Here is a 922746-nt window from a genome sequence, read left to right as displayed (position 1 = left end):
CTTCTCACCGAGATGCTTCCAGGCCATCGCCGAGCACTCGATGTGCCAGCCTGGCCGGCCCTCGACGGCAATGCCTGCCGGCGACGGCCAGGACGGCTCGCCGGGCTTCGACGGTTTCCACAGCACGAAGTCGGTGTTGTCGCGCTTGTAGGGCGCAACATCGACGCGGGCGCCCGCGATCATCTCGTCGAGCGAGCGCTTCGACAGCGCGCCGTAGCGCGGCAGCGTGGAGTTAGCCGCGTTCATCGCCTGCGGCGAAAACAGCACGTGATCCTCGGCGACATAGGCAAAGCCGCCGGCGACCAGCTTCTCGATGATCGCGCGCATCTCCGGGATATGCTCGGTCGCGCGCGGCTGCACGGTCGGCGGCAAGCAGCCCAGCGCAGAGACATCGTCCTGGTACTGCTGATAGGTCTGCTCGGTGACCTTGCGGATCGCCTCGTTCAGCGGCACGCCGGGATAATCCCGCGCGGCGCGGACGTTGATCTTGTCGTCGACGTCGGTGATGTTGCGGACATAGGTGACGTGATCGGCGCCATAGCGATGGCGCAGCGCGCGGAACAGCACGTCGAAGACAATAGCGGCCCGGCCGTTGCCGATATGGGCGAAGTCGTAGACCGTCGGTCCGCAGGCATACATGCGGACGTTATTGGCATCGAGCGGCACGAAGGGCCGCTTCTCCCGGGTCAACGTGTCGTAAAGGCGCAATTCCATGGATCACCGTCCCTTGCGGCCGGGCGTCCAGTGATTCTCAGGTGATTGAGAAAAGACGGCCTCAGCCAGCGAATCGCTAGCTCATAATCTCGCGGCAAATGCTGCAGATGGCGAGGTGGCCGTTCATGGTTCCATCGTGTCTCACGGCCCCCTTATCGCGTCAAGGGGCTGTTTTCGGGCGTTATGCAGCCCGCACCGCGCCGAAATCACGCCAACGCCCTCATGGTTAATCATTATTAAGGAATTGGGCGTACGGGAGGGCCTGCGGATTCCCCGCCATTTTCACTGGTGCACCATGCGGCCCATTTCAGCATTGATTGCCTCTACGTTCGTCCTTGTCTCCTCGGCCGCCTTGGCCGACAGCCGCGTTTTCATCGTCGCCAACCAGGCCGACGGATACGGCATCGATCAGTGCTTGGCCCACGGCGATCGCTGCGGTGCATCCGCCGCCCGCGCCTACTGCCGGTCACGCGATTTTGCGCAGGCCACCAGTTACCGCCGTGTCGATCCCGACGAGATCACCGGCGCGGTTCCGCACGCCGCGGGCGAGACCTGCACCGGCAATAGCTGCGGCGAATACGTCGCCATCACCTGCCAGCGCTGAGCCAAGCCGCTGGACAAACGGGGTTATTGCCACACCGGCGCCCCGGAAACGACGTGACGCTGCCCCGAGAAACGGCTATTGCAGCGGCTTGCCTGCGCGCTTTGGCGTTGATCGCCGCGCGGCGTCGTTTTAATGGCCGGATATGCCCCATAGCTCCCGTTCTCGCTTCTCCCGCTGGTTCTTGGCTTGCGCCGTGTTGGCCGGCATCGCCCTGCCCGCCACGCATGCCCTGGCGCAGGTGCCTCCGGGCCCGCCCGGCCCGGCTCCCCAAGGCGCGCAGGCCAATCCGATGTGCGCGCGGCTGGAGGGCCAGCTGGCCGCGATCGATCGCGGCGGCGGCGATCCGGCCAAGGACGAGCAGATCCGCCGCTATCAGGATGCGGCAACCCGGCAGCAGGGCGAACTCGATCGCGTGACGGCGCAGGCCCGGCGCATGGGCTGCGACAGTTCTGGATTCCTCTCGCTCTTCAACAACAACTCGGCGCAGTGCGGACCGGTCAACAACCAGATCCAGCAGATGCGCGCCAATCTCGACCAGATGACCGCAAATCTCGAGCGGCTGCGCACCGGCGGGCTCGGCGGCGCCGATCGCGAGAACCAGCGCCGCTCGGTATTGACCGCGCTGGCGCAGAACAATTGCGGTCCGCAATACGCGGCGGCCGCGCGCGGCCCCGGCAATTTCATCGAGAACCTGTTCGGCGGCGGCGGTGGCGGCAATCCCAATCCGCTGCCCCCGCCTGACGCACAATATGGCGGACAGTCCGGTACCTTCCGCACCGTCTGCGTCCGCACCTGCGACGGCGCCTACTTCCCGATCTCGTTCGCGACCTCGCAGGCGCGCTTTGCCGCCGACGAGCAAATCTGCAAGGCGCAGTGCCCGGCCGCGGAGGCCAGCCTGTTCGCCTACCGCAATCCCGGCGAAGACATCAACCAGGCGGTCTCGATCAGCGGCCAGTCCTACTCGTCGCTGCCGAACGCGTTCAAGTACCGCACCGAGTTCAATCCGTCCTGCTCCTGCAAGGCAGCCGGCCAGAGCTGGGCGGAGGCGCTGAAGGCGGTCGACGACCAGGCGTCCGCCGCTCAGCAGGGCGACATCATCGTCACCGAGGAGAGCGCGCGGAAGATGCAGCAGCGCGCGCAGACCAAGGCTGCTGCCGGCAAGAAGGGCGCGCCCGCTGCAGCGGCGGCTCAACCGCAGCAGCCCGCCGCCGCTGACGCCACCGCGCCGGCGGCGCCCGCGAGCGACGGCCAGATCCGCACGGTCGGCCCGACCTTCATCCCGAAGAAGCAGTAAGGTTCACCCCTCGAACGCTTCCGCCGACGCGCGCGAGCCGCGCATCACGAGCTTCTCGTCCGGCTCCGGCAGCGCCTTGCCGAAATCGCGGAAGCGGTTGGTGATGGGATAGCGGCGGTCGCGGCCGAAATTCTTCCGCGTCACCTTCACCCCCGGCGCCGCCTGCCGCCGCTTGTATTCGGCGATGTTGAGCAGGCGATCGACGCGCGTCACCACATCGCGGTCGAAGCCGGCCTCGATGATGGTCGCAAGCGGCTCCTCGCGCTCCACCAGCCGCTCGAGAATCGCATCCAGCACCTCGTAGGGCGGCAGCGAATCCTGATCGGTCTGGTTCTCGCGCAACTCCGCGGTCGGCGGCCGGATGATGATGTTGACCGGGATCACCTCGCTCGAGGGCCCGAGCGCGCCGTCCGGCTTCCAGGCATTGCGCAGGCTCGACAGGCGGAACACCTCGGTCTTGTAGATGTCCTTGATCGGGTTGAAGCCGCCGTTCATGTCGCCATACAGCGTGGCGTAGCCGACCGACATTTCCGACTTGTTGCCTGTCGTCACCACCATGGCGCCGGTCTTGTTGGAGATCGCCATCAACAGCGTGCCGCGGGCGCGCGCCTGCAAATTCTCCTCGGTGATGTCGCGCTCCATGCCGGCGAACACCGGCGCGAGTATCTTCTCGAACCCGTTCACGGCGTCGGCGATCGGCAGGATCTCGTAGCGGATGCCGAGCGCGGCGGCGAGCTTGGCGGCATCGTCGAGCGACACCTGCGCGGTGTAGCGGAACGGCAGCATGACGCCGCGCACCTTGTCGGCACCGAGCGCATCGACCGCGATCGCCGCGCACAGCGCCGAGTCGATGCCGCCGGAGACGCCGAGCAGCACGCCGGGAAAACCGTTCTTGCGGACATAGTCGCGCAGGCCGAGCACGCAGGCCGCGTAATCGGCCTTGTCGCCTTCGAGCTGCGCCGTGATCGGCCCGTTGCAGCGCCAGCCATCCGCGGTCTTGCGCCAGGTCAGCGTCGTGATGTTCTCCTCGAACGCCGGAAGCTGTGCTGCGACGGAGAGATCGGCATTGAGCGCAAACGAGGCGCCGTCGAAGATCAGCTCGTCCTGGCCGCCCATCTCGTTGAGATAAATCAGCGGCAGCCCGCTCTCGGTGACGCGCGCCACCACGATCGACAGCCGGAGATCGGTCTTGTCGCGGGCATAGGGCGAGCCGTTCGGCACGATCAGAATTTCCGCGCCGGTCTCGGCCAGGCACTCGACGACGTTTTCGTAGTCCTCGGATTCCTCGAGCCAGATGTCCTCGCAAATCGGCACGCCGATGCGCACGCCGCGCACCGTCACCGGGCCCGATGCCGGGCCGCGTGCGAACAGCCGCTTCTCGTCGAACACGCCGTAATTCGGCAGATTGGCCTTGAAGCGGAGCGCTGCGATGCGTCCGCCGTCGAGCAGCGCGCAGGCATTGTAGAGCTTGCCGTCCTCGACCCAGGGCGTGCCGATCAGCATCGCCGGGCCGCCATCTTTGGTCTCGCGCGCCAGTTCCTCGATCGCGGCGCGGCAGGCCGACTGGAACGCCGGCTTGAGCACCAGATCCTCCGGCGGATAGCCGGCGATGAACAGCTCCGACAGCACCACGAGGTCGGCGCCGTCGGCTTTCGCTTTGTCGCGCGCGGCGCGTGCCTTCACGGCGTTGCCGGTGACGTCACCGACCGTCGGATTGAGTTGCGCCAGGGTGATCTTGATCTGTTGTTCGCTCATATCTTTATGTTGTCCCGCACAACGGCAAACTGCAATGGTCGTCGGATCATGGTGCGATTGCAGAAATCGCACTGGGATCGCCGGCGCCGGTCAGGGGGCAAGCTCTGCCCTCACCTCGCCGAGCAGCGCCATGCCTCCCAACCGGCCCAATTCGTCCGAACATTTCGCGCTCTTGCCATAGCAGCCGAATGCGACCGTGACCCGCTCGGAAAGCGGTCCGATGCTGGGCAAGCCGGTGTCGCCGAAGGTGGTCATGCAGGGCACGACGCGGCGTTCCTCGAATTTGAGGTCGCGAATGCGGTCAAGGATCTGGGTTTGCAGCCGATCGGCCACGTCAACCGATCCGCCCGATCGGAACCAGTCCTTGATCTCAGCCTCGCTGTCGAGCGGACGATCGACCGGATCGCCGCCGAGCTTCAGCCAGGTCTGGCCATCCGGATAAGGGATCGGCGGCAGGATGTAGGGATTGTCGCCCTTGGGCCCGAGACAGCGCATCGACGGCATACCGGCCAGGCGTTGCACCTCCGCCGCACCGAGCCGAAACAGCGCCGCGGTACGCGCATAGACCGTAAAGCCCAATGAGCGACCGAGCAGCGATTGGGTGTGCCCGCCGGCGGCAACGAGCACGCGCTCAGCCGCGACGCTGCCCGATCGCGTCCGGATCGTCACACCGGAGCCGTTCTCTGAAATCCCGAGCGCAGGCTCGTCGACGATCCGGGCGCCTGCGCGCTCCGCCGCGATCGTCTGCGCCCGGACCAGGCGGCGCGGTGAGATGTATCCGGCATTGCGCGGCTCGAAATAGCCCAGCATTCCCGCGGTCGATTTCAGGAACGGAAACCGCTCCGTAAGCCCTGCATCCTGATAGGCTTCACAAGAAATCCCCTCGTCGGCGCAGACTTTACCGACCGAGGCGACATCGGTGGTCTCGCGATCGCCGATGTGAAGCGCACCGGCTTCGCGGTAGAAGTCGACACCACTTTCCGCTGCGATCTCGCCATAGCGCGCAATCGCAGCGCGGTTCATCTGCCGCCAGAATGGCTGCGGATCGTAGACCCGCGTGATGCGGCCCTCATCATAGTGGCTGCCGAACACGCCGTTGTGCTGCGAAAAATCGGCCGGCTCATCGGGCCCGATCAGCGCAACATCATGGCCCATCTTGCTCAGGTGTCGCGCGGCCGCCGACCCGATCAGTCCACGTCCGATCACCGCAAGCTTGATCGGCTTGTTGGCGCTCACGACGAGAATGCGCCCAGGCGTTCGGCCAGGGCGAACAGCCAGAACAGCCCGGCCATCACGAGCGCGACGCCGACGGCGGCGGAGCCCATGTCCTTGACCCGCCCGATCTGCGGATCGCGATCCATCGTCAGGCGGTCGGCGAGCTTCTCGATCGCGGTGTTGAGCAGCTCGATGACGAGCACCAGCACCACGGTTGCGACCAGCTCGACCCGCCGCATCACGGTGGCGCCGACCAGCCAGGCCAGCGGCACCGACAGCACCAGCGCGACGACTTCCTCGCGAATCGCCTGCTCCGAGCGAATGGCGAATGCCAGCCCGTTGCGCGAGTTGATGGTGGCTCGCCAGAACCTCAGCAAGTCACTGCCCTCAAGTCACGGCCCCCAAATCACAACCCAGCGGCGGCCGGCATCGGCTTGACCTTGCCGGCGCGCTCCTGCTTCAGGAGCTCGGCGATCAGGAAGGCCATGTCGATCGACTGTTCGGCGTTGAGGCGGGGATCGCAGACCGTGTGGTAGCGATCGTTGAGATCCTCATCGGTGATGGCGCGCGCACCGCCGATGCACTCGGTGACGTCCTGCCCGGTCATCTCCAGATGCACGCCGCCGGCATGGGTGCCTTCGGCGGCGTGGATCTGGAAGAACGCCTTCACCTCGGACAGCACGCGGTCGAACGGCCGCGTCTTGTAGCCCGAGGTCGAGGTGATGGTGTTGCCGTGCATCGGATCGCACGACCACACCACGTTGCGGCCTTCCCGCTGCACGGCGCGGATCAGGCCCGGCAGATGGTCGCCGACCTTGTCGGCGCCGAAGCGGTTGATCAGCGTCAGGCGTCCCGGCTCGTTGTCGGGGTTCAGCACGTCGATCAGCTTCAGCAACTCGTCGGGCTTCAGCGACGGACCGCACTTCAGGCCGATCGGGTTCTTGATGCCGCGGAAATATTCGACATGGCCGTGATCGAGCTGCCGGGTGCGGTCGCCGATCCAGATCATGTGGCCCGAGGTCGCGTACCAGTCGCCGGTGGTGGAATCGACCCGCGTCATCGCCTGCTCGTAGCCGAGCAAGAGCGCCTCGTGGCTGGTGTAGAAATCGGTGGCGCGGAGCTCCGGATGGCTCTCGAGATCGAGGCCGCAGGCGCGCATGAAGTTCAGCGCGTCCGAGATGCGGTCGGCCAGCTCCTTGTAGCGGCGGGACTGCGGCGAATCCTTCAGGAAGCCGAGCATCCATTGATGCACGCTGCCGAGATTGGCAAAGCCGCCGGTGGCGAACGCGCGCAGCAGGTTCAGCGTTGCCGCGGATTGCCGGTAGGCCATCAGCTGGCGCTGCGGATCGGGAATCCGCGCTTCCAGCGTGAAGGCGATGTCGTTGACGATGTCGCCGCGATAGCTCGGCAGCTCGACATCGCCCTGCTTCTCGGTCGGCGACGAGCGCGGTTTTGCAAATTGGCCTGCGATGCGGCCGACCTTCACCACCGGCAGCGCGCCGGCATAGGTCATGACCACCGCCATCTGCAGCAGCACGCGGAAGAAGTCGCGGATGTTGTTGGCGCCGTGCTCGGCAAAGCTCTCGGCGCAATCGCCGCCCTGCAGCAGAAACGCCTCGCCGGCGGAGACCCGCCCCAGCGCCTTCTTCAGATTGCGCGCCTCGCCCGCGAACACCAGCGGCGGAAAGGTCGCAAGCTGGGCCTCGACATCGGCCAATGCCTTGGCATCGGGATAATCGGGCACCTGCAGCACCTTCTTGGCGCGCCAGCTATCGGGTGTCCACCGCTCGGACATGAGGTCAACTCCTGAGCAAAAACCGCGACTTAATCGACGGGAAAGGTGGGCTTATACACAGCCGCCCGCTCCCCCGCTAGAAGGATTCCTGCAATCCCGTCAAACTCTTGCAGGAAAATACGAATTCGCATTTGCTGGACCATACCATGAATGCCAGGGAAATTGCCGCAGCCTCCGCCGCGCTGGACGACGTTTTTAGCGACGACATCGTCGTGCCGGCCGCGGACGGCTATCCGCTCGCCGCGACGCTGTTCCTGCCGCGCGGCAGGAAGCGCCACGCCGTCCTGATCAACTCGGCGACCGCCGTGCCGCGGAAGGTCTATCGCGGCTTTGCCGGCTACCTCGCCCGCCGCGGCGCCGCGGTCTTGACCTACGATTACCGCGGCACCGGCGACTCGAGGCCGATGGCGGCAACCGGCCTCAACAAGCCGAAGTCGCTGGCCGGCTTCAAGGCCACGATGGCGGACTGGGCCGCGCTCGACACCACCGCGGCGGTGAGCTGGATGCGCGACCGCTACCGCGACCTGCCCTTCGCCTATGTCGGCCACTCCTTCGGCGGCCAGGCGCTTGGGCTCCTTGCCAATAACGCCGAGATCCCGCGCGCGCTGCTGGTCGCCTCGCAGGCGGCCGCCTGGAAGCTGATGGCCTCGCCGGAGCGCTACCGCGTCGTCGCCTTCATGAACGGCATCGGCCTGCCGCTGGCGCGCACGCTCGGCTATGTGCCCGCCTGGGCCGGCCTCGGCATGGACCTGCCGCGGGGCGTGTTCGAGCAATGGCGAGGCTGGGTGATGCGCGAGCGCTATCTGCTCGACGATGCCACGCTCGCTGCGCGGGAGAATTTTCCGAAGTTCAAGGGCAAGCTCCGCGCGCTTGTCATCACCGACGACACCTGGGCGACGCGGCCGGCGGTCGAGTTGCTGTGCTCCGCCTTCACCTCGATCACGCCGGAGATCATCTCGATCCGTCCTGCGGATGCCAGCGCAGCCAAGATCGGTCATTTCGGCTTCTTCCGCAGTGACCACCGCGACGCACTCTGGCGCGGCGCCGCGGAGTGGCTCGAAGCGGAGGGATAGCACCGATTTTTCTCCGCCGTCGTCCCTGCGAAAGTGTTTGGTCCCTGCTGATTGGTTGGATGGAATCGGTGTAGAACGAGGCGTGGCCTTTGTCAGGGAGCACCTCGTGTCATGGAACTGAACCTGCACGCGAACGCCACCACGACACCCAAGACGCGCGCCTACATCCAGCGCAGCAAGAAGTCGGTTGCCCAGTTGGCGGCTGAACTGGGGGTCAGCGAGACCACGATCTACCGCTGGCGCGGCCGCACCACGGTTGGAGACCGTTCGCACCGGCCGAACAACCTCACGACCAGCCTGTCGGCCGTCGAAGAGCGAGCGGTTTGCGAGTTGCGGACGTCGCTGCAGTTGCCGCTGGACGACATCGTCGAGGTGATGCAGCGATGCATCAATGCCAAGCTGTCCCGCAGCGCCATTCACCGCTGCCTGCAGCGCAATGGCATCAGCCGGCTTGCCAAGCCTGACAAGCCCAAGCCCGGTATCTTCGAGACCGCCAGCATCGGCTTTATCCATATCGACGTGAAGTATCTGCCGGCTCTGCAACGCCGCACCAGCTATGCTTTCGTCGCCATCGACCGCGCCACCCGCTACGTCTTTGTCGAGATCCATTCCAGGCGGGACGGAGCCACCGCGACCGGCTTCCTCAAACGCTTCCTGGCCGACTTCCCGCACGAGGTTCACACCATCCTGACCGACAACGGCGCCGAGTTCACCGACCGCTTTGCTGTCGACAAGAAGAACAAGCCGGTCGGGAAACCGTCCGGCGACCACCCCTTTGATCAGGTCTGCAAGCAGCGCGGCATCCAGCATCGCCTGACCAAGCCCTACCACCCGCAGACCAACGGTCTCGTTGAACGCTTCAACCGCCGTATCGCCGAAGCCATTGGCCGCGAACAAAAGCGCGGCAGTGCAAGGCGCACCTTCATCGACCATGCCGATCGGGACGCCTTCATCGCCAAGTTCGTCCACGACTACAACCGAACTCGCCTCAAATGCCTCGGCTACCTGGCCCCAATGCAGGCCCTCGCCAATCACACGGGACCAAACACGAAAGCAGGGACCCATAACCACCGCATTCGATTGTGAACGCGACGCGGCCCGAGCGTCGTGCGCCAACCAGCATTTGGGGTAATGGGTCCTGGCCTTCGCCAGGACGACGATGAGGATGGTTCTCGCGCGATACGACACACCGCTATTGCGGACCTCATCTCGGTGTCATCGCCCGGCTCGACCGGGCGATCCAGTATTCCAGAGGCAGTCATTGTTGAACTGAGAGGCCGCGGCGTACTGGATCGCCCGCGTGCGCGGGCGATGACAGCTGAGGATGAGGACGCAGCTTTGCATTCTCGCGACACTATCTGTCCGAAGTTTTGCATCCTGTTTCGCCACTCCTTGATCGGAGGGCGCAGGGAAAGCCGGGTGCCGATCGCACCCATGGATCCGGTGCAACAAAAAGCACCGGAGGTCGGACCACAGGTGTAACCGGAAACATCCCGGCTTTCCCTGCGCGATGGGTTACGGCTTATACGTGCTCTCCCCGGTGAGACTGGGCTTGCTTGTCACCGCCTTCGCAAAACGCTTTCGCATCTCGCGACGAGACACCTGCCGCTAGGGCGTCAGGACCACACGATTTCGCCGTCCGCCCCGCATGCATGTCGTCTCTCGCATGCCCGGCGTCCACCGCATCTCACCGCAACACTCCTGACGATGCGCAGCGCCCCTCGATCGGGTGAGACGCGCCAATTGAACATCTGAGTTGGGGGGCGCGTCAAGAGGGAATTCCGAAAAAACGAAACGAGCCATCGCAGGGGATTGTTGGACTTTACAGTCTCACACCACCTTCCGCGCTGCCGCCGTCGCCGCATCGCCCGTGTTCGGCGTGCCCGTCGGCTCGATCAGCAGCAGATGCACCTCTTCCCGTGCGACGGGGCGATGCTCGACGCCCTTCGGCACGATGTACATCTGGCCGGGGTGCAGCGTGATGGTGCGATCGCGCAGCTCGATGTCGAGCACGCCCTTTAGCACGAGGAAGAAGTCGTCGGTGTCGTCGTGCTTGTGCCAGACGAACTCGCCCTGCACCTTCACCACCATGACGTCGCAGGCGTTGAATTGCGCGACGGTGCGCGGCGACCAGTGATCGGAGAACGTCGATAGTTTCTGCGAAAGGTCGATCGCGTCGCTCATGATGCCTCCGGGTCCGGGCCAGCTTGCCGGGCTCGTTAGCTCAGCCGCGCGATACTCTCAATGCACGCCCCTCAACTTCTCCGGATACGTCGTCGGCCCGTTGTGCCCGTTCATTCCGCAGGGCGTTTCGCCGTTGGCGGCCTTGCGCGCCAGCAGCTCGCGTTCGGCCTTGTACCAGAGCTGATCCATCTGGCCCGGCGGCTCGCCGGCATCCTTCCACAATTCGTAGGCGCGGGTCCGAATCTCCTGCTCGGTTGGGCCTGTCATGGGCGGCTCCCTCAATTTGAGACATCAAACTGTTTGGAGTGGAACTGCCAGCATAGCGCAAGGTTCCAGCGCGCGCGAGATCGCCGCGCTGCTCCTCGCACCATCTGTGCACAAGCGCCGTTGCGCAGGCCATTTGCCGGATTTAGGCGCGCGAAGAGCGGCCCCAGGGGAAAAGACCCCGATGCATATGCATGTCAACAAGGGTGCCCAATTCCGCGGCATCAAGCGCGGCCGCCGGCTGCGCGCCGGTCTTGCGGAGGCAACCTACCCCTTCTGAGGTATGAAACCTTTGCGCGCATCTGCAGACTTAAGATTATCAGGATTTTGCCCGTGACCTTCCTGGGGCTAGAGACAACGCCGCTCGCATGTATTTTAAGCGGGCGGCGTTGGACTTTCAGGCAGGGCTCGTTCTCCGTTCCCGTCGCCAGGGCCGCACCAAGGCGCGGCGGCTGCTCAGCGCAAGTTTTCAGTGAAGAAACCGAGCGCAAGGCCGATCGTCTCGGCATGGACCGCCTCGCGGTCGGTGCCCTCGGGATCACGGCATACAGTCCCGATCACCAGACGCCCTACCATCGTACAGGTGTCGAAGAAGACGAAATGGCCCGCGCGCGGAAACTCCTTCAGCGCCGCATGCGGAATAGCCTTGCCGAGCGCTTCGGCTCCGGAGGCCGGCGGGGCCGCTTCATCGGCGCTCCCCGTGACCATCGCGACCGGGATCGATATCCCGCCAAGGCTCTCCGGCGTCAAGGCCGGTCCCGGTCCCGGCGCCATGGCAAAGACAGCGCGAACGCGCTCATCGCGATAGGAATTGCCGGCAAGGCTGTAGCGCTGCCGGAAGTCGGGATCGGAACCGAGGCGCAGCTGGCTCTTCCGGCGCAGGTCGGAGACGCCCGCTTGCGCCGTGCACAACGCGTCGGCAGCGGGTGAGCGGCAGAACGCCTCCGTCCGCGACGGATCGGTGATGCCGCCTGCGATCGCAAGCACCGTGTAGCCGCCGAGCGAGTGGCCGGCAGCGCCGATCCGCCCCAGGTCGATCCGGTCGCCGAAAATCTCGTCGGCGCGCATGGCGTCGATGATCGCGCTGAGGTCGACGGCGCGCAGCCACATCAGCGCAAAACCCTCGACCGTGTAGTCCTCCAATCGATTATTCCCGGGGTGGTTGACCGCGACGGCGATAAATCCGTGGGCTGCAAGCCCCGCGCCGAGCCAGGCGAGATCGAACGCCGTGCCGCCAAAACCGTGGGACAGCAGCACCAGCGGACGCCGCGGTCCCGCCGCGGGCGCCGCATCGGGCGCGGCGCGGCCCGCACGGGCGAAGGGGAGGAGGCGTGGTCCGATCGATTGCGGCTGCTCGCGCGCCTCGGCCACGGCCGGATACCAGATCACGGCGCGGAGCACATGCGTCGCGGCGCCGCGCCAGTCGTAAGGCTCGGCCGGAATGAAATCGCGCGTCGTGACGCCGACCTTTAATGCCGCATCATCGGCGTGAGCGAATTCCGGCGCCGTGAGCAGGATCAACCACAGCGCCAGAATCCGCATCCAGACGCTCCCCGATCACCGCTGGTTCGACATTATCACATGCCTAGCGCGACGCCGTTCCGTTGAGCAGGACCGAGTGGCGGCGGCCATAGACGAAGTAGAGCGCGAGGCCGATCACAAGCCACACGATGAGCCGCAGCCAGGTCTCCCAGGGCAGGAACACCATCAGCAGCACCGAGAAGGCAATGCCGAGCACCGGGACGACAGGCACGCCCGGCGTGCGGAACGGGCGGGCAATCTCCGCATCGCTCTTGCGCAGATAGATCACCGCGCCGCAGACCAGCACGAAGGCGAACAGCGTGCCGATAGAGACCATCTCGCCGAGGATATCGATCGGGGTCAGCGCCGCGACAACAGCCACCACGATCCCGATCAAGAGCTGGCTCTTGTAGGGCGTCCCGAGCGAGGGATGCACGTCGGAGAACAGTCTTGGCAGCAGGCCGTCCTTGGCGATCTGGAAGAAGATGCGGCTCTGGCCATACAGCAGCACCAGGATCACCGTGGTGAGGCCGGAGAGCGCGCCGATCTTGATCAGCACCGAGAACCAGGTCTGCCCGATGACATCGACGCCCTTGGCGATCGGATCGGCGACGCCGAGCTCGGTGTAGGGCACGAGGCCGGTGAGCACGCCGGCGACCGCGACATACAGGATCGTGCAGATCAGCAGCGAGCCGAGGATGCCGATCGGCATGTCGGTCTGCGGGTGCTTGGCCTCCTGCGCTGCGGTCGACACCGCGTCGAAACCGATGAAGGCGAAGAACACCACGGAGGCGCCGCGCATCACGCCGGTCCAGCCGAATTGACCGAACGTGCCGGTGTTGTCGGGGATGAAGGGATGCCAGTTCGCCGGCGTGACGTAGCCGACGCCGAACAGGATGAAGGCGAGCACGACGACGAGCTTGATACCGACCATGATGTTGTTGAGCCGGGCCGATTCCTTGGTTCCGCCGATCAGCATGGCGGTGAGCGCCAGCACGATGAACGCCGCCGGCAGATTGACGATGCCTTCGACGGTCGAGCCGTCCGGCAGCTTGGCCTCGGTCCAGGGCGCCGCGGCATATTGCGGTGGGATGTTGATGCCGAAATTGTGCAGCAGCGAGACGATGTAACCGGACCAGCCGACCGCGACGGTGGAGGCGCCCATCGCGTATTCGAGGATGAGGTCCCAACCGATGACCCAGGCGAACAGCTCGCCCAGGGTCGCGTAAGTATAGGTGTAGGTGCTGCCGGAGACCGGCAGCAGCGCCGCGAGCTCGGCGTAGCACAGGCCGACAAAGGCACAGGCGATGCCGCCGACGACGAAGGAGAGCATGATGGCGGGGCCGGCATAGTGCGCCGCCGCGGTGCCGGTGAGCACGAAGATGCCCGCACCGATGATGCAGCCGATCCCGAGCGCCGTGATGCTCAACGCCCCGAGTGTCTTGCCGAGCGTGTGCTCCCCTGCTTCGGCGATGATGGTGGCGACCGATTTGCGCGTCATCAAACCCAGATCTGTCATGGCGACATCTCCATCTGGTAAGGCCAATGCAGCCCTTCAATCAGAGCTAGAACCTTGGGCCGCAGTATCCGAACGATTGTCCTGACGTTCAGGCAACGCAAGCAGTTTTTGGCGCGCGAGCCGCCAAACAACGATCTCAGGGAGCTCTGTCTATATACGCGCGACTATGACGACTGGTTCCCGGTGCGGGAACGCGACGGCGTCGCTGCGCGCATCCGCGGACCGACTGAGTGTGTCCGGATGTTTCACCGCGACGCGACGCATCATCGGCACGCCGCGTGCGCCCTACTCCGCGGCCTGGCGCACGTGGCGCGCGGTTGGGGTGCGCATCGTCACCAGCTCTTCGGAGGCGGTCGGATGCAGCGCGACGGTGGCGTCGAAATCCGCCTTGGTCGCCTTCATCTTCACCGCGATCGCGACCACCTGGGTGACCTCGGCGGCGCAGTCGCCGACGATATGGCAGCCAAGCACGCGGTCGCTTGTGCCGTCTACCACGAGCTTCATCAGCACGCGGGTGTCGCGGCCGGACATCGTCGCCTTGATCGGGCGGAAATCGGTCTTGTAGATGTCGACGTGGCTGTACTGCGCCCGCGCCTCTTCTTCGGTGAGGCCGACGGTGCCGACCTCCGGCTGCGAGAACACCGCGGTCGGGATCGTCGCGTGGTCGACCTGCACCGGACGCTTGCCGAACACGGTGTCGGCGAAGGCGTGGCCCTCGCGGATCGCGACCGGCGTCAGATTGGTGCGGTGGGTGACGTCGCCGATAGCGTAGATGTTGTCGACCGAGGTCTTCGACCAGCCGTCGACCTGGATGCCGCCATTGGCGGGATTGATGGCGACGCCGGCAGCCTCCAGCCCGAGCCCCCTGACATTGGGATGGCGGCCGATCGCGAACATCACCTGGTCGGAGGCGATGCTCGAGCCGCTCGACAGATGCGTGGTGAAATCGCGGCCGTGCCTGTCGATCTTCGCCACCGTGCAGCCGGTGATGACGGTGATGCCGCGCTTCTCCATCTCGGTGCGGACATGCTTGCGGACGTCCTCGTCGAAGCCGCGCAGGATGTTGTCGCCGCGGTAGACTACGGTCACGTCGGAGCCGTAGCCGGCGAAGATGCCGGCGAATTCCAGCGCGATGTAGCCGCCGCCCTGGATCACGATCCGCTTCGGCAGCTCCTTCAGGTGAAACGCCTCGTTGGAGGAGATCACATGCTCGATGCCGGGAACCGCCGGCCCGTGATTGGGCGCGCCGCCGGTGGCGATCAGGATGTATTTCGCCGTCACCTTCTCGCCGGTGGCGAGCCTGATGGTGTGGGCATCCTCCAGCACCGCGCGGGTCTTGACGATCCTGGCGCCGGACTTCTCGACATTGGTGGTGTAGGCGCCCTCGAGCCGGGCGATCTCCTTGTCCTTGTTGGCGACGAGCGTCGCCCAATCGAACGAGACCTGACCGATGCTCCAGCCGAAGCCGGCCGCGTCCTCGATCTCCTGGTGGACGTGGCTGCCGATCACGAACAGCTTCTTCGGTACGCAGCCGCGGATCACGCAGGTCCCGCCCATCCGGTACTCTTCGGCGACCATGACCTTCGCGCCATAGTTGGCAGCAATGCGGGCGGCACGAACGCCGCCCGACCCACCACCGATGACAAACAGGTCGACGTCAAATTCGGCCATGGCAACAACCTCTGTTTCTTCTCCCTCGCCCCGCAAGCGGGGCGAGGTCACACGGAGCGCATCAGAGCGCTCGAAGACGCTCTTAGATATCCTTGCCGCGCTTCTTCATCTCGGCCTTGAACTGGCCGTTGACGATCACGCCGAACTGCTGCGCCCACTGCTGCATATATTGCAGCGATCCGTTGATTGCCGTGGGCTCCGCGGTCAAAAGCTTCTGACCGAGCGGGGTCTTGTAGAACGTCACGAGGTCCTTCAGCTCCTGCTCGGTGAACTCGGCGGCGTAGATCTGCGCCATGCCGTCGCCGATCTCCTTCTCGCCGCCCGCGAACTGCTTGGCGACGATCACCGCGACCTCGTCGAGATCCTTCTGGTAGTTCAGGTACTGCTGCAGCAGGCCGGTCTTGGTCTTCTCGATGATGCCCGGAACGGCGCCGGAATACATCACCGCCACGTTCTTCATCGTCAGGATTTCCTTGGCAGCCGCAATCGCCGCGGGGGTCGATTGCTTGACCTTGGGCATGGGGGGCAGCTGCTGCTGCGCCATGGCCGGTGCAGCCGCGAGCGCCAGTCCAGCCGCCAGGGCCACTGCCGACAAAAGTCCCGAAAAACGCTTCATTCCAAGTCTCCTTGCTTGCGGCGTTAGCGCCGTTCAACAACCCGAATTCCCTGTGCGCCGGCCAGAACGGCGACGCTGCCGAGCCCGATGAACAGACCATGTTCAACCACGCCCGGGATCACGCTGAGCAAACCGGCGAGACGCGGCGGGTCGCCGATCCGGCCGAGATGGGCATCGACGATCCAGTGGCCGCCATCGGTGACAAAAACGTGACCGTCCTTGCCCTTACGGATGATCATTTGGCCGGACACGCCGGCCTCGGCGAACGCACGCGCCATCGCGGCCTGGGTCGCGGCGAGCCCGAACGGGATCACCTCGACCGGCAGCGGAAAGCGGCCGAGCACCTCGACCCATTTGCTGTCGTCGGCGATCACGATCATGCGATCACTGGCGGCCGCCACGATCTTCTCGCGCAGCAGCGCGCCGCCGCCGCCCTTGATCAGATTGAGCGCGGGGTCGATCTCGTCGGCGCCGTCGATGGTGAGGTCGAGATGATCGACCTCGTCCAGCGTGGTCAGCGGGACGCCGCAGCGGATCGCGTCCGCCCGGGTCGCCTCCGAGGTCGGCACGCCGATCACCTTCATGCCGGCGCGGACCTTCTCGCCGAGCAGCTCGACGAAATGCTTGGCGGTCGACCCGGTGCCGAGCCCGAGCTTCATGCCGTCGCGCACCTCTTCGAGCGCGCGCGCCGCCGCCTGGCGTTTCAGTGCGTCCATGTCCACGGCCGATAGCCCCTCGGTTGTCCGTTACGGGCGCGCCATCGGGCGGCCCGGCGGGCGCATATCTAGCCTCGATTCACGGGCAGGAATAGCGCCATCCGGGCCTGTCCAGCGCCTATTCGGAAACCTGCTCCGCGAGCGGTTATCACGCCTGAAAGGCGTCGATTGCGGTCAAAATCGCCGCAAAACGGCCCTCAACCTCGGCCCGCATCCCCGGATGGGTGAAGACATAGAGCCGCTGCTCGCGGATCGCGGCCACGACCCGCGCCGCAACCGCGGCCGGATCGAGCCCGGCATCGAGCTGCCGTGCGATCTCCGCGACCATCGCGGACGCCGCGCTGCCGGGCGCGAGCGCGCGGGTCGGCCCATACCGTTCTGGGCGGTTGCGCCCGCTCTCGCCAATCCGTGTGCGCACATAGCTCGGACACAGCACGCTAACCCCAATGCCGTCAGGCGCGAGTTGCCAGGCAAGCCCCTCCGACATGCTCACCACTGCGAACTTGCTCGCCGAATAGGGACTGAAGCCGAGACCGGCATTCATTCCGCCCATCGACGCGGTGTTGACGATATGACCGCCCTCGCCGTGCCCGCGGATCTGCGGCAGGAAGCTCTTGATGCCGTGCACTACGCCCATCAGGTTGACCTCGATCACCCAGCGCCAATTCTCGATCGAGATCTGATCGATGCCGCCACCGGCCGCGACGCCGGCATTGTTGCAGACAACGTGGACGTTGCCGAAGGCGCGGAACGATGCCTCTGCCGCGCGGTCGACGCTTGAGGGATCGGCGACGTCGCAGACCACGCCATGGACGTCCGCGCCGCCGGCCCGCAGCGCATCGACGGCCTTGTCGAGCGCGCCACCTTCGATGTCGGCGAGCATCACCTTCATGCCCTCGCGCGCGAACGCGGTTGCCATGGCCAGCCCGATTCCGCTGGCTCCTCCGGTGACAAAAGCGGCTTTTCCGGCGAATTCCCGCATCCCGGCCTCCCCAATTTCACGACGCGCCGACATCTACTCTTGCATCGCGGCGCGCGGCCCGATAGCCAAAAGCGTGATGTCCGCCTCCTCTCCCCCCATCATCGTGTTCGATCTGGACGGCACGCTGGTCGACACCGCGCCTGACCTGATCAGCGCGCTGAATTATGTGCTCGACCGCGAAGGTCTGCGGCCGGTGCCGCTGTCGGCCGCCCGCAACATGATCGGCGCCGGCGCGCGCAAGCTGCTCGAGCGCGGGCTCGAGGTGGACGGACGCGTGGTCAGCCTCGCGGACCTCGATCGCCTGACCAAGGATTTCATCGACTATTACGCCGAGCACATCGCCGACGGCTCGCGCCCGTTCGACGGGCTCGAAGCCGCGCTCGACCGGCTGGAGGCCAAGGGCCATCGCTTCGCGGTCTGCACCAATAAGCTGGAATGGCTGTCGAAGCTGCTGCTCGACCGGCTCGGTTTGACGCCGCGCTTTGCCGCGATCTGCGGCCAGGACACATTCGGCGTCGCCAAGCCCGATCCGGCGTTCCTGCGCGAGACGGTCGCCCGCGCCGGCGGAAAGCTGCCCGGCGCCATCATGGTCGGCGATGCCGGTCCCGATGTCGGGGTCGCCCGGCGCGCCAGCGTCCCGGTGATCGGCGTCGATTTCGGCTACACCGATGTCCCGATGACCGAGCTGAAACCGGACCGGCTGATCAGCCATATGCGCGATCTGCCGGACGCCGTGGCCAGCCTCGGCGCCGCATAAGATTTCCGCAACACATTGATATTACTTGGCAATATTTTTCCATGCGGATTTTCCATTAACCATCCTTTAACGAACAGACCTCCCCCTGTTGCACCTCTGTTCCGACGCTCCTATGGTCGGCCCGGGGATTGTGGCTGATTGCCGCAGTAAGAGTGTGGATCATGCGTCGTATCATCGTGATTGCGGCCGCCGGGCTGAGCCTGGCCGGCTGCTCTTCGTTCTCATTGGATTCGTTCAAGTCGGCACCGCCGCCGATGCAGGTGCAGCTGGATTCGGCCCCGCAAGGCGCCGACGCCGTGACCTCGATCGGGCCGGGTTGCAAGACGCCCTGCTCGGTGTCGATCCCGGCGCCGGAGGCCAATTTCACCGTCACCTTCAACATGCCGAAGTTCCAGCCGGCGACGGTGCCGGTGACGGTGACCCGCACACCGGGCGACATCACGAGCCCAGCCACCACCACGCTCGATCCGAGCCCGGTGTTCGCCGAGTTGCAACCCGCCGGTCCGCCGCCGCGCGGGCACAAGGCGATGCGGCCGAAGAAGAAGCCGAAGCCGGCTGCCGCTGCGGCTCCTGCCGCTTCGGACGCGGCGTTCCCTGCTCCGAGCGCGGCACCGCCGCCGGCAGCCGCGCCCACACGCTGACGCGCAACGCTGCGCGCTTCTGATCTAGATTGCACTGCACAAGAGCCCGGTCCAAAGCCGGGTTTTTGTATTTCGTGGAGACACATCGGCGATTGCGATCATGCATCGCGCGATCTGTCTCACCTATCGCGCGCGATCAGCTTTGCATGTTGCGGATCATCCTTACGGACGCATTGTGACGGCGCGCCAACGTGCATAGATTGTGGGCCTGGAGCCGGGCTCGGCTCCGCACGCAGGGACACATTTCAAGACTTGAGTTGAGGTCTTGAGTTAAGGTCTCGCCTTGAAGGCTTGGCTTAAAGGCTCGGGTTGAATGAACGGATCCACGCAGGCGCATTCCGACACGCTGTTTCGTCCGATGACCGATCCGTTCGGCCGGACGATCCGTTACCTGCGCGTCTCCGTCACCGACCGCTGCGACCTGCGCTGCTTCTATTGCATGTCGGAAGACATGACCTTCCTGCCGAAGGCCGACCTGCTGACGCTGGAAGAGCTCGACCGCCTGTGCTCGGCCTTCGTTGCCAAGGGCGTGCGCAAGATCCGCCTCACCGGCGGCGAGCCGCTGGTCCGCCGCAATGTGATGGGCCTGGTGCGTTCGCTGTCGCGCCACCTTTCGACCGGCGCGCTCGACGAATTGACGCTGACCACCAACGGTTCGCAGCTCGCACGCTTCGCACAGGAGCTGGTCGATTGCGGCGTGCGGCGCGTCAACGTCTCGCTCGACACGCTCGACCCCGTAAAGTTCCGGGCCATCACCCGCTGGGGCGACATCGACAAGGTGCTGTCGGGTATCGAGGCGGCACGATCGGCCGGGCTTGCGGTCAAGATCAACGCGGTCGCGCTGAAGAACATGAACGAGGACGAGATTCCCGCGCTGATGGAATGGGCGCATGGCAAGGGAATGGGCCTGACCTTGATCGAGGTGATGCCGATGGGCGACATCGGCGAGGGCCGCATCGATCAGTACGTTCCGCTGTCGCTGCTGCGCGCGCGGCTTGAGAAGCATTACACGCTGACCGACCTTGCCGACGACACCGGCGGCCCTGCCCGCTATGTCCGGGTCGCCGAGACCGGCGGCAAGCTCGGCTTCATCACGCCGATGACCCACAATTTCTGTGAATCCTGCAACCGGGTGCGGATCACCTGCACCGGCACGCTGCACACCTGCCTCGGCCACGAGGACGCCTCCGACCTGCGCCGGCCGCTGCGCGCCTCCGACGACAACGATCTGCTGTCGGCGGCCATCGACCGGGCGATCGGGCTGAAGCCGAAGGGGCACGATTTCATCATCGACCGCCGCCACAATCGCCCGAGCGTCAGCCGCCACATGAGCGTCACCGGCGGCTAGTTCAGAGCCCGCTGCCGACGCCTGCGCCGTCCCCCGATTACCAAGGCGGGACAACGATTTGTCGCGCCGTCAATTTGCCCATTTTCCGATTGACGGCGCTACACGGCGCTGATTTGGTGCCCCGGCTTTCACGCTCGCCCGGCCGGATAGGCCGCTGCCCCCTGTCGGCACCTGCCGACGATCCGGTAGCCAAGAGCACCTAACAACGGCGGAAGCGGATTTCGGGGGAGGATGAACGTTTGCAACTGCTCCTGAAGGTGAGCCGTGGCTCCGTGCGCGTGCGTGCGGCGGCCAGATGATGCTTGAAAAGATATTCGGCGCGCAGATCGCGCGGCCGTGGAGATTGTGATGCGCCCATTGTTGGCACTCAGTCAGGCCATCGACCGACTGAACGAGAAGATCGGATACGTCTGCAACCTCCTCGTCCTGCTCGCCTGCCTGGTCAGCGCCGGCAATGCCATGATCCGCTACGCGTTCAGCTACTCCTCGAACGGCTGGCTCGAGGCGCAGTGGTACATGTTTGCGATCCTCGTGATGTTCGGCGCCTCCTACACCTTCAAGCGCAACGAGCATGTGCGCGTCGAGATCCTCTATCTGATGCTGTCCGAACGCGGTCAGCTCTGGCTCGACTTGATCGGCACCCTGTTCTTCCTGATCCCCTCCTGTCTGCTGCTCGCCTATTTGTCCTGGCCGTTCTTCCACCAGGCCTACGCGGTCGGCGAGATGAGCGGCAATGCCGGCGGCCTGCTGCGCTGGCCGATCAAATTCGTTATCCCGTCCGGCTTCGTGATGCTCGCGTTGCAAGGCGTCTCCGAGGTGATCAAGCGGATCGCCGCGCTGCAGGGCTATGTGACGATCGACGCGAAGTACGAGAGGCCGACGCAATGACCATTACGCTGGAGATGATGCCGCCACTGATGTTCGGCGGCCTGATCATTGCAATGCTGATCGGCTATCCGGTGGCGTTCACGCTCGCCGCGGTCGGCCTGTCGTTCGGGTTTCTCTCGATCTATCTCGGCTTCTTCGACCTCAACTTCCTGCAGGCGATCCCGGGCCGCATCTTCGGCAGCGTGCTGTCCAACGAGCTTTTGCTCGCGATTCCGTTCTTCACCTTCATGGGCGCGATATTGGAGAGATGCGGGCTCGCCGAGGACATGCTGGATTCGATGGGCCAACTGTTCGGCCCGATCCGCGGCGGCCTCGGCTACTCCGTGATCATCGTCGGCTTCATCCTCGGCGCCATCACCGGCACGGTGGCGGCGCAGGTGATCGCCATGGCGCTGATCTCGATGCCGGTGATGATCCGCTACGGCTACAATATCCGCTACATCACCGGCGTGCTCGCCGCCTCCGGCACCATCACGCAGCTGGTACCGCCGTCGCTGGTCCTGATCGTGCTCGCCGACCAGCTCGGCAAGTCGGTCGGCGACATGTATCTCGGCGCCTGGGGCCCGTCGGTGTTCCAGATCCTGCTGTTCGCCGGCTACACCTTCCTGCTCGGCATCTTCAAGCCGAGCCATGTGCCCGCGGTGCCGATCGATGCCCGCACGCTGACCGGCTGGGCGCTGTGGAAGAAGTGCCTGCTCGGCATCATCCCCTCCGCGGTGCTGATCTTCGTCGTGCTCGGCACCATGATGATGGGCCTTGCGACCCCGACGGAAGCCGGCGCCATGGGCGCGGTCGGCGCCATCGTGCTCGCCGCGATCCACCACAAGGATTTCAGCGCGACCGGCCGCAAGATGCTCATCGTCGGCGTGATCGCCGGCGGCATCGGCACCATCATCGCGATGCTCTACAGCGAGAACCTGATCTTCAGGCTCGCCTTCGCGATCACCTATCTCGCGGTGGTCTGGATCTGCCTCGAAGCCGTCAAGATTCCGGACCTGCGCGACCTGATCAAGCAGGGCTACGAGACCACCATGCGCATCACCTGCATGGTCACCTTCATCCTGATCGGCTCGACCTGCTTCTCGGTGGTGTTCCTCGGCGTATCCGGCGGCGTCTGGCTCGAGCACCTTCTGACCTCGCTGCCCGGCGGCGTCTGGGGCTTCCTGATCTTCATCAACCTCTTCATCTTCTTCCTGGCGTTCTTCCTCGACTTCTTCGAGATCGCCTTCATCATCCTGCCGATGATCGCGCCGATCGCGCAGAAGGTGCTGGCGCCCGTGGTCGGCCCCGACGCCGCGCTGATCTGGTTCGGCGTCATGCTCTGCGTCAACATGCAGACCTCGTTCCTGCATCCGCCGTTCGGCTTCGCGCTGTTCTATCTGCGCGGCGTGGCGCCGAAGGAAGTGAAGAGCTCCGACATCTATTGGGGCGCAATGCCCTGGATCGGGTTGCAGGCGATCATGGTGGCGCTGGTGATCGCATTCCCGGTCGTCGTCACCGGACTGCTCGACAAGCCGCTCGATGTCGATCTCAACAAGGTCAAGATCGAGGTGCCGCAGATCGAGCTGCCGCCGCTCGATTTCGGGCAACCGAAGCAGTAGCCGGCCCCAGCTTCTTCAGCGTGCCCCCGGCGGAAGCGGGGCACGCTGGAACCGTTGACGGCGGCGTCGAGTCCTGTGAAGACGCGGGGATACGGATCGCCCTCCAACTCACAGACCGCCGCCATGCCCCAATCGCATCCCGCCCGCTCGTTCGTTCGCCCGCTCATCGCTTCCCTCAGCCTGGCATCCCTCAGCCTGGCGTTTGCCGCTGCCACAGCGCATGCGGCGCCGGCAGCCGACATTCGCGCACTGGCGCAACAGGAGCAGCAGCCGCTGCTCGACACCCTGCGCGACCTCGTGCAGATCGAATCCGGCAGCAAGGACATCGAAGGCCTCAACCAGATCGCCGCGCGCATCGCCGGCCAGCTCAAAGAACTCGGCGGCGCAGTGGACATCCTGCAGACCACCGACATCTACCGGCTGGACGATACGCCGGAGAAGATCGGCCCTGCCGTGCAGGCCGTCTTCAAGGGCACGGGCAGCGCGAAAATCATGCTGATCGCGCATATGGACACGGTGTATCTCAAGGGCATGCTGAAGGATCAGCCCTTCCGCGTCGATGGCGACAAGGCTTACGGCCTCGGCATCGCCGACGACAAGCAGGGCATCGCCACCATCATCCACAGCGTGGCGCTGCTGCAGAAGCTGAACTTTAGGGATTACGGCACGCTCACGGTGCTCATCAATGGCGACGAGGAGATCTCTTCGCCCGGCTGGCGCAGCACCATCACCCGCGTCGCCGCGGAGCAGGATGCCGTGTTCTCGTTCGAAGGCAGCGACGCCAGCGGCACGCTCCGCCTCGCCACCAGCGGCATCGGCTCGGCCTATCTCACGGTGCATGGCAAGTCGTCGCATGCGGGCGCCAGGCCTGAAGGCGGCGTGAATGCACTCTATGAGCTGTCACACCAGGTGCTGCAGATGAAAGACCTGTCGAAGCCCGAGCAGGGCCTCAAGCTGAACTGGACGGTTTCGAAGTCCGGCACCAACCGCAACGTAATCCCCGCCGAAGCCACCGCCCAGGCCGATGCGCGTGCGCTGAAGGTGTCCGACTTCGACGAACTCGAGACGGCGCTGCAGGACAAGATCAAGAACCACCTGCTGCCCGATTCCAAGGTGGACGTGAAGTTCGAGGTACGCCGCCCGCCGCTCGAAGCCAACGACGCCTCGCGCCGCGTGGCCGGCCACGGCAAGACGATCTATCAGGAACTCGGCATGCCGCTGAACGTGGCCGAGCGGGCCACGGGCGGCGGCACCGACGCTGCGTTTGCCGCCCTCAAGACCAAGGGAGCCGTGGTTGAAGGCATGGGCCTCTCGGGCTTCGGCGCACACTCCAACGATGCCGAGTACGTGCAGATCAACAGCATCGTGCCGCGCCTGTATTTGACCACGCGCATGATCATGGACCTGTCCGACGGCAAGGTGAAGTAAGCCGGCCGGCCCGCGGCACGACCGGTGCCGCAGGCCGAGCCTCTCACACGGTCGCCGGCTCTGTCCTGGCGAGGCGGAAGCTCAGCGTAAACTGGGCACCGCCGGACGGCAGGTTTTCTACCTTGATCGTCGCGTCGTGGTCGTCGACGACGCCGCGGACGATCGAGAGCCCGAGCCCCGCTCCGTCCGTGCGCTGGCGCTGACGATCGCCGCGCCAGAAGCGCTGGAACACCAGGCCCTGCTCGGCCGGCGCGATCCCCGGCCCGCAGTCGCGCACCTGCACCGAACCGTCCTCGTGCACCTCGACATCGACCGAGGTCGCGTCTGCCGTGTACTTGATGGCGTTCTCCGCCAGATTGAAGATCGCGCGCTGCAGCATCTCGGCATTGCCCTTGACCCGCACCGGACCGTCGGTGCCGCGCAGCGCGATGTCTTTCTGCTGCGCCAGCGCATAGGGCGCGATCGAGCCGACCACCTCGGCGCACACGGCGCGCAGATCCGCGGTTTCGCCGGGGTCCAGCACCAGCGTATCGAGCTCGGCAATCTCGAGCAGCTGGCTGACGATACGGCTCATGCTCTCGATGTCGGCATGCAGCTCCTTGGTTCCCCTGGCTACATCCAGCGTCTCGATCCGGGTCCTCAGGATCGCAAGCGGAGTGCGCAGTTGGTGCGCGGCATCGGCGGTGAACTGGCGCTGCACGTGAAACCCGTCCTCCAGACGATCGAAGGCCTGGTTGACGGCGGTCACCAGCGGCAGGATTTCGCTCGGAATCCCCTCCGTCGGCAGACGGATGTCGGTCCTGGCCGGTCCGATGCTCCTGGCCTCCTCCGAAGCCCGCAGCAGCGGAATCACGGCGCGGCGGAAGATCAGGATGTCGGTCGCCAGCAGGATCAGGAGGATCGGGATGGTGATCCAGCCGACCCGCCGGAAGAAGTTGGAAACGATGTCGTCGATGATGACGTCGCGATGCGACAGGTCCTCGGCGACCTGGATGCGCAGCGTCTGGCCGCCGACGAGCTTGGTGGCGCTGGCGCCGGAAATCCGGTCGGCCAGGGCCGGCAGTCGCGGCGCTCCGCGATGCGACGAAAACAGCAGATGGTCGTCCGCATCGTAGATGTCGTAGCGATAGCGCCCATAGGCGTCGGAATAGAGCCCCCTCAGGCTGTCCGGCAGGTTGAGCTGTACTTTGCCGGCGGAATCGACCACCAGGTTCTGGCCGAGATCGGCGGCCTGATCGCGCATCGCTTCGCGATGCAGCTGGTTGATCTCCGAGTTCAGCAACCACAGCAGCAGCAGCGGCAGGAAGATCGCGGCGACCGCGACCGCCACGATGTGCAGGAACACGATCCGCGAGGTCAGCGACGTGAAGCGGAACACCCCTATTTCTCCTCCGCCATCAGATAGCCGACGCCGCGAATGGTGTGGATGATGACCTTGGCGCGGTGCTCGGTGAGCAGCTTGCGCAGCCGCGACACGTAGACCTCGACGGCATTCGAGGCGACCTCGCCCGACAGCCCGAAGATGTGGTCCTCGACATTCTTCTTCGGCACCACCCGCCCCTGCCGCCGCAGCAGGATTTCGAGCACCGACGTTTCGCGCGCGGAGAAGACGTGCGGAGCACCGTCGACGAACACCTGCTTGCTCTCGGTGTCGTAGACAAGATTGGCGAGCTTCAGCGACGAGCCGAGCAGCTGGCCGGGCCGGCGCAGGATGGCTTCGAGCCGCGCCACCAGCTCTTCCAGCGCGAACGGCTTCGCCAGATAATCGTCCGCGCCGCTGCGCAGGCCGTTGACCCGATCCTGCAGGCCGTTGCGCGCGGTCAACACCAGGACCGGCAGCGGGTCGGTCTTGCGGCGCAGCTCCGACAGCACCGACAGGCCATCACCGTCCGGCAGACCGAGATCGAGGATCATGGCAGCATAGGTGACGCTGCGCAGCGCATCACGCGCCTCGGCAACGCTGTTGACGATATCGGACTCATATCCCGCCGCCACCAGCCCGCTCGCGAGCAGTCGCGATAGCTCGAGATTGTCCTCGACGATCAGAAGGCGCATCGCAGCAGTCCTGTTTTCATTCGATCGGTCTTCCGATTGCACACCTTGTTGCGATGCGCCAGCCAAGCGACAATTCCGCAACAGATCGCACGTTGAGCAATCCCGATGTGCAAACGATACGCATTTAAGCACAACGCCGGGATTGCCGCTAACCGCGCTATGTTTTGGCTATGTGCCGCGGCTCCTATTCCCACGCAAAATAGATAAACCGGCCCCCGCCGCAATCAAATTCGCGCGCCGGGCGCTCTCTTGAAAAGGCGAATGTAAGGCTGGCGTCAGCTAGCCCTGATAATCGTTCATCTGCTCTCACCGGGAGATCGGACGACGGCCCGCCATGCGGCAAGACCTCGTCTCTCGCGCGAGACTTTCATGCAGTATTGGCGGCGGGCGATGTCATTTCGAATGAAGTATATGGGCTTTGCGGCGATGCCGGTGCTGGCGGCGCTTCTCGCCGGCGCGTGGCTCACGACGCGCGCCGATGGTGTCGTGAACGCCAAGGCCGCGCAGGAGACCGCGCCGCAGGACGTCAACGTCGAGCAGCAATACGTCGCGCTGAGCGACAAGCAGGCGGCCTCCCTGAAGACCATGGCCGCGGAGCAGCGTTCGTTCCGGACCCTGAAGAACGCGGTCGGCTCGATCGACTTCAATCAGAACATGCTGGTGCAGGCGTTTACCTCAAATCCCGGCAGGATCGTCGACACGCCCCTCAATGTCGGTGACGAGGTTGCGAAGGGCGACAGGCTGTTCACGATCGACAGCCCCGATCTGCTGCAAGCCGAGTCGTCGCTGCTCGCCGCGGCCGGCGTGCTCGAACTGCAGACCAGGACGCTGGCGCGGGTCAGGCAGCTGCTGAAGACCGGCGGCGGCGCGCAAAAGGACGTCGACCAGGCGACGTCGGATCAGCAGACCGCCGAGGGCAACTACAAGGCCGGGCGCGACGCGGTGCGCATCTTCGGCAAGACCGACGCCGAGATCGACCGTATCGTCGCCGACCGCAAGGTCGATTCCATTCTCGTGGTGCCGAGCCCGATCTCCGGCCGGATCATTGCGCGCAATGCCGCGCCGGGACTCTTTGTGCAGCCCGGCAATGCACCGGCGCCCTATTCGCTGGCCGACATCTCGACGATGTGGATGGTCGCCAATGTGATCGAGACCGATGCCCCCGCCTACCGGATCGGTCAACCGGTCGAGGTGCGGGTGCCGGCCTATCCGAATGAGGTGTTTCGCGGCCGCGTGACGACGCTCGGCCTCAACATCGATCCGAACTCGCACCGCCAGCTGGTGCGTTCGGTGATCGATGATCCCCAGCACAAGCTGCGCGCCGGCATGCTGGCGAGCTTCACCATCGAAACCGAACCGCCAAAGCTGTCGGTGTGCGTTCCGCTGGACGCCATCGTGCGCGAGGGCGACGGCACGATGACGGTGTGGGTAACGACCGACGGCCGCAAGTTCGACCGCCGCACGGTGACGATCGGCATGGAGCAGGACGGCTGGCGGCAAATCCTCAACGGCCTCGCAGCCGGCGAGAAGGTCGCCTCCACGGGCGCGATCTTCCTCAGCAACAAGTTCGCCAACGCGGCCACCGGCTAGCGCGCCAGCCGCAACGCTGACCGCGCCCTCGTCCGCTCAAGAGTAAGTGCAGCACCTTGATCAAGAGCCTCCTTCAATTCGGTCTGACCCGAAGCGCCGTCATCGTGCTCGGCCTCGCGGTGTTCTGCGCCGCCGGATTCGCCGCGTTCGCCAAGCTGAACATCGAGGCCTATCCGAACCCGGCGCCCGTCATCCTCGAGATCACGGCCCAGGCCGCCGGCCTCTCCGCCGAGGAGATGGAGAAGTACTACACGATCCCGATGGAGGTCGGGCTGTACTCGACGCCGGGCGTGGTCAACATCCGCTCGACCTCGTTCTACGGGCTGTCGTTCGTGCGGGTCACCTTCAAATACGGCGTCGACTATTACTTCGCGCTGTCGCAGGCCACCAACAACCTCACGCAGAACGTTCAGCTTCCCGGCAACCAGATCCCGCAGATCCAGCAGTCGAGCCTGGTCGGCGAGATCTATCGCTACCAGCTCGTCGGTCCGCCGAATTTCGGCCTGACCAATCTCAGGACGTTGCAGGATTACGTCGTCGCCCGCCGGCTGATGACGCTTCCAGGCGTGGTGCAGATCAATGCCTGGGGCGGCACCACCAAGCAGTTCAACGTCGACGCCGATCTCGCCAAGCTCGAAGCCTATAACATCACCGTGCCGCAGCTGATCAGCGCGCTCGGCAACGCGAACATCAATGTCGGTGGCCGCGAAATCGCGATCGGCCTGCAATCCGTCAACATCCGCGGCATCGGCCTGATCAACTCAGGCGGCGATGACGATATCACCAAGGGCTACAGGGTCCGGGACATCGAGAACGTCGTCCTGACCCAATCCAACGGGCTGCCGATCCAGATCAAGGACGTCGCCAAGGTCTCGGTCGGCTATGTGCCGCGGCTCGGCATCGCCGGCAAGGACAGGAACGACGACGTCGCCGCGGCCATCGTCGTGATGGGACGCACGCAGCACACCAACGACATCGTGCCGAAGGTCGAGGAGGAAGTCGCCAAGATCAACAGCGACGGCACCCTGCCTGCCGGCGTCAAGGTGGTCCCCTATTACGACCGCACCTCGCTGGTCAGCGTCACGACCCACACCGTGCTGCACAATTTGATGTTCGGCTGCCTGCTGGTGTTCGTGATCCAGTGGGTCTTCCTCGGCGACCTGCGCAGCGCGCTGATCGTCAGCGCCAACATCCCGTTCGCGCTGTTCTTCGCGATCATCATCCTGGTGCTGCAGGGCGAGGACGCCAATCTGCTGTCGCTCGGCGCCGTCGACTTCGGGATCATCGTCGATTCCGCCGTCATCATGATGGAGAACATCTTCCGCAACTTCCAGTCCAGCCCGGAGAACCGGCTGCGGGTGCTGCAAAACCTCGCCGAGGGATACTGGGGTGGCGATCCCACGACGCGAAACGACCAGCCCGCGCCGGGCTGGTCCGAGCGGCTGCGCATGATCTTCGTCAGCGCATTGCAGGTCGACAAGGCGGTGTTCTTCACCGCGGCCATCACGGTCACCGCATTCGTGCCGCTGTTCACCATGCAGGGCGTCGAAGGCCAGATCTTCGGCCCGATGGCGCGAACCTACGGCTACGCGCTCGCCGGCGCGCTGCTGGCGACATTCACGGTAACGCCGGTGCTGGCATCGCTGCTGCTGCCGAAGCATATCGAGGAAACCGAAACCATCATCGTGCGCTCGCTGCGCAGGGCCTACACACCCGTGCTGCGCTGGTCGCTGACGCATCTGAGGGTCGCGGTCGCAGCCGGCATCATTTTCCTCGGACTGAGCGGCCTTGCTGCGAGCCGGCTCGGCAGCGAATTCCTGCCCGCGCTCGAGGAGGGCAATTTCTGGATCCGCGCCTCGATGCCGCCGACCATGTCGCTCGACGCCGGCACTGAACCGACCCGCAAGATGCGCGAGATCCTGTTGCGTCACCCTGAGATCATCACGGTGGTGTCACAGCATGGCCGCCCCGACAATGGCAGCGACGCCTCTCCATTCTCCAATGTCGAGCTGTTCGCGCCGATCAAGCCGTTCGACCAGTGGCCGCCTGGCCTGACCAAGGAGAAGCTCACCGAGGAACTGCAGCGGGAGTTCGACGAGGAACTGCCCGGCGTCACCTTCAACTTCTCGCAATACATCCAGGACAACGTCGAGGAGGCGCTGTCAGGCGTCAAGGGCGCGAACTCGGTCAAGATCATCGGTCCCAACCTCGCCGTGCTCGAACAGCTCGCGACCAAGGTCGCGCAGGAGATGGCCAAGATCCGCGGCGTCGCCGATCTCGGCATCTTCCACCTGGTCGGGCAGCCCAACCTCAACATCAAGGTGAACCGCGAGAAGACCGCGCGCTACGGTCTCAATACCGGCGACGTGACGACCGTCGTCCAGGCCGCGCTCGGCGGCACCAGCGCGACGACGGTGCTGGAGGGCGACCGGCAGTTCGGCGTGGTCGTGCGGCTCGATCCGAAGTTCCGCCAGAGCATCGACGAAGTGCGCGAGATCAAGGTGGCCTACCAGACGCCATCCGGCACCAACGCTTACATCCCCTTGAGCGAGCTTGCCGACATCTCGCTCGATACCGGCGCGTCGTTCATCTACCGCGAGCGCAGCCAGCGCTACATCCCGATCAAGTTCAGCGTGCGCGGCCGCGATCTCGGCAGCACGGTGGCGGACGCACAGACGCGCGTCGCCGAGGCCGTGCAGCTTCCGACCGGTTACCGGATGATCTGGTCCGGCGAATTCGACAATCTCGAAGCCGCCAAGGCGCGCCTGATGATCGTGGTGCCTGTGACGCTGCTGCTGATCTTCGTGCTGCTCTACAGCCTGTTCAACTCGCTGCGTGACAGCCTGCTGGCGCTCGCCGGCATACCCTTCGCGGTCGGCGGCGGCCTGATCGCGCTGTACCTCGCCGGGCTCGATTTCTCGATCTCGGCCGCGATCGGCTTCATCTCGCTGTTCGGCGTCGCGGTCATGGACGGCATCCTCAACATCACCTATTTCCGCGAATTGCGGGCCGCGGGCATGAGCATCGCGGAGGCGGTATTCAACGGCGCCGAGCAGCGCATGCGGCCGATGCTGATGACCGCGCTGTCCGCGGGCGTCGGCCTGTTCCCCGCCGCGCTGTCGCACGGCATCGGCAGCCAGGTGCAGCGGCCGCTCGCGACCGTGGTGGTCGGTGGCATGTTCATCGGCCCGCTGCTGCTGCTGATCGTAGCGCCTGCGCTGCGCAAGATCTTCCTGTCGCGCGAGCCTGTCGCCTCTCCCGACCAGGCGGCTGCCACGGCGCCGCCCGAAGCGGCGCATGAAGGGGGCGCCTGATGTCCGAGATCGTCGCAAGGGTTGTTGCCGCGCTCGCGCGGTGCGGAAGGCGCGCCCTGCGTCCGACGCTTGGCGCCGGCACCGCCGGGCTGTTGCTGGCAAGCTGCGCCGTCGGCCCGAATTTCGTGCCGCCGGCCGCCCCGGACGTCGATCGCTACACGCCGGAGAAGCTGGCCTCCCCGAGCTCGAGTGCCGGGGGCCCCAGCGTGCCCAAGCAGCACTTCGTCAGCGGAGAGGACGTATCGCTGCGGTGGTGGATGGCATTTCGCTCAAAGCCGCTCGACGAGTTGATCAAGATGTCGGTCGAGCACAATCCGTCCCTGCAAGCGGCCGAGGCGTCGATCAGGATCGCGCAATACAACGCGCTGGCGCAGCGCGGGCTGTTCTTCCCGCAGCTCGGCGCAAATTACACGCCCGCCCAGCAGCAGATTTCCGGCGCATCGGGTTCGGGCCCGGGCGGCCAGTCGCCTTCGGTATTTTCGCTTCATACCGCGCAACTGAACGTCAGCTTCGTGCCGGATATCTGGGGCCAGAATGTTCGCGCGGTCGAAAGTCTCGGCGCGATTTCCGAGCAGCAACTGTTCCAGCTGGAAGCGGCCTACCTCACGCTGACAGCCAACGTCGTCACCGCGGCGATCCAGGAAGCATCGCTGCACGGCCAGATTGCCGCGATCCAGCGCGTCGTGAAGATCGAACGCGGCATTCTGGAGATCGTGAAGAACCAGTTCAACGCGGGCGGCGCCGCCCAGGTCGACGTGCTGGCGCAGGAGGCCGCGCTGGCCCAGTCCGAGCAACTGCTGCCGCCGCTCGAAAAGCAGCTCGCGGTTCAGCGCGACCTGCTGACGTCGATGGCCGGGCAATTCTCGGCGGACGAAATCCTGCAGAAGTTCACGCTCGACCGCCTGGCGCTTCCCGCACACCTGCCGGTGAGCCTGCCGAGCAAGATGATTGCCCAGCGACCGGATGTCAGGGCCGCGGAGGCGCTGCTGCACTCGGCGAATGCCCAGGTCGGCGTGTCGATCGCGGCGCGGCTGCCCAACATCACGATCACCGGCAATGCCGGCGCCGCCGGCTTCAGCCTCGCCGAGCTGTTCACGCCGGGGACCAGCTTCTACGTCATCGCGGCGAGCGCGACCCAGCCGCTGTTCGACGGCCTGACGCTCTACCACAAGCAGAAGGCCGCGGAGGCCGCGATGGACCAGGCGGATGCGCTCTATCGCCAGGCCGTCGTCACCGCGATGCAGAACGTCGCAGACGCCTTGCGCAGCCTGCAGGCCGACGCGCGCGCCTTGCAGGCTGCCGTCAGGGCCGAGCTCGCCGCCAAGGCCAGCCTCGACATCATTCAGAAGCAGCTTGCTCTCGGGCAAGTCAATCAGGTGGTCGTGCTCAATGCCCAGCAGGTCTATCTGACGGCGGCAGTGGTCCGCGTGCAGGCCCAGGCGACGCGCCTCTCGGACAGCGCCGCGCTTTTCATGGCGCTTGGTGGCGGCTGGCCGACAAACTGCGCATCCGACGACTGGCGCAAATGTGCCCTGGAGGATTTGCCCGCCGCCACCCCGCAGCGCGTCAGCGAAAACGGGCCGCCTGTCCGCTGACAAGCGCCGCACAAGGCTACTGACTGGAGGAACCGACGAATGAAAAACATGCTCACCCTGGCGGCAATTCTCCTTGCGATCTCTGCGGGATCCGCAGCCGCGCAAAGCGCGGTCGGCGGTCCGAAGAAGCCAAGCAATCTCGGCGGTCCCACCGAGCAGAAGAACCCGGTGGTTCGCACGACGCCGGCTGCCGTATCAACGCCTCCAGCATCGCCGCCAAAGCGATTGCCAAGGAAATAGCGGCACGCTCCGGCAATTGAGTTGGCTTCCGGGATTCACGCTGATCGGCTCGATGAGACCCATATGAAAAACACAACGCGTCTGCTTCTCATCGCTGCGGCCGGTGCCATGATGGCGTCGGTTGCCTGCGCGGCGCCTGTTCAGGTCACGCGGCTGTCGCCGCGAGGCCCCGCAAGCGTCGTTCGGATACGGCTCGCTTGTGACCAGAACTGCCATTGCTGGCAGACGCGCTATCAGCGGCGAAGCTATCGCCGGACAATCGACGATCAGGAGCGTCAGGATCCGAATTACTGCCCAAATGGAGGGCACTATAACGGCCATTACCGCACCGGACCGACCACCGGATTGAGCTTCGAAAGCCGCGTTCCCGTGCGATCATTGCCGTTTCCATTTTGATCGACGGGGCTCGCACGATGATTGCTGGGCCGCCGCGATCAGCGAAGGCGCCTACCAGATGACGACCGCGCAAACCAGCGCCAACGGCACCGCGGCGCCGCCGATCACGACCCACCTGCGCATATCAGCGGGATCTCTGGAATACCTGAATATCTGGACGGCGACGAAGAGGCAGACCGCGGCGCCCAGGATGATGCGAAACAAATCCGATGGCGTCTCGTAGGCCGACCAGATGGTTTCGTTTTGCGGGCTTGCGACGCGAGCAGTGATGACCACCACAAGGGTCAGAAACAGCGACCGCAGGATAAGACCGAGGAAACGCATATGGCGTCCTGATTCACGCTCCTGAGCAACGTTAGCACGAATCTGGCCGAAAAGCATTCATTTGGCAGCCCTCTTCCGGCTCCAGACAAAATCCCGGAGCTTTGCCCCGGGATTCTGCTTGCGCTGAAGGTTAGCGGTGTCAGGCCTGAGAGTGGCGCGCCATGAAATTGTCGTAGCCGACTTCGGCGACCTGGAACCACTGATAGCCGTTGTTGGAGAACGTCGTCAGCGAGTCATAGACCTTCTTGAAATTGGCATTGGTCGCCGAAACCTCGGCATGCAGCTCCTTGGCGGCCTTGAAGGACGCTTCCATCACCGCAGACGGGAATGGGCGCAGCTTGGTGCCGGCCGCAAGCAGCTTCTTCAGTGCGAGCGGGTTGGCCTGGTCGTAGCGCGCCATCATCCAGTTGTTGGCGAGATGGCCGGCCTGCTCGAGCACGAACTGATAGTGCTTCGGCAGCGCGTTCCACTTGTCGAGGTTGATCATCGCGACCAGCATCGGGCCGCCTTCCCACCAGCCGGGGAAATAGTAGTTCGGCGCGACCTTGTAGAAGCCGAGCTTCTCGTCGTCATAGGGACCGACCCACTCGGCCGCATCGATGGTGCCTTTTTCCAGCGCCGGATAGATGTCGCCGCCGGCGAGCTGCTGCGGCACCGCGCCGAGCTTCTGCATCACCCGTCCGGCAAAGCCGCCGATGCGGAATTTGAGGCCTTTGAGATCGTCGACGCTGCTGATCTCCTTGCGGAACCAACCACCCATCTGGCAGCCGGTGTTGCCGGCAAGCAGCGAGGTGACGTTGTAGCTCTTGTAGAACTCGTTGAGCAGCTCCTTGCCGCCGCCCAGCATGAACCAGGCCTGGTTGAGCCGCATGTTGGGCCCGAACGGCACCGAGGAGCCGAAGGTGAAAGTCGGGTCCTTGCCGAAATAGTAATACGGCGCGGTGTGCCCCATCTCGACCGTGCCGTTCTGCACGGCGTCGAGCACCTGCAGGCCCGGCACGATCTCGCCGGCGGCAAAGGTCTGGATCTGGAACTTGTTGTCGGTGGCTTCACCCACCGCCTTGGCCATCAGCTCGGCGCCGCCGTGCAGCGTGTCGAGCGACTTCGGCCAGCTCGTCGTCAAGCGCCATTTGAGCTCCGGCATCGACTGCGCGATCGCGGGAGCTGCGACCGTTGCCGCGCCTGCGACACCTAAACCCGTGACCTTGATGAAATCTCTGCGCTTCATTTGCTTCCCACCCTGTGTGATTGTGTTGTCCGAGCGTCGACTGCTTGCGATCGTCGCGCTGCGTTTCTTTGCCGTCATGACCGGTGACCGATCAGGCGCCGCCTTCGTGCCGAGGCTTCGGACGCGAGCATGGAACATCCCCTCGGCGAATGCCAGACGCAAAAAACCCGGCCTCCTTGCGGGGGCCGGGCTACTTAGGTCGAAGCTCTTGGCGCGTTCTCTTCTCGCGAACGCTCGGAGCGCGATCAGCCGCGGGTGCGCGAGCGGATCATGAAGCTGTCGAAGGTGTATTCGGCGACCTGCCACCACAGATACTGGTCGGAACGGTACGTCTGCATGGCGTCGATCGACTTCTTGAAGTCGGCATTCTTGGCCGAGATTTCACCCCACAGCTCGTTGGTCGCCTTGAGGCAGGCCTCGAGCACTTCGTTGGTGAACGGACGCAGCTGCGTGCCGCCGGCAACCAGCCGCTTCAGCGCCGAGGGGTTCTGCATGTCGTAGCGCGCAGCCATCCAGGTGTTGGCGTTGGCGGTCGCGTTGGTCAGGATCGCCTGGTAGTTCTTCGGCAGCGCATTCCACTTTTCGAGGTTGCAGTAGGCATGCACGGTCGGGCCGCCTTCCCAGAAGCCCGGATAGTAGTAGTACTTGGCGACCTTCTGGAAGCCGAGCTTCTCGTCGTCATAGGGACCGACCCACTCGGCGGCGTCGATGGTGCCCTTCTCCAGCGCCGGATAGATGTCGCCGCCGGCGAGCTGCTGCGGCACCACGCCGACCTTCTGCAGCACCTGGCCGGCGATGCCGCCGATCCGGAATTTGAGGCCCGAGAGATCGGCGACCGTCTTGATCTCCTTGCGGAACCAGCCGCCCATCTGGGTGCCAGTGTTGCCGCAGGGGAAGCCGATCACGCCGAACTTCTTGAAGAACTCGTTGCCGAGCGCCTCGCCGCCGCCTTGGTACCACCAGGAGTTCTGCATGCGGGCGTTGAGGCCGAACGGCACCGACGCGTAGATCGCAAAGGTCGGGTCCTTGCCGACATAGTAGTAGGACACGGTGTGGCACATCTCGACCGTGCCGTTGGAGGTCGCGTCCAGCGCCTGCAGGCCGGGGACGATCTCACCCGCCGCGAACACCTGGATCTGGAACTTGTTGTCGGTCATTTCGGCGACATACTTCGCCACCTGGTCGGCACCGCCATAGATGGTGTCCAGCGACTTCGGGAAGCTCGAGGTCAGGCGCCATTTGATTTCAGGCGAGGACTGCGCAATCGCCGGCGCAGCAACCGCCGTCGCGGCAGCACCGGCCGCAGAAACTTTCAAAAAATCACGACGCTTCATCGTAAGGCTTCTCCTTGAGGGGGCGTTTCCCGGTGTCCGCAAGCAATTCTCCGGCAGGAGGCTTGAGGCCAGCCGGGACGCTCTGGGTCGGCCCTTTACCACGGAAGGCGGCCTCACGGAAACGCGACAATGGCATGACCGCACCAATTAAACGAAAGTCTGATGGCGCGGGAAATTTGCCGGAAAATGCGGGCTCAGGCTGCGGCAACGACGGCTTGCAGCGGCTCGCGGACCTTGCCACCGTCACGCGGTAAATCGCCGCGTGCGGGCCGCCCGGCCGGCGCTCAACCACCGGGCTCCCGTGGCAATCAGCGGCGCGTCGCCTCTCGCGCCTTCTTGGCTTTATCGGCCAAATGCCGCCCACGCCGGATCCAGCTTTGCGCGGTTGTCTTGCTGACGCCAAACGTCTTGGCGATCGCCATGGCGGCCTCCCCGATCGAGTCGGATTTCTTCGCAACGTTGAATGCCATGCGGGAGGCCTCTTCGCGCTTCTCCCGCGTCAGGTGCTTACGGCGTTGTTTGTTTGCTTCGCGTGATGCTGCCATGTCGCTGGTCGCCTCACGGCCCCTCCCCGCATTACGGCTACCCGTGCCCGCCTTCAATTGACGGAACGGTGGTACGATTCGGCCAGTGCTGGACAAACATACAGGCCGGACGCGATTCAGCAATCGTCCAAGGGCGACAGGCCTGTGAAGAAAGGCCGCCCGGATCCCGGCCTTTGAGGCCCACCGGCTGACCGGGACAACAGCGCGGGCTCAGGCGGCGGCGATGACGCCTTGCAGCTGCTCACGGACCTTGCTGCCGATCGCGCGGTAGATCGCCGCGTGCGGGCCGTCCGGTTCGCTCTCGACCACCGGGTTGCCGGAATCGGAGGCGGCGCGGATGGCAATATGCAGCGGGATCTCGCCGAGGAACGGCACCCCGAGCTTCTCGGCCTCGTGGCGGGCGCCGCCATGGCCGAAGATGTCCGAGCGCGTGCCGCAATGCGGGCACTGGAAATAGCTCATGTTCTCGACAATGCCGAGCACCGGTACATTGACCTTCTTGAACATCGCCAGTCCCCGCCGCGCGTCGATCAGGGAGAGGTCCTGCGGCGTCGAGATGATGACAGCGCCCTTGAGCGGGACGTTCTGCGCCAACGTGAGCTGGGCGTCGCCGGTGCCGGGCGGCATGTCGACGACCAGCACATCGAGCGTGCCCCAAACGACGTCGCGCAGCATCTGGGTGATCGCCGACATCACCATCGGCCCGCGCCAGATCATCGCGGTGTCCTCCTCGACCAGGAAGCCGATCGACATGATCGACAGGCCGAAGCGCTGCAGCGGGATCATCTTCTTGTCGTCGTTAAGCTGCGGCTTCTCGCGGATGCCGGTCAACCGCGGCACCGATGGGCCGTAGATGTCGGCGTCGAGCAGCCCGACGCGCAGACCGATGTCGCGCAGGCCGAGCGCAAGGTTGAGCGCCGTGGTCGACTTGCCGACCCCGCCCTTGCCGGAGGCAACCGCAATGACAGCGGAGATGCCGGGGATCTCGGCCTGCCGCGCCATCGGCGATTGCGCGCCAGGCGGGTGCGGATGACGGTGCGCGGACGCAGGCTGGACACCGCCGGCCGGCCGCGGCGCAGGCGCCGCACCGCCCGCCTTGCGCTCCGCGGTCAGCGCGATCATCGCGACGCTGACGCCGGGAATGGCGCGCACGGCGTTCTCGGCCTGCGCACGCACGCTCTCCCAAGCGCGGGCTTCCGCGGCATCGACATTGATCGAGAAGAACACCTTGCCGTCGGTGACCGTGATCGCCGACAGCACATTGGCGTTGGTCAAGGCTGTGCCGCGCGGCGACATCACCTTGGCAAGGCAATCGAGAACCTGTTGCTGCGTCACGCTCACCGCGCATCTCCTGGAAAGTTCAAGAGACTTCCCATAGAGCGTTGCAGCGCAAAAGGCTACCTCGCTCCGACGTCGTCCCGCCGCTCGGCCGGCGCTGCGGCGCCGCCCTCCTTGGCGGCCTCGTAATTCAGCTCGATCATGACCCCGTTGGGGTCGTTGACGAAGATCTGCCAGAGGTCGCCGCCGGGAACCTGGCGCGAGTCGAACTCCATGCCCTTGGACTGCAGCCGCTTCCGCATCCCGTCAAAGCCCTGACTGGCAAAGGCGACGTGATGGACGACGCCCGAGTCAGGCTTTTGTGCCTCGTCGGTCGCGGAAATATCGACCAGATGCACGACCGCCTTGCCCTCGCTGTACATCCACGCACCGGGGAACGCAAAGTTCGGTCGCGCGCCCTTTTCCAGGCCCAGAACGTCCTCATAGAAGCGCACCGTGGCGGTGAGATTCCGGGTCCGAATATTGAAATGATCGAGCACACCGACGCTCATGCCCATGCGAGACACTCCCTTTTTTGTGAGGTTCTTTGGTGGGCCGATCCTAGCACAAAACCGGGGTCTGCCATCCAACGAAGCCGTTGCCCTCCGCTGCGCAGGGGGTATGGTGCGGCTCCTTCCATGGACGGAATGCCCTGCCCGCCGCGACGTTTTCCGGCGGTCTCAAGGGCGATCACCACGGCAAATCACAAGGTAACAGACATGGCTAAAGTCGCTTTCCTCGGTCTCGGCGTAATGGGTTTCCCGATGGCGGGACACCTCGTGAAAAAGGGCGGCCATGAGGTCACCGTTTACAACCGGACCGCGGCGAAGGCGAAGGACTGGGCCGACAAGTTCGGCGGCAAGACCGCGCCGACCCCGAAGGCGGCCGCCGAAGGCCAGGATTTCGTGATGTGCTGCGTCGGCAACGACAACGACCTGCGCGCGGTCACGATCGGCCCCGACGGCGCCTTCGCCGGCATGAAGAAGGGCGCGACCTTCGTCGACCACACCACCGCCTCCGCCAAGGTCGCCCGCGAGCTCGATGCCGCCGCCACCAAGGCCGGCTTCAAGTTCGTCGACGCGCCGGTGTCCGGCGGCCAGGCGGGCGCCGAGAACGGCGTGCTGACGGTGATGTGCGGCGGCAGCGAAGACGCCTACGCGGGCGCCGAGCCGATCATCACCGGCGCCTACGCGCGGATGTGCAAGTTGCTCGGACCGGCGGGCGCCGGCCAGCTGACCAAGATGGTCAACCAGATCTGCATCGCAGGCCTCGTGCAGGGCCTGTCCGAGGGCATCCACTTCGCCAAGAAGAGTGGCCTCGACGTCGCCGCCGTGATCGAAACCATCTCCAAGGGCGCAGCGCAGTCCTGGCAGATGGAAAACCGCTACAAGACCATGAACGAGGGCAAGTACGATTTCGGCTTCGCGGTCGAGTGGATGCGCAAGGACCTCTCGATTGCACTGGCGGAAGCCCGCCGCAACGGCGCCACCCTGCCGGCGACCGCGCTGGTTGACCAGTTCTATGCCGAGGTCGAGAAGATGGGCGGCAAGCGCTGGGATACGTCGAGCCTGCTGGCGCGGCTGCAGCGCTAGCTCCCCTACAATCTGGTCATGCCCGGGCTTGTCCCGGGCATCCACGTCTTTGGATCCACGCGAAGCAAGGCGTGGATGGCCGGGAGAAGCCCGGCCATGACGACGGGAAATTGTCAGGCTCGGAGTGCGAGCGGACATCATCTGCGATTGCCCCGCGCACCGGCGGGGTCGTCCTGCCCCAGCGGCGTCGCCTCTCGACTTTGGTCGGCGCGGACGCGATTGCGCCCTGACATTGCACAACGGCGCGGCGCCCGGGCAAAAGTTAATTTAACCTCCGGTTAACGCCTTTCTTTAGCTCTTTAAGGTAACGCTTAATGAATTAGCGTCACAGATAGACAATGCAAAAGGCGCGCGCGGTTCGCGCGCAGGATTTGTGTTGTTGATGAGTAATCCCGCAGAAAAGCCTGAAGTTGTACAACTTCCGGCAGGACCTCAGGTGACGGTGCCGGTCAACAGCCGGCGCGTCGCAGCACAGCGGGTGCGCGAGGCGCGGGATCGGTTAACGTCAACCAGTGGAACCCGCCCGGCGTTCGACGCCGAACTGCTCCGGCAATATGCCCAGACCCGGATCTCGGCGTCCTACGTCGTGATGCTGCTCGTGGTGGCAACCGGCGTCCTGTTTGGCCTCTGGATGAAGCCGATCGTGGCCGGCGCCTGGACGGTCGGCATCCTCGCTGTCCATCTCGCCATCATCCGCAGCTGCGCCCGCTTCCTCGCCGAGCCGACCTCCGTCGCCGTGACCCGCAAATGGCGGACCCGTTTCGTGCTGCTCGACCTGCTGTATGGCCTGTGCTGGACCGCGATCCTGATCCACCCCGCCGGGCGCGATCTCTCCTCCAACACGCTGATGATGTTCCTGATGCTGCTGGTGATCGCGGTCTCCAGCATGCTGGCGGCGAGCCTGCCGATCGCAGCGCTCGCGGCGACCGTTCCGGTGACGGTCGGGATCGCGCTCGACCTCGTGCTCAACGGCGCGTTCGACAATTACGTGCTGGCGCTGCTCGCGCTTGCCGCCGAGGGCTATTTCGCGCTGCTGGCGCACCGCCTGCATTCGACCACGCTGGCGACGCTGGAAGCCCGCGCCGAAAAGGACGCGCTGATCGGCGAACTGGAACAGGCCAAGGCGATCTCCGACGAGGCGCGGCACCGCGCCGAATCCGCCAACGTCGCCAAGTCGCGCTTCCTGGCCCAGATGAGCCACGAACTGCGCACGCCGCTCAATGCGATCCTCGGCTTCTCCGAGGTGATGAAGAGCGAGATCTTTGGTGCGCATGCGGTGCCGGTCTACAAGGAATATTCCGCCGACATCCATAATTCCGGCGTGCACCTGCTCAATCTCATCAACGAAATCCTCGATCTGTCGCGCATCGAGGCCGGCCGTTACGAGCTGAACGAAGAGGCCGTAGCGCTGGTGCATGTCGTCGCCGACTGCCACCATCTGCTGAAGCTGCGCGCCTCCAGCCGCGGCATCACCATCCACGAGGTGTTCGAGCACGGCATGCCCCGGATCTGGGGCGACGAGCGCGCCATCCGCCAGGTCGTGCTCAACCTGCTCTCCAACTCGATCAAGTTCACCCCGCAGGGCGGCGAGATCTGGCTGAAGGTCGGCTGGACCGCGTCGGGCGGGCAATATCTGAGCGTCAAGGACACCGGAAGCGGCATCGCCGAGGACGAGATCCCGGTCGTGCTGGCCTCGTTCGGCCAGGGCTCCAACTCAATCAAGTCGGCGGAACAAGGTGCGGGCCTTGGACTGCCGATCGCGAAGAGCCTGATCGACATGCATGGCGGCACCTTCACGCTGAAATCGAAGCTGCGCATCGGCACCGAGGTGATCGTGACCTTGCCGCCGGAACGGGTGATGAGCGCGCTGGCGCCGATGACGGAAGAAGCGCCGCCGGTGCAGCCGGAGCCGGCCGAGCCCTCAATGGGCGCCGACCGGAAACGTGTGCGCCGCAAGTCCATCATGAGTGCCGGCACCGGATTGTAGAGCATGTCGCGGACAATCGTGACGCGGTTTTCGCTGCCAATGAATCCGAGGCGTTCGCGCCAACACCATGCTCGCGACAAAAAGCCGAGGCGTGATGGCGCATCCCGATTCGACCGACTTGCACCGGCGGCTGAAACGGTTCAACAGTTGAAGAATGAGCTCAGAAACGCCGTGTATCGCAGTCTGCATGATCGACCCCAGGACGAAGCTCTGCTTCGGCTGTGGTCGCACGCTTCCGGAGATCGCACGCTGGCACAAGATGGACCGCGCGGAGCGGCTGTCGGTCATGGCGAATTTGCCGGCGCGGATGGCCGAGGCCGGGCTCGAGCACATGGAGCCGCGTCCGAAGCGCGCGTGACCACCGGAGCGACCGGAGCCGTACCGTGACCCGCATCCTCCTTGTCATCCTGCTCTTGATGGCAACCGCGGGCGCCGTTGTCACCTACGGCGATCCCGACCAGATCGCGCGCGCCAGACAGAATCTGACCCAGATCTTCGGCCGCAGCATCGCCGCGCCGGCCGCCGCGCCTGCCCCCGCGGTGCAGATTGCGCGCAGCCAGGGCGGCGAGTTCGCGTTCCGCGCCAAGATCAACGGCATCAGCGCACCGATGGTGATCGACACCGGCGCGACCTCGGTCGTGCTGACCTGGGAAACCGCCAAGGCGATCGGGCTGCCGACCGACATGCTCGAATACAATGTCGACCTGGAGACCGCCGGCGGTCACACCAAGGCGGCGCGGCTGACGCTCGATCGTCTCGCGGTCGGCAAGCTGGTCGAGAAATCGGTGCCGGCGCTCGTGGTGCAACGCGGGCAGATGAAGACCAACCTGCTCGGCATGAGCTTCCTCGACCGGCTCGAAAGTTGGGGGGTCCGCTCCGACACACTGAGCCTCACCGGATACCCCGACGTCACCGGCAGCATCAACACCTCGGCCCGTCACCGGCGCCCGCGCACGGTTGTCGACTAGGCTGCGCCAGCGATCAACGCAACGAAGGCCGGAGCGGCTTGATACCGTCTCCTCTGCATGCACGTGGCAGTCTCGGCGCGCCCCCATAAAGCCTGATTGCCACTTGATGTCCGGTGTCTGCGCGATGCGGATCAACTTCCGCAGTGACCAACGGTATGAATGATCTGCAGTCGCAGCGTCGAAAACGAACATTGTACGACTCACAAAAAGTGGCTCTACTATTCCTTACTTTCTGTTTCAGCGCGTCGGCACGCTACGTGTTTGAGAACAGCGCGGTCAGAGGCCCAGAATTTCCGATCTCGCATGCCGGACGGCAAGATATTTCCGAGATCAATTGAAAAATAGCATCAAGCTACTGTCTGGGCAGGTGGGGCAACCATGAACGTTCGATCCGGTTTTCTGGACTCCATTGGCAATACGCCATTGATCAGGCTGCGCGCGGCGTCGGAGATCACGGGCTGCAACATCTACGGCAAGGCCGAATTTCTTAATCCCGGCGGTTCGATCAAGGATCGTGCTGCCCTCGCCATCATCAATGACGCCGAGCAGCGCGGCCGGCTCAAGCCGGGCGGTGTCATCGTGGAAGGCACGGCCGGCAACGTCGGCATCGGCATTGCGCTCGTGGCCAATGCGCGCGGTTATCGATCCGTGATCGTGATGCCCGATACGCAAAGCCAGGAAAAGAAGGACATGCTGCGGCTCTGCGGCGCCGATCTGCGCCTGATGCCCGCCGTGCCATCTTCCCACCCGGACCACTATGCGCGTTATTCCGGTCGCCTCGCCGAGGAACTGGGCGCGTTCTGGGCAAATCAGTTCGACAACGTCGCCAACCGCGACGGCCACTACCGCACGACTGGTCCCGAGATCTGGCAACAGACGGATGGACAGATCGATGGCTTCACGTGTGCCGTCGGCAGTGGCGGGACGTTGGGTGGAATTGCGCGCGCCCTCAAGGAGCGAAATCCCGACGTGAAGATCGCGCTCAGCGATCCCATGGGTGCCGCCCTCTACAACTGGTTCACAAAGGGCGAGCTGACGACGGAAGGTGAATCGATCACAGAAGGCATCGGCCAGGTCCGTGTGACGAAGAACCTCGAAGGCGCGCCGATCGACATGGCCTACCAGATCGCTGATGAGGAGGCACTACCCGTCCTGTTCGACCTGGTCGCGCATGAGGGGTTGGTACTGGGTGGTTCGAGCGCGATCAACGTCGTGGGAGCGATGCGGCTTGCACGCGACCTTGGTCCAGGCAAGACCATCGTCACCATCCTTGCGGATGGTGGCCAGCGCTACCAGTCCAAAATCTTCAATCCAGATTTCCTGCGCAAGAAGAATCTCCCGCTCCCGGCCTGGATGACGTGACGCGGGAGCGAACCTGGCACAAGCGCTCCGGAAGTACCACCAGCCTGCCGCTAGCGGTCGTCGTCGTGGATCGATGACGGATGCCGGCACAACGGCGTGACCTGTATCTCCATGAACGGAAACAGCGGCAGGCTGGACAGCATGTCGTGCAGTTCCTGGGCGCCGGATACGTCGAAGATGCTGACATTGGCATAGCGTCCGGCCACCCGCCACAGATGGCGCCAGGCCCCCGTACGCTGCAACTCCATGGCACGGGCACGCTCGGCCTGCTTCAGCGCATCGACCTTCTCGGCCGGGAGATCGTGCGGAATCCGCACGTCCATTTCGACGTGAAACAGCATGATGATGAACTCTCTCTGCAAGCGATGAAGCGGTAGCGCGAAAACGGACTGGAGCCGCCGCGCGACCGCGGCGGCTCCATCGCTCTGTCTACCAGATCGTCAGCGTTGTCGTCAGCCTTGCACCAGACCGCGGCTGACGAGGTTGATGTCATCGGGGTTGACGAGGTCCTTCGCCGTCCAGCCGGAGACGTCGTAGTCGCTCATGCAGTCGCGCACGAAATCCTGCATGGCGCCGAGGTCGCCGGTCGCGCTCGCGGCCATCAGCGTCTCGACACGCAGGTTCTCGTAATTGCCCGCGTAGTTGCGCTCGTAGAGTTCGTGCCGGCCGCCGAATTCGGATCCGACCGCGTCCCAGAGCAGCTTGAGCAGCTTGATCCGATCGATCGCGGCGTAACCGTTGGAGCCGCGCACGAAGCGGTCGAGATAAGGCCTGATCGCCTCGCTCTCGAGGTCGGCCGAGCTTGACGGAAGATAGATCAGGCCGCTTGCGACATGGCGCTCGATCAGCTCCTTGATCCGCGGATAGGCCATCGGGGCGAAGACGCGATAGGCCAGCCCGTAGTTCAGGTTGGGCAGATTGTAGCCCTCGGTCCCCTGCCAGGCGATCGGCGATTTCACCATCGCATCCGAAATGCCGTGGAACAGATTGCGCCAGGCGATCACCTCGCCCACCGCCGTCTGCACGCCGCGGAAATCCTTCGATCCGGTCGCCTCCACCGCCATCGAGAACAGGCCGGCAATGAAGTCGAGCTTGACGGCAAGCCGCGTCACCCCGTGCAGCGTAAACCGCGGGATGAAGCCCGACGCCGGGAAGAACTGGTTGATCTTGTCGACGTCGCCATAGATGAAGACGTTCTCCCAGGGCACCAGCACCTTGTCGAAAACGAGGATCGAGTCGTTCTCGTCGAAGCGGCTCGACAGCGGGTAGTCGAACGGCGAGCCGGTCGCGGCCGCCGTGAATTCATAGGACGAGCGGGCGATCAGCTTGACGCCCTTGGCGTCCATCGGCGCCGTGAAGATCAGCGCGAACGACTTGTCCTTGATCGGGATGCCGTAGTGGGCGATGAAATTGTAGTGCGTCAGCGCCGAGCCGGTCGCAACCACCTTCGCGCCCGAGACGATCAGGCCGGCGTCGGTCTCCTTCTCGACATGCATGAAGACGTCGCGCACGTCCTCGATGGCGCGATCGCGATCGATCGGCGGGTTGACGATGGCGTGATTCCAGAAATCGAGCCGCTCCTGGGTCCGGGCATACCATTTCTTCGCGTTGCCGGCGTATTCGCCATAGAAGCCCGAATTCGCGCCCAAGGTCCCGAGGAACGCTGCCTTGTAGTCCGGCGAGCGGCCCATCCAGCCATACGCAACCTTCTGCAATTCGGCGATCGCGTCGCGGCCCTTGATCAGGTCGTCGGACGTTCGCGAGCCCAGGAAGAACGGATGGGTCAACTGTCCCGAACCAGTGTCGGTCAGAACGCCGATCTGATCCTTCTTCTCGTGGAAGCGGTCGTACCAGCGTGCCACCATCCGCGCCGAATTGCGGAAGGCGGGATGCTGGGTGACGTTCTTGACGCGCTCGCCGTAGATGTAGATCTCCCGGCCGTCCTGGATGCTGTCCAGGAATTCTGCGCCGGTATAGACGCTGGTGGTTGACGCAGGCGCATCGGCCCGCAGGGCAGCTGCAGTAGTCATGGGTTTCTCCTCCGCTTGTGTCGTTGGACCGGAGGGCGTTGCCACCCCGGCCCGGACCATCCCGTCACGCTCTTGGTTGGCGTGACGTCGGCGGAAAAGCTACGCGCTCACCCGGAGTGGGCGAAAGGTATCACACCATACCGCGCGAACCGACGCGGCTCGGGCTATGACTCAGGTGGCACGGACCGAACGGCAATGATCGTCCGGCCGACGCAACGCCGCAGCTGACGCAGCAATCGCGCAGCACGGCAAGGGAGCGAAACCGGAGCGAGCCATGAGCAAAGGTTTGGGCAAGGGTCTGGGCAAGCGTTTTGACAACGCTGCTGACGCTTTCCATCGCAATGGGGAATTGGCCCTCGACGCCTGCGTCGTGACGATCGGCGCGTTCGACGGCGTTCATCGCGGCCACCAGGAACTGCTCCGGCAGACCATTGCGGCAGCGCAGCGCCGCGGCGTTCCTGCGGTGGTCTACACCTTCGATCCGCCGCCGAAGGTGTATTTCGGCCAGGCCGAGGCGCTGATCTCGCTGCGCGAAAAGCTCGAGCGCATCGCAACATTCGCACCGGACCACATCGTCGTCGCCGATTTCAACCAGATCTACGTCCGGCGCACCGCGGCCGATTTCCTCGCCGAGTTGCAGCTTTTGCAACCGCGTGAAGTGATCGTCGGCGAGGACTTCCGCTTCGGGTCCTGCAAGGGCGGCACCGCGCAGCTGCTGCGGCAACACTTCGACACGCGCATCCTGCCGCCGGTGCGCTGCGGCAACGGTGAGATCGTCTCCAGCAGCCGGATCCGCTCGCTTCGGCGATCCGGCCTTGCCGCCGCCGCGGCAGCGCTGGAAAACTGGCGGGACATCGTGACCGCGTCGCCTGCCAATCGATCCAGCCTGGCCGAACTCGAGGTCATCAACCCATGACCGCCATCGATCCGCGCGAGCTGCGCAATGCCTGTGGCCAATTCGGCACCGGCGTCACCATCATCACCACGCATTGCGAGGGACGCGACCATGGCATGACGGCCAACGCCTTCATGTCGGTCTCGCTCGATCCGCCACTGGTCGCGATCTCGATCGCGAAAAGCGCGAAGATGCTTTGCAACATCCAGAGCACCGGCCGGTTCGCGGTCAGCGTGCTCGCCGAGGGCATGGAGGATCTTGCCTGGCATTTCGCAGGCAAGCCCAGGCTCGACCTCTGCGACGTCTTCGAACGCCGGAACGAGCTACCCGTCATCGCCAACGCGGCGGCGTATTTCGTGACCGATCTTGCGGATGAGATCGTCGCGGGCGACCACACGATCTTCCTCGGCCGTGTCCGCGAGATGTCGCTGGAGCCCGGCAAAAAGCCGCTGCTGTTCTGCCGCGGCCGCTTCGGCGGCCTGGCCGACCCGCACCCCGCGCCCGCGACGCTGGAGAATGCTGCTTACGAATTTGTCTGGTGAGACCGCCAGAAGATATTCCCGAAAACGGGGATGCAAGTTCGATCCAAACTGCAAGAAAAGGAGGAAACGACCATGCTGAACGTCAACAAGGACACCATCACCGACCACGTGATCGCCGCGCTCTCGAACGACATTCCTGATCGCAACCGTCAGATCATGACGAGCCTGATTCGCCACATGCACGCGTTCTGCAAGGAGGTCGACCTGACCTTCGCCGAGTGGTTCGCCGCGTGCGAATTCCTGCGGCGCGCCGGCGACATCTCGGACGAGAAGCGCAACGAGTTCATCCTGATCGCTGATATTCTCGGCGTCGAGGTGCTGGTCGACATGCTCGACCACCGGGTCACCGATGGCGAGAGCGAGTCCACCGTGCTCGGGCCGTTCTACCGGGAGAACCCGCCGGTGCTGCCGAAGGGCGCCTCCATCATCAAGAAGACGTTCGACAACGCGCAGACCGTGAAGGTCAGCGGGCGCATCAGCGACACCGCGGGACGGCCGATCGAGGGCGTCACGATCGACGTCTGGGAAGATGCGCCGAACGGGCTCTACGACCTGCAGGACCCTGAGCAGCCGGCCTATAATCTGCGCGGGCGGTTCACGACCGACGCCAACGGCGAATACGCCTTCGTGGCGCTCCGCCCCGAGCCCTACCCGATCCCCTATGACGGCGCCGGCGGCGAGCTCTTGAAATACATGGGCCACCATCCCTGGCGCCCGGGCCACATCCACTTCATGCTGTCGAAGGACGGCTATCAATCGCTGATCTCGCAGATCTACGATTCCGAGACCAAGTATCTCGACAATGACTCGGTGTTCGCCGTGAAGCAGAGCCTGATCGGCAAGTTCGCCAAGGCACCGGCCGGCGCCGACACCGATCTCGTTCTCGATTTCGACTTCAAGCTCAAGAAGGCGGCGGTCGAGCGCCTCGTCGCGGCCGAGTAATCCGCACCACGCCCTGCCGGGCTCGAAAAGCCTGGCAGGGTTCACTTTGAACTGACCTGCGAGGACCTATGAGTCGTGCCGTGATCGAAATCGCCGAGCCCGTGGAGCAAGTGCGGAACTTAGCAAGGGACACTGCGATCCGCAGTATCCGCGCCACCATCGTGGAAGCGCCGACCCGCCGGCGGCACAAGCTTTCGAACACGGAGGTCACGCATCAGGGCTACGTTCTGGTGCGCGTCCTGCTCGACAATGGCGTGACGGGTATCGGCGAAGCCTCGACGCTCGGCGGGCCGCGCTGGGCTGAGGAGAGCGTGGAATCGATCAAGGCTGCGGTCACGAATTACCTGGCGCCGGCGCTGCTCGGGCAGCCTGCCCTCGCCTTCGAGGCCAATGCGCTCCGCATGAGCAAGGCCGCGACCCGCAATTTCGCGGCTAAGGGCGCCATCGAGTCCGCCCTGCTCGACGCCGCCGGCAGGACGCTCGGCCTCCCGGCCAGCGCGCTGCTCGGGGGTGCGGTTCGCCAGCGCATGGAAGTGATCTGGGCGCTGGCCTCGGGCGACAGCGGCCAGGAGCTGGAGGAAGCAAAGGACAAGCTGCGGCGCCGCGAACACCGCCAGTTCAAGATCAAGTTCGGCTTCAACCGCCCACCGGCCGATCTGAAGCGGTTGCAGACGCTGCGCGCCGGCCTCGGCGACGAGGTGCGCCTGATCGTCGATGTCAACCAGGGCTGGACCGAGGCCGAATGCATCCGCTTCATGCCCGCGCTGGAGGAACTGAACGTCGCTCTGGTCGAGCAGCCGGTGTCGGCGCTGCAGTTGGAAGCCATGGCGCGCGTCGCGGCCCGCACGTCCATCCCGTTGCTTGTCGACGAAGCGGCCTTCACCAAGGAGGAGATCGCCCGCGTCGCGACGATGGGTTGCGGCAGCGTCTATTCGCTGAAGCTCGTGAAGAGCGGCGGCCTGTTTGAATTGAAGCGTGCCGCCGCGGTCGCCGGCGCGCACGGCCTCGAGCTCTACGGCGGCTGCCTGCTGGAGAGCAGCATCGGCGCGGCCGCGCATCTTGCCGCATTCGCCACCCTGCCCAGGCTCGAATGGGGAAGCGAGCATTTCGGTCCGCGGATCCTCGTGGAAGACCTCGTCGTCAACCCGATCAGATTCGACGAGTTCGAGATCTGTGTGCCCGATGGCCCGGGCCTCGGCGTCGAGGTCGACGAGGACAAGATCCGCGCCTTCGCCCGGAAGGACTAGCCAGATGGCGTCGTCCCCGCGGACAATTGACAATCCAGGGATGCCCGCACAGTCTTCCCGCCGGAACCACCGTCTCGATCATGCGCCGATGACCACGCGATATCAAACCCGGCAGGCGTTTCCCGCAGCTTCCGCGGAAGCGCGCAGACAAACGTTCGGCTGACCGTGACCGATCGCGACGACGTCATGGATCTGAGGCGACTGGTCTACTTCGTCGCCGTCGCCGAGGAATTGCATTTCGGCCGCGCCGCATCACGGCTCGCGATCGCCCAGCCGCCGCTCAGCCGGCAGATTGCACAGCTGGAAAGCGATCTCGGCGTCGTGCTCATCGACCGGAGCCGAAGCCAGATCCGTTTGACCCAGGCCGGCAGCGTTCTGCTGGAACGTGCACGCGATGTGCTGGAGCGGCTCGACCGCACGCACCGCGAGATCAAGCGGATCGGCGAGGGTTTTTCAGGGCACCTGCGCGTCGCCTTCGTCGGATCCGCGACCTATGGCGTGCTACCCAACGTGATCAAGGCGTTTCGCTCGGCCTATCCTGACGTCGAACTCGCGCTGTCGGCGATGAACAACGCCGAGCAGAAGCGCGCGGTGATCCAGCGCGAGATCGATATCGCCGTCGCCCGCCCCTCGCTCGACGACGAGGAATTGAAGTCGGAGCCGCTGCTGCAGGAGCCGCTGATCCTCGCGCTGTCCGACACCTCGCCCTTGCTCGAGCAGCAGGTCACGCGGCTGGCTGCGCTGAAGGCCGAGACCTTCGTGCTCTACCCGCGCAAGCCGCGCCCGAGCTTCGCCGACCACATCCTCAATATCTGCCTCGAAGAGGGCTTCATTCCGAAATCGCAGGTACTGGCCCAGGATTATCAGACCGCGATCAGCCTGGTGTCGGTTGGCGTCGGCATCGCGCTGGTGCCGCAATCCGTCTCGCAGGCGGAACGCCCCGGCGTCGCCTATCGCGCCTATGAGGGACATAATCCCGGCACCGCGCTGTCGCTGAACTACCGGCGCGACAACCGGATGCCGCACCTCTTCAACTTCCTGAAAATCGCGCAAGACGTCGTGCGGCGTCAGCGCAAGCAATAACCTCAGGCCGCGACCGCCGCAGGCGCGCGGTCGTCGACGCGTGCGATCGCCTCGCGCAACACGTTGGTCCCGGCGCCCGGCCGAACGCCGTTCTCCGCGAGATGCCTGCGGAAGGCGCGGGCGCCGGGCACGCCGTGAAAGGCGCCGACGAAGTGGCGCGTGATCGAATGCAGCCGGGTGCCTTCAGCCAGTTGCCGCTCGATATAGGGCAGCATCGCCGCGAAGACGTCCTTCATCGTGGCGTGCGGCGGCGTTTCACCGAACAGCTCGGAATCGACGGTCAGCAGCCGCCACGGCTCCTGATAGGCCGCCCGTCCCAGCATCACGCCATCGACATGCGCCAGATGCTGCTTCGCTTCGGCGATACTCGTGATCCCGCCGTTGATGATGATGGGCACGTCCGGCAGCGCTGCCTTGAGGCGATAGACGCGATCGTAGTCGAGCGGCGGAATGTCGCGGTTCTCCTTCGGCGACAATCCGTTGAGCCAGGCCTTGCGCGCATGCACGACGAGCGCGTCCGCGCCCGCGGCAATCACGCCGCGCGCCAGCGTATCGAGCGCGACTTCCGGATCCTGGTCGTCGATGCCGATCCGGCACTTCACCGTGACGGGAACCTTCACCGCGCGCTTCATCGCCGCAACGCCCTCGGCGACCAGCGCGGGCTCCGCCATCAGGCAGGCGCCGAAACGGCCGTCCTTCACCCGATCGGATGGACAGCCGACATTGAGATTGATCTCGTCATAGCCGAAATCCTCGCCGATCTGCGCGGCGGTCGCGAGATCGCGCGGATCGGAACCGCCGAGCTGTAGCGCCACCGGATGCTCGCTGGCATCGAAGCCGAGCAGCCGCGCACGGTCGCCGTGGATGATGGCGCCGGTCGTCAGCATCTCCGTGTAGAGCCGCGCCCGCCGCGACATCAGGCGATGGAAGACCCGGCAATGCCGGTCAGTCCAATCCATCATCGGGGCCACGGAAAAGCGATAGTGTTGCGATTTCAATTATTTACCCTATGCTTTCAATGGGATGAAACACGAACGTGTGCACTCCAAACTAGCCGAATTTGCACACGTTTGTACCCGTTTTGACCTGTCAGTGCACACGTAGCGCACACGATTTGGGGAGTGCACACGACCGTGGCCAGTTTCACTCAGTTGCCGTCCGGGAGTTGGCGTGTCCAGGTCCGCCGCAAGAACCGCTATGTGGCGGAGACCTTCCGTCGCCGCAAGGATGGCGAGGAATGGGCGCTCGACATTGAGCGCAATATCGATCGCTGCGGGTCACCCAGGCCCCGAGCCGCTGTAAAGGCCAAAACCTTCGGCGACATCATCGATCTTCATATCGAAGACATGCTCGAAGTCGGTCGTCCTCCCCGCCGATCCAAGGCGGCTGTCCTGGAGGCTCTGAAGGAGGATCTCGGAGCCGTAAAGCTTCCCCGTCTCGACCGTGAAAGGTTGATCGAATACGGCAGGAAACGCGCGAAGGAAGGTGCCGGCCCAGCTACCCTTGCAATCGATATGTCGTTCATCAGAACCATCGCAACGCATGCAGCAGCTGTTCACGGCATCGAAATTTCTGCCGAAGAGGTGCGCTTGGCACGTTTCGCGTTGAAGCATTTGGGTCTCGTCGGAAAGTCCGATGAGCGAGATCGGCGTCCCACTCAAGATGAGCTCGACGAGCTCATCGAATATTTCGAGAGCAATCCGCGACAGGTCATCCCGATGGGCCGCATCGTCCGATACGCCGTTGCAACCACAATGCGGCAAGAGGAGATTTGCCGGCCTGACTGGCCGGACGTCGACATGGCAAAGCGGATTCTCACGATCATGGACCGCAAGGATCCGAGAAAGAAGGATGGTAACAATCAGAAAGTCCCGCTTCTCAATCTGACCGGCTATGACGCCTGGGAAATCATGCTCCAGCAGCGCATCATCACCAAAGGACAGGGGCGCGTATTCCCGTATAATCACAAGTCAGTAAGCGCGGCATTCACGCGCGCCTGCGACGAGTTGAAGATCGAGGATCTGCATTTTCATGACCTGCGACACGAGGGTACTAGCCGCCTCTTCGAAGCAGGTCTCACGATCGAGAAGGTCGCGCTCGTGACTGGTCACAAAGATTGGCGGACATTGCGGCGTTACACCAAGCTGAAGCCGGAAGAACTCCACAAGCTACAAACGGCGCCGCAACCATCGTTGGAGGAGTTCATCCAGACGCTCACAACAACCGAGCCTGCTACGGCAACGGTCCGACGACAGATCTAGAAATCTAAGGACGCGAGCTGCGATCTTATGGTGCGCTCGAAGGGCGATCTCCTTTGATGTGATTTCAACGGGTTACTCGTAGTACATCAACGGCGCCACGTTGATGTAACCCTTGTAGGGAAGGTTGAACTCGAACTGGAGACCGGCGACGACGTCCCGCCTGGCGGGCCCCAGGAAATTGTTCTCCGTGTTGGCGTCCATGCCGACTTCGAACGAGATGTTGTTCAGCGGCCCCCTGCTGAACGCCTTCGTGTCGAAGATCTGGTTCCAGCCGAAGGTAGATCGGAACAGGCCATAAATTTCGGTGGCGCCAGCGCAGGTTGCTGGAGCTCCGGTGATGGTCACACCGACATTCGAGCACGGCGATGCCGGGTCGTTGTGGTCCGACTTGTACATCGAGATCGTGAAGAAGTTCTGGCCGTAGGCCCAGATGTCGAAGTGCGTGAACGAATAGACCTGCTTGGCGGTCTTTCCATTGATGCTGCCGTCAGGACGGACGGAGAATACGCCCGGATCGGTGCCGGAGAAAATGTAGGAGTAGGTCACGCGATCATCGATGACCAAGAAAAAAGGCAGGTCGGCGGGCGCCTTGACCGGCAGATCAGCGGCGCTCGCGAGATTGGCCGCCGGTACCAACCCCAATGACAGTACGGCGGCCGACAAGGTTCGGCGAATGTTGAACATCGTGAAAGACCCCCAGAGTGAAGCGCAAGGAGACACGGCCGGCGTCCGCGGCCTGCACGCTCTTCAGGATCTTGCGCCCAGTTATTTGCGCAATGCTTCGTGATTGTAGCCACCCTAAGGGAACGCCCTTGCAAGCACTATTTGGTGAGGAACGGGCCGGCGATAACGCCGGCTAAAACGCGCAAGGGAGATGCCCAATGAGGAAGAACGTTTACGCTGTCGCGACAGGTCTGTTGCTTGCATTGACCGTGCAGAGCGCGACGGCCACAGAGCGTCACCGCAAGCCCCAGGCTGCACCGACACATTAATCACAGGCACGTCCCACCGACGCCTATGCAGCATGGCAGCCTTCCAGGGTGATCAGTCCCGCTCCGTCCTACTACACCGGTAGGTATTCGGCGCCGGCCGGACATTAGACCAATACCGGGCTTCGTTCGCCCTGAGGCCTCGCGGGGTTGAATCGGGGAGGCGCCAAACATCTCCTCCGATGCTCGCTGGTAGTGGCATGCGCATGCATTGTCCGCCAGGCCGACCGTTGCATCGCGGCGCCCACATCGTTCATCCGGCGGAGCCTGGCACCTCCGGAAGCGCTTCGAGATGGCATGCCACCCACTGACCGTCTCCGGCCGACCGAAGCTGCGGCTCCTCTGCCTTGCAGCGGTCGAAGACGAACGGGCACCTGGTGTTGAAGCGACAACCCTTCGGCGGATTGATCGGACTCGGCACGTCGCCCTTCAGGATGATCGGGTTTCGCGCGGCGCCAGGCTCCGGCACCGGCACCGCCGAGAGCAAGGCCTTGGTGTAGGGATGCCCCGGTGCGGTAAAGATCTTCCGCCTTGGCGCCATCTCGACGATCCTGCCGAGATACATCACAGCGACACGGTGCGTCATGTGCTCGACGATCGCCAGATCGTGGCTGATGAAGAGCAACGCGAGACCGAATTGCTGTTGAAGGTCCTGCAGCAGATTGACGATCTGGGCCTTGACGGAGACGTCGAGCGCCGACACCGCCTCGTCGCAGACGATCAGGTCGGGCTCCGCCGCAAGCGCGCGGGCGATCCCGATACGCTGGCGCTGACCGCCCGAGAATTCGTGGGGCCGCCGGTTCAGCGCGTCGCGCGGCAGGCGCACGGTGTCCATCAGCGCCGCAACGCGCATCTCGAGGTCGGCGGAAGACTTGGCGAGACCGAAATTGCGGATCGGCTCGGCCAGGATATCGCGCACGCGCATCCGCGGATTGAGGCTGGAGAACGGATCCTGGAACACCACCTGAACACGGCGGCGCATGGCGCGCAGCCCGCCGGGTGAAAGATCGTCGATGCGCTGGCCATCGAGCACCACCTGGCCCGAGGTGATGTCGAACAGTCGCAGGATCGCCCGGCCGACCGTCGATTTTCCGCAGCCGGATTCGCCGACGAGCGACAGGGTCTCGCCACGGTCGACCTCGAAGGACACGCCATCGACGGCATAGACCGAGCCGGACCGGCGGCCGAACAGGCCGCTGCGAACCGGGAAATGCTTCTTGAGGTCGTTGACCTGGAGCAGCGGGGCGCTCATGCCGCAGCAGCTTCCTTGGCAGCGTAATGGCACGCGGCGATATGGCCGGGGCCCTTTACTTCGAGACCCGGCGCGACCTGCCGGCAAAGATCGGTCGCGAGCGCACACCGCCCGGCAAAGGCGCAGCCCTCGATGGCCTTCTTGAGGCTGGGGACCTGCCCGGGAATCTCGGTGAGCCGTCGCGCCGCGCCGGTCAGGGAAGAGCCGAGCTTGGGTACCGCGCCGAGCAGGCCCTGCGTATACGGATGGCGGGGGGAGCGGAACAGCCTGGCCACCGGCGCTTCCTCGACCTTGCGGCCGGCATACATCACCATGACGCGTTCGGCGATCTCGGCAACCACGCCGAGATCATGAGTGATCAGGACGATCGCCGCCCCGACCCGGCGCTTGAGGTCCAGCATCAACTGCAGGATCTGCGCCTGGATCGTGACGTCCAGCGCTGTGGTCGGCTCATCGGCGATCAGGAGCTTTGGATTACAGGCCAGTGCCATCGCGATCATCACGCGCTGGCGCATGCCCCCGGACAGTTGATGCGGATATTCGCGCACACGCCGCGCCGGCTCCGGGATGCCGACCAGATTCAACATCTCGACGGCGCGCGCCTCTGCAGCCTGCTTGTCCAGGCCCTGATGCATCCGCAATGTCTCGCCGATCTGGCGACCGACGGTCAGCACCGGATTGAGGCTCGACATCGGTTCCTGGAAGATCATCGAGATGTCGTTGCCGCGGACGGCGCGCATCTCGCGCTCGGAGAGTTGCAGCAAGTCCCTGCCCTGGAAACGAACCGCGCCCGCGATCCTGCCCGGCGGCTCGGGGATCAGCCGCATCAGCGACATCGAGGTGACCGACTTGCCGCAGCCGGATTCGCCGACGATCGCCAGTGTCTCACCTTCGTCGACCTGGAAGGACACGCCGTCGACCGCCCGGTTGATCCCGTCGGGCGTCCGGAAATGGGTCTGCAGATTCTCGACTTCGAGCAATGCCATCGGATCAAACCTCGACTTCCTACAGGCTTTTCGCCATGCGCGGATCGAGCGCGTCACGCAGGCCGTCGCCGAGCAGGTTGACGGCAAGCACGGTGACGGACAGGAACGCGGCAGGAAAGAATACGATGAAAGGCTTGACCTGCCACAGCGCCCTGCCCTCGGCCATGATATTGCCCCAGGACGGAATGGTCGGCGGCGTACCTGCGCCGATGAAGGAGAGGATCGACTCGACGATCATGGCGCTGGCGCAGATATAGGTGGCCTGGACCAACATCGGCGCCAGCGTGTTGGGCAGGATGTGACGCATGATGATCATCGGCGTTCGCGTGCCGGAGGCCGTGGCAGCGTCCACGTAAGGCTGCTCGCGCAACGACAGCACGACGCCGCGCACGAGCCGCGTCACGCGCGGGATCTCGGCGACCGTGATCGCCAGGATGACGTTGCCGACGCTGCCACGTGTCAACGCCATCAACGCAACCGCGAGCAGGATCGGCGGTATCGACATCAACCCGTCGATGAACCGCATCAAGATCCCATCTGCCCAACGCACGAAGCCCGAGACGAGGCCGACCGCAAGACCGGCAAGCGAGGCCAGCACCGCCACCGAAAGTCCGACGGTGAGCGAGACCCGCGCCCCGTAGAGCACGCGTGAATAGATATCGCGGCCCAGCATGTCGGTGCCGAACCAGAAGTCGGCCGATGGCGCGCGTGTACGCTTGGCTGGTGCGAGCGCGGTCGGGTCGACGGTCCCGAGATAAGGCGCGAAGATCGCAACCAGGACCAGGCAGAGCAGCAATGCGCCGCCGATCGCAACCGTCGGATGACTGCGAAGGAAGCCGAGAACGCCGCGCCGGATTTTCACCGGCCGCAGCAGATCAGGCAGTTGCGGCGCGATGACGAGGCCCGGAGGCAGGGTTACAGTGCGGGTGGTGGATACGGTCAATAGCGGATCCTCGGGTCGACCAGGGTGTAGATGACGTCGACCATTAGGTTGATCAGCACGTAAAGGAAGCTGAACACCAACACGATGCCCTGGATGACCGGGTAGTCGCGGCGCAGGATCGCGTCGATCGTCAGTCGGCCAAGGCCCGGGATCGCGAACACGCTTTCGGTCACCACGGCGCCGCCGATCAGCAGGGCGACGCCAATACCAATCACCGTCACGATCGGAACCGCGGCGTTCTTCAGTGCATGAACGAACAGGATGTCGCGCATCCCAAGGCCCTTGGCGCGAGCCGTGCGGATATAATCCTGCTGCAACACTTCGAGCATGGAAGCGCGCGTGATGCGCGCGATCAGCGCGATGTAGATATCGCCGAGCGCAACCGCCGGCAGGATCAGGTTCTGCAGCCACGGCCAGACGCCTTCGGCGATCGGCGTATAGCCCTGCACCGGGAGCCATTCGAGCTTGAGCGCGAACACGTAGGCCAGGACGTATCCGATCACGAAGACAGGAAGCGAAAAGGCGAACACGGCGAATGCCATGATGCTGCGGTCGATCCAGCTTCCCGCCTTCCACGCCGCCACGACGCCGAGTGGCACGGCGATCAGAACTGTCAGGGAGAGGGCAATCGCCATCAGAGAGAGTGTCGGCTCGATACGCTGCGCGATCAGCGTCGAGACCGGCAGGCTGGTGAAGATCGAGGTGCCAAGATCGCCGTGCAGGATGTGCCAGAGCCATGACCCGAACTGCACCAGAAACGGCCGGTCGAGGCCGAGGCTCTGGCGTATCCGTTCAACGTCGGCGGGGCTGGCCTGATCGCCGGCGATCACGACTGCGGGATCGCCCGGTGCAATGTAGAGCAGACTGAAGACGAACAGCGCGACGATTGCCATCACCGGCAACGTCGCGACAATGCGCCGCAGGATATACGAGACCATGTCAGTTCACCGTGCCGTCGTCATGCGGTCTTCGACACGCCCCAGAAGAACGGCAGCGGCCCCTTCGCGATGCCGGAGATGGTCTTGCGCCATGCCGTGTAACCCAGGAAGAAGCCGGTCGGCGCATAGACCACGTTCTCGAGTGCCGCCTTGTTGAGGTGATTGATCGCCGCCTTCTCTTCATCGAGATTCTTGGCCTCGAACCACGCCACGACATCCTTCTCCACGGCATCGCTCGAAGGCCAGCCGAACCACGCCTTGTCGCCATTGGCGCGAATGGCGTTGTAGGGCGCGGGGTTGATGCAGTCGGCACCGGCGTGCCAGGTGTGGAACATCTGCCAGCCACCCTGCCCCGGAGGCGTCTTCTGGGCTCGGCGCGATCCGACCGTGCCCCAGTCGGTCGCGACGAAATCGACATTCATGCCGAGCTTCTTCAGCAAATCCGCGGTGACGTCGCCCTGCGCCTTGGTGATCGGCTGGTCCTGTGCCACGAGGCAGGTGACCGGCTGGCCCGAATAGCCGCTCTCCGCCAGCAGCTTCTTGGCCGCGTCGAAATCGCGCTTGCCTTTGAGGATCTCGCCGCCCGCCTCCGAATAAAGCGGCGTGCCCGGCGTGAAGAAGCCGGGGAGCGGCTTCCAGAGCGAGGTGTCATCTCCAACCAGCGCCCGCATGTAGTCTTCCTGGCTCATCGCCATCAGTACCGCACGCCGCGCCCTGACGTCGTTGAACGGCGGGTAAAGGTGGTTCATCCTGAAGGAACCGACGTTGCCGAGCGGATCGGCGATGTCGACGTTGATGTTGCGGTTGCTCTTGAGTACCGGCACGAGATCGGTGATCGGGCTTTCCCACCAATCGACCTCGCCGTTCTGCAATGCGGCCGCTGCCGTTGCGGGATCCGGGATCACCACCCATTCCAGGCGGTCGATCAGAATCTGCTTGCCGCCGGCGAGCCAGGACGATTTCTCCTGCCGCGGCACATAGTCGGTGAATTTCTCGAACACCGCCTTGGCGCCGGGGACCCACTCGGCCTTCGCGAACTTCATCGGCCCCGAACCGACATAGTCGGTGATCTGCTTGAACGGGTCGGTCTGCGCAATGCGCTCAGGCATGATGAAGGCAATCGGCGTATTGTTCTTGCCGAGCGCGTAGAGCAGCTTCGGATAGGGCTGCTTCAGCACCAATTTGAAAGTCTTGTCGTCGACGGCAGTCAACTCCTGCTGGAGCGCCTTGATCATCAGTCCCATCGGATCGCGGGCCGACCACCGCGTGAGGCTTGCGATCACGTCCTTGCTGCGCACAGGCTCGCCGTCGTGGAACTTGAGCCCCGACCGCAGACGAAAGGTCCAGGTCAAGCCATCATCGGTGACTTCTTCGGACTCGACCATCTGACGCTGCGGCTGCAATGTCGCGTCGACGCCATAGAGGGTGTCCCACACCAGCGCGGCGGCGTTGCGCACCACATACTGGGTCCCCCAGATCGGATCGAAATTCGCAAGATTGGCCTGCGGCACGAAGCGCAAGGTGCGCGCCGCTGCGCCTTGGGAAAGGGCCGGCATCGAAAGGCCGCCTGTCGCCGCGAGGCTGCCTGCCCCGGCCAATCCTTTCAACAAAGTCCTGCGATCCATGAAACTCTCCCAAACGTCGGTTGTTGTGGCGACTCCGCCCGTTTCATCGGTGGAGGTTTGGCACAAGGCGAGGTGACAAAGGCGGTCGAACCGGTGATGCTGATCAATTTGCGTGCAAATGGTATGCCAGCATGGTCCGGCGGCACCGGGGGAGCGGCAACTTTCGGGCGCGCGCATTTTCAATGCGATCACGCGGATTTGCGATCCCCTATCAGGTGCTTACCGACGATCTCGACATCGCTGTGTTGTCGATCATGACGTTGTCCGGACGGGCTGACGCTCACCCCGGACAGGTCGCCGCAAGTGGCTTACAGAAGCCTTGCACCGAAATTCAGCTCTGGATCCATGTCCGGCATCAGCCGTCCGGTTGGCTTCGCTGCCTCGCCGCCGCCACGCGCAAGGAAACGGCCGGAGCCCGCTTCGACCGAACGCTTGCCGTCGGACACGATCACACGCCCGCGCGAAAGCACGGTGACCGGCCAGCCGCGCAGCTTGCGGCCGGTGAAGGGCGTGTAGCCGGCGAGATCATGCATCATGGCGTCGCTCAGCGTGACCTCACGCTGCGGATCCCAGATCCCGATATCCGCATCGGCCCCGACTGCAATCGAGCCCTTCCGCGGATGCAGATTGTAGATCTTGGCCGGTGCAGTCGCAGTCAAATCGACGAATTTTTCAAGCCTCAGACGGCCTTGGGAGACCATCGCGTCGAACAGCAATGGCAAACGCACTTCCAGCCCCGGCAAGCCATTCGCGATCTGCTTGAAGTTGGGATTGGGGCCAGCGCGCAGCTTGCCGGTTTCGTCGAACCGATACGGTGCGTGGTCGGACGAAACCGTCTGCAAATCTCCGAGCGCGAGCGCCCGCCACAACGCCTCTTGATCGGTCGCGCGACGTGGTGGAGGGCTGCACATCCACTTCGCGCCTTCCACGCCTGGTTTGTCGAGATCGGCGGCGGTGAGAAAGAGATATTGCGGGCAGGTTTCCGCGAATACTTTCAGCCCCTGGCCGCGCGCATCGCGGATCACCCTAGCGCCTTCCGCCGTCGACACGTGAAAGATCATGATCGGCTGGTCGATCAGGGCCGCCATGCCGATCAGGCGATTGAACGCCTCCGCTTCAGAGACGCGCGCATGGCTGATGGCGTGGTATTTCGGATCAGTGTAGCCGCGCGCGAGCAGCCGTTTCACCATCCAGGAGATAATCCCGTGATTCTCGGCATGAGCGCACAACATCGCGCCGCCCTCACGCGCCGCCAGCAGGATATCCAGCAGCGGTTCATCCTCGATCTTCAACCGGTCGTAGGTCATGAAGATCTTGATCGAACCATGCCCCTGCTTGACCAGACGAGGCAAATCCGTTTCCAGCGTCTCCCTGGTCGGATCAGCAATGATCATGTGAAAGGCATAATCGATGACGGCGCCCTTTCTGGCGAGCGCGTGATACTCCTCGAGCACCTGAGGCAGCTTCATGCCAACGTGCTGGGCCGCGAACGGGATCACGGTGGTGGTGCCGCCGAAGGCCGCCGAGACGGTCGCGCTCTCGAACGTGTCGGCGTTGACGATGCCCGCGGCCGAAAGCTGCTCGATGTGGGCGTGGCTGTCGACACCGCCCGGCAGAACCAGCTTGCCGCGCGCGTCGATCTCGCGCCGCCCGCCCGCCAGCCGGTGACCGATCGCAGCAATCGTTTCACCGGAAATCGCGACATCGGCCTCGAACACATCGCTCGCAGTCGCGACGCGTCCGCCGCGAATGACGAGATCATACGTGAATTCAGTCATCACAAACTCCCGGGTCCTGGCTCTTACGCCCTTCGAAGAACGCACAGATCGCGCGGGCCGCGCATCGCTGATGGCACGTCGATTGCCTCTGCTGTAATCTCGCCATAGCGCTGCCTCACGTTGCCGCGCGAAGCATCATCCCGCAGGAAACCACGATGTCCCGGCCACGCATCCTCGTGATCAATCCCAATTCCAACCAACTCGTCACCCAGGGCCTCGAGGACGCCTTGAAGCCGCTTGGCTTTGAGGGCGGCCCCGAAATCATCTGCACGACGCTGGCCGAAGGTCCTTACGGAATCGAGAGCCAGGCCGATGCCGACAGTGTCACGATGCCGCTGCGCCGGCTGGTGGAGAGCGACAACAGCTCGGCGGCCTTCGTCATTGCCTGCTACAGCGATCCTGGTCTGCATGTCTGCCGTGAAGCAACCGACCGGCCCATCTTCGGCATCGCCGAGTGCGGCGTGCTGACGGCGCTGGCGCGCGCCGATTCGTTCGGCGTCATCGCGATCACGCAGCGCTCGATCCGCCGTCATATGCGCTATCTCCGGCAGATGGGCCTGATGGATCGCCTGTCCGGGGAACGACCGCTCAACATGAGCGTGGCGGAGACCGCATCGGGTGAAGGAACGCTGGCGAGGATGATCGAGGTCGGTCGCGCTATGAAGGACGAAGATGGCGCCGGAGCCATCGTGATGGGCTGCGCCGGCATGGCGCGTCACCGCCGAGCGCTGGAACAGGCCCTCGGGATTCCCGTGATCGATCCGACACAGGCCGCCGTGACGATGGCGTTGGGCACGGTGCAGTTCGCCCATCACTGATTCCAATCGTTCTTGACACCTGCGAGCCACGGCGTCCGGGTTTCGGACATCAGTTTTCCGGAGGCGGTTGTGCGCCGGTACGGCTGGTGATCAGGCCGTAATGCTCGATGCGACGATGCTGCGCGAAGTTGAAGATCGTGTCCTTGCCGAAGGCGGTGGCGTCCAGATCGCAGGGGTGAACCAGCAATTCGTCCTCTTCGGTGCCGGCTTCGGCCACAATCTCGCCGTCGGGATTAACGATCAGGGTGCCACCGATCAAGGGATGACCATCCTCGACGCCGGCCTTGGCGACGCACACGACCCATGTCGAGTTCTGGTAGGCACCGGCCTGCACCGAGAGCCGGTTGTGGAACAACCGCTTCGCCGGCCCCTCCTCGCTCTTCTCGGCGTTCACCGAGGGCGTGTTGTAGCCAATCATCACCATCTCGACGCCTTGCAGGCCCATCACGCGATAGGTCTCCGGCCAGCGCCGGTCGTTGCAGATCGCCATGCCAAGGATGCCGCCAAGCGCACGCCAGACATTAAAGCCAAGATCCCCCGGTTCGAAGTAGCGTTTCTCAAGATGCTGGAATGCGCGTTCGGTATCGAATTCCGAATGACCGGGCAGATGAACCTTGCGGTACTTGCCGACGATGCGGGCGGATTTGTCGGTCAGGATGCTGGTGTTGAAATGGTGGCCGTCCGGTGTCAATTCGGCGTAGCCGAAGTTCATCGCAATCTGGTGTTTTGCCGCGCGCTCGAACAGCAGCCTGGTCGCCGCATTGGGCATGTCGCGCTCAAACCAGCGGTCGACCTCGGATTGGTCCGTCATGTACCAGCGCGGAAAGAACGTGGTGAGCGCCAGCTCCGGATAGACGATCAGATCGGCGCCCCGAGCCTTGGCTTGATCCATCAGCGCGATCATGCGCCCGACGACCGCCTCGCGGCTGTCTGCCTTCTGGATCGGTCCCATCTGGGCAGCGGCAACATTGATGACACGCATGAGCTTTTCCCGATTACCTTACCTAGTGTTGCGTTTGAGCATCGCCGATCCGTCATCCATCGAAGGCCGCCTGCGCTTCCGGCAGATGCCAGATCCTGCCGATCGCCGCGGTCCCGGCCGAAATGATTGTCACCTCGTCGCCGGCGACATAGCGGCCGACATCGATCAGCACGCGTCCATCAACGACGATCTGGTCGATAGTGGCGCGGTTCGCCAACGCGATCAGGCCGCGACGCGGATCGAACAGCGGCTGCAGATGCGGATGCGTCAGGTCGACCACGGTGAGGTCGGCGGTTGCCCCCGGCGCGATCGCTCCGAGGTCCGGCCGCCTGATCAGCGCAGCGGCGGTTGCGGTCACCACTTCGATCAGATCGGGCGCATTCGCCACGTCGGCACTGACGGAGCTACTCATCGGGATCGGCGCTCGGCCTCCTGGTTCCGAAGATTCGTTGCCACCGCATCGAGCCCGGCCGGCTCGACAACACCGGCACGCTCGGTGATGACGGCGTACTGCTCGGGCCGCCGATGGGCGGCAAAGTCGAACATCTTGTCCTTGCCCTGCCGGCAGAGGTCGAGATCAAGGTCGGCAACGACGACCTCATCTCCCAACGTCGCCGCTTCGGCGACGATGCGGCCGTTCGGATCGACGATGCAGGAGCCGCCGATCAGTCCGGAGCCGTCCTCGTCGCCCGCCTTGGCGACGGCGATCGCCCAGGTCGCGTTCATGTAGGCGTTGGCCTGCGTCACCAGCGTTGAATGGAAGGTGCGCAGCGCGGCATCTTCCGTGACGCCGCCATTGGGGTCATAGGCTGCCGAATTGTAGCCGACGCAGACCAGTTCAACCCCCTGCAAGCCAAGGACGCGCCAGGATTCGGGCCCGCGGCGATCGTTGCAGATCATCATACCCATGATCGCGTGACACCAATCCGGTCCTGCGCGAAAGGCAGGAAATCCCAGGTCGCCATACGAGAAATAGCGCTTTTCAAGCTGCTGGAAGCGTGCGTCGGCGCGCGGCTCGACCGAACCCGGCAGATGCACCTTGCGATAGCGGCCGAGAATCGCTCCGTCGCGATCGACCAGTATCGAGCAGTTGTAGCGTTGGCGGTCGGCAGTCTGTTCGGCGTAGCCGATATAAAATCCGACGCGGAGCGCGCGGGCGCGATCGAACAGGCGCTGCACGGCCGGATTGGGCATGCTGCACTCGAATACTGATCCAGCATATCGCCTTCGAGGTACCATCGCGGGAAAAACGTGGTGAAGGCCAGTTCAGGAAACACGACCAGGCCCGCGCCGCGCGCGGCAGCCGTCTCCAGAAGCTCCAGCATCCGGCCAAGCGTGCGCTCTCTAGGATCCGCTTTTTGCGTCGGCCCCATCTGGGCGGCAGCGGCGCGAAGTATGCGGACCAATATTGCCTCCAAACTGTGCGGATTGCCAATGCACGAGGCGATGCTCCGCTCCATCAGCATTCCGCCGCGCCGCCCATTACGTGAAAACGGCCTGCTAATTGCAATCACCCGTGCTATGATATTTCGGGCGAGACAATAACCGGCAGTTATATGAACCTTCGCCAGTTGGAGATTTTGCGAGCGGTCATCCGGCACCGGACCACGGTCGCGGCGGCGGACGAACTGGCGCTGTCTCAACCGGCGATCAGCAATGCACTCAAGGCAATGGAAGCGCAGGCCGGCTTTGCCCTGTTCGAACGTGTCAACAACCGGCTATTCCCGACATCAGAGGCGATGGCGCTTTACAAGGAAAGCGAAGCGATCTTTGCGCTTCACGCCAAGCTTGAAAACCGCGTGCGCGATTTGCGGGAAAGTCGTTCGGGGCTGTTGTCGATCGTGGCGACGCCCCCCTTGGCCTATAGCATCATTCCTCCCGCGCTTTCGGACTTCCTGCAACAGCGGCGGCAGACGCGGGTCTTCTTTGACGTGCGTCGCTATGAAGGAATCATCGAAGGCGTGACGAGCCGGGTCGCCGAACTGGGCTTCGTGCTCGGCCTGTCGCATCATCCCGGCATCGCGCATGAGGTGGTCCACACCGGCGAAATGGTCTGTGTCCTGCCGCCGAAGCATCCACTGGCTGAACATCCCGTCATATCCGCCTCCGATCTTGTCGGCCTGCCCTTCATCGGGCTGGAGCGCGGAACGCGACTGGGCGAAGCGGTACGCGAGAGCTTTGCCCGGGCCGGTGCGCCGTTTCAGCCGACGGTGGAGGTGCGATACTGCAACACTGCCTGTGTGCTCGCGGCCGCCGGCGTCGGCGCTGCCGTCGTCGATCCATTCTCGCCGCGCCAAGCCGGCAGCCACGACCTCGTTGTCAGGCCCTTCACGCCCAGAACACCGGCCGTAGCCCACATGCTTTGGTCGGAGGCAGAACCCCTGTCGCGCCTGGCCAAGGCGTTCCTAGACGAAGTGCGAAAGGCAAGCCGTGTTCTCGGTCCGACCAGCCCGTACGCAAGTTCGGCATGATGCCGGAGGCTCTAGTGCTTTGTTTGACGCGTTTTCTTCACGCGGACCGGTCGCCACTTCGCTAGAAAACGCCCTGGAAATCCGGCTATTGACTGCTTTTCGCACCTATTTGATGCCGGGTACACGATAACGAGGTTGGACGAATTGCGAGATAGAAAATGGGATGAGCGGTTCATGCTTCTGGCGCATCATTTGGCGCGTTGGAGCATTGAAAAGGGACGCCGCGTGGGCGCCGTCGTGGTCGGACCCGACAACGAAATACGCTCGACTGGGTATAACGGCTTGCCTCGCGGGGTCAACGATGCGGTGGACGAGCGACACTCCCGCATCACGGGCTCAAAATACATCTGGAGCTGCCATGCCGAGCAGAATGCTATTTTCAATGCGGCACGCATTGGGATAGCGCTCAAGGGCTGCACGATCTACGTGCCCTGGTTTCCCTGCGTGGAATGCACGAAGGCGATTATTCAATCGGGCATATCGGAGGTCGTTGGTTATGAACCTGACCAACCCAATTCGAATTGGGCTCAGGATTTTGCGATCGCCGCCACGATGCTGAAGGAAGCAAACGTCGTGGTGCGGTTCATACCAAGGCTCGCAGAGCTTCCGGATGTATCCGAAGAAGACGATTGATCGCGCAGCCTTCCGATCAGGTCGCCAGGCTCGACTATCGCGTACCGTAGGCACGGTCACCGGCATCGCCGAGGCCCGGCAGGATGAAGGCGTTCTCGTCCAACCCTTCGTCGATCGCCGCGAGCCAGATCGGAACATCCGGGTGGATGCCGCGCATGCGCTCGACCCCTTCGGGAGCGGCGATCAGACTGACCAGCCGGACTTCATTGGCACCGCGCTCCTTGAGCCGATCCACCGCCGCGACAGACAGATTGGCTGTCGCCAGCACCGGGGAAATCACGATCACTAATCTCTCGTGCAGATCGCTCGGCGCTTTGAAGAAATACTCTACGGCCACGAATGTTTCGGGTTCGCGATAAAGGCCGATATGGGCGACGCGCGCAGTCGGCACGAGGTCGAGCATGCCCTCCGCAAAAGTCACGCCGGCACGCAGCACCGGCGCAAACACGAGCTTTTTGCCCGAGATCTCCGGCGATTTCATTTTCGCGAGCGGCGTCTCGATATCGACATCGGCCAGCGGCAGATCGCGGGTCACCTCGTAACATAGCAGCATCCCGATCTCCTTGAGGAGTTCGCGAAACGACTTAGTCGAGGTGTCCTTCTTGCGCAACAGTGTCAGCTTGTGCTGCACCAGCGGATGGCTAACGATCGTGACGCCTTCCATGCCGAGTCTCCGCCCTAAAATACCGTGCCGTCGCTGATAACCTTGATTGGAGGCGATGCGTCGGCGCGGCGTTGACGCGCCAGCCGTCGGCCCGCGGCCCAGGTTCCACCTTCGAGGATTTTCGCCAGCGGCAGAGCGGCTGCATCGAGCCCGAGGCGTCGGCGCACATTGTCCGCGACGCAGTCGAGCAATGCTACCGTCAGCCCCCGCCACTCCACGACAAGCGGTGAAGCGACGTCATGCTCCCGGAGCGCTGCACCATCGTCGCGGAATGTCAGCACGCCATTGTCGACGAAGAGACCGCCGTTGCGATACTCGGCAAGCCCGGTCAGCCCGTCGATGTCGGTCACAGCAATTCCGGCATTCTGCAGCGGCTCGATCAGCGAGTAGGCCAGCCATTGCGAGAGCTTGTGCAACGGCATCAGGTGGCTGGTCGCATCCCCGGTCGCCAGCATCGGATGCTTCCAGCAATCACCGAGTGCGATGCCGCCGAGCGTCAGCCGCGACGGCCAGATCGGCCCGAGCTCCCTGAGCAGTTTCGACAATATCGTGGCGGCCGGGAGCCTGCGATCGTCGGCCAGCGATGCCAGCCGGTCGAACAGCCCGCCGGGCCGCGGCGTATCGAAGCGTCCGAATACGGCCGGATTGGAGGCCACCAGCCGGCCGAGGCTGCGCAACAAATTCACCCGGCCGTCGATGCCGACCAGCGGATTGGCACCCGACACCTGCATGCCGTTCGCGAGGTCTGTCACGGATAAATTCGCCAGCACGTCGGCATCGGCTCGAAGCGGCTGTCGCGGATCCGACGAGAACGCGCCAGCGGCGAACATCGCAAGGCTGGCCAGTCCCAATCCCTCCGAACGGCCAATGGCCGATCCGGTCACCGGGTCGCAGTACCGCCATGACGGCCCGGCACCGGCGTCCAGAAACACGCTGACCATCGCCAGATCGAATTCGGCGCGAGCCCGTGCCGCGCGATCTGGCCATGCAACCTGGTTGGCCAGGCCCGCCCAGCGATCGACGCCATTGGTGGAGAAATGCCGCCAGCGCGAATGAAACGGCACCGCCAGCGAGGGATACGCCGCTCGCGTGGTCTGCACCACCAGTTCGGCCGTCGAATCCATGCGGTCGAGGTGGACGCGGAAGTTCGGCAGCTGATCCTCAAGGCCGATGGCAAGCAGCCGGTGCGCGCGCTCCCGCACCGCCGCGGCATTGAGTAATGACAAGGCCGCCGCTGTCTCGGAGATCACGGAGGACATGGCCGCGCTCAATATTTATCGAGCGACCGGCCGACGAAGTCGCGCTGGGTGGGCTCCTCCGGCGAGTAGTACCCGGCAGCCTTCTTCGCAACGATTTCGACCTGGGCGTCCGCCGGCACCAGATCGTCGGGGATCGGTACGCGTTCGACGATGTCGATGCCCTGACTCACCAGCGCGTCATACTTCATGTCGCTCATGGAGACGAAGCGGTCGATGCGTTTCAGTCCGAGCCAGTGCACGACATCCGGCATCAGCTGCTGGAATCGCGCATCCTGTACGCCTGCGACGCATTCGGTGCGCTCAAAATACTGCGCGGCGGCATCGCCACCTTCCTGCCGCTTGCGCGCATTGTAAACCAGGAATTTGGTGACCTCGCCGAGGGCGCGGCCTTCCTTGCGGTTGTAGATGATGATGCCGAGCCCGCCGGTCTGCCCGGCGCGCACGCACTCCTCGATGCCGTGCAGCAGGTATGGGCGGCATGTGCAGATGTCCGAGCCGAACACGTCGGAGCCGTTGCACTCGTCATGCACCCGGCAGGTGATGCTGGTGCGATGGTCCGGCAGTTTGGCGACATCGCCGAACAGATAGGCCGTCGTACCGCCGATCGGCGGTAGAAACACATGGAGGTCGGGCCGTGTCACCAGTTCCGGAAACATGCCGGCCGTCTGCTCGAACAGCTGTCGGCGCAGATTGCTTTCCGTCGTGGCGAAGCGCGCCGCAATTCCCGGGAGATACCAGACCGGGTCGATCGCGATCTTGACGACGGAGACGCTTCCCCCCTCGTGAACGACAGCGCCGTCGCGCTTGAGCCGTCCGGCCGATATCGCGGCCTGCAATTCGGGCAAATCGAGGCGGGCGCGGGTGATCGCGATGCTCGGACGGATATCGACGCCCTCGGCAATCTCTTTCGAGAACGCCTGTGCAGCCAGGTGTCCCCACGGATCGAGCGAGACGATCCGGTTTGGATCGGTCCATTGCGGGAATGGCCCAATCGTGGCGGCAGGTTGCGTGTTGGTCAGGTCCGGCCGCCGGATCGGATCGAGCGCGCCCGACGAGACCGCCAGCGCGCGATAGATCGAATAGGAGCCGCTATGGGTGCCGATAACATTGCGCTGCTGGGGGCGCGAAACCGTCCCGATCACTGGGCCGCGTTCACGTGCCGTCGCCGCTCCCCAATGAATCGGGAATTCAATCTTCGCACCCGGCGCCGGATGCGACGTAATCCGAATATGATCAGTTCGATTAGCACGAGTCATCACGCACCACGAGATGTCGACGGCCGGCCGGGCGGACAAGCCCGGTTGCCGGCAATCGAAGGATTCTTCAGTATGGCCGAATTGCGGCTGAACACAACGGCCGTTTCGAACGGTCGTGGGGCATTAACCGTAGGGTTTACAACGCGATCATGACCCGTGGAGCCGTGACCGCCCCCTGTTTGCGCGCCGGTGAACGAAGTGGCGGTCGCGGCATGGGGCACGCTCCTTGCAACATCGCACGTGCTACTCCGGAAGAGGCGATCTCATGACCAAGCAAAGCGTGAACCTCGTCAACCATCCCCTGGTCCAGCACAAGCTCTCGCTGATGCGCGACAAAGATCGCTCCACCAAGGGGTTTCGCGAGCTGCTGAACGAAGACACCTTCAAAGCTAACAATTGAAAGATTTGATCCACCTGTCCCTGACGAGGCGGCTTGCGCGCGCTCGTGTCAAGCGCAGGAGGAGAATATTTGCAATATGCCGGGGTCGCCTAATCTTTACGCGAACTCTCCCCGCCGAGATCCTGACCTTTGCGGGTCCGGTGAACTTGGGGAGTACGGGGAGCGGCGTCAGGCGTATCCTTCACGCCACCTGCTCGGCACGCTCGCCTGAAATCCGCGTCGCCATCGAGAAACGCCTCCAGCATGAACGGAATCAGCTCACCCACTTCCTCCTTGATACCGTAGGTTTCGGCGTAGAAGTCAGCGTACTTTCGCAGCCTCTGTGCGAGACCTGGCGTAAGCACAACATTCATCTTCACCGGCGTCCGATCAGGCAGCTTCGCAAGCTTCATCCCTCACCTGCCCTTCGCCGCTGTCTGAACGTCGTGGTACGGCTTCAGCACCAGATCCTTCGAAACAATCACCCGCAACGGCCAGCCCGGCCGCACCGTGATCGTCGGCTGCACGTCGAGCTCGCGCTCGACCAGGCGCTGGCCGGCTCGATTGGTCGTTTGCTGGGTGCTTTCCCGCAGCGCTTTCACGAGGTCGCTCTCGTCGTTTCCAATCGATAGCTGTGTCCCCACTCCGATCAGGGTCGCCAGGGCCACGCCCTTGAGCAATTGCCAGGTATGGAAGTCCACCTGGTCCTCGAGCCCGGCGTAGCCCGCAACGTCAGTGGCCGCAAGGTTCTCGATCACGATCGAATTGCCGTTCGGCAGTACGAGCCGTGTCCAGATGACTAGCGCTCGCTTCTGACCAAACGCAACGACACTGTCGTACTTCCCCACGATTCTCGTCCCTTGCGGGATCAGAAGATGCTCACCCGTTACCGTATCGTAGACGTTCTCGGTAACCTGGCCGATAGTCGCCCCAGGCAAGTCCGAATTCAGTCCAGTGACGAGGCTTGCTGGGATGATCGATCCCGCCATGACGGCATAGGTGGATGGCGCCGGTTTGAGCGCATGGGGATTGGTGGTCTCCGTGTCGGCTTTCGCTCCGACGAAGGCCACCTTTCGCGCCTGCGACGAGGGAATGATCTCGCTGGAGCGGTCGACCATCGCCTGCGTGGCCTTTGCAAGTTCCGCAGCAGACGGTCCCGTATCGGACGTTGAGGGCCGGAACGCGGATGGAGAAGCCGCCGGCGCTTCGGCCGTAGCCGCCTGCTTGCGCTTATCCTGCTTCTCCGACAGGCGGACGAACAAGCCCGACTCTTTCGCCTGTTGAGCGACCCGTGTTTGGCGGATCCGCTCGGCCCTTTCGGCGTCCTCCTCCGGGTTGGTCCGGAAGCCCGTGTCCGACGCGACGCCAGCCTTCTTCTCGTTCTCCGCAAAAGCCCGGCCAATGTCCCCAGGCGACGGCGGTCCAAGCCGCGGTGTCGATGGCGGCAACTCCTCATAGGACTTTGGCAGCTTGCTCAAGCCCTCGGCGGTCTGCTTGCGGTCGGTATTATAGAGCTCCGTCCGCTCCGACGGCTTGAAGGAGTGCGGTCGGAGCGCAATCAGTATCGCCCCGCCAACGAACAGCGCCGCAACGGCGCAGCCGATCATGAGGGCGCGCCTGTTGAGGCGCCGAACGGGCCGCGGACGCGCTCGCAGTTCCAGCGGCTCCGGATCCTGATCCAATCCTGTCGTCATGAGGCGCTCCCGGTGCTGAAGACCTGCGACACCGGTCGCGCGTCGATGCGAATGATCCGGACAATGCGCTGTGGATCCTCGCCAAGGCGAAGCTCGGCGGCACCGAACATCCGATCGACGATATAGTAGGAGCCGCGGACCCGGTAGTTGACGAGGTTCGGTCGGCCGTCGGCTCCGGCGACGAACAAGGGCGGTGCCTCCCCCTGCGACAGGCCGGACGGCATCTGGATATAGACCTTACGGCCGTCGTCGAAGGCGCGCACCGGACGCCACGGGGGATCGTCTCCTTCAATCCGATAGCGGAAGTTCAGGCTGTCGAGCCGGACGCCGCGGTCGGCGACCCGCTCCTCGCTTTCCTGGGCGACGGCGTTCTGCTTGTGGAGCGCAACGAGCGTATCGGTCGGATACGTCCACGAGATGGACGCCATGTATGTCTGCTTGGTCGAGACCAGCTCAAGGTGATAGGCGCGCCGATCGGTCAGGACCACGAGGTTGGTCTGGATATCCGGCAACGTCGGCTTGATTAGGATATGCACACGCCGGGAGTTGCCCTGCCCGCTCAGGGTATCACCGACCACCCAGCGAACCGTATCACCTGTGGAGACGTCGATCAGTTCCTCGCCTTGTTGAAGCGCGATGGTCGAGACCTTCTCTGGGCTGGCATAGAGCCGGTAGAGCGCACCTTCTGTCCAGGGGTAGACCTGGATGGCGTTAATATATCCGGCGCGCGTCGGCTCCATCCGTGCCGCCTTGTTGGCCTTGGCGATCGCTTGCTCGGGCGGCAGCTTTTCTTCCTTGGCGGCCTTAGTCGGAAAGGGCTTCAACTGGCCGGGCAACGGGAGGACCTTGGGGGTTTCGACGACTTGTACTGGCGCCGGCGGATCGGTCTCTGGAAGCGCCTTCTCGAAGGTCATCTCATCGTAGGGCGCTTCGAGATTGAGCTTGGTGGCGCAGCCGCCAAGCCCAAGCGACAAAGCAAGGACGCCGGCCGACGCGAGCTTGGTGAGGGCTTTAGAATTCATTTGGCGTCTCCAATGAGGTCGCGCGACCAGTTGAGGGAATGGACGTAGAGGCCGAGGGGGTTCTTCCGCAGGGTTTCGGCATCCGCGGGCGGCTTGAGAACCGTGGTGACGAGACCGGTGAAGCGCTCTGTCTTTGCGATCGAGCCGTTCTCGTAGGTGTTCTCTTTCCAGCGGATCTCGAAGCTGTCGCCCGACGCACGCACCACGGACGTGACTTCGGCGGTCACCGTCTTGGAGCCGATCTTTGTGAATGGATCAGCTTCCCGTGCGTAGTCGTTCAAGGCCAGCGCACCACGGTCCGTGACGAAGTCGTAGGCAAGCAGCCAGTTCGCCCGGACGATGACCGGGTCGATCGACAGCGAGCGGACGTTCTCAATGAACCGCGCGAGGAAATGCGCGATCTGCGCGTCCGACGGCTGGTAGGCCTCGAGCGCCGGCCCGACTGCTCGGACTTCACCGAGCCGATCGACCTCGACCACGTAGGGGGTAACGCTCGACCGGGCGATCTGGGTAAAGATCGTCAATCCGAGGACGCCGGACAGGCCGATGGCCGCCAGCGCTGCCAGCCGCCAGTTGCTGGCCTGCGCACGGGCAGAGCCTAGCCGCTCGTCCCAGACTTGGGCTGCCTTCTGATATGGCGTGACCGGCTCCGGCGTCTCGCCATAGCGGACGGACGCACGCTGAAAGGGGTGACCAGCCATATCTTACTCCTCCCCCAGCTTCGGACCCGAAGAATGCCCGCCTTTGTCACCTTCCTTGAGGGTGTGAGCAGCGACCTGAGCCGCTTCCCTCGCGTGTCCCCGTCCCGACGAGGCCGGCGCACGACCCGCGCCTGAGGCCGCCGCTCCGTTCGTTGCGCCGCCGGTGCTCGCGCTCGAGAGCTGATCCACCGTTGCGGCCCGGGCTGACGTGCCCGCCACCGAGGACGCACCGGTGAGCGATGCTGCGGAGCGAACCGCAGTCATTGAACCACCCGCCGCAAGACGTAGCCCACCCGCGGCCGCCGCTCCGCCTCCGATCACGACAGCCGCCGCACCCGCCACCGTTCCCGCGGCTGCGCCGGCGCCCAGCTGGGGTGCACCCGAGACCAGGCCCGCCGCGATTCCCGGGCCAAAGATGCCAAGGCCAAACAGCGAAAGGGCCGCAAGCAGCAAGCTCATGGCCGAGACGATATCGACTGGCCGGGTCAGCGTGCTTGCGAGCTGACCGAAGATGGTCGAGCCGATGCCGATGATGATCGCAAGTACCATCACCTTCACCCCTGAAGCGACGACGTTGCCAAGGGTCTTTTCCGCCAGGAACGCGGTTTTGCCCCACAGCGCGAACGGCACGAGAATGAAGCTTGCGAGCGTCGTCAGCTTGAATTCAATCAGCGTGACGAAGAGCTGCACAGAGAGGACGAAGAAGGCGAGCACGATCAGGATCCAGCAGAACAGCAGGATCAGGATCGTCGGCAGGTTGGTCAGGACATCAAAGCCGGAGAATTGGCCGGTCTCCTCCAGAAGAGGATGAGCGGCCGTAAACCCGGCGGCGGCGACAAAGCCTGGCCGCGCCAGGTCGGCCGCACTTAAGGTCCCACCGGACGCCTTCAGACCGATGCTGGAGAAGGACGCGAAGACGATATCGGCGAGGCTCTTGAAGTTGCCGATAATGAACGCAAAAGCGCCGACATAAAGCACCTTCTTGGCAAGCGTGACCATGATGTGATCGTCCGCCCGCATGCTCCAGGCAAGCCCGGCGAGCGTCAGGTCGATGCCGATCAACGTTGAACTCAGGAATGAGACGTCGCCAGACAGAAGACCAAATCCGGAGTCGATGTAGCGCGAGAACGTCTCGGTAAAGCGGTCAATGACGGAGAGATCAGCCATGGCGCCCTCACCTACTTGCCGCCGCTGTAGGCGTGGCCGTCGCCAATGAAGCGGGTAAATCGCTCCTTTGCCGCGGCCGACGACGCCTGTTGTTCGGCGGCACGCAACGTGTCTGCGCGCGCCTGGGTTGCCATGAGCGCCTGGGCTTGCAGCGACTGTTTTATCTGCAGGGCGAGAAGCTCGTTACCCGACTGCTGCGCCTGCAGCGAGCCCACCGCAGCAGACGACCTAGCCATCAGCATCTGAAGCGTCTGGCCATCCTGGTCGAGCGTACTGACGATAGCTGATTGCAGCGTGAGCGATTGCTTCAGCCCGTCGTAGCTGTTGTCCCAGCGTGTCGTCGCATCCTGCACCATCTTGTCGGACGAGATGGCCGCCGCGTACTGTCGGGGATAGAGCCGCTGGAAGTCTTGCTGCGTCGTCTGCACATCGAACGAGATGTTCTTTGCCTGACCGATCAGGCCGTTCATCTGATTGATAGTCGAGGAGAGCTGACCGACGACGCTGGTCGGGAGGCTTGTAAGATGCTTGGCCTGATTGAGTAACGACTGCGTCTGGTTTTGGAGGCTTCTGACCTGGTTGTTGATCTGCTCAAGCGCGCGCGCGGCGGTCAGGAGATTCTGGCTGTAGTTCGTGGGATCGAATACGATATCGAACGCGCCGAGCCGTCGCGATCCATTCACGGCGATAACAAACGATAGTATTGTCGTTACGATAATTCTGGAAGTTGTACCCGTGAACACGCGGCCGATGCTTTCGAGCATGGAAGACTCCAGGGATCGAGGTTGAGGTCAGAGCTTGTGGGCTTGTTCGAAGGTGCTGATCAGGTTGGCGGCCCAGTGCAGACCGCGTTCGGCGAGGTAGCGCTCGGCGAAATGATGAGGCCCGGTGCGGGCCAGGACCGCGTCAATGACGCGCTGATCGTCCGGTGAGGACGCCCCAACGAGTGCGAGCGCGACCGGTCCAAGGCCTAGCTCGAACAGGCGGTTTCCGGCGCGAGACTGCAGATAATAGTCGCGCTTGGGAAACGCTTCGGCGATCAGCCGAACTTGCGTGTCGTTCAGGCCGAACCGGCGATAGGTCTCGGTTTGCGTCGGCTCCAGCGCACGGGGGTTCGGGAGGAATATCCGGCTTGGGCAGGATTCGATGATCGCAGGCGCAATCTCGCTGTCGGCGATATCGGCAAGCGACTGCGTGGCAAAGATCACAGCCACGTTCTTCTTGCGCAGCGTCTTCAGCCATTCGCGAATCCGGCCCGCGAACAGCGGATCGTCCAGAAACACCCAGGCCTCATCCAGCACCAGCAGCGTCGGCCGGCCGTCGAACCGCTCTTCGAGGGTGTGAAAGAGGTAGGTCAGAACCGGCGCCACTAGGCCAGGCAATGCCATCAATTCTTCCATCTCGAAGGTCAGCACGTCCGCCCCGGAAAGACGGTCGGCGTCTGCGTCCAGGAACCGACCATAGGGTCCTTCGAGCGTATAGGGCTGCAGCGCCTGCCGAAGCGCATCACGAGAAAGCAGCGCCACGAGCCCGGTCATCGTCCGCTGCGAGACGGGCGCAGAACCGAGGCTCCTCAGCGCCGACCAGAGCGTCTCTTTGACTTCGGGCGTCACGGTCACGCGCTCATGGGCGAGCACGCCACAAAGCCAGTCGAGTGCCCAGAGTCTCGCCCCGTCCTCCGCGGCATCCTTGAGCGGCTGAAAGGCGATACCGCCCTTGGCGCCCAGCTCATACCAGGCCCCCGACAACGCGAGCGTAGTGACCCGTGCCGAGCGGCCCTTGTCAAACGTGATCAACTGGGCGTTCGGATAGCGGCGAAATTGAAGGGCGAGCATCGAAAGCAGGACCGACTTGCCCGCGCCGGTCGGACCGACGATGATCGTGTGCCCGACATCTCCGGCATGGAGCGACAATCGGAACGGGGTCGCCCCTTTGGTCTTGGCGATCAGAAGCGGCGGCCCATCAAGGTGCTCGCACCGCTCCGGTCCGGCCCATACCGCCGACAACGGGCACATATGGGCGAGGTTCAGCGTGTGAACGATCGGCTGGCGGATGTTGGCATAGGCTTGGCCCGGCAGACCGCCGAGCCAGGCTTCCACCGCATTGACGCTCTCGCGAATGGCCGTGAAACCCCGGCTATTGATCACCCGCTCGACCGCGCGGATCTTCTCGTCCGCTTGATGCGAGTCCTCGTCGCTCACGGTAACGGTCGTTGTGATGTAGCCGAAGGCGACCAGATCGTCGCCGAGCTCGGAAAGCGCCGCGTCGGCGTCGAGCGCCTTGTTGCTGGCGTCGGTGTCGAGCAGCGCCGCCTGCTCGTTGAACATGACCTCTTTGAGGATCGCTGCAAGCGACTTTCGCTTGGCAAACCATTGCCGCCGGTAGCGCGTCAGCGTCGCATTTGCCTGCGTGCGGTCCAGCGGAATGAACCGGGTCGCCCAGCGGTAGGCGACGCCAAGCCGATTCAGTTCGTCGAGCAGGCCCGGAAAGGTGACGTGCGGAAACCCCAGGACGGTCAGCGCACGCAGATGGCTCCGCCCGATCGCCGGGGACAATCCGCCGGTCAGCGGCTCATCGCTCAGGAAACAATCGAGATAGGCCGGAATCTTGGGAACACTGACCGGATGGCGCTTGGTCGAGACGCAGCTATGCAGATAGGTGAGCGTCTCCTCATCGTTGAGGGGCCAGATTTCGGGCAAGACCGACGAGAGCAGATCGATCGCCCGGTCGGTTTCCTGGATAAACCGCTGGAGGTGGTCCCGGTAGCCCTGCTCGCTTCTCTCAAGCCTCCGCTGGCCGCGGAAATTGGCGTCGTCAATGCCGCCCTGTGCCGAATTCTCGTGTCGATCGGCATCGGCGATCGATTGGCCCGGACGAATGCGCCGATCTTTTTTGGTCGCGCGATTCTTCCCCTCGGGACGCTCGAGGAACAGGCCCTCGAGGCGCGAGATCCGCTCGGCCGGCGGCAAATACATCAAGGTCAGATGCAGCACACTTTCAAAGTGCTGCCCGCCCGGTCGTGCGGGATCCTCCCATGATGCCCCGGCGGCGCCCGCAAAAGCGGCGCGGCGTTCCTCATCAACCAGCCAGGACACCGCGTCCGGAAATTCCGACCGCGGATATTCGGACGCCGGGATGCGCGTGGCATCAAAGAAGAGAGCCCAGCCTGAACCGAAACGCTTCAAGACATTGTTGACGCGTGAGGTGACGCTCATCAGTTCGGCCTCGGTCGCACTGTCGAGGTCCGGTCCGCGGTAGCATATCGTTCGTTGAAAGCTGCCATCTTTATTTAGGATGACGCCCGGAGCGACCAGGCAGGCCCATGGCAACCAATCCGCCAGCCGATAGGCATCGCCGCGGAATTCTCTCAAGTTCAGCATGCGAGCCGGCCTTTGTGCTTGGTGTGACGGATGGCGACTTCGACGAAGGCGCCGGGTCACGCTTGGCGAGCCAAACGGCCGCGCTGTGTCCGATGACCCAGAGCACCAGGCCTGCGAGCCAAAGGCGCAAGCCGAGCGCCAGCACGGCCGACAGGGTCCCGATCAGAATGGCGGCGGCACGCGGAGCGCCGCCGATGAGGATGGGCTCGGTCAACGAGCGGTGGAGCACGAGTTCAAAACCAGCGGGGCGCATCAGATCAGTGCTCCGCCACCGAACGAGAAGAACGAAAGGAAGAAGGAACTCGCGGCGAAGGCGATTGAGAGGCCGAAGACGACCTGGACCATCTTGCGGAATCCGCCGGAGGTGTCGCCAAAGGCCAGCGATATGCCGGTCACCGTGATGATGATGACGGCGACGATCTTGGCGACGGGCCCCTGCACGGATTCCAGGACGCGTTCGAGCGGTGCTTCCCATGGCATGCCCGAACCAGCGGCGTGTGCCGCCGTGACGCTGAGGAGCACGCAGGCCGAGGCCACGCCGAGCTCGACCAGAGGCAATGCGCTGACCGAATAGAAGCCGCGAAGGCGCGAACGCACGTTTAGACGCAGTCGAATGGACATATTGCAGTCTCCTTCAGGTCAAGGACGGTGGGTTGTGTTTGGAAGTCCGGGAGGGGTCTCGAGCAGGTAGTCGCCCGACGGATCGAGGCCTTTGAGCTCGGCGACCGCCTCGATGCGCCGTGCGGGTCCCCGCCCCTTGATGAAGACGACCAGGTCGATCGCTTCGGCAATGAGCCGGCGTGGCACGGTTGCGACCGCTTCCTGAATGAGCTGTTCGATCCGGTAGAGCGCAGCTCGTGCCGAGTTGGCATGGACCGTGGCAATTCCGCCGGGGTGGCCCGTATTCCAGGCCTTCAGCATGTCGAGGGCTTCGGCGCCTCTGACCTCTCCGACGATGATGCGGTCGGGCCGCAAGCGCAGCGTAGAGCGGACAAGATCCGCAAGGCTCGCCGCGCCCGGCTTGGTCCGGAGCGTCACGGCATCCTTCGCATCGCAGCGCAGCTCACGGGTGTCCTCGATGACGACCACCCGCTCTCCGAGGCCAGCGATCTCCGCAAGGAGCGCATTGGCAAGCGTCGTCTTGCCCGAACCGGTGCCGCCGGCGATCAGGATGCTGCGCGCCTCGGTGACCGCTGATGTCAGCACTTTCGCCATTAGCGGCGAGGCAATCTGCGCCTTGACGTAATCGGATAGGCGGAACGTGGTCGTTGCGGGCTTGCGGATGGCAAAGCAAGGCGCGAGCGAGACCGGCGGCAGGACACCTTCAAAGCGTTCACCAGTCTCAGGTAGCTCCGCCGAGATGATTGGAGACGAACTGCTCGCTTCCGCCCGCACATGGCTTGCAACAAGCCGGATGATCCGCTCCGACTCCAGCGGCGTCAGAACGACGCCGGTATCGGCGCGACCCGTCCCGTGCCGATCAAGCCAAAGCCGCCCATCGGGATTGACCATGACCTCGACGACATCAGGCTCTTCCAGAGCCAGGGCGATTGCCGGTCCCATCGCGGTCCGCAGCATGCCCCGGCGTCGTTCGCGGGTTTCTGGCGAGAGGAGATCAGACATTGCCGACCTCCTCTCGCCCTGCCGGAGAATGCTCCGGCGGCTCACCCGTCGCGCCCTGCGCGCGGGATCCAGTATCGCTGGGTTGGGCAGCCCCCAGAGGAGCGCTCTCCTCGAGGTTCCGCATGAAGAGATCTGGTTTCGACGCGCTGACGCGATCCATGACGTCCGCGACAAGCCGGCCACCAGAGGCGACGCGTTTGCCGACTTGGGCAACAAACATTTCGAACCGCTCGCGGCCCAGCGCACGCGCTGCATCCTGATCTTGCGAAGGCAGCGGCGGGGTGATGGTCAAGTAATAACGGATGAAAAGTGCGATGGTCTCCGCCAGGACGCTCACGTCACGGTCGGCTCGTTCCAGTTGCCGGCTCATCCGGTCCAGCCTTCGGATCAGCGCCGCATCGCCGCTTGCGTCCCGCTCAGGATTGAGAAAGCGATCAAGCGCAGCGTCCACGATCGCTGACTTATTGGTTCCCGGCCGCTTGGCCGCGAGTTCGAGCCGTTGCGCCACGCTATCGCTGACGTAGGCCGACAGTTTCGGTTTCATCGGAAATGCTCTTCAGAATGAGGGGAGAAGATCGTCATCGTCGCGGGTGACGGCGTGGGCTCGGCGTACGGCGCTGGACGCGCCTGCGGATTGCTGCATCTGGTTGTGGTCGGCGGTGACGTCAGACTCGTCGTCAAGCAATCGCTCCTCGATGGCGCGAGCGTCGTTTACGGCCGGTGCCGCCTCATCGAACAACGGCAATTGCTGCTTGAGACCGCCCTCCTCGCCGCTCGCCTGCATGAGCTCGCGATACGGCAGGGTCGCGAGGCGAAGGTCGGTTGAGCGCACCTGCCCCCTCCAATTGTCAGGGCGTGCCGCCGGCCGGTCGGCGTACGCGTCGCCCGTCAAGGACGGCGGCTCGCGCAGACGGCTGACGAAGTTTGCGTCTTCGTAGTGACGCAGCTTCATCGCCCGGACCGGTGCAAGGCCAGAAACCAGCACGATGGCCTGATCGGGCGGCAGCTGCATCACTTCGCCCGGCGTCAACAAAGGACGTGCGGTCTCCTGACGGCTGACCATGACATGACCGAGCCAGGGCGCCAGGCGATGGCCCGCATAATTGCGCTGCGCACGTAGTTCGGTCGCTGTCCCCAGCGCGTCCGAAATCCGCTTGGCGGTGCGTTCGTCATTGGCGGCGAAGGCAATGCGGACGTGGCAATTGTCGAGAATCGCATTGTTCTCGCCATACGCCTTTGCGATCTGGTTGAGCGACTGCGCGATCAAATACGCGCGGATGCCGTAACCGGCCATGAAGGCGAGCGCACTTTCGAAGAAATCGAGCCGGCCAAGCGCGGGAAACTCATCCAGCATCATCAGGAGCTGCCGGTGCTCGCTGCCAGTTGCATTGACGTTCAAGGTCTCGGTCAGCCGGCGGCCGATCTGGTTGAGGATCAGCCTGATCAGCGGCTTGGTGCGGCTGATGTCCGACGGCGGAACGACGAGATAGAGCGTCACCGGCTTGTCGGCGCTCACGAGGTCGGCGATTCGCCAGTCGCAACTCTCGGTGTTCCGGCTGACGATCGGATCGCGATAGAGGCCAAGAAAGCTCACTGCGGTCGACAGAACGCCGGAGCGTTCGTTTTCGGACTTGTTGAGCAGCTCTCGTGCGGTTGCGGCGACCACGGGGTGCACCTTCGGCTCGGTCTCGGTGCCAAGATGATTGGTTGCCAGCATGATCCTGAGCGTCTTCTCAAAGGACTGAGCAGGATCGGCCAGGATCTCGGTGACGCGTGTGAGCGTCTTCTGCTCTTCCGCGTAAAGAACGTGGAGAATGACACCGACCAAGAGCGAGTGACTGGTCTTTTCCCAGTGGGTTCTACGTTCGAGCGCCCCTTCGGGGTCGACCAGGATGTCGGCGATGTTCTGGACATCGCGAACTTCGGCCGCCCCTTTGCGCACCTCGAGCAGCGGATTGTAGCGGGCGCTTCTTGAGTCCGTGGGGTTGAACAGCAGGCAGTGCGAAAACGTCGAACGCCAACCGGAGGTCAGTTCCCAGTTTTCGCCCTTGATGTCATGCACCACCGCCGACGACGTCCACGACAGCAATGTCGGCAACACCAGTCCCACGCCCTTCCCCGACCGGGTTGGCGCAAAGCACATGACGTGCTCCGGTCCATCATGGCGCAGATAGTTGTTCTCGAGATGGCCCAGAAACACGCCCTTGGCTGCGAAGAGGCCGGCCTCCTTGATCTCTTTGGGCGTCGCCCAGCGGGCTGAGCCGTAAGTCGTAACGAGTTGGTTTTGCCGCGCCCGCCACACCGAGTTGAGGATTGCAAACAGTGCGCCGGCGATGCCGCCAGCCGCGGCAATCGCCCCGCCCGCTTCAAAGATTTCGGGGGCGTACGCCTCGTAGGCAAACCACCATTCGAACAATCGCCAGGGCAGATAGACCGGATAGCCGGCAACCAGGAACCAGGGCGCGCCAAGCCGCTCCTGAAAACCGAGAGCAGCCGCAGTCCATTGCGTTGCTCCCCACGTCGACGCGATCACGATGCCGAAGACGGCAGTGATCTGACCAATGTAGATTTTTGCTGGAAACATGTTCCGCCCCACTCACTCGCGTTAGCGAGCGCGGCGAGATGAAAAGCGGGAGTCCGGTGAGCATTCAACCGGAATAAAAATCGTGGTCGGCAGCGAGATCCGTATCGATCAAGCTCGTCAGTGAGAGATCGACGGTGCGCCAGCGTCGGCGTGGGTGAGGAAGCGCCTCAATAGAAGGTGAAGAGCATGATCAAACTGGATCAACCGTCTGGCTCAGCTGATTGCTCAGCTCACCGACGTTGTAAGCAAAGAAGCGGGCGAATCGAACGACCTCGTTTGGGCGTTCGTTCTTGAATCTTCGGCATCAGCTGAAAATCCGAAAACGGGGCCGGTTATACTCATTCCGTGAAGCGAGTATAATTTCGTGCGAGAGAGCGGTCCCTCAGCTGTCACTGTGGTGACCCCACATCGTCCCCATCCCGGGCTCATGGCTATGCGATCGTCGCGAGGACGTTTACGCGTGAGCGGATTTGCGAGGTCGTTAAGGGGTCCAACTAGCTAGAGGCGGGGAAACAGCCACCTATTCTCCGCATAAATCGCGGCGAATTCGCTTGCGGATGCGGAGAATGGTCTCCATATTCTCCGCAAGGAGTGCGGAGAATGCCAGGATATATCCACCAACTGCCTGATTGGCCTCACTTTTCCTGGGATGTCGATGCCTTGGCGAAGCTGCTCGCGGCTGTCCGGCTTCGGCAAGGCCAGCTCATAGGGCGGATGCAGACCCTGGGTTTTGCACAGCAGGAAGAAGCTGTCCTGACTACCCTGACCGAAGAAGTCCTCAAGTCCAGCGAAATCGAGGGAGAGAAACTCGACAAGGATGCGGTGCGCTCTTCGCTGGCGCGTCGCCTTGGCATGGACGCGGGCGCCTTGCCGTCGGCAGACCGCAACGTCGAAGGTGTTGTCGAGATGATGCTCGACGCCACTCAGAAATTCAAAGCCGAGCTCACCACGGAGAGGCTCTTCGGCTGGCAAGCCTCACTCTTCCCAACGGGCCGCAGCAACCTGAAGAAGATCACGGTGGGAGCCTGGCGAGATGTGTCGGCGGGACCGATGCAGGTTGTCTCGGGCGATTATGGTCGTGAGCACGTCCATTACGAGGCGCCGACCGCCGAAAAGCTCGATGCTGAAATGACCGCGTTCCTGGAGTGGTACAACACCGAGGAGAAGATTGATCCCGTCATCAAGGCCGCGATCGCGCATCTGTGGTTCGTGACGATCCATCCCTTCGAGGATGGCAATGGACGAATCGCGCGCGCCATCGCCGACATGTCCCTTGCCCGCTCTGAAGGAATTCCGCAGCGCTTCTACAGCATGTCGGCCCAGATACGCAGCGAGCGGAAGACCTACTATGACATGCTGGAGAGCACCCAGAAGGGCGACCTCAACGTCACGCCGTGGCTCGAATGGTTCCTGGGCTGCCTCGACCGCGCGTTCACTGGAGCTGAGACCATTCTCGCAGCTGTGCTTGAAAAAGCCGACTTCTGGAAACGGCATGCGACAGCCCGGATCAATGAGCGGCAGCGCGACATGTTGAACCGCCTGCTGGACGGGTTCGAGGGCAAGCTGACATCGAGCAAATGGGCAAAGATAGAAAAGTGCTCGCCCGACACTGCCTTGCGCGACATTCAGGACCTCGTTGATCAGGGCATTCTCGCCAAGGACGAGGGCGGAGGCCGAAGTACAAGCTATTCGCTTGCCGCTTGAATGCTGTTGACTGCGGCGAGCGCATCCCTTGGACCGTCCAGCGTTCCCGGCGATGTCCACCGGGCAACCAGCGGTCCTCAACGCGGAGTCCTCCACCGCGAGTTCTACTATTCTCGCGGACATAGTATAATCATCAAGAGTCACAACGTTGCGCGCGATTGCGAGAGCTTTGCGCGAACCGCCTCGCCGAAGAAGCGAGCTGGCTCCCGCCGGCAGCCCAGCGCCCGGAGCTAGCGCCCGATCCCGCGCTTGATGCCGATCGACCAGGATATGCCCTCACCGCCCACACTGCCGGTGACCAACTGCCCACGTGCCCTCTCCAGCACCGGCCGCCAGGGCACCAGTGCGAAGTCATGGGACCGCTCGATCAGCGCATAGCGGCCGGTGTTCAGCGTCAGCATGCGCCGGTAGACACCAGTGAGACTGTCGCCGCTCTTGACGTCGAGATGCTCAAGTCCCGTTCGCGTCGCAATATCGGCGGCTGCCCGTCCGAGTTCACGCGCCTCAAGCGTCCGCAACAGGTCCCGCGCATAGCGCACCTGACCATCCTGCTCGCGCGCAAGCCCCTGCTCGATCAGCCATTGCCGTCTCGCCCGCATGGCAGCCTCGACCTCAGCACCCATTCCGCTCGGCGCCATCGCCTCGCGCCTCTTGGCGACAAGCTGACGGTCGAGCCAGGTTGCGCCCACCGCCTGCGGGAGATCCTCCAGCCTCTGCCATGACAGCACGGCAACCCGCACGGGATGGTGGGCGCGTTGGCGGCTCTCATACTGAAGCGCCCGATCAAGGTGATCTTCACCCACCGCCCAGCTCCCGTCACTGAGCCGGCTGACCATGCCCTCCTGCCGCATCGCTTCCAGACGCCGCACATGGGAAGCGACATACTCGCTTGAGGCCTGCGGGTCGAACTGGCGATGAAGGTGATCGCTGTAACGGCCGTCATTCGCGGCGACGACCTTCGCGATGGTTCGATCGATCTGGCGCGGTTCCGCAGCGCGAGAGCTGAGCTCGATAATCGTGTTCCGGGCCGGTGGCTCATCCTGTCCGGCGAGACTGCCGATCTCGGCATAGTGCGTCCGCCCGTCGATGCCATCCAAGACGACATAGCGGCGCTCCTTCAGCTCGTCCGCAAACCCTTCACCGACGACACGCCCGACCAGCCGTTGGCTGCTCTGTCCTGGATCGAAGATCGTGTAGCCGCCAGGGGCCCGCGACAGTCCGGCCGCGGCAAGCTCGCGATGCATGGTCTTGATGATATCGCCCCGCTCGCCCATGCGCCTGAGCTTTGCCTCGAGCGCGGCATCGATCCGCCATTGGCCGGGATCGGTCTCTTCCGCAAGTCCCATCCGCTCGAGCGCTCGTAGTCGCCCCATCCGGGCGGCCTGCCAGGCTGGATCTCTCGCCGGCACTGCGCTGAGTTCAAGGGCGCCATCCGGCGCATCGCGCACGATGGCCCGGTCAAGTCGCGTGAACCGCTCGGCCGTCACCTCCTGCTGGAGCTTGCGTGCGACCTCGATCTCCGTCTCGGGGCCGAGCTCCCGCGTGATCAGATCGGCGGCCCGCGCCCGCAGGCCGTGAGAGATATAATCGCGGGCGATCACGAGGTCCTGCCCTTCGTCGTCCCTTCCGCGGAGGACGATATGACTATGGGGATGACCCGTGTTGAAATGATCAGCTGCGACCCAGTCGAGCTTGGTGCCGAGGTCACTCTCCATCTGTCGCATCAGGTCGCGGACAAAGGGCTTTAGGTCGGAGAGTTCCGCGCCATCCTCGGGCCCCACAATGAACCGGAACTGGTGGCGATCTTCCTCGCTCCGTTCCGTGAAGGCCTTGCCGTCGGCGCGATCGCCGGCGGCATCGTAGAGCTCGCCCGGCTCACCGTCTCGCGTGACGCCGTCGCGCTGCACATAGCGCAAATGGGCGCGAACGGCGCCGGCATTGCCGGCCTTAATGCGCACGATGCGCGCCTTGATCACGACCCGGCGCTGGCCCTTGGCTCTCGCCGACCCGGCCAACACAGTGCCTTGCGCGTGCCCCCGACCGATCCGGCCACCGGAGAAGTTCGACGCACGGCGCGAACTGACGCCGGCCTTGTCTGCCGCCTGCCGCACGCGGCGCAGGTAGCTGGTTGCTTTCCTGGCTCTGCTATTGCCGATCCGGCCGAGCTTGACTTCGAATTCGTCGTCATCGACGCCATGCATGACGCGACCTCCCCGCTGCGAAGACCGCGGATATGTGAAGCTGATGAGCGGCCGCCAAGTCGCAGACGCAATCAACGAACGACAGCATTCCCTTGAGCCGCAATTGGCGACATCGCAGCTAGCGGTGTCGCCAACTCCTGGATGTGCAGACAAGGACTTGAGCACGGTGAAGCGCCAGTTCTTTTATCTTGCGCTCTCCTCCTCCCTCGTAGCGCCATTGATTTCGCTGGAAGAAGCTGCCTGGCCAGTCCGCAAGCGATGCTGCGAAGTGAGCAAGGCGCGAGCCTGCCGAACGATCGCGCGCAAGGTCTGGACGCGCGCGATCGCCGAAGACCAGCCGGTCAGATATCCGGATTCCAGGTCCAGAGCGGTCGCGCCACTCCCAGAATATCGCACCTCAAGACCGGCCCGAAGTAGCGTGAGTCGAACGAGAGCGGATGCGGCTGCAACAGGAAAAACTCTCCCTCGACCAGCCGCAGGCAGCCCTCCCATGACGGCAGCGCCCGGCCCGCATGATCCGTCTCCTGGACTTCCGCCACAGCTTTGCCGTCGATCAGGATCATATCTGCCAGTCCCTTCGATCGGCATATTTCGTCGCCACCGACGCCCACAACCGTCTTGAGGAGCGGTACCGGCGCGGGCAGGATCTCATGGGCGACGATCAGGAGCTCGATCGCGGGCGGCGGCCTGAAGACGGCGAGTTCGCCGCGCGTTGGGTATCTCTGTTCCAGATAATAGAAGCCAAGCGGCGCACTGCCGGTGGCATTGAAGATCAGAATTGGCGTGCCTGGTGCGGCCGACAGCAACAAGAGGATGATGCCGCCGCACATCGCTGCAACGATCGTGGTCCTAAGCCACAGGCGATGATGTCTAGTCCGCATCGGAGGTCGACCTCCGCTTGCTCGCCTGCGACCATTCGACGAGGTCCTCGATGTGATAGCGGACATAACGGCCATGCTTGCGATAGGTTGGGCCTCGTCCGTGTACCCGCATCTTTTCCAGGGTGTTCTTGGTGAGCCTGAGCCAGGCTGCGGCCTCCACTGTGTTCAGAAACGGCTTGTCGGGCTGTCTGTCTTCGATTTTAGTCATCTGCGAGCTGTCCCTTGCTGCGCGCCCGCTCGAGGGGCGGGACGCAAGGGGAAGCGTCGTCAGATTGAGTGCGTGAATCGAAGTGGCGAAAATCGTGCGGCCTGATTTGCCATCCCTGGCCGGCAAGGCTGATCAAGCAAGCGGAAGGCAAAGGCGCTAAAGCATGATCCGGAGAACCGCTTCGCACCTTTCCGAACAGATCATGCTCAAACAAAGCGCTAAAGGCTCGATGACGATTCAAACCAATTTGATCGCGCTTAGCCGAGCAGGTCGCGGTAGCCGCCCTTCATCAGCTCATTGCCTTTGGCGACCAGCCGCCGGGTGCGGTCCTTCAGGAACTGGCTTGGGCCGAGCCATTCGTCGGCGACCATCTTCGGCCCGAAGATCGTGATCGCGATCTGCCGGTATGTCTTGCCTTTGAGGTTCTCGTCGAGCGCGATCAGCGCATGACGCAGCCGCTCGTCCGAGCCTAACGATGCTCTCTGCGGCACGGCGGATTCCGGCTCCATGAAGCGCAGCAGCCGCTTCAAGAGCTCGGTCTGGGCTGAAAGATCGGAAAGGCCCTCGAGCTCGAAGGCCGGCGCAAACGATCTCGTCAGCACCGCAAGCCCGCGGATGTCGAGGGCGACATGAATACCCCTGCCCTTCAACAAGACCAACGATGCGCCATCGGCATCGATCACCGCATCGCGCGCAACCTTGAAGTCGGCAAGCGAGCGCGGCGGCGCGCCGTTCCCCTCAGCAAGCGGCCGCGCCCGCAGCCGGACGGTCCGCCGCAGGGCGTCCGGATGCCAGAACACCGGCGTCCCGCGGGCGCATTTCATCGGATCGGCAAAGGCATGGAGTCCCCATTTTTCTGCGCGCGGAAACCGCCGCGGCAGCCGCAACAGCCGTGTGCCGTCGCAAAGCGTCGTCACCACGAGACGTTGTGGAACCGAGCTCCGCCAGTCCGCGGCATAGTCGGCGTTCCGCCGCAAGAATTCCCATGCCCAGTCGGACGCGTCGTAGCCGTCCGTGTCGCAGGAGACCGCCTCGCAACTTGGCGGCAGGCGCTGTCTGTGCTGGGGCAGGTTCAACGGCGCCTCGACTCGCTTTTTAGTTGAGCAGGTGATCGTTCTGCCCAATTGGGGCAAGAGAGCGGCCCCCGCGGAGAGCACCCGCGGGGGCCGGAGCGCATCAATCCGCCGGGTTCCAGATCAGTGCGAAAACGTTCTCGTCGTCCTGACCGGCGGCACGGCCGAGGTTGGCGTAGAGCTTGCGCGGGCCAAACTCGGGAGCCGCCAGCGACAGGCTCACATAATCCTTGCGGCTGTTTTCCCCGCGGCGGATCCAGCCTGCGCCGATCTCGACGCCCTGGGTGACGACCCGAAAGTCCGGGTGAGTGTCCGCGGTCTTGTCGCGGTTCGGCACGATGTCGATGTCGGCCCGGATGGACACGGTCTTGAGCTGGCCCTTGTAGCCGCCGTTCTCGTTCCTGGTGACGTATCCGATCGCAGTCATGGTCTGTCTCCTTTGATGACGCAGAGGCCGATCCCCTGCGATGGCGAGACCGTCATGGGAAGCGAAACGCCACCGAACCCGTCAGGGGCGAAGCGATAGCGGCGCACCCGAGGAGGCGAGTTTTTTGAAGCGCAGCGGCCGCGAGGAGCCGGGACCGCAGGGACCGGCGGGGAAAAAAGGAGATGGCGAGGGTTTTGGCTGGCGGAGCGCTTCCCATAGGTCGTCAAGCCCACAAGCAGGAGATCGAACCTTTGAGGCTCACACAGTACAGTCCGTGACTGCGCCGGTTGGCCCCAGGGCGGCGCGTCTCGACAAGAGTGGAGATTGTCCAATAGCGCATCGCCGGAATCGGGCCGAACCGCGACAAGAGCGCGGGTACTCACCCGGGTTTCCACGTTGTCATCAGATGCATCGCGACTGGCGCTCGGCGAGCCGGTGCCGAGAAACAGCCGCAAGGACTATGTGAGCCTGTCGCTCGCGGCTCCCGAGTTCGGACCGCGCAAGCCCTACGCCAATCGCGGCCCGCGCCGCTGGCACGTTGACAAATCAAAACGCTTCATCACCGTCTGCGGATCGCAAACATTGCATGCCCTGACATCAGCGAGAGGCCTTGCACTGCTCATCATCGGCGAGGTCGCGACACTTCAACCAGTGCGTTAACCCAACGTGGTATCAATTTTGCTAGTTTCATATTAGCTTGATGGCGCGCGCACCGGCTCACGGCGTCCGCGCATTCGTCAAGCCAATCAAACCACGAGGACGACATGGCCAAGAAAGCGAAGAAGGCGAAAAAGACGGCGAAGGCGACCAAGAAGGTCGCGAAGAAGACCAAGAAGATGAAGAAGTAGCGCGCGGTTTTCGCACGCCCAAGCCGCCGCGGAATCGCGAACCATCGTGATGGTTATACCGGACGCATCGCAAGATGTTCGTCCGAGGACGCGGCGACGATCAGACCGGCCCCATGTGCACACGGCTCGAGCAGCCACTGAATTGATGCACATGGGTCCGGTTTTTCAGAGCCTTTGGCTCCGGCCGTCATTCTCACCGGACCGGATGATGTGCCCCTGATGGCTTCGCGCGTTATCGCCGCTCGCCGATTCCTGCAGCGGAACAGCCCTCAGGGCGGCCTCCCGCGCCGATGCATTGCCGGTAGCGCCAGGGCTCGACAAATCGTCCAGCCCACATGCCGACCTGTTTGCCTCGCGCCTCGATTTCGGCGGGCGCGTAGTCGCCCCTGCTGTAGCGTGGCCAGTCGATCGCGAGCCCGCCGCGCACCAGCCAGTCCGCAAGGTCGATCCTTCCGACGGTGCAGACGGCAACCGTTCGGCGGTAGCGGTCGCGGTCGACCTCGACACACGCGACCACTTGCCTGCCGATGAACTCGGCGAGCGCGTTCGACGCCACTTGCCCGCAGCGATAGCGCTCGCCGCGCCGGTCGTGGCAGAGCTGGTCGTGCTCGGGGGCGTCGATCCCGCAAAGGCGCACGCGCGCACCATGGATTTCGATGGTATCGCCGTCAATGACGCTCGCTTGCCCGGTCACGTCGCCTGCGCGCGCCTGGTTCGCCGGCGTTGTGGCGATCACCAGCAATGCGAGCGCGCAGCTCACAAACGGCCGCCATCCCAACACCTGATTCAACCGAACGAAGACCAACTCTGGCGACATCATCCAGCTAGCCAAATCCTCACGAAGACCCGGTTTCCACTTGTCAGAACCACGCGCTATGGCGTGCCAACGCTCAGGGAGGAAGCGACCCGCGCCAGCACCACGACGGTCGCGGTCAGCGTCGTCCCTCCGATCAGAACCTGTACAACGCACCGCTTCACCATGGCACTGCCGTCAACAAAGACGCTGAATGCATTTTGCATGGGCTCGGCTCCGTCCAGTTCCTTCCGTGGATCGAGCCGGACTCATAGTCTGAGTCGCGGGGCTCGCGCCTCAGGCTTATTTTCCGGGGTGTTAGGGTTTGATTCACGACTCGGGCTCTCCCGAAGGCGGCTGCGGCGGGGGCCGCCGCAGCCGAATCGGCGGGGTCAGGCACATCGACCCACTCCTTTTGCTGGCTCCTGGTCGCCGACGTATGAGGAGGCGCGGGTCTTCGCTCTCGATCCCGCCCTGGCGAAACGCCTCCTTGATCTTTGGTTGCAGGCCCGCGATTGCGAGCCGCCGCTTGACCCGAAGCTCGGTCACGCCGAACGTCGCGGCGATCTCCTCCACCTTGCGGCCCTGCTTGAGCAGCCTGGCGAAGGCCTCATACTCCTGAAGTTCGTCCATGGGCTCGCCCGCGACGTTCTCGATCAGGGAGGCTTCCATCGCGCCGGTGTCGTCGCCACCAGCCGTCACGGCGCGCGGCAGCAGTACCTCGTCCGGCGCAACGCCCTTCTCTTCGGCGGCCTTGCTCGCGGCAAAGTAGCGCCGCCGCCCTGCAATGATCTCGAAGCCGACTCCATTGGGCCGCACCAAGAGCGGCTGCAGCACGCCGCGCGCGCGGATCGACGGCAGGATGTCGGAAACGTCGGGCAATTTGCGCCCATGGCGGACATTGACGGTAGCGACCATGAGGTTGCTCAGCGGAATGTGTTGCAGGTCTATTGTCTTATCTCCTTCGGTTGACGTTGTGGTGCAGGCTCAACAGTTGGGAGCAGCCTCGCCGACGAGCCCGATTTCGGGAGGCCATGGGTTGCGCTGGGGCCAGCTCTTGCGGCGGTGACGGGAGGCGCTAAGCCTCCTGCCTGTCCCTCGCCTGGTCTTCGGCGACCGGTGCGACCGGTGCACGGAAGCCCAGCAGGAAGTCGGCGGCCTTCGAGGCCCTGCTCGCGGCGCGAAAGATCGCGCGATTGTCCGCGCGCAGCACATCGATCCAGCTGCCGATGTAGTCGGCATGCCGAACGGTCGGCACGATCGAGAGCGATGCGCAGATGAATGCCGCCGTCATCTCGGCGACCAGTTCCTCTGCGGCATAGAGCTTTGACCCGAAGGCCCCACTCTGATCGCGGTTCAGCCGGCGATGATGGCCGGTCCAGTGCCCGAGTTCATGAAACAGCGTGCGGTAATAGTTGATCTGGTCAAAGAAAGCCGGTTGTGGCGGCAGGCAAACCACGTCTTCGCGCGGGGCATAGAACGCCTGATCGCCGCCGTGACGGATGTCGGCAAGCGTCGCGCGCGCGAGCGCTTCCGCTTCCGGCACGATCTGACGCTCCGGCAATTCCGGCGCAGATTCCAGGCAACGATCGGGAAGTCCCTCGCATTGCGCGACGTTGAACACGATGTAGCGGCGCAGGAACGGGATCGCCTCGGCTTCGTGCCCGTCGCCTTGCGCCGCCACCGGATCGCCGGGTTCGCTTCGGCGATCCCTGGGGACGAACTTGTCGGCATAGCAGACCCCGACTCCCCGCTCGCCCTTGCGCACGGTCCCGCCCAGAGCCGTCGCCTGCCGGAAGGTGAGCCACCGCTGCGAGGCGAAGCCTCCATCGAACAGCCGTTTCCACAGGATCAGGATATTGATCCCGGAATAGCTGCTGCCGGTCGCCGCATTGCGCGGCAATCCGAGCAAGGCATTCTTCGTGGTGGCGCCCCAAGGCTGCGCCCAAGGGAATATGCCCGCCTCCAGATCCGCGATGATCCGCGCGGTGACGTCTTCATAGAGGCTCGGCTTCGCCTTGGTCGCGCGATCGCGCGCGGCACGCTTCGACATGATGATCTCCGTTCGCTCTTCTTCCGCGCCCTGCCCCGGAAAGGCGGGGTGGGCGGCGAAGAGCGACCGGCCAGCCCCGAACGCAGAGGCAAGCCGCACCGGAACGGCCGAAGCGCAGCGGAGGACCGCGGGGATCGGCATTTTCGTCAGCGGCGACTTTCACGACCCCGCGGTTGCGGCTTGCCGGTTCGGGGCTATACGGGAGTGCCGCCCACACCGCCGACGCTGGACCGCCCAATAACTTGCCGGCCGCTCGCGGCTGGCTCCATAGCCGCTTCGTCCTCGACGACCGTTGAGTTCGCGCCCCGAACCTATGATCAACGTCAGCCGCAGGCTGATCTGGTCCTCAGAATAACGGCGCATGGGCAAGAGCGTACGCGGAGACCATTCGCGGCCCTGCGGCCCGTTAGAGGAAAGTCGCAGAAGCGTCGGCGGCATAGCGCCGCCGTTGGCGTGGATGTTGGGAACGACTACCCGGCGAAGAGCTCGCCAACGGCTTCCGCCAGGGATCGAAGCCGAAGGCTGCAGACCGCGTCAGCGGGCTCGGTTCACAAGAGCTCGTCGGGCGGCAAACCGGTCGAACGCGCAGGATTTTGACTGCCTTACGCTACGTCCAACATCCACGAGACCCGCCGGCATACCTCGATATCTCGAAGACCTCGGCTCCCTTCTGATGCGGTCTGACAAGCGCTGGTCGGAATGATGCCCCGTACAGCCAGTCGTGGCCATGCCGGTCAATTATCGGAGTCGATCCGCGCCAAGCAATTAATGACTAAGCTGAGACACAGGAGATTCAACGCCTACACGAGAATTCCGTGACGAAACGCCTCGGCCACGCAATGCGCGATAGTCAGACAATTCAACTTGGCCCTGGCGTTATCAAGATGAAACGAGACCGTTCGGGGAGCGATACTCATCAGCAAAGCGGTGTCAGTCACGGTCTTCCCCTGGGCTGCCCAGGCGAGACACAATCGCTCGCGTTGAGTTAGCTGACGGTCAGATGGCAACCGCTTGATTTTGTCGATGCCGGTGCAGCGTGCATGGAAGTAGATGGCGGCGACACGAACGAGCAATGCCACCTCTTCGATAACCGCTCGCTGCGACTCGTCGCTTGACGCCATCGTGAAGGCCGCAATTCGACCAAAGCCGCACTTGATTGGCACCGTCACTCCGGTCGATATGCCAAACGCCATGGCGTCATTGCGGAAACAGCTTTGTCGACAATCCTTCCGACTACCGGCGGGCGTGACCGCCCATCCAAAGATATCGTTGTCGAGCTGCGCTCGCCTGACGACGGGATCCACCTTCTGATAGTCGGCCTCGACGTAACGCCGAACCCAGGCAACAGGATAAGACGTAAGTATCTTCGTCTCGTCACAGTCACATCGAAGATAAGCAAACCAATTGAACCCCAGGCCGCGCGCAAGCAGGCGCCCCGCTGCTTCAATTCCCTTTTCGTCATCCGCGACCTGGATCGCATCGACATATTCAAAGAAAGCCTTCTCTCTGGAAGTGATCATGACACAGAGCGACTTGTTTGATTTGCGAGTATCCTGCAACGATATGATGCCCGTCGACTGCAGCTTCTTGATGTCACCTATAGGGCGTCCGCACGCATGCTGCGACAATTCCGGCCAACCTCCCGCCAGCTAGTCGACGTTGTAGTCGGCTCGCCGAAAGTGCCTGGCCCGGCGCCCGAACTGAAAGCAGAACCCTGGCCATAGGGTTGTGATCTTGCCGCTAGCGGTCTGATACCAGCTTCTGCAGCCCGACTTCCAGACCGTCCCGGTCAGGTCCCGCTGGAGCTCGCGGTTATATCGATCGTGAACTTCCGGCTTGACCTCCACGCGGGCCGCTTTCCGCCGGCGTGCCTCCGCGATGGTCTCGCAGATCTGGTTCACATTGGTCTCGATCATATAGATCATGGAGTTGTGCCCGAGCCCGGTATTCGGCCCCGTGATTGTGAACAGGTTGGGGAATCCCTTGATGCTCGTGCCGAGGTAGGCTTCGCCGCCATTCGCCCAATGTGTCTTCAGTGCGACGCCGTCGTGGTTGGTGATATCCGCATTCTGCAGGAGCGCAGTTGCCTGGAACCCCGTGCCGTAGATGATTACATCTGCGGCGCGCGCGACGCCGTCGGCCGTGATGATCGCGTTGGCACCAACGCCCGCGATAGCGCTACTGATGACCGAGACATTCGGCCGGCTGAGCGCCGGATACCAATCGTTCGAAATGAGGATGCGCTTGCATCCCATCGCGTAGCGCGGCGTGACCCGCTCCCGCAGGGCCGGATCCGCGACCTGGGCTTCGATATGTCGCCGTGCGAGAGCTTCCGCTCCTTTCATCAGCTGCGGCTTGAAGATGCCGATCCCTTGGTACTCGTTGTGCCAAAAGATCAACTCGCGATACAATTTTCGGACGAACGGCACCGCGCCGAAGATGAACTTTTCCGCACGGGTGAACAGACGGTCGGGGCGCGGCACGACCCAGGGCGGCGTTCGCTGATAGACGTCCAGCTGTTTCACACGCGACGCGATTTCCGGCACGAACTGGATCGCGCTCGCTCCCGTGCCGACAACCGCGACCCGCTTGCCGTCCAGCGTGACGGTGTGATTCCAGGCCGCTGAGTGAAACGAGGGGCCGGAGAAATCGGCCGCGCCGTTCAATGCGGGGATCGCCGGCTCGCTGAGCCCGCCGGTGGCCAGCACCAGGAAGCGGCAGCGAAACCTGCTCGCGCCGCAGTCGATATGCCATTTTCCCTCGGACGCCTCGAACCGTGCGCCGCGAAAGGTCGTGTTGAATCGCACATAATCAAGCACGCCGTATTTGCGCGCGGTTTGCTGCATGTAGGCCTTGATCTCGGGCTGCCGCGGATATTTGCGTGACCAGTCCGGCTTGCCTTCGAAGGAGAATGAGTACAGGTGCGAGGGGATGTCGCAGGCGGCGCCCGGATAGTGATTGTCCCGCCAGGTCCCGCCGATCTCGCTCCCCCGCTCCAGCACCAGAAAGCTGGTGATGCCTGCCCGGATCAGCGCGATCGCCATGCCGAGCCCGGAGAAGCCGGTCCCGACAATAATGATCTCCTGGTCGATCTCTGGTTCTGCTGACTGCACCTTCATCTCCACGCGCTCACACGCAACTATGACAACTGTTGTTATGCAAATCTGACCTGAATCCTCCCGTCGCGGAGGCCGACTCAGGGCGTGCGCGCCGCGTAGAAATCGTTCAGCACGGTGCGGAACACCCGCTCTGGATAGCGGTCGGGGTTGATGACCCACGCCATGCCGAGGCCGTCGATCAACGCCAGACATCCGATCGCATCGTCGCGGTCGTTGCCTTTCGGGGTCAGAAGCCCGGCGGCCCTCATGCTGGCAAACCCCTTCGTCACCTCGGCGATTTGCTCGCTGTGATGCTTACGGTACTCCGCCATCAGCTTTTCTCGTCCCACCGCATAGCCCATGAACGCGGTCCACACCCGCCAATTGTCCTTGCTGTCCTTCGACGTCGGGAGAATCGTCAGCCAGCACGACACCACGTTCTTCATGGTCAGATCCGACTTTTTCTCCGGAAACTCGACCTGCTGCATCGCCTTGATCACGCGGTCCAGCGCGAACAGCAGCAGTTCGTCCTTGTCGCGAAAGTAGTGGGTGACGATGCCAGTGGTGCCGCCGAGCTCCTGGGCGATGGAACGGATGCTCGTGCGGTCGACACCGTCCCTGATGATCACGCGCCAGGCACACTCCACAACGTCCGCCCGCCGGGCGCGCTGATTCTCCGACAACTGTCTCATCTGGTCCCATCCCGCCGAGCTAGTCCGACCGCCGGCCGCGAATCCGGAAGGCCGTCGATACGATCACATAACTGAACGTATACTGGATCAAGCTCGACGTTGCAGCAATGATCGCCAGCGACCGGGCCACCGTGAGGGAGGTATCGAGGCCTGCCTGTTCGCAGTAACTTTCGATTTGGTCTTGTGCCACCACCGTAGCCACCACCCAGAGGATCAGCGTGCCAGTCAGCCAGCAAAACCCCGGCCAGAACCACTTCGCGCTCCGCGGCAGCGGCGGGGCGAACCGACCCGCCCGGCGCTGTTTGATCATCCAACCATAGGCGAACAACGAATACGCCCAAGACACGATCAGGCCGCCATAGATCTCGTCGAACACGTTTTCCTCGGTCGACGATACCAGTGCCGTGACGATCTCCGCGAATGATTTGCCGGAAAGGTCCGGCGTCGGGACGTAGAGCAGGATGGTTGAGGCATCCCAGTACTCGATCAGGGCAATGACGCACACAATGGGTACGACGAAGATGGCGTCGACCAGCGCCGACATCGCAGCCGGATAGTTCTTTTGGTTGATCTGCCGCAGACACCAACGGCCAACGCCACGCTTGCGGGCTGCCTTCACTGGTTCGCTCACAATAGTACTCATCTCAGGCCGCCTCCTCTCGCACGGTTCGCAACAATGCCCCCTCCAGCGCCGGCGTGGTGGTGAATGGCGCGAGCCGTCGGAAGAACCGATCGGGATCGACGCCCGCTTCCGGAGCGAAGGCGCCGCGGCGGTCCACTTCCCCGGCCATGAGCATCTCGGTCATGATCGCGGTTGGAATGCAGGTAGCGCTCGCCATGCCGCCCGGAATTTCACCGCGCATTGACACCCCGACCCGCAGGCGCTGGTCTTGCCGGATGCCCTCGGCATAGGCCGACAGCATGGGGAGATATTTTTTTCGGGTGACGATCTCAACGCCGGCGCCCCAGGTGAAGCGGGCCGCCTCCTTCAGCGCAGCGCCGAACCCCAGCGTGTCGCTCTGGGCGAACACTTTTCCCAAATAGGCAACCGCGTCGTCGAAGGGGATGCCCTTCTCCTCGATCTGCCGGGTCATCGACCGGAGCACCGAGATAATTCCCCGTGGCATATCCATCGCGTTCACGCTGTGGCGAAGCGTCGGAAAGCGGCGCGGCAGCGAGATCGGCTCGGGGTGCCCGATAGTGTGCACCGGCACTCGGCCAATGCCCGGGTAGTCGATACGCAGGCGCTGCAGCGGGCGCACATCGACCAGCGCCCCCTCGCGATGCACCCGGATGCGGCCGATCAGCATCGCCAGGAAATGATGAAGCACGGCGCTGTTCTCCGCCACATCGTCGTCGGCGGAGCGCTTGCCGGTGCCCCAGACCGTATGCAGCGTATCGACGCGGTCGAATTCGGCCGCCGCCTTCACGGCCAACAGGTTCGAGATCCCGGGACTTGCGCCGGCGCCGATGATCGCGGTGATCCCCGCCGCCCTCGCCTCGTCATCCAGGGCCAACAGGTCGATGGTCGGCTGCCAGTCGTCGCAGATATCGAGATAGTGCGTGCCGGCGGCGATCGCGGCCTTGAGCACGGTGGTACCGAACCGGTAGTACGGGCCGACGGTCGAGATCACGACGTCGGCGCCCTGAAGCGCCGCGTGCAGATCGTTGGCGTCGTTGACGTCGAGTCCGGTCGCCTTGATCCGCGAATCGCCTAGCTCATAGCTGAGCTGCCGCGCAGCCTGGAAAGCGCGGTCGGCGATCGTGATCGATCCGAATGTCCTCGTGCCCAGCAGGGTCTTCACTGCGACTCGGCCCATCGCGCCAGCTCCTCCGAGAACCAGCAGTTTGTTGTCTTGGCTCATATTCGGGCCTTTCAAGGTAAGAGGCTGCTAGAAATGGTGCTTGACGATGGCGGACACGCCGGAGACCCAGGGCGTTTCCACCACAGGCGTGCCCCGGACATTGTCGGTGAGATAGACGATACCGCCGAGCAGCTCGACCGACAGGGTCTTGTCGATCCAGTATTCCAGGTCGACAATCGCATCGACGCTCTTGATGCCGGCCGACGGGCGCTTCGCCACGCCACCAGCGAGCTCGATGAGCTCCGATGCGCGCCCGGTGATCGTGCCTCCGAAACCGTCGGACACTGTCGTCATCGGATCGAAGAGCGCATCGACCGCCTTTTGGTTAGCCCAGGTGACCGAGCCGCCGACGGTCAGCGTGAGATCCGGACGCAGTTCGAACAAATGAAATGCGCCCATCGACAGTTTCTCGCTCTGCGATCCGCCGAGAACGCGGGAATAGCGCGCCGCGACCTGGCTGTTGCCGAACGTGTAGGTCGCAAATACCCGTAGATCCGGCGCGACAATCGCGTCCGCGCCGTAGATCGAGTTCTCGACTTTCTTGTCGAAAGCGCTTTCATAGGTCAGAGCGAGACCGACCTTCAGCGCCTCGGTGCTCACCATATAGACGCCAACCTGCGGCTTGGCGTCCGCGCCGATGTCCAGCCCCATATTGTCGGTAATGCTGAAGAAGAAGCGGTCGTTGAAGGTAATGTTGAAGTCCGGCGCGGCAAACGTCTTGCGCCCCTTCGCACCCTCATACTCACTCTGATTGCTGAGCCGTGCACCGATGTGACCCTCGACCTTGAGGCCCGACGGCTCGTCCGGCAGCGTCACGGCGGCTGCCGGCTCCGCATTGGCTACAGCGTCGCCGGCCGCCGCGAAAGTCACGGTCGCTGGCGCCAATGAACCTGGCGGCGTCGCGCTCGCTGCGGGGGATCGCGGCTTCGCGTGTGGCCGCCCTTCGGCATCTTGCTTCAGCGCTTTGCTGTCCTTGCTACGCGCGCCTGACGCCGCACCCGCGTCCGCATCCGATCGATCCGCATTCGTCGCCGCTTCGATGTCGATAACGGCCTGCGGTGTCGTCGAGGCCGCAGGCCTCGCCATGCCTGCCTTGACGTCAGCGGAGCCGCATACGACAGCAGCCATGGAACAGAGAACGACTGTTCTCAAGGAATCACCACCCCACATTTTGAGCATCCTCCCCAATCGATGCCGTTTTGGCATTCGTTCCACATAACAAGCGTTATGTCGGGCCGGATTTATCACGCTCGCGTTTGCTACACAACAACTGTTGTGATTTATTTGTGACCGAGATGCGGCGCGTCCAGTCGAACGCTGGCGCGCCGGTTCATCTCTTATCGAAAACAGGAGAAACTGATATGCGACAGCCATCCATCGTGTTCGCGGCCGCGGCCCTCTTTGCACTCAACGCTTCCGCATCGGCCGGACAGGCCCCCGAATCCGGCTACTTTCTGACGCAAGACAAGGCCGGTATCGTCAAGCTCGAACCGTGCGGCAGCAACATCTGCGGGATTCTGGTGTGGGGCCAGGACTTGAAGGACGGCGAACTGGACCGGGGGAATCCGAACCCTGCCAAACGCACTCGCCCGATCTGCGGCATGGCCGTACTACAATTCGCACGGTCCGGCGACGATGCCTCCGCCTACGATCCGGCGACCGGCAAGACCGAGCGCGGCTTCAAGGTGACTGGTGATGCGTCCAGGCTGCTGCTTGGCGGCAGCGACGGCGAGACTTGGACGAAGACGTCGCAGCCCAGCCAGCGGTGCCGCTAAGCTCGCATGCGATGAGGGGCTCCGGCCCGCTCCTGCGGCCAAGCCTAACAAACAACAGAACGTCCATGCGCCGGAAGCGCATGGACGTTCTGATTTTCTAGTCCGCCTGTAACAGGCGCAGGATATCGGCAACGATGGCCTTGCCGTGCGATGGCGTGATCTCGTGCGCCATCGTCGCGAGCGACACGAAGCGACTGCCGACAATCCGCGTAGCCACATCCCGGCCATGGGCGATCGGGAGCAGCGGATCGAGCTCGCCGTGAATGACCAGGCATCGCGCCTCGATCTGGTCCAACAGCCGCCAGCGGCGCCGGTCCGCCAGGATCGCCGCGTATTGGCGCGCGACGCCTGCGCCGCCTGGCCATCCATAGGTCGTCGAACGCGTGACCCGCAGTGCCAGCTCAACCGCATCGTCCACGGGCAGCGGCCCCGCGATCAGGCGACGGAACGCGATGGCCGAAGCGATCCCGGCCTGGAGATTGTCCGGCTCCCGGCTGCTCAGCGCCCGCCGGACATCGTCGCGCGGCGGAGGGAGCCCCGGCGCGCCCGACGACGACATGATCAGGGTCAGCGACCGCACCCGATGCGAATGGGTCAGCGCGATCTGCTGCGCAATCATTCCGCCCATGGATGCGCCGACCAGATGGGCGGCGGGGATGTTCAGCGTGTCCAGCAGCGCCACCGCGTCGGACGCCATGTCCGCGACCGTGTAGGGCGACCTGGCCCATTGTGGCAGCCGCAGCGTGCTGCATAGCCACAGGCGCAGCAGCGGCGGCGTCCCTAGATGATCGAAACGCGGCGAACGGCCGACATCGCGGTTGTCGAACCGGATCACCCGGCAGCCCGCGTCGGTAAGCCCGTTCACCATTGCAGCGGGCCAGTCAAGCAGGGTCTGGCCCAGGCCATGAATCAGGAGGACGGGAATGTCGGTTGACTTGCCATCGCTCTGCCAAACGAGCCTCGGGCGGTCGGACGTTGGCTCAATATCTCTCATGCGAACACCTCGAGGTTGCTTTGCTTTGCTTTGCCTTGGGTTGTGTTGGACAGGTGCGACGGCGCGGTGCTCATCACCATTATGCCGCCGGTTCGAAACCTCGAGTCGCGAGCGGGTGGACGGTCGCCTCGCACGACCGAGTGCTAGGCGAGTCCGCTGATCGGGGTGAACGTCAGCGGAAGGGCTCGCGCATCCTGCGGACTGAACGGCGCGGTCAAGTGGTGTTGTGCGCGCGTCCGCAGCGCCGGATTGATCCGCCGCAATGGATCGTGATCCATCCCGGCGCCTTCGATCTCCCGCAGGGCGGCGATTGCCTCCCCGCGCCGCCCCAGACAATCGTGCGCGATGGCCGACAAATAGGCCGCCTCGGCCCGCTCGCCATGGGACTGCAACGTTTCCGGCGGCATCAGCAGCGCCTCGAGCGCGGCCGCGAAACGCCCCTTCCGCAGCAATAGCCTCGCGTAAAGGCGTCGCAATCCCGAGTCCTGCGGATCGACGTCGATCGCGAGCTCGAGCGCGCGCTGCGCCCGGTTGCTTTCGTCGGCGGGCTGCTCGTCGAGCGCGCGCCGCGCCGCCAGCGCTGCAACGAGTGCGTCCCGTCCGCCGACATGGCCAGGGGACGACGTGATCGGCGCACGCGTGCGGATCTCTCCCCCGCGAAAGGCGTCCTCGAGGTCGAAGCCAATGTAAGGTCCGTCGCCGGTGGGCACGCTAGCGGCGCTGACCCAGATCCGCTGCGCAACCGGATCGGCGATCGCCGACATCACCGTCAGCGCGCTCGCAACTGTCTGTCCAAGCGACCGGTGCCCCCCGCAGCACGGATCGAAGCGATCTGCGAGAACATCCGCCACCCTGGCGGGTGTCCACTGGCCGGGGACGGCGGCGTCCTGCAGGCGGCGGAAACGGGCAAGCGAGTTGCGCGCCTCGTTTCCGGCCAGCGTCAGATCGCGCCAGGAGCAATCTGGCGCGGCCATGAAATGATTGGCGCAGCCAAGCAGCCCCTCGGTCGCCGAACGCGCGAACACGCCTTCGCCGTCGCACTCGAACACCGCGGCGTCGTCGCGACCTCCGTCGGAGACCACAAAGGCGAATGCCCCCCACCGCGGGGAGGACCGCAGCAGATCGCCCGCCGCCCTCACGCTGTCCGCTGTCCGCAGCAGCGCATGCTCGAGGGCGGTGAAGCCGATGCCGGACGGCGCAGCATGGCGCGAGAACAGAATGTGGCCGCCAACGGCAATGCCGGCGGCGTTAATGCCAAAGCTCGCTTTCAACAGCCCGGCGGTGCCGACCCGCACATGAGGCAACGCACCTGGCATCCGGACCACAGACACCGTCGGCACAGCGTCCCATAGTCCCGCCCCATCATAATCCTGGTTCTTGCCATGCAGCAGCCGACCACCTTCGCTCTGGCTGCCGTGGACAACGAGCGAGGTGCACTCACCGGACGGCTCGGCAGCCTCCAGCGCCGCCAATACCTGAAGTATCTCTGAGCGGCAGGTCGCGCGCATGACGACGTCGAGCGGCAGATCGGCACCGCGGGCGACTCCCTCCAGTTCCGCTTTCAAGTTGCTGTCGAGACCCGCCGCCAGTTGCTTGTAGAGGCCATCGAGAACCCGTCGGACGAGGCCGTCCTGGCCGGCGGGGAGTGCCGACAGGATGTCGGCGAACGCGCGATCGCCTCCGAACGCGGGCGCGCAACCGCGGGCAATCTCGGTCTTGAGCAACGTGCCGTGCTGCAAGCCGACCTCGAACGGATCGCCTTCCAGCGTGAGCACGTTCAGACGTCCGACCCGCGATAGCGTGCCGGCACCGCATCGCGCGACAATCGGAAGTGTCGCCACCCTAGCCTCCACGCGCCAGTGACAGCTCGCCGTGGGCGAGGAGATCGGCGCCAGATGCAAAGCCACAGAACGGAGCGAACAGGTCGAAGAACCAAGCGGGATCGATCACCTCCTCCGGCGTGAGAACCCCGGCTGGCGGCCGCTCTGCCCGCGCAAACAGATGCAGAGCCAGTCCGAGCGGAACGCCGGTCACCCCGCTCATGCCTCCGGCAGGCAGGCCTCGCAACCAGGCGGCGGAAACGACGGGCCGGCCGGCCGTCTCGCCGCGTACCCATCCGAATAGCGACGGCACATGGGCACCCCCAGAACGTTTCGCCCCCGAATCCCGGTCCGACTTCTCTATCTCGCGCGCCGCTTCTTTCAGCGACAGGATCTTCTGGTCGACGAGGGTCTGCAACACGCAAAGGCTGGCGAAGGAGCGCTCGTTGGCGCTCGTCATGACATTCCCGCAATCCTGCAGTCCGCCGAAGACGCGCGGCAGCGTCACGGCTTCGGGATGGCCGACGCTCCAGACCACGAGTCGACCATGGCCGGGAAAATCGATTTCTCGGCGCTGCAGCGGCTTCACCAATACTTGCGCGCCGCCGCTGTGGACGCGGATATTGCCGGACAATTGCTGCATCCAGTGAACCAGGGCGGCGCTCGGCTCGTCCGAGGGCGGCTTGGCGTTGCGGGTTGCCTCCTCCGCGCCATCGATCGACCAGCCGGTCAGGATCTCTTGCGGCCGCTGCACCATTCGCGCTGCGGCCACCGCTAACAGGTTCGTCAGCCCCGGACTGGCTCCCATGCCCAAGATCGCAGTGACGCCGCGCGCCTTGGCGCGGGCGTCGAGCGCCAGCATTTCCAGCGTCGGCTCCCAATCATCACAAATGTCGAGATAATGCGCTCCGGCCGCGATCACCGCCTCCAGCACCGGGACACCCAGCTCAAAAAACGGCCCCGAGGCGTTCATCACCACGTCGGCGCCATCAAGCAGCGTGGCGAGCGCCCGCGGATCGCGCACATCGACGTGAAACGCCCGTGCCTTCGGCCGATGTCGCGCCGCGACCTCCTCAGCGCCAGCCAGGTGACGATCGGCCACCACGACTTCGCGCACGAAATCGAGATCCACGGCTACCCTCACTGCCGTGCGCCCCATACCGCCCGCCCCGCCCAACACAACGACTCGCATAACAACCAATCTCCTTCGAAACCATAGAAGAGATTTACACAACAGTTGTTATGTTTGTCTATCCCTCTGTGCTTGCCGAAACTGAGGCCACGTCAACAAGCATTCCAGCGCCCGAGCCGCAGCCACGAGGAGCATCTGCGGCCGCAGAGCTCCGACATGTTTCCGAATCCGTCCCCATCAGTTCATCTCCGCGGGTGCGCGTCTTCTTTGCCTCCGCACTCGCAAGTGAAGCGATACGAGAGGGGTCATCGGGACAAGGCCGCGCCCGCGGCCTCCAAGCGGGCGTGCGCACCCTTTTCTCATAGAAAAGCAAGCAAGCCTTCGAGCAGTCCCACAATGGGCACGACGCGAGCGCCCCCTCTCCTTCGGAGAGGCGGCGCAGCTGGGGCGCCAACCAACCCGGTGAACCGCAGCGATCACCGAGCCAGCTCAGAACTTCATCGAAACGCCTGTGTAAACGGTTTGCTCAGAACAGCTGCGATTGCTCGTGCCGTTGGCGAAAAAGCACACGCCGTTCGCCGGGTTATTGCCATCGAGCCCAAACTTGTTCTTCCAATAGCGATACGCCACAAAGGTGTCGATGAAGTGGGAGTAGGTTTGTCCCCACAAGGCCTTACTGACGTCGAACGTCAGCCGGACGGGTTCCGCATTGATTTCCATCGCGGTATTCATCGCAGGCGGCAATGTATACTGCCCGTAGGCACCATTGCCTTTTGGTCCGACAATCGCAACGCGACCGTTTACCGAAAAGTACTGCATGCTTTCCGGCAAGAACCCTAGTTCCATGCCGTAATCGATTTCGAGAGCCCAAGTCGGACGATAGCGAAGATTGCCGTCGATGGTCCCCGTAAAACCCGCAGCCATCGTTCCGGTGTAAGGCGGGTAGCCGACGATGCCAAAACCGGCCTCGGTATTCCCCGCATTGTTCGGATAGGCAAAGATCGAGTGATTCCATTCCTGGTAGTACAGCGGAGCAACGTGCAGATATCCCTGGTAGGGCAAATCGAACGCGAATTGGACCCCGGCGACGACGGCCTTCTTGTTTGCGCCCTCATAGCTTCGCGACACCCTGAAGTCAGCGCCGACCAGAGCAGAAACATTGCGCAAGGGACCAGCTTTGAACGTCCCGGCGCCGAACAGCTCGTTGAAGCCGAACGTACTGCGCAATGTTGCGTTGAACTCGAGATTTCCGGCACATGGTCCGCTTGTACCGAACGAATGCACGCTGAACGCCGAGGTACACGGTGCGCTCGGATCCCGATGATCGGAATTCAGCAGTTCGGCACGGAAGACATTTGCGCCATAAGCCCACACATCTTCATGACTGAAGGCATAAACCTGCTTCTGGGTTTTCGCGGTTTGACCGGGTGAAGTGGAGCTGGGCAGCACAGCAGCCGTCAACCGGTTGTCAGAGTTCTTGAAGAACGGCTGCCCCGACAGCGACGGCGCGGCGCTCCCTGGGACCTCCTCACCGACCTTCATCGTCAGGCCATAGAAGAAGCCGCCGCCGGTACAGGATCCATTCTTAGCCCCAGGCGCGACGATACACGAAGGGTCGACCGCATCACTATATCCGGCATCATTCTTGCTGTAGCGCCACGACGTCCACACATCGACGAGATGAGAATATTTCGGCCCCCAGAACAGCTTTCCCATGTCGAGCGTGAACCGGACCGGCTCCGCCGAGAGAGAGACGACGCGGTCGGTTCGAGGATCCCGCACGATGGCACCGTAGCCGCCGCTACCCTGCGGTCCACGGACTGATGCGTATCCGCTAACCGAGAAATAACGCCATGCTTCGGGCAAGAATCCCAGCTCCATATAATAGTCGAGATCGATTCCCCAAGTGGGATTGAAATGTCCAACGCCGTCTGGAAAACCGATGAACGGCGGGTGCGTCCCCAGTATCCCACCGATACTTGGCGGCACCGTCGACGCCGAATACTCCCACTTCTGATGATAGACGGGAGCCATATTCAGATAACCCCGATAAGGCAGATCAAAGCTGAACTGCAAACCCGCGGACACCGCGCGACTGCTTGACGACGTAAGAAGATTTGAGGTGCTGATGTCTGCACCAACGAGAAATGAAATGTTCGTCAGCGGTCCGACGGCGAATGCTTTAGTATCGAACAGCTCGTTCCATCCGAACGTGCTGCGAACTGACGCAATGCCAAGCCCGGCACCCGCGCAGTCTCCGAGAGCCGCGCTGACAGATCCGACGCACGGCGCCGTCGGAGCCGAATGGTCCAGCTTGGAATACAGCAGATTGACCATGTTGGTACCGTAGGCCCACACATCGAAATGCGTGAATGCGAGCGTACTGAGGCTGCTCTTCGAAGAATATCCCTGAACACCCACCGTTCCCCACGAATAGGTAATTCGATTGTCGTTGAGAAGAAAAAACGGGACCGCAGATTCGTGTGGCGACGGCTTGGCCGCCTTGCGGAAAACGCCTAGCTTCGTGGCGCGACCATTGTCGTCGTCTGACCTTCCTGCCGAATGCGCTTCACTGGATACGGCCAACACCACAACTGCCGCCAACAAAAGCCTTCCTTGAGCCATTCTCCCCCTCCTCTTGTTGAGACGCTTCCCGCACCGCCAGCGGTAGACCTGCTTGTCAAACAGCTCATTCGCTCACCCGCATGCGCAGGCGCAATGGCGATGCGTTCTCGCACAACTGTTGTTATCTCCAGACGTCCATCGAAAGCTCAGGCCAGCGGTTCCGCTAGCCCGCTCGTGCGCTCTCCAGATTTCGGTCGGTTAGAGCCAATGCGCCTAGGGCGAGAAGAGTCGCGGCCAGCGCGAGTATCGCAAGATTGCTGTAATGACCTGCCCCCACCATCCAGCCGGCAAGTGTCGGTGCAGCCGCCCCGATCAGAGTCGACCAGCCCGTGGCTGCCGCAGCAAGGCCGCCCGACCGATCCTGAGAAATTGCCACCGCAACGATGAAGGGCGTCGTAAACACGAAACCAAAGGCTTGGGCATACATTGCCCACACGAAGATCGTGGAGTTCGGGGATACGGCCACCGCTGCGGTTGATCCGCCGAACACAAGCACCCCGAGTATCGCCCAGTCCCGCTCGCGTCCCGGCCGCGCGATCACGGCGGCGATGACCCCACCAAGGATCGACAACAGCGTAGAGCCGGCAAGAATTTCCCCCATACCCTGAGTACTGACGCCAAGATTGGCACCGATGCGCTCGCTGAAGGCCCAGATTCCCACCGTCCCCACCTGGAGGCATATGGAGGCGAAGACGACAGGTGAAAAGATTGAATCGATGAGTAGCAGCGATCGATCCTGGCCGGTCGACGCCCGTCGCCGCGGCAGCATCGCGATCAGCAGGATCGAAACTCCGATGACGACGGCAACGGTGCCAAACAAGGCGCGCCGCCCACCGGCTTCGGCCGCCGACGACAGTGGCAAGGTCAACGCAGCCACCATCACGGTCACCCCGACCGTCACCACAGCGGCCATCCTGTCCACACGATTGGCCGCAGTAATAGCCGCCGCACTGCACGCCGTCAGGACTCCCAGGGAAAGACCCACAATCGCTGCGGCTGCAAAGAGCATGGTGGGCTGACTGAAATGGCCGAGGCAAAGCATACCAACCAGCATCAGGACGCTCGAAACTATTCCGGCGAAGCGTGGCGCCAACAGATGGATCCGCGCCGAAAGAAGAATGCTGACTGCCGCCGCAGCGAGGATCTCGATGCTGACGAGCATACCAGCCTGTGACGTATCAAGCTGGAGCTCGCCAATGAAAGCACCGTTCATCAGCGGGATCAGGTTGAGGTTAAGGCCGTTGGCCAGCCCGAGCCCGATCAGCCCCATAAACAGTCGGACGCGGTGAACGTTACCGGGATAGCGCCCCTGCGCTTCTTCACCGTAAGGGGGGGACGCTGCTTCGTTTCCACTCATTTGGCGATATCCACCTGCGGGAACACAAAGGGTGCGGGATCCGCAAACCGTCGCAGGACATTCGTCGAAATACGGGCCACATCATTCTCGTAGTTCGATTCGCTGAGAGCTCCGGCCCAGGCGATCGAGCCGGTCGAAAACACCGCGCCACCGGCTCGGGTCTCGAAGAAAACGAGATCTGCCCTCACCTTTGGATCGGCGGCGTATGGCGCCGAGGCATTCATTTCCTCCTTTACGCGCAACATGTCTGACGCATGATCGCGCGATGACGCCAGAACGAGCGCATGTGGGGGTGAGCCGAGCTCAAGGTCGAATCGATCGATCTCTTCGCCGGCCGCTCCGCCGCCTCGAGCACCGAAGTCGCCGATCAACTCGCTATCGACCCCATCGAATATGAATCCGGCCCGCGGATCGTGCGCACCTTCAGCAACGTAGTAAGGACTAGATCCGCTGAAACCTTGCGCAGCGAAGCCGACCCCGACCAATCGGTTTGGCGGCCTTCGTTGCCGCCTCCACAATCCGCCAAGCTCGCCGTCAAAAGCATGATGGTACTCGGCCGGTTCTTCGATCCACGCACGTGTGCCGTCCTCCGCGCGTCGAACCTCGATTGCGGCCGGCCAGGCTCCGCTGAAGGAGATCCGCCAGTAGAACCCGTTTCCTCCCATATACATCAACCGCCCCCCTCGCTCCAAAAACGCGTCGAGGGCATCCAGCATCTCTCCCGAGTAGTATTCCGGGTGGGTGCCAGTAACAACAACCTGGGCTCCTGCGAGCGCGTCCACGCCGCGTGCCTGCAGTTCGTGATCGGTCAGCACGTCATAGTGGGGTGACTCGCGTTCAAGCCAATGCAAGATCGCCGTATCAGCATTGAAGGACCACATACGAGTGTCTGGACGAACGTTGACAAGAGGCCGCAGCCAGGACGAGTAGCGCACGCCGCGACCATCCGAATGGCTCTCATAGAGTGACCCGCCGAACTCCGGATGTCGCAGCAACAGTTCGTACTCGGGCGACGGCTCCGGTGATTGGCCGTAGAGCAGCTCCAGGAGCCGTAGATGAACCGTCTCGTTGGCATAGGCCAAATATGTCGCCGTGGATGCCAGGAATACGACGGAAGACACGGTGTCAGCCGCAGGTGACACAAAGAACGTCACATACGCGATCTCGGCTCCACGCTGCATTCGCAGCGCGTAGGCGCCACTACGCAGGTCAGGGGGAACAGCCCACTTCAACGTCTGATCCCATTCAAGATCGTAGGCTGCATCCGCATGAAAATGGACAGCTCCGTATTCATCCGGTGCGTGACGCCAGTCATGGGCCCTTCCTGACCAGCGGAATCCGACGCAGGCCCGGCTGGGAAGGTTGTGGAGGCGACCGCTGAGGCCAAAGGCCCCTCGATCGACGATGACGCGCGACTCCTGGGCGATCGAAAAATCCCAGAACCCAACTACTTCGGCTCCATGGACGAACCTGGGATCTTGGGCGAGGATCGCAGCCACAAGGTCGTCGGGCCGGATCTGTCCGGCCAGAAGCCGAGGCGACTCCAAGCGACCATCGAGCCTATCAGCGACGCGAGCGTCGCCACGCCCCAACCGCCCGCCGAAAACGATGGGGGTTGTGGCACCCTCCCCCAGTCCGGTAACCGAGATCGATTTTCCGTCGCCTGCAAACAGGGAGCCATTCCCGATCGGCCGCGCGAAGAGCTCCATTCGGCTCTCTTTGGCATCGATGCACAGACCGACGAAACACCACGTGTCGAGCGGCATCGGTGCATGGAGCGCCAACTCAACGATCCTGCCTTCGGCAACAATGCTTCCGTTGAGACGCCCATCTTCATCGATAAAGAGACTTGCGCCGTCTTCGGCATCCAAAACTCCCATGACGCCTTGCCGACGTCCTCCACGCGTTAGTTGGACGGCGCAGCCGAAACCATATCGACCGCGCTTGTTGGAGCCAGCCGACTCGCCAACAATGCCGTAGGAGCCCGCTGCGATCTTCTGAGGGCGCACCAGCAGACGATGGTGAGGCCCGGCAGGCACAGGCTCGAGTACGAGCCCTGGTCCGCTGTGCCGGTCCCCATGAACGATCCGAACCACGTCAATCTCGACCTCGTCCTCCGCTTCGGAGTGAAGCATGAAGGTGACTTCGCCGCCCGCCCTCACACTGAGTGGATTGCAATATCCTGCCAACCGCATCGTCATGCGACCCGCGCGCCGCTAGAGGCAATTCCCATCTCTTTCTCCCACTCGTAAAGCGTCCGATCGAGGCGCTCGACGAGATCCTCAACCTGTTCCTCCGTGATGATGAAGGGTGGCGATATCCACATTGGCAGGCCACGACTCACTGATGGATGCCGGCGTGGGCCATGCAGCGTGGAGTAGAACACCAGGCCGTTCGAGAGCGCTCGCTGGTAGAAGCGCCTTTCCGCCTCAGCCTCCGGCGGAAAGTAGCAGCGGCTTTTCCGGTCCTGAACAAGCTCCAGAACCATGAACAAGCCCCAGCCGCGTACATCCGCCACCGAAGGATGCGCCAACAATCGCTCCGCATGACCGAAAAGCTGCTCGCCCCTCGCGCGCGCCTGCTCGACCAGCCGCTCCGACTTCAGTATTTCGATCAATGTGACGCCCGCGGCGCATGCCAGCGGATGCCCTCCGTTGGTGAAGCCGTGCACAAAATGGGTTCCTTCCTTGAAGGGCTTGTTGACCTCGTCGCTGACCGTGACTGCGCCCAGAGGCACATAGCTGGACGAAATTCCCTTGGCGAACGTCATCAGGTCCGGCGTCACGCCGAAATGCTCCATGCCGAACCACCGCCCGGTACGGCCGAAGCCCGTAACCACTTCGTCGGCAATCAGCAGCACATCGTTCTCGCTGCAGATTCGACGGATCTCCTGCCAATAGCGGACCGGCGGCACCACCCCGTAATCCGATCCACAACCATGAGGGGTGGCGATGAAGGCGGCGATCGTTCCGGCTCCTTCGAGATGGATCAGTCTTTCCACCTCGCGCGCAGACTCGACCGCCCACTCCTCGCGACTGAGATGCGCTGGCCGCCGGACATCGCTGTACTGATGAACTTTCGGCCACCGGGTGATCAAAGGGTCGTAGTGCCGCAACGTGGTCGAGTTACCCGACAGTCCCATCGTTGCGAGCGTCATCCCATGATACGATTCATAGTGGCTGATGACCTTGTGCTTGCCCGGGCGATCGCACGCCACGTGATACTGGCGGGCAATCTTCAGAGCCGTCTCGACGGCCTCGGATCCGCCGGATACCAGATAGCTTGTCTGAAGCCCAGCCGGAGTGACTGTCGCCAGAGCCTCGCACAAATCCGCTCGCCGTCGATTTGCCAGCATTGGATGCGCGTATGCGTAGTCATCCAGCTGGGCAGCAACGGCCGCCTTCATTCGCGGATGGCCATAGCCAAGGTTCACCGCAAAGGGCCCACCGGTGGCATCGATGAACCGGTTTCCGTTCGTGTCGTGAATATGGATTCCGTCCGCTCTGGCGATTTCCACATTGAATGGACGGTAGGCAAACGCCCGCTCCCACGAACCTTCCGGCTCAATCAGCGAAAAGCTCTTCTCTGCCATCTGCGGCCTCCCGATATCGCCTTTTTTGGGAGATTACACAACAGTTGTTATGTTTGTCGAGTCAAAACAACTGTTGTGTTTTCCGCTGCGCCCACAATTCGCGTAGAGTTTGAACGAAGAAGGACTGGAAATGCGCAGGCCAACGAAGAAGTTGATCGAACCGTTACCTGTTGCGTTGGCAAGGCGGAAAGAGCGCCAGATCGATGTTGCTAGCGGCACCTTGCAGGTGATCGCGCATCGAGCGTTCGTCCATGCGCGCAATTGCGCATGGGCTGGGATGCTCAACCGGGGCACTGACGCATTATTTCCGCGACAAGGAGAGTCTCATTCAGTTCACGTTCGATACGATCTCGGAAGTGGTTTCGAAGGCGATGGCACAGGTGGTTTCGCCTGGGGTGGCCTCGACGGATACATCGATGCCGTCGGCCGTCTGCTGTCATTCGACGAAACGCATGCAGTGTCCTGGCGGGCATGGTTTGCCATCACGGCGGTCCCAGACCCAGGCAGGCTTCTGCAGCACACATGCCCGCAGGCTGGCGCGCATGCGGCGAACGCTCGCCGGACGATTAAGAGAGCTACAGCGGGTGGCGATGCCAATCCCAATCTAGATCCGGAGGACGAGGCCGCCGCACTTGCAAGCTTCATCGATGGGCTCGGACTCCATGCCCTGATTTCGCCGGAAGCCTTTACGCCTGCCGAGCGAGGATCACTGCTTGAAGGATTCTGTTCCCGTTGGCGCGTCGGCGCACAGAAACGTTCAGCGCGGCATGCTTAACACTACCAAGCTCAGTACACGATAGGCCACCTCTCAGCAGACTGCGGCGGTCGACTGCGGGTGAGTTGACGGTGGCAGCGATCCAACTCCGCTAACCGACGAGACCTGCAAGCCTGGGTCGCGTCGTCGACAGCACCTCCGCGTCCCGTTTGGCAAGGCAATGCTTCCCAGGGCGCCGCCCAGCTCATCAATGCAAACCGGCGCACTGTTGAACGAGGCGCCACCCGCCGACTTCGCTTACGTCGACGCCCCCGATGACAATTCGGCTGCTCCGCTCGCTGGCATGCAGCAAGCCCCCTGCTGGTCTGCAGATCGCCTGGGCCCTCCCGCTTCGAGATCGCTGCGAACGCTTCGTCGGTTTCGGTCCGGAGGAAGATCATTAGCTGGATTGGCAGAGAAGAAACCGTTCGGCTTTAACGTAAATCCAGCGTACTCAACCGGCATAACCGGAAAATCTTCAGGTTTGCAGACGTGGGTATGGCCGAAGGTATGCCACACGACGATGTCTGCGTTATCGATATTGCGATTCTGCCGAATGTATCGCGGAAGGCCATCTCCCCCGGCATGAACATTCGGATAGTCTCCGCTCGCGTATTTCTCCGCAGGGTCATAGGCGGTCACCCAGACATGCCTGGTCGCGAAACCGGCCCGCTTGTGGACTGAACTGCCCTCCTGAGCAAGCATCAGCGGACCGGGCGTGACGATCAGCTTGTACCCGGTTGCCTTCCCGACGGAGTTGATAGCGGTGGGATTGACGATTTTCCAATAGGTGCCACGCTCGCCGTCCGCATTGGAAGGAGCGTCCAGCTCGCGCGTGAGAAGGCGCGATTTGACATCGAACACATTGCCATGAGGATTCTCCATGCCCCAGGGCCGCGGTACGAACTCATACTTCGACACCGTATTTCCGCCCCCATCAAGGTCCATGTGCATGCGGACATTGAAGAAATGTTGATGCGTCGGACCACCTAGACTGTCATCGATCATCCCTCCCCAACGATACGTTTCGCCCGGCATAATTGCTGCCGTCTGGATGATTCCCGTCAGCTTCGCCTCGAATTGGATCGTCCCGTCCTGGTAAAGATACCAGTAGAAGCCATAATCATAATTCCCGACGGTCGCGAAAAAGCTGATCACCAACCGACGGGATCTCCTGACCTCAAATAGGCCATTACGGAACTCGTAGTGCTTCCATAAAATGCCATAGTCCTCTTCATGCATGCAGATCGCGTTCTTCATGATCTGCGGCTCGCCGAAGCACGATGCGGTCGACACGTCAAAGTAATGGATGTTGCCGAGACAGTCGCAGCCCAGCTCGAGCGCGTTTGCGAGCATCCCCAAACCATATTCGCCGGCATCGAATGCGGATTTCCAGTAGTGGTTGGTCGAGGGGTCCGCATAAGGCACGACCATTTCGGTCACGCTCGCACGATGGATGATCGGACGTTTCCGGCCCTGGTCCCGATACGCGAGTTGATGCAGCACCAGTCCTTCGCGCGGCGTAAAACCAATCCGAAAACTCCAGTTTTGCCACTCGACGGACCACCCGTCGACGTTGAAGCTTGGACCGTCGGGTTGCTCGATATGAAGAGGTTTGACGCCCGGTCGCGGCGAAGTATTCAAGTGGCCAGCATAGTTTCTCTTCTTGCTCGGAATCGGGACGACCGGATCATCATCGACCAGATGGACCACGCGCCCAAGAATGAGGTCGACGACCGCAACAACCCCCTCGATCGGGCGTGCGTAGGCATTGTCCTGAGCATGATCCCTGAAATAGCTCACCGCACGGACGATCCGGCGGCCGCGTTCAAACTCGTTGTCGAAGAATCCAGACGAAAATGGATCAATCTGAGTCAAGGACATCTGTTCGTCGGTCAGACCGCGGCGGCGCATTGCGGCACGCCAGCCGGCGTCTGCCTTCACAATCGCCTCACAGCGCACAACGTCTTCAAGCATGATCGGCGGCTGACCGTAGGGCGCCTCCGTATTGGGCAGACGGCGCGTTTCCCTGATGGATCGCGCACCCACGTCAACAATGTGCTCGTGCGCCGCGCCAGTGGAAATGTCCAGCGTGAGGACGAACGCCAAGCGAGGGAGAGGTGCACCGTCCGCAAAGCGGAGGAGTTCCTCTTTACCTGGCTCCTCAAGACGCACCACCGGGAACCGGCAGCTATCCAATTCGCTCGCGCTTGCTTTGACGACGTCGCAAGCGGCTTTGATTTCCTCAGGATCTAGGGGATCGAGCGGATGCTTGAACGGCCGCTGTCCTTCACTCGGGTGTCTCGATTTGTCCATTCTGACTTCCCCATGTCGCCCGCAGCGAGTGTCCCGTCTCGGACCCGGCGCCCCTCCGTAGGAGAGCCATCGTCCCGGAATCGAAGCATTGTTTACACAACAGTTGTTATGTTTGTCCAGCCTACTGACCCGCTCGCGAACTGCCACGCATCTAGCATCCACCGTCAGGAAGGCAGCCGCGGCACATCGACGATCATCCTGACCCACCATCCAATGCGGCTTCCCGTGAAGCTCCACGCCGCTCGCCGCCGCAGGAACGGCAGATCCTCCGCAACCAGGACGGCACCTGCTAGCCGGCACGCCGCCCGGGAACAAGTTGAACGCCGTACCACGACAGCAGACGCGGTTCACGAAGCCTCGCGCGGCGCGCCCTGTCAGGACAGCAACTGCCGCACCCTGCCCATCGCCGCCGGGCCGTCGCACGACAGCGCCCATTCGAGAAGCGCCTGCCGAACCGTCATGGTTGGAACGCCATGCAAGGCAAGCCGGTTGAAGACGAGCGGGCGATCGGCTTCCCGCCTCGGCACCGAGAGATCCGCAAGCACGCGAACGTCATATCCCTGAGCACCCGCTTCAAGGGCTGCAATCAGCACATCCTCCTCAAGCCATGCGCCTCCAAGGAACACTATGCCGGCCTCCCCCGTTGCGAACGACAGCGCGTGCGAACCATCCCGCCACAGGCGCCAAGGATCGACATCTACGACAGAAAAGAACGAGTCACTCTCTGCCAGTCCCGTGGCATCGTTTGCCCCAACGACGCAGGCACGAATGCCGAAGATGTCGTGAGCCGCGGATAGCAATGACATGCTGCTCAGCCACCCCTCCGAATTCTGCGCAGCTTCGTATGCTACACAGCGCGCAGGATGAATCAGCAAGACGCGGCTATGACGCGGGTCGGCCAGCATAAGTCTGTTTCAGGTCTGAATGTTCAGCGATGCCTCAAGCACCGGCCCTGCAACACGTGCTTGGCGATACATCGCTGCCAGCACCTCATCTGAATCGTGCAAATAGCCTGCGAGCGCCATGGTCGTGCCAACCGGTCGCGGTGACGCGATGCGCTCAAGCGGCCAGCCTGCACGCCGCAGGACTCGCTCCATTCGCAAATCGGTTACAGTCACGATCGACTTTGCATCAAGGGCGCGAATACCTTCAATCATCGCGGCGAACAGCATGAACGTGGCACGGTTCAAGCCATGTCGAGCCGACATCTCGCCCAGATTTGTATCGACGCAAAAGCGAGAACTCTCAATAATCGTCTCACTACGTGGCATGGGTTGGCCATCCAACAACGCTACAAATGTCTCTCCGAGCATCGTTGGTGCCGTAGTCGGCAGCAGTCGGACGCATCCGACGACATCGTCGTTGTCCGATAGCACCAGGAGATAGAAGGGATTCAGCGCATCAAAGACGTCAAGTTCGAGCCCCTCGGAGACGACCACATTCCAGTTCAGGCGATCCTGAAAGACCCTACCGCGCAGTTGATACATGGCCCTGAGCAGACCAAGGTGGCGACCAAACTGGTTGCTTCTAAGCGCAACGGCTTTCATCGTGACCTCTCGCAAAATGACACAGAGATCATAGAACCAGAGTGCAACCGCTGGTTCGCCTGTCAAATTCTACAGGAGACAAGCTGGAGCCAGCTAGGAGATCCAAATAGATCAAGCAGGAAGCAGTAATCGCTGGTCCACAACGCAGGTACCTGCTTTGTCTATGCGGGTAGTCATCACTCAGAAATCGAAACCCCTGGGCAGAAAAACGGGGCCAAACGCCAGCCCCACAGGTTCGAAGTCCATTGCGCACTTAGGCTAAGAAAATCTCCTCCAAAGGTCTCGCTTGCCCGCCATCGCTCGTCGGGCTCAAGACTGCTCCGGGCGCTGACCACAGTCTTTGCGACAGTCACGCTTCTGCGAGCGATTTCAACGAGGTCCAAAGGACTGACCCGCACCCTGCGCGCGCAATAGCCAATCTAGATTCTGGTCGACAAGAAAGTCGCCGATCTCACCGCGCCTATGACGTCCGGCCATATTCGGGCCTTTGCTCGAGGCGGGCCACCGGCCGATTCGCCGCAATTGACCGGCCCTCCCGGTCGAGGAAGCGCGCCGCAGCCGTCTAAGGCCAAATCGCGTTCAGCAAATCCACCCAGCCGAGTTCCCCCTCCGCAAACTGAGCGACGTGATCCAGAAACGCGATGGACCAGTCACCGTTCGATGGGCAACCTCAGCTGGATCCGCACGAACGCTGCGCGGGCAGAGCCTTGCGGTCGGATTGAGCGGCTACGAAACTGGCGATGCGAAATGCCCGGAAGGCTCCCGGACCACATCTATTTTGAGACCGGCGATGACCCGGACAATCCTGCTCGATGCCCGTCGCCTGCCCGATTAGTCTAAACCGCGTCCTTGGCGACTCTAAGAGGCGACGCCTTGACCGACTTGCTGGCTGGCCTGGCCGCAAATTCCATCGGTTCTTTTGTGAACGGATTTACGCCGCTGCGAGCTTCAGTCGCGGGCCTTTGTACGACTGACATTTTCACAAATCCGGGTATGACGAACTCACCAGACCCGTTCAGTTCCTTGTACCCGACGGTCGCCATGTGCTCGATGACCGACCTTACGTCGACCTTCGCAAGTTGCGTGCCTTCTGCTATTGCGTCGATCAGTTGTTTCTTGGTCATCTTCGCCATGTCGGGATACCTTTTTGGTTTGGTGCGCTCGAGTTGCGATGCAACTCCGCCTCTAGCGCGGTCAAGCCGCGCATAGCGCCTTCTAACCAGCGGTCATGAAGTTACGGGCTTAGAACCCACTAGAGTCCAAAACGCAAGCTACTGCTCGGCGCCGGTTCCGTAGTTGCATTGCAAAGTATCGGCGTCTCCGTGGTACTCGCATACATCAGCTTTGAGAGCGGGCTGATTGGCCAGTCATGAGCCTTGGAGCCAGTCTCGTCGCCCGCATCGGGCCGAGGGCATGATGAAGTTCAACGGCCACCGAGTGCAGCTAGCCACGGCGGCGCAGCACTTAGCACCCGGCCGCTCCCCGATTGCGCGGATGCGTTATTGTGGAATTCCCCTTCCAGGACAAATATGGCCTCCGCGATGGCAGCGACGAGGGCCTTCGGCCTTTCAGGTTTTCGCTTGTTGGGGACGAGAACTTTCGGCGCAGCTGGTCGTCCGCAGCTGCGACTCCCGGCGAATACACCACGCTCAGGTTGTCCACGTGAACGTAATGCAGGCGCCGCAACGGTCCAAGCGCCGCCAAGATCGCTGGCATCAGACTGGCTAGTCTTCACAAAGGATCGGCAGGTCAGGCGGTCTCCTCGGCTTGTTTCGCCTCGGCGTCATACAGCCGGATCTGCAACACCGGAAAGCGGCGCTTCAGATCCCTGGCGCCGGCCTCGGCGCCCTCTCTCGTCAGGAACTCCGTCTTCACCTGGCCATCGACCATTAGTGCGTAGCCAATGTCCGGCAGCTCATTCGACCGATTCATCCGCAAGTCCCCAGTCAAGATGCAGTCGCTCCGAGTTACGGTGAGTCTGCACGCCAGGGCAAGAGTGCGGGTTCTGAGCGAGACGACAATGGCAGGTAACGTTGCCGGATTGTTGTGCCTCGCCGTGGGGCGCGGCGCCACAAACGGCTACCGCGCCCGCCAGACATTCCGAGGGCTACCATTCACCCGGTGTTATGCGTGCCAAGCCGCAGACATCGTGCTTTGCAGGCTTGCGTCGTTCGGCACAGTGTGGACGCTTGAACTGGTCGGATCGAAGCCCGGGTTATTAGCAGCGTAGGTGGCCATCGCCTGGACGAGCTGCGACAGTTGGCTGTCGATCTTCAGGCCGCCGGCGGTGATCTCCTGCAGCTGCGAGCCGGCGCCGGAGAACCAGCCATTGACGGTGACACTTGTGTTGGTGCCAAGGAGATCCACGGACAGATTGTCGCCGGACCTCTCGAACCAGAGCTGGTCGTCGTTGATCCCGCCAGCGAAATCGAGCTCGTTCTTGGAGGCTGTCGCGGTTGGAAGGTTGATCGCAACCTGTCCGGTGCCAGATGATACTTGGTAGAAATTGCTCCTTGCCCCTCCGTTTGCCACCTCCGGACCAGCACCAAACTGGAACACGTTTGTGCCGTAGGCATTTCCGGTCAAGGTCGCATTGGACGTCGAGCCAACCCAAGTGAAGGTTGTGGCGGCATCCCTGACCTGATCCCTAGTCCAGCTGACGCCGTCGGAGAAGTTGATACCAAGACCATTGTTGTACGGCGACAACTCGCTCTTCAGCGTGATGGTTTTACCGGTCGAGATAACTGCCAGCGTGACGTCGTAATTGCTGGTGTTGCGCGAGAGCGTCACCCCGGTGGAGGCGATATCCTGCATCACCAACGTGCCACCGTTATCGTCGACCACATCATTGCCGCCGGCCGAGGCATAGATGTAGGTGTCAGTACCATCCTTACCGTTGAGATATTTGTCGCCAAGCCCGGCCACCAGCGTATCGTTGCGGCCATCAAAGCCATAGATTGATCCGCCATTGGCGGCGCTCGCCTGGTCCAGCAGCTTCTGCTCGATCTGGTCCCTAGTCCAGTTGCCGTCGGAGAAATTGACGCCGAGACCGCTGTTGTAAGGTGAAAACTCGTTCTTGATCGTCACGGTCTTGCCGGTCGAGGTCACCGTCAGCACCAGATCCCAGCTGTCGAGATTGCGCGACAGCGTCACCCCGGTCGAGGCAATGTCCGACGTCACCAGCGTGCCGCCGTTGTTATCGTCGACCACGTCGTTGCCGCCGGCCGAGGTGTAAATATAGGTGTCCGCACCGTCCTTGCCGTTGAGGTACTTGTCACCGAGCCCGGCTATCAGCGTATCATTGCGACCGTCAAAGCCATAGATTGATCCGCCATTGGCGGCGCTCGCCTGGTCCAGCAACTTCTGCTCGATCTGATCCCTGGTCCAGTTGCCGTCGGAGAAATTGACGCCGAGACCGCTGTTGTAAGGTGAAAACTCGTTCTTGATCGTCACGGTCTTGCCGGTCGAGGTCACCGTCAGCACCACATCCCAGCTGTCGAGATTGCGCGACAGCGTCACCCCGGTCGAGGCAATGTCCGACATCACAAGCGTGCCGCCGTTGTTATCGTCGACCACGTCGTTGCCGCCGGCCGAGGTGTAGATATAGGTATCCGCACCATCCTTGCCATTGAGATATTTGTCGCCAAGTCCGGCTACCAGCGTATCGTTGCGGCCATCAAAGCCATAGATTGATCCGCCATTGGCGGCGCTCGCCTGGTCCAGCAACTTCTGCTCGATCTGATCCTTGGTCCAGTTGGCGTCGGAGAAATTGACGCCGAGACCGCTGTTGTAAGGCGAAAACTCGTTCTTGATCGTCACGGTCTTGCCGGTCGAGGTCACCGTCAGCACCACATCCCAGCTGTCGAGATTGCGCGACAGCGTCACCCCGGTCGAGGCAATGTCCGGCATCACCAGCGTGCCCCCGTTGTTATCGTCGACCACGTCGTTGCCGCCGGCCGAGGTGTAGATATAGGTGTCCGCCCCGCTCAAGCCATTCAGGTACTTGTCACCGAGGCCAGCCACCAGCGTGTCGTTGCGGGCATCAAAGCCGTAGACCGAACCGCCATTGGCCGCGCTCCCCAGATCCAGCAGCTTTTGCTTGAGTTGATCCGTGGTCCAGCTGACGCCGTCGGAGAAGCTGACCGACAGTCCGGTGTTATACTGGGACACCTCGCCCTTCAGCGTCACCGTCTTGCCGGTCGAATTCACGGTCAGCACAACGTCATCGCTGCCGGCGCTGCGAGACGGCGTCACCCCGGTTGATGCGATGTTCTGCATCAGCAGCGCCGATTGACTGTTGGCGTCATTGATCACATCGTTTCCACCATCGGTCGAATAGACGTATCGGTGCTGCTTGCCGTCGCCGTTGACCAGCTGATTGCCGGTACCCAGCACGACAATATATCCCGGCGTCGACTCGACAGCGGTCGTGTTGATCATCGTACGGTCCCAGATCGTCCCGTCGGCGAACTTGATATAGTTGATGCCGTAGACCGAGCTTCCGCCATTGTAGAACTGGTAGAGCACCGTGACGCTGTCGCCGGTGGCCGGCACCTTGACGATCATCTGATCGCCGGATCGGCTCAACTGAACTTCCGACGGCAGGATATCGTTCAATTCCAGCGTATCGTTGCGTTGGTAGCCGCTACCGCTGTTATCGAGAGTGTCGTGACCATCGCCTTTCGCAAACAAGATGCGATCCGCACCTGTCCCTGTCAGCACGACCTTGTCATCGCCCAGACCCGGAATGATGGTCGTCCCGTCGCCTGGCGGATTGATGGTGTCGTTACCGCTCGTGCCACGGACCGGCGAATTGGCCGCAATCGTCGCGCGATCCCAGATCGTCCCGTCCGAAAACCTGATATAGTTGATGCCGTAGACCGAGCTGCCGCCATTGAAGAACTGGTAGAGTACCGTGACGCTGTCGCCGGTCGCCGGTACCTTGACGATCATCTGATCGCCGGATCGGCTCAACTGAACTTCCGACGGCAGGATATCGCTCAATTCCAGCGTATCGTTGCGCTGGTAGCCGCTACCGCTGTTGTCAAGGGTGTCGTGACCATCGCCTCTCGCAAACAAGATGCGATCCGCACCTGTCCCTGTCAGCACGACCCTGTCATCACCCAGCCCAGCAACGATGGTCGTCCCGTCTCCGGGCGGACTGATGGTGTCGTTGCCGCTCGTTCCGCGGACCGCCGCATTCGCTGCAATCGTTGCGCGATCCCAGACCGTTCCATCAGCAAACTTGAGATGACTGATCCCCTTGGAATTGCCATCACCCGAGAACTGATACTTGATCGTGAAGCTGTCGCCCGTCGACAGTACAGTGACGACCATTTGATCGCCGGAGCGGGTGAGCTGGACTTCGGAGGAAAGAATGTCGGTTAGTTCGAGCGTGTCGCCCCTTAGATAGCCTGATCCCGGATTATCAAGCATATCGTGGCCATCGCCCTTGGCGAACTTGATCGTATCACTGCCCGCTCCAGAGACGCTGATCGTGTCATCTCCCTTGCCGGCATCGACCGTCACGCCGTCAGCAGGCAGCGACAGTGAATCATTGCCGCTGGTTCCGCGCATCCAGGCATTGACTGTGATGGTCGCCCGATCCCATACCGTGCCGTCAGCAAAGGCAATTCGCTCGACGCCCGTATAGGACGTGCCTAATCTAAACTGCCCGGCAACGGTTACAATCTCCCCCGTCGTCACGACCTGGACAAGCAGGTTTTCACCAGAGCGGGTCAAGGTGACACCACTCGGCGCGATGTCGATCAGCCGAAGTGTATCGATCTCGGTGGCCTGATCCGCTCCATCATCGATCATGTCGTTTCCATCACCGGCACGGTACAGATAGGTGTCACTGCCTGCGAAGCCGCGGATCACATCCTGACCGAGACCACCGTTCAGCAAGTCGTCTCCATTCGTACCATCAATTTGATCATTGCCGTCCGTGCCGCGTTGCTCGGCTCGAGCAGCAAAATCTGCTCTCCCCCAGCTGGTCCCGTCAGAAAAAACGATCTGCTCGACGCCGGATTGAGCCCAGGCGAACTGATTCCGCAGCGTGAGCGTCTCACCGGTCGCAAGGATACGAAGGACGAGGTCGTTACCGCTCCGCAGCGTTTCGATGTCATTCGGATTGAGCCCAATAAGCTCGACACGGTCTGTGCCGTCGACATTGTCTTCGATGACAACATCATTGCCTGAGCCAGCACCAAAGCGATAAACGTCGCTTCCTGCGTACCCTTCCAGCGTGTCGCCCCCGCCGCTGCTCTCGAAGGTTTCCGATGCATTGGATCCAGTCAATCGCTCGGCAGCGGATGTGCCGAAGATCAATCCATCCTCAAGATGGCTAACGATTGCGCTTCGATCCCAAACCGTTCCGTCGGCAAACTCGATCCGCTCGATCCCCGATCCCGCCGCTTCAGCGAGTTGCCCCTCCAAGGTAATCGTGCCCGTTGTACCGATGCGGAGAACCAGATCCTTGGTACTGAGCGAGCTGCGGCCAACGCGGACATCTTCCGGAGCGATTCCGGCGGAAAGAACCAGGCGATCAATGTCATTCTCCGCGCCGGCTTCTACGATACGGTCGTCGCCGTCGCCTGCCGCATAGAAATACTGATCGCTTCCGGACTTTCCGACCAGACGATCGTTCCCGCCCAATCCCTGCAAGACGTCGGCGCCTACTCCGCCTGTCAAGACATCATTACCGGACGTGCCGGTGAAGATATCAGGTCCATCCGTCACTGCGATATTGACCGTCGACGTAATCGAAAGACCATCCGCGTCCGTGGAACGAATGGTCAACGATAGCTGGGGGGTTGCCTCGAAGTCGATCGCGGCTCCCGATTTGACGCGAATCTGATTGCCGACGATTTCGAACAGGTCGGCCGCACCGCCCACAATCGCATAGGTGTGAGTGTCACCAACATTCGGATCGCTGGTCGACAGCGTTCCCACGACGGTACCGCCGGCAGCGTTCTCCTGAACTTGGCCACCTGCAAGCGCAATACCGGTTGGAGCGAGATTGTCGAACCAACGGAAACTGAAGTCGGCGGCCGAGAGCGCCGTGAGGTTGACGCCGGTCAAGGTCAACGTACCATGAGCCCCGGCCGCGATCACCACGTCAGCCCCGACTTGGCTCGCCGCCACTATCACCGCATCGAAATCTGCGAAGACGCCGCGGTCAAACTGAATCGTCGCCCCGGCTCCCGGCACGAAGTCCGTGATACGATCGTTGCCGAAATCCGGGCCGAACAGGAACGTATCGGCATCGCCACCGCCGGACAGGACGTCGTCGCCTGATCCTCCGTCAAGGACGTCGCGGCCCAAGCCGCCATTGAGAACGTCGGCACCAGCTCCGCCGGACAGACGGTCATCACCCATTCCGCCGGACAACGTATCCGCACCGTCGCCGCCTTCGATCACGTCATCGCCGGAACGCCCATCCAGAATGTCGGAACCAGCGCCGCCGACCAGCAGATTGGCTCCAGCATCGCCGGATATCTGATCGTCGAAGGCCGTCCCGACCACATTCTCCACGCTCTCGATCTGGGCGATCGTTCGCAGAGTGCCAACGGTCAGAGTCGTGGCGTCGGTCGTTTGCGCTTCCTTCTGGAAGTTCACGAGATCGATCAACACAGCGGCGCCGAAGGCGCTGAAGTCCGCGGTGTCTATTCCTGCGCCACCATCCAGATCATCCTTGTCCCCAGGGGCGCTTTCGCTGACGATCAAAACATCATTGCCCAAACCGCCATACTGGAGATCGCTGCCTGCCTTGCCATCAATGATGTCGTTGCCGGCCTCACCGTAGAGATTTTGGGACAGCGCCGAGCCGATGATTACATCGTCTCCCGGCGTTCCAGCAAAGAATACGAACATCGAGCCTGCGATCGTCGCACGATCCCATTCGGTGCCGTCGGCGAAGCGAATAATTTCCATCCCCTGTCCAGGAGCATGGAAGTCGTCAACGAACTGAGAGACGATCCGAATCGTCTCGCCGGTGTCCTTGATCGTGATCAGGAGATCATTCCCGGCACGGCGAAATTCGACCCCAGCGGGATCGATGTCCTTCAGGATAAGAGTATCGGGAAGCGTGTTTCCACCCGAGGCGCTGTCAGCTATCGTGTCGCTACCGTCGCCCTTGCTATAGATGTAGGTGTCGCTACCGTCTTCCAAACCATGATTTGAAGTCGAGATGAGATCGTCGCCCTTGCCGCCCTCGAACGTGTCGTTCCAGGTGCTGCCGTTGATCACGTCCGGCCCGTCAGTGCCGCGATACCATGCCTCCTGCTGTATGCGCACACGATCCCATTGGGTGCCGTCGGCGAAGCGAATAATTTCCATCCCCTGGCCAGGAGCATGGAAGTCGTCAACGAACTGAGAGACGATCCGGATCGTCTCGCCGGTGTCCTTGATCGTGATCAGGAGATCATTCCCGGCACGGCGAAATTCGACCCCGGCGGGATCGATGTCCTTCAGGATAAGAGTATCGGGAAGCGTGTTTCCACCCGAGGCGCTGTCAGCTATCGTGTCGTTGCCATCGCCCCTGCTATAGATGTAGGTGTCGCTGCCGTCTTCCAAACCATGATTTGAAGTGGAGATGAGATCGTCACCCTTGCCGCCCTCGAAGGTGTCGTTCCAGGTGCTGCCATTGATCACGTCCCGCCCGTCAGTGCCGTGGTACCAGGCTTCCTGCTGAATGCGAACACGATCCCATTCGGTACCGTCAGCGAAGCGAATAAACTCGAGCCCCTGACCAGGAGCATGAAAGTCGTCAGCGAACTGGCCGGCGATCCGAATCGTCTCGCCTGTTTCCTTGATTGAAACCAGGAGATCATTGCCCACGCGGCTCAACACGGCTTCGGCGGGATTGATGTCCTTCAGGACGAGGGTATCGGAAAGCGTGGTACCACCTGACGCTACTGCCCCATCATCGATCGTGTCGTTGCCGTCGCCCTTGCTATAGATGTAGGTGTCGCTGCCGTTCTCGAAACCATGGTTTGAGTTGGTGAGGACATCGTCGCCTTTGCCGCCCTCGAAGGTGTCGTCTCCCGTTCCTCCATCGAGGTAGTCTTTTCCGGCATCTCCATACAGGTAATCATTGCCGTCCCCGCCAATGAGTTGATCGAGACCGCCGCCACCGTGCAACTCGTCATTGCCGTCCCCACCAATTAGAACGTCGTTGCCGTCAACTCCACTGAGAAGACTGCGGTCGCCCCAGAGAATATCGTCTCCCCGGCCCCCATCCAGAATGTCGTCCCCGAGGCCACCGATCAGGAGGTCATTACCACCAAGTCCGGATAGTGTGTTGTTGCCGGCCCCGTTTAAGCTCCCGTCACCTCCGATGTCGAAATCTCCGTTGATAATATCGTTGCAATAGTCGTGACCATCACGGTCGACAAACCCGCGATAGGAGTCGTTCGATCCAAAATGATACTGTCCGTAGGCGTCCCCGTAGTGCCCGAACTCGTCGTAGAAATAGCTGTAGATCAGCGTTTGCGTCCCATCGACGTTGCGATAGAACGAAAACGACTTGATATCCCGCCCGAGATAGTCATTGCCCAGACGCTCGAAGATCGCCTTCCGATCCCAAGTCACGCCTCCCGAAAATTCGATCGACTCGATGCCCCAGGATGTCATGTTCCAGTCGTTATGGAGATTGCGGACACTGTTGAGCATATTGTCGATCTGGATTGTCTCCCCTGTCGACAGAATCGTGATTAGCAGGGTGTCTCCCTGGCTGGAGAGGCGGACATTGTCCGGCGAAACGTCACTCAGTCGCAGAACGTCTCCAGCAGACAAACTGTCGACGATACGGTCGTTGCCATCGCCCTTCTGCCAGAGATAAAGATCGGCGCCGTCGCTGCCGTCCAGCACGTCATCGCCCTTCCCTCCCAGAATGACGTCATCCAGCCGCGATCCGACCAGCGAATTGCCGGTATCATCTCCGCGGAACCAGGCTTGCTGCTGGATCTGATCGCGGTTGAGCGTTACGCCGTCGGCAAATGTGATACTGTCGATCCCTGGCGCATGACTACGCCAGTCATCAGCGGATGACGAATGGCTGAAGAAGTTGAGGTCGTTGATGACCTCGCCCGTCGAGAGGATCTTGATGAGAAGCTGGTTCCCGACGCGCGACAACTCGACGTCAGAACGACTGATATCCGTCAGAATGAGCCGGTCGCCGGTCGAATCGGTCCAATCATCGACCGTGTCGTATCCATCGCCCCGACCGTAGAAAATGGTGTCATTGCCGTCACCCGGCCGGATCAGGTCGTCTCCCTTGCCTCCATGAATGACATCATTGCCTGCGGAACCTGTGATCGCGTTGCCGTATCCATCGCCGCGGTACCAGCTTGCATTCTTGATCTGCGTGCGATCCCATTCCGTCCCGTCGGCAAAGCGCAGAATGTCGATGCCTTGCTCGGCAAAGAAGCTCTCGACGGATACAGTTCGTTCCGTACCCGTTACGCGGATCAACAGGTCGTCGCCGATCCGGTCGAACGTAAGGTCCGCTGAATTCAGATCGGTGAGTACGAGCCTGTCGATGTCCGTTGCCGGCCCGTTGTCCTTGATCCAGAGATCGCTGTCCTGCTTGCTATAAATGTAGATGTCGCTGCCTGCACCACCATTGACGGCGTCGCCGCCACCGCCACCGATGAACACATCTTGGCCAGAGGTGCCGTTGATACTTTCCGCTTGCACCGTTCCAAAGAAGGCGGTGCCATCTACAATGTGAGTTGCAATGCTCCGAACGGTATCGTCAGCAATAGCCGACAAGTGAGGCATAGCAGTCGTGACGTACAATTCCTTGTTGCCTTCAAACGCAAGGACGATCATTCCGTCTAAGCCGCTTAACGCCTTGACAAGATAGGAAATCCGCTCTCCTGCCGTAAGGAACGACGTGTTGACAATACAATCAATGACCGCCCCTACATTCCCAGGGGTGTCTGGTAACGTATCCCCAGCCTGATGACCGCCAAGGTCGAGAAGGCCATAAAAGAAGTAAGGATTACGAGCCAGCGTCGACAGATCGCCGGTACCCCGCAAAAGAGCGGTTACTCCCAGCTGTGAAAGAAAGAGCGTTTCATAAACCTTAGCTAGGCTTTGGAAGCCAGCCTCAAGTATCTGGCCGACGTTCTCGGATCGCGGGGCGGTTGTTGCCTCTTCGCCATACTCCAGCCAACGATAGGTTTGGCCATAGAATTTTTCCAAGAATGCCAAATGGCGAGCGTCGATGTATGGCCCCCGACTGCCTGGATCAATTCCATCGACCTCGGCCCAACGTAGCAACATAGTTGCGAACTTCTCATGAAGCTCGGCCGGGCTTAGGTTGCCCGCATTGTCCGCCAAGGACGTCCAATCTGCCTTGAAGTTCGCATCATTGGTCGCCTTGAAAGCGATGTTCGCGATTAGTCCTGAACCTGGCAGCTGCGGCAATCCAAGGACCCCATCCGCCGGTGTAAAGTTCGGAGTTGGATCTGGAATCGTCTGCTGCGCGTCTGTCTGGAAGTAGATCGTTTGGGCTGCGCCGGTGGTTCCATCGTTTCGGGTAAACGACACCTGATACCCGAGGCCATGCCCTTCGTTCGTCCCGTTCAGCTTGACGCGATCAAGCGAGATCGCCGTTATCCCTGCTTCGAGAAGCGTCTGCAGTTCGCCGGCATCCGTGACGCCGTTCTGATTGATGTCTCGCCATACTCTCAGCTTCCCAAAGTCCAGATCCAGCGAGTCGATTTTCCCGTCGACATTCGAGTCCAACTTTTCCAAGATCGCAAGTCCGTCCTGTTCGGGAGACCCAAACAGTTCGAGCCCGTTGTCGATGATACCATTTCCGTTTGTATCGATGGCTAACAAGCCATCCGCCGGCGAGAGCCAACCGGTTCGCTCGGCGAAGCCGTCACCGCCGAAATCGAAATGAATGGTTGACCCGTCCAGCGCAGAAAGATGAATTCCGTCACCATTCAAATCGACGATAATCGGGTCGTGCAGCGTGCGCAAAAATGGATTCGCTATATACTTGGCGAAATTCGATCCCAAGTCCTTGCCAAACATTCCACCGAGAATTGCGCCGGCCACCCCGCCAATCAGGCCACCAATCGCCATTCCGAGTGGCCCGAACCGCACGCCTAGTAGGGCTCCCTCAATCGCGGTGTCGGCAATTGCGATCGTCAGCGCATCGCCGGCAAGCCCTCCAAGTGCAGCTAAGAAAGCATCACCGATGACGGCGCCCTCAATTCCTAGAGCGACCCTTCCCGCAAATTCCGACGCCAATTGAACAGCGCTATCGGAATCGCCTCTGTTGTTCGCGGCCACGATTGCGTTCACGGTGAAAATTAGATCCACCATGATCGCCGCAACACCGAGCGTACCTAACGCCCCCTTCAAAGCATTGATATCGCCAGCAAAGCCATTAAGAGAAGATTGAGCAATCAGCCGAGCCATACCGACTGCGTCTAACGGAGTAAGATCGACGCCGCCGAACTTGAGCGGCCCGCCATCGGAGAGGCGATCGAGAATGCTCTTCACCGAGTCATAATCCAACTGCGGCAAAAATCGCTGCCCGTTGAAGCTTGGATTGGCCGGATCAAAGAGGGAGATCTGCTGATATGCATTTACCAGAGATTCGAACTGAGAGAACGCCAAGCCCGTTGAAGGCGCCGAAACATTGAGAGCTTCGGCTCCCTTCATAATTGCGTTGCGCATGAAATCCGACGCGACGGCCGCCGCGTCCGGCCCTGTCAGGCCTAAATTGTCTTGGACGAATCGAATCTTATCCAGATTTGAAAAGTTGCCGAACTTCTTGTCGTCGCTGATGATGGAGACGTCAGACAGGGATATTCCCGAGGTCTTGATGTCATAAAGTATCGACGCTTCCCCGGGATTCGAAGTCCCGGCTGGAAGGGTCGTCGGTTGTGCGACAGTTCCGTTCCGGCTCATCCAGTCGGAAAGAGTCTGTCCTTCGAGGCCAGATCCCGGAGGTCCAACTTCATCGACGACCTTATCTGTGATCCTTATCTGGGCGCCCATCTGTTGAGCATAACTAGCCCATAGATCAAGGATCGCCGTAGGATTCCCTGCGTTCGATCCGGCTACGATGGCGTTATCGATAGCATCCGCATCTAGATAAATTACCTGTCCCATTTGCCCCCCAGATCCGGCCCCTGCGCCAAAAGTCGTCAGTGTTCTTGGTTGCGTAGCTTTTCTCTTGCGTGCGTCCGCCATTCCGCAAACGGCATGGAACTCTTCTCGGCCATCCAGCTGGTCCTAAGTCGCACTCTGCTCTCTCGATTCTCCGGCTTCAGCATCTCGAAGGGACGAACCCGATTTGCTTCGTCGATTACCGCGCCTCCAATGGTGGAAGACTCGAGATCTTCAGGAATTGGGAATACTGCAGCGGCGAGCCGTCGAAATTCCGCCATTACCGACGCTCCATCGACGAATCCGAATTCGTTATAGTCCGCGCAAACTTGCGTCCAGAACTCCGACGCACTTTGTTCAAGAAAGATGAGGAAGCTGTCGATCTGTTTCGCGGTCCACTCGACGTCCCCATTTGCATATATCGATTGGTGGTGCGCATGCGCGTCTTTGAGATAAGCTAGGTAGTTCTCTGTACGAACGGCTCGCTGCTCAGGTCGCCACAAACGAAACCCGAAATCGTGCTCGTTGAAAAAGCGAAAATCAACTGCACCTGCGCGATAGTGTGGAGCACTAAGCCTCGGTACCGAGCTGCGCAAATGCGTAACGATGTGATCGTTCATGGAATTTGTGATGAACCCACGCTCGTTCTCCGATTCAAGATAGACCACCCACTCTGTGGGATAGTTCGATCGATAGGATGCGACCAGCGAAGACAGTTCGTCGTGGGACCACTCCTTAAGGCCGCGACGGCCTCCCGGAACCGTAGATCTGATCTTGAACGAGGGTGACGTGTCTGAGCTATTCATGGAGATGCCCCCTCTTTCGATGTTTGATTGATGAGAGCCCATCGCGCTTTTGGAGCGACATGCGCGATAAACAGGAGAACCGGAAATTTGGACCCACCCGGAACGAGGGTTTCGCTTGTTTCACTATGACGTGCCGACCACTCGCGTTAATGCGCATCATCTCTCTCTCAAGCTTTCCTGCTTATAACGCATCACCGGCGACATCAGGTACTCGATGATCCGGCGCGTGCCGGTCTTGATCTCGACCGTCACCGCCATGCCTGGCGCAAGGTTGACGAGCCTGTCGTCGATCTGCATCTTGGTCCCATCGAGCGAAATCCGCGCGGCGTAGACGAGCTCCTGCCCATCGGGCTCGCTGGAGTCCGAGAGTGCGCCAGCCTTCTTCTGCGAGGCGTTCTTGTCACTCGGCTTATCTCTCACGATGGCGTCTTGCGACACGCTGGTCACCTTGCCCTGCAGCAGGCCATATCGGGTGAAGTTGAACGTATCGATCTTCACTTCGGCGGACTGGCCCGCACGAACGAACCCGATGTCCCGGTTCGGGATCATCGCTTCGGCTTCGATCCGGCTGTCGGCCGGCACGATGATCATCAGCTGCTGGGCCGCAGTGACCACGCCACCGATCGTATGCAGCGCAAGCTGCTGGACCGTGCCGTCGATCGGGGCACGCAGCACCTGCTCGCTCATCTTGCGTTCAGCCTTGACGAGGTCCTGCCCCAGTTCTTCGACCTTCTTTTGCGCGTCGGAAAGATCACTCAGTACTTGCCGCTCGAATCCCGATTTTGTCTGGCCAAGCTGTTGTTCCAGCGCGCGGCGTGCCGCCTCGATCTCCACCAGCTTTCGATTCTGGACCACACGCTCATTCTGCTGGTCGACCAAGCGCGTCTGCGCATCGAGATAAGCGATTTGGTTGCCGTACTGAATTTGCATTGCCTGCCGGCGTATATTCGCGGTCTGCTCGACCATCGGCAGCGAGGCGTCGATCTTGGCGATGGCCGCTGCGATGGAATCCGCCTCGGCTCGCTTCTGCTCGATCTGCTGCGTGATCGATGCCATTTTGGCGAGCTGTTCAGCCGCCTGCGCCTGCATCGCGGCGCGTGTCCGCGCAAGATCGCGCTCCGAGGCACCGTCTGGCGCGGATATCTCTCGTGCACCGTCCAACCGCTCGAAATTGTCCCGCAGAGCACCAAGCCGCGCGACGTCGAGCTGCGCCAGGATCAGGTCCTGGGAGACCCGCCGCTTCTCGGCCTGCGTGACGGTGCGATCGAGCTCGATCAGCACTTGCCCGGCCGCGACCTGGTCGCCGTCGCGGACGTGAATGGCCGAGACAGTACCCGCCTCGAGCGGTTGAATCGTCTTCGACCGACCGGTCGGCACGATCTTGCCCTGAGCTGTCGCGATGATGTCGACGTGGCCGAACGTTGCCCAGGCGACGGCGATGGCGAAGAACAGGATGATCGTGCAGCCGATGGCGCGTCCGACGGGCGAGGCCGGCGTCTCGATGATCTCCAATGCGGCCGGCAGGAACTGGCGCGCCGTGTCGGCCCGCGGCCGGCGGAACGGAACCACGTCCGCCGTCATTTGGCTCTTGGGCGGTGCATCAGCCAACGACATGGAGCCCCGCCTGGATCTGGTGCAGCGTTGCGTAACGGCCCGCCTGCTTGATCAGCTCGTCGTGGGTGCCATCCTCCACCAGCCGCCCGCCCTCGATGGTGATGATCCGGTCGGCTTGGCGAACCGCCGACAGCCGGTGCGCAATGATGAAGACGGTACGTCCCGCGGCAATCCGGCGCATGTTGCGCTGGATGATGCTTTCGCTCTCATAGTCGAGCGCGCTGGTCGCCTCGTCGAGAATCAGGATCCTTGGGTTGGTGACAAGCGCCCGCGCAATCGCGATCCGCTGACGCTGCCCGCCCGACAGGCTGGCGCCACGCTCGCCCACCACAGTGTTGTAGCCATCGGGCAGCCCGAGGATGAATTCATGGGCGCCGGCCAGCTCGGCCGCGGCAATGATCCGCTCCATCGGCATGCCGGGATCGGCCAAGGCGATGTTGTCCCGGATCGAGCGATTGAAGAGCACATTCTCCTGCAGGACGGAGCCGACCTGCCGCCGCAGCCAGGCGACGTCGGCGACCGTCAGATCGATGCCGTCGATCAGGACCCGGCCAGCTTCCGGCACATAAAGCCGCTGCAGCAGCTTGGTGAGGGTCGACTTTCCCGAACCGGACGGACCGACGATGCCGATCACTTGGCCGGCTGAGACCTTGAGCGAGACGTCGTGCAGAGCAAGCGACGCATCGATGCGATAGCGGAAATCGATGTGCTCGAACGTGACATTGCCCTGGATCGGCGGAAGCGCGGCGCGCGCAGCATCGAATGTCGGCTCGGGCGTCGTATTGAGAATGTCGCCGAGCCGCGCGATCGAGACCCGCGCCTGATGGAAATCCTGCCACAGCTGCGCCAACCGCAGCACAGGCTGCGCGACCCGCCCGGCAAGCATGTTGAAGGCAACCAGCTCGCCGACGGTGAGCTGGCCCTCGATGACCAGATGGGCCCCGAAATAGAGCGTCAGTGCCGTGACGATCTTGCTGATGAACTGAACGCACTGGCTGGTCCAGTTGCCGAGCGCCAGGACGTCGAAGCTGGAGCCGACATAGCCGGCGAGCTGCTCTTCCCAGCGCCGCTGCATCTGCGGCTCGATCGCCATCGCCTTCAGGGTCTGGATCCCGCTGACGCTCTCGACCAGGAACGCCTGGTTCTCCGCGCCGCGGTCGAATTTCCGCTCGAGCCGCTGCCGGAAGATCGGGGTCACGCCGGCAGATAGCGCGATGTAGAACGGAAACGAGCCGACGACGATCCAGGCCAGCAACGGCGAGTAGTAGAACATCACCGCGAGGAACACGAAGGTGAAGGCAAGATCTATCACCAGGGTGAGCGCCGAGCTGGTGAGGAAGTTGCGGATGTTTTCCAGCTCCCGCACGCGGGCCACCGAGTCGCCTGCCCTCCGGGCCTCGAAATAGCCGATCGGCAATGCGATCAGGTGCCGGAACAGGCGCGCGCCGAGCTCAACATCGATCCGGTTGGTGGTGTGGGAGAACACATAGGTTCGCAGCGCGCCGAGAACCGTCTCGAAGATGGAAACCGTAATGAGGCCGACGACCAGGACGTCGAGCGTCGTGAATCCGCGATGCGTCAGCACCTTGTCGGTGACGACCTGGAAGAACAGCGGCGTGACGAGCGCAAACAGCTGCAGAAAGAACGATGCGACAAGGACCTCGGTCAACAGCCGCCGGTATTTATGCATCGCCTGAAGGAACCAGGTGATGTCGAAGCGGCGCGCGAGATCGGCGAGCGAGGCGCGCCGCGTCATCAGGACGACGGAGCCGTTCCAGCTTGCCTCGAAGTCGGCGCGCTTGAGGGCCTGCGGCCGCCGCTCAAGCGGATCCTGGATGAGAACATCGTCCTCGGTAACTTTGCCGATAATGACAAAGCTCTCGTCTCGTCGCTGAATGATCGCCGGCAACGGCAACCGCGTCAGACCTGTCCAGGTCTCCTTGACTGCGCGGGCCCGGAGCTTCAACTGCTTCGCACAACGCAGCATCTCGGCAACACCAATTGCGCGGCCGGCGAACTGATGTGCGATCTGTGCGGGATCGACCGAGACCTGATGGAACCGGAGAAGAAGCGCGAGACATTGCAGGCCCGAATCCGGACTTATCGCTTCCATATTCCTCATGCCACCCAAAGTCGTGCGTTTGGACTCCTACACTTTCTTTTCTCGTCAGTAAAACGGAAACAGATAGAGACTTTCGATTGAGTGAGAACTCGCAGCGCGGAGAACGCAGAGAAATCAAACGAGAATAACCTTGAGCCAACTCTCTTTGCATCTTGGAGTATTCGTTGCCAACGCACGGAGACCGTCATCGCGACACTCGCACTAGAGCCACATGCAGCATTACGTACGATGTGTTGCGTGGAAGATCTTCTGCTTGATGATCTTTTCAAACCACAACGGCCATCATCTGCTCTTCGGACGACAGCCCCTTTCCCAACAACGACAAGGGAACAGTGCGGCGTATGGTCGCATCACAATGGCGACCTCGCGCACTCACCGAAGACTCTCGGTTGCTAACCACCACTGCCACGGCTCTTGGTCCAGATCGCAGCCGCGCCGATCAGAGCCGACAGCACACCGCTCCACCAGATCGAGCGCGGTCGCGCCGCGCTAATCGAGCTGAGGTACAGGAATGCTCCGAGCACGACACCATAGTGCTTGCGAAACTCACCGCTTCTCCGCGCGATTTCAACAAGGTCCGAGGACCTGGCCTGCTGACCTGCCATTGCGGCTACCTCACCTGCATCGAGCCATGATGATACGCGTGAGTTGGGTGTCTCGTCGAGTCTTATTTCGCCTTTTCCGAATTTTGTGATTGGCGTGAACCCAATCGGCGCGAGCTGGGGTAATCCGATCCCCGGCCTTCGGTACCCTTGGTCTGGGACTGCTCGCCGATATGAGAAGGCAAGACCGAGAGCGAGCCGATCGCGCTCGTTAAAGCCTTGGTTGGATGGCGCCAGCGGACTGCGCTGGTTGGTATTGAGGCCAGCCCTTTGTCAGAATGGCTCTACGGCGCATTGGTCGAGAGTGGCTTTTAGATCGTTTGCATAGAAACGCGGCACGCTCAGCGTTTTCTATCCTCTCGGCCCAACAAGACGGACCGCAGCGATGCGCGTGGCATTGCCGAGATGATACGGGTCGGTCACTACGGGGCGGTACACGTCAAGAGCAAGGCTTCGCAGATTTTACGGACGGTCTTGATTGCCCGAAGGAAGTTCGTCGATCACATGCTGGCGACAGAAGACACCATTCGCGGCTTGTTAAAGGTGCATGGCCTCAAGCTGGGGCTTGTGCATCGCTCCCGCTTCGCCGCCAAGGTCGAAGCCGCGCTCGCTGATGCAGCAGAGCTGCGATTGGCAGTCGAAGCGTTACTCGACGTCCGTAACACTATGCGAGTGAAGAAGGCTCTATTGGACCGCCAGCTTTCACAAATGGCGCGCGTAAAGATGAGGTCTGCAGGTGTTTGATGATAGTCTCGGGCGCAGGGCCAATCGTAAGCCTGTACTTCAAGGCGACGATTGACGATCCTGCACGGTTCAAGGACTCGAGGGCTGTAGCGGCGCACTTGGGACTGACGCCTCGTGTGTATCAATCTGGCGAGATCGACCGGTCTGGCAATATCAGCAGGTGCGGTGACAGACTGATGCGCCACGCTCTCTACGAAGCTGCGAACTCGCATCTTCGGATCGCGAAGAAGTGGTCCGTTCTGCGTGCGTGGGGCATAAAGCTCACCAAACGCGTAGGGGCGAAGAAAGCATGCGTAGCAGTGGCCAGGAAGCTGGCTATCATAATGCACCGTATGTGACTGGCTGGTACAGACTTCCGCTTCGGCCAGCCGTCAGCTTCGAGCGCGACTTAGGAATCGTTCCGGCGTAGGCATCTGCTCTGCCCAGGACGTGGGGAAGGTCAGTCCGTTTCGATCCCTGTGCGTTTCAGCACCTGCTGTGAGCTTGGACGACCTCGCCTCGCTGGACCCCATCATGGAGCGAACCCTTTTTGGTCGGCTCCGAACAGAAGCGCGGACCAGGCAGAAGTGGTAGGCGGCAACGATCGTGACCCAAGGGGCGGAGACGCATTGCGGCTCCGGTCGCGGGCGTATGCCCACGAGTAGAGCGTGACCGACGAACGGCGGGCCGCCAAGGCAATGTACGTCTCTTTCTGGCCCAAAGGAGACATTGGATGGCCGCGATGGGCCACAACCGGACATCAACAGGACAATGGCAAAGTCATGGTCGCTTGTCGGCGGTCATAGCCTGATGAACTTTTTCGCTTTGGGTTGATCCCGGCGCTTCAAACCCGATTCGCCGTCCCGGCCATAAAGCCAATAAACGACCCGGTGGAAAAAGAAGCACAAAGCATTACTAGACTGCCCGTCATGGAGAGAACAAGTTTGTCTTGAACAAGATGAAGTACCATCCACCCCAGCAGCATGCAAATTAGCCCGCAGCCTGTCGGCAACATCGCACGCCGCCGAACTGCGAGCCGTCGGGCCGGGCCAAGCAGCTCAGAGTTCCGTGACAGACTCCAGGATCGGCGAAAAGACACCTCGAAACTCAGGGCAACCACGATCAAACAGGCAGTGAGGAAGTAACCAGACATTACCCTTGGTACCGACCATTTGAAGGGCACAGGCGAGACAATAGCGTGGATTGATTGCCTCAACCCTAAGGAGATAGCGAGCAAAGGCTGTATCGGAGCATTATTCCAAACTCGTCAGCGAAGTCCGCTCTGGGGTCGAGCGCGGAAGTAAGGAGTGGAAGCCAATTCGGTCGGCCTGTCACGCGAAACCGGACCACTGCCCCACGCGCGAACGTGAGCCTTCAGGTCAAAAGCTACCATCAGGACGCGGAAAGCCTTGCCCTTTCGGAGGTGCCTGTTCGATACAGGTCCTTGCCCGCGTGACGATTTCCTCTGGCGATAGCTCTTTGAGAAGTCGGTCACGTTCGCGACCAAAAATAGAAACCAGCTCCATGAGACGCTCGTTTTCGCCTTCAGGTACACGTGTGTCCAGCCTTCTGAAAGTCACCGATGCGTTCTGATGGTTGATCGTGGCATCATTCGCTTTCTTTCGTAACGCGTCGTCGGCTGGAACCTTGCCGGCTTCCATAAGCTTGTCCGCGAGAAAAATCGTCGTCGCACAGGTGAGATGGACGTCCTCCTGGGGAGAACAAGCCACTACGGATAAGCTCGCAGCGGCAAGTAGAGCTAAGACTGGGCTCTTGCAGAGAGGGTTCACGGTGAATCTCGGTTCTGACCGGGACAAAAGTGCCGACAACACACCCCACTTGTTGGTTGCATAACAGCACTCCGTCAACCGGCAACACCGTGAATGCTCAATTTTCCATGAACAGAGAAAGTCTGCTTCGGGTCAAAGTGAGACCTTGGCCTTTGACGGCTAAGTGGTCGCTTCTACCCCAAGAGGAGATGGAGAAGGCTTGACCTTTCAGTTCGGATTACAGAAGGGATCGAAGCCGCCAAGCCGTGACGCGAAGCGGCACGGTCCACGAGAGCCCGGCCGCATCCGGCGCGCAAGACTGCGCTCCATCGCAAGGCCAAGTTCCAGCGAGGCCCTCCCTCCACCGGGTGCTCGCAAGCTCGGGACCTATCCACAGGCGCCGCAATGCCGGATCCGATCCGATCGGGTAAGCTTGCCGGCCACACATCACCAAGAGCTCTATCCGATCAGCCCCCGATATGACTATTCAACCATCTCTCGCCGAGACCGCCGGCATGCTGGAGCAGTCGCCCGACTACCGGGTGCTGCGCAGACTGGTTCCACGTGCCGAATTCACGCCGCCCACAGGACAGCCGGAAAAGATCGCGATCCTGCTCGACGTCGAGACCACAGGCCTCGATCAGGCCAAAGACGAGATCATCGAGCTCGGGATGGTCAAGTTCAGCTATCTGGCAGACGGCAGGATCGGCCGGGTGATCGATACCTTCAGCTGTTTCAACCAGCCATCGATCGCAATTCCCGCCGAGATCACCGCCCTGACCGGCATCACCGACGCGATGGTCGCGGGCCACAGCCTCGATGAAGAGCGCATCAACGCGTTCGCGTCCGATGCGGTCGTCGTCATCGCCCACAATGCCGGTTTCGATCGCAAGTTCATGGAGCGTTACGTGCCTCTGTTCGTGCTCAAGGCCTGGGCCTGCTCAGTCAGCGAGGTCGAATGGCGCCGACACGGCTTCGAGGGATCGCGCCTGTCCTATCTGTTGATGAAGGCCGGCCTGTTTCATGAGGCGCACCGGGCGGTCGACGATTGCCAGGCACTGCTCGAGATCCTGGCGATGACCCTGCCCGAGCTCAATCGCACGGTGCTGTCGGTGTTGCTCGAGCGCGCCCGCCGCAGGACGATCAGGGTGTGGGCCGAGCAGTCGCCCTTCGAGCTCAAGGACGAGCTCAAGCGGCGCGGCTATCGCTGGAGCGATGGCACCGATGGCCGGTCACGGTCCTGGTACATCGACGTCGATGATGGCAATCAGGCCACCGAAATCGAGTATCTGCAGGAAATCATCTATCAACGGGACGCCAGTATCCGGACCCAGATCCTGACTGCGTTCAACCGCTTTTCGGCGAGAATCTGAACGCCCCAGCGCGTCAGCCGGGAAACTGCGGTTGGATCAGCGATGCGATCATCCGTCACCCGCCCTTGTGAAACTTGGTGGCCGGGCGATCGCTAGCTCACCCGGCCGGCTTCTACCGCGCGTCTCTAAGACTTTAGTCACATCAGCGTTGATCTCGCCCTCTGGTTGCGCTTAATGTCGCCATTGCTGGGGAGAAATAGAGAATGAGACTTTTGAGTATCGCTGCCGCCTGCGCAGTGCTGGCTGGCTGCGCGGCATCCAAGCAAGAGGTCGTGACAAGACTTGGTGACCAATACATAGGGAAGAACATAGACACCTTGGTCGTACAGTTCGGACCACCGACCAGTATGTTTAAGATGAACAGCGGACAATCGTCTTACGTCTGGCAGCTCTCCGCTGTAACTGACATTGAAACCGACCGAGGATGGGGCACAGCGAGCACGCGCTATTGCAAGGTTAGCGTCATCACCTCGCCTACTGGGGTTGTCCAACAACTCAATACCGAAGACTCGAACGCCGGATATGGACTTGGTGGAGTTGTGGGCATGTATGGCAGCATCTGCGGCCAACGTTTGGGAATGAGACCGCAGGGATAAGCCTGCTCGTCCCGGCTTTTCCAAGGAACTATTTGGGCATTATCGGCATTACCGACCTGCGGCGGCGTGCACGGTTGCATTGATATCGCAGGTCTTCGACGGTGCCTGGGCCACGATCATCTTCTCCGAAGGTCAGAGAGCGTGCAGAAGTGCCGCGCGGGCGAAAGCCTGCAGGTACCACCGCCGTCCGAGCGCATCAGCAATCGCCCCCGACGCTTCGTGCTGCGCAATACGTGCGGATGTCGTCCGATCCTCAAAAATACTCGATCGAAATTCAGGTAGCCGCCATCGCTGTCTACGCAGCACGCCGAGGTATGGAAATCGTCCGTACCTATTCTGATCCAGGGCGCAGCGGTCTTACCATTGCCCGCCGTAAAGGTTTGCAGCAACTCATTGATGACGTCGACAGCGGACGGTCGGATTTTGATTGTGTCCTCGTCTTCGACATTAGCCGTTGGGGGCGTTTTCAAGACACTGACGAAAGCGCCTTCTATGAGTTCATCTGCAGACGGGCGGGAATATCGGTTCACTATTGCTCTGAAGAATTTGAGAACGATGGCAGCCTGTCATCAGTGATACTCAAGAACTTGAAGCGCGCGGGAGCTGCTGGCTTCAGCCGGGACCTGTCGCGAAATACATTTATGGGCCAGTCGAATATCGTCGACCGAGGATATTGGCGAGGCGGAGCGGCACCCTACGGGCTGCGTCGGATGCTCGTCGACGCAAACGGCAAGCGCAAGGGAGTGCTGGAGCGCGGCCAGCAGAAGAACTTGAAATCCGAACGGGTCGTTCTCGTCCGAGGGCCTAGCTCGGAAGTCAAGATCGTCCGCCGTATCTTCTCGTCGTTCGTGATACACAGGAAAAATAGGACGCAAATTGCGGAGGAGCTAAATGCTGAAGGCTTATTGAGCCCCGGCGGAAAACGATGGACCGCCCTCACTGTCAGCAACCTCCTCGCGAATGAGATCTATTTGGGTCATATCGTTTTCAATCGCAGCTCAATGAAGCTTGCCGGGCGACGTGTCGACAACCCGCCTGAAATGTGGATCCGCCACGACAACGCTTTCGAAGGCATCGTCGATCCGCGTCTTTTCGCTCGGACACGAAAGCGGCTCGCCGAAGTCGCAAACAACAAGAAGGAAACCGATCAGCAGTTGCTCGATAGTTTGGCGGCTCTCCTGCGACGAAAGGGCCGATTGTCAGTGCACATCATCCAGGCGGCAAAGGGCGTGCGTCACCCCGCTGTATACACAAACAGATTTGGGTCGCTCATGAGAGCCTATGAACTAGTTGGCTACAGGCCCGGCAATCGGTACCGCTTTATGGAGATCGCCGTCGAAATTGATCGCACGATCTGCTCGGTGGTCGATGATATCATCATCAATCTCAGGGGGCTTGGCGTGAACGCCTCCTTTTTGCACGAACTGTACCTTGTTACGATTTCCGGAGGATTGACCGTATCGGTAGCGGTGGCACGCGCCGTTTCGGACGGTGATACCAGATCTCGCCGATGGGAGGTACGGAAGCTCAAGTACCAAAAGGCTGAACTTACGCTCTTGATTCGGATGGACAGTGGCAATAGCCGCATTCGCGACTATTTCCTTCTCCCAACCGCTGCGCTTCCGTTGACGAAGGACAGAAAGAAGCTACGCGTGTCGGACCGTCTCTTCAGTCGAATGCGACTCGACAGCCTTGAGGCCGTTATGGCCGCTCTTTATGGCAGGCTGCGTGCGTCGCGAGAAGAATGCAGCAGAATTAGCGCTCTCCCTCTGGCGAAGCAAATTGAAAACGCGACCTCCCCAACCTCCTTCCGCAAGCTCGGTCAGATTACCGGCACAAACAACAAATCGCTCCGCAAGAAAGTCGGGTGGCGCACTCCACTGATCGAGCGCAAAATGGAGGCTCCAAGATTAACCTTGGCAGAATTTTCTCAACTTCATGTGCAACCTCTACTCAACCACGGCCAAGCCGTCATCCTGAATCTGTTCCGGGTCGGAAACCGCTACGTTGGCAACTTTGCGCCTATGCCGGGAGCTTTTCCCGGCTACCCGGTCCCGGTCCTCCGCAGCGCCGGTGACGGTCCTGATGCGGTGGGATATGCCGCCTCCGCTGCGCACGGGTGGGTCACCGGTGGCCAACCTTCGCAACCTGTTATCGCCGCACTGGCCCGGCTAGCCGTCAGTACATTGGCAATCTTTCTATTTCAGTGTGGGTTTGCGCTTCAAACAAGCCTCGCGGCAAAGGAGCCGCACCCAAGCAAATCCGAGACAGCTCCTCGCCGCGTTCAACCGTTCCGCTCCTGCTGCGTGAAGTTCCTTAAAGGCTGACGATTCCGTGTCCTCGTTGCCCGCCACCAGGCCAGTCGCTCGCAAGAGGCGCGCTCGGCAAGGCTGGACCCCAGCCATTTGGCTGGCCTGCAGCCGGCGCGCCGAGCGAAAGATGTGGCGGAAGCTCGAAGCGATGCCGGCGGCGATGCGGGTTGCGGTCGTCAGCGCGGCGCTTGTCGCGCTCCTTCCGCTGGCCAACGTCTCCTATCAGATCATCCGCAAGCCGACCGAGCTGTTCTTTTTCGTCGGCACGGCGCTTGACAAGGAGCCGGCAGACACGTGGCGGCAGTACGGAGCACACTTCCGTTCCTCCTCCACCGACATCATCGCACCCGAGCTCCTGGCTGCGCTGGCCCAGACCGAGAGCTCCGGCAATCCTGTGGCGCGCACCTATTGGCGCTGGCGACTGACCTGGAATCCGCTCGCGATATACAAGCCCGCCTCGAGCGCCGTCGGCCTGTATCAGATGACAGACCCGGCGTTCGCGGAGGCCAACAGCTATTGCATTCGCCACCACGCGGTCGTCACCACGGACTGCAGGTTCAATGGCCTCTATGTTCGCACGCTACCAAGCCACGCTACTGAGCTCGCAGCGATATACCTGGACCGCAACGTCGCCAGAGTTCTCGCTGCCGCACCGAAGGACACCGCCAGTCCCCGTCAGAAGCAGGATCTCGCCGCGCTCATCCATCTCTGCGGCACCGGCCCCGGACGAGCCTTCGTGCGCCGCGGGTTCCGGCCTGCCGCGGGCGAACAATGCGGCGACCACCTCGTCGCGGCATACATTGCGAAGATCAACGAGATGAAACGTCAATTTCAGAAGCTTGCAGCAAACGACAAAAGCTGAGCCAGAGCTGGCATGCCGCAGGAGCACTTCGCCGCAAAGCTCCGCACCCGCAATTGCAAGCCTCACACTGATCACGGCCGCTTGAACTGGCTCAAGCCAATGGAAGCATCTCAGCGGCAGTCGGGAAATGCCGAAGCCCACCGGGAGCGTTCCATGCAAGCAACTCGGCCATCTTCGACGATCGTCCGCTTGAGGACCCCCTCGGGGCTGACACTCCACAGTGGTCCGGGAACGCGGTCAAAATTCCACAGGGCCTGGAAACCAATCGGAGCCAGAACGCGTCACGAAGCTCCTGGGCTGCATGGCTTCATTGAGCGACGGAGAGCAGTTTCTCCCGATGCACTACAAAAAGACCGGAGCAATTCGCAGGCAGCGAGCCCCTCAACGATCGCTTGGTGCTGGTCCTCGGATGCCCGAGATCCATGCCAAGCCCATGCCGCGCCAGAACGGACGGGTCAAGGCCGCTAAGCGCCCGTAGGGCTTGGCCTTGAAGCGGCCGGCCTGGTGTGGCTGCATAAGAGAATTATTATCAGTCCCGGAATGGCTGAACGGTCGAACGCTGGAGCAACGCGGAGGCCAGAGAAAACGCACCCGCTCGCGTGTCAGTGATAGCGGGGCCGCAGGCAGACGCGCGAACGAGTGCACCCCCGAGACCGGTTAATAACGGCACCCGGCGCGCGCATTAGTGATAGCGATGCCGCAGGCAAATGCGTGACCGAGTGCCTCCGGCGAGGGGTTCATCGTGCACTGGCGTGAGGGATTGTGATCCGAAGGGCGCAGAATCTCCAGCGAAGCGGGCTCCGGGCAATTGCATGTTTCCGCTTTTCGGAGCGCGTTTCGGGTGTCACCATGCTCGTGAAAGGACGGGAGGGCCGCCATGCGCTGGTGTGTCTCGGTCGGGGCGGTGCTTGTTGCGGGGGCGATGGTCGGAGCTGACGTTGCTGGCATTGCCGCGCCGACCCCGAACTCTCGATTCGCCGACACCAACCACGGTGTGCAGCCCGTCAATGTCGAGCTCGTTATCGCCGTCGACGTCTCCTATTCGATGGATATGGACGAACTTGCCATTCAGCGCGAGGGCTATGCACAGGCCATCGTGTCGAAAGACTTCCTTCAGGCGCTGAGGGCCGTTCCGGGCAGCAAGGTGGCCGTGACCTATTTCGAGTGGTCGATGTCGGGCGACGAGAAGATCATCATTCCCTGGCGCGTGATCGACGGCCCGGAATCGGCGGATGCCGTGGCCGCCGAGATCATGAAAGCGCCGGTTCGTCGCGGTTCGAGTACCTCGATTTCGGGCGCGATTGATTTTGCGGTGCAGCTGTTCGAAGAGAACCCCTATCGCGGGTTGCGGCGCGTCATCGATATTTCCGGCGATGGGCCGAACAACGACGGAGCCCCCGTAACCGGCGCCCGCGACGCTGCCCTGGAAAAAGGCATCATTATCAACGGCCTCCCGATCATGGTGAAGGAGCCATCCCTCTCGACGACCGATATCGAGAATCTCGATCTCTATTACGAGGACTGCGTGATCGGAGGGCCAGGCGCCTTCGTCATGACGATCAAGGATCGCGAAAAATTCCAGGAAGCGATCCGGACCAAGCTTGTTCGCGAAGTTGCGGGCCTCACGCACGAGAGCGGGATCGTGCCAGCCGCGGAGAAAGAGCCCCGGGTGCCCTGTCTGATCGGCGAAAAAAAATCGCAGGAGCGCGGCCGGCGGTGAGTGTCGAGGCAATCATTCAGAGGCGCCGGACGAACAAACTTTAGACAGCAGCATATTATGGTCGCCGCCCCACGCGCCGGGGCATTGGAGGTGCTAACGTCCGTTCGTGGCCCACACCGACGAATTCCCGCGCTCGTCCAAATGGCGGCTGTTAAGGGTCGACCGCGAAGGGTCGACGTACGGTCAAAACGACGCGACTGGCGAAAAGGTTTTGGAAACTGTGCCCAGCAGGCCGTCATCAGCGTATATTGGGGCACGAGGAGGTGCGATATGGCGACACCAGCTACCCAACTCGTTCTTGATACGCCGGCGGTGGAGTTCCGGCTTCCGGCCACCGACGGCAAGACTTACGCACTGGACGACGTTGCGGGCAAAAAAGGCACGGTCGTCGTCTTCATCTGCAACCATTGTCCCTATGTTAAGGCGGTGATCGACCGCATGGTTTCGGACGCCCGCGTGCTGATGTCGGAGAGCGTAGGCTTTGCGGCGATTTGCTCGAACGATGCGGCGAGCTATCCCGAAGACTCATTTGAGAATATGAAGCGTTTCGCGAAGGCCCATGATTTTCCGTTTCCATATCTCCACGACGAGACCCAGACAGTCGCTCGGGCGTATGGAGCGGTCTGTACGCCTGACTTCTTCGGTTACAATGCCGACCGCAAGCTCAAGTATCGCGGCCGGCTCGACGAAGGGCGCACAACTCCGCCTCGCGCGGGGGCGCCCCGGGAGCTTGTCGAGGCCATGCGCGCGATTGCGACCACCGGTATGGCGCCGGCTGACCAAAAATCGTCCATTGGCTGCTCGATCAAATGGAAGGACGAATGAAGCCGATCCCTGTCAGTATGTTTCGCATTTGAGACCGCCGTGTGCGGCAGCATTTGCTGCACAGGTGCGATTTGACTGGCGGCATCACGAGGGCCCTGCGGCCGCTGCCGGGGTCGCATTCGCCGCCCCCTTCTCCTTCAATTCTGCTTCCGGGGCAGCACGGACATCAACCGGTGAGATAACCGGCTTAGCCGGTCGAAAATGCCCCAACTGGGACATTGGCGCGGGGCGTCTATCCCGCGTTTTGTGTCTAGGACCACGGCGGCTCTTCGCTAATCCCGGCGGCCTCGTGGTGGATCGTGACCCCCGCCGAACGCAAGCCGCTCAGCAATACAGTCCTTACAGAGACAGGATCGAACCCAATATCCTTGGCGTTTGGTGGGTGAGCCTCGCTGCCCTTCAATCGGAGCGCCAGGTGCAATTGCTCGCAAAGGTGCTGAACGGTAAGATTGACCTGATCATCAGTCATGATCTGCTTTTCCTGCTACCACTAGCTAACCAACTAAGTAGCACACGAAAATCGGGCGGTACGCGATTGGACCGCCCCCGAGGATCAACCCCGCGCGATTGCCCATGCACTTCCGCGCACGCTAGGGGACGAAAACCGGGAGCGGGAGCCCCGTCTCAACCACTGGTGATGCCCAGCGGACGGTGCCGCACGCACGGGGACCTTCGCCCCGCGCTCCGCAGGGGAATAAGGTCTTCCGGGCTCGACACGGCCGACGGGGCGGCGCGGCATGTCAGCGCCGGGCCCCGTCTGGAACCCGCCCGGAAACTGTCCGCTATCGAGCTAAACCGGAAGTGGCTCGCCCACGGTCAAAACGGCGTATTGACTCCAACCGGACGTTGCGCACCCAGGACAGGAACTGTGGTATCCTCCGTCAACGCGGTGGGACGGTTCAATGAAAGCGGCTGCCCCTCGAATGGCACTTGCTGCGCGCCCCGCACAGCAGGTTAAAGCCCGCCTTCGCAAGGCGAAAGGCGGCATGTCTGGCGACAACGCAGCGAGCGCCCAGGCGACGCTTGCGGCCGCCGCGCGCGACCCGGCCCTGATCCGCCTGCTGACCGACCCCTTCGCGTTGACGCCGGGGTTCACCGGGCCGTCTCAGCCGTCGGGCCTCATCCCCGAATAGGACCCGAGCATGAACGTGTTGCTCGTGCCGTTCCCCATGGCGCCGGTCAACACCAAGAACGTGCACCGCACGAATTTCCTGTTGGGGCATCCCTACGGGACGGATTTCGTTTACGACGAGATGATGGTCGCGCCGGGACTGGGGGATATCGCTCGCGCGACGACGGAGACGTTCGCCACGATGGTTTCCTTGCTCGGGACCGGCGGTCTCACCCCCGGCGCAGGCCCGACCCGGGGCGAGCGCGAGAAGGGCTTCTACGACATCCTCTTCCTGGGCGAACTGCCGGATGGCCGACGGGTCGAAGCGGTCGTCACGGGCGATCGCGATCCGGGCTACGGCTCGACCAGCAAGATGATCGCCGAGAGCGCTCTCTGCCTCGGGCGCAACGTGCAGGGCGAGGGCGGCATTTGGACGCCGGGAGCGCTGATGGGTCCGGCCTTGCGCGAGCGTCTGCAGGAGCGCGCCGGCCTCATCTTCCACGCGCGTTAAGAACGCCCGGAATTGCAGCACCTTGCAGGATTACGTGGATCGTAGCCCACGAAAGCGCGGACTGGCGTTCGCCGGCTTGCTCGCTGGCGACGTGATCGTGTTTTGCCCGATGTCGAACAGCCCGCCCGGCAGTGCTAACATGGAGGGCTAATCGCTCGGCATTTTAATAACGATCTGCACCGCGACCGGAGGATTCTATCAACCTCAGTCGCAAGCCGTTAGCCTTCAAGGCCAACTAGACGTTGTAAGTCAATGTTCACCTGAAACATGGGGGTTGAGAATGAAGACGATCTTGGTCCCGATCCAAAACATTGCGACCATGGCATCCACACTCGAGGCCGCCGCACGCCTCGCGCAACGTACCGGCGCCTACATCGAAGGCTTTCCGCTCCGGTTCGGTATCCCTCCATATTTAGTCGCAGAATTAGCCACCGGCATCCCTTTGGATTCTTACAATGCGAAGAGCCAGGAAGAGTTGGCCGAAATGCACCGCTTGTTCGAAGCGTTCATGCTAAAGCACGATATTCCTCCAGCCACTGCGCGCGCGAGCCGACCATGCTTCGGCCGGCTGGAAACCGCGCCTGAGGGTGAAGACTTTGTTGGAAGTTATGGGCGAGCTTTCGACGTCATTGTAATGCCACGGTCCGACGTTGATGCTGCCGGCCCTCACCGGCGCGCCATTGAATCCGCACTGTTTGAGAGCGGTAGACCCGTTCTACTGGCGCCACCAGATGCGCCGAGAAGCATCGCGACAAACGTTGTGATCCACTGGAACGGTAGTACCGAGCAGGCTCGGGTCAACGCTTTTGCCATGCCGCTGCTTCGTCTGGCAGAACGGGTAACGGTGCTGACCGTGATTGCCGGACAAGCGGTACCAGGCCCATCTGCCGATCACATTGTCCGACAATTGCTGTACAATGACATTGCGACCAACCTGGTGAGCATTGAACTGGAAGACCGCGAAACCGGTGAGGCGGTTCTTGATGCCGCCAGAGCACAAGGCTGCGATCTGCTGATAAAAGGAGCTTTTACCCGCAACAGGCTGCGGCAAATGATATTCGGTGGCGCGACCAGTTATATCATGGAACACGCGGATTTACCCGTCCTGATGGCGCATTAGAACTGCGCATACAATTTGCTCCGTCTGTTTTTGCGAGAAGCTATATGGTGATGCCTGCACTGGCCCGCGGAAGCTTCGGTTTACTGTCGGTTTGAGCACGTGGTGCAGGCTCTATGGTCCGGCTATGAAGCAACAAAGTGTGGCGGTAATCCTCCCTTGTCGCAATGAAGAGGCGGCCGTCGGCGCCACGGTAACAGCATTTCGTGCGGCTTTGCCCCACGCTGCCATTTATGTCTTCGATAACAATTCGACTGATAATACCGTGAATGTGGCTCGTGCTGCTGGCGCGATAGTTCGAACCGAACTGACGCCAGGAAAGGGCAACGTCGTCCGCCGGAGTTTTGCGGACATTGATGCCGATGTCTATGTGATGGCCGACGGCGATGCGACCTATGACGCAGCGGCTGCACCGACGATGATACAGGAGTTGATCGAACGCCAGCTGGACATGGTGGTAGGTGTGCGAAGTGCGGTCGCTGACGCCGCCTTTAGGCCAGGTCATCGCCTCGGCAATGCGATCCTCACTAGAATGTTGTCGCATATCTTCGGTCGCTCATTCAGCGATGTCCTCTCGGGCTATCGCGTATTCTCGCGCCGGTTCGTAAAAAGCTTCCCCGCCCTCTCGGAAGGTTTTGAGGTAGAGACGGAGATCAGCATCCATGCTTTGGGGTTGCACATGCCAGTGGCCGAGATCGAGACTGCTTACAAAGTACGGCCGGAAGGTTCGAAGTCCAAGCTCTCCCCGTTTCGCGACGGCTGTCGCATCCTGTTGACCATCCTGACGCTATTTCGAATTGAAAGACCGATGCTTTTTTTCGGCATAGTTGGCACGTTGCTTGGGTTCGTTTCGATCGTGATCGCGGCACCTCTTGCCATCACGTATGCTGAGATCGGCTTAGTGCCGCGTTTGCCAACCGCGGTTCTTTCGACAGGACTCATGATACTCGCCTTCCTTAGCTTCTTCAGTGGAATGATTCTTGACACTGTCGTGCGTGGCCGTCGCGAGTTACGGCGGCTTGCTTATTTGGCCCTGCGGCCTCCGGAATAGGAGTTGCGTTCATTCGTCTTGAGCTTGCTCCGTAAGGACGGATTTCTTCTGACCGCTCACAGTTTCAGGAGGCTGCCAATATTGCGGCGCTGGAGCGATGCGCTCGCATTTTCTGCGCACAGGAGCTCGCGAATAATGCGCTTAGCCCCTCCGCAGGCATGCGATAATTTCGACCAGTTCGACAGTAAAAAGGGCCAGCATGAGGCCGACCATCGGCACTGCGGGAATTAGGTATCGCCAGACGTCGAGGGTGTGGGCGCCGGCGGCGGTCCCGACCGAGGCCGCCCACATCACGATGACGATGCCTCCGCGCGCTGAGAACTCGGGGCGCCAACGCCAAACGGCGGTCACCGTCCAATATATTACGGCGATGACGAACGCGATCGACAAGGCCCTGAACAGATAGGCGGAGATGACTGGGAAATCAGACAGCAGGCCGATCCGAACTGGTCCACCTTGCAGATCGATCGGCTGAGCCGCCCGGCCGTGCCGCGTCATGATGTCGGACACGTACGGCACATCGTCGGTCGACACCGGGATGGCAGGTTCGAGTCCGTAAGCCGGCCATGCGACCGTGGCCCCATAGGCCATCTGACGGGCGACCTTGCCCGCGTAGGCCAGCGGCCGGTCGCGCACGGCGGCCAGGAAGATGCGCCGATAGGCTCTCGCCGCGCCGTCGGCATTTCCGGTATCGCGGGCGACGTCTCGATCCAGTGTAGTGTCGAAGAGGCACGCGTCGCCGAAGAACCCGAGTGCCGGCCACCGACCCGGCTCCGCCGCGAAGTCGGCGACAAGCCGCGCCATCGTGGCCTCGGCGCGGTCTCCGGCCGCCGACGCGATCTCGCGTCGCGCTGCATCGCTTGCGAGCACGATGTTCAGGTGATTACAGAACAATGTCTTGGGAACGAACACGATGGAGGCTTGATCGGAGTTGGAAGCCCCGAACCGGGAACCGGTGGCGAGGAGCGCCAGCGCTGCCGCGACGGACACGGCAATCACGGCAAGGCGCACAGGCGTGTCTGGGCGGGCGAGGCTAGCGCCCACCAGGACGGCGACGATCGGGACCAGGGCTCCTTGCGACCTCAAGCAGGCCGAGAGCGCCGCACATAGGATAGCGGCAGCGACCGCGTAACACCGCGCCGTTTTGTTGACGCAGGTGGCAACGAGCAATCCGGCCATTGCGAGATTGAGGAAGACCGTAAAGAAAAGCTCCGAGGTGATGACATTCCTGAACAGCAGCAGGCCCGGATACGTTGCCACGAGGATGATCGGCACAAGCCCACCGGCGTTGCGCGTCGTCGCCTGCGCGGTTGCTGCAAGCGCCAGGATCAGGATAGTCCACGCCGCCTGCTGCAGGCGCACCACCGTCCCGAGGTCGCCTCCGAACGCGAACGTCACGCCCAGCAACGCCGGGTAGCCCGGATCGCGCCCACCCGCCACCGTCGGCTGTCCGGCCTCGAGCGTACGAAATGCAGATTCCACGAAGGATGGCGTGTCGCCCCAGATGACCGGGACCGCGGGCCTGGACGACGCGACGATCGCCACCACCAGCGCGGCCCACGCCAGCATGGTCCACGGCCACGGGGACGCCGCTCCGCCCGTCGTACGCGCTGGAGCTTCGCGCTGCGACCGCACCACCGCCTCCCACTGAAACGAAGCTCGAATGCTACCCCAGCTAGTTGCCAGACCAAAACGCTCTGCAAGAACATCGGCGGACACGACGTGCTCTCGGGCTCCTTCGCCCTTCCCGTCAGTGCGCGCGTCTGCGAGACATGATGGCCGATGCCCGATTGGTCCGGGCTGGGCCCGCTAGTTGAGATCGGCTATCCGTCAACTTGGAGGTCGCCGATCCCCTGTCGACGGTTGCCGCGCAGACCTTCGCGTTCCTGCCAATGTCGGCTTTGTCACCGAAGCTTGCCGGAACTCGAAGCTGGATCTTTGGACGCCCCGCCCTTCTGTACGATCAAGCCCGCTGGAATACGCTGTTAGCGAAAGCGAGGTGGATTACCGACCTCCACCGGGATAAGCCGAGCTCACTACTTCGGTTAGCGTCCCCAGTGCGAAAGGAAGCGAGATCAACTCCACCAGACTACGCAAAACTGCGCGATCGCGGCCGGCCGCCCTACTCCCACTCAATCGCGCAAAGGCAATCCATTTATTACTTCGTAGACGGGCTGGTTGATGCGTTTCACACCGTTGACGATGCAGGCGCCCGATGTTCGAAGAGCAAATGCGGCCGTTGGTGGCGTAACCTTCATAGGATCGCGGGATTGAGTTCTGTCAACGCGCTTCAAGATAGCAACCACCCCGATCGCACAGATATCCGATTTGCGCGCCCTATTGGCATTCGCCGGGCTCCTACCTTCGAAAATGCTGTTCCTGCTCATGCGCCATAAGCGTGCTCGCGTTGGCCGTGGTGAGATTTTTCTTGATCTCCCGGTGCACACGTCATGCACACGCCGCCTCCTAAGCAATTGAAAAGCCCGAACTCTCAATCCAATCCATCATGAGGAAGTCTAAGCTAGGTCCAGCAAACGAACTCCAGGACCAATCCACATTCAGGATTCCCATAGCTGAATGATGCTGAATCAATGCGTTCCGAACCTTTTGATTCAGAGCGTACTGATGGGTGTGAAGCGCTATGAGCTAAGCGAGGCACAATGGGCTCGGATTGCACCTATGCTGCCAGGCAAGGTAGGTGATCCCGGCCGCAGCGGTGTTGACAACCGCTTGTTCGTGAACGGGGTTTTGTGGGTTCTACGGTCCGGTGCCAACTGGCAGCACCTGACGGAGCGCTATGGCAAGTGGAAGAGCGTACACGCGCGGTTCGACGCTCGATTGGTTGTTCGCCGAATACCGTGCTGATCGCCGCTACGCGAAGCTCGATCCAAAGTCGAAGCGAAACCATGAGGTCGGATTTAAGCTTGTCGGCGGCTGCGTCCTGAAGGATGGTAAGCACCTTGGCGAGAAGCGGATTGTTCCATCGACACAGCGCTGACCGACGACTGGTACGAGAAACTGCTCATACTCAAGACCGAGGACAAGGTCGGTAACGTCATCGAGCGCGAGCGGCGCACCACCGTGAACCACATCATATTGCGCCTCCGAGAGAGACGAGAACATCCGGTGTGCCTCTGGCGTCAAGCACGATCGACGCCTCGCACGGAAGTTGATCGGACGTTCTCGACAGGCCGGTGTCCGCCCCTTCTCGGCTCCGGACGAGGTCCCTGAAGTCAGGTGGGTCGTATCGTCGCCGATATCTTGATGCTAGGCTCGACAACGGCAGGGTGCACCTGCTCCCTGCTTCACACTGAACGGGAGGACGACATGCCTGAGAGCGTCTACAAGGTCATAGAGCTGATCGGTACCAGCAACGACTCCTGGGAAAAGGCCGCCACCAATGCGGTCGAGCAAGCTGCAAAATCTCTGCGAGATCTCCGCGTTGCCGAGGTCGTCAAACTCGATATGCAACTGGATGAAAAGGGAAAAGTAGAAGCCTATCGCGCCAAGCTCAACGTATCGTTCAAGTTCGAGGGCACCTGAGCCTCACCACCTCGCCCCGCTTGCGGGGCGAGGTTTGGCTCATTGGAGAAAGATGTCAGGCGCGGTCGCCGGATTTTGATACCTTTGTTCAGACCAGATGGCTTGGAGACGCGCTCGACCACGGCAGGGAGACAGAATGCCCAGCCGCCTTGCGCGCTAGGCTTTTCCCTGGAGAGCGGCGGCGTAAGTGCTCCACTCGTTCGTCTCCTTCGTGCGACGCAAACCCCGAACCGCGCAGACAATGGCGCGCCGCCCAGGAGAGCATATTGCGATCCATGGATCCTGATTGCCTCGTTGTCTTAGATTTCCACGGTGTTAGTCTTTCGAAAAGCGCCCAAGGGAGGGAGCCATGGCAGATCGATCGACACAACCACCGACTTGGAACCCCCTCGTCATCGCAGGCCAATTGCACGCGATAGCGAAGCAGAGCCAATCGCTCATGCAGCGCTTTGCCGCGGGCCAGACCGACGCCACCAGGATCGGCATGGGAGACACCTCGACGCTCGGATTCGACTTCATCGACCTCATGACGAACATGATGTCCGACCCTACCCCGGCCGCGAAGGCCCAGATCGACCTCTTCAACGAGAGCGTTGCGCTTTGGCAGAAGACCGCGGAGCGCATATGGACAACACGTCCTTCCGAACCCGAAAAGCCGTCGGACAAGCGATTCAAACACCCGGATTGGACCGAGAACGCGGTCTTCAACTACGTCAAGGAGAGCTATCTCGTTGCCGCCAAGTCGATCCTTTCGACCGTCAGGGACATCAAGGGCATGGATGAAGGCACGGCTCGCAAGGTCGATTTCTACACGCGTCAGTTCGTCGACGCCATTTCTCCCTCGAACTTCGTCGCAACCAACCCTGAGGTCCTCAAGGCCACGCTGGATACCGGGGGACAGAACCTGCTCCGCGGGCTGGAGAACCTGCTTTCCGATCTCGATCGCGGCGACGGCCGCCTGTCGATCACGATGACCGATATGAAGGCTTTCCGGCTGGGCGAAAACATCGCGACGACGCCGGGAAAGATCGTCTTCCAGAACAACCTGATGCAGCTGATCCAGTACACTCCCTCGACGGCCGACGTTCGGAAGCGGCCGCTTCTCATCATTCCGCCGTGGATCAACAAGTTCTACGTTCTCGACCTCCAGCCGAAGAACTCCCTGATCAAGTGGGCGGTCGACCAGGGCCATACCGTATTCGTGATCTCATGGGTCAATCCGGACGAGAAGCTCGCCGGAAAGGGCTTCGAAGACTACATGCTCGAGGGTCCCGTGGCGGCTTTGGATGCGGTCCAGAGAGCCACTGGCGAGCGGCAGGTCAACGCGGTCGGCTACTGCCTTGGCGGCACCCTGCTCGCCTCGACGGCTGCCTACCTTGCGGCGAATGATGACGACCGCATCGCAAGCGCGACCTATTTCGTGACGCTGGTGGATTTCTCCGAGGTCGGCGACATGGCCGTCTTTATCGACAAGGAGCAACTCGCCTCCCTGGAATGGCGCATGCGCGAGCGCGGATATCTCGAAGCCCATGACATGGCAACGTCGTTCAACATGTTGCGTGCGAACGACCTGATCTGGTCCTTCGTCGTCAACAACTATCTGCTCGGCAAGGAGCACCTTCCGTTCGACCTCCTGTTCTGGAATTCGGACTCGACGCGGATGCCGGCGGCCATGCACTCGTTCTACTTAAGGAAGATGTATCTCGAAAATCTTCTGGCCAAGCCTGGTGGCATTGTGCTCGCTGGCACGCCGATCGACCTGTCCGGGATCAAGATCCCGACCTTCATCCTGTCGACGCGCGAGGACCATATCGCACCCTGGAAATCAACCTACGCGGCCACGCGGCTGTACTCGGGTCCAGTCAAATTCGTATTGTCGGCATCAGGCCACATGGCGGGTGTCATCAGCGCGCCGGGAAGCAAGTATGGCCACTGGACCAATGACGAGTTGCCGGCCGATCCCGACCAATGGTTCTCCGACGCAACCAGCCATCAGGGCTCCTGGTGGCCTGTCTGGGACGCCTGGATGACCCGCCTGGATGATGTGCGGGTTCCGGCGCGCCGGCCCGGCGGGGGCAACCTGCCCGTAATCGAGGACGCCCCGGGCGGTTATGTGCGCGTCAGAGCCGTCGCGTAACGACAGAAGCCGGTCCACCCGTCACGGCGGAGTTAAATACAAGAGGGGCTCAAGCAGCGCCGGAATCCATTGGCGAAACGCGCCAGTATTCGCCTCAACGACTGCGTCGACTATCCGATTATCATTGCTGACACCAGTAGCGCGATACGACCCTACCTCGACGCCGCTTTCACCAGGGCCGCGCTGGATCTCCGGCCGATCATCGAGACAAATTCGATCGAGACCATGAGGCACGCCGCAATCCTGGACAACGGCATCACCTTCCTCACTCCGTTCGAGATCGAGTTTGAACGCCGGGCGGGCCGGCTCGCTTACGTTCCGGTCCGCGAACTCACCAATGATGCCCAGGCGCTGATGCTGATCGGTCACGAGCGTGGCACCAGCGCCATTGCGAGTGTTCTCGCCGAGATGCTCAAGGCAATGATGCAGGATACAACCTTGTAGACCGACCACAGCGGTTTCGAGCGAAGCGGACACCAGTCGCGTGAAGAAAACGCGTCAATGCAACAAGCTAAGCGTGCGCTATCGGACGTGATTGGCGGATCATGTCCGCGGCCCGTTGTTGACGTCGGGCTGACGATCTGCGTCGCTTCCGCTTCAAGCGGACCGTCTTCTGGAGGGGGCGGCCGCGCCTCATCGCCAATCAAGCATTGAATAAGTCCCAGCGCTCCGGGGAAGCAGCGCTGGGACTGATGGCGAAGGCAGGCTTTGGGGGCAGGATTACGCCGTCGCCAATTGCGTAATGTTCCCGGCATGGATTGGTTCCTATCATCAGTGGCCTGTTTCGATTTTGCGAGTGGTCTTTTGGCCAGTGCCTAACGTCATAGCCGGCGCCCACTGACCGAGTCGTTGTAGGCGGGTGCAGGCTGCCCGATAGTTCTAGGGGCTTCCCACCCTCGCGGATCGGCGCGATCATTGGGAATGGGATCCAAGTCTCGAGAGTACATCATGTTCGGGTCGACGGTCAGGCATCTGGCCGAGCGTGCTGCCGATGCTCGATGGGATGCCGACATAATGGCCTGCCAGGCGTGGAACGCCCGCATGCTCGCCTTCCAGGGGCCGGCCCAGCCGTCCCCAGCGCTCGGTGACGCCCTTAACGCTGGCTATCGGTACCTCGAGGTGAAGTGTCTCGGCTGCGAGACCCATCAGACTGTCGCGAGCGCTACATGCGGTGCAAGGGCTGCTCCCGCCAGCAGGGCCACCCGTATAAGCGCAGTCATCTCGTGGCACTCCGGACCACAAAGATCTCCGTCATGAACCCGCCGTCGACCTGGTGGCCTGGGGAGCGGTAGAGCAGATGAAGAACTGACCTGGTCGCTAAACCGAACAAACCCGCCGAAGTCCGGCAGGTTTGAATGCGACTGCGCAACATTCTCGATCCTATGTCTGGCCAATGGCATGAACAGTGCAAGAGACTTACTGCCGGGAATTTAAGTGTCGCGGTTCAGGAATAAACTGTCGCCTGGTGTGTAATTCTGAGACCAGCGGCTCGACCAATTAGGGAGGTATCGTTGAACAACACCCCGTCTCTACACGCCAGATTCATTATTCGAAGAGGAAGCACCGACTGGATGGTTTACGATCGAGAACGCAGGGGACCGGCGCAGTTGGAAAAAGGTGGCCGTTTCGCCGAGAAACTGACGGTGGAACAGGCCGAGCACATCAAGCAGGCGCTCGCGGATTCCCTCGTTATGCAGGTGAGAGCGCGTTCGGTCTCTCAGCTACCGACGTCTACGGGCAAGCCTCGGCCGTGAGAGCGGCAATCGACCATCACATCGGTGCTCGCAAGCCGCGAGATGAAAGCCACTCCGTCATCTGGGAGGCGTTGTCCGCCTGCCGCGCCTTGCGCAGGAGACGTTCGCGCTCGATGCCCGGCGGAGTGCCTCTTGCCTCTTTGCGCCGGCGCTGCGCTTCTTCGTTCAAGCGTTGGAAAAGCGACGCGGAATGTTTGACAGGATGCCTTTGCTGCATGACGCACTTCCTTGCTTCGTGGAAGGCGGGAGCATGATGCTCTCAGTCACCGGTAAATTGCCAAGCGGCCGAGCGGTGATATCCAATATGTAGCTACTCAACCTCTATCAAAACAGGCCACGGCGCCGAATATTCGTGGCGGTGTCAGTTTGTGGACCGGGGCCAAAAAGCGGAGTGTGGCAGGATCACTGGCTTGTAGCCGGCCACCGTCGGCGCATAGTCCCCCGATGACCGAGCAGCTACCAGCTTTCATGGCTTGCAAAAATCCCGGCACTGGCTGGAGAATCGATATTCTATGGCCCGATGGCGAAACGGAAGTTATCAAGGGCTTTGTTACGGAGCACGACGCGACCAAGTGGATATCTGAGCACTCGACGACGTGGCAAGAAAATCCGGACCAACCGCGCTAGGTGTCTGGTCCCGGAGTGTGGGGGAATCAGCCTGAGGACCTGCTTTCCAAAGGGGCGATCAGACGACTTGAAACGAATCCCGTGCATCAGTCGATCCAAACGACCTGGCTGCCGGAGCTCCGGCCCCGCCTCCTCGGCGTTTGCGGAGCGTATTCCCCCGTTCCTGTTCGAGGGTGAGATGCCCCCGATAGAGACCTGGCCTAAACGGACCACCGACGAGGACGCGCGCGGCCAGAAAGGCGACATTCTCGAAGGCATCGGCGGGTCGCCTGGGCGGGTCACCGGAATCGCCCGCATCGTCATGGACGGGTCCAACCCGGACGTTCTCAATCCCGGCGACATCCTGGTCGCTCCGATCACTGACCCATCCTGGACGCCACTCTTCCTTGCCGCCGCCGGCGTCATCGTGGATGTCGGCGCGGTGATGAGCCATTCCGTGATCGTATCCCGCGACCTCGGGATTCCCTGCGCCGTCTCGGTGACCGACGCGACGAAAATCATCCCGGACGGCGCGCTGATCGAACTCGACGGCGACACCGGCGCCGTAACGATCCTTGATGTGGCGCCGCAGCTCGCGGCGGCCTAACTAGGCCGGGGCGGATGCGCGTATTGTCGGCCGAGAGCGGGCCTTTCGCCCGCCGTGCGTCTGAGAAGCGGCGCCTGTCCGCACGTCTCACCTTGCGCGCCGCGCCGAGCATTCGACCTGCACCGCGCGGCCGGCCATCGAGTGTACGATATCGCAGAAAATCGCAGATCTACGTACAAGATCGTCGCCCGTGATGGCGGGCGAATACACCAACCCACACTGCAAGGGCTTTTTTTCTTGGTTGGACTTGCGGAGCGGGCGAATGCGCGTGAAGGCGCGGCGCTTTTCACCTTCGGGACGTGAGCGCTCGCCCGCACTCGCCTATCCCCCAGAAATCGTGCACGTCCACGGGCTGATGCGGCCCTATCCCACTTCAAAAAACCTGCTCAGATTGGCCGTCATGAGATTTTTCTAGATCTCCCGGTGCACACGTCGTGCACACGAGGCCACCTAACCAATTGAAAAAATTGAGCTCTCGTTCCAATCCATCATGGGCAAGTTTGAGCTAGCTCAAGCAATCGAAATCCAACGAGCCTGTTTCTTGCCGAAGGGAATGCCGGGGTTCGACGGCGCGGCTGTCCGTGACGATCCACTTTGTGTAATCTCGCTGCACTCGACCTCTTTGGGAGGATTGCCATGAGAGCCTTCCTGCTCGCCTGCGTGGCCGCTGTCGTCTTGGCGGGATTCGGCGCCGCGGTCCTTGACCGCGTGCAAGAGCCGGTCGCAGAGGCCTTTGCAACGACGGCCGTGCGGCTTTAGCGATCTCGCCCCCGGGGGAGGCGGCGTTGCTCCTACTCTGCCGCCGTGGCGGCCGGCTTCGAGCGCGCATCCTTGGCTGCGGCGCGCGTCTCCTCCTCCTCCAGCCACAGGCTGTGGTGCTCTTTCGCCCAATTGACATCCACGATGCCACTGCCCATCGCCTCGAAGGCGCCCTGCATACCGATGGTGCCGATGTAGATGTGGGCCAGCATCACCGCGACGAACAACACCGCCACAATCGCGTGGACCACCGCAGCCATTTGCATTCCTTCGATGCCGGACAGATAGAACGGGAACATCAGCTCATATCCGGTGATCGCAACGGCAGCGCCGCCGATCACGACGATCCAGTAGACCGCCTTCTGCCCGGCGTTAAAGCGATAGGCCGGCGGATGATCGTGACCCACGATGCCGCCACCACGCTTGATCCACTCGACATCGACCTTGTTCGGGATATTGCCGCCGAGCCACATCAGGAAGATCAGCACCACCCCGATGGTGAACGGGAAACTCAGATAGTTATGCGCGTACTTCGCCCATTGCGACCATTCGGAGAATGCTTCGTGGCCGATCAGCGGCAACAACAGCGGACGGCCGAAGGTGATGTTCAGTCCGGAGATTGCCAGAATGATGAAGCAGGTCGCAGTCATCCAGTGCACGAAGCGCTCAAAGGCGCCGAAGCGCACGATCGTGCGCCCCGATCTCCCGGCCTGGAGGCGGACCATGCCTCGGATGAGATAGAAGGCGACGAGCGCCACGAGCATGCCGAGGATGGCAACTCCGCCGATCCAGCGCAGGGTGACGTTGCGAAATTCGCGCCACTCGCGCCCCGCCGGCTGCTCCAGCACGCCTGACCGCTGATCGGGAATGCTGACACGTCCCTGGATCCGGTTGAGTTCCTGCAGAAGCTGTTGCTCCTTCACCGCGCTAGCGGTCGGGTTGATTTGTTGGGCGGTGGACGGCACCGACGCCGTGATCATCAACGCGAGCGACCATGCGCCCAGTGCGAGACGGATGTGTTTTGCAAGAGACGCCATGAGCTCCTCCCGGTATTTGCGCGAGCCCGCCTCAGGATTCGATCGTCTCGCGATAGGCGGTTTTCCAGCCCCAGGCGCCCGAGCCGTAGCCGCGCTTCATCACACGTTCCTTGTAGATCTGGGAGATGATCTCGCCATCGCCGGCGAGTAACGATTTTGTGGAGCACATCTCGGCGCAGAGCGGCAATTTCCCCTCGGCGAGGCGATTCGCCCCATACTTCTCGTACTCCTCCTTGCTGCCGTCGGCCTCGGGGCCGCCGGCGCAGAACGTGCACTTGTCCATCTTGCCGCGGGAGCCGAAATTGCCGATCTTCGGGTATTGCGGCGCGCCGAACGGACACGCGTAGAAGCAATAGCCGCAGCCGATGCACAGATCCTTGGAATGAAGTACGACGCCATCAGCGGTGGTGTAGAAGCAGTTTACCGGGCAGACGGCCGCGCAGGGCGCATCGGTGCAGTGCATGCAAGCCATGGAGATCGATCGCTCTCCGGGCTTGCCGTCGTTGATTGTGACGACGCGGCGCCGGTTGATGCCCCAGGGCACCTCATGCTCATTCTTGCAGGCGGTGACGCACGCATTGCACTCGATACAGCGGTCGGCGTCGCAGAGGAATTTCATCCGAGCCATGTGCGTTGCTCCTCTAGGCTGCGACGATCTGGCATAGGGTGACCTTGGTCTCCTGCATATTGGTCGCAGGATCATAGCCGTAGGTCGTGATCGTATTGGCGCTTTCGCCAAGCACGATCGGATCGGTCCCCTTCGGGTAATTGCCGCGAAGGTCCTTGCCCGCGAGCCAACCACCGAAGTGGAAGGGCATCCAGGCAACGCCCTTCCCGACCCGTTCGGTCACCAACGCCTTCATTCTGGCACGCGAGTTGTTTTCAGCACCGCTCACCCAGACCCAGCCGCCATCCTTGATGCCGCGATCGGCGGCATCGGCGGGGCTGATCTCGATGAACATGTCCTGTTGGAGTTCGGCGAGCCACGGATTGGTTCGCGTCTCTTCGCCGCCGCCCTCGTATTCGACCAGGCGGCCCGAGGAGAGGATGAGCGGGAATTGCTTGGCAATCCCCTTCTCCACCGCGGCCTTCTGCACGGAGAACCCGATGTTGGGCATGCGGAACTGCTTGGCATCGGGAAGCGTCGGATATTTGGCGACCAGATCGACGCGCGGCGTGTAGATCGGCTCGCGGTGAACCGGAATGGGATCCGGCAAGCCGAACGCGTTCATGCGCGCCTTGCCGTTGCCATAAGGCACGCAGCCGTGCATCAGCGCGACGCGCTGAATGCCGCCCGAAAGGTCGAGCGACCACGACACCGCGTCCGGAGTGGCCGGACTGATCCTGTTGATCGTGGCCATCTCCGCCTCCGTCAGATCCTTGTCCCAGCCGAGCTTCTTCAGGCTCGCCAGCGTGAATTCCGGATAGCCGTCCTTGATTTCCGAATCCTTCGAATAGGACCCGTCGGCGAGCAGGCTGACCTTCCGTGTCGTGCCGTCGGCCAGCTTCTCCTCGCGTTCGATGCCAAAGCGCGGCCGGAACGTTCCGCCGCCATCCATCACGCCGAGATTTGTGTTGTAGAGAAGCGGCGTGCCCGGATGCCTGACCTCCGGCGAGCCCCAGCACGGCCAGGGCAGGCCGTAATAGTCGCCGCCGACTTCCGGATCGTCCTTCGGAGCCCGCATCGTCAGCATGTCGAACTTCGCCTGGTTCTTCATATGGGCCTTGAGACGCTCGGGCGATTGCCCGCAATAGCCGGTCGACCAGCTGCCGCGATTCATTTCGCGCAGGATGTCCTCGGCCTCGGGCAGATTGTTCTCGACCTTGATGTTCTTGAACATCTTGTCGGAAAAGCCGAACTTCTTTGCCAGCAGATAGGTGATCTCGAGGTCGTCCTTGGATTCGAAGATCGGCTTCACGATCTGCTCGCCCCACTGCAGCGAGCGGTTCGAGGCGACACGGGACCCCTTGCACTCGAATTGGGTGGCGACCGGGAGAATGTAGAGACCGTCCTTGCGCCCGGCCTCCACCGCGAGCGAGGTCCAGGTGGTCGGATGCGGGTCGGCGATGACAAGCAGGTCGAGCGCCTTCAGACCCTTCAAGGATTCCGGAATGCGGGTGATGCTGTTAGATGCGTGTCCCTGCACGAACACCGCCCGCACATTGTCTTTCTGGGCGACCTGGTCTTTCGGCAGCGTCACCGCCTCGAACCAGCGGGTTAGCGGGATGCCGGGCGCTTCCATGATCTGCTTGGAGTCGAAGCGCGACTTCAGGAAGTCATAGTCGACCTCCCAAACGCGCGACCAGTGCTTCCACGCGCCCTCGGCGAGCCCGTAGTAGAACGGCAGCGTAACGATATCGAGTCCGACGTCGGTTGCTCCCTGAACGTTGTCATGGCCACGGAAGATGTTGGCGCCCATGCCCGGTCCGCCAATATTTCCGGTCATCAGGAGCAGGATGCAACTCGCCCGCACGTTCGCGGTGCCGACCGTCTTCTGAGTCTGCCCCATGGCCCAGATCAGCGTCGACGGCTTTTCCGTTGCGAACATCTTCGCGACACGCTTGAGCTGTTCACCGGGAATGCCGGTAACGCGCTCGACCTCCTCCGGATTCCATTTTTCGACCTCCTTGCGAAGATCGTCGAAACCATAGACGCGCTGCCGGATGAATTCCCTGTCCTCCCAGCCGTTCTGCAGGATGTGCCACATCATACCGTAGAGCACCGGAATGTCGGTGCCTGGCCGCATGCGGACATACTCAGTCGCGTGCGCCGCGGTTCGCGTCAGACGCGGGTCGATGACGATAAAGTTGGCCTTTTGCAGCTCCTTGCCCTCGAGCAGGTGCTGCAACGACACCGGATGCGCCTCGGCCGGATTGCCGCCCATGATCATCTGGGTCTTGGCATTGCGGATGTCGTTGAAGCTGTTGGTCATCGCGCCGTAGCCCCAGGTGTTGGCCACGCCGGTGACGGTCGTCGAATGGCAGATGCGTGCCTGATGGTCGGTGTTGTTGGTGCCCCAGAACGCGCCAAGCTTGCGGAATAGGTAGGAACCCTCGTTGGTCATCTTGGCCGATCCGAGCCAATAGACGGAATCGGGACCCGACTTCTCGCGCACGTCCAGGAGCTTGTCACCGATCTCGTTGATCGCGGCCTCCCAGGAGACCCGGGTCCACTGCCCGCCCACCAGCTTCATCGGATAGCGCAGCCGCCGCTCGCTGTGCACGAGTTCGCGCACGGAGGCGCCCTTAGCACAATGCGATCCGCGATTGATCGGGGAATCCCAGGTCGGCTCCTGGCCGATCCATACGCCGTTCAGCACTTCCGCAGTCACGGTGCATCCAACCGAGCAATGCGTACAGATGCTCTTGCGTGCCGTCGCACCCGCGGTCAGCGGCCCCGCGGCGGCAGCCTCCGCCTCGCGAACGCCACCGAGGGGCAGCGTGCTGAGCGCAGCGAGCGCACCGCCGGCCAGACCGGACCGACGCAGGAATGTGCGGCGGTCGAGGCCGCCGGTTTGCCCGGACAGGAGGGCCGCGACGGATCCATGTCGGACGGAATCGGAACGCTGTGTTCTCCTGATCAGCATGGCCGCCTCCCTCAACGTGGATAGCGATTGACGCGATAGTACGCCTTCACGTGGTCGGTTTCCTTGTAGCGGGCCTTGCGCTTCTCAGCTTCGGTCTCGCTGTCGGCTTGCGCCGGCGCGATCAAGGGGGTTGCCAGCGCGGCGCCTGCGCCAACCGTGCCGATTCCGACCTTGCGAAGGAAGTCGCGGCGGCCTGCCGTCATTTTCTTCTCATCGCTCATTGCACCTCTCCTGGACCGGGCAGCCGGTCAATTGGCGAACTTGAAGGCCTCTGTTTCAATCTCCAAAAACACGCATCCCAGCGTCCCGACCGCTCGATAGAACTTGGCGCGTTCGGCCTTCGCCATGTCAGCGAACAAACGTCCGATCCAGCGCGAAACATGCTTCTCGAAGAAAGCGCGCTGTGCTGCGAGCGACGCCGGGAAACGACCAGCCACAAGGCCCGCCATGATCTCGCATAGCGTCGCCGCATGGTCCTCGGGTTCTGGATTGCTCTCTACCCGCTCGATGCCAAGCGCGGCCAGATCGTCACGAAGCCGCGACAGCGGGCGCTCATTGAGGAAGCCGGTCAGATAGTAGGACGCGTAGGGCAGCAGTTCGCCGCGCCCAACGCCAACGAACAGGTCAAAATATTCGCGCTCGACCTCGGTTGCGACCGCGATCGAAGCGGCCTCCGCAAGAGCGGAGTGGGCGCGACCAAGCGGCGTCACATCGCCGTTCAGTCGCGCGATCTGCTCAAGGAAGTCTTGCGACGGCGCCGACGACAGCAGGGTCGCAAGCAGTGCGTATTCCTGCGCGCGTCCGGCTTCGATCGGATCGAGCATGTCCGATATCGCAAGCTCGCTATAGAGATCGGGACGAAGAATTTTTCGCGAGATGCCCGTCGCGATTTCGACAGCGATCACGCGTTGCGCAGGCACCCGGTTCCAGTTCGACACCGAGGGCTGGGCAATACCGATTTTCCGGGCTAGCTGGGCTACACCGCCCGCAGCATCGATGGCACTTTCAAGGCCCGCATCGCGCACGCCGCCCTCCCATCCTCGGGGCCAAGCGCTTGATTGCGTTTGCTTAACAAAGACTATTCGGGAGCTCGGAAGCGGTCAATCGATGCGCATAGCCTACGGCTATAGCATTTGGTCGCAGCCTATCGGGGTAGCGCGCCACCATGTGCGCGCCGCCGAACGGCAGTTTCGTCGCCCGGGCCTAGCAGTTGCGGTGCAGCAGAGATTCGGGGCAATTCCCCGGTTGCGGACTCATCGGACAGTGGGAGATCCGGGCGCGCCTTTAGCGGATTTGATGCTTGCGCCAAATCGTCGACCGCAGCGACGGCCGGTCGCGTGGCGTCTTCGACAGCCCCTTCGATCGGGTTGGTCGCGTTCTCGGCGGCCTGCACGAGGTCCCCGACAACGCGGCGGACGAGTGCGTCAACCTGCTCGGCCGAATAGTCCAGCGGACCGAAGCCAGGCATGGCGGCCGGGTCGTTGAAGTCCCAGGCGTTTTCCGCCAGCCCCATGAAATCGCGAATGGCAGGATCGGCGCTCCAGGCGCGGCGAAGCGCGGCACGGCTCAATTCCTGAGGAATGCCCTTGCGAAGGAAGGCCGAGACGTCGGTCGCGGCATCAATCGATTCAATGGACGGCAGGCTCGACAAGTCCAACTCGGTCGGACAGGGCTCCGCCACGTCAGGGCCCGCCGCCGGCGCATTCGCCTCGGCGGGTTGTTCGGGCCTTGGTTCGGCGTGGCCGTCCCTCGCGGCCTGCTTGCGTCGCGACCAGCGCGCCAGAAAGTCGTCTTCGCTCATTCGTGCTCACCTTCATGGCGCCGTTGCGCCAGCGCTTCCGGATCGGCGCGGCTCCGCTCGCGCTTGAAGAACTCCTTCTCGACGTGGTGCTCGGCGATGAAATCTTCAATCGCCTGGCGCAGCACCTCAGGCATCGGCACCGCTTCGACGAGATTGGCACCGGCCCCCGTGAACGCTTCCCCTTCGGCGGGATCGGCCGTGACCGCGGAAAGGAGGTAGGACGAGGCTCTCTCGGCAGGGCTCAACACGATCCAGATGCTTGGCGCGCCGGAGGTGAGATTGTCGCGGTAGCGATCGGTTTCCGAGCGGTAGAGTTCGACTGTCGCACTGCCGGCGTAAAACAGCGTCACTCCATCCTGCTCGCGGATCACCGTCCACGGCGTCATCTCCGGCTCGTCCGGCAGCACCCCGACGCCGCGCCAGACGACGTCGATCCACGGAGAATCCGCTCTGCGGCGCTCGACCACGACGCCGACGGAGATACGGACCAGCGGCTCGACGACGGGGCTCACGTCACGGCCTCCAGATGCTTGATTGGCAACCCCGTTAGCAAGTTCTGGGGTTTCATCCGGACGACCTGATCGGACATCATTGCGAGGATCAGATAGGCCGGCATGCGCCCCGCGGCGTCAACGATCAGGCCGGGATCCGCAAAGCTCAGCCGAAACAGCGCCAGCACGCGCCCCGCGGTGCGGTCGTCGAGGGATTCACCCTGCCAAAGCCGGTCACCGATGCGGGTCGCCTCCGAATCCAGGCCCACATACCAGGTGAGTTCCGCGTTGCGCAGTTCGGCCAGCGGGTCGATCGTCACAGCGATCCCGAGCAGATGCAAGATCCAGCGCCGCATCGCGCCGGCCAGCGCGACCTGCCCCCGCCCTCCGCCGGTCAGATCAAGCGCCATATCGAACTGGTCACTACGTTGCCAATAGCCGTCGGCGTTCTCCTCGCTGAGAACGTCGAGTTGGGTATCGTTCGTCGCGCCCAGCATGGACATCAGCGACAGCACCGGCGTCGGGCTACGCCCGCCAAGGATTTCATCGTCGCCCACGATCAGCAAATGCTCGTGCGGCAGGACCCGCTGCGGCCGGAAGAACAACTCGGCCGCGCGGAGTTGAAACGGATCCTCGCAGCGATCAAGCGCATTGCGCAGGATCACATGCACCAACTGGTTCATGAACAGCGGCGGCAGATTGACCGAGCCTGAACGAACCGTCGCGAGATAGGCCGCCTCCAGCGTCGGATGGCGCAGCAGGAGGTCACGAAATGCCAGCACGAACTGCCAGTTCTCCTGCGCGTCGGCATCGCCGATCGCGGCCACCTCCGCGTCTCCGACCGGGAGGCGCGGATCGGCCAGCAATTGCCGGTGCAAGCGACGCTCGACCGGGCACGCGTTATCCGGCGGCATCAGCTCGGGGCGTGCAAAATACGCCTTCAGGTATTCATCGGTGACAACGAGCGCGCCGCTCGCGTTGCGGTCGAGCAGATGGTGGCCGCAGGCGATCCAGAAATCCTTCATCTCTCTGGCTCCTTGATCATCTCGGCAAGATTAAGATCGCCGCCTCGTTCGACGTCATCCTCCACTTCCATGAACGAGAACGCCTTGCCGTGCCTCTGCCCCTCGCGCAGCCGCAAGCTTCGGAAGGACTCGCGAACCTCGCCATCGCGCACCGAGCGGTGGACTGCAATCAGCGTGCTGACCGGATGGGCACAGAGCGATTGCGCAAAGGCAACCTCCTCTTCTGCCGCCCCGCGCGCGGTTGCAAGATCCGGCGCACCGAGCCGTTCGACCAGCCGCTTCGCAAGGAGCTCCACCAGCGCGCGGCGATCGTCGGCGGTCGCCGGAACGATCTGCGTCAGCGTCGACCAACCCCAGGATTGCACTCCGAGAAAACCGCCGCGGAACGCGGAACGGTCCTTACCGTCCAGTTGCGCCAAATCTCGATCAAGGAAGCGGAACGCGCCCGGCACCGCCCATTCGCCGGGCTCCGCCGGCACGTCGAATACGAACGTGTCGGACGGATCGAGCGCAATGGTGCGCAAGAGCTTCACAGGCGCGGCCCTCCGAGCTTCGGATCGAGCCACGAGGACGATAGGAGGGATTTCCTCAAATCGCGCCGCTCGGTTCGATCTGCTCCGACCCGGCGCACCAGAAGATCGCCGTTGTCAGCGATCGCGCGAGAGGTCTGCGGTTCGTCCGTCAGCCGGTTCAGGAATTCACGGGCGACTGCGTCAAAACCGTCGATTTGCCAGGTTTCGGTCGCGAGCATCAGGTGCCGCGCAAAGCTTTCAGTTATCCGAACCGCGCCGGCCTCGCCAAAGCCCTCTTGATCGAGCGCCGAAGCGAGTGGGTGGACGGCCGCGTCCGCCTCGGTCATCGCAACCGTCCGGATCATGGCACCGAACACCAACCAACGCGGCGGCTCATCCTCTTTCGCAGACGATGGCCAGCCAAGCCGGCCACCACCGACGAGCCCGCCATCGACACGGACCGCATCCGGCCAGTCGATGGCGACCTGCTTGTTCGGCGGTGCGTAGGCGCGCAAGGCATCGGTCAATGCCACCATGGCGGCATAGAAGGCGCGGCGGGCGGTGCACAAGGGCTCGCCGGGTTCGAGTACGACGGCGAACTCAGCAAGATCGAAGCGCCCCACATAGGTCAGTGTACCTGCCCCGCTTTCCTCCGCGATGCCGATGGCATGGGCGAAGGCATCGCGCCTCTCGCGCAGCCTCACCAGCGTGAACGGCGGAGGCAGGTCAACGGGCTCCAAGATCGATGAGCACGTGCGGACGGTCGACGACAGACGGACCTCCAGCTTCCATTTCTTCCCGTGTGATAATAGCTTATCCGAGCAAAGGGGACGGCGCGAGTCCGCCCCTCGTTCTCCGACCGCTTTGGGAGGTGAATAGCCGCGTATGCCGGATTCGCCGAAGACGATCCTGATCTGCTCGTGCGAAGACACGATGCGTCTCGACACCACAACGATCAAGCGAGGATGTCGCAACAGCGAGATCGCCGAATTCCGACAGCTGTGTCGAGCCGAGCTGGATCGGTTTCGCGATGCAGCGAAGGTCGCGGCGCCAATGATCGTTTGCTGCACCCAGGAGGCGCCGCTGTTTGCCGATGCGATGGAGGGCCGCTCGGAAAGAACGGAGTTCGTCAACATCCGGGAGACCGCAGGATGGTCCCTGGCAGGGGGACAGGCGGGGCCGAAAATGGCAGGGCTGCTCGCAGCAGCGTCCGAGCCCGCGCCGCCCTACCCGTTTGTCACCTTGTCGAGCAAGGGCGTGATCCTGATCTATGGCCGCGACGACGTCGCGCTTGAAGCGGGCCAACTGCTGGCAGATCACCTCGACGTAACGGTCATGATCACGAGGCCAGCGCAGATTGCGCCACCGGCGACAACGTCGTTCCCGATCGTCAGGGGAACGATTCGCAACGCCAAGGGACATTTGGGCGCCTTCGAGCTTGTGATCGACGACTATGCCGCGCCTCGCCCCTCCTCGCGCGACATGCTGCTGTTCGAGGGGCCGCGCAACGGCCTGACGTCGCGCTGCGACCTCGTCCTGGATCTTTCCGGCGGGACGCCGCTTTTTCCCGCGCACGACCTGCGCGAAGGCTATCTCCGCGCCGACCCGGGCGATCCGCCCGCGATGCTGCGCGCGGTACTCAAGGCGCGCGATCTCGTCGGCAGCTTCGACAAGCCGCAATACGTCAACTTCACCGCAGAGCTCTGCGTGCATTCGCGGTCGAAGCTGACCGGTTGTCATCGCTGCCTCGATCTTTGCCCGTCCGGGGCGATCACGCCGGATGGCGATCACGTCAGGATCAATGCGGAGGTCTGCGCCGGATGCGGCCAATGCGCCGCCGCCTGTCCGACCGGCGCGGCAACCTATGCCCTGCCGCCGGCCGATGCGCTGTTGCACAAATTGCGCGCGATGCTTTTGTCCTATCACGCAGCCGGCGGCGCCAATGCCGTCGTCCTGTTTCACGATGGCCAGCACGGCACTGCGCTGATCGATGCGCTTGCCCGTCATGGCGACGGGCTTCCGGCCAGCGTGCTGCCGCTCGCGGTGAACGAGGTGACGCAGGTTGGACTCGAGGCCGTCGTCGCTTCCTTCACCTATGCTGCGGCCGGGATACGCTTTCTGCTTCGCACAAAGCCGCGGCATGACGTCGCTGGCCTCTTCAAGACGATCGCGATGGCCGATGCGATTGTCTCCGGACTTGGGTTGAAAGGACGTAGGGTCGAAGCAATCGAAACCGACGATCCCGACGCACTCGGCAAGGCGCTCTGGTCAATCGAGCCGGCGCCGACCGTCGAGCATCCCGCGAGCTTCCGGTCCGTCGGCAAACAGCGCGAGTTGCTTCGCCTCGCGCTTCACGAGTTGCACCGCCTGGCGCCTTCCCCGGTCGACATCATCGCGCTGCCTGAAGGCGCACCACTCGGCGCGATCAGCGTCAATGTGGAGGGATGCACCTTATGTCTGTCGTGCGTATCGGTCTGCCCGACCGGTGCGCTGCGCGACGATCCCGAACGTCCTGTGCTCAAATTCGTCGAAGATGCCTGCGTGCAATGCGGATTGTGCCAGAGCACCTGCCCGGAAAAGGTGATCACGCTCAGACCGCAGATCGACTTCCGTGCCGCCAGGGCTCCCGCGACGATCATCAAGGAGGAAGAGCCGGCGCTTTGCATCCGCTGCAACAAGCCGTTCGGCGTGAAGAGCACGATTGAGAAGATCGCAGCGAAACTTGAGGGCCGGCACTGGATGTATCCCGCCGGCGACAAGCGGCTCGATACGGTACGAATGTGCGCGGATTGCCGCGTGATCACCATGAGCGAGCAGCAGTTCGACCCGTTTGCCGGCGTGCCACAACGCGCGGCGCCTCGCACGACCGACGATTATCTGCGCGAACGGGAAACCAAGAACTAGAACCAATTGGGACCAGCACACTTGGGAAGGCGCACCATGTCTCATCTCATCAAAGCTCATTTTGCGTTCATTGCCGTTGGAGTTGCCCTTGGCGCAGCGATGATCCCGGCGCCCGTCGAAGCCGCGCGCCTGTCGAACGCCGACAAGGTCGCCCTGAAACAGGCGATCGTTGCCTGCAAGGCGGAGGCGAAGGGCAGGAAGGTCAAATGGCTCGCGCGCCGGAAATACGTGAACAATTGCGTCTCCGAGGCCCTGAAGCAACATCCAAACGTCGACATTGTTCGCTTGATCAAGGAGCATCCAAACCTAACGAACCTCCCGGTAGAGAAATGGCCCGGCTTCTGACCGCATAAATCTGCGCAACGGCCCGCTATCGTCGCCCCAACGTCGCACGCCCCAGGAAATCCGTGAGCGCCTTGCGGTCCTCGACCGACCCGATCCGCTGCTCCGGCATTTTTGTACCCGGCGTATAGGTATTCGGACCGAGCTCGAAGAGCCTTGCCACCGTTTCGGGAGCCCAGACGATATCCATTTTCGTCAGCGCGTCGGAGAAGCGATATCCCGGCAACGACGCAATCCTGCGACCATACAAGCCATCGAGCGTGGGGCCGGCGCGCTGCGGCTCCTCCGCGGACAGCGTGTGACACGCAACACACGCCCTAAACACCTCGGCGCCACGATCTCCGGCATAGGCTGCCAGGGGATCGCTTTGCGCAGCCTGTGGCGACGAGCCGACGGGATCGCCCGTCTGCGCGTTCCAGCGGCGGATCCTGCCGTCCGCGCCGCCCGTCAGCAACGCTGCAGTGTCGGGCAGGAATGCCACCGCCCAAACCGGCGCTCCCTGAGTGGCGAGCGATTGCACAATGCTCCGCGCCTTCCGGTCGATGACGGAAACTCCTCCGCCAATTTCCGTTGCCGCGATCAACGTGCCGTCCGTGGACATCGCCAACGCGACGATCGGGGTCGACCCGGCTAGAATCTCGCCGGTCTCATGCCCGCTCGACGTCAGAAACCGTACTTTTCCGTCGCCTCCGCCCGTTATGATCTCGCCTTCGGGTGCGACTGCCACGGCGTTGAGAGGCGACGGAAGCAGGGCGACATCCGGCGTTGCCGCCACCATCGGCCAGATCCTCAACTCGCGGTCGTAACCGACGCTGACCAGCGATTGTCCGTCCGCAGTAAAGGCAACTCCGTTCACGTTCTGCGTATGCCCTTTCAGTATCTGCGACGCGCCGCCGATGAGTGACCAGACGCCAACCGTATGGTCCCACGATGCCGTAGCGAGCTTGGTTCCGTCCGGCGAGACGGCGAGCGAAACGATTGGCGCGTGATGACCCTCGAAGACCTGATCCGGCTGCTCCCGGCCGGGTGTCCAGATCGCGATCAGCGCGTCGGTTCCGGCTGTCACCATTCGTCCATCCTTCAGGAACGCGACCGCATTCACAGCATCGGAGTGAAAGCGAAGGACTTGCTCCGCGGATTCGGTCTTGAGTGACCATCGAATTGCTGATGTATCGAAGCCGCCTGACAGAGCCCTGTTGCCATCGCTCGAGATCGCGATCGCCCGAACGGGCCCGCCATGACCCGCGAGTTGACCTTGCGCCGGCGTTGAATCAAATGCCCATAGGGCGGCAACGACGCACAGATTTGAGAGCCAATTCATCGGCGGCTCACGGGTCGGCTCCGGCACGTTGCCGTTGCCTTGCAGGATAGCATGCACGCGCTTGACCCGGGTCAACGACGAGGGCCGTGGTTGGGTTTCCATGCTGCGCCGCGGGATTGGAATGGCCTACCCTACTCAATGCCGCAATGGCGTCTGATCGGCTTGAACCGAGGGTCGTCGGCTCCTATGCTGAACCCGACGCGTCGAGGATACGGCATGCAAATACGATCCAAAACGTATCTGCATTTCATTTCGCTGTGGCGATCACTTCGCAATTCGATTTCGCCACACGATGGCGACGGGCCCCGTGAGACGTCACCATCGCTCATTTTCGTCGCGGTCGTGCTGACGTTTCTCTTGGCCGTCTTGGAGGTTGATCTTCATCGAGGTGAGTTGGAATCACTTTACCTGCTCCGAAACTACGACTCGCCTCCGGCCGCCTTCCTAGGCCCGTAGCGTTCGTCGCCCGACCAGGTTTCCATCTGAAGCGCGCCCTCAGCGTTGATCCTGGCTGCGGGTCGCTTCGCCCGACAGGTGGTCGTCTAGCGCGTCGTCTCTCTCGGAAAGACCAGGGACCGGTCGTCAAAGTCCTCGGCCGGCAACTTGGCTGCGCTGCGGGCGCCTTGCAGTTCTTGCAATGTTGAACTGCTTGCCAAATCGGCCCGCCCGACCGCCGGGACCGAGTGTGATCGCGGGATGCCGAGCACCGCGCTAAGAAGCGCAAAAGCGGTGAGGACCGCTACCATCAGACCCTTCATGCGAAATCTCTGTTCGGTTGGAGCTGTCCCCGAAGAAGTTTTGCAGAGATCTGATTAGTGCTGACCGCAGCGTCACGATGTGAACCGCCTCACATGCCCTGGAAATTTTCCCCGAAGCGCCTTTCGGGTTCCGCCCGATTAAAGTCGACGGCAAATGGCCTCGGACGCAAGGACGCGGTCGACAAGAACGATGCTCAAATAGCCGGCGCCTTACACGCAATCTCGGCCGCGCGCAAAAATACTGGACTCAGATTGGCCGCCTAAACCCGCATTTTGGCAGCAGTCGGGATGAAGTTCCGGAGTCCACCGGCACGCCGGTCTCATTGGTCATGCCCGCAGGAAACTGCATTGACCGAGCTGCCATTTCTCGGCGATCGTATCAGCTCCAATTCGAGCTCAGGCGCCCGATGATGCTGCCGAGACCCGGGACTTCATCCCCGCCAAAACGGCTCAGTATGTTCATGGCTGCGGCAATCTGACACACTGCTACAAGGCCAACCGTTGTCAATCGAGCAGGGACGAATCTTTCAGCGCGCCTCGTCTGACCGCCGCTGCAAGAGGTCGCAAAGCCGCCGCAGCAGTAGATGGAGGGTCTCCATGTCCGACGCCCATACCCGCGACCCCTCGTGGAAAACCGACCTAATCTGGCACTATTTCCACAGCGTCACGACCGCGGCAAAGGCGCCCGCCGCCTATCGCAAGTTCTACAGCAACCAAGACCCCGGCGACGAATTGGACAACCGCCATCGCGTTTATGAAATGTTGGTGGACGAGCCGCTTAACACCCGTCCCGTTCTGCTGGCGACCGCGGACGAGTCGATGGAAAACTACAAGAAGAGCAAGCTGCCGTGGAACCAGAACAATGCCGGCTTCCTGAAGGCAGTGAGCAATGAATATTGGTGCGGTTCGATCCTCAAGATCGTATTCGTCCGCTACATGGGCTGGAAAATGGTCGAACCGACGGCTCGCGACCAGGTGAGCGCGGGTCGCGATCCCGGCAAAGCGGTGGATTGGACAATCAAGAACCTCGAAAACAAGGTGCCGGTACGAGCCTCACTCGGCGGTGCCCACTATGTCGGCATCGTCGGCCACCGCACTGCAGGAGCCGACGACAAAGTCACAGAGTTTCTGTGCCTCGACCCTTGGGCCTATGGCATCGACGGCGGCAACATGGACATGAAATATGCCGGTACAAAGACCGCGTTTCTCGGAATTAGCAAACGCGACGGTGCGATTTGGACTTATAGCAACAAAGCCGTCGCCTTCGTTGAACGGCCATCCTAGGGCAGCGGGTTGCCATCATTCTCACGCGCCCCCGCTCAGACCTGCTCGTGAATGCGGAACGGGCTAAGAAAATCATAGAGATCTACCGCCCCCAACGGTCTTGCCAAATCTTCTCTCCAATCCAGCAAGGTACGCGCGGCTCATTCTCTATAACTGGAACGACCAACCGCTCGGGCGTGCGACCCGCCACCTCAAAGACTAACTTGCTTCGAATTGCCTCTTTCATCTCGTCGCGCAACTTGATGGAGACAACAAACGAACCCGGCCCTCCAATCACGCAGTCCTCATAGTACCAATCGAGATTATTGATATCCATGGCGTTAGTCGACGGCTCCTTGATCATGATCGGGAGGCCATTGATGGCAATGCCTTTCTCAATTGCGGCATCACGTGCAATGGTCACAGGAATACCATTGTTATTGGGACCGTCACCAGAAATGTCGATCACGCGTCGCGACCCCAAAAACCGATTCTCGTCGAACAGCGGAACGGCGAAATTAATCGCACCAGAGATTGATGTACGTGAACCTCGGTGCAATGGGGCTTTCATGATTTCATCCGCCACCGCGCCAGCGGATTCCGGCCCATCAATCACACGCCAAGGAATAATAACTTTCTGGTCGCTCGACGCCGACCACTCGAAGTATGTGACAGCTAACTTGCTAGTCGGTCCTTGCTTGAGGGCCTGAAGAAATTCCTTTGAGGAGATCGCCTCGGCATACCCTTCGCGCTGAACGGCCAATTCGTCCAAATCCATCGAGTAAGAAACGTCAACAGCGATAACAAGCTCAAGATCCACCGATACGGAAGCTTCCCTGCCGTCGCTTCGTTGAGAGCCGAGGTTTCTCGGTCCGGCCGCGCCCGCCGAGATGGCTCCGACGACGAGCATAGCTCCGATTGACATGGTCCAGCGCATCTCGACCTCCAGTACGGACCAAAGTTGACACCGATGGCGGAGCCATTCAAATCCGCCGTAAGGGAAACCCGACCTTCAACTAATGCCTGTCCGGTGCGTCGCTCTCAAGACCGAATAACTCAGAAGAGACTTACTAACCCCTGCCCCAGATCCAAACCTTGACGAGCACCGGCGTGTCGGTCGGCAAAATCATCGCTACATTATTTGGGGAAAGCCTGCCGGCTCAGGACTCTTTGAAGAAATCAGCTACCGCGAGCCGAGAAATTGACAACCAATTGTCGAGATATGGAGCAAGTTATCAGGAACATGCCTCAGGACATCCAGCATGCGGTAATCATTGTTGCGCGCTCAGCGTACGACAGACGTCCGCGGGTGCGTCAAAACGGTTGAGACATACCAACGAACCGTCTCCTCGTTACCCGATAAGCAGCGCCATTCACTCAAACTCAGCGGCCGTCTATGCCGGACGCGAGCGCATGGACAGATAGGATGAGACCGACGTTGATCCACTTTGGTCTAGATGCTGATACGCACTTAAGTTGGGCATCGCTACCAAGGGGATGGAACTTCGCTGGCGAACCGGATCTGACGCCAGCACAGCCAGCCACTGGGCTAATAGCCGGAGCAGAAACTATAACTATTTCAATATCTTCCTTTTCACCCCCGCATCGGGCAGGCAGAATCGTGACCCTACACTCTTCCGTGTGCGGTTGAACGTCTTCGCCACCCTGAACGACAATACTACGAATGGATTGAACCTAAGATTGGTACTTGTACTGGAGAAGGCCTTCCCACGCTCGCAGAACTTGACGCGACCGAGTTTGTCCGGGGCCAACTTCGATAGAACTAGTTCGGGCGATTTTGGACGGTGGCCATGAGCTTGTACACCCACTTCAGAGTTCCTGTTCTTCTCGCCGCTTTAGCTCTTCTTGCTTCGCAGCCTGCGTGGGCAACGAAGCGCGTGGCTTTGGTAGTCGGAAATTCGAGCTATCAAAATGCGCCCTTACTTCCGAATCCTGCCAATGATGCCACCGCTATCGCCGCGACCCTGAAGAACGCCGGGTTCGATTTGGTGGAGTCTCGTCTCAACCTGACCTCGAGCGACATGCGGCGGGCACTGAGGGATTTCGCCGATCAAGCTCGCGATGCCGACATCGCCGTCGTCTACTATGCAGGTCACGGAATCGAGATCGACGGGACGAACTATCTGATTCCGACGGATGCCAGACTTGAGCGCGACACTGATATCTATGACGAGGCCTTCTCGCTCGATCGCATCCTACTAGCAATTGAGCCCGCGAAGCAGCTGCGCGTCGTGATCGTCGACGCTTGTCGCAACAATCCATTCGCCGACACGATGAAACGGACCCTCGCTTCGCGCGCGATCAGCCGCGGGCTCGCCCGGGTGGAACCCGCAGTATCCAATACGCTGATCGCATTTGCGGCCAAAGCCGGACTGACCGCACTCGACGGCAACAGCAAGAACAGTCCTTACGCGACAGCGTTGGTCAAGTATATCGCAAAGCCGGGACTCGACTTGCGTCGGGCTTTCGGCTTCGTTCGCGATGATGTCTTGCAGGCTACCGGTAATCGACAGGAGCCATACGTTTATGGTTCGCTGGGCGGCGAAGACGTTGCGCTCGTACCAAAGGCAGAGGAGCCCGTGCCACCGCCGCCGGCTAACGCCTCCTCGGAGATTCGTCGTGACTACGAATTGGCCCTGCAACTCGGCAACAAGGCCGCTATGAACGCGTTCCTCGCCCAGCATCCCGACGGATATTACGCAGATCTGGCCAAGCTTCAGCTCAATCAAATCGACGCCGAAGACGCGCGCGTTATCGCGACCAAGAAAGCGCAGGAAGCGGAGCAGCAGAAAGCTCGGCTTGCGTCCGAAGGTGCCCAGCGAGCCGAACAGGAAAAAGCGGCCGCAGATTTCAAGGCCGCGGAGGATGCCCGTATCGCGGCGGAAAGGTCAAAGCAGAATGCGCAGGAACAAGCGATCGAGGCCGAACGGAAGCGGACTGCATCGCAATCCTCAACGGTCGCCATGCTTTCCCCGAATGGCCCCGTAATCGACGGCGCCAAGGCGGACAATCTTGCAATCGCCGCCCCATCCCAGAATAGCGAGGGAGCGAAGGTTGCCGCCTTGAACGCGGCACCGCCGCAGGAGGATCTTGCCAAATCACTTCAGAGCGAATTGAGCCGGGTCGGCTGTTTCACAGGCTCCATCGACGGTGAGTGGAACGCAGCCTCGCGTCGCTCCCTGAGCCTGTTCAACAGGCACGCCGGGACCAAATTTGATGTCAAGCTTGCAAGCCTCGATGCGCTCGATGCAATCAAGCTGAAACCGGCCCGGGTTTGCCCGTTGATCTGCGAGCGCGGCTATAAAGCGGACGGCGATCAGTGCCGCAAGATCACTTGTGCCGAGGGCTCGTTTCTGAACGACGATAACGAATGCGAGAAGCGCCGCGGGAAAAAGCCGCTGGCGAAGCGCAACATGGATGAGCGCCCGCCGCGCGCGGATCGTCCGGTACGCGACAGCTCCGAGCCGCCAGCCGATTTCCCCAAGCGAAAGCAAGCGACCGCTAGGCCCGCTGGTGGCAGCGGCCAGATCGTGTGTGACGCTTATCTATGCCGCCCGGTCCGTCACGGCTGTCATCTCGATTACCGTGGCGGCGGAGGTCCCGGCGGCGGTACCGGCAATGTTGAAGTCTGCAACTAGGACAGCATGCACGGCGGCGCGCTCGAACTCGTGTACGGGCCGCCGTCTCCTCCGCAATTGACAATGCTGGCGGCAACAGAGCCAAAGCCGCAGGACCTTGGACGAACCACTCCTCAACCGCCCGAGTAAGCCGTAACAACGCGAACGCTTGCCTACTTGATAGAGTATGATTTGATGTCGAACGACCAATTGTTCGGCACCAGCTTTCCGCTGCCGCTGTCCGTTACACGCAGCTGACGTGTCCAATCCGACAGATAGCTCAACGTATCGGCCGGCCCCTGAATCTTGCGTTGAATGTCTGGCAAATCAAGCAATTGCACACGTCGCTCGCTCAGGATCGCAACGATCACAGCGGACCCGGCCGGCGGCGCGACGACATACTCAAATCCACGTTGCCGTGCTGCAGGAGTCGGAACAATAAATTGGACGCCAGGCTTCACACGATTCATGTCCCGTTCGATCGACTGCGCCAATAGCTCGGCAGTTGGAAATATCTGGGACATCCGCCCTTCCGCATCAACATCCACGAGTATCAGATAGCCAGGCTTTTTGGCGGTTACGCCGAATGACACCTTGCCGCCAATGTTAACAGTTGGACCCGGCAGGATTTCAAGCGACACGCTGGCAGCGTTTGCCGAGCCGCGGGGCGCCTGTACATGCCAGAGCAATGGAGTATCTCTCGCGGCAGATCGAAATGCCGATGGTAACGGCGCGGCGCTCGCGATCCCGCTTCCCGCCAGCGAGAACACCAGCGCGAGCCATGATTGCTTCTGGAAAACCAGCTTCGCTGACGACATGACCTGCAGTCACAGTATTGTCAGGGAACGCTGAACAAGCCGATAGACGCGATCCGCGCGTCCGCCGGCAGATAGCGCTCCAGACTCTTGACCATCTGCCCCGAAGCGCGGCGCCGGTTGAGCTGCATCAAGACCCTCTCCAGATCAACCATCCGCTGTTGCGAAGTCACCGCAACGATCTGCTCGGCACCGAACGGCTCGCCCACCCGAAGAGGCAGCCGCAGATTTGCTGATCGAGCAAGCGCGGCATCGGGACCCACCGGATACAGCATTTGGATAGTTCCATCTCCGGACACGTTGAACAGCAGCACCGCCCGCGAACCGACGTCGGACAATTCGACCTCGACGGTCTGGCCGCTGCGCTGCTGTCGATCATCCGGCCAAATACGCATCGCCTGCGGCGACTGCGTCGCCATGCGCTTGAGCTCCCGAATTGCCGCAGTTCTGTTGACCACCGTCGTCAAGCCGTCAACGTCAACACCATAAGCGACGACATCGCCCCACGCGATTACGTCATGCGACACGGGGTCCCAGATCAGGTCGGGATTATCAGTTGGTTGAACGGCCTGCACACTGGCGTCCTGCGGTTTGACGTACGTGAAATAGCTGATCTTGCCGTCAAGCGCCGCCAAACGGATCGGTGATACGAGACGGAAGGGCGGCAGCGCGGCACCGGGCGCGGCCGGGCCGGTCGCGGCAACGCCGGCCGCAGCGGTTTGCGAAGCGGCCGCAACGGCTGGCGGCGCTGGGGTTTGTTTCTCGACAGGCGGGACGGCAGGAACCTGACCGGGAGCAGTTCTCGCGGCCGCTCCTTGGATCAGCACTACGCCGCGCGTCAATTCGAAGGCGACCTCGGTCTCCGGCATCTGCGCCAGCGACGATACCGTCACGATGTTCTGACGTTGGTCGGACAACTGATAGACCACCTGCCGAACATTGCTGAAAAGCTCTTTCAGCGTCACTTTTCCATCATGATTGATGTCCGCGTTGCCCTCCACGGCTCGCGCAACGGCATAACTCAAAGCGCCGCGCAAGCCATCGATCCCGGGAATCCGCACTTCCGGCGCCTTGGTGTAACGATCGACCGCGGCGATGAACGCAGTGTGGTCGAGATCGAGTTCGGACTTCGGGTCGTCGCTGCTCGACACTGGCTTCAATTCATCAACCAGCAGTGTGTAGCGCGGCACCTGTCGAAAACTCATCTCCGCCGCGCGCGGATCGATATCGCGCACCATTCCGCCGCCGTGGCAGGTATCCGCAACGAAGATCACTTTTGCGCCGCGCAATTCGAATTGCCGGATGAAGTGGTTGAATTCGCTTCCCAGAATCCGCTCGGCCGATCCGGCCGGCGTGGTAGCAAAATCGGGCAGCAGGAACACGTTCTCCATTCCGTCCGGTTCGGAGCCCTTGATGCGCTCCGGCTCCTGCGTCCCGTGACCTGCGATCGAGAGGAAGATGAGATCGTTGTTCCTTGTCCGCTCCACCAGTGAGCTGATCTCACGCAGCACGCTTGCCCTACCAGCCTGCGCATTGGTCAGCTCGACCACATCGCTGACGCCCATAGTGCGCAAGCTGGACACGATGTCATTGGCATCTGCGACCGCGCCCTTCAATTTGCGGACATGCTGGTAGTCGTCGATGCCGATGACGAGCGCCCGGAGAGCCGCGCCGTCGGGATTGCTTATCGACAGTTCACCGGCCGCATGCGCGCGCTGGGGTGGCAGGCCGATCAACGCAGCAAGCAGGATGGCTGCACACAGCCAACCGGCCATTTGATCAAAGCCGTTGAGCCTTCGCATTGTGATCCACCTCGATATCAAGCAGGTCCGCCCTGGAACCGCACCGGCATGGTAGAGCGTCAGGATGCCGTCCTGATCTCTAAAACCAGCGCACAGGCGGTGACTCCATGTTCATCTGTAGCCTCAGGGAGACCACAGGTTCAGCGCCGCTTGTTCGCCGTCTTCCGGCCCATCGGCGCCTCGGTCTCCTGATAGGCGTTCGCGGAAACAGTGGTCTGATCATCTGCGAACGCGCGAAAGCGGACCGGAACGTAACCGCGTGCAAGCAGGCTTGCGAGCGGATAGACGTTGCGGCAGACCCTGCCGTTGCAGCCGCCCGTCGAGGATTCCATGACCTCCGCCTTGCGATCCGGCGTGAACCGCAGGAACAACATCACGTGGGAACCCGGCTTGTTCAGGGCGTCACCGGGCTTGAGGTCCCAGGGGTTGGTCACGGGTGTGGCGATCGCGGGGATGGCGGCGGTCGTGTAGTGGACGGAAAGTCCCCATGTGGCGCTGACGAACGCTGAGCAGTCGACGCCGGCCACGTCCGGCCGCGGCTCGTTGCGGGTGCAGACATTGCCCGCAAGCGTCCCGCCTTCGATTCGCTGCCGGAAATTCGCGAGCGAACCATGGCAACCCCAGCAATAGGGCACGCCCCGCACTTCCTGGTTTACCTTGCCCTGCAGATACCACGGCCGGCGAATCCGGCTGAAACCGGAGCATTGGCTGTCGGGATCGCTGCCGTAGTTCGCCGGTGTCAGCTTCCACTGAATGCCCTCAAAGGCGAAGGCCGTCTCGATCGCCTGCTGGCGATTGGACGGCCGTACGGCGGCGGTCGCGTTGAACTTGAAATCCGGCTGCGCCGCCGGCGCGGCCGCCGTGCGCGACGGCCTGACGTCAATGACGGACACTTTCCCCAGTGGCCGGAAGCCGACACCAACCACCTCAACACCTTCCGACTTGGTGCGCAGAAAATAGACATCGCCGTCGCCCGAGATAGTGACGAACCGGCGGGTCAACGGCGTGTTCTCCAGCGGTAGCTCGTAGATGCCCTCAAGGCGTCCGTTCGCGGCATAGCGTGCCACGAATGTGGTGGCATTCTTGCCCGATGGAGGAATGTCCTCGGCCAGCACATAGAAGCGGTCACTGTTGTCGATCTCAAGAAACTCCACGGTGCCGAGCTGGTTGCGGACGCGCAGGCCGAGCTGACCTATGGTCTCGTTGGAGACCATGGTCTGGATTTCCACCCGAACGCTGTTATTCCCTTTGTCGGGAATGATATCGGCGATCACCGATCCCTTGCTGCGCGAGGCGATATACTGCCGGTCGGGCTGCCGCGTCGTCCTCACGATAGCCGCACGCGTATTCTGATCGAGCAAGTCGGTCGGACTGCTCAACGCCTGCGAGCCCATCTGTGCGAAGGCCGAAATGGCGACCTGGTTGTCCGTTCCGCGGGATGAGACTTCCTCCAGCTGAATCACGTCTCCGCCGAGCCCGCGGGTGGACTGTCCTGGTGCTGCCTTCAGCATCCTCACGCCTCCGTCCCAAACCATGATGTCGTCATTACGAACGACCAGGTCGGTAGGCTGGACATCGCTTGGCATCTTCAGGATGTCAGGAGCCGCGTTTGGCTGTTTAGGGTCGAACTGCAGAATGCGGCCGTTGATCTGATCAAGCACAAACAGGCTTCCCTGTCCGTCCGCGGTGAGCGCTTGCGGGCCTGCGAGTTCGACGTCCTGGCCGGCCGGGACGATCCCGACCATGGATGCAGCCGAACCGCCGGCAAAGCTTCGCACGACGGCATCGTCGGCCCTTGCCCCGCTAGTAACGATGATCGCGCCGACGATAGAGAGCCAGATCCTGCTAGATCGACGAAGCATATCCGCCTCAATGTAACCGAACCGAATGCAGCGTCAGTCCGACTAATCCAAGACTACGCGAGTGCAGCATCAATTAGTGACGAGCAACCCCAATCCCGTTCAACTCTCTCACTGGACGGTGATAGTTCTAATTCCTTCAGCTTGCAGTGCAAAATGATGGCCAGAAATAGATTTGAGCAAGTCAGCGAAATCCAGCCCGACGCGATCACTCTAGTCTTGAGGCGCGACGACGGGGGCGCCTCCGGGTCAATTGTATTGCCAGCCGCCGCAAGCGGGGGACGCTTGAGCGGCGACCAGGTCAGCTCCCAACTACCTGCCCAGGATGCCTTTCGCGGCGCGATCCGTCTCGCCAATGACATGAAGCTCGCGATCGTGGTTTGCGACCCGGATGGCGTCTGGAAGCCGGAATGGGGAGATCTTTACCAAGCGATCGATTGATCCCACGCTGCGGCGCCACATGGAGGCCGGCATGGCAAATGAAGCGTTAAGCGGGCCGTCATTGAGATCGCAAGCCCTGATGATCGCCCTGTTGGCCGCAACCGGTTGGCCCGCGCAGGCGAACGACTCCGCGGCGGAATTGTCCATTGGCGGGCTGCAATTCGTTCGCACGAAGGATGTGGCCATGGCGAGCGAGGAGCTTCGTATCGGGTTGGACAGGGTCAGCGTTCGCTACCAATTCGTCAACCAGACGAGCAAGCCGATTGCACTCACTGTCGCCTTTCCGCTGCCCGACATCGATTTGTCCGAAGCCGAGAACATCGCTTTTCCATCGAGCAATCCGGTCAACTTCGTCGAGTTCGAGACCAAGATCGACGGCAACGCGGTGCCGCTGACCATCGACCAGCGCGCGATGGTCGGCAGCAAGGATGTGACCGCCCTCCTCCGTCAATTTAAGCTGCCTTTGCTGCCGCTCGGCGATCGGGATATCCGGATCGCCGACCTGCCCGTGGCAACCCGAACCAAGCTGATCGATGGCGGCCTTCTTATGCCTGCCGGCATGAACGACAACGGTCGCCAGCAATACATGCCTGGCTGGATAACCAAGACTTCGGCCGTTCGCGAGCAAGTGTTTCCTGCGGCGCGTACCGTCATTGTCGAACATCAATACCGCCCGAGCGTCGGCTCCAGCCCTGACACGGTCCTGCGCTCGGGTCTGCGTCGCAGCGCAGCGCTGGGTCCGGAAGTCGAGCGGTACAGGAAGGAGTATTGCGTCACGGATGCGTTCCTTGCCGAATTGGACAAACGCGCGGGCAACAGCCAGGACAATGCGGCAAAGCTGCAGGAGCGGCGCATTTCCTACGTCCTCAAGACGGGTGCGAACTGGGCGGGTCCAATCCGGTCCTTCACGTTGACGATCGATCCGGGCGGCGACGACCGTCTGGTCAGTTTTTGTCCGGGGCGGCTTATGCCGTCATCTGCCAACAACTCGCGTCAATTCACGGCAAGCGACTTTAAGCCGGATGCCGACCTGAAGATCCTGATCATCGGCAAGTTCTGAAGAGCCACTCAATTCGTTAGCATTACATAGCGCGCGGCCGCAGTGATGGTCACGTTGCCACGCTGAGCTTCGCTCATCGCCTGCAGGAAGAATGTGTCGGCAGCCATCGGTCGCGGCTGGCGCAACGAATCCAGAACCCGCGGGGCCGCGACGACCAGCAGCAGTTGCGGGCCGGTCGTCCGCTCCATCGGCAGGGCAAAGGAAAGCGAGTCGATGCCCGGCTTCAGGAGATAGGACAGGCTCCGCACCTCGCCGCGATCCGAGACCATGAGCAGTTCCACCACCCGGTTGGCAAAATTCTCCACAGTCCCATTGAGGGTCTCGCCGGCCTTCAGCTCCGTCGCGGACAGGTTGATGCGCGGGGCACGCGCTTGGTCGCTTCCGACCTGGCTCAGGAATTTGACGGCCGGACATTGGGCCTGATTCACCTGCCTGACGCCGACCGAGGCCTCAAATCCCTGTTCCTTTCGAAACGCCTTGTCGAAGGTATCGAACGGAGCGGTCGAAGCGCCGAAGCCTTCGATGACGGCTGCGCTAGAACTCACGGCAACAGGCAGGATGAAGAAGCAGTCGCCGCCGGCATACTGGGCGACATATTTGCGGATGCGCTCGGCTCGACCCGGCCCATCGGGCGACGAAGACGGCGTCACCGTCGGCTGAGACGGCAGCTTCACCGGCTCCTGACGTGCTGGCTGTGGCAGAGCAGGTTCAATCCTCGGCGGCGCGGGCGTCGCGGCGAGTTTCGGAGGTGGCGGCAAGGCCGCTACGCCCGATGTCGACCAGACAAATTTATAGAAGCTGTACCCACCGCCCCCCAGCAGAAGCAGCAGCGCCGCGACGCTGGCGCCGAGCCAGACGCCGCGAGAGTTCCGCGGGGTCGATGGCGCCCGCTCCTGCTGCGGAGACGTCCCGGCCTCCGGCTTCCCCAATGGATCGAAGCCGTAGAGTGGCGCGGCGGACGGCTGAACCGAACCCGCCGGCGCCCAGTTGGCGACCTCCGCCATGGTAGGGCGCAAGGCCGGGTCTGGCTGCAGCATCCTCTCGAGCAGGGGCCTGATACGCAGATCCACTGCGCCGAGATCGGGCGCACGCCGACGTTTCTCGACCAGTTGAAACTGGCTTCCACCCATATCGAGCTTCTGTCCGGTCAAGGCATGGAACAGCACGAGACCAAAGCTGTAGACATCGGACTTCGCGGTGACATCATTACCGTACAAGCCGACCTGTTCCGGCGAAGCGTAATTATCCTTGCCGGCGAAGCCGGAGCCAATAATGGTCTTGTCACCCATCTGGGTGGACCGAGCGATACCAAAGTCAATGATCTTCGCTCGCCTGACATCGTCGAGCGGCACGATGATGTTGTCGGGTGAGACGTCGCGATGGACAATGCCGTGTTCGTGAGCGGCCTGCAGGCCCGATGCGACACGCTGCATCAACTTGATCAGCGCTTCGAAGGTCAGCGGCCCATCGTCGAGCATGTTCGACAGCGACCGCCCATTCACGAATTCCATCGCGAGATACGGGCGCTGCAGCACGGGTTCGACCGTGAACAGGAAGTAGCGAACGATCGCTTCATGCGGAAGGTTGTGAAGTGCTGCCGCCTCCCGGCGGAACAGCGCAAGTGCCGCCTCGTTGTCGACCATGTCGGGCAACAACATCTTGACGGCAACTGGCGATCCGGTCTGGATCTCGCGGCATCGGTAGACTTCCCCCATGCCGCCTGCCCCGATCATCGCTTCGATCTCGTAAATGCCGTTGAGCCGGGTGCCGGCCGGCACACCGCGGTAGGACGATCGAAACGGATCGTTCGCGGTCATCATCGCGGCTCCCGATCGAACGGCGTCCTCGTGGGCTCTGAGGATCGTGGCGCGAGCAGCCGCACGATCACGATCGTCACGTTGTCGAGCCCGCCGCGATCGAGCGCAAGCGCAAGCATGTCGTCGCAGGCTGTCTGCGCAAGGCGAGTGGCCGCGTGCTGCTGAATCTCGTCATCCTGCACGTGTCGGGTCAAGCCGTCGCTGCAAATCACGAAGACGTCTTCCGGTTCGGCCGGACCGGTCACCACCTCGAACTCAGGGTCGGCGACAACGCCGACAGCCCGGGTGATGGCATTGTTCGGCCAATCCTGGACCTCTTCGCGCGATAGAGCACCGCCGGCGATCAGTTCCTCCAACTCGCTATGATCATGCGACACCTGTGTAATGCCGCGATGGTTGATCAGGTACACCCGGCTGTCTCCCGCCCAAATGCAGGCATAATGGCCGTCGCGTACCAGCAAGACCGCCGTTGTGGTCCCGACAGTGGCACCCTGCCTTGCCTGGCTGAGTGCCAAAATCTGCTGGTTGGCGCTAAACAGACGCGCCTCGCACTGCGCCAACAGGTCCGCCGCGGAGGCAGGCGCGGCGATCGCATCAAGCGACTGTACCACGATGAGGCTGGCAAGATCGCCCGCCTCATGACCGCCCATGCCGTCAGCGACGGCCCATAGGCCGATGTCGGTTCTTACCAGGCAAGAATCCTCGTTCCGCGCCCGCACCCGTCCGGCATGAGTGACGCTACCGACATCGAACAGGGATGGGACGTGCACCATCGCTCGTCATCCCGTCCCGGATACCGCGCGGCCAACGTTGCCGGTCAGCAGCGTGGAATAGTGAAACGGATCCGGCAATCCGCGGCAACACAGTGCGATCGGCGAGAACCCTTCGCCGCCGGCGGTCCACCAAAAACTGGCCGCGGCATAGATTTGAGGGTTCGCGCCGCAGAGCATGCCGAACGACTCGCCAAACCCATCGACCGTCGAAACCATTCCCAGCATCGCGTCATTCATCGTCACGATTGGCGATCCATCGGTCCCCAGCGTCCGCAGACGTGGGAAGGCGAGACGATCCAGCGCATCTGAGATCTGTTCAAACGTTGCGGCCCGGTCCAGGGTCGATAGCAGGAACGTCTCCACCTGCCCGAACCACTCGTCCTGCGGATCGATGTGCGGCGGCTGCAGTGCGTCGGCGCCATCCGATACCGCATGCAGCGTCAACGGGTAGTATCGCCCCACCCCGTCAAGCGACGGCATGATCGCTCCCGCGACGGTGGTCCCGCAGATTGCGGCGCCAAGCCAGAAGCGCCAAACCGGCGCGGTCAGGAATGCTCCCTGCCAGGCGGCACCGAGCTGATGGCGGCTCGCGGAAATAGCAGCCTGCACCCACGGCTCCCAGACCTCCAGGAAGCTGCGCGGCGTCGCGATCGCGATGAAATCACGCTTGGCGCCGATCTTGCCGAATAAGCCGCATCGCATGGTCATATCCCGGTCGGGCAACGAAACTCGCGGAGCACTGACAGGTTTAGCGGATTGCGCAACGATCCGGTCGAAATCTGATAGTTGAGCTCACGTCCGGCAACAATGAACGTGGCACTGGCGGTTTCCGCCTTGGCGACCAGCGAGCCAGCCTCCAGCATGCGGAACAATGACCAGGGGCCGATGCGCTCAAGCACCGATGGCGAGCCGGTCTCGTTGCTGACCGAAATTGCCGTCCGCGGCGATGGGCCCGGCCAGAGCACGGTCGTCGGTGAATTGCTCTGCGGCGGCGACGGAGCAGCGGGTTGCGGCGCGCCAAACATAGAGGGAGCTGCGGCTGGTCCTGGCGTAATGGGGCTGGTGATCGTCGTGCCGCCGATCTCAGTTTTGACCGTGATGCCCGGTCCGGCCGCGGGCGGCGGCCGGATCGCAAAGGACACCGCCGGCACACCGCCGCCAGTCTGGAAAAAGGCATCGCGGATATAGGCGGCATTCTGAAACTGCTTCAATGTGTCGGGCGAGAACGATCGGCCGACAGGACTCTCCTTTCGCCAAACCCAGTCCGAACGCGACGTATCTGCATAGGGCGCCAGAAATTGAGTGAAGAACTTGTCCATGATGCCGTTCGGGCTGAACAGCTTGGCGAAATCCGCGAGCGGCACTTCCTGACCGCTGCTCCGTACAAACGGATAGCGGTTGGTCACCGTCTGCTGGCAGACCGGCGTGACTTGATCGCGCAACGACTGCAGGATCTGACCGGCCGTGGAGGCGGCGATACTGCCTTCGAACTCCGCGGCCGCTGCCCGCAGCATATCGGAAAATGGTGGCGGCATGCGCGAGGCGTTGTTGCGCAGCGCTGCAACCTGGGTCTGAAGCCCCGCAGTTGCCTGCGCCGTCAGTTGCGGATTCTCGACCATCAACGTCAGATTCTGCGCGATGTCGTTGAGATTTGCGATCGTCGAGTCGATTGGCCGGCGGGTGCTCTCCCCTTCGAGCACCGCATGGTAGGGCTTGAACTGCGACTCGATCGCCGCACCCGGCGTGCCATCCTGGGCATTGTTGAACAGCGCAGGCGTGGTCACCGCAGGCGGCACCGCCGGCGTACCGGCACTTGCCGGCTTCGGGCGTTCCTTGGTCAGCATCGTCTCATCACGCACCGATTCCAGGATTTGCCGCATCGGCGAGGTCGGCGCCGAAAGCGCCCTCAGCACCTCGTATTTCGGCTTGTCCGCGAGCAATTTCTTCAGACGCAGACTGCCAAGCGCAGCACGCCACGCCGTTACAAAATCATTGGAGTAGATGCTGAGCAGATCGCCCGCCAGGTTATCATACTGCTGGTCAATGGCCGACTGCTGGCCAGCGTCACCCAACACCCATCGCTCCCGCTTCATGCGCTCCGACAAACCGGGCAGTCGAGCGATGAACTTCTGCTGGAATCCGTTGTAAGTGAAGAACTCGGCCACCCGCACATTGTCCAAGGGCTGCCCGGTCGTGGTTTCGAACACAACTGCTACGTCCGGACCGCCTCGGCGGCCGACGACCCAGTCGCCCGCGGTCGATCCGCGAGCCTCCGACTTCAAGAACTCGTAGGCACGTTGCGACACGCTGAGGCGCGCCAGCGAATTCTGGGCCTGCTTGATCAGCCGGCCGTCAAGCCCAACCAGCGGCGGCTGCTCGGTTTCGAGGTCGAACATTGCAACAAGATTTTCATCGAGCAGACGCCGTCCTTCCGCATTGGTCGCGCCGGGATAAAGGTTGTCCGCCCAGTCGCGCTGCATCCACGAGCGGACCAACTCCCGGTCCGGGGATTGCAGGCCGCCAAGCATCAAGTAGACCTTCAGCGCCTCATAGACGAAGGCAGGCTCATTGATGCGCGCATTAAGCTGCTCTTCCAAACGGTACAGCAAGCGAGGCCTGAACATGCGCTCGAGCGCAGTGTGATAGGCTGCCTTCGCGGGCGACAGCAGGCGCGCGTGCTGACTGAGACCGTAGCGCGCCGAGAGCGCAACCGGCTCATTCCGTGATGCGTAGCCGGCGGGCGCGTTCCGCAGTCGATAGAGCAGCGGCAGCACCTTGTCGAGATCGTGATCGGCGATCAGCGTTTGCTTGATGAGCGGCGCCCCGGCGGCCCCATACTCCCTGTCCGCCTGCAAGCTCTGCTCGATCAGGTCTGAGTTGCGCTTGTAGCTTGTCAGCCAAGCACCGATCAATCCGATCGCCACCAAACCTATCACCGACAGCGCCGCGGTCTTGAGGATCAGGGCACGGCGCACCGCAGCTTGGTCGGTCGAAACCCAGTCGGCCTCGCCGATGATGACCTTCGAAATCAAATCGGCAAGGAAATAGCTCTTGCCGGTTCCGGAGTATGATCCGGCACCGACTTCCTCCGCGCCGAACGTACGCGCCAGCGATCCAATCAATTGATCGATCGGCGTACCCTGCTGAGTGCCGGAGGTGAAATAGAACCCACGCAGGTTGGCGTTCACGTGATACCGCGTCGGCTCAAAAATCTGATTGAGGAAATCGTGGATTTGCGGCTTGAGCCGCGCCATCTGCGCCGGGAAGCCGAACAACTGCACCCGGTGCTGCGGCGTCGGCTCGTCCTGGAGACGGTCGAGCGTTTCCTCGCTCAGGCGCTCCAGCAGGCGATCGAATTCGCCCGGGACCTGCCCCACCAGATTCTGGGTCTTGTCGGCGGTCTGGAAGGTGGCGCCCCAGACCTGGCGCCGGCCGGCCTCGCCGAGATAGGCGAAATATTCGGTGAAACCGGCAACGAGATCGGCCTTGGTGAACAGAGCGTAGACCGGGAAGCTCACCTTCAGCCGTTGATGCAGTTCGAGCAGGCGCATCCTGATGGCATCTGCATGAAGCGCGAGTTCCTGCTTCGGCAGCGTCAGAACGTCTTCCAGACTGATTGCGACGAGAACACCGTTGATCGGTTGGCGCGACCGATTCTTTTTCAGGATGTCCAGAAAAGACAGCCAGCTTTCCTTGTCGGCCTTGCTGTTTGAATCCTGGGTCGTGTAGCGACCGGCAGTATCGATCAGCACCGCTTCCTCGGTGAACCACCAGTCACAGTAGCGAGTGCCGCCGACCCCGGCGATCGCCGCCGGCGTTGCCCCTCGCGCGAGCGGAAACTTGAGCCCCGAATTCACCAACGCCGTGGTTTTTCCCGCACCGGGCGGACCGATGATGACGTACCAGGGCAGATCGTAGAGATAACCGGACTTGTTGCCGCTCGCGGTCTTGAGCGTTGCGAGCGCGTCCTTCATGCGCTCCTTGAGCACCGGCTCGTCGCTGACGGTCTGATCCGCACCGCTGACGCCGTCAGCTATTTCCTTCGCGTTCTTGCGTCGCCTGAAGAAATGAAGACCGGTGACACCTGCCGCTGCGGCGCCGAGCAGCAGGATCGCGATCTGGCGAATGATGTGATTTTCCAATGGATGCCAGTCGCCGAAAGCAATGAAGGGACCGGCAAGGTAGATCACCGCCCCAAGCGAGCTGAGCCCGACTCCATAGAGAACGATGCGTAGAATGTCCTTGGCGAGCATATTTACCGGTACCTGTCGCTTACGCGTGAACTTGTGGCGTCCGCCTATTCGCTACGTTCGATGAAGATTTCGACCCGACGGTTCTTGGCCCGCCCCTCGGGTGTCGAATTGCTGGCAATCGGTGAATCCGATCCCTTGCCGTCGACGTCGATGCGCGAACCATCCGCGAGGCCGGGTTTCAGCGCGGCGGCAACCGCCTTGGCGCGCTCGACCGACAATTCGAAATTCGAGGGAAAACGCACGGTGCGGATCGGCGAGCTGTCGGTGTGGCCAACCACTCGAATGCGGCCGGGCTCCTTGTCGAGCGTCGTCGCAACGCGGGCGGCGATCGGCTTGAACCCATCCAGGATGGTTGCCTGGCCCGAGGCAAACAATGCGAGATCGCAGACCCTGATCACGATGAAGCTCGCCGTCTGATCCGCCGTCATGGCGCAGGCCGTCTTCTCCTGCGCAAGCGCGTTGCGAATGCGCTGCAGCTGGGTAATACGATCTGGGGGTGGCGGCGGAGGTGGAGGTGGCGGCGGCGCAACGACGCGGCGCTTGAGCTCGATTGGATCTCCGGGATGCAATGCCAGCGCTGCTTCCGCGGCATTCTCTGCGCGGCCAGCCAGCAATGTCCGCAGCACAAAATAGGATCCCGTCAGCAGCGCGGCGACCACGGCCGCCACCAGCCAAACGGGAATATGCAAGTGCTTCCGCCGACCGGCCAAGGCCTGTCCGCGCCAGTGCGGCGACAAATCGTTGGTCGGCTTGGGCCGAACCCGGCGCAGCGTTTCATAGAGGTTACGCTGGATCACCTGGAGGTTCGCAAGCCCGCCCGGCGACGTCCGGTGAATGCCCTGGAACCCGAGCGCAAGGCAGGCGTGCTGCAGTTCGAGCACTGGATAGTTGACCAGCGGATCAGTCTTCAAATGGTCGAGAATCTCGAAAAAGCGTACGCCGCCCACACGTTCGCCGAAAAACCGGCTGAGCATCGAGTACTGCGCCCAGACGTGTCGATCGTCGGTCGGAATGTGCTGCACAATATCATCGGCGGTAGCGCACAGGATGTACTTCGCGGTATTGGCCTGGTGCTCGGAAATGCCGGCCGAGCGGATATCCTTCTCGAAGAACTTGATGGCGTCGGCGACCTGCTCCATCAGGCTCGCGAATGACGCCCTCATCAGCGCTACTCGCAGCCGGCCAAGCAACTGCAGTAAGGGGCCGCCGGCGCGCATCACCGGATTGGCGTTTGGCGCGACCAGATCGTCGACGCGCAATGGCGGTCCCGGCGGCAAGATCGGTTGCTGCGCCGGAGCCTGCGGCGGTGTCGAAATCCATTCCTCCGACGGCTGGCTGGTCGGCGGGGCGGCGTAGCTTGCGCCCTGCGGTACGGGAGAAAATGACGGCGACGATGGAGCACCAGGCCCAGCCACGGGCGATGGCGAGTACGCTGGACGGCTTGCAGGTCCCTCGCCCGCTGGAGATTGAGGAGCCGGAGCCGGCGGCATCTTCCCGCCGGGGTTCGGACGGATGATGGTCCGCTCACCCCGACCGAAAGGATTAACCGGCTTGTCCCTGTCGGTCATGGCCGCTCTTCCAGGATGGCCCAAAGGTACAACTCAAGCTCCGGCCAGTCGCCGGAGAAGTGCATCCCGATCGAGGCCGCAGTACTGAACTCGGGCCACAGCGGCGACTTGCGATCGAGGTAGAAATAAACGTGGTCTGTAATGGCCCGGATGTGCGGTGGCGGCGTCGGCAAATGCACCAAGGTCAAACCCGGCAGGTTTGCGTGCACGATCTCAGTCATCTTCGTGTTGGGTCCGACCTTGAACAGGTGCGGGAATTCATTCTGGATCTCGACGAGAGGCCGCCGCGCGGCAACCTCCAGCACCAAGGTAGCAGTTCGGAACAACGCGCGATCGCGGATCGGCGATACAAATGCGTTCTGGGCTCGTTCGATGATCTCCAGACGGATCGCCCGCCTGCCCAGCCGGGCGCTCAGGAAGTCCTGGATGTCGCGCACCAGGGGCGTGAAGACGTATTCGAGATTGTCGTGATCGTATGCCGGGTAGTCCCGTGCGCGTCGTTCGGTGGTCGCGAAAGTCGCAAGCTCACCGGCAAACCTCAGCAGTTCTTCGTACAGCCGCTCGGGATGCACGCTACCGGACCGCTTGAAATGAGCGAGCACGGGAATAGTCCGGTTCAGCACCTGCAGCACCAGGTAGTCGACACTCTGCAAGCCGCCGCCGGACGATGGATCGACCGCGTAGCGTGCAAGCTCATCGAGTTTGGTCTCAACCCAGCCAATAATTCGATTGAGCCAACCATCGACGACCGCATGTGCGGCGCAAACCAGCATCGGCGGCACAAACTTGTCGTCGAACAGGATGTTCTTGTCGCGTACTTCGAGGATGCGGGCGATGCCGAGGCCCATGTATCCCGGCTTGCTAGTCTTGCGTAGCTCGAACGACAGCCGCGGAAAGACGATATCGATCTCTTCTTCGATGCGCAGCGCCGAGGTTGAATCGATAAACGTTTCGGAAGTCCGAACGTAACGACTCGCGCTGTCAGTGCGATCCTCATCCACCTCCCGCGTATTGGGCGCCGCGACCGGCATCATCAGCCAGACGATCTGGCCTGCGGCCGAATCTGGCACTTCGATGGCTTCCGGGATCGGACTGTCAGCAGGGATATCGAACGGCGTTCCATCGGGCATGACGCCGGTCGCACTGCGCACGGCGAATTTGCTCTGTTGAGTAAGATCGTTATCGATCTCGAGCTGGGCAAAGCCCCATGGGTACGGTGTTGTGTAACGAACGCGCTTTTCCAGCAGATGCTCGAGATAGCGATCGTTCTGCTGCAGATGATGCGGCCGCAGAAACAGACCTTCCGACCAGAATACTTTGCTGTACCAGGACATTCCTGCATCCACTTGGCAATGATCGGCGACAGCATCGTCACCAACAGTTCACTTTGACCCCGACTTGTCTGCGCGGTCGTAATATTCAGAGAAATGCAGCATGAAGGTATCGATCGGCGCGCTTTCGTCGCGACCGAGATGCGCCTTCCAGCGCGTCAAGAATTCATCCCATAACTTACTCTTATTCGAGCCGAAAAAGGATCTTGCGCCGCGCTGAAGCTCGAGCTCACGCGCCATCAGCGTCGGATCGATACTGGCGATCAGCCCCCTGACGGCATGCTGCATTGCCGCATAGGTCTTCAATTGATGGGATTTGAGATCCTTGAAGCCCTGCGCGAAGGCATGCGGCGCATCGAGATAACTGCGCGTCGGCGGCCCGAACAGGATACGCATCGCGTCTTCCGCGGTCGGCGAGAATTTAAGCGGATTGTTCTCGATGGCCTGGATGGTGGTTTGACTGGTGCTGCGCGTCAGCTGCTTGGCCTGGGTCCGTGCCTGCAGCAGAGCCATTAGGTTTTCCACGGTCATGCGCAGTATGACGCCCAGCTGCTCCGCGAGCTCGGCCTCGGTCTTGTCGGCAAAGAAATTCTCCGGCAGTCCGGCAGCACGTGCCACCAAGCGGGCAAATTCGGGATTGCCGATCGGCGCGGCCTTAGCCGGTGCCGGCTCGGCCACCCGCGGCCGCGGCGCTCCCGCATGCCCTGCCGGTGGCGGCGCCGGCGGTGGCGGGACAGCCGCTTCATCGTCGGCCCAGACCGATGGTCGGCGCGGCGTCGGCATCGCGTGCAGCACGTCGACCGGCGGGTTTGGCGTGGCGACTGGACCGGCTGCCCAGCTCATGTCGTCGTGCAGAGGCGTCTCCCGTTGAGGCATCTGCGGCCGGACGGGGTCGACGCCCGCCGGCGGAACGCTCGCCGCCCAATCAAGGAATTCCGCATTGACGGGCCGCGCTGCTTCGCGCGGCCTTCTCAACTGCTGGGGGTCGATTGGCGGCGGCACGTCGCGATCGGGAACCCACAGTTCCTGGTAATCGGCGTGCTGCTGCGCGAGAGGAGCTTGCTGCTGCGCGCCATGGCTCGGGGTGCCCTCGGCACGCTCGTCCAGGTCCAGCGAAACGCCAATGACATAATGGCCGATGACGAGCCGATCGCCATTGCGCAGCCGATGCGCTCCCTGCATGCGCTGGTCGGCACCGTTGAGAAAGGTGCCGTTGGTCGAGACGTCGTGCAACCAGTAGCCACCGTCGCGATAGTGGACCTCGCAATGCTTCCCCGAAATCATCCGAGACGGATCGGGCAATGTCCAATCGAGATGACGATCGCGGCCTATATCGACCGAGCGCCGGCCGGTGACCGCAAATGACACAGGTCCGCCATCGGGGAGGTTGGGCTCGTTCTCGATGTTGAAGCGAAGCACCATCACATCGTCTCGTCAGCGCAGAGGGCGCGGTTCGCCGCGTGCCAATTGAATACCATCCTCAAGGCAGGCCGTCATTATCCGGTCCCTGGACTCACGGGTAAGCCGGCAAAGTCCGATCAAAAGAGCCGCGCGAACCGCCCGCGCCGTCTGATCTGGCTTGGCTTCGACCGGGGCAAATTCCGCAGGGACGACGCTCCCGCCAGACCAGCCCGCCGCCAGCGCCAGCCAAGTCGCCGGCTGCTCGGGATCGTTGGCATTGCCGACCGCCAACGCCTTGTTACGCGATTGCTCGTCTGGCTGCCGGACCCAGGTCTCGGCAAAGTTGAGTGACCTGCCTTCGTTGCCGTCGAAATTATCGAACATCTGCCGCAACGAGCGACATCCCCAGGCGACGGCCACGCGCCTAGGGAGCAGGTACGCGCAAAAGGATACAGCCTGGTGCCAGTTGCCTGCATCAGCGGCCTCCTGCAGGAAATCCAACGACAACTTGTCCGGGGCGGCATTGCCGACGTCGTAGCGCGCCAGCGGATAGGCTTCAAACAGATCGCGGACTGTGCTGAACCGAACTTGACCCATGGCGTCAGCCGACAATGGTTGGTGTGCCGTGGGCAACCAACGGGCCGCCGGCCGCGAGCGCCATGGCGGCCTGCGCGGTCATGGTGATGGTCGGTGCGTTGATGACGATTCCGGCGGGGGACAGGATGATCTGGCTGGGACCAACTTGGAGGGTGATGTTGACATTGGCCGTGAGGGTGATGCTCAGCCCCGCATTGACGGACTGATCCATCGCCAGCTTGATGTGCTGACCGCCCAATTCGATATCAAGCTTGTCATTGCCGTTCTTGAGCGTGGTCTTGCGGGTATCGCCGCCGAACGCTGCTTCACCGATGGTCCTGGTCTCGGTGTCGCGGACCGTCACGTCGTAGTCCTTTTCGGCGTGCAGGGTGATCTTCTCGGACCCCTTCTTGTCCTCAAAGTTCCATTCGTTGTAACCGCCCCCTCCCTTGGTCGAGTCGGACTTCAATCCCGCGATCGTCTTCTTGGACGGCAAATCGTAGGGCAGCTTGTAATCATCGTTATACACCGTGCCGATCACCAAGGGCCGGTCGGGGTCTCCTTCCAGGAATTCCACGACGACTTCCTGCCCGACGCGCGGGATGATCTGACCGCCCCAGCGCTTGCCGGACCAGACTTGGGCCACGCGCAACCGGCACGATCGCTTCTTCTTTCGATCCCAGAAGAAGCGAACATAGATTTCGCCCAACGACTCGACGTCGATCTCCTCGCTCGAATTGTCGTCCTTGGTGACGACCTTGGCCGTCTGGATACCATTGATCCTCGGCCTCGGCGTCATCATGGGAGATCGAAACGGCCGATCGCTTGGCAGAAATTCATAGCTGCCGAAGTAGACGTGCTGTCCGCCGTCGCCGGGCCCCCCAGTGCGGTAGGACTCGATGGAAAACGAGTGAGCTGCTCGTACGACGAGATATTCAACGTTCTGCGAGTCTTTCGAGTGCTTCTCGAGCTTGGTTAGTCCGCCGGGGAACAGGTTGACTGCGTCGCCGTTGCCGCGACGGCGCCGATCCATCGCCTGCTCGGCCTGGAGCTGGATCTTGGCGTATCGCTCGCCGTCGGATTTCTCCTTGAACTTGCCGGGATAGTCGTAGAACTCCATCTCGGATCGCGTGTAGTGCTCGGAGCCCTTGGCGTCGCTGATCATCTGCGCGTTGGGTTTCTGGTAGTTGTAGTCGTTGAGCTCGAACTTGCCGGTGCGAAACCGACGCTCGGAAACCCATTCATAAATATGCTGCTCCTCGCGGCGGTCGGATCCGGTCAGCGGGACATAGGGGATCTTTGCGAGACCGTTGATCGGGCTGTGCGAGGACTTGGAGTCAGCCAGCACCAGCGTATGCTTACCACCCTCATGCTTGAAGAAGTAGTAGATGCCGTGCTGCTCCATCAGCCGGCATACGAAATCCAGATCGCTCTCGCGATACTGAACGCAGTACTCGAGCTTTGGACAGGAGCCCTCTTCGGTAAGCTTGGACTCATAATCCGTGAAGCCGCGCTCGTTGAAGACCTCCTTGATGATGTCGGGCGCCTTCTTGTCCTGAAAAATCCTGCAATCGGTGGTGCGCGACAGCAGCCATAACCAGGGTCTCAGCACGATCCGGTAGCTGAAATAGTCGTTCTTGACCCCGAGCCACTGCGCTTCCGTGAGAACGCCGCTGAACTCGCGCTCCTTCCCGTGCAATTTGATGGTGAGCGTGCACTGCTGGCCGATCGCGCGATCGAAGTCGAGATCGGCGTCCTCGCTGAGGCCCTCGATACGATATTCGAACAGTTCACTCAGACCTTCAGAGGCCTCGAACCTGACAAAAACCAGAACGTCCTTGCCAAGGGGGGTCTTGAGCTCGCAAAGGCGGGTATCCTGGGTAAGCTGGCCCATGTGGGCGTTAAACTCCTTCGCTGGCCGAACGGTTCGCGCAACCGGCGCATCAGGTCGTCAAGCACGAAACAACTGAAATCCGTGCCAGCCATCGGTAGGATGACCGACAAATCCGCCCGGTGTCCTCTCTTGGCGCGCCAAAGCATGCGCCCGATGGAACTATCCTGGCACTCATGTAGTCGGCTCCAAGAGCTTGTTGGTTCACGCGAAACGGTCGTGGCCGCCGGGAATGAACCAAGGCCATCGTTAAGCTGACCTAACAGACAATCGGATCATGATCCCCGCCTGATCCGTCACTTGTGACGGACTTGGCAATAGGGGCCAGGGCCCCGCCGACGGACCATCTTTGCATGCTCGATGTCACATCCCTGACCCAACCCATAGCCCCGGACGATCCCTGCGGGCCAGACCTGGATGCGGCCGGGGATGTCCAGTACCTGAGCTTCTTCGCAGCTGCGGAATCGCTGCTTCCGATGTCGTATTTCGAGGTCGTCAACGCCAACGGAGAGCGCGGACGCTTCGACCCAAAGGCCATCGACATTGCCGGCCAGTTCGCTGCTGCGCAGCCGCTGTTGGCACGCACTCGCGATCTGCGCCTGACCATGCTGCTCGCCAAGTTCTCCATCCTGAACCGCGATCTTGACGGCTTTCTCAGCTGCCTGAAGGCGACCACCCTGCTGCTTCGTGAACAATGGGAAGCGGTTCACCCGAGGGGCGAGAACGGCGACTATGCTTTTCGCGCCGTCACCGTCGAGGCGATCGACGTGTTTCCGACGGTGATCAACCCGCTCCAATTCCTTCCCCTGATCGAAAATCGCAGGCACGGCAGCCTCAACTACCGTGCCTATCAGATTGCCAAGGGCGAAATCCCCGCCGCTGACGCCGACGTCGACATGCCCGATCTCGGAACCATCGAGCGCATTGTCGGCGAGACCGATCTCGACACCCTCAAAGCGGTGAGCGCCCGCTGTTCCGCGGTCGCGGCCGAGATTGCCGACATCAAATCGGTTTGGCGCGAAAAGTTGAACTCGGGGCAACCCATCAGCCTCGACAGGCTTGCGGGTGTCGCGAACGGCATGGCCAACTGGCTCGCGGCTCTCGTCACCGCACGCGATCCAGCCGCACTTGCCCCATCCCGGGACGAAACTGCTCAAAACGACCAGCAGCTTCCCATTGAAACGGCCGGCGCCGTGACCTCACCGGGACAGGCATCCGCTGCGCTGGCGGCGGCTGCCGACTATTTCGCGCGAAAGGAACCGTCGAGCCCGGCGCTCTTGCTGGTGCGGCAGGCGCAGGGCATGGTCGGCAAATCGTTTATCGAGGTGATGCGGATGCTGATGCCCGCCCACGTCGAAAGTGCCGCCATCGATATTGGTCGCGACAAAGTTTTCGACCTGCCGATCGAGCGCATGGCGGAATTCGCCACATCGCTCCCATCCACGGCCGAAAGTAGCGCTCAAGATGCTGTTATTTCAGCAGAAAACAGAGCGCAGGCGTTGGATTTACTGACCAAAGTTGCGGCTTTCTTCCGCGCCGCGGAGCCATCCAGCCCGATCCCGTTCCTAGTCGATCGCGCGCGTGAACTCGCACAACGAGATTTCCTCAGCCTGCTGAGTGACGTCCTGCCTGAGGGCGCTCTGAAGGCGATCGACAAATCGAATTGAACCCGCCTTCGATTCGACGGGACTAAGAGAGAAGGAAGCTCCGCTGACGAAGGACCGAGGCACTTCCCCAGCCTGCGTCGCGCGAGTCGGCTTCCGCACAGATTTTGTGAAGAGGGCAACCCAATGGCAACCGACAGCGGTCAAAAATTCATTCGCCGAAACCGCGCACCGCGCGTGCACATCACTTACGAAGATCCGTACGACGCCGAGCGGCTGATCGAACTGCCGTTTGTCATGGGCGTCCTGTCCGATCTTTCGGGCAACAACCCCGGCGTCGAGAAGGCGAAGGTCGAGGAGCGCAAGTTCCTCGAGTTCGACATGGACAATTTCGACAACCGCATGGCGGCGATCCAGCCCGGCGTGACGACACGTGTCGCCAATCGTCTCAACGATGGGTCTGACGAAAAGATATCCGTCAACCTGCGCTTCAATAGAATGTCGGACTTCACGCCGGTGGCGGTCGCCCGTCAAGTGCCGGCGACAGCCAAGCTGCTCGAAGCGCGCGAACAGCTCGCCAACCTGCTGCGCTACATGGATGGCAAGGTCGGCGCCGAGGACCAGCTGAAGAAACTCCTTGCTGATCCTCAACTGATGGCCGCGCTGCGCGAGCGCGCGACCAGCCAGTCGTCCGAATCCGACACCAACAGCTAAGGGAAGGAATGGGGACCATGGCAAAAGAAGCTACCCATAAAGAGACCACCGCCCAGGTCGGAACCGTCGAGGCTGACGAGTTCGCTGCCCTCCTGAAGCAAAGCTTCAAACCGCGCACCGAACGCGCGGCGACCGAAGTCGAGAACGCGGTGTCGACGCTGGTTCAAGAGGCGCTCAAGGACACCAGCGTCATCAAGTCGGACGTGCTCGACACCATCGAGGAGATGATCGCGCGGATCGATCAGAAGCTGACCGCGCAGATGAACGAGATCCTGCACGCACCCGAATTCCAGGCTATCGAGAGCGCCTGGCGCGGCCTGCACTACCTCGTCTTCAATTCCGAGACCGACGCGAACCTCAAGATACGAGTGATGAACGTCTCCAAGACCGAGCTGTACCGGAACCTGCGGCTTTATCCCGATGCCCGCTGGGATCAGAGCCCGCTGTTTAAGCAGATCTACGAGTCCGAATTTGGCCAGCTGGGCGGCGAGCCATTCGGTTGCCTGATCGGCGACTATTACTTCAGCCACCTGCCCACCGACGTACAGTTGCTCCGTGATCTCAGCAAGATCGCGGGCGCCGCCCATGCGCCCTTCTTCAGCGGGGCCGAGCCTACGCTGATGGGAATGGACTCGTGGACCGAACTGTCCAACCCTCGTGACATCGGCAAGGTGTTCGACACGCCGGAATATGCCGCATGGAAGGGACTGCGCGACCAGGACGACTCGCGCTATCTCGGCCTTTGCATGCCGCGTGCGCTGGGCCGCCTCCCCTACGGCGCCAAATCGGAGCCCGTGGAAGAATTCGCCTTCGAAGAGGAGACGGACGGACACACCGGTGACAAATACGGCTGGATTAACGCCGCCTATGCGATGGCAGTCAACATCAACCGCGCCTTCAAGGAGTTCGGCTGGTGCACGCGCATCCGCGGTGTGCAGTCGGGCGGCGAGGTCATCAACCTGCCGACGCACACATTCCCGACCGACGACGGTGGCGTCGACCTGAAATGCCCAACCGAGATCGCCATCAGCGATCGCCGCGAGCACGAGCTTGCAAAGGCTGGCCTTATCCCGCTGATCCATCGCAAGAACACCGACAAGGCCGCCTTCATCGGTGCCCAGTCGCTCTACAAGCCGAAGAAATACTTCGGCGAGAAGGGTGTGGACGCAACCGCATCCGACAACCTGTCGTCACGTCTGCCTTACATGTTCGCAGTGTCCCGCTTTGCGCACTACCTGAAATGCATGGTTCGCGACAAGATCGGGTCCATGAAGGAAAAGGATGAGCTGACGGTCTGGCTGCAGACCTGGATCAACGAGTACGTTGATGCCAATCCGGCCTTATCGTCAGAGGCGCAGAAAGCGCGCAAGCCGCTGGCCGCTGCGAAAGTCGAGGTCATAGCAAACGAGGAGAACCCGGGATACTACAACGCGCGCTTCTTTCTCCGTCCACACTTTCAATTGGAAGCGATGGACGTCGGCCTCAGCCTTGTTTCGCGCCTGCCAGGCCCGAGCTCCTGACGCCGCGTTATCGCAACCGTCACTCATCCAGGTTTTTTTGAAAGGGCTATAGTATGGCTGTCGATATCTTTTTGAAACTCGATCCGATCAAGGGCGAATCGCTTGACGACAAGCACAAGGACGAGATCGACATTTTGAGCTGGTCCTTTGGCGAGAGCCAAAGCGGCACCTTCCACAGCGGGTCAGGCGGTGGCGCCGGCAAGGTCAACGTTCAGGATCTCCACTTCACGCACTTCGTCGACAAGGCGACGCCTGAACTCTTCAAGGTCTGCGCCAACGGCAAGCACATCGACACCGCGATCCTGACTGTCCGCAAGGCCGGTGAAAATCCGCTGGAGTATCTCAAGATCGAGATGAAGCACGTCCTGGTCTCCAGCGTATCGACCGGCGGATCGCATGGCGAAGATCGTCTCACCGAAAATGTGAGCTTGAACTTCGCGAAGGTGAAGATGACCTACAAGACCCAGACGGAAAAGGGCGGCGCCGGCGCATCGCCGACCTTCGGCTGGGACGTTCCGGCCAACAAGGAATGGGCCTGATCGTAGCCTCCTGTCTGGCGCCGGCTGCCGAGAATGGCAATCGGCGTTGGCGGTACGGAGATCGTCAATGACTGTTACGCCAAAGAAGGACCGGCTCTCTCCACCATTGATGCTGGCCTTTCGTGCGGCTTATGACGCGCGTGATGCGCGCAAGCCACTCGAACTGCGCGATCAGTTCGGTGAGCGGGTCATAGCGGGACGGCGCAGCACTGGTCGTTTCCCGATCTCGGAGACGCTGCTAAGGCGGGAGGTTTCGCATGACGTCGAAACGCTCCTCAATACCATTGCCCTCGAATCGACGCTCGACCTGACCGGCCGCGGCTGCGTCCGCACCTCGATTTTGAACTATGGTTTCCCCGACATCGCAAACCGTTCGGTCGACGAGGTCACGGACGAAGAGCTCAGCGACGCCCTGCGCATGTCGCTTACGACGTATGAGCCGCGACTCGATCGCAAGTCCATCCGGGTGCGGCGCGACACCTCCGTAAGCCCCGAACAGCTCAAGCTGCGCTTTGTCGTGCAGTCCGACCTGAAGTGCGAGCCGCTCAACGTGCCCGTGGAATTCGTCGCGGACGTCGACCTCGACAGCGGCGACATCCAGATCAATCGACTATAGCATGAACCGCGAGTTCCTCGATTTTTACAACCGTGAACTGTCTCTGCTGTACGAGCATGCGGAAGACTTTGCCAAGGAATATCCTGGTATCGCCGAGCGCCTCGGGGGGCTGATCCGCGATCGCTCAGATCCGATGATTTCGGGCTTGCTCGAAGGCGCCGCATTCCTTGCTGCTCGCGTTCAGCTTAAGCTCAAGCACGAATTCCCGGAGTTCACGGCAAACTTGCTCGAACAGCTGGTTCCGAACTATCTCGCGCCAACTCCGTCTGCCATGCTGGTCAAGGCACAGCCAACCTATGCCGATCCGGCATTGCGCGACGGCAGGAAAATCGCCCGGGGCGCCTACTTCGATGCGAGCTATCGCGAAAGGGAACGGAGCCTCGCCTGCCGATTCCGGCTGTGCCGCGATATAGTGCTTTGGCCCTTCGACGTCACCGGCGCCGAATATTTTGCCACTGCGGGCGCATTGCAGGCCCTCGGGATTCCGGTCGGCGGAGAGGTCATTGCGGGGCTCAGGCTTTCCCTGACCCACCGGACCGCCGCGCGGCTCGACGAAGAGCCGGCAGACGCGGAGGCTCGCAACAAGCCGGAAACCTGGTTCGCGGGTTGCCGCACCAGCGAATTGCCCATCTATCTGACCGGCGCCGAATCCGACGCTATCGCGCTCTACGAACAGCTGACTTCGAACTGCATCAATGTCTACTTTCGCTATCTCGACGATTTCGGCGATCCGGTCGTCATCCGGGCCCCGAACGACTGTGTGCAACAAGTCGGCTTCGGCGAGAACGAATCCCTGTTTCCTAACGATAACCGGGTCTTTCGCGGCTCGGAGTTGTTGCGGGAGTATTTCGTGTTTCCGCGCAAGTTCCTTGGCATCAATCTGACGGGACTTCGCGCTGTGATGCCGCGGCTGCGCGGCAAGTCAATCGATATCGTCTTCGCGTTCGATGAGCACAACTCACGGCTTGCGGCCTCCGTCCGAGCAGAGACTTTCAGTCTCTACACTGCCCCGGCAATCAACCTGTTCGAGAAGACCACTGATCGCATCCCGGTCAAATCGAATACGCACGAATACCACGTGGTGCCCGACCGAAGCCGCTATCTCGAATACGAGCCGCACCAGGTGCTGGAGGTTTACGCGCACTTTCCCGCAGAAAAGGACAAGCGGCACGTGCGTCCGCTGTACTCCGCCGCAGTCGACCGCACGACCGCATCGGTCGAGGGACTTTATTTTACAGTTCGTCGGCTACCACGGCGCCGCACCGTCGAGGAAAAGACATATGGCACGGCCTCCGACTACACCGGGACGGACATGTTCCTTTCGCTGCTCGAGCCCCTCGACCTGAGCGGCGACGGATCCGCCGCCGAACTGAGTGTCCGGGCGTTGTGCTCCAACCGGCATCTCACGGAACATCTGCCGGTCGGCCAAGGCGGAGCCGACTTTCGCCTGCTGGATGACACCTCGCTCGAGCTGATGTGCATAGCAGGGCCCACCAGGCCACGCGAGCCGGTGGTGGCGCAGTTGCGCAGTCGCAGCGAAATCGCCAATAGCGGTGTTGTCAGTTGGCGCCTGATCAACATGCTGAGTTTGAACTATCTCGGCCTCGTAGAACGCAGCGGCGGCAAGAACGCCGGAGCACTGCGGGAGATGCTGTCATTGTTCGCCGACCAGTTCGACGACGCTACGGAACGAAAGATTCGCGGCGTGCGCAGCGTCGAGAGCAGGCCCGTGGTGCGGCGGGTGCGTGAGCGTACCGGCAGTGGCGCAGCGCGCGGCCTAGAGATCACCGTCACACTCGACGAGAAGGCGTTCGAAGGCAGTGGCGTGTTCCTGCTCGGGGCTGTGCTGGAACGCTTCTTCGCCGACTATTCGGGCTTCAACACCTTCACCCAAACGGTCATATCGACTTCGGAACGCGGCGAGATCATGCGCTGGCCGGCCCGCATGGGCACAAGGAGGCCGCTGTAATGCTGATCGACCAGATGAAGGCCGAGCCCTGGCGGTTCGATTTCTTCCAGACGCTCCGCCGGCTAGAGCGATCCAACCCGGATCGGCCGCGGATCGGCGACAGTGCCGCGCGGCGCGACGAATTTGTTGACCTCGGTCAATCTCCCTATCTGGAATTTCCCGCGTCCAATCTGAGCTCAGTCGACGACCGCGATGGCAGGCTCAGAATCCTGGTCAAATTCCTCGGTCTGCTCGGACCGCAAGGCGCACTGCCTCTGGCCACCACCGACGAGAGCGTCGGCTGGCAGTTGATGCGAGATGACGCCTTTCCGCGCTTTCTCGACCTTCTCAATGGACGCTTTCTGCAATTGTTCTTTCGTGCCTGGGCGGACGCACGGCCGATCGCGCAGCATGACAGGCCATTGGATGACCGCTTCATCGCCTATGTCGGCTCCTTTGCCGGCCTTGGCTCTGATATCTTTGCTAATCGAGACACGGTACCAGACATGGCGAAGCTCAGCTTCGCTGGACTGGTCTCACCTAGGGCGAAATCCGCGTCACGACTGGCCCGGCTGTTGCAGGGGCTGTTCGACGTCAGGGTCGTGATCGACGAATTTGTCGGCACCTGGCTCCCGTTCGAGGCGAGCCATTGCAGCCACCTCGGCGCGGCGCACGCCAGGCTCGGCCACGACGCGCTTCTGGGCTCGCGGGTGTTCAGTGTCGAAGACAAGATCAGGGTTCGCGTTTTCGTGAAGGATTTCGCTCAATACGAGCAGTTCCTGCCCACTGAAGTGCCTAACCTGTCCGAGCCCCTGGCTGACGCCGTGTACTTCTATATCGGCGACGAACTCGAGTGGGAGGTGGAACTCGCCATTCCGGCGGGAGCAGTGGCCCCGATGAAGCTTGGACAGAGCGGACGCCTTGGGTGGACCAGCTGGGTTTCGCCGAACTGGACCTCGACCGAGGAATATCGCCGCGATGCTCGCTTTCACCTTGCCGAGCGACTGAGAGCCCGGCGAAGCGCCGCGACAGATGCCCCGCCGATTTGAACCAATGCACCGGTCCAATTGTCCTAACATCATGGAATTCGCGCCAGTTTCCACGATGAGCGGCACATCGCCTGGGGGAATTGAACAGGAGGCCCCATCGTGACCGACATCAGCCTCGAGGCCGTGACTGGAAAGCTAAATCGCGCTGGCTACGATGCCTTCATACAGGCCCTGCGCCACGCCAAAAGCGCCAGCAACCGCAACATCGAGCTTGCACACTGGTTGTTTCACATCCTGCAACAGGAGCGGACCGACCTCAGCCTATCGGTGGATCACTACAAGCTCGACCGCGCGCGGCTGCTGTCGGACCTCGCAGGCATCATAAACGGCTTCCGCAAGAACGAAACCGACATGCCGGGGGTCGCCAATTCGGTCATCGATATTCTCGACCGTGGCTGGCACTACGCCACGCTGTTCTTCGGCGAGACTCAGATCCGCACCGGCCATCTCCTGGTCGCCGGACTGAAATCGAATGAGATCCGTCGTGCGCTCAACAACATCTCGCCGGAATTCGCCAAGATAAACGTAGACGCATTGGCCGCGGAGCACCGCGCTGTATGGGCAGGCTCTGAGGAAGAGACCATGCGTCCGATGGACGGCTCCGGCTTGGCCGGTGCCGGCACTGACGGCGCGGACCGGGCAAGTCCCAAGGGAACAACACCGCTCGACCGGTTCTCCCAAGATCTCACCACCAAGGCCAAGTCGGGCCAGATGGACCCGATCCTCGGTCGAGACGACGAAATCCGCCAATTGATCGACGTGTTGATGCGCCGGCGGCAAAACAATCCAATTCTCACCGGCGAAGCTGGCGTCGGCAAGACCGCCGTAGTCGAGGGATTTGCGCAGCGCATTGCCGCTGGCGAAGTGCCGCCGCCACTGCGCAACGTCAGGCTCTGCGCGCTCGACATCGGCCTGATGCAGGCCGGCGCCTCGATGAAGGGCGAGTTCGAGCAGCGCCTGCGCTCGGTGATCGACGAGGTACAGAATTCCCCTACTCCCATCATTCTGTTCATCGACGAAGCTCACACGCTGATCGGGGCTGGTGGCGCGGCCGGCACCGGTGACGCGGCCAATCTGCTTAAACCTCCACTCGCCCGCGGCACGCTGCGTACGATCGCTGCCACCACCTGGGCGGAGTATCGCCAGTACATCGAGAAGGACCCCGCACTCACACGACGCTTCCAGCCGATCCAGGTCGATGAGCCGGATGTCGAGACCTGCTGCATCATGCTGCGCGGCCTCCTCGGCCCGATGGAGAAGCACCATGGCGTTCGCATTTCGGACGCCGCGATCGTGACCGCGGTCAACCTGTCGCATCGCTACATTCCATCTCGACAGCTGCCGGACAAGGCGGTCAGCCTGCTGGACACAGCCTCGGCGCGGGTAGCCATCAGTCAAAGCGCGACGCCGGCATTGATCGAGGACGCTCGCGTGGCTATAGCGGCTCGCGAGGCCGAACGATCAGCGCTGGTCAGCGACGGCGATCTCGGCGACGAGAACAGTGAGCGCATCACCGCGATCGACGGCGACATAGCGGCGCTGAAGGACAAGCTGACCGGCCTTGAGGCCGACTGGGCCAGGGAACAGGAGCTCGTCAAGGACATTCGCAGCATTCGCGAGATCCTCTCCGAGAACGGAGACGAAGATCGAGCAGCGAGACGCGTGGAGTTGCGCGGCAAGTTTGAGACACTGGAGAGCATCAATCCGGAAAAGCGGATGATCTATGCCCATGTGGACCAGCAGTCGGTGGCCTCTGTCGTGTCTGACTGGACTGGTATCCCGACCGGCAGAATGATGCGGGACGAAATCGAGACCGTCCTGAAGCTGCCCGAAATTCTCACTCGCCGCGTGGTCGGCCAGTCCCATGGACTGACCATGATTGCCAAGAGAATCGAGACCAGCCGCGCCAAGTTGGACAACCCGTCCAAGCCGATTGGCGTTTTCATGCTGGCCGGACCGTCTGGGGTGGGTAAGACAGAAACTGCCCTTGCGCTTGCCGAAACCCTTTATGGCGGCGAGCAGAACATGATCACGATCAACATGTCTGAGTTCCAGGAGGCGCACACGGTCTCGACCTTGAAAGGCGCGCCTCCGGGCTATGTCGGTTATGGTGAAGGCGGTCGGCTCACCGAAGCGGTCCGCCGCAAGCCCTACAGCGTGATCCTGCTCGACGAGGTGGAGAAGGCCCATCCCGACGTCCATGAGATCTTTTTCCAGGTGTTCGACAAGGGGGTCATGGAGGACGGCAACGGCCGGCGAATCGACTTCAAGAACACACTGATCATTCTGACCACGAACGTCGGCACTGATTTGATCATGGGATTGGCGCGCGATCCCAAGTATCGCAACGAGCCGGAAGAGCTCGCCAGGCTGCTACGGCCAGAGTTACTGAAGGTATTCCCTGCCGCGTTGCTTGGACGCATAGTTTCGATCCCGTACTTTCCGCTTTCAGACGAGATGCTTGCTGGAATCGTCAGATTGCAGCTCGACCGGATCGGACAGCGCCTCCGCGACAATCACAAGGCCGCCTTCGGCTATGACGATGCGGTCGTCGAGCACATCGTATCCCGTTGCAACGATCCAGACTCCGGCGGGCGGATGATCGATAACATCATCACCAACACGTTGTTGCCCGAACTGTCGCGTGAATTCCTCAGGAAGTCTCTCGCCAAGGAAGAAGTCAAGCAGACGCGCGTCTCGATCGTGAACGACAAGTTTGCCTACTCGTGGAACTGACTGCGATGAACATCCAGACCGAGCACCGCCAGCCGGCCAACGGTGCCACACCATACGATGAGGTGTATTATCCCGGGCATGTCTACGGGCTCGCTCACCCGAACCATCTGGCAACGATTGCGACGGTCTACGGCATGCGGCCGGCTCCAGTCGAGCACTGCCGGGTCCTGGAGCTCGGCTGCGGCGTTGGCGGCAATCTGTTGCCGATGGCATTCCAATATCCGGACAGCGAATTCATCGGGATTGACCTGAGCGGTGTGACGATCGAGCGTGGGCGGCGAAACATCGCCGCATTGGGCCTGAGCAACATCGAGCTTCTGCATTGCGACATCATGGATGTCGACGCTGCCTTCGGACAGTTCCACTACATCATCGCCCATGGCGTGTATTCATGGGTACCGCCGATCGTGCGTGAGAAGATGATGGCTATCTTCAAGCAGAATTTGGCACCACAGGGGCTCTGCTACGTCAGCTATAACGCGCACCCGTTCTCGCATCTTCGCGACATGGTCCGTGACATGATGCGCTACCACACCCGGAGCATCACCGGGATGAAAGAGAAAGTTGGACAAGCTCGCGCCATTGTGAAGTTTCTCAGCGAAGGATCGAAGTCCAGCTCAGTGCACGGTGCGGTCATGCGCGATCAATGCAACCGCGTCCTCAATGCTCCGGACGAGTTGCTTTTTCACGACGATCTCGATCAGGGCGCGACAGCCTTCCTTTTGCACGAAGTCGTCGAAGATGCCGGCCGACACGGCCTACAATATCTGAGCGATGCCGATTTCTCGCGACGCAATCTTGCCGGCTACACCGAAGAGGTCCGCGCCACGCTGCAGCGCTTTCCCGAAAGCGAGTTCATGGCGCGCGATCAGTATCAGGACTTCATTGACGGCAACGGCTTTCGGCGTACGTTGCTCTGCCACGGGGACATCTCTCTTGACCGCCGGGTCGATCTCGACTTCGTCACCAGGTTCTATCTGCTAAGCACCTCCAGCCCACGTCGACCCGACGCCTGCTTGACCGACGATTCCGAGATGGAGTTTGAAAATCAGGACGGGAGCCGAGTCACGGTGACCGATCCGCTCCTGAAGGCTGCACATCTTTGTCTTGGCCGGGCCTGGCCGCGCGCACTCTCGTTCACCGAGCTGCTAAATCGCGCCCGAGCGCTGCTGGTGGGCCGGCAAACAGGCGACGACCAACGGAAATTGACGGAAGCGCTCTATATCCTGGCTCGCAGCGGAGAGGTCTCCTTTCTGAAATCACCGCCCTTTCTCGTGACAGAAGTCACGGATTGCCCGCAGGCGAGCCTGCTCGCCCGCAAACAGGCGCAGACCGGCCCGCTGGTCACCAATCTGCTCCACCAGACGGTGCAATTGGAGGACGACAGGACCCGGCACTTCCTGCAGTTACTCGACGGCTCTCGGACGATCGAGCAAATTACAGCCGAAATGACTGAACTCTTCGGACCAACCATCCAGGTCAAACAAGTGGATGAGGCCGGGCAGGCCGCCGAGCCGTTGCTGCTCTCGACCCGAGACAGCGTTGACCGTTCGCTGGCGACGGTTGGAAAGCTGGGTTTGCTGATGGCCTGACGCTCAACGACGTCTACCTCGGTAAGGAACTGGCGGCAGCGAGCAGGGCCGCTGGTTTGTGGAGCGGACCCGGCCCCGTCCCATCAGCCGTCGTGGGTGTATTGTTGGCCGAGGAGCCATCCGGTGAGAATGCCGCCAGGCCCGCTGGCATAGACCGAATTAAGGCCCACACCGGCGCGCAGCATCCGCCATTCATGTTCGCCGACCCAGGGAATGCCGGGATCACCCTTCTGATATTGTGATAGCAGCGTTCGGGCAACTTCGGCGGCGTTGGCGTAGATCGGGCCGTTCGCCCAGCGGGGTCGCGGTAGACCTGTCATGCGGCAATAAAGCGCAGTGCAGACATAGGCGGACGCCTCCTCCGCATTGGCGTCAAGGCCGGTGCGCAGCAGATCGTAAGCCGCATGCAAGGCCTCATGGACAATATAGGCTTCGTCCATCCGGCCCGTTGCCGACACCACCTCCAGCGTATTCGCCGCGACGACGGTACCGTCCGCTCGTGTTCGCGCGACATCGTTATATTGTGCCGCAACACCTGCCGCGAGGTCCGTCGGAACCCTGACGCTGACCTGTCCTAACCGGATCGCGCGTGCGACGTGATGGAACGTTTGCGGTGCAATCGTCACGTGGCTGCCACGGATTGGAAACCGGAAGCGCATGCGCGCGACCGCCGCACCGTTAAGTACGTCTAGCACCCTGCTCCGAAGCGACATCGGATCGTCCTTGCTGTTGACACTGCTCCACGAATGGTGGTCGGCGTTTCCAGTTGGGAGGTTCATTGAACCCGGCCCCGCCCGGATCAGACCAATCGGAGGCAGACTTTGACCCGGAGGGCGCCCCCATGACGACCACCAACCCGACCACGACCGACACCTACCGGAAGATCGCCGCGCGGCTAACCATGCTTCGGCCACAGCTCGATCTGTCTAAATATTTCGCGGGCCCGAATCCCGATGTCCGCCTCTACGACGAAAAGGCCTGTATCCGCCGTCAATTGGAGAAGTACGGCGTAGCGGCCGCGACGAGCACGCTCGACGGCGTCACGTTTCTGCCGAAGGATTGGGAAGACCTGGTCAAGGTGCTGCGGATTGCCAAGACGTCGGATGGATTCGACGCCTTCGCCGAGGGGAAAAGCCCGGAGAAACCGGCGCATTGGGCGCTCGATCTGTCGATGGCAGCCACGATCGGCAAGGGATTTCGCGAGATCTGGCGCCCAAAGCTGTCCGACCGGCCGCTCTCGACGCGAGACCTTCCGGGCCGGCACGGCTTCAGGCTTGGGCGCGGCCGAGGGCAATGGAGCGACGACTACAGTGCGCAGTTCGGCAAGGACCCGCAGCCGCAAGACATCACATCGCTACATTTCGCGGTAGCGCCCGACCGCGTCAACGTTCACATCGACGAGACGGGCTTCGTGTTCGAGGGAGCGGACGGCGCCCTCACGGTCGGACCGAATTTCGGCCATCACGCCGTCAATGAGCTGTTCTGGAAGAGCAACCCCAATTTGCCGCGCTGGGCGATCGATCACATCGACCTGATCCTGCCGAACAGCGCCAATGACTTTTCGCGATTTGGCATATCGGTCGACCTGTATCAGCGCAAGGACCTGCGCGTCACCGTCACCGGTTCCTGCGGAATTTTCGGGGGCTTCGAGTGCTCGGGAACGTTGAGCGTCAGTGGGACGCACGATTTGCTCGGCTCCAAGCCGAGAGGCTCGCGCTGACGCGGACCGTAGTTCTGCGGTCCGTATCTGGGAGGCGATATGCCACAGTTGAAAGACAAGGTCGGTCGGTTTGCGACAACCGGTCGCAGCTGCCAGAACTGGAAGCAAGACCAGGAGCTGGTCATCTCGCTGCTCAACAAGATCGCCATTTCCGACGGGGGTGCGGAGAACACGCTCAAGCCGCAAGTGGTCGTTACAGGTCATGCCAGCGACAGCCTGTACACCTCCATTCTGTATTTCCAGCAAAAGAACTTCCCGGGCACGCCTGACGGCTACATTCGACCTGGCGGACCAACTTTCAGCAGGCTCGTTGACCTCTCGACGAAGGCGGCTGCAAAGCCTCCTTCTCCAAAAGGCCAATGGGATGGAATCACGACCCCATCCGTCGATGCCGCGCTTCGCAAGGGGTTGATCGACGATTCAAAACTAGATTACGCGGAAGTGGTTGACATCATCAGGGCGACCGTCGCGGACGGCACGGTCACTGCATTCGAGCTGGACGACCTGATGACCATTGCGAGCACCTCCAGAACGCTGTCGCCGACTTCAAGAAAGCTCATCACGCTCTTCGTCGGTGACGAAAAGAAGAAGTGGCTCGGGGTGGGACCGTACGACCTCAATTCGGATCAAAAGAAACTCGCCGCGGAGATGGCCTGCGATTTCCTTAAAAACACGAGGACTACGTTCTTTCCGAAGCTCGACCCGCACCGTGTCGGGATAGGCATTCTCAGGCGCATTGCGAAGCCAAGCCTCATCGATCAGGATCAGGCAAGCCTGTGCGGACCCTCCGCGCTGATGTTCAGCTACGCATCCGACAAGCCGGGGCAGTATGCGCGGTTCGCCATCGACCTGTATCAGAAGGGGCAAGCGAGCCTCGGCCGCCTGCTGATCAAGCCTGGAAAGGACGTGAAGAACTACACGCCGCCCTACTCGCTGGACCACGTTGATTGGCTGACATGCGCCTCCATCCGCGACTCCGAAAATTGGTTCCTCGATTTTGACGACACCGGCAGAATAAGCGATGTCGCTGGAATCACCGTACCGAGCGAAATGGAGCAATGGTTCCGCAAGGCTGGATACCAGGACGTGCGCGAGGAGACCAATCTGAAATTTAGCAAGGGCATCGACAACGTCATGGAAGCCAACGCCCTGCTCGCCGGCGGATACCGCGTATGCCTATTCATAAGCGCCAACATGATCGAATATGACGACCAGTCTGACGAAGGCTCCGTGCTCACGCGGCACTGGGTCGTCTTGCGCGACAAGATTCAAGTGTCGAACGGAAACGTGACGACAACAATCTTCACCTGGGGCAAGGGAGACTACGCGATCCCGCACCCAAGCAAGGGCGGGGCTCTAAAGCCCCTGCCCCTCGCGGATTTTCTGATGAATTATTACGGCTACGTTGCTGCCAAGGCGTAAGCGGCGCTCGCCGGTATTCGTCATCTACCGATACGATTCCCTCAATCGTCCCAACCTCTACAGGTGACATCGGATTCGCCGCGTAGCGCGGCGTCAAGCCTGCGGATCGGCAGCCTTGGTCGACAGCTTCCGGCCCGCGTGACGAGCCAATGGCCCGTTCATGTTGGAATCAGTCTTGCCGGGATCGCTTGGCCATGAACTCGCCGTCAACGTTGTGGCCTAGAGAGCGGTGACATTGCGGCTTCGATAGGAACTTTTTCACGGTCGACCAACCATCGGCCTGCGCGGCCGCCGCCGTCCTGGTCCGGATTTGGTCGTACCCGTAAATCCAATTGTACTTCCTTACCAACCCTCGCATGGGTGGCAGATCGGCGAGCCTCCAGTACAGGTCGGGCTGGCTGAGCCTGAACCGCTCGATTATCTGCACGGGCGATGGAGAAGTGTTCTGCGGATTGTCAAGGAAGACAGCCGCTTCCCATAACGCTTCATCAGGCGCAGGATCCTTGCCTTTATAGGGGCCTTCGGTCGGTCCATAAAGCGCTCTGAAAAGCGGGGGCCCGCCTTTATCGGATACGTATATGTTCGTCAAAATGACGGCGAGATACTCTTCAGAATCCTGGTACCAATGGTCTGCTGGGGCAAAGTTCATCACGCCGCCTATCATTCGTGAGGCGTGAACGAGTTCGTGGTACAGCACCTCGTCGGTTGCCATCGCGGGGGCATGGCCCTGGTGAGCCTTCTTGAATTTCTTTCGAAGAAGCTCTGCTTTCTCGGGCGAAAACAGGACGTCAAGATTTGCGCCTCCGCCTTTCCCGACGACTTTGAACAGTTCCTTTTTCTTTGGATCGGAACTTAGGCGGGCACCACGGGCGATAATATACTGCTGTTGATCAAGGTCGTCGGCCACCGTCAGTGCGTTGGCGTCACTCAGTTTATATGGGCGAATTCTCGCGAACGATGGTTTGCTGGTGCCGAATTCGTCAAGCAGGGCCCGGCCGGTCGGGTGGCTTTGTATTTGTTTCAGGAGACCGACAATCTGACGCCTGTAGCTGTTCTTGGCCGCCAAGTATTTCTGCTTCAGCGAATCGAATTTTCCGGCATGGGTGTCGGCACTCTCATGGTTCACCACTATCCACGATCCCATGCTTCGGAAGGCTATGAGAATGCCGTTCGGCAGTCCTTCATCAACCACGGGATCACCTAGATCCCATTGCAATATGGAAGCGTCGGCCATGGCGACTCTCCATATTGTGCTTTCGACAACGCGATGGTCCGCCGAGAACTACGCTGAATAGTCGCAAAGCAGATACCACCGGTTCGTCCGCTCACGAACACACGACCGTGATAGGTAGCGAACGCGGTTCCACGCCGGGTTGAACCGATTTGAACAAGGGCGAGACATAGATCTTAAGGACGTTGTATCGACCTTCTACGGGGGCCGCATCGTGGCGTGTACGGAACCGGAGATTACGCCTTGGCCCGAACGGGTCCGGCGCACGGGTGAGCTAAAGATATTCCCTGGGCCGAGCTTCACCCCAAGCGTTTGGGTGAATGATCTCGACACAGCGATCACGACGATCAACGAGCTTCTCAAGCAGAACGGCGTCTATCTTGCGTTCAGAAAAGCTGACGGTGCAGCTGGCAGCCCGATCGTGGCCGAAACGTATCCGGGTTCAGGCCTCCATGGCAGCGCCGTACAGACCATCGTCGACTCGCGTAGTGGCCCTTCGATGAATTCAGTGAAGCTGCGAGTGCCTGCAACTCCGAAAGTCGGCCGCGTTGACGCTGGCCAGGCAATGCGGCTCCATATCCTTGTGCATGAACTCGTCCATTGCATTGGACTCTCGAATTGCGCACATAGCAGCGATGACGTTTTCATAGGGACACTAGTCATCGATAGCAGCGGCGCGGTCCCACCCCCGAAACTGGGCGGGCACACGATCTCAAGAATTAAGAAGGCGTGGCCAGAGACGTGGGTCAGCGTGCAAGGCGGCGCTTTCGCCAAACAATCGGCCGATGAGCTGAGAAAATCGATGGAAGGAATCAAACTCTAGTAGGAGTCACCGGTTCCGAGCTGGATGACGAATTGGTACAGAGCAGCGTGCGGTCGAGGCTGCCCGAACCGGCAAAGCGACGGGCCGGAATGCGCATCAATCACGAGCTTAACGGCAGGATCGGGCAGGTTGGAGAACGGCAAGCCGATTGAGACATCTCGCTAATTCCGCGACAACTTTGCCTCGATTTGACCTGCGACGCGAGCCGCGTCAGCGATCAGAGTTTGCGGAGCGGTTCATCGAGGAGGACAAGCGCAGAACCGTTGACGAGCGCGCGCCAATGAAACTCGTTGCGCTATGCTGCCCGGCACCGCAGCAATTTGCGCAAGCGGAGGCCGGCGAGCGCTCCCTTGTCTCGACATGGGCCATCGCGTTGCCTCGCACGGATGGAAGTTGTGGGCGACAAACGGCTTGTGCGATCTTTTACGCAAGCGCGCTTCCCATTCTAGCCTGGCGCAGCTGCATTGTGGGTTTTATGGTGCACTCGGAGGACATATGGGGGAACGATCGACCTGCTGACCACAAAGATCGGTCAGGCTCTCCTCCAGAGGGGTGCTTGGCATGGCAGGCCAAATGATGGCGGGCCGTTAGTGCGCTTCTGGATGAGATAAAGACACCGAACCAACTGCCAAGCTATCGGGCGGTCAAACTTGGCGGTCACTTATAGTCATGCGTGTCTTACGAACGCTGTGAGGGCACTTCGACTATTATTGTGCGACCGTTCAGGCGCTCCGGAATGCCATCGGTCGGAAGCATCGCGGTGAGACCGTCGCCTTTTCTGATTTTGACCGCCTTGCCGATTTCAGCCTCGAGCTTCACGACGAACCCAACATAGTTGGTGGCATCGATCCCGGGGGCGGCATCAGTTGGCATACCGGGACACTGCTCGAGGACCGTGCGCTGCATCTCCTTCCAGATATCCCGGCTGCCGAAATGATGGGTGCAGATCGGATGCCCCATCAAGAACTCCGCCGCGTCATGTATCTCCTCGAACTTGCAGAGCAGCACGCCGCTCGACAATGAAGCGATGACGATAGTCGGGAAATCGCGTGTCTCGGTCATCAAATCTCTCCATGCTTATCGTGATGCATAACGCTGTAGATCCATGCCGGCCGATCGAACACCGAGTCTGGACCATGTTGCGCTCGATATCGACCTTTCTTGAGCAGAATTCCGCCCATGCTCTTGCGGCATTTCCCGGGCCGAATTGGCTTCATCTTCTTGCCAAGGATGTGCTGCCTGTTCACGACTGGCAAAGTCTACCACTCGCGAAGCGTCCCGCTCAAGACGCCTTCTGGTCGATGCGTATCGACCCATCTCCATCGCGCCGCCGGAACAAGATCGATGGTCCGTCGAATGCGGTGAAGACATTGCATCCCCTGTTCGTATCATCCAGGGTAGGAAGGTTATCCGGTGTTCTCGGTGGGTGAACAACGCTTCCAGTGGAACCAGGAACCATCTTCCCGCGTTTTGCCCGATGACAGCTCGTGATCTACCCGGGCGGATGAGCGCACCGACCCCATCCAATTGTCAGGGCGTGCGGCCGGCCCGTCGGCATATGCGTCGCTCGTCAAGGACGGCGGCTTACGCAGGCGGCTGACGAAGTTTGCGTTTTCGTAGTGCCGCAACTTCATCGCCCGGACCGGCGCAAGGCCGGAGACCAGGACGATGGCCTGATCAGGCGGCAACTGCATCACTTCGCCGCGCGTCAGCAAAGAACGCGCAGTCTCCCGACGGCTGACCATCACATGGCTAAGCCAGGAAACCAGCCGATGACCGGCATAGTTGCGCTGGGCCCGCAGCTCGGTCGCGGTCCCCAGCGCGTCCGAGATTCGTTTGGCGGTGCGCTCGTCGTTGGCGGCGAAGGCAATGCGGACGTGGCAATTGTCCAGGATCTCGTTGTTCTCGCCATACGCCTTTGCGATCTGGTTGAGCGACTGGGCGATCAGATAGGCGCGGATTCTATAGCCGGCCATGAACGCGAGCGCGCTTTCGAAGAAGTCGAGCCGTCCGAGCGCGGAGCTGTGGCGTAGAAATGGCGGAGAGAGTGGGAGTCAAACCCACGATTTCGATCATTCCGCGTCAAGCAGCTGAGACTGCACGAAGGCACTCGCCCCCTCCTGCCGTTGGAAATTCAGATCCTGCACATGCGCAACAAGCCTGCTCAAGTTTGCTGTGATGGGATTTTTCTTGATCTCCCGGTGCACACGTCGTGCACACGCCACCTCCTAAGCAATTGAACAACTTGAACTCTCGCTCCAATCCATCATGGGGGCCACGGAAAAACGGTGGTCTAACATATTGTTTTCATTCAACTTAACTATCTCTGTCGGTCCAATCGACTTTGGCTCGACGGACAATCCGAAGCGTTAGACCTAAAGCATTTTCCTTTCTTTTCAACGGCTTGATCGCATCATTCGATTACTTTCGCTTATTTCGACTATGTCTGCACGGCAGTACCAAAATGCCCGTGCAGTACCGCGGCTCGGCGGAATGCTTTGACCGCGCTTAACTACGCCAGATCGTCGAATCTGAAATCGGAATGGGAGGAATGGCACTGCCGTGATGCAGACGCTTGATCGGCTTAGCCACGCAGCGTTACCGGGATTTGCTAAAGGAGCTGGATCAATGAGCAAGAAGCGCTTCGCTTATGTGTGGGATGCAATTGAGGATACACCTGCGCAGGCTGAGAACATGAAGCTCCGTTCGGCGTTGATGATGGCTTTGAAGGATCATATCGCCCGGACTGGGCTAAGCCAGTCCGAAGCCGCCAAGCTGCTTGGTGTTACCCAGCCGCGTATCTCTGATCTCATACGCGGCAAGAGCAGCGAGTCAGGTAGGGCTGTCGGGGCTGGAAGGTCAGAGCCCGCGCACTGCTGAGACCACCAAGTGGGAGTTCACTGGCGTACGAGACCCCGACCGGTGCGTCAGCGGTCAAATCTAGGCGTCTGGTTGTTGCCCCCTTCAAGCAGCAGGGCAATCTCCAGCTCTCGAAACGAAATGAGGCGTCGCCCAGTCTCGTCCCACAGAGCCCTCCCCACGCACTGCAAACTTTGCGGCAGGGTGATCCGTCCAATGGCAGCGAGTTCCGGATGATCCCGCAACACGTCCGGCAATCGATAGCAAGGGATCCGGCTGCACAAATGATGGACGTGGTGGACGCCAATGTTAGCCGTGAACCAGCGCAACACAGCTGGCAAGTAATAGTGCGAACTGCCGTGTAGCGCAGCTTCGTGAAGACTCCAGGCCCCGTCATGGGACCAGGTGGTGTCCTCGAACTGGTGTTGGACATAGAACAGCCAGACACCTATCGACGCCGCCAAAACCATGATCGGCAAATGCACCAGAAGGAAGGGCCCAAAGCCGATCAGCCGGATCATCGCGGCGGCCAGGATCGCGATGGCGGCGTTCGTGCCCATCGTACTTAGCCAGGGCTTCCAGCCGCTTCGCATCATCCCGATCGGCAAGCGGTGCCGCAAGATAAACAGATAGGTGGGACCCAAGCCAAACATTACGATCGGATGCCGGTACAGACGATAAAGCAGCTGACGCCATCGGGACCGTTCGAGAAACTCGCTCACTGTCAATGTGTCGATGTCGCCGAATCCTCGATGATCGAGATTACCCGAACTCGCGTGATGGAGGGTGTGGTTACGTCGCCAGTAATCGTACGGAGTAAGGGTCAAGACCCCGATGGTTCGGCCGACCCAATCGTTGACGCGCCGGCCGTGGAAGAACGATCCGTGGCCGCAGTCGTGCTGGATCATGAAGAGACGGACGAGGAAGCCCGCGGCGGGTATGGCCAGCAGAAGCCCAATCCGGTAGCCGTGGTCAACAGCTGCCCACATCAAACCCCAGATGGCGAAGAAAGGCACAGCCGTGATCACCAGCTCGAATACGCTGCGCGCGCTGTTCGGTTCGCGATACCGGACAAGCAGGCGCGCCAATGAGCGGCTTTCTGGTGGACAACGAACCATGCCTTCCGACAGCATTTACCACCAGCGTCTCCGCCAGGGTCCGCCCCAGCTTCCAGCCCATCGGCTTCTTCCGCGGACCAGTCTGATGATCAGAAGCAGCAACACCGCGCCAATCGCGGCACTCATGATCGCCGAGACGATACCGAAACCGAAATGGATTCCGAGTTGCGGAAACAGCCAGCTCGCAATGAAGGCGCCCGCGATTCCCACGATGAGATCGCCAACGAGGCCAAAGCCGGTCCCGTGGACGAGCTGGCCCGCAAGCCAGCCGGCGGCGACGCCGACAACCAAGATGACGAGAAGGCTTTCGCCGGACATGTTCATCTTTGCGTCCTCACGATCCGACAGTCACGCTATGATGCTACCGCGGTTACGCAGGATAGCCCCGAGCGGGGACAGATACTGTGCAATATTGCTCAGACATCATTTGTTCTGGCGGAACAAGTTGACCGCTCCGCGCAAACAAATGTGCAATTTTGCTCAGCGATGGCGGATGATAGCCCGTAGACGTGTCGTCAGGCTTGTTCCGGACTTATGCGACCAGTCCGATCGGCAATCGGCCAAGTCTCGATCTGATCTATCAGATAGCCGCGGCGGTGCACTCGCAAAGTCGAAAAAGCTACGAATCGATGGGTGCAGATTTCAGGTAGGTCTCCTCCGGATCAAGTAGAGTCGCGATCTCACTGGTCGAGATTGACGTGTAGCCAGTACAGAAGGCCCGGCATCGCTGCCGAGCCATCTTATTGTTGAGCTCCGAATGTTCGGAGTTAGAAGTCCATGCCACCCATTCCGCCCGCACCCGGAGGCATGCCGCCGCCACCCGCGTTCTTCTTCGGCACTTCGGCCACCATGGCTTCGGTGGTGATCAGAAGAGCCGCCACCGAGGACGCGTTTTGGATCGCCACCCGAACCACCTTGGTCGGATCGATGATGCCCTTCGAGATCAGGTTGCCGTATTCACCGGTCTGCGAGTCGAAGCCGTACGAGTACTGATCCTTTTCGAGGATCTTGCCGACGATCACCGAACCGTCCTCACCCGCGTTGATCGCGATCTGGCGGGCCGGGTAGGACAATGCCTTGCGCACGATCTCGACGCCGGTCTTCTGGTCGTCGTTCTTGGTGCGAATGCCCTTGAGGTGCTCGGAGGCACGCAGCAAGGCGACGCCGCCGCCCGGGACGATGCCTTCCTCGACAGCCGCGCGGGTCGCATGCATCGCGTCATCAACGCGATCCTTGCGCTCCTTCACCTCGACCTCGGTCGCGCCGCCGACGCGGATCACCGCGACGCCGCCTGCGAGCTTGGCGAGACGCTCCTGCAGCTTCTCACGGTCGTAGTCCGAGGTGGTCTCCTCGATCTGCGCCTTGATCTGCGCCACGCGAGCTTCGATGTCGGCCTTCTTGCCGGCGCCGCTGACGATCGTGGTGTTCTCCTTGTCGATCATCACCTTCTTGGCGCGGCCGAGCATCTGCAGCGTGACGTTCTCGAGCTTGATGCCGAGGTCTTCCGAGATGGCCTGGCCACCGGTCAGGATCGCGATGTCCTGCAGCATGGCCTTGCGGCGATCGCCGAAGCCCGGAGCCTTGACGGCCGCGACCTTCAGGCCGCCACGCAGGCGGTTGACGACCAGGGTGGCAAGCGCCTCGCCCTCGACGTCTTCAGCGATGATGACCAATGGCTTGCCGCTCTGCACCACGGCTTCCAACAAGGGAAGCAATTCATTCAACTGAGATAGCTTCTTCTCGTTGATCAGGACGTAGGCATCTTCCATCTCAACGCGCATCTTGTCGGCGTTGGTGACGAAATAGGGCGAGATGTAGCCGCGGTCGAACTGCATACCCTCGACGACTTCCAGTTCGGTCTCCAGCGACTTGGCTTCCTCAACCGTGATCACGCCCTCGTTGCCGACCTTCTTCATGGCGTCGGCGATGAACTTGCCGATCTCGGCATCGCCGTTGGCGGAGATGGTGCCGACCTGGGCGATCTCCTCGTTCGAGGTGACCTTCTTAGAGTTCTTGACGAGGTCGGCGACCACGGCTTCCACCGCTAGGTCGATACCGCGCTTCAGGTCCATCGGGTTCATGCCGGCGGCAACCGACTTGGCGCCTTCACGGACGATCGCAGCTGCAAGCACAGTCGCGGTGGTGGTGCCGTCGCCGGCCGCGTCAGCGGACTTGGAGGCGACTTCGCGCACCATCTGGGCGCCCATGTTCTCGAACTTGTCCTCGAGCTCGATCTCCTTGGCGACGGTGACGCCGTCCTTGGTGATGCGGGGAGCGCCGAACGACTTCTCGAGCACCACGTTGCGGCCCTTGGGACCGAGTGTCACTTTCACCGCATTATGGAGAATGTCGACACCGCGCAACATGCGGTCCCGGGCATCGACGCCGAATTTGACTTCTTTGGCTGACATAATGATCTCCCTTTTCGACTGGTCAGGTCCCGAAGCTCGCGCGACTTGGCGGGTCCTTGAGGGATGAAGACTTGAATGACGGCCTCATCCTTCGAGGTGCCTGTTGCGCCCGCCCCTATAATAAGGAAACGGGCTAAACGCTTAAGCGGCCTTCTTCTTGGTGGCGGGAACGTCGGTGAGGACGCCCATGATGTCACCCTCCTTCATGATCAGGAGGTCGACACCGTCGATCTTGACCTCGGTGCCCGACCACTTGCCGAACAGGACGCGGTCACCGACCTTGATGTCGATCGGGATCAGCTTGCCGGCCTCGTCACGGCCGCCCGGGCCGACGGCGATCACTTCGCCCTGGGAGGGCTTTTCCTTGGCAGTGTCCGGAATGATGATGCCGCCTGCGGTCTTGTCTTCGGCGTCGATGCGCTTGACCACCACGCGGTCGTGGAGCGGACGAAATTTCATGCGATCCTCCTTGGATTTTGTGATTTATTTTCTGGATTGGCAGTCGCAATGAGCGAGTGCTGGTCGCTCCTCACATAAGCCTACAACACTGGCCCGCAAGGGCTTCGGCCCAGGATGTTAGACTTTACCTCGAGTCCCTTGAGGACGAGGCCCTAGTACGATTGATAGCAGGCGAAATAGACATGCTGATAGACGGTGGCATTCGTGCTCGATTTGACCGAACGCTAGCGCGCCGAGGAAGCCCTTCGGGATAGCGAATACAAGCTCTGCCAAATCGTCGACGCCGTGCCAGGCATCATCCGGTCGTCGGGCCCGGACGGTAAGTTGGCAATGCAGATCGTCGAAGTCTGCCAGACTGCCGAAGCGTGGATCGACAACGCGCTAGTCTGCGACGTCATAGCCGAAATCAACCATCGGCGACGGGTAGACGGGGAAGATCCAGATCGCGTCGACCCCAGGGCTGACAAGATAGTCGAGCCGCCGCCCGATCCCCGTGAGGTCGCCGACGCCGTCGTCATTGGTGTCCTGAAAGGAATGTGGGTAGATCTGATAGATCACACCCGCCTGCCACCAGGCGCAGTCATGCAGCAGCCAATCCGAGCGGTGAAAATGAACTCTCTACTGTTGTGATCGGAAGACGACGGTTTTCTCTAGGTCTCGTACTTCGGACCGGTTGGAACTGTAGCCAAGCTCCGCACAAGGACGGCGTTGCCCACGAGCGGACGTCCGCGGTTGTACCAAAAAAACACTTCTGAGAGCCTCACGCTGAGAATGCCCTATCCGGAATTTTCACACGAACGGCAGGAAGATGTCGGGCCGTGTGGGTAGAAGCCGCCGAAAATAGCCCCGTCCCTCAGCCGAAACGGCACTGCTGCCAGCAAAGAAGTCGTCCGGCATATGACGCGTTTTGCCAGCCACACGCTCGAGCGGCACGATCTGAGGTTCGATGCGGTCGCCGTCATAGTGTAGCACCACCGAGCCACTGCCGGTTAAGGCGCTCTGCGCGGCAAATTCGCCTGCGGCGAAAGCCTCCTTGCGGTCGGTTTCGTCGATCACGCCGATATATCCGCGTGGTAGATAGCCTAGCGTATCGACGCGCGCCCTTGCCTTGCGAAAACGCGATTTCAGCGCTTTCTGGATTTCGACGCCTAGATCGCCGCCGGTCAATTGCAGATTGCCATGGGCGTCGCGCTCGACCGCCCCGCCCGCCAGCGCCTCGGTGAGAGGCCGACCCATCTCGTCCTGCACGCCCTCGGACATCGAAACGATGCAGCGGCCCAGGCGCGCATAAACCGCATCGACCTCGTCGAGGAACCGGGGAACCGAGAACGGCTGTTCCGGTGTGTAGATCAGATGCGGCGCATCGTCGGGCGATTGCTGCCAGCCCGCGGCGGCGGCGGTGAGAAAGCCGGCATGACGGCCCATAACGATGGCCACATGGATGCCGGGCATGGCGCGAAAATCGAGATCGATGCTGACAAGGGCGTTGGCGACGAAGGCGGCGGCCGAGATGAAGCCGGGGACATGATCGTTCTCCATCAAGTCGTTATCGATCGTCTTGGGGGCATGCACGAAATGGCAGGAGCCACTTGACTGTTGACGCAGCAGTTCGAGCGTTCCTGCCGTGTCATTGCCGCCAATATAGACGAAGGCACGGGCGTCGAGCCGGTCCAGCGCCGCGAGGATATCAGAGCATGTGTCGGGATCTGGTTTGTCGCGGGTCGAGCCGAGCGCCGAACTGGGCGTATTGCCGAGGCGGTGCAGATCCGCCTCGGGGACGGCGGTGAGGTCGACGACGTTGTCCGCCGTGAGGCCGCGCACGCCATAGCGCGCGCCGAGAATCTGCAACGACGGATCATGCCTGCGCGCGGCAAGGATGGCGCCGCACAGCGTCTGGTTGATCACAGCGGTGGGGCCGCCGCCCTGGGCAATGACGATCGATGGCATGAATCCTCCATGTCTTATTCTTGCTGTGCCGCCCGCGGACAGTGAGAGACGATTGAAGCGAAGATTATCCAATCCTGCAACGAGCTGTGGCCTGCAGCGAATGGATCTTTGGATCTGCGTCTTGCTAACCGTGCTAGAGGTCGCGCTTAGGAAGGACCGCCTTGCGCCAACTGCGGTCCATCGACGATCGACTTCGACAATCACCAGCTTGCCAGCAGGTCGCGCCCACGCCCGTCTACTGCTGACGCTGAAGCACCCGGTTCGGCGTGCTCACATCGTTTGTCTCTAGATTTTCTTTGGTCTCCCGGTGCACACGTCGTGCACACGCTGTCCTCTAACCAATTGAAAAGCTTAAACTCTGGCTCCAATCCATCATCGGGCCACGGAAAAGAGATAGTTCTGCGATTTCAATGGTTTACCTTGGAATTCAAAGGGGTATCCATAAACATGTGCGCTTCAAACTAGGCCGAATTTGCGCACGCTTGTACCCGTTTTGACCTGCCAGTGCACGCGTAGCGCACACAAAGCGGTGCGTCGCCCGGAGGAAGTCCAATCATGCTGTCCCGGAAGCAGATTGCGCTCTGCTCGGTGCGGTCGAGATCGAGGCCGCTCAGGGCTGCGCGCGGATGCGCCGACACCTGCTTCGACCGCGGCGTATTCGTCCGCGCGCTCGGCGACACGGACCCCAACTGTCTCACGAGGCGCTTGTCAATTCCGCCTCTCCCAAGATGAAGCGAGCTGCCCGCTCCCCGATCATCATGGTTGGTGCGTTGGTATTTCCCGAGACGAGCTGCGGCATGATTGAGGCATCAGCGACACGAAGGCCTTCGACCCCACGCACCAGCAGTTGTTCGGAGACAACCGCCATCGGGTCGCCGGAGGGCCCCATCTTCGCCGTTCCGGAGGGATGAAACACGGTCTTCGAGATCGCGCGCACATAGTCGGCGAGCGCATCGACGTCGTTCTCGACGCCGGGCTTTGGCAAAGCGCGCCGCTTGATCAGACGCGCCAGCGAAGGCGCCTCGGAAATGCGAATGGCAAGCTGGACTCCTCGCACGAGAGTGTCGACATCCGCTCGCTCTGCCAGCGAATTGGCAACGAACAGCCCCGGGTCGGCCGGATTCGGCGATCTCAGGCGAACAGTTCCACGGGACTGAGGGCGCAGGACGCAGGGGCCGATCGAGATGCCGTGTCCGGGCTCGGACGGCCGATCTGCAAAGCCGTTGAACGTCGGCAAGACGTGAAACTGGATGTCCGGCTCGCCGGTTCCGGCGGTATCCGCAAAGCCGCCGGACTCCACGACCGTTGATGTCAGCAACCCGGTCTTGGTCAAAAGGTACTGCATCATGTGCGATGCGGCCCGAAGGCCCTTGTCTTCGCCGAAGATCGAGATCGGATCCCTGGTCTCGCACTGAACGGTCGCCTCGAGATGATCCTGGTAATTCTCGCCGACCCCGGGCAGATCGGAAACGATCTCGATTCCATGTTCGCGCAGATGCGCAGCAGGTCCGATCCCCGACAGCTGCAGAATTTTCGGTGTCGCCAGGGCGCCGGCAGTCAAGATCACTTCGCGCCGCGCCTTCACGGTCGAACCGTCCTCGAGCAGCACGCCGCTCGCCCGCTTGCCTTCGAACACCACCTTGTGGACCCGCGTCGCGGTCCTGATGGTCAGGTTGGCGCGTCGCTCCGCCTCGCGCAGGAAGGCTTCGGCGGCGCTGCGGCGGCGGCCGCGGCTCGTCGTCGTCTGGTAGAAGCCGACGCCCTCCTGGCGCGCGCCGTTGAAATCCTCGTTGTAGGGGATCCCCGCCTCCTGGGCGGCGCGGATGAACGCCCAGGACAACGGATGGCCGTAGGCACGATCGGAGACATTGAGCTTGCCGCTCGTGCCATGATACTCGCCGGACAGCCGCTGGTTGGCTTCAAGATCGCGAAAAACCGGAAGCACCTCATCGTAGCTCCAGCCGCGGCATCCCATCTGCGACCATGTATCGTAATCCCGCCGCGATCCCCGGATGTAGACCATCGCGTTGACCGAACTGCCGCCGCCGAGGACGTGCCCCTGCGGTACGATCGATGGGCGCCCGTTCAGGCCCCTCTCGGGCTCTGAAGCATAGACCCAGGCGTCCCGTCCCTTCTCGAGCACCTTGAAGAAGGTCGCAGGGATGTGGATGAACCGGTCGGTGTCGCGCTGTCCGCTCTCCACCAGCAAGACATGATTGCGCGGATCTTCAGACAGGCGGGACGCCAGCACGCAGCCGGCGGAGCCGCCGCCGGCGACGATATAGTCATACTCCTGCATATCACTTCCTGCGACGCGGCCGATTCCGACCTGCTCCCCCGGTTAAACAAACACGGTCTGGACGGTGGTGAACTCCTTCAGCCCATCGACCCCGAATTCCACGCCGAAGCCTGACTGCTTCACGCCGCCAAACGGCGCATTCGGCTGAATGGCGCCGTGCTTGTTGATCCAGACCGATCCGGATTCGATGCGTTGCGCGACCGCCTTCGCACGCGCGAGGTCGGTCCCCCAGACCGAGCCGCCGAGCCCCATCGAGCTTGCATTGGCTTTGGCAATCGCGTCCTCGACGTCGGAATATCGGATGATCGGCAGAGCCGGGCCGAACTGCTCCTCGTCCACCAGCCTGCAGCCGTGATCGACGTCGGCAACCAGCGTCACAGGATAGAAGTAACCTGGGCCGCCGGACGGATCGCCGCCGACCAGCACGCGACCGCCCTTCTTGCGCGCCTCGTCGACGAAGGCCGAGACGATCTCGTACTGCCGGCGGTTCTGCACCGGGCCGAGTGTCGAGGTCTCGGAAAGACCGTCGCCGACGACGATCTGCTTCGCATAGGCCGCGAGCTCGCGGCAAAGCTCGTCATGGATACTGTCGTGGACATAAAGCCGCTTCAACGCCGCGCAGGTTTGCCCGCCGTTGATGAATGCGCCCCAGAACAGACCCTCGACGATCTTCTTCGGATCGGCATCCGGCAGCACGATTCCGGCGTCGTTGCCGCCGAGCTCAAGCGTCAGGCGCTTCAGGCTGCCCGCCGCGTTCTGCATGATCTTGCGGCCGGTTGCCGTCGATCCCGTGAACGTCACCTTGCCGATTCCGGGATGCGCCGACATCAGGCTGCCGATCTCGTTGTCGCCGGTGACGACATTCACCACGCCCGGAGGCAGTTTCTCGTTGATCAACTCGACCAGACGGATCGTACTCAGCGGCGTCAATGGCGACGGCTTGATGACCACGGTGTTGCCCGCGCGGATCGCCGGGATGACATGCCAGCACGCGATCATGACCGGCCAATTCCACGGCGTGATCGAACCGACGACCCCGATCGGCTTGCGGTGCAACTCGACCCGTCCTTCGGCACCGTCCTGCAGGACCTCCACCGGCAGCGACAAGCCGCTGGTATGGCGTGTCCAGGCCACGGCGCCACCGATCTCGAAGCGCGAACCTAACCCGTTCAGCGGCTTGCCCTGCTCGAGCGTCAGGAGCCGCGCGAGCTCCTCGGCATGCTGCTCGATCGTATCGGCGATCGCGCGACAGGCGTCGGCACGCTCGGTATCGGGCCGGTCCTTCCAAATTTCAAACGCCTTGGAGGCGGCCGCAACCGCGGCGTCGAGATCGGACGCAGCCGCGAGCGGCATTCCGCCGACGACGGCGCCGGTCGACGGGTTCAGGACGTCCTGGAAACGATCTGTTTCGATCCGGCGCCCGTCGATAAGCAAGCCCCAGCGCTGCATGCAATCTTCTCCTCACGACAACGACTGGCTTCAGCAAAAGCCATCGCACGGCCAATGTCTTGGAAAGGAGCGCGGTTTCGCTTGGACGGGAGCGCAGCAGGCTATCGGCGCGTGACGTCGGTCGGCGAGCAGTCGAAGGCCCGCTTGAAGCAGCGGTTGAAATAGGAGATGTCGTTGAAGCCGGACGAATAGGCGATCTCGGCGATGGTGCCGCCGTCAGAACCGCGCTGCCGTTCCAGCAGGCGATCCTTGGCCAGCCGCAGCCTGCGATCCCGGATGAAGCTGGTGACGGTGGTTCCGACCGCGCTGAAATCCTCCTGCAACGTGCGCATAGAGACGCCGAGACGATTGGCGAGCCATTGCGCGGTCAGCCACTCCGCCGTGAGATGGCGGTCCACCAGGGCCCGCGCGAATTCGAGCCGCCCCGACGCCCGCTCCTTCGGACATAGCGGGGTGTCCGGCGGATCCGCGGCGAACGCCTGCCGGGTTGCCTGCAGCAGCAATTGCCGCAATTCGCCGGACCGCTTGTGGCTCGACGGCATCTGCAACATCTTGGCAACCAGCGCTCGTAGCATCGTCGACATCGGATCCTCGGCGCCGAGCCGCCGTGACACCTCGAAGTCGTTCGGCTTCTCCGACAGCAGCAATTGCCGCGGCAGATGCACCGACAAATGATTGCTGAACTGGCCGTTGAAGAAGAAATTCGACGGCAGCGAGGAATCGACCAGGATGCAGTCGCCGGACGAGATGATGCTCTGATGCCCTTGCTGCTCGACCCCGCACACCCCCTGCAACTGAACCAGCAGAAAGAAGTGCTCGCCGTAGTCCTGGCGAATATCGCGCTCTGCGCGGCGAACCACGTCGACGTCGGTTGCGACCTGGACGATCTCCATGCCTGCGGCATCGCGCAGCACAACGCCGCCATTGACGAAGCCGCGCTCCTCCTGGCCAAACGGATTGAACCGTCCGCACACGGACCGGAGCTTGTCCCTCCATTCCTCCAAAGGCGGCTGTCCCCAGACTTCAGGAGTCCAGCTGCTAAACTCCTGGAGCTGCATGCGCTCCTCCCTGGGAAACGCCGTCGAACGGCGCTTTTGATAACATGTTAAGCACCTCCTTTGCCGTGTCAACGGGATTCCGGCACGGAGATGCGGGCACGGCACCGCAACCAGGGTCGCAACGACGATGTGCTTATGCGAGATAGGCGCTGTGCAGGATGGCGGGATTGTCGATCAATTCTCGCGGTTCGCCGGAAAAGCAGATCTTGCCGCGTTCCATCACGTAGACCGCATGGGCGATCTTCAGGGCGATGTGCGTGAACTGCTCGATCAGCAGCACGCCGACCCCTTGCGCGGCCAGATCCTGCAACACCGGCACCAGGCGGGCAACGACAACGGGGGCAAGACCGAACGACAACTCGTCGGCGAGCAGATAGCGTGGTTTGGCAATGATCGCCTGCGCGAGCGCCACCATCTGCTGCTGTCCCCCCGACAGATTGCCTGACCTGGCCTGAAGGCGTTCACGCAATTCGGGAAAGGTGCCGAGTGCAACGTCGATCGCCGATCTCATTTCGGCGCGCGGCAGATGGCTGCCGGCGACCTTGAGATTGTCCTCGACGCTCAGCTCGTTCAGGACCTGGTGTCCTTCGGGGACCGCAGCCAGCCCGCTCGCGCGAATGGCCTCCGGTCGCAAGCCCCTGATCGAGCGTCCGTCGAGATTGATGGCGCCCGAGGTCGCAGGCAGGACGCCGGCGATCGCCAGCACGAGACTGCTCTTGCCGGCGCCATTCGCGCCCAGCAGCGCAGTGATCCGGCCAGGCGTGAGCGACAGATCGACGCCGTGCAGGACCGCTTTGCCGTTGCGGGCGAGATCGAGACCCTGCACTGTAAGGCCGGCGCTCACGTCGCATCCTCCAACACACCGAGGTAGGCCGCCCGCACCTTCGGCTCGGCCAGCGCGCTTGCCGTCGGCCCGTAGGCGATCGCGGAGCCGAAATCGAGCACCAGCGTTGCCGCGCAGGTCGCCGAGATCAGGTCGACGTCGTGGTCGACCAGGAGCACCTGGGCCCCGCAATGGCCGTGAAGCTGCCTGATGACGTCGCGCAGATGCTCACTCTCATGCTGGGCGAGACCCGCGCCCGGTTCGTCCATCATGATCAGCCGCGGACGGCCGACCATGGCGCGGGCGATCTCCAGCATCCGCCGCTGATAGGCGTTGAGGTCGCGGCCGAGCACGTTGCCCTTGGCGGCAAGGCCGACGAACTCCAGCGCCTGCGCAATCAGTGCAGCGCGCGGCTGCCCATCGGTCGGCACATTGTCGAGAATGGCATTGATGTTGTCGGCCGCGGTCAGGTTCTCGACGACCTGCTCATTCTGGAACGTGCGGCGAATCCCGAACGCAGCCCGCTTGTGAATCGCGATGTCCTTCAGGTCCTGCCCGTCGATGCTGACGCGTCCCGTAGTTGGGCGCACAAATCCGGACAGGACATTGATTAGCGTCGTCTTGCCCGCGCCGTTCGGCCCAACCAGGCCGGTGACCGGCTCGGGCAGACGTGCCGTCAGCTCGCTCAAGCCACGCACACCACCGAACTGCACCGTCAGATCGTCGATCTCGATCATGGACCGGCCTTTCGTTCGCCACCAAAGGCCCGGCGCAAGCGCCCGACCAGGTCAGACAGTTGGCCGGCGATGCCGTGCGGTGCAGTGATCAAGGCGTGCAGAAGTCCAATGCCGAACACCATGGTCGCGATATTGCCGTCGACGCGAAAATCGTTCAGCAGCGCCGGAAAGGCGCGCAACATCAACCCGGCGATGATCGGGCCGAACCAGGAATACGCGCCGCCCACGATCGTCAGTGCGAACAGCATGATCGATTGGCTCGCCGGAAACGCGCTGCCGTCGAGCTGCCCAACGCCGCCCGCAAGCACCGCTCCCGCGACGCCCGCGAGGAAACCGGCCAGCGCAAAGGCCCACACCTTGTAGGCGACGATGTCGACACCTCCGGCGAGCGCGCAGACCTCGCTGCGGCGGATCATGGCCCAAGCGCGGCCCGGCCGCCCGCGAACATGCGCCAGCACCAGCAGATGGCACAGCACGGTGATGACGATCGCATAGCGCAGATAGGCTTCATCGCTCTGCGCGACGAACGGGCGCGCCATCATCAGCCGCGCACCCGTGCTCTTGCCGAGAATGCCGGGTCCCCCGTCCGGGAAACCGAACGCGCTGATCAGAACCTGAATCGCGCCCGCCATCATCAAGGTGATGATCGCAAGATAAAGCCCGCGCATGCGAAGCGCCGGAAGCCCGACGATCAGCCCGACCAACGCCGCCGAGACGCCCGCGGAGAGCAGCGCGATCTCGAACGGCACCCCGAGGCCGTGGGAGATGCGCAGCGCGAACCAGCCGCCGACGCCTAGCAGGCCGAACTGCGCCAGCGACACCATGCCGACCTGCGCGAACAGCACGCTGACGCTGAGGCTTGCGATCGTCAGCGCCGCGGCGGAGATAAACGTGCGCAGCCAATAATTGCTCAGCGCATCCGGTATCACATACAGGGCGATCAGCGCGGCCACGCACAGGGCGATCCCGCGAAGCGGAACTCTGGTGGCGCGAATGGGCGGCACTCCCTCCAGGCTTTGATCGGTCACGTCAGCTCACCTGTACACGAAGACGACCTTGCGCTGCATCCACAGCAGCGCGCCGACCGCAAACAGAAACGGCACCGCGGTACGGAACGGGCCGATGATCGGCACCGGCGTCAGCAGCGCCTCGCAGACGCCGATCGCGAGGCCGCCCGCCACGGTCGCCGGCAGCGATGCGAAGCGCCCGACCACCGCCGCGGCGATCGCCGGAATGACGGCGAATGTCAACGCCTGGCCGCTCAGCCGCTGCAGATCGGCGAGCAGCACGCCGCTGACGCCGGCCAGCGCGCCCGAGATCACCCAGGCCCAGCCATCAACGCGGAACACGCGAACACCAAGCATCGCACTGAGCTCGCGGCTGCTGGCCAGCGCCCGCATCTGAAGTCCGACACGGCTATGGGAGAGAAATGCCATCACCGCGCAGGTGACCAGCAAGCCAAGCGCAAACGCGACTGCGCGCGTCATCGTGACGCGAACGCCCATCAGGTCGAAGCTCATCGTGTCGGTCGGCAGCCGAAGCCTGCGCGGCGCCTCGCCCCAGACATATCCCATGAACCCCAACAGAATGAGTGCGAAGCTGAGCGTCGCAACGGCGCGCATGATCGGATCCGAATAGGCAAGCCGGGGTGCGATCACGCGGCCATAGAGGAATGACACCGCGACCGCGGCGGCGATGCCGCCAATCCACGACCATTCGGCCGGACCGCCGCGCTCGACGATCGACCATGAAATAAAGGCTGCCAGGGCGCCGACGGCACCCTGGGCAAAGTTGACCACGCCGGATGCCCGGTAGAGCACCACGATGCCGACACCGGAGAGTACGTAGGTGGCGGCCGTCGCGAGGCCCGCAACGAGAAAGGGCGTGAAATCGGGCATCGTCTATTTCGTGATCCCGATCGTCTTCTCGAAGGCGTGCACGTCGTCGAGCTCGGGATCTTCCGACTCGATGCAGACCGGCTTCGGCACCAGCTTGCCGTCCTTGACCTGCGACACCGGGCCGGCGTGGTTGGCGTTGTGACGCGGTCCCGAGCCGATGTACCAGGGCGAGCAGAACATGTCGCTTTCGAAGCGGTTGACGTTGCGCAGCGCAGCCGTGACCGAGGCCCGATCGATCTTGGCCGGATCCATCTTCAGCAGGGTTTCCGCCGTGACGCGTGCGGCGAGGTAACCGGCCTGCGAGAAGGTATCTCGGGGATCGGAGGCCTGGCCATACTTGTCCAGCACTGCGAGCCAGTTCAGCGTATCCGGCGTCCCGGCGTTGGCTGCATTCAGCTCCATGTCGACCGTGACCTTGCCGTCCCAGTACTTGCCGATCGCGTGCGGGAAGTCCGGATTGTAGAGCGATGCCGGGCCTGCGAAATGCACCTTGTCGGCCAGCCCCTGCTCTTCCGCCGCAGCGAAGATCGGAACCGCCAGCCCCTTGGGCGTGCCGACGCTGATCACGTCGGGCTTGAACGCCATCGCTTCGAGCACGATCGAGGTCGCATCGAGCGAGCCGGGATCGAACGCGATGGTCTTGCCGTCGCCGCCCTGCTTCTTGATCCAGGCGACCGCGCCGGTGCACGACCACTCGCCGACATTGGGAATGTTCGGCGCGATGCAGACCACACGCTTGATCTTGCCGGGATAGGTCCGCGCGACATCCATCACGGCCTTGGTGTTGCTGACGCGCGGGCCGGCATTGGTCGGCGCATAGTTCTTCTGGAAGAAGCAATCGCGCGGCACGCCGACGCCGGCGATCACCATGATGTCTTCCTTCTCGTAGATCCCCTGATTGGCGCCGCAATCGACAAAGCTCATGTTGCCGACCAGCGCGACCGCCTTCTGGTCACGGATCAGCTTCGCCGCGACCTGCGAGGATTGCTCCGGGTTCCAGGCGTCGTCCTCGAGCAGATATTTGACCGGGCGGCCATTCACGCCGCCGTTGGCGTTCAGGCACTTGAAATAAGCCGCCGCGGCCAGCCCCGACGAGCTGAAATTGTCCGGGCCGGTGATGCTGACGATGCCGCCGACGACGATCGGCTCGCCGGTCGCTGCCTTGCCGGTGTTGGCACCGCAGTTTGGATCAGCCGCGTAGGCAGCGCTGCCGATGCAGACCGCAAGCATTGCGATGACGGCAGTCAGGATCGTCTGTCTCGATATCATGCGTTCCCCTCCATACCCCAGATGTCGCGTGGGTTTCGTTGTTCCGCCGCGCGTCCCCTTGCGCATCGTGCAATGCAATAACGGCGCGTTGTTCGGCCGAATTGATCTCGATACTAGGCAGGCGCGATCCGGCGCGTCTTGGACTTGGACGCAATTGGCCTAGGACACAAACGAGCAATGTGTGTGCCCGAAGCCCGCGTGCGCCGAGTGGCCGATGCCCCAGCCCCCGGCGCACGCGCCTCGCCCCCGTCACCTCATCGCGTCTGCGACGAGCCTTGTGTCGGTGAATTGCTCGAAGCGCGCCACCCGCCCCTCATCCACGTCCCAGACGTGCACGACACGCGCGCTCATTGCCTTGCCGGTCGGCTTGAAGTGCCCGAAATAGGTCCCGATCCCGACGATCGTCGTGCCGCCATCGATCAGTCGTTCAAGCGTGAACGTGTAGCCGGTCCACTCCTCGGCAATGCGTTTGAACACGCCTGCGATGATGGCGTCCGCGCCGACATAGGTTCCCGAATAGGGAAAACCCGCCATCTCGGTCCACCTGGTCTCCCCGGTGATCGGCGCCATCATGGCGGCAAGATCACCGCGATCCGATCCGGCATAATGCGCCTTGATCGCGTCGTAGTTCCGGCTCACGTCGCTGCTCCCTAGATTACACCGGTTCCTTGCCGGGGTCGTAGCTGGTTCTGGACTTGATCTTGATGAAGGCGCCGGCCGGCTTGTTCTCGACCCGGCCCTCGCTCGTCACGCCGAGGAATTTCCCGGTCGAACGCATGGCATCCCAGTCGTAGAAGAAGATCGACGCGACCGGGATGATGAACTCGCGGAATCCGAAGACGTACTGATTGTGATCGAACTTGTAGGTCGTCGTCAGATCGACGTCGCCATGGCCGCGCTGGACGCCGACCAGGTTCTGCCAGGCATAGCGCTGCGAACTCAGATAGACGTGCTCGTAAAGATGCTGCGGGCTGTATTCGTAATGGGCCGTCATCCCGACCAGGTCGCGCGACGGCGACGGCTCGAACCCCGCCGGCGGAATCGCGGGATCGCCGACAACACCGGACGTGTAGACCTGCGCGACCCGCGGTTCTCCCCGAGCTTCGCCGACGGCGCGGACGCGCTCGCGCACCGACAGCACGCGGCGGGTCCTGGTGTTGACGATGAAGGCTTCGTCCTCGGTCGGACGCGCCGCAAGGGTGACGTTGATGAAAACCACGTCGGGCGCCACGTTGATGGCCTCATACCAGTCGGCGCCGGTCGCATCGCCCTCGCGCCAGTCGAGCCGATCGGCTGAAGCAAAAGCCAGATCAATGGCGCGGCCATCCTTCAGCGTGATCTTCAGGCGCTGGCCGGCGAGCGCGTCCGTGGTCGGCAGCCGGTTGGTTGCAATGCCCGCGGCGAAGTCATCGAAATTCTTCCAGTCAGCGGGTCTGTCGTTGCCTTGCATCTTTTGCCTCCCGCTCACTCGACGAATGCCAAAGTCGGTAGGTCGACCACCGCCGCCCCGCCATCGACGGTCAGGATCGAACCATTCATGGCCGACGCATCGTTCGAGGCGAGGAAGCAGATGACGTTTGCAACTTCCTCCGATGTTGACGGGCGGCCGAGCGGCACATCTTTGGTGACCAGCCGATAGGCTTCCTCGATCGAATGAAGTCCGTGCTTCTCGACGATGACTTGCATCTGCTCGTCGGCCATCGCAGTCGCGACCCAGCCGGGACACACGATATTGGTCCGCACACCCTTGCGGCCGTAATCGCGCGCCAGCGATTTGCCGAAGCCGATGCAGGCATGCTTCATCGTCACATAGCCGGCCGCGTCGGGGCCCGCGAACAAACCGGCGATCGAGGCAACGACGACGACGGTGCCTTTTTGCGCGATCAGATCGGGAAGGCTTTCGCGGGCGCAGACAAAGGCGGTGTCAAGATTGAGCCGGGTCGCCAGCGACCATGTCTCGTCGGTCATCGAGATTGTCGGACCGACGCCGTGACCGCCGGCATTGGCGATCAGGATGTCCACCCTGCCGAACTTGCCGTGGATCTCCTTCAACGCTGCCCGTACTGCGACGCTGTCGGCCGCGTCTGCCTGCACCACGAAGCAACCGGTCTCGTCAGCCAACGCCTGCAGCGGCTCCCGCCGCCGGCCCATGACCGCAACATTGGCGCCCTCCGACGCAAGCCGCCGTGCAACGGCCGCTCCTATTCCGGTGCCCCCGCCCGTGACCAAGGCCGTTCGTCCACTGAATCTCATGTGTTCGCTTCGTCCCCATGCCGCCCGCGTTGTCGTCGAGCCGGACGACAAACTGCTACCCGACGATCTTTCGTTGCTGTCAGTTAGACCTACCGGGCCGCGTACGTCTTGGACTCAAGCGCAGCTACGCTAGGACGTGGGCGCGCGCACGGCGGTTCCGCTCGCAAGTCGCCTCAGGCTGCACCGTCGTGGTCGATGCGGAAGGGTACACGAGAGGAACCGCGGCCCCGTTTGCCGCGGGCTCGTTCAATCTCACGGCAGAGGCCACGAATTTATTTTAAGTATAAAATATAAATACAGACCAAAAGATCACCGAGGCGCCCATTGGCGAACCATGGGATAGTTGTTCGCCACGCAAAGCTCCGCAAAATTGCAGATCGGCAAGCGGCTTCGGTGCGCGTTGAACGAACCTTGAATTTACTTTTGGCACGAACTATCTTGTGGGCGACATCGAGGTCGTCGCCTTCAGCGGGACCGGATGCGGCAGGAGATCTGATTTGGCAGTCGCGAAGGAGTCCCCACCTGTTTCGCCCAAGAGCGGGGTTGATCAGGAGGCCGAGTACCGGGCTCAGACGCGGCTTTGGCTTCGGCTGCTTGCCTGCACAACCCTGATCGAGGGCGAGCTGCGGCGCCGGTTCCGCGAGGAATTCGATTTCACGATGCCGCGCTTCGACGTGCTGGCCCAGCTTGACCGCGAGCCGAGTGGACTGGTGCTGGGAGAGCTGCCGAAGCGCCTGATGGTCTCCGCCGGAAACCTCACACCCATCGTCGACCGTCTGGTCGAGGACGGCTACATCACCCGCACGCCCTCCAACCTGGATCGGCGCGTGCAGATCGTTTGCATGACCGTCGAGGGCCGGAAGGCCTTCAGGCGCATGGCCAAGAGCCATGGCTCATGGCTGGCCGAGCTGCTGGCAGGATTCCCGGCCGATCGGCTCGATGGATTGACCGGCGAGCTCGACGAGCTCAAGGGCGCCGTCAGGGACGCGATGCAGAAGCCGTGAGCTGACGTTGTAACTAGCGCTACCTTCACGTCGCGCTCCGGCGCCATCCCGCCGCTCAATCACGGCAGCAGCTTGTACTTCCCGTCCTCGATCTGAACCAGGACTCGCGCGCGCGCATCGACGCCGTGCCGATCCGCCGGCGTGTAGGAGTAGACGCCCTGCGTCCCGACCAGCTCCTTGGTGGTGAACAGCGCCTCGCGAAGCGCGGTGCGGAATTCCGGCGAGCCCGGCTTGGCGCCGGTCGCCAGCGCGCGCTTGGCCGCATCGACGAACACCAGCCAACCGTCGAAGGAATAGGATGAAAACGAGTCGGTCGGCGCCTCGCCATTCGCCTTCTCGAAGGCCGCGCGGAACGCCAAGGCAACCTTCTGGATCGGATTGCTGGCTGGTAGCTGCTCGGCCGCGGTCACCGGCCCGGTCGGGCAGATAATTCCGTTGGCGGCCTTGCCGGCGAGCCGCAGGAAATCGGCACTGATGAGTCCGTGGTTGCCGTAGAGCGGTCCCCTGTATCCACGCTCGGACAAGGCGATCACCGGCAACGCGCCAGGCGTTCCCGTGCCGCCGAGCATGATGGCGTCGCGGTGGGCCGCCAACGCGCGCAACACCTGGGCGGTCACCGACGAATCCGATCGGGCGTATCGCTCGTTAGCGATGACCTTGATGTCGGCCGCCTTGGCGCTTTGCGTCAGCGAATCGTACATGAGGTCGCCGAAGGCATCCGAGAAGCCGATGAATGCGACGGTCTTCAACCCTCGCGCCTTCATATGGTCGACGATGCCCTGAACGAGAAGCGGCGTCGGTTGCGGCGTCTGCACGACCCAGGGCCCGCCATCGCCTGATGGCACCGCCGCGATCGGTGACACCGCGATCATTGGAATCTTCATCTCGATCGCAGCCGTCGCCATCGCCAGCGTCTGCGGCGCACCTGACGTCCCGATGAGAATGTCGACCTTCTCCTGCTCGACGAGCTTGCGCGCGTTACGCGCCGACGCCGTGGGATCGGAGCCGTCGTCGAGTTGAATGACGCGGAGCTTCTCACTGCCGACTTCGCCGATATAGGCTTCGCCCGCCGCCAATCCTTTTGCATTCGGAATCCCGATCGACGACACCGGCCCGCTGAGGCCGGTGACGAAGCCGACGAGGATCTCCGCCTGCCCGACCTGCGGAACGGCGACAAGCAGCGCGGCAGAAGCCAGCAGGGTCTTCATCGAGAACATGGCACTTGTCCTTCTTGGTTTGCGTTTCTTCTGCCGGGCAAGCGCCATCCGCTCGCTTCAGTCTGCCGACACCAACGCGATCACGCGCAGCGGGCTGCCGGAACCGTTCTGGATCTTCAGGGGTGAAGCCACAATGACGGCGCCCGTTGCGGGAAGCTGATCGAGATTGCAGAGACACTGAAGGCCATACCGGCCGGCGCCGTGCAGGAAGTGATGCGCCGGATAAGGCGGTTCGAAATGGCCGGCCTGCCCCGCGTCGGTGCCGATCGTCTCGGTGCCGAATCCGATGATGCCGCGCTCCTCCACCAGCCATTTCATCACGGCCGGATTCGGACCTGGGGTGTGCGCGCCGTCATCCCTGAGGTTGGCGTAGTCGCGCCAGCCCTTCTTCGACCAGTCGGTCCGCAGCAGAACCCAGTGCCGCTCGGGAATCCGGCCGTGCTTCGCCTCCCAGGCTTCGACGAGCGGAGCGGTCAGCAGGAAATCCGGATCCTGCGCTGCCCCGGCCGAGCAGTCGATCACGCACGCCGGAGCGATCATGTCCTTGGCAGGCATTGTATCGACGGCGTTGTTCGGCAGGTCCTTGCCGGTGAACCAGTGAATCGGCGCATCGAAATGCGTGCCGGTGTGCTCGCCGAACGTCACGTTGTTCCAGTACCAGGCCGGGCCGCGACCGTCATATCGCGAAATCTCCTGGATCCGGACGGGAGCTGCCTGGCCAAACTCCGGCGGCAGCACGATGACCGGAAAATCCGGACTGAGCGTGAAGGTCAGATCGACGACGCGCACCGCGCCGGACGAGATCGCACCTGCGAGCTCCAGGAGATTCTTGCTTTGCATCGTCACGTCCTCCTGCTTGGTTGAAACCCTGATCTTATCTGTCGAGCTCGCGCTCGAGCGCTTTCGGATTGGCGGCGCGACGCTGCCTGATTTCCTCGGCAACGTCCCCGACATACATCTCCTCGAGCCCGCCTCTGAGCCCGGACACGATCGCCTGCGCAACAGCGCGCGGCGCGACCTTCGGCGGTGGCACGGTCTGGAACCACTCGGTGTCGACCGGCCCCGTGAACAGGTTCAGCACCTTGACGCCACCGGGCCTGAGTTCCGCGCGAAGACAATGCGACAGCGACAGGCAGGCGGCTTGCGATGCCGAGTAGGCGCCGAAAGCGGGCCAGTTCGCCAGCGCATAGACCGACAGGATATTGACCCAGGCGGCACTGTTGTTGACGCCATCCGCACCCCGCATCCGCATCGCCGGACCGAAGGCCTGCGCGAGGTTGATGAAGCCGAGATAGGCCTGGTCGATTTCGTCCCGCGCGATGCTCGTGCCCCTGCGGTCGAGGAGGCCGCCGGGTCGTACATATTCCGTCGTGTTGACCAGGATATCGATCTTGCCGCCGATGTCGGCCGCAAGATCAGTCGCCGACTTTTCGTCGGCCGCGTCGAGTGTGACGACCTCGATCCCTTGCTGTCCGCGCAACAGATGCTCGCCGGCAAACGGCCGCCACGGTTCGGCAACGCCGACGAACACCGTCTTCGCGCCCGCGGCCTTCAGCGCCGCAACGGCCTCCTGGCCGATCACGCTGCGGCCGTTGGTCACGAGCACCCGCCGGAATTTCGGGTCAGCCATCATTTCCCGCCACTGCCTGTCGTCTGCCATGTTGGGCGTCTCCCCCTCGGGTCGGGCAAAGGCTACTGCCTGGCCGCTCTTGTCGAGCTGAAACGACATCAGGACCGGCGCGCCCTCGACGCAGTCGGCATGCAGATGCGCCACCATCGTCGGACCGCAATCCATTTTGACAAGACCAATCCGCCAGGGCGCCCGCTCGCGGAAATAGACGTCGCTCGGCACCCGCGCCGTCGTTTCGGCCAGCAGTGCGCCGCGGCGCGGCGCATCGACGAACGCGAGATCGGCCGACAGGCAGGCGGGGCACGCCTCGCGTGCCGGGTAGGCAAAGGCGCCGCAGGCCGCGCAGCGCTGCAGCATGAAGCGTCCTTCGGCGGCGGCGCGCGTGAACCCGTGCGATGTCCTGCTGCGCGCCCGCGGCGGCGATGCGGGAAGTCGCGTCCGCAGCAGCGGGTTCTTGCGTCGGGGTGGCTCGATCGGATCGATCATCGCGCGGGCCCTGCAAAGATCACGGCGCCCGAGGCCAGGCCGCGGTCATAATTGATCATGCCGAAGCCGGAGGCCAAACCGAGCTTTGCATCCTTTACCTGTGTGGGACCGGCTTCCCCCAGGACCTGCCGCAATCCTTCGACAAGCCCGAGATAGGCGCCGGCGGCGCCGGCCTGCCCTGCCGAGAGCTGGCCGCCCGAGGTGTTGTGCGGGAAGTCGCCGTCAACCGTCAGATCGTGCTGACGAACGAAGGCCGCGCCCTCGCCCTTGTTGCAGAAGCCGAGATCCTCGAACTGCATCATCGTGATGATTGGATAGTCATCGTAGGTCTGGACGATATCGAGATCGTCAGGCTTCACGCCGGCCATCGCGTAGAGTTCGCCGACATCCATTGCCCAGCCGCCGCGCACCTGCATCGGATCGTCGGCGAAGGCGTTGTGCCGCTCGATCGTCGACAGCAATCGTGCAGCCGGCAAGCCAAGCGACGCCGCGGTCTCGTCCCGCATCACAAGGAAGGCCTCGGCACCGGCGCACGGCATGACGCAATCGAACAGGTGAATGGGGTCGGAAATGGGACGGGCCGCCAGATACTGCTCGATCGTCAGCGGCGTCTTCATCAGCGCATGCGGGTTGCGCAGCGCGTTGGCACGCTGGGCGACCGCGATCCTGCCGACGTCCTCGCGCATGACGCCATAAGTCCGCATATAGTTGCGCGCGATCAGCGCGAAGCTCGCATTGGCGCCGCCTGCGCCGTAAGGGTAGACCGCGTCCTGGTTGAAGCGCGAGAAATTCTCGAGCGTCAGGCGGAAGGAATCGACGTGGTTGGTATCGCCGGCCACGCAAGCCACGATGTCGGCATCGTGTGCCTGCACCGCGCGCGCCGCCTTCCGCAATGCCGCGATGGCGCTGGCGCCGCCGAGCGGGATGGTGTCCAGCCATCTGACACACAGCCCGAAATGCTGGGTCAGTCCGATCCCGCTGTCGGTCCCCATGGTGAAGCTGGAGACGCACAGGCCGTCGATATCGGAGGCCTTGATGCCGGCCCGCGTGACTAGCGCGCTCAGCGCGCGGCCGATCCACCATTGCGCGCTCTCGATGGAATAGCGCGCATAGGGGATCGTGACGGGAGCCGCCATCACGATGCCGTCATACGGTGTGCGCAGCGAATTTTTCACCAGCCGCCTGCCTTGCCTGCCCGCATCAAATCACCGTCAGCTTCGCATCGATACTGCCACGAGTCGTATTCGAACAGGGTCACCTTCTCGGGTCTCGTCACGTCTGGCTCTCCAGAGTTGGTCGGCTGTTCGGGCGCTAACGCTTGTTGCGCGCGAGCATCGCTCGGAAATCATCACGGGCCAATGCACTGGCACGCTTGAAGCTCGGTCCGCGGCTCGGCTCGGTGCCATTGAGTTGTCTGAGCTGTACCCACATCTCGGCGCTCTTCAACGCCACCGCGGCGCAGTTCACGACCGGCGCGTGCCCGACCTTCAGACCGTGCTCACGCCCGATCAAGAGGCCCGGCAGCACACCGGCAGGGATCACCACGTCGGCGCCGCGCTCCACCAGCGGCAGGGCACAGGCCAGAAAATCCTCGATCATCCGGGCGTGGGCCGCCTGATCGCCAGCGAACGCAGCCGCGAAATCCTCCGGCTTGCAGCCGAGGCCGGTCACGTGGACGATGCGATCACCGAGGCCATAACGTTCAGCCTGCTCGTAGTGCCAGACCTCGAAGACGGGATCGAGCGCCACGAGGCCGAGGCGCCGACCGAGTTGCGAGGCCGCAAGCAGCGTCGCCTCGCCGGTCCCGATCACGGGAATGTCGAGCGTCGAGCGGAGTTCATAAAGTCCCGGATCCTGGAAGTGGCCCATCACGAAGGCGTCGAACCCACTCTCCTCGGCCGCGATCCCGTTGTCGATCGCCTGAACCGCGCAGCGCAATTCGGCAAGCCGGCCGAACTCCCGATCCGGCGGCGAAATGCCCTCGACGTGAACCGTCGTGCCGGGCGCAGCGATCGTGTTGAGGTACTCCGACAGCCGCGCCATATAGGGCGCGTTCACGCTCGCATCGACGAAACTCTGCCAGAAGATGCGCATCGCCCTTCTCCTCAAACGGTGACGGGAGCATCGGCCGTCGGCCTGCCGACGGAGATATTTCAACCATAAACTAATTGACCCGTCAAATGCGCAGCATGGAGCCCGTCAAGGGGGCCTCTCCGTCGCGCCAAGAAGGCCTATTTTCCGGGACAAAGAGATGAAGGAAATGGCGCGTCCTGACGGAATTGTATGCAGCAACATTTTTTTCTGGCAGCCCCGTGACACGTGTTGACGGCGCCACAGAGAATACTTTAGGCTTTAAGTAATCGACCACCGGCCAATGCCGGTGGCCATGACGATGATGTTGCAGGGCACCGATTTTGAGAAACTCAATCGCGTGGACTATCGTCGGGCCTGAATGGCCGGCAGCAACATCGCCGGTCGCGCATCGCGGCTGCGGCATTCGCCTTCCTTCATTTCGACAGATGCACGCCGGTTGCCGCCGACCCGCCCGCTATTCGAGCGGCACATCTCGCCATGGCTGCTGACGCCCCGGCCAAGCGAACTTCCCTCTCGCCGCGCCCCGCGTCTGGCGCTGCAACAATGCCTTCAATCGGTTCGTGCACAGCGCGGGCTCCTGCCCGGCTTCCAGACATTCGTATCCAGCATCAACGGAGGACAACGCAAATGCGGCAGAAGACCCTGGGCTTACTCGCACTTGTCGCCGGCGTCTTCGCAGCACCGACTGCGCAAGCCGACATCACGATCGGCTTTGTCACCTCGCTGAGCGGCAACGGCGCGTCGATCGGCATCCCCTATGGGCGCGGCATCAATGCCGCCTATGAATATAAGAAGACGATCAACGGCGAGACCATCCGCCTGATCCAGCTCGACGACGGTTCCGATCCGTCGGCCGCGACGCGCAACGCGCGCAAGCTCGTCGAGGAGGAGAAGGTCGACCTCCTGATCGGCACCGCGACGACCCCCTCGACCATCGCCATGGCGGCCGTCGCCAGTGAATTGAAGGTGCCGATGATCTCGATCTCGCCAATCGGCAAGCTTCCGGAATCGCCGGAGCAGTGGGTCGTCGCGGTGCCGCAGCCGGCTTCGCTCCTCGTCAAGATCGTCGCAGATAGGATGAAGCGCGATGGCATGAAGAATATTGGTTATATCGGCTTCTCCGATGCATGGGGCGACCTCGTCTACAACGGGGCGAAGGCCGCCGAACCCGTTGTAGACATCAAGGTCCAGACCAACGAGCGCTATGCCCGCACCGATACCTCGGTGACCGCGCAGATCCTCAAGGTCATGGCTGCACGTCCCGACGCGGTGCTGATCGGCGGCTCGGGCACGCAAGGCGCGTTGCCTCTCATCACGCTCTCCGAACGTGGCTTCAAGGGCAATACCTACGGCACCGTGGCGCTGGTCAATCCGGACTTCGTCACGGTTGGTGGCAAGGCCGCCGAGGGCATTCAGGTCTCCGCCGGCCCCGTGATCGTGGCCGAACAGCTTCCGGACGAGCACTTCGCCAAGAAAATCGCGCTCGATTTCCGCGCGGTCTACCAGAAGACCCACAACATTCCGACCACCGACGGGTTCTCCGCCTACTCCTTCGATGCCTGGCTGATCTTTGCCAACGCCGCCGAGCGGGCGCTCAAGACCGCGAAGCCCGGAACGACGGAATTCCGCACGGCGCTGCGAGACGCCATCCTCAGCACCAAGGAACTGCCCGGCGTGCATGCCGTCTACAACTTCAAGCCCGGTGCGGTGACCGGCGTCGACGAGCGCTCGCTGGTGGTGGTCCGCCTGACCGGCGGCGCCTGGAAGTACGCACCATAAGCGGAGGATGGCCGGCGGTCAGAACGGGGGAACGGCGTCTCAATGACGAGCGATATCGCGGCCATCCTTGCGATCGACGGGATCGCCACCGGTGCGGTCTACGCACTGGTTGCGATCGGAACCGTGCTCATCTTCACGGTGACACGGGTCATCTTCATTCCCTTCGGCGACATCGCCGCCTTCACTGCGCTGACACTTGCGGCCCTCGATGCCAAGCGCTTTCCGGGGACCGGCGCGCTGGTCGTGGTGCTGGCGTGCCTTGCGACCCTGATCGAGATCACCTCGCTCATTCGCAACGGCGAGCTTCGCCTGCTGCCGCGCGCGCTTCTGTTCTATCTCGCCCTTCCATTGGCGGTGGTCGGCATCGCCTGGCTCACCATGCGCATGGACCCGCCGCTCGCCGTCCGGCTCGTGCTCGCGCTGATGCTGATAACGCCGATCGCCCCTCTGCTTGACCGGATCGTCTTCCGCCCGATCGCCGACGGCACGGTGCTGCTGCTGCTGACGGTCTCGGTGGCGCTGCATTTCGCGCTGGTCGGTCTTGGCTTGCTGTTCTTCGGCCCCGAGGGGGTCCGGACCGAGCCGCTGACGTCGTTGTCAACGGAGTTCGCCGGCGTCCTGATCTCGGGCCAGACCATGCTGATCGTGATCGCGGCGCTGGTCTTCAGCGGTCTCCTCTATCTCTTCTTCGACTTCACGCTGGTCGGCAAATCGCTCCGCGCCACGGCAGTGAACCGGACCGGCTCGCGGCTGATGGGGATCCGGCCGGCGCGGGCCGGCACCATCGCCTACCTGCTGGGATCGCTGATGGCCGGCGTATCCGGGATCCTGATCGCACCGGTGAATACTGTGTTCTACGATTCCGGCTTCCTGATCGGACTGAAGGCGTTCGTCGGCGCCATCGTCGGCGGCATGACCAGCTATCCCGGTGCAGCGATCGGCGCGGTCGGGGTCGGCATCCTCGAAAGCTTCGCATCCTTCCAGAGCAGTGCCTTGAAGGACGTGATCGTGTTCTCGCTGCTGATCCCGGTTCTGATCTGGCGATCCCTCGCCTCGCTGCATTCCGAGGAGGAGATCGAGGAATGACGCGGCTTCATGTTCAGCTCGCAGCAGTAGCAGCACTGGCGTGCCTCGCACTCGCGCCCCTCGTCCTGAGCCCGTTCAGCGTCACGCTGATGAACTATATCGGCATCTATTCGCTGGTCGCCATCGGCCTTGCGCTCCTCACCGGCGTCGGCGGCATCGTGTCGTTCGGACAGGCTGCGTTCGTCGGCATCGCGGCCTATGCGACGGCGTGGGTCTCCGCCCTGAACGGGCAATCGCCCTGGCTCGGCCTGCTGTTCGGGGTGGCGCTGACCTGCGGCGTGGCAGCCATCCTCGGCGTCGTCACCTTGCGCCTCCAGGGCCATTTCCTCTCGCTCTCGACCGTCGCGTGGGGCCTTGCGATCGGCTTCCTGTTCGGCAATGTCGAGGGGCTCGGCCGCTTCAACGGCATCTCGTCGATCCCGCCGATCACTGTTGGCTCGTTCGCGCTCGTCTCCAGCGCGCAGATCTATTATCTGATCTGGGGCATCGTCGCCCTGATGCTCTTCCTCGGCTACAATCTCCTGGACTCGCGGCTCGGCCGCGCCATGCGGGCACTGCGCGGCGGCAATACGCTGGTCGAGAGCCTCGGCATCAACGCCTTCCGGATCAAGCTCGTGACCTTCGTGATCGCGGCATTCCTGGCCTCGCTCTCCGGATGGCTTTACGCGCATATGAGCCGCTTCATCAGCCCGGGTCCGTTCGATGCCAGCATGGGCATCGAGTACCTGATGATGACGATGGTCGGCGGCGCGGGCAGCCTGCTCGGCGGGGTCGTCGGCGCCGCCATCGTGACGCTGCTCAAGAACAGCGTGCAGGACTATTTGCCGCTGATCGCCAAGGGCGCGTCCGGTCAGCTCGAGATCGTCGCCTTCTCCGCGCTGTTCATCCTGTTCCTGCAATGGGCGCGGCAGGGCATCGTTCCCTCCATTGCGCGCTATCTGCCCAAGACCAGGCGCGAGCGGCCGCAGCCGGCGCCACCGCTGCCGCGCCGTCCGCAGCCGGCACCGGGCGAGCTTCTCCTGAAGGTTGATGGCGCCGAGCGCCGGTTCGGCGGCCTCGTCGCGGTCAACAATGTCAGCTTCGAGGTGAGATCCGGCGAGATCCTTGCCGTCATCGGTCCGAACGGCGCCGGCAAGAGCACGATGTTCAACTGCCTGACCGGCGCGCTGCGGGTCAATAAGGGTGAGATCGTCTTTGCGGGCCGCCTGATCACGCGTGATCCGCAATCCCGCATCGCCAAGGCCGGCGTCGCCAGGACCTTCCAGCATGTGAAGCTGCGGCCGCGCATGAACCTGCTGGAGAACGTCATGCTCGGCACCTACAGCCGAACCCGCACTGGCCTGTTCGCCGGCGCCTTTCGCCTCAATCAGCGCGAGGAAGCCAGCGCCCGGCACGAGGCGCTGATGCAGCTCGAGCGCGTCGGGCTCGGCGACAAGCCGTTCGAGCTCGCCGGCAATCTTCCGCTTGGCAACCAGCGCATCCTGGAGATCGCACGCGCGCTCGCCGCGGATCCCGCGCTCCTGGTGCTGGACGAGCCGGCGGCGGGCCTGCGCCGCCAGGAAAAGCTGAGACTGGCGGAGTTGCTCCGCGCGCTGCGGGCGGATCACCTGACCATCCTCATCGTCGAGCACGATATGGAGTTCGTGATGTCGCTGGTCGACCGCATCGTGGTGCTCGATTTCGGCTCCAAGCTTTGCGAGGGCGTCCCAAGCGCGATCCGCAGCGACGAACGGGTTCAAGAGGCCTATCTCGGGGGCGTCGCGTGAGCGAGATGTTTTCCATCACCGATGTGACCGTCTGCTACGACAACGTCGAGGCCGTGCGCAACGTCTCGCTGTCGGTCGACGAAGGACAGATCGTCACCGTGATCGGCCCGAACGGCGCCGGCAAGACCACGCTGCTGATGGCCGCCATCGGGCTGCTCGGATCGCGTGGCCGCATGGCATTCCGGGGCAACGATATCCGGAAGATGTCCGTCGAGGATCGCGTCGAGCGCAGGCTCTGCCTGGTTCCGGAGAAGCGCGAGCTGTTCTCCGACATGTCGGTCGCCGACAACCTTCTGCTCGGCTCCTACAGCCTGCGCGACCGCTCCGGCGTCCGAAAGACGCTGGATGAGGTTTATGATCGCTTTCCCCGGCTCAGGGAACGACAACGCCAGGCCGCCGGCACGCTGTCCGGCGGCGAGCGCCAGATGCTCGCGCTGGGGCGCGCGCTGATGGCAAAGCCCACGCTCCTGATGCTCGACGAACCCAGTCTCGGCCTTGCGCCGCTGATCGTGCGCGAGATCTTTCGCACCATCGCGTCCTTGCGCGATTTGGGTGTGTCCATCCTGCTGGTCGAGCAGAACGCCCGTGCCGCGCTCGAGACCGCCGACTATGGTTACGTGCTGGAGACCGGCGAGATCGTGCAGTCCGGCCCTGCCAAGGATCTGATCCACGATCCCCGGTTGATCACGGCCTATCTCGGCGGGCACTGAGACCGGTTTGGGTCGATCCCGGCGAGCCGCACACCAAAAAAATCGAAAACAACCCCATGCACAGTAGCCGGCCACAGCAACATCAATGGCTTGCTGGCCCGAAGCAACGCATGCTGATTTTCAGAATCCGCTTGCACCGTCGGGCAAATCAGGGGCACGATGCCATCATCGCGGCGTTCCGCCCTCGCCCATCTCGCTCATCTCCCTTGCCGGGACGATGCTCGTCAGCATCGGAAAATGCTTGTTGCCGCCCGCGAACGGCGGAAACCGGACGAAGTCCGCGCGCATGCGCTTGATCACGTCGGAGCTCAGCGCTCGCGCAAGGGCTTGCGGGCTGTCGAACATCAGTCTGTTGCGCTGCATGTACTCGACCCGCTGCGACGGCAGCCGGTCGACCCAATCGATACGCGTGTAAATCTCGATCTGGCGGACGTCAGGGAAGGTCCGCATGATCGACGGATGATGCTCCAGGTAATGCAAATTCCAGGCATTGATATCGTCGGCCGGCCCGGGATAGTGCACGAGGTAGCTGCACGGCGTGACCGTACCGTTCGCATGCGTGGCGTCGTCGACGGGATAGGCACGCGTTACCATCGCCTGGTGCGTCACGTCCAATCCGGCAAGGCTCGGCAGTCCGCGACCTGCCGCAAGACCTGCGAGCACGCCACCGCGGTCCATCGCGGACTCGCACGCAAACAGATTCGGAAAACGCAGTTGGAGCGCAAATACCGGTCCGGCCCCGTCGGCCTTGTAGGGATGATCGACCGATTGCTCCAGCGGCGTGAACAGCAGGCCCTCGGCCATCCCCGGAGTAGACCCCACGAGGGCAGCCGCAGCAGCAAGATCGTCCGCGTGAATTCGCCGCTCGCCTTTCGGATCGGAGAACGTCATGAACAGCGAGATCATGATGCAGCCCTCTCCTCGCCGGCTTGCAGATGCGACATGAGAGCCGCACGAACGTCGTCAGGCCATGGGATAGCGTGATGATCGACCAGCGACGTCGCGGCGAGGATCTGGCGCGCCCGCCAGCGCACGCCATCTGCGGCCGTCACGACGTGCGCCAGATGGAGCGAGGCGCGGCCGACCTTGACGACGCGCAGGCCGAACGTCAGGCAGTCGCCGAATTTCGACGGCCGTGAAAAGTCGCAAGCCAGATGCACGGTCGGGGTCCCGATCCTGCGGATCGTGATCAGCTCCGGCCAGGAAAATCCGATCACAGCCCAAAACTCCTCAACCACGCCGTTGAGGATGTTCAGGTAGGACGGGAAATAGGCGATCCCCGATGGATCGCAATCCCCGAACCTCAGCTCGCGATCGAACGAGAACAGCGTCATCAGATCGCAACAACGGGGTGCCGGATGACGCCGACGCCGTCGACGCCCGCCTCGACCACATCGCCGGGCCACAGCCATTCCTGCGGATTCATGCCGGCGCCAACGCCTTCGGGCGTTCCGGTCGCGATGATGTCGCCCGGCTCGAGCGTCATGCCGGACGAGATGTCGGCGATCAGGGCCGGAATATCGAAGATCATGTATTTGGTGTTGGAGTCCTGCTTGATGACGCCGTTCTTGGTCAGCCAAAGCCTGAGATCGTGCGGATCGGGAATCTCGTCCGCAGTCACGATGCAAGGGCCGAACGGCGCGTAGGTGTCCATGCCCTTGGAGAATATCCACTGCCCGGCGCGGCGATTGTCCCGCGCGGAAATGTCGATCATCACGGAATAGCCGAATACGTGATCCATCGCCTTCTCGACCGGGATGCGCGTCGCGGTCTTGCCGATGATGACGGCGAGCTCGACCTCCCAGTCGAGCTGCCGGGTGACGCTGGCATTGTGCTGGATCGCCGCTCCCGGCCCGATCACGGCGGTCGGCGGTTTGGAAAACACCACCGGCTGCTTCGGCAGATCCTTGTCGGTGTCGAGGCTCTTGGCGGACTCCGCCACATGCGCACGATAGTTCAGCCCGATCCCGAAGATGTTCTTGCGCGGGCGCGGGATCGGTGCCTGCAGCTTGACGTCCTCGAGCGGAACGGCGGCACCGACCGGCAGCGCCCCGTTGGCGCTGTCCAGACATTCCCTCAGCGCTGGCAGCAGCGTAACGCCATTATCGATCAACGAGAGCATATCGCCCGGCCAGACAAGACCGCGGGACGCACCGAGGCGCTCGACATCGACAACCAAACCGTTGACGACAACCCCAAGCCGGGCACCGCTGGAGCCCAAGGTGTAGGTGACTAGACGCATGAAAGCTTGATCCGGTTTCGGGTTGAATTCTGCGGGGAAATGTCAGGCCGCGACCGACTGATGGCCGGCATTGTCGCCATAGGCCTCTTCACGGTAGAGACCGAGCCCTTCGATGACGGGGAGATCGTTGAAACAGAACAGGCAGGCGTCCTCGCTCCCGGAGCCGTTGCCGTGCTCATGCCAGGCCCAGGAGGGAACACAGAAAATGTCGCGCTCCTGCCACTCGAACCGCTTGCCGCCGATCACGGAGTAGCCGTGTCCTTTGGCGACCTGATAGACGAAGCTTCCGGTGTGCCGGTGCGACCTGGTCTTCTCGCCCGGACGCAGCAACTGCATGCTGGCGCCGATGGTCTGCATCACATGTCCGCCGGTGATCGGATTGACATAGTTCATCAGGATGCCGTCATAGGGCGATCCGTCGGTCGCGGCGGCATATTTTCGCAACGACTCGTAAGTCGGCTCCCACTCATATTTGAACATCGGTGAATAGCCGTTCGACCATCGCGAACCCGCCGGCCGAAGGCCGGGATTGCCCCAAGTCTTGGTCATGTCGTCGACGGGATAGCCCGACTCCTCCTGCTGGATCTTCGGGTGCACGACGAAGAAATTGGCCTCCAGCGCGTTGACCAGCGGAATGTCGAGCCCATCCTGCCAGATGCAAACCGAGCCGTTTGCCTCGACGCCATGCTCGTGCCAGGTGCCGTTCGGCGTCAGCACGAAATCCCGCGCGCCGAGCGTCATCTTGTGGCCATCGACGATGGTATAGGCGCCCGTCCCTTCCATGATGAAGCGCAGGGCGGAGGCCGAATGCGCATGGGCCGATGCCACTTCGCCCGGGTGCATCACCTGCAAGCCTGAATAGAGCCAACCGACAGCGGCCGACACGTCGCGGCGACCGGGATTGTTGAGGTAGATCACCCGCCGTCCCGCCTTCTCCGGCGAAACGAGTTCTACCGAGCGCAGCACGTGCTCGCGCAGATCGCTGTAGCGCCAGAGCACGGGAATGGACGCCGACTGCGGCTGCCACGGCTCGATCCTGTTGGCGACCGTCCACAGCGCGGCCGCGTCGAACTTCTCGAGGTCCTGGTAGTAGGCCTTGAGTTCCGGGGTATCCTCGACATTGGCCCGGCCGATGACGTTCTCGCCCATCCTGTCCTCCAAGTCTTGGCTCATGACGTCTTATGACGTCCTGTCTCATGCAGTCCCGTCGCTACATCCACCATTGTCGTCCTGGCGAAAGCCAGGACCCATAACCACCTTGTGAAAGGGATCGTGGCCCCGGATCGCCCGACAATGACCATTCGGGGTAATGGGTCCTGGCTTTCGCCAGGACAACGGTGAGGTGGTTCGCGCTTCGTGGCGTCGTTGGATCGACACGTCCCATTATTCCGTCCTGCCTGGGATTGAGACGAAGTTCGCCTGCTCCGCTGCGTCAGCCGCCAGACGTTCGCCTTCCGCAAGGCCGAGCGGCGCCTGCGGACGGCGGTTGACCCGCAAATCGAAAATGTCGAACCGGTTATAGTGCCCGACGATGTCGTGCATCTGCTTCGGCTGAATGCAGCGCTCGAGGTCGATATCGGCATAGACGATGCCTTCATCGTCGATCAGTGGCTCGCCGACGAGACGGCCGTCCGGTCCGATCACGCCGGAGAACGCGCTCGACTTGCGCTGCAGGCGCGCCCGCGCGTCGGGAACGACGGTCTCCATGGCCGCAATGATCTCCTCCGACACGGTCGAGCAGGAGACGATCGTAAAAATCTTTCCCTCAAAGGAATGGGCAATGGCGCGCAGCTTGATCGCCTCCGCCATGTCGTAGTCCGGCGGCGCGACGGGGAGCGAGATGTAGCTCGCGACGTGAACCAGCTCGCCCTGCCCGAGCAGCGCGAAGCGCGCGAGCGTGTTGGTGTTCTCGCCGCAGGCGAGCCCGCCGAGGCGCCCGATCTCGGTGTCATAGACGCGCAGGCTCGACCCGTCACCGCCGGTCCAGGTCAGCTTCTCTGCCCAGGTCGGCACCAGCTTGCGGTGCTTGCCGAGCAGCGTTCCGTCCGGGCCGATGAAAACCAGCGTGTTGTAGATTGCGCCGAGCGACACCGGGCTGCGCTCGTTCACCCCGAATACGACATAGCACCCGGCATCGCGCGCGGCCTTCCGGATGACGTCGATCTCGGGACCCGGCACCAGCACCGATGCCTTGACGAGCTTCTCGAACCAGGCGCTGCCCGTGACAGGATCGGTGATCCAGTTCCAATAGGGATAGCCGGGCACGAAGACTTCGGGGAATGCGACCAGCCTCGCGCCGTTCGCCGCCGCCTCACGCACCAGTGAGGCGGCCTTGTCGGCGGTCGCGCTGGCGTTGAGATATACAGGTGAAGCCTGGACGGCGGCGGCTCTAAAGCGCGGCAGCTTCAGCATTGGCCCTACCCTGTCGCTGGCTCATACTCGCCGTCCGGAGCAGAGATCCGCAAAGCCAGACGGCGAAGGCGCAGCGTTGACTTACTTTACATGTAAACGTATGCTATAGCATATTTCTGGAGGGTGCAATGGCTGAACGGTCTTTTGCTCGCGAGGTCGAGGATCTCCGGCTCGGCGACGGCGACACCTTCCGCGGCGAAGGCATTCTCGCCATCACCAAGGCACTCCTGCAATCGGGCGTTGCTTATGTCGGCGGCTATCAGGGCTCGCCGATCTCGCACCTGATGGACGTGCTGGCCGACGCCAAGGACGTGCTCGACGACCTCGGCGTCGTCTTCCAGAGCTCCGCCAATGAAGCAGCGGCGGCGGCGATGCTGTCGGCCTCCGTGATGTATCCGCTGCGCGGCGCGGTGGCGTGGAAGTCGACGGTCGGCACCAATGTCGCCTCCGACGCGCTGGCCAATCTCGCCTCTGGCGGCGTTACCGGCGGCACGATGATCATCGTCGGCGAGGATTACGGCGAAGGCTCCTCGATCATGCAGGAGCGCACCCATGCCTTTGCGATGAAATCGCAGATCTGGCTGCTGGATCCCCGTCCTGACCATGAATGCATCGTCAACCTGATCGAGAAGGGCTTTGAGCTCTCGGAGGTCTCGAACACCCCTGTCATGCTGGAGGTGCGCGTCCGTGCCTGTCACATGCACGGCAGCTTTGCCTGCAAGGACAATGTCAGGCCGGCCCACACCATCAAGGACGCGCTGAACAATCCGAAGCGCGACGTCGGCCGCATCGTGCTGCCGCCGGCGGCCTACGAGCATGAGCAGGAGAAGATCAAGACGCGGATGCCCGCAGCCATCAACTTCGTCCGCGACAACAGGCTGAATGAATGGATGGGGCCGAAGCAGGGCAAGGTCGGCATCATCATGCAGGGCGGGATGTACAACAACGTCGTCCGCGCACTGCAATATCTCGGGCTATCCGATGCCTACGGCAACACGCAGGTTCCGCTCTACGTCATGAACGTCACCTACCCCGTGATCGACACCGAGGTCGCCGAGTTCTGCCTCGACAAGGACGCCGTCCTGATCGTCGAGGAGGGCCAGCCGGAATATCTGGAGCAAGCGATCAACACGGTGCTGCGCCGCAGGGATATCCAGGCGCGCATCCACGGCAAGGACGTGCTGCCGATGGGTGGCGACTATACCGCGCAGGTGCTGCTCGGCGGCGTGCGCGAATTCATCGAGAAGACCGAGCCGAGGCTGCTTGGCAATCGGCCACCGGCGCCGGACGCGAGCCCCGTGCTCAGCCACCCCGAGGTCGAGAAGCTGAAGCACGTCGTGCCGGCGCGTCCGCCCGGCCTTTGCACCGGCTGTCCGGAACGGCCGATCTTCGCCGCCATGAAGCTCGTCGAGAGCGAGCTCGGCCAGCACCATGTCTCCGCCGACATCGGCTGCCACCTGTTCTCGATCCTGCCGCCGTTCAACATCGGCGCGACGACCATGGGTTTTGGCCTCGGCCCGGCCTCGACCTCGGCCTTCAACGTCAAGGCCGACAAGCGCTCGATCGCCGTGATGGGTGACGGCGGCTTCTGGCACAACGGGCTGACCAGCGGGATCGGCAACGCCGTCTTCAACAAGCATGACGGCGTCTTCATCATCGTCGACAATTACTACACCTCGGCGACCGGCGGTCAGGACATCCTGTCGTCGCGCGCGACGAGCAAGCGGCGCAATACCAACAACTCGATCGTGCAGGCCGTGAAGGGCATCGGCGGGCAATGGGTCCGGCAGATCGACCGTACCTACGATGTCGGCCGGATGCGCGACACGCTGAAGGAGGCGCTGACGACCAAGGAGGAAGGCCCAAAGGTCATCGTCGCGTCCTCCGAATGCATGCTGAACAAGCAGCGCCGCGTGAGGCCGCAGATCAGCAAGGCGATCAAGGACGGCGTTCGCACCGTCAAGGAACGTTTCGGCGTCGACGAGGACGTCTGCACCGGCGACCACGCCTGCATCCGCCTCTCCGGCTGCCCGTCCCTCTCGGTCAAGCAGCTCGACGATCCCTTGCGCGACGATCCCGTTGCGGCCATCGACAATTCCTGCGTCGGATGCGGCAATTGCGGCGAGGTCGCGGACGCGGCCGTGCTGTGTCCCTCGTTCTATCGCGCAGACGTCATTCACAATCCGACCGGCTGGGACAAGTTCAAGTCGCGGGTCGCCATGGCCGTGATCGGCTGGCTGCAACGGCGGCGCGATCGCCGGCGTCCGGCGCTCGAGGCCTTGGCGTGAGAGCCTTGGCATGAAAGCCTTAACATGAAGGCCTTGGCATGAGAGACGAGACGGTCCAGCTGGCGCTTCCCGCCGCAGGTGACGCGACCGAGCGGCCGATCTCGATCGCGATCGTCGCGATGGGTGGCCAGGGCGGCGGCGTCCTCACCGACTGGATCGTCCAGCTCGCCGAGAACCATGGCTGGGTCGCGCAGTCGACATCGGTGCCCGGCGTCGCCCAACGCACCGGCGCCACGATCTACTACATCGAGGCGATGCCGCCGCTCGATGGCCGCAAGCCGATCCTGTCGCTGATGCCGACGCCCGGCGACGTCGACGTGGTGATGGCGGCGGAATTCATGGAAGCCGGCCGCTCGATCCTGCGCGGCCTGGTGACGCCGGACCGCACCACGCTGATCGCATCCAATCACCGGACGTTTGCGATCGGCGAGAAGATCGCGCCGGGGAACGGCATCGCCGACCAGGGCGCGGTGACCGGCGCCATCGGGGTCGCCGCCAAGACCGAGATCATCTTCGACATGAACGCGCTGGCGATCGCCAACGGCAGCGTGATCTCGGCCGCGATGTTCGGCGCGCTCGCAGGCGCCGGCGTGCTGAGCTTTAGTCGCGAGAGCTATCTCGACGTCATCCGCGCCGGCGACAAGGGCGCGCAAGCCAGCGTCCGCGCGTTCGAGGCTGCGTTCGACCGGGTGCAGTCGAAATCTCCGGACCCTGCGCCGCCGGCGCAATCGGAGGCGGCTGACAGCGCTCCCTTCCCGGCCACTCTGGATCCCCGTCTTGCCGGCCTCGCCGCCCGGCTGGCGCAGGAGTTACCCGCGGCCGTGCAGGCGATGGGCCGCGCCGGGCTGAAGAAGGTCGTCGATTTCCAGGACGTCGCCTATGGCGATGAATATCTCGACATCCTCGGCGAGCTCCACGCCGCCGATCGCAGCTCCGGCGGCGCCGGGCGCGATTTTGCCTTCACCCAGGCCGCCGCAAAATATCTCGCCAACGCCATGGCCTATGATGACGTCATCCGCGTTGCCGACCTCAAGACCAGATCCGGCCGCCGTGCGCGGATCGAGGGCGAACTCGAGTTGTCAGAGGATCAGGTGCTCCAGACCACCGAGTTCATGCATCCCCGCATGGAAGAGGTCATGGGCATGCTCCCAGTGGGCTTTGGCCGCTGGCTCGGCGCCAAGCCGCGCCTGCTCGGCTGGCTCGACCGTCGCGTCAACAAGGGGCGCCGGGTGCGGACCTACTCTCTGCCCTGGTTCCTCGCGCTCTATGTCGTCGGCGGACTTCGCGGCATACGCCGCCGCTCGCTGCGTCACGCGATCGAGACGACCCATCGGGACCAATGGCTCAACGCCGCGACAGAGGCGGTGCGAGCGAACTATCAGTTGGGCGTCGAGGTCTTGCAATGCCGGCGCCTTGTCAAAGGCTATTCCGACACCCACAGCCGCGGCCTGTCGAAGTTCGACAAGACGCTGGCCGCGATCAGACTGGTCGCACCGCGCGACGATGCTGCCGACTGGGCGCGCCGACTGCGGGAAGCCGCGCTGAAGGACAGCGAAGGCAAGGAGCTCGACGGCGTGATCCAGACCATCAAGAGCTTTGCATGATGCCGGCAGCACTCAAAGAGAGCACAGCCCCCGTATTCGGGCAGATTGAAACCCGGCTGTGGCTGCAACTGCTGTCCCTGCATGGCGAGCTGTTTGCGTCGCTGAATTCCATGCTCAGCTCGGAGTTCGCCTTGTCGCTGGCCAAGTTCGACGTGCTGGCTCAGCTCGACCGTTACAGGGACGGAATGGCACTCGGACAGTTGTCGCAGAACCTGAAAGTGTCCGGCGGCAACGTCTCGGGCCTGGTGCAGCGCCTGCTGGCTGACGACCTCATCAGCAAGGAGATGTCGAGCGAGGACCGCCGGTCGTTCATCGTGCGCCTGACGCCGAAGGGCGAAGCACTGTTCAGGAAGGCAGCCGACGTGCACAAGAGGCATCTCAGCGAACGGCTCGAAGGTATCCCCGCCCAGGAGCTGGAGGCCGCACTGTCGGTGCTGCGGTCCCTCTCCTCGAAACTTGGCAGCGAAAGCAAGAAGCAGGGTCGCAAGACATAATGGCCAAAGACTCCAGGAGCAGATGGAAATCCGGTCCGCCGCGGACGCGGGACCAGCTGCAAAGCTACATTCCCTATCTCTTCAACCGGCTCGCCAATCGCTGGAACCTGGATCAGAACCGTGATCTCAGCGAGCACAACATCAACAACGTCGTGTTCCGGACGCTGTCGGTCCTGTTCATCTACAAGACCTTGACCGTCAACGAGATCGCCGTTCTGGCGGTCACCGAGCAGTCGACCGCGAGCCGCATGGTCGAGTCGATGGTGTCATCGGGCCTCGTCAAGCGCGAGATCGCGGAAGAAGACCAGCGTCGCCGCGTCGTCGGATTGACGGCGGACGGTGAGGCCCTGCTGCGAAAGATCTGGCCGATCATGGAGAACAATTACGACCGGCTGACCGTGGGTATCGATCCCGACGAGATCGAGGTATGCGCTCGCGTGCTTGCCAAGATGGTCGAGAACATCCGCCAGAATCAGATCTGATCCGCACACGATCAGGGACTGAGGCCGGCAAGGCTGGTGCCGCCGCAGACGTAGAGCACCTGTCCGGTCACGAAGTCCGAGCGCTCGTCGAGGAAGAAACTGATCGCGTGCGCCACGTCCTCGCGCGAGCCGAGCCGCCCGACCGGAACGTTGCGCGCCATCCGCTCCTGCTGCTCGGAGCCCTTCGGGACGACGCCCCAGAAATTGTCGGTCAGGATCGGGCCTGGTGCAACCACGTTCACCGTGATCCCGCTCGACGCCAGCTCCAGCGCCCATGTCCGCGCCATGCCGTGCACGCCGGCCTTGGTCGCGGAATAGGCCGAGCGCGTGGCCGCGCCCATGGCGGCGCGCGAGCTCACGAACACGATCCGCCCGAACCGTCGCGACCGCATCCCCTCCATCGCCGCCTGGGTCAGCAGCATCGGTGCGCCCAGGTGCAACTGCGCCAGCGTCAAGATGTCTTCCGGCTTCGCATCGGCCAGCAGGTTCGGCAGGATGATGCCGGCATTGTGCACCAGGCAATCGACCGCATGATCCCGGCAGATCTCCTGCGCAATGGCCCTGGTCTCCGCCAAGCTGGTCAAGTCCGCGCGATAGGCGGTGAGCAGATCGTGGGTCCAGTCCGGCTTCTCAAGCCCGACCGAAACGACCCGCTGTCCCTCGTCGAGGAGCTTTTTCGCCAGGGCCTCGCCGATCCCGGAATTGCCTCCGGTGATGAGTGTGGTGCGGGTCTGGCTCATGATCGGCTCCCTGCGAGCGGCATGTATCACTCCTGCCGCCGCTTGAGGTCGCGAAGATCGAAGAACGCGCCATCGCGCATCAGCTTCGCGACGAAATCCTTCAGTCCGCCGCGCTGGATCTTCTCGGTCGCGGTCAACGGGAGTTTTTCGACGAAGCAGATCCAGCCCGGCGCCTTGTAATAGGCCATCTGCTCCAGGCTCCAGCGCACGATATCCTCGGCCAGCGCGCGGTCTGCCCCCGGCTTCTCGGCGATGATGACCGCCGCGACCTCGTCGCCGCGCACCTGATCGGGTGTCGCCGCGACCGCGGCCTGCCGGACCGCGGGATGGCGGTTCAGCACGGACTCGACCTCGACCGCGGCGATGTTCTCGCCAGAGCGGCGGATCACGTTCTTCTTGCGGTCGACGAAATGAAGATCGCCGTCCGTATCGCGGGACACGATATCTCCGGTATGGAGCCATCCGTCCTTCCAGGCATCGGCGGTGGCTTCCGGGTTCTTCAGGTACTCGCTGAAGAAGCCGTAGCGGGGATCATCCCCCGCCCGCCGCACCAACAGCTCGCCCGGCGTTCCCACCGGCGCATCGTTGCCGCCGTCGTCGACGATCCGAACCTCGACTTCGGGCGCCGGACGTCCGAAACAGCTCGTGCCCACCTTGCGGGGCTCGACATGGGCGGCGATCACGCCGCCGCTTCCGGTCTCGGTCATCGCCCAGGCCTCGAGCAGCGGAAAGCCGAAGCGCTCTTCAAACGGCGCGTGCAGCAGTCTGTCGACGCCGGCGCCGAAGCCGAACCGCACGGTGTGCGCGCGATCTTCATGCGTCGGCGGCGCGCCCATCAGCATCGACGGCATGACGCCGAGATAATGCAGGCAGGTCGCCCGGCTGTCGCGCACCGATTTCCACCAGCTGCGCGGATGGAATCGATCGAGCATCGTCAGGCTGCCGCCGACCGACAGCATCGCCATCAGCGACACTGCCATCGCGTTCATGTGAAACAGCGGCAGCGGCGTGATCATGCGCTCGCCATCACCTCTGAGATCGATCAATCCGCCGACATCGCGATACCAGTCTCCGGAATACAGGAAGTAGGTGTTGGTCAGCACGCAGCCCTTGGGCTGGCCTGTCGTCCCCGACGTATAGAGCAGCGCGCATTCGCTCAAACCGTCGCCGGCGTTCGCCGGCCGCGCGCCACCGAACGGGGCTGGAATCTCGCCGCCGTTGGTCGCAACCGGAATGGGCCTGCCGGCCTGGCGCGCCGCTGTCTCGACCTCGTCGCGTCGTTTGGCGAGGACGAAGGCGGCATTCATCTCGGAATGCGCGATGATGTATTCGAGCTCGCTGACCCGCAGATCCGGGTTGATCGGCACCACGGAGACACCGAGCGCGTTCAAGGCGAACCACAGCTCGACGAACACCGGCCTGTTCTGGAGCAGCAGCCCGACCCGATGGCCTTCACCGTAACCGCGGTCTGCAAACGCCGCGCGCCAGCGTTCCACCCGCTCAAACATGGCACGGTACGAGATCTCCCCGGCCGCGATGCCGTAGATCTCGGCCGTCTCGGGCAGCACGTTGAGAAAGCCGGCTTCTCCCCGGCGGAGGGCGATCTCGCGGAAGCGGGTGTAGACGGTGGTCGCAGTGGTCAAGGCGCACTCACATGAAAAGCTGGATATTGCCGAACGGCGCGTCGAAATTCACGAGATCGATGCGCTTGAGCCTGATCTTGAGTTCATCGCCGACCGGAACGAGATCGTGCGACGCCCATCCCGAAAAGCGTTCCAGCGTGTCGCCGCGCGTCTCGGTGTAGAGAAAGGACGTCCGCGCGTTGAACACGCCGGCCGCCGGGTCGCACACCAGGATCTGCGGCGCCTGAAGCAGGTGATGACAGCGGCTCTTTGGCTTCTGGCTGAAGGTGCGTTCGCCGGCCAATCGCTCGATGCGCACTTTCATCAGCAACAGGTCTTCGTACATCAGCGACGGCTGGAGCACCGGGTCCTGCTGCTGCCATTCCAGCGGCATCCAGTAGCGCCCTTCCGGATGGAACAGGTCGAGCCACGCCTGCCATTGCATCGTGTCGAGGAGGTCGGCTTCCCGATAGATGAAATCGGTGATGGTCTTTTCGCTGATCATTCCGCGGCCTCGACCGGCTGGTCCATGTTCATGGTCATGAATTTGGCCCAGGCATGAAACTGGTTCCGCATCTGGCGCTCCGACGTGCCATTGATGACGGCGGTGACGTCAGGCGCTTCGTTGCTCTCGTAGAGCCGGCGCAGATTGACCCACTGATTGCCGTTCGACTTCAGCCCTTCCTGGGCCCGTTCATACATTTCGAGATCGTCGTGCCCGACGATCGAGGTCGGTGCGTTGATGAAGCGATTGTACATCAGCGCACGCTCGTAGAGCTTGTCGGGTGCTCCGACCAGACGATAGACCCAGCTCTCCACCAGCGTCCGGTCCACCGCGATCGGAATGAAATTGCGGAGGATCTGCACCGCGCCCTTGACCATGATGTTCGGGAAATAGACGGTGTTGTGCCGGACCTCTCCGAGAATCTCGTGGGCCCTTTTCTCGCCATAGGCTGCGACCATCTGGCCGAGATAGCCCTCGACGTCCGAATAGTTCGAATGGATGGAATTGGCGACGCCGGTATGGCCATGGCCGTTGGGCCAGATCCGGATGCCGCTCTGCTCGTAGAACTCGTACGGGCTCATGAACGGCCCATAGAGCTGCACCGCCATCGGCGTCTCCGTGGAATTGCCCTGTTCGCGTTGCCAGACCTTGATGGCGGTGCCCGCCGAGCTCTCATGCGCCACCATGGGATGGCAGGTGTCGGTCTGGTTCTCGACCAGCATCTTCCAATTGCAGGTGTGCATGTAGCGGATCGGCGTGGCCTCGACGGCCAGCTTCCCCTCCGGCGAGCGGTCGGCCATGTTGTCGATGGTCGAGAGGCTTTCACCAAAATAGTCTTCGAAGCCGACGCCGCTTTCGCTCAGGCGCGCGAAAATGAAATCCCGGTAGACGACGACATTCTTGATCCGCGACAGCCCGTCGTTGGCCTGGGTGTCGGCAAAGCCGGTGCCCTCGTAGCCCTTCTTCAGCGGGATCGCGAGCAGCGAGCCGTCGGTCTTGAACGACCAGGCATGGTAGGGACAGCGGAAGAATTTTCCGGTATTGCCGCACGGCTCGGAGGCGATCTTGACGCCCTTGTGCGGACAGCGATTGTAGAACAGGTGGATCGAACCGTCGGTATGGCGGCTGGCCACCACCGGCTGCCGGCCGATATTGGCGGTGATGAAGTCGCCGGCCTTCGACAACTGGCTGGCATGCCCGACATAGATCCAGCTGTTGGGAAACAGATGCTCCATCTCGAGATCGAAGACCTCGGGATCGACATAGACGTCGCGATGCACCTCGGCGTCGCGCACAAGCCCGCCGATCGCGCGGGGATTCTTTCCGTATTTCGCCATGGCGCCTCTTGCCTCCTCTCAGAGATCCAACACCAGCCGGTCCGACTTCGCACGCGACACGCAGATCTGCATGACCTTGTTGGACGCCTTCTCGTCGTCGCTGAGAATGACGTCGCGATGATCGGGCACGCCGGCGATCACGCCGCACTGGCAGATGCCGCAATCGCCCCGCCGGCAATCATAGAGTACGTCGAGCCCCGCCGCTTCCAGCGCCTCGATGATGCTCTGATCGGTCGCGACCGTGATGACCTGCCCGGTCGACTTGACCTCGACCTCGAACGGTTGGTTCGGGGAGCTGGCCGGCCCCGCGTTGAACAGCTCGAAATGGATGCGGCCTGCCGGGATGCCCCTGGCGAGCGCCGTTGCCTTCACCGCGTCGATCATGCCGGCAGGCCCACAGACATAGACGTGGGCATCTGCGGGCGCCTCGCCAAGCGCTGCCGCGATATCGAGGCGGGACGCATCGCTGTCGTGGTGGACCGTCAGGCCGTCCGAACAGATCGCCTGCAACTGCGGCAGGAACGCCAGCAGCCCCGGCAATCGTCCGGCATAGTGCAGGCGAAACCAGGTTCCCTGCGCCTTCAGCACCGCCGCCATGGACAGGATCGGCGTAACCCCGATGCCGCCGGCAAACAGCAACGCCGGCGCGGCGCCCTCATGAAGACCGAAATTGTTGACCGGCGCGGTCGCGCTGACGACGTCGCCGACCTGAAGGGCATGCATGAACTGCGAGCCGCCGGTCGACGTCTCCTCGCGCAGCACCCCCAGCGCAACAGCGCCTTCAGGCAGGTCCGGCAATGCCATCAGGGAGTACGGCCGGTCTCCTCCGCCCGGCAGCAACACGCGAATGTGCGCGCCCGCCTGCCACTCCGGCACGGCACCGCCCTCCACACCGAACACGACGCTGCGAATGACCGGCGTCTCCGCAACGATCGACTGCACTCTGAGCTTGAGCGGATGCGCGTCCATTCGGGCATCTCATATTATATGAATTTGCATATTTTTATACATGTAATAATTGCCTGTCAATCGTGAGTATCGGCGGTTGCGGCTCCCGGTCCTGCCGCGGCGTCGCGCGGCTTGAACGCGTGATCCGCGACGGGCGCGACGCCGGCGACCGAACATTCCCACCGCCGTCGGCAAAACCGAGCGAGTTAGAGATCATCGAGGCCGAGGCCGACATCGTGCATCGCGTTTTCGCCAAGTGCATCGCCGGCAAGACACCTCGCAACATCGCGATCGACCTTGCGTGCCGGCGCCTCGCGGCTCGTCCTGGACGGCCATCGACCTTGTGGTTTGGAGAATGACGGAGCTGGACGCGCAAATCCGGGAGGGACGCCGCTTCTGCTTTTCCGACCAACAGGCGACGAAGGAATGCTGAAATTCATTGCCTTAGCGGGCCAACAGTCCGGGCCCTTCAGCCAGAACCGAGGCAGCGCTCGGACCATCCGCGCGGCAGTACGAAAAGAAAGCCATCAGCGCGGAGGCCGAAGTCAATCATGCCTCATGTCGTCCCGGGCAGCCTGAAAACCTGATGCTCAGAAGAATTACTTAGAAAGACCCTAGGGACACTTTGAACGGAAGCCGTATTTTCCTCCCTTATCCGTGAACCCGGCCACCGACTCGCTTAGGTTGGCAGAGCCCTGTTTTCGCACCTGGACCCAATCTCGGAGGTCGCCACATGACGCAAAATCACGTCTGGTACGTCTCCTTCGTTGATGAACGCGACGCTCCACCCGAAAGGCATGCGCGAAGGACTACGACCTTCAAATCCGAGCAGGAGGCAAAGCAGTTCACCAGGACGCTGGCGCAGGACCGGCGTGTCAAGAGCCTTTCGGCCGGAACGATCAACCCGCACCAGCCAAAACGCGTCGTCGGATCCAGAGAAATCGGCCAGTGGCTCGGCGACACTTAGGGCGCGTACTCATGAATTTCGTCGATGTCCGCTTCGGACTCTGGCAAACCCCGCCTTGGATCAAACCAAAGCGCGGAACCGCAAATTTAACGTGGAGACTGCAGACATCGACGAAGCATCAGTGTCCGCATGTCCACGATGGCCTCAAACGGCGTTGTCGGAGATGTGATCCGCCGATAGCGGCGGCAGTAGTTCGGCGCGCGCAAATGCGAACCGCCCTTGATGACTTTGCGGGGATTTGCGGGTGGCAGGGGTCGTAGCCGCCAGCCTCCAGCCCGCCGCGCGGGTCTTCCGGAATGCAGCACGCTTTCGGTGCGTCGCCGGGGTGCCCGGTTGAATACCAGTCGGCCGTCCATTCCCAGACATTGCCGATCATGTCGAAAGGGCCAAAACCATTCGGGGCAAACGCGTCGACCGGAGACGTGCACGCGTAACCGTAGCTCGCGAGATTTCTCATGCGGGAATTCGCCCTGCCAGATATTGGCCATATGGCGGCCGGCCGGCGTCAGCGCATCTCCCCTCGCAAACTCCGCCCGATCGACGCTGCCGCGCGCCGCGTACTCCCACTTGGCCTCGGTCGGCAGTTCTTTGCCGGCCCATGCCGCATATTTTTCAGCGTCGCGGCACGCGATATAGACGACCGGATGGTCATCGAGGCCACGGATCGAACTGCCCTTGCCGTACGGGCGACGCCAGTTGGCGCCGAACGTGAAACTCCACCAATTCGCGAGATTCCTGGGATCGACGGGATGATCAGGCGGGCTGAAGACGAATGAACCCGCCTTGAGCATGTGCGGCAGCGCTCCCGGATAATCTTTCGGATCAGGTGCAATCTCGGCAAAGGTGACGTGGCCGGTCGCCTCGACAAACTCGCGAAACTGCCGGTGGTCACCGGCGTACGATCGATCCAAAAGCCGTCGACAGAGACGCTATGAACCGGCGCCTCTTCCGGATAATGCCCGTCCAATCCCATGCGGAACGTGCCGCCGGGAATCAGTAGCATGGTGCCGTGCTGCAGGTCAGCAACCGACAAAGACCTCGTTTCGGCGAGACTAAAGACCTCGTTTCGGCGAGACTCATGAGGCGTTCGATCGTGTTCAGATCGCGCAGCATTTTTCTCTCCCTGGCCGGAGCACCGCGAAGTCTTGCTGTCGATCAATTTCCACACCGGCGCCCTCGAGAGAGCCGGTAGGCAATTGAGCGTCGAATAGATTTTGAGCGATTTGAAATTATCGTCCGAAAGACATCAGCGGCTCGAACGATTGTCTGCTAGGAATACTGCACCCGATATGATACGGGGGGCAAGCGCGATTATCTTCGCGATTGCGCAATGCGATAATGCTCTGACGGTACGTCAATCGGGCCAGGCGAATGCCGGTCGTAGTTGTCACGATCCGGCTCTTCGCATCGAGACAAGATCAGTCTCCTGGAAAGTATATATCGTCATTCGACCGCTGGCACTTTCGGCATGCCGGAGACCGATGCGGCCATGGCGTCCATTGAAGGAGCTGAATATGTTCAACCTGAGCCGATCGACCGCGTTGTGCGCCTTTCTGGCTTGCGGCGCGCTTCTTCTGCCTTCGCACGCGCAGGCCTTCGATTTGAACGGCGCTTGGGCGACGAGCGCCGACCAGTGCGGCAAGGTTTTCATCAAGAAAGGTGATCAAATCAATTTTGCGCAGTACTCCGAAGAATTCGGTGGCGGCTTTGTCGCGGCCGGAAACGAAATCAAAACGAAGGCCGCCCGATGCGCGGTCAAGTCGCGGACAGAGACGGGTGACACTATCGATCTTCATGCCGCGTGCGCTTCGGAAATCATGGCATCGAGCATTCATCTCCGAATAAAAATCCTCGATGACAACAGTCTGTCCCGTGTTTTCCAGGATCCGGATCTCCAAGGAATGGAAATGAGTTTCTACCGTTGTTCCATGTAGAGCTTCAATTTCCGCCTTGGTCCATTTTCGACGGCTTCAGCGGAGATTGTCCGCTGGCTGATGTCCGCTTCTGCCCGGCAAACGTCCAACCGGAGCGTGGCGTGAGCGTTGCTTCTGGCCAGCCTCCCTATGATTCAAGCTTCCAAACTGGGGGCTCGAATCATGCACTACGAACTCGCCGATCATGTATGGATCGCCATCAAGCCCATGCTGCCGAACAAGTCCCGTGGCGTCCCTCGGGCTAACGACCGCCGTATTACGGTCAGTGCGAATGTTGCCGAGGATTTATCGCTTCAGCATCGAGAACGTCTAGATATGTCACTCATCCGCATCAGGCTCACGACATTGACGCGACCACGTCCAGCATCACCTCCGTCGCGCCGCCGGCAATGGAGAGGACGCGGGCGTCGCGCGATATGCGCTCAATCGGGCTCTCCCGCATGACGCCCATGGCGCCGTGAAACTGCACGCACGCATACACCACCTCGTTGACGAGTTCGCCGCAGATGGCTTTCAACATCGAGATCTCGCGCAGGCAATCATCGTCCGCCGCCATGCGCCAAGCGGTGGCATAGAGAAACGCGCGGCTTGCCTCCACCCTCGCAGTAAGCATCGCAAGACGCTGACGGATCGCCTGCATGTCCCAAAGGACGCCTCCGAATGCGCGGCGAGTTTTCACGTAAGTGAGGGTCATATCGATCGCCGCCTCGGCCATCCCGACAGCCATGGCGGCGAGGACAAGGCGCTCGTTCTGCAAGTTACGCATGATGGAGTAGAAGCCTTGTCCCTCCGCACCGAGCACGTTCTCGGCAGGAATGCGGCAACCGTCGAAGACGAGCTCGGCCGTATCGGAGGAGCGCCAGCCGAGCTTGTCCAGCTCGCGAGCGACGTTGAAGCCCGGCGTGCCCTTCTCGACGAGGAACATCGTGATCCCGTTGCTCCCTGCCGCGAGATCAGTCTTGGCCGCAACACAGTAGAGATCCGCGCAGACGCCGTTAGTGATGTACAGTTTCGTACCATCGAGCACGTAGGAGTCGCCGTCTCGGCGCGCGCGCGTGCGGATGGCCTTCACGTCCGAGCCCGCATCCGGCTCAGTGATGGCGATCGCAGTGATCACCTCGCCGCTCACAATGCCCGGCATCCAGCGCGCCCGTTGGGATTTGGTCCCGTCGTGAAAGACATAACTGGAAGCCATCTCGGCATGGACCAGCATTGCATCCGCGGCGCCGCCATAGGTCGAGCGCCCGAGTTCCTCTGCGAAGACCGTCGATGCGACCGCGTCCATCTCGGCACCACCGTACTCGGCCGGATAGCGGATGCCGAAGAAGCCAAGTTCGCCCATGCGACGCAGGACCGGACGCGGAACGCCGCCCTCCTCTTCCCAGCGATCTGCACAGGGCTTGATTTCCTCCTCGACAAAGCGGCGGACCTGGTCCCGTAAGAGCTCATATTCCGCCGCCGCCCAAGGCAGCTCCGGTCCTTGCGCCGATACCCAAGCTTTGTCCATCATCTTCGTCCGCTCCGCTATGAGCCCAACGCTCGAGGTCCGGACCGTGTCGGCGCCCTTGCAATCACTTGCGGCCCTTCCGATCGACTAGAGTTCGATTTCCTCTCGTGGTCCGCCCGAGAGTGAAGCAGCTCTGGAATCGGCTACCCAGCGCATCCCGTCGATCACTTCCGCCAGTTCGGCCAAGGTCGGGCGCTCGAACAGGTTGCGAAGCTGCACGTCGACGCCGAAGATCTTTCGCATGCGCGCCACCGCTCTCACGACCAGGAGCGACTCCCCGCCCAGGTCGAAGAAGTTGTCGTACCGTCCGATCGACTTGACCTTGAGGAGATTGCACCACAGGGCAGCCAAGGTCTTCTCGGTCTCTGTTGACGGGGCGACGAACTCGTGCGCCGGCTGAATGCTATCCGCCGTCGGCTCGGGAAGCGAGGAGCGGTCGATCTTGCCGTTGGACGTGAGCGGCATCCGTTCGAGGCAGACATAGTGCGCCGGAATCATGGACTCCAGGAGTTCTTCGGCGAGGTGGGCGCGTAGCTCCGCCACGGTCAGAGGTTTCGAGGAGACATAGTAGGCTACAAGTCGCGTGATTGCGCCTTCCTCAGCATTTCCCACTGGAGTGGGAATGGCAACGACCGCGCATTCCTGAACGTGGGGCTGCTTGAGAAGCCGCGCTTCGATCTCACCCAGCTCGATACGCGTGCCACCAACCTTCACCTGATGATCCGAGCGGCCGAGAAATTCCAAGCGCCCTTCCGAGCTCCAGCGGGCAAGATCGCCGGTCTTGTACAGCCGCAGCCTCGAAAAGCCATCTCGAGGATCTGTCGCCGTGCGGAAACGCTCCTCGGTCAGGTCGGGGCGATTAAAATAACCTCTCGCGAGACCATCGCCTGCGATGAACATCTCGCCGATGACGTTGGGGCCGGTCGGCTGATATTCCTTGCTGAGGACGTAAATTCCCGCATTAGCGGCCGGAACGCCAATCGGCACCGATGCAGAGCGATCCTGCTCTACGTCAAACCGATGAATCATGCAGCCCACCGTGGCTTCGGTTGGTCCGTACTCGTTGTAGATCTCGACAGGATGAGGGATGGCTTTCGTGATGTCGCGAGCCAACTCGGTCTTGAAGTCCTCCCCGCCTACAATGAACTTGCGCAATCTCGTGGCCTCAAGATTGCGGTCGCGGATCATCGCGAGATGCGCCGGTGTCAGCTTCATGATATCGACGGCATTGTCGTCGACCACCTTGAGCACGACCATGTTCTTCACCCCCGGATCACCAAGATAGACCACGATCCGGCCGCCCGTGATGAGTGGCGCGAAGAGCGTTGTGACGGTCAGGTCGAACGCAAGAGACGAGAAGAGTGGCCATGCGAGCGGCTGGCCGGAACTGTACACCCGCGCGGCCCACCAGATGTAGTTCACGAGGCTGCGATGCTCGATCTCGACGCCCTTGGGAGTGCCGGTCGAGCCTGAAGTGAAGATGATGTAGGCGACGCCGTCCGACTTGGCGGCGGACGGCCGGGCCGAGGCTGGCTGATCCAGAATCGAGCCGAAATCGGCATCGAGCACGAAAATGTCGGCAAGCTCCGGCGGGATGGCGGATTGCAGACGCGCCTGAGTGATCGCCACCGGCGTTTGCCCACCGGTCCCGTTGGAAATGTCTTTCAGGATTGTAGCAATGCGTCCTTTCGGCGTCGCCGCATCAAGCGGCACGTAGGTTGCGCCTGCCTTGAGGACGCCCAGGATCGCGACGACGACTTCGATGGAGTGTTCCATGAAGACAACGATGATCCGACCCGGCCCCACGCCCTGTGAGCCCAGATGCGCAGCCATCTGGTTGGAGCGTTCGTCGAGCTGCCGGTATGTCAGCATTGCATCGCCAAAGCGGATCGCTTCAGCATCAGGACTGAGCGTCACTTGATCATGAAAGAGATCGATGATTGTCCTGTCCGATGGGTAACGCGCCGACGTGGCGTTGTAATCGACGACGAGCGCCCGATGATCGGCATCTTGCAGCGGAGGAAGCGCCACGCTCTCCGCCACGATAGGCAGGACCTCATTCATGAAATGCGCTCCCATCCGGCAAGTTTGAAAATCGGATCACGTCAATCTCTAAGCTTCTGAGTTGCCCGGCGATAAAGCTCTGCGACGGCAGGTGCGTCAGGCTCTTCCAGCATGGAGACTTCGTCGCAGTCCTCGGGGCCGAAATAAAATTCGGCATCGGGCGCCACGAGCCGCCATCGATGAGGTGCTGCGCCCGATCGCAGCCAGGCCTTGTTCGGAAGGAATATGCACACGCGGCCTGAGTACGGAGTCGGAGTGTACCGCCGAAATGCCGCCATCGCCGTGGATTTGAGCAGAGCTCTGCTGGCTAGCACCGGATCTGTCGTGACAGGCTCCTCGCGAACGAGGGGCATGAAGGCGCGCTCGCGAAGGCGACTGCCGAAATATCGGAGACGAGCGCCAAATGTCGGCAACTTCGCCATCGATCTCCGGACCGATCGGATCGTCCCCCAGGCAGAGAAGTACAGCAGACGCAGCAATTCCTGATGGGTGGCGGGGTGAAGAGGACCAAAGAGGGCGACGCACGGAACCACCGCCCCGCGTTTTTCGAGGATTTTGGCCAGTTCGAAGGCTGTGGGACCGCCGGAGCAGTATCCAGCGATGATGTACGGACCGACCGGCTGATACTGAACGATCTGGCCAGCGAAGTACTCGGCGATATCTTCGACGCGGTCCATCGGCTCGCTCTGTCCGTCGAAGCCAGGCGGTTGAAGTGCATAGAACGGTTGATCGCCACCCAGGTGCTTCGACAGGTCCGAGAATGAGAACGGTGCTCCGACATGCCCCGGTACGGCGTAAATGGGCGTGCGCGTTCCGCGCGACTGCAGGGGAATGATTGCAGGCTGCTGCGTGGACGCTGCCGTGGCCATATTCAGAAAGGCGATGATCTCACCCTTTCGCCCCTGCAATTGATCGCGAAGCTCGGCCGTCATCGCGCCGGCCGGTGCGCTGCACCGGAGCCGATCGCCCTCGACCCAGACCTTGATGTCCTTGACCGCGAGGTCTGCGAGCAGTTCCGAAAACTGCGTCACCTGCGCTTGCATAGGCTATTCCCGTATTCTCGACTGCGACCGCGAGGTATCTCGAACAAGCGCGGCTTGGAATGAACTTGCGTGCCTTTCCAACAAGTGGGCTGGGCTCCCCGGTAGTGAATGATTACATCGCGGAAGGTCCAGTCCGGACGACCATTCATTTCCGAACAACCACGCTCCCGAGATACCCCGTTTTAGGTACGAAACTTCGGACAACCCAATCCTGTTCATCCCAAGAGCTGGGGTATCCCAAGCCGCATCCCAGGCCCTTGGAAATGGCCTCCAGCCGGGTCCAACGCCGGAAGAAGCCTTCCAGCTGGTCGTCCGGACCGAGGGCGGCATAAGACTCGTAGTCGGAGGCGGAAAAGCACAGCGCGGCGATCTCGTCCGCTTCGGGCACGGGGAGAACTGCCTCGATGTCCACTCCGACCTCTTGCCCGGTCGAGAGCGCGATGACTGCCACATCTCCGGATCGAGAGACGCTGAAGCGCAAATTGCGAGAAGGCATGCGGTGCGAGAGCTGGGGTTTACCCAGCTGTCCATATTCCAGTTCGACATCGGACGGCGAGATTCCGAGTCTGGAAGCGAGGATCTGGCGCAACTGTCCACGGCAAGCAGTAAAGCGGCGGCGGTCCCGCTCCGACTTCAACCCTTCAGCGCGCCTACCCTCCGCCTCGCTGAGGAAGGCGCCTATCCCGCGAATGATGTCGTGCTTCACATCGAGCATGCATGCGAGAACCTCCAAGCCATCACCCTCGAGAACCGGCACGATGATCCCGGCCCTCAGCTCAACTCCTTTATCAAGGAGGCTCGAAACGGACGCTGCCGGCTCGACAAGAGTCTGACTGACGTCGAATTCGGCGGGCTGCAACAATCGCGGCCCCGAGCGGGCCAAGGCAACATGAAGAATCCGGCTCGAAGCCAACGCGCCACGACCATCGGCCCCGCCCGCGCCGGAAAGTCGGGTAAGGTCGAGCTCAGGCCGGTCAAGCGTCATACGTGGATTCCGATCGCAGGAGCGCTCGTGCGCACCGGAGCATTCTTTCTGGAGCGGCAGCTCCCGTTCACGCGGATTTCTTCGATTGAACAATCACGTAAGCGCAAAAACAAGGAGCCCTGATGGATATTTAGATGTATGGATGGGCTACATCAAAAGACCTAGGCCCCTGACGTTCGTACGCTTGGCTTCCTGCCCTAATTGTCGCGCCGACGGAGTTCGCGCGCTGTCTCGATGAATGTCTGTCTTGGGCTGGTCACTGCGGAAAGACTCTCTCGATCCCGACGTGGCCCATTTGGGGCATGCCCCAGGACAAAGCGTGCCCGCGACGGAGCAGTTCCGATGCGATGGACGTTGAATGGCGCCATCGACAGTCAAGCGCGGACTCATGCGGCGAAACGGTGCTTCCCGTCACCGCTCATCCAATACCCTGCGCACCCGAGCGCCAAGTCGGTTGATATCGTCCTAAGTCAAAACGCCTGCGTGCTAATCGGAAGGCAAGCCGCTTTGCCCTGCGTATGAGACCGCGAGCGTAGCAAGAGCTGTCCTGTTGCCGATCTCGAGCTTGCGAAAGATGTGGTGGAGATGAACCTTGATGGTGCCGTCAGTTACCTTCAAACGACGGCCAATCTCCTTGTTTGACAATCCCTCCGATACCAGACGCATGATCTGACGCTCCCGGTCCGTCAGCACGGCAAGATGCTTCTCCAAAATCGCGGACTGCCCGGAAGAGATAGCGACCTCGCTCGAAGGCGCAGGCAGCATCCTGTGGCCGTCTGCGACTTGCCGCAATGTCTGGAGAAGAGTTTCGGGCTCCTCGTCGTTCAGGATAACACCAAAGGCGCCCACTTCCGCCAACATGGTGAGGTCGCGATCCTCAACGGAGGTTGCGAGGAACACGAGCCGAACAGCAGGAGTCCGGTAATTTGCGATATCGAGCAATGCCTGCCCAAAAATGTCAGGCATCGATATGTCCAAAATGGCGATATCGGGCACGAGAGCGCGAATTGCATTCAAACAACTCGCGCTATCGCTGCATCGAGCAGCAACCCTGAAATCACGTTCTGCTTCCAGCAGACAGTTCAGACCCAGTAAAACAACGGGATATCTGCTAGCAATGACCACACGACTGAAATGCATTTTCGGCCAATCCTCAGTCCCCCCAGTTCAAATCGGCACCCCAATATCCTCCCAAGCTACTTCAATTTGAGGCATTCAAGTCAAATTTTCTCATCGCGGCTAGGCCGAATTCCGGCAGTCTTACAATCTTAAATAGCATCGTAGTATCGACGCCGCCCTAAGCGAGCGTTGTTCGACAAATCTCCGTCAAAACACGGGCGTGATATTACGGGCGACATCCCAAGGAATGTCTATAACCAACGGTATATAGGGATATTGGGGATTAGCATCTAATGTTAGTAAATCTTTTGACGCATGCTTAGGGCTTTTTTCGCCCCAAATTCCTGCCCAAGCGACCGGAATTTGAAGAAGCAGTTTTCAATGCGTCGCTGTTTTGGCTTGGCAAGCCATCCAAGAAACGAGTCGGGTTAAACCGATGAGCCTGTTGCATATTTTTTTTGTAGCGTCCAGGAGAGTTCCATGAGACGACAATATTCTTTTTCTATTGTGCTTGGTGGTGAAAGCAGTCTTCGGAAAGAAGGTCTCGCCAGAATTCTAAACTCCGAAAATTTTCAAGTCTTTCCTTCAATTTCCGATGCAGACGATTTGTCTGGCAAGGTCAATGTCGGGAGCGTTTCAGTGTGTCCGGCACTGTTCCTGGTCGTTCACAGTGGCGACGATTTCGGCCCTACGATCGAGCAGATCGAGTGTTTCAAGCGCCGTCACGCGGATGGACGCATTGCTGTCGTCGCAGATCACTATCGACTGAGCGAGTTGACTGCTGCGATCCGAGCCGGCGTCACCGGCTATTTCATCGACGTGATGAACTGCGATGCGTTCATCAAGTCCATCGAGCTCGTCATGATGGGCGGAACGGTATTTCCGACCGACTTCTTGACGTCCGCTCTTGATGCCGAAAAGCGTGACGCGGACGGTGTCCCTCCACGCCTCGATTATAGCCATGCCACGGCGAACGCGGATGGTAGGCTCGCACAGCAGCTTTCGCCGCGAGAAATCTCTATTCTCCAGTGTCTGATCGAGGGCGATTCCAACAAGTGCATCGCACGCAAGATCGATATCGCCGAAGCTACGGTGAAGGTTCACATCAAGGCGATCCTCCGCAAGATTCGTGTTCAGAACAGAACACAGGCGGCGATCTGGGGGCTGAACCATCGACCTACAGCTCGGCCATCAAGCGGGACGGCGTACCAGGCCGCTGACGCAACCGAGCGCCTCCTCCCACCGAAGCGAGAACTTCCCAAAATCGCGAGGACAGGCCGGCCCGCGCCGCTCGGTTCAAGTGACCATGCGGTAAACTTCTTCGAAGTGCCTCTTACGAACGGCCACGCCCGCAAGGATATTGGTTCGAAGGCCGACGGGGCGATCCGACTGCGGAAATAGCCGAAACTGGTTCGGCCACCCACCGGGAAGCTTTCGGCCGGATATCTCGAGCTGAAGTCCGTGCCACATCGTTGGATGCGGCACTCATCGATGTGGCGATCGGCACCATTGGTGCCGGCCGCCTTGGTGTCAGCGCAAACGCTTGACGCGGGCGTTGCCAGGACAACTACAAATACAACTACAAATCCCCGGTGATCGTGCGCGTGTCGTCTTGATTTCGGTCTGTCACCGCGGGCTGGAGTCGTCGTCGCGATCTCAGATTTCGCGGGCAGACGCGGAATGGAAATGGAATCAGAATGATCCTGTTGACCGGAGGCGCCGGCTATATCGGGTCCCATATTGCGGTCGCCCTACTCGACTCCGGGCTGGATGTCGTTGCGGTCGACAATCTCTGCAACAGCAATCGCGCATCGCTCGAACGGGTACAGGCCATCTGCGGGCGATCGCTCGTATTCCGGCAGATCGATATCTGCGATGAGGACGCGATTTACGAGATTCTGCGCACTCATGGCGTGACCGCGGTCATTCACCTCGCCGGGCTCAAGGCGGTCGGTGAGTCCGGCACTCAACCCATGACGTATTACCAAAACAACGTCGTGGGGACGATGCGGCTCGTGTCGGCGATGTCGCGTGCCGATGTGAAAACGATGGTCTTTAGTTCGTCCGCGACGGTTTACGGCACGCCCGCATATCTGCCGCTGGACGAGAAACATCCCGTAGGACCAATAAATCCGTATGGTCGCACGAAGTATTTTGTCGAAGAGATCCTAAGGGATCTCTATCGGTCCGACAGCGATTGGCGGATCGCCATCCTGCGCTACTTCAATCCCGTCGGCGCGCACGAAAGCGGGCTTATCGGAGAAGACCCGCTCGGCGTGCCCAACAATTTGTTGCCGCTTGTGGCGCAAGTCGCCATCGGGCGACGTGAGAAGCTGCAGGTTTGGGGAGATGACTACGATACTCCGGATGGCACCGGCATCCGCGACTTCATTCATGTCGTCGATCTTGCATCGGGACATCTGAGCGCCTTGAGCGAGCTGAGACACCCCGGCATTCTGACCGTCAATCTCGGAACGGGAAGCGGCAGCAGCGTCCTGGAGGTGATCAAGACGTTCGAGACCGTGAGTGGCCGGCCAGTTCCGTATGTGATTGACCAACGCAGGAGCGGCGATGTCGCCACCTGTTACGCGGATCCGACGCTCGCTAAAAATCTGCTGGGCTGGACCTCAAGGCGATCACTGACACAGATGTGTACAGATCATTGGCGCTGGCAGATGCAGAACCCGAGTGGCTATCGCGGCAGCTAGATGGCAGCAGCCTCTGGGACCCGAATAGTCGTCACCACGTCCAGTCATCACCAAGTCGCATTCCGCGGGGTCGTCGGCTGCTTCAGAGACCCCCGATCAACCTCCCATGTGCCGTCATCGTCCGTCCTGTCCCTCGATGCCGACCACCGCGGTGTGGTCACTGGCCCTCGCCGGCAATGGCTCGCTGTATGCAGCCTTGCAATCAGCGCCAATCAGCCGCCAGCCATGATCCGAGCCAGCGGCTCGGCCGGATGGTCGGACTGCCCCAACCTCCTCCAGGCGCGGTACAGCGGCCTGACAGGTCGGCCGTGTCGCCTCCAGGCCGCCCGGGGCGAGCAGCGGCCTCGGCGGGCGCCGCCGCTTGGTCCTGCCGAGCGTCCCTCTTCCGGGCCCTCCTGGAAGCCGAGGACAGTTCGGCGTGGTTTGAGGAAACGTTGTCGTCGGTCTTGTCGAGGAACGGCTTATCGTCTCCCTTGCGGAGGCAGCCAATGGCCACAACCAACGTTTCCGGGAGGAATTGTCTGTCCGGTGATAAAATGAGCCAGCGACCGCCGTAGGCGCGGCCATGCCGTTCTCAGGTTGAGCCATAACCTGCCTCGTGATTTAGGCCAGACCTGTCGAGACGCTGGCTCCAGCCCTGATCCACGCCCCAGCCTACGATGACGTGCAAGCTCTCCGCATCGGCGAAGTCAGTCCGGCGTGCCTGGCGCAGCAGATCATGCGCGCGTCGAGGCCAAAATGCCTCATTTTGAATTCCGGCGTGTTTCGATGAGTTCGCAAACGACGCTGCACGACCACGCTGCGCCGGTGAAGCGATTGATGACTATTGCAGTGCTGAGGCCTGAACTCGACACCGAATAGACGCCGCCGCTCAGAAGCCCCGCGATTACGATCGCGAGTGCGATGATAGCCAGCCGATCCACAGTCCTCTCCAGGGATGCTCCAGGTCAGCAGCGAGGTTTGACTGCTTTCGGGAAGTTTTGCTGACCTAATATGCGGTACTCATTTTGGTAATCGAAGATCCGCACCGAAGGACGCCGAACAACGAGGCTGGACGGCTGGGAAACGCGCCTCACTTGCTGCGGGTCGCCGGCAAACATTTTGCTTCAGTATCGCCTCATGGCCTTGCTGTTTCGCCTTGCGAAAAACTGAAGAACGCTTCAGGGACCGCTCGTGCCGGCACGACCACCCCACTCCCGAACATTCGAGCCCGTCGGGACGGGCGGATCGACATCGAGAAGATCAACGACCAATGCTTCACCAGGACCAAGTAACACGGGCCGGACATCGGGCCGGCCTGCGGTACGCAAAAAGATCACGGGCGGCTCGAATACCGCGAGAGCGGGTCTCACATGCGAACCCGTTGGGCCAAGAACGGCCGATTTGCCTGAGGCGCCGCGCAGGAGAACGGGCCTCGCGCAGATAAACCCCGCGCGGCCCGGTAGTCCTTAGCTCTGAGGCTTGGTCAGGAACGAGTTCTGTGTCCAGGCAGGGCCACTCATCGCTACAGCGATCATGCCGCCATTAGCCCCACCCGAGCTACCCGCCAGATACTGGTTCAGCAGCGCATAGCTGTTGCTTGCCTGAGACGCAGCGGCCGTGCCTTGATCTCCCCACCAACTGGTCGTCTGCGGCGCGGCGGTTGCCAGCGTACTGGTGTCAAATCCAAAACGCGTAAGATCCAGGCCTGCCGGGCTTCCAGTGGTTGGGGCGGCCGCTGGCGTCGACCAACCGGACGCCGACGTCGGCGCCATTCCCATGGCTCCCATGGCTCCCATGGCGCCCATGGCGCCTAGAGCGCTGGGGTCGGCCGCTGTAACGGCTGCCGCCGGGGCGGCTATCGCGGCCGCCGGCGAAGTGGTGTCCTGTGCTACAGCCGGCGCGACAATGGTGGTCGGGCTGGTGACCGTAGTTGGGGTCGTGGTCGGTGTGGTTGGCTGTGCCGGAGTTGACGGCGACGTGACGGTCGCCGACGCCCCCGTCAACAGCGTCATGTTTCGGTAATCGACGGCAACGGTCTCGGGCGCCGTCGACCGATAGACTCCGTACTCCCAATTGGTGCCCTGCCCATAACCCAAGGGGCCGCTGTAGTTCACGACCTGTGTGCCGTTGATCGAGACCTTCAAATACCCGCCACCGGTGTTCGAAACGTCTGCCTGTATTTGAATGTTGTTGTACACACCCGCCTGGATTGGGTTGGGGTCGGTCCAGAGCGTGAGCATCTGCACGTTGCCGGCCCCGTTGCTCGGATCCTGGCCCGGCTGGACATATCTCGCGACAACCTGCAGATGATCGCCAACAAGCTGGATCGCAAACGGCGGTGAGGTGCCCACTCCGCTCGCGTTATCATCATTGTGCATTTGGCCGACGATGAACCAGCCATCTGCGGTATTCGCAAATGACCCATTTGGGCCATTTGCCTCCACCATGAACTGATAATTCAAGTTGAGCGGAGTGCCGCCGGGAATGTTGACCGCGGCTGAAACCTCCGAGCGGTCGACAGATGAGCTGTCGTACCAGGCATGATCACCCTGCTGGACTTGGAAGCGCAGAGTTTGTGAGTCAGGATTGGTCAGGCTGTAGCTCGTGCTCGCATCCTGCACTCCGTAGACGTCGCCACCGATCGAAAATCTCGTCATCGGTGTGGACGAAAATGATGTGATTGTCCCGGTCGTATCCAATTCAGGCCTCCGTGGGTCGCAGAGATTCTTCTCTTTTGACGTTTACAAGGGAATTCCACTGCCGCGCATCGCGAAGGCGCGCGACATACCACGTGCTCACAACACCTTGTGCCGCAAGCAGACTTCCGATGTATCGCGGTGACCGCCAACACATATCGTTGCAGTGGGATTGCCCCCCAACTGCGAGACTTGATTGGTTAATTAGGGAGTATGGCAAAAAAAATGAGCTAGCATGGCGACAATGAGAAGCGGCGGCCCATGCCTGCCATTAGGCTAAAATTCCGCGGATATCCGAGAGGCCCGAGCATTTCCCGCGGTGGCCGGTGCCAGCGCTGAAGCAAGCTCAAGAGCGGGATCCACACGCTGCCATGTCGCGGTGGTGTCCCCCTGCCGACGGTCGTACACCAGTAACGCGACTCATCGCAGCGTCGTCGAACTAGCCGGGGCCGAAAATCATATACAGCAGCATCGTGCCCACAACGGCTGTCCAGCCGATCGAAGCGGCAACGGCCCACACCTGTATCGGCATTGGACGGTCCTTTGCAATTCAATGAAGCAAAACGAAGAGGCCGCTGGCGCTGGACAGCGACCTCCTGGACCCGATCTCAAATGAACGTCTTGGAAATAAAATCGCCGCCGAAGGTCCGTCATTATTAGACGATGAATTAGCAACGACGTGAAGCCCAAACACGTCCGATACCCAGCGAAACTATTGAGACGTTGCGAGATCGACACACCATCTGTAACGAACTCCATCGCCCGGGTATCGCAATTCAAAGCAGGCGCGAGTGACGCTTGATTCGGCATGAAAACGACAACTCCCGCGCCGGAATGACTCGCTGGGTCATGGTGCACGCTCTCAACCGCCAGATGCTGTATCAGAACAGAGACATTTCACTGGCTTGAAAGGTTCGGAGACGCGTAGCGCTCGCCCCCCTCGGCCTTCCGCAAAATCTGTGCTTTGCCAGGCAATTCGCAATTTATCCCATTTGGTGCCCTCTTCGCGCCGTCTTGGCGTCACAGAACAGCTTCCTCCAGGGGAGCTTTTACGCGCTGTTAAAGCTTGGAATCGTAAGTTCCGGGTGGGGACCTTTCGAGGGAAAGCGCATGGGACAATTACGCCAACGCGTGGTTCAGAGGGATACTCTCGAGGCACGGCTCGCAGAGCGAGCTAGAGAGTTGCGGAACGAGGCCGCAGCCCTTGCCCCGTGTGCAGCCAAGGAAGCGCTGCTAAAGCTCGCCCGATACGCAGAGACAAGTGCACACTTAAGCGGCAGGCTGTGCTCGCCGGGACTAGTGCCCAATTGAATGACGGAAACAAATCCTAGGACTGCAGGGTAAGGCCGCCTAATTTGGCGGCCTTCTTCATTTGGTTTCGCCCGGTACCTTACGCCGAGGCTTCATAACCTACGTTGGTCGCGCCTACCTCTGGCTTGGCATGACTGCCTTTGCTGAGACGAGCGGCGCTGTCAGCTCTCCGCCAATTGCTCAGGATATCTGAAGTCGTGGTTGGCTCGTTTCATTCAGTAACGAACACGACGCCAACCCATGCACCTCTTCGCCAAACGACGTTGCACGAGTAGGTCTTGCTAGGTGGAACGATCAGCGTGAAGTGGTCGGGAAGAGGTGATGGCGGATCATCCGCCTTCAGCGCCGCGCCGTTCTCCGTGATGTCACCAACGATACAGCACAGCGCCAAGTCACCAAACCTGATCAAGGCATTATCCAGCGATGGATTACGCACAGACTTTCGCCTGTCGGGAAAAGCAATCATTTCCGAGCCCATCAATAACCAATGAAAATTTGAACGATGCTGCGGGAGAAAGATTGCGCTTCTACTAACGATCGAGGCGCCGCGACCAACTCGAAGCCGGCGACGCAGCTTTGCGCTGTGAGCCAATTGGAGCCGCAGCCGACCAGCCCCCCGCCCATGCTCTCTCTTTCTGCAGATGCCGCCTCTTGCCCGCGATGGAGAGAATTCGACGCCCATAGCGTGCACATGCCGCGATGGGCGGGCTACCAGCCGCTGCTCCGCCGAAAAGAAACAGCCCCGATCTGGGCGATAGACCGGGGCCGTTACCGGGGTGCAAGGCTTAGGGCCTGAACTCACCCCGTCGGAGTTACACGGGGTATTGTTGTTCCAATGATGGTGCGCCAATGGCCTAATCCGCTCCTGCGAGTGACCTAACTTGGACAGCACCGACCGGGGCGCTGTCCGTATTTCAGCCGTCGTGCTGGAGTGGTTGAAAGCTGGATTTGCGCGGGAATGTAAGGTCGCCTCACTTGGCGGCCTCTTCATTGTCGCGGCCAGACGTCCGTGGCGCGGGGAGCCCTAGCTCAGGGGGAGCTGGGGCTACGGGGCTTCGGAGGTTGTAGCGGTCAACCTCGACCAATGACTTTACGTCTCTCCCTTGAATTTCGTCACCAGGATTTCGCAATTTTTGCAGCGCGCTAATACCTTTGCCCCAAGAGGCGACGTGCTGTTGAACCTCTTAGTTAGGACTAGTTCAGAATGGCAATTTGCCGCAGGCATTTGCCGATTTACCGTGTCCTCAGTCGTGCGGATTGGCGGACACCCACACCCCGGCCAAACTTATCGTGCGATAAGGGATCGCCGCTCCAGCCTAGGGAGCGACGGTCCCGCCCAATTGCGGAGCGATCAGCTCACTCGAAAACAGGTTGAATCCGGAATAGCAACGCTCACTATCGCGAAAGCAAAATTGAGGCCCGCGTTGACCAATCGAGACGGCACGCTTGACCGACAAACCATCACGGGTTTTCGCGGGATTGAGACTTCCGATGACGGACTGGCATTTAGAGTCGATGTTGACGCCGATCATGGCTCGGCAATTTGGACGATTCCCTACAAGCATGCGATCTGGTTGGCCCAGGCGATACTAGAGGTCTCGCCCGTCGCAGTCGGCAGGCAAACTGCTGGCGGCTCTGTGGAAGGGACTAATCTCGTCGGCGAGCGTCTCAACGTAGAGAGAGTTCGCGTGCTTGTGAAGGTCCGCTCCGATCATGCTGCGATCTCCGCTCAGGGCGCCTGGTCATCCGACAAAACACCGGGCACCACAATTCTGATGGTCGACAAGTCGATCGCCGCAGATTTGGTCGAGCAGCTCGGAGCGTTCCTGGCATCGGTCCAGGCTCTATCCCGACCATCGTAGTCGTTCCATCTCACAATTGCGGAAATAGCGCGATCGAAGCGCGATAGCTGCCAGAGCGTATCGCACTGGCCGCGCCGCCGCTGGCAGCACGTAACGGGCAGACATGGCAGGTCACGGTGAGAGGGCACAGTCAAAGCCGTCAGACGCCCGGCCGGAGCGCCGGCGCCAGCCGAAAGCTGGCCGGTCACAGCCTCCCTCGGCACAGTCGCGCCGAAGGCACAAGTCGCAGGAGTGGGTAACCAGAAAGGGTCCGCACATAGGTCGAATTCCAGATATAGTACCGCCATCCGCCCGGCCGAGGCGACGGTCACAGACGCCCAATGGCGTGGCCGCCAGAAGGATTCGTGTGTGAGCAGGCCCGCCCGATCATGGGATTATGCGCGATCATTGCAGCAGGATCCTTGCTCTCTCATCAAAGCGCGCTTGCGGTCCACTGGCGTTGAACAAGAATGAGCATGCCCGATGCCGTCACCGATGTCAGCCTGGAGGCTCTGGAGAGCATTGCCTGGCTTGAAACCGCGTGGAAGGAGCTCGAAGCTCGGGCCACTCACTCGTTCTTCTTGTCCTGGCTCTGGATCGGCACTTGGCTGCGGCATATTCCGGATGGCACGCAACCGCACGTCCTCGTAGCTCGGTCGTCAGGCAAGATCGTCGGGTTGGCGATCATCTGCCGGCGGAGAGCCTGGAGACTTGGGCCGCATGCGCGGGCACGTTGGCTGCTCAATGAATCCGGAGATACCCGTTTCGACCGGCTGTTCATCGAGTGCAATAGTATCCTTGCAGAACAACCGGCCACCATTATTCCGGCAGGTCTCGACGCTTTGACGTCCCGCTTGCGCCGCGCGGATCAGCTGGTGCTTTCCGGAATTGATGCGGACCTCGAGTTGGCCGCTCGCCGCGCTGCGGGCAAGGCTGGGCTCGTTAGCGAGGTGAAGCAGGCTGATACGGCCTTATGGGTTGATTTCGCCAAGGCCCGTCAGCAAAAGAAGGATTACCGCGCCACACTGGGCCGCAGTACGCGCCAGGCCGTGAGCCGTGCCATGAGGTTGTACGCCGAACGAGGCCCCCTTGAATTCCGGATCATGGAAACGACGACGGAGGCCCTGGCTGCGTTCGATTTGCTGAGCGACTTTCATCGGTCGCGATGGGGGCGCAAAGGGGCTTTCGCCAATCCGGGCTTCCGTCCGTTCCACGAGGAGTTGATCGCGCGCGGAGTTCCCACAGGAGCGGTCCGCATCTCACGGACGCTGGTTGGCGATCAGACGGTTGGGGTCGTGTACAATTTCGTGCATGACGGCCGTGTCCTGAACTACCAAAGCGGCTTTCTTTACGAGAGCGATGGCCGCATTAAGCCCGGGCTCGTGAGCCACGTGCTGGCTATTGAGGATAGCATCTCACGCGGGGAAAGCGGCTACGACTTCCTGGCTGGTGGCGCCGGGCACAAGGCCCATCTCGCAAATAGCGAGTATGCCATGAAGTGGATCGCAATTTGCAGAGACGGTCCAGAACGCCACATCGAGGCGAAGCTCCGCGATGCCAAACGAACGCTGCGAACGATCGCTATGAACTTTCCAAAAAAGAAGCTGCGGCTCTTCGGGGCAGCAAATGCAAATTGAGATACTGGCCGCGGCCGCCTTCCGAACTGCCAGGCACATGGGAAGATCGCAGTCTGCTCCCGGTTCAGGCGTCCAGATCCAGCGATAGAGGCTCGTGCAGGCGCACCGGCCGCCGAGTTCGGACCGACGCTGTCGTGGAGGCCGCGATCCCCTCAACCTGGTCCGCAGCAGACCGATGGCCCGGGCGGCGCCTTCGCGGCCGGAGTCTGCTCACATGTTATCAACGGCCTCGATGTGTACGCCCTTCACCGCCCTTCCGGATGGATCATCCATACTCGCAAATTGCTGGGACCAGAGAAACGCGGTCGGCGTCGAACACGCGATCGAGGGACCGACGGGGACCGTTAGGCAGGCCGTCGGATTCTTGAAGATGCTGTCAAAGATGGTTCTATAGAAGTAGCCTTCTTTCGAAGTCGGCGTTTGCTTCGGAAAGCGCTTACCCGCCTCTGCGAACATCTGATCCGAGACTTTACCCTCGGCATGATTCCTCAAGCACTCGATCCAGCTGTACCCCACTCCGTCCGAAAACTGTTCCTTTTGACGCCACAAGATCTCCTGCGGCAACAGGTCGGTAAAAGCTTCGCGCAATATGCCCTTTTCGATCTTCGCACCGGGGCACATTTTTTCGGCAGGGTTGATCGACATCGCGTAATCCAGGAACTCCTTGTCCAGGAAGGGCACACGGGCTTCGACGCCCCAGGCAGCGGTTGCCTTGTTCGCGCGACAGCAGTCGTACCTGCTCAGCGCAAAGAGCTTTCGAACAGTCTCCTCATGGAATTCTTCTGCCGATGGGGCCATGTGGAAGTAGAGATAGCCGCCAAATACCTCGTCGGCGCCTTCTCCAGACAGCACCATCTTGATGCCCATTGCCTTGATCTTGCGCGCCATAAGATACATCGGCGTGCCGGCACGAATGGTGGTGACATCGAAGGTTTCCAGATGCCGGATCACATCGGGCAACGCGTCCAACCCGTCCTGCACCGTGAAAACAACTTCATGATGGACCGTGCCGATGTGAGCCGCCACCTTTCGCGCATACTTCATGTCGGGTGAATTTTCCAAACCCACTGAGAACGAGTGTAGCCTTGGCCACCAGGCCTCCTCGGTCTCCCCGGACTCGATCCGCTTGAAGCGGTGTCGTGCTGCGAGCGCTGCGATGAGCGAGGAATCGAGCCCACCAGAAATAAGTACCCCGTAAGGCACGTCGCACATCATTTGCTGTTTGACTGCGGTCTCGAGGGAAGTCCGGAGCTCGTGCAGCGACACCTTCTTGGTTGGAAATGCATGCGCCCACTCAGGATCATACCATTTGACGAATTCGCGGGCTTTGCCGTTATAGTAATGTCCCGGCGGAAACTCCTGGATCGTCTCGCAGACCGGATCAAGAGCTTTCATTTCGCTGGCGACATACGTTACGCCGTCGCCGCTCCATCCAATATAAAGCGGCACTATGCCGATGTGGTCCCGGGCGACGAAGAAATCTCCGGTATGTTCGTCGAAGAGGGCAAACGCAAAAATGCCACTCAGCATCTTGCACAGAGCTGGTCCGTACTCGTCGTAGAGATACAGGATAATCTCGCAGTCTGATTTCGTTTTCCAGGCGTGCGGCCGCTTCAGTGCATCGCGCAGAGCGACATGATTGTAGATCTCTCCGTTCACAGCCAGCGCCCGACCCGCGGTGACGTCGAGAAGCGGCTGGGCGCCGTGTTCTACGTCGACAATGGAAAGGCGTTCGTGCGCGAGCATCGCGCGTTCGCTGGAATAAATGCCGCTCCAGTCCGGGCCACGGTGCCTAACCGTCTTTGCCATCTCCAGCGCCCGGCTGCGCGCCGATTCAAACGACTCTGTAAATTCGAATATGCCAACGAAGCCGCACAAGGTGATTAACCCTTCCGCATGCTGGCCGATCTATCCCACCACGATCAGCGCCTGCATTGAACTGAAATGCCCGACAGTGGCATTGAATTCGCTAGCTGAACAGCGCACCATCCGAAGTAACCAAAATGCGTTGAGAGGCTGCCTGGAGGTAAGCGCCGTGTTGCGCCCTCAAAGCGGCAGCCAGATCGGTATACGGCGGACGATGCCGACGGACGTCCCGGTGGAGCGCGGTGGCCCCGGCGTGGCGTAGAGATGGTCAGCGGCGGATACCTCACGCCGTGTCCGCGTGTCAGGGGTGTCCGAACAGATCCGGTGATCTACGGGATGGTGGATGAGGCCCCGCCTCGATTGCCCGCAGACGAGAATGCCTGGTCGCTGGGCCGTTCAACGACGACCGCAAAGCTGTTGCCTTAGGGCCTTCACGTCTGGGCGGCGATGCGCCGACCCGGATCGCGTCACCGGCGATCCGGGCCTTTCCAACATCCGCATTGGGGCTGCGTGGCGCCCGGCTTAGTCCGGCGGCACAAGGCCTCGCCTAAGCAAGACCGCTTCTTACCGTTCCCGCAGCGCTTCCTGCTTGTATCTCGCCAGCGGCGAGAGCAGGTAGCTGATGATCCTGCGCGTACCGGTCTTGATCTCGACCGTCACCGCCATGCCCGGACCAAGCTTGACGAGCTTGTCCTCCACTTGCATGTGTGTCCGGTCGAGCGAAACGCGCGCGGCATACTCCAGCTCCTGACCCTTCGGCTCGCTGCTGCTCGACGTGGCGCCCGACGGGTGGTCATTCGACCCCTGCGTCCGGTCGCGCGTAATGGCATCCGTCGATACGCTGAGCACGTCGCCGTGAAGCAGGCCGTAGCGCGTGAAGTTGAAGGTATCGATCTTGATCTCCGCCGCCTGCCCCGGATGGACAAATCCGATATCGCGGTTGGAGAGCATGGCCTCGATCTCGAGTTGGCTCTCGCTCGGAACCACCACTGCGAGCGCTTGAGCCGGGGTCACCACGCCGCCCACCGTATGAACGGCAAGCTGCTGCACGACGCCATCGACTGGCGCGGTCAGACGCTGGAGCTTCGTGCGCCGATCCGCCTTGATCACCTCTTGCGCCGCGCTCGCAGCTTTCTGCTCGGCCTTCGCAAGTGCGTCATAGGTCGCGCGGCGATACTCTGCAGCAGCCTTCTGCTTTGTTTCCTTCAGTAGCGCGATCGCCGCATCGGCTTCGCGCAGCCGGCTCTTCTGCAGCACAAGATCCTGCTGCATGGCGACCAGCTCCTGATACTCGGTTAGATAGACGACCTTGGAAGCGAGTGCCTTTTCGACGAGGCCCTTACGGATATCGACCCTCTCCTGCAGCACAGGAATGGTTGCTTCCAGCTTGGCAACACTCGCCGATGTCGTCTCTCGTTCGGCCTCCTTCTGCCCCTGCTGCCGCTCGATTTCGGAAAGCTTGGCATTTTGCTCGGCGCGCTCGCTGATCAGGAACTGGCGATGCATCTCGATCTCTGCGGCGCTTGCGTTCTGCGGAGCACGGAAGGCGGCGAGCGGATCGGCTGTAAGTGCCGCCCGCAATCGCGCTGCGTCGAGTTCTGCCGCTAGCAGATCGCTCTTCTGACGCTCCTGGTCGGCCTCTGTCATCGTCGGGTCGAGCTCGATCAGAACGTCGCCGGCCTTCACGCTCTGGCCGTCGCGGACCTTGATGGCGCGGACCACACCCGTCTCGAACGGCTGGATCAGCTTGGTGCGGCCGCCGGGCACGATCTTGCCGGTCGCCGTGGCGACGATATCAACACTGCCGAGCGTCGCCCACAACAGTGCGATGCAGAACATTGCGATGATGCTCGCTCCGATCGCACGCCCGATCGGTGACGGCGGCGACTCGGCGATTTCGAGCGCCGCCGGCAGAAATGCGAGCTCGTGCTCCCGGCGCCGAAGTTCGCGTCTCGGAAACGGGACGATGTTGCGACTAGCGGATGTCATGGATACCGGCCTGCAGGTAATGAAGATTGGCGTAACGGCCGTTGGTCTGGATCAGCTCATCATGGCTGCCGTCCTCGACGATGCGGCCATGCTCGAGCGTGATGATCCGGTCGGCATTACGTACAGTCGATAACCGGTGAGCGATAACGATCACGGTCCGGCCGGCGGAAATCCGCCTCATGTTCTGCTGGATCGCGCGCTCACTTTCGTAGTCCAGCGCGCTGGTCGCCTCGTCGAAAATCAGGATGCGCGGGTCGGTGATCAGCGCGCGCGCGATTGCGATACGCTGGCGTTGTCCGCCAGACAGGCTGCTGCCGCGCTCGCCCACGATGGTGTCGTAACCTTCGGGCAGTTCCAGAATGAAGTCGTGCGCGCCGGCCAGCATTGCTGCTTCGATGACACGTTCCATCGACATGGTCGGATCGGTCAGTGCGATGTTGTCCCGGATCGTGCAGTTGAACAGCACGTTTTCCTGCAACACGACGCCGATCTGGCGCCGTAGCCAGCTCAGGTCGACCATTGCGAGGTCGACGCCATCGACCAGCACGCGTCCGCTCTCCGGAACATAGAGACGCTGGATCAGCTTGGTGACGGTGCTCTTGCCCGACCCCGACGAGCCGACGATGCCGATGACCTGGCCCGGCTCGATGCTGAACGACACGTCGTGCAGCACCTCAGGGCCGTCGATGCGATAGCGGAAAGTCGCGTGCTCGAACCTCACCTGGCCGCGGATCGGCGGCAAAGCCGCGCGGGACGGAGTGAAGCTCGGCTCCGGAATGGTGTTGAGGATGTCGCCGAGACGGTCGATCGACAGACGGGCCTGGTGGAAGTCCTGCCAGACCTGTGCAAGCCGCAGCACCGGCGTGCTGACGCGCGCGGCCAGCATGTTGAACGCGACGAGTTCGCCGACGGTCAGCTCCCCACCAATGACCAGCCGCGCGCCGAAGTAAAGGGTCGCGGCGATGACCAGCTTGTTGATCATCTGCACTGCCTGGCTCGCCGTGTTGTTCAGGCTGAGCACGCGGAAGCTTGCGGCGACATAGCCGGCGAGCTGCTCTTCCCAGCGGCGTTGCATCTGTGGCTCGACCGCCATGGCCTTCAAGGTCTCGACGCCGGTGACGCTTTCGACCAGGAAGGCCTGATTCTCGGAGCCGCGATTGAACTTCTCGTCGAGGCGCGCGCGGAACAGCGGCGCGGCTCCCGCCGATATGCCGATGTAGAATGGGAAGGACGCGAGCACGATCCAGGTCAACGTCGTCGAGTAGTAGAACATCACCACAAGGAAGACGACCGTGAAAAGAAGGTCGATGACCAGCGTGAGCGCCGAACTCGTCAGGAACTGGCGGATATTCTCCAGCTCCCGGACGCGTGCCACCGAATCCCCGACGCGGCGCGTCTGGAAATAGGCGATCGGCAGCGCCATGAGGTGGCGAAACAGCCTGGCACCGAGCTCGACATCGATACGGTTTGTCGTATGCGCGAACAGATAAACGCGCAGCGTCTCGAGAATGGCTTCGAACACAGTCAGCACGACAAGGCCGATGACCAGAACGTCGAGCGTGCTCATGCTTCGATGCACGAGCACCTTGTCGATGACCACCTGGAAGAACAACGGTGAGACAACGGCGAAGATCTGGAGGAAGAACGACGCCGCCAGCACCTCGCTGAGCAGGCGGCGATACTTCTGCATGGCGCCGACGAACCAGGCGATATCGAAGCGTCGCGCGAGATCGGTCAGGCTGGCGCGCCGGGCCATTAGAATGAGGCCACCATCCCAGATGGCCTCGAGCTGGGCCTGGGTAAGTGTTTCGGGGCGCGGAGACAGCGGGCGCTGAACGAGAAGCTTGCCGTCGATCAGCTTGCCGAGAATCAGGAAGCTGCCGTCGCGCAGCAGTGCAATTCCCGGCAGCGGCGTGACTGCAAGCCTGTCCCAGCTGGTCCGCTGCACCCTTGCCTTGAGCCCGAATTCCTTGGCGCAGCGCAGGATTTCAGTAACGCCGAGGCGCGCCGCGCCGACCCGGTGGTGGATTTGGGCGGGGTCGGCAGCGATTCCGTGGCAACGCAGCAAGATCGCGAGCGCAATGAGTCCGGATTCGTCGGCGTCTTCGGAATCGATGCTCGCAGCCGGGGACCCGATATCCGCGGCCTCGTTCGCAACATCGCCGGAAGCGTTAAAGGGCGCCCGCAGGCCGGACGTCTTCGTCAACAAGGTATCGCGAGCCTTGGTCAAGCCGTCGCGGACAAGCATCAGCAGGCCACCGGCGTGGCGCATCAGGCCGGCGCCCAGGCCAACTGCCCGGGCGCGGATGTCGGCAATCGCATGACGTGCGCCGTGTGTGAGGCTCTGTGAGCCGGGCGAGATCAAGCCGCCATCCCAGATCGCCTCAAATTCCGCACGCGTCATCCGCCGCGGATGCGACGAGGTCGGGTGCAGCACAAGCGCTACCTGATCCTCGATTTTTCCCAGAAGCAAGAATCCGCCGTCATGCAGCGAAGCGATTCCAGGCAGCTGGATGCCGGCCAGCCGCGGCCAATCCATTGTCGTCGCACGGACTTTGACCCCGAATTCGCGCGCGCAACGAAGCATTCCGCGGATGCCTATCCCATTGTCTCCGCAACGATCGCGGAGCTGATCGGGTTCAGTGTTCACGCCATGAAGGCGCAGGAACAGAGCCAGCGCTCGAAACCCTAGATCTGGAGTTGCGTGGGCATTTCCGTTCTGGATCGCCATTTCGTTACTCTACCCTTCGCGGCTACCGCCTGCGTTTGTGTCCTTTGCATGCACATGGAATTCCAATGACGCCTATCCGAGGATACGCGACATACGCGTGCTCGCAGCCAAAACGGCGCAAGCAATCATCAGAGCGTTAGGGCCTCGAACCGCGAGGAGATTTCAGCGCGACGGGATATTTGAAATTGCCCCCCCGACTGGCTGAGCAGGCTGGTTAACGAGCAAAAATGGCGAAAAAACTTTCGAATTGTGATTTATGCACACGCAAGTTGTGCCCGGAAACTGACCTAAACTCAGGCGTTTTTACACTCACAACGAAGTATCGAATCGGAATTCTTACGGCGATTGTCCGTCAAACGGCGGCAGCCGGCAATCCTCTGTTGTGAATTGGTTTTCACCGTGCCCCTCGTGGCTGCTGACCGACGACTTTTGCCGCTCGGCGTCCAAAAAGTTGACGGTGCCGCACCCGGGCGCAAGGTGCCCGGGTGCGGCAGAGCGTTAGTGGTGCGGCTTCGTCAGGAACGCGTTCTGCGTCCAGGCGGTGCCATTCGAAATGGCTGCCGCGATCTGCCCCCCGTCGACCCGACCAGAGCCACCCGCCAGATACTGGTTCAGCAGCGCGAAGCTATGGCTCGCATGGGACCCTTGGGCCGTATCGTAATTCGCCAAAGAGGTGGTCTGCGGCACGGTTGCTGCCAACGTGCTGCTGCCCGACCCAAGGTGATGGTGCAACCCATGGTCCTGGTTTGCCGTGCTCCCTGAGGTTGCGGACGGCCGAGGATCCGTGACGGTGATGGTCTGTGGCGTCGCCGAAGTCACAGCGCCGGTAACCGGGTCGGTGGCGCTCGCGGTCAGGGTAAGAGTCGCGACCGGATGAGCATTGCCCCGGTAGTACGATGTCAGCGTCAATCCGCTGGCAACCTGCGCAGAGCTCAGCGTGATGTCGCCTCCCCTGAACGTCGTGCCATCGCCGGTCGTGATCGTCTCATATTTCGGCAGGCCTTTGATGTTCAGGCTGACTTTATCGTTGGGATCGGTCGTGGACAGCGTTGTCCCCAGGTCGACATGACCACCTCTGCCGGCGACCCATAGCGAGCTGTCCGCAACGGAGAGCACCGGCGTAGTCACTGTCGGCGTCGACGGAGTCGTCGGTGTGGTTGGCTGCGTCGGCATGATGGGCGTGTTCGAGATCTGGAGACCGGAGAATGTCTTCACCGCACCCGAGAGATTGGCGGCAAGCCCCCCGGAATCCGTGATGCTCACGCCGCTCGCGAGATTGACCCCGGTAATGGCGAGCGCCGAGGTGTTTGTATTAGTCGACGCGACCGTCGTCTGGAAGGTGAGCGTACTTGTCCCGGAGCCACCAACATAGGTGGCGCTGGCACCATCATTGAGCGACAGCGTCGGCTTACCTGTGACGGTCACGGCCTCGCTTAAGGTGAGGGTCAACGTGACGACATCGCCGACATGCTCGGTTCCGGTCCCCGGCGAAGCGGCGACCTGCGTGACCGTCGGCGCGACGTTCGGGGTGGTGGGCGTGGTCGGTGTGGTCGGCTGCGTCGGTGTGGTCGGCTGCGTCGACGTCGCCGCCGCCCCCGTCAACAGCGTCATGTTTCGGTAATCGACGGCAACGGTCTCGGGCGCCGACGACCGATAGATTCCGTATTCCCAATTGGTCGCCTGCCCATAACCCAAGGGGCCGCTGTAGTTCACGACCTGTGTCCCGTTGATCGAGACCTTCAAATACCCGCCACCGGTGTTCGAAACATCGGCCTGTATTTGAATGTTGTTGTAGACGCCCGTCTGGATCGGATTGGGATCAGTCCAGAGCGTGAGCATCTGCACGTTGCCAGCCCCGTTGCTCGGGTCCTGACCCGGCTGGACATATCTGGCGACAATCTGCAGGTGATCGCCAACAAGCTGGATCGCGAACGGCGGCGAGGTGCCCACTCCGCTCGACCAGTCATCATTGTGCATCTGTCCGACGATGAACCAGCCATCTGCCGTATTCGTAAATGACCCGTTGGAGCCATTTGCCTCCACCATGAACTGATAGTTCAGGGCGATGGGAGTGCCGCCGGGAATGTTGTTAACGCCTGAAACCTCCGAGCGATCGACAGATGAGCTATCGTACCAGGCATAATCACCCTGCTTGACTTCGAAGCGCAGAGTTTGTGGGTCCGGATTGGTCAGGCTGTAGCTCGTGCTCGCATCCTGAACGCCGTAGCTGTCGCCACCGATCGAGAACCTCGTCATCGGTGCGGAAGAAAATGATGTGATTGTCCCAGTTGTATCCAATTCAGGCCTCCATGGGTCGCAGAGATGCTTTCTCTTTGACGCTTACAAGGGAATTTACGGCCGCAGCGCGAAGGCGCGCGACATACCACGCACTCGCAACGCCTACGCCACGAGCGGATTTCCGATGCATCACAGGATTAACTGCGTGCACATTCCAATGCAGTGCGAATCGCCCATCCCCAACTGCTGAGTTGGTGGTTAATTAGGGAGTATGGCAAAAAAAGTTATTTAGCATGGCGATAGTTTGAAGCGGCCAACTCGCCGTCGCCTGTGATATGTGCTTGCCGTTGCAGCTAAATTCAGCGTGATCGTCACAGCAGGAGCAAAAAAGTTCTCCACTGATATTGCCAATGAGGCGCTCGCCATCGTGAGCGATCCCAGATCCGGCTGAATGCAGCCCTTCTTGCACATAGCCGCGGGTGACCGACTTTGCCGATGCAAAGTGTCAGTCCTGCGCAGCTTGGGATTCTCTTCGGATGAGTAAGCTGTCAATTCCGAAGCTGGTGAAGGCCGAGACACGGGTCGCTCACATCAAGCAATTGACGACCAGGATTGGTGACCAGATCCGAATGGTCGGGCGCTCCAGCAGCCCGCCGCAGTCAACCGCCTCTCGCATCGGCAACGCTTCGCATCGTCACAGGAAAGACAGCCATGAAGGGAATGGCCAAGTAGTCCGGGCACGCATGCCGCCGGGGCCGCTTACTGGCCCCAGTGCTGAATTTCAGCAGCTCGACTCCCCCTGCTGGTTGAACGCGCACGTCGCGACGGCGCGTGATGCGCACGCCACCCTCGCGAGCAAGTCGAGAGGACATGATGACGCAACCTCCAAGGATTAACCCGCTTGCCCCATTGAGGGACATCCGTGGCCACAGCATTGTCCGGAAACAAGAAGCTGGCAGGGGCCATGTGCGGGATTTTGGGCTGGGCACTTCGGGGAAAGCACCGGCAAGATTACGAGACCCTTGTCCGCCTCACCAACCTCATGAAACACAGGGGCCCCGACGGCGCAGGCTACTGGCAAGGCGACACTGCCGGCGGGCACCATCAGGTCAGCTTGGGGCATAGGCGTCTCTCGATCATCGATCTCGAGGGCGGAGCCCAGCCGATGTGGAGCGCTGATGGCTCGATCGGACTCGTTTTCAACGGAGAGATCTATAACTACATTGAGTTGCGCGAGGAACTCGTCTCTCTCGGACACGCTTTTCGCACGTCCTCCGATACGGAAGTGCTGATCGAAGCCTACCGGGCTTGGGGACTGGACTCGATCAAGCGGTTCCGTGGCATGTTCGCGTTCGGGCTATGGGATGCGAGGACCCAACAGCTTGTTCTGGCGCGCGACCCGTTCGGCAAGAAGCCGCTCTTCATCGCCGAGAACTCAGGTCTCTTGTTCGCGTCGGAAATCGAGCCCCTGCTCAAGTTCCCGGGCATGGATACCCGGATCGACCCGCATGCCATCGAGCATTATCTGCTCAATCGGTATGTCCCCGGACCCAGGACGTTCTTTCAGGCCGTGCGCAAGCTTCCCCCGGGCTGCCACCTGGTGTGGCGCGAAGGACGCACAAACATCACCCGGTATTTCGTCCCACCGTTGGCATCGGCAGAGCCTGACATCACGGACTTTGGCGAGGCAGTCCGGATGTTCAAGGCGACATTCGATGATGCCGTACGAATTCGCATGCGGAGTGACGTTGCGTTTGGAGCCTACTTGTCTGGCGGCATCGATTCGTCTGCGGTTGTGGCCGCCATGGTCCGCCATAGCTCTGAGCGCGTGCGCACGTTCTCGGTTGGCTTTCGTGAAGCCGGCTACTCCGAGCTCGATCACGCCCGCGCCATAGCTCGCCAATTCGACACCAATCACGAGGAGATCGTGCTGGAGCCGCACGACTTCTTGAGAAGCTGGCCGACCGCTGTGCTGCGTCGCGGCGCCCCAGCGGCCGAACCGGCCGATATTCCGGTTATGATGCTGTCGCATATGGCGGCGAGCAAGGTGAAAATGGTCCTTACTGGAGAAGGAGCAGACGAACTTTTGGGCGGCTATCCCAAGCATCGAGCCGAGTTGTGGATCGAGCTTTACCAACGACTGGTTCCGCAGACCATTCATGATCGCATCATATCACCCGCAATGCGTGCACTCCCGTACGATATGCGTCGCGCCAAGATCGTGACCACTGCAGCGGGCGAGCGGGATTGGCCGAGCCGGATGCAACTCTGGTTTGGCGGAGTTTCCCTTAACGAACGGGATCGCATTATCGGACGCCCCCTGCCCGTAACGCCGCCGGATTCCCATCCATTCTCGATGGCCGTCGGGTCGAATGTCCGGCGCACGCTGTTCTTCGATCAGACGTCGTGGCTACCCGACAACCTCCTTGAACGCGCCGACCGAATGATGATGGCGGGTTCAATTGAGGGCAGGATGCCATTCATGGACACCAGTCTCGCCAAGCTTGTGGCGCGGTTTCCGGACAATTTCCTGGTCGGTCGGAGCGGCGGCAAGTCAGTATTGCGAGCAGCGATGCAGCACACTCTTCCACCGGGGACTCTGACGCGCAAGAAAATCGGATTCCGCGTGCCAATCGAGGAGTGGTTTCGCGGTCCCCATCGCGAATTTATCTCCGATTTGTTGGTTTGCGACGGTGCACGTGTGGCATCCTTCTGCGACAGGGATGTCTTGAGGCAGTTGGTCAACGAGCATCTCGCCCGCCGTCAAAACCACGAAAAGGTGCTTTGGTCGCTCGCCAACCTGGAGCTGTTCCTGCGAGCCTTCAACCCGTCAAGTCTGGAAACTCTAGCGAGGCATTTCGTTCCGGAACCGATTTGAACGCCCTGCCGCAACCAACCCCCTTTCCTTTCAGCAAACTCCAATCGCACGTCACGTTGCCAGGAATGAGATCGAACGATCAATCGACCATATCGCTCGTGGTCGCGCCTTGCCATGTCGCGCGCGACCCCTTGCGCGCCACTTTCCGATAAAGGCGAAGATATGCATCGCACATCGCATCCAGTGAGAATGCTGTTTCAACGCGCCGACGTCCTGCGGCACCAAAACGATCGGCGAGTTCAGCATTGTCGAGGAGCTTGAGCACGCGATCGGTCAAGGCACCGGCATCATGGCTCGGCACAAGAAATCCGGTCTGGCCGTCCAGAACCAATTCAGAAGTGCCTCCATCGTCTGTCGCCACAACCGGCTTACCCAAGGCCATGCACTCGGTTATTGCGTTGGAAATCCCCTCCCCGTGCAAATGGCTATTGGTGGTGAGAACGCCGACAGTGAAGAGATTGGCAATGCTCTCTATGTCGTTCCGCCGCCCCAGAAGCTTCATGCGGTGCGAATGTTCAGTCGGGATGCTGTCGCGCACCTGCTCCAGCGTTCCACCGCTACCGATAGCCAGAAAAGTGACGTCGTCCCTTAGACGGCAGATGCGGCATGCCATCTCGACGAAGGTTTCATAGTCCTTTCTCGGCGTAAAGTTAGCGATCATCCCGATAATGTGGGGCGTCACAATCCCCAGATTGCTGCGAAGCTCGGTCTTATCCTTCAGGTTGGAGACCCTTTCAGGACTGAACCCGTTGTAGATGCAGAGACCTTTGCGCTCGGGAATACCGTAGGCAGCCAGGCCCGCACGCGAGTTGGCAACGACAACGTCCGAAAACGGGATCGTCAGCTTGCCTCTCAAGTACCCCTCAGTCCACAGCGTCATATGCGCGGGCGCATCCCGCACGAACCCATTTACGAAAGCCGTACCGCACACTTTCGCAACCGGCGCTGCATAGATCGAGCACATCGAGCCCCACGAGTGGATGATATCTATCTTCAAGTCGGTGACCAGTTCGTACAGGATCTTGAAAAGGCGCAAATCCTTTCTGCCTTTGCGATTGAGCTGAATGACTTGCGCGTGTTCGCGGTCAATCTCGAGGCGAACCTCGTCCTTGTCCATAACAGCGACGAATGACCTTATGTCACTGTGAGCGGCAAGCCCTTTCAGCAATTCGACGATTTGTCGTTCCTTTCCTCCCGGGCCAAGACGTTCGATAACGTGCAATATGCGCATCTCAACGCCCTCGCGAGTGACCTGATTCAGTCCACCTCGCAGTGAGTGGTTCGGCGTTACATTCAACGTTGGGACCCCAACAGCATGTGAGCGGCCGATTGAATGCCGCTGATGCGCGCCTCGAATCTGGCTGTCGTATCGAATTGCCCCCCAACGCCGATACGAGGAAGCGCAAAATGATCCGGTTTGAGATCAGACAGTTGCCCATGCCGGGTTGTCACTGCGGTTGAAAAGCCGATCTCCTCTGCAAGGCCCGCTTCCCTGGGGCCGCATGCTTTGGAGTCACCGTAAGGGTAAGCAAAGTGCTGAACGGGACGCTGCAGCAACTGCTCCAGATAGCGGCGGTTATCTGCCATTTCGGCCCGTGCGGACTCAGTATCTAGGCACGATAAGGCAGCATGGGAATCGGTGTGCCCGCCGATTGACGCGAGAGGATGCCGCGCCAGGTCTTGAACCTCCCGCTCATCCAGGAAGTATGCCTCATTCAAGGCCGATAAAGACAAACCTGCCTTTCTGAACGTTGGATCAAGCATTGCGATCCGGCGATAATCTTGATGAATCCACTCAGTTACCTCGTTCAAGCCGGCCATCTTTTCGCGCAGCCGGGGGCAATGAAATCGCCTGTCCATCGCATCGACCGTTACCGTGTCTCCAGAGCGAAACATTTCACGCAACCCCAGCCACCACGCCTGCAATGTCCGTTTTGGAGCGCCAGTGGGAACATAGATCGTGAAGGGAGCGTTGTATCGCTCGAGGATTGGAAGCGCGGTCGCGACATTGTCCCGGTAGCCGTCGTCAAAGGTAAGCGCCGCATAGCGGCCGCCCCTCCCGGAATCCGACGCCAATCGCTCGAGAGATGTCGCCAGACTCACAATCTCCCAGCCTTCTTGCCGCAGCCAATTGAGCGAATATTCAAAGAGGGCGACTGAAGTCCCGGTCATCAATTCCGAGGGGCCATCCTGCTGGATCTCATGGTACATCAGGATAGCCGCCCGGCCAGCAAGGATCTTGCGGATGGCCGGCATCAGGCCAGACCAACGGGCAATTTCGATTACGCTGTTCGTGAGGAACTGCTTCACTCTAGCTCACCGTAAGAACCATGACCGCACGCCTCCGCCGGCCGAAGCGATGATCCCGGCGACGACGTCTTCTCCACGAAGCGCATTGCTATCGTCCGCTCCGTAGCAAACGCCTGCCTACCGTACTTGCCCTGAAGTTCGACAGGACGTCGGCATATACTCCGACGATTCTTTCCACGGTGAGCGCCTGGTCGTATCTCGCCACTGCCGCCCGCCCCTGAAACTCGCCGTTCAGCGACCAATCAAAGGCCTCTCGAAGGCTGCGCGCAATCGTGCCGGCGTCCGGCGGACATATCCACGTCCCCGCGATGCCATTTAGCTGTTCACGGACGTCGCCGACATTGGTCGACACCACCGGAAGATTGCACGCGAGAGCTTCCTTGATGGAGGTCGGTGACCCCTCATAATCCGAGCTGAGAAGCAGGGCGTTTGCCGCGCTGTAATACCAGGGCATATCCTCGTTCGGCACATTGGTGACCGTCATCAACTGCGCGTCGACGCCCTCCTGCACCAGTCGGTCGACTGACGCTCTGGCCAGATCATATCGCTTCTCAGGGCGTGTCGGATCAAACGGAAACAGAACGACGAATTTGTCGTTGGGCCATTGCAGCCGCGCTCGCGCTTCGTAGCGGTCGTACGGCCTGAATACGTCGAGGTTGACCCCACAGGGAATCACGGTTCCGGGAATCCACTTCCGCATCTCCTCTGACACGACGATAACGGCATCGGCGAAATGCGAGACAAGCCGCGTCGACAGCCTTTCAAGGATATTCCCGAGTACATCGGTTCCGTGCAGCGTGATGACGAGCGGCGCCCGCAACCGAAACATGGCGGGATAGGCCGAATATCCGTAGTGCGCATGGACGATGTCGTATGTCGTCACGCCAGTCATTCGCATGACATCAAAGCTGCCCTTCAGATAGTTCAGCTTCGACTGGGACCCGACAATATTGATCACGTCGACCGTATGGCCGAACCGACGCAGCTGCTCTACCTGCTGGTACACGAAGGCTCCGGACCCTGGTCGCTCCGGGCTCGGATACATATTGGTGACACAGAGGATCCTCACGATTACTCCCTTGAGGCTTCGGCAGAGCCGCCGGCCCCGTTGAGCTTTCGTCGAATTTCCGCGGGGACGCCCGTCACGAGCGTGTTGTCAGGCACGTCCTTCGTCACCACCGCGCCGGCGCCGACGATAGCGCCAATACCGATTCTGACACCCGGCAGGAGGTTGGCTCCCACGCCGATCGCCGCGCCGCGCGCGATAGTGGGCCCGAGCATCGGCGAGCCATCGTAGCCGTTCCGGCCGATCGCGTTGTCGTTCGAAGTGCCGACGCAGCCCGATATGAACACGTCGTCTTCGATCGTCATATTGCCGGCCAGCCAGGTATGATCCTGCACACGAACGCGATCGCCAATACGCGTATTGTAATTGACCGTGACGTAACGTCCGACAACCGTCTTCGAGCCGATCCGCGATTGCTCACGGATCGAGGCGCCATCACCGATCAAGGTCCCCGCGCCGAGCGAGACGTCGTAGAAAATGACCGCATGCGGTCCAATTGAACAATCGGCGCCGATATCGATCCACGCCTCAAAATGCGGCGCCCGCGACAACGCGCCGGCACCCTTGGGCACTTTCCCGATATAGGCTCCCGGGAATATCTCGACGTTGTCCCCTATTCTCGCGCCGCTCTCGATCACGACATGCGGGTGAATGACCACCCTGTTGCCGATCGTGACACCTGACCGCACCACGGCGAACTCGGCGATCGTCACGTCCGCACCGATCGCCTCGGTCTCGACCACCGCCCGTGTACTGATCCGATTCATCGTCACACCTTCCCGCCGTCGGCGTGCATCGCGACGGGCCTCCGCTGCAGTTCCTGGTGACTTTCGCGCTCCGCAACGGCAATCACAGTCGCAGCGATACGGCGCACCTGGTCGCGCGTGAGCTCCGGGAACATCGGCAGAGACAATGATCGAGCAGCCATCGCTTCGCAGCACGGCAAATCGCCCTGCTTGTAGCCGAGATAGGCGAACGCCGGCTGCAGATGCAGCGGCACCGGATAGTGGATTCCGCTCGCGACGCCAACCTCGTCGAGCCGCTTGCGCATTGCGTCCCGTTCGTCCGTGGTGATCACGTACAAGTGGTAGACGTGCGTAGATCCCGTTCGGACGAAAGGTGTCTTGATGCCCGGATGTCTCAACTCCGCGGTGTACCACTCCGCGGCACGCCGCCGATGTTCGTTCCACTCGTCCAGGCGTCGGAGTTTGACCTGCAGAACTGCGGCCTGGAGAGCATCGAGCCTGCTGTTAAACCCGACCTCTGCGTGGTTGTAATGGGTGGTTCGACCGTGGTCGCGCAACCGTTCGATCCGCTCGGCGATCGCTGCACTGTTGGTGGTGACCGCTCCTCCATCGCCATATGCACCGAGGTTCTTCCCCGGATAAAACGAAAAGCAGGCTACATCGCCGAGCGCCCCGGTTCGGATCCCCTGATACTCCGCTCCATGCGCTTGGGCCGCGTCTTCAATCACGAAGAGGCCGCGCCGTCGTGCGATGTCCTTGATTGGGCCCATGTCAGCCGGCTGACCAAAGAGGTGGACCGCAACGATCGCCTTCGTGCGGCTTGTCAGCGCCCGCTCGATCATCCTCGGATCGATCGTGTGGGTATCGGGATCGATATCGACGAATACCGGCTGCGCTCCGGCCGCTACGATCGCCGCGGCCGTGGCGATGAACGTATGGGCGGTTGTAATCACCTCGTCACCATGGCCAACACCCAACGCCCGCAGCGCCAGATGAATCGCGTCCGTGCCGCTCGCCACACCGCGCGCATAGGGCACCTGGCAATAGGCAGCAAAATCTCGTTCGAACGAAGCAACTGCCTCGCCGCCGATGAACTGCGTGGATTCGAGAACGCCTCGAATGGCCTCGGCCACCTCATCCTTTAGGGTCGCATATTGTGCCTTGAGATCTACGAACGGAATTTTCATTTTTTCAAACCTCACCAGATTCCAGATCCATTGCCCGAGAACCTCATCGAGCACCGTGGCCCCGCAGCACCGCGGGAACCGTTAGGGCAATCAGCTTCAGGTCGGTCCACAAGGTCCAGTTCATTGCATATTCGACGTCCATCTCGAGCATCGCGTCCGGGCCCAGGCGACCACGGCCGCGAACCTGACAAAGTCCGGTGATGCCGGGCTTCACGATATGACGTTGATGATGCCAGTCGCGAAAGTACTCGAGTTCATAAGGTATCGCGGGCCGCGGGCCGACGATGCTCATTTCGCCTCGCAATACGTTGAGCAGTTGCGGCAGCTCGTCGACACTGGTTCTCCGCAGCACCCGCCCCACGCGCGTCACGCGAGGATCATCTGTCAGCTTGTATGGGGCATCAGGGTCGTTCGAGAGAACCTCCTTCGCCCAAACCCTGCGAATAGCGTCGCGATGGACGTTTTCGTCGGCCTTGTGACGAAGCGTCCGGAACTTGAAGCAATTGAATGGCTTCTCGTCTCGTCCGACCCGGCGCTGGCAAAAGATCGCCGGCCCGGGACTGTCGAGGCGGATCGCGACCCACACAGCTACAAGGAACGGGGCCAGCAAGAGGATCGCGGTGACGCTCACAACGATGTCAAGCACCCGCTTAACCAATTCCCGCGGGCTCGCCTTCCATCGCAAGGCTTCATCTAACGACAATTTCGGCAGCCCCGGCCGACGCGTTCCGCCGCAGAAACGCCGGTTGACGTGTTCCGTTGCCACGGTGCTCCTGGTTGAGCCGCAGACAGTCCGATGCAGCTTCGAGCGCTTCGACGACGCGCAGGCCATGCGCTCCGTTCGCAACGGGCTGCGTTCCGGTCTTGATTGCGTTGACGAAGTCGAGCAACTCGAGCTTCAGCGGCTCGCTGCCGGATATCGCGGGGATATGAACATCGCCATGATGATAGGCCGACTGGAAGTCGGCGTATGAATCGCCGTTGATCCGTGGCCTGAAGCGCTTCTGGTAAACGCGAACCTTCTCGGACGGCTCCACGTCGTCGAACACCAGCATGGCATCGCTACCGACGACCGTGATCTGGCGCACCTTGACGGGGTCCAACCATGAAACATGCACATGGGCGGTCGGCCCGCTCTTGAAGCCCAACTTGGCGTAAACGACGTCCTCGACATCCGGCAGAACGTGCGCGCAACCCCAAGCGCCGATGTTGTGCGCGACCTCCTCGAGCAGGAAGAAGATGATCGAGAGGTCATGCGGCGCCAAATCCCACAGGACATTGGCATCGGGCCGGTAGAGGCCAAGATTCAGACGCCGCGAATCGATGTAGTAGAGCTCGCCGAGAGAGCCGCTTCGAATCATCTGGCGCATGACACCCACCGCCGGATGGTACTCGAACGTGTGCCCGACCATCAGCACGCGCTTCCGTTCTTCGGCTATCGCAATCAGTTCGCGGCAATGCGCGCTCGTCATGGCCAACGGCTTCTCGACGAGCGCGTGCTTTCCGGCCTGGAGCGCTGCCCGCGCCAGCTCAAAGTGCGTCACGGCGGGGGTGGCGATAATCACCCCGTCGACGGACGAGCTGTTCAGGATCGCATCGAAATCACGCGAAACAGCGACATTGGGATACTGTGATTTCACGTATTCCAGTCTGTCAGACCGCATGTCGGCGGCCATCGACACCCTTGCGCCGATATCGTGGCCAACACGGATGTGTTTTGCGCCCCAATAGCCGCAACCGATGACGGCGAGCGATGGACCGGCCTTTGCGGTCTCAATTTCCGCGCCGCCGGTCTTGTTCTCAGTATCAATCAAGCCAGGAACGAATTTGGAATATAATTGTTTCGACATGTTTGCCACAATCACGCCAGAGGAATGCAATGGTGAAATATCAGTATCCTCACGAGCACGGTTATCTCGCCATGTTGGCTCCCTAATTGAAGGCCTTAGCGTGCGTCGAATTAGGATAGCCGGTTGGGCACGCGCGCCGCTGTAGAACACGGATTATGACCCACGCCCATCGGGGGTACCCCCGCCCTTCCGTGGGCAAACCAGGAGCTTCGCACGCAGTGCAATAGCCGGACCTGGTGCGTCCAAGAGCTGGGCACCATGTTGGAATCAATCACGTTTTTTACTTGCAATACTGGTCGGCACGCTCGGACGGACAACAGCACGCGGCCGTCTCCGCATCACGCCCCCGCGAATGCCTCACGTCGGCAATTCGCTTGCGGCAACCCGACGCGTCGCATGGTGCCCGACGCAGCGCTCTCGCAGAATGTTAGTGCCGCCAATCTAGGTTCACGCCGGCCGCGGGATTCACAAATCCCTGACTGCGAAAGGCCTGATCTGATCTCGATAAGCCCGCCGTACCGCATACCGCAGATTAGTTAGGCGGGGACCACCATTGCGCAGCCGTCCCATAGTGGAAACATCGCCATCTTTCGGATAGGATTCCGCAAAAGAGGCGCCAAGCGCGAGGTCACGAACAATCTGCAGGAGGCCTGGTGGCCTTACCAACAGATGAGGCACAACCCACGGATGAAACGCCAACGCCATGGCCAAAGGCACTTCGATCGCACTCCTGCTCCGCGGTAGCGCTCCATCGACCAATGATCGCAACCTGACCGAGATTCTTGATCTGTTCGAAATTCCCTGGACTGCGCTGACAGTCGACGAAGCGCGCGGGGACAACGTAGCTGCGCTAACAGCAGGTCATCAGCAATTCTCCGTCCTGACCTCCGCGGCCTGTCTCGGCGAAGTCCTACAGTGCAACAAGACTGAGGCGCTTCCGACGTGGTTGGCGGCAGCCAATTCAGTTTTCGTCTATGGATTTCAAGCCGCGGATCCCTGCAGGTCTCTGTTGCGCCAGATCACCGGAGATCCCGAGGCGGAAATCCGCGGCTCTGGTCAGTGCCCGACGACCGTATCAGTCACCGATTCTTTTCCCGAAATGTGCGGCCCGATGTCGGGACTGCAAATCCAACTGGAGCGGGGCGCCGATACCACACTCGCCGTCCGCAATAGCAACCTCCAGAGCATCGTCGGAGTGCGCGAGGGGCATCTGTTCGCCGAGTTCACCTATTCCGGCGTCCGCTTTTTTGCTGACTCGTCACTGACGATAGTGGACATTCGCGACCGCGCAGCAAGCTACTTCGATGTGAAGAAGTGTTTCGCCGGCGCGGTGCCGATCGTGATGTATCTGAAGTGGGCGTTCCGCGACGTTTGCTTGACGAGCGTTGAAACAAGCGCTTGCCTGATCATTGACGATCCACCTTTGTGGCCGCGGTACGGTCTCCTCGATTTTGATGACCTACTGCAGCTTGCTGACAAGCTGGCATTCGCAACGACCATTGCCTTCATTCCATGGAACTGGAGACGAACAAACCGCGACACTGTTGCCGCCTTTCGAGAAAGCAGCGGGAAATTGTCCGTCTGCGTACACGGCTGCGATCACACAGGAGGTGAGTTCGCAGCCCGCTCGCCCGAGCTGCTCGACAGAAAGCTGAAAACCGCCAGAACGCGGATGCAGGCCCTTCGCCAGAACACCGCGCTTGACCACGAAAACGTGATGGTTTTCCCGCAAGGGGCATTCTCGCCCGAGGCCGCCTCGGCGCTCAAGCGAAATGGCTTCATCGCGGCCGTCAACACCGAGGTCGCACCAGCCAATGATGCCTTGAACGAAACGACACTCGCTGATCTCTGGAGTGTCGCCATTGTCCGGTATGGGAGCTTCCCGATCTTTACCCGGCGATACATTGACCACGGCATCGAAAACTTCGCGTTTGACGGACTCCTGGGCAAGCCGTGCTTCATTGCCGGACATCACGACCTTCTCCGCGGCCGGGGTAGCGAACTGGCGACATTTCTCCGGCTTCTCGCATCCTTGCAGTGGAAACTCTGCTGGCGACCTCTCGAGGACGCCGTTCGCCGCAGCTACGGCATTCGATCCGACGGCGAAACAATCCTGGTAAGGATGCTTGCCGAGCGGCTTCTCTTCGAGAACGGCGGGCCCAAGACACGACGAATTTGCGTCATGAAGCGCGAGCCACAGGCCGCTTCCTTAAAGGGTATTGAAGTCAACCAAGACATGGTCGCGTACGAATACACGGACGGACATGTTCGAGTGATGGTCGATGTCCCGCCGGGCGGCGCGGCGGATATACGGTGCATCTATCGCGAACAGTTGCATGGTTCGCCCGTCTCGGAATCGATCCGATACCGGTTCGGGGTGGCCATCCGGCGATATCTATCGGAACTTCGTGACAATTACGGTCACCTGCTTCGTTCTCGCGCGTAGCCGGAGACGAAACAAAGCGACGCGATCAAGCCGCTTCGGCCCAGACACATTGCCTCTATCAAGAAGCTTCGAGCGTGGGCGCCCCCCTGCCGCTCGCCCCTCCAACTTGTCAGCCTCTCGGCGGCGGCTACCACGCGTTTCCAAAGGCGGCTGAAGTGGACACCGTCTCGAGCACTCGATCTCTTGCTTCTAGCGCCGTTTAAGTCCGCCTTCGCCTGCCGAAACCGGAATAGGTAGCCCGAAAAAGTTCAGGCTCCGCAAGCCTGAACGAATACAATCGGGCTGCACTTTGGAAGGCGTTGCGGACGCGTAGCGCGCTCTCAGAATACCTGCCCGAAGACTGTCTCTGAATGAAGCCGTCGACCTTGCAGACAACCCCTAAACAGCCGCCAGCGTTGCCGGCGCAACCTGATGCGCGTGATGGATCCAGATGAAAATAGCGGTGTTCGGACTCGGTTACGTAGGCATGACGGCAGCGGCTTGCCTCGCAAGGCAAGGGCACGAAGTCATCGGCGTCGACATCAGCGATGAAAAAGTCGCGATCGTCAATGCGGGAAAATCTCCAATCACGGAACCCGGCCTCGATCAACTTGTCGAATCCGCCGTCCGAAAGCGCCTGCTGAGCGCGACGAAGGACGCGAGCGGGCATCTCGACGGCTGCACGTTGGCAATCGTGTGCGTGGGAACACCCAGCGCGCCGGACGGATCTCACAACATGAGCTTCGTCGCTGAAGTTTCCCATCAGATCGCAGACCTCATCGGCCCCACTCGCACGACACCGCTAACTGTCGTGTTTCGTTCCACGATGCGGCCCGGCACTATCGAGGATCTGGTTCTCCCGATTTTCGAAAGCGCATTGAACGGCAGGATGGAGCTCGTCGAGGTCGTCTATAATCCCGAGTTCTTGCGCGAGTCGGTAGCGATCGAAGACTTCTTCAATCCGCCGAAGATCGTGGTCGGAACAAAGGACGGGGAACGGTGCCCGGTCCTTGACGAGTTGAACGCGAGCATCGCGGTCCCCGTCTTCTACACCACCTATCGTACGGCGGAGATGACCAAATTCGTCGACAACTCGTTCCACGCAGTAAAGATTGCCTTTGCCAATGAAGTCGGTCGCGTTTGCGACAAGCTCGGCATTAGCGCGACTACCGTGCACAAGATTTTCGTTTCCGACACCAAGCTCAACATTTCACCCTACTATTTGAGGCCGGGCGGCGCATTCGGCGGTTCCTGCCTGCCCAAGGACGTTCGCGCGCTCCAATACATCGCAAGCGATGTCGGGGCGCATACCTGGCTCGTGGATTCGGTGCTCAGATCGAACGACGAGCACAAGAATTTCCTGTTTGAGAATTGTCTGAAGGCAGTCCCGCCCGGCGGACGCGTACTTATGCTGGGGCTTGCCTTCAAGGAGAACAGCGACGATCTTCGCGAAAGTCCCAATATCGACCTGGCTCGCAAATTCCTCCGTTTGCACATCGGCCTGTCGATCTACGATCCACACGTCGAGCCGTCGAAACTGCTGGGGCAGAACCTTGGCTATGCGTTCGCCAATTTGCCCGCCCTCCGCAAGTTGCTGATCGCAAAGTCCGCCGCCGAGTCCGAGCTATTCGACCTTGTCATCGATACCCGAGGGTGGGCGAAGCAAATGGCGCTGAACGCAAAACGGGTAATTGATGTCAACACTCTCTCATGACGACACCGTTGTGCGCAAATCCGAGCAAGCGGGCGTCGGCTCGGTTCGTGGCCGGGTCCTGATTATCGTCGAGAATCTTCCAGTTCCGTTCGACGGTCGGGTGTGGTCGGAAGCGACGACGTTGGCGCGGCATGGCTACGAGGTGTCTGTGATCTGTCCCAAGGGACCAGGCGCAACGGCCTCATTCGAGATGCTCGAGGGAGTAGCAGTCTATCGCCATTGGATGCCTGCGGAAGGTCGCGGGGTGCTGGGTTATGCAATAGAGTACAGCGTGGCGCTGTTCTGGGAATTCGTGTTGAGCGTGAAAGTTCTGGCGACACGCGGATTTGACGTAATCCACGCGTGTAATCCGCCCGATCTGATTTTCCTGGTCGGTGCGTTTCATAAATTTCTGTTCGGGAAATCTTTTGTCTTTGATCAGCATGACGTCAATCCGGAGCTCTACGAGGCGAAATTCGGACGTCGTGGCCTTCTTTGGCGCGTCATGGTTCTGCTCGAACGCGTCACATTCGCGTTGTCGGACGTATCGATTGCGACCAACCAGTCGTATCGCGCTATTGCGATTGACCGGGGCCGAATGCGCCCGGATCGTGTGTTCGTTGTGCGCTCCGCTCCGAATGTGTCCCGCGTTCGCTCGCTTCCACCGGACCCCGCCTGGAAGAAGGGACGACAGTATCTTGTCGGATATGTCGGTCTTATCGCGAGACAGGAGGGGCTCGACCTGTTGCTGGATTCAATCAAGCACATCCGCAGCACACGGAACCGCGATGATATCCAGTTCGTGATCGTCGGAGGCGGACGGGAATTGGAGGACCTCAAGAAGCTTGCGATGGCGCTCGAACTGGATGACGTGGTCACATTCACCGGCCGTGTCGATGACGACACTCTATTCACCATTCTGTCGACGGCGGACGTCTGTGTAAATCCGGACCGCCCCAGTTCGATGAACGACATGTCGACGATGCACAAGATCATGGAGTACATGACGTTGGGTAAGCCCATTGTCCAATTTGACCTCACAGAAGGCCGCTTTTCGGCGGGAGATGCATCGTTGTACGTGCAGAATGCTGACACCGCCGAGTTCGGCGATAAAATACTGGAGCTTTTGGAAGATCCGGCGAGGCGCGAAGCTATGGGCGCATTCGGTCAGAAGAGAATCAATGGCGAGCTCGCCTGGCATCATGCATCGACGAAGCTTTTGGCGGCCTATGAAAAGGTATTCAAGCTAAGGGATAGATGAGGACAGGCACCTGTTCTTTTGCATGTCAGCAGACGCCAGGTTTCCGTTGCAGAAAGCCCATCAGCGCAGACCACCAGACTGCGGCAGACCCGGCCATTGACCGTACGGCTGCCAGTTCATGGCTGATCCCAAGCGGCTCAACGTTGCACGCCTAATCCGCCAATCGAGAACGCCAGGCGGATAATCGCGCACTGAACAAAAGCCCAGCGGCAGATCGTTTTGCTTCATCGCGGCCGCATCCATCGGACCAGGGAAGCGGTGCCGCCGGCGACGTCGCGCACCGTGGGTCACGGTCGCTCTGACGATACAGGCGTCAGCGATCCGGTCGTTATCATCAAGTTTCGGTAGTTGACGGCAACGGTCTCGGGTGCCGCCGACCGATAGATTCCGAATTCCCAGTTGGTGCCGACCCCAAAGCCCAGCGGCCCGCTGTAATTCACGACCGGTGCCCCATCGATCCAAACTTTCAGGTAGCCGGTCGTGTCGTTCGAGAATTGGGCCTGTACTTTCACGTCGTGATACTTGCCGGTCACGATCGGGTTGGGGTCGGTCCAGAGTGTCTTGGTGACGACGAAGCCTGCGCCGTTGCTCGGATTCTTGCCCGGCGGGCAGTAGCGCACAAGCACCTGCAGGTGATCGCCCTGCATGTTCAGCGCGACCGGAGGCGAGGTTCCGACGCCCGAGGCGTCATCGTCGTTGTGCCACTGTCCGACGATGAACCAACCGGTCGCGCTGTTGACGAGCGCCCCGTTGCTACCGTTCGCCTCCACCATGAGCTGGTAGCTGAGCGTGATGGGCGTGGCGGCGGGATAGGTCACGGTGGAATTGATCTCGGAACGATCCACGGACGAGCTGTCGTACCACGCATGGTCGCCCTTGCGGACCTCGAAGCGCAGGGTTTGGGGATCGGGATTGGTCAGACTATAGCCCTGGTCTGCAACGTGAACGCCGTAGCTAACGTCGCCGATCTGAAAGCGGGTTCGCGGCTTACCGGAGAATGATGTGACCGACGAAACAGCCGTTCTGCTGGTTGCTGTATTCCCATCGGTGCCAGCAGCATTGTAGGTCTCGGCGGATGGGCCCTCAGCCAACAGTGTTCTCCGACCACCTGCATTGGCAATGCTCGATGTCGATCCATTAGAGATTTCCGCCACGCTCCCAGCCAGCGCGAAGATAAAGGGTAAAACTACTCTCATTGCCATCCCTGTTCGGTCCCGCGACCGTCGCAAACTGCGCAGTCATACTAAGGTAACCCATTCAAATCTCGATGCAATTTATCGAGGGGCTCAATCGAGGGAAAATAAGGACTACCGCCAGGGATCAGCTCGGAAAGAATGCATGATCAATTGCATCGCGACGCGGAGCCTTGCGGTCAACGTGTCTGCCTCGCTGGCGGATCACACTACCAGAGCGTCGATGGCGGTGGTGCCGATAGGACCCTTGTCTCGCTTGTTGACGCCGGACGCAAAATCACCGGACGCAAAATCAACGGGCGGATCCGATCAAGCGCCTCACCACGCGCGTCCCGCGTTGCTCATCACCGGTCTCGATGGACAACGAGCGAACGGCTCAGTGCATAACAGCTGCACCCAAGTGCCTCGACCTAGCGACAAGGGGTGTCAAAGCCGCCATCAATTCGTGAGTCTTCACCATCGGGGAGTGATTTGCCTTGACATAAATCTGGCATCGCCGACTGAGCGCGTTGTATTCACCCGCGTCCATATTCCAAATCTCACTCACAGATCTAGAAAGCGCCAACTCGTCTTCAACCGAAGCGCCGAGAACATGGCGTTCGACAATCGCATCCGGATCAACATGCCGGCGCGTCACGATGGGTGCGCCGACGGCCAGCGCCTCCAGAAATGCGTTTGAGAAGCCTTCGAAATCCGACGTACAGAGAAGCATTGTCGCTTCTGATAGAAATTTCTGAACGTCCGCCCGCCGCACATAGCCGACCAATTCCACGTTTGGCAGCTGACGCAAGCCATTCAAGGCGTCCATCGTCGATTGATCGGTATTGGGCGACGTCATCCCCGCCACGCGAAACTTGACGGCCGGCAATGCCTGGGCAATCCGGAAAAGCAAGGGCAGATTCTTCGGATAGCGGAAGACACCGAGCCAGGCAACGTACCCGCGTTCTGCGCGCGGCAAAGGAGCGGCCGCGTCCTCTGCTACGGCAAACGGATTATGCAGGACGTGGATTGGTTTGCCCGGAAAAAGCGCTGCCAACTTTCCGCGCTGATACTCATTCTGACAGAGAAACCCGGCGGTGCGATGCCGGGCCCACGAATAGGATATCCATTCATGGGATGGCAGAAGCGCTTTGCATCGCTCATCGACATCTATGTCACTCACAACGCGATAAACGAATGGAACCTTCAGCTGATCGGCGACGAACGCCATGATGGCGGTGTGTATTCCACATACTCCCTGGATCATAATATCCGGGCGATAGCTGCGGGCGGCCGCCAATACTTTCGGAATGTACGAATAGAAATACTTCGCGACCCGAATACCACGCGCGGGATCGTAGGTCTCTATGAGTTTGATTTGCTGTCCCGAACCTACGTGCTCCAGTGCGCCCTTCCAGGTGAGAACAGCGGTTTCGTGTCCGGCGTTCTCAAGCGCACGAAGCCAGACTGCGAGCTCGATCGCCCACCCGCCAATCGGGTAGTTCTCATCTTTCATCAGATAAGGGATGGAAAAATCCATCGAGAGAATACGCACCCGAAACCTCGTGCCTAATGGGACCGCACCATCAAAAGAAGCTCTGCGACGCTTTGCCCGCGAACTCGAGGTGTACGGCTTCTCAGTTCGTGTAGCGAAAGAGCAAGCCATGCCTTCATCGAGAAGCTCGATCGTCCCGCGTCATGCCGACAGTACGATACTCTCAATCTCACTCCCCTCCCGAAGCTTGGCCACCGTCTCAAATCTGTTTGCGCCATCAAGCCGGAAGAGCGTGCCGTGATTGGTGCCGTTCGCAAGCGTTCGATTCACAATGAGGAACGAACCGGCACCGACCAGGCGATCCCTCAGGTTGCCGACCGCGCCGCGCAACTGCGCTTCGTTGAAATAGCCATGATTGAGCAGATTTGACACGCGGATTGCGTTGAACCGGCCGCGCAGATGAGCAGGGTTAGGCGCCAGAATGTCATCTTCGGCAAAGCTCAGCCGAGCGTCGTCGCGGGCATGCGGGTTCACCAGAAGTACATCCTTCCCCGCTTCCCGCATGTTCGTCAGGGGCAGCAGCACGCCTGCAAGTGTGTTCAGCCCGGCGACCACGAATCCGGTCCCCTTGAGAAAATCTCGGGGACCATTCAGGTACCAGCGCACCGGACGGTCAGCAACGATGTGCTGAAGCACTTTGCCATCGCGATCGAGAAGGACCTCATATCCTGGCAACAGGCGCACGAGGCTCCCGCGCATGCACAGATCCGTCGCCAGGATCTTCGCCTCGATGCCAGCGCGCGTCAGGGCATCCGCCCATTCGACGGAGGAAATCCCTGATGATACGCCGACGTCCATGATCTGGCTCGGCCGGCTGCCGAGTTTCTTCCACTCATCGATAACGAGCTTATTGAGATCGTCGAGGCGATGATGATCGGTGGTCTTATAGGTGCCGTTCCGCAGGCGGATTGAGGCAAAGAACGCCGCCTCCTGTGTTTGCGTAAACGCATCACCTTCCGTCAAAAAATTCCTTGCATTCAAAACCACGCCGCCCCCAAAACCTCCGGAGAAGCGCATCAGGACCGTCATCTACTGCACCCTCTGCTCGGCTCGTCTCTCGGGATCGCTCGAACTCTATCGATTGAAGGCACACTGCTCCTGGTGCGCGCCGCTTCTCTCACAAGCATAATCTTTTGGGTCGATACGCGGCTCGACCCTTTCGGATTACCCATTCTCGATCGCAGCAAAAGCCGGGCCAGCCGGCTCCGAATGTGCGCCGACCAAGGAGAGTTCTGCAGCCGTCTGGAAAGGGGTTGTCTAGCTGTAGAAGCCGCGTGCGGCGGCGGATTGCACCGGCAGAGGCGGCGGTTTCAACGGTTGACGACGTCCCTACCGGACGTGCCGCCGTATTGCTAGAAATGCTCGCATGGTCCAATCCACCGGCCGCCCGCGGAGCTCCACGTCGATGATTCTCAACGTCGGCTGCAGCGCCTTGCTCGTCATCATAGGAAGCGTCGCAGCCCTCCAGGCTTCGCTTGCACAGGACGGCGCGCTCGCAGGCAGCAACGGCGACTTCGAACAGCGCATGCAGCGTATCGTGAATGGACTGCGGGCTGACACCGCGGCCGCACCTCCGATGAAACTTGCTGATCGGATGAACGAACTGCACGTTCCCGGCGTCAGCATCGCGGTGGTTCACGGCGGCGTAGTCGAAGCTCGGGGGTTCGGGGCTGCCAGCATTGGTGGTCCGCCTGTAACGCCTGAAACTTTATTCCAGGCGGCGTCGATCAGCAAACCGGTTACTGCTGTTGCGGCGCTCGCATTGGTTCAGGCCGCGAAGCTCGATCTCGATGGCGACGTCAATCTATCCCTTAAGTCCTGGAAGCTCCCTGTCAACTCGTTCACCGATCAATCGAAGGTGACACTTCGAAGACTGCTGAATCATTCGGCTGGCATAACCGTTCCATATTTTCCGGGATATCCTGCAGGCGCACCCATTCCGTCACTCGGCGACGTTCTCAATGGCGCGTCGCTGTTGTGTCGTGACCTAACCCGGTTCCAGCCGTCAGCGCACGATTGGTTTGCACTATGCGGTTCTGCAAATACCGCGCCTGTCCTTGTCGATCATGAGCCCGGCACACGGTTCGAGTACTCCAGCGGCGGCTATACCATTGTGCAGCAATTGCTCATCGACGTAACCGGCAAACCGTTTCCAGAATTGCTTGAAGAAGTTGTCCTCAAGCCGTTCGGGATGACCCACAGCAGTTTCCTACAGCCACTGCCCAAGAATGACGCTCCAATGGCCGCAACACCCTACCGGGCGACCGGAGAGCCGGTACCGGGCGGTCCGCATATCTATCCCGAGCTGGCTGCCGCAGGATTGTGGACGACACCTACTGACGTTGCACATTTTGCGCTGGGTGTGGTCCGCGCCTGGACCGGTCGAGATGCTTCCGTGCTGTCGCAGGCTACGGCTCTCCAAATGCTCACACCCGGCCTTGGCAACTACGGACTTGGTCCGATTGTACTAGGGGTCGCGCCGCATCGACGAATTCTACATGCAGGCGTCAACGACGGGTTCGTCAGCGTGATGACGATGTTCGAAAATGGAGATGGCGCTGTTATCATGACGAACGGGGATCAAGGCGGAGAGTTGGCCAACGAAATCATGCGCGGTATCGCAACCGAATACGATTGGCCAGATGGCCAGCCGAAGGCCCACTGACGAGTGAACGTCCCGCCGTGGCTCCTCACCTGCTCACGCCCGGCCTTTGTCGATCGCGCCTGGGAGGAGCATCCGCCGGGATCCGGATAAGGGCTGAGCCTCTCTCGATGGCCGTCGCGTCCTCGCGCTGATATTCAGGCAACCGCGCAATGCAGATCACCTTCCATCACGCCCCGAGAACTCCCCATTCTCTCCGAACCTCAGCCAGTGTTCGATAGTATCCGGTCACAAACAACATCGCCACATAACACACCAGAACCGCAGCCGGACCAACCAGCGCGGCAACCGGAACCGGCGCCTGCAGCAGATCAAACGAAAGCCGTACCAGCACTGCCGCCAACACCGATGCGACCAGAATTAGTCCAAGGTTCTTCCAATCCTGCAACCTTGCGATCGGAATGCTCATCACCTTTGAAAGTCTTCTGAGAAACAAGATATACACAACGAAAGTTGTGAATACCGACCCGATCGCCGCCCCCGGCAAGCCGTAGTACCAGACGCCGGCCAGGCTTGTTAACACGGCAAACGGAAGGATCACAGCTTCATAACGCATGTTGGCCGACCCCTGTCCAAATACATTGAGCAGAGTGGTAATCTCGGTCGAGATCAATGTTTGAATCAAATAAATGCGCAGCACCGGAGCGCCACTCACGTACTCCTTCGTAAACAGAAACTGAATGACTTCTTCCGCAAAGACGAACAATGCCGCGATGGCGGGGAACATGACCGCACTAATGATAACGTTGCCCTGATTGTTCAGCCGCAACAGTTCTTCGTGGCGCCCCAACGAATGGAAATGACTCATCTTCGGCAGGAGCAAGTTCCCCAGCCCGCCTCTCAAGACTTCGAACGGCATCAGGAGCATGGTTGCGATTGAAAAAATGCCGAACATGCCCGACGAAAACATCGTCGCGACAATCCAAAGTTCCGCCTGTTTCCGTACACTCCACAGCAAGCCGGCCACACCGAAAGGAAGGGCGTAGCGAAGCTGCGCGCGAAACTGCTCCTTCTCAATTGGGAAAAGTCGGATGCCGCAGTAGCGCGCAATGAAGACGGCAAGAAGTACTACGCGCACGCTAGCTGCAATCAACGCCGCGATCAGCACCTCTTCAAATCGATGAAAAACAACTGCTGCGGAAATTATCAGCGCGGCTCTCAGCACGGACGAAGCCAGGATTGCTTGCGCTTGCCAACGGATTCGCCCCACGGCGTTGGGTAACACATCCAGCAATAAGCCCAGATTCCACACGAACATGAACATCGCCAGCAACAACCCGTGGTCGTGCAGCAGATCCTTCATGCCCGATGGAAGGACAGGACGAAAGGCAAAAACCAGAAGCACCGCAACCGTCGTTACGGCGAGCAGGAACAAGACCGTCTGCCCGACGTAAACCCGCCGCCCCTCTGCATCCAGCCGGACAAAGAAGAAAAGCAAGCTCCGGGGCATGTTGAAGGAGAACAACAGGGCCACCGTGGTTACGAGTAGCCAGAACAGCCGATATTCGCCAAACGCCGTGGCGCCAATCGTTCGCACCAGAACGATCGGCGTCAACAACATGATGACCTGCTCGGTGTATTGTGCAGCCGAGAGTGCAATTCCTTGACGCAATATAGATGCCATGGGTCAGCGACCTACCGACGGCGTCGACGACCAAAGGCGCGAATCGGGGTCGGCGCACCTTCCAGGAAAGCGATCAGAACTCCCTGATGGACTTCCAGAAACACGGGACGGAACGACAATCGCACGAAGCGAACAACGATTTGATGGCAATTGGATCACTCTCGCCTCACCTTTCTCGAGCCACTCCTCATCAACCTCGTAGGATCGATCGATGCATCATCCTGTCAGACCACGGTCGTCAAACCGAAGGCAGCCATGACCGAACCTCTCGCGGCACTCACGCCGAGGCCAGGAGTGCATCCATGTCGCGAGCGACCCTTTTCCAGGTGTAGTGCTCCAGCATGACTTTTCGAGCACTCTGGATCATGGAATACCGAAGTCTTTCGTCTTCGATGAGCAGCTTGATCGCATCCGCAACCTTCTCGGGCTCGTCAGCTCGCAGATAATCGACGCCTTCTCGCGCCATGCCAAGCGCTTCGATGCCTACTCCCGTTGAAACCACGGCCAGCCCCATGGCAAACGCCTCAAGTACCTTGTTCTTTAATCCGCTGCCAATTCGCATTGGGTTTACCATTATCGGATACTCAGCGAGCACCGGACGGATGTCGTCGACGAATCCAGTAAGGCGAATGCCGTCGTCTCGCTTTGCTTCCTCCAGAAGCCAACTCTCCGCATCCTTGCCCACCACGCACCACTCAATTCCGGCCGGAGCCAAGTACGGTCGATAGACGTACTGGTAAAAGAACCGAACCGCATCGCTGTTTGGTTTGAAGGCAAGGTTGCCCCAAAATGCCACTCCCCTCCGCTTGGCGACACGCGCATTTGCGTCAAATGCGTCCATCAGGTCGGGCGAGACTCCGTTCGGTACCGTGCTGACGTTCGCAGTTCTGCCAGACAGCCTGCAAACAGTATCAGAATCGGCATCATTGACTGTTGTGACGTGGTTGAACCAAAGCGGCAAACACGCCTCCGCCCTTGCGCGGCGCGCGAGCATCAGGCGCGCGTCGAGACGCGTTCTCAGCTGCGCGGGCCACGGCGGAAAGAACTGTATTTGTCTGGTCAGCGTTAGGACTTCGCTGTCGATGAGATCAAAGAGTATCTTCTTATCGCTCGAAAACGGTCGGACGAACTCAGCAAGCACGAGGCAGAAGACAATCATGTGATCGATACTGTTCTCTTCGCAGAAGCCAGCTATCGCTTTGGTAACCGTTGAAAAGTGATCTGGATAAGAGAGCGAGAAGTAGTCTGAATCATTTCGACGGAAGTGCCTCTTCAGTGAGGGCCTGTGAGCCGGAAACTTCGGCGTTTTCGCACTTTTTTTGAAGACATCGGACAAGCCAACTAGGCTGGCGCTAGATTCGTCTGTTGAACCGAGGTTCACCGTCAAAAGGTACAGTTCATGCCGCTTCGCCAATTCGCGGCACAAGTGCCACACACGGAGGTCATGCCCGTTGGTCAGGCTTGCGAGCGGTTTGTGCGTTACAATTAGGATGCGCGTCACGACAATTCGTTTGTTCTCGACTGCGGTAGAGCGGCATCAGGCACAGCATGATGCGACTAGCCCTTGGCCTCGGCCCTTCATCTATCCAGTGGAGCCGAGCTTCCCAAGTCGATTTGAACTCATTTGGCCCTCGGGCGCAACGGGAGGTGGCGTTCCCAATGGAGCGCTGCGTGTCGCTGCGTTGCTCTTCGTGAGTAGTACTTTGGCACCGAGGAGCTGTGACGCGCGCCTGGCTTCCCCCTCGCGCACACGCTGTGTCGTGCGCGCGAGGGGAATCGGGACACCGGTGCGATCTCTACTGGGGCAGCGGACATTCATCGGGAATAATGAAGAAATTCCCTGTGAAGTTCTTGAGGCCAGATCCGGCAGGCTTGAGCATGCCATGCTCATAGCCGTACATACGGTAGCGCTCGCGTTCGAACATTGCACGGATCTCGTTGCGATTCTCTGGCTTCCATATCTCGCAGAAGATGAGCGGACGGCAGCGCCTTATCAGTTCCATACCTCCTTTCAGCACCTCGGCCTCGAATTCCTCGACATCGATCTTGATCGCGTGCACGTCCGTGCGTGTCTTGAGGTCCGGAACATCGTCGAGCGTCTCGATCTTGATCTGGAAGCGGATGCCTTCCTTGTATTCGGAGTGCCCGTCGTCGACTTGGCACAGGGCGTGTCGCTTAATGCCGCCTATCACGGGCATGATCATCGGAAGCGCTGCGGCCTGACGGCCCAGGCCGCATTCATGAACCGTCACGTTCGCGAGCGTATGCTGGGCGACCACGCGCGTCAGGCTCCTGAAGTTCTCGGGCCCCGGCTCGAACGCATGGACTCGGGAGCCGGGCTTCGTGGCCGCCAAGAAATAGGCCGTCACTCCGATATTGGCGCCGATGTCGAGGATCACGCCGTCGTTCGGCACCATGTTAAGAAAGTACAGAAAGTCGGCTTCATAACGAAACGTCTTTATCGTAGCGATGCGCGCTTGAGCGACGAAGAAGAGATAGTTGTCAAATCCGAGAGCGCCGATGAGCAGGCGCTGCGTGAGACGCTTGAGCGGCCCTATCACTGGAGCGCTCCCTGCGAGGCACAACGACAAATCGTTCCGGCCGGCTTGGGGCATATTCTGTACCGCCGGACCAGGCCCCAGATTTCGATCGGGCTTTTGCGAACCGCTATCTCTTGCCCGAACAGCGTCATGCTGGAATGCACCACAATTGGAACGATGCGAAGTGAAATGTCGCCATTAAGCGGGCTCGATTGCTTCGTTGCAAGACGGTCGCTCCGTTCAGAGACGGAGAACTGGAGTTACCTCCACCGGCTTGTCGTTGCGTTTGCGGCGCCCGCGTCACCCGCATCAAGCGGGACGCGGCTCATGCTGAGGTCTGGCGCGCGAAGACAGGCGTGCCAGGTTGACCATCATCGCGATGAGAAGGAACAGGTACATGTTCTCGAACGATGGAAATACCTCTCGCTCTGTAAACATGCTTATTCCATAGCCGACGATGCACGCAAACAAGGCCCAATACAGGTCGCTATGCAACCGTCGGCCGACACGCCACGCGGTTGATATCCCGACGCACATAAGAGCGAGAAGAATGCCGGTCGCGATCGCCCCACAGTCGAGAAAGAAGTCGATGATTGCGTTGTGTGCATGAGTAGCCTGTATAAGCGTTCCCGTGTACCAAGCTTCGCTGGTTATGATTCCGGACCGACCCGCGCCGAATAGAAACAGGCCGAGATCACTCGTCCATTCATTGAGTAGCGGGATCCAGATGAAATCTACACGGCCAGTAAGCAATTCATCAGCCGACACGTCCGAAGTCCCGTCGAAACCAATGGAAAGGATGGCATCCATAGTCGGCGCGATCCAGAGAACGGATGCGATGGCCACCATCGCGGCGCCGGCAGCCAGGACAGCGAATTTACGCTTGTAAATCAGAAGCAGAACATAGGAGCCCGCAACGGTTAGAAGCGCGCTGCGCGATGAGAGTAGAAGGAGCCCCAAAAGCGACAAGGCGACGGGCACTATCCAGAGTGAGCTACGAGTAAGTGCCTTGTACAGCAACAAAGGCGCCGTGCAGATGTATATCGTGCCCATCGTATTGTAGTGGATGCCGAAGTAGGCTTCACACAAATCGTTAACGGCGGCCCGCCCTGAAAGTGCGGCCGACGGATTCATGAGGGCGACGAAGATGAAGCTGGCCGATAGGAGTAGAATCGAAACGCAGATTGCGTTGACGACTGTCTCAATCTCCGAAAATGAGCGACATCGCTTCAGAATGAACAGAAACGGCACTATGTAGAACGCCGGAACCATGCCGTATGACATGATGTAATCCAGATAGGACTCTGGAAAGACATCCGGGAGGCGCTCGTGAAGCAGAGGCGCATTGGCGATCGATCTAGCGAAAGCAATGGCAAAGGTTACGAAATATAGCAGGAGAACGCGGATGGACGTCCGTTCAATTTTGTCGGTCGCTGATAAGAGCGAAACTCGGAATAACAAATAGACCAGGACTCCCGCCGACAACAGGTTGAAGGGCTTGCAGCCCTGGATGCCGAGTAGGTTCGTATTGACAAACGGCACTCGCTGAAAGGGCAGTATGAAAACGACCGCCAGAAAGAGCCATTTTGCACTTTGGCCGAGCGAATACGCAGACGCGCGATGATAGGGAGTTCCGCCACCATATCTTAGCGCAACGGTCATGACGGGCCGGCTCCTTGCCTTCCAGCGCGGCCGAACGCGAACGCACGGCTTCTCGGTGCGCAGCGGCTCGCAAGCCCCTGAAGCTCACCTCGAGCGAGCTTGAGCGGTTCTATCGACATGGCCACACCGCGTCGAATCCGCACCTTGTCTTGATCCCAGCCACAAGCATGACGTCTTCCGAACGCGAATTCCATCGGCCTTCGAGATGGACGGGCCACTGTCGTCTCAAAGGTTGCGCCTGGGATGCGGCTCACGCCACGATCTCTGCGCCGTGCTCGCCGGGCCAAGGTGCCATCGTGCCTGATACTGATCATCCGATGGTGCCTGCCCGCCCGCCGTCCAACACAATGGATCCCAAGCGTTGCTGAAAATGGTTGCTCCGCTCTCACCCCGAACCCGTAAGGCGTACTGGCCTCGTCTTTGTCGATGCTTCAGATTGATGATCCGGTCGAACTGGGTCCGGGACAGGCCACTCGGCTCTATCATCGTGTCCGCGCAAGATGTCCCACGCACCGAAGTGCATGTTGCCATCCATCAGATCCTGCAGCACAGCGACGGCGAGGCCAAGAAGCAGCCCGCCAAGGAGCGCTATTGCAAGCACATTCTTTGGCTTTGGCGAAGCGGCCCTCAGGGGAGGCAACGCCTGAGTAATCAGACTCGCGGCAAACACCGGCGAGGACTGTTGTCGCGTAGCCTCCAGCCTGCGCAGCATGTGACGAAAATTATCATAGGCACTTTTGGATGATTCCGCAGCGGCTACCAACTTATCCATATTGGCAGCGGAATCCGGCTCATCCTTTTTGTTTCTGTTGAAGTCCTCGAGTGCCTTCTGCGCAGCTGACGCTTGAGTGCTCAAGCCATTCAGTCGCTCCCGGACCCACGTCTCATCTTGCAACGAGCCGCCCTGGTCCATTTGGTGAGTAATGTACTTTTCCGCGACGGCGTTCAGAATCTGCGCTGCTCGATCAGGGTCTTTGGAACTGAAGGTGAGCTCGACAAGGTATGTGGGACCGACACGCTTGGCGGTAAGCCTTTGTCCGAAGGATTCCACGGCGTAGCGCATGGCGCTACCTTTGCCTTCCGGTCTAGTCCAGCCGAGCAGACGCGATACGGACAGCACGCTATTACCCTGGCCGCCGGCAAATTCCGGATCCTGCGCAAGACCGAGCTTCTCGATCACGGCACTAGCGATGCTCTCGGACCTGATGATGCCGATCTGACTCTCGACGATGGTTGCGACTGCCGCAACGTCGCTGGGGGTCGCTTTCGAATCTACGATAAGTTGCGCCTTGGAAATAAACGTTGGAGCCGCCATGATGAGGTAGAGCATGGCAACACCAAGCGCTGCGCAACACGCCAGTGATATGGTCAACAGCCGTCGTCTTATGAAGGCAACCACCGCTCGCGGAGAAATGACCGACGTAGGATGAAACTCCGGCGGCGGCGGATCGTCCCGATTCATCCAGCTATCCGTTGTATTCTGTAACATTTTCATACCAGCGCTGATAATTGGAGCTCCGTTGCGGCAGCCAGGTCAAACAGCGCAAGTGGGCTCACTCAAGGGAGCAAGGCTAGCGGAAGGTGCGGCCGGCTGAGTCACATCAATAGGCATTCATGCGCCTTTCGAGACGAGGGTAGCTGGCCGAAACCGGCGAGTGGTCACGGCATCAACCTGTGGTAGACGACGACCGCGAAACGAGCCGAAATCACGCTGGCGAGGAATTCGGCAGCGGCCACAGCCAGTGCGGCCATTAACCGGCCTGACGGCACCTGCTGAATTCACCCTGCTGCCATCGACCGGATGCGCCGGAAGGTTGGCGGAGGCCGGCAAGCTGGTGAAGAACGCAACGTTCATGGCACTCTACGGCCCAACGGCTCATTTCCTGCTGAATCAGTACATTCCGGGTCACAGCTTGGGAAAGGCAATAAATGGGTAATTACGATGGTCCATTGAGCCGCGGCACGACCGGACTAAATTCGAGTGGCGATCCGCTCGCTCGCACATCTCCATGGGTCTGATGCAACCTCGAATTGACGATCAACAAGGCCGATCAATCGAGAATGTGGGCGGTACGTCCTGCCCCCCCGACAGATGTGGGAACGAACCTCGGTTTTGCCGATCGTCCGTCTCGATGGCTACCGGAGCGTCAGCGGTGTTGACGTGTCGGCACGCCGACAGATTCCGCGGGTTTCATCCTGGTGACCACGTCGCAGAGAAAGTTGCCGTCATGCCGAACTTCACACCGCGCAAGCGTTTCAGACTCGGTATCACGGGCAACGGCCTCGGCGGCTATATCAAATGGGGCTTGGCCGCTCTCTGCTTAACGATTTCAGTGGCACAAGCGAAAGCCGAATATCTCGTCAATGCCGGAGATGTGCTGGAGGTCGCGGCCGCGGGCGTGCCGGAGCTGCGATCTCGTGCAGCCGTCCAGACGGACGGGAACATATCGTTGCCGCTCGTCGGAGTGCTTCAGGTAGCGGGCCTGAGCTTGCCGCAGATCCGAGCCAAGGTCGGCGCTGCCCTAGCGAACAAGGTGTTTCGACAGAGAAGTCCGGAAGGGCGTGAAAGCGTCATCGTGATAGATGCAGATGAAATCACGGCAACCGTGGCAGACTACCGGCCGATATACATCAATGGAGATGTCTCGAAGCCGGGCCAGTATCCTTACCTTCCGTCGATCACCGCACGTCAACTCATAGCGCTGGCGAGCGGTTACGACATCATGCATGTGAGAATGAACAATCCGTATCTCGATCTGGCGGACCTGAGAGCCGAGTACGGATCGCTTTGGACAGAATTCGCCAAAGAGCAGGCGCGCTCGTGGCGTATCAAGACGGAACTCGGAGAGGCGACCCAGATCGCTCCAAACGCTACGAAGGAGGCACCGATAGCTCGATCGGCGATTTCAGAAATCTTCAATGCTGAAACGGAGTATTTGAAGGCGAAGCAGAGTGACTATCAGCAGGAGAAGGATTTCCTCCAGCGCGGTGTTCGGCAGGGAGACGAGGAAGTGCGCGTGCTGTCCGAGCAGCAAAAAAGGGAAGAGGAGGGATTTCAATCCGACCAGGACGAGTTGCAAAAAGCGCAAGAAATGTTCGCCAAAGGCACCCTGACCAGCCCGCGCGTTACAGATGCGCGCCGGGCGGTTTTACTGTCGTCAACCAGGAGGTTGCAGACCTCTGCGCAGCTGCTGCAGGTCAAGAAGCAGCAGGATGAACTCTCCAGAAGGCTGACAAAGCTCGATGATCAGCGGCGGCTTGACCTGCTACGTGAGCTGCAGGACACGAGCTTGAGGCTTAACCAGGTTCGCGAGAGATTGCAGGCGGTGGGTGAGAAGATTCAGTACACCGCTATGGTTCGATCACAGCTCGTGCGAGGGAGCGGAAGCAAGCCCGACATTACCATCGTCAGGAAGGGTAAGAACGGGCCGGAACAGATTGCCGCAAGCGAAGATACCGAGTTGCAGCCAGGCGACACGGTCGAAGTATCCTTGCGATACCAGGATCTTCCGGACGTACCGTCCCGAAAGCTGAGCGGTTTAGGCCCGTCACCGGCGACGGGCCGAACTGCGGTGACGGAAGCTGATGCGCCTTCAGTCGGTATCAGATGATGAGGTCGGCCCGATCGGTCACGGTTGCGAGCTGAGGGGCCTGGGACGGCACGTGCCCCGAAATGTTAGCGATGCAGCGCGTCCAGCCGAGCTTTCGCCTCCTTGATTCCTGCTGCATCGGCCCTGGCATACAGCGCCTTTGCTTTGGTCGCATCGCTGCGCGTGCCGTAAGTTCCCCATTTCGCCAGAACCAACGGATCGTAGGTTTCTGCCAGCGCAAAGCTCGCCTGGGCACTGCCCATCTCGACGGCGCGCTCAAGCACAAGCCGCGCCGCCCCTACATCGCCCTGCCGAAGCAGGGAACTGGCACGCGCCACCAACCCTGCAGCTTCCGCAACCTGCTCGGAAGCGGGCTGAACAACAGCGCGAGCAGGTGCCGGGGGTGCCTGCTCGGCGATCGGATTGGCAGCCACTCCGATGTAGCCGGACTTGTCTGGGCCACGCGAACCGGTCGTCACAACATCTGACGCAGTGCCGAGCCCTTTGCGACCTTGGGCCTCATAGGCATGGATCGCGCTCCGCGACAGGAAGAAGTTCTGCGCCCTCACGCCGGCGCTTTCGCCGCGCAATTGCTTCAACTCAGCGGCATCGGCTTCTGTTGCTGTCTTCTGCAGCAAGACGTCCTCGTTTGCCTTTGCGGCCCTCGCCGTCTGGACCTCATTTTCGCGACGCACTGCTGCCAGGTCCTGTTCCAGGCGTGCGGACCGCTCACGCTCCTTTTGCAAATCCGCCGCGCCGCTCTTCCCCGCCGATGTCAGCCGGGACAGATCCTCGGCCGCCTTGGCTGCCAGTGCAGTCTTGGACTCGACATCGCGCCGCGCCGTCGTCAGATCCTGCTCCAGCCGTGCGGACCGCTCGCGTTCCTTTTGCAGGTCCGCAGCCGCGCTCTTACCCGCTGCTTGCAGTCGCGATGTTTGCTCGCCTGCTTGCGTCACCAGCGCGGTCCTACTCTCGACATCACGTCGCGCCGCCGCCAGATCCTGCTCCAGCCGCGCGGATCGCTCGCGTTCCTTTTGCAGGTCCGCAGCGGCGCTCTTGACCACGACTTGCAGCCGTGTGGTTTCGTCGCCTGCTTTCGACACCAGCGCAGTCTTGCTCTCGGCATCACGCCGCGCCGCCACCAGATCCTGCTCCAGCCTGTCAGCCCGTTGACGTGCCGCCTGCAGCAGGTTCTGCGACTCTGCCGCGCCGTTCTCCCGCTCCCGTTTCAATCGGGCTGTTTCATCGCTTGCTTTCGCCGCCAGTGCGGCCTGGACCTCGACTTCACTGCGAGCCACCGCAAGATCCTGCTCCAGCCGGGCCAATTGTCCAAGTTCGACGGGTGCGGCTTTCTGAGCTGAAGCCGCGTCGTGTTCAGCCGCCCGCCTGAGCTCCGTCACTTCTTCGCCAGCCTTGAGCGCCTGCGCCTCATATGCGTAGATCGAGCTGCGCGCCTGGGAGAGTTCCTGTGCAAGCGCATCGGCCTTCGCGCGCGATTGCCTCAGATCGACAACCACGGCTTCCACGGACAGCTTCTGACGCGAGACTTCCTCGCCCGCCTTTGCCACCAGCGCAGTTTGGGCCTCCAGATCACGCCGTGCCGCCGCGAGATCCTGCTCCAGCTGCGCGGACCGCTCATCTTCCTTTTTCAGGTCCGGCGTTCCGCTCGCCTCTGCGGCTTTCAGCCGGGAGGTCTCTTCGGCTGCCTTCGCCGCAAGCGCAGCCTGGGTCTCCAGATCACGCCGCGCCGCCGCGAGATCCCGCTCCAGCCGCGCAGATTGCTCGCGTTCCCGCTGCAGGTCGGCTGCGTCTCTCTCCCCCGACTGCCTGAGGCGGGACGCCTCCTCGCTCGCTTTCGTCGCAATAGTAGTCTGTGTCTCCAGCTCCCCTCGCGCGACGGCGAGATCCTGCTCAAGACGTGCGAACTGTTCCGGGTAGCGAAGCGACCCGGTATCGCTCGCAGTAGCCTGTCCGAGTTCGGCCAGTTCTCCTCCAGCCGCACGGGCTTGAGCTTCGTAGGCCTGGATTGCGCTCCGCGTCAAAGAAAAGCCGCCCGCCGGCACTCCGGCCTTTGCAGGCGGTTGCCTTGTCTCGGCCGTGCCGATCTCCCCCGCTCGCTTCAGCCGTGAAACTTCCTCGCCTGCTTGTGCTGCCAGCGCGGTCTGGGTCTCGACATCGCGTCGCGCCGCCACGAGATCCTGTTCCAGCCTTCCTGCCCTCTCCAGCGCTTGTTGCAGCGCATCCTGCACCCCCGCACCACCCTGCACGGCTTGTTTCACCCGGGCAGCATCTTCGACGGCCTTGTTGGCCAGGGCAGTCTGGACTTCGAGGTCGCGTCGAGCCGCGGCGAGACCCTGCTCCAACGTCTCTGCCCTCTCACGCTCGTGCTCGAGGCGCTGCAGCAAGCCAATGTCAAGCCTTGCGGTGGAGAGTTCGCAGGACAGGCTGCCACCCAAATTGGGCTCCTGGTCCGAGGGAGGCCCGCTCTGGTCGCGCGCTTCCTGTACGATCCGCATCGGCCGCTTGGTATCGCTTTCGTCCCGCGGCGTAGCCTCGGAATTGCCGTCCTCCGCCGCGGCAGCCGAATTGACAATGCGAAGGGCCATCGTTTGCTGCGCATCTGCCGCGAGACGCACAGGATCGGGCGACGCCCGTGTTGTTTCGGGTGCCCATGCGGTTGCGAGCATGGCGACGGCCGTCGACCACAGGAGTACAGGCTGTGCAACGCTGAGCAGGCGTCGCGGCGGCGCGCCTGCGATGTCGCCGGCGCGGCCTACTTCATTGTCGAGGAGAACCGTGCGGTCCATCCGCAATCACCTTTCGTTTGGCGACACGATCTATCGAGGTGCGGCGTTAAGCGCCCTACCCTCGGCGCGAAGCCCATGATCCGGATTGAAGCCCCGCTCCCAATGTGACCACCTCGATTCTCACCTTCTCACCGAGATCGCTGTAACATTGTGCGACGTTGGTCGCATTGTTAAGGAGCGGATTGTTCGTGAGCACCAGCACCACGAGCACGAGCACGGCAATCCGCCGTTTGCGGTTCGTGGCACTGCTGCATTTATCTTCCCATGGGACCCTGCCTTCGCCGATCCGAATTTTCATCGTAGTTTCGTGCAGTTCGCCCTCGCGCGCTATTTCCCCTTGGAGGAGCCCGCCTAACCCTTCCGGATTATGCGCTCTGCCACCTGACCTGACGCAGCAACGAGGAATCGATTGACCAGTGCATCACCGCGCACCGGGAACACCGCCTGACCGCCGGGATGGCAGGAATTCGAAACACCGATCAATTGCGCACCGGAATATTTACCGAGGTACGGATTCGCCGTGCCGGTGTCTTGGCAGTCGTCGGCACCGTCGATCGCGGCAGCCTTCGCTCAACTGGTCTTTGATCACGGACACGGCCGGACTTGAGGCATCGATGGACCGGCGAATAATCCCCCTAGCGAGTAGCATCGTAGTTGCCAAAATTGATCGTGACTCCGGATGGCTCCGCGACAGTTTGACGGAATACCTCGGAATTTCCAGCCAACGCTCTGCAAGGAAGGGTAACTAATCTACACTCGCTTCATTGCAGCGGGAGCAGATCGTGCGTTGCGCGCCCTCGATCGTTCGCAAGATGCGGAGCAAAGCCTCGATTTTGTAATTGCGGGAGGCCTTATGGTCCTGGATAGGTCGCGCCTCGCGCGATACCGGTGATGATGCGAGCACACATCGCGAGACGCTGCTCCGGGGCCGTGCAGGGACGCCATTCGGTGCGCATCGTCGCCTTCCACACTGCCAGGAAAGGTTGCGCAAAGTCACAACCGAAATCATTGAAGCGGCGCAGAGACAGTGGCGAGATTTTTCCCGGCTCTCTGCAATTTTGTTGGGAATGGCCGGGGGCTGTCCGCCTATTGCCGGTCTCGCATGGAGACGAAGATGACCGACGAGCAGTTGATGCGCCTGAAAGTCTACGGGAACAATGTCCAGCGCTATCGCCGATTGCTCAAGGGCAACCTAACCGAACAAGAGAGGGAATTCGTCGAAAGGCGCCTCACTGAAGAACAGTTGGCGATCCAGAGGCTAAGGACGAATGGCCTCGTACATGGCACGTCGGAGATAGCGTGAACGGGTTATTTCCTCCGCAAGACCATGGCATCACGCTGATTTTTGACCGCAGCGCCGGGCGGCAGCATGTAAATGAAGAACAGGCTCTCAAGAAGTTCCCGGCTTGTTCTAAAGGCTCGCACAGCAATGGCGGTCCTTAACGCTCAGCAATCGCAGTCGAATTCCGCAAGGGCCTAACTTCGTTCCACGAAGGTGTCGCCATTTTGCCCCGCCTCGTTCCCCGATGTCTCATTCTGTTCATATATCTTACTAGGTAACACAGGCGTCATTTGTTCGCGGTCTGTTTCGCCGATACTTCGCGATGCAGTCGATCACGGCCAAAGCCGTGCATTGCCCGCAGTTGCCAGTAGAGCGTCGGTCAAAGCCTGCTTTATGCGTTCGGCCTGCTCCTTCGTCAGCTTCTCGGCAAAGCGGCCACCCTTTTCGAGTTGCGCCGGCCCCTTGAGCTCTCGATCATAAACCATCCAGTCGGTGCTTCCTTTCCGAACGAGGAATCTAGCCTGCTCAGGCGCGGTGAAGTTCAACGATGCCTCCCAATCAATTCGGTCCGCCGATCTCAAAAATACACAGCCGGGGACGGTCTATTCCTAAACCGGGACACTGAAATTCCCAGCATCGCCTAGACTGCAAGGCCTATGCCGATACACCCCCGTTTCCGCGGAACCATGCCGCGGCGTGTAGTATGGCAATGACCCTGAGGTAGTTGATCTCCGACGTTGCGCCTTGCATGACGTAGAGCCAGACAGTTCTCACAGCTCGGCCTTCTACTCTGCGGGTTCCGCTCGATGTCGCTCGCTAGTCCGAGGTATCGCGCGGGTGACGAAGCCCACTTCGCTCGTATGGAGCCGTCTCTTCGACTTTGCGAAGGGAACCCTCGATGCCGACGAGGAGAGCTCGCGATGCGCCATGCGCGCGACCCGATCAGAATAGAGGCCGCGGGTTAGCCGAGCCACCCGATTGCGCGGCGTGGTTCTGGAGGCCGCTACATCGTCCCGCATCGCTTCGCGCGCTGGGCGAGGTGCCGCTCACCGACCGCCGCCGATTCCAGGTCATTCCTTGAGGTCAGGTTTAAGAGGCCGCCGTCCCAGCGCCAGCGGCCTATCCGTTACTGCCTGTCATGAAGGTGGATTCGCAGATTAGCGCGCTGACCACGGCCATGCCGACGGTTGCGGCTTGTTGGCTTGCGGGCGCGCCGCATTCGGCGCCCGCTTGTGCGTCTGGGTGACATTGGTCGGCGGCCGCGGACGCGGCACTGGTATTTCGGAGGTTACCTTTGGTTGTTCTGACGACGGCTTAGGCTCGTCAGGCTCTGCCTTTGGCGCCGAAGCGTTGGCGATCAGACTGGCCAGTTGTTCCTGGCTTGCGTTGAGCCGCTCGGTCATCGTCTTGCTGTCCTGCGCCATCTGAATCTGGGCAGCCTTGATCTGGCCAATGACATCGTTGTTGCGTGCTGTTTCCACCTGACTCGCCTTGAGTAGGCTTGCCACGCTTTCATTGTCGCGGGCCATCTGTTCTTGCCTCAGTTGTAGTTGTTCGACCGCTTGCCTTAGAGAGGCGAGATCACGCGCCATCGGTTGGAGCTGTTGTGCAATATCCGGGGAAGGTACGACGGCAGTCGGTGCAATGTCTTTCGGCCGGGCTTGTGTCAGAGGTGTGGAGTTTGAGGGGGATACGACCGCCGTACCAACGGAGGACCACCACCAAGTACCCCCAACAATGGATGCCAGCACAACAAGGCCGATGGAGGCCGGATAGCGCCAATCTTCCAATCGATGAACCATTGCTCGCAACGCTCGAGGCACTTTCGTGCTGGTCGTTGGACTCAACGGACTGACTCCCGCTTCACGCGCGAAGTTCGAAAGCTGCTCCTCCAAGCTCGTGAGCCGCCCTTCCGCAACCTTGTTATCCCGCGTGGAGTCCATTTGGTGCTCCGCAACAAACAAAATGCAATCCGACCGAGAGCAGAACCAATGGCCGACTGAACGGTCCATTCAAGTGCGCAAATGGGAAAGCGGGTAGCGTACCGCAGCCTAGGCGAGCAGGGAAGCGGCTCGACGCGCTTGAGCTCGCTCGGACTGCAAGGGCATTAGTCCGACGCTGAACGGCTTGCTGCCTCGGTCAGTGCCCCCGGCTGGAAACCCTCCCTGGCAAGGTTTCCATGCCAGGCCACGAACTGTCTCCGGCAAACTACCGCTCGCGCCCTAGCAACACAATGGAACGTCTTAGGGCCCGGTGCGGCTATTTTACGGGAAATCGTTCCCGAACCAGTTCGGACGCGATGTCTGCCGATCGTCCTATGCTAGGGAGCTCCGCCGCACCGGTGCCAGGCTCCGCTGGCACGCGACTGTCGTGGTCGTTTCCTAGCGGGATCGCTGCTCGTCAAACACACTGCGCAAGCAAATAGCTGAGAGGCGCGTGGCCATAACCATCTTCAGCCGACCCTAACAAACGTCCACTCGGGAACTTCAAACGGTAGGCCACGGGCCGACGGATAATGGGAATAACCTCCGAGGAGATCGAGCGCGGCCACTGCCGAGTGATAGGACCCAAAATCCTCCTCTTCGAAGAAGAAGTGAAATCGCCCGTTCAGCGGCACGATGCGAAACGTGCCGCCCTTGGAGCGGAATTCCCAATAGCCTGACGTCATTGCCGCCGCCAGACGCGCCGACGACCGGTTCTTGCGGCCTCGAACGTGCAAACGATCAACCTAACGTCATGACCAATGTGGAAGCCTTTGAATGTCATCTGAGGAGCGCCTTCGAATCGGGCTGATTCTACAGCGGAAAGACATTGTCAGCCAAAGCGCCGACCGACTTGTCCATCGACTTTCAGAGCGAGCGGCTAACAGCGCGACAAATCGTCAATCGATTGAAGCGCGGAATATTACGGGAGTAATGCAGGTCGTGGGCTGACAGCGGGAGCTTGTGACATAGTGGATAAGCTTCCCCGCGTGTTGGACAGACGCGTCGCGGTCGACCGGCTCATCAAACTGCCACCATCAATCAGGCACCCATTTGATGGAAGCCGGATCGGCCGGCCGCGTGGTCGTGTAAGTCACCAGGTCGTATCCTCGCTCGACGACGAGATCGGCAACTTCGACGAAGCCTTCGTCATTCTCCTCCTTCGAGCTATGCAGCGTCACATCGCTCATGGAGACATTCTGGCTTGTCAGGGACAGCCTGACCATTCCCTGATGGTCTCGAATTGGCCTGCAGATTGGAATGAGCCGCGCCTCGAAATTTGTCGGGTGATAGGGCTTGAGACGCAGGTTCTTGTGGAAGGTTCTGTCTCCCTCGATCGACAGCACGCTCTTACAGGCTGCCGAGTTCACCATGAGGCCGCGGATGGATGAATCCGACCCGATGTGGATCGGGTACGTCTCGCCGCGTTCCAGCCGGACGCCCGAAAACGCGATCAGCCTCGACGAATACTCCACCGGTGTGCCCGCAATTTGATCTTTGAGCGGCACGCGGTCGTAAGCCGTGAAGGCAAACGTGCGTTTGCACTTTGCAGTCTTGGCCGTCCTTATCTTAGTCAAGAAATTGCCAAGGTGCGTCGCTATCAAGCCCGACAAGAACTCGGCTGGATGACTGCCGTCTGCATAGAGTTCCTTCGCGTCTACGTTCTTGGACTTGACGACCGCGGCAATGACATCTCTTACATCAAGATAGTACCAGTCCTGCTTCTGGCAGACGGAAATGCAGGCGGAGATGATCGTTCTTGATGCGTTGATGTCGCTCACCGGTATGCAGACAAAAACCGGCTCGCAATTGGCGCGTTTGGCGGAATGCCCAATCCACTCGACCCACCTCACAACATCGTAGTAATCGATCGCATTGGCGGAAAGCAGCGAAAAATCGATCACGCATGTATCGACAATGCAAAACTCCGAGCCTTTGAAGAAGTCGCCCTGGGCGAAGTACGGACCGAGCAAGGACGGAGATGCACCGATCCTTCCTGCCGATTTCACTTCAATTGTGTCATCGGCGTCCAGAAATTTCTGGAAAAAGCCTGCCTTCAGGATGCTGTTTGACTGTCCCAGGATCGAAATGCTCAGCGACATCAGATTGACCGCCCTCAGATGGAACCGCGCAATGACATCGAAAACGCACGATGGAGAACTCCGCAACACCGCGTCAATCGTCTATGTCGCGGCGACGTTATCAATTGTCGCGGCGCTCTGTCTACCACCGGAGGGACGCGCGCAAAGTTCGAGAGCTGGATGCGACAAGACCGATACGCAATTCGCCGTAACAGCCGCGATGCCGGACAATGCCGATGCCCTGCGCAAATATGAGAGAAATGTGTCGGGCCTGTCCGGCGATGTCTCGACGGTGTTGCTTGGCGACTCGCTGGTTGAGGCGTGGCCCAGGGAACTATCAGCCTCGCTCGGCGCCGGACCGGTGGCCAACCTCGGCGTCGGACGCGACAGGATTCAGAACACGCTCTGGTTCATCGAACACGAACGCGAGCGGCTGCGAAAAATCAAGCCGAAGTCCATCATCGTGCTGGTCGGGACCAACAACATCTATCTCGATAAGCCGTGCGGAGTGATGGAATCCTACCAAAAGCTGTTTGAGGAGATCAGGTCGCTTTGGCCGAACGGCAAGATTTTCTCCATCCAGATTCTGCCGCGAGGCGACCAGATGAAGGGTGCAGCCGAGAATATTGGGTCTGTCAATGCCGAGCTCAGCAGAAGAAGCAGGGAACTCGGAATCAGAACGATCGACGCCTCCGACATCGCATGCGGACGAACAACGCCGTGCGCCAATTACAAGAGCGATCTCCTGCACCTGACGCCATCCGGATACGAAGCCCTGACCAGGATCGCCAAAGCAGGCATTGGTTCATCGTAGGCGTCCAACGAAGCTGCGCCGGAGCCGTCAATGGCGCTTGGGCGCGATCTGGCCTGCCAAAGCGCGATGAGATTGGGTTGAAATCGTCATCGCGCTTTAGTTCATTGTTTAGGGATGATCTCCGCGCAAACGCCTTGCGTTGGTCGCGAGGGAAAGCCGCTTCGCACTTTTCCGGATCATGCTTTACGTCAGCATCGAGATGATCGATTGCAGCTGATCGGATGCCGACGCCACGAGCCCGTCGAACGACGTCTGGCCGTGCGCCGCCGCCCGCAAGATGCATTCGGCAACGGCCGCCTTGAGACCGAACACGGATTGATCGGCCGGCACGCTTGCCATCACCGTCTCCAGCGCGTCGCGCATCGTCTGGATCAGTTCGGAGCTGAATTTCATGGCTATCCTCCGCACGCTCAGGATAGACCGGGCGCGCCACGCCACCACTCACAAGCCCGCGATTCCGGATTGCCTTTTCTTAATGCAATGACAGGACAGTGAATCGGTGAAGAGCTAGAGCTCCTTCTCGGCCAGCTTGCGGAAATCGTCGGGCACCGAACGAACGACCTCCAGCGCTGCCGAACCGTATCCGATCGCATCCCAGCCAAAACGATCGCGGACCTTGTCGATGGCACAGTCCGCGGCCCAGCGCGCCATCCCTAATGGACTTCCGGGACGAAGCGCTTGATCGGCCAGTCCGAGCGGAAGCTCGAGCGCAAGATCCCAATGCTCCTCGAGATGCGACACCGAGATTGCCAGCAGCGAAATGAATTTCTCGCTTGGGTGATCAGCAAGCGTGGCGCGCACCAGTCTCTCGGCGAGGCTGGCGAGGATCACCGTCGTGCACACGGGCGCATCGAGCGTCATCGAGCGCGTCACCGATTTCAGGTCGGCGAAGCGAACGCGCACCGTCACGGTTCGTCCAGGCCGGGATTTCGCCCGAAGCCGCGTGGCGACGCGGTCGGCGAGATGAAGCAGCGTCGGCCGAATGACCTGCTCGATCGCGGGCTTTCGGCCGAGTGCCGATTGTGCTCCTGCCGATCGCGCGCGCCGGTGCGGCGTGAGCTGTCGCGGATCGCAATTCCAGGCCAGCGCGGCGAGTTTCTCGCCCGCCGCCGGACCGAGCAGCCGCGTCAGCGACCGCTCCGACAATTTGGCGAGTTGACCGATCGTCGAGACACCGATCGCGTCCAGCCGTGTCCTGGTGACCGGCCCTACTCCCCACATCAATTCAACCGGCAGTTCGTGCAGGAATCCGAGCTCGGCGTCGGGATCGACGACGACAAGCCCGTCGGGCTTTGCAACCTGCGAGGCGATCTTCGCCAGATGCTTGGTGCGGGCGACACCCACCGAGATCGCAAGGCCGAGCTCTGTGCGCACGCGCCGCCGGATCGCCGCGGCTATTTCGGCGGGCGTTCCGAACAGATGCGTGCAGCCGGCAACATCGGCAAACGCCTCGTCGATCGAAATGCGCTCGACGAGCGGGGTGAAGTCGCCGACCACCTTGATGGCTGCGTCACCCAGCCTTTGGTAATCGCTGAAGTGGCCGCCGACGAAAATCAATTGCGGGCAGAGCCGGCGAGCTTCCCGTCCCGACATGCCGCCGTACACCCCGAAGGCCTTGGCCTCATAGGACGCGGCAAGCACAACCCCGCCTCCGACGGCGATCGGCTTGCCTTGGAGCGACGGCTCAAGCAGCTGCTCGACCGATGCGTAAAACGCATCCAGGTCCGCGTGAAGGATGGTGGCTGCGGCTGCCATCTCAACCCGTTCATCCCTGACCTGACCAAGACTGCTCGTCCCTGGACGCTACAATAGACGCCAGAACGAAACAAGAACAAATTCCACTCGACCAGGAATGGCCGCGGGCGCTGGCGGTCTCCCGGCGAACGTTGGGCGCGCTGTGGTGCCAAGCATCGATGCGGGCTGCCGGTTGCCGTCGAAGGAATCACCGCGAGGCAGTTGGCAGGTCGCTCGACGTCCACGGGCATTCTCTGCCGAAGACGAGCACCACGACGCGCGGCTGTCGCGTCCCGCTGCGCCAGCTCGCTCATGAGCCGGCGTTGTTTGACGAACAGGCTTTTTCGGGTAGAGATCAACGCATGACCGACCACTCTCATCAGGTGGACTTCCAGGCCGCGGCCTCGCTTTACAAATGGCCTTCTCTCGGCAATTCCAGGCGAGAGGGTCGCGCGCCCTATATGATCGTCAACGGAACGCTCGACCAATGCATCCGGGACTTCATGGGCAAGCCCGAGAAGACCCGGCATCTCTACGAGATCCGGACCACGTCGCAGCCTCCCCTCGTGCCGGATGTGCTGTCGCCCGAGCACGTGATCGAGCTCTCCAGGCTTCGCGAGTTTCTCTGAGGCGCTTCAGCGGACGTGATCCCGACGCGTCTCGTTCGCAGGCGTGCGCCGGAAGGCGCATTGTTTGCCTCTGAGGGAGCCGCTACACTTGCCTGGTTCTCCGAGTGACGGACGTCCGCGCCGGCATGATTGACCCGCTTCGGCCTCGTCTGCGGTTCGCACATCGCCGGCACGGGAGCGGAGCGGCTGCACGACCGGTTGCCGGGGCATCGAGGGGCGCCACATGAGGTTCAATCTGGCGATCTTGAGCGTGCTGGCCGCAAGACCCGAGCAACGGATTCCGCTTGAAGAGGTCAGCCGCGAAGTCAAGCGCATGATCGCCGCGGGCGATGCAGCCACCAAGTTGAAGCGATCGTCGGAGCTTGGCGACGCCGACGTCTTCCAATCCGGATGGGCCTCGATCAATGAGGCCGGGCTGCAGATCACGGACTCCGGCCTGGCGCTATGGCGCTCGCTTGAAGCCTCCCGCGCCGAACAGGAACTCAGCGAGCAGGAGCTCGGCGAGCAAGAGGTCGATGAGCAAGAGCCCGGCGAACGGCAAGCGGAGCGCGTAGAGACCGCTGCTGCCGACCCGCGCGATGCGATCAGCGATGCTGTGATCGAACGGCCCGGCGCGATCGATCGGCAAATCCTTCGCGTGATGGAAGGAGGCCTTGCCGATCGCACGACCTTGGGCGCAAGCCGCGCAATGGCAGCACCCGCCCCACCCGCGCGCGCGCCGATCATCCCCGAGCCGGCATTTGGCTCCATTCACGAGCCGGACCGAAACGTTTCTCGGCTCTCGCAGCTTGTAAAACTCCTCGGCACCGGCATGCCGCGATTTGCCCGGGCGCGGCGGCGGCGTTCCGAGGGCGACGTGCCGGATCGGAAGACGGCCAAGGGCGTCGGAATGCCCGGGCTGGCCGTTGCGTGCCTCAGCCTGATCTCGGTCGTCGCGTGCGTTGCGGCAGCGATTGCACTCGGCCAGATCACCTCGCTGAAGTCGGATAACGCCACGCTGCGGCGCGAGCTGATCCCGTTGAGGGAACGTCTGGTACGACTCGAACAGGACTCCGCGAAACGCGAAGCCGCCCAGCAGGACGAAGCGCAAGACAAGCTTGAGGCGGACAAGAAGGCCGCTGACGCCGGGAGCGAACCGGCTGCGCTCAACCTCTCGCGAGAAGAGATTCAGATCATAAGGGAGTACATCAAGGCTGCCCCTTCGGCCGGCGCAGATGCAACGATGATCAACGTCGGCGATCCCGTCACCGGCGGAATGATCCCGCTGCCATCACCGTTGACGGCGAAGGTTCCGCGCCTCGTCGGTGCGAGGTTTGCGACCCGCAACGGCGCCATCATCATCAGCACGCGAAACAGCCGCCGCGTCGATGCCGTGCTGATGCCGAACTAGATCATCCCACATCGCAACCTTCAAGTTCCTCAACACCTAGCAGCAAGTATAAATCGCGCGGCCGGCGCTATAAATTCGACGCCCATTGATTGGACCGTGAAAGGAAATGAAAAGGGGCCGTGTCGCGAGACGGCCCCTTACCCGGAAATCTGCAATATTGATCTTGATGCAATCTAGCCCCGGTGTTGAGAGTATGAGCGCCCTTCGCATTTGCAGCAAAATCCGGGAAAGTACGGGCGAACATTCTCACTCAGCGCACGGATTGCGTGCACTGAGGTCGTCTCTTGGGCCGCATCGCACTTCTGGCTTGCCGAACCACTAGGCTCACTGCGAGCCTCAGAATCTCTTGAAGGGTGGACATGAAACGTGCCGGGGCAGTCGCGGTTTGGCTCGTGCCCTACGTGCTTGCCGCGAATGCGAATGCACAAAGCTGCCTCACGGGGCCCATCAAAACGAAGGACGGCTCGTTGCAAACGTGGACTGTCGTCAATCGTTGCGGCGCACCGGTAATGATGCGCTATTTGGTGAAGAGCCCCGTCGACAGCGTTGCAAGACTCGCAGTCGTCCCGGCCTGCAGTAAGCAGCGAATTGTTCAAACCTTCGAGACTGATCAGATCGATTTTCTAGACACGGCATACAGTCCAGGCTGGGAGAAGATCTGCCCATCGTTGGACAATGAGAGTCGCTTAAAAAAACGACCGGACAAATCAACCAACGATGCAGATCAGATCCCTTTTCCACCCATAAGCCCCCCACCCCTGGCTGGTCCCAAGCCAATAAGCCCTGCGGGAGAAAAGCCCACTCCCAAAGGACAACCCGAGCATTAATTTCTTGGTGTCCTCCACGACGCGTGGTGCGCTTAGAACCTCCGTCCTGAGGATTCCATTTTTCTGCATTCCCCGCTGACTGCAAGGGATTTGCCTTCCGACGACAGGGTTTTGGTAGCTTTGCCTGACTGTCGGGAAATAGTGATCGAAAGCGAAGCTGCGTGATCCGTTCCACCGACAGTAATGCTGGCCGGGCCATCGAAGGAGAAGGAATCCTCGTTCACTCTCCAACCTCTTGCTGTGTCGATGTAGTACTGCAGGGTCGACGCGGCCATGTTCCAATCACCAGTCGAAGCGGGCGGAAAATCGCACTCCAACGATGCGACCAGATCTTGCGCGTGACTTTCCAGCGTCAACGCTCCAAAGGCCAGAAGCGATAGAAATCCGTTGCGTATGACTTGCACGTAAGAACTCCCCGAAGCGGCTTATCACGGTCTCACCAATCATCCTGCATTTTAGTTTCGTGACAGGATTGGTGCCATCCGTAATGTGCGGGCCGTGCAACCCTGTCTCCCCACCCGAAATTCCCGTGTTTCTACGGTGGCCGAGATTCTCAATTGGTGCGGCGCGCTACCACCTTCGCGCCACGAACTGACCTTCCCGCTATATCCCCCTGGCTAGCTAGGAATGGCAATTGCCGTGGGCATTTGCCGATTTACGATGTGCCAGTCGTGCGGATTGGCCGACCCAACCCCACACCCCGACCATGCATATCGCGCGATGAGGCACCGCCGCTCGAGCCCACGGAGCGACGGTCCCGCTAGGCTCCCGGGGCGCGGCACAGATCAGCGCAACGATCAAATGGAGCAACCTAGGGCTCTCGGCCGCAAGGTCAGCGACGAGTACGCCGTTCCGTTGTACCGCGCCCATCACCACGAGCTGCATCGGCAGGGCAACGAAAGGGCCTGGCGGGCGAACCTGAAGTTCGAGCCGTTGCGGCTGGCGCATAACTTGTGGGCGGCAAGTCCGGTCCACGGCCTGCTCACCGCCCCCGTCGTCAGCGCGGCTACTCCCTCACGCCTGGGGTCGGAGGCTTCGCTACGATGAACGGGTCATTCCAAACCGCGCATGAGCTAACCGCAGCAATGCCGCCGGTTGAGTTTGAGGTGTTGGCGCCGCCTCCCCTGCTGCTTCCCGGTGAACGCCTCGACCACTACCACGCGCTACGCCAGGCGATCTTCGCTGACCTGGCACCGCGGTCGGCCATCGAATGCCTGCTCGCGATCGACGTTGCCGAACTCTCCTGGGAGATCCAGTGCCGCCGCCTTCTGCACCACCGGCTGCCAGCCACCTATCGGCAAAAAGCCATTGAGGTCGCTCTACGCCGTATCGACATGGCCGGGATCGCGCCGGCCTGCGGCACTTCTGTGAACTTACACATACACGCCGGAGCCCGGATATAGATATTTCGACCAATGCCGATCACCCGAAAGCCGCTCGAAATCTCTCCGGAAGTCGCGCGCCAGTTCGCTGCGGACATGCGGGCTGATCACGCAGGGCAGGACGACATCCGACGCGACCGGATCGCGGTCGGTACGCGGCATATGCTGTTGCAACACGTGCCGACTGGCACCAAGCTGCGGCTGAGCAAAATCAAAGAACCATTTGAGCTGCTGAAATGAAAGTTTGGATCTATACCGACACGAGGAAAGCCATTGGCGACCCAGAGCACCTGAAGGTCTTCGCGGCCAACGAGGCCGCGCGGGCTTGGTTTGAGCAAAACGACCACGATGGCGTCGCATTCGCTTACGAAATTATTTTAGGGCGACGCTACTTGGCTAGGACATTTTTGGTGCTTTCCGTTCTCCTTCTCGGAGTCGCCGACCTCTACACCACGAACACGATCCTGAATCTCGGTCTCGGCGAGCTGAACCCGTTCATGCACGTCGCTCAGACATGGCTCGGCACCTGGTGGCTTATCCCGAAGCTAGGCTTGACCTATTTCATGATGTGGTTGCTATGGCGCAGCAACAACCCTTACAACATCGCTATCGTAGTGGCATTCTGCTGTACGCCGGTACTAAACAATCTTGTTATCATCGCCAGTTCGCATTGAAGCGCCATCAACAGTGCATTATTGGTGAAGCCATCTCGTTAACAGCAAACGAACCAACGTTACTAAACCAGGCTCTGAATGAAACTCGTCGGGGGCAGCCAACGCTGCTCGCGGTCTCGCGCATTTGTCGTAATGGGAGATGGACCATTCCCCAACTTGGGTCATCGTGCCGTACGATTCCAAATGCTAACGGCCGGACTCAGCTGGAAGCGTTTTCGTTATCTCGCGCGACTCGGCATCGCATCTATCCTTCGATCCCCATGCGATAAAGGGATACGCCAAAAGTGCCAAGTACATTGAGGGCATCGGATTATCGACGCCAAATGTCTTCGGCCTCTGCCCCTTCGGAAGATAGACGCTCCCGAACAACCAATCGTAGAACGAGAACATCCCGGCAAAGTTCTTGTCCCTGGCTTCCGTCTCGCTGCTGTGGTGCCAATGATGAAATTCCGGCGACACCAGGACATAGCGTAGCGGACCGTAGTTCAAGCGCACGTTGGCATGAGCGAGATAGGCTTGCCAGTAGTAGACGAGAAAGTAAGTCCCGATCGCCTCCGTGGTGAAGCCAAGCACAAACAGCGGAAACAGCGAGCCAGCCTTCATGAATATCACGTCAAGCGGATGCTGATGAACCGCAGCGAGCCAGTCCAGTTCTTCGACAGCGTGATGAACGGCATGGATCTGCCACATGGCGGGCACGGCATGCAGGATGCGGTGGGTCCAGTAGACCCCGAGGTCCCCGATCAAGATCACGAGGACCACTTGCACCAGATAAGGAAGACCGGCGATCGTCTGCTTCACTGCCGACGGCACTATCGATTGATTGACCAGAATGGCCATCGTGACGATAACGATCACGCCGACCATGATCAGCCACCCGTTGACAAACTGGAAGGCCATATCGGTTAGCAGGCCACGTCTGAAAAGCTTTGAGGCCTCGCAGCAAATAATCGCTCGATCGGAACGAAAATCAAAAGCGTCAGCAGAAATTTGCTCAGTCCAAATAGCTCATCCATTCAAATGGCCGCCTTGAAAGGGGCGGAAGTGTAGCACTTGCCTCCCAATTCGCCAATTGTGCTGCAATCGGCGAAGTGATGGTTCAGTTTGTGCCGGCGATGAGGAGGAGGTTGTTCAGTACGGGCGTCGAGCAGAAAGCCACGACAAGGGCCACGTTGTAAACGTTCTTGCTGCGCCAAAGCAGCCATGTCACGAGAAGCGTTAGACTGAGCTTGGGAATAAGCCACCATGCGCCGAGCCAGGTCTGAGCCAGCCTCATGAACGGGTTCAGTTCGCCCATGCCGAGATCCAGGATCACATTCGTTGTCACGAGGTCGGCACAACCAAGTAACAAGCAGGACAGCAACAGGAGCGCTTTGACCCGATTCACCTTTAGGCCTTCGATGCTGAAGATGCCTGGCTTGGTCATTTCAATGGATCCTGAAGCAATCGCGGAGTTGAAAGAAATCGGCGACGACGCAATTGGAGGATGCCTAGGCCAAAAAGCTTTATATTTTCCCAAGCTTCGGCTGATGCGTTCAAGGGCTGGGTGGTTTGAATGGCGCCCCTCGAGATCGTCCCCGCCCCAAAGGGCCGGTTTGGCGGACCGATTGCATAGCTGATGCAAGACTAAACAAAACGGGAACAATCAGGCCGACTTCAAGCTTGTCTTCCTGCCGGCTCGTCGCTGTGAACGGCAGTCAAACCGGCATGGTTAATATCGGCGATCCAAGCTTCCTGCCGATTGGGAAGAGGGCTGCCAGCAGCACATTCTCCTCCGTGTCCCAAGAGGATGGAGTCAAAACGCGCAGGAAATCCCGCAAAATCGCGGCTTGCACTCCCTCAAGGTTTAAGGAAATATGAGTTTTTCAGCATCCGGAAGACGGATGCCTTCTATCTTTTGTTCGTTCTTTTATTGGCAATTGGATTTCCGCTGGCAAAGCCAAAGGGGCTGCCTACCGACCCAAGACGACATTGAATCGACGAGTCATTCTCCATGTCGAGTGAGATCGCAAACGTCGTTTTTCTCGCGGCGCTGTTTCTAGGTATCATCTACGGCAGTCGCATCTTGGAGACGAGGTGGCCTATCGCGGACGTCCCCTACTCCGAGTTTCGTGATGACTGGTTCGCGGTGATTGTGAGCGTCGGATTGGCAAGTTTGCTCGCTCCGATCGCGGCAATCATTGCAGGTAAGATAGCCAGCTACACTGGCGTTGGCTGGATTGTGTTACCGACCGAAGGTTACTGGTGGTACGCCTCTCTTGGATTCGTCGTGGTGGCGATGGATCTCTACAAATACACATTCCATCGTCTCCAGCATGCGATCCCGTTCCTTTGGTCGATGCATTCGTTCCATCACAGCGCGAACTCCGTTACGTTCATCACAGGCGCCAGACATTATTGGCTCGAGCGAGTGCTGGCTGACGCCTTTCTTCCAATCCTGGCGATCTTGCTTCGGGTCCCGCCAGACATGGCAATCGCGGCGGCGTTCATCTTCTTTATTCCCGACGCTTGTGCTCATCTGAACGTGCGCATCCCGCTCGGCCGGTTTGTGACCTGGATCAACAACCCGCAATGGCATCGGATCCATCACTCGGCTCAGATCGAGCATCGGGACAAGAACTTTGCCGCCTTCTTTCCGCTCTGGGACATTCTGTTTGGCACGGCGTATGTGCCGAAGCCTGACGAGTATCCCGCAACGGGCCTTGTGCCTGCCGAACGAGTGGACGTCATCAATAGCGTGATCTGGCCAATCCGACATCTGCGGCATCGAGCATCCAAGAATGAATCGGCCACGACGGGATGATAGGCGCCCGATCCTCGGTGGCAGTTCACACTGGTTGCTGAGGTGCGTTGATTGACGGACAAGTTTTTGGGATAGATATCCTCGAATGACCGACAACGCTCATCAGGTGGACTTCCAGGCCGCGGCCTCGCTTTACCACTGGCCTTCTCTCAACAATTCCAGACGAGAGGACCGGACGCATATGGTCGTCAACGGAACGCTCGACCAATGCATTCGCGACTTCATGGCCCAACCCGAGAAGACCCGGCATCTCTACGAGATCCGGACCAGGTCGCAGCTTCCCCTGGTCCCCGATGTGCTGTCGCCGGAGCATGTGCTCGAGCTCTCCAGGCTTCGCGAATTTCTCTGAGGCGGGCTTCGGCCCGCGCGACCCTGACGCGCCTGTCCGCAAGCGAAACAGCCGCCGCATCGACGCAGTGCTGATGCCGAACTAGCTTCCCGCCACAGGACTTTGGCCGGCCCGGCACGCCAGGGGCCAGAGCGTTTTCGAGCGAAGTGGCCGCCGGTTCGCGTGAAGAAAACGCGTCAAAACAAGAATCTAGAGCTTCGGTTCTGATTCAATCAGAACCGAAGCTCTGGCGTTTCCTGAATCCACGCGATGATGCTATCTTGAATGTGTTTTCCTCCGGGGATGAATTAACCATCCCGGCGATTTCGTTGCCTTTTCAATTTCGATACCAACGATTTTTACTCGTTAATTTGGCACCGCGTGCCGCATCACAATTCAGAAGCACCATGCATTTTGATGGCCAGGTAAACCTTCGAACGATATCCGCACCTGCACTGCGTTTTGCGCCCGTGATATATCCTGCGGCGCTTTTCCTCTCTGCGCTGTTGCTGTTTGCGATCGAACCGATGTTTGCAAAGATGGTGCTGCCTCGGCTTGGCGGTGCCGCAGCCATCTGGTCAGTTGCAATGGTCTTCTTCCAGTCGGCGCTGCTGCTAGGCTACGCCTATGCTCACGTGCTCAGCCGCACATTGTCGCCGGGGCCATCGGCTCTCGTTCATCTGGGGCTCCTGGTAATTGCCGCCGCGACATTGCCGGTCGGCATCGCTCACGGCTTCGAAACGGCGCCACAGCAGGGGCTCGAACTCTGGCTGATGGCATTGTTTGCCGCCTCGATTGGCTTGCCGTTCGTCGCGCTCGCCGCGACCGCTCCCCTGCTGCAGAACTGGTTCGCGGCGAGTGGTCATTCGCAGGCTGCCAATCCCTACCTCTTGTATGCGGCGTCCAATTTGGGCTCGTTCGTTGCGCTCATGACCTATCCCTTTGTTGTCGAGCCGCTGCTGACGTTGCGGACACAGATCGAGATGTGGTCGCTCGGCTACTTTCTTTTGACGTTGCTGATCATGGCCGCGGCGGTCATCGTCGCCGGCGCGGACAAGCGTTCGATCAACCCGGCAAACCCCGGAACCGCCACCGCGCCCACGGCCACCGAACGAGCGATGTGGACCGTGCTGGCCGCGATCCCGGCCGGCCTTGTGATCGCAGTCACGGCCACGATCTCGGTCGATCTGGCGGCGGCGCCGTTTCTCTGGGTCGTGCCGCTGTCACTTTACCTTTTGACCTTCGTGGCGATCTTCCGCGAGCGTGCCTGGGTGGCGCATACGAGCGTGCTGAAGCTGGTGCCGTTTGCTGCTGTGGCGCTCGTCGCAACCGCGTCTATCGTGGTGCGGCCGTATTTTGGTGCCTTGCTGGTGATGCATCTTGCGAGCTTCGTGGTGATCGCACTCGCTTGTCATGGCGAACTCTATCGCCGCCGGCCCGAGCCGGCGCGGCTGACGGAATTCTACCTATGGACCTCATTCGGCGGCATGATCGGCGGAATCTTCGCCGGGTTGATCGCGCCGCACCTATTCGACGGTGTCGCCGAGTATCCCATCCTGGTGCTGGCCGCCTTGCTGGCAATGCCCGGCGCGTTTGACGGCGGGCCGCGCCGGATGTTGCGGCAGGGTGGCCCCGGTCTGGCATTGGCCGCCTTGACCCTCGGCATCGTGTGGCTGCACGTTCGCATTCCGGGCAGCGCCGCGCGGCCGATCGACATCGTGCTCATTGTGCTGGCCGGCGCGATGGTGCTGGTGCGTCGGCAATCAGCCAGGTTTTTCGGCCTTGCGGTGCTCGCCTTCGCGATTGCCAAGCTCGATCCCCTGTTCGCACCCATCGAGCAGGTCCGCAGCTTCTTCGGCGTGCATCGCGTGGTCGAGGAGCGCTCCGGGCAATTTCGCATCCTGCTGCATGGAACCACCGCGCATGGCGCCGAGCGCGTGCGCAATGCGGATGGGACGCCGGTCAACGGCCGCCCCGAACCGACCACATACTATTACTTCGGCGGACCGATCGGCGACGCGATTGCTGGGGCTCGCCGTGCGCAAGGACGGCTGGCGCGCGTAGCGGCAGTTGGGCTCGGCACCGGCAGCCTCGCTTGCCATCGGCAGGACGGCGAGGGGTGGACTTTCTTCGAGCTCGATCCGCAGGTGGCCCGGATCGCACGCGACCCGACTCTGTTCCGCTTCCTGTCGGAATGCGGACCGGATATCCGCATTGTGCTCGGAGATGCGCGGCTGACCCTTACGGCATCTGCGGAGCGCTACGATCTGATCGTGCTCGACGCGTTCTCTTCCGACGCGATTCCTGTGCACTTGATAACGCGCGAGGCGTTTGCGGGATATCTATCGCACCTCTCCGCTCACGGTGTCATCGTTTTTCACATCTCGAACCGGCACATGGCGCTGCGCGGACCTGCAGCTGCGGTCGGCAACGCCGAAGGTCTCGCTGTTTTTGCCAAAGCGCAGTTTCCGCCTGATATGACCGACGACGACATGCGCAATCCAGCGGACGTGGTGGTGTTTGCGCGCGATGTAAGGGATCTCGGCGATCTGCCCGAGCAGGGGTGGACGCGCGTCGAACCCGGCGCGCGGGCGGCATGGACCGATGACTACGCCAACATTCTCGGCGCCGTGCTCGACGCGAAACTCGGGCGCTGGACCGGGCAGTGATCGACCACCTCGCCCGCCAACGGCGGTTCGCGAGGTCAGCACCCTGCAAGTCAACACAAGTCGCGCTGTTATCAAGCCTACGGCTGATTGTTCGGCGGCCTCTCGATGAACTTGCGGCTGCCGTTGAGCAGTTCGAGGTTGTTGGCGATCACCGGATTGCCCGGATCGAGCGAATACGCCTTCTCGAACTTTTTCCGCGCCGCGCTCAGATTGCCGCGCAGCATGTAGGAATAGCCCTGGTCATTCAGGATCTGAACAGTCTCGCCGCCAAGCCGGATCGCTGACGCATAGGCTTGATCGGCGAGATCGAAGCGGCGGATCCGGTCATAGCTCGCCGCGAGCCCGACCCAGGCCGTCACGTCCTTCGGCGACTTCTCGACGGCGTCCTTGAAATAGCGCTGGGCTATGCCGTAGTTGCCGCGGTTGTATTGCTCCAGCCCCATCCGCACCGGCTCATCGGAGGGATAGTATTTGACATCGGTCGGCTCCTGCACGGGGTCCCCGCCCGGCGGATCCACGGGTGCAACGATCGCGGCCTCTCGCGTCGTGTAGTCGCAGGCCGCGAGGCCCGCAGCCAGCCAGCAGCAGGCGAGCGCCGGAATGAGACGCCGTAATGCTCGTCCCATGTTCCAGCTCCAGCGACTTCCCTGCGTCATTCGAAAACCCATCGTGAAACTACCTAACAAAAAACAGACGGCGCGATCCGACACTGTCAGCGCAACAACCCAATCCTTAGCTCGTTACCTGCCGCCTCCTCCTACCCCGACGGCCACCGATCCTCCGGTCCCAGCCCCCAATCCGGTTGTATTGACGTTCTGAATGGTGGTCACGGGCGGCGCCTGGCCCATTGCTCTGGTCGGATCGCCCATGTCGGGTAGCTGATCGACCGGCCGCGATGTGGTGCCATAGCGTTTCACAGCCTCGCCGGTGCGCCGCGCGTCATACGCGATCCTGCGATCGCCGACATAGGCCGGCCATGGATGGATCGTGTGAGTGGCGGCGTTGACCTCTTTGGCGTTGCCGGCGCTCATCGTGATGGTGTCGGAGCGCTGGACGTAGCGGTCCATCTCGTCATGACCGTAAACGCCGTAGCAGCCGCCGAGCAGGAAGGGTGCGAGCAGAGCCAGATATCGGAGTGTCATCTCTCGCCTCCTCTAGTTCAGGGTTTTCACGACGGGCTGGTTCGCAGCCGCGGCGGGTGGCGGCGCGCGCACGACCGCATCAGGCGCGATGATGTGGCCGTAGGGTCCCTTCACCTCGCCGCCGGAATTGATGTAGTCGTCGTAACGCTTGCGAACTTCCATCTGGCCATTGAGGAAGAAATCGACGTCGTTGGCCGGCAGCCGCGAGTCGAGCGGCGACGCCAGTTGCTGGCCAGGCGCCGCCGGCGCGACGAGGCGCGGCGTCACGATGATGACCAGGTCGGTTTCCTCCTGCTGGTACGACTTGCTGCTGAACAGGCTCCCAATCACGGGCACCGAGCCGATCCAGGGCAGTTGCGACACGTCCTGCCGGTTACGGGTCTGCAGCAAGCCGGCGATGGCAAAGCTCTGTCCGTCGCGCAGCTCGACCGTGGTGCGCGCGTCGCGCCGGGTCAGCGACGGAACGGTGGTGCCTTGGATCGTCACCGCATTGGCGAAATCGAGCTCGCTGACCGAGGGCTCGACCCGGAGGTTGATCACGCCGCGCGAGAGCACGGTGGGCACGAAGGCCAGCTCGACGCCGAACTTCTTATAGTCGATCGACACGGTCGGAAAACCGGCCGCCGACTGCGTCGGGATCGGCACCGGAAATTCGCCGCCGGCCAGGAAGCGCGCGGCGTCGCCGGAAAGGGTGGTCAGGTTCGGCTCCGCCAGCCGGCGTGCCAGTCCCTTGGTTTCCAGTGCCGTAATCAGGAGGTCGACCGAACTGCCGTTGCTGGTCCGCAAGATGCTCGTCAGCAGGCTTCCGAACGGGGGCGGAGCTACGCCGCCGGCGGAACCTATGAGCGTGCCTGCCGTAGCAAGCACGGGAAGGCTGCCCGTGGGCGGAGAACCAACAGCACTTCCACCGGTGCCCAAGGGGCCATTGCTGGTATTGATACCACCAACGGGAGTCCGGCCCGCGGCCACGACTCCGCCCCGCCCCGAAATGCCAACATTGGTCCCATTGGCGTTGGCCGCCATAAGGTTCACGCCGAGATCACGTCCCGCCTCCCGGGAGACCTCGAGGAAGCGTACCTCGAGCATCACCTGCTGCGGCGCAGCGACGCTCATCGCATTGACGACGATGCCACCCTCGGGCACGCTGCCTTTGGCGATCGCCAGCGCCTTCTCCGCGGCGACCGCATCGGCAGCCATTCCGCTCAGGACCACCTGGCCTTCGGACGCGGAGACGCGAATGCCGCGCGTACCTGTGCCGGACGAGATATTCTGCTGCAGATTGCCGATATCGAGAGTCACCTCGACATCGAGAATGCCGATCTGCTTCATCGAGCCGTCGAACAGGATGACGTTGGTGGTTCCGGTCTTCTTGCCCTGGACGTAGATCAAGTGGTCGCTCAGCGACTTCACGTCGACGATGTCGGGCGAGCCGGCCACGATGGTCGAAAAGGCCGAGTCCACCCTGAAGGTGCGTGACTTGTTGAGGGTCACCTTGACCCGCTGGACCTCCGTCATCTCGCTGACGAAGGCACCGCCGGTCGGAGCCCGCCGCTCTGCTGCCGACGCATGACCGGCCGAATTGAACACGGCAAGCGCGCCACCGAGAGCGGCTACGCCCAAGGTGAGGAAGTTACGTCCCGCGCTACCCCATACGCGACCGCCACTCATTCGAATCCCCTTCGCCACTGCTGTCGCAGCTATCCGTAGATTTACGGCTCCCCGGCGTCCTCACTAGTCTCCTTCGTGCACCACGCCGTAGAGCTTACAATTTCTCGGATTACAAATAGTTACTTGCGAATTTCCATTTCCTGGCAGGCTCGAGCTGGTCGCCAGCCAGCTGGATTCGGGAACGTCCCGGCGCCAGGCCGCAGATGGCGGCATCTGGATCATCCCCCGCTGCGCAGCTTGATTGCAAGGAAAGAGCTTCGCCGGGCTCCAGCAACACTTGAGAAAACTTCCTGATGTTGCCACCGGGCACCACTTCCGCAGCTTGCCCAGGCTATTCGCCGGCCGGCCCAACGGGCACAGGCGCTCCTGGCGGCTGCCGCTCCAGCAAACCGCCCCCATCGGCCCCGACGAATCGGGCCACCTCAGAATGGAATCTTGGTCGTCACGCTCGGCGCGTTGAGCGTGGTGCCCCAGACCGGCATCAGCATCTTGAAGCTGGGCGAAGATGCCGTCACGACGAGCGGACTGCTTGCCGTCGCCGGGACGTTCAGCGTCGGCGTGAGACCGCCATTAAACAGGAAGGGCGCCACCGCCTGTTTTGCCGCATTCGTCGGCAACGGATCGCCGGTGCAGCCGGTCGGAGCATTCTTTTGGATGACGGCGTTGGTATAGCAATTGATCATGATCGCCCGGGCGCCGGCGTTCGCGAGCGTACGCAACGATTGCAGGGTGATCGCGTAACGTCCGAGATCGAAGATCGCGAAGATCAATGTGAAAAGCGGTATGGCGATGAGGCAAAACTCCAACGCCGCCACACCGCGCTGATCGAGCCTCCTCCTCATCACTGCACCAACTGGACATATTGGGGAGTCGAGGGCACCGTGCCCGCCGAACACCCGGTGCTGTTGAAATTGGCGCTGCCGTTGAAGGCGATCGAGGCAGCGATCAACTCGCCACAGCCTTTTCCGCCACCCAGATCGATCGTCGGATTGCCCTGGAACGTCACGGACGCATTCGGCACGTACATCGTTCCGCTCAGATTGATGTTGCTGTTACCTCCAAATTGCACGGCAACGTTGCTCTGGTCATAGATCGCCATATAGGAGAACAGGCTAGCGTAGGGCTGCAATACAGTCGGCAGCTGCGTGGTGCTCACTGAGGCATTGCCCGTGATAGTGATCGTGCCGGTCCCCCTCATGCTGAAACTTGCGCCAGGCAGCAGGATGAACAGTGCCGTGCCCGAGATGGCCGTCGTGCCCCTCAGCTCCAGCTGTCCGGAGATGAAGTAGACACCTCCCGTCAGATTGATCGCGGTATTTCCCGTCAAGCTCACGTTGTTGTTCTTGCACGGGGTCGCCGCAGTATAGGCTGTCAGACTGCTGCCACTTGAGCAATTAGTAAGCGTCGGCAACGTTACGCCGTCCAAGGCAGAGAATGGATTAGTCACCGGCGGCATGTAGGTGTAAGCGGTGTTGCAGAATGACGCGGTCCCTGTGCAGCCACCGACCGCCGATAGCGAGCCGAGATTGATGGTCATCCCGCCGCCGGTGAAGTTGAGTGCGTTGCTGGCGGCGTCGTTCGACGCCATGCCGCAATTGGGCGCATCGATGGTCGGAGCACCTTGGAAGCCGATGGTGCCGGTCAGCGCCAGCGCGCATGGCGGCTTGGTAGCACCCTGCACCTTGGCAACGGCGATCGCGCCGATGGTTACGGTGGAAAGCCCGACCATTTTCGCCAGATACGTTGGCTGCGTCTGGCTGACAGTGGCCTGAACGTAGGTTCCGGCCGTTCCGCCCCACGACGCAAGTGAAGCGATCTGGACATTCTGCGAGATACCGCTCGGAAGGCTCGTCACACATTTGGAGCCTGTATAGGAGGTATCGCCCGAATTGCAGAATGTATTCTGCGCAGCAGATTGCTTACCGCGAGTGACGGCCGTACCCGTCGCGGTGCAGGACGATCCGGCAGCGAGGCAGGCCACTTGCAGGGCGCCCGAATAGGCGGCCGCATCGGCAGCATTCTGCGCACGCTGCTGGGTGACATACCAGCCCCCGGCTTCGCCTCCGAGCGCGAGCACGCCGATCATGGGGATCATCGCGACCGCGGTTGCGAATGCAGCCGATCCTCGGCGGCAACGGAGCACATTACGCATGGCACACTCCTATTGAAACCGTTCGGTATAAGGCAAGGTGTAGGAACAGGTATTGGTATTGCCGCTCGTGCACAACGCCGACCTCAGCACCATCGGCGTCAGCGTGATGGTCGTGCTGTAAGAATAGAACTTCGGCGACTGAGTATTGGCGCTCGAGCACACGGCGTTGCTGTCGCCGCAGATCAGGGTGATGCTTGTGATCGGGTAACGGGAATCCGCCTTGGCGAGCGCGGTCGACGCCCAGCTCGAGGAATTCGTCACATCGGGCGGCGGCGAGTACTGGATGGATTGCCCGAACGCGCGCAGCGCGTCCCACGCCGATGCATATTTGTAGCCCGCGATCGCGAGATCGGAGAGCGGCAGAAGCACAAGCATGAGCAGGAACAGGTAGACGATCGGCATCTCGAACGCGACGGTGCCGCGTTGATCGGCGATCAGAGAACGCTTGGCGCTCACACGATTTTTCCTGCTGTGCATGGCCACTCACCAAACGTAGGGAATCAATCTCCAGCGCGATGCTTCGTAGCTGGAGTATTCAGGAAGATTGCGCCGAAGCACGTCCTCCTCGTACAGGATCCGGCAGACCTGAATGCCGATGTGCAGGATCAGCAGAGCCACGGTCATCAGGCTCAGATGCTGCAACACGACACCCAGGAACACGATTTCTTCCGACAGATAGAGCGGGTGCTTGATCCAGCGGTACGGACCGGTCTGCACCACCGAACGTGCCTGTGGGACCACACTGAAAGACCGCCCGAGATGCCGGATGGTGACGAGTATCATGATCATGCCGGTCAGCACGCAAACCGTCGACGCCAGGTTTGGCAGTGCCCCCTCGGTCTTCGCAAAGAACGTGATCGTCCACGGCCAATAGGTGCCGACGAATGCCGCTATCCTCGGCAGCAGGCCTTCCGCCTGCGCCTTCGCCGGCGCCCGGGTCAGCACCAGCAGCGCCAGCAGCAGGTAAAACACCGCGAGACAAAGGCTCGACACCAGCGACGGCCAGGGATCGCCGGCCGACGTGCCGAGCTTGACAGTTACGGTCAGTCCCAGGAGAAGGAACCACGCGCTGCCCAGCAACCGGGTTACCCGATCGTAAGCCAGGTTTGTCGACGACAGAGTCATTGTGCTTGCACTCATGGCTTACTTACCGATGCTGCTGAATGTACGCATAAGGTGAAGGAACGGGCTTGCGCCCAGGATGATGAACATTGCCGGGAGCAGAAACAGCACCATCGGAACGGTGAGCTTGGCGCCCAGTTTGTGCGCCCTCTCTTCCAGCTTGGTGATGCGCTCCCGGCGCAAGTCGGTCGCGATGCTGCGCAAGGCCTGACTCAACGGCGTGCCGTATTGCAGGCTTTGGCTGACCATGGTGCCGAAGCGACGCAGACCTTCCGACGTCATTGCAAGCTTCTCGAATGCTTCGGCGCGGTTCGGCAGGACCCGGAGATCATCAAGCAGACCGCGCAACACCTGGGTAATGGCGGGATTGGTCTCCTTCATCTCCTCCGCCACGCGTTCCAGCGCGCTCTCCAGCCCCATACCCGCTTCGCTGCAGACAACGAGCAGGTCGATTGTATCGGGCGTGCCCAGCCGAATCGCCGAATCGAAGCGCCGCTTCATGACGAGCAGAATCAGACGTGGGCCCATGATTCCGAGTGCCAGCCCAAGGAACGTGAAGATCATCACGTCGGTGAACGGGTTTCCGAGAATCTGCGCGACAGAGAAAGCTGCGATCGGAAACAAGAACGTGCTGACCGTCTTGAAGCCGATCCAGATCGGCAGCACTCGATGATGGTTGAAACCCGACGATTGCAGGATGACCCGCAACTCGCCAAGGTTTTCCTGACCGTAGAACCGCCGGTAACGCGTGCCGAGCGCCGAAAGCCAGCTGATCAAATCCCTCGACGAGTTCGATCGGTCGGGGATGCCCAGCACGGCGTTGGAAACACGCGTGTCCAGGGCGCGGAGGTGTATCTCGCGGATGATCAGCAGGAAGGTCCCCGCCATGGCTGCGACGGCGAGAGCCGCTAAACCGAGACCAGTCGTCATAACGACGTTTCCCTTCTGACCATCCAGCGGATCACGAAGTGCCCCATCAGGACCGAACACGCCGCGTAGGCGAGCAGCATGTTTCCTTCCGGATCGAACAGCAGCAGATCGACCGATTGCGGGTTGATCCAGTAAAGCAGCCCGCCGACGATCAGCGGCGCGAATGTGAGCGCGCGCGACGAGAAGATGACCTCTCCCGCCAACGCCTTCGCACGCGCCGCCAGCGCGACCCGCTGCCCCACCGTCTCGCCGAGCGTCTGCAGCGTTTCCGCCAGACTGCCGCCGGTCTTCAACTGCACCGCCAGGGTCACCGCAAACATCGCGTACTCCGGCACCCCGGTTCGCTGATAGATCTCCTCCACGGCGTCCTCGGGCGACCTGCCGAGATTCAATTCGCTGCAGACGATCGCAAACTGCCCGGATGTCGGTTGCGTCATCTCGCGGGTGATGGTGCGAAACGCTTCGTTGACAGGCAACCCCGATCGGACGGTGCTCGTCACCAGCTGGACCGCGTCGGGAAGCTGCTGGAACAGTTGATTTGCGAAAATCCGTCGCTGCCATCCGAACAGGCCGCGCACGACCAGAACGGCGATGACCGCAGCCGCAATCGCCGCATAGTGGCCGGGGAACCTCAGGAACTGATTGACGTAAAAGACTCCCGCCGCTGACATGATTCCTGCAAGCAGCACGTAGATCGGGCGCAGAAAGTACACAATCTCGGGGCGGTAATTGGCAAAGCGATAGATCATGTTCCAGCGGGACGTCTTGGCCGCGCGACGGATCGACACCAGGACTGCCGCTTGAGACGCCGGCAGAGCAATCTCGAGCTGGCGGTCCATCCGCCTCTCGCGCTTGTCGAGCCGCAGGGTATTCGCCGACGCAGCCAGCAGAAGCACCAAAACGATGATCAACGTCGTCGACATCAGATCTGCCTCATCGCCTCGGCCCAGGCTCGATCAAGCCCATAATAGACGAGGCGGCTTTTGAATTTCGGCACCGCGTTGGTGGACCTGTAGGTGCCCGATATCCGCCCGTGAACGTCCTCGTCCTTGTATTCGAACAGCGCAATGTCATTGGTGGTGATCACTTCACCCTCCAGGCCGATCACCTCGCTGACCTGGACGATGCGCCGTTGTCCGTCTCGCATGCGCTCGACCTGCACGATGAGGTCCAGCGCGGCGACGATCTGCGACCGGATTGCGCGCGACGGCAGATTGACCTGCCCCATCTGGACCATGTTTTCCACGCGGGTCAGGGCATCGCGGGCGCTGTTGGCATGCACGGTGGAGATTGATCCGTCATGACCGGTGTTCATCGCCTGCAGCATGTCGAATGCCTCGGCGCCGCGCACCTCGCCCACCACGATGCGGTCCGGCCGCATGCGCAGTGCGTTCCACAGCAGGTCGCGCTGCGTCACCTGCCCTGTGCCTTCAAGGCTCGGCGGCCGCGTCTCCAGGCTGATCACGTGCGGCTGCTGAAGCTGCAGCTCCGCGGCGTCCTCGATCGTGACGATGCGCTCGCTGTGGTCGATGAACTGACTCAAGGCGTTCAGCAGCGTCGTCTTGCCCGAACCGGTGCCGCCGGAGACCAGCACGTTGAGCCGGCAGCGGGACGCGATCTCCAGGAGCTGCCCGAGGGCGGCGGGCATCGTTCCGTTTTCGATCATCCCGGCGATATTGAAACGCCGGCTCGGGAACTTTCGGATCGAGATACAGGGGCTATGGATTGCCAGCGGCGGCAGGATGATGTTGACGCGACTGCCGTCGTGGAGGCGGCAGTCCACCATGGGGCTTGACTCGTCGACGCGACGGCCGACCTGCGAGGCGATTTTCTGTGCGACGGCGGCGATGTGATCATTGTCGCGAAACCGGACCGCGACCCGCTCGAGCTTGCCGCTGCGCTCGACATAGACGTTGTTCGGCCCGTTGATCATGATGTCGTTGATCGACTCATCCAGCAGAAGCGGACGAAGCGGCCCATAGCCCGTCATGTCGTCGGCGATTTCCTCCGCAAGGAAGAGCTGCTCGCGGCCCGACAGTTCCATCCGCTCCTGGTTGGCGATGCCGTGGATGATTTCCTCGATCTGCCGCCGCAGCACGTCGCGGGGCACGGTCGTGGCCACCGCCGGCTCGATCTGCTCGATCACCCGTTCACGCAGCGACGCCGACATCACCGGATGGTGCAAAGGCTCTTCATGCTTCGGCGGCGATGCGAACAGGCTGGACACCGATGGCGCCATGTCCGGTTCCGCCGGCGCGACCGGCTGCGCGCCTGGTATCGGTGGCGGCGAGACCAGCACCGCTCCCGCCATCCGCAGTGGCATTTCGTCTGCGCGCCTGCCGAACTTTTTCATAGCCCGAACCACCTCTTCCAGCCGGCCTTTTTCATGGAGCCGACGCCGGTGATCTCGCGTACGATCGGGGCGAGGTGTCGCCGCAACCTGGATACGTGCTTAAGCGCCGGAATGCCGAGATTGACCGCCTGGGTCATTCCCTTGCCGAGGTCAGGGATCACCATGTCCGGCTCAGCGCCAAGAGCCTTGACGATGGTCGCCCTGGGCAGACCGCCGGCGCGGTCGGCACGATTGAGCAGGGTAAACACGCGATCCTTGCCCGCGATGTTGGTGACCGCGTTGCGCAGCGCGTGCGCGTTGCGCAGGCCGGTCACCTCGGCTTCCAGCAGCACCAGCACGTGACGTGACATCTGAATCACTGGATAGATCGATGCCGGAAACGGCACCGGCACGTCGACGACGACGTAGTTGAACCGCTGCCGGAGCAGACCCAGCACGTGGCGGACGCCAGCCTCGGTGATATCGAGCTTGGCATCGAGGTCTTCGTCGCCGGAAATCAGGACAACCCGGTCGTTCACCTCGATCGCCGCGCGCTCGAGGAACAGCGTGTCGGCCCGCATCGGATTCTCGAGGGCAATGCGCAGCCCCGGACCGGGGCGAACCCCCAGCATCACCGCGGTCTCGCCGCCCTGCAGGTGCAGGTCGAGCAACGCGACCTTGGCCTTGGTGGTCTCGGCCAGTTGCAGCGCGAGGTTGATCGCGATGCTCGTGGCTCCAGCACCGCCCTGTGCACCGCAGATCGAGACCACATGCCCGCCGCGATCATTCTGCGCCGGCGCGACTTCGCCAAGCAGCTTCGGCCGGAGCTGGTCCAGCACAATATCCCGGGTGATCGGCGTCGGAAGGTACTCGGTAAGTCCGATTTCCATCAGTTCGCGGTAGAAGGTGATTTCCCTGTTCTCGCCGATCAGGCAAACCTTGACGTCGGGCGGGCAGACGCTCGCCAAACGCTCCAGCTCGGTGAACGGATCGTCAATATCGCTGATGTCGGTCACCAGCGCCGACAGATCGGTGTCGGTCTCGAGCATTCGTGTCGCGTGACGGATGTTGCCCCGCCGGATGATCAGGTTGCTGCCGTCGAGGCCCTTGCGCAGCGCCGCAGCGCTCAACTCGTCGTTCACGAAGCAGACGATACGGTTACGCGTGAGAACGGACGTCGTCTCTACGGGTGGTTCCACCACTGCCATGTTCACACTCATCAACGTTTCTCCGGAACCTTGCCCGCATCGCTCACCGCCGTGGCCGCCTCGCGGGCAGCGTCGGTCGCCCCATCGCAGGCGGAGAGAGCGTCGTCGTCCTGATCCCGCTTCCTGACCGAGTATTGCTTGAGCTCGCGGCCGTTATAGATCGCCACCGTCGTGCTCTGGCCGGCAACCGCACTCTGGCGCGCCAGCTCCGGCGACACATCGCAGCTGGATGTCGCGCCCGAGTCGGCGGCCTTTTCCCACTGCTCGGCCGCAGATCTGACGACGAGCGAGAGCGTCCCAAGCTGCTTTGCGACGGAGACCTTCTTGACCTGCTCCGGCTTCAGCTCCAGCGACACGGTTTGCGCCGTCTTGCCTACGACGGCATTGCTGATGGTGCGCCCGCCTTGCGCGATCTCCTGGTCGATCGCGATCACGCGCACGTTGGACAGAACGGTTTCGCTCACAGCCCGCCGCACCGGATCCGCCTTCTCGAACACCTGGGTCAGGACCACGTCGACATTGTCGCCCGGCCTGATCAGCCCCGAGACGCCGGTTTCCTCGTCGACCTTGATGCTGATCGCGCGGCTGTCCGGCGCCAGAACGCTGGCGAGGAAGCCACGATCCTTCGGACGCAGAATGTCCTCCAGGGTAATGGCGCTGCCGGCTTCGACGAACTTGCGAACCAGAGAACCGGGAAGTCCGGCCTTGGAGTCAGGCGTTTCGAGGATCGCCCCGGCGGGGACGCGGTTTGGCGCCGCCTGGCGCACGGCGAAATCCTCGTCGCGCGCCAGCGTCCCTTTCGAAAGCCCACGTGTCGTAACAAAGTAACCGACGGTCGCCGGCGCGGGCGGCGCCTTTTCCGCGACCACCTGCGCCACGACCGCGTCTTTCGGCTGGTTCAGGTTGAAGGCAATGAGCCCGAGCGCCGTAGCCGCAAGCAACAGCACCATAATGATTGAGACGCGCAAAGCGGACGACATGTCGAAATCCTTTGCTCAAAAAAGTCCTTCGTTCAAAATAGTCCAGATACCGCCGCATGCGATGGCAACCCCGTAGGGCAGCGGCGCATGTCGCAAATGACGCCAGCGCTCGACCGCGTAGACCCTTCGCACCAGCGACGATCCGGCGGGCGTCAGCCTGGGAGACGGCAGGCGGCGCATCATCAAATGCACTGCGGCCAGAGCGCCACCGGCCAATGCAGTTACGGTCAACAGTTCAATCACGCCGCTCAGCGGCAGACCGATCGCCAGGGCAACCAGCAATTTGACGTCGCCGCCGCCGATCATTCCGCGCTGGTAAATCACGAACAGCACCAGAAACAGAATTGCAGCAACGATCAGCGACTGGCCAATCTGCATAGGGCCGGCCACTTGACCAACGATCCCAAGGAACGCCAGCGCCAGACAAATTTCATTTCGGATCAACCGTGTCGCGATATCGATTGTTGCGACATAGAACAACAATGCGATTTCCAGACACGAGGTCGTGGACGCAATCCAGTTCATAAAATGAATGCCTCAAAAAAGGCGGGGGGCATAAATGATGTCCCCCCTCCGAGCGCGGTCTCCCTACTTAGGCAGAAACCGCGGTAGTAACTGCAGTCGTGATACTGGCAATCGCGGTGCTCAGCGCTTGCCCGACGCCCTTGGTGGTGTCGGTACCGAACGCGGCAGCGACTGCGGCAACGACGCAAGCCGCCACGATCACGTACTCGAACGACACAACGCCGTCCTTGTCCGTGCTCAGGCGCAGCAACGCGTCCCTGGCCTTGATGTAACAACGCAACATGGAAACAGCCTCCTCATCCTTGCCGACATTGCAATCCTGTTGGCAGCTGCTGGCAGAAAAAATCTGCCAACCGCCGTCAACGTTGGGATTTAGGCCGAAACGGCGGTGGTGAGAGCGGTGCTGATGCTGGCGATCGCGGTGCTCAGCGCCTTGCCGATACCCTTGGTCGTATCGGTACCGAACGCGGCGGCGACGGCGGCAACGATGCAAGCGGCGACGATCACGTACTCGAACGACACAACGCCGTCCTTGTCCGAGGCGAGACGCTTGATCGATTCGGTGGTCTGGACATAAAGCTTGAGCATAGGAAAATATCCCTTTTACGATGAATTTACTACGATGAATTTACGCAATACGGTCGGCCGGGCAAAATCCGATGCCAACTTGGTTTTATTTATAATCTGTTGCGAGAAAGCTGTCACTTGGTAATCGTTTATTAACCCTACCGGCGCAGCCGTCGACGGGCATTCCCAGCGCAACCTCCAAAGATGTTGGAGCGAAATTGCCTGAAATTCCCGGGATTTTTGACTCCCGGCGGTCCGCCGTTTTGGCTCCCCCGTGCGAATACGGTGCCGGTGCCCCAGAGCGTACGGCCGCCCATTTGTAGGTGCTGAGCAGCCAAAGGTATTCCGCCGACGGCGATTTGGAGAACGTCGAGCAGACGGGGCTAATTCCGGGATTCCGAATTGGCTCCACGCGTTCGCCTGATGTAGACGACGGCCGTTTCGTCGGAGTGAATTCGCTCCCACTCCGGCATTCGTTCGAGCAGCGCTACGGCCGGGGTCAATGGGAACAGCAGCGTTGCGTCGATCTTGTACTCATCGAGCAACTTGACGAAGTCCGCGAGATCCTCGAGCGATACGGCTCGCACATAGCGGCTGAGAAAGACCGGCCCATACAATTCGGCCCGTGAATCGATGAACGTCGGAATGCCCTCGGACATCAGATAGGGACCGAAATAGTAGTCGTTCAGTATTCGACTTGCCTTCAGCTGCTTGAGCTTTTCCACCGCAGCGCGCGGGGCAGATGGCGGCGCGTGGTCCTTCGTCGCCACGATCACACCAGTCGCGATCATGAGGCCAGCGATCGCGGCGGCAAAGGCTGTCCGTGACGCGGGGACGACTTTCCGGTTCTGCGGCTGCGGCGACGCCAGGTGCTGTGCCAGGGGACCGGCAATGAAAAACGGCGCCACCAGCGCGCAAACGTCGACATAACGTACGTGGGCGAACGTCTGGTAGACCACGGCCAGCAGCACGGCGACCCTGATCGGAGGTAATTTGAGCCCGCTGTACAGAACATATGCCATGCCGGCGAAGAAGCATGTTGTAACGGGATTGAATCCGTCGAAACCCAGTGCCGGCCTCCATTCCCCAATGGTTGAAAGGACTGGGCCAAGATTCAAAATGCGCAATGTGACCAGGATCGACTCCGGCCCGTACGGCGTGATGCAGGCGGCGACGAACGCCAGCACGCCGAAGCGAAGCCAGCGCGACGCGGTGGCCACGCGCGCAGATTTGTCTGCAGTCCAGACCGCCTCCAAGGCGAATGGCGCAATCAACGCCAGGCCCAGCGTGAAGCTTCCGTGGAGGTTCGCCCACAGCGTGATGAGCGGGAGATAGGCAAACGAAGGTGCGCGTCGCTCCTCGCTCGCCTGAACCAGCGCATTAGCCCACAGCACCATCAGGGGAAAGACCAGGACATGCGGCCGTGCAAGCATGTGGAATGACGTCAAGACGAGTCCGCCGCTCACCAGGATCATGACCGGTACATTCGGCAGCCGTTTCAGCAGCAAGTATGTCAGCAGGAAGAACGCGACGGACGCCGACAACGCGGCAAGCAACGCAGGTCCCGGCCATCCGGCCAGTTTGAACGCCGCGAAATAAAGCACCTCCGATAGCCACTCGCTGGTTATCCAGGGCGCATCGCGCATCGTGAAGGAGAAGGGATCGACGTGAGGTACGGCACGATGATCAATGATCCACTGGCCGACCACGATATGCCAGTAGATGTCCGCATCCCTCAACAAGCTGCTAATCCGGCCAATGAGCGTCAGATAGGCGGTGGCCCCGAACATGAGTGGCAGCCAGGGCCGAAGGTGATCGCTGCGTGCAGGCGCCGCGCTCATCCCGTTCTCGGTATCCGTCTGAAGCGAGCTGTTGCTTGAATGCATGCTTTCCGTCCCGCGCTACCTATCATTGTCGACTGAGACCTGCGGACGCAACCCGGCACTCCCCAGGATCGTCCACCTCAAAAGCAGTTCCCAGAATCCCCTCCGAGCCGCCCGCCACTCTCCGGGCTCGATTGTCGCCACTGCGCGACCGCCAGCGGCGGCCTGCTCGCGTCGGCCGGCGCTCCCGATTGCCTGCCGCGCTCTTCATCGAGGAGCTGCGAGTGAAGCTTCTGAATCTGGACGTTTCGCTCCGGCAGGACATTGTTCTTGCTTGAACCTGCTCCGCGTCCACGCGCATAAGCGGTGATCTGCTTTGGCGGCACGGGAGTTAACATTGACCCGCAAAAGTACGGGGTTTGACCAGAACTATTCTTGCGCCTGAGAACGGCCGCTGTGGCGGACAAGTTTCGGCCCGCAGCCGTGGCGCGCGCAGCCTGGTAGGTCGGATGCGGGCCACGCCATCCACGATCGGACCGCAACCGAAGTCTCCAGCGCCTCGCGCTCTGCAGCGAGTCCGCCTCCAGCTCAGGCACCCAAATTACTATTATCTTGAGGCCTTTGATGGGGTGGAGTAGGGTCTGTGTATTCGCGAAGTCCTTCTGAAAAATTGGATAGCCGCTTCGAATAGGCGTCTTTTTCATGCGCCGCGTGATCGACACCGCTCCAAAGGATGGGACATTCGTCATTCTCGAGGATGACGTAAGCGGAAGCTTCGAATCTGCTCAGTGGTCGGCTGACGGGCGCGGGTGGATTAAGAAAAATGGCGAGCCAAGCGAGATCACGGCGACGCATTGGCTAACAATGCACCTTCCCGAGGAAGGTGATGAATTTGTTCTGCAAGATGAATTTGTTCCGCCAAAGGAAACTGGATCGATCGCCCCCCCGGCGTCGCCAGGGCCCCGCTCCTTTTGTTTCCCCTCGGGCCTGGCCGAACGCGCGAGGGTGACGGAATTAACTCGTCTGGTTACGAACGCGGACCCTGTCAGTGTCGTCCGGTTCGAAGCGCAGGCCGCGCAGGGCAAACCGGAGCGCGAACCGCGGCGGCGCTGGTTTGCCATCTCCTCGATCGCCGCGGTGATGGTCGGGGCGTCGCTCATCGGCTGGAATTTCCACGCTGAGCTCGTCGCCCACGTGACGCGATACATTGGTGAGCAGGATAACGTCAGGACTGGCACAGCTGGCGTGGAGGCCGTCAAGCAAGAGACCCCGGTCCCAAGCCAGGGCTCGCAAAAAGCCGATTCATTGGCGCGGGATCCGGCTCTTCATCAGCAAGCGGACCGGGCGATCTCACAGGCACCGCGGGATACCGCACAGGGCAAGCAAGGTTCGGAGGCATTGCAGGCGGATGCGCAACAGTCTTTGGAAAAGGAGCGGCGCCGCGCAGAGGCCCTAGCCAATGAACTGGCGAGAGCGCAGCAGATCATTGAGATGCAGGTAGCGCGGGCGAACAAGGCGCGCGATCAGGCGACGCAGCTCAGTCAGGCCGCGGAGAGCGGGATGGCGGAGCTGCGTCAGTCTCTGCAGAAGGAACACGACAGGGCCGAGGCACTGACTGGTGAGCTTGCGAAGGCCCGGCGGGACCTCGACACGCACCTCGCGCTGTCAAGCAAAGCCGGTGACGAGGCGGTGCAGGTGAAGAAGGCCGCCGAGAGCGCGACAGCGGAGCTCCGACAGTCTCTGCAAAAGGAGCATGACAGGGCCGAGGCGCTGACTGGCGAGCTTGCGAGGGCGCGACGGGACCTCGAGACCCGGCTGGCGCTGTCAAGTAAGGCCGGTGACGAAGCGGTGCAGGTGAAGAAGGCAGCCGAGAGCGCGACGGCGGAGCTGCGACAGTCTCTGAAGAAGGAGCACGACAGGGCCGAGGCACTCTCAAGCGAGCTTGCGAGGGTGCGGCGGGACCTCGAGACACAGGTGGCGCTATCAAGCAAGGCGGGCGACGAGGCTACGCAGGAGAAGAAGGCCGCCGAGAGCGCGACGGCAGAGTTGCGACAGTCTCTGCAGAAAGAGCACGAGAGGGCCGAGGCACTGACGAGCGAGCTCGCAAGGGCGCAGCGGGACATCGAGAGGCAGGTGGCGCTGGCGAGCAGGGCGGGTGACGAAGCGGCGCAGCTCAAGCAACTCAAGGAAGCTGCCGAGAGCATGACAGCGGAGCTGCGACAGTCTCTGAGGAAGGAGCGCGACAGTGCCGAGGTATCGGTACCGGGCCGCGAACCCACGCTGACTCAAGTCGCGGAGGCGGCTGCGACAGGGCAGCCAGCGGTCGCTGAGACGCAAGGCGGTCCGGAAGCGGCCAGGTTGCTGGCGCGCGCCAGCACCCTGCTCGGCCAGGGGGATATCGGTGCAGCGCGGATCGTGCTCGAACACGCTGTCGAGACGGGAAACGCACAGGCGAGCTTCATGCTCGCGGAGACATATGATCCCCTCGTTCTTTCCACGTGGAAGACGTACGGAACACGCGGCGATGTGACGAAGGCACGCGAGCTATACGCAAAGGCGCTTGCCGGTGGCATCCAGCAGGCCAGGGATCGATCTGTCGCGTTGCATTAGCTAGGACCAATCCACATTCAGGATTCCCCATAGCTGAATGATGCTGAATCAATGCGGTCCGAAACGGAAGCAGCGGCCGTACGAGCTCCGTCGTCTTGATCACGCAGGGTGCCCTGGCCTCCGCCTGTGCGATCTGATCCGGGAAGACGCTGCGGCAATCCGCGAGCGCGCCGTTCAAGTTGAGCGCTGCCGGCTCCGCCTCCTCCTCGATGGCCTGGCGCGCGGCCCAGCAACAGGCCAGCAGGACACAGCGCGAAACAACGAGCGCGAACCGGATTGTCCCTTAAAGCTACGGTTGAAATCCACGGCTATTCCCTGGTTCGCCGTCGTTCCTCACAATCAGCGAGCAAACGGTGGGTTCCGTATGTTCGGAGAATGGCTTTAATCGGGGATGAGCCAGGTTCCTGTCTGCAGTGCTAAACAGCGACTTTCGAAGTAACCGCGGAGAGTTCGGCGAGCTCGGCTTCAGCCTCCAGGATCCCCTGTTCTATGGCGCTCTCGAACCAATATTGCGCGTCGCGTAGATTCTGCGGTTCGCCGGCTCCGGATCGCAAATAGCGTCCGAGCATGAGCTGGGCATGGCCGTGGCCAAGTTCGGCGGCGGCTCGAAACCAGCGCACGGCTTTAGCCCGGTCGACCGCGATGCCGTGCCCTCCGCCATGGATGGCGCCGAGTGCGAACATCGCACCGCTATGTCCCTTGGCAGCGGCTTGTTCACAAAGCTTGATCGCCTTCGCGATGTCGGTCGCACCGCCGCGGCCGTTGACCAGCATTTCGGCCAAGGCTGCCTGACTGTCCGCATTGCCGGCCTCGGCAGCAAGCGCAAACCATTCGCGCGCGGCTTTCAGGTCTGCCTGGACGCCACGGCCTTCGCTCAGCAGCCGACCAAGCATGTATTGGGCTTCCGGCAGGCCCTCCGCCGCGCGTCGCAGCCAGATCGCTGCCTGCTGATCGTCCCGCTCGGCGCCTGCGCCATGCAGCAAGCAGACTCCAAGATTGAAGGCCGCGACGAGGTCGCCGCCCGCGGCGGTCTTCCTGAACCAGTCGGTCACCGGCGGTCGCCCACCGGGCAGATCGACGCCCGCAAGCAGCTGCTGGGCCAGGTCGAGCTGGGCGCCGGCATCTCCAGCCTCTGCCGCCATGCGTAACCATATTGCGGCTTCTTCAGCATCAGCGGGCACGCCCGCACCGGTCATGTAAAACGAGCTCAAGGAACGCGCCGCGGTTGCGCTGCCGGCCTCCGCGGCGCGCCGGTACCAGCTCGCGGCTTCCGAATAGTTCGGCGGCATTGGGCCGCCCTTGGTGTAAAGATCCCCAATCATCTCGGCCGCGCGCGGATCTCCGGCGAGCGCAGCGCGTCTCAGCCATGATTCTCCAAGTACCGGATCCGGAGGGACGGTCTTGCCTTCGATCAAGGCCACTCCCCATTTCAGCTGTGCCCCGCGGTGGCCGAGTTCTGCCGCCTTTCGATAGTGATCGGCAGCACGGGCCGAATCTTGCTCGACGCCGGTTCCCTCTTCAGCGAGAACACCGAACATGTAAACGGCGGAAGGAATGCCGGCTGCGGCCGCGGCGCGAATATGCTCGGCTATCTCCGTCTTGCGTTCCGAGAGCTGGGCATCACCCGCAAGTGCCAGCGCATAGCCGAGATGGCCTTGCGCGCAGCCGCCCGAAGCCGAACGTCTATAGCAGTCTCGTGCCTCGTCCAGATTGCGCAAATGGTCCGGACCATAGGTCAACACATAGCCGAGCAAGGCCTGTCCCTCCGCCGAGCCGGCTTGTGCGGCCATACGAGCCCATTTGTGCGCAGCTTCGAAATCAGGGGTTGGGTTGGCGACGTTCGTTGCAGTCGTGGAAAACAGCCGCGCCGCACCTTCGTCAGCACTTGTCCCGGGAGCGGACACCAGCCCCTGCACCACGAGCGCCGCCAGCAAGCATTGGGCCTCGACATTGCCGTGCAACGCGGCCTGCTGCAGCCAGCGGACCGCCTCGCTCTGGCTGTACGGAACGCCTGAACCCTGCAGGTAGAGCCGGCCAATCTGATACGCAGCCTCCGGCAAGCCAGCTTGAGCGGCCTGTGCGAGCAAGGGCAGAGCTTCGGTGAACTGCTCCTTTTCAAGCAGCCCCAATCCGCGGCGCAGCGCGGACGCTGGCGAAGCTTTGCCAATCAGTCGATCAAAGAGCATATTTCAACCGCTTCGTCGTTCGTCGCAGGTCCATCCAGGTTCAAGGCTCCCGCATGGCTTCCTGGGTCACCGGCAGCATCAGCCCAAGCAGATATTTCAGGACCGTACGCTGCCCGACCTTGATGTCGGCGGTCACGGGCATGCCAGGCACCAGCTTAAAACCCGCGGGCACATCGTGCAAAGCCATCCGGTCGAGACTGATACGCCCGCGATAAAACGGCTCCGTCGTCGTGGATGCCGGAACCGCGCTCGTCGGATTGCGCGCCTCGGCCTGCGCATTGAAGGCATCCGGGCTCACCACGCGGACGGTGCCTTCCGCCATGCCGTATTGCGAATATGGAAAGGTGTCGAACTTGACCGCGACCGGATCGTTGACATGGACAAAGCCGTTATCCCGGCCGGGAATGTTGGCTTCCACTTCAAGCGGGGCGTCAGTGGACACGAGAGTGATGAACTGCTGTCCTGACTGCATCACCGAGCCGACCGATACTTTCGAGACTGCCTGGACGATTGCATCCACGTTGCTGCGCAACTCGACCAGCCTCCGCCGCAGCTTCGCTTTGGCGACAAGCTCGCGGGTGTTAGCTGCCTTGACCGAGCTTTCCTGCAGCTTCTGCGAAGCTTCGGCCTTCCAGCCGCGAATGAAACCGTCCCGCTCAGAGGCGAGCGCCGATTGGTCGCGCTTGGCACCCTCGCCGGTCGCGACGGCATTTGCGAGGGCGCGCTCCATCTCCACGCGGCTATCCTTGGCGATCAGCGAGCTCAGCCGGCTGCCGGTTTGTGTCGCTTCCAGCTTCTTGCGCATGTCCTCAATACTCTGGGCGACATCAAGACGCTCGCGATAGCCGGCCGCGTCCGAGTTCGAACGGGCGATGACGGAATCCAGCTCCTTAAGCTTCTGATCATAGTTCTGCAGCTTGAGATCGAACTGCGCATGGCGATGCTCGAAGATTGAGGCCTGCAACATCCAATGTGGATCGTCGCCGTCAAATTTGAAAGCCTGACCTCCGGCTTCGGCTCGGAGCCGCGCGACCTCCGCGTCGAGGCTGCTTGCCTGATCTTCGAGCGCGACGAGATCGGCTTCCGCAAAGGTCGGATCGAGCCGGGCAAGCACGTCTCCGGCATGCACCCGTTGTCCCTCCCGCACGTCGATCGACCGCACGATTGAAGTCTCGAGCGGTTGCACCAGAATTGTAGGTGCCTGAGAGACGACGATTCCTCGCGCGGAAACCACCTGATCGACCGGCAATACGCCGGCAATCACGATCAACGCAAACACCATGCTGGCCACCAGCCAGATCATGTGCTGGGCCGAACGCGGGATCGGTGTGTTGACGATAGCCGTCGAGGGTTGCTGGAATTCCAGGATGATCGGCAAGGTCGGATCGTTTTTTCTGGAGCCGAACAGCGTCGGCAGTGACGGCGTTTGGACCTCGCTCATTGATCCGGTGCCCCCGTGACCAATCGAGGTGCCGCGCTGGGCTTTGGCGCCCCCATATGGCGATTCTGCTGATTCCAGAGTTGGCGATAGATCGCACACCGCTCCACCAACACGTCATGCTTGCCGCAATCAACGATATGGCCCTGCTCCAGCACCAGGATCTGATCGCAAGCGACCAGAGAAGACAGCCGATGCGAAACGATGATCATGCTGCGGCCGCTTGCAATCCGCTCCAGGTTGCCGGTCACTACGGCTTCGCTTTCCGGATCGAGAGCACTGGTTGCTTCATCCAGGACGAGAATGCGTGGGTCGGTGATCAGTGCCCGTGCAATGGCAAGACGTTGACGCTGACCGCCTGAAAGGTTGGGTGAACCTTCCTCTATGTAGGTATCGAATCCGCTTGGCATACGCTCGATGAACTCTTCCGCACCGGCGAGCCGCGCGGCGTACACAGCGTCCGACAGCGTCAGGCCGGGTCGACCCGCGATAATGTTGTCGCGGATCGAGCCGCGAAACAGAAAATTCTCCTGCAGTACGACCCCCAGGCTTTGGCGCAGATGGCGCAGATCCACATCGCGCAAATCAACGCCATCGATCTTCACGAAGCCCTTGTAGTCGCGATTGATTCCTTGCAGCAGACGCGTAATCGTCGACTTGCCGGAGCCGCTGCGTCCAACAATTCCAAGCGTCGTTCCGGCCGGCATCGAGAAAGTGACGCGATCCAGCGCCGGCACCGTGGTGTTGATGTAAGTGAACGTAACGTCCTGAAACGAAATTTCGCCGGCGAATTTTGGCCGCAGCCCGGCAGATCGCGCATTGCTCTCGGCCGGCCGGTTGAGCACCGAAGCCGCCTCGCCAATTGCCGCACCGATCTCCTCGTATTCCTCGATCAACCGCGCCAACCCTACCAGCGGCTGCGCCGCGCGTCCGGAGAGCATCAGGAAAGCAAACAGACCTCCGACCATGTAGCCGGACGGATCGTTCATCGCGATGTAGGCGCCCAGCATCACGGTGCCGATGACCATGATGCGCTCGATCGGTGTGACGAGCGTCTGAGGCCAGTTGGAAAGCTTGCTGAACGCAAGCTGCCACTTGCCGGCTTCGGCAATCCGCTCGTCCCACAACGACCGGCGCTGCGGTTCGAGCGCCAGGGCCTTCACGGTCTTGATGCCCACGATGGTCTCGCCCAGGGTGGCCGACTTCCAGGTTTCGGCCGTAGTCACCCGGGAATACATCTCGCGCATCGGCTTGAGGAAAGCGAGAATGATCAGCAGGATCACGACGGCGCAGCCGAGCACGATGCTGGCCAAAATAGCGCTCAGGTAAAACAGGAATGGCAGCAGGACGCAGAGCGTTATCAAATCGAGGAACGTGGTCAGCAGACGTCCGGTGAGAAACTGCCGCACCTTGTAGACTTGGGCGATGCGAAACATGGTTTCGCCTGCCGGATGCCTTTCAAAATAATCGAGCGGCAAGCGCAACAGTCGATTGAAGACATGCAGATTGAGCCTCGCATCGAGCCGCGCGCCGACCACCGCAATGATCAGGCGGCGGGCATGCCCCAGGATCGCCTCGTACACCACGACCACCGCCATCACCGCGGACAGCAAGATCAACGTGGAGGTGCTGTGAAATTGGAGCACCTTGTTCACCATCGTCATTACCAGGAGCGGCGGAAAAATGGTGAGGAAGCTGATGGTGACGGAAGCTATCCCGATGTCGCGCAGCGATCGGTGTTCCTGCAGCACAAGGTCTGAGAGCCATCGCAAGCTGAACGGCGTGTCGGCAGCGGTTCGTCCGCGATTGGCGCGCACCAAAATCGCCTCGCCATCCCAGACTTGCGCAAGGCGCAGCTCGTCGACCGCGACGGGCTGCGCCTCCGGCGGTGCGCTCGGCTCTCGCATCAGGATGACGTGTTGCTCGGCAATGGCGCCGACCATCAGCCCTGCACTGCCATCCTTGAACAACAGGACCACCGGTTCGGCACTGCTCATCCGCAACAAATTGCGCCATCCGGTACGAATGGCACGTGACCATAGCCCCGCGTTTTGCGCCCACTCCGACATCGCCGCGGCCGATGGGAGCGATTGCGATGCGTCACCTCTGAATTCGTTGACATCGAGCTCGACGCCATGGTGGCGCGCCACCTGGACCAGCGCCTGCAAGCGGATCTGGCTCAGCGGGTTGGAGACGCCGCTGGCGCCCTCGTCCGGCGTAGCAGGCATGATCTTCAGAACTGTTTGGGCCGCCCTGCCGACGCCATGCTCAGGTGCAGATTGGTTCGCAGTAGCATCCGTCCCGGCGGAGCGAGAGGCACTCCGAGCGAACCGGAGCTTTACATCCGAGACCACCGCAACCATCCGGCGCTTGGCGTGCTTCGCCGCGCCACGCAGTTGGGGAGCGACACGCTTCCAGGCGCCGTCGAGCCCCCCGCCAAGTTCGCCGCTGACCTTGCGCGGTGCGAAAGACCGCGCAGGCGGCGGGCGCGAAGGGGTTTGGTCCCCCTGGTTCGAGCGATGCCCAACACCGTTTGGTGGCGGCGCCTCCACAATGCGGGATTCCGGGAAGGCGATCGTCGCGATGTTGAACTGCTGAGGTTCGCGCCGCTTGAATGACAACGCTACGGCGCGCGCTTCGATCTCGACCTGGTTGACCGCTTCGTCAAACGTGCGCGCCTCGGCTTCGCTCTCTGCCTGCGTGAGATCGTCACGCTCCCTTAGACGGTTGGCGAGCAACGACCGGCCACGATCATAGAGGCGATGTCGCCCCGCCTCATCGCCAGGGCTCAAGCCGGCAATCGCCTTTAGCAGCGGGCGAACATATTTGTTTTCGCCTGCCTGGTCGCTACCTGGCCCGGCCAAAATAAATCTCCAATAGCAATATGCCGTAGTGTTTCACTATGCCTCGGTAAAATCAACGTTTTTGAGCCGGACTGACCCTTGAAGTATGATGCATGGTTTACGTCACGCGCGCGGATCTCGCCGCCTTCAGGCGAGCCCAAACAATTGTTCCAGACGAGACGGCAACTCCCCGCTTGTGCCTATTTCCGTGCAGCTTCGTTTCCAGCGCGCGACATAGGCGTCGATCGGAAGCGAGGTTCGTTCCGGCCAGCGATTGAGCGCGCCGAGGTCCTCGATACACGGACGTCCGCTTTCATAGATGGCCAGGATACCGAGGATGGCCGGGCCGCGCGGAACGGCCTGCCCCGCTGCCAGTGGCTCCCGGTTGCTATGAAACCACGAGACAGCGTCGTCCGGTGAACCTGCGGCGCCATCGGACTTGCTCGCCTGCAGCAGATCTGCACGGTATTGCCGGATCGCACCGGCAAACGCTTGATCGCCGGCAAACGGCGGCGATTGCTTCCAGCTATCCGCAAGCAGCCCGAGCCCACGAATTGAGAAGGTCTCGACCAGGGCTTCTTCAAGCCATTGCGTCGGTGGCTGCGGTTTTGCCGAAAGCTGCCAACTGTTGGCGAGCACATGCCCGAGCTCGTGCCCGAACTGATAGGCAAGCTTGCACCAATCGGCCGCGCCGACATTCAAGATGATAGAAGCCGTTTCCGGCTGATCACGATGCAGCCAGATGGCGGGCGGGCCTTGATGATGGTTTTCGATCAGCAGCTTTGCGGGCTGACGATCGGACAATAAGCGAAGCTTGTAGAGATCGACCGCCCTGACCCGCGTCAATACGCGCAGCGTCGCATCGCCGGAGTTCCAATCGCCTTGCAACTGGATCGGCGCGGTCAACAGATTGCTCGTGCTTGCCCGCGCGGACACGGTGCTCCTGCTTGCAAGAACGGCGGCCGCCGTCAGCTTCAGGAAGCGACGCCGGCTAGTTGCGCTCGTGCCTGACATCATCTGGCTGATGAAGAACGGGCGCCTTGGCATTGGCTTTGGCGCCCGTTCCCTTACTCCTCTCAACCGCTAGGTGTCGTGCTTCGACACATGGTTGATCCAGTTCGGCCGATCGTCCGCGTGGCCGACACTGCCCGTACTGCTGCTGTGGTGCGGATCGCTCGCCGAGCCTGCGCTCGACTGGTCGATCCTGGCCAGCAGGCTGTCGGCCAAGCTCTTGATGGTGGTGAGATCCGCCTTCAGTTGCGTGGCGCCCGTGTGATCGAGGGACTGGACGGTGTCTTCCAGCCTCATCAGCGCGGATTGCGTCGGCAGCAGCATCGCCCTCCAAGGCCCGACGACACTGTGCTGGTCGATCGTTGTCGTCAGCTTGGAGTGGTGGTGGTCGTCTCCGGTTCCGCCGGTTGCACCCGCGCCTCCGGTGCCGCCGGTCGAGCCGTTGTGACCGGTTGAGCCCGTGGCTCCGGTCGCACCGGTGTGACCGGTTGCGCCGGTCGCACCCGTGGCTCCGGTTGCACCGGTGTGCCCCGTTGCTCCGGTCGAACCCGTCGCTCCCGTGCTTCCGGTCGCGCCCGTTACACCTGCCGGCGGATCGAGGGTCCACACCGTGTAGGTGTGACCATCGTAGCTTGCGGTACCGCTGTTGGGATAGAATCCGGCACCGGTCTGGTTGCTGTCGTCGATGGTTACCTTTCCACCGTCGAAGAACAACTGACCGCTGCCATTCCAACTCGGCACGCCGGCAGCGACACCTCCGATGCTGTCGCCAGCATTGAAGTGTTCGATGGACGGGTTCTTGCCCGCATTGTTGGAGACCTGCAGGAGATCGACGGAGTTGACGGTTCCCCACGCCATATCGATCGTCAGGCCACCGTTGTTCGTTCCCTCGATCACGAGCGTCGCGTTGTAGAGGTCGACCGTTCCGGACAGGTTGCTGCCTGTCAGGATCAGCGTCTCGTTCGCGGCGACGATCGTCGCACCGTTGGTTGGACCATTCTCGGTCACAACATGCTCGCCTGAAGACCCGGTCGCGCCCGTCGCTCCAACAGGACCCGTTGCTCCGGTCGAACCGGTGGCACCCTTCGGCCCGGTTGCTCCGGTTGCGCCGGTCGCACCTGTGGCTCCCGTTGCACCAGTCGCACCTGTGGCTCCAGTCGCGCCGGTCGCTCCGGTGCCACCCTTCGGCCCAGTCGCGCCGGTTGCGCCGGTCGCACCTGTGGCTCCCGTTGCTCCGGTTGCACCTGTAGCTCCGGTGGCTCCAGTTGCACCCGTAGCTCCGGTCGCACCTGTCGCTCCCGTGGCTCCGGTGCCACCCTTCGGCCCGGTCGCTCCGGTTGCGCCGGTCGCACCTGTGGCTCCCGTCGCACCTGTCGCTCCGGTGGCTCCACTCGCACCCGTGGCTCCAGTCGCGCCGGTTGCGCCAGTTGCACCTGTGGCTCCCGTTGCACCAGTCGCACCTGTGGCTCCAGTCGCGCCGGTCGCTCCGGTGCCACCCTTCGGCCCAGTCGCTCCGGTTGCGCCGGTCGCACCTGTGGCTCCCGTTGCTCCGGTTGCACCCGTAGCTCCGGTGGCTCCAGTTGCACCCGTAGCTCCGGTCGCTCCCGTGGCTCCGGTGCCACCCTTCGGCCCGGTCGCTCCGGTTGCGCCAGTTGCACCTGTGGCTCCCGTCGCTCCGGTTGCACCCGTAGCTCCGGTCGCACCTGTCGCTCCAGTCGCACCCGTGGCTCCGGTCGCTCCGGTGGCACCCGTTGCTCCTGTCGCCCCAGTGGCGCCAGGGTCACCGGTTGCGCCGGTGGTACCAGTCGCGCCGGTTGCACCTGTTGCGCCAGTCGAACCGGTAGCTCCGGTGTTCCCCGTTGCACCCGTAGTACCGGTTGCTCCGGTCGCACCGGTGTCACCCGTTGCACCCGTCGATCCTGTGGCTCCGGTTGCGCCGGTGTCGCCGGTCGCGCCCGTGGCGCCGGTCGCACCTGTGGCCCCGGTTGCGCCGGTCGATCCCGTGGCTCCGGTTGCGCCGGTATCGCCCGTCGCGCCGGTGGCTCCGGTCGAACCTGTGGCCCCGGTTGCGCCGATATCACCCGTTGCTCCCGTTGCTCCGGTCGATCCCGTGGCTCCGGTTGCGCCGGTGTCGCCGGTCGCGCCCGTGGCGCCGGTCGAACCCGTGGCTCCGGTTGCACCGGTATCGCCGGTCGCACCCGTGGCGCCGGTCGACCCCGTGGCTCCGGTTGCGCCGGTGTCGCCCGTTGCACCCGTGGCGCCGGTCGAACCCGTGGCTCCGGTTGCACCGGTATCGCCGGTTGCACCCGTGGCGCCGGTCGACCCCGTGGCTCCGGTTGCGCCGGTGGCCCCGGTTGCGCCGGTGTCGCCGGTCGCGCCCGTGGCGCCGGTCGCACCTGTGGCGCCGGTCGCACCTGTGGCCCCGGTTGCGCCGGTGTCGCCTGTTGCACCCGTGGCTCCGGTCGAACCTGTAGCTCCGGTTGCGCCGGTATCACCCGTTGCTCCCGTTGCTCCGGTCGCACCTGTGGCTCCGGTCGCGCCGGTGTCACCCGTCGCACCCGTGGCACCAGTCGAGCCCGTCGCTCCGGTTGCGCCGGTATCACCCGTCGCGCCGGTTGCGCCGGTCGCACCTGTGGCGCCGGTCGAACCCGTGGCTCCGGTTGCACCGGTATCGCCGGTTGCACCCGTGGCGCCGGTCGATCCCGTGGCTCCGGTTGCGCCGGTGTCGCCGGTCGCGCCCGCGGCGCCGGTCGCACCTGTGGCCCCGGTCGCGCCGGTATCACCCGTTGCACCCGTGGCGCCGGTCGATCCCGTCGCTCCGGTTGCGCCGGTGTCACCCGTTGCACCCGTGGCACCAGTCGATCCTGTGGCTCCGGTCGCGCCGGTGTCGCCCGTTGCGCCCGTGGCGCCGGTCGCACCTGTGGCCCCGGTTGCGCCGGTGTCGCCTGTTGCACCCGTGGCGCCGGTCGATCCCGTGGCTCCGGTTGCGCCGGTGTCACCCGTTGCACCTGTGGCTCCGGTCGCACCCGTGGCTCCGGTTGCGCCGGTGTCGCCCGTTGCGCCGGTGGCGCCAGTCGCGCCCGTTGCTCCGGTTGCGCCGGTGTCACCCGTTGCACCCGTGGCGCCGGTCGATCCCGTTGCTCCGGTTGCGCCGGTATCACCCGTTGCACCTGTGGCACCAGTCGAGCCTGTTGCTCCCGTTGCGCCGGTCGAGCCTGTGGCTCCGGTTGCGCCGGTGTCACCCGTCGCACCCGTGGCGCCGGTCGAGCCTGTGGCTCCGGTTGCGCCGGTGTCACCCGTCGCGCCCGTGGCGCCGGTCGATCCTGTGGCTCCGGTTGCGCCGGTGTCGCCCGTTGCGCCGGTCGAGCCTGTGGCTCCGGTTGCGCCGGTGTCGCCCGTTGCACCCGTTGCTCCGGTCGAACCTGTGGCCCCGGTTGCGCCGGTGTCACCCGTCGCGCCGGTCGCACCTGTGGCTCCGGTTGCGCCGGTGTCACCCGTTGCGCCCGTGGCACCGGTCGCACCTGTGGCTCCGGTTGCGCCGGTGTCGCCCGTCGCGCCAGTCGCACCCGTGGCTCCGGTTGCGCCGGTGTCACCCGTCGCACCCGTGGCACCAGTCGATCCCGTGGCTCCGGTTGCACCGGTGTCGCCCGTTGCACCCGTCGCACCTGTGGCGCCGGTCGATCCCGTGGCTCCGGTGGCACCGGTGTCACCCGTCGCACCCGTGGCGCCGGTCGAACCTGTGGCTCCGGTTGCGCCGGTGTCACCCGTCGCGCCCGTAGCGCCGGTCGATCCTGTGGCTCCGGTTGCGCCGGTGTCGCCCGTTGCACCCGTGGCGCCGGTCGATCCTGTGGCTCCGGTTGCGCCGGTATCGCCCGTTGCACCCGTGGCGCCGGTCGATCCTGTGGCCCCGGTTGCGCCGGTGTCGCCCGTCGCGCCGGTTGCGCCGGTTGCGCCGGTTGCGCCGGTCGACCCGGTAGCTCCGGTTGCGCCGGTGTCACCCGTTGCACCCGTGGCACCAGTCGATCCTGTGGCTCCGGTCGCGCCGGTGTCGCCCGTGGCGCCGGTCGCACCTGTGGCCCCGGTTGCGCCGGTATCACCCGTTGCACCCGTGGCGCCGGTCGATCCCGTCGCTCCGGTTGCGCCGGTGTCACCCGTTGCACCCGTGGCACCAGTCGATCCTGTGGCTCCGGTCGCGCCGGTGTCGCCCGTTGCGCCCGTGGCTCCGGTCGAGCCCGTGGCTCCGGTTGCGCCGGTGTCGCCCGTGGCACCCGTGGCGCCGGTCGAACCTGTGGCGCCGGTTGCGCCGGTGTCGCCCGTTGCGCCCGTAGCTCCGGTCGCACCTGTGGCCCCGGTTGCGCCGGTGTCACCCGTTGCGCCCGTGGCGCCGGTCGAGCCTGTGGCACCGGTTGTGCCGGTGTCACCCGTCGCGCCCGTAGCTCCGGTCGCACCTGTGGCCCCGGTTGCGCCGGTGTCACCCGTTGCGCCCGTGGCGCCGGTCGAGCCTGTGGCACCGGTTGTGCCGGTGTCACCCGTCGCGCCCGTAGCTCCGGTCGCACCTGTGGCTCCGGTTTCGCCCGTCGCGCCCGTGGCGCCGGTCGAGCCCGTTGCGCCCGTGGCACCAGTCGATCCTGTCGCTCCGGTTGCGCCGGTATCGCCCGTCGCACCTGTGGCGCCGGTCGCACCCGTTGCTCCGGTTGTTCCTGTTGCGCCCGTCGCGCCCGTGGCTCCGGTTGAGCCTGTTGCGCCCGTCGTGCCGGTGGCACCGGTCGCACCTGTGGCTCCGGTTGATCCTGTCGCGCCCGTCGTGCCCGTGGCACCGGTCGCACCTGTGGCTCCGGTTGAGCCTGTCGCGCCCGTCGTCCCCGTGGCGCCGGTCGCACCTGTGGCTCCAGTTAATCCTGTCGCGCCCGTCGCGCCCGTGGCTCCGGTCGCACCTGTGGCTCCGGTTGATCCTGTCGCGCCCGTCGTGCCCGTGGCCCCGGTCGCACCTGTGGCTCCGGTTGATCCTGTTGCACCCGTCGTGCCCGTGGCGCCGGTCGCACCTGTGGCTCCGGTTGAGCCTGTCGCGCCCGTCGGCCCCGTGTTGCTCGTCGACGAACCGCTGGTTAACTGGAATACGCCATCGTTCGCTGTGTTATCCGCGGTATTGATAGTGACCGTACCATTCGCATTGACCGTAAAAGAGCCAGCCGAAATTTGGGCGTAGGTGGGCACTGAGTTGGGGCTGACGGAGTTTGGGACGAAAGCAGTTATCGAATAGGCACCTGTCGAGGGTAGGTTGATATCAAGCGAAACTGACGTGAAGCTACCAAACCCTTTTGCGGGCAAGGAAAAGCTAGCGAAAATAGTCGTTCCTTGAGTGATGTAGTACGTCACCGGTGTTTCGGTGATACCTCCGCTTGAGAGGTCGAGAGTGCCGACAAGCGTGACTTCAAGGCTGAGCACTCCGGCATAGTTTGCCTGCCCGATGTCGGTCATCGGCGGCACATTCTCCGTGCGGGCTGACACAGCCAGGTCCCATCGACCACCGAACGCCGCTGCACCCACCAACCCGGCCGCAGCCGAAACATAGCTATCGCTTGCGTCCGAAAGTGCCCTCACGAATGCTGCGCCGACAGGTCCCGCCCCCGTCTCGCAGCTCCAAAGCCTCAGATCGCCATCGGCGGACAGCGCACGACCGAGCGATGCAAGTTCGCGCGCGTCGCGCGCAACAGTTTCAACCGTCCACTCACCACTGCTAAAGCAAATTCGCCCAGGCGCACCATGCGCAACGATGTGAATCGCGTCGAGGCATTCGATCCCCTCGAGCGCTTCGGCCATCTGCTGTGCCGCGGGCCGACGATGATCAAGCACGAAAGCCTGAACTTCGGGCCGCAGGTTCCGCAGCAGCGTGCCGAGATCCGGAACAAATGAATCGACAAAAAGAAATTCAGACTTGCCACCCATCGGCCAGGTCCTTTCGTCAAAAACAAATGTTGGGCCGCGCGCTCTTGACGCTCGGCCCGAAAATCAAAAAAAAAGCCGCCCGGCAAAAAAGCTCAGGCGGCGCGTCCGCTTGCTCCACTCGACGGTGGAGTGTCTAAATCGCTTCGAACTGTAAGAAATTCTGCCGGCTTGAATTCGCCGTTGGATTGAAAAATGCCGATGTCATAAGCGCTGGACAGGCGCGCAACCTTGAGACGGATCTCGACGCCGTTGAACTGGTTCGATGCATCGGGAAGCGTGAGCTGCGATACGATCCCCTTCGTATCGCGGTCGACGATGAAATACGTGACGTTCTGGGTGGTCGGCCCGCGCGGCAAGTTCCCGGTCACCAGAATCTCGTGGAAGCCCATCGCGGCGAGCACGCCGGCGTATGTCTCGATGCCGGCCGCCGTGATCGGCGGCCTCACTGGCCCATGCTTCGGGGAGACCTTCGGCTTACGTACGCAATCATTCGACATACGATACTCAATACGCTGCCTGCGATCTCCCCAGCCCCAAGTGCTGGAGTGAAATCGTCAGTGTGAAAAACACGTGCGCCCAAGAAGCACCGGCGACTGCGGTGATCTCAATCTCAATAAAAATTCAAAACTATCGAAATAAGAAAACTACCCCGAAAGGCGAGCCTCCCAGAAAGCGCTCTTTTAAAGCTGATTAGAGCAGACGCCGCAAGGGATTTTTAATTAATGCCGGCGCGGCTGCACTCCGCAAGAATACGGGACCGCCTCGCCAGCGTGCGCGATTCACCGTAAAGGACCTTTGCTCTCCTTATTCAGCGAATTTGGATTAATGTAAAAATATCGAGGAGGCGGATGAAGATCGCTGATCCGTCTCGATCGGGGCGGCACATTTCTCCGGTCTGACGCCGGGATTGCCACAAATCATAGAGTTTGCGCAGTGTCAGACGCCAAGCGCCTTTGCCTCAATATGATCGTCAAGAACGAGACGGCAAATCTGGAGCGCTGTCTTAGTTCTGTCGCACCTCATATCGGTTGCTGGGTGATCGGGGATACGGGCTCGACCGACGGCACGCAGGATTTCATCAAGCGCTTCTTCGCCGAACGGCAGATTCCCGGCGAGTTGCACAGCTTCCCGTTTCACAATTTCGAGCAGGCTCGTAACGCGGCGCTCGATCATGCCTATGCATCGCCGCTCGATTACGACTATCTGCTGTTCGACGACGCAGACATGGAGCTGGTCGTCGAGGACGCGGATTTCCGCGGGAAGCTGACCGGCGCTGGCTATCGCCTGCGGCAGGTGACATCGGGCGGCCTCAGCTACTCGAACACACGCCTGGTTCGGCGTGACGCCGGCGCACGCTATCACGGTGTCACTCACGAATACCTAAACGTGCCGGGCGGCGTGGAAGAGCTGATCGGTGTATCGTATATCGACCATGCCAGCGGATCCAATCGCGTCGACAAATTCGAGCGCGACATCCGTCTCCTGAAGGCGGCGCTCGAGAGCGACCCAAGGAACACCCGTTACTGGTTCTACCTTGCGCAATCCCTTCGCGACGCCGGCCGTCTCACTGAGGCCGCCGATGCATATGCCAGGCGCGCCGACATGGGCGGCTGGGACGAAGAAGCCTGGATGGCGCGCCTGCAACAGGCGCGCTGCCTGCGCGGGTTAGGCGATGAAGGCGGATTCGTCAGCAAAGCTCTTCAGGCGTTCAACGAACGGTCACAGCGAGCGGAGCCGCTTTACGACCTCTCGAGGTTTTACCGGGAAAAAGGGCAGAACCACACGGCGGCGCTGTTCGCGGAGTTCGGGCTGACAATCGGATATCCCAGGTCGGATATTCTGTTTGTAGAGGACCATGTCTACAAGACCGGACTGCTGGAGGAGTATTCGATCGCAGCGAACTACGCCGGTGACATGGAGCGATGGAACCGCGGCTTTGCAGCGTGCAACTATCTCGCGCTCAACCGGGAGATTGCTGACGGGCCGCGCGAACTGGCGTGGTCAAACCTGCATTTCTATGTCCAGCCAGCGAACGTCGTCCTGCCCTCGTTCGCGCCGAAGCGGATCGACTTTTCCGCTCCCGACGGCCACGTCCCGCTCAATCCGTCCGTGACGCGATTGGGGGACCAAATTCTCGTCGCTCAGAGGGCGGTCAATTACGCCATGACGGAAGACGGGCTCGAGTATCGGACGTCCGGCGGCGAACCGATCAAGACGCGCAACTTCCTTCTTCATCTTGGCGAAGATCTCTCGGTCCGTTCGAGCACTGAAATTCTGCCTCCCGGCGACATGCCCCCACCTGCCTTTCCAGCGGTCCAAGGCTTCGAGGACATGCGATTGTTCGCCTGGCGCGGCGCCCTATGGAGCAGCGCCTGCGTTCGCGAACTCACGCCCGAGGGCTGGTGCGAACAGGTGCTGGCGCGGCTGCAGCAGGACGAGGGCGGATACTATCGTCTGGTAGAATGGCGGAAGCTTGAGCCCGAAGGCCCAAAACGAGACGAAAAGAACTGGATGCCTCAGGTCGCGGACGGCGACCTGAACTTTCTGTATCTCTGCGACCCGACCCGCGTTGTGAGCGCCGAAGGCAAAACGGCTCAGGAGCACCCTCCCCGCATTTCGGCGACGCGCTTTCGCGGCGGCACGCAACTGGTTCCATTCGACGACGGCTGGCTTGCTGTCATCCACGAGGTGCAGTGGCGCCCGGCTGAACGACGACGCTTCTACTATCACCGGTTCGTCTGGTTCGACAATTCGAACCGGATGGTGGCAGTCAGCCGCCCGTTCTATTTCAATCGAAAGGGCGTGGAATTTGCGGCCGGGCTAGCCTGGCATCCGGATCAACAGCGGCTGCTTGTATCCTATAGCGTTGCGGACTCTGAATCGTGGATCGCCACGGTTGAGGCTTACGACGTCCGTCGCATGCTGGAGCGCACGAACGAGATTTGGGACGGCCGGACCGCGCGCCGCCCATCCCTCCCGCTCGGCTCCGTCGTCGAGTCCGTTGTGAAGGGGCAGCCGGTCCGGTTCTTCGTGACCAACCCGTCAGACGCGGTGATGAAGTTTCACCAGCAAGGACAGTTCTACGAGAGCGAGGAGCTCGGACTCATTGCGAGTCACTATCGAGGAACCGGGGCATTCGTCGACATTGGAGCAAACGTCGGCAATCACGCGATATACATGTCGAAGTTCACCAACGCTCCAAAGATCATCGTCTTCGAGCCCAATGATGTCGCCGTATCGATCATCAAGACAAACTGCAGCCTCAATGGCTGCCGAAACATAGACATGAGCCATCTCGGCACCGCGCTCGGTGCGAGATGCGGCAGATTCCGCAAGGAAACGCCCGACCCTGACAATCTCGGCCACACCCGCTTCTTCGCCGATCCACTCGGCGAGGCCGATGCAATTCCCGGCGACTCCGTACTGCTTGATGAACCGATCGAACTCATCAAGCTCGACGCCGAGGGAATGGAATTCGAGATACTCGATGGACTGCGCGAAACGATCAAACGTTGGCGTCCGACCATCTTCATCGAGATATGGGATTCCGCCGGCGCCGCCTTCGAGAACTGGTGTGCTCAACACGGATACCATACCATCGGACAATACCAACGCTATCACGGGATCCAGAATTATCTGATTGCCCCGCTCCCGGTCGCGACGAATGACGCCGCAGAGGCACAATCAACCGAAACTTTCTTCGAGAGCCTCGCCCCATTCCTCCGCCTCGCTGATTCCACCGAAGGACGTCTGAGCTCGACCAAAGCCTTCGATGACCGGATTGCACCCCTGCTCGGAGACGCATCCGGACCTCTGCCGCAGATCAATCTGTTCTACGAGCCAATGTCGGATCAGCACCGAACGCTGATGGCCGCGACATCGTCAATGCGCGCTGCCGGCCATGCGGTTCGCATCTGGACATATTCGCCTGAAAAGTTCGCGTTCCTTGCAGCGCGAGGGATCGACATTCGGAACGCGTCGGATATCGTGCCAAAGGCGCTGTTCGATCGGGCGGCCGATCGGTCGGAAGTGCGATTCTTCAGTGACATATTCCGGTACGCCCTGCTTTACGAGCATGGCGGTCTTTGGATGGACTCCGACGTTATCCTGCTAAAGCCATTCCCGTTCGTCGGCGACTACTTCTTCAATCTGCAATGGCGCGGTGGACATCGCGGACACTTCGTTTGCGGGAATGTGATCTATGCCAAGCCATTCAGCCGTCACTTGCGTATTCTGTACGAGCGTTCGGTCGACTGCTTGTACGGTAAAGAACCGATCATGTTTGGCGACATCGGGCCCAAACTGCTGTCCGACTATATCGCATCACCCGACGGCCAGGAATTGCGTGCGAGCGTCTTCAGTCCAGTCCTCTTCAACTCGATCGATTGGACCGAGGTTAATGCCTTTCAGCGGCCGGCCAGCGAGCTCGCCAACTACCTCAACGATGACCGCGTGTTCGGGCTGCATCTCTGGACAGCCCGCAATCAGGCTCACGCAGAGGATCCCAACTCCCTGATCGCGATGCTCACGAAATCGGAAGACGGCCCACCCAATTTCGCGGATCTGGCAGACCGGTTCAATACCGACAAGAACCGCCACACCGGCAACCGGCACAGCTATGCGCGGATCTACCAGCGTTTGCTGTCAAGCAGACGATTTTCGTTGCAACGGCTCATGGAGATCGGCCTTTGCAGAGGGCTCGCGGAAGGAAATCAAAGCGAAGTACCGTCGGTCGCGCTTTGGCAAAGCTATTTTCCGTTCTGCCATGTCACCGGCGTCGATCTCACCGACTTCTCAGCACTCAACAACAGTCGGTTCACGTCGCATGTTTGCGATCAGTCGGACCGGGGACAGCTGCGTGATCTGGCTGCGCGGCTCGAACCAGGCTCGTTTGACGTCATCATCGATGACGGCAGCCATGCCTCGCTCGACGAACAGCAAACGTTGGTCGAACTCTTTCCCCTGTTGGCCGATGGTGGATGGTACTTCATCGAGGATCTGGACTGGCAGCCGCCAGGTGAGGACCCGGCAAAGATTACGCTCACAAAGATGCTGCTGCGCGAGATCAAGCAGCACAACGAAGCCCGCTCGCTGGATCCTTTTGACGTGGCCCGCATCGCCCACCAGTTCGCGGATGTTCTCTTTTTCGAAAGTCATTACGAGTTGGCCAGGGCGAAGCTGATGGGAGGGCTGGTTGCCATCCGCAAGCGGGGGGATCTGGCTTGATGAGAACACATTGAATCCACGACCAGAAAAGCTCGCCTCACTTTGGCGTTTTCTGAGGAGCCCGATTGAAAGTCGCAGTCTACACGATCGCATTGAACGAGGCCGCGCATGCCGAGCGCTGGGCGCACTCTGCGATGGATGCCGACTATCGAATTGTGGCGGACACGGGTAGCAATGATGACACGATAGGGCGCTTGCAGCGTGCAGGCGTCATCGTTCACCAGATTTCGGTCCGCCCCTGGCGTTTTGATGTCGCGCGGAATGCTGCAATGGCGCTCATTCCATCTGATGTCGATGTCTGCTGTTCCATGGATATGGATCGCTATCTCGAACCGGGATGGCGGGAGAGGCTCGAGGCTGCGTGGTCAGCCGATACGACGGCCCTCTTCTGCCGCACGCTCTACCGGGCGCATCCCGACGATCCAGCGATCTTGCGAGGCTGGCCGACGAAGAATTTTCATCATCGTTGGGGATATCGGTTCAAGCGTCCGGTCCATGAAGCTCTCTCATACTCCGGAACAGAAGTCACCACGGAGTGCCTCGATATCGTGATGTGCGAGGTGCAGGATCATTCGAAAGATACCCGGCAACAATATCTGCCGCTGATGGAAGTCGCTCATCGGGAGGATCCCGACGATTCGCAGATCTGCTTTTGGCTCGGCCGGGACTATATGTGGGCGAACAGAAGCGATGAGGCGACTGCACTGCTTTCACGATATTTGGAGCTGCCAACGAGTACGTGGAGCGAGGAACGTGCGGAGGCGATGCGCTTTCTCGCACGGACTGACCCGGCCAGGAAGATCAACTGGCTCGAAAGAGCGCGACTGGAAGCCCCACACCGGCGCGAGATCTGGTTGGATTTGGCCGAACAATTTCATAGCCAGGCAGATTGGCATAATCTCTTCTGGGCCTGTGCAAACGGCATCGGAAAGACCCGCCGCACCGGGAGCTATCTCGATGATGAGCATAGCTGGGGGTTTCGACTGCACGATCTTGGCGCGATTGCCGCCTGGCATCTCAACGCGATGGACCAGGCCGTCGCATGGGGACGTGCCGCCCTCGAACTGGACCCTCACAATCAGCGGCTCATCAATAATCTGGAGTTCTTTGTAAGGAGACGAAGCGAGATGATGGCGGGGTCGCCATCGTGAGTCCCGATTGCTTGCAGGCCGGATTGTTCACGTCGTTTGGCACAATCGTCTATCTCGACCCGGCGACGAGAACGCTTCGCCACGGTCCAATCGATCATGTGCCCGACAATCTGGTCCTATTGGTGCCCCAGCAGTCGACAAGCCATCGATGTCGCGCGCGCTATACGCCGGGCGCCGAGAAGGCGGAAGACTTTGGGTTTAGTCGAGACGGGCTCAAGCCGATCCTGGACAAGAGCAGCACAGCTGCGCCGCTGGAACTGATCGCTCTGGAGCGCGGGCTGTTCTGCCTGAAGCTGGGCCGCGCCTTTCTCTCTGCCTATCCCGACGGCAACTTCGGCTTTGCGAAGACCTGCAGCACTTGGGAGTTGTTTCTGATCTCCGCGGACCTGGCACACGGCGGATATCCCGAGACGGACTACAGGTCTGAAGGTTACGCGGGCAGAGACATCCAGGAATACATCGTTCACCCCACGATCCGGGCTCGAACCGGTGCGAAACCACCTAAGGCGAAGCTATTGGCCTTTGGCTATCCGGCCTGGTCACATGGACGGGTCTACTACGACCTGAGCAAGAATTTGTACAAGAAAGGCTACATCGTAGACGTTCTGAATTGGCAGCAGAACCACGCGCAACATTTCGACGCCCTTCAATCGTACTATGACTGCTTCATAACTGCCCTGGACGGGGTCAGTGTCCTGGTTGATACCTACAAGGTGCCGTACGAGCGGATCATTGCGGTGTCTCACCACGAATTCGACATCCGCATGCTCATCGAACGGAAGGGCATCGAGGCTTTCGAAAAATTCTCCAACTATGCCGTTGTCAGCGACTATGTCTATTGCGCTTCCATGATGAGCGGCATTTCCAGGCCGCCCATAGTCGCCTCTCTAGGTATCGACTACGAAACATTCCACTCCCCAATAGCTCCGCATTTGGACGCGGTCGGCTATGCATCTTCCATGGCGACAAAGACTTACGGTGTCGAATGGAAGAGAGGAGCGCTCGCTCAATCGGCCGCGGCTGCCGCCGGGCTACCGTTCAAAGTCGCCGGCTCGACAGCGAAGCAAACATCGTTTCATGACATGCCGGAGTTCTACCGGTCTGTCGGGGCCATTGTTACAAGCTCGATCAGCGAAGCTGCACAGTTACCGGTCATGGAGGGAGCAGCCGCAGGCCGACTGGTCATCGGAACGCCGGTCGGTCATTTCCCGCAGAAGGCCTGTCAGGGCGGTGGCATCCTTGCTCCCGTTCAAGCGGACAGGTTCGTGTCTTTCACCGCCGCGACCCTGAAGTTCTACAAAGAGAACCCCTCAGCCTATGTCGAGAAGTGCCACTCGATCCAGGAGGCCGCAAGAAAGTTCGATTGGCAATTCTCGATACAAGATTGGGTTGACCTGATTGAGGGTCGAAGAATGTGAACGCCCAGCCCTGCAGTTTGGGGCGCTCCTCAATCGCACAATGATGATGGCGATCGACCGCTCGGCTCTACGAAGCGAGGGCCATCGGGACTTCGCGCCGTGTCAAAAGCAGATCGCAGAATCTCCTCCGAGCCGACCACAACTCGCCGGGTTGGATTATCGCCATTGCGTTACCGCCAATGGGTGCTTGCTCGCGACCCCACGGCGCAATAGACACGTCGACGCGCATCCACACCACTAGTAATAGCGAGTCGTCTGCGCAATCTGGGAGTGCAAAACCGCCCTCCCCCCTGCGACGAAGTTCGTAGCGGCGAAAACTAGTGTGTCTGCAAAAAGGTGGTATCTCGAAATATCGCACCGGCGCGAAACGGCGCCGCTACCCGTGATCGATTTTAGATGTAATCTTGCATCTGACAATCGTCACCTTGTGCAAACCGGGCTCGTCAGCGCCGGTGCGCTGCACCATTGGCTGGCGTCGACGGCGGCGCTCGCCCGACGACGTAAGCACCCATTTGTTCTGATAGTCCACGGATATCAGGATTGGAATTGCGCGCGCGGTTATTAGGCTGATGCCAACGAAGCGCCACAAACGAACCGCCATAGCTGACGATTATTCGCCGCTGCCCGAACGCCTTCGTCCAAGCGCGGGTGCGAACGTCAGTGTCCTTCAACGACGACCGTTTCATTTGTCTGCGACGGCCGGCCGTGCCGCATCGATTGCCATATTATCAATAAGCGCACGATCAACATGACACCCGCCGTGTTGAAAATTTCCGCTTTTTGCCGACCGAGTCATTGCACTAGGATCAGTCATTTCAATCTGGCGCCCGCCACGCACCCGAGGCATTTCCAGAACCAAAAGCATACAGCAACTGATCCGGGCGTCATGGGGATTTGAGATGACCGATCGTATTGCACTATTCATCGATGGCGCGAATCTGCACACGACGGTCAAGAACCTCGGCTTTGAAGTCGACTTCCGCCGATTGCTCTTGGAGTTCGGCAAGCATGGGCAAATCGTCCGCGCCTATTTCTACACGGTCGTGAGGGACGACGACGAATTCAGCAGCCTTCGGCCGCTGGTGGATTGGCTGGATTACAACGGATATGCGGTGAGGAGAAAGGCCGCCAAGCAGCACGACGACGGCGATGGACGGAGGCGAATGAAGCGCAGCATCGGCATCGAGCTCGCGGTCGACGCCATGGAGATCGCGCACCGCATCGACCACGCATTCGTGTTCTCTGGCGATGGTGACTTGCGAGCCGTTGTCGAAGCCGTCAGGCGGAGGGGCGTGCGTGTCACCGTCGTTTCCAGCATTCGAACGAAGCCTCCGATGATCGCCGATGAGCTTCGCAGACACGCCGATGCCTTCGTTGAACTCGAGAGCCTCAAGCCATCGATCGAGCGTCCAGCGCATCCGATAGCGCCGGAGTGACGTTGCGGGCGCCCTCCGACGGCGCCGGCGGAGATCGGCTGGAGACGCGAGCGCCACACGGTCAAGGGGGTTTGAACAAGCCCGTCGTCATTGCCGCGGCTGCTTCTCGTGCCGCGTTCCGATTGCTTCGAAACGAGGCTCTACACGGCGCGGTTTTGCGTCGGCGAGCGGCCGCCGCCGTCGGCGACCAGCACTGCTCCGGTCACGAAGGACGCCTCGTCGGAAGCCAGGAACAGGCAGCATGCCGCGATCTCGGCGGGCTCGGCCATCCGCCCCAAGGCGATCCGTCGTTCGACGCCGCGAAACTCGGCGTCGGGCGTGGTGCCATTCTGGTCCGCGAGCAACTGCATTTCATAGGCGCTCATCGGCGTCCGCACCCAGCCGGGCGCCACGGCATTGGCGCGGATGCCGTCGGCCCCGTGAGCATAGGCCAGCGAACGCGTGTAGGCGACGACGGCCGCCTTGCTGGCGGCGTAGCTTGCGCTGTCCGGGCTGGCATTGAACGCGGCAACCGAGGCGATGTTGACGATCGCTCCGCCACGCTGCTGGAGCAGCGGCAGGGATGCCCGGCAGACCCGCATGGTCCCCGTGAGGTTGACATCGAGCGTCCTGGCCCAGACCTCGTCGGAGATGCTCGCTGGCTGATCCGGCACGATCAGGCCGGCGGCGTTGACGACGATGTCGAGCCACGCGCCGCAGGCGGCGACGGCGTCGGCAATGTCGTCCGCACGCGTGACGTCGCCATGGACCGCCTGCCCGCCGCACTCCGCCGCGGCGGCCTGAAGCTCGGCGTCACCGAGGCCGAACAGCACGACGCGCGCGCCGCTCAACGCCAGCAGTGAAGCCGTGGCCCGGCCGATCCCCGTGGCTGCGCCCGTCACCAGCGCGGTCTTTCCGTCCAGCCGCGGCATCAGGTCATGATCCGGAAAAGTGGAAACCGGTTTCCCGAAAAGATCACGCTCATCTAGAGCCCCCACTGCCGTTCGACGGCAAATCCGGTCTCCGGCAGCGTCGAGCCGCCGTCGACGACGATGATCTGCCCGGTGACATATTTGGCCTCAGCGGACGCGAGATAGAGCATCGCGCAGGCGATGTCGTCGGCGGTCCCCATGTGCCCCATCGGGATGAAGCGTTCGAGCCTCGCCTTGTTCTCCGGCGCGCTCATGGTGCCGCGGCCGGGCTTCTCGATGAAGCCGGCTTCGACGCCGTTCACCGTGATGCCGTCGCGCGCGAGCTCGAAGGCGGCGCCGCGGATGAACGCGTTGACGCCGGCCTTCGCCGCCGAGTAATGCGCGCCGCCGCCCATCGCGACGCGCGCCGAGACCGAGGATGTCACGAGAATGCGTCCGAACCGGTTGGCGCGCATATGCGGAATCGCAGCCTGTGCGAGCCAGATGCTGGCGTTGAGGTTCAGCGCCAGCGTCTCGTCGAGCTTGGCTTCATCGAGCTCCTCGAGCGAGGCCCAAGGACAACCGCCGGCATTGTGCACGACGATATCGAGCCGGCCGAATTTGGCGGCGACATCGTCAATCATCGCACGCAAGCTGCCGCGATCGAGCCGGTCGAACGGCACGCAATGCGCGGTTCGTCCGTCGTCAGCGAGTTCGCGCGCCAGTGCCTCGGCCACATCGAGCGTCCGGTTGGCGATCACCACGGTCGCACCCGCCTGCGCAAGGCGCCTGACAATGGCCGCACCGATCCCGCGGCCGCCGCCGGTGACGATGGCGACCCGGCCGTCGAGATCGAACGGAAGCGCCTGCATCAGATTGCCCCCGCGCCGCGCAGCAGATCGATGAACTGCGCGAACACCGCCGTGTGCTTGTCGACGTCCCGCCCCGACGTCGCCGGACACATCAGCAGCATGGTGTGGAACGGAGTGACCAGGATGCCCTCGTTCATGTAGAACGCATGCAGCAAGGTCTCGAGATCGGGTTGCCGGCCCGCAATGACGTCGGCGCCGCTGCGTGGCGGCCGTGGCATGAACATGATCTCGGCACGTGCGCCGATCTGGGTGACGTGCCAGGGCAGCCCGGCCGCCTCGATCAGCCGGCGCGCCTCCTGCGCGAGCCAGGTCGCGGTTCCGATCATCCGCTCGTAATTCGCTGAGGTCAGCACCTTCTCCAGCACCGCGCGCATGGTGGCGACCGTCAGCGCGTTGCCGGCGAGCGTGCCGCCGAAACCAAGATGTGCGGACTGCCGCTCGCGCGGATTGACGTGGGGGACGAGCTTCCAGAGCCGCTCGGCAATCTCCTCGCTGAGGCCGAACACGCCGGCGGGGATGCCACCCGCGATCGCCTTGCCGGCGACGAAGATGTCGGGCTCGAGCCCGTGGCTCTCCGTGTAGCCGCCCGGCCCGCACGACAGCGTATGGGTCTCGTCGATGATGAGCACGGTACCGGCGCGGCGGGTCAGATCGCGCAACGCCTGGTGAAAACCGGGGTCGACCGGGATCATGCCGAAATTCGTCATCAGCGGCTCGGTCAGCACGCAGGCGACATCGCCCTGCGCCAGCGCCGCTTCGAGCGCCGCGACGTCGTTGAACTCGACCACCCGGCTCACGGCGTCATGATCGATGCCGTTGGGATGGATCATGTTGCGCAAGCCGACGCGGCCGTCGCGGATCTCGACATGCGCCTCCTCGACCCCGCCGTGGTAGCAGCCGGAGAACACCAGCACCTTGCGCCGGCCGGTGATCATGCGCGAGATGCGGATCGCGGCGCGGTTGGCGTCGGTCGCGGACGTCGTCAGCGTCCAGTACTTCGGGCCGAACCGGCGCGACAGCTCGGCGCCGACCCAAAGGCTGTCCTCCGTCGGCAGCATCATGGTCGCGCCATGCTTGAGCTGATGCAGCGCGGCTTCCGTCACTGCCTCGGGCGCGTGGCCGCACATGCCGCCGGTGTCGCCGAGGCAGAAATCGATATAGTCGCGTCCGTCGATATCCCGGATATGCGCGCCATGCGCTTCATCGGCATAGATCGGAAAGCCGCCGGCCCAGCGCCGCATCCAGTGCGACGGGCCGCCATAAAGGTAGTGCTGCCGGCCTTCGTGCCAGGCCGCCGCCGATCGCGGATGCAGCGTCCGAAAGCGTTCCTGCTCGGCATCGAGCAAGCGATTCAGAATGCCCGCACGTTCGGCGGTTGCTGATGTCATAGCGCGATCCAGGCGGTCTTGAGGTCGGTATAGGCGTCGAGGGCGTGGAGCGACTTGTCGCGTCCAAAGCCGGATTGCTTGAAGCCGCCGAGCGGCACCGTGATATCGGCGCCGCCATAGGCATTGACGTGCACGACGCCGGCCCTAATGGCGCGCACCATGCGATGCGCCGTCGACAGACTTCCGGTCCACACCGCCGACGCAAGCCCATAGGGCGTCGCATTGGCGAGCGCCGTGGCGTCCTCCTCGCCGTCGAACCGCGTGACCGCCAGCACCGGGCCGAACACCTCCTCGCGCCAGACCTCCATCGATGGCGTCACCTCGGTGAGGATCGCGGGCGCCATGAAGTTGCCGCCGCTCTCGACGCGGATCTGCTCGCCGCCGATCAGCCGCTTCGCACCCTGCGCTTCCGCGCGGGCAACCGCATCCAGGTTCTTCCGCAACTGCACCTGGCTCGAGATGGCGCCGATATCCGACGTCAGATCGAGGGGATCGCCGACCCTGAGCTTTGCGGTGGCGTCAAGCAGCTCATCCATGAAGCGATCATAGATCGCGGACTGCACGAGCAGCCGCGAGCCGGCGACGCAGACCTGGCCCGAATTCCGGAAGATGCCGTTCGCCGAGACCTTGGCCGCATGCTTGATGTCGGGCACATCGGCGAAGACGATGTTGGGCGACTTGCCGCCAAGCTCGAGATGAACCCGCTTCAGGTTCGACCGCGCCGAGCATTCCAGCAGCCGGCGGCCGACCGCGCCCGAGCCGGTGAAGGCCAGCACATCGACATCCATATGCAGCGCGAGCGCCTCGCCGGCCGATGCGCCGCGGCCGGTGACGACGTTGAGCACGCCGTCCGGCAGGCCTGCCTCGGTCGCGAGCTCGGCAAGCCGCAGCAGCGTCAGCGATGCCAGCTCCGGCGGCTTGACCACGACCGAGTTTCCGGCGGCGAGCGCGGGACCGATCTTCCACGCCCCGATCATCAGCGGGAAATTCCACGGCACGATCACGCCGACGACGCCAAGCGGCTCGCGATGCACGAGCCCGAGCACGTCACCTGAGGTCGGCGCGATCTCGCCATACACCTTGTCGATCGCCTCGGCGTAGTACCTGACGGTGCCGGCCGCCGACAGCGGTTCGGCCTTGTAGGCCATGCCGATCTCGGTGCCGTTGTCGCGCACACCGAGCACAGCGATCTCGAGCGCGTGCTGCTCGATCAGATCGGCGAACCGCAGCAGCACCTTCTTGCGCTGCGCCGGCGCCGCGCGCGACCAGCTTCCCTGCTCGAAGGCCTGCCGCGCCCGCTTCACCGCAAGGTCGACATCGGCCGCATCGCCGTCTGCAATCGTCGTCAGCACCTGGCCGTCGATCGGCGACACCACATCGAGCCGTGCCTCGCCAATCGCCTGCGCCGGCCGGCCGCCGATGAAGAGCTGCTGGGCCGGAATTACGGTTGAGCGTAACAGATCGATCTGGGCTTGCTGCATGCGAGATCATCATGACGGTGACAAGAGCAGCTCCCGACCGGAGACCGCTGGCATGCCGCAATCCTCGCCAAATCAAGGCTTTGGCAGCAATCAACCGATAGGTGGATGTCGCCGCGGCCAGCGCCCTCATAGCGTGATCGCACGATGGCCGAACGCCCTGCCCGCTGGGTGCAAACCAACTCGTCCACATCCCTCACGCCGCCGGCGAGCCGAAGGTCATGCCCGAGATCACGCAGCCCCGCATTCTTCTGATCGGCACTGGAGACACCAAGGCCGACGAACTGCTGTTCATGAGCGCGTGCATCGCGCGCGCCGGCGGCAGCACGATCATGATGGACATCAGCGTGCTCGGCGATCCGCCGTATCAACCCGCACATGACAAGCACGCGGTGGCCTCCGCTGCGCGGACCACGATCGCGGCGATCGCATCCAGCGGCGACGAAAATTCCGCGATGTCGCTGATGGCGATTGGCGCTGCCAATCTGGCACGCGAGCTCGCGGCGCGCGATGCCATCGACGGCATGATCGCGATCGGCGGCACGATGGGAACCGACCTCGCGCTCGACGTCGCGCAGGCGCTGCCGCTCGGCCTGCCGAAGCTGATCGTCTCGACCGTCGCATTCTCGCACCTGATCCCGCCCGAGCGCGTCGCCGCCGATCTGATGATGATCCTGTGGGCCGGCGGCCTCTATGGCCTCAACGGCACCTGCACCGCCGTGCTGTCGCAAGCCTGCGGCGCGATCGTCGGCGCGGCGAAGAGCGCCATCAAGCCGAGCCGGGACCGGCCGGTCGTTGCGATCACCTCGCTCGGCAAGAGCTGCCTGCGCTACATGGTGGAGCTCAAGCCGCAGCTCGAGCAGCGCGGCTACGAGGTGGTGGTCTTCCACACCACAGGCATGGGTGGCCGTGCCATGGAGTCGATCGCAGCCCAAGGCGGCTTTGCTGCGGTGCTGGACCTCAGCCTGCAGGAGGTCGCCAATCAGCTCACCGGCTCGGTGGTCAATTCAGGCGCCGACCGGCTGGAGAATGCGGGCAGAGCCGGCATTCCGCAGATCGTCGCCCCCGGGGCGGTCGACATGGTCGACTTCCCGGCATGGCTTGGGATTCCGAACGAACTATCGGATCGGCCGTTCCACGCACACAACCGGCTGCTCGCGTCGGCGACTTCGGGAGCCGCCGATCGCCGCCGGATCGCACACGCGATTGCGGAGAAGCTCGCCGGCGCCAGCGCGCCCGTCGCCTTTGTGCTCCCCGCCGGCGGCATCCAGCAATGGGACCGCGAAGGCGAGGCTTTGCACGATCCCGACGCCCTCGCCGCCTTTGTCGACGCGATGCGGTCGGCGGTCCGGCCACCGGTCGAGCTGCACGAGATCAGGGATCACATCAACAGCGCGGCGTTCAACGAAACCGTGCTCGGTATCTTCGACCGATGGGTCGCAGCCGGCATTGTCCGCCCCGGCCGCGGAACGGTTGCCGCATGACGCGACCGCTCGCCCAGGCGCTGGTGCTCGATTTCGGCGGCGTCATCTCGAAGACCCTGTTCGAGACCCATGACCTGACCGAGCGCGCGCTCGGGCTCGCACCGTGCACGCTGAAATGGCTCGGACCATTCGCCCCCGACAGCGATCCGCTCTGGGCTGCGATGCAGCGCGGCGAGATTTCCGAACGCGACTACTGGCTGACCCGCAGCCGCGAGGTCGGACGCATGGTCGGCGAGGACTGGCGCGACATGGAGACCTTCGTGAAGCGCGCGCGCGGCGCCGATCCGGACACCGTGATCCGCCCCGAGGCGGTGCGCGCGATCACCCTCGCCGCCGACGCCGGGTTCCGGCTTGCCATCCTCTCGAACGAGCTCGACCTGTTCTATGGCGCGGAGTTCCGCACCCGCCTCTCCATCCTCAAGCGCTTCGATAGCATCGTCGACGCGACCCATACCGGGATCCTGAAACCCGATCCGCGCGCCTATCAAAGCGTGCTGGACGAATTGGCGCTGGAAGCAGAAGATTGCGTCTTCGTCGACGACCAGCGTCGCAACATCGTGGGCGCTGCCACCTGCAACATGCGCACGGTGATGTTTGACGTGCGCAGCCCCGCGGCGTCCTACAGCGAGGCGCTGCGGCACTTCGGGCTGCAATTCGACTAAAGCGTTTTCGAGCGAAGTGGGTACCGGTTCGCGTGAAGAAAACGCGCCAAAACTAGAATCTGGAGGCCCGTTCCGATTCCATCGGAACGGAAAAGGCTCCAGCCGGACAGAGAGCGACCATGCGCGACAGAAACTTCCTGGTTGAGAACAACGCCAAGCCGATCTGGCACCCGATGGCCCATCCCGCCGAGATGCGGGCGCAGCCGCCGCGGATCGTAATGAAGGGCGAAGGCGTCCACGTCACCGACATCGACGGCAACACCGTGATCGATGCGGTCGGCGGCCTGTGGAACGTCAACCTCGGCTACAGCTGCGATCCGATCAAGAAAGCGATCGCGGACCAGCTCAGCGCCCTGCCGTATTATTCCGGCTTCCGCGGCACATCGAGCGGCCCCTCGATCGAGCTCGCCTACGAGCTCACCGAATGGTTCAAGCCGGAAGGCATGGTTCGCGCCTTCTTCACGTCAGGCGGATCGGACTCGGTCGAGACCGCGCTGCGGCTTGCGCGGCAATACTGGAAGATCAAGGGCCAGGCTGACCGCACCAAGTTCCTGGCGCTGAAGAAGGGCTATCACGGCACCCATTTCGGCGGCGCATCCGTCAACGGCAACGCCAATTTCCGCCGCAACTATGAGCCGATGCTGCCCGGCGTATTCCATATCCCCGCGCCCTCGACCTATCGCAATCCCTTCAACGAGACCGATCCTGCCAGGCTCGCACAGCTGTGCGCGGCGGCGATGGAGGAGGAGATCGCATTCCAGGGCGGCGACACCATCGCGGCCTTCATCATGGAGCCGGTGCTGGGGGCCGGCGGCGTGATCGTGCCGCCGGACAGCTTCATGATGCTGGCGCGCGAGATCTGCGACCGGCACGGCATCCTGATGATCGCCGACGAGGTCGTGACCGGGTTCGGCCGCACCGGCGCGTGGTCGGGTTCGCGTCTGTGGGGCGTCAAGCCTGACATGATGACGATGGCCAAGGCGATCACCTCGGGCTATTTCCCACTCGGCGCGACGCTGATCGGCGAGCCGGTCGCGGAAACCTTCGAGACTGACACCACCACGTTCGGCTCGATCGGCCATGGCTACACGTATTCGGGCCACCCGGTCGGCTGCGCCGCGGGCCTTGCCGCGCTGGCCGAGACCCGCCGCCTCAAGCTCGACGGGAATGCCGCCGCACGCGGCAAGGACCTCGCGCAGGCGCTGGCCGCGCTCAAGGCGAAGCATGCGCTGGTCGGCGACGTCAGGGGCAAGGGCCTGATGGCCGCGCTCGAGCTCGTCGCCGATCGCGACAGCAAGAAGCCCGCCGACAAGAAGACGATGGCGAAGGTGGCCGATGCCGCCTACGAGGCCGGCGTGATGCTGCGCGTCTCGGGCAACAACCTGATCCTGTCCCCCGCCCCTGATCCTCACCGCATTGGATGTGAAGGCGATCGCCGAAGGGATCGACGCCGGCCTCTCAGCGGCCGGCTAAGACGTTGTAAGGCCTCTTCGTCATTGCGAGGAGCGACAGCGACGAAGCAATCCATACCTCCACACGCTGCGCGATGGATTGCTTCGCTTCGCTCGCAATGACGGGGATAGGACTACACCAAAGTTATCGTGCGCCAACGCAAGCGATAGCACGCTCGAACGGCGCGCCATCCGTCTTGTCGCGGTCGAGGCAATCGGCGAGCGATGCCGCCGACATGCTCTGGTCGGTGCAGAAGATCCGCATGAAGTCGGCCGCGAGCGCGACCTTGTGCGGCGTGGATTGGCGCTGCCAGTCGCCGCTGCTCAAATAGAGCAAGGACGCATCGTCAACGCCGCTTTCGGCCGCCGCGCCACGCGCGACCGGCTGCGCCGCCAACAGCGCCAGCAGCGCGCCGGCCACCGCCCCCATGCGATGCACGCGGCCACTCATTTGGTGTCCCTGGCATTCACCATCGGCGGCACGTCGAGCGCGGGATTGCGATCGAAGAAGTTGAACGGACGGAGCCGGAAGCCGTGCCACAGGCCCGGCATGACCGGCCAATCCTCGGCGCGCGGCACGTGGCGGAAGCCGACCGTGTACCACAGCACGAGGTCGCGATCCTCGATCGGCCGCTTTGCGGCGGTCCATTTCGGCAAGCCGTCGACCTCAGGATTCTCGTTCGGGTACATGCCCGCGGCGTATCTCTCGTCCTTGGCGTAGGCCGACGTCCATAGCGTGTAGGCGCTGAAGCCCGCGCGGAGCTGGATCGGATCGTCCTTGGCGAGCAATGAGACGTCGGAGTGGCCGGGCATCAGCTGATAGCTGGTGCGATAGCCGCGGCTGTTGGTCTTGCCCGTACTCTCGATCCTGAACTGCGCCGCGCTCAGCGGCGTCGTGATCGGCCCTTCGGTCGCGACCGGCCTGGTGTCGACCTGCCAGAGGCTCTTGCGCTGGCCTTGGTCGAGCCGCCGCACGCTGAAGCGATCCTCGACCAGCCGGTTCGCGGTGCCGTCGACGTCCATATCGATCCGGAACGTCATGTAGTGATCGTGATTGACGGCAAGCAGCCGCTCGTCGACCAGCGTCCCGTAGGCCGTGTCCTGCTTCGCCGTCGGATCGCTCAAGGTCCGGCTTGCCACGCCCTTGGTCGCATCGATGCCGTAAGCGCCGAGCCGCACGTCGATATTGCCGGCACGGTCGAACACGTAGTCCACCAGATAGTCGTAATTGCCGACCACCGGCGCCATCCGCACCACCAGTTCGTTGTTCGGCCGCACCTCGGCGGTGTTGTTGAGCAGCTCGCTGTGGCGCCAGATCGGATCGCCGGTCGGGCGCTCGAAGATGCAGACCGCGCCCTTGGAGACGACAGGCATGCCCTTGGTGTCCGAGATCGTCAGATCGAGGAAATGCGCGCCTTCGGGGCAATCGATGCCGCGCTGCAATTCGCTGGAGAGCACGCCAAAACCGTATTCGCCGATATCCATATAGGCGCGGAACGACCAGGTCGGCGCCGGGTCCATATAGGGCACGAACATCTCGCTCGCCGAGATCTGATAGGCGATGTCGCGGAACGTGCCGTGATCGTCGTAGCGGATCAACGACAGCACCGCGCCGACGCGCGGCTCGAGACGGACATGGAACGACCAGTTGTCCCAGTGGACCTGGCCGCCCTCCACCTTCACATTGCTGCCCTCGGGCGCGGTGATCTCGATCGGCCTCGGCGGCTTGCGGTATTTTCCGGAGTCGGCATAGGCATGCGAGGGTGTCTGCGCCGGCGGCGGCAGCACGCCGAGATCGGTCACCGACAGCACCGTCCTGCTCTTGAGATCGACCTGGGCGACTAGGTTCTCGATCGGCTTGCCCCAGAGATTGTTGGCGGCGCCGGTCGTGTCGACACAGGGAACATTGAGCAGGCGGCGACCTTTCAGGGCCGGGTCGCTCACCGGCCCGACCGTCAACGGCAGGCACAGCACATTGTGGAAGTCGGTGATGCCGCGCTTGGCCATCGCGGCGATCCAGCGCGGGTCCTGCTTCGGCAGATCACCGGCAGACATCAGTTCGTCGATGGTCAGCGCAGCCTCGTGATCCCTGACCTCGTCCCAGCCGAGCAGGCTGCGGGCGGCGAGATCGATATGCGCTTCGTAGAGATGTCCGCCGCTCAGCAGCGTCGCGTTCGCGCGCCGCGCGAAGGGTTGTCCGGGCTTCCACGCCCGCACCTCGTCCTTGGGGTCCTCGTCGACCGTCATGGAGACGACCCGCGCCGCATCGTCGAGCTTGCCGGCGCCGCGGAGAATCTCGGTGACCGAACGGATTTCGTCCGTCGTCAGCCCATCCATCGGATGCGTGGCGGCCGCCTGCGGCCACATCCTGCGCTCGGCCTGCGCCGGCAGCGGCGCCGCCATCGTCATCGCAACCAGGCCGGCCAATGCCGATCCGCATCCCCGGAATATCAGAGCCATCACACCCTCCACTCAAAGCCGGAACTGTCAGAATACAAGCAATGGTGACGGCGTGAAGGCCTGCCTCATCCGGTAACCCGTTCCGACGCGCCCGGAAGGATGGAGGCCGCGGCCGGCCGTGGCGCGGCGCGGTGGACATCGAGCAGCCGCACGCCGAGGCGATCGCGCAACGCCGGCCAGATGCCGCGCGGCGCCACGATCATCACGACCACGGCAATGATGCCGAGCCCGACCAGATACCAGCCGCCGGACAGGCCGAGCGGCCCGGTCATCAATTCGCGCAGGCCGAAGAAGATGATGACGCCGAGGATCGGGCCCTCCAGCGTCCCAATACCGCCGATGATCACGATGAACATCATGTAGACGGACCAGTTGACGTCGAAGGCCGCGAGCGGCGCGATGAACAGATTGCCCATGAAGCTCAACGCACCCGCAAGCCCGCAACCCGCCGCCGACAGCACGAAGGCGATGAAGCGATTATGCCGGACGTCGACACCGACGCTCATCGCGGCGAGGTCATTGTCGCGCACGCTCATCAGCCCGAGCCCGAAGCTCGAGGTCATCATCTTGTACAGCGCCGCGATTGTGACCAGCGTCAGGCCGCCCGCCAGCCAGAACATGGTCGGCTCGAACCAGTCGAAATCGATCAGCTTGCTGGTGGCGAGCGGCACGCCCGAGGTGCCGCCGATCGCCTGCGATTTCATCGTGAAGGCGCCGATGATCTCGGCGAACACCCACATCGCGATCGAGAAATAGGCATCGCGCAAACGAAACAGCGGAAAGGCGATGATCGCCGCGACGGCGGCGGCTACCAACGGCGCCACCGGCAAGACCCAGATCGGGGTCACCTCGAGCCAGCCGGAAGTCAGGAACAGCGCATAGGCGCCGAAGGCGATGAAGACCTGATGGCCAAGCGAGACCAGCCCGGCATAGCCCGCCAGCAGGTTCCACATCTGCGCCATCGTCAGCAGCAGCAGGCACTCGGTCGCGAGCCGCAGGATGCCCTCGTTCAGCACGAAGGGCGCGCCGGCGATAGCAGCGACGAGCACGATGGCACAGGCGAGGAGAGTTGTCCGTGTCGGCATCTGCGTCATACCCTGCTCGACACGAGACCCGACGGGCGGATCAACAGCATGATGAAGAACAACAGATGCGCATAGAGCAGCCCCGCGTTCGGATCGATCTTCAGGCCGATCAACTGCGCCATGCCGAGCGCGATGCCGCCGAGCAGCGCGCCCCAGAACGAGCCGAGCCCGCCGAGCACCACGACCTCGAAGGCGATCAAGAGCCGCTCGGCGCCCGAGAACGGCGTGAAGCTCGACCGCACCGCGAGCAGCACGCCGCCGATCGCGCCGAGCGCGAGCGACAGGCCCATGACATAATTATAGACCCGGTCCGGCTTGACCCCGGACAGCCGGACGATGTCGCGGCGGTCGGCGGTGGCGCGCACGATCCGCCCGAACTCGGTATGGCGCAGCACGAGCTGCAGCGCCATGAACAGCAGCGCGGCGAGCACCAGCGTGAGCAGCGGCATGATGCCGATGTTGAGGCCGGCGATCTCGAGGCTGGCGCGCGAGAGCTCGCCGACCTGGAGGCTGCGCACGTCGGCGCCGAATATCTCGACCATGACGTTGCGCAGGATCACCGAGACGCCGAAGGTGAGCAGCAATGGCGAGAGCGGATCGGGCGACGTCACCACGCGGTTGACGATGGCGGCCTGGTAGAGACAGCCGACCGCAAAGGACAGTGCGATCACCGGGATCAGCATCGGCAGCGGCGAGACCTGCGGAAACAGGTTGGCCAGCAGCACGGCGCAGAACGCACTGAGCACCATGAATTCGCCATGCGCGATGTTGACGACGCGCATCACGCCGAACACCAGAGCGAGCCCGATGCCGAGCAGGCCGTAGAGCCCGCCCAGCAGGGCCCCGTTGATCAATGTCTCAACCCAGATCATGTCGTGCCAATCCTGGCTAGTTACCGAAATAAGCGTGCGTCAGCTGCTCCGGCTGCAACCCTTGCGCCGGGCCGGTCAGCGACACCCGCCCCTTCAACAGGCAATAGATCCGCTCCGACGTCGCGAGCGCGCGCTTGACATCCTGCTCGACCAGCACGACGGCGGTGCCCTCGCGGCGAATGTCGGCAAAGGAGCGATAGATCTGCTCGACCACGACAGGCGCGAGCCCGAGCGAGATCTCGTCGCACAGCAACAGCCGCGGGTTCGACATCAGCGCGCGGCCGATCGCCGCCATCTGCTGCTGGCCGCCGGAGAGCTGGCCCGGAAACATCCGCCGCCGCTCTTCCAGGATCGGGAACAGGTCGAACACCCGCCGCAGCGTCCAGCTGCCCTTACGACGGTTGACGCTGCCCATCAGCAGGTTCTCCTCGATGGTCAGCGAATCGAACAGCAAGCGCCCCTCGGGAACCATGATGAGCCCGAGCCGCGACACCTGCTCGGCCGGCATCTGCGAGATGTCGATGCCGTCGAAATGCACCGCCCCTTTCCGCTCCTCGTTGAGCCCGACCAGCGCCTTCAGGAATGTCGACTTGCCGGCGCCGTTGGCGCCGACCAGCGCCACCGCCTCGCCGTCCGCGACGGTGAAGTTCATGTCGAACACGGCCTGGAGATCGCCGTAGAAGATCTGCAGGCCGTTCACATCAAGCAACGCCATCGGCCTTCAATCCCATGTAGATCTCGCGCACCACGGCGCTGTCCATCACCTCGGCCGGCGGCCCCTCCAGCACCTTGCGGCCAAAATCGAGCACCAGGATCCGATCCGAGACCGCGCGCAAAGCGTGCGGAATATGCTCGATCCAGATCATGGCGTGATCTGCCTTCACCGACTTGATGATGGCAACGAGACGCTCGACCTCGGGCTCGGTCAGCCCGGCCGCTATCTCGTCGAGCAGGATCAGCTTGGGCTTCGAGGCCAGCGCCTTGGCGAATTCCAGCCGCTTGCGATCGATCAGCGGCAACGCGCCCGCGAGCTTGTCCGCCTTGGCGTCGAGCCCGGTGCGCTGCAAAACCTCCATCGTCCAGCTCGATGCCGCCTCGCCATACAGACCCGCGCCGTAGGACGCCGCGACCAGCGCGTTCTCGTAGACCGACAGATGCGGGAACGGCTGCGGGATCTGGAACGCGCGGCCGAGCCCCATCCGCGCCCGGCGATGCGGCGGCAGGCCCGATATCTCCTTGTCGTCGAGCATGATCGAACCGCCGTCGGCCGTGAGCAGGCCGACGATCAGGTTCAGCAGCGAGCTCTTGCCGGCGCCGTTCGGGCCGATCACGCCGAGGCATTCGCCGCGCGCCAGCTCGAAGCTGACGTTATCGGCGACCACGATCTCGCCGAAACGCTTCGACAGCCCGCCGACGCGCAGGAGCGGTGCCATGTCAGGCGAGCTTCGACAGCAATGCGAGATCGGCCTGCTTCGGGATGAACGGCGCCGTCCCGTTGTGCACGATGAGCAGCTCGTATTTCGCCTTGCCGCCCTTGGTCTTGCGCCATTGCCCGCCCGACAGCGAGGTCACCGCGACGTTCTTGATCGGCGTTCCCTTGAACTTCACCGGTCCGACCACCGTCTCCATGTCGAGACCCGCGATGGCATCGCGCAGCGAGTTCTTGTCCTTCGGATCGCTGTTCTGCAAAGCAGCAAGCGCAACTTCCCACAGAGCATGCGCGTAGCCGATCGGCTGGGTCCATTGCTTGCCCGTCGTCTTCTCCCATTCGGCGGCGAGCTCGGCGGCGCTCTGCCCGGTCAGCGACGACTTGAATGGATAGGCGGGCGTCCACCACACCTCGGTCGACATGCCGTCGCCGCGATCGCCGAGCGCGTTCACCGCGCTCGGGAACAGGAATGCCGCCGCCACCGTGCAGATTTGCGGTTTGAACCCGGCCTGCGCCGCCTGGTTCCACAGCGTCACCCAGTGATTGCCGTACGTGAATCCGGACACGATATCGACGCCGTTGCTCTTGAACGACGACACCTGGTTGGTGAAGTCATCGGTCGCGATCTGGAATTTTCCGGCGGAGAATTCCTGATAGCCTGCCCCCGCGATGCCGCCGGGTAGACCGACCTTCGGGTCGGAGAACGCCTGGCCGGCGGGATTGTCGATGTAGAGCGTGCCGACCTTCTTGTTGGTGTCGACCGACTGCCACATGCCGAGGAAATTCTTCACGACATCATCGGCGCCCCAGAAGAAGTGATAGCTGTAGGGGAAGCCCTTGTCGGGCGTCGACTTGCGCGGAAACATCCAGCCCTGCCACGGCACCATGGTCGAAATCGACGGAATGCCACGGGCGTCGGCGAGCTCCTGCACCGGAGCCTGCGCGTCGCCATCCTCGATCAGGATCAAGTCGCATTTCTCGCGCAGCACCAGTTCGCTCGCGACCACCGACGAGCGGTTCGGGTCGGATTGATTGTCCTTGAAGACAAACTCGACCTGCCAGGTCTTGCCGCCGATCTTCAGGCCGTCCTTCAGCCGGGCTTTGATGCGCTCGTGGATCCAGGTGTCGGGCTCGGCAAACGGCGCGCGGACGCCGGAGAGGCATCCGACCCATCCGATCTTGATGGTGTTGCCGGCGGCCCGCGCGACGTTCACCAACGGCACATTCATCGCCGATGCGAGGCCGGTCGCACCGGCCGCCTTCAGCAGCGTGCGCCGGTCGAGCCGGCCGGACGATATCGTCTTTGAATTCTCCGTCATGTCCCTCTCCCCTCAACAATTGCCTGATGTAACTGCCGCCTAAGCCGCAGATCGTTGGATCGCTCCACGGCTCACCGCGGCAAATTTGCACAAGGTGTTCTCGATGATCTGGCGCGGGATGCCGCGCACGATGAAGACGAGCCGCGAGCGCCGGTCCGCCGACGGCCAGCCCTGCAGCGTGATCGGCGGATGGAACACGTGCTGCACGCCATGCACCACGACCGGCGCATCGAGCTGTTCGGCAACATGCACGATCGCCTTGAAGCGCAGCAGGTCCTCGCCCTTGAGCGCGGCGACATAGTCGAGCCAGCGCCCAAACGCCTCGCGCTGGATCGGCTCGTCGATGATCAGGCTGTAGGACGAGACATCAGTGTCATGCGCGTGATGGCTGTGATGACCGCAATTTGCGCCATCGCAATCGTGATCGGCGTGATGATGCGGCGCATTCGCCGCCTGCGACGCCAGATCGAACCAGCGCACCACATCGGCCGAGCGGGCCGACGGATCGAACAGCCCGGCATCGAGAACCTTTGCCGGATCGACCATCCCGTTCCGCACATGCGAGCGCGTCGCGACCGGGTTGATCGCGGCGAGCCGCGCGTCGAGCTGCGCGAGGGCATCGTCGCTAGCCAGGTCGGTCTTGGTCACCAGCAGCCGGTCGGCGACGGCGATCTGCCTGACGGCCTCGTCATGCGTCGCGAGGGTATGTGCGCCGTTGACGGCATCGACGGTAGCGACCACGCCGTCGATCCGGTAGCGGCCAACGATATCGGGCGCCGTCATCAGCGTGTGCAGCACCGGCACGGGATCGGCCAGACCCGTGGTCTCGACCAGCACGCGGTGGAACGGCGGGATCGCCCCAGTGGCGCGGCGGGCGGCGAGATCGGCCAGCGTCTCGATCAGATCCTCGCGCACCGAGCAGCAGATGCAGCCATTGTCAAGCAGCGCGAGGCGATCCTCGCTGCTCTCGACCAGGAGGTGATCCAAGGCCACCTCGCCGAACTCATTGATGATGGCGACGACGCCATTGAGCTCCGGCTGGCGCAGCAGATGGTTCAGCACCGTGGTCTTGCCGCTGCCGAGGAAACCGGTGAGCACCGTGACCGGGATCTGATCCACAGCGATCATCACGCACCCCGCTCGTAGACCTTGCGGCCTTCGAAGAAGGTCATCTCGACCCGCGTGTCGGCGAGCTGATCCGGCGGGATGTCGAAGATCATCTGGTCGAGCACGATCAGGTCGGCCGACTTACCGACCTCGATCGAACCGATCGATTGGCCGAGACCGGCCGCCCGCGCGGCATCGATGGTGTAGATGTCGATCACGGTGGCGAGATCGAGCGCCTGCTCGGCCCACAGCGACTTGCCGGGAAAATCCCCGGTTGGGTTTTGCCGGGTCACCATGCCCTCGATGCCCTGCCAGGGATCGGGAATCGGAATCACCGGCCAGTCCGAGCCGCCGGCCATTAGCGCGCCGGCCGCCTTCAGGTCCTTGTTCGGCCAGAAGCGCTGCGCGCGCTCCTCGCCCATCGCGGCCTTGTGCGCCTCGAGGAAGATGGTCGGATACCAGATGATCGGCGACAGATCGGCCGCGACGCCGAGTTCGGCGAAGCGCTTGATGTCATCGGGCGCGATGTAGCTCGCATGCGCGATCTGGTGGACCAGATCGGTCGCCCCGTTGAAGCTGCGCACGACATCGATCGCGTCGAGCGCCTGCGTCACCGCGGCATCGCCCGCGCAATGGATCTTCGCGGCAAGGCCGAGCTTCTCGCAGCGCCCGAGCCAGCGGATCAGGTCGGGTACGGTCAGCATGGTCGATCCGCGGAAACAGCAGCCGCGCACGGGATCGGCCAGATAGGGCTCGTGGAACGCCGCGGTCTTGGCGCCGGGCACGCCGTCGAGAAACACCTTCACATAGTCCGGCTTCACATGCGCGCCGCGATATTGCTCGCGCAGCGCAAACAGCTCCTCGCCGGCCTTGCCGAACATGAAGCCCGGCTCGACCACCGGCATCGCGCAGACCGCCCAGGCGGTCAGCTCGCCGCGATCATCGAGTCCCTTCAGCGCCGCCATGATCGGCTGCATGCTGGCGGCGTCGATGAAGGCGGTGACGCCATAGGCGTTCAGCACCGAGATCGAACGCGCCACCGCCGCACGGTCCATCTCGGCCGTGTAGTGACCGGAGGCCGCGAGCGCCCGCTCGACCACGCCGGAGGCGGCCTCGATCATGATGCCGGTCAGCGTCCCGGTCTTGAGGTCGCGGCCGATCTCGCCGTCGGTCGGGTCGGCGGAATCGGCCTGCACGCCTGCAAGCCGCAGCGCCGCCGAGCTCGCCCAGCGATTGTGATAGGTGTCATCGCGCAGCACGACGGGATGTCCGAGGCACGCCGCATCCAGCAGTGCGCAGGACTCCGCGGTGTTCATCTCGTTCAGGAGATTGTTGCCGAACTGCCCGCCGACGATCCAGGCGCCGGGCGCCGCCACTGAGGCGGCCTTGTGCAAGGTCTCGGCGATCCTTGGCACGCTGTCGGCGTTGGAGAAGCGCAGCTCGTAGAGATCGGCCTGCCCGCCCATCATGATGTGATTATGGATGTCGATGATGCCCGGCATCGCCATGCGTCCACCGAGATCGACGGTCTTGGTCCCCTCGCCGACCAGCGCCGCGACGTCGCGCTCCTCGCCCACGGCGATGAAGCGGCCGGCCTTCACGGCTGCGCACGCCGCCCAAGGCTGCGCCCGGTTCGACGTGTAGATCCGGCCGTTGCGGAAGACCGTGTCGGCGAATGTCCTGTTCATACGGATCAACTTCTCGATTGGGAAAGTCCGGAGCGATCAGCCTTCGCCGTGCGGTGCACAGGTCGGAACCGCGTACGGCGCCGGCATGATGGCAAAGGTTCGGCATGTCAGCGTCGGGAACAATCCACCATCCGGTGGATGCTACGGCCTGACGGATTCAGGAGGCGGAAACGAGCAGCCGTCGGGGAGCCGCGCGATCGACGCGGCTCCCTTTCACTCCGTCTCGCGCTGTACGCCGGCGCGTGCGCTATTTGGTGAACATCGGACGTTTGGGCGGCGTCGCCGGCTCGTCCGGCACCCACAGCCGGAAGCTCAGATTGGCGAACACCGAGTAGCCCTTGGTGATCGACGCAGTATCGATTCCGGGCGGGCCCGCGGTGCCGCCGGAGGCATTCGAGGAGAACTCATGCGTCGCCCAGACCGTCAGCGCAGCCGGTCCGAAATTGTAACCAACCAGGCCGCCGCCGGCCCAGATGTTGTACCGGTTGACGTTGATCGCGCCGTTGTAGAACGCGCTCGACGTATCGCCGGTCACCTGTCCTGCGTAGTAGGCGATCGGCCCGAAGGTCCAGTTGCCGATGGTCTTGGCGGCAGTGAATTCGGCGTGGAAGACGTCGCCGGAGCGATAGCCGGTGATCGAGTTCCTGGTGTTGATCTCATGGTACAGATTGGCCGTGAGATTCCAGCCGTCCTTCAGGTAGGACACGACCAGCTCAGGCTGGAAGGTCCACCAGGGATTGCCGACATTGTTCAGGCCGGACGGACCGCTGATCGATCCGTTCGGCACGTACATGCCAAGGCCGGTCTTCACGAAGAAGCCGCTGTCGCCGAGATTCCAGCTCAACTCCCCCGGCACGATGAAGGTGTTGTGCATGCCGGCCTGCTGGACGTTAATCGGTCCGCCGACATCGGCCATGATCCAGGGCTGCACGATGACCGCATCATATGTCGCGCCGAGGAACGTCCAGCCCGGCACCCACAGGAGACCAGATGCTTCGACGGCGGCGTGGACCGGCGTCGATGCGCCACCGACGTTGGGCGCACCCGGGCCGACGATGTTCGCCTGATAGGTGAAGACCTGATTGAAGCTGTAAAGGCCGGGCGGTGGCGCGCCGGCCGTGCCTCCGCCCAGCGTGATGCCCGGCTTCTGCGCCCAGCCGGGAGAGCCGAACTCGTACGCATTGGCCGATGTTGCGCCCACACTTGCTGCGACCAGCGCGGCGACGGCAATCTTTCGATGTGTTGTCATGTAGCCCCCTTGTCCCGACCGCGCTGCATCGCATGTCGATCGACGATCGATCGTGCAGGCTCCGCGCGGAGCGGGCGAAATCTAGAAAGGGGATTTCAACCGGCGTTATCCGGAATCGGCAGAAGCAACCGCCGTACAGTGAAAATTCCTAACGTGAGGCGGATGCCACACGCTGCACGGTGCGCGAGGGCAGCTCGCCAAACAGTTGCCGATAGTTTTCGGTGAAGCGGCTCCAGTGCCAGAAGCCCCACCGCGCCGCGACGTCGCCGATCGAGACCGGCTGCCCCGTCGCGGCAAGCGCACGGAGTTCGCGGCGCACCGCGTTCAGCCGCAGCGTGCGCAGATACTGTAGTGGCGTCAGCCCGAGCGCGTCCTGAAAGCATCCTTGCAGCGTCCTGCGGCTGACGCCGATATGACGGCAGAGTTCGGCGATGCGCGGCGGATCCTCGACCCGCTCGAACACATATTCGCGGATGCGGTCGACCGTTTGCTTTTGTGCGGTGCAGCCGCGAACGTCGCTCCAGTCGTTCTCCGACAGGACGTCGGCGAGCGCACCGACGAGGCTGTCCTGGAGCGAGCGGCGTACGTGCTCGAACCCGAGCGCCGGTCCCAGCCGCTCACCCTGGTCGCAGAGCCGGCGAAGGCCATGCTGAAGACCGACGAGGCCGGGTCCGCTGAAGAAATGCTGCTGCCCGCGAAGGCCCGCGATGAAGTCGGCCGCGCGGGTCTCGCCGAGCGCATCCAGGCATGAAAACAGCCGATCGCGGGCGACAGCGACCGACACGACGTCGACCCGCGTCGACGTCAGCAACGGCAGCAGGTTCGGCCGTCGCTGAGCAACAGATGCGGAAACACCAGCGGACGGCCGTTGTAATATCCGGGATTGGATACAGCGAGCGGCAGGCTGAAGACGAGCGCATCCGGCCAGGCAGAGCCTTGCTTGAGCAGGGCCTGCGTCGTCGTCTCCCGGACGATCTCCAGACCGCGGAGGCGGATCATCACCAGTCGTCCGGCAAACCTTCCCGACGACACCTGGTCCATTCGCATGTTCCAGCCGCTGATGCGCCCGGCATAGTCGTTCGCATCGACCGACTCGACGATCGACACGCCGGCCATGTCGGCCGCGGCGCGTTTGTCGCTCATGATGCACTCCCCCAGCATCCAGCTTGGTGAGCGCGCAGAGCGGTAACAATCAACCGTTAGAACGATACCGTCGAGGTAACCTGGTTTGTCCCTAGAAACCGAGCGCCAGCCCGTCCTTGCGGTGGTCGGAAGCGCCGAGCAGAACGCCGCGCGCATGGTCGATTTGGATCGCCTGGCAGCCGCCGATCGGCTCCTCGGAGAAGTGGGCATCGTGGCCGCGGGCGCGCAGCTCGTCGCGGATCGCTTGCGATATCGTCGTCTCCAGCGACAATGCGCCGTCGAAGGCAAAGGAGCGCGGTGCCTCGGCCGCCGCCTGGATGTCCATCTTCATGTCGAAGATGTTCGACAGCAGATTGGCATGGCCGACGGCCTGGTAGTGTCCGCCCATCACGCCGAACGACATCACGGTCCTGCCGTCCTTGCGCAGCAGGCCCGGAATGATGGTGTGCATCGGGCGCTTGCGCGGCCCGAGCGAATTGAGATGTCCGGGCCGGGCGCGAAAACTCCAGCCGCGGTTGTGCAGCAGGACGCCGGACTTCGGCGCATAGATGCCGCTGCCGAACGGATAGAACAGCGAGTTGATCAGCGAGACGGCGTTGAGGTCGCGGTCGACCACCGTGACATAGACGGTGTCACGGTGCTCGATATCGTCCCAGGCCGCGGGCGCGGACGCGCGGCGCATGTCGATCTTGCTGCGGATCCTCCCGATATAGTCTTCGGCAAGGAATGCGGCGGGATCGATGTTGCTGGTGGTTGGATCGCAGAAGAAGGCGTCGCGCGCGCGGTAGGCGGCCTTGGTCGCTTCGGCCAGCAGATGGATCCGATCGGCCTGCGCCAGCGCGCCGACATCGAAGCCGGCAAGTGCCCGCAGGATCATCAGCGCCGCCAGGCCCTGCCCGTTCGGCGGACACTCGATCACGTCGTGGTCATGGTAGCGGGCCGAGATCGGGCGCACGTAGTCCGAGGTCTGCGCCGCGAAATCATCGGTGCTGTGGGCGCCGCCGAGCCCGCGCAAGATGCCGGCCATCTCGACGGCGGCCTCGCCTGCGTAGAACGCCTCGCGCCCGTGCTGCGCGATCCGGCGCAGGGTCCGGCCAAGCGCAGGCTGCGTGCGGATGTCGCCGACCTCAGGCGCCTTGCCGCCGGGAAGGAACTGCGCAGCGGCATTGGCGTCGATCTCGATCCGCGCCCGGAAGCGGCGCCAGTCTTCCGCGACGCGCGGTGTCACGCAAAAGCCCTGCTCGGCCGCCGCAATCGCCGGCCGGAAGATCTCCTCCAGCGACCTGCTGCCGTGATCGGCGACCAGCCTGCACCACGCGTCGATGGCGCCGGGCACGGTCACAGCCTCAGGTGCGGTCGGCGGAATGTCGCGCGCGCCGCTGTCGGCATATTTTTCAGTATCGGTGCCGGCGGGCGTGCGGCCCGAGCCGTTCAGCGCGATCGGCTCGCCGGCCTTCGGCGAATACAGCGCAAAGCAGTCGCCGCCGATCCCGGTCATCTGTGGCTCGACGACGCCCTGCACCGCCACCGCCGCCACCGCGGCATCGACGGCATTGCCGCCGGCCTTCAACATCTCGACTGCGGCAAGCGTCGCCTGCGGGTGCGAGGTTGCGGCTATGCCACGCTCCGCAACCGCCACCGAGCGGCCGATGGCCATGAAATCACGCATGTCGGATCCTCAAATGCTGTGAGCGGCAGCCGCTCGCCAACATTGTCGAAAACGACACCGGTCCTTGGCGGAGTCTCGGCCGGCTGCGCGGCGAGCGGCAATCCACCTAACGGTGGATCGGTGAATACAGGCGAGGTTTGTCTCGCTGGACGCTTTCCCGAAGCGGCGAATTGATTCAACGGCAACGCTGCAAAACCTGTCAAACCTGGGCGTGACGAGTGCTTTGGCCTATCTGAGTAGTTGCGTTTTCGCCGGTTAGTTCTGCGGTGGTTAACTGGTTGCCAAGCTCAGAGCGCGATGGCACGCTGTCATGATCAATTTGGCTCATGTTTGATTTCCAATGCGGATGTCATCTCGCAAAGAGATTCATGGCACCAGGCGAAATCAGTTCGGTTGCGGGGCTGGTTGGTTACGCATTGCCGCGCCTCTGATCACACTTTCATGCGGTGTCGTGGTTCACGATGTGCACGCGGCGTCGCCCACGGAAGAGTCGGGCCCACAGGTGACAGCATCCGAACCGTCGGCTCAAGCCGATGCTCGGAGCGCGCCGCCAGGCGCGGACCGAGCGAGCCCCGAGGCTCTGCCTACGACGGAAACCGAGAAGCAGTCCGAGCAAGCATCTCAGACGGCCAACGTTGTCGACTCGCTCAAGGCCGCTCCTGACAATGTCGATACAGTCTTGGTCCTGGACGAGTGCTTTGTTGCCGAGGCATGCATCGACCGGTTCCTTGGAGTACTTTACACGCGAGCGCCGAAGACCGACTGGATCGTCGTGTATGAGAAAACGGACGTAACGATCAAGCGGAAGGGAAAACAGATCACCGTCACTCGCAGCATCCCCAAGCGGGTCGAAAATGACTTCGGATGGAAGGACCCCAAAGCAGCAGACAAAGCCGGCATGCCTCTGATGGATTACGTGATCGGAGGGATGGATCGAGCCTTCAAGGGAAAGCTGTTCTATTTGCTCCATGCAGCAGAACAGGCCGGACTGGCACCTGGGATCACAAGCGGATTCCGGGACGACTATCGCCAATCAATCGCAAGCGGGCTGAAGGCCGCGAATGACAAGTCCTATCACGGTGGCAGTTCGCGAGGAGGCTATGGTCACGGGCTCGCCGCAGACGTCATCAGCATGAACGGCGGGAGCAAGGACGAGCGCGTAATCGAGACCAAGCGATTATGGAAATGGATCGACGAACACGAAAAGCAGTTCGGAGTCGGACGTCCATATTTGAATGGAGACCCAGCGCATCTCGGACCAGTCGACGGTCAGGAATACGTAGCTCATCGTTCAGCATCGAGCCACGCCAGGCTGATCGGCAAGCGACACACCCGAATTGCAGCATCTTCCAGGCATGGCGTGAAAACGCGAGCAAAGTCAAAGGCAGCGACGAAGCCTGCGACAACGAAAATCAGCTCGCGCCTGTGATCGGCGCACCTGTCGCTGCGCTTCGAATGTGCGCTCCGGCGAGCCCCAGCTCAGGGGGTGAGCTGGGGCTCACGGCGGCTTCGGAGACTGTAGCGGCCAGCCTCCAGCCATGACGTTACGCCTCTCCCCTGAATTTCATCCACCAGGAACCGCTATTGCTGCGCCGCGCTACTACCTTTGCGCTGCTGAGTCTGCTCACCGCGAGATCTGTTACTCAGAGCTAGTTCAGAATGGCAATTGTCGCGCGCAACTGTCGATTTTACTATGTCCTCAGTCGTGCGGATTGGCCGACGTCAGCCCCACACCCCGACCATGCACATCGCGCGATCAGGGATCGCCGCTTCGGCCCACGGAGCGACGGTCCCGCCCCATTCGGGATGCGACAAACTAACCCGACGGGCAACTCAGCAAAACGTGTCAACCCCTCGCCAACAAGATAATTCGGTTAATCGGAACTGCAACTCGGTGTATGGTTGACGCATCTCACCCGATCGAGGGGCGCTGCGCATCGTCACGGGTGTTGCGGTGAGATGCGGTGGACGTTGATTGCGCAACTGACGAGTGCGCACGAGACGGACGGTGAAGTCGTGTGGTCCTGACGCCCTAGCGGCAGGTGTCTCCCCGCAAAGCGCGCAAGCGCTTTTGCGGAGACGGTGACAACCAAGCCCAGTCTCGCCGGGGAGAGCACGAAGTAAGCCGTAACCCATCGCGCAGGGAAAGCCGGAGTCTCCGGTTACACCTGTGGTCCTACCCCCGAGCTTTCTACCTTTTGCTCGGGGCCCATGGGTGCGATCGGCACCCGGCTTTCCCTGCGCCCTCTGTTCGAGGAGGGCGGAACGAAGAGCAGAGCTCGGACGATTCATGTCGCGAGAATGTGGAGCCATGACTCACAGACCGCGCCACTCACTCAGTGTCGTCCTGGCGAAAGCCAGGACCCATTACCACAAATGGCAATTGCTGTGCGACGCTGGAGCCATAACCCCGTTCACAATCAAATGCGGTGGTTATGGGTCCTGGCTTTCGCCAGGACGACGCCTGGAAGGCAGCTGGATCGCGACACCCCCGCCTCAATGCGGCCGCGACATCAGCGCGACGACGGCGGAGCGGGTCTCGACGCCGAGTTTCTCGAAGATATGGATCAGATGCGTCTTCACCGTCGCGAGACCGATGCTCAGGCACTCGCCGATCTCACGGTTGGTGCGGCCGCAGCACAACAGCTCGACCACTTCCATCTCGCGCGAGGTCAGTCCGTAGCGCGTCGGCTCGTCGGGATTCGGGGACAGGCGGCTGGTCAGGTTGAACTCGAGGTAGTCATGGATCTTCTCGGCGATGTGCATGCTGCCGTCGGGAATCGCACAGCCTGGCGCCCAGAGTACGCTCATTCCGGCCACGATCCGGTCGTTGCGGCGGAAGAAGAACTCGATCATGTCGGCGACGCCGCATTGGCCGGCAAACGCACGATAGGTCGCCGCCTCCTGGGACGCACATTGGTCGAGCGCGATGCTCAGCCGGGCGATCGGCCGGTTGCTCGCGGAGCGCGGATGCAACGGATCGAGCCGGTTCATGCCGGCAAGATACTGGTCGTGGAAGCTCGGCGGAACGTTGCTGCTGAGCACGAAGCGGTTGAGGGTCAGATTGCCGTCGACCTCGTAGAACGCGGTCGCCGAGCCTTCGAGAATCCCGCGCGCGAACTGGATGGCCTGTGTTGTTGCCGGATCCGGTCGGCCCAGAAGCGCGATCATGACCTACCTCCCGATGTTTCCCGATGGCGAACGTCTGCGCGTCGCATGGCGGCCACGCTGAGACAGACGCGGGGCATAGTCAAGCAAATTGCGGGCCAAGCGCACATCCCGGAAACGGTTACGCCGGAGTAACCCGGACATGACCTCCACCATCTGGTTGATTGCGAACGGCGCGACCTATACGGAACTTTTGCACGTCCCCGATATCATTATTGGATCAACAATGAACTCGCGTCGCATCATGGCCGCCTTCCCGTCGGCGGCCGACGAACAAGTCACGCTCGCCAACTGGCGTCAGCATCCCTTCAGCGAGTGGGCATTCCGCAATGTCCGCGAGCTGCTGCCCACCGCCAACATCGCGCGCGCCTCGACGCCGGCCCCACTGTCCTTTGCGCCGCGCTATCTCGACGACGTCAGCTTCGCTGACCCGCGCGGCGAGACGGTCGGCGTCGGCCAGGCCCTGCGCGCAAGCCACACCGACGGCATCGTCGTGTCGCATCGCGGACAGGTCGCTTTCGAATGGTATGCCCACGGCCTGGCACCGGACACCCCGCATCTGATTTTTTCGGTCAGCAAGTCGGTCGCCGGAACGCTTGGCGGCATCCTGGCCGATCACGGCAAGCTCGATCCCGACGCGCCGGTGACGCGCTACATCCCGGAGATGGAGGGATCGGTCTATGGCGGCAGCTGCACGGTGCGCCACCTGCTCGACATGAGCGTCGGCATCCGCTTCGACGAGGACTACATGGCGCGCGACGGTGACGTCATGAACTACCGGCGCTCGACCGGCTGGGAGCCGCCGGACCCGACCGTGCCGCCGACAAATCTACGCGACTATCTGCGCACGCTGCGGCCGAACGGTACGCCGCACGGGCAGACCTTCCACTACGTCTCGACCAACACCGACGTGCTCGGCTGGGTCTATGAGCGCGCCTGCGGCATATCCTACGCGAAGATCCTCGCGCAGTATCTGTGGCAGCCGATGGGCGCCGAGCACGACGCCTACATCGCCGTCGACTCGCGCGGCGCGGCCCGCGTCGCCGGCGGCATCTGCGCGACACTGCGCGATCTCGCCCGCTTCGGCGAGATGATGCGCAACCACGGCATCAGCAACGGACGGCAGGTGGTGCCTGGCTGGTGGGTCGACGACATCAGGCAGAACGGCAATGCCGAGGCCTGGTCGCGCGGCGACCTGACCAAGGTGTTTCCGAACGGCAACTACCGCAACAAGTGGTACACGATCGATCGCAACGAAACCCCGTTCGCCGCCGTCGGCATCCACGGCCAATGGATCTACATCGATCCGGCCAGCGAGACCGTGATCGCGCGCGTCTCCTCGCAGCCGCTGCCGATGGACCTCGATCTCGATCACATGTGGATGCGCGGCTATCGCGCGATCGCGGCCAGGCTTGTTGGCAAGGCCTGACGGAACGCGACGGGGGGAGTCAACGACGACGCGCTATTCGATCGGCGGCCGCCGCGTATGCCAGTCCGTCACCGACTGGAACGCGGCGCCGGCGCGGACCAGCACGTCTTCGGAGAGATGCGGGCCGACCAGCTGCATGCTGAGCGGCATCTGGTCCGACGCCATGCCCATCGGCAGCGCGATGGTCGGGCTGCCCGAGAAGTCGAACACCGCCGTGAAGCGCAGGATGTTCAGGAGGACGTTGGGGTCGGCGCCGTACTCGCTCATCTTCGTCAGAGTCGGGATCGGCACCGGCATCGTCGGGATCAACAGGAGATCGATATCCTCGAACATCGCGGAGAGGCTGCCGCTGAACTTCAGCCGCTCGTGATGGATCGCGGCGATATCGACGCCGCTCGTCGCCCTGCCCTGCTCGATCAGCTGCGCGAGGTCCGGTCCATATTCCGACTTGCGCGACGGATAGGTGTCCAGATGCGCCTCCGCCGTTTCCACCGAGCACATCGCAATCCACTGGCTGACGAGCTTCTGATAGGGCGGGAAATGCACCTCACGGATGTCGGCACCGAGATCGGCAAGCGCGCGCTCGGCCTGTACCAGGGCGGCGACGACCTGCCGATCGATTCCCTCCTGGGTGTATCTGCGATCGACGCCGATCCGCACGCCCCGGATGCTCTCGCCGACGCCGGCCAGATAGTTCGGCACCGGGGCGCGCAAGGCGGTCGGATCGTTGGCATCCGCGCCGGCGATGACGCCGAGCATTGCCCCGGCATCCACGGCGCTGCGGCACATCGGCCCGACGTGATCGAGCGAGTCCGCCAGCGGGAAGATGCCGTGCCGGCTGACGCGGCCCCAGGTCGGCTTGATGCCGGTCAAGCCGCAGGTCGCCGACGGAAACCTGATCGAGCCGCCGGTGTCGCTGCCGATGGAGCCGTAGCAGAGGCCCGCCGACGTCGCGACACCCGATCCGCTGGACGAGGAGCCGACCCAGTAGTTCACATTCCACGGATTGAGCGGGGCCTGCACGGCCGGATGATGGCTGGTATAGGCGCCCTCCGTCATCTTGAGCTTGCCGAGCGTGACCGCGCCGGCGAGCTCAAGCCGATCCACGATCGTGGCATTGAAGGACGGCACGAACTTCGCATGGATTGTCGTGCCGCCCGCGGTCGGCGCAAACGTCGTGTAGCAGAGGTCCTTCAGCCCGATCGGAACGCCATGCAGCGGGCCGCGCCAGATGCCTTTGGCGATCTCCGCATCGCGCTGCTTCGCCTGCGCCATGGCCCGCTCCGCCAGGACGAGCGCATAGCCATGAAACTGACCATCGAGCTTCGCAATCCGGCCGAGGATCGCCTCCGTGATCTCCGAGGGCTTCGCCTCGCCGCGGCGAATGAGCCCGGAGATCTCGGTGATGGACTTGTAGTGCAATGGATCCGCTGACATGTCGTTGTGGCCCCGGCTAGAACTGAACACCGCGCGTCAAGGCGCCGTCCACGACGAGGTTGGTCCCCGTGATGAAGCTCGCCGCCTTGCTCGCCAGGAACACCGCGGCGTTCGCCATCTCCTGCGGCGTGCCCATGCGGCCGGTCGGGTTGAGCGCCAGCGCGGTCTTGTACAGTTCGGGATTACCGTCCTTGATCATGTTCCAGACACCGCCCTCGAAATAGGTGTTGCCCGGCGACACCGAATTGGCGCGGATGCCCTTCGCCGCGAGCTGGTAGGCCAGCCCCTGCGTGTAGTGGATGATCGCAGCCTTGAACGTCCCGTAGGGACCGCTGGCAAAATCGACCTCGCGTCCCGACACGCTGGAGATGGTGACGATCGCCGCCGCCGCGCTCTTCTCGAGATACGGCATCGCGGCGTTGACGAGCCGCACCGTCCCCATCATGTCGGTGGAGAATTCCTTCTCCCAACTCTCCTCGTCCTGCCCGATCGAGAGCGCGCTGACATTGGCGACCACGACATCGATGCCGCCGAGCTTTCCAGCCATGTCGGCGACCCAGGCCTTCAGCGCGGGTCCGTCCGAGACGTCCACCGCACCGCCGAATGCCGCAACGCCCTTGGCCTTGATCGCGGTAACCGCTGTGTCGACATCCGCCTGATTGCGCGCGCAGATGCCGACATTGGCACCCTCGGCCGCGAACGTATCGGCGATCGCGCGCCCGATCCCCCTGGTGCTGCCGGTCACGAGAACCTTTGCTCCCTTGAGTCCCAGATCCATATCCATTCCCTCCGTTGTTATCGATTATGGAACGCGTACTTCCTCACCACATGGCGCGGCCGATCAAAGCAGCAGCTGCGCGCGAACATTGTCTGCGTTGACCTCCTCACCGGCCAGCGATCGCGTGATCTTGCCCTTTTCCATGGTGTAGCAGCGCTGGGCGATCGCCAGGATGGTGTCGAGGTTCTGCTCGACGAAGATGATCGTCGTCCCGAGCTCGGCGCGGAACGATTGCAGCGCTTCGCAAATGTGCTGCACGATCGAGGGCTGGATGCCCTCCGATGGCTCGTCGAGGATCATCAAAGAGGGATTGCCGATCAACGCGCGGCCGATCGCAAGCTGCTGCTGCTCGCCGCCCGACATGGTGCCGGCGATCTGGCGCCGGCGCTCCTTCAGGCGCGGGAAATACGTGTAGACGAGTTCCGGCAGCTTCTTTCCGTCGGGTCCGCCGATCAGCTCGCCGACCTGCAGGTTCTCCTCGACGCTCATTTGCGGAAATACATCGCGGCCCTGCGGAATGTAGCCGAAGCCGGCGCGCGCCCGCGCATCGGCCTCGAACTGCGTCACATCCTGATCCATGAACGTGATGGTGCCGCGCCAGCTCTGCAGCAGGCCGATCAGGCACCGCATCAAAGTCGACTTGCCGACGCCATTGCGGCCGATCACGCCGACGATCTCGCCACGCGCGACCTGCATGCTGACGCCCTGCAGGATCGGCGTCGCGCCGTAGCCCGCCCAAAGTCCCGATACGTCAAGGATGCGATCAGTGGGCATGGGTCTTACCCAAATAGATTTCCGCGACCTTCTCGTCTTCCAGAATGGCTTCGAGGCTGCCGCGCGCGAAGATCTTGCCAAGATGCAGAACGGTGACGCGCTGGGCGACCTGACGCACGAACGCCATGTCGTGCTCGACGACCAGGACCGTCATGCCCTCGGCATTGAACGACTTGACCAGTTCGCCGGTCTTGTAGGTCTCCTCCGGCGACATGCCGGCGGTCGGCTCGTCCAGGAGCAGAAGCTGCGGCTGCAATGCCAGCGCCATCCCGATCTCCAGCCATTGCTGCTGGCCGTGCGACAGCGCACCGGCGAGCTTGCCAGAATCCTCGGTCAGATCGAGCAGCGACAGCAGCCGCTCTTCCTCAGCCCGGCATTCCGCGCCCGAAAGCCGTTCCTGCAGCGCAATCTGGATGTTCTGCCGCACCGGCAATTCCTTGAACACGCTCGGCGCCTGCATCTTGATGCTCATGCCGCGCTGCACCCGCGCGTAGGGTCGCTCCGCGGTGATGTCGACGGAGTCGAAGAAGATGCTGCCGGTGGTCGGCGGATAGAGGCCGACGACCAGCTTGAACAGCGTGCTCTTCCCGGCCCCGTTGGGGCCGATCAGGCAATGGACCTCACCGGCATTGACCATCAGGTCCACATCGGAGACGGCAGTCAATCCGCCGAAGCGCTTGGAGACGCCTTTTATATCGACCAGTGCCATGGTTCAGGTCTCATCCGATTGCAGACGGCCGGCATCCGCCAGCGCGGGGGCCTCGTCGCGCCGCCGACGCCTGGTCCACCAGTCGACAACGAGCTTGCCGATACCAAGCACAAAGCCCTGCGGCGCCAGCATCACGGTGGCGAGCAGGAGGACACCCATCAGCACGAGCGCCGCCTGCTGGCTGTAGACCGTGATGGTCTGGAAGCCGAACAGCAGCAGGAACGACCCGACCAGGGTCGCGGTCAGATCATTGCGTCCGGAGAACGCCACCCACACGATCGGCATCGCGGCCGCCGGGAGGCCGATGCTGGACGGCGTGATGAACTGCCCCCAGGACGTGTACAGCGCGCCGCTCAGTCCCGCGAGGCCGCTACCGATCACGAAGGTCAGGAGCTGATACTTGCGGACGTCGTAGCCGAGCATCTCGGCGCGCTGCGGATTTTCCCGCGTCGCCACGATCACATTGCCGATGCTCGAGTTCACCAGCATGCGCAGCGCGATGTAGACGATCACGATCAGCGCGATCATGAGGTAATAGAGCGCCGATCCCTCGATATCGAAGCTGCCGACCGTGAGCGGATCCATCCCCTTCATGCCGTTGAAGCCGTTGAGCCGGGCCGGACCGATATGCCATTCCGGTCCTGCCGTCTGCCCGAGGAAGAAGGCCAGCACCAGCGTTGCCGACAGCGTCACGATGCCGAAGAAGATCCCGCTAATCCCGCCCCAGATCATGAAATAGCCGAGGACCCCTGCCGCCATCATCGCGATGACAACCGAGAGCACGAGCGCGGCGATCGTGGCCGTTCCCCCGCCCATGTTGATGGCGAGCACGCCATAGCCGTAGCCTGCGATGCCGAAGAAGAAGGTCTGGCCGAACGACAGCATGCCGCCGTAGCCCCACATCAGGCAGAGCCCGAGCGCCATGAAGATCCAGATCAGGAAGTAGGCAAAGTTGCCGACATCATAGGAGTCGGCGAACAGCGGATAGATCAGCGCGCCCGCCAGCACGGCAACAAAGCACGACCAGAAGATCTTTCCGCGTCCGAGCGTCTGCGAGCCGTCGAGCAGCTTCAACATCAGAAATTCCCGTCTAGCGTCCACGACGAACCAGCACGCTGGATAGCCCTTCAGGCAGCACCCGTATGATCAGGATCACAGCAAACAGCATGCCGATCTGCCCGATGATCTGCCCATAGCTCGCATTGAGCGCCATCCTGATCATGGCCAGGAACACCGCAGCCGGTGCGGTTCCGAGCAGGACATTGGCGCCGCCGATCACGACGGTGACAAAGCTCTCGACCACGAAGGTCGCGCCCATGGTCGGGATCAGCGTCATGGTCGGCGCATAGAGCGCTCCGCAGAGTCCCGCGAGCGCCGTGCCGATCCCGAAGCTGATGGAATAGATGCGCCCCGTCCGCGCGCCGAGCGCCTTTGCCATTGCCGCGTTCTGCATCGTGGCGCGCGCGATCACGCCAAAGCGCGTCTTCATGAAGATGATGTAGAGCCCGGCCAGCACCGCGACCGCACAGCCGAACAGCACGAGGCGATACGTCGAGAAGGTGTAGCCTCCGATCGCAAAGCTTCCTTCCGGCGTGCCGATGCCGCGCACCGCGGAGCCTACGATCAGCAGCATCGACTGGGTCACGATCAGGCTGAGGCCCCAGGTCGCGAGCAGCGAATCGAGCGGACGCTTGTAGAAGCGCCGCACGATCAGCAACTCGACGATCATGCCGATGATCCCCGCGGTCAGCGCGGCCAGAATCTGGGCGATCGGGAGCGGCACGCCGAGATTCACGAGCCCGACCGTCACATAGGCCCCGCACATGATGAACTCGCCATGCGCCATGTTGATGACGCCCATCATGCCGAACACGATGGCAAGGCCCGCTGCCGACAGGATCAGGAACGCGAAGACGTCGGCGAACTGATAGAATACCGAGAAGAGTTCAGCCGACATTCCACTCTCCGTGATCACGGCGCCGCATCATTGCGGCGCCGGTTCGCTTCAAAGCCGTGATGCAAAACACGAGCAAGATTCGTGCCCGATTGCGTCACGATTTGCTGGGAAGATGACTCGGCGTGTACTGATCCTTGTCGTTCTTCTTGGTGAGGTCGCAGCCGATCTCGCCGAGCCAGTATGGCTGGATCGTCCCGTAGTCCTTCTCGACGGTCACCTCATGCTTGGGCCCGACCGAGATCAGGCGCATGCGGTGCGACGTATGCTGGCTCTTCGGATCGATGCAGACCTTGCCCTCGGGGGCGTCGATGCAGGCATCACCGGTCGCGATCACCTTGCGCATGTCCTCGAGCTTGGTCGACTTCGCCTTCTCGACCAGCGCCTTGTACATGTAGAGCGCGTTATAGGCATTGTAGCCCATGTCGTTGATGTAGAGCTCGTCGGGGAACTTGGCGTGCCAGCGCTTCTTGAAGTCGTTGGCTTCGGGCGTGTCGATCTCCTCGAACCAGTTGGCGGTCGCATGCATGTTATTGAGCGCCGGCGGCTTGAACCGCTTGTGCTCAAAGCCGAGCATGACCTTGATCGAGGACCCCATCGGCAAATTGAGGTTGGCGGCGGCCGCCTGCTCGAAGAACGAGTCCTGTGCGGCACCGACATTAATCGTCAGCAGCCTAATCCGGTTTCGCCTTCTGGATATTCTGGATCGTCTGCGCGAATTGCGATACGCCGAGCGGGATGAACTCCTCGCCCACGACCTCGCCGCCGAGGTCCTTCATGATCTTGCGGTTCCACTCCGCGGAGATCTGGCCGAAATTATAGTCGGCCGCGATGACGTAGACCTTCTTGCCGAACTTCTGGACCATCCAGGGGATCAGGGTCGAGAACTGCTGCTCCGGCACCGCGCCCATGCTGACCATGGAGGCATCGCAGACGCCGCCTTCATACTGGTTCGTGTAGAAATACGGCGTGGTGGTGCGATCGACGATCGGACGCAGCGCCTCGCGCGACGCCGAGGTAATGCCGCCGATCAGCACGTCGACCTTGTCGCGGTTGAGCAGCCTTCGGCCGAACTCCTGGTAGCGGGCGTTGTCGCCCTGTGGATCGAGATGGATCAGCTCGATCTGGCGGCCGAGAATGCCGCCGCTCTTGTTGATCTCCTCGACCGCCAGCTGCGATCCATGCAGCTTCGGCATGCCCATGAATGCCAGATCGCCGGAGACATCCTCCAGCAAGCCGACCTTCAATGGCGGGTCGGCCGCCTGAGCAGCACCAATGACCGCCGTCCCGAGCACGGCACCAAGCAAAGCCATTCCGACTATACGCCCCGAATTCATCGCGATGTTCCTTGTCGTTGAAAGATGTGGAAGTCACGCCTTGAGGTAATTCTTCAGGATCGACGCCCCCATCGTGTATTTGGGGTCGACCATGTTGCCGAGCCGCATGCGGCCGGCCTGGCTGAGCAGCATGTAGGCGTCGATCTCGTCGAAGCCGTAGTCGGCGCTCATCCAGCGCACGAGCTCCCGATAGGCGATCCGCGCTGCGTCCTCGAGCGGCCGCGCGCTGCCGATCGTCATGATGAAGTCGCGGGTCTCGAGCCGCGGCCAGGCAAAACTCCAGTTCTTGATCAGATCGATCTGCAGCGTGACGGTGGCGCGCTGCTCGAGCGCGACGCCCGAGAGCTCGCCGTCGCCCTGCGTGGCGTGGCAGTCACCGACATAGAGCAGCCCGCCTTCGGTATGCACCGGAAAATAGATAATCGAGCCAGGTGCGACGTCAGGCAGGTCCATGTTGCCGCCGTGATAGTCGGGCTGCAGCGAGGAGATCGCCTCGATCTCGGGCGACACGCCGATCGTGCCGATGAACGGCTCATAGGGCAGCGTGATCTTGTCGTTCCAGCGCACGCCGTTGCGGTCGACGTGCAGCTTCTTGACGCGCTCCGGCAGCGGCGGATTGAGCAGCGCCGTGGATGCCGTTCCGACCAGGCCGCCGAACTCCGGAATGATGCAGGTCGTGCCGGCCGGCTGCGCGCCGCGGGTCTCGACGTCGCGGATATAGACGGCGAGGCAATCGCCTTTCCTGGCGCCCTTGACCGCGATCGGCCCGCATTGCGGGTTTAGATAGGGGAAATTCAGCTTCGCCGTAGGGCTGTCGCTTTCGCTGGTGAGTACGCCGCCGAAGGCATCCTCAGTCTCGACGACGACCACCCCGCCCGGATCGATCGACAGGGTCGGCTTGGCATAAGGTCCATAGACGTAATTGAAGCTGCCCTGTTGCTCGATCGTCAAACTATGGGTCGTGCCGGTCGCGCCCTTGGCGACGGCCCGCTTGGCCATGATGGAACTCTTCAACCAGTCTTCGGTCATGCGAACGGCTCCTCAACTCAGATCGCGGGATGGCGCTTGTGCCAGTCGGTGATGCGCTGGAAGGCATCGCCCGCACGGACGAGACTTGCCTCGTCGAAATGTCGACCGACAAACTGGAAGGCGACCGGACCGCCATTCGGCGCGAAGCCGCCGGGAAGCGTCACGGTCGGGCTGCCGGTCATGTCGAACGGACAGGTGAAGCGCAGCAGCCCGGTGATCAGCGACGGGTCCTCACCGAGCGCCGCCATCTTGGCCAATGTCGGCGCAGCGAACGCCTGGGCCGGGACCGCGATGAGATCGACCGTCTCGAACAGCAGCCGCACGGCGCCGCGAAACGCCTCGCGCCGCAGCACGATCTTCTGATAGTCCATGCCGGATTGCGCCCGGCCGAGATCGAGCAGGCCGGCGAGCGCCGGACCGTATTCGTCCTTGCGTGCCGGATAGGTTTCTTCGTGCGCAACGGCCACTTCAATGCCGCACAGCGGGAACCAGTCCTCGATGACCGCCTTCGGATCGGGGAACGTGATCTCCTTGATCTTCGCGCCGAGATCAGCGGCAACACGCAGACCTTCGCCGAGCACCTTGCCGGCAGTCTCGTCGGTGCCCTCGCTGGTCCAGCGCCGATCGACCCCGATCGTCACGCCGCGCACGTCTCCGGACAAACCAGCGAGATAGTCCGGCACGGATAGCGGCACGGACGTGGTGTCCTTCGGATCCTGGCCCGCGATCACCGCCAATATCGCGCCGCAATCGGCCGCACTGCGCGCCATCGGACCGATGTGATCCAGCGTTGCGGCGAGTTCGAAAGCACCGTAACGGCTGACGCGGCCCCAGGTGGGCTTCAGCCCGGTGATGCCGTTGGCAGCTGAGGGAAAGCGGATCGATCCGCCGGTATCGGTTCCCAGCGAACCGAAGCAAAGCCCCGCCGCGGTGGCGACGCCGGAACCGCTCGAGGACGCGCCGGACCACAGATCGGCATTCCACGGGTTTTTCGGCGGATCGATCTTCGGATGATGATCGGCATAAGCGCCCTCGGTTTGCTGCAGCTTGCCGAGGATGATGGCACCAGCATCCTTCAGCCGCGCGACCACGGTAGCATCCTCACTCGGACGGAAGTCGCGATGAATGGTCATGCCGTGCGCGGCCGGCGCGCCCTTGACCCAGCACAAATCCTTGACGGCGATCGGCACGCCGTGCAGCGGCCCCTTGATCTTACCGGACGCGATCTCCTTTTCGGCTGCCGCGGCTTCGGCGAGCGCTGCGTCGCCCATCACATGGGCGTAGCTCTTGAGCTGGCCGTCGAGCTGCTCGATCCGCCCGAGCATCGCTCTCGTCACCTCGACCGGTGAGAGTTTCCTGGCCTGGATTTGCTGCCCGACCTCAATAAGCCCGAGATAGTGAAGATCCGTCGTCGGCATCGTTTCTCATCCCCGCACTTGGCACGACGCAAGCGCAGGCACTGCCCATCACCGCGCATGCGCCTCCGGCTTGGCGACACGGATGTGTCGCCAATTTGTTTGGCGGCAAAAGCAAAAAGCCACCCGCCCCTCCAAACGAAGGTGACGAATGGCCCAAATGCCGCGGCTATGAACTATCGCGTGGGTCCGGGATCGAACGGAGCACTCTGCGCGGCGATCGGGACGTCATCGGCCAAATCGACGCACGCAAGGTTCGACAGGAAGCCCTGTAGGAGAAAATTCTAAGGAGGTGTGCAGCGCGTTGTCAACGAGGCTGGTTGCACAAATTTCGCGAGGTGCTGCGCAGCAAATCGGCATGACCTCTTGCACCGGCCTCTGCGAAGATGGTTTCCTGCATGAGTTGCACTGAAAGTCGTCGATGACAAAGCCGTCCATTCCCGTTGGCATTATCTGCTCGCAGCATGGGCCCTATCAGGCCATGGGGCGCGAGATCCTGAAGAGCGCCATGATGGCGGTCGACGAGATCAACGAGCTGGACGAGTTCGACTTCGCGATATCGGCGCATGTCCGCGATCCCCGCGGCGTCATTTCGGAATATCATACGGTCTGCGACGATCTCATTCGCAATGTCGGGGTCGAGCACATCATCGGCTGCTACACCTCGGCCTCCCGCAAGCAGGTGCTTCCGATCGTCGAGCGCACCGACCGCCTGCTCTGGTATCCGGCACGCTACGAGGGGTTCGAATGTTCCGACAACGTCATCTATGTCGGCGCCTCGCCCAATCACAACGTGCTGCCGCTGGTGCGCTACGTGCTCGACAATCTGTCGCGCGAGATTTTCTGCGTCGGCTCCAACTATGTCTGGACCTGGGAAACCAACCGCGTCACCCGCGAGCTGGTGACGGCGGCGCGGGGACGGATTCTCGCGGAACGCCTGCTCGAGCTCGGTGAAAGCGCGGTCACGCACATCGTCGACGAGATCGTGCGGCGCCGGCCGCCGGTTGTCTTCAACACGCTGGTCGGCAGTTCGAGCTATGATTTCATCCGCGCGTTTCATGCCGCAACCGCCGCGGCGGGTCTCGACATCCCGATGCTGAGCTGCAGCCTGTGCGAGCCCGAGCTCAAGATCGCGGGTCCCGCATCGGCCGGCTGCATCACGTCGTCGGCCTATTTCGAAAGCATTCGCCTGCCCGAGAACCAGGCCTTCGTCGCGCGCTGGAAGGCACGTCACGGCGAGCACAGCAGCCCGTCGGTGGACGGGCAATCCGCCTATGTCGCGGTCTATCTGCTGGCCCGCGCGCTACAACGCGCCGGCACGTCCGATATCGGCGAGGTGCGGCGCGCCGCGGCCGGCCACCGCTACAATTCGCCGCAAGGTCCGGTCTGGATCGACGGCAGCAACAACCACTGCGTCCTGACGCCGCGGCTCGCCGTCTCCAACGCCGACGGACAGTTTGACATCTTCTGGGAAGCTGAAGCTCCGGTTAGACCGGATCCCTATCTGACGCAGCTCGACATCGCCGCCGGTCCCGCAAGGGATGGAACGTTGCCGAATGCGCCCCATTTGCGGGTTGTGAAATGAGCAAGCCGTCGTCATTTTCGCTGCGCGGGCGCAAGGCGCTCGTCGCCATCAAGGACGAGCGCGACGCCACCATCGTCAGGCGCCAGTTCGAACGTCTCGGCATCGACATCGTCACGTGGGATGGCGCCACCAAAATCGACTGCCGGCCGGACGTGACGCTGATCGACGATGAGTTCCTGCCGCTCGCCTCGCCGGCGCAGCGCGCGTCGCTTGGACGAAGCCCGGTCATCGCCCTGCTCGGCACGGAGACGCCAAGCCGCCTCAAGCTGGTGCTCGACCTCGATCCGGCCTCGTTCCTGGTCAAGCCGCTGCGCTCGGCCGGCATCTATGCCGCGCTGGTCCTCGCCTTCGAGCGAAGCGAGCGCACCAATGAGCTGAAGCAGCAGGTGCTCAAGCTCGAACAGCGTCTTCGATCCCGCCGCGTCGTGCTCGCCGCCGTCCTTCAGGTCATGCACACCCATGCACTCGCCGAGCCGGCCGCCTTTGCGCTGATCCGCCGCGCCGCCATGGAGCAGCGCAAGACCATCGAGGAGCTCTCGGCCGAGATCACGGCAAACGGTTCCCTGCCCCGCGCGGCGGGTTAGCCGGTATCGCCGATGCCCGGCCATCCGCGTCTTTGCGACGCGGAAAGTAAGACGTGGATACCGGGCCCAAGGCCGGGCATGACGAAGTCTGCAGAGCGATCGAGTACGATTGCCCTGCCGTCACAGGTGTGCGCTACCAAAATATCGAAAACAACCCCATGCAAAGGAGCTGACGACTGCTGGCGTTCGACAGGACAACTTGACACGTCGGGCAACTCAGGGATATTCTTCCAATATTCCGAAATCGTGCAAGCGCCCGTCGCCCGCAAGTGCGGGGCTATCGCTTATGGGCTCGATCTCTCCACGAACTCGTCATGCCCGGCCTTGGGCCGGGCATCCACGTCTTTGATTCCCGCGTGACAAAGACGTGGACGGCCGGGACAAGCCTGGCCATGACGACGTCGGAATTGCCAGTGTCGGAACACTGCCGACGCCATATGCGATTGCCCTACCGCCCGCGGGGCGAGGTGAAGCGGAGCCTGCTCGATTCGAAGTCAAGTCATCGCGCTTTAGTTCACCACCTGACGGCGCTCATCCGGGGTCAGCTTCTTCAACTGCTCCGCGTTCAACTGGCCATCGCCGATCAACTGGAAGGCGCTGTTCGGGTCGTACTGGCTTTGCTTGTCGTTGCCGCGCCGCTTTTGATCATCGCTGCCGTCGCCCCCGCCATAGCCGAGCACTTCGACGATGATGACGGAGGGCTGCTCGTTGGTCTGCGGCGGCGGCACGGCCGCCTGCTTGGCAGCGGCGCCCGCCGTGTTCGAGGCTTCGCTCAGGGCGCCCATGTTGGGCGCCTGCACCTGCGGCACGCCGATCACGCCGCCCTGCGCCTGAATGTTGGCGGCGTTGACGATATGCAGCGCAGCGATGTTGACGAAACTCGACGCGCGGATACCGGCCTCGCCCGCATCGACTGTGCCGAGCGGCGCGATCAGATCGACCGTTCCGCGCGCCACCTCCGGGATCGGTTGCAGCGTTGCGATGCCGGCGCCGCTGGACGGCACCACCGGCGATATCGTGATATTGCCGTAGTTGTCGTAGGCGCGCTTGGGCGGCGTATAGATCACCGTGGTCTTGGCGCCGCGGCCCGCGTTGATGTCGCCCTCCGCCGACCAGATCACGATGTTGCCGCCGAACGTCGTCATGATGCGCGACAGGCCCATCAGCACGCTGTTCTGCGAATAGATCTGGATGTTGCCCGCGCCCTGGGTGATGAGGCCCGCATCGGCGCCCGGCAGCAGCCCTTCTGTGCCGATCGTGACGCCGCCGCCCGGCGTCAGGAACTGGATGTCGCCGCCGAAATCGGTGTGAACAAAGCCGCTTTGAATCTTGTAGTTCGGCTTGCCCAGCGTGCCGGAGGCCGCCGTGAACATCGTGATGTCCCCACGGTAGGCGGACGGATTCGGGAATAGCGTCGCGATCGCCTCGCGCCCGCGCAGATAAGAGCCGGCGCGTGGCCCACCCGCGTCATTGTATTCGCGCCCACCCGCGGTCAGCTCGGCATAGTAGACCTGCCGCAGGAAGATGCGCTGCTGCGCCTCCGGCAGCGTGACGAAGTAACCGAGGGCATCGGCCTTTGTCCCGCCATAGCCGAAGCGTTCCGTCAGCCAGTCATAAAGCTCATCCCCGTAGGTCTTGGCAACCTTGCCGTGCTGGTCGGCGAGCGGTCCCGCGCCTGCGAGATTGTTCGGATCGAGATAGAGCCTGGCAAACCCGGCCCAGTCCACTTGTCCAATGCCGATCTCGCCGGCGCCGACTCCAGCCTGCATGACCACGCCGGCACCGGGCCGTTTGTCGCCCGCAGCGAGAGCTCCGATGCTTTCGACCGTGGCTGTAGATCCCTGATAGATGCTCCTGCCCGCCGTGATTTCGAGCGTGCCCGGCCCGGCGATCGCCCATCCTTGCTTCGCCGCGATTTGGAGCCCTGGCCAGCCAGCATAGATGATGCTGCCGCCGGCCGCGATGGTCGAGACGTCGTTCTGATCGCTATGCAGGATCAGGCCCATCGTATCGACGATGTCACCGCCCGCCAGCATCTGCAGCGGCCTTGCTGCCTGATAAGTCACGCTGTAGACGTTCGCGCCAGCGACGAACTGGCTTGTTGTCAGAATCCGGCCATAGGTAATACTCGTGATGTCGCCGTTCACAGCATAGATGCGCGACAGATCGCTTTGGGCCGGCACGACCCTGTCCTTCACCGTGTTCGCATCGAAGACGAAGGGCTGTCCGCCGGTGCCGTAAGAATAAACGGCTTGCGCGCCGTTGATTTGATCGCTTAGCGCATTGTAGTCGCCCCAGTAATTGGACGCAGTGATACTCAGTCCATTCGTCAAGCTCGCCCAGCCGGGCCTGAACGGCGTTGCCAGAGCCGACGCCGGCGTCGTCAGGAGACCGGTCTCGAGTGTGTTGCCGAAGATCGATCCTTGCGCGAAAACCTCGAACGCACCGTTCGGTGACTGCAGCAGCATTCCCCCGCCAAGTCCGTAGATGTTTCCGTTCGCGGCGACCGCCCGCATGATCGAGGGCAGGAAGCGGGAGATGGCCGGGCCACCACCCGGCGAGAGCGAACCACCGGCGGCCATCATGTCGAGTGCGGTGGTCCCGGTCCACAGCGTGAACCAGCTCGCTGCCTCGTCGCCATTGCCGGCGGCGGTGAGACCGGTGGTGCCGACACGACCCGGGTCGAGAATGGTTCCGACCGCCAGATCGCCACGCGCGCGGATGTCGATCGCGCTGTCGCCCGGTGCGAAATCGCCACCACTCAGCGTGGTCATGGAATAAGGTGTCAGCGGGTTGATCGGCCGCGGATCCGACCCGCCATCGACCCGAAAGTTTGACGCGGTGAGGCTGCCGAAGTCTCCCGTGGCGATATCGATCCGTCCACGCAGATTGACGAACTGATTGCCGCCGGTGCCGATCTCGCCGGCCTTCACCGACAGCGTGCCGCCACCGGTCTGCACAAGGCTGCCATCGGCCATCACCCGGCCGCTGCCGCCGACGGCGACGACGACGCCGCGGCCTGCGTCACCGCCGAGCGTGCCACCCGCTTGCAGCGTGACGTTGCCGCCGCCGAGCGTGCCAAGACCGGAGAACGTGGACAGTCCCAGGCTCAAAATGCTCGCGTCGCGGATTTGATCGTAGGTATAGCTGCCGAAATTGATGCCCCAGGCGGTCCACTGGCCGATTTCCGAACCGCCCTGGCGCCATAGCCAGGACCCGATCTCGGTCGTGGGCTTCGCCAGCGTGCCTTTGACATCGCCCTGCGCGACCAGCAGGAAGTCGCCGCCGTGCTCGGGGTAATACATCCGCTGCGAACCCAGCGTCGGTTCATAGTTCGCGTTTGCCGATCCGAGCAGCGAGCCATCGGCCAATGTGCCGCGACCGACGTTGTAAGGATCGTTCGCGGCCGTCCCGGTCTCCCTGATCGCCGTGCCCGCCGTATAGACGCCGAACGGCGTCTGCTGATCGTAGTTGCCGCCGGCGAGAAGTTCGAGATCGCCCGTGCCTGTACGCAGGACACTGACGCCCGTCGTCGTCGGCTTGTTGATGGTGACGTTGAACGGATCGTTCAACACCACATTGCCCGAACCGGCGAGCGCGTTGGCGGACTGCAACGTGCGGCTGTCGGCGCTGGCAAGATCGGCGCCGCCCAGAAGCCGCATCGACCAGGACTGCGTGCCCGGCGCGAGCATCGGGGCGATCGCCCAGATCTGGCGATCACCGGGCCCGGTCAGATTGATATTCGTCATGCCGGCCGGCAGCACCGTGCCCTTGGGCAGCGGCGTATCGGCAGTGAACGTGTAACCCCCAAATAGGACAAGGCTGGTCCCTGCGGGCAGCGTCACAGGCTGAAGCGTCAGGCTAATGCCTGCGTTGATGAAGATCTGCCCGGTGAAATAGACGCCTTTTTCGAACACGGTGCCGGCTGGAAATACTGTACCAAGGGGCAACACATCACCCGGATTGTAGGTCTTGTCCGGAGCGATGATTCGTCCACCATTCAGCGTCCTGACCCGATTGGCGGGTCCCCTCACGGTGAAGTCCTCCGCCAAGGTGATCGAGATAGGGAGCGAATTTGCGGCGTTCGGGCTTGCCGTGATGCTTCCGTCGTCGAGCTTCAACTCCATGTTGATTGTGCCGTCGCGCGGAATGGTCGAGCCATTGCCGAGGATCACGCCATTCGTCGTGACGGTGTAGGCGGCAGGCAACGTGCCGGTGGCAATCACGGTCACCGCGTCAGGCGACGCCGGCGGCGGCGCGAATCCGTCGGTGATGCTGCCGTTGATCTTGAGATCGCTGGCGACACGCACCACCAGCACACCCGGTTCGCCGGAGCCACGCACGGCCGGATCGGCGTTCGGCCCATAGCGGTAGCCGGAGAAATCCAGATCGCCCTTGGTCGATAGATCGCCGCTTGAGGTGATGGCAACACCGGGCCGCAGATGGAAGGCGGAGCCGTAGGCCGCAAGCCCGGCAAGGCGGTTCTGCAAGTCGCCATTTGCGAGCGCCGCGTTGATGAACTGCGTGCTGTCGGCATGCACACCGTCGAGATAGGCCTGATCGATGATGCTGCCGCCCGGAAGGTCATAGGTGCGGAAGCCGTTCATCGCGATGCTGCTTGCTCCGCTGATATTGAGCTGGCCGCGCGCGTCGACTGCAATATCGTTGGCGCCCGCACCGTCGCCGCCGCTGCCGCCGCGGCGCGGCGCGCTGAGCTCGAGCTTGCCCCGTGCGACGCCATCCGGCGAGGTCATGTCGATGGTTGCGCCCGCAGCCAGCGTCATGGTGCCGTGCGTGGTGGTGAGTTCGACATGCGCGGTGTTGTTGGCTTCGATCGGCACGCTGTAGCTGTCGATCCAAAGCACGTTGCCATGGACGTCGAGCACGGCATTCGAGGTGAGCCTGAGATCGTCGCGCGCGGACAGGCGGATGGTGCCGGGCTTCGCCCCGCTCGCGTCGATCCTGCCCGCGACGGTGAGGCTGCCTTGATCGACCGAGACCGCCACATAGCGCGCCTTCACGCCATCGCCGACCACAAGGCTGCCCTGGCGGAGATCGAAGCTGCGGGCGCCGAAGAAACCGGCATCGTTGAGCTTGGCATTCAACGCGGCGAAATCGCCGAAATTCTGCGCTGCGACCGTGAACTGGCCGCTACCGTAATCGCCCGTCGACGATCCCTTGAGCGTGCCGCCGAACCAAACCTGGCCATGCGCGGCGTCGATCGCCTTGACCGCGATCGAGCCCGCCGCATTGTTCGCGGCCGAGACATCGATCACCGCGCCCGCATTCTGGACGATATTGCCGTTGGCGGAGTTCAGGATGAGATCGCCGCCCCAGCTGAACTTGGTGACGTCGAAGAAGGCGATGCCGCGGCCCGACAGCTCGACGGTCGCGTTTGCGCCGAGCACGACGTCGTGCGTCGCATTCAGCGTCAGCTTGCCGGACGGCAAGGCGAATGCGGTGTCGGCAAATACACTGTCTCCGGTGAAAGAGAGCGTGCCGCCGAGATCCGTCACGCCACGCGTGTCGGCGGGCGCGGCCCCCGCCGGCATGACCAGACGCAAGGCCGCGCCGGCGCTGACGTCGAGCTTAGCCCCGCCGCTCGCCGTGATCAGCGGGGTCGCAATGGTGAGCGCGCCGCCCTGCAACGCGCCGGTGCTGTCCTGGCTGAGCCCCGCCTTCAGCGAGCCGTTGCTGTTAGCGGTGATGCGTTTCGCAGCCGTCAGCGTGACGTCGGAGAAGCCGAGCGCCACGCGGTTCAGCGTTGCGCCATCGGTCGGCCTGCTCAGTGAAGCATCATAGCCGAACAGTATCTCGTTGGCCGTGATGGCGAGATGACCCGATCCCGTGCCGGGCCCGCCGGGCAGCACCGCGGCGGGCGTCTGGCTGCCGTAAGGGCTCGTGGCGCTGCCGTTGCCCGTGCGAATGCCGTTCCAGACCAGCGTGTCGGCGGTGATGCTGGCAGTGTCGCCCGCGGAGCCCAGGCCATAAATCGCCGGTGTATTGAGAATGAATTTGAGCGAATCGGAGGCGCCGCCCTGGCGCCTGGTGTCGAGGTCGACACTGCCGATCAGATTGAACGCGCCGCTTGCCGTGATGATGAGCTGCTCAAGCGCCGGGCTGCCGGCAGTCGTCGACGGCCGCAGCAGCTTGTCGAGCACACTCTGGGTGAGATTCCAGCCCGCCGGCAGTTGCCCCGCGGCCTGCGCCGCGGCGAGCGCGGCCGCGGTGCCGACATTGACCCGCTCCTGCGTGACGTTGAGGTAACGCGCACCGAAATTGACGTCGCCCATCGTGAGCCCGCCCGGCGCGGCGAGCACCACGCTGCCGTCGGTCAGCAGCGACGCACCGCTCGCGATGCTGATCTTTCCGGGTCCAACCGCATCCAGGAACTGGAACCAGCCGTTGGCGACCGCGAGCACGGCCGGGCTGCCTGCGGGATCTGCCGACGAATAAGGCGCGATGTTGCCGTAGACATAGCCGAACGTGGAATCGACAGCGGCGCTGCTCAGTCCACGCGTATCGATCGTCGCACCGCCCGACATGCTGATCGTCTTGCCGACCAGGAACACCTGGCCGGCGCGGATCAGCGTGCCGTCGAGCAGGTTGACGGCCGCAGCCGTGCTTCCGTCGAAATAAATCTTGGCGCCGGCCCCGGGATTGTCCTCCGAAAAGTACGTGCTGGTGCCGCCCAGCATGAGCGTTGGCGCCCTGAAGGCATTGACGTCGTCGCTCGAGACCGACGTATGCCCGATAATCGGCGAGACCCCCGGTGCGGTGATGTCCAGAACGGCAGGACCGGACGAGACAATCGACGGCCTGACGATCAGCGTGCCGTCAATGCCGCCCTTGGCGCCATCGAACAATGCGGTGCCAGCGAAGGACAGTGATTTGGTGTTGTCCGACTGCTGGGCAAGTCCGATCTCGAGGATCTTGCCATCTTCCGGCAGACGCGGCCGGAAGCCGCCGAATGCGGCCGCTTGCGCACGCTCGAAATCGGCATAGCCGGTCTCGTTGTATTGCGAATAGAGCCGCGTGGTCTGGCCCGACGTGAGGATCACCCGCGTCGGCAACGCGTCCCTGATACCGGTATTGGCAACACCGAGAAAACCCGATGTGACGACGGAGCCATTGCCCGCAGCGACGGAAGCCGTGATGGTTGTTCCGGTTGCGCCAAGCTCGACGCGATAGCCGCCAGGCACCAGCGCGTAGCTCGACGGCAGCAGCGTGTAGGTGCCCGCCGGAACTCCCGGCACACCGGAGGGCAGCGTGATCTGCTGGCCGATCGCCGGATCGCCGGCCCCATTGGTTGCGATCACCGGCGCGTAGTCAGCGGCGTAACCGGGTACGATCGCATAGACCTTGTTGCCCGCAGAGCTGTAGCTGTTGACTGGATTGGCGTTGACGAGCGCCGTCTTCAGCACGTCGACCGAGCCGCCACGACCGGAGATGAAGCCCGCGCCGGTGAGTGTGCCGCCGCCAGTCAGGTCGAGCACGGCACCGGCCTCACCGACGACCGACGCGGCGTTGATCGAAACGCCGCTGGCGATCTTGATGTTACCTAAATGATCGTCGTAAGCGGCGCTCGCCAGATTGCGCAGTGTACCGTCCGCGCCCTGATAGGTGATGCCGTCCGAGGTGCCGCCAAACGGCATGATCAAGCCGGCTGCGCTTGCAGAGGTGATGCTGCCGCTGCGCAAGACGATGTGCGCGTTGAATGGGCCAACATTGTTGTTGAGCCAGATGCGCCCCAGTGGCGCGCGAAGAACGCCGCCCTGATCGATATTGGCGGCAACAAGGGTCAGATCGCCAAAGACCGAAGCCGGTACCGCCGGCGTCTGGTCGTCGTTGCGGCGGATAACGAGATGGGCGTCGGGGTCATAGCCGGCACTGATGCCATTTGGACGGAGCCCAACCACGATCGCGGCAACGGCGCCGCTCAAAGGATAGATCTGGTCTGCGGTCAGTGCGAGGTTCTCAACGTCGAGACCGCCGTTGCCGAACCGGATATCGCCACTGCTCTGCAACGCGATTTGATGAAAGCCGCGGGCGTCGAACGAAACGCTGATGGGACGTCCAAAGTCCACGTCTCCACTGCCCTGCTTGCCGGTGGCTCCGAACTGGACGTTGCCATAGACATCGACGAGATCGCCTGCGACCGTGAAACTTCCGCCGGCCGCCGGGTTGCGGACGTGAAGGTCGTTGATCCCGGGAGAATAGCCCACCGCCGCCTGCGCATCCGCGGCGTTGTAGACGCCATCAAGACGGACATAGGGCGCGGACAAGCGAACTGTGCTGTTCGGGGTGTCAGGCGCCGCGGCGATGACGCCGCTCGAAAGCCGAAGGCTGCGCGAGAGGCTGAGATCCACATTGCCGTCGAAGATGAGAAGGTCGCGGGTATAGAGCGCGAGCGAGCCGAAGCCCCCCTTCTCGACCTGGTTGACGCCAATCACCGTCCGCCCGAACTGCAGCGCCGGATCGGCCTGGCCGGGCGACAGGCTGGCGCTCAGCCCGCTGCCCGTAGCGTTTTGCACGAGCGTGATATCGCGCGACCTCTGGAACTCCGGAGGCAGTTCGCTACTGGCATAGGGCGAATTGGCGTTCGGCTGGCCCACGATGTAGCCGCGCCACGACATGGTCAGGTCCAGCGTGCCGCCGGACGCGCCGCTTCCGCCTGATGCCGCGCGCAATGTGCCGTCGAGCGCCATGCCGAAGCTGGAATAGAGCGAGATCGTTCCGCCATCGCTCGCGGCAGGCGTCGGGACGTAGCTGTTGCCACTTTCGACATTGACCACCGCAGCGGTGCCCGACGCGTCGATCAGCGCGCCCGGGCGAACGATCACGAAGGCATCGCTGACGACGGGATATTTTGGATCCAGCGCTCCGGTGCCGCCGATGCGGATCGTGCCGCCGTCCGGCACCGCAGCATAGGAAATCCCGTTCTCGTCGCGCCCGACCGCGTCGCGCGCAGAGACATCCAGCACCGCGTCGTTGCCGATCCAGAACGATCGGGTCAGGCCGAACTCGCCGTAACCCATGTTGTACCTGACGTCGCCGGGCGCATCCTGCAGGCTCGTGATCAAAATATTGCCTGCGGGCGCCCTGATCGCACCGTCGATCACGGTCTGGCGATTGGCGTAGATCGAGACCGAACGCCCCGGATCGACGTCGATCGACGCGCCCTTCGCCAGCGTGAAATCATGCAGGCTCCAGAACGTCAGATCGGCGCCGACGCGCTGCGTGGCGCTGCGCGTGAAGGAATTGATCGTGAATTTAGGAGGCGTCCAGAGGTCCGCGGCCTCCATGACGAGGCTCCCGCTGGGCGTGATGAAGCTGCGCGAGGTGAAGCGATAGACCGGCACCTCGGCGTCCACACGGGCGCCTTCGCCGATCCGGATGCCCGTGTTGCTGCTGATGTTGTAGGCCGTGAAGCCGGACTGGAAGATCGCCGGATCGAGCACCAGCGCCTCGGCCACGGCTTCGCCGATCGAGATCTCCTGGCCGGCGTTCAGCGTCAGCGTGCCGCCGCCACCGAAGCCGTAAGCGCGAATGGTGCCGTCGAGGATGAGCGGATTGGTGAAGAACTGCGTCCAGGCTAGATGCGAATAGTCATTGGCGACGAGACTGACATTGCCGCCCTTGCCACCCTGTGTCTTGCCATTCGCCAGGATGGCGCCACCTGACGACACATCGATGAGCGACCCGCTCGCAAGCGTGATGCCGCCTGTGGTCGAAACGGTGAAATTCCCGCCATCCAGATGCGCCCGGCCGGATCCATCGGTTCCAGTCAGCTCGTTGCTCCACAGCCCGCTGAGATCGACGGCGACGTTCTGGCCGATCGTGACCTGCGACTTGCCGTTCGGAGCGTTGAGCGCCCACCATAGCTCGTTCTGCCCCTGGCCGAACACGGCATGCATGAGATTGGTCAGCGTCACGCTGCCACCATGCGCCGTGACGTTCGCGCCGATCTCGACATGCGGCGCCATGAAGGTCACCTGCGCGCCAGGAGCAAGCTCGAGCGGCGCCTCGACAAGGATTTCCTTGCTGCTCGCAACACTGAGACCGCCCAGCCTCGCGGCATTGAGCGCGTCCGAATTGAACAATGCAGTCCCGATCCGATCGTCGGGCAAGACCGACGTGACGTTCAGCGCATCGGTGATGTCAGGCGTGCGGCCGAAGATGACCTGCGCGGCAGATGCACTGATGAGGCCGAGCCCCGAATAGCCACCGAGCGCGAGCTTGCCCTGGAGCGGCGCGACGTTCTGAGACAGCTTGTAGCCGTCGGTGGTGCCGTCGGGCCGCGCCGTCGTCTGGCGTGAGCCGGTGACGACATCAGCGACGATATCAGCTTCGAACACTGCCGTCGGCGTGGACAGGACGAGAGAGCCGGCGTCACGGCCGATGGTGTAGCCGTCCTCCCAGCGGGTGGTCACGCGGCCCTTGCCGAACGGGCTGGTCCAGACCTCGGTCAGATTCGGTGCAACCTTGCCGCCGAGCTTGTGCTCGCGAATGAAGCCCGCGCCAAAGCCGTAGAACTGCATATCGGCGCGTGCCTGGTTGACGCTGTAGAGACGGCCGTCGGCGCCAAGGAAATTGGTGGTGCGGATGTAGCCGCCCTGATAGCTGATCGAGCCGCCGGAGACGTCGAACACCGCCCCCTTCTGCGCGACGACTTCCTGCGCCGACAACGTGACGGTGCCGCCGACCGCGGCCCATTCGCCGATCCGGTGGGCGGTATTGGCGAGATATCCCGAGACCTCGAGCAGGCCACCGGGCGTGTAGTAGCGGTCGGTCGCATAGCCGCCGGTGCCCGCCGGCACCAGCACCAGATCGCGCGCGTCGATCCAGACGTCCGCGTTCTTCAGATTGTCCCGATCACGATTGGCGGGCGAGTCGCGCAGCTCGTTGCCTTGCACGTTGATCAGGAGGTTATTGGTCGACATCGGCAGCAGCACGCCGCGTACGCCCGAGACGTCGATGATCGATCCGCTCTCGGCGAAGACGCGGCGGCCGGCGCTGACCGCCACCTGGCCGCCTTGCGCCTGCGTGGTCGAGCCGTCCTTGAAGTTGACGCTGCCGCCGCTGACGATCTCGATACGTCCCTGGTCGAGCCGGTCGGCGAGCTGGGAAAGATTGTCGAACTGGGCGCTGGCGACCGGGGCGTGGGTGAAGGCCTTGGAATCGGTGACCAGCTGACTGCGTTGGCTGTCGAGCGCGGTGTCGCTGCTGTCGAGCTCGGGCAGGATCGCGGTCAGGCTGCCACTGGCGAGCGTGATGCTGCCCGCGGCATCGGACGCTGCGTTCAGGAGATGGATCGTGCCGCGGGTGTTGACCGAGGTCGTGGCGACAAGCACCCCGTTCTGGGTGATGCTGCGGCCCGCAAGCGTGATGTCGCCTTGCTGGGCGAAGATCAGGCCGGAATTGCCGACAGCCGCAATCGCGTCGCGCACGATCGGCGAGATTTCGTTGCCGCGTGTGGTCGAGGCCTGGTTGGCATCCGTGCTGTAACCCGGCCGCAGCAGAAAGTCGTTGCCGGCTGCGAGCTGCACCTGGCCTCGCGGCGCGCTGATCGAGCCGGCATTGCTGACCTCGGTTCCCATCAGCAGGACGAAGCCGCCCCCCTGCGTCACCGATGACGGTGCGTTGGTCGAGATCAGCGCGCCGGCCTCGACCCTCACCGCGCCACGGGCATCGGTGAAGCTCGGCACGTATTGGCCACTCGCCTGCTGCGAGTAGATGCCATTGCGCAGGAACTGGGTGTCGGTGATGTTGGCGGTCGAGGCGATCAGCGAGCCGACATTCACCTGGCTCGCACCACCGAAGATGATGCCGTTCTGATTGATCACATAGACCGAGCCGTCCGCCTTGATGTTGCCGAGGATCTGGCTCGGCGCCGCGCTGCCGACGACGCGGTTGAGGGCCACCCAGTTCGCATTGCCTTGCTGGTCGAAGGTCAGCGTGGTGCGCGCGCCGACGTTGAATGAATTCCAGTTGAGGATCGCCTGCGCCCTGGTCTGCGCGATGCCGACCTGGGTCTGACCGGCGGCATCGATCGCCTGCGTCGGCGCATTCGCGCCCTGCCATCCCGGCGCCACCTGCAGGCCGCCGGGCGCAAGGCCGTTGGGTACAGCGACCTGCGGCAACGTCACCGAACGCTGCGAGGTCTGCGCCGCGGCGCGCGCCGCGTTCTGCAGGCCCTGGATCGCCTGGATGGCGCGCGTGGCCCGCGCCATCGCATCCTGGCCCTGCTTGGCGGCTGCTGCCGCGTCCTGCGCTGCCGACTGCGAAGCCGCCATCGCCGCGGCCGACGGTGACACCGTCCAGCTCGATCCAAACGGGCGCGCGACCACCGGCGTATTGGCGAGAAGTGCCACGACGCTGACGCTGCCAAACAATGCAGTGCGAACGGTCGCGCGGGTGAGAGACCTGGAGAGGCGGGGAACCATGGAATCGCTTTCTTGCGCCGGGCGACGACAGCCGAAGATTTCGCGTCTCAGCGCCAGCACCGAGACCCTCGCGGCTGTGACGATCCCGAATGGGCCGACCCGCACGCCGGATGCGAAATTTTTTGCAAACCGCCCGGGCCTCCTCAGCTGAGCAGCACAATGCCGCCGGGAAGCGTTTTGGCTTTCACGCCAAAGGCTTGTTCGAGCTGCAGGAGAACCTCGTCGATCCGATCGATATGGAAGCGGCCGTTGATCAGATGGGCGTTGAGCTCGGCATTGACGATGAAGATCCGGCCCAACCGGTACCGGTTCACCTCCTCCACCACCTTGGGCAGGGGCGTGTAACGGAAGATCAGCAATCCCTCTTGCCAGGCCGCCTCGACGGCCGGATCGATCGCGACGATGTCGCTCATGCGCCTCTCGTCATAGGCGATCTGTTGCCTTTCACGAACGGTACGGGCGTTTCCCTGATGCTCGACGCGAACCTCGCCGCCGAGACAGGTGACGCGCACCTCGGCTCCGAGGTAGCGCACGTCGAACGAGGCTTGCGTTGCCACCGTTTGACCGCTGGACGCGATCACTGTCACCGGTCGGGACTGCTGCGGGGCCGTCGCGATCGATGCCTGACCCGTGATCAACTCGATCCGGCTGGTGTCGCCATGGTCCGGGCGCAGCGCGATGCTGGTTCGCGTGTCGAGGTTGATCGACACATTGCCGCTCAAGGCAACCTTGCGCTGCTCTCCCGTACCGGTCCGGTAGTCGGCCGCAAGCTCGGACCATGACGGCCAGAGCTCGAGCGGGGGCCGCAGCGTCACCGCTCCGACGGCGGCCGCGGCGGTTGCAAGCCCGCCGCCGAGCACCAGCCTGCGGGTCATCACGCGCTTTGCTTCGCCATCAAGCAATACGCCCAGCGACGCGGGGTCATACCGGAGGTTATGGCCGGCGTTGCCAACCGTTTCCCAAAGCCTACTTGCCTTGGCAAAGGCAACCGCATGGGCAGCGCTCTGCTGGCGCCACAGCTGGAATGCCTCGGCGTCCTCGACCGTCGCGTCTCCTGACGTCAAGCGCCTCACCCAGGCATGTGCCTCCCGCTCCATCGCGCCGAGCCCAATCGTCGATTTGCCGCCTTCGTACGTCATGCGGACTTGCCTCGCCGCGCACGCAAACGGCAGCCTCCGCGGCCGAACCGTTCGTCTATCCACTTGACGTTCGCGATAGCCATCAACCGCACAACTATTTTCCCAGCTTCAGCGCGCAGTGTTCCTGGGCGAGGCGGAGTTCCTTCTCAACGAGACGCAACGAGACCCCCAGCCGGCTGGCGATCTCCCGCTGCGGCATTCCCTGAAGCCGCGCGGCCAGCAGGATGACCCGGCGGCGCGGCGTCAGTTCCGCGATCGCCTTCTCCAGGGCCTCGATCTCGAAGCGAGCCTCCGTGATCTGACCCGGCCCCGGCGCGTCGTCCACAATATGAAGCAGATCCTGAACCTCATTGCGGGCCAGACGCCGTTTCTCGGCCCGCTGCCGGTCGATTGCGACGTTAAAGGCCATGCGGAACAGATAGGCCGCCGGGCTTTGCACCGACCCCGCCACCTCGGCCCGCCCGAGACGCACATAGGTGTCCTGCAACGCATCGCTGGCAAGCTCCGCCGATCCGAGACGACGGCTCAGCCGCAGCTTGAGATCGTCGTAGCGGGCAGCCAGGAAGCTGCGCAGCATGGTCCGGGTTGCGTCGCTCATTGCGGCACGCTCAATTCACCCCACCGGTGGTCCGGATTGCGTCGATCCCGGCGCAGTCCAGCGTCCGTTCCGACGGACGCGCCGCAACGACCATCGTGAGGGGTTGCGAGATGCCGGGCGGCGGCACCTCGTTCATTCTCAATCCGCGAAGCGTCGTCTCGATCGCGCTGTCGACGCGGTCATCGCCTGTCTTGCTCAAAAGCCTGATCTGTTGCACGGATCCCGTTGGAGCGATCCAGAACTGCACGGCGATCCGATAGCGGCCGGGCCGCAGCAAAGTATCCCTGCAGAAGGCGTCGCGAACGCGCTCCTGCACCACGGCATAGTAGCGGGCACGAATGACCGGATCGCCTTTTCGCGCATCGACGTCGGGCGTCGTCGGCTGCCCGGCGGCCGGAGACGAGGGCACGATCACCACGGCGTTCTCCGACGTCAGGCGGCCGACAAGGCCAGTGCCATCGAGCAATATCTGTAGGGCTTCAGAAGGCGCGAAAACGCCCCTCATCTCGCCTGAGAGCCGGCCGGTCGCAAGCCGCGCATCGTAGAGCACCTCACGCCGCGACGTGGCGCCATAACTTTCCAGTGCGGATGTCAGGGGTTGCGACGGAATATCGAAGGTGAGGCGCGGCGCAGCAGCGGTCGGACTCTCCTGCCCCATCGCGACATCGCTGCCAGCGCCCAGCATGCAGAGGCAGATCAAAACGCACAATCGACGAGCGTCTGAGGGGCGCCCTGCCAAGCCCCTCGAAAGATATCCAATGCTCATCGTATCCGCGTCGATTGTTTCCCAAGGCGGGCGACTGTGTCCAATCTGCAACGTTAGCGTCGAAGTGTGACAGCGGTGCGTAGGCTCGTGGACGAGGATCCGAGCCCGCTCGGGATGGCAGCACTATTTCTTCAATTCCGCATAAAGCTGCATCACCCGTTGCGGCAATACCTCGATGCGGGGCACCCGGAGCGCATGGCGCTCGCCGAAAATGCGATCGAGCTGGGGAAATCTGTCCTCACCGATGCCGAAGGCAAAAATATCGGTGCCGCGCCGCCGCAGCTGCTGAGCGGCACGGCGCGCGTCCTCCACCAGATATTGCGGATCGGGCACATCGACGTCGGACGGCTCGCCGTCGGTCAGAACCAGCAACACCTTGCGGAATGCGCGTCGGCCCGCGAGGTAGCCCCCGGCGTGGCGCAACGCGGCACCGAGCCGGGTGGAATGGCTGCTGCCAAGGCCCGCGAGACGCGAACGCACCACGGCGTCCATCGGCTCCTCGAAGCCCTTGATGCGGAGATAGCGCACGCGCTCGCGGCCGTCGGAGCTGAAGCCGTGCACCGCGATCGCGTCATTGGCGGCCTCGACCGCCGTCGCCATGATCGCGGCGGCCTTGCGCTCGACGTCGAGAACCGTCCGGCCGTGACGATCACGGTCCGCGGTCGATTGCGACAGGTCGAGCAGCAGCAGAACGGCGAGATCGCGCGGTCCCGGCGCATCGCGCTGGTAGACCCTGGGCTCGCTGATACTGCCGGCACGGCGCTCGATCGTCAACGCGATCGCCGCGTCGATGTCGAGCGCGTCGCCGTCGCGCTGGCCCTTGTGTCTGATGCGGCGGCCGATCGAGGCGTCGCGGGTCAACTCGGTGATCCAGCGCATCGCCTCGGCATCCGTCGAAGGGTCGAACGGCTGCGCGGAAACCGCCGCATCAGCCTCCAGGATCGTGGTCCAGTCCGCCCGCTCGGTGCGCGTCGCATAGTCCCATTCCGGGTAGGTTGCGACCGGAAATCCGTCCAGCAGGGTCACCGCTGCGGCCTTCGCACGCAGCGTCTCGTCGGGCATTGCGTCGTTGTCGGCGGACTTTCCATCCGCGTCGTCGCGGCGCTCGATCCGCACCGAATCGACTGCAAGTTCGATCGTCTCGGCCGGGCTGTCCGGCTGATCGCCAAAATCCCACAGCGCCAGATTGTCATCGCGATAGGCCGGCTCGACGACGTAGCTCCTGGCGTTGAACTGCAGCCGCATCTGCCCGATGTCGTTGCCGAGCAGCCCGCCGATCTCGCGGCTGACGGCAGGATCAATCCAGCGGTCGGCGACCTCGGCAAACAGCGTCCGCCCCTTGGTCACCCACGCATCCGGATCCTGATAGTCCGGATCGATCAGCGCCCGCGCCAACCGCATCATCAGTCCGGCGGCGGTTGCCTGGCCGGTTGGCGTCGCACTGTGGAATGGCAACCACAGCCGGCGCAGCCCGGGCATCTCGCGAAGCGCCAGCGTCTCGACCCGGGCATCCTCGATCAGCGAGACCAGCGCGATCTGCAGCGCCTTCAGCCGCCCCACGGGAAAGCGGATGGTGGAATGCACCAGATGCGCGCCGGCATGCGCGACCGCGGCGAGATAGATGATGTCCGCTCCCTCGCCCGCAAAACCGGGAAAGGTCTCCGGGAGCCCGATCAGGCCGGCGGCGAGCGACGCACGCCGCGGCACTGGCGTCGGCGCAACGGCCAGCTTGCGGAAGCGCGGCTTCCTGTTCCACAGGGCGAGCGTGGTTGCGGCGAGGCGCTTCTCCAGCCGTGCAAAATCATCGCCGGTCCGGCCGACCGCGAACAGCCGCGCCGAGAGCGGATCGTCGAGCGCGAAATAGGCGCGCCGGCGCGATGCGCGGCCGCCGCTTGCGCGCAAGCCGGCCGAAACCCAGGCGGAAAAATCCTCGGCGCCGCCATGTGCGAGCAGCGGCTCCAGCCGGCCGATCGCAAGGCCCACCGATTCCGGGCCTGCATCTGCGAGTTGACCAAGCGCTGCAAGAACCGCCGTGAGTTCTCCAGCACCCGCAAGCCGCGGCAGCACTTTGGACAATTCGGTCAGCAGCCCATGGGCGGCGCGGCTTCCGGCGCTGCGGCCGATATCGCCTGCGGCGCGTCCGATCGCGATCAGATCATCGGTCGATCGCAGCGCCGGCCATTGCTCCGATAGCTTTAAAAAGCCCAGAACCACCGCCTGGCCGAGGTTGGCCTCGAACAGGTCGTGCACCGCCTCGTCCCAGGCCGCCAGACGATCGAACGACCCCATCCGGTGCAAGGCGGCCCGCGCCGCCTGCACCGCCACGGCGATCTCATCGTGGCCGCGCAGGAGGGCCGCAAGCCGGCGCCCGGACCGGAAGCCATCGAGCGAACTGATTTGCGCGACCGCCACCGCCGAGTTTCCGTTTACGCAGAGGCCGAAATCACGTCACGCAACGTGTTCCTGGTGTCCGCATCATCGGTCAAGGGAACGACGATCGTGGTCTCGCAGGCCTTTTCGAGGCTGATGCCGCATCCGATCAAGCGACCGGCATTGACCAGCATCCGGGTCGAAGCGCCTTCGTCGAGGCCCTGGCCCTTCAAATTGCGGCTGTGCTGAGCGATCTTCACCAGGAGATCGGCGAGATTGGGCTCGATGCCGGCCTCGCGCGACACCACCTCGGTTTCGACCGGCCGGTCGGGATACCCGAAATCCAGCGCCGCAAAACGCTGCTTGGTGGATTCCTTGAGGTCCTTGATCGCGCTCTGGTAGCCCGGATTGTAGGAGATCACGAGCTGGAAATCGGAATGCGCGTGGATCAGCTCGCCACGCTTTTCCAGCGGCAGCACACGCCGATCGTCGGTCAGGGGATGGATCACGACCGTCGTGTCCTGACGCGCCTCGACGATCTCGTCGAGGTAGCAGATTGCGCCAAGACGCACGGCCGTCGTCAGTGGTCCGTCACTCCACACCGTACCCTCCGCATCGAGCAGCCAGCGCCCCACCAGATCCGCCGCCGTCATGTCCTCGTGACAGGCGACCGTGATGAGCGGACGGCCGAGCCGCCAGGCCATGTATTCGATGAAGCGGGTCTTGCCGCAGCCGGTGGGGCCTTTCAGCATCACCGGCATGCGGTTCGCATAGGCTGCGCCGAACAGTTCGACCTCATCCTTGAGCGGCCGGTAATACGGCTCCTGGCGGATACGGTACTGGTCGAGCAGCAAAGCGGGATTGGACAAGCTCACGCCTCCCATGATCGCGCAGGCAGCCGTTCGCAACCGATTGAACTCACGATGCGAGCAATTCCTTGAGCTTGGTATCGATGAAGGCGACATCGACCGGATTGGTCCCCGGCCCGCCCGCGAAGTGGCCCCAGATCGACGGCACCGGCACGAACTTGGCGTTCGGCATGTTCGCGACCTCGTTCTCGCTGTCCTCAGGCGGGAAGTAGAGATCGGTCTGCCCCGGCATGACATAGGCCTTGGCCTTGATCGCCTTCAGCGCAGCCTTGAAGTCGCCATTGTAGATCTCGTTGGCGCTGATGTCGCCATTCTGCCAGGTCCACAGCATGGTGAGCAGGTTGTTGGGATCCTTCGGCAGGAAGAAGCCCTCCCAGAACGCCACCAGGAAATCCTCCAGCGACGAAAAGCCCATCGTCTTGACGTCGAGCTGCTCGCGATAGAAGGCCTGCGAAAAGCCCCAACCGGCATAGACCCGCGCGGCGGCGCGCAGGCCGCGGGCCGGCTTATCTGTGTACCAACCCTCCTTCCACGCCGCATCCGCCGTGAGTGCGGCCTTCACGCCCTCCAGGAACACGTAGTTGTGGCGCGAGCATTTCGCAGAGCCGCAGAACGGCGCCAGCAGATCCATCATATCGGGATAGAGCGCGCCCCAATGGAACGTCTGCAACGCGCCCATCGACCAGCCGACGACCAGACGGATGTGCTTGATGCCGAATTTCTCAGTCACCAGCCGGTGCTGGGCGCGGACATTGTCATAGGCCGTCACCTGCGGAAAACGCGGTCCGTTATACGGCTCCGGCGTGTTGCTCGGCGACGACGACAGGCCGTTGCCCAACATATTGGGAATGATGATGAAGTACTTCGCCGGATCGAGCGCCATGCCCGGCCCGATCAGCCATTCATTGTCGTAGTGCTGGCCGGAGTACCAGGTCGGATAGACGATCACGTTGTCCTTGGCCGCGTTGAGCTGGCCAAACGTCTTGTAGGCGAGCTTGCAGTCGCGGAGGGTCGCGCCGCGCTGCAAGGCCAGATTGCCGAGATCATAGATCTGATAGTCGACGCTCATTGATGTACCCTTCTTGCTTGATCGAGCTTGTCGCTTACGCGGGCCGCGCCACCTTTTCGGTGGAAGATTCCACCCGTGCGATCGCTCCGTACACGATGCTGGCGACCAGCGCGGCTGATATCGCAGTGGACAGCCCCGGCATCAGATTTTCAACCGCAAATGCGCACAGCGACCCGATGCCCCAGGCAATGAAGGGCTTCGCGCGCCAGTCCACGTCCGCGCGCGCCCCGGTGCGCAACAGGTACTGATCGACCAGGATGATCGCGCCGATCGGCGGTACGAGGATGCCGAGCAGCGACAGCCACTGGATGAAGAACGCCCAGACGTTGCCCGCGGCAACGATGATGCCGATGGCGCCGAGGATCACGGCCATCAGCCGCATGTTGGTCCCGAGGATACGCGACCAGCCAGTGGCCGCATTGTAAAGGCAGTGCGAGCAGACCGAGCCGAGATTGGCGTAGAGGAAGATGAATGCGAGGATGCTGAGCCAGGTGAGCTGCTTGCCGTTCATGTAGCCGAACATGTTGTCGACACCGAACGGATTGGCGTTCGGCACCGCAAGCGCGGCCGTCATCACGCCGCCGACCAGCATTGCCACCAGATTTGCGAACGGAAATGCGCTGAACGTGGCAAACAGGGACGCCCGCGGGCTCGGCGCCCAGCGGTTGAAGTCCGCCGTCACCGTGCCGGCGTCGATGAACAGCGCGAGCACCACCGTGAGGCCGACGCCCATCGACATGCTGGCAACGCCATTATTGCCGGCATAGCCGAAGATCGCCGCTGCCGTCGTGGTCGAGGCAGCATCGGCCGCGACCCAGAGGCCGAGGACGACAAACAACGGCACCGACGCCAGCCCGATATAGTGCAATCCCTTTACGCCGACGAAGGTGATCCCGATATAGAGCACGCCTGCGACGATAGTCATCGCCACATAGTTGAGGCCGTAGGTCGAGGAGATCAATGCGCCGGTGATGCCGGTCTGCACCGCATACCAGCCGAGCAGCAAGGTCGACAGCAGGCCCGACGCCAGCACATAACCCTTCTTTCCGAACACGATGCTCGCGATCAGCGCGAAGTTCATGCCGCGCCTGGTGCCGATCAGGCCGAGCGCGCCCACATAGGCGAACATGATCAGATTGCCGATGATCATGGCCACCAGGGCATTCTTGAATCCCATGCCCAGCACCAGCAGCGATCCCGTCATCGCCCCGGTGATGATCATCGGAAAGCCCAGCCACACCATGGTGACCGAGAAGGCGCTGCGCCGGGCGCTGATCGGCACCGGCTCGTGCTCGAACTCGTGGCCGAGCAGGTCGTCGATCTGCCCCTCGGTCTGATGCACCAGTCCGCTATTTGCTTCGCTGCTCATGGTAACCCCCGTTTCCCGCTGCAACAGTTTCAGAACCGCGCCGGCGCGAATGATCGCGCCGGCACAGCTCGGCTTTTCCAATCAACGATGTGCGACTTTCTGGTTCGGAATGCCCTCGATCGGACACTCGTCGGTCCCGACGGTCGGACGGGTCATGGCTTCAACCATCTCCCGCGTACCTTCGGGGTCCGTGATCCAGTTCTTGTAGAAGGTGTACGGGCAGACCGCGTGGCCACGGTCGCCCTCTCCGGAGTTGATCAGGCCGGTATAGCCGCGGTGCATCAGCTTGAAGAGATGGTTCTGCGACTGCATGTTGCGGCGCGCATCGCGGATCAGCGACACCGAGAGCTGGGCGTACTGGATGCCGTTCTCCTCGGTGCCGCACTCGCCGAGCGTCCGGCCGTCGAAGCCGATGAGCGCGGAATGGCCGAAGTAGGAATACACGCCGTCGAAGCCGGAGGCGTTGGCGACCGCAACGTAGCAGTTGTTGGCCCAGGCCATCGATTTCGAGATCTGGATCTGCTGTTCCTTGGCCGGATACATGTAGCCCTGGCAGCGGACGATCAGCTCTGCGCCGCGCATCGCGCAGTCACGCCAGATCTCCGGATAGTTGCCGTCGTCGCAGATGATCAGGCTGATCTTCAGGCCCTTCGGCCCTTCCGAGACATAGGTGCAATCGCCGGGATACCACCCTTCGATCGGCACCCACGGCATGATCTTGCGATACTTCTGGACGATCTCGCCCTTGTCGTTCATCAGGATCAGCGTGTTGTACGGCGCCTTGTTGGGATGCTCCTCGTGGCGTTCGCCGGTCAGCGAAAACACGCCCCAGACCTTCGCCTTGCGGCAGGCATCGGCGAAGATGCGGGTCTCTTCGCCCGGCACTGACGAAGCCGTCTCGTACATCTCCTTGGAGTCGTACATGATGCCGTGGGTCGAGTATTCCGGGAAGATCACGAGGTCCATGCCCGGCAGGCCGAGCTTCATGCCCTCGACCATCTTGGCGATGTTGCGCGCGTTATCCAGCACCTCGGCCTTGGTGTGCAGACGCGGCATCTTGTAATTGACCACGGCGACGCCGACCGTGTCCTTGCTGCTCGATATATCTCCATGCAACATGTCTCGACTCCCTTTCTGAACGATAATTCCCGCTACACGGCCATGTGCAGCTGGATGAGATCATCGGTGAGTTCACCGATCGCGCCCTTGGCGACGACGCGTCCCTTTTCGAGCAGCGCGAAGCGGTGGGACGCGCGCCGCGCGAACGCGACATTCTGTTCGACCAGCACCACCGTGATTCCGCGCTCGCGATTGAGTTTGACGATCACGTCCTCGATCTGCTCGACGATGTTCGGCTGGATGCCCTCGGTCGGCTCGTCCAGCAGGATGACCTTGGGCTGGGCAAGCAGCGCGCGTGCAATCGCAAGTTGCTGCTGCTGACCGCCGGAGAGATTGCCGCCGTAGCGATTGAGAAAATCCTTGAGCACCGGAAACAGCTCGAGCACCCATTCCTCGATGCCGTTGGCCGATTTCGCCGCGAAGGTTCCGAGCGTCAAATTCTCCCGCACGGTAAAGCGCGGCAGGATGCCGCGGCCCTGCGGCACGTAGGCGATGCCGGCCTTGGCGCGCTGATGGGTCCGCAACGGCGAGATGTCGGCGCCGTCGAGCGACAGGCGTCCGGTGCACCGGTCCATCAGGCCGAGGATGCTGCGCATCAGCGTGGTCTTGCCGACGCCGTTGCGGCCGAGCACCGACAGGAACTCGCCATTGCCCACCATCAGATTGATGCCTTGCAGGGCGCGGCTGTTGCCATAGAAAGCGTCGACGTCGGTCAGCTCAAGCATGGCTGATGCCTCCCGATCCGAGATAGGCGCGGCGCACTTCGGGATGCGCCTCCACCTCCGCTGCGGTGCCCTCGGCCAGCATCTGGCCCATATGCATCACCGAGATGATGTCGCCGATCGCCTTGACGAAGCCCATGTCGTGCTCGACCACGATCAGCGTGTGCTTGCCCTTCAGCCGTGCGAACAGTTCGGCGGTCTTGCGGGTTTCCTGCGCCGTCATGCCCGCGGTCGGCTCATCCATCAGGATCAGCTCGGCGTCCTGGGCGACCAGCATGCCGATCTCCAGCCACTGGGTCTGGCCGTGCGACAAATAGGCGGCCGGCCGGTCGAGCTGCTCGGTGAGTCCGACCAGCTCGGCAAGACGCTCGATGTCGTCACGCCCAGCATTGCCGATACTCCAGCGCAGATTGCCGAACACGGAGGTGCGGCGCGCCCGCGCCACTTCGAGATTGTCGCTGACCGAGAGCTCGCGGAAGACGCTCGGCACCTGGAACTTGCGGCCGACACCGGCGCGGGCGATCTCGTATTCCTCGAGATCCTGCAGCGCGGTGCCGTCAAAGCTGACGGTGCCGGCGCTCGGCTTGACCTTGCCGCAGATGATGTCCAGCGCCGTGGTCTTGCCGGCGCCGTTCGGCCCGATCAGGCAGCGCAGCTCGCCCTTGCCGACGCTCATGTTGAGCGAATTGAGCGCCTTGAAACCGTTGAAGCTGACCGAGACGTCGCGGAGATCGAGATGGGAGCTCATGTGCTGCCCTCCGTCTGGCTGACACCCCGTGCAACCGCGCCGCTGGCGGCCTGTCTGCGCTGGGCAACCCAGCGCCAAGTGGCCTGCGCGAGGCCGGCGAGCCCCTTGGGCAGGAACAGCACCACGAGCACGAACAGCGCGCCCATCACCAGCGTCCAGGTTTCGAGGAACGCCGCGGATTCCGACAGCGCGCCCTGCATGCCCGCGACCAGCACCGCGCCGAGGAATGCTCCGACCAGGCTTTGCCTGCCGCCGACGGCGCACCACACCACCACCGAGAGCGAGAGCTGCACGCCGAGGAAGGTCGGCGAGGCAAACTCCATCACGATCGTGTAGAGCATGCCGGCGAGACCTGCGATCGCAGCCGACAGCGCGAACACGAAGATCTGGTAAAGCGCCACGTCGTAGCCGAAATAGCGCACGCGGCTCTCGTGGTCGCGGATCGCCTGCACGATCAGGCCGGCCCTGGACTTGGTGAAGGCAAAGGCAACCAGCAGGCTGAGCAGCACACATCCGGCAACGAGATAGTAGGTCGCGCGGCCGTAGGCATCGAACGCGACGCCGAACAGCTCGAGCTGGGCGAGATCGGTGATGCCGTTGAAGCCGCCGGTGTAACTTTGCTGGTCGATGATCACGAGATTGATCACCACCATGGTGGCGAGCGTGATGATCGAGACGTAGACGCCGGTGACCCGCCCCCGGAACATGAACCAGCCGAGCGCCGCCGCAACCAGCGCCGGCACGAGCAGGCCCGCGGCGATGGCGAAGCTGAGCGACCGGAACGGCTCCCAGAACCAGGGCAAATGCTGGACATTGTTCCAGACCATGAAGTCCGGCAGTCCGCTGGCCCCCGTATGCACCGGCACGGTCTTGAGCTTCAGCGCCATCGCCATCGCGTAGGAGCCGAGCCCGAAGCTCATCGCCTGGCCGAGATTCAGGATGCCGCCGAAGCCCCAGGACAGCCCGAGCGATATCGTCAGGATCCCCAGCACGAGATAGCGCGCGACCTTGTTGAGCAGGAAGTCATTGTTGAGCAGCACCGGGAGCGCGAACACCAGCGCGGAAACGATGAGCAACGGTGCAAGTTGCGCGATCAGGCGCTGCAATCCGCTGGAGGTGGAAATATTCGAAGGCATAGATGAGCGATCTGTCTCAGGCCCGCACGCGTGCGGTGAAAAGCCCCTCGGGGCGGAAACGGATGAGCACGACGATGGCGAGCAGCACGATCGTCTTGGCCACCGTGTCGTTCTGCAGAAAGGCGATGCCGCCGGAGAGCTCGCCGAGGATGAAGGCACTTGCCACGGTGCCGGCGAGGCTCTGCACGCCGCCGAGCACCACCACCATGAAGGCGTCGACCACGTAGCCGGTGCCCATATCGGGCGACACGCTCTTGAGCGGCGACACCAGCGCGCCGGCAAGTCCGGCAAGGCCCGCGCCATAGGCGAAGGTCAGCGCATAGACCCGCTTGGCGTTGATGCCGAATGAGGCGGCGACCGAGCGGTCCTGGATGATGGCACGCAGCTTCATCCCGACCGTGGTGCGGTTCATGAGCAACCAGGTCGCCCCGAACAGCGCGATCGACACGACAAATAGGAATACCCGATACGACGATATCGGGATGCCGAACACGTCCATGCTGTCGGCCAGCGCCGGCGGCAGCTGCACATAGCGGAGTTCGCTGCCGACCATCAGCCGCACCGCCTGTTGCAGCATGATGCCGACACCCCAGGTGGCGAGGATCGTGTCGAGCGGCCGGTTGTTGAGCAGGCTCAGGACGTAGCGTTCGATGACCCAGCCGAACGTGGCCACCACCAGGAAGATCGGAACGAGGCTCGCGAGCAGGCCGAGCCCGAGATAGGTGTGGAACACCCAGGCGGCGTAAGCGCCGAGCATCACGAACTCGCCATGGGCGAGATTGATGATGCCCATCGAGCCGTAGATGATCGACAGGCCCAGCGCGACCAGCAGCAGAATCGACCCGATGCTGAGGCCGGTGACGATTTGTTCGATGAGTTGGTCCACGTCGGGATCCGCTTTCGATGTTCGTTTGGGCGCCTGCGCCCCTCGCATGTGTGCGAGAGGCGGCTTTCGTTGCGGGAAGCCGGCCGCCGGCGCCGCACGCCGACGGCCTTCGTCAGCCCCCGTCAGCTCTTCTCGACCAGGCCCTTCTCGGTGCAGGACTGCCCGGGATAGGCCGCGTAAGGCACCGGCTTCAGCCAATCCTTGGCCTCGACCAGAATCTCGAACTGGCCGTTCGACTTCGCCTGCGCGATCTTGGGCCACAGCCAGGTGTGCAGATTCTCCGGCTCGATCCGGACCTTGCCCTGCGGCGCAATCACTTCCTGGCCCTTGACCGCGTCGCGGATGTTCGGCGGCGTGAGGTCGCTGGTCGCGAGCTTCTCGACCGCCTGCTTGAACAGATAGGTCTGGAAGTAGCAGGCCTCCGAGACGAAATGCGTCACCTTGTCGGCGCCCCAGCGCTTCTTGTAGGCCTCGACGAATTTCTCGTTCTCAGGCGACTTGTGCACCATGAAGTACGGCGCCGAGGTGAAGTGCCCAGCGGCAGCCTCTCCGCCCATCGCCGCGACCTCGTTCTCGGAAGTCGTCAGGCTCGCCATCGGCATCTTCTCGGGATCGAGGCCGGCAGCCTTGTACTGACGATGCAGTGCGACCACGGAATCGCCGACCACGGTGGAGAAGATCACGTTCGGCTGCGTCGAGCGGATCTTGTTGATGACGGAAGAGAATTCGGAATGGCCGAGCGGCACATATTCTTCCGCCACGACCTCGCCGCCGAGCTTCTCGAGCAGCTTCTTGCAATAGTTGTTCTCTTCCTTCGGATAGATGTAGTTGGAGCCGATCAGATAGAACTTCTTGCCGAACTTCTTGACCAGCCAGGGCACGAACTCGTCCTGCTGCTGGTTCGGCACCGCGCCGGTGTAGATGACGTTCTTCGAGCACTCGCGGCCCTCATAGAGCGTCGGATACCAATAGAGATTGTTCTGCCGCTCGAAGACCGGAAGTACCGCCTTGCGGCTCGCCGAGGTATAGGAGCCGAACACGCTCACGCATTTGTCGCCGACGACGAGCTTGCGGGCCTTCTCCGAGAACGTCGCCGGATCCGACGCGGGATCCTCGACGATCGGCACGATCTTGCTGCCCTTGATGCCGCCGGCGGCGTTGATTTCCTCGATCGCAAGCAACGTCGCCTTGTTGAGCGATTCCTCGATGATTGCAGTGGTTCCCGTCAGCGAGAACAGCACGCCGACCTTGATCTCGCCGCCCGCGGCGTAAGCGAGGTCGGCGTTCTTGATCCAGATATGCGGCAGTCCGGCGCCGGCAAACGCGCCAAGCGCCGCGGTGTTCCTCAGCAAAGTCCGCCGTGAAATGCTCATCCCTAGCTCCCTTCAGGACTGAAAAAACAAAAAGCCCTCCCGATGCGCGCTTACGCGAGCATTGGGAGGGCTTTGTTGCCGGTTGTGTCGAAGGCGGCGCTGTCGCCGCCGGCCCCGCTATTGGGGCTTACTGTTGATGATCGTAGCCAAGCAGTTCGAACGAGTCAACAATCGCCGCGGCGACTGCACTTGCCGACACGCGACGATCCATCGCCTGTCGTCTGATGAATCCATAGGCTTCGGTTTCCGGCATCTGCCGCGTCGCCATCAGGATGGCCTTGGCGCGTTCCACCGTGCGCATCGAGCGCAGATTGTCGTCGAGCTTCTCGATCTTGCTGCGAAGCCGCCGTTCGTAACTGAACTGGCTGCGCGCCAGCACGAGGCTGGACAACACTGCATTCTGCGTGAACGGCCGCGGCAGAACGGCGTTGGGCGTTGCGTGACACAGCGCATCAGCGTGAACGGCTTCCGTCGCCGGCAGGATCACGACCAGCGCGGAACGCGCATCGCCGGGAATCCACGGCAGGCGCCGCGCCAGATCCGGTGAATATTCGCAGTACACCACGTCGGCATCGGCCGGCACGCTCTCCGGCATCGGCCAGACCTGACGCACCCGCATCCTGAACCGCTGCAATTCGCGCAACAACATGCCGACCTGATCGTCGACCGGCGCGACCACGACGGCCGACAGATCGGCAAGTTCCTGAACCATGGTCTTGCGTCCGCCGACGTCTCGGCTCAGCGACGGCTTACGCGACTGCTCGTTCATTGGACGCTTCCTGTTTGCGTTGCACGACCATACCCGATCAGGAACGGATCCGCATGCACCGGCTCCTTCGACTGGCTGACCACATCGAACTGTCCCTGACGGTTGGCGCGTCCGATGCGGGTCCACAGATCGGTATGACCCGACATCGGGTTGACGGTGACCGCACCTTGCGGTGCATCAAAGCTGGTGCCGAACACCATCGAGCGGAGCACTTCCGTATCCAGCGAATTGACCTGCTCGAGCGCCTTCGCAAACAGATGCAGCTGGAAATAGGATGCCTCGGCGCACATGTTGGTGGAGATGTCGGCGCCGAACCGCTTCTTGAAGCGCTGCACAAACGCGTTGTTGGCGCTGCCCTCGATGCCCTGGAAATAGGATGCCGCGGTGACGTGTCCTTCGCCGACGTCGAAACCCATGGCGGCGATTTCGGCTTCCGTCGTGGTCAGGCTGGCGATCGGCACTTGCTTTGGATCGAGCCCGACATTCGCGTAGGCCTGATAGAGGAAGACCGTGCCCTCCCCCACGACGGTCGAGAAGATCACGTCGGGCCTGACTCGCTTGATGTCCTGGATGATCGGGACAAAGTCCTGCCAGCGCGCGTAGACATTGACGTAGCGCTCGCCCACGACCGAGCCGCCATTGCTCTTCAGCAGTTCGCGCATCACCCGGTTGGACTCGCGCGGATAGATGTAGTCCGACCCCACGAAATAGAATCGTGTTCCGAACGTATCCATCAAATAGCGGCACAGCGCGAGGCTGTTCTGATTCGGCGAGGCGCCGGTGTAGATGACGTTCGGCGACGCCTCGAAACCCTCATAGAGCGTCGGGTACCAAAGCAGGCCGTTCAGCCGTTCGACCACCGGCAGCACCGCCTTGCGGCTCGACGAGGTGTAGCAGCCGAATATAGTGCTGACCTGATCCTCCACCATCAACCGTTTGGCGTAGTGGCCATAGGCGGCCGAATCCGAGCCAGGGTCGTAGGCGACGGGAACCAGCTCGCGCCCGCAGACCCCGCCCGCCTCGTTCACCTCCTCAATCGCAAGCTGCGTGCCCTGATACTGGGTCTCCTCGATCACCGACATGAAGCCGGTTCGCGAGAACAGCACGCCTATCCGCCACGGAGCGGAGGTCGCTTGGGTAAGGTTCGACATGGTCAGGCCCTCGACAGAATTGGAGGGACGAGAGGGATTATTGTTCTTGTTGCTCTCGAACAGCATTGCCGGGGGCGGAAGATTGCATGTCATCTGCCGCGAGACAAGGACCCACGAAGCTCATCCTGTCAGCGAGTTGACGCGAAACCAGGCAAACCGCATGTCACCCGCGACGGATCACAGGTGCAGCGATCCACGGGTCATCTATCTCCGGTAGACGCGCGATCGATTGCCCGTATCGAGCGCAGGGATGGATAGTAACTCCGAAGAAACCTATGCCCGGCGCCATTGCAGCAAGGAGTAAGGCGGGTTCGACTCCGGGTGATGCTCGAAGACCCCTTCGACATCTGCGCCGATTGTCACCACCTGTTCGGGATCGCCGAGCAGATTGCCGACCATGCGGATGCCGCCGGCATGCGGCAGTTCGACAAGCACGGCGATGTAAGGTCCATGCCCTTTCAGCGCCGCATGCGATGGATGCCACGCGCGTTCCCAGCTGAAGATCCGGCCGCGCGGCGCGACCTCGGTCCATACCGGATCGAAGGCGTGGCAGCGGTGGCAGAGCCATTCGGGTCCGAACTGCCACGTGGCGCAGCGGCCGCAGCGTTGCACCAGCAGCTTGCCCTGACGCAATCCCTCCCAATAAGGCGCAGACAGGCCGTCAGGTTCTGCAACCGGGATCGGCAGGCCCGCCGGAAGATAGCGCGCGCTCGGCTTGCTCATAAGGTGGCCTCCGAACCCAAGATGAGGTTGCTCGCGGGAGAGACCATCGGACCTCCGATGACCATTGCGACCTCGCTGCGTCGAGCCTGGCTCGTCGAAGTGCCGCGCACCTGGCGAACCGCTTCCAGCACGAGCTCAAAACCGTGCATGTAGCATTCGGCGAGGTTGCCGCCGCTGGTGTTGAGCGGCAGCCGCCCGGACGGCGCGATCAGGTTCTCGAATGTCAGGAAGTCGTTGGTCTCCTCCGGCTTGAAGAACCCGTGCTCCGCCAGCGCCATCACGACACCGCCGGTGAAATTCTCGTACGCCTGGACCACGCCGACATCGGACGGCCCTACTCCGGCCATGCGGTAGAGGTCGGGCGCGACGGTGTCGAAGCTCGCCGTGGCGTAGAGCGGCGCGTTGTGCGCCGTCGCTGCGGCGCGATGTCCGGATCCGAAGGCGGCACCGAGCAGATAGGCCGGCTTATTCCGGAATTCGGCGGCGCGCGCCGCCGATACCAGCAGCAATGCCGCCGCGCCGTCATTTTCCATGCAGCAATCGTAGAGATGGAACGGCTCCACGATCCAGCGCGAGGCATCGTATGTCACGACGTCCAGCGGCCTGCCTTGCATCACGGCGCGCGGGTTGGCCTGGGCGTGGTGATAAGAGGCGAGCGCAATCGCGCGCAACGCCTCTTGCCGTACGCCATGCTCGTGCATGTAGCGCTGCACACGCATCGCAAACCGCTGCGGCGGCACCAGCACGCCATAAGGCATCAGGTAGGACCGCTCGCCCGAAACCGTGTGGATCCCGCCCGCTTGTCCGAACCGACCATATTGGCCCTGCGCCAATGAGCGGAACACCACGACACAATCGGCGAGGCCCGCGACGATCGAGGCCGCCGCGTTGGCAACCGCAGCACAGCAACCGCCGCCGCCTCCGCCCCATTGCATGGTGGCCGAGCGCAATCGACGTGTCCCCAGCGCCGCGGCGAGCCGCGACGCCTCGCTGCGATCGTCGCTGTAAGACGAGAACCCGTCGATCTCGCGCGGATCGAGCCCGGCGTCCTCGCAAGCCGCCAGAATGGCCTTCAGCGCGAGCTTGAATTCCGGGTCGGGGGATGCACCGTGGCGATAATATTCGGTTTCGCCAATCCCGATCACGGCCACACGGCCCCGCAGCGTGCGCTCGTCTCGCGCGCGCGCCGTCACGGCTTGGCATCCTGTCGCGCGGGCTGGCTGCCGAAAGCCCCGCCTGCGGCAAGCCGCGCAATCTCCACCTCATCGTAGCCGAGCAACTCACGCAGGACATTCTCGGTGTGCTGCCCGACGGCCGGTGCCGCGACGGGATCAACGATCGGCGTCCGCGAATAGCGGATCGGCAGGTTCACGTTCGGCACCCAACCCACCGTCTCGTGCGGGATCCGGGTGACGATCCCGCGCTCCCTCGCCTCCGGGGAGCGGATCGCCTCGCCGACGGTGCGCACCTGACCGCAGGGCACCCCCGCCGCCCGCATCCGCGATTGCCAGTGCGACCAGGGCCGCTGCGCAAAGGCGTCGCCAAGGATCGCGAACAGCTCCTCGCGCCGGCGGATTCGATCCGGGCCGGTTGCATAGATCTCGGCCGCCGCGAGATCCTCGCGCTCGACAACCTGCGCCATCAGGCGTTGGAAGATCTTGTCGTTGCCGCAGTTGATATAGAAGGCGCAATCGCTCGCCAGGAACACACCCGACGGACACGTATCCGGACTTGTATTTCCGCTTCGCTTTGGATCGGAACCGCTGAACAACGACTGCATGGTCGCATAGCCGGTCATCAGGACGGCATTCTCGAACAACGACACCTCGATGGCCTGGCCCTGTCCGCTCCGCTCCCGCGCGAACAGCGCGCCAAGGATCGCATTGCTTGCCATTATCGCGGTGCTGATATCCATCACCGGCGACAATGCGCGCACGCCCTCGCGGTCGGCATAGCCGTTCATCGACACGAAGCCGCTCTCGACCTGCGCGATCGGATCGAAACCGAGCCGGTCCGAAAATGCCCCGTCACGACCATAGGCCGACACCGAGCAATAGATGATCTCGGGTTTGATCTTGCGGCAGCTCTCATAGTCGAGCCCCAGCCGTGCCATCACGCTCGCCGAAAAATTCTCGACCAGGACGTCGGCCATCGCGACCAGCTCGCGTGCGACCTTTACGCCCTCGGGCGACTTGAGATCGAGGGCGACGCTGCGCTTGTTGCGGTTGGTCCAGAGGAAGGGCGCACCGTGCCTGAGATCGGGATGCACCGGGGGATAGCGGCGCAAATCGTCACCGCGGCCCGGCGCTTCGATCTTGATCACCTCGGCGCCCATGTCGGCGAGGATCATGGTCGCAAACGGTCCCGCGATGAAATGCGAGAAATCGATCACCCGGACCCCCTCGAGCGCCCTTGGCGCATCGACAGGGCGCGGCGTGTGCTCGGGAAAGTCGGCTTCAAGCTGATCCAGCATCAGGGCATCCGTCAGTTTGAGAAGTGTTGATCCGAGTGTCGCTGCCGTCGTCGTCAATTGCTCTTGGGCGGCTCGACGAGCGAGCATCCGCCCTGGTCGAGCGGCCGAAACGCCTCTGGCCCTGTGAGCACGCCGACCTGCTCCAGCAGGTCCCACTTGCTCTTCGACGCATTCAGGCTCTTCACCTTGAAGATGTACATGTTGTGAATGGCGCGGCCGTCCGCGCGCACCACGACCGGCCCGAACAAGGCGTCGTCGATCGGCTTCTCCTTCAACTTCTGGATCACGGCCGGCGCGTCATTCGTTGCTGCCGCCAGCGCTGCGTTGAGATAGGCAAGCACGGAGGAGTAGACGCCGGCGTGGAACGCGGTCGGCGATTGCCCGTGCTGACCTGCGCTGAACCTGGCCGACCAGGCACGGCTGGCCTCGTTGAGGTCCCAGTAGAACGGCTGGGTGATGATCAGCCCCTCGCCGACCGCAAGGCCGCTCGACTCGACATCATTGGTGGTGGTCAACAGCGCCGCGAAGGTGCGTCCGCTCTGCTTCAGCCCGAACTCGGCGGACTGCTTGATCAGGCTGACCGTGTCGCCGCCGGCCGTCGCGAACGCGATCACATCGGCGCCCGAGCTCTCGGCTTGCAGGATGAACGAGGCATAGTCCGCATTGTTGATCGGCACATTGACCGACCCGAGAACGGTGCCGCCGCCCGCGCCGATCACCGCCGTGCCGTCACGCACCATCGACTTGCCGAGCGCATTGTCGGTCGCGATGAAGTACCATTTCTTGCCGCCGTGACGCACGAGATAGGCACCGATGGTGTGCGAGGCGGCCCAGGTGTCGAACGTCCACTGGATCGTGTTGGGCGAGCAGTATTTTCCGGTCAGGTCTGAGGACGCCGCACTCGATGCAATCAGCGCCGCCTTGGTGCCGCGCACGACTTCGTTGACGGCGAGACCGACGGCCGAGTTCGGCACGTCGGCGACTGCGTCGACCTTCTCCTGATCGATCCAGCGGCGCGCGATTGCCGCGCCGACATCCGCCTTGTTCTGGTGGTCGGCCGAGACGATCTCGACCTTGAAATCCGGATGAAGCCGCATGAAATCCTCGGCAGCCATCCTGACCGCCGTCACCGAGCCTTCGCCGGCATTGTCCGAGTAAGGGCCGGATGCGTCGTTGAGCACGCCGATCTTGAGGGAGCGCGCAGCGTCAGCCGACGCGGGCGAACTGGCGCACACGGCCAGCAGAGCCACTCCGGCAATATGCGAAAGATACTTCATTATTTCCACCCGTCGTATGTTGTTATCCTAGAGATCGAGCACGAGCGTGCGGGACTTGGCACCCGAGCAGCAGATCATGACACTCGTGTTCGCCGCCTGCTCTTCCTTGCTCAGAAACTGGTCGCGATGATCGGGTATGCCTTCGAGCACGCGCGTCTCGCAGGTGCCGCAGACTCCCTCGGTGCACGCGTAGTTCGCGGTGATGCCGGCATCCAGCAGCGCATCGAGGATCGTCTTGCCGGGCTCGACCGCAATCGTGCGATTGCTTCGCGCGAGCTTGACGTCGAAGCCGCCCTCGGTTGAGGGCGCTTCCCGCGCCTGGAAGTATTCGACATGCACGTGATCGGCCGGCCGATCGGCCGTCGCCGCCTCGAATGCCGCGAGCATGGGCACCGGACCGCAGCAATAGAGATGCGCCCGCGCCGGCGCGTTTCCGACAATCGCCGGCAGGTCGAACAGACGCCCCGATCGCTCATCGTCGAAATCGACATGCATCCTGGAGCGAAGATCGGATCGGAATGTGTCGAGCTCGTCGAGGAATGCGGCGGCGGTGCGCGTCCTCGCGGCGTAGAACAGCTCCCAGCGGCGTCCGAGTGTTTCCAGACGCCTGATCATCGACAGCAATGGCGTGATGCCGATGCCGCCGGCGATCAGGACCGAATGCTCCGCCTCTTCGTGCAGCGCGAAATTGTTGCGCGGCCCGGAGATCGTCATGATGTCGCCGACCTTCATGCAATCGTGGACGAAGCTGGAGCCGCCCCGGCTCTCGGCATCCTTGTTGACTGCGATCATATACCGGTGCCGCTCGCGCTGATCGTTCACCAGCGAGTAGCTGCGGATCATGCCGTTCGGCAGATGCAGATCGATATGGCTGCCGGCGGCGAACGGCGCCAGCTCGCCGCCTCTCCGCGCGACCAGCTCATAGGAATTGATCCGCTCGGCCTCGTAGCCGATGCGCTTGACCAGCACGTCCTGCGTCATTTCAGCCATGGCGGGATGCGCTCACAGCTCGTACCCGAAATCGGCGCCGAGCTTGGCCCGCATGAACGGCGCGCCGACATCGACCCAGGAATCCTCCGGCGGCAGCCGCAGCGACACCGCCCGCACCATGAACACGTCGGGGTCCGAGACGCCCTTGGGCTTGATCGCATGATCGCGATAGGCGCCGAGCGCTTCCAGAATGAAGCGCCGCGTCATCGCGATGCCGGTATCGCTGGAGCAGAGCGTCTCCTTGGTGCGATCGAAGATCGGCGAGACGCCGCTCTGGCAGGCGCCGTCCTGCACCCAGAGCCCCGGCAGACCCGAGAACCAGGTGGTGCGCTGCGCCTCGTAGTCGAATTGAAAGCCGTTCTGCGGATTGTATTTGGTCCAGTAGCCAGCATACGGGACCGTCACCGGATGCTGGACCAGCGCGTGGCGGCTGGCATGGCCACTCTCGCGGCCCTTGTGGCCTTCGGCGAAGACCTGCCGCGTTTTCTCCAGCAGCGGTTCCGACGGATGATAGGAGAACATGATGCAGAGTGTGTTCTCGTCATCGATCGGTACCCAGGCGTGCCCGCTCAGATCCGGGAACGGAGACAGCGGCGGCACCAGCGTATAGAACGGCAGCACGAACTGGTTGACCCGCCAGTACAGCGTGTTGGCATCGTAATTGCGCCGCGCGGCGATGCTCATGCCGAAGTCCTGCTTGATGCATTCGAAGGTCGGCCGCAGGTCGCGCTTCTGGATCCAGGCGCTCGTCGTGCCCTGGGCGTCGAGCCGTCCGTGCAGCAGCGGCGCGTGCGCCGAGTCGATCTCGCCTTCGACCGCCTGCAGCCAATTGCACTCCTGAACGCGAACCGAGATGTGCACCTGCTCGGCCGGCACCAGATTCCATTCGAGGTTCGGCAGCGGCGGAAGCTCGGCCTGGTCGGGACCCATATAGGTCCAGATCATTCCGTTGCGCTCCTTGCAGGGATAGGCCTTGATCCGCACCCGCTCCTTGAGGCGGCTGCGCACCGGCTCGGCCGGCATGTCCGTCACCGCGCCGGTGACGTCGAATTTCCAGCCGTGATAGACGCAGCGCAGCCCGCAATCCTCGTTTCGTGCGAAGATCAGCGGCGCGCCGCGATGCGGGCACGCCTGATCGACCAACCCGACCCGCCCCTCGGTGTCACGGAAGGCGACCAGATCCTCGCCGAGCAGCCGGATGCGCTTCGGCTGTCCATCCTTGGCGAGGTCCGCCGACGGGAGGAAGGGAATCCAGTAAAGCCGAAACAGATCGCCGAGCGGCGTTCCCTTGCCGACCCTCACCAGGCGTTCATTGTCTTCGCGCGACAGCATGGATTTGCCTCCTTCAATTGCGTGTAGTCGGGGCGGCTACGCCGCCGAGAAGCGCGGCGACGCGGTCAGACAGTCCGAGATCCTGAGCGGTCCAAAGCGGATCGGATGCGGTGAGCGGCTTGCGTGGAATGGGAGGCTGCTTGCCCTCCTCCACCAGGCCGACGATCAATTCGATGCGGCGCCGCTCGAGCTCCCGCAGTGCGTCCTCGACGACGGCGGCTTCCGCCGTGCATCCCGCCAGCTCCGGATAGGCCAGCCGAACCCGCCACTGCCCAGGCTCGGTTTCGACGGCCTCGGCCTCCAGCAAATAGGGGATCGACAGCAGCTCACGCAGGTCCAAGTTCAACCTCCCCGAACGATGTCTTCGCATCGAATTTGATACGTATACGTACTACATTGCCGGCTGGCTGACAAGGGCCGAAAGCAATTGCATCGTGCCGGGAACAGGCCGGGGTGCGGTTCACCGCAGGGTTGAGGACGTCAGGCCAAGCTGCTAACGGCTAACGCGAATTCGAAAAATCGGAGTCCAACGACGGCATGGCAGCCGACAAGGGTATGAAGACGAGTTCGGCGACGGATATTGCGCGCGACTGGCAACTCGAAGGCGGCGTCGGATTTCTGCTGCGGCTGCTGGAGGCCCGCTACGACGGGCTCTATCAAAGCATGACGCGTCAGAGCGACATCACGCCACGGCAGTTCGGCGTGCTGATGGCGCTGTACCAATTGGGTCCTCTCACCCCCTCGGTGTTGGCGGACCGGATCAGCTGCGACCGCAACACGCTCAGCGAGATGCTGAAGCGGATGGTCGCGCGCCGGCTGGTCTCGAAGAAGAACAATCCGGACGACCGCCGCTCGCTCCAGGTGCAGATCACCGCCAAGGGAGAGGAAGCGCTTCTGGCCGTTATCCCCGCCGCCGCCGAGCTGCAAAACATCATGCTGGCACCCCTGCGCAAGGAAGACCGCGCGCATTTCCTGAAATGCCTGCTCGCGATCGCGAAGGCTCCGCCGCCGGACGCTCTGTCCGACACCTGAGATTTTGGGCGTCCGGCTGCCTAGGCCTGCGCCCTGCCAAACGTGCCCGCAGCGGCGAGTGCCGCGATTGCCTGCGGCGACAATCCGAGGATCCGCGACAGCACATCGTCCCGCTGCGCGCCGATCCCGGGAACTTGACTTCCGATCGACGTATCGGCCCCGGACATCTGCCATGGCGCATTGACGCCGACGAATTCGCCGGCGCCATCCGAGACCGTCCCAAACACGCCCCGTTGACGCAAATGGGCATCGGTCAGCGCCGCGCCGGGCGTCCGGTACCCGGCGCAGGGAACGCCGGCGCGATCCAGCGCCGCAATGCATTCAGCGACGGTGTGACGCTCGGTCCATTTTTCGATCACCTGCATCATGGCGGTCCAATTGGCACCGCGCGCCGGAATGGTCGCAAAGCGCGGATCGTTTGCCAGTTCGTCCTGCCCCGTCACCTCACATAGCGCCGCAAAATTGCGCGGCGTGACCGGGGCGATCAGGATATCACCATCGCGCGTGCGCACCGGCCCATAGGTCGGACGCGGCGAGCGGATCGGGAACTGGGCTTCCTGGAGTTCATAGACCAGCAGGTTGAGCATGCAATCCATCAACGCCACATCGACGCGCTGCCCCTTCCCGGTGCGTTCGCGCTGGACCATCGCGGTCTGGATCGCGGAATAGCCGAAGATGCCGCCGAGGATGTCGGCGACAAAAATGGCTCCGGCCGCGGGACGCTCCCGGTCGCCGGCATAGCGCATCAGCGAGGTATCAAATCCGCTTTCGGCATGCACGATCATGGCGTAGGCCGCGCGCTCGGCGGCGGGGCCGGACTGGCCATAGCCCGAGATCGAGCAATAGATCAGGCGCGGGTTGATCTCGCGAAGCGCGTCATAGCCGAGGCCGAGCCGGTCCATCACTCCCGGACGGAAATTCTCGACAAGGATGTCAGCCTCCGCGACCATGCGATGCACGAGCTTGATGGCATCGGCGTTCTTCAGGTCCAGCGCCAGGCTGCGCTTGCCGGCATTGAGCTGGCCGAAATAGGTGCTGTGGCCTTCGCGCAGCGGCGTCCGCAGCCGCATGTCGTCGCCTTCAGGCGGCTCGATCTTGATGACCTCGGCACCGACGTCGGCGAGCAGCCGCGCGCAATAGGGCCCCGCCACCATGATGGAAAAATCCAGCACCCGCACCCCGGCGAGCGGCGCCCTGTCGCCATCTTTCTGCATCCGATCTCTCCTATCTCGGCAACCCGAGCGCGCGTTGCGCGATCAGGCTGCGCTGAATCTCGTTGGTCCCGATGCTGATGACCCACATCAGCGAATGCCGCAGGTTCTGCTCGAAGCGGCCGTTGTCGATCGCGCCCGGCATCTGTTCGGACAGCGCGGCGCGCATGCCGAGGATATCGAGCGCGGCCTCTCCGAAACGCTCCATCAGCTCTCCGGAGAACACCTTGCTGATCGCGCCATACTCCGGCGGAGTCATGCCGTCGGCTGCGAGCTCGGCACAATGCATCATCAATAGACGGCCGATTTCGATCTCGGATGCCAGGATCGCCATCTTGTCGCAGACGATGGGGTCATCGGCCAGAGACCGATCGCCCTCCTTGGTCATCACATGCGAACGCAGCTGCTCGAAGGCGTGCGCGACCTTCAGGACGATCCCGCCACCGACCAGCCCTCGCTCGAAGGCGAGCGCGCCGGTCAGCACCTTCCAGCCGCCGTTGACCTCGCCAACCAAATTCTCGGCGGGAATGCGGACATTGTCGTAGAAGATGTTGGCAAACGTGCCGTCATACATGGTCGCAGACGGACGGGTCGTGATGCCCGGCACGTCCATCGGCACGATGAACATGCTGATGCCGGCATGCGGCGGCGTCGCATCCTTGTCGGTCCGCGCGGCCAGGAACATGTACTTGCCCCACCAGGTGGTGGTCCAGATCTTCTGGCCGTTGATCACCCAGTGATCGCCGTCTCTGATCGCACTTGTGCGCAGCGCCGCGAGGTCCGAGCCCGCCTGCGGCTCGCTGTAACCCATGCCGTGCATGGCTTCGCCGCGCAGGATTTCCGGAAGGTATTTTTGCTGCTGCTCTGGCGTGCCGAACATCATCAGCGCGTTGGCCTGGATCGCCGCACCAATCCGTGGTGCCTCGCCCCGCTCCATCGTCTCCATGAAGGCGATCTGCTCCAGCGGAGAGCGAGCCTGGCCGCCGAACTGCTCCGGCCATCCGAGGCCAATCCACCCGGTTTCGCCGATACCTCGGGCGAAGCTCGCATCGAACTCGCGCTTGGCGAAAGGCCTCTGGTCGAAGCCTTGCTTCGAATCTCCGGTCCAGTTTTGGTCGAGCCAGTGCCGAACCTGCTCGCGAAACGCATTTCCGGCGGACCCGAGGTCGTATTGCGGCAGCCCGGCGCCGCCCGTATCCAGCAGTCGCTCGGCAAGTCTGCGCTTTGCATCCGAGGCGCCGCCGAGCGCGATCGTATCGAGGTGCACCCGCTTGAAATGGATCGGCGCCTCGTGCTCCTCGGCATAGCCGATCGCACCGAATGTATGCTGGGTCTCCAGCGAGACCTGCCGCAGCGCATTGCCGGAGAACGCCGATGCGCAATCGGCGAAGTAGCGCCAGTCGTCGTCGCCGCCATCATGCAGTCCGGCGGTATGCTCGAGGATCAGCCTGACGCCCTCGAGCGCGATCAGGCAGTTGGCCAGCTTGTGCTGGATCGCCTGGAACTTGCCGATCGGTTGTCCGAATTGGTGTCGTTCCTTGGCGTAGTCCACGGCCAGCTCAAACGCGCGCCGCGCCGCGCCGTAAGCGCGCGCGGTCAACGCCGCCTTGCCCTTGATGCGGAGATCGTCCAGATCGACTGTCGCGACGGGAATGCGCGTGAGCGGCGCTGCATTCAGCCTGACCTCGGAGAGTCCCCACGCTCCCATCGCGCGGGTCGCGACGCATTCGACACCGGGACCGCCAAGATCGATCAGCGCAAGATGGACTTGATCGAGCGCGACCAGAAGATGCGTGGCGCCTCCCGCGGCCTCGACAAAGCGGAGCACACCTGTTGCCCTGAGGTCCGTGACCTGGATCGAGCCCGTGCCAGGGTCGGGGTCCAGCGCACCAAACGAGAAGGCGACGATCGCCTTCCCGGAATGCAGCCGCTCCAAGAGATCCACCACGACGTCGACCTGCGATCCGGAGATCGCAAGATTGGCGAGCGCCGCAGACCACATCGGCGCCGGACACCCGGCGCGGCCGAGCTCCGCCATGACGACGAGAATCTCGGCGAGCCCACCTTCGCCGCCCTCCGCACCGAGCGCGGCGACGCCCTGCCCGACCAGCTTGCGCCAGATCGCCGACACCTCGTCCGGCGAGGACGACGCCGTTGCGCCGCGCGGACGCCAATGCTCGTCAAGGAAGCCGCGCAAGGAATCGCGCAGCATTCCTGCAACATCGTCATTCGACGCTTCGGTCGCCGTCATTGCCCGGCCCCGCGCTACGCCTGGCCGAACCTGGGCTTGCGCTTCTCCTTGAACGACATCGTCGCTTCCTTGTGGTCGGCGGTCTCGAACGTCACCTGCTCCAGCGCCATCGAGGCCTCCAGCAGCATGTTCACGCGCTCCTTGACGATCTGGTTGATCGACAGCTTGGTCCAGCGAATGGCCCAGGTCGGACCGTTGGCGAGCTCGACCGCAATCTCGCGGGCCTTGGCCAACACTTCGGCGCGCGGCGCGACATGGTTGACCAGCCCGATCCGCTCCGCCTCCTTGCCCTTCAGCAGCGTGCCGCGGATCAGGAATTCCTTGGCCTTGTTGATGCCGACCAGCAGCGGCCAGATCACCGTGCCGCCGTCGCCCGCGACCAGGCCGACGCGCGAGACGTGGGTGTCGCCGATCCGCGCATCCTCCGCCATCACGGTGATGTCGCAGAGCAGCGCATGGGTCGCCGCAAGGCCGATCGCGTCGCCGTTGATCGCCGCGATGATCGGCTTGTCGAGCTCGAGCTGGCGGGTGACGCCGCGCCGGCTGATCATGGGATCGTGCACTTCACCCTCTTCGAGCACGTCGCCGCCCGGCCGCTCCGACATCGCCTTCACGTCACCACCGACGCTGAAGAAGTCGCCGGCGCCGGTCAGCACCACGGCATTGACGGCATGGTCGTCGGCGAGGTCGTCCCAGATCGTCCGCAATTCGCGGATCAGCTTCTGGTTGATGGCGTTGCGCGCCTCTGGGCGGTTCAAGGTCACGGTCGCGACCTTGTCCGCGACCTCGACCGTCAGGCATTCATACTTGGCGTAGTTGGACACGTTTGCCTCCATTGTTATTGCTGTCTGAGCTGTTGATTTATTCGCCGGCGCGGCACGCTACCGGCGCATCCCGGGCTGCACGTCGGCCAATGCGACGTGAAGCGACATCGCACCCGGATCCTGCTCCAGCATGCGCTGCACGGATTCGAGGTGCGATCGGAGCAGCCGGCTTGCCAGCGCCACGTCTCGCTCGTTCAGCGCCGCCAGGAACTGCCGCCGCTTCTCCGCGAGCCGCGCCATCGCGACCCCGCTGGAAGCGACCTTGGCGTAGACGAAGCGCATGTGGATCTCGGTGACCGAGTCCACGATCATCGCGATCACCTTGTTGCCGGTCGATGCCGCGAGCAGCTTGTAGAACTCGCGCGAGCATTCGACCCGGTCGAGCAGCCGGCCCTCTTTCGTCGCCAGCTCCGTCCGCTCGATATTGGCTTCCAGCGCATCGAGGTCGGCCCTTCGCGCATTTGCACACGCCAGCTGCACCACGAGGTCGAGGACGTGGACCCGCGCCTCCGACAATTCCCGCACCGAAATCGTCCCGAGGCTCAGCATGTCGCGCATGACCTCGTTCATGCGCCGGGTGTCGCCCTGCTGGATGAAGGCGCCGCCCTTGACGCCCTTCTGCAGCCGAAGCACGCCGGCCATCTCCAGGCTGCGTAGCGCTTCCCGCAGTACATTCCGGCTGACGCCGAGTTGCTGGGCGAGCTCGCGCTCGGCCGGCAGCTTGTCGCCTGGCTTCAGCACGCCGAGCGCCAGCTGCTCGCGAATGCGCTCGCAGATCTCCTCGAACGTCCGCCTGGTGTGGATCGGCTTGAATGTCGGCGTGGCCGCGGAGCCGGCGGCACGGAGATCGGTGGCCCGCTCCCTGCGGTTCGGCGAGGCGGTGCGGGGGCGCTGCGGCGCGCGAGGGCTTGACTTGGTGCTCATGCGGTGAATTATTAAATGGATCACCCATTCAATGGAAGCCCCTTTTTTGGCTTCCGGCAAAGAAAACAGACGGGGAGTCCGTATGAGTTTTTCCGAGGAGCAGGTCGCCTTCCGCGACAATTTGCGCAGGATGGTCGCCAGGCATGTGGCGCCGATCGCCGCCGAAATCGACGAGACCGACCGCTTCCCGCTCGAGCTGGTCAAGCTGTTCGGCGAGATGGGATTGATGCAGCTCTGGGTGCCGGAGCGCTATGGCGGCCCCAACGGCAACCTGACCATGGCCTGCATCGCGCGCGAGGAAATCTCGAAGGTCTCGCCTGCCTGCGCATCGATCGCGGCGCTCAACACCATGTTCATCATGCCGCTGCTGCATTTCGGCTCGGAAGAGCAGCGCCAGAAATATTTGCCGATCATCGCCCAGGGCGGCGTGGTCACGGCGATCGCGATCTCGGAGCCGCAGGCCGGCTCCGACGTCGCCGCGCTCAACACCCGCGCCCGCAAGGACGGCGACAGCTATGTCCTGAACGGCCGCAAGCAGTGGTGCAGCTACGGCGTCGTCGCCGACTACATCGTGGTGATGGCGCGGACCAGTGACGGCGCCGGCGCCGACGGAATCAGCGCCTTCATCGTCGAGCCGAAGAAGATGCCGGGCATCACGTTCGGCCGCCACGAGCGCAAGATGGGGTTTCGCGGCGCCCCCAATACCCCGATCTTCTTCGACAATGTCTGGATCCCGGCCGAAAACCTTGTCGGCGAGGAAGGCAAGGGTTTTCGCGCGTCGATGCGCGCGCTCGACCTCAACCGCCCGACCATCGGCGCACAGTCGGTCGGCCTCGCCCAGGGCGCGCTCGATGCGTGCGTCGCCTATGCCAAGGAACGCAAGCAGTTCAAGCAGCCGATCGCCGAGTTCCAGGGCGTGCAGTTCATGCTCGCCGACATGGCGATGCAGATCGAGGCGGCCCGTGCGCTGGTCTACGAATGCGCCCGCGCCGGCGATGCCGGCGACTGGAAGCGGCTCAACGTGCTTGCCAGCATGGCCAAATGCGTCGGCAGCGACATGGCCATGAAGGTCACGACCGACGCGGTCCAGATCTTCGGCGGCTACGGCTACACCATGGACTACCCGGTCGAACGCATGATGCGCGACGCCAAGCTGACCCAGATTTTCGAAGGCACCAACCAGATCCAGCGCGTGGTGATTGCCCGCGAGTTGCTACGCTAGCGCAGATCGATTGCAACAAGAAACGAATTACAGGGAGGAACGACCTTGAACCACATCATCGACCGGGCGTTGGCGGCCGTCGCGCTGTCGGCCCTGCTGGCGGCGCCCGCCTACGCGCAGAAAGCCTATGGACCCGGCGCCAGCGATACCGAGATCAAGCTCGGCCAATCGACGCCGCTCAGCGGCCCCGCCTCCGCCTTCGGCGCCGGCGCCGGGCGCGCCGTGGTCGGCTATTTCGAGATGCTGAACGCGAAAGGCGGCATCAACGGTCGCAAGATCAACTTCACCCAGCTCGACAACGCCTACAGCGCGCCGAAAGCGGTCGAGCAATCCCGCAAGCTGATCGAGGACGTCGGCATCTTGGCCGAAGTCGGTACGATCGGCACCGCGCCCAACGTCGCGATCCAGAAATACCTCAACGGCAAGCAGGTGCCGCAGCTCTTCATCACCGCAGGCGGACGCCGCTTCAACGATCCCAAGACGTTCCCGTGGACGATCCCGCTCTATCCGGACTTCGAAACCGAAGGCCGCGTCGTCGCCAAATACATCCTGCGCACAAAGCCCGACGCCAGGATCGGCGTGCTCTACCAGAATGACGACTACGGCAAGGACTATCTCAAGGGCCTCCGCGCCGGTCTCGGTCCGAAGGCCGAGCTGATCGTCGCCCAGGCCTCCTACGAACTTGCCGACCCGACGATCGACTCGCAGATCGTCCAGCTGAAGGCTGCCGGGGTCGATACGCTGATCGAGCAGTCGTCGTCGAAGGCCGCGGCGCAATCGATCCGCAAGGTCTACGAGCTCGGCTGGAAGCCGCTGCACGTGATCGGCGGCTCGACGGCTTCGGTCGAGACCATCCTGAAGCCCGCGGGCCTCGAAGCATCGAAGGGGCTGGTCACCACGCAATTCCTCAAGCAGCCGGGCGACCCGGCCTGGGCCAATGACGACGAGGTCAAGGCCTACAAGGATTTCCTGAAGACATACGCGGCTTCGGCCAACCCGGACGACTATTCCGTGCTGGTTGCCTATATGAATGTGCACGCCGTGGAGCTGGCCTTGCGCAAATGCGGCGACGACCTGACCCGCGAAAACCTGATCAAGCAGGCGACGTCGCTGAGCGGCGAGCGACTGCCGATGATGCTGCCGGGCGTCTCGATCGGCACCCGGCCCGGCGACTATACGCCGTTCAGGACCTTGCGGATCGCGACGTTCGATGGCGAGAGCTGGTCGCTGACCGGCGAGCCGCTGTCGGCCGATTGAGCCGGGTTGGCGAGAACCGTCATCAGCGGCTTCTCGCCAACGTCATCTCAGGCGCGCAAGCTCGGCAGATCGAGGCTATTGGCCTGGGCGCATTCGATCGCGGTTTCATAGCCGGCATCGGCGTGGCGCATGACCCCCGTCGCCGGATCGTTCCACAGCACGCGCTCGAGCCGGCGCGCCGCCTCCGGCGTACCGTCCGCGACGATCACCATGCCGGCGTGCTGCGAATAGCCGATACCGACACCGCCGCCGTGGTGCAGCGACACCCAGGTGGCGCCGCTCGCACAGTTGAGCAGCGCGTTGAGCAACGGCCAATCGGACACCGCGTCCGAGCCGTCGCGCATCGCCTCGGTCTCGCGGTTCGGACTTGCCACCGAGCCGCTGTCGAGATGATCGCGGCCGATCACGATCGGCGCCTTGAGCTCGCCGCGCGCCACCATTTCGTTGAAGGCAAGGCCAAGGCGATGGCGATCGCCGAGCCCGACCCAGCAAATCCGCGCCGGCAGCCCCTGAAACTTGATGCGCGCCTTCGCCATGTCGAGCCAGTTGTGCAAATGGCTATCGTTGGGCATCAGCTCCTTGACCTTGGCATCGGTCTTGAAGATGTCCTCGGGATCGCCCGACAGCGCCGCCCAGCGGAACGGCCCCACGCCGCGGCAGAACAGCGGACGGATATAGGCCGGAACGAAACCCGGAAAGTCGAACGCCTGCTTCAGGCCCATGTCCTTGGCCATCTGGCGGATGTTGTTGCCGTAGTCGAGCGTCGGGATTCCCTGCGCGTGGAAATCCAGCATGGCCTGCACATGATCGACCATCGAGCTCTTGGCTGCCATCTCGACCGCCTTCGGATCGGCGGCGCGGCGCTCTTCCCATTCGGCGAGCGCCCATCCCTTGGGCAGATAGCCGTTGATCGGATCATGCGCGCTGGTCTGGTCGGTGACGATGTCCGGCCGCACGCCGCGGCGCACCAACTCCGGAAAGATCTCGGCCGCATTGCCGAGCAGGCCGACCGAAACGGGCTTCCGGGTCTTGGCCGCGTCGGCGATGATCGCCAGCGCTTCATCGAGCGTCGTCGCCTGGCGGTCGAGATAACCCGTGCGCAGCCGCATCTCGATGCGGCTCGGCTGGCATTCGACGGCGAGCATCGAGGCGCCGGCCATGGTCGCGGCCAGCGGCTGGGCGCCACCCATACCGCCGAGGCCCGCCGTGAGGATCCATTTGCCGGCGAGGCTGCCGCCATAGTGCCGGCGGCCGACCTCGACGAACGTCTCATAGGTCCCCTGCACGATGCCCTGGCTGCCGATATAGATCCAGGAGCCTGCCGTCATCTGGCCGAACATCATCAGGCCCAAGCGGTCGAGCTCGTTGAAATGATCGAGTGTCGCCCAATGCGGCACCAGGTTCGAATTCGCGATCAGGACGCGCGGTGCATCCGCATGGGTGCGGAAGATGCCGACCGGCTTGCCGGATTGCACCAGCAGCGTCTGGTCGCCTTCGAGCTTGCGCAAGGAGGCGGCAATCCGATCAAAGCTCTCCCAGTCGCGCGCCGCACGGCCGATTCCGCCATAGACCACGAGCTCGCTCGGACGCTCGGCGACATCAGGGTCCAGATTGTTCATCAGCATGCGCAGCGGCGCTTCCGTCAGCCAGCTCTTCGCGCTGATGTCGGTGCCGCGGGGAGCACGGATGATACGTTCGTTATCCAGTCGGCGGTTCATGACGGATGTCCCTGTCGGCTAAGCAAGTTTGGAAACGGATCGGACGAAAGGACCGCGAGCGCAGCGGCGGGCAACGCGTCGGCTTCGATCAGCGACGCGGCGCGCGCGAGATCGTCGGCCATGTAGCGGTCCGCGCCGAGCGCCGGAACATGCTCGCGCAACGCGGCAATGACCGCAGCGAGTGGCGCGCTGGTCGCATGCGGGGCGCGCAGCGTGATGCCTTGCGCCGCGACCAGAAGCTCGATGCCGAGGATGGCCGCAAGATTGTCGGCCATATCGGACAGCCGGCGCGCGGCATGCGCGGCCATCGAGACGTGATCCTCCTGATTGGCGCTGGTCGGCGTGGAATCGATCGAGCACGGCATCGCGCGCTGCTTGTTCTCGGCATAGAGCGCCGCCGCCGTCACCTCGGCGATCATGAACCCGGAATTGATGCCGGGCTCGGGTGTCAGGAACGGCGGCAAGCCGAAGTTCAAGGCAGGATCAACGAGGGTCGCGATCCGACGTTCGCTGGTGGCGCCGATCTCCGAGAGCGCCAGCGCGATCTGATCGGCAGCGAAGGCCACCGGCTCAGCATGAAAATTGCCGCCTGAGACGATCTCGCCTGTATCGACCAGGACCAGCGGGTTATCCGTCACGGCGTTGGCTTCAATGGTCAGCACGCGCGCGGCGTGCACGAGCAGGTCGAGCACCGCGCCTGCAACTTGCGGCTGGCAGCGCAGGCAATACGGGTCCTGCACCCGCTCGTCGCCTTCGAGATGCGATTGCCTGATATCGCTGCCGTCGAGCAGCGCGGTCAGGGTGGCGGCCGCAGCGATCTGTCCATCATGGCCGCGCAACGCCTGGATTTCAGGACGAAATGGCACGGTGGATGCCATGGCCGCATCGACCGACAGCGCACCGGTCACCAGTGCGGCACACGCAAGGCGATGCGCGCGCAGCAGGCCGGAAATCGCGTAGGCAGTCGAAAACTGCGTGCCGTTGATCAGCGCGAGCCCCTCCTTGGGGCCGAGCGTCAGCGGCGCGAGACCGGCAGCGGCAAGCGCGTCATGACCCGCCACGATCTTGCCATCAAGGAATGCCCGCCCCTCCCCGATCATGACGGCGGTCATATGGGCGAGCGGCGCCAGATCGCCGGAGGCGCCGACCGAGCCCTGCTGCGGCACCAGCGGTGAGACGCCGCGCGCCAGCATGCCCTGCAACTGCTCGATCACATCGCGGCGCACGCCGGACGCGCCGCGGCCGAGCGAGATCACTTTCAGCGCCATCATCAGGCGCACGATCGGCTCGGGCGTAGCCGGCCCGACCCCGCAGCAATGCGACAGGATGAGGTTGCGCTGAAGCAGCGCGGTCTGGTCGGGTGCGATGCGCGTCGATGCCAGCTTCCCGAAGCCGGTATTGATACCGTACGCGGGAACGTCGATATGCGCCGCTTTCGCCACGATCCCCGCGGCCGCCTCGACGCGCGGCCAGAACGATGGATCGAGCACGATGGGTGCACCATCAAGCACGCGCGCCAGCACGTCGAGGCGGACGGTTCCGGGCTTCACGACAATGGGGACATCTGGATCGCTCATTGGCCCCTCCACACCCGGCCGTGCAACGGATTGAAGCCGATGCGGTAGACCAGCTCGGCGGGGCGCTCGATGTCCCAGATCGCCAGATCGCACCATTTGCCGGCCTCCAGCGTACCGGTCTCGGCGAGCATGCCGAGCGCACGCGCCCCTTCCCGCGTCACCCCGGCGAGGCACTCGGCGACCGTCATCCGGAACAGCGTTGCGCCCATGTTCATCGTAAGTAGAAGCGAGGTCAGCGGCGAGCTACCGGGATTGCAGTCGGTCGCCAGCGCCATGTTCACGCCGTGGCTGCGGAACAGCTCGACCGGCGGCTTCTGCGTTTCGCGAATGAAATAGAACGCACCGGGCAGCAGCACCGCGACCGCGCCGGCCTTGGCCATCGCGGCGGCGCCGGCTTCATCGGTGTGCTCCAGATGATCGGCCGATAGCGCGGAGAATTTTGCGGCGAGCGCGGCACCGCCGAGATTCGACAGCTGGTCCGCGTGCAGCTTGACAGGTAGCCCCAACGCACGCGCCGCCGCGAACACCCGCGCCGTCTGCTCTCCGGAAAACGCGATGCCTTCCATGAAGCCGTCGACGGCATCGGCAAGGCCGGCCTTGGCCACCGGCGGCAGCATCTCGTTGCAGACCAGATCGATGTAGCGGTCCTTGTCGCCATTGGCTTCGGGCGGCAATGCGTGCGCCCCCAGAAAGGATGTGCGGATCGCAACCGGCCGCAGGCGGCCGAGGCTGCGTGCCGCCGCAAGTTGCCGCATCTCGGTCTCAACGTTAAGGCCATAGCCGGACTTGATCTCGACGGTGGTTGCCCCCTCGCCGATCAGCGCGTCCAGCCGTGGCAGTGCGCCGGCGACAAGCTCGGCCTCGGTCGCGCTACGCGTCGCGGCAACGGTCGAGACGATGCCGCCCCCCGCGCGCGCGATCTCCTCATAGCTCGCGCCTTTCAGGCGAAGCTCGAACTCGTGCGCGCGGTTGCCGCCATAGACGAGATGCGTGTGGCAATCCACCAGCCCGGGCGTGATCCAGCGGCCGCCGCAATCGATCCGCTCCGCGGCGTCCACATCCACAGGAAAGTCCGACTGCGTGCCTGCATAGACAATGCGGCCGTCGCGCGCCGCGATCAGGCCGCGCTCGATCTCGCCGAGATCGGCGCCATCGCCGCGCATCGTGGCGAGCCGGGCATTGTGCCAGATGCGGTCGAAACGCTCTGCCATGCGATTGTCCCCCGAGGTGGGATGCTTGACTTATATGTCTAGACATATAATCGTGTCCGGGTTCTGTCCAGCCGGCATGGAAAAATGACACGACTGCATTTCGCATTCGCGCTGCTGCCTTCGGGCTGGGCCAATGACGTGCAAATCGTGGTCACCGACGGCGCGATCGCCTCGGTGACGGCAGGCGTGCCCCCCGCCGCGGGCGACGAACGTCACCAAATGGCGGTTCCGGGATTGGCTAGCCTGCACAGCCACGCGTTTCAGCGCGGCATGGCCGGCCTTGCCGAACTGCGCGGCGATACGACCGACACGTTCTGGACCTGGCGCGAGACGATGTATCGCTTTGCGCTGACGATGACGCCAGACGACGTCGCGGCCGTCGCGACCCTGCTCTATGTCGAGATGCTCGAGCGCGGCTTCACGCGCGTCGGGGAGTTTCACTATCTCCATCATGATCCGGACGGCTCGCCTTACGCCAATCCGGCCGAGATGGCCGTGCGCATTGCGGAGGCGACTGAGGCGTCCGGCATCGGACTCACGCTACTGCCGAGTTTTTATGCCCACGGCACGTTCGGCGGCGCAGCACCGCATGCCGGGCAGCGTCGCTTCATCTGCTCGGTCGATCAGTTCGCCACGCTGATGGCTGCCTCGCGCGAGGCAATTCGAAAACTGCCTGGCGCGAACATCGGCATCGCCCCGCACAGCCTGCGCGCAGTGGCGCCCGATGAGCTCGCGGCGATCATTCCGCTTGCCGGCACCGACCCGATCCACATCCACGCCGCCGAACAGGTGCGCGAGGTGGAGGACTGCATGGCCTGGTCAGGGCAGCGGCCGGTGCAATGGCTGCTCGAACATGCGCCCGTCGATCGTCGCTGGTGCCTGATTCACGCGACCCACATGACGGAACGGGAAGTCGCTGCGCTCGCCGGCAGCGGCGCCGTTGCCGGCCTCTGCCCGGTCACCGAAGCAAGCCTTGGCGACGGCATCTTTTCGGCGCGCGAATTCCTTGCCGCGGGCGGCCGGTTCGGCATCGGAACCGATTCCAACGTCCTGGTCGGCGTCGCCGACGAGCTTCGCCAACTCGAATACGGCCAGCGGCTGAAGCACCGCGAGCGCAACGTGCTCTCGGGACCTCCGGGCGCATCCACCGGCCGTGCCCTGTTCGATCACGCGCTCGCGGGCGGCGCGCAGGCCCTGGCGCAGACCAATGCTGGCCTCGTACCTGGCGCCCGCGCCGATATCGTCACCCTCGATACCGCACACCCATCCCTGGCGGGACGATCAAGCGATGCCGTGCTCGACGGCTGGCTGTTTGCGTCCGGAAGCGACGCGATCGACTGCGTCTGGGCCGGCGGCGACAAACTGGTCACAGGCGGCCGGCACCGGCTGCGCGACAAGGCGCGCGAGCGGTTCAATGCCAGCGTCCGGAGGCTCGTCGCATGAGCCTCGCTTCCGATCGAGCCAAGCCGCGCGCAGCCGAAAAGCCGACGCTCTACAAGCGGATCCGGCTCGATATCGAGACACGGATCCTGACCGGCGAATGGCCACCGGGCCACCGCATCCCCTTCGAACACCAGCTCATGGAGCGCTATCATTGCTCGCGCATGACCGTGAACAAGGCGCTGTCGGAACTGGCACAGGCCGACTTGATCGAGCGGCGGCGGCGTGCCGGCTCATTCGTACGCCGTCCACAGCATCTGTCGGCGGTGCTCAAGATCGCCGACATGCGCGCCGAGATCACGGCGCTCGGCCGCAGCTACGGCTATCAGCTGATCGATTGCCGGCGGCGCACCGCGACCGCGGCCGATCGCGCCCGGCTCGGCGTGAGCACGGCCGGCAAGGTGATCGCGATTGCCTGCCGGCACAGCGCCGACAATGTGCCGTTTGCGGTCGAGGACAGGCTGATCGATCTCTCCACGGTTCCGGAGGCCGCGACGGCAGACTTTGCCCGCGAACCGCCGGGATCATGGCTGCTGCATCATGTGCCGTGGACCGAGGCTGAACATACGATCAGCGCAGTCGTTGCGGACGATCGCACGGCGAAGGCGCTCGACATCGCGGTCGGCGCGCCCTGCCTCGTGATCGACCGCTACACCTGGCGCAGCGCACGGACGGTAACGGCGGTGCGGTTGCATTATCCAGGCGAGACGCACCGGCTGGTGGCTCGCTTCAAGGGAGGCTGAGACGGCTTGCGCGGCATATTTCATGCAATGCATCATGGGCTACTCATCCACCAACGTCTCCGTGCGGCAATCCGCCGCGACTGACGTGAAGACATCACTGACGTGAAGACATCAACAGGGTTCAATCCATTGTCCAAGGGGTCGACAATCATGCGTTCGTTCAAGCTATTGCCCGCAATCGCAGCCTTGCTCGCGTCCACCGCCGCGTTCGCGGATGACGTCAAGGTCGGCGTTGGCATCTCCGGTTGGACCGGCTTCGCGCCGCTGACGCTCGCCAAGGAGGCCCGCATCTTCAAGAAGAACGGCCTCGACGTGACCTTGAAGAAGATTCCGCAGAAGGACCGCCATCTCGCGATCGCTTCGGGCGACATCCAGTGCGCGGCGACGACGGTCGAGACCTGGATCTCCTGGAACGCCAATGGCGTCGCGACCAAGCAGATCTTCCAGCTCGACAAGAGCTATGGCGCCGACGGCATGGCCGTGCGCAACGACGTCGCCGCGATCAAGGACCTCAAGGGCAAGACCGTCGCGGCATCGGCGCCGGGCACCTCGCCCTACTTCGCGCTGGCCTGGATGCTGAAGAAGAACGGCCTCTCGGTGAAGGATGTCACCGTGGTCAATCTGGAGCCCGCCGCCGCGGCGCAGGCTTTCGTCTCCGGCCAGAACGACGCCGCGATGACCTACGAGCCCTATCTGTCGACCGTGCGCGCCGCCCCCGACAAGGGCAAGATCATCGCGACCACGCTCGACTATCCGATCGTGATGGACACGTTCGGCTGCACCCCGAAATTCCTCACCGACAATCCGAAGGCGGCCCAGGCGCTGGCCGACAGCTATTTCGAGGCGATCGACATGATCGCCAAGGATCAGGCCAAGGCTTATGAGATCATGGGCGCGGACGTGAAGCAGTCCGGCGAGCAGTTCGGCAACTCGGCAAAGTACCTGCGCTGGCAGGACAAGGCCGCCAACCAGAAATTCTTCGCCGGCGACTTCCTCAGCTTCAACAAGGATGCCGCGGAACTCCTGCTCGAGGTCGGCATCATCAAGGCCGCGCCGAAGGTTGAAGACATCTACGACGCCAGCTTCATCAAGTAACGCAGCCATCATTTCGGCCGGTCCCGCCCCGCGACAAGCCGGGCGGGATTGGCGCATGAGATACGCCCGGATCAATTGATGCGTCCCCTCGAACCCACAACATCGAAGCAGCGCGTGGTCTACGGCCTCGCCTTCTTCGTGCTGTTCGTCGCCCTCTGGTCCTGGGCGACGTTCGGCGGCCATGTATCGAAGACATTCCTCGCCAACCCACTGACCATGGTGCAGGAAGGCTATGAGCTGCTCGCCAAGCAAGGCTTTCTGTTCGACATCGGGATGACGATCTGGCGCGTCATCGGCGGCTTTGCCCTTGCCGCTATCATCGCGGTGCCGATCGGCGTGCTGATGGGGGCCTACAAGCCGGTCGAGGCCTTTCTCGAACCCTTCGTATCCTTTGCGCGCTATCTGCCGGCATCGGCCTTCATCCCGTTGTTGATCCTGTGGGCGGGCATCGGCGAGCTGCAAAAGCTGCTCGTGATCTTCATCGGCGCGGTGTTTCAGATCATCCTGATGGTGGCCGTGACCGTCGGCGCCACACGGCGCGACCTGGTCGAAGCGGCCTACACGCTCGGCGCCGGCGACAGCGGCGTCATCCGCCGCGTGCTGCTACCCTCCGCGGCGCCCGAGATCGCAGAGATCCTGAGGCTGGTGCTCGGCTGGGCCTGGACCTACGTCATCGTGGCCGAATTGATCGGCTCATCGTCCGGCATCGGGCACATGATCACCGACAGCCAGGCGCTGCTCAACACCGGCCAGATCATCTTCGGCATCATCGTCATCGGGCTGATCGGCCTGATCTCCGATTTCCTGTTCAAGGCCTTCAACGCCTGGCTGTTCCCGTGGAAGCTCGCATGACCTCGCTCAGGATCGAACAGGTCTCGCGAACCTTCCCCGCCCGCGCAGGCAACGCGCCGACAAGAGCGCTCGAGCCGACCACGCTCGATGTCGGCGACAATGACTTCGTCACTATCCTCGGCCCCTCAGGCTGCGGAAAGTCCACCCTGCTCCGGATCATCGCCGGGCTCGACCGGCCAACCAGCGGACGCGTCACGCTCGATGGGCGTGAGGTCACCGGCCCCGGCGCCGACCGCGGCATGGTGTTTCAGTCCTACACGCTGTTTCCGTGGCTGACCGTGCGCGAGAACATCGCCTTCGGCCTGCGCGAGCGCGGCGTTCCGCAACAAGGGCGCCATGACATCGCCGACGCCTTCATTCGCCGGGTCGGGCTATCGGGCTTCGAGAACCACTGGCCCAAGCAGCTGTCGGGCGGCATGCAGCAGCGCACCGCTATCGCCCGCGCGCTGGCGAACGATCCGAAGATCCTGCTGCTCGACGAACCGTTCGGCGCGCTCGACAACCAGACGCGCGCATTGATGCAGGAGATGCTGCTCGGGATCTGGGAGCGCGACCAGAAGACGGTGCTGTTCGTCACCCACGATATCGAGGAGGCGATCTTCCTCGGCAGCCGCGTCATCGTCATGAGCGCGCGTCCCGGCCGCATCAAGGCCGAGATCACGGTCGACCTGCCGCATCCCCGTTCCTACAAGATCAAGACCACGCCGGAGTTCGTCGCCCTGAAGGAGCGGCTGGTCGAGGAGATCCGCACCGAGGCCTTGAAAGTTGCCGAACAGGCCTGACGATCAGCCACCCCTCTAGAGCCTTTCCCGTTCCGATTGGATCGGAACGGGGCTCTGGGCCTTTGTCTTGACGCGCTTTCTCAACGCGAACCGGTATCCACTTCGCTCGAAAACGCTCTAGTGGCTGATCATCCAGGGACGCGCGGTCGGAAAGCCCTTGGCGCCGCTCTTGGTCTTGGTCATCAGCCGCGCCGGCTTCTTCTTTCCCGTGGAGCAACAGCCGCAGCCTGGGCCGTGCGCGGCCTTGTACTGATCGAGCGTCTTCGGCGCGTGCCGGCTCTGCTCGTTGGTGGCGTGCGCCTTGCGCTTGTCGGAGGGCATGCAGAAGAACGCCGGCGCAGTGAGGATCACACGCGGCGACGTCGTTTCGCATTGCGGGCAGTCCTGCGGCAGATCGCATTCCGCCATCGGCCGCATGTCGGTAAACGGGCCGCAATCGTTGCAGAGATATTCGTAGATCGGCATTTCCTTAATCCTTGCGCAGTCGTTGTGACATCCGGCGATGGATGCGGGGCGGCCAATACGCAGCCGTCCCGCATCCTTCGCGCAGGGATCACCTAAAGGATCACTTGTCGGGCGAGATCGGCATCTGCACGTCGCCCTTGATGTGCTTGATCGGTCCCGCCGAAGACGGCATGACGTCGAAGTCGAAGATCTCCGTCGGCAGCCACAGCGTGGCGCAGGCGTTGGGCACGTCGACCACGCCCGAGATGTGGCCCTGACACGGCGCGGTGCCGAGGATCGAATAGGCCTGGGCGCCAGAGTAGCCGAACTTCTTCAGATACTCGATCGCGTTCAAACAGGCCTGGCGATAGGCGATGTGGACGTCGAGATAGTGCTGCTTGCCCGCCTCATCGACCGAGATGCCCTCGAAGATCAGATAGTCCTTGTAATTCGGCGTGATCGGCGACGGTTTGAATACGGGGTTCTTGATGCCGTACTTCGAGACGCCGTCCTTGATGATGTCGACCTTGATGTGCAGCCAGCCGGCCATCTCGATAGCGCCGCAGAAGGTGATCTCGCCGTCGCCCTGGCTGAAATGCAAATCGCCCATCGAAAGCCCGCCGCCCGGCACATAGACCGGGAAGTAGATCTTCGATCCGCGCGACAGATCCTTGATGTCGCAGTTGCCGCCATGCTCGCGCGGCGGCACGGTGCGGGCGCCCTCGAGACCGATCTTGGCCTTGACGTCGCCTTTGGCCTGGCCGGCATGCGCGGTCGGCGCGAACGGCGGATTGGCGAGACCCGGCACACGGGTCGGGTTGGTCGCGATCAGCTCGGCTTCGCGCTTGTTCCAGGCCGCCAGCATCTTGGCGTCGGGCAGACAGCCGATCAGGCCGGGATGGATCAGGCCGGCGAAGTTCACGCCCGGGATGTGACGCGACGAGGTGTAGAGGCCCTTGATGTCCCAGATCGACTTCTGCGCCAGCGGGAAATGGTCGGTGAGAAAGCCGCCGCCATTCTGCTTGGAGAAGAAGCCGTTGAAGCCCCACAGGCTTTCCTTCAAGGGACCGACGTCGAGCAGGTCGACGACGAGGAGATCGCCGGGCTCGGCGCCCTTGACGCCGATCGGGCCGGAGAGGAAGTGCACGATCGACAGATCGATGTCACGCACGTCATCGGCGGAATCGTTGTTCTTGATGAAGCCGCCGGTCCAGTCGACGGTCTCGATGATGAAATCGTCGCCGGGGCTGACCCACTCGACGATCGGAACCTCCGGATGCCAGCGGTTGTGAATCTTGTCGTTTTCATAGGCCGACTTGCTGAGATCGACCTTGATCAGTGTATCAGGCATCGAGATGCTCCCCTTCGTTTACTGGTTAGACGGACAGGTATTTCGAGATCTGTGCGGCATCGACGCTGGCGCGCGGATCGTCGCGGACGATCTCGCCGTTCTCGATGACGAGCACACGGTCGGCGATGTCGAGCGCGAAGCTGAGCACCTGCTCGGAGACGACGATCGACAACCCCCGTTCATCGCGGATCCGTTTCAAGGTGCGCGCCATGTCCTTGATGATCGACGGCTGGATGCCTTCGGTCGGCTCGTCGAGCAGCAGCACCTTCGGTTTGGTCGCCAGCGCGCGGGCGATCGCGAGCTGTTGCTGCTGCCCACCCGAGAGGTTGCCGCCGCGGCGGCCCTTCATCTCGAGCAGCACCGGAAACAGCTCATAGATGTCGCCGGGCACCTCGGAGCCGCCTGACACCACGAGCCCGGTCTCGATATTCTCCTTCACCGTCATGGTGGAGAAGATCATGCGACCCTGCGGCACATAAGCGAGCCCCTTCGCCACCCGTTCGTAGCTCTTCATCGCGCCGAGCTCGGTGCCGTCCATGGTCACCTTGCCGCTCTTGGCCGGCAGGATGCCCATCAGCGACTTCATCAGCGTGGTCTTGCCCATGCCGTTGCGGCCCATGATCGCGACGATCTCGTTGGGCGCGACCGAGACGTTGAGGCCGTGCAGCACCTCGCTCTGGCCGTAGGCGACATGAAGATCATTGATTGCAAGCATCGCGGTGTTCCTTAGTTCTTGCCCATGATCTTGTCCGGAAACCGGACGCCACTTTCCGGGGTCATGGGCTAGTGGCCCAGGTAAACTTCGATCACTTTCGGATCGTTCTTGACGTGCTCCATTGTCCCCTCGGACAGGATCTGGCCCTGATGCAGCACCGTGACCTTGTGCGCGATGTCCTCGACGAACTTCATGTCGTGCTCGATCACCAGCACCGAGCGATCCTTGATGATGCGGTTGAGCAGCTCGGCGGTCTTGGCGCGCTCGGAGACGCTCATGCCGGCCACCGGCTCGTCGAGCATCAAGAGGTCCGGGTCCTGGATCAGCAGCATGCCGATCTCGAGCCACTGCTTCTGGCCATGGCTGAGCTGATCGGCATAGGTGTTGAGCCGGTCCTTGAGGAAGATCATCTCCGCGACTTCCTCGACCCGTTGCTTGACCGCGTCATCACGCTGGAAAGTCAGTGAGCCGAACACGGTGCGGCCGCGCGGGTAGGAGATTTCAAGGTTCTCGAACACGGTGAGGTCCTCGAACACCGACGGCGTCTGGAACTTGCGGCCGACACCGGCCTGCACGATCTCGTTCTCGCGCAGCCGGGTCAGCTCCTGGCCGCGGAACTGGATCGAGCCTGACGTGGCCCGGGTCTTGCCGCAGATCAGGTCGAGCACGGTGGTCTTGCCGGCGCCGTTCGGGCCGATGATGACGCGGATCTCGTTCTCCTCGACATAGAAGGAGAGATCATTCACCGCCTTGAAGCCGTCAAAGGACACGGTGAGTCCGGAGACCGCGAGCAGGAAGTCCTTGGGCTGATGGCCGACGAGCATGATGGTCCCTCCTCACTCGGCCGGTGCGCCGTCGGCGACAAGGCCCGCCGATTTAGATCTTCGCGATGCCAGCAGGCGATCGATGTGCGGCTGGATATGGTCCGCCCAGACACCGGCGAGCCCGTTCGGGAAGGCCAGCACCACCGCGATGAACAGCGCGCCGAGGCCGAACAGCCAGAGCTGCGGGAAGGATTCCGAGAGGCTGGTCTTGGCGAAATTGACCAGCAGCGCGCCCCAGACTGCGCCGAAAATCGACATCCGGCCGCCGACCGCCGTGTAGATCACCATCTCGATCGACGGCACGATGCCGACGAAGGACGGCGACATGAAGCCGACCTCGAGCGTGAACATGGCGCCGCCGATCGCAGCGAACACCGCCGCGGCACAGAACGCGAAGATCTTGAAATTGGCGACGCTGTACCCGGAGAAGCGCACGCGATCCTCCTGCTCCCTCATCGCCACCAGGATGCGCCCGAGTTTTGTCAGCCGGATGAATTGCGCGGCAACGATGCATCCGAACAGCAGCACAACCTCGACGAAATACAGAATGAACTTGGCGTGATCGGTGCGGATGTCCCAGCCGTGCAGCGTGCGCAGATCGGTGATGCCGTTGATGCCGCCAGTGTAGCCCTGCTGCCCCACGATCAGAATGGTGAGGATCGCGGCGATCGCTTGCGTGATGATCGCAAAGTACACGCCGCCGACCCGGCGCTTGAACATCGCGGCGCCGATGATCAGCGCGAAGAAGGCAGGAACCAGCAAGATCGCCAGCAGCGTGACCGGGAAGCTGTGGAACGGCTTCCAGAACAGCGGAAGCTGCGTGATCTGGTTCCAGTCCATGAAGTCGGGAATACCGGGCGTCGACTGGATCTTGGTGTTCGCGACACTCGACGCCTCGAGCTTGAGGTACATCGCCATGCAGTAGCCGCCGAGGCCGAAGAACACGCCCTGCCCGAGGCTCAGGATGCCGCCATAGCCCCAGCACAGCACGAGGCCGATGCCGACGAAAGCGTAGGTCAGGTATTTGGCGACCAGGTTGAGGCGGAAGATATCCAGCGACAGCGGCAGGATGAGAAGCAACAGCACCGCGAGCGCAAGGAAGCCGAGCAGTTCGGAGCGATTGAAAAAGCGCGAGTTGATGACCATGACCTGCCTGCTTGTTCTTATTTGCGGACCTTGAGCGCGAAGAGCCCCTGCGGACGCACCATCAGGATCGCGACGATGGTCAAGAGCGTGATCACCTTGGCCATCGATCCCGACAGGAAGAATTCCAGCGTCGACTGGGTCTGCGAGATCGAGAAGGCGGAAGCGATGGTGCCGAACAGCGAGGCCGCGCCGCCGAACACGACGACCAGAAAGGTGTCGACGATGTAGAGCTGGCCGGCGGTCGGCCCGGTCGAGCCGATCATGGTGAAGGCCGAGCCTGCAATCCCGGCGATGCCGCAACCGAGGCCAAAGGTGTAGCGATCGACCTTCTCGGTATTGATGCCGACGGCGCCTGCCATCACGCGGTTCTGCACCACGGCACGCACCTGCTTGCCCCAGCTCGACCAGAACAGCACATAGGCGACCGCGATCGTGATCAGCATGGTCAGCGCCATCACGAACATGCCGTTGATCGGAATCTGGATCGAGTCGGTCGCCTGCCAGGAGCCCATCATCCATTCAGGCAATTCGACGCCGACCTCGCGTGCGCCGAAGATCGAGCGATAGGCCTGCTGCAGGATCAGGCTGAGCCCCCAGGTCGCCAGCAGCGTGTCGAGCGGACGCTTGTAGAGATGGCGGATCAACGCCCATTCGACCAGCATGCCGAGCGCACCGGATGCGATAAACGCCAGGATCATCGCAATGAAGAAGTAGCCGGGGAATAGCCAGGGCGCGACGTGCTGCACGGCGTTCGACGTCATCCAGGTGACGTAGGCGCCGAGGATCATGAACTCGCCATGGGCCATGTTGATGACGCCCATCTGGCCGAAGATGATGGCAAGCCCCAGCGCCATCAGCACATAGACGGAGAACAGGATGAGCCCGGCAAATCCCTGCATTGCAAGGATGGCGCCGAGATCACTGATCGAATAGTCGCCGAACATCTGGTCCTCCGTCATTCCAAGGGGCACGCGCCACCGGTCAAGCGACGCTCGTTCCGTGGCGTGGACGATGACGTCCACGCCGCGATGCATCGTGGAGCTTCGTAGCCCGGGTGATCGGGTGCGATACCCGGGACGGCCCCGCATATCGCCCCGCTCATGCGGGCCACTGGCTCACTGGTAGCCCTTGGGGAACGGATCCGGCTCGACGAGATCGGCGGTCTCGTAGATCAGCTCATACTGGCCATCGGCCTTGGCGCGTCCGACGCGGGTCTTCGACCACAGATGATGGTTCTCGTGGATCCGGACATAGCCTTCCGGCGCGCCCTTGAACTCGACGCGCGGGGGAAGCCGCCGCGATCTTGTCGATGTCGAAGCTCTGCGCCTTCTCCACCGTCAACTTCCATAGCCACGGGCCGAGATAGGCTGCCTGCGTCACGTCGCCGATCACGGTCTTCTCGCCCCACATCTTCTTGAACGCGGGCACGAAGGCCTTGTTGTTCGGATTGTCGAGCGACTGGAAGTACTTCATGCAGGCATAGGCGCCGGCGATATTCTCACCGCCGATGCCGTCGATCTCGTCCTCGGTGACCGAGATCGTCAGCAGTGTCTGCTTCGACAGGTCGATGCCGGCCGCCTTGAGCTGCTTGTAGAACGCGACGTTCGAGCCGCCGACGATGATCGCGTAGATCACGTCCGGCTTGGTCAGCTTGATCTTGTTGATGACCGAATTGAACTGGGTCGAACCGAGCGGGAAGTATTCCTCGCCGACCACCTTGCAGCCCTGCAGATGGCTCTCGATGTGCTTGCGCGCGATCTTGTTCGAGGTGCGCGGCCAGATGTAGTCCGAGCCGAGCAGATAGAAGCTCTTGGCGCCCTTGGTCTTGTTGACCCAGTCGAGGCCGGCGATGATCTGCTGCGTCGCCTCCTGGCCGGTGTAGATCACGTTCTTGGACTGCTCGAGGCCTTCATAGAAGGTCGGGTAGTACAGCATGCCGTTGTACTGCTCGAACACCGGCAGCACCGCCTTGCGCGAGGCCGAGGTCCAGCAGCCCATCACGGCCGCGCATTTGTCGTTGACCAGGAGCTTCTTGGCCTTTTCCGCGAACGTCGGCCAGTCGCTCGCACCGTCTTCCTGGATGAACTTGATCTTGCGGCCGAGCACGCCGCCGGCGGCGTTGATCTGCTCGATCGCCAGCTTCTCGGCCTCGACCGATCCGGTCTCGGAGATCGCCATGGTGCCGGTCACCGAATGCAGGATGCCGACCGTGACTTCGCTATCGGTGACTGCAAGACCCGTGGTGTTGACCGCGGAGGTTGCAGGAACGTCGGCAAAGGCGGGACGGCCCAGCATCGAAACAGCCGGCAAAGCCGCCATTCCCATCAAGAGCTTGCGGCGGAGCGGAGACTTCAGGCCTGGTTTGGTTTCGTCTGACATGAGCACCCCATTGGTTCGAGAACGCTTATTGATCAGGCGAGGATTGCTCACTTTTGTGCAGCGCACTGATACGTGAGATCGCGTATACTGCACCGCAAAATAGCGACGTAGGTTTTTGGTACGGGATTTGCCCGCGATCAGAGCATCGTGGACCAGGAGTAGAGCGAGTGGCAGGGCGGCAGCGGATTGACCGCGTCAGGCGCCAATATAATCAATGGGTCGCCAACCAGACGCTGGAAGACTACGCGCTGCGCTTCACCGCCAAGAGCGCGCGGCGCTGGTCCGCCGCCCGCGTCGCCAACACCGCGCTCGGCGCGATCTCCTTCCTCGCGCTGGAGGCGATCGGCGGCACCATCACACTGAATTACGGCGCGATGAACGCCTCCGCCGCGATCCTGGTCGTCAGCGTCATCATCTTCCTCTGCGGGCTGCCGATCGCCTACCATGCCGCGAAAAGCGGCATCGATATCGACCTGCTGACCCGCGGCGCCGGCTTCGGCTATATCGGCTCGACCATCACCTCGCTGATCTACGCCTCCTTCACCTTCATCTTCTTCGCGATCGAGGCCGTGATCCTGGCCAGCGCGCTGGACATGTGTTTCGGCATCCCGCGGCCGATCGGCTACCTGATCAGCGCCGTCGTGATCATTCCGCTCGTCGTCTACGGCATCACGCTGATCAGCCGCTTTCAGCTCTGGACCCAGCCGCTGTGGGTGATCCTCCACATCATGCCGTTCGCGGCGATCGCCTGGGCCAATCCGCATTCGTTCACCGAGTGGCGCAAGTTCGCCGGCGAGCACGGCGATCCCGCGGGCAACCTCGATCTCCTGCTGTTCGGCACGGCAGCCTCCGTCGTGTTTGCGCTGGTGGCCCAGATCGGCGAGCAGGTCGACTTCCTGCGCTTCCTGCCGCGCGACCGCCGCACCTCGCGAAAGGCCTGGTGGATCGCATTGCTCAGCGCCGGTCCAGGCTGGATCGTGCTCGGCGCGCTCAAGCTGCTCGCCGGCTCGTTCCTCGCCTTCTTCGCGCTCAGCCACGGCGTGTCGGCCGAGCACGCGGCCGAGCCCGCGAACATGTACCTTGAAGCCTTCCGTTACGTGCTGTCGCAGCCGGATCTCGCGATGGCGCTGACCGGGACCTTCGTGATCCTGTCGCAGGTCAAGATCAACGTCACCAATGCCTACGCCGGCTCGATCGCCTGGTCGAACTTCTTCTCCCGCCTCACCCATTCGCACCCCGGCCGCGTGGTGTGGCTGGTGTTCAACGTCGTGGTCGCGCTGCTGTTGATGGAAATCGGCGTTTACAAGGCGCTGGAGCAGACGCTGGCGCTCTACTCCAACGTCGCGATCGCCTGGGTCGGCGCGCTGGTGGCCGATCTCGTCATCAACAAGCCGCTCGGCTTGCGGCCGCAGCACATCGAGTTCAAGCGCGCCCATCTCTGCGACATTAATCCGGTCGGTGTCGGCGCCATGACGATCGCGACCGTGGTCTCGATCAGCGCGTTCTACGGCCTGTTCGGCCCGACCGCGAAAGCGCTGTCGGCCTTCGTCGCGCTTGCCGTCGCGTTCATCGCGGCGCCGTTGATCGCCTGGGCGACCGGCGGCAAGTACTACATCGCCCGCAAGCCGAAGCGGAGCTGGCAGAACATTGAATCGATCCAGTGCTGTATCTGCGAGCATGCGTTCGAGCCCGAGGACATGGCCGCCTGCCCGGCCTATGCCGGCCCGATCTGCTCATTGTGCTGCTCGCTCGACGCCCGCTGCCACGACCTCTGCAAGCCGCATGGGCGGATCGGCGCACAGGTCTCGGACGCCCTGGGCAAGGTGATGCCGCAGCCGATCTACGCCCGCATCAACTCGCAGCTCGGCCATTACCTCGGCGTGTTCGCGGTCTCGGCCGGCCTGGTGGCGCTGGTGCTCGGCCTGATCTACCTGCAGACCACCGCAGCCGTACATGCCAACGAGCTATTGGCCGACGTGCTGTGGAAGGTGTTCTTTGCACTGACCCTGATCATCGGCGTCGTCGCCTGGCTGTTCGTGCTGGCGCAACAGAGCCGGCGTGCCGCGGAAGACGAAACGCGCCGGCAGACCACGCTGCTGATCCAGGAGATCGACGCCCACAAGCGCACCGACGCCGAGCTGCAGCGCGCCAAGGAAGTCGCCGAGGCCGCCAATCTCGCGAAGAGCCGATACGTCGTGGGTCTCAGTCACGAACTTCGCTCGCCGCTGAATGCGATCTCCGGCTATGCGCAGCTGCTGGAGCAGGACGACAGCCTCCCGGTGCGGCCACGCGGGCAAGTGCGCGTGGTCCGCCGCAGCGCCGATCATCTGTCGGGACTGATCGACGGCATTCTTGATATCTCCAAGATCGAGGCCGGCCGCCTCTATCTGTCGCGCGACGAGGTGCGGCTGAACGATTTCCTCGAGCAGCTGGTCGGCATGTTCCGCCTGCAGGCTGCGGCCAAGGGCATCGACTTCGTGTTCAGGCGGCCGGCCGTGCTGCCCGTCGTGGTCTATGCCGACGAGAAGCGGCTGCGGCAAATCCTGATCAACCTGCTCTCGAATGCGATCAAGTTCACGCAGACCGGCAAAGTGCAATTCGTGGTGCATTATCGCAGCCCGGTCGCCGAGTTCGAGGTGATCGATACCGGGCCGGGCATCCAGCCCGACGATCTCGAACGGATCTTCGCGCCGTTCGAGCGCGGCGCGCTCGGCGTCACCCAGCCGCAGACCGGCACCGGGCTTGGCCTCACCATCAGCCGCCTGCTCGCGGGTGTGATGGGCGGCGACATCAAGGTCTTGAGCACGGTCGGCACCGGCAGCACCTTCCGCGTCAAGCTGCTGCTCTCCGAGGTCACCAATCCACGCCGCGATGCGCCGGTCGACGCTCCCGTGTACGGCTATCACGGCCCGCGCAAGACGATCCTGATCACCGACGATGACCCGACCCACCGCGACCTCCTGCGCGAGATCCTGGCGCCGCTCGGCTTCATCCTGCTCAGTGCACCGGACGGGCCGGGCTGCCTTGCCCTCGCGCAGCATTGCCGGCCGGACATGTTCCTGCTCGATATCTCGATGGCGGGCATGGACGGCTGGACAGTCGCTGAAACCTTGCGCTCCGAAGGCCATCACCAGGCACGCATCCTGATGATATCCGCGAGCGCATTGGAAGCCCATGGCGCGCCGCTGGCGCAACCGTTCCACGACGGTTACCTCATGAAGCCGATCGACATCCCGCGGCTGCTCGAGAGCATCCGCCAGCTGCTCAAGATCGAGTGGCAGTATGAGGCCGAGCAGATTCCGCCCCCGCAATGGAAGCCCGACACTGGTTCGCGCCCGCCGGTGAAGTATGTCGAAGAGCTGATCAGCCTCGGCCAGCTCGGCTATATCAGGGCGATCCAGCTCAAGCTCGACGAGATCGGCAACGAATGTCCCGAACATGCCGATTTCGTCGGCCAGATGCGCACGCTGATCGACCGGTTCGATCTTGATCAATATATGGCGACGTTGAAAACATTGCACAGCTATGACCATTGAACAGCGAAAGCGCGACGTTGCCCTCGTCGTCGACGACTCGCCCGAGACGTTGCGCCTGCTCACCGACGCGCTCGACGGCGCCGGCATGACCGTGATGGTCGCACTCGACGGCGCCTCCGCGATGCGCATCGTCGACCAGATCACCCCCGATATCGTGCTGCTCGATGCCGTGATGCCCGGCATGGACGGCTTCGAGACGTGCCGGCGGCTGAAGCGCGACGCCGGGCTCGACGGCGTGCCGATCATTTTCATGACGGGGCTGGCCGAAACCGAGCACATCGTGCGTGGGCTGGAGGCCGGCGGTGTCGACTATGTCACCAAGCCGATCGTGGTCGAGGAAATGCTGGCGCGCATCCGGGTGCATCTCGCCAATGCACGGATGACGCAGAGCGCCCGCGCCGCGCTGGACGTCTCCGGCCGCTATCTGCTCGCGGTCAACAGCTCAGGCGCGCTGCTATGGGCGACGCCGCAGGCACAAAGACTGCTGTCGGATACGCTCGCCGATGCCGCCGACAATTTCGCGCTGCCGGAGCCGATGCCGCAATGGCTTGAACAGGCGCAGAAGGGCAAAGCCGGAGCGAAGACCGCAACCGTGGCGTCATTCCCCGGCAGCGAGCAGCTTCGCCTGCAATTCATGGGCAAGCTCGGGCCCAACGAATTCCTGCTGCGGCTGGCCAAGGACACCAGTGGCGACATGCCGGCCGAGTTCTCCAGCGAGCTCGGCCTGACCACCCGCGAGGGCGAGGTGCTGTCCTGGCTCTCCAAGGGTAAGACCAACCGCGACATCGCGCAGATCCTGGGCTTGAGCCCGCGCACCGTCGACAAGCATCTCGAGCAGATCTACGCCAAACTCGGCGTCGAGAACCGCACCGCCGCCGCCGCGATCGCTGTTAACGCCAGGCACCGTAAGTCGTAGCCTGCCCGCTCCGCTGCCGAAACGTGTTCGGAAATGGCCAATCGCCTCGGACCGTGACAGGATGGGCATGATCGCTCATTCCTGTGGAGAATAGCCATGGATCGTCTGGCGGCGATGGAGACATTCGTGCGGGTGGTCGAGACCGGCTCGTTCTCCGGAGCGGCGCGACAGCTCCGGGTCGGTCAGCCGGCGGTCTCGAAATCAGTCGCGCAGCTCGAGGAATTTCTCGCGGTCAAGCTGCTCACGCGCTCGACCCATGGCCTCACCCCGACTGAAGCAGGGCTCGGCTATCTCGAGCGCGCCAGGCGCGCGCTTGAAGAGGCGGCCGAGGCCGAGATCGCGGCGCGCGGCGCCGGTGCCGGCCTCAAGGGACGATTGCGGGTCTGCGCCGCCGTCACCTTCGCCCGGATCCATCTCATTCCGATGCTGCCGAAATTTCTCGCGCAGCACCCTGAGCTGGAGCTCGAAGTCGTGCTCGACGACCGCCAGATCGATCTCGTGCAGGAAGGCATCGACGTCGCCCTGCGGATGGGCAAGATGACGGATTCGACGCTGACCGTACGCCGTGTCGCGAGATGCAAGCGCCTCGTGCTGGGCACGCCGGCCTATTTCGACAGCGCCGGCACGCCGGCCACGCCGAGCGAATTGAGCCGGCACCAGGCCGTCGTCTATCTGCGCGAGGGCAGCGTGTGGTCCTTTCAACGCGAGAGTACTGAACTTGCCGTCACGGTGCGGAGCCGGTTGCGGGTCACCGCGGCCGAAGGCGTCCGGGCTGCGGTGCTCGCCAATGCCGGGCTCGCGATCGCCTCGGAATGGATGTTCAGTCCGGAACTGAAAGCGGGCACGGTGCGTGCGGTCCTGCCGGACTGGAGCCTGCCCGCGCTCGATCTCTGGGCCGTGCTTCCGACCGGGCGCGCCGCGACTGCCAAGGCCCGCGCATTCGTGAACTTCTTCGAGCGCAGCTTCAATGCTTGAGCGTCATCCGCCGGTTGAAGCGGTTCGCGCCTATTCCGGCCAGGAATAAGCGCTAGTCCAGCGGCAGCGCTACCCTGTGCGGCCATCTCCTTTAGCTTCCTGCGTGTGATTTCAACAAACGGACGGCGCTGCCGTCCACCACGCAGAAGCCAAGGAGAACCGCCATGTCGCTGCAAGCCAAGCTCGACGCTTTCAAAGCCGACTTCGAAGCCGGAAAGCCGCCCTACAGCGTTCCACGCGCCTTCATCGAGACGATGCACCGCGCCACGGCCGAGCTTGTCGCATCCGGTGCGGCGCAGCGCGCCAAGAAGGCGGGCGATGTCGCCCCTGCCTTCTCGCTCCGGGATCCCGACGGCAATATCGTCAACTCGGCCGACCTGTTGAAGCGCGGCCCGCTGGTGCTCAGCTTCTACCGCGGCGTCTGGTGTCCGTATTGCAACATGGAGCTGCAGGCGCTCGAAGCCGCCAAGCCGGAATTCGACAGATACGGCGCTTCGCTGGTCGCGATCTCGCCGCAGACCGCGCCGAACAGCCGGAAGTCGGTGCGCCAGAACAAGCTCTCGTTCCCGATCCTGTCCGACGTGAAGGGCCAGATCGGCGACGCCTTCGGACTGCGCTTCCATCTGCCCGACTATCTGGTCGAGCTCTACAAGCAGCTGAAGAACGATCTACCGACCTTCAACGACGATCCGAGCTGGACGCTGCCGATGCCGGCCCGCTACGTCATCGGACAGGACGGCGTGATCCTCTACTCGGAGGTGAACCCCGACTATACCCGCCGCCCGGAGCCCGAGGACATGATCGCAGTTCTCCAGCAGGCGGCCGCCGTGAAGGCATGACAGCGCGCAGTGCGGCCGATGGCGATCGCCGATCGGCCGCTTGCCTGTCGTGGGTCAAACTTGTACTGCGCCTGGCGGATCACCCGGCGCGGCGACACCCATCACGGCATCCGGTTCGGACGATTGCGCCTTTCGCCACTGCGCCGGCGTCACGTCCATATGGCTCTTGAAGGCGCGCTGAAATGCGGCCTCGGATTGGTAGCCGACCATCTCCGCAACGGCGCCGGTCGAAAGCGATGATCTCCTCAACTCGTTCGCCGCAAGCGTCATCCTGATATCGGTAAGCAGATCGCTGGCCGATCGCCCAAGCTTCTCCTGGAACTGCCGTGCAAGCGTGGCGCGCGACATGGCGCAGAGACGCGCCAGCTCCGGCAGCGACCATGCGCGCGCAGGCTGGTTGAACATGGCCGCCACCGCCGGCGCAAGACGGGGATCGCCGACCAGTGCAAGCAGACCGTGTGACCTGTCATCGGTCTCGCTCGCAAGCCGCAGCACAAGCGCAAACATCGCCGTGGACAGCGCGTCCAGCATGGCGCGGCCGCCCAGATGATCGTCGGCCGTTTCGCTGCGCATCAGGGACACGAGTCCGGCGAGCTGCGCGGCCGTTCCCTTTCCCGTCCGCGGGCCGGCATGCACGACAAGACGCGGCGGAAGATAGGTGCGCAACAGACGGTCGTGCGGAGGTGCAATCGCGAAGTGTCCGCACAGCAAATCAAGCCGTTCGTCCGAACCCAGGTTTTCGCTGATCGTGAAATTCTGTGCCGCCCGGTTGCGCGCCGGCAGCGGTGTCGCCCCGCTGCCGTCATGCATCACGTGTCGCGGGTTGCCGGGCAGCAGGAGAATGTCGCCGGTCTTCAGCAGCAACGGCCGACCGCCTGCGGGATCGTCGAGGATCGCCGAGCCGGCAAGCACCGCATGATAGGGGATCTCGTTTGTCGCGCCCGGCCCCTGGTCGATGCGCCAGGGCACGCTGTAGCTGCAACGCAGGTCGAGCCGCCCGCGCACCGGCATCATCGCGAACAGCCGGCTGAGCCAATCCATGGCAGTCCCCCCCAAGCGACCGAATTGAGACGATTGAGCATATATATGAGCTAAATCGACATTCATTGTCTCACATCTCGATCCTATTGTCACTCCGCAATCGTTCACCAACCCCAACAAGGAGTGCCACCATGTCCCGTCTCTCAGTCCCCAATCTCGAAACCGATAGCGGCCCGTCCGGCCAGATCTACGCCCAGATCAAGAAGGCGGCCGGCAGCGTCCCGAACGCCTACGCGGCGATCGCCGCCCACGGCCCGGCCGCGCTCAAGTCGATGCTCGCCGCCGATGCGGTGCTCGCCAGCGGAAGCCTTTCCAAGCGCGATCGGGAGATCATCAAGCTCGTCATCAGCGCCGCCGGCGGCTGCGACTATTGTGTCGCCGCGCATTCCCATCTCGCCAGGCTGGCCGGCGTGAACGCGGACGTCCTCAAGCAGATCCGCGACGGCGCGCCGACCGGTGACGCCAAGCGCGATGCGCTGGTGCATTTCATCCGCAAGCTCGCGCAGTCGAGCGGCACCGTCAGCGACGCGGATTTCGCCGCGATCAAGGCCGCCGGCTACAGCGACGCGCAGCTGGTCGAGATCAGCCTGGCGTTCGCGACCATCGTCTTCACCAACGTCTTCAACCGCATCAACGACACCGACATCGACTTCCCCGCGGTCGCCTAGAGCGACCGCGCGATATCACACGAAGGGATCACGACCATGACCACGCTTACCAACACCACACAGAATCCGCTTGTCCGCGCACTCTACAGGTCCGGCCTGCTCGCGGATGATCTCGACTACCACGTCGTCCGCGCCGCGATGGTTATCATGTTCCTGTTCTTCGGTTACCAGAAGTGGTTTCCGTACGAATTCGAACGGCTGGTCCCGTTCATCAGCAACGGGCCGCTGATCTGGTGGCTCTATCCAGCCTTCGGCCATGCCGGCGCCAGCTACTTCCTCGGCGCCTCGGAGTGGACGTTCGGCTCGCTGCTGCTGGCGGGCTTCTGGGACAAGCGCCTCGGCGTGCTCGGCGCCCTCGGCTCGACCGGCACCTTTATCGCGACCGTCACCATCATCCCGTTCATGCCTGATGGTTGGGACGTTGCCGCAGGAGGCTTCCCTGCAATGACCGGCAACGTGCCCTTCCTGATGAAGGACGTCGTTCTGCTCGCCGTGTCGCTCTACCTGCTGAGGCAGGACGTGGTTCGCCTGACGCGGCAATAGGTGGCGTCCGCTGATGGCGATGGATCGCCGGCGAACCTCGCGTTCGCCGGCGATCGCGCGTTGATCGGGGGTCGGGGGACCGCGGGCGTCGCGACATCGCAGCCATTGTTGCGGTGCGGGCGAAGTCGGATCCTGCTTCGACGTCACGCCATAAGCTGTTGCCGAGTTTGCGGAATGCGTTGCGGTTGCCGGTCCGTTCCTGTGCGGGATCGGACTGGCGGTCCGGATGTTCGATCTCGATCGCATCGACGTTGCCATGCAGGAATGATCGGTCGCTCTCCCGGCCATGACCATAGTTCTGCCGTGTGGTCTAGGTTACAAAATACCGCCGGTGTTGTTCTGGGGTGAGTTGATGAAGAAGGACGACGTCACGTGTCCGCGCTGCGGGGCTGGATTCCGGCGCCTTGAGCTGGCATCCGGATCGGGAAGCAAGGGCGAGTATCGCTGCCCCGTCTGCGACACAACCCTCGAGCAGTTCGATGGTGACAAGCTCGTGGCCTACCGCCTGACGATCCAACCCTCAATTCGCGGGCTGAAGACCGGATAGCCGCCCTGCTGCATGGAATGCCGACGCAATCCCTCGATCACGATCGCCGCTTGAGGACGTAGCTGTCCATGATCCAGCCATGCCGCTCACGCGCATCCCGGCGCGCGGCGACGATGCGAGGGCCGACCTCGGCCAACTCCCCCGCGATGAGGATCTGATCGGGCATACCGAGATAGGCGCCCCACCAGATCTTCAAGCCCTCCGGATCCAGCGTCTGGAAGGCGGCGCCGCCGTCGAGCATCACGACGATGGTGTCGACGCCGGGCGGCCAACCGGCCTCGCGGAGCCGCCTACCGGTCGTGACCAGGAACGGCTCGCCGATCTCGTTGAGCGGCAGCGCATGCGCCGCGCACAGCGCCTGGATCGACGTGATGCCCGGGATCACCTCGATCGACGGCAACGGATCGAGCCGTTGCGCGATCCGCAGGCTCGAATCGTAGAGCGAGGGATCGCCCCAGATCAGCAGGGCGACGCGCCCCTCGCCGCCGAGATGGCGCGCGATTTCCTGTGACCAGGTTGCGGCCACCGCATCGTGCCAATCGTCGACGCCCTTGCGATAGTCCTCCTCGCCGGCGTCACGCACCGGCAGGTCGAACTCGGCAATGCGCGTGCGGTCGTTGTTCAACGCCTCCGCACAGATCGTTCGGCGCAAGTCGGCGAGGTCCGACTTCGCGGCCCCCTTGCGTGGGATCAGGACCAGGTCGGCGGCATTGATCGCGGCGATCGCAGCAAGCGTGAGCTGCTGCGGATCGCCACATCCGATACCGATCAGGGAAAGCGTCAACATGGCCGTATCAACCTTGCTCCGGCGCCAGCGCACCGAACAGAATGACGGCAGCCGCCGTGGCAGCGCCTGCATGTGTGAGCCGTTCGGCGAGCTCTGCGATCGTGGTGCGGACAAGCCGCTCGTCGGTGTGGCCGAGCGACTCCGCCAACAGTGCAGGCGTCTCGGGAGCGAGGCCATGTGCGATCAGCCTTGCCGCCAAGGCCGGAAAGGTGCGCCGGCCCATATAGACGACGGTGGTCGCTTCCGCATCGGCCAGCGCCGCCCAATTCAAATCCGCGGGCAACTCGCCCGTCACATCGGCACCGGTCACGAACTGGACCCGGCGCGAGGTCAGCCGCCGCGTCAGCGGAATGCCGGCCTGCGCCGCGGCGACCGAGGCCGAGGTCACGCCGGGAATGATCTCGTAGCCGATGCCGGCCGCGCGCAACGCCTCGATTTCCTCGTCGAGCCGGCCAAAGATGCCGGCGTCACCGGATTTCAGGCGCACTACGCGCACGCCCGCCGCCGCGTAGTCGACCAGCAGCCGGCTGACATGATGCTGCTTCGCCGAGAGGCGGCCGGCGCGTTTGCCGACCGCGACGAGATTGGCGCCGGAGCGCGCGAGATCAAGGATCGCGCCCGAGGCGAGGTCATCATAGAGCACCACGTCGGCCTCGCGCAGCCGCGCGGCTCCCTTCATGGTCAGGAGCTCGGGATCGCCGGGGCCGGCCGACACGAAGGAAACGAACCCGCTCACCGGTCCTCCACAATCAAATGGAAGAATGTGCCGGTTGCATTGCCCCGCCGCGACCCCGTCTCCGCAACAATCGCGCCGGTCGCATCACGCACCACCGCGAGCGGCGTATCCGGCTGCGCGATGATCGTCGAATAGTGAAATTCGTGGCCGCGCAGGCGTGCACCGGGACCGTGCCCGGGCATCGCAGCGGCAAGCTCGGCGAGCCGGTAGCCCAGATGCATGCGCCGCTTGGCATAGCTGGTCTCAAGGCCGAGCAATCCCGCCATCTCATGGCGCACGCCTTCGGCATCGGTCAACGCGGCGCCCAGCACCATGTAGCCCCCGCACTCACCGTGCACCGGCTTCGTCTCCGCAAAGGCGCGCAACTGCCCAAGAAATCGCTTGTTGGAAGCAAGCCGCGCGGCATGCAGTTCAGGATAGCCGCCGGGCAGCCAGCACACATCGGCGTCCGCGTCGGGGCCTTCGTCGGCAAGCGGCGAGAACGTCACGATCTCGGCGCCGGCCGCGCGCCAGGCTTCCAGCATATGCGGGTAGACGAAGGAGAATGCGGCGTCGCGGGCGAGCGCAATACGCCGGCCCGGCGGCGTGATGTCGAGGCTGCGCACAGCCGATTGCGGCGACCAGGCGCGCGCCGATTGCAACACGGCATCGAGATCGACATGCTCCACGACGAAGCGTGCGGCTTCGTCGATCAGACCGTCGATCTCGGCCTGCTCTTCGGCCTGCACCAGGCCGAGATGCCGCTTCGGCAAGGCGATCTCGGCGTGACGGGGCAACGCACCCAACACCGGAATGCCGGCGTCCGCCATGGCGCTGTGCACCAGCGCTTCGTGCCGTGCACTGGCGACACGGTTGAGCACGACGCCCGCAAGCCGCACGCCGGCGCGAAAATCGCGCAATCCCGCTGCGACTGCCGCTGCGGTCTGTGCCTGGCCGGAGGGGTCGATCACCAGCAGCACTGGCCATCCCATCATCTCGGCAATATCGGCGGTGGCGCCGGTGCCCGAAACGCCGTGCATCGCGACGCCGTCAAACAGTCCCATCGAGCCTTCGGCCAACACAAGATCGGCGTCCGCGCCGCGGTTTGCCAGATGCGCGATCGCATCGCGCGACATCGCCCAGCTGTCGATGTTGACGGATGCGCGTCCGGTCGCGACCGCGTGAAAGGCGGGATCGATATAGTCCGGCCCGCTCTTGAGGCATTGCACCTTCAGCCCGCGATTGCGATAGGCGCGGGCCAGCGCCAGGGTCAGCGTCGTCTTGCCGACGCCCGATGCAGGCGCAGAGATCACAAGCCCCGCGGTCATCGCGACGGCTCCGGGAAGCGCGGCTCCGCTCCGACCGGGCGATAGCGGCGGTCATAATCGGCCGCATAGAGCCGGCTCTCGGCGAACTCACCGGCGCCGAGCGTCTTGCCGACCAGGATGAGCGCGGTGCGTTCGAGCTCGGGGCCAACCGCGGCATCGAGCGTCGCAAGCGTGGCGCGCACGATGCGCTGCTCCGGCCAGCTCGCGCGCCAGACGATCGCCACCGGACAATCCGCGCCATAGTGCGGCGTCAGCTCGGCGACGACCTTGTCCAACAGATGGATCGAGAGATGGATCGCGAGCACCGCACCGGTCGCGGCAAAGGCCGCAAGCGTCTCGCCATCAGGCATCGCGCTCGCCCTGCCCGGCGTGCGTGTCAGCACCACCGACTGTGCAAGGCCGGGCAGCGTCAGTTCGGCCTCCAGTGCCGCCGCGGCCGCCGAGAACGCCGGCACGCCGGGCGTGACCGAATACGGAATCTGCAACGCGCGCAACCGGCGCAGTTGCTCGCCCATCGCCGACCAGATCGAGAGATCGCCCGAATGCAGCCGCGCGACGTCCTTGCCTTCCGCATGCGCCGCAGCGATCTCGGCGACGATCTCGTCGAGCGAGAGCGGTGCCGTGTTGACGATGCGCGCATCCTTCGGGCAATGCGCCAGCACGCCCTCCGGGACCAACGATCCGGCGTACAGACAGACCGGACAAGCGGCGATGAGGTCGCGGCCGCGCAGGGTCAAGAGATCGGCGGCGCCTGGCCCCGCCCCGATGAAATGCACCGTCATTCACCGTCTCCTTCTGCGATCGCCGCAGTGGCCGTCCGATCCTGCGACACGGCCCTGACCGAAATCAGGCGCGCGCCGCGCCCAGCGGCTGCGACCGCAGCTGCTTCGGCGACCGAGCCCGTCCCGAACCTGGTCATGATCAATTCGGATTGTGTCGCGGTTTGTATCTCAGTCAATATTTCGGCGGGAATGCCCCGGATCGGCAACCCCAATTCCTGCGCCAACGCTTGCAATGCCGCAGCGTCGGCCTTGTCACTCACCGTCGCAACCGCCGCAAGGCCTTCGGAACCGCCGGCCGCGTCGAGCGCTTCGCGCAGCGACGCGACACTGGCATTGCTCCTGAACCCCAGACCCGCGACCTTCATCGGATCGCGCTCCATTGCACGATCGGTCGCGCGACTTTCCAGGAGCGATACCGGCCTAGGGGCTCGGCCTGCGCGATCTCCACGCGCATCAATTCGCCGCCGTGGCGCTGATGCAGATCGGCCAGCAGCGCCTCGGTTTCCAGAGTCACCGCATGCGCGACCAGCCGCGTTGCCGGCGCGACGCGCGACCAGATCGCATCGAACATATCAGCATCGAGGCCACCACCGACGAATACGGCATCAGGCGCTTCGAGGTCTGACAAAATGCCGGGCGCCCCACCCTCGATGACGGTGATCCGGTGGGTCAAGCCGAAGCTTGCCGCATTGCTGCGGATGTTGGCGGCGCGTTCGCCGCGGGCCTCGACGGCGATTGCCGTCCCACCGCAGAGCGCCCATTCGATCGAGATCGAGCCCGAGCCGGCGCCGATATCCCACAGCCGCTCACCCGGCCGCGGCGAAAGCGCCGACAGCGCAAGCGCACGGACTGGCCGTTTGGTCAGTTGCCCGTCATGCACGAAGAGTGCGTCGGGAAGACCCGAGCTGCGCGCGATCCCCTGCGTCCCCCTCGCCTCCAGCGCAACGGCGACCAGACTGTCGCCGGAATCGCCCGCATAGCTGTCAACGCGATGCTGCGCGATGAACTCACGCGGTCCGCCAAGCGCCGAAAGCGTCCACATCGCCGACGGGCCCCAGCCGCGGTCCGTGAGCCATTGCGCGAGATCGGACGCCGCCTTGCCGTCGCGCACCAGGCAGACGATCCGGGCATCGCGCGCGAGATGCGGCAGCAGCCGCTCGAACGGTGCGGCATGTAGGCCGAGACAGATGACATTCTCGAGACGCCAGCCGAGACGCGCGGCAGCCAGCGAGAATGTCGACGGCGCGGAATGCGCGACCCATTCGCCGGCCTGCAATTTCCCGACAAGGCTACCGCCGACGCCGTGCCAGAACGGATCGCCCGAGGCGAGCACAACAGTCGGTCGCCCTCGGCATTCAAGCACGATCTCCGCATTGAACGGCACCGGCCAGGCGCGGCCGCGGTCGGTGATGCCGGCCAGCGCGAGGTGCCGTTCACCGCCGAAAACAGTTTCGGCTTCACGCAGCGCCTTTCGGCTTGCGTCGGAGAGGCCGGCGAGGCCATCTTCGCCGATGCCGATGATGGTCAACCAGGGATTACCCATGATGCGCGCCCTGATCCTGGGCGGAACGGCCGACGCCAATTTGCTTGCCGCTGCGATGGCCCGCGCGGGGATCGACGCGGTCTATTCCTATGGCGGGCGCACCGCCGCTCCAGCGGAACAACCTCTGCCGACCCGGATCGGCGGCTTCGGCGGCGTTAGCGGCCTTGCCGACTATCTCTATCGCGAAGGCATCACGCATGTGATCGACGCGACGCATCCCTTCGCGGCCGAGATAAGCCGCAACGCGATCGCCGCCTGCACGCAAACCGCAACGCCGCTGCTCGCGCTCGAACGCGCGCCCTGGGACAAGGCATCCGGCGATTGCTGGATCGAGGTCGCGGACGTTGTCTCGGCGGTCGCGGCGTTGCCCGACAGCCCCACGCGTGTGTTCCTCGCGATCGGCCGCCAGCACATCGCGGCCTTCGGCAGCCGGCCGCAGCATGCCTATACGTTGCGTTTCGTCGACCCACCCGAGGGAGAGCTGCCATTGCCCGGTGCCGACGTCATCGTCTCGCGCGGCCCATTCACGCTCGACAGCGAGCTCGAGATGATGCGTGCGCGCTCTATCGAATGGATCGTTGCCCGCAACTCCGGCGGAACCGGCGCACGCGCCAAGATCGACGTCGCCCGCGCGCTTGGCCTTCCCGTCATCATGATCACACGGCCGCCGCTGCCCGAGAGGCCGCGGGTGGAAAGCGTGAGCGAGGTGATGGAATGGCTCGGTCATCGAACCTGCCTCGGCGCATAGACCCAGCGACCGACCCGCCGTGTCGTCGAATTGCAGACAATCACAAGGGTCCGCATATCGGCCATCTCGGGCCTGGCGTCGCGCAATTCGACGGCCTCAATGCGCTGCTCGGGTGTGCTGACGGCGCGGGCAAACACCGCGATGCGCTCGCCGCAGCCCGCCTCTTTCAAAATCTCGAGCGTCCGCGCAAAGCCATCAGGGCGGCTGGCCGAGCGCGGATTGTACATCGCGATCGCGAAATCGGCTTCGGCCGCGAGCCGCAGGCGCTTCTCGATCAGCGGCCAGGGCTTGAGATTGTCGGAGAGATTGATCGCGCAAAAATCATGTCCGAGCGGCGCGCCGGCACTTGCGGCCGCCGCCAGCATCGCCGTCACGCCAGGCAGAACGCGGATCGGCAAGTCGTGCCATTGCGGCGCGTCCTCCAGCGCTTCAAACACGGCCGAGGCCATCGCAAACACGCCCGGATCGCCTGAGGACACCACGACGACGTGGCGCCCTTCGGATGCAAGCCGCAATGCTTCACCGGCACGCTGTAGCTCCACGCGATTATCCGAGGGATGCAGCGTCAACCCGTCGCGCGGCGGCACGCGCGTCACGTACGGCGCATAGCCGACGATGTCGGTCGCAATTGCGAGCGCAGCGGAGACCTCCGGCGTGATCAGCGCCTCGTCGCCCGGCCCCAGGCCCGCGATGGTCAGCGTGCCGGTCATTGGGCCGCCCCCCTGCGCCGCCCCTGCCCGTGCACCAGCACGATCGCAAAATACGGACAGTCCGCCTCAGCGAGATCGGCGAGCCGCGCGACGCGCTGATCCGGCATGGTGCCGCGTTCGACGAGCCACGCATCGTCGAGACGGCCGGCGGACGCGAGCGCGCGGCGGATCTTCGTCAGATTGCGGCCGGTCTTCATGACGACGAGCGCGTCGGAGATGCGCATCCGCTGCGCGAGCTCAGCCTCAGGCAGCGTGCCCATCAGCACGGTGGTCACATCGTCTGCAAGCGCGATCGGCTGGCCGACCGCATTCCAGCAACCGACCATGCCGGGAATGCCGGCGATCACCTCGATCTCGACGCGTCCCTGCAGGCGCGCATGCAGATGCATGAACGAGCCGTAGAGATAGGGATCACCCTCGCAGAGCACGACGACGTCGATCGCGCGCGCCAGTCGCGCCAGGCGCTCGGTCCATTCGTCGTAGAAGCCCGCAAGCAGCCGCGCATAGTCCGGACTGTCGAACGCGATCTCGGTGGTAACCGGATATTCCATCGGATATTCGCTGACGTCAGCGGCGAGCAATCCTTCCACAATGCGGCGCGCCTGCCCGAGCTGCCCCTTCTTGCGAAAATAGGCGACGTGCCTAGCGGCACGCACAACGCGGTCGGCGCGCACGCTCATCAACTCCGGATCGCCAGGGCCAAGCCCGCAGCAAATGATGCGTCCCATCGCTATTCGCTCCGGCTCGCCAGCGCGTTGACTGCGGCGACTGTGATCGCCGAGCCACCGAGACGTCCCTCGACCGTCAGCGCCGGCACGGGCGGCGCTGCCATCAAGGCCGCCTTCGACTCGGCGGCACCGACAAAGCCGACCGGACAGCCGATGATCGCCGCCGGCCGCGGGCAATCAGAATTTTCCAGCATGTTGAGCAGATGGAACAGCGCCGTCGGCGCGTTACCGATCGCGACGATGGCGCCGGCCAGATGCGGCCGCCACAGTTCAAGCGCCGCCGCGGATCTCGTGTTGCGCATCGACTGCGCGAGTGCCGGAATCTGGGGATCACCGAGCGTGCAGATGACGGCGTTGCCGGCCGGCAGCCGTGCGCGCGTGATACCCTCCGACACCATGCGCGCATCGCAGAGGATCGGCGCGCCCGCCTGCAAGGCTGCCCGTGCCCGCCCAGCCATGCCGGGCGTGAAGCGGACATGCGCTTCCAGGCCCACCATCCCCGCGGCATGGATCATGCGCACGACCACCGGCTCCTCGTCTGATGTAAAGCGCGCAAGGTCGGCCTCCGACCGGATCGTCGCAAAGGACTGGCGATAGATCGCCGCACCATCGGTCTCATAGACGTGCGGCATCAATGGCCTCCCATCAGCACGGAGGGATTTGCGACGAGGTCCGAACGGGTCAGCCCGCGCAGGACCGGCGCATCCCGCGTCGTGCCGCGACGGATGAGGTCGAAGCCCTCACGTGACGCAACCAGGGTCACGTCAGCCGAACCGGAAAGGGCACAGCCCTTGGCGCAGCCGGACACGTGAAGCCGGGCATGCGCCGGGACAAAGGATGCAAGCGCCGATGCCAATGCACGCGTGTCGGCATGCGCCTCACGACAGCGCGGCGCGCCGCTGCAAGCGATCACGCGGAGCGCCGGATCATTGGGATCAGTGACGAGATCCGCGCCACGGGGCATCTCATGCATCCCCTCCGCCAGCACCATCCGCCACGGCGTCATGCGAAGAGCCTGCGCGCACCGGGCGAGATGGCTGAGCATCTGCCGCGGCATTTGTCCAAAGGCGACGCCGACCATCGCACCAGTCGGATAGAGGCCGGGCACGGGGTCTGCCGATCGAGCCACGGGCTCGGCGTCGCCGCGAAGCAATTCGGGAAGGCTCGCGCCGCCGGCCAGATGAGACGCCATCCGTCGTTTCTCACCCCTGGCTCCGCCGGAGGTGACAAACCATTCGGCCATCGCGAGCGCGATATCCACCGCCTCTCTGCGCGAGACAGAGCGACCGTACCGTGCGCCATCGGCACGCACCAGCAGTCCGCCGTCGCGATCGCGCTCGATCCGGATATCCGCCGACGCGCCAGCCAGCGCGCGCTCGTTGCCATCATCGATCGCGAAGCCGAACTTGGTGGGAAGATCGAGCGATGCGCCGGCAAGCGCCCGCTCAAGCTCGGCCGCGAGCGCGTGCGTATCGTCATCGACAGTCCAGAACGGCGTCACCAGAACGTTGCGCTGCGCCTCGGTATCCGGATCTGCGTCCAGCAACCCGAGCTCGGCCAGCCCATCGATCAAGGCCGGATAACCTTCATCGCCGACGCCGCGGATCTGGAGATTGGCGCGGCTGGTCAGATCGATCAGGCCGTTGCCGTATCGCGCAGCGAGCTCAGCAATTCCCGTCGCCTGCGACGCGTCCAGCCGCCCGCCGCGCGGACGGATGCGCACCACGAGGCCATCGCCCGACTGCATCGGCCTCAGCGCGCCGGGACACCAGCCCTTGATCGCGACCGCGCTCATGAGGCCTCCTGCAGCGCCGCCGCAATCGAATTGCGCCGCGTCTGCCAGAGCGACGCGTCATGCAACCGGGTGAAGCAGGTTTCGATCGCAGAAAGCGCCGCCGGATTCTCGCGCGCCATGAAGGCGCGAACGTCGTCATTGCCGAGCGTCGCCTCGTAATAGAGGTCGAACAGATGCGGCGGCACCGCAGCGGCGAGATGCGCGAACGCCGCCATGTGCTCCAGGGTCGCCGATATTTCGGCGGCGCCGCGGAAGCCGTGGCGCATCATGCCCGCGATCCACGCGGGATTGGCGGCCCGCGCGCGCACCACTCGCGAGATTTCTTCGGTCAACGACCGCGCATGCGGCTGATCCGGCCGCGTTGCATCGAGGTGATAGAGCGACGGGACTTTTGCGCCAAGCCGCCGCGCCGCTGCGGCGATGCCGGCCTCATGCGCGGCATAGTCCGCCGCCAGCAGCAAATCGGTCTCCGGCAAGTCCTGGGTGTGGACGAAGCTGTCGGCAGAGGCGAGCCGTGCCTCGATGCCGGCGCGGTCAGGCCTGATCTCGCCATCGGATGCAATGGCCCAGGACGATGCCGACAGCCAGGCTTCGCCGGCCGCGTCGCGCGCCTCCTCCGTGAAGACGTCCGGGACAGACGCGATGCCGGCGCCATAATGTCCGGGACGAGGCCCGAACACGCGCGAGACGCGCTGCCAGTAAGGATTCTCGTCGCTCTCCTCGCTGCGTTCGGACAACGCCTCGGTCGCAGCTTCGAACAACTGCGCAAGCCCCGAGAAGACGTCGCGGAACAGCCCCGACACGCGCAGCGTCACGTCGATGCGCGGACGGCCAAGCTCTGCCGGCGCGATGATGTCGTAGCCCGACACCCGGCCCGACCCATGATCCCAGCGCGGCGCGATCCCGGCGAGATGCAGCGCCATCGCAAAGTCCTCGCCGGCGGTGCGCATCGTCGAGGAGCCCCAGAGATCGACGACCAGCCCTTTCGGCCAGTCGCCGTGATCCTGCAAATGACGGCGCAGCAGCTCTTCGGCGAGCTTCACGCCTTGCGCATGCGCGGACGGCGTCGGCACCGCGCGCGGATCGACCGCAAACAAATTGCGTCCGGTCGGCAGCACGTCGCTCCGCCCGCGATAGGGCGAGCCCGACGGCCCCGGCGCAACACGCCGGCCGGCCAGCGCATCACGCAACGCTGCGCTCTCCGCCTCGCCGCAAGTCCCCTGCCCGAACACATGCAGGCCGTCGCCGAACTGGCTCTCCTTGAGATCGCAGACGAAGCGATCGATCTGCGGAATGGCCTCGGCCGCGGAGACTGACGCCGCGAGACCGAGATCGTCCTCCAGCCCGGCGATGCGGGCTTCCTCGCGTATCGCGGCAATCAGCCGCTGCCGCCGCGCCGGATCGAGACCGTCCGCAGTCGAATACTCATCGAGCAGACGCTCGAGCCCGCGCAACCCATCCGGCACCGCGGCCGGCGCCAGCGGCGGCGGCAGATGGCCGATCGTCACGGCACCGATCCGGCGCTTGGCCTGCGCGGCCTCGCCGGGGTCGTTGACGATGAAGGGATAGACGACCGGCAGATCGCCGATCAGCGCTTCCGGCCAGCATGCGGATGACAGCGCAACCGACTTGCCGGGCAGCCATTCCAGCGTTCCATGCGCGCCCATGTGGACGACGGCATCGATGCCCTGCTGCCTCAGCCACACAGATGGAACGCGACATAGGCATGACGCGGCGTGCGCGAGAGATCGTGATAGTCGGCATCGCGTTGACCGACCTCACCGCGTTCCGGCTGAACCGCGATGATCGACTTGCCGCACCGGATCGCCGTGAAATGAAACGCGCCGTCGCGGCAATCGGGATCATCCTCCGGCGCGCCCCATGCGCGCGCAAGATCGTCCTGGAGCAGCTCGGGAAGGCTGGACATCGCCGCGCGATATTCGGCCACGCCCCACGTCAACGTCCGGCGCAAAAGAACATTGCCCACGGACCTCACTGGCGCGAGATCAAAGCCTGCGGCCGCAAGATCGGTCAGCAACACCTCCAGCGAGGCCAGCGCATCAAGACCAACGGCATGCGCGATCTGATGCGGACGACCGGGATAGTTCGAGAGTACGAGCGCGAGCTGCTTCTCCTGCGCCGGCTTGCCGGCAAGCCGATGCCAGGCCGCCACGCGCGCAGCGACCGCTGCGACGCGCTCGGCATCCGGCCGATGCGCAAGATGCGCGAATTGCAGATCGGGATCGCGCTCACCGGGCGATTTGAAGCTCACAACGCCCGTGAACAGGCGGCCGTCGACCTCCGGCAACACCACATGCATCGCGAGATCGCCGGGCGACAGGCCGCGCAGCGACAAGGCCCAATCCTCGCGCTGCGCCGTCGACAGAGCGACCTGGAACACCGGGCAAGATGCGGCATCGAACGGCGTCGTGCCGTCGTCACCCGCCGCAGAGAACGCGGTCACATTGACGATGGCGGCCGGCGAGCATTGCGCGAACTGAGCGCGCAGCCAATCGGCCACGCCCGCCGCCTTCAACGAGGTGACGAACACGCCGTGGGCATCGAATCCCTTTTCGCGCAAAGCCTCGATCAGCGCATCGACCGGCGCCGTGTCGCCGGCCGCCAGATAGGAGCGATAGAAGGTCACCAGCACAAGCGGCCGGCCATCCGGTGCCGGCAGCGCCGCGACGGCACCGCGCCGCGAATCGTAGGCGCCGATCTCGGGAAGATCGATCTCACCGACAACCGGCCCGGCATAAAGGCCGGACGCCAGCGCCAGTTGTGCAATCACGGCCTGCGCGGCAACGGGGCCGCCCTTGTCGCACAGCACCTTCAGGCGGCGCAGCGTCGAGACCGGCAAGGTCGAGAATTCATCCAGCCGCAAATCGTCGCGGCCATCCGCCGGCAGCACCACCAGGGCGATGCCGCGTTCCTTCGCCAGACGATGCACCGCGGCCAGCCCGTATGACCAATAGGGTTCGCCGCCGATCAGCCGCACCAGGATGCCGCGCGCATGCGACAATGTCCGCTCGATATAGGTATCCACCGAAAGCGGATGGCGCAGCTCCGCAAGATTAGCGAGCCGCAGCGACGGCAGCGCGGCGCGTCCTCGCCGCCAGCCGGCCGCGAACGCGGCGAGATCGCTGTCGGAAAACGACAGAACCACGAGATCGGCCGGATCCTGGCCGAGGTCTCTTGGCGTCGCGGTCTCCTCAAGGCCGCGGCTCTCGCGGAAGACGACGTGCATCAGACACCTAGTCGCGCCCTGATCGCGGCTTCATCGATATCACCGTGCTCGCCGATCACGACGAGCTTTGACTGCCGCGCTCGCGCACCCCAGGGCATGTCAAATTGATGCCTGACCCGCTCGCCGACCGATTGCACGAGCAACCGCATCGGCTTGCCTTCGACCGCGATATAGCCTTTGGCGCGCAGCACGTTCTGCTCGCGTGCCAGCCCCTTGATCGACGCGATCAGCGCGTCGACGTCCGAAATCTCCGGAAGATCGATCACCACGGAATTGAAGTCGTTGTGCTCGTGTTCGTCCTCGCCGTCATGGTGAGACGGCCGCGACGCGAGGTCATCCTCTGCCGCCGCTTCAAGACCGAGGATCACGCGGGCGTCGATCGCGCCGTCGACGATGGGCAACATCGGCACCTCGCGCGGCATCTCGGCCGCGATCAGAGCCTTGGCCGCCTTGATCCCCTCGGCACCCGCGAGATCGGCCTTGGTCAGCAGCACGATATCGGCACAGGCGATCTGATCCTCGAACACTTCGGACAACGGCGTTTCGTGGTCGAGATTCTCATCTGCCGCGCGCTGCGCATCCACGGCGGCCGGGTCCGGCGCAAAGCGGCCGGCAGCAACGGCCTCCGCATCGGCCAGCGCGATCACGCCGTCGACCGTGATCCGCGAACGGATCTCCGGCCAGTCGAATGCCTTCAGCAGCGGCTTCGGCAGCGCGAGGCCGGACGTCTCGATCACGATATGATCGGGCCTCACGGGGCGCGCGAGCAATTGCTCCATCGCCGGGATGAAATCGTCGGCGACGGTGCAGCAGATGCAGCCGTTGGCCAGCTCGACAATATTCTCGGTCGGGCAATTGGCGTCCGCACACGACTTCAGGATGTCGCCGTCGACGCCTTCGCTGCCGAATTCGTTCACCAGCACCGCGAGCTTCTTGCCGTTGGCGTTCCGGATCAGATGCTGGATCAACGTCGTCTTGCCGGACCCGAGAAAGCCGGTCACGACGGTGACCGGAACCTTGGCGAGCGTCATCATTCTGCGGCCTCCGGCACGACGGCGATGGGGGGAATTCGGGCAAGCGATTGCTTGCGAAAGATTTCGGGACGGCTGCGCCACGGCACGATGCCGTCAGGCGCCGACGCATAGGCGGCAGCACCGGCGATCACATCCCTGGCATTGTCCGCGGACAGGCGGCCGTAGACATAGGACCACCGGCCCGGTGCGCTGAGCGCGACCGAGCAGCCCTGGCTGCAAGCCGAGAGGCATTCGACCGGAACCAGATTGACGTCATCGGGCACGCCCACCTCAACAAGCGCGGCATGCAGGCGCGCACCGGGCGCGAGCTCGCCTTCGGCGAGCGTCTGGCCGGCGCGGCAGGTGATACAGACATGGAGTGTAACGCTCATCGCCCTTCCTGGATTGACTGCGGGAAGCGATGAGGCACACGAACCTGACGTGAACAGGCTCGTTCCCCGTCGCGGAACACCCCGTCCGCCGGTCTCAAACACACTGCGTCGGCAGGTCTCCCGGCTTGCGGAGTAGGATTTCTCCCGTGATGCCCACCTTCCCGACTCCATCAGGGAATCAGTGGCTTGGGCATCTCTCCGGTCACGGTCGCGGGGGCGGCTGCGCTTCGGGCAAACCTTGCGGTCCGAGCCCTATCGCATTCCCTCTTCGCCTGTCGTAGGACAGGAACCAACGCGGGGTCACCATTCGTCCTGGCCTCGCACTTGTCAAGCCGAAGGACCGTGATGATTTCTGATGGAAACGACGCTGAAGATGGCGCCGTCGGCGCCGACCCTTCATTGGATGCGCGGCATGCGGCCAAAATGGCGAAAAAGAAGGTCGCCCGCGACAAGATCATGGCGACCAAGAGCGGTGAAAAGGGCCTGATCATCGTTCATACCGGCGCCGGCAAAGGAAAATCCTCCTCCGCCTTCGGCATGATCGTGCGCTGCGTGGCGCACGGCTTTCCCTGCGCCGTGGTGCAATTCATCAAGGGCGCCTGGGATACCGGCGAGCGCCGCCTGCTCACCGGGCATTTCGGCGATCTCTGTCAATTCCATGCGATGGGCGAAGGTTTTACCTGGGAGACGCAGGACCGCGCGCGCGACGTCGCGGCAGCGCAAGCCGGCTGGGAAAAAGCCAAGCAGCTGATCGCGGATCCGAGCCTGCGGATGGTCGTGCTCGACGAGATCAACATCGCGCTTCGGTATGACTATCTGGCGATCGCCGATGTCGTCGACTTCCTGACCACGTCGAAGCCGCCGATGACGCATGTCGTGCTCACCGGGCGCAACGCCAAGGACGAATTGATCGAGATCGCCGATCTCGTCACCGAGATGACGTTGGTCAAGCACCCCTTCCGCTCCGGCATCAAGGCCCAGCCGGGCGTCGAGTTCTGACTGCTATTGCCATGGCGCGCGCATTGATGATCCAGGGAGCCGGCTCGGACGTGGGCAAGTCGCTCATCGTCGCCGGCCTCGCGCGTGCCGCCCGACGTCGCGGCCTGCGCGTGCTGCCGTTCAAGCCGCAGAATATGTCCAACAACGCCGCCGTGACCGTCAACGGCGGCGAGATCGGGCGTGCGCAGGCATTGCAGGCGCTCGCCGCCGGCGTCGAGCCGCACACCGACATGAACCCGGTGCTGCTGAAGCCGGAAACCGATGTCGGCGCGCAGGTCATCGTGCACGGCAAGCGGATCGCGACCGCCCGCGCGCGCGAATATGCCGCCATGAAACCATCGCTGATGGGCGCGGTGCTGGAGAGTTTTGCACGCCTGAAGCAGCGCGCCGACCTGGTGCTGGTCGAAGGCGCCGGCAGCCCCGCCGAGGTCAATCTGCGCAAGTCCGATATCGCCAATATGGGCTTTGCGCGCAGGGCCGACGTGCCCGTGGTATTGGTCGGCGATATCGACCGCGGCGGCGTGATCGCGCAGCTCGTCGGCATCCAGGCGGTGATCGACCCCGATGATGCCGCGATGATCCAGGGTTTTGTCATCAACAAATTCCGTGGCGATCCGACGTTGTTCGACGACGGCTACCGGCTGATCGAAGCCCGCACCGCCTGGCGCGGCTTCGGCGTGCTGCCCTGGTTCACTCGCGCCGGCGAGCTTCCGGCCGAAGACGCGCTCGGGCTCGGCGACGCGCGCAAGCCTGGCCAGTGCAAGATCGCGTTTCTGGCGCTGTCGCGGATTGCCAATTTCGACGATCTCGATCCGCTGAAGCTCGAACCCGGCGTCGATCTGGTGATGGTGCGGCCGGGTGAAGCCATTCCGGGCGACGCGAAGCTCGTCATCCTGCCCGGCTCGAAATCGACCCGCGGCGATCTCGCCTTCCTGCGCGCGCAAGGCTGGGACATCGACCTGCTGGCGCATCATCGCCGCGGCGGCCACATCCTCGGCCTGTGCGGCGGATACCAGATGCTTGGGCAAAGCGTCGCCGATCCCGACGGGATCGAGGGGCTCGCCGGCGAAACGCCTGGCCTCGGGCTGCTCGATGTCACGACGACCATGACCGAACAGAAGACGCTGACCCGCGTCAGCGCGGTGCACGGCGCGACCCATCAACCGATCAGTGCCTACGAGATCCACATCGGGCGCACCGACGGGCCGGATCGCGCGCGGCCTTTTTCAATGCTTGACGGCTCGCCGGAAGGCGCCATGTCGCGTGACGGGCGCGTTCACGGCAGCTATCTGCACGGCCTGTTCACCTCGGACGGATTTCGCAAGGCGTTCCTTGCGCAGCTCGATATCCCAGCGGCGGATCAGCCGTACGGCGCCAGGGTCGAGAGCGCGCTCGACGCGCTTGCCGAGCATATCGAGACCCATCTCAATGTCGAAGGCCTGCTCGCGCTGGCGCGCTAAGCGGATAGTGCGGCAGAAAGGCGTGACCACTCGGTCTCGCTGCCCGGCAAGCCCAAGCGCAGCCATCCCGGCCTTTGCTGGAACACCCGCGACCAGATCTGGGCGCGGGCAAGCCTCTCCTGCGCGGCGAGCGCATCGCCGGTCTCGTAGAGACGAAACAGCGGCGTGCCGCCGAGCAGCGTCCAGCCCTGCGATCGCGCCGCCGTATCGAGCCTGACACAGTCGTCCGCCAGCCGCGCAATCGTTGCCGTTGCCCAGTCGTGATCGAACAAGGCGCGCCGCCCGATCGCGATTGCGGCGCCCGAAACCGGCCATGGGCCCACCATCGCCGCAAGCGCAGCGATATCCGGCTCGCTGCCAACAGCGAAGCCGAGCCGCAAGCCCGCAAGTCCGTAGAACTTGCCGAATGAACGCAGGATCAGGAGCCCGGGTTGTCCGGCCGCTCCTGCAAGCGACAGGTCGGGTACCGCGTCCGCAAAACTCTCGTCAATCACGAGCCGGCCAACGCGCGGCAGCAGCGCGAGCAGTTCGTGCCGATCATGGCACCTGCCATCCGGATTGTTCGGATTAACGACGATGCCAATGTCCGCTCCCGCAAGCGCTGCGAGATCGGACACCTCGGTCACGTTCCAACCGGCGGCCGACAACATCCCGGCGTACTCATTGTAGGTCGGCGCAAGAATCCGCGCTCGCCCGCGCGGCGCCAGATGCGGCAGCAACTGAATGGCGGCCTGCGCACCGCCCATCGCCACGATCGGCGCGTCAGTGCGGTAGGCCTGCCGCGCGGCGTTGTGCAGCGACTCGATATCGGATCGCGACGGCAGCGCGTTCCATTGCCGCAGCTCGACATCGACGCCAGGATAAGGCACCCGATTGATCCCCGTCGACAGGTCAATCCAGTCTTCCGCGGCGCCGCCAAAGCGCTGTTGGGCGACATCGAGATTTCCGCCATGCTCACGCATGCGCCGCTCCTTCACGCCAGCGCCAGGGCGACGAACGCCGCGGCCAACAGCATCATGGCGTAACGATAGAGCTTCAAGCCGGTGAGGACATCAGCGGCAGCCGGATCGCGCCCCCCCTCGTTCAGCCAAGGCTCGTTCGCGATGCTGCCGTGATAGATGCGGGGCCCGCTGAGCCGCACGCCGAGCGCGCCGGCCATCGCAGCTTCCGGCCATCCGGCATTCGGCGAGCGATGGCGGCTTGCGTCGCGCAGCATGCACGACCACGCCTGCGAGAAGCGCGGCGCAAGCAGCACGAACAGCAGGCCGGTCAGCCGCGCCGGAATGAGATTGGCGAGATCGTCGATCCGGGCGGCCGCCCAGCCGAACGCTTCGTGCCGTTCGGTGCGATGGCCGATCATCGAGTCCAGCGTGTTGATCGCCTTGTAGCCAAGGATTCCCGGCAGGCCGAACAGTGCACCCCAGAACACCGGCGCCACGATCCCGTCGGATGCATTCTCGGCAAGGCTCTCGATGGTCGCGCGCGCGATGCCGGCGTCGTCGAGCGTTGCGGGATCACGACCGACAATCTGCGCAACCGCCGAACGCGCGGCCGCGATGTCGCCGGACGCAAGCGGATGTGCCACCGCGGCGACATGATCATGCAGCGAGCGCAGCGCCACCAGCGGCCACGCCAGCACACCGACAAGGACGACGCGGACCCATCCGGATGCGAGCATGGACTGAACCGCCCAACCCAGCGCCGTCGCCAGCGCGATCACCAGGATGGCCGCCGCGACACCGGCGATGCGCCGAAACGCCGGCGGATCGGAGGCCCGGTTCCAGGCGGTATCGACGAGATGGATCAACCGGCCGAGCCAGGTCACGGGATGGCCGATGCGGGCAAACAGCCAAGCCGGCCAGCCGATCAAGGCGTCCACAGCCATCGCCACCGCCATCGCTCCCGCAAAACCCACGCACCTCTCCTCACCGCGATCCCCCTGATGCGCAAGACGTCGGCCGAGCGCAAGCCCTCCGGGGCGGATTTCGGCTTTGTCTTTTACCGCGATTGGTGGTTAGAGCGTTTTCGAGGCGAAGCGGATGCCGGTTCGCAACAGGAGACCCTATGGCCGTCATTCTGATCACCGGCGGAGCCCGGTCAGGAAAAAGCCGCCGCGCCGAATTGCGCGCGCGCAGCTTTCCAGGTCGGCCGGTCTATATTGCGACCGCCGAGGCGCTCGACGCGGAGATGGATGAGCGCATCGCCAAGCATCGCGTACGCCGCGGCGATGACTGGATCGAACGCGAGGTGCCGCTCGATCTCGTGGAGGCGCTGGCCGAGACCGATGGCGGCGGCGCAAGGCTGGTCGATTGCCTGACGCTTTGGCTGTCCAACCTGCTGCATGCGGGGCGCGACTGGTCGCAGGAAGTGACGCGGCTGGCGGACGTGTTGTCGCGCCAGCGCAGCCCGGTCATCATCGTCACCAACGAGGTTGGCCTCGGCATCGTGCCCGATAACGCACTGGCGCGGACCTTCCGCGACGCGGCAGGTCTCATGAACCAGAGCATTGCCGGCGCGGCGGACGAGGTCGAATTCGTCGTTGCGGGCCTGCCGATGAAGCTGAAATGAGCAACACGATCGATCCTGCCAAAGGCCCCGCGACGGTCTCGTTCGACGATGCGTTTCGCCGGCAACTGCACGAACTTTTTGTGTGGCGGCGCGACGTGCGCCGCTTCCGGTCCGAGCCGCTGCCTGATGGTACGATCGAGCGGCTGATCGAGATCGCCTGCCTCTCGCCTTCGGTCGGGTTGAGCCAGCCCTGGCGGTTCGTCATTGTCGACGACGCGGCACGGCGCCGCGCGGTGATCGAGGACTTCAAGAGCTGCAACGCCGACGCGCTGCGATCCTATTCCGGTGAGCGTGCAGCAAAATATGCCGAATTGAAACTATCGGGCCTCGAAGAGGCGCCCGGCCATCTGGCCGTGTTTGCCGAAAAGACCGACCAGATCGGCTCCGGCCTGGGGCGCGCCACAATGCCGGAGACAACAGAATACTCGGTGGTGGCCGCGATCTGCTCGATGTGGCTTGCTGCGCGCGCGGAAGGCATCGGGCTCGGCTGGGTCTCGATCTTCAATCCAGGCCGCGTTCACGAGATTCTGGAAATACCCGATACGTGGAAATTTATCGGCTACCTCTGCATCGGCTACCCCCAGGCGGAATGCGACCGTCCTGAGCTCGAGCAGGCCAAGTGGGAATCGCGGCGAGGTCCGGATGAATTCACCATCCGGCGCTGACCAATCTCCGACCGGCAGCGGCGCCTCGAACAGCGCCGCCCACTGGCGCGCCGACATCGCCTCCCTGGCTTTTCCCATCCCTGAGCACGGCGCCATCTGCGCGGTGCATCGGGGCGCGTTTCGGACATTGCTTGGCGCCGACCCGACGCCGGACGGCTGCCTCGGCTATTTCGCGCGGTTTGAAGACGCGTTCAGGGCCGCAGCGAGCGCCAAGATCCTGCGCAAGCGTATCCCCCTTGGAACAAATCTGCATCTTACCAGTCGCGACATCGCTCGAAAGCTGCTAGAAGCCGACCAAATCGAACGTGGAGAACGATGATGAGCCAGTCCCCGGCCGCGCAAACCCAGGTCATGCAATCCCAGGTCACGCATCTGCCGGTCGCGACCGGACGGGTCGGACGGCTTGCCCAGTCCCTGATGGCGATGTCGCTCGGCCTGTTCATCGTCGGCGTGGTCGGCTTCTCGCACATCGACGTGATCCACAACGCCGCACACGATGTGCGCCACTCCAACGCCTTCCCCTGCCACTGACCCCGCTGGCATGAGCACGTTTCGCTCGATCGTCTTCTCCTCGGTCATTGCCGGATTCATCGTTGGCCTGATCGTCACGGCGGTTCAGCAGTTCAGCACCGTCCCGCTGATCCTCAAGGCCGAGGTCTATGAGAAGGCGGCCGAGCACAAGCACGAAGCCGCCGCGCCACCGCAGGCCATCCTCGTCCACGATCATGCGGAACATGATCACGGCGCCGAGGCGTGGGAGCCGCGCGACGGCCTGGAGCGCAATCTCTATACCGCGGGAGCAAACATCCTGACCGCGATCGGCTTTGCGCTGCTGCTTTGCGGCTTCTTTTCGGTTCGCGGTGGCGCGACCGGCGAGCCGATCTCGTGGCACGAAGGCCTGATGTGGGGCCTCGCAGGCTTTGCCGTTTTCACGATTGCGCCGGGCCTTGGGCTGCCGCCTGAACTGCCGGGTGTCCCCACCGCACCACTGATGTCGCGCCAGATCTGGTGGGTGACGGCGGTGCTGGCGACATCCGCCGGACTCGGGCTGATCGTTTTCCGGCGCTTGATGCCGGCCGCCATCGCCGGCGTGGTCCTGATCATGCTGCCGCATTTGATCGGCGCGCCCGAGCTCGAGCGTGTCGAGACCAACGTGCCCTCGTCATTATCGCATCAGTTCGTGGTCGCGGTCACGCTGACCAGCCTGGTGTTCTGGTCGCTGCTGGGCGGCCTGACCAGCGCCGCGTTCGCCTATTTCGACCGGCCCACGTCGGCATAACGCCACTGCCTGATATCGTGGGCGCTCAGCTCGCCTGTCTGAGCGGCTTGCCGGCCCGCAGCTCCCTGTCCTGCACCAGCACCTTCTCTGCATAAAGCTCGCCGATTTCCTGCTCGGACAGCCCGAGTTCGCCAAGGATCTCCTCATTGTGCTCGCCGAGCAGGTCGGCCCTCAGCTCGGTGCGCTGCGGCCATTCCGAGAAGCGCATCGGCGCGCCCGGAATCGCAAATTGGCCGATCCGGGGATCGCTGACATGGCGGACCGTGCCGCGCTCGATCAGATGCGGCTGGGCCATGGCGTCATTCAAGGTCAGCACCGGCGCACAGGGGATTCGCTCCTGCTCCAGGGCGGCGATCGCCGCATCGCGTGACGGAAAAGTCTTGAGCCAGGCTTCGACGATCTCCCCCACCAGCACCCTGTTGTCGGCCCGCGCGCGTGCGGACTCGAACCGCGGATCCTTCTCGAGCTCCGGCCGCCCCAGCGCGCGAACCATTTGCGGCCATTGATGCGCCAGCGCGCAGATCACGAGAAACTCGCCCCGGCCGCAATCGAACACCCCGACCGGACCGCCATTCGGGTGCAGCGAGCCCTCCCGCTGCGGCACGAAGCTATCCCCGCGCAGCGAGACCTTCGGCACATTTGCCTCGTGCATGTGAAAGTAGGTGTCCAGCAGGGTCGATTCGATGAACTGCCCCTCTCCGGTCCGCTCGCGGTGCAGCAGCGCGAAGCCGACCGCCATCGCCGCGGCAACGCCGGTCGAGGCGTCTCCGATCGCGACCGGCACCTGCGCCGGCTTCCCGTCGGGATCGCCGATCACGCCTGTAATGCCGGCGAAAGCCTGGGCGATATAGTCGAAGCCGGGTTTGTCGCTCAGCGGACCGGTCTGTCCGGCGAACGAGATCGAGCACATGATCAGCCGCGGATTGATTTTCCTGAGCGTCTCATAACCAAGTCCGGCGCGCTCCATCACACCGGGCGTAAAGTTTTCCACGAGAACGTCGGCCTTGGCGGCGAGCCGGGTCAGGATCTGGCGGCTCTTCTCATGCTTGAAGTCGAGCGCGAGGCTGCGCTTCGAATGGTTCTGCTGGAAGAAATACGTGCTCTGCGACGTGTTTTTGTGCGCGGGATCGCGCGGCTTCAGGCCCTGGAAGCGCGATCGGTCGCCGAACGGCGCGAGCTCGATCTTGATCACGTCGGCGCCGGCTTCGGCCAGCAGACGCGTGCAGGTCGGGCCTGCGACGAACTGGGTGATATCGAGCACGCGATAGCCGGTCAGCATTTTCGGAGGCAGGGTCATCTCAATTGTCCAGTTGTTGTGACTGAAGAGTTTCGGCGGGCGCGTTTTCGCCCGCCGGCCTCGTTCCAAACAGATTGCTGCGGGCCTGCGCGTCGAGCGTCTTGCGCACCGCGCGCCGGCCGACCGCGAGCCCCTTCTGGAGCAGCGGCCGTGCACGAAGCTCGGCGAACCAGCGCCTGACGTGCGGGACATCGTCGAGCGTGAAGCCCTGTGCCTTGTGAGTCATCACCCAGGGAAAGCAGGCGATGTCGGCGATCGAATAGTCGTCGCCCGCGACGTGGCTGCTCTCGCCCAGCCGGTCGTTCAGCACGCCGTAGAGACGCCGCGCCTCGTTGCCATAGCGCTCGACCGCATAGGGAATCCTGTCCGGCGCATAGAGCGAGAAGTGCCCGTTCTGGCCCAACATCGGCCCGAGCGCGCTCATCTGCCACATTAGCCATTGCTGCACGCGGTAGCGGCCACGCAGATCACGCGGAACGAATCTTCCGGTCTTCTCCGCGAGGTAAAGCAAGATCGCTCCGGACTCGAAGATCGTCAGCGACTCGCCTCCGCCGGACGGATCCCTGTCGACGATGACAGGGATCCGGCCATTGGGATTGAGCTTGCGGAATTCGGGCCTGAACTGGTCGCCGCGCGTGATGTTGACCGGCACGACAGTGTACGGCAGCCCGCATTCCTCGAGCATGATCGAGATCTTCCAGCCATTCGGCGTCGGCGCGAAATGAAGATCGATCATCGGAGCCTCCGGCACGGCTCAGGCCAGCTGCTTTTCGCGCGACAGCGACAGTCCCGCCTCCTGCAACCGCCGCTCGAGCATCGGCACCCGGTCGTTGCCCCAGAACTGCTCGCCGCGAAACACGCAGATCGGCACGCCGAAGATATGATCCCCGTGGCTCTCCTGCTGCGCCTCCTCGTATTCGCGCCGGCCGTCACCTTCGAAATACCTGCGGAATTCAGCGCCGGACATCCCGAGCGATTCGATGAAGCGTTCCACCGCATCGACCTCGTCGACCGCGAGCTCGCGGCGGAAGAACAGCTCGTAGACCAGGCGGCTGTATTCGATCAGCCGCCCCTGCTTCTCCGCGAACAGCCCGCCGATCAGCGCCGGTGCGGTGTCGAAGATCTTCAACGGGCCGCGGATGATCTTCTTGTCGCCACGCTCGTTCGCGGACCGCCGCGCATCCATGTAGGAATACTTGACCTTGTATTCCGAATAGACGCTGCGCTGGCCGGAGCCCTTGATCCGGAGCTGGAACGGCCGCCACTGCACCTTGATGTCGAACTTCTTCTCCAGCTCGAACACCGGATCGAATGCCAGCCAGGCATAGGGGCTCTTGTAGTCCGAATACATCTTGAGAATTTCGCGGGACATTGTCTCTCCTTTGCCGATGTCATTGCGATTGAGCGACGAGCGGGCACTGGCTCTCGGACAGCGGCTGCGCCGCCTCGGATGCCGGAATGACCTTCTCGATGGTGTAGTAATCCCAGGGCTTCTTCACCTCGCTGGGAGCCTTGATGCTCGCCATGTAGAACGGATGCATCAGCCAGCCGTCGGCGCGCACAAAACCGTTCTCGACATACATGTCGTTGACCGGCAGCTTCCGGATCTCGTCGGCGACCTTCATACCGTCCAGGGTCCTGGCGGCAGCGACAGCCAGCAGATAGTGCAGTGTTCCCGAGTAGACCGCGGCCTGGTCCATGGTCGGCATTGCGTGGTGCTGCCTGAAGAAGCGCTCCGACCACGCGCGCGTCTTGTCGGTGCGGTCCCAGTAGAACGGGGTCGCAAAGGTCAGGCCCTGCACATTGGCAATGCCGAGCGCGTGCACATTGGTGATGTAGGTCAGTGGCACCACGATGTGCTGGCCACCCTCGGCGATGCCGAACTCCTTGGCCTGCTTCAAAGCGTTGGTGGTGTCCTCCGCCGCCGAGATCAGCCAGATCACCTTGGCCTTCGACGCCACCGCCTGCAGCAGGAAGGAGCTGAAGTCGGGATTGTTCTGCGGGAAGCGCACCGAGCCCAGCACCTTGCCCCCGGCCGCCTTGATCGCACCCGCTGCAGCGTCCTCCATCGCCTTGCCGAAGGAATAGTCGGCCGAGAGAAAGAAGAACGTATCGAGCCCGCGCTCGATCAGCGGCTTGGGCAGCGGCGCCGAAATCGCGTAGGCGTTGAGCGACCACGAGAAAGCGGTCGCTGCGCAGGCCTGCTGCGTGATTGCCGGGCTTCCGGTCACGCCGTGGATGACGATCTTGTTGCGCGTCCGCGCCAGTTCCTGAACGGCCAGCGCCACGGCGGATTGCGCGACATCGACGATGACGTCGGCACCGCCATTGTCGAACCAGTTGCGGGCGATCGCCGCGCCGACATCGGCCTTCGCCTGGTGATCGCCCGAGATCACCTCGATCGGACGGTCCAGCACCTTGCCGCCGAAATCCTCGACCGCCATCCTGGCGGCGAGCACCGAGCCCGGCCCCATGATGTCGCGGTACATCCCCGACATGTCGGTGAGCACGCCGATCCTGACCGGCTGCACATCTTCCGCCTGAACCGGCGTCAGCATCGCGCTGCCGATGAGCAACGCGATTGCTGCAGCTGTGGTTGTTGGTTTCTTCACCATGACTATCCTCGACGCTCCCGCTTGGGACGGCATGCATGTGCCGGCCTTCTTGCTTTCAGATGATCCGCCTGGACGTCAGATCGTCGATCCGCTGCCCGGAGAGGCGGAGCAGCCCGCCATAGATCTCCTGATTGTTCTGCCCGAGCGTCGGCGCGGGCGCGGTGTATCCCTTGTGCGTCCGTCCCATCTTGATCGGGAACCCGGCGCCGATGACGCGCTGCTCCAGCGGCTCGGTCGGATGCACGACCGGCTGCAGCATGTCGCGGGCGCCGAGATGCTCCCAGGCGAGGATGGCGTCGATGTCGCGGATCGGGCTCGCGGCGACATCGCCGCGATTGAGCGCCTCGATCGCCTCGAGCGTGGTGCGGCCCAGCGTCCATTCGCTGACGATCGCATCGACGATCGTGTTGTTGGCAACGCGCCAGCCGGTGTTCATGAACTTCGCGTCCGCGGCGAGGTCGAGCCGATCCATCACACCTAGCAGCGCCAGCCAGTCCTCGTTCGTGGCGGCGCCGAGCGCGATCGTGCCGTCGCGCGTGGCATAGGTGTTGAAGGGCGAGAACCGCATGATGCGATTGCCCTGCCTTGGCGCCATCCCCATCTGCGGGTAGCAATCCAAGGGCTCGTCGAGCACCAGCGACAACAGGCAGTCCGCCATCGCGACGTCGACGAACTGGCCTCGTCCCGACACGCGCTGCTCGGTCAGCGCGGCGAGGATGCCGGAGACGGCAAAGGCGCCCGTAATGCCGTCCGCGAGCGCGGTGCCGGCCTTGCTTGGGCTGCCATCCGGCGCACCGGTGATCGCCATCAGGCCGGATGCTGCCTGGATCATCAAATCGTACGCCTTGAGACGCCGGTCGGCGCCGGTCGAGCCGTAGCCGGTCAGCGCGCAATGCACGATCGCGGGGTTGACCTGGCGGTTTGCCTCATAGCCGATCCCGAGCCGCTCGGCCGCGCCGGGGCGCAGATTCTCGACCAGGATGTCCGACTTGCGCAGCAGCGCATGGAACAGCTCCATGCCCTCCGCCGTGCGCATGTTCAGCGTGATCGACTTCTTGTCGCGGCAGCGCTTCAGATAGGCGAGGCCGAGATCGCTGTCATGCTTGCGGTCGAGCGAGACCCCGTCCTTGCCGAGGAACGGCGGCCCGGTCATGGTGGGATCGCCCTGCTCGGGGGTGTCGATGCGGATGACCTCGGCGCCGAAGCCCGCCAGCATCAAGGTCGCGAACGGGCCTGAATAGAACCGCGTCAGATCGAGTACGCGGACACCGTGCAGCGCGCCTTGCCTCGTCGTCGTCGGGCTCGCCGTCATCCGAAATTTCCCTTCCCGCCTGCTGCTCTGTGGTTGTCTTCATCGTTGACGCGGCGGGCATATAGGTCAAATATTTTCCTATCCGTATTATTGATGCGAAAATGGAATAAATGATGCGCGAGCGACGCCCACGCCGGTTCGAGGTCAGCCTCAAACATCTTCGTGCCGCCAACTCGGTCGCGGTGTATGGCAGCTTCACCGCGGCCGCCGCCGACCTCGGCATGACGCAGTCGGCGGTGAGCCGTCTCGTGCTTCAGCTCGAACGCCAGCTCGGCGTCTCGCTGTTCCTCAGATCGACGCGCAACGTCATCCTGACCGCGCCGGGCCGCGAATTCACGGCATCGACGCAGCGCCTGCTCGCCGATCTCGGCGTCCAGGTCGACAACGCCCGCGCGCTCGGCGAACAGATCAAGGGACGCCTGATCATCTCCTGCCTGTTGTCACTCACGCACCACGTGGTGCCGGAGGCCGTGCTGAAATACAGGAAGGCGCATCCCGGCGTCGAAATCCACCTGCGCGAGGGCCTCGGCAGCGAGGTCTATGAAGATGTGCGCAGCGGCCTCGCCGATTTCGGCGTCGGCAACGTCACCGCGCTCGGCCAGGAAGTCGTCAGCGATGACGCGGTGCAGGAGTCCTGCTTCGCGATCCTGCCCTCGCGCCATCCGCTGCGAAACAAGGCGACGCTGAGCCTTCGCGAACTGCGCAACGAAACCTTCGTCTCGCTCCCGACCGGCTCGGGCCTGCGGAAGCAGATCGACAGCGTCGCGACCGCGAGCGGCATCGTGCTCAATCACAGCACCATCGTCGAGCAGTTCGGCACGCTCTACGATTTCGTCGCAGCCAATGTCGGCATCTCGATCGTTCCGGCCTCGGCGGTGCCGCCGCGGGCGCCGCGCGGCGTGATCGTCAAGCGGCTGGTGTCGCCGCCGCTGGTTCGCAAGATCGGAATCCTGCGGCTGAAGAACCGCCCGCTGACGCCGGCCGCGACCGGATTTCTGGATATCTTCCGGCCACTATTCCTGAGCGCATCACGCCGATAACCCGAGACTCACAAGAAACATTTGAGATTCGCAGCAGAGCCTGATTAGGTTCGGGGACGCCGTCTGCTGCACGCCGCAACTGGCGCGCATGGCGGCGACAATGCCGAACCGACAGGGCCCGACCACCGATGACCAGGACGCGACGGACACGACCGACGATTCGTGACGTCGCGGCCGAGGCCGGCGTCTCCGTCTCAAGCGTCAGCCGCACGCTCAATGGCGGCATCTACACCAGCGCGGAATTGCATGCCCGCATCATGCGCGCGGTGAAGCGCCTCGGGTTCGAGCCCGACCAGGCGGCGCAGGCGCTGCGCTCGCGGGCGTCGAATACGATCGGCTGCATGGTCGCCGATTTCTCCAACCCGCACTACACCGGCATGGTGAGCGCGGCGGAGGAGGAATTCCAGCGCGCCGGCTTCCTCCTGATGCTGGCGGCGACCAAGCATGAGGAGGCGCGCGAGGCGGCGTTCCTGTCTGCAGTGCGCCGGCGCCAGATGGATGGATTGCTGCTGTTCGCCGGCGACAATTCCCACAAGAATTTCATGAAGGGGCTGGCGACGCTCGACCTGCCCTGCGTCACCGTCGACCGCGAGGTACCCGATAGCGTCATGGTTCGCGTCGATCACCGCGGCGGCGCGCTGGAGGCAACGCGCTATCTGATCGGCCTCGGCCATCGCCGGATCGCGTTGCTGACCGGAAGCGCTGCGGTGCTGCCGAGCTCGGAACGGCTCGCGGGCTACCGGCAGGCGCATCAGGAGGCGAAGATCGAGGTCGATCCAACCCTGATCCGCCCGCACATGCAGGGCGCCAACACCGCCTTCAGCTCGGTGTGCCAGCTGCTGCAGATGACAAAACCGCCGACCGCGATCATCTCGCTCGGCACCAGCATGCTGGCCGAAGTGCTGGAGGCGATCACCAGCAACGGCCTGCGCTACCCGCAGGACGTATCGATCGTGTGCAGCGGCGACACCGACCTCGCCCGCCATGCGACGCCCGCGATCTCAGCCCTGAGCTGGGACATGAACGAGGTCGGCCGTACCGCCGCGCGGCTGTTGCTGGAGCGGATCCGCGAGCCCGACAAAGCCGGCAGCAGCGCCCCGGTGTTCCTGCCGACGCGCCTCATCCTGCGCCATTCCTGCGCCGCGCCGGCAACGCCCGCGCGGGGGCGGAAGTAGCGCCGCGCCGATCAATCGGCCAGCGGCCCCGCTGCGTATTGCGCGTCGGAGACGTGCTCCATCCAGGTCGCGTAGTCGCCGTCGAGCGCTTCGTGGATCGCGATATGGCTCATGCCCGTGGTTGGCGCCGCGCCGTGCCAATGCTTCTCGCCCGGCGGTATCCATACCACGTCACCCGGACGGATCACGCGGATCGGGCCATCCCAGCTCTGCACATACCCCGCGCCGGCCGTGACGTAGAGCGTCTGGCCGAGCGGATGGGTGTGCCACGCCGTGCGCGCACCCGGCTCGAAGGTGACGCGCGCGGCCTGCACACGCGCGGGCGCGGGTGCATTGACGATCCCGTCAGCCCATACCGTGCCGCTGAACCAATCGGCGCTGCCGCGCCGGCTTGCGATCGATCCTGCGCGCTTGATGTCCATTCGCAATCCTCCCATCTATCCAGTCTAGAAACGATTCCAGAACTTGGCTATCGCTCCTCTCAATGACGGAGCGAGACCGCGGTCGCGCTAATCTCAGCGCAGCACGAAACCCTCATAACCGCGCTGCGCGATCTGCGCGATGCGGTGCCGGTAGCCCTGGCCGACATAGGGCATGAACACGCGCGGCTTGCCCGCGATGTTGGCGCCCTGGTACCAGGAATTCGCCTTCGGATAGAGCGTGCGGCTGGCGGCGTCGGCGACATGCGCCATCCAGGCCCGCTCGGCGTCGCGTTCCGGCTCGATCCGCGTCAATCCCTTGGCGCGCATGTTGCCGAGACAGGACGTGATCCACTCGACATGGTTCTCGCAGGCATGGATCACGTTGCCGATGACGGAGGGGCTGCCCGGCCCGGTCACGACAAACAGGTTCGGAAAGCCCGACACCATCAGGCCGAGATAGGCGCTGGGCCCGTCGGCCCAGGCCTCCTTCAGGGTCGCGCCGTCCCGCCCGCGGATCTGCATCGCGGCGAGCGCCCCGGTCATCGCGTCATAGCCCGTCGCCAGCACCAGTGCATCGAGCGTAAAGGACCGCGTCGCGGTCTCGACGCCGGTCTCGGTGACTGTCGTCAGCGGCTCCGCGCGCAGATCGACCAGCTCGACATGCGGCAGATTGTAGGTCGCGAAATAACCGGTATCGATACAGATGCGCTTGACGCCGAGCGGATAATCCTTCGGTGACAGTGCCTCCGCCGTCGCCCTGTCGTGCACGATGCCGCGGATCTTGTCGCGCACGAAGTCGCAGGCGACGTCGTTGACGGCCTCGTCGGTCAGGATGTTCGGGAACGCGGTCAGGATACCGCCGCCGCCCTGCTCCCAAAGCTGCTCATAGCGCGCCCACTGCGCGTCTCGCTCGGGCACCGGCGCTTCGAAGGCATTTGCAGGCACCCGCCCGAACTCCGGCGTCTCGAGACTCTCGCGATATTTCGCGATCACGGGCCCGGCGGCAGCGATGTCGGCTTCGGACAGCGGCGCATTGCGTGCAGGCACCGAGTAGTTCGGCGTGCGCTGGAATACGGTCAGGCGGCTCGCCGCCTTGGCGACCATCGGGATCGTCTGCACACCCGACGAGCCGGTGCCGATCACGGCAACACGCAAGCCGGAAAAGTCGATCTCCTGATGCGGCCACTGCCCGGTGTGATAGACCGGCCCGCGAAAACGCGCGAGGCCCGCGAGCTTCGGCTTGTTGGGCACCGAGAGATTGCCGGTCGCCATCACACAAGTCGATGCGACGATGCAATCGCCGCGATCGGTGCGCAACGTCCAGCTCTCGCCTTCTTCGTCCCAGTCGGCGCCGGTCACACGGGTGTCGAAGCGGATCAGCGAGCGCAGATCGAACCGGTCGGCGACGCGCTGCGCGTAGCGCAGGATCTCCGGCTGGGCGGCGTATTTCTCGCTCCAGCGCCATTCCTGCCGCAGCTCCTCCGACCAGCTGTAGGAATAGAACAGGCTCGGTATGTCGCAGCGCGCGCCGGGATAGCGATTCCAGTACCACGTGCCGCCGACGTCGGACGCCGCCTCGATGCCGATCACCTTCAGCCCGAGCTCGCGCAACCGATAGATCGCATAGAGCCCGCCGAAGCCGGCGCCGACCACGACGGCATCGCATTCGGCGACCAGCGGCGGCCTCGCGCCATGGTCCGGGCTCGTCTGCTCCAGTCTGCTCATTTGTCACATCTCTCCGGCCGCAGGAATATTGCCATCGGTGGGAACGCGCGCTAGTCTGGAAACGTTTCCAGATCGGAAGCGCATACGATAATTGTCGCCGGGCGTCAACGCACCGGCCCTCGGCAAGGGGCCACGCGCACGTCACAAGGCGATCGGCGGACAATCAGGGAGTGACTGAGGGATGTTGGACGGATTTTGTCTTCGCGCGTGCCTGGCGGCCGCGGTAACGATCGGCGCGCTGTCGCCGGCACTCGCGCAGAAGAACTACGGCCCGGGGGTCTCGGATACCGAGATCAAGATCGGCAACATCATGCCCTATAGCGGCCCCGCTTCGGCCTACGGCGCGATCGGCCGGACCGAGGCGGCCTATTTCAGGATGATCAACGACCAGGGCGGCATCAACGGACGCAAGGTCAACTTCGTCAGCTACGACGACGGCTTTTCGCCGCCGAAATCGGTCGAGCAGGCACGCAAGCTGGTCGAGGGCGACGAGGTGCTGCTGGTGTTCCAGCCGCTCGGCACCGCGCCCAATGTCGCGATCCAGAAATATCTCAACGGCAAGAAGGTCCCTCACCTCTTCATCGCATCGGGCGCGACGCGCTTCGGTGATCCCCAAGGCTTTCCCTGGACGATGGGCTGGCAGCCGAACTACCAGAGCGAAGGGCGGATCTACGCCAGATACATTCTGGACAAATTCCCGAACGGCAAGATCGCGGTGCTCTGGCAGAACGACGATGCCGGCAAGGATGCGCTCAAGGGGCTGCGCGACGGCCTCGGCGACAAGGCGAGCAGCATGATCGTCGCCGACAAGTCCTACGAGCTGACCGATCCAACGCTGGATTCGCAGATCGTGGCGCTGCGGGCCTCCGGCGCCGATATCCTGTTCACCTGGGCGGCGCCAAAGGGCGCGGCGCAGACCATCAAGAAGGTCGCCGAGCTCGGCTGGAAGCCGACCTTCTTCCTGACCTCAACGGCGACATCGGTCGCCTCGGTGATGCGCGCCGCCGGCATCGAACATTCGCAGGGCATCATCTCGGTCGCCTACCTCAAGGATCCGACCGACACGATCTGGAATGACGATGCCGAAACCAGGGAATGGCGGGCGTTCATGGACAAGTACATGCCCGACGGCGACAAGACCAACGGCAATCACGTCTATGGCTACGCCGCCGCGCAAACGCTCGCGCAGGTGCTGAGGCAGTGCGGAGATGATCTCACACGCGAGAACGTGATGAAGCAGGCTGCCGGCCTGAAGGACTTTGCGCCGAAGATGATCCTGCCCGGGATCAGGATCAACACCAGCGCGAACGACTTCCGTCCGATCGAACAGTCGCAGCTGATGCGGTTCGAAGGCGAGAGCTGGAAGCTGTTCGGCAACATCATCACCGGCGAGGTCGGCAGCGAATAGTGCGCCTGCGCGCTCTGTTCAATGAGAGGGGGGACGAGACGCAAAGTTGAGGCAATTCGCGTCGCGACGACGCGGGTGTTTGACTCACTGGCGTGCAGCATGTTCGACGTCGTCCCTGCGAAAGCAGACCCATAACCACAAACGGTCGTTATTGCGCGACGCCGGAACGACGAGTCGCAATCACAACACCCGCCGCGGAGTATGGGTCCTTGCTTTCGCAGGGACGACAGCGAGCGTGTTGCTTGACAGTTGAGCTCGAAACTCTATTCCGAACGCACATCACCCCACCCTACCCGGCCGGCGTCAGGATCGCCTGCTGTGCCGCATGCCAGCTCGCTTCGTCGGGCGCGCAGAGCAAGCCGCCGGTCAGATTGACCGGCTTGTAGGGCGATCCGTCGAAATGTGCGCTGTAGCCGCCGGCCTCGCGATGCAACAGCCAGCCCGCGGCATGATCCCACGGCATCAGCTTGTTGTAGAACAAGAGATGGCAATGGCCGGACGCCGCCATGCGATACTCATGCGCGGCGCATCTGAGCCAGGCGCTGGCGCCAAGCCTGGACAGATTGCCGGCGACGATTGGGCGCAGCGCCTCAGGCAGAAAGTTGACGCCGATCACCGCGTCCATCTGCTTGACCGGCACGGCCGGGGCCACTTTCAAGTCATGCCGCCTGCCGTCCGGCATTTCGAGCCACGCGCCCTCGCCGCGCAGCGCGAACGCTGTGTCGTTGCTGACGGGATCATGGATCGCGCCGAACACGATCTCGCCGCGCATCGTGGCGGCCACCATGGTGCCGAACAGCGGCAGGCTCGAGGTGAAGTTCCGCGTGCCGTCGATCGGGTCGATGATGAAGGCGAGCTCCGCGGTTCCGACCTGATCGAGCGCGGCCGGGTCGCGTGCCGTGCCTTCCTCGCCGATCACGACCGCATTCGGAAACGCCCGGAGCAGCGCGGCCGAGATCGCCTGCTCGGCAAGCTCATCTGCTTCGGTGACGACGTCGAACGCCGATGTCTTGGTGCGGACCTCGATCTCCCGCACGCGCCGGAACCGCGGCATGATCTCGGTGCGGCCGACTTCGGCGAGGATGTTTCCGATGTTCAGCGCATCGGCATGGGACAGTTTCACGCGGCATTCTCCTGCGTTGCGCCGTCATCCTATCGCAGGATCATGACTGCGCGGCAATCAACGGCGCTGGTTGTAGACATCGATGCAGACGGCGCCCAGCAGGACGAGGCCCTTGATCACTTGCTGATAGTCGATGCCGATGCCGAGGATCGACATGCCGTTGTTCATCACGCCCATGATCATGGCACCGACCACCGCGCCGCCGACCCGGCCGACGCCGCCATAGGCCGAGGCGCCGCCGATGAAGCAGGCGGCGATCACGTCGAGCTCGAAGCCGAGGCCCGCTTTCGGCGTCGCGGTGTTGAGCCGGGCAGCAAACACCAGCCCGGCGAGCGCCGCGAGCACGCCCATGTTGACGAACGTGAAGAAGGTCAGCCGTTCAGTCTTGACGCCCGACAGTTTCGCGGCCTTGGCGTTGCCGCCAACCGCATAGATCTGGCGGCCGATCACAGTCCGCCGCGTGACGAAACCGTACAGCGCGATCAGCACCGTCATGATGACGAGCACGTTCGGCAGGCCGCGATGCGAGGCGATCAGATAGGTGAAATAGAGCACCGCGCCCGCCAGCGCGATGCTCTTGGCGATGAAGAACGCGTAGGGCTCGACCTCGATGCCATGCGACTGCTCGCGCGCCCGGCTCTTGGCGCTCGCGAGCACCAGCGCGAACGCCAGCACGACGCCGATCAGAAGTGAGGTCGGATACAGCGTGCCGGCGCTCGGAAACAGCTCGGGGATGAAGCCCGACGACAGCTTCTGGAAGGTCGGCGGAAACGGCCCGACCGACCGACCCTGCAGCACCGCGAGCGCAAGGCCCTTGAACACCAGCATGCCCGCCAGCGTCACGATGAAGGACGGAATCTTGAAATAGGCGACCCAGTAGCCCTGCGCAGCGCCGATCGCGGCACCGATCAGCAGGCAAACGATGAAGGCGGTCGGGTAGTCGACATGGTAGGTCACCATCAGCACCGCCGCGACCGCGCCGACGAATCCGGCGACGGAGCCGACCGAAAGGTCGATATGCCCGGTGACGATCACCAGCAGCATGCCGAGCGCCATGATCACGATGTAGCTGTTCTGCAGCACGAGATTGGTGAGATTGACCGGCTGCAGCAGCGTGCCGTCGGTCACGATCTCGAAAAACAGCATGATCGCGAGCAGCGACAGCAGCATGCCGTAGTTGCGCAGATTGTTCTTGATGAAGCCGGAATGCTTGGGGGTCTCGGGAAGTGACACCGTCTTGTCGGTCATTGTGCTCCGCCTCCCGCCCGCAGCTCACTGGCAGGGGCGCCATTTACGGACATCCTGACATTGCGCATGATGGCGCGCATGATCTTCTCCTGCGTCGCGTCGTCCTTCGCGAACTCGCCGACGAAGGCGCCGTCATTCATCACGCAGATCCGGTCGCAGATGCCGAGCAATTCCGGCATTTCCGACGAGATCACCACGACGCCCTTGCCGGCCTCCGCGAGCTCGTTGATGATACAATAGATCTCGTATTTTGCCCCGACGTCGATGCCGCGGGTCGGCTCGTCCAGCAGCAGCACCTGCGGATCGGTCATCAGCCATTTCGACAGCACCACCTTCTGCTGGTTGCCGCCCGAGAGCTGTCCGGCCTCCTGATAGACGTCGGAACAGCGGATCCGCATCCGGTTGCGGTAATCGCTCGCGGCCTTCAGCTCGACGACATCATCGATCACGCCGCGGTCCGACACCTGGCGCAGGCTCGCCAGCGTCACGTTCTTGCGGACGTCGTCGGCGAGGATCAAGCCGAGCTGCTTGCGGTCCTCGGTGACATAGGCGAGGCCGGCATGGATCGCGGCCGGCACGCTGGCGAGGTTGGCCTCGCGTCCGTCAAGGCTGATCCTGCCGGAGATATTGTAGCCCCAGGCCCTGCCGAACAGGCTCATGGCGAACTCGGTGCGGCCGGCGCCCATCAGGCCGGCGATGCCGACCACCTCGCCGCGGCGCACCCTGAAATCGACGTTCTTGATCACCTGCCGGGCGGTATGCAGCGGGTGATACACCGACCAGTTCTCCACCGTCATCACGGGATCGCCGATCGCAACGTTTCGCTCGGGGAAACGATGCGCGAGATCGCGGTTGACCATGCTGCGGATGATCCGGTCCTCGTCGACCTGCTCGGTTCGGCAATCGATGCTATCGACGGTGCGGCCGTCGCGCAGCACCGTGATCCGGTCGGCGACGCGCGCGACTTCGTTCAGCTTGTGCGAGATCAGGATCGAAGCGATGCCCTGCTCGCGGAATACCAGCAGCCGGTCCAGCAGCGCGGCACTATCGGCCTCGTTGAGGCTCGCGGTCGGCTCGTCCAGGATCAGGAGACGCACCTTCTTCGACAGTGCCTTGGCGATCTCGACCAGCTGCTGCTTGCCGACGCCGAGATCGGTGACGAGCGTGTCCGGCGATTCCCGCAGGCCGACCTGCGCCAGCAGCTCGGCCGTCCGCCGGTACACCGCATTGCGGTCGATCACCCCCAACCGCGACGGTGCACGCGACAGAAAGATGTTCTCGGCGATCGACATCAGCGGGATCAGCGCCAGCTCCTGGTGGATAATGATGATCCCCAGCGCCTCGGAGTCGTTGATGTCGCGGAACCGGCGCTCCTCGCCGTCGAACAGGATCGACCCTTCATAGCTGCCGGCGGGATAGACCCCGCTCAGCACCTTCATCAGGGTCGACTTGCCCGCGCCGTTCTCGCCGACCAGCGCATGGATCTGCCCGGCTTCCACGCTGAAATTGACGTCGCGCAATGCCTGCACGCCGGCAAAGCTCTTGCTGACGTCACGCATCTCAAGCATCGCCGTCATCGGATCACATCCCGCAACGTCACTAGGCCTCGGCGCTATCAGCCCCGCTCGCCCGCCTTAGTCGAATTGCGAGCGCTTGTAGTAGCCGCTGTCAATCAGGACTTTCTCCCAATTGGTCTTATCCACCACGACCGGCTTCAGCAGATAGGACGGAACCACCTTGACCCCGTTGTTGTAGGTCTTGGTGTCATTGACGCTGACCTCCTTCTTGCTCAGAACGGCATCGACCATGTCGGCCGTGACCTTGGCGAGATCGCGGGTGTCCTTGAAGATGGTCGAGTATTGCTCGCCGCGCAGCATGGCCTTGATCGAGGGCACCTCGGCATCCTGGCCGCTGACGAACGGCATCGGCTGATCCTTGCTGCCGTAGCCGACGCCCTTCAGCGAGGAAATGATGCCGATCGACAGGCCGTCATAGGGCGACAGCACCGCATCGACGCGCTTCTTGCCGTAGAAGGCGCTGAGCAGATTGTCCATCCGTGCCTGCGCGGTCGCGCCGTCCCAGCGCAAGGTCGCGACCTTGCCCATGCCCGTCTGGCCGCTCGCGACGACAAGCTTGCCGCTGTCGATATAGGGCTTCAGCACCGACATCGCGCCGTCGTAGAAGAAATAGGCGTTGTTGTCGTCGGGCGAGCCGCCGAATAGCTCGATGTTGAAGGGACCCTTGCCGTCCTTCAGCCCGAGCGCATTCACGATCGACCCTGCCTGCAGCACGCCGACCTGGAAATTGTCGAAGGTCGCGTAATAGTCCACGTTCGGCGTGTCGCGGATCAGGCGGTCATAGGCGATCACCGTGATGCCCTGGGCCTTGGCCTGCTTCAGCGCATCGGACAGCGTGGTGCCGTCGATCGCCGCGATGACCAGCACTTTGGCGCCCTTGGTCACCATGTTCTCGACCTGGGAGAGCTGGTTCGGGATGTCGTCGTCGGCATATTGCAGGTCGGTGCCGTAACCGCGTTCCTTCAGCACCTTGACCATGTTGTTGCCGTCGTCGATCCAGCGCGCAGAGGATTTGGTCGGCATCGCGATGCCGATGGTCGGCTTGCTCTGGGCCATGGCGCCGCGATCGGACGCCGTCGCGGCAAGGCCGGCCAGCGCGAGCGCGAACGCGAACAAGGTGGTCTTCGATTTGAACATGCTTCACTCCCTTGGTTTTTAGTTGGGGTACCGTTGCCGTGGACAGCGTCAATCGACGGCTCTCGTTCGTGGGCTGGCCGCAGATCTAGGGCGATGTCCGATCGGCGCCGGGGCCGTCACGAACCGAAATTGCGGAATGTCGATTGAACCCGTCAACAGCGCCAATGCTCACTCCGCACAGTCAGCCATGTCGATCCAGCAATACCAAGTTCACCCGCGAGTCATGTCGTGGGATGAACGAGGTGTCGGAATGACGTGGAGGATCATGAGGCGCCGGTCTCCCCGAACTGTTGGCAAGCGCTACCACCCGCCAGAATTTCTGGTGGTACGTCACCATCTCGAGCAACCTTTGGTAGATGCCACCCCTGCTATATGAATGCGCGCCCGACCGGCCATTTATTTAGATATCCAAATAAATTGATCGGAGGCATGGAGGGTCACGAGGCGCTATCTCCCGAAATAATTGAGCAAGCCTCGCCATCCGCTAGGTGCGGCGGTGCTTCCGACAACCTTTGGTGAGATTGTGCCCCTACTGTGCAATGGAGGCAAGCATCATTTATTTAACTTCCAGAATAAATTAATCAGAACTGACGGCCGGCCGGCGGCGGCGGCCTTCAGGCGTCAATGTCAGACAGATCGTCAACAACAAGCAACGCTCCGGCGAAATCGTCGTCGCTGAAATAGGTGCTGCGGGTGATAACCACGGGGATGCCCGCCCACGCGGCGGCGGCGAGGCCGTTGCCGGAATCCTCGACGGCAATGCAATCCGCCGGTCCGAGCCCAAGCCGCGCCAGCACCTCGACATAGACATCGGGTGCCGGCTTCTTCCGCGGCACGTCGTCGCCGGCCACGATCGCCTCGAACAGATCGGCCCAGGCCGGCCCCAGCGCAACCGACAGCAGCGCATCGATATTGCCATGCGAGGTCGTCGTGGCGATCGCCAGGCGCTGGCCGCGGCTGCGCGCGCCGGCGAGCCATGCCCTCACACCCGGCCGCAACGGGCAGTCACCCGCTGCAATCAGCGCGGCGTAGCGCTTGGTCTTGATCCCGTGCAGGTCGGCGATGTCTGCGAATGTCAGCGACGGAACCGCGTTGCGCTGGTCGAAGGCGCGGATGCGCTCCTTGCCTCCTGCGACCCGAAGCAGCCGCGCGTAGGTGACCTGGTCCCAGAACCAATCGAGGCCGGCCTCGGCGAACGCCTCATTGAAGGCGCGGCGGTGCACTTCCTCGGTTTCGGCGAGCGTGCCGTCCACATCGAAGATCAAGGCGCGGGCGCCCGCGATGATGTCGCGCATCCCGGCGTTCCTGATGCCGGCGAGCGCCTGGTTCATCGTGCCTCGCCCGCCGCGCCCGCCCCTTTTGCGAACACGCGGCTGGCAAGCACGTCGCCGGCCTCGATCGACATCACGTCGTCGGTCGTGAGCGTGCGGTCGAGCTTCGCCACGATCCGGTTGGCCTGGCGCAGCCGGATGCGGTCGAGCGCGTTGCGGATCGAGCGTGCATTGGAGAACAGCGGCTGTTCCTTGCGGATGCCGATGTACCGGGTGAAGGCCTCGCGTGCTTCCGGAGAGAAACGATAATTCTGCTGCTGCAACATCAGCTCGGCGATCCAGAGCAGCTCGCCGTCGGAATAGTCCGGGAAGTCGATGTGATGCGCGATGCGGGAGCGGAACCCCGGATTGCTCTGGAAGAACTTCTCCATGCGGTCGCCATAGCCGGCCAGGATCACCACCAGATCCTCGCGCTGCTGTTCCATGATCTGGAGCAGGATCTCGATCGCCTCCTGGCCGTAGTCGCGCTCGTTTTCGGGGCGGTACAGGTAATAGGCCTCGTCGATGAACAGCACGCCGCCCATCGCCTTCTTCAATATCTCTTTCGTCTTCGGCGCGGTGTGGCCGATATATTGCCCGACAAGGTCATCGCGCGTGACGCTGATGACGTGGCCGCGGCGGACGAAGCCGAGCTTGTGCAGGATGCCGGCCATCCGCAGCGCGACCGTGGTCTTGCCGGTGCCGGGATTGCCGGTGAACGACATGTGCAGCGTCGGGAACGTCGTCGCCAGCGCCATCTTCTGCCTGATGCGTTCGACCAGCAGCAGCGAGGCGATCTCGCGGATGCGCGTCTTCACGGGCCTCAGGCCGATCAGTTCGGAATCGAGCTGGTCGAGCACGTCGCCGATGCCGAGGTCGGCGAATTCATGCCGGAGGTCGATGGTCTCGGGCGGCGTCTCGCGGATCTGTTCTTGCGGTTGCGTCATTATCCTCTCGCTTCGAGAAAAGCTCCGTCGCCGCGGCGGCGACGACGGAGAAGTGCATCCGGACCAGGACGGTCGAGGGAGCAACCCGCCTGGCTTGCAAGCCGGACGCGGTCAACGATCGGTGTAGCGTTCGCCCTCGGGGCGCGTCGTCGCATAGGAATGCGTCGCGTAATGCAGGTTGCGTCCGGCAGCCTCCTGGCGGTCGAGCCGGAAGCCCGGTTCCTCGCGCGGCCGGTTGACGATGAAGGAGATGCGAACCGACTCCCAGCCGTGGCCGGAATCGAAGCCGGAGATCCGGATGTAGCGGTCGCCATAGACCCGCCGGCAATCGGCAAGCTCCTTCATGATGCCGGCCGCGTCGCGCAGGTCGAACATCGGCAGGCCCCACATGTCCCAATAGGTGTTGCGGGGATGCGGATCGTCGGTGAACTCGATGTTCACCGCCCAGCCCTTGTCGAGGCAGTATTGCACCTGCGCGGCGATCTGCTCATCGGTCAGATCGGGCAGGAAAGAGAAGCAGCCTTGGGTCACGCGCATGAGAAACTCCTGTTAGACCGCCATGCTCGGCGTGGGAACGAAATCGGGGGCGTCGGTCGACTCGTAGTTGAAGGTGACGTCCTTCCAGACGTCGAGCGCCTCGCGCAGCGGCGTGCAGGTCTGCGCCGCCTTCGCCAGGATCTCCGGACCTTCATGGACGTAGTCGCGACCCTCGTTGCGGGCGAGGATCATGGCTTCCAGCGCGACCCGGTTGGCGGTGGCGCCGGCCTGGATGCCGCGGGGATGGCCGATCGTGCCGCCACCGAACTGCAGCACGACGTCCTCGCCGAGCAGGTCGAGCAGCTGGTGCATCTGACCGGCGTGAATGCCGCCGGAGGCCACCGGCATCAGCTTGTTGAGGCTCGCCCAGTTCTGGTCGAAGAACACGCCGTGCTCGAGCTGCATCGGGTTGAAGTCCTCGCGGCAGATGTCGTAGTAGCCGCGCGTGGTGTTCGGATCGCCCTCGAGCTTGCCGACCACCGTGCCGGCGTGGATGTGGTCGACACCGGCGAGCCGCATCCATTTCGCGATCACGCGGAACGAGACGCCATGGCTGCGCTGCCTGGTGTAGGTCGAGTGACCCGCACGATGCAGATGCAGGATCATGTTGTTCCTGCGCGCCCACTTCGCCATCGACTGGATCGCGGTGTAGCCGATCACGAGGTCGATCATGACGATGTTGGAGCCGAGCTCATGCGCGAACTCGGCGCGCTCATACATGTCCTCCATGGTCGCCGCGGTGACGTTGAGGTAGGTGCCCTTGATCTCGCCGGTCGCGGCCTGTGCGCGGTTGACCGCCTCCATGCAGTACAGGAAGCGCTCGCGCCAGTGCATGAAGGGCTGCGAGTTGATGTTCTCGTCGTCCTTGGTGAAGTCGAGCCCGCCTTTCAAGGCTTCATAGACGACGCGGCCGTAGTTGCGGCCGGACAGGCCGAGCTTCGGCTTCACGGTGGCGCCGAGCAAGGGACGGCCGAACTTGTCGAGCCGCTCGCGCTCCACCACGATGCCGGTCGCCGGGCCCTGGAACGTCTTCACATAGGCGATCGGAAGCCGCATGTCCTCAAGGCGCAACGCCTTCAGCGGCTTGAAGCCGAACACGTTGCCGATGATCGAGGCGGTCAGGTTCGAGATCGAGCCCGGCTCGAACAGGTCGAGGTCGTAGGCGATATAGGCGAAGTAGCTGCCCGGCGAATTCGGCACCGGATCGACGCGATAGCACTTCGCCCGGTATTTCTCCGCGGCGGTCAGCCGATCGGTCCACACCACGGTCCAGGTCGCGGTCGAGGATTCGCCCGCCACCGCCGCGCAGGCTTCGGTCGGATCGACGCCATCCTGCGGGGTGACGCGGAACAGGGCGATGACGTCGGTGTCCTTGGGCTCGTAGTTCGGCTCCCAATAGCCCATCCGCTTGTATTCCATCACGCCGGACTTGTAGCGATCCTTACCGCGCACGGTGATCGATGGCTGAATATTCATTTAAATCTCCTGTCGTTCGCCGCCATTTGCTCAGGCGGCCTGGGTGATCTTTCCAATCTGCGGATCGAGCGCGCCGGCGCGATAGCGACGGGCCATCTCCGGCAGTGCAACCACCTTGATCCTGGCGGCATTGCCGGCCGTGCCGAACTGCTCGAAGCGGTCACGGCAGAGTTCGCGCAGCGCATCCATCGCCGGCTTGAGGAATTTGCGCGGATCGAACTCGCTCTTCGACTGCACGGCGACCTTGCGGAAGGCGGCCGCCATCGCCAGCCGGCAATCGGTGTCGATGTTGACCTTGCGCACGCCATGCTTGATGCCGCGAACGATCTCCTCGACCGGGACGCCCCAGGTCTGCGGCATCTCGCCGCCGAACTGGTTGAACATGTCCTGCAGCGCCTGCGGCACCGAGGACGAGCCGTGCATGACCAGATGCGTATTGGGCAGGCGCGTATGGATCTCCTCGACCACGCGCATCGCCAGGATCTCGCCGTCCGGCCGCCGCGTGAACTTGTAGGCGCCATGCGAGGTACCCATCGCGATCGCGAGGGCATCGACCTTGGTGGCGCGGACGAAATCGACCGCCTGGTCCGGGTCGGTGAGCAGCTGATCGTGGCTGACCTTGCCCTCGACGCCGTGACCGTCCTCCTGCTCGCCACCGCCATGCTCGAGCGAGCCGAGCACGCCGAGCTCGCCTTCGACCGACGCGCCGACCCAGTGCGCCATATCGACCACCCGGCGGGTGATATCGACATTATAGTCATAGTCGGCCGCGGTCTTGGCGTCGGCCTTGAGCGAGCCGTCCATCATCACCGACGTGAAGCCGTAGCGGATCGCGGTCGCGCAGGTCGCCTCCTCGTTGCCGTGATCGAGATGCAGGCAGAGCGGGATCTGCGGATACATCTCCTCAAGCGCATCGATCATCTTCGCCAGCATGATGTCGTTGGCATAGGACCGCGCGCCGCGCGAAGCCTGGATAATGACCGGCGCATCGCAGGCCGCCGCCGCCTCCATGATGGCGAGGCCCTGCTCCATGTTGTTGATGTTGAAGGCCGGCACGCCGTAGCCGCGTTCGGCGGCATGGTCCAGCAATTGCCTAAGTGTTATCCGCGCCATCTGGCGTCCTCCTTTCAATTCGCTCGTTGCATGAGCCGTCTTGCCGCCGCGGCGATCGCCGCCGGCGTGATGCCGAATTCGCGATAGAGCACATCGGCCGGTGCGGACGCGCCGAAGCCGGTCATGCCGACGAATACACCGTCGTCGCCGAGCCAGCGGGCCCAGTCGCCCTCGACGGCGGCTTCCACACCGACGCGCGGCGCGTTGCCCAGCACCTGGGCGCGATAGTCGCGCTGCTGCTGGCGGAACAGGTCGAAGCACGGGGCCGAGACGACCGCGGCCTGTACCCCTTGTTCCGCCAGCAGCTTTGCGGCTTCGAGCGCGATCGACACCTCCGAACCCGTTGCAATCAGGGTGACGTCACGCCCGAAGGCCGGCTCGACGAGAACGTAGGCGCCGAGCGCGACCTGGTTGTCCTTGCTGCCGTCGCGGACCGTCGGCAGCGCTTGCCGCGACAGACAGAGGATCGACGGCGACGTCTCTGCCTTCAACGCGCAGTCCCAGGCTTCCGCGGTCTCGACCGCATCGGCCGGACGGAACACCAGCACGTTCGGGATCGCCCGCAGCGCCGCGAGATGCTCGACCGGCTGATGCGTCGGCCCGTCCTCGCCGAGCCCGATCGAGTCATGGGTCATCACATGGATGACGCGGATGCCCATCAATGCTGCGAGCCGGATCGCCGGCCGGCTGTAATCGGCAAAGCTGAGGAAGGTGCCGCCATAGGGAATGAACCCGCCATGCAAGGCGATGCCGTTCATCGCCGCCGCCATGCCGTGCTCGCGGATGCCGTAGTGGATATAGCTGCCGTCGAGTGTTTCCGGCCGCACCGAGACCTGCGACTTCGCCAGCGTCAGATTGGAGTGCGTGAGGTCGGCCGATCCGCCCAGGAGATTGGGCAGCGCTTCGGCGATCACGTCGATAACCTGCTGCGAGGCCTGCCGCGTGGCGAGTTTTGGCTGCTCGGTCGCAAACCGCTCAACGAGCTTCGCCATCGCCTCGGCATAGGCGCAGGGCAGTTTCCGGTTCAGCGCGTCGTGGAACGGAGACCGCTCGCCCTTGTCGGTCTTGCAGGCGCTACGCGAGCGCTCGATCCAGGCGCGCCGTGCGTCACGGCCGCGGCCACCGAGCTCGCGCCACTCGGCCAGCACCGCGTCGGGGACCTCGAATGCCGGATACGGCCAGCGCAGCGCGCTGCGGGTCTTCGCCGTCTCGTCGGCGCCGAGCGGTGCACCATGTACCTTCTCGCTGCCCTGCCGGTTCGGCGCACCGAACCCGATCACCGTGCGGCAGGCGATCAGCGACGGACGGTCGCTCGCTCGCGCCTGCCTGATCGCCGCAGAGATTGCCTGCGGATCGTGGCCGTCGATGCGGCAGACGTTCCAGCCGCTCGCCGCAAACCGCACCGTCTGGTCGTCCGAGCAGGACAGCGAGGTGGCGCCATCGATCGAGATCTGGTTGTCGTCGAACAGCACGATCAGCCGGTTCAGCCGCAAATGGCCGGCGAGCGAGATCGCCTCATGGCTGAGGCCTTCCATCAGGCAGCCATCGCCGGCGATCACATAGGTGCAGTGATCGACGAGATCGTCGCCGAAGCGGGCGTTCATCAAGCGCTCGGCGAGCGCCATGCCGACCGCGGTCGCGATCCCCTGCCCGAGCGGCCCGGTCGTGGTCTCGACACCGGGCGTATGACCATACTCAGGATGGCCCGGGGTTTGCGATCCCCATTGCCGGAAGGCCTTGAGCTGATCGAGCGTCATGCTCGCGTAGCCCGTCAGATAGAGCAGCGCGTAGAGCAGCATCGAGCCGTGACCGGCGGATAGCACGAAGCGGTCGCGGTCGGGCCAGGCCGGATCGGCCGGATCGAACTTCAGGAAGTCCGTGAACAGCACGGTCGCGACATCGGCCATGCCCATCGGCATGCCGGGATGGCCGGATTTCGCCTGCTCCACCGCGTCGATGGCGAGGAAGCGGATGGCGTTGGCCATCTCGTCGTGGCTGATTTCGGGCCGGCTTGCAACGGACGCAAGTGCGGTCATATCGTTCGCCTCTTTCGTTCGATCAATTGCAGGATCAGCGGGGTCAGGATGAGCTGCATCGCGAGATCGAGCTTGGCGCCGTGAATCACGATCGAATTGGCGCGCGACATGAAGCTGTTCGGGATCATCGAGAGCAGATAGGGAAAATCGATGCCGCGCGGGTTCTTCAACCTGATCACGACCATCGATTCGTCCGGCGTCGGGATCCAGCGCGCGATGAACGGGTTCGACGTATCGACCGTCGGCACGCGCTGGAAGTTGATGTCGGTCTCGCTGAATTGCGGGCAGATGTAATTCACATAGTCCGGCATGCGGCGCAGGATAGTGTCGGTCACCGCCTCGGTGGAGTAGCCGCGATGGCTGCGATCGCGATGCAGCTTCTGGATCCATTCGAGGTTGATCACCGGCACGACGCCGATCTTCAGATCGGCGTGCTGCGCGACGTTCACCTTGTCGGTCACCACGGCGCCATGCAGCCCCTCGTAGAACAAGAGGTCGGAATTCTCCGGCAGCGCTTCCCACGCGGTGAAGGTGCCGGGCTTGGCGCCGTAGAGCCGCGATTCCTCTTCGTCGTGCACATAGTGCCGCGTCGTGCCGGTGCCGGTCTCGGCATAGTCGCTGAACAGCTTCTCCAGCTCCTCGAACAAATTGGTCTCGGGGCTGAAATGGCTGAAATGCTTGTCGCCGCGCTCGGCCTTCTCCAGCATCTGGCTGCGCATCTCGGCGCGGTCGTAGCGGTGGAACGCGTCGCCCTCGATATAGGCCGCGACCACATTCTCGCGGCGGAAGATGTTCTCGAACGTCTTCTTCACCGAGGTGGTGCCGGCGCCGGACGAACCGGTAATCGAGATGATGGGATGTCGACGAGACATACGCTCCCCCTCAGCGGAACAGGCCGCGCCGCGCGAACAGCGGGGCATCGCTGCTCTCGAACAACGGCTCGACGGTCAGGTGGATCGCATCGACGTCGCGCACGGCGCGCGCCGATCCCATGATCAGCGGCACGCGCTGATGCGGTGTGCGTGCCGAGAGTTCGAGAATGCGCGACCGGCCACTGGACGCGGCACCGCCCGCCCACTCCATGATCAGCGCGATCGGATGCGCCTCATACAGCAGGCGCAACCGGCCTTCACGGTAGCCCTGGCGCGCATCCGCCGGATACAGAAACACGCCGCCGCGCATCAGGATGCGGTAGGCCTCGGCCACCAGCGAGCCGATCCAGCGCATGTTGAAATCCTGGCCGCGCTCGCCGTTCACGCCGGCAAGACACTCGTCGATGTAGTTGCGCACCGGGCCGCTCCAGTGCCGCCGGTTCGAGGCGTTGATGGCGAATTCCGTCGCGTTCTGCGGCACCCGGAGGTCGCGCGCAGTCAGGACGAACTCGCCGGCTCGCGGATCCAGCGTGAAGCAGTCGACGCACTGGTCGAGCGCCAGCACCAGCACGGTCTGCGGACCGTAGATGAAGCAGCCCGCGGCACATTGCGCCGTACCGGGCTCGAAGAAGGTCGAGATGATGTCGTTTCCCTTCGGCCGGATCGAGAAGATCGTGCCGATCGAGATGTTGTTTTCGAGATTGGCGGATCCATCGAGCGGATCGATCGCGACGCAGAGCGGCGCATCGGTATCGAGCGTCTCCGGCAGCTCGACCTCCTCGGAGAGAACCGCGGCGACCGGCGCGGTGCGCAGGGCATCCCGCATCAGGCGGTCGGCGACGATGTCGATGGTCTTCTGGCGATCGCCGTCGGGATTGACCCCGCCGCTCTCGCCGCCGATGCCGGCGAGCGGCCCGGCCGCGATGATGCGCGAGAGCTCGATCGCGGCACCGGCGAGGGCTTCGATCACCGTAACGGTCGCGGCGCGCAACGGGTTGTGCTGCGCCGGCCACTCCAGATGGGCATGCAATGCAGGACGAATCTCCACCGGCCACTCCCTTTGATCGCGCTCTCTGTCCCGAGGCGTCGAGAGGCGACCTCAGGGGAGTCGCCTTCGCCCTATCAACGCGCGAATTGCCCAATTAGGGAAATTTCATTATCTTGGGTCTGGGCAAAGTATTTCTTATGGAGCTTGCGATGGCCGGCAACTTCTCGCGGGATCTCACCATCCGCCAGCTGCGCGCGCTGTCGGCCGTGCACGCGGCCCGCTCGATCACGTCGGCGGCCAACCAGCTCAACCTGACGCAACCCGCGGTGACGCTGCAGCTCCGTAACCTGCAGGCGCTCGCGGGACTGCCGTTGATCCAGCGCACCGGCGACGGAATGGCGCTGACCGATGCCGGCGCGCATGTGCTGGCGCTCATCGAGCGGATCGAGGCGGCGCTGAAGGACTGCGAGCAGTCGCTCGACATGATCGCAGGCCGCAGCGGCGGCCGCGTCGCGATGGGCGCGGTCTCGACCGCGAAATACTTCGTGCCGTTCGCGATCGCTGCGTTCTCGCGCCGCTTTCCCAAGATCGAAGTGACTCTCAGGATCGGCAACCGCGAGGAAATCCGCGACGCGCTGCGCGGCTACGATCTCGACATCGCGGTGATGGGCCGGCCGCCGGCCGATGTCGAAGTCGAGATGAAGCCGCTCGGCCGGCATCCGCACTTCATCATCGCCGCACCCGATCACCGGCTGGCGCGGCGGCGGCACGTCGCGACATCGGAGCTCGCCAATGAAACCTTCATCACCCGCGAGCAGGGATCGGGCACGCGGATGCTGATGCAGCAATATTTCGAGCGGGTCGGACTGGAGCCGAAGCTAGGCATGGCGATGGACAGCAACGAGACGATCAAGCAGGCGGTCATGGCCGGGCTCGGCATCGCCTTCATTTCCCAGCACACCGTGTTCCATGAGCTGGAGGATGGCCGGCTGGTGGTGCTCAAGGTGAAGGGCCTGCCGATCGTCCGGCAGTGGCACGCAATCAGGCGCACCGACAAGATCCTGCTGCCGCCCGCGCAGGCCATGCTGGACTTCCTGGGCAAGGAGGGTTGGCGCTATCTCCCGAATACGCGCTAACCGCGCGCTGCCACGACGCCCGTTCGATCGAAAAAATCGAGTTAACGCCGTATGTTAAGCATTGAAGTTCCCGCGAACGCGTGCCACATCTTAATTGCGGTCACGCGCGGACCGTATCCCTGCGAGGGAGGATGAACTGCAAAACCAGTCCCCGCCGATGCCTGACTTCAAGGCGTTATTCGAGGCGGCGCCCGGCCTCTATCTGGTGCTGACGCAGCCTGACTTCAGCATCGTGGCAGTAAGCGACGCCTATCTGCGCGCCACCAAGACCGAGCGCGCCGCGATCCTTGGGCGTGGGCTATTCGAAGCATTTCCCGATAATCCGGACGATCCGGCCGCCGACGGGGTGCGCAACCTGCGCGCCTCGCTCGAACGCGTGGTCCAGTTCCGCCGCCCCGACACCATGTCGGTGCAGAAATACGATATCCGCAAGCCCGAGTCAGAGGGCGGCGGATTCGAGGAGCGCTACTGGAGCCCGCGCAATACGCCGGTGTTCGGGCCGAGCGGACAGTTCAGTTACATCATCCATCGGGTGGAAGACGTCACCGGCTTCATTCAGCTGAAGCAGCGCGGCGCCGAGCAGGACAAGCTGACCGACCTGTTGCGCGAACGCACCGAGCAGATGGAAGCTGAAATCTTCATGCGTGCCCGCGAGGTCGAGGCCGCGCGGGAACAGCTTGAGGCCGAGCAGAAGCTGCGCCAGGTGCAGAAGATGGAGGCCGTCGGGCACCTCACCGGCGGCATCGCCCACGACTTCAACAACATCTTGACGGTCATCACCGGCCTGATCGACATCCTCGCCGAGGCCGTGGAACATGACGCCGCGCTGTCGTCGGTGACAAAAATGATCAGCGACGCTGCCTTTCGCGGCGCCGAGGTGACCAAGCATCTGCTGGCCTTCTCGCGCCAGCAGCCGCTGCAACCGCGTGAAGCGAACCTCAACACGCTGGTGCAGGACACCGCGCGACTGCTGCGCCCGTCGCTCGGCGAGCAGATCGAAATCGACACCGCGCTCGAACCCGACGCCTGGCCCGCGTTCATCGACCCCAACCACATGTCGACCGCACTGCTCAATCTCGCCCTCAATGCCCGCGATGCGATGCCCGACGGCGGCAAGCTGATGCTGGAGACCAGCAACGTCATCCTCGACGAGGTTTATGCCGCCGCCAACCTCGATGTGCGGGCGGGTGAATATGTGATGGTCGCGGTCAGCGACACCGGCGGCGGCATTCCCGCGGCAATCCGCGACAAGGTGTTCGAGCCGTTCTTCACCACCAAGGATACCGGCAAGGGCACCGGCCTCGGGCTCAGCATGGTGTACGGCTTCATCAAGCAGTCCGACGGGCATCTCAAGATTTATTCCGAAGAGGGCCACGGCACGTCGATCAAGCTCTATCTGCCGCGCAGCATGGGCGACATGGTCGACGTCGAGCCGCCCGCACCGGTCGACACGCGTGGCGGCCATGAATCCATCCTGGTCGTCGAGGACGATCCGCTGGTCCGCAATTACGTCGCCGCCCAGTTGGAGCAACTCGGCTACCATACGATGGTCACCGCCAACGGTCCGGAAGCATTGGCTGCGGTCGAGAAGGGCTTCGTCTGCGACGTGCTGTTCACCGACGTCATCATGTCCGGCGGCATGAACGGCCGGCAGGTGGCCGATGCCGTGATTGCCAAGCTGCCCTCGGTGCGCGTGCTCTTCACCTCCGGCTATACCGAGGACGCGATCATCCATCACGGCCGTCTCGACCCGGACGTGACGCTGTTGCCCAAGCCCTATCGCAAGGCCGATCTCGCCCGGATGATCCGGCAGGTGCTGACCCAACCTCCCGCATCGGTGGTGGCGGCCAAGTAGCGCGGCTTGCTCAGGGACCGAAGCTCGAGCGGCTCTGGATCTTCCAGGCGCCGCCGAGCAGGCTCAGCACATAGAGGGAATCGTAGACCCCGATGACCGACCCGTCCTCGCGGTAACGCGTATAGCGGACGGCGTAATGCGCCTTGGCCGGCGAGGACTGCACGAGCCTGGTCGCGTTCCAGGCACTGTGATGCCAGCCATCCTGTTTGCGCAACCGCTCGAACAGGTCCATCGGATTGTTGCCGGGCTGCTGATAGACCGTGACCACGCCGCCGGCGATCCGCACATGCGGGAAGTGCATCAGTGCGTCCATGGCGGACGCGTCGTAACGATTGAGCGCCGCCATCCAGCGCGTCAGCACATCCTCGCATTTGGCCTGGCCGTCGCTCGCGATCTGCGCCTCGACAGTATAGGTCGCGGCCGGCTCCGGCATCACACGCCTCCGCTCTGCTTGGTGGCCCGGTCGGCCGGCACGGCGCATCCGGACAGGAACAGCGCAGCACAGGCCTTGGCGCGAGCTTTGATCTCGCTGTGCGTCGGCACTGGCTTGTGCCCGAACATGACGTCGCGCTGCGGCTTGAACACGAACATGCCGAGCAGCATGCCCGCTGCGGCTTCGGTGTCATCCAGCACGATCCGCCCTCGCCGCTGCTGGACGCCCAGCCAATTGGTCAGCGCGGCGATCGAGCGCTGCATGGCCTTTTCATAGAACGTCTCGGCGATGTCAGGGAATTTGTCGCTCTCGGCCAGGATGATCCGTTGCAGCGCGATGACCTCGGCATCGAGAATGAGTTCGGCGCAGGTCAGCAGCGCGGCCTCCAGGGCCGCCGCAACATTGCGGCCATCGCAGGCGCCGAGATTCACGATAGACACGAACCGGTCCACCCGGTCGGTCACCATGCCTTCGAACAGCGCCAGCTTGGTCGGGATCAACCGATAGAGCGTCTTGGTGGAGACGCCGGCGCGGCAGGCGACGTCGGCGATGCTGGCCGCGGCGAAGCCGCGCTCCGAGAACTCACGGCGCGCGGCCTCATAGATCAGCGCGCGCGTCTCGTCGTCGGAACGAAGCTGTGGCCGCCCGCGGCCGCGCCGTTCCGGCGCGGTCTGCTCTGTCTGGTCTTTGTCATTCCGGTTCATCCGCGAGCCATGCTTTTAGATGATGACTGTCATTCTATTGACAGTCCCAATATGGGCTCTATTTTGGAAAACATCAAGTTTCCTAATTCTCCCGGGCCGCCGAAATCAAAATTCCTACGGTTTCCCAGCAGGATAGAACGATCAGGAGCGCCTGCCATGAGCCAGCACGAAACGTCCTTCAAGGCCGAGAGCCAGGTTCCGGCCGAGACCGCCAAGCAGTTGATCGCAAATCCGGAGGCGGCCAAGCCCGCCGCCAAGGGCAAGCTTCGCCGCCTGCTCATGACCGGCGCAGCACTGGTCATCCTGGCGGGTGGCGCCTGGTATGGCTGGGATTACTGGACGGTCGGCCGCTTTCAGGTCTCGACCGACGACGCCTATGTGAAGGCCGACAACACCACGATCGCACCGAAAGTGTCTGGTTATCTCAGCGCGGTGCTGGTCGGCGACAATGAACATGTACGCGCCGGCCAGATCCTGGCGCGGATCGACGAGCGCGATTTCAAGGTCGCGCTGGACCAGGCCAAGGCCGACGTCGCCGCCGCCGAAGCTGCGATCACCAGCAAGCGCGCACAGCTCGACGTGCAGCACTCGGTGATCGAGGCGGCGCGCGCAACGCTCGCCGTGGATACCGCGAACCAGACCTTCGCCGAGCAGGAGAACAAGCGTTACACCGACCTCGCAGGCACCGGCTACGGCAGTGTGCAGAACGCGCAGCAGGCGCAGTCGCGCTACGCCAGCGCGCAGGCCGCCATCGCCCGCGACACCGCAAACCTCGCCTCCGCAGAGCGCCAGGTGGAACTGCTCAAGGCTGACATCGCCCAGGCCGTCGCGGCGCAGGCACGGGCGACCGCGCTCCAGCATCAGGCCGAGTTGAACCTCGGCTACACCACCATCATCGCCCCGATCGACGGTGTGGTCGGCAACCGTACCCTGCGGACCGGTCAGTTCGTCCAGGCCGGCACGCAACTGATGTCGCTGGTGCCGGCCACCGGCGCCTACGTGATCGCGAACTACAAGGAGACGCAGCTCACCAATGTCCGCAAGGGCCAGCCGGTCGAGATCGAGGTCGACATGTTCCCCGGTCAGGTCGTGCGCGGTCATGTCGACAGCCTCGCGCCCGCCAGCGGCCAGGAGTTCGCGCTGCTGCCGCCCGACAACGCCACCGGCAACTTCACCAAGGTGGTGCAGCGCATCCCGGTGAAGATCGTGCTCGACGCAACCAACGTCGACCTGCGGCCGGGCATGTCGGTGATCCCCTCCATCGCGACGCTGTCGCATCCCGCCGAGGAAACGCCGCGCTCCAGCGCCTCGCCCAAGCTCGCTGTCGCCTCTTTCAAATAGGTGATGTCATGTCCGACCTCGCGCTCTCCTCCCCGGCTGCTGCGCCTCGCGCAGTAGCCGCAGCGGTCGATCCCAACCGCGCCAGCATGGCCGTCTGGATTTCCATCGTCGCCGCGATGATCGGCGCCTTCATGGCGATCCTCAACATCCAGATCACAAACGCCTCGCTGCTCAACATCGAGGGCGGCATCGGAACCGGGGTCGACAACGGCTCCTGGATCTCGACGTCCTATCTGATCGGCGAGATCGTGGTCATTCCGCTGACCGACTTTCTCAGCCGGGTGTTCTCGTTCCGCAAGATCATCATTGGCTTTGCCACGCTGTTTGCGATCTTCTCGGTCGCCTGTGCCTTCACCCACGACCTGCCGTCGATGATCGCGATGCGCGGCCTGCAGGGCTTCTTCGGCGGCGTGCTGATCCCGATGGCCTTCACGCTTGTCTTCACCAAGCTGCCGAAGGTGCAGCAGCCGATCGGCCTCGCGATGTTCGCCCTCGCCGTGACCTTTGCGCCGGCGATCGGCCCGACCATCGGCGGCTACCTGACCGAGAACTACGGCTGGCAGACCATCTTCTTCGTCAACGTGATTCCGACCGCGGTGATGGTCATCACCCTTTCTTTCACCCTGGAACGCCAGCCGATGCAGCTGCATCTGCTGCGCGAGGGCGACTGGCTCGGCATCATCACGATGGCAATCGGCCTCGCGTCGCTGCAGGCCGTGCTCGAGGAAGGCAACAAGGACGACTGGTTCGGCTCGCCCTTCATCGTCAAGCTCGCGGTGATCGCCGCCGTCAGCCTGACCCTGTTCGTCTGGATCGAGCTCGTGGTCGAGAAGCCGCTGCTCCGGCTGCGCCTCTTGACCCAGCGGAGCTTCGGCTTCGGCACGATCTCGGCGGTGTTCGTCGGCTTCGCGCTGTTCGGCTCGGTCTATCTGCTGCCGGCCTATCTCGGTCAGGTGCAGCGCTACAATGCCGAGCAAATCGGCCAGGTGCTGGCCTGGACCGGCCTGCCGCAGCTGATCCTGATCCCGCTGGTGCCGAAGCTGATGCAGCGCTTCGATCCGCGCTTCATCGCCTTCACCGGCATGATCCTGTTCGCGGTCTCCTCCTTCATGAACATCCAGATGTCCCTCGACTATTCCGGCGACCAGTTCTTCTATCCGAACATCGTTCGCGCAATCGGCCAGGCGATTACGCTGGCACCGTTGTCCGCCATCAGCCTCGGCAGCGTTGCGCCGCAGGATGCACCTGCGGCCTCCGGCATCTCCAACATGATGCGCAACCTCGGCGGCGCGATCGGCACCGCGCTGCTGAGCACCATCGTCACCAAGCGTGAGCAATTCCACTCCAACATCATCGGCCAGTCCGTTCATCTCGGCCGCGACGAGGTGCGGACCCGGATCGCCGAGGTCACCAACTACTTCCTCAGCCATGGCATCTCCGACCCCGCCACCGCGCACAGCCAGGCGATCGTGGCGATCGGCAACATCGTGAAACGTCAGGCGCTGGTGCTTGGCTTCAGTGACGCTTTCGCGGTCATCGGCGTCGTTCTGGTGCTTGCCGCGATCGCGATCGTGCTGACCGGTAAGCCGAAGAACACCGCCGGCGGCGGCGCGGCGCATTGATCTCTTGTTGATCCCCCGGGGCGACGGCCGGCGGCCGTCGCCCGATTCTCAGCTCGCCTCGCGCAGCTTGAAGCGCTGGATCTTCCCGGTCTGGGTCTTCGGCAGCGCTTCGACAAAAGCGATCGCGCGGGGATATTTGTACGGCGCGATCGTCGCCTTGACGTGATCCTGCAACAGCTTGACCTCGACATCGTCGCTGCGCGCGCCCTGCTTCAGCACGATGAAGGCCGAGACGATCTGTCCCCGCTCCTCGTCAGGCGCGCCGATGACCGCGCATTCCGCGACATCGGGATGTCCGAGCAGCGCGGCCTCGACCTCGGGACCAGCGATGTTGTAGCCCGCCGAGATGATCATGTCGTCGGCGCGCGCCACGAATGACAGCCGGCCATTCTCGTCGCTGACGAAGGCATCGCCGGTGATGTTCCAGCCGTCGCGGACATATTTGGTCTGCCTGGAGTCGGCGAGATAGCGGCAGCCGGTCGGGCCGCGCACCGCCAGCTTGCCGACCTGGCCCGGCGGCAGCTCGTTCATGTCCTCGTCGACGATCCTGGCCTGGTAGCCGGCGACAGGCGTGCCCGTGGTGCCGGCGACGGCGCTGCCGGCGCGGTTGGTGATAAAGATGTGCAGCAGCTCGGTGCTGCCGATGCCGTCGAGGATCGGCTTGCCGGTCTTCTTCGTCCAGCTCTCGAACACCGGCGCCAGCAGCGTCTCGCCGGCCGAGACCGCCAGCCGCAACGACGACAGATCGGCACCCTTGTCCATCGCGGCCATCATCGCCCGATAGGCCGTCGGCGCCGTGAAGCAGATCGTCGCCTTGTAGGTCTCGATGATCCGGATCATCTCGCTTGGCGCCGCGTTCTCCAGCAGCGTCGCGGTGGCGCCATAGCGCAGCGGGAAGATCGCGAGCCCGCCAAGGCCAAATGTAAATGCGAGCGGCGGCGAGCCGACGAACACATCGTCCGGTGTCACCTTGAGCACTTCCCTGGCATAGCCGTCCGCGACGATCAGGAGATCGCGGTGGAAATGCATCGTCGCCTTCGGTTCGCCCGTGGTGCCCGACGTGAAGCCGAGCAGTGCGACGTCGTCGCGGCCGGTTTTCACCGCATCGAATTTGACCGGCTTGTTCAGCGCAATCCGGTCGAGCTCGGCATCGTGGTTTTGCGTGCCGTCGAAATTGACGACCTGCTTGAGGAATTTGCTGGTCTTGGCGCAGGCCACCAGCTCGTCCGCGATGCGGCTGTCGGTCAGCGCCAGCGCAATCTCGGCCTTGTCGACGATCTTGGCCAGTTCGCCGGCGCGCAGCATCGGCATCGTGTTGACGACGACGGCGCCGGCCTTGGTCGCCGCGAGCCAGGCCGCGACCAGCGCCGGGTTGTTGCCCGAGCGGATCAGGACGCGATTGCCGGGCTTGACGCCGTAATTCTCCACCAGCGCATGCGCCAGGCGGTTCGACCAATCGGTCAACTCCTTGTAGGTGCGCTGGCGTCCGTTGCCGATCAGCGCGATGCGATCGCCCATGCCCTGCTCGACGATGCGGTCGGTCAACTCGACCGCGGCGTTGAGATAATCGGGATAGCTGAATTCGGGCCGGTCGAGCAGCAGCTGCGGCCATTGCTGAAACGGCGGCAGGTTGCGCCGCGCGAAATCGTCAACATGCCCGGATGGGCCGAGCCCGGGAAATTCACCTGACATTCGATTGCCCCTCACTTTCCATCCAGAAAGGCCAAGACCAAATATCGAGAAGACCAGTATCGAGGACGCCCGGCAGCGTTCCAATCGCCAATCATTTTATACTTAAAATAATTTGGCGCAAGGGTGGAAATCGCGTGGAAATCGTGAGGTCCTGCAAACCTCAGATCTGCGTGAGCTGCTTCAGCCGCGCGACCATCGCCGAGTCCGGGTCGGCGAGCGGTGCGATTGCGGTGAAATGATTGGCATTGGGCACGGTACCGAACCGCGTTGCTACGCCCGCTTTGCCCCAGACATCAGCGATGGTCCGGCTCTGCCGGTGATATTCGGCGCTTTCATCGCCGCCGACCATCGCATCGAGCGTCGCGCCTGCGGGCGCTTTCCAGAGCAGCGGGCTCGCCGCCCTTGCTGCGTCGCGGTCAAGGCCAAGCGCCTTGTTGATGGAGGTGCCGACCAGCGGCTCGAGCTCGAACAGGCCGGAAATCGCGTAAGCAGCCCTGACCAGACTAGCCGGCAGCGACGCATCATAGGCCGGCCAATCGGTCGCGAGCATGCATGCGGCAAGATGCCCGCCTGCGGAGTGTCCCGACATGACCAGCGGCCGGCTGAGCCTCGCCAGTTCGCGGGACGCCGCGCGCATCTCGCCGATGATGTCGCCGATGGACACATTGGGACAGAGGTCGTAGCTCGGCACCGCGACGCTGATGCCATGGCCATTGAGGCCCCGTGCGCAGTGGCTCGACGACGAGCCATCGAGCGCCTGCCAATAGCCGCCGTGGATGAAGACCACGAGCGGCCCGTCGCGATCGCCCTCAAAGAGATCGATGACGTTGCGGCTTCCAGGACCATAGGTCAGCCGCCGCGGCGGGTGCTGCTCACGATAGGCCGCCGAGTCCCTCGCCCAGCCAGCCATCAGCGCCGGGTTTTCCGGCACGCGCGCGCGGTTGTTGTATTCGACCTCGTAATCGATCCCGCTCACCGCTTAAGCAGTCCTCGCCTTGGCGGAGCGCTGCGCCGAGCCCTTGGCCTTGGCGAGCAGCCGCATCAGTTCGCGGATATCCTTCGGCGACAGGTCGCCGAAGATATCGGCGATCCATTTCTCGTGCTCGGTCGCCATCTTGCGGAATTCGGCGCGGCCGAGCTTGGTCAGCCGGATGAACTGCACGCGGCGGTCGGTCTCCGAGGTGCGGCGATCGAGATGGCCGGACTCGACCAGCCGCTCGACCAGCCCGGTGACGTTGCCGTTCGACACCATCATCCGCTTCGACAGGTCCGACAGCGTCATGCCGTCGGACACCTTGTCGAGCTGGGCCATCAGGTCGAAGCGCGGCAAAGTGACGTCGAACTTCTCACGCAGCCGGCTGCGCACCTCGCCTTCGATCAGCGTGGTGCAGGTCAAGAGACGCAGCCACAGCCTGAGCTCGGTGCCGTGATCGTCGGGCAGTTCGACGGCTTTGGTTTCGGAATCGAGGATCATGCGGCGATCGTGCCTCCGCGGCAGGTTTCGGTCGGGCCGATTGCTTTGAGCTTCAAGCAATTCGCGGCGTCCCGCAAGGACAATTGCGAATCCTGTCCGACACGCCCGGCCAATCCTGCTATTTCTTTAAACTTCAAGCAATTGGCGCGGCGCTTGCATGTGCAACACCTGCATGCTGCGCGGCGATCGCCCTGACGCAATGCCACATCGCTTGCAGCGGTCGCGCGCGTCAGACTAAGCTGAGGTCAAATAGGCCGAAGCCGAAACATCAAGGCAGTGGTTTGGGGGAGAGACATGAAACAATTGACGAAGCTCGTGGGACTGGCGGCGCTGCTGGGTATCGCGGTGACCCCGGCGGCCGCGCAGGAGAAGATCAAGATCGGCGTGCTGGTGACGACCTCGGGACCAGCCGCGGCGCTTGGCCAGCAGGTTCGCGACGGCTTTGCGCTCGCGGTCAAGGACCTCGGCGGCAAGATGGCCGGCCGCGATGTCGAGATCGTCAACGCCGACGATGAGCTCAAGCCCGACGGTGCGGTGGTCAAGGTGCGCGGCCTGCTCGAGCGCGACAAGGTCGATTTCGTGGTCGGTCCGATCTTCTCCAACATCCTGCAGGCGATCCACCGCCCGGTCACCGAGAGCAAGACTTTCCTGATCAGCCCGAATGCCGGCCCCTCCAGCTACGCCGGCAAGGAGTGCAACCCGTTCTTCTACGTGACGTCGTACCAGAACGACCAGGTGCACGAGGTCCTCGGCAAGGTCGCGCAGGACCGCGGCTACAAGCGCGTCTATTTGCTGGTGCCGAACTATCAGGCCGGCCGCGATTCCGTCGCCGGTTTCAAGCTCGACTACAAAGGCGAGATCGTCGAGGAATCCTACACGCCGATGAACACGCTGGATTTCCAGCCCGAGCTCTCCAAGATCGCCTCCCTGAAGCCGGACGCGCTGTTCACCTTCATGCCGGGCGGCATGGGCGTGAACCTCGTGAAGCAATACAAGCAGGCCGGCGCGACCGTGCCGGTGCTCTCCGCCTTCACCGTCGACGAATCCACCCTGCCCGCGCAGCAGGACGCCGCCGTCGGCATGTTCGGCGGTGCGAACTGGGCGCCGAACCTTGACAATCCGCAGAGCAAGAAATTCGTCGCGGCCTATGAGGCGGCTTACAACGGTGTGCCCGGCACCTATGCCATGCAGGCCTATGACGCAGCACTGCTGATCGACAGCGCAGTCAAGGCCGTGAAGGGCGACCTCTCCAACAAGGACGCGGTCGCGGCGGCGCTGAAGAAGGCCGACTTCACCTCGCTGCGCGGTAACTTCAAGTTCAACAACAACGGCTATCCGATCCAGGATTTCTACCTCACCAAGGTCGCGAAGCGGCCGGACGGCAAATTCCAGACCGAGATCGTCGAAAAGGTGTTTTCGAATTATGGTGACCGCTACGCCAAGGACTGCGCGGCCAAGTAGCTCACAGGAGGACTACAAATATGAAAGACGAGATCGCCGGCATCACCCGCGCCAATGAGGGCATTCAGGGCATTTCCTGGAGCATCCTCGGCCAGACCTACGTGCCGAAGAGCCGCACCGAGCATTCCTTCTCCTGGCACGCCACCTTTCCGCCGGGCACCTTCGTCCCGCCGCATATCCATCCCGACCAGGACGAGTATCTCTACATCCTCGAGGGCAAGCTCGACTTCATGCTCGACGGCGCCGATGAATCGGCAACGCCAGGCGATCTGGTACGCCTGCCGGCCGGCAAGCCGCACGGCATCTTCAACAAGTCGCAGCAGCCGGCCAAGACGCTGTTCTGGGTATCACCGACCCGCAGACTCTACGACCTGTTCTGGGCGATCCACAACATGAAGGAGCAGAACCCGGATGACGTGGTGCGGCTCGCCGCCGAGCACAACATCCACTTCCTGCCGCCGCCTCCGGCGTAGCCCCCGGCGGCGACCTCGCTCCCGTCATCCTGAGGTGCGAGCGCTTGCGAGCCTCGAAGGATGCACGGCCCCGCTGGTGGCCGTCGACCCTTCGAGACGGCCGCGTTGCGGCCTCCTCCAGCGACAACGGCGAAGCCGTTGCGCGGGGGTGACGGATCGGACGTCGCCTCCTATTGCCGCGCCACCACACGCGCGGCAAAGCCGGCCTTCGCGGCATAGCCGCGGACGATTGCCTCGCGCGCTTCGTAGTTGAGGATCGTGTCGACGTCGGTAAAGCCCTGCGGCGCGAGCTGCTCGACGGCGTCGATCACGCCTTCCGGCCCGCCGCGGCGGTTGGAGGCGACGATATCGGCGGTCATCGGCAGCCGCTGCCGCTCGTAGCCGGCCAGCGCCTGTCGCGGATGCTCCGCTCGCGCCAGCATGTCGGCGAGGCAGCGCGCATCGAGAATAGCCTGCGACGCGCCGTTCGAACCGACCGGGTACATCGGATGCGCGGCGTCGCCGAGCAGCGTGACGCGGCCGCTCGACCAATAGGGCAGCGGATCGCGATCGCAGCACGGGTACTCCCAGAACTCCGGCGTCGCGTTGATCAGGCCGGCGAAGTCGACCTGCGGGATGGTGAAGCCCGTGACATAGGGCATCATCTCATCGCGCCGGCCGAGATTGGACCAGCCCTCGCGGCGCGGCGGCGGCGAGGAGCCGTCGCCGATCCGCACCAGCACCGCCCAGTTGGTGAGGCGGCTCGCCGGGCTCGATCCCGGCGCGATCGGATAGATCACGGCCTTGGCATTCAGGCCGCCGGCGATGATCATCGAACGTCCGGTCAGGAAGGCCGGCCAATCGGTGGCGCCGCGCCACAGCATCAGCCCGTTCCAGCACGGCCCGCCCTCGTTGGGAAACAGCGTCTGCCGCACCTTGGAGTGGATGCCGTCGGCGCCGATCAGGATGTCGCCACGCGCGGTTTGGACATGGCTGCCGCTGCGATCGAAGAAATAGGCCGAGACGCCGCCCTCGTCCTGCGTAAAGGAGCCGAGCCGGCAGCCGGTGCGGATCGCATCCGCGCCAAGCCGGTCGATTACGGCCTGATGGATCACGCTTTGCAGGCGGCCGCGATGAACAGAGAATTGCGGCACGTCGTGGCCGGCATCGAGCCCGCGCTTCTCGTGCCAGACCTGCTGGCCGTGCCGCGTCAGATAGAACAGCTCATAGGTGCGGATCGCGACCTCGTCGAGCTTGTCGAGCAAGCCAAGCCCCGCCAGCTCGCGGATCGCATGCGGCAGTGTGTTGATGCCGACGCCGAGCTCGCGGATCGTCTCGGACTGCTCGTACAACTCGCAGCTGATACCGCGCGAACGCAGCATCAGCGCAGTGGTGAGGCCTCCGATCCCGCCTCCGACGATAATCGCCTTCATCGTCCCTTACTCCACTCACAACAGGACGCTTTTACGCTTTCGCCTAAGGTCGCACGGCCCCGCGCCCGGCCGCAAGCGGCTTGGTCGCCCAGGACTTGGACCGGCCTGCGATGATTGGGCTTAGCCTTAACATTGGCTCAGCATACTCCGATCCATTTCCGTCACCCTTCGAGGCTCGCTGCGCGAGCGCCTCAGGGTGACGGGTCTGACAGTGCATTCCGATCAATCCGGCACCACGGCGATCGCCTGGATTTCCACCTTGGCGCGGTCCTCGATCAGGCCCGCAACCTGAATCGCGGTCATCGCCGGAAAGCGCCGGCCGATCACGTCGCGATAGACCCCGCCGATCTCCTTCAGCCGCGCGGAATATTCCTTGCGATCGAGCAAAAACCAGGTCAGCGACACGATGTGCTCGGGCCCGGCCCCGCCGGCGGCGGCCACCGCGACGATGTTGCGCAGGGTCTGGCCGATCTGCGCCACGAGATCGTCGCTCTCGAACACGCATTGCCCGTTCCAGCCGATCTGGCCGGCGATGAAGAGCTGTTTGCCGCGCGCGGCCATGCCGTTGGCGTAGCCGATCGGCTTCGCCCATCCGTCCGGTTGCAGGATCTCGATCATCTCAATTGCCCTCGAAGGCGGGTTTCTGCTTGGCGGCGAAGGCCTCGAAGGCGCGGCGGAAATCGCCCGTCACCATGCAGATCGCCTGCGCCTGCGCTTCGGACTCGATCATCTCGTCGACGCCCATCGCCCATTCCTGGTTGAACATCGTCTTCGTCACGCCATGTGCGAACCACGGTCCATCCGCAAGCGAGTGCGCCAGCTCCTGCGCCGCGGCGGCGAGCTCGGCCGGCGGCACGAGGCGGTTGTGAAAGCCCCACGCAAAGCCTTCGTCGGCACTCATCGCGCGGCCGGTGTAGAGCAGATCGGCGGCACGGCCCTGCCCGATCACGCGCGGCAACAATCCGCACGCCCCCATATCGGCACCGGCGAGGCCGACGCGGGTGAACAGGAATGCGGTCTTGGCCTGCGGCGTCGCCAGCCGCAGGTCGGACGCCAGCGCCAGCATCGCGCCGGCCCCGGCGCAGATGCCGTCGATCGCGGCGACAATGATCTGGGGGCATTTGCGCATCGCCCGCACCACCTCACCGGTCATCCGGGTGAAGGCGAGCAGGTCGGGCATCGCCATCCGCGTCAGCGGCTCGATGATCTCGAACACGTCGCCGCCGGAGCAGAAGTTGCCGTCGGCGCCGGTCAGCACGATGGCGCGGACATCGGAAGCGTATTTGAGGTTGGTGAAGAGATCGCGCAGCTCCTCGTAGGACTCGAAGGTCAGCGGGTTCTTCTTGTCCGGTCGGTTCAGCGTGATCGTGGCGACACGGCCGCTCGCATCCGTCGACCAGCGGAAGTGCTTTGCAGGATAATCCCTGAACGGACGGAGCTTTGCTTTCATCTCGGACATGATGTGTTCCTTCACCCGGTAAGGACTTCGCCGCCGGCAACCGCCACGGCTTGTCCATTGATTGACGATGCGCCCTCGGAGGCAAGCCAGAGGATGGTGTCGGCGACCTCCTCCGGCGTGACCAGCCGCTGCATTGGATTGACCTTGGCGAGCGAAGCCCGCGCCTCCTGCTCACTGCGCCCGGTCTTGGCGACGATGTTGGCGGCCGCATCCGCCACCAGCGGCGTGTCGGTGTAGCCGGGACAGACCGCATTCACAGTGACGCCGCGCCGGGCGTACTCCAGCGCCAGCGAGCGCGTCAGGCCGACGACGCCGTGCTTGGCGGCGACATAGGCCGAGACATAGGCGTAGCCGGTGAGGCCCGCAGTCGAGGCCACGTTGATCACCCGCCCGCGGCCGCGCTGCGCCATCCCCGGCAGCACGGCGTGCGTCACCAGGAACACACTGGAGAGATTGCTCGCCAGCATGTCCGCCCACAGCGCCGCGTTCGTCTTGTCGAACGGCGCACTTGCGGCCTTGCCGGCATTGTTGACGAGAATATCGATCGGGCCGGCCTCGGCCTCGATCTGCGTGATACCCTTGGTCACCGCCGTTTCATCGGTCACGTCGATCGCGACAACAGCGCCAGCGCGCTCACCGAGCAACGAAGCCGTCGCCTTCAGCACATCGATCCGGCGTCCAGCGATGCTGACGCGTACCCCGGCTTTTGCGAGGGCGATCGCCGTCGCGGCGCCGATGCCGGAACCCGCACCGGTGACGAGCGCATGTGCGTTGGGCCAGAAGCGTGTCATGCCTTCACTCCCGCGGCCGCACGTTCGAGATTGGCCTCGTATTGCGACTTGCCCGACAGATACTGCTTCGGCCAGGCGACCTGCTTGACGCCGATCTTCGCGGCCTGGTGCAGCGTCCAGGCCGGGTCGGCGAGATGCGGCCGCGCGATGGCACAGAGATCGGCGCGGCCGGCGGCGATGATCGAGTTGGCGTGATCGGCCTCCGAGATCGCCCCGACCGCGATGGTCGCGATGCCGACTTCGTTGCGGATCTTGTCGGCGAACGGCGTCTGGTAAAGCCGGCCATAGATCGGATGATCGTCGGCCCAGACCTGACCCGACGAGCAGTCGATCAGATCGGCACCGGCCTCCTTGAACAGCTTTGCGAAGGCCAGCGCGTCCTCGGGCGTGTTGCCGCCCTCGGCCCAGTCGTGACAGGACAGGCGGACCGACATCGGCTTGTCCTCCGGCCACACCGCGCGGATGGCGCGGAACACCTCCAGCGGATAACGCGCGCGGTTCTCGATCGATCCGCCATAGTCGTCGCTGCGGCGGTTGGTCAGCGGCGAGAGGAAGCTCGACAGCAGATAGCCGTGGGCGCAGTGCAGCTCCAGAATATCGAAGCCCGCGGCGGCGGCGCGCCTGGCGGCGGCAACGAACTGGTCGCGCACCTCGTCCATCTCGGCGCGGCTCATCGGCTCCGGGATCTGGCCGTCGGGCAGATAAGGCACCGGTGAGGCCGACACCAGCGGCCAGTTATGGTCCGGCAGCGGTTCGTCCATGCCTTCCCAGGCAACGCGCGTCGAGCCCTTGCGGCCGGCATGGCCGAGCTGGATGCCGATCTTCCCTTGCGAATTGCGATGCACGAACTCGACGATCCGCTTATAGGCCGTGGCCTGCGCGTCATTCCACAGACCGCAGCAGCCGGGCGTGATCCGCGCCTCCGGCGAGACGCAGGTCATCTCGGTGAACAGCAGCCCGGCGCCGCCGAGCGCACGGGAGCCGAAATGCACCAGATGGAAGTCGTTCGGCACCCCCTCCTCCGCCGAATACATCGCCATCGGCGAGACGATGATCCGGTTATGAAGCGACAGGCCACGGATCTGGAACGGCGTCAGCATCGGCGGCGTGACGCGCTCGTTGGTGCCGGGCACGCCGCTGCGCTCCGCGAACCAGCGCTCATAGCCTTCGAGCCACGTTCTGTCGCGCAGCCGCAGGTTCTCGTGGCTGATGCGCTGCGAGCGGGTCAGCAGCGAATACATGAACTGCTCCGGCTCCAGCGTGTCGGCGTAGCGCGAGCCGACCACCTCGAACCATTCCATCGCGTTGCGCGCGGCGTTCTGGATCCGCGCCACGTCGACCCGGCGCAGCTCCTCGTAAGCCGACAGCACGGCGGGAATGCTGTCCTTGGTCGCGCCGTGGATCTTGAACTGGTTGGTAAGCTCGATCGCATCTTCCAGCGCGAGCTTGGTGCCCGAGCCGATCGCGAAATGTGCGGTGTGGGCCGCATCGCCCATCAGCACGACATGGCTGTTGCCGTTGAACGCGGTCCACTTGCCGCAGATCAGTCGCGGAAACGACAGCCAGGCCGAGCCGCGCAGATGCCGCGCGTTGGAGACCAGATGATGCCCCTCGAGGATTTCCGCGAACACCTTCTCGCAGAACGCGATGGATTCTCCCTGATCCATCTTGTCGAGGCCGTGGGCGAGATACGCCTCCTCGGTGGTCTCGACGATGAAGGTCGCCGCGCCCTCCTCGAACTTGTAGATGTGCGACTGGAACCAGCCATGCTCGGTCTTGCGGAAGTCGAAGGTGAAGGCATCGAACGGGCGGTTGGTGCCGAGCCAGATATACCGGTTCGGCCGCATCAGCATGTCGGGCTGGAAGGTCTCGGCATATTTGGCGCGGACCTTCGAGTTCACGCCGTCGCACGCCACGATCAGATCAGCGTCCGGGAATTCGAGGTCGGAATTGACCTCGCGCTCGAAGATCAGTTCGACGCCGAGTTCCTCGGCCCGCGCCTGCAGGATGTTGAGCAACCGCTTGCGGCCGATGCCGACGAAGCCGTGCCCGGTGGTGCGCATCCGGCGGCCCTTGATCAGGACCTCGATGTCGTCCCAATGGTTGAAGGCCTGCTCGATCGTATCAGCGGTGACCGGGTCCCATTTGCGCATGTTGTCCATGGTCGCATCGGAGAACACCACGCCGAAGCCGAACGTGTCATAGGGCCGGTTGCGCTCGACCACGGAGATCTGGTGCGCGGGATCCAGCATCTTCATCAGGATGCCGAAGTAGAGCCCGGCCGGCCCGCCTCCAATGCAAACGATGCGCATGGCGTTCTCCCGTTGGCTTCGGCCAGGGTCGGTTTTCCCGCCAGCCGATACGGCATATTATTTTATACTTAAAATAATTGTCAAGGGTGGTTGGCGCCCCACCCACAATCGTCGTCCCTGCGAACGCAGGGACCCATAACCCCAGGCCTTGGTCGTTGAAATGAACTGTGGCCCGAGCGCTGCAAACCAACAGCAATCGGTGGCTATGGGTCCCTGCCTTCGCAGGGACGACACCGAGTCTGTTGCTCGAGCGGTGGCCGACGCGTCTGCATACGCGCGGCGCGATGGCGCCCGCGCGCTTCACTTCTCGTCTCTTCGTGACAGGGCGCCGAGGCCGTCGGGCAATTCGGCGCCGGGACGCGCCCATCTACTCATCATTCCGGGGCAGCCGGAAGGGCTGAGCCCGGAATCCATCAAGCCGCATCATGCGCGGCGCGATGGATTCCGGGCTCTCGCTTCGCGAGCCACGGAATGACGAGGGAAAGAAGTCGTGCGCCGTCAATGCACCGCGGCGTACAGGATCTTGTCCTGCGTCGCGTCGGCGGCGTCGAACTCAGCGACGATGCGGCCGGTTCGGGCGACCAGGATGCGGTCGGAGACGGCGAGGATCTCCGGCAGATAGGACGAGATCACCACCACCGCCTTGCCCTCGTCGGCGAGCCGGCGGATTTCGCCGTGGATGTGCGGGATGGTGCCGACGTCGACGCCGCGCGTCGGCTCGTCGAAGAAGATGATCGACGGTTCCTGCACCAGGGTCTTGGCCAGCACCACCTTCTGCTGGTTGCCGCCGGACAGCTCGATGATCCGCGCTTTGCGCTGCAGCGCGCTGATCTTGAGCCGCTCGACCCAGTAGTTGGCGAGCTTGCTGCGCCTTGCGCGCGACAACAGGAAGCTCCAGCCCTTCCGCGTCGCGAGGCTGCCGATATAAACGTTGTCGTCGACCACCATGGTCTCGAAGAAGCCGTTGGCCTTGCGGTCCTCGGTGATGTAGGCGATGCCGTCATTGATCGCCTGCCGCGGCACGCGGTAGCGGATCGGCTTGCCGCGCAGCCGGATGGTGCCGCCATTGACCAGGTTGCGCTTCAGCGCGCCGTAGACGATCTTGGCGATCTCGGTGCGACCGGAGCCGATCAGGCCGGCGATGCCGACCACCTCGCCGGCATAGACCGAGAACGACATGTTTTTGACCGCCATGCCCATGGTGACGTTCTCGACCGTCAGCACCTTCTCGCGGCGTTGATGGGTCTTCTCTCTTCCGCCATAGACCGCCTGCGCCACCTCGCGCCCGACCATGTGCTGCACCAGCGCATCGCGGGTCAGCTGCTTGGCGGGCGCCGTGATCACCAGCTTGCCGTCGCGCAGCACGGTGATGCGGTCGGCAATCTGCAGCGATTCCTCCAGCGCATGGGAGATGTAGATGATCGAGACCCCGCGGGCGCGCAGGTCGCGCACCAGGTGGAAGAAGTGGACGATCTCCTCCGGCGTCAGCGATGCGGTCGGCTCGTCGAAGATGATGATGCGCGCCTTGTTGTAGATCGCGCGCGCGATCTCCACCATCTGCTTCTTGGCGGTGCCGAGCAGCGCCACCGGCGTCGCCGGGTCGACGTGGAAGTTGAGCGACTGCAGCAGCTGCTGGGCCTGGATGTTCAGCGTGCGGAAGCGCGTCAAGAGCTTCTCGTTGCCGAGCTCGATGTTCTGCGCCGCGGTCATGGTAGGCACCAGGCTGGTCTCCTGATAGACCATGCAGATGCCGGCATCGAGCGCGTCGCGCGGCTGCTCGAAATTGGCAGGCTTGCCGTCGAGCAGATAGTCGCCGGAGGTGAGATTGATCGCGCCGGCGATCGCCTTGCACAGCGTCGACTTGCCGGCGCCGTTCTCGCCGACCAGCGCATGCACCTCGCCGGGATAGAGATCGAAATTGACCCCCTCGATGGCGTGGACGCCGCCATAGATCTTGGAGCCGTTGCCGATCTGCAGCACCGGCTCGCGGGTTGCGGACTGGGTCGCGGTCACAGCCTGCGTCACGCCGTCATTCATCGCAGCTCTCCCGTGTAGCGCAGCAGCCGTCCGGCGCCGCGCGCCGCGATGACGATGCCGGAGGGCGTCGCGCAGGCGGCGGTGATGCCGTGGAAGCGGCCGCCGGCGCGGCTGTGCAGGCTGTCGCTGGCCTCGCCCTCGGCATCGAGATGCACGAGCAGGCCATAGGAACGTGGCGGCGCCCATGGCTTCTGGATGCCGAGCGCCTTGACGCTGCCGATCTGCATCGGCTCCAGGCAATCGCTGCCGCCAACCAGCGCCGGCGCCACCCAGTAATCGGGCGGCATCGTCGCCATCATCTCCTTGCGGAAATCGTCTTCCTTGAGCACGAATTCGATCAGATGGGTGCGGCGCGCGAACATGCCGAGCAGCACCCCGCCATGGCCGTCCGGATGCAGTCGCGCCGGATAGCCCGGCATGTTGGCGGCGACGGTCTCGCGCGGGCCAAGGCCAGTGCCAGTTAGTGGGAACCGGCTGAGGCGATGCGCCCAGCTCTCGGTGAGCCACAGGCTGTTGCCGTCGGCCGAGACCATCACGCCGTAGGGATATGGCAGGTCGCGCAGCAGCACCTGCGGATTGTCGAGGCCGGCGCCGCAGCTGATCAGGCGGCCGCCGGCGCGCTTCTCCATCAGATCGTGCCGCCACTCGTCTGGGCGGCGGCCGGCGCTGCCTTCGACCGCATAGATGCGACCATCGGGCGCCGCCGTGACCGACAACAGTCCGGCGAGCGCGCTGCCACCAGCGGCCTCCAGCCAGCGCGGCGCGGGCTTGACGGGATCGATCGCAGCGAGCCCCCTGCCTGCGACGCAGACCAAAAGGCGGCCGTCGGGATGCAGCGCGAGCCCGCCGGCATCATCCTCGAACTCGGCGATGACGGTACGGGTCGAAAAGTCACCGCCGCTGAGCTTCAACACCTGACGGCCGGCGGAGACATAGATCGCACCATCGCCGGCGGCGATGACGTCGTCGATTCCCGGCAGCGGCTCGCCGATCGGCATGGCGGTGTCGAGCCGGTCGTTCGGGCTCATCGCACCGTCGAGCGGCGGGATCGATTTCTCGACGCCATCGCGATCAACGACGCTTCTGATATCGCGCAACAGATGGTCGAACAGTCCCATTAGCTGATCACCCTGCTTTTGGCGCCCCAATAAGCATCGTATCCGGTCCAGCTCTCGTCGACGCCGTCGAGCTTGATGCGGCCGATCCGGTTGTTCTCGAGCCCGCCGAGATAAAGATAGCCCTCATGCTCGCGCATCGACGTCAGCACCGAATGCGAGGTCCCGGTCGGGTCCCACCAGGACTCCAGCGCTTCGCCCCTCTCGTTGAACTTCAGCACGCAGCCGTGGTTCAGCCCCGGTGCCAGCCATTCGTCGGTCGGCACCTGTTTCACCATGCGCAGCCGGAAGCCGGGCTTGCGCACGGAGAGATCGAAGGTCGGCGTACGGATGCCGACCAGGGCGAGCCAATAATTGCCGTCGGAGGCGCGATTGATGTTGTCAGGGTTGCCCGGCAGCTGGTCGATCAGGACTTCGGTGCGGCCCTTCTTCGGCCCCGCGATCCAGTAACGGAAGATCTTGCACAGCGAGGTGCTTGCGATCAGCACGGATTGGCCGTCATGCGAGACACAGACGCCGTTCGGAAAATAGAAATGGTTGATGACAGTGCGGGTTGTTTTGGTCTTGGGATCATAGCAGACCAGGCGGCCATTCGGCCGCGCCTCGAGGATATCGAGGGTGTTGGTCGTCATCTCGTAGCGCGTGGTGCAGTCGCTGAAATAGATCTTGCCGTCGGGCGCGATGTCGAGATCGTCGGCCATGCGCAGGCGGCTGTCGTCGTTCAGCTTGTACCAGGTACGGTTGGTCTCATCGGTGACCTTGAACACCTTGCCATCAGGCGCGATGCCGTAGACACCCATGCCGGCCACCGCGACAATCAAGTTCTCGTCGTGGTCGAACTGCATGCCGAGCGGCCGGCCGCCGATATGGGCGAACACCTCACGGGTCTCGAAGTTCGGTCCCGAGAAGCGAATCACGTTGCCGTCGCGGGTCGAGCCGTAGACCCGGCCCTGGCGGTCGAGAATGACGTCCTCGGGCCCTTCGACCTGGTCGACGCCGATTGCCTGCGCGTTGATCAACCGGTCGTTCTGGGCAAATGGCGAACCGGAGCCGCGCTGCACCGACGGCGCTGGCGCCAACGCTACATAGGCCGGATTGACGTAGATCTTCTGGATCGCCTTGCCGCGGTTCTTCGACCATTTGACGTCGATGCCGACCGCAGCGAGCAGGATCATGCCTGTTACCGCCGAGGTGACGTAGCCCGGAATGCCCATGCGCACGAGGCCGTTGATCAAGAGGAAGATGATCAGCGCGCCGATCATCGCCCGCCACACCGTGCCCTTGCCGCCGGCCAGCGAGACGCCGCCGAGCACCACGGCGGTCAGCGCCTGGAATTCCCAGCCCACGCCGGTCGTGGAATCCGTCGAGGCCTGGCGTGCCGCATAGAAGATGCCGCTCGCCGCGCACAGCGTGCCCGACAGCACATAGGTCATGAACAGCATCAACCGGACGCGGATGCCGGCATGGCGCGCCGCCTTGCGGCTGGCGCCGATCGCGGTGAGATGCCAGCCATAGCGCGAGCGCGACAGGAAGATGTGGCAGACCAGCAGCACCACGAACAGCGTTGCCGCATTGACGGGAATGCCGAGCACGCTGCCGCCGCCGATGAAATCCCAGGCGTCGCTCTCGACCGAATTGGTCGCGAACACCTGGGCATAGCTGGTGTTGAGCAGATTGACCGAGGCGCGCAGGATGATCAGCGTCACCAGCGTGGTGAGGAACGGCCGCGTCTTCAGGAAGCCGATCAAAAAGCCGTTGATGCTGCCGAGCAGCGCGCCGACCAGAAGCGTCGCCGGCACCGCCAGGCCGACCGGCCATTCGCGCACCAGGAGGAAATAGAGCGCCGCGAAATTGCACAGCGCGAAGATCGCGCCGACCGAAAGGTCGATGCCGCCGGTGACGAGGCAGAAGCCCATCGCGAGCGCGACAAAGCCGAATTCGGCGAACAGCCGCAGCAGCGACACCGAGTTCTGCACCGAGGCGTAGTCGGGAATGGTGAGCGCGAAATACGCCCACAGCCCGATCATCACCGTGAAGGGAACGACCGGCTCGAACCACTGTTTCAGCAACAGCTCCGACAGCAGGAGCCGGGGTGAAAACCGCCGAACCGATGCGGCAAAGGAATCAACTGCCATCGACATCGCCAAAGCACTCCCTCGATCATGATGCGAGAAATCCCATCGTGATCTTGTCTCTCTTTTTGAGCATGATCTTTTCGGAAGGCCGGCTTCCACTTTTCCGGATCATGCCCGTGATACAGCCGGCGCGGGAATGCCCCCCGCGCCGGCTGTCTCGCGCCTTGTTAGTTTTTCTTGGGTAGCGCGAAGCAGGTGCCGCCGAGCGAGGCGTTCGACTTATCGATCCAGATCGGCCGCGTGTAATAGGACAGGTTTTTCGAGCCGGGCTTGTCGCCGGACATCAGCAGGGTTTCCGCCGCGAACATTAGATCGTGGCCCTGCTCGGTCGCCTTGTAGCTGAGGAACTTGCTGAAATTGCCTGACGTGACCTGGTCGCAATCGAGCTGCGAGCCCTCGCCCGAGGCGAACACCTTCACATCGTCGATCTTGCCGGCATTGCGGATCGCCTGCGCGGCGCCCGACTCCATGATGCCCCAGAAGCCGATCGAGGCGCAGAGATCGGGATGCTGCTGGATCACGGTGGCGGTGATGTTGAGCGCGGTGTTGGCATCCCAGTTCGCCGCCTGGTTCGACACCACCTTGATGTTGGGGTCCTTGTTCAGGATCTCCATGATGGCGCCGACCTGATCGACGCTGGCGGCTGCGGTCAATTCGCCCTGCACGATCTGCACCTTGCCCGACTTGCCGGAGCCGGTGCCGCAGGCCTTGACGGCTTCGTTCGCGAGCATCCTGCCGATCTCGCGCCAGTCGACGCCGACAAAGGCACCAGACTTGTAGTTCGAGGCCATATTGACCTGGATCACATGCGTGCCCTGGCTTTCGGCGCGCTTCAGGTCCTTCATCAAGAGCGTCACGCTCGGATTCTGCACGATCAGGACGTCGGGCTTCTGGTCGACCAGCGCGGTCAGCGCCTGCTGCATGGCGGATGGATTGTTGTTGGGGTCGCGAACGATGTATTTCATGCCGCGCCACTCGGCCTCTTCCTGCACCACGCGGCCCCATTCGTCGGACAGCGGCACGCCGAGCGCGATCGGCAGATAGGCGACGGTCTTGCCCTGCAGCGACTTGTCGTAGGCGGCGCGCAGCTCGCGCCCGGCCTTGGTACCTTCCTCCTGCGCCGATGCCGCAAACGGCATCGCGGCGAGCGTCACCCCGGCCAGCAGGATTGTCCAGAACTTGGTCGTCTTCATCGTCTCCTCCACACAAAATTCTTTTGATTGATTGGATTTCTTTTTTGATTGGCGCGGCGCGCTCGGTCGCCTTGTGTCAGTCTCCTTGCCGCGCGGTCTCCTCGTCGCGGGGATGCAGCCAGTTGTCGAGCACGATCGCGGCCAGCAGCACCACGCCCTTGATGATGTTCTGCACCTCGCTGTTGACGTCCATGATGGTGAAGGCGTTGAGCAGCGTACCGATCAGGACGCAGCCGACCACAACGCTGAACACACTGCCGCGGCCGCCGATCAGGCTGATGCCGCCGATCACGACGACCAGCACGACGTCGAAGATCATGGTCCCTTGCGTGATCGCCATCTGCATGCTGCCCGTGGTGCCGACCCAGACCAGGCCTGCAATCCAGGCGAGCAGCGCAACCAAGACGTGCTCCAGCACGATCAGCGGACGCAGGGGAATGCCGGTCAGCCGGGCGGCCTCCGGATTGTCGCCCTGCGAATAGATGAATCGGCCGATCGAGGTGCGCGACAGGAACAGGTGCATCGCGATCGCGCAGACCGCGAACACCAGGATCGGAACCGGGATGCCGAACAGCCGCCCGGCGCCGAGATACATCAGGCCCGGCGCATCCTTCGGCGCGTAGACCACCCAGGCCGGCGCGATCCAGAACGCGAGGCCATAGATCACGAAGCCGGCGGCGAGCGTCACGAACAGCGCCGGCGCCTCGACGAAGGCGACCATGACGCCGTTGACGACGCCGATCAGCACCGCAATGGCCAGCGCCAGCAGCACTGCCGTGAAAACAGGCATGCCGTTCTGCATGTAGATCAGGGCGATCGCCCAGGAACCCGCCATGATCGCGACCTCGGAGAGGTCGATGCCGCGGCTGATCACGATCAGCCCCATGCCGAGGCCGAGCACGCCAAGGATGGAAATACTGCGCAACAGATTCAGGAGATTGGAAACGCTGGCAAAACCGTTCAGGGTCAGGCCGAACACGACCAGAAGCGCGATCGTGATCAGGAGCACAATCTGCTCCTGGCTCGGTTTTGCGAACATTGTGCCCGAGCGAGATGATGCCGCAGGGACAGCAACGCCGCGCGATGGCGATTGCACGCTCATCGTTTCCTCCAGGTATTATTTTGCTTGAGACTTTAAGAGCGCCAACTCATATTCGTCAAATGCATTCGACGGATACGGATTGATTATTTCCATGCATGTGCGCGATATCGATCTGAACCTGTTCGTCGTGTTCGACGCGATTTACACCGAGGGCGGCGTCAGCCGTGCCTGCTTCCGCCTCAATCTGACCCAGCCCGCGGTGAGCCATGCGCTGGGCCGGCTGCGCGCGATGTTCAACGATCCGCTGTTCGTGCGCCGCCATCACGTGATGACGCCGACCCCGCTGGCGCGCCAGATCATCACCACCGTGCGCCAGGCGCTCAATGGCCTGGAAACGACGCTGACCCATACCAACCGATTCGATCCGGCCAGGACGCCGAAGCGGTTCGTGATCGGCCTGCGCAACAATCTCGAGGCGCCGATGCTGAGCGCGCTGATCAACCGGATCAGCACGGTTGCGCCGCTGGTCGAGATCGCCACCGTGCGCAGCGAGCGCAACAATCTGGAGCGCGAGCTTGCCGCCGGCACGCTGGACGTCGCGATCGATACGCTGCTGCCGCTCTCGACCGAGGTGCGGCGCGAGCAGATCCTGACCGAGCATATCGCGGTGTTCGCCCGGCGCGGCCATCCCGAGCTCGGCACGCGGCTCGACAAGAAGGCGTACCTGCGCTTGGAACACGTCTGCGTGACATCGCGGCGCAGCGGCCTGTCGTTCGAGGACTTCCAATTCCAACGGCTCGGCCTGACCCGCACCGTTCGCCTGACCTGCCAGAACTTCGCGACCGCCTGCCATGTCGTGAGCCGCAGCAACATGCTGCTGACGGCATCGGAGAGCGCCGCGTCCGTGCTGGAGGATCCCGGGCTGTTGCAGTGCTTCCCCTGCCCGTTCCCGATCAGCCCGCACGTCAATTATCTCTATTGGCATGCCACTGCCGAGGGCGACACCACCAATCAATGGCTGCGCGAGCAACTGCGCGCCGCCGCGGCGTTGCTCGCAGGTAGCCGCTTCAGCAAGAAGAACCGCCGCGCGGCCAAGGCGCGGCCGAAGGTAAGCATTCCGGTCCCGACCGGCCTCGCCGCGGAATAGCGGAGCGCCGCATCGAATTTGCTCCGAAGCGCTCAGCGGACCCCACTTCACCTCGCCCCGCCTGCGGGGAGAGGTCGGAACGCATCGTTAGATGCGTTCCGGGTGAGGGGGAGCCTCCGCAAATCCAGCTGTTACCGAAGTATGCGGCAGCAGCCCCTCACCCCAACCCTCTCCCCGTAAGAACGGGGCGAGGGAGCGCAGCGCCGTCGTGGCCGGTACTCAACCTGACTTCATCATGCGCTACATCCCGCTCAGGCCGCTGTCGACCGCGAGCGTCTGCGCGGTGACGTAGACGCTCTCATCCGACATGAAGAACAGCACGGCATAGGCGATCTCCCACGCCGTTGCCTGGCGACCGAACGGAACCTGGCTCTTGCCGCGCGACGGCCGGCCCGCACCGGCCTCGCGGCCGTTCGGCGTGTCGACCAGCCCGGGATAAACCAGATTGGCGCGGATGCCGCGCCGGGCGCCGGTATGCGCGATGTTGCGCATCAGGCCGCCGAGCGCCGCCTTGGAGGAATCATAGACCGCCATCTGCGATCCCGCCTTCAGCGCCGCGATCGACGAGATGAAGACGATCGAGCCGCCATCTTCGAATTTCGGCAGAGCCGCGCGGCAGCACAGCATCGGGCCGCGGACATTGACGTCGTAGATCCTGTTCCATTCTTCCGCGCTGACATTGTCGAGCCCGGTCTTGCCGAAGGTGCCGATGTTCAGCACCATGCCGTCGAGCCCGCCCATCGCGTGGTGCGCCTCGGCGATCATCCTGACGACATCGGCCTCCTTGGTGACGTCGGCAGCGATCGCGAAAGCACGGCCGCCGTCAGCCGCGATGCGCGCGACCGTATCCTCGGCAGAGGCGCGATTGAGATCGGCAACCGCGACATGGGCGCCTTCGCGCGCGAACAGCAGGCTCATGGCGCGGCCATTGCCGATCGGATCGGTCGCGGCATCGAACACGCGCTGGCCGCCGCCGACCACCAGGATGCGGCGGCCGTTGAGGCGTCCCCTACCCGGCGCAATGCCCGAGGACTCCGCGCTCAGCGGACGGACATAGCGCTCCGGCTTGGTGTCTTGCTTGGCCTCTTGCGAAGTCTCCGACATCCCATCAACCCCGCTTCTTGCCGCCCTCATAGACGGCCATGCCGGCGGCCGGATCGAGATCGGTCTCGGTCGCCTCCGTCAGCCGCGCCATCATCATGTAGAAGCCGAGCGTGACGATCGCCTCGACGGTCTCCTGATCGCTGAAATGCTGGCGCATGCCGGCGAAAGCCGCCTCGCCGACGCGGACCTTCTCGACCACCTCGCGGCCGAAGCCAAGCAGCGCCCGCTCGGCCGCATTGAGCGCGGCATCGTCGTACTTGCCGCGCTCGACGGCATCGATCTGCGCCTGGGTGACGCCGACGCCGAGCGCGATCGGCACGTGCTGCCGCCACTCGTAGGCGCCGCCCTCGAGCTGCGCGGCCTGCAAGATCAGGAGCTCGCGGTTGACCGCCGACAGCTTCTGCTTGTGCAGGATCGAATTGCCGAGCCGCATCAGGGGCATCGCATTGGCTTCCGCATGGGCCATCATGCGGAAGATGTTGAGCTTGACCGACATGCGGTCGAATGCCGCACGGATATCTCCGCTGGTCGTCTCCGGATCAATCAGGGGCAGCCTTGCCACGCGTCTCTCCCTTTTTTCGTTGTTTCTTGTCCGAGATGTCTGCGTCCTTTGCCGCAATCAGCGACAGGAAGAACGCGAGATAGCGGTCGATCGCCTCGATCACCTTCGGTCGCGGCGATGCCTGCGCGCCCATCACATAATGTTCGAGCCTGACATAAATCAGGCCGGCCGCGAACAGCCGCGCCGCCTCGCGCGGGTCTGTGGTCGTGATCAGTCCGGCGAGCGCAAAGCCGCGGAAGTAGTCCGTCATCAGGTTCTGTTCGCGCGCATAGAAATGGTCGGCGAACTTGGCGCGGATGCCGGGCACACGGTTGCGTTCGGCGGTGATGACCTTCTGGAACTGATGCTCGCGCGGATCCGACCATTGTTCGACGAGGTCGAGCGCGAACTGGCGGCAGAACGCCGCCGGCTGCCGCGCGAGCTGCCGGTAGCGCGGCGCCTCGAGCCGGTCGGCCGAACTCGCCGGACCGTGCTCGCTGACGATCGCTTCGAGGATCGCGGCCTTGCCGGGGAAATGATTGTAGAGGCTGCTCTCGCGGATGCCGACGCGGCGCGCGAGCTCGCGCATCGACGCGCCGCCATAGCCGCTTTGCGCGAACAGGCTGAGCGCCTCGCTGAGGATACGCTCGCGGGTGGATGTCACGACCGCCTCGGCCGCGCTGGATGTGGAAGCCGCCATGGCGCCTTGACTAACGAACGATCGTTCGCTAGTCAACCGTACGAACGATCGTTCGTCTGCACGGCGGCGGTCGCGGCCCGCAAGCCGCGCAGGCGGCGGGCGACGTATTCGCGTTTCAACTCCGCCCGAAGAGGCGGGGAGCAATCTGGGGAGATTCCGTCATGGCGCGCCTCGTCCGCTCTCATTTGCGCGCGGCCCTTTTCCTGCTGCCGCTGATCGCCGCCGGCACCGTCCATGCCGAGAGCGCGAAATATGACTCAGGCGCCGACGACAAGACGATCAAGATCGGAACCACCGCGCCGCTGTCCGGCCCCGTCTCGGCCTTCGCGCAAATCGCGAAATCCGCGGAGGCCTATTTCCGCAAGGTGAATGACGAGGGCGGCATCAACGGCCGGCGTATCCAGATGATGATCGCCGACGACGCCTACAGCCCGCCCAAAACGGTGGAGCAGACCCGCCGCCTGGTCGAGAGCGACGAGGTGCTGTTGATCTTCGGCGGCGTCGGCACGCCGACCAACAGCGCCGTGCACAAATATCTCAACGACAGGAGGGTGCCGCAGCTCTTCCTCGGCTCGGGTGCGGCGAAGTGGGACGATCCGAAGAATTTTCCGTGGACCGTCGGCTGGCAGCCGACCTATCGCGACGAGGCGATCGCCTACGCCAAATACATCAAGGCGAGCCACCCGAACGCCAAGGTCGGTGTGCTCTATCAGAACGATGACCTCGGCAAGGACTATCTAAGAGCGCTGGAGGAAGGCCTCGGCAGCACCGAAGCCATCGTGGCGCGAGCGGCCTACGAGACCACCGCCCCCACCGTCGATACGCAGATCCTGCTGCTCAAGAGCAGCGGCGCCGACGTCGTGCTGGTCGCGGCGACGCCGAAATTCGCGGCGCAGGCGATCCGCAAGATCGGCGAGATCGGGTGGAAGCCGACCACCATCATCTCCAACGTCTCGGCCTCGATCAGCGGCGTGCTCGAACCCGCCGGAAAGGACAATTCCACCGGCGTGATCTCGAGCCAGTACCTGAAGGACTCGACCGATCCGGCGCTGAAGGACGACGCCGGCTACAAGGAATGGGTCGCCTTCATGGACAAATATCTGCCCGACGCCAACAAGAGCGACTGGCTCAATGTCTACGGCTACACCATCGCGCAGACGCTGGTCGCAGTACTGAAAGCCGCCGGCAACGACCTTACCCGCGCCAATGTGATGAAGCAGGCGACCAGTATCAGGGATCTGCATCTGCCGATGCTGATCGACGGCACGGCGGTCGGCAACTCGCCGGAGCGGTATACGCCGATGACCAGCCTGCAACTGATCCGCTACGACGGCACGCGCTGGGTGCCGTTCGGCGACCTCATCAAGAACTGAGCACCGCATGCGCCAGATCACGATCGGCAGCATGCGGATCGACCGGCTGGTCGAAATCCCCTCGCTCGCCTTCGACACGACATGGCTGTTCGCCAATGTCACGGACGAGGTGATCGCCGCGAACCGAAGCTGGCTCGATCACCGCTATATCGAGCCGGAGACCGGCCGCTTCATCCTGAGCCACCACTCTTATCTGGTGCGCACGCCGCGCTGGACGGCTGTCGTCGACACCTGCTGCGGCAATCACAAGCCACGTCCGCGCGTGCCGGCCTGGAACAATCTCAACCAGCCCTATCTGGAAAACATGGCCGCGCTCGGCGTGCGGCCCGAACAGGTCGACTTCGTGATGTGCACGCATCTGCATGTCGACCATGTCGGCTGGAACACGCGGCTGATCAACGGGCGCTGGGTGCCGACCTTTCCGAAAGCACGCTACCTGATGGGCCGCGCCGAGTTCCGGCACTGGGAGGCCGCGCACCGGGCGAACCCGCCAACGCCGGTCAATCACGGCTCGTTCGAGGATTCGGTGCTGCCCGTCGTCGCGGCCGGCCAAGCCGAATTCGTCGAGACCGATCACCTGCTGTTCGACGACCGCGACGCGGGCCTGCGCTTTGCGCCGGCGCCGGGCCACACCGCCGGCAACATGCAGATCCATCTCAACGGCCGTGGCGACCATGCCGTGATGTCAGGCGACGTGATCCATCATCCGATCCAGTGCGCGGAGCCGTGGCTGTCGAATGCCGCCGATGTCGATCCCGCGGCGGCGCTCGCCACCCGCGTGACGCTGCTGGAGGAATTGGCGGATACGCCGAGCTATCTGCTGACCGGGCACTTCCCCGCCCCGACCGCAGGCCGCGTGGTCAGGCATGGCGCGGCCTTCAGGTTCAGGTTCGAGGATTGAGCACGGGTACTCATGAACCCGCACAGCCTAGAGCATTTTCGGTTCTGATTGAATCAGAACCGAAGCTCTAGATTCTTGTTTTGACGCGTTTTCTTCACGCGAACCGGTGTCCACTTCGCTCGAAAACGCGCTAAGCCGCTGCGCCTCCGTTAGCGGCGCATACCGGGAACCACATCAGATGCCCAGGTAGAGCCAACAGCACCACCCCCTTCTGACGGTGCGACTAGCTCCGTGTGCGGTCTTGCCGCCCGCGGAGCGATTCCAAGCCTGCAATCGACCCCGGCTCAAAGGGTTTGGCCATCTGACGTCGGGCAACGGCGAGTGACCGCTCAAAATGAGCTTTGGCTTGCGGGACGTTCGGCGGTTCAAGGGCCAGCGTCACCTCTCCGGCTATGCGGTGGGCTTCCGCCTCCTGCCAAGCCTCGCCGCTTTCCCTGACTTTCAGCAAAGCGTCTTCGGTGCATCGCCGTGCATCATCAAGCCGTCCGATCCGCGCAAATGCCGCACCCAAAATGCTGAGATACCAAGGAGCGTACGCTGTTGCGCCGGTGGATCGCATCGCCGAAATACCTGCCTCAATCATCTCTGCGGCAGCGCGGTCCTGTCCCTCGAGTGAGAGCACCCGGCCGCGCAACAGGACGCCATAGGAATTCCAGAACACGGATCCCTTGTCGCCTGCCAGCCGTATGAGTTCGTCAGCGAGCCCGGCTGCCGCGGCGAGCTCACCCCTGTAGATCAGCGTAAGCGACACGTGAGAGAGCGCATACATCAACGTAGCGGCATGGCCGAACTCGCGGGCTTCGCGGAGCGCGCGTTCCGCGTCAGCCGCCGCGGCCTCGCTGCGACCAAGCGCCCACTGCGAAAAGGCTCGCCATGACAACGCAGACACAAGAACATCATGGCCAAATCGCATCGCGAGCGGGCGGTGCTCGACGCCATCATACAGGGCAACGGCGCGATCGAGTTCGACGGAGCCGACGGCGAGGTCCCCGGCGAGGACCAGGGAAATTCCCATCAATAGATGCCCGATCATGACAGGCGTCTTTTCCTGCCGCTGGCCGGCGAGTGCCTGGAATTGCGCGGCGAGCTCTCGCGTTACATCGGCGCGGAATGACATGCGACTTGCAACCCAGAAGCCATAGAGCACGGCAAACAGCAGCAGAGGATCGTCCGTCGTCTCTCCCAGCTTCTCCGCATGCTCCATCAAGGCGCGGGCCTGATCGAATGCCGCCCGTGTCTCGGCGGCTGCGTGGCCTTTGGTGTGGATCAAGGCATTGGCGAGCTCGATTTGCAGCGTGATCTGCTCGCGGCGCAGCGCCGCGGTCACCGGCAACGCAGCGAGCGAGTTCAGGGCGCGAGCGAGCTGCTCCGCCGCTTCGACCAACGCCGATCGTGAAAGAGAGCGCCGCCCCGCCTTGCTCCACAGGCTGGCGGCCTTTTCGAACAGGCCGGCTTCGGTGCAATGCCGGGCCAGCATTTGCGGCTGGCTATCGGCCAGCTCCGCGAAATCGAGTTCGATCGACTGCGCGAGGGCAGCATGAAGAGCGCGACGCTTCTCACGCAACAGCGTCCCATAGGCAGCTTCCTGGACCAGGGCGTGGTTGAAGAGATAGTTTGCATCGGGTGGCTCGCCCTGGCGAAACAGCAAGCCCGCGCCGACGAGACGAGCAAGCGAATGGCTCAACTCCGGATCGGCCAACGGCACGATCGAGGCCAGCAACGCATGGCTGAATTCGCGGCCGATCACGGCCGCTATTTGCGCTACTTCCTTGGCCGGACCGAGCCGGTCCAGCCGGGCCATTAGCGATGCGTGCAGGGTAGCTGGCACCGAGCTCGCTGCGGCCGGTACCGCTCCGACGATTCCTGCTTCCGTGCCCGCCTCCAGCACCGCTTTGGTCATCTCTTGCACAAACAACGGTACCCCATCGGCACGATCGATGATTTCCTTGCGGATATGCGCAGGAAGGAGCCTTTCTCCGACCACGTCGTTGATGATCGCTTCTGTTTCCTGCGCACTTAGCCGTGCGATCGTCATCGCCGCGACGTGAGATCGCGAGGTCCAGGGCGGCACGAATTCGGTTCTAAATGTTGCAACCAGCAGCACTGGAAGCGCGGTAATTGCGTCAACGAGCCGGCCAAGCAATTCAAGGCTGGTCGGATCGATCCAGTGCAAGTCCTCGAAAACGATAAGGACGGGTCCGGAGCGCGCCAGACTCTGGATTTCCGTTACGATGGCTTCGAGCGTATTTTGACGGCGCTGCGGTGGCGTCAGGTGATGGGCGGGATAGCGGCCGTCATTGGCGAGTTCAAGCAGGTCGGCAAGCAGCGCCTTATGCAAGATGGACGCGGAGCCAAGCATGGCGCCGAGCTTGTCAAGCTTGGCCTCCAGACCATCATCGCGCATGAAGTTCGCGCGCCGCTCCGTCTGCCTGACGATCGGGTAAAGTTCAGTGCTGGTATGCTGTGGAGAGCAGTAGTAGCGCAGCTGTGTTGGCGCGCCTGCGGCGACCTGCTCCAGAATGGCCGTTACCAGCCGTGATTTACCGATGCCCGCCTCACCGGAAACGAGAACGACTTGGCCCTGGCCTGTCCTCGCCTTGGACCAGCTCCGCTGCAACGACGCGCATTCGGACTCACGTGCGATGAGGGCTCCCAGGCCGCGACCATGCAACGCTTCGAAGCGGCCATCGATCGCATTCCTGCCGTCGACGGCCCAGGCCTGGACCGGGCCGGCGAGGCCCTTGAGATGTTGTGCCCCGAGGCTGGTCAGCAGGAACAGGTCACCGACCAATCGCCGCGTCGCGTCGGCGATCACAACCATTCCGGGCCCGGCCACCGCCTGCAGGCGCGCCGCTAGGTTGGGAGTTTCGCCGACGACCCCGCGCTCTTGCGCCTCTCCGGACCCGACAATATCCCCAACAACGACCAGCCCCGTTGCGATCCCGACGCGCACCTCCAACCGACCCGGCGCCGCCGTATCGAGTTTCGCGACCGCGTCAACCAGGGCAAGTGCGGCCTGCACGGCGTGTTCGGCATCATGCTCGTGGGCATGTGGGTAGCCGAAATAGACCAGCACGCCATCGCCCATATATTTCGCGACGAACCCGCCGTTTTGTTCGATGACTGCTGCGCAGGTCCGGTGGTATGCGCCGATAATCTTCCGCAAATCCTCCGGATCGAGCTGCGTGGATAGCGCCGTCGAGCCGACGAGATCGCAGAACATGACGGTCAACTGGCGCCGCTCGGCGGCATCGATGGGTTCCGGCGAGGCGGCAGGGGATACGGGGCTCCCAGGGACGTGGAGTTCGCGAATCGCACGCAGCATCTTCTTGCGATCGCCAAGGACGACGCCGAGCTCCCTGAGGTCTTGATCGTTCAGATCCCCCAAGACGGTGAGATCGATGCGATTGTCAAGAAACCGCTGGGCGTAGGCAGGCATGCCCAACTTCTCAAGCCATTCTTCGATGCGCTGCATTCGATCCTCAACCCGCGACGCAGTTTGGCTTGGCGTTGCGGGGGGATCAAGCGGGGAGTGACGAAAGGCAAGTTGAGACTATCAGCGAGGGAAGCCCACCGCTGCTCCCGCGAAGCCACTGCTGGTTACGAGACTTCTGCCTTGGGGCCGCGAGTGGAAGGCGATCGCCCGGGAGGCCGGGATCGAGGTCAAATAGCGGGGTTCAGCCATGCGGTTCCGCGCTTGAATCCGCCTCCACGGGCGGGCATAAGGGCTGCCATCTCCCTTAAAAAGCGCCCGTAGCCCAAGGATTTGAGAAGGATTTACGATGCCCGCCTATCGCTCCCGCACAACCACCCACGGCCGCAACATGGCGGGTGCTCGCGGCCTGTGGCGCGCCACCGGCATGAAGAACGAGGATTTCGGCAAGCCGATCATCGCGGTGGTCAACTCCTTCACCCAGTTCGTGCCCGGCCACGTCCATCTGCAGAATCTCGGCCAGCTCGTCGCACGCGAGATCGAGAAGGCCGGCGGCGTCGCCAAGGAATTCAACACCATTGCGGTCGATGACGGCATCGCGATGGGCCATGACGGCATGCTCTACAGCCTCCCCTCGCGCGAATTGATCGCCGACAGCGTCGAGTACATGGTCAACGCGCATTGCGCCGACGCGATGGTCTGCATCTCCAACTGCGACAAGATCACCCCCGGCATGCTGATGGCGACGCTGCGCCTGAACATCCCGACGGTGTTCGTCTCGGGCGGCCCGATGGAATCCGGCAAGATCCTGCTCAAGGGCAAGAAGCGGGCGGTCGACCTGATCGATGCGATGGTGGCCGCCGCCGACTCCAACGTGTCGGACGAAGAGGTCGAGGTGATCGAGCGCTCGGCCTGCCCGACCTGCGGCTCCTGCTCCGGCATGTTCACCGCGAATTCGATGAACTGCCTGACCGAGGCGCTCGGCCTCGCGCTGCCCGGCAACGGCTCGGTGCTGGCGACGCATGCCGACCGCAAGAGCCTGTTCGTCGAGGCCGGCCATCTGATCGTCGATCTCGCCCGCCGCTACTATGAGCAGGACGACGCCAAGGTGCTGCCGCGCAACATCGCGAACTTCAAGTCGTTCGAGAATGCGATGACGCTCGACATCGCGATGGGCGGCTCCACCAACACCGTGCTGCATCTGCTCGCCGCCGCGCGCGAGGGCGAGGTGCCGTTCACGATGGCCGACATCGACCGGCTGTCGCGCAAGGTGCCGGTGCTGTGCAAGGTCGCGCCCTCGGTGCAGGACGTTCACATGGAGGACGTGCATCACGCCGGCGGCATCATGGCGATCCTCGGCGAGCTCGACCGCGCCAAACTGCTCACGACCGACGGACCGACCGTGCACGCCGCGACGCTGGACGACGCGCTGAACCGCTGGGACGTGGTGCGGACCACGAGCGACAAGGTGCGCAATTTCTACCGCGCCGCGCCGGGCGGTGTGCCGACCCAGGAAGCCTTCAGCCAGGACCGCCGGTTCGACGACGTCGATGTCGATCGCGCCGAGGGCGTCATCCGCAACGCCGAGCACGCCTATTCCAAGGACGGCGGCCTCGCCGTGCTGTTCGGCAACCTCGCCGAGGACGGCTGCATCGTGAAGACCGCCGGCGTCGATCAGAGCATCCTGAAGTTCTCCGGCCCGGCCCGCATCTTCGAGAGCCAGGACGCCTCGGTCGATGCCATCCTCGGCAACAAGGTCAAGGCCGGCGATGTCGTGCTGATCCGCTATGAAGGTCCGCGCGGTGGCCCGGGCATGCAGGAGATGCTCTATCCGACCAGCTATCTGAAGTCGAAGGGGCTCGGAAAGGCCTGCGCGCTGATCACCGACGGCCGCTTCTCCGGCGGATCGTCCGGCCTGTCGATCGGCCACGTCTCGCCGGAAGCCGCCGAAGGCGGCCTGATCGGCCTAGTCGAGGAAGGTGACATAATCGAGTTCGACATCCCGAACCGCAAGGTCAACCTCAAGGTCGACGATGCCGAGCTCAAGCGCCGCCGCGCGGCGATGGAAGCCAAGGGCAACGCGGCCTGGAAGCCGGCGGCGCCCCGCAAGCGCGCCGTCTCGACCGCGCTGAAGGCCTACGCGGCGTTCGCAAGCAGCGCAGCGAAGGGTGCCGTGCGCATCCTGCCGGAGTAGTCGGACCAAGCGTTTTCGAGCGAAGCGGATACCGGTTCGCGTAAACAAAACGCCTCAAAACAAAAATCCAGAGCCCCGTTCCGATTCGATCGGAACGGGGCTTTGGACGGGTCAGGTCACTTGCAAGTCCGCCGCTTCGATCCGGATGCGGTCGGCGTGCAATGACCAGTCGCAGAGCGCCTGTTCCTGACAGAATATGAGCTTGGCCATCTCGGTGGCCTGGCCTTCGCTCGAGGCGTCGACCTCGAGTTCGCCCTGGCAAACCTCGCGCTGGCGGCCGTTGCCGCCGAGCACGTCCTTCATGAACTGAACGACGAAGCGTGACATGGAAACCCTCCCTGCTGCGCCGGCAGAGCCCGGGGGTACCACGTTAGCACTAACGCGAAATGGTGTTGAGTTAATTCAGCGCGCGAATGCGGCGCTTCGCAGCGGTGGGGAAACTACGCGCCGGCCTGCGGCAGGCTGGCGGCAGCGATCGCGACGATCTGCGCAATGCGGCGGCCGATCCTGGCGGGCGCGCTGCGGAGCAGTGACTGGACCTGTCGCATGAACTTCTTCCTTCCGTGCCCGGAACGGGCGGACACAAAGGGAAAATGGCGATTTCAGGCTAAGTCGTCGATATCTCAGGGAAAATAACAACGGATGCGTCGTGAGATGGCGCCTTGGCAGTGGGTTTATTGCCTCGATCGAGGCTACGACGAAGGAGATTTTCTCCGGTGTTTTTGCGCGCGCGACAACACTCGCACGACCGGCCATTTGCGTGAGGCACGCACTGGCGGAACGGTTCGCTCCGCCCTTGCGATATCCCCGCAAGGCCGGGCCGCTTGCACGATTTCTGAATATTGGAAATTTACCCCTGAGTTGCCCGACGCGTCAAGTTGCCTGGTCGAACCGCCGGCTTCTTTGCATGGGGTTGTTTTCGATATTTTGGCCGCGCGCAGCCGCGGCCCCCCGCAAGGGGAGGCCTGACCAGCCTGCTCACCTCACCTGGCTGACTTCACCGTTGACAGCAGTGATCGTCGACCTACCCCGGCATAAACCCGAACGCCTTTTCGAATCGCCTGGCGTAAACCGGCCAGACCTCGGGATTGATGATGCGCGGCGGACGCTTGCCGTCCAGCGCATCGAGGATCTGCTCGGCGGCGATCCGGCCCATGTTGACGCGCGCTTCGCGGGTGACACCGGCGGTGTGCGGGCTCGCCAGCACGTTGTCGAACCGCAAGAGCGGATGATCCGGCGGCGGCGGTTCCTTGGCCCAGACGTCGAGGCCGGCACCGGCGATGCGCTTCTCTCGCAATGCCTCTTCCAATGCCTTCTCGTCATGGATGAAGCCGCGCGCGGTGGTGACGAAATAGGCGTGCGGCTGCATCAGCGCGAATTCGCGCGCGCCGATCATGCCTCGGCTCTTGCTGTCCAGCGGACAGGAGATCGAGACGAAATCCGCGCGGCGCAGGAGATCGTCGAGCTCGATCTTCTCCCCGCCCCGCTTCGCCATCTCCTCCGCCGTGAGATAGGGATCGTAGGCGATCACCTTCATGTGCAAGAGGCCCGTGCACAGCTCGGCGATGCGGCGGCCGACATTGCCGAGACCGACGATGCCGACGGTCTTCTCGTTCAGCTCGTTGCCGATCAGGTCGTTGCGGTTGACGTTGGCCTCGCGCCGCAACCGGCGATCGGACTGAATGATGCGTTTTGACAAAGTCAGCATCATGCCGAGCGCGTGCTCGGCGACCGAGTTGGCGTTGCCGCCGGACTGGTTGACCACCAGTACGCCGGCCTTCGTGCAGGCATCGACGTCGACGGGATCGAATCCGGCACCGTTTGAGGACACGATCAACAGGTTCGGCGCGCGTTTCAACAGCTCCGCATGGGCATGGAAGTGCGGCGCCAGCTCATCGCGGGCGGCGCCGATCTGGTAGGCATGCGCATCGGCGAGAACCGGCGCGAACTGCGCCTCCGGCGTCTCATTCTCGAGACGGTCGAGCCGGACATCCGGCCGCCTCTTCAGGATGTCGACGTAGATCTCGTGGGCGAGGTATTTGACGTAGAACACGCGCTTGTTGTTGACGGTCATGTCTTCGAGCAGCTTTCAGTTTGGGAAGCCATAGAGTCGTGCGGGATTGTCGACCAGGATGCGGTGGCGGGTCGCGGCGTCCGGCGTCCATTCCTGGAACAGCGTCAGCAGATGACCGGCGTCGGGCATCTCGCCCTCGACGCGCGGATGCGGCCAGTCGCCGCCCCACACCAGCTGTTCGGAGTTGGCTGATACCAGCGCCTCGTGGAACGGCCGCGCATCCGGATAATCCGGCGCGTTAAGGCTCAGGCGATGCGCGCCTGAGAGCTTGGCCCAGCACCAGCCCTCCCCGACCGCGCGCAGCAGGCTCTGGAAGCCCGCGGTGTTGATGCCGGCGGCAGCATCGGTGCGGCCCATATGGTCGACCACGACCGGCAGGCCCAGCGCCTTCAGCGTCGGGATCGTGTCAGGCAGATCCTTGACGTCGATCCAGAGCTGCAGATGCCAGCCGAGCTCGGCCATCACGGCCGCGTGCGTCTCGGCGACATCGAGGGGGATGCCGCCGCGATAGTGCAACTGCCCGCCGCGGAAGAAATGGTTGAAGCGCAAGCCGCGCACACCGAGCACATGCCATTGCCGCAGCGTGCCCGCCGCCACATCGGCATCGGCCACCGCGACGCCGCGCAGCCGCGCCGGCTCGCGCTGCAACGCATCCAGCATCGCCGAATTGTCGTGGCCATGCGCGCTGCCCTGCACCAGCACGCCGCGGCTGAAACCCAGCGCATCGAGCATGCCGAGATAGGTCGCGAGCGGCGCGTCCGGCGGCGTGTAGCTGCGATCGGCGGCATAGGGAAAACGGTCCGCCGGGCCGAACACATGCGCATGCGTATCGCAGGCCTTTGGCGGCAGCTTCTCTCGCGGCGGCGTCACCGGACGCGGCGGCAGGCAGGCGGGAATCTCGGACGCAGCCATCGACTTACTCCGCCTTCATGCCGGCGGCCTTGATGATCGGCCCCCATTTGTCGTAGTCGGCCTTGATCTTGGCCGCGAACTGGTCCGGCGTGGAGCCGATCGGGATGGCGCCGAGCTTGCCGAGACGCTCCTTCACGGCATCCGTATTCACGGCCGCGACGAAATCATGCGAAATCTTCGCAACGAGATCGGCGGGCATGTTGCCGGGCCCGAGCAGGCCCCACCATACCTCGGTGTCATAGCCCGGCACAGCTTCCGACATGCTGGGCACATCTGATAGAAACGGCGCGCGCGAGCCCGTCGTCACCGCCAGCGCGCGGACCGTGCCGGCCTGCAACTGCCCGATCGATTCCGGGCCGTTGTTGAACGACATCGGAATTTGTCCGCCAAGCAGGTCGTTGATCGCCGGCGCGCCACCCTTGTAGGGGATCGCATTGAGATCGATCTTGGCAAGGCTGTTAAGCAGCTCACCGGCCAGATGGGTCGAGGTGCCGTTGCCGGCATGGGCAAAGGACAGGCTGCCAGGCTTCGCCTTCGCCGCGGCGATGACGTCACTGACCGATTTGAACGGTGAGTCCGCGCGCACCAGCAGCACATTCGGCGATGACGCGAGCAGCGAAATCGGCGAAAAATCCTTGAACGTGTCGTAGGGCAGTTTTGGATAGAGGAACGGATTGGTGGCGTGGCCGCTCGCGACCATGATCAGGTTATAGCCGTCGGGCGCGGAGCTTGCGATCGCCTGCGAGGCGATCACCCCGCCGGCGCCCGGCCGGTTCTCGACCACGATCGACTGCGTCCAGGTTTTCGACACGGCTTCAGCCAGCGTCCGCGTCAGCACGTCGACGCCGCCGCCCGGCGGATATGGGACGAGAATATGAACGGCCTTTGCCGGGTATGGCTGCGCGGACGCAAGGCCGGCCACAACCATGGCCGTTGCCGCAATGGCGGTCCGCCAGACCCATCCGGTCATCGACGCCTCCCGTCCCTTGATCGTTCCGTCCCTTGATCGTTACCGCCTGTATCGCACGCCGGTTCGGCACTACGATGGCCCAATTCTGCAGATCGCGTTGCGACCGCGACATGTTGACAATCACATGCACCGCGTCAAGTTTCATGGCGCAAGCGATCATCAGCGTCGCGCGAGAGGGAGAACAGGATGGCGGCCGCGGAACAAGCCTCGTCCCAGAAGACGGCGACCACCTGGCACGGCATCGTGCTGCAGACGCTGAAGCGGAACGAGATCAAGCTGGTGCCCTATGTGCCCGACCGGGTGCTGACCACGCTGATCAAGGACCTGCACGCCGATCCGTATTTCACGACGTTTCCGACCGCGCGCGAGGAAGAGGCCGTCGGCATCGTTTCCGGCGCCTGGATGGCGGGCACGCGTGGCGCGGTGCTGATGCAGACCTCCGGCTTTGCCACGCTTGCCAACGTGCTGGCCTCGCTCGCGGTGCCCTACCAGATCCCGCTGATCATGTTCGTCTCCGAGCGCGGCACGCTCGGCGAGTTCAATTACGGCCAGGCGCTGGTCTGCCGCACCATGCGCCCGGTGCTGGATTCGCTGGCGATGGAACATCACACCATCACCCGGCTCGACGAGCTCGAATTCATCGCCGACCGCTCGATCAAGCAGGCCGTCACCACCCAAGCGCCGGTGGCGCTGATCCTCTCGCCGCTACTGACCGGCGGCAAGACGTTCGACAAGTGAGATCAGCCATGACCAGCACACACGCGCGCAACACCAAGGTGATGAACCGCTTCGATCTCACCCAGCGCCTCGTCGCCGGGCTGAAGGACGAGGCCGTGATCGGCGGCATCGGCAACACCAACTTTGACCTTTGGGCCGCCGGCCATCGCCCCGAGAATTTCTACATGCTGGGCAGTATGGGACTTGCGTTTCCGATCGCGCTCGGCGTCGCACTGGCGCAGCCCAAGCGCCGCGTGTTCGCACTCGAAGGCGACGGCTCGCTGCTGATGCAGCTCGGCTGCCTCTCGACCATCGCGACGCTGGCGCCTGGTAACCTGACCATGGTGGTGATGGACAACGGCATCTACCAGATCACCGGTAGCCAGCCGACGCCGGCCGCGGGCCATACCGACATCGTCGCGGTCGCGCTCGCCAGCGGGATCGCGAACAGCTCCTGGGCCGCCGACGAGGACGATTTCGAGCGGCTGATCGAGCAGTCGAAACAGGCCTCCGTCCCAATCCTGATCGGCGTCCGCATCGACGACAAGCCCGGCACCGGCACCACCCGCCGCGACCCCGTGCAGATCCGCGAGCGCTTCATGCACGGGATGGGGGTCAGGCAATTGCTGTGAGGCTCCGCAAAGCTCAGCGCACAAGCTGAAGACGGCCCGCTAATCCGCAAGACCGACCATGCGGTGGAAAGTCGAACCAGCACGCTGGCTCGTGATTTACCCAAAAACAACCTATGCTAGCATTTTATTGGTGCGCGCGAGGGAAATTGCGGCAATGTGCTGACAACTTTGGCCGGCACTCCATGGCTCGCCGCCTCAGCTAGCGTAGGTTTGTCCGTCATGCTCGCACTATTGACACTACCCATCGAGCTGCTGCGCATCGCCTACTATGCGCTGAAAGGCCTCATCGACGCACTGCGGGCACGTAACCGATTGCGGTGCGAGTTCACTGTTCTGATTGACGCGCCGCGTGAGGCCGTGTGGCGCTTCAATATTGCGGACCGTATGGTGTTCGATGGGCCGCCGATCATGGAGATATCGCGCAAGCCCGTGCCCGACAGCGCTGATCTTTGGCTGACAAGCGCCACCGTGAGCGGCCAGGTTCGGGCGCGGAACGTCTCGCGCGAGCTCGAGCGCGACGAGGAAAAAGGGATCATCCGGGGACGAATCGTGGCACACCCGCTCTCCATTCCACCGGAAGGCGGCCGCGATACCGTAGCCGAGCTCACGATCGAGGCGACGTCCGCGGGAACGAAGCTCAGCGTATCCAATGAATTGACCCCGCACGTCTTTCGCGACCGTATCAACTACCCGATCGGCCTGCGCCGTATGGCAAATCTGATCAAGCAGCAATGCGAGAAAGAAGCCGGCACCTCCAATCGTCTCTCCACGGTCGGCAACAACGGATGGCTGCTGTCGATCGTGGCCCTGCTCAGCTTCTGGTACCTCGTGGGGTGGAAGGCGGCGCTGCTCCTGACCGTGGTCGTCGTCCTGCACGAAGCCGGTCACGCCGCGGCGATGCTGATGGCGGGTGTCGGCGTACGCGGCATCTACCTCGTACCCCTCTTTGGCGGGATGGCCGTTCCCAAGACGACCTATCGGACGGAGGGCCGGCTCGGCTTCATCGCGCTGATGGGCCCGGGCCTGAGCCTCATTCCGACACTCGGCCTGTTCGCCGCTTATCAGGCTACCGGCCAACTCTATCTTGGAAAGGTGGCTGAGCTATTCGCTGTTGTGAACGCAAGCAACCTGCTGCCGATCTATCCCCTCGATGGCGGCCTGATCCTCAATGCGCTCGTCGGCTCGGTGAATCGGAGGTCCGCGTTGATCGTGGGCTGGATCGGAATCCTGATCGGCATCGCGCTCGCCGTCTACCTACAGTCACTCCTGATGGGGATTCCCTTCATGTTGTTCGCTCTGCAGCGCTACCTCAGCGGGGGCCGGACCATGGAGCTCGAACGGCTGACCCTGCACGATGGGGTCATGCTGGCAATTGCCTCAATCGCAACCTTCGCCCTTTACATTCTCGTCTTGAAAGCGACGTGGTCGCTTCCAACCGTCCTCCTTTGACGCCGCGACTAGTCGCAGCATGATCGCCGCTCAATTCATCCGCAACTCGGTAATGTGCCGCGGATCCGGTGCGAGCTCACCGCGCTCGACGCGCTTGACGATGTCGGTCAGCGCGGCGTTGGCATTGCAGGCGAGGCCGAGCTTCTCGCCCTCGCGCACCACAAAGCCGTTGAGGAATTCGATCTCGGTGCGGCGACCCTTCTGCATGTCCTGGCCCATCGATGGGCGCTGCGCCGATGAGGTGCGCTTACTATCCTTGAAGCGCTGCTCGTCGCAGGCGCGCGTCGCGGTCTCGTCGCCCTCGCCGGCACGCGCGATCGTCTCCGGCGGCAGATGCAGGATCTCTTCCAGCTGATAGCCCTGCGCCTGGCCGACGCGGATCGCCTCGCTGCCGAGCCGCGTCGAGAAGCGGCGCAGCGGTTCGCTTTGCAGCACCTCGCCGCCCGCTAGACCCGTGCAGGCCGACAGCCCGTTTCCCATCACGTTGGCGACGAGCTTCGACCAGCGCTCGCCCCAGAGATTAGAGGTCACCTTGGCGCTGTCGGAGAAGCCGACCAGCCGGCACACCTCCTTTGCCCGCGCGGTGATGCGGCCATGCACCTCGCCCGCGCGAAACACTGTGTGAGCCGCGCCACCCTTGCCGGCTCCGCGGTGGATGTGGCCGGGCTCGGGCAGGTTGACGGTGATGCTACTCGCGATGCAGCCGAGCGTCTTGCCCCAGCCGACGACGCCGGCGATGGTTTCCTCGTTCATGCAGTTCTGCAGCGAGACGACGTAACCGTCCGGCGCCAGATATTGCCGGATCAGCATGGTCGCCCAGGCAGTGTCGTACGACTTCATGCAGACGAACGCGATATCGACCGGCCTCTCTTTCGCCAGTTGCTGCGCGTCGGTGACATCAAGCGCGCGCACCGGCACCGAGAATTCCGCAACATCCATCGCGTGCGTGACGCGCAATCCGTGCTTGCGCATGTGCTCGACATGCTCGGGCCAGGGATCGATGAAGGTGACGTCCTCACCCGCCTGCACCATATGCGCACCGGCATAGCCGCCGACCGCACCCGCGCCGACGATCGCGATCTTCCGACCCATGTTTCCACCCTGCTCTTGATTGAGGCGGCCGCTGGCTGCGTCCGCTTGTTGCGGACCAGTCTAGGGGATCGGGCCGGCAGGCCAACCAGGCACCTCATGAAAAAAGCGGGCCCGTGCCATGCGAAAATCCCCGCGGGCGACAAGCCCGCGAGGATGTCCGCAGTCAGAAATTGAGATCAGTCGATGATCTTGACGATCCTGCGGGTGCGCGGCTCCACGATCACGCGGCGATCATTGACGATCGCGTAGCGGTATTCGGTGTAGCGCGGCACCGGACGAAGCACGACGGTGTCGGGCAGCGGCTCGCCGACCACGACGCGCTCGCGCACCACGACCGACGGTTCGTCGCGCGGGATCGACGTGATCACCGCATTCGGAATCTCGAGGCCGGCACCGACCGCGGCACCAACGGTGCCGCCGACGATCTCACCAACCGGGCCGGCGATCTCGCCACCGGTCCGCGCGCCGTTCGCGGCGCCCGCCGCGGTCGTTGACTGTGCGAAGGCCGAACCGGACGCGAGCAGCGACGCGGCGGCAACAAGGGAAACGGCAAAACGCTTGTTCATGATTCTCCTCCTCCGAGTTATGAGACGCCCCTTCAACATCGCAGGGAACGAGACGTTCCAGTTCCAACGCCGGCAACTCGTGCGCAAACTCAGTTCCGCAGCAACTCGCCTTAGTTCCAGCACGAATGAAAATGCTGCTCCGGATGATGTCCGAAGCAGCATTCATCGTGGGTTCAGATTCAGAGATGGCTTAGAGCAGGAGCGCGCTGCGCGCCGTTCATTCCGGCGGTTTTTGATCGGCTCGCCGTCTTGGCGTTCGCCGTCTTGGCGGTGCTTTCGCAGGGGCGTCAGCTGAAGGCTTGATACGGATTCGCGTCGTCCCGCCCTTGGGCTGTTCGATCTCGAAGGCATTTGTCCTGCGGACCAGCTCGCTCAGGGTGCGGAAGCCGTAGGTCCTTTGATCGAAATCCGACGCCAGATTGGCCAGTTGCCGTCCGACCTCGCCGAGCGTCACCCAGCCGTCCTCGCTGGCCATCTGGCCGATCACCTTCTTGAGGATGGGCGTGGCGGCGTCCGGCGGCTGCAACGGCTGGGCACGCACCGCGGCGTCCTGATTGCTCGTCACGCCGCCGCGCAAATTCTCGGTATAGACGAACCTGCGGCAGGCCTGCCGAAAACTCTCCGGCGTCTTCTGCTCGCCGAACCCGAACACGTCGATGCCGTGCTCGCGGATGCGGGCGGCAAGCCGGGTGAAATCGCTGTCCGACGACACCAGGCAGAAGCCATCGAACCGGCCGCTGTGCAGCAGGTCCATCGCGTCGATCACCAGGGTGATGTCGGATGCATTCTTGCCGGTCGTATAGGCGAATTGCTGCTGCGGGATGATGGCGTGCTTGGACAGAATGTCGGCCCAGCCCTTGGACCTCGGATTGGAGAAGTCGCCATAGATGCGGCGCACGCTGGCCTCGCCGATCTTGGCGATCTCCTCGAACAGCCCATCGGCGATCCTTGCAGATGCATTGTCGGCGTCGATCAGGACCGCCAGACGGGGCGAACGGAGTTCGGAAGGCATGGCTTCTCTCTGCTGGGATACGATGGATCAAGATGCGCGGACAGTTCCGGAACCGGCGCAGCCGTCGCATCGGAGCACATCGCGCGTCCCAAGCATAGGGTCGGTGGCATCGCCGGGACTTTCGCGGCGAAAGCACCCTCGGGCGGTGTGGTCAGAGCACCTCGCCCATATCGATCGCGCGCCTGGCGAACTCGATGGCCTTCTCGGCGGTGATCGCATCCGCTGTCGTCGTCGCCTCGTCGCGCACCGACGGCGGAGACGCGATCCGGATCTTCTTGCCGTTCGACCGGCGGATCGTCGCGCGCCAGCGATCGACATCGCGCCGGTAGGCATCGATCACAAAATCCCGATAGGTGACGCCGCTCATGAGCGGCTGAAGGGACGCCGCTTCGAGACCGGCCGGCCGGCTTGCGACATCGCGCACCATCTCGACAATCATCTCGACGGCATGCTCACGCGCGGCACCGGTCGCGTCCCTGAGCAGATAGCTCACCGCCGCGCCGATCTGCGCCCGTGCGCGATCGTCGCTCGCAAAATCCAAATCGACCTGAACTGACATGATGGGAAAACGTCTCCTCCGGACCCAATATCGGATACCTCCAGGCATCCGGTACGTCGCAACCAAAGAGCTTTAGTCGGCCCCCATTAAAGCCGGATTATCGGACAGGCCCCGATTTCTCGGATGCCGTTAACCGGGCTTTGATGCCGCTTCGGAAGATGTCCGAAGCGGCATCGAACGTCGTTCGGATCACAGCAGGCCGGCGCCGCGCGCCGATTTGTGCTCGGCCCTGTCCGGCGCCGCGGGCCGGCTCGCGCTGCCATTCGCATGTGATCACCAATTGACATATCACTGCTATCCGTGTGACATTTTATGGAACAGGGTCGACAAGAGCCCGGCAACGTCCATCTGGGGAGGACAGCAATGACCATTTCCGACGTCACCGCAGCGGCCGGAAGCCGGGCTCCGGCCGCCGTCGCGCGCACCGCGCAAGCGCAGCAGGTCGCCGACATCGCGGCACGGCTCGAGCGCCTGCCGCTGACCTCCTATCAGCGATGGATCTTCGGGATCATCGCAACCGCATGGTTCTTCGACAGCATGGACCTGGCCGCGCTGACCTTCGTGCTCGGCTCGATCCGTCAGACCTTTGGCCTGTCGACGGCGGAAACCGGGCTGCTGTCCAGCATGAGCTTCCTCGGCATGTTCGTCGGCGCCGCGTCCGCCGGCCTGCTGGCCGACCGTTTCGGCCGCGCCCGCGTCTTCCAGGTCAGCATGATCTTCTGGGGCTTGGGCAGCCTGTGCTGTGGTCTCTCGACGACGGCGACCGCGCTCGGCGCTTCCCGCCTGCTGCTCGGCTTCGGCATGGGCATGGAGTTTCCGGTCGCGCAGTCGATGGTCTCGGAGATCATGCCGGCCCGCAACCGCGGCCGCTACATCGCGTTCCTCGAAGGGTTTTGGCCGCTCGGCTTCATCGCGTCGGGCCTGTTGACCTACTTCGTGCTGCAGGCCGCCGACTGGCGCTGGGTCTTCATCCTGCAGGCGATCCCGGCCGTCTTCGTGCTCGTGGTGCGACGCTACGTTCCGGAATCGCCGCGCTGGCTCGCTTCCCACGGCTATTCCGAGCGGGCCGAAGCGACCGTGCGCGACATCGAAAGTAAGGTCCGCGACCGTCTCGGCAGCAAGGAGCTGCCGCCGGTGGTGCGCCAGGCCGCCGCTCCCGCGTCCGAAGTGACCGGCCTGAGGACGCTGTTTTCGGGCATCTACGCCAAACGAACCACGATGTTGTGGACCTTGTGGTTCTTCGCCCTGCTCGGCTTCTACGGTCTGACCACGTGGCTCGGCGCGCTGCTGCAGGCCAAGGGATTCCCGATCACCAAGTCGGTGTTCTACACCATCCTGATCTCGCTCGCGGGCATCCCCGGCTTCCTGGTCTCGGCCTGGCTCGTCGAATCCTGGGGCCGAAAGGCGACGCTGGTGATGAACCTGCTCTGCGGCGCGATCGCCTGCCACTTCTACGGCTCGGCGGCGGACCAGACCCAGCTCATCATTGCCGGCCTCTGCATGCAGTTCTTCCTGTTCGGCATGTGGTCGGCGCTTTACGCCTATACGCCTGAACTATATCCGACCCATGTCCGTGCCACCGGAACCGGTTTTGCCTCCGCGATCGGCCGAATCGGTTCGCTGATCGGCCCCTATGTGATCGGCGTGATCCTGCCCGCGGGCGGGACAGAGCGGCGTGTTCGCGCTGGGCGCCGGCGCGTTCGTGGCGGCGGCGCTGGCGGTGCTGTTGCTCGGCGAGGAAACCCGCGGCCGCACGCTGGAGAGCATTTCGCACTGATGATGCGCCGCTGTTCGCTGCACGCGGCCGGATTCGGTGTAGCGCCCGTCGAGCGGCCTTGTCACTGCCGGCGGGGCGTGTGAGATATCTGCTGTACAGCACAGCACTCAAGATCCCGATGGCCGATTCGAACAAGCGATCCAGCACGGTGCGCGCCCGCGCAGCAGGAAACCGCCGGCCGGCGCGGCCATCGTCTGCGGCCGCCGGCAAGCCGCGCGCTACCGCGCAGGCCCGTCTCCCGCAAGGCGACGTCACCCTCACCGATCGCGCCTATGCCGAGCTGGAAGAGCTGATCGTGACGCTGCAACTGCCGCCCGGCACCGCGCTGTCCGAGCTCGTGCTCGCCAAGCGGCTCGACATCGGCCGCACCCCGATCCGCGAGGCGTTGCAGCGGCTGTCGCGCGACGGCCTCGTCAACATCCTTGCCCGTCGCGGCGTGCTGGTGTCCGAGATCGACCTACGCGCCCAGCTCCGGTTGCTCGAGGTGCGCCGCGAGCTGGAACGGCTGATGGCACGCGGCGCCGCCGAACGCGCCACCAGCGAGCAGCGTGCACAGTTCTCCGAGATCGCCGCCGGCATGCGGCGCGCGGCGGAAAAGTCCGACGATCTGCTGTTCATGCGGCTGGATCACCAGTTCAACACGCTGATCTCGGCGGCGTCGCGCAACGAGTTCGCTTCCCGCGCCATGGGCCTGATGCACGGCCTGTCGCGCCGATTCTGGTACCAGCATTACAAGGAAGCGGCCGACCTGCCGCTCGCGGCGCGGCTGCATGCCGACGTCGCCGAAGCCGTCGCCGAGCGCCGTGTCGATGCCGCGGGCGCCGCGTCCGACAGCCTGATCGACTACATCGAAAGCTTTGCGCGTTCGACGCTGTGAGCGCTCTCAAAGCTCCACGATCGTGCGGATCGAGCGGCCGCGCCGCAACGCCTCGAAGCCGTCATTGATGCCGTCGAGGCTGCAGCGGCCGGTGATCAGCTCGTCGAGCTTGAGCCGGCCGTCGAGATAGGCCTGCGCCAGCAAAGGGAAGTCGCGCCGTGGCCGCGCGCCGCCGTAGCTCGAGCGGCGAAATCGCTTCTCCCCCATCAGCGCGCCCCAGCGGAAACTCACGTCTTGCGTGACGTCGATCTTGCCGAGCCAGATCACCTCGCCGCCCGGCCGCACCGCCTCCGCGGTCTGCCGAAACGCCGTGGGATGGCCCGCGGCTTCGAGGATGACGTCGGCGCCCCGCCCGCGCGTCGCCTCCTTTGCGAACTGCACCGGGTCCTCGCGCGCCGCGTTGACGGCTTGCGTCGCGCCGAGTTGCCGCGCCAGCGCAAGCTTTGCATCGTCGAGGTCGACCGCGATGATCGCACCGGCGCCGGCGAGCCGGGCGCCCTGCACCGCTGCCAGCCCGACCGCGCCGCAGCCGGTGACCATCACGGTATCGCCATAGCCGATGGCGGCGATGTTCAGCGCGGCGCCAACGCCGGTCATGACGCCGCAGCCGATCAGGCACGCACGGTCGAACGGGATGTCCTTTGGCACGACGATCGCCTGCTGCGCCGGCAGCACGAGGTATTCCGAGAATGCGCCGAGAAACATCAGATGCGCCAGGCTGCCGCCGCCCGCGAGATGCGCCTTCGACGCGCCGTCGAAATGCACGCCTTCCGCGCCCCTGGCGAGATAGGTCTCGCACAGGATCGGCTGCGCGCGGTCGCAGTGAAAGCAGTGCCCGCAATGCGGATTCCAGGACAGGATCACGTGATCGCTGGCGCGCACGTCATGCACCGCGCTGCCAACCTCCTCGACCACGCCGGCCGCCTCGTGCCCGAGGATCATCGGCAAGGGATAGCGCAGCGACCCGTCGATCACCTCCAGATCGGTGTGGCAGAGCCCCGCGGCACGCACCTTCACCACGACGTCGGTCGGCATCGGTGCAGCAAGCGAAACGCGCTCGACGGAGAGCGGCGTTCCGCTTTGATGCAGCACCGCCGCGCGACAGGTCAGGGTCATCTCAAAGAATTCTCCGGCGGAGAAATCCGCGTGGGGTCAGGCCGTTTGTCCGGATCGCAGCGCCGCGACCGCCTCGTCGAGATCGGCCGAGGAGAGCTCCCATTCATTGCCGAAATTGGCGACGATGCGCCGCATGAAGCTCTCGTGCAGCGCCTTCGCCGCGATCGCGTCGTGCAGATGATCATAGAGCAGCGCGAAGGCCAGCTGGGCCGGCTCGGGCCCCTCATAGCTCCATTCAAATCCGTGTTCGGTGAGACGAAGCTGGTCGTAATGCGGTGACAGCGGCTCGCCGTCGACCAGCACGGAAATGCCGTCGATGGTACGGTCCCCGGCATAGCTCGCCATCGGAGTCTCCCTGTGCTGCAGCATCATATCAGGATCCCGGTGGACGCATCTTGAGGTCCTTCTTGACGACCTCGGGGAAGATCCACATCGCGACCGTGGCGAACACGCCAAGGAAGGCGACCGCGTAGCTCGGTCCCTGCTGTCCGAGATAGACCATGAAAAAGTATCCGCAGGCCGCCGTGGCGAGGCACGCCAGCGACAGCATGAGCTTGATGTGGCTTGGCATCGAGACCTCCCTCTAGGTCCACATGTGAAACGATGGTGCAGCCACGCCGACCAGCAGCGCCAGCGCCGTGATCATGACGCAACAGGACAGCCGCAATCCCGCGCGTCCGTCGCGCCACCATTCCGGCAGCGCCTGAAACAGCCCGGGCAGGAACAGGAACAGCACACCGCCCACCACAACGACGGTGGTCCAGCGCAGCTCAACCAGGGCGAATGCCAGCGTGCCGGCGAGCAACACCGCCCACAATGCGGTCGTCATCGTCACCGGCAGGACGGCGCGTCCGCGCAGCGGATACATCCCGGCCAGCTGAAGGAAGCCAATGCAGCACACGCTCCACAGCAGGCCGAACCAGGCGAGGCCGGCGAGATTGGGTTCAAGCTGCGGCATGCGGCACCGATTGCTCCTTCACCACGACCCGCGGCGTCCTCGCCGTCCGTCGCATGTCGGTCTTCACGTAGCGCGTGCTGTAGCCGTTGAAGATGTGGCCAAGCAGGCCGCGGTTGAGATCGGAGGTGCCGAACACATAGTCCATCACCGGGAAGGTCAGGTTCATGTTCCGCTCCATCATGATCGACTGGTTGTGATGGGCGGTATGATGCCGGCGGATGGTGTTGACGAACGGCATGTTGCGCACGAAGGCATTTTCCTCGACGTGGCAGCAGAAATGCATGAATTCGTAGATCAGGTACATCGACGTGGTCGTGGTGATCAGCAGCCAGCCGGTATTGGCCGAGATCACGAGGCCGGCGACGATCGCCGGCGGGATCGACATCAGGGTGAACACCACCAGCGCATAGGGCGGAAAGAAGGTGACGCGCCAGTCGTGATGATCGGCGAAGCGCATTTCCTCCTCGGTGAAGAACTGATGGTGCATCAGTGTGTGGCGGCTGTAGATCGCGCGCAGCAGCGGCACGTTCGAGGGCCTATGCATGACGAAGCGATGCACCGCCCATTCGAAGAAATTTGCGACCAGGAAGACCGCCGGAATGGTGAGGTATTCCCACCACTTCAAATCGTGCACATTGGCCAAATAGACGTACAGCGCCGTGAAGCCGATCGTGTAGATCAGCACGACGTGCAGCCAGCCATTGTACCAGCCCACCACGCGTTCGCGGTAGGTCGCGCGATATTTGCGCTGGCGGTCGGTCATCCCTGTTGCAGCCAACTCCATCGCAGCGTCCTCCATCATTCTTATCTGACATATCAGTAGCACATCAGTCGCGAAAGGCAAGCTGCCTTGGCGGGCAGGACGCGGTCGAAAAAAGGGATGGCGTGCGGAACCGGCGCAAGACGGAGCAGGAAAGCCCGGGCTGGTTTCGAACGATCGGGCTGATGCCCCTTCCCCCTCCATCACCGGCAAAGGCTCAGATGGGAGCGCCCCAATAAAAAGCCGCCCCGGACGGTGTCCGAGGCGGCCTCTGGTGTTCGACAGATCAGACGATCAGAGCAGTCCCGCGCCGCGGGCCCATTTGTACTTGGCGCCCAGCACCTCGACCGGCAGTTCGGTCGAATAGGCGTAGGCCGGAATGCCGTTCTGGTAGAGATATTCGGCGGCTTCCTCGACCTCGACGTCGCCGGCGAGCGAGGCGACGATCGGCTTCACGAAGCCCTTGGCCTCCATCTCCTTCTTCACCTCGACCATGTTGCGCGCGAACACCATCGGCGGCGTCACGATGGTGTGCCAGTAGCCGAGGATCAGTGCGTGGATGCGCTCATCGGAGAGACCGAGCTTCACCGTGTTGACATAGGTGATCGGCGGCTCGCCGCCGGTGATATCCACAGGATTTCCAGCCGCGCCGAACGGCGGGATGAATTTGCGGAACGCCGCATCGAGATCCGGCGGCATCTGCATCAGCGACAGGCCGTTGTCGACGACGGAGTCGGAGAGCAGCACGCCGGAGCCGCCGGCACCGGTGATGATCAGGACGTTCTCGCCCTTCGGCGTCGGCAGCACCGGCACGCCGCGGGCGAATTCCAGCAGCTGCCGGAGCGAGCGCGCGCGGATCACGCCGGACTGCTTGAACACGTCCTCGTAAATCTTGTCGTTGCCGGCGAGCGCGCCGGTGTGCGACGACGCCGCCTTCGCACCCGCGGAAGTGCGGCCGGCCTTCAGCACGACAACCGGCTTCTTCTTGGAGACGCGCTTGGCGGCCTCCGCGAAGGCCCGGCCGTCCTTCAGGTCTTCGCAGTGCTGCGCGATCAAATTGGTGTTGGGGTCCTGCTCGAAGAAGGCGAGCAGATCGTCCTCGTCGATGTCGGACTTGTTGCCGAGGCCGACGATCGCCGACACGCCCATCTTGGCCGAGCGCGAGAATCCGATGATCGCCATGCCGATGCCGCCCGACTGCGACGACAGCGCCGCGTGGCCCTTGACGTCATAGGCGGTGCAGAATGTGGCGCAGAGGTTGGCCGGGGTATAGTAGAAGCCGTAGATGTTCGGCCCCATCAGGCGGATGTTGTACTTCTTGCCGACCTCGACGATCTCGGCCTGCAATTCGGGCGCGCCGGCTTCGGCAAAGCCCGAGGGAATCAGCACCGCACCGGGGATTTTCTTCTCGCCGCACTCGACGAGCGCGCCGGCCACGAATTTCGCCGGGATCGCGAACACCGCCGTGTCGATCACGCCGGGCACGTCCTTGACGCTCTTGTAGGCCCTGTAGCCGAGGATCTCCTCGGCCTTCGGGTGGATCGGATAGATCTCGCCCTTGTAGCCGCCGTTGATGAGGTTCTTCATCACGGAGTTGCCGATCTTGCCGTCCTCGGCGGAGGCGCCGATCACCGCTACGCCCTTAGGCTGCATGATGCGGCTCATCGCGGCGACGATCTCTTCGGTCGGACGCGGCGCCGGGCGCGGCTTGTAGTCGAAGTCCACGACGATGCGGACGTCGGCGGCGATCGCGTTCTTGCTGGTGGCGAACACCGGATTGAGGTCGAGCTCGACGATCTCGGGGAAATCGCTGACCAGCTGCGACACCTTGACGATGATTTCGGCGAGCGCCTCGCGATTGACCGCCTCGCCGCCGCGCACGCCCTTCAGCATCTCATGCGCCTGGATGCCGTCGAGCATCGACAGCGCATCGTCCTTGGTCGCGGGCGCGAGGCGGAAGGTGATGTCCTTGAGGATTTCGACCAGCACGCCGCCGAGGCCGAAGGCGACCAGCTTGCCGAACGAGCCGTCGGTGATCGAACCGACGATCACCTCGGTGCCGCCGCCCAGCATCTGCTGGACCTGAATGCCCTCGATTTTGGCATCGGCCTTGTATTTCTTGGCGTTGGCCAGAATCGTCTCGTAGCTCTTCTCGGCGTCGGCCGCGCTCTTGACGCCGACCACGACGCCGCCGGCCTCGGTCTTGTGCAGGATGTCGGGCGAGACGATCTTCATCACCACCGGGAAGCCCATGTCGGAGGCGATCCGGGCAGCCTCGGCGGCCGACTTGGCGACGCCCTCCTTCGGCACCGGAATGCCGTAGGCGTCGCAGACCACCTTGCCTTCGGGCGCGGTGAGGCTCGTGCGCTTGTCGGCCCTGACCGCATCGAGAATTTTGCGGACCGCATCCTTCGAATTTGACATTGGCTTCCTCCTGGGACAGATTTCGTGGCATTTGGTATGCCAAAAACGTAATTGTCAAGATCGGTCGGTGCCCAAAAATACCCAAAAATATGGGCAGCTTGACATTCTGGTATTTGGCATGCCAAAAATCTAAGGTACTTTCTTCTGCTAAGAAGACGTCTCCAAGAGGAGGAGACGAGTCGTGCCAGAACCGAAACAGACCAAGGCGTCGCCCACCATGGCTGACACAGATATCGCCATCGTCCGGATCGCCCCGGAGACGAGCTTCAAGAACAAGGCCTATGAGGCCTTGAAGGAAGCGATCCTGAAGATGGACATCTACGCGACGCCGGAGCCCGTGATGCTCGACGAGCGCGCATTGTCGGAGCGTCTCGGCGTCAGCCGCACGCCGATCCGCGAAGCGATCGCGATGCTCGAGCAGGACGGATTCGTGAAGACCGTGCCGCGCCGCGGCATCGTCGTGGTCCGCCGTACCAAGGCGGAGATCGTCGACATGATCCGCGCCTGGGCGGCGCTGGAGAGCATGGCGGCGCGCCTGATCACGACCACAGCGCGGAAGAAGGACATCTCGGCGCTGCGCGACTTCTTCAAGGACTTCAGCGACGACCGTCTGCCGCAGGACCACGTCGAGGAATATTCCAAGGCCAACATCGCCTTCCATCAGGCGCTGATCTCGCTGTCGGAATCGCCTGTCCTGGTCGACCTCACCAATGACCTGCTGCTGCATGTGCGCGGCTATCGCCAGCTCACGATCGGCCGCAAGGACCGCACCGCGACCTCGCTGCCCGAGCATCTCGGGATCATCGAGGCACTGGAAGCGCGCGACACCGAGCTCGCCGAAAAGCGCGCCCGCGATCACACGCTCGGCCTTGCCGCCTATGTCGAGGCGCACGGCCAGGAATTGTTCACGTAGAGAGCCGTTCACGTAAGTTTGAGAGTCCACACCCGCTTCAGACGACGATCAGATCGTCCGAACCAAGAACGATCAGGGAGACGATGCCGATGCTGAATACCGCTACGAAGTCCGAGGCACCGGGCACCGAGCAAGAATTGACCGATGGCTTCCACCTCGTCATCGACGCGCTCAAGCTCAACGGCATCGACACCGTCTATGGTGTGCCGGGGATCCCGATCACGGACCTGGGCCGTATGGCCCAGGCGGAGGGCATTCGCGTGCTCTCGTTCCGCCACGAGCAGAATGCCGGCTATGCGGCCTCGATCGCCGGCTTCCTGACCAAGCGTCCCGGCGTCTGCCTCACGGTGTCGGCGCCCGGCTTCCTCAACGGCCTCACCGCCCTTGCCCACGCCACCACCAACTGCTTCCCGATGATCCTGATCTCGGGCTCGTCCGAGCGCGAGATCGTCGATTTGCAGCAGGGCGACTATGAGGAAATGGACCAGCTCGCGATCGCCAAGCCGCTGTGCAAGGCGGCGTTCCGCGTGCTGCACGCCCAGGACATCGGCATCGGCCTTGCGCGCGCGATCCGCGCCGCGGTGTCGGGCCGTCCGGGCGGCGTCTATCTCGACCTGCCCGCAAAGCTGTTCGGCCAGGTCATGGACGCGGCAGCCGGCGAGAAGTCGCTGGTCAAGGTGATCGATGCTGCGCCGGCGCAGCTCCCTGCCCCGTCGTCGGTCAAGCGCGCGCTCGACGTGCTGAAGAATGCAAAACGTCCGCTGATCATCCTCGGCAAGGGCGCGGCCTATGCGCAGGCCGACGAGGCGATCAAGAATTTCGTCGAGAAGAGCGGCGTGCCGTTCCTGCCGATGAGCATGGCCAAGGGCCTCTTGCCCGATCTGCATCCGCAATGCGCGGGTGCGGCGCGCTCGACCGTGCTGAAGGAAGCCGACGTCGTGATGCTGATCGGCGCCCGCCTCAACTGGCTGCTCTCGCACGGCAAGGGCAAGACCTGGGGTGAAGCTCCGAAGAAGTTCATCCAGGTCGACATCGAGCCGAAGGAAATGGATTCCAACGTCGAGATCGTCGCCCCCGTGGTCGGCGATATCGGTTCCTGCGTGTCCGCGTTCCTCGACGCCATGGGCGCCAACTGGTCGGCCGCGCCGAGCGACTGGCTCGCCACCGTGGCGAAGAAGCGCGACGACAACGTCGCCAAGATGGCGCCGAAGCTGATGAGCAACGCCTCCCCGATGGACTATCACGGCGCGCTCGGCGCGCTGCGCACGATCATCGCGGAACGTCCGGACACCATCTTCGTCAACGAAGGCGCCAACACGCTCGACCTCGCCCGCGGCGTCGTCGACATGCACAAGCCGCGCAAGCGGCTCGACGTCGGCACCTGGGGCGTAATGGGCATCGGCATGGGCTATTCGATCGCGGCTGCGGTCGAGACCGGCCTGCCCGTGCTCGCGGTCGAAGGCGACAGCGCGTTCGGCTTCTCCGGCATGGAGGTCGAGACCATCTGCCGCTACAAGCTGCCGATCTGCGTCGTGATCTTCAACAATGACGGCATCTATCGCGGCACCGACGTCAACAGCGCGGGCGAGGATCCGGCGACCACCGTGTTCGTCAAGGGCTCGCGCTACGACAAGATGATGGAAGCTTTCGGCGGCGTCGGCGTCAACGCCACCTCGCCCGACGAGCTGAAGCGCGCGGTCAATGCGGCGCTGGATTCCGGCAAGCCGACCTTGATCAACGCGGTGATCGACCCGGCGGCGGGCTCGGAGAGCGGCCGCATCGGCAACCTCAATCCTCAGAGCGTTCTGAAGAAGAAGTAACCCCTAACCCCAATCACTCCCTGCGGGTGCAGGGGCAGACCAGAGTACGGAGCATAATATTATGACCAAGGCGCTCAAGGGCGTTCGCATTCTCGATTTCACCCACGTCCAGTCGGGTCCGACCTGCACGCAATTGCTGGCCTGGTTCGGCGCCGACGTGATCAAGGTCGAGCGTCCCGGCGTCGGCGACATTACGCGCGGCCAGCTGCAGGACATCCCGAACGTGGACAGCCTGTACTTCACCATGCTGAACCACAACAAGCGCTCGATCACGCTCGACACCAAGAACCCGAAGGGCAAGGAAGTGCTGACCGCGCTGATCAAGCAGTGCGACGTGCTGGTCGAGAATTTCGGTCCCGGCGTGCTCGATCGCATGGGCTTCCCCTGGGAGAAGATCCAGGCCATCAACCCGAAGATGATCGTCGCCTCGATCAAGGGTTTCGGCCCCGGCCCGTATGAGGATTGCAAGGTCTACGAGAATGTCGCGCAGTGCACCGGCGGCGCAGCCTCGACCACCGGCTTCCGCGACGGCCTGCCGCTCGTCACCGGCGCGCAGATCGGCGACAGCGGCACCGGGTTGCACCTCGCGCTCGGCATCGTCACCGCGCTCTATCACCGCACCCACTCCGGCAAGGGCCAGCGCGTCACCGCGGCGATGCAGGACGGCGTGCTCAACCTCGCCCGCGTCAAGCTGCGCGACCAGCAGCGCCTCGCCCACGGTCCGCTGAAGGAATACAGCCAGTTCGGCGAAGGCATCCCGTTCGGCGATGCCGTGCCGCGCGCCGGCAACGATTCCGGCGGCGGCCAGCCCGGCCGCATCCTGAAGTGCAAGGGCTGGGAGACCGACCCGAACGCCTACATCTACTTCATCACCCAGGCGCCGGTGTGGGAGAAGATCTGCGACGTGATCGGCGAGCCGACCTGGAAGACCGATCCGAACTACGCCAAGCCGCCGGCCCGCCTGCCGCGCCTGAACGAGATCTTCGCCCGCATCGAGCAGTGGACGATGACCAAGACCAAGTTCGAGGCGATGGAGATCCTCAACAAGGACGACATCCCCTGCGGCCCGATCCTGTCGATGAAGGAGATCGCCGAAGACCAGTCGCTGCGCGCGACCGGCACCGTGGTCGAGGTCGATCACCCGACCCGCGGCAAATACATCTCGGTCGGCAACCCGATCAAGCTGTCGGATTCGCCGAGCGAAGTCGCCCGCTCGCCGCTGCTCGGCGAGCACACCGACGAGATCCTGCGCGAGGTGCTCGGCTTCAGCGATCACCAGGTTGCCGAGATCCACGACTCCGGCGCGCTCGACCCGCCGCGCAAGCAGGCGGCCGAGTAAGGGCTGCGCTCAATCAAAACACAAATGGCCGCAGGCAACTGCGGCCATTTTTGTTCGGGCTGGTCGTCTGCGCTCCGCAATCAATAGCGGACATTGATGAGATCAGGGCCCTCATGATGGTGCGACCGGTCAACTCCTGCGTACAGCCTCAGTCGTGCTTGACGCCAAGGGTGCGCCGGATGATCGCGCTGATCTCGGCGGCGCAAGATCCTGGATAAAGTCTCTTAGTGCCTCGGTATCGAACGGCTTGCGGAGTATTCTTAGGCTTGGCGGAGCTGCTTTTGCGGCATCGCTGTAACCGGTTGTGAGGGCTATGGGCAAACCGGGGTACCGCGACCGAACTTCTCTCGCGAGCCCGACGCCATCGATGGTCCCTGGCATGACGATATCGCTGAAGACGAGATCGATCTTCGTACCGGTATCGAGCAACTTCAATGCCGCTTCGGCCGAGTCTCGGTAGATGGTTTCGTAACCCAGATGCTCGAACAGCGATGACGTCACATCCGCCACTTCGGGGCTGTCGTCGACCACGAGAACCGTCTGCCGCGGCGGCTGCCTTGGCCTTGCCCGGGCAGCGGCGAGCTCTTTGCTGGTGATCTGCTCGTCCACGCAGGACGGCAGATAGATTGTAATCGTTGTTCCCTGTCCGACCTTGCTGTCTGCCGTCACGGTTCCGCCCGCCTGGTGCGCAAAACCATAAACCTGGGACAAGCCGAGCCCGGTCCCCTTGCCGACCTCCTTGGTCGTGAAAAACGGATCGAACATCTTGGACAGAAGATTTGGCGGAATACCAGTGCCCGTATCGCCAAGTGTGATCGCAAAGAAGGCCTTCCCACGGCGATCGCCGCCGGTTTCCTGATTTGCGGTGACCGCGTGCACGGACAACGTGAATGTGCCGCCGCTTGTCATTGCATCTCGCGCATTGACGGCGATGTTGACGATCGCAAGTTCCAGCTCGGCGAGGTCAACCTTGACCGGTGAAACGCCGTCGCCAACGTTCTCGTTGTACACGATGTTCCCGCGCAACGAGCTCTCAATCATGGTCCGCATGTTCTTGATGGACGCATTCAGATCAACGACCGTCGGGCTGAGATGCTGGTGACGAGAGAACGTCAACAATTGGCGCGTGAGACTCTCGCCACGTTTGGCCGCGGTTTGTATGGCTTCGATGGCCTTTGGCAGTTTTGGATCAAGCAGGCGTTGAAATATCTGGGCACTGCCTCCGATGATCATCAATAGATTATTGAAGTCGTGCGCAATCCCGCCGGTCAGCTTGCCGATTGCCTCCATCTTCTGAGACATCGCGAGCTGTTCGCGCGCCTGGACCAGCTTCTCCTCCGCGTCGCGCCGCTCCGTCGCGTCGCGCAGGATACTGATAAAGCCGATCAGATTTCCTGCGTCATCACGGCTCGAAGAGACTGAGCCCGTGATGAAAAACGGCGTACCATTCTTTCTGATACGCCAACCCTCTACGTCGTACTTGCCGCTTTCGATTGCCGACTCCAGCGCGTGTGTCGGTGAACCCGCGCGGCGTTCATCCGGCCGATAGAATATCCCGAAGTGCTTGCCTATGATTTCTTCCGAGGTGTAGCCGATGATCTTTTGAGCGGTGCTATTCCAGCTCGTAACGTGTCCTTCTCGATCAAGCGCAAAGATTGCATAGTCGACAACGCCTTCGATAAGGGTCTGGAAGTGCCGTCTGATGCTGTCGAGTGCCAACGCTTTCCGTTCAAGTTGACCGTTCAGCTGGTCCTGGACGGAAAGCAAATGGGCTTCCCTGGCCTGGCGCGTCGCACTTGCCGCGGCCAGGGCAAGCGGAGGCGCCGACACGATGATCGAAAGCACGAACAAGGATAACAGCGCTCCGTTCGGATCGATTTTCGGAAATGGATCATTCCCCACCGAGAACCCCCACACGGCAGTTCCGATGAAAATGAACGCGGCCGTCGCCACGGTGCATCGATCGCCGCGCAGACCGGCCCAGCTCAAGGGCAGCAGAACCAGAAAGCCCAGAAGGCTCCGATGCGGCAGCAACACGTCGAGGCCGTTGCTGACGAGATCGCTACCGATCAGCGGGCTGTAAGCAGCGAGCCCGATGATACCAGCGAGAGCAGCGACCGTGATCGATTCCAACAGAGCCCATTTGGAAGCAATGCGTAAGGGCATCGTCGCCCAGAGCACGATGACCGGAGCAATCACCAGGGCCCCGGCAGCGTCCACAAGCCACCAGGTCAACCCGGCGACGACGGAATCGGAAAAGCCTGATTCGTTGATGAGCGTGAAGCCGGCCAAGGCGATGGCTGAACTGATCATCGTGGTCGGCGCAAAGGAAATGATTGCAAACTTTGCGACACCGGACGGTGTGGCAAACGTCTGGCGACCGTTCGACCAGCGGCCGATCAGCCATGTCCCGGCACATGCGGCAAGGAGGCTGCCAATCCCGGCGGCGCCGACCTCCAGGAGCGATCGGTCGGCCATGAGGTAAGGTGAGAGAGCCCCTACCAGGATCGCGGGCCAGATCCGGTAGCCGCGCAGCAGGACCAGCGCGAGCGCAAGCCCGGTTGGTGGCCATAGCGGTGTCGCAGCTGGATTTATTGCGGGAAGCAATCGCGCGGATTCGGCAAGACCAGCATAAATTGCGGCAATTATCAGGATTTCGGCCGCGTAGATCGCAACGCTCCGAGCGTCGCCAAAAGCGAAAATCCTGGCCTTGGCGAACGTTGCCCTTTCCATCGCGAGCCTTTTGCAGTGGGCATCTCAACAATGCGGACGCAGTTTTGACCAAAACATGGCCGCCCGATCGTGAGTAGAGAGGCGCTAGGCAACTTCGAACCAACGGCCATTGGACAGCACCGTTGACCTAACGGTGGCGGTACACGACGCGCGGCAGCATCCGGAATACGAATCGGTCCGATCCCGCTGCGTATCGGTGACATCATCAGCAATCATTTTCCCTGTTGGCGCAAGAACTCTCGCTGTCGCTCTCATGACCGCTTCGCGTCAGAAGCGAACCTTAGCGCCCATATGCATCCTATCTAGGCAAAAGAGGCAAACCACGGTCCTCGTCGCACATTGTCAGCTCTGCTCCTGCTGGCCAGCAGCACGAGATGCCTGGCTGGCCATAGCGACGCGGTCGAGTTGCGCGACTGCCTCGGGCGGCAGTTGCAGGGCGCCCGCTGCGAAGTTCTGGTGGAGATGCGCGACGGATGACGTGCCTGCAATCAACAGAAGGTTCGGCGCGCGTTGCAGCAGCCATGCGAGCGCGACCTGACGGGTCGTTGCGCCGAGGCTCCGCGCGACGCCGTCCAGAATGGCCGAGTTGAGCGGGCGGAAGCCGCCCAGCGGGAAAAACGGCACATAGGCAACCTGCCTGGCCGCGAGGTCGTCGATCAAGGCGTCGTCGACGCGATGCGCCAGATTGTAGTGGTTCTGCACGCAGACGATGGTGGCGATCCTGCTGCCTTCATCGAACTGCGCGCGGGAAACGTTGCTCAGGCCGATATGGCGGATCAGGCCCTGCTGCTGCAATTCGGCCAGCACGGAGAGCGGCGCCTCCACCGAACTGTCGTCCGGGCCGAACTGGCCACCGAGGCGCAAATTGACAAGGTCGAGCACGTCCAGGCCGAGATGACGCAGATTGTCGTGCACCGCGTCGATCAATTCCTGCCGGGATATCGCCCTGGGCCAGGATTTGTCCGGTCCCCGGCGCGCGCCGACCTTGGTCACGATCGTAAGCCCGGCGGGGTAAGGGTGCAGAGCTTCCTTGATGATCTGATTGGCGATGTGTGGGCCGTAATAGTCGCTTGTATCGATGTGATTGACGCCACAGCGGACAGCCTCCCGCAGAACGGCAAGCGCGGCTGCATGGTCCTTGGGCGGCCCCCACACCATCGGCCCGGTCAACTGGATTGCGCCATAGCCCATGCGATTGAGCTTCAGGCTGGTGCCGGCCGGCGTGAACCCGCCGCCCGAGGATGCGGTAGTCGTCATTGCATCTCCGACCTCTTACACTTACATATGTAAACTTACATCCGTTAAATTTACACGTCAAGCCGAACACGCGTAAGGTTACGATCCCCAGAGCGATCCAGTTCCGATAGAATCGGACCTGAATCGCTCAAGATTCATGTTTTGACGCGTTTTCTTCACGCGAACCGGTGTCCGCTTCGCTGGAAAACGCCCTCGCCAAGGGAATCGGATGAAGGCGCGTCGACGAAATGCGCGAGGTGAAGGCGGGCAATTGCGCGAGGACATCCTCAAGGCCGCCATTTCCCTGATCGAAAAAGCCGGCTCCTGCGAAGGCGTTTCGCTGCGCGCTGTCGCCAAGCAGGCAGGCATCGCCGCGCCGTCGGTCTATCCGCACTTTGCCGATCGCGACGCGCTGCTGCTCGCGGTCCTGCAAAAGCTGTTCGATGAACTCGTCGAGCTGCGCACCAGGGCGGAAGACGCAGTCGGCAGCGGTGCATGGGAGCGCCTGCGTGCCGGCGTCTTCGCCACGGTCCGTTTCGGACTGGAACGGCCGGGCCATTACAAGATGCTCTACGAAGGCCGCGTGATATCGGGCCTGAGCGATCCGAAGGCCGCAACGTTCGGGCGGACGATTCAGATCCGCGTGGCGGCGCTGATCAAGGAAATCCTCGCGGCGACGCCCGGCCGCGAGGCGGAAGATGCAGAACGACTGTCACTGCTGCTATGGGCAGCCACCCACGGCGTGATTTCACTCCAGATCAACAAGCCGACCTTGCGCTGGCCCAAGGCAACAGTTCTCGTCGAGGAACTGATGCGCGCCCTGATCCGGCCAGGCGCGGCTGCAAGCTGAGCGGATGCGGCCTGGCGGCGTCGCCTTTCCCGTCGATCGCGCCGGATCACCCCCCCTCGCCGCCTTCGGCCTCACCCTCATCGCCCGGCACATATTCCAGAATATCCCCCGGCCGGCAGTCGAGCTCGCGACAGATCGCCGACAGCGTCGAGAAGCGCATCGCCTTTGCCTTGCCGGTTTTCAGGATCGACAGATTCTGGATCGAGATGCCGATCGCGTCCGCGAGGTCTCCGAGGCGGCGCTTGCGCTTTGCGAGCATGACATCGAGGTTCACCACGATGGGCACGAGCATCACCCTCAGATCGTCAGATCGTTTTCGGACTGCAACAGGATGGCGTGCTCGAGCACGAACTTCAGCGCCATCAGGAACACACCGCCGGCGATGGTGCCGACATCGAGGTTGTAGTTCAGCAGCAGGAACTTGATGTCTCCGATCCGGTACAGAACATAGATCACCGCGTTGGTCGTGATCGTATCGACGAACGGCCAGACCACCAGAAAGATCCCCATCCACCAGACGCCCTGCAGTGTCTCGGAGACAAAAATCCGGCCGTTCGCGAATCGGTTCACCATGCGATGAAGCATGCCGATCAGCACGGCGTAAAACGATACCCCAAGCGCAAACAGCGACCAGAACAGCAGCTGGCCCATGGTCGACATGGTGAGCGGGTTGGCGACGATGCTGGCGCACTTCGCCTGCTCGCCGTTCAGGCTTTCCGCAATCGTGACCGGAGCCGTCGTGGTGCGGTAATAGGCCAGCCAAAGCACCACCGGCAGCGCAGCCCAGATCACCCAGAACGCCCGATCGAGCCGGCGAAACCAAAGCTGGCGCTGCTCGCGAACCGATTTCCTCATCACATCCATCCGATAATTTTTTGCCCGTACAGGCCGTTACGGCCGGGCCGCATCATGCTGCGGTAATGTTGTTGACTCAACCTTAAACGTGATTTATTTCATGTTTATCATGAAATTTTTCATGAAGAAGGTGGATGATGACGTTACCCCCAGATATTGACGGCCTCCGCAGCGCCCTGAAACAGCTGATCCACGCTCACCTCACGCGCCGCCTGATCGTGGCGGCATTCCACATTCCGCTGCTCGGCAGCGCCGCCGATGCCGCCAAAGCCGCCGACAAGGCCAACGATCCGGCCGGCGTCTGGCTGACCCAGTCCGGCGACGCCAGGATCAAGGTCCAGCGCTGCGGCAGCGCGTTGTGCGGCCGCGTCGTCTGGCTGAAGGAGCCGACCGACAAGGCCACCGGCAAGCCGCAGCGCGACGACAAGAATGCCGATCCCGCGCAGCGGACCCGGCCGGTCATAGGCATCTCGCTCTTCATCAACATGCAGCCCGCAGGCCCGAACAAGTGGGCCGGCAGGATCTACAACGCCGATGACGGCAAGACCTATGAGAGCTCGGTGACGCTGGTGTCGTCGGGCACGCTGAACGTTCGCGGCTGCATGGGAACGCTGTGCGCGGGCGAAGACTGGACGCGGTGAAGGGATCTGGCCCCGACCCTTCATCGGCCAAGAAGAAAAGCAAACCCAGTCACTCAAGGCCGCCGCATTTGGCGGCCTTCTTTATGACGGCAGCGACGACGTCGGTCCGGCCGCATTGAAATGCGCCGCGCACGAGCGGCACGATTCCTGGGCTTGGTGAAGACCCGCGCTTGCCTGGCCTTGGCCGTGCCTTCAATGCGCTCCCCTTCATCTGGGATGCCAATCCACCCGTCTTGTTGCATTGCACAATCCGGAATGCTGCCATGCAAACAAGCTCGTTGTCTCTGGCATCTGGTATACATAATTTGGCTACAGATGATGAGCCGGCCCGTTGCTGGCCCTCCAGCCAAAGGGGACACCGATGTCCAAGACCACTGCCCTCACGCTCGCGCCCTCCTCCACCCTGTTCGGCCGCCTGATGGCCTCGATCGACCGCCTGCTGATGAAGAGCGCGGAGATCTCGAACCGCAATGGCGACCTGCCGCACTTCGGCCTCTAAGGCCAGAGGATTTCGCGCGCGCGGCACCGAGACCGTTTCGTCGCAAGTCGCGATCTGACATTGAACCTTCGACCAATGGCCCCGATTTTCGGGGCCATTTTTTGCGCGCCGAATTACTCTCATTGCGGTGACCGCTGAGTCCTCTGCGGCATATGCGCACGCAACCTCTGCGACAGCTTGAACCTTGGCATATCAAATACCAAGATGACCGAGCCGCGCCACAAGCAGAATGACAAAGCGCGCACTGGGAGGATCAATGTCGGACATCGTTCAGGCAACTGCGGCCCCCGCGGCCGCGCGGGTCAGCGATACCTATCGCTGGACGCAACTTGCGATCGGCGTCGCCGCGATGGTGATGATCGCAAACTATCAATACGGGTGGACGTTCTTCGTCCCCGACATCCAGAAGAAGTTCGGATGGGATCGTGCATCGATCCAGTGGGCCTTCACGCTCTTTGTGCTGTTCGAGACCTGGCTGGTGCCGGTCGAGGGCTGGTTCGTCGATAAATACGGTCCGCGCCTCGTCGTGCTGATCGGCGGCATCCTCTGCGCGATCGGGTGGGCGATCAACGCGCAGGCGACCTCGCTGAACGGCTACTATCTCGGCATGATCATCGCCGGCATCGGCGCCGGCGGCGTCTACGGCACCTGCGTCGGCAACGCGCTGAAATGGTTTCCCGACAAGCGCGGACTTGCGGCGGGCATCACCGCAGCCGGCTTCGGCGCGGGCTCCGCACTCACGGTCGCGCCGATCCAGGCGATGATCAAGGACTCCGGCTTCCAGACCACCTTCCTCTATTTCGGTCTCGGCCAGGGCATCATCATCGTGCTGCTCGCCTTCTTCCTGCTTGCGCCGAAGGCCGGACAGGTGCCGGCCGTCGTGGCGAACGCCAACATCATCCAGACCCGGCGCAACTATCAGCCGACCGAAGTGCTGCGGCAGCCGATCTTCTGGCTGATGTACTTCATGTTCGTGATCGTCGGCGCCGGCGGCCTGATGGTGACGGCGAACCTGAAGCCGATCGCAGTCGACTGGAAGGTCGACAGCGTGCCGGTCACGCTGATGGCGGTGACGATGACGGCGGTGACCTTCGCGGCCACCATCGACCGCGTCCTCAACGGTCTGACGCGTCCGTTCTTCGGCTGGATCTCCGACATGATCGGCCGCGAGAACACGATGTTCATCGCCTTCGGCATGGAAGGCTTCGGCATCTGGATGCTCTACCTGTGGGGCCACGACCCGGTCTGGTTCGTGCTGCTCTCGGGCTTCGTGTTCTTTGCCTGGGGCGAGATCTATTCGCTCTTCCCCTCGACCTGCACCGACACGTTCGGCGCCAAGTTCGCGACGACGAATGCGGGCCTGCTCTACACCGCGAAAGGCACCGCCGCGCTGTTGGTGCCGATCGCCAACTACATGCAGCAGTCGTCGGGCCATTGGGACAACGTGTTCATCATCGCAGCCGGCGCCAATATCCTTGCCTCGCTGCTCGCGATCGCCGTGCTCAAGCCATGGCGGAAAATCGTGGTCGCGAAATCGGCGGCGATGGCTTAGGCAACGCGCCAATCTTCTGCTGACGAAAGCGCCCGGCCAACGCCGGGCGTTTTCATTTTTCGGCGTTCATGAGCAGCCCGAAGGGGCGCGTCGTATGCCAGTTTTGCTGCGACGCAGCAGAAAGATGGGCTTGCTTTCTGGGATATAGTATACCAACCTCCGTCGAGCACTTGCGACGATACGCCACAAGAATTGCGACACTGGGTCACAACAAGACCAGGCGCGCTCGGGAGGATTTGATGGTTTCCAGCAATGCTGCCGCAACACAAGCACAACCTTCGTCCAGTGGCTTCCGCTGGCTGCAGCTCGTCATGGGCATCGTCTGCATGGCGATGATCGCGAACCTGCAATATGGCTGGACGCTGTTCGTCGATCCGATCGACGGCGCGCATCACTGGGGCCGCGCGGCGATCCAGTTCGCCTTCACGATCTTCGTGGTGACGGAGACCTGGCTGGTGCCGGTCGAGGCCTGGTTCGTCGACAAATACGGCCCGCGGATCGTCATCATGTTCGGCGGCGTCATGATCACGCTGTCCTGGGTGCTGAACTCCTACGCGGATTCACTCACGCTGCTCTACGCCGCGGCTGTCATCGGCGGCATCGGCGCCGGCTCGGTGTACGGCACCTGCGTCGGAAATGCGCTGAAATGGTTTCCCGATCGCCGCGGCCTCGCCGCCGGCGCAACCGCCGCAGGCTTCGGCGCCGGCGCGGCGCTGACCGTGGTGCCGATCGCCAACATGATCGCCTCGAGCGGCTATCAGACCGCGTTCTTCGATTTCGGCATCGGGCAAGGCCTGATCGTGTTCCTGCTCGCCTTCTTCATCCAGAAGCCTGCGGTCACGATCCCGCCGAAGAAGAAGCAGCTCAACCTGCCGCAGACCAAGATCGACTTCACGCCGCCGCAGGTGCTGCGCAGCCCGATCTTCTGGGTGATGTATCTGGTGTTCGTGATGGTCGCCTCCGGCGGCCTGATGGCGGCGGCGCAGATCGCGCCGATCGCGCACGACTACAAGATCGCCAACACGCCAGTCTCGCTCGCGGGCTTCCAGATGGCCGCGCTGACCTTCGCGATCTCGCTCGACCGCATCTTCGACGGGTTCGGACGGCCGTTCTTCGGCTGGGTCTCCGACAATATCGGCCGCGAGCACACCATGTTCATCGCGTTCGGCACCGGCGCGCTGATGCTGCTGACGCTGTCGACCTGGGGCCACAACCCGCTGGTGTTCGTGCTGGCGACCGCGGTCTATTTCGGCGTGTTCGGCGAGATCTACTCGTTGTTCCCGGCGACCTCCGGCGACACCTTCGGCTCGAAGTTCGCGACCACCAACAACGGCATGCTCTACACCGCGAAGGGCACCGCCGCGCTGTTGGTGCCGGCCGCCAGCATCGTTGCCGCCAGCTATGGCTGGCAGGCGGTGTTCGTGATCGCGGTCGCGCTCAACGCCACCGCGGCGCTGATGGCGCTGTTCGTGATCAAGCCGATGCGCCGCGCCTTCATCAACGGCAACGAGGCTGCTGCTGCCGCAGCCGAGACCGCAACGAACGCCAAGACAGCCTGAAATGTCGGCCAGATATGCCGGCCTGATTTGACGGCCCGGGGTTCGGGACTTCCCGTTGAACTGATGGAGGCGCACTTCGGTGCGCCTCTTTCGTTTGGAGCGAACAGGGATGCCAGATACCAGGATCGCCGGAGAGCGGCCGCCCCCTTGCCCACATCGGCTCACAATCGTCTGAAACGTCAGCGACTCTGCCTATTTCGGCCGTTTTCTGGTGGTAGATTTCCGTAACGACCGCGTTGACAATTGGCATTTTGTATACCAGAATCCTGCCAACGATAACCAAGGAGGTTGCCATGCAAGTCGGAGATATCCTGCGCAAGAAGACCCCTCGCGTTGCCACGGTTCGCATGAACGAGACGGTAGCGATCGCCGCGCAATTGATGCGCGCCAGCAATATCAGCGCGCTCGTGGTCAAGGATGTCGTTCGCACCGAGGGCAACACTGCCGTCGGCATGTTCACCGAGCGCGACGTGGTGCGCGCGATCGCCGAGCACGGCGCGGCCGGCGCCAGCATGAAGGTGTCGCAGCTGGTCTCGGTGCAACAACTGGTGTCGTGCACCTCGAGCGATACGCTCGAGCACATCCGTCATCTCATGACCAAGCACCACATTCGCCACGTGCCCGTGATCGACAATTACAGCCTGATCGGCGTCGTCAGCATGCGCGACATCGCGGCCGCGTTCGACGAGGAAACTTCGGCGTCGAAGAAGGACGCGGTGCCGGCGTAACAAGCATCTCGTTTTTCATTGCTCTCGGCCAGGCGCTGCGTGCCGATCATCAGCGCCTGCCGCAATAACCTAAAACTCCACCCTCGCCTGACCGCCGCGCCCCGTCATTTCCGCATGGGCGCGCCGCAGGTCGCCGGTAGACATTTGCCGGACAGGACTGCATCCTTCCCTCGACATCCAAAAACAACACCGTGCGCGGCCGTCCGCGTCGCGGAAAATTCTGATGGAAACGAGGGCAGAATGATCAAGACACGCTTCACCGAAATGTTCGGCGTCGACCACCCGATCGTGCAGGGCGGCATGCAATGGGTCGGGCGCGCGGAGCTGGTTGCCGCCGTCGCCAATGCCGGCGCGCTCGGCATGATCACCGCGCTGACGCAGCCGACGCCGGACGATCTGCGCAAGGAAATCGCGCGCTGCCGCGAGATGACCGACAAGCCGTTCGGCGTGAACCTGACCATCCTGCCCGCGATCAAGCCGCCGCCCTATGCCGAGTACCGCCAGGTCATCATCGAGAGCGGTATCAAGATCGTCGAGACCGCCGGCAACAAGCCGCAGGAGCATGTCGACGAGTTCAAGAGGCACGGCATCAAGGTGCTGCACAAATGCACCAGCGTCCGCCACGCGCTGTCCGCCGAGCGGATGGGCGCCGACGCGATCTCGATCGACGGCTTTGAATGCGCCGGCCATCCCGGCGAGGACGACACCCCCGGCCTGATCCTGATTCCGGCCGCCGCCGACAAGGTGAAGATCCCGATGATCGCCTCGGGCGGCTTCGGCGATGCCCGTGGCCTCGTCGCAGCGCTGGCGCTCGGCGCCGAAGGCATCAACATGGGCACGCGCTTCATGTGCACCAAGGAAAGCCCGATCCATCAGCTGGTGAAGGAACGCATCGTCGCCAACGACGAGCGCGAGACCGAGCTGATCTTCCGCACCATGCGCAACACCTCGCGCGTCGCCAGGAATGCGATCTCGACCAAGGTCGTGCAGATGGAGAAGGAAGGCGCCAAGTTCGAGGACGTCCGCGAGCTGGTCGCCGGCGCCCGCGGCAAGATGGTCTACGCCACCGGCGATGCCGACGAAGGCATCTGGTCGGCCGGCCAGGTGCAGGGCCTGATCCACGACATTCCGTCCTGCGCCGAACTGATCTCGCGCATCGTGAGCGAGGCGGAAGCGATCATCCGCGAACGCCTGGACCGCATGACATCCGTCGGCAAGCGCCAGGCCGCGGAGTAAGCATCGAGTAGTGATCCGTCACCCTGAGGTGGCCGCTTCTTCAGCGGCCCTCGAAGGGTCGACGGCCACCGGCCGGGCCGTTCATGCTTCGAGACGCGCTGCGCGCTCCTCAGGATGACGGAACTCAGAGTCATCTCGAATTCGACGACACAACGAGAAGAAGCCCATGAAAGCCTATGTGTACGGAGCCAACGGCCCTGAAATTACCGACGTTGCGACGCCCGTGCCGAAGGGCACGCAGGTGCTGGTCAAGGTTCACGCCTGCGGGCTGAACCGCGCCGATCTCGGCATGACCAAGGGCCACGCCCACGGCGCGGCCGGCGGCGTCGGCACCGTGCTCGGCATGGAATGGGCCGGCGAGGTCGCCGAGCTCGGCCCTGATGCCAGGGGTGTCAAGGTCGGCGACAAGATCATGGGCTCCGGCGGCGCGGCGTTCGCCGAGTACACGCTCGCCGATCACGGCAGGCTGTTCCGCAGCCCATCGAACATGAACTTCGACGAGGCCGCCACCCTGCCCGTCGCGCTCGCCACCATGCACAATGCCGTCGTCACCAATGGCGCGCTGCAGGCGGGCCAGACCGTGCTGATCCAGGGCGCAAGCTCCGGCGTCGGCCTGATGGCGATGCAGATCGCCAAGCTGAAGGGCGCGAAGCTCGTGGTCGGGTCCTCGACCGATGCGATGCGCCGCGGCCGCTTAAAGGAATTCGGCGCCGATCTCGCGGTGGATTCCAAAGATCCCGGCTGGGTCGATCAGGTGTTGCAGGCAACCAATGGCGACGGCGTCGATCTGATCGTCGATCAGATCTCGGGACCCGTCGCGAACCAGAACCTCAAGGCGACCAAGGTCAAGGGCCGCATCGTCAATGTCGGCCGGCTCGGCGGCACCCACGCCGACTTCAATTTCGACCTGCATGCGGCGCGCCGTATCCAGTACATCGGCGTCACCTTCCGCACCCGCTCGATCGAGGAGGTCAGAGAAATCTTCGACGAGGTGCGCAAGGACATCTGGCCCGCGGTCGAGGCGCGCAAGCTGCAGCTGCCGATCGACCAGGTCTACAAATTCGCCGACATCGGCAAGGCGTTCGAACACATGGAAGCCAACAAGCACCTCGGCAAGATCGTGGTGACGCTGTAGCGACGAGGTGCGTAGGGCGGATTAGCGAAGCGTAATCCGCCGTTCTTTTTCCGGGTGCACCGGCGGATTACGCCGGAGCCTGTCATCGGGCCGCGCTTCGCGCGGACCCGGTGGGCTAATCCGCGCCTGCTGCGTGCTATGCCTGGCTCTTTCGCGTGCGGTGTTCAGCCGACCGGTCCGGGAATCCAATAATCCCCCGCAAGCGGGCTGACCTTTACGCCACCAATGACTCCGAGCTCGAGGCTTGGATCGAAATAGCGCATCGTCCGCTCATTGAGGTCAATGATGCGGCCAGGCCGTAGTGGCCCCACGTCATTTATCTTCACGATGACCTTCTTGCCTACAGCCTCGACGAGAGCATATTTCGGCCTCGCGCCAAATTGGACCCCACCAAACTTCCGACGCAAACTCGTTTTGATGGCAGCCGCCCAGACCGAGCGATCATAGCGCTCGCCGGAGGCTGTGCTCGGACCGCCCTCCTCCTTGCCGGGCTTGAACGGATTGTACATGGATGCCGCGCCAACGATTGCATCCCCACACGCGGCGTTGACGACGGCGCTTGAATGAACCGCACTGATTTCACTTCGAGCAGCGGTGCCAGAAATGGCGAGCGCAACCAGGGCGCCGCAAATTGCGGCGCTCGAGCCGAACAGCATCATATCTCCTTGATTGATTTTTTCGATCGTCCGGTTCCCGATGCCGCAAAACATGGTCGAACGAACGCGGAGGCGTTAGCGCGTGCCAATTCTTTGCGGATTCGCGCCAGTTCCGGCGACGGAACCATTATGAGAACCGGGACGGTCCTCACACCGTGTCTTCAGTTTCGCGCTCGACTAAGACAGAGAATGCGTCAGCAAAATGACTGAATAGAGCGGTCTTCGACAGCGCGTGAAGAGCATCTCGGCGTCACTTTCCGCACCCGCTCGATCGAGGAGATCCGCGAGATTTTTTGATGAGGTGCGCAAGGACATCTGGGCCGCGGTCGAGGCGCGCAAGCTGCAGCTGCCGATCGACCAGGTCTACAAGTTCGCTGACATCGGCAAGGCATTCGAACACATGGAAGCCAACAAGCACCTCGGCAAGATCGTGGTGACGCTGTAGCCCTACACGCCGCTCCGTAGGATGGGTAGAGCGAAGCGAAACCCATCAAGGGTGCGTACGGTGAAATGATGGGTTTCGCTGCGCTCTACCCATCCTACGACCCAAATCTCGGTCTTACCTGTGTAATGGCGACGCCGGAGATCGCGAGCAGCGCGCCGACAGCCAGCTTTGGGGTCACGCGTTCGCCAAGGAACATCACGCTCGAGATCAGGGCGAACACCGGAAGCAGCAGACCGAACGGGGCGACGCGGCCCATCGAGCAACGCGCGATCAGCCAGAACCAGAGGCCAAAGCCGACAATGCCTCCGATGAAGATGGTGTAGGCGAGCGCCAGCCAGCCGTGTTGATCCGCCGTGCCAAGGCTCGCCAGCTGTCCATACTCGAGCAGCAGCGACATCAACATCACCTGCGGCACGGTGAGCAGCGACGACCAACCCATCAACATCAGGGGATCAAACGGGCCGTAACGTTTGGTCAGGACGTTGGACACCGCGAACGCGAACGCTGCCCCGACCACAAGCAGCAGCGGAAGCGCGTTGGTCGACAGCCCCGGCCCCGCTGCCAACACCACCACGCCGGCGAATGCAAGTACCACTCCGGCTGACGTGACGAGAGACGGCCTCTCCGAGAGCAATGGCCAGGCCAGCAGGACGGTGAAAGGCGGCGCGAGTTGATATGCGACAGCCGATATGCTTCCCGAGCCGAGCCCAAGACCAACATAGAACAGCCCGAAGTTCAGTCCACCAAGGAAAAGCGAAATAGCTGCGATAGGGCCGAACTGTTGACGCGTGGGCCTCTTGACGAACGGAACAAGCAGCAGCGCGATCGCCAGGAAGCGCAGTGCGAGGAAGAACAGCGGCGGAAACTCCGTGACGCCCACCTTGATGGCCACGAACTGCAAACCCCAGAGCAAGGGAACGGCCACTGCGCAGACGATCTGGATGGCAGACATGGCATCATTCCTTTCAAGACCGATCAGTCTAGATATGGACGCACCAATAGCTAAGGCGTCCATGGGTTATTGTTTATCTGATGAAGCGATCGAGAAGCGCGTCAGCGGTTGCTTGCCATGTGATCCGTGTCTGTGCCGTTTTGGCGACCACTCGTAACCCCCAAACGAAACAGACGAGAATTCGGGCGGCACTTGCCGGCTCGACGCCATCGGCCAATCTGCCCGCCGCCTCCGCGCGGGACAGCGCGTCTGCTACCCTGGCTTCCATGGTTTTGAAAAAGCTTGCGACGCGACGACCAACCTCGGCATCCTGGCCGGCCAGTTCCATGGCTGTCGCCACCAGCAGGCATCCGCGCCGGCCATGGGCGCCGCTGGCGCGCTCGACGTAACCGGCAAGGTAGGCCCGCAGGCCGGCAACCGGCTCTCTGCGGGGGGCGAGTTCGACATCTATTCGAGTCAGGGCATCGGCAATGTAGCGATCGAGCGCCCGCAGAAACAGCGAGTGCTTGTCGCCAAAGGCGGCGTAAAGGCTGCCACGCGAAAGCTTCGTCGCACGAAGCAGGTCCGGCAGCGCCGTGGCGTGATAGCCGCGCGACCAGAACACATCCATCGCACGTTCGACGGCGGCTTCGACGTCGAAACTTCGCGGGCGGCCACGGGGCAACTGCACGGGGGCTTGGCGGCTCATCGCCTATATATAGACCAATTGGTCTTTAAATCGCAAGTGTTCGCTTTGAGAAGTTTCGACCGATAGCACTCGGAGGGTGGGTAGAGCGAAGCGAAGGCATCGGTTCGGCCGTGCGCTGAGGTGATCGATTTCGCTTCGCTCTACCCACCCTACTGACAGGTGTTTGCGGTAACCAGTGTTGCCCATCCGACACGACGGGCAACTCAGTAAAACGCGTCAATCCCCCACCTCAAAAATATTTCGCTTTATCAGAAACGCAACTCAGCCTATGATCCGCCCGTCTCACCCGATCGAGGGGCGCTTCGCGATCGTCACGGGTGTTGCGGTGAGATGCGGTGGCCGCCGCGTGCGTGACTGACGAGCATGCATGAGGCTGACGGTGAAGTCGTGTGGTCCTGACGCCCCAGTGGCAGGTGTCTTCTCGCAAGATGCGAACGTGCCTTGCGAGGACGGTGACAAGCAAGCCCGGTCTCGCCGGGGAGAGCACGAACTAAGCCGTAACACCATCGCGCAGGGAATGCCGGAGTGCCTCCGCTGAACCTGTATGCTCGTGTGCGCTTTTGTTTCCACTTTTGCACACGAGACCGCGGGTGCAGCGCGCACCCGGCCCCGAATGCGAGTCGTGACGCGATGCAGTTGCTACAGCTCACTTCAACAACACAATCCTGTGGTTATGGGTCCTGGCTCCCGTGCGCAATTGCGCACTAGGCCAGGACGACAGCGTGATTTTGGCACAAACACAACACTGGACGGCGGGCACGGGCGCCAGCGCGCCTTTGCCCACCCTACGCAATCTCAATTCGAAATGGCTCGCAACAATGATGCAATTGCAAGTGAGTGGCGATTGCGCGTGACGACTGACACTTGATGTTCACGGACTCCCTGCTAAACCCCCGCCCATGAGCTCTTCCAACACCAGCGCACCCAACACCAAGACATCAGTCGCCGCGATCTCGATCCTCGCCAGCGGCAGCATGGCCGTGGCGAAGTTCGTCGTCGGCATCGCGATCGGATCGCTGGCGCTGATATCAGAGGCGCTGCACTCCACGATCGACCTCGTCGCCACCATCATCACCTGGGCGGTGGTGCGGGTGTCGGACCAGCCGGCCGACGCCGAGCATCATTACGGCCACGGCAAGTTCGAGAGCGTTTCGGCGCTCTTCATCATCGCCCTGCTCTATGTGCTGGCCGGCGGCATCCTGGTGCAGGCCTACAGCCATCTGCGCGAAGGCGCCCCGCCGCCCTCGATCTCAGCGATTCCCTTCATCGTCCTCGTCCTCGATATCGGCGTCAATCTGTGGCGGGCCCGCGCGCTGCACCGCGCCGCGCGCGACACCAAGAGCCAGGCGCTGGCCGCCGATGCGCTGCATTTCGCTTCCGACGTGATGGGCTCGACCGCCGTCATTGTCGGCCTGGTGCTGGCAGGCTTCGGCTTCTGGTGGGGCGATGCCGCGGCCGCCATCGCGGTCGCCGTGATGATCGCCCTGCTCGGCCTGCGCATGGCCCGCGAGACGGTCGAGACCCTGCTCGACCGCGCACCCGAGGGTGCGCTGGAAAAGGCCACCGCGGCCATCAAGGCCGTGCCTGGGGTGGTCGACGTCGACCGCCTGCGGGTCCGCATGGTCGGCGCCACGCATTTCATCGATGCCTTTGTCACCGTGCCGCGCACCTATCCGATCGACCGCGTCGAGGACATCAAGCGCAGGGCGCAGCAGGCGGTGGCCAATGCGTTGGGCGACGCCGACCTCACCTTCACCGCGGTGCCGGTGGCGCGCAACAACGAGAGTGTGCGCGAGCGCATCATGGTGATCGCGCGCAACTCCGGCCTCGCCATCCACCACGTCACCGTCCACGACATCGGCGGCAAGCTGATCGTCGGCATCGACCTCGAGGTCGACAGCAACATGGCGCTGGACGCCGCCCACGACATCGCCCACGAGCTCGAGCGCGCGATCCGCGAGGATTTTGGCGAGGACGTCGAGGTCGATACCCATATCGAGCCGCTCGAGCCGGAACTGCCGTGGGGAACCGACGCCGCGCCCGACCGCGTCGAAGCCATCAAGACCGCGCTGACCGGCTTTGCCGATGGCGGCGCGATCCATGACATCCATAATGTGCGGGTCCGCAACACCGACGCCGGCGAGATCGTCAACTTCCATTGCCGCGCTGAGCCCTCGATGAGTGTGATCAAGGTGCACGAAAGCGTCGACGAGATCGAACGCAAGCTGCGCCGCGCGTTCCCCACCGTGAAGCGTGTGATCAGTCACGCAGAACCGACGCGCGCGTAATTCTACGGAGCCGTTCCTGTTTCGGACTCACTTTGCGCCTGATGATTCTCTCTTGGACAAGAATTTTTTCGCATTAACGAATCGTTGACTCTCGACAGCCCGGGAAATCTGGATTCAAATCATCATGATTCGGATGCGACGAGGGAGCATCCGATCCGGGTAAAAAATCCAGCTTAGATGGGGGTCTAAGGCATGGCGCGCGCGCATGCAGCGAACGCTTGTGTCCAATCCGATTCGATCAAGGGATTGGCGCAGTCGATCGCGAAACCGGCCTATCACAGGCTCTTGACGGCCGAGCCTGCACTGCGCCGCGCTGTCCCTACGCTGATCATCGCCTTCCTCATCACGATCTGCCTCGGCGCCTTCGTCCAGGTGATCGACCAGAACCGGCAGAAGCGCGGCGCGATGAAGCGCGACCTTGCTGCGCTCTCCGACATCCTGGCCGAACGTCTCGACCGCCTGAGCTCGGTGCGGCGCGACCGGCTCGCCAATATCGAGCGGATGCAGGAGCTGCTGCCGGATCTCATTCCGTCCTGGGGCATCGCCGATGGCCGCCACGTCATCATCACCAGCGCCGATCACCGCGTGCTGGCCCGCGTGCCGATCGACGGCGCCGGCGAGAACGACCGCGTCCTCGACATCGTCTCCACCGCGCAGCTCCTGGTCGCACCGGGCCAGCAGGGCGCGGTCAGTGACATGACGTTGCCGGGCGGCACCGGCGCGCTGGCGATCTCGCAGCTCGTCAAGTCGCTGCCCGGCCAGGTCGTCGTCATCCAGGAGATGAACGAGCCGATCTGGGGATCGGACGCGGCGCTCTCGGTGACGCTGTCGGCGACCACGAGCTTCGTGGTGCTGATCCTCGGCTTCGCGTTCCACTGGCAATCGACCCGCGCCCGCGAGGGCGACCTGATCAACGACGCCGTGCGCGGCCGGATCGACACCGCGCTCAATCGCGGTCGCTGCGGATTGTGGGACTGGGACCTGTCGCGCGGCCGGATCTTCTGGTCGCAGTCGATGTTCACCCTGCTCGGCCTCGATACCCGCAACGACCTCCTCACCTTCGGCGAGGTCAACGCGCTGGTGAACTCCGACGACATCAACCTGTTCGACATCGCCGACCAGCTGATCTCGGGCAAGATCGATCACATCGACCAGAGCTTCCGCATGCGCCATGTCGGCGGCCACTGGATCTGGCTGCGCGTGCGCTGCGAACTCAGCCACGCCGCGGCTGACAGCGGCCTGCATTTGATCGGCATCGCGGTCGACATCACCGAACAGAAGAGCCTCGCCGAGAAGTCGGTGGAAGCCGACCTCCGGCTGCGCGACGCGATCGAGACCATTCCCGAGGCCTTCGTGCTCTGGGACGCCGAGGACCGCCTCGTGCTCTGCAACTCGCACTTCCAGCGGCTGCACAAGCTGCCGGATAGCGCGGTCAGCCCCGGCACGTCCTATGAGACCGTGATCGAGGTCGGCAGCATGCCCGAAGTGCGCACCCGCCTGCACGAGAGCGGCGTGCCGGCGCCCGGCGCGCGCACCTTCGAGGCCCAGCTCGACGACGGCAGCTGGCTGCATATCAGCGAGCGCCGCACCAAGGACGGCGGCTACGTCTCGGTCGGCACCGACATCACCCGCATCAAGGCGCACGAGCAGAAGCTGGTCGACAACGATCTCCGCCTGCGCGCCACCGTGATCGACCTGCAGCGCTCGCAATCCGAGCTGGAGCGGCAGGCCGTCGAGCTCGCCGACCTCGCCGAGAAGTACTCGCAGGAAAAGACCCGCGCCGAAGACGCCAACGCCGCGAAGTCGAAATTCCTCGCCAATATGAGCCATGAGCTGCGCACGCCGCTCAACGCCATCATCGGCTTCTCCGAGATCATGGGCAGCGGCCTGTTCGGGACGCTCGGCTCGGACAAGTACGCGGAATATTGCCACGACATCCTGACCTCGGGGAAATACCTGCTCGAGGTCATCAACGACATTCTCGACATGTCGAAGATCGAGGCCGGCCGCATGAAGTTCGACATGGAGCCGCTCGACCTCTCCGGCATCCTCGCCGAGTCGCTGCGGGTGGTCTCCGGCCGCGCCGAGCACAAAGGGCTGTCGCTGGAATCGGATATCGAAAGCACGATCTCGGTCGTCGCCGACCGCCGCGCGGTCAAGCAGATCATCGTCAACCTGCTCTCCAACGCGGTGAAGTTCACGCCCGACAACGGCCGCGTGCTGGTGCGCGGTCAGATGCTCGATGACTCGATCGTGCTCCTGATCGCCGACAGCGGCATCGGCATCGCACCGGAATCGCTGCGGCGGCTCGGCAAGCCGTTCGAGCAGGTCGAGAGCCAGCTCACCAAGAGCTACCAGGGCTCGGGCCTCGGACTTGCGATCGCGCGCTCGCTCACCAACCTGCATGGCGGCTCGATGAAGCTGCGCTCCAAGCTCGGCGTCGGCACCGTCGTCCGCATCACCCTGCCGCGCGATCCGCGTAGCTTGCGGGCGAAGCTGCAAGAGGCGGCTTAGGCCCCACCCTACTTCGCAAGCACGCCTTCCAGCAGGACAGAATCGCCGAGGACGGCGAGCGTCTCGCGCGGCGCGAGATGCTCGACCGCCTCGTCGAAGCTCCCGCTCGCCTCGATCCGCGCGCGTGCCATCGCGAGGTCAGGATCGATCTCGCCTGGACCGCGGCGCCTCGTCGGCGGTAGCGACGCGAGATGACGATGCAGCAAGTCGGGATCCTGCCGGAGCATTGCGAGGGCAGGGGCCGAGGCGTGGGCGGGCAACAACGCCAGCTCGTTGGCACGCACCAGCACGCTCGGCGGCCCGACCTCCTCCGGCGTCATGAACAGCGCACGCAGCACAGGCTTGGCAGTCCAGGCGCCGATTGGGATCGCAAACAAGAGACCGACGATCACCGGCGACATCCACAGCAGCAGCGGCAGTGACACCGCATAGGCGCTCGCCGCCATCGCGACACCGCAGGCGGTCGGGACGCCGTATTTCCGATAGAGCTCCCGCCGCTCGACCTCGCCGTCGTCGCGCCGCTGCGTCTGCCAGCCGGCATCCCGGCCGAGCAGGATCTCGACGACCGCAATCGACTGGAACACCATCATCACGGGCGCGACCATTGCCGAGATCAGCAGCTCGGCGATGACACCTGCCAGCGCCCGGAAGCCGCCGCCGAATTGCCGGCGCACGTCCCGCCTCGTCAGCAGCAGGACAAAGCCGAGCAGCTTCGGCACGATCAGGAGCGCCATCGTGAGGCCGAAGACCCACGCGGCGAGCACGGGATCCTGCGCCGGCCAATTCGGAAACAGGGAAAAGCCCTTCGGAAAATATTCGGGGCGAATGAAGCGCGCCTGCAACGAGATCAGGATTCCGAGCAGCAGGAACGAAAGCCAGAGCGGCGCGGTGATGTAGGAGCCGATCCCGGTCATGAAATGCAGCCGCGAAATCCAGTGCAGGCGGCGCGTGGTCAGCACCGCGAGATGCTGCAGATTGCCCTGGCACCAACGGCGGTCGCGGGCGGCAAAATCCAGCAGCGACGGCGGCACCTCCTCGTAGCTGCCGCCGAGCATCGGGGCCATGTAGATGCCCCAGCCGGCGCGCCGCATCAGCGCCGCCTCGACAAAATCGTGGCTCAGGATATGTCCGCCGAATGGCTTGCGGCCGGAGAGTTCAGGCAGGCCCGCCTGCTCAGCAAATGCGTGAATCCTGATGATGGCGTTGTGCCCCCAGTAATTGCCCTCGGAGCCGTGCCACCATGCGACGCCGGCGGCGACCATCGGCCCGTACAGCCTGCCGGCAAATTGCTGCAGGCGGCTGAACAGGCTGCGCGCATTGACGATGATGGGCAGCGTCTGCAGCAGCGCCGCTTGTGGATTGGTCTCCATGGCGTGAACCATCCGAACCATGGTGTCGCCCGACATCAGGCTGTCGGCGTCGAGCACGATCATGAACTGGTAGGCGCCGCCGAACCGCGTGATCCAGTCGCCGACATTGCCGGACTTCCGCGCGGTGTTGTCGGCGCGATGCCGGTAGTAGAGACGGCCACCGCCGCAGGCATCGCTGAGCGCGAGGAACGCCTGTTCTTCGGCGATCCAGATATCGGGATCGCGGGTGTCGCTCAGCACGAACCAGTCGAAGCTTTCGTCCTGTCCGGTCGCCGCGACGGACTCGTGAATGGCGCGCAGGCGCGCCATCAATTGATGCGGATCCTCGTTGTAGGTGGGGAGCAGCACCGCGGTCCGGCTCGCGATCCGCGGCAGCGGTCCATCGTCGCGGATCGGCAAGGCATTCCCGTTGCGCCGAAGCAGCACGAAGAAGCCGGCCAGCGCCGAGGCGAACGAAAACGCGATCCAGGCGAGCAGCGCCACGAACAGCGCCAGCACCATGCCTTCCATGATCGTCACGCCGCCGACCTGGACCACCATGTACATCTCGTAGGCGCCCGCGCCGGTCAGCGCCGCCGTCAGCACCAGGACAAAGGCGCGGCGCATGAACATGCCCGCGCCGACCGACACCGGCTTGCTCACCGCGCACGGCGGCCGGCCGAGATCGGCCGCCGACATCGCAAGCGGGCTCTCTTGTGGCAGGAAGCCGGCGGTCGCGACCGCGACGTCGGGCCGAGACGACGTGACTATGGCGCCCATCGATAGACCCAGATCTCCGAAAGCGGCTTGTCATCCTGCGCCAGATGGGCGCGCAGCTCGATCGGGTCCTTCTTGACGGCGCACTGGAAGCTGAGCCGCCACCCGCCCGTGTTCGGGTTCGGCTGCGTGACGATGTTCGTGATCTCGGCCTTCTCGGCCGTCACGACGCCCTTGATGCTGCCGGGATCGATCCCCTTCAGATTGTCGCCGAACAGGTCGAGCACGAACAGCTTGCTGTTCTCGCCATGTGCGCCGATGCCGCTGCGCGTGAAGCGCGCGAGCGAATGCAGCTTCGGCGCGTCAGGCCCCCAATGCAGGCGATAGGTGAGATTGGTCTCGCTCTTGGCCTTGAGCGGCGCCTTCGGCCGCCAGAACGCGGCGATGTTGTCGTGGATCTCTTCCTTGGTCGGAATCTCGAACAGGATCACCGCGCCCTCGCCCCAGTCGCCGATCGGCTCGACCCACAGGCTCGGACGCTTCTCGAAGCTGGACTCGATGTCCTGATAGGCGAAGAAATTCTTCTCCCGCTGCATCAGGCCGAAGCCGTGCGGGTTGATGTCCTGGAACGTGCTGATCTGGAGGTCGCGCGGATTGCTCAGCGGACGCCACAAGCTCTCACCCCTGCCGTTGTAGATCGCCAGCCCGTCGGAATCGTGCACCGACGGCCTGAAGTCATCGACCTCGTTGCGATCGTTGGGCCCAAAGAAGAACATGCTCGTCATCGGCGCAACGCCGGCATGCTCGAGATCGGCGCGCGGATAAAGCGATGCCTCGACATCGAAGACGGTCGTCTTCCCCGGCCTGATCGTGAAGCGATAGCTTGCTGCGCAACTCTTGCTGTCGAGCAAGGCATGAATCACGAGCGAGGTGGCGTTGGGCACCGGACGCTCGAGCCAGAACGCCTTGAAGAACGGAAACTCCTCGCCCTTCGCCTCGCCGGTATCGATCGACAGGCCACGCGCCGACAGGCCATAGGTCTCATCCTTGGCGACGGCGCGGAAATAGCTCGCTCCAAGGAAGACGCAGACCTCGTCGTAATAGTCCGGCTTGTTGATCGGCGCGTGGATGCGAAATCCGGCAAAGCCGAGGTCGGTCTCGGTGAACGCAGGCACGTTCTCACCGAACGAGAACATGTCCTTGCTGTAGCTGACTTCGCTGACCTTGCCGTCCGCGACCTCGAAAATCTTGACCTTGTTCTTGTAGAAAAAGCCGCGGTGGAAGAACTGCGCTTCGAACGGCAGTTTCTGGCCGTGCCACAACGCGCGCTCCGGCACGAAGCGGATCGAGCGGTACTGATCGTAGTTCAGGTCCGTCAGGCCATTCGGTAACTTCTCGTCCGGCGCCTCGAAGGACTTGCTGGCAAGATTGCGGGCAAGCTCCCTCACCATCGACGCGTTGAAAGGTGCGTCCGGCGTGTTCCCTGCGGCTGCGGCCTCCCGCTGCGGCAAGAGCATCAGTGCCGGCAACATGGCTGATCCGTGGAGTAACTGGCGACGATTCAAAGCAGCTCCTGCTTGCTGACCGGGACGCCGCAATGAAACCGCCGAACCGTCTGTGAGTTCCATTGTTGCTGCGTGCAACAGAAGATTGCCCCCGGCTGGGTACCAGGACTTGCTTCAAGGCAAGGAGACAACGCGCAATTGCTTGCTGGCGCGTCATGCCAGGCGATCGTCGAGCGCAAGAACGGTGGAGGAAGACCCGCGGCTGATTACTGAGAGCTATGCGCTCTCCAGCTTCGGCGCGACCTCGCGCGCGACCTGCACCAGGGCTGCGATCAGCGGCGTCATCGGATCACGCTGCGGGATCACGAGGCCGATGCTGTAGTCCACCACCGGATCGACGATCGGAATGCTGCGCACCGCATCGGCAAGGCCGAGCGTCTCGGCGAGCTTGGCCGGCATTACGCTGGCCCAGCGTCCGGTCTTCACATGGGTGTAGAGCACGAGCAGGGAATTCGACGTCAGCGTCGGCGTCGCCTCCGCGCCGACCGAGGTCAGCGCGCGATCGATGATGCGGCGGTTCTGCATGTCGGGCGTGAGCAGGCACAGCGGCACGGTGCCGACTTCCTTCCACGTCACCTGCTTGCGGTCGCCGAACATCGCATCCGGCGCCGTCAGCAGGCGATAGCTCTCGTTGTAGAGCGGGATGGTGCGGACCTTGCCGATCGGCTCGTTCTCGATGTAGGTCAGCCCGGCATCGACCTCGAGATTTTCGAGCAGGCCAAGCACGTCGGCGGACGTGCACGACTGGATGCGAAACCGCACATCGGGATGGCGCGCCCGGTACGGCGTGGTGAGCGAGGCCACCATGCCGAGCGCGGTCGGGATCGCGGCGATCCGGATCTCGCCCGACAGCTTGTCCTTGAGGCTGTTGATCTCCTGCTTCATCGCCCGCGCATCGCCGACGATGCGCCGCGCCCAGTCCAGCGTCCGTTCGCCCTCCGGCGTGAAACCCTGGAAGCGCGATCCGCGCTGCACCAGCATGACGCCGAGGATTTCCTCGAGCTGCTTGAGACTGGTCGACATGGTCGGCTGGGTGACCCCGCAGGCCTCCGCAGCCCGGCCAAAATGCCGTTCCTTGGCCAGCGCCAGCAGAAGTTCCAGCTTGTCGATCAAGGTTCAAATCCCTTCGGAAACGGCGCCCCCAATGGCGGCCCGACGTGCCCATAGGTAGCACGATCGGGGTGCGATCCCGAAATCCAAAGCATCCCGGAAGTCCGTGATTCCAGAACATTATTGCGATCCCGGATCGGTCCATTCGGCAACGCTATTAATCGCGTTTCGCAATCGCCGCATGAGACAGCTTTATTGATGTTTCGAAGGATTCCAATTCTCATGTGCAAAGCAAAAAACTGATCGTGAGAAGCGCTGATGACGGTGGGATACGAACCTTGGGACAAGGCGCGCGGCGCGGAGATCATCGCCGAGCATGCCGGGCTTGAAGGCGCCACGCTGGTGATCCTCCACGCGCTGCAGGAAGCCTTCGGCTACGTGCCGGAGCCCGCGATCCCGATGGTCGCGGAGGCGCTTAATCTGTCGCGCGCCGAGGTGCACGGCGTGTTCACCTTCTACCATGACTTCCGGAAGCGACCTGCCGGACGCCACGTCCTCAAGCTCTGCCGCGCCGAGGCCTGCCAGGCTGCCGGCGGCGATCGGCTTGCGGCGCGCGCGGAGGCCAAGCTCGGCGTATCCTTAGGGAATACCACGGCGGATGAGCGCGTGACGCTGGAGCCGATCTACTGCCTCGGGCTTTGCGCCACCGCGCCCTCGGCGATGCTGGATGGCCGGCTGATTGGCCGGCTCGATGAAGCGCGCATCGACGCGCTGGTCGCGGAGGCACAGCGATGACGATGCGAATTTACGTCCCCCGCGATGCCGCGGCCGTCGCCGTCGGCGCCAACGAGGTCGCCCTCGCCTTCGCGCAGGCCGCAGCCGCGCGTGGCGCAGCGATCGAGATCGTCAGGAACGGCTCGCGCGGGCTGTGCTGGCTGGAGCCGATGGTCGAGCTTTCGACCGCCCAGGGCCGCATCGCGTTCGGCCCGGTGACGCCGGCGGACGTGCCGTCGCTGCTCGATGCGATGGCCGGCAACGGCCAGCATGCCCTGCGGCTTGGTGTCACGGACGAAATCCCCTGGCTGAAGCGCCAGACCAGGCTGACCTTCGTCCGCTGCGGCGTGGTCGATCCGCGCTCGGTCGACGACTACCGCGCCCATGGCGGCTACAAGGGCTTGGAACGGGCGCTGACGCTGAGCTCCGACCAGATCCTCGCCGATGTCACGACCTCGGGCCTGCGCGGCCGGGGCGGCGCCGGCTTCCCGACCGGCATCAAGTGGAAGACGGTGGCGCAGGCCAGTGCCGACCGCAAATACATCGTCTGCAACGCCGACGAAGGCGACAGCGGCACCTTCGCCGACCGCATGATCATGGAAGGCGACCCCTTCGTCGTGATCGAGGGCATGACGATCGCGGGTATTACGGTAGGCGCCACCAAGGGCTACATCTACATCCGCTCGGAATATCCGCATGCGGTCGAGGCGATGAACGCGGCGATCGTCGCCGCCCGCCGCGCCGGCTTCCTCGGCAAGCGCATCGGCGGCTCCGCGCATGAGTTCGATCTCGAAGTGCGGGTCGGCGCCGGCGCCTATGTCTGCGGCGAAGAGACCTCTCTGCTGGAGAGCCTCGAGGGCCGCCGCGGCATCGTGCGGGCCAAGCCGCCGCTGCCGGCGCACAAGGGTCTGTTCGGCCGCCCGAGCGTGATCAACAACGTGCTGTCGTTCGCGGCGATCCCCTTCATCCTCGACAACGGCGCCAAGGCGTACGCTGATTTCGGCATGGGCCGTTCGCGCGGCACGATGCCGATCCAGCTCGCCGGCAACATCAGATATGGCGGACTGTTCGAGACCGCGTTCGGCGTCACGCTCGGCGAGCTCGTCGACGAGATCGGCGGCGGCACCTTCACCGGACGCGAGGTGCGCGCGGTGCAGGTCGGCGGCCCGCTCGGCGCTTACTTCCCGCGCGCGCTGTTCGACACGCCGTTCGACTATGAGGCATTCGCCGCACGCGACGGCCTGATCGGCCATGGCGGCATCGTGGTGTTCGACGACACCGTCGACATGGTCAAGCAGGCGCGCTTCGCGATGGAGTTCTGCGCGATCGAATCCTGCGGCAAATGCACGCCGTGCCGGATCGGCTCGACCCGCGGCGTCGAGACCATCAACAAGATCATCAACGGCGAGCGCGTGGTGGAAAACCTCGCCGTGATCGAAGACCTCTGCAACACCATGAAATTCGGATCGCTGTGCGCACTCGGCGGCTTCACGCCCTACCCCGTGATGAGCGCACTGAAACACTTCCGGGAAGATTTTGGCGGAGATCTAGGTCCCGCACCGGCCCGGCTGCAGGCCGCGGAATAGCAAGGAGATCACGATGTCGCTGATCCAGGAAATCGATTTCGGCACGCCAAAATCCAAATCCGAGGCGATGGTCACGCTGACCATCGACGGCAATCAGATCACCGTGCCCGAGGGCACCTCGATCATGCGCGCGGCGATGGAGGCCGGCACCCAGATCCCAAAACTCTGCGCGACCGACATGGTCGACGCCTTCGGCTCCTGCCGGCTCTGCCTGGTCGAGATCGAGGGCCGCGCCGGCACGCCCGCCTCCTGCACCACGCCGGTGATGAACGGCCTCGTCGTGCACACCCAGAGCGAGCGGTTGAAGAAGCTGCGCAAGGGCGTGATGGAGCTTTACATCTCCGACCATCCGCTGGACTGCCTGACCTGCGCGGCGAACGGCGACTGCGAATTGCAGGATATGGCAGGCGCCGTCGGCCTCCGCGACGTCCGCTACGGCTATGAAGGCGAGAACCACGTCTTCGCCAAATCGCACGGCTGCGAAAACGACAACTGGATGCCGAAGGACGAATCCAATCCGTACTTCACCTACGATCCCTCGAAGTGCATCGTGTGCTCGCGCTGCGTCCGCGCCTGCGAGGAAGTGCAAGGCACCTTCGCGCTGACGATTTCCGGCCGCGGCTTCGACAGCCGCGTCTCGCCCGGCATGAGCGAGAGCTTCCTCGGCTCCGAATGCGTGTCCTGCGGCGCCTGCGTGCAGGCCTGCCCGACCGCGACGCTGACCGAAAAATCCGTGATCGAGATCGGCCAGCCCGAACACTCGGTTGTCACCACCTGCGCCTATTGCGGCGTCGGCTGCGCCTTCAAGGCCGAGATGCGCGGCGAGGAAGTGGTGCGCATGGTGCCGTGGAAGGACGGCAAGGCCAATCGCGGCCATTCCTGCGTCAAGGGGCGCTTCGCATGGGGCTACACCACCCACAAGGAGCGCATCCTGAAGCCGATGATCCGCGAGCGGATCGAGGATCCCTGGCAGGAAGTGTCGTGGGACGAAGCGTTCAGCTTCGCCGCGACGAAGTTCAAGGGCATCCAGCAGAAATACGGCCGCGACGCGGTCGGCGGCATCACCTCGTCGCGCTGCACCAACGAAGAGACCTATCTGGTGCAGAAGCTGATCCGCGGCGGCTTCGGCAACAACAATGTCGACACCTGCGCCCGCGTCTGTCATTCGCCGACCGGCTACGGCCTGTCGCAGACCTTCGGCACCTCGGCCGGCACGCAGGATTTCGATTCGGTTGAGGACACCGACGTCGTGCTGATCATCGGCGCCAACCCTGCCTCGGCTCACCCGGTGTTCGCCTCGCGGCTGAAGAAGCGGCTGCGTCAGGGCGCCAGGCTGATCGTGCTCGATCCGCGCCGCACCGAGATGGTGGAATCGCCGCATGTGAAGGCGCTGCATTTGCCGCTGATGCCCGGCACCAACGTCGCCGTGCTCACCGCGCTCGCCCACGTCATCGTCACCGAAGGACTAGTCGACGAGGCCTTCGTGCGCGAGCGCTGCGACTGGAGCGAGTTCGAGGATTGGGCCGCCTTCGTCGCAGAACCGAAGCACAGCCCTGAAGCCACCGCGATCATGACCGGCGTCGATCCGAAGGATCTGCGCGAGGCGGCGCGGATCTATGCCACCGGGGGCAACGGCGCGATCTATTACGGGCTCGGCGTCACCGAGCACAGCCAGGGCTCGACCACCGTGATCGCCATCGCCAACCTCGCGATGGTGACCGGCAATATCGGCCGGCCCGGCGTCGGCGTGAACCCGCTGCGCGGCCAGAACAACGTGCAGGGCTCCTGCGACATGGGTTCGTTCCCGCACGAGCTGCCGGGCTACCGCCATATTTCCGGCGATGCGGTGCGCGAGCAGTTCGAGGCGATGTGGAACGTCAAGCTCAACAACGAGCCGGGCCTGCGCATCCCCAACATGTTCGATGCCGCGATCGAGGGCAGCTTCATGGGGCTCTACGTGCAGGGCGAGGACATCCTGCAGTCCGACCCGAACACCAAGCATGTGGTGGCGGCGCTGTCGGCGATGGAATGCGTCATCGTCCACGATCTCTTCCTGAACGAGACCGCGAACTACGCCCACGTCTTCCTTCCCGGCTCGACCTTCCTCGAGAAAGACGGTACGTTCACCAACGCCGAACGCCGCATCCAGCGCGTCCGCAAGGTGATGACGCCGCTCAACGGCTATGCCGACTGGGAAGTGACGATCATGCTTGGCAAGGCGATGGGCTTCACGATGAACTACAGCCATCCGTCCGAGATCATGGACGAGATCGCCGCGCTGACGCCGACCTTCACCGGCGTCTCCTATGCCAAGCTCGATGAACTCGGCTCGGTGCAGTGGCCTTGCAACGAGAAGGCGCCGGAAGGCACGCCCGTGATGCATATCGGCGGCTTCGTGCGCGGCAAGGGCAAGTTCATCATCACCGAATATATCGCGACCGACGAGCGCACCGGCCCGCGCTACCCGCTGCTGCTCACCACCGGCCGCATCCTCAGCCAGTACAATGTCGGCGCGCAGACCCGCCGCACCGAGAACGTGGTGTGGCACGCCGAGGACCGGCTCGAGATCCATCCGCACGACGCCGAGCAGCGCGGCGTGCGCGACGGCGACTGGGTACGGTTGGCGAGCCGTGCCGGCGAGACCACGCTGCGCGCGCTGATCACCGATCGCGTGGCGCCGGGCGTGGTCTACACCACGTTCCACCACCCGGACACCCAGGCCAACGTCATCACGACTGACTTCTCGGACTGGGCGACCAACTGTCCGGAGTACAAGGTCACCGCCGTGCAGATCTCGCCCTCCAACGGTCCGTCCGACTGGCAGAAGGCCTATGACGAGCAGGCCCGCAACTCCCGGCGCATCGCGCCGGTGGTGGAAGCCGCGGAGTAGCGATGCGCGAACCGGTCCACAAGGCGATACGGAAGGTCTGGCGCGACGGCGTCTTCAGCGAGGGCGCGCGCCTGATCCCGGAAGAGACGCCGCTGGCGCTCACCTATAATGGCGGCACCTACGCCGTGATGATGGGCTCGCCCGAGGACCTCGGCGACTTCGCGGTCGGATTCAGCCTGAGCGAAGGCATCGTGCAATCGGCCGACGAGATCGAGACCCTCGACATCGTCGAACTCGACCACGGCATCGAGCTTCGGATGTGGCTGAAGCCTGACAAGGCCGAGCGGATCGCCGAGCGGCGGCGCAACATCGCCGGCCCGACGGGCTGCGGTCTGTGCGGACTCGATTCCATCAGCGAGGCGGTCCGGCCGGCCGCGGTGGTGCCCGCGGGCCGCGTCTTCGCGCCGCGCGAGATCATGACCGCGGTGGCGGCGGTCGCGCCGCTGCAGGAGATCAACCACCAGACCCGCGCCGTGCACGCCGCCGCGTTCTGGACCGCGACGCGCGGCATCGTCGCGCTGCGCGAGGATGTCGGCCGCCACAATGCGCTCGACAAGCTCGCCGGTGCGCTGGCCCGCGACAAGGTCGTCGCAAGCGACGGCATGGTGCTATTGACCAGCCGCGTCTCGGTCGAAATGGTGCAGAAGACCGCCGCAATCGGCGCGCCGCTGATTGCTGCCGTGTCGGCCCCGACCGCGCTTGCGGTACGGATGGCGGATGCCGCCGGCATCACGCTTGCCGCGATCGCCCGCGCCGATGGATTTGAAGTCTTCACGCATCCGGAACGCGTCACAGGCGCGGTGCCCGGCAAGGAGTCCACTTATGTCGTCGTCGCCTGACAAACTGGTCTATATGGCGAACCAGATCGGGAAATTCTTCCACAGCCAGGGGCACGACCGCGCCGTACAGGGCATTTCAGAGCACATTTGGAAGTTCTGGGATCCGCGGATGCGCAAGCAGATCTTCGCCCATCTCGACACCGGCGGCGCCGGTCTCGACCCCGACGTCCGCGATGCCCTGCAGAAGCTGAAACAGCAGGCGTAGCTCTCGGAGCTGCTCCCACCGCTTTCTCACCGTCACCCTGAGGAGGCCGCGCAGCGGCCGTCTCGAAGGGTCGACGGCCCGGCTGGTGGCCGTGCATCCTTCGAGGCTCGCACCGCTCGCACCTCCAGCGACAAAGGCGAAGCCTTTGCGCGGGGATGACGGAATTCCAATCGTAGGGTGGATTAGCCGAAGGCGTAATCCACCGCCGGTCTCTCATGCGCGCAAGTGAAGAGGGTGGGTTACGCTTCGCTAACCCACCCTACGCAGCTCGCATAGTCAGAGGCTAATCCCCACCGACGATCGCGTTGAAGACGCGGCGTACCTCGCCTTGCGTCTCGCGCAGGCGGGCTTCCAGCGCGGAGAAATCCGGCGCGTCGCCGGCCCGCGCCATCACGCGCCGCAGATCCTCGCCCGCGGTCTCCGGATTGAACTGGCCGGTGACGCACAGCCGCAGGATCTGCGTGAGATCATGATAGAGCCGCGCCGCCGAGCGCAGGATCTCGGCTTCCGACTGGCCGAGCAGGCCGAGCTTGGCGGCATGCTCGAGCACCTGCAGCGTCGAGACGCTGAGGATCTCCGGCTTCGCTGAGGCATGCGCGAGCTGCAGATATTGCGCGACGAAGTCGATGTCTACGAGCCCGCCGGCGGCAAGCTTGAGATCCCAGACATCGTCCTCGCCCTTCTCCAGCGCGATCGCGCGCCGCATGTCGGCAACGTCGGCCGCGGTCGACGCCGCATCGCGCGGCCGGGTCAGCACGCTGCGGATGATCGCCTCGATCCTCTCGCGGAATTCCGGTGACGACGAGATCACGCGGGCACGCGTCAGCGCCATGTGCTCCCAAGTCCACGCCTCGCGTTCCTGGTAGTCGGAGAACGAATCGATCCGCGAGGCGACCGGGCCGGCACGCCCTGACGGCCGCAGCCGCATGTCCACTTCATACAGGACGCCGTAATTGGTCCGGGTGGTGAAGGCGCTGATCAGGCGCTGGGTGAAGCGGGCGAAATACTGCGCGCCGTGCAGCGAGCGCTCGCCATCGGAGTCCGGCACCTCGCTGTCGAAATCGTAGAGCAGGATCAAATCGAGATCGGAGGACGCCGTCATCTCGCGGCTGCCGAGCCGGCCCATCGCGACGATCGCGGTCTCCTGCCCCTTGATCCGGCCATATTGCGCGGCGAACTGGTCGGTGACGAGGCCGTGCACGGTGTGCACGATGCCTTCGGCGACATCGGCAAAGGCCGTGCTGGCGTGCTGCGCCGACACCGTGCCGGACAGGATCCGCGTGCCGATCAGGAACAGGCTCTCCTGGCCGAACAATCTCAGACGATCGAGGAAGTCCTCATAGGAGGACGCATCCTGCAGCGTGGCGGCAAGCCGCTCCGACAGCTCCTTCTTGTCCGGCATCGCGCCGAAGAAGCGTGGATCGACCAGGCCGTCCATGATCTGCGGCTGCCGCGCCAGCATGTCGCCGAGCCGCGGCGCAGCACCAAGGATCAGCGCCACCAGCGCGACGAAATCGCGGTTCTGGCTGAGCAGCGAGATAAGCCGCCCGCCCCGTTGCAGCGCGCCAAGGAAACGGTCGAACGCCGCGACCGCATCGTCGGGCTCCTCGGCATCCGCGAGGCCGTCGATCAGGCCGGGAATGAACTCCAGGAATGCAGCGCGCGTCGCTTCCACGCGGAGCGCGCGATAATCACCTTCGATCCATTGCTGCACGGTACCGGCGACCATGACCGGCTTCTTGAAGCCGAGACTGGCGAGATGCTCGATCAGGCGACCGTCTTCGGGGCCGGCCCCGTAGTCGACATCCGGCAGCTTCGCGCTCCCGGTCGGATCGTCGCCCTCGAACAGCTTGCCGTAATGGTTCTGCACGATCTTGAGCTGGCCGAGCAAATCCCTCGCGAAGGCCTCGCGATTCTCGTAGCCGAAGAAATGCGCAAAGCGCTCGACCGCTTCCGGCTCCTCGGGCAGCGAATGGGTCTGCTCGTCGGCGATCATCTGCAGCCGGTGCTCGACCCTGCGGAGGAATTCGTAGGCCGTGGTCAGTTCGTCGCGCGCCTCGAAGGTGATCCAGTTGCTCTCGGCGAGCACATCGAGCGCCTCCAGCGTCGGCCGCACCCGCAACTCAGGATGGCGGCCACCGGCGATCAGCTGCTGGGTCTGGGCGAAGAACTCGATCTCGCGGATGCCACCACGGCCGACCTTGACGTTGTGGCCCTCGACCGAGATCTCGCTCTGGCCGCGATAGGTCTGCATCTGCCGCTTCATGTCGTGGACGTCGGCCAGCGCCGCAAAATCCAGATGCTTGCGCCAGACGAACGGCGCGAGCTCGGCGATCAGCGCCTCGCCGGCCCTGGGATCTCCGGCACAGGGCCGCGCCTTGATCATCGCGGCGCGTTCCCAGGTGCGCCCCTCGCGCTCGTAATAATGCAAGGCCGCGTCGGTCGAGATCGCGACCTGGGTCGAGGCCGGGTCCGGACGCAGCCTGAGATCGACCCGGAACACATAGCCCTCGCCCGAGCGCTGCTGCAGCATCCGCGCCATCGCCTGGGTGACGCGGACGAAGAACGGCTGCGGCTCAATATCCTCGGCGAGCGAGGTGGCCGTGCGATCGAAGAACACGATCAGGTCGATGTCGCTGGAATAGTTCAGCTCGCCCGCGCCCATCTTGCCCATCGCAAGCACGATCAGGCCCGAACCCGCTTCCGGATGCTCGGGATCGACGGCAGTCATGCGGCCGCGGGCGACCTCCTGCAGGAACAAAAATCGCAGCGCCGATTGCACCGAATTCACCGCAATGTCGGTCAGCGCCGCCGTCACCCGCATCACCGGCCAGACGCCGCCGATGTCGCACAGCGCGATCATCAGCGCAGCCTCCGCCTTCATGCGGCGAAGCAGAACCATCACGTCGGCCTCGCTGCCGGCGGCGAGCACATCGCGCGAGGTGGTCTCGATCAGGCTCGCAAGATGCGACTCCGGGTCGCATGACAGGATCCGGATCAGCCGCGCGGCATCAGCCCGCGCCAGCTCGAACAGATAGGGCGAGAATTCGGCAATGCCGCGCAGGATGTCCCGTGCGAATGGGTGCTCCAGCAGCGCCGCGAGCGCAGCCGATTGCGCCGGCTCGAGCTCGGCGAACCAGTCGGTCAGGCGCTGATCGGCGGATTGGGGCGCGGCGGCACGCGGTCCGTCCGCGAACCGCGCGGCCAGATGGTGTCGATCCGCGTTTCCCGGCGCGGCGGCATTCATGCCGCCTTCTGTGGCACATCCTGCGTTTGAGCCGCAAGCCTGTCACTGCCGCCCGCCCGCGCCGGCAGCACCAGGGTCGCCACCAGCCCCGGATGGGCGTCGCCGAGCCGCAGCTCACCGCCGTGGAGCGTGGCAACCGCCGAGGCCAGGCTGAGGCCGAGACCGGACCCGGGTAAGGTGCGGCTCGCCTCCAGCCGGACGAAACGCTCCACCGCGTGCTTGCGGTCACCCTCGGGGATGCCCGGACCGTGGTCGGTGACGCTGAGCAGAACCTGATCGCCCTCGCGCCGGGCCTCGATCAGGATCTCCCGCGCATCGGCCTTCATCGGCTCCACGCCGGGTTCGGGCTTGCCATATTTGATGGCGTTCTCGACCAGGTTGGCGACCGCCTGGCTGATCAATTCACGGTTGCCGTGAATCGGCGCCGGCGCGGTCTTCACCTGCAGCGTCATGCCGTCGTCCTCGGCCAGCGGCTCGTACAATTCGTGGATGCCGTTGGCGACATCGGCGCCGTCGAAATCGTCCATGTTGCCGCGCGCCTGGCCGGACTCGGCGCGCGCGATCATCAGCAGCGCGTTGAAGGTGCGGATCAACCCGTCGGATTCCTCGATCGTCCGCTCCAGCGCCGCGCGATAGTCGGCCTCGGAGCCCGACCGCGCCAGCGCCTCCTCGGCGCGGTTGCGCAGCCGCGTCAGCGGGGTCTTGAGGTCATGGGCGATGTTGTCGGAGACCTCCTTCAGCCCCGTCATCAGCGCCTCGATGCGCTCCAGCATGACGTTGAGATTTTCCGCGAGACGGTCGAGCTCGTCGCCGCTGCGGCCGACCGGCAGCCGGCCGGACAGATCGCCCGCCATGATGCGTTTGGTGGTGCCGGTCATGGCGTCGATCCGGCGCAGCACGCGGCGCGCGACGAAGATGCCGCCACCGATGCCGAGCACGACGACGACGAGGATCGACCATTGCGCGGCCTTGGCGACGATGCCGAACAGCCGCCGCCGCTCCTCGAGGTCGCGCCCGACCAGGAGGCGGAAACCGTTGTCCATCTCGGTGACCCGCACCAGCGCGCGGTGATCGGTCTTGTCCTGGTCGTCGAACCGGCGATAGGCGGTCTCGCTCCAGCCCTGGACGCTCATCACGCCAGGCGCCAGCGAGCCGACATTGCCGGCCAGCGCCTGCCCGTTCGGCGCCGTCAAGAGATAGAGGTTGGCGCCCGGCCGCAGCGCACGATTGCCCATGGTGGTCAGCAGGCCGTGCAGGCCGCGACGGTTATAGATCGCGGTGATCTCGCCGATCTCGACGTTGACGGTGGTCGTGATCTGCTCGGTGATCAGCCGCCGCGTGTTCCAGGCGAAGTAAGCCAGCAGCGAGGCGGCAAACAGCGCGAACAGAAACAGATAGACCAGCGTCAGCCGAAACGCCGTGGTCCGGATCAGTTTGCCGAAGGCCGTCACGATCTACCTAATGCCATCTCTGATCATATACCCCGCGCCGCGGATGGTATGCAGCAGCGGCCGCTCGAAGCCTTTGTCGATCTTGGAGCGCAGCCGCGAGATGTGGACGTCGATGACGTTGGTCTGCGGATCGAAATGATAATCCCAGACGTTCTCGAGCAGCATGGTGCGCGTCACCACCTGGCCTGCATGCTTCATCAGATATTCGAGCAGGCGGAATTCGCGCGGCTGCAAGGTCAGCTCATCCTTGCCGCGGGCGACGCGATGCGACAGCCGATCGAGCTCGAGGTCGCCGACGCGGTAGGTGGTCTCCTCGGCCGGCCCGACATTGCGCCGCGACAGCACCTCGACGCGCGCGAGCAATTCGGCGAAGGAATAGGGTTTCGGCAGATAGTCGTCGCCGCCGGCGCGCAGGCCCTTGATGCGGTCATCGACCTGGCCTAGCGCCGAGAGGATCAGGACCGGCGTCCGGTTGCCCTTGTCGCGCAGAATGCCGATCAGCGACAGGCCGTCCCGCTTCGGCAGCATGCGATCCACAACCAGCACGTCGTAGTCGCCGGTCTCCGCCATCGACAGGCCTTCCTCACCGTCGGAGGCGAGATCGGCGACATAGCCGACTTCACGGAATGCCTTGACCAGATAGTCGGCTGACTCGCGGTCGTCTTCGATGATCAGGATGCGCATTTGCGGAGCGGTTGCGGTCACGGGAATGGGCCCTCTGTCAGCATGGCGCGGCCGGCCTGCACATGCAAGACGACCGCGAATATTCCGGGAATCTTGTGGGCGCATGATCTCCGCGCAAACCCGTTCCGGGTTTGTCGAGGGGGAAAACCGGTTTCCACTTTTCCGGATCATGCGGCGCTGAAAAAAGTGGGCGGTGAAGCTGGGGGACCTCACCGCCCTGAGACCTTCCGACAGAGGGGGGCATATTCCATCGAAAGGCAACATAGGGAGCGAGCAAGGGGCCCGCCCCCCGGAACGCGCCGTCGGCGGGGGCGACGAATGCCGGCGACGCGTTCCAACTCATAGATAGTTATCCCTTGGCCAGCGGCACTGCCACAAAGCGCGACGAACCGCCGCTCTTCACGCGCATGAGAACGCTGTTCTTGTTGTCACTGCGCGCCGCGGTGATCGCATCACGCACCTCACCGGCGGTGCCGACGGTCTTGCCGGCGACCTCGAGGATCACGTCGCCTTCCTTGAAGCCCCGCTCAGCGGCAGCACTCTTGGGATCGACTTCGGTCACGACCACGCCGTCCTTGCCGGCGCCGGCCACGCTGTTGGCTGGTGCCACAGTGAGGCCCAGTTTCGGCACGTCGGTGCCACGGGACGAGTTGCCCTTGTCGCCGTTGTTGTCGGTGTCAGCCTTGGCTTCCAGGCTGTTCGGCAACTGGCCGAGCGTGAGGTTGACGGTCTTGTCCTGACCCTTGTGCAGCACGTTCAGCTTCACGGCATTGCCGGGCGCGAGGCCGCCGATGGTGCGGGCGAGTTCGCGCGCATCCTTCACCGGCTCGCCATTGACGGCGGTGATGACGTCGCCGGACTCGATGCCGGCCTTGGCCGCGGGGCCGTTGGCCTGCGGTTCGGCAACCAGCGCGCCTTCGGCCTTCTTCATGCCGAGGCTGTCGGCGATGTCGGAGGTCACCGGCTGGATCTGGACGCCGATCCAGCCGCGGCTGACCGAGCCCTTGTCCTTCAGCTGGGCAACGACGCTCTTGACGGTCTGGGCCGGGATCGAGAACGCGATGCCGACGCTGCCGCCGGACGGCGAGTAGATCGCGGTGTTGACGCCCATCACCTCACCGGACACGTCGAACGCCGGGCCGCCCGAATTGCCCTTGTTCACGGGCGCATCGATCTGGATGAAATCGTCATACGGGCCATTGCCGATGTCGCGGCCGGAGGCCGAGACGATGCCCGCGGTCACGGTGCCGCCGAGACCGAAGGGATTGCCGACCGCCAGCACCCAGTCGCCGATGCGCGGCTTGGTGTCGGAGAGCTTGGCGAACTGGAAGTTGGAGCCGCCTTCGACCTTGATCAGCGCGAGATCGGTGCGCGGATCGGTACCGATCACCTTGGCGGAATAGGTCTTGCCGTCGTCGGTCGTGACCTCGACCTTGTCGGCGCCGTCGACGACGTGATTGTTGGTCACGGCGAAGCCGTCAGCCGAGATGAAGAAGCCGGAGCCCTGGCCCGTCACCACACCACCGCCACGCGGTCCACCGCGCAGACCCGGGGGCAAGCCATCCGGACCGCCGAAGCGGCGGAAGAAGCGCTCCATCGGCGAACCCGGCTGGAACGGCGAATCGTCATTATTATTGCTGTCATCCTTCGCGACCTTCTCGCGAATGTTGACCTTGACCGAGATCACCGACGGCTTCACCCGCTCGACGATGTCGGCAAACCCGACCGGCTGCTGAACCTTCTTGACCTCGTTATTGACCTGCGCGTGCGCGGGGGTCGTGAACAGGTCGGCCGGGTTGTGGGTGGGGCTGAAGCCGTAGGTGGCGGCACCGAGGCCGGCCACGACCGACGCCATCAGCGCTAGTTTGCGGGCAGAGAACAGCGAGCGCTTCGGCGCCTTGTAGGACGGAAGGGTCGAGAGGTCGGGACGGTCGGTCATGTGTTGAGATCTCCAGGGCCAGAATCATTCGGTGCGGGGGCGAGCACCTGATGCGCCTGAACATGGGGTCATCAGCCTTACGGCGCGCTGGCTGCGGAATTAAACTTTGGTAATTGAGCCGGCCGGCGCTGCGGCAGAATAGCGCATGCAAATTAAGGGCTTAGAAAGGAACTAAAGCGGCTTGTCCGGCGCGGATTCGGCCGCCAGCAGGCGCTCAAGGCGCGCCTGCTCGTCGGACGTCAATCCGGGGCTGGAATCGCCCCCGCCGGCGGCCGGATTTGCTTTGCGGCGGCCGAGCCGCCAGAGCGCAAAACCACCCAGCAGAAGCGCCAGCGGCGGGGTCAGCCACAGCACCAGCGTATGCTCGTTGAGGCGCGGCTTCAGCAGCACGAATTCGCCATAGCGGGCCACCAGGAAATCGATCACCTGCCGGTCGCTGTCGCCGGCCGAGATGCGTTCACGCACCAGGAGGCGGAGGTCGCGCGCCAGCGGCGCCTCCGAATCGTCGATCGACTGGTTCTGGCAAACCATGCAGCGCAGTTCCCTGGAGAGCTCGCGCGCCCTCGCCTCCTTGGCCGGATCCGCCATGATCTCGTCGGGCAGCACCGCCCGGGCGGGCATCGCGCCGAGCACAAGGCTCGCCGCAAGCACGGCAGCTGCAAGGGCGCGCGACCGCATCACTCTGCCGCCTGCAATGCGCGCGCCGCTTTCGCCGCCGGTTTCGGCGCGCCGACCCGCAAGCGGCGGTCGGACAGTGACAGCAAGCCGCCGAAGGCCATCAGCACCGGCCCCCACCAGATCATCAGCACCAGCGGCTTGTGATAGATGCGCACCGCGATCGCGCCGTCGGCCGAGGTATCGCCGAGCGAGATATAGAGCTGGCTCGCGCCGCGCGTCAGCAGCGCGGCCTCCGTCGTCGAGGTGCCGCGGGTCGTGAAGTTGCGCTTCGACGGCGTCATCTCGCTGACCTTCTCGCCGTCCCGCGTCACGGTGAATTGCGCGACCATCTCGCGGAAGTTCGGCCCCTGCCGCGGGTTCAGGCCGTCGAGCCGCAGCTCGTAGCCGGCGACCCGCGCGACGTCGTCCGGCTTCATGGAGCCGATATATTCGCTGTTCCAGGTGGTCTCGCAGACGATCCCGATCAGCGCGACGCCGAGGCCGGCATGCGCGAAGACCGTGCCCCAGGTCGCGCGCGGCAGGCCGCGTGCGCGGCGCAGCGAGAGCGACAGTGGAATCCGGAACAGGGCGATGCGTTCGGCGAGGTCGCACAGCGCGCCCATGATCACGAAGGCCGCAAGCCCGATCGCGAGCGGCGCCAGCGTCGCGCCGCCATAGGTCCACGCCCACACCAGCGCGATCGCAACCAGCGCTGCGATGCCGGCGACCATCAGCCGCTGCGCCGCCCCGAGCAGGTCGCCGCGCTTCCAGGCCAGCAGCGGCCCGAACGGCACCGCAAGCAGCAGCGGCACGAACAGCGGCGCGAAGGTGAAATTGAAGAACGGCGCGCCGACCGAGATCTTCTCGCCGGTCAGGACCTCGAGCGCCAGCGGATACAGCGTGCCGATGAACACCGTCGCGCAGGCGGTGGTGAGCAGCAAATTGTTGAGCACCAGCGCGCCCTCGCGCGAGATCGGCGCGAACAGCCCGCCCTGCTTCAGCGCCGGCGCGCGCCAGGCATAGAGCGACAGGCTGCCGCCGATGAAGACGAACAGGATCAGCAGGATGAAGACGCCGCGCGTCGGATCGGTCGCGAAGGCGTGGACCGATGTGAGCACGCCGGAGCGCACCAGGAAGGTGCCGAGCAGCGACAACGAGAAGGTCAGGATCGACAGCAGGACGGTCCAGACCTTCAGCGCGTTGCGCTTCTCCATCACCAGCGCCGAATGCAACAGCGCGGTACCGGCCAGCCACGGCATCAGCGAGGCGTTCTCGACCGGATCCCAGAACCACCAGCCGCCCCAGCCGAGCTCGTAATAGGCCCAGTAGGAGCCCATCGCGATGCCGAGCGTCAGGAAGATCCACGCCATCAGCGTCCACGGCCGCACCCAGCGCGCCCAGGCGGCGTCGATCCGGCCTTCGAGCAGCGCCGCCACCGCGAACGAGAACGAGATCGAGAAGCCGACATAGCCGAGATAGAGCATCGGCGGATGCACCGCGAGGCCGATATCCTGCAGCACCGGATTGAGGTCGCGTCCCTCGAGCGGCGGATTGGCGATGCGCAGGAACGGGTTCGAGGTGATCAGGATGAACAGGTAGAAGGCGCTCGCGACCCAGGCCTGCACCGCCAGCACATGCGCGCGCAGCGACAGCGGCAGGTTGTTGCCGAAGGCCGCGACGAGGCCGCCGAACAGCGCCAGGATCGACACCCACAGCAGCATCGATCCTTCATGGTTGCCCCACACGCCGGTGATCTTGTAGAGCAGCGGCTTCAGCGAATGCGAATTCTCGTAGACATTGGCGACCGAGAAATCCGAGGTGACGTGCAGGGTCACCAGCACCGCGAACGACGCCGCGACGAACAGCAATTGGGCGAGCGCGGTCGAGCGCGCGACGTTCATCAACGCAGCATCGCGCCAGCGCGCGCCGACGATCGGCACGATCGACTGGATCAGCGCGAGGGCGAGCGCGAGCACCAGGGCATAATGTCCGCTTTCGGCGATCACCGCATGGCTCCCTGGGTCGGCGCCGCGGAGGCGCTCGGCATGCTCTTTGGCTTGGCGCCGTAATCGTCCTTCCAGTGACCCTGCTTCTTCAGGGCGTCGGCGACGTCCTTCGGCATGTAGGTCTCGTCATGCTTGGCGAGCACGGTGTCGGCGCGGAACACGCCGTCCGCATCGAGTGCGCCTTCGGCAACCACGCCCTGCCCCTCGCGGAACAGATCCGGCAGGATGCCCTTGTAGGCGACCGGCAGCGTTGCGCCGCCGTCGCCGACGGTGAAGGTCACCGCGAGATTGTCGCCGCGCTTGAGCGAGCCTTGTTCCACCAGGCCGCCGAGGCGGAACCGCTTGCCCGGCCCGAGATGCTTTTCGGCGACCATCGACGGCGTCGAGAAGAACACGATGGAATCGCGCAGCGCGTTCAGCACCAGGCCCGCGGCGATCGCGAGCACGACGAGCGCGCAGCCGATCAGTGTCAAACGCCGTTGCTTCCTGGTCATGGTTCATCCTTGCGCATGACATTCGCCGAAAACCGCCGCACATGTTTCGGCATCATGCGTTATCCATCCAATCCGAGACTCTTCAGCCCCTCATTGAGCTGACGCAACCGGTCCGCATCATTGCCCACCGCCTGACGGGCATCCGCAAGCGCGCTCATCGCCTTGCCGCGCTCGCCCATCACCAGATAGGCGCGGACCAGCCGCAGCCAGCCCTCGACATCGTCGCCGTTCGTCTTCAGCCGCGTCGCCAGCCGATCGACCATACCCTTGATCATGGTGCCGCGATCGGCCTCGCTCATGTCCTTGGCCGCCGCCACCGCACCGTCCGGCAACGCCGGTGCGCTGACGCCACCGGGCGCGCCGCTGCCGACCCGAACCAACGCAGCCTGCACCAACGGCCGCCACGGTGCATCCGACGGCGCCTTCGCCATCATCTTCTGCCAGATCGCGGCGGCATCGGCCTTGCGGCCGTCCTGCTCGGCGGCAAGGCCGAGAAAATAGTTCGCCTTGGCGTCGTCGCCATTCAGCGCGACCGAACGCTCGAATTCCGCCTTCGCGTCCGCGGTGACGACGCCGCCGGCGCTCCCCATCAACGCCTCGCCGAGATCGGCACGGCGATCGGCGCTGTCGCCAGCATAGGTGATGGCATTGCGATAGGCACGCACCGCGTCATCGTAGCGGCCAAGTCGCGACAGCACCGGCGCCAGCACGGTCCAGCCGCGGCCGTCGGTCGGGTTCTTTTCCAGATGGGCCTCGACCTGCGCGACCAGATTGGTGAGCGGCTGGTTGGCATCGGCCACCTGGCTGCGCTCGGCGAGCGGAAAGTCGCCAAGGCGCGGCGAGCCGAGCGCGAGATAGAAGCCCGAAGCGATGACCGGCAGCCCGACCAGGGCCACGATCGCGGCGGCGCGCCGCAGACTGAGACTGCCTGGCACCGGGGTCTCGCGTTCGCTCTGGTCGGCGGCGGCGAGCAGCCGGCGGCTGATCTCGATCCGCGCAGCATCGGCCTCGGCGGCGCCGATGATCCCGGCAGCCATGTCGCGGTCGATTTCGGCGAGCTGGTCCCGGTAGACCACGACCTCGCTGCCGCCGCTATCCGCCCGTCCGCGGCGGCTGAGCGGCCACAGCACGGCAAAGATCGCCGCGACCGTCATCAGCGCGAACACAAACCACAGCGTCATCAAGCGGTTCCCGGATGGAACGGCGGCTTCCGGCAAGCCGCCTTAGAATCGCTTTACACTACCGGTGGCGAGCCCGGCAATTGACAATTGCTGGATCGACCGAAGGTCGAAATCAGGCGGTTTTCGGTGCCGTTCTGGCGGTATCGCAACGGCGTTCCTGGACGAAGGCGCGTCCGACCAAAATATCGAAAACAACCCCATGCACAGTAGCAGGGGCCGCCGTCACCAAAATGACGACTTGACACGTCGGGCAACTCACGCCAAACTTCCATTATCCCGAAATTGCGCAAATGCTTGCCGTCCCGACTTGGCGGGCTCGTCGGCTTGCCGTCGAAAACGCTCAGGACTTACGCTTGACCTATGAGATCGTCCGGCAGTGCTTCTCGTCAGGGCGCGACGCTGCAATTGAATGCACTGTCACCGCAATCCTTCCAATTGAATGCACTGTCACCGCAATCCTTCGCTCGCCTGTTATCGGATAGTCTCAAATGACGCAGCAACAACATCAAACAGTTCAATGTAAGCTCGGATTCCAAGAACATCGTCGCTGGCATCCCATCCCCCCAATATAATCGACTCCCGTAAACAAGCCGATCAAACGCGTCGTTACCCCTCATTTCAAAAGCACAACCTGGGTCGCCCTCGTGGAATATCCAGAATACCAATGGGTCCCCTACACGATTGGGATCGCCCCCGAGATCCAGTCCAACCTCGAAGATGAGACCGCAACCCAGCTTCTTTTGCCAACGGTTCCGGCGACGCTTGAATGCGAGCGCGGTGCAAAAATGGTCGACAAAAGGAATGACCCCCTCTTTTTTCCCGTCCATCCCGTCGTCTGGATCTCTAAACGCTCACTTTCGCACTTTCTCCGATTCCTAATGGCGATTAATTCGTTCTCTCTAAACTCCAGATCATGCCAGTACTTCCTGAAATGCTCGAGCAGGCATCTGACAGGAGGTCCATTCGGAACATCCGGGTGAGAAAAATCTTTGCGGGCGAACAGCTCATCCAAAAAGGCCGAGCGATATCGCGGCTCAATGAAGAATCTCCTGTTGTCCGAATTCACCTTTCCAACGGCTCGCATCGTCTCCATCGCTACCTCATCCCAATAGCGATTGAGTAAGTCCGCTTGGCTCGCTCCGCAGAACTCAATCATCCTGTTCTGCCACGCAGCCGGCATCAAGAAGCCGCGCGCTTCAAACGCAAGCTGCGTCGAAACTCGGCCTGGCCAGTTTGCCAAGACATCAAAAATGGGCTGATCGTCCACTCAGTTAAGCCTCATGGGGATTACGGTGACAGTGCATTTAGCTTCTCGTTGGCGATTGAGTACATTGTCACCGTAATTCTTGCCGTCGAGAATGCCCGCGAATTGCGCGGTCTCGCTACCCCGCGCGGGACGACTTGCGCTCGCCGGTGACGGCGTTTTCGGCTGCCCTGTTCATCAGGGAGGCGTAGTCGTGGCCGAACAGCACCTCGCAGAAGCGGATCGCCGCCTTGACCTGCTGCTGCCGGAACGCGCGGACCCGCGCGTCGCCGCCGCGCAGCGACTGCACCAGCCCCTCGGTCGACTGCTCGACATAATGCTGCAGGTCCGAGAAGGTCCGCAGCGTCACCTCGTTGATGGCGAGCTCGCTGGCATAGGTGCGGCACACCGCGACAAAATCGATCAGGGCGGCGGCGTCCTCGACCTCGGACGCATCGATCTTGGCGCCAGCCGTGATGTCCTTGTCGGCACGCTGGCGCAGGATCCGGCGGACCCGTCCCGGCACGCTGTCGATCTCCGATTGCAGCGCGTTGGAGGTATCGGCACGCACCGAGGTGAGCTGGCGGCCCCAGGTGGAATCGTTGCGCAGGTCGAGCTCGGTGCGCAGGCCACGGACGCCGTCATGCAGGGTCTTGAGCTGCTCGCTGACATAATCGAAATGCCCGCGCTTGATATCGGTGCGCAGGCAGGCTGCGACGAATGACAGGTCATGCAGCGCGATGGTGACGGCGATGCCGTACGGCGTTGCCGCGACCCGCAACTCGTCGTCGGAGGCCGCCATCTTGATGGCGAGACGGATGATCTGCCATGGCGCGGCGAGCCGCTGCGCGATCAACGACAGGGCGAACGGCAGCAGTTGCGGCGTCTGCAGCGACGGCAGCTTGAGCGCCTCCATCGCCGAGGCGATCTGGGAATCGGAAAACACCCTGATCTGGCTCGGCAGCCGGCTGCCCAGGGTTTCCAGCGCCTCGCGGGCCTGCAACACGAGGCCGATCGGCAGCAGGTCCTCGACAACGCTCGGCGGGCCCACACGTGACAGCGCGCGCTGACGGTCGTCCTGGGTCGGCCCCGCGATCTTGAGGATGGCTTCCGCAGCCGCAAGCTGGAACTTGCGCGCGGCGGTCTCCATCGGACCGCTCTCCGAGGCAGCCGCCAGTGCCTTCTCGAATTCGCGGGCGGCCTCGGGCGCGCCCTCGCGGGCGAGCCACTGCCAGATCGGCAGCAGCGAGGCACGCCGGAGCTGGCCGGCTCGGGTCGGGAAATTGGTCTCGGCAAGGAACGGCTCGAGCGGCCGGAACAGGAGCCGCGCCGGATCGTCGCTGCGCGGCTGGATCTGCTCGTCCTGCTCGACCCCGCGCACGATCTTGCGCAGTTGCTCCAGGACCAGATTGGCGATCGCGACATCATCGCCGCGTTCGACGGCGCGCTCCAGCTCCCGCATCAGCAGCGCCTGCGATTGCGGCGGAAGCTGCGCGAGATAATCCCTCAGCCGCTCGGTCGATTTCTGGCTCATGCCCGGTCGTGAAAGCTAGGTGCCCGGCAACCGCCGCAGCCCGTCCGCCCGCGATGATAGAGGTGGGCGCGTTAAGAACGCGTTTAGGAATACTGACGGCAACACCGCCCAAAAGGCTGCGCCGGGTCCGCAGGCCCAATCGCATTTGATGTCTGCGAAGATTGTCCGCGAGCTCTCCTCGCCTCCCCCGCAAGCGGTGCTGTCCTAATTCGGACACTTGCTCCGGGGAACTAGGACACTTGTCAAACACCCGGGAAAAAGTGGCAGTTTATTTTCGTTCGATTCACACAGTTGATTTCTGGAACAGCCAGCTGATTCGATCCTTTCCGGACTGGGCAGGGCGTTTCATTAAGATCAAATTACAAGCCCAGAAGGGGCCGCCAATTATCGGCAAGCGACGGCTCGGCGTGAGAATGGGAATAAAGAACGGCTCCAGCATTACCTCCAAGGGTGCTGGGGCCGTTTCTCTGTGCGCCACAGCAACGAGGCGTGTCGGCTGGCGGTTGTTTTACGTCCGGCGTCCCCGCCGGGTGCGTCGGATGACGTATGCAAACTCGGTCCCGGCTTGCGCCCCCTCGCTGGAGCCGCTTCTTTTTCACGGTTAGGAACAGCCCCGGTGACGTTCCGTTGTCGCGTGGTCCCGGTGCTCAAAACGGGCAGTACTTGGACACGGCCTCAGCGTTCCCCCGGCGCTGAGGCCGTTCCTTTGGGGTGAAGAAGAAAGGTTCGGCGTTCGCCGGGCCTCGTAGTTCAAGCTGACTTGCAATTTGCGCCATCCCGGCTTTCCACCGTCAATTACAGTGAACTTGCGCGTCACGCGCACAGGCCGGCTCGGCTCCAGCGGCAGCACGGCATCCAGCAAATCACCGATAGTCCAAACCCGCTCCGCAATACCAAGCGCGACAGCTGGCGTAGTCCGCAGCGCCTCATGCACGCGGCAGAGATTGTAGTGAGCCACGTACAGGCCCACAGCAGCGGCGTGATGATCCAGCTTCTTTGAAAAGCCGCTGGTGAGGCGGGCAAAGCGCTTCTGCGTCGCGTCCACTATTCAGCGCGATCCCGCCTGCGTTGGGGCAACTATATCATGTTGTTTGTGTACGACGCGATTGATGGTGACGCCGGCAAAGAGCTTTTAGGTCGTGGATGATTGAAGCCCCCCAGCGCGCAGCCATTCGGTCATGCTAGCTCCAGCCTCAGCTTGCCGGGCCAGCTTCAGGAGCGCTTCTCTCTCGATACCTGGGGCGAGCGCTGCGGCCTGTTCGCGTAGCTCTCTAGCTCTCTCAACAAGGCGCGCTTCAAGTGAATTGGTGTGTCTGACCCGACGTCGAATTTGGCCCATGTGACCCTTTTTCCTCGCTCAGTTCCTTACGGGAACGGAGCTGTAAATCCACATGGGAACGCAAAGTTCCTATCGGGCTTCCCTCATGGTCCGCTCGACTTCATCGGCCAGCGTCCGGTGATGTGCGGCCAACCTAGCGAACAGTTCTTTCTTGGTCTTATTGGTCGCCAGCTTGCTGATTAGCTCGCACTCTTCCGCCTCGACGCGAAGCTTCTCTAAGTGCGCCTGCATGTCCTTCATGGGCCGTCTCCCAAGATCGGGGGATGATTGCACGGGGAACAGGCCGCGCAATAGACTTCTGGAACTTCGTTCACCCACGGAAAACCCGGGATTGGATCTAAATCCTTTGATCTAGATCATGGGCAAGAACAGATTGCGTACCGCACGAGGGATTCAAACGGACAGCACCTGCGGGCGGAGCGGGAGCGCACCGCCTTCGCGACCGCCATTCAACCGAATTCCATCATGCCCTACACCGCCGGCAGCATGAGCTCGGCCCGCAGACCGCCGATCGGCGCGTCATTCAGGGTGAGACTGCCGCCATAGAGACCGGCGAGATCGGTCACGATCGACAGGCCGAGCCCCGAGCCGGGTTTCGATTCGTCGAGCCGCTGGCCGCGCCGCGCCACCTGGGCGCGCTCGGCCTCCGACAGGCCGCGTCCGTCGTCGTCGACCATAATGCGCAGCCTGGGCCCGGCGCCCGACGCCTCCGGCGGGACCACGCTGACCTCGATGAACACCTGAGAAGCCGCCCATTTGCAGGCGTTGTCGACGAGATTGCCGACCATCTCCTCGAGGTCCTGCCGCTCGCCGCGAAACCGCGCCGCCGGATCGGCCTTCGCCTCGATCGCGAGATCGCGATCGCGATGGATCTTCTCCATGGTCCGGCGCAGCGCCTCGATGACAGGGGCGACGTCGGTGATGGTGCTGACGATGGTGGCCCGAGCGGCGATTCGCGCACGCTCGAGGTGATGCGCGACCTGGTCGCGCATCAGGTCGGCCTGCTCGAGCACCTTGCTGGCAAAGGGATCGCCGGCATGTGAGCCGGCTTCGTTCACGATTACCGACAGCGGCGTCTTGATCGCATGGGCGAGGTTGCCGACATGGGTGCGCGAGCGCTCGACGATCTCCCGGTTGGCATCGATCAGCGCGTTGGTCTCGCGCGCGAGCGGCGCGATCTCGACCGGAAACCGGCCTTCGAGGCGCTCGGCGCGGCCGGAGCGTATATCGGCAATCGAATCCGATATGCGCTTGAGCGGCGCGAGGCCGTAGCGCACCTGGAAGATCGTGGTCAGCAGCAGCACGATGCCGAGGGCGGCGAAGGTGCCGCCGAGATAATAGTCGAAGCTGCGCGTCTCATCGAAGATCTCGGTGGCATCGCCGGCAACGCTGACCAGGAACTTGCCGTCGGCGCCGAGATCGACCGGGCGCTCGACCACGCGCAGGCTCTGGCCTTCGGGTCCATCGACATAGCCGAGGCGGACGCCGGCGGCGGTCAGCTCGGCACCGTGCTCCTCGAGCTTGGGCAGCTTCTTGTCCCACAGCGAGCGCGAGGCGCGGGTCTCGCCCTTTTCGGTGTCGGTGCGGGTGATCTGCCAGTACCAGCCTGACAGCGGCAGGTCGAACAGCGGCTCGCCGAGCGACTGGAACTGGCGGTCCGCCGGCTCGTCCGGCGTCGCCACCTCGGCGATCAGGGTACGCAAATAGAGATTGAGCCGCCGATCGAAGGCGCGCTCGGTGGCGTCGCGATAGACCGACGACAGGATGACGCCGGTGATCGCCAGGATCACCACCACCCAGGCGGTCGCCGAGACGAACAGGCGGGTCGCAAGTGAGCTGCCGCCCATCAGGACACAGGCTCGAACAGCGTGTCAGCGGCAACAGACATCAGGGATTCAAACATTGGCGAATCCAGTCCTCCCGGCGCGGATCATGCCAATGCCCGTGTACGCCGATCAAGCGCTCTAAGAGCATGATCCGATTGAATAGGATATGCTCTCATCCTTTTGTTTGGTCGCGTTTTCTTCACGTGAGCGATCCGGTATCCACTTCGCTCGAAAACGCTTTAAGAGCATGATCTTTTCGGAAAACCGCTTCGCACTTTTCCGGATCATGCATTAGGTCGGCGGCGACAGCATGTAGCCGAGGCCCCGAACAGTCTGGATAATATCGACTTCCAGCTTCTTGCGGATGCGGCCGACGAACACCTCGATGGTGTTGGAGTCGCGGTCGAAGTCCTGGTCGTAGAGGTGCTCGACCAGTTCGGTGCGCGAGACCACCCGCCCGGTATGGTGCATCAGATAGTCGAGCAGGTTGTACTCGTGCGAGGTCAGCTTGATCGGGTTGCCGTTGACGGTGACCCGCTTGGTCCGGGTATTCAGCGCCACCGGCCCGCAGGTCAGTTCGACCTGGGCATGCCCGGTCGCGCGGCGCAGCAGCGCGCGGATCCGCGCCAGCACCTCCTCCAGATGGAAGGGCTTTGCGACGTAGTCGTCGGCGCCGGCATCGAACCCCTGAACCTTGTCGCTCCAGCGGTCGCGCGCAGTGAGAATCAGCACCGGCATCACCCGCTTGTTCCGCCGCCAGGCCTCGAGCACCGAGATACCGTCCATCTTCGGCAGGCCGATATCCAGCACGACCGCGTCGTAGGGCTCGCTGTCGCCCAGGAAATGCCCCTCCTCGCCGTCGAACGCGCGATCGACCACATAGCCGGCGTCCGTGAGCGCGGTGGTGAGCTGGCGGTTCAGATCCGGGTCATCCTCAACGACGAGCAGACGCACTTTAGCCTCCGAGAGTGAGCATTGCGATATTCCGGCATCAAATGAGGCTTTCGGCCGTGAACGGCCTATGAATGGAGCCGCAGGCGAAACCTTATTTTTTTGTCAGGTGCACCATCCCGGGAACCCGCGCAAGCGCGACAGGTTCCCGCAAAGAGATGCGCGCCAAGTCAGATTGAGTTTCAGCACTGGGTATTTTAATACCTATCATTTGGCAACAGGACGACGCGTCGTGTCTGCCACAGTCGGCGAACAAGTTAACCTTCGGCGACCATTTCCATGTCGCTGGCACGAGTGATGCGCTAATCCAGCCGGGGGTCGTCTGCGGTACAGGACCGGGAATATTTTGTTGGAAATTTCACAGATGCGGAAGTTCGGCGTGATTGCGGGCTGGCTCGCGCTTGCCTTTATCGCCTTCGTGACGCTGTCGCCGATCCAGGACCGTCCGTCGTTTTTCCCTCCTCAGACCGAGCGCTTCGCCGCATATGCAGTGATGGCGATGGCCTTTGTTGTAGGCTACCCGCGGCGTACCGCGCTGATCGTGCTCTTTGTCGTCTTCAGCTCGTTCACACTCGAAGCGATGCAACTGCTGACACCGGACCGTCACGGCCGCCTGCTTGACGCGATCGTCAAGGTGGCGGGAGGTCTTGCCGGCATCGGCACAGGTCACCTCATCCTGCTGGTGCTGCGCAGCCAGTTCGGCCGGTTGAGTTCGCGCACGGACGCAGCTTAGTCTTCCGCCGTTTTGGGCATGATCTCCGCGCAAACGTGTTCCGCGTTTGTCGCGACGGAAAGCCGCTTCGTACTTTTCCGAATCATGCCCTATCGCCGGCGCGGATGCGCCTTCTGGTGCCACGCCCAGGCCGAGCGAATGATGTAGCCGAGATCCGACCGGCTCGCCTTGAAACCGAGGCCGCTTTGCGACCTGGAGGGATCGGCAACCAGGATCGGCGGATCGCCGGCCCTGCGTTCGCGCACCACGCTCGGCACCGCTTCACCGGTCTCGGCGCGGATCGCGTCGAGCACCTCGCGCACCGAATAGCCGGTGCCGGTGCCGAGGTTGAACACACCGCCGGCGCTCCCTTTCAACAACAATTCGAGCGCTGCGATATGGGCGGCGGCGAGATCGTCGACATGGATGTAGTCGCGCACCGCGGTGCCGTCAGGCGTCTCATAATCTTCGCCGAAGATCGCAAAGTCCGGCACGTGCCCGAGCAGCGCCATCAGCGCGCGCGGAATCAAATGCGTCTCGGGATCGCGGAGCTCGCCGATGGTGCCGGATGCATCGGCGCCGCAGGCGTTGAAGTAGCGCAGGCAGACCGATTTGAACTGATAGGCGGCGCGATAATCATCGAGCATCTGCTCGATCATGAATTTGGAGCGGCCGTAGGGATTGACGGTCGGCCCCGCGGCGCTCTCGGGAATGGGATCGCGCCCGGCATTGCCATAGACGGCGCCGGTGCTGGAAAACACCAGGCGATAGCAGCCTGCCTCGCGCATGCCGCGCAGCAGGCCGAGCGTGCCGGCAACGTTATTGCCAAAGTATTTCTGCGGATCCGCGACGGACTCGCCGACCGCGCTAAACGCGGCGAAGTGCATCACGGCCAGCGCATCGTGCTCGCGGATGGTGGCGGCGATCTTGTCGTGGTCGGCGACGTCGCCGGTCACGAGCGGTCCCCATTGCACGAAGTTGCGGTGGCCGGTGGAGAGGTTGTCATAGACGACGGGGAGAAACCCGGCCTCGGCGACCGCCTTGGCGCAATGGGATCCGATGTATCCCGCGCCGCCCGTGATGAGGATCGAACCCCTGCTCGCCATTGAAAATGCCGTCCCTGCGCGGACCAATCCCGCGCCTCAACAAACGCAATGATGGGTACGACATTCCGTCCGGCGCGGCAAAATGACGATGGGAATAGCGTTAAGACCGAACGGATTTACCGCCGCAGCGACGGTTAACGCGCCCTAGCGGCGCGTTGGCTAACTCAGATGTCAGACGCCGGCCTGTGCGAGGGCGGCCCAGCGATCGGGGCTCGCCGGGGTCTGCATCCTGACCCAGCGATAGCGCGCCTGCGACCAGTTGCGGATCTGCGCGTTCAGATTGTCGAGCACGACATCGCCGCCCTGGGCGCGGACCACCAGCACGAGATGATGCTCGCCCCAGGAGGTCACCACCTCGCTCAGCAGCAGGTTGCGCATCGGCCAGCCGCGCGCCAGCAGCTCGTGGCGCTTGCTGACGGCATAGTCGTTGCAATCGCCGCGAGCCGGATTGATCAGCCATTCCTCGCCGGCGAGGCCGCGCTCGTTGCGCTGTGGTGCGATGCTGCGATTGACCGAGGCATTGACCTCGATCAGGTCGGCCATGCGCTGCTTGGTCAGACGTGTGGCGCCGCCGCGGAACACCATGCGGGCGCGCGGCTTCGGCTTGCATTCGTCGGCATAGCGCATGCAGAACATGACGTAGGCCATCGGCGCCAGCGTCGGCTCGCTGAAGCGGATCTTCTCGACCATGCCGCGCAGCGGCAGCGGCGAGCCGATCATTGCAGCCTGCGTTTGCTGCGCGCTGGTCCCGAGTGCGACGATGGCCAGCAGCAGGGCCATCACTCTCTTGACGTTGTACATTCTTCACTCCCCACAGTGAGGGGAAGCATGTACGGGAAATGTCTTGAGCTTAGGCTCAGGCGCGCGGCGGCATTTGCCTCAAATGCCGAGAGGCGCGCGAGCAGTCTGTTAACCAAACAAGGTTCGCGCGCCGGCAAGCCTTTCGGTTGCCGAACGATAACGCGCGTGCAGGCGACGGATCGCGACTCCATCGCGCTTCCGGGCCATTTCTCCTGCAGTTTCGGAGGACGCCGCCGTCAGATGAAGCGGCAGCTGCGGCGCAGAATTTCTTGTTGCCATGCAGGCATGGTTAGCCTGATGTGAGGCAGCCGAAGCGCCCAGTTGAATCTAGACCGTCACGCGCTGCCGGGGTGCGATCCCGCACCAGCTCATGACGAGATCGGCGAGCGTCTTGATCTCGATATCCGCGGGCGTACCGCTGGCGAAATCGGCAACCGATTGTCCCAGCGCGACGGCGCGAACATAGGCCGAGCGGCTTCCGATCATCGGCCCGATCTCTTCGTCGAGCGTATCCAGCTCCTCGATCAGCTGCTGCCCCTCGAGCGTGCGCTGGTCGACGCGGTTCGGCACGATCATGGCACGGAGCGCCGTTCGTCGCGTCGCGCGCACCTCACGCACGATGTCGAGCGTCCTTGCGGTGGCCTCGATGTCGAGGCCGGACGGCGTACAGGGCATCAGCACGATATTGGCGACCGCGAGCACGGCGCCCAGCACCCGGTCGTTGGGCGCGGAATCCACGACGATGATCTGATGCGGAATCTGGCGCATCAGCCTGGCCCATTCGGCAACCGGCCGGGTTTCCGGATCAAGCTGGTAGACGGGGAACGACAAATTGCCGGGCTCGGCCCAGTGACAGGCGGACGCCTGCGAGTCGGCGTCGACCAGTCCGACCAAGCCCGTACGCCGATCCAGTTCTGCAGCCAGCAAAACCGCAAGGGTCGTCTTTCCGACCCCGCCCTTGCGCTGGGCAACCGAGATGACAAGCGGCATCGCTAGCTCCTGGCGTTATCCCCCGTGCGTGCGCGGGAGGACACCTTCATCGACGAGCGTCAGCATCCGGGGCAGACAGACCCGCTTTGCGTCGTAATTGTCTCGCACAAAGCTCCTCGCCTTCATCCGCATCTTCTTGAAGGCTTTCGGCCGTGACAGCACCGAGACGACCTGATCCGACAACGCATCAGTATCAAAAAACGGCGCCAGCAGGCCGTTGCCGTCCGAGATGATATCGCGAAGCGGAGCCGTGTCGGATGCCACCACCGCGCATCCCGCACTCATGGCCTCCAGCAGCGACCATGACAGCACGAAGGGATAGGTCAGATAGACGTGCACCGAGGAGATCTGCAGCAGCGCGAGATACTGCTCCCGGGGAATCCGGCCGAGGAAATGCACGCGGCGCAGGTCGATGTCCGATCTGATTTCGTCCAGGAACATCGACTTCCAGCTCGAGCCCTTCGGCGGATTCGCGCCGTAGGATGTCCCGCTGCCGCCGACGATCACCACCTGCGCATTCGGCCGTGCGGCCAATATCCTCGGCAGCGACCGCATGAAGACATGGAATCCGCGCACCGGCTCCAGATTGCGCGAGACGTAGGTGATCACCTCGTCGTCCGCCGACAGTGTCGCGCCGTTCGGAAGCTGAAACCTGGCGACGGGATTGGGCTTCACCTCGTCGGTGTCGACGCCCTCGTGGATGACATCGATCTTGCTCTGAAACTCGCGGGGAAAGGTCGACCTCTGCCATGGCGTCGGCGAAACGCCGGAATCGCATTCCGTGAGCGCCAGCAGCGTCGTCGCGTTCTTCAGATGCAGTGCGACATTGCCGTCGAGCCCCGTCATCGGAAACTCGGGATCGAAGCCGACGTCCCTGCCTTCGGCGCCGTAGTAGAATTCGCAATAGAGGATGATCCGCGCTCTCGGAAACATCGTGCGCAGCGGCAGCGTCTCCCCCCAACCGGGATGCGCGAAGATCAGGTCGGGCACGAAGTCCTGCCCCGACAGCGACGACAGCGCATACAGGACCTCTTCGGCACGCCGCGCTTCGACATCGAAGCGGCGGGCAAAGGGATGGACCATCGCGGAGTCCGACTTGGTCGTCGAATATTTCAGCAGCCGGATATCCCGCGTCGTGCTCGCGGTCGATGAACCGACCGCAACGACCTTGTTTCCGGGCTGCTCCGCGAGCGCACGCGCAATGTGGCGGTACTGGGCTGGAAAGTTGTTGTGGACGAAGAGGACGTTCATTGGCGGGCGGGCGCGCCCCCCGGCCGCGCGGTCTTCGGTTGGGGTCATGTTCGATATCATGACCGGCAGGGTGTCTTCGATATGCACGTGCGAACTATCTCACCGGATTAACATTAAGCCCCCCCTTCTATCACACCAATTTTTGGGGCACACTGTTGGAAACATATCGACCCATTCCGTTAGGCTCGCAGGCGACCATGAACGAACAGATTCAGCAGAAAACCATTGACCTGGCTCGGGGTCTTTTCCTGGTTCGCTACAATGGCGCGGAGGACAAGACATCACCTCCGGTGGTGCGCGTCTATGCCGATCGCACCAGCCTTAACAATTGTAACATTATTACCGGACCCGATGCGGCCAATGGAACCCTGTTTGCGCCCGAGACCGCGCTGGTCGTGTCGGTGGCCCGGCCAAGCCGCCTGATCGTCGAGGTCACGGCGGGGCGCGCGGGCGGCTCGACTGCCGCCAATATCAAGATCGAACCGCTGACCCAGGGACAACCGGTCGGACAACCGGCCGTGCAGCCGATCGGTCAGCCGGCCGGCCAGCCATTCGACGCCTACGAGCCCGAGGCCGATCCTGACGGGCTGAGCGCCCTCAAGCTGCTCGCGCATGTCGCGGGCTTGGGTGACGTGACGGTGGGCCCGAATACGTGGATTGCCGGACCGGCCGCTCCGGCCCGGATCGAGGGAATTTCGCTCGAATGGCCGAACAAGCCGTACGATCTCAATTTGCAATATGCGGTCAAGTTCGCCCGGCCGCAGCGCGGCGACAACCAGTTCGTTCCGCTCGGAACCTTTGCCGGAACCCGGGGACGCGCGCTGGCCATCACCGGGTTCTCGCTGGAAGCCACCGGCCCCGGCGCGGATCGCTACGCCATCGCCGCCGAAACCATCTTCCTCGGGGCTCCCGCCTTGCGCGTAACCGGGAACCGGATTGTGGTATCGGGTCCCTCAGGCCGGGAACCCCTGGTGGGCCTCAAGCTCAGTCTCGAAGAGCACCGGGCGCAGGCAGCGCCCCTCGCGCCCCGGCAGCCAATGCGCGCTGAGCCCGCCCCCGCGATGCCGCGCCAGGAGGCACCGCGCCTCGAGGGACGGGTGCGGGTATTCCGGAGCCGGCAGAGCGCCGTCAAGACGGCGGGCTGACCATGCGGGCAGACAAGGGCGACATTTGACCGCCGACGCGCGCAGCATCGCCTTTACGTCCAGAACGCTCCATCACGTCGATCTCGAGCGGGCCGCTGTCAGCGCGCTCGAGGCACGTGATTTCCGTCGCGCATTCGCGCTCGCCGACCGCCGCTGCCGGATCTTGCCGCATCCGGGCGCCCGCGCCTATTTGCTGCGCGCAGAAGCGCTGTTTCGCCTCGATCTCAAGGAAGCGGCGGTCGCCAGCGTCGCCAAAGCGCTCGAGCTCGAACCGGACGATCTTGCCGCCGCGCGGCGAATGATGGCTTGGGGCGACGGCCTTGCGCAGATCGAAGCCGCACGAAGCGTCGCGCGGCGCGATGACGATCCGGAGTCAGTCCGGAGCGCGCTCCTGCTGCTCGAGCAGAACGGTCAGGACAGCTGCGCCCGTATCGACTTCCTCGATGAGGAGGTGAAGGGATGGGTGACATGGCGAGGCGCTGACGATCCGCACCTTTCGCTGGCGCAGGCGGATCAATCCAGCACCGTCCAGCTTCCCGCCGATCCCCGTCACAGGTTTGCGCTCAATGGGCGACGTGCTGCGAGCTTCCGTCTGATGCGGCCGCCGTCCGCGGCCTCGCAGCGCCTCGAGATCGCTCAAGCTGGCCGCGTCATCGCGAGCGTTCAGCTCCCGGCCAACCGCGCGCCGGATCGCCGCGAGGCGCCACAGCGGCCGCCTCGCGCCGGGAGCGCCGAAACTCCGCCGCTCACCATCATCATTCCGGTTTACCGGGATTTGGCCGCAACGCGCGCCTGCATCGAGAGCGCATTGACGGCCGTGGCCTGCACGCCGGGCGCGACCATCGTCGCCGTCGATGACGCGTCGCCCGAGCCCGACATCAAGCGCCTGCTCGGCGAACTGGCGTCCGGGCAGCGCATCCGGCTCCTGACCAACGCGCACAATCTGGGCTTTGTCGGCGCGGTCAACCGGGCGCTTGCCGAGACCGATACCGGCGACGTCGTGCTGTTGAACTCGGATACGACGGTGCCGAAACACGCGCTGCAACGGTTGCGGAGCGTCGTGCAATCGACGCCCGGCGTGGGCACTGCGACCCCGCTCTCGAACAACGGCGAATATACCAGCTTTCCAATTCCGAACCGGTCGAACCCCCTGCCCTCGCCCGACGAGCTGGAATTGCTGGACGAGCTTGCCGGCACGGCGAATTCCGGGATCGCCATCGACATTCCCAACGGCGTCGGGTTCTGCCTCTACATCACCCGCGAATGCCTCGACGCCGTGCATGAGCTCTCCGACGACTTCTATCGCGGCTATCTTGAAGACGTCGACTTCTGTCTGCGCGCCGCGGAGGCCGGTTTCCGCAATGTGTGCATCCCGTCGGTGTTTGTCGGACACGAAGGTTCGCGCTCGTTTCTTGGCGAGAAGCGTTCGCTGGTGCTGCGCAATCTTCGCGTGCTCGAACACCGTTACCGGCGCTATGCGACGGAGTGCGCGGCGTTCCTGCTCGCCGATCCGCTGCGCGATTGCCGCGCGGCGCTTGAGCTCAAGCTGCTCTCCAACGAACCGCGCGCCGCCAGCCCACATGTCATCCTCTGCGGCTCCGCCGTTGGCCGCGAGATTGCCATCAGGCGGTGCAGGCAGCTCGCGGCGGACAACAAGCGCGGTCTGATCGTTCACTTCCGCGCCGAGGGACGACGCCAGCTGGCTGCAATCTTCGCTCCGGATGGCCGAGCCCCGCAGTCGATCGCACTCGACGTTGCGACAGCTGAGGGCCGCGAGGCCCTTCTGAGGTTTATCACCGGTCTCCAAGTCCGCTCGCTCGAAATTTCGGAACCGAACCGCATCCCCGGCGCATGTCTCGTGCAGCTCACGCAACATTTCGCCTACGAGCTCCTGATCACCGACACCAGACTTGCCGACCGCGCCGCGATTGGATCCGGCCTCCATCCGGACTGGACCGGTCTCGTCGAAGGGGCCCGAGGCGTGATCGCGATCGGCGAAGACGGGGCAGCCTTTTCGGTGTCGGTTCTCGGCCTGCAAGTGGTCAGGCCGAGCGACCCGCTGGTGCGGCCGGCGCGGCATCCTGCCGCGAGCGGCCCGGCGCGTCTCGGCCTGCTTGCCCTGCGCGGCAGCGCGGCGGAATTTCGCTTCGTCAGAGCGCTCAGCGATCAAATCGCCAATGCCCATGCAGACACCGAGATCATCGTGCTCGGCACCACCCTCGACGACCTCAAGCTGATGCAGCGGACGAATGTCATGGTCACCGGCGAAATCGCCGTCGACGACGTCGCGACACTCATCGAAGGTCACAGCATCACGAAACTGGTGCTCGACATCGGCGAACCGGCATTCGGGCATCCGCTGGTCGACGCGCTGCTGGCGACCGGATTGCCGGCCGCCGCGACGGAATGGCTTCCGACACCGTCGGGACGTAGCCGAAAGACCGACCTGAAGCTGCAGCCAGGCTTTGACGCCGATGAAACGGTTGCCGCTGTCCTCGACTGGGTGGTCGAGGATGTGCAGTTACATCCCGATCGGAGGAGCAGTCGGCACAGGCGGGAGGTTGGCGCGCGGCTTCCATGACCGCGGCGGCCATGCGAGCGAAGAGAACGGCGTCGAATCCAGCCCGAGCAGCGGGCTGTAATAGGGATCGTCGAGCAGCACCTCACCCCACTTCGCGCGCAGCATTGCCAGCTCGCGCCCGAAGCGTGCTTTGCGGTCCGGCGTGGAATCGCGGCCCCGGCTCGCCGACTCCAGGTGAACGAGTTTCGCGTCCGGCGTGAATACGATCCGCTTTCCGAGCTGGCGCAGCTTCAGGCACAGATCGATATCGTTGAAACTGATCGGAAAGCGGACCTCATCCATGCCGCCGACGGCCACGAAATCGCGCTTGCGCATCAAGAGGCACGCGGCCGTCACCGCCGAACATTCGTGCGCCACCTGGAGCAGATCGCCGTAGCCGGGATCACCATCCATTCGGTCGTTGAAGGCATGCGCAGCCGAGAAATTGGCTCCCAGCACCACCCCGCCATGCTGCACGACGCTGCTCGGCCAGAGCAGCTTTGCGCCGACCGCTCCGACGTCGGGAGCAGAGAGCCGCCACAGCATCTCCGCGAGCCAGCCGTCGTCGAGCGCCTGGACGTCGTTGTTGAGAAAGCAGATGTTCTCCGTGTCGACGCAATCGACGGCGGCGTTGTTGATGGCTGCGAAGTTGAAGGGCCCGTCGACCGAAATGACGTCGATGTCGTCCGCTGAAAGACCCTCGAGATAGTCCAGCGCTTCCGGCTCGCTCGAGCTGTTGTCGACGACGAGAATCCGGGCGTTGGTCTCATGTGCGGCCGGCAGGACCGTCTCGATACAGCGCTTGAGGAGTTCGGCGCGGTTTCTGGTCGGGATGATGATGGTGGTGCGCTCGTTCCAATCGACCGCGCGCTTGACCCGCACAGCTGGAAGAAGCCCCGCTTTCCGCGGCTCGACATTCGCCTCGACGCCGATCCTGGCAAAATACGCTTGGCTTGCAGCGACCAGTTCGGCGGTTGCGACGGAGGCATCAATTCGCGGCAACGCCGCAACCGATCCCGGAAGATGATAGGTACGCTCGGCATCCACGCAGCCAATGAAGATGTCGTAGAGCGACGTCGCCGATCGCAGCGCTTCCACCGCGCGTTCCCGGCGCACCGCAAAGCAATACGCGCCATAGCCCTGCTCGAGCGTACGTTCGCGATCGAACGCCGAGAACGCCAACGGCCAGACGGCACCGGCGCCGGCCGCGACCTCGACGTCGCCATAGACGAGATCGCAGCCGGGCTCGGACGCGAAGACATCGGCGAAGCGCTGCAAGGCATCTTCCGCAAGGATCGTCCCGCTCAGGCAGAAGACGAAGAACGCGCTATTGGCGGCATCGCCGTCGACGAACTCGCGCGCAGCCTTCGGATCGAACTGACTGAACCCCCGCGCCGGCAGAGACACCGCCGACCAGGCCGCGTGCCGCTGGGCCTCTAAGCTCTCGATGCTTTCGTCCACCCTGGCATCCCCGATCAGGACGACCGCGGCCTCGGATGGAACGTCAGACGGTGCTGTCGGCGAGAATCGCTCTTTCCAGCTGCGATAGGTGTGGAACGGCACCGAGGCAGGCAGGAGCTGATCGAACAATTGTCCGCGCAGCCGCTCGCTATCCCAGCGTCCGAGCTCCGCGATGGTCTGCTCCAGGCCGCGCTCGAAAGCGACGAATGCGACCGGCTCCGAGATCAGGCTCCGTCCCGAAATTGTCCGCGCCGACAGCCCGCGCACGCGACCGTCGGCAAAATGCTCGGGCAGATGAAAGTCGATCCGGCGGCCGACGCCGAACTCGCCGCCCCGCGCAACGTTGGTCCACCCGGTCGGCTTCACGGTCATCACCGGCCGTTGCGCAATCAGGATCTCGATGTCTTCGTCGACGTCCTGCGAAAGCCAGCCCTCGAAGCGCAAGCCTCCGGCCCATTTGATATCGCCGATTCGGTGCCACTGCGCTTCCGGTGCAGCGGCATCGCAGCGAATCGGAGCACCGACGGGACTTCCGATATTTGCCAGTCTTGCCTCGATGATCGCAGCGTTCGAGCTGACCTCGTCCTGCACGTTGAACGTAAAGCCAAATCGACCGTCGCCGATTCCGGCATCGGCAAGCTCTGTTACAAACTCGTCACACAATGATGACATGTATGGCTCGCCGTCGACCAGCAGTTCGACGGCGTAGCGTCGGCTAGGATCGGCGCGGTCATAAACAAATCCAGAAAACGTGGTGCGATCGTATCTGGAGAATTGCGTTTGCAACGACGCGTATTCAGCTCCTGAGGGCCTCTGCTTGCCTATCGTCTTCGTGCTCATGTCCACCCCTCAAACGGCGGCTCGATTGTCGGTCGATTTCAAGTTGAGAATGTGTCCATGGCGCGCCCAAGGTGATTAGCGGGCACTCAACCGCACTGAGGCCATCACCGTTTGCACAAAAAGCCGCCGAGCTCCAACACAATCGATACGTTATAAAACTTGGCGTTATCGGCGACAATTGTGCTAGTGCTAACTCCTCCTCTCCACACTGATCGACGAGCGGATTCATGAAGATTGCAATGGTTGGAACGGGATATGTAGGTCTCGTATCCGGAGCGTGTTTTGCCGATTTCGGCCATCAGGTCGTTTGTGTCGACAAGGACGCCGGCAAGATCGAAGCCCTGAAGCGTGGCAAGATCCCGATCTACGAAACCGACCTCGATAAGCTCGTCGAGACCAATGCCGCCGCCGGACGGCTGACCTTCACGACGGAGCTCGCGGGCGCCGTCGGCGACGCCGATGCCGTCTTCATCGCGGTGGGAACGCCCTCGCGGCGCGGCGATGGCCATGCGGACCTGAGCTACGTCTATGCTGCCGCCAAGGAGATCGGCGCAGCGCTCAAGAAGTTCACCGTGGTGGTGACGAAGTCGACCGTGCCCGTCGGCACCGGCGACGAGGTGGAACGCCTGATCCGCGAGACCCGTCCCGACGCGGATTTCGCGGTTGCTTCGAACCCCGAATTCCTGCGCGAAGGCGCCGCGATCCAGGATTTTCGCCATCCCGACCGGATCGTCGTCGGCACCGAGGACGATCGGGCCAAGAGGGTAATGGGCGAAGTCTATCGCCCGCTCTATTTGAACCAGGCGCCGATCCTCTATACCGCACGACGCACGGCGGAATTGATCAAATACGCCGCAAATGCCTTCCTCGCCACCAAGATCACCTTCATCAACGAGATCGCCGATCTCTCTGAAAAGGTCGGGGCGAACGTACAGGAAGTCGCGCGCGGCATCGGGCTCGACAACCGGATCGGAACCAAGTTCCTGCATGCCGGCGCAGGCTATGGCGGCTCGTGCTTCCCGAAGGATACCCGCGCCTTGTTCAAGACGGCGCTCGATCACGACGTCCAGCTGAAGATCGTCGAAGCCACGCTGACCGCGAACGACAACCGCAAGCGCGCGATGGCGCGCAAGGTCGCCAATGTGCTCGGCGGCGAGCTGCGCGGCAAGACGATCGGCGTACTCGGCCTGACCTTCAAACCCGATACCGACGACATGCGCGAGGCACCGTCGATCCCGCTGATCAACGGCCTGATCGACTTTGGCGCGAGCGTTCGCGCCTACGATCCGGTCGGCATGGAGCAGGCCCGCAAGGAATTGCCCGAGATCGCGTACTGCAAGGACGCCTATGAATGCGCCCGCCAGGCGGATGCGCTGGTGATCGTGACCGAATGGCGCCAGTTCCGAGCGCTCGATCTCAAGCGCATCAAGCAGGAAATGAAGCATCCGGTCGTCGTCGACCTGCGCAACATCTACCGGCCGGACGAGATGGCCGCGCACGGCTTCACCTACGACAGCATCGGCCGGCCGCGCTAAGCGGCGGTGCCGGCGCCGTCCAATCCCAAAGCGCGATGAGGTTGAATCCTCATCGCGCTTTTTGCTTGTTGTCTCACGATCAACTCAGCGCAAACGCCTGGCATTTGCCGCAGGAAATCCGCTCCGCACTTTGGGCTCTAGGCGTGGGCGGGCGCGCCGAGCTGGACATACGAGTCCAGCTCGCGTGCGAGCGCTTCCTGCCACGTCGGCATCGCGACCCCGAACTGCGTCTTGAGCCGCGTCAGATCCAACCGTGAATTGCCCGGACGTATCGCTTTGGTCGGGAAATCGGCCGTCGCAATCGGCACGATGTTGTCGACGGCGAGTGTGACGCCACGAGACCTCAGCCCGCCGACAATGGCGGTTGCAAAGCCGTGCCAGCTGGTTTCGCCGGCGCAAACGAGATTGACGACACCGCCCCTGCGCGCGAGCTGATCGTGCAGCGTGGTGATGTTCGGCAGCACGATCCCGGCGACCGCGCTCGCAATCGCTTGTGCCGTCGTCGGCGCGCCGATTTGATCGGCCACGATCCGCAGCTCCTTACGCTCGCCGGCGAGCCGCGCGATGGTGCGCAGGAAATTCGTGCCCTTTGCGGCATAGACCCAGGAGGTGCGCGCGATCAGATGCGCCCCGCCGGCCGCCTGGATCGCGAGATCGCCGGCAAGCTTGCTCGCGCCGTAGGCTGACAACGGTTCGGTCGGGCTGTCCTCGCGCCACGACCGGTCGCCTGAACCATTGAAAACGTAGTCCGTGGAGAAATGCACCAGCGGCACGCGGTTCGCTGCCGCCCATTTCGCGAGCGCTTCGGGTCCCCTGGCGTTGACCAGGAACGCCAGCTCGTGCTCGTCCTCGGCGCGATCAACGGCTGTGTATGCAGCCGGATTGATGATGAGATCGGGCTTTAGCCTCTCGAGCTCGCCCGTCAACATCTCCGGCTTCGCGAGATCGAACTCCGCGGTCGGCGGCGCGATGATGGTGGTGCCGTGGCCTTCCAGCAGAGGCTTGAGCGCACCGCCGACCTGGCCGCGCGTTCCCGTCAAAAGAATCCGCATCAGATTTGTCCATAGGTCGGAAGATTGCTGGCGTCGGCGAGCAGCGGCGCATCCGCATCCTTGGCCGACAGCTGTGGCTTATCGACGCCCCATTTGATCCCGATCGCCGGATCGTTCCACCGGATTGAGAGCTCGTCCTTCGGGCTGTAGAAGTCATCGCATTTGTAGAAGAAGTCGGCGGTTTCCGAGAGCACCACGAAGCCGTGGGCAAAACCGCGCGGCACCCATAGCTGACGGCGGTTGTCCTCGCTCAACTCAACCGCGACATGCCTGCCGAAGTTCGGGCTGCCGATACGCACGTCGACGGCAACGTCCAGCACCTTGCCGCGCAGCACGGTCACGAGCTTGCCCTGGGTGAGCGGGTTTTGCAGGTGCAGCCCGCGCAGCACGCCGTAGGCCGAGCGGGACATGTTGTCCTGCACGAAGGGTCGCGTGATGCCGTGCTCGACATAACGGGGCGACTGGTAGGTCTCGAGGAAGAAGCCGCGCTGGTCGCCGAACAGCTTCGGCTCGACGATCAGAACTTCAGGAAGCTCGGTCTTGATGACGTTCATTTAACATTTGTTCCAGTTTGACGCGCCCGAAATGTTAATTTCCACCTCATAACAAACTTGTGCGGCGCACGCTATATGTTATGTTTTGATAATCAAACTGTGAGGGACCATGAAAGGCATTATCCTTGCCGGTGGCACCGGCTCGCGTCTCTACCCCGTCACGACCGTCGTCTCCAAGCAGCTGCTGCCCGTCTTCGACAAGCCGATGATCTATTATCCGCTGTCGACGCTGATGCTCGGCGGAATCCGCGATATCCTGATCATCTCCACGCCGCAGGACAAGCCGCTGTTCCAGCGCCTGCTCGGCGACGGCAGCGAGATGGGTGTCCGGTTCGCCTATGCCACCCAGGAGACCCCGCGGGGTCTCGCCGACGCCTTCATCGTGGGACGCGACTTCATCGGCGATGACTCCGTCGCCCTTGTGTTAGGGGATAACATTTTCTACGGCCACGGCCTGCCGAGCATGCTGTCGGCCGCCTCGGTCCGCAAGAAGGGCGCCACCGTGTTCGGCTACGTCGTCAACGCGCCGGAACAGTACGGCGTGATCGAGCTGGACGGCACCGGACGGGCGCTATCGATCGAGGAGAAGCCGAAACGGCCGAAGTCCAACGTCGCGGTCACCGGTCTCTATTTCTACGACAATGACGTGGTCGATATCGCCGCCGGCATCAAGCCGTCGCCGCGCGGCGAGATCGAGATCACCGACGTCAACAAGGCCTATCTCGAGCGCGGCGACCTCTATGTCGAGGTGCTCGGCCGCGGCTTCGCGTGGCTCGACACCGGCACCCATTCCTCGCTGGTCGAGGCCAGCCATTTCGTCCAGATCCTGGAGCAGCGCCAGGGCCTGCGCATCGCCTGCCCCGAGGAGATCGCCCTGCGCCAGGGTTACATCTCGCTGGAAGCCTTCGCGAGGGTGGCACAGAAGACCGCCAAGAGCAGCTACGGCGAGTATCTGCTGTCGGTCTACCGCTCGTTCCAGGGTCAGCCCCGCACTGCCGAGGTATTCAAACATGCGGTTTAAGGGATCGACGATCTTCGTCACCGGCGGCGCCGGCTTCATCGGCTCCGCCGTGGTCCGGCACCTGCTGCGAGATACTCACGCCCGCGTCGTCAACATCGACAAGCTGACCTATGCGGCAAACCTGGCCTCCCTGCCCGGCTCGACCGAGAGCCTGAACTACACCTTCGAAAAGGCCTGCATCTGCGAGGGACAAGTCCTGCGCCGGCTGTTCGAGAAATATCAGCCCGATGCGGTGATGAATCTTGCCGCGGAAAGCCATGTCGACCGCTCGATCGACGGCCCCGGCGAATTCATCCAGACCAACATCGTCGGTACCTTCACGATCCTGCAGGAGACGCTGCGCCACTGGCGCACGCTCTCGCCCGAGAAGCGCGACCAGTTCCGCTTCCTGCACATCTCGACCGACGAGGTGTTCGGTTCGCTCGGCGACGAAGGCCTGTTCACCGAGACCACGGCGTACGCGCCGAACTCGCCCTATTCGGCCAGCAAGGCATCATCAGATCATCTGGTACGCGCCTGGCGCGAGACCTACGAGCTGCCGACCCTGGTGACCAACTGCTCCAACAATTACGGCCCCTATCACTTCCCGGAAAAGCTGATCCCGCACATGATCATCAAGGGGCTCGCCGGCGAGCCGCTGCCGGTCTATGGCGACGGCCAGAACGTCCGCGACTGGCTGTTCGTCGAGGATCACGCCAAGGCGCTGACCTTGGTGCTGGAACGCGGCGAGGTCGGCGAGACCTACAATGTCGGCGGCCGCAACGAGCGCACCAACCTGCACGTCGTGGAAAGCATCTGCGACCTGCTCGATGACGTGATGCCGGCTGCGGCAGGCCCGCGGCGCCAGCTGATCAATTTCGTCGCCGACCGGCCCGGCCACGACCGCCGCTACGCCATCGACGCCACCAAGCTCGAGACCGAGCTCGGCTGGCGCGCCGAGGAGAATTTCGAGACCGGCATCGCCAAGACAGTGCGCTGGTATGTCGACGAGCAACCCTGGTGGCGCGCGATCCTGGAGCGCGGCTACAAGGTGGAGCGCGTCGGGCTGAACCAGTAATCGCCGCTCTCTCCAAGCCGTCGGCGTGGATAGCCAACAGGAAGCCGAGAAGCGCGATGAAGATTCAACCGGATCTCATCGTGGCTTGACGAGCCGCGACCGCCTTCCGACGGTGGATTGGCAACCACCCGCCAGACAACAAATCGAGAAACCAAGGGATCCCGCCATGAACATCGCAATGGACGGTCAGGAACAGACATTGTTCAAAAGCTTCGTGGATCTCTCGACGCGCTATCTGGAGTTCGGGTCGGGCGGCAGCACCTGGCTCGCCTGTCAAACCAAGAAGGAGTGGGTCATTTCCATCGATTCCTCCTCGGAATGGCTCTCCAAGGTCGCCGACGCCACGCGCGGTGCGAGCACCCAGCCGCTGCTGCTGCACGTCGATATCGGCAAGCTGCGCGAGTGGGGTTACCCGGTGGAGAAGGAGAAGGAGAGCTCCTGGCCCGACTATCACGAACGCATCTGGGAGCGTCCGGAAAGCAAGACGGCGGACTTGTACTTCGTCGACGGCCGGTTTCGCGTGGCCTGCTTCGTGCAGTGCGTGCTGCACGCCGCGCCGGGAGCCTTCATCGCAATTCACGACTTCGAGAACCGTCCCCACTACCATTCCGTGCGGACGGTCGCGCGCGAAATCGCGCGTGCCAACAACATGTCTGTCTTCCAGAGGCCGGCAAAGATTGACATCGAAGCTGCGCAAGACTTGCTTGCGAAATACCGGCTAGAGCCCCTGTAACCGATCGCTGCGCAGTTGATCGCCGCGATCAACGGTCACTTCAAGCACAATGGACAATTTATGGGGCGCACCGCCTTGGCGCGCCCTCCTCCGGCGAGGATATCGCCGTTCCCGGATTCAGCTGTCCTGGATTCAGCTCTGAACCAGTTTCTTCAGCTCCGGCAGAAACCGCTGGATCGTCGCGTCTTCGATATCGTTGCGATCCCGCAATGTGAAGAACTCCATCGCGCGGATCTTCTCAGGATCGCCATCGGCCAACGGCCGGCCGCGCTCACGCTTCTTCAGCAATTGTTGCCGCGACTTCGTGTAGTAGTGATTGATGACGAGCTTGTCCCGCTTGGGAGCCGTGCAGCGCCCGCCGATCGGGAAAACGGGCGTGCCGTCTTCCTGGACGTAGCAGCCCAGAACGAGCGATTGATGGGGATGCAGGTAGGACACGATGGTGTCCGGCCGAATGATCGACTTCATGATGAAATGATCCGGGAAGTCGTCCGGAGCGCGACGCGTGAAGGACTCGATGCACAAGCCGGCCGGCTTCGCGTCGTGACCGTTCGATCCGAAGTTCAACCAATGCACCGCCACCGCCGGCGCTGATCCAACCTCCGCCAGGACGTCCTTGATGTTGCCGGCCTTGGTCGGAAACAGGTACTCATCGGCATCGATGAAGGCGCACCATTCCGAGCAATTGCGATAGCTGTCGATCGCATGAGAGAACGCGCGCATCTGGCCAAATTCGCCCTCCACGAAATGATAGGTGATCATTTCGGGCCAAGGGAAGGATTCGATCACGTCGCGCGTGTTGTCGGTGCTGCCGTTGTCGTAGAGGTAGAAGTGATCGACTCCGACCAGTCTATGAAAGTGCAGCCATTCCAAGAGGTCGTCGCCCTCGTTCTTGATGGCGCACACGGCGGCCAGGCCGTGCTTCTTCCGATCGACCCCGACATAGAGCTTCTTCGCCTCCATCACGCGCAAGAGGCCGGCAAACTCGCGCCGCAGATTTTCGCTTTTCGGGGCCGCAGCGAGCGCAGAAAGATAAACATCCTGCGCTTCGTGAGCTGATCCCATGTTGAGATCCGCGATCGCAAGGCGATGCAATATCCGCGAGTCGGACGGCAGCTGCTTGACGAGGTCGAGAAGGATTGCGCGCGCTCCGGCGAAATCACATGCCTGCACAAGCGCTGCCGCCTTTGCAAACTGGAATTCCTTGTAGTGGCCGTATTGCTGCTCCAACTGCTCGACCGATTGGATGAGGTCGTCGGGCTTCGGATTCGCGATCCGCCCGGAAAAGAAATCTCGAAGCCTTGTCTCGATCTCACTTGCTGGAAGCGTATCGAGATTCACGCCTGAGCTGAAACTAGACAATGCAGGAATTTCCATGTCCAACCTGAGCCGCTCCCCACGAGATCAACAAGCAATTACCATTGGTTCGCACCACGAATTCCCTATTAGCGCACTTATCCTACAAGAATAAGGCTATAACACGTAGTGCTCACATTTAACTGTTGTAAGGTTATTTCGAGGAAAATCAATATAATAGAAGCAGAGGGCTCGCTGTCATTTGCACGAAACCGTCGCACGGGACGGGAACGATCGGAGGTCGCCAATGAACAATGGGAATGCAGCAGTCCGTAAGCCGTTCGCGCTTACAAGACGGATGTTTTTGACATCGTTATCCGCAAGCCTCCTGCCCGGCTCGCTCAGCGTCCTGGGTTCCGGCCATCCTGCTGCGGCCGCGGCAGCTTCCCGGCCCCTGGTCGGAGCGATCCGATGGGACGCCTGGTATGCGCCGGGCTCGCAGCCGACCGAAGCCATGAAGCAATCGCTCGGTCCCGAAAAATATCGCTGGCGAACGCCGTTCTTCGGAACGCAGATGAACCGCGATCCCAACGCGCTCGATTTTTCGGCTTCGATCGAGGCCGAGATGGACAAGGAGATCGACCAGGCCATCTTTGCAGGACTGGACTATTGGGCGTTTGCCGCCTACGGCGCAAACCACCCGATGTCGAAAGCCCTGTACGCGTTCAGAGCCCGGCCAAAGGCAGCCGAACTGAGATACTGCATGTTCACCGAGCTCGGGCGATGGGGATCGGCAGCCAAGCTATCCTCACTGCCCCAGGAGCACATCGGCCTCATGGCGGACAAGAACTATCTGAGGGTGGAGGGCGATCGGCCGCTGTACTTCCTGGGCTTCATCAAGGGGGCGGACGTGCAGCGAAGCTGGGGAGGCGTGCAAGGTCTGCGCACCCAGCTCGGCAAGTTCAAATCCGACGCCAACGGCGCCGGGCTTGCCGATCCCTACATCGTGCTGGCGGGAGACACGAAATTCCTGAGCCAGGAGGCCGCCAATCTGGGCGCCGACGCGGTCGGATCATATGCGATCACAACCGGCAACGGCCGCGGAAGCTTTGCAGATCTCGCGAAGTATGCCGAAAAGGGCTGGAACGATCTGTCCGCGAGCCAGGTCCCCGTCGTGCCCACGGTGATGACCGGATGGGACAGGCGCCCGCGCATCGAACGTCCCGTGCCCTGGGAGACCAAGCAGCGTCCCGGCGATGGGGTCACCAATTTCTACACCGCGCCGACGAAGAAGGAATTGGCCGGCCATCTGGCGCAATCGATCAGCTGGGTGAACAGCCGTGCGCCCGATCGTCGGGCCCCCGCGGTGCTGATCTATGCCTGGAACGAAAATGACGAAGGTGGCTGGCTGGTCCCCACCGTGCCCTGCCAAACCGATCGCCTGGAAGCGCTGCGCGAAGTTCTCAAGACGACCGCAAAGACGGCGTCGAAAAACCTCTGCTAGGTCGGTTTAGAGACGTGTGTCGCGGCTTGCGTGAAGCCGCGCCGCACGCTCAATCAGGGCTCCGTTCCGATTGCATCGGAACGGACAAGGCAGGCTTGTCCCCGATCAGCGCCAACGCAGCGGCCTGGTCCGATCGTTCGACTCGACCGTCCGATGCTCCGGATGATAGGGCGCGTAGATCTGCTTGACCCAATAATTGAAGTTCGGGTGCAGCTTCACGAAGTCATAGAACGAATCGCCGAAATTGGACGGGCTGAGGCAGGTCTTGTTTTGCGGCCGCGACGAGATTGCATTCAGGCAATACGACTCCATGCAAGCCTTGGTCTCACTCTCCGCCACCTTGCTCAGACTTCGGAAGCTGTTGGTTGAGTGGAGCCGATACAGATAGCGGTCGGACTCGAGATAGGTCGGCTCGACCTTGGTGACGGCGCGCAGGGCGAAGTCCCAGTCGTGACAGTATTTGAGATCGGCGAGCCAGCCCACCTGCCGCAGCAGTTCACGGCTGAAGACGAAGTTTCCGGTCGACGCGGCGATCTGGGAATCCAGGAATGTCCAGGACAGCGGCGCACCCGCAATCTGGGCCCGATCGATTGCATAGCGCAGGCGCGTGGGAAACTGGTAGTTGCTGATCGACTTGCCGTGCTCGTCGATCGGCTCAACGGCCGAGAAGCCGAAGAACAGCCGCTCATTGGCATATTGATCCGCGAACAGCCGAACCCGCTCCTTCGAAAAGGCATCGTCCGAGTTCAAAAGGAAGATCATGTCGCCGCTCGTCAGCGACAATGCCCTGTTCCAGGTGTAGTGGGCGCCGAGGTTTTGCGGGTTCTTGAGCAGCTTGCAGGAGACAAAGCGCTTTCCGAACGACCGCTTCTTGATCACCTTCTGCGCGACGTCAAAACTCTTGTCCGGCGAATGGTCGTCGACGATGACGAGCTCAATGTCGGCAAAAGTCTGCTGATAGACAGTCTCGAGGCATTCCTCGAGATACTGCTCGTGCTTGTAGCACGCGATGACGACACTTGCGAGCATCGGCGGCGACCTCAACGTCTCACGATGATCGAATGGCGGGACCGCACCAGCGCGCTGGCGCCGTCGCCGACCTCCAGCACCGCAAGCTGATATTCGCCATCCGGCAAGTCTCGAATCGAGAACGACAGCTGGAAGCCGAAATAGCAGTCCTTGCTTTCGGCCTTCATATACTCCTTCACGTCGACGCGCTCGTGCCAATCGACGATCAGGCAGTACCCGCTATTGACCGCGCTATCCGGCGCAAACGCCGACAGCACCAGGAATCCGGTTCTTTGCCGGCTTGCCTCGAACGTATTGCCCGCGCAGATCCAACCACGCACCAAAATCTCGAAGCGCGGATCGACGATCACCCGCTCGCCGGTCTGAGAATTGATGTTCTCGATGACCAGCAATGAACCTGCCGGATTGTCGGACGCGCCCTCTGCCTCAACCGGCGTACCGTTCCTGACGCGCTGCACGCCCGAATGGGTGAGACCTGACCGGTGCAGGTTTGCCAGCACTTCGACATGCGTCGAGGCCTCCTTTACCGCCCACTCCAGCTCCTGCCTGCTCAGGCAATCCAGCAGATCCGGGCTATTTCGGATCTGGGCTGAAATCGGCTCAGCCGAAGCCACCCTTCGCACGACGTCGAGGAATGCTCGTCCATGACGCGAATCCGGCTCGAGATGAGCCCCCTCCGCCCACTCGTTCCAGGAATTGATGAACACCAATGACTCGGAGAAGCTGTTGCCCTTGGCCCGCAGCGTCGCGTCGCGAAGCCAGACCTCAAACGCCTCCGGACTGGACCTGGTGAAGACGTGACCGCGCGCGCCCTTGCGAGGCGTATTGTCCCAGCGCGGCATCACGGCAGGAAAGAACGGGAAATCGTAGGTCTTGCCGATCGACGATCGCATCGCATCGACATAGTCGTACACCTTTCCGGCGAAGGTCGGCGGAGCATCGACTTCGGCCGGCGGCACCTCCCGCGTCGAGACCGTGTGCGGCGGAAACTCGATCGCAGCATCACAATTGACGTCGCGCGGATCGAACTCTCCGAACGTCATCGCATTGCAAATCAGCAGTTCGCCGATTCCAAGCTCTCTGGCCCTCTCGCGCCAAATCTCGAACAGACGCTGCTTGTCCGGCAACAATGACGGTCTGTAGACGACGATGATCTTTCGACCGTCGACCGTGATGTAGCGCTCATCGAGCAGCAGGTCGGCCATGTCGTCGATGAAGCGGACATCGTCATCCAGCGAGTGATTTTGTCCCAACAGGAGCTCGGCATCGGAGCCGTCCCACCGGCGCGACCAGTTCTCGTTGGCCCAGCAGATGCAGAATGGCAGGTTCGGCTCGCCGTCCTCGAGCAGGAGCTGAAGCGGCTTTTCCAGCAGCCGTCGTCCCTGAAACCAGTAGACGTAGTAGCAAAATCCATCGATGCCGTACTTGCGCGCGAGCTCGCCCTGCTGACGGCGCGTCTCCGGCAGCCGGACGTCATAGAATCCAAGATCGGCAGGCAACCATGGCGATTCGTGAGCCGGAAACTGGGCACGCATGCGCGCGACGTTGGTCCACTCGGTGAACCCCGGTCCCCACCACCTGTCATTTTCTTCAAATGAATGGAATTGCGGCAGGTAGAAGCAAATGTAGCGCACCTCTTTGGTGGCGGCGTCCGCCGGTCCGGCAATTGTCCTGCTGTCGTTGTTCGGAAACAGCAGATCGTCGTAGTCCTCGATCGAGAAACCCAGCGCAACGACCACCTCGCTCGGCGTAAAATTCTCGAACAGCGGTATCTCGTAGTATTCGCCATCGTTCAGGCTGATGCGCAGATAGATCTGCGCATGCTTGGGCTCCACGAGCGTGTTTCGGAGGGCGCGCGCCAGCCGACGGCGCACACCCGGCGTGGATAGATCGATCCGGAATCCGGGACGTCCGATCACGCTCCGCGGACCGATGCGGGCCGGCATGGATCGGCCGGTGCGTCCCTCTTCGACACAGTGGGAAGCGACAAAGAGCGCTATCGAAACCGTTGAAGCTGGCGACTGGGCATCGACAATCCAGCCCGAGATTCCCCGCCCCGAATATTCGAGGATCGCGCCACGCAACCGCGATCCCGACTGAAGATCGCTGATATCGGGATCCAGGAACAGGCTCTGCGGATGGTCTTCCTGCTGAACCGGACTGGCAACGGGCAACATATCCTTCGTATCCCTGACGCTCCGTTCGACCATCTTGTTCATTGCCACTCAATCTCCTGCCGACGTTTAACGCCGGCTCCAGTTTCTTTCCCGGTCACGCAGACGTTCGATCCCGGGATCACATTGCCTGACACGCTCCAGATCGTGACCTCTCGGTTCTTATCGATCATCTTCACACAACCAGAGGTGCAATGAGCATTTATTCCGCGAACCCACATTAACGCAATCTCTCTATCGTCGATATGAAAGCCATTGTTAGTTCTGCCTAGATTGTCACGCTGACATGCACGCTTGCGTGCCTTCGCGCCCAAAAACAAAGCCGTGTCACCGTCTCTGCCATTGCTTGCGCGCGACGTGATGTCCGCCTCCAACAATCTCAGCCGACGCTCTCGCCGATCGCCTGCAGACGACGCAGCGCACCTTCGTTGTTCTGCTGCGCCGCCTGTCGATACCAGCGCATGGCCTGATCGCGATCCTGCGCGACGCCGTTGCCGGCACGCAGTGCATCACCGATGGCGAGTTGGGCTTCGGCCATGCCCTGCTCCGCAGCTGCAGCGAACCACTCGGCCGCCTTCGCCGGATCGGCGTCGCAGCCCTGACCTCGCCCGAGCATCACGGCAAGGTTGTATTGCGCGGTCGTGTGGCCCTGGCGCGCCGCGGCCTCGTACCATTTCACGCCCTGGGCAAGATCCTGCTCGATGCCCTGCCCGGTGCAATACATCACCGCGAGCTTGAACTGGGCTGCGGCGCTGCCGCCATCGGCAGCCTTGACGATCCAGCCGGCGGCCGCCTGCGGATCCTTGAGGGCACTCTTGGGATCGGAATACAGCAACGCCAATGTGTGCTGGGCCTCGACATGGCCGGCACTTGCCGCGCGCTTGAACCATTGGGCCGCGGCCGGTAGATCGACGGCGCCACCGGACCTTCCCATGTGGAGCCCGCCCAACTGGAATGCCGCGGCGGAATGACCGACCTCGGCGGCATCGGTGAGCAGCGTGCGTGCTTGCGCAAGACCCGCTTCGGATGGCTCTTGCTGGATGAGAAACAGGGCATAGGCCGTCTTTGCATCGGCGTCGCCGCCCTTGGCCGCCTTGCTGAGCCATTCGGCAGCGCGTACCTGGTCGCGCGGCACACCGTTGCCCGCCGAGTAGAGCCGGCCGAGTTGCACGCCTGCGGCGCTGATGCCTCCCTCGCACGCGCGCTCGAACCACTTGATCGCGGCCGCGACATCGCGCGTCACGCCGTTGCCGTTGAGATAGAACACCGCGATGTTGTGGGCCGCCGTGGCATGGCCGCTCTCGGCGGCGCGTTCGAACCATTTCGCAGCCTGGCGGATGCTGGGCGGAACGCCGGTGCCGGTGGCGTAGAAGCGCCCGGTAAAGAACTGCGCCTGCACGTCGCCGCGCTCGGCCGCCTTCTCGTACCAGTACGCCGCCTCGCGCAGATCCGGCTCGGCGGCGGTGCCGAGCGCATAGAACTCGGCCAGCGCCTGGATCGCCGGCAGGTAATCCTTCCGTGCCGCCTTGCGCAGCGCGGTCTCGGCCTTGTCGAGGTCCTTGGCCACCCCTTTGCCGCTCAGCCGCAACAGCGCGATGTTGTAGAGCGCGATGGTATCGTCATGGGCAGCGGCACTCTGAAACAGCCGCGCGGCCTCTTCGACATTTTCGGGAAGTCCGGTGCCCTTGAGGCACATGAAAGCGAGCGCCACCTGCGCGCGGACATGCCCCCGCTCCGCGGCTTTTTGATACCAGATCGCGGCCTGCGCAAAATCGACGGGAACGCCGCGCCCCTGATAATGCACGTCGCCGAGCGCGAATTCGCCGGCCGCCGCCTTCTGCTCGGCCGCGGCCTCGTACCAGCGCAGGGCAACAGCGTGATCCTTGGCGCAGCCTTGCCCGTTGGCGTACATGTCGCCCAGGAGCGCCTGCGCGTCCGCCTTGCCGGCCTCCGCCGCCACCGACATCCAGAGGAAGGCGGCGTCGAGGTCCCTGGGCACGCCGATCCCGTTCGGGAACACCAGATCGTGGAGGTTGGTCGCCTTGTCACCCAGCCGCGCGGCCGTGGATTGCCGCCACATCTCGGGCCTGTTCGGTCCGAGCGCGGCCTGAAACCCGTGGAAGTAGATCAAGCCAAGCTGGAATTGCGCTTCGGTGTGTCCGTTCAGGGCGGCGCGCTCATACCACGCGACCGCGTCCGGAATGTTGCCGATAACGCCCTCGTTCCGCGCGTAGAGCAGCCCAATCCGGTAATCCGCCTCCGGGTTGCCCGCTCGCGACGCAAGCCGCCACAAGCGCAACGCCTCGAGATATTGCCGGTTCTCGTAAGCCTCCAGTCCCCGTTCAAACTGCGATGAGTCTGAACGGGACGAACCGGGCCGGAGCAAGTCGAGAAGGGATCGCGTCGATACCATCATGGCTCGCGCATTGCTTCTTTTGCACTGCGCAGCATGCCGCCGAGCAGATACATCGCTACCGAACGGGTGCCGACATTGACATCGCCCTGCAGCGTCATGCCGGGGATGAGGCGGAAATTCCTCGGAACATCCTTGAAGTTGGTCTCGTCGACGGAGCATCGCGCCTTGTAGTAGGCATCGACCGGCTTTCCGTCATCATCGGTCGTGAAGGCGCCTTCGCTGATCCAGCGAATCTTGCCCTGCGCCGTGCCGTGCTCCGCCGCGTTGAAGGCATCGACCTTCATGGTGCAGGGGTCGTTCGGCCGGACGAAGCCGACATCGCGCGACAGGATCTGAATCTCGGCCTCGAGCCGGGTCTTGAGCGGCATCAGCGTGATGAAGGGATCGCCCGGCTTCAGCACCGACCCGACCGAGAGCTTGGCGAGGGTCAGGACGACCGAGGGCTCGGCCGCCGTCCACCGCACCAGGTCCTGATGCTTGATGGCCTTGTCATAGTTCGAGCGGGCGGTATCCAGGCTATTGCGCGTCGTAACCAGATCCTGGCTCAGCTGCGCATTCCATTGCTCGGTGAAGGCCTTGCGATCGGCTTTCAACGATTCCAGCTGGTGTTGCGCTTCCAGCAAGGTGTTGTGCGTGTTGTCGATCTGACGCAACAACTCCAGGCGATTATCCTGTGACAGATACAGATTCAGCTTGGAGCCGCTGCCGCTTTCCGCAAGCGACGTGCGCATGTCCTCGATCTTGCCGGCGATCTCGGCACGTTGACTGTAGCGCTCGTCGTCCTTCTTCGACTTCTGGATCGTCGCTTCGGTCTGGCTGATCTTGGAGTCGTAGCTGTTCACCTGCGCATTGTACTGGGCGACGCGCTGGTCGTAGAGCGCCTTCTGCAGGGCGTTGTACCGGGTGACTTCCGGATCCTTGGACTGACCGAATGTCAGCGGCTTTCCGGACAATTCGGCCTCGTCGCGGGCAACCTGTGCGTCCAGGCTCGCAATCTGCAGCTTGTACTGCGTGACGTCGGCCACGGTGAAGGTCGAGTCGAGCGTCGCCAGCAGCTGACCCGTCTCGACCTGCTCACCTTCCCGAACATCAATCGTCTTGATGATCGACGCGTCCAGAGCCTGCAGCACGTTGATCTGATCGACCGGAACGATCCTGCCGCCCACGCTCGTGATGACCCGATCGACGCGCGTGAAGCACATGATCGCCACGACGGCGACCAGGAACGCCGACAGCACGAACAGCGTCGCGCGAGCCAGCAACGGCTCGGCCGCCTCGCGGATGGCATCGGTTTCCGACTGGAACTGGCGAACGGTCGCGAGCGAAGCCTGATTAGGAGACAAGGGTCGGACTCCTGAAGTTCTTCTCGTTGCGGCCAGCCGGCACGAGATGCGTATTCTGCTGGTACCAGAGCGAGCTATAGATGTCGTTTCGTTCCAGAAGCTCGTCGTGGCGCCCGATATCGTTGACCACGCCGCGATTGAGCACGAGGATCGCATCGGCCTTCGTGAGCGACGACAGCCGGTGCGAGATGATGATCAGCGTGCGCCCCTGGGCGATCCGCGAAATATTCGCGTTGACGATCGTCTCGCTCTCGGCATCGAGCGCGCTGGTCGCCTCGTCCAGGATCAGGATCGGCGGATTGACGATCAGCGCTCGCGCGATCGCGAGGCGCTGACGCTGCCCGCCGGAGAGATTGGTGGATCCCTCGTAGATATAGGTCTCGTAGCCGCGCGGCAGCTTGTCGATGAACTCCTCGGCGCCGGCCAAACGCGCCGCCCTGACAATGTCGTCGAAGGTCGCATCGGGCTTCGCGGCTGAAATGTTCTCGCGGATCGTGCCGCTGAACAGGAAGTTCTCCTGCAGCACGACGCCGACGTTGCGCCGGAGATGGTCGACATCGTATTCGCGGACATCGATGCCGTCGACCTTGATCAGACCGCCATAGTCGGAGTGCAGCCGCTGCAACAGCCGCGTGATCGTGGTCTTGCCCGAGCCGCTCTTGCCCATCACGCCCAGCGTCGTGCCGAGCGGAATCTCGAACGAGATGTTGTTCAGCGCCGGCGACACCGCCCCCTTGTACTTGAACGTGACGCCGGAGAATTCGACCAGTCCCTTGAGCGGGACCCGCACGCCATGGCCGGAACGTCCCTCCTCAGGCGGCTGATTCACCAGCCGGCCGACGATCGTGACTGCCGTGCGCGCCTCGTCATACTGGTTGATGAGCTGCGCCATCTGCATCAGCGGGCCGGCAACACGTTGCGACAGCATCAGAAAGGCAAACAGCGCGCCGACATAGACCGGATCGCCGCTCGACACGGCCAGGTAGACACCGAACGCATAGGGCGCGCTCACCGCCAGCCGTTCCAACGGACGCACCACCGTCTGGATCGCGGTTCCGGTCAGGCCTTCGGCAAGACGCGCCTTGGCGACGCGCGCCACAAGCACGTCCCACATGTGGCGCTGCCGCGTATCGAGCGCCAGCGATTTGATGGTCCGCATGCCGTTCAGGCTCTGGATCAGGAACGCGCCCTGTGCGCCTTCAGCCGCCAGGGTTGCCGAGGACTTCTTCCGGTAGGTCGGCAGCATCAGGACGAGCCAGGTTACGATCACCCCAGCAAAGCCGAGAACCATCAGCGTCATGATCGGGCTGAAGAAGAACATGACGGGCAGGAAGAAGAACAGCGTTGTCGAATCGAGAATGGTTCCGAACAACTGCCCGGTGAGGAAGCCGCGAATTCGAAACACCTCGCGGATGTCCCGCGAAATCAGGCCGACGGCGTTCTGTTCGAAGTAGTCGATCGGCAGATTGAGCACTTTCTCGAAAACGTAGGTCGACAGCTTGACGTCGAGGCGGGCTGTCAAACGCTGCACCAGATACTGCCGCAGGAACGTGAACGCCGCCTCGAACATGATGACCACGAACATGGCGATACACAGCACGTAGAACGTGTTGTAGGCCTTGTAGAAAATGACCTTGTCGGACAGCAGCCGCCAGAACATGATCGGTGCCAGACCCATGAAGCCCAGGATCAGCGCCGCGATCGCGACGTCGCGCAGGATCCGCCGCTCGCGGAACAGCAATGCGGTGACAAAGCCGAAGCTGAACGGCTGGGTCTCGTCGGAGATCTCGTAATCGCGCTTGGCCATGACGACGTCGCCCGACCAGATGTCCTCGAAGCGCGGTTGATCGATGACGAGCAGCGCATCCTCGCTCGCGTTCGGATCCTGCAAGACCACCCGGGTGCTGTTTTCATCGCCTTCGAGGCGCAGCAAGACCATGTGGCTGCCATCGCGCAGGCGAACGATTGCCGGCAGCGCCCGCTTGAGATGGCTCAGCCCCTTCCAGTCCAGCGTGACGGCCTTTGCCGTCATGCCCGAGGAATTCGCGCACTTCAAAAGCTCGGCAAGCGTGACTTCCTGGTCGCCCAGCAGATTGTCATGGATGAGCTGGGACGGCGTCAGGTGCAAACCATGCTGTCTTGCCACGATGACGAGACAGGCGAGACCCGAGGGCGGCAGCGCCTCCACCGAAGGTGCGCCGACGAGCGAGAGGTGTTTGGTCATGGAAGCCTCGAGGTTTCGACTGCGCAAGATCCGGTCCCTAGCGAGATATAACTTATCACTGTTAGTTCGCTAACGCAGCATTTTCAGCGCGTCGCTCCGAAAAGATATGTGTCGCAACAAGCACAGAAGCGAGTTCCGGCCATTGCTACCGGTGGTTTAACCACGGAACCATTATAACATTATTTAACATCGACAATCACGGGGCGGCGGTCGCCGTCTCCCGGAAGTCGAAGCCGCAGGCCTCGAGCTGCGGCCGGATCCGCCTCTCCTCGGCCTCCGGCATGAGCGCCAAGGCGCAGACCTCGAAGTTCCCGCTGCGAACGGACACCGTCGGAAACCCGGCGCTCAGCAGCAGGTTTCCCATCCGGTCGCACGAAAACCCGGTCTTGTGCGCCATGTGGTGGCGTCCCTGCTCGATCGCGCCGGAATGGCCGTAGATCATATCAAGTGGCCGTATCGGACCGGCCGGCGAGACATAGGCGACCGCACCGAGGCCCTGGGTCAGCATGTGCTGAGCCACCGCCTCCAGGTCGGGCGACATGATCAGCGCGAATCCGTTCGGCTTGAGAACCTCGCGGAACTGGACGAATGTGGGATGTATCTCATGGGCATAGAGATGCTCCATCAGATGGGAGCACCAGATCGCGTCGAACGAGGCCGGCCGGCACAGCTTGGCGAGATCGGTAATCGAGCCGACGATATCCGGACTCACGCTGCCGTCGACATCGAGGCGAACCTCCTCCCACTCATCCGACGTCAGGAGCGGCTGGATCCGCTTGGCAACCGTCGATCCAGCACCGGCGTTCAGCATTTTCTTCTTGGCCAATTCGAGAGCTCCGCGGTTCGCGCATTAAGCGGCTGATTTCTGCAGCGATCGCCCGTCTCGACCAAAGTTGCCGGCGCCGCAGGAAACCATCGGCCACGGCACCACTCAATCGAGCGAGCCACACGCCTTTACAAAAGCTACGTGGTCCGAATGTGACGAACTAACGTTCTAACGTCCGTTAACGGAATGCCTGGAGCGGAACTTGAGACGGAGCTCGCCCGATCCGACGCCAAATGATCGACAAGTTCCGGTCACCGTGTTCGCACACCAACGAAAGGGCGCCGCCCAACCGAGGTCGAGGCGGCCCCCTCACTTCGTGAAGACCTGGGATGTTACAGCCTGGTCGAGTGACCATCGTTGAAGATCAGGTATTCGATGTTGCTGATCTGGGTCACCTGGCCATTGCTGAAGTTGACGTCCAGAGAACCATCCTTGCCCGCGGTGATGCCGGTCACATCGGTCGAGGCGTGATCCAGGAAGGTCAGCGAGTCCTTGTTGCCGGCGCTACCGTCAATGGTGTCGCTGCTGTGGAGGTTGGACAGGTAGAAGTAGTCCTGACCCGAGCCGCCGACCATCGAGGCCGTGCCGGTGGCGGAGCCGACGAAAGACGAACCGCCATTGCCGCCGATCAGCGTCTGCGTGCCCGAGCCGGCAACCATCGTATCGTGGCCGGAGCCGCCATGCAGGGTGTCGTTGCCTGCACCGCCATAGAGCGAGTCGTTACCGTCACCGCCGTAGAGCGAGGTCGCATGCGAGGCATCGCTGCCCGAATAGAGCACGTCGTTGCCGACGCCGCCGTACTCCGCAACAGTGCCGGTGCCGCCCACCAGCAGGTCGTTGCCCGCGCCGCCATCCAGCGAGTCGGCACCCCCACCGCCATAGAGCGAGTCGTTGCCGTCACCGCCATGGAGTGAGGTCGCGTGCGACGCATCGCTGCCCGAATAGAGCACGTCGTTGCCGCTGCCGCCGTATTCGGCAACAGTGCGGATACCGCCGACCAGCAGGTCGTTGCCGGCGCCGCCATCCAGCGAGTCGGCACCGGTACCGCCATAGAGCGAGTCGTTGCCCGCACCGCCGTCAAGGATCGTGCCGTGCGACGCATCCGAGTGCGAGTAAACCGCATCGTTGCCGCTGCCACCATATTCCGCAACAGTCCCGGCAGCGCCGATCAGCAGGTCGTTACCGGTACCGCCGTCCAGCGTGTCGGAACCGATATTGGCAGGGTTATACCCTGCACCGGCAACCAGCGTGTCGTCGCCCGCACCGCCATCGAGCAACGTGCCGAGCCCATAACCGGCGCCTGAATAGAGAGCGTCGTTGCCGCTGCCACCGTACTCCGCAACAGTGGCGACGCCGCCCTTCAGCAGGTCGTCACCGGCGCCGCCATCCAGCGTGTCGGCTACGGCACTGGCACCCCCCTCCAGCGTGTCGTTGCCGTCACCGCCCGACAGAAACGAGCCGTACCACGCAAACAAGTTCGCGTAGAGCAGGTCGTCGCCGGCGCCGCCGTAGAGCTGATCGCTGTATGTGCCGGCGACCAGCGTGTCATTGCCCGCGCCGCCGTCGAGAGTCTCGTTGTAGAAACCCGCGCTCAACCAGTCGTCACCGGCGCCACCATACAGGCGATCATTGCCCCAGCCACCGAACAGCACGTCGTTGCCGCTACCGCCGTCCAGCGTGTTGATCCGGTCCAGTGAGTCCAGCGAGCTGCCGGACAGCAGGGTATCGTCGCCGCTACCGCCATGCAGGTCCGACCAGTCACTGCCATAAAGCCAGTCGTTGCCGGCGTCGCCGTAAATCTGGGTGTGGCCCACGCCGCCACCGTACACCGTGTCGTTGCCCGCGCCGGCAAGAACCGTCGTACCGCGGTTGTTGTTGATGGTGATATCGTCGTTGCCGACACCGGTCGCGACCACCACCGGGGCGGCGCCGTTCACGGTCAGCGTCACGTCGCTCTTGGTGGCTTCGATGATCGCCTTCAGCTTGGCGTCAAGCTTGATCGTATTGTTGGCGTTGGTTTCGATCAGAACATTGGCGTTCGGATCCGGGCTGCTGATCCCGGCGCCTTCCTGCACCGGGATTGTCGCGCCGTCATCCGGGCTGGTGTAACCGATCCCCGCGCTGATCAGATAGTCGAGAATCTGTTGCCGGGCTGCGTGATCGATCGTGGAGCTGATCGCGACCTTGAGCCCCGTCTGGTTCAGGTTTTGCGTCACCATCGATGGAGCTCCTCCTTCGACGCGCTACATCATCTCTAAGCAAATACTCAAATTATTTCGATGACTCACAATTGGAGCAGGCTGCATTGCAAGATTATCAGACAACATTTCCGAGCACCACCTGCAATCGAAAAAAAGCGCCGCCTCAACCAGGGTTGAGGCGGCGCCTTCGCTTAGTGCAGACCTAGTTTAGTGCAGACCTGGGATCTTACAGCTTGGTCGAGTGACCATCGTTGAAGATCAGGTATTCGATGTTGCTGATCTGGGTCACCTGGCCATTGCTGAAGTTGACGTCCAGAGAACCATCCTTGCCCGCGGTGATGCCGGTCACATCGGTCGAGGCGTGATCCAGGAAAGTCAGCGAGTCCTTGTTGCCGGCACCGCCGTCAATGGTGTCGCTGCTGTGGAGGTTGGACAGGTAGAAGTAGTCCTGACCAGAGCCGCCGACCATCGAGGCCGTACCGGAGGCGGAACCAACGAACGAGTCGTTGCCGCCGCCGCCGAGCAGCGTCTGGTTGCCCGAGCCGGCGACCAGCGTGTCGCTGCCGGAGCCGCCATACAGCGTGTCGTTGCCGGCACCGCCATAGAGCGAGTCATTGCCGTCACCACCGTAGAGCGAGGTCGCGTGCGACGCATCGCTGCCCGAATAGAGCACGTCCTTGCCGGCGCCGCCGTACTCGGCAACAGTGCCGGTGCCGCCGACCAGCAAGTCGTTGCCGGCACCGCCATACAGCGTGTCGGCACCCGCACCGCCATACAGCGAGTCGTTGCCAGCACCGCCATCCAGGATCGAGCCGTGCGACGCATCCGAGTTCGAGTAGAGCGCGTCGTTGCCTGCACCGCCATAGAGCTGGTTGTTGCCCGCGCCGCCGATCAGGACATCATTGCCCTTGCCGCCCTCGAGAACCTGATTACCCGAACCGCCGGTCAGTGTGTCGTTGCCGTCGCCGCCGAACAGGCGATCATTGCCGGCACCGCCGTACAGCGCATCGTTGCCCTTGCCGCCATCCAGCGTGCTGGAATTGCCAGCGGTGCTGCCGGACACCAGCACGTCGTTGCCGGTACCGCCATTCAGCTCGGACGAGCTGCCGCCGTAGAGCGTGTCGTTGCCGGAGCCACCGTTCAAGGTGTCGGCACCGGTGCCGAACAGCAGATCGTTGCCCTTGCCGCCATCGAGCGTGCTGTGACCGGAGACGTTGTCGATCAACACGTCGTTGCCATTGCCGCCGTCGATCGAGTCGTGACCCGCACCACCGAAGACCGTGTCGTTGCCGTTGCCGGCAAAAACCGTGGTGTCACCGGTGTTGTTGAGGAAGATCTGATCGTTGCCGTTGCCGGTCGCGACCAGCACCGGGGTGCTGCCGTTCACCGTCAGCGTCACGTCCTTGTTGGTCGCCTCGATGATCGCCTTCAGGTTGGCGTCGGTGGTGACAGTGTTATTCGGATTGGTTTCGATGAGAACGTTGGCGTTCGGGTCGGGGTTGCTGATGCCGGCGCCTACCTGCACCGGGATCGAGCTGCCGTCATCCGGGCTGGTGTACCCGATGCCTGCGTTGATCAGATAGTCAAGAATCTGTTGCTGGGTCGCGTGATCGATCGTTGAGTTGATCGCATGTTTGAGGTCAGTCTGGTCGAGATTGTAAGTCGCCATCGATGTAGCCCCTGCTTGGGATACGAGGATTCAAGCCGCTCGCCCGCACGTAAGCTGTTGTTTCACAACTGGTTTGTTGCGACGCAGCTCAAATGTGGACACACGTTACGAACTTGTTAAGTCCATTGTTAAGTCCGCAATACCGGAGTGTCAATCAGCAATGCGCTATTAACGTCCGGTTCCATGAGACTTATGTGAGACTTAGCACCACCTCGGTCGCGGACTAACATTCGGCGCAGGCAGCCCACAAATGTTAGCCGCGATGCAAAAAAGGGTAGTGATTATACGGGGTTTCATCCGGTCCCAAGATGGCGCCAGGGCGCGGAATTTTGCAGCCTTTGCGCGCGCTTCGACGCGATTTTCTGATCTGAAAAAATATTTCTGCGCCGCGTGAGAGCTTTTTCAGAAAAGCGTCAAACTTCACAACCGGCCGGCAAGCGGAGCGGCGTTGTGCCGGGTTCCGGTTGCAGGCTATGAGCGTCAAGCGGGCGAAAACGGGAGAATCGATCACAGAATCGGGCAATTCGGCCGCCCGCCTGAAGCCGAAGCGGACCCAGATCAAGCGCCCAATATAACAAATTAACATTAGATTCGTCGGAACCCGTTAGGGACAAGAGCGCGGCAACCGACAAGACGGCGGCGCCCGATCACGCGCTAAGCAACCGTCTGCGGCGATCATCCAGCGGCGGCGCGCGCGTAGATGGCCTCGAGCAGCCGCAGATTCTCATCCGGCGCGTAGCGCTCGAGATAGGCGGTCCGGGCAGCCTGCCCCCATGCCGTTGCGAGATCGGGGGCGCCCAGAAGCTCAACAATGCGCTGTCTGAGCCCTGCCGCATCGCCCGGCGGCACCAATGCGCCGGTCTTGCCGGCGCTCACCACCTCGGCAAGTCCGCCGATCTCGGATGCGATCACCGGCGTCCCCTGTGCGAAGGCTTCGACCACGACCATCGGAAATCCCTCGTACCATAGCGACGGCACGACCAACGCCCGGGCACTCGCCATTTCCCGAAGCACGTCTGCACGCGAGAGCGCGCCGAGGAACCTGACATTGGCGGGCGCCCGAGCTTCGAGCGCAGCGCGCTCCGGTCCTTCACCGACGATCCGCAAGGGCATGCCGGTCCGCGCAGTAGCGGCGAGCAACACGCCGACGCCCTTCTCGCGGCTCAGCCGTCCGACATAGAGCAGCCCGGTGCGCGGTATGGCCGGATCGGGTGCACCCGGATCGGCCATGAAGTTCGGCTTCACGTCGATCCGGCCGGCATCGAAGCCTGCCTGCGTGAACAACGTTCGGGCAAACTGCGTCAGCGCAATCAGGCGCAGACCGGGACGCGTCCAGGTGCCACGGCGCTGGTGCCGCGCAATCATGTAGGCCGAGGCCAGCGAGCCCGGCAGCGATCCGCGGTAGCAGCGATGGGCAACGCCCCAGAGATGGCCGCGGTCCAGGCATTTGTGGCAGATGCGGCCGTCGCGCAGCAGCATGCCGCCGGTGCAGATGCTGCGATAATTGTGCAGCGTCACCACCGCAGGCACGCGCTGTTGCCGGCAGACATCGAACACGGCGGGCGAGAGCAGCGGGAAGAAATTGTGGACGTGGACGATGTCGGGGCGAAAGCGGTCGATCGCCTCCGCCATGGCCCGTTTTCCCTCCGCATTATCGGCGATCGACAGCGTCGTCGCGATCCGCGCGGCAAGCGAATTGATCGCCTCGTTGCTGACCGTGAGCGTCTCAACACTGTGTCCAGCGTCGCGGAGCAGGTCGACTTCCGCTTCGAACACGACGTCTTCGCCGCCGCGTCCCTGATACCTGTTGTGCGCGACCAGGATCTTCATGATCGGCGTGCCGGCTCGGGAAACCAGCGCAGCTCCGTCACCAGGCTTTGGCCGGCGGCCAGCGTTCCGGAGCCGATCAGCGTCGTCGCCGGCACCTTGAGATCGAACGACGGCGAATACCAGCCGGCCGGCACGGTTTCGTCGCCGCGATACACTGTCCAGCTGAGCGCCGCAGGCAGATCGAGCTCGCCGCGTCCGCCGGGCCATGACAGGCGTGCGATACGCCCTTCGAGCTGGCATTCGACGTCGGGACCGAGATGCCAGCTGAGGCTCGCCGGCACCGCAAGCCCCTCATCGGCAAGCACAATATCGGTGACGACGAGCCGCGCCGCCTGACGCTGCAATTGCACCGAACGACGATGCACGAGACGATCTGCTGTGTCCTGATATCCCGAATGCTCCGCGACCCAGCGCGCGTCCGCATCACAATCGTCGAGGCCGCTTGATGCGATCAGCCGGCTCTGCGCATGCCGCGTCCAGAGAAACGGCCCCCCCGATACCGACTGGTCGCGCCCGAACAGGCAGAGCGTGTTGTGCGCCAGCGTGGAACGGAAATAGGCGCGCCATCGCGGATCGCCGTGATAGCAATAGGTGCCGGGGTCGGCGAGGATATCGACGCCGCCGATCCGGCATTCGAGCGACAGCGCATCCGCATGGGCATGTCCCGCAATGCGGCCGAGCCCATGCGGGCCGTGATCGCAGCGGCACCACACCGCTCGGCCGGCATCGACGAGAAAAGTCTGCCCCGCCCTCATCAAGCAAATGCGGGCGGCGCGCGGGCCGCGCAGCGATCGCACGCGCCTTGATGCCGCCGGTCAGAAAAAACGTGCGCAGATCAGGCTCCGGCAGCTTGGGCCACCATGGCAGCTCGCCGAACAGATGCGCGCCGGTGGCGAGCAGACCGAGCCAGCGATTGCCGGTGTGATCGTCGAGCAACAGGCCAATGCCCTCGTCGCCATCGCCCTGACGGGGAGGATGACCGCGATCGTCGAGCATCGCGGCGATGACGTCGCTCATGCGACACATCGTGGTCCAGACCACGTCGCCCAGCTGGTGCCCGGACGCTTCGCCCTGCACCGCCGCGGCCAGCAGCAGTTCGAGGACAAAGCCGTGGTAATCGGTCGCGAGCTCACGATTGCTGCCGCAGGCGAAGGTTTGCGCAACAGCCTCGTCTGCCAGCGTCCTGGCGGCATTTTGGCGCCACAACGCGCTGTCGCGGAAAAAGGGAAACACACAGGCCGCCACGAACTGCCCGGCAGCCTCCGCGATGATGTGATTGTTGGCGGAGGAGCCCCGGCTCGGGAACTGCGACAGCCAGTATTGGTGCGCATAGAGCTGCGTCAGGAACTGGTCGTTGTCCTCGAACAACGCAGGCGCGCCGGGCCAGTTCTGCAGCAGCTGGCGCACCCAGGCCCACGAGATCAGCCGCACGCCGAGCTCGATGCCGCTGGTCCAGTGCGGGCCGCGCGGGAATGGATTTTCGCGCCACCAGCTTGTGAGATGCGCGGCCACGCGCCTGGCGTAGCGTTCGTCCGAGGTCAGGCAATACGCCGACGCGAGCACCGTGAGATGGTGGTGACGCGACGGCTCCCAGATGTATTTGATGTTCCCGACCGCGGCTTCGTCGCGATAGGGAATCGCGAACGCATAGACGTCCGCAGGCGCGCGCTTTCCGCTGCGAACATCGACGAACCAGTCCGGCCGCTCGCCGAGGGCACCATGATCTCTGGCGAAGACCTGCCAATGTCCGGCGAGAATCCGGTCGGCAGCATCGATCAGCCGCCCGGTGGCCTGCTGGGGAGCGTGCGCCGGCAAAGGCAGCGGCTTCAGCCGCGGCTGCCGCGGGCCCGGGGCAAGCCGGGCGCTGGCGTGTCGTGCGATATCGGGCGGAGTGATGCGCCAGAGCAGGCGCAGCCGCTGGTCGTTCACCCGTCCCGCAAGCTCGGACGGCTCCATGCGCTGCAGCCTGCGCAGATACCAAGCCGGATTCATCTCGCGCCGGTCGAGGCGCGTGCGACGCCCTGCTCCGCTGCGCCGATCGTCAGATCGACCGGCTTCCCGGCGGCTGCGCTCTCCTGCACCGCGAGCGTTGCGCGGGTGGTCGCAAGCAGCGATTCGAGCCCGATCGGCATCGCGGCCCCCGATGCGACCGCGGCGATGAAGGCATCCAGCATCGGCCGCTGCCCCTTGTCGAGCCGCGCTTTCTTCGCCGTCCGCTGTCCGGCGTGCCAGACCTCGAAGCCCGCGAAATTATCGAAGGCGGCAAAGCCGGTGCTTGCCGATATTTCGAGCGCCTCCTTCGGCACACGCGGATCGCCGCCGGTGAGATAGCTGAGGCTCGCAACCGAACCGTCGGCAAAGTCGAACGTGGCGACGAGATTGTCGACATCCTTGCCCGCGGTCCGCGCCGAGACGCGCACCGGCTCGGCGCCGAGCCACCAGGACAATACGTCGATGAAATGGCCGCCCTCGCCGACGAAGCGGCTGCCCTCGCTCTCGGCCTGCAGATACCAGGATGATTTCTCCAGCGGGCCGGCGATGACGCGATATTGCAGGGTCTGTGGCCCCGCCGGCGCGAACGCCGCGCGCATGCCCTGCATCAGCGGCGAGAAGCGGCGATTGAAGCCGACCATCAGCCTGTTGTTGCCGGTCTCGCGGATCACCTGCTCCAATTGATCGAGCGCATCTGCATCGATCGCCAGCGGCTTCTCGACAAACACCGCCTTGCCGGCGCGCAGCGCCTGCGCCGCGAGGTCGGCGTGGGAGGCGTGGCGCGTCGCGATTAGCACGGCATCGATGTCGTCGGCCTCGAGCACCGAGGCCGCATCCGTCGAGGCACGCGCGAAGCCGAACTTGCGTACCGCGGTGGCGCCGCTCAGGCCGGTATTGGTGGCGACCTCGACGAGATCGACGCGCGCGTGATTTGCAAGCTGCGGCAACAACATGCTGGAGGCATAATTGCCCGCGCCGATGACGCCGAGCCGGACCCGGCCGCTGCGCAGCGCAACGGCCGGACGATAGACCATCTGCATCGCGCGGGGAGCGGCGTCTGGATAGGCGAACACCATGCCGAGACCAACCTCGCCCCGGCTCATGCGCTCGAATGCCGACGTTGCCTGCTCCAGCGGCACCACGTCGGAAATCAGCGACGAAAAATCGAGCCGCCCGTCGGCGAGCAGCGCGACGATCGCCTCCATGTTGCGTTTCTCGGTCCAGCGCACATGGCCGATCGGATAGTCGATGCCGCCCTCCTCGTAGAGCGGATCGTAGCGGCCGGGGCCGTAGGAGCGCGAGAAGCGAACGTCGAGCTCCTTGTCGTAGAATTCGTTCCACGGCAGGTTCAGCGTGCATTTGCCGATGTCGACGATACGGCCGCGGTCGCGCAGCAACGCGGCCGAACGCGACGCGATATCTGGATCGTCGCTGCCCGCCGTGATGAACACGCAATCGACACCGTTGCCTGCGGTCAGCTGGTCGATCCGGGCGCGAAACCCGGCCGCAGCATCGTCAGATGCGACCGCACAGATTGCGGCGCCCGCTGCCTCCGCCTGACGACAACGCGGCTCCAGCCTGTCGAGCCCGACGACCACGACACCGGCGCTGCGCAGCAGGCGCACCATGATCTGCCCGATCAGGCCGAGGCCGATCACGCAGGCGGTCTCACCGAAACCGATTTCCGACTGGCGCATCGCCTGCAGCGCGATCGATGCGATCGTCGTGAACGCGGCCTGGTCGAGCGCGGCACCATCCGGCAGCGGCACGCAGAGGTTCACCGGCACCCAATTATATTCAGCATGGGTTGCATACTGATTGCCGCCGCAGCAGATCCGCGCTCCGACCGCGAAGCCGCCGACACCCTCGCCCACCTCCACGACAGTGCCCGACAGCGAATAACCGAGCGGCGTGTAGGAATCGAGGCGGTTCATCACCTTCTGATAGGTCGCAAGCAATCCCTGCTGGCGGACCGAGCGTGCCACCTTGGCAACCTGATCGGGGCGCGCACGCGCCTTGCCGAGCAGCGACAGCCGGCCTTCGGTGAACTTCATCATCTCGGTGCCGGTCGACACCGCCGAGAATGCCGTGCGCACCAAAACCCCGCCGGGGCGGCAGCGCGGCGCCGGCACATCGATCAGCCTGAGCTCACCGCTCTTATAGTTCTGCGCGATCTGCTTCACAGTCGGTCAAACGCCTCAAGTTAACAGTGCCCGTTGTATCGCGCCCGCCGCCCGCAACGAAGCCGGGAACATCGTCATAGTTATCTCATCGCCGAGGGTTTAACATCGTTATCATTCCAGCAACAGGACCGGTTTGGGCGAGATCTCGACCTCACCGTTGGCGACAGCTCCTTCGCCGCCGTCCAGGCCCTGGTAACGGCTAAAGCGCGGGTCGACCCGATGTAGGGACCGCCCCTTGGTGGTCCAGAGGATCAAGCCGTTGCGGCCATCCGGCATGCGGAGCTCGACGCGCCAGGTCGACGGCGACGTCCTGTCTGCCGCCACGACGCTGGCGCCGACCAACCATGACTGGACCGTGCGATAGGCAATTCCGCTCGGAAGCAGCCCGCGCGCCCGGTCCCACAATTTGCCGAAGTCACCGCCCCCGCCGGCGAATTCGTACCAATAGAACCGGTCGACACCGCTGATCCATTTCAGGATATAGGCGCGCGCAAGAAAGCCATCCGGGTTGTCCTCGTGAGACGGCCAGCCGGCCTCGGTGTCCCAGATCGGCCTTGTGGAGAGATCGTGCGCGGCGAGGATCTGCTTGAAGCGGGCGATGATTCCGATCACCGCTTCGGGTTCGCTCGTATAACCGTGGAAGGCGAAGACATCGGCATATTGTCCGCCGCCTTGCGCCACGAAGGCCTGTTGCCAGCGATAGCCGTCCGGCGTGCCGTTGGACGACGGCGTCAGCACAGTTAGCGCGGGATCGCTGGCCTTGATGATCTCGTAGGCCCGTTTCTGCATCTGGACCATGGTCGCGATATCGCCCGAGTAATATTTGGGATCCTCGGGCTCGTTCCAGATTTCCCAGTATTTGATGCGGCCGGCGGCGCGCGCAACGGCCGCACGCACCCATTCATCCCATGATGTGAGATCGGCAGGCGGCGAGCTTGCGCCGGGCGTGAATGCCGGCGGCGCATCCTTCACGGACGCGGCCCAGCGCGGCGTGAAGGCGAGATTGAGGACGATATCGACGTGCTCGCGCTCCGCCGCCGCAAGAATGGCGTCGAAGCGCGCCCAATTGTAGATGCCGGGCGCCGGGTTGATTTGCGCCCAGTAGATCGCGCCCCACAGGCGGACGCCGTCAAATTTGAGCGCCGGCCATGGCTGTGACTGCCCGATCGCATTGATCGTCATGCCGAAAAGCGTCGGCGGGATCACCACGTTCACATGGCTCACATTGAGCACATCGTTTGCCGCCGCACCGGCCCACTGCAGCGGCCATTTGTGAGCCAGCGGTGCCAGCGCACTCAAAACCAGTGCGATCAACGCCCTTCGTGCCCAATCCCTCACTTTACCTGCCATGTCCGTGTCTCGTCGCCGTCACCCGCGGCGGGATTGCAAAATGGAAGCCGCGCATGTTAATGCCGATGTTAGTCGGATTGTGATGTTGTTAGGTCAATGGTATAGATCATCGCAGATGTCGAGAGCTGAACCATCACCGCGGCGGATCCTGATCATCGTCGAGAACCTTCCGGTTCCTTTCGATCGCAGGGTGTGGTGCGAGGCAACGTCGCTGCGCCAGGCAGGCTATGAAGTTTCGGTGATCTGCCCGAAGGGCCGCGGCCATCACGAATCCTACGAATGCCTCGACGGCATTCACATTTATCGCCATCCGATGCCGGTGGAAGCGCGCGGGATCGCCGCCTATCTCATCGAATATCCGGTCGCGCTGTTCTGGGAGACGTGGCTTGCGATCAAGGTGGCGTGGAAGCACGGCTTCGACGTGATCCATGGCTGCAATCCGCCCGACCTGATCTTCCTGATCGGCCTGCTGTTCAAGCTCGGCGGCAAGCGCTTCGTGTTCGACCATCACGACGTCAATCCCGAGCTCTACGAAGCAAAATTCGGCCGCAGGGATTTTTTCTGGCATCTGCTGCGGCTGGTCGAATATCTCACCTTCAAGACCGCAAGCATCTCGATCGCAACCAACGAATCCTATCGCGAGATCGCGATCACCCGTGGCCGCATGCCGGCCAACCGGGTTTTCGTGGTGCGCTCCGGCCCCAATCTCGACCGGGTACGCTCCCGCCCCGCCGATCCGGCCTGGCGCCGCGGCCGGCGCTACAGCGTCGGCTATGTCGGCGTGATCGGCCAATCCGAAGGCATCGATCTCCTGCTGCAGTCGATCGGCCACATCGTGCACGATCTCGGCCGCACCGACATCCAGTTCAACATCGCCGGCACCGGGCCGGAGTGGAATGCGGTGGTCAAGCTCTGCGAAGAGATGCAGCTCTCCGACTATGTGAATTTCACCGGCGCGATCGCCGACGAGGTGCTGTTCACGATGCTCTCGACCGCAGACGTCTGCGTCAATCCGGATCGCGTCACACCGATGAACGACATCTCCACCATGAACAAGATCATGGAGTACATGGCGCTCGGACGGCCGATCGTTCAGTTCGAGGTTCGCGAAGGCCACCGCTCAGCGCTCGACGCCTCGCTCTATGCGGCGCAGAACGACCCGCAGGATTTCGCCGGCAAGATCATCACGCTGATCGATGATCCGTCGCTGCGGCAGACGATGGGGGCATTTGGCCGCAGCCGCGTCGAGCGCGAATTGTCCTGGACGCATGAGGAGCCGAAGCTGCTCGCCGCCTATGAGGCGTTGTTCGCCAGAAAGCTTCCCTGGAAGAGCCGCGCCCCACGCGCGACCGCCACCGCGGAGCGGCCGACCGCGCAGGCGTCCGGTGTCAACGCCAATGCAGCTGCCGGGCGGGCATCGCGTTGAACGCCCTGCCGCCTCACTCACGCGAAACGCGACGCAGCCACGCGCAGGTCGCTGGATTGTCGAAGGTCGAAGCATGAACGTCAGCATTTTCGGCCTCGGCTACGTCGGAACGGTGTGCGCGGCCTGTTTCACCGAGCTCGGCCACCAGATCATCGGCGTCGACAAGAGCGTCGCGAAGGTCGACCTGATCCGCGAGGGCCGATCGCCGGTCATCGAGCCGGGCATCTCGGACAAGGTGGCGCACGCAGTTGCAACGGGTCAGTTGACCGCAACCACCGACGCCACCGAGGCGATCGTCAACAGCGACATATCGATGGTCTGCGTCGGCACGCCGTCGTCCGGCAATGGCAACCTCGACCTGACCGCGATCCGGCAGGTCGCGATCGAGATCGGCCGTGGATTGCGGGCAAAGAACGCGCCGCATACCGTGACGATCCGCTCCACCGTGCTGCCCGGCACCACCCGCGACACCGTCGGGCCGCTGATCGAGGAAGCCTCCGGCAACAAGATCGGACGCGATTTCGACCTCGCCTTCAATCCGGAGTTCCTGCGCGAAGGCAGCGCGATTGCCGACTTCAACGCGCCGTCCAAGACCGTGGTCGGCGCCTTCAACCAGGAAACCGCCGACCGCGTCATGGCGCTCTACAAGGATCTGCCGGGCGCCAAGATCACCCCGCCGGTCGAGACCGCCGAGCTGGTCAAATATGTCGACAACAGCTGGCACGCGCTGAAGGTCAGCTTCGCCAACGAGATCGGCACCATCGCAAAGACGCTCGGCATCGACGGCCGCGACGTCATGAACATCTTCCTGCAGGACACAAGGCTCAACATCTCGCCCGCCTATCTACGGCCGGGTTTTGCCTTCGGCGGCTCCTGCCTGCCCAAGGACGTCAAGGCGCTGAAGCACCTCGCGCACAGCCGTGGACTGTCGACGCCGGTGCTCGAAAGCATCCTGCCGAGCAACGACATGATCATGTCGCGCGGCGCCGACTGGATCCTGTCGCATGACGGCCGCCGCATCGCGTTCCTCGGCATCAGCTTCAAGGCCGGCACCGACGATGTCCGCGACAGCCCTTTCGTCGAGCTGGTCAAAAGCTTGCGCGGCGAGCAGCGCGATATCCGGATCTACGACCCCAACGTGCAGCTGTCGCAACTGATCGGCGCCAACCGGGATTTCTTGATGCGCAACCCTGAGCTGGTCGGCTTGCTGCATGACGATGTGACGGCGACGATCGAATGGGCCGACATCATCGTGCTGACGACGGCCGATCCGCGCTTCGTTGCGGCGCTGAAGGCAACCCGGCCCAACCAGGTGGTGCTCGAACTGTCGGACATTGGACTGCCCCGAGAGGTGCGCGCCAAAGTGAGCGGCTTCCACTGGTAGGGAACACCATGGCTTCCATGGCCAAGACCCGCGACCGACCTGAAATCCGCTTTCACGACGAGATCTCGTCGGAGTGGGAGAGGCTGCATCGGAGTCGCACCTTCAAGGCGCGCACGGCCGCGATGTTCGATCTGCTCGGGAACGCGGACCTCGAGGGCCAGCGTTGGCTGGACGCAGGTTGCGGCACCGGAACGCTCTCCCGCCTGCTCGCCGCGCGCGGCTGCGATGTCACCGGCGTCGACGCGTCGTCGGAGATGATTGCGGCTGCACGCGGCCGCCCCGCCGACGGCCCGCCGGCCGAACGGCTCACGTTCCGGCAGATTCCCACGATCACAAACCTGCCGTTTGCGGATCGATCCTTCGACGGCGTGCTCTGCGCGAGCGTGCTGGAATATGTCCCCGACGTGGCGCAGTGCCTCGCCCAGATCCATCGCGTGCTCAGGCCCGGCGGACTGCTCCTGGTCTCGATCCCCAATCGCGGATCGCTGCTGCGCCAGGGCTACAAGCTCGCGCACGCGGCGTCGGCGCGCGTGTCGGCGCGGCCGCTGTTCCGCTACCTCGCCTTTTCCAAGTTCGACACCACGCCGGCCGTCATGCAGGGCCTGCTGCGGCAACATGGCCTCACCATGCTCGGCGTCTGCTTTGGCGGCTCGCCGCTGCCGCCGGCGCTCGATCGCCGGTCCGCGGTCGGCACGCTGATCAATATCCTCGCCCGCCGCGACAATTGATGCGGCGGGCAGATGCCCGCCTCAGGCCTTGATCGCCATTAGCGACTTGGTCATGCCGAGATATCGTTCGCGATAGATCTTCGCGTCCGGAAACGTTTCGGTCATCTCGCGCCAGTCAAATAGATGCCAGTCGGGCGCGGTCCGCTTGAACCAGAAACGGTTGAACCTTTCGATCAGTGCGATTTGCTGTCGCCTCGGCAACAGGACGATGATTCCGGGCAGCCAGGTATGGCTCTCGATCGGAAAGTACCGGTGCGGCGTCTGCACGTAAAACGACTTCGCGACCCGCGAGATCTCGCCGGCAAAGCGATTCTGGTGCTCGCGCGCGATAGTCCGGAATGCCGTGTCGTCCTCGGTCGTCACGACGTCTTGCTTCGGCCCGGTGACATGTTCGATCACCGACGAGCAGAAGCAGAAGTCGAACGCCTGATCCTCGAACGGCAGCCGCTCGGTCTCTTGCAGCAGAACGGTCTTGAACCCGAAGCGTTCGCGCGCGGCCTTCAAATCGTCGGCCGATATATCGCAAACCGTGATGTCGGTATGGCGGGGCAGGATCGCGCGAATGTGCCGGCCGGTGCCGCCGCCGAGATCGAGGATCTTTGCGTCGAGCGGCAGGTTCACGGTGCGGACGAGGAACTCGCCGCGCCGCTTGCGTGCTGCACCGGAAAATCGAGCTTGAATTGCGCCCCAGCAATGTCAGTCTCCTTCTACCGGTCGCGTCGGTCTAGCACGGCACGCGCAATTCTTCACGCAACGGCATATCGGCTCTCGGCTTCCGCTCACTTGATCGCCTCGAAGAAGATCGACTCGTCCGGCCGGTTGTCGAGCCGGTCGATGTCGGGGCAGATGCCCTCGCGATAGGCCCGGGTGTGGGTCTCTGAACAGCCCGCACCACGGAACAGCGCCGCGAGGGAGGCGCGCGTAAAGCCCCAGTGATGCGCGAAGGCGGCCTCCTTGCGGCGCTCGATCTCGAACACGCCCCTGAGGAAGGCCTGCGGCGCGGCCGGATCGTAGAGCGCGACGATCCGTTCCATGTCAGGGACGACGATGCGGCATACCCCGCCCGGCGCCAGCACCCGCGCGATCTCGCGCGCCAGCCGCTCGACCTCGTCGGGAAACAGATGCTCGAAGACATGCGCGCTGAACACCGCCGCGACGCTGCCATCCGCGAACGGCAACGGCTTGGTCATATCCATGTAGCGCAGCCCGGCAAACTTCCCCTGGCGGTGCTCGGCATAGCGGGCGTCGCTCAGCAGGCCGGCGAGATGCAGCGCTTTCGCCGCGAGCGGCAGGCGCGCGATCCACAGATGCATCGTGATGTCGGTGTTGATCCAGCCCGCGATGCCGCAGTTGAAGGCGCCGATATGCAGCCGCTGCAGCGCGCGGCCGGGTGCGTCGTCGGTCATGTCTTCTCCCGCACCGAATTGGTCAGCACAACCACGATCACCGACGCCGCGCTGGAGGCCACCATCGCCGCAACCGCGCCCATCACCTGCCAGGCCTCCGCCGCAAGCGGCAGAACGCAGCACAGCGCGACCAGTCCGGCGATCCGGCTCAGCATGAACCGCTGCGGCCTGCCGGTCGCAAACAGCGGCAGCGCGAGGCCGAGCCACACCGCGTCGAGCGCCATCGCGGTCCCCATCAAGGCGATGCTGCCGGTACCGATCTCGTAACTCTGGCCGTGGATGACGAGGGCGAGCATGCGCTGGCCGAGCAGCACGGCCATCGCGCCATAGGCGAGCGCGATCGAGCCGAGCAGCACGGCATTTTCGCGCGCAGCAGCGGCGACCGCGCAACGCCGGCCGGCGCGCAGCTCGGCTGCGATCTCCGGCAGCCGGACCGAGAACATCGTCGCGCAAAACTGGCTGAGCGGTGCGAACACCAGGAGCAGGATCCGCAGCGACGCGCTCGCGTCGAGCCCGATCAGGAAGCCGCAAACCGGGATCAGCCCGATGCTGCCGATCCAGTAGGTGAGCGAGGTCGCGACGAACCAGCGACCGTTGCGAAACAGCCGCTGCAGCGAGCCGCGGAAGATCCTGGTCTGCGGCCAGGCCAGTTCGTGGGTGTGAGCGAGCAGCAGGCTGCCGGCGAGCGCCGCCGAGATCGCGATGCAGGCCATCGCAGCCGCGGCACCGGTCAGTTTGAGCGTGATCATCAGCCCGGCCGAGACGACAAGCGCCGCGCAATAGGTCAACGACGACACGACCGCGCGCGGCAGCCGCCCATCGAGATAGCAGATGCGGCGGAACATGCTTTGCAGCCGAACCGCAGGGATCGCGAGCCCGGTTGCGATCACGAGCCCGCCCGCGACGCCGCCGACCGCACCGATCACGACGCCGGCAACCACCAGCAGCAGGCTAAGCACCGCCGAGACCAGCAGCGACGACAGATAGAGGCCGAGCCGCAGTTGCGGCCACAACGATTTCGGGATGCGATGCGCAATCGCCGGCAGCCCGTCGTCGAACAACCCGCGCAGAAATACCGCCTCGATCAGGATCGAGAACGACCAGGCGATGCTGAATTGGCCGAACGAATTGATATCGAGCACATTGGCCAGCACGATCGTCAGCACGAAGGCCGAGCCGCTGAGCAGCGCCTGATCGATCAGGCCGAGCGCGACATTGCCCCCGGCGCGCCGCAGTCGGCCGAGCGCTCCGCGCGCAGCACCAGCGACCCGGGTCTGGGCCGCCATTCGATCCAGCCTTTCGGTCAACGCACTCACGCCTCACTCACACGCAGTCTGGCAAACGCCCGCCGCGGCGCCATTTGCAGCCTGGCTTCCGGCCCGAAATAGCACCAGAACACCAGCACGCAGCCGAAATAATTATGCAGCAACTGACTGGAATCGTTGGCTGACGCGATCACGACGAACAGCAGCATCGCGAACGGCGCCAGCCAATACATCCCTCGCCGCTCGAACGTGAAGACGATGGTGTTCCACAACGCCCGCGCCAGCAGCAGCATATAGAACGCGCCGCCGAGCAGGCCGAACTGGAGGAAGGCATCGAGATAGGAATTCTCGAACGAGCCGAACTCGGTGTTCCATGGCGCCATGCTCGTCAGCTCGTTCACGGGCGAGTTCGGCAACTCGTTGAAGAACCCGGAGAAGCCGTAGCCCAGCCAAGGGTGTTGCCAGAAGAAGTGCGGCCAGACCGCCCAGAGGAACGAGCGGCCGGTCAGGTTTCCGCTGCGGCCGACGAGCCCGTACAACTCGTCGCTCGGCACGGCGAACATGACAAGCGCAACAAAGGCGAGGCCGAGCCAGTAGATCGAGGCAGCTCCCCTATGCCCAAGCACCACCAGCAGCAGCCCGAAAGTCACGGCGAGTGCCGTCAACATGCTGATCAGCGGTCCTGCGGCGCCGGCCGCGGCGAGCGCAAAAAGATGACACCCCATCAGCAACAGCGACCAGCCGAACTGCCGCCGCGGCCCCGCCAGCATGCGGACGAAACAGATCAGCACCATGAGACCGAAGAAGGCGCCCGCGAGATTCTTGTGGCCGAACACGCCGGCATAGGCCTGGGTCCCGAGCACGGTCGGCCGATGCAGCGGGTCGTAGTCCCATTGCGAGCCGATCACCGGAAACAGCAGGACGTGAACGATCAGCACCACGATCCCGATCCGGAACAGGGTGTCGACGAGCCGATCGACGGGGCAGCTGATCACGACCCATGCCGAGAACAGCGTGGTCAGGAGGTACATCGCGAACTTGATCGACGCGCCCGCGGGGTCGGCGCTCAGCGCCAGCGACACCAGCGCGAAGGCAATGAATGTCAGATAGAGATGCGATTGCAGCATCAGCAGGCCGAAGCATTTCCGATCGACCGCAATGTGCAGCATCAGCAGGATGTAAAGCAGCAGCCACGCGCCGCGGAACAGCGTGGACTCCCCGGCCCGTTCCGCGAACGAGATGCCCTCGACGAAATTGAACAGGAAGTAGATGCAGCCGAGCACCATCACCAGATAAGCGTGCAGAAAGACCTCGGTTCGAAACCACCATCTGCCGATCATTGCGCGGCTTCCTGCCGGGCCGGCGCCCTCAAGAGATGATCGACCGCGGCCGCAAAGCGCGCCGCGGCGTCGGCAAGTGCGTCCTTTCGCACACTCTGCCGGGCCCGCTGCGACATCGCCTTCCAGTGCGCGGGATGTTCGAGCAAGCCGCGCGCCGCGTCGACCCAAGCCTGCTCATCGAGCGCGCAAACATGACCATTGTCGTGATCGCGCACCAACTCGCCGCCCGCCCCGACATGGGGCGACACCAGGCAGGGAACCCCGCACTGCAGAGCCTCGTTGCACACCAGACCCCAGGGTTCCAACAACGAGGGCAGCAGCAACAGCCGCGATTGCAGATAGACCTCCGATATCGCCTGCCACGGTACATAGCTGTCGTGGCTGACATCGATGCCGGCGCCACCGAGCCGCGCCAGCATGCGCTGCTCGGCAGCGCCGGACCCGACCACGCGAACCCTTAAGCCGGGCAAGACCCGGCCGAGCGCGATGGCGACGTTCTCGAAGAAGATCGCGTTCTTGGCGTCGTCGTTGATGCGGGCGCACCAGAGCAGGTGAAATGGACGATCGTGGAAACCCGGGACGGTCTCCGGCGGATCCCATGCCGGCACCAGCGGCACCACGAACAGATCGTTGTCGCCGACACCTTCGCCGCGGAAATACGCCCTGCCCTTGTCGCTGCAGCACACGACGGCGTCGCACTGGCGCAGCAGCCATGGCCGCGCCAGGCGATGATAGGCCGTGTTGGGCATCGTCTCGCGCCAGCCGTCGATCGTCAGCGCAAGCGCCCTGCCGTTGGCGCGCGCCCATGCCGCGCCGGCCAGCATCGAGGGATAAAGGCCATTGACGAACAGCAGGTCGGGCGCGAGCGCGTTCAAGGCGCGCCCGATCCCGATATTGAGATGGGTGTAACGCGACCGCGACAGCGGGATCGAGACACCGGGCACCGTGCGCGTCGTGTAGCGCGGCGTGAACGACCCCGCCCAGGAGCGATCGGCCTCCTGCCCGGTACAGGACAGCACCGCGAGATTGAGCCCACGGTCAACCAGCTCGTTGTAGAGCCGATTGGTGTAGGGTGTGATCATGTTGTTGAAGACGACCACGCGCGGCGCCATGGCTTATAGGTCCCGCGGCGGCGGCTCGTCGCGCCGGCAGAGCGCGCCGCAATGATAGGTGGCAAGCCGGGTCGCGAGCTCGGGGCTGATCGACAACAGCGCCTTCCGCGCAAGGCTCTTGGCAAGCCCTTTGACCCGCGATGAATGAAAGGCGTGCACCGGCAGGCTGTGATCATAGGTACCGAAGCCGGCAACATCTAGCCCCGCGGTCTCCAGCACCAGGCGGAACGTGTCCGGCGTGTAGAAATTAATGTGGCCGATGTCGAGCGTCGATTGCAGCGCCCGGCGATTGGTCCGCGCATGCAGCTCGCACGGCACCTCGACATAAATGAAATTCCGCGCCACCCGGGCAAGCTCGTGCAGGAACGCGCGCGGCTCGGGCACGTGTTCGAGCACGTGGCTGGCATAGACGAGGTCGAACGATCCGTCGGCGAACGGGATCCTCGCACCGTCATAGCTCGACCAGCGGAATGGGGTTGAAGCGGCGCCGTCGGTCTCCAGGTTGGTTGCGGGATCGATGACGTCGATGCCGGTGAAGTCACGGCCGATGCCGATCGCAGACAGCCGCGCCAGCACGGCGCCGGTGCCGCAGCCGACCTCGAGCACATTGCCGACACTGGCGGCGGACGCACCGAGCAAGCCGGCAATATGATCGGCCTTGTCGACCGCGCAGACGCGGCGCCAGTCGCGCTCCAGCGCCGAATAGACGCCCTCATAATGCGCATTGTGCTGTCCGATGCTGAATTCCATCGTCATGGTCTAGCCATCGCTGCGGGCGGCATTCGGACAAGCTCGTGCCAGACGGCGGCGCGCCGGGGCATCCCGCCTCGCGTCTCACTCGGTGTAGCCATATCGCCCATAATGCGAGTTGTAATAGTAGTTCTTGCCGCCATAGCCGCTATAGCGGCTCATCGCGGCGATATCGGCCTTGTTGAGCACGACGCCGAGCAGGTTCTCGTTGACCGCACGCGCGCTGCGCAGCGCCCGCTCGACCACCTGCACCTGGGTCTTGCCCCATTCCACGATGAAGACGAAGGAATCGACGAAGTGCGCGGTGATACGGACATCGACCACCGGCGTCAGCGGCGGGAAGTCGACGATCACGTAATCATAATGGCTACGGACCCCGTCGATGAAATCCTTCATCTGGTCGGAGGCCAGCACCTCGTGCGAATGCGCGATGCGCGACCGTGTGGCGCCCGGCAGGAAGGCAAGGCCGGTCTCGGGATCGCGCCACAGCGTGTCCTGCAATGTCGCATTGTTCGACAATACATCCAGAATGCCGCGCTCGGCGTTTGCGGCGACCTTGCGGCTGAGCGAGGGATTGCGCAGGTCGCAATCGATCAGGAGCACGCGCGCCCCGCTCTGGGCGACCAGCTGCGCGAACACGAAGGCCAGCGTCGACTTGCCCTCGTTGGGCAGCGCCGAGGTCAGGCCGAGGATCTTCGACGGCTTGGTGACGTTGAGGTCGGCATTGACCTTGATCGAGCGGATCGCTTCCGAGAACCGCGAGAATGGTGAATCGATTGCCGCCCACAGCACCGGCTCGTCGCCGCGCTGGATCAGGCGCGCGGCGACCGGCAGGTTCGGACGACCGGCCACCGGCGCCTTGAGCTGGCTTGGCGAGAGGCGGGGAACGATCGCGACGCAATCGGCATCGAGGATGGTCTCGACCATGTCAGCGGTGCGGAACACCCGGTCATAGAGGTCGCGCAACACACCGAGCGCGAGCCCGGCAATCAGGCCGCCGAGCGCCGAGAGCGCGAGCACGACGAGGGTCTGCGGGTGGCTCTTGCTGAGCGGACGCGAGGCACGGGTAATCACCCGCGCCTCGTTGACCGGAAACGACTGCTGCTGCACATTTTCCATGTAGCGCTGCAGGAAATTGTCATAGAGCGAGCGATAGGTCTGGGCCGAGCTCTCGAGCTCGCGCAGCGTGACCTGCGCCTGGTTGGTGGACTGCGACTGCGAAACCGAATCGTTCACGGCGCGCTCGATCTCGGTCTGACGCTGCAGGGCGATCGCATAGTCGCTCTTGTAGCTCTCGGCGAGCCGCTTCAATTCGTCGATGATCGAGGACTGGATCTCGCGCATCTGGTTGCGCAGATTGACGGCGGCCAGGTGATTGTAGCCGTAGCGCGACGACCAGTCGGCCTCGCGGTTGGCAAGTTCGAGATATTGCGAGCGCAGCTTGGTGATGACCTGGTTGTTCAGGGTATCGGCAACCGTCGCATCGGGGACGCCTCCCTTCACCACCGCCTCGATGCGGTCGAGCCTGGCCTTGGCGTCGGTGACCTGCGACTTCACATGGAGCAGCTGGGTGTTGAGCTCGCCGAGCTGCTGCTCATTGAGCAGCTTGCCGCTGGACGTGACGATGTTGTTGGTCTTCTTGTAGTCGAGCACGGCGCGCTCGGCATTGGATGCCTGGCTGCGAAGCTCCTGGATGCGGTCTTGCAGCCAGACGCTGGCGCGGCGGGTCGCCTGATACTTGGAATCGAGCTGCTCGACGATGTAGGCGTCGGCAACAGCGTTGGCGATCTGCGCCGCGCGCTCGGGATCGAGCGAGCGGAAAGAGACCTCGATCACATAGGTCATGCCGCGGCGGCGGACGTCGAGCTGCTTCTCGAAGGTGCGGACCGCGCGCCGGGTCCGGTAGAACTCGTTGGGCGGCGCGCTGCCGGCAAACAGGCCGGACACGAAATCCAGCACCGCTCCCGCCGCGCCGGCCCCGGAGCCGATGAATTCCGGATCCTCGTTGAGCTTGAGGTCGCGGATCACCGCGAGCGCCACGTTCTCCGATTTCAGGATTTCGACCTGGCTCTCGACCGCGGAGGAATCGACCGGGGCGTCATTCACCGGCGATTGCTGCTGGGCGCCCTGGAGTTTGCGCATGTCGATGATCATCGTGGCGAGCGCGGTATAGCTCGGCGCTGCCGTCATCAGGTAACAGATGCCGCCGAACAAACAGAGGCCGGCAGTCCCGAGGATGACCAAATACTGCCGCAGCAGATAGGTGACGAAGGCGTCGAAGGTTTCCGCCAGCGACGGCAGTTCGGCCGGACGATTTCTCAGATCGACAGCCGGCGAAATCTGGTTGCGCTGAAGCATCTCCGTCCTATCGCCGCGCCGGCAGGATGCCTGCCCTCGCGCCCTGCAATGATCCCGGGAAGCGTCCCGCCGCTGACACCGAAGCGCGTTGCTGCAGAGAATTCTCCATTGGCGATCGCAAGCCCGCTCAGAGAGTAACCGTTGGAGGAAGCGTGGTGCGGCCCGCGGTCGTACCTGTCGCCCCGTTGCCGGATCCGGTGACCGACGAGGTGAAGCTGAAAATGCCGGTGTTCACGTTGTTGCCGTTGATGGCCTCGAGCGCGCCGCCGCCGGGCGCCGCGCGTGCCGATACCGCCAGCCGCGGAGCGGAGAGACCGCCGGATCGCTCAAATGTGAACACTGCTATCTCCCTAACGAATACTAACAGTTCGTTAGCATAGTCAGAGTTATCGCGCCAATTAAAACCCCTGCCCGGCCGCGCCCACTGGCCGACCCGCGAATTCAACGTTAATTGGCGAACCGGCCACAATACAGGCGTCATTCTCGCCGCGACCACTGCCTGTGGTCCTGCCGGAGCGGAAGGATTGTGACAGGCCCGCCCCGAGCAACGCCGCGATAACAACGGCGTAGCCGGTGATCTGGAGCGGGAAATCGATCATCGAATGGAGTGCGCCGGCAGCCGACGCGCAGAGCGCCGCGAGCGGCACGATCACGTCGCGGCGGGTCCGCACGCCATGCGCCAGCACGCCGAAGGCTGCGAGCAGCGCGATCATGACCGCGCCGGCCATTAACATTCCGCCGTCGGACGCCAGCTCGAGCCAGCTGTTGTGGGCCCGGTTCCAGGTCCCGCGCAAAGAGATGTCGTCGGTGCGATAGGCCGGATAGACCCATTCGAAGGACCCGAAACCATCGCCGAGCCAGGGATGAGCCCAGATCATCCGCAACGTCGCGCGATAGGTCGAGAACCGTCCCTCATCCGACAGGCCGATCGTGCTGAAGCGCGCGCCGACGCCGCCACCGAGCAGTTGCAGCAGCGCCAGCGCGACCAGGCTGCCGACGCAAAGCGCCATGATCAGGCCGTAGCGGCGCGGCATCCGGTTACGAAAGAAGATCGCGGCGGCTACGACCGCAGCGAGCAGCGAGATCCCGACGCCGCCGCGCGATCCGGTCAGAAACATCGCAAGCAGGCAAGTGAGCCAGCCGGATGCATGGCCGGCGAGCCGGCGCCGTGCCGGCATATCGAGGCGCGCCAACAGGCGTGGCAGACTGGTTCGACGCGACGGCCAATGCCGCTCGATCAATTCGCAGCCGTACAACAGCCAGATCAGCGCACAGCAGCCATAATAGATGCCCGCCGTGTTGCGGTTGACGAAGGGAGATGTCAGCCACTCCAGATGAGCCTGCTTTTCGTGCAGCAGGTAGATCCGGGTGGGATCGATCCCGAAGGTGAAGATGCCAAGGATCGCATAGAGCAGGCCGGCCACAGCCACCGCCCGCAGCAACCCGCGCGCCAATGCGCGGTTCGCACCGAGCACGACCCCGATCGCAAAGCTGAGCAGGCAGACGATCCCGACGCCCACGGAATAGAACGGCTGATTGCGCGCGATCGTCACGGCAGGCGGAAGCTCGGCGGGCAGCAATTTGCCGGCCTCCGCCCACAGCGCGTTCGGCGCCACGCCCAACCAGGGCCGCACCGCCGACTGCTCGTGCAGCACCAGCATGGCGAGCGCCGCCAGCAGCGCCGTCACCGCGAGGATTGCGAGCTGGCTGCCGCGCAAACGCACCGGCAACACCCCGAGCAAGGCGATCCCGAGCAGGATCGACCAGATCGCGGACGCGACGCCGCCGACCGAACCGAGCGGCAGTGGCGCCAAAGTGACGACGGCGCAGAACAGCCACGACGACCATCGCACCGGCCACGGCAATGCCGTCGCCCCGCGTGAGCCGGAAGGTGATCGTAAGCGTGTCATGAAGCCGGCCGGGCCGGCTCACGCCCCAGTATCAGGGCGCAAGCTTGATTGAATTACGAAGTAAAGTTGCGTTGTAGGCGGCCACGATCGGATCGTTCAGCGTTACGGTCACGAGGCGGATCTGGTGCATGACATTGCTCGAATGAAATTCGCACGCGACATTCAAATACTCCGGCGGAGCGGTAACACGCCGACTATCACAATCACAAGAATCCGCGATATATTGCATTACAATTGACAAAAAATGTTAGCAAGATGAGGCAATTCAGCGACCCCCGCGGCGCCGTGAGGCAAGCGCCCCGCGCGACGTCGCTTGGGCTTTGATCTTGGGCTTTGATTTCGTGTGACCTTCCGACGATTTGCGACGACCGGGTTAACCCCGGCTTAGGACCCGGCCCGATAATATGCGGGCGCAGGGTTTGGTTATGTTATTTGTTTTGCTTGGCAATTTGATCGGCGGCGCCGTGCTCGGGCTGCGCCAGCACTGTCTGGTGCTGGTGCCGGTGATGCTTGCCGAACTGATGCTGCTGGCCGCCGTCGGCGTAGCGCGCCTCTCTTGGTCCGAGACTGCGCTGCTCATGATCATCGCCATGGTATCGCTGCAGGTCGGATATCTCGCGAGCGCCTTCGCGCCGTTGCTCCGGTCCCGCACCTCGCCGCCGCTCATCGCCGCGCGCCGTCCGCAATAGCGCGCTACGCGGCAGCGCGATCTGGCGCGCCCGATTTCCATTGACCTCGCGGCGAGCCCGGGGCATCCCGCTGCCTTGCGTTCTGATCTTCCGCAGGACCTGTTTCCCAAGGATTTGCCCCTCCCGTGTGGAACGTCACGGCTTTCATCTGCATCTTGATCGGGGCGTCGATACCGGTGGGTCTCATCGATGCGTCGCTCGCCATTGGCCTGGTCGGCGCCGCAACGTCGCTCGGGCTGCTGGCAAGCCTGACGGCGATCCGGCCACGTGAACTGTCTTTCCTGAAGCGGGTCGCCGGGCCCGCCGTTGCGGCAGCGCTGGTGCCGATGCTCTGGATCATCCTGCAGATGCTTCCGCTGACGTTCTGGGCGCATCCGGTGTGGAAGTTCGCCGGCGAAACATTGGAGACGCCGCTCAGCGGCAGCATCACGATCGATACCGGTGCAAGCCTTGGCGCGCTGCTGCTCTGGCTGTCACTCCTCTCGGTCATGATCACCGCCGCGGCGATCGCAATCGATGCCCGCCGCGCCGACATGGTGGCCCGCAGCGTTGCAGCGACGGCGGCCGTCGCGGCGCTGATCCTGCTGGCGTATAGCGATCCGATCAAAGCCTGGCTTGGCGCGGCCGACGCTGCGCACGACGGGACGGCAAACGGATTCCTCGTTGTCGTTCTCATGGGCGTCCCGTTCAGCCTTGCGCGTGCGCTCGATGTCGGCGGACATATCGGCGGCCGCACGGCGGCCCAGTCGGCCCGATTGCGCCGGCTGCTCGCCGCCAGCGCGCTGTTTTGCGCCGCCAGCGCCTGCTGGTACGGCCGGCGCGGCGCCGCGATCGCAATCGCAGCGGGCATCGCGCTCGTCCTGATGGCCTTCGCCGCGCGAAAACTTCATCTGCCTCGCTGGAGCAGCGCTGCTGCTGCGGCTGCGATCGCGCTGATCGCGCTGGTAACGGCGATCGCCAACCGTCATCCCGACGTGGCGCTTGCCATAGCCTTCGCCCATGCGCCGGACGAGCTCGTGCAGTCGACCCACAATCTGCTCGCCGACCTGCCCGCGCTCGGCGGCGGCGCCGGCACCACGGCAAAGCTGGCATCGACTTACATGGACTGGCAAGGCGCAACCACGCGGCCCGTGGTGGCAACCAGCGCCGCCGCCTTGATCGCGCAGTTCGGTTCCGCCATGTTCTGGACTTCACTCGCGGTTACGGTCGTGGGCATCGCGGCGTTCATGGCCGGTGCACGCAATCGCGGCCGTGACTGGTCCTATCCAGCGGCGGCGGCAGCCGTGTTGCTGACGCTGGCGCTCGCCGCCTTTACCTTGCCGGAATTGCCGGCGCTGCCCGGAGTGATCGTGTTGGGAGCCGTGATCGGAACAGGACTGGCACAGCGGATCAGCCGTTCACCGTTGCAGGCGGGCTAGACTACAGATGCGCAGCCTCCTCCGGCGTATGGTCGGCCAGACCGGCGACCTCGAACATGACGAGGGCGACGAGACCTGCATCTATGCCGTCGGCGATATCCACGGACACGCCGACCTGCTGCACGAGATCTGCGCACGGATCGATGCCGATATCCGCAAGTTCCGGCCGGCGCGGCCGATCCAGGTCTTCCTTGGCGACTACATCGATCGCGGACCGGATTCGCGCGATGTGATCGCGATGCTCGATCAACGCCGCCGGACCCACAGTTTGGTCTGCCTGCTCGGCAATCACGAGGCTTGCCTGCTGGAGTTTCTCGTCAATCCCGACATGCTCGCGCAATGGCGGCAATTCGGCGGCCTACAGACGCTGATGTCCTATGGATTGACGCCCTCGCTCAATCCCGACGCCGCGGAACGCAGGGCGCTCGCCGGGCAGTTGGTCCGCCAGATGCCGCCGGCCCATCTCGCCTTCCTGCGCTCGCTGCCGATCACCTATTCCTGCGGCCGCTATTTCTTCGTGCATGCCGGCGTCAGGCCCGGGCTCGCGCTGAAGCAACAGCGCAAGGAGGACCTGCTCTGGATCCGCGACGACTTCCTGGTGTCGGAAGATGATTTCGGCAAGGTCGTGGTCCACGGCCATACGCCGGTGCACGAGGCCGAGCTGCTGCGCAACCGCATCAATGTCGACACCGGCGCCTATGCGACGGGCCGCCTGACCTGCGTCAAGCTCGAGGGCGCGCGGCGAACCCTGCTGATGACCGGCAACCGGGCAGCGCGCCATGGCTGATGCGAAGGCTGACGCGCCCCGGCGTCACGCGCGGCAGCTGTCGCCGGCCTTCGTGCCGGCCGCAATCCTGATTGGCGCCGCGACGCTGGCGTTGTCGATCTGGTGGCTGGCCGCCGATGCGTTGCGCGGCAAGCCCTGGCTCGCCGCCGATGTCGGCGTGGTCAGGAGCGAACTGTGGCTCGCCGACGGCTGGAGCGAGTTGCAGACCTCGCCCGAGGCGGCCGAAGCCGCCTTCACCCGCGCGCTTCGGCTCTCGCCGATGGACGCCGGCGGCTGGTTCGGCCTCGCCTCGGCGACCGGGCGGTTCGACTGGCTGAACCCGACCGCATCGAAGGCGCTGAAGATGTCCTACTACACCGGCTTCAACCGCAGCGACCTGATCGCGCCGCGCCTGATCCTGCTGGCGCAGGTCGACACCACGCGCGATGTGGAGCTGGTCGATCTGCTGCAGCGGCAGATCCGCCTGATCCTCACCCGTGCGCCTGAGCTGAAGGGCGCGCTCGGCCAGGCCTATCGCGTGGCGACCGATGCCAACCGGCGCATCATCGAGGCGGAATTCAAGGGCGCCAGCCAGAGCATTCCGGAGTAGCGCGCGCCGGCACGCGGGCAGCCGTCGGATGCCCGACCCGCTAGATTCCCTTGTGCCGCAGCACCGCGCCGACGGTGCGCAGCAGGATCCGCAGGTCGAGCACGAAGCTCCAGCTCTTGATGTAGATGAGGTCGTGCGCGACACGCAGCTGCATGTCCTCGATCGCGGGCGTCGCGCCGCGCAGTCCCTGCACTTGTGCGAGACCGGTGATGCCCGGCTTGACGTGCTGGCGCTGCGCATAGCTTGCGATCAGCTTCGAATATTTGTCGTCATGCGCCAGCGCATGCGGCCGCGGCCCGACCAGCGACATGTCGCCGCGCAGCACGTTCACCAGCTGCGGCAGCTCGTCGATGCTGCGGCGGCGCAGCGTGGCGCCGATCCCGGTCAGCCGCGGATCGTTCGCGCGAGCCTGCGTGATGACATCGCCGTCCTCGAGCACATGCATGGAGCGGAATTTGAGGATGGTGAATTGCTTGCCGTCGAACCCGTTGCGGCGCTGCCGGAACAGGACCGGCCCCCTGGAGTCGAGCTTGATCGCAATCGCCGTCCCGATCAAAAGCGGCGCGAACAGCACCAGAAGGCCGCTCGATGCCACGATGTCGAACAGCCGCTTGCCGGCACGCTCGACCGAGGTCAGCGGCGAGCGCTGCATTTCCAGCGTCGGTATCGGGCCAGACGCCACCATCCGCAGCGCCAGGAACCGCTCCGCCGTCCGATCCGGCAGCAGCCGCACCGGCAGCGGTGACGCCCGCAGCTGATCGCACACGAACTGGATGCGCGGTTCCTGCTGCCAGGGCATCGCCAGGATGATCTCGTCGGCGCCGCACTCCCGTGCCGCGCGAATGGCTGACGCGACGGCGGCGCGGTCGCCCGCGTTGTCGGACAGGCCGGACAACTGGATCCGTCGCACCTCGCTGAGGCCGAAATCGCGCAGCAGGCTCGATTGCCGCACCCGGGACAATTCGTCCGCCATCCCGACCACGACCGCACGGCGCGTCGCCAGCATGCCGCGGTCGATCGCACGTTGCAGCGGCGCCTGCAGCAGCATCCGTCCGGCCACCAGCCCAAGGCCGCCGATCACGCCAAACGACATCACCGACCCGCGCGAGACGCCGGAGCCAACCTTCAGAAGGAAGATGATCAGGGTCATCAGCAGGACCACCAGCAGCCACCCGCCGAGCAGGCTGCTCCAGCGCCGGTCGAGACCGGCCAGCACCTGGGCATTGTAGAGGCCCTGCGACTTCGCCACGAACATGTGAAGGATGGCGGCGAGGACCCCGATCCCTAGAAAACCCTCGAAGCTGTTGCTATAAACCGTGTGGTAGTAAAACAGGTGATAGGCCGCGCCGCCGATGATGCTGGACAGCACGACGATGATCATCTCGAAGACGACAGCAAACGCCTCGAGCGAGGCAAAAGCGAACGAGAAGGCGCCGAAGCTAACCGGTACCTTCGCTATTCGAGCGTCCGAAAGGTCCGTCATCGGGAATTAACATTCGTGTTAACAATTCACATGTTTAATATCAGGCAGGTCGTGAGCTCGCAAGACCTGCCGGCAATATCAGGCAGAGAGCTTCCATGAGTTCATCGGCTGGCGAAACCGAGGCCGCGCTGCTGGCCCTGCTCCATCTCATCCGCCTGATGGGCGCCGAGCTGGTCGCCGGCCAGCACCGCGACGACGTCGAGTTGCTGGTCAAGGCGGTCGAAACAAAGCTGCGTTCGGCCCGTTTTCCGGCCGAAATGCCGAATCAGGACATTGTCAAAGGTCTGGACCTCGCACAGGCGAGGCTACGTCCAATCCTCGAGGAGCTGCGCGCAAGATCAGAGAAAGCGCATCTGAGCGACCAGCTGCTGCTGGCTCCCAGGCCCTCGCGTATCCATTAGCGGATCAGCTTACGTCAGCTCTGGACTTCACCACGGCGGGGCAAACCGTTCCCGCCGCTCGACCTGAGCGCAAGCTTCTCCTCGATCTTCATTTTCTCGAGCAGCAGGTCGGTCACAATCCGTCGCAGCCGTTCATTTTCCAGCCGCAATTCGTCAATACGGTTGTGGACGTGGGGAATACCATCTCGATCATCGGAACGAGCGGCAAGCTCGGTCACAGTACCATTCGGGTGATGGCCGCGTGCAGCCTCCTGCTTGCGCCAGCGGTGAAATGTCATCACGCTAACGCCCAGCACCTTGCACGCCTGGGCTTGTGACTGCCCCCGCGCCATGAGTTCCTCGGCTTGTTTGACCTTGGAACTGATCTCGTCAGTTGAATGACGCCTCATTGGTCATCTCATTGCCCCCTAGATTAGCAATCATCGCATGGCCTATAAGCTATGTAAATGCAACAGGAAATTCAAATTGAGGATTTCCCGGGGGGCCTTCGGGAGCCTCGAACTTGCCGTAGGCAGCGCCGCATTGTGCGAAGAAACACCGAAGCTGCAAGGTGTTTACCGGAATATATGAGCAATATTCCCGTCGTAAGACGACATCACAGAAAAAGTTATACGACTTTCTACGCATGACAATTTGATCTGGATAATTGGCGCACCGTTTGCATTCCCGAATGAGAAGCAAATGAGAACATCCAATCGGTCCTGCGACAGATTGTGAGTGCACCATGCCTCTCCGCGATATCTACGCCGCCGGTCAAGCGAGAGTTTCACAACATTCTAACAAATTAATCCCGCGACCTTCGCGTCCGGCAGCTTGCGGGCGCGCACGCTCAGCGGTAGTTACTAAGACGTTAGGTGTCATGAGAGTTTCAACATATTTGAGGATCATTTTCAGCAAACCTAACACTCATAGCTCGATCCGCGAATTATCAATTAGGCGCTTTCCCACCCGAGGCCATCAGGCGGAACCACGACCGCCCGACAATCCGCGAACTATTCTGTGCTGACGCTTGTCAGAGCCAGCCTCTGATCGACACATTTTACGAGGATCGACACTATGGCGCGTCTCAAGGTCTTCGAGGGGAAGCGATCCGCGTCCAACGAGGCGACCGACGCCTTGGAACGCCTCGTCGCGGAGAATTCCGAGCTCCGGCACACCGCCGTCGAGCTGGTGTTGCAGACGTGGATCCTGCGCGAGCGCCTGTCCTACGTCGTGGCGCACAAGCCGGTGCGGCAAGAGCACTGACTGCCTGCCCTCACTCCCACAAATTGTCCACGGCAAACATCCGCCAGATCGCTCCAGCTCGCCCAAAACGAGGACCGGCGGGACAGACATTCAATTTAAAATTGAATTGTCCATAGCAGCAGTCGCCGACATCCTCGCCGGACTGGCTTGGATGTGGCCGCAAATCCTGCTCAGTGAGAAATCGGCTGACGGACTTTAGCTGTGGTGAACCCGGCGCAATGCGACGCGCGGGGCGTTCTGCTCACGCGACATGCCGAACGAACGAGACGCGCCTGGACGCTCGTGGATTTCACGCAACGCTGCGATATCAAGCATCAGAGCAACGACTTCGTTGCGCAGCGATTGATTGGTCGCGAGCAACGCCTCTTCGATTGGCTGATGCGAATGTTGAACTTTGTGCTGCTTCATGGCGCGCCCTCGCTCTGCGGTTAAGGGTATGAGCGATGTGATTGAAGTTTCGATGACAGAGTTAGATCACACATATGGAATGCGGTTAATGGGGCAGGTTTGCGACGAACGTGGCTCCGCGCTAAATTTTCTCAATCAGGTTCCACAACCTGATCGCGAAACGTTCGATCGATGGCCATATATGTGTCGTCGCGATGGGAAGTCAGCGGCAGCGACGCGGCGCGCGGCCAAAGAGCGCAGCCGGCACTGACCATGAGGCGCGAGCAAGAGCATGAAATCATTTGACGATCGTTGATCGCAGCGATCGCCGTCGAAACCGGCGACACGCCTGCCGGCTATCACAATGTCGCCGCGCCAATGGCTCGGGATGTGATGAGGTGTTCCAGCCTCGAACCAGATATTCCACCAAACACGTCGTGCACACACTAAATCTGCTGCTTTCGATCAATCAGTTTTTTCGCCGCGCATAACAGGTTGAACCGAGCAGCATGGATGCAGCGAACCGACACCGCGTCGTCTGCATTGATCGCAGAATATTTCGATCCGTTTCGGATCTCGAGGCCGCGGATCTGAGCATTCTGATCCGCCCTGCGATGCGGCGGAGGGAATCAACGCCACACATTCGATCATGCAAGATATCCACCTCGACCTGGCCGAATGGGACAATGCTATTCGAATTCGAAATGAGCGGTAATGAGGCATTTCGGCTTCAGCAGAGGCAGCGAAATGCCTTCACGTTCTCACATGCGCTTGCACGATTGCCACGGCGGACAGCAGCGGATTCGACCAATCGCCATAAGCATCGCTAATTCGCAACGCGCGTCGCGATCGTGCGCTATTTCGATTTGGGAGGCGCGTCGTCGCCCATCTTGCCGCCATTGGCGACGCATGTGTTGAAATAGTCGCGCTGATCCCTCGCCCCGCCCCTCGCGCTGCCGGAAGCAGGATTGCCGGGCTCTCGCGGCGGAAACGCCCTCGCGACCAAGGCATCGCAGGCGCGTGCGACCTGGGCGTCGATCGCGTGCGCCGGAACGATTGCACTGGACATGATGATCATGGCTGACGCGAACGCAAAACCACTGATAACTCTCAGTGCCGCACTCCGTTCCACGCCGAGCCGGGTTTTTCTCGAGCCGGAATTCGCTAACGAGCGCACTACGTCCGATCGACGTTGTGATAAGCCCGATACCAGGCGACAAATTTGGCAATGCCGTCCTCGATCCGCGTCTGCGGCCGAAAGCCGATTTCACGCTCCAGATCGGAGACATCGGCTGAGGTCTCCAGGACATCCCCAAGTTGCATTGGCAACAACTGCTTTTCGGCCGGCCGGCCGAAGCCCTGCTCGAGCAGCGCGACCACATGCATCAGTTCTTCCGGCCTGGAGTTGCCGATATTGTAGACGCGCCACGGCGCCTTGCTCGAACCCGGATCGGGATGCACGCCCGACCAGTTGACGTCGCCCTCGGGCGCGCGGCCGATCAGCCGCACCATCGCCTCGACCACGTCATCGACATAGGTGAAGTCGCGCCGCATGTTGCCGTTGTTGAACAACTGGATCGGCTTCCCCTTGGTGATCGCATCCGCGAACGCATAGAGCGCCATGTCCGGCCGATACCACGTCCCATAGACGGTGAAGAACCGCAGCCCCGTCGTCGGGATGCGATAGAGGTGGCTGTAGGAATGGGCGAGCAGCTCGTTGGCCTTCTTGGTAGCCGCGTACAGGCTGACCGGATGATCGACGTTGTCGTGGACCGAGAACGGCAGCTTGGTATTGGCGCCATAGACCGACGATGACGACGCAAACAGCAGATGCCGGCACGCCGTATGCCGACAGCCCTCGAGGACGTTGACGAAGCCCTCCAGATTTGAATCCACGTAGGCCTGCGGGTTCTGCAGGGAGTAGCGCACGCCGGCCTGGGCAGCGAGATGCACCACGACCTCGAAGCGATAGCGCTCGAACAGCGCTTTCATCCCGGCGCGGTCGGCGAGGTCGAGCTCCAGGAAGGTGAAGCCACGGTGCTGCTTGAGCAGATCGAGCCGCGCGTGCTTGAGCGCCGGATCATAATACTGGTTCAGATTGTCGATGCCGATGACCGGCTGCCCTGCCCGCAGCAGATGCTCCGCCAGATGGAAGCCGATAAAGCCGGCGCAGCCCGTGACGAGTAGATTGCCTGCGATCACCACGTTTCGCCTGTGCCTTTCGCCTTGCGCCGGACCAGGCCGCATACGCCGTCAGGCGCGGGCCGCAGCTTCTGGCTTCGCGTCGCGGCCGCGGGGCGCGTCAGTTGCTGGCGGCCGGAGGTTTGTAGTCCGGAAAGCGGCTCAGTACCGCGGCCTTCATGAACTTGAAGTGTGCAATCTCGGTCGCCAATTCCTTCAGCCGACGCTGGCCGTTGGAGATCTCGGCGTCAAACAGGTCTTGATGATAGTTGTCAAGCGCCTCGCGTTCCAGATACTCGTCGGTGCCGTTGCCCAGCGTCACCGCCGCGCGGGCCAGAACATCGTCGACACGGCGGCCAAGGCCGGATTGCTCGCTTTCGGCCGCCTGTAACGCGGCCTCGATTGCTGCCATGATCGATCCGATCCGGGCGCGATCGGTCTCGGCATCGCGCTCGGCCGAGCGTGCCTTGAAACCTTCCTCGCTCCGCCGCGACCTGATCAGGTCATGCGCGCGAGCCCGCAGAAATAGCTGAAACATCTGTCAGTATCCGGTTCGGGCCCACTCAGGCAGTATCGCTCAAAATCGCCCGGTCTTAGTTAAAAAAGAGTGAATTATCCTGTTGCCCGGCCCTCAGGTCGGCCTTCCACTTGATCCAGGCCTTGTCGTGCTTGTCATAGAGCTCGACCCACCGCCCCTCGACGGCTGACGGCATCAGCTCCGCACCGTGGGCTTCCCCGCCCAGCACCGGCAGGGAGGCGTCCAGTCCTTCGAATTCCGACGTCTCTTCAAGCGTGAGGCCGACCAGCACGCGCCGTCCACTGACATCGACGACATACCGCCTTGGCGAATGCCCTCTGAGATCACTCATACGTGCAAGTTCCCTCACGATGCGCGGGCCAACGGCAACACCCCGCCGGCAAGCGAACCCAGCCCGGCTGTCGCAACGAAGACAGGATGACCGATTGTATGTCGCCCGCCAACCCCAACTCACGCCACTGTCGCGCTACCTCTGCCGAGCTAGCCCGCTAGAACGCGCGGCGCATATGGCCGAATGCGGTGACCGGCTGTTCCCGCCTCGCCGATTTGGCGGCTGGCGGCGCCACATACGGCGCATAGATCCGATATTGCGCGCGGCGCTTGCGCGATCGCCACGCGCGCGCGGCGAAACCGGAGAAGAAGCCGGCGACGAACGCCGCCGCAAGGATGAGGACAGGGGAAAGCATCACATTCGTCCATGCTAGATTCGATGTTATTAACATTCGGAGTTGTGACGACATCATGATTGCGCGCGCCGAAAGAATGTTCAGCCGCTGGAATTTTTGTGCAATCGAACGGCGCAACAATGACCCGGCGCCCACATCGGTTGTTCTCGCGCGCGAGGCGCCTCAGGAGAACCACCACAACATGAATTTCAGGAACATCGAGCTGAGCAGATAAATCCACCCCGCCATCGCCAGCAGCGTCAGTCCGACGAAGGCACCTGAAACGCTTTTCTCCTTGAGGCGCGCCAACAGCGAGTTTTTTTCTTCTTGCGGATAGAACATCTCAAGCTCAAGACGCATCTGATTCAAATCAGCTAGCAGCCAATTTCGATGATCTCATGACGCGCCACGGCAGCAATTCGCTTCGCGCGTCACAGATCTCGGCTGCAAAATCTCGTGAAGGCGCGGGCCGTCGAAGACGATTCCTGGCTCACGTCCTGGCTGACAAAGTCTTGGCTCAAAAAAATTCCGCGTGACATGGTCAGCGATCGGCTCCCGCGACCTCAGCAGTCCGCGCGCCGGAATTTTCAGTTGCGTGATATCGCGATCTGCGCCGCGGATGCGCGTCGCGCGTCAAACCAATCGTCGAGCCAGAGAATACCATGCGGCGACTGCCCTGCGATCGCACGCGCGACGGCCGTGGCGAGATGCAGGCGTGATCGACCGCACACCCCGCAAGCGCATGGCGGCCTGCTCTGCTTGCATCTCAGTTTAACAATCAAGACCTCGCATGCGGGAGACCGCGATCGCAGCGTCACACCCGGAAAAAGGCGAACCAGATAATTCCGAGGATCAAGACTGCGAGCCCGGTGGAGGCCGTGAGCAGCGCGAGAACCGCAGGTCCGGGCTCGGCCTGGCGCGCCTCGGTCGGGGTTTCGATGATCTGACCGTGTCGTTCCGTTGCCATGGCGACCTCTTTGCTTAAGTGCCTGAAATTCCGGCGATTGCCGCTCCCCTTCGGAGGGCCAACGCGTGATCCGGAGTGATGTTCCGAGCCGCTTGACGGCTGTCCAACGACCACGCCGCCGCGTCAAACGGGCGCAGGCTCGAGGCCACGGTTAACGCCGTTGCCAAATTCACCGGGCCGCGTTGTTTCAAACCGGGGTTCCCGGTGTTATCCTTGACCGTTCCGTCGGTTGCGTAATCGGAGTTTTCCCTATGGCCCCCCGCGCCAACTGGAAGGGCTTTTTGCGCCTTTCGCTCGTGACCTGCCCGGTTGCCCTGTACCCGGCGACGTCGGATACCGAGAAGGTCTCCTTCAACCAGATCAACCGCAAGACCGGCCACCGGATCAAATACGCCAAGGTCGACGCGGAGACCGGCGAGGAAGTCTCCACCGACGACATCATGAAGGGCTACAAGGTCGACACCGACACCTATATCGAGGTCACCAAGGAAGAGCTCGACGACATCGCGCTGGATTCGACCCGCACCATCGAGATCGACGAATTCGTGCCGCGCAGCGAGATCGACAGCCGTTATCTGATCCGCCCCTATTATCTCGTTCCCGACGGCAAGGTCGGCCACGACGCCTTCGCGGTGATCCGCGAGACCATCCGCAGCATGGACAAGGTCGCGATCGGCCGCGTGGTGCTGACCAACCGCGAGCACATCATCGCGCTCGAGCCGCTCGACAACGGGCTGATGGGCACGCTGTTGCGCTACCCCTATGAGGTGCGTAGCGAGAAGGAATATTTCGACGACATCCAGGATGTGAAGATCACCAAGGATATGCTCGATCTCGCCAAGCACATCGTCGAGCAGAAGTCCGGCGAGTTCGATCCGGAGGATTTCGAGGATCGCTACGAGCAGGCGCTGATCGACCTGATCAACCAGAAGCGCAACGGCATCAAGATCGCCAAGCCCGCGGCGAAGGCCGGCGGCAATGTCATCAACCTGATGGACGCGTTGAAGAAGAGCCTCGCCAACGAGAAGCAGTCCGCTCCCGCCAAGGCCGAGGCAAAGGCGGCGAAAGGCAAGAAGCCGAAGAAGCGCATCGAGGGCCAGCGCGAGATGCTGCTGCCGATCTCGGGCAGCGGCAAGCGCGAGCCCAAGGAGGCCGTCAAGCCCGAGCCGAAGAAGGCCGAGAAGCCCGCGCGTGCGCAAGGCACCGCGGCGCGCAAGAAGGCGGGTTGAGGTCGCGGCGCTGCCGCAGGCCGCCGGCTACATCATCAAGCTATCGGAGGACTCCCAGCAGCAGGCGCGCTGGCAGTTCCGGTTGAGCATCTGATCAATGCGGGAGTATGAGGTGCCGGCTGGCTGATGTTCGCCCGCATCGCGATGCTGCGCGCGCTGAATGGAGACGGCGGAGGCGACTGAATCAGAAAGTGTGAAGCGTGGCTGGTGGCGCTTACTTGAATGCCGAACTGACGGCGGTGAATTGGCCGCTCACGGTGGTGCCGATGCCTCTGACGCCGGCGACGATCACGATGCTGATGCCGCCGGCAATGATGGCGTATTCGATCGCCGTAGCCCCGACGTCATCGCGCAGAAATCTTGCAAGCAACGCGCGCATGAAAAGCTCCTGTCCGACGCCCGCGGCTTTTTTCTCCCGCGCCGTAGTAATATTCCAGCAAAACTAGGCCACATTGGTTGACGGCCCATTGATGGACACGATGAACGATCGCTTAAGGGTTGCAGAGAAACTCGCTGCTAGTTCTGCCTGCATCCCGTCCTCGCCCCGCAAGGCGGCAAGCCGGGATTGGGCGTAAACGCATATCAGGACTACCTGATCCGGCCCCGGCGGCGCTTTACCCTCGCGGCGGAATCCTGTTCCTTTATCGGACAGGACGACAACGAGGCCGGATCGAACCGGCCGCATCCAAAGGGAGTGACCGTCATGAAGCTCGGCACCGCGATCGCGGAAATCATGAAGCGCGAGGGGATCGAGATCCTCACGGGCTACCCGGTCAACCATTTGATCGAATACGCCGCCAGTGCCGACATCCGCCCCGTGATGGTGCGCCAGGAGCGCATCGGCGTGCACATGGCGGACGCGATCTCCCGCGTCACCTCGGGCGAGAAGATCGGCGCGTTCTGCATGCAGCACGGACCGGGCGCCGAGAACGCGATGGGCGGTGTCGCGCAGTGCTACGGCGAATCCGTACCCGTCCTGGTGCTGCCGATGGGTTATGCGCGCCGGCTTGCCAACATCGATCCGAACTTCAATTCCAGCCAGGCGATGAAGGCGTTCTCGAAATCCTCGGAGCCGATCAACATCGCCGCTGAGGTCTGCAACATCTTCCGCCGCGCCTTCACCAAATTGAAGAACGGCCGCGGCGGGCCTGTGATCGTCGAGATCCCCGCCGACATGTGGAACGAGGAGGTGCCGGAGCCCCTGAACTACACGCCGGTGCTGCGCACCCGCTACGGCGCCGATCCCGTGCATGTGAAGGAAGCGGCAGCGCTCCTCGTCAACGCCAAGCGTCCGGTGATCTATGCCGGCCAAGGCGTGCATTACGCAAAAGCCTGGCCGCAGCTGAAGCGCCTCGCCGAGCGGCTCGCGATCCCCGTCACCACGAGCCTCGGCGGCAAGTCGTCATTTCCGGAGACGCATCCGCTGTCGCTCGGCTCCGGCGGCCTTGCCGTGCCGCGCGCTGTGCCGAAATTCCTCACTGAGGCCGACGTGATCTTCGGTATCGGCTGTTCCTTCACCGAAACCTCGTTCGGGATCGCGATGCCGAAGGGCAAGACCATCATCCACTCGACGCTCGATCCGAACCACCTCAACAAGGACGTCGAGGCTAAAATCGGGCTGGTCGGCGACGCCGGCCTGGTGCTCGACGCGCTGCTGGACGAGATCGGCAAGACCGTGACCTCGGACCGCAATGCCAGCGCGGTCGCGGAGGAGATCGCCGCTTCCCACAAGGAATGGCTTGCCAAGTGGATGCCGAAGCTGACGCATAACGATGCGCCGCTCAATCCCTACCGTGTGCTGTGGGACCTGCAGCACACCGTCGACGTCCACAACACCATCATCACCCACGACGCCGGCAGCCCGCGCGATCAACTCTCGCCGTTCTGGAAGTCGGTCGAGCCGCTGTCCTATATCGGCTGGGGCAAGACCACGCAGCTCGGCTACGGCCTCGGTCTTGCGATGGGCGCCTAAGCTGGCAAAACCGGACAAGCTCTGCATCAACGTCTGGGGCGACGCCGCGATCGGCTTTACGGGGATGGATTTCGAGACCGCGGTGCGCGAGCGGATTCCGATCATGTCGATCCTGCTCAACAATTTCTCGATGGCGATCGAATTGAAGGTGATGCCGATCTCGACCGAGAAATACCGTTCGACCGATATCTCCGGCGACTACGCCGCGATGGCCCGCGCCTTCGGCGGCTATGGCGAGCGGGTGACCAAGCCCGAAGACATCATCCCCGCGATCAAGCGCGGCATCCAGAAGACCAAGGAAGGCGTGCCGGTGCTGCTGGAATTCATCACCAGCAAGGAGACCGAGGTGTCGCGGCCGGGGACGTGAGGGCACCTCGCACGCCCCTCACCCACTTGATTTGACCTCGCTTGCGCGGGCAAGCTTGAGCTGAGGCGAGGATCGGAGGGAGAGATGGCGCGCATCCTGGTGCTGGGTGCCGGCTTTGCCGGTCTGTGGGCGGCGCTCGGTGCGGCCCGCAAGCGCGACGAGATCGGCCCGCTGGCTAAGGACACCGAGATTCTCGTCATCGATCGCAACGCCTATCACAACATCCGGGTGCGCAATTACGAGGTCGATCTCGGCGACGTCGCGCTGCCGCTGCAAGATCTGCTCGATCCGGTCGGCGTCAGGCATAGGGTGGCTGACGTCACGGCGATCCATCCGGCCAAGCGCGAGGTCGTCGTCAAGACAGGCTCCGGCGCGGAGACGCTGAGCTATGACCGGCTGGTGCTGACGACCGGCAGCGAGCTGGTTCGCCCCGCGATATCAGGCCTTGCCGCACACGGCTTCGATGTCGACACCTTCGAAGCAGCCACACGCCTCAACACACATCTTGCCGCGCTCGGCAGGCAGCCGCCCTCGCCGGCCCGCGCGACGGTGGCGGTCGTCGGCGCCGGCTTCACCGGGATCGAGGTCGCGGCCGAGATGCCGGCCAAGCTCGCGCACGCCGGCATCGCCGGCGATCACCGCATCATCCTGATCGATCCCAATCCGGTGGTCGGCGCGACGTTCGGCGCGAATGGCCGCCCCGTCATCAGCGAGGCGCTGGCCGCGCTCGGCGTCGAGACGCGGCTGAACGTCAGGGTCAGCGCCGTCGGCGCCGACAGCATCACGCTTGATAGCGGCGAGATCATTCCGGCCGCAACCGTGGTGTGGTGCGCCGGCATGCGCGCGAGCCCCCTCACCGCTCTGCTGCCGGTGAAGCGCGACGCGCTCGGCCGCATCCCGGTCGACCATTGCATGCGCGTCGAGGGCCTCAACGGCGTATTCGCTGCCGGCGACGTTGCCGCCTGCCTGATCGACGGCGAGCATCCGACCGTGATGTCGTGCCAGTTCGCGCGGCCGATGGGCCGCTTCGCCGGGCACAATGTGGTCGCGGACCTGTTCGGCGAAAGACTGTTGCCGCTCACTATCGATTGGTACGTGACGGTGCTCGATCTCGGCGCCTGGGGCGCGCTCTACACCACCGGCTGGGACCGCGAGGTGCGCACCACGGGCGCCGCCGCCAAGCTCACCAAGCAGACCATCAACCAGCAGCGCATCTATCCGCCGCGTGACGGCGATCGCGCCGCACTGTTTGCGGCCGCCGCGCCGACGATCCAGGCCGCACCGCCGACGCAGAAGTAGTAGTTGGCTCGTCTCGCCCCCTCTTCGCCGTCATTGCGAGGAGCGAAGCGACGAAGCAATCCATCTATCCCCGAGTGGAATCACGGATTGCTTCGCTTCGCTCGCAATGACGGCGAGTAGTCCGTTACTGCGACAGCTTCACGAAATCCGGAAACTTCAGCTTCCCTTCCGCGATCGCCTTCGGCCAGACGGTGATCTGCTTGCCGCCCTGCCACTGGAACACGAGCCCGGTGACGGCACCCGGGCCGGCCTTGATGCCGTGGGTGAATTCGTCGTTCTTGCCGTAGAACTGGATGTTGCCGATCGTGCCCTCGAAATCGGTCTTCTCGAGCTCGGTGACCATCTTGTCCGGATCGGTCGAGCCGGCGCGCTGGATCGCTTCCGCGATGATGTAGACCTCGTCATAGGCGGTGTAGCCGGTGTAGGCCGGCGGCGTGCCGAACTTGGCCTTGAAGGCGGCCGCGAACGGTTTGGTCTTCGGCGTCACCGCGACGTCGGGCGTCGCCACCGCGAGCGACGGCACGCCTTCGGCCGCGCCGTTGGTGTCGCCCCAGAAGGTCGGGCTCAGCGCCTGCGCGCTGATGCCGAACATCGGGATCGGCACCTGCTGGTTCTTCCACTGCACCGTCGGCTGCACGCCGACATGGGAGATGCCGGTGACGATCACGTCGGGCTTGGCGGCTTCCATCTTGTTGAAGATCGGCGTGAAGTCCGTGGTGTCGGGCGAGAAGCGGATGTGCTCGACGACCTTCAGGCCGGCCTTGGGCAGGCAGGCCTCGTAGCCGATGTCGAGCGGCTTGGTCCAGGCCGCGTCCTCGCTCATGATCGCCACCGACTTGAACTTGAGCTGGTCGACCAGCAGCTCCTTGGCCGCGTCGCAGACGAGCTGCGCCTGCGCGGCCGAGGTCAGGTAACCGTGGAAGGTGTACTTGTTCTTCTCGTAGTCGTTGTGAACCGCCTTGGTGATCTCGTTCGAGGCGGCGCCGGGCGTAATCAGCGGCATCTTCAGCCGCGAGGCCCACGGCTCCAGCGCCAGCACGACCTCGCTGATGTAGCTCGCGATCACGGCCGAAACCTTGTCCTCGCTCACCGCGCGCTGAAACGCGCGCACCGAATCCGCCGACGAGCTCTTGTTGTCGTAGGTGACGATCTCGATCTTGCGGCCCATCACGCCGCCCTTGGCGTTGATCTCGTCGGCCGCGATCTGCGCGCCGCCCGGGGTTGCCGCTCCCGCGATCGACTGCACCTCGGCAATGATTCCGATCTTGATCGGATCCTTGGACTGCGCATAGGCCGGCGCCGCGAGGCACAGCGCGAGCGCCGAGGCCAACAGGCTCACGCGGGTGGCGGTTGAATATGCTGGCATCATGATCTCCCTTGCTTGTTTTGTTATTCTTCAAACTTTGAGCGTCAGAGAAAGTCCTTGCCGGCCTCCGCGGCGAACCGGCCCGGATCGCCTTCCCAGACGATCCGCGCGTGCTCCAGCACATAGACGCGGTCGGCATGCGGAAGCGCGAAGGTCACGTTCTGCTCGCCGAGCAGCACCGTGATCTTGGTGGTCTGGCGCAGCTTCTCCAGCGCCTTCGACAGCAGTTCGAGGATGACCGGCGCCAACCCGAGCGTCGGCTCGTCCAGGATCAGGATCTGCGGCTGCATCATCAGCGCGCGGCCGATCGCCAGCATCTGCTGCTCGCCGCCGGACAGCGTCTGCGCCATCTGGCCCTGACGCTCCTTCAGGATCGGGAACAGTTCGAACAGCCAGGCCAGCTGCTTCGCCCGCGCAGCGTCGTCGAGATGCTGGCCGCCGAGGTCGAGGTTTTCCCGCACCGTCATCTCGCCGAACAATTCGCGCGATTCCGGGCACTGCACGAGGCCCGAGCGGGCGATCTTGGCCGGGCCCGTGCCGCGCAACTTCTCGCCGCCGCGCAGGATCTCGCCGGTGTAGGGCAGGAAGCCCGAGATGGTGTTGAACAGCGTGGTCTTGCCGGCGCCGTTGAGGCCGACGATCGAGACGAACTCGCCCTCATGGACGTGGATCGAGACGTTCTCCAGCGCCTGCGCCTTGCCGTAATGCACGCTGACATTCTCGACCTGCAGCAGCGGCACCTTGTCCTTGAACGAGGTCTCGGGCCGTGCATGGGTCTCGATCGCGCCGCCGAGATAGACCCGCCGCACGGTCTCGTTCTTCATCACGTCCTCGGCGCGGCCGGTCGTGATCTCCTCGCCGAGATACATCGCGAGCACGCGATCGACCAGCGCGGCAACGCTCTTGACATTGTGGTCGACCAGCATCACCGCGCGTCCCTCGTCGCGGAAGCTGCGGATCAGTTGCGAGAACACGCCGACCTCCGTGCTGGTCAGCCCGGCGAAGGGCTCGTCGACCAGCACCACCTTCGGGTCGCGCGCGATCGCCTTTGCCAGCTCAAGCCGGCGCAGATCGGCGAACGGCAATGTCGGCGGGCGGCGATCCATCACCGCCCCCAGGCCGACGCGATCCGCGATCCATTTGGCGCGCTCGGTCAGCGCCTTGTCGGGAAACAGCATGAACAGGCTGTCGGGCAGCAGCGCGACCATGATGTTCTCGAGCACGGTCTGCCGGTTGAGCGGCCGCGAGTGCTGGAACACCATGCCAAAGCCCTTGCGCGCGATCTTGTGCGCAGGCAGCCCGGCCACGTTCTCGCCGTCGAACAGCACCTCGCCCGCGGTCGGGCGCTCGATGCCCATCACGCTCTTCATCGCGGTCGACTTGCCCGAGCCGTTCGGCCCGATCAGGCCGAGGATCTCGCCGGGGCGCAGCTCGAAGCTCAGATTCTTCACTGCGGTCAGGCCGCCGAACCGCTTGGTCAGGCCGCGAACTGCAAGTGTCGGAGTGGTCACAGTCTGGTCCATCAAGAGCGCGCCTCGCGTGACAGGGCCGCTCCGAGGAAACCGCCGGGGAAGAACAGCACGACGAGCAGCGCCACCGCCGAGACGATGAAGGTTGCGAGTTCGCCGGTCGGACGCAGGAATTCGCCGGCCACGATCAGGAAGATCGCACCTAACGCCGCGCCCAGCACGGTGCGCCTCCCGCCGAGCACGGCGGAGACGATGACGTTCACGCCGACCGCCACGTCGACCACGGTGCCGACCGAGGCGGTGCCGAAGTAGAACACCAGCAGCGCCCCGGACAATCCGGAGAAGAACGCGCTGACGATGAAGGCCGCGAGCTTGTGCTTGACGATATTGAAGCCGAGCGCGCCGGCCTGCACCGGGTCCTGCCCGCTCGCCTGAAGTACGAGTCCAACCGGCGATTGCGACAAGCCATACAGAATGGCCGCGCTGATGGTCATGAAGCCGAGCGCGATCCAGTAATTGGCGCCGGCATTGATGGTGATGACGTCGGGGATGGTGAGCCCGATCTCGCCGCCGGTCAGGTCAGCGAACACCACGATGAAATTCTGCAGCATCAGCACCGCCACCAGCGTGGTGAGGCCGAAATACGGTCCCCTCACCCGCAGCGCCGGCAGCGCCAGCACGAAGCCTGCGACCACCGAGGCCAGCGCGCCGAGCAGGATGCAGACATAGACCGACCAGCCGAACTGGTTGTTGAGAATGCCTGCGGTGTAGGCGCCGGTGCCGATCAGGAAGGTCGGCCCGAAATTGACCTCGCCGGCGAAGCCGAACAAGAGGTCCCAGGCCATCGCGAACACGCCGAAATAGAACGCGACGGTCAGCAGCCCGAGGATGTAACCGGAGACATAGAGCGGCAGCGTCGCGGCAACCACCACGCAGACCAGCGAAATGAAGAACAGGCGCGAGGAGAAGAAGTTGGCCATCTCAGCGCCTCCCCAACAGGCCTTGAGGCCGGATGTACATCACGAACACCAGCAGCAGCAGCGCCGGAATGGTGCGGTAGGCCGGCGAGATCATGTAGGCCGTGATGGTCTCGAGATAGCCGACGACGAAGGCTGCAATCAACGAGCCCGACACGCTGCCGAGGCCGCCGAGCACCACGATCGAGAATGCGCTCGCGGTCAGTGGCCCGACGCTGTAGGAGCTGACGCCTAAGAACATGCCGAGCAGCACGCCGGCGATGCCGGCCAGGATGCCGTAGATGCCCCACACCACGATGTAGATCTGGGTGAGCTCGAGCCCGAGCAAGGTGACGCCGCGCGGGTTCATCGACGCCGCCAGCACCGCCTTGCCGGTCCGGGTGCGGTTCACCAGGAGCCACAGCAGGCCGATCACGAGGCAGCACACCAGCGCGGTGAAGATGTTGTTGCGCGGCGTGCGGTTGCCGAAGATGTCGACGACGCCCTCGACGATCGGCAGCACCGTCTTGGCATTGTTGGTGAAGAAATAGGCGATCAGCTCCTGGATCATGATGCCCCACAGCAGGGTGCCGGTGAGGACGAAGATTTCCTTCTCCTCGTTGGGGATCCGCCTCGAGTTCTGGATCGGCTTCACGACCGCGAAATAGGTTGCGAACGCCATGATCAGCGCCACGCCGACTCCGAACAGCGCGCCGGTGTAGATGTCGAGGTGCAGCACGCTGGCTGCGGCCCAGGCCGCGACCGCTGCGGCCACCATGATGGCACCGTGGGAGAGGTTGAGAACGCCGGAGACACCGAAGATCAGGGTGAAGCCGGTGGCACCGAGTGCATAGAGCGCACTGATGGCGAAGCCATCGATCAGGATTTGTAAGGCAAGCATCTCAAATCGGCCGCGGCAGCAAAGCTGCCTGTTGTGGAGGACGCGGAACTGAATACGGATGCTCCCGGGACCGCCCCGGGAGCATGATCATCAGTTAGTTCGTGGTGAGCTTGATGAAGCTTGGGAACTTGAGATCGCTCTTGGCGACCTCCTTCGGCCAGACCGCGACCTGCTTGCCGCCCTGCCACTGCAGCATCAGTCCGGTGATCAGGCCCTTGCCGTACTTGATCGAATGGGTGAACGGATCGTCCTTGCCGTAGAATTGGACCCGTCCGATGGTGCCTTCCCAATCGGTCTTCTCCAGCGCATCGACCATCTTGTCGGCCTCGACCGAGCCGGCGCGCTTCACCGCATCCGCGATGTAGTAGACCTCGTCATAGGCGGTGTAGCCCGCATAGGAGGGATAATTGCCGTAACGCTTCTTGAAGCCTTCCGCGAACGGCACCGACTTCGGCGTCACCGCGACGTTCGGGCCCGACACGCCCTGATACAGCACGCCTTCCGCCGCGTCGTTGGTGTCCTTGCCGAAGGTCTCGTTGGTCGCCTGCGAGGAGATGCCGAACATCGGGATCGGCACCTGCTGGTTCTTCCACTGCACCGTCGGCTGCACGCCGACATGCGAGATACCGGTGATGATCACGTCGGGCTTGGCGGCTTCGACCTTGTTGAAGATCGGCGTGAAGTCGGTGGTGTCGGGCGAGAAGCGGATATGGTCGACGACCTTGAGCCCGATCTTCGGCAGGCACTCCTCGTAGCCGACGTCGAGCGGCTTGGTCCACGCCGCGTCCTCGCTCATGATGACTGCGGTCTTCATGTGCTTCTGATCGACCAGCAGTTCCTTGGCGGCGTCGCAGACCGACAGCGCCAGCGCCGCCGAGGTCAGGTAGCCGTGGAAGGTGTACTTGTTCTTCTCGTAGTCGGCGTGGACGCTCTTGCTGATCTCGTTGGAGGCCGCACCGGGCGTGACGAACGGGGTCTTCAGGCGCGAAGCCCAGGGCTCGAGCGCCAGCACCACTTCGCTGATGTAGCTCGAGATGACGACGTTGACCTTGTCTTCGTTGACCGCGCGCTGGAATGCCCGCACCGAGTCCGCCGAGGACGAGTGATTGTCGTAAGAGACGATTTCGATCTTGCGGCCGTCGATGCCGCCCTTGGCGTTGATCTCGTCGGCGGCGAGTTGCGCCGCCTGCGGGATCGACGCCCCGGCGATCGCCTGCGCTTCGGCGATCACGCCGATCTTGAGGGTGTCAGCCGCCAGCGCGCCGCCGGGGCTGGCTGCCAAAAGGCCGAACACGGCCGCTCCGGCAAGTTGCTGCATCGCATGAACAGGCAGTCGCGATGTTCTTTTCACCCTGTTTCTCTCCTCTTTTTGTTCGGCTGCTTCGAGCTCTTGGGGCCGGACTATAGCTGCGACAAAATGCGCAGCAAGTGAAACTGCGCGCAGATCGCCATGCGTGGACGACAACTAAAGTAGTGGGAGGGCGCTCGCCGCCTGAATAAATTTGAGGCAGCGCGGGAATAAGAGCGTGGGGTGCCAATCAGTTGCCTGACGAGCACCATCCTCATCGTCGTCCCGGCGAAAGCCGGGACCCATAACCACCGATGCGAATTGTTAAGCGCACTTGCAACGACGGGTCCCGCCGACAACATCCGCCGCAGCGTATGGGTCCCGGCCTTCGCCGGGACGACAGCGGTGAGCTTGGCCTACTCCGCCATCTCGACCGGCTGCGCGGCCGGACCGGCGAGCGGGCGCTCTTCCATCGTGATCATGCAGATGGAAGCCGTGGTCAGCAGCACGGCGGCGGCGCCGAACACGTAGCGGAACGCGGTGATCATGTCGGCCATCGGGATCGCGCCGACGGTGCCGGCAGAGGCGGCATGATGCTCGCCGGCGAGCGAGATGTCGGTCCCGAGCGTCATCAGCAGGATCGTCGTGAAGGCAGCGACCGTGAACGAGGCCATCATGGCGCGGAAGAAGTTCATCGCACCGGTCACGGTGCCGACCTGCGGACGCGCCACCGCGTTCTGCAGCGACACCACGCTGATCGGGAATGTGGTGCCGAGCCCGAGCGCGAACACGCTCATCAACAGCAGCAACCCCCACAGCGGCAGCGTCGTCACGGCCATGCCGACGGCGCAGATCGCAGCCACCGAGGTGCCGACGATCGCGACACGCTTGTAGTGCTTGGCCTTTGCCATGGTCCGGCCGGCGATCGCAGCACCGAAGGTCGAGATCGCCGCGAGCGGGATCAGCGCAAGGCCGGCCTCGCTGGCGGTGAGGTGGTAGACCACCTCGTAATAGAGCGGCAGGTGCACGGTGAGCCCGACCATGGCGCCGAGCGCGCAGCCGCCCGCGCCCATCGCGAACGGCACCACCGAGCCACCGAGCAGCGACAGCGGCAGGAACGGCTCGTCGGCGCGGCGCGCGTGCCAGACGAAGGCGCCGGCGAGCGCGATCGAGGCGCCGATCATGGCCGTAATGGTCGGCGACAGCCAGGACAGACGCGTGCCGCCCCAGGTCAGCACCAGCATCAGCACGACGGCGGAGGCCATCAGCAGCACGCCGCCGAGCCAGTCGACCTTGCGCTTGCGGTGGAACACCGGGATCTTGCTCATCTTCGGCAGCAGCAGCGCCAGCGCCGCCGCCGCGAGCGGCAGGTTGATCCAGAAGATCATCGACCAGTGCAGATGCTCGGCGAACACGCCGCCGACCACCGGGCCAAGAATGCCGCCGGCCATCCAGACGCTGGAGAAATAGGCCTGATAGCGGCCGCGCTCGCGCGGGGTGACGACGTCGGAGATCACGGTCTGGACCACCGGCATGATGCCGCCGCCGCCGAGCCCCTGCAGGCCGCGGGCAACGATCAGCATGGTCATGCTGGGCGCGATCGCGCATAGCACCGAGCCGACCACGAACAGGCTGAGCGAGGTGATGATCATGACGCGGCGGCCATAGATGTCGCTCAGCGTGCCGAACACCGGCGCCACCGCGGTGGAGGCGAGCAGATAGGCCGTGATCACCCAGGACAGGTTGGTGACGTCGTGAAACTGGCGCCCGATCGTGGGCAGCGCCGTCGCGACGATGGTCTGGTCGAGCGCGGCCAGGAACATCGTCAGCATCAGGCTGATCACGATGGTGCGGACTTCATCCGGATTGAGCGGCGCCGGCGGCGCCAGCGGTGGCGCATCGCTGAGTTCGATCACCTCGCTCGGGAGGCGGGACAGCTCTTCGGCAATGTCGTCGGGCAATGTCTCTTGGTCGGCAGGAATCCGGCTCTGCCGTTCATACTTGTTCATTTGGGGCGTAATGCTGCTGCGCGGACGCGTGCCGCGATGGAATCATTCTCTGATCCGCAATTTATGCAGCAATTCGCTGCTGAGGCAGGCACCTCAGCGCATGGGTGCATCCCGCCGCGACCTTCTCGCGATGACGTGATCGCAGAACAGCCGGCGCCGGTTCTCGCGCCGTCAGCGTTGCGTCTTGAAAACCTACTTGGAGACCTTGGGCCGCTTCTTCAATTGCGCCCGTTTCGGCAGCAAGGCCGGCCACCGCACGATGTGATCCTCAAGATCGGCGTCGTTGACGTCGAGTTCGGTGCCCTCCACCCGCCCGCGCACCGAGACCCCGGCTTCATGAACGGTGTTGGGATCGCCGGAGATCAGCGGATGCCACCAGTAAAGGTCCCGCCCCTCGGCGACGAGCCGATAGCCGCAGCTCGGCGGCAGCCAGTTCAACGTCCGGACGTTCTCGGGCGTCAGGCGAACGCAATCCGGAACCTGGTCTGAGCGGTTCGGGTAGTCCTTGCAGGTGCACAGGCCGGAATCGAGCAGCTTGCAGGAGATATGGGTGAAATAGATTTTCCCGGTGTCCTCGTCCTCGAGCTTCTCCAGGCAGCAACGTGCGCAGCCGTCACACAGGCTTTCCCATTCGGCGTTGGACATCTCTTCCAACGTCTTGGTTTTCCAGAAGAATCCCTCCTGGCCCGACGGGCGCTTGGGCGGTGCGGTCATGATATCCCTGACATGGCGGTAAAGCTCTTCTTGGGACGCCGACGCTCCCTCCGCAAGGGGGTGATATTGCGGGGTCGAAAAAGCCGGTGGGCAGCGTTAGGGCTTTCATTAAATTCACAAGCTGCGCCATTGGTTTATGGCAGCCGCTCGGATAGAACAACGAACGAGTCCCCAACGACGCAAAAGCGCCTTGGGATTGCCGCAACATCGAAGCAAGACGCTGGCCTGTGCCCGATTTGGGCGCCCGCAGCGCTGTCGAACTGATCAAGGGTCCGGTCCTTCAGATCATGCCGTCGCATTGGAAACAGAAGGTCCGGAATTTCTTCCTGGACCTCGATGCGCGTATCGACTCGACGCTGTTCTCGTCGGGCAAGGGCCTGCGCGAACTCTACGAGCGCTATTCCACCTTCATGGACCGCTTCTATGTCGGCCGCTGGAAGCGCTGGGTGTTCATCGAGCCGCTGTCGGAGGCCGCGACCATCGGGCTCGGCGGCATGATCCTGATGCTGACGCTCGCGATTCCCGCCTTCCGCGAGACCGCCGACGAGGACTGGCTGAAGAAGTCCGACCTCGCGGTGACCTTCCTCGACCGTTACGGCAACCCGATCGGCAGCCGCGGCATCAAGCATAATGACTCGATCCCGCTGGAAGACTTTCCTGACAATCTGATCAAGGCGACGCTCGCGACCGAAGACCGCCGCTTCTATGACCATTTCGGCATCGACGTCCCGGGCCTCGCCCGCGCCCTCGTCACCAACGCGCAGGCCGGCGGCGTCCGCCAGGGCGGTTCGTCGATCACCCAGCAGCTCGCCAAGAACCTGTTCCTGAACAACGAGCGCACCATCGAGCGCAAGGTGAAGGAAGCCTTCCTTGCGATCTGGCTGGAGACGCGGCTCACCAAGAACGAGATCCTGAAGCTCTATCTCGACCGCGCCTATATGGGCGGCGGCACCTTCGGCGTCGACGGCGCCGCGCATTTCTACTTCAACAAGTCGGTGCGCGACGTGAACCTCGCGGAAGCCGCGATGCTCGCCGGCCTGTTCAAGGCGCCGACCAAATACGCCCCGCACATCAACCTGCCCGCGGCGCGCGCCCGCGCGAATGTCGTGCTCGACAACCTCGTCGATGCCGGCTTCATGACCGAGGGCCAGGTGTTCGGCGCCCGCCGCAATCCGGCGGTCGCGGTCGACCGGCGCGACGAGAACTCGCCGAACTATTATCTCGACTACGCCTTCGACGAGATGCGCAAGCTGGTCGACACGTTCCCGAAATCGTACACCGAGCGCGTCTTCGTGGTCCGCACCGCGATCGACATGAACGTGCAGAAGGCGGCCGAGGAAGCGATCGAGAACCAGCTCCGCCAGTTCGGGCGCGATTATCACGCGACGCAGGCCGCGACCGTGGTGTCCGATCTCGACGGCGGCATCCGCGCCATGGTCGGCGGCCGCGACTACGGTGCGAGCCAGTTCAACCGCGCCGTCGACGCCTATCGGCAGCCAGGCTCGTCGTTCAAGCCTTATGTTTATACGACGGCGCTGCTGAACGGCTTCACGCCGAACTCGAAGATCGTCGACGGCCCGGTCTGCATCGGCAACTGGTGCCCGCAGAACTATGGCCACTCCTATTCCGGATCGGTGACGCTGACGCAGGCGATCACCCGCTCGATCAACGTCGTGCCGGTCAAGCTTTCGATCGAGCTCGGCAAGAACATTGGCGGCCCTAAGGCCGGCCGCGCCAAAATCATCGAGGTCGCACGCCGCTTTGGTATCAAGGCGCCGCTGCCCGATACGCCATCGCTGCCGATCGGCTCCGACGAAGTCACTGTGATCGAGCACGCGGTTGCGTATGCGACCTTCCCGAACCGGGGCAAGGCGGTGACGCCGCATTCGGTGCTCGAGGTGCGCACCGGCGCCGGCGATCTGGTCTGGCGCTGGGACCGCGACGGGCCGAAGCCGCGGCAGGCCATTCCCCCGAACATCGCCGCCGACATGGCCGGCATGATGACCCACGTGGTCAGCGAAGGCACCGCGCGCCGCGCCGCGCTCGACGGCATTCCGACCGCGGGCAAGACCGGCACCACCAACGCCTATCGCGACGCCTGGTTCGTCGGCTACACCGGCAACTTCACCTGCGCGGTCTGGTACGGCAATGACGACTATTCGCCGACCAACCGCATGACCGGCGGCTCGCTGCCGGCGCAGACCTGGCACGACATCATGGTTGCCGCGCATCAGGGCGTGGAAGTCAAAGAACTCGTCGGCGTCGGCATGGGCCAGAAGCTGCCGCCGCAGCCGGCGCAGGCCAATGCCCAGGCCAACGCGGCGCCGCGCGTGCTGGAGACCAAGCCGGGTCCGCCGCCGGTCTTGACCAAGCGTGGCGCCGATATCCTGGTGCGGGTCGAGAAGCTGCTCGACGACGCCGCCAAGACGGCCAACAAGACCACGCTGAACGAGCCCTCGAAGGCCGGCAAGCCGGAATCCTCGAGCGCGCTGGCGTTCCCCGAAAACTACGTTGCCGCGGCCGGGCCGGACGGCACGACAGCCCCTGCGCCACGCAAGAACTGACGTGCGGCTCCTCCTCACCACCTTGCTGGCACTCGTCATCGCCACGGCCGTTGGCCTCGGCCTGACCTACGCGACGGCGACGCGCGGCACCGATCTCGGCACGCTGAAGATCGGCGCCTGGACCGCGCGACCGAAGAACGGCACCTCCGACGTCGACCCCTATTCGCGCGCCACGATCGCGCGCAGCGGCGAGCTGCCGATCGGCACCGGCGACGGCATCGCGTTTTCGGCAACCACCGACGACAAGAACAAGCCGCTCGACGGCCGCTGCGACATCGTGGTCAGCGGCGTGACGCCGGCGGCGCGGTTCTGGACGCTGACGCTGTTCGACCGCAAGGGCCACCTCGTCGCCAATTCGCTGCAGCGCTACGGCTTCACCAGCCAGGAGATCATGCGCGCCTCCGACGGCACATTCGAGATCCACATCGCCTCGCGCTCACGCGCCGGCAACTGGCTGCCGACCGGCGGCATCGAGCGCTACGCGCTGATGCTGCGCCTCTACGACACGCCGGTCGGGGTCGCGACCCGCACCCAGCGCGACGCGCCGATGCCCTCGATCGCAACGACGGGCTGCCCATGATCCGCGTGCTGTTCACCATCCTCGCAGGCGTGCTGCTCGGCGGCGTGGTGCATCTCGTCAGCGTGCTGGCGCTGCCACGGATCGCCTCGCAGGACGCCTATTCGCGGCTGACACCGATGACCAGGCTCAACGAGGTGACGCCGCTGCCGCTGGCCGACCCGAGCAACTCGCCGATGCCGCTGATGGACCCGGCCTTCGCGGTGGCGATCTGCCGCTACGATCTCTCCACCGGGCCGCTCAAGCTCACCGTGCCGGTCAGCCAGGCCTATACGTCGGTGTCGTTCTACACCCGCAACGAGGTCGCCTATTACGCGATCAACGATCGTTCCGCCGGCAAGAAGGTGATCGAGCTCGACCTGATGACGGAAGCGCAGCACAACGAGCTGCCGGAGGACGAGGAAGTCACCGCGGCCGACCGGCTGATCATCGACTCGCCGACCCCAACCGGCCTGATCCTGCTGAAGGCGCTGGCGCCGGAGCCCGGCCTGATGCCGCAGGCACAGGCCTCGCTTGCGGCCTCATCCTGCAAGGTGCAGGCCGAGCCGGTCGCGGCCAAGCAGGAAGCCCCGCCGCCGCTGCCCGCTCCCGCCCCGCCGCCCGCGGCACGCAAGCGCTAGTTCGCAAGCATGATCCGGAAAAGTGCGAAGCGGTTTTCCCTCGCGACAAGCGCGAAGCGCTTGCGCGGAGATCATGCTCAGATAAAGCGCTAGCGCGCGTGCCGGCCGCAACGGCAGGTCTCGTAATCGACGGGATCGTGGCTGTTGACGATCGTGACATCAGAGCCATGCGCCGCCTTCAATTGGCGCAGCCGTTCCTGGTTCTGGATTCGCGTCGCGCGATCCATGTCCGCCCGGCGCTGGAACATGCCGAGCAGCAGCGGGATCCGCGGCCTGGCATCGAGCTGCGCATGGTGGAAATAGGCATCGCCGGCGTGCAGCAGCCATCTGTCCTTGTCGCGCACCGCAATCCCGCAATGGCCTAGCGTGTGGCCCGGCAGCGGGACCATCAGGATGTCCGGCTCGCGATCGCCGAGCGCGCGCACGCCCTTGAAGCCGAACCAGTCCTCGCCGCCTGCGCCGTAGAACGTCCAGTCCGGCCCGTGCTTCCACTGCGCCGTGATGTAGCGTCCTTCCGGCGGCGCGACCTGATGCGTCACCGCCATGTCGTACTCCTTGCGATCGACGTGCACCTTGGCCTTCGGAAAGTCCGGCACGCCGCCCGCATGGTCGCGATCGAGATGCGTCAGCAGCAGATGCCGCACATCATCGGGCGAGAAGCCGAGCGCCTTCACTTGACGGACCGCCGTCTCGGCGGGATCGAGCCGCGGCGTGGTCTGCCGCACCCATTTGCGCCCCAGCCGCGGCGGGTCGCCGATGTCGTCGAGCCCGATGCCGGTGTCGACCAGGACGAGGCCGTCATTGCTCTCGACCAGCAGGCAGTGACAGACCATCCGCGCCCGGTGGAAGATGCTGCCGCTGCCGTTGACGAGCCGCTTGCCGATCGGACACATGGTGCCGGTGTTGAGATGGTGGATGCGCATGACCAGTCCTCCGCTGAATTCAGCACAGGCTTGCCACCGGCCTCATCATAGGTAAAATATTGTCTATCTATCGTTACGATAGGACAGACCTATGGATATCCGCGAACTCCGCTATTTCGCCGCGGTCTACCGCGAGCGCAACCTGACCGCCGCGGCGAAACGCTGCTTCATCTCGCAGCCGTCGATCTCGGCGGCGATCACCCATCTCGAGGCCGAGCTCGGCACCACGCTGTTCATCCGGCACAAGAAGGGCATGGCGCCGACGGAGTCCGCCGCGCAGTTTCACGGCATCGCGCGCAGGATCATCGACGAGGCGGACGCGGCGCGAAATCTGTTTCGCAAGCCTGCGACAAGACAGGCGCTGACGCTCGGCCTGTTGCGCACGCTCGATCAGGCGCGGACGATCGCGCTGCTGAAGCCGCTGACGGCCAATGCCGATCTCGCGCTTAGGCTGATCGGCGCCAATGAGAAAGCCGATGCGCGGATCGTCGCCAAGTCGATGATCAACGCGGGCGAGCGCTTCATCCCGCTCTGGAGCGAACGCTACGTCGCGGCACTGCCGCCGTCGCATCCACTCACCCTCAAGGAGACGCTGCGGACCACCGACTTCGCGGGCGTTGCGATGATCGATCGCTGCCATTGCGAGCAGCAGGAATTCTTCAAGCGCACGTCGCCGCCGCGCAAGCCGGTGGCGATCGCGGAATCGGAGGAGTGGGCGATGGCGCTGGTCGCGGCCGGGGTCGGCGTTGCGATCGTTCCCGAAGGCGTGGCGCGGGGCAATCCGGATGTGGCGGTGCGCGCGATCGAGATCGACGTGACGCGCCAGGTCGGCCTCGCCTACCTTTCGGCCCACCCGCCCTCCGATGCGCTCAAGGAGTTTATTGCGAGCCTCCCGCGGCAGGCGAGCAGTCGCGTCGGACCCACAACAAGGAAGATGAAGCGGGCCTAGCCCTTCGACACCACGGCCTGGCCCGTGGCCGGTCCTGAGACGAGCGGCGCGTTAGCGGTGAGCCGGGCCAGTTCGTTGATCTGGCGTTCGGCGTCGGCGGCCATGCCGTCGGGCGCCTGGATCACCAGCCGCTCCAGCGCCCAGCGATAGGACGAGATCCGCCGCTCCAGGCTCTGCTGGACCCATTGCACGATCAGCGTATTCTCTTCCATCCGCGCCACCGCGTCTGCCTTCTCGCGCGGCGACAGGTCGGCGATCATCTTGAGGCTGGCACTGCGCTTGCGATCGAGCTCGATCACCTGGATCGCGGTGGCGAAGAACGGTTCGAACCGGGTGATGTCGTCGCGGACCTGGTCGATCAACAGCGAATAGCGCGAGGCGAACGAGCGATGTGGCTCGTCGATCAGATTGCGGCCATACGCCGTGCGATCGAACACGACCTTCTGCCGCCACGGCGAAGGCAACGGCTGGTAGTCGCCGTACACGCTCTTCCACGCCCGGTCGCGACAGTGGCGGCTCGATGAACTGATAGGCGAGATCGCGCAGCTGACGTTCGTGTTCGGTGAGCTGGAATTGCGAGGCGTTCTTGCCGATGCTGCCGGTCGCTTCGGCACCCATCCAGCGATGCATGTCGTCGTTGCGGAAGTCGGCGCGGGTGCGCCCGAAATCGCCGCCGCTGCAGCCCGAGAGCGCCGAGCCCGCCAACAGCAGGATCAGCGCCGGGAGTGACCGCCGAGCGGCGGTCCGCTGCGCAAGTTCCGGCATGGGATCAGGAGCGGCGTCGGCGACGACGGCCCTGCGCAGTGCCCTGCTCCGGTCCGCGACCTCCGCCGGTCTCCTCCGTCGTTCGCTCGATCCGCACGACGGGAAGGATCAGCACGGTCCCCATGCCTTCGCCGGCAGCACCGACAGCGCTCGGCCGCCGTGCAGCCGCATCCGCCGGAAACTCAACGATGGTGCCCATGTTCCGTTCTCTCTGGCCCCGCACGGACATGATTTGCCCCGCGCTCGCCGAGTTAAGAACGCGCATGGTTAACGACATCTTAAACTGCCGATACGGACGGTTACGGATGTGGCGCTGTGCCCTAATAGACACGCGCAAATTCGAGCGTTCGCCTTCACCGATTGTTTTCCTTAACTGCGTCTTAAAACAGCCTGCGTAGGCTCGCTCTCACAAGGTTTTCAAACCGAGTCTTATTGGCAAGTCGCGTACGCCCGAGATGAGCGCAGCTCCGCTATTTCCTGGTTTCGATGGGCTGATGACGCTCTCCCGCCGCGAGGGGGTCGACATCCGCCCCACTTTGCTGCGCGTCCTGACCGACCTGTATGTGCAGGCGAGCGCGCACTCCGCCGACGAAGAGCGCCAGTTCGTCGAGCTGACGTCGCGCCTGATCGACGAGGTCGACGACGCGACGCGCGCCGCCGTCCGCGCACGACTTGCGATCTATCCGGCAACACCCGCCAGGATCATGGACAAGCTCGGGCTGCGCCGCACCGGTCCGGAGCAGCCGATGCCGGGCGCCGCGCCAATTTCCGCGCCCGCACCCTCCGCGCTGCCCGCCAAGGTCCCGACCGAAGCAGAGCTGCGGATGGCCGCGAGCCTTGCGATGCGGCCGAACGATGCCGCCGAAATCTCCGACATGTTCTTTGCCGCCAGCGCGAAGGAACGCGCGCAGATCCTCCACAATCTGCAGGAGACGCCACTGAAGGCCGCAGCGCGGATTCCGGCGGCCCGCGCCGCGCGCGCGATCCATATCCTGGAGATGGCGGCATTTGCCGAGGACCTCGACAATTTCACGCTCGAACTCGGCGAGGCGCTGATCCTGCCGTCGCGGATCGCGGCGGAGGTCGTCAATGATCCCGGCGGCGAGCCGCTCGCCTGCGCGATGCGGGCGCTTGACGTCTCGAGCGCCGCGTTCCAGCGGATCCTGATGTTCCTCAATCCGGAAGCCGGCTCGTCGGTCAACTACGTCTATCGGCTGTCGCGGCTCTATGATCGCCTGAGCGAGCGCTCCGCGTTGGTGATGCTGGCGGCATGGCGCGGCTCGACCATGGCGGTGGCGCGCGCCAAGTACCGCTCGTCGCTCTATGACGACGAGCGCCATCGCGTGCGCGCGGCATCTTCGCCGACGCGACCGGCGATTCAACCGGGCACCGCGCCCGCCGTTCGCAACCAGAAATCTGGAAGCTAGCCCTTCGCCAGGTCGAGAAAATGCCGCCCGGCGCGGTCCTCGGTCTCGACGATCCAGGCGTCGGGATCGAAGCGGAGCTCCTTGGTCAATCGCTCCTCGACCGAAGGCTCGGACACCGGCTGCTGCGCCGTCGGCACGAACAGCCGCTCGGCCGGACGGCTGTCGTCATAAAACGTCTGCGGCGCCGGCGCATACAGCATCGCGTTGCCGTCCATCAGCGCCACCTTGACGAACACGGCGCCGGCTTCCTCGGCGCCCTTCTTGCGGATCGCGCCGAACACGCCTTCGGTTTGGCAGCGGCGCAGATACGCCGCGACCCATATGCTGGTTTTCAATCGCATGCGCCGACCTATAGGCCAGCGCCGCGGCCACGTCCAATTGTCACAGATGACATCACGCACCGGCGGGTTGACCGACACAATCGTCGCTCATATCGTTGTATCTGCGGTGCAAGCCGCGCCCGGGTCCACGGGAAGGGTTGAACCCACTTGCATCTGATATGCGGCCAACCAAGCCTTTGTGCAGCCGGTTTTGTGGACCATCGGCGATTGATGCACGGAGGTTTCCATGGACCGATCGCCCGCGCGATTGAATCTCGAATATCTGAAGAAGCAGGCCAAGGAGCTCATTCGCCTTTACCGGCGACAGGCCCCGGAGGCTTACGCCCGTTTCCGGCAGGCGCTTCCGGCCGCGGCCGGGCGCAGCGACGCCCAGATCGCCGCACTTGATCTGCGGCTCCACGATGCGCAGTCCTGCGTGGCGCGCGATCTCGGCTTCGCCTCGTGGCCGGAACTGCGGCGCTATGTCGAAGCACAATTGCCATCAGGCAAGAGCCGGGATGATCGCGTGCGGCGCTGGCTGCAACTGGTCTATGCCGCAGACGTCGACGGCACCACCGATCACGCCCATCCGCGCGTCGCGGTGCGGATGCTCACCGAGGATCCCGATCTTGTGGCCGATGATCCCTATCTCGCCTGCGCCATCGGTGACGAAGAGACGATACGGCGCACTGCAGCCAGTGATCCCGCATGGGTCAACCGTCCCGGCGGTCTCCTAAAACTGCCGCCGTTGGTTGCGGTCACGCATTCCAGCCTGCTGCAGATTCCGGAATTTCAGGCGCGGCTGCATCGCTGCGCGCGGCTGCTGCTGCAGGCCGGCGCCGATCCCGACCAGCACATCAGCAGCCGCTGGCCGCCCGGATCGCTCGACGCGCCCGATGACGGCAATCCGCTGTCCGCACTGTATGGCGCCGCCGGGCGCAATCACGATCTCGCGCTGACCCGGCTGCTGCTCGAGGCGGGCGCCAATCCGAACGACGATGAATCGCTGTACCACTCGCTCGAAGGCTCCGTGACCACAGGCCTGCTGCTCGAGCACGGCGCGCGGATCGCGGGCACCAACGCGATGTACAAGGTGCTCGACGACGAGAACGTGACGGCGCTCGCGTTGCTGCTGCGGCACGGCGGCGATCCGAACGAGCCGGCCCGCAACGCGCCGTTGACGGATTGCGGCTCGCCGCTGATGTGGGCGATCCGCCGGCGGCGCTCGCGGACATGCATCGCGGTCCTGCTTGACGCCGGCGCAGATCCACGCATCACGACACCGGACGGTCTCAGCGCCTACCGCTACGCTTTGCAGTTCGGCTTGACCGAGGTCGCCGAGCTGCTGCGGCAGCGCACCGGCGACGAGACGCTGGCCGATGACGAGCGGTTCGTCGCAGCGTGCAGCAGCGGCAACGAGCGCGAGGCGCGGCGGATCCAGGCCGGCCGACCCGATCTTCCAGGCTCGCTTTCACCACAGCAGCTGCGGCTGCTTCCCGAACTCGCGGCAGCAGGTGGCGACGATGCGGTGCGGCTGATGGTCAAGCTGGGCTGGCCTATCACGGTGCGTGGCGGCGATTGGGATGCGTCAGCACTTAATCATGCGGTGTTCCGCGGCAATGCCGGGCTGACACGCTTCCTGCTCGAGCACGGCGCTGATTGGACCGAGCAGCACGGCTTCGGCGACGACGCGTCCGGAAGCTTGTCGTGGGCGTCCTGCAATGAACCGGTCAATGGCGGCGATTGGGCCGGCTGCGCGCAGGCCCTGCTCGATCACGGCATGCCGCGCGGCATTCCGGATCGCGACGATCCGGAGTGGGTGCTGCTGGCCGGCCGCAGGAAGCTGTTCTCCGACGAGGTCAGGGACGTTCTGCTGGGCGACGCAATCTGACGACACGTCAGCGCGTCGACGAACGACGTGCATGGCCGAGCAAGACCCGGCCATGGCAAGGACAGCATAGCCTAGTCGATCGAATGCCCGATCATCGTGCTGAGCTCGCGCACCAGGCGATCGGACATCTGGCCGGTCACCGGCAGCTTGCGCGCGCGCTCGAACTTCGCGATCGCGTGCTGGGTATCGGCGCCGATCGTGCCGGTCGGCTTGAGCTGGCCGTAGCCGTATTCGGTCAGCGTCCGCTGGACCGCTGCGATGCGCTTGCCGGCCGGGCTCAGATGCTGTGTCGGGATCGGCGCCGGCGGACGAATGACGCCGGACGGCGCGGCGGCCGGGGACGGCGCGGCAGCCGGTGGCGCGACGGTCGACTTCAGCACCAGGTTGGCCATCGGATCGACCGGCTTGGACTCGACCTTAGGTTCGGCCGGCTTGGCTTCAACGGACCTGGACTCGGCGGGCTTGGTCTCCACCGGCTTCACGTCAACCGGCCTCGATGGTTCCACGGCAGCGGGCTCGATCGATCGGGCGGCGGCCTCGGCCGGACGCGGGCGCGGAATCGGACTGGTGGTGGCGGCAACCGGAGCTGGCGGCGGCAGCGTCACGACCGAGCCGCCGAACATCGGCGACGGATGACGGCCAGCCTGCAGGAACAATGCGTTGATCAGGATCGCAACAATGGCGGACAATGCCAGCACGCCCGCAACCAGATCCTTCGGACTATGCAGCAGCAGGCGCAGGACGAGGCCACGTTCCTCCTCGGCCGCGATGGCTACCGCCTTGGCGCCGCGGCGACGGCGCGGCGTTTCGTCGTCATCCAAAGTCTGTCTAGGCACTCTTCTTCACCTGTTGGGTTTGTTCTTGCAGTCCGGACCGCAACGCGGGCTTCAGGGTCGAGACATTGCTGGACGGCTCGACCGCGGCCGGCGGAGTGAACGACAGCGGCAGCGCGACCGACACGATGGTGCCCTCGCCCACCTTGCTCTCCACATTCATCTCGCCATGGTGCAGTCCAACCAGCCCCTTGACGATGGAGAGGCCGAGGCCGGTGCCTTCGTGGCGGCGCTGATAGGTCTTGCCGGCCTGGAAGAACGGATCGCCGATCCGCTTGAGGTCGTCGGCGGCGATGCCGACGCCGGTGTCGGAGACCCGCAGCAACAGCCGCGATCCCTCGACGCCGGCCGACACGGTCACCTTGCCGCCGCGCTCGGTGAACTTGATCGCGTTGGAAACCAGATTGAGAACGATCTGCTTGAACGCGCGCGAATCGCCGTTCACGATCGGCAGGTCGTCTGGCACGCGGGTGACGAGGTCGACACCGCTCTCGCGCGCCTTCAGCGCCACCAGATTGCAGCAATTGAGCAGCGCCGGCCGCGGCGCAAACGGCTCCGGCGAAATCTCGAAATTGCCGGACTCCATCTTCGACATGTCGAGGATGCCGTTGACGACGGACAGCAGGTGCTGGCCGGAGTCGTTGATCAGCTGCGCGTATTCCTTGCGGCGGGCCGCGTCGAGGCCGAGCACGTCTTCCTGCGCGATCATCTCGGAGAAGCCGATGATGGCGTTGAGCGGGGTCCGCAGCTCGTGGCTCATGGTGGCCAGGAAGCGCGTCTTCGACGCATCGGCCTGCTCGGCCGCATGGCGCGCCTGTTCGAGCGCCTGCTCCTGCACCTTGCGATCGGTCACGTCGCGGATCACGGCGACCACCTCGGCATCGGCGGAGGCCGGCTCGAGCGCCCGGCAGCGCATCTCGACCCAGATGAATTCGGCGGCCGTCTCGCCACGCGCACCGTCGCGGCGCACGCGGAACTCGACGCTGCGGGACTCGCCGCGCGCGGCGTCCGACAGCGCGGTGAGATAGGCCGGACGATCGGCGACATGAACGCGGTCGAACAGGCCGTGGCCGGAGAGCCGCGATGCCGGCACGCCGAGCATGATCTCGACCGCGGGCGAAATGAAGCGCACCGCGCCGTTGCGGCTGTGCCGCGAGAGCACGTCGCTCATGTTATGGGCGAGCAGGCGGTAGCGCTCTTCCTCGACGTAAAGCAACGCCACGCTGGTGCGCGCCAGCGACTCCGCGCCGAAGGCGAGCCCGGCCGCATAGAAGATCGCCGACACGACGCCGAACCCGACCAGCGTGCTGTTCGACGCAACCGCGGGATCGACCACCGGCAGCACGTGGTAATGGCCGAGCACGCTGAGCAGCGCGGCGCAGATCATCGCCAGCGCGAACGCAAACGCCACCACGCGCCGCGACGCCGACAGCGCCGCCTCGATCGGAATCACGACGAGCCACACCGCCGCGAACGACGCGATGCCGCCGGTCGACGCCGCGATCATCATCACGAGACCGCCGAGCGCCAGCGACGACAGCACATGCGCGCCTTCATAGCGGCCGGTGCGCGACAGGAACCAGGACAGCAGGATCGGCGCGATCAGCCAGGCAAAGGCCGCGACCTCGATCGCCGTCGGCGCCCCGCGCATCGCCAGAAAGGCCGGGAACGATGCCAGCGCCGCCAGACTGCCGAGCAGCCGCGGCGCCATGAAGGCACGGTGGCGCGCACGCGTCAGCGCATCATATTGCGCCGACGGATGCAGCAGCGCATCCAGGCAATCGCGGATCAGACTCAAACTACTCACAGCACTCGCGCTTCGGCTTAATCGTCAGACAGACGCGCCGGAACGCCTCCTTTGTGATTGCAGGCCAACGTGTCAGAGCGAACTTAAGCGAACGCTAAGGCGGGGCGGCCTGCTGCCAAACACCGTGCATCGGCGAGGCTTCGACGCTGTCATTCACCGGTCATTTGTCGGGGATGGTGAACGGCTGGTTTCCGGGTGCGACTAGCTATGGTTTCGAAATGGTGGACGCGGCGCAGTCTGCCGATTTGGCACCCGTCAGCCGCCATCAATCGAAAATTTACGGCGAATCAACTCAGGCGAATTTTCCGCGATTTTTCGGCGGATTTACTTCAATGCAAATACTTCCGATTTATCGACCGATGCTAACCGTGAGGGCAATAGCGGCATCGACCGCGCAAGAAGCAAAAGACAAGATAGACGACCGGGATCGCGCCATGTTCTTCCTGCTGCGTTTGGCATTCTGGCTCGGGCTTGTGCTCGTGCTGCTGCCGAGAGACAAAACCCCTGAAGCGGACAAGACGCCGCAGCTCAGCGCATCGGACGCGGTGTCGGCCGCGACGGCGACGATCAACGACATGGGTCAGTTCTGCAAGCGTCAGCCTTCCGCCTGCGAAGTCGGCGGCCAGGCCGCGACCGCGATCGGCCAGCGCGCCACCGATGGTGCGCGCAAGCTCTACCAGATCATCACCGACAAGAAGCCGCCCGACCACACCGGCTCGATCGGCAAGGATGATACCGACCCGGGCGCGTCCCGCGACACGCTGACGGCGGACGATCAGATGATTGAATTCCGCCTGCCGCCGATGCCGTAAGCGCCAATCGAGCGCTTTCGCGTGAGGCGGATGCCGGCTCGCGTGAAGAAAACGCGTCAAAACAACCGGGAACCGGTTCCATTTTCGTCGCTTTCGCGGCCAGCCTTCCTATATAAGCCGTTGAGAATAGGACGCGGGCCACGATGACGACGATCGACGAAATCAGGGACAATTTTGCGCTGCTGGACGAGTGGGACGACCGTTACCGCTATGTCATCGAGCTCGGCCGCACGCTGGAACCGTTGTCGGAGGCGGAGCACTCGGCCGAGAACAAGGTGCAGGGTTGCGTCAGCCAGGTCTGGCTGTCGAGGCGGATCGATCGCGACGCCAATGGCGAGCCGCGCCTGAACTATATCGGCGACAGCGACGCCCACATCGTACGCGGCCTGGTCGCGATCGTGCTGACGCTGTTTTCCGGTCACACGCCGAAGGAAATCCTGGCCACCGACGCGCTCGCGCTGTTCGACGAGTTCGGCTTCCGCGACCATCTGACGCCGCAGCGCTCCAACGGCCTCCGCTCTATGGTCGATCGCATCCGCAACGACGCGCGCGAGGCGCTGGCGTCCGCCGCGTAAAACCTTACTTCCGCTTCCGCGCCTGCTGGCCAAGTCCCATTTTCTTGGCGAGCTGCGACCGCGCCACCGCATAGTTCGGCGCCACCATCGGATAGTCTGCCGGCAGGCCCCATTTGTCGCGATATTGCTCCGGCGTCATGTTGTACTGCGTGCGCAGATGGCGCTTGAGCGACTTGAAGCGCTTGCCGTCTTCGAGACACACCAGATATTCCGGCGTGATCGACTTCTTCATCGACACCGCCGGCTTGGCCGGCTCGCTCGGTGTGTCGGCGCGCCCGCTCGACACCCGCAGCAGCGCCGCGTGGACCTGGCTGATCAGGCTCGGAATGTCCGAGGCCGGCGTCGGATTGTTGCTGAGATAGGCCGAAACGATATTTGCGGTCAGCTCGACCGGCGTTTTGCCTGGCGTATCGGACATGGCTCAATCTTCCCCGTGCTCTCGACGGCCCGGCGCCCACCGGACAGTATCCACGTGCAGCAATACATTAATGGAATCGCGTACTACTTTGCGAATATGAGCGGATTACAGCAAATCTGACAAGAACGGCCGTATTTTTCCGGCCTCGAACCGGCCGCTCGCAAGTATTGGCGCCGACCTTAGGGCCGCTGCTCCAGGTGCGACCTGAGCTCGTCGATCGAGGCAAACCGCATCATGCCCTCCGGCATCTGCGCCTCGATCGATCCGTCCGAATAGAGCGAATAGGCCATGCCGTCCACGACGCCCGATTTGAGCACAGTCACCGGCGGCTGCTCCTGGGGCGGCGGCGGGTGGCCTGATGACGGCGCCGCGCCGGCTGGCTGGGTCTCGCCGAAGGTCGACGGCCGGGGCGTGCGCCGTGGGGCAACATCGACCGACCTCGGCCGCTCGGCCTTCGGCCAGGCATCGTCGAACGTTGCCGGCGCGGGCTCGGCCGCCGCGGCCGGATCAGGACGCAGCTCCGGCGACAGCAGATCCGGCGTCAGCGGCTCGGCCGTACGGCTCTGGGCCCGCTCGCGTTCCTTCCGCGACGACGAAAACAACAGGTTGCGCCGCTTGGGCGTGGCTTCGCCCTCCGGGGGCGCGCCACCCGGCACGGGCGGCGGCGCCTCGCTTGGCGCGCCACGCCGGGGGATTTCGTCGTGCCAGGGCGGCGCCGCCGTTGACGCGGATAGTGGGACCGGCGGCGGAGGCGCGGCGACCTTGGGCTCACGCGGCGGCGGGAAAACAGGATCCTCGGGGGTATTGCGCGGGGAAGTTGCAGACGCTGGCGGAACCTCGGCCAGGGCGCCTGCGGCAACGGGATCGAGCCGCCTGGCGATGATCTGGAGTTCCCGGAGGATGGCGGCGAGCGCCAGCACGATCGCGCCGGTGCATACGCCGGTTACGCCGGTCGTGATCAACGCGCCGCCGACGCTGAATTCCTTGTAGGGGATTCCCAAGCCGATCGCCGCCAAGCCCGCCACAACCAGGCCCACGCCGACGACCAACAGACCAACCATCATCGAACTAACCCCCGGGAGACCCGACCGAAAATCGGCGCAGGCCGCCAACGCCACGATACCGTCATATTGCCCACACCGCCAACCGCCAATTGTAGACGGAGTTCCCTAAAATCCCGCTTAACCGGGCCTGATGCGCTTCTCGATCGCGGCTGCAGCCACGTTCAGGAAACCGCCTCCCGTAGATCTACTGGCTACGAATTGCTGCCAATATATTGCAATGCATCTGGGAAATTACGCCACAATTACCAATTACTCGGAAACGGAACTGCGCTATGGATGCCGGGGAATGAGGCCCTAAAGCGCCAAACTGGGCCACAGGCACGCCGGTATCACTAGCTATGTCATCGATTACGACGTCTGCCCTCGAGGCGCCTGCACGGCGCTCGGTGGAGAAGACCTGCGACGATCTCGCATTCCTCGTCCTCGGCGTGGTCGCCGTGGTCGCCGGCCTCACATTCCGTGATTACGGTCTGGGCTGGGACGATTACACCCACGCCGAATACGCCGACCTCCTGCTGCGCATGTTCGGCTCCGGGTTCAAGGACACCGGCGCGCTCTCCTTCGCCAATCTCTATATGTACGGCGGCGGCTTCGATATGGCCGCGGCGCTGCTGCACAAGGTCATCCCGCTCGAACTGTTCGAGACGCGCCGCCTGCTCGGCGCGATCGTCGGCGTGATCGGGCTTGCCGTAACCTGGCGCCTGGCGCGCCGCGTCGGTGGCCCGCTGGCGGGACTGGCGGCCCTGCTGCTGCTCGCGCTGTGCCCGACCTTCTACGGTCACATGTTCATGAATCCGAAGGATGCGCCGTTCGCCGTCGCGATGGTGGTCCTGATCATGGGCCTCGTCCGCCTGATCGAGGAATATCCGGCGCCCTCGCCGCGCACGATCCTGATCGTCGGCCTCGGCGCAGGCCTGTCGATCGGCTGCCGCGTCCTTGGCGGCCTCGCCCTGATCTACGCCGTGGTCGGCTTCATCCCGCTCTGGATCGAGGAATTCCGCAAGCAGGGCCCGCGCGAGGCGACCCATCGCTTTGCCCATGTCATCTATGTGCTGCTGCCGGGGCTCGTGCTGGGCTATCTCGTGATGGGCCTGATCTGGCCGTGGTCGATCATGGAGCCCGGCCATCCGCTGGAAGCGGTGACCTATTTCTCGCACTTCTTCGAGAAGCCGTGGAAGGAGATGTTCGACGGCGCGCTGGTCTCGGTGCCGGACATGCCGTGGTCCTATTTGCCGACGCTGTTCGCGCTGCAGCTTCCCGAGGTGCTTCTGGTGCTGCTGAGCGCGGCCGTCATCACCACCTTCATGTCGCTGTCGCGTACCGATGTGGCGGCGAAGCGCAAGTCGGTCATGCTGATGCTGACGCTGGCGGCAACGCTGCCGCTGGTGATCGCAATGGTGAAGCGGCCGGCGCTCTACAACGGCATCCGCCACTTCATCTTCGTGATCCCGCCGATGGCAGTGCTTGGCGGCGTCGCCTTCGCCCGCGGCATGGACTGGCTCGGCGAGAACCGCCGCGCCTGGCAGCCTGCGGCGCTCGCCGTGTTCGCGTTCGGCCTGTTGCTGCCGCTCAGCGAAATGATCCGCCTGCATCCGTATCAGTATACGCACTTCAACCACATCGCCGGCACGGTGCGGACCGCCGACAATTTCTTCATGCTCGACTATTGGGGCCTGGCGCTGAAGCAGGCATCCGACGGGCTGCGCGAGCAGCTGGCGGAGCGGCAGGAAGTGCCGCCGCAGCACCGCAAATGGAAGGTCGCGGTCTGCGGACCGCAGCGCCCCGCGCAGGTCGCGCTCGGGCCCGACTTTACGATCGGCTGGGACAGCCATGCCGCCGACTTCGCGATGACGCTCGGCGAGTTCTACTGCAAGGGCCTGGCCGCCCCCGTGATGGTCGAGATCAAGCGCGACGACGTCGTGTTCGCCCGCGTCTACGATATCCGCGGCCGCAGCATTTCGAGCCTGCTGGCGATCCCGGCGCCGTAGAGCGTTTTCGAACGAAGCAGACGCCGGTTCGCGTCAATCAGAACCGAAAATGCTCTCATCCGTCGCGGCCTTGGAAGATCGATCCTGCGGCTGCCCACCGGCCGTTGCTGTCTGGATCGTGGGCCGCATGCCGGCATGACTGTCACGCCGGTCTGCTGCCTTGCTGCGATCCGGCGGCGGCGCTAGGCTCACGCCAAGCAACAGCTATCAACGGAGCAATCGGCCATGTCGCCAGCGGAAGCGCGCCTGAAGGAAGTCCCGTCGGATATCAGTGCGGCGGAATGGGAGCAGCGGATCAATCTCGCCGCCTGCTATCGGCTGGTGGCACTCTATGGCTGGGACGATCTGGTCGATACCCACATCTCCGCCCGGGTGCCCGGACCCGAGCATCACTTCCTGATCAACCCCTACGGGCTGATGTTCGACGAGATCACCGCGTCGAGCCTGGTCAAGGTTGACCTCGACGGCAACCAGCTCTCGAAGAGCGACTACAGCATCAACCCGGCCGGCTTCACCATCCATTCGGCGATCCACGAGGTGCGCGAGGACGCCGGCTGCGTGCTCCATCTGCACACGGTCGACGGCACCGCGGTGTCGAGCGGGCCCGATGGGTTGCTGCCGCTGAACCAGACCGCGCAGCTCGTTACCCATGACCTCGCCTATCACGACTATGAAGGCATCGCGCTCGACCATGACGAGCGCCCGCGCCTGCAGCGCGATCTCGGCACCAAGAACCACATGCTGCTGCGCAATCACGGCACGCTGACGGTCGGCCGCTCGGTCGCGTCCGCCTTCGAGCGGATGTACCATCTGGAGCGCGCCTGCTCGATGCAGGTGGCGACCCGCGCACTCGGCGGGAGCGCCTATCCGGTCGACCAGCACGCGATCGACAAGAACACCGAGCTGCTCTCGAACCCCGACCGCGCCGAGCTGCGCTCGACCCAGCTGGTCTGGCCGCCGCTGCTGCGCAAGCTCGACCGCGTCAATCCCGGCTACCGTGATTGAAATTTCACAATCTTCGAGTAAGCTAGACGCCAACACCCTCTACACGACCTGAATCAAAACGCCGCCCAATTCCGGGCGGCGTTTTTGCATTCGGGGCGTCTCGCTTTATTTGGCCTCGGCGAACGCCGCCAGGATCCGCGCCCAGGAGCGGATGCCCTTGTGGTAGCTCTTGAGGTCGTACTTCTCGTTCGGCGAATGGATGTTGTCGTCGTCGAGCCCGAAGCCGACCAGCACGCTGTCGAGGCCGAGCGTGCGCTTGAAGTCGGCGACGATCGGGATCGAGGCGCCGGACCCGACCAGCAGCGCCTCCTTGCCCCATTCGTCGGTCAGCGCGCGGCGGGCGGCCGCCAGCGGCTTCATGTTCCAGTCGAGCGCGATCGCCGGCGCGGAGGAATGATCGATGAATTCGGCCTTGCAATCCGCCGGCACGCGCGCCTTCACATAATCGCGGAACGCCTGGCGGATCTTCTCGGGGTCCTGTCCCTCGACCAGCCGGAATGAGACCTTCGCCGACGCCTCCGCCGGGATCACCGTCTTCGAGCCCTCGCCGGTATAGCCGCCGACGATGCCGTTGATGTCGCAGGTCGGCCGCGAGGAGACCTGCTCGATCAGGAGCCGGTCCTTCTCGCCGGCGGGCACCGACAGGCCGATCGGCTTGAGGAAGCTGTCCGCCGTCAGATTGAGCTGCTTCCACTGCGCCAGGATGTCCGGCGGCAGATCCTTCACGCCATCGTAGAAACCGGGGATCGTGATGTGGCCGTTCTCGTCGTGCAGGCCGCCGAGGATCCGCGTCAGCACGCGGATCGGATTCTGCGCACCGCCGCCGAACACGCCGGAATGCAGGTCGCGATTGGCGGCCTTGATCTTGACCTCGTCATAGACCAAGCCGCGCAGCGAGGTCGTGATCGCCGGCGTGTTCGGATCCCACATACCGGTATCGCAGACCAGCGCGAAGTCCGCCTTGAGCTCGGCCTTGTTGGCTTCCAGGAACGGCACGAAATTCTTCGAGCCGATCTCCTCCTCGCCCTCGATGACGATGGTGATGTCGATCGGCAGCGATCCCGTCACCGCCTTCCAGGCCCGGCATGCCTCGACGAAGGTCATCAGCTGTCCCTTGTCGTCCTCGGCGCCGCGCGCGACGATGATCTTGCGCCCGTCGGCATGGTCGGTCACCACTGGCTCGAACGGCGGACGGTGCCAGAGATTTAGCGGATCGACCGGCTGCACGTCATAGTGGCCGTAGAACAGCACATGCGGACGCCCGTCGGTCGCGCCGTTCAGCTTGCCGACGACGGCCGGATGGCCGGCGGTCGGCCGCACCTCGGTCTTGAAGCCGAGGGTTGCGATATCCTTGGCGAGATGATCGGCAGCCGCCTTGCAGTCATTGGCAAAGGCCGGGTCGGCCGAGATCGATTTGATCCGCAGCAGCGTGAACAGCCGCTCGAGACTGTTGTCGAAATCGGCGTCGATACGGTCGAGGACCGGCTGCAGCTTGGCGTTGGACATCGCTTATATCCTTTTTGTTTGGACATTGCCGACGTTGTAGCGCGCCGGCCGCCGGAGGCAAAGCCGGCTGCCCATTCCTCCGGCCGGATGATCGCGATGCTACCTGCGCAGGATTCCGCCGAGCGCACCGCGCACCAATGCGCGACCGATCGAGCCGCCGACCGAACCACCGACCGATTTGCCGAGATCTGCGACCACGCCGCCGACTACCTTGTCGGTCACCGAGCGCGTGACGTTGCGCGCGATCACCTGTCCGGTCGAGAGCCGGCCGCGCTTGACATTGGTGCCGAAGATCGTGGCGGCAATGGCCCCGATCTGGCCGAGGATACCGCCGCCTTCGCCAGGCGCGCCGTCCGCCGGCGTCGCCGTGCCGGCGAGACGCTTCTGGATGATCTCGTAGGCGGATTCGGCGTCGATCGCGGTGTCGTATTTGCCCTTCACCGGGCTCGCATCCATGATCGCCTTGCGCTCCTCCGGCGTGATCGGCCCGATCCGCGCCGACGGCGGGCGCACCATGACGCGCTCGACCATTGCCGGCGTGCCGCCGCCCTCGAGGAACGAGACCAGCGCCTCGCCCTTGGCGAGCTCCATGATCACCCGCGCGGTATCGAGCTTCGGATTGGGCCGGAAGGTCTGCGCGGCCGCCGCAACCGCCTTCTGGTCGCGCGGCGTGAAGGCGCGCAGCGCGTGCTGCACGCGGTTGCCGAGCTGCGCCAGCACCTTGTCCGGCACGTCGATCGGATTCTGCGTGACGAAATAGACACCGACGCCCTTGGAGCGGATCAGCCGCACCACCTGCTCGATCTTGTCCATCAGCGCCTTCGGCGCGTCGGTGAACAACAGATGCGCCTCGTCGAAGAAGAACACCAGCTTCGGCTTCGGCAGGTCGCCGGCCTCCGGCAATTCCTCGAACAGTTCCGAGAGCATCCAGAGCAGGAACGTGGCGTAAAGCCGCGGGCTCTGCATCAGCTTGTCGGCGACGAGGATGTTAACCATGCCGCGGCCGTCGCGGTCGGTCCGCATGAAATCCTTCAGCGTCAGCGCGGGCTCGCCGAAGAACTTCGCGCCGCCCTGGTTCTCGAGCACCAGCAGCTGGCGCTGGATCGTTCCGACCGTCGCCTTGGACACGTTGCCGTAGCTCTGCGCGGCCTTGCGGATCGACGCCAGCGGATCTTCGCCGTCGTCGGCGCCCTTCTTGCTGCCGTCGGGCGCGATCGCATCCAGCAGGGCGCGCAGATCCTTCATGTCGATCAGCGCGAGGCCATTCTCGTCGGCGACGCGGAATGCAACGTTGAGCACGCCCTCCTGCACGTCGTTCAGATCGAGCATCCGCGACAGCAACAACGGTCCCATCTCGGTGACGGTGGCGCGCACCGGATGGCCCTGCTCGCCGAACACGTCCCAGAACACGGTCGAGAATTGATCGGGCTGGAAGGTCAAGCCCATCTCCTGGGCGCGCTTTACAATGAAGTCCTTGGCCTCGCCGACCTCGGAGATACCGGAGAGATCGCCCTTGATGTCGGCGGCGAAAACCGGAACGCCGGCGCGCGCAAATCCTTCTGCCATGACTTGAAGCGAGACGGTCTTGCCGGTTCCGGTTGCACCGGTGACGAGGCCATGCCGGTTGGCCAGCGCCAGCGTCAACCAGGCTGTCTCCTCACCCTTGCCGATAAAAATCTTCTCGTCGGTATCGGCCAATTTATTGTCGGAGGTCGCCATCGCTTCGCCTCTTCGCGCAGATTTAGATCGTTTCGATCATCACACCCGGTTCGAAACCTCGAACCCGCTTCGATACCGAACCAGCGCCATCATATTGCATCTTGCCGGTCGATTGAAACCGTCAGCGCAAGCTGGCGTATATTGTCGCGCCACTGGTTCCTCATATTTTATTCCCGGCGAAGTGTCGAAAGGCATTGCGCATTGCGACAAGATGGTGTGAATCCGCCGCTCACTCTTGCAGCGAGGCCACAGTCACGACGCGATCGAAAAAGAAAACGAACTGAAATGCGCGGATCGCTTGTATTTCGTGACACAGGCGCTCAAGATAAATTCCGAAGAACGACCCGGCAAAGTCCGGTTGAGGCGGGGCAAGATGGATGAATTGGTTGGACAGCTGGCCGCGAAGGCCGGCATCGATGGCGCTGTCGCTGAAAAAACCATCGGCATCGTTCTGGGTTTCCTCCGTAACGAGGGACCTTCCGACAAAGTCCAGGCTCTGATCGACCAAATCCCCGGCGCCGAAGCGGCAATCGCCGCCTCCAACAACAGCGGTGGCCTATCGCGGTTGATGGGCGGCGGCCTGATGGCTGTCGGCACCCGGCTGATGGCGCTTGGCCTGAGCATGGGTGAAATTCAGAACGTCGCGCGTGAACTTTTCAGGTTCGGCCGCGACAAAATCGGAGCGGATCAAATGGGCGAGATCATCTCGGGGACGCCGGGCCTCAGCCAGTTTGCCTGAAGCACTTTCCCAACGCCTCTGCACGCGCTCCCTTCTACCAGTTACCTGCATACGAGTATCATGACATACCCCCTCTCCGAGATCGAAGGCCTGTCCGCCTATTGCGCCACCAAATTGAAATCGCAGGGTATCCGCACGACCGACGCGCTGCTTGAAGCCGCCCGCACCGTCAAGGGACGCAAGGCGCTCGCCGCCAAGACCGGGATCAGCGAACAGCAATTGCTCGAATGGGCCAACATCTCCGACTACATGCGGATTCCCGGCATGGGCAAGGCGAAGGTCGGGTTGGTCCGCGCCGCCGGCGTCACCACCGTGCGCGAGCTCGCGCAGCGCAACCCGTCGCGGCTGGCGCAGAGCATGAAGGACGCCAATGTGCGGCGTAAGCTCGTCCGCGTGATGCCGTCAGAGAAATCGGTCGAGTTGCTGATCGAACAGGCACGCAAGCTGCCGCTCAAAATCACCTATTAGCATCACTATTAGGCAGCCTTAACCGCACCCGCGGCCGCCGGCGCCACGCATCGCGGCGACACCTTGACTTGCCGCTGCGGTCAGCGCAAAGCCACCGCATGATGGCAACCAGGCCCATAGCACCGGCGGTGACCGGCCCGGCCGTATCAGCGGTGCTGCCGGCACTGCTGTCGAGACCCTATCCAGCGGTGATGGGTATCCTGAACGTGACGCCGGACTCGTTCTCCGACGGTGGCCAGTTCATCGCGCCCGAACAGGCGCTGGCGCAGGCCCGCAGGCTGATCACTGAGGGCGCCGACATCATCGACATCGGCGCGGAATCCACCCGCCCCTACGGCTCGCAGCCGGTCATCGCCGAGGCCGAAATGGCGCGGCTGAAGCCGGTGCTGGCCGAGGTGGTCGCGCTCGGCGTGCCGGTCTCGATCGACAGCATGAAGTCGGAGGTCGTGGCCTGGGCGCTCGACCAGGGTGCTGCGATCGCCAATGACGTCTGGGGCCTGCAGCGCGATGCCGGCATGGCGCCGCTCGTCGCCGCGCGCGGCGTGCCCGTGATCATCATGCACAATCGCGAGCAGGCCGATCCGGCGATCGACATCATGCAGGACATCACGGCCTTCTTTGAACGCTCGCTCGATATCGCGGCGCGCGCCGGCATTGCGCCCGACCGGATCGTACTCGATCCCGGCATCGGCTTCGGCAAGACCCCGGAGCAGAGCATGATCGCGCTGGCGCGGCTCGCCGAGCTCAACGCGTTCCGCCTGCCGGTGCTGGTCGGCGCCTCCCGCAAGCGTTTCATCAGCACGATCGTGGCCTCGGAGCCGCAACAGCGGATCGGCGGCTCGATCGCGGCGCATCTGATCGCCGCGCGGAATGGCGCCCGCATCATCCGTGCGCACGACGTCGCGGAAACCGTTCAGGCGCTGCGGGTGGCCGCGGCAATCGAGGGACAGCAATGACCGACACGATCTTCATCACCGGGATCGTCATCCATGCCCGTCATGGCGTGATGGAACATGAGACCGAAGTCGGGCAGCGCTTCGTCATCGACCTCGAGCTCTATACCGACCTCTCGGAATCCTCGCGCACCGACCGCCTCTCCGACACCGTCTCCTATTCCAACGTGGTGGCGACCGCGACATCGGCATTCAAGAACACCAATTACAAGCTGCTGGAGCGCGCCGCCGGCGCGGTAGCCGATGACATCCTGACCACCTTCCCGCGCGTCAGGGCGGTCAAGGTCACCGTGCACAAGCCGCATGCGCCGATCGCCGCGATCTTCGACGATGTCGGCGTGGTGCTGACCCGCTCGCGGCATCCGCCGTCCCAGAGTTGAACGCCCAAGGTTGAACGCTGATGGCTGACGTCCTGATCGCACTCGGCGGCAATGTCGGCGACGTCCGCACGACGTTTCGCAAAGCGATCGCCAATATCTGCGGTATGACGCAGGCCGCGCTCCTGGCGCGCTCGTCGGACTATTCGACGCCGCCCTGGGGCGAGCAGCAGCAGGACAGCTTCATCAATGCCTGTATCGAGATCGACACCAGCCTCGATCCGCACGCGCTGCTGTTCACGCTGCACAAGATCGAAAGCAAATTCGGCCGCGACCGCAAGAACGAGCAGCGCTGGGGTCCGCGCACCCTCGACCTCGACCTGATCGCCTATGACGACGTCACACTCGACAAGCCGGAACTGACGCTGCCGCACCCGCGCTTGTTCGAGCGCGCCTTCGTGCTAGTGCCGCTGTCCGAGATCGTTCCCGACCGCGTCATCGCCGGGCGCCGCGTCGCGGATGCGCTGGCTGGGGTCTCGACGGACGGTATTTTCCGTCTAGCGGACCTCGATTAAAAACCGCACGAGCGCAAACAACCGTTTGGCTTAGCCGCCCGCCCGTGGCAATTTCCGGCCAAATCACGGGGCGCCCTCGCGGGGCCGATGAAGGACGATTTGGGCGGATGACGACCTCGACTGACGATTTGGCTCTGGCTTCGGATTTTGCACCGGCAACCTACGACGACTGGCGCAAGCTGGTCGACGGCGTGCTGAAGGGCGCACCGTTCGAGAAGCTGGTCGGCAAGACCTATGATGGCCTGAGGATCGATCCGATCTACCGCCGCGCCACGAACTCAAGCCCGCTTCCCGGCCGCGCCGCCGCCACTCCCTGGCAGATCCTGCAGCGGGTCGACCACCCCGACGCCGCAGCGGCCAATGCGCAGGCGCTGCAGGATCTCGAGAACGGAGCGACCGGCCTCGAATTCGAGTTCGCCGGTGGTCCCGGCGCGCGCGGCTTCGGTCTCGCCGACGCCAGCAAGAAGACACTGGCGCGGGCCTGCGGCGGCGTCCATCTCGATGCCGGCATCATGATCGCGCTCAACCCGGTGATCGGACGCGAGAACGCCGGCGAGACGTTTGCCGACATGGTCGAGGCCCGCAAGCTCGATCCGGCCAAGCTCGACCTGCATTTCAATTACCAGGCGCTCAGCACGATTGCCGTGCGCGGTGCCGCGGCCATCGCTTGGCCCAATTACGAAAAGTCGTTCGGCCAGGTCGTCAACGGACTGATCAGGCGCGGCTTCAAGGGGCCGTTCGTGCTGGCCGACGGCCGGCCGGTGCATGATGCCGGCGGATCCGAGGTGCAGGAACTCGCTTTCACGCTCGCGACCGCGCTCGCCTATCTGCGCATGCTGGAGGCCGCAGGGCTCGATCTCGATGCGGCGCGCGCAGCCGTGTCGTTCCGGCTCAGCGCCGATGCCGATCAGTTCCTGACCATGGCGAAATTCCGCGCGCTGCGGCGTCTGTGGGCAAGGATCGAAGAGGCCTGCGGCCTCGCGCCGAAGCCGATCTTCGTCAATGCGCAGACCGCGTGGCGGATGCTGACCCAGCGCGACCCCAATGTGAACATGCTGCGCGCGACGATCGCGACCTTTGCCGCCGGGCTCGGGGGCGCCAACGCCATCACCGTGCTGCCGCACACGCTGGCGCTCGGCCTGCCGGACGATTTCGCCCGCCGCGTGGCGCGCAATACGCAGCTCGTGCTGCTCGATGAGTCCAACCTTGCCAAGGTCTCCGATCCCGCGGCAGGCGCCGGCGGCATCGAGACGCTGACCTCGCAGCTTTGCGAGCCGGCGTGGACGCTGTTCCAGGAGATCGAGAAGGCCGGCGGCATCTTCACCGCGCTCGAGCAAGGGCTGCTGCAAAACAAAGTCGCCGCGACGCGGGCGCAGCGCGAAGCCAATGTGGCGAAGCGGCGCGACGTGCTGACCGGCGCCAGCGAATTTCCGAACCTGCACGAGGCGGTCCTCGCAGTGCTGGATGTGAAGCCGGCAGCGCCGGTATCCACCGCCGGTGCCAAGGTCAGCTTCGATGCCCTCGCCCCGATGCGGCTCGCCGAACCGTTCGAGGCGCTGCGCGACACGTCCGACGCCGCGCTGAAGGCGCGTGGCGCACGGCCCAAGATCTTCCTCGCCAATCTCGGCACGCCAGCGGATTTCACGGCTCGCGCCACATTTGCAAAAAGCTTCTTCGAGACCGGCGGGATCGAGGCCATCGACAGCGAGGGCTTTGCCGACGCGGCGGCGCTTGCCGCGGCCTTCAAGGCCTCGGGCGCCGCGATGGCGTGCATTTGTTCCTCTGATAAGGTCTATGCCGTTAGCGCCGCTGAGGCCGCCAAGGCCCTTCACGGCGCCGGAGCAAGGCATATCTATCTGGCAGGGCGGCCCGGCGACCAAGAAGCGGCGCTGCGGGCGGCCGGCATCGGTGAGTTCGTCTTCGCCGGCGGTGACGCGCTGGCGACATTGCGCGACGCCTATCGGCGGATGGAGCAGGCATGACGGCAGAGACACCAGCGAAACCCGTTCTGACCGGCGGTTGCCAGTGCGGCGCCGTGCGCTTTGCGGTGTCCGCGGCACCGAACCGCGTCAGCATCTGTCACTGCCGGATGTGCCAAAAGGCCTCCGGTGCGCCGTTCGCCTCTTTCGCCGACATCAACAACGAGGATTTCACCTGGACCCGGGGCAAGCCGGCGGCGTTCAAATCCTCCTCGATCGCCGATCGCGACTTCTGTGCCGCCTGCGGCACGCCGCTCAGCTTCCGGCGGATCGACGGTCCCCGTATCGAGATCATGACCGGCGCCTTCGACCGGCCCGACCGGGTGATCCCGACGCAGCAATTCGGAACCGAGTCCCGCCAAGGCTGGGTGGTCGGCATCGCCAATCTGCCGAGCCAGACCACGATGCAGAATTACGGACCGGAGAAGATGGCGACCATCGTCAGCCATCAGCATCCGGACCATGACTAAGGAAGCCAAGGAATGACCCGCATTCCCAATTTCGCCGATGTCGCCTTCCAGCCCGTCGCCGCGGCGATGCCGCCTGCGAGCGCCGAACCCTGGCTGACTCCCGAGGGCATTCCGGTGAAGTCCGTCTACAGCGAGGCCGATCTCGAAGGCATCGATTTCCTCGAGACCTGGCCCGGCATCGCGCCCTATCTGCGCGGCCCCTACCCGACCATGTATGTCAACCAGCCCTGGACCATCCGGCAATATGCCGGCTTCTCCACGGCGGAGGATTCCAACGCCTTCTATCGCCGCAACCTCGCGGCCGGCCAGAAAGGCCTGTCGGTCGCATTCGACCTCGCCACCCACCGCGGCTATGACTCGGATCATCCGCGCGTCTCCGGCGACGTCGGCATGGCCGGTGTCGCGATCGATTCCATCTACGACATGCGCACGCTGTTCGCCGGCATCCCGCTCGACCAGATGAGCGTGTCGATGACCATGAACGGCGCGGTGCTGCCGATCCTCGCGCTGTTCGTCGCCGCCGCCGAGGAACAGGGCGTGCCGCCGGAGAAACTGTCGGGCACCATTCAGAACGACATTCTGAAAGAGTTCATGGTGCGCAACACCTACATCTATCCGCCGACGCCCTCGATGCGGATCATCTCCGACATCTTCGCCTACACCTCGCAGCGGATGCCGAAATACAATTCAATTTCGATTTCCGGCTACCACATGCAGGAGGCCGGCGCGACGCAGGACCTCGAGCTCGCCTATACGCTGGCCGACGGCGTCGAATATCTGCGCGCCGGGCTTGCCGCGGGTCTCGACGTCGATCGTTTTGCCCCTCGCCTCTCTTTCTTCTGGGCGATCGGCATGAACTTCTTCATGGAAGTCGCCAAGATGCGCGCCGCGCGGCTATTGTGGGCGAAACTACTCAAGCAATTCAACCCGAAGGACCCGCGCTCGCTGTCGCTGCGCACGCATTGCCAGACCTCGGGCTGGTCGCTGACCGCGCAGGACGTGTTCAATAATGTGATGCGCACCACGATCGAGGCGATGGCGGCAACGCAGGGCCACACCCAGTCGCTGCACACCAACGCGCTGGACGAGGCGCTGGCGCTGCCGACCGATTTCTCGGCGCGCATCGCCCGCAACACCCAGCTGTTCCTGCAACAGGAGAGCGGCACCAACCGCATCATCGATCCCTGGGGCGGCTCGTACTATGTCGAGCGGCTGACCCGGGATCTCGCGGCAAAGGCCTGGGGTCACATCCAGGAGGTCGAGGAACTGGGCGGCATGGCCAAGGCGATCGAGGCCGGCGTGCCGAAGCTGCGGATCGAGGAAGCCTCCGCCAAGACTCAGGCGCGGATCGATGCCGGCCGCCAGGCGGTGATCGGCGTCAACAAGTTCAAGCCGGAGAACGAGAGGCCGATCGACGTCTTGAAGGTGGAGAACTCCACCGTGCGGCGGCTGCAGATCGACAAGCTGGCGCGGCTCAAGAAGGAACGCAACCAGAAGGACGTCGATGCGGCGCTCGCCGCGCTGACCCGCTCGGCCGGCGAAGGCAACGGCAATCTGCTGGCGCTGGCGATCGACGCCGCGCGCGCCAAGGCAACCGTTGGCGAGATTTCAGACGCCATGGAAAAGGTGTTCGGCCGCCACCGCGCCGAGATCAAATCCATCACCGGCGTCTACAAGCGAGAGGCAGCGGCCATGTCCAACAAGGTCGAAAAGGTGCAGGCGCTGATCGACGCCTTCGAGGAAGCCGAAGGCCGCCGCCCGCGCATCCTGGTGGCAAAAATCGGCCAGGACGGCCATGACCGCGGCCAGAAGGTGATCGCATCCGCCTTCGCCGATGTCGGCTTCGACGTCGATATCGGACCGCTGTTCGCAACCGCCGACGAAGCCGCGCGGCAGGCAGTCGAGAACGACGTCCACATCCTCGGCGTCTCCTCGCTCGCAGCAGCTCATCTCACCGCGGTGCCGGAATTGAAGGCCGCGCTGAAGAAGCACGGCCGCGAGGACATCATGATCATCATCGGCGGCGTGGTGCCGCCGCAGGATTACGATGCGCTGTATGCCGCGGGGGCCGAAGCGATCTTCCCGCCGGGCACCGTGATCTCCGACGCCGCCGAGGAGCTGATCCACAAGCTCAACACCCGGCTCGGCCATAGCGCGGCGGCGGAGTAACGCTGCTGCCTTCGCCTCCCTTGCTCGGAGTTTTCCATGCGCGCCGCTCGCTCGATGACGCCTGCCCGCATCATGGGTCTTGCCGGCCTGTTGGCTTGCCTCTGCCTTTCCGCGCGCGCCGCCGATCCCGAGCCCGACGCCACGATCAAGAATGCGAGCATCGAGGCCAACGTCTATCTCGACGACAAGATCAAGGCGGACGCAGCGCTGGCGGCCGACTGCCTCGCCGAGGGCCGGAAGTGGATCGACAAGAACGCCGCGGAGGCAGCTTCCGCGCGCAAGGACGAGCCTGAGCTTTTCAAAGACCGCGGCGGCTATTCATTCGAGCGCAAATATTCGGTGCGCTCGATCGTCGACGGCCGCTATGTCAGCGTGCTGCGCGACGACTACATGGACACGCTCGGCGCGCATCCGAACACCAACGTCAACACCATCCTTTGGGATACGACGGCGAACAAGCGCATCAGCATCCGTCCCTTCTTCACCGAGACGGCTGACAACGGCCCGACCCTGACGGCGATGCGCAAGGCGATCGTCTCGGCGCTGAACGCCGAGAAGAAGCGGCGCGGTGCCGGCGAGACCGCAACCGCCGAGTGGTACAAGGAGCTGAAGCCGACCCTGCTCAAGATCGGCGCCGTGACGCTGGCGCCATCGACCGTGTCAGGCAAGAGCTCCGGCCTCACCTTCCACTACCCGCCCTACGCCGTCGGCCCGTATGCCGAAGGCCAATATGTCGTCTTCGTGCCGTGGGAGACGCTGAAGCCGTATCTGACGGCGGAAGGCACCAGGATCTTCGGCGGCGCCCGGCCGAAGGGCGATACGGACGATCAGCAACAATAGCTGCTTCAGCGGGCCTCAGCCTGGCTGACGCGCCAGCGCTCTGACCAGGGAGCTGGTCCAATCCGGGATCCACGCCTGGAACTGGGTGTGCCAGCGATCGGCATCGCCGGGCACGGTGTCGAGCTCGACCGACCATTCGATGAAGGTGCGGTTGCCTTCGACGACCGGCAGCAGATGCATCGTGCCCTCGTAATGCGTCGGCTGCGGCGCGTCCGAACCGGCATCCGCGAGAAACGGCAGCGGCTCGATGCTGGCATAGGTCAGCGAATGCTGCGTGTCCGAGTGGCCGGCAAGGCGTTGCCTGACCCAGAGCCCGAGATAGCAGAAGCGCCTCACAGCACCGATCTGGTCGCCGCGCTTGTCGTCCTCGATCACGCTTTCGCTGACGCCCTCGATATAGGCGGGATAATTGTTGAAGTCGCGGATCAGCGACCACACGGTATCGAGCGGGTGGTCGAGAACGGTGCTGTAATAGGCTCGGGTCATGGCAGGCTCCGGATGTTGGTCCGCAGTGATGCGGAACGGGCCCTGATCAACCGCATGGCAGCGGGCGCGCCCACCCGATTTCCGATCTCGCGATTGATCGGGGACGAGTGCGGACTCCGCCCTCGCCTGCAACCGGCAGCCGTTGTAAACCAAGGCCCATGACCTCGCCGAAGCCCGCCTCTCCCGACATCCACGCCCTCGCCAAGGAGCTCCGCGCCGGCCACCGCGCCGCGCTGGCGCGGGCGATCACGCTGGTCGAGAGCCGGCGCGGCGATCACCAGGCGGCGGCGCGCGAGCTGGTGCAGGCGCTGTTGCCCGACACCGGCAAGGCGGTGCGGGTCGGCATCACCGGCTCGCCCGGCGTCGGCAAGTCGACCACCATCGATGCGCTCGGCATGTTCCTGATCGAGCGCGGTCACAAGGTCGCGGTGCTGGCGGTCGATCCCTCCTCGGCGCGCACCGGCGGCTCGATCCTCGGCGACAAGACGCGGATGGCGCGGCTCGCCGTCTCCGACCAGGCCTTCATCCGCCCCTCGCCGTCCTCGGGCACGCTTGGCGGCGTCGCGGCGAAGACCCGCGAGGCGATGCTGTTGTGCGAGGCTGCCGGCTTCGACGTCGTGCTGGTCGAGACCGTCGGCATCGGCCAGTCCGAGACCGCGGTCTGCGACATGACCGACTTCTTCCTGGCGCTGATGCTGCCGGGCGCTGGCGACGAGCTGCAAGGCATCAAGAAGGGCCTCGTCGAGCTCGCCGACATGATCGCGATCAACAAGGCCGACGGCGACAACCTCAAGCGCGCCAATCTCGCCGCCGCCGACTATCGCAGCGCGCTGCACATCCTGGCGCCGCGCTCCGAGCACTGGCATCCGCCGGTCGAGACTTATTCCGCGCTGACCGGCGCCGGGCTCGACCGGCTCTGGCAGAAGATCCTCGAGCACCGCACCGCGATGAACGCCTCGGGCGAATTCGAGGCCCGCCGCCGCGAGCAGCAGGTGAAGTGGATGTGGTCGATGCTGGAAGGCCGGATGATGGCGCGGCTGCGCAGCGACGCTGCGATCCGCGCCAAGGTCAAGAAGATGGAGGCCGAGGTCGCCGGCGGCCGCATCTCGCCCGCGGTCGCCGCCGAGCAGATCGCGGAGATGCTGCATTGAGCGGCAAACTGCGCATCCTCGTCACCGGCTTCGGGCCGTTCCCGGGTGCGCCGTTCAACCCGACCATGCCGCTGGTCAAGCGGCTGGCCGGGCTGCGCCGGCCGGCTTTCGACAACGTCGCGCTGACGAGCCACATCTTCGACGTCACTTACGCAGCCGTCGATCGCGAATTGCCCGAGCTGATCGCACGACATCGCCCGCAGGCGCTCTTGATGTTCGGCCTCGCCGGCCGCACCTCGCATCTGCGGATCGAAAGCCGCGCCCGTAACGCGGTGACGACGCGCTTTCCCGATGCCGGCCGCCAGCATGCGCGCAAGGGATCGATCGCAGGCGGCGCCGATGCGCAGGTGTTCGGGCCGCACAGCGAAAAGCTGCAGCGTGCCGCGCTGGTGACCGGCATCGATGCACGGATGTCGCGCGATGCCGGCAGCTATCTCTGCAACTATCTGAGCTGGCGCGCGATCGAGGCCGTCAACGGCGACAACGGCCTGCACCTCGCACAATTCGTCCATGTTCCGCCGCTCGCCCATGACGGCACGGCCGCATCAGGCAAATCATCCATCACGCTGGAAGCGCTGGTCGATGCCGGCGAAGCCATGCTGCTGGAGCTCATAAAGCTGACCCGACAGGCAGCGCGCGCGTGAGCGACGCGGATTTGGCGGTGTCCAATATGGGGAGCGCCGGCTTTCCCAATTCGGGGACGATGGTAGAGTACCGGCAGTGACGTTCTCAGCCGAACAACAGGATTGAGAGGCGTGAGCGATGGGCGTCGAGAAGAGACTGGAGCAACTTGGCCTTGTGCTTCCTCAACCCGCCAAGGTGCCACCCGGCGTAAACATTCAGTTCGCGTGGGTTCGCGTACACGGCGACCGGGCCTACGCATCCGGTCATGGGCCCCTCAATCCCGACGGCTCTCCAGCAGGGCCATTCGGGCAGGTCGGCGCTGAGGTATCTGCCGAGCAAGCCCATATCGCCGCCCGCCTCGCGGCCCTGGCGATGCTCAGCAGCCTTCGCCAAGCGCTCGGCGACCTGGACAGAATCTCGGCATGGCTGACGGTTTCGGGTATGGTGAGCGTCGCGTCAGGATTTTTTGCCACGACCAACGTCATCAATGGTTGCTCGGACGTCTTGCTGCAGGCATTTGGCCCGGATGTCGGTACGCATGCACGCACCGCTATCGGCGTCACCCACCTTCCGCTCAATCTCCCCGTCGTCATCGCAGCAGAACTCGCCGTTCGCTGACGCCCTCGGATGCGACATGAGGTGATCAGTCAGGGTCGCTGGCTGACGCGACCCCAATCACCCGTATGAGTCCGCTGCCCCCGGCAAGCCTGGGGCTGCGCACGCGAGAAATTTGCAATTTCAGAAAGTGTAAACGGGACCTCTTGCGGTCGTAAAGGCCGTCCAAAGCTCACCGGTCATGCTTGTCCTTCGGTTGACGATCAAGGTCGCTCGCAAGAGCTTATCCACCGAAACCGACACGTCCGCAGAGTGAAGCGGATCTCTTCCGAGAGTGCAGCATTGCGGTTTCGATAGATGGAGTTGCAGGTGAACCAGTCTCCATACAAAGGGGCAGCGCTTGCCGGAATAATTCACCTCGGCGACTTACCGGTTAGTCGATTGGGCTTCGGCGCAATGCGCCTCTGCGGAGATTCAGCATGGGGAAGACCAAGGGATCGAGGGCACGCCAATCGGGTTCTGCATCGCGCGATCGAGCTTGGTGTGAATCTTATCGACACGGCGGATAGCTACGGCCCCGAGGCGAATGAGTCACAGATCTCGGAGGCGCTGTATCCCTACCCGCCAGGCTTGGTCATTGCCACCAAGGGCGGCCTGGTGCGACCAAACCGCCGATCTTGGATCGAGGACGGTCGCCCCGACCATTTGCGGCGCGCGGTTGAAGGCAGCTTGCAGCGGTTACGGCTCGAGCGCATCGATTTGTATCAACTCCATGCGCCTGACCCCAATGTGCCCTTTGCCGAGTCGGTGGAAGCACTGGCTGATTTGAAGCGCGCAGGCAAAATTCGTCATATAGGCATTTCGAACGTTACGGTTGCGCAGCTCGAAGCGGCGCGCTCGATCACACCCATCGTGTCGGTTCAGAACCCGTACAATCTGCGAAACCGGACCAGCGAAGACGTACTCGCCGCGTGCGAGCGTCTTGGAATTGCGTTTCTGCCCTGGTATCCGCTGGGCGGCAAACGCGGCCTCAAGGCACTCAAGGTCAAGCAAGTTGCCTCGCGCCGCGGTCTCACGCATGCCGCCCTATCCCTTGGGTGGCTGCTCGCAAGATCACCGGTTATGCTGCCAATCCCCGGCACTCGATCCATCGATCACCTGGAGGACAATGTGCGTGCGGCCTCCCTCAAGCTTGCGCCGGAAGACTTCGCCGATTTGGGATGAACGCTTCGGGTCAACCAGCGATGCCCTGCTCAAGCACGCGATTTCTGGATAGCCCCCAACATCCGCTTGATCTCTTCCACGAGTTTTCGACTTCCGATTCACAGAAATCATCTGGGTGCGATCGGCATCCGGCTTTCCCTGCGCCCTCTTCATGCGAGAGGGCGGAACGAAGAGCAAAGCTCGGGCAAAACATGTCGCGAGAACGCGTATCTATGATTCGATGGCCACTCAACACACTCAGTGTCGTCCTGGCGAAAGCCAGGACCCATTACCCCAAATCTCAATCGTTGCGCGACGCTGGGGCCACAGCCCTCTTCAACAACACAACCCTGTGGTTATGGGTCCTGGCTTTCGCCAGGACGACGATCGTGTGTGGTTCCCGCACTGTCATCGCCCGCGAAAGCGGGCGATCCAGTACGCCGCGGCCTTTCGAATTGAACTCAGACGCCTCTGGAATACTGGATCACACGCATGCGCGGGTAATGACACCGAACGAGCTGTTTGACAGTGTGAATCGGCTGCACCGGAGGTTAACCCTACCGCCAACAATCGCCCTACTGCGTCGGCATGTTCACCATGCCGCGCCGCATTTCGCGCTACCACTCGGGCGCGAACGTCACCGCTCGCGAATGTTTGCGAGGGCTGTGCCCATGGACGTCAACCGCCGCCATCTGATCGGAGCCTCCGCCGCCGGCGTCGCCGGTGCGCTTGCGATGTCGCCGGATGCGGCGCGCGCCGCGCAGTCTGCCGGCTCGCTCGGCCGTGACGTCACGCAATATGGCGTCCGTCCCGGCAGCCCCGACGACCAGACCCGCAATTTGCAGCGCGCGATCGATGACGCCGCGCGCGCGCAGGTGCCGCTGGCGTTCCCGCCCGGCGTCTACCGCACCGGCCTGTTGCGGCTTGCGCCCGGCAGCCAGCTGATCGGCGTGCGCGGCGCCAGCCGCCTCGCGTTCAACGGCGGCGCCTCGCTGCTGGAAGGCGAAGGCGCTGGCGGCATCGTCCTGATGGGCCTTGCCTTCGACGGCGGCAACGTTCCGCTGCCGGCGCGGCGCGGCCTAGTGCATTGCCAGTCCGGCCGCGACATCCGCATCACCGATTGCCAGTTCACCGGCAGCGGCGGCAGCGGCATCTGGTTCGAGCAGATGTCGGGCGACGTCAGCAACAACATCTTCACCGGCATCGCGTCGACGGCGCTGGTGTCGTTCGACGCGCTCGGCCTGATCGTCTCGCGCAACACCATCAAGGGCACCAACGACAATGGCATCGAGATCCTGCGCACCGCGATCGGCGATGACGGCTCGATCGTCGCCGACAACCGCATCGAGGACATCAAGGCCGGTCCCGGCGGCTCCGGGCAGTACGGCAACGCCATCAACGCCTTCCGCGCCGGCAATGTGATCGTGCGCGGCAACCGCATCAGCAATTGCGACTTCTCGGCGGTGCGCGGCAATTCGGCCTCCAACATCCACATCACGGACAACAGCGTCAGCAATGTCCGCGAGGTCGCGCTCTATTCGGAGTTCGCGTTCGAGGCCGCGGTCATCGCCAACAATACCGTCGACGGCGCCGCGATCGGCGTCTCCGTGTGCAATTTCAACGAAGGCGGCCGTATCGCGGTGGTCCAGGGCAACATCATCCGCAATTTGCTGCCGAAGCGCCCTGTTGGCACCGACCCGAACGACGGCGCCGGCATCGGCATCTATGTCGAGGCCGACAGCGCCGTCACTGGCAATGTGATCGAGAATGCGCCGACCTTCGGCATCGTCGCTGGTTGGGGCAAGTATCTGCGCGACGTCGCGATCTCAGGCAATGTCGTGCGCAAGGCGTTCGTCGGGATCGGCGTCTCGGTGGTGCCGGGCGCCGGCACCGCGCTGATCAACAACAACATGATCTCGGAAACCCCGCGCGGCGCGGTGGTCGGGCTCGATCACGCCCGCCCTGTTACCACCGACCTGTCAGTGGGTGGCGCCCAGCAATATGCGCAGCTGGTGGTCGGCGCCAACGCGGTGCGGCGCTAGCCTTCGGCCTACAGCGCGTTGCGCAGCAGCGGATAGCGCCGCTGGATGGTGTCGAGATCGAGCACCGGCGGCGGCATGACCGGAGGGGGCATCTCCAGCGGCGGTGCGTCGGCCACAACGGGCGGCTGCTCGAGGACCTCGGCCGCCGTTTCCATCGCGGCCGCGACTGCGGTCATCGCGGCCTCCGCCAATGTCGCAGCCTCCGAACGGCGCTGCTGCGCCGGCGAAAGATCGCGCGGCGGCGGCAGCTTCGACTTGCCGCGTCCGAGCCAGGACAGATCGACCGGCGAATTGTCGAGGGAAGCTTCGCGGGTCAGCAATTCGCGCCAGATGTCGACCGCGGCCCGCGCTTCCCTGATGTTCTCGATAAAGGCCTGCTCGCTGTGATAGCGGCGCCAGCGTCCGGTTTCGAACAGCTCGTTGAGGTGCTCCAGCCTTTGCTCGGCAAGGTTGCACCAGCGTGCAACGATCTCCTGGCCTCTGGCCACGTCGGTCCGATGTGTCATTCAACTTGCCCGCAGGGAAAGAAACGGACGCAGACGCAACCGAACCGAATCAACAGGACGCGACACTGATATTCTGTGGAAAAGGTAAATAAAGTCTAACTAAATTCTTAATCGCGGACGGGCGATGAAGGAAGTCCGCTCGACTACGGAGTTTGTTGCCCGAACCATCGTCAAGTCATCGACTTGCATGGTGGCGACGCGCGGCGCTCCCGATCGCTGCGCAGCCGAACGATCCACAGCAAACAGCCGCGGCCGTCGCGCGCATCCCCCGCGATCACGCAGCGCGACCACGTCCGGCCAGTCCGACATTCAAGGCAGCCCCCAAAAGCAAAGACCCGTCCGGGGGGACAACCGGACGGGTCAAAGCCATATGGGCGCTTGGGGTGGATGGGCGCTCGCGCCTGATATAGCCGGGGAGGGATAAACCGCTCCCACACACATAAGTCGTGAGAGGACGGCGGACGTTCAAATCGCCGGCGATTTTTTTAACCTTTTCGCCGCCCGGTTCCATCGCACCGTTGCCGGCGTCCGGCACCGGAAATCACTGCGCAGCACGGTGTTTTGCGGCTGAATCGTCCGCTGCGATCGACGACGCGGGTTCATTCAACGCGCGGCTCACGGAAGTGTTATTGCCGTCCGCTGCCTGTGCAGGCTGCGACGGTTTGTCCACGGTGGCCGCGACGGGAGCATTGGTCGCCGCCATCACTGCAGCAAGCGCGTCCGCCTCCCCGGCCCCGAACAGATCGTCACGTCCGGGTGCCCCGAGATCGCGGGCCGTGCCGGTCAGGATCTTGCGCACCTCGGCGGGCTTCAATGCCGGACTGCGCTCCAGCACCAGCGCCGCGATGCCGCTGACGAACGCGGCCGAAAAGGAGGTGCCCGACATCAGCTGATATTTGCCGTCCGGCACCGGCACGAGGAGATCGGCGCCCGGCGCCGCCAACGCGATGTAGCTGCCGCGGTTCGAGACCGCCATCAGCCGCTCGCCGGCATCGATGCCGCCGACCGCGATCACATCGGGATTGGCGGCGGGATACAGCGGCGGCGATTTCGGGCCGGCATTGCCGGCTGCGGCAACCAGCACGACGTCCCTCGCCGTGGCGGCGGCCACGGCGCCCGCGACAAGTGCGTCCTGCGGTCCGGCAAAGCTCATGTTCACGATCTGCGCACCGTGCGCCACCGCGTAATCGAGGCTCCTGAGGATCACGTAGGAGGTGCTCTCGGCGCCGCCGGCGGCCACACCGAAGGCGCGGATCGCCAGGATCCGCACTTCAGGCGCACTCCCCGTCAGCCCGACGCGCGCCGCGATCACGCCGGCGACGGCGGTGCCGTGGGCATGCGGGCCATCCTTGCTGCCGAGCGCATCGAACGTGTCCGCAACCGTGTTGGCCAGTTCCGGATGGGCCGCATCGATGCCGGAGTCGATGACGGCAATGGTGACGTTCATCCCGCGCGCCAGCCTGTGCGCCTCGGGCAGATGCAGCTGCGTCTGGGCGTATTGCGCCGGATCACTGCCGCCGGCGGCCGGCTTCTGGTCCTGCAGCGCGTAACGGTAGTTCGGCTGCACCGAACGGACGCTGCTGTCGCTCGCGAGGTCGCGCGCCACCGCGTCGGCGGAGCGATTGCCGGCCGTACGGAACAGGCCGATCGCAGCGCCGAGCAGCGGGATGTTCTGCGAGGCGATCCGCCTCAGGCCATGGCGACGCGCCAGCGCGTCGGTCTGGGTCTCGGTCAATGCGCCGTCGATCTCCGCCACGAGCTCGTTCGGCACGGTTCGCGTGGCCGCCACGTCCTGCGCGCGGCTGCTGCCGCCACCGCCGGCCCTGCCCTTCCTCGCAGCGCCCTTGCCGCCACCGTTGACGGCGACCGGCCGGCCGGAGCATTGGCGCGTGCCGTCGCCGCAATCGGCAGAGAAACGGGGGGCGTCATGCACGTGGGGCGGCGGCATGCTCGATCGCGGTCCATCGCCGGTCCACGACGTCGCCGGACCGTGGAGCGGCGCGCGGTCAGCCGTGCCGTCCAGCCCGCCGCCAGCCCTGCCGATGCCGGGATTGACCCGCGGCCCGATGGAGAGCTGCGGCCTGCCGCCGATCGGTGATCGCATGAAACTCTGGGCGTAGGCCGAGCCGGCAACAGACACCAGCAACAACACGGCGGCAGCAATGGCCGCTCGGTTCGTCGATCTGGTCCGGCCGTTGGCGGTCATGGTGACCTCAACTCGGCGCAGGACCGTCAGCCGCCGTTTACGGCGTCTCGACCGCGAGGCTGACGATCTTCTCTTTCTGCAAACGGGCAATCAGCGATGCGACGCCATCCTTGTCCATCGCTCGGAACTGCAATCGGAACATTCCGCCCTTACCGTCGACGATCGCGCCCTGGTAATTGTCGAGCAGCGACGTGATGTCGGCGATCCTGGCGTCCGGCGTGAAGCGCACCAACAGCCGCGTCGGCGCCGCCGCCACGCTGGCGCCGAGGTCGCGGGTGATCGGCGCACTGGGTGCAACGGCCGCGCTCGGTGCGCTGGGGGCGCTGCGTTGTTCGGCGGCATCAAGCGATGCGGTCTGGAACGAGGCCGGCTCGCTGCGCATCAGCACCGCGCCGATCACGCCGGCCTGCAGCAACACCACGATCGCACCGAGGCTGGACGACCAGGCCAGCGTCCGCGGCGACAATTTCGAAAAGAACTCCGAGACGGAGGCCGACATGCGCGCGCCCGCCGACGGCTTGCGCTCCGGCTCGGCATCGATCGCGGCAAACAGCTTCTGCATGGCACGCGCAGACGGCGCACCGAGGCTCTCGTTGAGGCCGATCGTCTCGGCATACTCCTCGCGGATGACGGCATACTGCCTGGCCAGCTCCGGATCGGAAGCGAGTGCGTCCTCGACGCGGCGCGCGTCACGCGCGTTCAGCGTGCCGGCCGCATGCCAGGGCAGCAGCATCTCGACATCGTCAGGATCTTGACCCTGCACCTTCTTGTTGCTCGCAGCCATCATGGCCAACCTCGCTCGACACCGGCTGCCTTCAGCAACTCGGCAAGTTTCTTGCGCGCATAGAACAGGCGCGTCTTCACGGTGTTCTCCGGAATCCCGACGATCTCTGCGACGTCTTCCACGGATTTCTCGTGATAGTAGACAAGATCGACAATTTCCCGGTGTTCCGCCGATAGTCCCGTCAGGCACTTACGCAGCGTGTCACCCGTGTCCTTCTTCTGCACCACCGTTTCCGGATCGTCGGACGTGTCCTCGATCGCGTTCGCGGCCTCATCGTCCAATTCGGCGTCCTTCCTTCGCCGCAGCGAAGACAACGCCTTGAACCGGGTAATCGCCAGAAGCCAGGTCGAAACGGCGGATCGTCCCTCGAATTTGCCCGCCTGACGCCACACGTCCAGAAAGACCTCACTAATGAGATCCTCCGCCACCTGTTCGTCCCGCACGAGCCGAAGCCCGAAGCGGTACACCCTGACATGATGCCGTCCGTATAGCACCTGCATGGCGAGCCGGTCGCCTTGAGCGATCCGAGCGATCAGAACCTCGTCTGAAGCCGCCTGTGTCGCACTCAATGGCCGTCTCGCAAAGTTGGTCTGAGGGGGGTGGTGCGTGGTTCGACGCGAGAGGCAAGATTCTTCACAATACGGCAATGTCCTGACCGCATGTGTGATCTATGACACAGTCGACGATCCCAATGAGGAAAAATCGCCGGAGACTCGGTAAGCGGTATCATAATAGTGAAAACTCTCGCGGACTCGCACCATCCGGCGCGACCATACCAAGGCTTTGCCGGCAAGCCAGCGCTGTCGCGAAGCGGGCGCCGCCGCAAGCCCCCGCACCGATCGCTTCCGACCCGCCTCCGTGAACGGATTTCCCTTACGAAACAAGGGTGATGACCGGGTTTCACCGGAGCAGATTCGGTTCCAAAAGATACCAAACCTAAAGGCTTTCCCACGTAGATTTTCGCCGGATTTCAGCAATGGCGAGACCATGGGCAGCGCTGCGTCGTCACTTCCCAGCCCGATCGCGGGTGCATCGGAAAGCGGCCGTCCCAGGCTGACGCGCGAGCGCCTGGCGCGCCGGGCCAGGCAGCGCCGCCAGATCCAGTCGATGATCGCCGCCTGCTTCGTGCTCGATGCCGTCGTGCTGCTGATCTACGCGCATGCCGGCACGACGTCGGTCCTGGTAGCGGCGGGCTACGCCCTGACCGGCCTCTCCCTCGTCGCCATCTATGTGCTGCTTTCGGAGCGCGGCTTCCACGAGCGCTTCCGCGACCACTACCTGGTCGCGCCGCAATCGGCCGTCAACATGGTGAACCTGCTCGTGTTCACCTACATCGCGCCGGAAGTCGGGGTGCTGTTCCTCTGCAACCTGTTCGTGGTGTTCGGCTTCGGTGCGCTGCGTACCTCGGCGCGCCAGACCGCGATCGTCTGGACCATCATGGTGCTGGGCCTCGCCGCGCTGTTCCTCGGCACCGACAAGGCGATCGGGATGCCGACCAGCACCAGGATCGACCGCCTCGCCACCATGCTGGTGTTCGCGCTGACGATCGGGCGCTGCATGTATCTCGGGATATTCTCGAGCTCGATGCAGCAATCGCTGTATCAGAGCGGCGTCAAGCTGAAGGAGGCTTACCGGCGCATCGAGGAGCTCGCCGAGCTCGACGAGCTGACCGGCACCTCCAATCGCCGCAGCATCATGCGCACGCTCGAGGAGGAGATCGCACGCTGCGCCCGCAACGGCAGCTCCTGCGCGGTGGCGCTGATCGACCTCGACCATTTCAAGCGCATCAACGACGTCTACGGCCATCCGATCGGCGACGAAGCGCTGCGCACCTTCGCCATCGGCATGTTCGCCAATCTCCGCAGCATCGATCGCTTCGGCCGTTACGGCGGCGAGGAATTCCTGCTGGTGCTGCCCGACCTGTCGCAGGATCAGGCGATGCGCGCGCTCGAGCGGCTGCGCGCGATCATCGCCGGTCTCGACTGGAGCGCATTCTCGCCCGGCATGCAGGTGACGATCTCCGCAGGCGTCACGACGCTCAAGCCGCACGAAAACTCCGACACATTACTCGCCCGCGCCGATGGCGCGCTTTACGCAGCCAAGGCCAGGGGACGCAACCGCATCGCCAGTGCCTGACATCCTTTCATTTCCCTATTCGGCGCCGGAGAATCCGTCGCCACCGCTCCAGGACAGAGTCATGAGTTCGAAGCCCGAGACCGCCCCCGAAAGTCTGCTCGACGAGCTGCAGACGACGCTCGCGCACGGCACCGTCGCACGCCGTGTCGAGACGCTGCGCCGCGTGACCGACCTCTTCATCAACGGCTCGGTCAACTATTCGGACCAGCAGATCGTGCTGTTCGACGACGTCTTCCAATGCCTGCTCGAGCACATCGAAAACTCGGCCAAGGCGCTGCTCGCCAACCGCCTCGCCCCGATCGAGACCGCGCCGCCGCAGACCATCCGTACCCTTGCATTCGACGACCTGATCGAGGTCGCAGGCCCTGTGCTGACGCTGTCGCCGCGGCTCGACGACGACACCCTGATCGAAACGGCGCGCAGCAAGAGCCAGGCGCATCTGCTCGCGATCTCCAACCGGAAGACGCTGAGCGGCGCCGTCACCGACGTGCTGGTGCTGCGCGGCAACGACGAGGTGATCCAGAGCGCGGTCAACAATCCCGGCGCGGAATTCACCGAGCGCGGCTTCACCCGGCTGGTCAGCCGCGCCGAGGGCGACGACAATCTGTCGACCTGCGTCGGGCTCCGCCCTAGTATCCCGCGGCATCTCTATCTCAAGCTGGTCGCCAAGGCCTCGGACACGGTCAGGCAGCGGCTCGAGGCTGCCAATCCGCAGCAGGCCAAGGAGATTCCGATCGCGGTAAAGGAAGCGACGCGACGCGCGCGCTCGGCGCCCGCCGCCGTGACGCCGGACACCACGATCGCGCATGCGCTGGTCAAGTCGCTCTACCAGGACGGCCGGCTCGACGAATTCCAGCTCGCAGCCTTCGCCGAGGCCGGCAAGTTCGACGAGACCAATGCCTCGCTTGCCGCGCTCGCCAACGTCTCGGTCAGCATCGCCGAGAACATGATGATCGAAACCCGTGCCGAGGGCGTGATGATCCTGGCCAAGGTCTCGGGCCTGTCATGGTCGACGGTGCGGTCGATCATCAATCTGCGCGACGACATTTCGGGCGGTGAACCGACCGATTTACAGGCCTGCAAGGACACCTATGAGCGGCTGCGGCCATCGACCGCGCAGCAGGTGCTCCGCTTCCATCGCATGCAGCAGTCGGCGCCCGCGGCCTAATATCGTAGCGCCCTCGCTCCCATCAGCGCGCCGACGCTTGCGACGATCGCGGTCGCCAGCGTGTACCAGGTGGCAACGAACAGCGGCGAGTCATCGGTGCAGTGCGACGCGTAGACGGTGGCCGCGAGCCCTGCCGAGAGCAGGCCTGCCACCGCGCCCGCGACCGCCGGCCGCGCCGGTGCGCCCTGCCGCAGCCCGTACAGCGCGCCGATCAGCAGCGGCAGCGACATCGCGGGGATCGCGGTCATGCACGCCACCGAGTTCTTGCCGATCAGCCGCGTCATCATCGGCGTACGCTGCGGCATCATCATCTCGCCGCTGATCGCGGCAACGAGGATGCCGGCGGGAATCAGCAGCCACCAGCCGAAGCTGCGCAGCGAGGCTTCCGGGCGCGTCAGATGTAGGCTGACCGCGATCGCCGAGGCGGCGAGCGCCAGCGTCACCGCGAATTTCAGGTCGAAGAACGGATTATGCATCGCCGTCATCACGTCGGGCCCGCACGCCGAGCTCGGCGAAGAAGATCAGCAGTGAGACCGGCGCCGCCGCCAGCAGCGCCATCATCAGCGCAAGACCGATCGGACGAGGCCGATAGGCATTGTCGGCGGTCAGGGTTCGAATGAGTTGATCCGTGTCCATGCTCATCGGTCCCGTAATTTCGCGGTCAGGCTCGCAAGTCCACGATGCAGCGCAACCCGCACCGCGCCCTCGGTCATCGCGAATTTCGCGGCGGTGTCCTTGATCGAGGTGCTGTCGACCGCGATTGATTGCAGCACGTCGCGCTGCCGCGCCGGCAACGCCTGCAACTGGGCGGTCACCTCGCCGGGCGAGGCCGTCGGCTCCGGCGTTTGCCCCGGCAGCGTCTCGGCGAAGTCATCGATATTGACGAAGATGCGCTTGCCGCGGCGGCGCAGCGCGTCGATCAGCTTGTTGCGCGCGATCGCGAACAGCCACGGCGCGAACGGCGCGCTCGTGTCCCAGGTCTGTCGCTTCAAATGCACCGCCAACAAGATGTCCTGCACGATGTCCTCGGACTGATCGACCGGTTGTCCCGCGCGCGCCAAGCCACGTCGCGCCGCGGCACGGAGTACCGGCGTGATGGCCTTGAGCAGGCGATGATACGCCGCGTCATCGCCCGAAATGGCCGACCGCATCAGGTCGGTCCATTCATCCTCACGTTCGCGCACGCAGGCTCCTGAATTGCAATTCGGCCGATCTTTCAGTTTGTTACGCGGCACGCCAAGGGCATCACGAACTCGTGATAATCACCCTCAGGCAAGGCCGCGCCGAGGATCAGCCTCAAAGAATCGCTCCGGCGGGTTTGCAGACGGAAGGGCTCATAACACCGATCGGTCCGACACGCATCGGTGCAGCTGCTGCCGACGATCCACCGGGACGAAATTGCCCAGCTTTTGCCCTCTAAGGCCCGAAGATTCCCTTTTTTTGCCCCGGTGTAGACACGCAGCGGGGGCTCATTTCGCGTTCGGGACGGGCGAAATGGGGAGATCATCAGAATGAAGATCAAAGCCAGCGGGCGCTTGGCCTTGATGGTTGCGACAGGGCTGACAGGGTTTTGTGTGTGTTTCGCCGGACCGTTGCCGGCGCGTGCGGCCGGTTCGGATCCCGCCGCGGCGAAATCCGACAATCCTTCGACCGACAAGTCCGCGCAGCAGAGTTCGCGGCATGGCCAGCGCCATGCGCGCCACCAGTCTTCCAAGACGGCTGACAAGACGGCCGACAAATCCGAGAGCAAGAAGGCCGCGAGCGGCGCCGGCAGCGTGACGTCGGCGGGCATGCCCGCCACGGTCGCCAATGCCAATGCGGAGCTGACGTCCGGCGACGGCAATGCGAGCACCGCGCCCGCCAGCGTCAATCCGGTGATGGCCGCCTCCGACAAGCCCGGCGACGCGCAACCCGACGGCAGCGTGGTCGCATCCGACCAGCTCAACGACCTCGACCGGGCCCTGCAGCAGGAGCAGCCGGCGGAACAACCGCAACCGGTTCAACCGCAGACGGCCCAGCAGGAGGCGCCCGCGACGCAGCCGCCGCCTGTCGCCGTAGCGGCACCCAAGCCGGCTCCGGTTCTGGCGAGCAGCGACAGCGCGAACTGGGACCAAACCTCGCTGATCGGGAAGATCTTCATCGGCTTCGGCGCCCTGCTCACGGTGGCCTCCGCGGCGCGCATGTTCATGGCCTAGGCCGGGTGCTTGCGGCTTGCGGCGCGGGGTAGCGCCGCACCGCGGCCCAAAGCCGCTTCAGCCACTTGAAGCGCATCCCGCCAGCGGGCACATTGCCCGGCAAATCAGGCACGGGGTTTGCGTCATGGCTACGTTCGAATTCATCATCGTCGAAAGCAAGGGACCGGTCGGCGTCATCACGCTGAACCGGCCCAAAATGCTGAATGCGCTGTCGTTCGGCGTGTTCCGCGAGATCGCCGCGGCGGTGGACGATCTCGAGGCCGACGACAAGATCGGCTGCATCCTGATCACCGGCAGCGAGAAGGCCTTCGCGGCCGGCGCCGACATCAAGGAGATGCAGCCGAAGGGCTTCATCGACATGTTCAACAGCGACTTCACCGCGATCGGCGGCGACCGCGTTGCCCGTTGCCGCAAGCCGACCATTGCCGCGGTTGCGGGCTATGCGCTCGGCGGCGGCTGCGAGCTCGCGATGATGTGCGACATCATCATCGCCGCCGACACCGCCAAGTTCGGCCAGCCGGAAATCACCCTCGGCACGATTCCCGGCATCGGCGGCACCCAGCGCCTGACCCGCGCGATCGGCAAGTCGAAGGCGATGGATCTCTGCCTCACCGGACGCATGATGGATGCGGCAGAAGCCGAGCGCTCCGGCCTCGTGTCGCGGATCGTTCCGGCCGACAAGCTGCTGGAAGAGGCGCTCGCCGCAGCCGAGAAGATCGCCTCGATGTCGCGTCCGACCGCCGCGATGGCCAAGGAAGCCATCAACCGCGCGTTCGAGACGCCGCTTTCGGAAGGCATGAATGTCGAGCGCAACCTGTTCCACTCGACCTTCGCGCTGGAGGATCGCTCCGAGGGCATGGCGGCCTTCATCGAGAAGCGCAAGCCGGTCAACAAGAACCGCTAGTTCACACGGCTGCGCTGCAATGCCGCGGTCACAAGCGCGCGATAGGCGCGCTCGGCGAAATGCGTCGGCTTGTCGAGACCGAGCCGCGCCAGGCATTCGCGGTCGGCGGCGTCAGGCGGATGCCGCATCCCCTGCCACAGCAGGCCGGCGAGTTGCAGCGGGGTCTGCTGCGCCTGCTGCAAAATCTGCAGGGCCGGAATCAGCCGTTGCTCGACGTCGGTGAAGTCACTGCCGAACGGGAATGACGGCAGCAGGCCTGCGTCGCGTGCGGGCTTCAGCGCCGTGCTGATGCGCTCGGGATAATTTTCGCGGTGAGCGGCCGGGATTTCATGGCTACGCGGCAGCTTGCCGGCATCCTTGGCCTGCCGCAGCAACTCGCCCTGGAAGCGCGAGTCCGACACCTGCAACATCGCGGCGATCACGTCGGCATCGGATTTCCCCCTGACGTCGGCGACGCCATATTCGGTGACGAAGATATCGCGCAGGTGGCGCGGAATGGTCTCGTGACCGTAGGACCAGCGGATGTTCGACTGCGTTTGCCTGCCGGACTGATGGGTGGCTTCCAGCGCCAGCACCGAGCGCGCGCCCTCGAGCGCGAACGCCTGCGCCACGAAATTGTACTGGCCGCCGACGCCGCTTACGACCTGGCCGTTCTCCAGGCCATCCGAGACGGCAGCCCCGAGCAGCGTCGCCATCATCGCATTGTTGACGAAGCGCGCATCGACGCGGGCGCGGCGCTTGCCGTCCTCGTCGCCGAAGATCTCGTTGGTGAAGGACACCGGCATCATCTGGATTCGCGCCAGCTGCTCGCCCGTCATCTCGCGCAGCGCCCGATAGAAGGATTGCGGACCCAGAAAGAATGCGCCGTGCAGGATCACGCCGCCAATGTCGCGCTTGAGAATGCCGGCGTCGATCAGCCCGAGAAACGCCTCGAACAGCATCTCGCTGACGCCATAGAGGCCCTTTTCGAACGGCCCGGTCTCGGCCGCCGCGAGCTGTGCGCTACCGGGCGCAAGGCGCTGCATGATGCCGTGGAATTGGGCGTTGTCGCGGTGACGCACCACGAGCCCCTGCGCCAGCGCATCGCCGATCTGCCCGATCCCGATCTGCAGCGTGCCGCCGTCGCGGACCAGACCCGCGGCGTGCAATCCGATCGCATATTTGGTGTCGCTGATCGGCTCCGACGGCGGCGCGAACAGCGGGAAGTCGGTGTCGGGACTGTCGAGCACCGCGGCGAATTCATCCGCCGGCAGATCGCCGGGCCCCGGCATGAACGGCAGTTCGGAATTGACCTGGCCGATCAGCTTGAATGACGCCCGCCCCTGCGCGCGCGCACGCAGCACGTCGAGCGTCGTGTCGGTGTTGCAGCTCAGGCTGTAGCGCGGCACGCCGTCGACCACGCGCTTGGCGACCAGCTGGGGCACGACATTCAGTCCGCGCGACAGCAGGTATGACGCCGCGTGGGTGTAATTGGCGGAAATGTAGTGCTGCTGGGCGAACGGCTGATGCAACCATTGCCCGGCGAGGAAGAAGAACTCGATCACCTTGATGTTGGGCGGAAGCGCGCCGCGATGCAGCGCCTCCGCATAGGCGAGATCCGGATAGAAGCCGAACAGGCGATCGATCACCGGACCGATGAAGCGCTGTTCGAGCAGGCTCTTCGGCTTCGGCTTTTCCAGCGTCAGCGCCGAGAACAGCGTCAGATTGATCGAGCGGTCGGCGACCGCCCGCGCGTACAGCGCGTTGACGATGTGGTTGGCCTTGCCGAGGCCGAGCGGCAGCCCCACCACAAGTTCGGTTCCGACGTCACGAACGATGTGCTCCGCGATCGCCTCGGGATCAGAGAAGAGTTTCGGCATCTGCGATAAACCCGGGGCAGTCAGGGGATGACCGGCGTCGCTGAATCGGCAGCCGGCGGTTCAAACTTATACTTCATATGACAGCTGCTTACGCCTGTGACGAACCGGCAACAGACAACAACCGAAATGATGTGCAGATGTCGCGTGGCGGTTTGCCTGTGGCGGCGCCGGCCCGTAAACAGGTAGATGTGTCGACGGCATCGGCGAGAGCGGACTGCCGGGGTTTTGGTTTGCGGGATCACATGGTTGGGCGTGCCGCGAGGGTTGGTGACGTAGCGAGGCGCGTGCTTTTGTCGGGCATCGGCCTTGGCGCGCTGGCCTGCGCGCTGCTGACCGACACCGCGGCCCGCGCCGAGAGCCTGCCCGAAGCCATGGCCAAGGCGTATCAGACCAATCCGCAGCTCAATGCCGAGCGGGCACGCCAGCGCGCGACCGACGAGAACGTGCCGCAGGCACTGGCCGGTTACCGCCCCCAGATCACCGCCGGCCTCTCGTTGGGCCTCCAGGCGGTGCGCGACCAGTTGCCCGGCAACGTGATCCAGGGCGCGACGCTGAAGCCCTGGCAGATCGGGGTCACCGTGACCCAGACCCTGTTCAACGGCTTCAAGACCGCCAACAGCGTCCGCGTCGCCGAGTTGCAGGTGCGGTCCGGCCGCGAGGCCCTGCGCAATGTCGGCCAGGGCGTGCTGCTCGACGCCGTCACCGCCTATACCAACGTGCTGGCCAACCAGACCCTGGTCGAGGCGCAGCGCGCCAACGTCGCCTTCCTGAAGGAGACCCAGGCGATCACCCAGCGCCGCCTCAATGCCGGCGACGTCACGCCGACCGATACCGCGCAGGCCGAGGCCCGGCTCAACCGCGGCCTGTCCGATCTCAACGCCGCCGAGGTCAACTTCGCGATCAGCCAGGCAACCTATGCGCAGGTGGTCGGCAGCGCGCCGTCGCAATTGCGTCCGGCCGAGACCATCGACCGGCTGCTGCCGCGCAGCCGCGAGGATTCGATCGCGCTTGCGGTGCGCGAGCATCCGGCCGTGATGGCCGCAGGCTTCGACGTCGACGTCGCCTCGACCTCGATCCGCGTCGCCGAGAGCAGCCTGATGCCGAACGTCACCCTGCAGGGCAGCGTCAGCCGCAGCCGCGACAGCGACCCCACGCTCGGCACTTTCGGGACCGACCAGGCCTCGGTGATCGGCCAGGTCACGCAGCCGATCTATGACGGCGGCACCGCGGCCTCGCAGACCCGGCAGGCCAAGGAAGTCGCGGCGCAGAGCCGCCTCGTGCTGGACCAGGTCCGTAATCAGGCCAAGACCGCCGTGGTCAGCGCCTGGGTAGCCAATGAGGGCGCCAAGATCGCGGTGTCGGCCTCCGAGTCCGAGGTGAAGGCCGCGGAGGTTGCGCTCGCCGGCGTGCAGAAGGAAGCCGCCGGCGGCCAGCGCACCACGGTCGACGTGCTCAACGCCCAGCAGGATCTGATCACGGCGCGGGCCCGGCTGATCGGCGCGCAGCGCGACCGCGTGATCGCCTCCTACACGCTGCTCAGCGCGACCGGGCGCCTCGACGTCAAGACGCTCAATCTCAAGACGCCCGACTATCTGCCCGAGGTGCACTACCATCAGGTGCGCGACGCCTGGCACGGCCTGCGCACGCCGTCGGGACAATAGGCTTTGTGGAACCGTTCGCACCGCGAACCGGACCTTTTCGCCCGCTCTCTCCGCCGATAACCTCCCCCGCCGGCCGTCAACAATGCCGGTGCGCGGAGTGCGCGCATAACAGCCGAGCACGCAGGGAGACGTCCAATGCTGACGCGACGCAGTATGATGCTGGCTTCCATCGCAGCGGGAGTGACCATGACCAGCAGCAACGCATTTTCCAAGGCATCGCAACCATCCACTCCAGTGAACTTCGACGTGCCTGCCGGCGCTTGCGACTGCCACACCCACATCCATGGCGATCCCGCGAAATTCCCGTTCTTCGCCGGCCGCGTCTACACGCCGGAGCCGGCCTCGCCGGAGGAGATGAGCGCGTTGCACAAGGCGCTGCATGTCGAGCGCGTGGTGATCGTGACGCCGAGCGTCTATGGCCCCGACAATTCGTCGACGCTGTTCGGCATGACGGCGCGCGGTCCCACGGCGCGCGGTGTTGCCGTGATCGACGACAAGACCAGCGAGAGCGATCTCGACGCGATGCAGAAGGCCGGCTTCCGCGGCATCCGCCTCAACCTGGCGACCGGCGGCGTCAACGATCCCAATGTCGGCCGGCAGCGCTTCTCGGCCGCGGTCGAGCGGATGAAGGCGCGCGGCTGGCACGTGCAGCTGTTCACCAGCCTCGCCATGATCTCGGCGATCAAGGACCTGGTCGCCGCAGCGCCGGTACCCGTCGTGTTCGACCATTTCGGCGGCGCCGAGGCCGCGCTCGGCACGGGCCAGCCGGGATTTGACGACCTGCTCGCGCTGGTCAAATCCGGCAAGGCGTATGTCAAGATTTCCGGCGCCTACCGCGCCTCCAGGCTCGCGCCCGACTATGCCGACGCCGCGCCGCTGGCCCAGGCGCTGATCGCGGCCAATGCCGAGCGCATCGTCTGGGGCACCGACTGGCCGCACCCGGATTCGGTGACACCCCAAGGCAAGAAGGTCACCGACGTGACGCCGCTGTACCAGATCGACGACGGCCGCCTCCTCAACCAGCTTCCGGTCTGGGCGCCGGATGCCGCGCTGCGCAAGACCATCCTGGTCGACAATCCGGCGCGGCTCTACGGCTTTACCTGACGTTGTCCTTCGGCCGCCGCGAGAAGTAGGAGATCAGCACCGGCAGCGTGATCAGGATCACCAGCGGCGCCAGCATCATGCCGGTGACGACGACGATGGCGAGCGGCTTCTGCACCTGCGAGCCGATGCCCTCCGACACCGCCGCCGGCAACAGGCCAATGCCGGCGACGACGCACGTCATCAACACCGGACGAAGCTGCAGCTCGCCGGTACGGATCACCGCGCGCATCCGGTCATAGCCCTCGTCGATCAGCTGGTTGAACTGCGACAGGATGATGATGCCGTCCATCACGGCGATGCCGAACAGCGCGATGAAGCCGATCGCCGCCGACACGCTGAACGGAATGCCCGAGATCAACAGCCCGAGCACACCGCCGAAGATCGCCATCGGGATCACGCTCATCGCGAGCACGGTGTCGACCATCGAGCCGAAATTGAGGAACAGCAGCACCGCGATCAGCACGAGGCTGATCGGCACCACGATCGACAGCCGCTTGATCGCGTCCTGCAAATTGCCGAACTCGCCCACCCATTCGATACGCGAGCCGGGTGGCAACTGGACCTGCTCGTTGACCTTCTGCTGCGCCTCCAGGATCGCGCTGCCGAGGTCGCGGTCACGCACCGAAAACTTGATCGGCAGATAGCGCTCCTGCTGCTCGCGATAGATGTAGGCAGCGCCCGAAATCAGCTTGATCGAGGCGACCTCGCTCAGGGGGATCTGCGTGACCCCGCCATTCGGATTGGCTGCGCCGATCCGCAGGTTCTGGATCGCCTCCGCGCTCTTGCGATATTCCGGCGCAAGGCGGACGATGATCGGAAAGTGCCGGTCGCTGCCGGGTTCATAGAGATCGCCCGCGGTGTCGCCGCCGACGGCGACCTTGATCGTGGCGTTGATGTCGCCAGGCGACAGGCCGTAGCGCGCCGCCCGCACCCGGTCGACGTCGATCTGGACGGTCGGCTGGCCGAGCGAGGTGAACACTGCGAGGTCGGTGACGCCTTGCACGGTCGACAGCACGGATTTGATCTTGTTGGCGGTGTCGGTCAGCGCCTGCAAATCGTTGCCATAGAGCTTGATCGAGTTCTCGCCCTTCACGCCGGACACCGCCTCCGACACGTTGTCCTGCAGGTATTGCGAAAAGTTGAATTCGACGCCGGGGAACTTGTCCTGCAACTGCGCGAGCAATTGCGCGGTGAGGACGTCCTTGTCGTGCGTGCCCGGCCATTCGCCGGCAGGCTTCAGCGGCGCGAAGAATTCGGCATTGAAGAATCCGGCGGCGTCGGTGCCGTCGTCGGGGCGCCCGTGCTGCGACACCACCGACACCACTTCGGGACGGCTGCTGATCAGCTTCCGCATCTCGTTGACATAGGCGTTGCCCTCCTGCAGCGAGATCGTCGGCGGCAGCGTGGCGCGGATCCAGAGATTGCCCTCTTCCAGCTTGGGCAGGAATTCGAGGCCGAGGAACCGCACGAAGATGATGGTCATGACCACGAGGCCGGCCGCACCGGCCATCACGATCTTGCGGTTGGTGATCGCCCAGTTCAGCGCCGGAACGTAGATCGCATCGAGCCTCTTGACGATCCAGGTTTCGGTCTCGTGAATATGCGCCGGCAGGATGAGCGCGCTCAGCGCCGGCGTGATCGTGAACGTCGCCAGCAATCCGCCCGCCAACGCATAGGCATAGGTTCGCGCCATCGGCCCGAAGATGTTGCCCTCGACGCCGCCCAGCGTGAACAGCGGCAGGAACGCGGCGACGATGATGGTCGCGGCGAAGAAGATCGAGCGCGATACGTCGGCCGCCGCCGACAGGATCGCATGGCTCTTCATCCCCATCACCGTATCCTCGGAGATGTGGCTCCGCTCGTCTTCCGAGAGCGCGGTGGTCTGCGACAGCCGACGGAAGATTGCCTCCACCATGATCACGGTGGCATCGACGATCAGGCCGAAATCGATCGCGCCAACCGAGAGCAGATTGGCGGATTCGCCGCGCAGCACCAGGATGATCACGGCGAAGAACAACGCGAACGGGATCGTGGCGCCGACGATCAGCGCGCTGCGGAGATCGCCGAGGAAGATCCACTGCAACAGCACGATCAGCAGGATACCGACCACCATGTTGTGCAGCACGGTGTGGGTGGTGAGCTCGATCAGATCCTTGCGGTCGTAGATGCGCTCGATCTTGACGCCCGGCGGCAGGATCGAGGAATTGTTGATCTGGTTGACCAGCTGCTCGACGCGGGCAATGGTCGGCGAGCTCTGCTCGCCGCGGCGCATCAGCACGATGCCCTGCACGATGTCGTCGTCATTGTCGATGCCGGCGATGCCGAGCCGCGGCTTCTCGCCGATCGTGACGGCGCCGACGTCCCTGACCAGCACCGGATTGCCGCCTGATTGCGAGATCATGGTGTTGGCGAGATCGTCGATCGAGCGGATCAGACCGACGCCGCGCACCACGGCCGATTGCGAGCCGATGTTCACGGTGTTGCCGCCGACATTGATGTTGGCGTTGGAAACCGCCTGCAGCACCTGCGGCAACGTCAGGCCGTTGGCGACCAGCTTGTTGAAGTCGACCTGGATCTCGTAGGTCTTGGTCTTGCCGCCCCAGCCGGTGACGTCGATCACGCCAGGCACCGCGCGGAAGCGGCGTTGCAGCACCCAGTCCTGCAGCGTCTTGAGGTCGAGCACGCTGTAGTTCGGCGGTCCCTTCAGCCGGTAGCGGAAGATTTCGCCGATCGGGCTTGTCGGGGAGATGCCGGGCTGCACGTTGCCGGGCAGCGGCGCGAGCTGCGACAGCCGGTTCAGCACCTGCTGCAGCGCCTCGTCATAGGTGTAGTCGAAGGAGAACTGCAGCTTGACGTCGGAGAGGCCGTACAGCGAGATCGTGCGGATGGTCTTGAGGTTCTTGATGCCGGCGACCTGGGTCTCGATCGGGATCGTGATATAGCGCTCGATCTCCTCGGCCGAGAGGCCCGGGCTCTGCGTCACGATGTCGACCATCGGCGGGGTCGGATCGGGATAGGCCTCGATATTGAGCTGCTTGAACGCAAACAGGCCGCCGATGAGGACGACGACGAACATGGCCACCATCAAGTAGCGGCGATTGACGGCAAGGGCGACGAGGCGATCCATTCAGATCGGCACTTTCAACGGAGAGGATTTTTCTTGGTGAGCATGGTCTCCGCGCAAACGCGTTCGGCGTTTGTCGCGAGGGAAAGCCGGTTCCCACTTTTCCGGATCATGCTGCTAGGTACCTGATGCGGCGCGGTCGATGAAGAGGCTTCCCTTCGTCACGATCTGCTCGCCCGGCTTGAGATTGCCGGCGACCTCGACGAGGTCGCCATTGATGAGGCCGGGCTTGATCTGGCGCAGCTCGATGGTCTTGTCGTCGGCCTTCGCGACCCAGACGCGAACCTGATCGCCCTCGTAGATCAGCGCCTGTTTCGGCACGCCGACGGCCGGGTGGTCGCCCTTCGAATACAGCGTCACATTGGCGAACATCTCGGGCTTCAGCCGATTGTCGGCGTTGTCGATGGTGGCGCGGACCAGGAGCCGGCGCGAGGTCGCATCGATCGCGGCGGCGACATAGTTGACCCGGGCGCTCAGCACCTTGCCCGGCAGCGCCATCACGCTGAAGCTGAGGTCCTGCCCGACCGCGACATTGTCGGCGTCAGATTCGCGGACGAAGGCGATCAGCCAGACCGTCGAGAGATCGCCGATCACATAGACCGGGTCGCTGGCGCCGGTCGAGACATACTGGCCGGGGCCGGCCTTGCGCTGGACCACGGTGCCGCCGATCGGCGCGAACACCGTCGTCTCCGGATTGAGGCGGCCCTTCTGCTGCAAGGTCGTGATGGCTTCGTCGCCGAAACCGAGGATGTGCAGCTTGTTCTGGGCGGCTTCCAGCAGCGTCTGCGCCGAGCGCGCATCGTTCTGCGCCTGCACCAGCGTCGCCTGCGCAGTCTGATAATCCTTCAGCGGGATCGCCTTGCCCTCGGACAGGTCCTTGGCGCGCTTCTCCTGGATCTGCGCCAGGTCGAGCGCCGACTGGGCCTTGTTGAGGCCGGTCGTCGCGGCGACGTAGTCGTTCTGCGCCTGCACGGTGTCGGCCGCTTCGATCACGAACAGCGGCTGCCCCTTCACCACGGTATCGCCCGGCCGCACCAGGAGGCGGGTGACCCGCCCGGTATAGGGCGAGTAGACCGGGGTAGAGCGGTCCTCGTCGATCCCGATCTTGCCCTCGGTCACCAGTTCGGAGCGGAAGGTGTGCTCGGCCACGGTCTGGAAGGTCAGGCTCGCCCACTCGGCCGGCGATGGCGAATAGCGCGTGCCGCCCTTGCGGGACTGGCTAGAGACTTCCGACGGTGCCTGCTTGTCCGAGCCGAACCGCGTGTAGCCATAGGCGCCCGCGCAGGCGACCACCAGCACCGCCGTGGCCACGAGCAGGCGCGGGCGGCTAAAGCTCTGCATTCGCTTGATAAACTCTTTCAGCATGCGGTCCGCGGGGTCGATCGTTGCAGCTTCCGGCGGGACAACCCCAGCGGTGCGCTAATAGTGCCGAATTGGCGTTTCAAACAACCTAAAAATCGCACTTCGGCGGTGCGCGTGGTTAAAGTTCGGATTGCCTGAATGGCGACTGAATGCCTCATCCGGGAAACTCCGGGGCAGGAAACCCTGGAGCGGGAAACTCAGCAGGATGGCTGCCGAGCGGCATCGCCGGACGGGCCCAATGGGCCGGGGTCCGCGACAGGATGGCGGCGTGCCGGACCGAACTCAGCGTGCCAAAGCCGGACGGAAGCCGCTCGATGAAGGGCTGCACCGCATCCGCCTTCAGGTCCTCGGTGGCAAGGCCTCCTTCGAGCCGGCCGAGATTCCACAGCCAGCGCCCGGTTTGCGCCAGCGACAGGCGGACGTGCCAGCTGCCGCCCTCGCGCGCCTGGCGTGCCCTGGCCATCATGGCGCCGAACGCCATGAAGTATCCGGTGGCGTGGTCGAGCATCTGGGCCGGCAATTCCTTCGGTCCGTCGACGCCGGCGGCCTGCCCCTCGGCATGATTGAAGCCGGTCGTGGTCTGCACCAGCGAGTCGAAGCCGCGGCGCTCCGCCCATGGACCGGCATGGCCATAGGCCGAGAGCGTCACATAGACGATCCCGGGATTGATGCGGGCCGCTTCCTCCGGCGAGAAGCCGAGCCGCGCAATCGCCTGCGGACGATAGCCCTGCGAGAGAATATCGGCCTGTGCGACGAGGCCGCGCATCACAACCCGCCCTTCCTCGCCGCGCAGCTCGAGAAAGCTCGTCAGCTTGCCGCGGCCGGTGTCGATGGTGAGCCAGGGGATATCAGGCAGATCGGGACCGGAGATCAGCAGCACGTCGGCGCCATGCGCGGCGAGCGTGCGGCCGGCGACGGGACCGGCGATCACACGCGACAGATCGAGCACCCGGATGCCGGCCAGCGGCCGCTTCCCCGCGGGCCACGGCTTTGGCGCGGCTTCGCCGATCTTCTCGATCGAGATCAGCGGCAGTCTTGCAAGCTCTCCTGCATGCGGCGTCGCTGACCACTCGTCATATGAGCGCATCAAGGCGGCGACGCCGCCGGCCGCATAGGCCGCGGTCTCGAACGCCTCGCCGTCCCATTGCAGCAGCGCGGCCTGGACATCGTCGCGCTCCGCATTGCAGCCCAGCACCTTGCAGACGGCGTCGCGGTGATGCGGGAAATTGGTGTGCAGGCGGACGAAGCGATTGTCGCGGACACGGTAGACGCCGGCGATCTTGTCCCAGGCCGGCGGCGGCGGCTTGTCGTCGACCCGCAGATATCGCTCGCTGCGACATTCGACGACGGCATGGCGCATGTCGACCGCGACGTCCTGCGGCTCGCCGCTACGGGCTTTCCAGATCTCGGCCGCCGCAAGGCCCGCCGCGGCAATCGGTACTTGCGCCGCCGCTGCGACCCGAAACGACGACGGCAATTGCGGCTCGCTGCCGGTCAGCGTGACCGCATCGAGCGCGGACGGCGCGCCACCGGTGCCGGTCCAGACATCGGAAAGGATTTCACGGATGTCCTGCATGCGCATTCCTGTTTGCGATTATTCTATGCCCGAGCATGATGACAAAATGGCAATGCCCGATCCCCAACCGTCATACCTTATTTGGGCAAGATCACACGTTCCCGAACCTTGTTTGGGCATGGTCTTCTCGGAAAACCGTTTCACACTTTTCCGGACCATGCCTTAGCTCTGCCCGACCCGAACAGGAGTTGCAATGGCTGCCATCGATCCCCTTACCGCCGGCGGTGTCTTCCTCGCGACCGCGGCGACCGACGCGGTCTATGTCATGTTCACCTCGGCGGTCGTCGCGCGCAAGCGCGTGCCGGCCGCGACCTGGAGCAGCGTCTGGTACGTGCTCTCCTCCTATGCGGTGATCAGCTACACCGAGAACTGGCTCTACGTCGGCTTCGCAGCGGCCGGCTCGTGGGTCGGCGCATATGCGTCGATCACCTTCCTGCACCGCCCGCCGGGCGGACCGCCGGTCGGGGCCGCGGTGGAATAGTATGCAGCTGCCGAAGAATTCATCCGCTTGCGAACGCAGGACCACGTTCAACCGTCGTCCCTGCGAAAACAGGGACCCATAACCACAGGTGATCATCGTTACATGACGCTGTGGCCCCAGCGTCTCGAGACAATTAACATTTGTGGTTATGCGTCCCGGGTCGCGCTTCGCTTGCCCGGGACGACACCAAATTCGAGCGGGTTGTAAGCTTCGTGTAAGCATTCGCAGGTAAGTCGCGGATCAGCACTCTCGCGGCGTGATGTGCCCGAGGTTTGCTTCGTGTGTTGCCCTCTCTCGAACGGAGGGCGCAGGGAAAGCCGGGTGCCGATCGCACCCATGGGCCCCGAGCAAAAGGTAGAAAGCTCGGGGGTAGGACCACAGGTGTAACCGGAGCTATCCGGCTTTCCCTGCGCGATGGGTTACGGCTTACTTCGTGCTCTCCCCGGCGAGACTGGGCTTGCTTGTCACCGCCTTCACAAGACGCGTTCGCGTTTTGTGAAAAGACACCTGCCGCTAGGGCGTCAGGACCACACGACTTCACCGTCCGCTTCATCCGCACTCGTCAGTTGCGCAATCGGCGTCCACCGCATCTCGACCCACGTTCGTGACGACCGCGAAGCGCCCCTCGTGTCGGGTGAGACGGGCGCATTGAACATCTGAGTTGGGTGCGGCGTCAAGTTAAATTCTGAAAAGCCGAACAAATTGTTGACCGTTCGTAGGATCCTCATCAGAAAACTTCTGCCGGCCGAAGCCCGGCAGAAGCATTACGTCGCTGCTCATTTCAACGCGGCCTGGCCGGCGAGCGAGATCACATTGTCCTGCGAGCCCGAACCGCCGCTGACGCCGATGGCGCCGACGACCTTGCCGTCGACGATCAGGAGGTTGCCGCCGCGCGAGGCGATCACGTCGTCAAGCGTCACGAGATAGGAGAAGTAGGGCTCCCTTGCCCATCAGGTTTTCGAACGTCAGCGTGGGACGGCGATAGCGCGTTGTGGTGCGCCTTGTGCTGGGAAACGCCGATCGAGGCATATTGGCAGTTGTCCTGCTTCTTGAAATAGACGAGTTCGCCGGCCGGACGAGATCGGCTGGTTGCGGTGCACACTATCGCTGCGATGAAGGCTACGATCTACCCTGCGCTCCGTGCGTTAGGGGCGCATGAACGCGAAGTCCGTGTCAGGGTCGCAATTGTCGGCGATGAAGCGAAGCTCCGACTGCACGTCGGAGACGCTCCTGTCTTCGAGGTATTTCGAGACGACAAGGCCGAGCAGCGAGCGGCAGAGGCTGTCGTGCCCCACCCCAGCGGCCTCCGCTTCGGCAAGTGCGGCTGAGAAATGAAGCTTCGCAATCTCGGCTGCGGACATCCCGGCCTCCTTTTTTCCTTTGTCTTACGGGAGCTCCGCGGTGCCTTTGATCTGCGTCAAATCGAGGCCCGCGCCGGCGTCAATGAAAATCGCGCGACGGCGGCAGGATGCGGACGTTGCGGGGGTGGCGGATCCTTTGCGGCGGGTTGTCGCCGTGATCGCGGCTGATGTCGTTGAGCGGCTCGATCAGCGCCGGGCCCGCCGGCACCGGATGCTTGCTGCTGAGGGATTCGTTGGCGAGGCCGATCAGGTCGTGGGAACGGTCGGTCATGCGCTGCGCCACCAGATGCGTCACGCCCTCGGGGCTGCTCTGGATATAGCCCTCGACCAGGATCAGGCGCGCACCCATCACTTCCTTGCGGTACTGCTCCATCACCTTCGGCCACACCACGATGTTGGCGATGCCGGTCTCGTCCTCCAGCGTCATGAACACGACGCCCTTGGCGCTGCCCGGCCGCTGCCGCACCAGCACGACGCCGGCGCAACTGACGCGGCGGCGGTCGTTGCTGCGATTGATCGTGTGGCAGGCGACGACACGCTCTCTGGTGAACATCTCGCGCAAGAATTCCATCGGATGGCCCTTCAGCGAGAGGCGGATGGTCTGGTAGTCGGCGACCACCTGCTCGGGACGCGGCATCTCCGGCAGCGGTTTTGCGCCCTCATCCGGCTGCTCGCGCGCGGTGGCGGCCTCGAACAGCGGCAGCGGCACGTCGTCGGGCAACCGCCGCACTGCCCACAGCGCCTCGCGGCGGTCGAGCCCGAGCGAGCGGAACGCATCGGCGTCGGCGAGCAGGATCAGCGCGCGCTTGGGGAGAGCGGTGTCACGGGCGAAGTCCTCCAGCGAGGTGAACGGCCGGCGGTTGCGCGCGGCGACGATGCGGTCGGCCCAGTCTTTCTCTTGCTTCGCCTCTCCCGCTTGCGGGGGAGGCCGCAGCGCGGATGCGCTGCGGGTGGGGGCTCTCTCCTCAGCGTGACTCGTGGAGAGACCCCCACCCCACCCCTCCCCCGCAAGCGGGAGAGGGAGCACAGCCTCTTTGTGGCTGGCCTGCATCCGCTTCAACCTCTCCTCGTCCTCATCCAGCCAGTGAAAGCCGTCGATCTGGCGGAAGCCGAGCCGCACCGCACAATGATCGCCGACCTTCTCCTCCAGGGTGTTCTGCGCAAAGCTGAAGGAGACATCGACCTCGCGCACCGTGACGCCGTTGTTGCGGGCGTCGCCGACGATCTGCGCCGGGGCATAGAAGCCCATCGGCTGCGAGTTGAGCAGGCCGCAGCAGAACGCATCGGGATGATGGTGCTTCAGCCATGAGGAGATGTAGACGAGTTGGGCAAAACTCGCGGCATGGCTTTCCGGGAAACCGTAACTGCCCAAAACCCTTGATCTGGTCGAAGCAGCTGCGGGCGAAATCCGGATCGTAGCCGCGCGCGACCATGTTGCCGACCAGCTTCTCCTCATAGCTGCCGATGGTGCCGAGGTTGCGGAAGGTCGCCATCGAGCGGCGCAGGCCGTTAGCTTCTTCCGAGGTGAAATGTGCCGCCTCGATCGCGATCCGCATCGCCTGCTCCTGGAACAACGGCACGCCGAGCGTCTTGTGCAGCACGTTGTAGAGTTCGTTCTTGTCGCCCTGGTTTGGCGCCGGCGATGGATAGGTCACCTGCTCCTGCTTGTTCCGCCGCCTGAGATAAGGATGCACCATGTCGCCCTGGATCGGACCGGGACGCACGATCGCAACCTCGATGACGAGATCGTAGAAGGTGCGCGGCCTCAGCCGCGGCAGCATGTTCATCTGGGCACGGCTCTCGACCTGGAACACGCCGAGCGACTCGCCGCGGCACAGCATGTCGTAGACTTCTTTTTCGTCCTGCGGGACTGAAGCGAGCTCCCAACGCTTGCCCTTGTGGTCATCGATCAGGTCGAAGCATTTGCGGATGCAGGTCAGCATGCCCAGCGCCAGCACGTCGACCTTCATCATATGAAGCGCGTCGACATCGTCCTTGTCCCATTCGATGAAGGTGCGGTCGTCCATCGCGGCGTTACCGATCGGCACATAGGTGTCGAGCCGGTCCTGGGTCAGCACATAGCCGCCGACATGCTGCGACAGATGGCGCGGAAACTCGATCAGCTCGGTGGCGAGCTCGACCGCGAGATTGATCATCGCATTCTTCGGGTCCAGCCCGGCCTGCCGCACCTGCATGTCGTTGAGGCCCTTGCCCCAGCTACCCCACACGGTGTCGGCGAGCGCCGCAGTGACGTCCTCGGTCAGCCCGAGCGCCTTGCCGACGTCGCGGATTGCGCTGCGAGGGCGATAATGGATGATGGTGGCGATGATCGCCGCGCGGTGGCGGCCGTAGCGGCGATAGACATATTGCATCACCTCCTCGCGCCGCGAATGCTCGAAATCGACGTCGATGTCGGGCGGTTCCAGCCGCTCCTTGGAGATGAAGCGCTCGAACAGCAGATCGACCTTGGTCGGATCGACCGAGGTGACGCCGAGCACGTAACACACCGCCGAATTGGCCGCCGAGCCCCGCCCCTGGCACAGGATGTTCTGGCTGCGCGCATAGTGCACGATGTCGTGCACGGTGAGGAAGTAATGCGCGTATTTCAGCTCGGCGATCAGCGCGAGCTCCTTGTTCAGGGTGGCGCGAAGTTTTTCGTCGATCTCGCCGCCGAAATATTTGTCGACACCGGCCCAGGTCAGGTCTTCCAGATGCTGCTGCGCGGTCTTGCCCGGCGGCACCGGCTCGTCGGGATACTGGTATTTGAGCTGGTCGAGTGAGAAGGAGATGCGTTTCGCGAAGCGCATGGTCTCCGCGATCGCATCCGGCAGATCGCGAAACAGCCTGATCATTTCATGCGCCGGCTTGAGATGCCGCTCGGCATTGGCCTCGAGCCTGCGGCCGACAGCCTCGATCGTGGTCTTTTCGCGGATGCAGGTCAGCACATCCTGCAACGGGCGGCGCGCAGGATGGTGATAGAGCACCTCGTTGGTGGCAAGCAGCGGCACACCTGCATCGGCGGCGAGGCCATGCAGCCGCGCGAGACGGCGCCTGTCGTCGCCGCGATAGAGCAGGCTTGCCGCGAGCCAGACGCCATCGGCGGCGCTGGCCTTCAATCGCGCGAGCAGATCGAGCGCTTTCTCCTCTTCGAAACGATGCGCCAGCGCCAGCACCAAAAGCTGGCCTTCGGCGAAATCGATGAGATCGGACAGAGTGAGCCGGCAGTCACCCTTCTCGATCCGTTCGATGCCGCCGCCGCGCTTGCCGCGGGTGAGCAGCTGGCACAGCCGGCCGTAAGCGGCGCGGTCGCGCGGATAGACCAGGATATCGGGCGTGCCGTCGATGAAGACGATGCGGGCGCCGATCAGAAGCTTGGGCGGATGGGCGACCTTGTCGCTGTCGAGCTCCTTCCAGGCGCGCACCACGCCGGCCAGCGTGTTGTGATCGGCGAGCCCGATCACGGGGATCCCGAGTTCGCTCGCCTGATGCACATAGGCGCGCGGATCGGAGCCGCCGCGCAGGAAGGAGAAATTGCTGGTGATGCCGATCTCGGCATAGTCGGGTAGAGGCGCGCTCATGCGAACAGCCCGTGCACATACCAGTTGGCCAGGACCGGCTTGCCTTCCTCGTCGCGCAGCTCGCTCTCGTAGAGGCCGTCGCGAAAGATCCAGAAGCGCTGGCCCTCGGCGTCCTCGACGCGGAAGTAATCGCGCGTCAGCGCCGCGCCGTCCTGCTTCCACCATTCCATCGCGATGCGCTCGGGGCCCTCGACCCGCACCACCGCATGCAAGGCGCGCCGCCAGGTGAACTGGTGCGGCGGGCCATCCGGCACACTCGCGAACGGCACCTTGATCGGCTCGGGCCGCTCGAACAGCCTGAGCGGCCGCAGCGGCGGCTCGCCGGCGACGCGCTCCGGCCAGGCGGCCGCGCTCGCCGCGGCCAGATGATGCTGCGCCGGCAGCGCGAGCGCAGCGCGTTCGGGGATATGGCTATCAAGGGGCAAATGCACGACGACGCGTTTTCCCCCGATGCGGGCGGCGATGCGGTCGATCAGCGCCGATATCTCGTCATTGTCGTGCACGGTGGTGTCGAGATCGCGCTGCTGCTGCACCACGATCTCGGTACGCCCCGCGGCAAGACGGATGAGATCGAAGCCGAAGCCGGGATCAAGGGGATCGTTGAGCGCATCGAGCCGCTCGCGGAACAGGCGGTCGATCATCTCCGGCCGCGTCACCGGACGCCCGGTCTCGACCAGGATCGCGCGCACCGCGCCGTCGGTACGGAAGAAGCTCGCTTCCAGCTGCCGCGCGCCCTTGCCCTGCTTGTCCATCGCCGCAACCAGCGTCTTGGCGAGGCTCGAGAGCGTCAGCGCGATCACGGTGTCGGTTGCGATGGGTTCGGGGAAACGCTTCTCGACGATGTAATCGGGCAGCGGCTTGCGCGGACTGATCGGGGCATCGCCCCGCCCGAGCGCGTGGCCGAGCAAGGTCGTGAAATCAGCGCCGAACCGCGCCGAGATCTCATGCGGCGCGCGCGAGGCGACATCGCCGATGGTCTTCAGGCCTGCGCGGCGCAGGCCGGTGGTGACGGCAGGATCGGCGCCGAGCGCCGACACCGGCAGCGGGCCGACCGCCTCCGCCTCCGCGCCATCGGCGATGATCTGCCCCGAGGCGTAGCGCGTCAGCGTGCGCGCCGCGATCGAGGTGCCGGCGATCGCCGCACTAACGGCAAAACCGCGCCGGCTCAGCGCATTGGTCACGATCCGCAGCAGCGCGCGCTCGCCGCCGAACAGATGCGCGCAGCCGGTGATGTCGAGGAACAGCCCGTAAGGCGGATCGAGCGCGACCAGCGGCGTAAAACGGTCGCACCAGTCGGCGATGTCGTTCAGCGTCTTCAGATCGGCGGCGGGGTCTGCGTCGTAGACCGTAAGCTCCGGGCAGATCGCCCGCGCATTGGCAAGCGGCAGCCCGATCGACAGCCCGGCCCGCACCGCCGCCTCGTCGATCGCGTGCAGCAGGATCGCGTTGTGGTCCTTTGCGACCACGACGCTGGGGAGTTTTTGCACTGTTGTCGCTTGCAGCAGAAAGCGAAGTTCTTTCTTCGCCTCTCCCGCTTGCGGGGGAGGCCGGATCGCATCGCGAGATGCGATCCGGGTGGGGGCTCTCTCCTCAGCGGGACTCGTGGCGAGACCCCCACCCCAGCCCTCCCCCGCAAGCGGGAGAGGGAGCCCTACGACCTCCCGTGCATCAGCTTGCGAGGCGATGTCCTGCGCGAGCTTGCGCTTGATGCGATCGATGGGCAGGCGTGGCAGCCACAGGCTGAGGATACGCCGACGGTTCACTGAATTGGCACTCATCACATTTCCATTCCATGATCCATCGCCCGACCGGGCCATGACGATTGCGCACGAGTTCGGCCTCGAAGCGCGGCGCGCCCCAGGCGCAGGCCGCATTGCCGGGCGGCGAATGCGCCGCGCGCACGATCCAGCGCGTCTCCGCGGTCGAGGGGATCGCCGTCGCCGCGATCCGCAGCATCAGCGCGGTGACGCCGGAGGCTTGCGCGGCCAAGGTCAGTTTGCGGCTGGCGACGAGATCGAGCTGGCGCGCATGGCCCCAGATCTCGAGCACGACCGCGCCGAGCGCATCGCAGGCGAGCGCGTCGGCCGCGGTGCGCAGGCCGCTGTCGACATCGGCGGCACGCACGGTGACCAAGAGGCGCGGATCGAGGCCGAGCTCGGCAAGCCCGCGCATCGACAGCGCGCCGTTTTCGCGATCGGAAAAATCCTGCCGCACCCAGACCAGCGGCTTGCGCGCTGACACCCGTCCGGCGAGCCCGGCGATGAAGCCGGTCGCCGCGCCGCCTTGATGGCCGGCCGCGAACACCTCGTGCAGCGCGGCCGGTGCAAGCCCGCCGCGCAGCATCGCGTCCGCGCTCGTGTGTCCAAGCGCGATGCGGTTCGGCATCGCCGCCTCCGATGGCGCCTCGATGCGCGCGATGCTGCCGCGCAGAGACGCAAGCGTACCCGTGCGTGCGCCATTCATTGCGCCGCTCCTTCCACCTGAAAATTTGAGGCCGTCACTGACCAGAACAGAGAACCAGGGACTGGCCCAATTGTTCATGATATGTTCTAATATAAAGCTAACAGGGCCCGTGGAGTCAATCGGATTGGTGAGCTCATCGATTCATGAGTGGAATCAATGAGATTCAGCAGCCGCCGAAGCGGACGGGCTCTGCTCTTCCGCAAGTCAGGCGCGTAGGCCCCGAAAATGGCGGCGTGACGGAAACGGAGCAATCGCATGCGTATCATCGTGCTCGACAACGACACCGATTTCGAGGGCTGGCGCAAGGCCGCGCGGCGATTGGCGCTGAATGACGTGAAGCCTGCGGAGGTCACGTGGACCGTACGCAAGGACGACGAGCTGTCATCAGCATCCTGCCTGAATGACTTGCCCGATGCGCCGCAGGCGCGGTTCAACGTGACAGCCATTTTCGTCGAGCTCGCAAAGACCGCGATCCTGCATCGCAATGACGAGCGCTTCGCCCTGCTCTATCGCCTGCTGTGGCGGCTGCGCAGTCATCATGATCTGCTCAGCGCGACTGATGATCCTGACGTCGCCGAGGTCCACGCGATAGCGCGCGCGGTCTATCGCGATATCGACAGGATGCACGCGCAGCTCCGCTTCCGCGAGATCGGCCGCGAGCGGACAGCGCATTACGTCGCCTGGTTCGAGCCCGAGCATCGCATCGTCGAGTTCGCCGCACCTTTCTTCGCCGGCCGCTTCGCCGACATGCCGTGGTCGATCCTGACCCCCGACGTCTGCGCGCATTGGGACGGGCACGCGATCTCGATCTCGCCGGGCGTCGCCAAATCCGAGGTGCCGAGCGAGGATCGGCTCGAGGAGGCCTGGCGGCGTTATGACAACGGCCTCTTCAATCCCGCGCGGCTGAAAGTGATGGAGATGCCGCAGGCCTATTGGAGGAACCTGCCCGAGGACTCGATCATTAAGCCGCTGATCGAAGACGCCATGCGCATGACCAGCAGCCCCTTCATCGCACGCAAGGCGGCCGGGCCGCCGAAGCCGCAGGATGAACCGATGGCCCGCAAGCAAACTCACGACATGCAAGCGCGCGACACGATCGCTGCCTTGCGCGAAGAGGCCGCCGATTGCCGCGCCTGCCCGCTGTGGAAGGACGCAACCCAGACCGTGTTCGGTGAAGGCCCGCAAAACGCGACGCTGATGCTGGTCGGCGAGCAGCCCGGCGACAAGGAAGATCTCGCAGGCCATCCCTTTGTCGGACCGGCCGGGCAGATGCTCGATCGCGCGCTTGAGGACGCCGGCATCGCGCGCGCCAAGGTCTACATCACCAACGCGGTGAAGCATTTCAAATTCGTGCCGCGCGGCAAGATCCGGCTGCACCAGAAGCCGGGCACACAGGAGATCCGCGCCTGCCGCCAGTGGTACGCGCGCGAGCTTGACGCCATCAGGCCGGAACTCGTGGTGGCGCTCGGCGCCACCGCAGCGCAGAGCGTGCTCGGCAAGATTACCCCGATCAACAAGAACCGCGGCCGCCTGATCGATCACGACGGAACCAAGGTGCTCGTCACCGTACATCCGTCCTACCTGTTGCGGCTGCCCGACGAGAAAGCCAAAGCGCTGGAATATCAGCGCTTTGTCGACGACCTGAAAATTGCCGCAGATCAGTTGCGCAATGCGGCTCGCGCGGCCTGAGTTGCGCCAAACCGGCGGAACCAGGGACAACACTTCAACGTGAAATTGTTTCTGGACGCTGACAAATACCTACAACCTTTAATTGATCCGTGGTACTGTGACGTATTCCAAAGGTATCGGGCGTCATGTTCACGCCATGACGTACCTGAGGCGGGCGCGCTGCGCGGTTTGCTAGCCCCAATCGTGCGGCGCGCCACCTCATCTCGCAATCCTCCCCTCCTCAGTCACCTGCTCGCAGCACGCGCCGGATTTCTGGTTATTCGAATTCCTGGTTGCCAGGATTTTCAGTGACCTCGATTCCCGGTGGCGTGGCTTCGCGGGCCCGACGTCTCGCAGCCGGCGTCCGCGCCTTCCGCATGTCTCGCTCCGCGAAACCCGGACGGTGACTTCAGTCACGGTCTTTGCGCGATCGGTGATCGTCAGTTGCTGAAGATTGCCACGAGGCCGCGAAGGCCCGTGGACCTTCAATGCGTTGCACAACAATTCCGCGGGATGTCCACCGTCATGGGTGGCCGGTTCATTTCACGGGGCGGATTTCAATTGCCTGTCATATGCATCGATCAAAATCGGAGGCATTGGGACAGGAGTTTACCATGAGCGATATGGCGTTACCCGGCTCGATCGAGCCCGCCCTGAAAAAGGGTCCGGACCTCGACAAGGGCTTCCACCCCATGACGGGGATCATTTATTTGGGCGTGGTCGCAGCCGCGCTGCTGTTCGTTGCCTACAGCATCTATGCCGACGTCGACGCCACCGGCACGCGCGTCACGTCGTTCCTGCCCTACATCATGCTGTTCGTCGCGCTGCTGATCGCGCTCGGCTTCGAATTCGTCAACGGCTTCCACGACACCGCCAACGCGGTCGCCACCGTGATCTACACCCGCTCGCTGCCGGCGCATATCGCCGTGGTCTGGTCGGGCATGTTCAACCTGTTCGGCGTGCTGCTCTCGAGCGGCGCCGTCGCGTTCGGTATCGTGTCACTGCTGCCGGTCGAACTGATCCTGCAGGTCGGCTCCAGCGCCGGCTTTGCGATGGTGTTCGCGCTCTTGATCGCCGCCATCATCTGGAATCTCGGCACCTGGTGGCTCGGCCTGCCGGCCTCGAGCTCGCACACCCTGATCGGTTCGATCATGGGCGTCGGCATCACCAACGCGCTGCTGCGCGGCCGCGACGGCACCTCCGGTGTTGACTGGTCGCAGGCGACCAACATCGCCAAGGCGCTGCTGCTGTCGCCGCTGTTCGGCTTCGCGCTCGCCGCCGGCCTGCTCTACATCCTCAAGATCGTGCTGGCGCGCGCGACGCCGGCGCTGTTCGGCGAGCCGGTCGGCAACCAGCCGCCGCCGTGGTGGATCCGCGGCATCCTGATCCTGACCTGCACGCTGGTCAGCTTCTTCCACGGCTCGAACGACGGCCAGAAGGGCATGGGCCTGATCATGCTGATCCTGATCGGCACCGTGCCGACCGCCTATGCGCTGAACCGCGCGCTGCCCGCGAGCCAGATCGAGCAGTTCGCCGCGCACTCCACCTCGGCCAGCAAGGTCATCGAAGGCAAGGCCGCCGGTTACAACGTGATCGGCAATCCGCGCCCGGCCGTGACCAACTATGTCGCGCAGCACCAGATCAACGAAGGCACCTATCCTTCGCTCGCGGTGCTGGTGCGCGACATCGGCCAGCAGGTTGCCCAGTATGGATCGCTGGCCAAGTTCCCGGCCGACGCGGTCGGCAACACCCGTAACGACATGTACCTGGCGTCCGAGGCGATCCGCTTCCTGATGAAGGACAAGGAAGCCGAGCTGACTGCCGCCGACGTCGCCACGCTGAACGAGTACAAGGGCTCGCTCGATGCCGCGACCAAGTTCATCCCGAGCTGGGTGAAGTTCGCCGTCGCCATCGCGCTCGGCCTCGGCACCATGGTCGGCTGGAAGCGGATCGTCGTCACCGTCGGCGAGAAGATCGGCAAGACCCACCTCACCTACGCGCAGGGCGCATGCGCCGAGATCACGGCGGCCGCGACGATCGCGGCGGCCGATGGCTACGGCCTGCCGGTCTCGACCACGCACGTGCTGTCGTCAGGCATTGCCGGCACCATGGCCGCCAACGGCTCCGGTCTGCAATGGGCGACGATCCGCAACATCGCGATGGCCTGGGTACTGACCCTGCCGGCCGCGATGATCCTCTCGGGCTGTCTGTACTACGTGTTCTACCACGTGTTCTGATGCCCCATGCTCTCGGCGCAGCAACGCGCCGGACGAAGGCCCGCACCATTGGTGCGGGCCTTTTCTTTTTGGGTATTGCCGTCATTGCGAGCGCAGCGAAGCAATCCATGCCCCGCAAGTGACGAGATGGATTGCTTCGCTGCGCTCGCAATGACGAACGGGCTAGATAGAGCGCAAGCGTCACGTAGCTTGGTCAAGCCGCGTAAGCCTTGGCGATCTCCGCCAGCAGTCCGCGCGCCCATTTGTGCAGACCTGATTTGGCCGTCCTGGCGCTCCAGTACATGTCGATCGAGATCGGCACACGGAACGGCAGCGACGCGACGTGCAGGCCGCCGCGCATCGCCCGCGCCAGATGATGCGGGATGGTCGCGACGAGCCTTGTGCCGGCGATGATGCGCTCCAGACTGTCGTGGTTCGGAAGGCTGACCGCGGGCTCGATCTCGATCTCCCTCGCCTTGAGCGCCTCGAGATAAAGCGGCTGCCACTCGCCGCTATGGGTGATGAAGACGTGTTCGGCCTTGGCATAGGCCGACAATGCGATCCGGCCGCGCGCCAGCGGATTGGCCGGATCCATCACGCAGACATAGTGATCGGTGAGGATATGGCGCCGAAAGAAGCTTTCGCCGACCACCCCGACCGGACCGAGCACGATGTCGCACTGGTTCTGCTTGAGATGGATGTCGCCATGGCCCGCGGCATCGAGCAGGACGAGGCGGACCCGTGGTGCGCCGGCACGCAGCCGCGCACTGAACTGCGGCATCAGGGTCTGGCGTTCGTGATAGTTGCAGGAGATCGTCACGCTGCCCTGCACCGTCGCCGGATCGAATTCAGCCGGTGAGGCAAGCCCGTCGATCTCGCCGATCATGTCCCGCGCCCAGCTGACCAGCGCCGCGCAGCGTTCGGTGGCGGTCACGCCATTGCCGTTGCGGACAAACAGGGGATCACCGAGCGCACCGCGCAGCCGCTCGACCGCGTAGCTGATGGTGGACTGGTTGACGTCGAGCCGCTTGGCAGCCGCCGAGAACGACTGCAGGTCGTAGACCAGCACAAGCGTCCGCAAGGTCCCGATGTCGATCGGATCGATCGAGGAATTGGCCGCCACGCTGCACCTCCCGCCCGCCTTGCTGGCGGCCCAGCCTAGCATGAGGTCATGGAATATTTCGATGGCCTATATCGATCCCATCGAATTGAGTGATTGCTGGCTCTGGCGCTAGGCTTCGCCAAAAGCGCTCCGGGAGGACCAATGACCAGCACCGTGCCCGTCGTCACCGACATCGCGTATCAGGATCTGCTCGACGACCCCTATCCGATCTTCCGCCGCCTGCGCGAGCAGGCGCCGGCGGTGTTCGTCGAGCCTGCGAGGCTGACGCTGGTGACGCGCTTCGACGACATCGTGCGGATCGAGCGTGACCCGGCGACCTACTCGGCCGATAATCCGACCTCGCTGGTCAACAAGGTGATGGGGCCGACCTTCATGCGCAAGGACGGCGCCGAGCACGCGATCGGCCGCAAGGCGATCGAGCCCTCGTTCCGCCCGGCCACGATCAAGGAGTATTGGGCGCCGAAATTCACCGCGATCGCGCAAGAGCTGATCGATGACCTGTCCGCTGCCGATGAGGCCGATCTGTTCTGGGCGCTCGCCGCACCGATGGCTTCGCGCAGCCTGATGGCGATGGTCGGTTTTCGTGAGATGCCATGGCAGACCCTGGCCGACTGGTCGCAGGCGCTGATCGACGGCGCGGGCAATTACGCTGCCGATGCCGGGATCGAGCGCAAGGCGATGCAGGCGAGCGCCGATGTCGACGCCGCGATCGACGCGGTGCTCGATGATCACCGCAGCCACCCCAACCCCTCGATCCTGTCCTCGATGGTCAACGCCGATCCGCCGATGCCGATCGAGGGCATCCGCGCCAACATCAAGGTGATCATCGGCGGCGGACTGAACGAGCCGCGCGATGCGATCCTGACCCTCGTGCTCGGTCTGCTGCAAAACCCGGCGCAGAAGGACGGCCTGCTGGCGCAGCCGGAACTATGGCCCGCTGCGCTCGAGGAAGCGGTGCGCTGGATTTCGCCGATCGGCATGTATCCGCGCCGCGTCACCCGCGATGTCGATCTTTCCGGCACCACGCTGCCTGAGGGCCTTCAGATCGGGCTCTGCGTCGGCGCGGCGAACCGCGACGGCAATCGCTTCGCCGAGCCCGATCGTTTTGACGTGACGCGACCGAAGCAATCGCATCTGGCGTTCGGCGCCGGACCGCATTTCTGCGCCGGCACCTGGGTGTCGCGGCTCACGGTCGGCAAGATCGTGGTGCCGATGCTGTACGCGCGCTTGCGCAATTTGCGCCTCCGCGCGGAGGCGCCGCCTGTCGTCCGCGGTTGGGTGTTCCGCGGACCGGTGACGCTGCCGGTGCGATGGGATGCGTGAGGTCGTCCAGGACGCGGACTCATTAGGCCGCAGCCAGACGCAACGCCCTCGGCCCGGCCCCGGCCTACGGGCAGAAGCGGACATCATCCGTCGACTCCCCGCTCAATCCGTCGAAAATGGCCCAAAGCGGACGTGTTTGAGCGTGCAGAAGTTGCCAATTCCAGGAGAACTCGCGTATGCACTATGTGCAGGGTCGTGGTGAGAGCAATGCAAATGGCGATAGAGCGGAGGGGCGCGAGCGGCGAGGGATTTGCGACGATTGCCGCTGACGGTCGCGTGTTGGATTCCTGGTTTCTTCAGCTGCGCCTGGTCGCGGAGGCCGGCAAGGCGGCAACGGTACGGCTGACGAAGGACGAGATCAACAGATCGTTGGGTGGGTCGGCAGACGGATATGCGCGACACGACGACGTCCGCAATGTCGACATCGTTCCAATCCGTACGGAAATTGGCTCCCTTGCATCTGCGCCAACTGATGTGCACGACGCATATCTTCGACTCCATCTCCTGAGCCACCGGCTCGTTCAGCCGAATTGCCTGAACCTTGATGGAATATTCAGTCAGTTACCCAACGTTGCCTGGACGACCCTCGGTCCCTGTGAATGCTCTCGTGTACCGGACGCACGACTCATTGCACGAACGCGCGCCCTCGCGTTTGAGGTGACAGGCGTCGATAAGTTTCCGCGCATGACCGACTATGTGACGCCTGCGGACGTGAGAATTGCAGATGCGGATCGCGTAAGGCTCGGAGCCTACTTGGCGCCGGGCACGACCGTCATGCATGAAGGCTTCTGCAATTTTAATGCAGGCACGCTCGGTCCCTGCATGGTCGAAGGCCGGATAAGTGCCGGTGTGGTTGTGGGAAGCGGCAGCGACGTTGGTGGCGGAGCGTCGATCATGGGCACTCTGTCCGGAGGAGGGAAAGAGCGGATTACAGTTGGTGAACGCTGCCTGATCGGCGCCAACGCCGGTATCGGCATTTCATTGGGTGACGATTGTATCGTCGAGGCGGGCTGTTATGTCACGGCAGGCGCGCGCATCCTTTTGGAAGATGGCCGAGTGCTGAAAGCCAAAGAACTCTCAAGCCAGAAGGGCCTTCTTTTTCGTCGCAATTCGCAGAGCGGCGCTCTCGAGGCAACCAGACGCACACCAAATTGGGACGGCCTCAACTCGCAACTTCACGGCTAGGCAGCTCACTCGAAGACGTCGCCGGCGACATGTGGCGCGTCAGCGACGTCGCCTTCTGCGCCTCGCGTCATTTGCTGCTGCACAAAAGCGGCCGTTAGCGGAGCGAAGCGGACATCATGAGAACTTGTGAGTACGCGCACTGGTTCGTCATTGCCAGCCAACGGGTCGCGCGAACGCGCGCCCGATGACAGGCTCCGCGAAGCAATCCATCTCTTTGCTCGCTGAAGCATGGATTGCTTCGTCGCTGCGCTCCCTTGCGCAAACGCTTCGCGTTTGTCGCAGGCGATGACGATTGAGAGGTAGCGCAGCGACCAACAGCAAAGATCACGCCGCCAGCGCGTCCTCCACGATCTTCACGAAATACGAGGTGCCGTAGACGATCGCCTCGTCGTTGAAATTATAGGCGGGGTGATGCAGGCCGGCGCTGTCGCCGTTGCCGCAGAAGATGAAGGCGCCGGGCCGCGCTTCCAGCATGTACGAAAAATCCTCGCCGCCCATCAGCGGCGGCATCGGATGTACGTTGCCGTCGCCGGCCACTTCCCTGGCGATGCGGGTCGCGAATTCGGTCTGCGATGCGTGGTTGACGGTAACGGGATAGCCGCGCTTGTAGTCGAGATCGATCCGGGCGCCGGTCAGTTGGGCGACGCCCTTGACCACTTCACCGATGCGCTTCTCGATCAATTGCCGGACCTCCGGGGTCAGGGTGCGGACGGTGCCGCGCAATACCGCGGTCTGCGGAATCACGTTGCGGGCATTGCCGGCGTGGAATTCGCAGATCGAGATCACGGCGGAGTCGAGCGGATCGACGCTGCGCGACACGATCGACTGCAGCGCGGTGATCAGTTGCGCGCCGACCATCACCGAATCGATGCACTTATGCGGCCGAGCGGCGTGGCCGCCGAGCCCCTCGATGTTGATATTGACCTCGTCGGTGGACGCCATGATCGGGCCAGAGCGGATCGCGAACGAGCCGATCGGAATCCCCGGACCGTTGTGCATGCCGTAAACTTGCTGGACGCCGAAGCGGTCCATCAGGCCGTCCTTGATCATGGCGGCCGCGCCGGCCCCACCCTCCTCGGCCGGCTGGAAGATCACGACCGCATCGCCGGCGAAATTGCGCGTCTCGGCGAGATAGCGTGCCGCGCCGAGCAGCATCGCGGTGTGGCCGTCGTGGCCGCAGGCATGCATCTTGCCCGGCGTCTTCGAGGCGTAAGGCAGGTTGGTTTCCTCGTGGATCGGCAGCGCGTCCATGTCGGCGCGCAGGCCGATCACCTTGACGTCGCCCTTGGCCGCCCCTTTCTTGCCCTTGATGACCCCGACCACGCCAGTCTTGCCGAGCCCGGTCACGACCTCGTCGCAGCCAAATTCCCGCAGCCGGTCGGCCACGAATGATGCAGTGCGGTGCACGTCATACAGCAGTTCGGGGTTTTCATGGATGTTGCGGCGCCAGGCCTGGATATCGGGTTGCAGATCGGCGACGCGGTTGACGATGGGCATGAGAATTCTGGCCTCAGAGGTTGGACGTAAGTCCTGTCTAGCATGCAAGAGCCGGTCCACCCAACAGATGTGGCATGCCTCTGGCCTGGGCCCTGCTTCGAAAATGGCACGCCGAATGTTCCGGGACGTGGGGCCGAGTGGCCTCGTCCGTTCGCCAATGTCTGGCCCGACGGGATCGCATCCGACCAAAGCCCAATAGTGCCGCGGATATCTCATGCGGATACTACTTCAGGTTTCCGCACCGAAATCCTCCAGTCTTCAAAGAAGGGCGCGGCTGCATGACCCCGGATCAAGCGGTCTTGTTCTCCACCATCATCCTGCTGGTGCCGATGGGCTACTTCCTGCTCGCGGCCCCCGCGTTCCTGCTCGTGAAGCTCGACGTCCCGCCCGTCACCCGCCTGCTGCGCGGCATGTTCAATGCCTACTTCCTGGTGCTGACGGTCTCGGGTGTGATCGGGACGCTCGCCTTTGCCGCGGCGGGTCGGCCGGCCGTCGCGCTTGGCATCGCCTTGATCGCGGCGTTCGCGGTGCTGGCGCGCCGATGGTTCCTGCGGCGGCTCGATGCCGAGGCAAACGCGAGAGACCTTGGCGATCCCACCGCGGTGCGGCGGCTGCGCCGGCTGCATTGGGGCGGCATGCTGTGCAATGCGGTTCAGGTGTTCGTTCTGGTCGGCAGCATTCCCTATATGGCGCCGCTGCCTTGATCGGGTGTGTTGCTCCGCCGATCCCATATCCGCTTGGGGCGCGTAAGATTGGAAGCCGCGTCCGCTTTGCCCGCGAAGCGCGGTGCAGAGCAATATCCGTTCTCGCCACGAGCCTGCTCGCTATGCGTCGCGTTTCCGATGCGGATCGTATTTCGAAAGTACGTCTTTGAGGTAATCCCGGCTCTTCCACTCCGGTGCGGGCGGCTCGTAGCCGGGCCGAGGAACGAACGGATTCGCCGGCATATCCGCTGACGCGCTCATCATGTCCGGAATGTAGCGCGGGCAATTCGGAAAGATTTCGCATTTGACGCTGACGACAAGCTTCGCACCATGATGCCGGGCAAGCGTTTCCGCACCGTCGTGGATCGTTGCCTTGCCTCGAATGCGCGCGCGAAACGTCTTGCCGTCGAGGCGCACAAACAGCAACCCGACGTTCGGGTTGCGGTGAATATTGCCGAGTGTGCGGTACATGTTGTTGCCGTCATACTCGGGGTATTCAAGCGTGTCGGGCCCGGTGATCTTCACGAAGCCGGGATCGCCACAACGCATCGAACAATCGACGTTATCCTGATAGCTCGTCGCGATGAAAAAGAAGCGCGTCTCCTCGATGAGCTTGCGCTCCTGTTCCCAGAATTCGAAGTGGAGGCGATGCTTCTCGAGGCCGTCGGCGACACGACGGCCGTCGAAGCGGTCCTGCATCTCACGCATTCCGTCGTGGTAGAAAGGGGCGCGGATTGGGTCTGCCACAAGAATCCTCCAGCAAGTTCAGCAACCGATCTGCAAGTTTTGGCACGGCGAGAATATGCGGCGCAGCGGCAGCAGAATCTGCTGGGCGCGCCCGGCCGCAGACGGCTAATTTCCCCGCGCCTGCCGGTCGAACGCGCTCAACACGGCAAGCGTCATGGCCTCGACACCGGTCTTGATGGTCGGCTCCGGTACCGGCGCGAACAGCGGCGAGTGATTGGTCGGCAATGGCGGGCCGTTGCCCGCTCGGGCCGCGGCGACGCGCTCCGGCTCGTAGACACCGATGTTGAAGAACATCGATGGCACCCCGGCACTGACGAATTCCGAATAATCCTCGCTGGGCGTGCCGGGCGGCGAGGTTGCGAACTTGTCGCCAAACGCCGCCTTCAGCACCTTTTCCGCCGTGCCGACCACGTCGGGATCGTTGATCACGGCCTTGGTCCCTTCGGCGAGGTTGATCTCAGGCTCCGGCGCATTCGACATGGCGGCGACCGCCTTCGCCGTCCGCTCGATGCCTGCAAGCATTTTGGCGCGCACCTCGGGCTTGAAGGTGCGAATGGTGCCGAGCAGCACCACATCGTCAGGAATGATGTTCGACGCGGTGCCGCCGTGAATCGCGCCGATGCTGACCACGCCGAATTCGGTCGGGTCCTTTTCGCGGCTGATCACGCTCTGAACGTCGACGACGAAGCGCGCGGCCATCATCACGGGATCGATGGTCGCCTGCGGTACCGCGCCGTGCCCGCCGCGGCCGCGGAATTTGATGTAGAGGCCATCGGCGGCGGATGAGCCGATCCCGACGCGATAGCGCAGCGTTCCGTAGGCGAACGGGCCATCGTGCAAGGCGAAGCCGAAATTCGGCTTTGGAAATTTCGTGAACAGACCATCCGCCAGCATCGCCTTGGCGCCCGCCACGATCTCTTCAGCCGGCTGGGCGATGAACATCAGCGTGCCGTGCCATTGGTCTTTCAGGCCGACCAGCGTCTTGGCCGCACCCACCCAGCTCGCCATGTGGATGTCGTGGCCGCAGCTGTGGGCGACGAAGGTTTCCCGTCCCTGCCATGTGGTCTTGTCGTGGCTGGCATAGGGAAGGCCGGTCTTCTCTTCCATCGGCAGCGCATCGAGCTCGGTGCGCACCATGATGGTGGGGCCCTCGCCGTTCCTGTAGATCGCGACCAGCCCGGTCTTGCCGACGTGCTCCGTCACCTCGAAGCCCAGCGCCCGCATCTCGGCAGCCAGCTTGGCCGCGGTCTTCTCCTCCTGAAACGCAATCTCGGGATGGGCGTGAAGGTCCTTGTAGAGCGCGTCGAGTTTCGGGTAGTCCGCCTCGACCGACTTCTCGATGGCGCCCTTCAGCGCGGCGACATCGAGTTCAGCATGGGCTCGCAGCGGCAATGAAGCGCAGAGCGCGGCGGACGCAAGCAGCGTGAGAAGAACCCTGGTCATGGCAATCACTCCAGCTGAAATCCAGATGTTGTATCCCGTGTGGCCATTACAGCGCCAAGGCAGGCTCGGCTGCGCGATTTAAGCAGGCAAGGTGACGGGAAACAATGACTGATGAGCGTGCGCGCGCCTAGCCCGAGGTGAGCATCTGGCTGCGGATCTCCTGTGCGGTGCGGCGCAGCGGCAGCAGAAATTTCTTGCGCGCGCCGGCCTCGCTGACCGTGCCGGAGATCGTGTTGACGCTGAGCGCCGCGACCACCGCGCCGGCCGGGTCGCGCAGCGGCACGGCGATGCCGCAGATCGCGGGATCGAGCTCGCCATCGACCCAGGCGTAGCCGTCGCTCTCGACCCGCGCGAGCAATTCGCCGAGACGCTCCGGATCGGTCACGGTGCGCGGCGTGACCTGCTTGAAGCCGCCGGTCGCAAGATAAGCCTCGCGGGTGCCTGGCGGGAGCGCCGCGAGCATGACGCGGCCGAGCGACACCAGATGCGCGGGCAGCCGGCTGCCGACGCCGAGATTGGCCGACAGAATCCGCCGCGCAGGCAGACGCAGCGCATAAACGATCTCGTCCTCATCGAGCACCGCCATCGCGCAGGACTCGCCGATCTCGTTGCGCAAATTCTCCAGCGCGCGCTGCGCATGCGCCCAATAGGGCAGCGCGTTGAGATAGGACAGGCCCAGCCCGAGCGCGCGCGGCCGCAAGCTGAAATAGCGTCCATCCGAGGCGCAATATTTCAGCGCCACCAGGGTCGCGAGGATGCGGCGTGCGGTGGCGCGGTTGAGACCGGCGGTGTCGGCGGCCTCCGCCAGCGTGTGCCGCCCCGGCGGCTTGCCGAGCGCCTCGATGATCGAGAAACCGCGCGCGATCGCGCGCACGAAGCCGTCACTCTCTTTGCTCATGGCGTCATCTGGTTCGGGCTGTCGTTCTGCTCATCACATCGCGGCCCGCATGGCTGCCTGCACATGACGCGGCGCTGCCCGCTTGTCAGGGGCTCCCGACCGCGCTAGCGTCAATTCACACAGCGAATGAACTGTTCGCCTGGCGAACTGAATAGCAGGAGGATCCTCGATGGCGCAAGCAGAAAGTTCTGCGGCCACCCCGTTCGAAACCGATTTCTGGAAGGACGCGAAGCTGCGCAAGGTGTGGGACGACATCGTCCCCGGCGAGCCGCGCAAGACGCTGCCCTATCTGCTCACCCAGGAGGCGATCGCGCTGTACTGCCGGGCGGTCGGCGAGACCAATCCGCTCTATCTCGATGAGGCGGCCGCGAAGGCCGGGCCCTATGGCGGGCTCATCGCTCCGCCCGCGATCCACATCCTCTTGATGTTCGCCTGCACCCCGGCGGACGATTGGATGCGCTCGCCGGGCACCGTCAATGCCGGGCAGTCGTGGAGCTACAACATCCCTGCCCGCCCCGGCGACACCATCACCCTGCAGGCCCGCGCGCTCGACAAGTTCATCAAGCGCGAGCGGCTGTTCGTGGTGCACGACAACGTCTTCTTCAACCAGCATGGCGACGTGATCTGCTCGGGTCGCGGCCAGACCATCCGTCCGATGTAAGGAGGATCACGATGACTATAGCGAATTTCGATGCTCTCAAGGCCGGCGACACCATCGACGGCCCCGCCTTCGCCGTCTCGCGCGAATCGATCCGCCTGTTCTGCGATGCATCGCTCGACTACAACCCGCTGCATCTCGACGACAACTACATGAAGGGCGATTTCGGCAAGACCAATTTCGGCGGCATCATCATGCATGGCATGAACAATTTCGGCCTGATCTCGCGCATGCTGACCGACTGGGCTCTGCCTGCCGGCGCGATCCACCGACGGCTCGAGACGCGCTGGCTGAAGCCGGTGAAGCCCGGCGACACGATCCGCCCCGCCGGCACCATCAAGGCGAAGCAGACAACCGCCAAGTCGCGCTGGGTGCTGGTCGACGTCGCCGTGCAGAACCAGCGCGGCGAGACGGTCGCAGCCGGCGAAGCGATGCTGGAGTTTCCGAACGCGAAAGCGGGTTAGCGGGACGCGCTCCACCATTGCAACGGGCTCCCTTACCTCGCCCCGCCTGCGGCGAGAGGTCGGATCGCATGCAGCGCAGCGGAATGCGATCCGGGTGAGGGGGAGCTTCCGCGGGCGTAGCTCTCTCTGGCTATGCGGAGACAGCCCCTCACCCCAACCCTCTCCCCGTAAGAACGGGGCGAGGGAGCGCGGCTGCTTCGCGGCGCCGTCCGTCCAACAAATCAAAATAATCACAGAGGAGACTTTCATGCAGGATGCGGCCCAATCGCGGCTCTATGGACGGATCGCCCGGCGCCTGATCCCGTTCCTGCTGGCGTGCTACACGGTGGCGATCATCGATCGTTTCAACATCGGCTTTGCCAAGCTGCAATTCCTGCACGACCTCGACATCGATGACGCTGTGTTCGGGCTTGCCGCCGGCATCTTCTCGGTCGGCTATGTCGCGCTCGAAGTGCCGAGCAACCTGCTGCTGGTCAGGATCGGCGTCCGCAAGACCCTGCTGCGGATCATGGTGCTGTGGGGCACCGTGACCGTGCTGCTCGCGCTGGTGCAGAACCAGTATCACCTCTACCTGCTGCGCTTCCTGCTCGGCGCCGCCGAGGGCGGCTTCTTCCCCGGCATCCTGTACTACCTGACGCTGTGGTTTCCGGATCGCGTGCGCGGCCGCATGACCAGCCTGTTCGTGATGGCGGTGCCGCTCGGCGGCGTCATCGCGGGGCCGCTGTCGGGCCTGATCATGGATCACATGCAGGGCGTCCATGGCCTGCATGGCTGGCAGTGGCTGTTCATCCTCGAAGGCGTTCCAGCCGTGCTGCTCGGCGTCGCCGCGTATCCTTATCTCGCCGACGGGCCACAGGCCGCGAACTGGCTCAGCGCCGACGAGCGACGGCAGGTCGCAAGCGATCGCGCCCGCGATCGCGCCGCCGCCCCTAATACGACAAGCAGCTTCGCGGCCGCACTGCGCGAGCCGCGCGTCTATCTGTTGTCCTTTATCTATTTCGCGTTCTTCTGTTCGCTCAACACCATCCTGTTGTGGACGCCGACGCTGCTCAAGCGCGTCGGCGTGGCGACCACCACCGAGATCGGCTGGCTGAGCGGCGCGATCTCGGTCGCGTCGGCCATCGGCATGGTAGCGATCGGCTACAGCTCCGATCGCACACGGGAACGGCGCTGGCACGTGGTCTGCTGCGGCCTCGTCGCGGCGGCGTGCTTCATCGCCTTGCAGGCCGCACAAGGCAGCATCCTCTTGACCGTAACGCTGCTCGCCATCGCCTCGATCGGCATCTTCGCGATTCTCTCCCTGTTCTGGACCATTCCGAACGCGATGCTGGAAGGCAGCGCCGCGGCGGGCGGCATCGCGCTGATCAGCGCGATCGGCTCGTTCGGCGGCGCGGTCTGCCCTGCCCTGATCGGCTGGATGAATGTCGCGACCGGGAGCATCTACACACCGCTCGCCCTGGTCGGCGCCGTGCTCGCGATCGGTATGCTGACGCTGATCCTCTGTGTGCCGCGGCCCGGACCCGAGGTCACACTCGCCGAACCCAGCCGTCCCTGATCATCCAGCGCGCGCCCGGTACCGTCGCGCGGACTTGTCTCGACCGGCTGCGTCTGGATAGAACTCGATTCTGACTCTGTCAGAACCGAGTTCTATTTTCTTGTATTGACGCGTTTTCTTCACGCGAACCGGGCTCCACTTCGCTCGAAAACGCTATAGAAGGACGTCAACAAGAGACGCTTGCCGGGAACGAGGACATGCCGCGAAGGCTCGAAGGTGATTTCGACTACATTATCGTCGGCGCAGGCACGGCGGGCTGCATCATGGCCAACCGCCTGTCGGCCGATCCGAAGAAGCGCGTGCTGCTGCTGGAAGCCGGCGGCAAGGACAACTGGATCTGGTTTCACATCCCGGTCGGCTACCTCTTCGCGATCGGCAATCCGCGCTCGGACTGGATGTTCAAGACCGAGGCCGAGCCCGGCCTCAACGGCCGCGCGCTCGCCTATCCGCGCGGCAAGGTGATCGGCGGCTCGTCGGCGATCAACGCCATGATCTCGATGCGCGGCCAGGCCGCGGACTACGATCACTGGCGCCAACTCGGCCTCACCGGGTGGAGCTACAGCGACGTGCTGCCGGCATTCAAGCGGCTGGAGGATCACTTCCTCGGCGAAAGCGAGCATCATGGCACAGGCGGCGGCTGGCGCATCGAAGCGCCGCGGCTGTCGTGGCAGGTCCTCGATGCGGTCGGCGATGCCGCCGAGGAGATGGGCATCAAGCGGATCGGCGACTTCAACACCGGCGACAATGAGGGCACCAGCTACTTCCACGTCAACCAGAAGCGCGGGCGGCGCTGGTCGTCGGCGCGCGGTTTCCTCAAGCCGGTGCTGAACCGCAGCAATCTCAGGCTCGAGACCGACGTGCTGGTCGACCGCCTGATCATCGAGAGCGGCCGCGCCGCCGGCGTGCTGTTCCGTCAGGGCAATGAGACGGTCGAGGCGCGTGCCAAGGGCGAGGTGATCCTCTGCGCCGGCTCGATCGGCACCACGCAGGTGCTGCATCGTTCCGGCATCGGCCCGTCCGAATGGCTGTCGCCGCTCGGCATCGACATCGTGGCTGACGTGCAGGGCATCGGCCACAATCTGCAGGACCATCTGCAGCAGCGCGCGATCTACAAGGTATCAGGCGTGCGCACGCTGAACGAGACCTACTACAACCTCGTGCGCCGCGGCCTGATGGGCCTCGATTACGCGTTCCGTCGCCGCGGGCCGCTGACCATGGCGCCGTCGCAGCTCGGCATCTTCACGCGCTCGGATGCGACGCGCTCGCGCGCCAACATCCAGTTCCACGTGCAGCCGCTGTCGCTCGACAAGTTCGGCGATCCGCTGCATCGCTTCCCCGCGATCACGGTGAGCGCCTGCAATCTGCAGCCGACCTCGCGCGGCACGGTGCGGATCCGCTCGACCGCGCCCGACGACAAGCCGTCGATCGCGCCGAATTACCTCTCGACCGAGGATGACCGCCAGGTCGCAGCCGACGCGATCCGCACCACGCGCAGACTGATGAAGCAGAAGGCGCTGGAGAAATATCACCCCGAGGAATTCCTGCCCGGCCCCTCGGTCGGCGATGACGACGCCTCGCTCGCCAAGGCCGCCGGCGATATCGGCACCACGATCTTCCACCCCGTCGGCACCGCGAAGATGGGAACGGCCAACGATCCGATGGCCGTGGTCGACGAGCGCCTGCGCTTCTACGGCCTCAACGGCCTGCGCATCGCGGATGCCTCCGTGATGCCGACCATCACCTCCGGCAACACCAACACGCCGACCGCGATGATCGCCGAGAAGGCCGCGGCGATGATCCTGCAGGATGCGCGATAAACAGCCGATGACGCAGCCGCAGCGGATTCTCGTTGGCAATGCCGGCGCGCAGATCGCGCTGGCACGATGGGGCGAGCCGGCCTCCGGCAAGCCGCCGGCGCTGCTGCTGCACGGCACCGGCTTTGTCGCCGAAGTGTGGACCGAGGTCGCCGAAGCGCTGGCCGCCGACTACACCGTCTATGCGCTCGACCGCCGCGGCCATGGCCTGAGCCACAAGCCGCCGGCCGACCGCTATCAGTTCCAGGATTTCGCCGACGATGTCCGCATGGTGGTCGAGCGCCTCGACCTTCAGAGCATTTACGGCATCGGTCACAGCGCCGGCGCGACCGACCTGATGCTCGCTACGAAGCTGATGCCGGACCGCTTCGCGCGGCTGTTCGTGACGGAGCCGACCGCGATGGATCCGCGCGCGCCGCGGACCGGCGGCCTGAGCGAGATCGCGCGCGCATCGGTGCAGGGCGTGCTGCGCCGCCGGGCCGAATTCGACAATGCCGACGATCTGTTCCAGCGATTGCGCACCGCGCCGGCGTTCGCGCCGTGGACCGAGCCGTCGCTGTGGGCCTATGTCCATCACGGTTTTGCACAGCTCGACGACGGCCGCATGCAGCTACGCTGCACGCCGGAAATCGAGTCGGCGCTGCTTGGGCCGATCTTCCAGGCCATGGAGCAGATCTACACCGGCGATGCGCGCGGCAATCCGTTCCCGTGGTTCTCCGACATCGCCTGCCCGGTCTGCATCGCCACGGCTGAGCAGTCATGGCCGGTCTACAAGGAGATGGCCGATCGCGCCGCCGCCCTGATCCCGCACGCCAGCCGCTGGACGTTCGAGAACGTCGGGCATTGCGTGGCGCAGGAGGCGCCGGAGTTGATGGTTGCGGCGCTCAGGGCGTTTGACGCACAAGCCGGATAGCACCAGCCAAAGCGCCCGCCAAAAGAAATCGCCGTCCCCTTGCGGGGGACGGCGGAAGCCACTCACGCAGTACTGGAACGTTTATTAGTGTTCGCCGTGGTGCTCGGCGTGAAGCCGGCTCGCCTCGGTGTGGTGGTGCTGGGCATGGCTGGCGTGACCATGGGCGCTGTGCGCGTGATGCGCCGCCTTGTGGTGATCGCCGGCTTCGTGGTGCTTGGCGGCTTCGCGGTGATGACGCGCCGCGTGCTCGTGGTGCTCAGCTGCCTTGTGATGATGGTCAACGCCTGCGTGGTCGCTCATGAAGATCTCCCGGTGTGGCGAGTGAAGTCCGCCATTCTTATGCAGGAGCGCTGACATTATGCTGACGGCTGCAAGACAGCTTTGTTGCGGTTGTTCATCTATGTTGCGGGGCATCGCCATGTTGCAGCGCGCATCAGCGCCGCTGCATCGGTCGGCCAGCGCTCATTCCGGCGACGGAAAGCGCTCGACGGTCGGCAGCTCATGCGCCGCTTCCATCCAGCGCAGCCGTTCCGCGACCTGGATATGCATGGTGGCCGGCACCGCATCGGGATCGTCATAGGTGCCGCTCTGGATGTCGATGAACCCGGGCAACATATTGCCATTGGTGTAGAAAAGCCCGGTGCCGCAGTTCGCGCAGAATTGCCGCCGGCCATGCTCGGAGGACCGGTAGATGCTGGGCTGCCCCTTGGTCACCTTGACCATGCCTTCTGCGACCATCACCCAGCCGACCATCGGCGCGCCGGCATGGCGCCGGCAATCGGTGCAATGACACAGCGCATGGACGACCGGTTCCCCGGTCACCTCGTAACGAATCTCTCCGCAGTGACAGCCGCCGGTGACCTCTGCCATGTTTTCCTCCGACCGATCAGTGGTTTGCCGGGTCGATAGCGTTGCAGGCCCCAAACTTTCAATGGCGCATCTTGCCCTTGCGTCCACCTGTCGCGCCGGCCGTATGTCTGCTCATGTCGCGGCCGGCCTTCCGGCTCTCACGAAATCGTCATCCCGGCCCTCAACCCCCTCCAAAGCCCCGGGAATAAACCCTTAGGCCCGCCGATCACCTTCCCGGAAACCCAAATCCCTGGGCCCAACGGGAGACTTGCCATGAGCGGACACGATCACGACCACCACGATGAAGAGAAAGGCGTCAGCCGACGCAAGGTGCTGGAATGCATGACCTGGGCCGGCACCGGCGTCCTCTGGACGGTTACCGGCGGCGTGCCGCATTCGCTCGGCATCGTCGGCTCGGCGGCCGCAGCCGAAGCGACCACCGGCATGACCTTCATGCAGATCAGCGACAGCCATGTCGGCTTCGACAAGCCGGCCAACCCGAACGCCATCGGCACGCTTGAAGAGGCCATCAACAAGGTCCGGGCGATGCAGGTCAAGCCGTCGTTCATGATCCACACCGGCGACATCACGCATCTGTCGAAGGCGTCCGAATTCGATGACGCCGATCGCATCATCTCGCAGGCCAAGCTCGACGTGCATTACGTGCCGGGCGAGCACGACTTCATCGACGAGGAGGTCAAGCTCTACAAGGAACGCTACGGCAAGGGCACCAAGGGTCCGGGCTACTACTCCTTCGACGCCGGCGGCGTGCATTTCGTCGGCCTCGTCAACGTCGTCGACCTCAAGGGCGGCGGCCTCGGCAATCTCGGCAACGAGCAGCTGGAATGGCTCGAGAACGACCTCAAGGGCCGCTCGAAGTCGACCCCGATCGTGCTGTTCGCCCACATCCCGCTGTGGACGGTCTATCCGCAATGGGGCTGGGGTACCGAGGACGGCGCCCGCGCACTGGAGTACGTCAAGGGCTTCGGCTCGGTCACCGTGCTCAACGGCCACATCCACCAGGTGATGCAGAAGGTCGAGGGCAACGTCACCTTCCACACCGCGCGTTCGACGGCCTTCCCGCAGCCGGCGCCGGGTGCGGCCCCCTCGCCCGGCCCGATGAAGGTCGAGGATGCCAAGCTGCGCAGCATGCTCGGCGTCGCCAGCATCAACTTCAAGCAGAACAGCCAGCCGCTGGCGATCATCGACACGCCGCTGCAGGGCTGAGGGACGAGACCGATGAGTTCGATCAATCGACGCGATTTCGGTATAGCCGTGGTCGCGACCATGCTGCTTCCTGTCACGGCGGCCCGCGCCGAAGACGTCGCGGTCCACATCGACAACTTCTCGTTCGCGCCGAACCCGCTCGACGTGAAGGTCGGCACCACCGTGACCTGGACCAACCGCGACGACATCCCGCACACCGTGGTGTGTGCGGGAAAATTCCGCTCCAAGACCATGGATACCGACGGCACCTTCTCGTTCACCTTCACGGAGCCCGGCGAGTACAAGTATTTCTGCTCGCTGCATCCGCACATGACAGGCAGTATCAAGGTTGGGTAACGTGACCACCCATACAATCACAGCCATGCCCGGCCGGTGGCCCTCCGCCCCCGGCCGGGCACAAGCCGTCTCTCGACATGCCGGGCAGGACACGATGGTTGTCAAAGCGTCGCAAGACGATCCCGAAAAGGCGCGGCGCTTCCGCGAAGCCGCGCTGCCGTACCTTGACGACGCCTATACCCTGGCACGCTATTTGTTGCGCGATGCCGCCGACGCCGAGGATGCGGTGCAGGAATGCTATCTGCGCGCCTACAAGCATTTCGACAGCTACCGTGGACCTGCGATGAAGCCGTGGCTGTTTGCGATCCTGCGCAATGTCTGCCGCGCCGAATATGCCCGCCGCAAGACCGCCCCCACCGCGGTCGAGGAGCTGCCCGAGGGTGGCGATCAGGCCCCGCTGTGGAACGAGGCGCCGGAGACGCCGGAAAAGCAGCTGCTGCGTCGCTTCGACGGCGACACCGTGCGCAAGCTGGTCGCGGCGCTCGCCGAGCCGTTCCGCGAGACCTTTGTGCTCAGGGAAATCCAGAATCTTTCTTACCGCGAGATCGCCGATGTCGCCGCCGTGCCTGTCGGCACCGTGATGTCCCGCCTCGCACGCGCCCGCGCCATGCTGCGATCGGCCTGGCTCGCGGAACAGGAGCAAGTGAAATGAATTGCGAGGAAGCCGAAGTGCTGGTCCACGCGCTGATCGACGGCGAACTCGATGCCGGCCATGCGCGCGAAGTGGAAGCCCATATCGAGGGTTGCGCGCATTGCGCCGCCCTGATGAAGGAATATCAGGAGATCCGTCAGGCGATCGCCGAGAGCGACGTGCGCTACAAGGCACCGCTCGAGCTGCGCCGCAAGATCGAGAAGGCGTTGCCGCAACCGCAGGCGGCGCCGACCCGGCGCTCGGTGCTGCGCGGCTTCGCGATGGGCTCCGCCGTGTCGGCGATGGCCGCAACCGGCCTCGTCGCGATCGTGCTCCGCAATGACGACGAGCAGCGCATCGAGAACGAGGTGGTGTCGGCGCATCTGCGCTCGCTGCAGGCCGGCCACCTGATCGACGTGGTCTCGACCGATCAGCATACGGTCAAGCCCTGGTTCAACGGCAAGCTCGACGTCTCGCCGCCGGTGATCGATCTCACCGCGCAGGGCTTTACCTTGATCGGCGGCCGGCTCGACTACGTCAACGCCCGCGAGATCGGCGCCGTGGTCTACAAGCGGCGCCAGCACGTCATCAACCTGTTCGTGGCGCAGACCGCGAGCACCGAACGGAAGTCCGCGAAGATCTCGACGCTGCAAGGTTTCAACATTCGCCGCTGGAGCGACCGCGGCCTGAACTACTGGGCCGTCAGCGATCTCGGCGCCGACGAACTGACGGAGTTCGGCGACAAGTTCGAGGGCGCGATGCGCGCGAACAAGGAGGGGTGAGATGCCTCCCTTGGCCGACCGTCATTGCGAGTAGCGACAGCGACGAAGCAATCGCTATCTCCGTCTGTCGCGATGGATTGCTTCGCTTCGCCCGCAATGACGGATGAGGCTGCTTCGTAGCGCGGATGGAGCGCAGCGCAATCCGGGAACGGTCTCACAAGGATCGAGAACCCCGGATTTCGCTTCGCTTCATCCGGGCGACGGGTTCGAGCCTACGCCGACTTGCGCACCGCGTTGTCGACCAGCGTCTTGCCGAGCGACCAGATCGCGCCGGGCACCTTGTGGCTGCCGGCGATCACCTCGTCGAACGACTTCTCGATCCAGCTGCAGTCCTGTTCGGTGATCATGAGCGGCGGCAGCAGCTTGATGGTGTGGAGGCCGTGGCCGGCGACCTGGGTCAGGATCTTGTGATCCTTGAACAGCGGCACCGTGATCAACTGGCAGAACAGGCCCTTGTTGGCGGTCTCCAGCAGATTCCACGACGCCTTGAGCCGCAGCGATTTCGGCGGACCGAACTCGACCCCGATCATCAGGCCCTTGCCGCGGACTTCCTTCATCAACTCGTAGCCGGGCACCATGCGCGTCAGCGCAAGGCGCAGCTCGGCGCCGCGTTTGGCGGCGTTCTCGACGAGCTTCTCTGCCTTGATGACATCGAGCGTGGCGATGCCGGCGGCCATCGCGAGATCGTTCTTGGCGAAGGTCGAGCCATGCACGACCGCGCGGTCCATCTGGTTGAAGATCTTGTCGAAGATGCTCTTGCGCGTCAGCAGCGCGCCGATCGGCACGTGACCGCCGGAGAGCGCCTTCGCCAGCAGCACCATGTCGGGCTCGATGCCCCAGTGCTCGATCGCAAGGAACTTGCCGGTACGGCCGATGCCGGTCTGAATCTCGTCGGCGATGAACAGCGTGCCATATTTGCGGCACAGCGCCAGCGCGCCGGGCAGGAACTCGTCGGTGGGCATATTGACGCCCTTGCCCTGGATCGGCTCGACGATGAACGCGGCAACCTGGCGCGACGACAGCGCCTTTTCCAGCGCCTCGAGATCATTGTAGGGAATCGGGGTGCAGCCCGGCAGCAGCGGCTCGAAGCCGCTGCGGAAATTCGAATCATCGGTCAGCGACAGCGCGCCGTAGGACAACCCGTGGAACGAATGCCCGCAATAGACGATGCCCGGACGGCCGGTGGCGCCACGCGCGAACTTGATCGCCGCTTCGACGGTTTCGGCACCGGAATTGGCGAAAAACACCTTGTCCAGATATGGAACATATTCCAGAAGCCGTTCCGCGAGCACGCCGGCGAGCGTCGAGACGTCGAGCTGCACCAGATTCGGCAGATCGGCGTCTAGCACGCTCTTCAGCGCCTTGCGCAGGTCCGGATGATTGCGGCCAATCGCAAAAACGCCAAATCCGCTCAATAGATCGAGGTAACGAGCCCCCTGACGATCGAAGAGGTATTGGCCTTGCCCCTTCTGGAAGCCGACGTCATAGCCAATGGTCTTGAGGACGCGAACGAGCTGCTCGTTGAGGTGACGCGTGTGCATGGCACCGCGCTGCCCCTCGCGCTCCACAAAAATCTCGGAAACGTCTAAATTGGAACTTACCATTCGTTACATACGTCGGTTGATGGCCATCTCGTCAACTTAAAACGCTCGCTAGCGGCGTTTTGACCCCCGCTCGGATCGTCTACTTAAGCACAGGTTTGGACCATGTTGCACTGCCCAAGAACTTTCGCGCGTACAATAGCCTTTTCAGGTTTATTTTTGGCCACCGTATTATCACCGGCGCTTGCAGCGGACCCGACCGGCGACTGGAAGGTCGCAGATGGTGTCGCCACCATCCGCGTCGCCCAGTGTAATGGCAGCATGTGGGGTGCGGTGTCGTGGGAAAAAACCCCCGGCGGCAAGGATAAGAACAATCCTGATCCGGCGAAGCAAAGCAGGCCGACGCTCGGCATGCCGATCCTGATCGACATGAAGAAGAAGGCCGGCGCCGACGCGTGGGAAGGCCAAGTCTACAACGCGAAGGACGGCCAGCTCTACAGCTCGACCATCAAGCCCGTCGGCACCGATCAGCTCGAGATCCAGGGCTGCGTGCTCGGCTTCCTGTGTGGCGGCGAGACCTGGACCCGCGTTGGTCCGCCGATCCCGGTCAGCGTCGCCGGCAACCCGCCTGCCGCGGGCAGCCCTGCAGCGAAGGGAGCCCTGCCCAAATCAGCAGTGCCGCAGAAGACCACCGGCGCCGTGGCGCCTGCCACCAAGCCGGGACAAAAGCAGGCAGCCACTGCCCCCGGCTCCGCCAACGCGTCGGCTGACGTCGTGGGTGATATCTGCCTGCTCCCCGACATCGCACGACCGACACATTAGCAGAGGCCAGCTGGCGGCGCCGCACGCGGTCGCGCGCGAGCATGCTGGCTGTTTCGAGACGTTGACGCGTGCCTGAATTTAGGGCTCGGCGGCACGTTGCCGCCAAGCCCGATCGCCTGCGCGTCAGGTGACGTCGTTGGCGATATCCTCCTCCTTGAGGGCCTCGCGTGGCTTGCCCATCAGCGCCGGCTGGAACAGCAACACTGCCGCGAGCGTGGTGACGAGCGAGAGCGCGAGCAGCTTGCCCATGCTCGCGGTGCCGGGATGGCTGGACAGCCACAGGCTGCCGAACGCGGTCGCCGTAGTCAGCGCGCTGAAAAAGATCGCACGCGTCAGGCTCGACTGCAGCAGGTTTGTCCTGCCCTGCCGCCATGCCGTGACATAGTAGATCTTGAACGCGACGCCGACGCCGAGCAGCAGCGGCAGCGCGACGATGTTGGCGAAGTTGAGCGGCAGCCCGATCAGCACGCAGATCTCCAGCGTGACGATGCCGGCGACCAGGAGCGGCACCAGCGTCATCAGCACGTCGACGACGCGGCGCAGCGTCAGCCACAGCAACAGGCCGATCGTGACCAGCGCCAGGATGCCGGCGTGGATGAACGCATTCACGATGACATCGCCCGACTTCAGGATCGAGACCGGCCCGCCGATCGCGGTCGGCTCGGCGGCGAGCACGGCGTCGGCAAAGCGGCGCAGATTGTCGTTGTCGTTGGGATCGCCCTTCGGCTCGACCTCGACACGCATCAGGCCGTCCTTGGTCCTCCAGCTCTCGACCAGTTCCGGCGGCAGGTTCTGCAGCGTGACGGTCTGGGCCTGCAGCGTGTTGCGGAGCTGATCGAATACGATCTTCATCGGCGCGACGAAGACGTCCTGTGCCTTATCGCGGATGGCCTGGTTCGAATCGGCCAGCTTCTGCAGGGCGTCGGCGAGCCGGCGCGCGGCAACCGCGCCCGCCCCCTTGCCGTCGCCCGCGGTCCTGCGCAGGTTGTCGACCGAGCTCTTCAGCGACTCGACATTCTCCTGATCCGACGGCGCCTGATCGACCGAGTCGGGGTTGAGCGCGGGGCCGAGCGTCTTGGCGGCCTGCGCGATCAGCTTCAGCTTGGCCGGCTGATCATCAGGCACGAAGCTGTCGAGCGACATCACGCGCGACACTTCCGGCAGCTTCTCGAGCTTGGCCTCGATCTTCTTGGCGTCGGCCTCCGAGCGCGTCATCACGTTGATGGCGTTGGCGCCGGTGTTCGGATCGTTTCTCAGGTCGAGGAAGGTCGCGATCGATTCCGCGTGCTTGTTGCGCAGATTGATCGGGTTGAAGTCGAACTTCATGTAGTGCAGCAGCGGCAGGCCCGCGACCGTGACCAGGATCGTGCCGACGATGATCGGGACGCGATGCTTTTCGAGGAAGTGATCGAGCGGCGCCAGGAAGGCGTAGCCGACCGGCTCCTTCTCTCCAGGCGGATTGAGCAGGTCGAGCAGCGCCGGCAGCACCGTGATGCTGGTGATGAAGGCCACCAGCATGCCGGCGCCGGCGATCTTGCCGAGTTCGGAGATGCCCTTGTAGTCGGTCGGCAGGAAGCACAGGAAGCCCGCCGCGGTCGCCATCGCCGCGAGCGACAGCGGCACCGCCGAGCGGCGCGCGGCGTTTTCCAGCGCCAGCGTCAGATTGTCGTTCTTGTAACGCTCGGAGCGGTAGCGGACGCTGAACTGGATGCCGAAGTCGACGCCGAGACCAACGAACAGCACCGCGAAGGCGATCGAAAGCAGGTTCAGCGATCCGACCATCATCAGGCCGACCGCCGTGGTGAGGGCAAGACCGATGAACAGGTTCACGAACACCGCGAAGATGATCTTGCCGGAATGCAGCGCCAGCCAGAGGATGATCAACACGATCACCACGGTGCCGATGCCGTTGCGGATCGCGCCGTCCTGCACGGTGGCGTATTCCTCATTGGCGATCGGCACGGGTCCGGTCAGGCGGACGCGCGCGTGATACTCGGTCAGAAATTTCAGGTCGGCCGCCGCCTGCCGGATCGCATCGGTTGCGTCCTTGCCCGGCTCCAGCGCCGAATAGTCGATGATCGGCTTGATCTCGATGAAGGCGCGCTTGTCCGAATCGGTCAGCGGCTTGTCGCTGGTGAGCTCACGCCAGGAGAAGGTCGCATTGCCCTTGGCGAGGACGGTCTCGACGGTCTCGGAGATCAGGTTGAAGGGCGGAGCGGCGTTGTCGAGCTTGACCTGTCCGCGCTTGACGCCGGCAAGGCCGGTCTCGAGCGCACCGGTCAGCCCGCGAATTGAAGGGTCGCCGGCCATGATCTCGATCAGGGGTGCGGCCGATTCGAGCTGGCCCGTGACCTTGCCGACCTCTTCGGTCGGCAGGAACAGCAAGCCGTTCTTCTCGAAGAATTCGCCGGAGCCGAGCGCGGTGATCGCCTCGAAGTTCTTCTTGTCGGCTTGCAGCTTCGCGGTGAGCGCCTTCGCGGCCGAGCTGGTCAGTTCGGGCGTCGCGGCCTCGACGACAGCCAGGATCAGCCGCTCGCGATCAAAGGCTTCCTCGAACTGGTTGTCGCGCTTGCGCCAATCCAGATCCGGCGAGATCAGCTTGTTGATGTCGGTGTTGATCGAGAAGTTGCGAGCCGTATAGAAGCCGGCGCCGATCGACAGCAGCACCGAGAGAATGACAACCGGAAGGGCAAAACGCGTACAGGTCCTAACAACGGAGACGACAATATTTGTCAGCACTTCGTTTCTTTCTAATCTCTGGGAAGCATGGCCGAAAACGTCCGCTCTGTAGCGGAGTTCCGGGGACCGATCTAATGTTGTTTTGGTTATCCTCCCCGACGAGATGGCGAGGAGGTTCCAAACCACAGGAACGGCCACGAGTCGCCGGTATAGACCGCAGGAGTGGGCGATAAAGTGACGAACAAGTGAGGGAGACGGACGGTCGCAGGACCCGAAATCCACACCATGTTACCTCAATCCCCTCACTTGACTGGCTACTCATCCGCTCGAAGCGCTACCTTTTTGCCACAAATCCCTGTATTTCCATGCCCTTGAGGGCGCGGATCACGTGCAGGACCTGAGATGGTGCGGACATTGCAGCTGAAGTTGCGGCGTCCGACCGCGTGGAGTGCGTTGCCGAAAAGGCCGCAGGGCATGGAATGAGATTGGTGCAATTTGCGTAACGGACGACCTATGGAAGTGTTTCTTGCCCAGCCGCGCGGCTTTTGCGCGGGCGTTGTGCGCGCGATCGAAATCGTCGAACGCGCGCTGCAGAAGTATGGCCCGCCGGTCTACGTCCGCCACGAGATCGTTCACAACAAATTCGTGGTCGAAAGCCTGAAGAAGAAGGGCGCGATCTTCGTCGAGGACCTGTCGGAAGTGCCGGCCAAGGCGGTGACCGTCTTCAGCGCCCATGGCGTCGCCAGGAGCGTCGAGGAGGAGGCGGAGGCCCGCGACCTGCCCGTGCTCAATGCCACCTGCCCGCTCGTCACCAAGGTCCACAACCAGGGCAAGCGCTATATCTCGAGGGGCCGCGCCCTGATCCTGATCGGGCATGCCGGCCATCCCGAGGTCGAGGGAACCATGGGGCAGGTTCCGGGGCCGGTCCTGCTGGTCCAGAACGTTCAGGATGTGGCGGAATTGCGGCTGCCGACCGACGCCCCGGTCGCCTACATCACCCAGACCACCCTGTCCGTGGACGACACCAGGGACATCATCGCGGCTCTTCAGGCAAAATTTACAGATATTCAAGGCCCGGACATCAGGGATATCTGCTATGCGACACAGAACCGCCAATCTGCGGTAAGGGACCTGAGTAAGCTGGTGGACGTCATTTTGGTGGTGGGGGCCGCCAATAGTTCCAACTCGAACAGGCTTCGTGAGATCGGCACCGAGGTTGGTGTCGCGAGTTATCTCATTGCCGATGGGAGCGAGCTCAACCCGGATTGGCTGAAGGATGCGAAGGCCGTCGGCATTACGGCGGGTGCATCGGCACCTGAGGTTTTGGTCGACGATGTCATCGAGGCCCTGCGGCGCATCGGACCGGTGTCGGTCTCGGTCGTTCCGGGCCGCGAAGAGAATATCGAATTCCGGCTGCCGGCCGAACTGACTGCGGGCTGATCTGAACCCACTTCCCTTTGATAAGTGCAGAAAGAAAATCCTCTAATGGCTATACCGTTCTTCAAGGAAATGCGTATCGGCGGTTATCTGATCAAGCAGAAGCTGCTTGGCCGCAAACGCTATCCGCTCGTGCTGATGCTGGAACCGCTGTTCCGTTGCAACCTTGCCTGCGTTGGCTGCGGCAAGATCGATTATCCCGATGCGATCCTCAATCGCCGCATGACCGCACAGGAATGCTGGGACGCGGCCGATGAATGCGGCGCACCGATGGTGGCGATCCCGGGCGGCGAGCCGCTGATCCACAAGGAGATCGGCGAGATCGTGCGCGGCCTCGTGGCGCGCAAGAAGTTCGTCTCGCTGTGCACCAATGCGCTGCTGCTCGAGAAGAAGCTCGATCTGTTCGAGCCGTCGCCCTATCTGTTCTTCTCGGTGCATCTCGACGGCCTGAAGGACCATCACGACAAGGCGGTGTCGCAGAAGGGCGTGTTCGATCGCGCCGTCTCCGCGATCAAGGCGGCGAAGGCGCGCGGCTTCACGGTCAACGTCAACGCCACGATCTTCGACGGCCATCCGGCCGAGGAGATCGCCAAATTCCTCGACTTCACCACCGAGCTCGGCGTCGGCGTCTCGATGTCGCCGGGTTACGCCTATGAGCGTGCGCCCGACCAGGAGCACTTCCTCAACCGCACCAAGACCAAGAAGTTGTTCCGCGACGTCTTTGCGCTCGGCAAGGGCAAGAAGTGGAATTTCATGCATTCCGGCCTGTTCCTCGACTTCCTCGCCGGCAACCAGGAATACGAGTGCACGCCCTGGGGCATGCCGGCGCGCAACATCTTCGGCTGGCAGAAGCCCTGCTATCTGCTCGGTGAAGGCTACGCCAAGACCTTCAAGGAGCTGATGGACACCACCGATTGGGAGACCTACGGCACCGGCAAGTACGAAAAGTGCGCCGACTGTATGGCCCATTGCGGTTACGAGCCGACCGCTGCGACCGCTGCGATCAACAATCCGCTGAAGGCGATGTGGGTCGCGCTGCGCGGCATCAGGACCACTGGCCCGATGGCGCCGGAGATCGACATGTCGAAGCAGCGTCCGGCGCAGTACATCTTCGCCGAGCAGGTCCAGAAGAAGCTCTCGGATATCCGCCGCGACGAGGCGGCGGCCGCCGCTGCCAAGCAGCAACAGAAGGCTTCCAGCGCCGCCTGATGCTCCATGTGAGGCGGAGAGCAAGAAGTTGAAGGGCCTCGGTTCAGTGAACCGGGGCCCTTTTTTCTTGGATCAGGATGCCGCCTGCTCTTGCCGGGTTCGCAACAGCAGCTGCTCGATCTCTGCGGCGCGCGGAGCGCTGAGTGTGCCACGCTCGATCCCGAGCGCGACATTGCGCAGAGCCAGTTCGCGATACAACGCGCCCGAGGCGGGAAAGCGCTCGTCCAGGGCCCGCAGGTGCTTGACGATCGTTCCAACGTCGCCGCGCGCCACGCAGCCACCCATGCCGTTGGCGAGGCCACCGTCGAGAACGGCCGCGACGGTGCCCCGCAGCAGCGGCATCATGGCGCGCAGCGCGTCGGCCTCACTGGCGCCAAAGCTCTTCCAGAGCTCGACGCCTTCCTTGAGCAGCGAGATCAGGAACGGACCGACATAGTAGGCCGAGGCATGATAGAGCGCCCGCACGCCGGCCGGCAGCGCCAACGGCTCGCAGCCGATGCTGGTGGCGAGCCGTTCAAGGTCGTGCCGGAAGTCGCCTTCTGCCTCGATCCCGACGGTGCATCCGCGCAGCCCCTCAAGCGCGACGTCGGGATTTGCAAACATCTGCATTGGATGAAACCCGCCGGTTGCGGCGCCCGCGGATCGCGCATGATCGAGCGCCGCCAGTTCGGTCGCGCCGCTGCAATGGACCACGCGGTGGCGCGGCTCCCAGCGCAAAGCGCGGCAGACCGGCAGGATCGCGTCGTCGCTCACCGTGAGGAAAACCATGTCGCAGCCGTCCACGACCTGTTGCGCGTCGGTCATCGGCCGTGCCGACGGGATGCGGGATCCGAGACGCTGCGCGGCATCGAGACCACGGTTATAGAAGGCAGCGACGTTCAAATCCGCGCGAGCGAACACCGGCGCGAGCGTCTGCGCCACGCGGCCGGCACCGATGAAGCCGATCCGCAACGCCGCCAGCGACGTGCTCATTGCGCATAGCTCCCGTCGATGCGGTCGAGCCTGCGCCGCAGTGCCGGCCATTCCAGTAGCCCGTAGCCGGCTTGCAGATTTTGCGCCGCTTCATTCAGCACCGGATTGGTGTCGCGCTCATTGTCCAGCGTGATCTCGGTGCCGGCAAAGCAGGTCACCGTGTTGCCGATCGCCAGCTCGCTCGGGGCGTGCAGCGGCCGGCCGCAGCCGAGCGCATCGACCTGGATCCGGCAGGCCTGCTCGAGCCAGTAGATCGCATTGAACGCCTGCGGAATCGTGTTGCCGCAGACCAGGAGGCCATGATTGCGCAAGACCAGCACGTTGTTGCGGCCGAGATCGGCGACGACCCGGTCGCATTCGTCGCGGTCGATCGCCGGCCCCTCGAAGTCGTGATAGCCGATCCGCCCGTGAAACCGCATCGCCGTCTGCGACAGCGGAAGCAGCCCTTCGGCAAGCGTGCTGACCGCGGTCCCTGCCCGGGTGTGGGTATGCAGAACGCATTTCACGTCGGGCCGCGCGCGATGGATCGGGGCATGCAGATAGAAGCCGGCCACGTTGACGTTGTAGCCGTGGTCGGGCTGCAGCAAGGTCCGGCCCTCGATGTCGATCTTGACGAGGCTCGACGCCGTGATCTCCTCATAGAGCATGCCGTACGGATTGATCAGATACCGATCGTCATGCCCCGGGACCTGCGCGCTGATGTGGTTGTAGATCAGGTCGGTCATTCCATAGAGCGCGACCAGGCGGTAGCACGCCGCGAGATCGACCCGGGTTGCCCACTCCTCTTCTCCGACGATCGCCCTGACATCGCTGACGGCACAAACTTCGGTCTGACGCATATGACTGGGACCCTTAGTGACGGATGACGGAGGTGCGTTCGACGACCTTGCCAAGGCCTTCCGACGACGGAAGCGCACCGAACACATGCATCCCGTCCGCGCCAAGTCTGGATTGCACGAAGAGATCGGCCGCGGTGGCATCGCCATGCTGCAACATCTCGGCCGCCTGCAACGCATGCACCATGCGGGTGACCAGCGCCCGCGCATGCCCGTCGTCCGGATATCGTGCCAGCAAGCGATCCGCGAGATCGTCCGTGCACCGGTCATAGACCGCATTGAGGCCCCTGCTCGCACGCAGTTCGTCGACGAACGCGTCCCGGCAAGTTGCATCCCGTTGCATGGCGCGTAGCACGTCCATGCACATCATGTTGGAGGTGCCTTCCCAGATCGAATTCAGCGGCGCCTCGCGATAGAGCCGCGCCATCGCATTCTCCATGATGAAGCCGTTGCCGCCATGCACCTGCAGGCACTCATAGGTGAAAGCCGGCGCGCGCTGGCAATTCCAGAACTTCACCACGGGAGTGGCGACCCGCGCCAGCAGCCGCTCGTGCTCGCTCGTCTGCAGGCCGTCGGTCGCACGCGCGACGCGAAATGCGCCCAGCATCGCCGCCTCGCTCTCGAGTGCGAGATCGGCAAGCACGTTGCGCTGCATCGGAAGCTCGGCCATCGGCTTGCCGAACGCGGTTCGCGTTTGCGCGTGGTTCAGTGCGAGGCTCAGCGCCTGCCGCATCAGTCCGGCGGAGCCGACCGCGAAATCCAGCCGCGTCAAATGAGCATGCGAAAGGATCTCCGCGATGCCGCGGCCTTCCTCACCGACCAGGATCGACCACGTATCGTGGTACTCGATCTCGCTCGACGCGTTCGAGCGGTTGCCGCACTTGTCCTTCAGGCGCTGAATGTGGATGCGGTTGGCGCTGCCGTCCGGCAACAGGCGCGGCACGAACAGGCAACTGACGCCGGATTGGGTGCGCGCCAGCGTGTAGAATCCATCGGCGACCGGCACCGAGAAAAACCATTTGTGGCCGGTGATCGCATAGATTTCGCCGTGCGCGCCGCGCTCGACGAAGCGCGCGGTGGTCTGGGTCTCACGCAGGTCGGAGCCACCCTGCTTCTCGGTCATCGCATAGCCGATCACCGCCGCGCGCTTGGCCTCGATCGGAAGCCGGCGCGGATCGTAGTCCGCCGCCAGCGTTCGCTCCCGCCACAGCGTGAACTGCGGCTTGCCGGAAAACCCGGCGATCGCGGCGTATGCCATCCCGGTCGGACAACCGACGCCGTTCTCGATCTGATTCCAGAGATAGCTCAGCGCCGCGCGCGCCAAATGGCCAAGTGGCTCGCGCGTCGACCAGGCCAGGCTATGGACCTCGCTCTGGAACGCCAGCGCCATCAATTGATGCCATGCCGGATGAAACTCGACCCAATCATTGCGGTTGCCATACCGGTCATGGGTCAAGAGCTTCGGTTCGTGCTCATTGGCAAGCCGCGCGGCCTCCTGCACAGCTTCGCTGCCGGCATGGGCTCCGAGCGCGGAAAGCCTGTCCTTCGCCCATGGCACCATCCTTGCGATCAGACTGTTCAACGCGCGGTCGTCGTCGAACGCGTTGAAGCCGGTGGCTGGCCGCGCCTGATTGCGGACTTCATGGGTCGCGAACGCACTGGATTTTGCTTCAGCGACGGCAACTGGCTGGACACGCGCATTCATGCGGAAACTCTCGATACAGGGGTCAATTCAGGCGCGGGATGGCGAAACAGCATGCGCGCGGAAAGGCCAGCGATCGTCTGAGCGATCGCCTTTGCCGCGTCGGAGTCCGGGGCTGCTTCGGGCGCCAGCGGACCAACCAGCGCCTCCATGAAGGCGCCGGCCACGCAGGATGCCGCGACATTCGCATCGATATCGACGAACTCGCCGTTGGCGATGCCGCGCCGAACCAGCCTTGCGATCTGGTCGGCCAGGGCCGCCCGGTATTTCAGGCGCGCCGCATCGATCTCGGGCTCACAGGGTTCGGCGATCAACGCATAGGCCAGACGGCGGCCGCGCATCGCCCGGACCGAGAAGGTGTAGATCGCGTCCACCAGACACTGGGACGCAGATCCCTCCGCCTCGACGATCGCGGCGACAACGGCCACCTCGCGCTCGGAAACCAGGGCGAGCACCTGCGCGTAAAGGTCCGCCTTCGAGTCGAAGTAGCGATACACGCTGCCGGTCGCCACGCCGGCCCGTGAGGCGATCAGGGCGATCTGGGCGTCCTTCCACCCACTCAGCGCCACGGCCTCCCTGGCGGCATCCAGAATGCGGGCCTTGGTCTCGACGAGTTGGTTGAGGCGAACCGCCGCGATTGCCATAATGAACCTTGATTCATGAATACAGGATCATAGTTCATGATCGGTCGAACGCCGGTATCTGTCAAGCATCCACGGGGCGGTCCGAGGTCGCAGGACGGCGCACAAAGCCCGCGGACGCCGTGGCTGGGCTTGCAGGATCGTCGGAGACTTGCCGTGCTCCACGCAGGCGGGAACAGGCCTCGAGGGTCACCCACCCGCGAGCCGGCAAATGCACGCCCGACAAATCGCCCGCCGGAACCCGGACCGGCGCGGCATCGAGCCAACCCACCGGGCACCAAAGCAAAAGGCCCGATCGCGATGCGATCGGGCCTCTGCTTTTGAGCTTGGTTGTTTTGAGCTTGGTGCGGCGAGCAACGCCGTCCCGGCCCGGGACAGCTGGATCAGGCCGCCTTCGCCACCAGGACGTCGTCCACCGGCATCAGCACGTCGTTGCCGAGCAGGAAGCCGCGGCAGCTGCGCAGCGAGCGCAGCGCGCGATTGAAATCGATTCCGGTCGACACCAGCGCTCGCAGCGTCCGCGGATTGCGCACGATGCCGCGCAGCACCTTGCGCAGGTCGATGTCGCCGTTCGGCTTCACCGCGGATTTCGCGAGCTCGGGCAGCGCCCGGTGCGCGGGATCGCTGATCACGCGCAGCGCGGCGAACGGAACGCCCGCCTTGGCGGCATAGGCTGCCGCGATATGGCTTTCCATGTCGACTGCGGCTGCGCCCGTCATCGAGCGCAAGGCGGCCTTGCAGGCCTTCGCCGCGATCACCTGTTCGACGCCGGCAAGCCCGCCGCGGACGATCCGGCGGCGCTTCAGCGCGGCGCTGGCGATCATCTCTTCGTTCAGGGCGGATGCGGCCAGGAAACGGGTATCGCCGGACATCACTTCGGTCGCGACCACGACGTCGCCCGACTTCAGCGACGGATCGAGCCCGCCGGCCACGCCGAACGAAATCACGCCACGGAAGCTCGTTGGATCCAGCGTCGCCAGCAATTCACGCAGTTGCTGCGGATCGCTCGAGCTGCAGATCACGATCATGCCGGGACCGGCTGCGATGCGGGCCTCCTGCACCAATCCAGTCACAATCAATACCGGCCGAGGATCAATTCTACTGCCCACGGTCTCGGCGGCCCCCGCCTCAACAATCACATCCCGACCCCTACCACCCTGCTATTGGTGCTTCTCAAATTCCGATACCGCGCCAGCGCCCAGAGCGGAAAGAACTTCGAGTAGCCATGATATCGCAAGTAAAATACCCGCGGAAACCCCGTAGCTGTGTATCGCTGCTCGTCCCACAGCCCTTTTTCCGTCTGTGTTGCCTTTAGGTACTCCACCCCCCGCGCAACGGCGGGATTTTCGACCTCTCCGGCCGCCATCAATCCAAGCAAGGCCCATGCCGTTTGCGAGGAGGTCGACGGCGCGACTTCATAACCCTTGTAATCCAGCCGGTAACTGACGGCGTCCTCGCCCCAGCCGCCGTCCTGATTCTGGACCGACGCCAGCCAATCGACCGCTTTCCGAATCATCGGGTCGTTGCGATCGATCCCTGCGACATTTAGCGCGGAGAGCACCGACCAGGTGCCGTAGACGTAATTCAGGCCCCAGCGGCCGTACCAGGAGCCCTCGGCCAGCTGGGTGCGGCGCAGATAGGCGATACCGTCGGCCATCGCCTTGCTGCTCTCGGCAGTCTCGCCGAGCTGGCCCAGCATCGAGATGCAGCGCGCCGTGACATCCTCGGTCGGCGGATCGAGCAAGGCGCCGTGATCGGAGAACGGGATGTTGTTGAGGTAATATTCGAGATTGTTGGCGTCGAACGCCGCCCAGCCGCCGTCGCGGCTCTGTAGCCCCTCGATCCACTCGCGGCCGCGCGCGATCGCCTCGTCGTATTCCCTGGTTCCGCTATGGCGCCGCACGCGGTCCATCGCCATCACGACCACCGCGGTGTCGTCGAGATCGGGATAGTGATCGTTGTTATACTGGAACGCCCAGCCACCGGGACGGACGTCCGGCGCCTTGACCGCCCAGTCGCCCTTCAGCTCCAGCACCTGGCGCGGCTTCAGCCAGTCGAGGCCCTGCTTGGCCTTGGCGAGCATATCCTCGCCGCCCGCTTCCTGCAGCGCATGACAGGTCAGCGCGGTGTCCCACACCGGCGAGACGCAGGGCTGGCAATAGGCCTCGTCGTCGCGGATCACGAGCAGCTTGTCGATGCCGCGGCGGGTGACGGCGCGCGGCGGGAAATTCTCGTCCTTGCCGAGCGCCTCATACATCATGACGATGTTGGCCATCGGCGGATAGATCGCGCCCATGCCGTCTTCGCCGTTCAGCCGCTCTTCGGTGAAGGCGAGCGCGGCGTCGATCGCGCGCTGGCGCAGGCGCTTCGGAAACATCGGCTCGATCACGCGCAGCACGGCGTCGAGCGAGCGGAACAGATAGAACCAGCCTGCGTTCTGATGCGGCGCCTTCGGCGCCATGCGCACCGACTTCGGATCCTCCAGGAACAATTCGTCGATGCCGACGCCCTTCGGATTCTTGGCACGCGGCTTCAGCGCGGCGAGCACCATCAGCGGCACCATGGTGGTGCGCGCCCAGTAGGAGATCTTGTTGATGTGGAACGGCGACCACATCGGCAGCAGCATGATCTCGATCGGCAGCACCGGCGTCGCGCGCCAGGTCACGATGCCATAGAGCGCAAGCAGGAAGCGCGTGAACACGTTGCTGCCCGAAGCCCCGCCGCGCGAACGGATCGCCTCGCGCGCCCGCACCATGTGCGGCGCGTCGACGGAATCGCCGATCATCTTCAGCGCGAAGTACGACTTCACGCTGGCGCTCATGTCGAACGGGCCGTCATGCACCAGCGGCCAGCCGCCATGCGCGCCCTGGACGCGGCGCAGATAGTTGCCGAGCTTGGCCTCGAGCGTGGCGTCGACGGGCTCGGCCAGGTAGTGACGCAGCAGGATGTATTCGGCCGGAATGGTGCTGTCGGCCTCGAGCTCGAATATCCAGTGCCCGTCGGACTGGCGATAGCCGAGCAGCGCTTCGGTTGCCTTGGAGATGCTCTTCTCCAGCGCGACCGGATCGACTGCGACGCTGTGATCTCTCGAAAGCATTTCGCTCGATATCCTCTTCATTGCGGACCGGCTGATCGAAAGCCGCGGCCCGCTCCAGAGCATGGTCCGATTGCATCGGATCACGCTCTTGTCCGTTTGTTTGGTCGCGTTTTCTTCACGCGAACCGGTAACCACTTCGCTCGAAAACGCTCCAATCGGTCGAATCTAGCGCCTGGCCAGAACCAGATCTGCGGCGCGATCACCCGACCGCACCGACCCCTCGATGGTTGCCGGCAACCCGGTAGCAGTCCAGTCGCCGGCAAGGAACAGGTTTTTTTGCGCCGTCGCGGGCCCCGGACGCAGGGCGTTCTGCTCCGGCGTCGCCTCAAATGTGGCGCGGCGCTCGCGCACGATCTGCCACGGCGGCAGGTCGCCGGAAACGCCGGATGCCTTGCAGATGTCCCGCCAGATCGCCTGCGCGAGCTCCTCGCGCGGCATGTCGACCAGGCGGTCGCCGTTGCTGATCGTCACCGAAAGCCGCTGCGGGAACGCGAACAGCCACTCCACGAGGCCACCGACCACGCCAAGAATGGGCGCAGCGTCGCGCGGCGGATCGACGCGGAAATGCGCGTTCACGATGGCGCGGAATTTGGTCGGGGTTTTCAGGCCGGGCAGCAGGGTTGCGGCCGCGCGCGGCGGCACCGCGAGCACGACCGCATCGTCGGCCGCCAGCGTGATCTTGTCGCCACCGCCGAAGTCGAGCTCATTGATGCGATCACCCGACATGCCAAGCGTACGCAATTCGTGACTGAACTGGACGCTGTGGCCCCGCTCCTGCAGCAGCTTCACGGCCGGCTCGATCAACACCGAGCTCAGGCCGTCCCGCGCGATCAGCGGACGGCAGGCCTGCCCGCCGGCGAGCAGCGTCTCGCGCACGATGGCGCCGGCAAGCCCGGCCGAGCCCTCCGGCGGATCGACGTTCAATGCGGCGAGCAGCAGCGGCTGCACCAGGCGGTCATACAGCGTGCCCTTGCAGGGAATCGTGTTGCCGACCAGCGCCTCGGTACCGGCCCAGGCCAGCGGCGCCAATGCGAGATAATCGCGCAGGCCGGTGTCCGGGACACGGCGCGCCTCGTCGAACACCCACAGCGGCAGACGGGAATCGCCGAGGTCGAGCTGCCAGCGCTGGCCGGTGGCCAGATCGACGAACGGAAACTGCGCGCGCGCAGGTCCCACGAGGCCGGCCTCGGTGCCGATCGAACGCGCGTAGCTCAGCGCGTGGCGGTTGCCCGACAGCAGCAGATGGTTGCCGTTGTCGATGGTGAGATTGGTGGCGGCGTCGAAATAAGAGCGGCAGCGGCCGCCGGCCTGCTGCGTCGCCTCGTGGACGGCAACCTTGTAGCCGCCATTGGCGAGCCGCACGGCCGCGGAGAGGCCGGAAATACCGGCACCGATGATATGAACGGTCTTTTGCATCAGATGATCGCGTAACGAAGAAGAATGCCGATCTTGGCTGCCTTGGACACACGCACCGGCTCACGCGGAGCGGCGAAGCCGCGCGCGATCAGGAGATCGAGGATCGCGCGGTAGTATTTCGACATGATCCGCGGCGCGCGCACGGCGCGGCGCGAATTGCGCTTCATGATCTCGTCGGACTTCTGGAAGTGCATCTTGGCGCGCTCGGCAAGCGGCGCGCAGACTTTCGGCAGCGCGCGGTCGGCGGTGACGCGGGCCGGGTCGTTGCTGGTGATGCCGGCATGCCAGAGCCATTCGCGCGGCAGATAGAGCCGGCCGAGACCGGCATCCTCGTCGATGTCGCGCAGGATGTTGGTGAGCTGCAGCGCGCGGCCGAGATGGTAGGCGAGCTGGATGCCGTCTTCCTCGGGCAGGCCGAACACGCGCACCGACAGCCTGCCGACCGCGCTCGCGACGCGATCGCAATACAGGTCGAGCGTCGCAAGATCGGGCGCGCGGATGTCCTGCGGCACATCCATCTCCATGCCGTCGACGATCGCGACGAAATCCTCGCGCTTCAGGCCGAAGGCCTTCACCGACGCGACATAGTCCCTCAGCCGCTCCGGCGGATGCCCCGCATAGAGCGCATCGATATCTTCGCGCCACTGCTGCAAGGCGGCCAGGCGCTCCGGCCGCGGACCATCGGAATCGGCGATGTCATCGACCTGCCGGCAGAAGCTGTAGATCTGGAACATTGCTTCGCGCTGCGCGTGCGGCAGGATGCGCATCGCGGCATAGAACGAGCTGCCCGACGCGGTGCTTCCGTAATTTGCGTTGGCCGCCGCCTCAGCACTCATGCCCCTGCCGCCGTCTTGGAGACCGCACGCCGTCCGATTGCCCGCCGCGCGGTCTCGCCGGCGACGCCGCCAAGGCTCTGCAACAGCAATTCGACCGGGCTCAGATGCACGCGCTCGCTGAGCGGATCACGCACTTTCAGCAGGTTGACGATCTTGTCGGCGAACGCCTGGATCACCGAGATCTCGAGCCCGAGCCGGAAATCCTTCACTTCGGCGGCGAGCGACTTGCTCTGCTCAAGCAGCGCCGCGGTGCGCAGCGCGAGCGCCTGCAAGCATTTGAGCAGGGCCGGCTGCGACTTCGCCTCGCCGAGCATCTCGACGGTCGCACCCGTAGCGGCCAGCGCATCGCGCGGCAGATAGACGCGGTTCAGGTTCCGGTAGTCCTTTCCGCAATCCTGCAGATGGTTGTTGATCTGCAATCCGGCGCAGAGCGCGTCCGATGCCGCCCAGGTCGAAATATCCTCGCCATGCACGTCGAGCATAAAGCGCCCGACCGGCATCGCCGAGTAGCGGCAGTAGTCGATCACGTCGTCCCAGTTTTCGTAGCGCAGCTTGGTGACGTCGAGGCGGAACGCCACCAGCACGTCGAGCGCATGCCGCGGCGGCATGCCGCGCTCGGCGAAAGCACGGCGCAGGCTGACCGCTTCCTTCTGGCTATCGCCATTGCCGAGCAGCTCGGCCTCCATGAGGTCGAGATACCGCAGCTTCTCCTCGGCCGGCAGCGTGGCGTGATCGGCGATATCGTCGGCGGTGCGGACGAAATTATAGAAGGCCAGGATCAAGGCACGATGCCGCGGATGAATGATCCACGACGCGACCGGAAAATTCTCGTCGCGGTGGGTCTTTCCGGATCGCAGGTCGCTCGCGGTGGTCATGGGAAATTTGGGCTACACTGGTCATGGCACGACGCAGGCGCGGACGGTCAGGCGCATGCGGGGGATTTGCGAGCCCCATATAGGGGAATACGCCACCAAAACCAATGCTATCTGTGACCGCCAGCATCTGTGACCGCGGCCGGCATGGCTGCCAGCCGCGGCATTGATAGCGGTCCCTTGAGACCTGAATTCGGTCTTATTGGCCGTGCGTCTTCAGCACCTGGTCGCAGGCGGCGCTGATCTTGCTGCGGTTCTGCTGCAGACAGGCGAGAATGGTGAAATCGCCCTGATCGATCACGGAACGGCAGTGACGCTGTACGTCGCGCGTGCAGGCCTTCTGCTCATCGGCCGTACCGCGCCCTTGCTGCTGGGCGAAGGCGCTGGACGAGAGCGGGATCGACAACAGGGCAACAGCCAGGAGAAATTTACGCATCGTATTCCTTCATTTCCGACAGCAGAAAATCTGTTCCCGAAACGCGTTTCGGCATGGCCGGGACGGATTTTGGGGATTGCAGACGCCACGTAACGCGGCAACGGATTGACGACAAGCACTGCTAAATGCGGCTAAATTTGCGGCGCTGTAAACCCCTGCATAAGCCATTGATTCACAACAACGATTCATGCCATCACTTTGTCGCGTTTGGGTATTGCGGATCACACTCGCGCAAAGCTACATGCCATCATGAGGCCAATGGTTTCTGATTCTGTTCGATGACAACAGGGCTCGCGCGCGCCGCTTCTGTCGTTTGAACCTAACATTCTTGGGTGACACTAAACCTTCGATGCGGCGAGACGCTTTGTTGCGAAAGAGGCGTTGATTTTGATGGGAAAATTCAAAATGAAACTGTTTGGTTCCAGCCTTTATGGTCAGGCCCTCAGAGCTGTGGGCGTCGGTGCCGCACTGATGCTGTCTGCCTCCGCAGTCCATGCCCAGGCCAACGGTCCGTTTGCCGGTTTTGCCGGCTCGTGGACCGGAACGGGCACGGTGGCGTTGTCCAACGGCACGACCGAACGGATTCGTTGCAAGGCGGACTACAAGGTCGCGCCATCGGGCATGAACCTGAAGCAGTCGCTGCATTGCGCGAGCGACAGCTACAAGTTCGACCTCTCCAGCGACGTCACCAGCCAGGGCGACCGGATCTCCGGCAACTGGAGCGAGGCCAGCCGCAACATCTTCGGCAATTTGCAGGGCACCGCAGGCGGCGGGCGGATCGACGTGTTCGTCGAGGCCTCTCGGCTTTGCCGCAAACCTGAACCTGCAGACCAACGGCTCCAAGCAGGTCGTGCAGATCGACTCCAAGGGCGAGATCCGCGGTGTCACGATCACGATGACGAAGACCTGACGCCTCCGGCCGATTTGGCAGGCAAACAAAAAAGCCCGGTTCCGAGCGCTTCGGAACCGGGCTTTTTGTTGCGGGTCTTTGTTGCCCGTCGATCAGGCCTTTTCGATCGGCGCCGGTTGCCCGCCCTTGCCGCGGAGCTTCTGCGACAGGTTGATCAGGAACATCGAGGTCGGCCGCAGGATGAAGAGGTCCGCGACCAGGGCTGCGACCATCGAGAACGCGCTGAGCCAGCCGAACAGCCGCAGCGACGGCAGGTCGGAGAACACGGTGACGACGAGGCCGCAGGCCAGCACCACCGTGGTCAGGATCAGCGCGGGACCGACCAGCACCGTGGCGCGCTCCACCGCAAGCTCCGGCGTGACACCGGGCTTGGTCTCCAGCCGCAGGCGATTGAGGAAGTGGATGGTGGCGCTGAGGCCGAGGCCGAACGACACGGTCAATGCCACGACGCTGGCGAACTGCAGCCCCTCCCCGAGCAGCCACAGCACGGTGCCTGACAGCACCACCGGGAAGATGCCGGGCAGGATGCACGAGAACATCACCACCACCGAGCGGAACGCCAGGCCGATGAAAACCGCCACCAGCAGGAATTCGACGGTCAGGCCACGGTTCAGTTTTTCGATCATGTTGGCGCTGTTGCGCGCGGCGATCACCGACAAGCCGGTGACCGCAATCTCGTAGCCGGGATGCTCGGCGCGCACCTTGTCCAGCGAGCTATCCAGCTTGTTCACGACCGGAAGCAGCTGGCTCGAGTCGAGATCCGGGACCCGGCCCGACACCACGACCGCATCCTGATCCGCCGAGATGAAGCGGCGCACCAGATGCTCGGGAATCACGCCGACATATTCCTTCAGCGTTGCGACGTCATTGCTGCCGGCCTTTTCGGCGAGCCAACGGCGCAGGGTCTCCAGCGACCAGACGTTGCCGACACCCGCCGCGGTTTCGACCATCGCGTGGACGTCGGCGATCGTCTTTAGGGTCTCCGGCGAGTAGAGCGATTCGCCCTTGGGGAATTCGATCAGCACATCGACCGGATTGGCGCCGGTCAGCTTGGCGTCGAGCCGGCTCGACGCCGCCACCGCCTGCCGCTTGTCCGGAACCTGGTCGGCGAGCCGGTAGCGCGGCTCGAGATTGGCGTAGATGACGCCGAGCCCGCCGACCACGATCACTGCGATCAGGCTGAACAGCCCGGGACGGCCCACCATGCGCACCGCGATCCAGTAGCAGAAATTGCGCAGCGCCTGGACGCCGGCGTCGGCGCCCTGGAATTTTACCGCGAATACTTTTTCGTTGCGTACCAGAAGCACACCGAATGCGGGCACCAGCGAGAGCACCGCGATCAGCGCGATGACGGTCGCTGCAAGCCCGGCCTCGCCGAATTTGCGGATCAGGTCGGAATCCGAGAATTGCAGCGCGATGAACGAGATGCCGGCGGTGCCATGCGTCAGCACGCAAGCCGGACCGACCACCATCACCGCATTCCTGAACGCGGTGTACTTGTCCTGCCCGGCGATCAGGCGGTCGCGTGCCGCAAACGTCAGCTGCATCGAGTCGGAGAAGCTGATCACCATGATGAGCGGCGTCATCACGTTCAGGAACATGTTGAGATTGAAGCCGGCCCAGCCGAGGCCGCCGAGCGCGAGCAGGATCGCAATGATCGGCGGGAACGCGGCGATCACCATGAACGATATCTTGCGGAAGAAGATGATGGCGATAATGCAGCCAGCCAGAATGCCGAGGATATTGTAAGTCAGCCCGTCGCGCTTGACCGCGTTGCGGATTTCGAGCTGCATGACCGGGACGCCAGAAAGCTGGGCGTTGAGCCCGCTGCCGCTGAGATCATCGGCCATGATCTTTCTCATGTCCGCGACGACCTTGCTGAGCTTGTTGCTGCCGACAACCTCAGGCTCGAGCGACAGCACGATCAGCGCCAGCGTGCCATCCTCGGACAGCAGCTTGCCGCGAATGATCTCGTTGGATTTGACGGTCTCGACGAATTTGTCGTAGGCGGCGCCTTGCGGCAGCTCGGTTGGGAACAGCGCGGCCGGCAATTTGCCGGGCTCGGGCGCCTGGCGCGCCGAAAACAGCGAGACCAGACCACGCACGCCCTCGACCAGCTGCAGGTCGGTGACCATGTCGCGGATCTTTTCGAGGTTCTCGCGCGCAAGGAGCGTCTTGCCCTCGACCACGACCAGCACGTCGAACTCGGTAGCCGGGAACCGTTTGGTGACCGCTTCGTACTGCTTGTAATCCTTCGAATTGGAACGGAACAACTGGCTGAGCGAGTCGTCGATCTTGATGCGCTCGATACCGAAAACGGCCGCGACCATCAGCGCTAGCAGAATGATGACTGACAGGACCGGCGCCTTGATCGCGATCAGGCCGATACGCTCCAGCCCGAACGCGATGCTGGGGCCCGAACGCGGCTCTTCGACCTTCTCGACGTGGACCTGACTTTCGGAGTTCTTTTCGAGCATGCCCTGTCCAGTTCTGAAAACGGCGCAATCTGTCTAGCTTGGGTCTAGGGGCGCGAATGAGGCGGGTGAGCGCGGCTTATCGGCGCTAGTCCTTGAAAACACGCGAATATTGACCGGCGCCGGTTTTACCTGTCCGCCCCTTTGCTCGCAAGCGCGAGGGTACAACCAAATGCGCGGGGAACCGCTGATCCCCGCTATTAAGTATCTGATTTGTCACACCCTGGAAGCGCATTCTGTGACGATCCACCGCCGCTTTCATCTTTCAACGCGACCCCGGTGATCTGGCGTGCCAGCCCCTCGCGCACAAGCCACGAGATCCTGAATGCGGCTTCCGCATAACTCAGGCCGGCACGGTGGATGTTGGAGATGCAGTTGCGGTCGGCATCGGTGAGGCCGATCCGCGGCGCGAAGGTGAGATAGGCGCCAAGGCTGTCCGGCGCGGAAAGGCCGGGCCGCTCGCCGATCAGCATCACCAGCATGCGCGCGCCGATGATGGTGCCGATCTCGTCACCGAGGGCGACGCGCGCGCCTGACGCGACGATCACCGCACCGGTGTCGATCCCGTCGGCCGCAAGCCGCGGCACGAGGTGCCGGATCAATTCGACGGCGTGCACATTGACCGCGGTCGGCGACAGGCCGTCGCCGATCACAATGGCGCAGGAGCATGCGGTGATGCCGCACCCTTCCAGCGACCGTCGCGATGCTGAGTCCAGCATGCGTCCGAGATCGGGCCGGCGCAGATAGTCGCGCCGGCCGGGCGCCTGGCTCGACACCTCGCGCGGCGTGATGCCAAGGCCGGCAAGACCGGCCGTAATGCCGCTGACATCGAAGGCCGCGTGAACGGCGTCGCGGGCGCGGGCGTGGTCGAGCGTGAACGAGAGCAGCGCATCGGTCGGCAGGCTGGCCCCGAACCGGCCGAGACCGACACGCGCCGGCGTGAGGTCGCGCAAATCGGAAAGCGACGGGGGCGATGGCGCCGGCGGTGTGGTCATGCTGTCATTCGGCGGGTACGGAAGCCTCGCGCAGCCGGATCGAGTAGTTCGAGGCGTTCTGCCGGCCGCTGGAGGCTGCACGCGCAAACGTGATCAGATGATGCGCAACCAGCGTCGCCGAGATCAGCCCCTCGATGTCGCCGCGCTTGAGCCGGCCGAGCGCAAACTTCCAGAACACGCGCTTGTAGTCGCCGAGCACGCCGACCTTCCAGAAGATGTTGCGCAGCATGATCAGGCCGCGCCGGATGTTGGCCCAGCTCTTCATCTCCGGGCTGACCGGCACCTTGATGCGGTTGGCATAGGTGTAGTTGCATTGGTGCAAATAGCGCTCGAACAGCTTCTCGGGCTGGTAGGCGATCTCCATGCATTTGCGCCAGGAGCTGACCACGTCCTCGTAGGGCAGCAGGAACTCGACATTGGAGTCGCGGCCCTCGTCATCGACCAGCCTTCCTGCCTTTTCGAGCCGGTCCCACAGCGGCGTCTTCGGCAGTGCCTGCAGCAGGTTGATGGTGAGGAGCGGAATCCGGGACTCCTCGACGAAGGAGAGCAGCGCGTCAGCGGTCTGGGGCTTGTCGGTATCGAGCCCCATGATGATGCCGGAGACGACCTCCATGCCGAAGGAGTTGATGGTGCGCACGCCCTCCAGGATCGGAACCATCATGTTCTGATCCTTGTGCATCGCCTTCAGCGCGTCGGGATCGGGCGTCTCGATGCCGACGAAGATCGTCACGAAGAAGGCCTCGCGCATCTTCTCCAGGATCTCGGGCCGCTTGGCGATATTGAGCGTGGCCTCGCAGGCGAGCCGCGTGACATACCCGGTCCGCTTCTGCCACTCGATCAGATGCGGCAGCAGTTCGCTCGCCGCCTTGCGGTTGCCGATGAAATTGTCGTCGACGAAATAGACGGTGTCGGTCGCGCCGCAGGCGCGCAGCTTGTCGAGTTCGGCGATGATCTGCTGCGGCGACTTCAGCCGCGGATTGCGGCCATAGAGCCCGGGGATGTCGCAGAACTCGCACTGATAGGGGCAGCCCGACGAGAACTGGATGCTGCCGAGGAAGTACTTCTTGGTTTCCGCGAGCTCATAGGCCGGCAGCGGGAATTCCGTCATCGGCAGGCGGTCGATGGTCTTCAGCACCACCTGCTCGTCGGGGCGACTGGTGTCCTGCTCCAGACGCCTGATCAGCTCATTGGTCGCATCGCCGAGCTCGCCGACATGAAGGTAGTCGAATGAGGGATAGTAGTCCGGGCAGGCACTGACCGATGGGCCGCCGATCGCGACCACCAGGTCATGGTCATGCGCGCGGTGGCAGATATCGTTCATCTGCTGGCGCTGGATGTGCATACCGCTGACGAACACGGCTTCCGCCCACTCGAAATCCTCCGCTGTGGCCGGACGCAGATTCTCGTCGACGAAACGGACCTGCCAGTTCTCGGGGAGGTATGCGGCGATCAGCAGCAGGCCCTGCGGCGGCATGAACGCCTTGACGCCATCGGTCAGAGGATAGGAGTGCTCGAAGGTCCCAAAGGACGACGTATAGCGCGGAAAGACGCAGAGGATACGTCGTGCTGTCTTTATGCCCTCAGCTCTCATCAAACGACCCCGAAGCACCCGCAAATCTAACCATAGCGTGGAACGCTGGGCCAGAAATTCTTCAACATTGTGGCGCTTACCAACGTCACAACGGTGAGATAGTTGCTCTGCAGAATTTCGCTACCCGTCAGGTCAACAGCCTGGCGGCGAGGTCGGGCAGCTGCCCCGCATCGGCAACCAGGCGGAAATCCTGCCCGGCAAGGCCGACGCGCGCCAGCCAGTCGTCGAATTCGGGCGCCCGCTTCAGGCCGAACAGGTCGCGGACGTAGAGCGCATCGTGAAACGATGTCGACTGATAGTTCAGCATCACGTCATCGGCGCCCGGCACGCCCATGATGAAGTTCACGCCAGCGGCCGCAAGCAGCGTCAGGAGATTGTCCATGTCGTCCTGATCGGCCTCGGCGTGGTTGGTGTAGCAGACGTCGATCCCGAGCGGCAGGCCGAGCAGCTTGCCGCAGAAATGGTCCTCAAGCCCGGCGCGGATGATTTCCTTGCCGTCATAGAGGTATTCCGGACCGATGAAGCCGACCACGCTGTTGACGAGCAGCGGATCGAACGCCCGCGCGACCGCATAGGCCCGCGCCTCGCAGGTCTGCTGGTCGACCTGGTGATGGCCATTGGCCGACAGTGCCGAGCCCTGCCCGGTCTCGAAATACATGACGTTGTCGCCGACCGTGCCGCGGCGGAGCGACAGCCCGGCTTCCCGTGCCTCCCGGAGCAACGAGAGGTCGACGCCGAAACTGCGGTTGGCCGCCTCGGTGCCAGCGATCGACTGGAACACGAGATCGACCGGCAGCCCCTGCCCGATCAGGCCGAGCGTGGTCGTGACATGGGTCAGCACGCAGCCCTGCGTCGGAATCCCGAGCCGGGTGATGACGTCGTCCAGCAGCCGCAGCAGGCTGCCGATGACGTTCGGATCGTCGCTCGCCGGATTGATGCCGATGCAGGCGTCGCCCGATCCGAGCAGCAGCCCGTCGAGGATCGAGGCGGTGATGCCCTTGGCATCGTCGAACGGATGGTTCGGCTGCAGCCGCGTGCTCATTCGCCCGCGCAAGCCGATGGTGTTGCGGAAGCGGGTCGTCACCTCGCATTTCTTCGCAACCAGGATCAGATCCTGGTTGCGCATCAGCTTCGACACCGCCGCCACCATCTCCGGCGTGATGCCGCGCGAGATCCGGTTGATCGCGTCTCCAGTGGCGGCATCCGATAGCAGCCAGTCGCGGAAGCCGCCGACGGTGAGCGACGACACCGGCAGGAAGCCGGCAACGTCGTGGCTGTCGAGGATCAGGCGGGTGACTTCGTCGTCCTCATAGGGGATGACGGGCTCATCGAGGAATTGCTTGAGCGGAACGTTGGCAAGCGCCAGCCGCGCGGCGATCATCTCCGCGGCGCTGTCGGCGGCGATGCCGGCCAGGCGGTCGCCGGACCGCGGCGGCGAGGCCTTAGCAAGCAGGATGCGCAGATCGTCGAATGCATAATTGGTGGCGTCGATGGTGTGACGATAGAGCATGGGGATTCGCGTCGAGGCTGGGGACGGCGTAACCTAGCACCTCTTTGCGAAAGTCGTGCCATCAGCTTCGCCCGGTGCGCCGGGGGATGTTGATGAATGATGATGATGATGGCGGTCCGTCATTCAACATGGCGGCAAGGCGCCGCCACCCGGTCGCCTCGGAGAATCTCATAAGACATTGGTATTATTTAGAGATTTTAACGGTTGCGGCGGCGCAGAACGCACGCGTTAAGAAATTGTCCATGAAGATTTTGCATAAGCTTTAATTGGCCGAAGGTACTCCCCGGCCTCTTGGAGTGCCCGCAATGCCGTCCCCCGTCACATCCCCCATCTCCACATCCCGGCCTCCAATGGCATCCCGATTCTCGCTTGCTGCCAGGCTGTACTCGACGTTTGCGCTGATTGCGGCGCTGACCGCAGCCATCACCGTCCTGTCCGACTACAACGCGCGGCGCAATGCCGAGCTGACCGCGGCCGTCGACCTAGCAAGCCGCGCCGCGCTCAATGTCGAGCGGGTCAACTCGCTGGTTTACGCGGTGGTGATGGAATCCCGCGGCATCTACATGTCGACCGAACCTGCGGCGGTGAAGAAATACGGCGACGGGCTGCTGGCGTTCAACGACCGCATCCTCGGCGTGGTGAGGAACTGGGAGACCCTGGTGCAGGCCGACGACGCCGCGCAGTTCGCGGTGTTCAAGAAGCGCATCGAGCAGTTCATCGAGTTCCGCAAAGAGCTGGTCCGCCGCGGCATCGAAATCGGCGCCGCCGCCGGGCGCGAGTGGGGCGACAACGACGCCAACCGCGACGTGCGCACCGCACTGAACAAGGATCTCGAGGCGCTTTCCAAGGTCTACGCAGAGCGCAGCAAGAAGCTGGCACAGCAGACCGACACCAACCGCGAGTTGGCGCTGCTGCTGACCGGGCTCGGTGCGGCGGCCCTGATTGTGGTGGTGCTCGGCGTGCTGATCATCGCCCGCTCGGTGGCGCGGCCACTGTCGCAGATCACCACGACCATCAAGCACGTCGCCGAGGGCGCCGACCATGTCGACGTGCCACACGTCGGGCGCAGCGATGAAATCGGCGCGCTGGCACGCGCCATCAAGGTCTTCCAGGAGGCGATGGACCGCAATCGCAGCCTGAACGCGCAAGTCGTGCAGGACTCCGAGGCCCGCGACGCCCGCGGCCGGCATATCGAAAGCTTCGTCGAGACGTTCCGCGGCACCATCGGTGAGGTGCTCCGCGCGGTGCACGACAACGCTGCGACGATGCGTCAAACCGCGCAGACCATCGCGACCGTCGCGGCGGACGCCAGCGGCCGGACGGTTGCGGCAGCAGGCGCGACCGAACAGGCCTCGAGCAACGTGTCTGCGGTGGCGAGTGCAGCCGAAGAGCTCTCCGCCTCGGTCGAGGAGATCGGCCGCCAGGTCAAGCAGTCGTCGGGGGCGGTCGATCAGGCAGGTGCGCGCACCGACCGGTCGATCACCGAGATCGAGAGCCTTGCCGCCACCACGCAGCGCATCGACGGTGTGCTGAGCCTGATCCAGGCAATCGCCGAGCAGACCAACCTGCTCGCGCTCAACGCCACCATCGAAGCCGCCCGCGCCGGTGACGCCGGCCGCGGCTTCGCGGTCGTTGCGCACGAGGTCAAGGCGCTGGCCGGGCAGACCGCCAAGGCAACCGCCGAGATCAGTGAGAATGTCGGCCTTATCCAGGCCTCGACCCGCAACTCGGTGGCCGCCGTGCGCGAGATCGGCCAGGCGGTGCGCGAGATCAGCAACGTCACCGCCAACATCGCCAGCGCGATCGGCCAGCAGGACGCAGCCACGCGCGAAATCTCCGCCAATGCGCAGATGGCCGCCCAGGGCAACGAAACCCTGGTGACGAATGTCGGCTCGCTCCGCGACGACATGGACCAGACCAGCAAGGCGGCGGAATCGGTGCTCGCGGCATCGAACGATCTGACCGCAACCGCCGAAACGCTGTCGCGCGAGGTCGAGCAGTTCTTCCGCAACCTGCGCAGCGACGCCGCCGAGGACCTGCGACGGACCGGAACCTGAACGGATCAGCCGATCCGTCCGGGCCCCGCGCGACAGGTTCCGACCAACCTGGAATGGTTAAGACTATCGCAACGCACGGGCGCAAATTGCCGGTGCTTGAGGTCGCCTTTCTCAATTTGATGCCCCTATAGAAACGGACAGAGCGCGGGGGCGCGGGGAAGTGGAAGCGAGCAATGAACGGGCTGTTGCCAAAGCCGAGGGCGGTGCCGACCAAACGACTGCTTGCGCTCGGGATCGGTCTCGTCTTGTGCTTTTCGGCGATCTGCGCGTCCATTCTCTGGGAAATGGCCGGCAAGGACTATCAGCATGCGAAGCAAGGCGCGACCAACCTCGTCGCCTCCATCGCCAGCGAGATCGACCGCAACATCGAGCTCTATGACCTGTCGCTGCAGGCGGTCGCCGACGGCGTCAAGCTGCCGGAGCTCGGCAAGATCAGCCCGGAGCTTCGCCAGGTCGTGCTGTTCGACCGTGCCGCCACCGCCAAGGATCTCGGCTCGATCCTCGTGCTGAATACGGCGGGAGACGTCACGCTCGATTCCCGGACATTGACGCCGCGGACCGCAAATTTCGCCGATCGGGACTTCTTCCGGGTGCATCAGGCGCGAGCGGACAGCGGACTGTTCATCAGCGCTCCCTGGGTGACTTCGGACGGCGAATATCTGATCAGCCTGAGCCGGCGCATCAGCAATGACGACGGGTCCTTTGCCGGCGTGGTCGCGGGCAGCATGCGGCTCAGCTATTTCCACAATCTGTTTCGCAAGCTGAGCTTCGGCCTCGGCGACAGCATGGCGTTGTTCAACACCGACGGCGTCATGCTGATGCGGGCACCGTTCGACATCGGCAAGATCGGGCAAAGCATCAGGGACTCACAGGTCTTCAGGCAGTTCCCGGCACGGCAATCCGGCTTCTACATGACGAAATCGGTCGTCGATCACGTCAGCCGGCTCTATGTTTTTCAGGCGGTCGGACACCATCCCCTGCTGATCGCCGAGGGCCTCGCGCTCGACGGCATCTATGCCGACTGGTGGCAGCAGCTCTGGCTGATCGGAAGCGTGGTGGCGGCGCTCTGCGGCTTCTCGATCGTCCTGATGTTCTACCTGCTGGCCGCTCTCAAACGGCGGGCCGCCGCGGAAGGCCGGCTCGCGCACCTCGCGAACACGGATGCGCTGACGGGCCTCGCCAACCGCCGCCGCCTCGACGATACGCTTGACGTGGAATGGCGGCGTGGCATGCGCGCAAAGGCGCCGGTGTCGCTTCTGATGATCGACGTCGATCATTTCAAGGCCTTCAACGACACCTACGGCCATCAGGCCGGCGACGCCGTGCTCGCCACCGTGGGACGGTGCATCGCAACCAGCACCAAGCGCGCAACCGATCTCGGCGCGCGCTATGGCGGCGAGGAGTTTTCGGTGCTGCTGCCCGGCATCGGCAAGGCGGGCGCATTGGAGGTTGCCGAACGGATTCGCGCGAAGCTGACCGCCGCGCGTGAATCCGAGCATGAGTTGCCGACCATCAGCATCGGATTGTCCTGCCTCGTCCCGGATCACGAGCGCACGTCGCGCGATCTGCTCAAGGCCGCGGACCTCGCGCTCTATCAAGCCAAGCATGAAGGCCGCGACCGCGTCATCATCAGCCCGATCGGGTGGGACAAATCGGGCCAGCGGCAGGTCGCCTGATCGCGATCGCGGCGGCGCGGCCGAACGCCCGGCCCGCCCTCGCGGCTCATCCCACCGGCAACACGTCGACGGCGACGCTGAGCTTCTGCTTGCGCGCGCCGACGATGACGCCGTCGACCGGCGAGACATCGGCGAAGTCGCGGCCGATGGCGAGAATGATGTGATCGTTGGCGACCATGAGATCGTTGGTCGGATCGAACCCGACCCAGCCGAGTTCGCTGCCGCACCAGACCGACACCCAGGCGTGGGTTGCATCCGCGCCCTGCAGCCGCGGCTGGCCCGGCGGCGGAATCGTGCGCAGATAACCACTGACATAGGCCGCCGGCAGACCGAGGCCGCGCAGTCCGGCGATCATCACATGGGCAAAATCCTGGCAGACGCCGTGGCGTTTCTCGAACACGTCGCGAAGCGGCGTCGAGATCACGGTCGCCTTCGGATCGTATTTGAAGTCGCCGCGGATGCGACGCATCAGGTCGGCCGCACCGGCAAGGATGCCGCCGCCGGGCGAAAAGCTCGCGGAAGCGTAGGCCGTCACCGGCCGCAGCACCGGCACCAGCGCGCTGGCGAAGACGTAGCCGACCGGCGAGCCCGCATCGAGGCTCAATGCCTCGAACGCGTTGTCGCGCACGCACTCCCAGGACGGGCTCGCCGCGTCACGGAGCGGCGGCTGCCGCGCCACCGAGACCCGCGAGCGGGAATCGATACGAAGGCTGCGATGCGCGGTCTCGATCAGGACGCTTTCGGTCAGCGTGCCGAAAAAGTCGCGCCGCGCGGTGCGCTCCGCAGGCTTCGGACGAATCTCGACCGAATGGGAAACCAGCTCCTGCCCGTCGCCGGTGATCGGCTCCAGCCGCAGCGAGCAGCGCGCGAAGCTGACCTGGGTCTCGTAGCTGTAGGTCGTGACGTGACGGATGTCGTAGATCACGCCAGCCCCGTGAGCTTCTCCGGCCGGCTGGCGTTCGGTCCGTGCGGGAAATAATGCAGCCCGACCGAGTCGGCGAGGTTGAGCAGGTCTTGCTCCAGCGCAAACAGCGTCTTGACGTCGAGACTGCTGGCCTCGGCCGTCGTCAACATCGCCTCGACCGCAACCGCGAGCCGCTGCGGCCGCTCGATCAGGCCATGCTCCTTCAGGCTCGGCAGCGCGGCGATATGCTCGTTCAGCGCCGCGACCTGAAATGCGACCGAGCGCGGATTGTAGGGATCGAGCACGGCAAGATCGCGCACCGGCGTGAGCAGCGGCTGCACCAGATAGCGCGAGCGGTAGGTGATCTGGCAGTCGACCAGCGTGAGCAGGACGTCGAGGTCTTCGTCACCGGCTTCGTCATAGGCGAACTGACGGGCAAAGCGTGTGGTGTTGATGGCGCGCTCGGCACGACGGCCCATCTCGAGGAAGCGCCAGCCGGCCGCGCGGTTCATGTTCTCCTGCGCGAGGCCTGCGAAGCTTGCGAGCTCCTGCAAGGTCAGCTCGGCGGCGCTGACGACGCCGTCATCGTCGTGAACCTCGATCGCGAGCCGATCCGCCATCTCGGTGATGACCTGCCAGGCGTCCGGCGACAGCCGCTCGCGCAGCGAGGTCGCGGTGCGCTGCGCCGATCGCACCAGCGACAGCGCCGAGCCGAACTTCTCCTCGTTCTGCAGCGCTTCGAGCGCGACCTTGGCGGGATTAGCGCGCGCGGTCTGCGAGGCCGCACCCCAGGCAACCAGCATGCGCTGGATGCGCTCGGCCGAATGCATCGCCGGCGTCGAGCCGGTCGCATTCGCCCGCGCCGGATCGCGCAGCGGCGTGCACAGCGCGCGGATCAAGCGAATGGTGGCCTCGGCGCGCTCGAGATAGCGGCCGAGCCAGAACAGATTGTCGGCGGCGCGGCTCGGCAGCACACCGGCGATGCGACGGATGCGGACGGTGTCGACCGCCGGCAGCAGGGTCGAGGTCGCAACCGCCTTGTCGGAGACCACCCAGACGTCGGCGGACACCGCGCCATCGCCCATCGACACCGCGCGCGCATCCGCCCGATCGGCAATGCGGCAGAAGCCGCCGGGCAGCACGGTCCAGCCGTTCGGCGTCGCCGCCGCGAACACCCGCAGTACGAACGGACGCGGCGCGATGCGGCCGTTCTCCCACACCGGCGTGGTCGACAGCCGCACCAGCTCCTGTCCGACATAGTCGATGCCGCGATGGCTGATCGCATCCTTCAGGCGGTCGCGGTCCGCAGCCGACAGTTCGCCGGGCAGCACGGGGCCGTGGCCTGGAAAATCAGCAACGCCGCGGCCATAGGCGCCTTCGATTGCGAATTCGTCGAGCCGCGACAGCACCTGCTCGCGCGCGGACTTCTGGCCGCACCACCAGGTCGCGATGTGCGGCATCATCAGGTCTTCACTGAGCAGACGCCGGCACAGACTGGGCAGGAAGCCGAGCAGCGCCCTCGCCTCCATCACGCCCGAGCCCGGCATGTTGGCGACCACGACGCCGCTCTTGCGCAGCACCTCGACGAGCCCGGGCACGCCGAGATAGGAGGAGGCGTCGAGCTCGAGCGGATCGAGCATGTTGGAATCGACCCGGCGCAGCAGCACGTCGAGCCGCTTCAGTCCGGCGACGGTGCGGATGTGGATGCGATCGCCGGAGACCGCGAGATCGTCACCCTCGACCAGCAGGAAGCCGAGATAGCGCGCAAGCGTGGCATGCTCGAAATAGGTCTCGCTGAATGCGCCGGGCGTCAGCAGGCCGATCCGCGGTTCGTCGCGGTCGGCGCTGGCGCGCAGTGAATCGCGGAACGCCTCGAAGAACGGCGCGACGCGCTCGACATTCATCGACTTGTAGAGATTGGAGAAGGCGCGCGACAGCACCAGGCGGTTTTCCAGGGCATAGCCGGCGCCCGACGGCGCCTGCGTGCGATCGCCGAGCACCCACCAGCGGCCGTCAGGCCCGCGGCCGATGTCGGCAGCGTAGAGATGCAGATAGCGGCCGCCCGGCGGCTTGATGCCGCTGACCGCGCGCAGATACTCGCTGCTGCCGGCGATCGCTGCCGCGGGGATGGCACCGTCAGCAACGAGACGGCCGTCGCCGTAGAGATCGGCCAGCACCATTTCCAAAAGCTGCGCGCGCTGCGCGACACCGGCGGCGAGCTGGCGCCAGTCGGCTGCGTCGATGATCAGCGGCAGGTGGCTGAGCGGCCAGATCCGGTCCGAGGTATCTCCGGGCGCGCGATAGGTAACGCCGGCCTCGCGCAGATGGCGATCGGCGGAGGCGAAGCGACGCTCGATATCGGCCGGCGACAGCCCGGCAAAGGCATCGAAGAAGCGCGCCCAGACCGGCCGCGGCGCGCCGTTCTCAGCAATATATTCATCGGGAATGCCGGGCAGCCGGACATAGTCGCGGGTCCATTGCGCCATCCGGCGCTGGCCGGGACGGGCCCTGCTCTCCTGACTGCTACCTTGACTGCTTCCTTGGCCACCCGATGCGGTCATTGCACTTCCCCTGCACCCAATTACTGCAGGAGCGGCGTCCGCAAGTCGAGGGTCAAGGGAAACTCAATTGTGCGTTCCTCCGGCGGTGGTTCTATCCTGCCGGGGGTATGACCGTGCTCCTGGAAGCGCGCCAGCCGCCGCGCCTCGGCCTCGTAGGAATTGACCGGCTTGGTCTCGTAGTTGCGGCCGCCGGGATGGGCGACATGATAGACGCAGCCGCCGAGCGAGCGGCCGTTCCAGGTATCGATCAGGTCAAACGTCAGCGGCGCGTGCACGGGAATGGTCGGATGCAGGCCGGAAGCCGGCTGCCAGGCCTTGAAGCGCACGCCAGCCACCGCCTCGCCTGCGCGGCCGGTCTCGGTCATCGGCATCCGCCTGCCGTTGCAGGTGATGACGTGGCGGCCCTCGACGAAACCGGTCGCCTTCACCTGGAGCCGCTCGACCGAGGAATCGACGTAGCGCACGGTACCCCCAGCGGTGCCCTCCTCGCCGAGCACATGCCACGGCTCGAGCGCCTGCCGCAACTCGAGGCCGACGCCACCGTGGTGGATGCGGCCGAACGCGGGAAAGCGGAATTCGAGCTGGGCCTGATACCACTCCGGCTCGACGTCGTAGCCGGATTGCTTGAGCTCGGCGAGCACGCCCACAAAATCCTCCCAGAGGAAATGCGGCAGCATGAAGCGGTCATGCAGCGCGGTGCCCCAGCGCACGAACTTGCCCTGCTGCGGCTCGCGCCACAGCTTTGCGATCAGCGCCCGGATCAAGAGCTGCTGCGCCAGCGACATCCGCGGGTCGGGCGGCATTTCGAGCGCGCGGAATTCGACCAGGCCGAGTCGGCCGGTCGGGCCATCGGGCGAATAGAGCTTGTCGATGCAGATCTCGGCCCGATGGGTGTTGCCGGTGATGTCGACCAGGATGTGCCGGAACAGGCGATCGACCAGCCACAACGGCGCGTCCATCCCCGACGGCGGAACGTGCGACAGCGCGATCTCGAGCTCATAGAGTCCATCATGCCGGGCCTCGTCGATGCGCGGCGCCTGGCTGGTCGGGCCGATGAACATGCCGGAGAACAGATAGGACAGCGACGGATGCCGCTGCCAGTACAGCACGAGGCTCTTCAGCAGATCGGGCCGGCGCAGGAACGGCGAATCCTCCGGCTTGCTGCCGCCGACCACGATGTGGTTGCCGCCGCCGGTGCCGGTGTGACGGCCATCGATCAGGAAGCGGTTGGCCCCGAGCCGCGTCTTCGCGGAGTCCTCATAGAGACCGAGGGTGATGTCGACGGCTTCGCGCCAGCTTTGTGCCGGCTGCACGTTGATCTCGATCACGCCGGGGTCCGGCGTCACCTTGATCACCTCGATCCGCGGATCGAACGGCGGCGCGTAGCCTTCGACATGGACTTGTAGCTGCAGCTGTTCGGCGGCGGCTTCGATCGCGGCGATCAGCTCGAGATAGTCGTCGACCTTCTCCACCGGCGGCATGAAGGCGCACAGCACGCCATCGCGCACCTCGATCGACATCGCGGTACGCACCGGCAGCGGCTCTTCAATGTCCTTGAGCGCTCGCGTCAGTTCCAGATCGATCTCCCCCAGCGCATCGCGCGGCGCCATCGGATCCTGCTCGATGACGTAGGGAAAATCCTCGGGCGGGACGTGTTCGAGCGAAGAGATCGGAAGGCGCAAGCCCAGCGGGGAATCACCCGGAAAGAGGAACAGATGGCTGCGCCGGATCTTCCAGTGCTCGCTGCGCCAGCGCGCCGGCACGCGATCGCCGAGCGGGCTCCAGCGCTGGATCGGCAGCACGTAACCCTTCGGCGTCGTCAGCCCCTCGTCGAACACCCGCGCCATCCGCGCGCGCTCTTCCGGATCGGTCAATTTGGAATTCGCAGGGCTGACATTGGCCGGCAAACCGGCCTCGCGCTCGAGCCAGAACGCAGTGTCCTCAAAGGCCGGCATGACGTAGTCAGCCTTCAGGCCGAGCCGCGCGGCGATGCCGATTGCGAGGCGCTCCGCATCGGCGATCTCAGCCTTGCGCGGATTTTCGACTGAAGCGATCAGGTCGGCATCCTTCCAGATCGGCTTGCCGTCCTTGCGCCAGTAGAGGCCGAACGCCCAGCGCGGCAGGCTCTCGCCGGGATACCATTTGCCCTGGCCGTAATGCAGCAGGCCGCCGGGCGCGAACCGCGTGCGCAACTTGCGGATCAACTCGTCGGCGAGCGCGCGCTTGGTCGGACCGACCGCGGCGACATTCCACTCCGGCGATTCCAGATCGTCGACCGAGACGAAGGTCGGCTCGCCGCCCATGGTCAGCCGCACATCGTCTTTCTGCAGATCGGCATCAACCTGCTCGCCGAGCCGGTCGAGCCGCGCCCAGGATTCATCCGAAAACGGCTTGGTGATCCGCGGCGCCTCGCGGATCCGCTTGACGCTCATCTCGAAGCCGAACTCGACATTGGCAAAGCCCGCGGTGCCGGTCACCGGGGCGGCCGAGCGGTAATGTGGCGTGGCGCAGACCGGGATATGTCCCTCGCCCGTCAGCATGCCGGAGGTGACGTCGAACCCGATCCAGCCCGCGCCCGGCAGATAGATCTCGGCCCAGGCGTGCAAGTCGGTGAAATCGCTCTCGACCTCGCGCGGCCCCTCGAGCGGATCGATGTCGGGCCGCAGCTGGATGAGATATCCGGAGACGAAGCGCGCGGCGAGCCCGAGATGGCGCAGCGCCTGGATCAAGAGCCACGCCGAGTCGCGGCAGGAGCCGGAGCCCGCGGCCAGCGTCTCCTCCGGCGTCTGGATGCCGGCCTCCATGCGGATCACGTAGCCGATCTTCTTCTGCAGCTGCGCGTTCAGCTCGACCAGGAAATTGACGGTCGAGTCGGCCTTGTGCGGAATGTCCTTCAAATAAGCCGCGAGCAACGGCCCCGGCACCTCGGCCTCAAGATAAGGCGCGAGCTCGGTCTTGAGATCGCCGGGGTATTCGAACGGAAAGCTGCCGGCATAGGGCTCGACGAAGAAGTCGAACGGATTGACCACGGTCATCTGCGCGGTGAAGTCGACCTCGACCTTGAGCTCGGTCGCCTTCTCCGGAAACACGTAGCGCGCCAGCCAGTTGCCCTGCGGATCCTGCTGCCAGTTCACGAAGTGGTTTGATGGCGTGACCTTGAGCGAGTAGCTCAGGATCGGCGTGCGGGTATGCGGCGCGGGCCGGAGCCGAATGGTCTGGGGCCCGAGATCAATCAGCCGGTCGTATTTGTAGTGCGTGACGTGATGCAGTGCGACGAAGATCGACACGGACCGAGGACTCCAGCAGCTTTTTTGAGCAGAACACTGGTTCCGGTCGACATCAAGCACTAACAACGGGCAGCGACTGCCCAAGGCAAGGGCGCAGCCGTAGCCCGGATGGAGCCAACGGGTCGCGCGAATGCGCGCCCGATGACAGGCTCCGCGAAATCCGGGGTCTTCATCCGCAGTAAGGGTCCCGGATTGCGCTGCGCTTCATCCGGGCTGCGCGATCGCTAACGGCCGATCGCGCCGGATACCTGCGACGCGAGCTGCTCGGCGAGCGTGTGATAGCCCTCGGGAGTCAAATGCTGGCCATCGGGCTGATGCGGGAGGCCGCCCAGCATCCCGTTAGGAAGCATGATCACCGCGATGCCACGGGCGCTCAGTCGACTTTGGATATCCGCAGTCCGGTCAAGGCTGCCCTTGCGCCGGTCATTGCCGCCCGGCTGCAAAATAACCGCACGGGTCCCGTTCGGGACGGCGCGGTCCAGGCGTTGCAGCATCCCTTCCGTGGTGTCGCCATTGATGCCGGCGTTCACCACGCGGACGCTCAAACCCTTCGCCCGCAAGATCGCTTCGAGCTGCGCGGGGTAGGCCTGGTTGCGCGCCACGCCCTTGCCGTAGGTGTTGCTCGCGCCAAGCGCCACGATGGTTGCGGCGTCAGCTGAGGCAACGCCAAGACTCAAAGCGGCCAGAACTGCGAGGCATCCAATCAACCGGCGCGCGTACATGCTTCCTCCGTCCAGATCGAAACACCAGCCTGTAGCCCGGATGAAGCGAAGCGCAATCCGGGATCTCTATCCACGGTGAGAGCGTCCCGGATTTCGCTGCGCTTCATCCGGGCTACGCGAATGCTACATCGTCGCGCCGAGCACCCACGGTGCGAACTCGGCACCGCCGAAATCAAAGCTCTCGCTCTTGGTCGGATGGCCCGAGGCGGTCTTGAGGATCAGGTCGAAGATGCGCTGGCCGCATTCCTGCACGCTCTCCTCGCCGTCGAGGATGGTGCCGCAATTGACGTCCATGTCGTCTTCCATCCGCTTGTACATCGGCGTATTGGTCGCGAGCTTGATCGACGGTGCGGGCTTGCAGCCGAACACACTGCCGCGGCCGGTGGTGAAGCAGACGAGGTTGGCGCCGCCGGCGACCTGCCCGGTCGCGGCGACCGGGTCGTAGCCGGGCGTGTCCATGAACACAAAGCCCTTCTTGGTGACGGGCTCGGCGTAGTGCAGGACGTCGACGAGATTGGTGCTGCCGGCCTTGGCCATTGCGCCGAGCGACTTCTCAAGGATCGTGGTGAGACCGCCGGCCTTGTTGCCGGGGCTCGGATTGGCGTTCATCTCGGCGCCTTCACGCTGGGTGTATTCCTCCCACCAGCGCATCAGGCCGACAAGCTTCTCGCCGACCTCGCGGCTGACGGCGCGACGGGTCAAGAGATGCTCGGCGCCGTAGGTCTCCGGCGTCTCCGAGAGGATCACCGTGCCCCCGTGGCGGACCAGCAGGTCGCTCGCCGCGCCGAGCGCCGGATTGGCCGACACGCCTGAGTAGCCATCAGAGCCGCCGCATTGCAGCGCTACCGTCAACTCGCTTGCCGGCACCGCCTCGCGCTTGACCTTGTTGGCGTCGGTGAGCGCTTCCTTCACGAAGGCAACGCCGGCTTCCACGGTCTTGCGCGTCCCGCCGACCTCCTGGATGTCCATCGCGCGCAGACGGCCGGCGAGCTTCTGCTCGGCCATCAGGCCGCCGATCTGGTTCACCTCGCAACCGAGGCCGAGCACGATGACGTTGGAGAAATTGACGTGGCGCGCGTAGCCGCCGAGCGTGCGGCGAAGCAGCGCTAAGGGCTCGTCCTGGGTCATGCCGCAGCCGGTCTTGTGGGTCAGCGCGACGACGCCGTCGACATTCGGGAAATCGGCCAGCGGGTTGTCGCCGGTGAACGGATTCTTCTTGAACATGTCGGCGACGATGCCCGCAACATGGGCGCTGCAATTCACCGAGGTGAGGATGCCGATATAGTTGCGCGTCGCGACGCGGCCGTCGGCGCGGCGGATGCCCTCGAAGGTCGCCGGCAGATCGAAGTTCGGCACCGGCTTGACGTCGACGCCATAGGCATAGTCCTTGGCAAAATCGCCCATGCCGCAGTTCTGCGTATGCACGTGCTGGCCGGGCGCAATCGGCTGCGTCGCAAAGCCGATGATCTGGCCGTAGCGCCGGATCGGCTCGCCCTGTGCGATCGGCTTGATCGCGACCTTGTGGCCGGCCGGAATGCGATCGACGGTGGTGACGCCGTCGGTGACCTCGAGCCCCGGCGGCAGGCTCGCGCGCGCGATCAGGACGCTGTCGTCGGCGTGCAGGCGGATCACTTGTGCCGAGGCCATGGGAGTTTCTCCTTCGTCTTTATCTTCACCTCTCCCCGTCCTTTACGGGGAGAGGTCGAATTCTCGCACAGCGAGAATTCGGGTGAGGGGCAAGGCACACGCGCAATCGCCAACAAAGTGCTCGCCGGATGGAGGCCCCTCACCCCAACCCTCTCCCCGCAAGAGCGGGGCGAGGGAGCAGAGCTAACATTGCGGACAGACCTTACGCCTTGCCGCCGGACTTCTCGCGGGTCGCATTGACCTGCATCCTGGCATAGACCTGCATCAGGCCGACCTCGTTCGACAGCGTCACGAGCTTGAAACCCATGTTGATCGCGCGCACCGCGCCTTCGGCGCCCGAGCAGTGGATGCCGGGATTGAGGCCGCGCTTGCCGCACTCCTTGATGATCTTCTCGTAGATCTTGAGGATCTCGGGCTCATCGCGATCGAGCTTCGGCACCAGACCGTAGGAGAAGCCCAGATCGGACGGACCGATATAGACGCCGTCGATACCCTCGACATCGAGGATCGCTTCCATGTTCTCGACCGCGGTCTTGGTCTCCATCATCGGCAGCAGCACGATCTCGTCGTTGGCAGTCTGCTGATAGGTGCCGGCCGAGCCGTACATGCCGGCGCGGATCGGGCCGTTGGAGCGCACGCCCTTCGGCGGATACTTGGCGTAGGAAACCAGGTTCTTGGCTTCCTGCGGGGTGTTGACCATCGGGCAGATCACGCCGTAGGCGCCGCCGTCCAGCACCTTGCCGATGATGCCGGGCTCATTCCACGGCACGCGGACCATCGGCGTCACCGGATGGGCATGCATCGACTGGAAGCACTGCACCATCGACTGATAATCCTGCACGCCATGCTGCATGTCGACGGTGACGCTGTCGAAGCCGCATTGCGCGATCACTTCGGCCGAGAACCCGGAGGGGATCGCGAGCCACGCGTTCACCACCGCCTTGCCCGATGCCCAGACTTGCTTGACCTTGTTTGCCATTGATCGCGTTTCCCTTTGCGGTTTATTGGGGGACGAGCCTTAGCTGGTCGCCCGCTGGATCGAAACTTCGCTGACGCCGACTTCGCGCGCGGTATTCACTATCGCCGCCCAGGTGTCGTCAGGCAAGGGGATGCCATTCCTGGTGCGATCGGCACGGGTTTTCCGCTCGGGGTCGCCTGGAACCAGCACGGACTCCGTGCCCGCGATCGGCTTGGTGGCGCGGATGAAATCGGTGTAGCGGGTGATTTCGCCGTCGAAGAAATTGCTGGTGTCGATCACCTTGGGGTCGATGTAGAACGCCATCATGCCGTTGGCGAAGCGGCGGTCCGACGACGTCGCGCCGGTGCCGGTCAGCGCACCGCCGAGCAGCTCGCAGATGAAGGCGAGACCCGAGCCCTTGTGATCGCCGAAGGCGCGGATCGCGCCGGTTCCCTTGGTGTGGTCGCGCGGCCCGTCCGGCGTGTACGGGCCATACAGCACGTGCGGATCCTCGCTCAGCGTGCCGTCGGCATCGACCAGCGCGCCGAGCGGCAGCTTCTTGCCGCCGCGGCTTGCCACCAGGCACTTGCCCTCGGCAACGACCGAGGTCGCGAAATCGAGCACGATCGGATCCTGGCCCTGGCGCGGAATGCCGACGCAATAGGGCGCCGTCGACAGCCGCTTCTCGACGCCGCCATAAGGCGCCACCAGCAACGAGCCCGCCGCGGTCACGAAATGAACAGACACGAGCCCTTCGGCGGCAGCCATTTCGGCCCAGTCGCCGACGCGGCCGAGATGGCCGGAGTTGCGCAGCGCGACTGCAGCAAGCCCCGCCTTCTTGCACTTCTCGATGCCGAGCCTCACTGCAACCGGCGTGACGGTCTGGCCATAACCGAACTTGCCGTCGACCACCGCGAGCGACGGCGTGTCGACCACGACTTCGGGGGTCTGGTTCGGCACGATCGAGCCCATCTTCTTCCACCTGACATAGACAGGAACGCGGATCACGCCGTGGCTGTCATGGCCCGTCAGATTCGCGGTCGTCAGGTAGGTCGCGATGCGCTTCGCCTCTTCCGGAGAGGACTCCGAATGGGAGAACACCTCGGACACGAAGTTGATGAGATTATCGACCTTGATGGTGACCATGAAAGACTAGCTCGCTCGATGAAGCACAATGCGTTGTCAGGCGTGGGTTTTGGCGTGACCGCCGAGATAGGCCGCGGCGATGGCTTCGTTGCCCCACAATTCGTCGGGCTTGCCGCCCAGCACGATCCGCCCGGTTTCCAGGACGAAGCCGTGATCGGCGACCGAAAGTCCCATGCGCGCATTTTGCTCGACGAGCAAGACCGTGGTGTCCTTCCTGATCTGCGAAATGATGCGGAACACCGCCTGCACGATCACAGGTGCCAGCCCGAGCGAGGGCTCATCGAGCAGCAACAGCCGCGGCTTGGCCATCAGGCCGCGCGCCACCGCGACCATCTGCAACTGGCCGCCAGACAGCGTCCAGCCGAGTGCGTTGGAGAAGGCGCGGATATCCGGGAATAGGTCGAACATCGCGTCGGCCTCGCGCGAGATCTGCGACGCCGACACCTTCCGGTTCGACGCGCCGAGCATGATGTTCTCTTTCACGGTGAGACCCGGAAATACGCGGCGGCCTTCCGGAACATGCGAAATGCCGAGCCGCACGATCGCTTCCGGCCCGAGGCCTGCGATCGAGTGACCGTCGAACAGGATGTCGCCGGAGGCAGGCTTGGCGAGGCCTGAGATCGCGCGCAGCGTGGTCGACTTGCCGGCGCCGTTGGCGCCCAGCAGCGTGACCACCTGGCCCTGCTCCACGGCGATGGTGACGCCGCGCAGCGCCTCGATCTCGCCGTAGCGGACCACGAGATTGCGGATTTCGAGCAGCGGCATCATTCGCTCCCGAGATAGGCGGAGACGACGTCAGGATGACGTAGTACCGCCATGGACTCGCCGTCGGCGATACGGCGTCCGAAGTTGAGCACGGTGATGTGCTGGGCGGCTTCCGAGACCAGCGTCATGTCGTGATCGATAATCAGGATGGTGAGGCCCTGCGCTGCGATGCGCTTCAGCAGCTCATGCAGCTCGAGCTTCTCGGTCGAATTGAGGCCGGCGGCCGGTTCGTCGAGCAGCAGCAGCGTCGGGTTCGAGGCCAGCGCCCGCGCGATCTCGATCAGGCGCTGATGGCCGTAGGAGAAGCTCGAGATCAATTCGTTGGCGCGGTTGCCGAGACCGACGAAGGTCAAAGCCTCCATCGCGCGCTCGGTCAGCGCGTCGTCGCCCTTCCCGATCATGGTGTTGCCGGGTCGCTCGGCCCCGATCTCGACATTCTCCAGCGCCGTCATCGAGCGGAACAGGCGGATGTTCTGGAAGGTGCGTCCGAGCCCCGCCGCGGTGCGCTGATGCGGCGCCATGCTGGTGATGTCGGTGCCGTCGAGCACGATCCTGCCGGCGGTTGCCTTGTAGAGACCGGACAGCACGTTCAGCGTCGTGGTCTTGCCGGAGCCGTTGGGTCCGATCAGCGCATGCACGCTACCGCGCTTGACCGCGATGTCGACGCCATCGACCGCCTTGAGGCCGCCGAAATGCTTCGAGAGCCCGGTGACTTCGAGCACGATGTCGCCGCCGGTCGTCGCGGGCTTGAGCTGGAGCGCCCCGGCAACAGGCGGCGCTATGCTGTGCGCGCGCCAGCGTGTGAACGCGTCGGACACGAAGCCCCAGATGCCGTCCGGCATGAAGCGGATGATCAGGATCACCGACAGGCCGTAGATCGCGAGGTAGAGGCCCGGCACGCTCTTCAGGAAGCGCAGCCATTCCGGGATCAGGATCAACAGCCCGGTGCCGATCGCCGAGCCGATCGGTGAAGCCACGCCGCCGAGCAGCGACATGGTCAGGAACTGAATGGATTCCGCGAACGAGAACTGGTCCGGACTGACATAGGCAAAGCCGCCGGCGAATAGGCCGCCCGCGAGACCGCCGAGCACCGCGCACACTGGAAGGCGTAGACCTTGTGCGGAATACGGATGCCGTTGACGCCGGGCCGCGAGCTCGACCGCGCGCATGGCGCGGCCATTCAGGCAAATGCGACCACCGACGATCGCGAGCATCGCGTAGCCGAGACTGACATAGGCAAAGCCGCCGGCGAATAGGCCGCCCGCGAGACCGCCGAGCACCGCGCACACTGCGAAGGCGTAGACCTTGGTGCGGAATACGTCGATGCCGTTGACGCCGGCCGCGAGCTCGTTGTCGCGCACCGCGCGCATGGCGCGGCCAAGCTTGGTGTCAGGCAAATGCCAGACCAGATAGCCGACGATCGCGAGCATCGCGACGCAGAAAGCGAGATAGCTTTGCGAGGACTGGAACAGCTCGGGCCGGCGAATGTTGGCGACGCCGTCCGGCCCATGGGTCACGCCGATGGCGTTGATCATCACCAGCGTCACGATCTGCTGGAACGAGATCGTCACCATCGCGAGGTAATGCCCGCCGAGCCGCAGCGTCGACATGCCCAGAAACGCGCCGGCGACCAGCGTGATCGCGCAGGCGCCGACCAGGCAAAGCCAGAAGTTCAGATGCAGGTCGGCGGTGCCGAGGCCGACGGCATAGGCGCCGAAGCCGAAGAACGCGGCCTGCGCCAGGTTGATCTGGCCGCACAGGCCGAGCACGACCGAAAGCCCGAACACCGCGATCGAGAAGGTCGTCGCCTGCAGCAGGATGTTGAGGATGTAGCCGTCGAACTGCATGCCGGCGGCGAGCGCGACCAGCGCGACTGCACCGATGAAATACGGCAGATGACGGATGATCAGCGGCTTCGAGCGCACGGCCGGCGCCGGAATCATGTTGTCGCTGGCGCTCATGCTTTCTCCGCGACACGTTCGCCGAAGATGCCTTGCGGCCGGAACACCAGGAAGGCGATCAGCACCAGGAAGGCAAAGCCGTCCTTGTACGGCACCGAAATGTAGGCGGCGCCGAACGTCTCGATGACGCCGAGTGCCAGACCGCCGACGATGGCGCCGGCGACATCGCCGAAGCCGCCGATGATGGTCGCGGCAAACGCCTTCAGCGCGATGGTCGAGCCCATCTGGATCGAGACGAACAGCACGGGCGCCACCAGGATGCCGGCGAGACCGCCGAGCACGGCCGAATAGATGAAGGTGATCATGATCATGGTGGAGACGGAGATGCCGAGCAGCGAGGCCATCTCCTTGTCCTGCGAGGTCGCCTGCAGCTTCTTGCCGAGCAGCGTCTTCTCGAAGAACCAGAAATTGAACAGCACCAAGAGGATCGTGACGCCGATGATCAACAGATACTGGCTGTCGAGATAGACCGGGCCGAGCTGGATGCCGGGCGTATCGAACCAGCCCTGCAGCACCTGCGGTTGCGGGCCGTAGATCGCAAGCACCGAGTTCGACAGCAGGATCGAGGCGCCGATGGTGGCAATGATGACAGGCAGATAGGTGCGGTGGCGCAGCGGATAATAGACGCCGAGATTGAAGATGACGCCGAACAGCGCCATGCCGGCGAGCGCGATCAGGAACGACAGCCAGTAAGGCCAGCCGAGATCGACCGAGAACACCACCATCAGATAGGCGGCCACCATGGAGAACTCGCCTTGCGCGAAGTTCACCACGTTGGTGGCGCGGAAGATCAGCACGAAACCGAGCGCCACCAGCGCGTAGACCGCGCCGATGCCAATGCCGGTGAACAGCAGTTGTAAAACCAGATCCATGACAGCGCTCGATCCGAACAGTGTGCGCAGAAGGTCGGCCCCGCCGGTTTCCCCGGCGAGGCCGAGCCGCGATCAATCGTTGAAGTCGATGTGCTTGTCGTAGACGATCTTGCCCTTGTCGTTCTTCACGACATTGTAGCCGTGCAGACCGTCGCCGTTCTTGTCGAAATTATACTCGCCTTCGGCACCGGCGAATTTCTGCGTCGCCAGGATGGCGTCGCGGATCTTGTTCGGATCGGTCGAGCCGGCCTTGTTGATCGCCGCCGACAGGATGGTGATCGCGTCGTACGGCCAGGCGCTCTGGTTGTCGGGCGCGGTCTTGTAGGCATCGCGATAGGCCTTGCCGAACGCCTTCGCGGTGTCGCTCGAATCTTCGGCGAAGTCGGCGACGCCGTAGGTGCCGAACAGCGCGGGACCGGCGAGCTTGGTCGAGGAGACCGCCACCACCGAGGGCGAGCCGACCCAGGGGATGTTGACGCCGAGCTGGCGCAACTGCCGGGCAAAGATGCCGAGGTCGTTCTCGAAGGTGAAGTAGGTGCCGAGCACGTCGGCGCCGGACTGCTTCACGGCCAGCACGACCGGGGTGAAGTCCTGGCTCTGGTTGGCGTAGCCCTGGTCAAGCACAGGCGGCGCGCCGAGCTTGGTCAGCGCCTCGGTGAGCGCCTTGCCACCCGCCGTGCCGAAGGCGTCGGTGGAATGGACGATCGCCCATTTCTTCTTGCCGAGCGTGGTGACGCCGAAATCGGCGATCACGCGGCCGGAATAATTGTCGTTCGGGCGGAAGCGGAACAGCCAGGGATTGCCGGAATGGGTGAGATCGGGATTGGTGCCGCCGATCATCACCGGCTTGCCGACCTTGATCACATCGGGCGCCATCGCCTGCACCTGGGTCGAGCGGATCGAGCCGAGGAAGGCAACGATGTCGGATTGCGCGGCAAGCTTGGAGAACGCCAGCACGATGCCCGGATTGGTGGTCTGGTCGTCCTCGATGACGAGCTCGACCTGCTTGCCGAGCACGCCGCCGGCCTTGTTGACCGCGGCCAGCGCCAGCTTGGCGCCGTTCTGGGCCCACAGGCCCTGCTCCGCTGCCGGTCCGGTCACCGGCACGCACATGCCGATCTTGATGGTCGCTCCCTGCGCCCAAGCGCTGCGCATCAGCGCGGGAGCAGCGAGACCTGCCGCCACGCCGGCGGAAAACTCACGCCTCGTCAGTTTCATTCAATCCTCCCTTTGGTGCGCCGAACTTGCATGTCGGCTGCGTTGAAACGAGCAGACGCGTCGATCGGTTGCCTATCCGCAGCCGTCAACCGGCGCGGCGAACAAACGTGAGCGCCGCTGCAGCGCACAGGACGCGCAACGGCGGCCATCAATCTGGCGTTTGAGGTAGCTAAACATGATTGCACATTGCACGCAATAGTCAAAAGTCGCTGGCAACGGTGTGTAAATGCCTGCTACCAGCGACCATGACGGGATTCACATGATAGTGTGACCGGCGGGCAGTCATCGATGTCGATTCCAAGAGCGAAATCGCAGACCAGACGAAAACAGCCGGCCTACGCGCTGATCAAGAGCGCATTGGCGAAGCACATCCGGGCCGGTGATGTGCCACCCGGCACGGTTCTCTCCGAATCGGCGATCGCGACCTTGTTCGGCTCCAGCCGCTCGCCGGTACGGCAGGCCTTCGAACAGCTCGAGCACATCGGCCTGGTGCGCCGCTTCGATGGCCGCGGCGTCATCGCCGGCAAGCGCAAGGTCGACCCGCGGCGCCTCCCGATCACGCCGGAGATGTTTGGGCTGACCCACGGCCCCGTCGAGGCGGTGCGCAGCGACGCCTGGGATACGCTCTACTACAAGCTCGAACGCGAGATCATCTACCGGTCGCTGTTCGGACGCTTCCGCGTCAGCGAACTCGCATTGGCGCGGCACTTCCGGGTCGGGCGCACGGTTGCGCGCAATTTGCTGCTACGTGCGCAGGCGATCGGAATCCTGGAGAAAGGCGCGAAGGCGCATTGGTATGTGGTGCCGCTGGACGAGGATCGCCTGCGCGACATCTTCGAGGTGCGCGCAACCCTCGAGCCGCTGCTCCTCAAATCCGCTACGGCGAGGATTCCGACCGCACTGCTTGACCGGATGGCGGAGCGGCTGCGCGAGGGCATCCAATTCCGCAGCCGCGTCGGCGTCGGCGAGCTCGATGAGATCGAGGGCGACCTCCATATCCGCTGCCTGGGTTACGGCATCAATCGCGAGATGGTCGAAGCGCTCAAGCGTACCCATTGCGCGTTCGTGATCGGCAAGCACATCCAGGTCGCCCTGACCGCGCCGCAGATCGATTCCTTCATGGACGAGCATCTGGTGATCATCGAAGCCTTGCGCGCCCGCGACGGCGATACGGCCGCCGCGACGTTGCGCCGCCATATCGAGTGGTCGCACTCCAAGGTCGCCGGCTGGATTGCCGAATTCCGCGCCATCAACGTGATCTCGCGCGTGCCCTACATGGCCTGAGCGGCATTGCCGCGCGTCGTCGCGACTACTCGTCAGCCTCGACTTCGCCGTCATCGGCCGAGCCCATTCCGGCGAGGCTTGCCTCCAGCGCGCCCAGCATTTCGTGCAACTCGGCAAGCTTGCGCGCGCCATATCGCCGTGTGATCTCGGCGTAGATCGCCTCCGACGTCGGCGCCACCGCCTCGATCAGCTTCAACCCCTTGGCGGAGATCGAGACCACCGCGCGCCGCCCGTCGTTCTCCGCCGCCTTGCGCTCGATCAACGCGCGGGCCTCGAGATCACGCAGGATTCGCGACAGGCTCGGGCCGAGCAGAAACGCCACGCGGGCGAGCTCGGTGACCTCGATCTCGTCGACCGCGGTGAGCGCGCGCAAAATCCGCCACTGCTGTTCGGTCAGCCCGTGATTGCGCAGCGACGGACGGAACTGCCGCATCACCGCCTCGCGCGCACGGAGCAGCGACATCGGCAGTGAGCGCGAGAACTCACGCATCGGGGTCCGCCGCGAGAATGCGTCGTCGCCCTGCCCCGGCCGGATCTCATCCAATTTCTTGCGCGCCATCGCCTAATCCACCGCAACAAAATTTTGCGCTGCAACATGCCCTGATTCAGTTTGCGGGAATTCACTTAACATGTTAATCATCTCCCGACATCCACTTTTGTGTATCACGCATGGCCCTCTCCAAGGACGATATCCGCGCTGCCGCCGAACGGCTCGACAGTGCGGAAAAGACCCGCAGGCAAATCCGCCAGCTCTCGCTGGAATACCCCCGCATTACCCTCGAAGACGCCTACGCGATTCAGAAGGCCTGGGTCGAGATGAAGGTGGCGCAGGGGCGCGTCGTCAAGGGCCACAAGATCGGCCTGACCTCGAAGGCGATGCAGAGCGCGCTCAATATCGACGAGCCGGATTCAGGCATCCTGCTCGACGACATGTTCTTTGCCGATGGCGGCCTGGTGCCGACCGACCGCTTCATCGCGACCCGCGTCGAGGCCGAGCTCGCCTTCGTGATGAAGCATCGCCTGGCGGGGCCGAACTGCACGCTGTTCGACGTGCTCAACGCCACCGACTTCGTGGTGCCGGCGCTGGAGATCCTGGATACGCGGGTCGACCGGGTCGATCCCGAGACCAAGACGACGCGCAAGATCTTCGACACCATCGCCGACAACGCCGCCAATGCCGGCATCGTGCTCGGCGGCCGCCCGATCCGCCCGCTGGAAGCCGATCTGCGCTGGATCGGCGCGCTCTGCTTCCGAAATGGCCAGCTCGAGGAAACCGGTCTGGCCGCCGGCGTGTTGAATCATCCGGCGACCGCGGTGGCGTGGCTTGCCAACAAGATCGCCCCGAACGGGCTGGCGCTGGAGGCCGGACAGATCGTGCTGGCAGGCTCCTTCATCCGTCCGATCGAGACCCGCAAGGGCGACACCATCCAGGCCGACTACGGACCTTACGGTTCCGTGAGCTGCTACTTCGCCTGACGCACTCAGCAGGAGAGCTGCATGCCGCATTTCACGATTGAATACTCCGCCAATCTCGACGGCCTCGTCGACATGGGCGCGACGGTCGAACTGGTCCGCAAGGCGGCGGTCGAGACCGGCATCTTCCCGCTGGGCGGCATCCGCGTGCGCGCCATCAGGTGCGAGCACTACGCGATCGCCGACGGCCGCAAGAATTACGGCTTCCTCGACATGGTGCTGCGGGTGGGCGAAGGCCGCGACCTCGCCACGCGCAAGAAGGCCGGCGAGCACATCTTCAAGGCGCTGTCGGCCCATCTCGATCCGGTATTCGCCAACAGCAAGTTCGCTCTGTCGTTCGACATGCAGATCAACGACAAGGAAACGAGCTGGAAACGCAACAACATCCACGACGCACTGAAGGTGGAGACGGTCAATGGATAAAGCCACTCCGAAATCCACCGCCGACGTGTTCCAGGCTAACCGCGATCGCGCCGGGCCACTGCTTGCGAAATTGAAGGCCGAAGGCATCGGCCATGTGATCGACGGCAAGGTCGTGCCTGCGGCCTCCGGTCAGACCTTCGAGACGAAATCGCCGATCGACGGCACGGTGCTGGCGACCGTCGCGCGCGGCAACGCTGAGGACATCGACCGTGCCGCAACCGCGGCGTCCAAGGCCTTCAAGGCCTGGCGCGACATGCCGGCGGCGCAGCGGCGCAAGCTGCTGCATCGCGTGGCCGATGCGATCGAGGAACGCGCCGACGACATCGCCGTGCTCGAATGCATCGACACCGGCCAGGCGCACCGCTTCATGGCCAAGGCCGCGATCCGCGCCGCCGAGAATTTCCGCTTCTTCGCCGACAAATGCGGCGAGGCGCGCGACGGCTTCAACACGCCATCGGACGAGCACTGGAACATCTCGACCCGCGTGCCGATCGGCCCGGTCGGCGTGATCACGCCGTGGAACACGCCGTTCATGCTGTCGACCTGGAAGATCGCGCCGGCGCTGGCCGCCGGTTGCACGGTCGTGCACAAGCCGGCGGAATGGTCGCCGGTGACCGCCGACCTCCTGGTCAAGCTGGCCAAGCAGGCCGGTCTGCCCGACGGCGTGTTCAACACCGTGCATGGTTTCGGCGAGGACGCCGGCAAGGCGCTGACCGAGCACCCCGCCATCAAGGCGATCGGCTTCGTCGGCGAGAGTACGACGGGATCCGCGATCATGGCGCAGGGTGCGCCGACCCTGAAGCGGGTGCATTTCGAGCTCGGCGGCAAGAACCCGGTGATCGTGTTCGACGATGCCGATCTCGACCGTGCGCTCGATGCCGTCGTGTTCATGATCTACTCGCTCAACGGCGAGCGCTGCACCTCGTCGAGCCGGCTGCTGGTTCAGCAGAGCATCGCCGAAAAATTCATCGAGAAGCTGACCGCGCGCGTGAAGGCACTCAAGGTCGGTCACCCCCTCGATCCGGCGACCGAGATCGGGCCGCTGATCCACGAGCGGCACTTCGCCAAGGTCTGCAGCTATTTCGACGTCGCCAAGCAGGACGGCGCGACGATTGCGGTCGGCGGCAAGCCGCATGACGGGCCGGGCGGCGGGCACTATGTGCAGCCAACCCTCGTCACCGGCGCCAACGCGACCATGCGCGTGGCCCAGCAGGAGGTGTTCGGTCCGTTCCTGACCGTGATCCCGTTCCGTGACGAGGCTGACGCCATCGAGATCGCCAACGGCGTGCAGTACGGCCTTGCCGGCTATGTCTGGACCGGCGATGTCGGCCGCGCGCTGCGCGTCGCGGACGCGCTCGAAGCCGGCATGATCTGGCTCAACTCGGAAAACGTCCGCCATCTGCCGACCCCGTTCGGCGGCATGAAAGCGTCCGGTATCGGCCGCGACGGCGGCGACTACTCGTTCGACTTCTACATGGAAACCAAGCACGTCTCGCTCGCGCGCGGGACGCACAAGATTCAGAAACTGGGAATCTGAACCCGTCGTTCCGGGGCGCGCAGCGAACCCGGAACCTCGAGATTCCGGGTCTGGTCCTTCGGACCATCCCGGAATGACGAGCCAAATTGAGGAAACACCGATGCCCGCACCGACCCACGTCTTCGATCCGCCGTTCAACATCATCCGCTGCAGCCATGCCGTGCTCGACGTCACGGATTTGGAGAAGAGCGCCACCTTCTACGAAAAGACCGTCGGCCTTCATATCGAAGACCGCGATGACAAATCGGTCTATCTGCGCGCCAGCGAGGAGCACCAGCATCACTCGGTCGTGTTGCGCAAGGCGGCGAAGGCTGCCTGCAACCGCCTCGGCTTCAAGGTCGGCAATGATCGCGACCTCGACAAAGCGGCGGCGTTCTGCTCCGAGAACGGCATCGCCTATGCCTTCGTCGATCAGCCGTTCCAGGGGCCGCACGCTGCAATTCACCGATCCGTTTGGCTTCCAGATCGAGCTCTACGCCACGATGGAGAAGCGCCCGCATCTGTTGCGACGCTACGATCTCTACAAGGGCTGCCATCCGCAGCGGCTCGACCATTTCAACGTGTTCGCCGCCGAAGTGCAGGACACCGTCGACTTCTACGCCCGGCTCGGCTTCCGCCTCACCGAATATGCCGAGGAGGATGGCGACAACGGCCGCATCGCCGCCGCCTGGATGCATCGCAAGGGCAATGTCCACGACTTCGCCATCACCAACGGCCGTGGCCCGCGCCTGCACCACATCGCCTACTGGGTGCCGACCGCGATGAACATCGTGCATCTGTGCGACGTGATGGCCTCCTCCGGCTTCCTCGCGAACATCGAGCGCGGGCCAGGCCGGCACGGTATCTCGAACGCCTTCTTCCTCTACATCCGCGATCCCGACGGCCATCGCATCGAGCTCTACACCAGCGACTATTTCACCGGCGATCACGACCATGAGCCGCTGCGCTGGTCGCTGCGCGATCCGCGGCGCCAGACATTGTGGGGCGCACCGGCGCCGCGCTCCTGGTTCGAGGAAGGCTCGACCTTCGCGGGCCAGGCGGTGCGCGAGCCTCGCTTCGTCGCCGACGTGCTGGTTGCAGACTAGTGCACGCCTCCCTCCACACGTCGTCCCGGCCGAGTGCGCGATTGCGCACGGAGCCGGGACCCATAACCACCGGACAGCGTTGCTGCCAAGATCGACGCCGCGCGTGCCACAATGTGAGGCCTGTGGTTATGGGTCCCGGCTCGCGTGGAGCCTGTCATCGGGCGGCACTTCGCGCCGACCCGTTGGCTTGGCCGGGACGACATCAAGAATTGGATTGCTAATGTCAGCCCCTCGCCTCGCCACCTATTCCGTCAACGGCGCCACGAAATATGGCGCCGTTACCGACACCGGCATCGTCGACCTCTCATCGCGCTTCGCCGGGGATTATCCGACGCTGCGTGAAGCTATCGCCGCCGGCGCACTGACCAGGCTCGTGGAGGACGCCGCCAAGCGCGCGCCCGACCACGCGCTGGACGCCGTCACCTGGCAGCCGCCGATCCCGGCGCCGGACAAGATCATCTGCATCGGCGTCAACTATCCCGACCGCAATGCCGAGTACAAGGACGGCTCGGACGCGCCGAAATATCCGAGCATGTTCCTGCGGGTGCCGCGCTCCTTCGTCGGTCACAACACGCCGGTGGTGCGGCCGCGCATCTCGCCGCAGCTCGACTATGAGGGCGAGCTGGTGCTGGTAATCGGCAAGGCCGGCCGGCATATCCCCGAGAGCGCCGCGCTCGATCACATCGCCGCGATCACGCTCTGCAATGAGGGCACCATCCGCGACTGGGTGCGCCACGCCAAATTCAACGTCACCCAGGGCAAGAATTTCGATTCCACCGGCAGTCTTGGCCCCTGGATCGTGCCTTACACCAGCGAGGCGCAGATCGCCGATATCCGGCTGACCACGCGAGTCAACGGCGAAGTCAGGCAGGACGACCGCACCTCGCGCTTGATCTTCGGCTTCCGCTACCTCATCAACTACATCTCGACCTTCACGACGCTGGTTCCCGGCGACATCATCGTCACAGGCACGCCGACCGGCGCAGGTGCGCGGTTCGATCCGCCGCGCTATCTGAAGCCCGGTGATGTCGTCGAGGTCGAGGCCGAAGGCGTCGGCATCCTGCGCAACGGCGTCGTCGACGAAGCCACCTAACCTCACAAGCAAGTGGACAGTGCCATGACCTCAACATCCGGCGGCGAAGCGATCGTCAACGGCCTCGTCGCCCACGGCGTCGACACCGTGTTCGGCCTGCCCGGCGCGCAGATCTACGGCCTGTTCGATGCCTTCCACCAGGCGCAGCTCAAGGTGATCGGCGCCCGGCATGAGCAGGCCTGCGGCTACATGGCGTTCGGCTATGCCCGCTCCTCTGGCAAGCCCGGCGTGTTCAGCGTGGTGCCCGGTCCCGGCGTGCTCAACGCTTCGGCGGCGCTGCTCACCGCATTCGGCTGCAACGAGCCGGTGCTGTGCCTGACCGGCCAGGTGCCGACGCAATTCCTCGGCAAGGGCCGCGGCCACCTGCACGAGATGCCGGACCAGCTTGCGACGCTGCGCACCTTCGTGAAATGGGCCGACCGGATCGAATATCCTGACAACGCGCCCGCGATGGTGTCGCGCGCATTCCAGGAGATGCTGTCGGGCCGGCGCGGTCCCGCGTCGCTGGAGATGCCGTGGGATGTCTTCACTCAGCGCACGCAGGTCGCCCCCGTCAATCCGTTCGATCCGTTGCCGGCGCCGCAGCCCGATCCGGACCGCATCAAGGCGGCCGCCGATCTGATCGCCGGCAGCAAGGCGCCGATGATCTTCGTCGGCAGCGGCGCCATCGAGGCCCGCGAGGAGATCCTCGAACTGGCCGAGATGATCGACGCGCCGGTGGTCGCATTCCGCAGCGGCCGCGGCATCGTCTCCAACGCGCATGAACTCGGGCTCACCATGGCCGCGGCCTACAAGCTGTGGCCGAAGACCGACCTGATGATCGGCATCGGCACCCGCATGGAGCTGCCGACCATGTCGCGCTGGCCGTATCAGCCGGCCGGACTGAAATGCGTGCGGATCGACATCGACCCGGTCGAGCTGCGCCGCTGGCCGGCCGATGCCGCCGTGATCGCGGACGCCAAGGCCGGCACCGCCGACCTCATCGCGGCCGTGCGCAAGGCCGGCTACAGCAAGACCTCCGGCCGCCGCGCCGCGATCCGCGAGGCGACCGCCGCCGCCGAGCAGGAAATCCAGCGTATCCAGCCGCAGATGGCCTACCTGAAGATCCTGCGCGAGGTGCTGCCGGCGAACGCCATCGTCACCGACGAGCTGTCGCAGGTCGGCTTCGCCTCCTGGTACGGCTTTCCGATCTACGAGCCGCGCACCTTCGTCACCTCGGGCTATCAGGGCACGCTCGGCTCGGGCTTCCCGACCGCGCTCGGCGCTAAGGTCGCCAATCCGAACAAGCCGGTGGTCGCGATCACCGGCGACGGCGGCTTCATGTTCGGCGTGCAGGAGCTCGCCACCGCCGTGCAGTTCAAGATCGGCGTGGTGACGCTGGTGTTCAACAACAACGCCTACGGCAATGTCCGCCGCGACCAGCGCGAGCGCTTCGACGGCCGCGTCGTCGCCTCCGATTTGGTCAACCCCGATTTCGTCAAGCTCGCGGAATCCTTCGGCGTCGGCGCCGCGCGCGTCGCCTCGCCCGATCATTTCCGACCCGTGCTGGAGAAGGCGCTGGCCGATGGCGGGCCCTACGTGATCTCGGTGGAAGTGCCGACGGATTCGGAAGTCTCGCCCTGGGCGTTCATCCACCCGGCGCGGAACAATTAGGCGCTTTTCACGCCGCGCTGCAATCGCGACGCGGCGATCACGAGCAGGCCGGCGCCGGCGACCGACCAGCAGGCGACCGGCGCCCAATGCACCAGCGGCGCATAGTCCGGTATCTTCTGCAGGCCGCCGGCAACCGCCGCCATCCGCGCAAAGGTCGCGAGCGCCAGCGCCGAGAACACCAGGCCCGTGACCTTGCCTTCGGCACCAGTCTCCCCGATCGCAAGCGCTGCGGACACCGCGCTCATCAGCATGCAGCCCCAGGCCGCTCCCGCCATGAACTGCGCCACGATCAGGACGTTGAGGCTGCCCGCAATCTCCGCGGCGATGATGGCGAATGCGCCGAGCAGTCCCGCCGCACCCATCACGATCAGGCCGCCGCGATGCTTGACGACGATGCTCGCCGGAAACATCGCGATGTTGAAGCCGATCCAGAACACCGGCATCAGCCATTGCAGATTGTCGGCCCCGGCAAAGCGCAAATAGAACGGGACGCTGTTGATGTTGAAGTGCAGTTGATAGCCGAGCGAGAGCAGCACCATCGACGCGATCAGGAACATCGGCACCGCCCCGAGCCGCTTGGCCGGTACCGCAAGCCGCTCGGGCTGCACCTCCACCGCGACGCGGCGCTCGATCCCTGAGAACGCGAGCGCAGTCAGCAGCAGCACGGCGCCGGACAGCACGAATGGCAGCCGCGCGTCATGATCGCGCAGCACGACGGCGAGATAGGGCGAGACCGCACCGGCGACGCCGTAGCCCAGCATCGCCAGCGCGGCGAGGAACGGGACCGAGGGTTGCGCGCGATATTTGCCGAGCAGCGTCAGTGGCGGCGCGCGCAAGGCCGACGATGTGACCGACCAGATCACGATCAACACGATCAGCCAGAATTTCGCGCCCGGCCCGATCCCAGCCACATAGGGCAGCGCGACGAAGGCGGCGCAGGAGATCGCGGCGAGAATGCCGACGAACACGCCAAGGCGACCGACCAGGATCGATATCCTGTCGGCGGCCATGCCCATCGCGGTGTCGGTGACGGTGAAAATGCCCTGGTCCATCATCAGGATCAGGATGACGGTCGACGGCGCGATCCCGACATCGGCGCACAGCTTGGGCAGATAGATCAGGTAGGTGGTCCAGCCCAGCGTGAACACGAGCTGCAGCACGGCGAGATAGACGCCGGTGCGGTTGACCGCGCGGTCGGCCTTGGTGGTCATGATCCGAGTTTAGACCAGCTCCCCCATTTGCGGGAGGGCGTCAGCGCACCTTGCGGAAGGTCAAATTGATGCGCTGCCGGCCGAGCATGCTGTGCTCGCCATCAGCGAGCGCTGCGACACCGTGATAAAATAGCCGTGACGGCCCGCCCCACACCGCGACATCGCCATGTTCGAGCCGGTAGCGGCGCGGCGCATCGTTCCGCTTCAGCCCGCCGAACAGGAAGACCGCCGGCAGCCCGAGCGAGATCGAGACGATCGGCGCGCCGTAATCGAGCTCGTCCTTGTCCTGGTGCAGCGACAGTTTTGCACCGGGGACATAGCGGTTGATCAGGCAGGCCTGCGGCGCGAAGCCGTTGAAGCCGGCCGCGGCCGCGGCATCGGCGGCGAGTCCGCGCAACACCTCCGGCATCGCCGGCCAGGGTTGTCCCGAGTCTGGATCGATTGGATCATAGCGATAGCCGCCGGGATCGGAGACCCAGCCGACGCTGCCGCAATTGGTCATCGCGACCGACATCCGGTGGCCGCCCGGCGTGATCAGGTGCCGGAACGGCGCCTGCTTGACGATGACGCGCAATGCGGGGATCAGCTCGGCCTCGAACGGCCGGACAAAGCCGCGCAACAGCACCGCGCCGTCCGCGATGGTCTCGCGCGGCGGCCGCGCATCGCCAATGGTCTCGAACAGATCAGCAGCCACGCCTCTGCACACTCACTTTGCGTCGTGGAAGATCACACCAACGGTGTGGCGATGGCCGGACCTGATCCGGCTGACGCCGTGGCGCAGATTGACACGATAAGGCCCGCGCGTCCCCTGCACTGGACGATGATGCACGGCAAAGGCCACCGCATCGCCCTTGGTCAGCGGCACCACCTCGGGCCGCGACTGCATCCGCGGCCGCTGCTCGGTCAGCACGAACTCGCCGCCGGTGAAATCGCGCCCCGGCTGCGACAGCAGGATCGCGACCTGGATCGGGAACACGTGCTCGCCATAGAGATCCTGGTGCAGGCAATTGTAGTCGCCCTCGCCATATTGCAGCAGCAGCGGCGTCGGCCGCGTCTGCCCGGCATCATGGCAGCGCTTCAGGAATGCCGCATGCGACGGCGGATAGTTGATCTCGATCCCCATCGTCTCGTTCCAGCGATTGGCTGTCGCGGTCAGCCGCGCATACAGCGCCGGCCGCAGCTCCGCGATCAGGTCCGGCAGCGGATAGGAGAAGTACTTGTACTCGCCGCGGCCGAAGCCGTGGCGGCCCATCACGACCCGGCTGCGGAACCGGCCGTCATCGGGATAGAGCGCGGCGATGGCGTCGCATTCCTCTGGCTTCAGCAGGCCGCCAAGGACGGCGCAGCCCTGCCCGTCGAGGTCGGTCGTGATCTGGTCCCAGTCGAGCGCATCAACGCGGGCGGGGATGTCGGTGGCTGGGCGGGTGATGGTTTTGGCTGTTGCTGTCATGAGGCGGAATCTGGCCCTTGAGCGCGGCTGGCGCCACCCGATTTCCGATCCAAATATGCCGAGAACGCCGCCACAATCACAGCGTCGTCCCTGCGAAAGCAGGGACCCATAACCACAGGTGCTTGTGAGAAGGCCGTCTGGCCCCGTACCCTTTGCGAAAGCCGCGGCGTATGGGTCCCTGCTTTCGCAGGGACGACGTGTGGAGGAAGCGCCGACTAGCTTTCGACAGGATCACGCGCGGAAGGAAATCAGCCCCTGACCGGCAGCGTGATCACGTCGTAGCCGTGGCTGATCTTCCGCTTCAGCACCGGGTCTTCCAGCTCGAACTCGAAGCGGCTGGCGGGGCGGATGCCGCCCTTGGCCGCGAAGGTGCCGCCGAACATCGCGCAGCCGTCGGGCAACGCGCCCTGGTCGAAGCCGCGGGCGATCAGGTCCTTCACCGGCAGCATGTGATCGAGCGTGCCTTCCTGGTAGAGCACGCGCTGGCCGCCGATCACGGCCCAGGAACGCAGGACCAGCTGGTCCCAGTGACCGATGACGTCCTCGAGCTCCCACAGCTCAGCCGCCATCGGCTTGTCGCACATCTGCTTCGACACCGTGACGCTGTAGCTCTCGACCTTGCGGTCGGTGTGGTCGGAGCCGCAGCCGACGAAGATGCGGCCCTGCCAGCCGATCAGCACGAACTCGACCTCGCCGCTCGAATCCTCGCCGCAGACCTCGATCGTGTCGGCGAAGGTAAGCCGGCGCGCCGAGCAGCGGTAATAGATCGGCGTCGTCGCCGGCCGTGCAATGCCGAGCGCTTCGAGCTCGGCGATGTGCTTGTCGCGCGCCACCGGATCGCGGCCGGTCCAGCCGGCGATCACGGCCTGCTTGATTTCGAGCGCGAGTGGCGTGGCGACGCCCTTGTCATCGACATTGAAGGTGAGATCAAACACGGATGACGGTCTCCATTCCGGCGGCAAGCTCGAAGATATGGCGATCCGAACCGCCCGCGGCGGCCAGCATCAGGCCGACCGGCGCCTCGCCCTCGCGATGCGCGGGCAGCGAGATGGCGCAGCCATCGAGCACGTTGATCAGTGAGGGATTGCGCAGCGCGCGCAGGTTCTCCGTCGCGAACGCCTTGTCATCGGCGAGGCTCGCAATGGTCGGCGGCAGGTTCGCCGTGGTCGGCAGCACCATCGCGTCATAGGGCGCGATGCGCGCCTCGGTCCGGGCGATGAACGAGCGGCGCGCATTGATGATGTCAATATAATCGGCCGCCAGAAAGCCCTCGCCGCGCTGGATTCGCACCGCGACGCGGGGATCGTAGATGTCGCCCTTGCTGGCCAGCAGGAAGCGGTGCCAGGCATAGCTCTCGGCCGCGGAAAAGCCGCCCTTGGTGTTCATCACGCCGACATCGAGCAATTCGGGCACCTCGATGCGCTCGATCAACGCGCCGGCGCGCGACAGCGCCGCCAACGCGCGCTCGAAGGTCTTTGCGACGGCATCGTCGAGGTCGTCGAGCACGACCGTGGTCGGCACCGCGAGCCGCATGCCCTTCACCGGCCGTGGGGTGACCGGCGTCACCGGCTCGTCGGCCAGCACCGCATCGAGCACGGCGCAGCAGGCGACTGAATTCGCCAGCGGGCCGTAGCTGTCGAGCGTGAACGACAGCGGCACGCCGCCATCGAGCGGAATCCGGCGCTGCGTCGGCTTGTAGCCGACAATGCCGTTGAAGGCGGCCGGAATCCGGCAAGAGCCGCCGGTGTCGGTGCCGAGCGCGCCGAACGCCATGCCGTCGGCGATCGAGACCGCTGCGCCGGAGGACGAGCCGCCGGGCACATGGCCGACGCTCCGGTTCCAGGCGCTCTTCGGCGTGCCGTAATGCGGATTGATGCCGATGCCGGAATAGGCGAACTCGGTCATGTTGGTGCGGCCGATCACGATGAAGCCGGCGCGCTTGAGCCGCGCCACCGCGGGCGCATCGGCATCCGCCGGCGCGGAATCATCCAGCGCCCGGGAGCCTGCGCGCGTCACCTGCCCCTTGATGTCGAACAGGTCCTTGATCGAGACCGGGATGCCGGCAAAGGGCGACGGCGCGGCGTTGGCCTTGCGCAGCCGGTCCATGGCGTCGGCGGCTTCCAGCGCGGCGTCGCGGTCGACATGGATGAAGGTGCGCTGGCCCTCGCCCGCCGGATCGGCGATCCTGGCGATGCATTGCTCGACGAGCTTGCGGGCGGAGGTCGCCCCGCTGGCGAGGTCGGCGGCAAGGGAGGCGAGTGTCGGATTTTTGGGCATGGCTTTCACTTTACGGCTTGCACTTCACGGCTTGCTGGCTGGCAATTCAAAAGGTCTTGCAGCTGATTGTCGCGCGAACCGGCGCCGATTTCCAGACCGATGCGCCGGCATCACTTCAGCCCGAAATAGGCCCGGTGCAGCTCTTCATTGCCGCTCATCTCGGCAACGGTGCCTGAAAAGCGGATCCGCCCGCCTTCCAGCACGAATACGCGGGTGGCAATCTCCAGGAAACCGATATTTTGCTCGGCGATCAAGAGCGCCAGTCCGCGGCCCTGCAGGCTCGACAAGGCGCGAAGCACCTCCTTGACGAACAGCGGCGACAGCCCGGCCGAGGGCTCATCCATGACCAGCAGCTTCGGCTCGGCCGACAGCGCCTTGGCAATGCCGAGCATCTTGCGCTGGCCGCCGGACAGGCTGGAGGCCGGATCGCGGCGCTTGTCGCGCAGCACCGGAAACAGGCCGTACAGTTCGTCGACCCGCGCGCCCGGATTGGCATGGCCGAGCGCCTGCGCGCCGACGCGGATGTTCTCCTCGATCGACAGATCGGGAAACACCGCGAGCTCCGACATATAGGTCATGCCGCGCTTCATGCGGTCGGACGATCGCATCTTGGTGATGTCCTCGCCGCCGAGCTTGATGTGCCCGCTGCGGGCTTCGATCAGCCCGACCAGCGATTTCAGGAAGGTCGTCTTGCCCGCGCCATTGGCCCCGAGCAGCAGCACGGTCTCGCCGGGGCGGACGTCGAGATCGACGCCCCACAACACCTGCATGGTGCCGTAACCGGCATCGACGCCGCTGGCGTCCAGAAGCGACGCTGCATCAGTGGGCATGCTCGCCTCCCAGGAACACCTCGATCACCTGCGGCTCGCGCACCGCGGTGGCGAGCGTACCTTCGAAGATCTCCTTGCCCGCATTGAGCACGATGACGCGGTCGGTGATCTGCTCGATGAAGCCCATCAGATGCTCGACCACGATGATCGCCATGCCGGTCGCGACCAGCGCCTTGATGCGGCCGGCGATCCAGTCGAGCTCCGCCGGATTGAGGCCGGCCGCGAGCTCGTCGAGCAGCAACAGCCGCGGCCGCGTGGCGAGCGCGCGGGTCAGATCGAGCATCTTCTGCTGCGCGCTGTTGAGATCGGCGGCGGGGCGGTCGGCGACCTCCTTCAGCCGGTATTCGTCGAGCAGTTCGGCGATCGACGGCGGCGTGCCGGTCGCGCCGCCATAGGCCAGCGCCACCTGGATGTTCTCGCGTACCGTGAGCGACAGGAACGGCTTCGGCACCTGGAAAGTGCGGTTGATACCGCGGTGAACCAGCTTGTGCGAGGCGACGCCGCCGGAGGACGCGCCGTCGAACACGACCTCGCCGCCGTCGGGCGCATAGAGTCCGGAGATCACGTTGATCGCCGTGGTCTTGCCGGAACCGTTCGGGCCGACGAGGCCGAGGATCTCGCCGGGCACGACGTGGAAGCTCAGGCCGTCGAGCGCGTGGAAGCCGCCGAAGCGCTTGACCAGCTTCGAGACCTTGAGGATGGAGTTTTGCTCAGGGGACATGCCACCCCCTGCGCGTTGCCAGCGACACCAGCCCGGCGGGCAGGAACAGCACCAGTCCCATGATCAGCAGGCCATAGATCAGCTGGAAATATTGCGGCGTGGTGAAGCCGATCAGATTGTAGATGCCGTAGAGGATCAGCACGCCGACGATCGGTCCGGTGATGGTGGCAACGCCGCCGAACAGCGCGAACACGATCGCGAAGATGCTGAACTCGCCGGAGAACACGTTGTCCGGATAGAACACCGAGACGTACCAGGCGTAGATGCCGCCGGCGAGGCCGGCGACCAGCGCCGAGGCGAGCCAGGCAATCACCCGCATCTTGATGATGTTGACGCCGGCCATCGAGGCCGACACGGCATCCTCGCGCACGGCCTGCAGCGCCAGGCCGAATGGCGAGTTCTTGAGATAGATCACCGCGCCGACCGTCAGCGCCATGACGACGACGGCCGCATAATAGGCATGGGTCGGGTTGAACGTGCCAGTCAGCGACACGCCGTAGGGGCCCTTGGTGATCCCCTCCAGCGCCGGGTTGGCGACGAAGTGCAGCACCGCAAGCGAGGCCGCGAGATTGGCGATCGCAAAATACGCGCCCGACAGCCGCAGCAGCGGCGTCAGCAACAGGCCGAGCGCAACCGCGACGACGCCGCCGACCAGCACGGCCAGCGGCGCCGGCGTCTGCAGATGCATCACCATGATGGCAAAGCCGTAGGCGCCGGCGCCGAAGAAGCCGACATAGCCGAACGGCAGATAGCCGGTAAAGCCATAGATGATGTTCACGCCTTGCGCGAGGATCAGGAAGATCACGAAGTTGAACAGCAGCAGATGGTTTTGATAAACGCCGGGCAGCAGTGCGAACACCACCACCAGCGGCGCCAGGATGAACAGCAGGTGTTTGGAGGCGTTAGGCAACGCGCACCCGCCTTCCGAGCAGACCGCTCGGGCGCAACAACAGGATCACGATCAACAACACATAGGGCAAGAGGTCGGCCCAGGAACTGAGATAGGTCTGCACCAGCATGTAGCAGAGGCCGTAGACGACGCCGCCGAGCGCGGTGCCCAGCGGGTTGCCGAGCGAGCCGAGCACGACGATCGCAAACGAGGTCACCGTCGCATCGGCGCCGAACGCCGGCGTCACCGAGCCGAACATGAAGGGCGCGAACACGCCGGCGACTGCCGCGATGCCGAGCCCGATGCCGAACGCTGCCGCCGAGACACGATCGACGTCGATGCCGGTCGCCAAGGCCTCGTCACGGCGTGACATTACCGCGCGCGTCAAGGTGCCGAGCCGCGTGTGGTAGAGATAGAGGTAGACCAGCGCGATCGCGACAAGGCTGGTGCAGGCTGCGATCACCCACGGCGCGGGAAAGCCCTGACCGAAGATCTGGATCGGCCCTGCCCCGCCGGCCTTGCCGCCGAACCATTTCACCTTAATCGTGGTGAACACGGTGCCGAGCAGCCGGCTCTGGATCGAGCGCTCGCTGGTGCCGGCGAAGATCGTGGTGACGGCTTCGATCACCTGCGACAGGCCGAAGAACAGGATGATCGACAGCATTTCCGGATTGGCCGAGCCTTGCAGCCGCGGCACCAGCACCCAGTACAGCAGCACACCCGCCAGCACGAAGACCATAAAGGCGAGCGGCACCGCGAACAGCGGGTCGATGCCGGCGATGCCGACCACGCCGAGCGCGATGAAGGCGCCGAGCATCAGGATGTCGCCATGCGCAAGATTGACGATGCGCATGACGCCGAACACGAGGTTGAGACCGATGCCGACCAGGCTGAAATACAGCCCGAACAGCACGCCGGCAACGAGCGCATAGGTCATGCTATCGCTCGCCATCGAAGGTTACGCCTGCCGCACTCACCTGCATCACGGCGCCGGATAGATCGGCTTGCCGGTGGCGGTCTCGTGCGGATAGATCGAGACGAACTTGATGTGATCGTGCTCGTCGACCGTGAGCTGGCCGAGCGGCGTCAATTCGCCGATCTGGCCGCCGGTCTCATCCAGCGCGAAGGTGCCGTCCAGGGTCTTGAGCTGGCCGCTGAGCGAGAACACCGCGCGGCGCAGCTCCATCTGGTCGAGGCTGGTCGCAACCGACAGCGTCTTCTCGATCACCAGCGCCGTGGTGTAGCCCGCCACCGCGTTGAAGCCGAACTCCATCTTGCCGTCGTTGTACTTCTTCAGCCAGGCGGCGCGGAAATCCTTCATGGTCATCCCGAAATTGACGGGATAATCCAGCTCGGACGGCGGCACGTAGGTCCAGACGTGCTCGAGGCCCTTGGCGCCGACGTTCTTCTCCAGCAGCTCGGTCTCGAGACCGGCATAGATCGCGAACAGCATCTTGAACTTGGTGCCGACGTCCTGGACGTTGCGCAGGAAGGCAATGTCGTTCGGCGCATAGCCGAAATGGATCACCGCGTCGGGATTGGTGTTGCTGATGTTGTTGATGATGACGTTGTAATTGGTGGTCTCGGTCGGGACGCCCTGGTCGTAGACGATCTCGATCGGCGCGCCGGACTCCTTGACGAACTTGCGGAACGCGTTGGCCTGGGTGCCGGTGAACTCGTTGGTCGCGTACAGGATGGCGATCTTCTTGATGCCGAGGCCCGGGCCGTCATGGCTGATGAAGTCAGCCACCGGCTTCGGCCAGACCGTCGACACCGGATCGGCCATCAGCGCGATGTAGGGATTGTCCTTGGAGAAGAAGCTCGCGCCGGTGCCGGTCTGGTCGAACAGGAACATCTTGTGGTCGCGCGCGATCGCGACCGCCGGCGCCGTCAGCACCGATCCGGAATCGGCGACCAGGAGGTCGACCTTATCCTGGGTGACGAGCTGATTATAAAGCGTCGAGGCGGTCGCGGTGTTGCTCTGGTCGTCATAGGAGACGAGCTTGATCGGGATCTTCTTGTCGAACGCCTTCACGAACACGCCACCCTCGGCGTTCTTCTGCTCGACCCACAATTTGAGCGAGCTGTAGACCGGCATCGAGATCGAGGCGTAGCGCCCCGAGGACGCGTAGAGCGTGCCGATCTTGATCTCCGACGGTGCGTCGGCGGCCATCGCCTGCGTGGCAAATGCGAGGCTGGCAGCGAGTGCCGCGCCGATGATCCTCAGCATGATATTATTCCTCCCGGGTATCTTGGACGTCTCGTGGACCGGTCTTCGACGCATCTTGGACCGCGGCCCTTCTACGCGCCGGACCGGAGCGACACAAGCATCGCGGCCTTAGCAATTGTGCGAGGGGCGGAATATGCGGCATGCGCGGGACACAGGCCGCTGCGCGGGGCGTGGATGGACCGTTGACGGCCGTTGGTCCAATGGCGCATCAAGACTGTAACGATTTCGGGAGGAGACATCAGACATGGCCGAGCCCGCGCGCGCGAAACCAAAACCGACACCTGAGACCCAGCATTTCTGGGACGGCACCAAGGCCGGCGAACTGCGCCTGCAGCGCTGTGACGCCTGCGCCAATGTCTACTTTCCGCCGCGGCCGTTCTGCCCCTCCTGCGCCTCGCGCAAGGTCTCCGTCTTCAAGGCCACCGGCAAGGGCAAGCTCTACAGCTACGTCATCAATCATCGTCCCGCCGCGCCCGGCTTCACGCCGCCCTATGCGATCGCCATCGTCGAGCTCGACGAGGGCCCGCGCATGATGAGCAACATCATCGATTGTCCGCAGACACCGGAAGCGCTCGAGCTCGACATGCCGCTCGAGGTCGCCTTCGAGGCACTCGACGACAAGATCACCCTTCCTTTGTTCCGCCCGGCAAAGGGGTGATGTGATGCGCAGGAACCAGGTAGCTGTCGTCGGTGCAGCCGAAACCACCGAACTCGGCGTCATCCCGAACGTGTCGCAGATCCAGCTGCACGCGGACGCGGCGCTGAATGCGATCGCGGATGCCGGCCTGAAACTGTCCGACATCGACGGCTTCGCCACCGCAGTCGAGACCCCGCAGCAGATGGCGCACTATCTCGGCATCACGCCGACCTGGGTCGACGGCACCTCGGTCGGCGGCTGCTCCTTCATGCTGCATGTCCGCCATGCCGCCGCCGCGATCGAGGCCGGCCTCTGCAAGACCGTGCTGATCACCCATGCCGAGAGCGGCAGGTCGATGATCGGCAAGCAGCCGCGCTTCACCGCACCCGACAGCCTCAACGGCCAATTCGAATCACCGTTCGGCGTCTACGGGCCGCCGAGCATGTTCCCGATTCCGGTGCTGCGTTTCATGAAGACCCACGGCATCACGCATGAGCAGCTCGCGATGGTCGCCGTCGTGCAGCGCGAATGGGCGGCGAAGAATCCGCGCGCGACCATGAAGGATCCGATCACGGTCGCCGACGTGCTGAACTCGCGGATGATCGCCTATCCGTTCCGACTCTTGCAATGCTGCCTCGTCACCGACGGCGGCGGCGCGCTGATCCTCACCTCGGCCGATCGCGCCAAGGATTTCCCGCAAAAGCCGGTCTACATCCTCGGCACCGGCGAGAGCGTGGAAACGCCGATGGTCAGCCAGATGAAGACATTTGACTCATCGCGCGCCTTCAAGGTGGCTGGCCCCTTGGCCTTCAAGGAGGCCGGCATCGCCCACAAGGACGTCGACCACCTGATGATCTACGACGCCTTCGCGCATTTGCCGCTCTACGGCCTCGGCGACCTCGGCTTCATGCCGCACGAGGAAACCGGCAAGTTCATCGCCGACGGCAACACCCGCCCTGGCGGCAAGCTGCCGCTCAACACCAATGGCGGCGGGCTGAGCTACATGCACTCCGGCATGTACGGCATGTACGCACTGCAGGAGAGCGTGCGGCAGATGCGCGGCATCGCGCCGGCGCAGGTGCCGAATGCGAAGATCTCGGTCTGCCACGGCGTCGGCGGCATGTTCGCCGCGAGTGGCACGATCATCTTTACGAACGAGAAGTAACCCAATCCGTCATTCCGGGGCGCGCAAAGCGCGAACCCGGAATCTCGAGATTCCGGGTCTGGTGCTTCGCACCATCCCGGAATGACGGACAGCAACAAGGAGAACCCAATGGCAAAATCACTGCAGGACAAAGTCATCATCGTCACCGGCGCGGGCCGCGGCATCGGCCGCGAGATTGCGCTGCTCTGCGCGGCGGAAGGCGCCAAGGTCGTGGTCAACGATCCCGGCGGCGCGGCCGACGGTGGCGGCTCGAGCGCGGCGCCCGCCGAGGAAGTGGTCGAGGAGATCAAGAAGCGCGGCGGTACCGCCGTCGCCAATTTCGAGTCGGTGGCGGAAGCGATTCCCGCCAGCAAGATCGTGAAGACCGCGACCGATCATTTCGGCCGGCTCGATGGCGTCGTCAACAACGCCGGCATCCTGCGCGACATGATCTTCCACAAGATGAGCGTGGAAGCCTTCGAGGCCGTCATCAAGGTGCACCTGATGGGCTCGTTCTATGTCAGCCATGCCGCGGCGCGCATCTACCGCGAGCAGGAGTCAGGCTCCTTCGTGCACTTCACCTCGACCTCCGGCCTGATCGGTAATTACGGCCAGGCCAACTACGCCGCCGCCAAGCTCGGCATCGTCGGCCTGTCGAAATCGATCGCGCTCGACATGGGCCGCTTCAACGTGCGCTCGAACTGCGTGTCGCCATTCGCCTGGACCCGCATGATCGGCACCATCCCGACCGAGACCGACGCCGAGAAGGCGCGCGTCGAGAAAATCAAGCAGATGGGCCCCGAGAAGATCGCGCCGGTCTGCGCCTATCTGCTCTCGGACGCCGCCAAGGATGTCACCGGGCAGATCTTCGGCGTGCGCATGAACGAGATCTTCCTGTTCGGCCAGCATCGTCCGGTGCGCTCGGTTCATCGCGGCGAAGGCTGGACGCCCGAGACCATTGCCGAACACGGCATGCCGGCGCTGAAGGGATCGTTCGCCAGGCTCGACCGCTCGGCCGACGTCTTCACCTGGGATCCGATCTGAATTTGGGATCCGATCTGACAGTTTTATGAAAAGTCGCCTCGGCGAATCCGCCGAGGCAACACACTCTTTGGTTGTTTCTTCATAGCGCGCCCGCATTGTGCCCGAATTGCGGGCGCATGATCGTCCTCCCGATAACAAAAAACCTGGGGGGACTTTCGTGACAAATCCAAACAACACAGAGCAACACGAGAGCGACGGCGCGAAGGCGTTCGACCGTCGAACCATCTTGCGCGGCGCAACCGCGCTTGCTGCAACTGCGATGGCTGCATCCGATGCTGCAGCGCGCGACTTCGGCCGCAACGCGGAGCCGCAGCGCTATCCCGATCCCGACATCGTCGTGATCGACGACAAGCGCTTCAAGGCCAAGGTCGGCAACACCGCGATCAAGCGGCTGTACACCGGCTGCCTCTGGGCGGAGGGCCCGGCCTGGAACGCGCAGGGCCAGTATCTGGTGTGGAGCGATATCCCGGCCAACCGGCAGTTGCGCTATCTCGACGATGACGGCCACATCTCCGAGCAGTTCCACAAGCCGTCGAACGAGGCCAACGGCTCGACCTTCGATTTCGAAGGCCGCCAGATCACGGCCGAGCGCACGCGGCTGGTGCGTTACGAGCACGACGGAACCGTCACGTCGTTGGCCGAGCAAGCCAATGGCAAGCAGCTCAACGGGCCGAACGACATGGTCGTGCATCCCAACGACAAGTCGATCTGGTTCACCGATCCCGGCTACGGCGCGATCTCGATCTATGAGGGCCAGCGCGCCAACACCGGCTCGAACCAGCCCTACCAGAAAGAGGCCGTCTACCGCATCGACGCGGCGACCGGGCAAATCACCAAGGTTGCCGACGAACCGTTCAAGCCGAACGGCATCGCCTTCAGCCACGACTACAAGAAGGTCTATGTCTGCGACACCGGCATCACGCATTATCCGAACGCGAAGAACATCGTCTGGCAGTACGACCTCAACGGCGACAAGCTGTCCAACCCGCGCACGCTGATCGACATGACGCTGGACGGAAAGTCAGGCTTCCCGGACGGCATGCGCGTCGACATCGACGGCAACATCTGGGTCGGCGCCGGCTGGGTCGGACCCGGCTATGACGGCGTGCAGGTGTTCGCGCCGGACGGTCAACGGATCGGCCAGATCCTGCTGCCGGAGACCTGCGCCAACCTCACCTTCGGCGGCAAGAAGCGCAACCGCCTGTTCATGACCGCAAGCCAGTCGCTCTACGCGGTCTATGTCGAGACCAGAGGCGCGCATAACTGCTGAGCTAGCCGTCGTCCCGGCGCAGGCCGGGACCCATTACCACCGCTGTTGATTACAGGAAAAGGCTGGGGCCCACATCGTTCACGACACGTCCAGTCGTGGTTATGGGTCCCGGCCCCCGTGCGCAATCGCGCACTAGGCCGGGACGACAGCGTGGCTAGCCGCTATTCCGCAACCCCGCCGAGATCCCGTTGATCGTGATCTGAATCCCGCGCAGCACCTGCTCGTCGGGATCCTTCGCTCGGTGCTCCTTGAGCAGCTCGACCTGCACGTGATTGAGCGGATCGAGATAGGGGAAGCGGTTGCGGATGCCGCGTTCCAGCAGCGGGTTGCCCTGCAGCAGCCGGTCGTGGCCCATGATGTCGAGCAGCGTCTCGATCGCAAGGTGCCACTCGCGGCGAATCTGGCCGAAGATTTTTTCGCGCAACGCGACATCAGGCACCAGCTCGGCATAGCGCGAGGCGATCGCGATCGAGCTCTTCGCCAGCACCATGTCCATGTTGGAGAGCAGTGTGCGGAAGAACGGCCATTCCCTGTAGAGCTCCTGCAGGAACGGCATGCCCTGCTCGGGATGCTCGGCAATCCAGGTCTCGACCGCGCTGCCGAAGCCATACCAGCCCGGCAGCATCAGCCGGCATTGCGCCCAGGAGAACACCCAGGGAATGGCGCGCAGGTCCTCGATCTCGCGGGTCTTCTTGCGTGAGGCCGGACGGCTGCCGATGTTCAAGGTCGCGATCTCGTTGATGACGGTCGAGCCCCAGAAATAGTCGGCAAAGCCTTCGGTCTCATAGACGAGACCGCGATAGGCCTTGAACGCGAGCGCGGAAATCTCCTCCGTCGCCTTGAGATATTCGGGGCGTGGCGCGCTCTGCCGCGGCTGCAACAGGCTGGTTTCCAGCGTCGCGGCGGCGAGGATCTCCAGATTGCTGCGGCCGACCTCGGCATTGGAATATTTCGAGGAGATGATCTCGCCCTGCTCGGTGATACGGATCTGGCCGTTCACCGCACCGCCAGGCTGCGCGATGATCGCATCATAGCTCGGGCCGCCGCCGCGGCCGACCGAGCCGCCGCGGCCGTGGAACAGGCGCAGCCGCACGCCGTGGCGCTCGAACACCTCGACGAGGCCGATCTCGGCCTTGTAGAGCTCCCAGCCCGAGGTGACGAAGCCGCCATCCTTGTTGCTGTCGGAGTAGCCGAGCATCACCTCCTGCACGCTGCCCAGACTGTCGACCAGCTTGCGATAGTCGTGCAGCACCAGCATGCGGTCCATGATGCCGCTCGAGGCCTGCAGATCCTCGATAGTCTCGAACAGCGGCACGATGTTGATGGCGCTGCGGCCGGACGGATTGACCAGCCCGACCTCCTTCAGCAGCACCGCGACCTCGAGCATGTCAGACATGCCCTTGCACATCGAGATGATGCACTGGGGGATCACCTCGGGACCGAACCTGGCGTGCGCCTCGGCCGCGGCCCGGAACACCGCGAGCTCGCTCTGAGTCTCCTCGGAATATTTGACGAAGGGCGAAGCCAACGGCCGCGCGTTGCGCAATTCGCCGAGCAGCAGGCTGACGCGCGCGTCCTCGCCGAGCGCCAGATAGGACATGCCAGGATTGGCAGTATCCAGCAGTTCGGCGATGGTGCGCTCATGCACCGCCGAGTTCTGGCGGATGTCGAGCCGCGCCAAATGGAAGCCGAAGCAATCCACCGCCCGCCGCAGCTGCCGCAGCCGGCCGCGCGCGATCACGCCGGAATTATTCGCGATCAGCGAGCGATTGAGCACGTCGAGATCGGCCTGGAATTCATTCACGCTCGCATAGGGCTCGGCCTTGCCGACCGGTGGCCGCGTGGTCTCGACCTCGAGCCGCATGGCGGTGGCCGCGAGCCGCGCATAGATGCCCGATACCGCCAGACGATACGGCTCGCCGCTCCGATGCGGTGAGGTGTCGGGCGAGCGCTCGGCCAGGATGCGCAATTCGTCCGAGACGTCGGCGAGATGCGCCGCGAGCGACAGCTCGGCGCCGAGCGTATGCAGCTGTTCGAGATAGAAGCTGAGCACCCGGCTCGACTGCAGCCGCAGCGTGCCGCGCATCACCTCGGCGGTGACGAACGGATTGCCGTCGCGGTCGCCGCCGATCCAGCTTCCCATCCGGAGGAACGAGGCGAGTTCGCCCGCCTCGCCGCCCTCGTTGTTCAGGCGGTCCTCCAGCGCGCAGTGCACACGCGGGACTTCCTGCAGGAAGGTGTAATCGTAGAACGACAGGCCGTTGGCGACCTCGTCGAGCACGGTGAGCTTGGTCCGGCGCAGCAAATTGGTCTGCCACAACGTCACGACTGCGCGGCGGAGCTGTTCGTCGCTGGCTTCGCTCTCCTCCGGCGTCATCTGCAGCCGCTCGCGGCGGTCGAGCAGCTCCGCGATCTCCATCTCGCGGTCCATCGTGCTCTTGCGGCGGACCTCGGTCGGATGCGCCGTCAGGACCGGGCTGACCAGCGCGCTCTTGAAGAAGCTGCGCAGGTCGGCCGGGCTGATGCCGGCCTGGCGGGCATGGACCAGCGTCTGCTCCAGCGTGCTCGGCCGCGGCGCCCCGCTGGGGCCGCGGCTGCGCATCTGGCGGATGTTGTTCTGGTCCTCGGCGATGTTGGCGAGGTGGGAGAAATAGCTGAAGGCGCGGACGATCTGCAGCGTCTCGGCGATCGACATGCCGTCGAGGATGCCTTCCAGCTCCCGCCGCGCCAGCTTGTCTTCGTCGCGATGGAACCGGACCGAGGTCTGGCGGATGCGCTCGACCAGGTCGAACACGCCGGCGCCTTCCTGGTCGCGCACGGTATCGCCCAGCACGCGCCCCAGGAGCCGGATGTCGTTCCGGAGCCGAGCATCCTCCTCTTGTGCCGCCTTCTCAAGGAGACTGGCTTCTGCGGCACTCCTGGCACCGATGTCGGTGTCGGAAGGCATGGTCTGGGGTGACATGGCGGGCTACTCCAGAGGCTGCCGGGTTCCTCCGGAGTGTGCGCTTTTTTTGCCGCAGCGCAAGATGAACTTGGAAGCGGTGCACACTCGGCCGTCGTCCCTGCGAAAGCCGGGACCCATAACCACAGTCGGCTGTGGTTGGCCGGCTGGGGCCACAGCGATGCGCAACACTGCCACTCGTGGTTATGGGTCCCGGCTTTCGTCGGGACGACGGCGAGTTTGCGGCCCTAGATTCTAGATCCTCCGCCCGGCCCGCTCCCAATACGGATCGCGCAGCCGGCGCTTGAAGATCTTTCCGGAATCCTCCCGCGGCAAATTGGTCTGGATCTCGATGTGCTTGGGCACCTTGTAGTCGGCCAGCGCGGTCTTGAGCTGGGCACGGACGGAGGCGATGTCGAGCGTGACGCCGGGCTGCGGCTCGACCACCGCCATCAGCGCCTCGCCGAACTCGGCGTCGGGAATGCCGAACACCGCGCAATCATGTACGCCGGGGACAGCATGCAGCACGGCCTCGATCTCGGCCGGATAGATGTTGACGCCGCCTGAGATCACCATGTCGCGCTTGCGGTCGCAGATGAAGACGTAGCCGTCCGCGTCGATATAGCCGACATCGCCCGAGGTGATGAATCCCTGCCGGTCGATCTCGGCGCGTTTCTCGGACTTGTTGTGGTAGGTAAAATCGGGATTGCCCGCGATCCGCGAGTAGATCTCGCCGATCTGTCCCTGCGGCACCTCCTTGCCGTCGTCGCCGACGAAGCGAAGCTCGGCGCCGGGCGAGATCTTTCCGACCGTGCCGGGCTTCTTCAGCGCGTCCTCGGAATTGGCGAACGTCACCGCACCTGACTCGGTCGAGCCGTAGAATTCGTAGATCACCGGTCCCCACCATTCGATCATGGCGCGCTTGACGTCGGGCGGACAGGGCGCCGCGGCATGGATGATGTGGCGCAGCGACGACATGTCGTACTTCCTGCGCACCTCCTCGGGCAGCTTCATCAGGCGGATGAACATCGTCGGCACCATGAAGATGGTGTCGATCTTCTCGCGTTCGATCAGTTGCAGAAACTCCTCCGCATCGAAGCGCGGCATCAGCACCAGCGCGCCGCCGAGCTTGCCCGAACGCAGCCCGAAAGAATTCGGCGCCGAATGGTAGAGCGGTCCCGGCAGGATCGCGCGTGCCCCCGGCCGCAGGCCGTAGATCATCCCGCGCATCGCTTCCGCGTTGGCGGTCTGCTCCGGCGTCGGCGCGAAGCGGCGCACGCCTTTCGGATGGCCTGTCGTGCCCGAGGTGTAGATCATGTTCTGCGGCTGCGGCACCGCAGGGCCGTCATAGCGCGCGAATTGCGCCAGCCAGGATTCGAAATCGATCGCGAAATCCGGTGTCGCGAGATGATCGGGATTGATCTTGTAGTTGGCGAGGATTTCCGGCGGCGTCGGCACGCTGAGCACGGTGACATCGGCAGGGATCGCGCCGCGCAGCGGGTGCAGCATGTCGGCATGGCCGATCAGGGCGCGCGTGCCGGAATCCGTCAGCACATAGTTGATCTCCTCCGGCTTGAAGTGCCAGTTGATCGGCACGCCATAGGCGCCGAGCCGCATCGCTGCATAGGCCGCCTCGATGAAGGCGATGTCGTTGCGCATCAGCATGCAGACGCTGTCGCCCGGCTTGACGCCGAGCTTGTTCAGGCCGCTGGCAATGCGGTCGGTGCGCTCGGCGACCGCAGCGTGATCGCGCCGGCGACCGCCGCTGACGATGCCGAGGAAGGGTTGGGACGTTTCCATTTGTCGCTGTCCGATCTGTCGTCGGGTTACGTGGTCATTCCGGGATGGTCCGAAGGACCAGACCCGGAATCTCGAGATTCCCAGGTGCGCGATTGCGCACCATAGTTCGATGCTACGCATCGCCCCGGAATGACGCGGCGGTCGCTACCGAACATCCGCAAACCTTGGCGCCCGCTTCTCCAGATTGGCGCGCACGGATTCGGTCTGGTTCGGGCTGCCAAGCAACTTCTGCTGCTCGACGGATTCGGCAAGCAGCGCGGCGGCCGGATCGACCGACAGATTGTTCAGCATCCGCTTCGCGGCACGGATCGCATCCGGGCTCTTGCCGGCGATCTCGCGCGCGACTTCGAGCGCTGCGGCACGCGGATCGTCGCAGACGCGGGTGGCGAGGCCGTAAGCCTGGGCTTCCTGCGCCGAGAAGATGCGGCCGGTGTAGGTGAGCTCGCGCAGGATGTCGTCGCGCACTAGGCTCGCCAGGATCGGCGTCCCGGCCATGTCGGGAACGAGGCCCCATTTGATCTCCATGATCGACATCCGCGCATCCGGCGACAGAAAGCGCATGTCGGCGCCGAGCGCGAGCTGGAAGCCGCCGCCGAACGCGACGCCGTGGACCGCGGCGATCACGGGCACCGGCAGCTGGCGCCAGCCCCAGACCGCCTGCTGCGCGAAATTGGCCTTGCCGTGGGTGCGGATCGTGAGGTCGCGGTTCTCGCCACCCGGCACCCCGTTACCGCCATCCTTCATAGCAGCGAAGCGGCCCATGTCGAGGCCGGCGCAGAAGGCGCGGCCCTCGCCGGACAGCACGACGACCCGGACGCCTTTTTCCTTGGAAAGCCGGTCGGTTGCGGCGACCAATGCCTCGAACATCGCGGCATCGAGCGCGTTCATCTTGTCCGCCCGCACCAGGCGGACATCGGCGATACCGTCTGAAATCGATATCGAAACGCGATCTTCCATCATTCCCTCCGCTTTGTCCTTGAGTTGGCGCTTTACACAAAGGCCGTTGTCCGCTTTTAGTCAATCGACCAATTAACTGACAACCCCCGTGGAGGAAACGATGTTCTCTGATCAGCTTCTTGCCGGGCGGCGCATACTGGTAACCGGTGGTGGCACCGGCCTTGGCAAGGCCATGGCTTCGCGGTTCCTGCAGCTCGGGGCCGAGGTGCATATCTGCGGCCGCCGCAAGAGCGTCTGCGACGAAACCGCCACCGAACTGATGGCCGAGCATGGCGGACGCGTGGTCAGCCACGGCGTCGATATCCGCAACGCCATGGCCGTCGACGAGATGATCGAGTCGATCTGGACCACCAGCGGTCCCCTCACCGATCTCATCAACAACGCCGCCGGCAACTTCATCTCGCGCTCGGAAGAGCTCTCCGCGCGAGGGTTCGATGCAGTAGCCAATATCGTGATGCACGGCACCTTCTATGTGACGCATGCGGTGGGCCGGCGCTGGATCGCCGGCGGCCATCGCGGCAACGTGGTGTCGATCACCGTGACCTGGGTGCGCAACGGCTCGCCCTATGTGGTGCCGTCGGCGATGAGCAAGTCGGCGATCCATGCCATGACCATGTCGCTCGCGATCGAATGGGGCCGCCACGGCATCCGCCTCAACACCATCGCACCCGGCGAGATTCCGACCGAAGGCATGAGCAAGCGCATCAAGCCCGGCGACGAGGCCGGCGCGCGGACCAAGGCGATGAACCCGATGGGCCGCGTCGGCACCATGGAGGAGTTGCAGAACCTCGCGGTGTTCCTGATCTCCGGCGGCTGCGACTGGATCAACGGCGAGACCATCGCCATGGACGGCGCACAGGCGCTCGCGATGGGCGGCAATTTCTATCAGCTCCGCGACTGGAGCGACGACGACTGGACCAAGGCGCGCGACTCGATCAAGGCGCAGAACGAGAAGGACCGCGCGGCGCGGGGTTGAAGCCCGCGCTTGCGCCTCAACCTCAACCATCGTCCCGGCGAAGGCCGGGACCCATAACCACTGCTCACAGCTACCGAGCACACTGGGGCCACAGCGCGCTCGACAACTCAATCCTGGGGTTATGGGTCCCGGGTCGCGCTTCGCTTGCCCGGGACGACGGTGCGGATGGATCGTGCACCACTCCCCGTATTGTTTTTCCCGCGCGATGCCGCCACACTCCGCGCAACCAAAACAAGACGTCACGGGGGAAACATGTCCGACGCGCCGAAACTGAGCAACCTCGCCGACATGGTGCGCGACCGCGCCAGGAGCCGCGGCGATGCGCTGGCCTATGAGTTCGAGGGCCGGCAGACCAGCTTCGCCGAGTTCGACATCAAGACCAACCGCGTCGCCAACGCGCTGATCGCGATGGGCATCAAGAAGGGCGAGCGCATCGCCTATCTCGGCAAGAACAGCGACTTCTATTTTGAATTGCTGATGGGTGCGATGAAGGCCGGCGTGGTGATGGCGCCAGTGAACTGGCGCCTTGCAGCCCCCGAGGTCGCCTTCATCGTCGACGACTGTAAGGCTTCCGTCCTGTTCGTCGGTCCCGAGTTCATCACGCAGGCGCGCAACATTAGGGACAAGCTGCCCAGCGTCCGCACCGTCATCACCACCGAGGGCGGCGCGCCGGAATGGCCCGACTATCTCGCTTGGCGCGACGCGCAGAGCGGCGATGACCCGCGCGTTGCGATCGAGCCGAAGGACATCGCGATCCAGCTCTACACCTCGGGCACCACGGGCAAGCCGAAGGGCGCGATGCTGTCGCACGCCAACTTCCTCAACCTGGTGCAGAGCGGCAACGAGGCGGAGAAGCCGGAATGGAACCGGTGGACCACCGACGACGTCTCGCTGGTCGCGATGCCGATCTTCCACATCGGCGGCTCCGGCTGGGGCGTGATGGGGCTCTATCACGGCGCCCGCGGCGTGATCGCGCGCGAGTTCGATCCGACCAAGGTGCTCGACTTCTTCGAGCAATCCGGCATCACGAAACTGTTCATGGTGCCGGCGGCGATGCAGTTCGTGGTGCGGCAGCCACGCGCGCGGCAGGTCGACTTCTCGCGGCTGAAATACATGCTGTACGGCGCCTCCCCGATCCCGGCGGCGCTGCTGAAGGAGTGCATCGAGGTCTTCAAATGCGGCTTCGTGCAGATGTACGGCATGACCGAGACCACCGGCACCATCGTCGCGCTGCCGCCGGAGGATCACATCGAGGGGCTCGACCGCATGCGTTCCGCCGGCAAGGCGCTGCCCGGCATCGAGCTTGCGATCCTCGATCCGGACGGCAAGCCGCTGCCGCCGGGCGAAGTCGGCGAGATCGCCACCCGCTCCGGCTCCAACATGGCCGGCTACTGGAATCTGCCCGAGGCCACCGCGCGCACGATCGATAGCGACGGCTGGCTGCGCACCGGCGATGCCGGCTACATGGACAGTGACGGCTATCTCTACATCCACGACCGCATCAAGGACATGATCATCTCCGGCGGCGAGAACATCTACCCGGCCGAAGTGGAGAGCGCGCTGTGCGATCACCCTGATGTGGCGGAAGCCGCCGTGATCGGCATCCCCGACGACAAATGGGGCGAGGCGGTCAAGGCCGTGGTGGTGATGAAGCCGGGCAAGAGCGCGACCGCGACCGACATCATCAACTTCACCCGCGAGCGGATCGCCGGCTACAAGACGCCCAAATCGGTCGACTTCATCCCGGCGCTGCCGCGCAACCCGTCGGGCAAGATCCTCCGGCGCAGCCTGCGTGAACCGTATTGGGTGGGCAAGGACCGGCAGGTGAATTAGCTCTCTCTGTCGTCCCGGCGAAGGCCGGGACCCATAACCACCGTTGTTCATCGTCTAGCGACGCTGGGGCCACATCTCGTTCAATCAATAGCCGACTGTGGTTATGGGTCCCTGCTTTCGCAGGGACGACGCGGGAGGGAGTGTCGCGCATCAAGTCTTCTTCATCCTCTCCCGCAGCACGCGCCAGCGCTCCTGCGCCTCCACAGGCCACACCTCTCGCCGATCGTAATACTCCGCGAACACCTTGACGCCCGTCGGGAACGTCACCCAGGGCTGCTTCGACGACGTGAAGATGTGGACATCAGGCGGGCACTGGCTCGGATCATCCAGCGTGCCGACGCGGACGAAGCGCACCGCCGGTCCCGAGCCCGGATAATTGCTCCAGACCGCGACCTTGCAGCGCGGGCAGCGGGCGATCTTCTGGCCCTTGCCGCTTACCGACGGCGTGTCCACGATCTCGGGCTCGGCCGCGATGTGCTCGACCCGCTCGGCCTCGTACATCGCGTTGAGCGCGTGCACGGTGCCGGTCTCGCGCTGGCACCAGGTGCAGTGACAGGCGTGCACGATCAGCGGCCTGCCGTTGAGGCGATAGCGGACATTTCTGCAGGTGCATCCACCTTCCATGTCGTGCCGCCTCCTCTGCGTTAGTGCTTGCCGGCTCCCATGTAGCCGAACAGGAAGCCCGCTACCTTGCGCTTCTGGATTTCCTCGCTGCCTTCGGTGATGCGATAGCGGCGATGATGGCGGTAGATGTGCTCGAACGGCTTGTGGCGCGAATAGCCCATGCCGCCATGCACCTGCATCGCGCGGTCGGCGGCCTCGCAGCACAGACGGTTTGCCCAGAAATTGCACATCGAGACCCGGTCGGACAGCGTGTGCTCGACCTGCGCCTGGGTCAATTGATCCATTTCCCAGGCAGTCTTGCGGATCAACAGCCGCAGCATCTCGGCCTGGGTCGCAAGCTCGACCAGCGGCCACTGGATCGCCTGGTTCTCGGCCAGTGCCTTGCCGAACGGCTTGCGCTCGCGGGCATACTTCACGCTCTCGTTGATGCAATAGACTGCGGCGCCGAGCGAGCTTGCCGCCTGGCGGATCCGGTTCTCATGCACGAAGCATTGCGCCAGCGACAGACCGCGGCCGACCTCGCCGAACTGCGCATCCTCAGGCACGAACACGTCGGTGAAGCTGACCCGCGGATGATCGGTCGGCATGTTGAAGGTCCACATATACTCCTCGACCTTCACGCCCGCCGATTTCGCCGGCACCAGGAAGCAGCTGATGCCGCGGGCGTCGCCGTCATTGCCGGAAGTGCGGGCAAACAGCGCGCAGTGGGTCGCGACATGCATGCCGGTGGTCCACATCTTCTCGCCGTTGATGATCCAGCCCTTGACGTTGTCACGCGTCGCCGGCACCGCCCTGGTTTCCATATGGGTAGCGTCGGAACCGTGCTCGGGCTCCGTCAGACCAAACGTGATGCGGTACTTGCCGGTGATCGAGCCGTCGATCATCGCCTTCTGCTCGTCGGTTCCATAGCGGTCGAGCATGGTGACGATCGGCAGATTGCCGACGATCGAGTGCTCGTTCTGCAGATCGTTGTGCAGGCCGAGACCTTTCGAGGCAAAATGTTCGCGGATGACAGCCATCCAGAGGTTGGAGCCGTCCTTGCCGCCGTAACGCTTCGGGATCGCGAAGCGCAGATGGCCCGCTGCATCGGCCAGGTTCTTGACCTTGCGCAGCAAGAGCTCCCATTCACGGCGCGGCAGGCCGCCCTTGTCGAAGTCGGTGCGCGCCCATTCGCGGCGATGATCGAAGAAGCGGATGTTGTCGTCAGCCGCTTCCAGCGGCTTGATCTCGCGTTCGATGAAGCGATCGAGCTCGGCGAGATAGGCTGTCAGGTCAGCCGGCAGGTTGAAATCCAAGGCGGTCACTCCCGAAGATATTGTTGATTCTGGTTTTGCGTTTAGACGCTATCGCGCAGGCGCGTTCGGATCGATTAAGGTGAGAAGCGCGTGGCCAAGTCAAGCAGGCCGATGAGGCTTGCGCGCGCGGTCGCGTTGCGTAATTGGATGGCACGGAACGACGCGCAGACGGTAGGATATCAGCCATATTCTTCGCCGCAGAAAATCGACGGGAGCAAACATGGATCTGAAATTCTCCAAGGTGACGCGCAAGGGTCCCATCACCATCGTGACGCTGTCGCGGCCCGAGGTTTACAATGCGCTGCATATCGACGCGCATTTCGAGCTCAACAAGGTGTTCGACGACTTCTCCGCCGATCCCGAGCAGTGGGTCGCGATCGTCACCGGCGCCGGCGACAAGGCGTTCTGCGCCGGCAACGACCTGAAATGGCAGGCCGCCGGCGGCAAGCGCGGCTGGGACAAGGGCGGCTTTGCCGGGCTGACCACCCGCTTCGACTGCGACAAGCCGATCATCGCCGCCGTCAACGGCGTCGCGATGGGCGGCGGGTTCGAGGTCGCGCTGGCCTGTGACCTGATCATTGCCTCGGAGAATGCGACCTTCGCCCTGCCCGAGCCGCGCGTCGGCCTCGCCGCGCTTGCCGGCGGCCTGCAACGGCTGCCGCGCCAGATCGGGCTGAAGCGCGCCATGAGCATGATCCTGACCGCGCGCCATGTCAGCGCCAAGGAGGGGCTCGAGCTCGGCTTCGTCAACGAGGTGGTGCCGCAAGGTGAGGCGCTGGCCGCAGCCGAGCGCTGGGCCGAGACCATCGCCAAGAACTCGCCGATGTCGATCCGCGCCTCCAAGCAGGCGATCCAGAAGGGTCTTGAAGTCTCGCTGGAGGAGGCGCTGGCCGAGCAGCGCGAGTATCCGGCGGTGAAGGCGATGGCCGCTTCGCAGGATTACATCGAGGGCCCGAAGGCGTTTTCGGAGAAGCGCCCACCGAAATGGCTGGGGCGGTGAGCTAATCCCCTCTCCTGTCATTCCGGGGCGTCGCGAAGCGACGAGCCCGGAATCCATAACCACCATCGTGAGTATGGATTCCGGGCCTGCGCCTACCGGCGCATCCCGGAATGACGAACTCGGATATTTGCTACGCCTTATTCCCCAACTCCCTTTTATAGGACGCGTAGTTCGGCTGATCGACGGCGAGCTTGTCCATCGTGGTCTGCCAGAGATGCTCCGGCAGCCCCGCCGTCTTCAGGTCGAGCTCGCCGCTTGCGATCTTTTCCGACAGCGCGCGGTTCAGCTCCATCAGCGTGCCGTCCGCGCCGAGCAGCGCCTTCAGCCGCGCGGCCTCGGTCGCATCATCAGCCTCGGCGAGCGCGAGCTGCCGCGTCACCAGATCGAGCGCGTTGATGCCGACGCGCAGCTTGAAGCTATTGTGCCCCTTGATCGCGGGCGCGATCTCGTTGCGCAGGAAATCGGCGACGGCCTTGATCAGTTCGGTGGGTGTCGGTTCGTCCTGCATCTCAACGACCTCTCGGTACGAGTAGCCTAAGCAGATCGATCTCGGTCTCGGACGCACGCCGCCCGATCATCGCGCGCTCCATCGAGTGATCGGGGCCCAGGCGGAAGCGCTGCATCATGCCGCAGCACATCACGCCCCAGCGCAGCGTGCCCATCACTTCCCAGAACATAACGCGATCGGGATCGACCTTGCGGCCGGCCTCTGCATAGCCCGCGAACAAATCCTCGCGGGAGCCGAAGCCGCCGACCGGCTTGTCGATCTCGCCGAAGCGCCACGAATTGACGCAGATCCAGCCGAGGTCTTCCATGGGATCGCCGGTATGCGCGAGCTCCCAGTCGAGTACCGCGCGCACCCCGTCGGGGCCGATGATCAGATTGCCGTGACGGAAATCGCCGTGCACCAGCGTCACCTCGGACGACGGACCGGGATCGTGATCGCGCAGCCAGCGCAGCGCCAGCTCGAACACCGGCCGCGGCCAGTTGAAGCTGTGATACTCACGGGCGAGATCCTCGATCTCCTTGGTCGCCGTCAGGCTGCGCAGCTGAGGCAATTTTGCCTGCGGCAGGCCATGAATGCCGGCGATGACGCGGCCGAGCTGGCGGGCCAGGATCGGCCGCGCCTTGGCAAATTCCTCGTCGCGCAAAATTTTCCGCGCGATGGTCTCACCCTCGACCCGCGCCATGATGAAGCCGCGGCCGAGGCCGTCCTCCGGCCTCAAGACATGCATCACCTTCGGCGACGGCAGGCCCGCGTCATGCGCGAGCTGCATCAGCGTTGCCTCGGCGTCGAGGCCGGCGGCGCGGCCGGGCGCGGCACCGTAGCCCGGCGGCGCGCGGCGCAGGATCGCGCCGATATTGCCGTTCGGATGCACGATGTCGAACGTCCAGGTCTCCTGGCTGGCGCCGCCGGAGAGCTTTGCGGCGCCGGTGACGCCGGTGGCGCCTGGCAGGAACGAGGCGACGCAGCGGGTGAGTTCGGTCTCGATCATTTGCCCGTGAACTTCGCCGGCCGCTTCTCGAGGAACGCGGTGACGCCTTCCTTGAAATCCTCGGCGCGGCCCGCGATCCGCTGCGACTCGAATTCCAGATTGAGCTGATCCTCGAGGGTGTTTTCCGGGCTGTCCCAATAGAGCTTGCGGATCAGCGACAGCGCGACCGTCGGGCCGTTGGCGAGATCGTGCGCCAGCTTCATGGTCTCCTCCATCAGCGCGCCGTCGTCATAGACGCGATTGACGAGGCCCCATTCCAGCGCCTTCTCGGCCGGCAGCCGCTCGCCGAGCAGCGACAGCTCGACCGAGCGCGCCTTGCCGATCAGCCGCGGCAGCAGCCAGGTCGAGCCGCAATCCGGCACCAGGCCGATGCGGCGGAACGCCTGCAGGAAATACGACGAGCGCGCGCACAGGATGAGGTCGCCCATCAAGGCGAAGCTCATGCCGGCACCGGCGGCCGGACCGTTCACCGCGGTGACGATCGGACAGTGCAGCTTACGCAATCGACGCAGGAACGGATGGAACGCGGTCTCCAGCGCTGCGCCGGCGTTGCTCTTGCCGGGCTTCTGCTGCTGGTTACGGCCCTGCAGATTGGCGCCGGTGCAGAAGGCGCGGCCCGCGCCCGTGATCACCAGGCAGCGCACCTCGTCGCGCTTGTCGTCGATCGCATCGAGCGCCTCGGCAAGGCCGCCCAGCATGTCGATCGAGACCGCGTTCATGACTTCCTGATGGTCGAGTTTGAGGATCGCGACCGATCCGTCGAAGTCGAGCGTGACGTGTTTGAACTGCATGGTTTCCTCTTTACGTTGCTGCGGCGGTTGGTACCGCAGTAGGTCGATGCTTCGACCCCATATTTGATTTTTGTGCCGGGCTTGTCCATGGTCGGCAGCAAGCCCATCCGTGAACGCGTGATTAGCGCGCACCAAACCAAATGGAAACCCCAATGAGTGGCATCTTCGATCTCACCGGCCGCGTCGCTGTCATCACCGGCGGCAATGGCGGCATCGGCCTCGGCATCGCGCAGGCGTTGAACGCCGCCGGCTGCAACGTCGCGATCTGGGGCCGCAACGCGGAAAAAAACGCCAATGCCGCGGCCTCGATGAAGGCCGGACCCGGCAAGGTCGCAACCCAATTCTGCGACGTCACCGATCCCGGCTCGGTCAAGACCGCGATGAAGGCGACGCTCGACACCTTCGGCCGCGTCGACGGCTGCTTCGCCAATGCCGGCATCGGCGGCGGCGGACGCCGCTCCTTCATCGACCGCACCGAGGAGGAATGGCGCAGGATGTTCGCGACCAATCTCGATGGCGTGTTTCACGTATTCCAGGCTGCGGCACGCCACATGACCGAGCGCGCCGAGGCCGGCGACAAGTTCGGCCGGCTGGTCGCGACCTCGAGCCTCGCCTCGCTGTTCGGCACCGCGCGCAACGAGCACTATGCCGGCACCAAGGCCGCACTGAACGCGCTGTGCCGTGCGCTCGGCGTCGAGCTTGCCCGCCACGGCGTCACCGCAAATGCGATCCTGCCCGGCTGGATCAAGAGCGACATGACCGCCGGCATCATGGCCAACGACAAGTTCGTCGCCAATGTGATGCCGCGCATCCCGGTACGCCGCTTCGGCGAGCCGAGTGATTTCGGCGGCATCGCGGTCTACCTCATGAGCAAGGCGTCGTCCTATCATACGGCAGACTGCTTTGTAATCGACGGCGGGTACACGGCGTTTTGAGTTTCTGCGGCCGCCACGTTCACCACCGTCGTCCCGGCGAAGGCCGGGACCCATACGCTGCGGCGGACGTTGTGAACGGGACTCGTCATTCCAACGTCGCGCAACAACAACCAATTGTGGTTATGGGTCCCGGCCTGCGCCGGGACGACAGCGAGTGTGTTGCGCGGTCTGTGAGTCATACATCCGCATCCTCGCGGCGCTGACGCGTCCGAGTCTTGCGTCTACTTGCACCTCTTCCGAAGCAGAGGGCGGCCCGCAGGTCCCTCCGTCATTCCGAGGCGACGCAGCGTCGCTTCCGTCGCGGCAAAACTGCTGCTAAGCGTTCGAGCGGCAAGCACGCGACAAAGCGGCTTTGGTCAACAACAGGGAGGATATTTCAGATGTTTTCACACGTGATGGTTGGCACCAACGATCTGGACAAGGCCAAGGCGTTTTATGATGCGCTGCTCGGCACGCTCGATGTCCGGCCGGCCCGGGTCGACGGTCACCGCATTATGTACCTCACCAAGGCCGGCATTTTCATGGTTTCCAAACCGATCAACTGCGAACCGGCGACGCACGCCAATGGCGGCACGATCGGCTTCGCCTGCTCTTCGCCAGAGCAGGTCCACGCCTGGCACGCGGCCGGCATCGCCAATGGCGGCAAGACCTGCGAGGACCCGCCGGGCGTGCGCGAGGGCAATGGCATCAAGCTCTACCTCGCCTATTTGCGCGACCTCGACGGCAACAAGATCTGCGCAATGCATCGAATGACCTAGCCGGCGTCCGCTCGTCATGGCCGGGCTTGTCCCGGCCATCCGCGTCTTCGTTATGTGGAAGCCAAAACGTGGATGCCCGGCACAAGGCCGGGCATGACGAGTGTGCGGAAAGACGGCGTTCAAACAACGTTTGAAACGCCGTCGCGATATTCCGCGATGCGGTAGGGGTGATCGGAAAATCGGTACTCGCGCTTCGCGCCGCACGCGTTTATTGTCCGCCGCGAAACGCGCCTTCGCGACGGGAGAAACGACAATGAAGCATGCCTATGTGCCGCGCACGACGAACTACACGCTCAATCCGGGCGACGAGCTCAACGACCTCCGCATGTCGGAAAAGGTCCGTCCGCTCTACGACCATGTGAAGCAGTTCATCCGCGACACCGTCGACCCGATGTCGGTCGAGTTCTATCGCGCCGGCGAGAAGAAGTCCGACCGCTGGAGCTTCACGGCGGAGCAGCTCGCGATCCTGCAGAAGGCCAAGGACAAGGCCAAGGAAGTCGGTCTCTGGAACTTCTTCCTGCCCGACGCCGAAACCGGCGACGGCCTCAACAACCTCGACTACGCCTATATCGCCGCCGAGCTCGGCAAGAGCCCGTTGGCCTCCGAGACGATGAACTGCTCGGCGCCCGACACCGGCAACATGGAAGTGCTGGAGCGCGTCGGCACCAAGGCGCAGAAGGAGAAGTGGCTAAAGCCGCTGCTCAACGGCGAGATCCGCTCGGCCTATGCGATGACCGAGCCGAACGTCGCCTCCTCCGACGCCAAGAACATCTCGACCACCGCAAAGCTGGTCGGCGACGAGTGGGTGATCAACGGCGAGAAGTATTACATCTCCGGCGCCGGCGACCCGCGCTGCAAGATCATGATCGTGATGGTGAAGACCAATCCCGACGCGGCGCCGAGCAAGCAGCAGTCGCAGATCCTGGTGCCGATCGACACCCCCGGCGTCGAGATCCTGGGCCCGATGCACGTGTTCGGCCATGACCATGCGCCGCGCGGCCACATGCATCTGCGCTTCAACAATGTGAAGGTGCCGAAGGAGAACATGCTGCTCGGCGAAGGCCGCGGCTTCGAGATCTCGCAGGTCCGCCTCGGACCGGGCCGCATCCATCACTGCATGCGCACCATCGGCAAGGCCGAGAAGGCGCTCGACATGATGGTGCAGCGCGGTCTCACCCGCGAAGCGTTCGGCAAGAAGATCGCCCATCTCGGCGGCAATATGCAGATCATCGCCCAGGCGCGCTGCGAGATCGAGGCGATGCGGCTGATGGTGTTGAAGGCGGCCAAAGCGATGGACGTGCTCGGCAACAAGGAAGCCCGCGTCTGGGTTTCGATGGTCAAGGCCATGGTGCCCGAGCGCGCCTGCAAGGTGATCGACCAGGCGATCCAGATGCACGGTGCCACCGGCATCTCGCAATGGTCGCCGCTCGGCGAAATGTACCAGGACGTCCGCCATCTGCGCTTCGCCGACGGTCCGGACGAGGTGCACTGGATGGTGGTCGGCCGCCACGAACTGAGCATGACGTAAGCTTGTCGTCTCCTCCCCGCGTGCGGGGAGACGAACAAGCGGAATCGTAGGGCGGGTTAGCGCAAGCGTAACCCGCCTTTTGCTTTCTTGTCCGCTCGCGGCGGGTTACGCTTCGCTAACCCGCCCTACGTTTTCGGACACCCCATGGAATATTCCCCAAGCAACCTCACCCAGCGCGAACGCTACAAGGTGCTAACCGCCTTCGTGCTGCCGCGGCCGATCGCCTGGGTGACGAGCCTGGGCGCGGACGGCGTGGTCAACGCGGCGCCGTTCTCGTTCTTCAACGTGTTCTGCGAGGACCCGCCGCTCTGCATGTTTGCGGTCAACCGAAGGCCGGACGGTCGCGAGAAGGACACGCTGGTCAATATCCAGCGCCTGGGCGAGTTCGTGGTCAATCTCACCGACGAGCCCTTGGCCCGCGGGATGCACGAGACCTCAGGCGATTTCCCGCCCGAGATCGGCGAGCCCGACTATCTCGGCCTGAAGCTCGCGCCCTCAAGCAGGATCGCGGTGCCCCCGGCTTGCCGACGCGCCTTTCGCGATGGAGTGCAGGACCTGGAAGCTTATCGACGTCAACGGCGACCGCCAGCTGATCATGGGCGAAGGCATCCACTTCCACATCCGCGACGAATTGTGGGATCGTGACGCGATGCGCGTCCATATGGAGCGCTACCACCCGATCGGCCGCATGTTCGCCGACCGCTATTGCCGCACCGACGACCGCGTGGTGTTTCCCGTGGCCGAGGGCGCAAAGAAGAAATAGGACAAGACAATGAACGAAGCATTCCACGACAACCCGGCACAGAGCCGGTTCGAACTCGCCGTCGATGGCGCAACCGCCTTCGTGGTCTACCGCAAGACGCCGGATACGATCACGCTGGTTCACACCGAGGTGCCGCCGGAGCTCGGCGGCCGCGGCATCGGCTCAAAACTCGCCCGCGCGACGCTCGATGCCGTCCGCGCGCAGAACATCAAGCTCGTCGTGAAGTGCGAGTTCATCCAGGGCTTCATGAAGAAGCATCCGGAGTACGACGATCTGCTGGGGTGACGCGCCGATGCGTAGGGCGGGTGAGCCGACCACGTCCGCCGTAGCTCAACGAGCGAAGGCGGAAGGCGTAACCCGCCGGTCTCACCCGCGCACAACGGCGGATTACGCTTCGCCAATCCGCCCTACGAGCTGCGGAGCTACGACGCCGCCGGCTCGCCGATCTTGTCCTGCGTCCTGGTGTCGAAATCGCCGGCGTCGTGCCGCTCATGCAGCTGGCTCGACGGCTCGCCCCAGGTGCGGTTGACCATGCGGCCGCGCTTCACCGCGGGCCGCGCCGCGATCGCGTCGGTCCAGCGTTGCACGTTCTTGTAATCCTGCACCGAGAGGAATTCGCCGCCACCATAGAGCAGGCCCTTGGCGAGGCTGCCATACCAAGGCCACACCGCCATGTCGGCGATGGTGTAGACGTCGCCCGCGAGATATTCGTTGTCGGCGAGCCTGCGGTCGAGCACGTCGAGCTGCCGCTTCACCTCCATCGCAAAGCGATCGATGGCGTATTCGATCTTGGTCGGCGCATACGCATAGAAGTGCCCGAAGCCGCCGCCGAGATAGGGCGCCGAGCCCATCTGCCAGAACAGCCACGAAAAGGTTTCCGCGCGGGTCTTGACGTCGGTTGGCAGGAACGCGCCGAACTTTTCCGCGAGGTAGACCAGGATCGAGCCCGACTCGAACACCCTGATCGGCTCCGGCCCGCTGCGGTCCATCAGGGCCGGGATCTTCGAATTCGGATTGACCGCAACGAAGCCGCTGCCGAACTGGTTGCCGTCGATCTTGATCAGCCAGGCGTCGTACTCCGCGTCCTTGTGGCCGGCCGCGAGCAGCTCTTCCAGCATCACGGTGACCTTGACGCCGTTCGGCGTCGCCAGCGAGTAGAGCTGCAGCGGATGACGACCGACCGGCAATTCCTTGTCATGGGTGGGACCGGCGATCGGCCGGTTGATGCTGGCGAAGCGTCCGCCGCTTTCCTTGTTCCAGGTCCAGACTTTCGGCGGCTCGTAGGCAGAGGTGTCAGTCACGTCGTTGGCTCCCGGTTCATGTTCTTCCAAGGTGGCGCGGCGGCCGCCGGCCCCATCCCCATGTCCGCACTAGATGGTGCGCACACTGCGCTTTGCCCACCCCGCGCGATCGCATTTTCTACCTTGCGGAATGCGTCGCGAGGGATGCAGCCAGAGCAGCGCCTGCACGCAAGATCGCCGTAGTGGAAACCAGCTTGGCTTGACCATCCGTGATGCGCTAGCGTCGCGGAAGCCTGATGCCAACAAGCACAAAAAACGGCTGCCGGGAGAAAACCAGTCCATGAAATCACCGATCTGCGACATGCTGGGAATTGAATTCCCCCTGCTCGCTTTCAGCCATTGCCGCGACGTTGTCGCGGCGGTCAGCCGCGCCGGCGGCTTCGGCGTGTTCGGCGCGACCCGGCACCTGCCGGAGACGCTGGAGCAGGAACTGAAATGGATCGACGATCACGTCGACGGCAAGCCCTACGGCGTCGACGTGCTGATTCCAGAAAACATCTCGACCGCGGGTGAGAAGAACGTCACCTGGAAGAGCCTCGAGAAGCGGGTCTCGCAGGAGCATCGCGATTTCACCCGCGATCTCCTGAGGAAATACAACATCGAGCTCACGACGGAGAGCGTTGCCGACAACCAGCCGCAGCCGTTCGACGCCGAGACTGCGCTGCAATTGCTCGAGGTCTCGTTCCGCCATCCGATCCGGCTGATCGCCAACGCGCTCGGCGTGCCGCCGAAGGCGATGATCGAGATGGGCCGCAAGCACGGTGTGCCGGTGGCGGCGCTGGTCGGCTCCAAGGAGCACGCGCTGCGCCAGGTCGCGGCCGGCATCGACATCCTGGTCGCGCAGGGCACCGAGGCCGGCGGCCATTGCGGCGAAGTCTCGACCATGGTGCTGGTCCCCGAGGTGATCAAGGCGGTCAGGAAGATCCGCGACGTGCCGGTGCTCGCCGCCGGCGGCATCATGACCGGCAGCCAGATGGCGGCCTGCATGGCGATGGGCGCGGCCGGCGCCTGGACCGGCTCGGTGTGGCTTGCGACCGTAGAGTCGGAAACCTCGGAGATCTTCCGCGAGAAGATGATCGCGGCCTCCTCGCGCGACGCCATCCGCTCCAAGGGCCGAACCGGCAAGCCGGCGCGGCAGCTCCGCTCGGTGTGGACCGACGCCTGGGACCGCTCGCCGGACAGCCCCGGCGCGCTGCCGATGCCGCTGCAAAGTATCATCAGCCGCGACGCCTTCAACGCCATCGACCGCGCGGCTGCAGCCGGCAACGAGAAGGCGCGCGATCTCGTCAGCTACTTCGTCGGCCAGGGTGTCGGCCTGGTCGACAGCGTGAAGTCGGCGGGCACCGTGGTGCAGGAGTTCAAGGAAGATTTCGTCGAAGCCGTCGAGCACATGAACGCGCTGGTGGCCGAATGACGGCCCTCTCCGCCGTCATTGCGAGCGAAGCGAAGCAATCCATCTCGCCCCGGCGGAGGGATGGATTGCTTCGTCGCTTCGCTCCTCGCAATGACGACCAAATAGCCATCGAGCCCAATACCTCAGAGTGAAGCAACAAGAATGTCGAACAGCATCCCCGAAGACCGCATTCCCGTCATCGTCGGCGTCGGCGAGATCGTCGATCGTCCCAAGGACATCGCCGCCGGCCTCGAGCCGCTTGCCCTGCTGGAAGAGGCACTGAAGCGCGCCGAGGCCGACAGCGGCGCAAAACTGCTCTCCGATGTGCAGTCGCTCGACGTCGTCAACTTCCTGAGCTGGCGCTACCGCGATCCCGAGAAGCAGCTGGCACAGCGGCTCGGCATTGCGCCGGCGCATCTCTATTACGGCCCGGTCGGCGGCGAGAGCCCGATCCGTTACCTGCATGAGGCGGCACAGCGCATCGCGCGCGGCGAATGCAGTGTCGCCGCGGTGTGCGGCGCGGAGGCGCAGTCGACCGCGACCAAGGCGCAGCGCGCCGGCCTCACACTGCCGTGGACGCCGTTCGCGCACGACGTGGAGGAGCCGAAGCGCGGCGCCGCATTCCAGAAGCCACTTGCCGTTGCGCTCGGCGTGTTCCGGCCGATCACGGTCTATCCGCTCTATGAGTCCGCGACCTCAGCGCATTGGGGCCAGACGCCGCGCGAGGCGCTGAAGGAATCCGGCGAGCTGTGGTCGACCTATGCGCGGGTTGCCGCCGACAATCCGAACTCGTGGCTCAAGAAGCGCTTCAGCGGCGACGAGATCACCACGGCGACACCGGACAACCGGATGATCGCCTGGCCCTACACCAAGCTGATGGTGGCGAACCCGACGGTGAACATGGGCGGCGCGCTGATCCTGACCAGCCTCGCCAAAGCGCGCGCGGCCGGTGTGCCCGAGGACAAACTGATCTATCCGCTCGGCGGCGCCTCGGCGGAAGAGCCGCGCGACTATCTGATCCGCGACCAGTTCGTCGAGAGCCACGCACAGAATGCGGTGCTGAAGGCGGTGATGGATCTCGTCGGCGGCAGGAAGTTCGATGCGATCGAGCTCTATAGCTGCTTCCCCTGCGTGCCGAAGATGGCGCGCCGGACGCTCGGCTTGGGCGGCGACGTGCAGCCGACAGTGACGGGTGGGCTGACGTTCTTCGGCGCGCCGCTCAACACCTACATGACGCATTCGGCCTGCGCGATGGTGCGCAAGCTGCGCAACGGCGGCACGCTCGGCCTGCTCTACGGCCAGGGCGGCTTCGTCACCAAGCACCATGGCCTCGTGCTGTCGCGCGCGGCGCCGACGGTCGCGCTCGAGCAGGAGACCAGCGTGCAGGCGGAGGCCGACCGCAACCGCCGCAACGTGCCCGACTTCACTGCGGAGGCGACAGGGAAAGGCAAGGTCGAGGCCTTCACCGTGATCTATCGCGCCAATGGCGAGGTCGAGCACGGCGTCACCATGCTGCGCACCGAAGACGGCCGCCGCACGCTCGGCCGCATCCCGGCGAGCGACACGGCAACGCTAACGTATCTGCAGAACCTCGACCGAACGCCGGTCGGCACCACGGGCAACATCGTCACCGCCGGCGACGGCGTGCGGGAATGGCGGGTGGGGTGACAATTCCTGCCGCGCCACAAAATCCGCCGTCATCCTGAGGTGCGAGCGGAGCGAGCCTCGAAGGAAGGGCTGCGAACACCGTCGTGATCCATCCTTCGAGGCGCGCAAGGGCGCGCACCTCAGGATGACGGCAGAGCAAGCGGCTTGAGGTTACGGTCAGGAACGAGCTTACCTGTCCGCCTTACCCCTTCACATCCTGCTTTTCCGACGCCGTCGTCGGCTTGCCCTTGGCGCCGGCGCCGGTGACGCGGACATGGTCGCCGTCGGCAAGGCCGTCCGGCGGGGCGGTGATGATGCGGTCGTCGGGGGCGAGGCCCGAGGCGATCTCGATCTCCTTGCCGAGGTCGCGGCCGATCTTCACGGTCTTGAACAGCACCTTGTCATCGGGGCTGACGGTTGCGACCCGCAGGCCGTTGCTGTTGAAGATCAGCGCGCTGGCGGGAATGCTGAGCGGCGCGGCCTCGCGCTGCAAATTGAGCTTCACGCTGGCATAGCTGCCCGGCATCAGCTCGCCGGAGGAGTTTTCGAGCCCGAGTTGCATCCGCGTCGTGCCGGAGGCGACATCGACCGCCTGCGAGGAGGCTTCCACCGTCGCCTGGAATGTGCGGTTCGGGTAATCCGGCATCACCAAGGAGGCCTTGGCGCCGATCTTGATCGCCGGAACGTAGTTCTGCGGCACGTTGACGTAGACGCGCAGCTTGGTGATGTCCGAGATCGTGAACATCGCGGGACCCGAGTTGCCGCCGGCATTGATCAGCGCGCCGACGTCGGTGTCGCGCGAGGTCACCACGCCGTCGAACGGCGCCGTGATCTTCTTGTAACCGGCGAGCGCTTCCAGCCGCTCGACATTGGCCTGGCCGGACCTGACCGCACCGTTCTTGTTGGAGAGGTCGGCGGTGCGCTCGTCGATCTCCTGGGCGGAGACGAAGTTCGAGGCGACCAGCGTCTTGCGCCGGGTCAGCGTCGCCTCGGAGAGCTTGGCTGAGGCCTGGGCGCTGGCGAGATCGGCGCGCGCCTGCAGCAATTGCTGGTCGAGGTCGGGCGCCTCGATCTCGGCGATCACCTGGCCGGCCTTGACGCGGGCGCCGATGTCGGCGTCCCAGTTCTTGAGATAGCCGGACACCCGGGCGAAGATCGGTGCGCGGGAATAGGCCTCGAGCCGGCCCGGCAGGTCGATCGTGGGGCTCAGCGCCTTGGCGTTCGGCAACGCCACGGCGACGGTCGGAATGGCCTGGTCGTCGGTCCATTCCTTCAGCCTTGTGTCCTGCTCCTCACGGGCGCGGATGCCGGTGCCGACGATCAGCCCGGCGCCGACCAGTGCAACCACGCCGAATATGCCCAATTTCCGGCGAGACACCGGTGGGCGCTGTTCAGTGGGCTGCATGCGGAATCTCCGATGAGGCGGCGGCTTTGGCGCCTTGCTTCTTGTGTACCATACTGAATACCACGGGAACAAACATCAGCGTCGCGAAGGTTGCAAAGATCAGGCCGCCGATCACGGCGCGGCCCAGCGGCGCGTTCTGCTCGCCGCCCTCGCCGAGCCCCAGCGCCATCGGCGCCATGCCGATGATCATGGCGAGCGCCGTCATCAGCACCGGGCGGAAGCGGACAAACCCGGCCTCCAGCGCGGCCGCGACGGGATCGCCGAGTTCCTCATAGCGCTCGCGGGCAAAGCTGATCACGAGCACGCTGTTGGCGGTCGCGACGCCCATGCACATGATGGCGCCGGTGAGTGCCGGAACCGACAGCGTGGTCTGGGTCGTGAACAGCATCCAGACGATGCCGGCAAGTGCTGCGGGCAGCGCCGTGATGATCACGAACGGATCCGACCAGGACTGGAAGTTCACCACGATCAGGAAGTAGATCAAGACGACCGCGCCGAGCAGGCCGAACAAGAGGCCGGTGAAGGCCGAGTTCATGGTCTGCACCTGGCCAAGCAGCACGACCGAAGAGCCCTTCGGCACTTCCTTGGCGGTGTCGGCGATGAGCTGGCGCACGTCGGTTGCGACGCCGCCGAGATCGCGGCCTTGCGTCGTGGCATAGATCTGCACCAGCGACTGGATGTCGTATTGCGAGACCACCGCGCTCGAGGTCGCGCGCTTGATGTCGGCAATGCCGCCGAGGATCGGCGCCTGGGTGTTGCCGGTCGCGGTGATCGGCAGCGTCTGCAGCGCGCTCAGCGAGTCGATCTGATATTGCGGCGTCTGCATCACGATCGAATAGGACACGCCGTTATCGGGATTGAGATAGTAGGTCGGCGCGACTTGCGAGGAGCCGGCGAGGTTGACGACCAGCGAGTTGGTGACGTCGCGCTCCGTCAGGCCAACATATTGCGCGCGGGTGCGGTCGACATCGATGTTGAAGGTCGGGTTGTTCGGCGACTGCTGGATCCGCGCATCGGCGATGCCGGGGATGCGCTTGATCTTGGCCAGCAGCTTGTTGGCGTAGGCAAAGTTGGCGTCGAGGTTGGCGCCGCGGATCTGCAGATCGATCGGCGCCGGCGCGCCGAAGTTCAGGATCTGGCTGACGATGTCGGCCGGCAGGAACGCGAAGCTGGTGCCCGGGAACAGCCGCGGCAATTGCTCACGCAGCGTGCGGACATGCTGCTCGGTCGGCTTGTGGCCTTCCTTCAGGCGGATCTGGATGTCGCCGTCCTGCGGACCGATCACGCCGGTGTTGTTGTAGGTCATGTTGATACCGGAGATCGGCATGCCGATGTTGTCGGTCATGGTCTCGATCTCGCCGGGGACCAGCTTGCGGATCGCCTTCTGGATGTCGGCGAGCTGGTTGGCGGTCTCCTCGACGCGGGTGCCGACCTGGGTACGGACATGCATCAGGATGTTGCCGGCATCGACCGACGGGAAGAAGTTGCGCCCCAGGAACGGCACCAGGAGGAACGAGACGGCGACGACCGCGAGGAAGCCGCCGACGAACACCGTGCGGTGACCGAGCGCCATCGCGAGCAGGTCGCGATAGCCGCCGCGAATACGCTCGAACCGCGCCTCGAAGCCGCGCTGGAACCAGACCAGCGGATTGCGCGATTTCGGCGGCGCGCCCTCGTGATGCACATGCGCCTGCAGCAAATAGTTCGCCATGGTCGGCACCAAAGTGCGCGACAGGATGAACGACCAGATCATCGCGAACATGACAGCTTCGGCCATCGGCACGAACAGGAAGCGCGCCACGCCGGTCAGGAAGAACATCGGCACGAACACGATGCAGATACAGAGCAGCGAGACGAAGGCCGGCGTCACGATCTGGTTGGCGCCGTCGAGGATCGACTGCTCAACCGGCTTGCCCTGCTCGAGATGGTAGTTGATGTTCTCGATCGTCACCGTGGCGTCGTCGACCAGAATGCCGACCGCGAGCGCGAGGCCGCCGAGCGTCATGATGTTCAGCGTCTCGCCGATCAGGGACAGCATGATGATGGCCCCGAGCACCGACAGCGGGATCGACACCGCGATGATGACGGTCGAGCGCCAGCTGCCGAGGAACAACAGGATCATCACGCTGGTGAGCAGCGCGGCGATCACGCCTTCGAAAGCGACGCCGGTGATCGCGCCGCGGACGAACACCGACTGGTCGCCGATGAAGCCGATCTTCAGCGCGTCCGGCATCTGGTCCTTGACGTCGATCACCTTCTGCTTGATGCCGGAGATGATATCGAGCGTCGAGGTCGCGCCGGCCTTCAGCACCATCATCAACACTGAGCGGTTGCCGTCGACATGGACGATGTTGGTCTGCGGCGGGTTGCCGTCGCGGACGGTGGCGACGTCACGCACATAGACCATTGCGCCGTTGACCTGTTTGATCGGCAGGTCGCCGAGTTCCTCCATCCGAAGCGGCGAGTTGTTCAGGTTTACGGTGTATTCGAAATTGCCGATCTTCTGCGTGCCGACGGGCGTGATCAGGTTCTGCGCCGCGAGCGTGTTGGCGACGTCCTGGCCGGACAGGCCGCGCGCCTGCAGCGCGGTCGAATTGAGATCGATCTGGACCTGGCGCTGCTTGCCGCCGAACGGATACGGGATCGCAGCGCCAGGCACCGTGACCAGCGGCGTGCGCAGCTGGTTGATGCCGATGTCGGCGAGGTTCTGCTCGGTCAGGCCTTCGCCCGACAATGCGACCTGGATGATCGGAACCGTCGAGGCGCTGTAGTTCAGGATCAGCGGCGGCGTCGCGCCCGGCGGCATCTGCTTGAGCAGGGTCTGCGAAATTGCGGTGACCTGCGCGTTGGCGGTGCGGATGTCGACATTGGGCTGGAAGAAGATTTTGATGATGCCGAACCCGTTATACGAGTTGGCGGTGATGTGCTCGATGTCGTTGACCGTCGTGGTCAGCGCGCGCTGGAACGGCGAAGTAATGCGGCCGGCCATCTGGTCGGGCGGCAGACCGGTGTACTGCCAGACCACGCCGATCACGGGGATACGGATGTCGGGAAAGATGTCGGTCGGCGTGCGCAGCGCCGCGAGCGGTCCGATGATCAAGAGCAGGATCGCGAGCACGACGAAAGTATATGGCCGGCTCAGCGCGATACGGACCAGTGCGATCATAAAAGCAGCATTCCCGAAATGAAGCCCGCCCCGGGCAGAGGAATCGACATTGCAAAAGCCGTTCCGCAGCGGCCGATTTACCCGATGACGGGCAAAACGCCAACCTGCGGAGCCACGGCGGCCTTCACTTCCTTGGCATAGTACGTGAAGCCGTGCGCTCCGATCGGGTACGCCGGACGCGGTGCCGCCGATCGCGCTCGTATCATCGTCAAAAAAGAGACGCCTCTGCTGCGAATATGCGCTGGCCGAGCACGCCGTTTCGGCCGTCACGAGGCTAGCGCATCGCTGCTCTGCGAAAATGTAAAGCGTGGTGGGCCGGCCGGCTCACCACGCCGGGATCGGTTGCCCCGACAACTATGTCTGTATGGCCGAACCGGCGGCGCCGGATCAGGCGGCGCGGACGGCGTTGAGGAACTTGCCGACTTCGAGCTTGAGGCGGCTGCTGTCGCCCGAGAGCGACTGCGCCGCCGAGAGCACCTGGGTCGACGCCGAGCCGGTCTCATTGGCGCCGTGCTGCACGTCGGTAATGTTGGCCGAGACCTGCTGGGTGCCCTGGGCCGCCTGCTGCACGTTTCGGGATATTTCTTGCGTCGCCGCGCCCTGCTCCTCGATCGCGGCGGCAATGGCGGACGAGATCTCCGACAGCCGCTCGATGGTCGAGCCGATGGCGCGGATCGCGGTCACGGAGTCCTCGGTCGCAGCCTGGATGCCGGACACCTGCTGGCCGATCTCTCCGGTCGCCTTTGCGGTCTGCTCCGCGAGTGCCTTCACCTCCGAGGCCACGACTGCGAAGCCACGTCCGGCATCGCCGGCGCGCGCCGCCTCGATGGTGGCGTTCAGCGCCAGCAGATTGGTCTGGCCGGCGATGGTGTTGATCAGCTCGACCACGTCGCCGATCCGGGCGGCAGCCTTCGACAGCTCCCCGACCCGGTCATTGGTCGCACGGGCCTGGTTGACGGCGTCGCCCGCCATCCGCGCCGATTCCTGCACCTGCCGGCTGATCTCGTTGACCGAGGATGACAGTTCTTCGGTTGCGGACGCCACCGACTGGACGTTGGTGGTGGCTTCCTCCGAGGCAGCGGCGACGGTGGTGGCAAGGTTTTGCGAGCGCTCGGCGGTCGAGGTCAGGGTGGTCGCCGACGCTTCCAGCTCGGTCGAGGCGGATGCGACGGTCTCGACGATCTCACCGACCGCGCGCTCAAAGCCATCGGCCAGCTGCAGCATGTCGGTGCGGCGCTGTGCGGCGGCGCGCGCTTCGATTTCCTTCTGCTCGCGCTCCATCCGCACCTTGGCAAGGCCGTTGTCCTTGAACACAAGCGCGGTCTTGGCGACGTCGCCGACCTCATCGCGACGATCGGTGCCGTGCACCGGGATGTCATATTGGCCATTGGCAATCTGCTGCAGCATCGCGACGACGGAACGGATCGGCTTCGCGACACCGTATTGTCCGACGACGAAGCCGAACAGCAACCCGAGCAGGACCCCCGAAGCAGCAAGCAGGATCAACAGCTCCGAGGTCGATACGTATTCCTGCTCATTGGCCTTGACGTTGTCCCTGACCCGCTCGTCCTGGCGGTCAGCGACGGCCCGAACCCTGGCCTGAAGCTCTTCCGCGGCCGCGCGGCTCTTCATCGCGACGTCGCGCAGTTTCTCGGCGGACTGGGTCAGGTCGACCGCCTTCGCGCTGTCGACCGCGTCAAGCGTCTGCTTGAGCTGGGCCCGATAGGCCGACAGCGCCGATCGCACGCCGGGCAGCAGCGCGATGGTTTGCGGGTCCTGCGTCTTGCTGATCGTGGCGAGGCGCTCCTCGAGCGACTTGAACTGCTCATCGATCAGCGATCGTGCCGCAAGCCGGTTCTCGTCGCGCGGATCGAGCGCGCTGCGGAATTCGGCGCGATTGATCGCGAGCACGTTCTGGTTGGCCTCAGCCGACAGCAATGCGCGTTCCGCAGCGCGCGCGGTGACGATGCCGCGTTCGCTGAGTGATTTCAACGAGGAGATCCCGAGATAGGCGAGCATCCCGGCGATGATCGAGAGACCGCCCACAATCGCCAGTATCTTCGTGAGAATGCGGAATCTCGCCAGGAACATCATCCGGTGCCTCGTTGGGAATGGATTTCGCGATTCTTGCGGGTGGTCGCGTCGCGCCACAGCAGGTTACCGCGCGCGGAACTACGGTTCGTTAATCACACATACAGTGGAACTACTGAGCACCGCATCCAGGCAATGAAAAATGCCCGGCCTTTCGACCGGGCATTGTTCGATTGTCAGAAATGCGGCCGGCGTCAGGCCGCGCGGACGGCGTCGAGGAATTTGCCGACCTCGAACTTGAGGCGATTGCTGTCACCCGAGAGCGACTGTGCCGCCGACAGCACCTGGGTCGAAGCCGAGCCGGTTTCGTTGGCGCCATGCTGCACGTCGGTGATGTTGGCCGAGACCTGCTGGGTGCCCTGCGCCGCCTGCTGCACGTTGCGGGAAATCTCCTGCGTCGCCGCGCCCTGCTCTTCGACCGCGGCGGCAATGGTGGAGGAGATCTCCGACAGCCGTTCGATGGTCGACGAGATTTCCTTGATCGCGCCGACCGACTCCTGGGTCGCGGTCTGGATGCCGGCGATCTGCTGACCGATCTCGCCGGTGGCCTTCGCGGTCTGCTCGGCCAGCGCCTTCACCTCGGACGCCACGACCGCGAAGCCGCGGCCGGCTTCACCGGCGCGCGCCGCCTCGATGGTGGCGTTCAGCGCCAGCAGATTGGTCTGGCCGGCAATCGTGTTGATCAGTTCGACGACGTCGCCGATGCGCGCGGCGGCCTTCGACAACTCGCTGACGCGATCGTTGGTGGTGCGCGCCTGGCCGACGGCATCGCCCGCCATCCGCGCCGACTCCTGCACCTGGCGGCTGATCTCGGTCACCGACGACGACAGCTCTTCGGTCGCCGACGCCACCGACTGCACGTTGGTCGAGGCCTCCTCGGACGCAGCGGCAACCGAAGTGGTTAGTTCCTGCGACCGCCGTGCGGTCGATGACAGCGTGCTGGCCGAGGCTTCGAGCTGGGTCGAGGCCGACGACACGGTCTGCACGATCTCACCGATCATCTGCTCGAAATTGCGGGTGATGGTATCGACCCGGCGGCCGCGCTCGATCTTGGCTTCCGCGTCGGCGGCGGCGGCCTCATCGGCGGCCTTCTTCGCGACCAGGGCCTCCTTGAACACCTGCAATGTGTCGGCCATGGCACCGATCTCGGTCTTCTCGCCCCGATGCGGCACTTCCGCGGTCAGGTCACCGCGGCCGAGCGCCTGCATCGGGCTCACGATCGAGGCGATGCCCGACGAGATGTCGCGGACCGTGTAGAGGCTGACGCCGACCGCGATCAGGATGGCAAAGCCGAGGATCGCCGCCACCATGATCAGGGCCGAGCTGTAATTGTTCGCAGCGTCCTGCGCGGCCTTGTCGGCACCGGCGTTGTTGAAGTCGATGTCCTTGTTCAGGATCTCGTCCGCCTCGAGACCGATCTTGTTCACGACCTTGGTGTTGAGCTCGTGCGCCTCATGCGGAAGCTTGCCGGCTTCCTTGCGCGACAGGCTCATCACCTCCTCGGTGCCCTTGCGGTACTTGTCCCAGGTGTCGGACCACTGCCGGTAGAGCGCCCGCTCTTCGGGTGAAGTGATCATCGGCTCGTACTTGACCCGCGTCTTGGCGGTCATCTCGACGACGCTGGCGAGTGTCTTTTCGGCCGCCTGCTTCTCCTCGAGCGTTTCCGAGAGCATGTGCTCGCGGATCACGTTGCGATAGGTGATGACCCCGGCGCGCAGCTCGCCGAGCACGCGCACGCTCGGCAACCAGTTGGTCGTGATGTCGACGGTGCTGGCGTTGATCGCCCGCATATTCCAGACTGCAAGCAGGCCCATGCCCGTCAGCGCGACGAGCAGGAACGCAACCGCGGCAATGATCTTGGCCCGGATCGAGAATTTGGCGAACATCGTGGGGTCTCTTGGGTGCCGGGCTCGCGAGGCCCGTTCGTGCGGAAAGAAGACTGATGGCGCGGCGGTGCGCCGCAGATATCAAAGCCAGCCCCCCTCCTTAAGTAGGGTTAATTTGCTTCACCGTTGAACTACGGAGATATCAGTCATCAGCCCGACATGATGCGCGACAGGCGCATCAAGGCATCAATGCCAGCGCGTCCGAGAAGAACTCCGGCCCGCCGAAATTGCCTGATTTCAGGGCAAGCACCATCTCGCTTTTTCCAGCACCGACCGCGCGCAGAACCGGCACGCCCGCAGCGATTTCCGCCCCGACCAGGAATCCCGGGATACCCAGGCGATCGACCACGGCGCCTGAAGTTTCACCACCGGCGACAACCAGCCTGTGCACACCCGACCGCACCAGCCCTTCCGCGAGGTCGGCCATCGCCTGCTCGATCGCATGTCCGGCTGCATCACGGCCATGACGGGATTGCAGAGCCGCCACCTCGTCCGGAGTCGAACTGCTGGCGATCAGGATTGGCCCCGCCCCGAGCCGCTCTTTGGCCCAGGCGAGCGCGCGCTGCGCCTCGTCCCTGCCGGCGATCACCCGCTCGGGGTCGAGGTGCAGGACCGGCATCACCTTCTCGGCGCTGGCGATCTGGCGCAGGGTCGCCTGCGAGCAACTGCCGGCGAGGCAGGCTGCCGGCCCGCCGATCGCAGCGCTGGTCACGGCATTCACTTCAGCCGATTTGGCCTTGCCTGCGGCGACCAGCGCCCGCGCCAATCCAAGCCCGATGCCGGAGGCGCCGACCGAGAGACCGTGATCCAGCGCCACCTGCCCGATGGTTTCGAGGTCGCGGTCGAACACCGCGTCGACAATCGCAGCGCCGATGCCGCTGCGCGCAAGCTCGGCGAGCCGCGCCCGAACGGCCTCGGTGCCGCGGCTCAGCGTCGCCAGATCGACCAGGCCGATCTTGGTCGTGCTCTGGCGCGCCAGCACGCGGACCAGATTGGAATCATGCATCGGGTTGAGCGGATGGTCCTTCAACGGGCTCTCGTTCAGCGGCACCGGACCGACGAACAGATTGCCCTGGTAGACGGTGCGGCCGGTTTCCGGGAAAGCCGGCGTCACCAGCACGATATTGTCTTTGGAGTCGGCGCGCAGCGCGTCCATCACCGGACCGATATTGCCGGCATCGGTGGAATCGAAGGTCGAGCAGATCTTGAACAGGACGTGCCCGGCGCCGCGGCCGCGCAGCCAGCTCTCCGCGGCGCGCGAACGCGTCACGGCGAGGCCGGCCTCGATCGAGCGGCTCTTCAGCGACACCACGACGGCGTCGACCTCCGGCAGCGCGAGATCGTCGGCGGGCACGCCGATGGTCTGCACCGTGCGCAGACCGGCGCGGGTCAGCGTGTTGGCGAGGTCGGAGGCGCCGGTATAGTCGTCGGCGATGCAACCGAGTGCGAGTGTCACGGCTTCACTCCGGCATAGGGCTTGAACCAGGCGAGACCGTCGGTGGTCTTGCCGCGCGGATTGTATTCGCAGCCGACAAAGCCGGCGTAACCGAGCCGGTCGAGCTCGTCGAACAGGAACGGATAGTTCAGCTCCTCGCCGTCGGGCTCGTTGCGCGAGGGGATCGAGGCGATCTGGACGTGGCCAATGATCGACATCATCTCGCGCAGCCGCATCGTGACGTCGCCATGGATGATCTGGCAGTGATAGATGTCGAACTGCAGCTTCAGGTTCGCTATCTTCAGCTCGTTGATCAGGTCGCGCGCGAAGATGAAGTCGTTGAGGAAGTAGCCGGGCACGTTGCGCGGATTGATCGGCTCGATCACGACGTCGAGGCCGTGCGGCGCGAAGAACTCGGCGGCATGCGCGACCGATTTGCGAAACGCAGCGACCGCCCTGGCATCGCTGCGGTCGGCGATCCCGGCCATCAGATGCACGCGCTTGACGCCGGTCGCCTGCGCATAAGGTAGCGCGGTCTTTAGGCTCGCTTGCAAATCGGCGAAACGATCGGGCAGCGCGGCAAATCCCTTCTCGCCGGCGTTCCAGTCGCCCGGCGGCAGGTTGAACAGCGCCTGCGTCAGCCCGGCGGCCTTCAGCCGCTTGCCGACCTCCTCGGCCGGATGGTCGTACGGAAACAGGAACTCGACCGCGGTGAAGCCCGCTTTCGCCGCCGCCTCGAAGCGGTCGAGGAACGGGACCTCGTTGAACATCATGGTGAGGTTGGCGGCAAAGCGGGGCATGGCAGATCCTCTTATTTCGCGCCGGGAAGCTTGGTGCCGGTGACCTGCGCATACATCCGCGCCACCGACGCATCGTCGTCGCGGCCCATGCCGGCCGCCGATGTCATCAGGAACATCTGCAGCGCCGCGGCCGAGACCGGCACCGGGAAGCGTGCATTGCGCGCCATGTCCTGGATGATGCCGAGGTCCTTGACGAAGATCTCGACCGCGCTGCGCGGCGCGTAGTCGCCGTCGAGCACATGCGGGATGCGGTTCTCGAACATCCAGGAATTGCCCGCAGAGGCCGTGATCACCTCATAGACCTTCCTGATGTCGAGGCCCTGCTTGGCGGCAAACGCGATCGCCTCCGAGGCGGCCGCGATGTGCACACCGGCCAGCAGCTGGTTGATCATCTTGAACGCGGCGCCCTGCCCTGCGGCATCGCCGAGCTCGTAGAGCTTTGCCGCCATCGCATCCAGCGCCGGCCGCGCCTTCGCGAACGCCGCCGCGCTGCCGGAGGCGAGGATCGTCAATTCGCCCTGAGCCGCGCGCTGCGCGCCGCCGGAGATCGGGGCGTCGAGATAATGCCGGCCGGTCGCCTCGAGCTGTTTCGCGAGGCGCCGCGCGATATCGGGGTCCATGGTCGCCGAGGAGATAAAGACCGCGTCCTTGGCCAGGGTCTCGGCGGCGCCGTCCTTGCCGAACAGGATGGCTTCGGTCTGCGCCGCATTGACGACGACGCTGACGACGATGTCGGCATCCTTGGCCGCCCCGGCCGGCGTTTTTGCACCCTTGCCGCCGTCGGCCACAAAGCGCGCGACGGCATCGGCCGACGCGTCGCAGCCGGTCACCACAAGGCCGGCGCGCTTGAGCGAGGTCGCCATGCCGTATCCCATCGAGCCCAGTCCGATGACGGCGACCTGCGGTGTTGCGGAACTCGACATGCGGCGATCCTCAAATTTTTACTTGATTGCACATGAAACGGGTTTCCACTCTTCCGGATCACGCGCGTTGCTGCTTGCCTATCACGCCTTGGCCGTGCTGCCAAAGCATGAGACAAAGCGGAAAACGGATAGCGCCAAGACAAAAACAGGCGGACGAAACCGGTGGACAAAAGCGGATGAGCGAAACAAAGCTTCGTGAGGATATCTGCCGCTTCGGCCGCTCGCTGTTCGAGCGTGGGCTGACGCCGGGCTCCTCGGGCAATATCAGCGTCCGGCTCGACGACGGCGGCTGGCTGGTGACGCCGACCAACGCCTCGCTCGGTTTCCTCGATCCGGCGAAAATGTCGCGGCTCGACGCCGACGGCCGCCTCATCTCCGGCGATGCCCCGACCAAGGAAGTGCCGCTGCACACCGCGCTCTACCAGACCCGCACCAGCGCCGGCGCGGTGGTGCATCTGCACTCGACCCATTCGGTCGCGCTTTCGATGCTGCCCGAGATCGACCCGCGCGCGGCGCTGCCGGCGATGACGGCCTATTACGTCATGAAATGCGGCCAGACCGCGCTGGTGCCCTATTATCGCCCCGGCGACCCCGCCGTTGCTGACGCGATCAGGGGCCTGGCCGGGAAATATTCATCGGTGCTGCTCGCCAATCACGGCCCCGTCGTCTCCGGCGACACGCTGGAAGCCGCGGTGTTCGCGACCGAGGAGCTGGAGGAAACCGCCAAACTCTATCTGCTGCTGCGCGGGCTAAACCCGCGCTATCTCTCGCCCGAACAGGTTGCGGATTTGACCAGGGCGTTCGGGCTCGTGCTGCCGGATCACCCTCACTAGATCAAGCAAAGGTGAGACATGCGGAGAACGGTCATGATGAGGTTCAAAGGCGTGGCATTCGCGGTTCCGTTCGTCATTGGCCTGGCAGGGTCGACTGCTCGGGCCGAGCAGACCTTGCCGGACCTGCTGGCGGTACAGCTGCGGGCGCAAGGTTATGCCTGCGACAAGCCGCTCAAGGCCGAACGGGACGACAAGCTCTCGAAGCCCGACAACGAGGCCTGGACGCTGACCTGCAGCAACGCGACCTATCGCGTCAGCCGCGTGCCCGACTTGGCCGCGAAGGTCGAGGTCGTCCCCCAAGACCATTCGGACCAGCCCAAACGATGAAATCGGGCGACCGCTCCCACGGGTACCGGCGTCATCCTGAGGTGCGCGCCCCTTCGGCGCGCCTCGAAGGATGGCCGCGGGCGTCCGGGGCTCATCCTTCGAGGCTCGCTCCGCTCGCACCTCAGGATGACGTCTGCGTACGTGGAGGCGTTGCAGAAGTTACAGCCCCAGATACGCCTTGCGCACGTCGGGATTGCCGGTGATCTCGGCGGCGGTGCCCTGCATCAGCACGCGGCCGGTTTGCAGGATGTAGGCGCGGTCGGCGATCTCGAGGCACTCCGCCATGCGCTGCTCGACGATCAGGACCGTCATGCCGGCGTCGCGGATGCGCTTCACGGCCTGGAAGATCTCGTCGACCAGTTTCGGCATGATGCCCTGCGACGGCTCGTCGAGCATCAGAAGCCGCGGCCGCGTCATCAGTGCGCGGCCGATCGCGAGCATCTGCTGCTCGCCGCCGGACAAGGTCTCCGCGCGCTGCTCGAGCCGCTCGCCGAGCCGCGGGAACAGATTGAACACCAGATCGAGCGGCGCGTCGCGGTCGGATTGGCTGCGATAGAGATAGCTGCCGAGCCGCAGATTGTCGCGCACCGAGAGCCGCGGAAACAGCCGGCGGTTCTCCGGCACGAAAGCGATGCCACCCGCGGTGATGACGTGCTGCGGCTGTCCGTCGATCCGCTTGCCGTCGAAGGTGACGGTGCCAGCGCGCGGCCGCTCGGCGCCGGCGATCGATTTCAGCAGCGTCGACTTACCCGCGCCGTTGGCGCCGGCGACGCAGACGATCTCGCCCTTGGTGACGTCGATCGACACCGAGGAGATCGCAACCAGGCCCTGATAGGCGGTGGTGACTTCACGCACCGACAGCATGACGATCCCCGAGATAGGCAGAAATGACTTCTGGATTGCGGACGACCTCGGTCGGCTTGCCCTCGACCAGCACCTTGCCGAGATTGAGAACGATGGCGCGGTCGACCAGCGGCATCACGATTTCCATCACATGCTCGACCATCAGCACGGTGACGCCGGTGGCCCGCACCTTGCGCACCAGCTCGACGCCGGTCTGCGCCTCGACCGGCGTCAGCCCGGTCAGCACTTCGTCGAGCAGCAGCAGCTTCGGTTCGGTGGCGAGCGCACGGGCGACTTCGAGCCGGCGCTTCTCCGACGGGACGAGATCGGCGGCAAGCTTGTCGGCGCGCGCCGCAAGTCCGCAGAACTCCAGGACCTCATAGGCCTTCTGCCGCGCGATACGCATCTTGGTGTTGCGGATCAGCGCGCCGACGATGACGTTGTCGATCACGGTCATGGTCTCGAAACTCTTGACCACCTGGAAGGTGCGCCCGACGCCGCGCTGGCAGCGCTCCGCCGCCGGCAGCTTTGTCACGTCCTCGCCGTCGAAGATGATCGAGCCTTGGGTGGGCGGCAGCACGCCCGCGATCAGATTGAACAGCGTCGACTTGCCGGCGCCGTTCGGGCCGATCAGGCCGACGATCTCGCCGTGGCCGACCGAGATCGAGACGTCGCTGTTGGCGACGAGGCCGCCGAAGCGCTGCCAGACGCCACGGGTTTCCAGGAGCGCCGTCATCGCGCGGCCTCCTTGCGCCCGGAGAGCATGCTGAACACGCTGACAAGCCCCTTCGGCAGTGCCAGCGAGATCGCGACGATCAGCGCGCCATAGACGATCAGGTCGACGCCGCGGCCGGAACCGCCGACGAAGGATCGCGTCAGCTCGGTCAGCGGGATCAGGATCACGGCGCCGAGCACCGGCCCCCACAGCGTGCCGATACCGCCAAGCACCGCGGGCAGCGCCATCAACAGCGAGAACTGGAAACCCATCACGCTTTCGGGATCGATATAGGAGACGAACTGGGCATAGAAGCCGCCGCCGACGGCGACGAGGAAGGCGGAGACCGCCGCCGCGCCCATCTTGGAATTGAACACGACGACGCCGAGGCTCTCGGCCGCATCGGGATTATCCTTCACCGCGCGCCACCAATAGCCCCATTTGGAATCTTCCAGCCACCAGGTGACGAGCCAGGCGACGCAGGCCAGCGCCAGCGCAAAATAGAAGTACGGCAGCTTGGAGCGGGTGAACTGGAATTTCAGCCAGCTGTCGCCGCGCACCGGGATATCGATGCCGAGGGCTGCGCCCGCCCAATCCCAGTTCTGGATCAGCAGCAGCGCGATCTCGGCGATCACGATGGTCGCGATCACGAAATAATGCCCGCGCAGGCGGAAGCAGGGATAGCCGAGCGCCATCGCGATCACGGCGGAGATCGCCCCGCCCGCCAGCATGCCGAACCACGGCAGCACGCCGAACTTGGTGAACAGCAGCGCGGTGGTGTAGGCGCCGAGCCCGAAATACAGCGCATGGCCGAGCGAGATCTGTCCACAATAGCCGGACAGGATGTTCCAGCTCTGCGACAGCGCGGCATACATCAGGGTCAAGACCATGATGTTCTGGATGTAGACGTCCTTGACGAACAGCGGCACTAACGCTGCGATCGCCGCAAGGCAGGCCGCCACGATCAGGTCACGCCTGCGGCGTTGGGCGAAGTGGGTGTCCATCACATCGATCCGAACAGGCCACGCGGGCGGATGAAGACGACCAGGAGATAGACGGCATAGATGCCGACCGATTTCAGCGACGGCGGCAGGATCATCGCGGTGGTCGCCTCGACCAGGCCGACGATGATGCCGCCAGCAAAGGCGCCGAACACGCTGCCGAAGCCGCCGAGCGCCACGGTGACGTAGGCGATCAGCGCAAACGACGCGCCGACGTCGGGATAGACATAGAAGAAGATCGCCATGATGGCGCCGGCCAGGCCGACCAGCGCGGCACCAAGGCCCCAGCCGAGCGCGAACACCCGGTTCTTGTCGATGCCGACCAGCGCCACCGCGCCGGCGTCCTCGCGCGTCGCCTCGAGCGCGCGGCCGAAATCGGTACGATTGATGAAGAAGTAGAGCGCCACGAAGGCCGCGATCGACAGCATCGCGCCGATCAGCTGCGGCTCCGGCAGATAGATGCCGGCGATCGAGATCGTCTTGCCGCCGACCCAGGAGTTGGTGACGCTGCGGTAGTCGGGCGTGAAGAAGAACTGGGCGAGGCCCCGCATCACGATCGCAAGGCCGAAGGTGGAAAAGATCTGCACCATGCCGGCATTGGCCTTGGCGCGCATCGCGAAGCGGACCACTAGCAGGTAGACCACCGCGCCGAACACGAACAACGCCGCGGCGACCAGCGGCGCCGCGAGCAAGGGATCGATCGCGAAGAACGCGAACAGGAAGAAGGTCGCGTACATCGCGATCATCAGGAACTCGCCGTGCGCAAAATTCACGACGTCCATCAATCCGAAGATCAATGCGAGGCCGGCGGCGATCAGTCCGTAGAGCAACCCCATCAGGAGGCCGCTCGCCAAACTCTGGATAATGGTCTCGGCTGTCACCGCTGTGCCCCAGTCAACATGTGTCTCCCGCGTCGTCCTGGCGAAGGCCAGGACCCATAACCACAAATGCATCGGTAGCAGGACCAACAACCAATCATCGCAAAACGCCTGCCTGTGTTACGCGATGAGTGCACGCACTCGCGCGGGGGTCCCGGGTCGCGCTTCGCTTGCCCCGGACGACGGTGAGAAAGCGCCCAAACGATCAGCTGTTCATCGGCCAGATCGCCTCGGAGACGGCGGCCTGTTCCGGGAAGATCGTCACGAAATTCTTCGCGGTGTATTGCAGCAGCACCGGATCGGCGAAGTTGTTCTGCCCCATCTCGTCGAACTTGACGCGCCGCCACGGCATGATGGTCACGTCGCCCGGCATGTCGGTGGCGACTAGCGCCTCGCGGATCTTCTCGCCGTCGGTCGACTTGGCGCGGTTGATGGCGTCGGCCATCACGATCAGGCCCATGAACTGGCGCGACGAGTAGTCGTTGAAGTCCTTGCCCGACTTGGCGCGGTACATCTCGTTGATGAGACCGACCATCGGCCGCTTCTGCGCCAGGTCGAGCGAGAAGCTGCCGCGCGAGATCACCCCCTCGAGCTTGTCGCCGACCGCATCATAGGTCGCCTTCTCCGAGAAGCCGGCATCCTGCGCCATGATGTTCTTCGGCTTGTAGCCGAGCTCGGCCATGGTCTTGACCAGCAGGATCGAGTCGGTGGTGTAGCTCGACGGCATCAGCACGTCGGCATTGGCCGCCTTGAGCTGCTGCACCTCGGCGGTCAGCGACGGCGAGTTGGCGCGATACTTGATGTCGGCCACGATCTTGTAGCCGCGCTCGCCGGCGAGCTTGGTCTGGGCGTTCGCCGAATCGGTGCCGAAGATGGTGTCCTCGTGGAACAGCGCCAGCGTCTCGATCTTCTGGCCCTTCTTCTTCATCGCATCGAAGAAGTCGAACATCGCGGCCGAGAACATCTCGTCATGCGGTGAGGCGCGGAAATAATACTTCAGGCCGCGGCGATGCAGGCTCGGCGAGGAATTGTCGGCCGAGATGAACGGAACGCCGTAGCGCTCGCAGGTCTGGCTGACAGTGACGGCCACCGCGCTCTGATAGGTGCCGACGACGGCGCGGACCTTTTCCTGGGTGATCAGCCGCTCGGTCTCGGCGCGGCCTTTCTGGGGATCGGCCTGGTGATCGGCGAACACCAGGCGGACCTTGGCGCCGCCGAGGCCGGACAGGCCTTCGCCCTTGGCGAGCGGCAGCGCGAAATCATAGTTCTTGTTGATGATCTCGGCCGCGGTATTGAAGGCGTGCTGCGCGTCGACGCCGATCGCGGCGCTGGAGCCGGACAGCGGATAGATCACGCCGATTGCCACTTCGCTTGTCTGCGCGCGCGCGGCCATCGGACCGAGCGCAGCGGCGGCAGTGGCACCCAGCAACACGTTACGGCGAGAGATCGTCATCGAAATTCCCCTTAGGTCAGCTTGTCATTATCGATGTGATGCTTGTAGCGCGCAGTAAAGCCTCAATGAATTGCACGAATTGCCTATTCAGAGCACAGCCAGCTGCTTGTTCCTGAGATCGGTCACCAGCATCAGGCCCGGCGAATGCGTGATCGCGAACGGCAGCTTCGCACTTGCGATCACCGATTGCGGCGTCACGCCACAGGCCCAGAACACCGGGATCTCGTCATCGGCCACCGGCACCGGATCGCCATAGTCGGGCTTGGCGATATCCTTGATGCCGATCGCATGCGGGTGGCCGAGATGAACCGGCGCGCCATGCACCGACGGGAAGCGCGAGGTGATCTGCACCGCGCGGATCGCATCCGCCGGCTTGAACGGGCGCATCGACACCACCATCGGTCCCGCGAACGGCCCCGACGGCTGGCAGGCGATGTTGGTCCGATACATTGGCACACGCAGGTTGCGTTCGATGTGACGGATCGGCAGCCCGTCCTCCAGCAGCGCTTCCTCGAACGAATAGGAGCAGCCGAGCACGAAGGTGACGAGATCGTCGCGCCAGTATTTGGTGATGTCAGTCGGCTCGTCCGCTACCTCGCCGTCGCGCCAGACCCGGTAGCGCGGCACGTCGGTGCGGATGTCGAGGTCGAGGCCGAGCGCGGGGATTCTGGGATCGCCAACGTCGGACATGCCGATGATCGGGCACGGTTTTGGATTGAGCTGGCAGAAGCGGTGGAAGGCGCCGGCGAGTTTCTCCGGCAGGATCGCCAGATTGCCCTGGACGAAACCGTTGGCGAGCCCGGCTGTGGTGGCCGAGGCCATGCCGTTGCGGCTGGCGCGCCGCGCTTCGACGCTCGCCAGCACCCCCTGAGATCGCTGCACTGCCGCAAAAACAGTCATGGGATTCTCCTGCCCATAATCTCGACAAGGACAAACCAACACCAAGCGTGATATAATGTCTAATCGTCCTTTCTAATCAAAATCGATAAATAGGATTTATCGATCGGGGATATGCTTCCAATGACGGACTTCCGCTCGATCGAAACCTTCCTCTGGGTCGTCAAGCTCGGCAGCTTCCGCGGCGCCGCCCAGCGGCTCAACACCACCCAGCCGGCGATCTCCCAGCGCATCGCCCAGCTCGAGCGCGAGATGGGGGTCAAGCTGTTGAACCGCGATCACCGGGTGGCGTCGCCGACGCCGAGCGGGCGGCTGATGATGACCTACGCCGAGAAGCTGATCGGCTTGCGCTCGGAGATGATGGCGGAGGTCGGCGACCGCTCGGCGATGCGCGGCGCACTGCGGCTCGGTGTCGCGGAGACCATCGTGCACACCTGGTTGCCGCGGCTGGTCAAGAGCGTCAACGAGATCTACCCGAACCTGTCGCTGGAGATCGAGGTCGACATCACGCCGAACCTGACCCCGCGGCTGCTGGCGCAGGAGATCGAGCTCGCCTTCGTGCTCGGACCGGTCTCGGCATCCGGCGCGCACAATCATGTGCTGTGCGATTACCCGATCGGTTTCCTGGCGAGCCCGTCGCTCGGCCTCGGCTCCGGGCCGGTGGCGCGGCGGGATCTGGCGCGGTTTCCGATCATCACATTTCCGCGCAAGACCCAGCCCTATGAGACCGTGCGCGCGCTGTTCAACGCCCCGGACCTGCCGCCGATCCGGCTGCACGCCTCGACGTCGCTCGCGACCGTGATCCACATGGCCAATGAAGGGCTTGGCATTGCCGTCATTCCATCGGCGATCGTCGAGAACGAGCTCGCCGACGGACGCTTGCAACTGCTCGATACCGACCTCAAGCTGCCGCCCCTCACCTTCACCGCGAGCTGGCTCGCTTCGCCCGATGCGGTCGCTATCGAGCGCGTCGCCCATCTCGCCAGGCAGATCGCGCAGGCGAGCGTGGCGGTTGACGCGGTGGAAGCGGCGCGCCATTGAACGAGTGCCGGATAATCAAACGTCATTCCGGGGCGGCTCGAAGAGCCGAACCCGGAATCTCGAGATTCCGGGCCTGGTCCTTCGGACCGCCCCGGAAAGACAGCTGAAATGGACTGACGACATGAGCCGAGCCGCCACCAACCTGCAGATCGATTCCGCCCGCCTCTGGGGCACCATCCACGAAACCGCGCAGTTCGGTGCAACGCCAAAGGGCGGCGTGCGGCGGCTGACCTTGAGCGCCGAAGACAAGCAGGTGCGCGACTGGTTCCGCAAGGCGTGCGAGAGCGCCGGCCTCGAGGTGCAGGTCGATGCGCTCGGCTCGATGTTCGGACTGCGGAAAGGACGGGATATGTCGAAGCCACCGATCGGCGTCGGCTCACATCTCGACACCCAGCCGACCGGCGGCAAATATGACGGCATCCTCGGCACGCTGGCCGGGCTCGAACTGGTGCGCACGCTCAACGATGCCGGCATCGAGACCGAGCTGCCGATCTGCATCTGCAACTGGACCAACGAAGAAGGCTCGCGCTTTGCGCCGGCGATGATGGCCTCGGCCGCCTATGTCGGCGATTTCACCACCGACGACATTCTGTCGCGCAAGGACGCCGAAGGCGTCACGGTGGCGCAGGCGCTGGACTCGATCGGCTATCGCGGCGATGCCCCGGTCGGCCGCCAGAAGTTCACCAGCTTCATCGAGCTGCACATCGAGCAGGGCCCGATCCTGGAGGCCGAGGGCAAGACCATCGGCGTGGTCGATTCCGGCCAGGGCGTGTTGTGGTACGACGGCAAGATCACAGGTTTCGAGAGCCACGCCGGCTCGACCCCGATGCCGCTGCGCCGCGATGCGCTGGCGACGCTGTCGGAGATCGTGCTGGCGATGGAAAGCATTGCCAGGAAGCATGGCCCGAAGGCGGTAGGCACCATCGGCGAGGCCGTGATCGCAGCGCCCTCGCGCAACGTCATCCCCGGCGAGATCGCCTTCACGGTGGATTGCCGCAGCGCCGACGCCGCGATCATGGACGCGCTGGATCGCGACCTCCGTGCAGCCGTCACCGAGATCGCCGCGCGGCGCAAGGTCGAGGTCCAGCTCGATCTGGTCTGGCGCAAGGCGCCGACGCATTTCGACCCGAAGCTGGTCGACGCGGTGGAGAACGCGGCCCAGCAGCTCGGCTATTCGCACCGCCGCATCACCTCCGGCGCCGGCCACGACGCCTGCAACCTCAACACGGTGATGCCGGCGGCGATGGTGTTCGTGCCCTGCAAGGACGGCATCAGCCATAACGAGCTGGAAGACGCCACGCAGACCGATTGCGCCGCCGGCGCCAACGTCCTGATGCATACGGTGCTGGCGCTCGCCGGCGTCGCATCCTGATCATCCTTTCTTCCTTCGATGGAGGCTTTCGTGCGCGCAGTGTTTGTCGACGCCAATGAATCGCTCGCTGTCATCACGGAGCGATTGGAGAAGTCAGGCGATCCCCAGATGCGGATCAACCGCAACCCGGACATCAAGTCCGAGGATTATCCGGCGGTGCTCGACGGCGCCGAGATCGCGGTCGTCGACCACACCGCGCTGCCGACCGACGTCGCGAAGAAGTGCGCCGGCCTGAAGCATGTCGTGTTCCTCGGCACCGGCGCACGCAGCTACATGAATCCGGAAGAGCTCGCCGAGCTCGGCATCTCCGTGCATCTGATCAAGGGCTATGGCGACACCGCGGTTGCGGAATCCGCGATCGCGCTGATGTGGTCGTCGGCGCGGGTGATCGCACAGATGGACCGCGAGATGCGCGCCGGCAACTGGCTGCGCGAGGACGGCATGCAGCTCACCGGCAAGACGCTCGGCCTGGTCGGCTTCGGCGGCATCGCCGCCGAGGTCGCCCGCATCGCGCTCGGCAGCGGCATGAAGGTGATTGCCTGGAACCGGTCGCCGAAGAGCCACCCGGGCGTCGAATTCACCGAGCTCGACACCGTGCTGGCAAACAGCGACGTGGTCTCGATCCATCTCTTGCTGAACGACGAGACCCGCGGCCTGATCACGCGCGACAAGATCGCCAAGATGAAAAAGGGCGTGGTGCTGATCAACACCGCCCGCGGCGCCATCGTCGATGAGCAGGCGATGATCGATGCGCTCAACTCCGGCCAGATCCGCCACGCCGGCCTCGACGTCTACAACATCGAGCCGCTGCCGAAGGATCACCCGCTCACGAAGATCCCGAACGTGACGCTGTCGGCGCACTCCGCCTTCCGCACGCCCGAGGCGAGCGAGAACCTGATCCACGCGGCATGGGAGCATTGCCGACGGATCGTGAAGGGGTAGACCGTAGGGCGGGTTAGCGAAGCGTAACCCGCCGACTTTGTGCTCAAGGAAAGAAATGGTGGGCCTTCGGCTGACCCACCCTACGCAGACCGCGAAGCAATCAATATCGAAGTCGTACTGGACAAGCGAGCGTAGCGAGCGCGATCCAGGACCCATTACCACCTGCCTGCGTCATCGCGCAGGGCGGTGGCTAGACCTCTCAAGACAACAAGCATTCGGGGTAATGGGTCCTGGCTTTCGCCAGGACGACCCCATGGTTGACAGCGAACCTAGTCCACCATCTCCGCCACCGCCTTGCCGCACGCCGTGGTGTCGGCGTTGCCGCCGAGGTCGCGGGTGCGCAGCGTGCGTTCGCCGAGCGTGCGCTCGATCGCGCTGACGATGGCGCCAGCTGCCTGCTTCTCGCCGAGGTGCTCCAGCATCATCGCGCCCGACCAGATCATGCCGATCGGATTGGCGATGCCCTGGCCCGCGATGTCAGGCGCCGAGCCGTGCACCGGCTCGAACACCGAGGGGAAATCGCCTTCCGGATTGATGTTGCCCGACGGCGCGATGCCGATCGTGCCGGT

760 protein-coding genes, 26 pseudogenes and 1 riboswitch (2 of these 787 cut by a window edge) are annotated in these 922746 nt (G+C 63.5%); of the genes and pseudogenes, 280 read left to right on the top strand and 506 right to left on the bottom strand.

The window, feature by feature from the left end:
• Positions 1-714, bottom strand: the 5' portion of a protein-coding gene (gene cysS, locus ACVIGB_RS50315) for a cysteine--tRNA ligase (protein WP_456723635.1). 702 nt of this gene lie to the left of the window's left edge; the window shows 714 of its 1416 coding nt (coding positions 1-714); its start codon is at positions 712-714; the stop codon falls past the left edge of the window.
• Positions 715-1009: 295 nt separating this feature from the next.
• On the opposite strand from cysS, the gene ACVIGB_RS50310 reads away from it, so the two are divergent.
• A complete protein-coding gene (locus ACVIGB_RS50310; RefSeq protein ID WP_092127206.1) occupies positions 1010-1318 on the top strand; it encodes a hypothetical protein in 309 nt (102 codons plus the stop codon).
• Positions 1319-1460: 142 nt separating this feature from the next.
• Entirely contained in the window at positions 1461-2612 is a 1152-nt protein-coding gene (locus ACVIGB_RS50305; protein WP_456723636.1) for a DUF2865 domain-containing protein, read from the top strand.
• Positions 2613-2615: 3 nt separating this feature from the next.
• Here ACVIGB_RS50305 and ACVIGB_RS50300 read toward each other — a convergent pair whose 3' ends face one another.
• The 4 genes from ACVIGB_RS50300 to ACVIGB_RS50285 form a co-directional block, all read right to left on the bottom strand.
• Positions 2616-4367: an NAD+ synthase gene (locus tag ACVIGB_RS50300; RefSeq protein ID WP_456723637.1), complete on the bottom strand. Its 1752-nt coding sequence runs from the start codon at positions 4365-4367 to the stop codon at positions 2616-2618.
• Positions 4368-4457: 90 nt separating this feature from the next.
• Positions 4458-5603, bottom strand: a complete 1146-nt coding sequence (locus ACVIGB_RS50295) for an NAD(P)/FAD-dependent oxidoreductase (protein WP_456723638.1) — start codon at positions 5601-5603, stop codon at positions 4458-4460.
• Entirely contained in the window at positions 5600-5959 is a 360-nt protein-coding gene (locus ACVIGB_RS50290; protein WP_456723639.1) for a diacylglycerol kinase, read from the bottom strand. Before ACVIGB_RS50290 ends, ACVIGB_RS50295 begins: the two co-directional genes overlap by 4 nt.
• A 29-nt stretch (positions 5960-5988) precedes the next feature.
• Positions 5989-7377 carry a class II 3-deoxy-7-phosphoheptulonate synthase gene (locus ACVIGB_RS50285; protein WP_456723640.1) on the bottom strand — a complete coding sequence of 463 codons (1389 nt, stop codon included), beginning with the start codon at positions 7375-7377 and terminating at the stop codon, positions 5989-5991.
• Positions 7378-7523: 146 nt separating this feature from the next.
• Between ACVIGB_RS50285 and ACVIGB_RS50280 the strand changes: the two genes are divergently transcribed.
• Together ACVIGB_RS50280 and ACVIGB_RS50275 are read left to right on the top strand one after the other, a co-directional pair.
• The gene (locus tag ACVIGB_RS50280; protein ID WP_456723641.1) at positions 7524-8450 is read left to right on the top strand and encodes an alpha/beta hydrolase family protein; all 927 of its coding nucleotides are present in this window, start codon (positions 7524-7526) and stop codon (positions 8448-8450) included.
• A gap of 111 nt (positions 8451-8561) precedes the next feature.
• Positions 8562-9536: an IS481 family transposase gene (locus tag ACVIGB_RS50275; protein WP_456723642.1), complete on the top strand. Its 975-nt coding sequence runs from the start codon at positions 8562-8564 to the stop codon at positions 9534-9536.
• A 744-nt stretch (positions 9537-10280) separates the two neighbouring features.
• Here ACVIGB_RS50275 and ACVIGB_RS50270 read toward each other — a convergent pair.
• The 8 genes from ACVIGB_RS50270 to ACVIGB_RS50235 form a co-directional block, all read right to left on the bottom strand.
• On the bottom strand, positions 10281-10634 hold the full coding sequence (locus ACVIGB_RS50270; RefSeq protein ID WP_456723643.1) for a cupin domain-containing protein: 354 nt from the start codon (positions 10632-10634) through the stop codon (positions 10281-10283).
• Between the two features lie 57 nt (positions 10635-10691).
• Positions 10692-10901, bottom strand: a complete 210-nt coding sequence (locus ACVIGB_RS50265; RefSeq protein ID WP_456723644.1) for a DUF2934 domain-containing protein — start codon at positions 10899-10901, stop codon at positions 10692-10694.
• Between the two features lie 453 nt (positions 10902-11354).
• On the bottom strand, positions 11355-12440 hold the full coding sequence (locus ACVIGB_RS50260; protein WP_456723645.1) for an alpha/beta hydrolase family protein: 1086 nt from the start codon (positions 12438-12440) through the stop codon (positions 11355-11357).
• Positions 12441-12483: 43 nt separating this feature from the next.
• Complete coding sequence (locus ACVIGB_RS50255) at positions 12484-13938, bottom strand: amino acid permease (RefSeq protein ID WP_456749361.1); 1455 nt, start codon at positions 13936-13938, stop codon at positions 12484-12486.
• 285 nt (positions 13939-14223) lie between these two features.
• Complete coding sequence (gene gor / locus ACVIGB_RS50250; RefSeq protein ID WP_456723646.1) at positions 14224-15609, bottom strand: glutathione-disulfide reductase; 1386 nt, start codon at positions 15607-15609, stop codon at positions 14224-14226.
• An 82-nt stretch (positions 15610-15691) separates the two neighbouring features.
• Complete coding sequence (locus ACVIGB_RS50245) at positions 15692-16225, bottom strand: DUF2059 domain-containing protein (RefSeq protein WP_092127182.1); 534 nt, start codon at positions 16223-16225, stop codon at positions 15692-15694.
• A gap of 23 nt (positions 16226-16248) precedes the next feature.
• Entirely contained in the window at positions 16249-16947 is a 699-nt protein-coding gene (gene rpiA / locus ACVIGB_RS50240) for a ribose-5-phosphate isomerase RpiA (RefSeq protein ID WP_342722615.1), read from the bottom strand.
• A gap of 142 nt (positions 16948-17089) precedes the next feature.
• On the bottom strand, positions 17090-17923 hold the full coding sequence (locus ACVIGB_RS50235) for an SDR family NAD(P)-dependent oxidoreductase (RefSeq protein ID WP_456723647.1): 834 nt from the start codon (positions 17921-17923) through the stop codon (positions 17090-17092).
• 76 nt (positions 17924-17999) lie between these two features.
• Here ACVIGB_RS50235 and ACVIGB_RS50230 point away from each other — a divergent pair, with 76 nt between their 5' ends.
• The 6 genes from ACVIGB_RS50230 (at position 18000) to ACVIGB_RS50205 (ending at position 24586) form a co-directional block, all read left to right on the top strand.
• Positions 18000-18680: an HAD hydrolase-like protein gene (locus ACVIGB_RS50230; protein WP_456723648.1), complete on the top strand. Its 681-nt coding sequence runs from the start codon at positions 18000-18002 to the stop codon at positions 18678-18680.
• A 161-nt stretch (positions 18681-18841) separates the two neighbouring features.
• The gene (locus tag ACVIGB_RS50225; RefSeq protein ID WP_092127175.1) at positions 18842-19321 is read left to right on the top strand and encodes a hypothetical protein; all 480 of its coding nucleotides are present in this window, start codon (positions 18842-18844) and stop codon (positions 19319-19321) included.
• 313 nt (positions 19322-19634) lie between these two features.
• Positions 19635-20669, top strand: coding sequence for a GTP 3',8-cyclase MoaA (gene moaA, locus ACVIGB_RS50220; RefSeq protein ID WP_456723649.1), 1035 nt, complete (start codon positions 19635-19637; stop codon positions 20667-20669).
• Between the two features lie 348 nt (positions 20670-21017).
• Positions 21018-21557 (top strand): TRAP transporter small permease subunit, encoded by a 540-nt coding sequence (locus tag ACVIGB_RS50215; RefSeq protein WP_092127299.1) that lies wholly within the window; start codon positions 21018-21020, stop codon positions 21555-21557.
• Positions 21554-23158: a TRAP transporter large permease gene (locus ACVIGB_RS50210; protein WP_092127171.1), complete on the top strand. Its 1605-nt coding sequence runs from the start codon at positions 21554-21556 to the stop codon at positions 23156-23158. Before ACVIGB_RS50215 ends, ACVIGB_RS50210 begins: the two co-directional genes overlap by 4 nt.
• 123 nt (positions 23159-23281) lie before the next feature.
• Positions 23282-24586, top strand: a complete 1305-nt coding sequence (locus tag ACVIGB_RS50205; RefSeq protein WP_456723650.1) for a M20/M25/M40 family metallo-hydrolase — start codon at positions 23282-23284, stop codon at positions 24584-24586.
• 43 nt (positions 24587-24629) lie between these two features.
• Here ACVIGB_RS50205 and ACVIGB_RS50200 read toward each other — a convergent pair whose 3' ends face one another.
• Positions 24630-25964, bottom strand: a complete 1335-nt coding sequence (locus ACVIGB_RS50200; RefSeq protein WP_456723651.1) for a sensor histidine kinase — start codon at positions 25962-25964, stop codon at positions 24630-24632.
• A 2-nt stretch (positions 25965-25966) separates the two neighbouring features.
• On the bottom strand, positions 25967-26641 hold the full coding sequence (locus tag ACVIGB_RS50195) for a response regulator (protein WP_092125557.1): 675 nt from the start codon (positions 26639-26641) through the stop codon (positions 25967-25969).
• A gap of 390 nt (positions 26642-27031) precedes the next feature.
• Here ACVIGB_RS50195 and ACVIGB_RS50190 point away from each other — a divergent pair, with 390 nt between their 5' ends.
• From ACVIGB_RS50190 to ACVIGB_RS50180, 3 genes are read left to right on the top strand one after another with little or no spacing between them, the layout of a single operon-like run.
• Positions 27032-28231, top strand: a complete 1200-nt coding sequence (locus ACVIGB_RS50190) for an efflux RND transporter periplasmic adaptor subunit (RefSeq protein ID WP_456723652.1) — start codon at positions 27032-27034, stop codon at positions 28229-28231.
• A gap of 56 nt (positions 28232-28287) precedes the next feature.
• Positions 28288-31545: an efflux RND transporter permease subunit gene (locus ACVIGB_RS50185; protein WP_456723653.1), complete on the top strand. Its 3258-nt coding sequence runs from the start codon at positions 28288-28290 to the stop codon at positions 31543-31545.
• The gene (locus tag ACVIGB_RS50180; RefSeq protein WP_456723654.1) at positions 31545-33140 is read left to right on the top strand and encodes an efflux transporter outer membrane subunit; all 1596 of its coding nucleotides are present in this window, start codon (positions 31545-31547) and stop codon (positions 33138-33140) included. The genes ACVIGB_RS50185 and ACVIGB_RS50180 overlap by 1 nt, the downstream gene beginning before the upstream one ends.
• Before the next feature lie 687 nt (positions 33141-33827).
• On the opposite strand, the gene ACVIGB_RS50175 is transcribed toward ACVIGB_RS50180, so the two are convergent.
• The 6 genes from ACVIGB_RS50175 to ACVIGB_RS50150 form a co-directional block, all read right to left on the bottom strand.
• Positions 33828-34157, bottom strand: coding sequence for a hypothetical protein (locus ACVIGB_RS50175; protein WP_092125554.1), 330 nt, complete (start codon positions 34155-34157; stop codon positions 33828-33830).
• Positions 34158-34239: 82 nt separating this feature from the next.
• Positions 34240-35328, bottom strand: a complete 1089-nt coding sequence (locus ACVIGB_RS50170; RefSeq protein WP_456723655.1) for a TRAP transporter substrate-binding protein — start codon at positions 35326-35328, stop codon at positions 34240-34242.
• 245 nt (positions 35329-35573) lie between these two features.
• Positions 35574-36662 carry a TRAP transporter substrate-binding protein gene (locus tag ACVIGB_RS50165; RefSeq protein WP_456723656.1) on the bottom strand — a complete coding sequence of 363 codons (1089 nt, stop codon included), beginning with the start codon at positions 36660-36662 and terminating at the stop codon, positions 35574-35576.
• 308 nt (positions 36663-36970) lie between these two features.
• Positions 36971-37207, bottom strand: a complete 237-nt coding sequence (locus ACVIGB_RS50160) for a hypothetical protein (protein ID WP_456723657.1) — start codon at positions 37205-37207, stop codon at positions 36971-36973.
• 210 nt (positions 37208-37417) lie between these two features.
• The gene (locus ACVIGB_RS50155) at positions 37418-38548 is read right to left on the bottom strand and encodes an Mrp/NBP35 family ATP-binding protein (RefSeq protein WP_092125550.1); all 1131 of its coding nucleotides are present in this window, start codon (positions 38546-38548) and stop codon (positions 37418-37420) included.
• Positions 38549-38604: 56 nt separating this feature from the next.
• Entirely contained in the window at positions 38605-39042 is a 438-nt protein-coding gene (locus ACVIGB_RS50150; RefSeq protein ID WP_456723658.1) for a VOC family protein, read from the bottom strand.
• A 201-nt stretch (positions 39043-39243) separates the two neighbouring features.
• On the opposite strand from ACVIGB_RS50150, the gene ACVIGB_RS50145 reads away from it, so the two are divergent.
• The 5 genes from ACVIGB_RS50145 to ACVIGB_RS50125 all read left to right on the top strand — a co-directional run bounded on the left by ACVIGB_RS50145 (position 39244) and on the right by ACVIGB_RS50125 (position 44433).
• Complete coding sequence (locus tag ACVIGB_RS50145; RefSeq protein WP_456723659.1) at positions 39244-40116, top strand: NAD(P)-dependent oxidoreductase; 873 nt, start codon at positions 39244-39246, stop codon at positions 40114-40116.
• Positions 40117-40498: 382 nt separating this feature from the next.
• Complete coding sequence (locus tag ACVIGB_RS50140; protein WP_456723660.1) at positions 40499-42103, top strand: sensor histidine kinase; 1605 nt, start codon at positions 40499-40501, stop codon at positions 42101-42103.
• Positions 42104-42257: 154 nt separating this feature from the next.
• Positions 42258-42461: a DUF1289 domain-containing protein gene (locus tag ACVIGB_RS50135; protein ID WP_092125546.1), complete on the top strand. Its 204-nt coding sequence runs from the start codon at positions 42258-42260 to the stop codon at positions 42459-42461.
• A 25-nt stretch (positions 42462-42486) separates the two neighbouring features.
• Positions 42487-43071 (top strand): TIGR02281 family clan AA aspartic protease, encoded by a 585-nt coding sequence (locus ACVIGB_RS50130; protein WP_092125545.1) that lies wholly within the window; start codon positions 42487-42489, stop codon positions 43069-43071.
• A 378-nt stretch (positions 43072-43449) separates the two neighbouring features.
• Positions 43450-44433, top strand: coding sequence for a cysteine synthase A (locus ACVIGB_RS50125; RefSeq protein WP_456723661.1), 984 nt, complete (start codon positions 43450-43452; stop codon positions 44431-44433).
• A gap of 50 nt (positions 44434-44483) precedes the next feature.
• Here ACVIGB_RS50125 and catC read toward each other — a convergent pair whose 3' ends face one another.
• Complete coding sequence (gene catC / locus ACVIGB_RS50120) at positions 44484-44774, bottom strand: muconolactone Delta-isomerase (RefSeq protein ID WP_456723662.1); 291 nt, start codon at positions 44772-44774, stop codon at positions 44484-44486.
• A 111-nt stretch (positions 44775-44885) separates the two neighbouring features.
• Complete coding sequence (locus ACVIGB_RS50115) at positions 44886-46463, bottom strand: 4-hydroxyphenylacetate 3-hydroxylase N-terminal domain-containing protein (RefSeq protein ID WP_456723663.1); 1578 nt, start codon at positions 46461-46463, stop codon at positions 44886-44888.
• A gap of 274 nt (positions 46464-46737) precedes the next feature.
• On the opposite strand from ACVIGB_RS50115, the gene ACVIGB_RS50110 reads away from it, so the two are divergent.
• The 5 genes from ACVIGB_RS50110 (at position 46738) to ACVIGB_RS50090 (ending at position 51172) form a co-directional block, all read left to right on the top strand.
• Positions 46738-47379 carry an FAD synthetase gene (locus tag ACVIGB_RS50110; RefSeq protein WP_456723664.1) on the top strand — a complete coding sequence of 214 codons (642 nt, stop codon included), beginning with the start codon at positions 46738-46740 and terminating at the stop codon, positions 47377-47379.
• Entirely contained in the window at positions 47376-47900 is a 525-nt protein-coding gene (locus ACVIGB_RS50105) for a flavin reductase family protein (RefSeq protein WP_456723665.1), read from the top strand. The genes ACVIGB_RS50110 and ACVIGB_RS50105 overlap by 4 nt, the downstream gene beginning before the upstream one ends.
• A 72-nt stretch (positions 47901-47972) precedes the next feature.
• The gene (locus tag ACVIGB_RS50100) at positions 47973-48842 is read left to right on the top strand and encodes an intradiol ring-cleavage dioxygenase (protein WP_176532048.1); all 870 of its coding nucleotides are present in this window, start codon (positions 47973-47975) and stop codon (positions 48840-48842) included.
• Between the two features lie 68 nt (positions 48843-48910).
• Positions 48911-50089, top strand: coding sequence for a muconate/chloromuconate family cycloisomerase (locus ACVIGB_RS50095; protein WP_456723666.1), 1179 nt, complete (start codon positions 48911-48913; stop codon positions 50087-50089).
• A 186-nt stretch (positions 50090-50275) separates the two neighbouring features.
• A complete protein-coding gene (locus ACVIGB_RS50090; protein ID WP_456723667.1) occupies positions 50276-51172 on the top strand; it encodes a LysR family transcriptional regulator in 897 nt (298 codons plus the stop codon).
• Between the two features lie 2 nt (positions 51173-51174).
• On the opposite strand, the gene dusA is transcribed toward ACVIGB_RS50090, so the two are convergent.
• Positions 51175-52170 (bottom strand): tRNA dihydrouridine(20/20a) synthase DusA, encoded by a 996-nt coding sequence (gene dusA / locus ACVIGB_RS50085; protein WP_456723668.1) that lies wholly within the window; start codon positions 52168-52170, stop codon positions 51175-51177.
• Between the two features lie 135 nt (positions 52171-52305).
• Between dusA and ACVIGB_RS50080 the strand changes: the two genes are divergently transcribed.
• Complete coding sequence (locus ACVIGB_RS50080) at positions 52306-53433, top strand: site-specific integrase (protein WP_456723669.1); 1128 nt, start codon at positions 52306-52308, stop codon at positions 53431-53433.
• Positions 53434-53508: 75 nt separating this feature from the next.
• Here ACVIGB_RS50080 and ACVIGB_RS50075 read toward each other — a convergent pair.
• Positions 53509-54069 (bottom strand): annotated as a pseudogene (locus ACVIGB_RS50075) (hypothetical protein); the annotation flags it as partial.
• On the opposite strand from ACVIGB_RS50075, the gene ACVIGB_RS50070 reads away from it, so the two are divergent.
• Positions 53990-54220 (top strand): hypothetical protein, encoded by a 231-nt coding sequence (locus ACVIGB_RS50070; RefSeq protein ID WP_456725320.1) that lies wholly within the window; start codon positions 53990-53992, stop codon positions 54218-54220. The pseudogene ACVIGB_RS50075 and the gene ACVIGB_RS50070 sit on opposite strands and share 80 nt — an antisense overlap.
• A 455-nt stretch (positions 54221-54675) precedes the next feature.
• Here the strand turns inward: ACVIGB_RS50070 and ACVIGB_RS50065 are convergent, their stop codons facing one another.
• The 6 genes from ACVIGB_RS50065 to hydA form a co-directional block, all read right to left on the bottom strand.
• A complete protein-coding gene (locus ACVIGB_RS50065) occupies positions 54676-55674 on the bottom strand; it encodes an ABC transporter ATP-binding protein (RefSeq protein ID WP_456723670.1) in 999 nt (332 codons plus the stop codon).
• The gene (locus tag ACVIGB_RS50060; protein WP_456723671.1) at positions 55671-56660 is read right to left on the bottom strand and encodes an ABC transporter ATP-binding protein; all 990 of its coding nucleotides are present in this window, start codon (positions 56658-56660) and stop codon (positions 55671-55673) included. Before ACVIGB_RS50060 ends, ACVIGB_RS50065 begins: the two co-directional genes overlap by 4 nt.
• 19 nt (positions 56661-56679) lie before the next feature.
• Positions 56680-57603, bottom strand: coding sequence for an ABC transporter permease (locus tag ACVIGB_RS50055; RefSeq protein WP_456723672.1), 924 nt, complete (start codon positions 57601-57603; stop codon positions 56680-56682).
• Positions 57600-58541, bottom strand: coding sequence for an ABC transporter permease (locus ACVIGB_RS50050; RefSeq protein WP_456723673.1), 942 nt, complete (start codon positions 58539-58541; stop codon positions 57600-57602). The genes ACVIGB_RS50055 and ACVIGB_RS50050 overlap by 4 nt, the downstream gene beginning before the upstream one ends.
• 20 nt (positions 58542-58561) lie before the next feature.
• Positions 58562-60166, bottom strand: coding sequence for an ABC transporter substrate-binding protein (locus tag ACVIGB_RS50045; RefSeq protein WP_456723674.1), 1605 nt, complete (start codon positions 60164-60166; stop codon positions 58562-58564).
• Positions 60167-60474: 308 nt separating this feature from the next.
• Positions 60475-61944, bottom strand: a complete 1470-nt coding sequence (gene hydA / locus ACVIGB_RS50040) for a dihydropyrimidinase (protein ID WP_092124207.1) — start codon at positions 61942-61944, stop codon at positions 60475-60477.
• 155 nt (positions 61945-62099) lie between these two features.
• Between hydA and ACVIGB_RS50035 the strand changes: the two genes are divergently transcribed.
• A complete protein-coding gene (locus tag ACVIGB_RS50035; RefSeq protein ID WP_171948029.1) occupies positions 62100-62762 on the top strand; it encodes an aspartate/glutamate racemase family protein in 663 nt (220 codons plus the stop codon).
• A 49-nt stretch (positions 62763-62811) separates the two neighbouring features.
• Here the strand turns inward: ACVIGB_RS50035 and ACVIGB_RS50030 are convergent, their stop codons facing one another.
• From ACVIGB_RS50030 to ACVIGB_RS50020, 3 genes and pseudogenes are all read right to left on the bottom strand, one after another.
• The gene (locus ACVIGB_RS50030) at positions 62812-63744 is read right to left on the bottom strand and encodes an N-carbamoyl-D-amino-acid hydrolase (protein ID WP_092124206.1); all 933 of its coding nucleotides are present in this window, start codon (positions 63742-63744) and stop codon (positions 62812-62814) included.
• Between the two features lie 52 nt (positions 63745-63796).
• Positions 63797-64156 carry an amidohydrolase family protein gene (locus ACVIGB_RS50025; RefSeq protein ID WP_456723675.1) on the bottom strand — a complete coding sequence of 120 codons (360 nt, stop codon included), beginning with the start codon at positions 64154-64156 and terminating at the stop codon, positions 63797-63799.
• A pseudogene (locus tag ACVIGB_RS50020) lies at positions 64153-65117 on the bottom strand (N-carbamoyl-D-amino-acid hydrolase). The gene ACVIGB_RS50025 and the pseudogene ACVIGB_RS50020 overlap by 4 nt, the downstream one beginning before the upstream one ends.
• Before the next feature lie 183 nt (positions 65118-65300).
• Between ACVIGB_RS50020 and ACVIGB_RS50015 the strand changes: the two are divergent.
• Together ACVIGB_RS50015 and ACVIGB_RS50010 are read left to right on the top strand one after the other, a co-directional pair.
• Complete coding sequence (locus ACVIGB_RS50015; protein WP_092124205.1) at positions 65301-66215, top strand: LysR family transcriptional regulator; 915 nt, start codon at positions 65301-65303, stop codon at positions 66213-66215.
• A gap of 135 nt (positions 66216-66350) precedes the next feature.
• Positions 66351-66848: a deoxycytidylate deaminase gene (locus tag ACVIGB_RS50010; RefSeq protein ID WP_244549813.1), complete on the top strand. Its 498-nt coding sequence runs from the start codon at positions 66351-66353 to the stop codon at positions 66846-66848.
• Between the two features lie 34 nt (positions 66849-66882).
• Here ACVIGB_RS50010 and upp read toward each other — a convergent pair whose 3' ends face one another.
• The 3 genes from upp to ACVIGB_RS49995 are packed head-to-tail and all read right to left on the bottom strand — an operon-like array spanning position 66883 to position 70027.
• Entirely contained in the window at positions 66883-67512 is a 630-nt protein-coding gene (upp, locus tag ACVIGB_RS50005) for a uracil phosphoribosyltransferase (RefSeq protein WP_092124203.1), read from the bottom strand.
• A 14-nt stretch (positions 67513-67526) separates the two neighbouring features.
• Entirely contained in the window at positions 67527-68771 is a 1245-nt protein-coding gene (locus ACVIGB_RS50000; protein ID WP_456656403.1) for a URC4/urg3 family protein, read from the bottom strand.
• 8 nt (positions 68772-68779) lie between these two features.
• A complete protein-coding gene (locus ACVIGB_RS49995; protein WP_456723676.1) occupies positions 68780-70027 on the bottom strand; it encodes a GTP cyclohydrolase II in 1248 nt (415 codons plus the stop codon).
• Between the two features lie 265 nt (positions 70028-70292).
• On the opposite strand from ACVIGB_RS49995, the pseudogene ACVIGB_RS49990 reads away from it, so the two are divergent.
• Positions 70293-70403 (top strand): annotated as a pseudogene (locus ACVIGB_RS49990) (uracil phosphoribosyltransferase); the annotation flags it as partial.
• Positions 70404-70516: 113 nt separating this feature from the next.
• Here the strand turns inward: ACVIGB_RS49990 and ACVIGB_RS49985 are convergent.
• From ACVIGB_RS49985 to ACVIGB_RS49930, 12 genes and pseudogenes are all read right to left on the bottom strand, one after another.
• Entirely contained in the window at positions 70517-70819 is a 303-nt protein-coding gene (locus ACVIGB_RS49985; protein WP_143046845.1) for a DUF2274 domain-containing protein, read from the bottom strand.
• A 3-nt stretch (positions 70820-70822) separates the two neighbouring features.
• Positions 70823-72100 carry a TrbI/VirB10 family protein gene (locus ACVIGB_RS49980; RefSeq protein WP_456723677.1) on the bottom strand — a complete coding sequence of 426 codons (1278 nt, stop codon included), beginning with the start codon at positions 72098-72100 and terminating at the stop codon, positions 70823-70825.
• Positions 72097-73122 (bottom strand): P-type conjugative transfer protein TrbG, encoded by a 1026-nt coding sequence (gene trbG, locus ACVIGB_RS49975; protein WP_456723678.1) that lies wholly within the window; start codon positions 73120-73122, stop codon positions 72097-72099. Before trbG ends, ACVIGB_RS49980 begins: the two co-directional genes overlap by 4 nt.
• Complete coding sequence (trbF, locus tag ACVIGB_RS49970; protein ID WP_456723679.1) at positions 73119-73823, bottom strand: conjugal transfer protein TrbF; 705 nt, start codon at positions 73821-73823, stop codon at positions 73119-73121. Before trbF ends, trbG begins: the two co-directional genes overlap by 4 nt.
• A gap of 3 nt (positions 73824-73826) precedes the next feature.
• Positions 73827-74990 (bottom strand): P-type conjugative transfer protein TrbL, encoded by a 1164-nt coding sequence (trbL, locus tag ACVIGB_RS49965; protein WP_456723680.1) that lies wholly within the window; start codon positions 74988-74990, stop codon positions 73827-73829.
• Between the two features lie 11 nt (positions 74991-75001).
• Complete coding sequence (gene trbJ, locus ACVIGB_RS49960) at positions 75002-75754, bottom strand: P-type conjugative transfer protein TrbJ (protein ID WP_456723681.1); 753 nt, start codon at positions 75752-75754, stop codon at positions 75002-75004.
• A 27-nt stretch (positions 75755-75781) separates the two neighbouring features.
• The gene (trbE, locus tag ACVIGB_RS49955) at positions 75782-78370 is read right to left on the bottom strand and encodes a conjugal transfer protein TrbE (protein ID WP_456723682.1); all 2589 of its coding nucleotides are present in this window, start codon (positions 78368-78370) and stop codon (positions 75782-75784) included.
• Positions 78364-78623: pseudogene (locus tag ACVIGB_RS49950) on the bottom strand (VirB3 family type IV secretion system protein). The gene trbE and the pseudogene ACVIGB_RS49950 overlap by 7 nt, the downstream one beginning before the upstream one ends.
• Complete coding sequence (locus tag ACVIGB_RS49945; protein ID WP_456723684.1) at positions 78623-78991, bottom strand: TrbC/VirB2 family protein; 369 nt, start codon at positions 78989-78991, stop codon at positions 78623-78625. The pseudogene ACVIGB_RS49950 and the gene ACVIGB_RS49945 overlap by 1 nt, the downstream one beginning before the upstream one ends.
• An 18-nt stretch (positions 78992-79009) precedes the next feature.
• Complete coding sequence (gene trbB / locus ACVIGB_RS49940; protein WP_456723685.1) at positions 79010-79993, bottom strand: P-type conjugative transfer ATPase TrbB; 984 nt, start codon at positions 79991-79993, stop codon at positions 79010-79012.
• Positions 79986-80537 (bottom strand): CopG family transcriptional regulator, encoded by a 552-nt coding sequence (locus ACVIGB_RS49935; RefSeq protein WP_456723686.1) that lies wholly within the window; start codon positions 80535-80537, stop codon positions 79986-79988. The genes trbB and ACVIGB_RS49935 overlap by 8 nt, the downstream gene beginning before the upstream one ends.
• Positions 80538-80549: 12 nt before the next feature.
• Positions 80550-82577, bottom strand: a complete 2028-nt coding sequence (locus tag ACVIGB_RS49930; RefSeq protein ID WP_456723687.1) for a conjugal transfer protein TraG — start codon at positions 82575-82577, stop codon at positions 80550-80552.
• Between the two features lie 600 nt (positions 82578-83177).
• Here ACVIGB_RS49930 and ACVIGB_RS49925 point away from each other — a divergent pair.
• Positions 83178-84281, top strand: coding sequence for a Fic family protein (locus ACVIGB_RS49925; protein WP_456723688.1), 1104 nt, complete (start codon positions 83178-83180; stop codon positions 84279-84281).
• Positions 84282-84511: 230 nt separating this feature from the next.
• On the opposite strand, the gene rlxS is transcribed toward ACVIGB_RS49925, so the two are convergent.
• The 5 genes from rlxS to ACVIGB_RS49900 form a co-directional block, all read right to left on the bottom strand.
• Positions 84512-86482 (bottom strand): relaxase/mobilization nuclease RlxS, encoded by a 1971-nt coding sequence (gene rlxS, locus ACVIGB_RS49920; RefSeq protein WP_456723689.1) that lies wholly within the window; start codon positions 86480-86482, stop codon positions 84512-84514.
• Positions 86483-86823: 341 nt separating this feature from the next.
• A complete protein-coding gene (locus tag ACVIGB_RS49915) occupies positions 86824-87312 on the bottom strand; it encodes a S26 family signal peptidase (RefSeq protein ID WP_456723690.1) in 489 nt (162 codons plus the stop codon).
• Between the two features lie 40 nt (positions 87313-87352).
• Positions 87353-87571, bottom strand: a complete 219-nt coding sequence (locus ACVIGB_RS49910; protein ID WP_456723691.1) for a helix-turn-helix domain-containing protein — start codon at positions 87569-87571, stop codon at positions 87353-87355.
• Positions 87572-87828: 257 nt separating this feature from the next.
• Positions 87829-88647 carry a DNA -binding domain-containing protein gene (locus ACVIGB_RS49905; protein WP_456723692.1) on the bottom strand — a complete coding sequence of 273 codons (819 nt, stop codon included), beginning with the start codon at positions 88645-88647 and terminating at the stop codon, positions 87829-87831.
• Between the two features lie 100 nt (positions 88648-88747).
• Positions 88748-89071, bottom strand: a complete 324-nt coding sequence (locus ACVIGB_RS49900) for a DUF736 domain-containing protein (protein ID WP_456723693.1) — start codon at positions 89069-89071, stop codon at positions 88748-88750.
• A 396-nt stretch (positions 89072-89467) separates the two neighbouring features.
• On the opposite strand from ACVIGB_RS49900, the gene ACVIGB_RS49895 reads away from it, so the two are divergent.
• Positions 89468-89731: a hypothetical protein gene (locus ACVIGB_RS49895; RefSeq protein ID WP_456723694.1), complete on the top strand. Its 264-nt coding sequence runs from the start codon at positions 89468-89470 to the stop codon at positions 89729-89731.
• Positions 89732-90151: 420 nt separating this feature from the next.
• On the opposite strand, the gene ACVIGB_RS49890 is transcribed toward ACVIGB_RS49895, so the two are convergent.
• The 10 genes from ACVIGB_RS49890 to ACVIGB_RS49845 form a co-directional block, all read right to left on the bottom strand.
• Positions 90152-90739 carry a thermonuclease family protein gene (locus tag ACVIGB_RS49890; RefSeq protein ID WP_456723695.1) on the bottom strand — a complete coding sequence of 196 codons (588 nt, stop codon included), beginning with the start codon at positions 90737-90739 and terminating at the stop codon, positions 90152-90154.
• 53 nt (positions 90740-90792) lie between these two features.
• Complete coding sequence (locus ACVIGB_RS49885) at positions 90793-90939, bottom strand: hypothetical protein (RefSeq protein ID WP_456670018.1); 147 nt, start codon at positions 90937-90939, stop codon at positions 90793-90795.
• A 103-nt stretch (positions 90940-91042) separates the two neighbouring features.
• The gene (locus ACVIGB_RS49880) at positions 91043-91648 is read right to left on the bottom strand and encodes a ParB/RepB/Spo0J family partition protein (RefSeq protein WP_456749416.1); all 606 of its coding nucleotides are present in this window, start codon (positions 91646-91648) and stop codon (positions 91043-91045) included.
• A gap of 142 nt (positions 91649-91790) precedes the next feature.
• On the bottom strand, positions 91791-92765 hold the full coding sequence (locus ACVIGB_RS49875) for an ArdC family protein (protein WP_456723696.1): 975 nt from the start codon (positions 92763-92765) through the stop codon (positions 91791-91793).
• Between the two features lie 800 nt (positions 92766-93565).
• A complete protein-coding gene (locus ACVIGB_RS49870; protein WP_456723697.1) occupies positions 93566-94393 on the bottom strand; it encodes a helix-turn-helix transcriptional regulator in 828 nt (275 codons plus the stop codon).
• Between the two features lie 21 nt (positions 94394-94414).
• Entirely contained in the window at positions 94415-95878 is a 1464-nt protein-coding gene (locus ACVIGB_RS49865) for a flavin-containing monooxygenase (protein ID WP_456723698.1), read from the bottom strand.
• An 83-nt stretch (positions 95879-95961) separates the two neighbouring features.
• Complete coding sequence (locus tag ACVIGB_RS49860) at positions 95962-96555, bottom strand: TetR/AcrR family transcriptional regulator (RefSeq protein ID WP_456723699.1); 594 nt, start codon at positions 96553-96555, stop codon at positions 95962-95964.
• Between the two features lie 19 nt (positions 96556-96574).
• Positions 96575-97198 carry a hypothetical protein gene (locus ACVIGB_RS49855; RefSeq protein ID WP_456749360.1) on the bottom strand — a complete coding sequence of 208 codons (624 nt, stop codon included), beginning with the start codon at positions 97196-97198 and terminating at the stop codon, positions 96575-96577.
• A 1-nt stretch (position 97199) separates the two neighbouring features.
• Positions 97200-98420, bottom strand: a complete 1221-nt coding sequence (locus ACVIGB_RS49850) for a saccharopine dehydrogenase family protein (RefSeq protein WP_456723701.1) — start codon at positions 98418-98420, stop codon at positions 97200-97202.
• A 27-nt stretch (positions 98421-98447) separates the two neighbouring features.
• Positions 98448-99506 (bottom strand): MipA/OmpV family protein, encoded by a 1059-nt coding sequence (locus ACVIGB_RS49845; protein WP_456723702.1) that lies wholly within the window; start codon positions 99504-99506, stop codon positions 98448-98450.
• A 113-nt stretch (positions 99507-99619) separates the two neighbouring features.
• Between ACVIGB_RS49845 and ACVIGB_RS49840 the strand changes: the two genes are divergently transcribed.
• Positions 99620-100195: a DUF2147 domain-containing protein gene (locus ACVIGB_RS49840; RefSeq protein WP_456723703.1), complete on the top strand. Its 576-nt coding sequence runs from the start codon at positions 99620-99622 to the stop codon at positions 100193-100195.
• A 97-nt stretch (positions 100196-100292) separates the two neighbouring features.
• Here the strand turns inward: ACVIGB_RS49840 and ACVIGB_RS49835 are convergent, their stop codons facing one another.
• From ACVIGB_RS49835 to ACVIGB_RS49805, 7 genes are all read right to left on the bottom strand, one after another.
• Positions 100293-101189 (bottom strand): alpha/beta fold hydrolase, encoded by an 897-nt coding sequence (locus ACVIGB_RS49835; protein ID WP_456723704.1) that lies wholly within the window; start codon positions 101187-101189, stop codon positions 100293-100295.
• 143 nt (positions 101190-101332) lie between these two features.
• Positions 101333-102964 (bottom strand): C45 family autoproteolytic acyltransferase/hydolase, encoded by a 1632-nt coding sequence (locus ACVIGB_RS49830; protein ID WP_456749359.1) that lies wholly within the window; start codon positions 102962-102964, stop codon positions 101333-101335.
• Between the two features lie 67 nt (positions 102965-103031).
• Complete coding sequence (locus tag ACVIGB_RS49825; RefSeq protein ID WP_456723706.1) at positions 103032-104201, bottom strand: saccharopine dehydrogenase family protein; 1170 nt, start codon at positions 104199-104201, stop codon at positions 103032-103034.
• 429 nt (positions 104202-104630) lie between these two features.
• Positions 104631-106766 (bottom strand): hypothetical protein, encoded by a 2136-nt coding sequence (locus ACVIGB_RS49820; protein ID WP_456723707.1) that lies wholly within the window; start codon positions 106764-106766, stop codon positions 104631-104633.
• 163 nt (positions 106767-106929) lie between these two features.
• Positions 106930-108123 carry a hypothetical protein gene (locus tag ACVIGB_RS49815; RefSeq protein ID WP_456723708.1) on the bottom strand — a complete coding sequence of 398 codons (1194 nt, stop codon included), beginning with the start codon at positions 108121-108123 and terminating at the stop codon, positions 106930-106932.
• Entirely contained in the window at positions 108120-110324 is a 2205-nt protein-coding gene (locus ACVIGB_RS49810) for a N,N-dimethylformamidase beta subunit family domain-containing protein (protein ID WP_456723709.1), read from the bottom strand. The genes ACVIGB_RS49815 and ACVIGB_RS49810 overlap by 4 nt, the downstream gene beginning before the upstream one ends.
• Positions 110321-111715, bottom strand: coding sequence for an aminotransferase family protein (locus ACVIGB_RS49805; RefSeq protein WP_456723710.1), 1395 nt, complete (start codon positions 111713-111715; stop codon positions 110321-110323). Before ACVIGB_RS49805 ends, ACVIGB_RS49810 begins: the two co-directional genes overlap by 4 nt.
• 109 nt (positions 111716-111824) lie before the next feature.
• Between ACVIGB_RS49805 and ACVIGB_RS49800 the strand changes: the two genes are divergently transcribed.
• Entirely contained in the window at positions 111825-112490 is a 666-nt protein-coding gene (locus ACVIGB_RS49800) for a TetR family transcriptional regulator C-terminal domain-containing protein (RefSeq protein ID WP_456723711.1), read from the top strand.
• A gap of 237 nt (positions 112491-112727) precedes the next feature.
• Here ACVIGB_RS49800 and ACVIGB_RS49795 read toward each other — a convergent pair whose 3' ends face one another.
• The 10 genes from ACVIGB_RS49795 to ACVIGB_RS49750 all read right to left on the bottom strand — a co-directional run bounded on the left by ACVIGB_RS49795 (position 112728) and on the right by ACVIGB_RS49750 (position 134616).
• Positions 112728-114785: a primary-amine oxidase gene (locus ACVIGB_RS49795; RefSeq protein ID WP_456723712.1), complete on the bottom strand. Its 2058-nt coding sequence runs from the start codon at positions 114783-114785 to the stop codon at positions 112728-112730.
• Positions 114786-115159: 374 nt separating this feature from the next.
• The gene (locus ACVIGB_RS49790; protein ID WP_456723713.1) at positions 115160-115591 is read right to left on the bottom strand and encodes a hypothetical protein; all 432 of its coding nucleotides are present in this window, start codon (positions 115589-115591) and stop codon (positions 115160-115162) included.
• Positions 115592-115699: 108 nt separating this feature from the next.
• Positions 115700-116332, bottom strand: a complete 633-nt coding sequence (locus ACVIGB_RS49785; protein ID WP_456723714.1) for an acyl-homoserine-lactone synthase — start codon at positions 116330-116332, stop codon at positions 115700-115702.
• An 836-nt stretch (positions 116333-117168) separates the two neighbouring features.
• Positions 117169-117465 (bottom strand): HU family DNA-binding protein, encoded by a 297-nt coding sequence (locus ACVIGB_RS49780; protein WP_456723715.1) that lies wholly within the window; start codon positions 117463-117465, stop codon positions 117169-117171.
• 616 nt (positions 117466-118081) lie between these two features.
• Positions 118082-118264 (bottom strand): hypothetical protein, encoded by a 183-nt coding sequence (locus tag ACVIGB_RS49775; RefSeq protein ID WP_456723716.1) that lies wholly within the window; start codon positions 118262-118264, stop codon positions 118082-118084.
• A 192-nt stretch (positions 118265-118456) separates the two neighbouring features.
• Entirely contained in the window at positions 118457-129472 is an 11016-nt protein-coding gene (locus ACVIGB_RS49770) for a calcium-binding protein (protein ID WP_456723717.1), read from the bottom strand.
• A gap of 35 nt (positions 129473-129507) precedes the next feature.
• A complete protein-coding gene (locus ACVIGB_RS49765; RefSeq protein ID WP_456723718.1) occupies positions 129508-130275 on the bottom strand; it encodes a hypothetical protein in 768 nt (255 codons plus the stop codon).
• Positions 130276-130431: 156 nt separating this feature from the next.
• Positions 130432-131889 (bottom strand): HlyD family type I secretion periplasmic adaptor subunit, encoded by a 1458-nt coding sequence (locus ACVIGB_RS49760; RefSeq protein ID WP_456723719.1) that lies wholly within the window; start codon positions 131887-131889, stop codon positions 130432-130434.
• Entirely contained in the window at positions 131876-134002 is a 2127-nt protein-coding gene (locus tag ACVIGB_RS49755) for a type I secretion system permease/ATPase (protein ID WP_456723720.1), read from the bottom strand. The genes ACVIGB_RS49760 and ACVIGB_RS49755 overlap by 14 nt, the downstream gene beginning before the upstream one ends.
• A gap of 401 nt (positions 134003-134403) precedes the next feature.
• The gene (locus ACVIGB_RS49750; protein ID WP_456723721.1) at positions 134404-134616 is read right to left on the bottom strand and encodes a hypothetical protein; all 213 of its coding nucleotides are present in this window, start codon (positions 134614-134616) and stop codon (positions 134404-134406) included.
• Positions 134617-134928: 312 nt separating this feature from the next.
• Between ACVIGB_RS49750 and ACVIGB_RS49745 the strand changes: the two genes are divergently transcribed.
• Complete coding sequence (locus ACVIGB_RS49745; protein ID WP_456749415.1) at positions 134929-135357, top strand: IS110 family transposase; 429 nt, start codon at positions 134929-134931, stop codon at positions 135355-135357.
• Entirely contained in the window at positions 135357-135695 is a 339-nt protein-coding gene (locus ACVIGB_RS49740; RefSeq protein ID WP_456723722.1) for a transposase, read from the top strand. Before ACVIGB_RS49745 ends, ACVIGB_RS49740 begins: the two co-directional genes overlap by 1 nt.
• A 1020-nt stretch (positions 135696-136715) precedes the next feature.
• Here ACVIGB_RS49740 and ACVIGB_RS49735 read toward each other — a convergent pair.
• A complete protein-coding gene (locus ACVIGB_RS49735; RefSeq protein WP_456723723.1) occupies positions 136716-136997 on the bottom strand; it encodes a hypothetical protein in 282 nt (93 codons plus the stop codon).
• Between the two features lie 587 nt (positions 136998-137584).
• On the opposite strand from ACVIGB_RS49735, the gene ACVIGB_RS49730 reads away from it, so the two are divergent.
• The 6 genes and pseudogenes from ACVIGB_RS49730 (at position 137585) to ACVIGB_RS49705 (ending at position 144793) form a co-directional block, all read left to right on the top strand.
• Positions 137585-138478: a 3'-5' exonuclease gene (locus tag ACVIGB_RS49730; RefSeq protein ID WP_456723724.1), complete on the top strand. Its 894-nt coding sequence runs from the start codon at positions 137585-137587 to the stop codon at positions 138476-138478.
• Between the two features lie 697 nt (positions 138479-139175).
• A pseudogene (locus ACVIGB_RS49725) lies at positions 139176-140183 on the top strand (recombinase family protein); the annotation flags it as partial.
• 829 nt (positions 140184-141012) lie between these two features.
• Positions 141013-141240 (top strand): annotated as a pseudogene (locus ACVIGB_RS49720) (SOS response-associated peptidase); the annotation flags it as partial.
• 294 nt (positions 141241-141534) lie between these two features.
• Positions 141535-142248, top strand: coding sequence for a transglycosylase SLT domain-containing protein (locus ACVIGB_RS49715; RefSeq protein ID WP_456723725.1), 714 nt, complete (start codon positions 141535-141537; stop codon positions 142246-142248).
• A gap of 877 nt (positions 142249-143125) precedes the next feature.
• Positions 143126-143968: a DUF1194 domain-containing protein gene (locus tag ACVIGB_RS49710; RefSeq protein WP_456723726.1), complete on the top strand. Its 843-nt coding sequence runs from the start codon at positions 143126-143128 to the stop codon at positions 143966-143968.
• 270 nt (positions 143969-144238) lie between these two features.
• A complete protein-coding gene (locus ACVIGB_RS49705) occupies positions 144239-144793 on the top strand; it encodes a thioredoxin family protein (RefSeq protein ID WP_456723727.1) in 555 nt (184 codons plus the stop codon).
• A 250-nt stretch (positions 144794-145043) separates the two neighbouring features.
• Here ACVIGB_RS49705 and ACVIGB_RS49700 read toward each other — a convergent pair whose 3' ends face one another.
• Positions 145044-145262: a hypothetical protein gene (locus tag ACVIGB_RS49700; protein ID WP_456723728.1), complete on the bottom strand. Its 219-nt coding sequence runs from the start codon at positions 145260-145262 to the stop codon at positions 145044-145046.
• A 517-nt stretch (positions 145263-145779) separates the two neighbouring features.
• Between ACVIGB_RS49700 and ACVIGB_RS49695 the strand changes: the two genes are divergently transcribed.
• From ACVIGB_RS49695 to ACVIGB_RS49680, 4 genes are all read left to right on the top strand, one after another.
• Positions 145780-145926: a hypothetical protein gene (locus ACVIGB_RS49695; protein ID WP_456723729.1), complete on the top strand. Its 147-nt coding sequence runs from the start codon at positions 145780-145782 to the stop codon at positions 145924-145926.
• A 9-nt stretch (positions 145927-145935) separates the two neighbouring features.
• Entirely contained in the window at positions 145936-146415 is a 480-nt protein-coding gene (locus ACVIGB_RS49690) for a hypothetical protein (RefSeq protein WP_456723730.1), read from the top strand.
• Between the two features lie 280 nt (positions 146416-146695).
• The gene (locus ACVIGB_RS49685) at positions 146696-147535 is read left to right on the top strand and encodes a universal stress protein (protein WP_456723731.1); all 840 of its coding nucleotides are present in this window, start codon (positions 146696-146698) and stop codon (positions 147533-147535) included.
• Positions 147536-147659: 124 nt separating this feature from the next.
• The gene (locus ACVIGB_RS49680; RefSeq protein ID WP_456723732.1) at positions 147660-148583 is read left to right on the top strand and encodes a glycosyltransferase family 2 protein; all 924 of its coding nucleotides are present in this window, start codon (positions 147660-147662) and stop codon (positions 148581-148583) included.
• Positions 148584-148724: 141 nt separating this feature from the next.
• On the opposite strand, the gene ACVIGB_RS49675 is transcribed toward ACVIGB_RS49680, so the two are convergent.
• The gene (locus ACVIGB_RS49675) at positions 148725-150152 is read right to left on the bottom strand and encodes a hypothetical protein (RefSeq protein ID WP_456723733.1); all 1428 of its coding nucleotides are present in this window, start codon (positions 150150-150152) and stop codon (positions 148725-148727) included.
• Between the two features lie 1062 nt (positions 150153-151214).
• Between ACVIGB_RS49675 and ACVIGB_RS49670 the strand changes: the two are divergent.
• The 6 genes and pseudogenes from ACVIGB_RS49670 to ACVIGB_RS49645 form a co-directional block, all read left to right on the top strand.
• A pseudogene (locus tag ACVIGB_RS49670) lies at positions 151215-151412 on the top strand (transposase); the annotation flags it as partial.
• 498 nt (positions 151413-151910) lie between these two features.
• On the top strand, positions 151911-152126 hold the full coding sequence (locus tag ACVIGB_RS49665) for a dodecin family protein (RefSeq protein WP_092126770.1): 216 nt from the start codon (positions 151911-151913) through the stop codon (positions 152124-152126).
• A 439-nt stretch (positions 152127-152565) separates the two neighbouring features.
• Entirely contained in the window at positions 152566-154263 is a 1698-nt protein-coding gene (locus ACVIGB_RS49660; protein WP_456723734.1) for a PHA/PHB synthase family protein, read from the top strand.
• Between the two features lie 69 nt (positions 154264-154332).
• Entirely contained in the window at positions 154333-154707 is a 375-nt protein-coding gene (locus ACVIGB_RS49655; protein WP_456723735.1) for a LysR substrate-binding domain-containing protein, read from the top strand.
• 477 nt (positions 154708-155184) lie between these two features.
• Positions 155185-155555, top strand: a pseudogene (locus ACVIGB_RS49650) (hypothetical protein).
• A gap of 219 nt (positions 155556-155774) precedes the next feature.
• Positions 155775-156017: a hypothetical protein gene (locus tag ACVIGB_RS49645; RefSeq protein WP_456723736.1), complete on the top strand. Its 243-nt coding sequence runs from the start codon at positions 155775-155777 to the stop codon at positions 156015-156017.
• Between the two features lie 16 nt (positions 156018-156033).
• On the opposite strand, the gene ACVIGB_RS49640 is transcribed toward ACVIGB_RS49645, so the two are convergent.
• Complete coding sequence (locus tag ACVIGB_RS49640; protein ID WP_456723737.1) at positions 156034-156234, bottom strand: hypothetical protein; 201 nt, start codon at positions 156232-156234, stop codon at positions 156034-156036.
• A gap of 588 nt (positions 156235-156822) precedes the next feature.
• On the opposite strand from ACVIGB_RS49640, the gene ACVIGB_RS49635 reads away from it, so the two are divergent.
• Both ACVIGB_RS49635 and ACVIGB_RS49630 read left to right on the top strand, forming a co-directional pair.
• Positions 156823-157230: a PEP-utilizing enzyme gene (locus ACVIGB_RS49635; protein WP_456723738.1), complete on the top strand. Its 408-nt coding sequence runs from the start codon at positions 156823-156825 to the stop codon at positions 157228-157230.
• A gap of 636 nt (positions 157231-157866) precedes the next feature.
• Positions 157867-157989, top strand: a complete 123-nt coding sequence (locus tag ACVIGB_RS49630) for a hypothetical protein (RefSeq protein ID WP_456723739.1) — start codon at positions 157867-157869, stop codon at positions 157987-157989.
• A 32-nt stretch (positions 157990-158021) separates the two neighbouring features.
• On the opposite strand, the gene ACVIGB_RS49625 is transcribed toward ACVIGB_RS49630, so the two are convergent.
• The 10 genes from ACVIGB_RS49625 to ACVIGB_RS49580 all read right to left on the bottom strand — a co-directional run bounded on the left by ACVIGB_RS49625 (position 158022) and on the right by ACVIGB_RS49580 (position 167167).
• Positions 158022-159026, bottom strand: a complete 1005-nt coding sequence (locus ACVIGB_RS49625) for a formate dehydrogenase subunit gamma (protein WP_456723740.1) — start codon at positions 159024-159026, stop codon at positions 158022-158024.
• Between the two features lie 31 nt (positions 159027-159057).
• Positions 159058-159654: a formate dehydrogenase FDH3 subunit beta gene (fdh3B, locus tag ACVIGB_RS49620; RefSeq protein ID WP_456723741.1), complete on the bottom strand. Its 597-nt coding sequence runs from the start codon at positions 159652-159654 to the stop codon at positions 159058-159060.
• A 13-nt stretch (positions 159655-159667) separates the two neighbouring features.
• The gene (locus tag ACVIGB_RS49615; RefSeq protein ID WP_456723742.1) at positions 159668-162613 is read right to left on the bottom strand and encodes a formate dehydrogenase subunit alpha; all 2946 of its coding nucleotides are present in this window, start codon (positions 162611-162613) and stop codon (positions 159668-159670) included.
• Positions 162614-162624: 11 nt separating this feature from the next.
• Positions 162625-162834, bottom strand: a complete 210-nt coding sequence (locus tag ACVIGB_RS49610) for a twin-arginine translocation signal domain-containing protein (protein ID WP_207830496.1) — start codon at positions 162832-162834, stop codon at positions 162625-162627.
• A 27-nt stretch (positions 162835-162861) separates the two neighbouring features.
• Positions 162862-163638 (bottom strand): Cro/CI family transcriptional regulator, encoded by a 777-nt coding sequence (locus ACVIGB_RS49605; protein WP_456723743.1) that lies wholly within the window; start codon positions 163636-163638, stop codon positions 162862-162864.
• A gap of 119 nt (positions 163639-163757) precedes the next feature.
• Positions 163758-164414 carry a DUF3306 domain-containing protein gene (locus ACVIGB_RS49600; RefSeq protein ID WP_456723744.1) on the bottom strand — a complete coding sequence of 219 codons (657 nt, stop codon included), beginning with the start codon at positions 164412-164414 and terminating at the stop codon, positions 163758-163760.
• Positions 164411-164926 carry a DUF3305 domain-containing protein gene (locus tag ACVIGB_RS49595; protein ID WP_456723745.1) on the bottom strand — a complete coding sequence of 172 codons (516 nt, stop codon included), beginning with the start codon at positions 164924-164926 and terminating at the stop codon, positions 164411-164413. The genes ACVIGB_RS49600 and ACVIGB_RS49595 overlap by 4 nt, the downstream gene beginning before the upstream one ends.
• Positions 164923-165930: a DUF6352 family protein gene (locus tag ACVIGB_RS49590; protein ID WP_456723746.1), complete on the bottom strand. Its 1008-nt coding sequence runs from the start codon at positions 165928-165930 to the stop codon at positions 164923-164925. Before ACVIGB_RS49590 ends, ACVIGB_RS49595 begins: the two co-directional genes overlap by 4 nt.
• Positions 165927-166463 (bottom strand): DUF6505 family protein, encoded by a 537-nt coding sequence (locus tag ACVIGB_RS49585; RefSeq protein ID WP_456723747.1) that lies wholly within the window; start codon positions 166461-166463, stop codon positions 165927-165929. Before ACVIGB_RS49585 ends, ACVIGB_RS49590 begins: the two co-directional genes overlap by 4 nt.
• Positions 166460-167167 carry a biotin/lipoate--protein ligase family protein gene (locus ACVIGB_RS49580; RefSeq protein ID WP_456725248.1) on the bottom strand — a complete coding sequence of 236 codons (708 nt, stop codon included), beginning with the start codon at positions 167165-167167 and terminating at the stop codon, positions 166460-166462. Before ACVIGB_RS49580 ends, ACVIGB_RS49585 begins: the two co-directional genes overlap by 4 nt.
• Before the next feature lie 208 nt (positions 167168-167375).
• On the opposite strand from ACVIGB_RS49580, the gene ACVIGB_RS49575 reads away from it, so the two are divergent.
• A complete protein-coding gene (locus ACVIGB_RS49575) occupies positions 167376-169346 on the top strand; it encodes a 4Fe-4S binding protein (protein WP_456723748.1) in 1971 nt (656 codons plus the stop codon).
• A 36-nt stretch (positions 169347-169382) separates the two neighbouring features.
• The gene (locus tag ACVIGB_RS49570) at positions 169383-169691 is read left to right on the top strand and encodes a hypothetical protein (RefSeq protein WP_456723749.1); all 309 of its coding nucleotides are present in this window, start codon (positions 169383-169385) and stop codon (positions 169689-169691) included.
• 25 nt (positions 169692-169716) lie between these two features.
• On the opposite strand, the gene ACVIGB_RS49565 is transcribed toward ACVIGB_RS49570, so the two are convergent.
• Both ACVIGB_RS49565 and ACVIGB_RS49560 read right to left on the bottom strand, forming a co-directional pair.
• Positions 169717-171009, bottom strand: coding sequence for a c-type cytochrome (locus ACVIGB_RS49565; protein WP_456723750.1), 1293 nt, complete (start codon positions 171007-171009; stop codon positions 169717-169719).
• A 542-nt stretch (positions 171010-171551) separates the two neighbouring features.
• The gene (locus ACVIGB_RS49560) at positions 171552-171767 is read right to left on the bottom strand and encodes a hypothetical protein (RefSeq protein ID WP_456723751.1); all 216 of its coding nucleotides are present in this window, start codon (positions 171765-171767) and stop codon (positions 171552-171554) included.
• A gap of 597 nt (positions 171768-172364) precedes the next feature.
• On the opposite strand from ACVIGB_RS49560, the gene ACVIGB_RS49555 reads away from it, so the two are divergent.
• The gene (locus ACVIGB_RS49555; protein ID WP_456723752.1) at positions 172365-173051 is read left to right on the top strand and encodes a hypothetical protein; all 687 of its coding nucleotides are present in this window, start codon (positions 172365-172367) and stop codon (positions 173049-173051) included.
• 82 nt (positions 173052-173133) lie between these two features.
• Here the strand turns inward: ACVIGB_RS49555 and ACVIGB_RS49550 are convergent, their stop codons facing one another.
• The gene (locus ACVIGB_RS49550) at positions 173134-173967 is read right to left on the bottom strand and encodes a DUF1194 domain-containing protein (protein ID WP_456655171.1); all 834 of its coding nucleotides are present in this window, start codon (positions 173965-173967) and stop codon (positions 173134-173136) included.
• Positions 173968-174841: 874 nt separating this feature from the next.
• On the opposite strand from ACVIGB_RS49550, the gene ACVIGB_RS49545 reads away from it, so the two are divergent.
• Complete coding sequence (locus ACVIGB_RS49545; RefSeq protein WP_456723753.1) at positions 174842-176689, top strand: caspase family protein; 1848 nt, start codon at positions 174842-174844, stop codon at positions 176687-176689.
• A gap of 152 nt (positions 176690-176841) precedes the next feature.
• Here the strand turns inward: ACVIGB_RS49545 and ACVIGB_RS49540 are convergent, their stop codons facing one another.
• The 3 genes from ACVIGB_RS49540 to ACVIGB_RS49530 all read right to left on the bottom strand — a co-directional run bounded on the left by ACVIGB_RS49540 (position 176842) and on the right by ACVIGB_RS49530 (position 181147).
• Positions 176842-177486, bottom strand: coding sequence for a DUF4384 domain-containing protein (locus ACVIGB_RS49540; protein ID WP_456723754.1), 645 nt, complete (start codon positions 177484-177486; stop codon positions 176842-176844).
• Between the two features lie 20 nt (positions 177487-177506).
• Entirely contained in the window at positions 177507-179285 is a 1779-nt protein-coding gene (locus tag ACVIGB_RS49535) for a caspase family protein (protein ID WP_456749358.1), read from the bottom strand.
• Between the two features lie 140 nt (positions 179286-179425).
• Complete coding sequence (locus ACVIGB_RS49530) at positions 179426-181147, bottom strand: hypothetical protein (RefSeq protein WP_456723757.1); 1722 nt, start codon at positions 181145-181147, stop codon at positions 179426-179428.
• A 282-nt stretch (positions 181148-181429) separates the two neighbouring features.
• Here ACVIGB_RS49530 and ACVIGB_RS49525 point away from each other — a divergent pair, with 282 nt between their 5' ends.
• Both ACVIGB_RS49525 and ACVIGB_RS49520 read left to right on the top strand, forming a co-directional pair.
• Positions 181430-181585, top strand: coding sequence for a hypothetical protein (locus ACVIGB_RS49525; RefSeq protein WP_456655166.1), 156 nt, complete (start codon positions 181430-181432; stop codon positions 181583-181585).
• Between the two features lie 31 nt (positions 181586-181616).
• A complete protein-coding gene (locus tag ACVIGB_RS49520; RefSeq protein WP_456723758.1) occupies positions 181617-182645 on the top strand; it encodes a DUF4424 domain-containing protein in 1029 nt (342 codons plus the stop codon).
• Between the two features lie 8 nt (positions 182646-182653).
• On the opposite strand, the gene ACVIGB_RS49515 is transcribed toward ACVIGB_RS49520, so the two are convergent.
• The 9 genes from ACVIGB_RS49515 to ACVIGB_RS49475 form a co-directional block, all read right to left on the bottom strand.
• Positions 182654-184462 (bottom strand): protein kinase domain-containing protein, encoded by a 1809-nt coding sequence (locus ACVIGB_RS49515; RefSeq protein ID WP_456723759.1) that lies wholly within the window; start codon positions 184460-184462, stop codon positions 182654-182656.
• A complete protein-coding gene (locus tag ACVIGB_RS49510) occupies positions 184462-185235 on the bottom strand; it encodes a PP2C family protein-serine/threonine phosphatase (protein WP_456723760.1) in 774 nt (257 codons plus the stop codon). The genes ACVIGB_RS49515 and ACVIGB_RS49510 overlap by 1 nt, the downstream gene beginning before the upstream one ends.
• Positions 185236-185241: 6 nt before the next feature.
• Positions 185242-185943 (bottom strand): type VI secretion system-associated protein TagF, encoded by a 702-nt coding sequence (gene tagF, locus ACVIGB_RS49505; RefSeq protein ID WP_456723761.1) that lies wholly within the window; start codon positions 185941-185943, stop codon positions 185242-185244.
• On the bottom strand, positions 185940-189488 hold the full coding sequence (tssM, locus tag ACVIGB_RS49500) for a type VI secretion system membrane subunit TssM (protein ID WP_456723762.1): 3549 nt from the start codon (positions 189486-189488) through the stop codon (positions 185940-185942). The genes tagF and tssM overlap by 4 nt, the downstream gene beginning before the upstream one ends.
• 44 nt (positions 189489-189532) lie before the next feature.
• A complete protein-coding gene (gene tssL / locus ACVIGB_RS49495) occupies positions 189533-190747 on the bottom strand; it encodes a type VI secretion system protein TssL, long form (protein ID WP_456723763.1) in 1215 nt (404 codons plus the stop codon).
• A gap of 305 nt (positions 190748-191052) precedes the next feature.
• Positions 191053-192390: a type VI secretion system baseplate subunit TssK gene (gene tssK / locus ACVIGB_RS49490; RefSeq protein ID WP_456723764.1), complete on the bottom strand. Its 1338-nt coding sequence runs from the start codon at positions 192388-192390 to the stop codon at positions 191053-191055.
• Between the two features lie 48 nt (positions 192391-192438).
• A complete protein-coding gene (gene tagH, locus ACVIGB_RS49485) occupies positions 192439-193809 on the bottom strand; it encodes a type VI secretion system-associated FHA domain protein TagH (protein ID WP_456723765.1) in 1371 nt (456 codons plus the stop codon).
• A 12-nt stretch (positions 193810-193821) separates the two neighbouring features.
• The gene (locus tag ACVIGB_RS49480; protein WP_456723766.1) at positions 193822-194385 is read right to left on the bottom strand and encodes a DUF6931 family protein; all 564 of its coding nucleotides are present in this window, start codon (positions 194383-194385) and stop codon (positions 193822-193824) included.
• A gap of 4 nt (positions 194386-194389) precedes the next feature.
• Positions 194390-196258 (bottom strand): type VI secretion system Vgr family protein, encoded by a 1869-nt coding sequence (locus ACVIGB_RS49475; RefSeq protein WP_456723767.1) that lies wholly within the window; start codon positions 196256-196258, stop codon positions 194390-194392.
• Between the two features lie 350 nt (positions 196259-196608).
• Here ACVIGB_RS49475 and ACVIGB_RS49470 point away from each other — a divergent pair, with 350 nt between their 5' ends.
• From ACVIGB_RS49470 to ACVIGB_RS49430, 9 genes are all read left to right on the top strand, one after another.
• Positions 196609-197922 carry a type VI secretion system protein TssA gene (locus ACVIGB_RS49470; RefSeq protein WP_456723768.1) on the top strand — a complete coding sequence of 438 codons (1314 nt, stop codon included), beginning with the start codon at positions 196609-196611 and terminating at the stop codon, positions 197920-197922.
• Positions 197923-198045: 123 nt separating this feature from the next.
• Positions 198046-198573 (top strand): type VI secretion system contractile sheath small subunit, encoded by a 528-nt coding sequence (tssB, locus tag ACVIGB_RS49465; protein ID WP_456723769.1) that lies wholly within the window; start codon positions 198046-198048, stop codon positions 198571-198573.
• Positions 198574-198590: 17 nt separating this feature from the next.
• Entirely contained in the window at positions 198591-200093 is a 1503-nt protein-coding gene (gene tssC, locus ACVIGB_RS49460; protein WP_456723770.1) for a type VI secretion system contractile sheath large subunit, read from the top strand.
• A 53-nt stretch (positions 200094-200146) separates the two neighbouring features.
• Positions 200147-200632 (top strand): Hcp family type VI secretion system effector, encoded by a 486-nt coding sequence (locus tag ACVIGB_RS49455; protein WP_163153143.1) that lies wholly within the window; start codon positions 200147-200149, stop codon positions 200630-200632.
• Between the two features lie 67 nt (positions 200633-200699).
• Positions 200700-201248 (top strand): type VI secretion system baseplate subunit TssE, encoded by a 549-nt coding sequence (tssE, locus tag ACVIGB_RS49450; protein WP_456655154.1) that lies wholly within the window; start codon positions 200700-200702, stop codon positions 201246-201248.
• 1 nt (position 201249) lies between these two features.
• Positions 201250-203217, top strand: a complete 1968-nt coding sequence (gene tssF, locus ACVIGB_RS49445; protein ID WP_456723771.1) for a type VI secretion system baseplate subunit TssF — start codon at positions 201250-201252, stop codon at positions 203215-203217.
• Complete coding sequence (tssG, locus tag ACVIGB_RS49440; RefSeq protein WP_456725249.1) at positions 203181-204245, top strand: type VI secretion system baseplate subunit TssG; 1065 nt, start codon at positions 203181-203183, stop codon at positions 204243-204245. The genes tssF and tssG overlap by 37 nt, the downstream gene beginning before the upstream one ends.
• Before the next feature lie 99 nt (positions 204246-204344).
• Positions 204345-206981 carry a type VI secretion system ATPase TssH gene (tssH, locus tag ACVIGB_RS49435; RefSeq protein ID WP_456723772.1) on the top strand — a complete coding sequence of 879 codons (2637 nt, stop codon included), beginning with the start codon at positions 204345-204347 and terminating at the stop codon, positions 206979-206981.
• A gap of 5 nt (positions 206982-206986) precedes the next feature.
• Positions 206987-208573 (top strand): methyltransferase regulatory domain-containing protein, encoded by a 1587-nt coding sequence (locus tag ACVIGB_RS49430; RefSeq protein WP_456723773.1) that lies wholly within the window; start codon positions 206987-206989, stop codon positions 208571-208573.
• An 83-nt stretch (positions 208574-208656) separates the two neighbouring features.
• Here the strand turns inward: ACVIGB_RS49430 and ACVIGB_RS49425 are convergent, their stop codons facing one another.
• Positions 208657-209286: a hypothetical protein gene (locus ACVIGB_RS49425; RefSeq protein WP_173642122.1), complete on the bottom strand. Its 630-nt coding sequence runs from the start codon at positions 209284-209286 to the stop codon at positions 208657-208659.
• 128 nt (positions 209287-209414) lie between these two features.
• Here ACVIGB_RS49425 and ACVIGB_RS49420 point away from each other — a divergent pair, with 128 nt between their 5' ends.
• Positions 209415-210293: a hypothetical protein gene (locus tag ACVIGB_RS49420; protein WP_456723774.1), complete on the top strand. Its 879-nt coding sequence runs from the start codon at positions 209415-209417 to the stop codon at positions 210291-210293.
• A gap of 39 nt (positions 210294-210332) precedes the next feature.
• Complete coding sequence (locus ACVIGB_RS49415) at positions 210333-211715, top strand: hypothetical protein (protein ID WP_456723775.1); 1383 nt, start codon at positions 210333-210335, stop codon at positions 211713-211715.
• Between the two features lie 169 nt (positions 211716-211884).
• On the opposite strand, the gene ACVIGB_RS49410 is transcribed toward ACVIGB_RS49415, so the two are convergent.
• Positions 211885-212949 carry a M91 family zinc metallopeptidase gene (locus ACVIGB_RS49410; protein ID WP_456723776.1) on the bottom strand — a complete coding sequence of 355 codons (1065 nt, stop codon included), beginning with the start codon at positions 212947-212949 and terminating at the stop codon, positions 211885-211887.
• A 313-nt stretch (positions 212950-213262) separates the two neighbouring features.
• Between ACVIGB_RS49410 and ACVIGB_RS49405 the strand changes: the two genes are divergently transcribed.
• On the top strand, positions 213263-213769 hold the full coding sequence (locus ACVIGB_RS49405) for a hypothetical protein (protein WP_456723777.1): 507 nt from the start codon (positions 213263-213265) through the stop codon (positions 213767-213769).
• A 678-nt stretch (positions 213770-214447) separates the two neighbouring features.
• Here the strand turns inward: ACVIGB_RS49405 and ACVIGB_RS49400 are convergent.
• Together ACVIGB_RS49400 and ACVIGB_RS49395 are read right to left on the bottom strand one after the other, a co-directional pair.
• Positions 214448-214831: a DUF7736 domain-containing protein gene (locus ACVIGB_RS49400; protein WP_456723778.1), complete on the bottom strand. Its 384-nt coding sequence runs from the start codon at positions 214829-214831 to the stop codon at positions 214448-214450.
• Positions 214832-215244: 413 nt separating this feature from the next.
• Positions 215245-215787: pseudogene (locus ACVIGB_RS49395) on the bottom strand (type IV secretory system conjugative DNA transfer family protein); the annotation flags it as partial.
• Positions 215788-216397: 610 nt separating this feature from the next.
• Here ACVIGB_RS49395 and ACVIGB_RS49390 point away from each other — a divergent pair.
• On the top strand, positions 216398-216649 hold the full coding sequence (locus ACVIGB_RS49390; protein WP_092125539.1) for a helix-turn-helix domain-containing protein: 252 nt from the start codon (positions 216398-216400) through the stop codon (positions 216647-216649).
• A gap of 47 nt (positions 216650-216696) precedes the next feature.
• Here the strand turns inward: ACVIGB_RS49390 and ACVIGB_RS49385 are convergent, their stop codons facing one another.
• The 17 genes and pseudogenes from ACVIGB_RS49385 to ACVIGB_RS49305 form a co-directional block, all read right to left on the bottom strand.
• Positions 216697-217746: a fatty acid desaturase gene (locus ACVIGB_RS49385; protein ID WP_456725250.1), complete on the bottom strand. Its 1050-nt coding sequence runs from the start codon at positions 217744-217746 to the stop codon at positions 216697-216699.
• A 15-nt stretch (positions 217747-217761) separates the two neighbouring features.
• On the bottom strand, positions 217762-218070 hold the full coding sequence (locus ACVIGB_RS49380; protein WP_456723779.1) for a GlsB/YeaQ/YmgE family stress response membrane protein: 309 nt from the start codon (positions 218068-218070) through the stop codon (positions 217762-217764).
• 443 nt (positions 218071-218513) lie between these two features.
• Positions 218514-220157: a chaperonin GroEL gene (gene groL, locus ACVIGB_RS49375; RefSeq protein WP_176532115.1), complete on the bottom strand. Its 1644-nt coding sequence runs from the start codon at positions 220155-220157 to the stop codon at positions 218514-218516.
• A gap of 141 nt (positions 220158-220298) precedes the next feature.
• Entirely contained in the window at positions 220299-220616 is a 318-nt protein-coding gene (locus ACVIGB_RS49370; RefSeq protein ID WP_092125536.1) for a co-chaperone GroES, read from the bottom strand.
• Between the two features lie 384 nt (positions 220617-221000).
• Positions 221001-221204, bottom strand: a pseudogene (locus ACVIGB_RS49365) (alpha-amylase family glycosyl hydrolase); the annotation flags it as partial.
• A 201-nt stretch (positions 221205-221405) separates the two neighbouring features.
• The gene (locus ACVIGB_RS49360) at positions 221406-222563 is read right to left on the bottom strand and encodes a diphosphate--fructose-6-phosphate 1-phosphotransferase (protein WP_456723780.1); all 1158 of its coding nucleotides are present in this window, start codon (positions 222561-222563) and stop codon (positions 221406-221408) included.
• Positions 222564-223257: 694 nt separating this feature from the next.
• On the bottom strand, positions 223258-224862 hold the full coding sequence (locus ACVIGB_RS49355; RefSeq protein WP_456723781.1) for a GMC family oxidoreductase: 1605 nt from the start codon (positions 224860-224862) through the stop codon (positions 223258-223260).
• 42 nt (positions 224863-224904) lie between these two features.
• A complete protein-coding gene (locus ACVIGB_RS49350; protein ID WP_456723782.1) occupies positions 224905-226311 on the bottom strand; it encodes an aldehyde dehydrogenase family protein in 1407 nt (468 codons plus the stop codon).
• A 101-nt stretch (positions 226312-226412) separates the two neighbouring features.
• Positions 226413-227369 carry a helix-turn-helix domain-containing protein gene (locus tag ACVIGB_RS49345; RefSeq protein WP_456723783.1) on the bottom strand — a complete coding sequence of 319 codons (957 nt, stop codon included), beginning with the start codon at positions 227367-227369 and terminating at the stop codon, positions 226413-226415.
• A 133-nt stretch (positions 227370-227502) separates the two neighbouring features.
• Positions 227503-228213, bottom strand: a complete 711-nt coding sequence (locus ACVIGB_RS49340; protein WP_456723784.1) for an ABC transporter ATP-binding protein — start codon at positions 228211-228213, stop codon at positions 227503-227505.
• A complete protein-coding gene (locus ACVIGB_RS49335) occupies positions 228210-228929 on the bottom strand; it encodes an ABC transporter ATP-binding protein (protein ID WP_456723785.1) in 720 nt (239 codons plus the stop codon). The genes ACVIGB_RS49340 and ACVIGB_RS49335 overlap by 4 nt, the downstream gene beginning before the upstream one ends.
• Positions 228926-229957, bottom strand: coding sequence for a branched-chain amino acid ABC transporter permease (locus ACVIGB_RS49330; protein ID WP_456723786.1), 1032 nt, complete (start codon positions 229955-229957; stop codon positions 228926-228928). The genes ACVIGB_RS49335 and ACVIGB_RS49330 overlap by 4 nt, the downstream gene beginning before the upstream one ends.
• A 6-nt stretch (positions 229958-229963) precedes the next feature.
• Positions 229964-230827 carry a branched-chain amino acid ABC transporter permease gene (locus ACVIGB_RS49325; RefSeq protein ID WP_456723787.1) on the bottom strand — a complete coding sequence of 288 codons (864 nt, stop codon included), beginning with the start codon at positions 230825-230827 and terminating at the stop codon, positions 229964-229966.
• A gap of 3 nt (positions 230828-230830) precedes the next feature.
• On the bottom strand, positions 230831-232096 hold the full coding sequence (locus tag ACVIGB_RS49320) for an ABC transporter substrate-binding protein (RefSeq protein WP_456723788.1): 1266 nt from the start codon (positions 232094-232096) through the stop codon (positions 230831-230833).
• Positions 232097-232345: 249 nt separating this feature from the next.
• Positions 232346-232735, bottom strand: a complete 390-nt coding sequence (locus ACVIGB_RS49315; RefSeq protein ID WP_456723789.1) for a nuclear transport factor 2 family protein — start codon at positions 232733-232735, stop codon at positions 232346-232348.
• Positions 232736-232751: 16 nt separating this feature from the next.
• Positions 232752-233546 (bottom strand): MoaF C-terminal domain-containing protein, encoded by a 795-nt coding sequence (locus ACVIGB_RS49310; protein WP_456723790.1) that lies wholly within the window; start codon positions 233544-233546, stop codon positions 232752-232754.
• Positions 233547-233560: 14 nt separating this feature from the next.
• Positions 233561-234349 carry an SDR family NAD(P)-dependent oxidoreductase gene (locus ACVIGB_RS49305; RefSeq protein ID WP_456723791.1) on the bottom strand — a complete coding sequence of 263 codons (789 nt, stop codon included), beginning with the start codon at positions 234347-234349 and terminating at the stop codon, positions 233561-233563.
• A 497-nt stretch (positions 234350-234846) separates the two neighbouring features.
• Here ACVIGB_RS49305 and ACVIGB_RS49300 point away from each other — a divergent pair, with 497 nt between their 5' ends.
• Positions 234847-235353, top strand: coding sequence for a MarR family winged helix-turn-helix transcriptional regulator (locus ACVIGB_RS49300; protein ID WP_456723792.1), 507 nt, complete (start codon positions 234847-234849; stop codon positions 235351-235353).
• A 59-nt stretch (positions 235354-235412) separates the two neighbouring features.
• On the opposite strand, the gene ACVIGB_RS49295 is transcribed toward ACVIGB_RS49300, so the two are convergent.
• From ACVIGB_RS49295 to ACVIGB_RS49270, 6 genes are all read right to left on the bottom strand, one after another.
• Entirely contained in the window at positions 235413-236570 is a 1158-nt protein-coding gene (locus ACVIGB_RS49295) for an ABC transporter substrate-binding protein (RefSeq protein ID WP_456723793.1), read from the bottom strand.
• A gap of 57 nt (positions 236571-236627) precedes the next feature.
• Positions 236628-237410 (bottom strand): cyclase family protein, encoded by a 783-nt coding sequence (locus ACVIGB_RS49290; RefSeq protein WP_456723794.1) that lies wholly within the window; start codon positions 237408-237410, stop codon positions 236628-236630.
• A gap of 34 nt (positions 237411-237444) precedes the next feature.
• Positions 237445-238686, bottom strand: a complete 1242-nt coding sequence (locus tag ACVIGB_RS49285; RefSeq protein WP_456723795.1) for an SDR family NAD(P)-dependent oxidoreductase — start codon at positions 238684-238686, stop codon at positions 237445-237447.
• Complete coding sequence (locus ACVIGB_RS49280) at positions 238683-239861, bottom strand: thiolase family protein (protein ID WP_456723796.1); 1179 nt, start codon at positions 239859-239861, stop codon at positions 238683-238685. Before ACVIGB_RS49280 ends, ACVIGB_RS49285 begins: the two co-directional genes overlap by 4 nt.
• A 136-nt stretch (positions 239862-239997) precedes the next feature.
• On the bottom strand, positions 239998-240780 hold the full coding sequence (locus tag ACVIGB_RS49275) for an aspartate/glutamate racemase family protein (protein ID WP_456723797.1): 783 nt from the start codon (positions 240778-240780) through the stop codon (positions 239998-240000).
• A gap of 82 nt (positions 240781-240862) precedes the next feature.
• Positions 240863-241183 carry a hypothetical protein gene (locus ACVIGB_RS49270; protein WP_456723798.1) on the bottom strand — a complete coding sequence of 107 codons (321 nt, stop codon included), beginning with the start codon at positions 241181-241183 and terminating at the stop codon, positions 240863-240865.
• Between the two features lie 224 nt (positions 241184-241407).
• On the opposite strand from ACVIGB_RS49270, the gene ACVIGB_RS49265 reads away from it, so the two are divergent.
• The 4 genes from ACVIGB_RS49265 to ACVIGB_RS49250 are packed head-to-tail and all read left to right on the top strand — an operon-like array spanning position 241408 to position 246121.
• Positions 241408-242559, top strand: coding sequence for an ABC transporter substrate-binding protein (locus tag ACVIGB_RS49265; RefSeq protein ID WP_456723799.1), 1152 nt, complete (start codon positions 241408-241410; stop codon positions 242557-242559).
• Between the two features lie 42 nt (positions 242560-242601).
• Complete coding sequence (locus ACVIGB_RS49260; protein ID WP_456723800.1) at positions 242602-243645, top strand: branched-chain amino acid ABC transporter permease; 1044 nt, start codon at positions 242602-242604, stop codon at positions 243643-243645.
• Complete coding sequence (locus tag ACVIGB_RS49255; protein ID WP_456723801.1) at positions 243642-245411, top strand: branched-chain amino acid ABC transporter ATP-binding protein/permease; 1770 nt, start codon at positions 243642-243644, stop codon at positions 245409-245411. Before ACVIGB_RS49260 ends, ACVIGB_RS49255 begins: the two co-directional genes overlap by 4 nt.
• Positions 245408-246121, top strand: a complete 714-nt coding sequence (locus ACVIGB_RS49250; RefSeq protein ID WP_456723802.1) for an ABC transporter ATP-binding protein — start codon at positions 245408-245410, stop codon at positions 246119-246121. Before ACVIGB_RS49255 ends, ACVIGB_RS49250 begins: the two co-directional genes overlap by 4 nt.
• A gap of 165 nt (positions 246122-246286) precedes the next feature.
• Here the strand turns inward: ACVIGB_RS49250 and ACVIGB_RS49245 are convergent, their stop codons facing one another.
• The 5 genes from ACVIGB_RS49245 to ACVIGB_RS49225 all read right to left on the bottom strand — a co-directional run bounded on the left by ACVIGB_RS49245 (position 246287) and on the right by ACVIGB_RS49225 (position 250775).
• Positions 246287-247027 (bottom strand): hypothetical protein, encoded by a 741-nt coding sequence (locus tag ACVIGB_RS49245; protein ID WP_456723803.1) that lies wholly within the window; start codon positions 247025-247027, stop codon positions 246287-246289.
• Complete coding sequence (locus ACVIGB_RS49240; protein ID WP_456723804.1) at positions 247024-247455, bottom strand: acyl-CoA thioesterase; 432 nt, start codon at positions 247453-247455, stop codon at positions 247024-247026. The genes ACVIGB_RS49245 and ACVIGB_RS49240 overlap by 4 nt, the downstream gene beginning before the upstream one ends.
• Complete coding sequence (locus ACVIGB_RS49235) at positions 247455-248363, bottom strand: fumarylacetoacetate hydrolase family protein (protein ID WP_456723805.1); 909 nt, start codon at positions 248361-248363, stop codon at positions 247455-247457. The genes ACVIGB_RS49240 and ACVIGB_RS49235 overlap by 1 nt, the downstream gene beginning before the upstream one ends.
• Positions 248364-248405: 42 nt before the next feature.
• The gene (locus tag ACVIGB_RS49230; RefSeq protein ID WP_456723806.1) at positions 248406-249512 is read right to left on the bottom strand and encodes a cupin domain-containing protein; all 1107 of its coding nucleotides are present in this window, start codon (positions 249510-249512) and stop codon (positions 248406-248408) included.
• Between the two features lie 234 nt (positions 249513-249746).
• Positions 249747-250775, bottom strand: a complete 1029-nt coding sequence (locus ACVIGB_RS49225; protein ID WP_456723807.1) for a carbon-nitrogen hydrolase family protein — start codon at positions 250773-250775, stop codon at positions 249747-249749.
• A gap of 128 nt (positions 250776-250903) precedes the next feature.
• On the opposite strand from ACVIGB_RS49225, the gene ACVIGB_RS49220 reads away from it, so the two are divergent.
• From ACVIGB_RS49220 to ACVIGB_RS49205, 4 genes are read left to right on the top strand one after another with little or no spacing between them, the layout of a single operon-like run.
• Positions 250904-253063 (top strand): thiamine pyrophosphate-dependent enzyme, encoded by a 2160-nt coding sequence (locus tag ACVIGB_RS49220; RefSeq protein ID WP_456723808.1) that lies wholly within the window; start codon positions 250904-250906, stop codon positions 253061-253063.
• A 38-nt stretch (positions 253064-253101) separates the two neighbouring features.
• Positions 253102-254667 (top strand): indolepyruvate oxidoreductase subunit beta family protein, encoded by a 1566-nt coding sequence (locus ACVIGB_RS49215; RefSeq protein ID WP_456723809.1) that lies wholly within the window; start codon positions 253102-253104, stop codon positions 254665-254667.
• Positions 254667-255161 (top strand): MarR family winged helix-turn-helix transcriptional regulator, encoded by a 495-nt coding sequence (locus tag ACVIGB_RS49210; RefSeq protein ID WP_456723810.1) that lies wholly within the window; start codon positions 254667-254669, stop codon positions 255159-255161. The genes ACVIGB_RS49215 and ACVIGB_RS49210 overlap by 1 nt, the downstream gene beginning before the upstream one ends.
• Complete coding sequence (locus ACVIGB_RS49205; RefSeq protein WP_092125511.1) at positions 255161-255643, top strand: MarR family winged helix-turn-helix transcriptional regulator; 483 nt, start codon at positions 255161-255163, stop codon at positions 255641-255643. Before ACVIGB_RS49210 ends, ACVIGB_RS49205 begins: the two co-directional genes overlap by 1 nt.
• 11 nt (positions 255644-255654) lie before the next feature.
• Here the strand turns inward: ACVIGB_RS49205 and ACVIGB_RS49200 are convergent, their stop codons facing one another.
• Genes ACVIGB_RS49200 through ACVIGB_RS49180 form a run of 5 tightly spaced genes read right to left on the bottom strand, consistent with a single transcriptional unit; the run spans position 255655 to position 260816 of the window.
• On the bottom strand, positions 255655-256383 hold the full coding sequence (locus tag ACVIGB_RS49200; RefSeq protein ID WP_456723811.1) for an SDR family NAD(P)-dependent oxidoreductase: 729 nt from the start codon (positions 256381-256383) through the stop codon (positions 255655-255657).
• 26 nt (positions 256384-256409) lie between these two features.
• Positions 256410-258026, bottom strand: coding sequence for an ATP-dependent acyl-CoA ligase (locus tag ACVIGB_RS49195; RefSeq protein WP_456723812.1), 1617 nt, complete (start codon positions 258024-258026; stop codon positions 256410-256412).
• A 7-nt stretch (positions 258027-258033) separates the two neighbouring features.
• Positions 258034-258510 (bottom strand): aromatic-ring-hydroxylating dioxygenase subunit beta, encoded by a 477-nt coding sequence (locus ACVIGB_RS49190; protein ID WP_456723813.1) that lies wholly within the window; start codon positions 258508-258510, stop codon positions 258034-258036.
• Positions 258507-259847 carry a Rieske 2Fe-2S domain-containing protein gene (locus ACVIGB_RS49185; RefSeq protein ID WP_456723814.1) on the bottom strand — a complete coding sequence of 447 codons (1341 nt, stop codon included), beginning with the start codon at positions 259845-259847 and terminating at the stop codon, positions 258507-258509. The genes ACVIGB_RS49190 and ACVIGB_RS49185 overlap by 4 nt, the downstream gene beginning before the upstream one ends.
• An 18-nt stretch (positions 259848-259865) precedes the next feature.
• Complete coding sequence (locus tag ACVIGB_RS49180; RefSeq protein WP_456723815.1) at positions 259866-260816, bottom strand: PDR/VanB family oxidoreductase; 951 nt, start codon at positions 260814-260816, stop codon at positions 259866-259868.
• A 712-nt stretch (positions 260817-261528) separates the two neighbouring features.
• Here ACVIGB_RS49180 and ACVIGB_RS49175 point away from each other — a divergent pair.
• A complete protein-coding gene (locus tag ACVIGB_RS49175) occupies positions 261529-261762 on the top strand; it encodes a hypothetical protein (RefSeq protein ID WP_092125505.1) in 234 nt (77 codons plus the stop codon).
• Positions 261763-261848: 86 nt separating this feature from the next.
• On the opposite strand, the pseudogene ACVIGB_RS49170 reads toward ACVIGB_RS49175, so the two are convergent.
• Positions 261849-262765, bottom strand: a pseudogene (locus ACVIGB_RS49170) (formylglycine-generating enzyme family protein).
• Positions 262766-263276: 511 nt separating this feature from the next.
• Between ACVIGB_RS49170 and ACVIGB_RS49165 the strand changes: the two are divergent.
• Both ACVIGB_RS49165 and ACVIGB_RS49160 read left to right on the top strand, forming a co-directional pair.
• A complete protein-coding gene (locus ACVIGB_RS49165) occupies positions 263277-263696 on the top strand; it encodes a hypothetical protein (RefSeq protein ID WP_456723816.1) in 420 nt (139 codons plus the stop codon).
• A gap of 162 nt (positions 263697-263858) precedes the next feature.
• Positions 263859-263954: pseudogene (locus tag ACVIGB_RS49160) on the top strand (IS5/IS1182 family transposase); the annotation flags it as partial.
• 79 nt (positions 263955-264033) lie between these two features.
• On the opposite strand, the gene ACVIGB_RS49155 reads toward ACVIGB_RS49160, so the two are convergent.
• From ACVIGB_RS49155 to ACVIGB_RS49140, 4 genes are all read right to left on the bottom strand, one after another.
• Positions 264034-265206, bottom strand: coding sequence for an acyl-CoA dehydrogenase family protein (locus ACVIGB_RS49155; protein ID WP_456723817.1), 1173 nt, complete (start codon positions 265204-265206; stop codon positions 264034-264036).
• A gap of 84 nt (positions 265207-265290) precedes the next feature.
• The gene (locus ACVIGB_RS49150) at positions 265291-267267 is read right to left on the bottom strand and encodes a non-ribosomal peptide synthetase (RefSeq protein ID WP_456723818.1); all 1977 of its coding nucleotides are present in this window, start codon (positions 267265-267267) and stop codon (positions 265291-265293) included.
• Positions 267268-267308: 41 nt separating this feature from the next.
• Positions 267309-268310 (bottom strand): thioesterase domain-containing protein, encoded by a 1002-nt coding sequence (locus tag ACVIGB_RS49145; RefSeq protein WP_456723819.1) that lies wholly within the window; start codon positions 268308-268310, stop codon positions 267309-267311.
• Positions 268311-268455: 145 nt separating this feature from the next.
• Positions 268456-269025, bottom strand: a complete 570-nt coding sequence (locus ACVIGB_RS49140; RefSeq protein WP_456723820.1) for a 4'-phosphopantetheinyl transferase family protein — start codon at positions 269023-269025, stop codon at positions 268456-268458.
• On the opposite strand from ACVIGB_RS49140, the gene ACVIGB_RS49135 reads away from it, so the two are divergent.
• Positions 269008-269418: a hypothetical protein gene (locus tag ACVIGB_RS49135; protein WP_456723821.1), complete on the top strand. Its 411-nt coding sequence runs from the start codon at positions 269008-269010 to the stop codon at positions 269416-269418. The two genes, ACVIGB_RS49140 and ACVIGB_RS49135, sit on opposite strands and share 18 nt — an antisense overlap.
• 363 nt (positions 269419-269781) lie before the next feature.
• Here the strand turns inward: ACVIGB_RS49135 and ACVIGB_RS49130 are convergent, their stop codons facing one another.
• Positions 269782-270435 (bottom strand): LuxR C-terminal-related transcriptional regulator, encoded by a 654-nt coding sequence (locus tag ACVIGB_RS49130; RefSeq protein WP_456723822.1) that lies wholly within the window; start codon positions 270433-270435, stop codon positions 269782-269784.
• A 459-nt stretch (positions 270436-270894) separates the two neighbouring features.
• On the opposite strand from ACVIGB_RS49130, the gene ACVIGB_RS49125 reads away from it, so the two are divergent.
• Positions 270895-271815, top strand: a complete 921-nt coding sequence (locus ACVIGB_RS49125) for a LuxR C-terminal-related transcriptional regulator (RefSeq protein ID WP_456723823.1) — start codon at positions 270895-270897, stop codon at positions 271813-271815.
• Positions 271816-272111: 296 nt separating this feature from the next.
• Complete coding sequence (galE, locus tag ACVIGB_RS49120) at positions 272112-273122, top strand: UDP-glucose 4-epimerase GalE (RefSeq protein WP_456723824.1); 1011 nt, start codon at positions 272112-272114, stop codon at positions 273120-273122.
• A gap of 743 nt (positions 273123-273865) precedes the next feature.
• Here the strand turns inward: galE (ACVIGB_RS49120) and ACVIGB_RS49115 are convergent.
• The 3 genes from ACVIGB_RS49115 to ACVIGB_RS49105 form a co-directional block, all read right to left on the bottom strand.
• On the bottom strand, positions 273866-274045 hold the full coding sequence (locus ACVIGB_RS49115) for a hypothetical protein (protein ID WP_171948146.1): 180 nt from the start codon (positions 274043-274045) through the stop codon (positions 273866-273868).
• A 525-nt stretch (positions 274046-274570) separates the two neighbouring features.
• Positions 274571-275803 (bottom strand): heparin lyase I family protein, encoded by a 1233-nt coding sequence (locus ACVIGB_RS49110; protein ID WP_456723825.1) that lies wholly within the window; start codon positions 275801-275803, stop codon positions 274571-274573.
• A 1519-nt stretch (positions 275804-277322) separates the two neighbouring features.
• Positions 277323-277577, bottom strand: a complete 255-nt coding sequence (locus tag ACVIGB_RS49105; protein WP_143046909.1) for a PilZ domain-containing protein — start codon at positions 277575-277577, stop codon at positions 277323-277325.
• A 958-nt stretch (positions 277578-278535) separates the two neighbouring features.
• On the opposite strand from ACVIGB_RS49105, the gene ACVIGB_RS49100 reads away from it, so the two are divergent.
• Together ACVIGB_RS49100 and ACVIGB_RS49095 are read left to right on the top strand one after the other, a co-directional pair.
• Positions 278536-278973, top strand: coding sequence for a hypothetical protein (locus ACVIGB_RS49100; RefSeq protein WP_092125497.1), 438 nt, complete (start codon positions 278536-278538; stop codon positions 278971-278973).
• Between the two features lie 455 nt (positions 278974-279428).
• Positions 279429-280589 carry a GNAT family N-acetyltransferase gene (locus ACVIGB_RS49095; RefSeq protein WP_456723827.1) on the top strand — a complete coding sequence of 387 codons (1161 nt, stop codon included), beginning with the start codon at positions 279429-279431 and terminating at the stop codon, positions 280587-280589.
• 210 nt (positions 280590-280799) lie between these two features.
• Here ACVIGB_RS49095 and asnB (ACVIGB_RS49090) read toward each other — a convergent pair whose 3' ends face one another.
• The 4 genes from asnB (ACVIGB_RS49090) to ACVIGB_RS49075 form a co-directional block, all read right to left on the bottom strand.
• On the bottom strand, positions 280800-282467 hold the full coding sequence (gene asnB / locus ACVIGB_RS49090) for an asparagine synthase B (RefSeq protein ID WP_456723828.1): 1668 nt from the start codon (positions 282465-282467) through the stop codon (positions 280800-280802).
• Between the two features lie 552 nt (positions 282468-283019).
• On the bottom strand, positions 283020-284444 hold the full coding sequence (locus ACVIGB_RS49085) for an HlyD family type I secretion periplasmic adaptor subunit (protein WP_092125495.1): 1425 nt from the start codon (positions 284442-284444) through the stop codon (positions 283020-283022).
• Positions 284431-287175, bottom strand: coding sequence for a type I secretion system permease/ATPase (locus tag ACVIGB_RS49080; RefSeq protein WP_092125494.1), 2745 nt, complete (start codon positions 287173-287175; stop codon positions 284431-284433). The genes ACVIGB_RS49085 and ACVIGB_RS49080 overlap by 14 nt, the downstream gene beginning before the upstream one ends.
• A gap of 498 nt (positions 287176-287673) precedes the next feature.
• The gene (locus tag ACVIGB_RS49075; RefSeq protein WP_456723829.1) at positions 287674-289473 is read right to left on the bottom strand and encodes a heparin lyase I family protein; all 1800 of its coding nucleotides are present in this window, start codon (positions 289471-289473) and stop codon (positions 287674-287676) included.
• A 476-nt stretch (positions 289474-289949) separates the two neighbouring features.
• Between ACVIGB_RS49075 and ACVIGB_RS49070 the strand changes: the two genes are divergently transcribed.
• Positions 289950-290309 carry a hypothetical protein gene (locus ACVIGB_RS49070; protein ID WP_456723830.1) on the top strand — a complete coding sequence of 120 codons (360 nt, stop codon included), beginning with the start codon at positions 289950-289952 and terminating at the stop codon, positions 290307-290309.
• A gap of 26 nt (positions 290310-290335) precedes the next feature.
• Positions 290336-292291: an asparagine synthase (glutamine-hydrolyzing) gene (gene asnB / locus ACVIGB_RS49065; protein WP_456723831.1), complete on the top strand. Its 1956-nt coding sequence runs from the start codon at positions 290336-290338 to the stop codon at positions 292289-292291.
• A 79-nt stretch (positions 292292-292370) separates the two neighbouring features.
• Here asnB (ACVIGB_RS49065) and ACVIGB_RS49060 read toward each other — a convergent pair whose 3' ends face one another.
• The 7 genes from ACVIGB_RS49060 to ACVIGB_RS49030 form a co-directional block, all read right to left on the bottom strand.
• Entirely contained in the window at positions 292371-293522 is a 1152-nt protein-coding gene (locus ACVIGB_RS49060; protein ID WP_456723832.1) for a glycosyltransferase, read from the bottom strand.
• A 62-nt stretch (positions 293523-293584) separates the two neighbouring features.
• Positions 293585-294601, bottom strand: a complete 1017-nt coding sequence (locus tag ACVIGB_RS49055; protein ID WP_456723833.1) for a polysaccharide deacetylase family protein — start codon at positions 294599-294601, stop codon at positions 293585-293587.
• Between the two features lie 88 nt (positions 294602-294689).
• Positions 294690-295670: a glycosyltransferase gene (locus tag ACVIGB_RS49050; protein ID WP_456723834.1), complete on the bottom strand. Its 981-nt coding sequence runs from the start codon at positions 295668-295670 to the stop codon at positions 294690-294692.
• Positions 295671-295672: 2 nt separating this feature from the next.
• The gene (locus tag ACVIGB_RS49045) at positions 295673-296434 is read right to left on the bottom strand and encodes a hypothetical protein (RefSeq protein ID WP_456723835.1); all 762 of its coding nucleotides are present in this window, start codon (positions 296432-296434) and stop codon (positions 295673-295675) included.
• Positions 296435-296436: 2 nt separating this feature from the next.
• Positions 296437-297654 carry a DegT/DnrJ/EryC1/StrS family aminotransferase gene (locus tag ACVIGB_RS49040; protein ID WP_092125488.1) on the bottom strand — a complete coding sequence of 406 codons (1218 nt, stop codon included), beginning with the start codon at positions 297652-297654 and terminating at the stop codon, positions 296437-296439.
• Complete coding sequence (locus ACVIGB_RS49035; RefSeq protein WP_244549904.1) at positions 297644-298246, bottom strand: sugar transferase; 603 nt, start codon at positions 298244-298246, stop codon at positions 297644-297646. Before ACVIGB_RS49035 ends, ACVIGB_RS49040 begins: the two co-directional genes overlap by 11 nt.
• A gap of 43 nt (positions 298247-298289) precedes the next feature.
• Positions 298290-299465, bottom strand: a complete 1176-nt coding sequence (locus ACVIGB_RS49030) for a Gfo/Idh/MocA family protein (protein WP_456723837.1) — start codon at positions 299463-299465, stop codon at positions 298290-298292.
• Between the two features lie 688 nt (positions 299466-300153).
• On the opposite strand from ACVIGB_RS49030, the gene ACVIGB_RS49025 reads away from it, so the two are divergent.
• The 3 genes from ACVIGB_RS49025 to ACVIGB_RS49015 all read left to right on the top strand — a co-directional run bounded on the left by ACVIGB_RS49025 (position 300154) and on the right by ACVIGB_RS49015 (position 304829).
• On the top strand, positions 300154-301896 hold the full coding sequence (locus tag ACVIGB_RS49025; RefSeq protein WP_456723838.1) for a hypothetical protein: 1743 nt from the start codon (positions 300154-300156) through the stop codon (positions 301894-301896).
• A gap of 430 nt (positions 301897-302326) precedes the next feature.
• On the top strand, positions 302327-303589 hold the full coding sequence (locus ACVIGB_RS49020) for a nucleotide sugar dehydrogenase (protein WP_456723839.1): 1263 nt from the start codon (positions 302327-302329) through the stop codon (positions 303587-303589).
• Positions 303570-304829 (top strand): glycosyltransferase family 4 protein, encoded by a 1260-nt coding sequence (locus ACVIGB_RS49015; protein WP_456723840.1) that lies wholly within the window; start codon positions 303570-303572, stop codon positions 304827-304829. The genes ACVIGB_RS49020 and ACVIGB_RS49015 overlap by 20 nt, the downstream gene beginning before the upstream one ends.
• Positions 304830-305116: 287 nt before the next feature.
• On the opposite strand, the gene ACVIGB_RS49010 is transcribed toward ACVIGB_RS49015, so the two are convergent.
• The 3 genes from ACVIGB_RS49010 to ACVIGB_RS49000 all read right to left on the bottom strand — a co-directional run bounded on the left by ACVIGB_RS49010 (position 305117) and on the right by ACVIGB_RS49000 (position 308585).
• On the bottom strand, positions 305117-305920 hold the full coding sequence (locus tag ACVIGB_RS49010; protein WP_456723841.1) for a heparin lyase I family protein: 804 nt from the start codon (positions 305918-305920) through the stop codon (positions 305117-305119).
• Positions 305921-306398: 478 nt separating this feature from the next.
• Positions 306399-307556, bottom strand: coding sequence for a glycosyltransferase family 4 protein (locus ACVIGB_RS49005; RefSeq protein ID WP_456723842.1), 1158 nt, complete (start codon positions 307554-307556; stop codon positions 306399-306401).
• A gap of 141 nt (positions 307557-307697) precedes the next feature.
• Complete coding sequence (locus tag ACVIGB_RS49000) at positions 307698-308585, bottom strand: hypothetical protein (RefSeq protein ID WP_456723843.1); 888 nt, start codon at positions 308583-308585, stop codon at positions 307698-307700.
• A 376-nt stretch (positions 308586-308961) separates the two neighbouring features.
• On the opposite strand from ACVIGB_RS49000, the gene ACVIGB_RS48995 reads away from it, so the two are divergent.
• Entirely contained in the window at positions 308962-310221 is a 1260-nt protein-coding gene (locus ACVIGB_RS48995; RefSeq protein WP_456723844.1) for a serine hydrolase domain-containing protein, read from the top strand.
• A gap of 166 nt (positions 310222-310387) precedes the next feature.
• Here ACVIGB_RS48995 and ACVIGB_RS48990 read toward each other — a convergent pair whose 3' ends face one another.
• The 5 genes from ACVIGB_RS48990 to ACVIGB_RS48970 form a co-directional block, all read right to left on the bottom strand.
• Entirely contained in the window at positions 310388-311842 is a 1455-nt protein-coding gene (locus ACVIGB_RS48990) for an oligosaccharide flippase family protein (protein ID WP_456723845.1), read from the bottom strand.
• A gap of 277 nt (positions 311843-312119) precedes the next feature.
• Positions 312120-313343 (bottom strand): glycosyltransferase family 4 protein, encoded by a 1224-nt coding sequence (locus ACVIGB_RS48985; RefSeq protein ID WP_456723846.1) that lies wholly within the window; start codon positions 313341-313343, stop codon positions 312120-312122.
• Between the two features lie 295 nt (positions 313344-313638).
• Entirely contained in the window at positions 313639-314403 is a 765-nt protein-coding gene (locus ACVIGB_RS48980; protein ID WP_456723847.1) for an FkbM family methyltransferase, read from the bottom strand.
• Between the two features lie 288 nt (positions 314404-314691).
• Complete coding sequence (locus ACVIGB_RS48975) at positions 314692-316044, bottom strand: hypothetical protein (RefSeq protein WP_456723848.1); 1353 nt, start codon at positions 316042-316044, stop codon at positions 314692-314694.
• 385 nt (positions 316045-316429) lie between these two features.
• Positions 316430-317506, bottom strand: coding sequence for a GumC family protein (locus tag ACVIGB_RS48970; protein WP_171948141.1), 1077 nt, complete (start codon positions 317504-317506; stop codon positions 316430-316432).
• Between the two features lie 766 nt (positions 317507-318272).
• Between ACVIGB_RS48970 and ACVIGB_RS48965 the strand changes: the two genes are divergently transcribed.
• On the top strand, positions 318273-319655 hold the full coding sequence (locus ACVIGB_RS48965; protein ID WP_456723849.1) for a polysaccharide biosynthesis/export family protein: 1383 nt from the start codon (positions 318273-318275) through the stop codon (positions 319653-319655).
• Between the two features lie 65 nt (positions 319656-319720).
• Here ACVIGB_RS48965 and ACVIGB_RS48960 read toward each other — a convergent pair whose 3' ends face one another.
• Both ACVIGB_RS48960 and ACVIGB_RS48955 read right to left on the bottom strand, forming a co-directional pair.
• The gene (locus ACVIGB_RS48960; RefSeq protein ID WP_456723850.1) at positions 319721-322441 is read right to left on the bottom strand and encodes a hypothetical protein; all 2721 of its coding nucleotides are present in this window, start codon (positions 322439-322441) and stop codon (positions 319721-319723) included.
• A 55-nt stretch (positions 322442-322496) separates the two neighbouring features.
• A complete protein-coding gene (locus ACVIGB_RS48955; RefSeq protein ID WP_456723851.1) occupies positions 322497-322739 on the bottom strand; it encodes a hypothetical protein in 243 nt (80 codons plus the stop codon).
• Positions 322740-323555: 816 nt separating this feature from the next.
• Between ACVIGB_RS48955 and ACVIGB_RS48950 the strand changes: the two genes are divergently transcribed.
• The gene (locus ACVIGB_RS48950) at positions 323556-323744 is read left to right on the top strand and encodes a hypothetical protein (protein WP_456723852.1); all 189 of its coding nucleotides are present in this window, start codon (positions 323556-323558) and stop codon (positions 323742-323744) included.
• On the top strand, positions 323741-323884 hold the full coding sequence (locus tag ACVIGB_RS48945; protein WP_456749357.1) for a hypothetical protein: 144 nt from the start codon (positions 323741-323743) through the stop codon (positions 323882-323884). Before ACVIGB_RS48950 ends, ACVIGB_RS48945 begins: the two co-directional genes overlap by 4 nt.
• A gap of 171 nt (positions 323885-324055) precedes the next feature.
• On the opposite strand, the gene ACVIGB_RS48940 is transcribed toward ACVIGB_RS48945, so the two are convergent.
• From ACVIGB_RS48940 to ACVIGB_RS48925, 4 genes are all read right to left on the bottom strand, one after another.
• A complete protein-coding gene (locus tag ACVIGB_RS48940) occupies positions 324056-324268 on the bottom strand; it encodes a hypothetical protein (protein ID WP_456723853.1) in 213 nt (70 codons plus the stop codon).
• Between the two features lie 612 nt (positions 324269-324880).
• Entirely contained in the window at positions 324881-325666 is a 786-nt protein-coding gene (locus tag ACVIGB_RS48935) for a hypothetical protein (RefSeq protein WP_456723854.1), read from the bottom strand.
• A 509-nt stretch (positions 325667-326175) separates the two neighbouring features.
• A complete protein-coding gene (locus ACVIGB_RS48930) occupies positions 326176-326391 on the bottom strand; it encodes a hypothetical protein (RefSeq protein WP_456723855.1) in 216 nt (71 codons plus the stop codon).
• Positions 326392-326742: 351 nt separating this feature from the next.
• The gene (locus tag ACVIGB_RS48925) at positions 326743-327609 is read right to left on the bottom strand and encodes a hypothetical protein (protein ID WP_456749356.1); all 867 of its coding nucleotides are present in this window, start codon (positions 327607-327609) and stop codon (positions 326743-326745) included.
• A gap of 31 nt (positions 327610-327640) precedes the next feature.
• On the opposite strand from ACVIGB_RS48925, the gene ACVIGB_RS48920 reads away from it, so the two are divergent.
• The gene (locus ACVIGB_RS48920) at positions 327641-328600 is read left to right on the top strand and encodes an SGNH/GDSL hydrolase family protein (protein WP_456749355.1); all 960 of its coding nucleotides are present in this window, start codon (positions 327641-327643) and stop codon (positions 328598-328600) included.
• Positions 328601-328783: 183 nt separating this feature from the next.
• On the opposite strand, the gene ACVIGB_RS48915 is transcribed toward ACVIGB_RS48920, so the two are convergent.
• Both ACVIGB_RS48915 and dinB read right to left on the bottom strand, forming a co-directional pair.
• Positions 328784-328993 (bottom strand): hypothetical protein, encoded by a 210-nt coding sequence (locus ACVIGB_RS48915; protein ID WP_092125470.1) that lies wholly within the window; start codon positions 328991-328993, stop codon positions 328784-328786.
• Between the two features lie 114 nt (positions 328994-329107).
• Positions 329108-330355 (bottom strand): DNA polymerase IV, encoded by a 1248-nt coding sequence (gene dinB / locus ACVIGB_RS48910; protein WP_456723858.1) that lies wholly within the window; start codon positions 330353-330355, stop codon positions 329108-329110.
• Between the two features lie 341 nt (positions 330356-330696).
• Between dinB and ACVIGB_RS48905 the strand changes: the two genes are divergently transcribed.
• Positions 330697-330963 carry a hypothetical protein gene (locus ACVIGB_RS48905; protein ID WP_456723859.1) on the top strand — a complete coding sequence of 89 codons (267 nt, stop codon included), beginning with the start codon at positions 330697-330699 and terminating at the stop codon, positions 330961-330963.
• Positions 330964-331186: 223 nt separating this feature from the next.
• Positions 331187-332353 (top strand): hypothetical protein, encoded by a 1167-nt coding sequence (locus tag ACVIGB_RS48900; RefSeq protein WP_456723860.1) that lies wholly within the window; start codon positions 331187-331189, stop codon positions 332351-332353.
• A gap of 859 nt (positions 332354-333212) precedes the next feature.
• Here ACVIGB_RS48900 and ACVIGB_RS48895 read toward each other — a convergent pair.
• Positions 333213-333584 (bottom strand): hypothetical protein, encoded by a 372-nt coding sequence (locus tag ACVIGB_RS48895; RefSeq protein WP_456723861.1) that lies wholly within the window; start codon positions 333582-333584, stop codon positions 333213-333215.
• A gap of 639 nt (positions 333585-334223) precedes the next feature.
• On the opposite strand from ACVIGB_RS48895, the gene ACVIGB_RS48890 reads away from it, so the two are divergent.
• From ACVIGB_RS48890 to ACVIGB_RS48880, 3 genes are read left to right on the top strand one after another with little or no spacing between them, the layout of a single operon-like run.
• Positions 334224-334583: a hypothetical protein gene (locus ACVIGB_RS48890; protein WP_456723862.1), complete on the top strand. Its 360-nt coding sequence runs from the start codon at positions 334224-334226 to the stop codon at positions 334581-334583.
• A 12-nt stretch (positions 334584-334595) separates the two neighbouring features.
• Entirely contained in the window at positions 334596-334802 is a 207-nt protein-coding gene (locus ACVIGB_RS48885) for a hypothetical protein (protein ID WP_456723863.1), read from the top strand.
• Complete coding sequence (locus ACVIGB_RS48880) at positions 334799-335236, top strand: DUF5658 family protein (protein ID WP_456723864.1); 438 nt, start codon at positions 334799-334801, stop codon at positions 335234-335236. The genes ACVIGB_RS48885 and ACVIGB_RS48880 overlap by 4 nt, the downstream gene beginning before the upstream one ends.
• Before the next feature lie 186 nt (positions 335237-335422).
• Here the strand turns inward: ACVIGB_RS48880 and ACVIGB_RS48875 are convergent, their stop codons facing one another.
• Both ACVIGB_RS48875 and ACVIGB_RS48870 read right to left on the bottom strand, forming a co-directional pair.
• The gene (locus ACVIGB_RS48875) at positions 335423-336103 is read right to left on the bottom strand and encodes a sterol desaturase family protein (protein WP_456723865.1); all 681 of its coding nucleotides are present in this window, start codon (positions 336101-336103) and stop codon (positions 335423-335425) included.
• A 232-nt stretch (positions 336104-336335) separates the two neighbouring features.
• On the bottom strand, positions 336336-336662 hold the full coding sequence (locus ACVIGB_RS48870) for a DUF5658 family protein (protein WP_456723866.1): 327 nt from the start codon (positions 336660-336662) through the stop codon (positions 336336-336338).
• A 567-nt stretch (positions 336663-337229) separates the two neighbouring features.
• Here ACVIGB_RS48870 and ACVIGB_RS48865 point away from each other — a divergent pair.
• The 3 genes from ACVIGB_RS48865 to ACVIGB_RS48855 all read left to right on the top strand — a co-directional run bounded on the left by ACVIGB_RS48865 (position 337230) and on the right by ACVIGB_RS48855 (position 341036).
• A complete protein-coding gene (locus tag ACVIGB_RS48865) occupies positions 337230-338039 on the top strand; it encodes a sterol desaturase family protein (RefSeq protein ID WP_456723867.1) in 810 nt (269 codons plus the stop codon).
• Positions 338040-338124: 85 nt separating this feature from the next.
• Positions 338125-338388 carry a hypothetical protein gene (locus ACVIGB_RS48860; RefSeq protein ID WP_456723868.1) on the top strand — a complete coding sequence of 88 codons (264 nt, stop codon included), beginning with the start codon at positions 338125-338127 and terminating at the stop codon, positions 338386-338388.
• A 146-nt stretch (positions 338389-338534) separates the two neighbouring features.
• Entirely contained in the window at positions 338535-341036 is a 2502-nt protein-coding gene (locus tag ACVIGB_RS48855; protein WP_456723869.1) for a fused MFS/spermidine synthase, read from the top strand.
• Positions 341037-341113: 77 nt separating this feature from the next.
• Here the strand turns inward: ACVIGB_RS48855 and ACVIGB_RS48850 are convergent, their stop codons facing one another.
• The 16 genes from ACVIGB_RS48850 to ACVIGB_RS48775 all read right to left on the bottom strand — a co-directional run bounded on the left by ACVIGB_RS48850 (position 341114) and on the right by ACVIGB_RS48775 (position 355548).
• A complete protein-coding gene (locus ACVIGB_RS48850; protein WP_249131165.1) occupies positions 341114-341662 on the bottom strand; it encodes a tetratricopeptide repeat protein in 549 nt (182 codons plus the stop codon).
• A 114-nt stretch (positions 341663-341776) separates the two neighbouring features.
• Positions 341777-342178: a hypothetical protein gene (locus tag ACVIGB_RS48845; RefSeq protein WP_212315397.1), complete on the bottom strand. Its 402-nt coding sequence runs from the start codon at positions 342176-342178 to the stop codon at positions 341777-341779.
• Between the two features lie 12 nt (positions 342179-342190).
• Positions 342191-343846, bottom strand: a complete 1656-nt coding sequence (locus ACVIGB_RS48840; protein ID WP_456723870.1) for a type II and III secretion system protein family protein — start codon at positions 343844-343846, stop codon at positions 342191-342193.
• Positions 343847-344268: 422 nt separating this feature from the next.
• Positions 344269-344742 (bottom strand): TadE/TadG family type IV pilus assembly protein, encoded by a 474-nt coding sequence (locus ACVIGB_RS48835; protein WP_456723871.1) that lies wholly within the window; start codon positions 344740-344742, stop codon positions 344269-344271.
• The gene (locus ACVIGB_RS48830; RefSeq protein ID WP_456723872.1) at positions 344688-345998 is read right to left on the bottom strand and encodes a pilus assembly protein TadG-related protein; all 1311 of its coding nucleotides are present in this window, start codon (positions 345996-345998) and stop codon (positions 344688-344690) included. Before ACVIGB_RS48830 ends, ACVIGB_RS48835 begins: the two co-directional genes overlap by 55 nt.
• A 9-nt stretch (positions 345999-346007) precedes the next feature.
• Complete coding sequence (locus tag ACVIGB_RS48825) at positions 346008-346454, bottom strand: hypothetical protein (protein WP_456723873.1); 447 nt, start codon at positions 346452-346454, stop codon at positions 346008-346010.
• Positions 346455-346481: 27 nt separating this feature from the next.
• Positions 346482-347138, bottom strand: a complete 657-nt coding sequence (locus ACVIGB_RS48820; protein ID WP_456723874.1) for a methyltransferase family protein — start codon at positions 347136-347138, stop codon at positions 346482-346484.
• Between the two features lie 3 nt (positions 347139-347141).
• Positions 347142-348050: a type II secretion system F family protein gene (locus ACVIGB_RS48815; RefSeq protein ID WP_456723875.1), complete on the bottom strand. Its 909-nt coding sequence runs from the start codon at positions 348048-348050 to the stop codon at positions 347142-347144.
• Positions 348047-348973 carry a type II secretion system F family protein gene (locus ACVIGB_RS48810; RefSeq protein WP_456723876.1) on the bottom strand — a complete coding sequence of 309 codons (927 nt, stop codon included), beginning with the start codon at positions 348971-348973 and terminating at the stop codon, positions 348047-348049. The genes ACVIGB_RS48815 and ACVIGB_RS48810 overlap by 4 nt, the downstream gene beginning before the upstream one ends.
• Entirely contained in the window at positions 348973-350289 is a 1317-nt protein-coding gene (locus tag ACVIGB_RS48805) for a CpaF family protein (RefSeq protein ID WP_456725251.1), read from the bottom strand. The genes ACVIGB_RS48810 and ACVIGB_RS48805 overlap by 1 nt, the downstream gene beginning before the upstream one ends.
• A gap of 110 nt (positions 350290-350399) precedes the next feature.
• Positions 350400-351590, bottom strand: a complete 1191-nt coding sequence (locus tag ACVIGB_RS48800; protein ID WP_456749414.1) for an AAA family ATPase — start codon at positions 351588-351590, stop codon at positions 350400-350402.
• Between the two features lie 11 nt (positions 351591-351601).
• A complete protein-coding gene (gene cpaB / locus ACVIGB_RS48795; protein WP_456723878.1) occupies positions 351602-352570 on the bottom strand; it encodes a Flp pilus assembly protein CpaB in 969 nt (322 codons plus the stop codon).
• A gap of 15 nt (positions 352571-352585) precedes the next feature.
• The gene (locus tag ACVIGB_RS48790; RefSeq protein WP_456723879.1) at positions 352586-353095 is read right to left on the bottom strand and encodes an A24 family peptidase; all 510 of its coding nucleotides are present in this window, start codon (positions 353093-353095) and stop codon (positions 352586-352588) included.
• Positions 353096-353162: 67 nt separating this feature from the next.
• Positions 353163-353378 carry a hypothetical protein gene (locus tag ACVIGB_RS48785; protein WP_456723880.1) on the bottom strand — a complete coding sequence of 72 codons (216 nt, stop codon included), beginning with the start codon at positions 353376-353378 and terminating at the stop codon, positions 353163-353165.
• A gap of 89 nt (positions 353379-353467) precedes the next feature.
• On the bottom strand, positions 353468-353683 hold the full coding sequence (locus tag ACVIGB_RS48780) for a hypothetical protein (protein WP_229164720.1): 216 nt from the start codon (positions 353681-353683) through the stop codon (positions 353468-353470).
• 362 nt (positions 353684-354045) lie between these two features.
• Complete coding sequence (locus ACVIGB_RS48775; RefSeq protein ID WP_456723881.1) at positions 354046-355548, bottom strand: hypothetical protein; 1503 nt, start codon at positions 355546-355548, stop codon at positions 354046-354048.
• A 639-nt stretch (positions 355549-356187) separates the two neighbouring features.
• Between ACVIGB_RS48775 and ACVIGB_RS48770 the strand changes: the two genes are divergently transcribed.
• Positions 356188-358095, top strand: a complete 1908-nt coding sequence (locus tag ACVIGB_RS48770; RefSeq protein ID WP_456723882.1) for a hypothetical protein — start codon at positions 356188-356190, stop codon at positions 358093-358095.
• Between the two features lie 416 nt (positions 358096-358511).
• On the opposite strand, the gene ACVIGB_RS48765 is transcribed toward ACVIGB_RS48770, so the two are convergent.
• The 7 genes and pseudogenes from ACVIGB_RS48765 to ACVIGB_RS48735 all read right to left on the bottom strand — a co-directional run bounded on the left by ACVIGB_RS48765 (position 358512) and on the right by ACVIGB_RS48735 (position 371965).
• The gene (locus ACVIGB_RS48765) at positions 358512-360224 is read right to left on the bottom strand and encodes a tetratricopeptide repeat protein (protein ID WP_456723883.1); all 1713 of its coding nucleotides are present in this window, start codon (positions 360222-360224) and stop codon (positions 358512-358514) included.
• 97 nt (positions 360225-360321) lie between these two features.
• Positions 360322-361659: an HlyD family type I secretion periplasmic adaptor subunit gene (locus tag ACVIGB_RS48760; protein ID WP_456723884.1), complete on the bottom strand. Its 1338-nt coding sequence runs from the start codon at positions 361657-361659 to the stop codon at positions 360322-360324.
• Between the two features lie 59 nt (positions 361660-361718).
• Entirely contained in the window at positions 361719-364583 is a 2865-nt protein-coding gene (locus tag ACVIGB_RS48755; RefSeq protein ID WP_456723885.1) for a peptidase domain-containing ABC transporter, read from the bottom strand.
• Positions 364584-364709: 126 nt separating this feature from the next.
• On the bottom strand, positions 364710-365468 hold the full coding sequence (locus tag ACVIGB_RS48750; protein ID WP_456723886.1) for a hypothetical protein: 759 nt from the start codon (positions 365466-365468) through the stop codon (positions 364710-364712).
• A gap of 177 nt (positions 365469-365645) precedes the next feature.
• Positions 365646-370787 carry a beta strand repeat-containing protein gene (locus ACVIGB_RS48745; RefSeq protein ID WP_456725321.1) on the bottom strand — a complete coding sequence of 1714 codons (5142 nt, stop codon included), beginning with the start codon at positions 370785-370787 and terminating at the stop codon, positions 365646-365648.
• A 285-nt stretch (positions 370788-371072) separates the two neighbouring features.
• Positions 371073-371519 (bottom strand): annotated as a pseudogene (locus ACVIGB_RS48740) (DUF4347 domain-containing protein); the annotation flags it as partial.
• 92 nt (positions 371520-371611) lie between these two features.
• Entirely contained in the window at positions 371612-371965 is a 354-nt protein-coding gene (locus ACVIGB_RS48735) for a hypothetical protein (protein WP_456749354.1), read from the bottom strand.
• Between the two features lie 487 nt (positions 371966-372452).
• On the opposite strand from ACVIGB_RS48735, the gene ACVIGB_RS48730 reads away from it, so the two are divergent.
• The 4 genes from ACVIGB_RS48730 (at position 372453) to ACVIGB_RS48715 (ending at position 380750) form a co-directional block, all read left to right on the top strand.
• On the top strand, positions 372453-376745 hold the full coding sequence (locus tag ACVIGB_RS48730) for an FkbM family methyltransferase (RefSeq protein ID WP_456723888.1): 4293 nt from the start codon (positions 372453-372455) through the stop codon (positions 376743-376745).
• A 65-nt stretch (positions 376746-376810) separates the two neighbouring features.
• Positions 376811-377896: a tetratricopeptide repeat-containing glycosyltransferase gene (locus ACVIGB_RS48725; protein ID WP_456723889.1), complete on the top strand. Its 1086-nt coding sequence runs from the start codon at positions 376811-376813 to the stop codon at positions 377894-377896.
• 23 nt (positions 377897-377919) lie between these two features.
• Positions 377920-379314, top strand: a complete 1395-nt coding sequence (locus ACVIGB_RS48720) for a hypothetical protein (protein ID WP_456749353.1) — start codon at positions 377920-377922, stop codon at positions 379312-379314.
• Between the two features lie 899 nt (positions 379315-380213).
• Complete coding sequence (locus tag ACVIGB_RS48715) at positions 380214-380750, top strand: LabA-like NYN domain-containing protein (protein ID WP_092125431.1); 537 nt, start codon at positions 380214-380216, stop codon at positions 380748-380750.
• Positions 380751-380890: 140 nt separating this feature from the next.
• Here the strand turns inward: ACVIGB_RS48715 and ACVIGB_RS48710 are convergent, their stop codons facing one another.
• From ACVIGB_RS48710 to ACVIGB_RS48695, 4 genes are read right to left on the bottom strand one after another with little or no spacing between them, the layout of a single operon-like run.
• Positions 380891-381661, bottom strand: coding sequence for an SDR family NAD(P)-dependent oxidoreductase (locus ACVIGB_RS48710; RefSeq protein WP_456723891.1), 771 nt, complete (start codon positions 381659-381661; stop codon positions 380891-380893).
• Between the two features lie 53 nt (positions 381662-381714).
• On the bottom strand, positions 381715-382512 hold the full coding sequence (locus ACVIGB_RS48705; RefSeq protein WP_456723892.1) for an SDR family oxidoreductase: 798 nt from the start codon (positions 382510-382512) through the stop codon (positions 381715-381717).
• A complete protein-coding gene (locus ACVIGB_RS48700; RefSeq protein WP_456749352.1) occupies positions 382512-383900 on the bottom strand; it encodes a transaminase in 1389 nt (462 codons plus the stop codon). The genes ACVIGB_RS48705 and ACVIGB_RS48700 overlap by 1 nt, the downstream gene beginning before the upstream one ends.
• A complete protein-coding gene (locus ACVIGB_RS48695; protein ID WP_456723895.1) occupies positions 383897-385381 on the bottom strand; it encodes an aldehyde dehydrogenase in 1485 nt (494 codons plus the stop codon). Before ACVIGB_RS48695 ends, ACVIGB_RS48700 begins: the two co-directional genes overlap by 4 nt.
• 218 nt (positions 385382-385599) lie before the next feature.
• On the opposite strand from ACVIGB_RS48695, the gene ACVIGB_RS48690 reads away from it, so the two are divergent.
• The 3 genes and pseudogenes from ACVIGB_RS48690 (at position 385600) to ACVIGB_RS48680 (ending at position 388997) form a co-directional block, all read left to right on the top strand.
• Positions 385600-386862 (top strand): Tm-1-like ATP-binding domain-containing protein, encoded by a 1263-nt coding sequence (locus ACVIGB_RS48690; protein ID WP_456723896.1) that lies wholly within the window; start codon positions 385600-385602, stop codon positions 386860-386862.
• The gene (locus ACVIGB_RS48685; protein WP_456723897.1) at positions 386859-387524 is read left to right on the top strand and encodes an HAD family hydrolase; all 666 of its coding nucleotides are present in this window, start codon (positions 386859-386861) and stop codon (positions 387522-387524) included. Before ACVIGB_RS48690 ends, ACVIGB_RS48685 begins: the two co-directional genes overlap by 4 nt.
• A gap of 119 nt (positions 387525-387643) precedes the next feature.
• A pseudogene (locus tag ACVIGB_RS48680) lies at positions 387644-388997 on the top strand (aminotransferase class III-fold pyridoxal phosphate-dependent enzyme).
• Between the two features lie 123 nt (positions 388998-389120).
• On the opposite strand, the gene ACVIGB_RS48675 reads toward ACVIGB_RS48680, so the two are convergent.
• From ACVIGB_RS48675 to ACVIGB_RS48615, 13 genes are all read right to left on the bottom strand, one after another.
• The gene (locus ACVIGB_RS48675) at positions 389121-389426 is read right to left on the bottom strand and encodes a hypothetical protein (protein WP_456723899.1); all 306 of its coding nucleotides are present in this window, start codon (positions 389424-389426) and stop codon (positions 389121-389123) included.
• Positions 389423-391435 carry a copper amine oxidase gene (locus ACVIGB_RS48670; protein WP_456723900.1) on the bottom strand — a complete coding sequence of 671 codons (2013 nt, stop codon included), beginning with the start codon at positions 391433-391435 and terminating at the stop codon, positions 389423-389425. The genes ACVIGB_RS48675 and ACVIGB_RS48670 overlap by 4 nt, the downstream gene beginning before the upstream one ends.
• A gap of 65 nt (positions 391436-391500) precedes the next feature.
• Complete coding sequence (locus ACVIGB_RS48665; protein WP_456723901.1) at positions 391501-392529, bottom strand: branched-chain amino acid ABC transporter permease; 1029 nt, start codon at positions 392527-392529, stop codon at positions 391501-391503.
• Complete coding sequence (locus ACVIGB_RS48660; RefSeq protein WP_456723902.1) at positions 392526-393392, bottom strand: branched-chain amino acid ABC transporter permease; 867 nt, start codon at positions 393390-393392, stop codon at positions 392526-392528. The genes ACVIGB_RS48665 and ACVIGB_RS48660 overlap by 4 nt, the downstream gene beginning before the upstream one ends.
• Positions 393393-393408: 16 nt before the next feature.
• Complete coding sequence (locus tag ACVIGB_RS48655) at positions 393409-394107, bottom strand: ABC transporter ATP-binding protein (protein WP_092125419.1); 699 nt, start codon at positions 394105-394107, stop codon at positions 393409-393411.
• Positions 394094-394825 carry an ABC transporter ATP-binding protein gene (locus tag ACVIGB_RS48650; protein WP_456723903.1) on the bottom strand — a complete coding sequence of 244 codons (732 nt, stop codon included), beginning with the start codon at positions 394823-394825 and terminating at the stop codon, positions 394094-394096. Before ACVIGB_RS48650 ends, ACVIGB_RS48655 begins: the two co-directional genes overlap by 14 nt.
• Before the next feature lies 1 nt (position 394826).
• Positions 394827-396140, bottom strand: coding sequence for an ABC transporter substrate-binding protein (locus ACVIGB_RS48645; protein WP_244549898.1), 1314 nt, complete (start codon positions 396138-396140; stop codon positions 394827-394829).
• Positions 396141-396179: 39 nt separating this feature from the next.
• A complete protein-coding gene (locus ACVIGB_RS48640) occupies positions 396180-397268 on the bottom strand; it encodes a CobW family GTP-binding protein (protein ID WP_456725252.1) in 1089 nt (362 codons plus the stop codon).
• Positions 397268-398935 carry an amidohydrolase gene (locus ACVIGB_RS48635; protein WP_092125416.1) on the bottom strand — a complete coding sequence of 556 codons (1668 nt, stop codon included), beginning with the start codon at positions 398933-398935 and terminating at the stop codon, positions 397268-397270. Before ACVIGB_RS48635 ends, ACVIGB_RS48640 begins: the two co-directional genes overlap by 1 nt.
• A gap of 247 nt (positions 398936-399182) precedes the next feature.
• A complete protein-coding gene (locus ACVIGB_RS48630) occupies positions 399183-400184 on the bottom strand; it encodes a SphA family protein (RefSeq protein ID WP_456723904.1) in 1002 nt (333 codons plus the stop codon).
• Positions 400185-400332: 148 nt separating this feature from the next.
• The gene (locus ACVIGB_RS48625; RefSeq protein ID WP_456723905.1) at positions 400333-400995 is read right to left on the bottom strand and encodes a helix-turn-helix domain-containing protein; all 663 of its coding nucleotides are present in this window, start codon (positions 400993-400995) and stop codon (positions 400333-400335) included.
• Positions 400989-401327: a hypothetical protein gene (locus ACVIGB_RS48620; protein ID WP_456723906.1), complete on the bottom strand. Its 339-nt coding sequence runs from the start codon at positions 401325-401327 to the stop codon at positions 400989-400991. Before ACVIGB_RS48620 ends, ACVIGB_RS48625 begins: the two co-directional genes overlap by 7 nt.
• Before the next feature lie 91 nt (positions 401328-401418).
• Positions 401419-402996, bottom strand: coding sequence for a gamma-glutamyltransferase family protein (locus ACVIGB_RS48615; RefSeq protein ID WP_456723907.1), 1578 nt, complete (start codon positions 402994-402996; stop codon positions 401419-401421).
• A gap of 502 nt (positions 402997-403498) precedes the next feature.
• Here ACVIGB_RS48615 and ACVIGB_RS48610 point away from each other — a divergent pair.
• Entirely contained in the window at positions 403499-404425 is a 927-nt protein-coding gene (locus ACVIGB_RS48610; RefSeq protein ID WP_456723908.1) for a D-alanyl-D-alanine carboxypeptidase family protein, read from the top strand.
• Between the two features lie 1067 nt (positions 404426-405492).
• Here the strand turns inward: ACVIGB_RS48610 and ACVIGB_RS48605 are convergent.
• A complete protein-coding gene (locus ACVIGB_RS48605) occupies positions 405493-406167 on the bottom strand; it encodes a response regulator transcription factor (RefSeq protein WP_456723909.1) in 675 nt (224 codons plus the stop codon).
• A gap of 223 nt (positions 406168-406390) precedes the next feature.
• Here ACVIGB_RS48605 and ACVIGB_RS48600 point away from each other — a divergent pair, with 223 nt between their 5' ends.
• Entirely contained in the window at positions 406391-407593 is a 1203-nt protein-coding gene (locus ACVIGB_RS48600) for a serine hydrolase domain-containing protein (RefSeq protein WP_456723910.1), read from the top strand.
• Between the two features lie 33 nt (positions 407594-407626).
• Here ACVIGB_RS48600 and ACVIGB_RS48595 read toward each other — a convergent pair whose 3' ends face one another.
• From ACVIGB_RS48595 to ACVIGB_RS48555, 9 genes and pseudogenes are all read right to left on the bottom strand, one after another.
• Positions 407627-409030, bottom strand: a complete 1404-nt coding sequence (locus ACVIGB_RS48595; protein ID WP_456723911.1) for an amidase — start codon at positions 409028-409030, stop codon at positions 407627-407629.
• 16 nt (positions 409031-409046) lie between these two features.
• Positions 409047-409808 (bottom strand): SDR family NAD(P)-dependent oxidoreductase, encoded by a 762-nt coding sequence (locus ACVIGB_RS48590; RefSeq protein WP_456723912.1) that lies wholly within the window; start codon positions 409806-409808, stop codon positions 409047-409049.
• A 63-nt stretch (positions 409809-409871) separates the two neighbouring features.
• Positions 409872-410582 (bottom strand): ABC transporter ATP-binding protein, encoded by a 711-nt coding sequence (locus ACVIGB_RS48585; protein ID WP_456723913.1) that lies wholly within the window; start codon positions 410580-410582, stop codon positions 409872-409874.
• Positions 410572-411291, bottom strand: a complete 720-nt coding sequence (locus ACVIGB_RS48580) for an ATP-binding cassette domain-containing protein (RefSeq protein WP_456723914.1) — start codon at positions 411289-411291, stop codon at positions 410572-410574. Before ACVIGB_RS48580 ends, ACVIGB_RS48585 begins: the two co-directional genes overlap by 11 nt.
• 3 nt (positions 411292-411294) lie before the next feature.
• Positions 411295-412368 carry a branched-chain amino acid ABC transporter permease gene (locus ACVIGB_RS48575; RefSeq protein ID WP_456723915.1) on the bottom strand — a complete coding sequence of 358 codons (1074 nt, stop codon included), beginning with the start codon at positions 412366-412368 and terminating at the stop codon, positions 411295-411297.
• A gap of 13 nt (positions 412369-412381) precedes the next feature.
• Positions 412382-413248 (bottom strand): ABC transporter permease subunit, encoded by an 867-nt coding sequence (locus ACVIGB_RS48570; RefSeq protein ID WP_456723916.1) that lies wholly within the window; start codon positions 413246-413248, stop codon positions 412382-412384.
• A gap of 94 nt (positions 413249-413342) precedes the next feature.
• Positions 413343-414558 (bottom strand): annotated as a pseudogene (locus ACVIGB_RS48565) (urea ABC transporter substrate-binding protein).
• A 57-nt stretch (positions 414559-414615) separates the two neighbouring features.
• Positions 414616-415611 carry an acetamidase/formamidase family protein gene (locus ACVIGB_RS48560; protein ID WP_456723918.1) on the bottom strand — a complete coding sequence of 332 codons (996 nt, stop codon included), beginning with the start codon at positions 415609-415611 and terminating at the stop codon, positions 414616-414618.
• Positions 415612-415628: 17 nt separating this feature from the next.
• Positions 415629-417029 carry an amidase gene (locus tag ACVIGB_RS48555; protein WP_456723919.1) on the bottom strand — a complete coding sequence of 467 codons (1401 nt, stop codon included), beginning with the start codon at positions 417027-417029 and terminating at the stop codon, positions 415629-415631.
• Between the two features lie 418 nt (positions 417030-417447).
• Here ACVIGB_RS48555 and ACVIGB_RS48550 point away from each other — a divergent pair, with 418 nt between their 5' ends.
• Both ACVIGB_RS48550 and ACVIGB_RS48545 read left to right on the top strand, forming a co-directional pair.
• Positions 417448-418611 (top strand): transporter substrate-binding domain-containing protein, encoded by a 1164-nt coding sequence (locus ACVIGB_RS48550; RefSeq protein WP_456723920.1) that lies wholly within the window; start codon positions 417448-417450, stop codon positions 418609-418611.
• On the top strand, positions 418608-419195 hold the full coding sequence (locus tag ACVIGB_RS48545) for an ANTAR domain-containing response regulator (RefSeq protein WP_456723921.1): 588 nt from the start codon (positions 418608-418610) through the stop codon (positions 419193-419195). The genes ACVIGB_RS48550 and ACVIGB_RS48545 overlap by 4 nt, the downstream gene beginning before the upstream one ends.
• 509 nt (positions 419196-419704) lie before the next feature.
• Here ACVIGB_RS48545 and ACVIGB_RS48540 read toward each other — a convergent pair.
• The 23 genes from ACVIGB_RS48540 to ACVIGB_RS48430 form a co-directional block, all read right to left on the bottom strand.
• On the bottom strand, positions 419705-431641 hold the full coding sequence (locus ACVIGB_RS48540; protein ID WP_456723922.1) for a filamentous haemagglutinin family protein: 11937 nt from the start codon (positions 431639-431641) through the stop codon (positions 419705-419707).
• A gap of 143 nt (positions 431642-431784) precedes the next feature.
• Positions 431785-432780 (bottom strand): FecR family protein, encoded by a 996-nt coding sequence (locus tag ACVIGB_RS48535; protein WP_456723923.1) that lies wholly within the window; start codon positions 432778-432780, stop codon positions 431785-431787.
• A 94-nt stretch (positions 432781-432874) separates the two neighbouring features.
• Positions 432875-433378, bottom strand: coding sequence for an RNA polymerase sigma factor (locus ACVIGB_RS48530; RefSeq protein ID WP_176532285.1), 504 nt, complete (start codon positions 433376-433378; stop codon positions 432875-432877).
• Positions 433379-433388: 10 nt separating this feature from the next.
• Entirely contained in the window at positions 433389-434063 is a 675-nt protein-coding gene (locus ACVIGB_RS48525) for a TonB C-terminal domain-containing protein (protein ID WP_456723924.1), read from the bottom strand.
• 204 nt (positions 434064-434267) lie between these two features.
• Positions 434268-436556, bottom strand: a complete 2289-nt coding sequence (locus ACVIGB_RS48520; protein WP_456723925.1) for a VWA domain-containing protein — start codon at positions 436554-436556, stop codon at positions 434268-434270.
• Positions 436557-436570: 14 nt separating this feature from the next.
• On the bottom strand, positions 436571-437383 hold the full coding sequence (locus ACVIGB_RS48515; protein ID WP_283842118.1) for a CbbQ/NirQ/NorQ/GpvN family protein: 813 nt from the start codon (positions 437381-437383) through the stop codon (positions 436571-436573).
• Between the two features lie 49 nt (positions 437384-437432).
• Positions 437433-438452, bottom strand: a complete 1020-nt coding sequence (locus ACVIGB_RS48510) for an alpha/beta fold hydrolase (protein WP_456723926.1) — start codon at positions 438450-438452, stop codon at positions 437433-437435.
• 34 nt (positions 438453-438486) lie between these two features.
• The gene (locus ACVIGB_RS48505) at positions 438487-439821 is read right to left on the bottom strand and encodes a purine-cytosine permease family protein (RefSeq protein WP_456723927.1); all 1335 of its coding nucleotides are present in this window, start codon (positions 439819-439821) and stop codon (positions 438487-438489) included.
• Positions 439822-439902: 81 nt separating this feature from the next.
• Positions 439903-440940: an aliphatic amidase gene (locus ACVIGB_RS48500; protein ID WP_092125395.1), complete on the bottom strand. Its 1038-nt coding sequence runs from the start codon at positions 440938-440940 to the stop codon at positions 439903-439905.
• A 32-nt stretch (positions 440941-440972) separates the two neighbouring features.
• Positions 440973-441665, bottom strand: a complete 693-nt coding sequence (gene urtE / locus ACVIGB_RS48495) for an urea ABC transporter ATP-binding subunit UrtE (protein ID WP_092125394.1) — start codon at positions 441663-441665, stop codon at positions 440973-440975.
• The gene (gene urtD, locus ACVIGB_RS48490) at positions 441658-442410 is read right to left on the bottom strand and encodes an urea ABC transporter ATP-binding protein UrtD (RefSeq protein ID WP_092125393.1); all 753 of its coding nucleotides are present in this window, start codon (positions 442408-442410) and stop codon (positions 441658-441660) included. Before urtD (ACVIGB_RS48490) ends, urtE (ACVIGB_RS48495) begins: the two co-directional genes overlap by 8 nt.
• The gene (gene urtC / locus ACVIGB_RS48485) at positions 442407-443546 is read right to left on the bottom strand and encodes an urea ABC transporter permease subunit UrtC (RefSeq protein WP_456723928.1); all 1140 of its coding nucleotides are present in this window, start codon (positions 443544-443546) and stop codon (positions 442407-442409) included. The genes urtD (ACVIGB_RS48490) and urtC (ACVIGB_RS48485) overlap by 4 nt, the downstream gene beginning before the upstream one ends.
• A gap of 16 nt (positions 443547-443562) precedes the next feature.
• Positions 443563-444432: an urea ABC transporter permease subunit UrtB gene (urtB, locus tag ACVIGB_RS48480; protein ID WP_456723929.1), complete on the bottom strand. Its 870-nt coding sequence runs from the start codon at positions 444430-444432 to the stop codon at positions 443563-443565.
• 122 nt (positions 444433-444554) lie between these two features.
• Positions 444555-445805, bottom strand: coding sequence for a transporter substrate-binding domain-containing protein (locus ACVIGB_RS48475; protein WP_173641995.1), 1251 nt, complete (start codon positions 445803-445805; stop codon positions 444555-444557).
• A 127-nt stretch (positions 445806-445932) separates the two neighbouring features.
• Positions 445933-446574, bottom strand: coding sequence for an ANTAR domain-containing response regulator (locus tag ACVIGB_RS48470; RefSeq protein ID WP_092125390.1), 642 nt, complete (start codon positions 446572-446574; stop codon positions 445933-445935).
• Positions 446571-447725 carry a transporter substrate-binding domain-containing protein gene (locus ACVIGB_RS48465; RefSeq protein WP_456723930.1) on the bottom strand — a complete coding sequence of 385 codons (1155 nt, stop codon included), beginning with the start codon at positions 447723-447725 and terminating at the stop codon, positions 446571-446573. The genes ACVIGB_RS48470 and ACVIGB_RS48465 overlap by 4 nt, the downstream gene beginning before the upstream one ends.
• Positions 447726-447998: 273 nt before the next feature.
• Positions 447999-448448 (bottom strand): Zn-ribbon domain-containing OB-fold protein, encoded by a 450-nt coding sequence (locus ACVIGB_RS48460; RefSeq protein ID WP_456723931.1) that lies wholly within the window; start codon positions 448446-448448, stop codon positions 447999-448001.
• A complete protein-coding gene (locus ACVIGB_RS48455) occupies positions 448445-449641 on the bottom strand; it encodes a thiolase C-terminal domain-containing protein (RefSeq protein ID WP_456723932.1) in 1197 nt (398 codons plus the stop codon). Before ACVIGB_RS48455 ends, ACVIGB_RS48460 begins: the two co-directional genes overlap by 4 nt.
• Complete coding sequence (locus ACVIGB_RS48450; RefSeq protein ID WP_456723933.1) at positions 449638-450921, bottom strand: CaiB/BaiF CoA transferase family protein; 1284 nt, start codon at positions 450919-450921, stop codon at positions 449638-449640. The genes ACVIGB_RS48455 and ACVIGB_RS48450 overlap by 4 nt, the downstream gene beginning before the upstream one ends.
• Positions 450922-450974: 53 nt before the next feature.
• On the bottom strand, positions 450975-452198 hold the full coding sequence (locus tag ACVIGB_RS48445; protein WP_456723934.1) for an ABC transporter substrate-binding protein: 1224 nt from the start codon (positions 452196-452198) through the stop codon (positions 450975-450977).
• A gap of 27 nt (positions 452199-452225) precedes the next feature.
• Positions 452226-453188 carry a PDR/VanB family oxidoreductase gene (locus ACVIGB_RS48440; RefSeq protein WP_456723935.1) on the bottom strand — a complete coding sequence of 321 codons (963 nt, stop codon included), beginning with the start codon at positions 453186-453188 and terminating at the stop codon, positions 452226-452228.
• 12 nt (positions 453189-453200) lie between these two features.
• A complete protein-coding gene (locus tag ACVIGB_RS48435) occupies positions 453201-454520 on the bottom strand; it encodes a Rieske 2Fe-2S domain-containing protein (protein ID WP_456723936.1) in 1320 nt (439 codons plus the stop codon).
• A gap of 13 nt (positions 454521-454533) precedes the next feature.
• Complete coding sequence (locus ACVIGB_RS48430; RefSeq protein ID WP_456723937.1) at positions 454534-454860, bottom strand: hypothetical protein; 327 nt, start codon at positions 454858-454860, stop codon at positions 454534-454536.
• A 197-nt stretch (positions 454861-455057) separates the two neighbouring features.
• On the opposite strand from ACVIGB_RS48430, the gene ACVIGB_RS48425 reads away from it, so the two are divergent.
• Complete coding sequence (locus tag ACVIGB_RS48425) at positions 455058-455552, top strand: MarR family winged helix-turn-helix transcriptional regulator (protein WP_456723938.1); 495 nt, start codon at positions 455058-455060, stop codon at positions 455550-455552.
• 20 nt (positions 455553-455572) lie between these two features.
• On the opposite strand, the gene ACVIGB_RS48420 is transcribed toward ACVIGB_RS48425, so the two are convergent.
• The 4 genes from ACVIGB_RS48420 to ACVIGB_RS48405 are packed head-to-tail and all read right to left on the bottom strand — an operon-like array spanning position 455573 to position 460762.
• Positions 455573-456766, bottom strand: a complete 1194-nt coding sequence (locus ACVIGB_RS48420; RefSeq protein WP_456723939.1) for a CaiB/BaiF CoA transferase family protein — start codon at positions 456764-456766, stop codon at positions 455573-455575.
• A gap of 10 nt (positions 456767-456776) precedes the next feature.
• Positions 456777-459014: an acyl-CoA dehydrogenase family protein gene (locus ACVIGB_RS48415; RefSeq protein WP_456723940.1), complete on the bottom strand. Its 2238-nt coding sequence runs from the start codon at positions 459012-459014 to the stop codon at positions 456777-456779.
• Between the two features lie 14 nt (positions 459015-459028).
• On the bottom strand, positions 459029-459838 hold the full coding sequence (locus ACVIGB_RS48410) for an enoyl-CoA hydratase/isomerase family protein (RefSeq protein ID WP_244549896.1): 810 nt from the start codon (positions 459836-459838) through the stop codon (positions 459029-459031).
• 57 nt (positions 459839-459895) lie between these two features.
• Entirely contained in the window at positions 459896-460762 is an 867-nt protein-coding gene (locus ACVIGB_RS48405) for a FadR/GntR family transcriptional regulator (protein WP_456723941.1), read from the bottom strand.
• A gap of 82 nt (positions 460763-460844) precedes the next feature.
• Here ACVIGB_RS48405 and ACVIGB_RS48400 point away from each other — a divergent pair, with 82 nt between their 5' ends.
• The gene (locus tag ACVIGB_RS48400; protein ID WP_456723942.1) at positions 460845-461984 is read left to right on the top strand and encodes an acyl-CoA dehydrogenase family protein; all 1140 of its coding nucleotides are present in this window, start codon (positions 460845-460847) and stop codon (positions 461982-461984) included.
• A gap of 54 nt (positions 461985-462038) precedes the next feature.
• Positions 462039-463241, top strand: coding sequence for an ABC transporter substrate-binding protein (locus ACVIGB_RS48395; RefSeq protein WP_456725253.1), 1203 nt, complete (start codon positions 462039-462041; stop codon positions 463239-463241).
• 47 nt (positions 463242-463288) lie between these two features.
• Here ACVIGB_RS48395 and hutU read toward each other — a convergent pair whose 3' ends face one another.
• The 3 genes from hutU to hutI are packed head-to-tail and all read right to left on the bottom strand — an operon-like array spanning position 463289 to position 467747.
• Entirely contained in the window at positions 463289-464959 is a 1671-nt protein-coding gene (gene hutU / locus ACVIGB_RS48390; protein WP_456723943.1) for a urocanate hydratase, read from the bottom strand.
• Positions 464956-466536: a histidine ammonia-lyase gene (gene hutH, locus ACVIGB_RS48385; protein ID WP_456723944.1), complete on the bottom strand. Its 1581-nt coding sequence runs from the start codon at positions 466534-466536 to the stop codon at positions 464956-464958. The genes hutU and hutH overlap by 4 nt, the downstream gene beginning before the upstream one ends.
• Positions 466533-467747 carry an imidazolonepropionase gene (hutI, locus tag ACVIGB_RS48380; protein WP_456723945.1) on the bottom strand — a complete coding sequence of 405 codons (1215 nt, stop codon included), beginning with the start codon at positions 467745-467747 and terminating at the stop codon, positions 466533-466535. Before hutI ends, hutH begins: the two co-directional genes overlap by 4 nt.
• 84 nt (positions 467748-467831) lie before the next feature.
• Here hutI and ACVIGB_RS48375 point away from each other — a divergent pair, with 84 nt between their 5' ends.
• The 5 genes from ACVIGB_RS48375 (at position 467832) to ACVIGB_RS48355 (ending at position 472659) form a co-directional block, all read left to right on the top strand.
• Positions 467832-469190, top strand: a complete 1359-nt coding sequence (locus tag ACVIGB_RS48375) for a formimidoylglutamate deiminase (RefSeq protein ID WP_456723946.1) — start codon at positions 467832-467834, stop codon at positions 469188-469190.
• Positions 469187-469930, top strand: a complete 744-nt coding sequence (gene hutC, locus ACVIGB_RS48370) for a histidine utilization repressor (protein ID WP_092125371.1) — start codon at positions 469187-469189, stop codon at positions 469928-469930. Before ACVIGB_RS48375 ends, hutC begins: the two co-directional genes overlap by 4 nt.
• 150 nt (positions 469931-470080) lie before the next feature.
• Positions 470081-471025, top strand: a complete 945-nt coding sequence (locus ACVIGB_RS48365) for an ABC transporter substrate-binding protein (RefSeq protein WP_456723947.1) — start codon at positions 470081-470083, stop codon at positions 471023-471025.
• Positions 471026-471103: 78 nt separating this feature from the next.
• Complete coding sequence (locus ACVIGB_RS48360; protein WP_456723948.1) at positions 471104-471877, top strand: ABC transporter permease; 774 nt, start codon at positions 471104-471106, stop codon at positions 471875-471877.
• Complete coding sequence (locus ACVIGB_RS48355) at positions 471874-472659, top strand: ABC transporter ATP-binding protein (RefSeq protein ID WP_456723949.1); 786 nt, start codon at positions 471874-471876, stop codon at positions 472657-472659. Before ACVIGB_RS48360 ends, ACVIGB_RS48355 begins: the two co-directional genes overlap by 4 nt.
• A gap of 117 nt (positions 472660-472776) precedes the next feature.
• On the opposite strand, the gene ACVIGB_RS48350 is transcribed toward ACVIGB_RS48355, so the two are convergent.
• The 7 genes and pseudogenes from ACVIGB_RS48350 to urtA form a co-directional block, all read right to left on the bottom strand.
• Positions 472777-473124 (bottom strand): FmdB family zinc ribbon protein, encoded by a 348-nt coding sequence (locus tag ACVIGB_RS48350; protein WP_173641971.1) that lies wholly within the window; start codon positions 473122-473124, stop codon positions 472777-472779.
• A gap of 100 nt (positions 473125-473224) precedes the next feature.
• Complete coding sequence (gene fmdA, locus ACVIGB_RS48345) at positions 473225-474454, bottom strand: formamidase (protein ID WP_173641970.1); 1230 nt, start codon at positions 474452-474454, stop codon at positions 473225-473227.
• Between the two features lie 25 nt (positions 474455-474479).
• Complete coding sequence (gene urtE / locus ACVIGB_RS48340; protein ID WP_050400072.1) at positions 474480-475169, bottom strand: urea ABC transporter ATP-binding subunit UrtE; 690 nt, start codon at positions 475167-475169, stop codon at positions 474480-474482.
• A 68-nt stretch (positions 475170-475237) separates the two neighbouring features.
• Positions 475238-475993, bottom strand: a complete 756-nt coding sequence (gene urtD, locus ACVIGB_RS48335) for an urea ABC transporter ATP-binding protein UrtD (protein ID WP_063695194.1) — start codon at positions 475991-475993, stop codon at positions 475238-475240.
• A 12-nt stretch (positions 475994-476005) separates the two neighbouring features.
• Positions 476006-477139 (bottom strand): urea ABC transporter permease subunit UrtC, encoded by a 1134-nt coding sequence (gene urtC / locus ACVIGB_RS48330; RefSeq protein ID WP_456723950.1) that lies wholly within the window; start codon positions 477137-477139, stop codon positions 476006-476008.
• Positions 477140-477156: 17 nt separating this feature from the next.
• Complete coding sequence (gene urtB / locus ACVIGB_RS48325; RefSeq protein ID WP_092125363.1) at positions 477157-478083, bottom strand: urea ABC transporter permease subunit UrtB; 927 nt, start codon at positions 478081-478083, stop codon at positions 477157-477159.
• A 171-nt stretch (positions 478084-478254) separates the two neighbouring features.
• A pseudogene (gene urtA, locus ACVIGB_RS48320) lies at positions 478255-479518 on the bottom strand (urea ABC transporter substrate-binding protein).
• Between the two features lie 167 nt (positions 479519-479685).
• Here urtA and ACVIGB_RS48315 point away from each other — a divergent pair.
• The 4 genes from ACVIGB_RS48315 to ACVIGB_RS48300 all read left to right on the top strand — a co-directional run bounded on the left by ACVIGB_RS48315 (position 479686) and on the right by ACVIGB_RS48300 (position 485784).
• Positions 479686-483054 (top strand): hybrid sensor histidine kinase/response regulator, encoded by a 3369-nt coding sequence (locus tag ACVIGB_RS48315; RefSeq protein WP_092125362.1) that lies wholly within the window; start codon positions 479686-479688, stop codon positions 483052-483054.
• On the top strand, positions 483044-483970 hold the full coding sequence (locus ACVIGB_RS48310) for a response regulator (protein WP_456723952.1): 927 nt from the start codon (positions 483044-483046) through the stop codon (positions 483968-483970). The genes ACVIGB_RS48315 and ACVIGB_RS48310 overlap by 11 nt, the downstream gene beginning before the upstream one ends.
• 96 nt (positions 483971-484066) lie before the next feature.
• A complete protein-coding gene (locus tag ACVIGB_RS48305; RefSeq protein WP_456723953.1) occupies positions 484067-484945 on the top strand; it encodes a LysR family transcriptional regulator in 879 nt (292 codons plus the stop codon).
• Positions 484946-485109: 164 nt separating this feature from the next.
• Positions 485110-485784, top strand: a complete 675-nt coding sequence (locus ACVIGB_RS48300) for a peroxiredoxin-like family protein (RefSeq protein WP_092127088.1) — start codon at positions 485110-485112, stop codon at positions 485782-485784.
• 54 nt (positions 485785-485838) lie between these two features.
• Here ACVIGB_RS48300 and ACVIGB_RS48295 read toward each other — a convergent pair whose 3' ends face one another.
• Positions 485839-486825: an AraC family transcriptional regulator gene (locus ACVIGB_RS48295; protein ID WP_456723954.1), complete on the bottom strand. Its 987-nt coding sequence runs from the start codon at positions 486823-486825 to the stop codon at positions 485839-485841.
• A 131-nt stretch (positions 486826-486956) separates the two neighbouring features.
• Here ACVIGB_RS48295 and ACVIGB_RS48290 point away from each other — a divergent pair, with 131 nt between their 5' ends.
• The 3 genes from ACVIGB_RS48290 to ACVIGB_RS48280 all read left to right on the top strand — a co-directional run bounded on the left by ACVIGB_RS48290 (position 486957) and on the right by ACVIGB_RS48280 (position 488583).
• On the top strand, positions 486957-487493 hold the full coding sequence (locus tag ACVIGB_RS48290) for a carboxymuconolactone decarboxylase family protein (protein WP_456723955.1): 537 nt from the start codon (positions 486957-486959) through the stop codon (positions 487491-487493).
• Between the two features lie 36 nt (positions 487494-487529).
• Positions 487530-488036 (top strand): YkgB family protein, encoded by a 507-nt coding sequence (locus ACVIGB_RS48285; protein ID WP_420970571.1) that lies wholly within the window; start codon positions 487530-487532, stop codon positions 488034-488036.
• A gap of 352 nt (positions 488037-488388) precedes the next feature.
• Positions 488389-488583 carry a hypothetical protein gene (locus tag ACVIGB_RS48280; protein ID WP_456723956.1) on the top strand — a complete coding sequence of 65 codons (195 nt, stop codon included), beginning with the start codon at positions 488389-488391 and terminating at the stop codon, positions 488581-488583.
• 37 nt (positions 488584-488620) lie between these two features.
• On the opposite strand, the gene cobF is transcribed toward ACVIGB_RS48280, so the two are convergent.
• Genes cobF through cbiE form a run of 6 tightly spaced genes read right to left on the bottom strand, consistent with a single transcriptional unit; the run spans position 488621 to position 493738 of the window.
• On the bottom strand, positions 488621-489370 hold the full coding sequence (gene cobF, locus ACVIGB_RS48275) for a precorrin-6A synthase (deacetylating) (RefSeq protein WP_456723957.1): 750 nt from the start codon (positions 489368-489370) through the stop codon (positions 488621-488623).
• Positions 489371-489377: 7 nt separating this feature from the next.
• Positions 489378-490106, bottom strand: coding sequence for a uroporphyrinogen-III C-methyltransferase (cobA, locus tag ACVIGB_RS48270; RefSeq protein WP_456723958.1), 729 nt, complete (start codon positions 490104-490106; stop codon positions 489378-489380).
• Positions 490103-491413: a cobyrinate a,c-diamide synthase gene (locus tag ACVIGB_RS48265; protein ID WP_456723959.1), complete on the bottom strand. Its 1311-nt coding sequence runs from the start codon at positions 491411-491413 to the stop codon at positions 490103-490105. Before ACVIGB_RS48265 ends, cobA begins: the two co-directional genes overlap by 4 nt.
• Complete coding sequence (cobM, locus tag ACVIGB_RS48260; protein WP_456723960.1) at positions 491410-492195, bottom strand: precorrin-4 C(11)-methyltransferase; 786 nt, start codon at positions 492193-492195, stop codon at positions 491410-491412. The genes ACVIGB_RS48265 and cobM overlap by 4 nt, the downstream gene beginning before the upstream one ends.
• The gene (locus tag ACVIGB_RS48255) at positions 492192-492560 is read right to left on the bottom strand and encodes a cobalamin biosynthesis protein (RefSeq protein ID WP_456723961.1); all 369 of its coding nucleotides are present in this window, start codon (positions 492558-492560) and stop codon (positions 492192-492194) included. The genes cobM and ACVIGB_RS48255 overlap by 4 nt, the downstream gene beginning before the upstream one ends.
• Positions 492557-493738 carry a precorrin-6y C5,15-methyltransferase (decarboxylating) subunit CbiE gene (gene cbiE, locus ACVIGB_RS48250; RefSeq protein ID WP_456723962.1) on the bottom strand — a complete coding sequence of 394 codons (1182 nt, stop codon included), beginning with the start codon at positions 493736-493738 and terminating at the stop codon, positions 492557-492559. Before cbiE ends, ACVIGB_RS48255 begins: the two co-directional genes overlap by 4 nt.
• On the opposite strand from cbiE, the gene ACVIGB_RS48245 reads away from it, so the two are divergent.
• Positions 493737-494486: a cobalt-precorrin-6A reductase gene (locus ACVIGB_RS48245; RefSeq protein WP_456723963.1), complete on the top strand. Its 750-nt coding sequence runs from the start codon at positions 493737-493739 to the stop codon at positions 494484-494486. The genes cbiE and ACVIGB_RS48245 overlap by 2 nt on opposite strands.
• Here ACVIGB_RS48245 and cobJ read toward each other — a convergent pair.
• The 7 genes and pseudogenes from cobJ to ACVIGB_RS48210 all read right to left on the bottom strand — a co-directional run bounded on the left by cobJ (position 494462) and on the right by ACVIGB_RS48210 (position 502371).
• Entirely contained in the window at positions 494462-495196 is a 735-nt protein-coding gene (cobJ, locus tag ACVIGB_RS48240; RefSeq protein WP_456723964.1) for a precorrin-3B C(17)-methyltransferase, read from the bottom strand. The two genes, ACVIGB_RS48245 and cobJ, sit on opposite strands and share 25 nt — an antisense overlap.
• Positions 495193-495924 (bottom strand): precorrin-2 C(20)-methyltransferase, encoded by a 732-nt coding sequence (locus ACVIGB_RS48235; protein ID WP_456723965.1) that lies wholly within the window; start codon positions 495922-495924, stop codon positions 495193-495195. The genes cobJ and ACVIGB_RS48235 overlap by 4 nt, the downstream gene beginning before the upstream one ends.
• Positions 495925-495926: 2 nt before the next feature.
• A complete protein-coding gene (locus tag ACVIGB_RS48230; RefSeq protein WP_456723966.1) occupies positions 495927-496556 on the bottom strand; it encodes a precorrin-8X methylmutase in 630 nt (209 codons plus the stop codon).
• Positions 496556-497719 carry a precorrin-3B synthase gene (cobG, locus tag ACVIGB_RS48225; RefSeq protein ID WP_456723967.1) on the bottom strand — a complete coding sequence of 388 codons (1164 nt, stop codon included), beginning with the start codon at positions 497717-497719 and terminating at the stop codon, positions 496556-496558. Before cobG ends, ACVIGB_RS48230 begins: the two co-directional genes overlap by 1 nt.
• Positions 497716-500966: pseudogene (cobN, locus tag ACVIGB_RS48220) on the bottom strand (cobaltochelatase subunit CobN). Before cobN ends, cobG begins: the two are co-directional and overlap by 4 nt.
• Positions 500966-502000 (bottom strand): cobalamin biosynthesis protein CobW, encoded by a 1035-nt coding sequence (gene cobW / locus ACVIGB_RS48215; protein WP_456723969.1) that lies wholly within the window; start codon positions 501998-502000, stop codon positions 500966-500968. Before cobW ends, cobN begins: the two are co-directional and overlap by 1 nt.
• The gene (locus tag ACVIGB_RS48210) at positions 501997-502371 is read right to left on the bottom strand and encodes a DUF1636 family protein (protein ID WP_456723970.1); all 375 of its coding nucleotides are present in this window, start codon (positions 502369-502371) and stop codon (positions 501997-501999) included. Before ACVIGB_RS48210 ends, cobW begins: the two co-directional genes overlap by 4 nt.
• Before the next feature lie 93 nt (positions 502372-502464).
• Positions 502465-502680, bottom strand: a riboswitch (cobalamin riboswitch).
• Between the two features lie 36 nt (positions 502681-502716).
• On the opposite strand from ACVIGB_RS48210, the gene cobO reads away from it, so the two are divergent.
• Together cobO and ACVIGB_RS48200 are read left to right on the top strand one after the other, a co-directional pair.
• Positions 502717-503370: a cob(I)yrinic acid a,c-diamide adenosyltransferase gene (cobO, locus tag ACVIGB_RS48205; RefSeq protein ID WP_456723971.1), complete on the top strand. Its 654-nt coding sequence runs from the start codon at positions 502717-502719 to the stop codon at positions 503368-503370.
• Between the two features lie 11 nt (positions 503371-503381).
• Positions 503382-504830, top strand: coding sequence for a cobyric acid synthase (locus ACVIGB_RS48200; protein ID WP_456723972.1), 1449 nt, complete (start codon positions 503382-503384; stop codon positions 504828-504830).
• Here ACVIGB_RS48200 and cobD read toward each other — a convergent pair.
• Both cobD and cbiB read right to left on the bottom strand, forming a co-directional pair.
• On the bottom strand, positions 504827-505792 hold the full coding sequence (gene cobD / locus ACVIGB_RS48195; protein WP_456723973.1) for a threonine-phosphate decarboxylase CobD: 966 nt from the start codon (positions 505790-505792) through the stop codon (positions 504827-504829). The genes ACVIGB_RS48200 and cobD overlap by 4 nt on opposite strands.
• 11 nt (positions 505793-505803) lie before the next feature.
• Complete coding sequence (gene cbiB, locus ACVIGB_RS48190; RefSeq protein WP_456723974.1) at positions 505804-506745, bottom strand: adenosylcobinamide-phosphate synthase CbiB; 942 nt, start codon at positions 506743-506745, stop codon at positions 505804-505806.
• Between the two features lie 27 nt (positions 506746-506772).
• On the opposite strand from cbiB, the gene ACVIGB_RS48185 reads away from it, so the two are divergent.
• Genes ACVIGB_RS48185 through ACVIGB_RS48160 form a run of 6 tightly spaced genes read left to right on the top strand, consistent with a single transcriptional unit; the run spans position 506773 to position 509342 of the window.
• Positions 506773-506910: a hypothetical protein gene (locus ACVIGB_RS48185; RefSeq protein ID WP_456723975.1), complete on the top strand. Its 138-nt coding sequence runs from the start codon at positions 506773-506775 to the stop codon at positions 506908-506910.
• Positions 506895-507398 (top strand): bifunctional adenosylcobinamide kinase/adenosylcobinamide-phosphate guanylyltransferase, encoded by a 504-nt coding sequence (gene cobU, locus ACVIGB_RS48180; protein WP_456723976.1) that lies wholly within the window; start codon positions 506895-506897, stop codon positions 507396-507398. The genes ACVIGB_RS48185 and cobU overlap by 16 nt, the downstream gene beginning before the upstream one ends.
• A complete protein-coding gene (bluB, locus tag ACVIGB_RS48175) occupies positions 507395-508063 on the top strand; it encodes a 5,6-dimethylbenzimidazole synthase (RefSeq protein ID WP_456723977.1) in 669 nt (222 codons plus the stop codon). Before cobU ends, bluB begins: the two co-directional genes overlap by 4 nt.
• Positions 508041-508382, top strand: coding sequence for a hypothetical protein (locus ACVIGB_RS48170; RefSeq protein ID WP_456723978.1), 342 nt, complete (start codon positions 508041-508043; stop codon positions 508380-508382). Before bluB ends, ACVIGB_RS48170 begins: the two co-directional genes overlap by 23 nt.
• Before the next feature lie 32 nt (positions 508383-508414).
• Complete coding sequence (locus ACVIGB_RS48165) at positions 508415-508594, top strand: CbtB domain-containing protein (protein WP_092127074.1); 180 nt, start codon at positions 508415-508417, stop codon at positions 508592-508594.
• Positions 508595-508604: 10 nt separating this feature from the next.
• Positions 508605-509342, top strand: a complete 738-nt coding sequence (locus ACVIGB_RS48160; RefSeq protein ID WP_092125340.1) for a CbtA family protein — start codon at positions 508605-508607, stop codon at positions 509340-509342.
• A gap of 25 nt (positions 509343-509367) precedes the next feature.
• On the opposite strand, the gene ACVIGB_RS48155 is transcribed toward ACVIGB_RS48160, so the two are convergent.
• The 5 genes from ACVIGB_RS48155 to ACVIGB_RS48135 are packed head-to-tail and all read right to left on the bottom strand — an operon-like array spanning position 509368 to position 514566.
• A complete protein-coding gene (locus tag ACVIGB_RS48155; RefSeq protein ID WP_456723979.1) occupies positions 509368-510639 on the bottom strand; it encodes a CaiB/BaiF CoA transferase family protein in 1272 nt (423 codons plus the stop codon).
• Between the two features lies 1 nt (position 510640).
• Positions 510641-511375: a glutathione S-transferase N-terminal domain-containing protein gene (locus tag ACVIGB_RS48150; RefSeq protein ID WP_456723980.1), complete on the bottom strand. Its 735-nt coding sequence runs from the start codon at positions 511373-511375 to the stop codon at positions 510641-510643.
• Between the two features lie 18 nt (positions 511376-511393).
• Positions 511394-512011: a DsbA family protein gene (locus ACVIGB_RS48145; RefSeq protein WP_456723981.1), complete on the bottom strand. Its 618-nt coding sequence runs from the start codon at positions 512009-512011 to the stop codon at positions 511394-511396.
• 19 nt (positions 512012-512030) lie between these two features.
• Complete coding sequence (locus tag ACVIGB_RS48140) at positions 512031-513251, bottom strand: ABC transporter substrate-binding protein (protein WP_456723982.1); 1221 nt, start codon at positions 513249-513251, stop codon at positions 512031-512033.
• A gap of 58 nt (positions 513252-513309) precedes the next feature.
• The gene (locus ACVIGB_RS48135) at positions 513310-514566 is read right to left on the bottom strand and encodes a CaiB/BaiF CoA transferase family protein (RefSeq protein WP_456723983.1); all 1257 of its coding nucleotides are present in this window, start codon (positions 514564-514566) and stop codon (positions 513310-513312) included.
• A 113-nt stretch (positions 514567-514679) separates the two neighbouring features.
• Between ACVIGB_RS48135 and ACVIGB_RS48130 the strand changes: the two genes are divergently transcribed.
• The gene (locus tag ACVIGB_RS48130) at positions 514680-515606 is read left to right on the top strand and encodes a LysR family transcriptional regulator (RefSeq protein ID WP_456723984.1); all 927 of its coding nucleotides are present in this window, start codon (positions 514680-514682) and stop codon (positions 515604-515606) included.
• Between the two features lie 128 nt (positions 515607-515734).
• Positions 515735-516781 carry a LacI family DNA-binding transcriptional regulator gene (locus ACVIGB_RS48125; protein WP_456723985.1) on the top strand — a complete coding sequence of 349 codons (1047 nt, stop codon included), beginning with the start codon at positions 515735-515737 and terminating at the stop codon, positions 516779-516781.
• 11 nt (positions 516782-516792) lie between these two features.
• Here the strand turns inward: ACVIGB_RS48125 and ACVIGB_RS48120 are convergent, their stop codons facing one another.
• The gene (locus tag ACVIGB_RS48120) at positions 516793-517203 is read right to left on the bottom strand and encodes a (R)-mandelonitrile lyase (RefSeq protein ID WP_456723986.1); all 411 of its coding nucleotides are present in this window, start codon (positions 517201-517203) and stop codon (positions 516793-516795) included.
• A 93-nt stretch (positions 517204-517296) separates the two neighbouring features.
• Positions 517297-518928, bottom strand: a complete 1632-nt coding sequence (locus ACVIGB_RS48115) for a flavin-containing monooxygenase (protein WP_456723987.1) — start codon at positions 518926-518928, stop codon at positions 517297-517299.
• A 181-nt stretch (positions 518929-519109) separates the two neighbouring features.
• Between ACVIGB_RS48115 and ACVIGB_RS48110 the strand changes: the two genes are divergently transcribed.
• A complete protein-coding gene (locus ACVIGB_RS48110; RefSeq protein ID WP_456723988.1) occupies positions 519110-520336 on the top strand; it encodes an ABC transporter substrate-binding protein in 1227 nt (408 codons plus the stop codon).
• Positions 520337-520625: 289 nt separating this feature from the next.
• Here ACVIGB_RS48110 and ACVIGB_RS48105 read toward each other — a convergent pair whose 3' ends face one another.
• From ACVIGB_RS48105 to ACVIGB_RS48050, 12 genes are all read right to left on the bottom strand, one after another.
• Positions 520626-521459, bottom strand: coding sequence for an inositol monophosphatase family protein (locus ACVIGB_RS48105; RefSeq protein ID WP_456723989.1), 834 nt, complete (start codon positions 521457-521459; stop codon positions 520626-520628).
• 57 nt (positions 521460-521516) lie between these two features.
• The gene (mmsB, locus tag ACVIGB_RS48100) at positions 521517-522707 is read right to left on the bottom strand and encodes a multiple monosaccharide ABC transporter permease (RefSeq protein ID WP_456723990.1); all 1191 of its coding nucleotides are present in this window, start codon (positions 522705-522707) and stop codon (positions 521517-521519) included.
• Positions 522704-524284 (bottom strand): multiple monosaccharide ABC transporter ATP-binding protein, encoded by a 1581-nt coding sequence (gene mmsA / locus ACVIGB_RS48095; RefSeq protein WP_456723991.1) that lies wholly within the window; start codon positions 524282-524284, stop codon positions 522704-522706. The genes mmsB and mmsA overlap by 4 nt, the downstream gene beginning before the upstream one ends.
• Positions 524285-524341: 57 nt before the next feature.
• Positions 524342-525421 carry a multiple monosaccharide ABC transporter substrate-binding protein gene (gene chvE / locus ACVIGB_RS48090; RefSeq protein ID WP_456723992.1) on the bottom strand — a complete coding sequence of 360 codons (1080 nt, stop codon included), beginning with the start codon at positions 525419-525421 and terminating at the stop codon, positions 524342-524344.
• A 614-nt stretch (positions 525422-526035) separates the two neighbouring features.
• Positions 526036-526752 (bottom strand): HAD family hydrolase, encoded by a 717-nt coding sequence (locus ACVIGB_RS48085; protein ID WP_456723993.1) that lies wholly within the window; start codon positions 526750-526752, stop codon positions 526036-526038.
• Positions 526749-527678, bottom strand: a complete 930-nt coding sequence (gene cbbX, locus ACVIGB_RS48080; RefSeq protein WP_456723994.1) for a CbbX protein — start codon at positions 527676-527678, stop codon at positions 526749-526751. The genes ACVIGB_RS48085 and cbbX overlap by 4 nt, the downstream gene beginning before the upstream one ends.
• Positions 527679-527789: 111 nt before the next feature.
• Entirely contained in the window at positions 527790-528215 is a 426-nt protein-coding gene (locus tag ACVIGB_RS48075; protein WP_212310924.1) for a ribulose bisphosphate carboxylase small subunit, read from the bottom strand.
• A 12-nt stretch (positions 528216-528227) separates the two neighbouring features.
• Positions 528228-529691 carry a form I ribulose bisphosphate carboxylase large subunit gene (locus ACVIGB_RS48070; RefSeq protein ID WP_212310925.1) on the bottom strand — a complete coding sequence of 488 codons (1464 nt, stop codon included), beginning with the start codon at positions 529689-529691 and terminating at the stop codon, positions 528228-528230.
• Positions 529692-529721: 30 nt separating this feature from the next.
• The gene (gene fba, locus ACVIGB_RS48065) at positions 529722-530804 is read right to left on the bottom strand and encodes a class II fructose-bisphosphate aldolase (protein WP_212310926.1); all 1083 of its coding nucleotides are present in this window, start codon (positions 530802-530804) and stop codon (positions 529722-529724) included.
• Between the two features lie 14 nt (positions 530805-530818).
• Complete coding sequence (gene tkt, locus ACVIGB_RS48060; protein WP_456723995.1) at positions 530819-532840, bottom strand: transketolase; 2022 nt, start codon at positions 532838-532840, stop codon at positions 530819-530821.
• Positions 532837-533712 carry a phosphoribulokinase gene (locus tag ACVIGB_RS48055; RefSeq protein WP_092127070.1) on the bottom strand — a complete coding sequence of 292 codons (876 nt, stop codon included), beginning with the start codon at positions 533710-533712 and terminating at the stop codon, positions 532837-532839. The genes tkt and ACVIGB_RS48055 overlap by 4 nt, the downstream gene beginning before the upstream one ends.
• 10 nt (positions 533713-533722) lie before the next feature.
• Complete coding sequence (locus ACVIGB_RS48050; protein WP_456723996.1) at positions 533723-534760, bottom strand: class 1 fructose-bisphosphatase; 1038 nt, start codon at positions 534758-534760, stop codon at positions 533723-533725.
• A gap of 149 nt (positions 534761-534909) precedes the next feature.
• Here ACVIGB_RS48050 and ACVIGB_RS48045 point away from each other — a divergent pair, with 149 nt between their 5' ends.
• Positions 534910-535836, top strand: a complete 927-nt coding sequence (locus ACVIGB_RS48045; RefSeq protein WP_092127068.1) for a LysR family transcriptional regulator — start codon at positions 534910-534912, stop codon at positions 535834-535836.
• 157 nt (positions 535837-535993) lie between these two features.
• Positions 535994-537691 (top strand): ATP-binding protein, encoded by a 1698-nt coding sequence (locus ACVIGB_RS48040; protein ID WP_456723997.1) that lies wholly within the window; start codon positions 535994-535996, stop codon positions 537689-537691.
• 10 nt (positions 537692-537701) lie between these two features.
• Here the strand turns inward: ACVIGB_RS48040 and ACVIGB_RS48035 are convergent, their stop codons facing one another.
• Positions 537702-538124, bottom strand: a complete 423-nt coding sequence (locus ACVIGB_RS48035) for a hypothetical protein (RefSeq protein ID WP_456723998.1) — start codon at positions 538122-538124, stop codon at positions 537702-537704.
• Positions 538124-538828, bottom strand: coding sequence for a TetR/AcrR family transcriptional regulator (locus ACVIGB_RS48030; RefSeq protein WP_456723999.1), 705 nt, complete (start codon positions 538826-538828; stop codon positions 538124-538126). Before ACVIGB_RS48030 ends, ACVIGB_RS48035 begins: the two co-directional genes overlap by 1 nt.
• 156 nt (positions 538829-538984) lie before the next feature.
• Between ACVIGB_RS48030 and ACVIGB_RS48025 the strand changes: the two genes are divergently transcribed.
• Both ACVIGB_RS48025 and ACVIGB_RS48020 read left to right on the top strand, forming a co-directional pair.
• Positions 538985-540169, top strand: coding sequence for an HlyD family secretion protein (locus tag ACVIGB_RS48025; protein WP_456724000.1), 1185 nt, complete (start codon positions 538985-538987; stop codon positions 540167-540169).
• A gap of 8 nt (positions 540170-540177) precedes the next feature.
• Complete coding sequence (locus ACVIGB_RS48020; protein WP_456724001.1) at positions 540178-541791, top strand: DHA2 family efflux MFS transporter permease subunit; 1614 nt, start codon at positions 540178-540180, stop codon at positions 541789-541791.
• 48 nt (positions 541792-541839) lie between these two features.
• On the opposite strand, the gene ACVIGB_RS48015 is transcribed toward ACVIGB_RS48020, so the two are convergent.
• The 3 genes from ACVIGB_RS48015 to ACVIGB_RS48005 all read right to left on the bottom strand — a co-directional run bounded on the left by ACVIGB_RS48015 (position 541840) and on the right by ACVIGB_RS48005 (position 544957).
• The gene (locus ACVIGB_RS48015) at positions 541840-543483 is read right to left on the bottom strand and encodes an AMP-binding protein (protein ID WP_456724002.1); all 1644 of its coding nucleotides are present in this window, start codon (positions 543481-543483) and stop codon (positions 541840-541842) included.
• Positions 543484-543643: 160 nt separating this feature from the next.
• Positions 543644-544459 (bottom strand): alpha/beta hydrolase, encoded by an 816-nt coding sequence (locus ACVIGB_RS48010; protein ID WP_456724003.1) that lies wholly within the window; start codon positions 544457-544459, stop codon positions 543644-543646.
• 3 nt (positions 544460-544462) lie between these two features.
• On the bottom strand, positions 544463-544957 hold the full coding sequence (locus ACVIGB_RS48005; RefSeq protein ID WP_092125314.1) for a MarR family winged helix-turn-helix transcriptional regulator: 495 nt from the start codon (positions 544955-544957) through the stop codon (positions 544463-544465).
• Positions 544958-545251: 294 nt separating this feature from the next.
• Between ACVIGB_RS48005 and ACVIGB_RS48000 the strand changes: the two genes are divergently transcribed.
• Positions 545252-546418, top strand: a complete 1167-nt coding sequence (locus ACVIGB_RS48000) for an ABC transporter substrate-binding protein (protein ID WP_456724004.1) — start codon at positions 545252-545254, stop codon at positions 546416-546418.
• Between the two features lie 20 nt (positions 546419-546438).
• Positions 546439-546891, top strand: a complete 453-nt coding sequence (locus ACVIGB_RS47995) for a cupin domain-containing protein (RefSeq protein WP_092125312.1) — start codon at positions 546439-546441, stop codon at positions 546889-546891.
• Between the two features lie 170 nt (positions 546892-547061).
• Here ACVIGB_RS47995 and ACVIGB_RS47990 read toward each other — a convergent pair whose 3' ends face one another.
• The 10 genes from ACVIGB_RS47990 to ACVIGB_RS47945 all read right to left on the bottom strand — a co-directional run bounded on the left by ACVIGB_RS47990 (position 547062) and on the right by ACVIGB_RS47945 (position 560447).
• Entirely contained in the window at positions 547062-548303 is a 1242-nt protein-coding gene (locus tag ACVIGB_RS47990) for a flavin-dependent oxidoreductase (RefSeq protein ID WP_456724005.1), read from the bottom strand.
• Between the two features lie 222 nt (positions 548304-548525).
• On the bottom strand, positions 548526-548921 hold the full coding sequence (locus tag ACVIGB_RS47985) for a RidA family protein (protein ID WP_456724006.1): 396 nt from the start codon (positions 548919-548921) through the stop codon (positions 548526-548528).
• A 1-nt stretch (position 548922) separates the two neighbouring features.
• Positions 548923-549762 carry an enoyl-CoA hydratase family protein gene (locus ACVIGB_RS47980; RefSeq protein WP_456724007.1) on the bottom strand — a complete coding sequence of 280 codons (840 nt, stop codon included), beginning with the start codon at positions 549760-549762 and terminating at the stop codon, positions 548923-548925.
• A gap of 11 nt (positions 549763-549773) precedes the next feature.
• The gene (locus tag ACVIGB_RS47975; protein ID WP_456724008.1) at positions 549774-550553 is read right to left on the bottom strand and encodes an SDR family NAD(P)-dependent oxidoreductase; all 780 of its coding nucleotides are present in this window, start codon (positions 550551-550553) and stop codon (positions 549774-549776) included.
• Complete coding sequence (locus tag ACVIGB_RS47970; protein ID WP_456724009.1) at positions 550550-552865, bottom strand: bifunctional salicylyl-CoA 5-hydroxylase/oxidoreductase; 2316 nt, start codon at positions 552863-552865, stop codon at positions 550550-550552. The genes ACVIGB_RS47975 and ACVIGB_RS47970 overlap by 4 nt, the downstream gene beginning before the upstream one ends.
• 498 nt (positions 552866-553363) lie before the next feature.
• Complete coding sequence (locus ACVIGB_RS47965) at positions 553364-554902, bottom strand: sugar ABC transporter ATP-binding protein (RefSeq protein WP_456724010.1); 1539 nt, start codon at positions 554900-554902, stop codon at positions 553364-553366.
• Positions 554899-556020, bottom strand: coding sequence for an SMP-30/gluconolactonase/LRE family protein (locus tag ACVIGB_RS47960; RefSeq protein ID WP_456724011.1), 1122 nt, complete (start codon positions 556018-556020; stop codon positions 554899-554901). Before ACVIGB_RS47960 ends, ACVIGB_RS47965 begins: the two co-directional genes overlap by 4 nt.
• Positions 556020-558158: an ABC transporter permease gene (locus ACVIGB_RS47955; RefSeq protein ID WP_456724012.1), complete on the bottom strand. Its 2139-nt coding sequence runs from the start codon at positions 558156-558158 to the stop codon at positions 556020-556022. The genes ACVIGB_RS47960 and ACVIGB_RS47955 overlap by 1 nt, the downstream gene beginning before the upstream one ends.
• Positions 558159-558319: 161 nt before the next feature.
• Positions 558320-559345: a sugar ABC transporter substrate-binding protein gene (locus ACVIGB_RS47950; RefSeq protein ID WP_456724013.1), complete on the bottom strand. Its 1026-nt coding sequence runs from the start codon at positions 559343-559345 to the stop codon at positions 558320-558322.
• 76 nt (positions 559346-559421) lie between these two features.
• Complete coding sequence (locus ACVIGB_RS47945) at positions 559422-560447, bottom strand: ABC transporter permease (RefSeq protein WP_342710631.1); 1026 nt, start codon at positions 560445-560447, stop codon at positions 559422-559424.
• A gap of 79 nt (positions 560448-560526) precedes the next feature.
• Here ACVIGB_RS47945 and ACVIGB_RS47940 point away from each other — a divergent pair, with 79 nt between their 5' ends.
• Positions 560527-561534, top strand: a complete 1008-nt coding sequence (locus ACVIGB_RS47940) for a LysR family transcriptional regulator (RefSeq protein ID WP_456724014.1) — start codon at positions 560527-560529, stop codon at positions 561532-561534.
• Between the two features lie 240 nt (positions 561535-561774).
• Here ACVIGB_RS47940 and ACVIGB_RS47935 read toward each other — a convergent pair whose 3' ends face one another.
• Genes ACVIGB_RS47935 through ACVIGB_RS47925 form a run of 3 tightly spaced genes read right to left on the bottom strand, consistent with a single transcriptional unit; the run spans position 561775 to position 563879 of the window.
• Positions 561775-562638 (bottom strand): SDR family NAD(P)-dependent oxidoreductase, encoded by an 864-nt coding sequence (locus tag ACVIGB_RS47935; protein ID WP_456724015.1) that lies wholly within the window; start codon positions 562636-562638, stop codon positions 561775-561777.
• A gap of 4 nt (positions 562639-562642) precedes the next feature.
• Positions 562643-563200 (bottom strand): carboxymuconolactone decarboxylase family protein, encoded by a 558-nt coding sequence (locus ACVIGB_RS47930; RefSeq protein WP_456724016.1) that lies wholly within the window; start codon positions 563198-563200, stop codon positions 562643-562645.
• Positions 563178-563879 (bottom strand): TetR/AcrR family transcriptional regulator, encoded by a 702-nt coding sequence (locus ACVIGB_RS47925; protein ID WP_456724017.1) that lies wholly within the window; start codon positions 563877-563879, stop codon positions 563178-563180. Before ACVIGB_RS47925 ends, ACVIGB_RS47930 begins: the two co-directional genes overlap by 23 nt.
• A 161-nt stretch (positions 563880-564040) precedes the next feature.
• Here ACVIGB_RS47925 and ACVIGB_RS47920 point away from each other — a divergent pair, with 161 nt between their 5' ends.
• Positions 564041-565252 (top strand): ABC transporter substrate-binding protein, encoded by a 1212-nt coding sequence (locus tag ACVIGB_RS47920; protein ID WP_456724018.1) that lies wholly within the window; start codon positions 564041-564043, stop codon positions 565250-565252.
• Between the two features lie 7 nt (positions 565253-565259).
• Positions 565260-566153 carry an MBL fold metallo-hydrolase gene (locus ACVIGB_RS47915; protein WP_456724019.1) on the top strand — a complete coding sequence of 298 codons (894 nt, stop codon included), beginning with the start codon at positions 565260-565262 and terminating at the stop codon, positions 566151-566153.
• Positions 566154-566376: 223 nt separating this feature from the next.
• On the opposite strand, the gene ACVIGB_RS47910 is transcribed toward ACVIGB_RS47915, so the two are convergent.
• Positions 566377-569628 (bottom strand): AAA family ATPase, encoded by a 3252-nt coding sequence (locus ACVIGB_RS47910; RefSeq protein WP_456724020.1) that lies wholly within the window; start codon positions 569626-569628, stop codon positions 566377-566379.
• 307 nt (positions 569629-569935) lie between these two features.
• On the opposite strand from ACVIGB_RS47910, the gene ilvD reads away from it, so the two are divergent.
• Positions 569936-571780: a dihydroxy-acid dehydratase gene (gene ilvD / locus ACVIGB_RS47905; protein ID WP_456724021.1), complete on the top strand. Its 1845-nt coding sequence runs from the start codon at positions 569936-569938 to the stop codon at positions 571778-571780.
• 111 nt (positions 571781-571891) lie between these two features.
• On the opposite strand, the gene ACVIGB_RS47900 is transcribed toward ilvD, so the two are convergent.
• From ACVIGB_RS47900 to ACVIGB_RS47885, 4 genes are all read right to left on the bottom strand, one after another.
• On the bottom strand, positions 571892-572107 hold the full coding sequence (locus tag ACVIGB_RS47900) for a hypothetical protein (RefSeq protein WP_092125295.1): 216 nt from the start codon (positions 572105-572107) through the stop codon (positions 571892-571894).
• Between the two features lie 697 nt (positions 572108-572804).
• Positions 572805-573854: a hydroxyacid dehydrogenase gene (locus tag ACVIGB_RS47895; protein WP_456724022.1), complete on the bottom strand. Its 1050-nt coding sequence runs from the start codon at positions 573852-573854 to the stop codon at positions 572805-572807.
• Between the two features lie 15 nt (positions 573855-573869).
• Positions 573870-574766, bottom strand: coding sequence for an amidohydrolase family protein (locus ACVIGB_RS47890; protein ID WP_456724023.1), 897 nt, complete (start codon positions 574764-574766; stop codon positions 573870-573872).
• 4 nt (positions 574767-574770) lie between these two features.
• Positions 574771-575736, bottom strand: coding sequence for a Bug family tripartite tricarboxylate transporter substrate binding protein (locus tag ACVIGB_RS47885; protein WP_456724024.1), 966 nt, complete (start codon positions 575734-575736; stop codon positions 574771-574773).
• Positions 575737-575922: 186 nt separating this feature from the next.
• Here ACVIGB_RS47885 and ACVIGB_RS47880 point away from each other — a divergent pair, with 186 nt between their 5' ends.
• The 3 genes from ACVIGB_RS47880 (at position 575923) to ACVIGB_RS47870 (ending at position 578534) form a co-directional block, all read left to right on the top strand.
• A complete protein-coding gene (locus tag ACVIGB_RS47880; RefSeq protein WP_050405122.1) occupies positions 575923-576474 on the top strand; it encodes a thiamine pyrophosphate-binding protein in 552 nt (183 codons plus the stop codon).
• An 8-nt stretch (positions 576475-576482) separates the two neighbouring features.
• Positions 576483-577085: a thiamine pyrophosphate-dependent enzyme gene (locus ACVIGB_RS47875; RefSeq protein WP_456724025.1), complete on the top strand. Its 603-nt coding sequence runs from the start codon at positions 576483-576485 to the stop codon at positions 577083-577085.
• A 219-nt stretch (positions 577086-577304) separates the two neighbouring features.
• Positions 577305-578534, top strand: coding sequence for a metalloprotease (locus ACVIGB_RS47870; RefSeq protein ID WP_456724026.1), 1230 nt, complete (start codon positions 577305-577307; stop codon positions 578532-578534).
• A 30-nt stretch (positions 578535-578564) separates the two neighbouring features.
• On the opposite strand, the gene ACVIGB_RS47865 is transcribed toward ACVIGB_RS47870, so the two are convergent.
• From ACVIGB_RS47865 to ACVIGB_RS47850, 4 genes are all read right to left on the bottom strand, one after another.
• On the bottom strand, positions 578565-579626 hold the full coding sequence (locus tag ACVIGB_RS47865; protein WP_456724027.1) for a ketopantoate reductase family protein: 1062 nt from the start codon (positions 579624-579626) through the stop codon (positions 578565-578567).
• Positions 579627-579802: 176 nt separating this feature from the next.
• Positions 579803-580192, bottom strand: a complete 390-nt coding sequence (locus tag ACVIGB_RS47860) for a DUF1236 domain-containing protein (protein ID WP_092125289.1) — start codon at positions 580190-580192, stop codon at positions 579803-579805.
• 217 nt (positions 580193-580409) lie between these two features.
• Complete coding sequence (locus ACVIGB_RS47855; RefSeq protein WP_456724028.1) at positions 580410-581204, bottom strand: NYN domain-containing protein; 795 nt, start codon at positions 581202-581204, stop codon at positions 580410-580412.
• 151 nt (positions 581205-581355) lie between these two features.
• Positions 581356-581763 carry a hypothetical protein gene (locus ACVIGB_RS47850; protein WP_173641891.1) on the bottom strand — a complete coding sequence of 136 codons (408 nt, stop codon included), beginning with the start codon at positions 581761-581763 and terminating at the stop codon, positions 581356-581358.
• Positions 581764-582126: 363 nt separating this feature from the next.
• On the opposite strand from ACVIGB_RS47850, the gene ACVIGB_RS47845 reads away from it, so the two are divergent.
• Both ACVIGB_RS47845 and ACVIGB_RS47840 read left to right on the top strand, forming a co-directional pair.
• Positions 582127-583623, top strand: a complete 1497-nt coding sequence (locus tag ACVIGB_RS47845) for an MFS transporter (protein WP_456749351.1) — start codon at positions 582127-582129, stop codon at positions 583621-583623.
• 35 nt (positions 583624-583658) lie between these two features.
• The gene (locus tag ACVIGB_RS47840; RefSeq protein WP_456724030.1) at positions 583659-584417 is read left to right on the top strand and encodes a GntR family transcriptional regulator; all 759 of its coding nucleotides are present in this window, start codon (positions 583659-583661) and stop codon (positions 584415-584417) included.
• Between the two features lie 6 nt (positions 584418-584423).
• On the opposite strand, the gene ACVIGB_RS47835 is transcribed toward ACVIGB_RS47840, so the two are convergent.
• The 6 genes from ACVIGB_RS47835 to ACVIGB_RS47810 all read right to left on the bottom strand — a co-directional run bounded on the left by ACVIGB_RS47835 (position 584424) and on the right by ACVIGB_RS47810 (position 589675).
• Positions 584424-585533: a Zn-dependent alcohol dehydrogenase gene (locus tag ACVIGB_RS47835; protein WP_456724031.1), complete on the bottom strand. Its 1110-nt coding sequence runs from the start codon at positions 585531-585533 to the stop codon at positions 584424-584426.
• Positions 585534-585569: 36 nt separating this feature from the next.
• A complete protein-coding gene (locus ACVIGB_RS47830) occupies positions 585570-585878 on the bottom strand; it encodes a DUF6166 domain-containing protein (RefSeq protein ID WP_456724032.1) in 309 nt (102 codons plus the stop codon).
• A 28-nt stretch (positions 585879-585906) separates the two neighbouring features.
• Positions 585907-586104: a hypothetical protein gene (locus ACVIGB_RS47825; protein WP_024579640.1), complete on the bottom strand. Its 198-nt coding sequence runs from the start codon at positions 586102-586104 to the stop codon at positions 585907-585909.
• A 12-nt stretch (positions 586105-586116) separates the two neighbouring features.
• Entirely contained in the window at positions 586117-586491 is a 375-nt protein-coding gene (locus tag ACVIGB_RS47820; protein WP_456724033.1) for a hypothetical protein, read from the bottom strand.
• Positions 586478-587275, bottom strand: coding sequence for a sterol desaturase family protein (locus ACVIGB_RS47815; protein ID WP_456724034.1), 798 nt, complete (start codon positions 587273-587275; stop codon positions 586478-586480). The genes ACVIGB_RS47820 and ACVIGB_RS47815 overlap by 14 nt, the downstream gene beginning before the upstream one ends.
• A 270-nt stretch (positions 587276-587545) precedes the next feature.
• Positions 587546-589675, bottom strand: a complete 2130-nt coding sequence (locus tag ACVIGB_RS47810) for an acetate--CoA ligase family protein (RefSeq protein WP_456724035.1) — start codon at positions 589673-589675, stop codon at positions 587546-587548.
• 217 nt (positions 589676-589892) lie between these two features.
• Between ACVIGB_RS47810 and ACVIGB_RS47805 the strand changes: the two genes are divergently transcribed.
• From ACVIGB_RS47805 to frc, 3 genes are all read left to right on the top strand, one after another.
• Positions 589893-590588, top strand: coding sequence for a GntR family transcriptional regulator (locus tag ACVIGB_RS47805; RefSeq protein ID WP_050387017.1), 696 nt, complete (start codon positions 589893-589895; stop codon positions 590586-590588).
• An 89-nt stretch (positions 590589-590677) separates the two neighbouring features.
• Positions 590678-592408 carry an oxalyl-CoA decarboxylase gene (gene oxc, locus ACVIGB_RS47800; RefSeq protein ID WP_092127060.1) on the top strand — a complete coding sequence of 577 codons (1731 nt, stop codon included), beginning with the start codon at positions 590678-590680 and terminating at the stop codon, positions 592406-592408.
• 61 nt (positions 592409-592469) lie between these two features.
• A complete protein-coding gene (gene frc / locus ACVIGB_RS47795; RefSeq protein ID WP_092125280.1) occupies positions 592470-593747 on the top strand; it encodes a formyl-CoA transferase in 1278 nt (425 codons plus the stop codon).
• A gap of 129 nt (positions 593748-593876) precedes the next feature.
• Here the strand turns inward: frc and ACVIGB_RS47790 are convergent, their stop codons facing one another.
• A complete protein-coding gene (locus ACVIGB_RS47790; protein ID WP_456724036.1) occupies positions 593877-596480 on the bottom strand; it encodes an MASE1 domain-containing protein in 2604 nt (867 codons plus the stop codon).
• Between the two features lie 342 nt (positions 596481-596822).
• The gene (locus ACVIGB_RS47785; RefSeq protein ID WP_456724037.1) at positions 596823-597737 is read right to left on the bottom strand and encodes an oxidoreductase; all 915 of its coding nucleotides are present in this window, start codon (positions 597735-597737) and stop codon (positions 596823-596825) included.
• A gap of 250 nt (positions 597738-597987) precedes the next feature.
• On the opposite strand from ACVIGB_RS47785, the gene ACVIGB_RS47780 reads away from it, so the two are divergent.
• Positions 597988-598566: a TetR/AcrR family transcriptional regulator gene (locus ACVIGB_RS47780; RefSeq protein WP_456724038.1), complete on the top strand. Its 579-nt coding sequence runs from the start codon at positions 597988-597990 to the stop codon at positions 598564-598566.
• Positions 598567-598612: 46 nt separating this feature from the next.
• On the opposite strand, the gene ACVIGB_RS47775 is transcribed toward ACVIGB_RS47780, so the two are convergent.
• Both ACVIGB_RS47775 and ACVIGB_RS47770 read right to left on the bottom strand, forming a co-directional pair.
• Positions 598613-598852, bottom strand: a complete 240-nt coding sequence (locus tag ACVIGB_RS47775) for a helix-turn-helix domain-containing protein (protein WP_176535116.1) — start codon at positions 598850-598852, stop codon at positions 598613-598615.
• Positions 598853-598863: 11 nt separating this feature from the next.
• Entirely contained in the window at positions 598864-599421 is a 558-nt protein-coding gene (locus ACVIGB_RS47770) for a DUF2975 domain-containing protein (RefSeq protein WP_456724039.1), read from the bottom strand.
• Between the two features lie 134 nt (positions 599422-599555).
• Here ACVIGB_RS47770 and ACVIGB_RS47765 point away from each other — a divergent pair, with 134 nt between their 5' ends.
• The 7 genes from ACVIGB_RS47765 to ACVIGB_RS47735 all read left to right on the top strand — a co-directional run bounded on the left by ACVIGB_RS47765 (position 599556) and on the right by ACVIGB_RS47735 (position 606771).
• Positions 599556-600062 (top strand): DUF2147 domain-containing protein, encoded by a 507-nt coding sequence (locus ACVIGB_RS47765; RefSeq protein WP_092125275.1) that lies wholly within the window; start codon positions 599556-599558, stop codon positions 600060-600062.
• 361 nt (positions 600063-600423) lie between these two features.
• Complete coding sequence (locus tag ACVIGB_RS47760; RefSeq protein WP_173641877.1) at positions 600424-600561, top strand: hypothetical protein; 138 nt, start codon at positions 600424-600426, stop codon at positions 600559-600561.
• Positions 600562-600817: 256 nt separating this feature from the next.
• Positions 600818-602113: an oxalate/formate MFS antiporter gene (oxlT, locus tag ACVIGB_RS47755; protein WP_456724040.1), complete on the top strand. Its 1296-nt coding sequence runs from the start codon at positions 600818-600820 to the stop codon at positions 602111-602113.
• 239 nt (positions 602114-602352) lie between these two features.
• Positions 602353-603672, top strand: coding sequence for an oxalate/formate MFS antiporter (gene oxlT, locus ACVIGB_RS47750; RefSeq protein ID WP_456724041.1), 1320 nt, complete (start codon positions 602353-602355; stop codon positions 603670-603672).
• 293 nt (positions 603673-603965) lie between these two features.
• Positions 603966-604400 (top strand): CBS domain-containing protein, encoded by a 435-nt coding sequence (locus tag ACVIGB_RS47745; RefSeq protein ID WP_092125272.1) that lies wholly within the window; start codon positions 603966-603968, stop codon positions 604398-604400.
• A gap of 240 nt (positions 604401-604640) precedes the next feature.
• A complete protein-coding gene (locus ACVIGB_RS47740; protein WP_092125271.1) occupies positions 604641-605636 on the top strand; it encodes an NAD(P)H-dependent flavin oxidoreductase in 996 nt (331 codons plus the stop codon).
• Positions 605637-605802: 166 nt separating this feature from the next.
• Positions 605803-606771 (top strand): zinc-binding dehydrogenase, encoded by a 969-nt coding sequence (locus ACVIGB_RS47735; protein ID WP_456724042.1) that lies wholly within the window; start codon positions 605803-605805, stop codon positions 606769-606771.
• Positions 606772-606935: 164 nt separating this feature from the next.
• Here the strand turns inward: ACVIGB_RS47735 and ACVIGB_RS47730 are convergent, their stop codons facing one another.
• Complete coding sequence (locus tag ACVIGB_RS47730; protein ID WP_456725254.1) at positions 606936-607430, bottom strand: RlpA-like double-psi beta-barrel domain-containing protein; 495 nt, start codon at positions 607428-607430, stop codon at positions 606936-606938.
• 228 nt (positions 607431-607658) lie between these two features.
• Here ACVIGB_RS47730 and ACVIGB_RS47725 point away from each other — a divergent pair.
• Positions 607659-607872: pseudogene (locus ACVIGB_RS47725) on the top strand (zinc-binding dehydrogenase); the annotation flags it as partial.
• Positions 607873-607966: 94 nt separating this feature from the next.
• On the opposite strand, the gene ACVIGB_RS47720 reads toward ACVIGB_RS47725, so the two are convergent.
• Together ACVIGB_RS47720 and ACVIGB_RS47715 are read right to left on the bottom strand one after the other, a co-directional pair.
• Positions 607967-608824 carry a DMT family transporter gene (locus ACVIGB_RS47720; RefSeq protein WP_092125269.1) on the bottom strand — a complete coding sequence of 286 codons (858 nt, stop codon included), beginning with the start codon at positions 608822-608824 and terminating at the stop codon, positions 607967-607969.
• Positions 608825-608897: 73 nt separating this feature from the next.
• A complete protein-coding gene (locus ACVIGB_RS47715) occupies positions 608898-609512 on the bottom strand; it encodes a TetR/AcrR family transcriptional regulator (RefSeq protein WP_456724043.1) in 615 nt (204 codons plus the stop codon).
• 899 nt (positions 609513-610411) lie between these two features.
• Between ACVIGB_RS47715 and ACVIGB_RS47710 the strand changes: the two genes are divergently transcribed.
• Together ACVIGB_RS47710 and ACVIGB_RS47705 are read left to right on the top strand one after the other, a co-directional pair.
• Positions 610412-611800, top strand: coding sequence for a cation diffusion facilitator family transporter (locus ACVIGB_RS47710; RefSeq protein WP_456724044.1), 1389 nt, complete (start codon positions 610412-610414; stop codon positions 611798-611800).
• Between the two features lie 192 nt (positions 611801-611992).
• Positions 611993-614314 carry an ATP-binding protein gene (locus ACVIGB_RS47705; RefSeq protein WP_456724045.1) on the top strand — a complete coding sequence of 774 codons (2322 nt, stop codon included), beginning with the start codon at positions 611993-611995 and terminating at the stop codon, positions 614312-614314.
• Between the two features lie 8 nt (positions 614315-614322).
• Here ACVIGB_RS47705 and mdoH read toward each other — a convergent pair whose 3' ends face one another.
• The 3 genes from mdoH to ACVIGB_RS47690 all read right to left on the bottom strand — a co-directional run bounded on the left by mdoH (position 614323) and on the right by ACVIGB_RS47690 (position 619058).
• On the bottom strand, positions 614323-616443 hold the full coding sequence (mdoH, locus tag ACVIGB_RS47700) for a glucans biosynthesis glucosyltransferase MdoH (RefSeq protein ID WP_456724046.1): 2121 nt from the start codon (positions 616441-616443) through the stop codon (positions 614323-614325).
• A complete protein-coding gene (locus ACVIGB_RS47695; RefSeq protein WP_425304862.1) occupies positions 616431-617912 on the bottom strand; it encodes a glucan biosynthesis protein G in 1482 nt (493 codons plus the stop codon). Before ACVIGB_RS47695 ends, mdoH begins: the two co-directional genes overlap by 13 nt.
• Positions 617913-618161: 249 nt before the next feature.
• The gene (locus tag ACVIGB_RS47690; protein ID WP_342722969.1) at positions 618162-619058 is read right to left on the bottom strand and encodes a LysR family transcriptional regulator; all 897 of its coding nucleotides are present in this window, start codon (positions 619056-619058) and stop codon (positions 618162-618164) included.
• 255 nt (positions 619059-619313) lie between these two features.
• Between ACVIGB_RS47690 and ACVIGB_RS47685 the strand changes: the two genes are divergently transcribed.
• Genes ACVIGB_RS47685 through ACVIGB_RS47665 form a run of 5 tightly spaced genes read left to right on the top strand, consistent with a single transcriptional unit; the run spans position 619314 to position 625289 of the window.
• Positions 619314-619790: a formate dehydrogenase subunit gamma gene (locus ACVIGB_RS47685; RefSeq protein WP_456724047.1), complete on the top strand. Its 477-nt coding sequence runs from the start codon at positions 619314-619316 to the stop codon at positions 619788-619790.
• Positions 619787-621355, top strand: a complete 1569-nt coding sequence (locus ACVIGB_RS47680; RefSeq protein ID WP_456724048.1) for a formate dehydrogenase beta subunit — start codon at positions 619787-619789, stop codon at positions 621353-621355. The genes ACVIGB_RS47685 and ACVIGB_RS47680 overlap by 4 nt, the downstream gene beginning before the upstream one ends.
• A gap of 13 nt (positions 621356-621368) precedes the next feature.
• Entirely contained in the window at positions 621369-624245 is a 2877-nt protein-coding gene (gene fdhF / locus ACVIGB_RS47675; RefSeq protein WP_456724049.1) for a formate dehydrogenase subunit alpha, read from the top strand.
• A 2-nt stretch (positions 624246-624247) separates the two neighbouring features.
• Positions 624248-625084, top strand: a complete 837-nt coding sequence (gene fdhD, locus ACVIGB_RS47670) for a formate dehydrogenase accessory sulfurtransferase FdhD (protein ID WP_456724050.1) — start codon at positions 624248-624250, stop codon at positions 625082-625084.
• Entirely contained in the window at positions 625068-625289 is a 222-nt protein-coding gene (locus tag ACVIGB_RS47665; protein WP_173641858.1) for a formate dehydrogenase subunit delta, read from the top strand. Before fdhD ends, ACVIGB_RS47665 begins: the two co-directional genes overlap by 17 nt.
• Before the next feature lie 283 nt (positions 625290-625572).
• On the opposite strand, the gene ACVIGB_RS47660 is transcribed toward ACVIGB_RS47665, so the two are convergent.
• From ACVIGB_RS47660 to ACVIGB_RS47595, 14 genes are all read right to left on the bottom strand, one after another.
• A complete protein-coding gene (locus ACVIGB_RS47660) occupies positions 625573-628536 on the bottom strand; it encodes a bifunctional [glutamine synthetase] adenylyltransferase/[glutamine synthetase]-adenylyl-L-tyrosine phosphorylase (RefSeq protein WP_456749350.1) in 2964 nt (987 codons plus the stop codon).
• On the bottom strand, positions 628533-629987 hold the full coding sequence (locus ACVIGB_RS47655) for a sensor histidine kinase (RefSeq protein ID WP_212310999.1): 1455 nt from the start codon (positions 629985-629987) through the stop codon (positions 628533-628535). The genes ACVIGB_RS47660 and ACVIGB_RS47655 overlap by 4 nt, the downstream gene beginning before the upstream one ends.
• 3 nt (positions 629988-629990) lie before the next feature.
• Positions 629991-630671: a response regulator transcription factor gene (locus ACVIGB_RS47650; protein ID WP_092125257.1), complete on the bottom strand. Its 681-nt coding sequence runs from the start codon at positions 630669-630671 to the stop codon at positions 629991-629993.
• A 349-nt stretch (positions 630672-631020) separates the two neighbouring features.
• Positions 631021-632610, bottom strand: a complete 1590-nt coding sequence (locus ACVIGB_RS47645; protein WP_456724051.1) for a Do family serine endopeptidase — start codon at positions 632608-632610, stop codon at positions 631021-631023.
• 171 nt (positions 632611-632781) lie between these two features.
• The gene (locus ACVIGB_RS47640) at positions 632782-633288 is read right to left on the bottom strand and encodes a cytochrome c-type biogenesis protein (RefSeq protein ID WP_456724052.1); all 507 of its coding nucleotides are present in this window, start codon (positions 633286-633288) and stop codon (positions 632782-632784) included.
• The gene (locus ACVIGB_RS47635) at positions 633288-635273 is read right to left on the bottom strand and encodes a heme lyase CcmF/NrfE family subunit (protein WP_456724053.1); all 1986 of its coding nucleotides are present in this window, start codon (positions 635271-635273) and stop codon (positions 633288-633290) included. Before ACVIGB_RS47635 ends, ACVIGB_RS47640 begins: the two co-directional genes overlap by 1 nt.
• Positions 635270-635767 carry a cytochrome c maturation protein CcmE gene (ccmE, locus tag ACVIGB_RS47630; protein ID WP_456724054.1) on the bottom strand — a complete coding sequence of 166 codons (498 nt, stop codon included), beginning with the start codon at positions 635765-635767 and terminating at the stop codon, positions 635270-635272. Before ccmE ends, ACVIGB_RS47635 begins: the two co-directional genes overlap by 4 nt.
• Before the next feature lie 59 nt (positions 635768-635826).
• Positions 635827-636948 (bottom strand): c-type cytochrome biogenesis protein CcmI, encoded by a 1122-nt coding sequence (ccmI, locus tag ACVIGB_RS47625; RefSeq protein ID WP_456724055.1) that lies wholly within the window; start codon positions 636946-636948, stop codon positions 635827-635829.
• Between the two features lie 673 nt (positions 636949-637621).
• Entirely contained in the window at positions 637622-638215 is a 594-nt protein-coding gene (locus ACVIGB_RS47620; RefSeq protein WP_456724056.1) for a hypothetical protein, read from the bottom strand.
• A gap of 115 nt (positions 638216-638330) precedes the next feature.
• Positions 638331-639725: a hypothetical protein gene (locus ACVIGB_RS47615; protein WP_456724057.1), complete on the bottom strand. Its 1395-nt coding sequence runs from the start codon at positions 639723-639725 to the stop codon at positions 638331-638333.
• Positions 639726-640326: 601 nt separating this feature from the next.
• Positions 640327-640770, bottom strand: coding sequence for a hypothetical protein (locus ACVIGB_RS47610; RefSeq protein WP_456724058.1), 444 nt, complete (start codon positions 640768-640770; stop codon positions 640327-640329).
• 363 nt (positions 640771-641133) lie between these two features.
• Entirely contained in the window at positions 641134-641304 is a 171-nt protein-coding gene (locus ACVIGB_RS47605) for a hypothetical protein (protein ID WP_171948115.1), read from the bottom strand.
• Positions 641305-641534: 230 nt separating this feature from the next.
• Positions 641535-642911, bottom strand: a complete 1377-nt coding sequence (locus ACVIGB_RS47600) for an ATP-binding protein (RefSeq protein ID WP_456724059.1) — start codon at positions 642909-642911, stop codon at positions 641535-641537.
• Positions 642912-643181: 270 nt separating this feature from the next.
• Positions 643182-643844 carry a response regulator transcription factor gene (locus tag ACVIGB_RS47595; protein WP_092125249.1) on the bottom strand — a complete coding sequence of 221 codons (663 nt, stop codon included), beginning with the start codon at positions 643842-643844 and terminating at the stop codon, positions 643182-643184.
• Between the two features lie 361 nt (positions 643845-644205).
• Here ACVIGB_RS47595 and ACVIGB_RS47590 point away from each other — a divergent pair, with 361 nt between their 5' ends.
• Positions 644206-644574, top strand: coding sequence for a VanZ family protein (locus ACVIGB_RS47590; protein ID WP_210189228.1), 369 nt, complete (start codon positions 644206-644208; stop codon positions 644572-644574).
• Positions 644575-644663: 89 nt separating this feature from the next.
• On the opposite strand, the gene galE (ACVIGB_RS47585) is transcribed toward ACVIGB_RS47590, so the two are convergent.
• The 4 genes from galE (ACVIGB_RS47585) to ACVIGB_RS47570 all read right to left on the bottom strand — a co-directional run bounded on the left by galE (ACVIGB_RS47585) (position 644664) and on the right by ACVIGB_RS47570 (position 648701).
• On the bottom strand, positions 644664-645659 hold the full coding sequence (gene galE / locus ACVIGB_RS47585) for a UDP-glucose 4-epimerase GalE (protein WP_456724060.1): 996 nt from the start codon (positions 645657-645659) through the stop codon (positions 644664-644666).
• A gap of 171 nt (positions 645660-645830) precedes the next feature.
• A complete protein-coding gene (locus tag ACVIGB_RS47580) occupies positions 645831-646460 on the bottom strand; it encodes a transglutaminase-like cysteine peptidase (RefSeq protein WP_229167067.1) in 630 nt (209 codons plus the stop codon).
• A gap of 327 nt (positions 646461-646787) precedes the next feature.
• Positions 646788-647450, bottom strand: a complete 663-nt coding sequence (locus ACVIGB_RS47575; RefSeq protein WP_092125246.1) for a ParA family protein — start codon at positions 647448-647450, stop codon at positions 646788-646790.
• A 15-nt stretch (positions 647451-647465) separates the two neighbouring features.
• Positions 647466-648701, bottom strand: coding sequence for a glycosyltransferase family 4 protein (locus ACVIGB_RS47570; RefSeq protein ID WP_456725255.1), 1236 nt, complete (start codon positions 648699-648701; stop codon positions 647466-647468).
• A gap of 197 nt (positions 648702-648898) precedes the next feature.
• Between ACVIGB_RS47570 and ACVIGB_RS47565 the strand changes: the two genes are divergently transcribed.
• Both ACVIGB_RS47565 and ACVIGB_RS47560 read left to right on the top strand, forming a co-directional pair.
• Positions 648899-649846: a hypothetical protein gene (locus ACVIGB_RS47565; RefSeq protein ID WP_456724061.1), complete on the top strand. Its 948-nt coding sequence runs from the start codon at positions 648899-648901 to the stop codon at positions 649844-649846.
• Positions 649847-649871: 25 nt separating this feature from the next.
• A complete protein-coding gene (locus ACVIGB_RS47560; RefSeq protein ID WP_456724062.1) occupies positions 649872-652427 on the top strand; it encodes a glycosyltransferase in 2556 nt (851 codons plus the stop codon).
• On the opposite strand, the gene ACVIGB_RS47555 is transcribed toward ACVIGB_RS47560, so the two are convergent.
• Positions 652368-654707, bottom strand: a complete 2340-nt coding sequence (locus tag ACVIGB_RS47555) for a glycosyltransferase family 2 protein (RefSeq protein WP_456724063.1) — start codon at positions 654705-654707, stop codon at positions 652368-652370. The two genes, ACVIGB_RS47560 and ACVIGB_RS47555, sit on opposite strands and share 60 nt — an antisense overlap.
• Positions 654708-654934: 227 nt before the next feature.
• Between ACVIGB_RS47555 and ACVIGB_RS47550 the strand changes: the two genes are divergently transcribed.
• Positions 654935-656242: a UDP-glucose dehydrogenase family protein gene (locus ACVIGB_RS47550; RefSeq protein ID WP_092125242.1), complete on the top strand. Its 1308-nt coding sequence runs from the start codon at positions 654935-654937 to the stop codon at positions 656240-656242.
• 137 nt (positions 656243-656379) lie between these two features.
• Here ACVIGB_RS47550 and rfbD read toward each other — a convergent pair whose 3' ends face one another.
• Positions 656380-657294: a dTDP-4-dehydrorhamnose reductase gene (gene rfbD / locus ACVIGB_RS47545; RefSeq protein ID WP_456724064.1), complete on the bottom strand. Its 915-nt coding sequence runs from the start codon at positions 657292-657294 to the stop codon at positions 656380-656382.
• Complete coding sequence (gene rfbC, locus ACVIGB_RS47540; RefSeq protein WP_223968343.1) at positions 657294-657848, bottom strand: dTDP-4-dehydrorhamnose 3,5-epimerase; 555 nt, start codon at positions 657846-657848, stop codon at positions 657294-657296. Before rfbC ends, rfbD begins: the two co-directional genes overlap by 1 nt.
• 109 nt (positions 657849-657957) lie before the next feature.
• Between rfbC and rfbA the strand changes: the two genes are divergently transcribed.
• The 3 genes from rfbA (at position 657958) to ACVIGB_RS47525 (ending at position 660659) form a co-directional block, all read left to right on the top strand.
• Complete coding sequence (rfbA, locus tag ACVIGB_RS47535; protein ID WP_207836577.1) at positions 657958-658869, top strand: glucose-1-phosphate thymidylyltransferase RfbA; 912 nt, start codon at positions 657958-657960, stop codon at positions 658867-658869.
• Entirely contained in the window at positions 658859-659926 is a 1068-nt protein-coding gene (gene rfbB, locus ACVIGB_RS47530) for a dTDP-glucose 4,6-dehydratase (RefSeq protein ID WP_456724065.1), read from the top strand. The genes rfbA and rfbB overlap by 11 nt, the downstream gene beginning before the upstream one ends.
• Before the next feature lie 166 nt (positions 659927-660092).
• Entirely contained in the window at positions 660093-660659 is a 567-nt protein-coding gene (locus ACVIGB_RS47525; RefSeq protein ID WP_456724066.1) for a hypothetical protein, read from the top strand.
• Between the two features lie 132 nt (positions 660660-660791).
• Here the strand turns inward: ACVIGB_RS47525 and ACVIGB_RS47520 are convergent, their stop codons facing one another.
• Positions 660792-662021, bottom strand: a complete 1230-nt coding sequence (locus ACVIGB_RS47520; RefSeq protein ID WP_456724067.1) for a glycosyltransferase family 92 protein — start codon at positions 662019-662021, stop codon at positions 660792-660794.
• A 292-nt stretch (positions 662022-662313) separates the two neighbouring features.
• On the opposite strand from ACVIGB_RS47520, the gene ACVIGB_RS47515 reads away from it, so the two are divergent.
• Entirely contained in the window at positions 662314-663459 is a 1146-nt protein-coding gene (locus tag ACVIGB_RS47515) for a hypothetical protein (RefSeq protein ID WP_456725256.1), read from the top strand.
• Between the two features lie 105 nt (positions 663460-663564).
• On the opposite strand, the gene ACVIGB_RS47510 is transcribed toward ACVIGB_RS47515, so the two are convergent.
• The 13 genes and pseudogenes from ACVIGB_RS47510 to ACVIGB_RS47450 all read right to left on the bottom strand — a co-directional run bounded on the left by ACVIGB_RS47510 (position 663565) and on the right by ACVIGB_RS47450 (position 684696).
• Positions 663565-664488: a glycosyltransferase family 2 protein gene (locus ACVIGB_RS47510; protein ID WP_456724068.1), complete on the bottom strand. Its 924-nt coding sequence runs from the start codon at positions 664486-664488 to the stop codon at positions 663565-663567.
• Positions 664489-664499: 11 nt separating this feature from the next.
• A complete protein-coding gene (locus ACVIGB_RS47505) occupies positions 664500-666707 on the bottom strand; it encodes a glycoside hydrolase family 99-like domain-containing protein (protein WP_456725257.1) in 2208 nt (735 codons plus the stop codon).
• Between the two features lie 334 nt (positions 666708-667041).
• The gene (locus ACVIGB_RS47500) at positions 667042-669075 is read right to left on the bottom strand and encodes a tetratricopeptide repeat protein (protein ID WP_456749413.1); all 2034 of its coding nucleotides are present in this window, start codon (positions 669073-669075) and stop codon (positions 667042-667044) included.
• The gene (locus ACVIGB_RS47495; RefSeq protein ID WP_456724070.1) at positions 669075-670421 is read right to left on the bottom strand and encodes an HlyD family type I secretion periplasmic adaptor subunit; all 1347 of its coding nucleotides are present in this window, start codon (positions 670419-670421) and stop codon (positions 669075-669077) included. Before ACVIGB_RS47495 ends, ACVIGB_RS47500 begins: the two co-directional genes overlap by 1 nt.
• Positions 670411-672645, bottom strand: a complete 2235-nt coding sequence (locus tag ACVIGB_RS47490; RefSeq protein WP_092125231.1) for a peptidase domain-containing ABC transporter — start codon at positions 672643-672645, stop codon at positions 670411-670413. Before ACVIGB_RS47490 ends, ACVIGB_RS47495 begins: the two co-directional genes overlap by 11 nt.
• 196 nt (positions 672646-672841) lie before the next feature.
• Entirely contained in the window at positions 672842-673456 is a 615-nt protein-coding gene (locus ACVIGB_RS47485) for a class I SAM-dependent methyltransferase (protein WP_456725258.1), read from the bottom strand.
• 347 nt (positions 673457-673803) lie between these two features.
• On the bottom strand, positions 673804-675690 hold the full coding sequence (locus tag ACVIGB_RS47480) for a calcium-binding protein (protein ID WP_456724071.1): 1887 nt from the start codon (positions 675688-675690) through the stop codon (positions 673804-673806).
• A 208-nt stretch (positions 675691-675898) separates the two neighbouring features.
• Positions 675899-677341: a calcium-binding protein gene (locus tag ACVIGB_RS47475; protein ID WP_092125229.1), complete on the bottom strand. Its 1443-nt coding sequence runs from the start codon at positions 677339-677341 to the stop codon at positions 675899-675901.
• A 675-nt stretch (positions 677342-678016) separates the two neighbouring features.
• The gene (locus tag ACVIGB_RS47470) at positions 678017-679171 is read right to left on the bottom strand and encodes a glycosyltransferase (protein ID WP_456724072.1); all 1155 of its coding nucleotides are present in this window, start codon (positions 679169-679171) and stop codon (positions 678017-678019) included.
• The gene (locus ACVIGB_RS47465; protein ID WP_456749349.1) at positions 679168-679926 is read right to left on the bottom strand and encodes a heparinase II/III family protein; all 759 of its coding nucleotides are present in this window, start codon (positions 679924-679926) and stop codon (positions 679168-679170) included. The genes ACVIGB_RS47470 and ACVIGB_RS47465 overlap by 4 nt, the downstream gene beginning before the upstream one ends.
• Before the next feature lie 361 nt (positions 679927-680287).
• Positions 680288-681127 (bottom strand): annotated as a pseudogene (locus ACVIGB_RS47460) (heparinase II/III family protein); the annotation flags it as partial.
• 32 nt (positions 681128-681159) lie between these two features.
• A complete protein-coding gene (locus tag ACVIGB_RS47455; protein ID WP_456724074.1) occupies positions 681160-683346 on the bottom strand; it encodes a bi-domain-containing oxidoreductase in 2187 nt (728 codons plus the stop codon).
• A gap of 111 nt (positions 683347-683457) precedes the next feature.
• On the bottom strand, positions 683458-684696 hold the full coding sequence (locus ACVIGB_RS47450) for a glycosyl hydrolase (RefSeq protein ID WP_456724075.1): 1239 nt from the start codon (positions 684694-684696) through the stop codon (positions 683458-683460).
• Positions 684697-684811: 115 nt separating this feature from the next.
• On the opposite strand from ACVIGB_RS47450, the gene ACVIGB_RS47445 reads away from it, so the two are divergent.
• From ACVIGB_RS47445 to ACVIGB_RS47435, 3 genes are all read left to right on the top strand, one after another.
• Positions 684812-686122 (top strand): glycosyltransferase family 4 protein, encoded by a 1311-nt coding sequence (locus ACVIGB_RS47445; protein WP_456724076.1) that lies wholly within the window; start codon positions 684812-684814, stop codon positions 686120-686122.
• Positions 686123-686195: 73 nt separating this feature from the next.
• Positions 686196-687506 carry a nucleotide sugar dehydrogenase gene (locus ACVIGB_RS47440; RefSeq protein WP_456724077.1) on the top strand — a complete coding sequence of 437 codons (1311 nt, stop codon included), beginning with the start codon at positions 686196-686198 and terminating at the stop codon, positions 687504-687506.
• Positions 687507-687514: 8 nt separating this feature from the next.
• Positions 687515-688234, top strand: a complete 720-nt coding sequence (locus ACVIGB_RS47435; RefSeq protein ID WP_456724078.1) for a methyltransferase domain-containing protein — start codon at positions 687515-687517, stop codon at positions 688232-688234.
• A 21-nt stretch (positions 688235-688255) separates the two neighbouring features.
• Here ACVIGB_RS47435 and ACVIGB_RS47430 read toward each other — a convergent pair whose 3' ends face one another.
• From ACVIGB_RS47430 to ACVIGB_RS47390, 9 genes are all read right to left on the bottom strand, one after another.
• On the bottom strand, positions 688256-688915 hold the full coding sequence (locus tag ACVIGB_RS47430; protein WP_456749412.1) for a class I SAM-dependent methyltransferase: 660 nt from the start codon (positions 688913-688915) through the stop codon (positions 688256-688258).
• A 98-nt stretch (positions 688916-689013) separates the two neighbouring features.
• Positions 689014-689640, bottom strand: coding sequence for a class I SAM-dependent methyltransferase (locus ACVIGB_RS47425; RefSeq protein ID WP_456724080.1), 627 nt, complete (start codon positions 689638-689640; stop codon positions 689014-689016).
• A complete protein-coding gene (locus ACVIGB_RS47420) occupies positions 689637-690926 on the bottom strand; it encodes a polysaccharide transporter (protein ID WP_456724081.1) in 1290 nt (429 codons plus the stop codon). The genes ACVIGB_RS47425 and ACVIGB_RS47420 overlap by 4 nt, the downstream gene beginning before the upstream one ends.
• 26 nt (positions 690927-690952) lie before the next feature.
• Positions 690953-692245 (bottom strand): O-antigen ligase family protein, encoded by a 1293-nt coding sequence (locus tag ACVIGB_RS47415; RefSeq protein WP_456724082.1) that lies wholly within the window; start codon positions 692243-692245, stop codon positions 690953-690955.
• The gene (locus ACVIGB_RS47410) at positions 692242-693357 is read right to left on the bottom strand and encodes a glycosyltransferase family 4 protein (RefSeq protein WP_456724083.1); all 1116 of its coding nucleotides are present in this window, start codon (positions 693355-693357) and stop codon (positions 692242-692244) included. Before ACVIGB_RS47410 ends, ACVIGB_RS47415 begins: the two co-directional genes overlap by 4 nt.
• Positions 693358-693360: 3 nt before the next feature.
• Complete coding sequence (locus tag ACVIGB_RS47405) at positions 693361-694113, bottom strand: class I SAM-dependent methyltransferase (protein WP_456724084.1); 753 nt, start codon at positions 694111-694113, stop codon at positions 693361-693363.
• 78 nt (positions 694114-694191) lie between these two features.
• Positions 694192-696465 carry a polysaccharide biosynthesis tyrosine autokinase gene (locus tag ACVIGB_RS47400; protein WP_456724085.1) on the bottom strand — a complete coding sequence of 758 codons (2274 nt, stop codon included), beginning with the start codon at positions 696463-696465 and terminating at the stop codon, positions 694192-694194.
• 127 nt (positions 696466-696592) lie between these two features.
• Complete coding sequence (locus ACVIGB_RS47395; RefSeq protein ID WP_456724086.1) at positions 696593-696805, bottom strand: hypothetical protein; 213 nt, start codon at positions 696803-696805, stop codon at positions 696593-696595.
• A 58-nt stretch (positions 696806-696863) separates the two neighbouring features.
• Positions 696864-698330 (bottom strand): O-antigen ligase family protein, encoded by a 1467-nt coding sequence (locus tag ACVIGB_RS47390; RefSeq protein WP_456724087.1) that lies wholly within the window; start codon positions 698328-698330, stop codon positions 696864-696866.
• 449 nt (positions 698331-698779) lie between these two features.
• On the opposite strand from ACVIGB_RS47390, the gene ACVIGB_RS47385 reads away from it, so the two are divergent.
• The 4 genes from ACVIGB_RS47385 (at position 698780) to ACVIGB_RS47370 (ending at position 701858) form a co-directional block, all read left to right on the top strand.
• The gene (locus ACVIGB_RS47385; RefSeq protein WP_456724088.1) at positions 698780-699064 is read left to right on the top strand and encodes a hypothetical protein; all 285 of its coding nucleotides are present in this window, start codon (positions 698780-698782) and stop codon (positions 699062-699064) included.
• Between the two features lie 176 nt (positions 699065-699240).
• Entirely contained in the window at positions 699241-700482 is a 1242-nt protein-coding gene (locus tag ACVIGB_RS47380) for a hypothetical protein (RefSeq protein WP_456724089.1), read from the top strand.
• A 7-nt stretch (positions 700483-700489) separates the two neighbouring features.
• A complete protein-coding gene (locus tag ACVIGB_RS47375; protein WP_092125211.1) occupies positions 700490-701269 on the top strand; it encodes a metallophosphoesterase family protein in 780 nt (259 codons plus the stop codon).
• Positions 701262-701858, top strand: coding sequence for a hypothetical protein (locus tag ACVIGB_RS47370; protein ID WP_456724091.1), 597 nt, complete (start codon positions 701262-701264; stop codon positions 701856-701858). Before ACVIGB_RS47375 ends, ACVIGB_RS47370 begins: the two co-directional genes overlap by 8 nt.
• Before the next feature lie 40 nt (positions 701859-701898).
• On the opposite strand, the gene ACVIGB_RS47365 is transcribed toward ACVIGB_RS47370, so the two are convergent.
• Entirely contained in the window at positions 701899-703341 is a 1443-nt protein-coding gene (locus ACVIGB_RS47365; RefSeq protein WP_456724092.1) for an undecaprenyl-phosphate glucose phosphotransferase, read from the bottom strand.
• Between the two features lie 95 nt (positions 703342-703436).
• Here ACVIGB_RS47365 and ACVIGB_RS47360 point away from each other — a divergent pair, with 95 nt between their 5' ends.
• On the top strand, positions 703437-703742 hold the full coding sequence (locus ACVIGB_RS47360; RefSeq protein WP_194455378.1) for a hypothetical protein: 306 nt from the start codon (positions 703437-703439) through the stop codon (positions 703740-703742).
• Positions 703743-703756: 14 nt separating this feature from the next.
• Here the strand turns inward: ACVIGB_RS47360 and ACVIGB_RS47355 are convergent, their stop codons facing one another.
• Positions 703757-704131: a helix-turn-helix domain-containing protein gene (locus tag ACVIGB_RS47355; protein ID WP_092125207.1), complete on the bottom strand. Its 375-nt coding sequence runs from the start codon at positions 704129-704131 to the stop codon at positions 703757-703759.
• Positions 704132-704798: 667 nt separating this feature from the next.
• Here ACVIGB_RS47355 and ACVIGB_RS47350 point away from each other — a divergent pair.
• Positions 704799-704987: a hypothetical protein gene (locus ACVIGB_RS47350; protein ID WP_456724093.1), complete on the top strand. Its 189-nt coding sequence runs from the start codon at positions 704799-704801 to the stop codon at positions 704985-704987.
• A gap of 195 nt (positions 704988-705182) precedes the next feature.
• Here ACVIGB_RS47350 and ACVIGB_RS47345 read toward each other — a convergent pair whose 3' ends face one another.
• The 8 genes from ACVIGB_RS47345 to ACVIGB_RS47310 form a co-directional block, all read right to left on the bottom strand.
• Positions 705183-705395 (bottom strand): hypothetical protein, encoded by a 213-nt coding sequence (locus ACVIGB_RS47345; RefSeq protein ID WP_092125205.1) that lies wholly within the window; start codon positions 705393-705395, stop codon positions 705183-705185.
• An 835-nt stretch (positions 705396-706230) separates the two neighbouring features.
• Positions 706231-706452, bottom strand: a complete 222-nt coding sequence (locus tag ACVIGB_RS47340; RefSeq protein ID WP_456749348.1) for a hypothetical protein — start codon at positions 706450-706452, stop codon at positions 706231-706233.
• 98 nt (positions 706453-706550) lie between these two features.
• Entirely contained in the window at positions 706551-707621 is a 1071-nt protein-coding gene (locus ACVIGB_RS47335; protein ID WP_456724095.1) for an NAD-dependent epimerase, read from the bottom strand.
• Between the two features lie 55 nt (positions 707622-707676).
• Positions 707677-708093 (bottom strand): hypothetical protein, encoded by a 417-nt coding sequence (locus ACVIGB_RS47330; protein WP_092125202.1) that lies wholly within the window; start codon positions 708091-708093, stop codon positions 707677-707679.
• Between the two features lie 55 nt (positions 708094-708148).
• Entirely contained in the window at positions 708149-708424 is a 276-nt protein-coding gene (locus ACVIGB_RS47325) for a hypothetical protein (protein WP_092125201.1), read from the bottom strand.
• 157 nt (positions 708425-708581) lie between these two features.
• On the bottom strand, positions 708582-708899 hold the full coding sequence (locus ACVIGB_RS47320) for a hypothetical protein (RefSeq protein WP_456724096.1): 318 nt from the start codon (positions 708897-708899) through the stop codon (positions 708582-708584).
• Positions 708900-708941: 42 nt separating this feature from the next.
• On the bottom strand, positions 708942-709100 hold the full coding sequence (locus ACVIGB_RS47315) for a hypothetical protein (protein ID WP_171948113.1): 159 nt from the start codon (positions 709098-709100) through the stop codon (positions 708942-708944).
• Positions 709101-709572: 472 nt separating this feature from the next.
• Positions 709573-709725, bottom strand: a complete 153-nt coding sequence (locus ACVIGB_RS47310; RefSeq protein WP_456724097.1) for a hypothetical protein — start codon at positions 709723-709725, stop codon at positions 709573-709575.
• 251 nt (positions 709726-709976) lie between these two features.
• Here ACVIGB_RS47310 and ku point away from each other — a divergent pair, with 251 nt between their 5' ends.
• Together ku and ACVIGB_RS47300 are read left to right on the top strand one after the other, a co-directional pair.
• A complete protein-coding gene (ku, locus tag ACVIGB_RS47305) occupies positions 709977-710954 on the top strand; it encodes a non-homologous end joining protein Ku (RefSeq protein ID WP_456724098.1) in 978 nt (325 codons plus the stop codon).
• Positions 710917-711048 (top strand): hypothetical protein, encoded by a 132-nt coding sequence (locus tag ACVIGB_RS47300; protein WP_456749422.1) that lies wholly within the window; start codon positions 710917-710919, stop codon positions 711046-711048. The genes ku and ACVIGB_RS47300 overlap by 38 nt, the downstream gene beginning before the upstream one ends.
• A 120-nt stretch (positions 711049-711168) precedes the next feature.
• Here the strand turns inward: ACVIGB_RS47300 and ACVIGB_RS47295 are convergent, their stop codons facing one another.
• Complete coding sequence (locus ACVIGB_RS47295; RefSeq protein WP_092127042.1) at positions 711169-711333, bottom strand: Flp family type IVb pilin; 165 nt, start codon at positions 711331-711333, stop codon at positions 711169-711171.
• A gap of 324 nt (positions 711334-711657) precedes the next feature.
• Here ACVIGB_RS47295 and ACVIGB_RS47290 point away from each other — a divergent pair.
• Positions 711658-713293 (top strand): annotated as a pseudogene (locus tag ACVIGB_RS47290) (thiamine pyrophosphate-requiring protein).
• An 84-nt stretch (positions 713294-713377) separates the two neighbouring features.
• Positions 713378-714592, top strand: coding sequence for an NAD(P)/FAD-dependent oxidoreductase (locus ACVIGB_RS47285; protein WP_456724100.1), 1215 nt, complete (start codon positions 713378-713380; stop codon positions 714590-714592).
• A gap of 124 nt (positions 714593-714716) precedes the next feature.
• Here the strand turns inward: ACVIGB_RS47285 and ACVIGB_RS47280 are convergent, their stop codons facing one another.
• From ACVIGB_RS47280 to ACVIGB_RS47250, 7 genes are all read right to left on the bottom strand, one after another.
• Positions 714717-715961 carry an ABC transporter substrate-binding protein gene (locus ACVIGB_RS47280; protein WP_456724101.1) on the bottom strand — a complete coding sequence of 415 codons (1245 nt, stop codon included), beginning with the start codon at positions 715959-715961 and terminating at the stop codon, positions 714717-714719.
• A gap of 41 nt (positions 715962-716002) precedes the next feature.
• Positions 716003-717481 (bottom strand): ATP-binding cassette domain-containing protein, encoded by a 1479-nt coding sequence (locus ACVIGB_RS47275; RefSeq protein WP_456724102.1) that lies wholly within the window; start codon positions 717479-717481, stop codon positions 716003-716005.
• Complete coding sequence (locus ACVIGB_RS47270; protein ID WP_173641800.1) at positions 717481-718407, bottom strand: branched-chain amino acid ABC transporter permease; 927 nt, start codon at positions 718405-718407, stop codon at positions 717481-717483. Before ACVIGB_RS47270 ends, ACVIGB_RS47275 begins: the two co-directional genes overlap by 1 nt.
• Position 718408: 1 nt before the next feature.
• Entirely contained in the window at positions 718409-719284 is an 876-nt protein-coding gene (locus ACVIGB_RS47265) for a branched-chain amino acid ABC transporter permease (protein ID WP_050404977.1), read from the bottom strand.
• A 94-nt stretch (positions 719285-719378) separates the two neighbouring features.
• A complete protein-coding gene (locus ACVIGB_RS47260) occupies positions 719379-720602 on the bottom strand; it encodes an ABC transporter substrate-binding protein (protein ID WP_456725259.1) in 1224 nt (407 codons plus the stop codon).
• Positions 720603-720988: 386 nt separating this feature from the next.
• A complete protein-coding gene (locus ACVIGB_RS47255; protein ID WP_456724103.1) occupies positions 720989-722581 on the bottom strand; it encodes an MDR family MFS transporter in 1593 nt (530 codons plus the stop codon).
• 192 nt (positions 722582-722773) lie between these two features.
• A complete protein-coding gene (locus ACVIGB_RS47250) occupies positions 722774-723295 on the bottom strand; it encodes a YcgN family cysteine cluster protein (protein WP_092125191.1) in 522 nt (173 codons plus the stop codon).
• A gap of 287 nt (positions 723296-723582) precedes the next feature.
• On the opposite strand from ACVIGB_RS47250, the gene ACVIGB_RS47245 reads away from it, so the two are divergent.
• The 3 genes from ACVIGB_RS47245 to ACVIGB_RS47235 are packed head-to-tail and all read left to right on the top strand — an operon-like array spanning position 723583 to position 727056.
• On the top strand, positions 723583-725859 hold the full coding sequence (locus tag ACVIGB_RS47245; RefSeq protein ID WP_456725260.1) for a transglycosylase domain-containing protein: 2277 nt from the start codon (positions 723583-723585) through the stop codon (positions 725857-725859).
• Between the two features lies 1 nt (position 725860).
• A complete protein-coding gene (locus ACVIGB_RS47240) occupies positions 725861-726439 on the top strand; it encodes a DUF1214 domain-containing protein (protein ID WP_050424324.1) in 579 nt (192 codons plus the stop codon).
• Positions 726436-727056 carry a DUF1254 domain-containing protein gene (locus tag ACVIGB_RS47235; RefSeq protein ID WP_456724104.1) on the top strand — a complete coding sequence of 207 codons (621 nt, stop codon included), beginning with the start codon at positions 726436-726438 and terminating at the stop codon, positions 727054-727056. Before ACVIGB_RS47240 ends, ACVIGB_RS47235 begins: the two co-directional genes overlap by 4 nt.
• A gap of 89 nt (positions 727057-727145) precedes the next feature.
• Here the strand turns inward: ACVIGB_RS47235 and ACVIGB_RS47230 are convergent, their stop codons facing one another.
• Entirely contained in the window at positions 727146-727979 is an 834-nt protein-coding gene (locus tag ACVIGB_RS47230; protein WP_456724105.1) for an MBL fold metallo-hydrolase, read from the bottom strand.
• A 91-nt stretch (positions 727980-728070) separates the two neighbouring features.
• Here ACVIGB_RS47230 and ACVIGB_RS47225 point away from each other — a divergent pair, with 91 nt between their 5' ends.
• A complete protein-coding gene (locus ACVIGB_RS47225) occupies positions 728071-728928 on the top strand; it encodes a LysR family transcriptional regulator (RefSeq protein WP_456724106.1) in 858 nt (285 codons plus the stop codon).
• Here ACVIGB_RS47225 and ACVIGB_RS47220 read toward each other — a convergent pair.
• Both ACVIGB_RS47220 and ACVIGB_RS47215 read right to left on the bottom strand, forming a co-directional pair.
• Positions 728925-729693, bottom strand: a pseudogene (locus tag ACVIGB_RS47220) (hypothetical protein). The gene ACVIGB_RS47225 and the pseudogene ACVIGB_RS47220 overlap by 4 nt on opposite strands.
• 4 nt (positions 729694-729697) lie before the next feature.
• Entirely contained in the window at positions 729698-729892 is a 195-nt protein-coding gene (locus tag ACVIGB_RS47215; protein WP_097670912.1) for a hypothetical protein, read from the bottom strand.
• A gap of 295 nt (positions 729893-730187) precedes the next feature.
• Here ACVIGB_RS47215 and ACVIGB_RS47210 point away from each other — a divergent pair, with 295 nt between their 5' ends.
• Positions 730188-731120: a DUF2336 domain-containing protein gene (locus tag ACVIGB_RS47210; RefSeq protein ID WP_456724108.1), complete on the top strand. Its 933-nt coding sequence runs from the start codon at positions 730188-730190 to the stop codon at positions 731118-731120.
• Here the strand turns inward: ACVIGB_RS47210 and ACVIGB_RS47205 are convergent.
• Complete coding sequence (locus ACVIGB_RS47205; RefSeq protein ID WP_456724109.1) at positions 731117-731461, bottom strand: DUF1491 family protein; 345 nt, start codon at positions 731459-731461, stop codon at positions 731117-731119. The genes ACVIGB_RS47210 and ACVIGB_RS47205 overlap by 4 nt on opposite strands.
• A 226-nt stretch (positions 731462-731687) precedes the next feature.
• Between ACVIGB_RS47205 and ACVIGB_RS47200 the strand changes: the two genes are divergently transcribed.
• Positions 731688-733331 carry an ankyrin repeat domain-containing protein gene (locus ACVIGB_RS47200; RefSeq protein ID WP_456724110.1) on the top strand — a complete coding sequence of 548 codons (1644 nt, stop codon included), beginning with the start codon at positions 731688-731690 and terminating at the stop codon, positions 733329-733331.
• Positions 733332-733402: 71 nt separating this feature from the next.
• Here ACVIGB_RS47200 and ACVIGB_RS47195 read toward each other — a convergent pair whose 3' ends face one another.
• Positions 733403-734167: a peptidoglycan-binding protein gene (locus ACVIGB_RS47195; protein ID WP_456749347.1), complete on the bottom strand. Its 765-nt coding sequence runs from the start codon at positions 734165-734167 to the stop codon at positions 733403-733405.
• Positions 734160-735971, bottom strand: coding sequence for an ATP-binding protein (locus tag ACVIGB_RS47190; protein WP_456724111.1), 1812 nt, complete (start codon positions 735969-735971; stop codon positions 734160-734162). The genes ACVIGB_RS47195 and ACVIGB_RS47190 overlap by 8 nt, the downstream gene beginning before the upstream one ends.
• A 434-nt stretch (positions 735972-736405) precedes the next feature.
• Here ACVIGB_RS47190 and ACVIGB_RS47185 point away from each other — a divergent pair, with 434 nt between their 5' ends.
• Together ACVIGB_RS47185 and ACVIGB_RS47180 are read left to right on the top strand one after the other, a co-directional pair.
• Positions 736406-736783, top strand: coding sequence for a DUF5330 domain-containing protein (locus ACVIGB_RS47185; protein WP_456725261.1), 378 nt, complete (start codon positions 736406-736408; stop codon positions 736781-736783).
• 143 nt (positions 736784-736926) lie between these two features.
• A complete protein-coding gene (locus ACVIGB_RS47180) occupies positions 736927-737358 on the top strand; it encodes a SufE family protein (RefSeq protein WP_092125179.1) in 432 nt (143 codons plus the stop codon).
• A gap of 4 nt (positions 737359-737362) precedes the next feature.
• Here the strand turns inward: ACVIGB_RS47180 and ACVIGB_RS47175 are convergent, their stop codons facing one another.
• A complete protein-coding gene (locus ACVIGB_RS47175) occupies positions 737363-737776 on the bottom strand; it encodes a MucR family transcriptional regulator (RefSeq protein WP_456724112.1) in 414 nt (137 codons plus the stop codon).
• A gap of 179 nt (positions 737777-737955) precedes the next feature.
• Positions 737956-738840 carry a DUF308 domain-containing protein gene (locus ACVIGB_RS47170; protein WP_456724113.1) on the bottom strand — a complete coding sequence of 295 codons (885 nt, stop codon included), beginning with the start codon at positions 738838-738840 and terminating at the stop codon, positions 737956-737958.
• A 338-nt stretch (positions 738841-739178) separates the two neighbouring features.
• On the opposite strand from ACVIGB_RS47170, the gene ACVIGB_RS47165 reads away from it, so the two are divergent.
• Positions 739179-740828 (top strand): glycosyltransferase family 39 protein, encoded by a 1650-nt coding sequence (locus ACVIGB_RS47165; RefSeq protein WP_456724114.1) that lies wholly within the window; start codon positions 739179-739181, stop codon positions 740826-740828.
• Positions 740829-741053: 225 nt separating this feature from the next.
• The gene (locus tag ACVIGB_RS47160; protein WP_173641786.1) at positions 741054-741833 is read left to right on the top strand and encodes a class II aldolase/adducin family protein; all 780 of its coding nucleotides are present in this window, start codon (positions 741054-741056) and stop codon (positions 741831-741833) included.
• A 105-nt stretch (positions 741834-741938) separates the two neighbouring features.
• Here ACVIGB_RS47160 and ACVIGB_RS47155 read toward each other — a convergent pair whose 3' ends face one another.
• Both ACVIGB_RS47155 and ACVIGB_RS47150 read right to left on the bottom strand, forming a co-directional pair.
• A complete protein-coding gene (locus ACVIGB_RS47155; RefSeq protein ID WP_456724115.1) occupies positions 741939-743339 on the bottom strand; it encodes a M20/M25/M40 family metallo-hydrolase in 1401 nt (466 codons plus the stop codon).
• Positions 743340-743438: 99 nt separating this feature from the next.
• The gene (locus tag ACVIGB_RS47150; RefSeq protein ID WP_456724116.1) at positions 743439-745058 is read right to left on the bottom strand and encodes a helicase HerA-like domain-containing protein; all 1620 of its coding nucleotides are present in this window, start codon (positions 745056-745058) and stop codon (positions 743439-743441) included.
• 373 nt (positions 745059-745431) lie between these two features.
• Here ACVIGB_RS47150 and ACVIGB_RS47145 point away from each other — a divergent pair, with 373 nt between their 5' ends.
• The 9 genes from ACVIGB_RS47145 (at position 745432) to ACVIGB_RS47105 (ending at position 753568) form a co-directional block, all read left to right on the top strand.
• Entirely contained in the window at positions 745432-745797 is a 366-nt protein-coding gene (locus tag ACVIGB_RS47145) for a hypothetical protein (protein ID WP_092127034.1), read from the top strand.
• A gap of 60 nt (positions 745798-745857) precedes the next feature.
• Entirely contained in the window at positions 745858-746265 is a 408-nt protein-coding gene (locus ACVIGB_RS47140) for a DUF4332 domain-containing protein (protein WP_092125172.1), read from the top strand.
• A gap of 98 nt (positions 746266-746363) precedes the next feature.
• Positions 746364-747221, top strand: coding sequence for a dihydropteroate synthase (folP, locus tag ACVIGB_RS47135; RefSeq protein WP_456724117.1), 858 nt, complete (start codon positions 746364-746366; stop codon positions 747219-747221).
• Entirely contained in the window at positions 747218-747598 is a 381-nt protein-coding gene (gene folB / locus ACVIGB_RS47130) for a dihydroneopterin aldolase (protein ID WP_092125171.1), read from the top strand. The genes folP and folB overlap by 4 nt, the downstream gene beginning before the upstream one ends.
• A gap of 20 nt (positions 747599-747618) precedes the next feature.
• Positions 747619-748110 (top strand): 2-amino-4-hydroxy-6-hydroxymethyldihydropteridine diphosphokinase, encoded by a 492-nt coding sequence (folK, locus tag ACVIGB_RS47125; protein ID WP_456724118.1) that lies wholly within the window; start codon positions 747619-747621, stop codon positions 748108-748110.
• 107 nt (positions 748111-748217) lie between these two features.
• Positions 748218-750092 (top strand): methylmalonyl-CoA mutase family protein, encoded by a 1875-nt coding sequence (locus ACVIGB_RS47120; RefSeq protein WP_456724119.1) that lies wholly within the window; start codon positions 748218-748220, stop codon positions 750090-750092.
• A complete protein-coding gene (locus ACVIGB_RS47115) occupies positions 750089-750559 on the top strand; it encodes a GFA family protein (protein ID WP_456724120.1) in 471 nt (156 codons plus the stop codon). Before ACVIGB_RS47120 ends, ACVIGB_RS47115 begins: the two co-directional genes overlap by 4 nt.
• Before the next feature lie 12 nt (positions 750560-750571).
• On the top strand, positions 750572-752728 hold the full coding sequence (gene scpA / locus ACVIGB_RS47110) for a methylmalonyl-CoA mutase (protein WP_456724121.1): 2157 nt from the start codon (positions 750572-750574) through the stop codon (positions 752726-752728).
• A gap of 36 nt (positions 752729-752764) precedes the next feature.
• Positions 752765-753568: an RsiV family protein gene (locus ACVIGB_RS47105; RefSeq protein WP_456724122.1), complete on the top strand. Its 804-nt coding sequence runs from the start codon at positions 752765-752767 to the stop codon at positions 753566-753568.
• A gap of 15 nt (positions 753569-753583) precedes the next feature.
• On the opposite strand, the gene ACVIGB_RS47100 is transcribed toward ACVIGB_RS47105, so the two are convergent.
• Positions 753584-754054, bottom strand: coding sequence for an SRPBCC family protein (locus tag ACVIGB_RS47100; RefSeq protein ID WP_456724123.1), 471 nt, complete (start codon positions 754052-754054; stop codon positions 753584-753586).
• A 158-nt stretch (positions 754055-754212) separates the two neighbouring features.
• Here ACVIGB_RS47100 and meaB point away from each other — a divergent pair, with 158 nt between their 5' ends.
• The 5 genes from meaB to ACVIGB_RS47075 all read left to right on the top strand — a co-directional run bounded on the left by meaB (position 754213) and on the right by ACVIGB_RS47075 (position 759629).
• Positions 754213-755205 carry a methylmalonyl Co-A mutase-associated GTPase MeaB gene (meaB, locus tag ACVIGB_RS47095; RefSeq protein ID WP_298367403.1) on the top strand — a complete coding sequence of 331 codons (993 nt, stop codon included), beginning with the start codon at positions 754213-754215 and terminating at the stop codon, positions 755203-755205.
• Entirely contained in the window at positions 755202-755849 is a 648-nt protein-coding gene (locus tag ACVIGB_RS47090) for a pyroglutamyl-peptidase I family protein (RefSeq protein WP_456724124.1), read from the top strand. The genes meaB and ACVIGB_RS47090 overlap by 4 nt, the downstream gene beginning before the upstream one ends.
• A gap of 118 nt (positions 755850-755967) precedes the next feature.
• Complete coding sequence (locus ACVIGB_RS47085; protein ID WP_456724125.1) at positions 755968-756447, top strand: RidA family protein; 480 nt, start codon at positions 755968-755970, stop codon at positions 756445-756447.
• 294 nt (positions 756448-756741) lie between these two features.
• Positions 756742-757608, top strand: coding sequence for an aldo/keto reductase (locus ACVIGB_RS47080; protein ID WP_456724126.1), 867 nt, complete (start codon positions 756742-756744; stop codon positions 757606-757608).
• A 650-nt stretch (positions 757609-758258) separates the two neighbouring features.
• Positions 758259-759629, top strand: coding sequence for a TIGR03808 family TAT-translocated repetitive protein (locus ACVIGB_RS47075; RefSeq protein WP_456724127.1), 1371 nt, complete (start codon positions 758259-758261; stop codon positions 759627-759629).
• Between the two features lie 8 nt (positions 759630-759637).
• On the opposite strand, the gene ACVIGB_RS47070 is transcribed toward ACVIGB_RS47075, so the two are convergent.
• From ACVIGB_RS47070 to ACVIGB_RS47055, 4 genes are all read right to left on the bottom strand, one after another.
• Positions 759638-760135, bottom strand: coding sequence for a TIGR03809 family protein (locus tag ACVIGB_RS47070; protein ID WP_456724128.1), 498 nt, complete (start codon positions 760133-760135; stop codon positions 759638-759640).
• A 541-nt stretch (positions 760136-760676) separates the two neighbouring features.
• Positions 760677-762341, bottom strand: coding sequence for a S8 family serine peptidase (locus tag ACVIGB_RS47065; RefSeq protein ID WP_456724129.1), 1665 nt, complete (start codon positions 762339-762341; stop codon positions 760677-760679).
• Positions 762342-762378: 37 nt separating this feature from the next.
• A complete protein-coding gene (locus ACVIGB_RS47060; RefSeq protein ID WP_092125158.1) occupies positions 762379-763125 on the bottom strand; it encodes a hypothetical protein in 747 nt (248 codons plus the stop codon).
• Complete coding sequence (locus ACVIGB_RS47055) at positions 763125-763694, bottom strand: sigma-70 family RNA polymerase sigma factor (protein ID WP_092125157.1); 570 nt, start codon at positions 763692-763694, stop codon at positions 763125-763127. Before ACVIGB_RS47055 ends, ACVIGB_RS47060 begins: the two co-directional genes overlap by 1 nt.
• A 418-nt stretch (positions 763695-764112) precedes the next feature.
• Here ACVIGB_RS47055 and ACVIGB_RS47050 point away from each other — a divergent pair, with 418 nt between their 5' ends.
• Positions 764113-765261, top strand: coding sequence for a GGDEF domain-containing protein (locus tag ACVIGB_RS47050; protein ID WP_456724130.1), 1149 nt, complete (start codon positions 764113-764115; stop codon positions 765259-765261).
• Between the two features lie 61 nt (positions 765262-765322).
• Positions 765323-766429, top strand: a complete 1107-nt coding sequence (locus ACVIGB_RS47045) for a DUF2336 domain-containing protein (protein WP_092125155.1) — start codon at positions 765323-765325, stop codon at positions 766427-766429.
• On the opposite strand, the pseudogene ACVIGB_RS47040 reads toward ACVIGB_RS47045, so the two are convergent.
• Both ACVIGB_RS47040 and ACVIGB_RS47035 read right to left on the bottom strand, forming a co-directional pair.
• Positions 766426-767065 (bottom strand): annotated as a pseudogene (locus tag ACVIGB_RS47040) (NrsF family protein). The gene ACVIGB_RS47045 and the pseudogene ACVIGB_RS47040 overlap by 4 nt on opposite strands.
• A 2-nt stretch (positions 767066-767067) precedes the next feature.
• Positions 767068-767613, bottom strand: coding sequence for a sigma-70 family RNA polymerase sigma factor (locus ACVIGB_RS47035; protein WP_092125153.1), 546 nt, complete (start codon positions 767611-767613; stop codon positions 767068-767070).
• 327 nt (positions 767614-767940) lie between these two features.
• Between ACVIGB_RS47035 and ACVIGB_RS47030 the strand changes: the two genes are divergently transcribed.
• Both ACVIGB_RS47030 and ACVIGB_RS47025 read left to right on the top strand, forming a co-directional pair.
• Positions 767941-768624 (top strand): hypothetical protein, encoded by a 684-nt coding sequence (locus ACVIGB_RS47030; protein WP_456724132.1) that lies wholly within the window; start codon positions 767941-767943, stop codon positions 768622-768624.
• A 124-nt stretch (positions 768625-768748) separates the two neighbouring features.
• Complete coding sequence (locus ACVIGB_RS47025) at positions 768749-769528, top strand: enoyl-CoA hydratase (RefSeq protein WP_229166991.1); 780 nt, start codon at positions 768749-768751, stop codon at positions 769526-769528.
• On the opposite strand, the gene ACVIGB_RS47020 is transcribed toward ACVIGB_RS47025, so the two are convergent.
• Complete coding sequence (locus tag ACVIGB_RS47020; RefSeq protein ID WP_456724133.1) at positions 769525-771387, bottom strand: acetyl-CoA hydrolase/transferase C-terminal domain-containing protein; 1863 nt, start codon at positions 771385-771387, stop codon at positions 769525-769527. The two genes, ACVIGB_RS47025 and ACVIGB_RS47020, sit on opposite strands and share 4 nt — an antisense overlap.
• Positions 771388-771629: 242 nt before the next feature.
• On the opposite strand from ACVIGB_RS47020, the gene ACVIGB_RS47015 reads away from it, so the two are divergent.
• Entirely contained in the window at positions 771630-773048 is a 1419-nt protein-coding gene (locus tag ACVIGB_RS47015) for a TolC family outer membrane protein (protein ID WP_456749346.1), read from the top strand.
• A gap of 135 nt (positions 773049-773183) precedes the next feature.
• Complete coding sequence (locus tag ACVIGB_RS47010; RefSeq protein ID WP_456724134.1) at positions 773184-774152, top strand: amidohydrolase family protein; 969 nt, start codon at positions 773184-773186, stop codon at positions 774150-774152.
• Here ACVIGB_RS47010 and ACVIGB_RS47005 read toward each other — a convergent pair.
• The 3 genes from ACVIGB_RS47005 to ACVIGB_RS46995 all read right to left on the bottom strand — a co-directional run bounded on the left by ACVIGB_RS47005 (position 774145) and on the right by ACVIGB_RS46995 (position 780214).
• Positions 774145-777279, bottom strand: coding sequence for an efflux RND transporter permease subunit (locus ACVIGB_RS47005; RefSeq protein WP_456724135.1), 3135 nt, complete (start codon positions 777277-777279; stop codon positions 774145-774147). The two genes, ACVIGB_RS47010 and ACVIGB_RS47005, sit on opposite strands and share 8 nt — an antisense overlap.
• A gap of 114 nt (positions 777280-777393) precedes the next feature.
• Entirely contained in the window at positions 777394-778641 is a 1248-nt protein-coding gene (locus ACVIGB_RS47000) for an efflux RND transporter periplasmic adaptor subunit (protein ID WP_456724136.1), read from the bottom strand.
• 151 nt (positions 778642-778792) lie between these two features.
• Positions 778793-780214: a CoA transferase gene (locus ACVIGB_RS46995; RefSeq protein ID WP_456724137.1), complete on the bottom strand. Its 1422-nt coding sequence runs from the start codon at positions 780212-780214 to the stop codon at positions 778793-778795.
• 193 nt (positions 780215-780407) lie between these two features.
• Here ACVIGB_RS46995 and ACVIGB_RS46990 point away from each other — a divergent pair, with 193 nt between their 5' ends.
• Positions 780408-780695 carry a hypothetical protein gene (locus tag ACVIGB_RS46990; RefSeq protein ID WP_298367356.1) on the top strand — a complete coding sequence of 96 codons (288 nt, stop codon included), beginning with the start codon at positions 780408-780410 and terminating at the stop codon, positions 780693-780695.
• 776 nt (positions 780696-781471) lie between these two features.
• Here ACVIGB_RS46990 and ACVIGB_RS46985 read toward each other — a convergent pair.
• The 5 genes and pseudogenes from ACVIGB_RS46985 to ACVIGB_RS46965 form a co-directional block, all read right to left on the bottom strand.
• The gene (locus ACVIGB_RS46985) at positions 781472-781615 is read right to left on the bottom strand and encodes a heme-binding protein (RefSeq protein WP_456724138.1); all 144 of its coding nucleotides are present in this window, start codon (positions 781613-781615) and stop codon (positions 781472-781474) included.
• A 225-nt stretch (positions 781616-781840) separates the two neighbouring features.
• The gene (locus ACVIGB_RS46980; protein ID WP_173641757.1) at positions 781841-782056 is read right to left on the bottom strand and encodes a hypothetical protein; all 216 of its coding nucleotides are present in this window, start codon (positions 782054-782056) and stop codon (positions 781841-781843) included.
• A gap of 79 nt (positions 782057-782135) precedes the next feature.
• A pseudogene (locus tag ACVIGB_RS46975) lies at positions 782136-785634 on the bottom strand (error-prone DNA polymerase).
• Positions 785631-787412, bottom strand: coding sequence for a Y-family DNA polymerase (locus ACVIGB_RS46970; RefSeq protein WP_456724140.1), 1782 nt, complete (start codon positions 787410-787412; stop codon positions 785631-785633). The pseudogene ACVIGB_RS46975 and the gene ACVIGB_RS46970 overlap by 4 nt, the downstream one beginning before the upstream one ends.
• Positions 787303-788097, bottom strand: coding sequence for an ImuA family protein (locus ACVIGB_RS46965; RefSeq protein WP_456724141.1), 795 nt, complete (start codon positions 788095-788097; stop codon positions 787303-787305). The genes ACVIGB_RS46970 and ACVIGB_RS46965 overlap by 110 nt, the downstream gene beginning before the upstream one ends.
• 255 nt (positions 788098-788352) lie before the next feature.
• Here ACVIGB_RS46965 and ACVIGB_RS46960 point away from each other — a divergent pair, with 255 nt between their 5' ends.
• Positions 788353-789786: a UdgX family uracil-DNA binding protein gene (locus tag ACVIGB_RS46960; protein ID WP_456724142.1), complete on the top strand. Its 1434-nt coding sequence runs from the start codon at positions 788353-788355 to the stop codon at positions 789784-789786.
• 593 nt (positions 789787-790379) lie between these two features.
• Complete coding sequence (locus ACVIGB_RS46955) at positions 790380-792002, top strand: inorganic phosphate transporter (protein WP_456724143.1); 1623 nt, start codon at positions 790380-790382, stop codon at positions 792000-792002.
• Between the two features lie 193 nt (positions 792003-792195).
• On the opposite strand, the gene ACVIGB_RS46950 is transcribed toward ACVIGB_RS46955, so the two are convergent.
• Positions 792196-793104, bottom strand: coding sequence for a LysR family transcriptional regulator (locus ACVIGB_RS46950; RefSeq protein ID WP_456724144.1), 909 nt, complete (start codon positions 793102-793104; stop codon positions 792196-792198).
• A gap of 141 nt (positions 793105-793245) precedes the next feature.
• On the opposite strand from ACVIGB_RS46950, the gene ACVIGB_RS46945 reads away from it, so the two are divergent.
• Entirely contained in the window at positions 793246-794427 is a 1182-nt protein-coding gene (locus ACVIGB_RS46945) for a cytochrome P450 (RefSeq protein WP_456724145.1), read from the top strand.
• A gap of 207 nt (positions 794428-794634) precedes the next feature.
• The gene (gene dapD / locus ACVIGB_RS46940; RefSeq protein WP_456724146.1) at positions 794635-795612 is read left to right on the top strand and encodes a 2,3,4,5-tetrahydropyridine-2,6-dicarboxylate N-succinyltransferase; all 978 of its coding nucleotides are present in this window, start codon (positions 794635-794637) and stop codon (positions 795610-795612) included.
• 324 nt (positions 795613-795936) lie between these two features.
• Here the strand turns inward: dapD and ACVIGB_RS46935 are convergent, their stop codons facing one another.
• Positions 795937-797109, bottom strand: a complete 1173-nt coding sequence (locus ACVIGB_RS46935) for a M20 aminoacylase family protein (RefSeq protein ID WP_456724147.1) — start codon at positions 797107-797109, stop codon at positions 795937-795939.
• Positions 797110-797387: 278 nt separating this feature from the next.
• Between ACVIGB_RS46935 and ACVIGB_RS46930 the strand changes: the two genes are divergently transcribed.
• Positions 797388-797813, top strand: coding sequence for a hypothetical protein (locus ACVIGB_RS46930; RefSeq protein WP_092125136.1), 426 nt, complete (start codon positions 797388-797390; stop codon positions 797811-797813).
• A 120-nt stretch (positions 797814-797933) separates the two neighbouring features.
• Here the strand turns inward: ACVIGB_RS46930 and ACVIGB_RS46925 are convergent, their stop codons facing one another.
• The 3 genes from ACVIGB_RS46925 to ACVIGB_RS46915 form a co-directional block, all read right to left on the bottom strand.
• Positions 797934-798512, bottom strand: coding sequence for a pyridoxamine 5'-phosphate oxidase family protein (locus tag ACVIGB_RS46925; protein WP_456724148.1), 579 nt, complete (start codon positions 798510-798512; stop codon positions 797934-797936).
• Positions 798513-798665: 153 nt separating this feature from the next.
• Entirely contained in the window at positions 798666-800003 is a 1338-nt protein-coding gene (locus ACVIGB_RS46920; RefSeq protein WP_456724149.1) for an amidohydrolase, read from the bottom strand.
• Between the two features lie 127 nt (positions 800004-800130).
• Entirely contained in the window at positions 800131-800901 is a 771-nt protein-coding gene (locus ACVIGB_RS46915) for an IclR family transcriptional regulator domain-containing protein (RefSeq protein WP_092125133.1), read from the bottom strand.
• A 169-nt stretch (positions 800902-801070) separates the two neighbouring features.
• Between ACVIGB_RS46915 and ACVIGB_RS46910 the strand changes: the two genes are divergently transcribed.
• From ACVIGB_RS46910 to ACVIGB_RS46885, 6 genes are all read left to right on the top strand, one after another.
• Complete coding sequence (locus tag ACVIGB_RS46910; RefSeq protein ID WP_092125132.1) at positions 801071-801562, top strand: MaoC family dehydratase; 492 nt, start codon at positions 801071-801073, stop codon at positions 801560-801562.
• Positions 801563-801573: 11 nt separating this feature from the next.
• A complete protein-coding gene (locus ACVIGB_RS46905; RefSeq protein WP_456724150.1) occupies positions 801574-802023 on the top strand; it encodes a MaoC family dehydratase in 450 nt (149 codons plus the stop codon).
• A gap of 247 nt (positions 802024-802270) precedes the next feature.
• A complete protein-coding gene (locus tag ACVIGB_RS46900) occupies positions 802271-803578 on the top strand; it encodes an MFS transporter (protein ID WP_456724151.1) in 1308 nt (435 codons plus the stop codon).
• Positions 803579-803775: 197 nt separating this feature from the next.
• On the top strand, positions 803776-805395 hold the full coding sequence (locus tag ACVIGB_RS46895) for a GMC family oxidoreductase (RefSeq protein ID WP_456724152.1): 1620 nt from the start codon (positions 803776-803778) through the stop codon (positions 805393-805395).
• A 7-nt stretch (positions 805396-805402) separates the two neighbouring features.
• Complete coding sequence (locus ACVIGB_RS46890; RefSeq protein WP_456725262.1) at positions 805403-806305, top strand: alpha/beta fold hydrolase; 903 nt, start codon at positions 805403-805405, stop codon at positions 806303-806305.
• Between the two features lie 87 nt (positions 806306-806392).
• Positions 806393-806659 (top strand): hypothetical protein, encoded by a 267-nt coding sequence (locus tag ACVIGB_RS46885; protein ID WP_456724153.1) that lies wholly within the window; start codon positions 806393-806395, stop codon positions 806657-806659.
• Positions 806660-806767: 108 nt separating this feature from the next.
• Here ACVIGB_RS46885 and ACVIGB_RS46880 read toward each other — a convergent pair whose 3' ends face one another.
• A complete protein-coding gene (locus ACVIGB_RS46880; RefSeq protein WP_456724154.1) occupies positions 806768-807175 on the bottom strand; it encodes a GFA family protein in 408 nt (135 codons plus the stop codon).
• A 252-nt stretch (positions 807176-807427) separates the two neighbouring features.
• On the opposite strand from ACVIGB_RS46880, the gene ACVIGB_RS46875 reads away from it, so the two are divergent.
• From ACVIGB_RS46875 to ACVIGB_RS46860, 4 genes are all read left to right on the top strand, one after another.
• Complete coding sequence (locus ACVIGB_RS46875) at positions 807428-808381, top strand: metallophosphoesterase family protein (protein ID WP_176532574.1); 954 nt, start codon at positions 807428-807430, stop codon at positions 808379-808381.
• A 12-nt stretch (positions 808382-808393) separates the two neighbouring features.
• Complete coding sequence (locus tag ACVIGB_RS46870; RefSeq protein ID WP_024579453.1) at positions 808394-808717, top strand: cupredoxin domain-containing protein; 324 nt, start codon at positions 808394-808396, stop codon at positions 808715-808717.
• A 94-nt stretch (positions 808718-808811) separates the two neighbouring features.
• Entirely contained in the window at positions 808812-809369 is a 558-nt protein-coding gene (locus tag ACVIGB_RS46865) for a sigma-70 family RNA polymerase sigma factor (RefSeq protein WP_092125126.1), read from the top strand.
• Positions 809366-810130, top strand: a complete 765-nt coding sequence (locus ACVIGB_RS46860) for an anti-sigma factor family protein (protein ID WP_092125125.1) — start codon at positions 809366-809368, stop codon at positions 810128-810130. Before ACVIGB_RS46865 ends, ACVIGB_RS46860 begins: the two co-directional genes overlap by 4 nt.
• Before the next feature lie 212 nt (positions 810131-810342).
• On the opposite strand, the gene hpnO is transcribed toward ACVIGB_RS46860, so the two are convergent.
• Complete coding sequence (gene hpnO, locus ACVIGB_RS46855) at positions 810343-811734, bottom strand: aminobacteriohopanetriol synthase HpnO (protein WP_456724155.1); 1392 nt, start codon at positions 811732-811734, stop codon at positions 810343-810345.
• Positions 811735-811836: 102 nt separating this feature from the next.
• Between hpnO and ACVIGB_RS46850 the strand changes: the two genes are divergently transcribed.
• A complete protein-coding gene (locus ACVIGB_RS46850; protein ID WP_456724156.1) occupies positions 811837-812493 on the top strand; it encodes a DUF2147 domain-containing protein in 657 nt (218 codons plus the stop codon).
• A gap of 123 nt (positions 812494-812616) precedes the next feature.
• Here the strand turns inward: ACVIGB_RS46850 and hpnN are convergent, their stop codons facing one another.
• The gene (gene hpnN / locus ACVIGB_RS46845; RefSeq protein WP_456724157.1) at positions 812617-815232 is read right to left on the bottom strand and encodes a hopanoid transporter HpnN; all 2616 of its coding nucleotides are present in this window, start codon (positions 815230-815232) and stop codon (positions 812617-812619) included.
• Positions 815233-815685: 453 nt separating this feature from the next.
• Here hpnN and ispH point away from each other — a divergent pair, with 453 nt between their 5' ends.
• Together ispH and hpnH are read left to right on the top strand one after the other, a co-directional pair.
• Complete coding sequence (gene ispH, locus ACVIGB_RS46840) at positions 815686-816612, top strand: 4-hydroxy-3-methylbut-2-enyl diphosphate reductase (protein WP_456724158.1); 927 nt, start codon at positions 815686-815688, stop codon at positions 816610-816612.
• A 45-nt stretch (positions 816613-816657) separates the two neighbouring features.
• Positions 816658-817818: an adenosyl-hopene transferase HpnH gene (hpnH, locus tag ACVIGB_RS46835; RefSeq protein ID WP_456724159.1), complete on the top strand. Its 1161-nt coding sequence runs from the start codon at positions 816658-816660 to the stop codon at positions 817816-817818.
• Between the two features lie 72 nt (positions 817819-817890).
• On the opposite strand, the gene ACVIGB_RS46830 is transcribed toward hpnH, so the two are convergent.
• The 10 genes from ACVIGB_RS46830 to ACVIGB_RS46785 all read right to left on the bottom strand — a co-directional run bounded on the left by ACVIGB_RS46830 (position 817891) and on the right by ACVIGB_RS46785 (position 828626).
• Positions 817891-818790: a Rossmann-like and DUF2520 domain-containing protein gene (locus ACVIGB_RS46830; RefSeq protein ID WP_456724160.1), complete on the bottom strand. Its 900-nt coding sequence runs from the start codon at positions 818788-818790 to the stop codon at positions 817891-817893.
• Positions 818787-819629 (bottom strand): class II aldolase/adducin family protein, encoded by an 843-nt coding sequence (locus tag ACVIGB_RS46825; RefSeq protein WP_456724161.1) that lies wholly within the window; start codon positions 819627-819629, stop codon positions 818787-818789. Before ACVIGB_RS46825 ends, ACVIGB_RS46830 begins: the two co-directional genes overlap by 4 nt.
• A 13-nt stretch (positions 819630-819642) precedes the next feature.
• Positions 819643-821331, bottom strand: a complete 1689-nt coding sequence (locus tag ACVIGB_RS46820) for an acyl-CoA dehydrogenase family protein (protein ID WP_456724162.1) — start codon at positions 821329-821331, stop codon at positions 819643-819645.
• Positions 821328-821972: a TetR/AcrR family transcriptional regulator gene (locus ACVIGB_RS46815; protein WP_456724163.1), complete on the bottom strand. Its 645-nt coding sequence runs from the start codon at positions 821970-821972 to the stop codon at positions 821328-821330. Before ACVIGB_RS46815 ends, ACVIGB_RS46820 begins: the two co-directional genes overlap by 4 nt.
• A 380-nt stretch (positions 821973-822352) precedes the next feature.
• Positions 822353-823108, bottom strand: a complete 756-nt coding sequence (locus ACVIGB_RS46810) for a phosphorylase (RefSeq protein ID WP_456724164.1) — start codon at positions 823106-823108, stop codon at positions 822353-822355.
• Positions 823105-825066 (bottom strand): squalene--hopene cyclase, encoded by a 1962-nt coding sequence (gene shc / locus ACVIGB_RS46805; protein ID WP_456724165.1) that lies wholly within the window; start codon positions 825064-825066, stop codon positions 823105-823107. Before shc ends, ACVIGB_RS46810 begins: the two co-directional genes overlap by 4 nt.
• Positions 825067-825231: 165 nt before the next feature.
• Complete coding sequence (hpnE, locus tag ACVIGB_RS46800) at positions 825232-826482, bottom strand: hydroxysqualene dehydroxylase HpnE (protein ID WP_456724166.1); 1251 nt, start codon at positions 826480-826482, stop codon at positions 825232-825234.
• The gene (hpnD, locus tag ACVIGB_RS46795; protein ID WP_456724167.1) at positions 826482-827318 is read right to left on the bottom strand and encodes a presqualene diphosphate synthase HpnD; all 837 of its coding nucleotides are present in this window, start codon (positions 827316-827318) and stop codon (positions 826482-826484) included. Before hpnD ends, hpnE begins: the two co-directional genes overlap by 1 nt.
• Complete coding sequence (gene hpnC / locus ACVIGB_RS46790; RefSeq protein ID WP_456724168.1) at positions 827315-828193, bottom strand: squalene synthase HpnC; 879 nt, start codon at positions 828191-828193, stop codon at positions 827315-827317. Before hpnC ends, hpnD begins: the two co-directional genes overlap by 4 nt.
• A gap of 196 nt (positions 828194-828389) precedes the next feature.
• Positions 828390-828626, bottom strand: a complete 237-nt coding sequence (locus ACVIGB_RS46785; protein WP_456724169.1) for a hypothetical protein — start codon at positions 828624-828626, stop codon at positions 828390-828392.
• 405 nt (positions 828627-829031) lie between these two features.
• On the opposite strand from ACVIGB_RS46785, the pseudogene ACVIGB_RS46780 reads away from it, so the two are divergent.
• Positions 829032-829536: pseudogene (locus tag ACVIGB_RS46780) on the top strand (hypothetical protein).
• Between the two features lie 92 nt (positions 829537-829628).
• On the opposite strand, the gene ACVIGB_RS46775 reads toward ACVIGB_RS46780, so the two are convergent.
• The 4 genes from ACVIGB_RS46775 to ACVIGB_RS46760 form a co-directional block, all read right to left on the bottom strand.
• Positions 829629-832013 (bottom strand): efflux RND transporter permease subunit, encoded by a 2385-nt coding sequence (locus tag ACVIGB_RS46775; RefSeq protein WP_456724170.1) that lies wholly within the window; start codon positions 832011-832013, stop codon positions 829629-829631.
• Between the two features lie 197 nt (positions 832014-832210).
• Positions 832211-833005: an ethanolamine ammonia-lyase subunit EutC gene (gene eutC / locus ACVIGB_RS46770; RefSeq protein ID WP_456724171.1), complete on the bottom strand. Its 795-nt coding sequence runs from the start codon at positions 833003-833005 to the stop codon at positions 832211-832213.
• A gap of 4 nt (positions 833006-833009) precedes the next feature.
• A complete protein-coding gene (locus ACVIGB_RS46765; protein WP_456724172.1) occupies positions 833010-834596 on the bottom strand; it encodes a B12-binding domain-containing radical SAM protein in 1587 nt (528 codons plus the stop codon).
• A 127-nt stretch (positions 834597-834723) separates the two neighbouring features.
• The gene (locus tag ACVIGB_RS46760; protein WP_456724173.1) at positions 834724-836106 is read right to left on the bottom strand and encodes an ethanolamine ammonia-lyase subunit EutB; all 1383 of its coding nucleotides are present in this window, start codon (positions 836104-836106) and stop codon (positions 834724-834726) included.
• Between the two features lie 92 nt (positions 836107-836198).
• On the opposite strand from ACVIGB_RS46760, the gene ACVIGB_RS46755 reads away from it, so the two are divergent.
• The 3 genes from ACVIGB_RS46755 (at position 836199) to ACVIGB_RS46745 (ending at position 839839) form a co-directional block, all read left to right on the top strand.
• Positions 836199-836372 carry a hypothetical protein gene (locus tag ACVIGB_RS46755; RefSeq protein ID WP_456724174.1) on the top strand — a complete coding sequence of 58 codons (174 nt, stop codon included), beginning with the start codon at positions 836199-836201 and terminating at the stop codon, positions 836370-836372.
• 84 nt (positions 836373-836456) lie between these two features.
• Positions 836457-838163 (top strand): methyl-accepting chemotaxis protein, encoded by a 1707-nt coding sequence (locus tag ACVIGB_RS46750; protein WP_456724175.1) that lies wholly within the window; start codon positions 836457-836459, stop codon positions 838161-838163.
• A gap of 173 nt (positions 838164-838336) precedes the next feature.
• Positions 838337-839839 (top strand): diguanylate cyclase, encoded by a 1503-nt coding sequence (locus ACVIGB_RS46745; protein WP_456724176.1) that lies wholly within the window; start codon positions 838337-838339, stop codon positions 839837-839839.
• 46 nt (positions 839840-839885) lie between these two features.
• Here ACVIGB_RS46745 and ACVIGB_RS46740 read toward each other — a convergent pair whose 3' ends face one another.
• The 11 genes from ACVIGB_RS46740 to ACVIGB_RS46690 form a co-directional block, all read right to left on the bottom strand.
• A complete protein-coding gene (locus tag ACVIGB_RS46740) occupies positions 839886-840764 on the bottom strand; it encodes a transglutaminase family protein (protein ID WP_456724177.1) in 879 nt (292 codons plus the stop codon).
• The gene (locus ACVIGB_RS46735) at positions 840761-843304 is read right to left on the bottom strand and encodes a circularly permuted type 2 ATP-grasp protein (protein WP_456724178.1); all 2544 of its coding nucleotides are present in this window, start codon (positions 843302-843304) and stop codon (positions 840761-840763) included. The genes ACVIGB_RS46740 and ACVIGB_RS46735 overlap by 4 nt, the downstream gene beginning before the upstream one ends.
• A gap of 20 nt (positions 843305-843324) precedes the next feature.
• Positions 843325-846591: a transglutaminase family protein gene (locus tag ACVIGB_RS46730; RefSeq protein WP_456724179.1), complete on the bottom strand. Its 3267-nt coding sequence runs from the start codon at positions 846589-846591 to the stop codon at positions 843325-843327.
• A gap of 224 nt (positions 846592-846815) precedes the next feature.
• Positions 846816-847313, bottom strand: coding sequence for a GDSL-type esterase/lipase family protein (locus ACVIGB_RS46725; RefSeq protein ID WP_456724180.1), 498 nt, complete (start codon positions 847311-847313; stop codon positions 846816-846818).
• Positions 847314-847436: 123 nt separating this feature from the next.
• On the bottom strand, positions 847437-848960 hold the full coding sequence (locus ACVIGB_RS46720; protein ID WP_092125099.1) for a UxaA family hydrolase: 1524 nt from the start codon (positions 848958-848960) through the stop codon (positions 847437-847439).
• A gap of 202 nt (positions 848961-849162) precedes the next feature.
• A complete protein-coding gene (locus tag ACVIGB_RS46715) occupies positions 849163-849939 on the bottom strand; it encodes an HpcH/HpaI aldolase family protein (protein ID WP_212311132.1) in 777 nt (258 codons plus the stop codon).
• Positions 849940-849978: 39 nt separating this feature from the next.
• Positions 849979-851064, bottom strand: a complete 1086-nt coding sequence (locus ACVIGB_RS46710; protein WP_456724181.1) for a malate/lactate/ureidoglycolate dehydrogenase — start codon at positions 851062-851064, stop codon at positions 849979-849981.
• 36 nt (positions 851065-851100) lie between these two features.
• Positions 851101-851829, bottom strand: a complete 729-nt coding sequence (locus ACVIGB_RS46705) for an ABC transporter ATP-binding protein (RefSeq protein ID WP_021079917.1) — start codon at positions 851827-851829, stop codon at positions 851101-851103.
• Positions 851829-853790 (bottom strand): branched-chain amino acid ABC transporter ATP-binding protein/permease, encoded by a 1962-nt coding sequence (locus tag ACVIGB_RS46700; RefSeq protein ID WP_456749345.1) that lies wholly within the window; start codon positions 853788-853790, stop codon positions 851829-851831. Before ACVIGB_RS46700 ends, ACVIGB_RS46705 begins: the two co-directional genes overlap by 1 nt.
• A complete protein-coding gene (locus ACVIGB_RS46695) occupies positions 853787-854662 on the bottom strand; it encodes a branched-chain amino acid ABC transporter permease (RefSeq protein WP_029082157.1) in 876 nt (291 codons plus the stop codon). Before ACVIGB_RS46695 ends, ACVIGB_RS46700 begins: the two co-directional genes overlap by 4 nt.
• A gap of 72 nt (positions 854663-854734) precedes the next feature.
• Positions 854735-855880, bottom strand: coding sequence for an ABC transporter substrate-binding protein (locus tag ACVIGB_RS46690; protein ID WP_456724183.1), 1146 nt, complete (start codon positions 855878-855880; stop codon positions 854735-854737).
• 288 nt (positions 855881-856168) lie between these two features.
• Here ACVIGB_RS46690 and ACVIGB_RS46685 point away from each other — a divergent pair, with 288 nt between their 5' ends.
• Positions 856169-857164: a GntR family transcriptional regulator gene (locus ACVIGB_RS46685; protein WP_456724184.1), complete on the top strand. Its 996-nt coding sequence runs from the start codon at positions 856169-856171 to the stop codon at positions 857162-857164.
• Positions 857165-857189: 25 nt separating this feature from the next.
• Here the strand turns inward: ACVIGB_RS46685 and hpaR are convergent, their stop codons facing one another.
• On the bottom strand, positions 857190-857723 hold the full coding sequence (gene hpaR, locus ACVIGB_RS46680) for a homoprotocatechuate degradation operon regulator HpaR (protein WP_456724185.1): 534 nt from the start codon (positions 857721-857723) through the stop codon (positions 857190-857192).
• A gap of 110 nt (positions 857724-857833) precedes the next feature.
• On the opposite strand from hpaR, the gene hpaH reads away from it, so the two are divergent.
• The 6 genes and pseudogenes from hpaH to ACVIGB_RS46650 all read left to right on the top strand — a co-directional run bounded on the left by hpaH (position 857834) and on the right by ACVIGB_RS46650 (position 864428).
• A complete protein-coding gene (hpaH, locus tag ACVIGB_RS46675) occupies positions 857834-858640 on the top strand; it encodes a 2-oxo-hept-4-ene-1,7-dioate hydratase (protein WP_456724186.1) in 807 nt (268 codons plus the stop codon).
• Positions 858641-858661: 21 nt separating this feature from the next.
• Entirely contained in the window at positions 858662-859060 is a 399-nt protein-coding gene (locus ACVIGB_RS46670; RefSeq protein WP_456724187.1) for a 5-carboxymethyl-2-hydroxymuconate isomerase, read from the top strand.
• Positions 859053-860597, top strand: a complete 1545-nt coding sequence (hpaE, locus tag ACVIGB_RS46665; RefSeq protein WP_456724188.1) for a 5-carboxymethyl-2-hydroxymuconate semialdehyde dehydrogenase — start codon at positions 859053-859055, stop codon at positions 860595-860597. The genes ACVIGB_RS46670 and hpaE overlap by 8 nt, the downstream gene beginning before the upstream one ends.
• A gap of 100 nt (positions 860598-860697) precedes the next feature.
• A pseudogene (hpaD, locus tag ACVIGB_RS46660) lies at positions 860698-861682 on the top strand (3,4-dihydroxyphenylacetate 2,3-dioxygenase).
• A gap of 220 nt (positions 861683-861902) precedes the next feature.
• Positions 861903-862775: a fumarylacetoacetate hydrolase family protein gene (locus tag ACVIGB_RS46655; RefSeq protein WP_456724190.1), complete on the top strand. Its 873-nt coding sequence runs from the start codon at positions 861903-861905 to the stop codon at positions 862773-862775.
• Between the two features lie 24 nt (positions 862776-862799).
• Positions 862800-864428: a thiamine pyrophosphate-dependent enzyme gene (locus ACVIGB_RS46650; RefSeq protein WP_456724191.1), complete on the top strand. Its 1629-nt coding sequence runs from the start codon at positions 862800-862802 to the stop codon at positions 864426-864428.
• Here ACVIGB_RS46650 and ACVIGB_RS46645 read toward each other — a convergent pair.
• The 10 genes from ACVIGB_RS46645 to ACVIGB_RS46600 form a co-directional block, all read right to left on the bottom strand.
• Entirely contained in the window at positions 864425-865639 is a 1215-nt protein-coding gene (locus ACVIGB_RS46645) for an MFS transporter (protein ID WP_456724192.1), read from the bottom strand. The two genes, ACVIGB_RS46650 and ACVIGB_RS46645, sit on opposite strands and share 4 nt — an antisense overlap.
• 40 nt (positions 865640-865679) lie before the next feature.
• The gene (gene alkB, locus ACVIGB_RS46640) at positions 865680-866333 is read right to left on the bottom strand and encodes a DNA oxidative demethylase AlkB (RefSeq protein WP_456724193.1); all 654 of its coding nucleotides are present in this window, start codon (positions 866331-866333) and stop codon (positions 865680-865682) included.
• 12 nt (positions 866334-866345) lie between these two features.
• Positions 866346-867089: a 2OG-Fe(II) oxygenase gene (locus ACVIGB_RS46635; protein ID WP_456724194.1), complete on the bottom strand. Its 744-nt coding sequence runs from the start codon at positions 867087-867089 to the stop codon at positions 866346-866348.
• A gap of 248 nt (positions 867090-867337) precedes the next feature.
• On the bottom strand, positions 867338-868024 hold the full coding sequence (locus ACVIGB_RS46630; protein WP_456724195.1) for a DUF2848 domain-containing protein: 687 nt from the start codon (positions 868022-868024) through the stop codon (positions 867338-867340).
• On the bottom strand, positions 868017-869366 hold the full coding sequence (locus ACVIGB_RS46625) for an amidase (RefSeq protein WP_456724196.1): 1350 nt from the start codon (positions 869364-869366) through the stop codon (positions 868017-868019). The genes ACVIGB_RS46630 and ACVIGB_RS46625 overlap by 8 nt, the downstream gene beginning before the upstream one ends.
• Before the next feature lie 110 nt (positions 869367-869476).
• A complete protein-coding gene (locus tag ACVIGB_RS46620) occupies positions 869477-870196 on the bottom strand; it encodes an ABC transporter ATP-binding protein (RefSeq protein WP_092125081.1) in 720 nt (239 codons plus the stop codon).
• Entirely contained in the window at positions 870186-870917 is a 732-nt protein-coding gene (locus ACVIGB_RS46615; RefSeq protein WP_456724197.1) for an ABC transporter ATP-binding protein, read from the bottom strand. The genes ACVIGB_RS46620 and ACVIGB_RS46615 overlap by 11 nt, the downstream gene beginning before the upstream one ends.
• Entirely contained in the window at positions 870907-871827 is a 921-nt protein-coding gene (locus tag ACVIGB_RS46610; RefSeq protein WP_229164454.1) for a branched-chain amino acid ABC transporter permease, read from the bottom strand. Before ACVIGB_RS46610 ends, ACVIGB_RS46615 begins: the two co-directional genes overlap by 11 nt.
• Positions 871820-872743, bottom strand: a complete 924-nt coding sequence (locus ACVIGB_RS46605; RefSeq protein ID WP_092125078.1) for a branched-chain amino acid ABC transporter permease — start codon at positions 872741-872743, stop codon at positions 871820-871822. Before ACVIGB_RS46605 ends, ACVIGB_RS46610 begins: the two co-directional genes overlap by 8 nt.
• 45 nt (positions 872744-872788) lie before the next feature.
• Positions 872789-874036, bottom strand: a complete 1248-nt coding sequence (locus ACVIGB_RS46600; protein ID WP_092125077.1) for an amino acid ABC transporter substrate-binding protein — start codon at positions 874034-874036, stop codon at positions 872789-872791.
• 244 nt (positions 874037-874280) lie between these two features.
• Here ACVIGB_RS46600 and ACVIGB_RS46595 point away from each other — a divergent pair, with 244 nt between their 5' ends.
• The 4 genes from ACVIGB_RS46595 to ACVIGB_RS46580 all read left to right on the top strand — a co-directional run bounded on the left by ACVIGB_RS46595 (position 874281) and on the right by ACVIGB_RS46580 (position 878131).
• Positions 874281-874694 (top strand): Zn-ribbon domain-containing OB-fold protein, encoded by a 414-nt coding sequence (locus ACVIGB_RS46595; RefSeq protein WP_024579400.1) that lies wholly within the window; start codon positions 874281-874283, stop codon positions 874692-874694.
• Positions 874695-874698: 4 nt separating this feature from the next.
• Positions 874699-875838: a thiolase C-terminal domain-containing protein gene (locus ACVIGB_RS46590; protein WP_456724198.1), complete on the top strand. Its 1140-nt coding sequence runs from the start codon at positions 874699-874701 to the stop codon at positions 875836-875838.
• A 108-nt stretch (positions 875839-875946) separates the two neighbouring features.
• Complete coding sequence (locus ACVIGB_RS46585) at positions 875947-876861, top strand: SDR family oxidoreductase (RefSeq protein WP_092125075.1); 915 nt, start codon at positions 875947-875949, stop codon at positions 876859-876861.
• Positions 876862-877018: 157 nt separating this feature from the next.
• The gene (locus ACVIGB_RS46580) at positions 877019-878131 is read left to right on the top strand and encodes an SMP-30/gluconolactonase/LRE family protein (RefSeq protein ID WP_092125074.1); all 1113 of its coding nucleotides are present in this window, start codon (positions 877019-877021) and stop codon (positions 878129-878131) included.
• A gap of 154 nt (positions 878132-878285) precedes the next feature.
• Here the strand turns inward: ACVIGB_RS46580 and ppc are convergent, their stop codons facing one another.
• From ppc to ACVIGB_RS46565, 3 genes are all read right to left on the bottom strand, one after another.
• The gene (ppc, locus tag ACVIGB_RS46575; protein ID WP_456724199.1) at positions 878286-881093 is read right to left on the bottom strand and encodes a phosphoenolpyruvate carboxylase; all 2808 of its coding nucleotides are present in this window, start codon (positions 881091-881093) and stop codon (positions 878286-878288) included.
• A gap of 234 nt (positions 881094-881327) precedes the next feature.
• Complete coding sequence (locus tag ACVIGB_RS46570) at positions 881328-882872, bottom strand: acyl-CoA synthetase (protein ID WP_456724200.1); 1545 nt, start codon at positions 882870-882872, stop codon at positions 881328-881330.
• 144 nt (positions 882873-883016) lie between these two features.
• Positions 883017-883829 (bottom strand): crotonase/enoyl-CoA hydratase family protein, encoded by an 813-nt coding sequence (locus ACVIGB_RS46565; RefSeq protein WP_456724201.1) that lies wholly within the window; start codon positions 883827-883829, stop codon positions 883017-883019.
• A 100-nt stretch (positions 883830-883929) separates the two neighbouring features.
• On the opposite strand from ACVIGB_RS46565, the gene ACVIGB_RS46560 reads away from it, so the two are divergent.
• Positions 883930-884805 carry an SDR family oxidoreductase gene (locus ACVIGB_RS46560; RefSeq protein ID WP_092125071.1) on the top strand — a complete coding sequence of 292 codons (876 nt, stop codon included), beginning with the start codon at positions 883930-883932 and terminating at the stop codon, positions 884803-884805.
• 252 nt (positions 884806-885057) lie between these two features.
• Positions 885058-886638, top strand: coding sequence for a fatty acid--CoA ligase (locus ACVIGB_RS46555; protein ID WP_456724202.1), 1581 nt, complete (start codon positions 885058-885060; stop codon positions 886636-886638).
• Positions 886639-886788: 150 nt separating this feature from the next.
• On the opposite strand, the gene ACVIGB_RS46550 is transcribed toward ACVIGB_RS46555, so the two are convergent.
• Entirely contained in the window at positions 886789-887262 is a 474-nt protein-coding gene (locus ACVIGB_RS46550) for a GFA family protein (RefSeq protein ID WP_456724203.1), read from the bottom strand.
• Between the two features lie 20 nt (positions 887263-887282).
• Positions 887283-888557 carry an acyl-CoA dehydrogenase family protein gene (locus ACVIGB_RS46545; RefSeq protein WP_456724204.1) on the bottom strand — a complete coding sequence of 425 codons (1275 nt, stop codon included), beginning with the start codon at positions 888555-888557 and terminating at the stop codon, positions 887283-887285.
• Between the two features lie 220 nt (positions 888558-888777).
• Here ACVIGB_RS46545 and ACVIGB_RS46540 point away from each other — a divergent pair, with 220 nt between their 5' ends.
• Positions 888778-889557 (top strand): enoyl-CoA hydratase-related protein, encoded by a 780-nt coding sequence (locus ACVIGB_RS46540; RefSeq protein ID WP_456724205.1) that lies wholly within the window; start codon positions 888778-888780, stop codon positions 889555-889557.
• 130 nt (positions 889558-889687) lie between these two features.
• On the opposite strand, the gene ACVIGB_RS46535 is transcribed toward ACVIGB_RS46540, so the two are convergent.
• From ACVIGB_RS46535 to ACVIGB_RS46525, 3 genes are read right to left on the bottom strand one after another with little or no spacing between them, the layout of a single operon-like run.
• A complete protein-coding gene (locus ACVIGB_RS46535; protein ID WP_456724206.1) occupies positions 889688-890065 on the bottom strand; it encodes a DUF6285 domain-containing protein in 378 nt (125 codons plus the stop codon).
• A gap of 1 nt (position 890066) precedes the next feature.
• A complete protein-coding gene (locus ACVIGB_RS46530; RefSeq protein WP_456724207.1) occupies positions 890067-891053 on the bottom strand; it encodes a phosphotransferase family protein in 987 nt (328 codons plus the stop codon).
• The gene (locus ACVIGB_RS46525) at positions 891050-891844 is read right to left on the bottom strand and encodes an enoyl-CoA hydratase/isomerase (RefSeq protein ID WP_212311161.1); all 795 of its coding nucleotides are present in this window, start codon (positions 891842-891844) and stop codon (positions 891050-891052) included. The genes ACVIGB_RS46530 and ACVIGB_RS46525 overlap by 4 nt, the downstream gene beginning before the upstream one ends.
• Positions 891845-891996: 152 nt before the next feature.
• Here ACVIGB_RS46525 and ACVIGB_RS46520 point away from each other — a divergent pair, with 152 nt between their 5' ends.
• The 5 genes and pseudogenes from ACVIGB_RS46520 to ACVIGB_RS46500 all read left to right on the top strand — a co-directional run bounded on the left by ACVIGB_RS46520 (position 891997) and on the right by ACVIGB_RS46500 (position 896113).
• Complete coding sequence (locus ACVIGB_RS46520) at positions 891997-892779, top strand: SDR family NAD(P)-dependent oxidoreductase (protein WP_092125065.1); 783 nt, start codon at positions 891997-891999, stop codon at positions 892777-892779.
• A 380-nt stretch (positions 892780-893159) separates the two neighbouring features.
• On the top strand, positions 893160-893537 hold the full coding sequence (locus ACVIGB_RS46515) for a VOC family protein (protein WP_456724208.1): 378 nt from the start codon (positions 893160-893162) through the stop codon (positions 893535-893537).
• Between the two features lie 253 nt (positions 893538-893790).
• Positions 893791-895065, top strand: a complete 1275-nt coding sequence (locus ACVIGB_RS46510) for an acyl-CoA dehydrogenase family protein (protein WP_456724209.1) — start codon at positions 893791-893793, stop codon at positions 895063-895065.
• A 144-nt stretch (positions 895066-895209) separates the two neighbouring features.
• Positions 895210-895828, top strand: a pseudogene (locus tag ACVIGB_RS46505) (flavin reductase family protein).
• 9 nt (positions 895829-895837) lie between these two features.
• Positions 895838-896113: a GNAT family N-acetyltransferase gene (locus tag ACVIGB_RS46500; protein ID WP_456724210.1), complete on the top strand. Its 276-nt coding sequence runs from the start codon at positions 895838-895840 to the stop codon at positions 896111-896113.
• A gap of 137 nt (positions 896114-896250) precedes the next feature.
• Here ACVIGB_RS46500 and yghU read toward each other — a convergent pair whose 3' ends face one another.
• Complete coding sequence (yghU, locus tag ACVIGB_RS46495; RefSeq protein WP_456724211.1) at positions 896251-897129, bottom strand: glutathione-dependent disulfide-bond oxidoreductase; 879 nt, start codon at positions 897127-897129, stop codon at positions 896251-896253.
• Between the two features lie 280 nt (positions 897130-897409).
• Here yghU and ACVIGB_RS46490 point away from each other — a divergent pair, with 280 nt between their 5' ends.
• Positions 897410-898543 (top strand): nitronate monooxygenase, encoded by a 1134-nt coding sequence (locus ACVIGB_RS46490; protein ID WP_456724212.1) that lies wholly within the window; start codon positions 897410-897412, stop codon positions 898541-898543.
• Positions 898544-898684: 141 nt separating this feature from the next.
• Positions 898685-900190: an acetyl-CoA acetyltransferase gene (locus ACVIGB_RS46485; protein ID WP_456724213.1), complete on the top strand. Its 1506-nt coding sequence runs from the start codon at positions 898685-898687 to the stop codon at positions 900188-900190.
• Between the two features lie 181 nt (positions 900191-900371).
• Here the strand turns inward: ACVIGB_RS46485 and ACVIGB_RS46480 are convergent, their stop codons facing one another.
• The 7 genes from ACVIGB_RS46480 to ltnD form a co-directional block, all read right to left on the bottom strand.
• Entirely contained in the window at positions 900372-901574 is a 1203-nt protein-coding gene (locus ACVIGB_RS46480; RefSeq protein ID WP_456724214.1) for an efflux RND transporter periplasmic adaptor subunit, read from the bottom strand.
• The gene (locus ACVIGB_RS46475) at positions 901561-904740 is read right to left on the bottom strand and encodes an efflux RND transporter permease subunit (RefSeq protein ID WP_456724215.1); all 3180 of its coding nucleotides are present in this window, start codon (positions 904738-904740) and stop codon (positions 901561-901563) included. The genes ACVIGB_RS46480 and ACVIGB_RS46475 overlap by 14 nt, the downstream gene beginning before the upstream one ends.
• Positions 904741-905127: 387 nt before the next feature.
• Entirely contained in the window at positions 905128-906834 is a 1707-nt protein-coding gene (locus tag ACVIGB_RS46470) for a methyl-accepting chemotaxis protein (RefSeq protein ID WP_456724216.1), read from the bottom strand.
• Positions 906835-907025: 191 nt separating this feature from the next.
• Positions 907026-908717 (bottom strand): methyl-accepting chemotaxis protein, encoded by a 1692-nt coding sequence (locus ACVIGB_RS46465; RefSeq protein WP_456724217.1) that lies wholly within the window; start codon positions 908715-908717, stop codon positions 907026-907028.
• 178 nt (positions 908718-908895) lie between these two features.
• On the bottom strand, positions 908896-910173 hold the full coding sequence (otnK, locus tag ACVIGB_RS46460; RefSeq protein ID WP_456724218.1) for a 3-oxo-tetronate kinase: 1278 nt from the start codon (positions 910171-910173) through the stop codon (positions 908896-908898).
• Positions 910170-910952 (bottom strand): 2-oxo-tetronate isomerase, encoded by a 783-nt coding sequence (gene otnI, locus ACVIGB_RS46455; RefSeq protein WP_456724219.1) that lies wholly within the window; start codon positions 910950-910952, stop codon positions 910170-910172. Before otnI ends, otnK begins: the two co-directional genes overlap by 4 nt.
• Positions 910953-910963: 11 nt before the next feature.
• Positions 910964-911875: an L-threonate dehydrogenase gene (ltnD, locus tag ACVIGB_RS46450; protein WP_456724220.1), complete on the bottom strand. Its 912-nt coding sequence runs from the start codon at positions 911873-911875 to the stop codon at positions 910964-910966.
• Positions 911876-912051: 176 nt separating this feature from the next.
• Here ltnD and otnC point away from each other — a divergent pair, with 176 nt between their 5' ends.
• Both otnC and ACVIGB_RS46440 read left to right on the top strand, forming a co-directional pair.
• A complete protein-coding gene (otnC, locus tag ACVIGB_RS46445) occupies positions 912052-912708 on the top strand; it encodes a 3-oxo-tetronate 4-phosphate decarboxylase (protein WP_456724221.1) in 657 nt (218 codons plus the stop codon).
• Between the two features lie 33 nt (positions 912709-912741).
• Positions 912742-913035: a hypothetical protein gene (locus tag ACVIGB_RS46440; protein WP_092125050.1), complete on the top strand. Its 294-nt coding sequence runs from the start codon at positions 912742-912744 to the stop codon at positions 913033-913035.
• Positions 913036-913194: 159 nt separating this feature from the next.
• Here ACVIGB_RS46440 and ACVIGB_RS46435 read toward each other — a convergent pair whose 3' ends face one another.
• From ACVIGB_RS46435 to ACVIGB_RS46410, 6 genes are all read right to left on the bottom strand, one after another.
• Entirely contained in the window at positions 913195-913899 is a 705-nt protein-coding gene (locus ACVIGB_RS46435; RefSeq protein ID WP_092125049.1) for an ABC transporter ATP-binding protein, read from the bottom strand.
• Entirely contained in the window at positions 913883-914614 is a 732-nt protein-coding gene (locus ACVIGB_RS46430) for an ABC transporter ATP-binding protein (protein WP_456724222.1), read from the bottom strand. Before ACVIGB_RS46430 ends, ACVIGB_RS46435 begins: the two co-directional genes overlap by 17 nt.
• The gene (locus ACVIGB_RS46425; RefSeq protein ID WP_456724223.1) at positions 914611-915597 is read right to left on the bottom strand and encodes a branched-chain amino acid ABC transporter permease; all 987 of its coding nucleotides are present in this window, start codon (positions 915595-915597) and stop codon (positions 914611-914613) included. The genes ACVIGB_RS46430 and ACVIGB_RS46425 overlap by 4 nt, the downstream gene beginning before the upstream one ends.
• Positions 915597-916475 carry a branched-chain amino acid ABC transporter permease gene (locus ACVIGB_RS46420; protein ID WP_176532651.1) on the bottom strand — a complete coding sequence of 293 codons (879 nt, stop codon included), beginning with the start codon at positions 916473-916475 and terminating at the stop codon, positions 915597-915599. The genes ACVIGB_RS46425 and ACVIGB_RS46420 overlap by 1 nt, the downstream gene beginning before the upstream one ends.
• Positions 916476-916677: 202 nt before the next feature.
• Entirely contained in the window at positions 916678-917925 is a 1248-nt protein-coding gene (locus ACVIGB_RS46415) for an ABC transporter substrate-binding protein (protein ID WP_456724224.1), read from the bottom strand.
• Between the two features lie 87 nt (positions 917926-918012).
• Complete coding sequence (locus tag ACVIGB_RS46410) at positions 918013-918825, bottom strand: putative hydro-lyase (protein ID WP_456724225.1); 813 nt, start codon at positions 918823-918825, stop codon at positions 918013-918015.
• Positions 918826-918945: 120 nt separating this feature from the next.
• Here ACVIGB_RS46410 and ACVIGB_RS46405 point away from each other — a divergent pair, with 120 nt between their 5' ends.
• From ACVIGB_RS46405 to ACVIGB_RS46395, 3 genes are all read left to right on the top strand, one after another.
• Positions 918946-919863, top strand: a complete 918-nt coding sequence (locus ACVIGB_RS46405; protein ID WP_092125043.1) for a LysR family transcriptional regulator — start codon at positions 918946-918948, stop codon at positions 919861-919863.
• Between the two features lie 121 nt (positions 919864-919984).
• A complete protein-coding gene (locus ACVIGB_RS46400) occupies positions 919985-921235 on the top strand; it encodes an allantoate amidohydrolase (RefSeq protein WP_456724226.1) in 1251 nt (416 codons plus the stop codon).
• A gap of 30 nt (positions 921236-921265) precedes the next feature.
• Positions 921266-922177, top strand: coding sequence for an NAD(P)-dependent oxidoreductase (locus tag ACVIGB_RS46395; RefSeq protein ID WP_456724227.1), 912 nt, complete (start codon positions 921266-921268; stop codon positions 922175-922177).
• Positions 922178-922446: 269 nt separating this feature from the next.
• Here the strand turns inward: ACVIGB_RS46395 and ACVIGB_RS46390 are convergent, their stop codons facing one another.
• Positions 922447-922746, bottom strand: the 3' end of a protein-coding gene (locus ACVIGB_RS46390; RefSeq protein WP_456724228.1) for a tartrate dehydrogenase. The gene runs 780 nt beyond the window's last position; only the last 300 of its 1080 coding nucleotides appear in the window; its start codon lies beyond the right edge, outside the window — the gene reads right to left on this strand; its stop codon occupies positions 922447-922449.

The organism is Bradyrhizobium sp. USDA 4341 (genome assembly GCF_054063755.1).
This window is presented reverse-complemented; position numbering and strand designations above follow the sequence as displayed.

What these genes read in the sequence shown, in the direction of transcription:
- ACVIGB_RS50310 (WP_092127206.1), top strand. Translation starts at nt 1,010, where the DNA reads ATGCGGCCCATTTCAGCATTGATTGCCTCTACGTTCGTCCTTGTCTCC.
- ACVIGB_RS50305 (WP_456723636.1), top strand. Translation starts at nt 1,461, where the DNA reads ATGCCCCATAGCTCCCGTTCTCGCTTCTCCCGCTGGTTCTTGGCTTGC.
- ACVIGB_RS50300 (WP_456723637.1), bottom strand. Translation starts at nt 4,367, where the DNA reads ATGAGCGAACAACAGATCAAGATCACCCTGGCGCAACTCAATCCGACG.
- ACVIGB_RS50285 (WP_456723640.1), bottom strand. Translation starts at nt 7,377, where the DNA reads ATGTCCGAGCGGTGGACACCCGATAGCTGGCGCGCCAAGAAGGTGCTG.
- ACVIGB_RS50280 (WP_456723641.1), top strand. Translation starts at nt 7,524, where the DNA reads ATGAATGCCAGGGAAATTGCCGCAGCCTCCGCCGCGCTGGACGACGTT.
- ACVIGB_RS50275 (WP_456723642.1), top strand. Translation starts at nt 8,562, where the DNA reads ATGGAACTGAACCTGCACGCGAACGCCACCACGACACCCAAGACGCGC.
- ACVIGB_RS50270 (WP_456723643.1), bottom strand. Translation starts at nt 10,634, where the DNA reads ATGAGCGACGCGATCGACCTTTCGCAGAAACTATCGACGTTCTCCGAT.
- ACVIGB_RS50265 (WP_456723644.1), bottom strand. Translation starts at nt 10,901, where the DNA reads ATGACAGGCCCAACCGAGCAGGAGATTCGGACCCGCGCCTACGAATTG.
- ACVIGB_RS50260 (WP_456723645.1), bottom strand. Translation starts at nt 12,440, where the DNA reads ATGCGGATTCTGGCGCTGTGGTTGATCCTGCTCACGGCGCCGGAATTC.
- ACVIGB_RS50255 (WP_456749361.1), bottom strand. Translation starts at nt 13,938, where the DNA reads ATGACAGATCTGGGTTTGATGACGCGCAAATCGGTCGCCACCATCATC.
- gor (WP_456723646.1), bottom strand. Translation starts at nt 15,609, where the DNA reads ATGGCCGAATTTGACGTCGACCTGTTTGTCATCGGTGGTGGGTCGGGC.
- ACVIGB_RS50245 (WP_092127182.1), bottom strand. Translation starts at nt 16,225, where the DNA reads ATGAAGCGTTTTTCGGGACTTTTGTCGGCAGTGGCCCTGGCGGCTGGA.
- ACVIGB_RS50235 (WP_456723647.1), bottom strand. Translation starts at nt 17,923, where the DNA reads ATGCGGGAATTCGCCGGAAAAGCCGCTTTTGTCACCGGAGGAGCCAGC.
- ACVIGB_RS50230 (WP_456723648.1), top strand. Translation starts at nt 18,000, where the DNA reads ATGTCCGCCTCCTCTCCCCCCATCATCGTGTTCGATCTGGACGGCACG.
- ACVIGB_RS50225 (WP_092127175.1), top strand. Translation starts at nt 18,842, where the DNA reads ATGCGTCGTATCATCGTGATTGCGGCCGCCGGGCTGAGCCTGGCCGGC.
- moaA (WP_456723649.1), top strand. Translation starts at nt 19,635, where the DNA reads ATGAACGGATCCACGCAGGCGCATTCCGACACGCTGTTTCGTCCGATG.
- ACVIGB_RS50215 (WP_092127299.1), top strand. Translation starts at nt 21,018, where the DNA reads ATGCGCCCATTGTTGGCACTCAGTCAGGCCATCGACCGACTGAACGAG.
- ACVIGB_RS50210 (WP_092127171.1), top strand. Translation starts at nt 21,554, where the DNA reads ATGACCATTACGCTGGAGATGATGCCGCCACTGATGTTCGGCGGCCTG.
- ACVIGB_RS50205 (WP_456723650.1), top strand. Translation starts at nt 23,282, where the DNA reads ATGCCCCAATCGCATCCCGCCCGCTCGTTCGTTCGCCCGCTCATCGCT.
- ACVIGB_RS50195 (WP_092125557.1), bottom strand. Translation starts at nt 26,641, where the DNA reads ATGCGCCTTCTGATCGTCGAGGACAATCTCGAGCTATCGCGACTGCTC.
- ACVIGB_RS50190 (WP_456723652.1), top strand. Translation starts at nt 27,032, where the DNA reads ATGTCATTTCGAATGAAGTATATGGGCTTTGCGGCGATGCCGGTGCTG.
- ACVIGB_RS50180 (WP_456723654.1), top strand. Translation starts at nt 31,545, where the DNA reads ATGTCCGAGATCGTCGCAAGGGTTGTTGCCGCGCTCGCGCGGTGCGGA.
- ACVIGB_RS50175 (WP_092125554.1), bottom strand. Translation starts at nt 34,157, where the DNA reads ATGCTTTTCGGCCAGATTCGTGCTAACGTTGCTCAGGAGCGTGAATCA.
- ACVIGB_RS50170 (WP_456723655.1), bottom strand. Translation starts at nt 35,328, where the DNA reads ATGAAGCGCAGAGATTTCATCAAGGTCACGGGTTTAGGTGTCGCAGGC.
- ACVIGB_RS50165 (WP_456723656.1), bottom strand. Translation starts at nt 36,662, where the DNA reads ATGAAGCGTCGTGATTTTTTGAAAGTTTCTGCGGCCGGTGCTGCCGCG.
- ACVIGB_RS50160 (WP_456723657.1), bottom strand. Translation starts at nt 37,207, where the DNA reads ATGGCAGCATCACGCGAAGCAAACAAACAACGCCGTAAGCACCTGACG.
- ACVIGB_RS50150 (WP_456723658.1), bottom strand. Translation starts at nt 39,042, where the DNA reads ATGGGCATGAGCGTCGGTGTGCTCGATCATTTCAATATTCGGACCCGG.
- ACVIGB_RS50145 (WP_456723659.1), top strand. Translation starts at nt 39,244, where the DNA reads ATGGCTAAAGTCGCTTTCCTCGGTCTCGGCGTAATGGGTTTCCCGATG.
- ACVIGB_RS50140 (WP_456723660.1), top strand. Translation starts at nt 40,499, where the DNA reads ATGAGTAATCCCGCAGAAAAGCCTGAAGTTGTACAACTTCCGGCAGGA.
- ACVIGB_RS50135 (WP_092125546.1), top strand. Translation starts at nt 42,258, where the DNA reads ATGAGCTCAGAAACGCCGTGTATCGCAGTCTGCATGATCGACCCCAGG.
- ACVIGB_RS50125 (WP_456723661.1), top strand. Translation starts at nt 43,450, where the DNA reads ATGAACGTTCGATCCGGTTTTCTGGACTCCATTGGCAATACGCCATTG.
- catC (WP_456723662.1), bottom strand. Translation starts at nt 44,774, where the DNA reads ATGCTGTTTCACGTCGAAATGGACGTGCGGATTCCGCACGATCTCCCG.
- ACVIGB_RS50115 (WP_456723663.1), bottom strand. Translation starts at nt 46,463, where the DNA reads ATGACTACTGCAGCTGCCCTGCGGGCCGATGCGCCTGCGTCAACCACC.
- ACVIGB_RS50110 (WP_456723664.1), top strand. Translation starts at nt 46,738, where the DNA reads ATGAGCAAAGGTTTGGGCAAGGGTCTGGGCAAGCGTTTTGACAACGCT.
- ACVIGB_RS50105 (WP_456723665.1), top strand. Translation starts at nt 47,376, where the DNA reads ATGACCGCCATCGATCCGCGCGAGCTGCGCAATGCCTGTGGCCAATTC.
- ACVIGB_RS50100 (WP_176532048.1), top strand. Translation starts at nt 47,973, where the DNA reads ATGCTGAACGTCAACAAGGACACCATCACCGACCACGTGATCGCCGCG.
- ACVIGB_RS50095 (WP_456723666.1), top strand. Translation starts at nt 48,911, where the DNA reads ATGAGTCGTGCCGTGATCGAAATCGCCGAGCCCGTGGAGCAAGTGCGG.
- ACVIGB_RS50090 (WP_456723667.1), top strand. Translation starts at nt 50,276, where the DNA reads ATGGATCTGAGGCGACTGGTCTACTTCGTCGCCGTCGCCGAGGAATTG.
- ACVIGB_RS50070 (WP_456725320.1), top strand. Translation starts at nt 53,990, where the DNA reads ATGACCAAGAAAAAAGGCAGGTCGGCGGGCGCCTTGACCGGCAGATCA.
- ACVIGB_RS50065 (WP_456723670.1), bottom strand. Translation starts at nt 55,674, where the DNA reads ATGAGCGCCCCGCTGCTCCAGGTCAACGACCTCAAGAAGCATTTCCCG.
- ACVIGB_RS50060 (WP_456723671.1), bottom strand. Translation starts at nt 56,660, where the DNA reads ATGGCATTGCTCGAAGTCGAGAATCTGCAGACCCATTTCCGGACGCCC.
- ACVIGB_RS50050 (WP_456723673.1), bottom strand. Translation starts at nt 58,541, where the DNA reads ATGGTCTCGTATATCCTGCGGCGCATTGTCGCGACGTTGCCGGTGATG.
- ACVIGB_RS50045 (WP_456723674.1), bottom strand. Translation starts at nt 60,166, where the DNA reads ATGGATCGCAGGACTTTGTTGAAAGGATTGGCCGGGGCAGGCAGCCTC.
- hydA (WP_092124207.1), bottom strand. Translation starts at nt 61,944, where the DNA reads ATGACTGAATTCACGTATGATCTCGTCATTCGCGGCGGACGCGTCGCG.
- ACVIGB_RS50035 (WP_171948029.1), top strand. Translation starts at nt 62,100, where the DNA reads ATGTCCCGGCCACGCATCCTCGTGATCAATCCCAATTCCAACCAACTC.
- ACVIGB_RS50030 (WP_092124206.1), bottom strand. Translation starts at nt 63,744, where the DNA reads ATGCGTGTCATCAATGTTGCCGCTGCCCAGATGGGACCGATCCAGAAG.
- ACVIGB_RS50025 (WP_456723675.1), bottom strand. Translation starts at nt 64,156, where the DNA reads ATGAGTAGCTCCGTCAGTGCCGACGTGGCGAATGCGCCCGATCTGATC.
- ACVIGB_RS50015 (WP_092124205.1), top strand. Translation starts at nt 65,301, where the DNA reads ATGAACCTTCGCCAGTTGGAGATTTTGCGAGCGGTCATCCGGCACCGG.
- upp (WP_092124203.1), bottom strand. Translation starts at nt 67,512, where the DNA reads ATGGAAGGCGTCACGATCGTTAGCCATCCGCTGGTGCAGCACAAGCTG.
- ACVIGB_RS50000 (WP_456656403.1), bottom strand. Translation starts at nt 68,771, where the DNA reads ATGTCCTCCGTGATCTCCGAGACAGCGGCGGCCTTGTCATTACTCAAT.
- ACVIGB_RS49995 (WP_456723676.1), bottom strand. Translation starts at nt 70,027, where the DNA reads ATGACTCGTGCTAATCGAACTGATCATATTCGGATTACGTCGCATCCG.
- ACVIGB_RS49985 (WP_143046845.1), bottom strand. Translation starts at nt 70,819, where the DNA reads ATGAAGCTTGCGAAGCTGCCTGATCGGACGCCGGTGAAGATGAATGTT.
- ACVIGB_RS49980 (WP_456723677.1), bottom strand. Translation starts at nt 72,100, where the DNA reads ATGACGACAGGATTGGATCAGGATCCGGAGCCGCTGGAACTGCGAGCG.
- trbG (WP_456723678.1), bottom strand. Translation starts at nt 73,122, where the DNA reads ATGAATTCTAAAGCCCTCACCAAGCTCGCGTCGGCCGGCGTCCTTGCT.
- trbF (WP_456723679.1), bottom strand. Translation starts at nt 73,823, where the DNA reads ATGGCTGGTCACCCCTTTCAGCGTGCGTCCGTCCGCTATGGCGAGACG.
- trbL (WP_456723680.1), bottom strand. Translation starts at nt 74,990, where the DNA reads ATGGCTGATCTCTCCGTCATTGACCGCTTTACCGAGACGTTCTCGCGC.
- trbJ (WP_456723681.1), bottom strand. Translation starts at nt 75,754, where the DNA reads ATGCTCGAAAGCATCGGCCGCGTGTTCACGGGTACAACTTCCAGAATT.
- trbE (WP_456723682.1), bottom strand. Translation starts at nt 78,370, where the DNA reads ATGCTGAACTTGAGAGAATTCCGCGGCGATGCCTATCGGCTGGCGGAT.
- ACVIGB_RS49945 (WP_456723684.1), bottom strand. Translation starts at nt 78,991, where the DNA reads ATGTCCATTCGACTGCGTCTAAACGTGCGTTCGCGCCTTCGCGGCTTC.
- trbB (WP_456723685.1), bottom strand. Translation starts at nt 79,993, where the DNA reads ATGTCTGATCTCCTCTCGCCAGAAACCCGCGAACGACGCCGGGGCATG.
- ACVIGB_RS49935 (WP_456723686.1), bottom strand. Translation starts at nt 80,537, where the DNA reads ATGAAACCGAAACTGTCGGCCTACGTCAGCGATAGCGTGGCGCAACGG.
- ACVIGB_RS49930 (WP_456723687.1), bottom strand. Translation starts at nt 82,577, where the DNA reads ATGTTTCCAGCAAAAATCTACATTGGTCAGATCACTGCCGTCTTCGGC.
- ACVIGB_RS49925 (WP_456723688.1), top strand. Translation starts at nt 83,178, where the DNA reads ATGCCAGGATATATCCACCAACTGCCTGATTGGCCTCACTTTTCCTGG.
- rlxS (WP_456723689.1), bottom strand. Translation starts at nt 86,482, where the DNA reads ATGCATGGCGTCGATGACGACGAATTCGAAGTCAAGCTCGGCCGGATC.
- ACVIGB_RS49915 (WP_456723690.1), bottom strand. Translation starts at nt 87,312, where the DNA reads ATGTGCGGCGGCATCATCCTCTTGTTGCTGTCGGCCGCACCAGGCACG.
- ACVIGB_RS49910 (WP_456723691.1), bottom strand. Translation starts at nt 87,571, where the DNA reads ATGACTAAAATCGAAGACAGACAGCCCGACAAGCCGTTTCTGAACACA.
- ACVIGB_RS49900 (WP_456723693.1), bottom strand. Translation starts at nt 89,071, where the DNA reads ATGACTGCGATCGGATACGTCACCAGGAACGAGAACGGCGGCTACAAG.
- ACVIGB_RS49890 (WP_456723695.1), bottom strand. Translation starts at nt 90,739, where the DNA reads ATGATGTCGCCAGAGTTGGTCTTCGTTCGGTTGAATCAGGTGTTGGGA.
- ACVIGB_RS49885 (WP_456670018.1), bottom strand. Translation starts at nt 90,939, where the DNA reads ATGCAAAATGCATTCAGCGTCTTTGTTGACGGCAGTGCCATGGTGAAG.
- ACVIGB_RS49875 (WP_456723696.1), bottom strand. Translation starts at nt 92,765, where the DNA reads ATGTCGAAGCGTGCCGCGCGCGATCGCGCGACCAAGGCGAAGCCGAGC.
- ACVIGB_RS49860 (WP_456723699.1), bottom strand. Translation starts at nt 96,555, where the DNA reads ATGAGACAGTTGTCGGAGAATCAGCGCGCCCGGCGGGCGGACGTTGTG.
- ACVIGB_RS49855 (WP_456749360.1), bottom strand. Translation starts at nt 97,198, where the DNA reads ATGAGTACTATTGTGAGCGAACCAGTGAAGGCAGCCCGCAAGCGTGGC.
- ACVIGB_RS49850 (WP_456723701.1), bottom strand. Translation starts at nt 98,420, where the DNA reads ATGAGCCAAGACAACAAACTGCTGGTTCTCGGAGGAGCTGGCGCGATG.
- ACVIGB_RS49845 (WP_456723702.1), bottom strand. Translation starts at nt 99,506, where the DNA reads ATGGCGAGGCCTGCGGCCTCGACGACACCGCAGGCCGTTATCGACATC.
- ACVIGB_RS49835 (WP_456723704.1), bottom strand. Translation starts at nt 101,189, where the DNA reads ATGAGAGATATTGAGCCAACGTCCGACCGCCCGAGGCTCGTTTGGCAG.
- ACVIGB_RS49825 (WP_456723706.1), bottom strand. Translation starts at nt 104,201, where the DNA reads ATGCGAGTCGTTGTGTTGGGCGGGGCGGGCGGTATGGGGCGCACGGCA.
- ACVIGB_RS49820 (WP_456723707.1), bottom strand. Translation starts at nt 106,766, where the DNA reads ATGGCTCAAGGAAGGCTTTTGTTGGCGGCAGTTGTGGTGTTGGCCGTA.
- ACVIGB_RS49815 (WP_456723708.1), bottom strand. Translation starts at nt 108,123, where the DNA reads ATGAGTGGAAACGAAGCAGCGTCCCCCCCTTACGGTGAAGAAGCGCAG.
- ACVIGB_RS49810 (WP_456723709.1), bottom strand. Translation starts at nt 110,324, where the DNA reads ATGACGATGCGGTTGGCAGGATATTGCAATCCACTCAGTGTGAGGGCG.
- ACVIGB_RS49805 (WP_456723710.1), bottom strand. Translation starts at nt 111,715, where the DNA reads ATGGCAGAGAAGAGCTTTTCGCTGATTGAGCCGGAAGGTTCGTGGGAG.
- ACVIGB_RS49795 (WP_456723712.1), bottom strand. Translation starts at nt 114,785, where the DNA reads ATGGACAAATCGAGACACCCGAGTGAAGGACAGCGGCCGTTCAAGCAT.
- ACVIGB_RS49790 (WP_456723713.1), bottom strand. Translation starts at nt 115,591, where the DNA reads ATGTCATTGCTATCCGCGGCTCACGACATCTTCGGCATTCGTGCCTGC.
- ACVIGB_RS49785 (WP_456723714.1), bottom strand. Translation starts at nt 116,332, where the DNA reads ATGAAAGCCGTTGCGCTTAGAAGCAACCAGTTTGGTCGCCACCTTGGT.
- ACVIGB_RS49780 (WP_456723715.1), bottom strand. Translation starts at nt 117,465, where the DNA reads ATGGCGAAGATGACCAAGAAACAACTGATCGACGCAATAGCAGAAGGC.
- ACVIGB_RS49775 (WP_456723716.1), bottom strand. Translation starts at nt 118,264, where the DNA reads ATGAATCGGTCGAATGAGCTGCCGGACATTGGCTACGCACTAATGGTC.
- ACVIGB_RS49770 (WP_456723717.1), bottom strand. Translation starts at nt 129,472, where the DNA reads ATGGGACAGGTAATTTATCTAGATGCGGATGCTATCGATAACGCCATC.
- ACVIGB_RS49765 (WP_456723718.1), bottom strand. Translation starts at nt 130,275, where the DNA reads ATGAATAGCTCAGACACGTCACCCTCGTTCAAGATCAGATCTACGGTT.
- ACVIGB_RS49760 (WP_456723719.1), bottom strand. Translation starts at nt 131,889, where the DNA reads ATGTCGTTGGCTGATGCACCGCCCAAGAGCCAAATGACGGCGGACGTG.
- ACVIGB_RS49755 (WP_456723720.1), bottom strand. Translation starts at nt 134,002, where the DNA reads ATGGAAGCGATAAGTCCGGATTCGGGCCTGCAATGTCTCGCGCTTCTT.
- ACVIGB_RS49750 (WP_456723721.1), bottom strand. Translation starts at nt 134,616, where the DNA reads ATGGCAGGTCAGCAGGCCAGGTCCTCGGACCTTGTTGAAATCGCGCGG.
- ACVIGB_RS49740 (WP_456723722.1), top strand. Translation starts at nt 135,357, where the DNA reads ATGATAGTCTCGGGCGCAGGGCCAATCGTAAGCCTGTACTTCAAGGCG.
- ACVIGB_RS49735 (WP_456723723.1), bottom strand. Translation starts at nt 136,997, where the DNA reads ATGGAAGCCGGCAAGGTTCCAGCCGACGACGCGTTACGAAAGAAAGCG.
- ACVIGB_RS49730 (WP_456723724.1), top strand. Translation starts at nt 137,585, where the DNA reads ATGACTATTCAACCATCTCTCGCCGAGACCGCCGGCATGCTGGAGCAG.
- ACVIGB_RS49715 (WP_456723725.1), top strand. Translation starts at nt 141,535, where the DNA reads ATGCCGGCGGCGATGCGGGTTGCGGTCGTCAGCGCGGCGCTTGTCGCG.
- ACVIGB_RS49710 (WP_456723726.1), top strand. Translation starts at nt 143,126, where the DNA reads ATGCGCTGGTGTGTCTCGGTCGGGGCGGTGCTTGTTGCGGGGGCGATG.
- ACVIGB_RS49705 (WP_456723727.1), top strand. Translation starts at nt 144,239, where the DNA reads ATGGCGACACCAGCTACCCAACTCGTTCTTGATACGCCGGCGGTGGAG.
- ACVIGB_RS49700 (WP_456723728.1), bottom strand. Translation starts at nt 145,262, where the DNA reads ATGACTGATGATCAGGTCAATCTTACCGTTCAGCACCTTTGCGAGCAA.
- ACVIGB_RS49695 (WP_456723729.1), top strand. Translation starts at nt 145,780, where the DNA reads ATGTCTGGCGACAACGCAGCGAGCGCCCAGGCGACGCTTGCGGCCGCC.
- ACVIGB_RS49690 (WP_456723730.1), top strand. Translation starts at nt 145,936, where the DNA reads ATGAACGTGTTGCTCGTGCCGTTCCCCATGGCGCCGGTCAACACCAAG.
- ACVIGB_RS49685 (WP_456723731.1), top strand. Translation starts at nt 146,696, where the DNA reads ATGAAGACGATCTTGGTCCCGATCCAAAACATTGCGACCATGGCATCC.
- ACVIGB_RS49680 (WP_456723732.1), top strand. Translation starts at nt 147,660, where the DNA reads ATGAAGCAACAAAGTGTGGCGGTAATCCTCCCTTGTCGCAATGAAGAG.
- ACVIGB_RS49675 (WP_456723733.1), bottom strand. Translation starts at nt 150,152, where the DNA reads ATGCTGGCGTGGGCCGCGCTGGTGGTGGCGATCGTCGCGTCGTCCAGG.
- ACVIGB_RS49665 (WP_092126770.1), top strand. Translation starts at nt 151,911, where the DNA reads ATGCCTGAGAGCGTCTACAAGGTCATAGAGCTGATCGGTACCAGCAAC.
- ACVIGB_RS49660 (WP_456723734.1), top strand. Translation starts at nt 152,566, where the DNA reads ATGCAGCGCTTTGCCGCGGGCCAGACCGACGCCACCAGGATCGGCATG.
- ACVIGB_RS49640 (WP_456723737.1), bottom strand. Translation starts at nt 156,234, where the DNA reads ATGCAGCAAAGGCATCCTGTCAAACATTCCGCGTCGCTTTTCCAACGC.
- ACVIGB_RS49635 (WP_456723738.1), top strand. Translation starts at nt 156,823, where the DNA reads ATGCCCCCGATAGAGACCTGGCCTAAACGGACCACCGACGAGGACGCG.
- ACVIGB_RS49630 (WP_456723739.1), top strand. Translation starts at nt 157,867, where the DNA reads ATGAGAGCCTTCCTGCTCGCCTGCGTGGCCGCTGTCGTCTTGGCGGGA.
- ACVIGB_RS49625 (WP_456723740.1), bottom strand. Translation starts at nt 159,026, where the DNA reads ATGGCGTCTCTTGCAAAACACATCCGTCTCGCACTGGGCGCATGGTCG.
- fdh3B (WP_456723741.1), bottom strand. Translation starts at nt 159,654, where the DNA reads ATGGCTCGGATGAAATTCCTCTGCGACGCCGACCGCTGTATCGAGTGC.
- ACVIGB_RS49615 (WP_456723742.1), bottom strand. Translation starts at nt 162,613, where the DNA reads ATGCTGATCAGGAGAACACAGCGTTCCGATTCCGTCCGACATGGATCC.
- ACVIGB_RS49610 (WP_207830496.1), bottom strand. Translation starts at nt 162,834, where the DNA reads ATGAGCGATGAGAAGAAAATGACGGCAGGCCGCCGCGACTTCCTTCGC.
- ACVIGB_RS49600 (WP_456723744.1), bottom strand. Translation starts at nt 164,414, where the DNA reads ATGAGCGAAGACGACTTTCTGGCGCGCTGGTCGCGACGCAAGCAGGCC.
- ACVIGB_RS49590 (WP_456723746.1), bottom strand. Translation starts at nt 165,930, where the DNA reads ATGAAGGATTTCTGGATCGCCTGCGGCCACCATCTGCTCGACCGCAAC.
- ACVIGB_RS49575 (WP_456723748.1), top strand. Translation starts at nt 167,376, where the DNA reads ATGCGTCTCGACACCACAACGATCAAGCGAGGATGTCGCAACAGCGAG.
- ACVIGB_RS49570 (WP_456723749.1), top strand. Translation starts at nt 169,383, where the DNA reads ATGTCTCATCTCATCAAAGCTCATTTTGCGTTCATTGCCGTTGGAGTT.
- ACVIGB_RS49565 (WP_456723750.1), bottom strand. Translation starts at nt 171,009, where the DNA reads ATGAATTGGCTCTCAAATCTGTGCGTCGTTGCCGCCCTATGGGCATTT.
- ACVIGB_RS49560 (WP_456723751.1), bottom strand. Translation starts at nt 171,767, where the DNA reads ATGAAGGGTCTGATGGTAGCGGTCCTCACCGCTTTTGCGCTTCTTAGC.
- ACVIGB_RS49555 (WP_456723752.1), top strand. Translation starts at nt 172,365, where the DNA reads ATGTCCGACGCCCATACCCGCGACCCCTCGTGGAAAACCGACCTAATC.
- ACVIGB_RS49550 (WP_456655171.1), bottom strand. Translation starts at nt 173,967, where the DNA reads ATGCGCTGGACCATGTCAATCGGAGCTATGCTCGTCGTCGGAGCCATC.
- ACVIGB_RS49545 (WP_456723753.1), top strand. Translation starts at nt 174,842, where the DNA reads ATGAGCTTGTACACCCACTTCAGAGTTCCTGTTCTTCTCGCCGCTTTA.
- ACVIGB_RS49540 (WP_456723754.1), bottom strand. Translation starts at nt 177,486, where the DNA reads ATGTCGTCAGCGAAGCTGGTTTTCCAGAAGCAATCATGGCTCGCGCTG.
- ACVIGB_RS49535 (WP_456749358.1), bottom strand. Translation starts at nt 179,285, where the DNA reads ATGCGAAGGCTCAACGGCTTTGATCAAATGGCCGGTTGGCTGTGTGCA.
- ACVIGB_RS49530 (WP_456723757.1), bottom strand. Translation starts at nt 181,147, where the DNA reads ATGCTTCGTCGATCTAGCAGGATCTGGCTCTCTATCGTCGGCGCGATC.
- ACVIGB_RS49520 (WP_456723758.1), top strand. Translation starts at nt 181,617, where the DNA reads ATGGCAAATGAAGCGTTAAGCGGGCCGTCATTGAGATCGCAAGCCCTG.
- ACVIGB_RS49515 (WP_456723759.1), bottom strand. Translation starts at nt 184,462, where the DNA reads ATGACCGCGAACGATCCGTTTCGATCGTCCTACCGCGGTGTGCCGGCC.
- ACVIGB_RS49510 (WP_456723760.1), bottom strand. Translation starts at nt 185,235, where the DNA reads ATGGTGCACGTCCCATCCCTGTTCGATGTCGGTAGCGTCACTCATGCC.
- tagF (WP_456723761.1), bottom strand. Translation starts at nt 185,943, where the DNA reads ATGACCATGCGATGCGGCTTATTCGGCAAGATCGGCGCCAAGCGTGAT.
- tssM (WP_456723762.1), bottom strand. Translation starts at nt 189,488, where the DNA reads ATGCTCGCCAAGGACATTCTACGCATCGTTCTCTATGGAGTCGGGCTC.
- tssK (WP_456723764.1), bottom strand. Translation starts at nt 192,390, where the DNA reads ATGTCCTGGTACAGCAAAGTATTCTGGTCGGAAGGTCTGTTTCTGCGG.
- tagH (WP_456723765.1), bottom strand. Translation starts at nt 193,809, where the DNA reads ATGGTGCTTCGCTTCAACATCGAGAACGAGCCCAACCTCCCCGATGGC.
- ACVIGB_RS49480 (WP_456723766.1), bottom strand. Translation starts at nt 194,385, where the DNA reads ATGGGTCAAGTTCGGTTCAGCACAGTCCGCGATCTGTTTGAAGCCTAT.
- ACVIGB_RS49475 (WP_456723767.1), bottom strand. Translation starts at nt 196,258, where the DNA reads ATGGGCCAGCTTACCCAGGATACCCGCCTTTGCGAGCTCAAGACCCCC.
- ACVIGB_RS49470 (WP_456723768.1), top strand. Translation starts at nt 196,609, where the DNA reads ATGCTCGATGTCACATCCCTGACCCAACCCATAGCCCCGGACGATCCC.
- tssB (WP_456723769.1), top strand. Translation starts at nt 198,046, where the DNA reads ATGGCAACCGACAGCGGTCAAAAATTCATTCGCCGAAACCGCGCACCG.
- tssC (WP_456723770.1), top strand. Translation starts at nt 198,591, where the DNA reads ATGGCAAAAGAAGCTACCCATAAAGAGACCACCGCCCAGGTCGGAACC.
- ACVIGB_RS49455 (WP_163153143.1), top strand. Translation starts at nt 200,147, where the DNA reads ATGGCTGTCGATATCTTTTTGAAACTCGATCCGATCAAGGGCGAATCG.
- tssE (WP_456655154.1), top strand. Translation starts at nt 200,700, where the DNA reads ATGACTGTTACGCCAAAGAAGGACCGGCTCTCTCCACCATTGATGCTG.
- tssF (WP_456723771.1), top strand. Translation starts at nt 201,250, where the DNA reads ATGAACCGCGAGTTCCTCGATTTTTACAACCGTGAACTGTCTCTGCTG.
- ACVIGB_RS49430 (WP_456723773.1), top strand. Translation starts at nt 206,987, where the DNA reads ATGAACATCCAGACCGAGCACCGCCAGCCGGCCAACGGTGCCACACCA.
- ACVIGB_RS49425 (WP_173642122.1), bottom strand. Translation starts at nt 209,286, where the DNA reads ATGTCGCTTCGGAGCAGGGTGCTAGACGTACTTAACGGTGCGGCGGTC.
- ACVIGB_RS49420 (WP_456723774.1), top strand. Translation starts at nt 209,415, where the DNA reads ATGACGACCACCAACCCGACCACGACCGACACCTACCGGAAGATCGCC.
- ACVIGB_RS49415 (WP_456723775.1), top strand. Translation starts at nt 210,333, where the DNA reads ATGCCACAGTTGAAAGACAAGGTCGGTCGGTTTGCGACAACCGGTCGC.
- ACVIGB_RS49410 (WP_456723776.1), bottom strand. Translation starts at nt 212,949, where the DNA reads ATGGCCGACGCTTCCATATTGCAATGGGATCTAGGTGATCCCGTGGTT.
- ACVIGB_RS49400 (WP_456723778.1), bottom strand. Translation starts at nt 214,831, where the DNA reads ATGACCGAGACACGCGATTTCCCGACTATCGTCATCGCTTCATTGTCG.
- ACVIGB_RS49390 (WP_092125539.1), top strand. Translation starts at nt 216,398, where the DNA reads ATGAGCAAGAAGCGCTTCGCTTATGTGTGGGATGCAATTGAGGATACA.
- ACVIGB_RS49385 (WP_456725250.1), bottom strand. Translation starts at nt 217,746, where the DNA reads ATGGTTCGTTGTCCACCAGAAAGCCGCTCATTGGCGCGCCTGCTTGTC.
- ACVIGB_RS49380 (WP_456723779.1), bottom strand. Translation starts at nt 218,070, where the DNA reads ATGAACATGTCCGGCGAAAGCCTTCTCGTCATCTTGGTTGTCGGCGTC.
- groL (WP_176532115.1), bottom strand. Translation starts at nt 220,157, where the DNA reads ATGTCAGCCAAAGAAGTCAAATTCGGCGTCGATGCCCGGGACCGCATG.
- ACVIGB_RS49370 (WP_092125536.1), bottom strand. Translation starts at nt 220,616, where the DNA reads ATGAAATTTCGTCCGCTCCACGACCGCGTGGTGGTCAAGCGCATCGAC.
- ACVIGB_RS49360 (WP_456723780.1), bottom strand. Translation starts at nt 222,563, where the DNA reads ATGCCATCGATCGTCATTGCCCAGGGCGGCGGCCCCACCGCTGTGATC.
- ACVIGB_RS49355 (WP_456723781.1), bottom strand. Translation starts at nt 224,862, where the DNA reads ATGCAGGAGTATGACTATATCGTCGCCGGCGGCGGCTCCGCCGGCTGC.
- ACVIGB_RS49350 (WP_456723782.1), bottom strand. Translation starts at nt 226,311, where the DNA reads ATGCAGCGCTGGGGCTTGCTTATCGACGGGCGCCGGATCGAAACAGAT.
- ACVIGB_RS49345 (WP_456723783.1), bottom strand. Translation starts at nt 227,369, where the DNA reads ATGCAGCTCCAGGAGTTTAGCAGCTGGACTCCTGAAGTCTGGGGACAG.
- ACVIGB_RS49335 (WP_456723785.1), bottom strand. Translation starts at nt 228,929, where the DNA reads ATGATCGAGATCGACGATCTGACGGTGCAGTTCGGTGGTGTGCGTGGC.
- ACVIGB_RS49325 (WP_456723787.1), bottom strand. Translation starts at nt 230,827, where the DNA reads ATGCCCGATTTCACGCCCTTTCTCGTTGCGGGCCTCGCGACGGCCGCC.
- ACVIGB_RS49320 (WP_456723788.1), bottom strand. Translation starts at nt 232,096, where the DNA reads ATGATATCGAGACAGACGATCCTGACTGCCGTCATCGCAATGCTTGCG.
- ACVIGB_RS49310 (WP_456723790.1), bottom strand. Translation starts at nt 233,546, where the DNA reads ATGCAAGGCAACGACAGACCCGCTGACTGGAAGAATTTCGATGACTTC.
- ACVIGB_RS49305 (WP_456723791.1), bottom strand. Translation starts at nt 234,349, where the DNA reads ATGAGATTCAGTGGACGAACGGCCTTGGTCACGGGCGGGGGCACCGGA.
- ACVIGB_RS49295 (WP_456723793.1), bottom strand. Translation starts at nt 236,570, where the DNA reads ATGTTCTCGATGAAGACCCTGCTGGCTTCTGCCGCGCTGCTTGTCGCC.
- ACVIGB_RS49290 (WP_456723794.1), bottom strand. Translation starts at nt 237,410, where the DNA reads ATGCAAAGCAAGAATCTCCTGGAGCTCGCAGGTGCGATCTCGTCCGGC.
- ACVIGB_RS49285 (WP_456723795.1), bottom strand. Translation starts at nt 238,686, where the DNA reads ATGATCGATCCGATCGAGCCACCCCGACGCAAGAACCCGCTGCTGCGG.
- ACVIGB_RS49275 (WP_456723797.1), bottom strand. Translation starts at nt 240,780, where the DNA reads ATGCGCATCTTCTGGCAGAGTTTCGTCGATGCGAGCGTGAACGCGCCC.
- ACVIGB_RS49270 (WP_456723798.1), bottom strand. Translation starts at nt 241,183, where the DNA reads ATGCCGCAGCCGCGATGCGCGACCGGCGATGTTGCTGCCGGCCATTCA.
- ACVIGB_RS49265 (WP_456723799.1), top strand. Translation starts at nt 241,408, where the DNA reads ATGCGGCAGAAGACCCTGGGCTTACTCGCACTTGTCGCCGGCGTCTTC.
- ACVIGB_RS49260 (WP_456723800.1), top strand. Translation starts at nt 242,602, where the DNA reads ATGACGAGCGATATCGCGGCCATCCTTGCGATCGACGGGATCGCCACC.
- ACVIGB_RS49255 (WP_456723801.1), top strand. Translation starts at nt 243,642, where the DNA reads ATGACGCGGCTTCATGTTCAGCTCGCAGCAGTAGCAGCACTGGCGTGC.
- ACVIGB_RS49245 (WP_456723803.1), bottom strand. Translation starts at nt 247,027, where the DNA reads ATGATCTCGCTGTTCATGACGTTCTCCGATCCGAAAGGCGAGCGGCGA.
- ACVIGB_RS49240 (WP_456723804.1), bottom strand. Translation starts at nt 247,455, where the DNA reads ATGACGCTGTTCTCGTTCGATCGCGAGCTGAGGTTCGGGGATTGCGAT.
- ACVIGB_RS49235 (WP_456723805.1), bottom strand. Translation starts at nt 248,363, where the DNA reads ATGCGTCTAGTCACCTACACCTTGGGCTCCAGCGGTGCCCGGCTTGGG.
- ACVIGB_RS49230 (WP_456723806.1), bottom strand. Translation starts at nt 249,512, where the DNA reads ATGGGCGAGAACGTCATCGGCCGGGCCAATGTCGAGGATACCCCGGAA.
- ACVIGB_RS49225 (WP_456723807.1), bottom strand. Translation starts at nt 250,775, where the DNA reads ATGCTGAAGCTGCCGCGCTTTAGAGCCGCCGCCGTCCAGGCTTCACCT.
- ACVIGB_RS49220 (WP_456723808.1), top strand. Translation starts at nt 250,904, where the DNA reads ATGGCTGAACGGTCTTTTGCTCGCGAGGTCGAGGATCTCCGGCTCGGC.
- ACVIGB_RS49215 (WP_456723809.1), top strand. Translation starts at nt 253,102, where the DNA reads ATGAGAGACGAGACGGTCCAGCTGGCGCTTCCCGCCGCAGGTGACGCG.
- ACVIGB_RS49210 (WP_456723810.1), top strand. Translation starts at nt 254,667, where the DNA reads ATGCCGGCAGCACTCAAAGAGAGCACAGCCCCCGTATTCGGGCAGATT.
- ACVIGB_RS49205 (WP_092125511.1), top strand. Translation starts at nt 255,161, where the DNA reads ATGGCCAAAGACTCCAGGAGCAGATGGAAATCCGGTCCGCCGCGGACG.
- ACVIGB_RS49200 (WP_456723811.1), bottom strand. Translation starts at nt 256,383, where the DNA reads ATGAGCCAGACCCGCACCACACTCATCACCGGAGGCAATTCCGGGATC.
- ACVIGB_RS49190 (WP_456723813.1), bottom strand. Translation starts at nt 258,510, where the DNA reads ATGATCAGCGAAAAGACCATCACCGATTTCATCTATCGGGAAGCCGAC.
- ACVIGB_RS49185 (WP_456723814.1), bottom strand. Translation starts at nt 259,847, where the DNA reads ATGGCGAAATACGGAAAGAATCCCCGCGCGATCGGCGGGCTTGTGCGC.
- ACVIGB_RS49180 (WP_456723815.1), bottom strand. Translation starts at nt 260,816, where the DNA reads ATGGACGCGCATCCGCTCAAGCTCAGAGTGCAGTCGATCGTTGCGGAG.
- ACVIGB_RS49175 (WP_092125505.1), top strand. Translation starts at nt 261,529, where the DNA reads ATGACGCAAAATCACGTCTGGTACGTCTCCTTCGTTGATGAACGCGAC.
- ACVIGB_RS49165 (WP_456723816.1), top strand. Translation starts at nt 263,277, where the DNA reads ATGTTCAACCTGAGCCGATCGACCGCGTTGTGCGCCTTTCTGGCTTGC.
- ACVIGB_RS49155 (WP_456723817.1), bottom strand. Translation starts at nt 265,206, where the DNA reads ATGATGGACAAAGCTTGGGTATCGGCGCAAGGACCGGAGCTGCCTTGG.
- ACVIGB_RS49150 (WP_456723818.1), bottom strand. Translation starts at nt 267,267, where the DNA reads ATGAATGAGGTCCTGCCTATCGTGGCGGAGAGCGTGGCGCTTCCTCCG.
- ACVIGB_RS49145 (WP_456723819.1), bottom strand. Translation starts at nt 268,310, where the DNA reads ATGCAAGCGCAGGTGACGCAGTTTTCGGAACTGCTCGCAGACCTCGCG.
- ACVIGB_RS49140 (WP_456723820.1), bottom strand. Translation starts at nt 269,025, where the DNA reads ATGCTCGATGTGAAGCACGACATCATTCGCGGGATAGGCGCCTTCCTC.
- ACVIGB_RS49130 (WP_456723822.1), bottom strand. Translation starts at nt 270,435, where the DNA reads ATGCATTTCAGTCGTGTGGTCATTGCTAGCAGATATCCCGTTGTTTTA.
- ACVIGB_RS49125 (WP_456723823.1), top strand. Translation starts at nt 270,895, where the DNA reads ATGAGACGACAATATTCTTTTTCTATTGTGCTTGGTGGTGAAAGCAGT.
- galE (WP_456723824.1), top strand. Translation starts at nt 272,112, where the DNA reads ATGATCCTGTTGACCGGAGGCGCCGGCTATATCGGGTCCCATATTGCG.
- ACVIGB_RS49105 (WP_143046909.1), bottom strand. Translation starts at nt 277,577, where the DNA reads ATGATTGCTTTTCCCGACAGGCGAAAGTCTGTGCGTAATCCATCGCTG.
- ACVIGB_RS49095 (WP_456723827.1), top strand. Translation starts at nt 279,429, where the DNA reads ATGCCCGATGCCGTCACCGATGTCAGCCTGGAGGCTCTGGAGAGCATT.
- ACVIGB_RS49085 (WP_092125495.1), bottom strand. Translation starts at nt 284,444, where the DNA reads ATGACATCCGCTAGTCGCAACATCGTCCCGTTTCCGAGACGCGAACTT.
- ACVIGB_RS49080 (WP_092125494.1), bottom strand. Translation starts at nt 287,175, where the DNA reads ATGGCGATCCAGAACGGAAATGCCCACGCAACTCCAGATCTAGGGTTT.
- ACVIGB_RS49070 (WP_456723830.1), top strand. Translation starts at nt 289,950, where the DNA reads ATGAGTAAGCTGTCAATTCCGAAGCTGGTGAAGGCCGAGACACGGGTC.
- ACVIGB_RS49060 (WP_456723832.1), bottom strand. Translation starts at nt 293,522, where the DNA reads ATGCGCATATTGCACGTTATCGAACGTCTTGGCCCGGGAGGAAAGGAA.
- ACVIGB_RS49045 (WP_456723835.1), bottom strand. Translation starts at nt 296,434, where the DNA reads ATGAATCGGATCAGTACACGGGCGGTGGTCGAGACCGAGGCGATCGGT.
- ACVIGB_RS49025 (WP_456723838.1), top strand. Translation starts at nt 300,154, where the DNA reads ATGGCCAAAGGCACTTCGATCGCACTCCTGCTCCGCGGTAGCGCTCCA.
- ACVIGB_RS49020 (WP_456723839.1), top strand. Translation starts at nt 302,327, where the DNA reads ATGAAAATAGCGGTGTTCGGACTCGGTTACGTAGGCATGACGGCAGCG.
- ACVIGB_RS49015 (WP_456723840.1), top strand. Translation starts at nt 303,570, where the DNA reads ATGTCAACACTCTCTCATGACGACACCGTTGTGCGCAAATCCGAGCAA.
- ACVIGB_RS49000 (WP_456723843.1), bottom strand. Translation starts at nt 308,585, where the DNA reads ATGACGGTCCTGATGCGCTTCTCCGGAGGTTTTGGGGGCGGCGTGGTT.
- ACVIGB_RS48995 (WP_456723844.1), top strand. Translation starts at nt 308,962, where the DNA reads ATGATTCTCAACGTCGGCTGCAGCGCCTTGCTCGTCATCATAGGAAGC.
- ACVIGB_RS48990 (WP_456723845.1), bottom strand. Translation starts at nt 311,842, where the DNA reads ATGGCATCTATATTGCGTCAAGGAATTGCACTCTCGGCTGCACAATAC.
- ACVIGB_RS48975 (WP_456723848.1), bottom strand. Translation starts at nt 316,044, where the DNA reads ATGACCGTTGCGCTAAGATATGGTGGCGGAACTCCCTATCATCGCGCG.
- ACVIGB_RS48970 (WP_171948141.1), bottom strand. Translation starts at nt 317,506, where the DNA reads ATGAATCGGGACGATCCGCCGCCGCCGGAGTTTCATCCTACGTCGGTC.
- ACVIGB_RS48965 (WP_456723849.1), top strand. Translation starts at nt 318,273, where the DNA reads ATGCCGAACTTCACACCGCGCAAGCGTTTCAGACTCGGTATCACGGGC.
- ACVIGB_RS48960 (WP_456723850.1), bottom strand. Translation starts at nt 322,441, where the DNA reads ATGGACCGCACGGTTCTCCTCGACAATGAAGTAGGCCGCGCCGGCGAC.
- ACVIGB_RS48955 (WP_456723851.1), bottom strand. Translation starts at nt 322,739, where the DNA reads ATGAAAATTCGGATCGGCGAAGGCAGGGTCCCATGGGAAGATAAATGC.
- ACVIGB_RS48950 (WP_456723852.1), top strand. Translation starts at nt 323,556, where the DNA reads ATGACCGACGAGCAGTTGATGCGCCTGAAAGTCTACGGGAACAATGTC.
- ACVIGB_RS48935 (WP_456723854.1), bottom strand. Translation starts at nt 325,666, where the DNA reads ATGGACTCCACGCGGGATAACAAGGTTGCGGAAGGGCGGCTCACGAGC.
- ACVIGB_RS48930 (WP_456723855.1), bottom strand. Translation starts at nt 326,391, where the DNA reads ATGACGTCAGGCTATTGGGAATTCCGCTCCAAGGGCGGCACGTTTCGC.
- ACVIGB_RS48915 (WP_092125470.1), bottom strand. Translation starts at nt 328,993, where the DNA reads ATGAAATTCAGCTCCGAACTGATCCAGACGATGCGCGACGCGCTGGAG.
- dinB (WP_456723858.1), bottom strand. Translation starts at nt 330,355, where the DNA reads ATGGCAGCCGCAGCCACCATCCTTCACGCGGACCTGGATGCGTTTTAC.
- ACVIGB_RS48905 (WP_456723859.1), top strand. Translation starts at nt 330,697, where the DNA reads ATGACCGACCACTCTCATCAGGTGGACTTCCAGGCCGCGGCCTCGCTT.
- ACVIGB_RS48900 (WP_456723860.1), top strand. Translation starts at nt 331,187, where the DNA reads ATGAGGTTCAATCTGGCGATCTTGAGCGTGCTGGCCGCAAGACCCGAG.
- ACVIGB_RS48890 (WP_456723862.1), top strand. Translation starts at nt 334,224, where the DNA reads ATGAACGGGTCATTCCAAACCGCGCATGAGCTAACCGCAGCAATGCCG.
- ACVIGB_RS48885 (WP_456723863.1), top strand. Translation starts at nt 334,596, where the DNA reads ATGCCGATCACCCGAAAGCCGCTCGAAATCTCTCCGGAAGTCGCGCGC.
- ACVIGB_RS48880 (WP_456723864.1), top strand. Translation starts at nt 334,799, where the DNA reads ATGAAAGTTTGGATCTATACCGACACGAGGAAAGCCATTGGCGACCCA.
- ACVIGB_RS48875 (WP_456723865.1), bottom strand. Translation starts at nt 336,103, where the DNA reads ATGGTCGGCGTGATCGTTATCGTCACGATGGCCATTCTGGTCAATCAA.
- ACVIGB_RS48870 (WP_456723866.1), bottom strand. Translation starts at nt 336,662, where the DNA reads ATGACCAAGCCAGGCATCTTCAGCATCGAAGGCCTAAAGGTGAATCGG.
- ACVIGB_RS48865 (WP_456723867.1), top strand. Translation starts at nt 337,230, where the DNA reads ATGTCGAGTGAGATCGCAAACGTCGTTTTTCTCGCGGCGCTGTTTCTA.
- ACVIGB_RS48860 (WP_456723868.1), top strand. Translation starts at nt 338,125, where the DNA reads ATGACCGACAACGCTCATCAGGTGGACTTCCAGGCCGCGGCCTCGCTT.
- ACVIGB_RS48850 (WP_249131165.1), bottom strand. Translation starts at nt 341,662, where the DNA reads ATGGGACGAGCATTACGGCGTCTCATTCCGGCGCTCGCCTGCTGCTGG.
- ACVIGB_RS48845 (WP_212315397.1), bottom strand. Translation starts at nt 342,178, where the DNA reads ATGACACTCCGATATCTGGCTCTGCTCGCACCCTTCCTGCTCGGCGGC.
- ACVIGB_RS48840 (WP_456723870.1), bottom strand. Translation starts at nt 343,846, where the DNA reads ATGAGTGGCGGTCGCGTATGGGGTAGCGCGGGACGTAACTTCCTCACC.
- ACVIGB_RS48830 (WP_456723872.1), bottom strand. Translation starts at nt 345,998, where the DNA reads ATGCGTAATGTGCTCCGTTGCCGCCGAGGATCGGCTGCATTCGCAACC.
- ACVIGB_RS48820 (WP_456723874.1), bottom strand. Translation starts at nt 347,138, where the DNA reads ATGAGTGCAAGCACAATGACTCTGTCGTCGACAAACCTGGCTTACGAT.
- ACVIGB_RS48815 (WP_456723875.1), bottom strand. Translation starts at nt 348,050, where the DNA reads ATGACGACTGGTCTCGGTTTAGCGGCTCTCGCCGTCGCAGCCATGGCG.
- ACVIGB_RS48810 (WP_456723876.1), bottom strand. Translation starts at nt 348,973, where the DNA reads ATGTCGACGACGTTGATCATCGTTTTGGTGCTTCTGCTGGCTGCGTCG.
- ACVIGB_RS48805 (WP_456725251.1), bottom strand. Translation starts at nt 350,289, where the DNA reads ATGGCGCCATCGGTGTCCAGCCTGTTCGCATCGCCGCCGAAGCATGAA.
- ACVIGB_RS48800 (WP_456749414.1), bottom strand. Translation starts at nt 351,590, where the DNA reads ATGGCAGTGGTGGAACCACCCGTAGAGACGACGTCCGTTCTCACGCGT.
- cpaB (WP_456723878.1), bottom strand. Translation starts at nt 352,570, where the DNA reads ATGTCGTCCGCTTTGCGCGTCTCAATCATTATGGTGCTGTTGCTTGCG.
- ACVIGB_RS48790 (WP_456723879.1), bottom strand. Translation starts at nt 353,095, where the DNA reads ATGAACTGGATTGCGTCCACGACCTCGTGTCTGGAAATCGCATTGTTG.
- ACVIGB_RS48785 (WP_456723880.1), bottom strand. Translation starts at nt 353,378, where the DNA reads ATGTTGCGTTGTTACATCAAGGCCAGGGACGCGTTGCTGCGCCTGAGC.
- ACVIGB_RS48780 (WP_229164720.1), bottom strand. Translation starts at nt 353,683, where the DNA reads ATGCTCAAGCTTTATGTCCAGACCACCGAATCGATCAAGCGTCTCGCC.
- ACVIGB_RS48775 (WP_456723881.1), bottom strand. Translation starts at nt 355,548, where the DNA reads ATGCATTCAAGCAACAGCTCGCTTCAGACGGATACCGAGAACGGGATG.
- ACVIGB_RS48770 (WP_456723882.1), top strand. Translation starts at nt 356,188, where the DNA reads ATGCGCCGCGTGATCGACACCGCTCCAAAGGATGGGACATTCGTCATT.
- ACVIGB_RS48715 (WP_092125431.1), top strand. Translation starts at nt 380,214, where the DNA reads ATGACCGATCGTATTGCACTATTCATCGATGGCGCGAATCTGCACACG.
- ACVIGB_RS48710 (WP_456723891.1), bottom strand. Translation starts at nt 381,661, where the DNA reads ATGCCGCGGCTGGACGGAAAGACCGCGCTGGTGACGGGCGCAGCCACG.
- ACVIGB_RS48705 (WP_456723892.1), bottom strand. Translation starts at nt 382,512, where the DNA reads ATGCAGGCGCTTCCGTTCGATCTCGACGGCCGGGTCGCCATCGTCACC.
- ACVIGB_RS48700 (WP_456749352.1), bottom strand. Translation starts at nt 383,900, where the DNA reads ATGACATCAGCAACCGCCGAACGTGCGGGCATTCTGAATCGCTTGCTC.
- ACVIGB_RS48695 (WP_456723895.1), bottom strand. Translation starts at nt 385,381, where the DNA reads ATGCAGCAAGCCCAGATCGATCTGTTACGCTCAACCGTAATTCCGGCC.
- ACVIGB_RS48690 (WP_456723896.1), top strand. Translation starts at nt 385,600, where the DNA reads ATGCCCGAGATCACGCAGCCCCGCATTCTTCTGATCGGCACTGGAGAC.
- ACVIGB_RS48685 (WP_456723897.1), top strand. Translation starts at nt 386,859, where the DNA reads ATGACGCGACCGCTCGCCCAGGCGCTGGTGCTCGATTTCGGCGGCGTC.
- ACVIGB_RS48675 (WP_456723899.1), bottom strand. Translation starts at nt 389,426, where the DNA reads ATGAGTGGCCGCGTGCATCGCATGGGGGCGGTGGCCGGCGCGCTGCTG.
- ACVIGB_RS48670 (WP_456723900.1), bottom strand. Translation starts at nt 391,435, where the DNA reads ATGGCTCTGATATTCCGGGGATGCGGATCGGCATTGGCCGGCCTGGTT.
- ACVIGB_RS48665 (WP_456723901.1), bottom strand. Translation starts at nt 392,529, where the DNA reads ATGACGCAGATGCCGACACGGACAACTCTCCTCGCCTGTGCCATCGTG.
- ACVIGB_RS48660 (WP_456723902.1), bottom strand. Translation starts at nt 393,392, where the DNA reads ATGATCTGGGTTGAGACATTGATCAACGGGGCCCTGCTGGGCGGGCTC.
- ACVIGB_RS48655 (WP_092125419.1), bottom strand. Translation starts at nt 394,107, where the DNA reads ATGGCGTTGCTTGATGTGAACGGCCTGCAGATCTTCTACGGCGATCTC.
- ACVIGB_RS48650 (WP_456723903.1), bottom strand. Translation starts at nt 394,825, where the DNA reads ATGGCACCGCTCCTGCGCGTCGGCGGGCTGTCGAAGCGTTTCGGCGAG.
- ACVIGB_RS48645 (WP_244549898.1), bottom strand. Translation starts at nt 396,140, where the DNA reads ATGACGGAGAATTCAAAGACGATATCGTCCGGCCGGCTCGACCGGCGC.
- ACVIGB_RS48640 (WP_456725252.1), bottom strand. Translation starts at nt 397,268, where the DNA reads ATGATCGCTGTGGATCAGATCCCGGTCACGGTGCTCACCGGTTTCCTC.
- ACVIGB_RS48635 (WP_092125416.1), bottom strand. Translation starts at nt 398,935, where the DNA reads ATGAACAGGACATTCGCCGACACGGTCTTCCGCAACGGCCGGATCTAC.
- ACVIGB_RS48630 (WP_456723904.1), bottom strand. Translation starts at nt 400,184, where the DNA reads ATGACAACACATCGAAAGATTGCCGTCGCCGCGCTGGTCGCAGCAAGT.
- ACVIGB_RS48620 (WP_456723906.1), bottom strand. Translation starts at nt 401,327, where the DNA reads ATGAGCGACAAACGCGCCGCGGCCGACATGGCCGGCGTGTCGATCGTC.
- ACVIGB_RS48615 (WP_456723907.1), bottom strand. Translation starts at nt 402,996, where the DNA reads ATGCGTGATTTCATGGCCATCGGCCGCTCGGTGGCGGTTGCGGAGCGT.
- ACVIGB_RS48605 (WP_456723909.1), bottom strand. Translation starts at nt 406,167, where the DNA reads ATGATCGCGCTTCTGGGCCGACCGGATCCGGCAACAACACAGGCCATC.
- ACVIGB_RS48600 (WP_456723910.1), top strand. Translation starts at nt 406,391, where the DNA reads ATGAACTCGCGTCGCATCATGGCCGCCTTCCCGTCGGCGGCCGACGAA.
- ACVIGB_RS48595 (WP_456723911.1), bottom strand. Translation starts at nt 409,030, where the DNA reads ATGTCAGCGGATCCATTGCACTACAAGTCCATCACCGAGATCTCCGGG.
- ACVIGB_RS48590 (WP_456723912.1), bottom strand. Translation starts at nt 409,808, where the DNA reads ATGGATCTGGGACTCAAGGGAGCAAAGGTTCTCGTGACCGGCAGCACC.
- ACVIGB_RS48585 (WP_456723913.1), bottom strand. Translation starts at nt 410,582, where the DNA reads ATGCCCACTGATCGCATCCTTGACGTATCGGGACTTTGGGCGGGCTAC.
- ACVIGB_RS48580 (WP_456723914.1), bottom strand. Translation starts at nt 411,291, where the DNA reads ATGGCACTGGTCGATATAAAAGGCGTCTCCAAGCGCTTCGGCGGATTG.
- ACVIGB_RS48575 (WP_456723915.1), bottom strand. Translation starts at nt 412,368, where the DNA reads ATGTTGAAGCTGCTCGACGGCTCGCAGACGCTCGGACGCGGAAAGATC.
- ACVIGB_RS48570 (WP_456723916.1), bottom strand. Translation starts at nt 413,248, where the DNA reads ATGTCGGCTGAACTCTTCTCGGTATTCTATCAGTTCGCCGACGTCTTC.
- ACVIGB_RS48560 (WP_456723918.1), bottom strand. Translation starts at nt 415,611, where the DNA reads ATGACCGAAGACTGGTTGAAGAGTTCCATCATGGCCAAGCGGGCCGTC.
- ACVIGB_RS48555 (WP_456723919.1), bottom strand. Translation starts at nt 417,029, where the DNA reads ATGCCGACGACGGATCTTCACTATCTCGGGCTTATTGAGGTCGGGCAG.
- ACVIGB_RS48550 (WP_456723920.1), top strand. Translation starts at nt 417,448, where the DNA reads ATGACAAAGCCGTCCATTCCCGTTGGCATTATCTGCTCGCAGCATGGG.
- ACVIGB_RS48545 (WP_456723921.1), top strand. Translation starts at nt 418,608, where the DNA reads ATGAGCAAGCCGTCGTCATTTTCGCTGCGCGGGCGCAAGGCGCTCGTC.
- ACVIGB_RS48540 (WP_456723922.1), bottom strand. Translation starts at nt 431,641, where the DNA reads ATGGTTCCCCGCCTCTCCAGGTCTCTCACCCGCGCGACCGTTCGCACT.
- ACVIGB_RS48535 (WP_456723923.1), bottom strand. Translation starts at nt 432,780, where the DNA reads ATGACGTACGAAGGCGGCAAATCGACGATTGGGCTCGGCGCGATGGAG.
- ACVIGB_RS48530 (WP_176532285.1), bottom strand. Translation starts at nt 433,378, where the DNA reads ATGAGCGACGCAACCCGGACCATGCTGCGCAGCTTCCTGGCTGCCCGC.
- ACVIGB_RS48525 (WP_456723924.1), bottom strand. Translation starts at nt 434,063, where the DNA reads ATGCTGGGCGCTGGCAGCGATGTCGCGATGGGGCAGGAGAGTCCGACC.
- ACVIGB_RS48510 (WP_456723926.1), bottom strand. Translation starts at nt 438,452, where the DNA reads ATGAGCGTCGACTATCAGATCTATGATCTCGGCAATCTGGCCTTGCAG.
- ACVIGB_RS48505 (WP_456723927.1), bottom strand. Translation starts at nt 439,821, where the DNA reads ATGAGCAGCGAAGCAAATAGCGGACTGGTGCATCAGACCGAGGGGCAG.
- ACVIGB_RS48500 (WP_092125395.1), bottom strand. Translation starts at nt 440,940, where the DNA reads ATGTTGCATGGAGATATATCGAGCAGCAAGGACACGGTCGGCGTCGCC.
- urtE (WP_092125394.1), bottom strand. Translation starts at nt 441,665, where the DNA reads ATGCTTGAGCTGACCGACGTCGACGCTTTCTATGGCAACAGCCGCGCC.
- urtD (WP_092125393.1), bottom strand. Translation starts at nt 442,410, where the DNA reads ATGAGCTCCCATCTCGATCTCCGCGACGTCTCGGTCAGCTTCAACGGT.
- urtC (WP_456723928.1), bottom strand. Translation starts at nt 443,546, where the DNA reads ATGCCTTCGAATATTTCCACCTCCAGCGGATTGCAGCGCCTGATCGCG.
- ACVIGB_RS48475 (WP_173641995.1), bottom strand. Translation starts at nt 445,805, where the DNA reads ATGAGCATTTCACGGCGGACTTTGCTGAGGAACACCGCGGCGCTTGGC.
- ACVIGB_RS48470 (WP_092125390.1), bottom strand. Translation starts at nt 446,574, where the DNA reads ATGAACGAGCAGTCGCGTAAGCCGTCGCTGAGCCGAGACGTCGGCGGA.
- ACVIGB_RS48465 (WP_456723930.1), bottom strand. Translation starts at nt 447,725, where the DNA reads ATGTCGAACCTTACCCAAGCGACCTCCGCTCCGTGGCGGATAGGCGTG.
- ACVIGB_RS48460 (WP_456723931.1), bottom strand. Translation starts at nt 448,448, where the DNA reads ATGAGCAAGCCGAGCGCGCGCTATCTTCCGGCGGGCCTGCCGATCCCG.
- ACVIGB_RS48450 (WP_456723933.1), bottom strand. Translation starts at nt 450,921, where the DNA reads ATGCTGGATCAGCTTGAAGCCGACTTTCCCGAGCACACGCCGCGCCCT.
- ACVIGB_RS48445 (WP_456723934.1), bottom strand. Translation starts at nt 452,198, where the DNA reads ATGAAGTATCTTTCGCATATTGCCGGAGTGGCTCTGCTGGCCGTGTGC.
- ACVIGB_RS48440 (WP_456723935.1), bottom strand. Translation starts at nt 453,188, where the DNA reads ATGGCTGAAATGACGCAGGACGTGCTGGTCAAGCGCATCGGCTACGAG.
- ACVIGB_RS48435 (WP_456723936.1), bottom strand. Translation starts at nt 454,520, where the DNA reads ATGCTGTCGCGCGAAGACAATGAACGCCTGGTGAGGGTCGGCAAGGGA.
- ACVIGB_RS48425 (WP_456723938.1), top strand. Translation starts at nt 455,058, where the DNA reads ATGGCAGCCGACAAGGGTATGAAGACGAGTTCGGCGACGGATATTGCG.
- ACVIGB_RS48420 (WP_456723939.1), bottom strand. Translation starts at nt 456,766, where the DNA reads ATGCAGAAAGATGGCGACAGGGCGCCGCTCGCCGGGGTGCGGGTGCTG.
- ACVIGB_RS48415 (WP_456723940.1), bottom strand. Translation starts at nt 459,014, where the DNA reads ATGACGGCGACCGAAGCGTCGAATGACGATGTTGCAGGAATGCTGCGC.
- ACVIGB_RS48405 (WP_456723941.1), bottom strand. Translation starts at nt 460,762, where the DNA reads ATGAGCACCAAGTCAAGCCCTCGCGCGCCGCAGCGCCCCCGCACCGCC.
- ACVIGB_RS48400 (WP_456723942.1), top strand. Translation starts at nt 460,845, where the DNA reads ATGAGTTTTTCCGAGGAGCAGGTCGCCTTCCGCGACAATTTGCGCAGG.
- hutU (WP_456723943.1), bottom strand. Translation starts at nt 464,959, where the DNA reads ATGAACCGCCGACTGGATAACGAACGTATCATCCGTGCTCCCCGCGGC.
- hutH (WP_456723944.1), bottom strand. Translation starts at nt 466,536, where the DNA reads ATGAGCGATCCAGATGTCCCCATTGTCGTGAAGCCCGGAACCGTCCGC.
- hutI (WP_456723945.1), bottom strand. Translation starts at nt 467,747, where the DNA reads ATGGCAGAGCGTTTCGACCGCATCTGGCACAATGCCCGGCTCGCCACG.
- ACVIGB_RS48375 (WP_456723946.1), top strand. Translation starts at nt 467,832, where the DNA reads ATGACACGACTGCATTTCGCATTCGCGCTGCTGCCTTCGGGCTGGGCC.
- hutC (WP_092125371.1), top strand. Translation starts at nt 469,187, where the DNA reads ATGAGCCTCGCTTCCGATCGAGCCAAGCCGCGCGCAGCCGAAAAGCCG.
- ACVIGB_RS48365 (WP_456723947.1), top strand. Translation starts at nt 470,081, where the DNA reads ATGCGTTCGTTCAAGCTATTGCCCGCAATCGCAGCCTTGCTCGCGTCC.
- ACVIGB_RS48360 (WP_456723948.1), top strand. Translation starts at nt 471,104, where the DNA reads ATGCGTCCCCTCGAACCCACAACATCGAAGCAGCGCGTGGTCTACGGC.
- ACVIGB_RS48355 (WP_456723949.1), top strand. Translation starts at nt 471,874, where the DNA reads ATGACCTCGCTCAGGATCGAACAGGTCTCGCGAACCTTCCCCGCCCGC.
- ACVIGB_RS48350 (WP_173641971.1), bottom strand. Translation starts at nt 473,124, where the DNA reads ATGCCGATCTACGAATATCTCTGCAACGATTGCGGCCCGTTTACCGAC.
- fmdA (WP_173641970.1), bottom strand. Translation starts at nt 474,454, where the DNA reads ATGCCTGATACACTGATCAAGGTCGATCTCAGCAAGTCGGCCTATGAA.
- urtE (WP_050400072.1), bottom strand. Translation starts at nt 475,169, where the DNA reads ATGCTTGCAATCAATGATCTTCATGTCGCCTACGGCCAGAGCGAGGTG.
- urtD (WP_063695194.1), bottom strand. Translation starts at nt 475,993, where the DNA reads ATGCTCGTCGGCCATCAGCCCAAGGACTTCCTGCTCGCGGTCTCCGGA.
- urtC (WP_456723950.1), bottom strand. Translation starts at nt 477,139, where the DNA reads ATGGTCATCAACTCGCGCTTTTTCAATCGCTCCGAACTGCTCGGCTTC.
- urtB (WP_092125363.1), bottom strand. Translation starts at nt 478,083, where the DNA reads ATGTTCGGCGACTATTCGATCAGTGATCTCGGCGCCATCCTTGCAATG.
- ACVIGB_RS48310 (WP_456723952.1), top strand. Translation starts at nt 483,044, where the DNA reads ATGACCATTGAACAGCGAAAGCGCGACGTTGCCCTCGTCGTCGACGAC.
- ACVIGB_RS48305 (WP_456723953.1), top strand. Translation starts at nt 484,067, where the DNA reads ATGGATCGTCTGGCGGCGATGGAGACATTCGTGCGGGTGGTCGAGACC.
- ACVIGB_RS48300 (WP_092127088.1), top strand. Translation starts at nt 485,110, where the DNA reads ATGTCGCTGCAAGCCAAGCTCGACGCTTTCAAAGCCGACTTCGAAGCC.
- ACVIGB_RS48295 (WP_456723954.1), bottom strand. Translation starts at nt 486,825, where the DNA reads ATGGATTGGCTCAGCCGGCTGTTCGCGATGATGCCGGTGCGCGGGCGG.
- ACVIGB_RS48290 (WP_456723955.1), top strand. Translation starts at nt 486,957, where the DNA reads ATGTCCCGTCTCTCAGTCCCCAATCTCGAAACCGATAGCGGCCCGTCC.
- ACVIGB_RS48285 (WP_420970571.1), top strand. Translation starts at nt 487,530, where the DNA reads ATGACCACGCTTACCAACACCACACAGAATCCGCTTGTCCGCGCACTC.
- ACVIGB_RS48280 (WP_456723956.1), top strand. Translation starts at nt 488,389, where the DNA reads ATGAAGAAGGACGACGTCACGTGTCCGCGCTGCGGGGCTGGATTCCGG.
- cobF (WP_456723957.1), bottom strand. Translation starts at nt 489,370, where the DNA reads ATGTTGACGCTTTCCCTGATCGGTATCGGATGTGGCGATCCGCAGCAG.
- ACVIGB_RS48265 (WP_456723959.1), bottom strand. Translation starts at nt 491,413, where the DNA reads ATGACCGCGGGGCTTGTGATCTCTGCGCCTGCATCGGGCGTCGGCAAG.
- cobM (WP_456723960.1), bottom strand. Translation starts at nt 492,195, where the DNA reads ATGACGGTGCATTTCATCGGGGCGGGGCCAGGCGCCGCCGATCTCTTG.
- ACVIGB_RS48255 (WP_456723961.1), bottom strand. Translation starts at nt 492,560, where the DNA reads ATGAAGGTCGCGGGTCTGGGGTTCAGGAGCAATGCCAGTGTCGCGTCG.
- ACVIGB_RS48245 (WP_456723963.1), top strand. Translation starts at nt 493,737, where the DNA reads ATGATGCGCGCCCTGATCCTGGGCGGAACGGCCGACGCCAATTTGCTT.
- cbiE (WP_456723962.1), bottom strand. Translation starts at nt 493,738, where the DNA reads ATGGGTAATCCCTGGTTGACCATCATCGGCATCGGCGAAGATGGCCTC.
- cobJ (WP_456723964.1), bottom strand. Translation starts at nt 495,196, where the DNA reads ATGACCGGCACGCTGACCATCGCGGGCCTGGGGCCGGGCGACGAGGCG.
- ACVIGB_RS48235 (WP_456723965.1), bottom strand. Translation starts at nt 495,924, where the DNA reads ATGGGACGCATCATTTGCTGCGGGCTTGGCCCTGGCGATCCGGAGTTG.
- ACVIGB_RS48230 (WP_456723966.1), bottom strand. Translation starts at nt 496,556, where the DNA reads ATGCCGCACGTCTATGAGACCGATGGTGCGGCGATCTATCGCCAGTCC.
- cobG (WP_456723967.1), bottom strand. Translation starts at nt 497,719, where the DNA reads ATGAGCGCGGTCGCGATCAAGGGCTGGTGTCCCGGCGCGCTGAGGCCG.
- cobW (WP_456723969.1), bottom strand. Translation starts at nt 502,000, where the DNA reads ATGATGACGCTCGCCAAGGTTCCGGTCACCGTCGTGACCGGCTTTCTC.
- ACVIGB_RS48210 (WP_456723970.1), bottom strand. Translation starts at nt 502,371, where the DNA reads ATGAGCGTTACACTCCATGTCTGTATCACCTGCCGCGCCGGCCAGACG.
- cobO (WP_456723971.1), top strand. Translation starts at nt 502,717, where the DNA reads ATGATTTCTGATGGAAACGACGCTGAAGATGGCGCCGTCGGCGCCGAC.
- ACVIGB_RS48200 (WP_456723972.1), top strand. Translation starts at nt 503,382, where the DNA reads ATGGCGCGCGCATTGATGATCCAGGGAGCCGGCTCGGACGTGGGCAAG.
- cobD (WP_456723973.1), bottom strand. Translation starts at nt 505,792, where the DNA reads ATGCGTGAGCATGGCGGAAATCTCGATGTCGCCCAACAGCGCTTTGGC.
- ACVIGB_RS48185 (WP_456723975.1), top strand. Translation starts at nt 506,773, where the DNA reads ATGCGCAAGACGTCGGCCGAGCGCAAGCCCTCCGGGGCGGATTTCGGC.
- cobU (WP_456723976.1), top strand. Translation starts at nt 506,895, where the DNA reads ATGGCCGTCATTCTGATCACCGGCGGAGCCCGGTCAGGAAAAAGCCGC.
- bluB (WP_456723977.1), top strand. Translation starts at nt 507,395, where the DNA reads ATGAGCAACACGATCGATCCTGCCAAAGGCCCCGCGACGGTCTCGTTC.
- ACVIGB_RS48170 (WP_456723978.1), top strand. Translation starts at nt 508,041, where the DNA reads ATGAATTCACCATCCGGCGCTGACCAATCTCCGACCGGCAGCGGCGCC.
- ACVIGB_RS48165 (WP_092127074.1), top strand. Translation starts at nt 508,415, where the DNA reads ATGCAATCCCAGGTCACGCATCTGCCGGTCGCGACCGGACGGGTCGGA.
- ACVIGB_RS48160 (WP_092125340.1), top strand. Translation starts at nt 508,605, where the DNA reads ATGAGCACGTTTCGCTCGATCGTCTTCTCCTCGGTCATTGCCGGATTC.
- ACVIGB_RS48155 (WP_456723979.1), bottom strand. Translation starts at nt 510,639, where the DNA reads ATGACCCTGCCTCCGAAAATGCTGACCGGCTATCGCGTGCTCGATATC.
- ACVIGB_RS48150 (WP_456723980.1), bottom strand. Translation starts at nt 511,375, where the DNA reads ATGATCGATCTTCATTTCGCGCCGACGCCGAATGGCTGGAAGATCTCG.
- ACVIGB_RS48145 (WP_456723981.1), bottom strand. Translation starts at nt 512,011, where the DNA reads ATGTCCCGCGAAATTCTCAAGATGTATTCGGACTACAAGAGCCCCTAT.
- ACVIGB_RS48135 (WP_456723983.1), bottom strand. Translation starts at nt 514,566, where the DNA reads ATGACGGCGAGCCCGACGACGACGAGGCAAGGCGCGCTGCACGGTGTC.
- ACVIGB_RS48130 (WP_456723984.1), top strand. Translation starts at nt 514,680, where the DNA reads ATGCGCGAGCGACGCCCACGCCGGTTCGAGGTCAGCCTCAAACATCTT.
- ACVIGB_RS48125 (WP_456723985.1), top strand. Translation starts at nt 515,735, where the DNA reads ATGACCAGGACGCGACGGACACGACCGACGATTCGTGACGTCGCGGCC.
- ACVIGB_RS48120 (WP_456723986.1), bottom strand. Translation starts at nt 517,203, where the DNA reads ATGGACATCAAGCGCGCAGGATCGATCGCAAGCCGGCGCGGCAGCGCC.
- ACVIGB_RS48115 (WP_456723987.1), bottom strand. Translation starts at nt 518,928, where the DNA reads ATGAGCAGACTGGAGCAGACGAGCCCGGACCATGGCGCGAGGCCGCCG.
- ACVIGB_RS48110 (WP_456723988.1), top strand. Translation starts at nt 519,110, where the DNA reads ATGTTGGACGGATTTTGTCTTCGCGCGTGCCTGGCGGCCGCGGTAACG.
- mmsB (WP_456723990.1), bottom strand. Translation starts at nt 522,707, where the DNA reads ATGACCGACAAGACGGTGTCACTTCCCGAGACCCCCAAGCATTCCGGC.
- mmsA (WP_456723991.1), bottom strand. Translation starts at nt 524,284, where the DNA reads ATGACGGCGATGCTTGAGATGCGTGACGTCAGCAAGAGCTTTGCCGGC.
- chvE (WP_456723992.1), bottom strand. Translation starts at nt 525,421, where the DNA reads ATGTTCAAATCGAAGACCACCTTGTTCGCGTTCGCGCTCGCGCTGGCC.
- ACVIGB_RS48085 (WP_456723993.1), bottom strand. Translation starts at nt 526,752, where the DNA reads ATGAACCAGGCGCTCGCCGGCATCAGGAACGCCGGGATGCGCGACATC.
- cbbX (WP_456723994.1), bottom strand. Translation starts at nt 527,678, where the DNA reads ATGACGCAACCGCAAGAACAGATCCGCGAGACGCCGCCCGAGACCATC.
- ACVIGB_RS48075 (WP_212310924.1), bottom strand. Translation starts at nt 528,215, where the DNA reads ATGCGCGTGACCCAAGGCTGCTTCTCTTTCCTGCCCGATCTGACCGAT.
- ACVIGB_RS48070 (WP_212310925.1), bottom strand. Translation starts at nt 529,691, where the DNA reads ATGAATATTCAGCCATCGATCACCGTGCGCGGTAAGGATCGCTACAAG.
- fba (WP_212310926.1), bottom strand. Translation starts at nt 530,804, where the DNA reads ATGGCGCGGATAACACTTAGGCAATTGCTGGACCATGCCGCCGAACGC.
- tkt (WP_456723995.1), bottom strand. Translation starts at nt 532,840, where the DNA reads ATGACCGCACTTGCGTCCGTTGCAAGCCGGCCCGAAATCAGCCACGAC.
- ACVIGB_RS48055 (WP_092127070.1), bottom strand. Translation starts at nt 533,712, where the DNA reads ATGTCTCGTCGACATCCCATCATCTCGATTACCGGTTCGTCCGGCGCC.
- ACVIGB_RS48045 (WP_092127068.1), top strand. Translation starts at nt 534,910, where the DNA reads ATGGCCGGCAACTTCTCGCGGGATCTCACCATCCGCCAGCTGCGCGCG.
- ACVIGB_RS48040 (WP_456723997.1), top strand. Translation starts at nt 535,994, where the DNA reads ATGCCTGACTTCAAGGCGTTATTCGAGGCGGCGCCCGGCCTCTATCTG.
- ACVIGB_RS48035 (WP_456723998.1), bottom strand. Translation starts at nt 538,124, where the DNA reads ATGCCGGAGCCGGCCGCGACCTATACTGTCGAGGCGCAGATCGCGAGC.
- ACVIGB_RS48030 (WP_456723999.1), bottom strand. Translation starts at nt 538,828, where the DNA reads ATGAACCGGAATGACAAAGACCAGACAGAGCAGACCGCGCCGGAACGG.
- ACVIGB_RS48025 (WP_456724000.1), top strand. Translation starts at nt 538,985, where the DNA reads ATGAGCCAGCACGAAACGTCCTTCAAGGCCGAGAGCCAGGTTCCGGCC.
- ACVIGB_RS48020 (WP_456724001.1), top strand. Translation starts at nt 540,178, where the DNA reads ATGTCCGACCTCGCGCTCTCCTCCCCGGCTGCTGCGCCTCGCGCAGTA.
- ACVIGB_RS48015 (WP_456724002.1), bottom strand. Translation starts at nt 543,483, where the DNA reads ATGTCAGGTGAATTTCCCGGGCTCGGCCCATCCGGGCATGTTGACGAT.
- ACVIGB_RS48005 (WP_092125314.1), bottom strand. Translation starts at nt 544,957, where the DNA reads ATGATCCTCGATTCCGAAACCAAAGCCGTCGAACTGCCCGACGATCAC.
- ACVIGB_RS48000 (WP_456724004.1), top strand. Translation starts at nt 545,252, where the DNA reads ATGAAACAATTGACGAAGCTCGTGGGACTGGCGGCGCTGCTGGGTATC.
- ACVIGB_RS47995 (WP_092125312.1), top strand. Translation starts at nt 546,439, where the DNA reads ATGAAAGACGAGATCGCCGGCATCACCCGCGCCAATGAGGGCATTCAG.
- ACVIGB_RS47990 (WP_456724005.1), bottom strand. Translation starts at nt 548,303, where the DNA reads ATGAAGGCGATTATCGTCGGAGGCGGGATCGGAGGCCTCACCACTGCG.
- ACVIGB_RS47985 (WP_456724006.1), bottom strand. Translation starts at nt 548,921, where the DNA reads ATGATCGAGATCCTGCAACCGGACGGATGGGCGAAGCCGATCGGCTAC.
- ACVIGB_RS47980 (WP_456724007.1), bottom strand. Translation starts at nt 549,762, where the DNA reads ATGTCCGAGATGAAAGCAAAGCTCCGTCCGTTCAGGGATTATCCTGCA.
- ACVIGB_RS47975 (WP_456724008.1), bottom strand. Translation starts at nt 550,553, where the DNA reads ATGACACGCTTCTGGCCCAACGCACATGCGCTCGTCACCGGTGCGGGT.
- ACVIGB_RS47970 (WP_456724009.1), bottom strand. Translation starts at nt 552,865, where the DNA reads ATGCGCATCGTTTGCATTGGAGGCGGGCCGGCCGGGCTCTACTTCGGC.
- ACVIGB_RS47965 (WP_456724010.1), bottom strand. Translation starts at nt 554,902, where the DNA reads ATGAATGACGGCGTGACGCAGGCTGTGACCGCGACCCAGTCCGCAACC.
- ACVIGB_RS47960 (WP_456724011.1), bottom strand. Translation starts at nt 556,020, where the DNA reads ATGGGACTGTTCGACCATCTGTTGCGCGATATCAGAAGCGTCGTTGAT.
- ACVIGB_RS47955 (WP_456724012.1), bottom strand. Translation starts at nt 558,158, where the DNA reads ATGTCGATGGCAGTTGATTCCTTTGCCGCATCGGTTCGGCGGTTTTCA.
- ACVIGB_RS47950 (WP_456724013.1), bottom strand. Translation starts at nt 559,345, where the DNA reads ATGAAGACGACCAAGTTCTGGACAATCCTGCTGGCCGGGGTGACGCTC.
- ACVIGB_RS47945 (WP_342710631.1), bottom strand. Translation starts at nt 560,447, where the DNA reads ATGAGCGTGCAATCGCCATCGCGCGGCGTTGCTGTCCCTGCGGCATCA.
- ACVIGB_RS47935 (WP_456724015.1), bottom strand. Translation starts at nt 562,638, where the DNA reads ATGTCGGAGACTTCGCAAGAGGCCAAGCAAGACACCAAGCCGGAGCGC.
- ACVIGB_RS47925 (WP_456724017.1), bottom strand. Translation starts at nt 563,879, where the DNA reads ATGGCGGCTTCCACATCCAGCGCGGCCGAGGCGGTCGTGACATCCACC.
- ACVIGB_RS47920 (WP_456724018.1), top strand. Translation starts at nt 564,041, where the DNA reads ATGGCGCGCCTCGTCCGCTCTCATTTGCGCGCGGCCCTTTTCCTGCTG.
- ACVIGB_RS47915 (WP_456724019.1), top strand. Translation starts at nt 565,260, where the DNA reads ATGCGCCAGATCACGATCGGCAGCATGCGGATCGACCGGCTGGTCGAA.
- ACVIGB_RS47910 (WP_456724020.1), bottom strand. Translation starts at nt 569,628, where the DNA reads ATGCAGCGCATCGAAGAATGGCTTGAGAAGTTGGGCATGCCTGCCTAC.
- ilvD (WP_456724021.1), top strand. Translation starts at nt 569,936, where the DNA reads ATGCCCGCCTATCGCTCCCGCACAACCACCCACGGCCGCAACATGGCG.
- ACVIGB_RS47900 (WP_092125295.1), bottom strand. Translation starts at nt 572,107, where the DNA reads ATGTCACGCTTCGTCGTTCAGTTCATGAAGGACGTGCTCGGCGGCAAC.
- ACVIGB_RS47895 (WP_456724022.1), bottom strand. Translation starts at nt 573,854, where the DNA reads ATGACCGTCAACAACAAGCGCGTGTTCTACGTCAAATACCTCGCCCAC.
- ACVIGB_RS47890 (WP_456724023.1), bottom strand. Translation starts at nt 574,766, where the DNA reads ATGGCTGCGTCCGAGATTCCCGCCTGCCTGCCGCCGCGTCCGGTGACG.
- ACVIGB_RS47885 (WP_456724024.1), bottom strand. Translation starts at nt 575,736, where the DNA reads ATGACCGGATGGGTCTGGCGGACCGCCATTGCGGCAACGGCCATGGTT.
- ACVIGB_RS47880 (WP_050405122.1), top strand. Translation starts at nt 575,923, where the DNA reads ATGGCGGCCGCGGAACAAGCCTCGTCCCAGAAGACGGCGACCACCTGG.
- ACVIGB_RS47875 (WP_456724025.1), top strand. Translation starts at nt 576,483, where the DNA reads ATGACCAGCACACACGCGCGCAACACCAAGGTGATGAACCGCTTCGAT.
- ACVIGB_RS47870 (WP_456724026.1), top strand. Translation starts at nt 577,305, where the DNA reads ATGCTCGCACTATTGACACTACCCATCGAGCTGCTGCGCATCGCCTAC.
- ACVIGB_RS47865 (WP_456724027.1), bottom strand. Translation starts at nt 579,626, where the DNA reads ATGGGTCGGAAGATCGCGATCGTCGGCGCGGGTGCGGTCGGCGGCTAT.
- ACVIGB_RS47860 (WP_092125289.1), bottom strand. Translation starts at nt 580,192, where the DNA reads ATGAACAAGCGTTTTGCCGTTTCCCTTGTTGCCGCCGCGTCGCTGCTC.
- ACVIGB_RS47855 (WP_456724028.1), bottom strand. Translation starts at nt 581,204, where the DNA reads ATGCCTTCCGAACTCCGTTCGCCCCGTCTGGCGGTCCTGATCGACGCC.
- ACVIGB_RS47850 (WP_173641891.1), bottom strand. Translation starts at nt 581,763, where the DNA reads ATGTCAGTTCAGGTCGATTTGGATTTTGCGAGCGACGATCGCGCACGG.
- ACVIGB_RS47845 (WP_456749351.1), top strand. Translation starts at nt 582,127, where the DNA reads ATGACCATTTCCGACGTCACCGCAGCGGCCGGAAGCCGGGCTCCGGCC.
- ACVIGB_RS47840 (WP_456724030.1), top strand. Translation starts at nt 583,659, where the DNA reads ATGGCCGATTCGAACAAGCGATCCAGCACGGTGCGCGCCCGCGCAGCA.
- ACVIGB_RS47835 (WP_456724031.1), bottom strand. Translation starts at nt 585,533, where the DNA reads ATGACCCTGACCTGTCGCGCGGCGGTGCTGCATCAAAGCGGAACGCCG.
- ACVIGB_RS47830 (WP_456724032.1), bottom strand. Translation starts at nt 585,878, where the DNA reads ATGGCGAGCTATGCCGGGGACCGTACCATCGACGGCATTTCCGTGCTG.
- ACVIGB_RS47825 (WP_024579640.1), bottom strand. Translation starts at nt 586,104, where the DNA reads ATGCCAAGCCACATCAAGCTCATGCTGTCGCTGGCGTGCCTCGCCACG.
- ACVIGB_RS47820 (WP_456724033.1), bottom strand. Translation starts at nt 586,491, where the DNA reads ATGCCGCAGCTTGAACCCAATCTCGCCGGCCTCGCCTGGTTCGGCCTG.
- ACVIGB_RS47815 (WP_456724034.1), bottom strand. Translation starts at nt 587,275, where the DNA reads ATGGAGTTGGCTGCAACAGGGATGACCGACCGCCAGCGCAAATATCGC.
- ACVIGB_RS47810 (WP_456724035.1), bottom strand. Translation starts at nt 589,675, where the DNA reads ATGTCAAATTCGAAGGATGCGGTCCGCAAAATTCTCGATGCGGTCAGG.
- ACVIGB_RS47805 (WP_050387017.1), top strand. Translation starts at nt 589,893, where the DNA reads ATGGCTGACACAGATATCGCCATCGTCCGGATCGCCCCGGAGACGAGC.
- oxc (WP_092127060.1), top strand. Translation starts at nt 590,678, where the DNA reads ATGCTGAATACCGCTACGAAGTCCGAGGCACCGGGCACCGAGCAAGAA.
- frc (WP_092125280.1), top strand. Translation starts at nt 592,470, where the DNA reads ATGACCAAGGCGCTCAAGGGCGTTCGCATTCTCGATTTCACCCACGTC.
- ACVIGB_RS47790 (WP_456724036.1), bottom strand. Translation starts at nt 596,480, where the DNA reads ATGGAAAGGGCAACGTTCGCCAAGGCCAGGATTTTCGCTTTTGGCGAC.
- ACVIGB_RS47785 (WP_456724037.1), bottom strand. Translation starts at nt 597,737, where the DNA reads ATGACGACTACCGCATCCTCGGGCGGCGGGTTCACGCCGGCCGGCACC.
- ACVIGB_RS47770 (WP_456724039.1), bottom strand. Translation starts at nt 599,421, where the DNA reads ATGAGGAAATCGGTTCGCGAGCAGCGCCAGCTTTGGTTTCGCCGGCTC.
- ACVIGB_RS47765 (WP_092125275.1), top strand. Translation starts at nt 599,556, where the DNA reads ATGATGACGTTACCCCCAGATATTGACGGCCTCCGCAGCGCCCTGAAA.
- ACVIGB_RS47760 (WP_173641877.1), top strand. Translation starts at nt 600,424, where the DNA reads ATGTCCAAGACCACTGCCCTCACGCTCGCGCCCTCCTCCACCCTGTTC.
- oxlT (WP_456724040.1), top strand. Translation starts at nt 600,818, where the DNA reads ATGTCGGACATCGTTCAGGCAACTGCGGCCCCCGCGGCCGCGCGGGTC.
- oxlT (WP_456724041.1), top strand. Translation starts at nt 602,353, where the DNA reads ATGGTTTCCAGCAATGCTGCCGCAACACAAGCACAACCTTCGTCCAGT.
- ACVIGB_RS47745 (WP_092125272.1), top strand. Translation starts at nt 603,966, where the DNA reads ATGCAAGTCGGAGATATCCTGCGCAAGAAGACCCCTCGCGTTGCCACG.
- ACVIGB_RS47740 (WP_092125271.1), top strand. Translation starts at nt 604,641, where the DNA reads ATGATCAAGACACGCTTCACCGAAATGTTCGGCGTCGACCACCCGATC.
- ACVIGB_RS47735 (WP_456724042.1), top strand. Translation starts at nt 605,803, where the DNA reads ATGAAAGCCTATGTGTACGGAGCCAACGGCCCTGAAATTACCGACGTT.
- ACVIGB_RS47730 (WP_456725254.1), bottom strand. Translation starts at nt 607,430, where the DNA reads ATGATGCTGTTCGGCTCGAGCGCCGCAATTTGCGGCGCCCTGGTTGCG.
- ACVIGB_RS47720 (WP_092125269.1), bottom strand. Translation starts at nt 608,824, where the DNA reads ATGTCTGCCATCCAGATCGTCTGCGCAGTGGCCGTTCCCTTGCTCTGG.
- ACVIGB_RS47715 (WP_456724043.1), bottom strand. Translation starts at nt 609,512, where the DNA reads ATGAGCCGCCAAGCCCCCGTGCAGTTGCCCCGTGGCCGCCCGCGAAGT.
- ACVIGB_RS47710 (WP_456724044.1), top strand. Translation starts at nt 610,412, where the DNA reads ATGAGCTCTTCCAACACCAGCGCACCCAACACCAAGACATCAGTCGCC.
- ACVIGB_RS47705 (WP_456724045.1), top strand. Translation starts at nt 611,993, where the DNA reads ATGGCGCGCGCGCATGCAGCGAACGCTTGTGTCCAATCCGATTCGATC.
- mdoH (WP_456724046.1), bottom strand. Translation starts at nt 616,443, where the DNA reads ATGGGCGCCATAGTCACGTCGTCTCGGCCCGACGTCGCGGTCGCGACC.
- ACVIGB_RS47695 (WP_425304862.1), bottom strand. Translation starts at nt 617,912, where the DNA reads ATGTTGCCGGCACTGATGCTCTTGCCGCAGCGGGAGGCCGCAGCCGCA.
- ACVIGB_RS47685 (WP_456724047.1), top strand. Translation starts at nt 619,314, where the DNA reads ATGACGGTGGGATACGAACCTTGGGACAAGGCGCGCGGCGCGGAGATC.
- ACVIGB_RS47680 (WP_456724048.1), top strand. Translation starts at nt 619,787, where the DNA reads ATGACGATGCGAATTTACGTCCCCCGCGATGCCGCGGCCGTCGCCGTC.
- fdhF (WP_456724049.1), top strand. Translation starts at nt 621,369, where the DNA reads ATGTCGCTGATCCAGGAAATCGATTTCGGCACGCCAAAATCCAAATCC.
- fdhD (WP_456724050.1), top strand. Translation starts at nt 624,248, where the DNA reads ATGCGCGAACCGGTCCACAAGGCGATACGGAAGGTCTGGCGCGACGGC.
- ACVIGB_RS47665 (WP_173641858.1), top strand. Translation starts at nt 625,068, where the DNA reads ATGTCGTCGTCGCCTGACAAACTGGTCTATATGGCGAACCAGATCGGG.
- ACVIGB_RS47660 (WP_456749350.1), bottom strand. Translation starts at nt 628,536, where the DNA reads ATGAATGCCGCCGCGCCGGGAAACGCGGATCGACACCATCTGGCCGCG.
- ACVIGB_RS47650 (WP_092125257.1), bottom strand. Translation starts at nt 630,671, where the DNA reads ATGCGCATCCTGATCATCGAAGACGACCGCGAGTCAGCCGACTATCTG.
- ACVIGB_RS47645 (WP_456724051.1), bottom strand. Translation starts at nt 632,610, where the DNA reads ATGACCGACCGTCCCGACCTCTCGACCCTTCCGTCCTACAAGGCGCCG.
- ACVIGB_RS47640 (WP_456724052.1), bottom strand. Translation starts at nt 633,288, where the DNA reads ATGCGGTCGCGCGCCCTTGCAGCTGCCGTGCTTGCGGCGAGCCTTGTG.
- ccmE (WP_456724054.1), bottom strand. Translation starts at nt 635,767, where the DNA reads ATGACCAGGAAGCAACGGCGTTTGACACTGATCGGCTGCGCGCTCGTC.
- ccmI (WP_456724055.1), bottom strand. Translation starts at nt 636,948, where the DNA reads ATGACGCTGTGGTTTGTGTTCGCGCTGATGACGGTCGCGGCGATCTTT.
- ACVIGB_RS47615 (WP_456724057.1), bottom strand. Translation starts at nt 639,725, where the DNA reads ATGAGCCAGAAATCGACCGAGCGGCTGAGGGATTATCTCGCGCAGCTT.
- ACVIGB_RS47605 (WP_171948115.1), bottom strand. Translation starts at nt 641,304, where the DNA reads ATGAAGGACATGCAGGCGCACTTAGAGAAGCTTCGCGTCGAGGCGGAA.
- ACVIGB_RS47600 (WP_456724059.1), bottom strand. Translation starts at nt 642,911, where the DNA reads ATGGGCGGCAGCTCACTTGCGACCCGCCTGTTCGTCTCGGCGACCGCC.
- ACVIGB_RS47590 (WP_210189228.1), top strand. Translation starts at nt 644,206, where the DNA reads ATGCGGAAGTTCGGCGTGATTGCGGGCTGGCTCGCGCTTGCCTTTATC.
- galE (WP_456724060.1), bottom strand. Translation starts at nt 645,659, where the DNA reads ATGGCGAGCAGGGGTTCGATCCTCATCACGGGCGGCGCGGGATACATC.
- ACVIGB_RS47580 (WP_229167067.1), bottom strand. Translation starts at nt 646,460, where the DNA reads ATGTACAACGTCAAGAGAGTGATGGCCCTGCTGCTGGCCATCGTCGCA.
- ACVIGB_RS47575 (WP_092125246.1), bottom strand. Translation starts at nt 647,450, where the DNA reads ATGCCGCTTGTCATCTCGGTTGCCCAGCGCAAGGGCGGGGTCGGAAAG.
- ACVIGB_RS47570 (WP_456725255.1), bottom strand. Translation starts at nt 648,701, where the DNA reads ATGAACGTCCTCTTCGTCCACAACAACTTTCCAGCCCAGTACCGCCAC.
- ACVIGB_RS47565 (WP_456724061.1), top strand. Translation starts at nt 648,899, where the DNA reads ATGAACGAACAGATTCAGCAGAAAACCATTGACCTGGCTCGGGGTCTT.
- ACVIGB_RS47555 (WP_456724063.1), bottom strand. Translation starts at nt 654,707, where the DNA reads ATGAGCACGAAGACGATAGGCAAGCAGAGGCCCTCAGGAGCTGAATAC.
- ACVIGB_RS47550 (WP_092125242.1), top strand. Translation starts at nt 654,935, where the DNA reads ATGAAGATTGCAATGGTTGGAACGGGATATGTAGGTCTCGTATCCGGA.
- rfbD (WP_456724064.1), bottom strand. Translation starts at nt 657,294, where the DNA reads ATGCGGATTCTTTTGACGGGAACGCGCGGCCAGGTCGGCGGTGCGCTC.
- rfbC (WP_223968343.1), bottom strand. Translation starts at nt 657,848, where the DNA reads ATGAACGTCATCAAGACCGAGCTTCCTGAAGTTCTGATCGTCGAGCCG.
- rfbA (WP_207836577.1), top strand. Translation starts at nt 657,958, where the DNA reads ATGAAAGGCATTATCCTTGCCGGTGGCACCGGCTCGCGTCTCTACCCC.
- rfbB (WP_456724065.1), top strand. Translation starts at nt 658,859, where the DNA reads ATGCGGTTTAAGGGATCGACGATCTTCGTCACCGGCGGCGCCGGCTTC.
- ACVIGB_RS47525 (WP_456724066.1), top strand. Translation starts at nt 660,093, where the DNA reads ATGAACATCGCAATGGACGGTCAGGAACAGACATTGTTCAAAAGCTTC.
- ACVIGB_RS47515 (WP_456725256.1), top strand. Translation starts at nt 662,314, where the DNA reads ATGTTTTTGACATCGTTATCCGCAAGCCTCCTGCCCGGCTCGCTCAGC.
- ACVIGB_RS47510 (WP_456724068.1), bottom strand. Translation starts at nt 664,488, where the DNA reads ATGCTCGCAAGTGTCGTCATCGCGTGCTACAAGCACGAGCAGTATCTC.
- ACVIGB_RS47505 (WP_456725257.1), bottom strand. Translation starts at nt 666,707, where the DNA reads ATGAACAAGATGGTCGAACGGAGCGTCAGGGATACGAAGGATATGTTG.
- ACVIGB_RS47500 (WP_456749413.1), bottom strand. Translation starts at nt 669,075, where the DNA reads ATGGTATCGACGCGATCCCTTCTCGACTTGCTCCGGCCCGGTTCGTCC.
- ACVIGB_RS47490 (WP_092125231.1), bottom strand. Translation starts at nt 672,645, where the DNA reads ATGACCAAACACCTCTCGCTCGTCGGCGCACCTTCGGTGGAGGCGCTG.
- ACVIGB_RS47485 (WP_456725258.1), bottom strand. Translation starts at nt 673,456, where the DNA reads ATGCTGAACGCCGGTGCTGGATCGACGGTTGCCAAGCGGATCCAGCCG.
- ACVIGB_RS47480 (WP_456724071.1), bottom strand. Translation starts at nt 675,690, where the DNA reads ATGGTGACGCAAAACCTGAACCAGACGGGGCTCAAGGTCGCGATCAGC.
- ACVIGB_RS47475 (WP_092125229.1), bottom strand. Translation starts at nt 677,341, where the DNA reads ATGGCGACTTACAATCTCGACCAGACTGACCTCAAACATGCGATCAAC.
- ACVIGB_RS47470 (WP_456724072.1), bottom strand. Translation starts at nt 679,171, where the DNA reads ATGAAGATCCTGGTCGCGCACAACAGGTATCAGGGACGCGGCGGCGAA.
- ACVIGB_RS47465 (WP_456749349.1), bottom strand. Translation starts at nt 679,926, where the DNA reads ATGAGGGCGGGGCAGACTTTTCTCGTCGATGCCGGCCGAGCGGTGTGG.
- ACVIGB_RS47450 (WP_456724075.1), bottom strand. Translation starts at nt 684,696, where the DNA reads ATGGCAGGTAAAGTGAGGGATTGGGCACGAAGGGCGTTGATCGCACTG.
- ACVIGB_RS47445 (WP_456724076.1), top strand. Translation starts at nt 684,812, where the DNA reads ATGTCGAGAGCTGAACCATCACCGCGGCGGATCCTGATCATCGTCGAG.
- ACVIGB_RS47440 (WP_456724077.1), top strand. Translation starts at nt 686,196, where the DNA reads ATGAACGTCAGCATTTTCGGCCTCGGCTACGTCGGAACGGTGTGCGCG.
- ACVIGB_RS47435 (WP_456724078.1), top strand. Translation starts at nt 687,515, where the DNA reads ATGGCTTCCATGGCCAAGACCCGCGACCGACCTGAAATCCGCTTTCAC.
- ACVIGB_RS47425 (WP_456724080.1), bottom strand. Translation starts at nt 689,640, where the DNA reads ATGACCGACGACGCACCCGGCCGCGCGCTGCAGCGGCTGCATATCGGC.
- ACVIGB_RS47420 (WP_456724081.1), bottom strand. Translation starts at nt 690,926, where the DNA reads ATGGCGGCCCAGACCCGGGTCGCTGGTGCTGCGCGCGGAGCGCTCGGC.
- ACVIGB_RS47415 (WP_456724082.1), bottom strand. Translation starts at nt 692,245, where the DNA reads ATGATCGGCAGATGGTGGTTTCGAACCGAGGTCTTTCTGCACGCTTAT.
- ACVIGB_RS47410 (WP_456724083.1), bottom strand. Translation starts at nt 693,357, where the DNA reads ATGGCGCCGCGCGTGGTCGTCTTCAACAACATGATCACACCCTACACC.
- ACVIGB_RS47405 (WP_456724084.1), bottom strand. Translation starts at nt 694,113, where the DNA reads ATGACGATGGAATTCAGCATCGGACAGCACAATGCGCATTATGAGGGC.
- ACVIGB_RS47400 (WP_456724085.1), bottom strand. Translation starts at nt 696,465, where the DNA reads ATGCTTCAGCGCAACCAGATTTCGCCGGCTGTCGATCTGAGAAATCGT.
- ACVIGB_RS47385 (WP_456724088.1), top strand. Translation starts at nt 698,780, where the DNA reads ATGCGGGCGCAGGGTTTGGTTATGTTATTTGTTTTGCTTGGCAATTTG.
- ACVIGB_RS47375 (WP_092125211.1), top strand. Translation starts at nt 700,490, where the DNA reads ATGCGCAGCCTCCTCCGGCGTATGGTCGGCCAGACCGGCGACCTCGAA.
- ACVIGB_RS47370 (WP_456724091.1), top strand. Translation starts at nt 701,262, where the DNA reads ATGGCTGATGCGAAGGCTGACGCGCCCCGGCGTCACGCGCGGCAGCTG.
- ACVIGB_RS47365 (WP_456724092.1), bottom strand. Translation starts at nt 703,341, where the DNA reads ATGACGGACCTTTCGGACGCTCGAATAGCGAAGGTACCGGTTAGCTTC.
- ACVIGB_RS47360 (WP_194455378.1), top strand. Translation starts at nt 703,437, where the DNA reads ATGAGTTCATCGGCTGGCGAAACCGAGGCCGCGCTGCTGGCCCTGCTC.
- ACVIGB_RS47355 (WP_092125207.1), bottom strand. Translation starts at nt 704,131, where the DNA reads ATGAGGCGTCATTCAACTGACGAGATCAGTTCCAAGGTCAAACAAGCC.
- ACVIGB_RS47350 (WP_456724093.1), top strand. Translation starts at nt 704,799, where the DNA reads ATGGCGCGTCTCAAGGTCTTCGAGGGGAAGCGATCCGCGTCCAACGAG.
- ACVIGB_RS47345 (WP_092125205.1), bottom strand. Translation starts at nt 705,395, where the DNA reads ATGAAGCAGCACAAAGTTCAACATTCGCATCAGCCAATCGAAGAGGCG.
- ACVIGB_RS47340 (WP_456749348.1), bottom strand. Translation starts at nt 706,452, where the DNA reads ATGATCATCATGTCCAGTGCAATCGTTCCGGCGCACGCGATCGACGCC.
- ACVIGB_RS47335 (WP_456724095.1), bottom strand. Translation starts at nt 707,621, where the DNA reads ATGCGGCCTGGTCCGGCGCAAGGCGAAAGGCACAGGCGAAACGTGGTG.
- ACVIGB_RS47330 (WP_092125202.1), bottom strand. Translation starts at nt 708,093, where the DNA reads ATGTTTCAGCTATTTCTGCGGGCTCGCGCGCATGACCTGATCAGGTCG.
- ACVIGB_RS47325 (WP_092125201.1), bottom strand. Translation starts at nt 708,424, where the DNA reads ATGAGTGATCTCAGAGGGCATTCGCCAAGGCGGTATGTCGTCGATGTC.
- ACVIGB_RS47315 (WP_171948113.1), bottom strand. Translation starts at nt 709,100, where the DNA reads ATGTTCTATCCGCAAGAAGAAAAAAACTCGCTGTTGGCGCGCCTCAAG.
- ACVIGB_RS47310 (WP_456724097.1), bottom strand. Translation starts at nt 709,725, where the DNA reads ATGGCAACGGAACGACACGGTCAGATCATCGAAACCCCGACCGAGGCG.
- ku (WP_456724098.1), top strand. Translation starts at nt 709,977, where the DNA reads ATGGCCCCCCGCGCCAACTGGAAGGGCTTTTTGCGCCTTTCGCTCGTG.
- ACVIGB_RS47295 (WP_092127042.1), bottom strand. Translation starts at nt 711,333, where the DNA reads ATGCGCGCGTTGCTTGCAAGATTTCTGCGCGATGACGTCGGGGCTACG.
- ACVIGB_RS47285 (WP_456724100.1), top strand. Translation starts at nt 713,378, where the DNA reads ATGGCGCGCATCCTGGTGCTGGGTGCCGGCTTTGCCGGTCTGTGGGCG.
- ACVIGB_RS47280 (WP_456724101.1), bottom strand. Translation starts at nt 715,961, where the DNA reads ATGATGCCAGCATATTCAACCGCCACCCGCGTGAGCCTGTTGGCCTCG.
- ACVIGB_RS47275 (WP_456724102.1), bottom strand. Translation starts at nt 717,481, where the DNA reads ATGGACCAGACTGTGACCACTCCGACACTTGCAGTTCGCGGCCTGACC.
- ACVIGB_RS47270 (WP_173641800.1), bottom strand. Translation starts at nt 718,407, where the DNA reads ATGGCCAACTTCTTCTCCTCGCGCCTGTTCTTCATTTCGCTGGTCTGC.
- ACVIGB_RS47265 (WP_050404977.1), bottom strand. Translation starts at nt 719,284, where the DNA reads ATGCTTGCCTTACAAATCCTGATCGATGGCTTCGCCATCAGTGCGCTC.
- ACVIGB_RS47260 (WP_456725259.1), bottom strand. Translation starts at nt 720,602, where the DNA reads ATGCAGCAACTTGCCGGAGCGGCCGTGTTCGGCCTTTTGGCAGCCAGC.
- ACVIGB_RS47255 (WP_456724103.1), bottom strand. Translation starts at nt 722,581, where the DNA reads ATGAACAAGTATGAACGGCAGAGCCGGATTCCTGCCGACCAAGAGACA.
- ACVIGB_RS47250 (WP_092125191.1), bottom strand. Translation starts at nt 723,295, where the DNA reads ATGACCGCACCGCCCAAGCGCCCGTCGGGCCAGGAGGGATTCTTCTGG.
- ACVIGB_RS47245 (WP_456725260.1), top strand. Translation starts at nt 723,583, where the DNA reads ATGCCGTCGCATTGGAAACAGAAGGTCCGGAATTTCTTCCTGGACCTC.
- ACVIGB_RS47235 (WP_456724104.1), top strand. Translation starts at nt 726,436, where the DNA reads ATGATCCGCGTGCTGTTCACCATCCTCGCAGGCGTGCTGCTCGGCGGC.
- ACVIGB_RS47230 (WP_456724105.1), bottom strand. Translation starts at nt 727,979, where the DNA reads ATGCGCATCCACCATCTCAACACCGGCACCATGTGTCCGATCGGCAAG.
- ACVIGB_RS47225 (WP_456724106.1), top strand. Translation starts at nt 728,071, where the DNA reads ATGGATATCCGCGAACTCCGCTATTTCGCCGCGGTCTACCGCGAGCGC.
- ACVIGB_RS47215 (WP_097670912.1), bottom strand. Translation starts at nt 729,892, where the DNA reads ATGGGCACCATCGTTGAGTTTCCGGCGGATGCGGCTGCACGGCGGCCG.
- ACVIGB_RS47210 (WP_456724108.1), top strand. Translation starts at nt 730,188, where the DNA reads ATGACGCTCTCCCGCCGCGAGGGGGTCGACATCCGCCCCACTTTGCTG.
- ACVIGB_RS47205 (WP_456724109.1), bottom strand. Translation starts at nt 731,461, where the DNA reads ATGCGATTGAAAACCAGCATATGGGTCGCGGCGTATCTGCGCCGCTGC.
- ACVIGB_RS47200 (WP_456724110.1), top strand. Translation starts at nt 731,688, where the DNA reads ATGGACCGATCGCCCGCGCGATTGAATCTCGAATATCTGAAGAAGCAG.
- ACVIGB_RS47185 (WP_456725261.1), top strand. Translation starts at nt 736,406, where the DNA reads ATGTTCTTCCTGCTGCGTTTGGCATTCTGGCTCGGGCTTGTGCTCGTG.
- ACVIGB_RS47180 (WP_092125179.1), top strand. Translation starts at nt 736,927, where the DNA reads ATGACGACGATCGACGAAATCAGGGACAATTTTGCGCTGCTGGACGAG.
- ACVIGB_RS47175 (WP_456724112.1), bottom strand. Translation starts at nt 737,776, where the DNA reads ATGTCCGATACGCCAGGCAAAACGCCGGTCGAGCTGACCGCAAATATC.
- ACVIGB_RS47170 (WP_456724113.1), bottom strand. Translation starts at nt 738,840, where the DNA reads ATGATGGTTGGTCTGTTGGTCGTCGGCGTGGGCCTGGTTGTGGCGGGC.
- ACVIGB_RS47165 (WP_456724114.1), top strand. Translation starts at nt 739,179, where the DNA reads ATGTCATCGATTACGACGTCTGCCCTCGAGGCGCCTGCACGGCGCTCG.
- ACVIGB_RS47160 (WP_173641786.1), top strand. Translation starts at nt 741,054, where the DNA reads ATGTCGCCAGCGGAAGCGCGCCTGAAGGAAGTCCCGTCGGATATCAGT.
- ACVIGB_RS47155 (WP_456724115.1), bottom strand. Translation starts at nt 743,339, where the DNA reads ATGTCCAACGCCAAGCTGCAGCCGGTCCTCGACCGTATCGACGCCGAT.
- ACVIGB_RS47150 (WP_456724116.1), bottom strand. Translation starts at nt 745,058, where the DNA reads ATGGCGACCTCCGACAATAAATTGGCCGATACCGACGAGAAGATTTTT.
- ACVIGB_RS47145 (WP_092127034.1), top strand. Translation starts at nt 745,432, where the DNA reads ATGGATGAATTGGTTGGACAGCTGGCCGCGAAGGCCGGCATCGATGGC.
- ACVIGB_RS47140 (WP_092125172.1), top strand. Translation starts at nt 745,858, where the DNA reads ATGACATACCCCCTCTCCGAGATCGAAGGCCTGTCCGCCTATTGCGCC.
- folP (WP_456724117.1), top strand. Translation starts at nt 746,364, where the DNA reads ATGATGGCAACCAGGCCCATAGCACCGGCGGTGACCGGCCCGGCCGTA.
- folB (WP_092125171.1), top strand. Translation starts at nt 747,218, where the DNA reads ATGACCGACACGATCTTCATCACCGGGATCGTCATCCATGCCCGTCAT.
- folK (WP_456724118.1), top strand. Translation starts at nt 747,619, where the DNA reads ATGGCTGACGTCCTGATCGCACTCGGCGGCAATGTCGGCGACGTCCGC.
- ACVIGB_RS47120 (WP_456724119.1), top strand. Translation starts at nt 748,218, where the DNA reads ATGACGACCTCGACTGACGATTTGGCTCTGGCTTCGGATTTTGCACCG.
- ACVIGB_RS47115 (WP_456724120.1), top strand. Translation starts at nt 750,089, where the DNA reads ATGACGGCAGAGACACCAGCGAAACCCGTTCTGACCGGCGGTTGCCAG.
- scpA (WP_456724121.1), top strand. Translation starts at nt 750,572, where the DNA reads ATGACCCGCATTCCCAATTTCGCCGATGTCGCCTTCCAGCCCGTCGCC.
- ACVIGB_RS47105 (WP_456724122.1), top strand. Translation starts at nt 752,765, where the DNA reads ATGCGCGCCGCTCGCTCGATGACGCCTGCCCGCATCATGGGTCTTGCC.
- ACVIGB_RS47100 (WP_456724123.1), bottom strand. Translation starts at nt 754,054, where the DNA reads ATGACCCGAGCCTATTACAGCACCGTTCTCGACCACCCGCTCGATACC.
- meaB (WP_298367403.1), top strand. Translation starts at nt 754,213, where the DNA reads ATGACCTCGCCGAAGCCCGCCTCTCCCGACATCCACGCCCTCGCCAAG.
- ACVIGB_RS47085 (WP_456724125.1), top strand. Translation starts at nt 755,968, where the DNA reads ATGGGCGTCGAGAAGAGACTGGAGCAACTTGGCCTTGTGCTTCCTCAA.
- ACVIGB_RS47080 (WP_456724126.1), top strand. Translation starts at nt 756,742, where the DNA reads ATGGAGTTGCAGGTGAACCAGTCTCCATACAAAGGGGCAGCGCTTGCC.
- ACVIGB_RS47075 (WP_456724127.1), top strand. Translation starts at nt 758,259, where the DNA reads ATGGACGTCAACCGCCGCCATCTGATCGGAGCCTCCGCCGCCGGCGTC.
- ACVIGB_RS47070 (WP_456724128.1), bottom strand. Translation starts at nt 760,135, where the DNA reads ATGACACATCGGACCGACGTGGCCAGAGGCCAGGAGATCGTTGCACGC.
- ACVIGB_RS47065 (WP_456724129.1), bottom strand. Translation starts at nt 762,341, where the DNA reads ATGACCGCCAACGGCCGGACCAGATCGACGAACCGAGCGGCCATTGCT.
- ACVIGB_RS47060 (WP_092125158.1), bottom strand. Translation starts at nt 763,125, where the DNA reads ATGGCTGCGAGCAACAAGAAGGTGCAGGGTCAAGATCCTGACGATGTC.
- ACVIGB_RS47050 (WP_456724130.1), top strand. Translation starts at nt 764,113, where the DNA reads ATGGGCAGCGCTGCGTCGTCACTTCCCAGCCCGATCGCGGGTGCATCG.
- ACVIGB_RS47045 (WP_092125155.1), top strand. Translation starts at nt 765,323, where the DNA reads ATGAGTTCGAAGCCCGAGACCGCCCCCGAAAGTCTGCTCGACGAGCTG.
- ACVIGB_RS47030 (WP_456724132.1), top strand. Translation starts at nt 767,941, where the DNA reads ATGAAGATCAAAGCCAGCGGGCGCTTGGCCTTGATGGTTGCGACAGGG.
- ACVIGB_RS47025 (WP_229166991.1), top strand. Translation starts at nt 768,749, where the DNA reads ATGGCTACGTTCGAATTCATCATCGTCGAAAGCAAGGGACCGGTCGGC.
- ACVIGB_RS47020 (WP_456724133.1), bottom strand. Translation starts at nt 771,387, where the DNA reads ATGCCGAAACTCTTCTCTGATCCCGAGGCGATCGCGGAGCACATCGTT.
- ACVIGB_RS47015 (WP_456749346.1), top strand. Translation starts at nt 771,630, where the DNA reads ATGGTTGGGCGTGCCGCGAGGGTTGGTGACGTAGCGAGGCGCGTGCTT.
- ACVIGB_RS47010 (WP_456724134.1), top strand. Translation starts at nt 773,184, where the DNA reads ATGCTGACGCGACGCAGTATGATGCTGGCTTCCATCGCAGCGGGAGTG.
- ACVIGB_RS47005 (WP_456724135.1), bottom strand. Translation starts at nt 777,279, where the DNA reads ATGGATCGCCTCGTCGCCCTTGCCGTCAATCGCCGCTACTTGATGGTG.
- ACVIGB_RS47000 (WP_456724136.1), bottom strand. Translation starts at nt 778,641, where the DNA reads ATGCTGAAAGAGTTTATCAAGCGAATGCAGAGCTTTAGCCGCCCGCGC.
- ACVIGB_RS46995 (WP_456724137.1), bottom strand. Translation starts at nt 780,214, where the DNA reads ATGCAGGACATCCGTGAAATCCTTTCCGATGTCTGGACCGGCACCGGT.
- ACVIGB_RS46990 (WP_298367356.1), top strand. Translation starts at nt 780,408, where the DNA reads ATGGCTGCCATCGATCCCCTTACCGCCGGCGGTGTCTTCCTCGCGACC.
- ACVIGB_RS46980 (WP_173641757.1), bottom strand. Translation starts at nt 782,056, where the DNA reads ATGTCCGCAGCCGAGATTGCGAAGCTTCATTTCTCAGCCGCACTTGCC.
- ACVIGB_RS46970 (WP_456724140.1), bottom strand. Translation starts at nt 787,412, where the DNA reads ATGAGTGCCAATTCAGTGAACCGTCGGCGTATCCTCAGCCTGTGGCTG.
- ACVIGB_RS46965 (WP_456724141.1), bottom strand. Translation starts at nt 788,097, where the DNA reads ATGAATGGCGCACGCACGGGTACGCTTGCGTCTCTGCGCGGCAGCATC.
- ACVIGB_RS46960 (WP_456724142.1), top strand. Translation starts at nt 788,353, where the DNA reads ATGCGTATCATCGTGCTCGACAACGACACCGATTTCGAGGGCTGGCGC.
- ACVIGB_RS46955 (WP_456724143.1), top strand. Translation starts at nt 790,380, where the DNA reads ATGAGCGATATGGCGTTACCCGGCTCGATCGAGCCCGCCCTGAAAAAG.
- ACVIGB_RS46945 (WP_456724145.1), top strand. Translation starts at nt 793,246, where the DNA reads ATGACCAGCACCGTGCCCGTCGTCACCGACATCGCGTATCAGGATCTG.
- dapD (WP_456724146.1), top strand. Translation starts at nt 794,635, where the DNA reads ATGCAAATGGCGATAGAGCGGAGGGGCGCGAGCGGCGAGGGATTTGCG.
- ACVIGB_RS46935 (WP_456724147.1), bottom strand. Translation starts at nt 797,109, where the DNA reads ATGCCCATCGTCAACCGCGTCGCCGATCTGCAACCCGATATCCAGGCC.
- ACVIGB_RS46930 (WP_092125136.1), top strand. Translation starts at nt 797,388, where the DNA reads ATGACCCCGGATCAAGCGGTCTTGTTCTCCACCATCATCCTGCTGGTG.
- ACVIGB_RS46925 (WP_456724148.1), bottom strand. Translation starts at nt 798,512, where the DNA reads ATGCAGGACCGCTTCGACGGCCGTCGTGTCGCCGACGGCCTCGAGAAG.
- ACVIGB_RS46920 (WP_456724149.1), bottom strand. Translation starts at nt 800,003, where the DNA reads ATGACCAGGGTTCTTCTCACGCTGCTTGCGTCCGCCGCGCTCTGCGCT.
- ACVIGB_RS46915 (WP_092125133.1), bottom strand. Translation starts at nt 800,901, where the DNA reads ATGAGCAAAGAGAGTGACGGCTTCGTGCGCGCGATCGCGCGCGGTTTC.
- ACVIGB_RS46910 (WP_092125132.1), top strand. Translation starts at nt 801,071, where the DNA reads ATGGCGCAAGCAGAAAGTTCTGCGGCCACCCCGTTCGAAACCGATTTC.
- ACVIGB_RS46905 (WP_456724150.1), top strand. Translation starts at nt 801,574, where the DNA reads ATGACTATAGCGAATTTCGATGCTCTCAAGGCCGGCGACACCATCGAC.
- ACVIGB_RS46900 (WP_456724151.1), top strand. Translation starts at nt 802,271, where the DNA reads ATGCAGGATGCGGCCCAATCGCGGCTCTATGGACGGATCGCCCGGCGC.
- ACVIGB_RS46895 (WP_456724152.1), top strand. Translation starts at nt 803,776, where the DNA reads ATGCCGCGAAGGCTCGAAGGTGATTTCGACTACATTATCGTCGGCGCA.
- ACVIGB_RS46890 (WP_456725262.1), top strand. Translation starts at nt 805,403, where the DNA reads ATGACGCAGCCGCAGCGGATTCTCGTTGGCAATGCCGGCGCGCAGATC.
- ACVIGB_RS46880 (WP_456724154.1), bottom strand. Translation starts at nt 807,175, where the DNA reads ATGGCAGAGGTCACCGGCGGCTGTCACTGCGGAGAGATTCGTTACGAG.
- ACVIGB_RS46875 (WP_176532574.1), top strand. Translation starts at nt 807,428, where the DNA reads ATGAGCGGACACGATCACGACCACCACGATGAAGAGAAAGGCGTCAGC.
- ACVIGB_RS46870 (WP_024579453.1), top strand. Translation starts at nt 808,394, where the DNA reads ATGAGTTCGATCAATCGACGCGATTTCGGTATAGCCGTGGTCGCGACC.
- ACVIGB_RS46865 (WP_092125126.1), top strand. Translation starts at nt 808,812, where the DNA reads ATGGTTGTCAAAGCGTCGCAAGACGATCCCGAAAAGGCGCGGCGCTTC.
- ACVIGB_RS46860 (WP_092125125.1), top strand. Translation starts at nt 809,366, where the DNA reads ATGAATTGCGAGGAAGCCGAAGTGCTGGTCCACGCGCTGATCGACGGC.
- hpnO (WP_456724155.1), bottom strand. Translation starts at nt 811,734, where the DNA reads ATGGTAAGTTCCAATTTAGACGTTTCCGAGATTTTTGTGGAGCGCGAG.
- ACVIGB_RS46850 (WP_456724156.1), top strand. Translation starts at nt 811,837, where the DNA reads ATGTTGCACTGCCCAAGAACTTTCGCGCGTACAATAGCCTTTTCAGGT.
- ispH (WP_456724158.1), top strand. Translation starts at nt 815,686, where the DNA reads ATGGAAGTGTTTCTTGCCCAGCCGCGCGGCTTTTGCGCGGGCGTTGTG.
- hpnH (WP_456724159.1), top strand. Translation starts at nt 816,658, where the DNA reads ATGGCTATACCGTTCTTCAAGGAAATGCGTATCGGCGGTTATCTGATC.
- ACVIGB_RS46830 (WP_456724160.1), bottom strand. Translation starts at nt 818,790, where the DNA reads ATGAGCACGTCGCTGGCGGCGTTGCGGATCGGCTTCATCGGTGCCGGC.
- ACVIGB_RS46825 (WP_456724161.1), bottom strand. Translation starts at nt 819,629, where the DNA reads ATGCGTCAGACCGAAGTTTGTGCCGTCAGCGATGTCAGGGCGATCGTC.
- ACVIGB_RS46820 (WP_456724162.1), bottom strand. Translation starts at nt 821,331, where the DNA reads ATGAATGCGCGTGTCCAGCCAGTTGCCGTCGCTGAAGCAAAATCCAGT.
- ACVIGB_RS46815 (WP_456724163.1), bottom strand. Translation starts at nt 821,972, where the DNA reads ATGGCAATCGCGGCGGTTCGCCTCAACCAACTCGTCGAGACCAAGGCC.
- shc (WP_456724165.1), bottom strand. Translation starts at nt 825,066, where the DNA reads ATGCTTTCGAGAGATCACAGCGTCGCAGTCGATCCGGTCGCGCTGGAG.
- hpnE (WP_456724166.1), bottom strand. Translation starts at nt 826,482, where the DNA reads ATGCAAAAGACCGTTCATATCATCGGTGCCGGTATTTCCGGCCTCTCC.
- hpnD (WP_456724167.1), bottom strand. Translation starts at nt 827,318, where the DNA reads ATGAGTGCTGAGGCGGCGGCCAACGCAAATTACGGAAGCACCGCGTCG.
- hpnC (WP_456724168.1), bottom strand. Translation starts at nt 828,193, where the DNA reads ATGACCACCGCGAGCGACCTGCGATCCGGAAAGACCCACCGCGACGAG.
- ACVIGB_RS46785 (WP_456724169.1), bottom strand. Translation starts at nt 828,626, where the DNA reads ATGCGTAAATTTCTCCTGGCTGTTGCCCTGTTGTCGATCCCGCTCTCG.
- ACVIGB_RS46775 (WP_456724170.1), bottom strand. Translation starts at nt 832,013, where the DNA reads ATGCTCGAAAAGAACTCCGAAAGTCAGGTCCACGTCGAGAAGGTCGAA.
- eutC (WP_456724171.1), bottom strand. Translation starts at nt 833,005, where the DNA reads ATGACCACACCGCCGGCGCCATCGCCCCCGTCGCTTTCCGATTTGCGC.
- ACVIGB_RS46765 (WP_456724172.1), bottom strand. Translation starts at nt 834,596, where the DNA reads ATGAGAGCTGAGGGCATAAAGACAGCACGACGTATCCTCTGCGTCTTT.
- ACVIGB_RS46760 (WP_456724173.1), bottom strand. Translation starts at nt 836,106, where the DNA reads ATGCTCTATCGTCACACCATCGACGCCACCAATTATGCATTCGACGAT.
- ACVIGB_RS46755 (WP_456724174.1), top strand. Translation starts at nt 836,199, where the DNA reads ATGAATGATGATGATGATGGCGGTCCGTCATTCAACATGGCGGCAAGG.
- ACVIGB_RS46750 (WP_456724175.1), top strand. Translation starts at nt 836,457, where the DNA reads ATGGCATCCCGATTCTCGCTTGCTGCCAGGCTGTACTCGACGTTTGCG.
- ACVIGB_RS46745 (WP_456724176.1), top strand. Translation starts at nt 838,337, where the DNA reads ATGAACGGGCTGTTGCCAAAGCCGAGGGCGGTGCCGACCAAACGACTG.
- ACVIGB_RS46735 (WP_456724178.1), bottom strand. Translation starts at nt 843,304, where the DNA reads ATGACCGCATCGGGTGGCCAAGGAAGCAGTCAAGGTAGCAGTCAGGAG.
- ACVIGB_RS46725 (WP_456724180.1), bottom strand. Translation starts at nt 847,313, where the DNA reads ATGTACGCGCGCCGGTTGATTGGATGCCTCGCAGTTCTGGCCGCTTTG.
- ACVIGB_RS46720 (WP_092125099.1), bottom strand. Translation starts at nt 848,960, where the DNA reads ATGGCCTCGGCACAAGTGATCCGCCTGCACGCCGACGACAGCGTCCTG.
- ACVIGB_RS46715 (WP_212311132.1), bottom strand. Translation starts at nt 849,939, where the DNA reads ATGGCAAACAAGGTCAAGCAAGTCTGGGCATCGGGCAAGGCGGTGGTG.
- ACVIGB_RS46710 (WP_456724181.1), bottom strand. Translation starts at nt 851,064, where the DNA reads ATGGTCACCATCAAGGTCGATAATCTCATCAACTTCGTGTCCGAGGTG.
- ACVIGB_RS46705 (WP_021079917.1), bottom strand. Translation starts at nt 851,829, where the DNA reads ATGCCGCTGCTCGAAATCCGCAATCTCGTGGTCCGCTACGGCGAGATC.
- ACVIGB_RS46700 (WP_456749345.1), bottom strand. Translation starts at nt 853,790, where the DNA reads ATGAGCGCCAGCGACAACATGATTCCGGCGCCGGCCGTGCGCTCGAAG.
- ACVIGB_RS46695 (WP_029082157.1), bottom strand. Translation starts at nt 854,662, where the DNA reads ATGGATCTGGTTTTACAACTGCTGTTCACCGGCATTGGCATCGGCGCG.
- ACVIGB_RS46690 (WP_456724183.1), bottom strand. Translation starts at nt 855,880, where the DNA reads ATGAAACTGACGAGGCGTGAGTTTTCCGCCGGCGTGGCGGCAGGTCTC.
- ACVIGB_RS46685 (WP_456724184.1), top strand. Translation starts at nt 856,169, where the DNA reads ATGTCGATTCCAAGAGCGAAATCGCAGACCAGACGAAAACAGCCGGCC.
- hpaR (WP_456724185.1), bottom strand. Translation starts at nt 857,723, where the DNA reads ATGGCGCGCAAGAAATTGGATGAGATCCGGCCGGGGCAGGGCGACGAC.
- hpaH (WP_456724186.1), top strand. Translation starts at nt 857,834, where the DNA reads ATGGCCCTCTCCAAGGACGATATCCGCGCTGCCGCCGAACGGCTCGAC.
- ACVIGB_RS46670 (WP_456724187.1), top strand. Translation starts at nt 858,662, where the DNA reads ATGCCGCATTTCACGATTGAATACTCCGCCAATCTCGACGGCCTCGTC.
- hpaE (WP_456724188.1), top strand. Translation starts at nt 859,053, where the DNA reads ATGGATAAAGCCACTCCGAAATCCACCGCCGACGTGTTCCAGGCTAAC.
- ACVIGB_RS46655 (WP_456724190.1), top strand. Translation starts at nt 861,903, where the DNA reads ATGTCAGCCCCTCGCCTCGCCACCTATTCCGTCAACGGCGCCACGAAA.
- ACVIGB_RS46650 (WP_456724191.1), top strand. Translation starts at nt 862,800, where the DNA reads ATGACCTCAACATCCGGCGGCGAAGCGATCGTCAACGGCCTCGTCGCC.
- ACVIGB_RS46645 (WP_456724192.1), bottom strand. Translation starts at nt 865,639, where the DNA reads ATGACCACCAAGGCCGACCGCGCGGTCAACCGCACCGGCGTCTATCTC.
- ACVIGB_RS46635 (WP_456724194.1), bottom strand. Translation starts at nt 867,089, where the DNA reads ATGACAGCAACAGCCAAAACCATCACCCGCCCAGCCACCGACATCCCC.
- ACVIGB_RS46625 (WP_456724196.1), bottom strand. Translation starts at nt 869,366, where the DNA reads ATGCCCAAAAATCCGACACTCGCCTCCCTTGCCGCCGACCTCGCCAGC.
- ACVIGB_RS46620 (WP_092125081.1), bottom strand. Translation starts at nt 870,196, where the DNA reads ATGCCCACTGATGCAGCGTCGCTTCTGGACGCCAGCGGCGTCGATGCC.
- ACVIGB_RS46615 (WP_456724197.1), bottom strand. Translation starts at nt 870,917, where the DNA reads ATGTCCCCTGAGCAAAACTCCATCCTCAAGGTCTCGAAGCTGGTCAAG.
- ACVIGB_RS46605 (WP_092125078.1), bottom strand. Translation starts at nt 872,743, where the DNA reads ATGACCTATGCGCTCGTTGCCGGCGTGCTGTTCGGGCTGTATTTCAGC.
- ACVIGB_RS46600 (WP_092125077.1), bottom strand. Translation starts at nt 874,036, where the DNA reads ATGCTGAGGATCATCGGCGCGGCACTCGCTGCCAGCCTCGCATTTGCC.
- ACVIGB_RS46595 (WP_024579400.1), top strand. Translation starts at nt 874,281, where the DNA reads ATGGCCGAGCCCGCGCGCGCGAAACCAAAACCGACACCTGAGACCCAG.
- ACVIGB_RS46590 (WP_456724198.1), top strand. Translation starts at nt 874,699, where the DNA reads ATGCGCAGGAACCAGGTAGCTGTCGTCGGTGCAGCCGAAACCACCGAA.
- ACVIGB_RS46585 (WP_092125075.1), top strand. Translation starts at nt 875,947, where the DNA reads ATGGCAAAATCACTGCAGGACAAAGTCATCATCGTCACCGGCGCGGGC.
- ppc (WP_456724199.1), bottom strand. Translation starts at nt 881,093, where the DNA reads ATGTCACCCCAGACCATGCCTTCCGACACCGACATCGGTGCCAGGAGT.
- ACVIGB_RS46570 (WP_456724200.1), bottom strand. Translation starts at nt 882,872, where the DNA reads ATGGAAACGTCCCAACCCTTCCTCGGCATCGTCAGCGGCGGTCGCCGG.
- ACVIGB_RS46565 (WP_456724201.1), bottom strand. Translation starts at nt 883,829, where the DNA reads ATGGAAGATCGCGTTTCGATATCGATTTCAGACGGTATCGCCGATGTC.
- ACVIGB_RS46560 (WP_092125071.1), top strand. Translation starts at nt 883,930, where the DNA reads ATGTTCTCTGATCAGCTTCTTGCCGGGCGGCGCATACTGGTAACCGGT.
- ACVIGB_RS46555 (WP_456724202.1), top strand. Translation starts at nt 885,058, where the DNA reads ATGTCCGACGCGCCGAAACTGAGCAACCTCGCCGACATGGTGCGCGAC.
- ACVIGB_RS46550 (WP_456724203.1), bottom strand. Translation starts at nt 887,262, where the DNA reads ATGGAAGGTGGATGCACCTGCAGAAATGTCCGCTATCGCCTCAACGGC.
- ACVIGB_RS46540 (WP_456724205.1), top strand. Translation starts at nt 888,778, where the DNA reads ATGGATCTGAAATTCTCCAAGGTGACGCGCAAGGGTCCCATCACCATC.
- ACVIGB_RS46535 (WP_456724206.1), bottom strand. Translation starts at nt 890,065, where the DNA reads ATGCAGGACGAACCGACACCCACCGAACTGATCAAGGCCGTCGCCGAT.
- ACVIGB_RS46530 (WP_456724207.1), bottom strand. Translation starts at nt 891,053, where the DNA reads ATGATCGAGACCGAACTCACCCGCTGCGTCGCCTCGTTCCTGCCAGGC.
- ACVIGB_RS46525 (WP_212311161.1), bottom strand. Translation starts at nt 891,844, where the DNA reads ATGCAGTTCAAACACGTCACGCTCGACTTCGACGGATCGGTCGCGATC.
- ACVIGB_RS46520 (WP_092125065.1), top strand. Translation starts at nt 891,997, where the DNA reads ATGAGTGGCATCTTCGATCTCACCGGCCGCGTCGCTGTCATCACCGGC.
- ACVIGB_RS46515 (WP_456724208.1), top strand. Translation starts at nt 893,160, where the DNA reads ATGTTTTCACACGTGATGGTTGGCACCAACGATCTGGACAAGGCCAAG.
- ACVIGB_RS46510 (WP_456724209.1), top strand. Translation starts at nt 893,791, where the DNA reads ATGAAGCATGCCTATGTGCCGCGCACGACGAACTACACGCTCAATCCG.
- ACVIGB_RS46500 (WP_456724210.1), top strand. Translation starts at nt 895,838, where the DNA reads ATGAACGAAGCATTCCACGACAACCCGGCACAGAGCCGGTTCGAACTC.
- ACVIGB_RS46490 (WP_456724212.1), top strand. Translation starts at nt 897,410, where the DNA reads ATGAAATCACCGATCTGCGACATGCTGGGAATTGAATTCCCCCTGCTC.
- ACVIGB_RS46485 (WP_456724213.1), top strand. Translation starts at nt 898,685, where the DNA reads ATGTCGAACAGCATCCCCGAAGACCGCATTCCCGTCATCGTCGGCGTC.
- ACVIGB_RS46480 (WP_456724214.1), bottom strand. Translation starts at nt 901,574, where the DNA reads ATGCAGCCCACTGAACAGCGCCCACCGGTGTCTCGCCGGAAATTGGGC.
- ACVIGB_RS46475 (WP_456724215.1), bottom strand. Translation starts at nt 904,740, where the DNA reads ATGATCGCACTGGTCCGTATCGCGCTGAGCCGGCCATATACTTTCGTC.
- ACVIGB_RS46470 (WP_456724216.1), bottom strand. Translation starts at nt 906,834, where the DNA reads ATGATGTTCCTGGCGAGATTCCGCATTCTCACGAAGATACTGGCGATT.
- ACVIGB_RS46465 (WP_456724217.1), bottom strand. Translation starts at nt 908,717, where the DNA reads ATGTTCGCCAAATTCTCGATCCGGGCCAAGATCATTGCCGCGGTTGCG.
- otnI (WP_456724219.1), bottom strand. Translation starts at nt 910,952, where the DNA reads ATGCCCCGCTTTGCCGCCAACCTCACCATGATGTTCAACGAGGTCCCG.
- ltnD (WP_456724220.1), bottom strand. Translation starts at nt 911,875, where the DNA reads ATGTCGAGTTCCGCAACACCGCAGGTCGCCGTCATCGGACTGGGCTCG.
- otnC (WP_456724221.1), top strand. Translation starts at nt 912,052, where the DNA reads ATGAGCGAAACAAAGCTTCGTGAGGATATCTGCCGCTTCGGCCGCTCG.
- ACVIGB_RS46440 (WP_092125050.1), top strand. Translation starts at nt 912,742, where the DNA reads ATGATGAGGTTCAAAGGCGTGGCATTCGCGGTTCCGTTCGTCATTGGC.
- ACVIGB_RS46435 (WP_092125049.1), bottom strand. Translation starts at nt 913,899, where the DNA reads ATGCTGTCGGTGCGTGAAGTCACCACCGCCTATCAGGGCCTGGTTGCG.
- ACVIGB_RS46430 (WP_456724222.1), bottom strand. Translation starts at nt 914,614, where the DNA reads ATGACGGCGCTCCTGGAAACCCGTGGCGTCTGGCAGCGCTTCGGCGGC.
- ACVIGB_RS46425 (WP_456724223.1), bottom strand. Translation starts at nt 915,597, where the DNA reads ATGGACACCCACTTCGCCCAACGCCGCAGGCGTGACCTGATCGTGGCG.
- ACVIGB_RS46415 (WP_456724224.1), bottom strand. Translation starts at nt 917,925, where the DNA reads ATGACGATCTCTCGCCGTAACGTGTTGCTGGGTGCCACTGCCGCCGCT.
- ACVIGB_RS46410 (WP_456724225.1), bottom strand. Translation starts at nt 918,825, where the DNA reads ATGACTGTTTTTGCGGCAGTGCAGCGATCTCAGGGGGTGCTGGCGAGC.
- ACVIGB_RS46405 (WP_092125043.1), top strand. Translation starts at nt 918,946, where the DNA reads ATGACGGACTTCCGCTCGATCGAAACCTTCCTCTGGGTCGTCAAGCTC.
- ACVIGB_RS46400 (WP_456724226.1), top strand. Translation starts at nt 919,985, where the DNA reads ATGAGCCGAGCCGCCACCAACCTGCAGATCGATTCCGCCCGCCTCTGG.